Genomic DNA, 922746 nt, shown 5'->3' on the forward strand with positions numbered 1-922746 from the left:
AGGCAAATCCGTCCCTTATAAAGGCCGAGAAGTGATGTGGAGGGGACACGTTCCCCGAACTAATTGGACGAGCAGCCAAGAAAAACCTCTAAGGAGTTCTTGAGGTGTCCGTACCGCAAACCGACACAGGTGGTCGAGGAGAATATCCTAAGGCGTGCAGGAGCACCCTCGTTAAGGAACTCGGCAAAATAGCCCCGTAACTTCGGAAGAAGGGGTGCCCTTGTAATGTGTAGTGACTTGCTCACGAAGCATGAAGGGGTCGCAGTAAAGAGGCTCGGGCGACTGTTTACCAAAAACATAGGTCTCTGCTAAGCCGTAAGGCGAGGTATAGGGGCTGACACCTGCCCAGTGCCGGAAGGTCAAGGGGAAGAGTTAGCCGCAAGGCGAAGCTCTGAACTTAAGCCCCGGTGAACGGCGGCCGTAACTATAACGGTCCTAAGGTAGCGAAATTCCTTGTCGGGTAAGTTCCGACCCGCACGAAAGGTGTAACGATCCGAGCGCTGTCTCAACGAGGGACCTGGTGAATTTGGGATATCCGTGAAGACACGGATTACTTGCAAAGGGACGGAAAGACCCCATGAAGCTTTACTGTAGTCTGACATTGCGTTTTGATAATTCATGTACAGGATAGGTGGGAGGCTGTGAAGGAAGGGCGCCAGCTCTTCTGGAGCCGTCCTTGGGATACCACCCTTGAATTATTGGGACGCTAACTTGCATCCGTTATCCGGAGCAAGGACAGTGTTTGATGGGCAGTTTGACTGGGGCGGTCGCCTCCCAAAAGGTAACGGAGGCGTCCAAAGGTCACCTCAGCGTGATTGGAAACCACGCGTCGAGTGTAAAGGTATAAGGTGGCTTGACTGTGAGAGAGACATCTCGAGCAGGGACGAAAGTCGGGCTTAGTGATCCGACGGTTCAGTATGGAATGGCCGTCGCTTAACGGATAAAAGTTACTCTGGGGATAACAGGCTTATCTCCCCCAAGAGTCCACATCGACGGGGAGGTTTGGCACCTCGATGTCGGCTCATCGCATCCTGGGGCTGAAGTAGGTCCCAAGGGTTAGGCTGTTCGCCTATTAAAGCGGTACGTGAGCTGGGTTCAGAACGTCGTGAGACAGTTTGGTCCCTATCTTTTGCAAGCGCAAGAAACTTGAGGAGGTCTATCCCTAGTACGAGAGGACCGGGATGGCGGAGCCTCCAGTGCATCGGCTGTGGTGCCAACTGCAAGGTCGAGTAGCTGTGCTCCGTGTGGATAAGCGCTGAAAGCATATAAGCGCGAAGCCCTCTCCAAGATTAGGTTTCTCATCCAGCAATGGAGTAAGACCCCTGGGAGACTACCAGGTTGATAGGCCAGAGGTGTAAGCATGGCAACATGTTCAGCTGACTGGTACTAATAGGTCGAGGACTTGACGGTAACTATTCCTCTAGAAGAAGAGAGGAGAAATCTTCTTCTCCCGGTGACCATAGCAAAGGTGCCCCACCCGTTCCCATTCCGAACACGGAAGTGAAAGCCTTTAGCGCCGACGATACTATTTGGGAAAATAGGACGTTGCCGGGAGATTTTTTTTGTTTTGTTGAGAGGTTATTATTTATTAATTATTAAATTAATATTGTGTTTTTAGTGTATGTTAAGAAATTTTAATAGAAAATTAATTTTTAAGATTTAATATTCTCTTCAGGTGTTTCACTTTTAATAATTTAAACTTAAATGAAATTAAAATTAACTTGAGTGTATTTAAATATCGATTTAATTTGAAAAAAGTTGTATTATACTGTATTTTTCAAATAGTGCTGGCATGTATAGTTATACCAGCGCTTGTTTTTTATGGTCCATTTTCGAATATTCGTAATATGTGGGTCGAATCAGCCATGACCACATCCAGTCATCAGTTCCTTGCAACACTCTTTCTCCCTGAGCAAAAAATAAAAAGCATTATGGATAAAACAAATTCTATTATTTTTGGAAATTCTAATCCAAATCTTCTTAATTTTGTGAATCATCACGATAATACTATTGAATTATTTGAAGTTAAGAGCAAATATTTTGTTGGCAAAGTTATGTTAATAAAGGATCCGACCAGAGTAAAAGTTGGTATTTCAAGACTTCTGCCAAATGAAGGACAAACTGTGAGTCAAATTGCGCAAGAAAACAACGCTGTTGCAGCTATTAATGCTGGAGGGTTTCTTGGTCTTGAAAATGGTTCCTGGAGCGCTACTGGAGGTGTTCCTGAAGGGATAATCATTCATGATGGAAAAATTTATTATAGTGATTTTGTTAACGATAAAATTAAAAGAGATATTGTTGGGTTCGATGCTGAAGGAAGACTTATAGTAGGAAAGTTTAATTTGAAAGAAATTAAAGCTATGGATATTAGAGAAGCTGTTAGCTTTGGACCTCCTCTTATTGTAAATGGCCAACCAATGATAAAGAGTGGTGATGGTGGTTGGGGAATAGCACCCAGAACTGCAATTGGTCAGAAACCAGATGGAACTGTTATCTTTTTGACTATTGATGGAAGAGCACTAGAAAGTGTTGGAGCAACTCTTAGAGATGTTCAAGATATTATGCTAAAATATGGCGCTTATAATGCTGCCAATCTCGATGGAGGCTCTTCTACCACAATGTATTATAAAGGACGAGTTATCAACAATCCTTCTAACCCTCTTGGTGAAAGAACCGTTCCAACAGTTTTTATGGTTAAATAATTACAGTTATATGAAGAAAAAAATTTTAGTCTGGTTTATATTGCCTGTATTATTCCAATTTCTTATTTTAGTTTATATTAACAACGTTTTTCTCACTTCTGGCAATATCGATATAAAAAAAATTAATGAGAATTCAGATTTACCTAAAGAAATTAAAATTAAACTTAATTATAGTGCAAAAAATCTTAGTGCCTCATATGATGGAAAATATGTTTCATTTTTAAATGATGGCAAGATTTTTATTTTAAACTCTAAAAATTCTAGTTTACAAAAAATTATTGATGTGGATAATGGATCCGTTGAATATTATACCTGGCTCCCGGATAGAGATAGAATTTTATATTTTTATAAAAAAAATCTGGGTTACGAATACGAGATTTCATTAGTGGCATATGATTTCAACAATTTCAATTATATGGAGGTTGGAAAGATATACGTTCGAGGAGGGTGGGATGTAAAAGATGTTACCTTATCAACTTTGACAAATATGATTTATGTAAATATTGTTAACAGATTTGGTGACAGCATGCTTTATAGAATTGATATAATGGGTCAATTTGTGCGCGTTAACCTTCCTTTTAATAGAATTATACGAATGTCTGAATTGAGACATAAGGATCAAATTTTTATCCAATCAACAGATGGAAGAATATATCTTTTTAGAAATATGATTGGAAGTTTATTCCTAAATAAAGGGTATGAAATTCTTGGGATTGGTGCTGATGATAGAGTTTATATAGGAAAAGTTAATAATAGTAATGTAATTAAGATATTTGTTGGTAAGACAGATCAATCATTTAGTAAATGGAAGGAAATTAATTTAGAAACTCCAGTTAATGTAAATTCAATTTTAATTTTTCCAAAAAATAATGAAATTGGGCTGCTTAAGTACAATAATGAAATTAAAATTCTTTCTTCAGGAAAAGTAATTTACCCAAATGGACAATATATTGGCCATAATGAAAACTATATTATTTATAAAAACTCAAATCATATTATTTTGAAGCTTTATTAGCGACGCCTACTTATTTTACCTGCTTTGGAAAAAGATATTTTCCGCTAAATGTTCCATAAATTGAGCTAATAAAAGTTAATATCCAAAGAAATGTTAAAAGCGTTGCAAGAACTACTGTGTACCAATATACGTATTCGACTTTGCAGTATTGATATATGCTATAGCTTGACAGTGTATATGCTGCAAGAGGAAATATAAATGCCCACCAAGAAAGTGTAAAAGGTATATGTCTTTCGCTTATCAAATATTTTAAGGTTATTAAAGCTACCAGTAAAAATGCCCAAATGCCAAAACTCCAAAATATTGCACCCATAAAACTAACTGTTTCTAATCCTGCTGATTCAATTATATTTAGAGATACTGAAACGTCTGCAATACCGAACAGACTAAGCGTTCCTACTCCTATTGGACCAAGTATTATCCAGAAGGTAGGCGTCGCAACCGATCCTGGCAATTTGTGAACTATAAATCTATTTAATAGAATGCTGTTTAGAAGGATAAATAAAGAGAGACCAATCCCAAAAAAGATGATGTCTGTAAAATTAATCGCACGTGCATAATCTATGTTTGTGCTTAGGTAAGATTTTGCTACCATATTTCCCAAAAGAGGAACGACTATTGTTGCAACTGGGGGTATATACCATGAGAAATTTATAAATTCTGGTTCTATTTTTTCTTTAACAACCATATTGTAAGTTACAAGAACGCCAAATATCAGACAAAGTATTACGCCATTTAGCCATAATAAATTACCTATAAATACAATATTTTTGTGGCTGAAAAAATCTTTGCCTATTAGAAAGAAGTTTGTTCCAAGTACGAGCCCTCCAACTGGCATTGTTGGGAAAAAATTTGATGTAATTGGATGACTCAAATCTTCTAATAGCTTATTAATGTGTAAAAACCATCTCAATACCCATGGAATTATTAAAATCAGAAAAAGAAAGATATTTAAAAAAAACAGTGATTGAGCGACAATCTTTAAAAAGGTAAAATGTGTACTAAGCGAATATAGAACGTTTGCAAAACCGCCTGTGCCCATGACAGAGGCAAACCATGCTGGTGAAAAGTGCTTGATTAACGAGTTAAAATCATTTTCAGTCATATAGATTCCTCCTAATATTAGTTATGAAATATATTTCATTAGTAAATTATATCATGATAATTATATAATGTAGCATTTTAATTAGATTTTTATATTTTTATAAACTTAAGAAGTTATAAAATATTTTGTTGAACCTGAATGAGTAAAATGTAAGAATAAATTTGTTCTAGATTATCTTTTAGATAATTTTTAACAAAGTTTTAAAACGAAGCCTTTAAATCTTATCGGAAATCCTTTTCTAATCTATTTCTAAAATAATCTACTGCCTTTCTCATATAATCTTCAGAAATCTTTCCATAAGGAGTAGAAGTCTCATATATTCTTTTTGGGAGATCTAAGTGACTTGGTATCCATCCCTCTTGAGTTTTGTATGACATCTTTTGCCTATAAATTTCCATGCCCAGCTCTTTAAGCTCTTCCTTTGTTATATTTATGTTAACTGTTTTTAGGCAATTTATAGTATTATCAAGATTTAGATATATTGCTCTTGCAAAGAAGCAAACTACGAGGCTGGACAATATTTGTCTATTTGCTTCTTCTTCTATTAATTTATCTACCAATTTTTCTGGCTCTGGATAGTGGCCTTTTAAACTCTGATCCATGCTGTAGCCTGCATTGTCTAAATGGCTATGCCTTGCGCCTAAAAACCATCCAAGGTGAGTAGCAGCTCCAGTATGATATCCTGGCATCTCATTTTTGCCAAAATTAAGCGCAAAATCTTTTCCGCCATAAATTTTTGATGCATAGCTTGTGCCTCTTGCAAGCGCTTTATAAAAGTCATTTGGCATTGATACAATATTTTCTAGACCTTCAATATATCCTTCCCATTCCCCAAAAGAAAATTTAACTAAAGTTTCTCTTTCATTAATAAGATTTTTGTTAAGCATTTCTGTAGCCCAGGCAAGAGCTACTCCTGATGACATTGCGTCAAGACCTAATTTTTCAGTTTTATCCATTAATTTTAGAAAACCTTTAGCGTCTTTAATTCCAAGCATTGTTCCAAGCGAATAAATAGGTTCGTAATCATATCCTATCATAGATGTTTTGTAAAAATATTTTTCTTCTTCGTGTGGTTCCCTAAATGTGGCAATATGAACGCATGCAACAGGACAACCGGTACAGGCTATCCTTCTTCCCAGATAATTTTGAGCAAGATTTTCTCCTGAGAGTTCAATTGCCCCTTCATAAGAAGTTCTGTTTAAGTTTTCAATAGGTAGACCGCCAATTTCATGAAGAGGAAGTACATTTGCAGCCGTTCCCAGGTCGTGATACTTTTTCATGAGACTTGATGTTGTTTCATCCAGAATATTTTTGTACATCCTTAAATACATTTTTGGATCAGGTAAATTTATTGTTCTTTTGCCAGCTATTACAAGAGCTTTTAGGTTTTTGCTTCCAAAAACAGCTCCAAGACCTAATCTTCCAAAATGCCTATATGTTTCAGTATTCAGTGATGCAAAACTTACTAGATTTTCTCCAGCTCTTCCTATTCTCATTATACTTCTTTGGCCTGAAAAGGGTTCTCTTTGCCTGATTATTTTGCCAACGGTTATCGCATCCTTTATACCCCATATCGCCCTTGCATCATGAAATCTGACTTCATTGTCTAATATTGAAAGATAAACCGGAATGTCTGATTTACCCTTAATAACTATCGCACCATATCCAGCCATCATAATGCTTACTGCGCTTCTACCACCTGCATGACTTTCACCAAGATTGCCTGTCAAAGGAGACTTAAATATAGCAACAGTTTTGGAGGCAAGAGGATAAAGAGAGGTAATAGGTCCGACTGCAAATATTATTGTGTTATCCGGGCTAAAGGGATCTACATTTTTTGGACACTCTTCCTTTAATATTTGAATTCCTACACCGGTTCCCCCAAACCACCTCTCGAATAAATCAGGCCTCGATTTTATAGTAAAGCTCTTTTTTGATAAATCTATATAAAGGACGCGAGTAAACTTGTCTTCAAACATTCTTTTTCCCCCATTCTTTGTTAAAATAAAGTACGTGATGAGGGCAATTCATGGCGCAAAAACCGCAGTAAATACATATATTTGGTTTATTTGTTTCATTATCCCAGAATATTGAATTTACAGTGCATGCTTCAACGCAATTTTTGCAACCGATGCACTTTTCTGAGATAAGATTTACCCCTCCATCTTTTCTTACCTCAAGAGCATCTGTAGGACATACTGCTGCACAAGGTGGTTCAAAACAGGCCCTACAAACTAGAACAGTAAAACCCTTTTCCATACCACCTGAGGAATGAACTGCGATCTTTGACTTAGCAAGTCCTGCAAATCCCTGCCTTCTAACGCAGGCAAGCATGCATATTTCACATCCAACACAGCGATCTGGATCTTTTATTTCTATTCTCAATAGATTATACCTCCTTACTTACTTCGATTTTTTAGTAGGAAAGGCTAGTTCTCCTCCATTGTATCCAATGACTGCTGTGAGGGGCGTAAGGAGCAATATTAGAATAAGGTAAATATATGTTAAACAATGAACGTTGGTATGTATTGAAGAAAAAACAGTGGGTTCTCTTACTCTCATGTACAACAACGCTAGCGCATCGAGATCAACTAGAATGGTGAATAATATTTTAAGCTTTATATGTATTGAAGGTATTAACCTATAGTTAAGCCACCAGGTAAATAGTCCTGTTAATATTGCAGGTATACTAAATATTAGTCCTGCTACAAAAAGATAAAAAGAAGTGGTTTCAAAAGATTTATAACCAAAAATTAAGAAAAGCAATGCAAAAAGGCTTGAACCCATCATATATGCAAGCGGTAAGTGTACTGAAATAGGGTGAGGATGTCTTTTCAAAGTTGGGTGTGTTTCTAAAATATTGTTTAGCCAATTTGGAATTCTTTGGTCTTGGGAAGGGTCCTTATATACCCCTATAATGGTTAATCTTTCTAACATGCTTTCGTTATGTGGAGCGGCAAAAATTTCAGATGTAAGATCCTTTCCAGAGTTGTGAATATTCATATGAGTTCCAGTTTTCCAGAATTTACTGTTTGTAGCATCATATACTTTACCTTTGTAAGCAATATATACTTTTTTTTCATCTTTTCCGTTAAATTTTTTAAGTGAACTTTCGTTGAACTCTTTCATATTCACACCTCACATTTATTAGGTTTATTATAACCTAAAAAATGTGGATTTATTTGTTATATGTGTTAATTAAAGTTTGTTTTAAATTAGAGTAATATTAATTAGGGCAATAATTGATAATGTTGTTAAGTATTATTCATGTGAGTGAAAGTGCATGTGGTCATCGGTATGAACGTGCTTATGAAAGTGTTCATCGATTAAATTCACTTTTATAAGTAATTCTTTATTCTCCATAATTTCTTCCGGAGTTCCTGATGCAATAATTTTGTGATCTTCAGAAAAAACATAAACTTTACTAGCTAATTCATAAACAAGATCGAGATTGTGTGTAGATATAACTATAGTTTTATTTTGCTTGTGAAAATCTTTTATGAAATTTATTAAGTGTCTTTGAGTTCTGGGATCTAAGCCATTGGTAGGTTCATCTAATAATAAGACCTCAGGTCCAATAGAAAGTATGGAAGCTATTGCTTCTTTCTTTTTTTCACCCCCGCTTAATCTAAAAGGAGGCCTATCTTTAAGGTGTTTTAATTCTAAGCTTTCTAAAGTCTTTTCTACCCTATCTTTAACTGTAACTTTATCCAAACCCAACTGTAATGGTCCGTACGCTACCTCATCCCATACTGTTGGATTAAATAGTTGAACATCTGAATCTTGAAATAAAAATCCGATTTTTTTTCTAAAAGAATAGAAAAAATCTTCATTAGAAAGGGTTTCTTCAGTTATTAACTTACCAAAGGCGTAGAATTCTCCTTCTTGAGGAAATATTAATGCATCTAAGATTTTCAAAAGCGTTGATTTACCACACCCATTTGCTCCTAACAGAATTGATAAATCGCCCTCTTTTATCTCTAAATTAATTTTTGAAAGAGCCTCTTCATTACTTGGGTACCTAAAACTTACATCCTTTAGCTTAAAAATAATATTATTTCCAGACAAATAAACGATCTCCTCCAATAAAGAATAGACACACAATTATTATAAAAATTAACCAAAGCCAGTCAAATAGTTTTACTTTAAATTCTGTTAAAACTAAAGCCTTTCCATTATAACCTCTCGAGGTCATAGCTGAATATACTTCATTACTCATAAAATAGGATTTTCCAAGAAGTATTGACATTGAATTAGATAAAAATTGTCTTTGTTCGCCTGTAGTTGTACGCCCTACAGTTCGACTTTTCTTTGCTATAAACATATCAACTGTAGTTTGTAAAAGAAGATAAATGTATCTGTGAGCCATTTCTAAAATTGATATGAATATAGGAGGTATACCTATTTTACTTAGAGCTTTTAGAAGCAACGACCACTTAGTTGTGAGAGTTAACAGTAGACTTAAAGAAACGCATATCCCAACTCTGAGCACCAATACAATAGCAGCAAAAATGCCTTGTTTTGTTATGGATATAACTTGTGGGATTTGCCAGAAAAGAAATTGAACTGGATGTGGCAAGTAAAATAAAACTAATAAAGGTTCACCTGGTAAAAATGGACTGAAAATACTTGGTATTACCATTATTACTGTGAAAAGTGGAACGATTAGCCATACCCTTTTTAAAAAGGACTTAATAGGAACTAATGAAACTTTTGCAAGCCAGATTACCCAGATATTAAAAAATAATAAAATAACAGGTTGATGAATAAAATTTGCTGTTATTATTAAAAGCAATGTAGATATTATGTTTATTCTAGGGTCAAGACTTTGTAAAAGTCCATGCCGGGAAGCTATCTTCCCGGCAATGAACTCCTCTTTCATTACGTTATTTAACTCATTAATTGTTTTTTCCATAAATCCTGGTTTAATAGATTTCGTAGAATTAGTTTTAAAGCAATTTAAACACATATAATCACCAATTTGAATTATTTTGTTTCATGAGCTTCTTCATCTTTCCCCTTTAAAATTTTTCCGAATAAATACGTAATAAGACTTATAAGAATTATACCAACTACTGCTGCTACAATATATCCTATTGCAGATTGGAAAAAGCTTTGATCAAAACCAGGAATACCATAATCTTGCATAAGAGCATGCCATTTGTCAGACATTTTTTCAAGACCTTCTGGGACAAAACCAAGTTTTTCCTTTAGTTCGTCTGCTCCCCATTCTCCCCAGGCACTACCAGATGCAAGGAGCCCAAGTGGAGTAAGTATTGCAACTATTGCCATACCTATCCAAAGCTTTGCATAACTGAAGGCTTTTGATGGTGCTTTAATTTTTTCTATATTAAGCATTTCGGGATTGCTTACCTGTAAATACTTGATGGCGAGAGCAGTGATCACTCCTTCAACAGGACCTGCTACAGTCAAGTGTGCAAATGCCATTGCTGGTACTGCAAGGTTTAATGGGTATGGACAGTATAGAGGCACGCCTGCAGCTGTGTGAAATAGTAGAGGTTGAAGTCCAAGTTCTATCCCTGCGCAGATTGCTGCAAGAACTATACCAATATAGCCTCCAATAAACCCAGCAACATATCTTCTTGCACTTGTTATTTCAGAATTTGTTGTTAATATTTTGTAAATATAATAAGAAGTAAACGGTAAAACAAATGCCATATTAAAGCAGTTTGCACCGAAAGCAAGTATACCTCCATCACCAAAGAGAAGTGCTTGAATTGCAAGAGCAATTGTTATACATAATGTCGCAGCCCACGGCCCAAATATTATTGCAAGAAGCGAACCTCCAACTGCATGTGCAGTAGTGCCGTCTGGAATTGGAACGTTATACATCATTATTACAAATGAAAACGCTGCACCAAGCGCCATTAATGGTACATACTTTTTATTGATAGTAGTTTGGACCTTTTTTACTGATGTCCACCACACAGGAAGCATAACAGCTCCCATTACAGCACATGTTTGCGGACTAAGATAACCATCTGGAATGTGCATTTAACTCCTCCCTTTCTAATTAATTTTTAAAGATCTGTAATCAATATGATTACAAAAATCTCTTTTTTTTTACACCCCCTTTATATGTGTATTAAAAAATAGAAGCCATGAAAGCTAACCTTTTCTAAGGTTAAAAGCCTTCATGGCTTCTATTTGTAAATAAACTATCACTTAAGTGTTTGCTTGTCAAGGATTTTGTAAGCTTTAAGTTGGATAATTAAAATTAAAAAATTTGCCTAAGAGCCTTTTCTAGGAATGATTTTTGTTTATGATATCTGGGTAAGTAAAGAATTTCTTTTCTATCATTGAAAAGCTTATGTCCATAAATAATGCAATAAGGATTGCTGGTATTGAGCCAGCCAGAATTTTATTTATGTTAAAACTTGCTAGACCTTCAAATATTATTGATCCAAGACCGCTGCTTCCAATTATAGCGGTCAATATAGCGACAGAATTTGACAATATAGCTGCAAACTTTATTCCAGCAAATATTGATGGATAGGCATTTGGAAATCTTATATATCTTAATATCTGCCACTCGCTCAAACCCATTCCTTTTGACGACTCTAATACCAAAATATCTATGTTAATTAGTCCATAATAAGTGTTTTTTACAATAGGCATCAATATTCTTAAAAATATTGCTAATATTGCAGGTTTAAATCCTATGCCAAATAATGGTACTACTATAGCTACCACTGCAAAGTTAGGTATTGCCTGGACTAAATTGCAAAATCCTATTATGAAATTTGCAATGTGGCGATTTTTTAAAGATATTATCGCAAGAGGTATGTCTATGACTATGCTTAAGATTAAATATATATATGTAAGCAGTATGTGAACGTAAAATGAGCTTAATATTTCGTCAAACATTATTGAATCTCTTTTGTAAAAATCTTTCAACCAGATAGGCTAATGCGTCAAAAAAAGGGCCAATATCCCTACCCATACCGCTTGATCCTTTTTCAAGGCTTCAAAATTAATTAAAGACCCGCCCAGGCCTTCTTTTATCTCTACATTAAATCCATTTTCTTTCAATAGTGTTGCCATCATATTTGCAACTATGTACTGTTCATTAAATGGTTTCGATCCAATGACTATAGTTTTAGTTTTACTGTTGTTAGAACAACCTATAGATACAAGTGAGGCAACTGCAATTACTAACAAAAGAACAAAAATCTTTTTCACTAAGCCCACCCCCCTTTCTGATGATTAGATTTTATTATACATAAACTTAGTAAATTTTTGAAATAAGAAAGATTACTATTTTGACTGTATGTTTTGCACTTTGTTGAAAATTCTGTAGATAATTTCTGCAATAATTGCTGATAGTAATCCAGTGCTAAAGCCATTTAAGAAAAGACCTGATAAGATGTTTGACTCTGGCAGAGTAATTACTATTTTTTCGAAGATGTATGGAATGATTAAGTATCCCAAAAAAGAAATTATGCCTATGTGAAGACTGTGATAACCCTTTTCTGATTTTGAAAGCTTTATCGCTGCCTCTATCTGGATATATCCCACCACTAGAAGAGAAGCTGCAATTACCTGAGTAGGTATCTGCACGAAAATCCCAACCAGAGTAGGGTATAGCGAGGCGAGTATAAATATTAGACCAACAAGGTAAAACGAATACTTTGATGCGTTTTGCGTCATTACTATCAAGGCAGGCGTAAGCGAATAGCTAACAGTTCCAACTGACCCAAAAATTCCAGAAAATATTCCAGATATAGCGTCAAATAGAATGCCTTTATTTGTTTTTTCAAGAGATGGGGGAATATTTAGCACTCCGAAAAGAGATTGAGTAGAGCCTATCTCGTTTATTACTACTCCAAGATAACAAAATAAAAAGGATATTGTTATGACGGGATTGAATTTTGGCATTTGGAGTGAAAATAAATTAGCACTTAAAACAGGTTCTGTGTGCATAGGCTTTATAAATATTAATAAAATGATTGAAGATATGCTCATAAAAAAAAAGATCGAAAATTTTGATAGGGGAAAACTTTGCTTGGAAAAGAAAATCGTAATTATCGATAATATCAGAATAAAAGTGATGTTTTCAGTAAAAGTAAATGAAGCTGATGAAAAGGCTAGATTTATTGCTATGGGAATAAGAGAAATCCCTATTAATAGTAGTACACTTACTGTAATGCCCTTGGATTGAAGTATTGAAAATCTCTTTATTATATTACTCTTTGCAAGAAGTAGTATGAATACACCTACTGATATTGAAGCAAACGAAATTTCTTCTAAAGAGGCACCCGGATTCAAAACAAAACCTAGCATTAAAGCAGTAGATGGTCCAATCAAAAGAGGAAGTTTGTGACCATATTTTAATTGAAGTATCTGAAAAATTCCTGAAATTAGAAATATTTTTGTGAGAAAACTTACTTCTTCTGAATATGAAAAGTTGTCTAGTTTTGCTATGGTACTTGCTACAATTACTAAGGGAGGAAGTATTAAGACTAGCCATTGCAAGCCTTGAAGAAAGATTATATATAATGGAGGTTTATCATCAAAATTATATTTTAAGCTTACCTTTTCAGCCATAGTTTATATTAAAACATAATATATCTAAATTGACATAATAGGGTTATTTTGGTAACTTAATATAAGTATTTATTTTATTATTAAGTTAAGTGTCCACGTAGCTCAGTAGGATAGAGCATCGGATTCCTAATCCGGGGGTCACAGGTTCGATTCCTGTCGTGGACACCACTTTTTGTACTGGGGGTAAATAAGGTTTTTGATTGATAGAGATGGTATTACTTTATTGGAGATTGTAGTAAGTATCTTTATTTTATCTATTTTTATGCTAATCTCTTTTGGTAGTCTATCTCGTTCTCTAATTATAGAAAAAGATTTACATATATACAACAAAGCTCTTGAAATTGCGCAAAGTAGTTTTGAGAGAGCATTATCAGACAAAACTAATCAGGATTTAAATATTGTAGAAACTTACTGTTTTGATAAAGACTGTTTTAAAGTAAATATTAAAAAGACAATTAATTACAGTAAAAAATTGATAATTGTAAATGTTTTTGATAGTGGAATTCCTAAAAGATTTGAAGATGTTACCTTGCAAACCGAAATTTGAAAATAGTTTTAAAGATGGGGTTTCCTTTTTAGAAATTTTGTTGTCAGTGCTACTTAGTTGTGTGATAGTATTAACTCTAGCAATAAATCTTTATAATTCTTCCAAAGTTTTAACAAAAATACAGGGTAAAGATGAAATAATTTCTGAAAGTTCGTTTATGATGCTAAGAATTGAACAGGAAATTAGACAGAGCGGCTATAAAAATATGTTATTAGCAAAAAATAATATAGTAGATCCGGGAATAGTCATAAACCAGAATGCTATATTCTTTAATCTTGATTTATCTAACATCCCAAATGAAAGTTATCCAGAAGGAGATGGTAACTATGAAAGGGTAGGGTATTTTGTTTCAGATGGCTTTTTAATGAGATATGTAAATGGCAATACCGAACCAATGAATGCTCCTGATGTACACGTATCTGGTCTTGCTGCTTATAGAGGTAGAGTAGAAGAGGGAAATTTTATAGAAGACTCTTCAGGCGATATGGTAAAGATATTAATTGATATTGACGCGCCGGAGAAAACATGCTTTGAAAAATATATTAAACTGCGAAATATCTAAAAGGGGTTTTACTCTCCTCTTTGTTGTGCTTACAATGTTTTTTATAATTATTGCACTATCTATTACGTTTTTTGCTATTAAAAATTCATTAAATACCAATATTGTAGTCAAAACAAACGCCAATTATCTTATTGCTTGTGAAAAGGCTATAAACGATGCTGTTTTGAAACTTTCCCTTGATCCAGAATATTCTGGAGAAAACGTAGTAGTAAATTCAATACCTGTGAAGATTGTTGTAAATGATATCGGCTTATATAAAAAATTAACTGCAAGTTCTATGGGTAAAAGTGTGGAGGTTTTAGTAAAAAAAGAGCTTTCGATTCCCAAATATGCTTTAGCAGTAAGAAAAAGTTTTTCTTCAATAGGCCACGTGAAGGTTATAACCAAAACAAGCGATAGTGCTTTGAGTGGAGTTTTAATTAATTATCTTGATGACTCTTATCCTAATATTTTTTTTGAATCAAATACTGATGGAATATTAAGATTATCTCAACCAACTAAAATAAACTTTGATGAAAGCTTACCATTTTGGCAAGAGTATTTAGAGAATTTAAAAAATTTACCTTCTGGGCTCGTTATCAACTATCTAGATCCTGCAAACAATGCACCTGTAGTTAATTTTCTGAATTGTAACCAGACTTATTTGGTTCCTTTAAGATTAGGTACTAATTTGAAGATAAATAATCTTCAAAGCAATTGTAAAATAACGTTTTTTTCTGATGTTTCTACTTATGGGGACTTATTTCTCCCATCCAATGTTAATTTTGATTTCAATGGGCAACTTTTTGTAAAGGGGAATCTTTTTTTGGGCAGTAAAGAGGTAAATATTAAAAATGGCTTAATTGTTTTATCTGATCTAAACTTCTTAAATTCTAGTACTCTGAACGTTGGTGACTCTCTTTTTGTTAAAAAAAATCTAAACCTGACCAATCCCTCTAAATTGATTGTAAATAATGGAGTTCAGATTAAAGGAGATCTTCAGGTAGAGAATAATTCTTATATGAGTGTAAATAAAGCTTTGAATGTAGAAGGAGATTCTAAGATATATGGACAGTTAGTATCTAACAATTCTCAGTTAAACTTTGATAATTTATATATTTTGGATGCTGGATCTGTTGATTTAGCAGGTTCGAACGTATATATTAATAAGATTTTTAATATTAGCTCGTCAGATTCGAGTTTAAAAGGTTTTCTTAAGAGTTCTTCACTATACGCTAGTTCAATATATGTAGGACTTAACGAAACGGTTAATTCAAACGTTGTTGTGCTAAACTCCGCTGATATATCAGGAAATATTTTGGGATCTTTATTAATTTTGAATGAAGATCCCAATTCTAGTAGTTTGTTTAACGATGGTTCTACAATAACCTTCTCTTTAATAACAGATAATTGGGTTGGTCCACCTCTTGGATTGAGGTTTAAGATTGTAAAAGGATCCTGGAGAGAATTTTAGTTTTTTAATTTATCTGAAAAATTTGAATTGACTTTAATTATTAGATAATTTAGACTTTTTTATATGTTTATGACTTAATTATTGGAGGGTTAATGATGGGTAATTCGAAGGTATCTATGAGTGACTTTTTTAACTCTATTGCGCCTTCTTGTATTAGAAAGTCAAGTATAGTCTTTTCAAATAGGCTTAAAAGTACAGGAGAATATGTAAATGCCATTAATGTTGCGATAGGAAATATTTCCCTTCCTACACATCCGGCAATGTTAAAAAGATTATTGTTTGTAGAGGATGAAAATTTAAAAAAGGGAATATGGAGATATACTCAAACAGAGGGTATTGATTCTGTGAATCAGACTTTTAAAAAGATAATAAAATCTTTTTTAAAACCTGGTATAGATCCTGAACTCTTTACTTTGGTAGATACTGGAGCTTCGCATATTATGAAGCTAGTAATACTTGGAGCTTGTGGTAAATTTGCAGGTGTTAATAAACCTCTTATGATGCTAGACCCTGTTTATACTAACTATATTTCAATTTCTGATGAACTTGGCAGGGACATAGTGGCAATAGATAGGGAATTGAACTCTGACGGGATATTTAGCGATATAGACATCGATACTATCGAAAGGGTAATTAAAGAAAAAAATCCTTCAGCTTTTTTGATAATACCTTATGACAATCCATCAGGAACACTAATGACTCAGGAAACCATAAACAAGTTTGCTAAAATTTGTATTAAGCATAATATATTTTTTATAAGTGATGAGGCATATAGAGGACTTTATTATAGAGATGATATAAAATTTGCACCTTCTATATGGAATATTTCTGAAGATGAAGTCCCTGGGATTACTTCAGCAAAAATAAGAATTAGCATAGAATCTTTTTCTAAGCTCTTTAATGCCTGTGGGCTTCGAATGGGAGCGTTGGTTACAGATAACCAATTGTTTTTTGAACAAGCTAGAGCTGCTAATACTACTTATCTGTGTCCCTCTTCTATTGACCAGTATATAGCTTCGGCAATTAATGAAGAAACTGAAAAAGACATTCAAGGTTGGGTTGCATCTTTAAGATTTTATTATAAAAGGATTTTAAGTGAATTGTATATGGGTCTGAAATCACTTATGCCAGAACTAATAGTAACTCGACCGGAAGCAGCAATATATTCTATGGTAGATGTTAGAAATGTGGTAAAACCTGGATTCGATGCGAACGATTTTGTTATGTATTGTGCTAGTGAGGGTAGTGTAGAAATTAATGGTGTAAATTATACCTTGCTTGTAGCCCCTGCAGAAGGCTTTTATAAAAACAATAATCCATATGCCAATACGCAAATGAGAATCGCTTGTGTGTTGAGTGATAGGGAAATGAAATTAGTTCCTGATCTTTTTGTGAAATTACTTAAAGAATATGAGAATAAAAGAAATTAGATAAATCTATTAAGTTATAATAAATTTTCTAATATTGTAAACAAGGAGAATTCAATACTTTTTTAGTGGGCATGAAAGTAAATTACATAATATCATAATGTTATTAAAAAATTTTAATTTATTTTATAATAATTATTATTAAAACTTTTTTGTTGTAATTTAAGGAGGCATAGACTGTTTGTTTTAATATGTGAATACAGCAAGTTTATATCGAAGTATCTTTATAGTGCTATTAAACAGGATACAGATCTGGAGCCATTAATTTTTAATTCTTTTAAAGAACTTGAAGATTTTATTGATAAAAATGTAGAAAGGATTTTATGTGCTATTTTAGGTCTGGTTTTGCCAGATGCACCAAACGCAGAAGCTGTGGATATTTGTATTAAACATAAAATTCCAACGATAGTTTTTACTTCTACTATAAACGATGATATTAGAGATACTTTAATAAAAAAGGGGGTAGCAGACTACGTATTAAAGGATAGTAATAATAGCCTGGATTATGTTATTAAAATTGTTAAAAGATTATATAAGAATAAAAAATTAAAAGTTCTTATAGTTGATGATTCTTCTGTTGCTAGAAAGTTTATGGAAGATATTTTGAGTTTACATAATCTTCAAGTTTTTACTGCTATTAATTCTGATGAGACTCTATCTATTTTAGAGAAAAATAAAGATATTAAATTAATGTTGATTGATGAGAATATGCCTGGTATGAGAGGTTCAGATCTAGTAAATGAGGTTAGAAAAATTTACACAAAGGAACAAATGGCTATTATTGGTATAAGTTCATATTCAAATAGTATATTGACTGTTGAATTTTTAAAACGTGGTGCTAATGATTTTATTTTAAAACCCTTTAATAAAGAAGAATTTTGTTTAAGAGTAATGCAAAACTTAGAAATCTTAGAAATGTTCGAATCTCAAAGAATTTATGCTACTACAGATTTTCTTACAGGGCTATATAATAGAAGATTTTTATTTGATATTGGTGAAAAGCTATTAGAGAATGCAAAGAGAAATAATCTGTCCATTTCTTTAGCAATAATTGATATTGATAACTTTAAATATATAAATGATACATATGGCCATCTTTTTGGGGATTTTGTGCTAAAAACTCTTGCAAAAATTTTAAAAGATAGATTTAGAGCAGGTGATATTGTTGCCAGATTAGGTGGAGATGAATTTTGTGTTATGGGAGTCATGGGAGAAAGTTCCTATAATGTTTTTGATTCTTTGAGGCAAAAAGTTTCATGTTATGAATTTAAAGACCAGGATAGAAGCATAAAAATTACATTATCAATTGGAATATCAAATAGGCTAGAAGATAAAGTGGAATTGATGTTGAAAAATGCTGATAAAATGCTTTACAAATCTAAGAATTTAGGTAGAAACATTGTTAGTGTAGATATTGATGATTTTAATTAGTACCTTTAAGTTTAATTGGTATATTAAATTATTTTTATATCTTAATGCTTATTAAGAAGGGATATAATATTTTTAACAGTACTTATATATGTCTTAGTTGCTCCTTGATCCTGTTCGATCTTGATCAGGTTTTTATTCTTATTCTTTAAGAGTGTCTTCATCCCTTCTTACTTTATTCCTTTGTGGCAATAAAAGATATTATTATGTCTATATATATCTGTCACTTGTATAAATAAAAAATAATTATCTGTATTTCGAATAGTAATTTTAAATTTTTAATTTAATCAATTAACTTGACTATTTTTTTTAAATAATTTTAAATATAATTATGTATAAAAAGAAAATTAGATATAATATTCATTTTTTATTGTAAAATATTATCAATTGAAGTTAATTTATGGAGGAAAGTAATGAGATTTATTTTTTTTATACTTTTATTTATTTTTTTAACTCCTCAAATTTCTTTTTCAGAACCAATAAGTTTAGACTTAAATGAAGCTATACAGTATGCATTAGTAAATAATCACGAGCTAAAATTTCTTTCTGAGTCTATTATTTCAAAGGAAGCAGATTTGGGAATTGCTCGAAGCAGTTATTTACCTAAACTTTCTTTTAGTGAGACCTACCTGAGGACAAACAATCCTACATACGCATTTATGGCGAAATTAAATGAAGGAAGATTTACACAAAACGATTTTGAAATAAACTCTTTAAACAATCCTTCATCTATTAACGATTATCAGACAACTTTTACTGTCGATCAGTTGATCTTTTCAAAAAAGGCCTTACTGGCTATTGATATGGCGAAAAAAGAACTTCAAGCACAAAAACTTAGTTACAAGAGAAAAAAAGAAGAAGTTGTTTATAACGTTATAAAAAGTTATTTAGAAGTTCAAACTGCTAAAGAATATTTAAATGTAGCCCAAAAAGCTCTTGACGATGCTTTAGAACATGAAAAGATTGCAAAAATTAATTATAAAGTAGGTTTAAGCGTTTATTCAGATGTTTTAAGGGCTGAAACCTCTGTTTTAGCAGCAAAAGAAAGACTTGTAAGTGCCAGGAAGAATTTTGAAATATCACAAAGGACTTTTGGTCTTGTGTTAGGCATTAAAGAAAATGTAATTCCATCTGGAAATTTTGATTTACCCATTAAGCTTCAAAACGAAGATTATTATAAAAATGCAAGCCTTAATCGGGCTGATTTAAGGGCAATTGAATTAAGAAACAAAATTGCAAAAAAGAATATAGAATTGACAACCTCTGGATATTTGCCTTATATAGGACTTTCATTTACTTATCAGATGAACGATCACAGTAATATTTTTGGTTCTGAAGGGAGTAGCTATCAATTTTTAACATATTTAAGCTGGAACATATTTGATGGGGCAAAAAGAGAAAATGAAATAAAAAAGGCTAAAGCTGAACAAAAAATGGTTGAAGAAAATTTAAAGGCTTTAGAAGATGCTATTTCTTTAGAAGTTTATAGTTCTTATCTTGGAGTGAAAGAGGCTAAAGAGAATTTAGAGCTTGCAAAAGGTGCTCTAGCTAGTGCAGAAGAAGACACAAAAATTATTTTACACAGATATCAAAATGCTCTTTCACCTTTTATTGATTTATTAGATGCACAAACAAATTTGGATAACATAAGGGCAAATCTGGTTGATAAAGAGAATAAATATTTTATGTCTTTAGTTGATTTAGATTACAAAAGTGGAATTTTGCTTTCGGAATTGGGAATCAAGTAAGTCTTTTAAAGGGAGGATATAAGATGTTTAAAGATTTGAAATTATTCCGTTTTTATTTCATATTTTTCTTGATATTATTGTTTGCTGTTTTTCTTGTTTCAGGATGTTCTTCAAATCGTCCAGAGAAAATGGAAAATAAAACTATAGAGGGCGTAAAGCTTCAAACGGTAAATGAAGTTGACTTGCCGAAGTATTTAGAGGCTACAGGTACTGTAAAGGCTAAAGTAATAAGTGTTATTACCAGTAAAGTAATGGGAACTATTACTTCTGTTAACGTTAAAGATGGAGATAGGGTTTCGGAAGGACAGGTGCTTTTGACAATCTATGATCAGGATGCATCTGAAAGAGTAAGACAGGCAGAAAAAAATCTTGATGCTGCGAAACTAAATTTATCATTAAGTAATGCTACCTATATGAGATATAAGGCACTATATGATGAGAAGGCTTTGAGCCAACAAGAGATGGATCAAATTACCACACAAAAAGAATTAGCTCAAACTAATTATGAAAGGGCAAAGGCAGCTTTAGATGAGGCAAGAGTTGTAAGAAGTTTTTATACCGTAACTTCACCTATTTCTGGGGTTGTATCATCCAAAAAGGTTGATGTTGGTACTACTGCAATGCCTGGTATGCCTTTACTTAATGTAGAGAACACTTCTAGTTTTGAATTAGATGCTAACGTTGATTCCAAATACTCTCAAGATTTAAAAGTTGGTTCAATTGTAAAAGTAAAAATTGATTCTATGCCTGAAATCGAGGGAAAGATATCAGAAATTGTTCCTTCAGTAGATCCAATGTCTAGGTCCTTTGTGGTAAAAATTGATCTTGGCTCGGGTGATTTTAAAAGTGGAATGTATGGGAAGGCATATTTTAATATAGGTACAAAAAGAGCAATTGCTATCCCGGAAACAGCTATTGTGAGAAAGGGTGGGTTAATTGGTGTGTATGTTGTGGATGACAAAGGGTTGGTAAGCTATAGAATGGTTAAGCTAGGTGAAAAATACAAAAATACGGTAGAAGTATTATCAGGACTTTCAAACGGAGAAAAAATAATTGTTGAAGGCACTGAAAATGCTTTTGACGGTGCGATTGTAAAAGGAAGTTAGGGGAAAAATTATGAAGTTTGGTTTAGCTGGTAAAATTGCACAACTTTTTATAAGATCTAAGCTTACTCCTTTGATAGTTATAACAGCTTTAATTTTAGGCGTTTTTGCTGTAATTGTTACTCCCAGAGAAGAGGATCCGCAAATAGTTGTCCCTATGATTGACGTTTTTGTTCAATATCCTGGAGCCTCAGCAAAAGAAGTTGAGGAAAGGGTAACAAAGCCTATGGAAAAATTTTTATGGGAAATTAAGGGTGTAGAGTATATATATTCTGTTTCTAAGCCAGGGTTAAGCATGGTAACGGTTAGATATAAAGTTGGAGAAGATATGGAAAAGAGTATTACAAACCTTTACACAAAACTCTTTTCTCATCTTGATTTAATTCCTCCCGGAGTTTCAATGCCTATTGTAAAGCCGAAATCTATTGATGATGTTCCGGTTTTGGCTCTAACTTTATGGAGTAATGAGTATGATAGCTATGAACTTAGAAAAATCGCTTTGGAAACTTGTGACTATCTGAAAAAAGATTCTGATGTGGCAGAAACGCACATAATAGGTGGTCCAAAAAGAGAGGTAAGGGTTGATATTGACCCAATAAAGCTAAAATCCTACCATATATCACCTATGCAAATTTCTCAAATGATAAGTTCTGCTAACGTTTCACTTTCTTCAGGATCTTTTCCTTTAAATAACTACGAATATTTAGTTGAAACCGGAACTTTTCTTAAAGATGCAAATGATGTAGGAAACGTGATTGTTGGGGTTTTTGATGGCAGACCTGTTAAACTTAGTGATGTTGCTACTATTACTGATGGTCCTCAGGAAGCAAAAAATTATGTATTTATGGGTTTTGGTCCATCCTGGAAAAAAGATATACCTGGTATAGAAAAATCTAGTATTTACCCTGCAGTTACTATAACGATTGCAAAAAAGAAAGGTACAAATGCTACTGAGCTAGCAGGGAGATTATTAAACGATATTTCTAGATTAAAAGGTAATGTTATACCAAATGGCGTTGTTGTAACTACGACTAGAAATTACGGAAATACAGCCAACGAGAAATCAAATGAGTTGTTAGAGCATATGCTGCTTGCTGCAGTTTCAGTTACAGTCCTTATAGGTTTAAGTCTTGGAATTAGAGAGGCCTTAGTTGTTGCTGTAGCAATTCCTGTTACTTTAGCTCTCACTCTTTTGGCAACTTATTTATTTGGTTTTACTTTAAACAGGGTTACTCTATTTGCTTTGATATTTTCTATAGGTATTTTAGTAGATGATGCTATTGTTGTTGTAGAAAACATACACAGACACTTTAGAGAGAAAGAGGTTTCTGTACTTGTTGCTCTTCAGGCAGTTAATGAAGTAGGTAATCCTACAATTCTTGCTACTTTTACGGTAATAGCAGCACTTTTACCCATGGCATTTGTTTCTGGTATGATGGGTCCATATATGAAACCGATTCCTATTGGCGCTTCTGCTGCCATGATAATTTCACTGCTTATTGCATTTATAATTAGTCCATGGCTTAGCTATATTGTTTTGAAAAACGTTAAAAGAACACAAAAAGAGAAAGAAAATAGGATAATATCATCTTTTAATAAAATATACAGGAAAAATCTTACATTAATGTTAGAAAGTGGTAAAAAAAGAACTACATTTATAATTTTTACTATTGTATGTCTTTTAGCTGCTGTGGCACTTTTGCCCTTAAAAATAGTTATGGTAAAAATGTTGCCATTTGATAACAAAAGTGAAATTCAGGTTTTAATAGACACTCCAAAGGGTACTACTCTTGAAACTACAAATGCTCTTGCTGAAAAAATAGCTGAATATATTAGAACTGTTCCTGAAGTTGAAAATTATCAAATATATTCTGGGACAGCTTCCCCAATAACCTTTAATGGACTTGTAAGACACTATTTTCTTAGAAAGGGCGATGATGTAGCTGATATTCAAATAAATTTGGTACCTAAGGATGAGAGAAGTGCCCAAAGTCACGATATTGCAAAAAGAATTAGGAAACCTATCGATCAAATTGCCAGTGCTTATAATGCGAGAATAAAAATTGTTGAAGTGCCTCCTGGACCTCCTGTATTAAGTACCCTTGTTGCAGAAGTTTATGGCCCTAGTTTTAACGAACAATTAAAGATTGCTTCTAAGATCGAAGATATTTTCAAAAAAACGCGTGATGTTGTGGACGTTGATTGGTTGCAAAATGAGGAACAAACAAAATATATTTTTAAGGTTGATAAAGAAAAGGCTATGTATAATGGTATTTCAACTTATGCTATCGCACAAAGTCTTCAGATGGCACTTCACGGAAGCGATGCAGGACTTTTGCATACCGATCACAGTAGAGAGCCTGTAGAGATTTGGGTTCAGGCTCCTTTGAAAAATAGGGCAAGCCTTGATGGTTTACAAAGTATTTCGCTTCCTTCAGCAACAAATCATATGGTTTCGCTTGCTGAATTGGTGACACTAGAGAAAACTAGTGAAGATCAACCCATATACAGAAAAAATCTTAGACGAGTTGTTTATGTTATTGGTGATGTAGCTGGAAGAGAAGAAAGTCCTATATATGCAATTTTGAGAATGAATAAACCTATTTCTGAGATAAAAGTGCCAGGCAATAATCCTCTTAAGCTTTATTTTACACACGAGCCTCCACTTGGCTTAAATTATTCAGTAAAGTGGGATGGTGAATGGCAGATAACTTATGAAGTATTTAGAGACCTTGGAATAGCCTTTGCGGTGGTCTTAATTATAATTTATGTAATGATAGTCGGTTGGTTTAAGTCGTATATTACTCCTCTTATTATTATGGCTCCTATACCTCTTTCTTTGATAGGTATTTTGCCTGCACATGCACTTTTGAACGCATTTTTTACTGCTACTTCAATGATAGGATTCATTGCAGGTGCTGGTATAGTAGTTAGAAATTCGATTATTTTAGTGGATTTTATAGAGATGAAATTAAATGAAGGAGTTCCTTTGAAAGAGTCAATAATTGAGGGTTGTCTGGTTAGGTTTAGACCGATGTTTTTAACTGCAGCTGCGGTGGTAGTTGGTTCAAGCGTAATACTCTTTGATCCTATATTTCAAGGAATGGCTATATCGTTAATGGCAGGAGAAGTAGCAGTTACGATTTTTTCCTGGACATTGCTTCCTATTCTTTACTTTATCTACAAGGATACTGAAATTAAGATTAAAGAAGGAAAAATAAAGTTTGACATAAAAAAGATTTTTAAGAGGTGATAATATTATGTATAGAGCTCCTACACAGAACTGGTATCTTGAAAGGATTATATTTCTTGTAGCAGGTATATTTGTATTGGTTAGTCTTTTCTTAGGACTTTTTTTGAATCCTTACTGGTTTATATTAACTTTTTTAGTAGGAATTAATTTGATAATATTTGCTTTGACAGGTTTTTGTATAATGGCAAACATTCTTTATAAATTAGGAGCAAAATCTAGATTGAAATAATTTACTATTAGAAAAGGGGTGAATAGTGCAAGAGGTTTTATTTTATAATGAATTAAATATAGCTTTATCTTTAGCTAAAGATGTTGGATCATACTTCGATAAATTATTTATAGAAAATCCAAAATTAGCTTTGAACAAAGTTGAGGATATTGAAGAGAAAATTTACTTATCTTTAAAGAAAAAATTTCCAGAATATGGATTTCACTGTGAATCTATGGGAATAGTATCACAATCAGCCCATGAAAACAATATATATTGGATAGTTTCAGCTCTTTCTGGTTTAGAACCATTTATAAAAGGTTACAGGGGTGCATGCGTTTCAATTGCGCTTTTGTCCAATAAAGAATTGGTTTTGGGAGTGGTTAACTCATTTAATTTTGATGATTTATTTTATTGGACAAAGGGTTTAGATTGTGTGTATAGAAATGAACAGAAAACGAATTGTAATCTTAAATCTAATGTCATTCTTACCTCATATGAAGCTGATAAAAATAGTAGGACTAATTCAATTCTTTGTTATCCTTTTAAATATAAATGTGTTCCATCTTTTTCTTATAGATTAGCTCTATGCTCAGTGGGTGAAGGGGTTTTTGCAATTGATTGTTCAAGTCCAACAACATTTTCATATGCTGCATCTCATGCTCTTTTAATTGGAAATGGGTTAAATCTTTACGACGAAATGGGTAAAGAAATCGTATACTCAAAGCAAGGTTATAGCGGATGCGGCCAGGTGTGTTTTGGAGGGAAGTATGAAGTAATAAGAGATTTTATTGGCAAGAATTGGAAGAGTGTACTCTATAGGCCACTGCTTGAAAATATTCTTAATCTTAATCAGACAGAAGTTCCTAAGCTTGGCAGGAGTGTTAAGGATAAAGAATTGCTTTCTAAGGTTCAAGGTACCCTGATTGGTTTGGTGATTGGCGATTCGTTTGGATATTCTAATAGTAACGAAAAAATTATTGACTTTACTATTGAAAATCAAATGTTAGAACCTGTAAATTCTGAAATTGTTATTATTTTGTCAAGAGTTTTATCAAAATATTGCCTGTATGAGCCTAAAAAAGTTATAGAATCTTATTTATATTGGTATAATTCTGAACCAGTAGAAGTTAGTTTTTCAGAGTCAAGCGCTTTTAGCGTCCTTAATTCTTTGTCTCATATTCCAAAAAACTATGTTTCTGAATCTATTGATGATATTTCGAATTCTTTTTTGTTAAGAGTTATTCCTATAGCAATATTTACTTTAAATTTTTCGTTCGAAGAGGCTTTTGATATCGTGGAAACTGATTGTAAGATAACTAATCCAAATTCTCTTTGTTTAGAGTGTGCAAAAATATTTTTATATAGCATAAGGTTAGCTTTAAAAAGAAAACTATCAAAAGAAGATTTATATAAATATATTGTTAGATTTGTAAGTGAAAGTGATTTTTCTGATAATGTAAAGAATGCTTTGATTGATGCGAAAATACGAGTTCATTCAGATCACAATAAAAACTCTGAAAACGTTTTAGTTTGCATTCAAAATTTGTTCTATGAAGTATTAAACTCAAATACCTTTGAGGAATCAATCATAAAAACATCAATAAGAGGAGGAGACACTTCCAAAAATTGTGCTTTAGTAGGTTCTTTGTTTGGTGCTTTATATGGGTTAGAAAATATTCCTATATATTTTAAAGATAAAATTCTTTCAAGTAGGTCTGTAAAAGGTTTGCCAAAGGTTGCATATCCTAGGCCTCAAGTATTTTGGCCTGTTGATATTCTAATTATTGCTGAAAATCTTTTAAAATGTTGATAAAACTTTTATTATGGAGGTAATTATATGGATGCTATAGAAGCGTTGTTTAACAGAAGAAGTATAAGGATGTATACAGATAAAGAAATTCCTCAAGAAGATATAGAAACTATTTTAAGAGCGGCAATGTCTGCCCCTTCAGCAGGTGGGAGTAATGTTTGTCACTATATAGTAGTGAAGGATAAGAATTTACTAAAAGAAGTTATTAACTATCATCAATATGCTCATATGCTTCTTAAAGCTAATGTTGCAATAGTTGTAGTTGCAGATCCATCTCTTGAAAAATATCCTGGCAGATGGCCTCTAAATTGTTCAGCGGCAATGGAAAACATTCTTATTGCGGCAACAGCGCTTGGTATAGGATCTTGCTGGGTTGGCATTTACCCTGTAGAAGAGAGGATGAACGGTTTGAGAAAAATATTTAATATTCCTGATAATTTAATTCCATTTGCAATTGCTTCATTGGGTTATCCTGCAGAGAAGAAAAAACCTCATGGTGAATTAGATAAGTCAATTATTCACAACAATAAGTGGTAATTAGAATTTATTAATGTCATTACTGGAGATAAAAAATTTGTCTTTAGGAATTTATTCTGAAAAGAAAAAAAGATGGTCAAAAGTTTTAAATAATGTAAATTTTAGTCTTAATCAAAATGAATTTTTAGGTGTTGTAGGAGAATCAGGTTCTGGTAAAACAATTCTTGCAAATTCGATTTTAAAATTAATGCCAAAAAATTCAAAATTATTTTCAGGTTCTATACTTTTTAATGATAAAAATATTTTGAAACTCAGCGAAAATCAAGTTAGGGAAATTAGAGGGAGAGATATTTCAATAATTTTTCAGGATCCAATGAGCTCTCTTCATCCGCTCTTGACTGTAAAAGAACAAATAACTGAAATACTTTTAGCGCATGGAATTTATAAAAGGTCCAAGGCAGTTGAAGTTGCTTTAAATCTTTTGAAGGATGTAAAAATTGATCAACCTGAATTGGTTTTAAGTAAATATCCATTTATGCTTAGTGGTGGTATTAGACAAAGAGTAATGATTGCCATTGCAATTTCTTGTAATCCTAAGGTTGTTATAGCCGATGAGCCAACAACTGCTCTGGACGTAACGGTGCAGAAAGATATTTTAGATTTGATAAAGGCCTTTAAGAAGAGATTGAATTTTTCTCTTATACTTATCTCCCATGATTTAGGAGTTATTTGGGAAAATACAGATAGGGTAGTAGTAATGTATTGTGGAAGAATAGTAGAAAGCGGCAAAACAAAGGACGTGTTAAGAAATCCTTTGCATCCTTATACATTTGGCCTTCTATCTTCTATGCCAAGAAGAATTAATAACAAATTGGAAATTGTAAAGGGAATCAAAGGCAGCATCTTATCTTTAGATGAATTTCCTAATGATACATGCCCTTTTTTGCCCAGATGCGACTTTGCAACAAAAAGATGTAACGAACCTATATCTTTAGAACCTGTAGACAACGATAGATTTGTAGCCTGTTTTAATAAGGCTGCATTCAAGTGATGTTATTCCAAGCAAAAAATATTTATAAAAATTTTTTTAGAAAAAGTTTTTTTGGAATTAAGAATGATAGATCAAATGTTTTAACCAATATAAATATTAATATTCATGATAGGGATATTTTAGGGGTAGTTGGAGAAACCGGATCGGGCAAGAGTACACTTGGAAAAATTTTTGTAGGGTTAGAAAAACCATCAAGTGGTACTCTTTACTACTATAACAATGATATTTTTAAATTAAATAAAAGAGATTTTAGGAAGTTTCAAAAAAACACTGCTTTCATATTTCAAGATCCTTATTCGTCTTTTAACCCTAGGATGAAGGTTTTAGATATACTCCAGGAACCACTTATTCTCAATGGTGTTGAAAGAATTAAAAGGAGAGAGATAATTAATGAAATAATCGATAAGGTTGAATTAAGAATCGAGGATCTTGTAAAGTTTCCGTATCAATTTAGCGGTGGCCAAAGGCAAAGAATAGCAATAGCTAGATCTTTAATTCTTAAACCAAAGTTCTTAGTTGCCGATGAGCCTGTTTCTTCACTGGATCTCTCTGTAAAGGCTCAAATTTTGAAGTTATTTGAAGATATATATACTAAAAGCGATCTTACAATGATGATAATATCTCACGATCTCTCTATTGTTGAATATCTGTGTAACAAATCAATAGTTCTCTACAAAGGTGTCATGATGGAAGAGGCTTTAACTGATATGTTATTTAGAAATCCCTTGCATCCCTACACAAGGCTCTTGATAGAATCAGCTCCATCTTTGTATTCTGATAAAACTAAGGATATAGAATTGGAAACTTTTGAATCATCAAGTAATCTTGAAAGCGCGAAACCAGGATTGTGTCCATTTTTGGAAAGATGTAAATTAAAAGTTGATAAGTGTAGAGAAAATTTTCCTGAGATTATAGAAGTAGAGAAAAATCATAAAGTAAGGTGCTTCAAGTATATTTAATATTCCCAGAGCATAAGCAAATTATAGGGTATACTCTTTACAATCTCCATATCTATCTTTCCAATTTTTGCCATTTTTTCCAATATTTCAATGGCTTCTTCATGCTTTATTCTATCTGTTCTATATGGTCTTTGCTGTCTAAGTGCAGCATAGACGTCTGCAACTGCCATAATTCTTTGTAGTTTACTAAGATCATTCCCCTCCAAACCAAATGGATAACCGCTGCCATCTAAACATTCGTGATGAAAAGATGCTATATCTACAATTTCTTTATCTAATCCCAGAGAGTTTAAAAATGAATATGTATAATAAGCGTGCGATTTCATGGTTAGCCATTCACTTCCTGTTAATTTATCAGGTTTTTCTAGAATATCAAGCGGGATAAAAATTTTTCCAATATCGTGCAAAAAGCCAGCGGTTTCTAATTTTTGGCAATCCGCTGGAGTAAATCCCATTGTTTTAGCAATTGAAACAGCAGTATATGTTACATCGATTGAGTGAGATTTTGTAAATTCACTCTTTGCATCGATGAAGTTTTTCGCAATAGCTTTTACCATGCTTAATAATTGTTCATTATTCAATATTTCAAATCTATCACCAACTAATAAGGAGTTTTCCTTCTTTAATTCATCAATATTGTTCATCAGAATTAAAAAGACATCGTTTTTTGATATTTTATTAAATGCATCAAACACATCTTTAAATGATTTTTTATCTTTAAAAAGGGAATAGGTTTTTAGACTGAGCTCCTTTGTAGTAGTAAACTTGTTATTTCTAAATAAAACTTCAATTTCATCAGCAAAGTAAATAATTTTTGAAAGTAGGTTTTGCGTATTTTCATTGTGATGATCTTTTATGATAGGTGCGAAGGTTTCGAAAAAAGGTATATCACGTAGCAATTCATAACCAGCATATGCATGCCTTCGAATATTTATGTCTTTCCTTTTGTTAATTTCAAGTAGCAAAGATCTTTCTTGAGTATATGCTCCTATGTCGTGCATTAAACAAGCATGATTCAGGTTTATTCTATCTTGCTTTTCTAAGTTCATTTCTTTAGATATTAAATTTGCGATGAAGCTAACCCTTAAACAGTGTTCGTATAGCAAAGTATTTGAGAAAAATAAAGTTTGTGTTTGTGAAATGGTTTCAACTAATTTTGTTAGATTAATTTTTCTATTATTAATCATTGTTTAAGATAGAGATTATGTCTTTTGGCTGATTAATATTTAAGACATTTTTTTCTTTTAGAATTTCATCTGGTCTGAATCCCCAAAGAACGCCGATTGGTAAAATTTCCGCATTTTTAGCTGTACATATGTCTATAAAGGTATCACCAACCATTGACCAATTTTCTTTCTCCAAATTTGAAAGTGAAATTATCTCGTAAATTGCTTTTGGATGTGGTTTTTTTGGTATTTGTGGCCTTGCTCCCAAAACTTTTAGAAAGGGAAAATTAGGAAAAAAGAAATCTGCCATCTCTTTTGTGAAAGAATCTGGCTTGTTTGAGAGTATTGCAACCCTATAGTTTTTTTCTTTTAAATAACCTAAAACTTCATATATTCCTTCATATGGCTTGCTGTTTTTTGACCAATTTTTCATATAGATTTCGCTGTAGGCTTTAAGTAATTTTGACTTTAACTCTTCTGAATATAGCTTTTTAGGGATGATCCGTTCTATTAAAACTTCCGAACCCTCGCCAACAAAATCTTTATAACTTTCTATTGGATATGGATCTAAATTATTTTCTAAAAGGGCTTGATTTGCACTTGTTGCAATGTCCTCGAGCGTGTTCACGAGCGTTCCATCAAAGTCAAAAATTATACCCTTAATTTTATTTTTTAGAGGCATATTTATTATAGTGTACTATATTAATAGTTATACTTATAAATCTCTATAAATAGTTTGTTTGCAAGATCTGGATTTAGACTCTTTAGTATCCTTTCTTCTATCATTGCAAAATGTTTTTCTCCAAGCTTTGCTAGAGCAACTCCCACATAGTAGTGATAATTTGCATTATCAGGATCAAGCCTTATTGCATTTTTATATGCTTGAAAGATTAAACCGTTATCTGATCTTTTCCAAAAGATCTCTCCAAGTCTTGTTGACGCTAATAAATTGTCAGGGGCTTTAATTAAAACGTTTTCATATAAAGTTATAGCCCGGTCGTAATTTTTCTTTTCAAATGCAGTATTTGCATTTTTTAGAAGTTGTTCAACGCTCTGATCATTAATTACGTTGACTGGATACAAACTTGCTAAGTTTTTTATGGTATATATTTTATCGAAAAGAGAATTTGCAAGAGAGGAATTCAAGTCCTTTAGGGCTCTGAATTGAAGGTATGAATTATACAAGTCATCTGTGGCTAAATATGAAAGGCCAAGCTGATACCTTGCATCCGAAAAGTTAGGATTAAGACTAACTGCTTTTGTATAATTTTTAATTGCCTGAAGATCATCATGCTGATTAGAATAAACTAATCCTAAATTGTAATAAATATTAGCATTTGATGGATCTTTTTGAATAGCATCAGACAAAATAATTATAGCATCACTATTTCTTCCCAATCTCCTTAATGCTATTCCTTTGGTAAGCATTGCATCAGTAAAGTTTGGATCTATGCTTAGGGCTTTTGAGGCAATATCAATGGCAGTAGAAAGTTGATTGGTACCAATGTAACACTTTGCTAATTCATCATATGCTTGAACATAAGTTTGATCCGTGTCTATTGCTTGCCGGAAAAACATTTTTGCTTTATCAAAATTTGACTCACTTAAATATTTTTCACCCAATAAAAAGTATTCTTTTGCAAGATCACTTTGAACAGATGCAAAAGAAGTGCTTGCAAAAACAAATAAAATCGAAAATAAAATTAACAAGGTTTTCTTAAGCACTCTTAGTCCTCCTATCATAAAAATAATTTAAACTACTTTATTAGTGAGTGTTCCAATGTTTTCAATTACAACGCTCACCTCGTCACCAGCTTTCATCGGACCTACTCCAGAAGGTGTTCCGGTCATAATTACGTCTCCAGGCAGTAGCGTCATAACCGAACTAATAAAGCTAACTAAAAAATTTGGTTTGAATATTAAATTTGAGGTATTAGATCTTTGTTTTATTTCATTATTTAGAATCAATTTTATGTATAACGAATTGGGATCAATTTCTGTTTCAATCCAAGGACCAATTGGAGCAAATGAGTCAAAGGATTTTGACCTTGTCCATTGAACATCCTTTCTCTGCAGGTCTCTTGCAGTAACATCATTACCGCAAGTATATCCTAATATATAGTTGTTTGCTTCTTCGATCTTAACATCTTTTGCAGGTTTTCCAATTACCACAACTAATTCTGCCTCGTAATGAAGTTCTTTTGTTTGTTTAGGATAAAAAATTGGATATTCGGGATGATTAACTGATGTAGATGGCTTTAAAAATAAGACAGGTTCTGAAGGAAGAGGTTCTTTCATTTCATTTGCATGATCCATATAGTTTAAGCCTACACATACAAACTTTGAAGGTAAAACGGGAGAAAGAAGTTCAACTTCATTAAGACTTAATCTAATCGAAGTTTTTTTAACAGAGTTTAAAAAATTTTCTTCCAAAGTTACTATTTCATTTCTTTCCATAATTCCGAATTTTATTTCGTTGTTGTGTTTAAATCTAAGTAATTTCAATTTTTTGCCTCCTTTAGTTTTGAAATAATTTCAATCTTACTTAGGAAAAAGTTTTTTCCACCAGGATTTTTGCCCCTCTTTATTTTGTTCTAATTTTAAATTGTTAAAAAGTTCCATCAAAGTATTGTCTGACTCCTTTTTTAGTTTGTTTAATTCTTTTTCATAAGAATTGATTTTTTCTTCTAACCTGTTCAAATATTCTTTTAGCTCAAAATTTTCTCTTTTTAAATTTGCGATTTCAACTTCTTTTTTGCTAACTTCTCCTTTTAGAGAATCAATATCTTCTAAAACTTTTATGTTATCTTTTATTTCTTCGAGAAGTAAAATCTGTTTTAAAAGTAAATTTTTTAAACTTTCTTCTGTATTACACTTTTTTTCACATATAAAACTTTCTAATTGGGCATTAGTTATTTTATTTTTGTTAACTAAATTAGTTTTATTCTTAACGTCAATATTAAGAGATTTTTTTATCTCTTCTGTAGTAAATCCCTTTTTATACATTTCGTTAATTTTAATTAATTGTGGGATGCAACTTTTGTTATATCTTTTAGATCTTTTTTCGTTATTAATGTCAAAAAGAGATTCGAATTTATTTATATATCTTCTAATCGTAGATTCCGCAATATTGGTCTCCTTTGAAAGCTGTTCTAAAGTTATATAATTTTCCATACTTTAATTATATGATCTTTTTTAAATATATCAAATTTGCAAATTTTTTAAAAAACATTTATAATACAAAAAATTGTATGGTATAAAAAATTTTATTTAAAATATATGTATTTTGTTATTTGTGAAAGTGTTAAAAGAATATTAGAATGTAAGATGTAAAGAAGAGTTTTAAGGCTTAAAATATAAGGAGGCGGGTAAGTTGAACTTTATTAATCCGTTTGAAGTTGTTCAAGATCAGCTAGACGAGGTTATGCAGATTTTGAAAATAGATAGTAATGTAATGCAAATTCTAAGAACTCCTATGAGAGAGATTCACGTGTCTATACCTGTAAGGATGGATAATGGTGATCTCAAAGTTTTTCATGGCTTTAGAGTTCAGTATAACAATGCTCTGGGTCCATGTAAAGGAGGAATAAGATTTCATCCTGAAGAAACTATTGATACTATTAGAGCTTTGGCTGCTTGGATGACGTGGAAAACGGCATGTATTGGTTTGCCTCTTGGAGGTGCAAAAGGCGGTGTAATATGTAATCCTAAAGAAATGTCCGTTAACGAACTTGAAAGATTGGCAAGAGGTTATATTGACAAAATTTGGCAGCTTATAGGCCCCGATCAGGACATACCTGCTCCAGATGTTTACACTAATCCTCAAATTATGGCATGGATGATGGATGAATATTCTAAAATCATTGGCAAAAACCAGTTTGGAGTTATTACTGGCAAACCAATTAAGATGGGAGGGTCATTAGGTAGAGAAGATGCTACAGCAAGGGGTGGGATGTCTGTTTTAAGAGAAGCCGCAAAATATTTAGGACTTGACCTTGCAAAATCTACAATAGCTATTCAGGGGTTTGGTAATGCAGGTTATTATACAGCTGTGCTTGCTAAAAAAATGTTTGGCATGAAAGTAATAGCAGTTAGCGATAGTAATGGCGGAGTCTTTAACTCAAATGGTATTGATATTAAGGCTTTGAAAGAGTATAAAGAAAAAACTGGTCATGTAAGCGGTTTTAGTGGTGCAAAAGACATAACAAACGAAGAGCTTTTATTATTGGATGTAGATGTTCTGGCGCCATCTGCTATTGAAGAAGTTATTACAAAAAATAATGCGAATGATATTAAAGCAAAAATTGTTCTCGAACTCGCCAATGGACCAACTACACCTGACGCTGATAAGATTTTGTTCAAAAAGGGAGTTCATCTTGTGCCTGATTTTCTTGCAAATGCTGGAGGTGTAACTGTATCTTATTTTGAGATGGTCCAAAATTTTTATATGTATTACTGGGACGAAGATCTGGTTTATAAAAGACTTGATCACAGAATGACTGAAGCCTATAGAAATGTTTTAAAGGCTGCAAAGGAACATAATATTAGCATGAGACAAGCTGCTTACTTAGTGGCAATTAAAAGAATTTTCGAAGTAATGAAATTAAGAGGGTGGTGGTAAGTGGTTTTTTATAAGCTTTTAAATTTTTATCTATTTTAAAATTCTTAATTAAGAGTATGTAAAGGAGAATTTGCGTGGATTATTTGTCTTTTATTGGAAACAAAAAAGCAGAATTTTTGGAAGACCTAAAAAAAATTTTATCTTATCCAAGTGTAAATCAGGAAAAGTCTGAGGGAGCACCATTTGGGATTGAGGTTAGAAAGTGTTTGGATGAGACTTTAAATATTGCTAAGAGAATGGGTTTTAAAACTTTTGTAGTTAACGATGCTGTAGGGGTAGTTGAGTATGGAGATTCAGAAGAGTATGTAGGTTGTTTAGCGCACCTTGACGTTGTTCCTGCTGGAGAAGGCTGGGATAGTGATCCCTTTGTAGCTAGAATTGACGGGGATAGGATTTACGCAAGAGGCGCAATTGATGACAAAGGACCAGCTATGGCATCTCTTTATTCACTTTATGCCATAAAAGAGTTAGGAGTAAAAATAGGAAAAAAAATTAGGCTTTTGTTTGGTACAAATGAAGAAGAGGGTTCAAAAGATATGCCTTTGTATCTTGCAAAAGAAAAACCACCTATTTATGCATTTTCACCTGATGCTGAATTTCCAGTGGTTCATTCTGAAAAGGGTATGGTTTTTGCCAGGGTTTCCTGGAAGTTCGATCAAAGTTCTGATGGAGTGATTATAGAAGAAATTACTGGCGGTACTAAAGTTAATGTGGTTCCAAATAAAGCAACTGCAATTTTAAAAAATGCTGATGAGAAAATTGTTTTTGAACTCATAAAAAAATTTAATTCAGAAAGGCCATTTAAATGGAACGTTAAATATGGTAAAGGAATGTTTGTCGAGTGTATTGGTAAAAGTTCTCATGCAGCGCATCCAGAACTGGGTTTAAATGCAATTATGGGTTTAATTGAGTTCCTTTCAAAGTTATCTTTAAATTCTAAAGTAAAAGGTACAATTGATTGGCTTGCTGCCTATATTGATGGTGAGACAGATGCAAAAAAATTTGGGATCTTTTGTGAAGATAAATATGGTAGGCTGACGTTCAATGTCGGCATTGTTAGTTTGAAAGATAATGTATTTTCTTTGGATATCAATTATAGAACACCTGTAACTTTAGATTATGATGCAATTAATGAAAAATTTGTGAAAATTTTTGAAAAAACTGGCGCAAAGGTTGAGTTTTTATTAAGGGATAGACCATTGTTTTATCCTGAAGATCATTTTTTGGTTAAAACCTTGCTGGAAGTTTATAGAAAGTATGTTAATTCGAACACACCTCCTCTTTCAATAGGCGGTGGTACCTATTCTAAGCATATACCGAACACTGTTTCTTTTGGACCACTCTTTGAAGACAAGCAAGACATGTGTCATGAGGCGAATGAATATGCAAGTATTTCAGACTTAATTACGTGTTCTGCAATATATGCTGAAGCCATGGTGAAATTATCTGTTAATAAATAGTTTGTAGCTTTTAGTAAAAATCTATTAAAAACTAGCAGTATATTATTATGAAAGGTGATTGATATGGAAGAGAGAAAAAAGTTAAATTATCTTAATGTTTCAGGGGAAGACTACGTACCTTATATATCTGCAGATAAGGTTATTCCTGAGTTTACTATAACTGCTATTGCCATTGGTGTTTTTTTGGCGATATTATTCGGAGCTGCAGATGCGTATCTCGGAATGAAAGCAGGATTGACAGTTAGTGCGAGTATCCCTGCTGCAGTAATGTCTATGGGTGTTCTGAAGGGGATATTCAGAAGGGGTACTATTCTTGAAAATACTATTGCTCAGACAATTGCATCTGCTGGTGAAGCAATTGCATCAGGTGTAATATTTACATTGCCTGCTTTATTTATTTGGGGATACAATCCAGGTCTTTTAGAGCTTAATACTATGGCTCTATTAGGTGGAATATTGGGCGTTGTTTTAATGGTGCCTCTTAGAAAGCTTTTGATAGTAAACGAACACCACAACTTGCCTTATCCAGAAGGCACAGCTTGTGCTGAGGTTTTGGTTGCTGGAGATCAAGGTGGAAGTAGCGCAAAAACTGTATTTTGTGGCATCGGAATTGGTGCATTGTACCAATTTCTAATGGATGGTTTAGGACTTTGGAACGAGAGCCCTGACTGGGGTATTCCTGGTCTTAAGGGAGCTGGTATCGGTTTTGATACGCTGCCTGCTCTTTTAGGCGTAGGATTTATTATAGGTCCTAAGGCATCTTTTTATATGTTTGCAGGCGGCATACTTAGCTGGCTTGTGTTAATGCCTTTGATTTCATATTTCGGTAGTGGTTTGACAACCCCAATTTATCCATCGACAGTGCCTATATCTCAGATGGGTTATTGGGCTCTATGGAGCACATATATTCGTTACGTAGGTGCTGGAGCTGTTGCAGTAGGTGGCTTTATTACTCTTATAAGGTCCTTGCCTACTATACTTGGTTCTTTTGACGCTACAATCAAAGGTCTAAGCAAAAATAAGGGAACTAATGTTGTAAAAGACATTCGTACTCAAAGAGATACGCCATTTTTGATACTTCTCATTATTGTGGGTATCATATTTTTCTATACTGCTCTTACCCCTCAGTTTAACATTGGATTCTTAGGCGCGTTCCTTATGCTAATATTTGCTTTCTTCTTTACGACTGTGTCTTCTAGAATCGTAGGCATTATCGGTTCATCTAGCAACCCTGTGTCCGGTATGACGATAGGAACCATTATTTTGGTAGCTGTAATATTTAGGTTATGCGGATGGATCGGAGATACTGCAATGGTAGCAACCCTTATAACAGGCGCCCTTGTCTGTATTTCTATTTGTGTTGCGGGTGATACATCTCAAGACCTTAAAACTGCATTCCTAGTAGGTGGTACTCCAAGAGCACAGCAATATGGAATGATCATAGGCGCTATTGCTTCATCATTTGTAATCGGTTCAGTCTTGGTTATGCTTGGTCATGCATACGGTTTTGGTACGAAGGACTTGCCTGCTCCTCAAGCTATGCTTATGGCTTTGATTATCAAGGGAGTAATCGGTGGCACTATGCCTTGGGCTCTCGTAGCTATAGGTGGTTTTGTCGCAATTGCTGCTGAGCTCTTAGGAATTTCTGTATTAGCTTTTGCTGTAGGAATGTATTTGCCAATTTCAACTTCTGCAGCAATTGCCACTGGTGGCTTTTTGCATCTGATTCTTTCTAAAACAGTTAACAACAAGGAGAAGTTAAGAGCAAAGATAGAAGAAGGTGTTCTCTTGAATTCGGGATTAATAGCTGGCGGTTCTCTAATGGGTGTAATCCTTGCATTCTTGGTCTATGAAAATATTAATATTTCAGTTAACTTTACCTGGGGTGGCTTTGTGAATCCTATTTCTCTGCTATTCTACTTCCTTTTAGCTATCGGTGTTTATGTCTATTTGATGAACAAAAAAGTTGAGGTAGAGTAAAATATTGTTTGGTTTTAATAAGAATAAAGGCAATCTTTTAACGATGTATCCTGTTAAAAGTGTAAATGTTTCAGATGAAATGATAGACGGGCAGCTTCGGCTGACCGTCTATCATGCTGGTTTCTTCCGTAGAATATTTGAGAAATGGTTTCCAAATTATGGAAAGAGCTTTATTAATTTAGATAAATACGGTCAATTTGTTTGGCAACACTGCGATGGAAATTTTACTATAAAAGATATCCTAATTGATATGCAAAAACAATTTGATGACAATTCAGAATTTGCCCTTGAAAGGCTTATCGTTTTTATTAGGATTCTTGCTAGCAATAAACTAATTAAGCTAATCAGATCAAAATGAGGTATGCGTTATGAATATTGAGGTGTATATTTTAGGGACTCTTTCTTTTGCCGTTATGGGTGCGCTTCTTTATATATATGGATATAGGCGTTCTTATAAAATGCCGCAAGAGCTTCAAAAGCAGATTGCTATAAAGCTCGAAAAAAAAGCTATGTCATTTATCACTAAGAACGCTCAAGGAGTTACGGCAAAGTCTATTGCTAATGAGATTAAAGATGTAAAAGTTGGGAGTCATTTTCAAGGATATAAGTTTAGCGTAAAAGATTCGTTGGTTACTGCTCAGGCAGTTCTGGACAGATTGCTGGCAGCCAATAAGATTAAAAAAGTGATTGATGGTAAAATAGTGAAGTATTATCCTATCAGCGATGAGGAAGAAAAATAATGTTTATGGAGGGTTAAAGAGTGGATATCGCTTATACCTTGAAAAACGCATCTGAGAGAAGAAATGAACAGTTTAGGCCTGAAGGACAGCTTTCTTTTGGTCAATTAAGAACAGATCATATGTTTTTGCTAAATTATGAAGACTCAAAATGGCAAAATGCCAGAATAGTACCATATTCAGATATTCCAGTTTCCCCGGGTGCAATCGCAATACACTATGGACAAGCTCTTTTTGAAGGAGCAAAAGCTTTTATGCATGAAGATGGTGAAATATATTCATTTAGAATCGATAAGAATGCTAAAAGGTTAAACGTATCTGCTGAAATTCTTTGTATGCCTCGGCTTGACGAAGAAATACAAATAAAAGCTATTCATACTCTTATAGATGTCGATAGATTATGGTTTCCGCTCCAAGAAGGAGCTTCACTTTACATAAGGCCATTTATGTTTGCGACTGAAGATTCCCTTGGGGTACATCCATCTAGTAAATATATTTTTGCTGTTATACTTTCGCCTAGTGGTCCTTATTATCCAGCTGGATTTACTAAGCCCATAAAACTTTTAATTACAAAAAAATTTCATAGGGCTGTAAGTGGAGGAACAGGTGCTGCAAAGGCTGCAGGAAATTATGCTGCTTCTTTAAGAGCTGGAGAATTTGCAAAGAAATTTGGTGCTAGTCAGGTATTGTATTTGGATTCTGAAAACAAATATATAGAAGAAGCAGGAGCGATGAACCATTTTCACATCGAAAAGGATGGCACGGTTGTTATACCTGAATTTACAGATACTATTTTAAGAAGTATTACTTCAGAATCTATTCTTGAACTGCAAAATGCTTTAGGTTTAAAAGTTGTACAAAGAAGGGTTTTATTGAACGAATTTGTTGATAAAATTAAATCAGGTGAAATAATAGAAGCAGGAGGATTTGGTACTGCAGCTGTTATTTCACCAGTTGGAGAATATGTTTTTGAAGATGGTTCGTCGATAACAGTAGGTGATGGGGGAGTAGGGAAATATACGAGGAAAATTTATGAATATTATACTGGCATACAAAACGGCAAAATAAAAGCTCCAGATGGGTGGTTAAGAAAAGTTGAAAGGATCAGTAAAGATTAATAATTACTTTGTGTGGATAGTATTCTTTGGAAGATGAAATAAAAAGAGTATGTAGATTACAAAGAGATGATGAACTAACTTTCCCTCACTTTTATATAGTAAGTGCATCTGCAGGTTCTGGCAAAACTTATACTTTGTGTATGAGGGTTTGCCAGTTTTTGTTATCAAAATGTATACAATATAATGACCTATCAAATATCCTTGCTTTAACATTTACAAAAAATGCTGCAAATGAAATGAAGCAGAGAATTTTAGAATGGTTGAAAAAAATATCTTTAGGTTTGTTAAGCGAAAAGGATAAAAATAATTTGATTGAATTACTATCTCTTTCCTTTGAAGAAATTGTTGTTCGATCTGAAAAAATAATAGATTTAATATTTAATAATTTTTATGAATTTCAAGTAAGCACGATCGACAGCTTTATGTCGAAAATTTTTAAGGTGATGCCATTTGAGACCAATATTTTAGCAAGTAATATAAAAATTGATATTGAAGAAATAATTGATTTTGCTATTGATAAATTCATACAAGAGATTGATTTTCTTGAACTTGAAGAGTTTATAAAAGTTATTTCTTTAAACAACTTTATAAGTTTCAATCCAAAGGAAGATTTGAAAAAAAATTTATTAACTTTATTGAATTTAGAAAATAAGAAACTAGGATATTTTAAAGAAAACAAAGATATCGAACTTACTTTAGATAAAGTAAAGTTGTTGATGAAAAATTTAGCTTTATTGGCTGAGGAATCTTTAAAAAGGAATTTCAAATTAAATGGAAAAATTAAAGAAGAGAATTTTTATAAAATTATAGAGAAATTAAAAAAGCCTGAAAAAAATATAATCAATGTCATTAAAAGTATTTATAAAACCTTCCCCTTTAATAAAGAAAATGGCGATGATTACATCCATTTGAAATCTGAATGGGAAAAAAATATTTCTGAAATATACGCATATTTACCAATTTTGAGTCAAATAAGATTTCAACCATATATTAAATTGTTTAGCAAATTCAAACTATCTTTGGAAAATTGTTATAAAGATCTCGGTGCTGTTTATATTGGTAACATGAATAAGATGATTTTTGAAAATCTTAATGAAGAAAATATTGTAAAGGTTCAGTTTTGTTTAGGAAGTCATATTTATCATATTTTAATAGATGAATTTCAGGATACAGATGAAGTTCAATGGGCCTGTATAAAAAAATTTTGTGATGATCTTTTGTCCAGAAATGGTTCGGTTTTTACTGTTGGCGACATAAAGCAATCTATTTATAGTTTTAGAGGGGCAGATTATAAGATTATGAAGGAAACAATAGAGAAGCCAATTAAAAATACTTTTTTGTTAAGTCTTGAAAAGAATTTTAGAACTGATGGAGTTATAATTGAAAATATCAAAAATTTTTTTCAAAAAAATATATCTGACAAAGTATTGGAAACAAATAATATTTCAGGTTTAAAAGATTTTACCCAGCTGCCATCAGAAGAAAGAAAAAGTTCAGGATTTTTTAAAAGTCAAATAGTTTTTTTTGATGAGCCTGAAGATAAAGAAATTTTAGGCAATAAAGATATTAAGGTAGGTACTTTAAAAACTGAGTTACTAAATTTAGTTTATGAATTAAGTAAAAGATATAAATTAAGCGATATTGCAGTATTGGCTAGATCAAATTCCCAGGTAAACTTGGTTGCCATGTGGCTTATAGAGAATGGATATAACGTAGTTTCAGAAAGTTCAATGGATATCAGAGATAGAAAAATAATTCAAGAAATTATTTCGTTACTAAAATTTATAGAATCGCCTACAGACAACTTGAATTTTTCTATTTTTATTTTAGGCAAGATAATGAATAAAATTTTTTTTGATAATAATACTTCTCAAGACGAAATAAGAGAATTTATATTCTTAAACAGGAATAAAAATTTATTTAATTCATTCAAGAATAATTATATAAATTTATGGAACGAATATTTTAAAGAAATATACTTTAAATCTGGCCATATTTCAATGTATAGTCTTATTGTTTTAATTTATTCAACTTTTAAAATTCCCGAAAACTTTCCAGAGGAATCAGCTTATTTAGTAAAATTGTTAGAAATTATTTCTGAAATAGAATCGAAAGGGTATGTAGACGTAAATAAACTATTATATCTTATTGAAAAAGATAAAAACGAATTTTTTAAAGTTGAAATTTCTAATTTTACTGATGCAATAAAATTAATGACCGTTCATAAAGCGAAGGGCTTAGAGTTTCCTGTTGTAATTAATGTGATTGATGCTGAAAATAATTATGCCCTTCTTGATAAGAAAAAATTGGACTATAATTTCTTTATTTATGAAGAGAAAACTAATTCTGAAATAAGTAAGAACTTGCTTTCACTGCTTCATATTACAAAAGAAATGGCGCAAAAAAATAACTTTTTAAATGAAATTTTTTGTGCCAAAGAAGTTGATTGTATTTTAGATGATTTAAATCTTCTATATGTTGCAATGACGAGAGCAAAATTTGAGCTTTATAATTTTATATGTGTTAAGAAAATAAAAAATAGCGAGAGTTTATATAACCTGGAAAGAGAAGCTGGGGAAAAAAGGAATGTAATTGATTTTAGAGCAAATAAATTTGAGTTTGATAATTTTAAAGTTGATTGTGAATCCCTGTCTGAACCTTTAGATATAGAAAAAAATTGGAAGAAAAAGGATATAGCAAGTATTAAAAGAGGGATCTTATTTCATAAAATTTTGGAAAGAATAAGGTATAAAGAGGACCTCTTAAATTTGGATAATATAACCGAACTTTATAAAGATGATATTGAACTTTTTGAGCCAGAAATAGCAAGAAAAATTTCATCTATAGTGATGAACGAACAATTTTCTAAATTTTTTAGCTCTCTTAACGAAGTTTTTACAGAAGTTAATTTTATTGATAAAAGGGGCAATCTTTTTAGAATCGATAGATTAGTAATAGAAAAAGATACTATTTATGTTGTTGATTATAAAACAAGTTTGAAGGAGTATTACAAAAATTTTGAAAGAGAATACTATCTTAGACAAATTAAGTTCTATATGAAAGTTGTGAAAAGCTTTTACAGAAAAAATACTATAGGAATAATATTAGATATTGATAATATGTCACAAGAAATTATAAAAGATGGATAAGCCTAATTTTTGGATAAAGAATCGTGAAAGAATAATATGGGTCAAAGAAAAAAGCGATCTAATTGATGAAATAGTTAATTACACAATTAACAATTTAATTTCTGAAGACTGTATGGTTATTTTCCCTAATAGAAGAGCAATTCATTATTTTTACTCAAAAATTTCTAAGCGTTTGAAAAAAGCATTCAAAGTTCCATTAGCTTATTCTATTGATGATTTTATTGATTATATATATGAAAAAAAGTTTAGTGCTTTTAGAAAAATCAATATTTTAGAGTCAATTGATGTAATCTATTTGTTATTAAATAATACAGAAAGATTTGATTCTTTTAGAAAAATTCACAATTCTTTTGAAGAATTTATTCCTTGGGGTGAAGAATTTTTTAAAAATTTTGAGGAACTCTTAATTAATAATGTAAGTTTTAATAGCTTTGATAAAATAAATATTTTTTCTAATTCTAATTTATATAAAAATTCTTTAATTTATAAAGTCCTAGAAACTGATTTTGTTTATATTATTAAAGATTTCTTTGATTTATATAAAGACTTTTATTCAGAACTGAAAAACAGAAAACTTTCTACAAGGGCATCAAGATATAACTCTGTCCAGAGGGTAGATTTGCCAGAAAAAACTTATATAATTGGTGGTTTTTCGTACTTAAATAAATGCGAAGAAGAACTTTTTAGAAATATATTAAGTAGTAGAAAATCACACTTTTTTGTGAAAAGAAGTTTTAATTTTTATGATTTGGAAAACAAAAAATTTTATATATATCAATCCCAAACTCTCAATGGTCAGGTTATTAAGTTAAAAGATATATTAGAGCAAAAAAAGCCTTTAAGCTATAATGATGTTATTGTATTAACTTCTGAAAATAGTTTATTCCCTGTCTTATATAACGCTATTCCCAAAGGGGAGAAATACAATATTTCTGTAGGATATCCTCTTTCAAGAACGCCAATATATTCCCTGTTTGACATGATTTCAGTTTTGTTATCCAGAATGAATAACTTAAAATTTTATGCTAAAGATTATGTAAATCTACTTTTTCACCCATATATAAAAACTTTAAAATTTGATAAATTCCCTATCACATCTGAAAATTTTCCAAATATAGAAAATTTTGTTGCCAGAATTATTTTTCAAAAAATTCAGGAAAATATTAAGTATAAAAACAAAATTTTTGTTTCATTGTTTGAATTTGAAAAGAATTTAGAAATTTTCAAAGGAGTTCTTGATGTTATCAAGTCTTTTGAAATAGAAATCCATTCAGAAGATGATTTTATATCTTCTTTAAGTGAGTTTTTAGTTGAAATTCATGATAAAGTAATTAAATTGTTCTTAAATATAAAAAATTTTCCTGATTTTATAGAGAAAGCAATTGATTTATTAGACTATATATCAATAAAATCTTTAGGACACCTAAATCTCTATGGGAATAACTTTTTTAGGTATACATATGAAACTCTCTTTGATTTATATTCTACCAAGATCTCACACGCTAAGTTTAAGAATTTTAACCAATACTTTGATTTGTTGAAATTTTTTATGCAAAATTCCAGGATTCCATTTTCTTCTTCTATCCTGGAGGGTATTCAGATTTTGGGTGCGCTCGAAACAAGAAATATTAACTTTAATAGAGTTTTTTATATGGATATTAGCGACGATAAATTGCCAAATGTAAATAAGGAAGAACTTTTTTTGACTCAGGATATTAGAAAAATTTTAGATCTGCCTACTGTAAAAGAAAGCGAAGAAGTCCAGAGAGCTAACTTTGTTGATTTAATAAACACAGCTAAAGAAGTTTATTTTTTCTATTCCAATTCCGATGCCAGATCTATTTCGAGGTTTGTAGAAAACATAATTTGGGAGTTACAAAAGATAAGAAAGTCTGTAGAGATGCCTATTGATAGTAAAGGTATAAATTTTCAGGCTTCATTCGCCCAAGAAAATCCTGTTTTTATCGAAAAAAATGATAATATTATAAGGTTTCTTAAAAACTTTGAGTTTAGTCCTACATCTATTGATAGTTATTTAAGATGTCCACTTTCCTTTTACTTTGCTTACGTGTTGAATTTGAAGGAGTATAAAGAGATAGAAGAAGATATTAGCAGCGTGGAAATAGGTAATATAGTTCATGATGTTTTACACCTTTATTTTAAAAAATGGCTTAACGTTGAATTTACAAATGTTGATTTTGAAAATGAGTTAAAAGAAATATATAAAATTTTAGATAAAAAATTTCAAGAGAATGATTCAAAGGGAGTTTTGCTTCAGAAGGAGCAGTGTAGATTAGCATTAAGGAATGTTTTAGAAAAAAATATTAAGGAACTTACTAATATGAAGATCTTATTCCTTGAAAAGGAATTTACTAGGGAAGTTTCTCATAATAAATTGAAGGTAAAGTTGATTGGAAGAGTCGATAGAATACATAAGTTAAAAGATGAATATTTTTTGATAGATTATAAAACAGGTGCATCTAAAATCCCTAAATCAAATTTTTTGCCAACGATAGAGAATAGAAAGTTGTGGTTTGAGAACGTTAGGTCTTTTCAGTTACCATTTTATATATTTTTGTTTGAGAAATTTCAAAAAATAAACTTTGAACAAATAATAGCTGGTACATGGAGTTTAAAAAGTATTGATGAGGAGAAATACTTTAAGTTTAATGATGAAACTTACGATGCTTATTTTAAAGCTTTGAAATATCTCATTTCAGAAATTTTTAATAAAGATATACCCTTTTTCCCTGTTTCTAATAAAATTGAACAAAGATGTGCTTTTTGCTTGTACCAGAGTATTTGTTCAAGACAGTGGGTAAAAAATAGAAAGTTTTATTAAAGTTTTTTGTAAAAAATATTTATGATATAATGACAATTATAAAACATTTAGGAGGGTTTAACTTGGGGAATTTTAAAACTCTATCATTTCTTTCTATTTTTCTATTTTCATTTATATTTTTTCAGAATACAGGATTTGCTATTCAAAGTTCTGCTACCGATCCCAAAACAATTGCCAGGTGCTTTGGTCATCTGACAGCTATAAAATTATTTCTGTTAATTGGGATGGTGATTGTGTAAATGGTAAAGCTCAGGGTAAGGGTAAGATAAGTTTGATTTTGCAGGATAATAAAGGTTTAGGTTACAAAGGAAGTGGTGTCGGCGAATTTGATAATGGCTACCTCAACGGTCACGCTGTTATGAATTTTTCAAATGGTGACTCCTTTAATGCAGATTTTAAAAACGGGCTGATGAATGGAAACGGAATGTATAAATTTTCAGATGGGGGTACCTATGAGGGCGAGTTCAAAAATAACAAACTAAATGGACAGGGCACTTATACCTGGGCTGATGGAAGAATTTATAAAGGCGAGTGGTTAAATGGCTTTATCGCAAGGGATTTAAATGGTTTTATAGGAATTCAATGGGGTTCATCTATCAAAGAAATGAAAGATGTTATAAAGAATCGACCAAATACAAATCTCATGCATGAGTGGGAAGATGATAGTGATAAAACTTCTACTTACATTTATCATACAACAAATTTTTCAGGTAAAGGAGCAAATTTATTTTTATATTTTATCGACAACAAGTTTTATTGTGGCACCGCTTTAATTAATATTAGCACAAATGAAACCACTCAGAACGATATAATGGATTATTTTTCTAATTTAAGAGATTCTATAACTCAAAAATATGGTCCTTATGATTATTGTACAGGCAAAGATTTTGATACTTTTTGCATTTAAAACTTTGCTACAAAGTCAAATTTTCCAAACGCTATTCATTTGAGTTTCCATAAGATAGAGCCTTCTACTTTGAATTTTCCATACGAAATAAGATTAGATTATGTAAATGGTGAAATGTACAATAAAATTGAAAAAGCTACTTCAAAACCTCCTAGTGATTTGTAAATTTTAAATTTTAAATTATTTTATAAATAATTTTTGCTCGTTGAATATCTATTTTTATTGAAGAATCTGCTATTGTTGGGTCGACTGTAAGTTTACTATTTATTGCATTATTTATCAGGATTTTCAAAGTATCTTAAAATAGCATTGACATGACCCTTTGCTCTGACATTTCGCCATGCTTTTTTCAATATCATGTCAGGTGTAATTAAAAATGTAGATCTAATAACTCCCATACTTGTTTTTCCATACGTTTTCTTTTCGCCGTAAGCGCCAAAAAGATTTAAGATTTTTTTCTCAGGATCAGAGAGAAGAGGAAAGTTTAAACCATGCTTCTTTTGAAAATTTTTGTGTGACACAATGGAGTCAGGACTAACCCCAGCAACTGCAGCATACTTTAATATGAAGTTCATATTATCTCTAAAATCGCATGCTTCTGTGGTGCAGCCGGGCGTATTGTCTTTTGGATAGAAGTAAAGAATAAGATTTTTTCTATCTTGTATTAAGTCTTTAAAACAAAAAACTTTTTCATTTGAGCCTTCATCTATTCCATTAAGACAAAAATCATCAATTTTATCTCCTTCATTAAACATTTATAAACCTCCCTTTTTGATATTATACTTTTTCTTTACAAAATATTTATTTTGTTGTAAAATTCTGACAATTTGATTCTCAATGATATACCAATAAGTTAATTAATTTTCTAAAAATATATTTTAGGAGGTCTAAGATGTCTATTGAAGCTAAAAATGAAACTTTAAATATGATTAAAGAAAGTAAAATAATATTGCCAAATAAAGATAAAGTTAAGAATACTAATGCGGGCAGTATTGATGGTTTTAATAATCTACTGAAAAAATCATGGGTTGACCCTGAAAAATTTTGGGAAGAAGTGGCAAATGAATTATTTTGGTTTCACCCATGGTCAAAGACAATGGAAGGAGATTTCCCAAACTTTAAGTTTTTTATTGGTGGAATAACAAATCCGGCTTATAATATGTTGGACAGGAATATTGAGAAAGGATATGCAAACAAACTTGCACTTATATGGGAGGGTGAAAATTATGAAACAAAGTTTTTCACATATAAAATGCTTCTTTGTGAGGTTAATAAATTTTGTAATATTTTAAAAAACTTTGGTTTGAAGAAAGGCGATAGAGTATCGATTTATCTTCCGAACCTTGCCGAAACGGTTATTGCGGTTCTTGCTTGTTATAGAATGGGAGTTTTGTTTAATACTGTATTTTCAGGATTTTCTGCTAATGCACTTAGGGAAAGACTAAATCATTTTGAACCGCAAATATTTATTACTGCAGATGGAATTTATAGGAGGGGAAAAGTTATTGCTCTCAAAGAACAGGCTGATATTGCGATTGAAAAAGTAAGCAGTATAAAAGCAACAATTGTGGTTAAAAGGGCCGGAAACCCTATTAGTATGAAATCTGGTAGAGATTATTGGTGGAATGAACTAATGAAAAAATCTGATGCTGAATTCCAACCAGAACTTATTGAAGCAAATGAACCCGGTTTAGTTTTTTATACAAGTGGAACTACCGGTAAACCGAAAGGCGTGGTTCATTCAGGGAATGCTTTTGTAATAAACAATTATATTTATGCTAAGTACCACTTAGACTTGCATCAGGATGATGTTTTTTGGTGTATGGCAGATATTGGTTGGTTGACAATGCATATTTGGGGTATAGTTGGGGCGCTGTCAAATGGTATTACAACTATTTTTTATGAAGGAGCAATAGATTATCCTGAACAGGATAGAGTTTATCAAATTTTGGAAAAGTATAGGGTTAATAAATGGTGGACTTCTCCAACTGCTACTAGAATGTTGATGAAATTTGGGGAAGAAAAATTAAACTCTTACGATCTAAATTCGTTAGATGTAGTTGCTTTTGTGGGAGAGCCTTTAAATCCTGAGGCCTGGAAATGGGTTTATGAAAAAATTGGAAAGAGGAGAATATATCTTAATAACACTTATGGCCAAACAGAAACTGCAGGATGTCCCTTGGCAGGTGCTGCATGGCTTACCCCTATGAAACCAGGATCATGTGGTATCCAATTTTTAGGAGCACACTTAGATATAGTTGATGATTTTGGCAATCCGGTCGGACCTATGACAGTAGGAAATCTGGTCTTTAGAAAACCAATCCCAATGTTGATTAGAGACCTTTGGAAAGATCACGAGAGGTATCTTGATACTTATTTTTACAAGGTGCCAGGTACGTATTTTACGTATGATGCTGCTGTGAGAGATAATGATGGCCACATATGGGTGCTTTCTCGAACTGATGACGTTATAAATGTATCAGGGCATAGAATCAGTACCATGGAGATTGAAAGTGCAGTTATGGAGGTTGAAGGTGTGGTAGAGTCGGCGGTTATAGGCACTCCTGATGAAGTTAAGGGTATGATGCCTGTTGTTTTTGTTACAGTTAGAGAAGAGAATAACGAAGAAGATATAATAAATAAAATTAAATCAAAAATTGTTGAAAAAATTGGTAAGATAGCTCTTCCTAAAGATGTTTTTTGTGTTCCAACTACTCCGAAAACTCCTAGTGGAAAAATTATGAGAAGGTTTTTAAGAGAATTGGTTATAAAGGGAAAAATTGTAAGCGACACTACAAGCTTAGAAAATCCTGATAGCATAGAGATTATAAGCAAAATAATTTCAGGGATATAGGATATTTTTTAGTTTTTTTAATAAAAATATTTTCTACTGATTGTTTTTAGTTTTGTTATTGTGTCGTGATTTGTTAAAATATAGTGAACTTAATTTATAAAATTAATTTTTTTATCTAATTTTAAATTTAGGAGATAATATCGTGGATGAGAGAATTGTTAAATTTATGAGAGACAACGATAAGGTTGCAGTATGGCTTAATGTTAAAATACTTGAAGTTAGAACTGGATATTCAAGAATTTCTATGATTGTAAGAGAAGATATGTTAAATTCTGTAAAGATCTGTCAGGGAGGGGCTATATTTTCATTTGCAGATTTTGCTTTTGCCTTAGCTTCAAACTCTCATGGCAAAATTGCTGTAGGGATATCTGCAAATATAAACTACTTAAATCCAGCCTTTTTAGGAGAAGAACTTATTGCTGAATGCTTTGAATCGGGCAGATCGAGAAAGTTAGGTCTTTATGATGTTAAAGTATATAAGGATGAAAATAAAAAGTTTGTTGCTTCTTTTACTGGGCAGGTGTATATAAAAGAAGAGAAATTTGAAGTATAATTTTTATTTATATATTTAAAATCTGTTAATGGTGCTATAAATTCCCCAGGTAGGGAGCTTTTAAATTCCCCACAATAAAATATAAAATACCTCCTATGTTAAGAGGTAAAAAATGGTTCTTTGCTAAGAATATATGATAAACACTTAAGAGAAGTTGCGGTCCACTTGATATCTTTATCTCAAGGTGAATTCATAACAAACAAAATTTACAATCCAAAGCTGGAACGCTTTTTATCAAGGCCATATGAATACGAAGAAGATATGAGAGAAATTGGTAAAGATGTCAAAGATTTTTTCTTCAAATTAAAATCTTTAAAACCTAATAGCTATCATAGAATTATCTCTGGTATCTTACACCTATAAAAGATATATACAGCAATGAAGTTATTAACAAATCTTTAAAAAGAGCAAATCTCTATGGCATATATAACTATCTATCCATTGCAATTGAATCTAATTTAAGCTATATAGATTTTTTGTCTCTATTAATAAAAGTTATTATGATACACACGAGCGATCTTTTAAACAAACTCTTAATTGCAAAAAAAGATGGTACTTATTACAACACTTTAAAAGAGCTACTTGATGTTTATCTATTAATTATTGACGAAATAGGGTTTAAAAGGATAGATACAAATGCAGTAGATGAGTTCTTTGAAATAAATAAGAAAAAGGTATGAGAATGGCTCAATTATAATAACCACGAATAGACCGTTTGAGGAATGGGCAAATGTATTTGGGGATGCAGTTCTCGCATCTGCTATAGCAGATAGAATCATACAACACTGCTATTTTTTTAAAATAACTGGTAAGAGCTACATGATGAAGGAGTTGATAAAAAAGTAAGTAAGACAAACTGGGGAAAATAAAAGCTCCACAGGTGGGGAATTTAAATTGACTTTAACAAAAATTCGCTTTCTATATCTTCTGTAGGTTTTTTACACTAGTAAGGTGAAGTTTTCTATTTTATTTTTCTTGCTTCCTTTTCAAATAGATAATTTCTAAAATATCTCTTTGCTTAAATTTTGTAGACAATTCTGAATATTTATATAAGAAGTTTTTATATTATATATAAGTAAAATTTATTGTATAATAAAATCAATAAAGGGTAAAGGAGGGAGAAGGATGAATCTTTATATGGTGTGTTTAAAGTGTAATCCTGATATCTGTGTGGTTGTGAATGCACAAAATGAAGATTTGGCCAAGTTAAAGGGATTGGATATAATACGTTCTAATGGTTACAAATGTGATTATGCTTCTATTGAAGTTTGTTGCTTAAACACATTTTCACCTGATGGAGAGGAATATATGGTAATACCCTTTGCATCTTAAGTTTAGTATTCTTATTGAGCTGAATTGATCATTTAAAAGTTTAAAAAGACAGGCACAAAATATATATTGTTGCTTGTCTTTTTTTTCTGTAAATTGCATAATTTAACTATTACTATGAATATTTTTTCAGGAGAATAATGTATATATAGAATAATGTATATATGAATAATTTACCTATTAATAGAAAATTAAGAGAATCAGTTAAAGAGCTTATTAGCATTTCAAAAAAGTTTGAGTTAGCCAAAACTTTTTCTTTTGAAAAGTATGATATAAATAAAATTTTAAAAAGAGAACAAAATCTTCCAAAGAATTTATTATGCTTTTCAACTAAAATTATAAAACACGTTTTTAAGTACAATTTTCAAGTTGTAAATGAAAAAGATAGTTATCTAATAGGTTTCTTAAGCGAAGCTGGTAGGGATAAATTAAATTTTGCAAACAAACTTTTAATTAAGTGTTCTGAAAATCTTAAGTTGCAAAAGGACTTAAGTCTTTCCAGGTTTGAAAAAAATTATTTTTCTTTTGATGAAGAGTTTAGACTATTAGCCTATCTGCTAATAATTTATAAAATTGGGTTAAAGGTTGAATTATTTAATTTTTGTAAAAATTTTCCAATTAAATTAAATGAATTTAAAAATTATGAAAAAATAAATATTTTAGAACAAATAAAAAAAATTAACGTTAATACTGATAAAAGTATAAAAATGCCATTTATTAAAGATCTTATTTTCTGAGAATCTATTCATTTTTATAAATATTTTCCTTTTTATAAAATATTACTATTTAAAGCAATAAAATATTCTAATAGTAAAAAACTTTTTAAATATTACAAATATTTGTTAAAATTTAATAATAATATATAACTAGTATATTTCAGAAATAGGAGACAGAATATGACTGACTATGAAATTTCAAAAAACGCTAAATTAAAAAAAATTTTTGATATTGCAAAAAAATATGAAATACCTGAAGATTCATTAAGGCCATATGGTGATTATATAGCAAAAGTAGATTACAGACTTCTGTATGAGTCTAAAAAAGATTTTGGAAAACTTATATTTGTTACTGGAATTACACCTACTCCATATGGTGAGGGTAAAACTACTACAGTTATTGGATTAATAGATGCTCTTAATAGATTAGGGTATAAATCTGTCGCTTCTATAAGACAACCATCACTTGGTCCAATTTTTGGAATCAAAGGGGGAGCTGCAGGTGGAGGATATGCCCAGGTTGTGCCCATGGACGATATAAACCTTCTTTTTACGGGTGATTTTCCTGCTATAGAGTATGCAAATAATCTTTTGGCATCTCTAATTGATAATCATATTTTTCATGGAAATGAGTTAGGAATTGATTCTAGAAAGATTAGGTTTAGAAGGGCTATAGATATGAATGACAGGTCTCTTAGAAGTGTAGTTGTTGGTTTGGGTGGAAGCGCTAATGGATTTCCTAGAGAAGCAGGTTTTGATATTACTGCAGCTTCTGAAATCATGGCTATATTTGGTCTTTCATTAAACATCAACGATTTAAAAAAGAAATTAGGAGATATTTTAGTTGGTTTTTCATATGACAAAAAGCCAATTTATGCCAGAAATCTAAAAGCTGAAGGTGCCATGGCAGTAATACTAAAAAGAGCAATTAATCCAAATTTGGTTCAAACTCTTGAAAATAGTCTCGCTTTTGTGCACGGTGGGCCATTTGCAAATATAGCTCATGGTACTTCTTCTATTTTATCTATTAAACTTGCTTTAAAATTTTCAGATTATGCTGTAGTAGAAGGGGGATTTGCTACTGATCTTGGTGGCGAAAAATTTTTAGATATTATTGCAAGGCTTGGAGATTTGAAAGTATGTGCAGTGGTGATAGTAGCTACTACTAGAGCACTAAAATACCATGGTGGCTTAAATGTAGATTATATTGAAGATGGCAGTAAAAATCTTATAAGAGGTTTACAAAACTTAGAGAAACATATTGAGAATATGCAAGTATTTGGGTTAAAAGTCGTTGTTGCATTGAATAAGTTTAGTGAAGATACACAAGAAGAAATTAAAATCGTGAAGGATTTTGTTGAGTCTATGGGAGTTGGATTTGCTCTTTCAGACGTTTGGGCTCAAGGTGGTAAAGGAGGAGAAGAGTTAGCTAAGAAAATTATTGAGGTTGAGGAGGAGAGGACTCCAAGATTTATATATAAGCTTGAACAATCTCCAAAAGAGAAAATTGAAAGAATTGCCAAAACTATTTACGGTGCAAGTTTAGTAGAATATTCTCAAGAAGCAGAGGCAGATCTTAAAGATGTTTCTTTAGTGGGGATGGATAATTCCTTTGTTTGTATGGCAAAAACTCCTTTGTCGTTATCAGCTGATCCAAAGTTAATTGGTAGACCAGAGGATTTTAAGATTATGGTTAGAGAAGTTAGAATTTCTCATGGAGCCAATTTTATCGTTCCAGTGCTTGGTAAAATAATGACTATGCCTGGTCTTCCAAAAGTACCCCAGGCTGTAAAATTCGATATATTTGAAAGTGGCGAGATACAAGGAATATATTAATCTTAAGGTTTTTAAATATTTTGATTCATTTGGCTAAAATAGCAAGTTAAAATTTTATAACATATCTATACTTTCAAAGTTTTGTTTTATTAAATCTGTTCTTCTAATACTCTTTTTAGTAAATGATATTATTACAGCTATTATGCATACTACCAAAAGACTTATCATTGTTACTGAAAAACCTTTCATAAAGGCTATCTTATAGATTGTAAACGGAGCTTTTGATTCAATAATATACCCGTGTTGTGCAAGAGTATTTAGTTTTAATGATGTAAATATCATACTTGATATGTCTACTCCGAATATAAGACCCAGTGCTCTCATCATGTTTAACACTCCACCGGCAACGCCAAGCTTGTCTTCTGGAGCCGAAAGCATTATTGCGCTGTTGTTGGGTGGAGTGAAAATGCCCATTCCTAAACCAAGTATTACAAATACAAATGTTAAAAAATAAATATTAATATTATTATTTAAAAAAGATAAAAGAAAGGTCGCTACTACACACACCATCATTCCAATAGTAGTCATAATTCTCGATCCAATTTTATCTGATATGGCTCCTGCGAATGGAGCTATCAAAGCCATGGCAAGCGGTATAGGTGTTAATATAGATCCTACGATTTCTGCATCGTAGTGCATAATATCTTCAAGATAAAATGGCATCAAGAATAGAACTGCAAAAAGCACATAGTATGATAAAAAGCCTGTAATGTTTCCAGTAGAAAAATCCCAATTTTTAAAAATTCTTAAGTCTAACATAGGATTAGCAGTTTTCAATTCCCTATATATAAACAAAGGCAGTATTATAAGGAAAGCTAAAAAGCAAAATATAATAAATGGTGATGTCCAACCTATTTTAGTCCCCTGATCTATTGCCAGTACAAGAGATCCTAATCCCAAAGCACACAAAATAACCCCGAGAAAATCAATTTTGTTGTCCTTCTTTAAGCTGGGCTTGCTGGCTGGCAAGATAAATAGTGCCATTAATGTGCCAATAATTCCTATTGGTACATTAATGTAAAATATCAGCCTCCAATTTAAAAGAGAGATAAGTATACCGCTGATAAACGGACCTATAGACATTGCTATAGCTTGGACTGCTCCCTGTATTCCTATAGCTCTGCCTAATTCATTCTTTGGAAATGACTGTGTAATGATCGCTACTGAGTTTGCCTGGAGCATCCCAGCACCTACTGCCTGAAGTACACGAGAGAATATCAAAAAATAAGCATTTGGAGAAATTCCACAAAGAGCTGAACCTATTGTGAATATGATAAATCCTATGTTATACATCTTGGTTCTTCCGAACATATCGGCAAGTCTTCCAAAAAATGGTAGAAAAACCGTTAAGGTTAACATATAACCCATTACGACCCATTCAACTAATGCCATTGGAACTTCAAATCTGTTTTCGATTGTTGGAGTAGCTACGTTTACTATACTTACGTCTAATGCAGACATTGTAGCACCAATTAGAACGGTTAGTAGGATAAACCATTTCCACTTTGGATTTGAAGAAAAATATGGATGAGGAAACACTATCTCTTTTGTCATAAGCATTGTCCCCTTTTGTTTTGTTTAGATTATTTTAAAACTAAACTATGTTTAATGTATGAAATTTGAATTATAATCAGATTAAAATTAATTTAACTTCATATTAGAAAATATAATTTATTTTAATAATATTTTAATTATTAAATTTTAATTGGTTTTACTAATAATCTTAATCAAAATCAAATAGCGAATTTTTGACTTTTGGATTTTTGATTGAGTCAGGCATAGTGAAAAAGGCGATAGATAATAGAATCCATGATATGAACATTCCAATAAATCCTATAGCTAAAATTGTTAATATTGCACTCCAGAACATTACGTCTCCTGATGTTTTGAAAAGTTCAGTGTCCGTAAATAAAGCTATTAGAATTAAACTCTTTCGAAAAAAAACAGCAGAGGCAATTATAAATGAATAAAAAATTATAAGACTTAAAAAAATATTTGTTCCAAAATACCAATGCTCAGAAAATACTGATAAAACGGTATATAGACCAAGAAAGAGAGAGATAGTAACTCCTATAATGCTTATTAAAAAAGATTTTATAATATTTGAGTAAATTTCACCTTCTTTTAGGAGTCGTGATATATTGTATATTGATATCATAAACATTATTACACCAATTATGAAAAATATATGACCTATACCGGGAATTAGAGCAAATGCAATTAAACCAGAACCTAATCCGCCAAGTATTTTTTCTTTTGAGAAATTTAGCATTTCTACTCCATAAAAATTTATAAAATGTTATAAAGTATATTTTACTATAAAATTTATATGATAATCCTTTCGGAGAGATTCAAGAATAGCTATATTTTGAATCAATATTTTGATCCTTATTCTTATGTTTACTAATATGTTAAAATAAACTATATATCTTGAGAGGAGAAGTTTTCAGTTGATTTGCAAAAGAAAAATTATCACGCATCCTAATTCACTTTTAAGAAAAAGAAGTTTTCCAGTATTGCAATTCGATAAAAATCTTGAGAATTTGGTTGAAGAGATGGAATATCTGATGGTTTCAAATAATGGTGTAGGTCTTGCTGCTCCTCAAGTTGGAGAATTGAGCAGATTATTTATATACAAGATTAATGATATACTACAGGTAGTTGTGAATCCTGAAATAATTGAAAAAGTAGGTTCAGAAGTTGATGTTGAGGGATGTTTATCTGTCCCTGGGGTTTTTGGTCCTGTAGAGAGAGCTTTTAAAGTGATTGTTCAGGCTCAGGATATATATGGTGATACAATAATTCTAAACAAAGAGGGTTATGAAGCTAGAGTTATTCAACACGAACTTGACCACCTTAACGGCGACCTCTTTATTGATAAGGCAAAATACTTAGAGACTGCTGAAGAAAGATCGAGAAAAGAAAAAGAAAAACTTGGAAAGGATTAGTTATTAAAGTTTTTTGGGAGGAAAATTTTTTTTGGATTTATTTTTTTTTGGCACACCTACTTATTCTGTGAACGTTTTAGAAAGGTTGAAACGCTCAAAACATCAAATTGTAGGGATAGTTACGAAAAAACCTTCTTTTTTTGGGAGAAAAAAGATTCTAAAACCGTCTCCAGTGGAAGCATTTGCGAGGCAGAATTATATCCCCCTTTACAGTGGGAAAACTAAAGATAAAGAATTTATAGATTTTTTTAAAGAATTAAACCCTGAAATTGGAATAGTAGCTTTTTTTGGAGAAATAATTCCAACGAGAGTAATAGATTTATTTAAATATAAGATGATTAATCTCCATCCCTCTTTATTGCCAAAATATAGAGGTATAGCTCCAGTGCCAAGGACTATTTTAAACGGCGAAGATATCTTTGGGGTAACAATACATGAAGTTATTAAAGAACTGGATGCGGGGGATATATACGATCAGATTTCATTTAAAATTCATGAAAAGAAGAGTTCAGGGGAGTTATTAGATTTTTTGTCAAAAAAGGGCTCTGACCTGCTTGTTCAGGTGTTAGACAATATTGAAAAAGGTGATTTAAAAAAGATTCCTCAAAATAATGAAGAGGCAACATATGCTGAAGTTTTAAGATTTGATGAAGTAATATTCTCTTTTAATGAAAAAGCAATCGAAATTGAAAGGAAGGTTTTAGCAGCAAATCCAGATCCTATTGCTAGAACAAAAATTAGTAAAGGCGATCTTTTAGTTTATAAGGCTTTTGCTATTGAGGGGGTGGGGGAGCCGTCTAAAATCGTTGGTATTGAAGGGGATGCTTTAAAGGTTGGAACTGGTGAAGGAATTATTTTGCTATTAGAAGTTCAATTTCCAGGGAAAAAGAGGATAAAAGGAAAAGATTTGTTAAACGGTTTAAGATTGAAAATTGGAGATTTTCTTTAGAGTTTGAGCATTACAAATTCAAGACTTTATGCATTCAAAACTTTAAAAAGAATAATTTATCAAGGTGCTTATCTACACCTAGTTACAAAATATGTTAATTTAAGTGGTAGAGATAGGGCCTTCTTTAAATTAATAGTTAATTTAGTTTTAAAGAGTGGATATAAATTATTTGAGAAACTTTCCAAAGAAAAATTATCAAAAAGTGAAATAATAGCACTAATGATGGTATTTGTTGAACTCAAACTTCTTAGAAAAGAAAGATATGTTGTATTTAGTCAATACAAAACACTTCCAGAAAAAGATTTTAGTGAAAAAAGATTTCTTAAAGCATTAACAAAATTTGAAAATGAAAAAAGCTTAATTAAAAACGATATTAGCCTTCCCAATTTCATAGTCGACCAAATAATCAATTCAAAACTAGATATAAGCGGTTTTACTCGCAATTTTATATCAACTCCATTAACCGGTTTTTTCATATTATCTAGGACTGAAAAAACTTTAGATTTATTAAAATCGTTATCAGGAAAACTTTATCCAGGTAAGATTTTTAAAAATTATTATTATACTGAATCTTTTTCTGAAGTATTAGAAATTTTGCCTCAAGATAGTTATATTGTTATCTCTGAGAGTTCAATGTTGTCTGTTTTACTTCTGAATCCAAAACCTGGTGAAAAAATTATAGAAGTAGGCGCTTCACCTGGGGGGAAAAGTGTGTTTTTGGAATATATACTAAAAGATTATAAAGATAAATTAAACAGACTTAAAAAGATTATTTCAGTTGATATTTCAAAAAATAGAATTAGTGCATTGAAAAAAACCTGTGAAAAATATAACTTAAAACTGATTAGTCCAACTTTATACACTGAAAAAACAGTTTTTGACGTTTCTGATAAAATTCTTATAGATGCCCCTTGCAGCGGCCTTTCTACACTTGGTAGTAAACCTGATATTATTTTTCACTTAAAAGAAAGTGACATAAAATTGCTAGCTAAAAAGCAGGAAGATATTTTAAATTTTTACAAAGACTTTATTAAAGTAAAGGGAAAATTAGTTTATTCAGTTTGCACCTTCACTGAAATGGAAGGTAAAATTCAAATTGAAAAATTTTTACATAAAAACAAAAACTTTAAGACTTTTGAGGGCGTTTTGTCTTCTAAGTATATTAATCAGGATATAATTATTAAAAATGGGATGTTAGACATTGACTGGGTTGCACTTTCTCTGGAACCCTTTTTTATTTGTTGTTTGGAGAAAGTAGATGAATAAAAATAATTTTTTTGAATTATCTTTTGATGAGCTTGAAAATTTTTTTACAAATTTAGGTTTTCCTAGATATAGAGCTAGACAGGTATTTTCCTGGATATACAAAAATAATGTTTACGATTTTAAACAAATGTCAAATCTAAGTTTGGATTTAAGGGAGCTGTTGAATTCAAGTTTTGATTTATCATTTCCAAAAATTCAGAATTTAGTTGAATCTGTAGATAATAGCTTAAAATTTTTGTTTAATTTGGGCGAAGACAATTTTATTGAAACCGTTTTTATTAAGCACAGAAACAGGAACACGGTATGTGTTTCTTCTCAGATAGGTTGTCCAGTTGGATGTATGATGTGTTCGACTGGTAAAATTGGGTTTAAAAGAAACTTAAAGGTATCAGAAATTGTTCTTCAAGTTTTAGCTGTTGAAAGTTTTGTTAAGTCTAAAATGGGAAAAATTGACAATTTAGTTTTTATGGGGATGGGTGAACCCATGCTAAATTTTGATAATGTAATAAAGGCCATTAAAATTTTATCAGACAAAAATGGCAAATCTTTTAGTCCTAGAAGAGTGGTAATCTCTACAAGTGGATTTGTAGATGGAATAAAAAAATTAAAAGCAGTTAACCTCCCAATAAAATTGGCTGTATCATTACATGCTACTACTAATGAACTAAGATCTAAACTTATACCTATTAATAAAACCTTTAATATAGATGAGCTTATTAAGGCCTCTGAGGAATATGCATTAGCCTCTAAAAGGCGAGTAACCTTTGAATATGTTCTGATGGAGTCAATAAACGATAGCGATCAAGATATTATTAGGTTAAAGGATCTTTTAAAAGGGCTTCATGCTCATGTTAATCTTGTAAAGTATAATCAATCGTTATCTGATGTTAAAATAAAAACAAATATTCACAGGATAAAGTTATTTGAGAAAATGCTTAATAATTTTGGTATTAAGACTACTATAAGATTTTCTAAAGGAGAGGATATAAATGGGGCCTGTGGTCAGCTGGCTCTTTTGACCGAGTTAAGTAGTAGTCTGGACGATGAACTGTAAGCTATTTTTAGATAATAGAAAAGGGGGTAGAAGGTACAATTATGTCGGGAAAAGACTTTAACGATGAAATGATTTTGCATCAATCTTTTATGAAAAAGGCTTTAGATCTTGCATTAAATGGCAGATATTATACATCTCCCAATCCGATGGTGGGCTGTGTTGTTGTAAAGAACAAAAAAATTATTTCGCAGGGCTTTCACAGAGCTTACGGTGAACTACATGCTGAAGCAAATGCTTTAAAACCTAAAGATATAGATTTTAGTGGTGCTGATTTATATGTTACTTTGGAACCATGTCTTCATTATGGTAAAACTCCATCTTGTACTTCAAAAATAATTTCTTCCGGGATAAAAAGAGTGTTTATAGCCACGCTTGACCCGAATCCTAAAATGAACGGAAAATCCGTTGAAATACTAAAATATGCTGGCATAGAAGTCTATACAGGTATCTTAGAAAAAGAAGCCAGGTTTATTAATAGACACTTTTTTAAGGCAATGGAAAAATCAATGCCATGGTTGATATATAAGTGTGCCATGACTTTAGACGGTAAAACTGCAGACCATAATTTTAAAAGTAAATATATATCTTCTGTTAAATCAAGAAAATATGTTCATGAGCTTCGGGCTGAATGTGATGCAATTATAATTGGTTATAGGACTGCAATCTTCGATGATCCACTTTTAAATATAAGACTGAAGGGAGTACAAAAGAAGATTAATAGAATAATAATAGACCCAAAGGCTGCACTTCCAAAAGATTTATTGGTTTTTAATACCCCTAATGAGGGCAATACAATTCTTGTGATCCAAAAAGGTTTTAGAAATAAGGTTACAGATCAAATAGAAAGTCAGGGTGTAGAAATACTTGAAATAGAAGAAAAAAGTTTTTATATCGAACTAATGAAAGAATTGTTTAAAAAAAACCTTATAAAAATTTTACTTGAAGGAGGAGGCACCCTTGCCTGTCATATGTTGAAAAATAGATTGATTGACGAATTAAACTTTTTCATTGCTCCAAAGATTTTGGGTGGAAAAAATTCACCTACACCTTTTTCAGGAGTAGGATTTGAGATTGATCAGAATACTGTTGTGCTGGATTCGTTGAGGACAAAGAAAATAGGCAATGACATTCTGATAACATCCCTTATAAAATATAATTAATTATGAAAAAAAGTTTTGAGTTAATAGTAGGTATTGAAAATGGAGGAAAATATTGAAGATAGTTATTGGTCAAGTTAATCCTACTATTGGAGATTTTGAATACAATTTTAAATTAATAAAGAATACCTATAAAAAGGGAATAGAATTTGCTGCTGATCTTGTAGTATTGCCTGAAATGGTAATAACGGGTTATCCACCTAAGGATTTATTAGAAAGGGACAATTTTTGCAAAAGGGCTTTCGAATATAACGAACTAATCGTTGATCTCACTGAAGATATTCCAATCCTTTTTGGTTCTATTCAAAAAAACGATAAAATAGGCAGAAAAATTTATAATGTAGGGATTTTGGCTAAAAATAAAAAGATTGTAGGTTGTGCAAGGAAGATTTTGTTACCATACTATGATGTATTTGATGAAACAAGATACTTTGAACCTGGAGATAGCCCATTTTTTATAAATATAGCAAATAAAAATATTCTTATAACAATTTGTGAAGATTTATGGGGTTTGGGAGAGGGTGGATGTCTATACGGCAAAAATCCTATTAAAGATGTATTATGTAGAAATAAAGATAAACAGAAAATTGATTTAGCAATTAATATATCTGCATCACCATATCACTATATGAAGTTTAATCAAAGAAAAGAAATTTTTTCAAATATTGCTAAAGAATTTGAATTTGACTTGCTCTATGTAAATTGTGTTGGAGCAAATGATGAATTAATTTTTGATGGTGCGAGTTTTTTTATGACGAGTACAGGTCAACTAAAGTTTTTAGCATCATTTTTTGAAGAGAATATTTCATATATAGATACTGACATGTTAAGTTTTGAAAATAAATCTTTTGATGATAATTTTGATGTGACTGAACTAATGTATAAGGCTTTGGTATTTGGTTTAAAGGAGTATGGGAAGAAGACGCATTTTAACGGAGCAGTATTGGGACTTAGTGGCGGAATTGATTCTTCATTGACTGCTTGTATAGCATGCGATGCTTTTGGCAATGAAAATGTAATGGGTCTCATAATGAATTCTCCTTATAACTCAAAAGAAAGTTTAGAAGATGCCTTAGAGCTTTCTAAAAATCTAAATATTAAGTCTGTTATAATTCCAATAGAGCCATTAATGAAATCTTATGATGAATCTTTAGCAGATATTTTTAGGGGTTACGATAAAGACGTTACAGAAGAGAACCTTCAAGCACGAATAAGGGGAAACTTACTAATGGCTGTTTCAAATAAATTCGGAAAAATTTTGTTGAGTACTGGGAATAAGTCTGAAATGGCTGTAGGTTATACGACGTTATATGGCGATTTAACAGGTGGTTTGGCTGTAATTTCAGATGTATACAAAGAAGATGTTTACAAAATTGCAAAATGGTTAAATTCCAAGAAAAAAGTTATACCTGAAAGAGTTTTCACAAAAAAACCATCTGCTGAACTTAGACCTGGGCAATATGATCAAGAGAAATTGCCTCCTTATGAAATCCTGGATAAAATTTTGAAATTATTTATTGAAGAAGCTAAATCAATAAATGAAATTGTTTCTTATGGTTTTGATCGAAATACTGTGAGAGAAGTAGTTTCGATGATTGTTAAGAATGAGTATAAAAGAAGACAGGCTCCTCCTACTTTAAAGGTTACAGGAAAAGCTTTTGGTTATGGCAGGAGATATCCAATAGCAATGAAACCTAAATTAGATGATTTATAAAATTTAAGGAGGCTTTTAAGTGATTAAAATAGCTATCTTGGGATTAGGGAATGTAGGAACAAGTGTCTTAAACATTATTAGAAATAATCAAGATCTAATTTATCAAAAAATTGGGGAAAATTTTGAAATAGTAGGTGCTCTTGTTAGAGATAAAACTAAACATTTAGAAAAAGGGGTATATTTAGCATCTTCTTTTGAAGAAATATTGTCTTTGAGGCCAGATATAATAGTGGAACTAATAGGCTCTGTAAATCCTGCACTTGAATATATCATCAAATCCCTGGAAAACGATATTCCAGTTGTTACAGCAAACAAAGAAGTGCTGGCAAAGTATCCAGATGTTATATTTGCTCTTGCAGATAAAAAAAGAGTCCCTATATATTTTGAAGCTGCTGTTGGAGGCGGAATTCCAATTGTTAGACCATTAAAGGTATGCTTAGCTGCAAATAGGATAAAAGAAATTATGGGTATTTTAAATGGCACTACTAATTATATATTAACAAAATTAGATGAAGGCCTGGAGTTTGAAAGCGCCTTAAAGGAGGCTCAAGAAAAGGGTTATGCTGAAGCAAATCCAGAGTCTGATCTATCTGGTATGGATGCGCTTTATAAAATTGCTATTTTATCGTCTGTATCTTTTGGTGTTCTGGTAGATATCAAGGAACTTTCATCAGAGGGCATAAACAAAATTAGTCTTAAAGACGTTTTATATGCACGGGATCTTGGATATAAAATTAAACTCATTGCAAGATCATGTGTTAAAGATAATAAATATGATATAAGGGTGTATCCAATGCTGCTTCCTTTTTCACATCCTTTAGCTTCTGTTAATAATAACATGAACTCTATTTTAGTAAAAGGAGACTTTGTAGGATCAGTAATGTTTTACGGCCAGGGAGCAGGTGGAAATCCTACAGCTTCTGCTGTTGCAAGCGATATTATGGATATCGGCTGGCATATAAAAAATTCTCATACACACAGACTTTCAGGTAATATTAAGTCAAAAGCTACGATATTGAAATTGGATGAATTGTTTTCTAGGTTTTATTTAAGAGCTATTGTCAAGGATAATCCTGGAGTGCTTGCGAAAATTGCTAAAGTTCTAGCGGATAATGATGTAAGTATAAAGAGTATGGTTCAAAAGACAAGTAATAAAGGATATGCTGAATTAGTATTCATTGTACACCAATGCAACGAACAAAATTTTTATAAATCTATAGAAGATCTGAAATTAGTAGATAGCGTAAAACAAATAGCTTCTACACTTAGGGTATATGAAGATTGAGTATTGTTAAAAAGATATTATTACTCCTTGTCTTCCGGTAACTTTATCTCTGCGATATGAAAAGAAAAGGTCATCTCTTTCGTAGGTACAAAGTTTTAAAGAACAAATATCAAAAACGTCATATTTTCTAAATATATGTTCAATTCCACCTGCTATATCGATAAAATACTTTTCTTGATATTTTTTTACGTGGAAGGAGAGATCTTCATGGGCTTCAAATGATTCTGCAATATCTTTATCAACTTCAAGATGTTTCCACGATATTCCTGGTCCGATCGAGACAATAAGATTTTTAGGTTTAATTCTTCCAAATTTTATTATGTCAAAAAAAGATTCTATTATGCCTTTATATAAACCTCTCCAACCAATGTGAAGTACTGCGATAAAACTTTTCCTCTTTTCTGTGATGAGAACAGGATAGCAGTCGGCTGTTCTTATAAAGAGTGGCAAATTACTTTTTGAAGTTATTAAACCATCTGCTTTTTTTATAATTCCTGCACTAGAAACTTGTACAACATTGAACGAGTGAATTTGCTCTGCCTCACACCAACTTGTTTCAACCTGTGTTTGAGAACTAAATATTTTGCGATTTTTGATAACATTTTCAGGCAGATCACCTGTTTGAAAAGATAAGTTCAAACTATCGTATGGCTTTTTGCTTACTCCGTTTAATCTAGTTGAAAAGCCATGCTTTATTCCCAGGTGTAAAAATCTTTCATCCTGTATTATTGATTGAGAATTGAAAAAAAAAGGATAATTTAGTTTTTCACTCATTTTAAAAGCTCCTTTGCGTGTTTTAGACCATATTCGCTAACATTTCCAGATAGCATTCTTGAAAGTTCTTCGAGTCTGTCGTCTTTATGTAATTCTTTTACTATTACTCGAGTAATATTATTTTTTTGCTCTTTTATAATTTTATAATGTAAATCTGCACATGCTGCAACATTTGCTTGATGTGTAATTATAAATATTTGATTGAATTTTGACAATTCTATTAACTTTTCTCTCAATTTAACAGCAGCAAAACCACCTATACCAACATCTATTTCGTCAAAGATAAAGGCTTTAAAATTTTTATCCTTTTCGTTTTTTAATAATTCAAGAGCGATCACAATCCTTGAAAGCTCACCTCCTGAAGCTACTTTGTTGAGCGTTTCAAGAGGTATTTCTGGGTTTGCACTAAAGTAAAATTCAATTTCTTCTGCACCATATTTTGAAAAAAACTTGTCATTTATCTTTATTTCGCTTGAGGGTTCGATAAAAATTGCCATAAATTTTGCATTAGGAATATCAAGGTCTTTTAATTGATTTTCAACCATGTGTGAGAAAATTTCAATATTTTTAAATCTTTTCTCACTAAGTTCACTTGATAATTTTAGGATTTCTTTTTTAGAATTTTCTAGTTTGATTTCTAATAATTCCTTCTCTCTTTCTAAATCTAAAATTTTATTTATTTCTGATTCAATATTATTTCTTGCCTCTTCTATTTGTGATATTTCTTGAAGTCTTAAGATTCTTCTAATTTTCTCTGCTGAAGATAGCCTATCATGTATATATGTAAGTCTGTTTGTAAAGTCTGGCATCTTTTGAATTCTTGCCTCTACTTGTTCGCAAAAATTTTCATATGAGGATTTGAAATTTGTAAAAGAATTTAATAAATCATCAATTTCTTCATATTTTGATAGTTTCTTTATCTCAATTAATACTGAAGACATATAGTCAGAAAAGCTTGATGGATACGAAATGATTTCCAAGATCTTTTGGAGTCCTTCGTTTATTAATTCATATTCTTCAAGACTATTTTTTTCTTGTATTAACTCGGCAATTTCTCCAGGATAAAAATTTTCCTTTTCAATTATTTTTAAAAGATCTTGTAAAACCTCTTTTCTATTTTTTAGTTCATCTAAATTTGAATTTATTTTTGAAAGTTTTTTTGATAAAGTTTTATAGTTTTCAAAAGATTTTTCATATAACTTTCTCAACAAAGTAGTATCTGAAAAGGAATCAAATATTTCATTTTGATAAGACTTTTTGAGAACCGACTGATTTGAATGTTGACCCGTTAATTCAACAAATTCAAGAATGGATTTAATTGTTTTTAGATTTGACACTTTATCATTAACATAAAAGGTACTCTTACCATTTTGGTTTGTAATTTTTGTTATTTTAATATCTTTTTGTTTTATTTCATCTGACTCATTTTTATAAAATCCTGTAATTTCTAAGACTATAGTTGAAGGACTGTCATTTTTTTTGGGTATAAATACAATTTTTTCTCCCAACAAAGAGGCTATTGCTCCAGTTATCAAAGATTTCCCTGCACCTGTTTCTCCAGTTAATGCACTTATTTTTCGGCTAAACTTAATTTTAATGTTGTCAATTATTATAGTGTTATCAATTATCAATCTTTTAATTATTCCTGAAGTAAAATTTAGATCTAATATTTCATTTTGCATAAACTATACCTCGAACTTATATATGTTTAAGATCACGTTCCCCATGTAAGCTTTTCTTTAAGTTTTTTGAAAAACGATGGCTTTTTATTAAATAAAAGGGTAATATACTTTGAAGAAGGTGTTATTATAGATTTTTCAATGCCTTTTAAGGGAGTTATGCATTGTCCGTCTACACTATAATAAAGTGTATCATATCTAGGATCAAACTCTATCTCTATAGGTTTTTTTTCAATAACCATAGATTTACAACGAGGATCTCTAGGTGAAATTGGAGTAATGATCATACAATCGAAAAAGTGTTCTACTATTGGACCTCCTGCCGAATAAGAATAAGCAGTGGAACCAATTGAGGATGAAACTATAACTCCATCTGAAAAAATTTTGAAGGTTATGTTATCAATTTTAATTAGCCATGGGACCATTAATGGATCAGATCTTGAAAAAATTATTTCATTAAGCGCATATTTAATTTTATCTAAAGTCATTATCTCTAAAAGATTTACCTTTTCTGAGTAAACAGAAGGAAAATTTTCGAGAAACTCTTCTAATTCGTCGATAGATCCAGTAGATAAGAAACCAAGTCTCCCAAGGTCTAAAGCATAAATGGGTATTTTTTTTCCAAGATTAATTTCATGAATCAATCTTAATAACGTTCCATCCCCACCAAAAGTAATTATTGCATCAGCCTCTTCTTTAATTGGGAAATTTGTAATTAAATTTGTTTCTTTATCAATAGAAAAAAAATTATATTTTTTACCTAACTGATATAGAAAATCTAAATTATATTGTTTTTTTGGATTTACTTTAATTAAAAAATTATAATTTGCCAAAACTTTTCCATCCTGGATTAGAATTTTTTTGCTATATTTTCTAATTTCTTGGTTGTTTTTTCTGGATTTAAAAAACTGTCTATATATTTTAAAATATTTTCCTCATCAAGCCCAATTTGTTTTAATATAGATTCATTATCTCCATGTGGCATAAAATAATCAGGGAAACCTAAAACATCTAAAAACTTATCTGCTAGCCCCAATTTTGATGCTACAGACAAACAATATGAACCAAATCCACCTATAGCGGAATTTTCTTCAACAGTAATAACCTTTTGATGTGTTTCCAATATTTCTCTGAAAAATTTTACAGTTTTTTCAGTCCAGGGCTTTATTTTTTTGAATGCAAATATGCTCACTTCTTTTGTTAGATTGTTCTTTTCTATCATATCAAGACATCTCCAACAGATAGGCCCTATTGATAGGACAGCAATTTTATTTCCTTTGTTAATTGATTCTGGTTCTTCAAAATCTATTGATGCGCTGTTTCTTTTTCCAATAATTTTTCCCTTTGGGTATCTGATTACTGCTGGCTTATTGAGATCTATAGAATGCCTTAACATATTCTTTAGATCAATTTCATCAGATGGAACGAATATATGTAAATTTGGTATTGGCAGTAAAAAAGATATATCGAAGGCACCATGATGAGTTGGTCCATCTGGTCCACACAATCCAGATCTGTCTAATACAAATACTACTGGCAAATTTTGTAAAGCTACGTCATGAATTACCTGATCGTAGGCTCTCTGTAGAAAAGTAGAATAAATTGCAACAACAGGTTTTAATCCTTGAGTGGATAAACCTGCAGCAAAGGTTACTGCATGTTGTTCTGCAATTCCAACATCAAAAAATCTCTCTGGAAATTCATTTGCAAATTTTGTAAGACCAGTACCGTCTGGCATTGCAGCCGTTATAGCAACAACGTTTTTATCATTTTTGGCAATTTCTACAATTTCTTCGGAAAATATTTTAGTAAAGGATATATCCTTACTAATGGATTTGCCAGTAGAAATTTCAAATTTAGGTGCGCTGTGATAAAAAGTAGGATTCTCTTCAGATTTCTTGTATCCATAACCCTTTTTGGTTACTACATGTAATACTTTTGGACCAGGATGATTAAGAGTTCTTTCTATGGTATATTCTAGAAGTTTTATATTATGACCATCTATTGGTCCATAATAATTTATGCCGAGTTCTTCAAAGAAACATTTTCCAATAAGAACTTCTTTGAAAGCATCTCTAAATCTTAATGCAAAGTCTAAAAATGTTTTTCCGTTTGGTAATCTATTGCTAAGAGTTTCTATTGTTAATTTGAAATTTTTGTAAAAAGGATGGGTTCTAAGTTCTAATAAAGTTCTTGCTAGCGCTCCCACATTTGGTGAGATCGACATTTCATTGTGATTTAGTATCACTGTTAAATCAGATTTTGTATGCCCAAGATAATTGAAAGCCTCAAGAGCCATTCCACAAGTCATAGCACCATCACCAATAATAGCTACCACTCTGCCTTCTTTGTTTAATAGCCCTTTTCCAATGCAAGCACCTAACGCAGCAGATATTGAAGTTCCAGCATGTCCTGTTCCAAAAAAGTCATAGGGACTTTCTTCTCTTTTAGGAAAACCGCTTATACCGTTGAATTGTCTCAATGTTGAGAATTTATCAAATCTATTTGTCAATAATTTGTAAGGGTATATTTGGTGTCCGACATCAAATATAACAAAATCTTTTGATAAATCCAATTTGGACAAAAGCGCTATTGTTAATTCGACAACTCCTAAATTTGAAGACAAATGTCCACCATTTTTGCTAACAGTCTTGATTATCGTTTTTCTAATTTCCTTTGCTAATTTCAACTTTTCATCTATGTTTAATTTTGAAACATCTTTTGGATCTTTTAAATTATTTAGAATTTCCATAGGAATGCAATCTCCTTTCATCGCTGACAAATAACTTTTTAATATTTCATAAGTATCAAACTAACAAGTATCCCCAAAAAACAACCAGCAATTACTTCAACAGGGGTGTGCCCAATAAGTTCTCTAAGATGCTCTTCTCTAAAGTAATATTTGTGACTAAGTTCATTTATTATTTTATTTAAAACTTTTGCTTGTTTTCCAGCTGCCTGTCTTACACCAGCGGCATCGTACATTACAATAAAGGCAAAGATTATAGTGACAGCAAATAATGAACTATTTAAACCCTCTTTGATGCCTATTACGGTAGCCAATGAACTAACAAGTGCGCTGTGAGAAGACGGCATGCCACCAGCTTCAGTGAGGTGTCTTAAATTGATTTTATGATTTTTCCTCCAATAATAAAACATCTTTAAAATCTGAGCTATAAGGCTTGCTGTGAATGGTATCCATATTAATTTATTTGCTAGAAATTCATTCAAATAATTCTCCATTAAAACCTAATTTATTAATTAATAGCCACTTGTACCTTTTAAAAAACTCAACATCAAAGTTTTCTTTCATCTTTAATATTATAGAATTAATAAGCTGAGTTTTTAATCTATTTATAGTTTCTTGACTGGCATATTTAAATATATTTGCTTTTTCTCCGCTATCCTTATCTTTCTCATCGTCAAATATTTGAAAGAGCAAACCAATATTTTTTCCTATCTCTTCAAGATTTATTATTTGTTTGTCTTCTAATTGCCCAATAACGCCGCCCATCATAAAGCTTGCTTCAAATAAAGCTCCTGTTTTTAGAGCCATTATATTATAAATTTGTTCAAAGTTTTCTATATTTGATATATCTAAAATTTGTCCTCCAATCATACCTTTAACTCCAGCTTTGTCAGATAAGATCCTAATTAGTTTGATTGCTAAATCACTATTTTCTATATTTGAAAGTATATTAAATGGCATTATTTGGAGTGCATCTCCTGTTAATAAAGCAAGGCCTTCTCCGTATTTCTTATGTAATGTTAATTTGCCTCGTCTGAAGTCATCATTATCTATAGCTGGAAGGTCATCATGTATAAGAGAAGCACAATGCATCAACTCTATGGCTAAAATACTTTCTTTAAGACCGAGCACATTATCGTAATTTAATTTTGGTATAACGTTGATCAGAAAAATAGGCCTTATTCTTTTACCGCCACTCAGGATGCTATATTTTATTAATTCTTTAGTTTTATCGGGAATTTCTTCTAACTTTGCTAAAAAATTGCTTATAACATTGTCAATAAAATCGATCTGTTTTTGAAAGATTTTTTCTATCTTTTCGTTGTAATACAGCTTATTTCTCCCTCCATATTTTTTGAAATACCAATCAAATTGTCAGCTGCTTCCATTGTAATTCGTTGATGAGTAACTACGATTAACTGTTTTTTTTCTTTTAAAATATTTAACAAGTTTACAAACCTTGCAAGGTTTGCTTCATCTAATGATGCATCTACTTCATCAAAATAACAAAAAGGTGTTTGATTATTTTCCATCAGAGACACATAAAGTAAAATTGAAATCATTGCTCTTTCTCCACCGGACAACATGTTCATGTTTAAAAACTTTCTTCCGGGTATTTTTATCTCCAAAAATATGCCATTTGTTATGGGATTTTTGGTAGATACTAATGAGGCATTTCCATTGAAGATCTCTTTAAAGTAAGATCCCAATTTTTCATTTATTTTTTGCACTGAATTGATAAGTTCATTATTTACATGGCTATCCAATGATTTTATAGTTAAATTTGATTCTTTAAGAATTTCTTTAATACTTTTTATTTTTGTTTCCTGTTCAGCAATTTCTTCTTTTAGCTGTTCATAATTTTCTTTAACTTTAAAATTTATTGGTCCTAATTCATCTCTTTGTTTTAAAAGTGTGCTAAAGGTACTTTGGAGCTCTTCTGTTGAGTAATCTTTATAGTTTTTATTTTTAAACATTTCTATATTTGTATTGTTAATATTTTTTAAAAATTCATTATTATTTATTAACTCTTCTATTTTCACATTTAATGATTGCATTTTATTATCAATTTCAAAAACCTTTTTTAAAAGTTCAGATTCCTTTTGTGCTAACCTACTAGATTCTACTACAAAATTCGTTTCCTGATATCTGATTTGTTGTTCTCTTAAGAGTTTGATCTCTTTTTCAAAAAATATTTTACGGTTTAAAGATTCTTCTTTAGATTTTTTCTTCTTTTGAAATTCATCTTTTAAAGTGTATATTTCTTTATTTATTTCTTTTACTTTATTTTCTAAGTCCTCTAGTTCTGCATTAAGTGTAGTAATCTTCTTTTCATTAGTTGAGATTCTTTCATTTATTTTACTAAGTTCAAAAACTATTTGGAAATTTTCTCTTAAATCGTATAAATCTTTATCTAATTGAGAAAAGGATGTTTTAGTACTATTTAAGTTAGATATCGTAATTTCTAATGACTTGATTTCTTTTTCTAATCTTTCTTTTTCTCGTAAGATAATATTTATTTGAGCATTAAGTGAATTTTGTTCAAGAACTAACTTTTGGATATTTTCCTTTAATTTTTGAAGTTTTAAGTTTAATCCTTCTGTTGAAATTTTTAATTCTTTATATTCAATTAAGTTTGCTGGTTTTTTAATATTTTTTTCTAAAAGTTGTATTTGACCATTTGTTGAAAAAATTTCTCCATCCAAAGTTACTAGTCTAAACTTCCAAAACGATTCGTTATTTCTTAAATTTATTGCCTCTTCAAAAGAATTTAATAAGAGAGTATTACCAATAAGATTATAAAAGAGTTTTGTTAATTTACTATCAAAATTAATTAGTTCAATTAGTCGTTTTGAATTATATTTTTTTAAGATTTCTTCTTGAATAGTATGATGGAAAACATTTGGTACAAGATCTAGAACGAAAACGTTTAAATTTTTATTTATTTTCATTGCAGCGTTCTTCAGATTGTTCAATTCGCTTTTGCTTTGCAAAACTAAAGATCTTTTAAAACCGCCTAGCGCTACACTTACTGCAATATTATATCTTTCTTCTGTATTATATAAATCTTCGAGAAAACCTAAAATGCCACTTACTTTAGTTGTTAAATAATTAATAAGTTCAGCTTTTTCGTTTAATCTTTTTTCTTCAAATATTTGATCTTTTTCTAATGTTTTACTTATATTTTTTAGTTTCATAACATTACTATTAAATTGTTCTTCTAAAATTGAAAGTTCCCTTTGTTTTTCGCATAATTTAGTTGATATCTCTTTTAACGCAGTGTTATTAAGGCTTAGTTCATTAGTGAAGTGATTGAGAGTTATTTTTTTAGACTCAAGTTCTTTCAATAATGAGTTATTTTTTTCAATTTCAGAAATATTTTTTTCGAAAATATTAAGTAGTTGTAAAATTTCATTAGGTTCTTTTTCTTTAAGCATATCTGGTAAAAGGTCTTTTAAATTTTTTAATTTTTGAACGTTTTCTGAATTAATTAAGTTTATTGTTTTTATTTTATCTTTTTTTGAATTGATATTTTTAATGGTTAAATCGAGTTTTGATTCAAGCAGTTTAATCTGACCATCTAATCTTTCCAGAGAAATTTCGTTTTCATGTATTTCTTCGTTAATTCTTTCTAAAATAGAATTTTTTGCATTCATTTCACTTTCAATATTTTTATTTAGTTCTTTAAATTTTAAATACTTATCTTCAACTTCTTTTTTATAACTTAATAATTTTGCATACTCTCTCTTAATATCTATTTGTTCTTTTTCAGTATTTAACCTTTTCTTTATTAATTCATCGTATTCTCTAAGTACTAACTCTTTTCTTAATAAATCGATTTTGTTAGAAATTTCAATGTAAATGTTGTATATCTTTAAATCTTTGTAAAGAATTTCTAGTTTTGATTTGTTTTTTTTCAATTCTGTATTGAATGTTTCAATTTGTTCTTCCTTTTCTAAAATTTTTGATTCTAATTCAGCTTTTTCTGCTTTATAGTTTCCATATCCTAAAGATTCTAAAAATATCTGACAAAGTTGATCAGAATTTAAGTTTAAAATTTTGTCAACTGTACCTTGATCTATAATTAGAAAAAGAGTTGAACCAAGACCAAATGGTCTAAGTATTTCTGTCATTTGTTTTTTTTGGACTTCTACATTGTTTATATAGTAGCTATTAATTCCGCCTCTTGACATGTATCTTTTTATGTTTAGCTCAGTATTGTTTTTTTCTAATTCATTTAAAAAGTTTATTTCAACTTCACAATAATTTACAGGTTTAAAATTTTTGTATCCTGAAAACAACAGCTCAATCGATGAATCTGCTCTGATTGAAGAGATTCTACCACCAAGTACCCATTTTATGCTTTCTCCAATATTGCTTTTACCAGAACCATTTGGGCCTATTATTACATTTAATTTTTTGTCAAATTCAAATATAAATTCTTTATAAAAGCTTTTAAAACCGAATATTCTTAAATTTTGAAGATAAATTTTTTTCCTCCAAAATTATATGTTTTGATATAATGAAATATAATGATAACATATAAATGAGGTATATATTTGAACGTAAAAATCAATTTTAAATCTTATATATGTGTTGGTTGTGATTCATGTGTTTTAATGTGCCCTGTTAGCGCAATAAGCCTAGTAAATTTTAAAGTTTTTTTTGATTATAGTAAATGTATAAAATGCAAATTTTGTGAATTTGTTTGCCCTATGGGCGCCATAGAAATTGAAGATTAAAGCTTAAAGGCTTAAGGAGGAAAATTTGGCAAAGGGGATAGCTGTAGTTTTTTCAATAGATCCAGATTTGTGTGAAGCGTGTGGCGCTTGTGTTCTTATTTGTCCAACGGGAGCTATTTTTATAAGCGAAAAGGACATTGAATTTTCAGTAATTGATCCGGATAAGTGCCAAGGTTGTGGAGTTTGTGCGATTGTATGCCCAAATGGAGCTGTTAAAGAAAAGTTAAATGAACCTTAACTTTATTTTTTAGGGTTTAACAATCGTTTCAGTTCCTTTTATAAAATATGTTGGATACTTGATTATTTTTCTATTATTTTTTATTATTAGAGAGTTTACTTATATCCAAAATAAAGTTAAAGAGGCTAAATTTTATGTTAAAATATTTCCTTATGATTAAGAGTGATAGATTATTTTTCGAAATATAAAGGAGGATAGCTAATAATTGTTCCTATTCGATAAAGTTAAAGAAGCACTAACCAAAACAAGAAGAGTTTTTAGCTCTGTTGTAGGGATGGAAAGTATAGATTGGGATGAAATACTTGAAAAATTTTTGCTTGTTGATGTTGGTGCTGATGTTGCTCAAGAGATTGTTAGAGATGCTAAAAAAAGGTGGTTAAATGCTGCTCCTATTGAAATTGCACTTAAAGAAGCGATAGAGGATTTTTTACCGGAAGGAAAACCACAACTTTTTTTTACTGATTCGCATCCTTGTGTTTGGCTTCTAATAGGTGTTAATGGGAGTGGAAAAACTACTACATGTGCCAAACTTGCAAAATACTCTATAGATGAATTCAAAGCTAATCCTTTACTTGTTGCTGCTGATACTTTTAGAGCTGCTGCAATAGATCAGTTGAAAATTTGGGGAGAAAAGCTAAATATTGACGTTATTTCTCAAAAAGAAAATTCTGATCCTGCAGCTGTGGTTTTTGATGGTTTAAAAGCTGGTAAAAGCAGGAGAAAAAATCCTATTATTATAGATACTGCAGGCAGACTTCACACAAAAGATAACTTAATGGAAGAGCTCAAAAAGATAGAACGAGTAATAAATAAAGAGATAGAAGGTGAACCATCTGAAGTTTTACTGGTGTTAGATGCCTCTACAGGATATAATGCTGTAAAGCAGGCTGAAGTTTTTAGTAAATCTTTAAATGTAACGGGTATAATTCTTACAAAATTAGATAGTTCTGCAAAAGGTGGTTATGTGTTAAATATTACAAAAAAGTTTAATATTCCAGTTAAATTTATTGGCCTAGGAGAAGGTATAGAAGATCTTGTGCCTTTCGACAAAGCTCAATATGCAGAGGGGTTGATCCCATAAAATGCTTTCTGATTTTAGTGAAAAGATTCAAAGTCTTTTCAAAAAATTTAGAGGTTATGGTAAACTAACAGAGAAAGAGATTAATGAAATTTGCAGAGATATAAGGCTTTTATTCCTTGAGTCTGATATTGCATTATCAGCTACTAAAAAAATTGTAGAAGAGATTAAAAATCGCTTAAGTACTTTAGAATTTACTACTGAAACGTCTCCTGGCACTTTAGTTTCTAATATAGTCAGAGAAGAATTAATCAACCTTCTTGGAAAACCAGGTGGTATTGATTTTTCGGAAAAACCTACTTTAGTAATGATGGTAGGTATTCAAGGAAGCGGAAAAACAACAACTTCTGCAAAGATTGCTAATTATTTTGCCACAAAAGAAAATAAAAAACCCTTGCTCGTTGGTGCTGATGTGAGAAGACCTGCTGCACAGCTACAATTAGAAAAATTATCTCAACAGATAAAGGTTCCCTTTTTTACAGATAAAGATCCATTTTTAGCTTGCGAAGGAGCTTTAAATCTGGCAAGATCTAAAGGATATGATTTGATAATAGTTGATACTGCTGGTCGTACACATGTTGATGAAGAACTTCTTGATGAGCTCAAGGCTTTAAACGAGAGATTTCATCCAAAAAATAATATCTTAGTTATTGATTCTATGATGGGACAAGAAGCAACAAAAGTTGCAAAAGCTTTTTTTGAGACTATTCCTTTGACGGGTGCAATATTAACAAAGTTTGATGGTGATGCAAGAGGTGGAGCAGCTTTTTCTTTAAGAGAAGTTACTGGTGTACCACTAATTTTTTTAGGTGTAGGAGAGAAAATACAAAACCTTGAAAAGTTCGATCCTGTAAGGGTAGTGAACAGGATTGTAGGTATGGGCGATATTGAGGGCTTAATTGAAAAAGTGTCAGACATTAAAATTGATACTAGTAAAAAACCTCCAGAAGAAATAGAAAAGTGGAATTTTGATACCTTTTTAGAAAGTATGCGTCAGATTAGAAAAATGGGACCTCTGGAAGAGCTCTTGTCAATGATACCTGGTTTTTCGAGTATTAAACAAATGAAAGATATGATACCAGATGAGAAACAAATGAAACGGATTGAGGCAGTAATGTTATCTATGACTCCAAAAGAAAGAAAGAAACCTGAAATAATAGATGCAAGCAGAAAAAGAAGAATTGCAAAAGGTTCGGGAACTTCAATTCAAGAAGTTAATCAACTTTTGAAGCAATACGAGATGTTTAAAAAGATGTTTAAATCAAAAAATTTAAAGAAGGGCATAAAATTACCAAATTTTCCAATAGGAAGGATTTAAATTATAAAATTTAGTAGGAGGTTTATTATTAGTGGTTAGAATTCGTCTCCAGCGTGTAGGTTCAAAAAATAGGCCATTGTATCGAATTGTGGTTGCTGAGAAAAGAGATCCGTTAAATGGCAAAACCCAAGATGTAATAGGATTTTACAATCCCTTACCAGAAAAAGCATTATTTAAAATTGATGTTGAAAAGTATAATAACTATATTTCGAAAGGTGCTAAACCTTCAGAAACAGTTGAAAAGTTGTTTGCAAAGTTTATTAATTCTAAGGGTTAAGGTTGACTGATTTTTTAAAGATTACAATAAAAAATTTGGTAGAGCATCCTGCAGAGGTATTAATAAATGAATCTGTAGAGGAAAATAACGTTTTTTATGAAGTTTATCTTAAATCAGAAGACATAGGAAGAGTAATTGGCAAACACGGTCAAATAATAGATTCAATAAGACAAATATTAAAAGCAGTAGGAAAGAAGAAGGGTATTAATTATTTTGTAGAAATCAAAGAACTTTTAGTTAAAAATTGAGGGTTATGAATGAATTCTTATTATGTTTTAACGCTATTTCCTGAGATATTTAATACCTATTTTAGTATTGGTCTTGCAAAAAAAGGTTTAGAGAAGGGTCTATTTAGTATAAATATTATTAATCTTAGAGATTTTACAAAAGATAAGTTTAAAAAAGTCGATGATTACCCGTTTGGAGGATCTTCAGGCCTGGTTTTACAAGTTCAACCTATTGTAGATGCTATTAATTACGTTGAAAGTATGTGTCCTGATGTGATCTTTTTTTATCCTTCTCCAAGAGGCGAAGTTTTAAAACAAAAAATGCTTTTTGAAATTTCCAAAAAGTTTGATAAAATATGTTTTTTGTGTGGTCATTATAAAGGAGTAGATGAAAGAATATTCAAGTTAAAAGAGATAAAAGAAATTTCTGTTGGTGATTATGTTTTGAATTCTGGTGAAATAGCTACAATGGTTTTGTTGGATGGTTTATTGAGATTAATACCAGGATTTATAGGGAATGAAAAGTGTATAATGGAAGATTCGATTTCAAGTTACCTTTTAGAATCTCCAAATTATACAAGGCCAAGAGAAATTTTTGGCAAGGCAGTTCCAAATGTTTTGTTAAGTGGACATCACAAGAATATTAAATTTTGGCAAATGAAAGAATCTTTCAAAAAGACTATAAAGTCTAAACCTTATTTAATTTTAGGAAAAAGCTTTGACAAGAGTGAAAAAGCAGCTTTTGCACAAGCGAAAGAAGAAATTTTAAAAGAATTGTATTCAGGAGGCTAGAAATGTCACAGGAACTTATTAAAAAAGTAGAGTCAAAATTTCTTAAAGAAACTGTGCCAACATTTAACGTTGGTGATACAGTGAAAGTTTATGTAAAGGTAAAAGAGGGTGAAAAGGAAAGAACTCAGGTATTTGAAGGAATAGTTATTGCAAAGAAGAATGGTGGATTACGAGAGAGTTTTGTTGTTAGAAAGATATCATATGGAGTAGGTGTAGAGAAGAGTTTTATGCTTCACTCACCTAACGTTGAAAAAATTGAAGTAATTCGAAAGGGTAAGGCTAAAAAGGCAAAACTTTATTATCTTAGAGATAAGATCGGAAAACTTGCATCTCATGTAAAAGAGAAATTTTAAGGTAGAAAATTGAAAAAGAAACCGTTCTGGAGAGAAACTTTAGAATCTCTTGTAATTGCTCTTGTTTTAGCTTTTTTTGTTAGAACTTTTCTTTTCCAAATATTTTATATTCCTAGCGGTTCAATGGAGCCTACTTTGATGCCAGGAGATAGAGTTTTGGTTTCAAAAATAGATTATCATTTTGTACCTATTCAAAGATTTGATGTGATAGTTTTTAGATATCCAGTTGATCCATCAAAGGATTTTATAAAAAGAGTTATTGGTTTACCTGGCGATGTGGTTGAAGAGAAAGATGGTGTTTTTTATATAAATGGTAAAAAATTAGTTGAAAATCATCCTATGTATAAAGATAACTTTAATTATCCACCAACAAAAGTTCCTGAAAATTATTATTTTGTGCTAGGAGATAACAGAGGCAATTCTGATGATTCAAGGTTTTGGGGTTTTGTCCCAAAACAGAATATTATTGGAAAGGCTTGGTTGATTATTTGGCCACCTGGAAGGATAGGTTTGATTCCTCAGTAATAGATTTTTTCCCATCCTTAGGTATAGATGAGGTGGGGCGGGGTGCTCTAGCTGGTCCATTGGTTGTAGGTGCTGTATACTTTGATAAAGATTATATGATTGAAGGGTTAAAGGATTCGAAGCTTCTTAAAGACCTGGAAAGAAGGAGGCTTTGTGATATTATCAAAAAGAAAGCACCTTATTGGTCTATTGGGTGGGCTTATCACTGGGAAATTGACAAATTAAATATTTATAGCGCTCTTGTACTTGCATGCAAGAGAGCTATTTTAAATTTGAATTTTTTGCCAGATACAATTTTTTTTGATGGTTCTTTAAAACTAAAAACTTTTCCACTGAAGCATATAGTCTTTCCTAAGGCTGATAGACTAGTTCCTTCTGTTGCTGCTGCATCTATTATTGCAAAGGTTGCTAGAGATGATTATATGATTAACATTTCAAAATTTTACCCCGATTATTTATTTGATATACATAAAGGCTATGGCACAAAATCTCATTTTGAAGTGCTTGAGAAAAAGGGTCTCTCAAAAATTCATAGAAAAACTTTTTGTAGATTTTTAGGCAGGCAGAGGCTTTGTTTTGAGTAATCGTGATAAAGGAAACATATACGAAAGTATTGCTTGTAACTACCTTATAGGTAATGGGTATATAGTTTGCGATAGAAATCTTTCAGCTGGAGTTGGCGAAATTGATATACTGGCAAAAAAGGACAATATATTGGTTTTGGTTGAGGTTAAGGGTAAAAGTTCGGAAAAATTTGGTCATCCTCTAGAGTTTATAACTAAAAATAAGTTGTTAAGAATTAAAAAAGCTTATAATCTTTTGCTCTCTCAAGGTATTTTGCCTGAACATGAGATAGTCAGAGTTGATTTAATATACTTTAAAGCTAATAGCGAATATGTACATATTATTGGAGATGATTGGATTTTATGATATCAAAGGTTAAAAGCGTTACCTTAAATGGACTTGATGCTTATTTGGTTGATATTGAAGTTAGTTTTACTACTGGATATCCAGGTTTTACTATTGTAGGACTTCCTGATACTGTTATTCAGGAATCAAGAGAAAGAATTAAAACAGCACTCAAACATGTCTATAATGAAATACCTGTTAAGAAGATTACAGTAAATCTTGCTCCTGCAGATTTAAGAAAAGAAGGCTCTTATTTAGACTTGCCTGTTGCAATTGGCATTCTAGAGGCAGCAGAAATAATTAGAAAGGTTTCTGAAAATATGGCATTTATTGGAGAACTAGGGCTCGACGGTCAGATTCGTGGCGTTTCAGGTGCTATTTCTTTAGCACTCGGAGCTAAAAAACTAGGCATTGAATCCTTAGTTCTTTCTGTAGAAAACGCACATGAATGTGCAATAGTCCCAGAAGTAAAAACTTATAGTTTTTCTAATCTTAATCAGGTTATAGAAGTCTTTAGAGGAGATGTTTCAATTGACAATTTTCTTACAAAAAGAGAATTAGAAGAAGAGATCGAGACAAATTTTGATATTGACTATTCTGATGTAAAAGGGCAAGAAAGGGCAAAAAGGGCGATAACAATTTCTGCTGTAGGGAGACATAACATACTTTTGATGGGTCCTCCAGGTTCCGGAAAGTCTATGTTAATGAAAAGATTTCCCACAATTCTACCCCATCTTGATGATGAAGAGAGTATCGTAGTAACACAAATTTATAGTTTGATAGGGGAGATGAAGAATAGAAAAAGTCTTATAAGAAAAAGACCTTTTAGAAGTCCTCATCATTCAATTTCGCTCGCGGGTCTTACAGGTGGTGGATCGCCGCCTAAACCAGGGGAGATGAGTTTGGCTCATAGAGGAATACTGTTTTTAGATGAAATTCTTGAATTTAGAAAAGATTTGATTGAATCTCTCAGACAACCCTTAGAAGATGGGAAAATTACAATTAGCAGGGCTTCTTCCTCTTTAACCTTTCCTGCACAATTTTTGTTGGCTGCCTGTTCAAATCCATGTAAATGTGGTTATTTTAAAGATAGATTTAATCCTTGCACTTGTACTCTAAGCGATATTAAGAAATATAGAAGTAAACTTTCAGGACCTATTAGAGACAGATTCGATATTATGCTTGAGGTTCCCAGACTTTCAAATGAAGAACTATTGGGAATGAAGCCTGGCAAAACTTCTGAAGAGATGAAAAATGAAATATTAAAAGCAAAAAAGTTTCAGTTGGCAAGAACCAAAGGAGTCGTCAAAAATAATTCTGAACTTAGTCCGAAAGAAATAAAAAAATATATAATTTTGGATGATAAGGCAAAAAAACTTTTGGCTACTGCAATAGATAATCATCATTTTTCTGCTAGAGCATACGATAAAATCTTAAAACTTTCAAGAACCATAGCTGATTTAGATGAAGAAGAAATTGTTAAACCACAGCATATAGCAGAGGCTATTTCTTTAAGAAACATAAAATGGGATCCATATGACTGATATAGAACTATGGTTGGCTCTTTCTATTTGTAAAATACCATTTAAGAAAATTAGAGACAGATTAGAAGACACAGAATTCCTTGAATTTTTGGTTAAAGAATTTTGTGATAAAAGTAATCTTCTTAAACTAGATAAAAAGGTTAAATCAACTATAGAATTTGCAGAAAAAAATAATGTTGAATTAATTCCGTATTTTTCAAAAAAATATCCTGATAACCTAAAGCATTTAAATGATCCCCCAATCTTACTCTATTGTAAAGGCAATGTAAATTTATTAAAAAGTGAAAAAATGCTATCAATAGTAGGTTCAAGAAGGGCAACTGCATATGGGAAATCTCAGGTAATAGAATTTTCTAAGCAACTTTCAAGTTTTGGTTTTACAATTGTTTCTGGCTTGGCAAGAGGTATTGATGAGTATGCTCACAGATCTTGTTTGGAAGTAGGCGGTAAAACTATTGCAGTGCTTGGTAATGGCTTAGATATATTTTATCCTACTGAAAATAGAGAACTTCAAATTGAAATATCAGAAATGGGACTATTGGTTAGCGAATATTCCTTTAAAGAAGGACCAACACCTTATTCTTTTCCTAAAAGGAATAGAATTATTGCAGCTCTTTCTAAAGGCACATTGGTTGTTGAAGCAGAGAAAAAGAGCGGTGCACTTTTGACTGCAGGTTTTTCTTTAGATCTTGGAAGAGATATATTTTCTCTTCCTGGTCCTGTAAATTCTCCAAAAAGTTTTGGGACTAACACTCTTATCAGAAACGGTGCTATTTTGGTAAGGTCTTTCGAAGATATATTGGATGAGTTTGGATATACAATTGTAAAGGAAAACTATAAACTTGAACAACTTGAAATTCTAACACCCTATGAAGAGCGAGTTTTATCGTGTTTAAATTCTATTAGTTATACGCCCTTTGAGTTAATTTCTTCTAAAATTGAAGATTTAGAACCTCAAGATTTGATACTCATACTAACAGAGCTTGCACTTAAAAATAAAATTGTAGAGTTTGGGGGAAGTTACAAAATTCTATGAAGAATCTTAAGAATAATTCTTTAATATTTTTATCGTTTGTAATTACAATTTTTATAATTCTTTTTATCGCATTATTATTAAATAAAAAGAATAACATTATTTATTCAGGAAATTGGTTACAATCTGGTTACGACCAGGCTGGTACAAGATATTCTAATGTAAACATTCCTCTCCATCCTAAAGCAAAGTGGATTTATAATGCTAAGGGTTGGATCGTTGGCAGCCCTGCCGTAAAGGATAGCTTTGTTTATGTAAATGTTTTAGGGGGGGAACTTCTTAAATTAGACTTAAACGATGGTAATTTAGTTTGGTCTATGGGTGAAGGTGGATTTAGTTCTGTGGCCCTAGAACATGATAGGGTTTATGCTGGAATGGTTGGTAAATATGGGCTTTCATCTATTGATCCAAATAACGGAAATGTATATTTTTCAAATCCCTTATGGAGAGGGATTCGTTCTAGTCCCGTTATAGATAGCAACATGGTATTTATAACGTCGCTGGACGGAAACATATATTCATATAATTCAATTAGCGGGAAGAAAATTTGGTCAAGATTTTTAGGAGAACATGAAATGGCTACCCCAGCTGTTTCGCAGGGTAGAGTAGTTGTAGGTAGTGAAAATAAAACTCTATACTGTTTATCTGAAAAAAATGGCGAGATTTTATGGAAAATAAAATTATCAAATATTATTAGGGCAGATCCTGCTATTTTTGATAATAAAATTTATATTGGTGATTTTTCGGGCAACTTTTATTGTATTGATCTTCAAAACGGAAAAATTTTGTGGACTTATAAAACTGGTGATGCAATTCTTAATTCTGCTGCAGTTACTCCTGATGGAAATATTTATTTTCCCTCTTGTGACGGCTACATATACGCAGTAAACCCTTATGGCAAACTACTTTGGAAGTTTAAAACTAATAGCTATCCATCTTCCTCTGTTACTGCTACTAAAGATAGTATATTGTTTGGTACATATGATGGTGGGATTTATGCATTAGATATAACTGATGGCAAACTGATTTGGAGACTGTATGCAGGTGGGCCAATTAGATCGAACGTTGTTCCAATAAACAACATGATCATTGCAGGTTCTGATGATGGTAAGGTTTATGCTTTTACTGATAATGGAACCCTTCCTGCGGACAAAAAAATAGTATCTTATACTCAAGATAAAGCCACATTTGCTAAATTAGAAAACGATAAGGTGATTATTCCTTCTGAAGATCTCAAGTGTTCTGCCAAGGTTGATGTCTTAATTTTTGGTGGTTCTATTAGTGCTCTTACAGTGGCAAAGCAGATTAAGGATTCTGGAAAAAGCGTAATGATAATTGACAGTGCCCCCTTCCTTGGTGGTAGGTTTACCCAGGGTTTCTCTCCTTTGCAATATTCTGAGCTTACTAAAACTTTTGGAAATTTTATAAAGCATGTTCAAAATACTTACTATAAAAATGTTTCAGATGACAAGTATGTTGATACAGAAATATTAAAATTTGCTCTTGATAAGTTTGCTAGAGAAAACAAGATCCCGGTTTTATTTCACTCTTATCCTTTAAACGTGTTTAGTAAAGATGGTTATAAATATACATTATTTATCTCTAAGGGTGGTCATCAGATAATACGTTCAAAAGTTGTAATAGATGCATCTAATAATTCTCTTCTTTTAGGAACAGCAGATCCTTCAATTTTAAATTTTGATAGAGCAGTTCTGAACTTTTCTGTAATAAATTCTAATTATAAAAACACTAACACTGCTTTTAATAATCAAAAAGTTTTATCTTTTAGTTTGGGAAAACCGATAAAAAATTCTAGCGAATATATTGACACTGAAGAATATCTAAGAAACATGTATGCAAACTATATCCTTTCAAATCATACATTTATACCAGGAGTATCTCCTATAAGTTTAGTTTTGAAAAGACCTAATAATGAATTTAAGGAAGTTAATAGTGATGAATTTTTATTGCCTGATAATCCATATACTCCTGAAAGGGATATAGAAAAAATTCTAACTTCACTAAAAGATACAGAAGCCAACAACCCCGAAAATACTTTTCATGTAAATCAGGAAGAGATTCGTATTTTAAAAAAATATGATGTGGTTATTGTTGGTGGAGGGCCTAGTGGTTTTGCTGCATCAATTATGGCTGCTAGAATGGGCATGAAGGTAGCTCTTATAGAACAATATCCATTTTTTGGTGGAATGGGTACTGCAGGAGGGGTTAGTTATTTTGAACCTGGTTCTGTTGGAGTAATTTTTAAAGAAGTGAGAACAAAGCTTTATGGATCAAAAAATTTGCCAAATGTAGGTAGACTTTTTGATACTGAGATTGCTAAATCAATTTATCAGAATATGGTTCATAATGAAAAAAATATTACAGTTTATTTTGACTCTTTTGCTCTAATGCCTGTGATGGATTCAAAGAAGGTACTTGGGGTGGTAATTAAAAGACCATACGACTGTGTGGCTATTTTGGGAAAAAGAGTAATTGATGCAACGGGTGATGGTGATATTGCTGCTAAAGCAGGTGTTCAATACGTTTTTGGCAGAACATGGGATCATAAAATTATGCCATTAACGACAATGTTTACAATGTATCCAACAGGTCCAAAAAGAGAAAAGGGAGTATGGGTGCTTTCAAATGGGAAAGTTTTAGTAAATGAAACTAGAGTATATGCAAATCCACTTAACATTGACAAGTTTTCTAATGCAGAAATGATTGGTAGAGAACAAATGTGGGATATTTTTTCTAATATTGAGAAAAGATATAATTATAGGATTTTATCTTCAGGTCCTCAAATTGGAGTTAGGGAATCAAGACATTTCCTTGGTGAATATACACTTCAAGAGAAAGATATTCTGGTAGGAAGACACTTTTATGATGGTATTGCGTTATGCTTTTATGGAGTTGATATCCATAATCCATACGGAGGACCAGGAGGTTTTCAATTACCGATTATTCCTTATGAAATACCTTTAAGAACTTTGATTCCTCAAGGAGTTGATAATCTGATAATTGTTGGAAGAACTATTAGCGCACAGCCACTTGCAATGGCATCATTTAGAGTGCAATCAACTATGATGAGCGTTGGTGAAGCCGGTGGCCTTTTGGCTGCAGAGTCGATAAGATCAGACTTACCTGTAAAAGATGTAGATGGAGCAAAGATTAAACATATCCTAAGAAACATGGGGGTATATCTTCCATAGAATATGTTAATATTATCAATGTATGACGTTAAAAATATTAAGTGAAACGGAGATAATATAAATGTATACTCTTATAGTTGAAGATAGTTTTTCTTCTGCTCATTTTTTAACCAATAATGGAGAAATTGAATTTGAGCCTCTTCATGGACATACATTTAAAGTAAGTGTTGAAATTTCTGGTAATACGCTTGATGATTTTGGAATGTTAATTGATTTTAGAATTATAAAAAAGAAGTTGAAAGAGATTTTAGATATTTTTGATCATAAACTTTTGAACGATGTTGTAAAGTTTAGCCCAACTTCAGAAAATTTGTCAAAGTATATATTTGATGAGTTTGAAAAATTTTTAGAAAATTATAAAGGAATAATTGTTAGCTCTGTTACAGTTTGGGAATCACAAACAACTTGTGCAAAATATAAAAAAGAGGTGTCTAGATGAATAGAAAATCTTTTTTAGACTTAACAGTCTTTGACAACCATTCTTTGAAAGAAATTATAAAACTTTCAGATAAACTTTCTACAACTAGGTTTTTACTTGGTGATGTTTTAAAACAAAAAGTCATAGCTTTAATTTTTTTAAAGCACTCTACCAGAACAAGAGTCTCTTTTGAAGTTGCTATTAGAGACCTTGGTGGAAGCACTATTTTTCTTGGTAGAGATGAGCTTCAAATAGGAAGGGGTGAACCCATAAAGGATACCGCTAGAGTGCTAAGTGGTTATGTTCATGGTATAATTGCAAGGCTTTATAGTCACGATTCTTTAATAGAACTAGCAAATTATTCGACTATCCCTATTATTAATGCTTTAACTGATTATAATCATCCTGTTCAGATACTTGCAGATCTGCTCACAGTTTATCAGGAATTTAAAACCTTAAATGTAAAATGGGCTTATGTTGGAGATGGAAACAATATAGCAAGGTCTTTAGTGGAAGCTGCTAGTATAATTGGTTTTGAGTTGTGTATAGCATCTCCACAAGGGTATGAGCTTGAAAAAGAATTTAAAGAAAAGTATAGAAATTTTGATTTTATTAAATTTACAAACGATCCTGTTTTATCTGTAAAAGGAGCATCGGTAGTATATACTGACACCTGGATTAGCATGGGTCAAGAAGCGGAAAAGGAAAAAAGAATATCTGATTTCAAAAGGTTTATTGTTAATAAAGAACTTTTCTCTCATGCAAGAGAAGATGCTATATTTTTGCACTGTTTGCCTGCTTATAGGGGGCTTGAGGTTAGTGAAGATGTTTTAGAGGGAGAAAGATCGAGAGTTTTTAAACAAGCTCACAACAGATTGCATAGCGAAAAGGCTCTTTTGTGGTCTATATATAGTGGTTATTTATCTGATAAAATTTTGTTAAAGTAAACTATTCTGGAGGTTATTAACTCATGAGATCTTTAGTTATTTTGCTCTTGTTTTTAAGCTTATTAATTCCGGGTAACCTTGCTTTTGCTGAAAAGAATTTAAAGACTGAAGTGGATTTAAAAAAAGAACAAAATGCTCCTGATGTATTCAGCAAACTTGAGGATGTGCCCGATATGACTTTTAAAATTAGCTTTGATTCGTTTAAATACAAAAAAGCAAAATCGGCAGACATTTATCTTAAACCTGGAAAAATTCTAATAAGCTTTAATGGTCCTTTGTTTTTAGGACAACAAACTCAAATTCTTGCACTTAGTAAGGATAGGTCGGTATACTTTATGCTACCAGTTTTACAAAGAGCTATAAGGTTTGAAGCAGACAAATTCCCAAAATATACCAAAGAGCTAAATGAATTTTTTATACTTCCTACTTATGGTGAACAAGTAATGAAAGACGACAATTTTAAGAAGATTGGTGAAGAGGAAGTAGAAGGAGAGACTTGCTATGAAATGCAGAAAAAGATTGAAGGCAAAGAGCTTACTGTGTGGGTTGGCAAGTGGACACATTTTATTAGAAAAGCGGATTTGACTTCTTCTAAAGGAACTACTCATATTACAATAACTGATTTAGTTTGGGGATTTCCTGTCTCTGACGACTACTTTAAAATTCCATCTAACATGGTAGTTTATGACTGGAAGAAATAGAATAAAATGTACTTTCCTTTCTTAATAAACTTAGATGGCAAAGCTATATTAGTTGTTGGCGGTGGAAAAGTGGCCTACAGGAAAGTTTTGCTATTCAAAAAATTCTCTAATGATATTACTATTATTGCGCCTGAATTATGTTCTGAGTTGGAGGAAGAAATTAAAAAGAGCAATTTTGTTTACTTAAAAAAATATTTTGAAAATGGTGATACTTTTAAATTTGATGTAATTATAGCCGCAACAAATAGCAGAGATGTGAATAGATTAATTTATTTAGAATCAAAAAAAAATAATAAACTTATAAATGTAGTAGATGATCCTGAACTTTGTGCTTTTATAGTGCCATCTATAATATCTTATGAAAATTTTTTAATTGCTTTTTCTACATTTGGAAAGGCTCCATCGTTATCAAGGGTATTCAGAGAGGAACTTGAAAGGGATTTCGATTCTAGTTTTAATAGTATTATTGGATACTTAGAATCTTTAAGAGAAAGTATTAAGAATAAAAATTATCTGCCGAAAGAAAGAGAAAAAATTTTATTAGATTGTTCCCGTAAAGCATTTAAGTATTTTAGAAGAGGTAAAAGCCTTTCAGAAATTAAGGCGATGATTGAAAGTTGCAATTAAGATTGTTGGGCCTTAACTATAAGAGCGCAACGGTAGATATTAGAGAAAAAATCTCTTTTCCAGGTCACAATGATTTGATTTCAGGTTTGAAAATTCTTTTTTCTATTGTTGAACCTGACGAAGCAATCATTATTTCTACATGTAATCGAACTGAAGTTATATGTGTAAATCCGAAAAAAGATATAATAGAATTTTTCTCCTATATTGCGAATATTCCCAAAGAGTCTATGAAAAAATTTACTTACTATTTTGAAGATATTCAAGTTGCTAAGCATTTGTTTATTGTAGCATCCAGTCTTGATTCTTTAGTAGTTGGTGAAAGTCAGATCTTATCTCAGATTAAAGATGCTCAAGAAATTGCGAGCACAAATAAGTTTAGTAGTTTGATATTAAATCATTTGATCTCTCAAGCTATAAGAGTTGGGAAACGAGTGAGAACAGAAACTCAAATAGGAAAGGGTAATTTGAGCGTTGCAACTGTTGCTATTGATCTTGCAAATTCAATCTTTGGATCCATTGAAAAAAAGAAAATTTTGGTAGTTGGTGCTGGCAAAATGTCAAAACTTTTTTTAAAAACTTTGAAAAATCATGGCGTTTCAAATATATTTATTAGCAATAGAAGTAAAGAAAAGGGGATTGAAATTTCAAGCGAATTTAACGCTAAATTTTTGGAATTCGAAAGAAGATTTGAAATATTAAATGAAGTTGATATTGTTCTTACTTCTACGGGTTCTTGTGATTATATCTTCCCTTTTGAGTTGGTTAAAAAAAGTACAAGTAAAAGAACTGAGTCTTTATTTATGATTGACATTGCTATTCCCAGAGATATAGATCCAAAAATTAATAGCTTAGAAAACGTTTTTTTGTATAATATTGACGATTTAACTAGAATTGTTGAAAAAAATAGAAGCAAAAGGTTGAAGGAAATACCTAGGGTAGAAGAGATAATCGAAGAAGAACTAAAAATATTTAATCATTGGTGCTATCTTAATAAAATTATTCCTACTATTTCAAGAATTAGAATAGCTGCAGAAAAAATTAGAAAAGCTGAAGTAGAAAAGACTCTTTCTAAGTTGAATAGCAAACTTTCAGAAAAAGAAGTTGAACAAATAGACGCTATGACTAAAGCTATAGTGAAAAAGATATTACACAATCCAACTGTTCAATTAAAGCGACATATTAATGATAATAATTTGGAGAACATAATTAATATAACTGAACTTTTATTTAACTTAGATTCTGATTTATTATTGCCAGATTTTGGTAAACATAAGGAGTTAAAATGATTTTAGTGGCTATTGATTTAATAGTACTATCTATCTTTTTCTCTGTTTTAAATATTTTCAAAAATAATAAAATTAATATATACCTTTCTGTTATTTTTGCTTTGCTTTGTTTTTTTGATTTAGGAATTTACATTATAAAATTATTTTTAAGTTCACAGTTTTTTTATATTAATATTTTTATTTACGAAAAATTAATTAGTACCTTTTTATTACTTGTTTTTATATACTTTAGCTTTAAAAAAAGCTGGAGAATTATAGCTCTATTTGTTATTTTATTCTCTTTATTTTTTCTTATCCATTCAGATATATTTGAATTTTCAAAAATAATTGTTCTTAGTAACATTTATAACAAAAATTTCCCACATATTCTTTTGTTTTATCATTATATGTTTGCATCTATTGCTCAAACTTTATTTTTGTCTTCCTTTATAATTTCTTTCTTTTTCTTTTATGAAAGATGGAGAGTGAAACATAAAAAATTTGGTCCGTTTATAAAGCTTTTACCTTCACTACCAGAGCTTGATAAAAAGATCTTGAGCTTTATATCTTTGGGATTTTGTTTTTTAACCCTGTCAATATTTCTTGGTTTTGTAATTTTAAAAGAAACGTATAATGGTTTTTACTTAATTGATCCAAATAATGTGCTTAATGTTGTATTATGGATAATGTTTTTAATATATATAATTATAAGGAAAAAAACTAAAATGATGACTGAAAAACTTTCATGGTTGGTCTTAATTTCAACAATTTTAACCTTTTTATCTATTTTTCTTAGTTATTTTACCATTACATTTCATAATTTTCGGTAAAGGAGAGAATATTTGAGAGGAAAAATTATAATTGGTACTCGCGGGAGCAAGCTCGCTCTTACTCAGGCAAGATATGTAGCCAATCTTATTAATAAATTTGATAGTAATATTAAGATTGAAATAAAGATCATAAAAACTACTGGAGACAAACTGATGGTTGCGCTGCACAAAGCGCCAGAAAAAGGATTATTTGTTAAAGAAATTGAAGAGGCGCTCTTGAATAAAGAAATAGATTTAGCTGTACACAGCATGAAAGATATGCCAGCAGAAACTATAAGCGAACTAGAAATTTTCGCTGTGCCTATTAGAGAAGATCCTTCTGATGTAATTGTGCCTAGAAACAAATTAAATGTTGGGAGTTTAAAAGATATCGATTCAAACTCAGTATTTGCAACCAGTAGTCTAAGAAGGATTTCTCTTATAAATAATTTTTTGAAGTGTAAAGAAATTAAAGACATAAGGGGAAATATTGATACTAGATTAAAAAAACTTGATGAAGGTTTTTGTGATTATATTATAATGGCAAAAGCTGCTTTAGATAGGCTTGGAATTAAAAGAAATTTTATTACACTTGATCCATTTAGCTTTGTTCCTGCTGTAGCACAGGGTGCACTTGCTATTCAGGGAAGGAAAGAGGATTTTAATAAGTTTGCTGAAATTATAAGATTTTTAGATGACTCTGATACAAGAATTTCGACAGATATTGAAAGAAGGGTTTTAAGACTGATTGGTGGTGGCTGTCAAATCCCCTTTGGCTGTTATGTCTGTCCTATTGAAAACAAATTTTTTAAAATTTCTGCTTTTATAGAAAAAGATGATAATATAATAAGAGTTTTATTTGAAGAAGACTTTAAAAAGGATAAAAATGAGGTTGCTGATGAAATATATAAAAGACTTTTTTTCTAATAAAGTTTTTAGACATCTTGTTTATTTTTTTATTTTTTTATTTTTAGTTAACTTTGTCTTTCTTAAAACAAATGCCTATTCACAGGAAAGCACTTTAAGTTTAAGACTAGGAAATGGAATGGTTATTGTTCTTGGTGAACAATCATCTTTAAGTAAAATTAAAGATTTGATTCTTACAAGTAAAAGGAAGTTTGAAACGATTCAGGATTTGGCTGATTTTATCTCCAGTGAACACATAAGTGGGATTAAAGAAATTGGATTATTTGTTTCTGATAATTTACAACCTAATGAAAATATAAAAAAGGTGTTTGATGGAACATTAAGAGATGCCATCGAAAAGGGTGTAATACCATATTTGCCAAATAACATAAAGTTCTCTCAGGTAAGAGAATTTTTGGAAAGTTTTGGATATAACGTTATCTTTGGCCCAGGTGTTTATCCTTTTTCTGATAAATTAAAATGTGAAGTGAAGCTTGCAAGTTATGGTCTTAAAAGTGGAAGTTATATTGAAATTAATTGGAAAAAATATATTCCTAAAAAATTGGGTTATTTTTTGATTGCGATTGATCCAAATAATGGCAAAATTATTAGCGAAGGCAATTTTAATACCTCTTTCCATCATCAAGAGAATGCCGCTTTAGTTAATTACCTTCAATCTGTGCCAAAAAATGCCTTTTTGCTTGGTGTAATAAATATAGAAGCTATGAGGAAAATGGATAGTGATTCATATACACTTCTAAATCAAATGGGATTACATTTAGTTCCTTTTGGATACTATGGATATAGCCATGCATTTATTTTGGATGTAAAAGAAAAAAAAGCGCTGGAAGAAAGATCTTCAACTATATCAGAACTATATTATGTTCCTCCAGAGAAATTGGATGAATCAAGTTTTATTAGATTAATTAATAAAAAACCACTTCCAACAATTTATCTTGACGGTTTAAGCCCTGATTCAAAAGTTTTAGTTTTTTCACTGCCGCAAAATAGGAGGTTTTGATGTCTGAGAGTAAGAAAAAAGTAATGATTGTTGAGTCGCCATCTAAAACAAAAACTCTTTCTAAAATACTTGGCAAGTCTTTAAAAATTTTAGCGTCAAAGGGTCACGTTCGTGACTTACCAAAAACAAGGCTTGGCATTGATATAGATAATAATTTTGATCCTACTTTTAGGATTATGAAAGAAAAAAGCAAGCTTATAGAAGATTTAAGAAAAGAGGTAAAGGATGCAAAAATAGTTTATCTTGCTCCAGATCCTGATAGAGAAGGCGAAGCAATTGCATGGCATTTAAAAGAAGTGCTTAAGTTAAAAGATGGTCAGTACAAAAGGGTATATTTTAATGAAATTACTGAAAAAGCTGTTAAAGAAGCAATGAGGCAACCAAGAGATTTAGATACAAAACTTATTGAGGCACAAAAAGCAAGAAGAATTTTAGATAGAATAATTGGTTATAAAATATCTCCGTTCCTGTGGAAAACTCTCCAAAGGGGACTTTCTGCTGGCAGAGTTCAGTCGGTTGCGCTAAGAATGGTGGTTGAGAGAGAAAGAGAAATAAGAGATTTTGAAGTTAAAAAGTATTATACCTTTCAGATTAAATGCCTAGATGACAATAATAAAGAGTTTACTTTAAAGTTATGTGACAAAAAATATAATCCAATAAAATTTTTTGATGAAGATGAGGCTAATGAGGTTCTTAAAAAATTAGAAGGTGCAAAACTTGCTATAAAAAGCCTAGAAATTAAGGAAAAGAAAAAGAATTCACCATTTCCCTTCATTACCAGTACCCTTCAACAGGAAGCACAAAAAAAACACGGGTTTAGCTTAAAGAAAACAATGAAATTGGCGCAGTCACTATATGAAGGTCTTCAGATTGGTCCTGAGGGAAGTACTGGATTGATTACATACATGAGAACAGATTCCTTCAACGTTTCTCTTGAGGCACAGGAAAATGCAAAGGAGCTAATTGTAAAACTATTTGGTGAAGACTTTTACAAAAAATATCATCCAAAAAAGAATAAAAGCAGTCAGGAAGCACATGAAGCTATAAGGCCTACATCAGTTTTTAGATTACCAGATGAAATAAAGCAGTATCTTGGCAAAGAATATTATCTTTTATATGATCTTATCTGGAAAAGATTCATGGCAAGCCAGATGGCGAATGCTGTTTATGATGCGCTCGAGATCAAAGGTGAAGCCGAAAATTATAATTTTTTTGCTAGATTTTTAAATTTAAAATTTCCTGGATATATGGTTTTGTGGGATGAAGAAAAAGAAACTGATGAAAATGATGAAGTTTTCCCTAAATTAACTGAAGGTAAACTTTATGAAATAGTTTCTATTGATAAAATTGAAGGATTTCTTTCTCCGCCTCCTAGATACACTGAGGCTACCCTTGTAAAAAGATTAGAAGAGCTTGGAATTGGAAGACCTTCTACATATGCTCCAACTATTATTACTCTTCAAGAGAGAAATTATGTCAAAAAAGAGGGGAAGGTTTTAATTCCTACAAAAATTGGCGAAGAAGTAACAGATATACTGGTAAAATATTTTCCTGACATTGTTGATTATGAATTTACTGCAAAAATGGAAAGCGATCTGGATAAGATATTTAATGAAGAAGATAGAATAAAACTCCTAAAGGATTTTTACCAGCCGTTTGAAATGAGTCTTCATAATTTTGAAGAGAATTCAATTGAAATTCTTAACTCTTTGGTTTCTGAGAAAAAATGCCCATTATGTGGTTCTGACATGAAATTAAGAATTAGTAAATTTGGCAGATTTTACTCATGTTCAAGATATCCTGAGTGTAAAGGTAAATTACCCTTTGAGGATTCTTCTAATAGTGAAAAAAATAATAATGAAGAAAATTTGAATAAAAACGAGGATGATGCTAAAGAATCGGATGTTGAGTGTCCAATATGCGGTAGTAAAATGGTTGAGAAAAGAAGCAAATTTGGAAGGTTTTTAGCCTGTTCAAGATATCCAGAGTGTAAAGGCACCCTGCCTTATGGGAAAAGGGTCGAACAAAGGTGCCCAAATTGCGGTGGTCAATTAATTAGGACATTTAGTAAAAAAGGTAAACCTTATTATAAGTGTGTAAATAAAGATTGTAATTATTATAGTTTCAAGTTACCGAATAATGGTAAAAATCATAAGGTTGAAAAATCTACAAAGGAATAGAAAATGTATTTTAATAAAGAAAAAGACAGAATAAACATAATAGGTGCAGGATTGGCCGGAAGCGAAGCGGCTCTTTTTTTGCTTGAGAGAGGATATTTATTAAACATTTATGAAATGAGGCCGAAAGTTAAGACCCCTGTTCATAAAACAGATTTATTTGCAGAACTTGTATGTAGTAATTCATTGGGAAATAAAAGTGTTTTTTCAGCTTCAGGTTTGCTTAAAGAAGAAATTAGAATCCTAGGATCCACTCTAATAAAATTAGCTGAAATTTCTTCAGTAGAGGCAGGACAAGCGCTTGCAGTTGACAGAGAAGAGTTTTCCAGGCGAGTTACTGATAAGATAATCTCTTATCCAAATGTTAGTGTTATTAGGGAAGAAGTAAGAGAAATTCCAGAAAACACTTTTACTATAGTGGCAACTGGGCCTTTAACATCTGAAAATTTATTTAAATATTTTCAAAAATTTTTGGATAGCAAAGATTTGTATTTTTATGATGCTACATCGCCTATTATAAGGTATGATTCTATCGATTTAAATTTTGCATTCTGGGCAAACAGATATAATAAGGGAGATAGTGCGTATTTAAATTGTCCAATGTCAGAAGAAGAATACAATATTTTTTATGAAGAACTGACAAAAGCTGATAGTATAAGAAGTCATTTTCCGGATGAGGAAAAATATTTTGAAGGTTGTATGCCAATAGAAGAATTGGCTAGGAGAGGTAGAAATACACTTTTGTATGGTCCATTAAAGCCAAAAGGGTTAAAAGATCCAAGAACAAATAAAGAACCATATTGTGTGGTTCAGCTCAGGTCTGAAAATAAAGATAAAACATTATTTAACATGGTTGGATTTCAAACAAGGCTTCCTTTTAAAGAGCAAGATAGGATATTCAGATTTATTCCAGCTCTAAAAAATGCTGAATTTGTAAGGTATGGAGTAATGCATAAAAATATTTACTTTAATTCTTCCTCGTTAATTAAAGAAAATTTAGAATCAAAAAAAATCAACAATCTTTTTTTTGCAGGCCAGATCATTGGGACAGAAGGTTATATTGAGGCGATTGCAACAGGATTACTGGCTGCAATAAATTTACACCTAAAAATTCAGGGAAAATCTTATCTTATTTTACCAAGAACCACAATGTTAGGTTCTTTGATAAATCATATTATTAATGTTTCAGCCGAAAAACCTGCTCCAATGAATGCGTCATTTGGTTTATTGCCACCTCTTTTTGAGAAGATGAACAAGAAAAGAAGATATGAAGAGTATGCAAAGAGGTCTTTACGTGAATTAAATAAATATCTCTCTGATTTCAAATACTATTATGAAAATTAGGAAAAATCAGATTTTTGATTTTTTGGATTATTTACAGTTTAGTAAACTATGCTCTAATAATACTATTAGAGCATATAGGAGCGACCTTATTAACTGGTTTGGATTTTTAAAGAATTCAAAAAATAATTTAAATGAACTTGAAATAATAAAGTTAACTTACGATTGGTTAATAAAGGATCAGAATTCAAAGTTACTAAAAAAAACTTCTATTTCAAGAAAAATTTCTGCAATTAAATCATTTTTAGATTATCTTTATAAGATTGACGTTATAGAGAACAAATTATCTTTGACTTTAAAAAATCCAAAAAAAGATAGAATGTTGCCAAAGTATTTAAATTCTTCAGATATAGCTGATGTGATTAGCAAAAATTTTACTTCCAATAACTTTTACAATATTAGAAATTCTCTTATTATTCTTTTACTATTCAACACAGGCATAAGAATAAGTGAATTAGAAAATATTAAGATAGAAGATATAAATTTTGATAGAAATGAAATTAGGATAATTGGGAAAGGAAACAAAGAGAGAATTGTCTTTTTTACAAATTTTACAAAGGATTTCTTAAAAAAATACATTAATGAAAGACAAAAACTAAAAACAAATTGCCAATATCTTCTCCTTTCGAGGTTAAAGAACAAAATTAGCGAGAGAATGATTAGATATATTGTATCTAATATCTGGGAAACCCAAACCGGGAAAAGGATTACGCCACACCAGCTTAGGCACTCTTTAGCAACCTTTTTACTCAATCAAGGAGTAGAATTAAAATATATTCAAGAAATTTTGGGTCATGAAAATATTAATACTACAAATATTTATGCTAAATTAACTGAAAAAACTATAAAAACAGAATACTACAAATCACTAGATAAATTAGAAAAGTAAAATTCGAGAGGAGTGTTAAAAATTAGGCTTGATAAGACGAGAAAAAATGATGAATTAAGACATATTGAAATTATTAAAGATTTTTTGATTTATCCTGAAGGGAGTGTTTTGATCTCTTTTGGTAATACAAAAGTTATTTGTAATGCTTCAGTTGAAGATAAAGTACCACCCTTTTTAAAGGGTTCTGGTAGCGGATGGATTACCAGCGAGTATAGCATGATACCCCGTGCTACTCAAGATAGAAATGTTAGAGAGAGCACTTCTGGTAAAGTTTCTGGTAGAAATCAAGAAATTCAAAGAATAATAGGTAGGTCACTAAGAAGCGCTGTAGATCTAAGCCTTCTTGGTGAAAGAACAATATATATAGATGCAGAAGTAATACAAGCTGATGCAGGAACAAGGTGTGCGAGTATAACAGGTGGTTTTGTTGCTCTTGTGCTTGCATTAAGGAAATTAAAAGAATATGGACTAATAAAAGCTAGTCCACTGAAATATTATGTTGCTGCTGTTTCTGTAGCAATTTTAAACGATGAAGTTATATTAGATCCAAATTTTGAGGAAGACGTTGTTGCTGATGTAGATCTTAATATAATTGCTAACGAAAATAGAGAAATTATAGAAATTCAAGGAACTGCAGAAAAAAAACCATTTTCCAAAGAAAAATTAAATGAGATACTTTATATTGCTTATATTGGGATAGAAAAGATAATAGCTATACAAAAAAAAGTGTTAAAGCTTACACGTTAAAATTGAAATTGAGGTGCCAATGATGAAAATCAAGGCTCTAAGCGTGGGGTTTATTGGTGCGAACTGTTATATTATTGACTTTGATGACAACAATATAGCTCTCATAGATCCTGGTGACGAAGGCGAAAGAATTTCAAGAGAATTTGATGGCAAAAAATTAAAGTGGATTCTTTTGACTCACGGGCACGCAGATCATATTATGGCTGTAAATATGTTAAAAGAAAAATTTAATCCTAAAATTATTGTATCTATCAATGAAAAAGAGATTATTGAGAATCCTGAACTTAACCTTTCAAAGCAGTTTGGGATACCTTGTAGTGTCAAAGCTGATCTGTATGTTCAAGAAGGTATAATTAAACTAGATAGTCATAAAGTAAGAGTGCTTGAAACTCCTGGACATACTCCTGGATCTGTTATTTATATAATTGAAAATTACATGTTTACGGGAGATACTCTTTTTAAGGACTCTATTGGTAGAATGGATTTGCCTGGTGGGGATAAGGCTTTGATGAAGAAAACCTTAAGAAGACTATCTGAAATAGAAGTTGATTATACTGTATTGCCAGGGCATGGACCATCAACTTCTTTGAAACGTGAACAAAAAAATAATCCTTACTTTATTTCATTTCTATAGTGTTGAAAAGTATATTTGGGGGTTATAGAAAGTATGATTAAATTTTTAAAGCTATCATCTTTTCAAAAAGCTTTAAACTTTTGCGATCTTTTTTCCCCTATAGAAGATTGTGAAGAATTAAATGTTTTTGAATTGAATAATAGAGTCTCCTTTGAAGATGTTTTTTCAAAATTTTCTCTACCATTATCAAATCGCTCAAGTGTTGATGGTTTTGCGGTTTTTTCTGAAGAAACCTTTGGTGCAAGTGAAAACACTCCTGTGTTATTAAAGCTTCTAGGAGAGCAAAGGGTAAATGATTCTCCCATAGATATTGAAAAGGGGGGATGTGTAAGGGTTGCTACTGGAAGTTCACTTCCAGGTAATTCTGATGGTGTTGTAATGATTGAACATGCAAAAGTTTCTGGTGACTTTGTTGAAATATATAAACCAATTTCTTATTTTGAAAACGTATTAAAAAAGGGCGAAGACTTTATGGAAGGAAGTGTTCTTATAAATAAGGGAAAAAGGATTAATTTTAGAGATAGTGCCCTTTTGGCTGCAGCTGGTTTTGAAAAAGTAAAAGTTTATAGAAAACCTCGAGTGGCAATAATTTCTACAGGTGATGAAATAATTCCTTATAAAGAAGAGATATCAATTTCTAAAGTATATGATGCTAATGGGCCATTAATTGTTAATGGAATAAAAAATTATGCAGAGGCGCTTTTTTTTGGAATTGTAAAAGACAGCAAAAAAGATCTTGAAGAAAAGTTTGAGTATGCATTAGAAAATTGTGATTGTATATTTATTTCTGGGGGAAGTTCAGTTGGTGAAAGAGATTATATTGAGGAGGTAATAAAAAATTTTGGAGAAATTATTCATCATGGTTTTCTTGTAAAGCCTGGAAAGCCACTCTTACTTGGAAAGAAAAATAATATTCCAATCATAGGCTTTCCTGGTCATCCATTACCTGTAATGATTCATCTTAATCTTGTTGGAATTTCGGTTTTAAAAAAACTTGGTGGAGATAAGAATTGCTATCCGAAATCGGATAAAGGAATTTTGGGTGAACCTGTTTTTTCTGTTCCTGGCAGAGTTGATTTGGTTATGGGTTATAGAAAAAACAATTTTATAATTCCTTTATTAAGTAAGTCTGATTATATATCTTTAGCTACTAAATCAGAATTTATAATAAAAATACCTGAGGATAGAGAAATTATTTTAGAAGGCGAAGAAGTAGAAATCTATCTTTGGGACTAATTTAAGAGTTTTTTAGAATAATTATTAATAATATTTAATTTTATTATTTGAGGGGTGTTAATATGGCCAGAAAGCTATATAGAAAGTTAATGGATCCTAAAGATGCTCTTGAGCTTTTGTTAGATGAGGTTAAATTGATAAATAAAAGTCCTATTGGTTCTGAAGAAATAAAAACAGTTAATGCAGGCGGCAGAATTGCAAGTAAGAATATTATAGCTAAAATTACATGTCCTAACTTTCAATCTTCTGCTATGGATGGATATGCGCTTGTCGCAAAATCTACAAAAGAAGCAAGTGTTCACTCTCCTCTCAGGATTAATAAGGATAAGTTTATTGAAGTTGATACAGGCGATTTTATTCCACATCCGTTTGATTGTGTGGTGATGGTAGAGAAAACCAGACAAAATCCAGACGGGTCTATCACTATATTTGAAGCAATGCATCCTGGAGAAAATATTAGGTTAATTGGAGAAGATTTTAATCCAGGAGAAATAGTTGTTTATGGAGGGCAAGAGATTTCTACTTTTGAAATTATGTCACTTTTAGCTACCGGAAACGATATTGTAACTGTAAACAAAAGACCAAGGGCTGTAATAATTGCAACAGGAGACGAAATTACAAATAGTTACGAAAATCTTGATAAAAATATGTACTTTAACTTTAATGGACCAGCTATATCTTATTTTCTAAAGGAACATAAAGCTATAGTAGAAGAGACACCAATATTGCCTGACAATATTAAGGTTTTACAAGAATATCTAAATAAATATTCCGAATTTGACTTAATACTAATGATAGGCGGATCTTCATTTGGCAGAGACGATTATACTGCAAGTATTTTGGAAGAAAATGGCAAGTTACTTGCACATGGAGTTTATTTAAGACCAGGAAAGCCAGTTATACTTGGTTCTATTAATAAATCGATTTTTATTGGTTTACCAGGTTATTCTGCTGCTTGCGCAGTTATTTTGGATTACTTTGTTAAACCTGTTTTAAACACGATGACCGGGAAAGTAGAATTCACTAAAAAGTCCCCTGTAAGTATTTACAAACCTATAACTTCAAGCTCTGGAGAAGAAGAGAGGATACGAGGACAGGTAGCAAAGATTAAAGACAAAATATATTTTTATCCTTTAAATAGGTCTTCTAGCTCGGTTTCTTCTTTATTGTATGCTGATGGTATCTGTATTTTAGAGAAGGGAATACAAGGGAGTACTGAACAAGAAAGTTTTGACTTTATATTTTGGAGAAAAGAAGATCTTAGTGAGAATTCGATTGTAGTACTTGGCAGTAACGATCCCCTTTTACCATATATTTCATCAAAATTATATAAAGATTTTAAGTTAAGAATTGTTTCTTCCCCTTCAGGAAGTTTGGCTGGCATAGCCTCGTTAAAGGATGGATTATGTCACGTTGCAGCAACTCATTTGTTTGATAGTGAGACGGGAGAATATAATATTCCATTTATATTAAAATATTTTGATAAAGGTGATACAATATTGGTAATGTTAGCATATAGGCAACAGGGTATGATGGTAAAAAAGGGAAATCCTTTTAATGTACAAAGTCTTGAAGACATAGTATCGAAAGGCTTAAGAATAGTTAACAGGCAAAAAGGTGCTGGTACTAGAGTGCTTTTGGATTATGAGATGAATAAGTTGGGGATAAAGCCGTCTCAAATTTTGGGCTATGAAAATGAAGTTTTTACGCATTATGCTGCAGCTACTAGCATTCTTAGTTCGGTTGCAGATGTTGCTTTTGGCATTCAATATACTGCTGATTTTTTGGGTTTGGATTTTATTCCCTGGAAAAAAGAAAATTTTGAACTTTGTATTTGTAAAAATAGTTTAAATGATCCTAAGATTTTGTCTTTGATTGACTTAATTAAAAGTAAATCCTTTATTGATGCGAATTTAAATTTTAGCGGTTATGATTTTTCTGATACGGGTAAAATAAGGGAGGTTTAAATTGGTAGATTTATTTGGAAGAAATATAGATTATGCTAGAATTTCAATTACCGATAGATGTAACTATAGATGTATCTATTGTATGCCTGAGGAAGGTGTAAATTTTATTCCTCACGAAGAAATTTTGCGTTTTGAAGAAATAGTTAGGATTATAAAGATTTTAAAGGAATTAGGAATAAAGAAAGTGAGATTAACAGGGGGAGAACCATTAGTAAGAAAAAATGTAGTAGAACTTATTAGAAGAATAACAGAAATCAAACTGGACGATGTGTCCCTTACTACCAACGGTTCCCTATTAAAGATATATGCTGAAGATTTATTTAAATCAGGGTTAAGGAGATTAAACATTAGTCTTGATACTTTAAATTGTGAAAGATTTACAAGTATTACTCGAAAGGGTACTCTTATAGACGTTTTAGAAGGAATAGAAAAGGCTATTTCAGTAGGTTTTAATCCTGTGAAGTTAAACGTAGTTGTCATGAAAGGGATTAACGATCAAGATGATCTGATTGCTCTTGCAAATCTTACAAGGGAGAGAGAAATTCACGTAAGATTTATTGAGATAATGCCTATTGGGGATAACGATCAAAATGATAAGTTTATTAGTTGTGAGGAAATAATGGAAAATATATCGAAGTTTTTTAAGCTTGAAAGCACAAAGGGTCCTTTTGGAAATGGTCCAGCAGAATATTACAAGCTTGAAAACTCAAAGGGTACTATAGGTTTTATTTCTCCACTTAGCAAACACTTTTGTGCGAAATGTAACAGAATAAGAATTACATCAGATGGAATGATAAGGCTTTGTTTGTTCTCTGACGTTGAATATAATTTAAAAGAAAAACTAAGATCAAATTTAACTGACGAAGAAATAAAAAAATTTATTTTAGAAACTTTGTTTTATAAGCCAAAAGGTCATCCGTATATTCAAAAAGCTAGAGAAATTTATCATAGAAACATGTCTGCTATTGGAGGATAAAATGTTTACTCATTTAGATAATAAAGGAAAAGCTCATATGGTAGATATTGGAAAAAAGATTGATACTATAAGAGAGGCTAAAGCTCAAGCTTTTATTAGATTGACCGAAAAAACTCTTAATATAATAAAGGATCAAAATATTCCAAAAGGTGATATATTTTCCACAGCAAGAATTGCTGGGATTTTAGCTGCAAAAAAAACATGGGAACTGATCCCATTAACTCATCCAATACCAATTAATCAAATTAGTATAGATTTTGAGGTTAAAGAAAATGGGATCATGATATTTTCTCAAGTAAAAACTAATTTTAAAACTGGAGTGGAAATGGAAGCGTTGGTAGCAGTTAATTTAGCAGCATTAACGATTTACGATATGATAAAAGCTGTTGAAAGAGGAGCTGTTATCGAGGATGTAAAGTTATTATATAAATCTGGTGGCAAATCTGGCACATATGAGTATACCTAATAAATTAATAAAAAAACTTTTTTGAGGTGTAAACTATGGATAAAAAAGTTACATTTGCCGTAGTAACGCTATCTGATTCTGGATACAAAGGAGAAAGAGAAGACCTTAGTGGGGAAAAAATTATTGAAATTTGTAAAGAAAGGGGTTTTTTACTGTCTTGTTATGAAATTTTGCCAGATGAAAAGAATTTATTGATAGAAAAGCTGATTGAACTTTCTAACCAAAAAATAAACCTAATTTTAACAACTGGTGGAACAGGTTTTTCTGAAAGAGATATCACACCTGAAGCTACTAGAGAAGTTATAGAAAAAGAGATACCCGGAATTCCTGAGGCTATGAGAAGTCTTAGTCTTAAAAAAACCAATAGAGCAATGCTTACAAGAGGAATATGTGGAATTAGAATGAAGACAATAATTTTAAATTTACCTGGTAGTGTAAAGGCAGTAGAAGAGTGTTTAAACTTTGTTATTGATCCTCTTGAACATGGAATTGATATATTAATGGGTTGGGACAAAAATTGTGCAAGAACATAAGAGGAATAAAAGAAACTATTCAGAAATAGTTGAAGAACTTTTAAAATATTTACCTTCTGTTGGTTCACAAGAGGTTTTATCTTCTGATTGCGTAGGCGAAATATTAAGTGAAGACATAATTTTAAAAGAAAATTACCCTAACTGTTTTATTAGTAAATATGATGGATATCTATGCAAAGGCAATTCTCCATTTAAATTAATTAAAGAAATATATCCTAAAGATGAATTGAATTTTTCTATAGAGGAGGGCTGCTGTGTATTTCTTGCTACTGGCTCCGCTGTAAAGGAAATAAAAGAAGAACTGAAATTCTTTAAGATAGAAGATGTAGATGTTAAGGATAGTTATATAATTCCGATAGCTGATGATACTAAAAATAATTGGATAAAACCAGGAAGTGAACTTAAATCTGGTGAAAAAATTTTCTCGCGTGGCAAAAAAATTTCTTATAAAGATAAATTTGCCTTAGAACTTTTAAATATTAGATTTGTTAAAGTTTTTAAAAGATTAAATTTAAGTATAATTAATACTGGATCTGAGTTAGTTAATGAAAGTGATGAACCTAATGTTACACCTCTATCAAGCTGGATAATTGCTCCTATTGCACAGTTTGATGGTTTTAATGTAATTCATTCAGGTCCAATTGCTGATGAAGAATACCTTTTAGAAGAAATTTTAGAAGAAAATTTGAATAGCGATATAATATTGTTTATTGGTTCGACTGGTAAAGGGAAAAGAGATCTTATTAGAGGAGTTTTAAATAAAAAGGCTAATCCAATATTTGAGATTTTCAATACTCCTGTAGGCAAAAATAGTTATGCTTATTTGTGTGAAAATAAGTTAATTTTAGGCTTCTCCGGAATTATACAAGCAAGTGTAGCGCTTTATTATCTAATTTTACGAAATTTGATATTTAAACAAAGAAAGCTCCCCGTGGAAAATCTTGCTGATTTTTGTGATTTTTTAGAAAAGCCTGAAATCGGTAGAAGCAATTGGTATAAAAGCGAGAATATTGAAAGTGGTAGAATTATTTTAAAAAAGTGTAATTTTTTGAATTCTGAATTCTTAGGCTTTTATTTCGATGAAAAGCTATTTATACAGAGAACGAATTTTTTTAATCAAGTTTTTTAATTTCTTAACCGGTTAAAATGATATAATGTTTTAAATTAGCTTTAACTTAGGATTTTTTAGATATTATATTTAGTAAATCTTTATTTAACTAATTTTTTAATCGTGGGGTGAGAGTGAAATGAAACTTTTTTTAGCTTTTTAACTTTAATTTTTTTACTAACTAATGTGGACGTTGCTTATGCTGACATACTGTCAAATGTACAAAATATCTCTTACAAGGCTACAGAAAATGGAGTGGAGGTTTTTGTTTACGTTCATGGTAATCCGAATTTTAATTATTTTAGATTACCTGATGGAAGAATAGTATTAGATATCGATAATTCAATTATTTCTAAGAAGAACAATATAATAACGAAATCTCCTATTGCAAGAGAAATTCGCTTTGCTCAAAATACACCTAATAAAGTTAGAGTAGTTATAGAAAGTGATAAAAATTATCCATATATTGTATCTAAAAGAGCCGATGGTTTAGAAGTTAATATAGGAAATTTTAAAATGCCAAGCAATAGTTCAGAAAATGTTGACAATAATTCATCTGTACATGATTATTTAAACAATTCTACTTCATTTCAAGATATTAGGAGAAATTTCATTGAGAGGCAGCCAGAAATTATTGGAAATACCGATGTCAACAATCCAGGTAATCTTAGATCTAAATATGGTGGGTTTAATAGCTATAAAGATATAAATTCTGGCATATATGCTGCTTACTATAATATTATTAGAAAACCAGGTTTTTACAATGGTGGGAATGAATCTATCAAGAATATTATTTATACGTGGGCACCTCCTAGTGAAAACAATTCCTCACGATATTTAGATGATGTAATAAAGTATTGCAATAGATTTGGTTTAAACATAAACCCTGATACAAATTTTGCTAGTCTATCACTTGAACAGCAAGAAATAGTTTTGTGTGCAATGTTTAATAAAGAAGGAAATAGGGACTGGATAAATATTACAAGAAATCTATCTGAACAGCAAAAAATAGCTTTAATTAATAATTCTATTTTAGAATATTCTTCTTTAAATTATATCGCATCTAACTCTGGTGGATCACAGCATCTTGTATCAAACCCTACAACACAAACAAGCAAAATTAAAGAATCTTCGCAAGGAATAGATAAAATCTTAGGTAAAACAATTGTTGGAATACTTCGAGCTATCTTTTAAACTCTGCATAAATTAAGTTTTTTCAGCAAACTCATTGGATGGTGATAAATTGGAGTCAAAAGTAATAGTTGCACTTGACTTAGAAGATTTAAGAGAAATAGAAGAAACAGTTAGAGAACTTTCAATATTAACGAAGTGGTTTAAAATAGGGTATCAAATGATTTCTTCCATTGGTATAAAAGAATCTGTAAGAATTGTAAAATCATTTAACTGTAATGTGTTTCTAGATATGAAATTGTATGATATTCCTAATACAGTGGCTAGGGCCATAAGAAATCTCACGAAACTAGACATTGATATGCTTACGATACACATAAGTGGTGGCTCAAAGATGATAAAAGAAGCTTTAAAAAGTATTGATGATGGAAGTGATGTCAAGCTTTTAGGGGTAACGCTTTTAACTAGTTTTTCTAAAGAAGAAGCAAAAAAAATTTATAATCAGGATGAAACTATTGATGTTGTTAAGAAATTTGCAAGAATTGGTTATGATATGGGATTGAGGGGTTTTGTTTGTAGTCCTCATGAGCTAAAAGCTTTAAAAAGTGAATTTTCAGACTGTATTTTTGTTGTGCCAGGAATAAGGCCATCGTGGAGTCTTAAAAATGATCAAGAAAGATTTGCAACCCCTTATGAAGCAAAATTGAACGGTGCAACGTATATTGTGGTTGGCAGACCTATAATAAAACCAAATAATAATTTAAAACCATCATATGCACTAAAATCTATCATTGAGGAGTTTAGTAAATGAGTGAAAACAATGAAATATTGACTATTTTAAGAGAACATAATGCTATTGTTTATGGACATTTTTTGTATACATCGGGTAAACATGGTGAAGTTTATATTAATAAAGATGCTATATATATAAAACCAAAAGTGGTCTCAGAACTTTGTTTGAAGATGTCAATTATGGTAAGGGATATAGATTTTGAAGTTGTTTGCGCACCCACAATTGGTGGAGTAATACTCTCACAGTGGATTGCTTATCACAGTTCAAATTTAAAAAACACAGAAATATTATCTGTATTTTCTGAAGAAGTAAACGGAAAAAGGGTTTTGAAAAGAGGATATGATAAGGTTGTTGAAAACAAAAAAATTTTAGTAGTTGATGATATTCTCACTACAGGTTCATCGATAAAAAAAGTAATTAGTGCAGTAAAGGATTGTAAAGGGATTATTCAAGGTAGTGTCTGTTTGGTAAATAGGGGTAAAGTAAATGCTAGGGACATAGACTCACCATTTTTGTCAAGCCTTTTAAGTATTGATTTTAAATCATACGAACCTGAAGAATGTCCTCTATGTAAAAGGAATATTCCTATTAATACCGATCTTGGTAAGGGTAAGAAATTGCAAAATTTATGATATCAAATGAAAAGTGGAGATTTAAATTTATATCAAATGTTTTTAATGTTGAAGTTTTTCTGATAAACTTTATTAATGAGAATAGTTTTTATATTGAGGCAATTATAAATAATAAGGAAACAACTACAGTATCAAAAAAATTTTTAGATTTTGTAAAAAAAAATCGTTATAAAGATTATAAGTTGCCATTTTTATATAAGGAAAAGGGCTACACATATCTCGAAGAATATTACTATCTGGATTACAGTACGTATATTATGTTTAAATTTAACACGAAAAATATACCAAATTTTAGAGAATTTAATGAGTTTAAAGATACTTTGATTCTTCAATCTCTTAATTCAAACCCCTGCAAAAAGCTGTTTGCAAGTGATTTTTCGTCTGAAGATGGAATTGTTGTTTTAGATGAGAACGCTAATGAACTGTATGCCTCTTCTAATGCAAAACTAATTTGTACAAAGGCTACAAATGTTATTGATTTTTATAATAAGGGTATATGGAGGGAATTTCTTTCAAAAAGTAAATTTATATGCCCAAAATTTTTTATAAAAACGCTTAGAAATGAAAATTATATGGCAAATTTAGAATTTCACCCAATTTTTAAGGAAAATAAATTGAAATACTTTATTATAGTCGTAAAGGATTTATCAAAAAAATTATTATTAGAAGTTGAAAAACAAAAACAGTTGAATACAATGAAGGAAATTAATCATATGATTAAAAACAATCTTCAAATAATTAAAAGCATAATGAATATAAAATCACGGAGATTATCTGATAAAGAACTTATTGACGATATTTCAATAAAACTTGAATGTCTTGCAAGGGTACACGAACAATTAATCAAACTTTCTGAAGAATTATCTCTTAAAACGTTGTTAGAAAGTTTATTTAAAGTTCTAATTAATTCTGGTAGGGAAAAGTTGTACGTTTATGGTGATCTTATAGGTGAATATCAGAAAATGTTGCTATTAATACTTGCTCTCATCGAATTAATGCAAAATTCGCTAAAATATGCATTTTTAACTGAAGAAAAGTCCAAAATATTTATCTCAATAGTTAAAAGCTTTGAAAAAATTAGAATTACATATCAAGATTTTGGTGAGTTTAAATCTGAAGAATTCATTTCTAAAGGATATGGCAGCGATCTTATAAGGGCACTCTTAATTAATGGCCTGAACGCCTCCTTTGTGCGAGTGCCTGTAAAGAAGGGGACTTTATTTGAAATTATCTTAGAAAATTTTTGATAATTTTTGATATTATTTTTAATAAAAGTTTTGGAGGTAAAGTATGAAGAGTGATATAAAGTTGTCAGCTAAGAATAAAGATCAGATAAGAATTTTTATTGCCGATGATGAGTTTCTGATTAGATTGGATATGAAGGAGGAATTAGATAGAGAGGGTTTTAAAGTGATTGGGGAGGCTAAAGACGGTGTTGAGGCACTTTCTGAGATAATTAGATTAAAGCCTGATGTAAGTATTATAGATATCATGATGCCACATATGGACGGTTTAAAGTTGGCTAAGAGGTTAAAAGATGAAGATTTAGGTGCTGTTGTTTTTTTGACTGCTTATAATAACAAAGATTTTATAGATAGAGCATCTAAAATTGGTGCTTTTTCTTATTTGTTGAAACCATATAGAATTAGTGAATTAAAGAGCGCTATTCTTCTTGCCTTTGAGAGATATAAAGATAATAAAATATTAAGAGAAAAAAATATAGAGCTCGAAGAATCAATTAAAACAAAGAATTCATTATATCGAGCAAAATTGTTCATAATAGAACAAACTCGCTTGAGTGAAAATGAGATACATAAAAGAATGCAAGAATATTCAATGAAAAATAGAATCTCTTTAAGAGAACTTTCTGATCTGATTTTAAAAACTAAGAATATACCTGAAGGAATCAAAAATCCTTAAATATTTTTGGGTTTACTTCATAACCTATCTCGTAGAGATCTGATCCGATCTCTTCCTGATTAGGATGATATCGTAAATTTGAGAATTTGCTTATTAGTTTTATAGTAATTAGATTTGATAACCAGATATAAATAATAGTAAAAATAAAAATAAAAATTATTCCAAAGCCTTTTATTAAACTTAAAGTAATTATTAGAAAGATCAGGCTTATTGCAACTGGTACTACAAGAAAAAGCGGATCGTCAAACAAAAAATTTACTTCAATTTTGTTTTGTATGTATATATTTATAAATGATACTATAAACGTTAAAACTAAAATAACATAGGATGGGGTAATTAGATTACTGGAAACAGTAAAAATCATAAATGTAAAAAGTGATGAAATTAAAATTAAGGGGTCTACTTTTTTAGCAATAAAGATGGATGAAAGCGAACTAGCTATTATTGATAAAGAAAAATTTGAGAAAACAAACTGTAACCAACCTGGATCATATCCCTGGAAGAAGCTAATTGTAGAAAATATGAAGGTTAATGAGCCAAAATAAATAAAGAGTATATTGTTTCCTGGTATTGCCATAGATCTTCCATCCTTTGTAAATCTACCTATGCGCGGCCCTATAAGTTGACTGACAGAAAAGCTGGATATGGATGAGTAAAGTGCTACCAGAAAAATAAAAGCAAGTTTAAGTGAATTATAAAAGTTGAATTGCTTTGAAAGTAGTAGAAATAAGAAAGAATAAAGTGGGTAAATCAATAAAACTTGAAATGTTGAGTATATTAAAATAATTTTTATTGAAGTTTTCTCAATAAATTGAGTTATGATTATTGATAATGCAAATAATGAAAATACAAAGTATATAATGTTAATTTGTAAGTTTAGTGTGTAAAAAAGAACTATAGGTAAGAAGTTTAGTGCGCTCAAAATAATAAAAGTAGTAATTAGAGTTAATACGTTCTTTGATCTAATAGAACCTACTGCTAAAATTTGAAATCCCAGAAAGGCTATTAAAAATGATATGTAATTAAAATAATTCATGATAATATTTTATATCAATTTTAAAAAAATATCCTGGTTTGTTTACCTCTTAATGTTATATTTAAAAGAAAATTGTTAAAACTGAGTTATAATATTTCCTAAATTGTTTATAAGGAGTTTAACTTTGAAAGAAAGATTAAAAATAATTAAAAAATGTGCATTAGAAGCAGGTGAAATATTAAAATATTATTATTCAAATGAATTACATACTAGATTTAAAGGCAAGATTGATATGGTTACTGATGCTGATATAAGTTCTCAAGAAAAAATTATAAACATTATAAGATCAGAATTTCCTCATGACGAAATAATAGCTGAGGAAAATTCAAAAAATACATATAATTTTAAGTCTACCTGGATTATTGATCCATTGGATGGGACGACAAATTTCATTCATAGGCTTCCATGGTTTGCTATATCTATCGCTTATATCAAAGATAATGAAATAAAAATTGGTTTGGTTTATATACCGCTATTAAATGAATTTTTTCTTGCTATTAAAGGTGAAGGTGCATTTCTTAATGATGAAAAAATTTTTGTAAGTAAAGAAGATAACTTGGAAAAATGTCTTGTCGGGACCGGATTTCCTTATTCAATTCATGAAAACTATGAGGAGATAGTCAGAAGATTTAAAAATATCCTGATAAACGTAAGGGGGATTAGAAGACCAGGTGCTGCTGCACAAGACCTGGCTTATGTAGCGTGTGGCAGATTTGATGCTTTTTATGAGGATGGGTTAAAGCCCTGGGATGTCGCTGCTGGAATACTTTTGGTTAGTGAGGCTGGTGGAAAAGTAACAGATTATGATGGTAACGAATATATAATTGGACAATCAGATCAGATATTGGCATCGAATTTTTTGTTGCATGACAAAATTATGAAACTTCTTTCTTAAGGATTTGGAAGTTCGAAATGAAATCTAAAATATTAACTGGTATTGTGCACAGAACTGATGAACAAGTAATTAGAACTAGAATATGTGTAGAATTAATAAACGGTTTAAAATTACATATTACATATGTTAGGTGAGAATTTAGCAAATCTTACTAATATAAGATACTTTCTTTTAACTTTTTAAATGTTTAATCTTAACTTTCAAACAATATTAATTGAAACAGTAGTATATATTGTAATAAATATTTGTATAAAATTTATTTTGATCAGTGATGATTTAACAAAATTTAGAAGAACATTAATGCTCGGTTACCTTGTCTTTGCCAGTTTTTTTGTCTCTTTAAAAATCTTTTTGACTGTAAGTGCTCTTGTAATAATTTTAGCTTTCGGTATTAGAAAGTTTTTTGATTTTTAAATAAAAGTATTATTGATAATTTTTTAGTATGTTATAATCTTTGTAATTTTCTTTTTTTAATGTTTTGTAAAGGGGAGATGGTATGTTTGGGTCTTAATTTGAATAGAAAAATGATTAGGTGTATTTTATTTACTTTTTTTCTTATCTCTTCCATTTTTAATTCGTCTCTTTCTTATGCATCAAGTGAAAATTTTGGAATGTGGCAAAATATAAAAATTCAAACTTATAATTATAACGTATTTCCACCTAAATCTCTTTTTGCCTTTCTTTTAAAAAACAATGTACCTTATGATAGAGCAGTTGAAATGGTTGGGATAGCTGGGGCAGAAAGCAATTATAATCCTAATGCTATTGTAGACAATCCTAAAGGGGGAATACTTCTAAGTTCAGGGAGGATTTCTTTACCTGAATACTCTGTAGGTTTATTCCAAATTAATTTATTAGCACATAGTAAAACTTTGTGCAAAACTTTTAGTGTATGCGATTGGGATGATCAGGTTAGTTGGTTATTAGATCCATATAATAATGCAGAATTTGCAATTTATATTTCTGGAAAGGGACAAAATTTTTCTCCCTGGAGCTCTTATCGAAATGGCAAATATTTGATGTATGCAGAGCAATTTTATAAAACTTATAGTTTGTCAGAACGTTAAAGTATTAATTAAAGTACTAAATTGAAAATGGATCAGTAATTATAGTGTTTTATACTGGCTTTACTCTAAAAAATTTATATTTCGTGACTTTTAATAAATTATTACTAAATTAATCTGTACAAAAATGGTTCATATCAAGTTTATCCAATTCTAATCTTTTTATTGTTTCAGGTAAAATTTTGCCATTTTCGTCAAGACCTCTTAATTTGTAATAATTAACAAGATGTTTTTCAAAGTCGTAAACAGCCTTACCTTTACGAGGACCAGTTTCAGCAGCTTTGAAAAATCTTTCTGGAAGAGTATCGTCAGTTCTACCAAAACCATAGTTGTTGTTTATCATTCTTTGTAAAATAAAAATTCTTTCAGAAGTTTCCATCAATTCTTCAATATTTGTATTCCATCCAGTTACTAGATTTACACCATTTACAATATCATCTGCTGTTAAATTTCCAAAAAGATGGAAGAAACAGATTGTAAGTGAGTTTAATAAACATGATAGATCTTGTGCTCTAATAGCAAGCAATTCTTTATTTTCCATGCTATCTAGTAATGTTTTAATCTCAGTTCCAAATTGATTTAGAACTCCAGCTCTCTCTCCTACATGAGAAGCGCCTCTTTGGTGACATGCACCTCTGTTACCAGTAGCATAATTTATGGAGAGAGAATAAAAGGCTCTAGGATCGTGGGCAGGTATATCCAGATTTTTTACAGAAACGTTAAACGATTCTGGCATGTTAAAAGTGTTTATTAAATATTTTGAGCCTTCAGAAATAATTTTTCCTATCCCCCTTTTTTGACAGGTAAGGTTGATTAGATTTATTAAAGTTTCAGTATCACCCCATTTTGGTACGAAACCTATATCGCTTTGTTTAATATACCCTGCTTCATATCCTTCTATAACAGTTGCTATTAGATTTCCCATTGTGATAGTATCGATGCCGTATCTATTTGATAGATCATTTGCAATACACACTGCATCAAGATCTTTTATATCTAAATTTGTTCCATACAACGCAAGAGTTTCGTATTCTGGACCAATCCCTTTATAACCTGTTGGCGATTCTACGTATCTATGACATCCAATTACACATCCAAAACAATATCTACTTTTTGCATTAAGATATTCAGTATATCTCGGGGCAGCTAGAGCTTTTGCTCCTTCTTCCCATTCATCTTTAAGCCAGTGATGAATAGGTACATCTCCAAGCCTTTCAATGGCGGCCATTACAGCAGGAGTCCCTTCACCGTTAAATACATTTGCTTTTTTTAGTTTTTCGAATAGATCTCTTCTGAATTTAGAAAGATTTATACTATCGTATACGTTACACATTTCACCTTGAGCTACCACTATAGCTTTTAGATTTTTGGAGCCCATAACAGCTCCGGCTCCACCTCTTCCACCAAAACCATGTGCATTACTCACAACACAAGCAAACTTAACAAGACTTTCTCCTGCTTGACCAATTGTGATGGTAGATATATTTTTTCCCTTATGTTTTTCTACGAGCATTTCATGGGTTTGGTATGTATCTAGACCCCATAGAGAATCAGCATCAAGAATTTCAATATCACCCTGAGATACATATAAATAAATCGGTTTGTCTGACTTGTTTTGAATTACAATTGCATCGAGTCCTGCTGATTTTAGATGAACAGAAAAATTACTTCCGGCAGAGGTATCAGAAAAGGTTCCTGTAAGAGGAGATCTACACATTACAGAAATCTTTCCGCAGCCAGGTAGCATTCCTGCCTGCCATGGACCTGATGCTATTACAATTACATTCTTTTCTGAAAGAGGATCTGTTTCTTTTTTAACGAAATTATTTATGAAGTAAGCTCCAATACCACTCCCGCCAAGAAATTTCTTATAAAAATCTTTATTAAAATGCTTTAATGTAATTTTTCTTTTGCTTAGATCTACAAAAGCAATTTTTCCATTATTTCCAAACATATTTTCCACTCCTTTTATTGTTATATATATTATTATATTATTTTTATAAAATTTTACAAAAAAATCTAGATTATTTTTATAAATTTTTGTGCGATAAAAAATTATTTAAATAATTATCTTTATTAAAATATTTTAAAAAATAAAATTCCTTCTTGAGATAATCTATTCTAAATTCATTACAAAATAGATTTTTTCACTATAATATTTCTATATATTACTAATAGGAGTAAAAAATTTGAAAATGACAGAAGAAGCATTTTTAAACGATCAATTTCTTCAAAATGCTCTAAATAGAGCTGAGAAAAGTTATTTTGAAAAAAGAAGAAAATTAGAAAAAGTTTTTGATTTTGAAAAATTTAAAGATGAAATAAGGGATATTAAAGAAAAAAATATTAAAAATTTAGAAGAAAACATTGTTTTTCTTTTAAACAACCTTAGATCAAGAGGTTTTAAGGTTTTTTTTGCGAAAGACTCTGACGAAGCTCTTGCATTTTTTTATAACATACTTACAGAAAAGGGCATAAAAAGAGTTGTAAAATCAAAGTCACTCACTACTGAAGAAATAAATTTGAACTCATTTCTTGAGAAAAACAATATTACTCCTGTAGAGACAGATCTTGGTGAATGGCTGGTTCAGCTAAACAACGAAAAAGCTACTCATATGACAGCTCCTGCAATCCATATGTCAAAAGAGAAGATCCTAAACTTTTTAAATGAGAAGTTCAATGCAAACCTTAAGCTGGACATAAAAGAGATTGTTGATTTTTGTAAAAATGAAATAAATAAAGAGTTTGATAACACAAACTGCGGCATTTTTGGGGCTAATGCGGTCACACGGGATGGTACATTCTTCATAGTGAGCAATGAGGGCAATATTCAGCACGTATTGAATCATGACATAAACATTTGTATTGTGGGCATAGATAAGATAGTAGAAAATGCAGATGAAGCCTTTAAAATTGTTTCATTTTTGCCAAAAAATGCTACTGGTCAGGTTATCACATCTTGGATAGACGTTTTTACAAAGCCTCCAGGTGATGAATTTTTCGTAATACTTCTTGACAATAACCGTTCGAAAATCGCCAGAGAAGAGAAGTTTGACAAGATCTTAAACTGCATAAAATGTGGAGCATGTCAGATGGCATGTCCAGTATATACTACTGTGGGCGGCCAGTTGTTTAGGGGCAAGACCTACGCTGGGCCAATTGGCGTATTGCTTTCATATATGGAAGATTATAAATTGATGGATGAATTATCTTTTTTGTGTACAGGCTGTATGGCGTGCGATGAAGTCTGTTCATCCAGAATTCCAATTCAATCACTAATATTAGAAATAAAGTCAAAGTATGAAAGAAATAATGTCATTAAAAAATTCGCAATTAAAAGTATGAAAAATTACAGACTATTAAGGACTCTTATATCCCTTGCTAGTCCGTACTTTAAAGATGGTATCAAGATGAGAAGATTTAAATTTTTAAGAGATGAGTTTGGACTAAGTTTTAGAACTCTGCCAGCTATTAACAAAGAGTCATTTGACACAGTAAAAACTAAATCTTCAAAAATTGGACTATTTGCAGGCTGCTCTACCAACATATTTTATGATGATGTGGGTAAAGATTTATTACGTTTATCTAACTTCTTAAATATAGACATAGAGATTATAAATCAAAGTTCTTGCTGTGGGGCAGCAGCCCTTTACAATGGATTAAAATCTGATGCTATCAATCAGGCACAGAAGACATTTAAAGATATTGAGAAATTTGACAAGATTTTATTTCTTGACCCTCACTGTGCGCACATGGTTCAAAGAGATTATGTTGAATTTTTCGGCATAGATTTTTCCGATAGGGTAGTGGATGCTGGATTTTATTTTGTCGAATTTCTGAAAAACAGAAAATATAAATTTACTCCTTTGAATAAGGTCTTAACCTATCATCATCCTTGCCACCTTTCAAGAGGTATGAATCAAGCTATGCAAATCGAGGACTTTATAAAGGAAAAAGAAAAGAGATTTTCTGAATTAAACGAGAAGGACAGATGCTGTGGCTTTGCAGGAACATACTCTATTATGCACAAACACATTTCCAACAAACTCGTTCAGAGAAAGATAGATAATATTATTAATTCAAATTCAGAAGTTGTAATTACCTCTTGTCCAGGATGCATAATGCAAATATCTGGAGCCCTGGACGTTATGAACTCTAAAAATATTGGAGTAATACACTTTGTATCATATCTTAAAAATATTTTGGGAGCCTAAATTGATAGAAAAATTTATAGAAATAGCGAATCTAAGTGGTGTAGAAGTAAAAATTGTTAAGAATATCGACTTTTTAAATGAGTTTGGTCTAAATACTTCTTTGGATTATGATTCTAATAAAGACGTTGGATTCATAAAGGCTCTATCAGGTGCGACCGAGAGCGCAAGCGCAGTCATCAATATTCCAAAACGCGAAAAGCTAAAATCCATATTAACTTCGAAAACTCTTTATATTTCAGTTGAAAACTCTTCTTTGAGATCTACATTAAGCGAAGCCTATTTTTTTGCAAAACAAAAATGCCAGGATGAATATATGCTATTTATCTCTGGAGAGAGCAAAACTGCAGATATAGAGAAGACATTGGTCAGTGGCGTTCAGGGACCTGAAAAAATTATATTTTTAATTCTTGACAAGGGCTGAAGGTGATTAGATGATCAATAATTTAAATTTTTCAAAGTCTCAAATAATAGTGCTACTAATACTTTGGTCAGCATTTCTCTTCTCTTTTGTGGACAGGCTTGCCTGGGCGCCAGTTATCCCTCTTGCAGCTAAGGCTCTTTCGCTAAATGCGAAAGAAGCGGGGAGTTATATGAGCGCATTTTATTTTGGCTATATATTGACTCAACTTCCGGGAGGATATCTGGCTGATAGATTCGGTTATAGAAAGATTTTACTTTATTCGTTTTTTATAATGGGTTTTTTTACTATATTGATGGGCACAGTTGGAAACTTCTGGCAAGGTTTTTTTTATAGAATATTTGCGGGAATGGGCTCGGGGGCTATATTTTCTGCATGTGTAAAGGGTGTATTTGATTGGTTTTCTGAAAAAAACAGGTATACTGCTATGGGATTTTTTATGACTGCATCCTCTGTTGGAGTTTTCCTGGTAAACATTTTTGTGCCCACAGTAGCAAAATTTCATGGCTGGAACGCTTCATTTTATGTTGCAGGAACGCTGCCAATTATTACACTCTTATTTGCATACTTTTTTCTTTGTGAAAATAGCTCTTCAAATGATAGAAAATCAATTTTGAACTTTGTTTATGACATAAAGATCTTACTTAAAAATAAAGAATTTATGCTAACAGGTTTAGCTGGCTTTTTTGCAATGTGGGCTACATGGGGAACAGCTACTTGGGCTAACTCATATTTAAATAAGGGGTTGGGGCTTACTCTGATTCAGGCTGGCTTTTTTATGTCGGCTTTTGGAATAACTGCGTTAATATGTAAACCTATTGCTGGGATACTAACCGATATTACTGGCTGGAAGAAAAAGAATATTTTATTTTTTATGTTAATTTTATTTTTTATTTTTTTGGTCATTTTTGGAATAAATAGAAGCATCTTTGCTCTGTATTTTCTTGCGCCTATATTAGGGATTCTTGCATTTGTCTACAGTCCTGTGATGAATACCTTTGTAGGAGAGCTGGCAGACAAAAGAAATATTGGCATTGCAATGGGTTTGATAAATGCAATATGGCAGCTTGGATCTCTAATATCTCCACTGGCTGTTGGATTCGTGCTTGACTTAACACACAGTTATTTTTATGCATTTTTAACCCTGGGAATTGGTCCACTATTAGGATCTATTATTATGTTGTCTGCATCTGATAAGTAGAATTTTTGTGTTTTTATTGTTTCTCATTATTTAAGCTGTTCATAAGCTCTTAGTTTTGCACCTTTCTCTAAAACAAAATAGATCCGATTTAACTGTGATCATATTTAAGCACATGGCTATTAATTTAAAACATATCCCTTATTTCATCTATACCTTTAGATTTTATAACGGCTCTGTGAAATTCTCTTAACTTCTCCCTATCTTTTGTTTTTTTTCATTAAGAGCTTTATATCTCCTGGAACTTTATCAAACTTGGCTTCAATGATATCTAAAAGTAAATCCTGGGCATCAATGATCATACCCTCTTCTCTTCCCTTTTCTATCCACTTCTCAATTACAGGTGCAATCTTATCACCTCCTACAGTAGAGTCTAATATAGCCATCATTTTCTCTTCTTCTAGATCATTTACATTTTATCCCAATTATCCCAATTCGTTTTTCCATGATAGAAAACTACTGGAATAAACTGAACTTGTCTAAATTAAACCTCTTATACTTCTTTGAAATCTTTTCTATGTTTATTTGATGTATGTCTTCCATAAATTGGTTTAAACACAAGGATAAAAAGATGTCAAATAGGACTTTTTTCAAATATCATTAAGTCTATTCTTGACAATGGCTCTGTTTACTTTAATATCCTAGCGATTATATTTGTTTTTATTTTGTCATCAATTCCTATACTGTAAAAAAATAACGTACATAATTTTCTGTAAAAGGGAAATGATTATCAATAAAGAAATATAAAAGGTCATTGTCCTCTGATAGAATATAGGGTTAGCTAAGCCAAATGATGTAGTTATAAAAAATAGTTTAAAGAGGTGGTCTTTATGCCAGATGCAATATCAGAGCAAGAAATCAATAAAAAGTTGTTGGATTTTATAAGAGAGCTTAAAAAAGATGGCAGACAGAGGTTGTTGAACGAGGAGGCTACCAAGCAAAGTGTTATTTTACCAATACTTAATGCCTTAAAATGGAATGTGTTTGACATAGAAAGCGTTTTCCCTGAATACTCTGTTAATGATAAAAGAGTTGATTACTCATTAAGATCTAACAAGAAAAATAAGGTTTTTATTGAAGTAAAAAAGATTAATGAAGATTTGGATCAGCACCAGGAGCAGCTTTTAAATTACTCTTTTCAAGAGGGAGTGGGGCTTTCAGTTTTAACAAATGGAATCAGTTGGTGGTTTTATTTGCCTTCAGGAGAGGGAAGTTGGGCTCAAAGAAAATTTTATACCATTGAAATATACGAACAAGAAGATAAAGTTGTAGTTGAAAAATTCGAAAAGCTTTTATCCAAAGATAATGTAGTTTCTGGCAAATCTTTGGAATATGCCAAGGAAATTTATTATAACAAAGAAAAACAAAATTTGATTAATACTACGCTTCCAAAAGCATGGAACAAAATAATAACTGATCCGGATGAACTTTTAATTGAGCTTTTAGCAGACGAAACAGAGAAATTGTGCGGATATAAGCCGGATAGTGAAACAGTAGAACAGTTTTTAACAAGAATTTCTCAAGAGGAAATAAAAACCGAAAATATATATGTGCCAACAAAAATAAAGTCTATGCATAAAAAAAGTGATAGTTCAGTTTCTAATCAATACAGTGGAAAAAAGCCTATTTCCTTTTCTTTTAAAGGCGTTAAATATTCATTGCGTTCATGGAAAGAGCTGATAGTAAAACTATGTGAAATTATCTTATCTAAGCACAAAGACCAATTTAACTATGTTCTTGATTTGCATGGCACAAAAAGACCATATTTTTCTAGCAAATTAGATGAACTTAGAAAACCAGAGAGAATAAGTGGAACAGATATTTACCTTGAGACAAACCTTAGCGCTAATAGTATAGTTAAGTTATCAAAAGATATAATAACGTTGTTTGGTTATAAAGATAGTGATTTAAAGATAGAAATTCAGTAAAACAATAAAAGAGCTTTTGTTAGATCATTGAAATCAATTTTTGTAAAAAAATTTTTCTTTATATCAATATTTATTTAATCGTGCTACAAAAATGATATAACAATAAGCATTGTAAAACAATATGCTATGAAAATGGGGTGTTATTTGAAACAGATTTATCATGAAAAATTCGGATTTAAACTATATCATGCAGATTGGTTGGAAATTTTAAACACTTTGCCAAAAAACTCTAAAAATATGATTTTTGCTGATCCATTCTATTTATCAATGCGGTTTCGCTTTAGAAATTAATAATTTTCATTTTCTAAATGTTTAAGCCTAATGCATCTCCAAATTTATCATGTCGTTTTTTACAGCTAGCTACGAGACTCTGCTTTTAAAATCAAATAGCTTTTAAGTAATTTTTTTCATTTTAGTTTACATAAGACACATTATCAGCAATTCAATATGACTTTCTGTACTGAATATTTCGATTGAGAAATTATTTGAGCTCCAAACCTAATTGATATCTTGTTACTTGAAAACGATGCAAAAAAAGGAGAAAATCTATCGGAATATGACTTAACAGATTCAGTTGTTGCTAAAAATATTTTTTCAGGCATTATAAAGTATCCAATATTATTTGGACATAATGGTTCATGGACGATTAACAGTATATCGTGATATAAGCTATCAAATCCAATGTTTTTAATATCTGGATCAAATGATCTGCTATCTCTTGATGGTAAGGAATTAATGAATAAATTAAAGAAATTTGTGCCTAAAATTAAATATGATGGATAGATAGTATTAATCCTTTCGAATTTCTTGGCAGCGCTCATAATATTTGGAACTATTAACTCATAATCAATAAAGATTGGTTCATATGAGTACTTATCAAAATTATTAATATTTTTAGGAAAAGCTGTGTAATAAACTTCATCTAATACGCTTTTTATAAACATTTTTGAAAATTGTTTTACCTGTGAATAGCATCTAGATTGTTCTTTCTTTATTAGGTTATTGAATGACATATCATCTAATATTTCGTAATCTTCTTTTGATAATCTGGTAATGTAAATGTCATCTAAATAAAGTTTATTATTATCATCAATATTGGTAATTCCTTGAAAAAACTTAATGTTTTTCAATAGTAGATAGAATAGAGGACTTGATTGTAAACAAGTTTTTAAAGATCTTTTAACAAAATAATCATTTATTATATTTAACATTTCGTCATAAAAATTTTTATTCATACCTATAATTTTATATTAAATTTCAATTTTTGTAATTATTATTTATTTCTCCATAAACGTTTGGTCTTAGTTTGTTATTCTTAAGATTTTAAAGAACTTTGATATATCAAAGAATTTATTCTATTTTGAATAAATGATATTATCTCTTTCATCTCATCTTTAGATACCTTTGTGACAGATTTTGCTAGTTCTTTTATTTCGTTTTCATCCTTTCCTGTTAATTTTGAAATATAAAATATTTCCACTGAATCCTTATTATCTCCTAAACGTCCACAACCACCTATTGTCCCTAAAAATTCATTGCCTATAAAAATAGGAATTACAAATTTAACCATCCCAGCATCACATTCATCTATAACGGTTTCTTTTTTATCTAATGCAATTTTTCCTAATATTTGCTGAGCAACAGAACAGATCATAAGAGAGTTGCTATTATCTTTTATATAAGGACATAAAGCATTACCCATTTCTTTTGACCTAACCAGAATAAAGTTATCAGGCTTATAAACTACTCCAGTAAAGTTAAATTTCTCATGTATTTCTTCAACAAGTTTTGTTAGTTCTGACATAGGAATAACATCTGTAATTTTCATAAATAATTTCCTCCTTTAAAAAATTCTACAAAGTATTATGTTGGTTTTAGATATTATAGAAATTAACAAAAATATACTTAAAACCGTGTTCTTTATAAAGCAACAAGTTTTAATTATATCACTTTTAAATTTTTTAAAATTAAACAAGGATAATAAAAAATTATATTTTTAAATAATATAATAAATTTTTTTTATTAATAGTATTTATTTAGTTCATTTAAAAGCTTGGCTTTAAAAAGGACAAACAAATAAATAAAAACTCGCAATCCACTTATTTAGTATTTGGCTGATAGTTTAAGCGAATTACGAGAATTAATTAATTTTCTAATTAAAGTTTCTAACATTAAAGAAAAAAAATCTTAAAATAAAATACAAAAACATGCATACAAATATGTAGTTAACTGGATAAAATAGCATCTTTACATTATCTAATAGAAAATTTGAAACCAAAATATAAGGTACTAAGATAACAAAAAATAATGAATTGGTTGCTATTTTAAGAAAAAAATATTTACCATAAAGATCATTAAATTCAGATTCAAATCCTTTTTGAGCATCCTTATTTTTTTGTGCGAGAGCAAGTATTGTATAGTATTTTATTTCTTCAAGCCTAATTTGATAATTATAAAGTTTGTTATAATTCTCTTTTAAAAGCCTAGGCCCTAGCAGATCATTTATCTTATCTGCAATAAAAATAACAAAGAAATTTATTATAATAAATATAACGTCTACGATCTTTATACTCCTGGGAGATTTATTGCGAAAAAGCCCTTTAATATATATCCAAATCCTACATATACTGCAAGAACTCCAAAAAGAATATAAAGAAAATTCATTGGCAAATACTTCTGTGTCTTAGGACCAATATATGCTCCAATTAGTATTCCTGCCATGCCTATAAGAATTGGTGGAGCTATCTTTATGCCAAACATTAACCAACCTACTATTGTTGAAAGCATGCCAAGGGTTACTGCCATTACAGATGCGCCTGGAACAATATAGAAGGGAAGTCCAAGAACTATTGAGAGGAATGGAACATAAAGAAATCCTCCTCCTACACCAGCAACAGCAGATACAAATCCTACCACTACGCCAAACAAAAAAGGTCCGAAGTTTTTTACTTTGAAGTGTTCTCCAAAGAAGTCAAATTCTACTGCTGCTAATCCAAGCTTTAGGTTTTCAATACCTTTTAATTCACTAAGACGTCCTTCAGCTTTTAACTTCTTTACTTCCTCCTGGAATCTTTTTGCGGCATCTTTACCTTTGCTCTTTGTCTTTGCTGCAAAGGGGGTTACCTGATAAAACATAAATATAGACACAAGAAGCGTAAGACAACCAAATATGCCTATAACGCTTGACATGTTTAGCTTTCCACCTGTAAGCCATACCCCCGCTTGAGCTCCTAATACGCTGCCAATACCCATAGCAAGACCAGCAGTCCAGATCAGTCTCTTGTTCAAAAACCACTGTATGGTACCCATAGTAGTGTTTACGCTTGTAATAAGTGAGTTAGATAACCTTATATTATCTGACAAATACTTCCCTGAATCTATTTCTTTACCACCAACTGAAGCCTTTATGCCTTTTAAAGAACTAGCCTTTGCACCAAGACCCAATACAGAAATATGGCCAAAACCTGCCATAATACCCCCAAAAGCACCTACAGTTGCCATAATCCAACCGTTCCAAATTGACCAAAGAAAATATACTACTGCATCAATCTGAACCTTTTGATCACCAATTTGAAGCCAATCTACTGGAAAGATCATATTGCCTCCTTTCTAAGATATATTTTACTTATAATGTATACTAATATATTAATCTCAGTAATTCAAGTATTATACTTGTATTTTTATATAATAATAATTTATCTTTCTATAAATAGAGTTTTATATAATTTATAAAACTAGTAAAGTTTTTAAAACTGTCCCCCTCTTTCATCTATCTTAGCTAAAAACTCTTTGTTATTTTTAGTTTTCTTAATATATTCAAGAATTAATTCAGTAACGTCACTTCCTTCTCTTGAGGACAAAACTCTTCTTAAATGCCAAATTTTTCTTAATTCTTCAGGTGTTAAGAGAAGTTCTTCCTTTCTAGTACTAGATTTCTTTAAATCTATTGCTGGGAAAATTCTTTTATCTGCAAGTTTTCTGTCTAATATCAATTCCCAGTTTCCTGTTCCTTTAAATTCTTCAAAAATGACGTCATCCATTCTGCTTCCTGTTTCCACAAGGCAAGTAGCTAAGATTGTAAGGCTTCCACCCTGTTCCACACATCTTGCTGCACCGAAAAATCTCTTTGGTTTGTGTATAGCAGAAGCATCAATTCCACCTGAAAGAGTTCTACCGGTTGTTTGAATTGTGGTATTGTATGCTCTAGTTAACCTGGTAATAGAATCCATAAGTATAAGCACATCTTTACCAATCTCTACTAACCTTTTTGCTCTTTCAAGAGCTAGTTCAGATATTCTTGTATGATTTTCTTGTTCTTCGTCAAAAGTCGAACTTATTACTTCACCTCTTACAGATCTCTTCCAATCAGTTACTTCTTCAGGTCGTTCATCAATTAAGACTACCATAAGATGAGTATCTGGATGATTAATTTCTATTGATTGTGCAATTTTTTTTAGAAGAGTAGTTTTACCAGCTTTTGGGGGCGCAACTATTAATCCCCTTTGTCCCTTGCCTATTGGAGTAAAGAGATCGATAATTCTTGTCGATTCATCTTCTGATGAATTTTCTAATTTAAACCTTTTGTGAGGAAAAACAGGCGTTAATGATTCGAAATGTTTTCTGTTCTTTAGTTCTTCTGGTAAAATATCGTTTATATGATCTATTTTTATTAAACTGTAATACCTCTCACTATCTCTTGGTGGCCTAGTAAGCCCAGAAATTTCATCCCCCTGAAGAAGTTCAAATCTCCTTATTTGAGATGGAGCTACATAAATATCATTTGGTGATGGCTTATAACCATTTACCCTTAAAAATCCGTATCCTTCCTGAGTGATATCGAGTATCCCACTTGATCTTACAAGATCATCTCTTTTGTCATCTCTAGGATATTGCCTATCTTTAAAGGTATAAAATTCTTTTTTTTGGAAAGTAGTGGCTTCTTTAACTTGAATGTTATTTTTATTGATCTCTTCTTGTGTTTTGGTAGGTTTTACTTCTTCGGTAACTAATGCCTGTGTTTGTTCCTGATTTGTCGAAACAGCGTTTTCTTTTTTTCTCGTGCTCTTCAGTTCAATTTTTGCATCAGAAATTTTATCAAGCAATGATTCTAAATTAGTGTTATTTAAAGGTGTTTCAATTTCACCTTTACTTTCACTCTTTATACTCTCTTTGGTTGACTTTGTTTTTTTATACTCTTCTTCTTTGCCCTCAGTTTTCTTTATAGCGTTCAAGATTTTCTCAATTAATTCTGTTTTTTTCATAATGAAATAACCGGTGACTCCTACTTGTTTTGCAATTATTCTAAGCTCTTTTACAGATTTTTCATTTAATTCTTCGTTAGTAAATTTCATGGTGTTTTATCAAGACTTGGGGTTGTCCCTTGTCCTTCCTCCTTTCGTTTTTAAAATTAAGTTAAGTCAAATTTAAATAATATAGTCATTTAAAAAGTCTGCATAGTCTTGAGGTATGTCTAAAGTAATTTTTACTCCAGATGTAGACCATTCTTTTTCTAATATCTTTCCAGAAAAGTTCTTAATTAAATTAATAATTTTGGTTTTTTCATGGGGTAAAAAAATTTTAATTATTATTCTGTTTGGATATAAAAAATATTTTATTTTCGCTAGTAATTCATTAATTCCATAACCAGTTACAGCACTTATAAGACAATATGGTTTATATAATTGTGCAAGATCATGAATGTTTGTTAAATTTGTACATTTATCAATTTTGTTAAAAACAAGAACACCTGGAATATCATTTGAATTTATTTCCTTGAGCACATCGTTAACACTTTTAATATCCTGTTTTATAATTTCAACAGGCTTTGAGGCATCCACAACATGTAATAGAAGGTCTGATTCACTAATTTGAGATAATGTAGCCTTGAAAGCTTCTACTAATCTATGAGGTAGTTTTCTTATAAACCCTACTGTGTCTGTAAGAAAAACTTTTGTATCATCATCAAACTTTATTATAGCAGTTTTTGTGTCAAGTGTAGAAAATAGCTGATCTTTTACTAAAACGTTTGAACTAGTTAAAATATTCATAAGAGTAGACTTCCCGGCATTCGTATAGCCTACTAAAGATATATTTGGAAAATTTGAAACATTTCTTCTCTTTTTTATAATTCTATTTCTCTTTTCAATCAACTTTATTTCATTCTTTAATTTACTAATTTTTAAACTTAACGCTCTTTTATCTATTTCCTTTTTTGTTTCGCCTGGCCCCCTAGTGCCTATTCCCCCACCTAATCTAGATAAAACTTGTCCCCATCCAGAGGTTTGAGATAATAAGTAGTTTAACCTTGCTAATTCTACTTGTAATTTACCTTGTTTTGTACTGGCTCTTTTAGCAAAGATTGAAATAATTAACAAACTCTTATCAACTAATTCAACATCCCAAAAATCACTAAGAAACCTGAAAAAATGCGGATCTACTTCATCATCTATTATAACAGCTTCAATTTCATTTTCTAAGATTATTTTTTTTATCTCTTCAGCCTTGCCCTTACCAATAAAGAAACTTGAGTCTTTATTTTTTAATTTATATAAAATCGAAACTACTGGTTCAAAATTTGCTGTTAAACAAAGTGCCTTCGTTTCATCTAAGAAGTACTCTACATTTTCATTTGAATGATATGTTTCTAAAATTAATGCTCTTTTAGGCTTACTTTTTAACAAATTTTTTAAAATTGTATACTTTTCGACTTCATTCTTTCAATAGCCTCTTTGATCCTATCTTCACTTACAGTAATAGCAAATCTAACATATTTATTCCCCTCTGAACCATAGCCGCTTCCAGGAGTAACTACAATATTTGTTTCTAATATTAATCTTTCTGTAAAGGATGAGGCATCAAAATCTTTTGGTGTTTTTACCCAAAGATAAAAAGAACCTTTAGGAGGTTTTATATCTGATCCTAAACTTTTCAGACCGTTAACCAATAAATCTCTTCTTCTAACATAAATGTTATTCATTTTTGCTATGAAATTGGAATCATCCCTTAGCGCTACCTCAGATGCCTGTTGAATTGCAACGAAAAGTCCTGAATCAACATTTGTTTTTATAATACCCAAGGCTTTGATAGCCTCACTCGATCCTACAACAAAACCTACTCTCCATCCTGTCATATTGAACATTTTTGACAGGGAATGAAATTCAACACTTACTTCTTTTGCGCCATCAATCTGTAACAAACTAGGGCTTACATAATTATCATAAGTCATCTCAGAATATGCCATATCATGGCAAATTAGAAAATCATATTTTTTAGCATAATAAACAGCTTTTTCAAAAAATTCGAGATTAGCTACAGCTCCAGTTGGATTATTTGGATAATTTAAAAATAAAATCTTTGTCTTTTCCAAAATTTCAACAGGTATTTTTTCAAACTCAGGTAAAAAATTATTTTCTTCGTTTATGGGCATAAAGTAAGGTGTTCCACCAGCAAGAATTGTTGCGACATTGTAAACTGGATAAGAAGGGTTTGGTACCAGTGTATAATCACCTTCATCAACAAAAGAAAAAGGAATATGTGCAATTCCTTCTTTAGAACCAATCAAGGCCATTACCTCTTTATCTGGATCCAGGCTAACGTTAAACCTTTTTAAAAACCATTCGGAAATAGTCTTTCTAAAAGAGTAGGTTCCTTCATATGGTGGATATCTGTGATTTCTAGGGTCTTCAACAAATTCTTTCATTGCATTGACTACAAACATTGGGGTTGGTAAATCTGGATCACCTATACCAAAATCTATTAAGTCTCTACCTTCAGCTCTAAGTTTATTTTTCTTTTTATCAATTTCAGAAAATAGATAAGGTGGTACATTCTGTATTCTTTTCGCGGTTCTGATTTTTAGTTCCTCCTCAATGAAGATATTTATTTTAATCCTAAGTTTATTTTTATAGAATATGGAGCGGGAAATGGGATTCGAACCCACGACCCTCGCCTTGGCAAGGCGATGCTCTACCGCTGAGCTATTCCCGCATTTGCTTTTTCTGGTGGGCGAGAAGGGACTTGAACCCCCACGGTTTTATCCACCAGATCCTAAGTCTGGCGCGTCTGCCATTCCGCCACTCGCCCCAGTGACTATGATGTATTATAGTTATAAATTTTTTTTTGTCAATTGTTTTTTAAGAAATTTCAAAATTAATCGATAAAACATTTTATAATTTCTTCGTAATCACTATGTCTTCTATCTCTAAAAAAAGGCCATATTCTTCTTACTTTTTCACTTTGATCTAAATCAATGTTTACATATAATATTTGTTCTGTTTCTTTTGCCCTTTCTAGATATTCTCCTTGAGGACCACAAACAAAACTATTACCCCAAAATCTTATTTTTTGCTTTTTGTTTGATTCTAGGCCTACTCTGTTAACCGATATTACTGGCAGCGAATTTGCAATTGCATGAGATCTTTGAATTGTGAGCCAGGAATCTAATTGTTTTTTTTGTTCTAATTTACTATCATTTGGATCAAATCCAATTGCTGTAGGATAAATTAGTATTTGCGCACCCTTAAGAGCCATAATTCTTGCAGCTTCTGGAAACCATTGATCCCAACAAATTAAAATCCCTATTTTTCCCAGACTACATTTTATTGGCTCAAAACCAAGATCTCCCGGCGTAAAATAATATTTTTCAAAATAACCTGGATCGTCTGGGATATGCATCTTTCTATATTTCCCAGCTATTTTTCCATCTTTATCAAAAAGTATTACACTGTTATGATATATGCCTTGAGACCTTTTCTCAAAATATGGAAAAACTATTGCAATGTTATTTTTGCGAGCAAAGTTTTGAAAATTCTTTAAAATATCTGAATTATCATCCAATGCAAGATCAAAGTTTTTTGGGTCATAGGATATACAAAAATATTTATTTAAAAACAGTTCTGAAAAAATTACAATGTCTGCACCATTTTTTTTTGCCTGTAATATTATTTTTTCAGATTGTAGGACGTTTTCATCAAATGTAAAGTTACAAATTTTTTGTACAATACAGACTCTAATTTTCATTTTTTAAAACCTCTCTATTAAGAAAGCCATCTGGAATATTATTAGTAGCGCAGTGCAAAGCCCCACCTTGAGTAATTAGTATTCTTGAATCAACTGGTATTACTTCTTTGTCAAAGAATATTTTTTCAAACACCTCTATAGCATTTTCGTCTTCTTTTGAATGATATATTGGAACTAAAACTGCAGAATTAAATATTAAAAAATTAGTGTAAGTTGCAGGTAAATAATTTCCTTGTTTGTCTCTAACTTCTGGTAAAAATATTGGAATTAAATTAAAAGGCTTATTGTTACAATCTCTAAAATTAGTTAATTCTTTTTCCATCTGATTGAGCTCATTATAATATGGGTAATTTTTATTTAATGATTTTGAATAAACTATAGTATCTTTATTTACAAATTTAGCTAACATATCAATATGAGAGTCAGTATGGTCCCCCATCAATTTTCCACTCTTTATCCATAGAATCTTTTTTTGCTCAAATATGTTTAGAAATAATTCTTCAATAGCCTCTTTAGAATATTGAGGATTTCTGTTTTCATTAAGCAGACAATTTTGTGTAGTTAAAATTATTCCAGCAGAATTGTGATCTATACTACCGCCTTCCAATACAAAGTTTATATCCTTTTTTATTACACGTTTATCAAAAATCCCAGATGAAAATAACTTGTTATTCAAATCGTTATCAAATTCAAAATTAAACTTATTGCCCCAACCGTTAAATTTAAAATTTAAGAAAATCAAATTATCATTCTTTTTAATAAAGATTGGCCCATTATCTCTAATCCAGGTATCATTAGTTTTAGCTTTTAGGCAGACTAGATCTTTGTAGTTGAAGTTTAATTCATTTTCACAGCTCAAATCTTCAGGAATTATTAAAATTACTTTCCCAAATTTTATAATTTGATCTATCAAACTGTGGTAAAATAAGCGAATTTTTAGCAAATTTTTGTTCCAATCAGTTTTTTCATGTGGATAAACAAGAATTAGTCCGTCTTGTTTTTCCCACTCTGCAATTAATGTACTCAAAGATAAACCTCCAATTTTCATATATTATATAATATATAATTTTAACTTCTTTATATATAATTAATACTATGACAGATAAAAATAAGAAAATTAATAAAGATATGACTAAAGAAATTTCAGAACTTCAAACCCATGTTAATAAGTTACAACATAAGCTTGAAAATTTAAAAAGTGAATACTATTCACTCAAAAACAAATTATCTTTATTTTCTAAAACATATCAGGAAAAAATAGGAAGATTATATATTGAATTAGATAAATTAAAAATTAAAATTACCAAACTCCAACTAGATAAAAATTTAAACAAATTAAATGATGACCTTATACACCAATATATTAGAACATCTTTAATTGAAGAAGAAATAAAACTAAATGAAATTGAAGAGAAAATTTTTTATAATCTAAAGGAAGAAAAGAATAATGAAGAATTTCAAGAAAATTTAGATTGTGAAGTAGATGATAAAATAAAAATTTTTTACAGAAAACTTGCTTCAAAATTTCATCCTGATAAAGCAAAAGGTGAAGAGGAAAAAATATTGTTTCATAATTTAATGTCAGAAATTAATTTAGCATATAATCAAGGTGATTTAAAAAAATTACAGGAATTAGCTGATTCTTTAATTAACGAATTTGATAATTCTTTAATTTCTCAAATTAAAATTTTAAAGAAGAGGATAATAACTTTAAGCAAAGAAATTGATGAAATTACTTTTAAGATTCATGAGCTAAAAAGTTTAAGCATATATACGTTATATGTTAAGGTTGTAGAAGCAAAAGAGTATGGTATTGATCTGCTGTCACAAATTGAATCATCAATTTTAGCAGAAATAGAAAAATATAATAAAAAATACAAAGATTTTAGAAAAATTGAGCTATGAAAAGCGAATCCATAAAACTCTTTGACAATAAAAATCTTAATATTTCGTTAAATTCTACACTCTTAAATAAGATTGTAATAAGAAGTATTGAAGAAATAGATATAATGGGGTTAAATACTAAACAAGAGAAGAAACCTTCTAATGCTAATAAATTTTATTTAGATATTTTACATAAAATTCATTGGAATAACTCTTATCCTACTTCCTCATCAATTTCGAAAAAAGCGAAATTCTTGATTGTTGGTTTTTTTAACGGGTTTATAAACTTTTGGTCTATGATAGATGGCCTATACCTTGGGAAAATCCAGCTATCAAGAAATCCAATAATTTCAATTTCATCATGCGAAAATGAAGAATTAGTTGTTGTAGGAACGTGGGATGGTTATATATTTGTTTATTCTATTTTGCAAGGAAAAATTATTTATAATAGAAAAATTGAAAACAAACCAATTAGAAAGATTCACTTTCTTAACAGCTTGGATTTAATATCTTATTTAACAGACGATTCTAAAATATACTTTCTGTCTTTAAAAACCAACAAAAAACTCTTGCTTTATGAAAGTAATTTAAAGATTACTGCTTATGATATAAGGCTTAACGAGGGTCTAATTTTTTTAGGTTTCATTAATGGACTAATTGAAATTTTTAATTTCAACAGAAATGTTGTTGAAGACAAATTTTTTAAAAGCAGATATAAGATACTGAATTTATCGGTTTCAAATGATTGTAAATATTTACTTTCTGTCGATGAAGGACATTCAAATTCACTTGGTTTATATAATCTCGATTGTTTAAAGCCTATTTGTTTTTCAGACACTTTTGGAACTTGCCTGGATGCAAAGTTTGTTAACTTTTCAGATATAATTATTTCTGTTATAAATTCTTCATCTAATCTTAAAGTTTTAAGTAAAAAGGAATCTCTTATTTCAAAAGTTGTTATAGTCAATAACAAAGATACTCTAGATTTGTTAAAGAAGGAATTTTTTGAAGTAAATGATCAAATTTCTACAGCATTTATTACTAATGATACTAAAACTATTTGTTTTGGCACAAAAACAGGATTTATTAATATTTTTTCTTTAGATAATAACAAATTAATTAACTCTGAACTTATAGAAATTAACGTGCCCGTTAAGAAAATTTTTATCGCTAACGGAATATCTAAATCTATTTTTATAAATAAAAATGGAAAAGTTTATGTATATAACGAAATATACTTTAAAAATTTACATATTTTAGATATTAAAATTAATGATTCTAGTTTATTTATATCAGAAAATAATATCTATTGGACTAATAACAATAAAAAATTATATACGTTGAATTTTTCAGTTGAAAATAGTATTATCCAATCATTTGATATCGATTTTATTCCTCAACGCATCATATTATTTAAAGATTTTTTCTACTTATCAACTTATGATGGACAAATTTTTATTTTCGATTCTGTTTCAAAAAAATTAGTTGATTGTTTTCATTCAGAAATTGAAAATGGTAAATTTGCAGTAAATGAAAAATTTAATATTATATGTTATTATGATAACAAAAATTTGAAACTTTATGATAGATTGGGTAAGTTATTGAAGGAAATAAAATTTAATTTTAGCAAAGTTAGCTTATTAACATTCTCAAGTGATGGTGTGCACTTTGCTTTTGCCAATGATGACGAAATCTGTTTGTATGACCTGGTTTCATCCGAAAAATTAAAAACTTTTGCAGGTCATTACGATAAGGTAGCATATATTAAATTTAGAGAAAATTCAAATATTCTTTTATCTATAGGTTTTGATAAAATAGTTAATTTTTGGAAATTTTGATTTATAATTAAGAAAATTAATTCAAAAGTAGCTATTAGGGAGGATATTTATGAAATATTTTATTGCAGTTTTTATTTTTATAGCTTTTTTATCTTTAAACTCTCTAAGTTTACAAGCCAAAACACTAGAGTTTAATAAAGAAAATTTTCTGAAAGGTTTTAATTCAACTAAAGAATGTTATTTAAACACTAAAACCCCCACTGATTTTGTAATATGTTCATCGGATGTATATGAAAAGGATAAAAAAGAAAAATTTTTCGACGATAGCTTTAAAATGGGATATGATTTTTCTGCATGGTATATAATGAATAAGTATAGCCTGAAAGAGGATTTTAATCAATTAGAACTTGCAATTACTAGAGATTATTTCCTTGGATTTAGACAATATCAAGTTGATTTTAATATCAATGATAAAACTCTTTTCGTTTTAACAGGTGTAGATCAACAAAAAACGAAGGATTGGATAATGCGTTGGGCAAACATATTAAATGAGGACCCTTATGCCTCAAAAGAACAATAAATTATAATGGATCCTGATGATGTAGAACAACTATCATTTAATACATTTTCTTATTTTACAAACAATGTTCTCCTAAACGAAGAAAAGCTTAAAATTTTACTTTTTAATATTCTTGAAAATTTTGAAGATGCAATAGTTATATATGATAATAACTTAAGATGTATTTTCTATAATTCGAAATATTTAAACATATTGAATTTAAATTCGAAAGAAATCAATTTTTTTAATCATACCTTAAAAGAAGCTAATAATCTTTTATCAAAAAAGGTTATAAATCCAACTGTTTTCTTAAATAGGAATTCTGAAATTTTAGATTTAAGCAGGGAAACTTCTGATATTATAGAGTTAACAAATGATACTATTTTAGAAAGGCACTCTATCCCCTTTTCAGGTAGTCCGGATTTTAAAGGGAAAATAATAATTTATAAAGATATCACGAAAAAGATACAAGAGAATATATCAGCAAGTTTGGATCAAGAAATTATAACCACAGTTATTCAAAACCTACCATTTTATTTGTTAATTGTAGATAGAAATAAAAATATTATTTTTGCCAATCAGCAGGCAAAAAACTTTGATAACTTAAGTTCTACTTGTTACAAACTACTCTTTGGCAGAGAAAATCCATGTGAGAATTGCCAATTAGAAATCGTTGTTAGCCAAAAAATTAATTATGCTTTTGAAACAAATTTTAAAAATAACAAGACTTTTTCTGTAATAATATCAAACTTAAAAAGTTCGTTAGACAATGATTTGGTTTCAATTTTTGCAATGGATATTTCAAAACACAAAGAGGTGGAAAGTAAAAATCTTTATCTTTCTTATATTGATCCACTTACGGGGATTTTGAATAGAAGAGGATTTTTTGTATTTATCAAAAGTAATTATGAAAGAGTAAAATTAAATAATAAAAAATTATTCTTATTCTTCTTTGATATTGATGGACTTAAGAAAATTAATGATAGTTATGGTCATATCAATGGAGATATTGCAATAAAAAATATTGCAAAGATATTGAAATCTGCGCTCAGAGATAGTGATTTGCTGGCTCGTTTTGGAGGGGATGAATTTGTGGCGTTGGTGGTGTGTAACTCACAAAGCAATACAGATCAAATATTGAATAGGATATCTAAAAAAATTCATGATTTAAATTCTTCAAAAATCTTAAACTTTAATTTGTCAGTATCTTGTGGCATATCAGAAGTAAAACCTGATCAGCTTCAAGAAATTGATAAAATAATTCATAAAGCTGATCAGGCGATGTATTTAGAAAAAAAACAAAAGAAAAAACTTTAATTAAAGAACCTCAGAGTTAACACAATATTTTGGTTTTCTCCCTTCTAAGACATCTAAAAGATTTTCGGCTGCAAGTTGCATCATATTTAATCTTGTTTCATATGTTGCTGTTCCTATATGAGGCGTAATAATAACGTTCGGTAGGTTTAAAAGTGGACTATTAAAAGGAATCGGTTCAGGATCTACTACGTCTAAGGCAGCAAAGGCAATTTCTTTATCCAATAAAGCTTTATAAAGATCTTCTGTTACCACAATTGGTCCTCGTGCTGCATTTATTAGAATTGCAGTTTTTTTCATTCTCTTAAAAACTTCGTAATTAAATTTTCCTCTAGTTTCAGGAGTTAGTGGTGATAAAACAACCAAATAATCTGAAGTTTCTATTAGCTCATCGAAGCTAACATATCTGGCGTTTAGACTCTTATCATTAGGATTTGGTTTTCTATTGTGATATATTACATTCATTAATGAAGCCTTAGCTCTTCTTGCTAAAGCAGATCCAACATTACCCATTCCAAAAATGCCAAGTGTTTTACCATGTAAATCATGAGATAAAGGATACCCAAAATTTTTAATCCATTTGCCCTCTTTAACATAATTTACAGCATTTATAATATCTCTTGCTGCACAAATTAATAAACCATAAGTAAGTTCAGCAGTTGCTTCAACAACGACATGTGGAGTATTACATACTGGTATTTTTCTTTCAGTACAATAATTTACATCAATATTATCATAGCCCACAGCACACTGACTAACAACTTTAAGTTTTTTTGCATCTTCTAGTAAGGTTTTTGTTACAGGATAGAACGTAGAATAAAGTCCATCTGCATCTTGAAGCCAACTCTTTATAACTTCCTGAGGAGGTTGACTTTCTTCTTCCCAGCAAACAAGGTTAACTCTTTCTTTAAGCCAATTGTATGGCTCATCTAATATTTTATTTGTCATTACCACTTTAGGTTTTGAAGACATTTTATCCTCCTTTTATTTTTTTATTATTAAGAGAAACTAAAGTTTTAAAATATTGTTCTCTATTTTCGCAAATATTTTTTGTAATAAGTGCTACATATTTCCCCTGAAAAAAGGCGCCATCTACTTCATTTTGAGAAACACTTCTAGAAGAATTTTCACCAGCAACACAAGAAGCTCCGTAAGGAGAGCAACCAGTTATTTCACTCATAATTGTTTGACCTTTAAACAAATAAGGCAAACCGACGATTATCATTCCTTGATGAAACAAATATGGCAAAAAGGTTAGAATAGTAGACTCTTGTCCTCCGTGTTGAGTATTAGAAGAAGTAAAAACGCTGCCAACTTTTCCAAATAGTTCTCCTCTTGACCATATGCCCCCAGTGCTATCTAAAAATGTTTTCATTTGTGCGCACATGTTCCCAAATCTCGTAGGAGTCCCAAACACTATTGCATCACTATTCGTTAAATCGTCTAATGAAACCTCAGGAATTGTTCTCCTTATTTTTTGTTGAATATCCTTTGCACCCATTTTTTCTATAATATCGTCAGAAAGAGTTTCTGGAACTCTTTTTATGCTTACTTGGGTACCTTCTACACTACCCGCTCCACTGCTAATAGCCTTAGCAAGTCTGTGAACATGGCCATACAAAGAATAATATACAATTAATACTTTAGCCAAGACTTTCACTCCTTTCAATATTTAAAATTATATATCGATTCCTAATCACTTTTCTATTTTTTATAATAGAATCCTTTAATACTTTTCAAAATTTCACTTATTATGTTATAATTTAGCAACTGCCGAGGTAGCTCAATAGGCAGAGCAGCTGATTTGTAATCAGCAGGTTGTCAGTTCGACTCTGATCCTCGGCTCCATTTTTTTGTAAGAGTTATAGCTAAAAGCAGGATATCTATAAAGTTGTAACTTTTAATAAAATTTTTGATTATTTTATCTGATTTTCATGTAATGATACAATTCAATCAGCCAAATGGTCTTAAGAGAAAAGTAAAGTTTATTTTTTTATGATCCCTTAGAAAGTTATTACTTCAAATCCATTATTAATAAATCTCGCCATTCCGGCATGCCCAGACATATCAGACAATATATTAAGATTTCTCTTTTTTGCTTCTTCTATAGTCCCCATCATGGTTGAGCATGCTTTACACACACCTTCAAATAGATTTAGCTTTATCGCTTTTTGTGCAAGGTTATAGAGAGGGCTATTCTCGTTATAAAGTTCTGGGATTAACTTCGTAGACTCGCCTTCTAAAACTACCCGAATATTTATTCCACTCTCACTGAGCTCAATGCCATAAAGCAATACATGAATAAAACACATCGAATCTCCTCTAAAGGCAAAAAGCACAACATTTTTCATTATAACTCCCTTCCTTTCAAAATATTTTTATTCTGTAAGTTCCACTCAAGAATGCACTTTACTGCAAGAGCTGTATATTGAGGATATTTTGATATTTTTCCAGAATAATTCTTTATGCTCCTTTCTATAACATCAGAAAATTCTCCCGAGACGTAATTATTTAACTTAATATTGTTCATAATCATCAAAGATGCGCTTGATGGGTACGATTCATCAAATACATCTGCAATAGTTTTAAATTCACCCATGCTAAAATACCAGAAGTCATCAAAAAAGTTATTCGCATCTCTTGTAAATTTAATTGCCAATTTTAGGTATTCTTCTTCTTGAGTAAACTGATATGCTTCTATAAGAGCATCTACAAGATAAGCGTAGTCCTCTAAAAATGACCTTATTTTTATTTCTTTATTATAGACTCCACAATGATATAGAATGCCATCCATATATAGAAAACTTAGCAAAGATTTTAAGCAATCTTTAGCTAAAATATAATATTTTTCATTAATTTTTGCTGCTTTAAATAAACTCTTTATCATCATAGAATTTATTGATGTAATTATTTTCTCGTCTATAAAAGGATATTTTCTCTCCTTTCTGAGATTTTTTAGTTCATTAAGCAAAGGTACTAATTCTCTTCTATCAGAATCACTTGAGAGCCTTAATATATTTCTTCCTTTAAAATTACCCTCCTTTGTAACAGATAATGCTTTTGGGTCAATGTTGTAATTTTTAAAAATTTTTAAAATTTCATCGTATTCGTATGTATAGTATTTACCCTCTATTCCATCAGTATCCGCATCGCTTGAAGAATAAAAAAGTCCATTTTTTTGCATCTTTTTAATCATAAATTCTATGGTCTTTAAAGCAATTTCCAGATATAACTCGTTTTTTGTGATCTGATATGTATCCAGATAAATCTGTGACAAAAGAGCGTTATCATAACCCATCTTTTCAAAGTGCGGTACGAACCAGATATTGTCTGTACTATACCTGCAAAATCCACCGTCTACAAGATCGTAAAATCCGCCCATTGACATATTTTTTAATGTATTTTCAACCATTTTTAAAGGTTTATTTAGTTTTGTTTTATCATAAATATAAATTAGAGTATCTAAAAGAGAAGTTTGAGGAAATTTTGGTGCACTTGAAAATCCGCCATATACAATGTCATAATTTTCTTCGGTTTGTTTTAAGAAGAAATCAATTACATTAACATCTATTTTAACCTTATTTTCAATTTTATATAACAAATTAACATATTTTAAAATTTCATCGCCCAATTTAGTTAACTTTGATTTATCGCTATTGTATTGATTTGAAATTGCGCGTAAAATTTCAGGAAAAGTATATCTAACAGACTTTTTTTCTAAAGGAATATAGGTTGCAGCAAAAAATGGCTTTAAATCATAGGTCATAAAGATACTAAGGGGCCATCCTCCACTGCGATTGTTAAACACTATATGAACATTCTGGTAGAATTTGTCAATTTCTGGGTGTTCTTCTCTATCTACCTTAATTGAAATAAAATTCTCATTTAAAATATTAGCAACTTCCTCGTTATTGAAAGATTCTTTTTCCATTACATGACACCAGTGACAACTGCTATAACCGATACTAAGAAAAATAGGTTTATTTTCTTTTTCTGCTTTTTTTAAAGCCTCATTGCACCAGGGATACCAATTAACCAGATTATAAGAATGTTGAAGCAAATACGGTGAACTCTCGTTAATCAATGAGTTCGGTTTATTAGAAATTTGCATATTTTCCTCCAATCTTAGCAAACTTAAGAACATTTAGCATAGCATTAAATAGGATAATAAAGAATCATGCTTAATCTCGTAATTGAATAATAAATATTAGAGTATATGTGTGGCTTGTCAGCAAAAAATCTTATTGAATCTCCTTTGCTAATAATTAATTCTTCTTCTCCTAAAGAAACCTTTAATTCTCCTTCAAAAACTGTAATGAATTCTTGTGTTCTATCCGGATGCGCTATAGCTCTTATACTACTGTCTTTATCAAGTTCTACTATATAAATTTCAAAACGTCTATTTTCATCAAAAGGGAAAATGGGATATACTCTGTATTTTCCACCATCTTCTATTATGGGAGTTATATTATTAAATCTTACTACATCAACATTTGGTTTTGGGCTCTCCAGGAGTGCAGTAAAAGAAATTTTCAGTCCTGTAGTTATTTTTTTTAAAGTTGTTACTGTTGGATTTGACTCTGCTCTCTCGATTTGGCTAAGCAGTGATTTGCTAACTCCTGTAATCTCTGAAAGTTTATCAAGACTAAGTTTTCTTTTCTCTCTTATTTTTTTTAAATTATTAGCTATTATAAAATTTAAATCGTCCAAAAAACCTCCTAAAGTATTGCATGCTCAAACAAAATGCTATACTATATCAATATATTGTACAAATATATAATATAATATACAATACACACTTTAAAATGCTTATTATTTTTATTTTAGATCATTTTTTTATAAATTATTACTTAAGGAGAAAGGATGAAAATTAGTAAAGATATTTTAAATACTACTTTCTTTCATGCTATTTTGATAACTATGCCTATAATGTTTGGTTATGTTTCAGGAGGAATAGCATTTGGATTGTTATTGACCAGCAAAGATATTCCATGGATATTTGCACCTATCATGAGTCTTTTTATTTATGCTGGATCAATGCAATTTATAGCTATTCAGTTTTTTTTATCAAATACAAATCTTATTACAATTGCAATTATTACGTTGTTAATAAATTGCAGACACATGTTATATGGTCTTTCACTATTAGAAAAATTTAACCTTACTGGAAAATTTAAACCTTATATGATATTCACTCTTACTGATGAAACTTATGCTTTATTAACAACTTTAAAAGAAACTAATGAAGCAAATAAATCTAAATTTTACATTTATATAAGTTCATTAAACCATTTTTATTGGGTATTTGGAACACTTATAGGCGCTATATTAGGAAATATAATAAAATTTAATACAAAAGGTTTAGATTTTACTTTAACAGCGCTTTTTTTAGTAATTCTTATCGAACAGATTAGATCTTATAAAACTCGTTTACCTTTATGGATTGGTGCTATCTGTGCCATTGGATCAATTGCGGTTGTAGGTAAAGAAAATATGCTTTTACCATCAATTATAATGTCCACTTTGTTTTTGATGATTTTTAAAAAAGGGATAATACAAAATGAACATAATTAATATAATAATATCTATAGTAGCAATGACTTTAATTACATTTTTTGCAAGAGCATTTCCTTTTATTTTTTTAAGAACAAAAAACCAATCTGAAATGCTCGTTTTTATTGGAAAATATGCACCTTTTAGTGTTATAACCATTTTAGTAATCTATTGCATAAAAGATGTTTCGTTGTCAAAACCGCCATTTGGATTAAACGAATTAATTGCTATTTTATTCGTAGTTATTCTTCACCTAAAGTTTAGGAATTTCTTTGTGAGCATATTTGTAAGTACATTCGTATATATGGTTTTGGTCCAGTTAAATTTATTGAACTTTTTACGCTTTTAGTTGGTTAGGTTCGAAAAAAATCTACAATCCAGTCTTTAATCTTATCTCTAACTTCTCTAAACTTATCTAATTTTTCTTCTTTGGTTCCAGAAAACGATGCAGGATCTTCGAATTTTTTGTGAAATTGCTCCTTTCCTCCCGGAAAGTATGGGCAGCCCTCTTTTGCGTTATCGCAGACGGTTACTACATAATCAAATTCATCGTTCAGATACATATCAAAATTTTTGGAATATTGATTAGAGATATCGATCCCAATTTCTTTCATAACCTCTATGGCAAATGGATTAATAGATGTGGCAAAAGTGCCAGCGCTAAATGCTTCATAGTTTTCTGACAGCAAAGCGTTCATCAAACCTTGTGCCATTTGAGAACGAGCGCTATTGTGAGTGCACAAAAATAAAACTCTTTTCTTCATTAATCTCTCCCAACTTAAGAATTTACTATATTATTTTATTAAACTATTGTTAAAAACTTGTTAATGAAGAATAATACGAATTTTATTATTTGCCTATTATCTTAGAGTATGAGCAGTCTTCAAGACTCTTGCCTTTAGGCTCTGTAAGAACTGATGTAGTTATAATTCCCATTAAACAAATAATTGAAACAATAACAAAGGTTATATTTAAGCCAAAAAACGATTCGGTAATAGGAAAAAGTAGTACTCCAAAAAAAGCTCCAAGTTTCCCTATTCCTGCAGATAAACCATGACCTGTGGCTCTATATTCGGTTGGAAAGAGTTCTGAAGGAAGCACAAAAGTAGTAGTATTGGGACCAAATTCAGTAAAAAGATAGCTAAGTCCATAGAGTATAAGAAATCCTGTTACATTATTTACTATGTCAGGTATTAATCCCAATAATAAAAATGAAAGTGACATAATGCTAAAACCTATAAGTTGAATATATTTCCTTCCAATTATATCCATAAATATTATTGATAAAATATATCCTGGTAGAGCAAAAACAACAAATATTAAAAGCGAATAAATCATCTTTAACTCTAAAGAAGAACTATCACATATAGCGTTCATTACAATTGGTGTAGAAATCGTGTTGCCATAATAAGCCCAATCAAGCAAAAACCAACTACCAGCTGTTCCAAATAAAGTTAAAACATGTTGCTTGTTTGAAAAAAAATCTTTTAATTTATATCTAATTCTCGAATTCAAATGTGGTGATTCATATGTCTTATCACCATTACCAATAAAATTTACAAAAGCAGTTAAGGCTGCTTTTTTATCACATACTATTTCTGAAAGATAACGAGGAGATTCAGGCAATTTTCTTCTTAGATAAATAACCATAATAGAAGGAATAGATCCTAACCCAAGCATTAAACGCCATACAAAGTCAAGTGGGATGTGAAGTAACAATAAACTTAAAGCAACAAGAGGACCAATTATAAGACCAAGAGCTTGCATAGAAAAAACTAAACCAACTAATTTACCCCGATCAGCTCTATTTGAATATTCACTCATTATAACAGCACTGACTGGATAATCTCCACCGATACCCAAACCTAAAATAAACCTTGAAAAAAGTAGAAACAAAAAGTTCGGCGAAAATGCTGACATTAGTGCACCAATTGTCATTATGAGAGCTTCAAGACCATAAATTTTTTTTCTGCCAAAATTATCTGCAAATCTACCAAAAAAAATTGAACCAAACAAGGCAGCCAAAAGAGAACTACTACCGAGGAGTGCAATTTCTGAACGTGTAAGTCCCCAAACCGGAGCTATTAAAGATAAAGCTACACCAATAATGAAGAGGTCATATGCATCAGTAAAAAAACCCATTCCTGAAACAAACATTGCTTTTAGGTGGTGCTTACTTAGTTTTAATTCGTCTAAATTTTTCTCAACCATACAAAATAATTGTAACAAAAAGCTTGAATTATGTTAAGTTAAGAAATTTAAATATTAATATAATGGCTTTAATTAGCTGATAGGTAAAGATACAAAATTTAAATCAAAAGTTGTTTCTATTGAAAAAATATGTCTCTTTAAACAACATTTACATGGCATATTATATAAACCTTCTTTAAACGAAGAACGAAAATCTTTATATTTTTTTGAATTCCAAATTTCAGTTAAATCATCTGTTTCAATTTTACCAAATATTAACTTCTTATAATTTTTGTTGTCTATTGAATCAGAAATCAATGGTAAATTTGTAAAAACGCAGGGAGATGCTGAACCATCGCTGCCAATAAAGAGGCTTTTTTCGGGATTTTCACTACAAGTTCTTAATGTCTCTGTCAGTATTGGTATGTTACAATAAATTTCTAAGCCATAATCCCTTCCACGTTCAATTAAATTTTTAATTTTTTTTTGGAATTCATGTGATTCATTTAGGTTATTAAATTTCAATGATTCATTTTTAAATTTTGATGTAGGTATAAAGTCAAGCGTTGAGATAACTACCTGATTTATTCCTCTACCCTTCAATAAATCTGTTAATTTATAAATATTTTCTAATTCAGATGGAAATAATAAATATGCGATATTTATCACTGGCAGATTACTTTTCAACTTCTTTTTTACTTTGTTTATTTCATTTATTGCGCTTAAAACTCTTTCTATCGAAGTTCCTTTTCTATATAGATCATTATTTTTGTCAACTCCAGCCAGTGAAAAAGAGATATTGTCCAATTCTGAATCGACTATTTTTTCAGATAACCCTTTGTCAATAAGATTTGCATTTGAAGTGGTACCTACTCTACAACCAGATTTCTTAGCAATTTCAATCATATCAAATAATTTTGGGTTTAAAAATGGTTCTCCCCACCCTTGAAGATAAACAAGTTTTGTTTTATTTAAATGTGGTATTAATTTTTTAAAGGTTTCCATTTCAAAATGTCTATTAATCCAATTTTCTTTATAAACAGTGTGGGGACAATAGTTACAACTTGCATTACAAAAGGAAGTAACCTCAACTTGTATCCAATCCCAAATTTTATTTTCCATGTTTACCCCCTTAATTTCTTAATGCTATTATTATTTTAAATCAAAAATTTTTTTTATAAATTTCAATATCAGCTATGCTAAAAATTTTATTTATGGAATATAATATAATTTTATTACTTTGAACTGCATCTGGAGGTATTATGAAAATTCTTGCTATTAGACATGTGGAGGAAGAAGGACTTGGTTATTTATATAACGTTTTCTCAGAAAGAGGTTTTGGGATAGGAACTAATATTATAAGCATTTATGATGTCTTTAAAAATAATATTAGTAAAATCGATTTGAATGAGTATAACTTTTTAGTTATTTTGGGTGGATATATGGGAGTTTACGATCATGACAAATATTCATTTTTAAAGGATGAGTTTAAAATTGTAGAAAGCGCTCTAAATAAAGATTTACCAGTTATAGGTATTTGTCTAGGTTCACAAATACTCGCACATGTTCTCGGAGCAAGAGTTTATAAAGGAAAAGAAGGCAAAGAAATTGGCTGGCATAAAATATACAAACAATACGATCATAAATTTATCCACAATTTTCCTAATGAATTTAAAGCTTTTTGCTGGCATGGAGACACTTTTGATCTGCCAAAGGATTCGCTTCACATATTTTCATCTGATAAATACCGAAATCAGGGGTTTATCTATAAAAATTCTATAGGCTTACAATTTCACATAGAAGTAGACCAGAATATGATATTGAAATGGGCAAATTTATATTCTGACGAAATTAATAATGAAAAGATAAATAAGAATTCCTTAATAACAGATGTTGAAAATATCAAAAAAATCCATAGTTATCTTGTCTCGCTAATTGATAATATGTTATGAGTTTTAAATTATATTTTAATACTTTCGCTATCAACAAACATAGACATTGCATAATAGTTCTTTCTTATATAAGATTCACATGCAATATGACCACCCAATAAACCCTTTATGGGTAAGTTTTGAGATTTACAACATTCAAGTGTATTGTATTTGATAGCACATGTTTTACAAACACCTAAAATATTTTGTCTAATATCAACATATAAGCTATTTAGAGGATGAGATGAATCATTAAAAATTGAAGTAATTAGTACTGCTCTACACTCCAGTATAACTTTTGCCTCATTACCATTTTTATTCAGAATTTTTATATGCTTAAAAAGACGATAATATTTGCTAAAATCCGATGGATCCTCGCAGGCATAAAATAACATTTTCATATTACAACCTCCTAAAAATTTATTTTATTAATAGCCATCTCTCCTCTCATAATCAAATTAAATTATTAAATTTAATATAATGTTAATTTTTAGTTAAATCACAGTTAATAAGCTATTCAAATATGAAAACAACTTGTACGTTTGCTCTTACTTCTATTTCACCACCTTCTATAGGTAGTGGCTGATTTGTCCCTGTTAAGGATTTATTGTAAAGATTTTCTTTCAAGATAGGATTTTGCATAAAAATTGGAGATACTGTTACGCTCTTTATCCCAGATATCCTATATTTAGTTTTGTCCAATACTGCATTGGCTTGATTCCTTGCATCACTCATTGCAATTTCTATTGCCTGAAGTCTAAGCTGATTGATGTCTAATCGTTCGAATCTAATGTTATTAATTTGATTTACTCCATTATTGGTAAGTAAAGATATCATTTTGCCAGAATTTTCAACTGATGTTTTTAGAGTAAAGGATTCAGTTGCGCTATAGCCATCTAAAATTTCTTTGTTAGAATTTCTATCAAAAACGTATATTGGTTGGAGAGAAACGTTTGATGTCTTTATATCGTTCTTGTTAACTCCCTGTTCATAAATTTTTTGTAAAAGGCTGTTAGCCTTCTGTGATAGAGTATCCATAGCATTAGACGGATCTGGGTTTTTTAAAGTAATATCAAAGTCTATCAAAGCAATGTTTGGCCTTTCTTTTATTAAACCTGAACCTACCACCGATATAGTTTTATCGTTGTTAATTTTTAGATTGTAAATATTTTCCGATCCAAAAGATGGGTTGTTTGCCACTATCAGAAAACAAAATATAAATATAGAAACAAAAAATATATTGTAAATTTTATTCATCTCTAAACCACTTTACTCTAACATACTTTTCACCCTCAGGATAAGTTATTTTAAGCTCACCTTTAAAAGCATTGTTTATTGCTTCTCCAATTCTTCTAGCAAGATGTTCATATGTTGTTTTTATTTCTATACCATTTTCATTTTCAACAATAGATATAATCCTCTCAAGTGGCCTTCTTTCAATTTTATAAGCTTCAACATTTTTAACTGTGTTAATAATTTCTTCTTTATGATTATTTAAAAATTTTCCAGTAAGTAATACTACACCACCTTCATAATTATCTTCTATTCTTCTACATGCCGGACAAATCATCTTTGGGAACTCTTTTGGTATAGGTTTTACCCAACTAAAAATACCATCATTAAAAACTACTCCGCATCTTTCGCAAACTGAAGGTTCAGAATATTTTTCCTTGACGAAATATGGATCGTGAAGATAATCCTTTATAAGTTTATCTTTTCTTCCGTTCAACAACAACACCTCCGTAATTTTTATTTACATTTATGATGCACTCAATCTTTTTTCTTTAGCAACAATATTATCATTATTAGAAGTTAAAATACTTATAACTACAAATATAATTAAGTTTACCATCAATGCAGCAAAACCTGCATTTAAGTGAAGTCCAAAAATTGCAAGAGGATCCAACTTGCTAAAGGTTAAATAGACCACTAAAGTCTCTCCAACAATTAAGCCGCAAAATGAAGCAATCTTTGTAGCCCTCTTCCAGAACAATCCCAGAACGATCATAGGGAAAAATTGGGTAACTCCTGAATACCCTATTAAAAGAAGGTTAACCAATAAGTTTGGAGCAAAAATCGCTAAACAAAGAGCTGTAGCGGTAACTATAAAAACAATAATTCTTGCAACGAATTTCTGATGTGTGTGATCGGCATTAGGATTGAAACCTCTACAATAAATATTCCTGGTGAAGATCATCGAGGTATTTAATATTAAGTCAGAAGCAGGAATCATACAAGCTAAAGCGCCAGCACCGCCAACAAGACCTAGGGCCCAACCCGGAAAAACCTTTTGAACCATTAACATAAAAGACATATCAGGATTACTTAGGCCCGGTATTATTAATAATGCCGTAAAACCAATAAGCATGGGGAAAAGCAAACAAATCTGATATAAAGGAAGGAAAACTGCATTGTGTCTTAAAACTTCAGGACTTTTTGCGCTAAAACTGTTTGCAGAAAAGTGTGGCCACATATAAAACCCCAAACTTGTGAGTACCAGTGTAGACATCACCCAGCTCACATCAAGAACTTTAGTCCCACCAGGAAGAGCTAAGAATCCGGGCTTTGCAGCTTCTAGAGCTTCAAACATATTTCCAACACTACCAAAGAAATGGAATGGTAGATATAAACCAAAGAACACTACAGCAACTATCATTACTACATCTTTTATAACTGCAGTTGAAGCAACACCTTTAAGTCCACTAAGGTAAACAAAGATGGCTACTAGAGTAAAAGCTATTAACATTGCAGGAACCTTAGTAATCAAACCATAAGAACACGTTTGAATTATAATGCCTAAACCAGTCAATTGCAATTGAAGATATGGTAAAAGAAATAGTACGCCAATTATAGCAACTAAAATGCCTAATAGTTTACTATCGTAAATATGTTGTACCAAATCAGGTTGTGTCATCAAACTAAACTTTCTACCAATAGGAGAAATTTTTGGAAGTAGATAATATCCTACTACATAAGCAAGTGCGCCATAGCCCAATATATAAAAAGTAGGTCCACCTCTGGCATAAGCCCAACCGCTTGCTCCAAGAAAAGCAAAGGCAGTGTATATTTCTCCGGCTAAAATAAACCAACTAAGCCATCTACCAAATTCTCTGCCACCAATAGCCCAACCTTCTAAGTTTAGCTTTTCTTTCATACCAGGGAGCATTCCTACAATAGTAGTAACAAAAATAAAAATAAAAATAATTCCTAAGGCTAAGAATTCATTTGACATAATTCAGCTCCTATCCATTAGAATTTTTTGTATCAATTTTATAGACAATACTAAGACATACAAATGCTACAAATATACCTGCTACCAACCAAAAAGCTAAAAATGGAAGACCCAATACGATTGGTTTTACTGTGTTCACGAAAGGGATCGCTGCAATTGTCCAAACAAATGGAATTAGAGTCAAAACGAACTTTAAAGCTTTCATACTGATATACCCCCTTATTTTTTATTTCAAAAGTTTTATCGTAGAATTAATAAGAACCTTAAGACCTACCATTAAGGCATCCTCATCGATATCGAAATGGGGGTGATGATGAGGATACACTATGCCCTTAGCTGCATTGCCAGCTCCAATAAAAAAGAACGCACCCTTTATTTTTTGTAGATAATAAGAAAAATCTTCAGCGCCCATTACTGGTTTTATATGTAGAACGTTTTCTTCTCCAATAACTTCGATCGCAGAATTTTCAATTATTTTTGCAACGCTCTCGTGGTTTATTAGAGAAGGGTAGCCAAAGATAGGTTCCATAGTAAATTTTGCACTATTTGAAGCACATATTCCCTCACAGATTTCTTTAATGCGTTTAAACATTGTCTCTCTAACTTCCTGGGAAAATGTTCTTACTGTACCCTTTATAAGAGATTTATCAGGAATTATGTTAAAAGCGGAACCTGAGTTAAAAAGGCCGATGGATAAAACAGCATTTTCCAGCGGATCTATGCTTGTAGCTGTAATTATTTTAAGCGCAAGAATAATTTGTGCACCTGTTATAATTGGATCAATAGTTTGATGAGGCATTGACCCATGTCCTCCACGACCATTAATATTAATAATAAATTCATCAGCACAAGCCATTAATTTATCATAACTAATCCCTATCTTTCCAGACTCAATTGGTTGCCACAAATGTGCTCCAATAATAATATCTACACCATCCAATGCCCCCTCTTCAATTAATCTTTTAGCACCTCCAATGGGTACTTTTTCTTCGTTTGGTTGGAAGATTAGTCTTAAGTTACCTCGCAATAAATCTATATTTTCAGAGAAAAATCTGGCAACTCCAAGAAGCATTGCTGTATGGCCATCATGTCCACACGCGTGGCACACATTAGGATTTCTTGATCTATATGATTTATCGATAGCATCATCTATAGGTAAAGCATCTATATCTGCTCTTATTGCAACTCTTTTAGGACCACTTCCTATGATCTCACATATTACGCCAGTATCGCCAATTTTTTTAGGTTTTAATCCAAAACTTTCTAATTCAGAGATTATTTTTGCTTGAGTATTAAATTCTGCTAATCCAAGCTCTGGATACATGTGAAAATATCTTCTCATCTCTACTACATATTCAAAGATATTTTGCAAAGAGTCCAATTTGTTATACATATATACCCCCTATTTTATTGTATTTGAATATTATAAAACATTTAATTATGAAGTTAAATAAACAATCTTTATAATAAAACAAATCAACAAGCAATTTTATTAAAAATATCCTGAATTTTTAAATGGTCATTTGTTTGGGTAAGGGCAAGACCTAAAAGTAAACGAGATTTAGATGTAGAAATTCCTTCCGAAAATATGCAACCAAAATCCTTTAGCCTGCTTGATCCACCCCTATATGAATATACAGGTAATACTCTGCCATTGTGACATCTTGAAGTGATTACAACTGGAATCCTTTGTTCTATGGCCATTATAATACCTTCTTCTAACTCAGGAGGCACATTTCCACGCCCAAAAGCTTCAATTACAATGCCCTCAGCACCATTTTTTATATAGAAGTCTATAATATCTGAAGTAATACCTGTATACGCTAAAATTGGCACAACCTTTGGGAAGTTTTCAGGAATTTGAAACTTTATCTTTGATCTATGATTGTTGTAGAAACAAATCCTATCTATATCAACATATCCAATTATTCCCATATTACCCGAATCAAATGTTTTAACGTTGCTTGTATGACTTTTATGAACATATAGAGCCCCAAAAATTTCTTCATTTAGAGAAACCATTATACCTCTATTTTTTGCGCAATCGTCAATAGCTATTTTTGCAGAATTTTTTATATTTCTTGGACCATCTGAATCAAACTCGGATGCATCTCTTTGAGCAGCCGTGAAGATTATAGGCCTTTCATCATCGATAGTCAATTCCAAAAAAAACGCACTATCCTCAATGGTATCTGTACCATGTGTTATAACTATCCCACTTATATTTTTATTTTTAAGTATATCTTTAATTTTATTAGCGAGCTTTAATAAATTTTCTGGTTTCATATTGCAACTAGCAAAATTACTAAAATTTACTACTTCAAAATCTGCAATATCTCTAATGCCTGGCACGCTGCTTATAAGCCCTTCTCCAGTAACAGCAGGAATTGATTTTCCGGCTTCATTTTTTTTCATTGCAATTGTTCCCCCAGTTGCCACAATTACCACCTTTTTCATTGAATGCCTCCCACAAATTTTTTATTTTAATAATACTACTTAAAGAGGTATTTTAAATTAATTTGGTTTACAATGTAAGCTATAATTGTGAGTATGATAAAATATTTGGGAGTTGAATTATTTTCAAATGATTTTAAATATTTTAAAAAGAATAAGACAATATAAAATACTCACAAGTTTTTTACTTTTTCTACCTACAATGTTTATTATTTTCTGGATTATTAGCAGCGAAGTCAAAGAATTTTTTAATGCTCAATTAATCGTTGAGAATAATGCAAGAAATTTAGCCTCTTTATATGCAAGTGAAATTTCAAGAAAACTTGACTCAAAGTTTGAAGTGCTTAAATTCATTGGAAATTTATTATTGAGCAATCGGTCTTCCGGTATTTTAGTTGATAAAGAGACCGCCAATTTTATAAAATATCTAACAAAATTTTATTCTGACACACCTGCTTTTAGTATATATTCCAAAGAAGATAAAATTATTTATACTACTCTTCCAAATATTAGTGAAGTACCTAAAATAAATTTTTTTTCCGTTAATAAAAATTCAGACTATCAGCTTGGATTAGTTCACATAGGCTATTTTAACACCGAAGTATTAAATGAAAGATATATATTAAGAGATACCCTTGGCAAACCACTTTATTACATCCGAACGACATATTTTTTAGATAATTTATTTTCTAGTAATCTAAAAAGCAAAAAAATTAATTTGATAGTAAAGGATTTAAGAAACAATGAACTATTAGGAAGACTTTCTGATGGAATTTTTATAAAAAACGCATCAAATATTACTGGAAATGAAGTAATAGTAACAGTTCCCGGTTATCCATTTGAAATAAAAGCAGTTTATCCTAAAAAACTAATTTGGGAAACATATGTAAATATATCTTTAAAAAGATTATTTATTGAAGGGCTTGTTTTAATTTTAATGATTCTTGTAAATGCTTTTATATTTTTCTATATAACTAAAAAAAAGAGAGAGAGAAAATCTTCAAAGAATTATTGATTTTGGCACTGTACTTGCACAAGTAAATCAATTGATCGCAAATGTACAAGATGAGTCAACTTTATATCAATCGATATGTGACATAGCTGTAAGATATGGGCATCTAAAACTTGCTTTCATTGCTAAGCCAGATAAAGATGGCATATTTAGGATTCTTGCAGCATCGGGTAATACTAAATACGCATATTCTGCTTTTATTTCGATTAGTCCTGAAATACTTGAAGGACAGGGCTCATCTGGAAAAACATGGAGAAATAAAGTTGCTAATTATGTCCAATCATTTGAAAAGGAAAGTTTTACAGCTCCCTGGAAAAATCTGGCTAAAAAATATGTAATAAAATCAAGCGCTACTATTCCAATATTTAAAGAGAATGATATTTGGGCTTGCTTATCAGTATATCACTCTGAAGAGAATGTCTTCACAGGAGATCTGAAAAAATTATTAGAAGAACTCTCAAAAGATATTTCAATTGGCTTAGACAGACTAGATTTTAGAAAAAAAGAGAAAGAAATCTCAGAGATCAGGAAGAATATTATTGAAAACGCTTTAATTGGTATCGCACTTGTAAAAAACAGGGAGATCTTACAAGTAAACCCAAAGTTTGCTAAAATATTTGGCTACTCTGATGAAAAAGAACTCGTTGGAAAGCCAACAAAAATACTGTTTTATGATGAAGAAGAATATGAAAGAATTGATAAGTTATATAATGATTTATTTATAAACAAAAAAATTGAACTTATAGAAATTCGTCAAAAGAGAAGGAATAATGATTTAATTATTTGCGAAGCAACAGCAAATGTTATTGACGAAAAAGAAAAGATCACTATTTGGACGGTCCAGGATATTACAGAAAGAAAAAAGGCTCAACTTGAATTAGAAAGGGCGTATTTTCTTTTAAACAACATAATTGAAAACTTACCCGATGCTACCTTTGTTATAAATTCTGAAGGAAAAATTATAGCATGGAATAAAGCTTTGGAAACATTGACAGGCAAGACAAAAGAAATAATGTTAGGGAAAGATTATCTAGAATATTCAATATTGTTTTACGATAAACCAAGACCATTACTAGCCAATATAATCTTAAGTAATAACGAAAAACTTTTAAAGGAAAATTACAATTTGATTTATAAATCAGACAACATAATCTATGCAGAAACTTTTTCTCCAAAAATATTTAACAATGCAGGAGCATATGTATTTGTTGCCACGTCTAAGTTAATTGATAAGAAAGGAAATGTAATAGGAGCAATTGAATCAATAAGAGATATTTCTGAAAACAAAAAAATGGAAGAAGAGCTATACGAGTTATCTATTAAAGATTCTTTAACTGATTCGTACAATAGAAGATATTTTGAAAAAAGATTAGAAGAAGAAATTGAAAGAACAAAGCGAAATAAGATACCTTTTTCACTTATAATGTTTGATATTGATGATTTTAAAACTATTAATGACAATTATGGCCATGCGGTTGGAGACAGAGTTCTTGTAGAAATTGTAAATTTCATTAAAAATAGAATCAGAAAGACTGATTTTATAGCTAGATGGGGTGGAGAAGAGTTTATGATACTCCTGACAAATACCAATCTACATTATGCTGAAAAATTAGCTCTTGAGCTTAAGGATGGAATATGCAGATTAAATATCCCTGAAGTTAAATTCGTAACTGCTAGCTTTGGAGTTACGAGTTATCAGCACTTTGATACAGTAAATTCAATAACTAAAAGAGTAGATGATTTGATGTATGCTGCTAAAGCTGCAGGCAAAAACTGTGTAAGGTGTAGCATATATGAAATATAAAATTTATACTGGAGCCAACGGGCGGATTTGAACCGCCGACCTACTGATTACGAATCAGTTGCTCTGCCAGCTGAGCTACGTTGGCCTAGTTTAAATATTATATCAAAAAATTATGATTTTATGCCTAAGATTTTCAAAATTTCATCTGACATTTGCTCTTTATTTATTACAACTTTATGAATTATGCTTTTTTCTTTTAAAGACCTTAATGGTGCTGGAATCGGAACATTTGTTTTTTCTTCCAATTCAAACATTAAATCGAATTCACTTTTAGTAGGGTCTGGTTTTCCAAATAAAGCTTCGTAAATACTAATTGAAAATTTATATGGATTCGCAGTAGATAATATAAATGTTGGTGTAAAGTCCTTTGTTTGACTAATGTATTTTAGATAAACAGATCTGCCTACAGAAGTATGAGTATCCAAAAGATAATTGTTTTCTTTGAAATCTTTATAAATTTGCTTTTTTGTTGTCGTATCATCAACCCAATCAGCCCAAAACAGATTCTTTATTTTCGAGTGTAAATCATTATTTATCTTATATTCCCCATTTTCTTTTAGTTGAATCATTAGATTTAAAATATAGTTTGAGTCCGAATTAGATAAATCATATAATAGTCTTTCTAGGTTACTAGAAATCAAAATATCCATTGAGGGAGAGATAGTTTTATAAAATTTTCTTTTCCTATTGTATATTCCATTGTTTATAAAATCTGTAAGAACGTTATTGCTGTTTGAAGCACAAATAAGTTTTTTTATTGGTAAACCCATTTTTTTAGCATAATAACCAGCTAATATATTACCAAAGTTTCCAGTAGGAACAACGAAATTTATTTCCGAATTCATATCAAATAAATTGTTTTTCAAGCCCTGGATATAAGAATAAAAATAATATACTATTTGAGGAACTAATCTCCCCCAATTTATTGAGTTTGCAGAAGAAAGTTCAAAGCCATTCTGTAATAACTTATTGTTTAAAGCCACATCGTTGAAAATTGATTTTACACTGGTTTGTACGTCATCAAAATTTCCTTTTACTGCGAAAGAGAAGGTATTTGTACCTTCTTGAGTAATCATCTGTAACTTTTGAATCTCGCTTACTCCATTATGAGGGAAAAAAACAATAATTTTAGTACCCTTTACATCCTTATAACCTTCAAGAGCTGCCTTACCTGTATCGCCAGATGTAGCAACCAAAATAACTATTTCGTTATGTATGTTATTTTTATTTTTTGCAATCGACAGTAAAAGTGGCATAATTTGAAGAGCAATATCCTTAAAAGCTTGAGTTGGACCGTGCCATAATTCAGTTATTGAGCAATTTTTATTAAAACTAAAAATTGGAGTAATAAATTTATTATCAAATTTATCAAGATTATAAGCTTGATCTATACAATAGCTTATTTCATCATTAGTATAATCTGTTAAAAATTTCTTCAGTATTAAAAAAGCAACGTCCTGGTATCTTTCTAATTTCGAAATTTCCTTTATATCGATTGGTGGTATTTCTTCAGGAACAAAAAGTCCTCCATCTTTCGATAAACCTTCTAGAATAGTTTCAGAAGCTAAGAGTTTTTCATTATCTCCTCTAGTACTTTTATAAAGCATTCTTTCACCTCATTTAAAAAATAATTCTTCCAGAGAATAATGAATAATATTTGCCGTTCAAAATATAAATTAATTCTCCTTCAGAGCCAATAGAATCTAAAATTGCGTTATAAACAATTTTATTTTGTTTCTCAATTTTTATAAATTCGTTTTTTAAAAAAAGTTTATTATTTATATCTTTTAATATCGTATCAAAAAAAATATCAGAAAAATTCTCTAAAATTTTCTCAAAATTTTCTAAAATATTGAACAAAAGCATGTTAACGTTTATCTCTCTTTTAAGGATCGATTTTAAGTTGATTGCAGGATATCTAATGTTTTCAATATTTATTTCATTATTAACGTTTATTCCAAAGCCACAAATATGATAAACTTCACCATTAAAGTTAAATTTTTCTACAAGTATACCTGCAACTTTTTTATATAATAACATTACATCGTTTGGCCATTTGATCATCGGATGTAAAGTCAAATTTTCGATAGACTTTAGCACAGCATAAGAACACATTAGAGGCAAAAGTGTATCTTTAAACGTAGAAAAATTTTTCAATGAAAGAGAAAACCACAGACCACCTTTATAGGATTGCCATAGCGAATTTCGTTGTCCTCTTCCTTTAGTTTGTTCTGATGCAACTATAACAGGCGAAAAATTGTATTTTCTTATCCAATCTTTTGATACGTCCTGAGTACTCTCAACCTTTTTTAAAAATAATATTTTTTCTAAATCTTTCAAGATTCCTCCCTGCAAAGGAAGCCTTTTTCAGTAACAATGATGTCCATTTTTATATCCCAAGGATCTGAGTTAATATTTTCAACTATCTGAACGTCAAACGCTACACCAATTTTCAAAGTTGTTTTTGGTAATTTTTTCAAAAATTTGTCGTAAAAACCTTTGCCAAAACCTATCCTATTAAAATTTCGATCAAATGCTACTCCAGGAATAAAAACCAGATCAAAATTTTTTTGCTTAATTCTATTGGGTTTATACAAAGGTTCAAAAATACCATACGGTCCTCTTTCCCATATAGTATCTACAAAGCATTGAACCGGGTTAATCTTGATATTTTTTAAAGAAACAGTTGGCAAAAACACTTTTTTATGTCTTTTTAAAGCATCTGTATACAAAGTTTTAAGATCAACCTCACCCTTTATAGAGGAATATAACATCAAACTATCAGCTTCCAGATAAAAGAAACTTTTTATAATCATTAAACAAATAACCTGGCTCATAGATTTTTGAAAATCTAAACTAAGACTTTCCCTTTTTCTAAGAACTCTTTCCCTTATTAATATTTTTTCCATAAAAATTTACTTAAGGTAAATTAAATTCCTAACTTTTTCAGAATTGAATCATCTGCTATAAGTGTTTGAGAACGCTTAGCACCTATACTAACGAATAAAACAGGGGTTTTTGATAGCTCTTCAATCCTTTTTATATACTTTATGGCATTCTCTGGCAAATCTTCAAATTTTTTAACGTTTGTAGTATCAGTTTTCCACCCAGGCATTTCTTCGTAAAGCAACTCAACATTATACAAATCGGATATACATGAAGGCATTCTGTCTACGACTTTACCGGATCTTAATTTATAAGCATATGCAATTTTTAATGTATCTAAATCATCCAATACATCAAGTTTTGTAAGCGCAAAACCGTCAAAAGAATTGACAATTGAGCTATAGTGCAAGACCACTGCATCAAGCCATCCAGTTCTTCTTGGTCTACCTGTAGTAGTACCGAATTCATGCCCCTTTTGTCTGATTTTTTCACCTATATCATCAAATAACTCAGTAGGAAATGGGCCTTCGCCAACCCTTGTGGTGTATGCCTTCGCTATACCGATTATACCATTTATAAATTTTGGACCTACACCTGAACCCATACACGCACCTCCTGCAGTTGGATGTGAAGAGGTTACAAATGGATATGTTCCATGGTCCAAATCAAGTAGTGTTCCCTGAGCACCCTCAAATAAAACCTTTTGTCCATTTTTTAAGGCATCGTTGATTTCGTAAACAGAATCAATAACGTGATCTGCAAAGTATTCTTTAAATCTTAGCAACTCTTTAAAAATTGAATCAATATTTATGGAGCTTAAATCAACAAAATTACTATAAAGCTTTATTTTTTCCTCATAAGATTTGTGTAACAAATCCTTCAAATCAGACTCAGAACAATATAAATCTCCCATTCTTATTCCAACTCTACCATATTTATCCATATATGTTGGACCAATACCCCTGCCTGTAGTACCTATTACCTTCCCATTAGGAGTTTGGTCTTTCCATCTATCTATAATTGGATGGAACGGTAAAATCAAGTGAGTCCTTGTGCTTATGAAAAGGTTTTTACATTGATGACCTCTTTCTTTCAGGCTTTCAACTTCTTTGTGTAACATCCAGAGATTTAGGACTGCACCGTTACCAATTATGCATTTCTTGTCAGAATACAAAATTCCTGACGGTATGTTATGAAACTTATATTCTTTATCATCAACTACCACAGTGTGACCCGCATTATCTCCACCTTGATATCTCACAATCAAATTCATCCTTTGCGCAAGCCAATCAGTAATTTTACCTTTCCCTTCATCTCCCCACTGTGCTCCTACAATAACAATTCCTGGCATTAAACTACACCTCCAAAATTTTACTCATTGCTATAAAAATCCTCTTTATTTACAAATTTTGCTTGTTCTTTTAGAAACACCAATTCTACTTTGCCCAAAGGGCCATTCCTTTGCTTAGCAATAATTATTTCGGCAATTCTTTTCTTGTCTGACTTTGGGTTATAATATTCATCCCTATATATAAATGCTACAACATCAGCTATTTGTTCAATTTCGCCTGACTCTCTAAGATCAGAAAGTACTGGTCTTTTCTCATTTCTAGTCTCGACTGCTCTGGATAGTTGCGAGAGAGCAATTATTGGAACTTCTATCTCTCTAGCCAAAGCCTTAAGCGATCTTGCAATTTCAGCTACCTCTTGTACTCTATTTTCACTTTTTCTACCCTGCATAAGTTGCAGATAATCGACTATTATCAGTGATAATGGAGTTTCACTTTTTAATTTTCTTGACTTAGCCCTCATCTCAAGAGCAGATATATTAGGAGTATCATCGATATAAAGGTTACATTCAGAAAGCTTTGATATTGCTCTACTCAATCTGGGCCATTCATGTTCTTGAATATTTCCTGTTCTAAGGTTATGAATATCTATCATACTCTCAGCACATATCAATCTTTGAGATAATTGTTCCTTAGACATTTCAAGCGAAAATATCCCTACAGCCTTTCCGGGTTGCCCTGATAAATATCTTGCAAGATTCAAACAAAATGCAGTTTTACCCATTGATGGTCTTGCAGCAATAATAATGAGATCTGAAGGCTGAAACCCTGCTGTTAAGAAGTCAAAGTCTTTAAAACCACTAGGTTCACCTGTTATGCCTGTTTTATTTTGAAATGACTTATCAATCATTTCAAAAGTAGAAGTGAGGGCATCCGATATATGGACAAATCCTTTTCTAGATCTTTTTTGTGTAATTTCAAAAACAAGTTTTTCAGCTCTATCGAGAGCATCTTCTATGTTTTCCCTGGAAAAGCCTATTTCTACAATTTCTGTTCCAACTTCTATCAACTTTCTAAACAATGCAGCTTCCTCAACTAGTTTTGCATAATATTGAGCATTGGCAGGCGTTAATAAATTCGAAACGAGATCGGCTAGATAACTTGGACCGCCTATTTCGTCCAACAAATTTTTTGTAGACAACTTTTCTGACAAAGTTACTATGTCTACAGGATCTCCCTTGTCAAAAAGCTCTACAATAGATGAATATATATGCCTATGAGCAGTTTTATAAAAATATTCTGGCTTAACAGTTTCAATGCACATTGCAATTGCTTCTCTACTAAGCAACATAGAGCCCAAAAGGGCTTGTTCTGCTTCTAAATTATATGGGGGAGTTCTATCTAACATGATAACTATTCACAGAAACGGTTAAAATTAAAAATGGCAAAATTGAAAGTCATTTAAAAGAATAATATTAGTATGCATAGAGATTTCCATAAGGTCTGTGAGATATCGCTTTAATCTTAATAAACCTATCTTTTAAGAGTTCTACAGCATTATAATTAAATTTACTTCCATATTCGCTTAAAATATTTTTTAATATTTCATAATCATTATCATCTATATCAAGTACTACAACCTCTTTACCTATGTTGTTTATATTTACATCACCACGTATGTATATTTTTCCACCATGCATACCTGTACCAATTGCATCTGCTTTCATTACCTTAGGCGAATCAATATTTAATATTACCAAAATGCCCCCTGCCATGTATTCTCCTAAAAAGCTTCCCGCGCTTCCTCCAACCACAATCACAGGAACGTTGTTTTCAAATTCTTTCATGTGAATGCCTACTCTATAGCCTACATTTTTTTCAATAAAAATTTTTCCGCCTCTAGCAGCATATCCTACTACGTCCCCAGCATTTCCGTGAACACATATTGTACCACTGTTTAAAGTATTTCCCACACCATCCTGTGCATTACCAAAAAGCTCTATATTTACACCATCCATAAACATGCCAAGATCATTGCCAGCAGTGCCATATATAGTAATTTTTAAGTCACTATTTTGTATCCCATTACCAATAAACCTTTGTCCAAGAACATTTATAATTTTAATTTCCTTATGACCTTGTCGAATAGACTCTTTAATCTTTTTGTTTAGCTGTTTTGAATCCATATTCATAGCATCTATTGTAACCATATTTACCTCCCGGCAGGCTTGACGCCAAGAACTTCCAGAGTTTCTCTTGAAAGTTCCAGTGCCCTTAATCTCTCTCTATTTCCAACTAAACTTTCTATAGCATTAATTCCTAATGCACCCATTATCTCTTTTAATTCCAGACTCCAACCTCTTATTAAATTAATGAGCTTTTTAGATGCCTCATCAGGATTGAGCCTTTCAACCAACTCTGGTCTTTGGGTAGCAATTCCCCATGAACAATTCCCTGTATAGCACTTCTGGCATAAAGTACAACCCATAGCTATTAAAGCAACAGTTCCAATAGTAACAAAATCCGCACCAAGAGCTAGAGCCTTTGCCATATCAGCGGCGTGTCGAATACCGCCAGCAGCCACAATAGAAACCTTATTTCTAATCTTCTCTTTCCTTAACCTATCATCAACTGCAGCAATTGCAAGCTCTATGGGTATCCCAATATGATCTCTAATCATGGCTGGTGCTGCACCTGTACCGCCCCTAAAACCGTCAATTACGATATAATCTGCATCAGCTCTAGCAACTCCAGAAGCTATTGCAGCAATATTGTGAACTGCTGCAATCTTAACACCTACCGGTTTAGAATAATCTACAGTCTCTTTTAAAGAAGCAATTAATTGGGCCAAGTCTTCAATTGAATATATATCATGATGAGGTGCAGGTGAGAGTGCATCAGTACCCTTTGGGATCATTCTAGTAGATGAAACTTCATTGTCTACCTTATATCCTGGCAAATGTCCACCTATTCCTGGTTTTGCTCCCTGTCCAATTTTAATCTCAATTGCAGCAGCTCTTTTAAGATATTCTGGACTTACACCAAATCTTCCAGAAGCTACTTGAACTATTATATTATCTGAATATTCATAAAGATCCTTGTGTAAGCCACCTTCTCCAGTATTCATCAAAATGCCACACTCCCTTGCAGCCTTTGCAAGCGCTTTATGTGCATTTAACGATATAGCCCCATATGACATTGCTGCAAATATAATAGGAGAATTAAGTTTTATATTGGGTTTAATGTTATCTTTCAAAACATATTTGTTATCCCTAAATTCTAAAGATATATCAATTGGTTTTTCTCCTAAATAGCTTATTATTTCCATTGGTTCCCTTAATGGGTCAATTGATGGATTAGTAACCTGACACGCGTCTAATAAAAGTCTATCAAAAATCACAGGGTACGGTTTATCATTACCTGCAGCTGTTAAAAGTATTCCCCCACTATTAGCCTGTTTCTTTATATTTTTAATGTATTCAGGTTTCCAATAATCATTGTGCTTTTGCGTGCCGGGAAATTTAATTATTTGAATAGCTTTTGTAGGGCAGATATACATACACCTTTGACAAGCTACACACTTCTCATGAATTGGTTTTACGTTCTTATCTTTGTCCTGCATAAGAGCTGAAAAACCACAATTCTTAACACATTGTCCGCACTTTATACAAACTTCTCTATCAACTTTTATAAAAAATTCAGGAAGTAGTTTATCAAGCACAGACATCTTTATTTACCTCAACTTTCAAGGGCTTGCCGGCAACAAGGGAATATACTTTTTCGAGATTATTTTCTATTTTTCTAATTGAAGATTCTTCACTTGCCAAATAAGAAAAGTCACCTTTTTTCCCGTAAACAAGAGGCCTTAGTTTAATTCTGTCATTTAATCCCATCATATAATTATTGGTAGCAACAATTATTGCAAACGGCCCATTTAAAAGCAAATTCCCATAAGTCATTCTTAAAGCAGTATGAAGCTTTCTCTCTTCTTCAGGCATAATCTCTATATCCTTCCAAAACTTTGAAGCTACTACGTTACACGCAATTTCGAGAGGTAAACCATGTTTTCTAACAAGAAGGTCGAAAGTATATGCAATTACCTCAGTATCAGTTAAAAGTACACACTCATAACCGTAAGTTTCTAAAAATCTTTTGTTAATACCATATGAAGAAATCTCCCCATTGTGAACCACAGTCCAGTCAAGAATAGAGAACGGATGAGCACCTGCCCACCAACCAGGAGTATTTGTAGGAAATCTTCCATGAGCAGTCCAAATATATGCACTATATTTTTCTAACATAAAAAAACGCCCAATATCTTCAGGATAGCCTACGCCCTTAAAAACACCCATATTTTTCCCAGAAGAATTTACATACGATCCAGGAATCCTGGTATTTATAAGCATTACCAACCTTACCACAAAATCGTTTGCATCTATATTTTTAGCTATTAACTTATCAGGTTTTGGCAATACAAAATATCTCCACAAAAGCGGAGGGTCTTTAATCTCTTTAATATTTCTGGTCGGGATCTTTTCTTGACGTTCTGTTATAAAATTTTCTTCAATTAATGAATCTACTTCCCTTTTTGCTGATTCATTATCAAACATAATGTGCAGGCAATAATAATCTGGAATTTCTGGATAAATGCCATAAGCAGCAAAACCTCCACCTAAACCGTTAGATCTTGAATGCATAACCGACATCATATCCATAATTGCATCACCAGATATGCGAACACCAGATTTATTCATGATTCCCGCTGCTGCACATCCAGATGGTATATGTTCTTCTGCAGGTATCATGAAAACCTCCTAAACAAATATTATTGGACTTTCTATTTTACAATAGATATTATATAGTTAGCAAATTAATTTATTTTGAGAAATATAAAAAATTATGGTGGTAGTATAAAATTATATTTTTATAACAAATTAAGATTATATTTCATTCACACCACGAAAAAGTATTTTTCCCATTATGTTTTGCATTAAAAAGATCCCTATCAATATTACTAGTTAAATCATCCAGATCAATATTTGAATTGAAGATATCTGCGCCAATTGAAATCGTTACCTCTTCGTCAATTCCAAAATCAATTGATGATATCCCATCTCTAATTTTCTGAACAATCTTTAACAGAGTGTTATCAGAAATATCCAATACAATAATTAAAAATTCGTCCCCGTCCCACCTTATAAAGATATCTTCTTTCCTTAAAAAAGACCTTACTTCTTCTGAAACCTTTTTTAGAATTTCATCTCCTTTGGTATGTTCAAATGTATAGTTAAAATGCTTAAAGTTATCTATATCGAACATTATCGCTCCAAACGAGTCTTTTGTTAGTAATATTTCTTTATACTTATCTTCCAGGGAAAATCTATTATGTATTCCTGTTAGAAAATCTGTTTGAGCTTTATTATTAAGTTTTTTTAGTTTTTTTAGTTTTTTTAATAAAGCTTGTCACGTTTGAAGCGCTTATAAGTAGGCAGTTTTTCCCATCTTGTTCGAATTTAAGCATTCTGAATTTTGTATGTACAATAGTTGATTTATTTAATCTTCTGAGCTTAATATATTTTTTAGTAAATTTACTTTCATCTAAATCATTTATTTTAATATTCAAATATTCCATGATATAATCCATTTTATCTGGATTAATAAGGATAAAAGGGGTCTTCTAAGCTAAGTATCTCTTCTATTTCTAAATTTACTAGTGTAGAAAAACATTTGTTAGCATAAATTATCTTGTTTATTTCGACATCATAAATATAAAATCCCACATCTATATTTTCAAAAATAAACTTGAAAATATGGGGGTTCAGATCAAGGCTGTTCTCTGTCTTACACACCAGACTCCCTATTTATAAAATTTAAGTACTTAAAAATAGCTTTTGACATTATATCACAATAAAAATATTTTATTTTTCAGAAATCATATGTTTTAAATAATTTCTATTTTTTAACCCAATATGGTGTCAAAATGTCCTCAAATGCAGACGTGGCAGCTATAGCTCCTCTTGAGACAGCCACGACAATTTGCTTTTCTCCTCCTACTATATCTCCTGCTGCATATACTCTGTGAACGTTGGTTCTCATATTTCTATCAACCTTTATATATCCTTCTTCATCAAGCTCAACACCTAAGTCTTTTGCAAGTGAATTGTTTGGCATATACCCAACTGCTATAAAAAGGCCGTCAAGAGCGAGAGTCTGCTCTTCACCTGTAACGTTATTTACAATCTTAATAAACTCAACTGAATCTTTCCCTAAGATTTCTTTTACCTCACTATTCCATATAATGTCTATTCCAAGTTTGAAAAATGAATCTTGAAGGTATTTTTCTGCTCTTAGGGTATCCCTCCTGTGAATAAGAGTTATATCAGCTCCAACGTTTTTAAGATATATTGCATCAGTTAAAGCTGTATTTCCCCCTCCTACAAGAAAAACTTTTTTACCCTTATAAAAATATCCATCACAAAGTGCACAGTAGCTTACTCCCTTGCCATAGAAAGAGGTCTCACCTGGAACATTTAGCCTTTTTTTGGATGCACCAGTTGCTAAAAGAATAGCTTTAGACTTATAAAAATCATCAGATGTAATAACCTCAAAATAATCTTCTACTTTATTAATTTTCTTTACTTCCTCTCCAATATTAATACTTACATAATTAAGTACATGCTGAGTTAGAATATCAACTAAGGATTTCCCTGAAATACTGATGAAGCCTGGATAGTTCTCAACCTGAGGAGTAGTAAGTACCTGACCTCCTACCATCTCACTTTCAAAAATACCCACTGAAAGTCCTGATCTCCTTGCGTATATTGCAGCAGAGAGGCCTGCAGGACCAGCTCCTACTATTGTTAAGTCAAATTCTTTTAATTTTTCTTTTTCGTTATGAAGAAGTTCCTGAATGCCTTTTCCAATCAAAGATAACACAAATTCTTCATTTGATTGAAGGCCAATTGCTACCTGTTCATTATCTACATAAGTAACTGGTACAGATCTAATAGCCTTTTTCTGGGCGATTTCCTTATTTTCGAATATTTCTATTATTCTTGTCTTGATATTTCTATTAATCAAACTTGCGTTTATGGCCATTATAGCTTGTTGAGGGCAATATGGGCAGGTAGGACTCACGTAAACTTCCACGACTGTTTCTTTTTTTATATCACTAATTAACGAAGCATCTTTTTCATTTAAAAATTGTTTTGTACCAGAAATTATCAAAATAGCGTTCACCAATGTGTGAGCTTCTTCTCCAATAGGAGTTCCTACGAATATTGCATCTAACTTTTCATCATCAAATATAATTATAGGACACTTTATTTCTTCATCTATAAGATTTGAAGGTACATCGCTTTTTGATATAAATTTAACTGAAATTTTCTCTGAAACCTCTGGCAAAACTTCAAATATTTCTTTAGTATATTCGTAAAATTGATCTTTTACCTCTGGCAAAAAAACCTTTATATTTACACTTTCCTTCAATATCAAGAAGCTCTCTTTTAAAGAATTTTTTATCTTTTCGTCAATAATTCCCATATTATCACTCCTTCTTTATATTAATAAACATATTTCAATTTTATACTTAAAATGTTAAAATTTAAATAATAAAAATTATTATCAGGGAGAAATCTATGCCAAAATCAATTAGAGCTATTATGTTAATTACCGTAGCCATACTTTTGATAGTGGCTTTTTCATTTCCTTTTAGTCTTTACGTAAGAATCATTAGCACGTTGTTTTCAATATTCTTTATATATGTAGCGCTTTTCAAACCAAATATTTTTGAGAAATTTTAAATCAAAAGATGCACTGAGGATCTTCATCTAAATATCTATCCTCTTTCCTTGTCGATAGAGCGAAACATACTGCCCTGCAGCCCCTACATTTCATAAATTCAGAACATTCCTTGCATTTTCCGAAATAATTTTCTTGATCCCTGAGCTTATTTAATACCTCAGAATTAGCCCATATCTCTCTAAATGAATCTCTTCTTAGATTACCAAGAGGGATCTTTAGCCTCCTGCAAGGAACAAGGGTTGCATCGCTTAAAATAGTTATCCCTGCAAATCCTGCTGCGCACCCGCCAAAACCATAAGACGTATTGCAATCGATGTACAAGGAAGCAATAGGATCGCCTGTATTTACTTTAAAATCAGAAATCAAGTTATTTTCCTTAACAAAATTATAAATAGATCTTAACTCTTCTTTGCTTAATATTAAATCCTTGCTATCTTGCGAGTGTCCAGTGGGTACCAGCCTTGAGAAGACCAGTCCACTAACTTGCAGACTTTTGGCAACTTGAAATAGATCCTGAAAAGATTCATAGTTAATTTTAGAAATTGTAGTGTTCAAAGTTACGTCAATTTCATTTTCTCTAAGGTTATTTATGCCGATAACGGCTTTTTTAAATGAATCTTGACCCCTAATATAGTCATGAATTTTTTCAGGACCATCCAAACTGACCTGTACCCCAGATACGTGAAAATCTTTAAGCTTTCTTGCGACATCTTTGTCTATCAGAGTAGCATTGGTAAGTATATAGTACTCTATATGCTTTTTAGAAAAAAAATCTAAAATCTCTTCCCAATCTCTTCTTACAAAAACCTCTCCCCCTAATAAATTTATATTGGGCAGAAAAGCGATTTGAGACTTCTCTGCCCAATCATGAACTACTTCTAATATTTCTTCTGTGATGCCTTCAATTTCTTTCAGACTCATCTCATTGGATATTTCATTTTCTTGATAACAGTGCCTACAGTTCAAATTGCACCTTTCAGTGATGTGTATTTGAACTGTAAATGGAACGGTCATATTAGCTGCCAAACTGACAGCTACACGATCTCCTATCAGCTCTTTCACTTTCGGCAGACTTTTCCAGAACCTTTCTTAAGATTATCCTTAATCTTATTCCAGAAGTCTGTCTCTTTTTCAAGAGTCTTCTTATCAAACTCTTTCTTCATTTTTATCACCTCCTTTGTTATCCATTATTTTATCAAAGACTCAGCGAAAAAAGCACTGAGGGTCTTTGTCCAGCCAGCCCTGTTTATCTTTTGACAAAGAATACGCTATCGCCCTGCAACCCCTGCATATATTCCAATACAGGCAGCTGTTGCAGCCATTTTTATAGCTGTCCCTTTCCCTAAGAGATAGCAATACTTCATTATCAGACCAGATTTCTCTTAGATCGTCTTTCAGTATATTTCCTAAAGAAATAGGCATCCTTCTACAGGGTACTATCTCACCATCAGACAGAACTGTTATGCTTGAGAATCCAGCCGAACAGCCGCCTACAGTATCTATCTTATCTTCGAACTCGTCATCCAGCACGCAAACTCCAAGGGGATCTTCTATCAACAATTCAAATGATGTTGTATTTTTTGCTTTCAATGCTAAATAGAATTCTTTCAGCTCTGAATTTGAAAGCATGTCGTCGCGCAGCTTTGAGCCACTGCCAATGGGGACCAATCTTGAAAATCCTAGGCCATTCACTTTCCACTCATTTGAGATATTTATCAAATCATCTAAATCTTTATAATTTAGTTTTGATATGGTAGTTTTCAAAACTACTTTAAAGTTCTCTTCCTTCAGAAATTTTACTGCTTCTTTAACTTTCGAAAAAGTGCCATTTCCTCTAATACTATCATGGGTATCCTTACATCCTTCCAAGCTTATCTGAAATCCATCAAATCTAAATTTTTTTAAATTAGGAATCATCTCTTTATCAATGAGAGTGCCATTTGTAAGAACATATGGCTCAATATCAATTTCGTTTAAAAATTTTACAATTTCAAAAAAATCTTCTCTTAAAAATGGCTCGCCACCTGTTAGCTTTATTAGAAGGGGGATCTCGATATCATATTTAGTCTCCCATTCTTTGATTAAATCTTTACTGTATGTGAAGAATTTTTTCCAATCGTCGAACTTTAGTTCACTTATTTGATTCTCTTGATAGCAGTGCTTACACCTAAGATTGCACCTCTCTGTAAGATGAGCCTGAATAAAAAAGTCAAACTTTAACATACTTAATCCATTAGAGATTTTATGTCAGGAAAATTTTGCATTGAAACAAGGGTTTTATCCTTTATTACAGGAATATTTTTCTCAAAAGTTAGTCTTGAGTTAGAATAAAATACTCCTAAAGGTATTTTTTCGCCAAATTCTTGAGATTTTTCAAATGCTTTTAATTTGTCAGAAAGATCATAGTCAGCATTGAATTCATAAACTCTATTCCTATACCATTCAAAATTATTGACCTTATTAAAGCTTACACATATTTGAAGTATATCAACCAGTGCAAAACCTTCGTGATTTATAGCCATTTTCATGATATTTTTAAGGTGTTCGGGACTTCCAGAAAAACTTCTTGCCACAAATGAACAATCCATTGTAATAGCAAAAGCTATAGGGTTTAAAGGTTCAGAAAGAGAACCGAAAGGTTGAGCTTTTGTACGTCTACCAAATTCTGTAGTAGGAGAAGCCTGCCCCTTTGTTAGCCCATAAACAGCATTGTTATGAACAAAAAGCGTTATATTTGGGTTTCTTCTAAATGCGTGCAAGAGATGATTTCCACCCTCGCCGTAAGTATCACCATCTCCACCAAAAATTATTACCTTTTGTTTGTGATTGGCCACGCTAATCCCAGTAGCCACTGGCAGAGATCTTCCGTGCAGACCGTTGAAGCCATTGCATTTTAGATAGTGCGGCAATTTGCTTGATTGACCTATTCCTGAAACTAATGTAATTTCATGCGGTTCAATTCCTAACTCAAATAATGCCTTCTTAAAAGAATCTAAAATAGCAAAGTTACCGCAACCAGGACACCAAGCTGGAACTGTATCGTTATCAAAACCTTTATAAGATCGCATAAATATCCTCCAAAACCTCCTCGTAATTAAAAGGTCTACCATCGTACTTTCTAATGTAGTGTGAAAATTTAAAACCATATTCTGACTCAACTAGTTTTTGAAACTGTCCAGATGCGTTATTTTCAATACAAATAGATAAATTAGACTTTGATATTATATTTAGAAATTCATAAGAATTTTCCCTTATTGGAAGCGGAAACACCTCACTAAAGTGTATAGCACACACTGATATTTTCTTGTTATTTACAATTTCTCTAAGGATTCCAAGATTTGACCCAAATCCAACTAAAACAATTTTCGAGTCTTTGTTACCATAAAATTTTGGAGGAGATATATATTTTCTAATATTTTCAATTTTCCAAAAATATCTTCTCTCAAGCATTTTTTTTCTTATTTCTCCATCTTCAGTTATATGACCTACTTCATCGTGCTCATCACTATCTGTAAATACCAACTGTTTACTATCTCCTGGAACAGCTAAAGGAGTAAGAGGATTGCTCTTATTAAAGTCTAAAAATTTATGTCTTTTATAATCTTGATAATTTTCAAAATCTGTCGATCTTAGTCTATAATCTCTGTTTTTTAACTCTATTTTAAGATCTTTTTTATAAGAATATAGGGAATCTACAAGATGTTGATCTGTTAAAATAATAGCTGGAATCTGATATTTTTCTGCTAGATCAAAAGCTTTGTTTGTAAGATGTATACATTCAAAAGGATCTCCAGGAGCAAAGACAATTCTCGGAAACTCTCCATGCCCAGCATGAATAGCATAAAGTAATTCACCTTGCTCGGTCCTGGTAGGAAAACCCGTTGCTGGGCCTGGGCGTTGAGATAACAAAATTACTATCGGAGTTTCTGTCATCCCAGAAAGAGATAATGCTTCATTCATAAGCGCAAAGCCTCCTCCAGAAGTTCCAGTCATAGCTCTAACTCCTGCAAATGATGCTCCAATTGCCATATTAATAGCACTTATTTCATCTTCTGCTTGCTCTACTACAATGTTAAATTTTTTAGCATGTTCCCCAATATATTGAAATACTCCAGTAGAAGGTGTCATGGGATATGCAGAATAAAATTTACAACCTGAACCTATAGCACCTATACCTATCCCCCTTATACCACTCAACAAAATTTTTTCCTCACTATTTGAAGCTGGCAAATTTATTTTTTTCTTCATATCAAAATCGTATCCAATATCAACTGCTTTCATATTTTGTTCTATTATCTCATCAGGCTTATTAACAAAGATGTCGTGGATAACTTTATAAACGTATTTTTTATCAATTGAAAAAATATTTGCTATCAAAGCAAAAGAAACAATGTTTTCATATATATTTTTTAAGCCTGCATTTTTTAATAATTCTCTAAAAGGACAGTTTATAAACCTTTCGTCGTATTCGTTTTGTTTAAGAGAATTAGCATCATAAATAACAATACCATTATTTCGAAGTAAGTTCTTATATTCTAAACCCTTCTTATCAAAAGTAAGAACTAAATCTAAAAATTTCTTAGGGGCAAAAATCTCATCTGTGCCAAAAGTTATCTGATAAAAGTTGTGACCCCCTCTTATCCTTGACTCATAATCCTGAAAGGAGAAGACGTTATAGCCCAAAGAGCTAAACAGTCTTGAAAATCCCTCTCCTGTAGTTTGAATGCCTTGACCTGCTTCGCCACATATTCTTATAGTGTAATTCACATAAGCCCTCCCAAAAAGTTTATATTATAATAATAATCCTTTACAATTAAATAATCAAGTTAGTTACTATAAGATTTTGATTAAATCAGTTAATAGATTGAAAGAAAAAAAGTTTTAACTGAAGAGTTTTTTTTGTATACTTTTTAAATCAAGTGATTCAAGGAATCTTTTTAGGGATTCTCTTTGTTCATCCGATAGATTTTCCCAGGGTTTTTCTTGAATTTCAATTTCTAAAGAAACATCACTGTCAAGTAGTGTTATTGATTTATAAAAAATGATTTTTTCCCTGTTTTCGTAAATTAGTTTCTTATATCTTTCATTTTTAAGCCTATCAATATTCTTTAATAAATCTTCTACTGTATTAAACTCTCTTAATATCTCAATAGCAGTTTTCTTCCCTATTCCTTTTACACCAGGTATTTCATCAGAAGAATCACCACATAACGCCTTCATGTCAACTATTTGAATTGGTTTAATTCCAAACTTTGTTAGAAATTTGTCCAAATCATATTTCTCAACATCGCTAATACCTTTTTTCATAATTAATACTTTTACCCTTTCACTCACAAGTTGCAATAAATCAAAGTCCCCGGTAAGAATTAGAACATCATAATCCTTTTTTAAAATTTGTTTAGCCATACTGGCAACTAAATCATCGCTCTCATAACCAGGAATTTCATAAAATCGAATATTCATTAGCTTCAAAAATTCTTTTATTAACAGAACCTGAGAAATCAGAGATTCTGGCATCTTTGGTCTTGATGCCTTATATTCCTTAAAGCTCTCATGTCTAAAGGTCTTTTCAGGAGAATCAAAGGCTACAAAAATTGTATAAGGATCTTCTTCTTTTATTAATTTTAATAGTATATTGATAAATCCATAAAGAGCATTTGTCGGTATTCCTGTTTGAGAGGTAAGTTCAGGAAGAGCATAATAAGCTCTATAAATAACAGAATGTGCATCAATTAAACAAATTGTTCTTTCTAAATCAAAAAGATTTTTCATAATTGTTATTCTCTAAATAATTTAGCGCGTTTTCAGTTAATATTCTTCCTCTTGGGGTTCTTTGAATAAAGTCAATCTTTAAAAGATATGGTTCACATAGATCTTCAATTGTCTCAGGGCTCTCACCCAAAAACTGAGAAATATTGTCAATACCTGCAGGCCCACCCTTGAAAATATCCTTTAAGGCTCGCAAATATTTTCTATCAAGGTCATTTAAGCCCAAATCATCAATATTTATAATTTCTAAAGACCTTTTTGCAGCCTCAACGTCAATTAATTTAATTTTATTTACCTGGACGTAATCTCTTACTCTTCTAAGAAGTTTATTCGCAACCCTTGGAGTAAATCTCGATCTTTTAGCCAAAAATTTGGACGCCTCTTCTTCTATATCCAAATTAAGAAATTGAGCAGATCTTTTAATAATAGCAGTTAGTTCTTCTACCTGATAAAATTCAAAATATCCATGAATTCCAAACCTGTCGATTAATGGAGAGGAAAGTAAGCCCGGTTTTGTAGTAGCACAAATTAAAGTAAAAGGAGGAAGGTTTAATCTGATACTTTGAGCTCCTACTCCTTTTGAAACACTTATGTCTACAATATAGTCTTCCATAGAAATATATAAAATTTCTTCTAAATTTTTCGGTAATCTATGAATCTCGTCAATAAATAAAACAGATCCTTCTTTATCTATTGACGTTAAGAGCCCGACAAGATCAATTGGCTTTTGCAGTGCAGACGCTATAGCAAATTTAAAGTTTTTCCCCATTTCATATGCAAGTATAGAAGCAAGCGTTGTCTTTCCAAGACCTGGAGGACCAGATAGCAATATATGGTCTAGCATTTCATTTCTTTTCTTTGCAGCATTTACAGAAATTTTCAATAGTCTCTTTATGTTTTCCTGCCCTATATATTCATCAAAAGATTTCGGCCTTAATATGTTCATCTTATCCTTTGAATTGCCATAGTAATAATATCCTCACTCTTGATAATATTTAAGTCTTGAACATCTTTAAGTGTATCAATTACAACTTCTTTAGCCTTTTGAAAGGATACCCCTAACGAAACCAGAGCATCTACAGCTAACTTTGCCTTATCATCAAATTTTACCTCAGAAAATTCTGGAAAGCATCCTTTCAGTTCTTCGAATATTCTTTTAGCAGTCTTTTCTCCAACTCCAGGAATTGATTTCAGCGAGTCTATGCGATCACCCTTCAAATCTAAAATTAAGGTTGGGTTTGTTTTAAATGAAGATATAATCTGTAATGCTAGTTTAACTCCAATTCCATGGATTTTTAAAAGCTTTTGAAAACTTTCGAGATCTGAAATTGACTCAAAACCAAATAGTTGTTGAGATTCTCCAATGAACTGATGGCTTATATAAAGTTCAATAATATCGCCTTTCTTGTTCTTGTTCTTCTCTAAGAGATAGGGTGGCAACTTTATTAAGTATCCTAAGCCATTATTTTCCACAATTATACCATTTTCTATAAAACCGATTAAATTACCTACTATATATGCTATCATCGTATGAATATACAAGCGCTAACGCTATAGCATCAGTAACGTCATCTTGTAAATTATCGAAATTTGAACTCAAAATATATTCTACTGATCTTTTAACTTGATCTTTATTTGCAAGACCATTTCCTGATATCAAACGCTTCACTTCTTTAGGAGTATATTCTCTATATTGGATATTTCTTTTGCTTAAAACTAATTTTATTACACCTCTTCCTTCTGATACATCCATAACTGTCTTTTGATTTTTGAAATAAAAAAGCTTTTCGATTGAACATGCCTGTGGATTGTATTTATCGATAAGGAGATTTAATTCTTCAAATATCTTACAAAGTCTTTGATTCTGATTATAACCATGAATCTGGATTAAGCCGCAACTTTCTAATTTAATTTCGCTACTCTTTCTAACAAGTGCGTAACCAATATCTGCTACTCCCGGGTCAATACCTAAAATAATCATACTAATTTAATTTTCTCAAAAGAGAGCTAATTTTCTTTCTCAACTTCTTTCATAATTTCATCAGGAATATCTATATTTGAATATACATTTTGGATATCGTCGTGGTCTTCTAGTTGTTCAAGAAAGCCCAAAACCTTTTTTGCATCTGAAACGCTATTAATTTGGACATAAGTTGAAGGTACCATAACCAATTCGCAGCTAGTAATGTTGAATTTATGTTCTTTTAGTTTGCTCTGAACCTGATAAAGGTTTTCTGGTTCGGTTGTTATTTTGGTCTCCCCATCGCTTTGTTCTACATCATCAATAGAAAGATCTTCTTCAAGAGCTAATTCCATAATTTTTTCTTCATTTTCGCCTTCAATAATAATCTCGCCTTTTCTTGAAAACATCCATGCAACCGCTCCAGCCTCAGCCATATTCCCACCATATTTAGAAAAAATCTTTCTAATTTCAGGAGCAGTTCTATTTTTGTTATCAGTAGTTACTTGCATCAACACTGCAATACCTAATGGTCCATATCCTTCATACATAAGTTCTTCATAGTTAGTACCATCATTAAGCTCACCAGTACCTTTTTGGATAGCTCTTTTGATATTATCAGAAGGCATATTAACGCTCTTTGCCTTTTCAATTGCTATTCTCAGCCTTGGGTTAGCTTCAGGATTTCCACCACCAGTTCTTGCGGCAACGGTCAATTCTCTTGCAAGTTTTGTAAAAATCCTTCCCCTTATAGCATCTTCTTTTGACTTCTTATGCTTAATATTTGCCCATTTAGAATGACCAGAAATGTTTACACCTCCATAAAATTAAAAAAATTAATAAAATACATAATGAAAGAAAAATTCTAATAAATTATAACAAAAATTTCAAAGTCCTGTATGACCAAACCCTCTACTGTTTCTTTTTGTTTCATCCAATTTAGAAAAAATAAATTGAGCATCATAAATTCTTTGAAAAACCATTTGTGCAATTCTATCAAAGGGATTAATAGTAAAAGTCTTATCTCCAAGATTAATTAAAATAACCTTTATTTCTCCTCTATAATCAGAATCTATTGTCCCTGGACTATTTAGAACAAATACGCCTTTTAAAGCAAGACCGCTTCTTGATCTTATTTGAGCCTCATATCCTGAAGGGATCTGAATTCTTATTCCAGTAGGAATTAATTTTATCTCCCCCTTTAAGAGTTCAACAGGATTGTTAATATATGCCTTTATATCATACCCACTGCTACCTTCAGTTTTTCTTTCTGGCATACAATTTTCGTTCGCTAATTCAATGCCTACGCTTATCATTAATTAATCCTTAAAAACACTTTTCTTCCCACTTTCAATCTATGTTCTCCCTTTTTAACAACAAATTTTTCATCAGTTACAGTTTCCTCATCTATTTCTATTGCGCCCTGAGAAATAAGTCTTTTACCTTCACTTGAACTCTTCAATAGTCCAATATCTACCAAAAGTTTCGGCAACCAGGCTTCGTCTTCATTTTTATATGGCCACTGATATACTGGAGCATCTTCAGGAAAAGTTCTTTTCTCGAAAGTAGTTTCAAATGTCTCTTTAGCTTTTAGTGCTTCTTCCTCAGAAGAGTACATTTTGGTTATTTCAAAAGCAAGAATCTTTTTGATATCCTTTGGATTTTTATATTTTTCAAAAAAACCAGAAATTTCGTCTTCTCTAAAATCTGTTAGTAAAACAAAATATTGTTTTAAAAGTTCATCTGGTATAGACATCAGTTTTCCAAATATATTTTTCGGATCTTCAGCAATGCCTACATAATTTCCAAGACTTTTGCTCATTTTTTGTTTTCCATCAAGACCAGCAATAATTGGCATAGTTAAACATACTTGGGGTTCCATCCCCATTTTTTCCATCAAGTCTCTTCCTATCAACAAATTAAAGGTTTGATCTGTTCCACCAAGTTCCACATCAGCTTTGATTGCTACAGAATCATATGCTTGCAAAAGGGGATATAAAATTTCATGTAAGCTAATTGCTTCATTTGTTTTCAATCTTTGTGAAAACGTCTCCCTTTCAAGAATTCTTGCTACAGTAAATTTTGCACTAATTTTAATTAACTCTTCCAAACTAATTTTAGATAACCATTCAGAATTATATTTTATAATAGTCTTTTTTTCATCCAAAATCTTAAAAGCTTGGGTTTTATAAGTCTGGGCATTCCTTTTTATTTCATCAACACTAAGAGCAGGTCTAGTTTTAGACTTGCCAGTAGGATCCCCTATTAAAGTTGTAAAATCACCAATAATCAAAATAACAGTATGGCCAAGATCTTGAAAATTTTTTAACTTTCTAAGTACAACCGTATGACCCAGGTGTAAATCTGGTGCTGTAGGATCTATTCCAAGCTTAATGTTTAACTTTCTACCTGACTTAATCTTTTTTTCAAGATCTTCGAGAGGGATAATCTCTTCTGCTCCTCTTTGGATTAATTTAATCGACTCTTCAAAGTTCAAAAAAAACCCTCCTTTCAAAGTTACATAAGGAATGATATCATATACAAGACAGACTTTGAATATCATGTTATAATTTACTTTCGTTTAAAATTTATAGAAAGAGAAAATGGAGGAATTATATGCCCGTTACAAAAACTGCAACTAGAGCATTAAGAAAAAGTTTAAGAAAAAAACAACATAATCAATCGTTAAAATCTGCTGCAAAAACTATTATTAAAAATTTTGAGAAATTTATTTCAAGTGAAACAGCATCAGAACAAAAAGAAAAAGCCATAGAGCTATTTAAAAAAGCAGTGAGCTCGGTTGATAAAGTTGCAAAAAGAGGCATTTTTGCTAAAAATAAAGCTGCAAGAAAAAAGTCTCAACTTCAAATAAAACTTAATAACTTTCTGAATCAGAAAAAAGAGTCCTAAGTATTAATTGCAAAGAATCATCATTTGACAGAAGGCCAGATTTAAGCTGACCTTCTGTTTTTATTACTCTTAATAGTACTTTACCGACTTTTTCCGAAGTAATTTTGGCATTAAGAACGTGCTTTAATTGCCAGATTTTACTTGGATCAGGTCGTAAGAGGTTGTGGTATTTTAAATTAAAATATGCAAAAATTAAATCCCTTTTCAATATCTCAATCAGAACAAAAACTTCATCTGATTTTATATTAAATACAGAAATATCCTTAACTTTTTCCCCTTCAAAAAATAATTTAGAGATATCCCAGATTTTCTTTGATTCTAAAATATGTAAACCAGAGCCTAAAAATAACTTTAAAAGTTCATTTTTGGTCCACTCATAATTTTTTTCATATTTAGCATACATTTCTCTTGCAAGTTTTTTATCAAGTTTAAACTTATATCTACTAAAAAAATTTTCAAGCGCATTCGCTACAAAATTAAAATCTTCTTTAAAGACTTTTATCCCTCTATTTTCGAGTCCTTTAAGTGTCATCGCGTTTATTTTTTCACAAACAGCAAATAACTTTTTATCTTCAGAAGATTTTATTTCGAGAAGTAATTTCGCAATTTCTTTTGTAATTTCAAAAACTTTAAAATACACATATTCTTCTCCAAAAAGCGATGTAAGACTAAAACTATTCCTAAGCTCTTCAGGCGTATTTATCTCAGCAACGTTTATGTTTTGGTCTTTAAAAAAGCCATCAAGAAAGTCATGCCATAAAGAAAGATTTCCTACGAACAAATTTTTTAAGCCAAATTCAATTTTATATTTTTCTTCATTTTTCTTTATCATTTTTACCTCTTTTCATAATTATATATGTTTGGATAAATTAATCTATAATCACGATAGATTTTAATTACATCCTCATCACAAAGAACGATTATATCTTTAAAAGGTTTAAAAATCTGAGTTCTTGATATAGAAAAGCTAGTGGTAGGTGCTTTTACAACGCAATTTTCACCTTGTCTAATAAATTCAAATCTTCCTTCGCCAGATTCTATAACTACCCCTTTTTTATCATTGTAAACCTTTATATCAGTTGTCTTTATAAACAATAATGAGCTGATCAAGAATACTATAAAAATATAAAAAATAACAGAATTATACTTATTAAAAATTACTAGAGCTAGGATCAAATAATAAAGATATACGCTAAAGAGAGGCATTTTAGCAAATAGAACTGAAGACAGGGGAAAATTTGACCACCCTTTAACAATGTAAATTACTAAATCAGTTATATAGGTAATAAAGTAGCCGATGTATTGTGAAAAAAAACCTGAAATTGTCATAAAAAAACTCAATACAAATCCTATAAGTAAAAATATTTCTAAAAATGGTGTAATAAATATATTAGTAAATAGCGAAAGAAAGGAAACGTTATTAAAATAATTAACTATAACTGGGAATAGAAATATAAATACAGAAAACGAAAGCAAAAATAATTCAATCACATAGTTTTTAAAATCAAGTTTTCTTCTTATCTCACCTGCAAAAAACATCGCAAATATGCATAAGAATGTTAGTTGAAAGCTAATATCAAATAAAGTATAGGGATCAAATATTAGAAATAAAATCATAACCAATAATGTTAAATTAAATGAAGAATAATTGATCCTAAAAAGTTCAGCTAAAGCGACAAATAAAATTAAACCACCAGCTCTTATAACAGGAGGGTCAAGACCAACGTTTAAACAAAACAAGGATGTAAAAAATGAGATAACAATAAATGATAAGATAGGATTGATGGACATCCTCTTCAAGAAGTAAAAAAATAGTGAAAAAATCATTGATACCTGAGCTCCTGAAACAACCAAAATGTGCAAAAGACCTGTTCGATTAAAAGCATTGTAGACCTCTTTGGGAGGTTGAAAAAGATCATCCCCATATAGCATAGCTCCAAATACTTTCCCTGTTTGATCTGGCATATTCTTTTTAATAGCGTCTTCAACATATTTTTTGAAGAAAAAGATGTTATTTTCACCTGTTTTTTCGATTTTATTTGCTATTATTAAAGAATTACCAATTATTTCACCGTCAAATAAGATATTATCTCCTTGTTGAAAATTTGTTTTTCCTCTGTATATTACCCTTTCAATTTTAGATGAAAAGTATTTTGGACTCTGTAGAAAAACTTTTAACAAGTTATTTTTTTGATTAATTACAAAAGCTGAAAAGAAGAAACTTTTATAACTAAATTTTGATAAATCCCTACAGTATGAGATTGCTAAACCGCTAAACAACAATGCTAGGGAAATTAAAATTATTAGTATATAAAATTTGATTTTTCCAATCTCAAAGGAAATTAAAAAAAGTAGTAGTGAAGTAAAAAAATATACAAGCAAAGCAAAAATTGAATAATTATAGTATAAAAATATACCGCTACAAAATGATAATGAAGGTAATATTAAAGGATATCTCCAGATCAAAAAGTAATAAGCCCTTTCAATCTATTAATTTTTGCGCTTGAAAAGTTTAGTCGTTGTTTAAAGTCTTCAATATCTTTAAACTTTGATTTATTTCTTTCATCTATTATTTTCTCTGCAGTAACTTTACCTATCCCAGGCAGGGAATCAAGTTCTTCTAAAGACGCCAGGTTAATATTTATCAGTAAGCTTTGGTTAGAATCAGAACTACTTTTAAAAGGGATCTTTATTGTTTGATTTTGTCTGAGAACTTTATTTAAAGTTAAAGTTGAAGTATCTGCATTATCCAGACAGCCACCAGCTATTACGATAAGATCTTGAACTTTTGAACCATATGGAACATGATATTTACCAGGATTTTTAACAGCTCCTTTAATCTGAACCAAAATTTCTTTTTCAGCGATAGAAGAATTAATCTTTACGCTGTTTTTTTTGCTTTTATTATTATATTGATTGTTATTTTCATTCTGTACGTCGCCAAAGGAACTTGAATTATTATTTGTTCCCTGACTGAAACCCCAATATGCAACGACAAAAGCTATAAAGATTAGTGAAAATATGATAGATAATTTTTCTCTCATGCAATTTTTATTTAACTACTATGTTAAAAATTTTGTTTTTCACATAAATTTTTTTCAAAATCTGTTTCCCCTCTATAAATTTTTTTACTCTAAGACTAGACATTACTTTGTCTGTTATAGCTTCTTCTTCCAAATCCTTTTCAACCATAATCTTATCTCTTAGCTTCCCATTAACTTGTATCGCAATTGTGCATATATCATCTTCAAGATAATCTGGGTCTACCTCTGGCCAGCTTTGAAAACATACAAGATCGGTGTGTCCCATTTTTGACCATATTTCTTCAGATATATGTGGCGCAAAAACCGAGAGAATTATAGTAAACGTTTCAAATATTTTCTTTATTAATTCAGGCCTTAACTTTTTGTTTCTAAGAGAATATGAAAAATCATTAGTAAATTCCATCAATGCTGCTATTGAAGTATTGAAGTGAAACTTATTTTCTATGTCGTTACCAGCTTTTAAGAGGGTTTTATTTAGTTTTTTGTAAATGTTAACTTCATCTTCAGTAAGGTCGCTTCCTATTGAAGCTTCTACATTCTTTATTGAATCTAAGTTTTCATTAAAAAGTTTCCATATTCTTGCCAAAAAGCGATGAGCACCTTCTACTCCTTGATCGCTCCATTCGAGATCTTTTTCGGGTGGTGCTGCAAAGAGAATAAATAACCTGGCCGTATCAGCCCCATACGTTGAAATTATTTCTTCAGGATCAACAATATTGCCCTTAGATTTAGACATCTTTTCGCCGTCTTTTAAAACCATCCCCTGAGTCAAAAGATTAGAGAAAGGTTCGTCAATATTTAAAAATCCTAAATCTCTCAAAACTTTTATAAAAAATCTGGAATAAAGAAGATGTAATACAGCGTGCTCTACACCACCAATATATTGATCTACACTCATCCAGAATTTAGCTTTTTCTAAAGAAAATGGTTCATTATTGTTCTTTGGATCACAAAATCTAAGGTAATACCATGAAGAATCAACAAATGTATCCATAGTATCTGTTTCTCTTCTGGCATCTGAACCACAAATTGGACACTTTGTCTTTATGAATTCATCAATATTTGACAAAGGAGATCCACCCGTGCCTGTAAATTCTACATTTGTTGGTAAAATAACAGGCAGGTCTTCTTCTCTCAATGGTACTATTCCACACTTTTCACAATAAATTATTGGAATGGGCGTTCCCCAATACCTTTGCCTTGATATAAGCCAATCCCTTAACCTTATTTGTTTTGAAAAACTAGCCATTTGTTCTTTTTGAAACATTTCAACAATTTTCTTTTTTGCATCTGAACTTCTTAGGCCTGATATGTGTGGTGAATTTACAACAATTCCTTCTTCTTCATAAGCCTTATCTTCTTCATAAAATCCATTGCTTTCAGGTTTAATTACATATTTTATAGGCAAATTTTTTTCTTTAGCAAATTCAAAGTCTCTAGAATCATGAGCTGGAACCCCCATTACTGCTCCGGTACCATAACCCATAAGAACATAATTAGAAGCATAAACCTGTATCTTTTCATTTGTAAGAGGGTTTATTACCTGGATCCCAAGCGCTACACCTTTTTTTTCAGTCACCCCCACTGTAAATCTATTTTGTACTCTTTCCCTTTCATACTCTTTAATGAATTCTTTTAATTCATTGTTATCTTTACTTTCCAAAATACTCTTAACTATTGGGTGTTCAGCTGAAACTACAAGAAACGTAGCACCTCCCAAGGTATCTGCTCTAGTTGTAAAAACTTCAATAAAATCATCTTTGTATCCTTCAACTTTTTCAGCTAACTTGAATCTTATCATTACACCTTCTGATAGACCTATCCAGTTTCTTTGCATAACTTTTACTTTCTGAGGCCAACCGTCTAACATATCGAGATCTCTCGAAAGTTCTTCAGCATAGTTTGTAATCTTAAAAAACCACTGCTCTAATTCCTTCAGTTCAACTTCACTTTTACATCTCCAGCATCTTCCCTCTTCAGCCTGTTCATTTGCTAGCACAGTCTTACATTCTGGGCACCAATTTACCTTTGATTTGTTCTTATAGACCAAACCCTTTTTATAAAATTGAAGAAATAGCCATTGATTCCATTTATAATAATCTGGAAAACAGGTAGCAATTTCTCTATCCCAATCATAACTTATACCCAAAGAATTAAGCTGTCTTTTCATATTTTCGATATTTTTTATGGTCCACTCATATGGGTGTACTCCATATTTTATGGCTGCATTTTCTGCAGGCATCCCAAATGCATCCCACCCCATTGGATGAAGTACATTATAGGATTTCATTCTATAATAGCGAGCGACCACATCTCCTATTGTATAATTTCTAACATGCCCCATATGCAAATTTCCAGATGGATAGGGAAACATTTCTAAAATGTACATTTTTTTGTTCCCTTTTTCGTCATCTGTTTTAAAAGCCTTTTTTTCTCTCCAAACATTTTGCCACTTTTTTTCTATTGTTTCAAAAGGATATAAGCCCAACTATATTGCCTCCCCAATTTTTAGTATAGTATCTGGAATATTATAAACCTAAATCATAATTTTATAAATTTTAGACTTATTTAAATATAATTAAAGTTTTTAGCTAAAATATTTATTAATATATAAAAAATTCTTATAAAAAAATTTTGCTAATAGTGCTATTATTTAATTAAAAGCTTAATTTTGTAAGTCTTTTTATTACAAAAATAAATTTTCAAAGGAGGGTAGTATGAAAATCCTGGTAGGGGTTAACGATTCAAATGACTCCCAAGACGTTGCAAGATGGGCAATTAAATTTGCAAGCCAGGATAAAAATGGAGAGGTTATCTTAGTCTTTGTAGAAAAGAGAATGCCATTTATCTCTTATGAAGACATTACTGACGAACAACTAATGGCACTAGCACAATTAGACGGAGAAATAATTTTCGAAAAGTGCTTAAAGGGGTTGGATACTAAGGGTGTTATAATTCATGAAAAAATTGTTTTGGGAGATCCGAGCACTGAAATTTTGAAAATTGCCAAAGAGGAGAAAGTAGATTTTATTGCTTTGGGCACTAGAGCGCTCTCACCTGTGTGTAAAATGTTTATGTGTTCCGTTTCAGAAAGAGTTATTAAAAAATCCACAATACCTGTAATAATAAATAGATTTCCATTCGAATCAGAAAAAATTTTGCAAACTGCTAATACCTAAAGGAGGAATAAAATTTAAAAATATGCACTTTTTTCCTAAAAATCATCTCTTCAACACATGGGTTTCACGCACACCTGGCTTACAATAATAAAGCTGGGTGTGTGATTTTAAAATATTTAAAAATTTTCTTTTAACTCGCGTTTCCTTTTGCGATATTCTTTAATAATGGCTCTTTCAAGGTTGTTTTCAATTTCTCTTATTTTATTCCAATTATCTTCAATTGGGTTTTTATTCATAACATTTACAGCATTATAATATTCTTCGTAATATTTAAATACTAAGCTATCTTCAGGTATTCCCATATTTTTCATATCAATGTAAAGCTGGCTGTTTTTAAAATCTTTAAAAGATAAAATATCCTCTATATGAAAACCAAAGTATATTGACCTTTCCAATATACCATGTTGAACCAATTGCTTTGAATATATTCCTAATAAACTCTTTAAGGAGCGAAATCTATAAGATCCAGAAATCAAAAAATCTCTTAACAGATCTTTTGGCATTGGTTTTGCAATTGCGTAACCTTGAAGTAAGGGAACTCCCATTGAAATCAGAGCATCAAATATATCGGGAGTTTCTACACCTTCTACTACAAAATATATTCCTTTTGCTCTGGCAAGACCAAAAATAGATTCTACGAAGTGAAGATCCTGAGGATTCTTTTCTAAACCCCGAATAAAGCTCTGATCTAACTTTATCTTATCGATTGATAAATTTTTTATTCTTAACAATGAAGAATAAGCGCTACCTACATCATCAAGTGCAAGTCGAACCCCAATTTTTTTTAATTCTGCAAGATACTCTATTGCTTTCTCTATCTGGGCAAATTCAGTCCTTTCAAGTATTTCAAAAAATATCTTTGAGGGTTCTAATTTGCTTTTTTGTATAATATTCTTTGCGATCTCAACAAATTTTTCTGAAACGAAACCAGGTTCAACGTTCACTGAAACAATTAAAGAAAAACCATCATCTTTTAATTCTTCGAGATCTCTAAGTGCAATTGTTAACACCTGTCTAGTTAATTCTAAAAGATTATCATTTGTAAATTTTGAGAGAAATTTTTCGGGATAAAGGATATCACCTGAATCATCTAAAAGTCTTGCAAGAGCTTCAACTCCAACTATACTTGAAGTTTGGTTATCATAAATTGGCTGATAATAAACTACTACTCTATCCTTTTCCAACAACATTTGATAATGATTTTGTTTCTTTGTTATTTCATCACCATATATAGTCCAAAAATTAGACCTGTCTTGCTTATGTTTTTTACTATCATAGAGGGCTTGCAGCGCATTTCTTATCATTTCATTCTGGCTTTCAACTTTTACATAAGGGAAAAGACTCACACCCATACTTAAACCAATTATATTAACCACAGAACTATCCTTTAAATGAATTGGATCAAGTATATTCTTTTCAATCTTTTTAAATATTACAGAAAGCTTATCTCTATCCTGACAATTTTCAAATATAATTGCAAATTCATCTCCAACAATGCTAAACCTGCATATAAAATCTGTTTTTCTAAGAGATGTTTTCAATCTTGATGCAACTACTTTTAATACTTCATTGCCAGCTAAATAACCGAATTTCTCATTGATTGTTCTAAAGCGATCAATATTTATTATTGCAAGTGCCATAGGCCAACCAAATCTCTTTGCTCGCAAAAAGGCATTTTCAAGTTCTCTCTCAAGCATAATCCTATTTGGAAGTCCTGTTAAGGGGTCGTAGCTTTCTTGGTACTTCAATTCTTCGCTTAATTTACCTCTTTCTGTTACATCTATAACAGTCCAGATTACATATTTCACGTTATCTTGAGCTTCTATTAGAGTGCCAGAAATATCTGAATATAAGATTGTTTTATTTTTTTTAAGAAAACAAACGTTTCTAAGTACTGCGCTCTTGTTCTGAAAAACTGTTTCTTTAGTAAATTGCCCAACTTTTTCATAGGTTTCATCATCAGGATAAAACTCTCTTATTTTTAAACCAATTATCTCCCTTTCATCCTCAAAACCTAACATAACTGCAAAAGTTTTGTTCGAGCTAATTATTTCCCTTTGAGGATATTTAAGCATCACAATTCCAACTCCTGCATTGTTTAACAAGGCATTTCTTAATTGAGCAAGTTTTATTTCTTTATTAACTATATCAATATGCTCTAAACCCATACCTATAGCGTATGAAATTCTTTCTAAGGTTTCTCTAACTAAAGCATCCTCAAAAAAATTTTCTTCAGAATGATAAAAAGAGATTATTCCCCATATGTTGTTATTTCTAAAGATCGGAAATGCAGCACCTGACGATAAATTATATTTTTTTGATTTTTCATACCAAATTTTTGGCACCGGGTCTCTTAAAAAGTTCAAATAAACAGGTTTCTTTTCCCTAAATGCTTTACCTACCATTCCTTGGCCTTCAGGTATATCTGAACGAACAGATATATTTATGCCATTTAAAATTCCTGGAATGCCAGATATACTCTTAAATTCTATTTCTTCATTTTTGTTTGTAGTCCCAATAAAAACAAGTTTTATATCGGTATGCATAAATATTAGTTCACATATTGTCTTAAGGAAAGAATTTTCATCTTTTATTTTATAGGCTATTTGATTTATTTGAAACAATAAAACGTTTAACTCTAGTAAATTAGATAAAGATTCTTTATTTTTATTCAAACTTCTTAATTGAAATTTTTCATCTGCTTGTAGAAAAAAAGAATGGTTCGTTTTTTTAATTGAATTTTTCTTGTGAAAAAAATTTTTGGACTTAAATTTTTTTGAGTTATCGTTATAACTTTTCATAATCTAGACAAAAGCCTCTTTAAAAATTATATTTAATAAATAACTGATAACAAAAATAAACTTTTTTGAATTTGTAAAAATTTTTCTGAAGTGCTTTTTAACAGTATGTGTATGGGGGGGGGGGGCTGAAAAGCATCAAAAAGTGGTAAACCTTATACAAGGAAAAAGTGAAATAAGAAAATAGTACAACATTAGCAAAATAAAAAAACCTATCCTTTAAAAAACTTGAAACCATAAAAAACACTTTTAAAAATTACAAAATATATTACTCTTCTAATCAAATTAGCTATTTCTCCATCCTAAAAGCTAAAATTAAAATTAAAGAAAACATATCATTTTTTGTATAAAGCCTGATATTCAATCATGCTTTAAAATTATATCATATAGCACTTTGTTGAGCTAGAATCTCGTAGTAAATTTTTGCTTTTTAACACGATAGCTATAGTTAGCAGTTGTTTAATACTGTTAAAAAATTTTTAGAAAATTATTTTAAGAAATAACTAAACAGAATTAATAAGAACTTAAAAATTTTAGCGCATCCAAACCAAAATTTATGTTTATTCCAAGTTGAATATTAAATATGATGACAAAATAAAAATATTTGTTTTATCGTATGAAGTATATGCTAAACTATGTTATAGTTTCTCCGAGTTTGCATTTCTAAAGCTTAAATGCTATGAGTACAAACCGATACGGTAGTTTTGGAAACGAAACTGCCCCCACATTTGGAAAGGAGGAAATTGTATGAGATTTATACATTCAGATTATTATACTTGTTTTCTTGCCTCGCTAATTATCTTTTTCTACCCTTAGAAAAATTTGCTTTTTTGATTTAAAAACCTAAAACTTAAGTAAAATTAGGTTTTAGTAAATAAAGAACGATTATGTCGACAAAAGTTATAACATTTATGTTGTAGCGATCCAAATTTAAAAACTTAAATAGATGGAGGTTGTTGTGAATCAGAAAGAAGATAACTATTTTGAATTTAAATTTCCTGTTATAAATAAAATACCAGCTAAATTTGCTCTGAAAGATCACATTGATCAAACAGAGTATCTTTGTAATGGAGAGTTAAAATCATGGAACAAAGAAAAAATCTCTATTTTCTCACCAATTTTCGTTTGTAAGGATAAAGATTCAATGCCTGAGCAAATGGTGCTGGGAAGCTGTCCATCATTAGATGAGGAAGAAACACTAAAAATTCTTGACGCCGCTGTCAAAGCATATAATGATGGCAATGGAATATGGCCATTAATGAGGGTTGAAGATAGAATAAAATGCGTTGAAAAATTTATATATTTAATGGGGGAAAATAAAGATGAAATTGTAAACCTTTTAATGTGGGAAATTGCAAAATCACATAAAGACTCAGAAAAAGAATTTGACAGAACTATAAAGTATATGATTGATACCATTGATGCACTAAAAACTCTTGATAGAAACTCATCAAGATTTCTAATTGAAGACTCAATAATTGCACAAATTAGAAGGTCACCACTTGGCATAGTGCTATGTATGGGTCCATTTAATTATCCTCTGAATGAAACTTTTACAACCCTTATACCTGCCTTGATTATGGGAAATGTGGTTATTTTTAAGCCACCAAAACATGGTATTCTTTTATATAGGCCATTGCTCAAAGCATTCAAGGAAGCGTTTCCACCAGGCGTTATAAACACACTTTACGGAAGAGGAAGGGTTGTAGCATCAGCTTTAATGTCAACAGGAAAGATTAGCTGTCTGGCCTTTATTGGAACTAGCAAGGCCGCTGATTCATTACAAAAATCACATCCAATGCCTCACAGATTAAGAATGATACTTGGCCTTGAAGCAAAGAATCCTGCAATTGTTTTACCCGACGCATCAATTTCTCTTACAGTAAAAGAGTGTTTGCTTGGAGCTCTTTCATTCAATGGACAAAGGTGTACAGCGCTCAAAATACTATTTATACATTCTAAAATTGTAGACATATTCCTTGAGGAATTATCAAATGAAATCGGAAAGTTAAAAATTGGTGCTCCATTTGACGATGATGTCTTTATAACGCCAATGCCTGATGAAAGCAGAATAAAATATTTTATTGAACTTATTGAAGATGCAAAACTTTTAGGTGCAAAAATAGTTAATAAGTTTGGTGGTTCATATAATAAAACATTCTTTTACCCTACAATTTTGTATCCCGTCAGTAATAAATCCAGAATATATAATGAAGAACAATTTGGGCCAATTATCCCAGTTGTTCCATTCTCGAATATTGAGGAACCATTAAAATATATAACTGAATCCAATTACGGTCAGCAAGCAAGTATTTTTGGGACTGATCCAGATGTGATAGCTAAAATTATAGATATACTTGTAAATCAGGTATGTAGAGTAAATTTAAATTCTCAATGCCAAAGAGGCCCCGATATATTTCCTTTTACAGGAAGAAAAGATTCAGCAGTTGGTACCCTTTCGGTTTCAGATGCTCTAAGATCCTTTTCCATAAGGACTCTTGTCGCTGCTAAATCAAATGATTTAAATAAAGATTTAATAAGGAAAATTATCAAAGGCAATAAATCACAATTTTTATCAACCGATTTTATATTTTAGCAAATCTAAAGCCCAAATTTAATCCTTAATGACTAAAAATACAGCTCCTATTATCATTGCCGCGCCAATCCAAGAAGTTATTCCGAAATATTCACCGAGAACAAAGCAGTCAAGAAATGCGCCAACAAGAGGTTGAAAGAAGAAATAAAGACCTAATGATTAGGAATCTTTTTTATAATGACAGAAATAAACGTCCAGATTAAAGCAGCAAAAATCAATATCAAGCCGCCAAGTTGAAAAGATCTATCAAAACCGCTCAATCCAACTATTAGCAATACTTATGCAGTGGCAAGTATAACAGATATTGACTTCTTCAAAGTAATCTTTTCATTTAATAACAAACGAGCAAAAATAACCATAAAAGCAGGAGTGACCGATGTAATCACCGGCCCATCTGAGCAGAAGAGAGTTTTGTACCTGCGAACTGTGCTCAAATTGAGAAAAAATATCCAATGATACCAATGCAAATAATAATTGGCATATCTTTTCTTTTTATATCCCAGGATTGGTGAGTAAAAAACCAACGATAATAAGTGTTACCAACGCTACTAAATATCTAAGCCAAACCAATTCTAAGCGTTGAATTACTGTAAGTACCATTTTACTCATTACATATATACCTCCCCATATGCTTACAGCCAGAGCAAGATATAGCTGACCAATATGTTTTTTCATCTATCCAATAGTAGGTTCCTAAATGAAATATAAAATAACTCATTGTCTCCAAAAGAATATTAAAACCGACCCTTAATTAAGATATTATATAACTTTTAAATCTGTAAGCTTTATCAGTAAAAATGATAAAAATATATGTTACCATGATTAATGGTGATTCAGAATATTTATAAATATTTATTTTGGATGGAGGGAAAATTATGATACCAGCTCAAGGTTTACCCCCTGTTCCACATTTGGTTTTTGGAATATTCAATCTTGCAATACCTGACATCATAGCATGGATGATTGTTTTAATTGTTTTTGTCATATTAATTTGGCTTAGATTGCCAAAGTTTTTTGAAGGGAACAAGTAAAATGAACATAACAAAAAAAACAAAAAACTTTTTTAAGGAAAATCTTACTTCAGATGATATTTTCCCTACAACTATGCCAGCTTATATTAATTCCTTTGCTTACATATTTGGTGTCGTTTCTCTTTCATCCTTTATTTTTCTAATAATTACAGGAGTAATATTAGTTTCATTTGGTCCAGCATGGTATCACTTTTCAAAAATTGGAGCTTTTGTTAACTCTCTTCATTTTTGGGGAGTTCAAATCTTTTTTGGAGGACTTATTCTTCATCTAATGTCAAAATTCTCAATGGCAGCATATAGAGATGGACGAGGCAAAACATGGTTTTTCGGAATGTTAGCCTTTGGATTAGCAACCTTTGAGGGATTTACTGGATATCTTTCTCAAACAAATTGGGATTCTCAATGGATTGCCGTACAGTCAAAAGATTTACTTAATGCTATGGGAATTGGTGGGTTTTTCGATCCAATGAACACAGCACAAGTTTTCGGTTTCCACATTTTAGTGGTACCTCTTGTTTTAATTGTGTTAATTCTGATTCATCTTTTTCTCGTCAGAAGTGAAGGTCCCATAAAACCTTTATAAATTTATGTGGGGTGAAAAAATATGAGCTTAAAATCAGATGAATATTTAAAGAATGTTCCGTTAAAATCTTATGATCTTATAAAAGAGGGCTTAGCTGTATTCATATCCATAGCCATAATAATATTTGCTCTTGCTCTAATATTTGGCTCACCAGACTATCCTCCAGTTACTGCAAAGCAAATTGCAAAATATGAAACCATATCTTATTTGAAAACATTTATAAACATCCTTGAAGGAAAAAGTTCGATTAGCGACTATGGTCCACCTTATGATAGCGATACCTCTCAGTCTCAGAACTTTTTTGGCATTAAGCCTTCAGTCATTTTAGGTGTAACTACACCGATTAATCCAATAGATGATTTCATAATAAATCCTCTTGAAAAGATTGCTATATTTGACAATAATTTAAAATCGTCTCTTGAGGAATATAAAAATGCTACTAATGAACAAAAATTGAAATGGGTAAAATCTTATGATAAGGCACTTGAAAATGCAAAAATTGAAAACAACAATGTAATAATTCCTAATGGTGACTACGGTCCTATAAAAACAATGATGAACAGTTTATTTAAGTTGGGTTTGTCTGGCTTACTCGAAGGATCAATTGTCTCTTCAAATTCTCCTTATGACTTTTATAATATGAATTTTACGAAACCATTGCTGCTTTTTCAGGGAAAAGTTTATCACAGTGTTGCAAAGCAATTGGATATGCTTGGAGAAGATTGGGGTATATCTAATGAAACGGGAAATTATCCTGGCGCTTGGTGGCTTTGGCCATATACACTCGCATACCAGCTACCGCCCATGTCAACATCTTCCAATGGAGATTTACAAGTTGGCATTTTGATGATGACATTTTTCTTAGTCCTTTTATTATTTCCATATTTACCCTTATTGAATAAGATACCAAAATTTTTAAAAATTTATAAAATAATTTGGAGAGATTGGTATAAAAATCAAAAAAATTAAACTTACAAAATAATTTGTAAATTCATTATTACATTCAAATAATTTACCTCATCATTTAAAGTCATTTAAGACTTGAAAATTGTTTTATTAAATGTATAATCTCTAAATTTTATTTTTGTCACGACACACATAATTATGAGTCTAATACGTTCAAAATAGGGAAGAGTACCCTTCGAAATATTAACTTTCCTTTTTACTTCAGAAATTCTTATAAATTTCCCCCCAAATTTTATTCAGACTAGAGAGAATCTGCTTCGAAAGTCTGAATTATCAAAAGTAGAGTTCTTATCAAATTTTCCAACTAAAAAATCCTCAATTCTGATTTGTAAGTTTGACGATGATAACAATCTTCAGGATATAGTTTCAAGTTTCAAAGTCCAATCCAACATCTTACGTTATATTTTTCGTCCATCTCATCCGCCATCTTAAATCTTTCACTTTTAATTTTAAACCTTAAAATTAAATAAATACCAAGCTTGTAATACATTTATCAGAAAAAATATATAATTATTGTTAACGAATTTTAAAAAGGGAGAAAGGATGTTAAGCAAGTTTTTGCTAATAATTTCATTATTTTTTGTTCTAACAGATTTTTACCAATCCTCTACGGCTTATGCTTTTACGTTTATAAACTTTTATGTAGATTCATTTGAGGATACATTCTCATATCCAAAAGAAGGCATAGTTGTTATTCCAAACGGCAAAATAAAACTCTCGGTTTTAGAAGAGTATTCATATTTAAATAAAAATATTAGAATTTAATGATTATTTGCAAAATTAATTCCTTCTCTTACTTCCTGAATCGCTTTATCTGTATATTCAATTGCTTTAACTCTATGCCCATTATAATCATGAGCTGCTTTATCAAGATGATCTCTAGCTTTTATTAAAAGATTTAAGGCAGCATCCATTTGAGAATGTTTCCCCCAAGCTAACTGTTGATAGTATTCAGGTATAAATGTTTGAGCCTGAGCAAAACTTTTATTAAAAACCCAATTAAAAGAAAAACCAGTAGCTAACATAAGAGCAGCACCCAAAAATAAACCAAATAAAAAATTTTTCATAGAAACCTCCTTAAAATAATTAATATAGATTTTTATCACAATTTTTTTATTTAAACTTTATTAATTATTAAAACTTTTTCTATTCAAGAATTTTTATTTCACACTGTTCCAAATTTTCAGGTAATATTAATGAATTATTCCCACGAGCAATATTTATTTTATTAAACAATTTTGCAAGAGAAAGAACGTCTTCAGCACAATAGAAAGCAATGTCTTCTAGCTTATTCTCCCTAAAATACTCACCAACCTGTTTACCATTCATTTGAGTCTTGCATTCAATACCATTAAGCATACATAAAGCCTTCAAAGAAGAATAAGAATTAGTAAGCAAATACGTATCTATGTGATAAATGGTATTTCTACTCGTATAATTTGGCCTATTATTTTCCCATTTATCATTTGTATCAAGATATTCCTTTAAACCATCCTTTGCCTCTTGAGACAACAAATCGTAGTATTTAATAGCCTGAAGCGTTAAAATTGGCATATCAAAACTTTGACCGTTATAGGTGACAATTATAGGGTATGTTAAATTCCTTTGTTTCGATTTTTCTATTAGCAAATAAAATCCTGAAAAAAACTTATCAACTATTAAAGATGCATTTTTGCTCACAAAAGACTTAAAATAGAAATCCTGAGTTCCAATATTTACAATAACCGAAAAGCAAATGGGGATATGAAATACATTTTGTCTTATAAATTCATTATTGTTGAACTGAATTATATTCTTCTCAGAACCTGTCTTTCTAAGAAGTTCATCATCAATAATTGTTTCGATATCTAAAAATAAATAACTCATTTTCTAAGCATGACTACCTTTTCTTAAATTTTCAAAACTGTTTATTATACAATAGAACGTGCCTCTTCAACAATTTTTTTAACGATGTTGAATTGTTTATCGGTAATATTGATCCCTGGTAGATTAGTATAGGTAGAAATATCCAACCCATTAACTTTTACAGCAGCTTTTATAGCAGTAATAAAAAGATCTGTACACTCATACAAATTCATAAGAACAGAAATCTTCTTTGCGCATTTTTCTACCGTTACAAAATCTTTGTTTTCATAAGCTCTGTGCAAATCGACAAAAAGCTTTGGTTCTACATTGGCCAGACCACATAGCACTCCATCTCCACCTGAAAGTCTATTTAGGATATAGTATTCGTCAAAACCTGATAAAACAGTAAAGTCTGGTCTAATAGATTTTATCTTTTGGATCACTCTTCTCGTATGGCTGATGCTATCAACTGTATCTTTTAAAGAAACGATGTTGTAGTATTTTTTTGCAAGATTTGATACTACTTCAATAGATAGCTCTGTTCCTGTCCTTGCTGGAAAATTGTATAACATAATAGGTATATCTACAGCCTGAGCAATCTTTCCAAAGTACTGTTCTGCAGCACTGTCAGATGGTCCAAAATAATATGGCGATACAATAGTTATTCCATCAGCCCCTATTTCTTTGGAAAATTTTGACACTTCAATAACCTCATTTATATTGGTAGATCCTGTTCCAATAAGAACCTTTACCCTTTTATTTACCGAATTAACGGCAAAAGATGCAAGCTTTTTCCTTTGCTCAACCGAGAATGAGTAAAATTCGCCAGTGCTCCCAAGAAATAATATCCCATCTACTCCACTATTTATGAGATTATTTATATGAACGGTCATATTCGCAAGATCGAAATTACCATTCTCGTCCAAAATTGTAATGCATGCAACATAAATTCCTCTAAACATAATCTCCTCCTTAAGTAAACGTTACATAAAAAATTCTTTAAAAATTATTTTTTTGGTTACTCTTTATAGCTTCAATAAGGAGTCTCCCTATAGTTCCTTCTTGTACATAATCCCAGGTAGGATTTTCTATGCTATCAAAATATAAAATGTCACCATTTTTGTTGTAGTCAGTAAAGGAAAGTATCATTATTAAATTATTTTTGAGATCGACTTTCAAATAAACGATGGTATATAAGAGCAAATCATATCCATAAACTGAAATATTATGTGATTTTAAAATTGAAATATAAGCGTTTTTGCCTGCTTCAGAGTATAACTCCTTGTAATTAACTTCTATTATATTTTGTGTTAGATACTTGATGCTATCTGTATCATAAAAGAATTGATTTCCATATATATTATCAGTAGCAAAGTAAACCCAATTTATTGCCCACGCCTGTTTACAGACTACATTTAAAGTTAAAAAAGCAAATATTATAATTATATATATCTTAAAGTTGGTTAAAATTTTTTTAAACATAAGTTCATATTATAATACAATACATAAATTCTACAATTTTTCTCCCGCCAGGACTACAAAAGCACCTTTTCCATAGCCTGGTTCGGGCTCTTGAACATAACTTAAATCTTTGATATCTACCCCAAACAAAACTTGAACTGCTCCTAAGAATCTAATGTCAATTTTATTAAAAAGATCAATAATCTCTTCTGACGAAAAAAATCTTGCATTCTTATAAAAAACGCTATTTGATTGTCTATTTAAATACAATTTACCAAGTTCACTTTCTTTATCAACTATAGCAACTATTAATCTTGAACCTTTTTTCAGAACTCTTTTTGCTTCCAATAGACTCCTTTCTGGATCGTTTACAAAGCAAATAGTTACAGCCAAAAGTACGAAATCAAATTTATTATCATAAAAAGGCAGATCTTCAGCTAAACCCTTATAAACGTTTATACCTTTATTTCTTGCAATTTGAATCATTTTATCCGATGGCTCTACTCCAAATAAAATTCCCAGGGGTTTTGCAAACCTTCCGCTTCCAACCCCTACTTCCAAACCCTTTCCTTCAGAAGGAACTAACATTTTCAATGCTTCTATCTCTGAAAGGTAAACAAATTTATTTTCTTCAAACCAAAACTCATATTCAGACGAATACCTTTCAAAAATCTCAACTTTTTTGAGAAAGTCTAAATAAAATACTTTAGCACTATTTAGGTTTTTAAAGTCTAAAATTATCGAATCCACATCTGACTTGAGTAATTCTTCTTTATATTTTTCACTGATATTAGTGCCCATCAATATATGTTTTTTTAGATCGATTCTAGATAGATTTTCCTTAGAAATTCTCTTTAAAAAATTGTCACGATTGTAGATCGAATAAAATGGTGCTTCTTCAAAATTTCCATTAAAAATCTCCCCGCTAGAGTCCGTCGCAATTAAAGCACTTTTCATAAATTATATTGAATAAAGGTATTTAATCTATTTAACAATTAAAACCCCCGCCCCTTTGTATTCTCCATGCTTTAGCATCACAAGTGCTTTGTTTGCATCTTGAAAATCAAATTCGTTCACTCTTGACACTATTGGAATAGATGATGCAATATCTAAAAATTCTCTTACATCATCTCTTGTAATATTGGCTACACTTTTTAACTCTTTCTCGTTCCACAAGTGTTCTTGATAATCAAGTTCTGGTATTAGAGACTCTTTTCTAATAAGATTAGTTACTAATCTACCACCCTTTTCGAGAACGCTCAGAGCTTCTCTTATCACATAACCAACAGGAGTAGTATCAATAGCGCGGTTCAGTTTTTTGGGAGGTTTATCTCCTGTAACTCCAACCCAATCAGCACCCATATCTTGCGCCATTTTGCTTGCTGCATCATCTTTTCGCCTAGTAAACACAAAGACTTTTGAATTTGGATAAAGCTTCTTTATTAATTGGATTACTATATGAGCCGATGCACCAAAACCAAAAAGACCAATACACTCGTAATCGTTCATATTAGTAAGCTTTAACGACCTGTACCCTACTGCTCCAGCACACAGAAGGGGTGCAGCCTGAACGTCTGAAAAATTATCGGGTATTTTATAGCAAAAATTCTCAGATATTAAACAATATTGAGCATAACCTCCGTTTACATCACACCCTGTAGCCTTAAAATCATTGCAGAGATTTTCTTCCCCTCTTCTACAAAAGTAGCATTTTCCACATACTGAATTTATCCATGCAATACCAACCCTATCGCCCACTTTAAATTTCTTAACGTCTCTCCCAATCTCTTTAACATTTCCAACTATTTGATGACCTAAAATTATGGGCAGTTTCGGCATTACTCTTCCCTCTATTTCATCCAATTCAGTATGGCATATTCCACAGCAAGATATTTCTACTAAAATCTCGCTTTCGCCTGGAATTTGCATTTCAACTTCCATAATTTTAAGAGGTCTATCTTCAACCTTTGAAATTTTATCTAAAACTAGGGCATTCATTTCATACTTTCATTTTAAAAATTTTTTAAAAAAATCATATTCTTTTTGCTGTACAGAACCATCTTTAATTTCTTCAACTTTTGATATTTCGTCGCTTGACCTTCTAGTAAGATTATCATTAGCATCATAGTAATAATTTGGCGAAATTCTTTGATACGTAGCTCTTAAGTAGTCGAACTTATATAAAGCTTCCATATGATCTACAAAACATGATTTGGAAAACCACCCAAAATTATTTGCACAATTAAGAGATATAACATTATTTGAAGGAGCTTCTAATATCCATACAGTAATTGTTCTGTTTTCTTTATCCACTGAAATAGTTTCAGGATAGTAATAATAAAACACAGGGTAATAAAAGCCATTCTGAGTACTAGAGAGATTTTTGTTCAACGAATCCTTTATAGGTAACCAGTTTGAAGAAATGTTTTTTGTATCGGGATGAGGAATTAACATCTCTGATTGTTCCGCATACGAAATAGAAAATAAAAAAATAAATGGCAAAATAAAAGTTATAACTTTTAATAATTTTTTCAAGCCATAAACTCCCCTTAGAAAGAAATGATTTATTAGCTTAAATTATAATACAAAAATTTTAAATCGCAATAAAATTTCTAGAATTCTAAGGAGGTTCATATTCAGAAAAAATATCACATGAATTGCCAAAAAAGTTTAACAAGGAATATTGTATGAAGAATATTTGTTTACGTGTGAAAAATATGTATATCAATTGGTATTAATTAAGTATTTTTTACTTTAAATAAAAAATTAAATATTTAATATAAGCCCTATGAAATAAAAGTTTCTATTTCATAGGGCTCAAAAATTTAATTATTATAGCTATTGTTCATTTAAAGGTTTTGTTTTTGCTTCATCTGGTAAATACACTTTATTGTCACCTGGATATGGTAAATCGAAACCCTTTACACTATACCATATATCTCTATTTAATAGATTATCACTTTGCCTGTCTTCGTCGTTTACGGTAGAACCAGAAAACATATTTTCAGAAGATAATGCCCATAAGTATTGAAGTTTACTGTTTGATATGTTTAAAGATTTTAAATCTGGATTCATTTCATTCAAAGGGATATTGTTTGACAAAACGTTATAGGGAGTGAAATCAGGTTTATCTGTAAAAGCATCATACATGGGTGTCGCAGCAGAATCCATCTGATTCATTGGCGGCAAATCTAAAATCTGTTCTATCGTTCTTAGCATGTCTATCTGAGTATACTTTGTATGGTCAACATAATTTCTTTTCACGTAGGGTCCGATAACAAGTGCAACTGTTCTATGTCCATCAACATGATCTACTCCATTTTGGGCATCGTCTTCAACCACAAATATAACTGAATCTTTCCAATATTTACTATGACTTATAGCATCAACAACTCTACCCAAAGCAAGATCATTATCTGCTACCATAGCTCTTGGTGTAGGCAGTCCAGGTTTTGTTCCCCCTGTATGATCATCAGGCAAAGACATAATTATAAGATTTGGGAGATCATTATTTTTTACGTATAAATTAAACTGCTTCAAGAATATATCTACTCTATACTGGTCTGGTATGTTCAAACAAAATGGTGGATAATCTCGAACTAAAAGCTTGTCATTTGAAACTACATCAGATACAGATTGAAATCTTCCAATTGGAACATGTAATTGCCCAGTAATTTTTCCTTCAATAATCTGGGAATCTTTATACCAATCCTGCCAGCTTCCTAATGGTTCTACGCCAGATCCAGTAGGAGTGCGAAAGTATTTTACATATTCTCCAAAATTAGCTACTGATTTTCCATGTTTTACTGCATCATCCCAAATAAATCCTGATGAAAGATAAGCCAAACTATCTCCACCTTCATTAGGATAACTGCGGGGAAAGTCTCCAAACTGTCTCTCCACATAATCAGGATCTAATCCCTGATCAGTAAATTGATGTCCATCAGCAGATACTGAACCGCTGCAGTAAAAGTTGTCAAACAATACAAAGTCCTTTGCTAATGCATGCTGATTTGGAGTAACTTTTTCGCCAAATAAAACTAAGTCTGGATCGCCATTACCTTCTTTAATATCGCCAAATACCTGATCATAGGGTCTATTTTCTTTGATAATATAGAAAACATGTTTTATAGCAGAAAGCTCTCCTAAATGTAAAGGAATTGAAACTGATATACCAAATTGATAATTGTTAACTGCGTTTTGAGGCATACTTAATTGAGATGGAGTTGTAAACGAATCTAAAATATGATTAACTTTGACATTATTATTTAATAAATTCCCCCAATTATTATTCTCATATACTTTCTTTGTAAAGTTAGATAGAGTTACATTATCAGGATATTTTATTATGGATATACTGCCAAGCCATGCGTAAACTGAATGCCCAAAAGATTGTTTTGAATGCCCAAATGGAACCTCACTACCCATGGATCCGACACCTTTAATATTTGCTACTACAATACTATTTAGCGCTTTATCAATAGCGATATCACCTGGATACCACCCTGTAGGGATTAGACCATCGAATTTTACAGCTTCGTTTTCTCCATTCCAATCATAAACAGCTATAGCATTGTTGGAACCAAGACTAACATATAATTTATTTTCAGGTGAAATTGCGATTGCATTTGGTTGGCTGCCAAATATAGAATTGGGATATGGATGAATACTGATAGTCTTTACTACTGTTAAAGATTTCTTATTTATAACTGAAATCGTATCACTATTTGTATTGGTTACAAAGATATCTTCTTTATTCTGACACATTGCAGTAGGTTGTAAACCCACAGTAATATTTTTTATTACAGATTCAGTATTTAGATCTATCACAGAAACCGTACCGGTGCTAGCTGCGCCGGTAACAGGATCGGAAACTATTGATGTTCCACTAGAATAATTCGTATAATCTGCATTTGTAGCAATCCTTCCTCCCTGATTTGTAACAAAAGCTAAGTTTGAGTCAATTAATATTGTATAGGGAGCATTACCAACAGAAATCTCGCCAATAAATTTATCGTCAGATAAATCTATTATTCCTATTGAATTATTCCTACTTAAAGCAACGTATAATTTCGATCCATCAGGAGAAACAGCTAGACCACCTGGATCAGGAGTTTTTCCATCCACATTCTTTGGCAATTCGATTACTTTATGTAAAGTTAATAGCCCCTCACTATTCACATTAAAATCAAGAATTTTCCCATCGCTAAAAGAAGCATATAATTTAGATCCATCCTTTGAATAAATTATCCCAGTATATGAACCACCCTTTTCACTTTTTGACAGGCTAAAATTCTGAATTACCCTCCCTTCTTTTAGATCCAGTACAACTATTGGAGAATAATTAGGCGTAAAACCATTAGGATAACCCCCCACATTTGCTACAGCAGTTTTTCCATCTGGATTTATAGCAATAGCATTGGGTCTACCAGAAAAAAGTACTTGTTCTCCTGCAGGAGTCAAACTCTGATCTGTAGGAACGTAAATTAAATTTCCAGCAAATGAATAAGATTCAAAAAATATAACTTGAAGAAATAAAATAACAATTGCAACATACAAAAATGATTTTTTCAATATTCCAAAACCTCCCATAGCATATAAATTTACGTACATGTTAAATTAAAATTGTTAACAAAGCGTAAATATAAAGTTAATCATAAGTTAAAAATTGATTATAAAGTAAGAGAATCATTAAGTCTTTGTAATAGTTTTTATTAAAACATACTAACTTTATTTTAACAGTTTATTAACAGCTAATTAATTAGTTATTATAAACACCAATAAAATAAATCAATTAGAAGATAACATAAAAGCAGCAAACTTAAAACTTACCAAAAATGAACTTGATATGCTCTCAGAAGTAAGTGCAGTTAAGGAAATTTATCCAAAATGGATGATATTAAGACAGAACGTTAATAGATCATAAATTTTTATTAGCTTATTATCATCGAAAAACTCTTAAAACATTAAACGTTTTTTTAATGAAAGCATCTTTTTCGGGATAATTAGAATTTTTTATAATCTATATCGTTTCGAATTTCCAATATGGAGAAGAAGTTGTCTCTAAAAATCTACCATCCAGATATTTATTAGAATAATCTTCTTTGGCCTTGTTTTCCAGCATACCAACATACATAAGGATATATAACCACATTTGATACAAATCTCGTACCAGTCAACTTCGCACATAACACATTGTTATCAAGTTGTACTAAAAATCCCCATTCATTATCTTCTTTATTTAGTTCATTTGGTTTTATCCCATCAAGAAACTTGGTCAACTTCAGCAAAATAATATCTTTATTAAATGGGTTGATATTGCAAGCCAAGACCCCTTTGAAAGCAGTCGTAAAACATGGATCGAGTATTCGATTTTCTGAAGCACACCTGAAAGCCATTTTATTATGATCATCTACGGCAGATGAGCCCCAGCAAGACCCAGATAAGATCTTTGAATTCTCAGGGAAGGCATCCAGAGGCTCATAATTAATTATTTCCGTCTTCTGAGGAATTTTGTTTAAACCATGTCCAAACCAATTTTTCCATGCCAGTGAATTAAGAACAGCCTTGTCCGAAAGTAAAGGTTCCTGTGTATCAAATTGTTTGGCTTGAATTCCAGTTGGTTCGCTTTCTAACTTTGCAGCTTCCTTTTTGTCTATTAGGTATATTTATAAACAGATTATGAATCAATTTTTATATTAATCTTTTTATATGTAATCAACTTTTATATCTTTAGCCATAATTATCTTATTTGGATTCATTATGTTTTGTGGGTCAATTGACTTTTTTATATCAGAAAAAAACCTCATGCCTTCTTTTTTAAATTCTCTTTCCATAAACTTTGCCTTTACAATTCCTATTCCATGTTCTCCTGTAAGCGTCCCACCAAGTTCTATACAATAATCAAAGATCTCGCTCACTGCTTTTTCTACCTTTTCCATCTCAACTTTGTCCCTTTTGTCAGTTAGAAAAATAGGATGCATATTGCCATCACCCACATGACCACAACTGCCTATAAGAAGATTGTATCTATCTTTAATCTCATGAATTCTTTTTATCATCGATGGTACTTTGCTTCTGGGTACTGTAGCATCCTCAGTAATCGTAGTAGGCCTAAGTCTTGCCAAAACAGGAAACAAAGATCTTCTTGCCTGCATTAGCCTATTTCTTTCACTTTCATTCTTTGCTACCTCTATAGATCTTGCACCAGCTTTTGAACAAACCTCTTCTACAACTTTAGCTGATTTATCAACGTCTTCTGGTTCACCATCTACTTCTATTAACAAGAGCGCCTCAATATCCCTTGGCAAACCAACCCTATTAAAGTCTTCAATAGCGTTTATAGATACTTTATCCAATAACTCCATAGTGGATGGAATAACCTTATTCTCAATAATACTTGCCACAGCAATACCTGCTGATTCTATTTCATCAAACATTACCAACATAGTCTTTATCTTTTTTGGAGGATAAATTAGCTTTAACATTATCTTTGTAATAATCCCCAATGTTCCCTCTGAGCAAACAAAAAGATGAGTTAAGTCAAATCCTGGACTCCCCCTAAGCGAAAAACTGCCCGTCTGAACTATATCTGAGTTTGGCAGAACAACCTCCAAACCTATTACATAATTTTTTGTTGTACCATATTTCAATCCCCTTAAGCCTCCCGCTCCCTCTGCCACACAACCACCAATAGTTGCCACAGAAAGACTACCCGGATCTGGAGGGTAAAAAAGACCTCTTTTTGCAACCTCAGCATCTAAAACAGCGGCTATTACGCCTGGTTCTACAACAGCTATCATATTTTCTGTGTCGATATCCAATATTTTATTCAATCTGCTTAATTCCAGAACTATTCCACCTTCAGCAGGTATTGGACCGCCACTAATACTGGTTCCCGAACCCCTTGGATAAAGATTTACCTTGTGTTTTCTAGCTACTTTTACCACTTTTGAAACTTGCTTTGAATTAGATACAATTACTACTACATCTGGTACTTTATGTAGCTGTGTAGCATCATATGAATAAACAAAAGTATAAGCGTAATCAGTAAGAACGTTTTCTCTCCCAGCTATATCTTCCAATTCACTTATAACACTTTTTGATATCACTATTCTCACCTCTAAATGAGTTTTACAACTTTTTCAGAGCATTGTCAAATTATTATTGAGAGTATAATTTTATTTTTTAAGATAACAACTGGGCTCATGACATATCAAAATTGCTACAACTAAAAATATATTTCTAGTCAAATTAACATTGTTCAGAAATCGAATTATGTGATCAAGAGCAATTATTGTAAAATCATCAGTTAATCCGTTATAAACGTTGTGTATTATTAAAAAACTATAGATTTATTTTATTCTGCCTAACGCCTTTAAAATACCTTTAATTATCAATAAAGGATTTGGTGGACAACCAGGAATATAAACATCTATAAAATCATTATCTGGCAAATTGTTTTTTGCATATTCAGAAACAAACATATTGTTGCCGCATGCGCAATTGCCAACTGCAATAACAAGGTAGGGTTTTGGAATAGCAACTAAAGTGTCCAGAAATGGTTTTTCCATATTTCTTACTATCGATCCAGTAAACAATATTACATCGGCATGCTTTGGAGACGCCACAAAACTAATGCCATATTGATCGATATCATAAAATGAATTTGAGGTAGCATTAACTTCAAAAAGGCAGGCATTGCACTCTCCTGTATCCACATATCTTATATGAACAGAGTCTTTGAATTGTTTTCTAAACATTTCAATATTTTTAGAATTTTCATTTATGATTATAGGTCTCTCAATAAGTTCGATAGCTTTAAATTTACAAATATCAAAGCATAGTCTACAGTTAGTGCACTTTATATAATTTATTTTTTTATCTTTATCTATGGCATGAGATGGACATCTTTCAATGCACAAATTACAATTGTTTGGACACAAAGAAGCATCTATAGATGGGAAATCTTTAAATGATTCAGATAATTCATCAATAGAACTTGTAATTACTTTTGTTCTTAACAGACGATTTAAAACTTTAAACAAAATATCCTCCTACCTGTCACAAGATGAGTAGCATAACTCAAAACTCTTATTTATTAGCGGAAAATCTGGAATAATATTCCCTGGAATACATATTGGCAAGACCATCCAATTCCTGTGAGAAGCAGAGCGAATGTGAATTCTAAAAATTTTACCAAAATCATCAAGCATAACCCAATGCAAAGCTGTACCTCTTGGGGTTTCTACAAACCCTATGCCCGTATTGATTCTAATATTTTCAGGTAGATCTGTAAAAAAGGCTTTATTATCTAATTTTTTAATAAATTCATAACACTGTTTTATTATCTTAAAAGACTCAATAGATTCTTCGAATCTCTGTACAAACCTACAGAAAACATCTCCTTCAGTTTGAAAGGGAATATTGAATTCTAAATCTGAATAAACGGAATATCCAATATCCTTTCTGGTATCAAAATTAATGCCAGAAGCTCTTAAGGCTATTCCTGTAGCTCCCATTTCTGAAGCTATATTCTTAGGCAGCACTCCAGTAGTAACAAACCTATCTAACAAGAGCTCATAATCCTTTATAGATTCGAAAAGCTCTATTAACTCGTGCTCAATAGAATTCAATTTGACAAACATTTCATCATCAAAGAGTATTTTCCTATTCAAACCACCAGGGCATATTATCCCACGAAGATATCTGTGTCCAAAATATTTAAAGTTTAATTGTTGAAGTCTTTCTTTTAAGATAGCTCCCCTGCTTACTGCTAAATGAAAGCCTACTCCAGCACATATATTGCCAATATCTCCGATATGATTGTATAGCCTTTCAAGTTCGAGAATTATTATCCTGGAAAATTCAGAGTATCTAGGTGTCTGTAAATCGTAAATATTTTCTATAGCCTTTGAAAAAGCATAAGCATGAGATGCAGAGCTTACACCACACAGCCTCTCAATGTGGAAAAGCGCGTCATTTATGCTTAAGCCCTCCAATCTCTTTTCTATACCCCTATGAGTAAAGAAGAGCTGAGCCTGTAAATTTATCATGTCTTCTCCAAAAACAAAAAATCTAAAATGGCCAGGTTCAATTATCCCAGCATGAATTGGACCAACGGGAACTTGAAAAATACCTTCACCTTTTACAGGGATAAAATTAAAATCTTTAGCAATTCCACGATTAACTTTTTTATCTATAAAATCCTTTCTCATTAAAAATATACCTTTAGGCCAATCAGGAAAATTTACAATAGGCCTTAAGTCAGGATGATCAATAGGTTTTATTCCAAATGTGTCAAATATTTCTCTTTCAAGCCAGTTAGCTGATGGAAAATATCTGGAAATAGATTCATAAAAAGGTTTATCTGGATTAACAAAAAATGATAATTCTACAATATCGCCATTTTTCAATAAAAAAATAGCATATACCTTAAAATTATTACTAATAGCTCTCTCGTCATTTGCAAAAATCGTTAAAAGTTGAGCACCAGAACTTCTTAAACTAATAATTTCATTGTCTAAATTTTCTTTTTTAGTCGTAACCAATATATAATTCATAATTTCAAATACCTCTCATAAAATATTCAACAATTTTTGAAATAATATTTATAGAAGGTGTAAGGAAACAGCCAGTAATTATTAGAATAACAATAGGAATAGAAAGAAAAATATGTTGCAAGCCAATACGCTCTTTAAACTTAAAATCTGGTCTTTGATTGCTAAAATACATTTTACCTAAATAATACATAAACGCAGCAAATACGGTAGCTATTAAAGTAAGATAGACTATACCTGGAAAAAAACCAAATTTTTGAAAAATAGCGTACGCGATGTACGTTTCACTTAAAAAAAGTCCAAATGGAGGAGAGCCAGCAATAGCTAACAATACACACAAAAATATTATTGAAGTAATCGGCTTTGTTTGACCGATCCCTTTTAATCTTGCAATGTTATTGCTCCCATATCTTTTAACAATAGAGCCTGTACTTAAAAAAAGCGTTGACTTTCCGATAGAGTGATTGAACATATGAAGCATCGCGCCAAGCACTCCAAAAAAATTGCCTAAACCAAAACCTATAAGAATTATGCCCATATGTTCCACACTCGAATATGCAAAAAGTCTTTTTATGTCACGTTGAGTCAAAATAAAAGGTACTGAAAATATCATTGAAAGAGCGCCAAAACCTACTAGCAAATTGCTGGAAAAATTACTGCCAACCGCTGAGGAAAGCAATAAATGATGCCTTAAGATTGCATACACAGCACAGTTAAGTAAAACACCTGAAAGAAGAGCGCTTATTGGAGCTGGAGATTGTCCGTGTGCATCTGGAAGCCATGTGTGCATTGGAAAAATTCCAGCTTTTGTTCCATATCCAACTATAATAAATATAAATGAGATTTTCATCAAATTTGGATCCAGATTTTTCCCATATGATATAAGTTTGAACCAGTTAAGCGTTTCGACACCATTAAATAGTGAAATTTGTTCTGCTTGATATATTAAAATCAAACCAACAAGCGCAAATGCAATTCCAACTGTACAAAGAATGATATATTTCCATGCTGCCTCAAGAGATGCTCTTTTTCTATAAAAGCCAACTAGCAATGCAGATATAACAGTAGTTGCTTCGATGGATACCCATATCAAGCCGAGATTTTGACAAAGAACTGATAAATACATTGTACATACAAATAATAAAAGTAATATATAAAATGGCTTAATATAACTTTTTTTCATTTCATTTATTTCGATATCTCTATTTACATAGCCAATAGATGAAATTGAGCATATAAGGCTGACTATTGCTATTACCAGAACAAATGGGACTGAAAGAAGATCAACAGCAAATATATTTGATAAAAATAATATTTTACCTGATGATAAAACATAAAAACATGATATGAATGCCAACAAACTCGCTAAAATAATTGCACAAGAGGTAATCCATTGAATTATTTTAGTTTGTTTTGGTAAAATACAGAAAAAAGAAAAAATTATTGGTATTAAAACTATAAATAAGAGTATCACGATTAGCCCTTCAATTCAGTAAGATTTTCAGTATCTGTCGACTCGAAAAGACCATGAATATAATTGGTCATAATTCCCATAACGAGAACTCCAACAAGCAAATCAAAAAATGTTCCAAATTCGAAAATCAGAGGCATTCCATTTGTAAGAGAGACAGAATATAAAAATATCCCATTTTCCATAACGATTATTCCTATAATCTGACATAGAAGAGCACGATGACTTAGCATATAAAAACATCCGATCAAGATTGATGAAATTGCAAAAAAAGAATAGCCCGAACTTAAATGAGATGTGCTGAAGAAGCCTGAAGAGTTCAAAACTTGTGAAAATCCAATAAGAAATATCCCTATCAATAAAGAAAGACCTTGTGACATATTCATAGGGACGAGATCGTTTGATCTAAGTTTTTTGTTAACACGAAGAATTATAAATGGAAGAAAGACGACCTTTACAAAGAAGGTTAATATAGCAGCAATAGCTGAGTGAAAAAGATTGAAATCATTGCCCGAAGAAAACATCGGAATACCTATCATTAGAACACTTAAAGATAAAGACTGTAAAATTAGTAAATATACGCTTTTTGTCACATTTCTTGTTTGTAACATCCATAATGAAGTTATAAGAAAAATAAAACTTAAAAAGTCCAAAAATATACCTCCTAAAATTATTTTATAAAATATATTAAAATTGCAAGAACGCCCAGTATACCAGTAGCAAAGAAAAATCCAGGCAATTTGAAAAGTCGCATCTTGGGGACGATAGATTCAATAAATGCTATTAAAAAGACAATAAGAAGAAATAATAAAAACTTTACAAAGATGTCCAAAACAAGATTTTCTATATTAGGAGAGAAAATACTTACAAATAAAGCAATTAAAATAAATTGCTTTAACATAGATGCATAGTGAAAAATTCCCAAAAGAGGACCAGAATATTCAAGAATCATTCCTTCATGAACCATAGTAAGCTCTAAATGGGTATCAGGATTGTCTACTGGCAATCTTGAAGACTCTGCTATTACAATTATAAACATAGAAATGCTCAGCAAAATTCCAGGAATCGACCATCCAGATGAAAGCATGCTATTAAGGTTATACGAAAGAACACTTAACGAAAGAGCAAACAAGACTATAGAGAAAACTGGTTCAGAAAGAGCTGATATCATCATTTCTCTGCTAGAACCCATACCTCCAAAACTCGAACCTGATTCCATACCAGCCAATGCAATAAAAAATCTTGCAACTCCAAAACAATATATAAATGTAATAAGGTCATATCCCGAACTATTTTTAAAACCAAGAAAGGGGAACAAAACACAAGCGCTAAGATATGAAGCAAAGACAATAAAAGGAGCAAAAATCGATATTATCGATGAATTTTCAGAGATTGTCGATTCCTTTTTAAAGAATTTTAAAAGGTCTCTATATGGCTGAAATATAGTCGCCCCCTTCCTGGATTGGAAACGTGATTTTATCTTCTTAATAACTCCACTTACAAGAGGAGAAAAAACCAATGCGATAATGACTTGTATTATTGAAACTAAAACTAATGATGGATTTATCGATACCATAACAAAAGCACCACTAATGTAATAAATATATATGCAAGATAAAAATGCACATATCCGCTTTGAAGAAATCTCATTTTAATAGAAAAATTTAATATAAATTTTCTTATTGGGCTATATAAATAAGTAGTGAATGGAGGCTTTAAATCCTCAGAAAATAAGATATCCAATGGCTTAGAAGGATTAACTGTGATCTTTCTATTTGGTCTCAGGAAAAAAGAATACGTTCGTCTTATCGGTTGTGAAAAAGACGCTGCAGTATATTCCATTTTAGAGTTTAAGTTAATGCCGCATCCCCATGTGGGGACCTTTCTAATCTCAAATAGTCCAAAAATTTTACCAAAAATTATAGATAAACTAAAGAATATTCCAAAAATTATAAAAAATAAAAGATTTGTCGTTTGAAAATAGACAACATTAAAATTTGAATCTATTTGTAACACTATTTTAGAGATATAAAAAAGTATATTGGAAGCTAATAAACCAAGTAATATACAGCTAAAGGCAAGGATAGCTTCTGGTAGGATAATCATAAGATTTGGTTCCTTTGCATTCTTTGCCTCAGATGAGCGCGGCAAAGCCAAAAATGATACCGAAAAAGCCTTTACAAAACAAGCAGCAGCAAGTGCACCAGTTAAAATTAATGCTACAGGAGACAATATAGCAAAAAGCTTCCAGTAAGAATGCGCAAAGTAAGACAGGTTTAACATCGAAATATATATTTGATATTCGCTAGCAAACCCATTAAGGGGAGGGATAGCTGAAATAGCCAATGATCCAATCAAAAAAGATAAAGCAGTTTTAGGCATATTTTTTATCAATCCACCATAATGCTCCATATCTCTTGTGCCGATTATTTTACTAATAGAGCCTGCAGAAAGGAAAAGCAAGCTCTTAAAAACAGCATGGTTCAAAACATGAAACAAAGAAGCGCAGTAGGCAATAGCAGCAAAAGTGTATAGAGACATTGATGAGAAAATAACACCTAAACCTACTCCCATAAAAATTATTCCAATATTCTCAACGCTATGATATGCTAAAAGTTTTTTAATATCGTGTTCCATTAAAGCATAAAGAACGCCGATCAAAGACGATGCTATCCCAATGAAGAGTATAATACTCCCCCACCAGATGGGGCCAACACCCAGCATATCGATTACAAATCTAAAAATTCCATATATAGCAGTCTTGATCATAACAGAACTCATCATCGCAGATACATTGCTCGGTGCAGAAGGATGTGCCATTGGAAGCCAGATATGCAAAGGAACAATACCAGCTTTTGTTCCAAAGCCAATTAGGAAGCATAAGAAGATGATGGATTTAGAAAACATGCTCATATGCATAGCAGCAATCTTCATAGCATCAAAGTTTAATCCATTTGAAAATGTTCCCCAATACAAGAGCCCAGAGATAATAAAAACAGTTCCAAAATGAGTCATAAATATATAAAAAAATCCAGCTTTTCTAACATGCTGATGCCTGTATTCAAAGGTTACAAGAAAATAAGAAAAAATGCTCATTAATTCCCAAAAAATCAAAAATGTAATTGAGTTAGAAACCAAAAACAAAACTGACATCGAACAAATAAATAAATTATAAAAAAAAGAAAATTTAGCGATATTGTCATTTAGATAGGACTTCATGTATTCCAAAGAATAAATCATAATCAAAAAATTAATTGTAGAAAGAATTAAAAGAAAAAAGGCAGAAAGCTTATCGAAGTAAAATTGCAGCTCTATATTTGGAGCAATAACTAAAAGATTAAACAAAATTGGATTTGGCAATAAAAATATAAAAACACCTGACATAAAACCAAGAACTGAAGCAGTTAAACCAAAATATGAACCGATTTTCAAAGATAGCGTTTTATTTTTTGAAAAAGCAAGTGGCACAATTGCACCTAAAATATAAAAACCAACTGAAAGATAGAATAAGATAAAACCTAAATCAATCATTAAGATAGATCACTCCAATAAATCATTAATTTATTTTTAACAATTTTTCACAACATTTTTTGAAAAAGAAACGTTCAAAGTTTATACCTTTTGTGGGCAGCAGTCAATAGCAAAAATTGCGACTGTTAAAGGACGCTAACTTCATCCCTAATGAAAACGCTAATTTTGTCACTATGATGGTCGAGTTTTTTGAGTGTTAAGAATCAGGTAGAATTTTTGTAGATAGAAAAAATTTACTTAGATAGTTTCTGTTATTTTAGCCAACTGGATAAATCCCTATCTATTAACTTTTGAAGTCTTACTATATCTTCTTTGTAAAAATTTATCAGATATTCCCTCGTATCTTTATTTATCTCATCAGGTTTGATAAGTAATTTGTTCATAAATTTATTTTTTAACTTTATTCTAAAATTTTTTGGGAAGAAATTTTTAACAATGAACTTAAAAAAATTTGGCTTATTTAAGAAATTATACAGTGATTTAAATCTTGGAATACCTGATTTGTTATATTCTATCTCTAAATCACCAGGAACAAATTCTGGATCCACACCTAGGAAGTTAAAAAGCTCTTTTATCAAATAATCAGGGTTTTCTTTGAGATCCTCAAATAAACAGACCTTAACGTTCTTAAAGTTATCAAGGTATGCCTTTACTTGATTAGAATATAGTCCAACCGACTTATAATGCCACATAAATTCCCAATTATCCTTTATTCTCTTCTCTTCTTCAGTAAGCGCCTCTTCAAATGATAGATTTTCTCTACCATCTCTAAGATGATAAATATATGAAGAATAAGCTCTATCAATCGGATTTCTAAGGATAATAAAAATCTTAACCTCTTCATCCAGGTATTCTTTAATTTTAGGTATCACAGATTCATAATAATATAAGCTGTCCACACTACATTCCCCCAGCACCTTTGAGCCATTGACATTCAAAAACAATCTCCTATAATCTTCGAATGTTTTTATAATATCCCTTTCCCCCTCAGAGTCACCAGGACCATTAAAATTTTTGTGACCAGATATATAAGAAAAAAACTTAGGTTCTTTTATTTTACTCATAAAAACCTGTGGATGTTTTGAAAGATAATGATACAAACTGGTAGTACCTGCTTGTGGGGCTCCTACAATTAAAAAATTTGGAAGTTTATACTTAATATTAATTTTAAACTCACCCTTTTCTAGATAAAATAGATTAAATAAAAATTAAATCAACTCGATTAATATTCTACGAATAATCTAGCAAAAAGGTAACAAATTTTTATTAGTGGAAGTGTGAGAATTTAAAAATACTGAATAAAATTGACTAAAATTTAAATGCTCATAAATTTAAAATTAAAACCTCATTTTTTTAGCTACCATTAAATATTGAACCACTAAAAATTCTTCAAAAAACTTTAAAGTTAGTTTATTAAATACTTTTCTTCTAGGAGCAAGGTGGAGATTGTAAGTAATTTTACACACTTTTAAACCTGAAGATTCAAATAGATCAATCATATTTTTTTTACAAAAGAATCTCAAATGCGTTTTATCTAAAATACCAGATTCAACATACTTAAAGTCTCCATTTAGTAAAATACTCAATATTGTTCTATATTCTCTTACATTGGGTATGCTTGCTATAAGAACTCCGTCAGTTTTTAAAAAATTTTTCAGCTTCCTAACAACACTCCATGGATCTTTTAAATGCTCTAAAACATCAGCGCATATAATAACGTCAAAATATTCATTTAAAGAATTTAATTCTATATTTTCAATATCAGCCAATATAAATTTGTCTAATTTTTTAGATTGTCCTAAATCTATTATATCTATGCCTACAGCATTCTTAGCTTTACCTTGTTTTTTCAACTCTACAAGAGTGTTACCCGCTCCACATCCTAATTCAAGAATGTTATGATTAAAACCTTCTATAAGATTGATAATATCATAACGAATACCAGAAAAGTATTTATTATTTTTTCTGTTATAAATATCTCTAAACTCATTCATAAAATGATACCTACCTTAACAACTTTTCAATTTCAAAACTTTAAAATAAAGATATAAGGTGACAAAAAGTTCGACAACAATGACTGATATACAACTTCCCAAAAATGATAGAAACGGAACCAAAGAAAAATTTAAAATTAAATCTAAAAAAGCACCAATTAAAACTGTATTTGAGAATTCTTTACCAAAGCCTTTACTAAGTAAGATATGCACGGCTGGAACATTAATTCCAATAAACATTGGTACAAAAGCCATTAATTTTAAACTTAAAATTGATTCATTATAATAATGACCACTTATAATTTTAATTATTACTGGTGAAAGAAATAAAAGCAATAAACCAAAAACTAAAGTATATAAAAATATAATCAAACCAATCTTTTTTAAATAAACAATCGCGAGATTATAATTTTGATTTATTAATCTATTAATATACGGGAAAAAAGTTTGAGATATAAGTCCTGCAATTTGATTCAAAATATCTATTATTTTCTTAGAAATATAAAAGTAACCTACAATTGTAGAATCAGCAAATAAACCCAAAATTAAAACGCTATTGTTTTTATAAAAACTTATGCCAACAGTACCAATAAATATATGCCATCCCTCATTTAGATGATATTTTATACTGTTTACATCTGGCATAATAAATTTTACACCAAGCCTGTTAAAAATTATCCACAAACCTATAATGCCAGATAGTACCAAACCAACTGAATTTATCAGCGGAACATAAATATAATCTGATTCTTCTCGAATAAATACGAAAATAGCAATAGTAAAAATAAACCGTGCCAGAACGTTTAACAAAGTAATATATTTCATTCTCTCTATTCCCTGGAAAAACCATACTGGAAACAATACGTTACCTAAAACCAAACCAAAGGTAAGAAAGTAAAGCAGCCAGTCATCTCTAAACTTTGCAAAACTAAATACAACAAGAGCCATCATTATAAAAGATAAAATAGCCAGTAGAATTTGGATGGTAATAACAGAGCTAAATATTTCTGAAACCTTTTCAGGATTTTCTCTATTTATTGAAATTTCTCTTGTAGCTGAGAGGTTAAACCCATAGTTAGTTAATATTTGAAAGTATCCGATAAAGGCCTGAGCGAATGCCACAAGACCATATTGTGAGGGGCCAAGCACTCTTACAAGATATGGGAGGGTAATCAGAGGAAAAAGATAATTCGCTACCTGTAGTATAGAAAGAGAAAAAAAATTACTAACCAGTCGTTTCTTTTCTTGACTGCTAAATAAATTTTTAATAGAAAATAACTTTTGCAAGACTACCTCTTGGTTTTCATGTTCGTATGATAATCAATTTAATCATATTTTTTATTCCACCAGCTCTTGTGCATACTGAATTTCTTAACCAGAAATTTTGGCAATATTTTATAATTCATACCAAGTTTATAGCCAGCGTATTTTAAAAAGTTTCTAATAATGTATTCAGGCAAAAATTGATATAGCCCATTTTTGATTAAGAAATTTAATTCTGATTTTATATATCTTTTGCCCTCTCCCTGTGCACTGCCAAACTCTTCCAAAAGCCATCTTTCAGAATTGTGAAAGACGCCTATATCAAAATACCTCCTGAACTCCTCAAAGACATTATAATTATGAGAATGAAAGACTATTGCCTTTGGCTCATAAATTATCTTATACCCAGCCTTCAAAAGCAAAGCACCTGCATAAGTATCTTCTCCCATTATCAGTCTCTCTTTGAAATAACCTATTTTATCAAGAGCACTCTTTCTGTACGCACAAAAAGAATTTGACATAAAAGCTGTTTTTATGCCGTATTTATCTTTATCTTTATATTTTTTTACTAAAAACTCTTCAGGATAGTTAAAAAGTCTTAGATGTCTTCCAAAAGGGTTGGTATTTTCATAACAAATTTGTCTGCCATAAACAGCGCCAACACTGCTTTCTTTGAAGTGTAATATTAAATTTGATATTGAACGATCATCAAATAGCAGTGCGTCTTGTGTAAAAAAAATTAAAATATCTCCAGTTGCTAACTTAGCTGCGTATGAACGCGTGCCACCATGGTCGAATTCCTTTTTTGGAATAACATAAACCTTTGCTCCAAATTTCTTAGCTAACTTAACAGTATCGTCAGTGGAAGAAGAATCAATCACTATAATTTCTGATTTCTCACCACATATTTTTAAATTTTCACTTAATCTCTGAAGAAATCTTTCGATATACTTCTCAGCATTATAAGTTGGCAAAATTATACTTAACATAATATTTTATTAATCAACCCTAGAACTTCATCTACTTCTATAGACTTCATACATATATACTCATCAGATGTATTCAAACATTTTGGTTTATTAAAACACGGATAAAATTTGCAAACAGAACTCCCTTTTGAAATAACATAGCAATTTTTTGGCTTCCATATTTCCCAGTCATTTCCTCCACTTATCATGATGCTCTTGACGCCAAGGGCGCTGGAAGCATGAATAGAAAAACTATCAAGACCTATTAAGAGAGAGCATTTAGAGAGATTTATGAAAAATTCATTTAATGTGGTTGTCTTAATAAAAACTCTTTTTTCATCGACAGCTGCCTTGAAGACTTTATTAAGTAAAGAAAGCTCATTATTCGAACCAAAAATCCAAATTGTATATGCCCTTTTTAAGATATTTATTAACTTTTCCCATTTATGAAAATCCCATAATTTACAATCCTGACTTGCCATTGGATGTATGCCAATTATTTTAGGTGACTTTTCATTTTTAGCCTTTATATATATCTTTGGAGGCAAGACTTTAGTGCAACCCAGCTTTGATGAGATAAAATCTTGAATATCATAAATATTTTTAACCTCAACGGGTATACTGATACACTTATCAGTAAACAGACAATTATTTAATCTAATCAGGTTTCTAAAGGGATGAGATTTTTCGAATTTAATTGAAATGTTTAATTTTGGCTTCATCATCTTGCCAAGCAGATTCTCTCTTATATCTCCAATATTATTTAAAATGAAATCATATTTATTTTTAGACAAAAGATTTATAATTTTAATAAGTTTAAAAAGTTCTTTACAATTAAAATTTTTATTTGTGCCCATAGGAAAATTAGCAAAGTAAATGTTATTTACATAAGGATTATTCTCAAATATTTCCTTAAAATCATATCTCGTCAAGAGGTCAATCTTATAATCAGAAAAATTACTTCCAAAAGAGTTAATTAAAGAAGTAGAAATTATTGCATCGCCAAAATTTCTGGCTGAAATTATCAAAATTCTTTTACTCATTACATAAGCTTCCCCTAATTAATTCTATCGATCTATCAAAAACCGTTTTAGGCTTTATCATTTTCATACAAACATTGTTTTCACAATTAATTTTATAACACTTCTCACACTCTACATCCATCTTAATGATACTAACATTTCCAAAAACTTCAATTGGCCTAAAAACATTAAAATCAACTACTCCACTATATAAGGCAACAGTTCTTACACCCAGCATTGCCGCAGCATGAGTAGGACCGCTATCCAAACCGATAAATAGATAAGAATTCCTTAAAACAGAAAAAAGTTCCATCAAAGTCGTTTTGTTTGCTAGATTTATTAGGTTTTTATTGACAAGCCTATCATACTCTTTTGACTCGTCTGGCGAAATCTTACCAACTAAAACCACAATATAGCCTTCATTTAAAAACATATTAATTAGCTTTATGAAATTCCCAGTCTCCCAATCCTTCGAACGAGCGCCAGTTTGACCCACAGCAATCACTATATATTTATCTTTCTTGACAGGATTAGGAGCTTTCAAATCATAATAGCTATCTAACTTTCTAATCTCAGGAATTTTAATTTTGAAAAATTCTAAGAACTTATTGTAGGTCTCTGTAATATGCTCCCCATAAGGATATTCGAGCACTCTGTCAAGCAAAAATCCTGCACCGCCCACATCGAAACCTATTAAGTATTTATAATGTGAGAAGAATTTTATAAAAGGGATAATGTTTATGTCCCCTCTTACCTCAAGAACTATATCAGCGTTTATTTTCGAAAAGGATTTTATAGCAGAATGGATAGAGTTATCTTTTGACCTTGAATAAATTTTTCTTGGGTGTTCTAAGACTATTACTTCATCTACGCCTTTTAAATTTGACGCAAGCTCAAGGGTGTTCTTATTAATAGCAATGATAAGCTTGCCATAAAAATTCTTTCTAATCTCACTGATCATTGGCGTACTGAGCAAAAAGTCACCAATGTGTCCCATTTGAACAATACAGATAGACTTATAGTTATTCATATCCAGATTATCAAGATCGGCTTTGTATTTACAAAAAAATCTATACCCAAAAAAATCTATAAATTTCTTTATAGGAGTCATTTTAGAATTAGAATTTAGATATATAATTTTTCTATTTATGAATTTATCCATTCTGGTTTTCCCATTTTCCCTCTAATTCCATCAAAAACTGCAATTAATAGAAATTTAATTCTCTTAAGTTTTTCATCGTCGTAGATAATTATTCCAAATATCAGCCTTAATACAAGATAAAAATTTATAATAAGAAATAAATAGAAATAAAAAGTTCCAAAAAACTTTTTAGTGAAATAAATTCTATTTCTTAAGTGTAAGCAAGGAGTTTGTAAAAACCTTTTAAAATTATTCCTTAAACTCTTCCTTCCAAAGAAGCTCTTTATAGTACCATTACCTGTACTTGCACCAACTTTATGATATAGCATAGATTTACAACAGCAAAAAATCTTCCAACCGTGCTTTCTTGCCATGTAGCAAAAGTCATCCTCTTCCACCTGCATAAAATAATTTTCATCGAAAAAACCAGTTTCAATTAAGCACTCTTTTCTTGCTATTATGCTTGCACCAAATAAAGCGCCCTCGATCTCAAAACTTTTTATACAATTTTGAGAATCTTTGGTATTAAAAGAAATCCATTTAAAAGAATTGTTGTCCCAGGGTATTATTTTTTTACAACCGCATAATGCCTGAATAGTAGATATATTATAGTAATATAATATTTTTGATCCTACCAAACCAATTTTATTGTCATAATCAAATACTTCTAAAGCATGAGTTAGAGCGTTGTTGTCTACGACTGTGTCATTATTTAAAAACCAAAAAAAATCAACATCACCCTTCTTTAACACATATTTAATGCCCAGATTATTGCCGAATGAAAATCCGCCGTTGTAGCCCGATTGTATAAAGATCAAGCCATCGTCATTAAGTACTGACCTGCTTTCAAATTCACTGTCTTTATATAGAGTATATTGAACAGGTTTTGAGATAGGAGGAAAGGAAAGTTTTCTAAGGGGATTTTCAGGATCTATCCAGACATCTAGTTTTCCCTCAGCCCATAATTTCAGATATTCAATTGAATTATTTAACGAGTGGTTATCAACGACGACTATCTGAAAGTTTGGATACTTTAGCTTGAATAAGCTCTCAATACACTCAATAGTATCATGCCAATTGTTATAATTTACAAGTACGACATAAACTTTGTTAATTTTTTGCCCCTCTAATGCCCAGCATTGTCCTTACCACGCCAGGAATACCGGGCGGCACAAGCCCTACCCTATCTCCTGGTCTAATCTTTTCTTTCAACCCACACGTGTTGTGATTTATAAATATAGCCTCCACATCTTCCTCGTTAAGTTTTAACATTTTAAGAAGTTCATAACCATCTATTTCTTTATCCAGATCCAAGATATAAGGCTGATTCCAGCCTCTTTCTTGAAAAAGTCTATATAGACTTGCAAAAGCTCTTATCTCAATGTTATTTCTGTTCACAACTCACCCCAAACAACTAAAAATAAGCTTAACATTTATAGTATATAACAATTTAATTAAACCTTTCATTAACATTTTCTGACAGAGTTCTATTTCTTAAAAATGCTCACAAAAATGTAAAATGACAAAATAAAAATTAAATTTGACAATAGAATATTTTTAATATAAATTTAATCACGTATTTTTAATATAAATAACAATCTTTAAAGCAAAGGAGAATAGAATTAATGAATATTATACATGCTATTATACTGGGCATTGTCGAAGGTCTACTAGAATTTCTGCCTGTCTCTGCAGCTGGAAACCTTACTCTTGTTGGAAGACTCTTATCAATCCCATCATCTGATTTTATAAAAATTTATGAAATTGTTATGCAGTTAGGTGCAGTTATTGCGGTACTAATTTTATACGCAAAAAGACTTTTGGTTGATCATGAAACTGTAAAAAAGGTAATTGTAGCCTTTATTCCTACAGGAATTATCGGGCTGCTCGTTTATAAAATAGTTAAAAACTTTCTTTTATATAACGATACAATAACAGTATTTTCTCTCATTATCGGCGGCATAATCATACTTCTGGTCGAATACAAGAAGATTAAACCTTCTACTCTAAATATTTCAAATATTAGCTACAAGCAAGCTATAGCAATTGGATTTATCCAAACCCTTGCATTTATACCCGGAGTATCACGTTCTGGAGCTACAATTGTAGGTGCAATGCTACTTGGCATAGAAAGAAAGGCAGCAGTAGAATTTTCTTTCTTACTTGCTATTCCTACAATCCTAGCAGCAGGTTCATACGCGTTATTAAAGGATCACTCAGCTCTTACAGGGCCAAATCTTTTACCAATGGCAGTTAGCTTTATAACAGCTCTGATATTCGCAATAATTTCAGTAAAAACCTTTTTAAAATTCATCTCAACCAACAACCTAAAACCGTTTGGATTTTATAGAATAATAGTTGGGGTGCTTTACTCGGTCTTTAGATAAGCTAAATATGAATCATCATAAAAACATTTAACACAATACTGACTATCGCAGTAGTAAGAATTACCCATAAAGGGCTAACTTTTAATGATAGTGCAGTAAATGAAGCTACCAATATAACAAATTGCTTTATATCCCAACTAATCAAAGTCGCAAAGGTAAAGGTAACGTTTATCAATAATCCTACAAATGAGCTCAATATGCTCATAATTATCCTCTGGAATATCCAGAAATTTTTCAATTTGCTAAATATAGGCTCTACTGTGATGAGGACAATCAAGGCAGGCAGATAGATGCTAATCATTGCAATTACTGCACCTAAAATTCCGAATGTCACAAACCCTATAAATACCGATACCATACCAGGACCTGGAGTAACTCTTCCAAATATCATGCCATCGAGAAAGGTTTGAGGAGAAATCAGGTGATATTTTTCTACTATCTCTTTAAACATCAGTGATGTCCCAGAATAACCGCTTCCAAAAGATACTATGCTTATTTTGACAAACGAAGATGAAAGATTATAAAGATGTTTGTTATAGAAAAATGAAAATAAAAGTACTGATGTTAAAATTAAGAACATAAATAAAATCGATTTCAAATTTTTAAATACAACATATCTACCTTCAACAGTGCTATCTTGTTTTAAATTTACTTTAATATTGTTAAAAAGGAAAAGTCCTAAGATAGCTGAAAGAAAAATTGTCATAAATGAGCTGAATTTTAGCCAAAAAAGTATCGTGCCAATTATAGCTATTAGAAAAGACTTTGAGTTCTTGATATTCATTTTTCCAATAACAAAGGAAGCTTGAATCATCAATGCAACTACCACCGTTTGAAGATTCATAAATATGTCCTTTGTAAAGTCTGAACCCTTTGTAAGGATATAAAAATAAGAGAAAAAGATAATAAACAAAAATGAAGGCGCCATAAAACCGACAAGACTAACAGCTGCGCCAGAAATTCCTTGCAACTTCAGCCCAATATAACTGCAAAGCTGAATTATAGTAGCACCAGGAATAGTCTGACAAAGAGCTAACCCATCTAGAAATTCCTTATCGCTAAACCACTGTTTTTCTTTAACAATCTTTTTATTTATATTTACAATCATCAGCAAACCGCCAAAAGCAGTCAATCCGAGATATAAGAAAGTCTTGAATATCTCCTTTAAATCTGGAGATGTAAATTTAGGAGTATCTAAAGATTTCAAATTATATTGAGATATATTAAACCCTCAATTCGGCATTTTATTTTTAAATATATTAACACCTTATTTAATTTTTAATTACCGAGTAAAAGAGAGGGCGAAATTTCACGCCCTCAAGGTTTTAATATAGAAAAAAATTTAGTGATGCCACTCGTAATAGCCGTAATTATAATAGTGTTCATGATGGCGATGATACCAATACCAGTCATGATGACAGTTGCAATTGTTATCAGGAGTTAAAATAATCTCTACATCAGCACTTAAAGATTATTTTTTATAGCAACTCAAATTATAAATACCCAGCCTGTGAGATTCTTCATAAATATTTACTGCATGCTCTTCTTTATCAAAATAATAAATACACTGTGAATTAAGGTTTGAATCGTATTTAATGAGATTTCTAACTCCATTTGGCATAGCAATAGAAAAAATAAGTACAGATAATCCTAAAGCAAAAATATAAATACGATTGTTTAACTTATTATCTTTATCTGGCAAAATTGATAAATAATTAGAAGAAAGTAAAATAATCGGATACATAGTATATCTTGAGCTCAATGCCTGCCAGATGCCAAAATGAGCTCTATCAATTGCAGCAGCAAAAGCAGTAAGAACAACAGCTAGCAAAATCAATATTTGGAATTCGCATTGCTTCTTAAAAGCAATATAAATTGAGCAAAGAAAAAAAATTAAACCAACTATATATTCATATCTTGTCAAAACCTTAATATTACCAATAAAGTTTAGAACATAAATTAATATATCAGAGAAGTGTTTGAGAAAATATGAAAATGAAGTAACAGAAGATGTAAAACGATAATCGAAGAATACAAAATAAAAATATGAGTTCAGCAAAAATAAAATAGTTGTAACAATTGCTTCTTTATTCCTTTTCTTAAAAAATAAATAAATTACTGCAGGTAAATAGAAAATAAGCCCACCACCGCCAGTCCATACTCCCAAAAGAAGAAAAAATTGATATAACAGTGCATTTTTGATTGAAAATTTATAAATTAAAAAATAATATGAAAGAAGCAAAAACAATACCTGGTAGTATTGCTGAATTGACGCCATCGACCATGACATTAAAGTATGGGTCAAAAATGAAAAAAATATAATTGAAATGGGCAAAAGATATTTATAATTATTGCACTTCTTTTTATAAAGCTTATAAATTACGAAAAATGATAATACCCAACCAAGATTTCCGACAATAGAAAGCACATAAAAATTTACCTTGCCCATAATACAGTATTGCAACAGTTCAATTATTCTATTGAAAAATATCCTGTGTTCGTTGTGTTGAGAGAACAAAAGCCAGATTTTCTCGCCAAGATTATTGCTAGTAATGAATCTATTTAGAAAGCCTAAAACTGCATCGTAGTCATCATCAGCAGGTATGTTTATAGAAAAAACTAAAACTGCTGCAATATAAATTGCTAATGGAAATAATGCTAACCACAGATAAATTTTATCTCTGAATTCATCTACAAGACTAAATTTCTTAAAAATATCTTTTAAGCACTGCATACACATACCACTTAATATATTTTGGAAGCCATCTAAAGAGCTTAAAGTTAGATTTGCCCTCAGATCTATCTTTCCAGGTAGAAGGAACTTCAGTTATCTTTCCGCCATTTAAGAAGGTCTTTACAGTAATCTCCATACCTATCTCAAAGCCACCAGTACTCTCTATATTTATCCTTTTTAAGGCATTCCTGCTGTACATCTTGAAGCTGTTTGTTACGTCGTGGGTAGGTATGCCTGTAAGGTAATGAAGGCTGATGCCTGCCAATCTCGATAGAAGGCCTTTAAGCTTTGGACCTCCAAGTTGAGCACCGCCTTTCATATACCTTGAGCCGCAAACCACGTCATATCCATTTCTTATTAGGTCAAACATCTTATCTGTTACAGATAAGTCATCAGAGAGATCTGCCATCACTACCAGGACTGCATCTTCAGTAGACTCCTCTATACCTGTCTTTATGGCATTTAGAGCACCTTTGCCGTATTTATTTCTCAAGAGAGATACTTTGTAATCACCTAAATTAACGCTTTTTAGTGCCTTTAGGGTAGTATCCTCATCAAAGTCATATACGATGTAGATTCTGTTGTATGACTTTATCTTATTCTTTATTTCGCTTAACGTTTTAAGGATGTTGTCCCCTTCGTTGTAAACGGGGACTACAATTCCTAAGGTTATTTCATGGTTCAATTAGACCTTACCCAGCTCAATTTGTTTTTTTATCCATGGGATTATCTCGTCTAAGGCCTCTTCCAGGGTTACCTTGGCCTCAAAGTTTAGAAGCCTCTTTGCCTTTGATACGTCAGGAGATCTCTTCTGAACGTCGTATGGAAATGGCTCATCTGATACATATCTGAAGGGTTTTGAATTGCCATGGATCTTTTTCCAGATAATCTGAGCCAGTTCAAGTACAGTGTGAGCTTTAGCGGTAGATATGTTAAAGTCCTCGTTTACGGCATTTTCGCTTTCAATGCAATATCTGATACCCCTTGCAAGGTCTCCTCCATAGGTATAGTGTCTGAGTTGATTTCCACTACCAAGTATGTGAAGGGGATCTTGGCCCTTTAGGACCTTTTGGACCAGATCTGGGACTACGTGGCTCATAGCAAGTTTTACGTTGCCAGACATAACGCTCTCATCTGAAAGAGCTCTTCTCTCCCCTATTCCAATGCAGTTAAAGGGCCTGATAATGGTGTATGGGAGTCTGTATTGTTCCCATGCTCCCTGAGCAAAGTATTCGCATGCAAGTTTCTGAAAGCCGTATGTGGAAGATGGAGGCGGACACTTTCTCTCTTCTCCCTCTGGAGTAGGAAATACCGATGTGTTTTCAAATACCATAGAGGATGAAAGTACGTTTATCTTCTTTAATTTCTTGTTTTTAAATGCCCATATAGCAGCGTCAAAGGTAGATGCTATAATCCTTTCGTTTTCAGCCAAGAGATCGTATGCAAACTTGTGAAAATATGGTATGCCTCCTATCATAGCAGCTCCTGCTACCACCTGATCGCAGTCAGAGATTAGCTCCTTTAAGAGTTCTGTATTCTTTACGTCTCCTTTTACAAGCCTATACTTTGAATTTGTATCATAGCTTTTAGATAGCTCACCGTATTTTGAAAAGTTATCTATTCCTACTACCTCATGGCCGTTGTTCAAAAGCTCTTCTACAAGATATCCTCCTACAAAACCAGCAGATCCAGTTACAAGTATCTTCATTAAATTAGCCTCCTAAAATTAGATTTGTTTTTTATTCTTAAAATCCTTTTTAAACATAGTGTCCCACGGATCAATTAATATCTTTTCATCAGGTATCTCTAAATTATTATATTTGCTATGCGGACAGCCTATGAATATGATATCGCTTTTTTCTATTAATTCATCTTCGGATAAAAATCTAGGATCTTTTATAAATGGATCTGAGCAAAGGAGCGTGCAGTTTTCAAACTCTAATATGTGTTTTAACTTGTATGAAAGAGATTCTCTCTTGTCATCGCTATCTGGCTTAAATGCCATGCCAAGAATACCTACAACCTTGTTCTCAAGGGATATTCTTTGTTTTAGTTGCTCTACAAGAAAGTAAGGAAGTCCTTCGTTTACGAGCATAGCTGCATGTCCTAAGAAGAAATTGTTCTTGCTAAAGGCAGCAAGCTGCATGGTATCCTTAAAAAGACATGGCCCTGCAGTAAAGCCTGCTCTAGGAAGGTCCTTTGCTCTCGGGTAGTTATACACAATAGCATCATATATCTTGTAGAAGTCAAGGTTATTTTGCGTGGCAATTTGGTAGAACTGATTTGCAATGGAGAACTTTATATACCTATAGACGTTTGTAAAGAGCTTTGCCAATTCTGCTTCCATAAAGGAGAGCCTTATTACTTCAGACGTAATAATCTTGAACAGTTTTTCAGCTTCAGAAAAGGATGAGTCGTCTTCAGAAGAAATTATCTGTGGAAGAGTAGAAATCTCCTTTATAGCATAGCCCTGAGCAATCCTTTCTGGACAAAAGGATACTCTTGTCTTCAGATTGCTCTTTCTAAGGTAGTCAATTATCCTCTCAGTAGTGCCAGGATATACAGTGCTTCTTAAGATTATGTGCTGATTATCTGAAAAGAGATTTATAAATCTTGAGAAAAAGTCTCTAAATAAGACAAAGTTAGGTGATAGGTGTTCATCTACTGGAGTTCCTATTACTATGACAATGAACTTTGAATCCTTAATTACATCTCTATCGTCAGTAACGAAAAGGGTTTTGTCAAGAGTAGTTTTTAATATCTCTTCTGCGCCTTGTTCCATAAAGGGCATTACTTTGTTTTTTACTAAATTTATTGCATCCTTATTTATGTCATACAAGATTGTTTTTATATTTTTGTTTGCAAAGGATAGGCCTAAGGGTAGACCTACATGTCCTAAGCCGCCTATTACACATACGTCATACTTAAAGCTCAATTTAACCTCCAATTATTTAGATTAATTATTAAGATTAATTATTTAAAACAGATTTATCTTTTAAAAATTGCCCTGTCATACACTACATAATTTAACAGTGAAGCTATTCCTATTCCAATTGCAACGTTTAATATATAGTTTAATTTGAAAAAGTAATCAAAGAAGGCAAAAGAAACAGTTCTGATGACAATTGCAAGCGTGTTGGAAGAATAGAAAAGAATTAGTTGTTTTAAAAGCTTGTATCCTTTTTCAAAAACGCAGTCTCTCCATGTCCAGGCCCTGTGTAAAAAGAATGCAAACAATATGCTCAAGATGAGGGCAATAAAGTTAGAAATATTTTTTAAAAGAGTAGAGTTCATTCTGAAAAGATCTATGAAGACATATATTAGAAGAAAGTTAAAGGCAGCAGAAATTAAACCTATCAGGATAAACCTAATTACCCTTTCTTTATGCGTGAGAAAAACTTTATCAGCATTCAATTCTAAATCTTTAATATGAACCTCCAATTGGTTGTGATCACAAATTAAAAAAACAATTCATAATTATTCTACATTACTTTTCAATATTTAATTCTATTGGCTTAGATTCATAATAACCAGTTTCATCATAACTTATTATTCTTAAGGTTAAAATGTGTTTCCCATAACTTAATTCGTTCAAAGGTATTGAACCACTAAATCCGGAATATTCATAATTTAAATTATTAAAAGCCTTACTTACATCAGGTCTTTGGACTCCACTTCCTAACGGATAAAAATATTTATTATCTATTACTGCAATAACACCTCTATCAGCATTTTTTGCAACGCTGTCTACTGCCCAGCCAGACATTTGGATAATGTCATTTTTATCATTTTTTGTTAGATTTATATCAGTTGGAGGTGTAGGATTTTGTGATAAGTTATATAAAGGCTTTGTATTATTTAATGTGATTGATTCTATTGTGTAAGAGGTTGGTTGATTTAATAAATGAGTGTTTTGAGTCAAAAAGCTAATATCTTTAAATTTAGCATCAGAATTATAAAAAATCACATTATAGCTATTATCATAATCTAAGTTTATGCCTTTTGTAATAATTTTAAAAGATTTTATTTTCAAGAGGTTATAAGCATCCCCATTCATTATGTCGTTTAAATCGCTTTGGTTTCTAATAAAATATTTTACAAAAAGGTGATCCCCAGATACAGTAGGAATAAATCTATATGGACCAACTATTTGATTGTTTGATAGCTTAAAAGATATGTAAATTTGGCTAAGAGGTTTGTAAAGAATATCTATAATATGAGATATAAAGGTCGGATTGATATAAATATCCATAAAATCAGCATTTGAGGGCAAATCAACCCATTGATTTAATTCAGTTTTTATACTTGATATTGAAGTCAAATTTAGATCATGACATGAATCTCTTCTTGTAAGAAGACTATACCTATTTCCCTGAATTTCAGTTCTATAACAAGATAATATTGCCATAAAAGTATATGGCTCAGAGAATAAGGGATATCTGTTATCAATATCCTCAAATGTGTAAATTATTTTTTGCAAAGTTATATCGCTTAAAATTTGCTTTGCATTCTGCTCATCAAGATATGGAGTATATGCAGAATAAGCTTGTGGGATAATTTGTGGGGTAAATTTAAAATTATAACCCTGAGCCATCATAAGATCCCAGGGAATTATTGTAACAGATTTATCTCCAATAGTCTGAAGAATCGCTGAATCAATTTTAAATTGGTTACGAATAGCGCTATCTGTTGATTGCTGAAGTTTGATTCTTTCGTGTTTGTTAAAACTTAGATTTATAAAATTAATAATGGATTTAGTACTATTGGCACCGTTAATATTTACTGAACCACCAATTAAATTAAAGCAAAATATAAACAAGAAAATAAAATTTATGAAATTATTTGACAACCTCATTCTTGAATAAAGAAGAATGGTAAATGCTATTACAATTATACAAACTGTAAAAAAGGATAAAGCATGTCCGCCAGCTATACCAGGATCCTGTCTAACAAAACCTTCTTTAAAAACAAGAAATAACAATAATAAAAGTAAAAAAAGTTGAGAAAAAAGAATTTTTTGCTTATTTTTATACGAATTTAAAATTAAATAAATAAAATATAAAAGTGTAGTTATCGCACCAAATGTCTGTAAAATCCTACCATTTAAAAACATTGCTGGAGTATATCCTTTTATTATTTCATATACTCCCATAAAGAGATCAGGTAAATTAGACAAATTTTGTCCAATAAGTAGATAGATAAGTAGAAAAACTAAGATAAATGAAAATAATCCGACAAAGCCTTGAAAGAAATTTTTTTTACTTTTGAAATTATATTCTATTAAAAATGGATATATTAGTAAGAATAATATTGAAAAGGGGATAATGTTAAATTTGATAAGCGAGCTAAATGCGAACAAAGCCCCAGACAAGACATATCTTATCAAAACAATCTTATTATTTTTTATAAAATCGCAATTAAAAGTATCAGCAATTATCAGAGTTGCCATCAGGCAAAGAAGCATTGAGATAGGGATAGAAGATGATACTATGATGCTAATTGCAACTATATATATATATGATGCTATTGAATTGTGAATATTAGAATCTTTGTTCTTAAAAACATATAAATACAAAAAATAAATAAATATTGCACAGAAACTAAGTCTTACAAAAATACTTGTGATAGCTGTTATAAGCCATAACAAATGATTGCTATAAAAATAAGTATTCTCCAAAAAGCCAAGAGGTCCAAAGGTAAATATTATCTCTTTACCCCATTGCAAATTATTTGAAAATGCATATCCAAGAAGCCAGCACCATGATGTGTCTAGAGTATCGCCAGTTGGAGCAAAAACCTTTACAAGATCAGGAATAGTAGTTAAAATAAGAATAAATACAGTTATAATTAAAAAAGTTTTCTTTCTCATTTCTTATAGAAAATTCCTTTCATTATCAATTACTGATTTTTTACAATAATTTTAGATACAATAAAATACTTCGCATACCCCATTTGTGTTCTAAAATTAAATTCTAATTATAACAAATTCCATTGTAATTATAAAAGTAAAAAAATATATAAATTTCCTAAAAAATTAGAAAACAACCTTTACAGGCAGGTAATTAACCCTAAAATTTTCTGGAATGTTTGTTAGTGGCTCTAGCTCAACAACTACAGAAAGTCCATCTTTTGTAAAAGGTGAGACTAAAACAGGCGGAATTTTTTGAGTTTGAGCTTTTAATCCAACAATTCTAGCTTCTATAGATTGGCCATCAGGGAAAATAACCCTGGCTTTTTTATTTAAAACAACATATTTTGATTTATCTGGATCCAAAAATGCTTCTATTCGAATATTATTATCAATTTGTATAGAAATTAGATCACTATCTTTACTTACTAATTCTCCCTCTTTTACAAAATCAAGTGCGATCGTTCCAGATTGAGGAGCCTTTACAATCAAACTTTCCAAAATAGATTTTAACTCATTCAAACGTACGTTATCAGAAATAGGAGGAGTATATGTAACATTATTGCTTTCTAAGCTGGATTTAATTTGAAGATAAGATATCTCTGCAGAATTTAGTTGAGAAAGTGCGTTTGACACCTCAGCGTTTGTAGCCGCACCTTTTTCTCTTAGACTCAATATCTCTTTGTAAGTTTTTAAACGATATTCATAAAGTTCTTTTGCACTTTTCAACATTTCTGGACTGGGTTTTAAAGGTGTCACAGGTTTTACTTGTTGCAAATTACTTGCTAATTCTTTATATTGATTTTCAAGAACTTGATTGTTTATTTTTGCTATAATTTCACCCTTAGAAACTTTTTCACCTGGTTTTTTTATAAATTCTATATACCCATCATATGGCGCCTTAATTGTAATCTGATTGTAAATTAAATAACCTGGAGCATTTATGAAGAATAAATTATAAACAGTCTTGTATATCAAATAACCACCAAAAACGATAAACGGAAGCAAAAATAAAATAAGAACAATTCTAAACCTCCATTTTGAAATAGGTCTTTTTGCAGGGGCATAATTTACTTTTAAAGTATTATATTCATCTGGTGAAGTAGGTGGTTTGCTAAATTTAATTTTCATTTTTTAACCTCCAGAAATCTTCAAGAGATTGAATTGTAATCCCTGAAAAATTGCTTTTTTCTTCAAAAGTCTTATATAAATCTCCCCATCTTAAAAGTGAATTATTAATTCCTATTGTTGCAAAAGTTTCATCCTCGGGTAAAACAGACGTTGGCTCACAAGAAATAGCTACACTAAAATGTAAATTAGGATTTTCTTCCATAATTTTATCTCCAATTTCCACAATTTTATCTGTATTTATGGTATATATCATAAGAATAACTTCGTTTAAACCAGCTTTATTTAGGCTTTCTAATAACTTATGATCTTCGGCATCTTTGTAATTCATAGAAAGTCCAATCGGCAATGTGGTTGAGGCATGAACTTCAGCAATCGTCTTAATTATTCCTTTATTCCAAGAATTCCTATCCTTTTCTGGAAGCTGATTTTTTTCTATGTCTAACTGTATTCCAGAAAAATTAAATTTACTTAATTTATTAATAATGTAAATTAATTTACTTCGATATTTATCCAACACCCAATCAGGATCTCCAAGTAATAATTCTACATTTATATGTCTTTTATTGGCTTCTTGAATAAATTTATTTAGAATATTTGCATCACTTTGGTTTGAAATCACTTGCTTAATCTCTGTATTATTTAAAGATAAAAATATTCGTTTTGTTGATTTTGGAAGTTGTAACCAGAAATTTTTACCTAAAGTTTTATACAATTCTAATCCATTCCAGACATACCAATTCAAATATTCATTGTCTGTATTTCCATTAATAACTTTAGTACTAGTTGCACTAATCTTGTTCTCATTTTTAGAACTGGCAAAAGATATTGAAGTTTTATCAGCAGTATTAGTTGAATCAAAAACATCAATAATTTTCGAAATCAAATTTTCATTACTCCTATCAAAATCGCTACATTTATATATATTATTGCTGAAACCAACCAGACCTAAAATATCTGCCTTTGCTTTAAATAGATCAAGTAAAGCCTCAAGATAGTCATTGGCAGTTTGATATAAATAATATTTTGATTTCATAACATTATAAAAATAATCTCCAGGATCAATTGAACTTCTTAATTTAGCGGTGTTATAACCTGCCAAAGCAGCATCAAACCTATCTCTTGCTGTTTTTAAGTTTTCATATCTTGACTGAAGCCAAAGATAACTGCTATTAGCCGTATCCTTATAAGCCTTTTCTTGATAATCCAATTCTAATTGAGCCTTTTGCACTCTTAATAAATTCTTAGAATATGATACATCCTGCCATTTTTTATCACAAAATGGCATACTAACGGTTAAGGAAGCCATTATATTCCAGCCAGCGCTCCCCTGAAAGCCGCTCTGGACACCGCTTGAAACACTAAGGTTCCCAGAAGAAAATATAGAATTAGTCTCTCTCAATACCTTCTTATAACCTTCAAGTTTTTCAGCATACAATTGAATTTGTGGATTCTTATACATGGAATCTAAGATAAATTGATACGTTATAAAATCCGTATTTAAATTTGGATATACAGGCTGAAAGTTATATAAATTATTTGAAGTAATTAACTTTAAGGCACCAAGTGCATCTTGCGCTTGCTTGAAATAAACAGATTTGTTGCGCTTTACAACAACAAATTCGGTATTGAGCTCTAATCTGTCAGATTCTAAAATTAATCCTACTTTTTGCCTTTCTAACAGTATATCTTTTGTTGATTGTTTATCCTTTAAAAATTCATTAGCTAAATCTAATTGAATTAATCTTATATAATATTCTGAATAAGCATAAATCAGGGATTTACTTGCTTGCCATCTTTTTAAATTAATTTCTGTGGCACTTTGATTTTTCAAAGATTCATTTAAAATTAAATTTTGTTTAAGAGACTGTCTTGTACCAAATAAAGGTATATTTAACCTATATTTGTAGAAAATTCGTTATATCTTTCCTGCAACGGCGTAAGTGTCTCTGTGTAACTATTTGTAACACCGTTTTGTCCTGTTGTAAAAACATTATAAGTAGAAGTTTGCACAGGATTTGAATAGTTGTTATAAGTTACGCTACCAAATAAGGTAGGATAGAGTGCAATTTTATCCAACTCCACCTGCATTTTTGCAATATCATACTCTTTCTTAGCTATTTCAAGATCAGGATTTGCTTCTATTAGATTTTGCATTTGCTCTATCGTAATAATTTGAGCTCTGCAAACATTAGATAAAATAAAAAAACACAAAAAAAATAAAAAAAGGGTAGTTAACTTAATAAAAAAGCAACGAAAGGCCACTATTAAAACCTCCCCTTTCTTAACACCCACCAGGGTGCTATATTTGAATCAAGATGTGATTTGTTGATAATAGAATGGAAAATAGCCAAAGCAGTATTCATTCTCGACACAAATGCAAAAAGAGGAAATAACGGGATATAAAAGAAGTAAACAATATCCTCCTTTAACCTATCAGAAATCAAAAGAAAATATAACAAAAAATATATAGATAAAACTAACAAATAAAAGATATAAACAATAAGAAATAAAGCGATGACATAAGGTGTAGGAAATGTATAAAACAGAAAAATTGTATAAAGTATTATTACAAATGGCAAAATTATTTGCATAAAATAAGTAATAATTATCGTTGAAAAATAATTAATCCAATTAAGAAACCCTGGTCTTATATTATCCAAATATTTTCGCCCTATAATATAAAACAGATCCCCTTCCCAACGTATTCTTTGTTTAAAATAACCTAAAAAAGTTTCAGGCACATCTGTATGCCCTACCATATATGGATCAAACACAATTCTCCAATTTTTATTTCTTCCAAAATACTGTTTAATCCTGATAGTCAAATCCAAATCTTCTGCCGAACCAGTATTCCAGCCACCCACTAAGTCTAAAACCTTCTTTCTAAAAACCCCAAAAGCTCCAGATATATTATTTACAATACCAAAAGCAGACAGACCTGCTTTGCCAGCAGATATACTCAAAATATATTCTAAGGCCTGAAGCCTCGTGGCTAATGATTTGCTTGCATTTCTTACGCGCAAATTGCCAGCAACTGCAATTACATTTTCATCGTTAAAATGATTAACAGCCTTCACTACCATGTCGTTATCAAAAGAAGTATCTCCATCAAGAGCTATAAAGATCTCCCCACTTGCTATTTTTAGTGCCACATTCAAAGAAGAAATTTTACCACCTCGTTGCCATTTGGGTATTATAATTAATTTTCTATTATCGGTTGTATCAACAAGTTCTTTACAACTTTGTGCGGCCTGTAAGGTATCTTTATTTTGTAATGCACCATCAATCACAGCTATTATTTCAATAAGTCCTGGATATGTTTGGAAAGTTAAAGATTTGATTGTATTGATTACGCTAATCCCTTCAGAATAGCAGGTGATACAACAACTAACAGGAGGTAATTTTGTTAATAAATCACTTTGAAAAAGATAATCCTTTGCAAATTTAAATATACCAATTATTATAAATAATAGTAATGGACCTTCAAAAAATACTACAAATGGCGTAAACATGAGAATAAAGGTTAGGAATGAACTATGAGAATTAATAATACTTGAGAAAGCTAAATAAACTGAATCAATCATTATCTGTATCTAACTCGTTCATTAAGTTCTCAGCGTCAGACTCATCTGACAACTCAAAAGAATATTTAATCTTCTTATGAAATCTAATCTTTACCTCTTTATCAGGCTGAATATTTTTTACAACTTCTTCTATTCTTTTGCAGATGCCTTTCTTATAAGTTGCAGGTAAAAAAATCCAAAGCTTATAATTTTCATCCCTACATACAACATCGGTATTACGAAGTATTTCACTTATTCTATTGGCAATTTCTCTATAAATTTCCATTGATTTACTAATTCCATAATACTCAATTACCTCTTCAATATTCTGAAATTTTATTAATAGTAAACCAAAAGAAAAGTTTTTATTTCTTCTAAAAAGCTTTATAAACCAATCTAATATTAACTGAAAGTATTCAAGAGAAACATATTTAAAGCTCTCGTTTAAGATTGAAAATACAATTTTCTTTTGTTCAAGCAAAAGCCACTCATAACCAAATAAAGTCATCTTGATAGTGTAAAATTCCTGGACTTTTAATTTGTCTGGGCTACCCTGTTCACCACAAGTCATACAACGATAAATTGTTTCAGGCTCATCAAAAACAAAACCACAGTTATTGCACACGTATTGTGCTGTAGGCAAATCATAATCTACTCCAATATGTTTTAGATGAGTATTACACTTTGGGCATATTAAATCATAGCCTTTGTTAAATTCTTCTTGCTTGCCAACATATCCACATGTAAAACAATGAAGAAAGCGCGAGCGTTTTATGTCTATACTTTTACAATTTGGGCAAACATCAACAAAATATATGTGAGCACTGGAACAATTATTACAAAGTCTAACTCTATCAATAAGTTTATTAAATTTAATAACATTTCTTCTAACTAACTCTTTATACCATTCTGTATCATTTTTATTTTCACTTAAGCACTCAATAATTGGATAAGTATAAAGCATTGTTTAATCAGGTTTAAATTCTGGAAGAATTTCAAAATTATCGCGTAAAAACAAGTAAACTAAAAGTTTTTCACCTGGAGCAAGTGAATCCAAGGTAAATTTTAGTGTTTTAATTTTCTCTTCTGCTAATTTGCATTTATCTACAGCTTGAATAATGTTTAATTTTCCATCCAGAAGCTGATTGTCAAAATCTTCTTCAGTAAAACAAAATTTGTACCACCACTTTGAAGATCTAATAAATTTTGCAATATCAAGATAAATCTTATTAAGGTCACTCGAAATAAAAAAACCTATCGGCTTAATACCTGACTCTAAAAAATCCTCCCATGAAGCAAATACAACATAAAAATCAGATTTATCTAATTTCTGATTGCTAAATACTACTAGTTTATCTTTATTTGTATCTATTTTTAACCTCCGCTAAAAATAAAAATAATAAATTACATTTTTTGTTCAGAATTTCCTACTCTAAAAATATAACCAATAACTGTTTTATTTTATCGGCAAAAAAAATAATTTTAATTTTTCCTGTAAATTCATCTTATGACAAAATTAATTACGGTTGACTTATTTTGAATAATGATAAATTTTAATCTAAATTAAATAATAACTCAACTTAATTGCGTAAATTTCCTCTGAATATCTTAACTTTCTTTTTTAATGTTTTAGATTTTGTCTACAAAAATTTTAAGTATAATCTTAAAAATATACCATTACACGATTAAAAAATTTATCAAATACATCAAAAAGATGAAAAATGAAAATAATGAAATTTAATACTATAAATAATATTTTAGATTCTCTTGTTAAAATAATAAAGAAAAATGAGGTGATAACTTAATGGTCTTTGCAAGCGCTATAAATTGCATGGATGGAAGAACCCAGGAACCTGTTATAAATTGGATAAAGAAAAACTACAACGTAAAATATATAGATATGATTACTGAAGCAGGTCCAATCAAAATAATTTCTGAAAACTCAGATATTTGCTTGATAAATTCTATAAAAGAAAGATTAAACATTTCTATAAACATTCACGGCTCAAAACTTATTGCAATAGTAGGACACTATGACTGTGCTAAAAATCCAGAAAATAAAAACACCCAAATAAAACAAATTAAAGATTGTATAAATATAGTCAAACAATGGTATGATGTCGAAATCGTGGGCTTATATGTAAATGAAAATTGGCAGGTAGAGGAAATAGATATTTATAAAAATTCATAATGAAAATTAATTTATTTGACCCTTGTGTAAAAATTAAAAATTTAACATCAAACCTGCTTTTAAAAATTTATAAAATTTATGCAGCTTCTTCTATACCATTAATTACAGCAACAATTATTTTTTATTTTTATACCAGTATAAAATTTTCTGTAAATATGCCATATTCAGACGATTATGATGCTATCTTAGACTTTATAAACAAATTTTATACCCATAATGATTTGGGATATAGACTATATTTGCTTTTCTCTCAATTCCACGAGCACAGAATTGTGTTTAATAGACTTATTACACTATTTTTTTTCAATATTATTGGGAAGATAGACTTCAAAATACTATCAATTGTAGGGAATTTTGGACTTCTTTTTATAATATTATTTTTAATAATCCTTTTTAAGAAAAAATATAATTTCAAAACATCAGAGTTATTGCCAGTAGTTATAACAATGCTTTGCTTTTCACAATGGGAGTTGATGTCGAACTTTCCAATGGCATCTATTCAGCAATATTATGAGCTTCTGTTCTCAATCATTTCTATTACAGCATTTACCTATGAAGGATATGGCTTTATACTTGGAACAGTATTTTTTGTAATAGCAGTCTTTACTGGTGGTGGAGGTTTATTCATATCCCCTATTGTTCTTTTATATCTATTTTTAACAAAACAATATAAAAAATTTTCAATATTTTTAACTGCATCTCTAATTATTTTCTTTATTTATTTCCCTCTTCTTCACTATATCTCGCCTTCGATAAAGGATACCTTAATTTTTTGCTTAAAAAATCCTGCTTCTCTACTAGGTTATATGATGATATTTATAGCTTCTGCTGCCAAAAACTATGCATTAGTGTTTATTATCGCAATTTTTTTAATATTAAACTATCTATGGCTCTTGCGCAGAAAACTAAATAAAGAAAACTATGCTTTAATATTACTTATCAGTTTCGTATTTCTAACATCTTTAGTAGTAGGCCTTAACAGGATTTTTCTTGGATTCGATAGTGCAATGTTTTCGAGATATACAATATACTCGCTTTTCTTATTTTCTTTATCATATATATCACTTTTCTTAAACGCTAAAAATGAAAATATTAGAAAAATAATTACTCTTTCAGGTCTCATACTTTCAATTGTTTTATATGTTAGCTGGATTCAAACAGCATATTCAGAACTATCTGATAAACAGCACATGTTAAATACATTTATGTCATATCCATATCAGGACAAGGCATTTGAGAATATAAGGTTTGCCAAAAATCATGGATGGTTTACTCCCATACAAAATGTTTATGATAATACAAAAAGAGAATTTTATCTTGCAAAAAATATAAAACAGCTAAAAAAGTACAATGCGCCCCCGCTGCTCGTGCTTACTTATTTTTATAAATATCCCTTTCCTTTCGAAAACAAACAATTTAAATTGATTGTAAAAAGATATGACAACATAAACCTATATGGATGGGCGCTGGATCCATTTGCATTAAACACAGCTTCTTTCTTATACGCTGATATCGATGGCAAACTTTATCCATTAACTTATGGCTTTCCAAGAAAAGACGTTGTAAAGCTCTTCAAAATCCCACAGTTTAAATTTTCAGGATTTAACTCTAATGTCAGCATTAAAGACCTTCCTAATGGCAGTCATCAATTTAGCCTTATAGTAGTAAATCACGATGAAAATGCCTACTATCAAACAGAAAGTCTAACTTTCTACAAAAAAACTTCAAATTAAAGCTAATTTTTAAATTTCTAAAAATCTAAATTAATATTTAAGATAACTTCAACCTTTAGATTGACCAAAATCATAATAAAAACATATAAATCAATATTAATTAATCAGTTTTTCAAATAGGTTATAATTAAATTCTAAGTAATAGTAAATTTATATCCTTTCAGGAGGTGCTGGTTAATTTGCTTTTAGATATTTTGCAATTCACAGTTTTCTTTGTATTGCTGACATTATGTGTAAAACCACTTGGTTTGTATATATCAAATATCTTTGAGGGAAAACAAACTTTTCTTTCACGAATCATTTTTCCAATTGAGCAGCTTGTTTACAGATTAAGTTTTATAAACCCAGAAAACCAGATGGATTGGAAAGAGTATGCTTTGTCAATGTTACTCTTCAATTTGCTTGGATTTGTATTTCTTTTCCTGATACTTGTAGTGCAGCAATTTTTGCCACTAAATCCCGAACACTTTAATGGTTTTCCATTCGACCTTGCTTTAAACACTGCCATAAGCTTCATTACAAATACAAACTGGCAAGCTTATGCAGGGGAATCATCTGCTAGTTATCTTACCCAGATGCTTGGTCTTACAGTACAAAATTTTCTTAGCGCTGCAACAGGCATTGCCATACTTATAGCGTTAATTAGAGGTTTTGTAAACAAACAATCAAAAGCTATTGGAAATTTTTGGGTTGACACAACAAGAGCAACTTTATACATATTATTGCCATTATCAATAGTCTTTGCCATTTTTTTAATAAGTCAGGGGGTTATTCAAAACTTTGCAAATTATCAAACAGTTCATCTAATTTCTTCACAAACTATACCAATGGGCCCAGTTGCCTCTCAGGAATCGATAAAACTATTAGGTACAAATGGTGGCGGTTTTTTCAACGCAAACTCAGCGCATCCATTCGAAAATCCTAATCCTTTAACAAATTTTTTTGAAGCATTTATGATAATTCTCATCCCCGCATCGCTTACATATACCTTTGGCAAAATGCAAAAAAACACTAGACAGGGTTGGGCAATTTATATAACAATGCTATTTTTATTCTTAACATTTATGAGTATTCAATATTGGGCAAATATCTCCTCCAATCCTATGGTCAGTAGTCTTGGAGTTTCAGGACACTATCTAGAGGGACAGGAAGTTAGATTTGGAATTGGAGGAACTACACTTTTTTCTTCAATAACTACAGCAGTTGCATGTGGGGCTGTTAATGCGATGCATGATTCTCTTTTACCTATCGGCTCAATGATCCCTATGATTTTTATGTTGTCGGGAGAAACAATATTTGGAGGCGTAGGTTCTGGATTATATACAATGTTTGCTTTTATGATAATTGCTGTTTTCGTTGCAGGTCTAATGATCGGCCGTACACCTGAATTTTTGGGAAAAAAAATTGAAGTAAAGGAAATGTGGATGGCAATAATTATAGTTTTAACTTCAGGCTTACTTGTATTGGTATTCACTAGCATTGCGCTTGTTACAAAAGAAGGTGTTAGCTCTATATTAAACCCTGGTCCGCATGGCTTGTCAGAAATACTCTACGCTTATGCATCTACCGCAAATAATAATGGGAGCGCCTTTGCTGGTTTGAACGCAAATACTGTGTTTTATAATATTACTACAGCTATAGCTATGTTAATTGGTCGCTACGTGCCTGCAGTAGCTGCTATTTATATGGCAGGATCTCTTTCAGCTAAAAAATATGTACCTCCAAGCGTCGGCACTCTTCCAACAGACCGTATACCCTTTATGATATGGCTTATGTTAGTTATCATCATTATTGGAGCACTAACTTTCTTTTCTGCTCTAGCATTAGGACCATTTCTCGAAAATATTCTTATGCAGAGAGGTTTTTAAATGAGTGCAAAAAAGTCAGATCTTTACAGCCCTGAAATATTTAAATCAGCTCTTATTAATTCCTTCAAAAAGCTAAATCCAAAAGATTTAATCTCAAACCCTGTTATGTTTTCTGTTGAAATCGGTAGCATACTAACTACTATTGAATTTATTCATGAAATTATAAGTGGTAGTTCAACCCCTCTTTGGTTTACAGGATGGGTTTCAGTGTGGCTGTGGTTCACAGTAATTTTTTCAAATTTTGCTGAAGCATTTTCAGAAAGCCGCGGTAAAGCAAGAGCCGAATCCTTAAAGAAATCAAAAACACAGATAATGGCAAAAAAAATCGATAAACCTACATTTGACAGCAAATTTGAGCTCATACCATCTACCTCACTAAAAAAGGGAGATTTTGTTCTTGTGGAACAGGATGATCTGATACCTGGAGATGGAGAGGTTGTCTCAGGTGCTGCTCTGGTAAACGAATCTGCAGTAACTGGAGAATCCGCACCAGTTGTAAGAGAGGCAGGAGGAGATAGAAGTGCAGTAACAGGAGGCACAAAGGTTATTTCAAATAGTATCATTGTAAAAATAACTTCAAACCCTGGAGAAACGTTTTTAGATAGGATGATTTCAATGGTAGAGAGTGCAAAGCGCCGTAAAACGCCAAATGAAGTTGCACTTGAAGTTCTACTAATAGCACTTACTGTGGTATTCTTTTTTGTAGTAATCAATTTACGAGCATTGTCAATCTATAGCGTTAACTCCTCGGGTCACGGTTCTCCCGTTTCACTTGTAGTGCTTATAGCCTTGTTTGTATGTCTTGCTCCCACAACTATTGCTGCGCTCCTCCCAGCAATAGGCATTGCAGGAATGGATAGACTTTTTAGAAAGAATGTTGTTGCTCTTTCTGGAAAAGCAGTAGAAGCAGCAGGAGATGTAAATGTATTACTTCTTGATAAAACAGGTACTATCACCCTTGGAAATAGACAAGCTGCAGATTTTATACCTGTTGGAAATTACACTAAAGAAGAGTGTGCCAAAATAGCTTTGATGTCATCTTTAACAGACGAAACGCCAGAAGGTAGAAGTATAGTGGTATTAGCTAAAGAAAAATACAATTTACGTTTCCATGAATTACCTGCCAATGTCGAAACAATACCTTTTAGTGTAAAGACCAGAATGAGCGGAACAAACATCAATTCTCACAGATACCGTAAAGGTTCTTTAGACGCTATTAGTGAGTACATAACTCAAAATGGTGGAAAAATTCCAGAAAATTTGGAAGAAGTTGTTATGGAAATTTCAAAATTAGGTAGTACACCGTTAGTGGTCACTTTCGACAATGATATCGTAGGAGTTATAAATCTAAAAGATATATTAAAAACTGGCATAAAAGAAAGATTTATGCAACTACGAAAAATGGGGATAAAAACTGTAATGATCACAGGAGACAATCCTCTTACAGCAGCTACAATAGCGGCAGAGGCAGGTGTAGATGACTTTCTAGCTCAGGCAAAACCTGAGGACAAGCTCAGACTAGTAAAAGAATACCAACAACAGGGTCTGATGGTCGCTATGACAGGAGATGGAACAAATGATGCTCCAGCTTTAGCTCAGGCAGATGTAGCAGTAGCTATGAATACGGGCACACAGGCTGCCAGAGAAGCAGCAAATGTAATAGACTTAGATTCCAGCCCTACAAAACTTCTGGATATAGTTGACATTGGCAAACAGCTTCTTATGACGCGAGGAGCTCTAACAACATTTAGTATATCAAACGATATAGCCAAATATTTCGTAATAATTCCTGCTGCAGTAATATCCATATACCCACAATTAAGTGTTCTAAATATAATGCAATTATCAAATCCTTTTTTGGCTATATTGTCAGCAGTAATCTTTAATGCAGTTGTGATACCACTTCTTACACCTCTAGCATTGAAAGGTGTTTGGTATAAACCGATGAATGCAGAAAGTCTACTTACATACAATCTCCTCATTTATGGCGGCGGCGGTATAATTGCTCCCTTTATTGGTATAAAGTTAATATACTTGTTTTTAAGCATATTTATCTAGGTGAGGTAAAAATGAAAAATTTAAAAAGCTGTATAATGATTTTTATAATCTTAACTTTTATTACAGGAGTTTTATATCCACTGACAATTACTGCCATCGGACAAATATTTTTTCCATGGCAAGCCAATGGAAGCCTTATATATCAAAACAAAACAGCAGTAGGCTCTGCCTTAATAGGTCAATCTTTCGACAGAAAAGATCTATTCTGGTCAAGACCTTCTGGAACACCTGATTATCCATATAACGCATTGTCCAGTGGTGGTTCAAATTTAGGGCCTACCAATCCCAAACTTATTTCAGAGATAAAAAGTAGAATCGAATTTTTAAAAGAAAACGGATTAAAATTGCCAATCCCATCTGATCTGGTTATGGGTTCTGGCAGTGGACTCGATCCTGATATTACACCCGAATCAGCTATGGCTCAAATTCCAAGAATTTCAAAAGTTACAAACATTCCAGTCGAAACCTTAAAGGAACTGGTTATGAGCAATATTGAACCAAGAGATTTTGGATTTCTTGGAGCTGAAAGAGTAAATGTTCTTAAATTAAATTTAAAACTTTTAGAATTAGAGAAAAAATATGCCAGATGATGATTTAAAAAGACCTTCTCCTGAAGAAATGCTTCAGGTAGCTAAAAATGAAGAAAAGTCCAAAAAGGGACAGCTTACAATTTATCTTGGATATGCTCCTGGGGTAGGTAAAACATACTCCATGCTTAGCGATGCCCATTTAAGAAAAAATGAAGGTATAGATATTGTAGTTGGATATGCAGAAACTCATAATCGTCCAGAAACCGAAAAGCTTTTAGAGGGTTTAGAGGTTATACCTCCATTAATAGTAGATTATAAAGGCATAAAATTAAAGGAGATAGATTTTAAAAAAATACTCCATAGGAGACCACAAATTGTAATTATAGATGAATTAGCTCATACTAATCCTCCAAGTTTTCCTAATTCAAAGAGATATCAGGACATAGAAGAATTATTAAATGCTGGAATAGATGTTTATACAGCTGTTAATGTACAACACATAGAAAGCTTTAAAGATATTGTCCTACAAATTTCAAAAATTCCCATAAAAGAAACGGTACCAGATAATTTTTTTCAACAAGCTTTTGAAATTAAATTGGTAGATCTTACACCTGAAGAGCTTTTAAAAAGACTCAAAGATGGCAAAATATATGTCGAAAATATGGCCAGAAGTGCAATTGATCAGTATTTTAAAGTAGGAAACCTTTTAGCTTTAAGACAAATTGCATTAAGAGTTGTAGCAGATAGCGTAGATGAAAAAATGCGACTATATATGATGCAACATGCAATAGCAGGACCATGGTCCATAAAGAAAAAAGTACTTGTAGGGATCTTTGCTAGTCCATATGCAAAACAGCTGGTAAGAGCAACGTATAGATTTGCAAGTGAAATCGATGCACAATGGATAGCTATTCATGTAGAAACACAAAAAAACAAAACTTTCAACAAGGAAGAAATTGAATGGCTTAATGGAGCACTTGATCTGGTAAGAAAACTTGGTGGTCAAATTGTCTGGTTAAAAGGAGATGACGCAGCAAAAGAAATAATCGATTACGCAAAGGGGCACAATGTCACAAAAATTGTTATAGGAAAGCCAAAAAAGTTTAATTTATTTATAAAAAGTATACCGGAAAAAATCATAACAGGGACAAAAAACATCGATATATATATGCTTGACTTAAAGGAAGAAAAGATTGATCTTAAGAAAAAAGAAATTAAATTTACCTATTCAAATCAATATTTAATTGCACTATTCAACATATTTGTAGTATCGATTTTTGGATATATTTTAAAAGGATACTTAAATAACATAAATATAATATCTTTATTTTTATTGGCTCTAATTTTTAATGCGTTATTTCTTCAATTTTTACCAGTATTAGTGTCAACCGTTGTAAGTTTGTTGATTCTTGATTTCTTATTTATACAACCCTACTATAAGTTTACAATACCAGATTTAAATTACTTTTTCACTATTATTGTTTATTTTATTATAGTTCTAACAATAAATATATTGACATCAAAACTTAAAGACATTATTAAAACTCTAAAAAATAGTCAAAAAAGAGAAATTGGTTTATACGAATTAAGCACAGATCTTGTTATGGCAAAAAATATTAATCACGTTTTGTCATTAACGATAAACTATATCAAAAAATTATTTTCATGTGAAACAGCAATATTTATTAAGAAAAATGACAAAATCCACCTTGGTGCAAAAACAGAGAAATTCGAAATTAGCCCTGAAATCAAAGGAATAGCGTCATGGTGCTTAATAAACAAAAAAGCAGGAGGATTTGGAACTGATACTTTCTCAAATACAGACTTGCTTTATTTGCCAATGCTTACTGCAAAGGATTCCTATGGTGTAATAGCAATAAAAGTTTCAGACAAAAAAAATTTACAAATCGACGATAGAATAGCACTTGATGCTATAGCCAGACTTAGTGCCATGGCACTGGAAAGGATATCCAATTTACCTTAGTTATATTTTTTAAGTTAAAAGCTCATTAATATCAAAAAATTTTCTTAGCTGAAGTTCTTCAACAAAAGTTTCTCCCTTTACGATTTTCACATAAAGTATATTGTATGATGGATCCCCAAAATTCAAGGGAAAAATCTTGCCACCTGCACCACCCGAGATATAGTAATTTATCCCATTAATAACCTTATGATCATAAAGATGGATGTGACCTTGGAATACCGCACTTACTTGATGCTTTGAAATTATTTCTATTGACTTATCATTGCCTTTATAATATGAATGAATCCACCAATCACCATAAGAAGGTGGTTCATGCATAGCTACGAATTGAATTTTACGTTTATCTGAAAGCTCCTTTTCCAAAAAGTTGTGTTGATCTTCTGTTACAATGCCTTCAGAATTATCAATACATACTATTTTTAAGTCTAATTTATCAACGCAGATTGTATAATTTAATGGTCCCATATAATTCTGATATAAGGCTTTGGTAGAATTTCTTACTTCATGATTTCCAATTATTGGAAAAATAGGGATACCACCGAACATATTGCACATATTTAGAAAATCTTTGTATTCGTATTCGTAACCATCATTTGTCATGTCGCCTGTGAAAAGCACAAATAAGGGATCAAAAGATCTTGCAAGTTCAAATGACTTTTTTAAAACTTTATCATTCCTATGGCTATCTCCCATTACTATAAATGTAAAATAATCTTCATTAAAAAATTTTATTTTATTGTTAAGAAGTTCCAAAGACCTCAAGTAAAGGCTATCCTCCTTAGCAAAAAGCTTTGAAGGGAATTCAAATAGAGCAATAGATGTAAATAAACCAAGAGTAAATTTAACAAAATCTCTTCTATTCATAGGATTATTATACTATCTGAAAATTATATTTTGTTTAAAAAAGTTCACTTTGAAATTAAAAACAAAATATTTAACATTAAAACAAAAAATTGGTATAAAATATTTAAAAGAGGTGGTAAAGTTGAGTTTTAGTCAACTAATGATAACCATTGCTGTAATGATTTGTATCTTTATGTCTTCACTTGACATTAGCATTGTAAACGTAGCAATTCCTACAATTAGAGGAGCAATAGGAATATCTATATCAGAAGCTACATGGATTTCCACTTCTTATATGCTTGCAAACGTTATAGTAATGCCTGCTATTAATTTTCTTACATCAATGTTTGGTAAAACCAGGTGTTTTTTTGCGGGGGTTTTGCTTTTTGGAATCGGATCATTTATGTGTGGATTTTCATGGAATCTCGAATCTATTATAATTTTTAGGGCTTTACAAGGAATTGGCGGAGGAGCTTTGATTCCCCTATCTCAAGCAATATTAAGGGAAAACTATCCGCCGCACGAACAGGCAAAGGCAATGAGCTTCTTTGGTATAGGCATAGTACTGGGCCCTGGACTGGGGCCAACTATAGGCGGATGGATAACCGACAACATTAGCTGGAACTGGATTTTCTATATAAATGTACCATTTGTAATTATTGATTTAATCTTGATTTACCTCTTTATATTAAACAAGTCAGAAAAATTTTCAAAAGATATAGATGTAGATTACATTGGATTGATCACAATGGCAATAGGACTTGGAGCACTTCAGATAATGCTCGAAAAGGGTCAGGAATATAACTGGTTTAGTTCACAATTTATAGTAAATCTTGCTATTATTTCACTAGTTTTCTTAACATTGTTTGCAATAAGAGAATTGACCTGTGAAAAACCAGCAGTAAATCTAAAGTTATTGAAAAACTTTGGCTTTTCTAACCCAACAATTATTCAAGGAATATTTGGAATGGGTTTGTTTGCAGGACTATTTTTGATCCCTATTTTATTTCAGGAATCACTAGGATACAGCGCTACTGAAGCGGGGATCGCTATGATACCTAGAAGTATTTCAATGGCAATGTTTATGCCTATTGCAGGAAAACTTTATAACAGAACAGGACCTAAGAAAATGATAATGTTTGCCTCAGCTTTAATTTCAATAAGTTTCTTGCCGCTTAGTTTTATGAACCTTGACACATCAGCATGGGATCTATTTTGGCCTCAATTTTTTCAGGGCATGGCATTTGCATTTATATTTGTCTCATTGAGTACGGTAGCCCTAATGGCTCTCGAGCGAAAAGATATAGTTTCAGGCGCTGGAATTTTTAATCTTGTTAGAGTACTTTGTGGAAGTATAGGCACAGCAGTTTTTGCCACCGAACTTGAAAATTATCAAACTATAAATAAATTTTACCTTACAGAACACGTTATAACAAATAGTCCTTACACCGTTCAGGGTTTTATGACAAATCCAGCAACACTTTTAAATCCTTATACAACTTCACCAGCAATTACAAACTTTTTTGCTGGAATAAACCAAGTACTTTTGATGCAAGGAGCAAGTGCAGCCGATCTTCAAAGCAAAGCTTATACAATGCTCAATAATTTCGTAGACAGACAAGCTCTAATAATGGCATTTAACAACGTATTTTTTTTACTTTGTTTGCTTTTTTGCGTCTCTTTTATTTTAAGCTTATTTATAGTAGAGAGAAAGTCGTCCTGGCATAAAGAAATATAAAACAAGAATAATATAATTCAAAACTGCATTATAAGGCACTATATTAAACAATATAAGACCTAAAATACTTAGCTCCAGCTATCCCTACGTAATCGTAGTCAACATCCCAATAAAAACGGGCACTCATAGCAACATGGGGTAGGGGAATAAATCTCTTTTTTTGATATAACAATCTTTCATAAAGAGGATCAGCAATTATGTAATCGATATCAGATTGATTCATTAAATCGGAAATCCTTGATTCAGAACTGCTAAATTCATCTTCTCCTGAAAACCTGATAAAACTGTTTTGGAGTTCTTTTAGCGTCGATAATAAATTTTTTAAAGGCAGAACTGAAATAATTCTTGATTTAATATTTAGCTCTGCCTCCAAAAAGAACTTAAGACTAAGAGCCATAATTGGTTCTCCAATAATTAAAGCTTTTTTAGAAGATTTAAGATTAAATGTTAAAGAAAAATCTTTACCTTTAATTAATTTAAGATAATACTCCTGCAATTTTTCTCCAATCGGAATACCAACAATATATGGGATTTTAAATGCTTCATACATGTATTGCGCTAATGATAGCCCACTTAAACCTACTACAAGGTTTAAACTGGCTGAACTTGACTTTTTAATATCATCCAAAGGAGAAAATCCCCAGGTGCTTATTACCTTATGGCCACTACTTTCTAATAGAGAAATCAGAGGTTTAAGGTGTTTAAGATGACCAACATCCAAGTGAATAGCTCCTAAGATGTTTACAGAATTTGGTACTTTTGGAAGTGATTTTAGAAAAACCTGAGCTACAGCTAGATTTGCCTTTTCAGCTCCCTCAAGATAGCTTTCTGTCCCTGAAGTTTTAATACAAAGCACAGGTGTATTCAATCTTTTTTGAATAGCCTGAGTTAAACCTCTTAAGTCTACTCCAATAATAGCTGAAACTGGTGTACCACAAAGAGCAACAAAGTTCCTGTTCAAATCTTGAGCTACGTTTACAATTCTTTCTACAAACTCAGGATCTTTCCCCAAAATAACATCCATCTCAAGAAGTCCAGCTCCAACTATGGTAGTTTTGCCTCGGTACCACCTGGGTTCATCTTCAATATTTATATGCCAGGCGCCACCTGCAGGACCATAAACGACAATTATTCCACCAAGCTCATAAAGAGCACTACTAGCACCAAAATACCCAGATGGAAGTGGTAAAAGATTGTGCAAAAAGTTCATATACCCTCCTAAATCAAAAGATTGTGCTTATAAATCCAGTCATAGTTACTGATGGGTTTGGAGACATTTCGTATAATTTCTTCAAAAAGCCATAGCGCAGCTTCGAAACCAAATACCTGATTTTGGTAACGTGAAAGCGGAATATTAACAGCTCTGGAACAATAAACGCCAGCATCTACCCCAAAAGCAAGATCAATGCCGTCAAAAGCATTAGACTCTTCGTTCAAGTACGGATGAGCAACATTATAAACATAAGTCTCAGGACTGTTTTCTGAAAGCCATTTAATATATTTCCACTCATAGGCTTTTGGAACATTTCTGACAAATATAGCCTCTATCCTGGCACCAAACTGTACTAAAGCACAGGCTAATTCAAAAGGGCTACCAAGAATACTACAACCAACAGCTACTCGTTTATCCTTTAAAATGTCTAATTGAAGTCGCTCGTTGGTAATATCTTTAAATGATAAATAATTAAGTTTCCGCTGCAATATTCTTTCAAGACTTTGATATTGAAGCTCAATTTCTTTTATCCCATAACTCACAGGACAAAAAATATAAGGGATACCCCATTCCGTTTCAATTTTTTTGGCCAGAATATTACCAAGCGGGTGTATCACAATATTTAAACTGGCATTTGCCATCTCTTTTAAATCAATAATATTCTTACAGGTAGGAATTTGATAAATTTGTTCAAAACCGATTTCTTTTAATAAATTGTAAAGTTCACTCTTCTCTGATAATGGCAAGAAAGTACCAAGAATATTGATAACCTTTTTATCCTCTTTCGTTCTTTTGTCCTTTAAAAATTCAAATAAAGCAGTATATGCAATCTCAAAGGGTGAAGGTTTAAGACCAATAGTTAAAGGAGCCATTACCAGATAAATAACCTCTATACCTAGTTCCTCTTTGATTTCTCGCATAACTTCTTTATAGTCAGTACCCAAAATGTGATCGCAACATGTACCTGCCAAAATTAGGATTTGAGGCGATTCCTTTAAGGCAACTTCTTTTAAAGCTAATTTTACTCGGTCAAAGTGCCTACCCATAATAATATCTATTTCTTCTAGTGGTAACATATAAAAACGTTTAAAAAAACCCCTCGCATGAGCCATAAATGCCGAGTGTCTTAAACAGGCCAACGGTCCTATCATCAAACAGACACTATCCGGCAAAAGTAAGGTAGTCTCCACAACTCCCCATCCAGAAAGATTAGGCCCTACTGCTTCCAGAGGGGCAAAAGGGAAGTCGTTTTTAGCCTTAAAATCAATAATCTTTGTCCGAGTCTTTTCTATCAGCATAGGTCTTTCTCCACTATATACCTGGCTAGCTGAATAAAGGTTTGACTTATTGGAAGATCGGGATCAAGTTCAATTGTAGTCTTCCCTTCAGATTCGGCTTTATTGATATTTTCATCTCTAGGAATGATGCCTAAAATTCTGGTATTCATTTCTTTAGCAAAAGTCTCTACCCTTTCTATTTCATCAGAGATATTTTTTCTATTTAAAATCAAGCCTCCAAGGCGGGCATAGTTGCGTGCAGTAAAGTTTCTAATGGCCTGAATTATATTTCTGGCTGAATATAATGCTAGCTTCTCTCCAGAAGTAACAATAAGTACTGTTTCAGCATAACCTTCCCACATGGGCACAGCAAATCCACCACATACGACATCACCTAAGACATCATAGAAAATCACATCAGGTTTATACGTTTCATAAGCGTTCAAATCGTTTAAAAGCTCAAGCGCAGTAACGATACCCCGACCAGCACATCCCTGTCCTGGCGTAGGCCCTCCAATTTCAAAACAAACTGTATTTTTAAAACCAATTTTTGTTATTTCATCTATAGTATTAGGAATACCATTTTCTTCTATAAACCTGAGTATAGATTTAGGGGGGTTACCTCCCAAGAGGTTCATTGTAGAATCTGCTTTAGGATCACAACCTATTTGCATAACCTTCTTTCCCATCAAAGCAATAGCAGCAGATAGGTTTGATGTTATTGTAGACTTTCCAATCCCACCTTTACCGTATATTGCTATTTTTTTCATAGATTTATAAATCTCCTTTCAACTTTAACGAATGTCCTTTATCCTTTGATATCTGGAGTTCTGCCTTTTTTATAACTGATTCTGCCTCTTCTATATCAACATAACGCTTTGCCGGTGCACATTGAAATTCGAACTCAACCTTTTCCTCCCTACTTTTTGGAAACGGATTACAATTAGGCATTAAGACATTGCATCCACCCAGCAAGAAACAAAGAAGTTGACCGTTTTCAGGTTTAAGTGTTGCCACAGTGTTTGCTGCTGCTATGTGTGTATTTTTGGTAACGATACGTGTCAGTGCAAAAACTCTCAGCATAAGATCAAAGCTCCCCGCAGGATAACTTTTTAGTGGCGTTTGAGGATGTGGGATAAAGGGCCCAATATTAATCATATCAGGTTGAAAGTCCTGAAAGAAGATAATATCATCAGCCAGATCGTCGATGGTTTGAAATGGTAATCCTACGATATTCCCAGCTCCTACTTGAAAACCTATCTTCCTTAAAAACTCCAAGGCATTTAACCTGTCTTTAAGCTTTTTGCCTGGTCGCATCCTTTCGTAAAGCTTTTCATTCATCGTTTCATGTTTCATTAGATACCTATCAGCGCCAGCATCTCTAAAAGCTCTGTAATCATCATAATCTCTTTCTCCAAGGCTAAGAGTAATAGCTACATCGTGTTTTTCTTTAATCCTTTTAATAATGTTACACACTTTTTCTCTTGTATAAAAAGGATCCTCTCCAGATTGTAAAACTACAGTTTTTATACCCTTTTGGGCGATCTCACAACCTAGACAAACTATTGTATCTTCATCCATACGGAATCGTTCCATTTCTTTGTTACTCTTTCTTAACCCACAATAAAGATCATCACATATACAATAATTAGAAAAGTGAACAACACCCCTTATATGAGCTCTATTGCCACAGTACTTTTTTCTAACTTTTACTGCTTCTGTGAATATATCATTACTGTTTTGTACTAACAATTCGATAACTTCTTCTCTGTTTATAATGTTTTCAACCTCTTTCTTTCATTTTTAAACGCCATCAGTGCAGCAGGAAATGGATCAAGAGTTCTTTTTAAAACCCCCTGCAGAAAAGATATAGCTATACCATAATTTGTTATTGGAACTTTAGCCTCTCTTGCTATCTGTATTCGTGAAAGCATCTCTCTTCTATTGAGGACACATCCTGCGCAATGAATAACTAGCTTATAACTTGAAAGGTTATCAGGGTAATCTCTCCCAGAATAAACATCTATTTGTAAATCTCCTCCTACATATTGTCTAAGCCACCTCGGAATTTTCACACGACCAATATCATCTTCTATTGGATGATGGGTGCATGCTTCAGCTACCAAAATCTTATCCCCAGGTTGAAGTGCATCAATATAGGCTGCTCCCTTCGCCTGCTCTATTAGATCCCCTTTGTAGCGGGAAAAGAGTATCGAAAACGTCGTAGCCTTCACATCCTCTGGTGTATCAGCAACCATCTTTAAAACAACCTGAGAATCACAAATAACTATATCAGGTTTTTTGTTTAACGTTGATATGGCATGGGATAACTCCCTCTCTTTTACAATTAAAGCCATTGCATCGTTATCAAGCGTATCCCTTATCGTTTGGACCTGTGGAAGTATAAGTCTTCCCTTTGGTGCCTCAAGATCAATGGGTACAACCAATATGGCTAAGCCTCCAGGTGATAGCAAATCGCCTATCAAAGTAGGTGGCTGCAAGAAATCAACCGGGCAAACATCTATGATCTGTTTTTTTAGCGCACTTATATATGAATCCTTGTTTATCCTATCTACACTTGAAACAGAAATTATATGCTCATTAAAAATCGATTTAAGACTATTAACAAAATTAATGGATGGTTTCATCAAATCAATTTTATTGATTATTGCTACTATTGGAATATTCCTTTTTTTAACTTCCTCTAAAACGTGTTCTTCGTAATCAGTCCACTCGTTTGGTTCTAATAAAAGAAGAACAATATCTGCTCTATTTAAGACATTATATGTTTTCTCAATTCTCAAAGTTCCTAAAACAGATCTGTCATCAAGACCCGCAGTATCCAAAAAAATAACTGGCCCTATTGGCAAAAGTTCCATAGCTTTTTGAACAACATCCGTTGTTGTGCCCGGAACAGGAGAGGTAATAGCGAGGTCTTGCCCTATAACCATGTTTAGAAATGAAGACTTTCCAACATTTGTCCTTCCAAAAAGCGCAATATGTAAACGATTTCCACTCGGTGTCTTATTCATCCCTATACCCTAACGATGTCAGGTTGTAAGGTGAAAGCATTCTATCAACCACTTCCTTCCCTTGCTTTTCATTCAGAAAAGCTCTAAAATCAGTTTTTCCTTTTTTGAGAAATTCCTTTATCAAATTCTCGGCTTCTTTATAGCCTATAACTGGTAGAAGAGCTGTAACAATTGTCAGACTTTTATCTATATACTCTTTACATTTTTCTTCATTAGCCTTTATTTCTAAAACGTGTTCGCAGAGATTGATATCTAAATTTGTAAGGATTTCAAGCGATTCAAGTATGGCAAATGCAAGCAATGGGATAAACTCACATATCTGAAGCGTTGACCTACTTACAGTTTCAGTTATTAAAAAATCATTTGCCATTACCTTTAGTCCTACTTGCATAGCTGCTTCACAAAGCACAGGATTTACCTTTCCTGGCATAATAGAAGAACCAGTTTGAACGGCTGAAAGTTCTATCTCGCCTAATAAGTTTAAAAGTCTCAAGTCATTAAATATCTTAACTATGTTTGATGCATGTGCCTTTAAGATACCCGACACCTCAACAAAAGGATCTGCATTTGCAGTTTCGGCCGGCACATTTTCACCTCTTGAAAGTCCAAGTCCCGTTATTTCTCTAAGTTTTTCGATAACAAGAAAAATGTAATTTTTCGGAGCAGTAAGACCAGTGCCAACAGCCGTACCTCCCAAATTCGTTACTCTTAAACGCTCTTCGCATTTAAAAGTTCTCCATCTATCTCTTGAAATAGCTTCCGCAAAAGCTCCAAATTCAGCCCCCAAAGTTATTGGAACTGCTTCTTGAAGTTCTGTCCGTCCGATCTTTACTATACCCGCAAATGCCTTTTCTTTTTTTTGGAATGCACCTTGAAGTTTTGCAACAGCATTGCTTAATTCACGTAATTTAAAAATGGAAGCAACTTTAACTGCTGTGGGATAAACGTCATTTGTCGATTGATGAAGATTAACATCGTGTATTGGATGTACAACATTATAGTCACCTTTCTTGCTCCCAAGAATTTCAATAGCCCTGTTAGCGATAACTTCGTTAATATTCATGTTTGTAGATGTTCCCGCTCCCCCCTGAAGTGCATCAAGCGGGAATTGATCATCGAATCTTCCTTCGCATATCTCGTCGCAAGCAATCTCAATAGCCTTAGCCTTGTTCTCATCCAGAAAGCCAAGTTCATGATTTGCCATACAACAGGCCTTCTTAACCATTGAGAGTGCTCGTATTAAAGCTTTTGGAACCTTATAATTGCTAAATCTAAAATTTCTCCTTGCTCTTTCGGTATGAAGGCCCCAATAAACATTATCCGAAATATCAATTTTACCTAAAAGATCGCTTTCAATACGCATATAATTTCCTTTCAAAAAATGAAGGGCTTAATAAGCCCAAACAGCATGGGCTTAATAAGCCCAAAAACCTCAGTTCAAATTTTACGTTGTTTTCTCTACTTTTTCTAATTCTTTTTCAACCCACTTTGGATTATGGTGCTTTAAAACTTTTAAAGGCATATCTCCTTCACCCCATTTCCACATAGCTTTAAAATCTTCAAAGTTGATTATCGAAAGCGGGAGATGAATAAATATAACCAACAAGGTTACAACGACCCCTAGCCATACATGCCACGTAAAAAGTAAGCTCGTAAAATCCCTTGGCATAGCTTCCCTATAGAGATAGAGTAACCACCCAGATAAACCTTCAAATACAATTGAGAACACAAACAGGATATATGCAAGCTTTTGACCTGCGTTGTACTTTCCAACAGGAGCAGTTTCCTCAGGTCCAAATGGAATACCAAACTTCCTTGGATAACCACCAAGATTTTTGAACCATCTAAAGTCATCCATATCCCATCTGAAAAGCTCATCTAGCATAAGATAAAACCTATCTGGGTTTATGAAAACAAATGCAAGGAAATTGAATGTAAAAATTACAGCAGCAATAACATGAATATCCATAAGGAAGCCACCCGCCGCCGTTGTTTTATCTACCAGATGGAAATAAACAAGGCTACCCGTTATTATAAGGATAAACCATGTAACAGCATTGGTATTGTGAAATACCTTTTCTGAAATTGGAAAACGAAGTGCTCTTTCATCATCCAACGTTATGCCCTCCTCTTAGAATAAGATTTGTCCTGCTATAGTAATCTGTATGAAGAAGTTCTTCTGCAATCTTGCTTAATGGATGTTCCGCAAACTCACTATAAAACATCTTTACAGCAGGATTTTGATCTGATACAGCAAGACCTTTTTCCTGTAGTCTTGCATCATCTTTATACAATCCAGCCTGTCTCATTTTCATATAATTATTTCTATTTTCGAATACGTCAGTTATTTTATAACCCGCTATAGCTATAGCAGCAATTATTATTCCAGTTACTTTTAAAAACCCTCTTCTACTTATAATAGCAGCAACTGGTTTTTCCCGGTAATCATAAGGAATTTTTTCACTCATACTTTCCTCCTATCAAACATTTTTTCTTAAACCTTAAGGCGTAGGGGTAATAATGGGTCAATCCACGATGTTCCCATTGGTTGAACAGGTTGCCCACCGCCATTAATACATCCACCAGGACAATTCATCACCTCTATAATATCGTACGGCGACTGTCCACTAAGAACATCCTTAACAACTTTATCAAGATGGTTTTTTATACCGTTTACAGTTGCTGTTCTCACTGTAATAGTTTTTCCATCCTTAAGCGGAAGAGTAATAGTAGCTTCTTTAACTCCATACTTTGTATAACCTCTAACTGCATATATGTCCCAACTTGGAGGATTTTTCCCTGAAACCACCTGGTATGCATATCTCAACGCCGCTTCCATAACACCGCCGCTATTTCCAAATATCGTTGCACCACCCGTATACATTTCTGTTATCTTCTCCTCCGCCTCTTCAGGCATCTCAAGCGGGTTTATACCTTTTCTTCTAAATACTTCAGCAAGATCTCTTGTTGTAAGAACAGCATCTATATCAGGAAACTTCGGCGTATTATCAGGTATAATCTTTTTCTCCCTTAAAAACTTCCATGCAGCATGAAATTCAGGCCTGCTTGCTTCAAAAATTTTTGCAGTACAAGGCATTATACCTACCGTATAAACCTTCACCGGATCAACTTTCCAGATGTTTAATGCTGCCCATGTCTTTGCCGAAGGACCAGCCATAAGCATAGGAGATCTTGCACCCGATATATGTGGTAAAAGGGCAGCATAGTTAATCTCTGCATATCTTACCCATGCAGGACAGCAGGATGTAAAGTGTGGAAAGGGATGTTTTCCAAATTCTTCCAATTCTTTACTTCTTTCACCCAACACCCAATAACGGATTTTCCCTACTATTTCACCACCTTCTTCCAAAATCGTCTGGTCAGCCGCAAGATTATTTTCGTAAACCTTAAAACCTGCCTTCTTCATTGCACTATGAAGTTTTTTAACTGTGAGTGTTCCTGGAGGTGCACCAAATTCTTCAGCAATAGCAACTCTTACAGCCGGTGCAGGTATTCCCACAACTACCACTTTAGGATCATTTAACTTTCCCATTACTTCATCAACAAAACTCATTTGTTCAATAGCTCCGAATGGACAATTGATAAGACACTGACCACATGCAATGCACTTATCCAAGTCGATCTTGTGTGCAACCCCAATTTCACCCATCATAGCATCAGCTGGACAATTCTCTCTACATGTGTCACATCCAACACATTTATCCTGGTTCACACGTATAATTCCTCTTAATTCCCCTGGGTTATATGTACCCTGAGGCTCTGATCCGCTCACTCTGGCATCAGGTGGCGGTAGAAAAGTTCCCACTTTCATTACATTTCCCATATAATTACACCCCTTATTAAAGTCTTCAAGAATTCATAACTATACTCAATCTAAATCTCTTAGCTATCCTTCTTTATGAATATTCGGGTAAACACCATTTAAAACACCTATATAGATAGTTAAACATCCTTTCTAGCAATGAATAACCACCTTTCCTAAATAGAACCTCCACTGGTTCAATCCTCATTTAATTATTTATAATTTTTAAACCCCACGCTTATTAGAAATCTTTAGCCTACTTTCTCTAACCTCTTGTTCTAGTTATTTTTGCCTCTCGGAATGTAATGAGTATGGAGCAATTGATGAGACTTATGCCCAAGAGGTTCTCCCAGGAATTCTTTATAAATCGCTTGAATTTCAGGATTTTCATGGCTCTTTCTAATAGGTAATTTTTTATCTCTTTCATAAATCCCATTTATACGAAGTTCTCTCTCTTCAACAGTCGTTGGAATTGGTTGACCTCCTCCACCAATACATCCACCTGGACATGCCATTATTTCTATAAAGTGATAGTCTTTAAGTTCCCCAGCCCTTACTTTATCCATAAGCTGCCTTGCTAAACCAAGAGAATGAGCAACGAGAACTTTTACTGTAATTCCATTCATATTTACAGAAGCTTCTTTAATTCCTTTCATTCCTCTTATATCTTCAAAATCAAGTTTTGGAAGAGTTTTACCCGTAACAACTTCATAAGCTGTTCTTAATGCTGCTTCCATAACTCCACCTGTCGCTCCAAAAATCTGGGCAGCACCCGTTCCTTCACCCATAATAGGATCATATTTCTCATCTGGAAGATTTGCAAAATCTATCCCTGCTTCACGAATCATTCTTATAAGCTCTCTTGAGGTAAGAACAACGTCTACGTCTCTTGAGATCCCGGGGTTATTCCAATATTTCGCTGCAGAATTCATTTCCGGACGGGCTGCTTCGTATTTCTTTGCTGTACATGGCATAACAGAAACAACAAAAATATTTTCTGGATTTATTTTCTTTTTTTCAGCATAAAAGGTTTTTGCAATTGGCCCAAACATCTGCTGGGGAGACTTACAAGAAGAGATGTGAGGAAGTAGATCAGGATAAAACTCTTCTGCAAATTTTATCCATCCAGGTGAGCAGGATGTGGTTTGTGGCAGAACTCCATTATTTTTTATTCTATGAATAAGTTCATACCCTTCTTCCATAATTGTTAGGTCTGCAGCCCAGTTTGTATCAAAAACTGCATCAAACCCAAGCCGCCTAAGTGCTGCTACCATTTTTCCAGTAATGTCTGTTCCAACAGGCAGCCCAAAAGCCTCTCCTATTGTTACATGAGTAGAAGGTGCTGTCTGAGCAACTACATGTTTACTTGGATCGGCAATTGCTTCCCACACTTTCCATGTGTCATCTCTTTCAACTATGGCACCAGTAGGACACACTAGGGCACATTGACCACAGTTAACGCACTGAGTTTCAATAAGTGGTATGCCACCTTTTGGCCTTACAACAGCATCAAAACCATTTCCATAAAGCTCCAGAGCATCAACTGTTTGTAAAACCTTACAAGCAGTTATACATCTTTGACAGAGTATACATTTATTTGGATTTCTTATTATTGACGGAGATGAATCGTCAATAGGCAATGATTTCATTTCACCCTGAGGTCTTATCGCCCTTACATTAAGTTCAGCACACAGACTTTGCAGTTCACAAATTCCATTTTTAGGACATGTTGTACAGTCGAGATGATGGTCGCTTAACAACATTTCAAGGTTAAGTTTTCTTGCTGCAAGTACTTTGGGAGTATTTGTTTTTATAACCATTCCATTTTCTGCAGGAGTATTGCAGGAAGACACAAAATCTGGTTTCCCGTCTACTTCTACAACACACACACGACAAGAACCTATATCATGTTTAATACCTTTAAGACCTACATCTTTGAGATAACAAAGTGTTGGAATTTTAACATTTGCTTTCTTAGCAGCCTCTAAAATTGTAGTCCCTTCCGGAACTGTTACCTCTCGCCCATCAATTATTACCCTTATATCTGACATCTTTTAACCTCCATAAAATTATCTGAGCATTACTACTTGCTGCCAACCCATATTGGCTGGAATACTACAGGCACAGCTTCCTTTTATGCGTGATTCTATATCGTCGTTACAAAATTCAAGAGTATATCTAACTAACTTTCCAGCCATTTTCCCCAAATCACATCTGCTTGAAGTCTCAATATCTGTGGCTAAATTTTTAAGGAATGATATCTCTGAATCTGAAATTGAACCATCAAAAACTTTTTGGACTATTTCTTGCATTCTTTTTGTACCAATCCTGCAAGGAGTACATTCGCCACATGAATTTTTCTGAGTATAATCAAGGAAAAACTGAACCATATCGACCATACATCGATCTTTTTCCCAAAAAAGCTTTCCTGCTGAACCAACTGCAGCAATCATTTTTGTCAGATCTCGCCAATCGAAATTTGAAGGCGCTTTTAAGGAAAGAGGACCAAGCTGTTTGATGTGTTCAACAAAATCCTTTGCAACGCGAGAAAATTTTAGCCCCTCGGCACCCGAAATCCATTCAAGCCTTATTCTTTCTTTTGGAATTCCTATAACCTCTAGGAATCTTGTTAGTAGATTAAATCTTCTGTGAGCATAATAATTTCCTGTACGATAGTGACAATCCCCCGGATGGCACCCTGAAACTAGAACCCCATCAGCACCGGATAAAAAAGCTTCTACAACGAATTCAGGTTCAACTCTTCCGGAGCACGGTACTCGAATAGCATACACATTGGGAGGATAGTCATATCTTAACGAACCTGCCAGATCGCATCCCGCATAGCTACACCAATTACATAAAAAAGCAATGATTTTAGGCTCAAAGCTTTCCTCCATAGCAAAACCTCCTCAGTATTTTGTGTTTGGCTTTCTTAGCTTGACGCCAGCCTTCTGTGGCTCAATACTTTTGTGTGTTTGGCTTTCTTAGCTTGACGCCAGCCTTCTGACGGGCAGTTTTGCGTGAGGTTTTTTAAATAAAAAGGCTTCAGCCTTTTAACTTTCTTAATAAGTTTTTATAAAGTATATATAAACCTTTTATTTTTGTCAATATTTCGAATTGCTTCATCAAAAATCTAAATGAAATACAATCGTTGCCTCAAATAAAAAATCTAAATGAAAATAAAAAGTCTCTTAGAATAGTAGTTACTATAACTCTGTAAGCCGTTCACCGATCCTACCTTGCGTTTTTTCTATAAAACAGACATTGCAAATATTTTTATCTTTACCCAATTTGTTTGATTCAAACACTAATCTTTGTCTGCATACCTGACAATCACCTTTTGCTCTCCTACTCTCGGATTTAACTAAGCATATATCAGTTTCTTTTTTTACTCCAATCTGCTTTTAAAAAATTTTCTTTAGCATTTTCAAAAAGATAAGATAGATTCATAAGTTCTCTTGAAGCCTTAGTAAGAAAGATAGTAGGATATTCATATTCTAAGAGATTTTTAATCGTATCATCTGTTTCTCTTGCTTTATCCCTATACCATTGGATTTGCTGAAGCTTATATCCTTAAGTTATAACATATGTTTTTTTATTAAATGCCTCCTTTCCAATATTTCAGAAAATGAAAAAAGCCTAAATTTCCTTTTTTCGAATTTGAACCCCTCATCATGTAATTTTTTTGCATCTATATAATCTAATAAATTATAAATTAAACCCTGGACCAGAGAATTATATCCTGAGCGAAGTTTTATCGCACTATCAAAAATAAACTCTAACTTTATCCTCACCACAATCCCCTTAATTTTTTTTTACTATCAAATCATATTAATGCGAATACGTAAAATTAAAATTAGAACTGACTTGTTAGATTAAAGCTATTTTATCTCATTAAATTTAAACTAAAAAAGCAACTCTAGTAATCCTTTTTATATAAGATTAAGTCAATCATTAAATTTTACTTATAAAAACCACATTAGCACAAAATAAGTTTTTTATTTTATTTATAGTATCCCTAATTTATATAAATTTTATTTCTTATCAAAAAACCACCTAAAGTATTAAAATATTAAATATGTATAATATTATGTAAACAAATAAACAAACAAGGAGTTAGGTGAGTTCAAGATATGTATATTCCATTTATAATATTTAATAGTATTATTGTTTTTTTCTTATCTATGATAGTTGCAATTATAGGCAATATCGTAGGTATTGGAGGCGGCGTCATGTTGCTACCCTTTTTTATTTTTTATCTGCACTTAAATTCTGTAGTTGCTAGCGGATTAAGCCTTTTTACAATTGTAATAAGCACTATTGGTGGCACGTTTGCTTTCATAAAACAAAAAACAATTAATTATAAATTGTTTATAACAATAGTTAGTTTAATAGTTCCTGGTGTAATAATAGGTTCTATTGCTAATAAATTTGTAAATACACATGAATTCAGGGAAATTTTGCCTCTTTGGATAATAGCAATAGGAACTTTCTCTTTAATTACTGCCAAACAACAAACATTAAAAAATACGAAAGAATTCGAAAATGCCTCAGTAAAGCACAGGAGGCTTACAAGAATAGTATCCTTGATCTCGGGTTTTGTTTCAGGTTTTTTTGGCGTTGGTATAGGTGGAATAATGGGAACTTATTTAGTGGCAGTAGAAAAAATTTCTGCAAGAATAGCCTTCTCAACAATGATTATGGTAATGACAATCACATCATTATTTGGCTTTTTTGTTCATTTTGAAAGTGCAGGATTAAATTTGTCATTGTGGATTACATATTTAATTCCTTTAACTCTGGGCGCAATTTTAGGTTCACAAATAGGCGCATATATTTCCAAAGCTTCAAATGTAAAAGCTCTTAGACTCTATCAGGGTTACATAATACTGTTTTTAGGGATTTCTTTACTCATAGTTAACATATTAAATTTTATAAAAATTTGATTTCTTAGATAAGAATTAAAAACTTACATCCATAGTATATTAAAGAGCATTTAATATATTATATTTAACAAAAACCCACTATTAGAAAGTTAATAGTGGGTTTAATTTTAAGAAATATTACAGAGCTTTGACGTTTACTGCTCTTAACTTTTTTGAGTTTTTAGGATCTTTTTCTATATCGAAAGTAACCTGCTGACCTTCGTTAAGAGATTTAAATCCATCAGAAACTATTGCAGAAAAGTGAACAAATACATCTTCTCCTCCATTTGCATTAGAGATAAAACCATATCCCTTTTCTGCGTTGAACCACTTCACCGTACCCTTATTCATCTTGACCTCCTAAGAAATAATACATCTTTATAAAACTAAAAACCCACATATTTTTGTAGCCATAATGCAAAAAAAACTTACAAAAATATGTGAGCTTATTTAGCATTTATAAAGTAGCTTTACAATACCACTAAAAATTAGTCTTGTCAATAGGCAAAATTTTATTATTAGTTATTATAAAATCCTCAAAATCAGCCTGGGGAAGTGGTTTTGAAAATAAAAATCCTTGAAAATAGTCACACCCAATATTTCTTAGTATTTCAAATTGTTCTATGGTCTCTACACCCTCAGCTATTGTTTTTATGTTTAATTTTTTAGCAAGAAAGATTATTGCTTCTACAACTTTTTTCGTACATTCGTCAAGAATATTTCTTACAAAAGATATATCAATTTTAATATAACTTATATTTAACTTCGAAATGTATGAAAGAGAAGAGAACCCTGTACCAAAATCATCCAGCATAAAATGGATATCGATGTTTAACAACTTTTCTATTAAATCCTTTGTATACTCTAAATCTTCCAAAAAAATTCTTTCAATAATCTCAATTCTCAATAAATTTGGATCTATATTAAATTTTCCAATCTTCATATACAAAATATCAATAATATTTTCTCTTTTTAAAGTTTTATAAGAAAAATTTACAGAAAGTGGAACTTTAACTCCCTTTAAAACAAGCCTCGAAATAATCTGCAAAGCTATATCAAGAATGTATTCTTCTACATAAACTATCATGTTAGTGTTTTCAAGATAAGGAATAAATTTCATAGGAAGAATTACTTCATTCTTTTTCTTCCATCGAAGCAGGCCTTCTGCTCCTACAATGTTAAAATTTTTGTCTACATAGGGTTGACAATACAATACAAATTCTTTTTTTGAGATAGCATCTTCAAGGCCGCTCCTAAAAATAAGCATTTCTTTGGCTCTTAAACTAAGATCGTTTCTAAAAAAGCCAATACAATTTTCGCCTTTTTGTCTTGCATCTAAAAGTGCTGTTAAAGCTTTATTAACTAATTGATCTGCACTATCACCATCTTTGGGGTAGATGGTTATTCCAATATTAAAGGATACTGAAATTAACTGATTGTTATCCACAAAATAACTTTTTATAAGAACATCTAATAGTTCATAAGAGAGATTTAAAATATCCTCTTCAGATTTTTTATTTTTTACAAAAACTGCAAATTTATCAGATTCAAACTTGGCTATTATAGCATCAGGTCCAAAAAAAGATCTCAATCTCTGTGCAATTTGGATTAATATCATGTTGCCATTATCAAACCCAAAGGCCTGGTTAATAATTGTAAAATTTAATGGATTTATTTTTATAACAGCTAAAATTGGCTTTTCAGGTAAGGATTTTTTTATAAACGAATCAACTTCAGAATAAAATGAAATTCTGTTTAAAAAACCTGTCAAATTGTCAAAATAATTTCCTGAAATATCTTTTCCTAACAATACATATTTTTGCTTCTTATCACTCATCGTTACAGAAAAAATTATTATATCAAGATAAAACAAAGACTCGTCTTTCCTTTTACCTACCAAATTAGAGTGAAAGATAGAACCCTTTTTTAAAATTTTAAACATATTATCAAAAAAATCAGTTCCATCATACTTTGACTGAAATACTCTTATATCATTGCCAATAAGTTCATCCTTAGAAAAACCTGTAATTTTTAATAGTGCCTCATTTGCAAACTGAATATGCCCACTTTCATCCATAACAAGAAAACATTCATGTGTTTTTTCGCTGGCTTTCTGAAGCAAAATTAAGTTATTCTGATATTCTATCCTTTCTAAAGCAAAAGAGATGTCATTTTTTACCTCTTCTAAAAGTTCTACAACCTCTTTCGAGCTAGATAATTTCATAGAATCATAAATCATAAATAAGTATTTAACTTTATTATCTTTCAGTATGGGTACAGAACAAATTGAGTACGTATTGAATTCCTTGTAATATTCATGCCAATAGCTCAGAGTTTTGCTATTCATTACGTCAGATAAAACAACAACTTTCTTAGTATAATATGCTTTTGCTATTGACCCCTTACCATATGGTGCATCTGGATCAATACCCATATTTAAGTTTTCAAAAGCTAACTTTTGATCCTTTGACTTTGATTCTATAAACTTAGGTTTAAATCTCTTGCTTTCCTCATCAATAAACCCAATGCTTGCAAGAGTAAACCCTACATCGTTTACAAGAATTTCACATATGGTCTTCAACAAAACATCTTCATTCTCTTCCCTTATAATTAGTTGGTTAATTTGTTTTAGTGTATAAAAAAGCTTTTCGATTGACTTTTCTCTTGTTCTATCTAGAACTATCACAAGATAAGAAAGCTTTTCTTTATAAAGAATTTGATATGTAGATGTTTGTACTGGAACTAAGCCATTTTTACACTTATAATAACGATATTCAATCTCTTCGTAAAAATAATTATTGCTTAAACTTTTCTTTGAAAATTCATTCATATACTCCCTATCTTCAGCAAAAAAGTCTGAAAAGTTCATTTTAACAAGATCTTTTGTATCATACCCTACTATTTGAGAAAATTTATCGTTAACAAAAACTATTTTTCCACCTTCTTGATGAATACATATACCAAATATTTTTGAATTAATAAAATTATTCAAAAAGCTATCATCTATCATTTTTTACCCTCGTTTCAAGTAGTATTTGAAATAAAATTTTCTTAAAATATTATTTGTTTATTTTATATCAAATTAATATTTTCATAATTATTAAAGTCTGCTGGAAATCAATTGATTATAAAATGAACGTCATTGCAAAAGATTTTTTAATTAACATTAAGAAGTAAGTTAGAAAAAATATTAAACTAATTTTATATTAGCTGTATAATAAAATTAATACCAAAGGAGGTGTAAAAAAATGAAACAAAATGAAGGCACAATAGACAGAATCATAAGATTTATTTTAGGACTTGTTCTTATTTATTTAGGTTTTTTAATGCAATTCAATACAGTTGGTATTATTTCAACTATTATTGGAATCGTTCTCCTCTTTACAGCAGTCACAGGATATTGCGCACTTTACAGCATTTTAAAAATTTCTACAAAATGACTGCTACTCTTACTTTTGATTATTTTGCTTTATTAAGTAAAAAGTGTTATAATTAATTTGTTAAACTTAAGTCAATTCAAACAGGACAGGCGCGCAACTTACAAGCTAACTGCTTGAGGAAAGTCCGAGCTCCTCTGGGCAGGATGCTGGTTAACTGCCAGAGAGGGAAACCTCTGGATAGGGCCACAGAAAAAAACTACTATCCTTTGATAGTACAGGTGAAAAGGCGAGGTAAAAGCTCACCGGCAGAAGAGCGATCTTCTGGCCCGGCAACCCCCATCCGGAGCAAGGCCAAATAGGGAAGGAGATAGCCCAGGTCGTTATTACTTCCGGGTAGGCCGCAAGAGGCTAAGGGAAACCTTAGTCCCAGATAAATGGTTGCGATCCTTTTTAGGATACAGAACTCGGCTTATAGCCTGTCCTGTTTTTTAGAGTTGTTTAAATTGTAAAAAATTAATAATAAAATTCCAATATCTATATACACATCTGACAAATTAAAAACGGGCAAGATATGAATATCTATAAAATCAATTACCTGATGAGAACCTAAAACCCTATCCAGTAAATTGCTAGATACTCCAGCAATCAAAAAAGACAAAGAAATCCTAAGATTCGGAGATTTAAACCATAAAATTATGCAAGATAGTAAAAAAATAGATCCTACAAATATAAAAAAATATGTCTGGCCACTAAAAATCCCCCACGCCCCCCCTAAATTTTTTACCAGGGTAAAGTGTATAAAAAAGAAGTCACAGCTTCTTACTGACAAAATCTTTACAGCAAAAAATTTTGTTAATCTGTCAAACGAAAAAAGAAATAAAGTTAAAGCTATATAAAAAAAGCCCTTTAAATTCAATTTTTTAGTTGTCTTAATTAAATTACCAGGATTTCATATACTTTTTTTGCTCGTCACTTAAGGAGTCGATGCTTGTACCCATTGATTCAATCTTTAATCTGGCTATTTCCCTGTCAATTTCTATTGGCACAGGATAAACTCCTATTTCTATTTTGTTGTTCAATAAATAAAGTGCACTCAAAAATTGATTTGCAAAGCTCATATCCATTACACTTGAGGGATGCCCTTCAGCAGCTGCAAGATTTACAAGCCTGCCTTCTCCAATCAAAAATACTCTTTTCCCGTCTTTTAAAGTATACTCATCCAGTTCATGTCTGATTCTTCTCTTTGAAACTTTTTGTTCTTCCATTTTATCTACTTCAATTTCAACATTAAAGTGACCTGAATTCGCCAATATTGCCCCATCTTTCATCTTTAAGATATGATCAAATCTAATAACGTTGCAATTACCTGTAACAGTAATGAATATATCTCCTATTTTTGCAGCCTCATCCATTGGCATAACATCAAAACCATCCATTATTGCCTCAAGAGCCCTTACAGGTTCAACTTCGGTTACTATTACCCTTGCACCCATTCCTTTAGCCCTCATGCTCACGCCTTTTCCACACCAGCCGTAACCTGCAACCACTACTCTTTTTCCGGCAAATAAGATGTTGGTAGCCCTAATAATACCATCCAGAGTACTTTGACCCGTTCCATATCTGTTGTCAAAAAAGTGTTTCGTCATTGCGTTATTCACAGCTATAAAAGGAAATTTTAACAATTTTTCTTTATGAAGAGCTTCAATTCTATGAACGCCTGTGGTAGTTTCTTCGCAACCTCCAACTACCTTATCTGCAAGCCTCGGATACTCTTTATGCAGGGTAACAGTTAAATCAGCTCCATCATCAATTGTTAGATCTGGCTCAGACTCAATACATGTTCTAATATTATTCCAGTAACTTTTAGAATCTTCCCCTCGTTGTGCAAAAACAAAAATTCCTTCTCTTGCAAGGTATGCTGCCACCTCATCGCTAGTGCTGAGAGGATTTGATGCACACAGATATATTTGTGCACCTGCATCTCTAAAAGTTGTTATTAAATTTGCAGTTTCGGTAGTTACGTGTAAACACGCAGCAATTTTTTTCCCGCTAAAGGGTTTTATATCTTTATATTTTTTTCTAAGAATAGCGAGAACTGGCATCTCACGATATGACCATTCAACCTTTTTTGCACCTTCATCTGCTAAGCCAATGTCTTTAATTTGATAGTTCATCTAAAACCCTCCTACATCTATCACAGATTTTTAGTTCGCTAGTTGCTACACTTTCCTGATATTGCCAGCACCTTTCACATTTTTCACCCTTTGCATGAAAGACTTCTATCCCAAAGTCATCATTCTCAAACGAAAATTTGGAATTAGACATTTTATCAATAGTAACCTGAGAAACTATTAATATCTCTGGTAATATATCCTTATACTTTAACAACGTATCCTTTAACTTTTCATTCTTTGGAAAAATATTTACATGTGCCTCTAATGAAGATCCTATTAGCTTATCCTTTCTTGCCTCTTCCAGAACCTTTTTTGTCTCATCTCTAATCTCAAGCAAAACATCAAAATCCACAGGCCTTTCAACTCCCTCCAAATTTTTCAACACATCAGGATACGAAGCAAAAAAAACGCTTTCAGGAAGTGTGTTATCAATCTCCCTTAAGTATTCCCATGCTTCTTCAGAAGTAAACGATATTATTGGGCAAAGGATTATTAAAAGGTCTTTTAACATCCTATAAATAACTGTTTGAGCAGATTTTCTTTCACTATCAAACCCTGCATAAAGCCTATCCTTTAAAACGTCTAAATAAAAAGCACTTAAATCTATGGTCATAAAGGACTTTACTTTATAAAGCATTTTGTAAAATTGGTAATTATAGAAGTATTGATCTATTTCCTGGATAAGGTCGTTAAATTCGGAATAAATATATCTGTCAAGAATAAGCCATCTATCAGGAGGCATTGAATCTTTCGGGTTAAAATCATTTAATAAACTAAGCATATACCTGATAGTATTTCTTAATTTTCTATATGTATCAGATTGTTGTTCCAATATTCTACCTGAAATTGCTACATCGCCCGTATAGTCAGAAGATGCTACCCAAATTCTTAAAATATCAGCCCCACTTTTTTCTATAACCTCAAGAGGTGCGATCACGTTCCCCCTTGATTTTGACATCTTGTAGCCTTCTTCATCAACAATAAAGCCGTGAGTTAAAACGCTCCTATATGGTGCCTTTCCAAAAACAGCTGTAGAAGTTAGTAAAGATGATTGAAACCAACCCCTGTGTTGATCTGTACCTTCTAGATACATGTCAGCAGGCCATCTGAGCTCTTCTCTTTGTTTTAACACACACGCATGGCTTGAACCAGAATCAAACCATACATCCATAATATCAGTTTCTTTTCTAAAATATTTTCCACCACATGACGGACATTTATAATCTCCTAAAATTTGAGAAGCGTCTTTTTTAAACCAGGAGTCTGAGCCTTCTTTAGAAAACATATCACAGACCTTGTTTATTGTTTCATCGTTAACTATAGTTACATTGCACTCCTCACAATAAAAAGCAGGAATAGGCAGACCCCAGGATCTTTGTCTTGAAATACACCAATCCGCTCTATTGGATATCATAGCGCTCATCCTCTCGAGACCACTTTCAGGAATCCATCTAACCTCTCTCGTAGCCCTTAGTGCTTCTTCTCTGAATGCGTCTACTGACGCAAACCACTGTTCAGTGGCTCTATATATAAGTTTTCCTTTACATCTCCAGCAGTGAGGATAAGAGTGTTCAACTTCGCTTTTAAAAAGTAGTAATCCATTCCTTTCTAGATCTTCGATTACAGCCTTGCTTGCATCGTGAACAAAAAGACCTTCAAATCTTTGAGCTTCCTTAGTAAATACGCCTTGATCGTTTAAAAGAGATTCAACCTCTAAATTTTTCTGAACACCTACTATATAATCCTCTGGACCGTGTCCTGGAGCCACATGAACAATTCCAGAACCATCTTCCATACTTACAAACACCGCGGTTACAACAATTGATTTCTTTTCAGGAAAGAGTGGATTAGATGCTATTATTCCCTCTAAATCTTCTCCTCTAACAGTTTTTATAACTTTATAAGTGCTCAAGATCCCTTCAAGTGCTTTCAACCTTTCTTTTGCAACAAGAATACGTTCATTCTGGAACTGAATCAAGTCATAAAGCGAATCTGGTTTTACAGCAAGTCCCTTGTTTGAAATTAACGTCCAGGGAGTAGTTGTCCAAATAAGTATCATGTCGCCTCTTTCCAATACACCTCTGCCATCAAATACAGGAAATTTTACAAAAATTGATGGAGAAATAGTATCGTAATACTCCACTTCAGCTTCAGCTAAAGCAGTTTCACAGGATGGACACCAAAAAACTGGTTTTAGACCCTTGTAAATATATCCCTTTTTATACATTTCCCAAAATATCCTAATTTGCATTGCCTCATATTTTGGATCCATTGTAATATAGGGTTTATCCCAGTATCCAAATACTCCAAGTCTGATAAACTGTTTTCTCTGTCTATCAATAAACTTCAAAGCATGTTCTTGACACATCTTTCTAATGTCTGTTACAGTAAACTCTTTTTTATTTTTACCTAGTGTCTTTAAGGCCTGAAATTCTATAGGGAGGCCATGGCAATCCCATCCAGGTACATACGGAGTGTATTTCCCTTTGATCATATAATACTTGTTTATCATATCCTTCAAAATTTTATTAAAGGCAGTGCCTAGGTGAATATCTCCATTTGCATATGGAGGACCATCATGGAGTAAAAAGAATTCATTATCAGCCCTTAATTTTATAGCTTTTTCAAAAACGTTTTCCTTTTGCCATTTTTTTAAAAGCTCGGGTTCCCTTTGTGTAAGTCTAGCCTGCATTGGAAAATTAGTTTTTGGTAGTTTTAAAGTTTTTTTGTATTCAACCATCATACAACTCCTTTATTATTTATATCAGAAATTAACATCCTCAAAAATATAAAATTAATCGAGCAAAGTCAATATCTCATTTGGGCTGTATACGCCACTTTCAGTTATAATTGCCTTAATAAACTTTGCAGGAGTAATGTCAAAAGCATAGTTTAGAGTAATAGTATTCTCTTTGTTTGTAAGCGAATTCATACATCTTACAACTTCAGCTCCATCTCTTTCTTCTATAGGAATCTCTTCTCCCGTTGCTATAGAAAAGTCAATAGTACTCATGGGCGCCGCTACATAGAAAGGAACATTATAATAATTAGCTGCTAAAGCATGCATAAATGTGCCAATTTTATTAGCTGTGTCACCATTTGCAGCAATTCTATCTGCTCCAACTATAACAGCATCAACCATAAAATTTCTCATTAGCATTCCCGATGCTGAATCCACAATTAAAGTGTATGGAATAGCGTCTCTTTCTAGCTCAAAAACTGTAAGTCTTGCTCCCTGTAAAAGAGGTCTAGTTTCAGAAACATACACCAAATTCAGTTTTCTCATTTGAAACATTTTCCTAATAACCCCAAGTGCAGTCCCAACACCTGGAGCTGCAAGAGAACCAGTATTACAGTGAGTTAAAACGTTCCCCTTCGGTAAAACTTTCGCTCCATTTATAGCAATTTTTTCATTTATTTCTATTTCCTGAAGATATAAAGAATATATAAAATCAAATATTTCATTTAAATTGATACATTTACCAACAAAATCTACCACCTTATCTACACCCCAAGAAAGGTTTACTGCTGTAGGGCGACAATTTTTAATTCTATTAGCCTCCTTCTTGAGTAATGCATCATCGCTTAGAAGTTTATTATCGTTAAAGATAGATAAATATAGAGCAAAAGCTCCACAAATACCAATAGCAGGCGCACCTCTAACCCTAAGGTTTTGTATGGCCTCAATTATCATATCTGTATTAGATAATTCAAGCCATACCTCCTCAAATGGCAGTTTTGTCTGATCGAGCAATAATAAAGAATCTCTTTTAAATTTCATTGATTCAAATATATGTCTGTGCATAAAAGTCTAAGCTCCTTAAATTAACATTATTTCTCGAATAGTTTCAAATGCCAGGCCAACTTTGCACTTTCTTCTAAAAGCTCAGATAAATAATAACACTCTTTGAGAGTTTTACCAACTACAATTGTCCCATGATTTTCAAGTATTCCAACTTTAACATCATTTGATAGATGTTCAACAACCTTTTTTCCTAATTCTGAACTTCCAGGTTGAGCAAATGGTATCAGTGGAATTTCTTTCAAATAAATCCTTGCTTCTTCAGTAAATACTGGAATAGTGATTCTTAAGAGTGCAAAAAGGGTAGCATAAAATGAATGAGTATGAAAAATTGCTTTAACAAAAGGCAATTTTCTATAAATTTCAAGATGCATTGGATATTCGGAAGATGGCTTATAATTATTTTTAAAGGTTCCATCAATATCTATTATGCTAATTTTCCATGGCAAAACGTCAAAAAATGAAAATCCAGAGGGTTTTATGTATATTTTATTATTTTTAAAAAGACTTATATTACCACCTTTAGCCCTGGCAAGCCCTCTTAAATAAGCAATTTGAGACCAAACAAATAAATCAAATCTTGGTTGCATCGACTTTACCAGCAAGATTAACTATCAGATCTCTTAACTTATCACTATTATTCGAAACCACTTCTATAACCTCTTCTGCAGAGGTCTTTAATGGATGGTCTGGGCTTGCAATGTTCGATATTAAAGAAAAACAAAGAGTTTTTATTTTTAAAGCATTTAGAGCTATAACTTCCATAACTGTTGACATCCCAACAATATCAGCACCCATAGTTCTCATAGCTTTTAGTTCTGCAGGAGTCTCAAAACTAGGGCCTAAAACGCCTACATACACAACTTCTTTTGGCTCATATCCTAAAACGCTCACAGACTCAGATTTTGCCAGAATTCTCAATTTTTTGTTATAAGCATCACTCATATCTACAAATCTTTCACCAAAATATATATCTGCTAATCCAATCAAAGGATTATATCCTGTAAAATTAATATGATCCTTTACAATTACTACCTCTCCAACTTTTAAACTGCTATTAATCCCACCAGAAGCATTAGTTAGATAAGCTATATTTGGCTTAAATCTAGAAAGAACTACTATAGGAAATATTACTTCCCAAACGCCATAATTTTCATATAGATGAAACCTACCCTCCAAAATTATATAGGGTTTCGAATTTATGTGGACCAGACTTAATTGGGAACGATGAGATGGAGCAGATGCTTTTGGGAAAAATGGAATTTTATCATATTTGATTATTAAATCCTTTTTTAATTTATCAAACGCCTTTCCAAAACCGGAACCAAGCTCAATTATACCTTCTATCTTCTCTGGTAAAAAATCCCTCAAATACCTTGAAGCAGCCTCACAATTTGCCTTAAATTCAAATTCATTTAAAAAGGAATAGCTTTTCATATCTTCCTATTGCACCCATCCTTTATTTTTTTTAAAATATTTTCTGATTTTATTAGTAAAATTTTATTTTTGCTCTTTTTTCCGGAAAATATTTCAACATCTTTTCTTTTGCAATCAAAAAATTCTGAAATCAGTTCTATAACTCTTTTATTTGCTCTTCCGTCTTCTGGCGGAACACTTACCTTACAATAAATTATCCCATCCTTTATTTCAACAGCTTCCTTTTTTGCATTTGGAGTAACTCTAAGCTCAACTTTATAATCCATAGTTATTGAGAAGTAGAACTTTCCCTTTCCATACTCTGAATTTCTCTATTTACAAGAGTTTGAAGTCTTGAGATGAACTCCTCAAGATTCTTCAGCTCCCTTCTCTTTTCTTGTCTAATTCTTTCTATATCTGCAAAAAGTTTTGTATGCTCTTCTTTCGTTCTCTGGATCATTGCTCTGCACTCTTCTTCTGATTTTATCCTCCTTAGTTCTACTTCTTTCTCTACTTGAAGTTTTGCTTCTTCAACCTTTTTTTGAATTAGAGATAGAAAATCACTAGTAGAGGCTTCAAGTTCCGTTTTCTTTTGAGCTGTTTGTATTCGGGATCTTAAATAATCATTCTCCTTCTCTAACCTTTCAATTTCAGAAATCATCTGGGAAAAAACATCTGACAAATCATCTAAAAATTTTTCTACTTCTTCTTCTTTATAACCTCTTAATCCTTTACTAAATTCTTTGTTCTGGATATCTAAAGGAGTAATATTAGGTTTAAAAGTCACTCCATTTCCCTCGCTCTCTGATATGCTTTTATAACAGCCTGAATTATACTACCCTTTACGCCACTGGACTCTAAATACAATAATCCCTGAGCTGTAGTACCATTTGGCGACATAACAGCTTCTTTTAGATGAACTGGATGTTCATATATTTCTACTAAACCAACAAGCGATTGGAACAAGTGCTCAACAATCTTTTTTGAAATACTTCTTGAAAGCCCAATTGTAACTCCCGAATCAACCAAAGATTCCATTATAAGAGCCACATAAGCAGGGCCTGAACCTCCAAGAGCCGTGAAAGCTGCAAATTTGTCCTCCTCCAGCCTTACAACATTACCTAAAGCCGACAAAATAGACTCAACATCCATCCAATCTTGAGGTTGAATAAGACTTGAAGCACACATTGCCATCAAGCCATTTTGATTAATTACACCTAGTGTTGGCATAACTCTAAATGCTCTTTCTATACCTCCTTTTTCATAAAGTTCGTTAAGAGTTATACCTGCCATAACGCTAATAACTGTTTTATCTTTAAACAATGTCTTTCTTTTCATAGATTCTGCAAGCGATCTGAATTGATCAGGCTTTAAGGTTATAATTATAATGTCTGAAGATTGAACAAGCTCGTCGTTGGAAGAAAATACTCTAAGAGAATACTTTCTTCCAAGCTCCTCTCTTCTCTCAAGTCTTCTATGACTTGCAGCAACAAAAATTTTTCCTTCGTCGTGTAAAGGTTTAAGACCTTTTAAAAAGGCTTCTCCAACTTTTCCTACACCTAAAATGCCTATCTTTATCATATTTCTAACCCTTCAAAAAAGGCTCTACCAATTCTAACCATATTAGAACCTTCCATTATAGCTAGCTCAAAATCATCAGTCATACCCATCGATAAAACGTTAAGGTTATATCCTTCTCCATTTAATCTTTCATATAGTATTCTAAGAGTATAAAACTCTTTTCTTATCTTCTCTGTATCATTAGTTAAGGAAGCCATGCCCATTAGACCTTCAATGTTTACAAACTTTAAAGACGAAGTAACTCTAAAAAGGTTCATAATTTCTCCAGGCAAAAAACCGTACTTTTGACTCTCACCACTAATATTTACTTCTATAAGAACTGGCATCGCAATCTTTTTTTTGCTAGCTCTTTCATTAATTTCAGTCAATAACTTTAAAGAATCCACTGATTGAATTCTGGTAAATATATCAATAGCATCCCTTACTTTATTGGTCTGAAGATGACCAATCATTTCAAATTTAACGTTGTTCAGCTCTTTAATTTTTTCCTTTGCCTCTCTAACCCTATTTTCTCCAAAGACGTTAAAACCCATCTCAGTCAGCGCTCTTATTACTTCAGTAGATTTTGTTTTTGTAACTGGCAAAATAAAAACTTCATCCTTTCTTTTAGCTGCTTCTTTGGCCTTTTGGACACGATCTTTTACTCTTAGAACGTTTTCTTGTAATTTTTTCTTCCAGTCCAGTGACAAAATCGACCTCCTTGTCTTCAAAAATATTTTTTAATAATTTTAATAGATCTCTGTACTTTGCAGCTTCCTCGAATTTCCATTCTTTAGCATATTCTATCATTTTTGTTCTAATTTCTTTCTCAGTTAATTCTAAATTGTTCTTATTAGAACTAATTATATATCTAAGTTCCTCTTCAATCGAGTTCTCTTTTGAATCTCTATCAACAATATCTAATATTGGCTTGGATATTGAAGTAGGAGTTATGTTATTTTTTAAATTATACTCCATTTGAATCCTTCTTCTTCTATTGGTTTCATCTATAGCTTCTTTCATGGATTCAGTAATTTTTGATGCATATAATATTACCTTTGATTCGACATTTCTAGCTGCTCTTCCAATAGTCTGAATTAAAGACGTAGATGATCTCAAAAATCCCTCCTTATCAGCATCAAGGATAAGAACTCTGGTAACCTCAGGCAAATCTAATCCTTCTCTTAATAAATTAATTCCTACCACCACATCGTATTTTCCAAGCCTCAAATTATGAAGAACGTCAAGCCTTTCAATGGCATCCTGTTCAGAATGTAAATAATATGCCTTTATACCTTCCTTGACTAAGTAGTTTGCAAGATCTTCTGCTAGTCTTTTTGTAAGAGTGGTTATAAGAGTTCTAAATCCTTTTTTGGCATTTTCTCTTGTTTCATTTATAGAATCACTAACTTGATTCTCAAAATCTCTCACTTCTACTATAGGATCCAATATACCCGTTGGTCTTATTATCTGTTCCACAATTTGAGAACTATTTTCCTTTTCAAATGAGGCAGGCGTAGCAGACATAAAAATTATTTGATTAGCTTTCTCGATAAATTCTTCAAATCTAAGAGGTCTGTTATCGTAAGCAGACGGTAATCTAAAGCCAAAATCAATTAGGTTTTTCTTTCTTGCCTCATCCCCTCTAAACATTCCTCTTATTTGTGGAACTGATAAATGAGATTCATCTAAAATAATGAGAAAATCTTTAGGAAAATAATCAAGAAGAGTAATAGGAGGTTCTCCGGGCTTTCTAAAAGTAAAGTGTCTTGAATAATTCTCTACTCCTTTACAATATCCAATAGTTTGAAGCATTTCTATGTCATACAGAGTTCTTTGTTCAATTCTCCTAGCTTCCACAACTTTACCCAGACTTTCAAAGTACTTAATCCTTTCCTCAAGCTCTATTTTAATCGAATCTATCGCTCTTTTTAGTTTCTCATCTCTCAAAATAAAATGAGATGCTGGAAAAATCCACAGGCTCTCAACCTTTTCAACAGGTTCAAGACTTACAGGATGGAGTTTTGTGATGCTTTTTACAGAATTTTCATTAAATCTAACTCTATACGCATACTCATCAAAAGAAGGTATAAAATCAACTACATTTATATTCACCCTAAAATTATTTCTCTTAAATTCATAATCATTTCTTTCGTAAAGCATATAAATTAATTGATCAATAAAAACATCTCTACTTAATTTATCACCTTCTCTTATAACAAACGAATTAGTCTTATATTCTTCTGGCTGACCAAGGCTGTAAATACAAGATACGCTTGCTACAACTATTACATCGTCTCTTTCAAGAAGTGAGCGAGTAGCAGAGTGTCTGTATCTATCTATTTCATCATTTACCGATGCATCTTTTTCTATATATAGATCCCTTTGAGGTATGTAAGCTTCTGGCTGATAGTAGTCGTAATAACTAATAAAATATTCAACTGCATTTTTAGGGAAAAAGGTTCTCAATTCAGAACACAGTTGCGCTGCAAGAGTCTTGTTTGGAGCCATAATTAATGTAGGTTTTTTCACTTTATTTATCACATTTGCAATGGTAAAGGTTTTTCCAGTTCCAGTCGCACCCAATAAAGTCTGATACTTATAACCCTTTTTTATTCCTTCTACCAATTGATCTATCGCACGTTCCTGATCTCCTGCAGGTTTAAATGGTTCAAATAGTTTAAAATCCTTCATTTCTATTATTTCTCTTTTGGGTTCATATAAAGTCTTAGGGCTTCGCCCAAAAAGTTAAAACCAAGAATAGTCAGAGTAATACATAGGCCAGGAAAAATTAAAAGATAGGGATATTCGAGAAAATAATCCTGTGCCTCACCAAGCATATTACCCCAACTTGCATAAGGTGGCTGCACTCCTAAACCTAAAAAAGAAAGTGCAGACTCAGTCATAATCGCACTGGACATTCCTAAAACAGAAGCAACTAAAACAATATTAAGTACATTTGGCAAAATGTGCTTCCTCAAGATCCAAAAATTACTTGCACCAAACATTTTACTTGCTAAAACATAGTTGGAAGTCTTTATTGATAAAGTTTGTGTTCTAACCAGTCTTGCTATTCCCATCCAACTGGTAAAACCTATAATAGCCATTGTATAAATAATTTCTGGCCTTTTTAAAACTGATTGAACCGCCAACAAAAGAAAGATTAAAGGAAAAGAAAGCATTGCGTCAACAAACCTCATAAACAAAAAGTCAAAAGCCTTCCCAAGTAAAGCAGACATACTACCTAAAAATGTACCCAAAAACACAGAAATACTCACAGCAACTAGAGCAACGCCTAAAGAAACCCGTCCTCCATATAGCAGTCTGGAAAAAATGTCTCTACCATAAATATCTGTACCTAAAAAATGTAAAAAGGATGGCGGTTGTGGAGTGCCTAGCGTAGAAAAATCAAAAGCCTGGGGTGAATAAGAAGTTAAAAGGGGTGCAAACACTACACCCCCTATAATTGGTACCAAAATTACAAAACCTAAAATAAAGTAAAATCTCGATAGACTTTTCAAATATCCTTAAAATTTATTCGAGTGTCTTAGTGACAACGCCAGCACCTACAGTTCTGCCGCCTTCACGTATTGCAAAGCGAAGTCCTTCTTCAATTGCTACTGGAGATATAAGCTCTACCAACATGTTTATGTTATCTCCAGGCATTACCATTTCTACGCCTTCTGGAAGCTTTATTGTTCCTGTTACGTCTGTAGTTCTGAAGTAGAACTGTGGACGATATCCGTTGAAGAATGGGGTGTGACGTCCACCTTCTTCCTTTTTAAGGACATAGACCTCTGCGTTAAACTTTGTATAGGGCTTGATTGAACCTGGCTTTGCAAGGACCTGTCCTCTTTCTACTTCGTCCTTGTCAATACCTCTTAGAAGACATCCTACGTTATCTCCTGCTATGCCTTCGTCTAATATCTTTCTAAACATCTCTACAGATGTGCAGACTGTTTTCTTTGGCTGCATGGAAAATCCTACTATTTCTACTTCGTCTCCTGGCTTTATGCGACCTCTTTCAATACGGCCTGTTACTACTGTTCCTCTACCTGTGATTGTAAAGACGTCTTCAATTGCCATGATGAATGGCTTATCTATGTCTCTTTGTGGATCTGGGATATAAGAGTCTAGGGCATCTGCAAGCTCCCATATCTTGTCTACCCATTCGTTTTGTCCTCTTTGAATAGAGCTGTTTGCTTGAAGGGCTTCAATAGCCTTTAGAGCAGAACCTCTTATTATGGGTATTTCGTCTCCAGGAAATTCATAAGAAGAGAGAAGATCTCTTGTTTCCATCTCTACCAGATCAAGGAGTTCAGGGTCATCTACCATATCAATCTTGTTCATAAAGACTATGATAGAGGGCACTCCTACCTGTCTTGCAAGAAGGATGTGTTCTCTTGTTTGAGGCATTGGTCCATCGTTCGCCGCTACTACAAGAACTGCTCCGTCCATCTGGGCTGCACCAGTAATCATGTTTTTGATATAGTCTACGTGTCCTGGACAGTCTACGTGTGCATAGTGTCTCTTTTCTGTTTCATACTCAACGTGAGCAATGTTAATCGTAATGCCTCTTGCTTTCTCCTCAGGAGCAGAGTCAATATCCTCATATCTCTTTGCCTGAGCCTTGCCTGCAGCAGCAAGAGTCATTGTAAGAGCTGCAGTCAAAGTAGTTTTTCCATGATCAATATGACCAATGGTACCAACATTAAGGTGTGTCTTTGTTCGGTCAAATTTCGCTTTTGCCATTGAACATCCCCCGTTCAAAATGGTATTATTTTTAAATTCTTAAATTACTGGAGCCCACGACCGGAATAGAACCGGTGACCTCTTCCTTACCAAGGAAGTGCTCTGCCGACTGAGCTACGTGGGCTCATGGTGGGGAGGAAAGGATTCGAACCTTTGAAGGCGGTGCCAGCGGATTTACAGTCCGCCCCCGTTGGCCACTTGGGTACCTCCCCAACTGCGATTAAAATTTTACCAATTATTTAAAAATTTGTAAACAGTTGATTTTTTTATTGTGTTAAGGGACAACGCCTGATTTCATCCCTTAAGAAACGCTAATTTTGCCACTATGATGTTTTGAAAATTTAAAGGCTTTAAAACTTGGTTACTAAATGAGTATTAGAAAAAGTTTACTCAATAGAAAGGGGAATTATTTGAAAAAGCTCACCATTAGAAAATTTTTGGTATAAATCTCCATCGCACTCGCTTCATGTATTCCCCATAATCTTTTTTAAATCTTTTAGTTAAATATTCTTCTTCTTTTAAAGCAGTAAGAATGTATAAAGTTGATAATATTATTGCAATAATAATTGGTATCATATTGTTAAACAAAAACGCTACACCAAAATATGCTAAGATTAATCCTAAATACCCTGGATGTCTTATTTTTGAATATATGCCTCCTGTTACTACTTTTTCTATATGTTCTGCTTTCGTGTGAGCCTGTTTATGTTCTTTATGTGACAACCAATGGATAATCATGCCACAAATAAAAAGTGTAATACCAAAAGTTATGAAAAATATCTTAAAGGGTAGAAACAATATATGAAAATAGAAGTCTGCCAAACACCCTCCTAATATTAGGATACACCATTCAAATATACCTCTACCAAATGGGTTTATTAAAAGGTATCAGATATATTACGACAACTAGAGTAAATTATTTTCCCGTCTTTAAACACAATAAGTTCACCAAATTCGAAATCTTTCCATTGTTCATCTGTTAATTTTCTTGTTGCAACAATATAGCCTGTTTCTTCTGGTCTCTTTTCTTCAGCAAGATTTATTTCCCAATCTTCATCCATCAACCGACATGTATCATATAGAGATTTCCGTTGAACAAAACGAGGTCCCTTATAGCCATTTTTATCATAAAAACAAAACATAAACTCACCATCTGAAAATATACAATTAAAATTTCCGTATTTGTTTATCTCTATTAATTTTTCTGCAAGCCAATCAAAACTTTTTTCCATCCAAATATTTATACCTTCTTTTCCAATAGAACTAAGCAAATAGCAGAAGGCATATTCAGAGTCTGTTTCTCCGATAGGTTTGAATTTTTTAAGCTTTAAAGACTCATAATCATTAAGCGTGCCGTTATGCACAAAAATATACTCCTTCCCCTCCAATCCCCTATAAAATGGATATTTATTCATGTAATTTCTGGAACAAACACTTATAATCTTAGATAACCTAAAAATATTTTTGATTTCACTTCTGGATAGTTTTGCAAAAATTCTGAAAGAAGACTCCTCTTAGCCTCTATTGGCTCCTTATAGTTCACACACTTTTATCACCTTTTAAAATGCTATTAACAGCATACCATTGGATGTACGTTTACGAAGGACTGGCTCCCCGGGTAGGATTCGAACCTACAACCTACCGGTTAACAGCCGGTTGCTCTACCTTTGAGCTACCGAGGAACTCCTACTACTGGTGGGTCGTAGAGGATTCGAACCTCTGACCCGCTGATTAAGAGTCAGCTGCTCTACCAACTGAGCTAACGACCCGCTACGGATTAATATCTTACTAATAAATTTTAAATTTGTCAAATTTTATATTACTCAAAAATTTTGGATTAATCTATAAATTTATATCTTAATTAAACTCTTTCAATCTTTCAGTGTAATAGCTATAAAATTTAGAACTAGGCACCTCTTGAAAAGCTAAAAGAATGGACGGTACCTCTTCCCCACGTAGAAAAGCAATATGGCTTTCCAATTCTGAAATTTTTACTTTTTCGTCTTTTTGCAAAAAATGTCTCATAGAACTGTCTGGAACATTACCCTTCAAATCCTCTGGAATACTAGCTAAATATATGAATTTTAGAAGCAAGTCTTCTCGAAAATCAAATTGTTTGAACTTAGAAATAAGCTCAAAGGCAAGCTCCTCATCCTGACCAAGCTCCACTATCCTGTCTGAAAATTTATCAAGGGTATCAACCGAATCAGCTAAAAAAGCGCCTATAAGCGCAGAAACATCTCTTTTTTTAAAAATGGACAAAAAACCAGCAGAGAGGAGTGCCGCATCATCTGATAGTCCAGGGCCTTTTTTATGTCTGATATAGTGAGAAACTATTACGTTAGAACCCGAAATAATCCTATCACTTGAAACTATTAAACCTTTCCTTTTATAGTCTTCAATATTTTTTTCATTTTCTCCTTTTGCTAACATATCTCCAGTTATGCCTAACTCTTCCATCTTTATTCTATCAACAATATAAATATCCCCTCCTCCAATATTCACTTTGTATTTTGCTTCAGCTTTTTCTCTATACTTTATATCATCCATCAAACCAGCTAAAATATATCCAAATACTGCACTTTTTACAGAAACTTGCATATTTTCAAACATTGTTATCCCAAGTAGCGGTTCCCCATGAGAATTCAACAATGGCTTTCTAGTATCTAAATCTTTCTCTTCCAATTCTAGAAACCATTTTCTAATATCATCAATCAATACTTGCCTTTCTCTTTTAATCACATCCACATCCATATTCAAAGCCAAGACAATATCTTCCATGCATGTATTTGGGAATTTTTCTCCTTTAAAAACGGAATGCCCTTCATGGGAGTGTCCTTCTATCGATTGAATTAGTATTAAGGGCTTTACTTTGTCATTTACTATTAAATGGACTGTAGTTTTCAGATGTTCAAAATCTTTTCTAATAAGAGACTTTGGTGCTACTTTAGAAAATGTTTTCATAAATATTCCTCCATAAATTATTTATCTAGATGAAATCACAACTTTCTATAATATTTTCAAAACCTCCAAAAGCTTTTAAAAGCTTTGCTAAATCAGAAGACCTCGTTACTCTCATGTTCTTTTGCCTAGCAATTTCAGGAATAATTGCATGGACAAAAGTCGCTAAAAGCGATGCACTAAGCGTATCATATCCTGTAGAAAGGAGTGCACCTATCATACCGCTTAAGACATCTCCTGAACCAGCTACCGCCAGGTCACAATCTGCGATAGGAACTACATACTTTTGTGTTCCTTTTCCTATCAAAGTATTTGGACCTTTAAGAATTAAAGTAATACCCGGATACTGATCAAGAAATGACTCAAATCTTTCAACTCTATCTAAATCATTCTTAAATATCCTCCCAAATTCTCCTTCATGAGGCGTTATAATTACTTCTTTATCTTTTATCAGGTTAATTATATCTGGAAACAGAGCATCTGCATCTAAAATTAATGGTAAATTTGTTTTTGAAACAAATTCTTTTATAAAAACCTCTTTTTTATTTGTAAGTCCTGGGCCTATTAACACAGCTCTAATTTTTTTTAATATCTTTTGATCTATATTATTTGATACAAAATCTTTTTCAGCAATTGGAATTGTTTCAGGAGGCAAAATTGAAAACTCGTCTTCTACAATAGAAAAACTCATACCCAATCCCATATTCAGTGCACCTTCCAAACAAAGTCTTAAAGCTCCTGGATATTGTTTCGAACCTGCCCACACGAGAAGTGAACCCTTTTCTATTTTGTGAGAAAAATCATCTTTCTTTCTAATTAGAAGTTTTGCATCAGAAGAAGTAAAAATTTTTAAACCGTTTTCTGGAGGAGGAAATCCTATATCAATAACAATTACTTTACCGGTATATTCATAAGATTGTCTAAAAAGATATCCTCTTTTAAGAAATCCTATAGAATAAGTATATGTAGCTCTAATTGCATCTGGTTGAGGCTCACCAGTATCTGAATTTAGTCCTGCTGGTATATCCATAGAAACTATTGGTTTGTTTAAATTATTTATATCTCTAATCAGTTTAAGGGCCTCTTCTCTAAGACTTCCATAAAAACCTACTCCCAAAAGACCTTCAACAATAACGTCAGCACTTTTTAAATCTGAAGTTTCTTCTATGCCCAACGATCTACAAAGTTCTCTTTGAATTCTACATTCCTCAGTTGCTGCTCCCCAGGGTTGATAAATAGAACAATCATACCCTTTTAACTTTAAATTATAAAGTAAAGAAAGAGCATCCCCTGCATTATTGCCTTTGCCGCATACAGCTATAACTTTACGTACATTTTTAAAATCTTCTATAAACTTTAATGCACTCATTATTCCCACAATACTCATGAGAGCTAACGGAGTTTGCCCCATAGAAAAAAGCTTTTCTTCCTCAAACCTGATATCTGAAGAGCCTAAAACAAACATTTCAAAGCCCCCTTTGAAATTTATATATATCTATATGTATTTATTGTATCATCAACTCAATTTTTAATTACTCCAACTCCATTGCAAAAATTATGTTCAAATTGAATTGTTACGTGATTAATGCCAAACTTTTTTAGTTTTTCTTCGATTTCAAGAAGTGTTCTCTTTGTCTGGCTAACCATTACGTCTTCAATATTAACGTGAGCTTCAAAATTAATGTTCTTTTCATTCAAACACCATACATGAACGTGATGAATGTCTTTAACCCCTTCTATCCCTTTTAATTCTTCAACAATTTTATAAACATCTATATTATTTGGAACACCTTCAAATAAGATATTTGTTGAATTCTTTAGAATCTCAAAGCTTTCCTTTAAAATATATAAACTAATTAGTGAACCTATTAAAGGATCAACCCAATTTATGTGAAAGAAAAATATTATGATTCCAGCCACTACAACTCCTATAGATGAAAGAGCGTCTACTAAAAGATGTAAATAAGAGGACTTAATATTCATATCTTCTTTGGAACCCTTATGAAGCAAAAAAACGCCCAAAGAATTGGCAAATACAGCCAGAATAGCAACAAAAATTATAACTGAACTATTGACATTCGATGGATGTAAAAATTTTTCATAGGCTTCTTTAAAAATAAATAAAGATATGATTATTAAAACCAGCGAATTAATGAATGCTGAAATAATAACTGATCTTTTATACCCAAATGTCCGCCTTTTATCATTTCTCTTACTTTGAACTTTCAATGCAATATAACTGATAAGTACAGAGAGACCATCGCTAAAATTATGCATTGCATCAGAAAATAGTGAGACGCTTCCAGAAAGGATCCCACCAATTATTTCAAAAAAAGCTATTCCAAAGTTAAGAAGTATAACTAAACACAAGTTTATGGTTTTTACATTAGATACCTCATGAACGTGTTCATGATGATAAGATTCATCCAATTTTATTACTCCACAGTAACTGATTTTGCAAGATTTCTTGGCTTATCTGGATCTCTAGATAACCATACGGCAGCATAATATGCAAAAAGTTGTAACGGAACAACGTTATAAATTGGTGAAACAATTTCAGGCACATCAGGCACGTATAAGATATCGTTTACAAGGTTTACAGCATCCTTATCTCCTTCACTAATTAGAGCTACAACTCTTGATCTCCTACTCTTTGCCTCTTCAATATTCGAAAGAACCTTTTCATAAGTAATAGCAGATCTTGTAGCAATAGCCAAAACAGGCGTAGTTGGATCGAGAAGAGCTATAGGCCCATGTTTCATTTCGCCAGCAGGATATCCTTCCGCATGAATATACGAGATCTCTTTGAGTTTTAAAGCACCCTCAAGTGCAACTGGATAATTAATCCCTCTTCCCATAAAAATCATATTTTTATAACCAGAATAAATCCTCGCACTCTTTTCAATATCATTCAAGAATTTTGGAAAATATTCTTCAAGTCGTTTGGGAACCTCAAGAAGATAACCAAGTGTCTCATCCACTATTTGTTTAGAAATACTCTTCTTACAACTACCCATATAAAGGGCTAAAATATAAAGAGTAACCAATTGAGAAGTAAAAGTTTTGGTAGCAGCAACACCAATTTCCAGACCCGCTCTCGTTAGTATACTAAAGTCTGCTTCTCTATTTGCAGTAGAACCTAATCTATTAGTAATAGCTAGGACATAACTACCTCTTTTCTTAGCTTCTCTCATAGCAGCTAAAGTATCAGCTGTTTCACCTGATTGAGATATAGCAATAGTTAAAACGCTATTATTTACTGCTGCATTTCTATATCTAAATTCTGAAGAATAATCGACCTCACAGGGCATATCTGCTAGATATTCCATTAAAAATTTTCCAATCAATGCAGCATGATAAGATGTACCACATGCCACAAAACAAATCCTTGAAATTCCTCTTGCTATATCCTTTGGAAGTTCATCTTTATATGGTTCAAACTCATTTTCAAAAAAAACTCTCTGTCCAATTGTTTCCTGGACAACCAGAGGTTGTTCAGAAATTTCTTTTAACATAAAGTGATCAAAACCGCCTTTTTCAGCATCTTCTTCATTCCATTTAACCTCAAAAAAGCTTGGCTTAATCCTATGCCCAGCCATATCAAAAATACTTATTTCATCCTTACTTATTATTGCAACTTCCCCATCTTTCATAATATACACATTTTTAGTATATTTTAATATTGCCGGTATATCAGATGCCAAAAAGTTTTCACCCTTGCCACGACCTAAAATTAGAGGAGCAAATTGTCTTGCTGCAAAAATTTTGTCAGGTTCTTTAGAGTTAATAAGAGCAATAGCAAAAACGCCCCTTAAATCATTAAGCGCTTTTAAAAACGAAGTAAAGGTATCTTTATAAGTTTTTTGATAGTCCTCTATGAGATGAGCAATAACCTCTGTATCAGTATCAGACTTAAAAATATGACCTTTAGATAATAAATTTTCTTTAAGTTCAAGATAATTCTCAATAATCCCATTATGAACTACAGCAATAGAGGAAGTGCAATCAACTTGAGGATGGGCATTTTTCAAGCACGGCTCTCCATGAGTAGCCCAACGCGTATGACCAATTCCTAAAAAGCCTTTTAAAGGCGCGTCTCTTAAGTTATCCTCCAAAAATAGAATTTTTCCTACTGCATGTCTAATATCAAGGTTCCCAGATTCGCCCACTACGGCTATACCTGCAGAATCATATCCTCTGTATTCAAGCTTTTTTAACCCATACAAAACTACATCTGCTGAATTTTTATTACCTATATAACCAACTATTCCACACATATAATCTCCCTTCTAAAGCTTTACATGAAAATGGCACCTGGCAATAACACCAAGTGCCAATTCAGTCAATTTTAATTTAACAGTAGTTTTGCTTAAATATCAAAAAGCGTAACAAATTCATATGGGTGAGGCCTTATAGCTAACTCTTTAGCCTGAGTTCTCTTAAATTTAATATATGATTCTATCAATTCCTTTGAAAAGACCCCGCCCTTCAAAAGATATTCATGATCCGCTTCAAGAGCATCAAGGGCTTCGTCTAAAGAACCAGGAACTGAAGGAATATTTTTAGCTTCTTCTGGTGGCAAATCATAAATATTCTTATCAAGAGGCTTACCCGGATCAATTTTATTTTCTATTCCATCTAAACCTGCCATAAGCATTGCAGAAAAGGCTAGATATGGATTTGCAGACGGATCAGGCGGTCTGAATTCAATCCTCTTGGCTTTTGGATTAGCAGTATACATAGGAATACGAACAGCAGCAGAGCGATTTCTTTGCGAATATGCCAGATTTACTGGAGCTTCATAATGAGGTACAAGTCTCTTATACGAATTTGTAGTAGGTGCGGCAAAGGCGAGAACAGATTTTGCATGTTTGAGAAGACCACCAATATACCACAACGCAATGTCACTAAGTCCGGCATAACCCTTTTCGTCATAAAAAAGCGGCCTGTTACCCTTCCACAAGCTTTGATGACAGTGCATACCTGAACCATTATCACCAAATAATGGTTTGGGCATAAAGGTAACTGTTAAACCGTTTGCCCTTGCAACATTTTTTGCAACGTATTTATATTTCATAAGATCATCGGCCATCCTTAGCAAGTTGTTAAATCTTATATCTATTTCAACCTGTCCTGCAGTCGCAACCTCATGGTGATGAACTTCAATTTCCAGGCCAACTTTCATCATTGCCTTAACCATTTCGGACCTGACATCCTGTAATTGATCGTTTGGTGGGCATGGAAAATAACCTTCTTTGGATCTTATTTTATGACCAAGATTGGGCTCTTCTTCTCTATCAGAGTTCCACCAGGCTTCTACTGAATCTATGGAAAACATTCCGCCTCTAGAATCATATTTGTATTTAACGTCATCAAAAATAAAAAATTCTGCCTCCGGTCCGAAGTATGCAGTATCTGCAATACCCGTTGTTTTAAGATAATTTTCTGCTCTCCTTGCAACACCCCTTGGATCTTTTTGATAATCTCTCAAAACAATTGGTTCCTTTACATCACAGATAATATTTACAGTTAAATCATCAAAAAACGGATCTACAAAAGCTGATGACAGATCTGGTATGAGTATCATATCGCTCTCTTCGATCTGCTGAAATCCTCTTATGCTCGAACCATCAAAACCTAAACCCTCTTCTATCACGCCTTCATTAAAAGCTTCTACTGGAACAGTAAAGTGCTGCCATGTTCCAGGTACATCACAAAATCTTACATCTACAAATTTCACTTCATTTTCTTTAACAAAATTTTTAAACTCTTCATAGTCTTTAAATCCACACTTAATATTATTCAAATTAGACCTCCTATAAATTCTTATTTTCTCTTAAAGCACTCGCAAGACTAAGTATTTCTACAATCTCCTCGACCGCTTTAAAAATTCCTACAAATACAGCCCTTGATATTATGCTATGTCCAATGTTTAATTCTTCAATTTCAGGTATCAAAGCAATTTGCCAAACGTTGCTCTTATTTAAACCATGACCAGCATAAACGTTCAGACCTGCTTCTTTAGCAAGATTAGATGCCTTTTTCAATCTTTCTAACTCAAAATTTCTCTCAATTTCATCCAAAGAGTCAGCATATTTACCGGTATGCAATTCTACAGAATCAGCACCTAAGGTAACACTTTTTTCAATAGAAAATTCATCTGGATCGATAAAAAGAGAGACTTCAATTCCATTTGATTTTAAAGTCGAAATACTTTCTTTCAAAGAATCATAGTTTTTAGAAAGATCTAAACCTCCTTCTGTTGTGAGCTCTTCCCTTTTTTCAGGAACTAAGGTCACTTTGTTCGGCTTTACCTTCAAGGCAAAAGAAACAATTTGCGGAACACAAGCCATCTCTAAATTTAGATTATCTACGGCCTTTCTTATTTTAAGGACATCGTTGTCCTGTATATGCCTTCTGTCTTCTCTAAGATGAACTGTTATAAGGTCAGCACCTGCAGCTAGGGAAATAGAGGCAGCAAAGAGTGGATCTGGATAGGTAATCTTTCTTGATTCTCTAAGCGTGGCAACATGATCAACATTAACCCCCAAGCGGATTTTTCCAGCCACTTTATCACCTCTCATTTATAATCTTAAAAATTATAGCACAAAAAAATATTGAACCGATATCAAATTTTTTCTTTAATAATATCTAAAATAAAGTTTGCAATATTTATTTTTGTTGAATTAAGTTCGTAATAATCGCCACTTGAAGATAAGATCAAAACTTCATTGTTTTCACTACCAAAAGGAAAACCAGTTTCGTGAATTTTATTAGCTACTATATAATCTAATTTTTTTTCAACTAGTTTTTTATTAGCATTTGTGCTAAGATTTTCAGTTTCAGCGGCAAAGCCTATAACTATCTGATTTTTCTTCAATAAATTAACTTCTTTAAGTATATCGGGATTTGATATAAGATTAAGCTCTAAGTTATTCTTCTTTTTTATCTTTTTCGTATACCGCTGATCTACTTTAAAGTCTGAAACAGCAGCTGCCATAACCAGTATATCACAAAACTCAAAGTTATCGATAACACTCTTAAACATCTCTTCTGTTGTTTCAACATCAATCCTTTCTACCATATAAGGAGTTCGTAAACCAGTTGGTCCTGCAATAAGCCTTACCTGTGCACCTCTCAAAGAAGCAGCCTGAGCAAAAGCAAAGCCCATCTTGCCTGATGATCTATTAGAAATATATCTAACAGGATCTATTGGTTCGCGAGTAGGACCTGCAGTTATCAATATCTTTTTTCCAACAAAATCCTTTTTTGGATAGAAATGATAGTTAAACATTTCTAAGAGTTCAGGTACTTCCAGCATTCTACCAGACCCTATGCTATCGCAAGCGAGTCTTCCATAAGCAGGACCAAAAAATATTACATCTTGAGCCAATAATTTCTTTACATTATCTTGCACAGAAGGATTTCCCCACATAGTATCGTTCATTGCTGGAACTAATACCAGCGGGCATTTTCTTGCAATAGCCATTGTAGTAAGAAGGTTGTCAGCTATACCTAATGCAATCTTTGAAATTGTATTAGCAGTAGCCGGACATATAATAAAAACATCAGATTTTTGGGGTAAAGTTATGTGGGCTATTGAGTCTTTACCAGAAGGCAAATTAGACTCACTGTAACAAATATTTTTTGTTAAAGCTTCAAATGTTAAAGGAGAAACAAATCTAGTAGCATTCTGAGTCATCACAACATTTACCTCATTTCCCTCTTTTACAAGAGATGAAACAAAATTTGCAGCTTTATACGCAGAAATGCCACCACAAATGCCAAAAAGTATTTTCAATTTACTTATTTATAGTAAATTTTATTTTCCCACTTGCAATTTCTTCAAATGCCTGCTCGAGAGGATCGCTAACATTAGTTGTGAAAAGGTCTTTATTACTTTTTATTTCTTTTGCTCTTTTTACAGCTACAATAACTAAAGCATATCTAGACGGTATCATTTTCAACGCATTTTCTAAACTAGGCGCTATCAAAACTAAATTACCTCCTGTCCAAATTGTATTTCTGATCTAAGTCTCGAAATTATATCTTCTCTTCTTTCTCTTTTTGCCCTCTGAGCAACAATTATGCATTCTAGCTCGCTAGCTGCTTCTATAACACTACTATTTACAATTATATAATCATATATAAAATATTCTTCAATTTCTTCAATCGATCTCGAAAGCCTTCTTTTTATCTCATCAAAATTTTCGGAAGACCTTGTTTCCAACCTTAATCTTAGATCACACCATCTTGGTGGAACAATAAAGATTAAAATTGCATCAGGGTACAATGATTTTATTTTACTTGCACCTCTTGTATCTATTTCAAGAACAACATCACTATTCTCACTTAATTTTTTTAAAACGTAATCCTTTGGGGTTCCATAATAATTTCCGTGAACTTTAGCCCATTCCAAAAGGTTATCTTTTTCTATGTGTTCCAAAAACTCAGATTCAGAAACAAAAAAGTAATCTTTGCCATTAACTTCGTTAGGCCTTCTAGGTCTGCTTGTCATAGATATAGAAAGACAAAGCATTGGATCTCTTTGCATTAATTCCTTTATTACTGTCCCTTTGCCCACACCAGAAGGACCAGAAACTACAAACAATAAACCTTTTTTTTCATCACTTTTTTTGTACACTATTTATTTATTGCCTTTCTCAGGAAGTTTGTATGGAATAGGTATGAATTGTACCGATGGCCTTCTATTTCCTGCCTGAGGATATAACTCCATTAGCTCATACACTTCTTCTGGCAAATCATTTCTCACTGAAATACCCAAATTTTTAATCTCTTCGTAGGAAATAGGATAATCATGCGTCCACTTTCCACTTGTAAAAAGTTCAGCAAGGAAAGAGGCCTTTTCTGAATCCATTCTATCTTGTAAAAGTTTTTTAATAGTACTTTTTACTTGGTTAACAGCCTTTTGTGACATATCTGCTAAAATTAATGTTTTGTCATCGACATTTTCAATACCTTTCTCTCTAACTACCTGTAAAATAGAAACAGCTGGGTACTCTCCCAGCTGCGGATCAACAGGACCAAGAACTGCATTTTCATCAAGGTATATTTCATCGGCAGCAAGAGCAAGCATGGTACCGCCAGACATAGCATAGTGAGGTATAAAAACCCTCACAGGTGCAGGATGCCTTATTAACGCCTTTGCTATCTGCTCTGCTGCCAATACCAATCCTCCTGGAGTATGAAGTATGATATCAATAGGCATATCCTTTTCGGTAAGCCTTATTGCTCTCAAAATTTGTTCAGAATCATCTATGTCAATATATCTCGAAAGAGGAATACCAAAAAAAGATATAGTCTCCTGTCTGTGTATAAGAGTAATAACCCTGGAATTCATCTTTTTCTCCATAGATCTTATAGTCCTAATTCTCATGTTTTCTAGATATTTCTGCTGCAATACAGGAGTAAAAGCAAATATTATAAAAATAAACCAAATTATGTCAAAAAAATTCATTATTCAACTACCAGTCCGATCTTATTATCTTCTACCACTATCTTCACGGTATCTCCTTCCTTAATCCTATTATTTAAAAGCTCCTTCGCAATAATATTTTCCAAATTTTTCTGTATATATCTTTTAAGAGGTCTAGCACCCATTGTAGGTTCATATCCCTCTTTTGCAAAAAATTTCTTTGCATCCTCTGTAAGTATTAGTTTTATTTTCTTTTCATTCAATCTTTCTTGAATATCATTTAATATCAATTCAACAATTTTTTCAATATCAGATCTAGAAAGAGGCTTAAAAACTACAATCTCATCAATTCTATTTAAAAACTCCGGTCTAAAAGTAGAATTTAATAGCGATAAAACTCTATTCTTTGCCTTTTCAAATTCTTTTTCATCTTCTACATTAGAATTTAATAGTATATCAGAACCAAGATTAGATGTCATTATTATAACAGTATTCCTAAAATCAATAGTCCTACCCTTACCATCTGTTAATCTTCCATCGTCAAGAACCTGTAAAAGTATATTAAAAACATCAGGATGTGCTTTCTCTATTTCATCTAAGAGTATTACAGAATATGGCCTTCTCCTAATAACTTCTGTCAGTTGACCTCCTTCTTCATAGCCTACATAACCTGGAGGAGCACCCACTAGCCTCGACACAGAATGTTTCTCCATATATTCTGACATATCAATTCTTACAAGAGCATTTTCATCCTTGAATAAAAATGCAGCAAGAGCCTTGCTTAGCTCAGTTTTACCCACACCAGTTGGACCAAGAAAGAGAAATGATCCTACTGGCCTTCTAGGATCCTTTAGACCTGACCTTGACCTTCGTATCGCTTCAGAAACAGCAACTACGGCCTCATCTTGACCAATAATTCTTTTATGAAGAATATTTTCCATATTAGTCAATTTGTCAACTTCTTCTTGAACAAGCTCTGTTACAGGTATGCCTGTCCATTTGGAAACCAAATTTGCAATGTCTTCCTTATCTACTACTTCGTTAACTTTTTTATCAATTAACCATTTATCTCTTTTCTCCTTAAATTTTCTTGAAAGAGCCTCAGATTCACTCTTTAACTTTGCTGCCAATTCGTAATCTTCTCTTTTTACAGCTTCCTGACCCTCTTGATATAATCTTGATAACTTATTTTCCATTTCTTTAAGTTCCGTAGGCATATTAGAAAGCTGAATTCTCACTTTAGCAGCAGCTTCATCAATCAAATCAATAGCTTTATCAGGCAAAAATCTATCAGATATATATCTTTCAGATAAATGAGCAGCCGATTCAATTGCCTCATCTGTAATTTTTACCCTATGATGCGCCTCATATTTGTCCCTTAAACCCTTTAAAATAGAAATGGTATCATCTACGCTTGGTTCCTTTACAAAAACCGGTTGAAATCTTCTTTCAAGAGCAGGATCTTTCTCAATATATTTTTTATATTCATCTAGCGTAGTAGCACCTATTACCCTTAATTCACCTCTTGCAAGGGCAGGTTTAAGTAAATTTGATGCGTCAATGGCACCTTCTGCAGCGCCTGCTCCAACTACAGTATGTAATTCATCAATGAACAAAATATAGTTTTGTGTTTTGGTTACAGAATCAATAATTGTTTTTAATCTTTCTTCAAATTCTCCTCTAAATTTAGTACCTGCAATCAAAGCACCCATATCAAGCGCTAAAAGTTGTTTTCCCTTCAATATCTCAGGTACATCGTTTGAAGCTATCTTTTGAGCAATACCATCAACAATAGCTGTCTTTCCAACACCGGGTTCACCAATTAGAACCGGGTTGTTTTTCGTTCTTCTGGAAAGAATCTGCATTACTCTCTCAATCTCTTCATCTCTACCAATTACAGGATCTAACTTTCCCTCTAAAGCAAGTTGAGTTAAATTTCTTGTATACTTTTCAAGAGCTTGGTATTTCTCTTCTGCACCTGGATCTGTCACTCTTTGAGTACCCCTTATATCTTTAAGAATTTGATAAACCTTTTCTTCTGTAATACCATACTCGTTCAAAAGGCGCGACGCTGGGCTCTCGCCTTCTTTTACTATCGCAATCAAAACATGATCTACTCCAACAAATTCATCCTTTAACCTAATCGCTTCTTCCTCCGCTATATCTAAAACCTTCTTCAAAGAGGGAGTGATATATATTTGTGGAGTAGAAGATGAATATTGTATTTTTGGTAATCTGTTCAAAATCGATTCTAATCTATTTTTAATATCATTTTTATTAATTCCAGCTCTTGTTAAAACTTTTCCTACAAGACCATCCTGTTGATTAAGCATCGCATACAAAAGATGCTCTACATCAAGCTGGCTGTTTTGAAATGTCATTAAAACTCTCTGTGAAGACTCTAACGAATCCCTTAACTGTTCTGTAAATTTATCTGGGTTCATTATTTTCACCTTCTTTCTCTTGAGAAATACTTTTTAGTAAATTATTGAGCCTTGATACTTCTGACTCTAGTTCTTCTACTCTTTTTGACAATCTTAAAATAACCTCAACACCTGCAATATTTATCCCAAGATCTTTTGTAAATTCTTGAATTTTTTTTAGAACTTCTATGTCTTCATCACTAAAAACCCTCGTTTTACCATCAAGTTTTTTAGGACAAATTAACCCTAATTCTTCATATCTTCTTATTGTCTGTGGGTGAATTGATAACATTTTTGAAACAATACTTATCGCATAAAAGCCACTAGTTTCTGGCATCATTTCTCACCCCTTAATTTTGCCCATTTTGTAACAATCTCTTTTTCTTCACTCGAAAGATTTTTTGGAATTTGAACATTTATATTTACAAGCAAATCTCCTCTTGTCTTGTTGTGCTTAAGCGCACCAAGTCCTTTTAATCTAAGAATAGTCCCTGATGAAGATCCAGCCGGGACCTTCACCTTCACTCTTCCTTCAGGAGTCTCTATCGGGATTTCACCACCAAGAAGAGCTGTAAACAAAGAAATGTTAGCTGAAGTCTTTATATTATCGCCTTCTATAGAAAATCGCGGATCCTTTTCAATCTTTACTTTTAGATATAGATCTCCGCCATTTTGACCCAGGCCCCTGAATCTAATCTTAGAACCTTCCTTTACTCCAGCAGGGATCTTTAATTCCACATCTTTATTAAGGTATGGCAAATTAACTCTTTTTGTAGTACCATGTAAATATTCGCTAAATGATATGGTAACCTCAGATTCCACATCTTGGCCAACATCTGCCCTAACGTTTTGTTGTTTTCCAAACAGGTCAAACGGTGAAAATCCTCTACTAGAAAAACCTCTCTTACCAGTAGAACCAAAAATGCTATTTATAAGGTCAAATATATTATCAAAATCACCGGGATTGATATTATATTGAGTATAGAAATTGCCATTGAAATTAAAGTTCTGGCCACCTACTCCCTGAGTTGTCCATGTAGAACCCATCTGGTCGTATATTTTTCTTTTTTCAGGATTTGATAAAACTTCATGAGCTTCATTTATTTCTTTAAATTTTTCTGCATCGCCGCCCGGTAAATCAGGATGATATTTTCTGGCTAATTTTTTATATGCCTGTTTTATTTCCTTCTCAGTAGCATTTCTATCAACTCCAAGAATCTTATAATAATCTTTATACTTCATCTAAAGTTTCGCCTTCCTTTTTAGGCGGCCGACTCACTTTAACTTTTGATGGAATTAATACCTCATTGTTATATATATACCCAGCACTCAACTCCTGGAGTATGGTGCCCTCAGGTTCATCTGATTCCTCTGTAAATACTACTTCATGATATAGAGGATTAAAAATAGTGCCTGGTTCAGCATTAATTTTTGTTATATTTTCTGATTTAAGAGCTTCATATAAATTTTTATAGACCATCTCTATTCCCTTTTTAAAATTTTCAGAATCAGAATAAGATAGTGCCCTTTCGAGTTGATCAACATTTGGCAATATCTTTGCTAAAAAATTTCTTCTAATTTCGTTAGTTCTAAATTCTATTTCCCTCTGAGTTCTTTTCCTTAAGTTATCATAATCCGCCAAACTTCTTAAATATTTATTTTGCAAATCATTTATTTCTTCTTGGAGTTTTTTAATAAGAGCATCTTTATCCTCAACCGGGGTTTCAACGTAATCCTTTATTTCTTCGCCTTCTTTATTTTCACCGTTTTCACCGTTAGTGTTTTCTATCTTTATTTCAGACATATTTTACCTCCTTTAATATGCCAGATTAAATTCTAGCTCTGAAAAATAAATATCTAAATAGATTTTTAAAATAATATAAACTGGTAGCGAGTGACATATACAGCCTTATTGGCATCCCCGCATTTGTCACTCGATACCTTGTATTTATAAGTAACTTTTTAAGATTTATAAAAAACTAGGAACTAAATTTTCTTTAATTTTCCTTTTTAAAATCAGCATCTATTACTTCACCCTCTTGTGGACCCTGTCCTGAAGAACTATCTGTTGTAGGTCCCGAAGAAGATGCCGAAGAACTACTCTTATAAATCTCCTCGCTAAGTTTATAGCTTAGTTGCTTTAGTTCATTCATCTTAGCTTCAATTTCAGACTTACTTGCATTTTTCTTGATCAAATCTCTTAACTCAGAAATTCCATTTTCTATTTTTGATTTCTCGTCTTGAGAAATTTTATCACCTATATCTTTCAAAGTCTTTTCTAAGCTATAAGCAAAGCTCTCTGCTTGATTCCTTGTATCAGCTTCTTCTTTAATTCTTCTATCTTCCTCAGCGAATTGCTCAGCTTTTTTAATCATTTCATCTATTTCTTCTTTAGATAGAGTAGAAGCACCTGTTACCGTAACTTTCTGTTCTTTACCCGTTCCAAGATCTTTTGCATGGACAGTTAATATGCCATTTGCGTCTATGTCAAAAGTAACTTCAATCTGCGGAACACCTCTTGGTGCAGGAGGTAAACCTTCAAGTCTAAATCTTGCAAGAGTTCTGTTATCTCTTGCCATTGCTCTTTCTCCTTGTAAAACGTGAATCTCAACTGCAGGTTGATTATCTTCAGCGGTAGTAAATATTTCACTCTTTTTAGTAGGAATAGTAGTATTTCTTTCAATCATCTTTGTAAACACTCCACCAAGTGTCTCAATTCCAAGAGAAAGAGGAGTAACATCTAACAAGACTACATCTTTTACCTCTCCTGCAAGAACAGCACCTTGAATTGCAGCACCCACAGCCACAACTTCATCTGGATTTACACCTTTATTAGGCTCTTTTCCAGTCAATCTTTTAACCAGTTCTTGAACTGCAGGCATTCTTGTAGAACCACCAACGAGAATAACCTCATCTATATCTTCAATTTTTAACTTTGCATCATCAAGAGCTTGTTTGAACGGTGCAATACATCTCTCTGTAAGATGCCTTGTGATATCCTCAAATTTTGCTCTAGTAATACTCATTTCAAGATGTTTTGGACCTGTTTGATCTGCAGTAATAAATGGCAAGCTAATATTTGTAGAAGTCATTGAAGAAAGCTCAATTTTCGCCTTCTCTGAAGCCTCTAGAAGCCTTTGCCATGCTTGCTTATCGGCTTTTAGATCTATTCCTTGATCCTTTCTAAATTCATCAGCCAGATAGTTTGCAAGTGCTAGATCATAATCATCTCCACCAAGGTGTGTATCGCCTGATGTGGATTTTACTTCAAAAACTCCATCTCCAACCTCTAAAATCGAAACATCAAACGTTCCACCACCTAAATCCCAAACAAGAACAGTCTCGTTTTTCTTTTTGTCTAGACCATATGCAAGAGCTGCAGCGGTAGGCTCGTTAATAATTCTTACCACATCTAAACCTGCAATCTTACCAGCATCCTTCGTAGCCTGTCTTTGTGAATCGTTAAAATATGCAGGAACAGTAATTACCGCCTTTGTAATCTTCACGCCCAGATAAGCCTCGGCATCTGTTTTTAATTTCATCAAAACCATAGAAGAGATTTCTTCTGGTGAAAGCTCTTTGTTTATGGCAGGAATTCTAAATCTTACTGAATCATTCGGCCCCTGGACGACCTCATAAGCCACTCTTTTCCTTTCAGCAGCAACCTCTGAAAAACGATGGCCAATGAACCTTTTAGCTGAATAAACAGTATTATCAGAATTGAGTACAGCTTGCCTCCTTGCAAGTTGACCTACTAACCTATCGCCATTCTTTGTAAAGCCAACTACAGAAGGAGTAAGCCTACTACCCTCACTATTAGGAATAACTACAGGTTCCCCACTCTCAACTACAGCAATGACAGAATTAGTGGTACCTAAGTCGATACCGACAATCTTCTCTGACATTATTACACCTCCAAAAAGTTTATTTTATTTTATAAAAGAGAATATAACATATTTATTAATATGTGTCAATAGTATTTATAATATAATACTAAATGTAATATCATCAATATATTAAATAACTTTAGCAGAATATTACATTATAATAAACAGAGCGTTCCGTAAAGAATTCTTTACGGAACGCTCTGTTTATTAATTCAAGAAATTTTATATTTTTGATTGGTGCTCTTTTATAACTTCGGCGTGTGTTCTTTCCTTCCACAATTCAAGATTATGAGATTTACGGTAATCGTTGATAGCCTTATGTATAGCTTCTTCAGCCAAGACACTACAGTGCATTTTTATAGGTGGCAAACCATCTAAAGCTTCGGCTACAGCTTTGTTTGTAATATTCCACGCCTCTTCAAGAGTTTTGCCCTTTATCAATTCGCTCGCAATACTTGAAGAAGCAATTGCTGATGCACAGCCATAAGTTTCATACTTCACGTCCTCAATAATATTGTCTTTGACTTTTATATATACTTTCATTATGTCACCACATCTGGGATTGCCTACTTCACCTATTCCATCAGCATCAGGTATTACTCCTACATTTCTTGGGTTCCTAAAGTGATCCATTACCTTTTCACTGTACATGAAGTCTTTTCCTCCTTACTAACAATTTCGCTCCACAGAGGAGACATGGACCTTCTTTTTTCTACAATTTTTGGCAATACTTCTAAAACATAATCTACATCTTTTTCTTTAGTATTTAAACCTAGAGTCATCCTTATAGAACCATGTGCAACTTCGTGAGGTAGCCCAATGGAAAGAAGAACATGTGATGGTTCAAGAGAACCAGACGCACAAGCACTTCCTGTAGAAACAAAAACTCCTGCATCTTCTAAATCGAAAAGTAGGGTTTCGCCTTCAACGCCAAGAAAACTAATATTCACGTTGTTAGGTAATCTCAAATCTCCTACCGGACCATTTAGTTTCGTATTTGGAATCTCATCTAAAATGCCATTAATCAATCTATCTCTTAAAGTAGTCAAACGCTTAATCTCAAAATCTTGTTCACTTTGTGCAATTTCAATAGCTTTACCTAAACCAATAATTCCTGGAACATTTTCCGTGCCCGATCTTTTGCCCTTTTCCTGAGAACCGCCATGAATAAGATTTTCAATTTTTACACCCCTTTTTATATAAAGTACCCCTACACCCTTTGGACCATAAAACTTATGACCAGACATAGACAGCAAGTCAATATTCATTAATTTGACATCTATTGGCAAATGCCCAACTGCCTGAACTGCATCAGTATGAAAATATATACCCTCTTCTCTGCAAATTTTTCCAATTTCTGATATTGGCTCAATCGTACCAATTTCGTTGTTTGCAAACATTATTGAAACCAATATAGTCTTCTCAGTAATAGCATTTTTCAGATCTTCTATGTTTATAAAGCCTTCAGAGTCGACAGGTAAGTATGTCACAGAAAATCCATTCTTCTCAAGAAACTTACTTGCATTTAGTATTGCATGATGTTCAATCTGTGACGTGATAATATGATTTCCCCTGGCTCTATTAGCAAATGCTATGCCCTTAATAGCCCAATTGTCGCTTTCAGAACCACCAGATGTAAAATAAACCTCGTTCTCATCCGAGTTTATAACTTTTGCTACTCTCTATCGCGCAAGCTTGATAGCACTTTTGTTAATCTCAGAAAAAGAATACAAGGAAGATGGGTTCGCGAAATTTTCCTTGAAATAAAGCATCATCTCATCTAAAACACCTTGCCTTACAAAAGTAGTAGCAGCATAATCCATATATATAGATCTCTTCATCTTAAATCCTCCTTAAATTACATTTTTAATAATATACAATTACTTAAAATTTTCACGAATAAAGTTTACTAATTTACTCAACTATTATTTTATAATAATTTATTATTTTAGTCAACTATTAAATTTTAAAGTTTGATTTGTCTGTCTTAAAAATCCTGCCCTCTTGAATAACCAGAAGATAATCAGAATATCTTAAGTTCTCAGGCCTATGGGTAGTATAAATAATAGTCTTATCGTGAAATCTATTCATAATATTCTCAAATAAGTCTTTTTGTGTGTTTATGTCGATTGCCGATGTGGCCTCATCAAAGATAAAAACTCCTGCATTTGTAAGCAAGGCTCTCGCAAGAGATATTCTTTGTCTTTGCCCCTCAGAAAGCATATATCCCCTCTCCCCCACATGAGTGTGGATTCCATCTGGCAAGTTTTTTACAAAATCATCTAAACATACAATTTTTAAAATCTCATCTATATCGCAATTTGATTTATCAAAATTCGAATATTTTATATTTTCAAGAATCGTTCCATTAAACAATATTGGTCTTTGTCCAACCAAACAAATGCTGTCTCTGAGTGAACTCAGTTTGAATTCCTTTATATCTTTGTCATTTATGAGTATGTCACCCATAGTGGGCTCATTAAAGCGAACCAACAAAGAGGCGATTGTAGTCTTACCAGATCCAGACTTGCCAACCAAAGCAACCTTATCAGAACGAAAAATTTTAAAATTTGCGTCTTTAATTAACAGATTATTAGATTCATACAAAAAGTTGACATTTTTGAACTCAATACAGTTAATTATGTTATCTTTTATACATTCATGTCCATCAACTATTAGTTCGTTTTCATTTAGGAGAGATAGAACTCTTTTTATACCAGCCCTCGATTCATAATAAAGGCTAATGCTCTGAGAAATGCTGTTAATAGGTCCATACAAGGATTCTAAATAAGAAATAAAAATTATCAAGTCTCCAATGGTCAAATCATTTGACAAAACCTGTTTTACCCCAAACCACAATATCACTGCAGTACCCAGAGCGATTAATACGTTTACAACCCAGGCATGAATAGTTTCAAAAATATTAAGTTGGAGATTTAGACTAAGCGCGTCGCTGCTGGAGGTTTGAAATTTTTTGTGCTCAGAATCCTCCATATTAAAAATTCTCACGATAGACATGTTGTTTAAGAAATACTCCACAGTAGACAACAGCTTGCTCTCTTTTTCCCTCAATTTATTTGAAACTTTAAAAATAGCATTATTTAGAAAAGAGATAGACAAAAACAAAACAGGGATAGTAAGGAAGAATACAAATAAAAGCTTTTGATTTATTTGAAATATCACAACAAATATTCCAAAGAGAAGAATTATTGAAGAAATCAAAGGAAAAATTATTTTTGTCGCTATAACCTGAATTGACTGAGTGTCATTTATAGTTCTATATATTATGTCACCTGATGATTTTTTATTAAAATATGATATCTGAATTTTCTGTAATTTTCTATAAATATCCATCCTGAAATCGGTCAATATTGCGTTTCCAAAATATATTTTAGATATATTATTCAGCAGTACAAACGCGCCTAACAGAAAATATATTAATACAAATGACGCACAAAGAATAAATAGTTGAATATCGAAAGGCAGGTGCCCCACAGCGCTAAAAGGCAGATTTTTCTTTTCAATTAGATAATCAAATGCAAATTTTACAGGCCAGGGCTTAAGAAGTTGAAATAGTTGGATAAAAAGAATCTGAAATAGTATAAAAAACGTAATTTTTTTATAACGAAAGAAATACCTAAAAATACCTTTCATTCTATATAAAGTTAATATCTTAAAAATGGAATGGCATAAAGAGGCGTATCGGGTGAAATTTCATTAATAACTTTATCCAATAGTTTAAGCTTTCTCTCAGAATCTAACCATGCCCATTGCCCATTTGGGTTTATCTCCAAAAAATAGTACTTATCATCGCTATATAGAAAGTCAAACCTTCCAAAGTGAAGTTTTAGCTCTCTCATAAAATGAAAAATAGAATCCCTTACACAGTCTGGCAGAATGTGTGGCAACCACATATCAGTAGTAGTATCAACCGATAACTCTCTCCAGTCAATCGTTTTGTCAAGAAAAGAAGTTCTATCAAGTTCAAAAGCAAATATTTCATCCCTTACAAATACTACCGTAATGTCCTTCTGAGAGTGAACATAATCCTGAATAAACCATGGACAATTGACATCTAACTCATTTTGATTCACTTTAGTAGCGAAAATTACCGACCCATCCTCAGAAATTGGCTCAGAGGTTAGGCTCTTAATAATAGTATCACCTTCTGTATTGAGTTTCTTATCAAAACCATATCTAAAAATATATTTAGGCACATTAAAGAACTTTTTAGCACATTTTAGTTGAACAAATTTTCCCACTCTATAATCCACCAGGGGCTCAGTTAAAACAATTTTATTTTCAGACCATAAAAGATTGATTATCTCTCTCATGACATACCATACTTCTATTTCATAGTAGGCATCTTCCGGAGATAGAATTTCTTCAGGAAAGAGATCTCTTATTTTGGAAGGCTTTCTCCAAAGAACCTTTCTAATATCTTTATTGGTGATATATCTACCAGTAAGGTCCTCAATCTTAAATGAATCTTCATCTATAGATATTTTATAATCTTTAAAAATATCAGTATTAAATCTAAATACCTTATCCTCGCCAATATAATATACTAAAAGATCTACAGTCGTATCATATGTAGTAGAAAATATAAATAACAAGTAATCCCCCTTAAAGAAAAAAATTACCCACATCCAACTAATGGATATGGGCTCAAGTTTAGCTAAGAATCCCCTTCAGTTGACTTGCTTTCTCCATCGAACATAGTAGAACTTTTCATGCTGTATTTAATCAACTTAAGATCTTTCCCTACCCAGCGCCTTTGCATAATGTGATCGTAAGAACCAGTTTCAGCCAATAATTCTTCTTTTGAAATAGAAATCTTTGCTCTTGCCAAATCCTTTCCCCTTAACATCCCACTCAACCTCCTTTAATTTAGATTATTCTAATTAGTATTAGTAATATACCATAAATAGTGTTGTTATTCAAGTTTGACAGTAATAATTTTAATTAACTTTATGATAAAATTAACACTACAATAAACAATTTAGAGGATAAATTGACTAGATATGAAAAATTAACAATTTTTTCCTTTGTAGCTATTGGCTTTGTTCTTGGTTTTGCAGGTTCAGTTATTCCTAATCAGAAAAATTTACTTTTATGGACATCTTCTACTTCTTTTCAAATTCAAAGACTTCACATATTTTTCTTCAATTTAATTGCTGGAGGAACCATAATATTATGGTTCACAAAAAAAGAAACCAATTTCTCAAAAAGCACATGGCTTTATCTGATTATATCTTCTATTTACGCTTTCAGCCTCTTTCTGAACCTTTATACAGTTTCATTAATTTCCGGAACTTTATTAATTTTTATAGTTGAGAGCGTAAGAATTAAATATTTTGGCATATTACCTTTTGCTTTCTTTGATTATAAAGTAAGAGTTTGTAAAAAATTTCATTTAGCTTCTTTACTTTGTCTCTCAATTGGAATTTTTCTTGCCCAATTAGCAATTTTAAATAATTACTTTATTAAAATAATACCCCATGATATATTGCCCTTAAATTATTTTTATTTGGGTTTTTCCTTTCCACTATCGTTAATAATTTTTTCAATTATCTACGATCTGATAGACAATAAAAACACTATAGCCTTTAAGTTACAAAAAGAAATTAGCTTCTGGTTAGTTAATCTTGGTGTCATTACATTTTTTGTATTCATAATTTTAAAAATAGTTGTTGGAGAATTAATTTGCGCAAGCCTACTAATAATATATATTCTTTTTACAGCTTATTTATTCATAAAAAATTCTAAACACTTTGAAAACAAAAAATTTCTGTTATCCGGCTTAATGTTTTTAATAATAACTTCTATTACAGGATTCTTAATGATATGCCTACAATTTTTTTATTCAAATATTCAAAGTTATCAGACTTTAAATAATTTTTTGCTTCAAATACACGGTTATCTAGCACTATATGGCTGGTCTCTATCTGGTTTAATCGTGATAATTCGAAAGTTACATATTAAAAATAAATTTCCAAACAACACAAACATATTTTTCCACTGGTTTTTACTAGCTATTTTAGTCCCCCTCGGAATCTTTAACTCCTGGTTTGCCCTGTTTTCTGCAATTTTATTTACGTTTTATTTTTGGAAAATTCTCATAAAATAAATAGAAAAATAAATTATTATTAGTAATAATTATTACAATCAAACTTAATTTTTCGTATATAGTATATAATATATAAATATTACTATAAACATTTTTTTTAAAAAAGGTGGGTTCTTAATGTCAAAGATTGTAGTTTTAGGATCTGGAATATCAGGACACACTGCTTCGTGTTTTTTAAGAAAATATTTAGGTAATGAGCATCAGATCACAGTAGTATCTCCAACAAAAAAATATAATTGGATTCCTTCTAACGTATGGGTAGGGGTAGGCGATATGAAACCCGATCAGGTACTATTTGATTTAGAACCTATTTATAAAAAAGCAAATATTAATTTTATTAATGCAAAAGCAACAAAGATCTATCCTGAAGGTAACAAGTCTATTTCTTCTCCATTCGTTGTAGTAGAAGAAATAAGTTCTAAAAAAGAAAGAAATATTGAATATGATTATCTAATTAATGCAACTGGCCCAAAACTTAATTTTGATGCTACAACAGGTTTAGGCCCATCTAGGAATTCTCAATCAATTTGTTCTGCATCGCACGCCGTTCAAGCCTGGGAGAATCTTAGCTCTTTAATTAAAGAAATGAAAAACGGTAAAAATAAAACTATCGTTATAGGAGTTGGACATGGAATGGCTACATGTCAGGGAGCTGCTTTTGAATATCTTTTTAATGTAGAATCAAAACTAAAAAGAGAAAAAGTTAGAGATAGAGCAAGAATAATTTATATAACCAATGAATACGAACTTGGCGATTTTGGAATGGGCGGTTTACATTTGAAATATGGTGGTTATATTGCTCACAGTAAAACCTTTACCGAATCACTTTTTGCTGAAAGAGAGATCTTCTGGATAAAGAGAGCTCATCCATTAGAAATTAGCAAAAATAAAATAAAATATGAAACGCTTGACGGCACCTTTCACGAGTTAGAATTTGATTTTGCAATGCTGATACCTCCTTTCGCCGGTGTAGGGCTTAAAGCTTTCAATAAAAAAGAGGAGGATATAACTGGTTCTCTATTTTTGCCTAATGGTTTTATGAAAGTGGATGGAAATTATAATCCTAAACCATATATAGAATGGGATGCAGAAGATTGGCCTAAAACCCTTCAAAACCCAAAATATAAGAATGTATTCGCTATAGGAATTGCATTTGCACCACCTCATCCAATTAGCAAACCAATGCAAAGTCCTAATAAAACAACAATTTCTCCTACAGCTCCTAGAACTGGAATGCCATCAGCAATGATGGGAAAAGCTGTAGCTCAAAGTATAGCTAACCTAATAAAGGGAAAAAATAAACCACTACATACTGCAAGTATGGCGAAATTAGGTGCTGCATGTGTAGCTTCTACTGGAACTGGTTTTTTTTCTGGAACAGCAGTATCAATTACTGTTTATCCCATAGTTCCAGATTTTAAAAGATTTCCTGAATACGGTAGAGACCTTAATTTTACCTTTGGAGACATAGGTTTAGCCGGACATTGGATTAAACTACTTCTACACTATGCCTTCATATACAAAGCAAAGCTAAATCCATTCTGGTATATAATTCCTGAATAGTGAGGTATTTAAAATGGTAGATAACAGAAAACCTTATGAGCAAGCTTTTTTTGCATCAAAACCCCTCTGGTATACAAAATTCTTAAGAACTTTTCTCCTTTGGCAATTAGTCAAATTTATAATTATTAATATTAAAATGACACTTATGTTACTAAGATCGCATAGAGGCTAAAAATACTTAAGACATCTCGCTTAAAGCTTGTAAAATAAAATCAAGTTCTTTAGAATAAACTGTTTTCATGTCCAGAAAGTAAAAGTCATCTAATACTCTGCCTATTATTGGTATACTTCTTCTTGTCAAGAAGGTTTCTATATCCTTCGTAGATAATATTTTATGTTTAATGCCAATTCCTATGGTTTTGAAAAAACTTCTAGGAGTAGAACCTCCTCCAAGCCTTCCCTCACTTTCAAAAATTTCTAAAGTAAGATTCTTATTTTTAACGTTACTAATAATATATTTTGCATCTTGAATCATTTCATCTATGGTTTTTGCAAGCATTCTATAAACAGGTATTTCTTCGTATCGTTTGTCAAGATATAGTCTCAAAGTTCCTTCAAGTGCGCATAAAGTCATCTTGTCAACTCTTAAAACTCTCATTAAAGGATTTTTTCTAATCCTCTCAATTAACTTACTTTTTCCTAAGATTATCCCGCATTGCCCTGCTCCCAGAAGTTTATCTCCAGAAAAACTTACAATATCTGTACCTTTTTGAATGCTTTCTTGAACAGTTGGTTCATAATTTAAACCATATTTTCTCAGGTCAATCAGGCATCCACTACCTAAATCCTCAAAAAATAAGATATTTTTTTTCCTGGCAAGATTTGATAATTCTTCCATTTTAACACTTTGAACAAATCCCTCTTGATAAAAATTGCTTTGATGAACCTTCATAATAGCACCAGTTAATTCACTTATATTGTTCTCATAATCCCTTAAATGAGTTTTATTAGTGGTACCCACTTCCTTCAGAATTGCTCCAGAAGATGTTATTACATCTGGAATTCTGAAAGATCCTCCTATTTCAATAAGTTCAGATCTCGAAATTAACACTTCTTTTTTGTTAAGAAGAGTATTTAAAGTTATATAAACAGCAGCAGCATTATTATTTACTACCGTTGCATCTTCAGAACCAGTTAAAGCTATAAGGATATCTCTAATTAACAAATCTCTTCTTCCCCTCTTGTTATTAAAAAGATCATATTCAAGATTAGAATAATTAGTAGCTATTTCAGCCACTTCTTTAGCCACTGAATCATTTAGAGGAGATCTGCCAAGATTAGTATGTATAATAATTCCCGTAGCATTAATAACTCTTTTTAAAACAGATTTATTTAAAAAATTTAACTTTATCTTTATATTTTCAATAATTTTATCTTTAGTAATATTTTTACCGCTTCTAATAGCTTCTCTTGCTATTTCTACTTCTCTTTGGCTAATCAATACACACAAATCGTGCGGAACATTAATATCGTTTCTTTTTATTTCTTTAAGGATATAAGATATAGATGGAATTTGATGAAAATCCATTTTTTCACCTACTCAAATATGTCATTAAATTTACATTCAAATCTAAAATTGCCTAATTTGTTTTTAAAAATTATTTCTTCTTTTGGTAAGGGTAAAAATACATCTTCATCTAAATCAAAGAGATACAAACATCGAATGTCAATGTGCCTTTCGCTAAAAAAGTCTAAATCAAATTTAGAGAAAAAATCCTTCAAATGAATAATAAGATCTCTGTAATAAAACGTACACTGATCGATATTTTCTAAAATATCTCCTAAAGAAAACAAATTTCTTGATATATTATAAAAACTTACTTCTTTAACATCAAATCTTATTCCTTTTGAAATAAAAGTTTTACCAGAACTAAAAAGTATGGAAAAAAAAGGTGAAACTTTTATGCTTTTTAAATCATCATCTATACTTGAGAGTTGCAAAATCCTATAATTTGGGAATCGGATTGGTTTATTATCCATTACTCTATATGCTTCAAAAATTTCATGTATTACAGGAAAAGAACCGATATTATTTCTAAAAGTAAATTCTAAAAAAGTCAAATTTTACCTCTCCCTCTTAATCATCGAAGATTTCAAATTTTAATTTAATATATTACCTGAAACTTATTTTTTTCCAAAGATTTTATAGGCAACTTTTTCTACAGCTATATATAAAACAGGAATTATAAATACACCTATAAAAGTTCCTGTTAACATACCACCTACCACCGATGTGCCCATAGCAATTCTTGCGCCGGAACCCGCACCGGATGCGATTGCCAATGGCAAACAGCCGAAGATAAAAGCAAAGGAAGTCATAAGAATTGGTCTTAGTCTTACCCTCGCAGCCTCTACAATAGCTTCAATTTGGCCCATCCCACTTTCTTCTCTGATCCTTGAAAACTGAATTATTAAAATTGCATTTTTTGCAGCAAGCCCAATAAGCATTATAAGCCCAATTTGCATATATACATTATTACTAAGATGTCTTATATATTGGAAAAAAGTTGCACCAAACATCGCAGTAGGAACTGATAATATTACACTGATGGGAACAAACCAACTCTCATATAAAGCTGCAAGACATAAAAACGCAAAAATTAGAGATAGAGCAAAAAGAATAGGTGCTTTCTGCCCAGATTTTTGTTCCTCCAGGCTCAAATCTGCCCAATCATAAGAGAAAGTTGCAGGCAAGACTTTATGCGCTACTTCTACCAATGCTTGCATAGCTTGACCTGAACTATAACCAGGAGCAGGATTACCACCAATTTGAATTGCTCTATAATTATCAAACCTTTGTATTACTGAAGGACCATCTGTAAGTTTTGCACTAGCAAGGGTACTTAAAGGGATCATTTTCCCTTCAGGATTTCTTACATAAAAAAACTTTATATCATTTGGAGTAGTCCTAAATTGAGGTAAAGCTTGCATAGTTACTTTATAAGTTTTTCCATAAAGATTTATATCGTTAACCTCAAGGCCTCCATAAAAAGTTTGCATTGTATTAAATACATCAGTAAGAGGAATTCCTAATTTTTTTACTTTATCTCTATCAATATTATAGGTATAGCCAGGTGTATTTGCATTAAAAGTGGAATAAATTGTTCCAATTGCAGGCATCTTTTTTGCTTCATTAATAAATTCTTTAGAAATGTTATCCATCTCTTGAAAACTCGCTTCCCCACCTCTATCCTCAAGCATTATTGTAAAGCCGCCTCTTGTTCCAATTCCTGGTAAAGAAGAGGGAAGTAGCGGTAAAACTGTTGCATTTGGGAATTGCTGAGATTTAATAAATATTTGTCTTAAAATGCTTTGCGCAGATAACTCTTGAGTTCTTCTTTCATCCCAAGGCTTAAGTCTTATAAAGATAACGCCTGTGCTTGAATCGGCAGCAAAAGTTAAAAAGTTTATGCCGTTGACACATGTAACAGCATATACACCGGGAATTTGCCTAATTACTTGACCTATTTCATTTATTTCATTAGAAGTAACGTTCAAACTTGTGCCCTGTGGTAGTGAAACTGCTGCTATAAGATAACCCTGATCCTCATCTGGAACAAAAGAAGTTGGAAGTTTAGAAACAATAAAAAATGTAACAATCGTTAACAATATAATAAATAACAAGCCCCATTTAACTTTTCTAATCAATTTGTAAACTATTTGAGAATATTTATAAACAATCCTTTCAAAGTTATCGTTAAATTTGTCAAAAAACTTAGCAAGCAACCCTTTGTGTTTGGTTGGATCATATGGAGTTAACATCCTCGCACACAATGTAGGTGTAAGAGAAAGTGCTACTATTACAGAGAGGATCATAGAAACAGTTATAGTTAATGCAAATTGCTTATACAAAACCCCCATAGTTCCACCAAAAAATGCAACTGGTATAAAAACTGAAGCCAAAACAAACGCTATTGCTACAATTGCAGCTGAAACTTCTTTCATAGCTTTTTGAGCAGCCCCAAAAGGGTTCATACCGTCATATCTAATATGACGTTCTACTGCTTCAATAACTACAATTGCATCATCAACTACCAAACCTATTGCCAAAACCATAGCAAAAAGTGTAAGAGTATTGATAGAAAAACCAAAAACAAGAAACATAGCAAAGGTACCTATCAATGACACTGGTACGGCAAGCATTGGTATAAGAGTCGCTTTCCAGGACTGCAAAAAAATAAAAATTACTACCATAACTAAAAGCAAAGCCTCAAATAAAGTTACTAACACCTCCTTCAAAGATTCTCTTATAAAAAGCGTGTTGTCAACAACGATTTCATATTTCATATCAGGAGGGAAATTTTTTGAGGCATTTTGTATGATTTCTTTGCACTGATCTACTGTTTTCAAAGCATCAGCATCAGGAGTTAGTTGTACTCCAAAAGCAGCCGCATTATATCCATCCATAGTTGAGTTATACATATAAAACCTACCACCTAAGTTAACTCGAGCAATATCTTTTAACCTCACAATAGATCCATCAGGATTGGCTCTTACTATAATATTTTCAAACTCTTGAGGTGTACTTAACCTACCCTTTACTCTGGTAATATATTGAAATGCTTGATCAGCAGGTGTTGGCATTTGACCTATGGTGCCGGATGCTGCTTGTACATTTTGTTCTTTTATTGCATTGTAAACATCTGTCGTAGTTATACCCAATTGAGCCATTTTTTCTGGATTTAGCCAAATTCTCATCCCAAAGGGAGATCCATACATCATTACCTGACCTACACCCTTCACCCTTTGTAATTGCTGAACTATATTAATATTTCCATAATTTGCTAGAAAAGTAGACTCATATGTTCCTTTGGGAGAATAAAGCGAAAAAACAAGAGCATTTTGAGGTGTAACTTTCATCACATTAATTCCATACTGAACCACCTCAGAAGGCAATAAAGGAGATGCCTGACCCACTCTATTCTGAGCTTGTACAGTAGCCAGATCTGGATTTTTGCCAAGTTCAAATTGAACTTGTAATGTATAACTTCCTGTATCAGTACTTGTAGATAACATAGAAACCATACCTTCTACACCATTAACCTGATCTTCCATTTGTTGAGCAACCGTTTGTTCTACAGTTTGAGCATTTGCAGCAGGATAATTCGCTATAACATTAACTTGTGGAGGGGTTATCTGAGGATAAACAGCAATTGGTAAATTTACCATTGCAAGCAAACCAACCAGAACTATTATTAACGAAACAACAATCGCAAAAATTGGGTTTTTAATAAAAAATTGCGCCATAAACTACTTTATACCCAAAGATTCGGGAGTGACCTCTATTACTTTAACAATAGTTCCTGTAGGAGCTTTCTGAAATCCTTCAACTATAACGTTATCACCAGGCCTAAGTCCATCCTCTACAACCCAAAGAGAACCTATCCTTGGTCCCATTTTAACAGGAACCATCTGTGCTTTACTATTGTTATCTACAATAGTAATAAAGGTCTTATCCAAAATCTGCTGAACCGCCATTTGAGGTACAAGAATAGCATTTTTTAAGTGACCTTCCAAAAGAACTACTTTAGCAAACATTCCTGGAACAAGAATATTCTCAGGATTTGGGAAAAGTGCTTTTATTGAAAGAGTTCCGGTATTTTGAGTAAGACCTCTATTTATTTCAGTTATTTTTCCTGGATATTTATAAGTCGTTCCATCAGAAAGCACAAGTTTTATCCTTTTACCTACATCACTATTTATCGGATCAACACCATTTTTAATCATATTTAGATAATCGTTTTCAGAAATGCTGAACAAAACATACATAGGATCGGGCGACGATAACGTGCATAAAACAGTTTGCCCAGCGGTGACGAATGCACCTAAACTCAAATCATCTCCGACACCCAGCTTACCACTAAAAGGTGCAACAATTAAGGTATCGCTCAAATTATCTTCAGCCTGTTTGAGATTTGCTCTCATTGCTTCTACAATCTGATAGTCTTGTTTGGCAATCGATGCGGCTGTATCTGAAGTTTGTTGTGGAACAGCATCCTGAGCAGCAAGAATCTTATATCTGTCGGCATCAAGCTTTGCATTTTCATAATTTGCAATTGCCTGTGCTAACTGTGCTTTTGCCTGAAGAACAGCAGCCTCATAAGCTCTTTTGTCAATTTGAAAAAGGGGCTGACCTGCTTTTACTAGATCTCCACCCTTTATATACTTTGCAACTATATTTCCAGAAACTTTAGCTTTGATTTGAACATCGTTCACAGCTTCTACTTGACCTACGTAATCTTGATAAACATCAGTATCCTTTACTATAACTTTCATTGCCTTAACTACCGGTATTCGACTTACAGGCACGCTTTTCTTGTTAAGAAAACTAAAAGCTAATAGCACAATTATAAGAATACCTATAATCGAAGATGCTATAATAACCTTTCTTTTTAACATATCTTTTAACATATCTTTAATTGAATCTAATCCAATCCAATTGCCTTATACAAAGCCGCTTTTGCAACCTGATAGTCAAACTTAGCTTGAGCATATTGAGTTTGGGAAGTAGAAAGCTGTGCCTCTGCATCTAACACCTCAGAAATGGTGTTTACACCTGCCTGGTATCTAACTCTAGCTAATCTCAAGCTTTCTTCAGCCTCCGCTACTGATTTAGAAATGGTATCAATTCTTTGTTTTGCAGATATAAGATTTAAAAGCGCTTGCTTTACGTCCAGCTTAACTTGATCAAAAATCTGCTTTTCATAGTCTTCTTGAGTTCTATATGCTATTATTGCCTGCTGAACCTGACTTCTAATTATGCCACCATTATAAATTGGAATGGTCATCTCTACCACTGCACCCCAATCCTGGTTATTGGGGAAAAAGTGATTATCTACCCATTCTTTATATGCTGTAATAGTAAAGTCAGGAAGTCTTTTAGTCTTTGCAACCCATATAAGCTTCTTTGCAGCCTCTGCAGCAAATCTCGCAGCCCTAAGATCAGGTCTAAAAGAAACAGCCTTTGTTGTTAATTCGTCCACACTACCAGTTATATTGGGCACATCTTGATCTTTTGCAAGAATCAATTTTGTGTTCATTGGATATCCTATAAGATTATTCAAAGAAGAATAAGCCAAATCTCTTTGGTTTTTTGCATCCAGTAAGTTTTGTTTTATTTGAGCCAGAGCTACCTGAACTCTTAATACATCAATTTTAGCTGCCGTTCCAGCGTTATACATAGCCTGAGTAACCCTAAGTTGTTCTTCAATTTGCTTTAGATCTGCTTCTTGAGAAGCCACGTTATCTTCTGCCTGCAAACATTGAAAGTACGCTTTTGTAACTCGATACGTTAAATCTTGAACTGCACTTCTATAATTTTCTTCAGCTTCTCTTACGTTAAGCCAGGCAGCAGATCTTTGCTCCCAAATCTTTCTCCATACATCAAACTCATATGTTAAAACAGCCCTATGATCATAAGTAGTTTTATAGCCTGTTGGGACTTTACCTATTCCCGGAAGCATAATAGCAGGAGCACTTTTTAACTCTGTATAAGTTGACTGCCAATTTAGATGAGGAACGAGATAACCAGATATTTCGTGCGCCTGCATTCTTGCATTTCCAATCTTTTCTCTATCCATTTTTAACAAAGGACTATAGTTTTTTGCAAGTTCTATTGCTTTATCAAGAGTAAGACTTAACTCTTCAGGAGGATTAGTGGGCTTATATTCCAGAACTTCCTCTTTTGATTGAGCAACACAAGTAAGAGATACAAAAACAAAAAATAAAATAAAGAAAATAAAACAATTAATCTTTATTCTCATCTAATCAACCCCGAAGTTAAACCCGAAAAAATCATTTGCCATATTTCTTTCTTGTTCAATTTAATCTCTTCCCCTTTCAAAACTAAAGTTGTAAAAAATACAAGGTTTCCCCATATAAACAGCGAAATCATTCTTTCATTAATTTCCCTAATTATATTTACCTCTATAAGATTTCTCACAATCTTATCCAGGTCTTCAATTATATATTTATCTCTCATACTCCTTAATTCGTTATAGAAGGTTTTATCTCCAAGTGAAAGTCCATTTAAAACTAAACTACCCAACTTACTTGCAAGTTCCCAGTTATCAAAATAATCATATACAAAAGCTCTCAAACTTAATATGCTATTGAAATCCTTGCCAGACCAAAGTATTTCAGACAACTTCCTAAAAGCATACTCTATAGTCGAATAAAATAAATCTTTTTTAGAATTAAAGTACAGATATACTGTCCCTTTTCCTATATCTGCTTCCTTTGCAATATCACTTATCCTGACTTGAGAGTATCCTTTTTGGGAAAAATATTCAAGTGATACTTTCAAAATTTTATCTTCTATATCCATATCTCCACACTATGACCAATCAGTCATTTTTTAAATTTTAACCTACAAAATTTGTTTTGTAAATATCACATTATATTCAATTGTTTAAAAATATTATATTTATATAATATTAACATAAATGAATACATTTTAGGCTAAAATTAATTTTGCTTTTATATTTGAAATTTTACAAAAACTTAAATACAAAAATTACTTTAAATTAGCTAAAAATTATTTTCAATTTTAGCATAAATTACTAAAATCAGGTTATTTTAAAAAATATAACTAACATCATTGAAACAATTGACAGCATCCTTTAAATATTGTAATTTAGGAATAAAGCCGAAGTGGCGAAATGGCAGACGCGCTACGTTCAGGGCGTAGTGAGGTATAACCTCATGTGGGTTCAAATCCCACCTTCGGCACCAAGAATTCCTATAAAAAATGAGGTAAGGAATGGCTATACATATTAGTGCTGATGCAAAATCTTATATTGCTAAAAATGGAAATACAATATACTTTGATGACTATCCTACAATTGGAACCTGTGTAGGAGATATTAAATTTCCTCCATCAGTTAAATTGGGTACTCCTAAAGACTCCTCAAAGTTTGAAGTTACAAAAATAGACACGGTAATTATATATCTTCCAAAAGATATTCAGTATAATCGAGATTTGACGATTAAGCTTAAAAAAACTTTGGGCAAATATCAACTGGTAATCGACGGTTGGAAATACGTTTGACTTTTCAAATTTTTTGTTATATATTTTCTCTAACATCAACGCCGAGGTGGTGAAATTGGCAGACGCGCTGGACTCAAAATCCAGTATCCTCACGGATGTGTGGGTTCGAGTCCCACCCTCGGCACCAATTTTTAATTCTATGATTTTATCAATTCTTCAAATTTTTCCTCTGGCATAGGTTTTGCCAAAAGAAAGCCTTGAACGTACTCGCATCCTAATTCTTCCAATATTTTTAGTTGATCTAAAGTCTCTACTCCTTCAGCAATAGTTTTTAGATTAAGTCTCTTGTTCAAAAATATTATGCTCTCAACAATCGATTTTGCCCTAATATCCTTTTCTATATTATTTAGAAACGATTTATCGATTTTCAAGGAATCAAGCTTAAGCCTGTAAAGATAGTTAAAAGAAGAAAAACCAGTACCAAAATCATCCAAAGATATAGAAATACCTTCTCTATCGAATTTCTTTAGCATAATTAAGCAGCGCTCAAAATCCTCAACAAATGTTCTTTCAACGAGTTCTATACCAAACATTCTTCTGCGAACTTCATACTTTTTAATGGTATAAATTACATATTTCCTAAAATTTTCATCTTTAAAACTTCGTTCAGATAGATTTATTGAGATTGGCACTATATTTTTCTCTCTTTTTTCCCAATCCATTAATTTATTGCAAACGTTGTCAACTACAAACCTCTCAACGTCACTTATTCGGCCCATTTCTTCTAATATAGGAATAAATTCCATAGGCAAAATCACTTGACCATTATTTTTCCATCTAAGTAGCGCCTCTGCACCAACTATACTTTTGTCCTTTATCGAAAATATTGGCTGATAATAAAGAATAAATTCTTTATTAATAATAGCTCTCTCTAATCTTGACTTCAGATCAAGTTTCATCCTTGCTCTTTGCTCAAAATCTTTCTTATAAAACCCTATTTTTCTATCTTTACTGCCTTTAATGCTAGCCAATCCAATATTAGCTCTTTCAAGAAGAGTTTGTGCATTTTCGCCATCATTTGGGAAAAAACTAACTCCGTAGTTAAAGAAAACTAAGATCTCATTTCTTTTTGAAATTTCATAAGGTTTCTCAAGGGCCAGATTAAGCTTTGAAATTATATTTAAAACATCTTCTAAAGTCGCAATATCTTTTAATAAAACAACAAACATATCTGACTCTAATTTTCCTATTAAATCATATTCTCTTAGAGTTTTCTTGATTCTATCAGCTATTTCACATAAAATTAAATCCCCTGCATAAAATCCATAAGCTTGATTTATTGAAGAAAAACCAATTGGGTTTATTATACAAACGCTAGCAAGCTTTTTCTCATATTTTGCAATACTAATAAATTCATTGGCACTTTCAATAAATTTATTTCTGTTTAATAGACTCGTTAAAGGATCGTAGTCCTTTAATCTTTTTAAACTATCCTCAAGAGATTTTGCCTGAGTAATATCTTTGCCTACTGCAATATAAAATCTTATTTCACCTCTGATCAGAAATGGTGTAATTGTAGTATAACTGTAAACCCTTTCACCAGATTTAGATTTATAGATAAAAAGATCAGCAAATCTTTGGCCATTTCTAATAGTTCTATAAAACCTTCTTGCAAATCCCAGGCCCTGTGATCTTGAAGATATGATTGAATGATGCTTACCTATCAGCTCATCTTTGGTATACCCAAATATCTTCTGAGTGTTGTCGTTTACATAAACTATTTTAAAGTTTTTATCCGTAATCATCACAAAATCGCTTCCAGAGTTAAGGGCAGTAGAAGTCATAGCATTAAATCTTTCCATTTCAATCTTTCCTAAAGCAAAACTTATATCAGTACCTATTTCATTTAAAAGTCTTAATATATCTGGAGTAAAAAAATCTTTTTTAGCAGAACAACAAAATATTGAACCAATAACTTTATTATTTTTAAAAATTGGTATTGAAGCAGAAGAACTCAAAAAACCATAACATTTAAATTTTTCCTTGATTTCTTCAGTTTTTAAAGAGATGGTCAGATCATTATAATAAATAATTTCTTTATTTTGTATAGAAATTGCACTAATAAAACCCTTTTCTATTAAAATAGATAATTCTTCTTTATAACTTTCTTCAATAAACTTCAAAAAGTCATCATATTGATTATCTAAACCATCTTCTTGATAATAGAAACTATGGATCTTTAACTTGTTTTCCTCATCAATTATAACAAAGAAAACAATTGAAAACCCTGCATCTTTTACTAAGATTTCATTAACCGTTTGATACAAATCTCTGATAGAGTCAGTTCTAATAATCAGTTGATTTATATCTGAAAGAGTTATATATAATCTTGTTAGCTCTGATATCCTTTCTTGTTGAAGCTTTTCCTTAGTAATATCCCTTGAAAGTTCCACAAATCTATAAACTTTGTTGTCAAAGAAAACAGGAATAAAGATTGTATCCAGGTAAAATATATTTTTATTTTTAGTCTGTCTTATAAGTTCACACTCACATCTTTCTCCCCGAGAAATCCTATCAAACAGTTCTTTACAAAAATCCTCCGGATAAAAATCAGGAATAAACATTGATAATTTATTCCCCACGACCTCATCTACACTATAGCCAGAAATTCTTTCAACAGCTTTATTCACGTGCAAAATTGTCCCAGTTTCATCTGCTATTAGAAACCATTCTGGAGACTCTTTTATCGCTTCACTAAGTAGTTTTATATTCTTCTCCTTATCAATTTTTTCTAAAGCAAAGGAGATATCACTCTTTATTTCATCAAGAATTTCCATATATTCTTCACTGAACAAATCTGGCGTCCTGGAATATATTACTAATACAAATTCAACTTTACCGCTTTTATATAGGGGTATGGAACAAGCAGAACGAATGCCATGTTTTTTGTAATATGTTACCCATGGTTTCATTGATTCAGACTCTAAGGTATCAGAAACCAGAAAAACCTTTCCTGTTCTATAGGCATTTCCTACTGTTCCTCTGTCCTCAGGAATTCTTTCATCAACTGAAATGGTAACCTTTTTAAAGTCCTCCACAAGAATCTCAGGAGTATTCTTCGCAAAAAACTTCAATCTAAAAAGTTTGTTAGAATCTATGTCACCAAGAAAGGCACCTACATAATTGAGTTTATCAACTAACAAATCACACAAAGATTGAAAAAGCTTATTTTCCCTGTCTGTTTTTATAATAAGCCTATTAATTTCTTTTATCGTGTAAAAAATTGCTTCAAGATTTTTTTCTTTAGATATTATCTCTATTACGCCACCAATTTCAACAAACCTTTCGTCCCTGGATAAAATTATCATATTAATTTTAAGCCATATATAATTTCCATCATTAGTTTTAAAACGCAATTTACACTGCGAATTCTCTCCTATCCCTAAAGATAAAAAATTTTCAAAAAATTTCATCCTATCATCTGGATGCACATTTTCTACAAAAAGATTGTTTTCGACTAATCTTTCACTACTAAACCCGCCTATAGCTTTGTCCTTAAAGTTATCAAAAAAATTTAAGCTATATATTATTGGACTTCTGTTTTTAACGATAAACCTAGAAGTAAAAGCAACTCCTGAAAGACTATTAATAATCGATAAAAAAATATTATTATCCATATTAAATGCTTAATTTCATTGTTTTCCTCTATGAATCATTTATATTAATTACCAGAAGGAATTCTTGCTTCATTAGATAGTCTCTTTATGAATTCTTCTATGCTTATTTGTCCTTCATCGTTCATGCCTCTTGTTCTAAGCGATACTAACTTAGCCTCATATTCTTTTTTCCCTATTACCAATATATACGGAATCCTATTTAGTTCCGCATCTCTTATTCTATATTTCAAGGTTTCATTCCTTTTATCAATTTTAGCTCTATAACCCTCGTCAGACAGCCTTTTTCTAACCTGAGAAGAATATTCTAATAGTTCTGGGTCTTCTTTAACCGGTATAATCATTATTTGTATAGGAGAAAGCCATGCTGGGAACATTCCTGCGTAATTTTCTATTAGAGCTCCGAGAAATCTTTCCATACTTCCAACTACAGTTCTGTGAATCATCACAGGTCTTTTTTTAGTGCCATCTTTATCAGCATATTCAAGATTAAACCTTTCTGGGAGTGCAAAATCTACCTGAATAGTTGGACCAGTCCACTTTCGCCCGAGTGCATCTATTAACTCTACCTGAATCTTTGGCCCATAAAACGCACCGTCTCCTTCAATTATTTCGAACTCAATGTTTTTTTGTTTTAGAGCACTAATCAATGAATTCGTAGCAAGATTCCATTGCTCATCAGTACCTATTGAACCATCAGGCCTAGTACCTACCGACACTACATATTTGAAGCCAAAAAGTTCCATCATATCTTTTGCAAAATTAAGAACTCCTATTATTTCATCCTGAAGCTGTTCATCTGTACAAAATATATGCGCATCATCCTGGGTAAAACCTCTAACTCTCAAAAGACCATGTAACGCTCCCGATCTCTCAAATCTATACACTGTTCCAAGTTCAAAAAATCTTATAGGCAAATCCCTATAACTTCTTGTTTTAGAATTATATATCATCATATGACCAGGGCAATTCATAGGCTTTACTGCATACTCCTGACCATCATTTTCAAATATATACATATTTTCTTTATAAAAATCAAAATGCCCTGAAATTTTCCAAATCTTTAAATTCATCATATGAGGAGTATAAACTATTTCATAGCCCCTCTTAACGTGCTCCTTTCTTAAATAGTCTTCAATAATAGTCCTAATAACTCCTCCATTTGGATGCCATAGGATAAGTCCAGCACCCACTTCATCAGCCATGCTATAAAGATCAAGCTCTTTACCCAATTTTCTATGATCTCTTTTATGTACTTCTTCCAGCCAATTAAGGTAATTTTTTAACTCTTCTTCTGTCCAAAATGCAGTTCCATATATTCTCTGAAGCATCTCCCTTTTTTCATCACCCCTCCAGTATGCCCCCGCTACATTTAGTAATTTAAAATGTTTTATCTGACCGGTAGAAGAGAGATGAGGCCCTCTACATAGATCTACAAAGTTACCCTGTTTATATATACATACTTCATCATCAGGAATGTCATTTATTAACTCTAACTTATAATCTTCTTTAAGATCAGCAAACAATCTAATCACATCTTCTTTCTTAAGGCATATCTTTGTAATTTCAAGATCTCTTTTTGAAATCTCCTTCATCTTTTTTTCAATTATCTCAAGGTCTTCAGGCGTAAAAGGTTCCTTTCTATATATGTCATAATAAAAACCATTTTCTATAGAAGGGCCGATTGCAAGCTTTGTTTCAGGAAAGAGTTCTTTTACAGCCTGAGCCAGTAGGTGAGCTGCTGAATGTCTTAAAACGTCCAAAGATTCTTTATCCTTATCAGTAATCGGTTTTAAAGGCTTGCCTTCCTCAAAATCCCTATAATCAACAAGCTTATCGTTGTCTAAATAACAAATAATTTGAGACATCAAAACCTCCAGATAGTGTTATTTGATAGATAATTAAATATATCACAAAATCAATTAAAAGTTTATTGATTGAGGCTTCTAAGGATATCAAAGGAAGCTGATTAATGAGGATAACTTGAATGGTGGGCGGTGTAGGAATCGAACCTACGACCTCTTGCATGTCAAGCAAGCGTTCCAACCACTGAACTAACCGCCCATTTAAATAACTGAAATATTATATCATAAAACAAAAAGAGTCAAGCTGATGGTATTTAGGAATATTATCTTTTATTAAATAATGATTTAGTGTATACTCTTCAAAATTTTCTCGTAAGATTCATTTCTTTTAGAAAATTTATTTGAATACATTGATATATCAGCCCTTTTAAAGATATTCTCAAATTCTTCATCCCTGGTATTTCCAATAGAATAACCTATACTAAAATACAAAGGAACGTCAAATTTATCCTTCAATTCTAAATAAATCGATTTAACTCTTTCTAGCAAAATTTGCATCAGATTAAAACTTGCATGAGGAATCAGAATTGCAAACTCATCCCCGCCCACCCTACAAACTATATCACTTTTACGAAAGGTTTTCCTAAGTATTTTGGCCATTCCCTGCAACGCTTTATCTCCCGCCTGATGTCCCAAAGAATCGTTGATCAGTTTCATTCCATCTACATCAAATACAAATACGCCTACCGGGTCCATTCTTCCATCACTATATTTCTTTATTTCATTTTCAAAATAGTTTCTATTATAAAGCCCCGTTAATTCATCATGAAAACTTAAATATTTTAATTTTTCGTTTTGTTGATATATATTTGATAAATCTTGAAAAACACAAAACCCATAAAACTTTCCATTAATCTCTACTAAATCCGAAACTAATAGAATGTGTTTAAATTCGTGATTTATTCTTCATGTAAACATAAGAGAAGCAGTATTTATCTTTCTCTCAAATTGTTCAATTAATACTTTTATAATATTATTACTATCTTTGCCAAAAAAGCCTTCATCCAAAGCAATAGAGTAGTGTTTAAAAAACGAAGTAAATTTCTTGCTTTTCCCAACTATATTAAAACTTTCATCTATTATACATATTGCTAAAGAAGATAAATTGAAAAACAAACATTCTGAACTTCCAAGCAGTTTACAAACTTTTTCCTGAAGATTCTTTTCCACCTTCTCCTCACAAAATCAAAAATAATCTTCGTAAGAATATCATTTTATTATAAGTTTGTCAAATAATTTGACCTTATTTAGGATTTTAGGTTCTAACCTCTAAAAAATTTATGAAACTCTTACAAAAAACTGCTGGTTATCTACAAATTCTACCCTTAGCAAGTCTTTATCAAGTAGATAGCTTATATATGCTAAAACAGAGAGTCTCATCAAAACACTTGTAGCCATATCTTTTATTGATATGTCAAACTTATCATATATAAGATTTAGGAGTTCTATTTCAGATATTTGCTTAAAACAGACATCAAGGATAAATTCCAAAATTTGATTAATAATTTTTTCGTTTTCATTCAAAATATCATGATAGTTTTCAAAAAGATCACCATGTGAAGGTATTATTCCTTTAAATTTCGAGTTTTTTAAGTAATTAAGAGTTTGTAAGGTCCCTTTTATGTCCGAGTTAAGAGGTATTTTGTGCTTGACTAAAAATTCGTAAGAAATAAAAGAATCAGCACAAAAAAGATAATTTTCAAATAAAATCCCAATTTGTCCAAATGAATGTCCCGGAAGCTCAACAATTTCAAAATCTATGTTATCAAAGTTTACCCTACCTTGAGAAACAATTCTGTCGACATTAACTTTCTTACCAAGAAAGAATTTTTGATGGAGAATTTTTGGCGGATTAGCACCACAAAAAAGATATATAGGCTCCCACAGTGGATATTCAAGTATAGATTTAGCAGGCAAAGTTGAAAGCACTTCAGTATTAAGATGTTTTACAAACCATGAAGCACCCCCAAAATGATCAGCGTGAGCATGAGTAATAACTATTTTTTTAGGAATAATTTTTTCATCATCTAATATCTTAAATGACTTCTTTGCATTATTGTCATCAATTCCAGCATCAATTAATATAGCTTCCTTTTTTTTGTTTAGTAAGAAACCTATATTCACACTAGACTTTATATATCCTAAGTGATCATTTATGTAAATTAATTGCATAATTACCTCCATCAAAAATAAGTGAAATATTAAGCAAATTATAACTTTGTTTTGATAAAATAAAAATATGGAAAACTTATTTGAAAGTGAACTTTCTTTGTCTCAGGCTATTTGCCCAAAAAATTTAGACGAATTCCTTGGGCAAAGCCACCTGCTAAGAAAAGATGGCACCATTTATAAAAGTATTATAAATGCAAAATTAAAGAGTGTAATTTTATATGGACCACCAGGAGTAGGAAAAACTACTCTTGCAAGAATAATTGCCTCTTATTCAAAAGCTAACTTTGAAACCTTAAATGCAGTTCTTAGTGGAGTACCAGAATTAAGAAAGATTATAGAAAAAGCAATAGAAGATAAAAAAAGAGGTATAGAAACCTTACTCTTTGTAGACGAGGTTCACCGATGGAACAAAGCTCAACAAGATGCTCTACTTCCAGTTCTAGAAGACAATAGTATCAGATTTGTAGGAGCTACTGTTGAAAATCCATTTTTTTATATAATTAAACCACTACTTTCAAGATCGCTATTACTTACACTCCATCCACTTAGTAAAGATGACCTTGGTAAACTATTTGATAGAGCAATAAATTATTATAAAAAGTCCAAAAATAAAGAAATTATTTTCGATTTACAAACAAAAGAATTAATAATCAATCTCGCCCAAAAGGATGCAAGATATTTGTTAAAAATAATTGAACTAATTGTAGAATCTTCAGAAGAAGATACAATAAAACTATCAAAAAACGACCTGGATGGAATAATTGAAAAAAAACTATTGTTTGATAAATCTAGCGATCAGCACTATGATACAATTTCTGCTTTTATTAAATCCATAAGGGGTAGCGATCCTGATGCAGCTATTTACTATCTAGCCCTAATGCTAAATTCAGGTGAAGACCCAAGATTTATAGCTCGAAGACTTATAATACTTGCATCTGAAGATATAGGCATGGCTGATCCATACGCTATAACAATTGCTGTAGCTACACTCGATGCAATAAATTTCGTAGGGCTCCCAGAAGCAGAAATAAACCTTGCTCATGCCACAGTCTATCTTGCCTGTGCACCAAAGAGCAATAGTGCATACATGGCACTAAATAAAGCAAAAAAATCCATTCAAGATGAGGAAATACTAAAAATACCTGAACATCTCAAAAATATTCATACAGAAGATTTAAAAAATAGATACCTTTATCCTCACGATTTTCCAGAACACTTTGTAAGACAAAGGTATCTATCCCAAAATAAGAAATTTTATTACCCATCGGATGTAGGTTTTGAAAAGAAAATCAAAGAGAGATTACAAAAATTATGGGGTGAAGAAAAATAGTTTACTTTTCAAAAACTGCTTTCATAACAATCAGCTCTTTTTCTTTGTTTCCAGGTATCACTTCATATTTACTTGAGTTAATTTTATTTATACTATATTTCCACACTGATAAAAACTCATTGAGCGTTTTAATCGGAAATTCATTTCCGGTCAATTTATAGTGCATTGGAATAACTTGTTTTGGATTAATAATGTCTACAATTCTCATTACCTCATCTGACCCAATTGTATAAAACCCACCTACAGGAATCAAAAGCAAATCAAGGTTTTCATATGGTTTCAAAGAATCCTTAGATGGCACCTCCCCTAAATCACCAAAATGAGCAAGGCTTAAGTCATCAGCAATTATTTTAAAAGCAACTATTTTCCCCCTATCCTTTCCTCCGTTATTATCATGATTAAATTGATGACCTTCGATAGAAAGGTCTTTAAACTCAAATTTTCCAGCATTTTTAAATACCTTTGGGTTACCTTTAACAACGTTAACCGCATTATGATCGAAGTGATCGTGAGATATAAAAACCACATCAACTGGAACAGAAGGTAAAGGATAACCTACCTTTTCATTAAACGGATCAAACATAAATCTTGTGCCAGCTTTTGTTTCACACACGAAACAAGAATGACCAAAATATTCAATCTTCATTTTTTAACCTCCAAAAATAAGATTTTTTTTACAGGATTTGACTAGAAACTTAAATTATTAAATATTATTTTAAATCAAAAATAAATTAAAATGTTAGAATAACCCTGTTACTTATACTTTTTTTTTTACGTATCTTTAATGAAGAGGTGATAGTTATGAAAATTTTGATTGCTGGAACGGGAGCTTTAGGAATGCTATTTGCAGCCTATCTATCAGAAAAACATGAAGTTCAGCTATTTGGATTTAGTAAAAACGTAGATTTTATAAATAACAATGGAATAAAGGTTATAACCCCACAAAGCACAAAAAATTATAAAAACGTTAGAGCATTTAGCGACCCAAAATTAATCAAAAATGAAAAGTTTGATCTATTAATTGTTGTTGTAAAATCATTTTCTACAAAGGATTATTATGATGCCCTTGGAGAAATAAAATCAAACATTTCTTATGCGCTTTCTTTTCAAAACGGCATCAAAAAGGAAGAAGAGCTGATAAATTTCATAGGTAAAGATAAAGCCATCTCTTCTGCATGTACCATAGGCGCAACTTTTACCGACAAAGGAGCTGTCAAATACACTTCACCGGGTTTTATATGGCTTTCATTATACGAAAAAACAAACCCCTCTGCAAAATTTCTTGAAAATTTATCTCAAACTTTTGCTAACATTAATTTTCCTACAAACATTGAAAACGATCCATACGGTCTCGTTTGGAATAAGCTTGTATTTTATAGCGCAGGGGCAGCGGTAGGTTGTTTAACTTTACTTCCATACCATATGATATGGAATTCAAAGAGTCTTTGTAAAGTTTTTCTGGATGCTCTAAAAGAAGGCAAAGTTATTGCAGAAAGTGAGGGAGTAAAGCTTTTCGATATGAAGGGGCTAGAGGTAATTAGTTTAACCACTATGCTTAGCGAAGATGAAGCTACAGAAATTTTAAATGGGAAAGCAAAACAACTTGAAACAAGGGGACTAAGGGATTTAAGAGTATCAATGTCTGTTGATATCTTAAGACAAAAGAAAACAGAATTAGAATTTACTCTTGGAGAACTCTATCACAGAGGAGTAAAAAACAAACTCATCACACCTGTTATTCACACATCTTATCATATAATCAAGGGTTTAGAAGAACTTTATCTTAATAAAGAAAGAAACTTCCTATATAAATATAGGTTAATATAAATGTCATTAATAGCAAGGGAAAATAAATATATTAAAAGGATCGTATTTAGCTTTTTACTATTCTTGATATCTCTACTTATTTACAGCCTATCACCAAATTTACCAACATCCTACGCAGCTGACTCAAACGAAACAAACATACTAACTCTTGAAGATGCACTCAAAATAGCAAAAGAAAACAACAAAACTCTTCAAGCACAATATTATCAGATGCAATCTGCAAAGGAAACGTATATTCAAGCTTTAGGATACAGACTGCCAAATATTACAGGTTCTCTTAACTACGAAAGAATTAGGACTATGTCAACAAATAATGCGTCTTATGGTTCAAAAGATGATTTTTCTTATTCTTTAAATGCAAATCAGCTTCTTTATGATTTTGGAGCAACAAATTCATATATACAAAGTGTTTATCACACGTACAAGCAAAGCGAAAAGCAATATCTTGATACTCTCAGACAAATAGAATATCAGGTAAAACAAAGTTATTTAAACGTTTTATCTGCTAAACAACTTTATGATACTGCTAAAGAAGGTTTAAACCTTGCCAATCTAATTTTAAAATACACTCAATCTGAATTTGACGTAGGTTTAGTTGCCAGATCAGATGTTCTCTCCGCAGAAGTTGAAGTCCAAAACGCTAAAATTTCACTTTTAAACGCTAAAAATCAAATTAACGTGAGTCTTGCAAACTTAGCAAATGTATTAGGTTATGACCCTAGAAAAAGTTTTACAATATCTCAAATAGCTTATAAGAATTCTCCTAAATCTATATCAACAAGCTTTGCAGATCAAATTTTTTCCATTGCAATAAAAAATAGACCTGATATTGCAGCCATCGTAGAAAGTATTGATGTTGCAAATTATACTCTGAAAAACCTTAAAAGTTCTTTATACCCTAAAATTAATCTTGTTGCCGATTATTCAAGAAGTGATAGTAAATTTCCACCTGAAAACTATTCATGGTTCTACGGCATAACCGCAACGGTAACCTTTTACAACGGTGGACAAAACATTTCGAAAATCAGACAGGAACAGGACACCCTTAATTATTTGATAAAAACAAAAGATAATTTAGAAGATTCAGTAAAACTAGCTGTGTGGACAGATATTTTGAATTTAAACAACGCTTATTCTACGTTTGAGTTATCTGACGCTGCAGTAAAAAGTGCTGAAGAGAATCTAAAAGTAAATGAAGCCCAATATAAAGAGGGTTTAAATTCTATAATTGATCTTACAACAGCTAGAAATAACTATATTGCGGCAAAAAATCAAAGAATTATAAATGAATATAATTATTATCTTAGCCTTGCTACCCTGGAGAGAGATCTGGGTGTAAAATTTTTCAATATTGAAAATTACTAATTTAGAAAGCAAATTATTACATAAGGAGGAGAGATGTTAAAGTTCTTTAAACAAAAGAAAGTAATAGCCATAATTACCGCTTTAATAATTATTCTTACAATTATATTGTACGGTTATAATACATATATGAACAACCTAAAAAAATTGCAGCAAGAAGTTAAAATAACACAGGTAACGAGAAAAACTATTACAGAAGTGGTAAATTCAACAGGTACCATTAATCCACAAGTTGGCGCTCAAATTAACGTGGGAGCTAGGGTTACAGGACAGGTTATAAAACTAAACGTACAAGTAGGAAGTGTCGTTCAAGCAGGAGAGGTTTTAGCAGAAATTGACCCAAGGCCACAAATAGCTGCTCTTGAACAAGCCAAGTCAAATTATCAAGCAGCACTAAGTAACTATAATTATGCAAAGATAAACTATGAAAGATATGCCAAATTATTCGAAGAAGGACTTATTTCAAAGGACAAATACGACAGTGTAAAAGCAAACTATCTAGCTCAAAAAGGAACAGTTGATGCTGCCAAGGCAGCTGTTAATACTGCACAGACAAACCTTGAATACTGTACTATTACAGCTCCAATAAGCGGAATGGTTTCAGCAGTTACAACGCACCAGGGAGAAACAGTAGTATCTGGATTGAATGCGCCAAACTTTGTAACAATTGATGACCTCGATAAGCTGGAAGTAGACGCTTCAATTGACGAAACAGATATCGGTAAAGTAAAGGTGGGAATGCCTGCTACATTTACGGTTCTTGCTTATCCTAACAAAACTTTTACTGGAACAGTCGCAGCAATATATCCAACTTCAACTGTAGTAAGTAACGTTGTTTACTACACAACTGTAATAAAAATCGATTCAAATCCTGAACATTTTTTGAGGCCAGGAATGACTGCAAACGTAAACATCAAGGTTCAGGAGAAGAAAGATGTATTAGCAGTACCTAATCTTGCTCTTAAGACATTTGGTAATCAAACTGTGGTTTTTGTGGAAACAAGTCCAGGAGTATTTGAAAAGAGAATAGTTAAGACTGGCATTTCAGATCTAGACTATACCGAAATAACCAGCGGCTTAAAAGAAGGAGATAAAGTAATTGTTGGAGATATTCCAGAAAACTTGTTAAAAAAGATAAAATGAACGAAAAAATTATAGAATTAGAAAATATACAAAAAGTCTATAAATCTGGTACTCTTGAGACAGTTGTCTTAAGAGACATAAGCTTTGTTATCAACAAAGGTGAATTTGCTTCTATTATGGCACCATCTGGAAGCGGAAAAACAACTCTAATGAACATAATAGGACTGTTAGATAGACCTACAGGAGGAAGATATTTCCTGGATAACAAAGAGGTTTCCAAATTATCAGATAATGAACTTGCTCATCTGAGAAATCAATATATAGGCTTTATATTTCAGCAATTTCATCTCTTACCTGATCTTACAGCAATTGAAAATGTTTTACTCCCCTCTGTATATGCAAAAAATCCTCCACCAGATATAAGAGACAGAGCTAAAAAGTATCTTGAAACAGTAGGTTTGGGAGAAAGACTAAATTTTTATCCGTCTGAATTATCAGGCGGCCAACAACAAAGAGTAGCTATAGCAAGATCTCTTATCAATAATCCTAAGTTAATTCTTGCCGATGAGCCAACAGGTAACCTTGATCCACAATCTGGCATGGAAATATTGTCAGTTTTTCAAAAACTTAATGAAGAAGGCATTACAATATTAATGGTTACTCACTCTCCTGAAATTGCGCTTTTTACAAAAAAGGTAATTACTCTTAGCTTTGGTAAAGTGCTTAAAGAAGATATTATTAAAAATCCCAAATCTGCTCAAGAAGAATTGCAAAAAATGTATATGATCAATCCATGATTATAAAAATTCTTTCTTCAGCGATTAAGATAAACTTAAAACAGGGCTTAAAGGTTTTTATTATGATCTCAGGTATATCTCTTTGTATCCTTGTAATTACTTTAGTAACCTCAATAAGTCTTGGTGCAAGACAGCTTGTAAACGAAACCCTTCAACAATTTGGTCCAACTTCCATTATAGTTTTTGCTGGAGGCAGAAGACAACCCGGGCAACCATTTCAAAGGTATACTACCATGACATTAGATGATGTCAAATCAATCAAAGACCAGATAAGCGGCATTGTAGCAATAGATCCTGAAGCAAACAGTAATATGAACGCAAAATATAGAGCACAAAACATAGACACAATTGTCTCTGGTGCAACACCATCATTCACTACCGCATGGGATTGGAATGTAGCTGAAGGGAGATTTTTTACCGAAAGAGAAAATGCTTCTATGTCAAGAGTAGCTGTAATTGGAACTACAGTTGCAAAGCAATTATTTCAGGGGGAAAATCCGCTTGGCAAGCTTATTAGAATTGGCACCACACCATTTACAGTTATTGGAGTATTAACTTCGCTTGGTACTACACCGAATGGAATTGATAGAGACAATAGAATTGTAATCCCTCTTAACACGATGATGAAAAGAATGTTGAACCAGACATACATTACAATGATGAGAATAAAGTTTGCACCGGACACTAACATAAACGTTGTAGCAGATGAAATTAGTACAATTCTAAGATATAATCACAAACTTACTACATCGGGCCTTCCAGATGATTTTACAATCATAACCCCTGATAAGGTGATGGAATTTTTAAACAAAATAAACTCAACCTTAAATATTTTTTTAGTTGTTTCGACAATAGTTGCAATAATTATAGGTTCTGTCGTTGTTTCGAATATAATGCAGGCATCTATTTCTGAAAGAGAAAAAGAAATTGCTCTCAGAAGAGCATTTGGAGCTACAAAATCGCTTATTGTAATACAAGTTTTCCTTGAAATATTTGTGATTAGTATTATTGGTTCAATTTTTGGAGCAACCTTGGGAGCTTTACTTGGAATAATAATGGAACATTTAACAGGAATTCACGTTTCAATTAGCCCTCTCTTATTTCTTGTCGCATTTAGCGTATCTACAATAATAGCGTTAATTGCAGGAATCCAACCTGCAATAAAAGCTAGTTCATACGATCCAGCAGCAGTTTTACAAAGATGAACAATTTCCTCATTAATTTTTCACAAGCATTGAGAAGTATTTCTAGAAGAAAAAGTAAATCAATTCTTGCTATTTTGGGTTTCTTAATCGGTATAAGCGCAACTGTCATAATAGCAAGTATCAGCTCTGGAGTGAAAGAAAAGACAATTGAACAAATAAAAAGTATGGGCAGTAATATGATAGTAGTTACAGCTGGGCAACTCAAAATAATGGGAAACAGACCACATCAGGTCGGAAATGTAACTACTCTTACCCCCTTGGATTATGAAATCATTAAAAAGGATTTACCAAATGCAAAAATCGCAGCAACACAGCAAAAAACATTTACAGTAAAATTCTCTGATTATAGCACACAAACTACCATTATAGGTGCAACTCCAAGCCTATTTAGTGTAAGAGGTTACACAGTTAGTATAGGAAGAGAATTTACTTCTAGAGAAAATAGACTTCGTGAAAGAGTAGCAATAATTGGTAGAACAGTAATACAAAACCTAAATGCAATCCCAGAACAACTTCTAAATGCGACAATTTTTATAAATAATATACCATTTAGAGTTATAGGAATACAGGATCCGGTAGGAATTGATATTGGTGGACAAGATGAAGATAATCAGATAATTATTCCTCTTGACACAGCTCTAGATAGAGTTCTAAACGTTACGTATATTAATAATATCTACATTAGCGCACCACAAGAATATCTTATGAGTTCATATAAAGACGAGGTAATTAAAATACTAAGGAAAAATCATAAACTTACAGATGGGCAACAAAATGATTTTACAGTTCAGGATCAAAGCGACATAATTGCAGCACAAACTAAGTCTACTCAAACACTTGATAACCTTACAGTAGCATTAGCCATGATTGCTGTCTTTATAGGTGGGCTAGGGATTGCTGCTGTTTTACTTGTCGCAGTAAGAGAACGGACCAAAGAAATAGGTGTCAGAAAATCCTTTGGTGCTACAAAACAAGATATCTTGACTCAGTTTTTTATTGAAGCAACAATACTTTCTGGTTCTGGTACAATTTCTGGTGTATTAATAGGCCTATTAATAACTTTTATAATAACTTTAATTACTAAAATGCCTTTTGTAATCCCCTTCAACGTTTTAATTCCACTAATATTTATAGCTTTTCTAATGGGAGTCATATTTGGAACAATACCAGCAAAAAGAGCTGCAGATGTAGATCCAATTAGAGCTATTTACTCATAAAAAAACTTCTGAGATCTTTAGTATCCAAAGTCTCAGAAGCTTAAACATCTATTAAAAAAATATTTTTACTTCTTTAACTCTTCATACCACAAAGCATTGTGCTTCATTACATACTCTTCATCGATCAATCCATTACCAAGCATTGTGCCAAGTTCCTTTCTAGAACTAGGATTAATTGCTCCAAGGTAAAAGTGAACAATAATTGCCGATCCTAAAAACGTGCCGCAAAAAACGTGTATAATAATTGCTATCTGTATTAAATAACCTGGGAATGATGCATAAAAAAACATCATTGAACCTGTAAATCCAAGGCATAATGAAAATATAATTATTATCCAACCTAAAAGCTTTTGACCTGCATTGATCTTGCCCTGTGGAGGTATTTCCTTTGCCTTTATGATTGGAGAAAGATATCCTCCAAAAACTTTCATCCATTTTTTGTCTTCAGGTGTGAAGGTACTAATTAATTTTATAAAACCTGAAAACAATTTCAAATTAAATACTGCATACAAAAGAGGCAGCAAAAGGTAAAAAAAGCCAAGATATTTGTGAACAAAAGCAGCATTTCTAAGGCTCCCAAATGGAAAGCTCATAGCGTTCATCAAAGGATAAAATAATGATAAACCAGTCCATAACATGATTATAAATGTTATAAGATGTAACCAATGAAATATTCGCGTAGCTTTTTTGTGTTTTTCAATCATCCTCTTAGCCATTATTGGTCACCTCCTTTATTCCCAGCTTGTATAAGTCTGTGAAGAAATACCAAACCAGCAGCGCCACCTAACATAACTAGACCAAGCGGATGCATTATGTTTTTCCAGATAAGTGTATTTACTGGAAAGACAGGATCTTTTGGCAAACCGTATTTTTCAGGTTCATATTTAAGTATAGATAATACTCCTAGTCCCCCAAGTATGTTTTCACCATAAAGATTGGCTTCTGTAAACCCTTCTTTTTTCAAAACTTCGACTCTTTCTTTCCCCTGTTTTACAAGTTCATCTCTTTTGCCAAAATAAAGCGCTCCACCTAAACATGCCTTTACACAAGCTGGAATAGAGGTCTCATCAGACTTATTGCCTTCAATAACTCTTGAATAACACATATCACATTTATTTACAACTTTTCCAATTTGAGGAATTCCAAAGGGACATGCGCTGTGACAATATCCACATGCTATACACTTATTGTCATCAAAAGCTACTATTCCGTTCTCTGCCTGAAAAAGAGCTCCACTTGGGCAAGCTTTGACGCAAGCAGGTTCTCCGCAATGAAAGCATTGATATTTTAAAAAGTTAAAGTTCTGTCCTTCAGTAAAATCATCATAAAAGTTTATAATCATACGAGTATGTGGATTCAAGTCTGGGGGATTAGTATAAAAACCTGTAAAAGTCGTAGGATCGGTCTTCTGATCGTTCCATTGTTTACAAACAGATTGACAACCTCTACAACCCATACATTTAGAAGAGTCGAACATATAGGCTACTCTTTCCATTTTAAGCCCTCCTCAAGTTAATCATCAAAGCTTTTGATTCCTGGATCTCAGAGGTCGGATCTCCTACGTTTTCAGTCATGAGATTTGCTGAAAAAGATTCATTTTTACCACTGTCAGGATCGATTCCTACAAAACCCCAATGCCATGGTATGCCTACTATATGAAACTTTTTGCCATCAATTATAACTGGTTGCAATCTGGATGTTACACATGCCTGAGCCTTTACTTTTCCTCTAATAGATTCAAGCTCCACTTTATCTCCATTTTTAATTCCAAGTTTCTTTGCTAATTCAGGATCTATTTCAGCAAATACCTGTGGCATTTCTTCAACCAAAATCGGGATCTTCCTGGTTATACTTCCACTTTGATAGTGTTCAGTCAATCTATAAGTAGTACATATATGTGGATATCTTGGATCGTTTAAAGGAGCGTACTTATCAACATCTGATTTGAAAATTATAGCTACAGGATTATTTTGTACAGGACTTAAAAGATTTTTCACAGGAGCCTCAATGGGTTCATAGTGTTCAGGAAAGGGACCATCTTTAACCAGCCCTGAAGGCACAAAGAGCCTTCCTCCACCTTCAGGTATCATAATAAAAGGGGCATCTCCACCTGGAGAATTAGGTGCCTTTGTTGGAAGAAAATCTGGTACATCTGGACCTGTCCATTTTCCTTGGGCAGCATCCCATTTAATAACAGTTAGTTTTGAATTCCAGGGTTTACCCTCAAGATCACAGCTAGCCCTATTATAAAGAATTCTTCTATTTACAGGCCATGACCATGCCCATTCAGAGTTAAGCCCTATTCCCTCTTTTTCAGGTTTTCTTCTTGCGGCTAAATTTCTAGTCGGTGGGTACACTCCTGAATATATCCAACAACCACATGCTGTAGATCCATCATCCTTAAGAGCAGCAAAGCTAACTAACTGTTTTTTTGTAGCAACCTCAAAACCATTAATCTCTTTTAAAACAGAATCGATATCATACTTATCTCCACCATAACCCCATGTTAAGTTAAGTATGCCTTCAGGTGAAGGAGTAGAAGGATCGTCTTTAAACTGTTTTTTTAGACCAATAACCAGCTTATTTAAAATAACCATATCTTCTTTTGATTCATACATAGGTTCTATTGCCTTATATCTCATTTGAAGCCATCTAGAAGTATTAGTAGCTGAACCGTCCTTTTCAACAAACGATGAAACTGGTAACATAAAGACTTCAGTTTTTATGTCTTTTGGAGCTACTCCAGGCCTCTTCCAGAAATTTGCAGTCTCAGTTTCAAAAAGATCTGCAACCATAAGCCACTCAAGGTTTTCTAAAGCTTTACCAGTTTTATCACCAAGAGGGCTTGATACTAGTGGATTTTGCCCCCAGATCATCATTCCCTTTATCCCCTCATTTTTATACAGATTATCCCAGATATACATCCATGAAGCTGGTTTGGACCACTTTGGAAGCCAATCATAGCCAAAATCATTTTCTTTTGTAGCTGCGTCTCCAAACCAGGCCTTAAGCATGCTAACAGCAAATTTTGGTGCATTAGACCAATAACAATCAGGAAGTGTGATTTTTTTTAGATACTCTTTAAAATTTGGATGAAGTTTCTCGTTGGGAGCGGCCAAATAACCAGGCCATGAGTTATAAAGAAGAGCCATATCAGTAGAACCCTGGACATTGGTCTCCCCTCTCATAGCATTCACTCCACCACCAGCCATACCTATGTTCCCTAACAAAAGTTGAATAATACAAAAAGCTCTGATGTTTTGTGTACCAATTGTATGCTGAGTTAATCCCATCGCATACATCAATGTGCCAGATTTATCTGGCGCACCAGTTGAGCTATATAACTTTGCTATTTCAAGGAATGTCTCTTTTTTTATACCTGTAACCTTTTCTACAACTTCAGGCGTATACCTGGAATAATGCAATTTCATTTTTTGAAACACGCAATTTGGATCTTGAAGGGTCATATCTCTTAAAGGCTTATTATCTGGTCCGGTTTGATAAGCCCAGCTTTCATAATTATACGTTTTGCTCATCATATTCCATCCTGAAAAGTATCCATCCTTAAAGTTGTATTCAGGCTTTAAAAGATAAGAAGCGTTTGTATAGTGTTTTACATAAGTTTCCTGGTATTTATTATTCTGAATAATGTAGTTTATCAAACCTCCGAAAAAGGCTATATCAGTTCCAGGCCTTATTTGTGCATAGATATTTGAAAGTGCAGAAGTTCTAGTAAATCGAGGATCCACAGAAATGACTTTTCCACCGCGTTCTTTACATATATTAATGTATCTCGCACTGCCAGGATGATTTTCGGCAGGATTTCCACCACATATCATGATCACATCAGAATTTTTTACGTCTATCAGGGAATTTGTCATTGCCCCTCTACCAAAGCTTGGCCCCAAGGCAGTAACAGTAGAAGAGTGACAAATTCTTGCCTGATGCTCCAAATATACAATGCCCAGCGCCCTGGCAAACTTAGAAAACAGATAGCATTCATCTGTTCCGTGAGATGCTCCGCCAAGCATAGCAAGTCCCTCAGTTCTATTTACAGTTACTCCGTTTGAAGTCTTTATAAATGAACTATCCCTGGTTTTTTTGATTCTTTTGACAAGCTCAGAAATAGCCCAATCCCAGCTTTTCTCTTCCCACTTGTCAGAACCAGGAGCCCTATACATTGGTTTTTTTAATCTAAGTGGACTATCGTAAACGCTAAAACAGGTAGAACCCTTTGCACAAAGACCACCTTCACTATTCGGATTGTCAGGATCTCCCTCGACATTTACTACCTTACTGCCCTTTGAATAGACTAAAAGACCACAGCCAACTCCGCAATAAATACATACAGAATTTGTAACCTTGGTATCCTTCAGTTTAAAGGGTATGCTTGCATAGGCAACCTTTGGCACAGCTACATTGCCATCGAATACCATCATTGCAGCACTAGCAAAGGAAAACTTAAGAAAATCCCTTCGATTAAATTTGTCCATTCATTTTACTCCTTGATAGTGAATATATTTTTTAATTTCAAAGCACTATCAAGCTTATAATAGCATACTAAATTGATAAAATAATCATTATCAAACTTAAATATTTAATAAATGACTATATGAATAAAATATTTTTATAATAGAGTGCAAAGTTTAAGAATTTTTTAACAAAATTATCATTAAAAAATGAATTTAAAATAAAATATTATAAAAAAGACTTATTATTAATAATAAATATTATTTGCTGATCCAGGAAGCAGCATAAAAAATCTTAAACCATGAGGGTTTAAAATTTAAGTCTTTTACCGAAACGTCTAAATCCCAGCTGGATAAATAAAGCAAGGGATAAAGAGGTATATCCTCATTTTTTTCCCTCAAATCCAGCACCTTTAAATACATCCCACAAGCCTCACAAACCTCTACTCTCCATCCAGGGAGCTCATCTGCACTATAATACCTCATTGACTTTTGCTCTTCATCGGCACACACTGGACAAACTGTCCTTCTGTGTCCCCATCTCGTATAACAGGTTGAACATATCAAACTTTTTTTTCCATCTCCTTCAATAAAGCCTAGGCCAGCTCTTGATCCACAAACAGGACAAATTGGCTCATACCATTTTACAAGACTACATCCTTTAGAAAGTATTTCGCCAACGTAAGAGTAAATAGTAGAGTAGACTATTAACTTTATAAAACCAATTTTATCCTCAGATAAAGTTAGTTTATCAAATATTGGTAAATTTCTTTCATCAAACTTTACTTTTCCCTTAATTCCAAAATCGTCTTTTACAATTTTTGCTAGAAAATTTAAATCTTTTTTATATATTTTTAATTCAAACAAATCCAAATAGGCTCTTCCTTCGTTAAATACCTTTTTAAATTCTTCTGTATCAATACTTTCTTCAGGTATAAAATCTTTTATTTTTGCCAATAACTTTTCTCTACAAGAATAATATTGATTCCAAAATTCTACTACAGACTCTAATATTGGATACTTTTCAACAAACTTTATTAAATTCATCCAAAACCTCCAGTATTATGATTAAATTTAAGAGTTTATAAAAAAACTATCAGTCAATAACTATCTAACATATTATCAAACGTTAAAACATTTGAGTGCAAAGCCAACTTTGACTTTGCACTCAAATTAAATATTACTAATTTCAACTTAATACTAAATCTACTTAATTTTTAAAAACTTAAGATTTTTTCAACTCCTCATACCATAGAGCATTGTGATGCTTCACATAATCTTCTTCTATCATACCGCTTCCAAGCATTGTTCCCAACTCTTTATTTGATGTAGGATTAATTGCAGCTAAGTAAAAATGTACTATTACTGCAGCCCCCAAGAATGTACCACAAAATACGTGAATCATTATAGCCATGCGAACAAGTAGCCCAGGGAAAAGTGCATAATAAAACATTATCAATCCTGTTATACCGAGTAAAATTGAAAAAACTATTATTATCCAACCTAAGAGCTTTTGTCCAGCATTATATTTCCCCTGTGGCGGAACTTCATCTACCTTTATAATAGGATGCAAATATCCTCCCAACACAGAAAGCCATTTTTTATCTTCAGGCGTAAAAGTACTAATTGTTTTAAAAAAGTTAGAAAACAACTTGAAGTTCCAGGAAACATAAATTATCGGAAGAATCACATAAAACCATCCAAGATATTTATGAATAAATGCTGCGTTTCTAAGGCTCCCAAAAGTCATGCCAAGAACATTTGCCCAGGGATAAAGCAAAGAAACTCCTGTCCAAAGCATAATTATAAAGGTTATTAGATGCAACCAGTGAAAAATTCTTGTATTTTTTTTATGCTTCTCAATCTTTTTTACAGCCACTACTGTTCACCTCCCTTTTTCCCCAGGTTAAGCGCTCTATGAAGTACAACCAGGCCAGCCGCGCCTCCTAACATTATTACACCTAGAGGATGCAATATTCCTTTCCACAAACCAATGTCACTAGGAAATACAGGTTCTTTAGGAAGACCATATTTTTCAGGAGAATATTTCAATATAGCAAGAACTCCAAGTCCTCCAAGAATATTTTCCCCATAAAGATTTGCTTCTGTATATCCTTTATTTTTTAAAACCTCAACTCTTTTTTTACCTTGCTCAACTAAATCACTTCTTTTTCCGAAATAAAGCGCTCCCGCAGGGCAACTCTTTACACATGCTGGGATAGAAGTCTTATCAGAGTCAGAACCTTCCATAACTCTAGAATAACACATATCACATTTATTTATAACTTTTCCAATCTGAGGAATTCCAAAGGGACATGCGCTGTGACAGTATCCGCATGCTATACACTTATTTTCATCAAAAGCTACTATTCCATTTTCAGCTTGAAACAATGCGCCACTAGGACATGCCTTTACACATGCTGGGTCACCACAGTGAAAACATTGATATTTCAAAAAATTGAAATTTGGATCTGGAGTAAAGGTATCATAAAATTTTATAATCATTCTCGTATCAGGATTTAGACTTGGTGGATTGGTATATACCCCATTAAATGTTGTAGGATCGGTTTTTTGATCGTTCCATTCCTTACAGATGCTCTGACATCCTCTACAACCCATACATTTAGAAGAATCATACATATAGGCCACTCTTTCCATTTTAGGCCCTCCTCAAATTAATCATCAAAGCTTTGGATTCTGGAATAAGACTTGTCGGATCTCCTACATTTTCTGTCACAAGATTTGCAGCAAAAGATTCGTCTTTACCACTATCTGGATCTATACCCACAAAGCCCCAGTTCCATGGAATTCCAACCACATGGTACTTTTTACCATTTATTATCATAGGCTGAACTCTGGTTGTAACACAAGCCTTTGCTTTAACCTTACCCCTTATGGACTCAAGCTCAACATTATCACCGTCTTTGATACCAAGTTCCTTTGCAAGTTCAGGATCTATCTCGGCAAAAACTTGTGGCATAGCTTCCACAGTTATAGGTATCTTTCTTGTTATTGCACCAGATTGATAATGTTCTGCAACTCTATACGTAGTACAAATATATGGATATTTTGGATCGTGAAGTGGTGCATATTTATCTATATTTGATTTAAATATCAAAGCTATAGGATTATTTTGTATAGGATTTACTTTATTTTCAACAGGAGATTCGATTGGTTCATAATGTTCAGGAAATGGTCCATCTTTAACTATACCACCAGGAACAAATAATCTCCCTTGTCCACCAGTAAGCATGATAAAGGGCAGCGTTCCTCCAACATCTGTTGGAGCCTTTGTAGGCAAGAAATCAGGCACATCTCTTCCTACCCACTTCTTCTGTGCAGCATCCCATTTTATAACGTATTTTTCCGGATTCCATGGATTACCTTCCAGATCGCATCCCGCTCTATTATATAAAATTCTTCTATTTACGGGCCATGCCCAACCCCATTCAGGATTAAGTCCCAATCCAGTTTTTTCTGGCTTTCTTCTCTTCGCAAGATTCCCAGTAGGAGGATACATGCCAGAATATATCCAACACCCGCTAGCCGTAGTTCCGTCATCTTTTAAAGCAGCAAAACCAGGAACTTGCTTTTTGGTAGTCACCTCAAAACCGTTAATCTCTTTAAATACTTCTTCTGCGCTATGATTATGCCCGCCATAATTCCATGTTAAATTAAGAATTGCTTCAGAATTAGGTGTAGACGGATCAGATTTTACAAGGTCTTTTATTTTATGAATAAGATCGTGCAATATTACAGAATCCTCTCTGCATTCATAAAGAGGTTCAACTGCTTTATATCTCATCTGAAGCCATCTGGAAGTATTCGTAGCTGAACCATCTTTTTCTACCATAGATGCCACAGGTAGCAAAAATACTTCTGTTTTAATATTCTTTGTATCAGCACCTGGCCTCCTCCAGAAATTAGAAGTTTCAGTCTCGAATAAATCTGCTATCATTAACCATTCTAAATTCTCGAGAGCCTTACCAGTTTTTTCGGCAAAGGGGCTGGATATCAATGGATTTTGCCCCCAGATCATCATACCTTTGATCCCTTCATTTTTATATAAATTATCCCATATGTGCATCCAGGAAGCTGGCTTTGACCACTTTGGTAACCAATCGTACCCAAAATTATTTTCCTTTGTAGCTGCATCCCCATACCATGCTTTCAACATACTTACAATAAACTTCGGAGCGTTAACCCAATAGCTATCAGGTGCGATTGATTTCTTAATAAATTCCTGTAAGTTTGGATGAAGCTTTTCGTTTGGCGAAGGCAAATAACCTGGCAGAGTGTGAAACAAAAGTCCCATATCAGTAGAACCCTGTACGTTAGCCTCCCCTCTCATTGCATTTACTCCACCACCAGCCATACCCATATTACCAAGTAAAAGTTGAATTATACAAAAAGCCCTGATGTTTTGTGTACCAATAGTGTGTTGAGTTAGTCCCATAGCATAAATCAAACACCCAGACTTATCTGGTGCTCCTGTAGAAGAATAGATTTCAGCAATCTTTAAAAAAGTTTCTTTTTTCATCCCAGCAACACTTTCTACTACTTCTGGCGTATATCTGGAATAGTGTTTTGCAAGCCTTTGGAATACACAATTTGGATCTTGGAGGGTCATGTCTTTCAAGACCTTCTTATCCGGTCCTGTTTGAAATCCCCAGGTTGCATAATTGTACATCTTTTTTGCCTCGTCCCAACCAGAAAAATGACCATCTTTGAAATCAAATTCAGGATTTAATAACCATGAAGCATTAGTGTAATTTTTAAGATAAACTTCTTGATATTTTTTGTTTTGAATTATGTAGTTAATCAATCCACCAAAAAATACAATATCGGTTCCCGGTCTTATTGGCGAATAAATATCTGAAATAGAAGAAGTCCTCGTAAACCTTGGATCTACAGATATTACTACTCCACCTGAATCTTTACACATATTTATATATCTTGCTATAGCTGGGTGATTTTCAGCAGGATTACCCCCACAAATCATAATAACATCAGAATTTTTTACATCAGTCAAAGGATTCGTCATTGCACCTCTTCCAAAACTAGGACCTAAACTGGTCACTGTAGAAGAGTGTCATATACGTGCCTGGTGTTCGAGATAGACAATTCCAAGTGATCTTGCAAACTTAGATAGAAGATAGCATTCATCAGTATCGTGAGATGCTCCTCCAAGTTGGACAAGTCCATCAGTTCTATTTACTGGAACTCCTCCAACTTCTCTAACGAAAGTTTCATTTCTTGTTTTTAAAATTCTCTTTGCAACCTCATTGATAGTCCAATCCCAGCTCTTTTCCTCCCATTTGTCTGAACCTGGAGCCCTATACATTGGCCTTTTCAATCTAAGCGGATTAACGTAAACGTTATAAGATGTTGCTCCCTTTGCGCATAGACCGCCTTCATTGTTAGGATTATCAGGATCACCCTCGATGTTTACTACCTTGCCATCTTTTGCATAAACCAATAGTCCGCAGCCAACGCCACAGTAAATACATACTGAAGGACTTACTTTAGTATCTTTTAACTTAAAAGGCTTTACAGAAGCCCTTGCAGGCACAGCAATATTACCATCCATAACCATTGCCGCAGCCCCAGCAAATGTAAGCTTTAAGAAGTCCCTCCTTCTAAGCTTCCCCATTCATTTCACTCCCTTTTTGAGGCATATATAATATATAAATAAAATTTTATAAAAGAATAAAAATAAATAGCATTCTTATAATAAAATTTATATCTCTTAATTATTTATTCTACAACTCAATTAATAAAAAAAGCAACAATATTTAATAAAACATACTTATAATTTGCTAAGTTATATTTATCTATAATACTAGAGTATGCTTAACAGCCCCGAACCAAATAGAAATATCTCAATACCTTTTAAAAAAGCTATATTATAGCGCTAAAAACTATTTCAGATATCGTTGGGTGACCATAAATTATATCCCTTAGTTCTGTAATATTGACTTTACTTTTCATTGCTACTGCCATAATATGAACTAGCTCATATGCCATAGGACCAATAAACATAGCACCAATTATAGTCCCCTCATCCGAAGTAAGTGCTTTAAAAAAACCAGAATTTTGGCCCATAATAAGGGCTTTCCCATTACCCTTAAAAAATGCTTTATAAGTTTTATAAGGAATCACTTTTGACTTTAAATCCTCTTCAGTGAATCCAATACATCCTACACCCGGATCTGTAAATACCACTCTTGGTAATAATTCATAGTTAATATTTTCAGTTTCGCCAAGTATTTTTTTAGCAACAGCTATCCCCTCTCTGGTAGCCACGTTGGCCAGCATTGGGGTTTTTATAATATCTCCTACAGCATATACACTGCTGTTATCTATGCTAAAGTCCTTCTCTGTAATTATGAAATCTCTTTCGGTTTTTGCATTAATTACTTCTAAATTCAGATATTTTGTATTGGGTACTCTTCCCACAGAAACTAATATAACATCTACAAAAATATCTTTAACTAAATTATTTTGCCTATTTTTAAAACTAACCAGCAGCTTTTCATCTTTGTTTTGAATATTGACAATCTCTGAACTCGTGTTCACAGATATATTTCTCTTTTTAAATTCTCTCAGAAGAGTACGCGAAACCTCATCATCTTCTAAACCCATTATCTTAGGTAAAAATTCTACAATTGTAACGTTTGAACCGAAATAATTTAGCAATGAAGCAAACTCACAACCTACGTAACCACCACCTACAATAAGAAAATCTTTTGGTAAACTTCCCAACTTTAAAAGGCCGCTACTCGAAATAATCTTGTTTTCGTCAATAGTCAAACCAGGAAGACTCTTTGGGTATGATCCGGTCGATAAAACTATATTGTTAGCAAAATAATCAACGTTGCCAATCCTTATAACATCATAACCAGCTAGTCTTCCTTCCCCAAAAATCATTTTAACACCTGATTTTTTCAGTCTTGAAATTACTCCCTGTCTTAATTGATACTTTTGATCCTCTAAAAGCTTAATCGCATTCGAATAATCAATGCTAAAATCTATGTTGAAAATACTCTTGTATTCTCTCATTCTGTGAATTAAATGAGCACTTTCAACCAATGATTTTACAGGAATACATCCCTCATTCAGGCATGTCCCGCCAATCTTTTCTTCAGATTTTTCTACCAAGCATACACTTTTCCCTCTATCACCTAAATAAAGCGCACACTCATAGCCAGCTGGACCAGCACCTATAATGATCGCGTCAAATTTATTTTCCAACCTCAATTTCTCCCACAAGATAAATATTTTTGTGCGTTATAAGAGCTTCTTACATACGGAGCGCTTTCTACATGTTTAAAACCAAAACTTCTTGCAATCTCCCCAATTTCTTCAAATTTGTCTGGATGAACATATTCATAAACATCAATATTCTTTAAGCTAGGCCTTAAATATTGTCCTATACTAATAAAATCACACTTAATTTTTATAAGTTTATCAAAAAGTTCCTTCAATTCATCCATCGTTTCCCCTAACCCAAGCATTATACCTGTCTTTGTAAAAATATTTTGAGATAATTTTTTAGCATTTTCTAATACATATAAAGACGTTTCAAATGAAGCACCCTTTCTAATGGCGTAAAGTCTTGGAACAGTTTCCAGATTATGGCCAAAAATCTCAGGCTTTAAGTCAATTACTGTTTTAATCGAATCAATATTTCCCTTGAAATCTGGTACTAAAACTTCGATTGTAACATCTGGAATAAGATTTCTTATAGCCTTAATAGTATTAGCAAAGTGAAGGGCTCCGCCATCAAAAACATCATCTCTAGTAGGGGATGTGATTATCACATGAGAAAGATTCAATCTTTCTACGGCCTGAGCTAATCTTTCTGGTTCATATGGATCTAATGGTTTTAATAAATTTTTATCTTTAGCTTTTTTCACATTACAAAATTCACAAGATCTCGTACACACATCACCCATTATTAGAAAAGTAGCATGTCTATTACTAAAACATTCTGATATATTAGGACATCTTGCTTCTTCACAAACAGTATTTAACTCTAAGTCTTTTAACAAGGTTCTTGTATAATTCTCTGTTCTTTGACAAACTCTCTTATGAAGCCACACAGGTTTCTTTTTCAATACCATCCCTATTCCAACTTTCAGATAAATATTTTTTCTCTCTTAAAAGTGAGACAAGCTTAATTTCTTCTTTTGTAAGCTCGCAAAAATCTAAATCAACCTTCATTTCCTTGCTAAAAAATGTGGCAAGACCTTTGAGTGCAGTTTCATAAGAAATATCATGAACCCAATCTTGTAGTGAATTTCCATGTTCATAAGGTTTAGAAAGATTTTTTCTACTCTTTACTGGAATAGAGCCATGTTGGAATATTACATCGTGAGAACGCTTTTGTGCATTTCCACCAACTTTTTGTCCATCTATTAAAATATCATATTTTTCTTTTCCTTGATAACACAATATTGGATTTTTATCTGATTCAGTGCTCTCACATTCACATGCCCATTTAGCATTCAGATGTAAAGAATTGTAAAATTCTAATACAAAGGAGGTTAACTTTTTATAGGAGTCAATTACAGACAAATTACCTAAGTGTTCTTGAGAGCAAACAATAGAGTATGAGATTTCTTCATAATGATACAAGGCATTCCCCCCCGTCAACCTCCTAATGAAAAATTCTTCTTCCTGAGACAAAAAAACCTTGTTAATATCAGATATTTTTTGAAACCTCCCCACCGAAAGAACCGAAGGATACCAAAAATAAAATCTTATTACAGGTTCTCTTTTCTTCAAGAAGGTTAAATATAAAGCTTCGTCAATGGCCATATTGTAATCGCCACTTAATGGAGACGAAACTATAAATCTAAACCTCCTGCCAGACAACTTAATTCCCTTCCTTCTTAAAAAATAAGATATATAAATTATACTTTTTTATTAAATCTTTAATATTATACAGCTTATTCCAAAATTCATAGTCTAGCCTTGACAATCAAATCTTTAGCAGCCTTTGTTTCATCTGGTCTTGAAATGACAGTTGTTTTAGGAAACTCTTTAAAGGCTTCAGGATTTTGTTCTGCCAATTTAACTGCATCTATAATAGCATCTACGAATTTATCAAGAGTTTCCATAGATTCGGTTTCAGTTGGTTCAATCATAAAGGCTTCCTTTACTATCAATGGAAAATATATTGTAGGTGGGTGAAATCCCCTATCTATAAGGAACTTTGCAAAATCCAGAGCACTTGCGCCTTTTTTAGCCATTTCAGAAAGAGAAAATACACATTCGTGCATACAAGTTCTATCATACGGAAGTTTCAAATAATTTTTAAGTCTATTCATTACGTAATTTGCATTTAATACTGCCATTTCTGCAGAATATTTTATTCCATCAGTCCCAAGAAGTTTAATATATAGATATGCCTTTAAGATAACAGCAAAGTTTCCAAAGAATGATGAAACATGTCCAATTGATTTATCTGAATTTGATACTACAACTAGAGAATCATCTTCTCTTTTTACTCTAGGAATAGGGAGAAAATCTTCAAGAAATTTCTTAACTCCTACAGGCCCAGCTCCAGGACCTCCGCCACCATGAGGAGTACCAAAAGTCTTGTGCACATTTACGTGGATAACGTCAAATCCAAGATCACCAGGTCTGACTTTGCCCATAATTGCGTTAAGGTTAGCACCATCATAGTACATTAATGCTCCTACAGAATGAGCTAAATCGGAAATCTCTTTTATGTTTTTCTCAAACAAACCTAAAGTATTAGGACATGTCATCATTACTGCAGCCACATCTGTATCAAGATGTTTTTTTAACTCATCTACATCCATTTCCCCTTCGCTATTTGAAGGTATTGTAACTACTTCATAGCCTACCATAGATGCACTTGCAGGATTTGTGCCGTGTGAAGAATCAGGCACAATAACCTTGGTTCTCTTCGAGTTTTTTGATTTGTGATAACTAGAAATAATCATAATACCAGTTAATTCACCGTGAGCTCCAGCCATCGGACTAGTAGTAGCACAGTCCATTCCAGTTATCTCACATAATATGTCCTGAAAATCTGAAATAAGCTCAAGAGCACCTTTACACCTATTAATACTATCTGGCAAAATAGACAAAAAAGGATGGAGATTTAGAAATTCAGGAATATTCGAAGCTTTTTCCAAAATTTTTGGATTGTATTTCATGGTACAAGAACCCAACGGATAAAATTGAGTATCCACAGAAAAATTTAATCTGGAAAGATTAATAAAATGTCTTATAAGATCTAACTCTGATATCTCAGGCAAATTAAGTTCTGAGCGACAAAGCTCATCAGGAAAATTCTTTAAATTTACATCTAATTTAGGCAAATTAAAAGACTTTCTGCCACTCTTTGATTCCTCAAATATCAATTTCATAATATGGCCTCCAAAATAGAACATACATTATCAATGTTATACTTTGACATCTTTTCAGTTACATTTATCAAAATATCATTTTCTGAACCACCAAACAGATACAATGGGATTCCAAAGGCAATATTTTTTGATAATAATGTTGAAAAAATCTCTTTAGCAGGTCTATTAAATTTAACAACAAATTCGTTAAAAGTAGTTGCATTATTCTTTATAACCAACCCTATCTCTATCAACTTTTTCTTCATGTATTCACTTTTACTAAAATTTATCAGAGCCAATTCCTTTAAGCCGCTCTTTCCAAGAGAACAAAGGTAAACCAAAGCTCTTAAAGCACAAAGGCCCTCGTTAGAGCATATATTAGACGTCGCACGATGTCTTTTTATGTGTTGTTCTCTAGCCTGAAGAGTTAAAACATAAGCTCTTTTGTTATTTCTGTCTAATGTTTCACCCACAATCCTGCCAGGCATATTTCTAATGTACACCTTTTTGGTTACCAAAAAACCAAAATATGGCCCTCCAAATGAAAGCGGATTGCCAAGTGATTGTCCTTCACCAGTTGCAATATCTACTCCCATCTTACCTGGCGTTTTTACAATTCCTAAAGAAATAGGATATACGCTTGATACAGCCAAAATATTCTTTTCATGAGCAAAATTTATAAGATCAGTCCAATCATGAACACTCCCATAAAAAGTTGGATTCTGGAAAACAAAACAAGCCACATTAGAGTCAAGCAAAGACTTTATTTTTCCAAAATCTGGCTCAATTTCTTCTGTCTCAACTTCAATTAATTCGTATGGCAAGAATTTTAAATACGTCTTGACTATGTTTCTATATATTGGGTTAACGCTTTTGTCCATTATTATCTTTTCTCTTTTGGTGATTCTTAGAGACATCAAAACAGCTTCAGCAAGAGCAGTTCCACCATCGTAGAGAGATGCATTCGTCACTTCAAGGTCAGTCAGGTTACAAATAGCAGTCTGATACTCAAACAGCGATTGTAAAGTTCCCTGAGAACATTCTGGTTGGTAGGGTGTATAGGCAGTATAGAATTCAGATCTCGATGCAACAAAATCAACTACACTAGGAATTATGTGATCATAGAATCCTGCACCTAAAAAGTGATATGATAACAAATTATTTTTTCTAGCCAGGTTTAAAATAAGATTGTATCCTTCATATTCAGAAATCCCTTTGCCCAATTTTTTGAAATCAATTTCTTCAACTGGGAGCTCTTTGAATAAATCATCTACTTCATTTACATTACAAACAGAACACATTTCCCTTATATCTTCAGGTGTATGTGGACAAAAATTCATTTTTAGTCCAGCTCCTTAATATAATTTTCATATGATGCCTTATCCATAAGATTTTTAAGCTCACTGGTGTCAGAAATTTCCACCTTAACTATCCAACCTTCTTCTTCTGGACTCTTATTTATAATTTCAGGTTCATTTTCCAACCTACTATTCACTTCAATTATCTTCCCGCTTACAGGAGCATATACATCGCTAGCTGCCTTTACTGACTCAATAGTACAGAATATACTAAACTGTTTGATTTCAGTACCAACTTCCGGCAATTCAACGTAAGTAATGTCTCCCAACTGATGCTGTGCGTAATCTGTAATACCAACTATTCCTACATTGTTATCTATCTCTAACCACTCGTGATCTTTTGAATAATATCTTGACACAGATACTCCTCCTTTAAAGTATTAATTTTATTTTATTTTCTAAGAGATCCATTTTTATAAAACGGTATCTTTTCAATAACAGCTTTAATTTTTACCCTATCTTGAGACAATTCTAAAGCTGTGTTCTCACTGCTATATTGTGGTTTAACATAGCCCATACCAATCCCTTTACCTAGTGATGGAGAAAAACCTCCACTAGTAACATATCCAATGTCCATACCATCTTTAAATATCCTGTAATTGTGTCTAGGAGCCCTTCTACTATCACAAACAAAGCCTACTCTTATTTTTTCTAAATTAGCTTCTTTTTGTTTCAAAAGAGCTTCCTTACCCACAAAATCTTTATCAAAGTGAACAAAATAGGAGAGATCGGCCTCTAATGGTGTAGTGTCTTCATCAAGATCATTGCCATACAAAGGATAACCCATTTCAAGTCTTAACAAATCTCTTGCACCAAGTCCAGCAGGCTTTATTTTTTCATCTTTAAGTAAATCGTTCCAAACATCAACACAAATAATTGATGGCATATATATCTCAAAACCAAGTTCTCCAGTATATCCAGTTCTTGAGAGTATCACTTCTTGATCCATAAGACTGCTTTTGGTAAAAGAAAAATATTTTAATTCATCAATAATCCCTGGGAAATATTTTCTTAATAGATCTCTCGAAAAAGGCCCTTGAACGTCAAGCTTTGAGGTAGTTTCAGACCTATCTTCAAAAACAAAATTACCCTTTAAAACGCTTTTTATAACATTAAAATCGTTATCCTTTGTCCCAGCATTCACTACCATCATAAGCTCATCAGCGCTTAATCTGTAAACAATACAATCATCTACAATTCCTCCTCTTTCATTCAAAATTAGGCCATATCTGCACTTTCCTACATTAATAGTGCCAATTTTAAACGAAAAAGCCATCTCAATATTTGTATTTACCAAATCACCCTTAAAGTAAAATTCACCCATATGGCAGGTATCAAAAAGTGCAACGCTTTTTCTGCATTGCATGTGCTCTTCGATTATACTTTCATATTGAATTGGCATATTCCAACCACCAAAAGGTACCATTTTCGCTTTTAGCTTAATGTGCTCAGCCTCAAGCGGTGTCGATTTCAAATTCTGCATCGTTTCACCTTCCTACTTTCTTAAAATTTGTTTTAAGTTTTCACTTAAATCTCTAAGCGCGTTGCCTCTATGACTTATCTTTTCTTTTTCTTCAAGCGAGAGTTCAGCCATACTTTTCTTGTATCCTAAAGGGATAAAGATCGGATCATATCCAAAGCCATTTTCACCCTTTGGTTCGAACCCTATATGGCCTTCACAAACTCCCTGTACCTGACAAATAACCTTTTTTTCGTAAAGAACAAAACAAGCTTTAAATCTCGCAGTTCTCTTTTCAAAAGGCAAATCCCCAAGAAGTTTTAATATGCCCATGCACTTTTCCAAATCTGTTACATCGCCAAAAAACCTTGATGATAAAACGCCTGGCTTTTTGTCTAACGCATCAACTTCAAGACCAGAATCGTCAGCCAATGAAGCAATATTAGTAGCCTCATAAAACGCTCTGGCTTTTATCAAAGCATTTTCACAAAACGTAGAACCCGTTTCTTCCGGTTCAATAAAACAATTTATTTCTGAAGGTAGTATAAAGTTCAAGCTATATTTGGATAAAACGTTCACAATTTCTCTTATTTTGTTTTTATTATTAGTAGCAAGAAGTAATTTCATAAATTCATTTTTGTATCAAAAATAATTGTTACAGGACCATCATTTACAAGAGATACCTTCATGTGCTCACCGAAAAATCCTTTCCTTACAACAACTTTTTCTTTTAAAACGTTAAACATGTATTCAAAAAGTTCATTTGCCCTGTTTGGGTTCTCAGATCTTTCAAAACTAGGCCTTAAACCCTTTGAAGTATTAGCAAGCAACGTAAATTGTGGCACAATCAAAAGCTCACCCTTTATGTCAAGAAGAGAAAGATCCAAAGGCATCTTCTCAGATTGAAAAAGCCTTAATTTACATATTTTTTCACAAAAAAGTGAAACTTCTTCCTCTTTATCATCCTTTTCAAAATTTACTAACAAAGTTAGACCTCTGCTTATCGAGGAATATAAATTTTTTTCGCTTACACTAACGCTTGCACTTAACACTCTTTGTGCAACAACCCTCAAAACTTACCACTTCCCCCTTGTTGTTCAAAATTTCTCAATAACTTTTTTTGTCTAATTAGTTTTATGAGCAAGAGAAACAAGATCTTCTACTCCCTTCAGGTTATTTTCTGATAAAAACCTTTTAATCCCAATAGAAATCTCATCCAACAAATCTGGATTGTTATAATAGCTTGAACCAATTCCTATATAATTTGCTCCAGCCATAAACATTTCTATAGCAGATTCAACAGAATATACTCCACCAACGCCTATAATAGGTAACTTAGAAGCCTTTCTCAAATCCCATACACATTTGAGAGAAATAGGTAAAAGTGCTGGACCCGATAAACCACCGTGTATATTGCCTAAAGATGGTTTTTTTCTATTTATATCAATTCTCATTCCTGGCAAAGTATTAATTGCACAAAAGATATCTACACCCTCACCCTCTAACGAAATTCCCATTTCCTTAAAATTAGAAAGTGGAGACAATTTTGCGATCAAAACCCTTTTCCATACTTTTCTTACCCTTTTGCAGACCTTAATTGAATCCTTTACATTGGAGGAAAAAGTAATACCGGCATCTCTTAAATTTGGACAGGAAAGGTTTAATTCTAGAGCAATAACATCACTTTCGATTTCAGTTACTTTATCTGCTAGATACTCAAAGTCATCAACTGTTTCGCCAGATATACTAAATATCAGTGGACAATCTGAAAAAAATCTTTTTATAGTAGGAAAAAGTTTTAAATATTCATCTATACCAGGATTTTGAAGTCCAATAGAATTTAGCATCCCTGCAGGAGTTTCTATTATTCTTGGCGGTATATTTCCCTCTCTTTTTTTTGTAGTAGCGGTTTTTAAAGTAAAAGCACCAAATTTATTAAGTTCATAATCATAACTTACATCATACCCCAGACCAAATACTCCAGAAGGTGCTATAAAAGGATTTTTGAGAACATTATCACAAAAAACTACTTTTAAATTAGACATAAAATACCCATTTCAAAATCAAATAAAACCCCTCAACATTTAAAATAAAACCTACAAAAACAAGAACGTTAAAAAAAACTTTAAATATCAGTTCAACTATCTCCCTTTAAAATTCCCAAAAATATGTTAATTCAAAACTTTTATATCCTCTGGTCGGGGCGAGAGGATTTGAACCTCCGACCTCCTACTCCCGAAGCAGGCGCGCTCCCACTGCGCTACGCCCCGAAGAATTTCTATGTTACTTATTTTTTGCTGCAGGACACTTTGTGCCTTCTATTGAGAGAGATCCCTCACCATTGGAGGAAGGTTTATTTATACTCTTTTTAGAATTAGCTGAATCTGTCACATAAAAACCAGAACCCTTAAACACTATAGGTACAGGCACAAAAATCTTTTCGGAAGGACTGCCACACTCAGGGCATAACACCTCCGATTCATCATTGATCGGTCGATTTAGTTCAAATTTATTTCCACAACTCTTGCACTTATAAACATAAGTTGGCATTTTCATCCCTCCTTAGATTTAAAATACAAAAAATATTATAAACTAAAAATTATTATTTGTTAATAAAAAATTTTATATAACTATTATCAATCTTTTCGACTCAATTTACAATTGAAATTAAATAAGAATTTTTTATTTTCAGACCAATTTTTAGTATTAATTAATATATTAAAATAATCATAATATTAAATTACATTAAATTTATACTGAATTGGAGATAATTATGAAAAAAATTATAAGTTCAGACATAAATAGACAAGATAGACTTCCTCCAGGTCAAAGATGGATTGAAAAACCGATCGTGTATGACATAAAAAAGGTCCCAGAAGTAGATCTGCCCTCCTTTAGATTTAGAATATTTGGTTTTGTAGAAAGTGAATTGATAATGAGTTTTGATGAAATAAAAAAACTCGAACCTATAGAACTAATTGCCGATTTTCACTGCGTTACCACATGGAGCGTAAAAAATATATTATGGGAAGGAGTACAAACAAAAGAACTCATAAAGACATGCAGGCCAAAAGAGAACGCAAAATACGTTATAGTACACTGCCGTGAAGGCTACACCACGAATTTTCCCTTAAGTTATCTTTTTGAAGAAGACTCTATAATCGCTTGGAAAATGAATTCTATGGCTATCCCGAGATCAAATGGTTATCCATTGAGAATCGTAATACCAAAGCTGTATGCCTGGAAAAGTGCTAAATACGTGGAATCAATAGAATTAGTCGAACAAGATATCCCAGGATTTTGGGAAGAAAGAGGGTATCACATGAGAGGCAATCCATGGCTCGAAGAAAGATATCAATAATCATTTAAAAAGGCTCGCAACTACCTGGACAATTCCCAACAGTGCTCCTATAGGAACCCCCAAGAGTTCTATTATCCTAAATTCCCTGTCCATTATACCAAAAACAAGGTTTTCCATTTCATCTACTGAAAAACTATCTATTTTTTCTTTCACTATCAATTTTACATCTACATGGGATATCAAAAGAGATATCCAATCCTTAATATATACATACAACCTGTTAATTACATCCTTTAAAATTAGTTCAACATCTAATCCCATATTCTCAAAAAAGAGAACGATATTCCCAATTTTCTTCGAAAGGATGTATTCAACAATTACATGAACTTTTTTATTCGCTTTATCAGAACTTAAAATCTCGTAAAGCCAGGTTTTAAAACTTTCTCTTTTAGAAAGATATAAATTTTTAAAATAAATTTTTTCTTTGTTTTCATCAAGATAATTTAGCAAACTAAATAAAACTTTTTCAAACACACTATAATTAAAACATTCTAAAATTTTTAGTTTATATATTTTAAGCCTTAAGTCATCAATATTCGGTTCAAAAAAAATGAATACTTTTTCATAAAAAATGAAAAAGTTATTAGCTGTTATAATTTCATTTACCTTTTTGTTCATTAGATCATTTACACTTGATTTTATGCCTTCAACAATAACTTCATTTGAAGTTATTTCATCTCTTAATGTAACAATAATTTTTTTAATCTTATCAGAAATATAATTTGGTGCAAAAGCATTTGCATAGAAAAACAAAGCCTCTTCAACAATACCTTTTTTTGAAGCCCTAATTTCTTCTTCAATAAAAGATGCTACCTTTTCAACAAATTCATCATCGCTTAACTTCGTATGCAGCCAGCTAATAATAAAGTTTACTATTAGACTTGAACTGGGTATTATCTCGTTTAAACGCTTTTCTGATAGTTTAGAATAAAGTACTTCTTGAAAATCATTTTGCAGATATTGCTTGATCTTTTTGAAAACCAGGTCAAGATTTTCATTTCCGAATACGTCAGCTAAAGTTTTTTCAACTAAAAGGTTGTCAAATTTTTCTTTTATTTCATCTCGCAAAGTTATTATTTCAGATCTTATTTTTTCTAAATCAACAAGCTTATTTAATGGATTAGATAATATCTTTAAAACAATAGAGTCTATAAAAAGCACTATATTGTTTAAATTTTTATCATATAATCTTACAATCATAGATCTAAATCTTGAAGATTTATCTTTAAAACATTCTTTTGCAGTTCCAAAATCATTATTTAATAAAGAATAAAGAAAATCTACCAGAGATTTTTTTATCCTTTCAGATTTATTTTCAAGCATGTTTAAAATGGAATTGTGATTTATTAATTCCTTTTCAACTACATTTGAAAGTCTTTCACTTATTTCAAATTTTGATTTTGGTACTATTCCCTGATAACCAAATCTCTTTTTTTTTGGATTAAATATCATCCATACAGCAACAACGTTAGTAACGTATCCTACAAGAGCACCAAGAAAGATTGGCATTATGAGTAAAAAAAGTTCAAATTTAAATAAATTCCCAAAAATAAATAAAAGAATATATGGAATTAATAAAGAAAAAAATACTCTATCAAATTTCAAACTATCACCCTTAATAAAATTGATTAAAAGCAATTTTAAATATAACATATATGGTATAAATATTTAAATTTTAGGAGTATATAGTGATCTCAAAACAATTTGAAAAAAATGTAATGACATTAGGAAAAGAGAATCAGATAAAACTTTTTCACTCTACCGTGTCCATTGTTGGAATGGGTGGCCTTGGGGGCTTTGTACTTGAACACCTTGTCAGATTAGGAGTGGGTCATATAAAAATTGTAGACAAGGACATTTTTGAGGAGTCAAACTTAAATAGACAAATACTCTCAGATAACAACTCTCTTGGCAAACCAAAGGTAGAAATAGCCAAAATCAAGGCAAAGAATATAAACAAAAAAATTATAATAGACTCATTTGAGACTGAATTCAATGAAGACACTGCAGATAAAATATTAAAAGGTTCAAATGTGGCAGTAGATGCACTCGATAATAACAATTCCAGGTCACTGTTATTCAGAGTTGCCAAAAGCCTTGGTATACCCGTAGTCCATGCAGCAGTATCAATGACTTCTGGAGAGGTAAAGGTTTTCTTCCCAGAGGACAAAATAATTGACTTTAAGAAAAATAAAGGTACAGAAGAACATATGGGAGTAATTTCACCTACCGTCGCAATAGCCGCATCAATTCAGGCAATGGAAGTGGTAAAAATTTTGACAAATAAAGGCAATGTTCTAAAAAAGGGATTTTATTTTGATTTGATGGATAATTTTTATTCTGTAATTTAGTAAAAATATACAATATATAGCATAATACTAAAATTTTAAATATAATTTAAACGCCTTTATTAAAATTTTCTTAAACATTAAAATATTTTAAATCCTAAAATTTAATCTTTTATAATTGTGATATACTAATTTTAAAATAAAATAAAAGGGGTGATATACTTTGAAGTTTTTGAGTTTTTTGTTAGCTTTTTTGTTTCTTATATCAGTTCAATCAAGCGCTTATGCTGTAAACGAGCTCTCAAGCCTTGCTGAAAGCAACAACACCTTTGCTTTTAATATGCTTAGGGAATTAAATTCAGATAAAAATATAGTCTTCTCGCCTTTTAGCATATATACGGCTCTTTCTATTGCATCTTTAGGGGCAGGTGGTATTACAAGAGAAGAGTTTGACAAAGTTCTAAATAACAATTTGTCTCTTGAACAGTTTCACCAGTCTTACAAGGATATAATAGATAGCGCTTCAATTGGATCAAACAAGTTTAATATTGCAAATGCCATATGGCTTGACAGCGGCTTTCAACCAGAAGAAGATTTTTTGAACAGTGCCACTAACTTATTTGATTCTCACATTGAAAATTTAGACTTCCAACAAAATCCTAAGGATAGCTCGGACACTATTAACTCGTGGATAGAACAAAACACAAATGGCCTTATAAAAAATTTGTTAAGTCCAGGCAGTATAAATAGCAATACTCGTATGATTTTAACCAATGCAATATACTTTAAAGGCAATTGGGAGAAGGCGTTTAATCCCAAAGAAGATTCAGATCTAAATTTTTATGTTACATCTGACAAACCAGTAAAGACAACTTTTATGCAGCAAGATGGAGTATTTTTTTATTACGAAAATCAATCAAAAAAATTATTACAGTTAGATTATAAAGGAAACAGTCTTTCTTTAGTAATAATTTTGCCAGAAAAAAATATAGATAATTTCATAAAAAATTTAAGTGACGAAGAATTTAGATCTTTATTAAGAAGTACAAAACCAGAGATGTTGGATATAAAGATTCCAAAATTCAAGTTCATTTTCACATCAGATTTAACCAAACAACTAACCGATTTGGGAATAAAATCAGCTTTTACTACTAATGCAGATTTCTCAGGCATAGCCAAATCTGAAGATCTTTATATTTCTGACGTCGTCCACCAAGCATATATAGATGTAAATGAAGCTGGTACAGAAGCTGCTGCAACCACATCTATAGGTTTTGTTACAACAGCTTACAATCCTATACCAGTAAAAAACTTTATAGCTGATCGCCCATTTATATTTGCAATAATGGACAACAAAACAAAAACAATTTTATTTTTAGGAAAAATTTTAAATCCACAATAAAGGAGGCTATTTAATGAAATTGTTAAGGTTTTTTTCAATTTTTAGCATTATATTATTATTTTTTACTCTTCTTGAATCCCTTGATAGGGTATCGTATGCAAGTACTACATGTCCAGAAAACGACATAAATTGTGTTTTAAGCTCTCTTGACAGCTCAGATTACGTAAAGTTTACAAAATCTGAAACAGAATATGGCTTAACTATAGAAGAAAGCGAATTAAGCGTTGAAACATACAACGAAAATGAAAACTCCAAGCCATGGTTCTTGGGTCACCAGATTCCTGAAAATGCAAAGTATTATGTAACAGGAAAATTGACTCTATTTAGAGGCTTTAAAGCAACTCCAGAAAACTCTATTTTCAAAACACTATTAGAACAATATCCAGATTTAAGGGGTAAAGACCTTTCATCATTGGTAGGAGACAGTTTCGAATGTATATTTAACACTAAGGATGATCTAAAGGATTTTCTTACCAATGGCCTAAGTGAGAAATACGTCAGTGATGGCAAGTTAATTACAGATCTTGAAAAGATAGAAAATATTAAATCAGATAGCTGGAGACCAATCAATCACACAATTGTTAAAAAACCTGCAATATATCTCTATCCTACTGCAGATAGCACAATTAGCGTATCAATAGATCCAAATGGCAAAATTACAAAGACTATTCCTGACTATAATGGAAAATGGACGGTAAATGTAACGAAGAATGGCAAAATAGATAAAAAGTATGATTATCTATTTTATGAAGCTACTTTAAATGAAGGCTTCACGCCAACTGAGGGTTGGGTTGTAAATTACAATGACCTTAGTCTGTTTTTTGACAAATTCCTTCCAGTATTAGGATTGAACAAGAAAGAGACAGCACAATTCAAAGAATACTGGCTCAAAGAGTTAAAAAGAGCTAACTATTATCTGATAAGTCCTGTATCAAAGGAATTCATTGAAAAAAATCTAAAGTTAGAAGTCACCCCTTCTCCAGATACTGTAATAAGAGTAATATTATACTTCAGCCCTATTAATAACCCAATTGATATAAAAACACCTGTTTTAGAAAAGCCCACAAGAAATGGCTTTACCCTTGTAGAATGGGGAGGCATATTGGAAGATAAAATTAAATAATAAGCTTAACAATAAGTCAACGGTGCGCAATTAATGGGCGCAATTTCTTGCGCCCATATTTTTTTAGAAGCTTACGTCCATCTGAATGTAATATCTTTGATCGGTATCAAGCTGCATTGGGTTAAAAGTATAATATACCTGGTTTGTTACATCAGTAGCATAAGGCTTTTTACCTTTCCAGTATTCATAGTTAAATTTCAAAGTAGTATTCTTTGCTATAGGCAGTATATACCATACCTGATAGAAATCCTTCCAGGAGGTATCAGAGCTAGAGTAGAAAAATGCTACAGGATTATACCATTTGTTGTTTCCGAAATAAAAATCACCCCACAAATAACCAACAGGAAGTTTATACAATGCTCCAATTCTCCAAGCACCGCCATTTACAGAATTCATCCCAGAATAAGTATAATTTGCTGAAGAACCAGCAATTCCAGCAGGCATATCTACGCTTGTGCCCTCGTAGCCAGCCCAGAAATTAATTCCGTAAAAGTTGAAATCAGATTGGATTGTCCACCAATTATACTTTCCATACTGAGGATTGGAAGCCGAAATAGACGTTACATTGTTAGAAAAATAGGTAAACTTAGGCATTGTGCCATAATCAGCTTCCAAACCTATAGCATTAAAAATCTTTGACTTAAAGCTTGCAATATAGGCGTCTCTATCCTTTAAGCCATACGTCTCATTGCTCGCTGTTATCAAGCCATCATCAAAAAACTTCACCCATGCAAGTGAAAGATTGGACTGTGGTAAGAAATTATTCAGGTCAAACCTTACTATTGCACCTTCAGTCTCTGAATCAAGAAAGAATTTATTGAAGTATTGACCGTCAACCATAGTAGGCAACCTTCCAAGCAAAAGGGTTACCGGATATGGATTTAAATTCCATGTAATAAATGACCTTTCTACAAATAACCTATTGTCGTTGTCATTGTATCCTGAAGTAATAGCTCCAGTCTTTGGATTTCCAAAGGGACTTGAGAGATCGCCTGTTCCATTTACACCTGCGTTCTTCTCCATTGTGAGCCTGCCGGTATACGTTATATTGTCTGCAACTGGTGCATTAACGTTTAGCCTTATATAGTAGCGCATAAATGTATCTTCTTTATCTAAGGGCTTTGTAGTTTGTGCACCACTTGGATATAGACCGTTTACAACAGGTAGCACGTAAGATCCGTTAATTGTGGTGCCTGGCAAATTTTGAGTCGTATACCCTAAAGAAGCAACCTTATATGGCTCACCAAGTGCATAGAAAGTTTGTTTTCGATAGGCAAGCCTAAATCTTGCATCACCAGTAAAGTTTACTGTGTCAAGAGCTGCTTTCTTCTCAAGTGCTGCAACTCTGACGTTTAAAGATGCAAGTTCTGACTTAAACTCTTGGGCTAACTTCATAAGCGTTGCGATGTCGTTAGAATTAAGCTCTATCTTTTGATCCTGTGCGTTCTGGCCTTTTTCATACATGTCGAGCATTCTTGCAACTACCATTGCCATCTCATAACGGGTGGCTGTTCTCTCACCTCTGAATGTTCCATCGCCATAACCAATGACCAATCCCTTTGCTGCTAAGCCTTGCACTGCCTTATATGCCCAAGAATTAGCAGGCACGTCTGAGAATGGCCCTGCAAATGCAGATGAAGTTAACAAAAAAAAGAATAATAGAGCAAAAAACAATGAAAATTTTCTCAACTCATCTCCTCCTCACATGAAAACTGAAAAACTAAGCTAAGCTAAAAATTCACCTCCCTTTTAAAAAATTAGAACATTTATTTAAAAAGATTTGAATTAGATTAAATTATAATTAAAATTAGATTAGTGTCAACAAATCGAATTGTTTTATAAAAGAAAAAGAAATACAAACATAAAAAAAACTCTTATTTAATTTTAAAGAAAAAAAATAATACCCCTCTTCCCTTTAAAACGCATTCAAAAAAATCTATCAAAATCTTCTTTATAGAATTTTAGATATGACCCTGTTAAAATTTCATTATACTTAAGTCTATTTATTTTTTTCTATCATCTCCTCTACTTCTTTTGCCCCCTCTTCATAATATTTTTCCTCATCTGGAGACAATTCTTTCAAAAGTCTTAGAAATTCTCCAGCATGCACTCTTTCTTCATTAGCTATGTCTATTAAAACATCTTTAGCTAACTTATTATCTGTGGATTCAGCTAGTTGCATATATAATTGTATTGCCTCGTATTCTGCAGCTACCATAAAACGTATCGCTCTTATAAGTTCCTCATTTGTAATCTTGTTTTTATTAGCAAGTCCAGCAAATGGCGTACCAAAATCAGGCATACTATAATCTCCTTTTTTTATTTTTAAATAAAAAAATTATAGCATAATTAACAAATCAAAATTTATCTTTGTTCTTATAAAATATTTCTAATATCTTTATTGAAATCTTTTTTAAATAGCATACAATTAAATTTTTGTCCTTTTAAGTTTTATTAAATTATTTAAATAAATTAACGCTAATGCTGTTAATATAAGGAATATCCCTATAATTTCATTTTCTCCAGGAGCTTCCCCAAGATGATACCACGCCTCAATGATTGAAAAAATTGGAACAAGTAAAGAAGTCAATCCTAATACTGAAGGAGAAATATTTTTTAGAAGATATAGCCACAAAAACCAGGCAAAACCAGTTGCAAGAACTCCAATAAAAAATAAAGCAAGAACGAGAGTTAAGTTAACTTCAATTGGTTTTGATATTTTAACAAAAAAAGAAAAAAGAAAAACACCTAAAAAACCGAATAACATCTGCCAGAAAGAAAGATTAATACCATCTATCTTTTCTTTACTTCTCCATATAAAAACTGCAACAATGTTTGCTGCAGCCCATGATAATCCCCCTAATAAAGCAGCAATATAACTAAAAAAATCAGAATGTGAGGCCCATGGTTTCAAAATAAAAAATAGTCCTAATAAAGCCAAAACAAAGGATATCTCTTGTAAAATAGAGAATTTTTCTTTTAAAAACAACACAGAAAAAAGTATAGTCCAAAATGGCATAGAATAAATAAGAAGAACTACTTTTCCAGCTCCACCTTGAACCAGCGCTAAATTATAAAAGATCATCAACAAAGAGTTTTGCAAAAAACCAAGGATAATGACTAACCATATATTCTTAGGTATTGTTAATTTTTTCAAAGAAAGCACAATTACAAATAAAAACATAGCCCCAATAAGAGTTCTTAACAAAGAGAGTTCAAAGGGATCAATGTATAAAAGCGCAACCTTAGTAACAATTGCTGTATAAGACCATATTATTATTAAAATAAAAAACAAAAAATTAGAAAATAGGTTGTTCATAAAGTAAATTTTAACATCAAAATTTCAAAAGGATAAGCAAAGCTTTAGTAAGAGATAGTTAATTCTAAAACCAAAAAGTTAAAAATAAAACCTGGCTGCATTTAGATTCTCCCAAAAATACTTACTTAGGAAGAAATAAATTTACAAATATCAAAGGTTATTAGTAGCTATTGTTTGTCTTGGCCTCTAATGGAATTCTTGTCTACGTATGGAGCCAGTACAAAGCCTTCGCCTGGGAATACTGAAATGGGATTGCCATCCTTCAAAAAAACAACTTTCTTTACCCCAGGAAAACTCTCACAAGTATATACAATTTGCTTAAGAATATTACTAACCCTAAAAGAACCCCTTGCTTCGTAAAAAGAAGCAGGCAAGTCAAGCAAAACCTTATCTCCTTCTAAAATTACCTTATTAGGAGTCACCTTTGGCAATTCAGAAAAGTATCCACTTTTTCTCTCCTCTTCTGAAGGACCTCTGAAAAGAGAATCAATTAATTCAGAAATTGTACCAACCTGTTTTCTTACAGGAACAATTTTGCCTTCCTGCTCCCAGTATATCATAGCTTCATATCTTTGATTGTGATTGACAGGAGATACAGATTGTTGAGAAGTATTAGGTTTGGCATTATTCACGCCTTGTTGATTACTATTATTTTGATTCTCATTACAACCGCCTAAAAAGAACAAACCAATTATAAGAATTAAAACTAAAAGTTTCCTCATTGATATATCTCCTTATAAGAATCATAAATTCCTTGTGCAATAGCCTGTGCTATTTTTTCTTGATATGCTGCATCATAGACTTGTGCAGCCACTGTAGGATTAGTAATAAAATCAGTTTCGATCAAAATCGATGGCATTGTAGTATATTTTATTACCCAAAATGGCCTTCTAATTGGTCTATCGGTATAAACAGGATTAACCTTCGAAATATCGTTAATCATTATACTTGCGTACCTATAACTCTGTGGAGTATAGTAATAAACCTGAGTCCCATGTATCGACGGATCAGCACAGGCATTAAAATGAATGCTCAAAAAAAGAGCTGCCCTATTTTCATTTGCTATATTCACCCTTGCTTGAAGCTCAGATTCATCAGCGTCAAAACCCGGCATATTTGGTTTACCCCATACATCTGTGTCAGTTTCTCTAGTCATTATAACCTTAAAACCCATTTTTTCAAGTATGGGCTTTAAATGTAAAGCAACTCCTAACGTTGCTACCTTTTCTTGAACACCATTTGCCACACATCCAGGATCAGATCCTCCATGACCCGGATCAATTACTATAATCTTTGAATTTTTAGCATTTAATGTACTGATAGAGCTACTCGTTACATTCAAATTTTCCTGAGAAGGCTGAGTTTTTGCAAGTTGATTTTTCTCTGGAGCATAATTATAAGGTACCACATTTTGTAACTCGCTTGTTATATCTTTTGCAAGGCTTATCAACGGAGTAGAACTTCCTACACTTATAAGTATTCCACCATCAATTTTTGTTATATTATACTTTGCCTTAACGTTACTTCCTACAACTACCCTTACCATATCAGGTGTGTTCTGAGCAAAATGAATTTCACTCACAACATCTGTATTAGAAGTAGGTATAATAGCTCCTTTTCTGATAATTTTAGAGTTTTCTATATTTAAAACTATCCTTCCATCTTCCAATCTAAAATAGCTAAATTTAGGATTTCCCTGAATCTGAACAAATACAACTGCACTATTATTTTGAGAGGATTTAAAGAAAACGTTTTGAACAGTAAGGAGTTCTCCAGCCCTAGCAATATTATATGAAAAAGCCATAGCACACAACAAGAAAAAAATTATATCAAAATACCTTAACCTCATTGGGGTGTTAGCTCTTTTATTAACATATTTACCTCAGAGCTTTGATCAGAATTAAAATATATTTTAAAAGGCTTTGTATCAGGCCAAATTGGCCATACTCTCCTGCCAGTTATTCCGTCATATAAATCGTTATAAGAAACTATAGTTCCTTCTAAATCTTTTTTAGATGGAATTTGTTTTTCACCTTCGGGATAGATTAATCTACCCTCTTTATTGTATACCTCAAGCCATGCGTCTACCTCTACCCATCCCTGAGAAAGTCTTTTCAGTCTGTCTGTAACAACATACACATATCTTAAAGGATTTATTGGTTTTAATCCCATAGGACTTACTGGGTTTGTATCGAAAAATGAAAATACATAAAGTTTACTCGCGTTATATTTAGCTAATATATTCTTTACAATTCTTTCATTTAAAGGACCATGCGATCTGTCAAGAAGAACTTTTTTACTAAACTCATCTACTTTAACGTTCTTCCCTACAGCTATATGCATTTTGGCCTCCCTTGGATCTACAAATTTTATCTCCCCTAAATTGCTAAAGAAACTATCGTCCTTAACTGCACTTCTAACTTCTTTTAAAAAAATATCTTTTGGACCATAATAATCTGCCAATAACAAAACGGGCACGCACTTTTTCTCCTTTTCCTCTGAATACCCCATCGAAGAAAAAGAAGAAAACAAAAAAATTAAAAGCGACAAAAAAATAAATATATACTTAATATTATATACCCACCAACACAATAATCATTAATTAAATTATAACAATAAAAATTAAAATATAATTAAAATCCTTATATTAAATAAGTTTATTCAATGATATTTACAACATCTACTAAATTACCTGGCTGGCCTATAAATTCCTATATGAACTATAAGTGCATCATCAGTAGAGAAAGCAATACCTTTATTGTCATACCTTGCATAAACCTCAGCAATAGTAGAACCGTCAGGATGATCATCAGAAATAGTTGGTATACCGAAGACATTTAAAGCTTTTTCGATGTGATCTCCTAAACAAATTCCCTCTTTTGTAATATAAAATTTGCTCAAAAACATAACTGGAAAAGCATAGACATTTATTAAATCTAAAACCCAATTGTCTGAAATTTTTTCGTAATACATTTCTAAATTAGCATGTTCAAATCCTTCAATTTTAAAAAATCTACCGTCAAGTTCAAAATCCTTGCTGCTTGTTGGTTCTGTATCCAAAATTTTATTAACTTCCATGGGATTCATTCCTAATCTTATATCGCCAACACCAACACCTGGTAAAATTAGCCAAGGATTCTTTTTTACAGGTCTATTAGCCATAAAGTTCTTTATTTACCTCCTTATTAGGCAAGGTTTTAAATCTTTTCTGACACCAAAGCCATTGTTCAGGATGAAGCTTTATCATACGTTCCGTTCTTCTAACCACCTCTGTCATCGCTTGCAAAATCCATTCGTCTCTTGGTAAAGATCTATCGATTTTTATCTCAGGTTCAATTATTAAACAGTGTTCGTTGTTTTCTTTTCTGAAAGTAAAAGCTGTAAACATGCTCACATTCCCCCTATATGCAAAGTATGCTGCTCCTGGATATGTTGAAGCTTTGATCCCAAAAAAATCTATAAAAATACCATTTTTTCCTGCATCCTGATCGGATAATAGTGCAAACAATTTGCCTGTTTTAAGTATTTTTAGACCTTCTCTTAAAGAGTTTTCCTTTTCAACCAGAATTATCCCCTTTGTCAGCCTCAGAAAGGAAAACAATCTATCAATAATATCTCTTACCTGTTCTTTAACTACTATTGCTATAGGAATTTTAAGTCCTATTGACATTGTAGCTAAAAGTTCCCAGTTACCAATGTGAGCTGACGCAACTACAAAAGATTTTCTTTCTTTAAGCACTTCAGAAAAGTTTTCCAGACCTATTACTTCTACATTTTTCATTATTTCCGTAATATCCTTATTTCTTGCTTTTACTAATTCTATTAAATTTAGCACGTAGTGAGACAAATTTTTTACAGCTAAATCTCTTTTCTTTTTATCCGACCACTCAGGAAACACTAAAGACAAATTTTTTAAGATCAGTTCTCTTGACCTTGGCAATAAAAAATACAATAATCTGCCACAGATTGAAGCAAATGTATTACTTAATCTGTCTGGAATTTTATCTATACAAAAAATTAAAAAATTAATAATCTTAGATTTCAAACCTGAAGTTCTCTGGCGAAACATCCATCATAATGCAAGCTTTTGCAACAAAATTTATATCATTTTTTTTACAAAATTCTATTGCCTCATCAGATTCTGAACCTGGTTGAAACCAAACATTTCGGATGTTTAACTTAACCATATCCTCTAAAACAGGAAGTGTTTTATCTGGGGGGATTATTAATACAATTGCTTCTGGTATTTCTGGTAAAGAAGATATATTGGGATATACCTTAAATCCATCGATTTCTTTAGCTGCTACATGTACTGGATATACTGTAAAACCTCTTCCCACAAGAGTTTTGAAAACTTTATAACCATATTTTTCTTTTTTAGGACTTGCTCCTACCACTGCCCATTTCTTAAATTTTTCAAACATATCAATATTATTTTCTTCGACCACTTTTTTTATTTCTGCTCCTCTCTAGAATTAGAAATAGCGCTAAATATAATATATCATAATACAAACACATATTTTTTAACTCTAAACTTTGATCGTACTTTTCGAGATATCATTAACTATTAAGTAAACTTAGCACGTACATATTTTGATCTATATAGTATAATATAGTTATGGGGGCGACAGGTTTCGACATGGAGTTTTATGCAAAAACTTGCGAGTCGAGGTGGCGTTGGCCTCGTAAAAAAGCGCCAAAAAAATAACTGCCAACAACAACAGTTTAGCTTTAGCAGCTTAATCTACTCTTCGGAGTAGATGTAATACTTTGTGTGCTTCCTCTCGGCATACAATTTTAACTTAGAGAGGAAGAAGAAAAGTTTGACCTGGACTTTTCTTCTAAATAACAGGTCTTAGCCTTCAAGAACCGTGTCCAGAGCGGGTCAAGAAGGCGAGATTAAAAACTCTGGACTACACTCGTAGAGGGTTTTTGCATTGCTTTATGGACGTGGGTTCGATTCCCACCGCCTCCACCAAATTAGTGAGAATTTTCTCTCTGATAGTTATTTTTTCATTTGCAAAGCCATAACAATATTAATCATAAAATTAACTTAATTTTGTCTTCAAAATCGTCAAAATTATCAAACCAATATCTTTTATAATTTTCTCCCACTTTAGCAATATCATTAGTATAAAGAAGTAGTTTAGTAGAAATATTAAATTCGTTATATAAAAAAACTTTGTTTTCAAAAATCTTTCTGTACCCATCTACTTTGTGTTGGTAATCAGCAAAATTTGTCCCTTTCGGATCAACAAACAAAATCAGGTATCGCTTATCTTTTTGCATCCAAAAAATAAAGTCCGGCTTGAAATTCGCGATTTTATTTTCTTTCGGATTGTAATAAGGTATCAATACTTCATCCAGCGTTTGATCAAGTTTTGAAAACATCCACCAGTCAAATTGAACAAATATATTGTTTGGTTTGGCAAGATATTCTTCCAGTTGCTCAATAAATCTTACCTCGCTATCAACATTGATAATATGGTTGAGATAATCAATTTTTTCGGTTTCTGAAACTATCATCGGAAGGTAGTAATGATTAGCCAAATACTTGATCTTTAATCTGTCATACTTAATTTCTGGCTGAAAATCCAATTCTAATTGTTTTATTGCTTTTTTATACTTTTCTTTATTCTTTGTTCTTTCAAACTCTTCATCAATTTCTTTCTCTTTAGTCGCTTTCTGGGGATAATTTTTTACTTTGTCAAGCGCTTCTAGGATTCTTTGATATTTTTCTCCATCGCTAAATCTAACATGTCTGAAATGCACAATTTCATTTTCCAATTCTTTAAATTTATCAAACTCTTTGCTTTTAACGCCGAGATAGCCAAAAATCCGGCCAAGGATTAACTCCGGCTCAAAGAGAGAGTTCTTTTCGTTAAAGTCATAATATCGTTCCTTTTTTGCAAAACTTTCATTCGCCTTTTTTAAAACCTTCACTTCACAGTCATATTTGGCTAAAGCGATTTTATCACCTAAAAATCCATAAAACTTCGAGGTTATATCAAAATCTTCGCGGCTGATAGAGTATTTTTGCGGGTCTTTTTCTTCGGCAAAAATCCTTTCAGAGTTTTTGTAAACCGGCACCAAAAGAAGATGTTTTTGCGCTTCGGGATTTAAAATAAACGCTTCGCCCAAACTCTTGTCCTGTTTTTCTGCCTTCAATGTTGCAATTATTTCCTTCAAGTTTTCAGCGTTAGTCCCGAAAACAAACAAGCTTTCAATCGGCAAAATCAGATTTTTGGCTTTCTCAAATAATTGCCTGTCTACTTCATTTGCATTGTACAAATTTTGGAGTCTTTTTCTTTTGTTTTTCTGCGGTTCTATTCTTACGCCCCTGCCCACTGATTGCAAAACGAATTTTTTAGCATCGCTTCCAACTCCGATGTTAACAAATAGAAGTAGATTGGGTCTATTAGAATCCCAGCCCTCGTAAAAAGAGCGGGAGCCCATTAAAATGTTTATATCGGAATCATCGCGATTTATTCGCCTGAAATAACTTTCGTTCTCAAAACTTTCGTTTATTTCATATCCTTCAAGTTTGTCCTTTAGCCAGCCGGAGATATCGCCGATTTTAATTAACGCAAACGGCTTTTCGGCTGTCCTAAGTTTAAAAATCAATTCATTTCTGTTGCCTGGAATTTTCAAAACTTCAATACTACCCGGAGTTTTAGCGTTCAAAGCATATTTCAAAATATCCTCGTAATCCAATTTTGAAGCCAAGTCAGCGTTGATAGTGCACTCCAACTCCTCAAATACAAATTTAGTGTTGTCGCGAAATTCTTGGACAAGTTCCTCTTTTGCTATTTTAAGTAAATCGGCTCTAATTTCGTTTCTCGCAACTCTTTCCAGTTCCCTGAAAAATAATTCTAGATCAGCTTCTTCCACATTCACAGAATTAACCAGCGTCAAAAGTAGCGGGCAATGATACAATGAGTTATCAACTTTCCTTATTTCTTCAAAATACTTATAGATATAAGTTAATAGCAAAAGAGTTTTTAAAACGATTTTTTGCTTCTCAATTAGGGAAAAATCATCTTTACTTTTAAATGCACTAATATTTGATTGAGACACATAAATATGCTTACCATACCCTTCTTCAACGAACCTTGAAAGATTAAAATTAAACGCACAGGTCGCAAAGTCCCTTGGATCGGTAAATGTAGCTGAAAAATTAAATAAGAATCCGTTCCTTGAGAGGATAGAATATAAGATCTGCCGTTTGCTATCTTCTTTGTCTCCTTTATGAGCTTCGTCCAGAAGAATATACCATTTACCGCTATTGTCATAATTTTTGAAATTGACAATTTTTTCCTTATGTTCGTCAGAGATCAAATCAGAACGATAATAGAAAACAGTAATTTCGTTTTTCCCAAACGGTAAAGCGTTTTCGCGTTTTACACTCTCATAATCTCGCAAACTTTTAAGATTTATCTTCGTTTCAAAGTTAAAATTGTTAAACTCATCAACATGACTTTTAAATTGGTCCAAAAGGTCATCACGGTGCGTTAAAAAGAGAATATCCCGCGTCGGCAATTCTTTTTCGGCAATCAGTTTGCCCAAAAGTTCAATCAATTTCACTATAATCAGCGTTTTGCCCGAACCTGTCGCCATCCAGAAACTCATTCTGTTGATAAAGTAGGCATATGATATCTTATTCTTAATTATCGGATAATCTTCAGGATATTCCAAAAGATATTTTGCAGTTTTACTATCCTGCTTTTTCTTTAAGTCGTAATCAAAATCTTCTTCCAAACCATTAAGCTTGTAATGATCAAACAACTCCTTTTTATCAGCATTCCTGTCCTTAAAAAATAAATGCAAGGCTTTTAGGGCGTTTTTTAACGCATTTTGCTGAAAATCAAAGAGCGCTTTATCTTTTGAAAACCGCACAAAATCAAATCCTTGCCACTTTACCGGCAAGTTTTCAAAAGAAATATCATCTACGATGTTTTGGAGATGTAACTTACTCATTGCATTCTTTCCTCATTTGACTACCTTTCGCTTTTTTCTTTGTCGTTACATTCAGTATTTGCAAAAGCACAAATACACTTCAAATACTCATCCCGCCAAGATGACTTGAATTCAATAGTTTGGGATTCTTCCATCACTCCCACCAAATTAATGGCTTAATGAGTTTATAATCCAAATTTTTGGTATTGATTTTTGTTCCGTCTTTAAACTCAACTTCATCGCCGTTGATTCTCTTAATCCATTTGCCGGTAAGATTAGACAATGTCTCGGCAATGTCTATATTCGGATAGAGTTTTGATAGATCCACTTTGACTTTGTTATTTTCATAATCAATTTCCAACGCTTTGAGCATTTTTTCGTCTTTCATAAAAACATATTCCTGATAAGGCGATGCACTTGGTCTTATAAACAAGTCACCATCTTCGTATTTGCAGTTTGCCAGGGCTTCCTCGTATTGCTCAAGTTCATAGTATTTGAAAAAGCCACCACCTTGATATTCTTTTACTTCCTTTGAAATGCCTGATTTATCATAAGCCAAAACCTTTTTCATCCTTGGCAAAATCACGCTGTAAAAATGCTCTCCCATCTCCACGCCAATCCACTTTCTGCCAAGTTTGTGGGCTACTGCAGTGGTGGTGCCAGAACCGAGAAAAAAGTCAAGAATAATTGATTGTTTATCATACTCCATTCCTTCAATTACTCTTTTTAGTAATATTTCTGAATTCTCAGTAGCAAAGAAAGTATTATGAGTTTCATAACTTTTTATATCAGTCCAATTTGTATCCAAAAGTAGCTCTGGTTCTTTAAGATATTCTGGCATTCCCTTAACTTCGTTGCCTTGCGTATCAATATATTTTCTACCCGGGTTTATTCTTATCCATCCTAGTTTCTCATAATCACTAATCTTTTGTTGTGACAAGCCCCAATGTTGTCCTTTTGGTGGTAGCCACGGCTTCCCAAAAAAATATCTTACTTGCAATTCATAAGTCTTCCTTTGACCTGGCATATCCAAAGAAATCCATTGCCTTTCTTCTTCCTTTATCTTTCGTTTTGCTCCCTTAAAAGCCATTAAATTTTTATCCTTCGCATAGAAAAATATAGAATCAATTCCAGTTAAATATTGATTTGTCAATCCCTTCGGAACATATCCTCTTTTGACAAAAACTTCATTCCTAAAATTCTCCTTTCCAAAAATCTCATCCATCAGGCATCTTACAATCCAGTTTCCATTGTAATCGCATCTTACAAAAATGCTTCCTTTTTCATTCAGCCATTTTTTGGCAAGGCGTAATCGGTTTTCAAGTAAAGTTGCCCAGTTGGCATCTTTGTAATTTGTGCGATATAAAAACTGATCGGAAGAATCCAAATTAAACGGTGGATCAATATAAATCGTCTGCACTTTTTCTTTGAATTTCGGCAGAATGGTATTTAATGCCTGATAGTTCTCGCTTTTTATTAGCCAGCCGTCCAGAGATTTGTCTAAATCATCAAACTGGTCTAAAATCTCAAGTTCTAAATCCTTGAAATACTTTGTATCAATGGGTAAATGCTCGTATTCTTTTTTAATCTGCTTGCCTTCTAAAGTATCTTCAAATAAATCAATTTTGAATTTTGAATTGTCATTTTGACTTTTGATTTTTGCATTTTGAATTATCCCCAGCTCTTCCCACTCTTTCACCTGTTCGCCAAAATTCTTATGTTTGATAATCTTTTCAATGATAGCGGGAGTTATTTTGTCCAGCGTAATTACATAATTTGAATTTTTAACAAACTTCGGCTTATTCCAGATTTTTACTAACTCGTCTTCAAACTGGGAGATAAAATCAATTATTTTGAAAGCAATGTCTTTGAGGATTTGCAGTTGATTGACCCTGTCCGCGCCCCACTCTTTCGCCCCCTCCCAGAAATACTGATAACTCCAAAGCTTAAATTGCTCCTGCAAAAATACTTTGGCATTTTTATTGATGAAGAAGTCTACTTCACTTTGCTTTTCAAAAACCCTGAAGGCTCGTTCTAACTGTTCTTCTGTAATGGCAATGCCTTTTCTCTTTATGGTTTTTAATATCTCGTCTTGTTTTGTTTTTGTGCCCCTCTCGGAGTATTGAACGTCAAAGACAATTGTTCTGTCTTCTTTAACTTTATCTAATTCAAAAATCAACGAGCGTTTTTCATTGGCTTTTTTATGCTCTAAACTTGAAACATCAAAATAAAATTTAAAACCATCGGATTCTATCTCTAAACTTCTGAAAATACGGTCGGTCTTTACATAGTAGAGCATCTGCGTTTTCCAGAATAGAATAACATCCCTTTCGTCGGTGTAAACTTTTTCGTAGATGTTGTTATGAAATGGCGTTGAGTTGAAATAGATTGAGCCACTTTCTGTAAAATAGCGGCTGAAAAAGGAGTAGAGCTTATCAAAAAGTTCATTCTTGAATGAGGAATATCTTTCTAATGCTTTTTCTATATCTTCTTTCAGTAATTGTTCGATTTTCCTGTAGTAATTTGATTTTATGCTCATCAAATTAACAAAACCGCCCTCGCCTTCAATCCTGGCACCGATAAAAACATCCTGTAAAGCCCTGTAAAATTTCTCTTCTTTAGTCATAATACCACCTTAGTTATTACAAATCCTTTTATTTTAATCTATAAGTTCACCAAAACCCACCCAAAAAAATTTAAGAATAAAATTAGTTTAACTTTCATTAAAGTAATAAGGATAATATCATTTTATTCCAATCAAATCAAGGAGCTAATAAGTTTATTTGTTGACAAAATCAGTGTCCTTTAACACACGCTAACACAATGTGCTTGACAAAAATAAAAAAAATATTTAATCTAAGTCCAATTTGTTTAATAAGATTATATGTAAGATTTTGAAGCTTTTATTTCATTTTTTTTATATTAGTAAGGAGAAAATGCAAGAAAATAATAATATACCTTTAGAAAATAAATTTGATACTCTTAAAAATATAATTGATAACTTAGACATACCCATTTTACTTATAGATAAAAATCATAAAATTATTTTGCAAAATAAGAGCGCTTTTGATTTATTTGGTTCAAAAATAGGCGGACATTGCTGGTATGAATTATGGAATGCTAACTTCCTTCCTAAAGTTCAAAGGGAGTTTTTTGAAGAAGGGAAAGTTTTACCAACCATGCAATGCTACTTTTGCCTATCCAATATAGAACTTAATTCAAAAAAATATTTGCTTAAAGAATTATATTTTAAGGATGAATACTGGCAATTGAACTGGATATCATTAGACAAAAACAATATGTACTTGATTTATCTAATAAACTTAACTCGCTCCAAAGAAAAAGAGAAAGGGCTAAAAGAAGAAAAAAATTTTTTAAGAGAAGTCATAGATCTTGTGCCAGATATGGTATGGCTAAAAGATTCTCAAAAAAGATATCTACTCGCAAATAAAGCAATATGTAATAAACTCTTACATGCAAAAAATACAAACGAGCCTGTAGGCAAAACTGACCTGTATTTTGCCCAAAGAATAAGAGCCCAAAAACCAGATGATCCAAACTTTCATACCTTTGGAGAATTGTGTATGGACTCTGATTCAGTAGTACTTGCTACTAAAAAGCGAGGTAGATTCGAAGAATACGGAAACGTAGCAGGAAAGTATCTACACCTTGATGTTATAAAAGTTCCAAGAAAAAACGAAAAAGGAGAAATAACTGCAATACTTGGAGCAGCAAGGGATGTAACAGAACAAAAGATAGCAGAAAAACAATTAAAAGAGACTCAAGAAAGCTTAAAGCACTCACTTGCCTATCATAAAATTCTATTTGAAAAAAATGCGGCAGGTATGTTAATTATAGATAAAAACTTTACTATAATTGATGCTAATCCAACTATTTGCAAAATGCTTCTATATACCAAAGAAGAACTTATAAACAAAAACATAAACCTTATCCATAAAGATGACAAATCAATTGAAAAGTGTAGGAAACTTATCAAGAAACTCTTTAGAAAACCGAACGAAGAAATAACTATAGAACAAAATTTTAAAAGGAAAGATGGTTCAACTATTTGGATCGAGGCTACAAGTTCCTTGATCGAACTTCCAAATAATGAAAGGGCAATTATCTGGAGTGCAATAGATACTACAAACCTATATTTACTAAAAGAAAAACTTTATTTCCAGGCACTTCACGATAATCTTACAAAACTACCAAATAGACGTTATTTAAGTTTAGAGCTTGTAAAGGCAATAGAACGTGTCAAAAGGCACGATCATATGCTGGCAGTTTGCATGATAGATCTAGACGATTTTAAGCCCATAAACGATACTTATGGTCACAATATAGGCGATATAGTTTTAAAAACTATAGCTCAGCGTTTAACAAACAGACTAAGAAGGGTTGATTTTGTCGCCAGACTGGGTGGTGATGAGTTTGTAATTCTATTAGAATCTATTAAAAATCCAAAGCATTTAGAAAGGATTTTTACAAAAATTGATGAAGCTATTAGCTCGCCTATTAAAATAGCAGAAAATATTACTGCCCAGGTTGGTGCCAGTATGGGGGTATATATATATCAAAAGGGTGATTTTACTACTCCCGATGATATCTTGAGATTTATTGATATAGCAATGTATGAAAGCAAAAAACAAAAAGGAAACAGAGAACATTTCTGGAAAATTTATTCAAATAAAAACTTTTGAATTTAAATAATCCCAATTTAAAGTTATATAAAAATACTACTATCTTCATAAAAATGATAAAATAATATAAATATTGTTTTTAAACTACATGGAGGTTTTATATTGAAAATAGGTATCTTCGACTCGGGGTTGGGAGGAGTAAACATCTTAAATTCTATAATAAAAAGCAACTTACCATTGTTTGACGACATATTTTATGTCGCTGATACTATAAATGTCCCATACGGGAACAAAAATATACAAGAGCTAGAACTCATAGTAGGAAATATTATTACTTTCCTTGAAAGTAAAGGATGTGAATTAATTATAAGCGCTTGTAATACATCCTCTTCCACAGTATTAAACAATTTAAAGCAAAAAACCAAAATACCAATAATTGGTACAATAGAACCTACAATAAACTTTATAAAAGAGACCTTTCATTATAAAAATCTTATAATTCTTGCTACAAAAGTTACAATCGAAAGCAGAATCTTTGAAAATACTCTTTCTGAATATGGTTATAATGTATATCCAATCGCCTGCCCAAAACTTGTCGATGCTATAGAATTTAAAAACCCATCTCTTGAAATAGAAGAACTTTTAAACAGATATCTTCATATAGAAATAGAGGTTAATGAACCAATAGGCATACTCTTAGGTTGTACACATTACCCTCTAATTAAAGACCAGATAAAAGATGTTGCCTCTAAAAAGTTTTCAACCGAAATAATTATATTAGATCCTTGTGAAAGAATTTCTACTGAAGCGCTAAATTTGATATCAAAGGATAGTTCAATTAATAAATCCCAAAGACTATTCATTTATGATACGTTTGACATAGAATTATTAAAGAAAAAAATAGAATATTATTTTAAATTTGACAAAGTAAACGTACATTTTGAGAAAATATCAAATATAAAGCCGCTAGATGAACTTAAGATCAACCAGCCTAAATATTAACCCAGATTCATTCTTCTATTCAATTGTAGAAAAGCATAATCTTAAGATCACTGAAGTCGAATTTACAAAAGGTAATTTTTTAAAAATTCTAGAACACTCTCCCTCTCCATATTTTTTGTGTAGCGATCTTATAAAAAGGCCGCTCTTTGCCTATAGACTGTTTACGATACTTTCTTCAAGCATCTATCTAACTAAAATACTCTTACAACATCCTAATTACTTAGACCTTCTTAGTTCTACAAATTTTGAATTAAATCTTGACCTTGATGATTATATTCTTGAGGCAAAGAGGGCAACCGAAATATTCAGGGGATTCGAAAATAAAATAAATGCTCTTAAAAGGTTGAAGCTAAGGGAACATCTTAGAATAGCAACAAGAGAAATACAGGGCAATCTCGATTTAAAAAGTTCTACTCTACAGCTAAGCGCCCTGTATGAAGCACTTTTAAGAGAGGTTTTAAGTATATGTCAAAAACATCTTGAAGAAAAATTTGGTAAAAAAATACCACTTTTTACAGTTTTTGCTGGAGGAAAACTTGGAGGAAAAGAAATAAATTATTGTTCAGATGTAGACCTGGTTTTTGTATCACCCCAAAAAATTGACTATGAAGATTTAAAATTATCCAACAAGTTAGCAAGATTTTATATAAAAGTTCTTTCTGACTTTACCCAAGAGGGCTTTTTCTTCCACGTAGATTTAAACTTAAGACCCGAAGGTCCTGATGGAGCTTTGTTACCTAAAAAAGATACATCTATTGAATATTGGAAAAGATGGGCAGATCCCTGGGAACTACAATCACTAATAAAATTTAGACCAGTAGCAGGAGATATTAATTTGGGCAAGGAAATTCTAAAGGCTCTCAACAAGATAATCTACCCAAACTTTCCTTTAGAAAAGAGAATAGATAGCATAATCCAAATAAAAGAAAGAATAGAAAATCAATCTGCCAATAATACAAACGAATTAAAGAGATCTCCTGGAGCTATCAGAGATGTAGAATTCTTATGTCAATTATTTCAAATTCTTTACGGCTATATCTATCCAGAATTACAGGAAACAAACACAATAAAAGTTTTAGAAACATTATTAAAACTTAATCTCATTAGCTCACATGAATTCTACGCCTTATATAATGGCTATATCTTTTTAAGAAAGATTGAACACCTTCTAATGATATACAATAATCAAATCATACATGAACTTAATAATGACAGCGAACAGAACAACATTATTAGTGAACTTATGGGATTTTCTAGTGAAAACGATCTTGTAGAGAAAATTAAAGAACACAAAAAAAATATAAGATTTGTATTTGAAAAATACTTTAACAAAAATTCATGGATTAAAAGAAAAAAAATAAAAAAGGGGATTTCTCAAATAATTGAATTAGAAGAAAAAGATTTAGAAGATGTAAAGCAACTATTAGAAGGCTTTAATCAAGAAATATCTAAAGACTTGAATCGTTTCTCAGATTTAGTCGAATCATCCAGATATTTAATACTGCTAAAAATTGGAGGTATAAAATTTCAAGAAACTTTATCCTACCAACTTGAAGAATTGCTTTTAGAAATATGTAAAACAAACCATCCAGATTACACGCTAAAAAATCTTTCGCTTTTCTTTTCTAACATGAAGGGAAAGGATACTTTCTTTCAAGTATTCATGGACAACGAATATCTAAAGAAATTAATTCTTTCATTTTCAAATTTTGGTCCTTATTTATTGAATAAGATCGTCAACGAACCAGAATTTTTAGACTATTTGCTAGAAACAAAGGAATTAAACTTCGAAAGCATAAAAGAAAAGGATATCAGTTTTAATCCTCAAAACATTACCAACTCAATATTTAGAGAAATATTAAATCTTTCACAAAGTTATCTTACAAGAGCAAGAAGTGAGACGTGGGTTCAAAAGGAACTCACATATCTTGGACAAAAGTTGTGTGAGTTCTGTTTTAATCAAAATATACAAGAAAGGTATAAAAAAGAAATAGCTCTATTAGCTTTGGGGAACTTTGCAATAGGCAGATTGACCATAACCTCAGATTTAGACGTTTTGTTCGTTCACTCAGATCTTAATTCAGATCTGGATCTGTATACCCTGCATAAAGATTCCCAGAAAGCAGTAATAAACTTTTTAAAAACTAATGACAATACAAGTTTTCCAATTTACTTTGACATAAGACTTAGGCCTGAAGGAGAAAATGGAGAAGTTATAAGAAGTCTTTCAGCATACAAATCTTATTATGAAAAATATTTAGAGCCATGGGAGAGAATAGCTTATTCAAAATTAAAATTTATATGCGGAAACTTTAACCTTGCAAAATCTTTGATTATTCTAACGAGAAAATTTTGTTATAGAGCTTTTAATAAAGAAGAATTAGAAGACCTTCTTAAAATAAGAAATAGAGTGATTCAAGAAAGGATAAGTCCAGATATAGATCCAAAAATGGATATTAAACTTGGTCCAGGTGGTATGATGGACATTGATTTTTTGTTACAAGTCTACAGGCTTCCATTAGCCAAAAATTACAAACCTCTAAGACTATCTGATCCATGGCAAATACTCAAAAATATGGACAACTTTGCGCCGTGGTCACCCAAAGAACACGGCATACTTAAAGAAGCATTTAATTTTTACAACAAAACACTTTTCGCCATAAAGTTTTTACGTGGCAACACTAACAACTTATTTTTGAGTGAAGACGAGTTATCAATCCTGAAAAAGATGATAAAGTATAATGAAACAACTGATATAACTAATTACTATATAAATTTAAATAAATCTGTCAAAGAGATATTTGATAAATATTTTCTACAGGCATCGAACTTTAAAATCTAAATTACTTCATCATCAAAAAAGATTTGTAAGCTTTATAGGTTTCATACAAATCAGCCTTTGAAGCTATTTCAAACGGAGAATGCATGGAAATTAAAGCAGGACCGCAATCGAGGGTTTCAATGTTATGCTTTGAAATATACTTTGCAATTGTTCCACCACCACCTTCATCTACCTTACCAAGCTCTGCAATTTGCCAGATTACGTTATCCCTATTAAAAGCTTCCTTAACTTTAGCGACAAATTCAGTATTTGCATCGTTTGAGTAATATTTTCCTCCATGCCCTGTAAATTTTGTTATAACTACACCGTTATTTATATAAGCTGCATTGTCAGTTTCATGAACTTCTTTGTACATTGGGTTGACTGCAGCACTAACATCAGCAGATAAGCACTGTGAGCTTTTAAAGAAATTTAAGATGTTTGCAAAGGTTGGTTCTATCCCCTTTCTTTTCAAAATTTCTATAACTATATCGTATACAAAACTTGACTGAGCAGAGGTATTGCCTTCAGAACCGATCTCTTCCTTATCAACCATAAGTAATACCTGAGTCTTGTCAGAGATTTCCACATCAAAAAAGGCCATCAAGGATGCATATGCACATATTCTATCATCTTGGCCATATGCCCCTACCAAGCTCCTATCAAAACCTAAATCGCGAGGTTCAAAGGCTGGCACAGCTTGGATTTCAGCACTTACAAAATCTTCTTCCACAATTTTATACCTTTCATAAAGATAATTTAATATGTTCAGCTTTATCTGATCTTTTTCTTCTTCTGAGAATGGAATAGATCCACAAATTATATTTAATTTATTAGCATCAAATGCCTCCTTTGTAACCTTTTCATCAATAACCTTTTTTGAAAGGTGTGGCAAAAGATCTGGTATTACAAATATAGGGTCATCAAGTTCTTCACCAATATTAATTTCTAAAGTCTCTTTATTTGACTTTACCATAAAAATGTGCAAAGAGATTGGAATGTTTAACCACTGATATTTTTTTATTCCTCCATAGTAATGAGTGTGAAACAAACCCAGACCGCTATCTTCAAACAAAGGATTTTGTTTTAAGTCAATTCTTGGCGCATCAATATGACTGGCAATCATTTTCATGCCAAAATCTTCTGAAAGCCTAATCAGGGCAACACTTTTATTTCTATTAACTATTATAAACTCTCTATCCCTTCTATTATTTAAAAAATATTCGTTTACAAATTTTACAGTTTCTCTCTCTGTCTTACATTTTTTTAAAAAATCCTTATATCCCTGTGCAAATTTAAAAATATTTTCTCTATCTGTTTTAAACCATGCATTTCTTCTTTTCATAAACAAGATGTCCTTTAAATTCGACACGTCAACCTCCAAACATTTAAATATTTAAAGTCATATGACTCATTTTTTGACAATAAAAGCTTTACCTTCATAAACCCTTTGGCTAATTTTACCTTCTTTTAAAAGTCTATTTAATATTCTTGTTATATCTTCATCGCCAGCACCAAATACGCTCATCAGCTCCTCTTTTGAACATGGTCTAATGCTTACCATTTTCGCAATAGAGAGTTCAAGAAACTCATGAAAATCCATGTTTTTTTCACTAAATGGCTTTATAAGTTCGGCATTCAGATCCTTCAATTCAGAATATACCCGCATCAGCTCTTCGTTTGTTAATTTTTTTATGTTTTCCTCAGCAGGAGGCCTATCTATGGTTCCGATCTGAAATTTGTGAGGATTTATAAATTTTACAGCTCTTTTCAGATCTTCAATGTCTTTCTGACTATCGTTAAGGCTCTTTACAAACAAAACTTCTAACCAGACTTCGCCCTTAAATTTATCTCTAAATTCTTTTATCCCATTAATAATTTCATCAATTTTCAAACTTACGTGTGGCCTATTAATTTTTCTGAACGATTCTTGATTCGCTGCATCAAGACTCGGTATAATTACATCAGCATCCATCAGATCTTCCTGGACATCAGTTAGGTTTAATAGACTTCCATTGGTAAGTACTGCAATTTTAGCAACGTTAAAACTTTTTACATATTTAATAAGCCTGCCAATATCTTTGTTTAGTGTTGGCTCTCCACTTCCAGAGAAGGTAACAAAGTCAAACCTGCCCATCCTTTTATAATTCTCTCTAAAATCTTTCTCAATCTCATCTGGATTATAAAAGGAACGCCTATCGTTTATAAGATTTGTTGTTCTTCCTACTTCACAATAAACACAATTAAAATTGCACACTTTATGTGGGATAATGTTTATCCCAAGACTTAATCCAAGCCTTCTTGATGGCACAGGCCCAAACAAAAATTGCATAATTACCTCCAAAAAGTTTTTAAAACTAAATTTTATTATACCACTTTAATATAACTACCCTTTTATTTTAAGACTGACTATAATTACTAATTCTAATAAAAAACTCAAATTTAAACTTTTATAGATTTTTATGAATAATTAATTTATAATAATTAAAAAATTTTTAAGGGGTGTAAAAACTTGGAACTATATTTAGATACTGCAAAAATAGAAGAAATAGAAGAAGGCGTAGAACTTGGCATAATTTCAGGAGTGACTACAAATCCTTCACTACTTGCAAAAGCTAATCCAGCAGCTCCAATCGAACACCTAAAGAAAATTTGTAACATTGTAAATGGTCCAGTTAGCGCTGAGATAATTTCAACAAACTATAGAGATATGATATCAGAAGGACTAAAGATATCTAAGATTTCAGAAAAAATTGTAGTAAAAATACCTATTACTGAAGATGGACTTAAAGCCACAAAAGTTCTTTCAAAAGAAAACATTGCAGTCAATATGACCCTTGTTTTTTCAGAGTCTCAAGCAATTTTAGCATCTTTAGTCAATGCAGCTTATATAAGTCCCTTTATAGGGAGATTAGATGACATTTCCTACAATGGAATGAAACTTGTAAAATCAATATCAGAAATTTTGAAAGCAACTAATTCGAAATCGAAAATAATCGCAGCAAGCATAAGACACCCTTTACATGTTGTTCAGGCTGCAAAAGCAGGTGCTCACATAGCAACTGTTCCATTTAAAACGATGAAACAGCTTGTAAAACATCCATTAACCGATATAGGAATTGCAAAGTTTCTAAGTGATTCAAAGGGTATTTCTATAGTATCTTAGAGGACAACATAATTAATTTGTTGCCCTCATAAGTTCAAATAACTTTACCCTTTCATATAATTCACTAGTTCGTCTATATCTTCTTTACTGCCCATAAAAACAGGTGTTCTTTGATGTAGACTGGTAGCTTTTATGCTCAGTATTTCATTGATTCCATCAGTAGCCCTGCCACCAGCTTGTTCTATTAGCAAACTCATAGGTGCAGCTTCGTAAAGAAGCCTTAATTTTCCTTGTGGATTTTTTTTATCCCCAGGATATGCAAAAACACCACCTTTCAACAAGGTTCTGTGAACATCAGCTACCATTGACCCTATATATCTTGCAGAATAATTCTTTGATTTCAAATTTTCAATATATTTTTTAAGCGGCTCGTCCCATCGCTGAGAATAACCCTCATTAATTGAATATATCTTCCCTCTTGAAGGCATCTTCAGATAAGGATGAGACAAAAGATACGAACCTACTGAAGGGTCTAGGGTAAATCCATGAGTGCCGTTTTTAGTTGTATACATAAGCATAGTTGATGATCCATACACCACATATCCTGCAGCAACCTGTTTGTATCCTTCCTGGAAAAAGTTTTCTACCCCATCACAACATTTTCTATATATGGAAAATATTGTTCCAACATTTACGTTCACGTCAATGTTTGAAGAACCATCCAACGGATCCAGGGCAATTACATATTTTCCGTTTTTCCCTTTTTCAGGGAATATGGCATCATCAACTTCTTCCGAAGCAAGGGCATAAAATTCGCCTGAATCAGAAAGGTGTTCAATCAACCAGTTATTAGAAAGTTGATCGAGTTTTTGAACCTCCTCACCCTGTACATTGACCTTCCCTATCTTGCCTAAAACATCAGAAAGACCCGCTTTCCTTATTCTTGAAGATATTACTTTTGTTGCATTTTCAATAGACATCAAAGCCAAGCTAAGGGATCCCGTAGCTTGAGGAAATTGCCTTTCCTCTTCCAAAATAAAGCGATTGAGATCAATACCAATTCTGGCCAAAATCAGTCAGCCCCCTCTTCAAATTCCATAGTTCGAAAATCCACATTTTTATGGCTCAAATTAGCATTACTTTTATATCCTATTTTTATTAATTTAATATATTTGTCAGTATAAGATTTAGTATTGAAAACGTTCAATTGTGAAAACAGAAATTCAATCTTTTTCTCAAGAACATCCAATATTTTATTTTTATCAGCATCTGGCAAATTCCACCATTTTTCTTTCAATGGTCCAAATACCTTTTTCCTTGTTTTATAAATAAATTGCTCTCTTGTCATATTTTCTTTCCACTCTGACTTGAAATTTTCTTCAATGAATTTGAAATTCTCTTCTCTAAACTCTTCAGGTGCAAAATCAAACATTATATTCTGAAAGCCAGTCGCAAGATGTATCTCTGCAGTTTTGTGTTTAGGAAAATTGTTAAACAGCTCATCTGGCAAGGTTGAAGCACCGTGTTGAACAGCTCCAGCTATATGATATTTTTCTCTTGCACATTTTCCTATAGAGTCCAAAACGTTAAAGTCCAATTTAACGCTTGCTACAGTTCCATCAGGCAGAGGAATTCCACCATGAGCAGTTCCCGTTTGAACGCTTATTTTTGAAATTCCAGGACTAGATTTTAAATTATCTAAATATGCGTCCATAAATGCTTCAAATTCTTCTACAGTAGAATTTTTACCACCTATATGGCCAATTTCAGCACCTACAGAAACGTTTATTCCTTCTGGTTGAATAGATCTTATAAAATCAGTCATTTTTGCAGTATTCATATAATTATGAAACTGCTGTTCAACTAAAGTTGGCTTTGTATAGTCTACCAATGTAGACGGATCAATATCTATATTATAAAAACCAGCTTCAATAGCCTCTTTTGTAAGTTTCTTAATGTTATCCAACTCTAACTCTGGATTCGAAAAGTAATTTTTGGAACTAAATTGAAAATGATCTCCTTGGACAAATACTGGTCCCTGATATCCTTCTTTAATGGCTGCAGCTAAAATACAGGAAATATACTCTAAAGGTCTTTGAAAGGTGTATTCTATCTCAGATTTTGCAATCTCAAATATCAAAGCAGTTACATTCCTCTTAATTGCAACCTTAAAGATTCTTTTAGCAAAGTCGTAGGTTAAGCCTCTGATATTTATTGCAGGAACAGTAAATTCTAGTCCTTCGCCTCTCCCCTTAGCCATATACAGATCGTGGATTGAAGAAGAGACAATATCCATCATATTTGCAAATTCTCTAATCAGAAAATAGCAATAATTTTTTACTTGAGAATCTTGTGTAAATACGGCTGTTTTAATAAGATCATCAATCACTTTCTCTCTTAGTTTATCTTTATTTAGCGTAAGTTTTCCATTAATTATTAGCCCATTGGTTTCAAGAATTTTTGCAACTTCCTCTTTTGTCCTAAACAAACTGATCTCCCCTTCCTTAAAAATTATTAGTTTGCTCGCCTAACAATATAAAACAAATATTAAAAAATATCAAATTTTTAAGAGCTCTTATAAAGCAAAATGCTATAAGAAAGCCCAAGCGATAGCCAAATCAAATAAAGCAAGCTTCCACTAAAAATTAATATGGTTAACGATAAAAACAAACATGAAATTAAAACATAAAACAAATAAGGAACTTCCCTTTTTAAAATAAGATGAAATAAATTTTTGAAAATTGAAAATGTAAAAAATGTTATACCTGGCACGCTCAAAATTGACATAATAGCCAAAAAAATTACTGCAAACATTGGTTCTTCTCTAGAAAACCAAAAGATGCTTGGAATTGATAAAAATATAAAAATCGAAAAACATATTGCCTTTAATGAAAATTTATAAACGTAGTTGTACTTTTCTATTACAATTCTTTTAAAAAACAAAAAATATATAAAAGACATAAAGAATATCAGCACTGAAAAAAATATCTTGGCCTCAAAGCTATTTATAAGAGTTCTAAAATCAAGGATCACTCCCCCTTCAAAATTCTTACCAAACAGTGGCTTCACATTTAAAAAAGGTGGCGGAGTCCTTTTTGATAATATTTCTAAAATATCTCCAGTTCTTGCCCCAGTCTCTTTTTTAAGCGACCCATTATGAATAATTACTTTTCCAGTAATTACTGCAGAATTTTTTAGAATTACATCAGATCTATAGGCAATTAGATCACCGTTTATCCTGCCGCTAACAGTCAATATTGCATTATGAACAATAAAATCACCGTTTATCACCTGATCCTGTTCGATATTGATCTCTCTTTTTATAACATCTCTTTTTAAATATTGTTCCTCATTAGTCTGATATCCAAATCCCTGTCTAACTCTGGATAACATCAGGTTTTGATCTTGAGCAAAAACTAAATTAAAGGAAAAAAGATATAATGTTAAAAAAACAAAAAATAATAACAGTCCTCTTTTCAACTTAAAAGTTCCTTTCTTTTTTTGTAAACAGAAAAGATAATAAATGCCAGAAAACTTCCTATTAAGAGATAGATTAAAGAAACGTTGTTATAGAAAATTTCCCAAACAACTTCAAAAGCATAGAACACGCTCTCTTCAATATCTATAGAAAATATAGAATAATTTATATTGTTTAAAAGTATTGAACCAATTAAAAATATAAAAGACATAGAAGTTGAGAAGAAAATAAGATTTTTTATAAAAGTTTGTTTTTCTATTCTATATACAATCAATGAAAAGAGATCGTCTGGAACGCTCATAATAGGTAAATTCTTAAGCGAATATGTAAGCTGCTTAGATCTTTGTCTCAAATAAAAGCACTTTGGACAATTTGCCACATGAGCTTCCAATTCAAGTAGCTGCTTAGATGTAATTATTCCAAGCTCTTCGAGCTCTATAAGTTTCTTACATTCATCACAGCTCATACGTAGATAACTCCTTATAAAGTTTTTTTCTTCCTCTAGAAATTCTCATTTTAACAGTTCCCTCATCAATTGATAAAATATTAGAAATCTCCTTAATACTTAGATCCTCCTGATAAAATAAAACTATAACAACCCTATAAATTTCAGGAAGTTTCAAAAGCGCCTTTTCAACAGCTTCCTTGTTTTCATATCTTATAATTATTTCTTCAGGCATCAGAGAGTTGTCTACAGGATCAAAACTTCTTTCATCATCTTCCGAAGTCAAGTCCTCAAACGATGTATATTCTTTTTTTGCTCTTTTTTTATCTATATATAAATTTGTCAACACTCTCTTAGCCCATGGTATAAAAGGATAATTTATATCAAATTTATCCACATTATTGTAGAATTTAATAAAAAACTCCTGTACAAGATCCTTTGCTTCTTCGGAAGAACCAGATAATCTGTAAGAAAGAGTATATATAAAACTGCTATACCTATTGTATAGGTCTCTAAAAGCATTTTGGTCTCCCGATTTTATCCTTAAAATTAGGTCTGAGTCCATATATTAGAAAGCACCTCATACAATCACCTTTATTCTATTCATACTTTTATGCTTTGATATTACATTTACAAGTTCTAAATAGAATACGATTTTTTAAGCATAAAGAAACAAAAAGGGAACAAAAAATTTATTTGCTCCCTTAAAATTTAAACTTATTATTAGTCTACAAGATAATTTTCAAATGTCTGGAGATGATCCATTTCTTCTAATAAAATCTTTTCAAAAAGCCTTCTAGTCGCTAAATCATCGTGTTTTTTTGAAAAACTAATTATTTCCCTATAAAGTTCTATTGCTTCATTTTCAGCTTTGATATCAAGTTCAAGCATTTCTTTCAGAGAAGAGCCTACTTCAATATTATTTGGCTTAGTGGTGGGTATTCCGCCAAGTTTGAAAAGATGCTCTGCAATATCCTCTGCATGCTGCATTTCTGTAATTGAAATCTTTTTCAAATCTTCACCTACAATTTTACCTTTAAAACCAACTAATTGTATATGCTGCCACATATACTGGATACTAACCTGGATCTCTCTGGCAATAGCTTTGTTTAGCATCTCAAACAATTGTTCTTTTGTAGCTTTTGCCTGTGACATTAGAATCCTCCTGATAATTATATTTATTAACAAATATTATATTACAATTTATATAAAATAATAATTAAAATTGCTCCAAAAATTCTTCCTTAAAAGTTTTCAATCCTGCATCTTGCAAAGAAATAATAGGATTCTCGACTGGCCAAGGAATAGATAAAAATTGATCGTTATATATTACTCCACTAGAACTTTCAGGTGAATATTCAGAAGAAGTTTTATATAGCACTATTGCAAAATCGCTTAATGCACAAAAACCGTGCAAAAAGCCGTCAGGCACAAAAAGAAGATAATCATTGCTATCGTGCAATATCACCGTAAAATATTTGCCAAATGTTTTAGACTCTCTTCTGACGTCCACCACTGCATCAAATATGCTTCCATAAACACATTTCACAAGTTTTGCCTGGCCATGTGGAGCTTTTTGATAATGAAGTCCTCTTATTACACCTTTTTTAGAAAAAGATAAGTTATCCTGATTAAAATCTAAATCAAACCCCATCCTTTTAAAATCAGAATCTTTAAAAATCTCTTGAAAATAACCTCTATTATCAAAAAATTTTTTTGATTTTATAATCACTAAGCCTTCAATACCCGTTTCTATTTTTTCAAATGGCATATTTCTCCCCTACTTAATTTATTTTTTTCATTTTATAATAAAAGGGAAAATTAAAAAAGGACATTTCAGAAGGGAGTCAAAAATGGGCAAAACTATTGCGGAAAAAATTTTTTCCAAACACTCAAAAAAGGATGTGAAAGCAGGTGACTATATCCTTGCAAATCTAGACATAGTTCTTGTAAACGACATCACAGGTCCACTAAGCGTTATTGAATTCCAAAAGCTAGGAGACATTAAGGTTTTTGATAAAGATAAAATAGTCATAATTTGCGATCACTTTACGCCAAACAAAGACATTAAATCAGCCCAAAACGTAAAAATGTTAAGAAATTTTGCAAAAAATCAAAACATAAAACATTTCTATGAACCTGGTCATGTGGGAATAGAACACGTTATGATTCCCGAACTAGGTTTAGCTCGACCAGGATATTTAATAATTGGAGCAGATTCCCACACGTGCACTTATGGTGCACTAAATGCATTTTCCACTGGAGTAGGTTCAACTGATGCTGGCATGGCAATGGCAACTGGAGATACGTGGTTCAGAGTTCCACCATCATTTAAAGTAGAAATAAGAGGTAAACAAAAGAAATGGATTAGCGGAAAAGACGTCGTGCTAAACTTGATAGGGAAAATTGGCGTAGAAGGCGCAAACTATTTTGCTCTCGAATTTTGCGGAGAAGGATTAAGAAATCTTTCTATAGATGACAGATTTACCATTTCAAACATGGCAATCGAGTGCGGGGGTAAAGCTGGTATATTTAATTATGACGAGATAACGCACCAATACCTAGAAAGTTTGGGAATAAATGCATTTGATTACATTGAGGCAGACAAGGATGCAAATTACGAAAAGAGTATCACAATAGATTTAAGCGAACTGGATTATACTGTTTCTCTTCCATTTTCTCCAGATAATACTGTCAATGTAAGCAAATTAGAAAAAACTTATGTTGACCAGGTAGTAATAGGATCTTGCACAAACGGTAGACTCTCAGATCTAAGAGTTGCAGCAGAAATTTTAACTAACAAAAAGGTAAAGGATGGCCTCAGAGTAATTGTACTTCCAGGAAGTCCAAAGGTCTATCTTGAAGCTTTAAGAGAGGGCCTGATAGAGAAATTTATTTTAGCTGGCGCAGCAGTTTCTACCCCAACCTGTGGCCCATGTTTAGGTGGTCATATGGGCATTCTTGCTGAAGATGAAGTTTGCGTTTCAACTACCAACAGAAATTTTATTGGCAGAATGGGGCATCCAAAGAGTAAAGTAATTCTCGCTTCCCCTGCAGTCGCTGCAGCATCTGCTATAACTGGATATATCACTTCGCCTGAGGAGGTAATGTAATGATGATTTTAGAAGGCGCTGCAAGAATTTTTGGCAATAATATAGATACCGATCTTATAATAGCAGCAAGATATCTAACAGAAACCAATGAAGTTGAACTTGGCAAAAATCTTTTCAAAGATTTAAGACCAAATTTTGTAAACGAGATGAATAAAGGAGACATAATAGTTGCAGGAAATAATTTTGGTTGCGGCTCATCACGAGAACATGCTCCTTTAGCCATAAAGGGCGCAGGAATTAGTGCAGTTATTGCAAATTCCTTCGCAAGAATTTTTTTTAGAAATGCTATTAATGTTGGTTTACCAATTTTCGTAACAAGTGAGAATTTGAATTCAATCGAAGAAGGAGATAAATTATCTATAAACGCTTCAGAAGGGATACTCTTAAATAAGACAAAAAACAAGACATATAAATTCGACCCATATCCAGAATTTTTATTAAATCTCGTTCAAATAGGTGGTCTCTTTAACTTTACCAAAAATCGTCTAAAAGAGGTGCAAAAAAATGTATAAAGTTGCATTCTTACCTGGTGACGGAATAGGCCAGGATCTAAAAGAAGTAGTAAAAGTTTTTAGAGATAAAATTGAAGAAAAATATGGATTTTCTTTTGAATTAAATGAACTTCCAATTGGTGGAAATGCAATTGATTCATTTGGAGATCCTTTACCGCCAGATGTATTAAAGGAGTGCAAAAACTCTGATGCTGTCTTTTTGATAGCTGTTGGTGGCCCAAAGTGGGATAACAATCCCCCAAACCTTAGACCTGAAGCGGGATTATTGAAATTAAGAAAGAGCCTAAACGTTTTTTGCAATATCAGGCCTATTAAACTTTCCAAACACTTAACACACCTTTCTTGCTTAAAATGTGAGACTGTAAACAAAGGCCTTGATATAGTAATATTAAGAGAACTGACTGAAGGCCTTTATTTTGGTGAACCTCGAGGAATTTACACACAACCTGACGGTTCAAAGGTTGCCATAAATACTATGAGTTACAGTTCAACTACAATTGAAAAATTTGCAAAGATAGGGTTTGAGCTTGCGATGTCTAGAAAGAAAAATCTGACTTCCGTTGATAAGGCAAACGTTCTTGAAAATTCAAGACTTTGGCGAGAAGTAGTAGAAAATTTATCAAAATCTTATCCAGAAATAAAGTTAAATCACCTGTATGTGGATAATGCAGCCCTTCAAATGATATACGATCCTAATCAATTTGATGTAATAATTACAGAAAATCTGTTTGGAGACATTCTCAGCGATGAGGCAGCTGCACTCGTAGGTTCACTTGGGCTTTTGCCATCAGCAAGTATAGGCGACAATAAACCATTTTTATACGAACCTGTACACGGATCTGCTCCTTCAATAGCAGGCAAAAATATAGCCAATCCTATAGCCACCATTTTTTCAATTGCTCTAATGCTAAGATTAAGTTTTGAGAGGAATGATATTGCACTTGACCTTGAAAATGCTGTAGAAAAAGTCTTAGAAACCAAGGTAGGAACTGCCGATCTTAAAATGAAAAATACCATAGGCACAAGAGAATTTGCTAACGAAGTGCTTAAAAATCTATAATTCTTTACAAATTTCTAACAAATGATTTTTCATTTCATCCTTAAATTCTGGATGTTGAAGCGCAAAATCGACTGTGGCTTTTAGGTATCCAATCTTTGAGCCACAGTCATATCTTTTTCCTTTAATCTCCACTCCTAAAACCAACCTTCTCTCGCATAAAGTTCTAAGAGCATCAGTGAGCTGAATCTCTCCACCCCTCCCAGGTTTTGTCTCTCGTAAAATATCAAAAATTTCAGGAACAAGTATATATCTACCGATTACAGCATAGTTTGAAGGAAATTCATGTACCTCAGGCTTTTCAATAAGATCAAAAATCTTTAGTACGCCATCATCATCCGGAATTGGCTTTGCAAGAGCTATTCCATAGCTGCTAACCTCTTCTTCTGGCACCATCTCAAGGGCTAATACTGGACTATGATATCTCTCATACACTTTAATTAGCTGTTTCATAGCAGGAATTTCAGAATTTATAATATCATCACCAAGAACTACAGCAAATGGTTCGTTATCGATTACCGCAGACGACATAAGTACTGCGTGTCCTAATCCCAATGGTTTTGGTTGTCTAACATAGATAAACTCAGCATCATCACGAATTTTGTCAACATCAGCTAGCAAACTAGATTTATCTTTATCTTTCAATATAGATTCAAGCTCCCATGAGGCATCAAAGTAGTCTTCAATAGGTCTTTTGTTCCTACCTGTAACAAATATCATATATTTTATTCCTGATTCTAGAACTTCTTCCACAACATACTGGATTAAAGGTCTATCTACTAGTGGCAACATCTCTTTAGGAGACGCTTTGGTAGCTGGTAAAAACCTTGTTCCCATTCCTGCAACAGGAAAAACTGCCTTTCTGATCATAAGAACCTCCTTAGCCTACAAAAAACGCATTAAATTATATTAACTATGTTAAAATATTTTTTATATATTAACAACAACATGTATGAAAATAATTTTAGAACTCTTAAAAAATAGAAATTATGAAGAAATCGTCTTTTTGTGTAACAAAGAAAGACGATTTTGGTCTTTTTTAAAGTCAAGATTATACGATCCAGATATGTTAATAAGGTATAGAGCCGTAGAAGCTGTGGGTTTATACATGAAAGATTTATGGAATAAAGATGAAGAGAAGGTAAGGGTGTTTATAAGAACTCTTCTATGGTCACTTAACGATGAATCAGGAGGAATAGGATGGAGCTCTGCTCCTACAATAGCACAGATAATTAGCCACATCCCATCTTTAAAAGATCCATATTTATCAATGGCAATGAACGCCCTTGATGAAGATCTTCTTAAAAAGCCAATCCTTTGGGCAATAGCAAAAGTTGGGAAAAAAGCCCTAGAAGACGTAAAATTCCATAAAGAAAATTTTCTTAAAGCCTTTGAATCTAAAGACAAAGAAACTATAGGATATGCTGTAATAGCTTCAACAGAAACAGAATTTAGAGATTCACTGGCATATATTGTAAAATTAAAAAATAATCCGACTAATTTTACTTTCCCTTACTTTGTAGACGGCTTTTTTAGAAAAGAAAATTTAGATAGTTTACTTGATGAAGCAATTAAAAAACTAAAATGAAAAACATCATAGACAGTTTAGAAAAACTTTATAAGGAAGTTGAAAACGAATTCAAAAGAATTGGACAATATTATGATTTTAGCTGTTTTGGTTGTACTACAAATTGTTGTAATACTTTATTTTATCACTTCACGATTGTTGAAGAACTTATGCTACAATACGGCCTATCAAAACTCGATGGAAACACAAGATTAATGATCGTTGAAAATTCTAAGAGATATTTGCTCTCGAAAGAAAATCATAACGAAAGAGGAAGATTTAAAATGATGTGCCCTGCAAACAAAGATGGACTTTGTATGGTCTATCAATATAGACCAATGATATGTAGAATTCATGGTGTCCCATCCAAACTAGTTTTTCCTAATGGAAGAGTTGATTTTTACAAAGGATGTGAGGTTATAGCGTCAAAATTTCTGGAATTTCCTTACGTATTAGATAGAACAAATTTTTTTAAAAATTTAAGCAAAATAGAACTTGATTTTAGAAAAAAGACAAATAAGCCTATAAGTTATAAATTCAAAAAAACTATTGCAGAAATGATTCTTAGCAAAGATTTGAAAGATATTCATGTATAAAAAGATTATTAACGATATCGAAAATATCTTTTTAGACTTTGATGGCACGATCGTTCACAAAGAATTTGATCGATATTTTTGGACCGAATATGTGCCACTCCAATATTCAATTAAGAATAACCTGCCGCTAGAAGATTCTAAAGAAAAACTCTACCACTTATATAACTCTTATAAAGGACAGCTTTGTTGGTCTGATATAGATTTTTGGTCTTCGAAATTAAACCTTGATATTGAAAGTCTCACTCAGTCTATTTCAGGTTTAATAAAACCGTCAAAAGGCATTTACAAATTTTTTTCACATGCAAAGAAAAATAATAAAAGAATTTTTATTTTAACCAACGCACATAAAAAAACAATTAACATTAAGCTTAAAAGGATTAATATAAAAAAACAAATTGATAAAATCATAACCTGTTTTGACCTGGGATATCCAAAAGAACACATTGGTTTTTGGAAGAAATTAAAAAGTCAAATCGAATTCGATCCTGCAAGAAGCGTTTTTATAGACGATCTCGAAGAAAATTTAATGCAAGCCAGTAAGATCGGCATCAAAAACGTTTGGTTAAAGGTTGAAGAAGAAGAAATAAAAAACATAACTTCAAAATTTTTCTACTTTGTTTCATTCGAAAATTTACTATAATCGTCCATAAAACAATATATACTGATTGAATTTAATAACCTTTCAAGGAGGATTTATGAAAAAGATTAAGGTTGGTATATTTGGTGCAACTGGATATGCTGGATTGAACATATTTAGGATATTGTCAAATCATCCTTATGTAGATTTAAAGTATCTATCTTCTCGCTCCTACAACGGTGAAAGCTATAAAAAACTTTTTCCCTCTTTTAACACTGATATAGTACTTAAAACTTCAGACCCGGAAGTAGCAAAGGATTTAGATGCCTGTTTTATCGCCTTACCAGCAGGCGAAACGTCTAAGTTTGTTACAAAACTAATAGAATATAACAATAACATTGTTATTATTGACCTGGGAGCAGATTTCAGATTTAAAGATAAAGAGATTTATGAGAAAACATATGGTATCGAACACAGCTGTCCAGAAATATTAAAAAACTCTGTTTACGGCTTGCCAGAAATAAATAGAGAAAAAATTAAAAGAGTTAAAATTATAGGTAACCCTGGATGTTATCCTACCAGTATTCTTTTAGGATTATATCCAATAATTGATCGTTTTAAAGGCAGTATAGAAAATATAATCGCAGATTCAAAGTCAGGGGTTAGTGGAGCAGGTAGAAAGTTATCTAAAGATTTTCTTTTTTGTGAAGTAAATGAAAGCGTAAAACCTTACGGTGCAAAATTTCATAGACATCAGCCAGAAATGAATGACCAAATAAAGCTAATCTCAAAGGATGCTCCCGAATTAATTTTCACACCCCATCTTATTCCAATGCAAAGAGGTATTCTTTCAACAATTTACGTATTTTTTAAAGAAGATTTGCCAGAAGAAAATGAGATAAAAAAACTTTATTATGAAAAGTATAGAAATGAAAAATTTATTCAAATACTTGAAAATGACTTACCAACTACTGGAATGGTAAGATCTAGCAACCTGTGCGCAATCAATATATGCAAGACATCAAATAGGGTAATAAAAATTTTTAGCGCGATTGATAACTTAATAAAGGGTGCATCAGGTCAGGCTGTTCAAAACCTTAACATAATTTTTGATTTCCCTGAAGAACTATCGCTAACTACTCTTCCGGAGGTAATATAAATTGTCAAATTTTCCAGAAAACTTCAATTTTGCAGGATTAAGTTGTGGCCTAAAATTATCTGGCAAAAAAGATCTTGGAGCTATTTTTTGTAAAGAAAAGGCACTTACCTTTGCTTTATTTACCCAAAACAGCGTTGCAGCAGCACCTGTAAAAATTTCGAAAGAAAGACTCAAAAAAAATAAGTATATAAGAGCAATACTTATCAATTCAGGAAACGCAAATGCAGCAACAGGAATAGATGGTTATAACGATGCAATTGAAATTTCGAAAAGGTTTGCAGAGCTAATTGGAGTTAGAGAAGATGAAGTGCTTTTGGCATCCACAGGTATAATAGGTGTAAGATTGGACAAAGAAAAAATTATTAGCAAGATCCCTGAATTGGTAAACAATTTAAAACAAAACAATTACAAAGATTTTGTTGAATCTATTATGACTACAGACAGTTTTGAAAAAGAATATTTTGAAGTAATATCTTCAGAAAAAAACGATGAAATCCACATAAGAGCATACGCAAAGGGTTGCGGAATGATATGTCCCAACCTGGCTACGATGCTTGTTTTTATCACCTCCGATATAAATGCTGACGAAAAAATACTTAAAGAGATATTCGTTAATTGTGTAAATAGAAGCTTCAACGCCATATCGGTTGATGGAGATACATCTACTAACGATTCAGCTTTCTTTATGACCGATATGCTTTATCCAAAAAACAAAATAACCAATAGAAAAGATAAGTTAATTATGGATTTTGAAAGTGCTTTGAATCGTTGCTGCACAAAGTTAGCAAACGATATGGTAAAGGATGGAGAAGGTTCTACAAAAGTTCTAGAAGTTAGAGCAACTGGTTTTGCCAGCGAAGAAGAGGCAAAAAAAGTAGCATCAAATATCGCAAAATCAACACTTGTTAAGTGTGCCTTCTTTGGTTCAGATCCTAATTGGGGAAGAATTATCTGCGCTGCTGGAAACACTAATTTAATTAGTGAAGATTCTGTTTTAATAAAGATTTTCGACACTGCAGTATATAATAAAAAGCCCATTAATTTTGATAAAGCAAGCCTTCGCAAAAAAATCTCAAATAGCGAAAGAGTTATAATAGAGATCCATAATAATGCTGGTGATAAAGACTTTACTTTCTATGGTTGCGATTTAACTTTTGATTATGTTAAATTAAATTCAGAATATTCAACGTGAGGTGTAAATTGTTTGACAAAAAATTGCAAGCAAAGATAATTATCGACGCTTTGCCCTACTTTAAGCAATTTAATAATCAGGTAATCGTAATTAAATATGGAGGTTCAATTTTAGAAGTAGAAGATGTAAATGATGCACTATTTCAGGACATTGTTCTCCTTAGCTATTTGGGGGTAAAGATCGTACTTATACATGGTGGAGGACCTGAAATCTCAAGATGGCAAAAAATCCTTAATATAGAAACAAAATTTATAGAAGGTTTAAGAGTTACCGACTCAAAAACTATGGAAATAACTGAAATGATCCTATCTGGAAAGGTAAACAAAAACATAGTTGCAAAAATCCAGAGTTATGGAGGAAAGGCAGTTGGCATATGTGGTAAAGATGGTGGAACTATAGTAGCAAAGAAGAAATCTGAACAATATGGTTTTGTGGGAGAAATAGTAGATATAAATCCTTCTCTACTTGCAGCACTTGTAAATTCAAATTATGTTCCCGTCATGTCCCCAATAGCCTACGACGAAGACGGCTCATCTCTGAACATAAACGCAGATTTTGTTGCTGGAAAAATTGCAATTTCTCTTAAGGCAAAAAGGCTATTGTATCTCACAGACGTGCCAGGAATATTGTTAAACAAAGATGATCCATCTTCGGTTGTTTCCAAAATTAAAACAACTCAGATAGATAGTCTTATAGAAGAAGGTATCCTTTCAAGGGGTATGATACCAAAAACCCTTTCTGCAAAGGAGGCTATTGAATCTGGAGTAGAGGCCGTTCACATTATTGATGGAAGAGAACCTCATTCGCTTTTACTTGAGGTACTTACCCCTGAAGGAGTAGGAACTATGATTGTCAGTGAGAGTTATGACAAATAAACCGATACTATATACATTCCCTGGGAACAAATATTGTCAAATATTAGAAAAATATATAAAAGAGAGAGATCTGGATATTGAGATTGTTTCAATTTATAATATATATTGTTCTAATTTAAAAAAGGATAATGTTAAAGAAATCTTTAAAAAAATTGGCACTGAAACTTTGCCAATATTAAAGTTTAACAATAAATACTATTCTGAATTTAATGAGATAGAAAGGATATTGATCAAAATTGACAATTAGACCACTTGATAACATGGTGCTTGTGAGAGTAATGAGTCCAAGCGATAGGACCTCATCAGGAATCCTTATACCAGAAACGGTTAAAGAAAGTCCCAAAGAAGGACTTGTAATAGCAATTGGTGATTCTACAGAAATAAAGGTAAAGGTAGGAGACCAAGTAATATTTGCTAGAGATACGGGATTTGAGATAAATTATGAGGGAAACTCTTATCTTATTTTGCCTAACAAAGCTATCCTTGCAGTAATAGAATAACAATTGTGAACAAGGTTTTTATTTTACTAGGACAAACCTGCACTGGGAAAACGAATGTTTCTATTGAAATAGCACAAAAACTGCCAATAGAGATAATCTCAGCAGATTCAAGGCAGGTTTATAGGTATATGAATATTGGTACTGCAAAACCAACAAAAGAGGAAATGAAAGGCGTCCCTCATTATCTAATTGATATAATATATCCAGATGAAGAATTTAATGCGTTTATTTTCCAGTCAAAAGCTTTAGAGATAATCGAAGATGTTGTTAATAGATCTAAAATTCCCTTAATCGTTGGAGGAACTGCCCTTTATTTAAAAGGTTTAATAGAGGGATATAATTTTGCATTTGGAACTAAAAACAGAGAAATAAGGAACAGACTCATGGCAATAGGATTAGAAAAAGGTTTCGAACACCTACATCACAGGCTTACAGAAATAGACCCAGATTATGCAAAAACAATTTCTCCGACTGATAAAATAAGAATAATTAGAGCTTTAGAAGTATATGAAGTTTCAGGTTTATCATTTTCTCAGGCAGCAAAAAATTCAGAAAGAAGATACGAATATAAAATTTTTGGTCTTAAAATAGAAAGAAATTTGCTTTACGAAAGAATTAATAAAAGAGTTGATCTAATGATTCAAAACAACCTTATTGATGAAGTAAAATTTCTTATCGATAAATATGATATAAACACTAAAGCATTTCAAACTTATGGTTATAAAGAAATAATTGATTATTTAGTAAATAATTTGCCTTTAAATGAAGCAATTGAACTTATAAAAAAGAACACAAGAAATTTTGCAAAACGTCAAATGACATGGTTTAAAAAAATGAATGCTGAATGGATTGAAAACATAGATTATAATATTAGTGCAAATTACTTGATAAAAAAAATTAAGGAGGAACTTTATTGGTGAAGTTTTACAAAATGCACGGAACAGGCAATGATTTTGTCATGCTTTTGCCAGAAGAATCCAAATATGTAGAATCAAAGAATCCTTCAGAAATTTCTAAACAATTGTGTGATAGACATTTCGGAATCGGTTCAGACGGACTAATCCTTATGTTATCATCTGACAAAGCGGATTTGAAGATGAGAATCTTTAATGCAGATGGTAGCGAGGCAGAAATGTGCGGAAATGGTATTAGGTGCTTTGCCAAATTGGCAAAAGATATGAATATAATTAATAAAGATAAAATAGAAGTAGAAACGCTTGCAGGCATTATTGTCCCAGAAATTATAAAATCTGATGGTAAAAATTCATTAATAAGAGTAAATATGGGCATTCCAAATCTAAAACCCGAATCAATACCGATATTAGGATTTGAGGGAAAGGATTCAGTTATAAACCAAAGAATTCAGATCAACGATAAAACGTTTTTAAACGTAACGTGCGTTTCAATGGGCAATCCTCACTGCATAATTTTTATGGATTACGACATAAAGAGTTTCCCGATTGAAGGCATTGCTCCAGATGTCGAACATTCAGCATGGTTTCCAAAAAAAACAAACGTTGAATTTGCAAGGGTTATTTCGAAAAACGATATAGAGTTAAGAGTTTGGGAAAGAGGAGTAGGTGAAACATTGGCCTGTGGTACTGGAGCTTGTGCGACAGCTGTTGCTGCAAAATTAAATGGCTTTACGAACGGAAAAGTAAACATTCATTTACCAGGCGGAATTCTTCATATAGAATATGAAACAAGCAATGTTTTCATGACAGCAACCGCTACGTTGGTTTTTGAAGGTATAATCGAAATATAAGTTTAAAAATTAATTTTAGGAGGATATAAATTGAATTATTCAAAAACATACGAATCATCCACAAAAGTTGAATTTGACGTTATATTTCCAAAAGAAGAGATTGAAAGCGAATGGAATCAAACCTTTAATCTAATTGCAAATAGGACAAATATTGCAGGCTTTAGAAAAGGTAGAGTACCAAGAAACATATTAGAAAGGATAATACGAGATGAAGACATTATAGAAAACTTAAAGGAAACGCTGTTAAGAAAAACGTTCAACAAAATAAAGGATGAACAAGGCGATGAAAATCTTTACAACATTTTCAAAGAAGATGAATCAGAAATTCAGAAGGATAAAGAATATAAGTTTAAGATAGTATTTGAATACTGGCCTGATCCAGAATTAGGAGACTATAGGTCAATAAGGATTAAGGCCAATGAGGTGTCTGTTTCTGATGAAGAATTAGAAAAACAGCTAAACCTAATTCTTCAAAGTTTTGCCAAGTGGAACAATGTAGAAGATGGTGAAATACAATTAAAGGACGTTGTAGAAATAACTATGGAAACAAAAGACGAAAATAACGAAGAAGTAAAAGAGTATACTGGAAAATCAGCTATTTCTATAAATCCCGATATAAATGATAGGCTAAAACCTCTTAGAAATGCCTTATTAGGAAAAAGAGTTGGCGACGAAGTAGAATGTGATATTGAATTGGAGTCCAAACGTGCGCACGTAAAAGCAAAAGTTGATTCAATAAGAAGAAAAGAATTATCAAATTGGTCTGATATAGATCTTCAAGCACACTTCCAGGTAGAAAGCCTTGAAGAGCTCAAAGAACAGCAAAAAAGCATATTGCTTATGAACAAACTCCAACTAGAAATTGAAAATCAGAAAAATGAAATTTTGAACAAAATAAGAGAGATGAGCAAAATTTATATTCCAGAAACTGCTCTTCAATTAGAAAAGCAGCAATATATAAATGACTTAGAAAAGAGGATAAAAAATAGACAGGTTTCAAAAGAGGAAATAGACGCATTAAATAGCGGTAAAGATGAATTCTCTAAGTTTGCAGATTCAGTAGTAAAAAAATCAATAGAAGAACTCTTGATAATTGAAAAAATTTCTAAAGACCTGGGTATAGTAGTTGAAGATGCAGAAATAGAACAAAGACTTAGAGCATATAGAAAGGATCTGGGAGAATCAGATCTTGATAAGTGGATTCTTGATTTAAAAAATGACAAAAGAACCTGGAGACAGTTAATTGCAGATGTAAAAAGAGAAAGAGTTTTTTCGGCTCTCTTAACAATGTGTGTTGAAAGAGAAGAAAAAGATGATACGAATCAAAACGCTGAGGAAGTTCAGTTAAAGAGTGAAAGCTTAGAAGGCGAAATAAAGTAGTTAAAAAAATAAAGGATGGTGAAATAACAAATGAACATTTCAAGTGGTATTCTCATACCTACAGTTACCGAAAGAACCTCCTATGGAGAAAGAGTTTACGACATATATTCAAAACTTTTAAATGACAGAATCATATTCTTAGGAACTGCAATAAACGAAGACGTAGCAAATCTTGTAGTAGCCCAAATGCTTTTTTTAGAGGCAGATGACCCCAATAGAGACATTTACCTTTATATAAACAGCCCTGGGGGAATTGTAACTGCGGGCCTTGCTATTTATGACACCATGCAATATGTAAAATCACCAGTTAACACAATTTGTTTTGGCCAGGCGGCAAGTATGGCTGCAGTAATTCTGGCCGCGGGAGAAAAAGGTAAAAGATATTGCTTGCCTAATTCAAGAGTCCTTATACATCAACCTTTAGGTGGAGCTGAAGGCCAAGCTACAGACATTGCTATCCAAGCCAAAGAAATATTAAAGATAAAGGACACGTTAAATCAAATACTAGCTAAGCATACGGGGAAGAATATCACCAAAATTAAAAATGATACAGAAAGAGATTTCTATATGGATGCCGTTCAAGCCAAAGAATATGGCATAGTTGATGAAATTTTAGAAAAGAGAGAGTAGGAAATAACTATGGATAACGATAATTTACAGAGATGTTCCTTTTGTGGCAGAAGTTCTAAAGAAGTAGAAAAATTCTTCTCGGGGAAAAATGGAGCTTTAATTTGCAGTGACTGTATAAAAATTGCAAATAAAATACTGGAAAGAGAAGAAAGAGAAAAAATTCTCGAAAATTATAACAGCACTATAAACAACTTAAAACCAAAAGAAATATTTGCAAAGCTATCCGAATACGTAATTGGTCAGGAGAATGTAAAAAAGGTTCTATCAGTTGCAGTATATAATCACTATAAAAGAATAATGCAAGATAAGACTGACAACGACGTAGAAATTTTAAAAAGCAACGTCTTATTAATTGGTCCAACTGGAACAGGAAAAACACTTTTGGCACAAACCCTTGCAAAAATACTAAACGTTCCATTTGCCATCGCAGATGCCACTACTCTAACAGAGGCAGGTTATGTAGGGGAAGACGTTGAAAATGTTCTTCTTAGGTTAATTCAAGCAGCAAACTACGATATACATGCTGCAGAAAAAGGAATTGTTTACATAGATGAGATAGATAAAATTGGCAGAAAGTCTGAAAATACTTCAATAACAAGGGATGTATCAGGAGAAGGAGTCCAACAGGCATTATTAAAAATCCTTGAAGGCACAATAGCAAACGTGCCACCTCAAGGAGGAAGAAAACATCCTCAACAAGAGTTTATACAGATCAATACTGAAAACATACTTTTTATTTGTGGCGGTTCTTTCGAAAAGATTGAAGAAAAGGTATATTCTAGAATTGGCAAAAAAAATATAGGATTCATATCAAAAAGCAAAATTGATAGAGAGATCAAAGAAGAGGAAGAAAAATGGAAAATTTTACAAGAGAATATTCTTCCAGAAGATTTAATTCATTTTGGTCTTATCCCAGAATTAGTTGGTAGATTGCCCATTATTTCAGTCTTAAGTCCTCTTGATGAAATATTACTTAAGAAAATACTTACTGAACCTAAAAATGCAATTTTAAAACAATACAAAAAGCTCTTAGAAATGGATAATATAACCCTAAACTTTACTGAAGAATCTCTAGATTATATCGTAAAGGAAGCGATAAAGAGAAATACAGGTGCAAGAGGGCTAAGGGCTATAATGGAAACTATTATGCTTGATATTATGTTTGACACAGCTTCATTCACACAAAATGGAACTCTTGATATTGACGAAAAATTTGTAGAAGCGAAGTTAACTCCAAAAAAAGTAAGCTAAAAAAATTGCAGCTGTTAAGGAGTTTTAACAGCTGCAATTAGCAAATTTTATTTCTTTTCCTCTTCTTCAAAAATCCTTAAATATTGATCAATAATAAACTCTAAATATATGCATTTTTGGCCTTCCATACACAGATCTGCATCTCTTTTGTCGAGATATGCATATCTTTTTAAATTCCCTTTAAAAAAGGTTATCAACCAAGCGTCTTTATCTTTTTCGAATACAACACTGAAATTCAGTTTATTTTCTCCCAAATTTGGATATATTTCTCTTAATTTGTTTGCCAAACCTACAGCAGTATACATTAGTCTCTCCTTTAAATTTTGATATTTCTTTTAAATATACCAAATTTAATTATTGCTATCAAGCCTTCTCGCGTTAGCAGAATCTCTTTCTGAGCTTGCATAATTACCCAATGCATAATATGCGCTTACTCTATTAAAATATGCTACAGACATATTTGAGTTAATCTCTATTGCGCTGTTATATGCAATGACTGCCTTAGTGAATTCACGCAAATCATAATAGCTAACACCTAGATTGTTATAATAGCTTACATTTTTTGAGTTTAGCTCTATTGCCTTTGAAAAATCTTGAATTGCTTTGTCGTATTCGTGCAATTTGAAATATGAGTTTGCCCTATTTACATAAGCGTCGACAAGTTTTGGATTTGACTCTATAGCCAGATTATAAAATGATATAGCTTTAAAATACTCTTTCTTATCAAAAAATGAATTTGCCGAATTTAAATATCCCCTATAATTTCCATTGAAAAATAGAAGTGGAAATAAAAATATTAAAAATACAACAAAAACGCTAATAAGAAAAAATTTTTTAACTGTTAAATCTACCCCTTTGTCAAATTTTTGTCTCTCTAAAATCAATCTAACTCTTCATAACACACCCTATTTTAATAGCGCTTCATTAGCTTTACAAAAATAACACTGTGTGTCCGTTAAAGACACACTTGTATTTTCATATATCTCTCTATTTGTTTTCTGTATGTACTTTCTTTTGTGAATTTCTTCCCCGCAATAGCCATTAACCTTAGTATGAAATAACTTTTCAGTCATCTTATTTTGTGCAAGAATTTTTTTGTCTTTGTAATTAGTCAGGCAGGAGCAGGCAAACCTTTCAGTATTAATTTGAGTCGTTCTTTCTTAATCTTGTTTTCTTCTTCCAACTTTTTTTGTTCACTAATATCCTTTACAATCCCAACTGAATACCAATTATCCTTAAAATTAAAAATTGATAAGGAAACTTCTATAAAAACCTCTTTTCCATCTTTATGTCTTGCTTTCATTTCTACTGCTCTATCTAAGGAATTTCCTTTTCCTTCTAAAAAGTTATGCTTTATCTCCTCAATATAAGACTTATAGTAACTAGCTGAAACCAAAAATTGGTCCAATTTCTTCCAAATAACCTCTTCCCAAGAATAGCCAAAGAGCTTTTCCGCAGCTTTATTCCAAAAGGTTACCCTATCCTGGTCATCGGTAATTATAATAGTATCTCGAACTGAGTTAATGACCACATCAAATTTTAGTTGGGCCTCTTGCATCTCATCTTCTATCAAAACTCCTTCTGTAACGTCAGAGATAAAGGCAATGCATAGATTTTTGCCCCTGTAGTTAATAAGCTACACGCTCACCTCTACAGGATAAAGAGTGCCGTCTTTTCTGCGATACTGAGTTTTAAAGGAAATACTTCCCCCTTTTCACCACTTATCAAGGGTTCAAGCAGCCTCTTAAAGCGATCCACGCTCATCTCTAGCTTCAAGTCAACTGGTGTCATAGCGCTTAGCTCTTTTGATGAAGATCCTAAATTCTTCCTGGCAGTATGGTTCACAGCAAAAAATTTTAAACTCTTTGGATAAAAAATATATATCTCATTAATAGATTTCTCAAAAAGCTGTCTCAAAAAGCTCTTTTTTCTCAAGTCAATTCTGAAATCCAACCTATTCTCCAGATTAAAGTCTCCAAAAAATTTATTTATAACCCTTAAATGTTACCTAAAATTTCACCAAGCTCATCTCTTGGCATCGGCCTATAGAACAAATATCCCTGAAAGTAATCACAATTCATAGATTTTAGAATATCAAACTGCTCTACAGTTTCTACTCCTTCTGCAATTGTCTTTATATTTAGCGAATGTGCAAGAAAAATAATGGAATTTATAATGTTTCTTGTTTTATAGTTTTCTATATCTCTTATAAACGATATATCTATTTTTAATGTCTCAATGTCGAGCATTGAAAGATATGACAGGGAAGAAAAACCAGTACCAAAATCATCTAAGGAAAAATATATGCCATATTTTTTTAACTCTCTAATAAGATCTGAAATATAATCAAAGCTGTTTATAAATGCTCTTTCAACAATCTCTATTTTCAATAAATCCATTTGCAGGTGATGAAATTTTAGTTTAGAAAATAAATCTTCTCTCAAACTCCTTTGCATCAAACTTTTAGAAGAAAGGTTAATTGATATAGGAATCGTTTTTTTAAAAGATTGCAAGTCATCAAGGACATTCTCTATGAGTTGGTGTTCTGCATCTATTATAAGGGGGGTTTTTTCTAAATATTCTATAAAATCAATTGGAGGAATTATTTTACCATCTTTATTCCAGCGCATTAAAGCCTCTGCCCCAACAATTTTTCTATCTTTATTTACATAAGGTTGATAAAAGGCAATAAATTCTTTGTTTGCTACCGCAAGATCTAAATCTAACTTTAGTCTTAAAGCTTTTGTAGCCTCTATTTCTAAATCCTGCCTGAAAAAACCTATCTGGTTTTCTCCTTTTTCTTTGGCATCTGCAAGAGCTATCATGGCTTTATTTAGTAAATCTTCAGAAGTATTAGCATCCCTAGGAAACAGGCTAAGTCCTATGTTAAATGAAACAGAAATATTTTTATTCAACATCTCATAGGGTTCTATAATACCACTTAAGATCTTTGAAACTACTATAAGTATGTCCTCTTCCGCTTTTAAATCTTTAACTAGAATGCCAAATCTGTCAGATTCAAGCTTCGCTATAACATCGTATGCCTTTAGATTGTCCTTCAACCTCTGAGCTATTTTTTTTAGCATATAATCTCCAACTTCAAAACCATAGGCTTCGTTTATTCTTTTAAAGTTTAGAGGATTTATTATAGCTACTGAAAAAATCTGGTTTTCAGATTTCGCTCTTTCTAAAAGTTTTTCTAACTCCATTTTAAATGAGTTTAAATTAATTAATCCAGTTGTGCCATCATAATTAACTAATCTGTCTAATTCTCTTAAAAGCTCATCATCTTTCTCAATTTCCTTACCTACTGCTATATAGTGAGTAATATTTAACCCCTCAAAAAATGGCATTATATTGACATAAAAATCCTTTAATAAGCCATTTTTCATCCTATATTTCATTAATCCTGAATAGGTATTTCCGGATTTCAAAATTTTATAAAAGTTTTTTAAAAATTCTTTTGTATGCGTTCTTGGAGAAAATATAGAGTGGTGTTTACCTATAATCTCATCTTTCGAATAACCAGATATTCTAAGAGCTCTATCATTTACATATACTATGTTAAAATTACTGTCAGTAACTGCTACAAACTCAAAACCAGCATCCAAAGCACTAAGAGTTATCTTTGAGAACTTTTCATCTTCCAGTTTATTCAGGATAAATTCAATTTGTTGCTGAATTACTTTAAATAAGTTAAATATCTCATTATTGAAAAGACTTTCAGTAAAAATTAGAACAAGAGAACCAATAATATCTTCTTTAAAGGATATGCTTAGCGCAATACAAGAATTAAACCCATAAGAGCAAACAAATTCTCTAAATGGGCAAATATCCTGTGAGCAAATGTCTTCTAATAAATATATACCTTTACTGTTTAGACTCTTTATTAGAGGTTCATCTGATTGTAAAAACTTATTATTTGTAAATAGGCGACCTACCATTTTCGCCTTATCTAAATATCCTTGAAATCTATCATCTTTAGCTGAAAAGTAGACAACTTCAAAATTTTTATTACTTTTTAAAACTACATAAGACACTTCCATACCCAGATTTTCAACCAAAAGCATGGGTAAGGACGATAAAAATTCTTCCTTTGTTTTTATTTTCAGAGATAAATTGCTAATTTCATACAAGGTATTATAAATCCTTGATTTCAACTCTAATTGATCTTCATATTCTACAAGTTTTGTAACATCCATTGATAGATCAACAAAACGATAAACTTCACCATTTTGCATAACAGGTATTATTGTTGAATTAAGATAGAATATTGAACCATCCTTTGCTTTGTTTACAAACCTACAAGTACAAGACTCTCCTGCCAGGATCTTTTTCCAAAGCTTTTCATAAAAAGTTTTATCATGATGCCCTGACTTAAAGATTCTTGGATTCTGACCAATCAACTCTTCTTTAGAATAGCCTGATATATCGGATACAGCCTTGTTTGCGTCTAATATAGTGCCATCTTTATCTGTAATTACCACCCACTCGTGGGATATAGAAATAGCTTGATTTAAAACAAGCATATTTTTTTGGGATTCAATCTTTTCTAAAGCAAAAGATAAATCCAATTGGAGTTCTTCTAGAAGGTGTAAATGATCCTCGTCAAAGGAGTATAACGTATCGTTGATCAACAGAATATATTTAACCTTATCCCCTTTAAGAATAGGTATAGAACAGGTTGAATGTATATTGTAAGCGTTATAAAAATCATGCCAGTATGAAGTATCTATTTGTTTTGCTGCATTTGGTATCAGACTTACTTTCTTTGTATGATAAGCTTTTGATACTGAGCCCTTACCATATGGAGTTTGCTCATCTACACCAATCGTCAGATTCCTTACAGTTTCTTCCAATTCTTTTGTCTTTGCTTTTGTATAAATCTGTTTGAAAAGTAAGTTCTCATCTATATAGCCTATTGTAGAGTACAAAAAACCTGCCTCGTCAACAATTATGTCACAAGATTTTTTCAACAATTCTTCTTCATCATTTACTCTTACTATTAACTGGTTTATCTGACTTAAAGTAAAAAATAGTTTCTCGTATGACCTTTCTTTAGTCCTATCTAAAACTAACACCAGACCAGAAGGTTTATTTTCATATTCTATCGTGTAAGCAAATGCTGATACCGGTATAAAAGTGTTTGATTTTGATAAAAGCGAGTAGTTTTTATATTCTACAACAAAATTTTGTCCAACTGCGCGTTTTTTTAGGTTCGCCTTTATTTCTTCTTTGACTGTATCTGTCACAAAATCCAATATACTTTTTCCAATAATATCATCTGGACTCTCATATTCTAAAATTTTAGCAAAGCGCTTATTTGCAAAAACTATTCTACCCTCTATACCTTGATCTATATAAACACCAAATATAGAAAAGCGCAATATAGCGTCAAAAAAATCTAAATTCATAAATATTACCTCTAAATTAAATTAAAATTTTAATAATACATAGACCAAAAATTCAAAAATATAATTCAAAATAATAACATAGTATAATTATCAAAAAATAGCCAATAAATAAAAGTATTTTAAAACATTTAATTAATAAAATCAAATTTTATTTCTTAATTATCGATAAAAAACAACACTATCTCTAACATAAAGAAAATAGTTATCAGTAAAAAAAATTAGAAAGAAGAAACAAATAAAATAATATAACCGAAAATTAATCCTAAAAATAGTACAACGGATCTACATCTACAATAAATATTTTTTTATTCTTCGGAGAATATCTCTTTAATAATATTTCAAGAAAGTCTTTTCTCACGTCCTTGTCCTTAAACCTGATCAGAGAATACATCCTATAATTTCCGTGCAGTCTCAAAATTGGACAAAACTTTGGTGCAGTTACTTTTATATCCCTATTTTCAAACAAAACGTATACCTCTTTTAAAATTTCTCTAAATTTTTTCGCCTCGTCCTTTACTTCTGTAAGTTTTCCATTCCATCTAAACATCACTTCATAACTAAAAGGAGGGCAAAACATATCCTTTCTTAATTCCAATTCTTCCAATAAAAAATCCCAATAGCTTATTGTCGTATACTTACGAATAATAGGCACCTGATCTTCGCTCGCCTGAATTACCACCTTACCTCCCATAGAATATCTCCCTGCTCTGCCTGTTACCTGAACCAGCAATTGATATAGCTTTTCAAACGACCTAAAATCTGGTATAGAAGTCAAAGGCTCTAAAAAAGGTATACCCACAAAGTTTATTTTCGGAAAGTTTAAACCCTTTGTAATTATCTGAGTGCCAACTAAGAAATCTATCTTTCCATCTAAAATATCTTTAAGAACAGCTTTTAGCTTTGAATAGGTATTTACGCTGTCAGAGTCAATTCTTTCCACATTAGCATCTGGAAAGATGTTTTTTAACTCTTCGGTAATCTTTTGAGATCCAGCGCCGTATTGTTTGAAATTCAAGCCTGAACACTTTTTACAAACTGGGTCTGTGGTAAACTTATAGCCGCAATGATGACATACATACACCCTTTTCCCTTTTATAACATGAACGCACATCGGCACATCACAATTTTTACACTTTACTAACTCTCCGCAATCAGCACAACTAACAAATGGATAAAATCCTCTTCTTGGCACGAAAATAATAGCTTGCTCTTTTTTTTCTTTTACTTCCTTCAGGGAGTTTATAAATTCTTCGCTAAACGATCCATAAAAGTTATTTCTTTTGACGATATTTATTTTTGGCAAGCTAAATTCTCCAAATCTTTTGGACAGATAATAAGAAAAAACTTCTCCATCAAGAATTCTTTTCCCCAGGTCCACACTCGGAGTAGCGCTCACATACAAAACTGGACAATTGTTATACCTTGCTCTCTCTCTCGCTAAAATTCTCGCATCATATCTTATAAAGTCGTCCTGTTTATAATTTTCGCTTTGCTCTTCGTCCACTATAATTATTCCTATATCGTTTATAGGTAAAAAGATCAAAGATCTAGGACCGATAAATATTTTCTCAGTCAAATTCGTGATGATGTTCAAAAGTTTGTTTCTTTCAGACTTGCCCAGCTGACTGTGCCAGACATATACAAGATTGGGAAATCTCTTTTCCAGCATATCTACAAAGTGCGTCGCAAGAGTAATCTCTGGCAAAAGAAGCATTGCATTCTTTCCCTTTTTTAGAACTTCCACAATCAGCTTTAAATAAACCTCAGTCTTGCCACTCCCGGTAGTCCCTACTAAAGAGAGCTCACTGTTTCTATTTAGATACCCTTTGAAATATTTAAAAGCCCTATCTTGCTCATCGTTTAGAATTGATAAGTTTTCATATTTCTCAATCTCATCAGCCTTTTTATAAAGATCTAAATTAGCCTTGTCATTTCTTATATTAGTTTCACTAACCATATCTACTAATCTCTCAGATAGGGCATACCTAAAGGTATCTTTATACTTACTTTTTATATATGAAAGGTCGTATTCTCTCCTGTTTAATTGCTCTAATAGATCCTTGAGATTGTCTGAAAATAGTAAAGAACATTCTAAAACCTCTTGCCCCTTTTTTGATATTTTTACTTTATTTTTCGATAATAACTTCATATTAAAGGAGGGAAAAAGTTTTAGAGCACTGCTGGGGGTAACAAAATAATATTCACAGATGAATTTATATAGTTTATACAGGTCATCATTGAAAAATTTTTTTTCATAAATTGAGTTAACGAATTTAAGCTCGGATAAATTTTCCTGTCCTATAAACTCTTTTGAAGATTCAACAATGCCCAAATAGCTTTTCTCGCTCACAGGCACATCTACCAGAGAACCTGATTCAATATCTCTTTCAGATTTGATATAATAGCTTAGTCTCTTATTTATATTTGGTAATTGAACGTCTAAAATATATTTTTTCATAAAAACCCTCAATTCTTTTAAAGGAGTCTAAATTTGATTATAACTACCTTTAATGTAAATTCTATAAGAAGCAGGACTGACATTGTAAACCTGCTTATAGAAAAACATAACCCAGAAATAATAGCCCTCCAGGAAATAAAATGTACTCTAGATCTTTTCCCAAACCTTGCTTTTCCAGATTATAAGTGTCTGGTATCCGGAGAGAAATCATATAACGGTGTAGCAATTTGCACAAAACTTGATTCTAGCCGCTTTGAAAACGAATTTCAAGATACTGTAAATCAGAAAAGATCCATATTTGCAAAATTTGAAAACTTTACCCTTATGAATATATACTTTCCTCACGGCGATCTTAGGGGTACAGACAAGTTCTATTATAAATTAGATTTTTATAAAAAATTACTTGTTTTTCTCAAAGAAAATTTTACCCCGAACGATCCTATAATTATGCTCGGAGACTTTAACGTAGCTTTGACAGATTTTGACGTATATGACCCAGAAATCCTAAAAGACACCATCGGCACAATGCCAGAAGAAAGAGAAGCTTTAAAGGAGCTCCTTAATTATGGTTTTATAGATACATACAGACATTTACACCCAAACGATCCAGGTTTCACATGGTTTAGCTATATTGGAGGTGATATATGGAAAAACAACGGAATGAGAATAGATTACATTCTGGTAACCAAACCTCTTATAAATAAAGTAAAGAAAGTTGAAGTTGACATATCTCTTAGAAGAAGAAGAATTCCAAAGCCATCTGATCACGCCCCCCTTGTTATGGAAATTGATCTCTAAAGAGATCTTCCCTTTAAAAGTCTAAAGATCCTCCAGTACATTTCAGGATCTATCTGTCCAGGTCTCATTGAAAGCAAATTTTCGTTCATTTCTGAAAAAATTCTAATATACTCTTCAGTTAATACATTCTTTATAATTTTTCTTGGTTGAGAAAAAACTTTTCTTAAGAAATCTTCAAAATCTTTACAGTGCAGCTTCTTTTCATAAAAATCACTTTTTGGGACTAATCTTATTACAATAGACCTTACCTTCGGTTTTGGATAAAAACAGTTCTCTTTAACTTCAAAAAGTATATCCCCCTCGAAAAAATTTTGAATGAGAACGCTTAATCTACCATATCCTTTAGCTCCTGGCAAAGCAAAAAGTCTTTGAGACATTTCTTTTTGGATCATTATGGTCATACTCTTCAGTGATATATCCTCTTTTATCAGTTTTACAATTATTAAAGATGCAATATTGTAAGGCAAGTTTGCAATAACGTTTACTTTTTTTTCTATAAATCTTAGTTCGGTTTCAAGAACGTCAGACAACATAATTTTTTTTCCATATAAAGAGAGATATTTTGCGAATTCTTTGCATAAAAAGGCATACAAACCTCTATCAACTTCTATCCCCAAATAATTATTCGGTAATTTTATAAGATACTTCGTCAGCGCTCCTTTTCCAGGTCCAATTTCTAGTATAAAGTCTTCTTTTTCAATAAATGCTGATTCAACTATCTTTTTTGAAATATTTTGATCCACCAAGAAATTTTGGCCGTATCTTTTTAATGGTGCAAGATTTCTCATTACTTAAGTAATATCTTAAAAACTATTAGTGGTAAAACGAATGAAGTTTTCATAAAAATCAAATATTAACTCTAACCCTCCTTCATCTACTCTTTTAGGATCTTTTGCAACAGAGTATCCAACCCCGTGAGCCAGAGTACATCTTAAAAAGGGCAATCCTATGTTTATCTCAATTATTCTTGGAAAGGATAAAGATTTCATAATTGACAAAAATTGATCGTGATAAAGAGATATTACAGCCCTTATATCCAGAGCTTTTAAATTAAAATATGCCGAATCGGGTGAAAGAGGACCAAAAAGTTCAACATAAGAATAATTTGATCTCGCGTACTCGATAAATGGCTTTATGATAAGCTCTTCTTCACTCCCAATACTGCCACCCTCACCTGCATGAGGATTTAGACCCAATATAGCAATCTTTAAAGGTTTTATACCAAAAATATTTGCAAGATATATTATAGATTCGAGAGATAAGTTGAGCTTTTCAAAAGTAATCTGGTCTGACACATCTTTAATTGGTATATGATGAGAAAGAAGATTTAGAAGATAAAATCCATCGAAGAAGTTCATGCTAATATCTTTGCAATATCTTTCTTCAAGAAAGGTAGTATGCCCTAAAAATTTTTTGCCTATAGATTTTGATATTAAATATTTATTTATTGGCAAAGTCAAATAAAATTTTGAATTTCTTTCTTCTACAAATTTCAAAGACTCTATAAAGCACTCATAAGAAAATTTTCCTACTTTATAATCTGGCTTGCCAAGAACCTCTAAACCAAAATTACAATTAATATCTACAATTCCATAACCTTTAGAACTATCAAAAGTAGGAATATCCAAGTCACAATCCATAAAATCACATAAATCATCAAAAAAGGCTTTGTTAGTAAAGAGTATAATTTTTTTATCCTTATTTTTCGTTAAATATTTAACCAAAGAAATTAAGCCAATTCCAGAAAGATCTCCACACGATACAACAGGTATAGAGACAACATCACAAGAATTAAAAGATTTTTCAAGGTTACCCTTATCATAAAAGTTACTCATAAATAATCCTGCCTTTGAAAACTTTCTATTTTTTCAATCTTTAATTTTGAACCTTACATCAATTTTAAAAATTCTTTTAGCAGGAAGCTCTATTAAACTTATTACCCCATCTTCTTTCCGTAGTTCTTCGATAAAAGCGTCAATTTCTTCTTTGGATGGCATTATCAAGGTAAACCAAAGATTGTATTCATGATCTCTAAGGTAGTTATGAGAAACGCCATGACATTTATTAATCCTTTCTACTATTTTATCAATGTGATTCTTGTCTACCTTCAATCCTATTAGAGTTCCTTTAAAACCCAATTTTCTCGGATCAAATACGCCACCTATCAACCTAATTATACCTTCTGACTTTAGCTTCTTAAGTAGCTCTATTGTCTTTTCACCACTTAATCCCAATTGAGCTCCCAGCTCATCAAAAGGTCTTTCTACAATAGGAAAGTTGTGTTGGATCTTTTCTAAAAGAGCCTCTTCTAGTTCAGTTAGTTTTATTTTTTTCTCATTAGACACCAAGGTTCTTCTCCTAAATAGTCTTTGTTGTAAAAGAGCGCTCTTGCCCTACAACCACCACAAATTTCTTTATATACACATTTTCCACAAGATCCTTTAAGATTACCTTCTCTTAACTCTTTAAATAAAGGAGCATCTCTCCAAATATTAGAAAACCTTTCCAACTTTACGTTTCCTACCTTTATAGGCATATATGGACAGGGCCACACGTCGCCTTCAGGGGTAATTGAACAATATCCTGTGCCAGCAAGACAACCTTTTGTAAATCTGGTCTCAATTCCCAGAGTTTTTGCAATTCTCATGTATTGTGGAGCACAAGTAGGTTTTAATTCTATATTTACACTCTTAGACTTCAAAAGTACCTTTTTCAAAAGATCTTCGTAGTCCTGAGCATTTAAGCTTTCTATTTCAATATCTACCGCCCTTCCAGTAGGCACTAAAAAAAATATATGATGAGCATCAGCGCCAATTTCAACAGCAAAGTCTGTAATATCTAAAATTTCATTAATGTTTCTTTTAGTTACAGTAGTGTTTATTTGAAATGAGAGATTAATTTCTTTGAGCATTTTCATAGCATTTACGGCCCTAGACCATGCTCCTTCTACTCCTCTAAATCTATCGTGTTCTGACTGATTCAGACTATCCAAACTAATGCTGATTCTTGAAGCGCCTGCTTTTTTTAGCTTTAAAGCTACATCTTTATCAATAAGAGTTCCATTAGTCCCAAAAACAGGCCTTAGCCCAATGCTACTTGCATATTCAGTCAATTCGAATATATCTTCCCTTAAAAGAGGTTCTCCACCACTAAACACAATAATCTTAAATCCTGCCCTTTTTATCTCATCAAGCAGCAACTTTCCTTGTGTAGTAGTAAGCTCGTTATATTTTTTATCACCTGCATCCCTATAACAATGAACACATTTTAAGTTACATTCTTGTGTAGTATTCCAGGAACACAAAATAGGTTGATTGTTATCAGGCTTCAATTTATGGCTCCCTTCTTAAAAAGCGATGAATTAAATCACTTGCCATTTTGGGCTAGCCACTTTGCATAATCCAAAGAGTGATAAGAAATAATAATATCAGCTCCAGCCCTTAAAAAGGCATAGAAAATTTCTGAAACAGTACTCATTTCATCTAACCAGCCATTTATGCTTGCAGCTTTGACCATAGAATACTCACCACTAACGTTGTACACTGCAACCGGTAAAAGAACACTGTCCTTAACAACTTTTAAGACGTCAAGATAAGCAAGTCCTGGCTTTACCATCAAGATATCAGCATATTCTTCTACATCTATAAGTGCTTCTTTTACAGCTTCATTATAACCAAAAAAGGGACTCATTTGATGAGTCTTTCTATTGCCAAATTTTGGTGCAGACTCCGCAGCATCTCTAAATGGCCCGTAAAAACATGAAGAATATTTAACAGAGTAGCTCATTATAATCGTATTATAAAACCCCTTAGTATCCAGCGCATTTCTAATGGATAAAACCATCCCATCCATCATTCCGGAAGGAGCAATTATATCAGCACCACTTTCAGCATAAGAGATCGCAATATTATTAAGAACTTTTAAGGTTTCATCGTTTAAGATCTCGCCGTCTCTTACAATACCGCAGTGCCCATGATCGGTATATTCGCACAAGCATGTATCCGCAGCCACCACCATCTTAGGAAATTCCTTTTTCACCATTCGGATGGCTTTTTGCACTTCTCCCTCTCTGTTAGATGCCCAGCTTCCAATAGAATCTTTTACTTCAGAAATCCCAAAAAATATTATAGATTTTATGCCGTAATTCACTGCCTTTTCTACGAAATTTAAGACCCTGTCAACAGTATATCTATATACACCAGGCATACTAACTATCTCTTCAATCCTGTTAGACCCTGGCATCACAAATATTGGAAGCATAAGCTTTTTTACTTCTACCAACGAATTATTCAACATCTCTCTTATGCCGTCTTGTCTTATTCGTCTTGCCCTATACATAGGAAACATAAAAATTCCCCTTTCAAACAAGAAAATTAAAAATCAAAACTCTAATTTATCTATATAACAGGCAGGATCTTCTTGCATAATATCGCCATGAACCACCTCAGCTCTAATTCTGCAACCACCACAAAGATAATTGTATTTGCATTCTCCACATATGCCTTTCAAATACTTTTCTTTGTTCCTAAGCTTTTTTAAAAGAGGTTCATTTTCATCTGTCCAGATCTGAGAAAACGGTCTCTCTCTTACGTTCCCAAGATTATAATGAAGCCAGAATTGGCATGGATGAACATTACCTTCATTATCAATATTTGCAAATTTTGTACCAGCTGAGCAACCACCGTGCATTTTTAATAGCTCTTTTATTTCATCAGCTTTGTCCGGATTATTCGATGTAAGATATAGATAAAGTGCGATACCATCTGCATGGTTATCAGTAGTAAGTATTTCCAAATCTATACCCTTTTTGTCAAATTCAATAGTCTTTTTAACAAGTATATTAAAAAGTTCTACATTTTGTTCTTTGGTCAAGTCGAGATCAAGCATATCCTTGCCTCTTCCAGAATAAACCAAATGGTACATACAAAATCTTGGAATGTTATTTTCAGCTACAAAATCGAGAACAGCGGGTAAATCTTTAAAATTCATTTTATTTACAGTAAACCTAACACCTGACTTAAGCCCAATTTTTAAACAATTTTTTATACCTTCAACAGATTTCCTAAAAGCACCCTCAACACCCCTAAACTCATCGTGAATCTTTTCTAAACCATCTAAGCTGATACCAACATATTGAAAGTGACCATCTTTAAGTTTCTTAGCTATATCTTCTGTTATGAGAGTTCCATTAGAAGAAAGAACTGGTCTAATATTTTTTGAAAAAGCATAATCAGCCAATTCAAAAATATCTTCTCTTAATAGAGGTTCTCCACCAGAAAATAAAAGTACAGGAGTACCTAGAACTGATAGATCGTCTATTAAAGCCTTTGCCTCCTCTGTGGAAAGCTCATTTGAAACCTTTTCTCCTGCATTTATATAACAGTGTTTGCACTTCAAATTGCAAGCTTTTGTTACATTCCATACTACAAGGGGCCTATTTTCTGTAGTAAATTGAAGAAGCTTTGGATCCTTTGTAGAAACCTTTTTATCTCTTTCTTTTATTACATCAGAAACAGTAGCTTTTCCACAAAGAAGCTTGGTAAAGCCTATCATAGCTTTTCTCCTTTCAAGTTTGAGAAAAAAATTAAAATTTTACATGTGAAAATATATTTTTTGTATACTCTTCTATTTTACCTTCATCAGCCATTTGAACCATTATTGGATCAATTGGAACCTTCGCCAAAACTTCTATCCCATATTCCATAGCAATTTTTTCAACCTTAGAAGCTCCAAATATATAATATTCTTTCTGGTTATCAGGACAAACAAAATAGCTCATATTCTCCACAATTCCTAAAAGTTTTCCATTCTTTACTCTCTTTACCATCTTCATGCTCTTTTTAACTATTAAAGATGCCAGATCTTGAGGAGTGGTAACTACAATAGCACCTTCAACTGGGATTGACTGGAAAACTGTGATAACAACATCAGAAGTTCCAGGTGGCAAATCTATAAATAGATAATCTAACTCTCCCCAATCCACCTGTTCCCAAAATTCTTTGATAACCTTTGATAACATCGGACCACGCCATATTACAGGGTCGTCCTCCGAAGGCAAAAGCAAATTAAGTGATACTACTTTTATGCCCAATTTAGTGGTTGCTGGTTGCAATTTATCGTTTTTAACTTCCAACTTTTTATTAACCCCAAACAGCTTTGGTATGCTAGGCCCAGTTACATCAGCATCAAGAATCCCTACTTTAAAATTTCTTCTTGCAAATTCACAAGCTAACAGAGAAGTAACCGTGCTCTTTCCTACTCCGCCCTTGCCACTCAATATTGCTACAACTTTTTTTACATTAGGCAAGATTACAGGTTCCAAAAGACCCGCACCCTTTTCCTGAGCTTTATCTGACATAATTATCCTCCTTTAATTAGTTTTTATCTTATTTATAATACTATTTGCTGCTAAAACACCCGATGCTGAAGCTTGAATTAGACCTCTTGTTACTCCTACTCCGTCACCTGCTCCGTACAATCCTTCAATAGGGGTCATCAAATTAGAGTCCAACTTTAGTCTTGAAGAATAGTACTTAACCTCGACAGCATAAAGTAAAGTATAGCGAGAATAGACCCCAGGTGCAAGTTTATCTAATGCTTGTAACATTTCTATAATGCTTTTAAGATGTCTATAAGGTAAAACTAAGCTTATATCTCCAGGAGTAGCGCCTTTTAAAGTAGGCACCACTACTGATTTTAGAAGTCTTTCTTTAGTGGATCTTCTACCTTCCAAAAGATCCCCCAATCTTTGTACCAAAACGCCCCCACCCAAAAGATTTGCAAGCCTTGCAATATATTTACCATAAGCAATAGGTTCTTTAAACGGTTCTGTAAAAGATTTACTAACAAGCAAAGCAAAGTTTGTATTTTCAGTCTTTCTATCCGCATAACTGTGGCCATTTACAGTAATTACACCGTCACTTTGTTCGCTTACAACTTCTCCATAAGGATTCATACAAAAGGTTCTTACTTTATCTTCAAACAACTTTGAATAATAGATCAATTTTATTTCATACGTTATCTTTGTTAGTTGTTCCATAATAGTAGCAGGAACTTCCACTCTTACTCCAATATCAACAGGGTTGTTTTGAACTTCAATCCCTAACCTTCTAGCTTCATTAAAAATCCAATTAGCACCATCACGACCAGGTGATACAATAACGTATTTGCTTTTATAAACTGTTCCATCAGACACCTTTACGCCGTTTACTCTATTATCTTTTATAATTATTTCATCTACAGTAGACGAAGTTAGTATATCTACCTTCTTTTCAAGTTCTTCTTTCATATTTTGTAATATAATAGGTGATTTATCCGTTCCTAAATGTCTTACCTTAAAAGGGATATATTTCAAATCAGCTAGTATAGACCTCTTTTTTAGTTCCATTTCTTCTTCTGGATTTGGGGAGTAAACCTGCTGTGCCCCTCCAAAATCTACCCATATTTTGTCTACATATGAAACTAAGCTGCTCAATTTCTCTTCACCTATAATATCAGCAAGATTCCCACCAATATCAGTAGACAAGGTAAGTTTTCCATCGCTAAATGCGCCAGCACCACCCCAACCGCTCATTAGTGCACAAGGGGTACAATTTAAACACTGAGTTTTTCTATCTCTCATAGGGCAATGTCTTTTGGATATATCGTGTCCCTTTTCAATTATTAAAATAGAACTATCATCAAGTTTTTTAGTTAGCTCTAATGCAGCGAATATTCCAGCAGGACCAGCACCAACAATTATTATGTCATAATTTTTCATATCTACACCCACTTTCTCAGAAAAATACCCTGGCAAAACCAGGGTAATTTTAAATTAATTTAATTTATTGACACAAATTCCAACGCCTTTTTTACTATTCTAACACAAAAACGCCAAAACTACCTAACGTTTATTTCTCCCTGATAAATTAAACCTTTTTCTGCATCGACCGTAATCACTAGGCCATCTTTTAAAAGTTCAACAGCACCTTCTACCCCTATTACCACAGGAATACCAAAATTTATTCCAAGTATTACAGCGTTTGAAGTAAGCCCGCCTTCTTCAACTATTAGTGCCCCAGCTTCAGTAGTATATTTGGCTAACTCTTCATCGATACTCTTTGCAACCACAATACACCCAGCTTTCATCCTTTCTCTAAAATCCTTCAAAGTATTAGCAATACAAACTGTCCCTGTATATGAACCACGTCCAACACCAATTCCCTTCAATATAATATTTCCAACTAAATGAACCCTTATCATATTTGTGGTACCTGTAGCGCCCAATGGTACACCTGCAGTAATAACTACCAGATCGCCTTCTTTAATCAAATTTGAAGCAGTAGACTTGCTAATTGCCTCCAAAACCATTTCTTCAATGTTATTAGTTCTTTCGCACTTTATAGGATAAACTCCCCAAATTAGTTTCATCTTTCTAACCATTCTAATATCAGGTGAAACGCCTATAATAAAAGCATTTGGTCTATATTTTGACACCATCTTAGCAGTATATCCGCTTTGAGTAATGCTTACAATTGCAGCAGCATCAAGTTCATGAGAAATCTGTACTGTAGCATGACTTATAGCATCAGTAGTAGTTTTCTGGTTCAAACCTTTAGACAAAAAGATTACTTTATAATCTAATGACATTTCAGTTTTTAAAGCAATTCTTGCCATCATTTCCATAGCTTCCAAAGGGTAATTCCCAGCTGCTGTTTCACCGCTAAGCATCACAGCGTCTGTACCATCAAGAATAGCGTTTGCTACGTCACTTGCTTCAGCCCTAGTAGGGTGTGGATTATTTATCATTGATTCCAGCATTTGTGTGGCAGTAATTACAGGCTTTCCAATTTTATTTGCTTTTTTGATTAGCTCCTTTTGAATCAAAGGAACGTCTTCATTTGGTATCTCAATTCCCATATCTCCTCTTGCAACCATAATACCATCAGCAACTTTAAGGATTTCATCGATATTATCAATTCCAAATCTATTTTCTATCTTTGCAATAATATCCATATTCGAATTGTTTTCTTCCAAAACTCTTCTAATTTCCAAAATATTCGACGCATTTTGTACAAAAGAAGCAGCAATAAAATCCATTTCATTTTCAATTCCAAATTTTATATCGTTTATATCCTTTTCTGACAGAAACTGCATGTCCAAAAAAACTCCCGGCACAGCTACTCTTTTATGATCCTTTAATATGCCATTGTTCATTACTGTAGTATAAATATTTTTGTCATCGGTATCTTCAACCTGTAAAGAAATTAATCCATCTGATAAAACTATTACATTACCCCTTTTTATCTTTTTAATCAGATCAGGATAAGTAACAGAAACAATTTCCTCATTTCCTTCAATCTCTTCAGCAGTCAAGACAAATTTTTGCCCTTTTTTAAGCTGTACAGAACCGCTTTTAAATTTGCCAACTCTGATTTCAGGACCTTTAGTATCTAACATTAAGGCTACTTCCCTTTTTAACTCTTTTGACGCTTCTCTTACCATTTGGATTCTCCTAAAATGATCCTCATAATCCCCATGAGAAAAGTTAAGCCTTGCCACATCCATTCCATTTTTAACAAAGTTATATAAAATTTCAGGATCGTCAGTGCTGGGCCCCAATGTGCATATTATTTTAGTTTTTCTAATCATACTTTCCCCTTTTGAATAAATTTTTATATATTTTATAATTATTATAACAGCCTTTAAATAACGAGTTACTAACATTTCAATTAAAAACAGGAGTTTAAGGTATAATAAAATATCTATAAAGTAACCAAATTAAAAATCAGTGAATAAAAAAACAATAAATTTTATTTTTGAAAAAGGAATCGATATCCCTCAGTCAAACTTTACTGAAGGAAATTTCCCAGTTCTCACAGGAAATCTTATTGAAAAACTAAGAAAGAGGAAAGATTGGATATTCATTACTGCATTTTCTCCTGATGGAGTCCATTTTGCCTCTGGTGGTTTTAATTCTAATATTCTCTTGTGGAATATTTTTAAAGAAAAGCCAATAGATACTTTAAGTGGTCATGAAGATTGGATAATTGCACTTGCTTTCTCCAATGACGGGAAGTATCTTCTTTCAGGGAGCAGAGACAATAATATTATTCTCTGGTCTGTTCAAGAAAGAAGGTCCATAACTAAATTTGTAGGACATCAAAATAGAATTTCTTCGTTAGCATTTTCGCAAGACGACAGTTTGATTGCATCTGGTGGATATGATTCAACTATAAGAATCTGGACTCTGGATTCCAAAAAACCTATTAAAACAATTGACACTTCTCCACTTTGGCCTACATCTATTTGTTTTGCTATTAAGAATCTAAAGTTAATCGCAGGTTTCAATGATGGAACAATAATTATTTATGATTTAAACAACTATTCTCAAACAAATGTAGTAAATGTATTTCAGAATTGGATAGATTCAATAAAGTGCAGTAAAGATGAATCAATCTTTTACGCCTCAAATACAAATGGTTTCATAAAAATTTTAGAAACAAGAAGTAATAGATTAATATTCAGCAAAAAAGTTCCTTTCAAAGCCTCTTCATTCCCTTATAATGAAAGAAGTCTAAATTTTATAGATGCCCTAAGTGTATACATGATGTTATACGAGAGAAATCCTGAAAATTTTCTAAAGGGGATAAGAAACTACAATAATAATATTGAAAGTTACAGCCATAAAGTATTTATAAAGAATTATAAAGACTACGCTTTTGACTTTTCGAAAAACCTAGATATCGTAGCTTACACTGAAAGATCAAATTATATTTACGTCTTCAATACAAAAACTCAAGATTTTATAAAAATCGATACTTCTAGTTCCTGGATAAAAACCATTTCTATATTAGATGACGACAATTTGCTGGCTGCTGGTGGATATGATGGAGAAGTAAAATTATTTTCACTTAATACTGGTTATTTAATTAGTTCAATTGTTGATCACGCTTCATGGATAAATTCTTTAAAATTCTCAAGAGATAGTAAACTAATAGCTGCTGGTTTAGAAGATGGAACTATTTTGATTATAAAAATTAAGGGTTTGGAAGTTATAGAAAAATTTAACCTTAATAGTAGCATATACAAACTGGATTTTTCTAATAACAGTAAGTCTATCTTAGCTTCTACTATAGATGGCAATCTATTTAAGATTAACTTGGCTAATAAAGAAATTGAATTAATTCAGAAATTAAATAACTCATGGATTTCAAGTTTTACCTTTTTAAACACAGAAAAAACTTTTGTTACAGCTTCTGAAAACGGTTATATCTATTTAATAGAAAACAATCAAATCATAAATAGTAATAAAATTCATGATTCAGAAATAATAATGTTAGAACTTTTAGACGATAATACTTTAGTCAGCGGTTCTCTGGATTTATTTTTAAAACAAATTAACATAACCGGTCTAGAAGTCCTTTCTGAAAAAAGATTAGATGGCTTACCTTTAGCATATAACAAAAATCTTAAAAAGTTATTTATATCTCATTTTAGAAACATCTCTATATACAAAAAAAGCGATTCGCAAGAATTTGGCGATCCGAAACTTAATAAACCAAAAATAGAATTTAATTTTAACTCTAACTCTAAGCAGTTTAATATATCAAAAAATTGTGAAAGTTTATTTGTACTAAAAGGTAATAATCAATTAGAAAGAGTTTCTTTAATTGACCTTAATATTTCATCTCTAATAAAACCGTTAGAACCTATAACAACTTTTTGTAATGACTTAAACCTTTCTAAATTAGTTATTGGCCACCTTAATTCTGAAATAAAAGTTTATGATACTGAAAAAAATCAAGTTATTAAAAACTTAAAATCGTATGAAGGTTCAATATCTTCACTTAACTTATCGATAGACGAAAGTTTTCTTCTGGTAGGTTTCGAAGATGGAACAATTGAGTTGTGGTTATTTAATGAAGAAAAAAATCTCTGGTGTATAAATAACAACTCTGAACCAATTAGCGAATTAACATTTAGTTATGACAAGTTATTTTTCATATCAAAAAACAAATATAGCTTAGACACGAATTTGTGGTCTACTATCGAAGGTACTAAACTCGGAACCTTTCCAAACAAAAATTTTTGTTTCAGAAACTTTGTTTTCTCTCCTAATTCAGAATCAGTTCTATATCTCAACGATAAAAATCAACTTTCTATTTGGTTTTTGAAAGAAGGAAGAGAAATAATAATACCTGAAAAGAAAACTGAACCCTTTATAACATATTTCTCTTATTCTCCAGATTCATCAAAAATTGTAGTAGGTTATATTGATGATACATTACAAGTATTTTCAATTGGAGGAGATCTCATAAAAGAAGAAAACAACAAATCTAGCTCCATCACTTTTATATTATTTAAAGATGAAAGATCTTTCTTTACTTCCCACCTAGATGGCACAATCAGATTTCACACCCTGGAAGATTCTCCAAGCACTGAACTTATTTTTGCTCATCATTCATCAATAGACCTTTTATCATATAACGCTGAAAAAAATCTTTTAATTTCTTATTCTACTATAGAACATACATTAAAAGTTTGGAGTTTATAAATCAATTTAAAATAACGCTGTTTTTTTACTTTTTATTACTAATTTGGTCTTTAAAAACTCCAAGTATCCCTAGAATTATTAATATGGCACCAATGATTGTATAACTATTTATTTCTTCATTTAAGATAACGTGCCCCAAAAATAGAGCAAGAACAGGATTAACATAAGCATAGGTCATAGATATATTTATAGGTAAAAGCTTTACAGCGTTTATATAAGCAGTAAATGCCAGTACAGAACCAAACAATACTAAATATGCACATGCCAAAATTGCATTTAAGCCTGGCAAAGTATAGCTTTCATGAAAAAATTGGCTTAAAAGGAAAAAACCCAACGATGCAAATATATTTTGATAGAAACTAATCGTCAAAACAGACATATTTAAACTATAGTTTCTTTGGATTATTGCACCACATGCCCAGCACAAAGCAGAAATAAATACTAAAAAATAAGAAAATATGCCTATAAAAGAAAAATTAGATATTTTAGGAATAAACAGACAAAATACTCCAACAAATCCAAGCAATAAAGATAATATAGATATCAATGAGGGCATCCTTTTTGTAAAAATTGAATCCAAAAAAGATGCTAATATCGGTGTAACTCCTAAGATCAAAGCTGTCAAGCCAGAAGCTGCATTTTGTTCAGCCCACATAATCAAGCCATTTCCGAAAACCCACATAAGTAAACTGGTAGAAAATATTACTTTAAATTCATAAAAATTCAATCTTAGATTTATTTTTTTTACCAAAATAATAGATAATAAAATCAATGCAGCACAAAAAAGCCTTACCGCCCCAAGAGTAAAAGGCTCAAAACCACCGGTTACAGCAATTCTTATTGCAAGATAAGTACTACTCCAGACAATATAAACTACAAATAAGTTTAAGAGGCCAAAAACAGACATTTTAGAAAATAAACCAACCCTTTAAAAATTTAAAAACCCAAAAATTTTTTTTTAAATAAAAAACCACATAAATATATATTATAATCTAAACTATAAGAAATAAAACTAAATATTTACCTAAAATCACCTTTCTTAAAAAATATTTTATCCATAATAGTGAAAAATAGTATATTATTTTTGAATTTTATAAAGTTAATTAAAAATTCAAAAACACTTCTACTGGTTTACTAGTTATGTTTTAAATTATTGTTAAAATAATAAATAATATACGATAATAAATTTTTCATAAGGAGGCCTTAAAATAAAAACGCAACATCATATGAAATGCACAGTTTGTAAAAAAGATGCAGTAATAAAGCTTCCAAGACACAACCTTAAGCTATGTGAAGAGCACTTCAAAGAACACATCATCTATCAAACACAAAGGGTTATAAAACATTTTAATATGTTTAAAAAGGATGATGTTCTACTCCTTGCTGTTTCAGGAGGAAAAGATAGCCTTGGGCTATGGCTTATCTTAAAAGAACTTGGATTCAACGTAAAAGCTCTTCACATAATAATGCCTTTTGGTAAGTATTCAGAAAAATCTTTAGAAATAGTCGAAAATTTTGCAAAGAAACTAAATGAAGACCCAATATATATTGAAGCAAACAATTATTTAGACATAGATTTCTTTAAAGCCTTAAAAATATATAAAAAGCCCGTTTGTTCTTTTTGCGGCAAAATAAAGCGATACATACTTTCTACTTATGCAAGTAGAAATTCTTATAATACAATTATTACTGGCCATAATCTTGATGACGAGACAGCATTTTTACTTGGGAACGTATTACATTGGCACACTGAGTATTTAAAGAAACAAGGTCCAGTATTAGAAAGAAATCAATTTATTCCTAAAAAAGTAAAACCCTTAATTCGCATAACAGATGAAGAAATGAGCTTTTTTGCAAAAGTTTCCAAAATTGAATATGTTGCCGAAAGATGCCCTTATTCTAAAGATGCTAAATCTATATTTTTCAAAGATATATTAAATGAAATTGATAAATATATGCCAGGTACAAAATCCTTTTTTTATTTCCAATATGTAGAAAATATTAAGAACAATATCTTTATGAAAGATACCGAAGAACCAAAAGAATGTAAAATCTGTCACTATCAAACCTATAGTGACGATATTTGCTTCCTGTGCAAGATAAAATCAAAATATAGAGGGTGAAAAATGGATATCAACGAAGGTGAGTTAATCGAAGCAACAAACAAAAAGGGGTTCAAAAAGATTTTTCAGTTTTATAGCAAACAAAAAATTCAACTACAAGGTGGATTCATTGACCCAGAAGACATCATCAATTCAGAAGAAGGGGATACTATTACTGCTTCAGATGGGCTAAAATACCATATTTTTAAACCGACCATACATGACTACATAATGTATGGAGTCAAAAGGCAAACTCAAATAATATACCCAAAAGAAGCTGGATATATAATCTTAAAACTCGATATAAGAAACTCCAAAGTAGTAGGAGAGGCAGGCACCGGTTCTGGATCTCTGACATTAATTCTTTCAGAATTAGTTTCAGAAAAAGGAAGAATAATAACATTTGAAAAAAATTTAGATTTTTTAAATAATGCTAGAAAAAATATTGAGAAATTTAGCAAACTTCAAAATATTACCTTCGTGAATGAAGATTTTATTAACTCAAATTATGAAAATTTTTTTGATTCCTTCTTTATGGATCTAAAAGATCCATGGTTTTATTTTGAAAAAGTAAGCAAGGCTCTTAAAAGAGGGGGGAATTTTGGTTTGATAGTACCAACTACCAACCAAGTAAATCAGTCAATAAACGAGCTCGAATCAAACAACTTCTTAATAGATGAAATAGTTGAAATCTTTCACAGAAAATATAAAATAAATCCAAACAGACTAAGGCCAGAAGATATTATGACAGGGCACACAGGATATCTTATCTTCGCAAAAAAGGTAAAATAAATCCTACTTTATTAAAATTATTGGGGTTTGCTCGTCTGCATTTCCAGCAGGGTTATCTTTCATTATATTCTCAACTTCCTTAGAATCAACGCCTTTTGAACAACCTACCACCCATGCTACCCCAAGATCGTTCGCATCAACTATCGCAACTCTTACACCGCCAAGTGATTGACTTATTTCATCTGCAGTTTTATCTGGATCCTTTGGCCCCATTACAATGACCTTGTCATATGGTTGAATAGTACCCGCAGTATCATCTATTAAAGCAGATTGTTTGCCACATAATTTATAAAATATCCCTTTTTTGCCAAAAACTTTAAGTAGTGAACCTATTACAAAGGAAGCCAAAACCCTAAAGAGCCCCACCTCATTAATTAAAAGTTGCATTGCAAAGGGAGATGCCAGGCTACCTATCTGTGGGAAAAAAAGGCATAATCTCTTGGCAAAGTAACCTATTTTAATGTAATCAGGATAAAAAAAACGACCCTGTGTAATAGCAAGTGGGCTTTCTGCAATTACTACAATTGTATCTTTATCTATCTTATCTTTGGCATATTTCTTTATAACGTCAACAATATTGTCCTCTGGTCCCAAAATATGAGTTTTAATTGGTATACGATTTTTCATAAACAATTGCTCCTTTTAAAAAATTGTCAGAAAAATTATAGTGAAATTTAGAAAAATACATTGACATATCTCTTCTGCCAGAATATTTTATATGAAACTGCAATTTTCCCTCTTTAAGATGCTCCTTCGGTAGCAAAACCAATATAGGTATTCCGCTCTTTGGATGTACCAAAGAAGTTTTGAAATAATTTTCTACCGGATAGCCCACTGATACTATATCCAGAACTCTTGTTTTAGGTTCTAATAAAATACAACTTACATCGTGTACAATAGCTATAATTTCTGATACGTTATCAATTGAAAATGGCAAATAAAAATATTTTTCGTCACTGAAAAAATCCACTTTAGTTGAATCAAAATTTAGCTGCACAGAAGTTTCTGGAAGTCTTCTAAATCTAATTTCTAATATTGCAAAAAAAGATATTACCAAAATTGCAACTAGTATTAAAAAAGAAATAATTATCATCAACAATTCTCCTCTTTTTTCAAAAGAACTACAGCTTTAGCATATATGCCTTCTTCCCTACCTAAGAATCCCAAACCTTCAGCTGTCTTTCCTTTGAGATTTACTTTTATTTTGTCAATATTTAGCGTGTTTGAAATAACAGAAATTATTTCATCTTTAAATGCCCTGATTTTAGGCTTTTCAGCAAACACTATCATGTCTATATTCTGGATCTTAAAACCTTTACTATAGACAAGCGTTGAAACTTTCTGAAGTAAAGTCAAACTTGAAACACCATAATATTTTGGATCGGTGTCTGGAAACAAAGTGCCAATATCGTCCAAACCAGATGCGCCTAAAAGAGCGTCAATTAGTGCATGAAGCAATACGTCAGCATCAGAATGCCCCTTTAGACCCTTCTCAAATGGTATAAGAACACCTCCAAGGTATAAGGGCCTTTCTTTATCAAATGGGTGAATATCTTCTCCTATGCCTACAAAATAATTTTGTACCTTTCTTACCTTCTCCTCCTCATAAACCTTTTCAGATAATTTTTTAAAATCCACATCACTATTTATAAAATTTTTAACCAACTCTAAATCTTGAGGATACGTAATTTTCATATTAGAATTATCTCCCAATACAACAAATGGCCTTATACCATGAAATTCCATCAAAGAAGATTCGTCAGTAAAAACCAGGCGCTTTAGAATAGCATTTTCAAACGCTTCAAGAAGTTCTTTTCTTTTAAATATTTGCGGAGTTTGCGCCAAAAAAATAGAATCTCTGTCAAGAGTTTCTTTTATAAAGCCATCTTCTACTCTCTTCACCGTGTCATTTACACCAACACATACCACACAAGAACCTTTTTGAACAGCAGCATTTATCGATCTTTCAATAATATCAACGCTTACAAATGGCCTTGCAGCATCATGAACTAAAACAAATTCAGCAGTTTCAGGAACCTTTAATATCCCTTTTCTCACACTATCTTGTCTGAGCTTTCCACCAGGAACAACATATTTAACCAGATCATATTTCTTTAAGAGCTCTCTAATAAACTGGATATAGTTAGATAAACAAACAACTACAATTCCTTCGATTTTATTACTCTTTGAAATAGTTTCAACAGAATACTCAAGCATATATTTGTCGCCTATCTTTATTAAAGGTTTGTAAGAACCAAGCCTCTCACCTTTACCTGCAGCTACTATCACAGCCCAGATATTCAAGAAAGAATTCTCCCAAATACAATTCTTCCGGATGATGTTTGTAATACGCTTGTTATCGTAATGTTAACTTGAGAATTAATATGATTTTTACCGTCTTCTATTACAACCATTGTCCCATCGTCTAAATATCCAACTCCTTGACCCGGAGTCTTTCCTTCCCTAACTATTTGGATAGAAATTTCTTCCCCAGGAAGCACTACCGCCTTTACTGCATTTGCCAGGTCATTAATGTTTAAGACTTTTATGTTCATTAAAGATGCAACCTGGTTTAAATTATAATCATTTGTAATAATGCTTGAATTTGGTACGCCCTGAGCATATTTTATAAGTTTTTCGTCCACACCATTTAACCCTTTATAATCGATTTCGTCTATAATAATAGAATCTTTTGCTTCCTCTTTAAAAGAATTCAATATTTCTAAAGCCCTTTTCCCTCTTGCCCTTTTCATTGGATCGGTAGAATCAGATAATTGCTGAACTTCTTTTATTACAAAGGAAGGAATAATTATCTTACCTTCTAAAAAACCAGTTCGCCATATATCTTGAATTCTACCATCAATAATTACGCTTGTATCAATTATTTTAGAATTCCCATATTGATGAACAACCTCTTTTATATGTTGTCTATCGCTCATGCCAAGAATTAAAGAAGAAGCTTTTTGGTAAAACTTAGAAATTAACTTAAAAGTATTTTCTATATCCCTTTTTTTCTTTAGCGCCAGATAAACCCCTAAAAATCCTAGAACAAGATTAAATAAGAGTGGAATAAGTTTTATTATCCCTATCAATGGCAAAAAGGAAAGCGGCCAGGTTATAAGTAAAGAAATAATCAAACCCAATAAGAGGCCTAGTACAGGTATAAAAATATCAAAGAGAGAAAAAGAAGTGATTCTATTCAAAAAAAACTTCAAATAACTAAAAAGCTTGTTCCAAAAAACAAATGCGAATAAAAAACCAATAAATGCAAAGAAAATAGGAATAAAAAAAAATGACAAAGTGCCAATTGATTTCTCTTGCCAAGGAAAAATAGAGTCAAAAAGTGACATTTTTACAATTGAATACCCTATAATAAAAAATATGAGAGAACAGAATCCTGACCATAGCAACCTTAAGTTCATAGGGCTCACCTCCTCGTTTGTTGATATGACAAAAAAAAATTACACTTTATGGCTTTTAACTCTTTTACTAACAGTTTTTACTGCAATCACTTTATATTACTTCGATAACAATATCCTAATTTTCTTTTTTTTATCACCTCTTTTTTATATCATAAGAAATTTAGAACTTAATAAGAAAAATTCTTTTCTCATATATTTTAATATTTTTTTATACTTTCTAACAAATACCAGCTGGTTATCAATATTTGGAATACATATTGTTATTTTAATGTCTTTATATCTGTCTCTTTTTTGGTTTTTACCAATTATAATCTGGAAAAAAATTGAAAAAAATATACCTAAAAAATTATACACCATTTCATTACCAATTTTTTTAACTTCTTCAGAAATTTTAAGAAACTCTGGTCCATTTGCCTTTGGGTTAGAAACTCCAGGATATTTTCTAATATATACACCATTTATGTACATTGCAAGTTTTATCGGAGTAATAGGACTAACCTTTTTAATTTTTTATATTAATATGCTTTTTTCAAAGAAAAAAACCATTCCAAAAGCACTTTATTTGCTGTGTTTTCTTATCCTAGCAGGATCTGTTGTAAATTTTTTAAATTCAAATAATAACAATATAAAATATCAAGAATTTACTATTTTACAAGGAAATTTCAGACCAATTTTTTTATATGATGAAAACTACGAAAATCTTATTAACAAGCAATATATAGATTTATTCAACCTTGCACAACATCAGTATCCAAATAGTCTAATAGTAACCCCAGAGGTTATATTTAGAACTTGTTTAAATAAAGAAAATACTTTAATACCAAATCAACCTTCCTTAATAGGTTCTATTTACTGTAAAAATGACTCATATTATAACTCTATATACTTTCTTAACAAAAATGAAAAAGAGCTAGTTTACGAAAAGGAACATCTTGTTCCATTTGGAGAATTTAACCCAATACCAAAAATCTTTGGTTTTTTAAACAGATTTTTTCCTCAACTTGGCGATTTTAAGGAAGGAAAAAATTCTAAAACTTTTAAATATAAAGGTCTTTATATAGGATTTCTTATATGCTTCGAGGATACTCTCCCAGATTTAATATATGAAAAGCTAAAAAATAACAAAATAAATTTATTAGTAGTAGCTTCTAATGATGGATGGTTCAAAGATACAAAAGAGCCAATAGAACACTTAAATATATCAATATTCAGGGCCATTGAATTTGGAATACCAATAATTAGAGCAGCCAATACCGGACCCTCTGCATTTATTAATCCAAATGGTGATATTATGAAACTTCTTCCGGCAGATAGAGCAGGAATTTTGTTTTATAACTTTAAAATTAATAAATATGAAACGCTTTATTCAAAAATATCAACAAAAGAAGAAAAACTCTTCCTTACAATTTCTTTGCTTATCTTAGCATTATCTTTCTTTAATATCTTCAGAAAATTCTTTTAAAATTCTTATTACCTCTTCGTCCTTCACCTCTCCGAAATCTGCATAAAATTGACCTACAGCCCAAAATTCTTTCGGTGCTATTAAATAAATTAGAATGTCTGCCTCTTTTTTTATAAGATCAATAGTTTCATAAGGCAAAACTGGGACTGCGACAATAATTGATCTGGGTTTAAAGATCCTTAACCCTCTTATACTGGCAATAACCGTAGAACCAGTAGCTATCCCATCATCAACAATAATAAGATTTTTATCCTTATAATCAAATTTTTTTGTTCTATAAAGATTGCTTCTTCTTTCAATCTCTTTTCTTTCTCTTTCTATTACTTTATCAAGATAATCCTTTTCAATTCCTAAAAGTTTATATGCTCTTTCATTTATCACCAAACCATTATGCTCACCTATTGCCCCAATAGCCAGTTCAGGATTGCCAGGTGCGCCTAATTTTCTAGGTATTGTAATATCTAAATCCCATCCGAAAAATTTAGCAACTTGAGCACCTATAACTATTCCTCCTCTTGGAATAGCTAAAACAATAACATCTGTTATATTGGGTAAAGTTTCTTTAATCTTTTCAGAAAGAAGTTTTGCAGCTTCAAGCCTATCTTTAAACATAATCAATACCCTTTATATTAATCTTTCTTCCACATTTTGGGCATTCACTACTTTTCAACTTGTTTTGTATTATTTCATATCCTTTTCTTTCAATTAATAGCTCTCCACACGTCGGACAATATGTATTTTCCTTTCCTCCAGATAGATTACCAGTATAAACAAAATTTAATCCAACTTTTTTAGCTATTTTATAAGCTTCATTTAATTTTTCTACAGGAGTAGGCATCAAACCTGAAAGTTCATATTGAGGGAAAAATCTCGTAATATGCCACGGAGTATCTTCTCCTAATTCACTCTTGATCCAACTAGCAGTTTCAAATATTTCTTCAGAAGAATCGTTGTAACCAGGAACCACGTTAGTAACTATTTCTACATGACAATTGTATTTATATTTGGCAGCCTTTATAGCAAGTAAAATTGGTCTTATATCTTCTACATTTGCAGCCTCTCGATAGTACTTGCCCCTAATACCTTTCAGGTCAACTCTATATGCATCAATATACTCTGCTACAGTGTCAAGAGCTTTTAGTGTAATATAACCATTAGTAACCATTACAGTATAAAGACCACTTTTTTTAATTATCTTTGCAGAATCCAAAACGTATTCTATCCAGATAGTTGGTTCATTGTAGGTCCATGCTACACCTCTACATGAATATCTCTTTGCTAATTCCAAAAGATATTCGGGCGCTATTTCTTCCCCACCACTCGGCCCAGAACAAGCTATCTGCCAATTTTGACATCCTAAACACCTAAAATTACAACCAAATGTACCAACAGAAAAAACTCTGCTCCCTGGAAAAAAATGAAAAAGTGGCTTTTTTTCAATTGGATCTACAGCAGCAGAAGAAACAAGAGAATAAATAAGAGTTTTCAATTCTCCTGAAAAATTCTTTCTTACACCACAGTATCCAGTTTCTCCGTCATCTAAAGTACATAGCCTTGGACAAACAAGACATCTAACCTTCTTCCCAAGACGAGCAAATAAAATAGCATTATGAATTGACATAATTAAATATTATTAGAATTATTGCTTATTTTCTTTTCCATTTGCTTTAAGCTCATTAGTATACTCTTTGTTTACATCCTTTTTTTCTTGTTTTAATTGTTCGATCTGGTTTTGTTCGTTTGTAATATTCTCTTCTGAGCCGCCATTGTTCTTAATTTGATTTTTTTCCTGGATTTCTTCTTTAAATTCATTCTGGATTTCTTTTTTTTCTTTATTTTTTTCCATATTTATTTCCTTAATTCCCTGACCATGATTACTTTTCTTGTCAAAAATTTCAAAAATCCCTGGATTATTCTTACTGGGTATAGGCCCTACTCCTTTTGAGTATGAAACTCCCGCAAAGATAAAAACGCTTACCAGTACAAATGTTATAAAGTATAAGTGTTTATTTATCAACATAACCCCACCTTTCTAAAGGGTACATTATTTATTTTACCATGAATAATATAAACTACAATTATTTCTTAAAGTATCCATTTTAATTTAAAAAACAACTTGAAAATTTTTAAAAACGTTCTACTACTGTGCAAAATAAACTCGTAAAATAGAATTGGACTTTTAGCACTTACCATATTATTCATTTGTTTTAAAATATTTGTTTTAAAAAATGGTCGGGGCGAGTGGACTTGAACCACCGACCTCTCCCACCCCAAAGGAGTGCGCTACCCCTGCGCTACGCCCCGACGAGTACTTATTATAAAATAAATTGAAAATAGATGCAATAAAAACTTTGCTCTAAAAGAGACAAAAAAATTATGTTATATCTGATTTATAGCCGTAAGTCTCCAATTTATTGAATCTTCTGATATAAAGCTCCATAACTCCTGAAAATCAACCAATTCATCTTTATTGCCTCTGAGAATGTTTTTGTTCACATCAACATCATAATCCGTCATTGTAGCTTCAATTTTATAAGTTACATATATTTTCCCCTCTTCAACCCAGGCATCTACCAAATCCATTCTTTTAACTGAGATATTTTCCACAAAATTTGTAATGCCGCTCTTGTTAAATTCTTCAATTTGTTTCTGAAAATTTAAAAACATTTCATCAGTAGTTAAGTTTCTTAGCATATTAAAATTCTTCTCTGACCAAGCCTTCTGAATACTTACAAATATTTCTTTGATTTTAGATCTCAAATTCTCCTCAGAAAAGGAAGGAAAAGCTCTTTCTATCTCCTTTAACCCTCTATCCACATCCATTTTTGCTTGAACAGAGCCTAACTTCACTCCCTGAAGACTATCATTATAAACACTTGAAGCATTATATAATTCTTTATTCACAGAAACCTCATTATAATTGCTATCACTTTTAAATCTTCTTTTTGCAAAATAATTAATCAGATATATTAGCAAAAACCCAATAATTATAATCAATAAAAAGCCAGCTAGAGAACTATTTGGCCCATTAAAACCAAACAAACTACCTAACATTGAAAATAGTGCAATTGAAGCCAGAGCACCTATCAAACCGCCCAAAAAATTTCTAAGGAAAGATGGTTGACTTTGATTGTTGTTTGGATTAACAGGAGAAGTAGTTTTAGGTGTATTTAGATTTGGCGAAACATATTTATTTCCTGCTGAATAGCTATGAGTTCCTGTAGTGCCAAAACTTTTGCCACCACCAGCCTTCGAAAAGGCAATTTCTAAATTAAACGCCGAAAAAGCAAAACTTACTAGCAAAAACAATATTAAAACCTTTTTAAACAATTTTTAACCTCCAATAATTTTTTATTGTATAATCTTATGATATGAAAAGGATGAGAAGACAAAAAGTAACAAGATCTCATATAACGTATTATCTAATATTATTTATTATAGCAACCATAGTTTTATGGCCTGTATATTGGATATGGGCTATACCTCCATTTTTACCAGCAATTCTAATTGTTATTTTTGGACCTTCTTATGAAGAATTTATTCATATTTACAATAAATTCTTTAAAAACGGCAATACGAAAAAAGCTTAAATTTCATCAGCCACTTTTACTAACTTATTAAAAAGTAAAGATCCATAGTTTCTGTTAATTTTGTATGGGTGATGAGTTAATATAAAATTTCTCTCTGGATGAGGCATAAGCCCTAATATTCTACCACTTTTATCTGTAATACCAGCAATATTTTCCTTAGAGTCGTTTGGATTGTATTTATCATAAATAAAAACTACCTGTTTATTTTTGAAAATCTTTTCTAAAACGTCTACTTTAGCATAAAATCTCCCTTCAGCATGCGCTATTGGCAATTCAATTTCAGAAAACTCGTTCGGCACAAAAATACATCTATTATCCAGGACTTTTATATTTACCCACTCGCATTGAAATTCTCCAGAAGTATTGTAAGTTAAAGTAACATTTTGCTTAAAATTGCCCTCTTCTAATCCAGGCAAAATCCCAGTTTTGACTAAAACCTGAAAACCATTACAAATTCCCACAATAAGCATTTTTTCATTGCTTTTAACAATGTCATTAAAAATTTTTGAAAATTCTACAGCCATTATCTTTCCTGCTGAAATATAATCTCCATACGTAAAACCACCTGGTAAAACCAGAATTCTATAATCGACAAATTTTACTTCTTTTTTAATAATCCTATTAATATGAAATGAGTCAACTTCAGCACCACTGTTTTCAAGTGCGAGAACTGTTTCTGAATCACAGTTTGCGCCAGAAGCTTTTAACACTAAGGCTTTTGGTTTTCTTCCCAAAACTATATTTGGAATTGTAAATGACTTTTTATTAAAAGAGTAAGGAGTTTTTTTCTTTAAATAATCTGGCAAGAGAGGACTCCTCCAGGATTCTTTTAACGCATATATGTTCTCTTTAACTATAGTTTCTCCTGACAAACCTTTTATTGTAAGATAAGGCTCTTCACAAGTTTTCCCAATTATAGAATATACAGAATCTTCCAAAACCCTTTCAAATTTTTCTTGATTCTCTGGCTTTACCTCTACTAAAAATCTTCCATTTGACTCAGAAAACAAAATAATTTCATCTTTATCTATTGATTCGCCACAAACGACATCTTTTAATTGAATTCTTACGCCAAAATTACCTGAAAAGCTCATCTCAGAAATACAAACTGCCAAGCCTCCATCAGAGAGATCGTGACATGAATCTACCAAACCAAGTTCGATAGCTTTTGAAAGTCTTTTCATTAAAGACATAGAATCCTTTGCATTAACTTTTGGCACATTACCATCAGTAGAATCAAACATTATTTTCATAAACTGTGAACCGCCCAATTCATTATTAGTTTTACCAAGAAGGTATACAATATTGCCAGGACCTTTGAAATCTGACGTTATAGTCTTTTCTACATCTTTAACAATAGCAATAGCAGATATTAATAAGGTTGGGGGCACAGATATAACTTTGTCGTGATAAGTAAACTCATTGTATAGGCTATCCTTACCTGATATAAATGGAACCTCAAATTCTAGAGAAAAATCATGGCAGGCTTTTACTGACTCATAAAGACTCCACACGTTTTCTGGTTTTTTAGGCGATCCCCAAGCAAAATTATCTAAAATAGCCGCTTGAGTTATATCAGCTCCAACACAAACGAGCTGTCTTAAAGCTTCTTCTATGGCAGAAGCACTCATCCAATATGGGTCCTTCAAACCATAAAAAGGATTAATTCCATTTGAAATTGCAAAGCCTCTTTTATCATTCCAAAAAGGTCTCAAAACAGCAGCATCGGAAGGTCCATCTCTATATAACCCAATTAAAGGCTTTATTACGCTCATCCCTTGAACCTCAAAGTCATAACCCGATATAAACTTCTCTTTAGAACAAATGTTATATGAAGATAATATTTTATGCAAAGTCTCAGAAAAATCTGTGATTTTTTTATTGTAATCAGTAGTTTGTGAAGTTGAATTTGGTTTTTGTGCTAAAATTTTTTTACTAGCTTCTTTCCAACCATTAAACAAAAAATCATTAGAAATATTTGATACCTCAGAGTTTTCATAATAAAGCTTTAATCTTTTATCATTAGTAAATTTTCCAATTACTGTAGCTTCAACATCTTCAGATTCAAAAATTTTCAATACTTCATCTTTATCTTTTTCAGCTATAGCCAGGACCATTCTTTCCTGGGATTCTGATATCCATATTTCAAAATAATTTAGACCTTGATATTTTAAAGGAACTTTATCTAAGTAAACTTCGACTCCAGTTTCTTCTCCCATTTCCCCTACAGCACTAGACAGTCCTCCACCACCACAATCAGTAATTCTTTTTATGTAACCCATATCACGTACTCTAAGTATTGTATCTATAAGTTTCTTTTCCGTAAAAGGATCACCAATTTGTACAGCGCCAGAAGAGACTACTTCAGATTCTTCCGAAAGCTCCAAAGATGCAAAGTTTACACCGTGAATTCCATCTCTACCCGTTCTACCACCAACTAAAAGAACCAAATCGCCAGGTTCTTGCCTACCCTTAAGAGCAAACTTTTTTGGAATAATTCCAATAGAACCACAAAAAACCAGAGGATTTCCCATGTAGTCATCATGAAACAAAACTGTACCATTTACAGTTGGGACACCTATTCTGTTTCCATAGTCCCTAACGCCTCTGAAAACTCCCTCCAAGATCCTTTTGGGATGTAAGGTTCCCTTCGGTAAATCTTCCTGTGAAACGTCAATATTACCAAAGCAAAAAACATCGGTATTTGCAATAGGTTTAGCAGAAAGTCCTGTGCCCATAATATCTCTAACTACACCGCCAATTCCCGTAGCAGCACCTCCATATGGTTCTAAAGCAGAAGGGTGATTATGGGTTTCTACTTTAAAACACAGGCACCAATCGTCGTTAAAACTTATAACACCTGAGTTGTCATCAAAAACAGAAACCAAATATGGCTTTTTAGCCTTTAGCTTATTGGTAGCATCTTTTATTAAAGAAAACATCGCAGGTAGAGTTCTACCTTCAAATTCAACCTCAGATTTAAAAGTCTTGTGTATGCAGTGTTCAGACCAACTTTGGGCAATGGTTTCTAATTCAACGTCAGTGGGATCTCTGTCTTCATTTATAAAATAATTTTTAATAATCTTCATTTCGTTTAAATCAAGGCTTAAACCTCTTTTGACAGATAGCTGTCTTAACTCTTGATCTGTTAAATTTCTTATAGGAATAGTAGTTTTTTTAAATTTAAAGGTTGGCAGATCTAATAAAATCTTTTCTTTACCCTTTACAACATGTTGAATTAGCTTATTCATTAAGACTTTTTCACAGATTTTATTAACATCCTTCTTTGATATTGACTCACCAGTAAAAATATACCTTTTAGACGTTCTACAAGCTTTCACACTATTGTAACCTAAAGTTCTAATACCTCTTTTTATAGGTTCTTCAGCTGGGTCCATAACTCCAGGATTAAAGATTATTTCTACATCTTCTCCTTTTCTCTCTTGTTTCCCTAAAAAATAAGTCTCAACTACTGGATCTATTAACAAATTTTTTGCAATGTCTTCTATCTCATTCTGGTTTAAATCTCCTTCAATATTGTAAACTCTTGCAATCTTGACATCATGAACGCTCTCTACACCAATTGAAACAATCTGTCTAAGTACGCTTTCTGCCTCAGCATCAAAAACTCCTTCTTTAAACCAAACCTCGACTCTATACAAGGATTAACCCCCTCAAGTTAAATAAAGTTTTAGAAAATATTATTCTATTTATTAATTTGTAAATACACATACGTCTATTTTATCATTTTACGTCTACATACAACAAAGCGATCTATCCCATTTAAATCTTTTAAACTAAAGCAACTAAAGTTATTGGACTCTCCTATTTCAACAACTTCCTTTGCCTGGTTAAAACCTACTTCAAATATTAAACCACCATCTAAAAATAGATAATCTTTAGCTTTAAATAAGATTTTCTCATAAAAGTATAAACCTTTATTTTCTGCAAAAAGTGCAATTTTAGGTTCAAAGTAAATTTCTTCGCTAATTACAGAAAGCCGGGTATTGTTAATATCAATATATGGAGGATTAGAAACTATAACATCAAATTTTTCTTTTTCTAAAGGAAACAAATCAGCAAGTTCAAAAACAACCTTATTTTCCAAATTATTTTCTTTTGCATTCTCTTTGGCAATTTTTAAAGCTCTTTCAGAAATATCGGTCGCAACACAAAAAGAATTCTCAATTTCTCTTGCTATCGATAAAGCAATTGCACCAGAGCCAGTTCCAATGTCCAAAAAAGTTTTTGCTCGAGGAAAGAACCTTTTTATTATATCAATTATTTCTTCTGTTTCATTTCTTGGTATTAACACATCTTCATTTACCTTTAATTTTAAAAATCTAAAGGGTTTGTATCCAATTATATACTCAAGTGGTTTATCTTTTAATCTTAGCTCGATTGCCTCATAAACTGAATTTATCTTATCTATATCAATTTCTATGTTGTCAAATAAATACAAATCTTTTATATCAATTTCTAAAAAATGTGATAAAATAATTTTAGATTCCAAAGAAGGATTATCAGTCTTATTTTTTAATTGATCTGAAATATCTTTTGCAAATTGTTTTAAATTAACTGTTCTTTTCTTTTTAAATTCTTTAATCATGTTATAATCATTTTAAACTAAAAATAAAATCCTGTGGAGGACCAGTTAGTATGCCAAAGAGCTATAAAAGAAGAAAACATCTTCTTTCCGATGAAGCTTATGAAAAATTAAAAAAACATATATTTCTTGGAAAAATAAAAGTTGGAGAATTGGAAACAGAAAGAGGACTCGCTGAGAGATTTAATATTAGCAGAACTCCTATAAGAGAGGCTATTTTGAAATTAGAAAAGGAAGGCCTGGTAACTGTAATTCCTAGAGAGGGCATATTAATTGGCAGTCTAAACAGATTCGATTTAAAAGAAATTTTTGAAATAAGAAGACTTTTAGAAAGCTTCTCAGCAGAAAAATTAGCAAGAGTAAAATCAGATATAGATTTTTCTAAACTGGAAAAAATAATAATTAATGCACGAAAGAGAATATCAAAGAAAAATTATGTAGGTTTCGTAGATCTAGACAGAGAATTTCACAGCACTATTGCAGAACTAACCAAAAATAGATATGTAGTAAGATTTTTAGAAGATATTAGAGACGTTATGAGCCTATCTGGAATAAAAGCTTTAACAAAATCATGGAACTATGAGCAAGTTTTGCAAGAGCATGCAGAAATATTAGATGCCATAAAGAAAAAAGATCCTTCATCTGCAAAAAAAGCTATGGACAAGCATTTGCTAAATACTTTTAAGGCTATGATCAGAATATTGCCAAAAATAGAAGATTAAATCTTTTCAAGTATATTTTTTAAAACCTCTATTAAGCCATCAGTTAGGGGAAGTTTTAATATTTCATTTTTCGAGAAAAAACATGCTTCCCGGGCATCATCGTTTGCCTTTAAAGAACCACCTGTAAGGCTCAATAAGAATAATAATATTACGTAATGATAACCTATTTTATCTTCTTGAAGGTCAATTTTTTCATAAACAGTTAGTAGTTTAATAACTTCAACGCTAAGTGATGTTTCTTCTAAAAATTCTCTTTTTATAGCATCTTTTAATTTTTCACCCTTTTCTACAACCCCGCCTGGCAAAGACCAACGTCCAATCGAGGGAGGACACTTTCTTTTTACCAAAAGTATCTTGTTATCTTTTATCAACAAACCACTAACAGCAAGAATAGGAAATGGATATTTTCTTCTATCCATAATTTAAAATTTCATAGGCTTTAATTTAGAAGAAATAAACATACCAATCTCAAAAAGTAGCATTAAAGGAATAAACATAATGCCTTGCGAAAAGAGGTCGGGAGGGCTAATAAAACCTATAAACAAGAAGATTAAAATATAAAAAAATTTTCTTAACTTTTTTAATGTTTGATAGGAAACAATATTTAGTAATATCAATAACGATAAAACCAGTGGTAATTGAAACATAAGCCCAAAAAAAACTATAGTTAAAAAATAAAATGATATAAATTTTGCAATTGAAAGCTTAGCAACTGCGAAACTTGTAGAATGAAAAACAAAAAAATTTAAAGCAAATGGAAGAATTATTTTAGCTGAAAAAAGTGCTCCAATAAAAAAAAGAATAACCATTACCGGCATCCATCTCTTTACAAATTTTTGTTCATTTTCATAGAGTCCAGGAGCAAGAAACCACCATATACTATAAAAAATAATAGGCGACATAATTATAAATCCCAATATCATAGATAATTTTAAATCAGTGGTAAACATTTCAAGTGGCGAAAAATAAACAAGTGTACCTTTAGGAAGAGTTGAGCTAATGAAAGATAAAACTTTGTCTTTAAAAAACCATGCTATTATTATCCCAACAAACCACGAACCTAAACCTATTATTAGAGTCTTTCTCAGATCGCTGAGATGCTCAATAAGGCTCATTTCTTTTTCATTCATAGCCTAACCGAAAATACCTCCTTATAAACAGGCCCCTCAGGTAACAAAATACTTTGAAATAGACTAACTTTATCCATGATAGATTCTATTTTCTTCTTTCCTTTAAAATAGACCGGGAAAATATCATCACCTATCAAAGTTTCTCTAAATCTAACCAATGTAAGATGGGGTTTAAACTCTCTTTTCTCCATATCAAACCCTAAATTACTCATAGCCAGATCAACGTTTCTAAAAATTTTTTCAAAATCGTTATCTCTTTCATATATTTTTAAATAAGCAAATTTTGGATTATGTCTTGATGGAATATAACCAATCTCATTAGAGAAAAAAAAGTTAAACCTCTTAAAATTAGAGAGTGAGTCCAAAAGCTGCTCCGAAATTATTTGAACATCTAATTTTGTTTCTCCTAAAAATTTAAAAGTAATGTGATAATTTTTGAAATCAACAATTTTGTGTTTCTTAAATGCTTCACAATTCATTACATTAAGGTAAATATCTTTAGCATCTTTATTGTGAATCTTGTAAGCAATAAATAATCTCACCCTTTACTAATTACCCCCAAAAAGTTTGCCAGAGCAAAAGAGGATACCCTTTTTAAAATAAAGCTTCTATCACCTTTAAAAATTTTTTCAAAAGAATAAGTTTTATCTCCAACTATTGATATATACGATTGACCAATATTGCCACCATCGGGCCCTGCGTAACAAACTACTCCAATAGCCCAATTACTATCAAAAAGATCTTTTGAAGCCTTAGCAATAGCAAGAGCTGCTTCCGGTGAAACTGTATTTCCAGAAAACCCACACAACTTCTTTTTTGAATCAACACTATAAGCAACAATAGTTCCCAAATAAACGCTACTAATGCCGGGTATTACAGCTAATCTTGATGAAAGCAAACCTCCAGTACAAGACTCTGCAACGCTTAAAGTTTGATTTTTCTTTTTAAGAACTTTATAAATCTCTGTCTCAAAATTTGAGGATCTGGTACTAGCATAGTAAAGACAATCTTTGAAAATTTTCTTCAACCTTTTGTCCCAATACTTAGCTTTCTTTTCAGAGTCAGTTTTTAGAATAAGCAACACTTCACTATCCAAGCCTAATATGGTCAAAGAAACTTCAAAGTCATTTAACAACTCATTCGGCAATTCCTTTTCAACAGATCTCTCAAATCTAAGCAACAAATGATAAAAAAATATATATAATTTATCCTTGTTTTCCAAAAACAATTTTTCTAAAATTTCATCAAGCAAATAATCAAATTCTGCAGGTACTCCAGGAAGCAATATAATTTTCTTGTTATTAAAATCAACTATCATGCCCGGCGCCAACCCAACTTTATTTAAAAAAACCTGCGCCCCTGAAATCGTATAGGCCATTTTTTCTGGCAAATCAAGATTTTTTTCAAGAGGCAATTTTGTAAAATTTGATACAGCTTCCCTGGTAAGATCGTCAAAAGTATTCCCCAAACCACCAGAAATAAAAATATAATCGTAAAACTCACAAAGATATTGGATTTGAGCTGATATTATAACAAGATCATCCGGAATAACAATTATGGTTTCTATTTCATGACCATATTTTTCGAGCTTCGAAGAAAGTAGGTTAGAATTAGTTTCAGAAACTGCACCAATAGTCAATTCAGAACCTACACACAAGAGAGCAACCTTCACTCTATTAACTTCCCTTCTAATTTAAATCCTTTATTTTTTGTAATTAAAATCCTGATAAAATCTCCAATTTCTACTTTTTTATTGCCTCTAAATCTTATAAAGGAATCTATATCTGGAGCTTCCATAAAGCTTCTGCCTACATTATACTTGTTAAGATCGTTTTCTACCAACACTTCAAAACTTTTCCCTACTAAGGATTGGCGCCATTTTAATGTAATATCTTGCTGAATACTGTATGCAATTTTTAGCCTCTTTTTCTTTTCAACATATTTAACTTGTTCATTCATAGAATAAGAAAGAGTATCTTCTTCTCTTGAATATGAGAAAAACCCAGCCCAATTGAGTTTGATTTTTTCTAAAAAATTAATTAACTTATCAAATTCTTTTTCATCTTCTCCAGGATGCCCTACTATGAAAGTAGACCTTATTACCGAATCAGGAATATTTTCTCTAATGCTATCTATCAATCTCAAAAATCTTTCGCTATCAGGATTTCTTCTCATATATCTTAAAACCTTTTCGCTTGCGTGTTGCATGGGGATATCAAAATAAGGCAAAACTTTCTTAGATCCAGAAACAAATTTAATTACATCTTCACTTAGCAAATCTGGATAAAGATACATCAGCCTTATCCATCTGATTTCTTCGATATTTTCAAGTCCTTCTAACAATTTTAATAAAGAATCTTTCCTATCCAAACCATAAAAAGTAACGTCTTGCGCAACAAGTATAATTTCTTTTTTCCCCTTTTGAGCCAGATCTTTTGCTTGATCTAACAAAAATTGTCTTTCATAGCTATGATATGGACCTCTTATTTTTGGAATAAGACAGTAAGAACACTTTCGCGAACACCCATCAGCAATTTTAAGATATTCGAATGGTCTTTCTACAAAAAACTTTCTATTTTCATTATCACTACAAATCTCATTCTTAAAATTACAGTAAACTATATTTTTATCTAAATATTCGAATATTTCCTCGCCAAAAGACCTTCCTGGTTCCAAAAAAGCACTAACATCTGGAAAAAGTTCAATTAGGGAGTCTTTATACAAAGAAACTAAACAGCCACCTACTATGATTTTGTATTTAAAATTTTTTTTATCCACAACAAAGTCTAATATTGTCGAAATTGCTTCCTGTTTTGCCTTTCTAATAAAAGAGCAAGTATTTATAAAAACATAATCAGCTAAATTCAGATCAAAAGTTAAAAAACAATTATAGGTCTCAAACTTACCTAATAAATACTGTAAATCCACCTCATTTTTTGGACAACCTAAAGAAACTGGTAGTATATATCTGGCTTTAGTCATTCGGTCAGTTCTACAACTTCCCCTATATTACCTGCTTTAACCCAGTTTTTACCGTCCTTAGATATTTCGACCCCCCCAGCATTACCTAATTTTATATCAAGAGTATCGTTAGTTGTAAAAGTTTTTTCTTCTCCAGGATTAATAATACCTTCAAATAAAACCTTATTCTTATCCTTGACAAGTACCCAGGACTTTCCAATGAATTTCAAATAAATAGTCTTTTGAGAACTATTAATATTACCAGTCTCGATATTATTAGATTTCTCTTGTTTAACGACATTATTTGGCATTTTATTTGCTAAAAAGTTTCTCTTTGTAATCATTATTTGATAAACCAAAAATATTGAAAGCGAAAAAATTGTCACAATTAAAATAAATACTACTATATATTTGATAGATTTAATATTTCTTTCTTTAATTATCTTTTCTCTTTTTTCCTTCGGGATTGTAACTGTTTCTTGAACAGAATTTACTTTTTTCTCTTGAACAAATTCATCAAAAGATTTTAAAAGTATACTCGGATCAATATCTAATTCTCTGGCAACAGCTTTTAGATAACCTTTAGAGATAGAATAAGGTGGAAACTTTTCTTTTCTGCCTTCTTCAAAAATTTTTAAGTAGTAAGAAAATATCTTAGATTGTTCAGCCAGTTCTTCAATTGACATGCCTTTTTGCTCTCTTATCTCTCTAAATAATTTTGGAAACTCAGAATTGTTATTCATCTTTAGCTCCTCAAATTTAAATCTTCAATAGGCGGCAATTCGTCTAAAGAACTTAAACCAAAAAAATCAAAAAACTTATTGCTTACCCCAAAAAGGGGTTGCTTAATGGGAGCATTATTAAAAGAGAGAATCTTAATAAAGCCATTTTCGAAAAGTTTCATCACTTGCTTTTCGCTTCTTAAACCCCTTATTTTAGATACATTACTTGCACTTATTGGTTGGTTATATGCTATTATAGCTAAAACCTCCAACATGGATTTTGATAACTTTTCATTGTCTCTTTTACATAAAACAAAATCTTTAAATTCTGGTCTAATACCAAAAAAATATCCTTTTGAATTTTTGTATATCTTAAAACTTCTGTCTTTATATTCATTATTCAACTGATCTATTAAATCTTCAACCTTTTCTGGTTTTATCCCCACAGCCTTTGAAATATTGTCTAATTTAATAGGTTTTACGTTTAGAAAAATAATTGCTTCAATAATTTTTTTAAAGTCTTTCACTTTTGAAAATAATAAAATTTCTTTTCTGTTTTAACTCTATTATATTATTTTTGTAAAGTTCAAGGAATGCTAAAAAATATCCCACTCTTTCTTCAAATTTTATCAAAAATAAATCAAATTGGCTAAACCCATTGTTTATCAAAAATTTAATAGAATCCACAAAAAAGCTTAAAGGGATATATTTTCTTACATTATAGACTTTCGATTTATTTATAAACTTTATCATAGCTCTTTTCAAAATTTCAGGTTTATAGGAAATCTCATTTGGATTGTATTTTCTTGGTACCGGGCAAGATGCCCTCATTGACAAAAGCCAGTCCGAAACCCAATCCCAACAACTATTTTTAGTAGCATTAGCTTTTAATAAATCTAAATTTGTTCTATCTTTTTCAAAAAATACATTATCTAATCCCTCAAAGATATTCCTAATCTCATTAATAATTTGGTAGGGATTCTCAAAATTTTTTTCCTCTACGATCTGTCTTATTCTCTCTACCTGACACAGCAATTCATCTAAATATGAAACATTAACGCTATCTATTAACATTTTATATTGGATAATTTAGTTTCATAGCATCGTAGACTTCTCTAATTGTGTTTTTGCAATAATTAGATGCACTGTCAGATCCTGATTTCAGTATATCCCAAAGCATATCTTTGTGCGATAAATAATAACTTCTTTTGTTCCTTATTGGTTCTAATATCTCATTTATTTTTTTTGCAAGCTGTTTCTTACAATCTACACAACCAATCTGAGCTTTTTCACACCTTTCTCTTACTTCAGAAAGCTCTGATTTGAATAAAACCCCATAATAAGAAAAAACATTACAAACGTCAGGATGTCCTGGATCAGTTTTTTTGATTCTTTCTGGGTCTGTAATCATTGAAGCTACCTTTTCATTTATACTTTTCTCGTCATCCTTCAGATATATAGCATTATTATAAGATTTACTCATCTTTCTACCATCAACACCCAATAATTTTGGAAATTCAGCTAATAAAGCTTCCGGTTCAGGAAATATTTCTTTATAATGAAAATTAAATCTTCTTGCAATTTCTCTTGTCATCTCAAGATGTGGAACTTGATCTATACCCACAGGTACCCTTTTTGATTTGTAAATTAATATATCAGCTGCCATTAAAACTGGATATCCAAGATGACCATATGTAAGCTGATCTTCAATACCAAGCTCCCTTGCCTGTTCTTTTACTGTTGGATTTCTCTCAAGCCACGATACAGGAGTCAACATTGAAAGTATCATATGTAGATGAATGTGCTCAGGAACTAAAGATTGTAAGATTACAGTAGACTTTTTTGGATCAATTCCACAAGATAACCATTCTGCAAGCATTTCTTCAATATAGCCACTTAAATCAGCTGAATCTTGCCACTTTGTAGTCAAAGCATGCCAGTCCACAATACCAAAAAAACATTTATAATTTTCCTGCAAAATTTTCCAGTTTTCCAAAACTCCTAAATAGTGACCTATGTGTAGACTTCCTGTAGGTCTCATACCACTAAAGATTGTTTCTCTCAAATTAGTCCTCCTATTATCCTTCCAGCTTTTTTAAAAACATTACGTCCTTTGATTTAGTGTGATGTTTTCTGACAATATTTACTATTTCATCAGAAAAACCTTCCATTTTCAATATATTTGAGCCTATTAAAGCATGATCAAAATATGAACTGCTTTTTCTAAAAAAAGTAAATTTTAAAGACCTTAAAACTCTTGTTATAAGAGAGGGTTTTTCAAATTTTTTTCCAATATCATGAAAAATTATAACTCTTTTTTGAATATAAATTAATTTTTCATCACTAGTATCAGGCTTATAATTCTTTAATAAAAGAAGTGAATGAACCCTATCCTCTTTGGGCATTGAAAAAAACAAACTGATTTCCCTCTCGTTCAATTCTTTTAAAACAATTTTATAAGATGGTTCTTTGAAAGTATAAAAAACTGTATAAATAAATCTTCTTACATCAAGAAAAAATTTCTTCAAGTTTATGCAAAAACCATTAAATTAAATATAAATTGCACTATTGGTATCAAAATATTTGCTCCACCCAGCAAAAGAAATATTATAAGCACAAATTGCCCATAATATTCGTACATCTCAATAGTACGTCTTAATTCATACGGGAAAAATTTCCTAAAAACTGTATATCCATCAAGAGGAGGTATTGGTATCAAATTAAAAACCCCCAAACTTATATTTAAAAAAATAAGCAACTGAAAAAAAGCTACAAGAGGATCATAAACAGAAATAAACTGATAAAAAACAACTAAAATTCTGGCAGCAACTAAAGCCATCCCAAAGTTAGCCAAAGAACCGGCTAATGCAGTCATTTCTATTCCACCTTTTTTCCTTGATAAAATAACATAATTAACAGGTACTGGCTTGGCCCAGCCAAATTTAATAAGTAGTAAGGCTACGAATCCTAATGGATCAATATGCGCCAAAGGATTAAGAGTCAATCTCCCATTGGCTTTTGGTGTATAGTCACCATATTTATAGGCCACATACGCATGAGCAAATTCGTGAACAGTTAACGCTATGATTACAGCAGGTATAGCTAAAACCAAACCAACAATATCAAACATAGATCACCTCAACTCTTTTCAGATATAAATTTATTTATAAATTTTAGTTCATCCTCATACGTACTAATATTGCCAAAAAATTTTTCTTTCTTTAAATTTTTAAGTATCTCACCAATAAAAACTGGCTTAACATCGCTTCTATTCGAGAGTTCTTCTCCTGTAGTCAGAGGTTTGAAAACGTTTTTATTCTTTTCAAACCACAAAACATAATCATTTAAGGGTTTTTCCTCTAAAATCTTTAAAAAACAAATAATTTCAGATGGAATTCCCTCTAAAGTTTCAAAAAGATCAAAGTCTTTAAAGATGTTTTGGCTCCTTTTTCTCGAAAACTTAAACAAAAATTTCTTTAATTTCTCAACATATAAGATTTCTTTTTTTGTAAATTTCCACTTTCTTTTAAAAAATCTGTCCTCAGATTTAAGTATATTATATATTATTGGTAAGATACATAAAAACCACCATTCTTTCAAATTATTTCCAAAACCTTCAGATTTAAGGCAAGAAAAATATCCTTTGAGTTTATCCAGGCTAAAATTAAAAGATATCTTAGGATGAATTAGTTTAAAGACATTTAATTCTTTCATGCGCATTATAATTAATGCTGGACAAGATCCGTGTGAAAACATCAATTTCAATTCTTCCTTTAAAACATCAAAAGATATTACGTTAAAAAGTTTTAGTTCCATAGCATTCTTAATAAGCTCCTCATCTGCCTTATCAATCTTAAATCCAAGTTGAAATTCAAATCTAATAGCTCTTATAATCCTTGTAGGATCTTCTACATAACTCAAGGGGTGCAAAACTCTGATTCTTTTAATTTTTATATCCTCATACCCGCCAAAAAAATCGATCATTTTGCCATAAGAATCTTTATTCAAAGAAATTGCAAGAGTATTGATAGAAAAATCCCTTCTATACATATCATTATGTAAATCTGAATACTCTATCAGTGGTTTTGCAGCAGGGCAACTATAAAATTCAGTTCTTGCAGAAGCAAAATCAAATTTTATTTCTTCATTCTTTATAGTTGCTGTTCTAAACTTTTCATAAGAAAAAAATTCACCATTAATATATTTATTAACCTCCTGGGCAAGCTTTATCGCATCTCCTTCTACTACTATATCCATATCATTAGATTGTATGTTCAAAAGTAGATCTCTTACACACCCACCCACTAGAAATGATTTTAAGGAAAGTTTATCAGAAACGTTAGAAATAATTTCTAAATAATCTTTGATCCTTTGATCCAATCTTACATTTAAATCCAAAATAACTCTTTTTGTTGAAAGTTCTTTAGTTTTTTTTACGTTTATACCATGCCAAACTCTTAAAATATCTGTTCTCGTTATTAGACCTACCAGTCTATTTTCCTCATTAATCACAGGAAGCCTGCCTATTTCCTTTTCAATCATTAGCTTTTGTGCTTCGTCGAGAGAGGCATTTTGATTTATCGTTATTACGTTCCTCGACATTATCTTTTGTACTTCCATTTGCCCTAATTTGTGTTGAGTAGCTTTATCAATGTCCTTTCTTGAAAGAACACCAACTATTTCGTCATCTTTTAAAATTGGAACACCAGAATGGCCATACCTTAGTAAAATTTTTCTAGCCTCTTCTACAGACGTTTCAGGAGCAAGTACCCTAACAGGAGAGGTCATAACATCCTTAACTCTTATCTTAGGCTTACATTCTTTCTGGATAGCGCTTCGAAGCTTATCTAGAAAATCAGAAAATTCTTCTTTCAATCTAAAAGTGGCAGCAGCAGCTTCATTATGTCCTCCGCCACCAAAATTTTCCAAGACTTTTCTGACGTTCAAATAATCGCCCAATCCTCTTGCAATTATGTGTACTGTGTCTTTTACTTTAAGAACTGCAAATACGTTCTCACACTCTATTAAGTCCCTAAGTTTATGAACCACCAAAGCTGCATCTTCCACCTCTGTATCTAATTCAGCATATGTTAAAACATACTCGACTCCATTATAAAAGTCCTTCGAACTATTATCCAAAAAGAACTCAAGTAATTGCCTCTGATAAGGATTCATCCCAGATTCCAAAAATCTAGATACTACCATTAAGTTTGCACCATTTTGTATTAAATCTGCAACTGCATTTGCATCCCTATAAGTGGTAGAGGTATACAATAACCTTCCTGTATCCTCATAAACACCCAAAAGCATTAATGTAGCTTCTATTTCAGAGTATTTTATGCCTCTTCTTTTAATTTCTTCCCAAACCAAAGTTACTGACGAACCTACGCTGGTGTCTGGATACCTTACAATTTTAAAATTAGGTGGAAAATACCCAAGAGTGTGATGATCAAAAATATATACTTCTAATTCCTTATTCTTTGGCAAAGATCCATAAAAGGATCCGATTCTCTGAGGGTTAGATGTGTCTGCAAAAACCAAAAAGTCTATTTCCTCAAAAGCAATATCTTCATACTTAACAAAGGGAAATATGTATTCATATAGGTGTAAAAATGCTTCTACCTGAAATTCAACTCTTTCAGGCATTACAACTTTTGCATTAAAGATTTTTTGTAACATAAAAGCTGAAGCAATTCCATCAAAATCAGAATTGTTATGAGTAAAAATAAGCCCTTTTTTCATCATAAAATCTTTGAGTCCAAAATTAATTCTCTCTTCTTACAAATGGATTCCTTTATATCTATACAACTCGCCAAGTCAATGTTCTCTAATTTATTAATATCTCTTGCATAAATATTAGCAAGAACATCTCCTTTCTCAACTTTATCACCTATCAAAATATTAAAAACAATCCCTCCATCAACTCTGTCTGACAAATAATGTCCTATCCAACCAATTCTCCTCACGTCCATGCCTTGAATATAACCAGATTCAGATGACAGAATCTCAACCTTATTAAGGCCATTTAGTAAATAATCAGGATTTTCAACATATTTAGGATCGCCACCCTGATTTTTTATCCACTCTATAGCTTTTTGAACTGTTCTACCTTCTTCAAAAATTTTATTATATATCTTATTAATTTCTTTCTCTGGCGCTATACCAAAGTAAGCCTTATATGAATTAGAGAATATATTAAATATTAATTTGTCAAGAGAATAGGGCTCTCTAGTGTGCAAAAAGCTCAAAGCCTCCCAAAGTTCAAGTCTATTTCCCACGCATTTACCTAGCGGTTGATTCATATCTGAAACAATGTATGATACTTTTTTATTAAATTTTTTCATTACATTACAAATATTTTTTGCAAATTCTAGAGATGCCGTATAACTGGAAAATAATGAACCCGAACCTGATTTAATATCAAAAATTATAAAATTAGAGCCTACAGCTAATTTTTTACTGGCTATACTACTTAGAATTAATTGACTTGACTCGACTGTGCCAGTATGATTTCTAATTTTATAGAAAGTACCTTCTACTGGAGCTATTTCTTCAGTTTGAGAAATTAGTCCTATTCCAATTCGTTCAACTTGCTTAACAAAATCTGAAATTGACAATTTTGTATTGTAACCTGGAATAAGCTCTATTTTTTCTATCGTGCCACCAGTATAACTAAGTCTTCTGCCAGCCATTTTAGGAACAAGAAAACCATAAGCGCTCAGAACCGGCAATAGAGCAATAGTAGTTTTGTCTCCAACACCACCAGTACTGTGTTTGTCAACACTCATAGCTTTGCCCCACGATAGAACATTTCCAGAATTTGCAAGTGCCTGAGTTAAGTGTAAAGTTTCCTCATTATCTAGACCATTTATAAAGCAGGCCATAAGAAAAGCAGCGATTTGAGAGTCATCAACTATACCTTCTTTTACTGATTTTACAAAAAAAATAATATCTTCCCTAGACAGAATTTCTTTATCCCTTTTTCTTGACAATACGTTTAAAATATTATTGATTTGCATTTATGCTTTTACTACCTGGCAAAAAACCCCAGATATGAGAATCGTTTTTTAAGCTCGCATAAAAAAGAGTATTTTTTTGAATTTCAACATCCCTTCCAGGGACAAAAAATCCAGTAATCAAACCTACAGGCCCAAGTATGATAAGTCCCGCAGTAGATACTCCTACGGTTAAAGGTAAACTTTTATTTTTTTCTATTGCTTCCTTAGAAATAATTAAAGGTCGATTTATCCCATCTGCACAAGTAACAAATCTAAACTCAATCTGAAGTTTACCATCTCTACCAAGGTAGTGCTTTGCTCTTTCAGCTTCTACAACCCTTAATTCTCCATAGGAACCCTTTGGTATAATTATGGCACCTTTCTCAGTGACGTCTTCGTCTACAGCTAAAGGCACTATATCGCCTGCCACGCTGTCTTTACTGCTTATAGTCTTTAAAATTCTGAATCTTATAAGTTTACCTGCATCTACAGAAACGTTAACTTGATTTACCTTGCCACCTAATAAAGTATCATTTAGTCTCTTTAATCTGTCCATCAAGCTGTAAGAATCATAAGAAGTGCCATAAATTTTCTTTTCCAGGTTAGATATTCTATCCAGAATAGGTCCAAAACTCACTTCTTTTGAATAAGAGTATTCAAGAGCATTCATATCAAGAGCTATACCAGCTCTTTGATCTGTAGACTCAAAAACAGCATCATAAATTCTATTTAATCTACTCTCTAAGGAATCCGAATAATCCCTTTGCCCCCAAATTGTATATTCCAAATTAGAAAGCCTATCTGTAAGAGAACCACTAGAAATAGAACCATATAAAGCTACTTCTATCTGAGTCACCTTATCTGGCATATTTGTATTCTGTGCAAAGGCAAAATTTACGTTAAAAATAAGTAAAATAAATGAAAATAGACTAAGATAACAAACTTTTTTTAAGTATTTCTCGAATGTGAGTATGCTTAACTCCACTGTTCAACTCCTCTCTAAGATAATTATTTACTACCTTTATATAAGTTCCTCGCATTCCAAGCGAATGAACGTCTATAACTCCAGCACTCTCAATTTTCTTAAGAGCATTTACTATAACCGATCTCGTAATGCCTGAATTTTTTGCAATCTTGCTTGTAACCAAAACACCTTCATTTTGATCCTTTAATTCAGACATAACCGATTCCACAGCTTCCCTCTCAGATAATGAAAGTGAAGCAAGTGCTACTTGAACCGTAGTCTTTTTTCTAACTTCTTCTTCCCTTTCTTTGCTTGAAAGTCTTATTTTTTCCATACCAATTACTGCAGAGGCATGTTCAAGAATAATTATATCTTCCGTAGAAAATTCTTTTGCAAATCTGGAAGCAAGTAAAGTTCCCAATCTTTCAGTATGAGATACAACAGGTATCCACGTATAAAATTTATTACAATATATACATGAAACTCCATTAAGAAAGATGCAGTCACTTCCCTTTTGTATTTGATTAATAACAGGTTCAGAAGAAAGGAGCATTTTTGAGTTCAGGTATTCAGGCATCCTATTAGCTTTAATAATAAGTTCATCTCTTGCCTGACATTCAAAGCCCGGCAAAATTGCATATCCAGATAAGCTTCCATTTTTACTAATTATGTAAATTGAACTTTCAAGCATTTCTGATAAAAAAGCTGCAATAGTAAAAAAATCAATAGATGTAGAGGTATTTAAAAAATATCCAAATTTTCTAATTTTAAATAAAAGTTCTTCCAGGACATTCACCCCCTTTTTTTATTTTTCAAACTATTCTTAACATTTTAGATAAATTGTATAACAATTTTAGATATTTTAAAAGATATTCATTTTTTTTATTCTTTCCAATAAAGTTAAATTAGTAAGATCCCAATGAAGTGGCGTAATAGATATATAATTTTTTTTAATTGCACCTATATCAGAATCAAAATCTGAAATAGTTTCATCTGGAACTCCATAAAGCCAATAGTACTTTTCCCCCTTTGGATCTACCCTCGTTTCAATCAAATTTTTATAGTTTCTTAATTGTAAAGAGACAAGCTTAAAACCTTTTATCTCATTTTCTAAACAATCAGGAATGTTGACATTAAAGATAACCCCAGGTTCAAGAATCTTTTCTACTATATTTATAAATTTTAAGATTAAATTTGAAGATTTGATATAATCTTTTTTTCTCTCAAAACTTACATGTGAAACTGCTATAGACGGAATACCTAAAAAAGCTCCTTCCATAGCAGCAGCAACTGTCCCAGAATAAAGAACATCAGTTCCTAAATTTGCACCTCTATTAATTCCAGAAATTAATAAATCCGGTTTTCTTGGCAAAAGAGCATATATAGCAAGTTTTACACAATCGCTGGGAGTTCCATTTGTTTCCCAGGCTCCCTTTGCTCCATTAATTTCAACTTCTTTCGCCCTAAGAGGCTTATGCAGTGTAAGCGAGTGACTGGCCGCAGATCTTTCTCTTTCTGGAGCTACCACATAAATTTCATGCTCTTGGGACAAAATTTTTGAAAGATCTCTTATTCCATATGAACGGATTCCATCATCATTTGTAAGCAATATCACCATAAACCAAACCTTCTTAATAAAGAGTCTTTGTTTCGCCAATTTTTTTCTACGCTCACAAAAAGCTTCAACACACACTTTTTACCAAAAAATTTTTCAATTTCCAATCTAGATTCTATCCCAATATTCTTAATCATAGAACCCTTGTGTCCAATTAAAATTGGCTTGTGAGATTCCTTTTCTACGATAATATTAGCCTCAATAAAAATTAAATTCTGTTTTTCATTAATTTTTTCAATTAAGACGTAAACGCCATGAGGAACTTCCTGTCTTACCAGATTTAACACCTTTTCTCTAATTATCTCAGATATAAGCATTTCTTTTGACATATCAGTTTTCATACTTTCTGGATACCACATAGGACCATCATTTAAGTTGTTAATAATAGTTTTTTTTAATTCCTTTATACCAAAAAAGTTTTTAGTAGAAGTATAAATAACCTGGTCGTAAAAACTTGTAATTGACTTATCCAAATTTAAATTTGAAGTGTCAACCAGATCTATCTTGTTTACAACCAAATATCGCGGTTTTTTATTAGAAATCTTGTTTTGAATTTCAACGTCAAGTTTGTCAAAAACTGTTACTGGATTAATCACATGTACAATTATTTCAAAAGAGTCAAGTGAATCAAAAATTTTTTTGTTCAATCTAATATGAAGCAAATTTCTCGCATCGTGTACACCTGGAGAATCTACATAAATTATTTGGTATTCTTTAGTACTTTCTATAAAAGAAGTTCTAAATCTTGTAGTCTGTGGTTTATCCGAAACAATACCAATTTTTTCACCCATTAAACAATTTATTAAAGATGTTTTTCCTACATTTGTTTTGCCAACAAAGATTGCAAATCCACTTTTCATCTAATTTCTCAAAGATGTAATTGGAGCTGGTACTATACCGCCGCGTTCGATAAGTTTTGATTTTTTAGCATTTTTTACTGGTAAAATTGGAGTATATCCCAATAAACCTCCAAAATAAGCTATATCATTTTCTTTTTTACCCGGAACAGGAATAATTCTCACTCCAGTAGTCTTATTAGTGAAAACTCCTATAGAAAGCTCATCTAGAATTATAGAAGATATCGTATCCACGCTAGTTGTCCCTGGAACAGCAATCATATCAAGACCCACAGAACACACAGCAGTCATAGCTTCTAATTTTTCTATACACAAAGAACCTTTTTTGACAGCGTCTATCATTCCCAAATCTTCACTTACTGGTATAAATGCTCCACTTAAGCCACCCACTCTAGAAGATGCCATAGCACCTCCCTTTTTGATAGCATCAGTTAATATAGCAAGAGCACCCGTAGTGCCCGGAAATCCTACAATAGGCACTCCCATAGCTTCCAAAACCTTTGCAACGCTATCATTTTCTCTGGGAGTAGGAGCAAGAGATAGATCAACAGATCCAAAGCCGATGTTCAAAATCTTAGCAGTCTTTCTTCCTACCAATTCTCCCAATCTTGTTATCTTAAAAGATGCCCTTTTAATATGTTCTGCTAATTCCAAAAGATCAGAATTCTCATTTCTCTTCACAACGGTTTCAATCACACCCGGACCTGAAATCCCAACATTAATGGAGTGATCAACTTCTCCTATACCATGAAAAGCCCCCGCCATAAATGGGTTATCGTTTACTGCATTTGCGAAAACTACAAATTTAGTACAACCAACACCATCTTTTTCGCTTGTAGCTAACGAAGTCTTTTTAAGCATAAGAGAAATTTCTTTAATAGATGACACATTAATACCATACTTACTGTTTCCAGCCTCACATGAAGCACAAATTCTTTCAGTAGATGACAAGATCTCTGGAAGAGCTGATAAAAGAGCCTTATCTTGAGGAGACATACCCTTAGTTATAAAAGCTGAAAAGCCACCTAAAAAATCAATGCCTATCTCTTTAAGAATTTTTTCTATCTCTTTTGCAAATTCAACGTAATATTCAGGTTCAATCCTTGGAAAAGCAACTGTAATTGGAGTAATACTAATTCTTTTATTTACAATACTTACTCCTAGTTCTTCCTCTACTTCCTTTGCTGCAGAAATAAATTTTTTGCCTAAATCAGACAAAAAGCTACAAATTTGACTAGTAGATTTTAAATTTAACTCTGGATTTAGTAAACTTATTCCCAAAGTCAACGTTCTAATGTCTAACATTTGATCGTATAACATCTCCGAAGTTTCTAGAATTTCATCTATACTTAAATTTGAATTAAGCATTATCTATATCCTGTGCATGGAATAAAATAAGTCTTCATGATGAAGATCAATTCTTACATTGATTTGCCCTGAAACGCTTTCAAGCTCTTTTCTCAAATCTGAAATAGATATTTCGGATTTTGACATATCTACCAACATTGTCATAGTAAAAATCTTGCTATCAAGAACCTTCTGGGTTATATCTTCAATATTTATGTTATTTTCAAATAAAACTTTCGCAATATTATAAACAATGCCAACTTTATCTTCGCCAAGAACCAATATTACTACCCTTTTTTTCATTAAATTGAGCTCCTAACCAAGTTTTTTGGAAGCGGGGAGGAATCACTTAAAATAATCGTCTTTTCCTTTAAATGAGTTCTAAGATATTTTGGTAAAGAAAAGCAGTGAATATGTGTTTCTTTATCATAAAATCTCGTCTCAATATTTCTAGCAAGCAGGGTTTCATCAATCTTATCATAACCGTCAAAAGGGCTAAAGTAATCCGATGCCCAAACAAAACCCCACATTTCATCAAAAGATTGAATATGAGCACTATATGAATTCACAATTTTAAAAACTTCCCTGGCAGTATGATTTACTGCTATATGAGCATTATCAAAAAAGGGAGTGATTGAAGCAGCCTGATATATTATAATGCCTTTTTCTGAAAGCCTATTTTTTAAAACGCTCATAAATTCTTTTGTAAATAAAAATTTTGCAGGACTATCGTCTAAAGGATCAGTTAAATCTACTATTATTACGTCATAGTGTATACTACTATCCAATTCAAGCATATATTTTTTTGCATCCTGTATAACCAAATTAGTTCTTGGATCCTCAAAGGAATCTACGCACCACTCTTGTAAGTATTTTTTACTAATTTCAACCACAAGGTCATCTAGCTCCACCATATCAACTTTCTTAACACAAGGATGCTTTAAAACTTCTCTTAAGGTAGCTCCTTCCCCACCCCCAAGTATTGCCACTCTTTTTGGCTCAGGATGTATAACCATAGCAGGGTGAACCAATGCTTCATGGTAAATAAATTCATCAATTTGAGCGCTTTGCACTTTATCGTCTAAAATTAAAATTTTGCCAAATATAGGATTTTTTATTATAAAAACCTTCTGAAACTTTGACTTACCAGAAAACAACACATCTTCAACATCTATACAGTGAAAATCATTTTCTACAATTTTATTTATAGCAAAAAGTGGACATTTTTTGCTTATATTCAAAAACCACCTCTCAAAATTTTTCTAAATTATAATACAAGTTAAATTAAAAATCAAAAAAAGAAAAAATAAAGAAAACCTTAAAAAAGGCTTTCTTTATTTTTAAAATGAAATATTTTTTTTATTTTATTCTTCTAACGTAGATAGATCGCCGACTGGTTGACCTAATTCTTGAGCACGTAGAACTCTTCTCATAATCTTACCCGATCTTGTCTTAGGTAATGATTCCACAAATTGAATTTCTGCTGGCTTTGCAATAGGCCCCAATTCATGTCCTACGTGATTTTTCAGCTCTTGTGCAAGTTTCTCAGAAGGTTCATAACCAAATTTTAATATTACAAAAACCTTTATAATATTACCTTTCAAGGGATCTGGTTTTCCTATAGCTGCAGCTTCAGCTACAGCGGGATGAGATACCAAAGCACTTTCTATCTCTGCAGTACCCAATCTATATCCTGCAACCTTTATTACATCGTCTACTCTACCAATTATCCATATATAACCATCTTCGTCTTTTTTGGCTGAGTCCCCAGCAAAATAAACACCAGGAAATCTGCTCCAATATTGCTGCTTGTATCTTTCAGGATCTTTATAAACTGTTTGAAGCATTGCAGGCCATGGAGTTTTGATAACTAGAAAACCCTCTTCACCAGGTTTCACGCTTTCTCCTTCTTCATCAACAACATCTACTATAATACCAGGAAATGGTTTAGATGCCGATCCTGGCTTCAACGGAGTGCAAGGTAAAGGAGTCACAATATGCATTCCAGTTTCAGTTTGCCACCATGTATCCATTATTGGACATCTTTCCTGACCTATTACTTTATAAAACCAAAGCCATGCTTCAGGGTTTATTGGCTCTCCTACACTCCCCAGTATTCTTAAAGTAGATAAATCTCTTCTATTCACCCAGGAAGATCCATATCTCATTAAGCTTCTGATAGCAGTAGGAGCAGTATAAAAGATAGTTACGTTATGTCTTTCAACTATAGACCACCATCTATCAGGTAAAGGATAAGTAGGAGCACCCTCATACATTACAGTAGTCGCACCGTTAAGAAGGGGGCCATATACCACATAACTGTGTCCTGTAACCCATCCTGAATCAGCAGTACACCAATGTGTATCTTCTTCTTTCATGTCAAAGACCCACTTGGTAGTTATATATGTTCCTACCATATATCCACCGTGTGAATGAACTACTCCTTTTGGCTTTCCTGTAGTTCCAGATGTATACAATATAAATAAAGGATCAGTTGCATCCATAACCTCAGCTTCACACTTTGGAGAAGCTATAGGAAGAGCCATTAATTCGTGATACCACAGATCTCTTCCAGGAGTCATGTCCACATCCGCACAAGTTCTCTTAACCACAATTACAGAGATTATGCTCGGGCATTTAGAAACAGCCTCATCTACAATATTCTTTAGGGGTACGACTTTCCCGTTATAAAATCCTCCATCAGCGGTAACAACTATTTTTGACTCTGCATCATTGATTCTATCCCTCAAAGCTTCAACGCTGAATCCCGCATAGACCAAAGTATGGATAGCACCAATTTTTGCAGCGGCAAGCATTGCAATCATCTGCTCTGGGATTCTTGGCAGATATATGCTTACCCTATCTCCCTTTTGGACTCCCATGGCCTTTAAAACATTGGCAAACCTATTCACTTCTCTCTGTAATTGAAGGTATGTATATGTTCTAACTTCAGAGTTTTCTCCTTCCCATATGAGAGCTAGTTTATTCCTCCTCCAGGTATTTACGTGTCTATCCAGCGCATTATAGGCAATATTGGTTTTGCCACCTACAAACCACTTTGCAAATGGATATTCCCACTCTAAAACTTTATCCCATGGTTTAAACCAGCTCAATTCTGAGGCAATTACAGACCAAAATGACTCCGGATGTTCTGCAGCATACTGATAAATCTCATCATAGTTTTTGACATGTAATTTGGATTTTAATTCCTCAGAAGGATAAAAAAACTCCCCGTTGTGATTTGTGGACATCTTTCTCCTCCTTTAAATTGTTAGAATTGTTTGAATATTGTAACAATATTATTTTTACTTTGTCAAACTTTGGGATTTATTTTATGATTTAAATTTTTTATTAGGTATACTAGTTAAAAGGAAAAAATAGATAAATTTTAACATTATTTATAAGTATTCCAGGACTTTATGCCACCTGTTTAATCGTTGAAACTATCTTTACAAGTTAATAAAAGCCAGCATTCCAATAAAAGAGTCATTTATAAACTATTTATTATACTGCATTTATACACTGCAAACAATACAAATGCAGCTAAAGAAGGGTCATAATAATAAACACGTATCGAGAAATCCTAAGAATAAATGTCTTGGATCCAAATGAACGTAACATTGCCCTTAGTTAGAGTGTTTCCAGTAAAATGGTTGCTATAGACAATTTACAAGCCTAATTAAGGCCTTATACTACCTCAACTCTCAATACTCTTTGGAAAGGGATTGAAAAAATATTTAGATTTAGTGATAAAGTAATGAAGATGGAATTAACACAAGAATGTGAACAATTCCTAAAGAAATATTTTTAAAACTCGTTACTTTAGTTAGAAAAATAGAACATAAATTTTGTATGATTTTAAAAGATTACAATATTGAGAAGATCTTTTTCAGACAAAAATATAAATTTTGAAGAATTTTTTGAAAGATTTATAATGAAAATGATTAAATATAGGGCCATGTTTACTCAAAGAACTTTCAGATATATTTGATGCTAAGAATGAGGACTTTGATAATATTATTACAAGGATAATTAATTAAGAAAAGGCTTTTAAGAAAATATTTGATGGTAGAAATTTAAAACTGCAAGGAGCTAATAGTGCAACAAGCGAATATAGATTATAAAAAAGAATCAAAGAAAGTAATAAATAAATTACTTATAGCCTCAACTTTTATAAATTTAGCACTAATGATTATTAAGTATGTGCTTGGCAGATGGATTGGAAACATTGCCTTACAGGCAGATGCGCTTCACTCTAGCCTTGATGTGCTCTCCAGTATAATTGTTTTTAGCGCTATGTTCTTTTCTTATAAAAAAAGCGAGAAATTTCCATTTGGCTTGTACAAGTTAGAAAATATAGCATCAGGGTTCGTGTCGCTACTTATTATATTGACTGCATTTGAGATTGGCTATAACCTATTTGAAAAATATAAACCAGCACACACAAGTGTTTTAAATAATCAACTAATTGTTGCAGGTATACTATTTTTTGTGATTATTTTAATGTATTTATACAGTAAATATGAGAAAAAAATAGGTATACAATACTCATCAAGTGGTTTGATTTCTGATGCTGAACATATAAAAAGTGATTTATTTTCAATTTTTATAATAATTTGTAGCATAATCTTTTCAATTTTCGGTTTGGATATTGATAAATATGTAGCTATTGTAATTGTGATTATAATATTGCATTCTGGTTTTGAACTATTAAAAAATTCCACGCTTGCGTTGCTTGATATAAATGTCGATAAAAAGACAATAGATGCTATAAAACAGGAAATTTCTCAATTTGAACATGTAAATGAGATAACTTCCATTAAAGGTAGGAAAAGCGGGCGCTTTATGCTTTTAGAAATTATTGTAAAGCTTGATATGGCAAGTTTCGAAGAAGCACATAAATTATCAAGTCAAATAGAACAGCGTATTTATGAAAAATTTCCAAATGTTGATAATGTTATAGTTCACTATGAACCAATTAAAAAAGAGATTATAAAAATATGCATACCTCAAACAAAATACGACCAGATATCAGAACATTTCGGCAACAGCAGTTCTTTTCTGATTATAGATTATGATTTGTCAAAACAAAAAATTTTAAATAAACAGCAAAAACCAAACGATTTTTTAGAGTTAAAGGAAAAAAAGGGTATTCAAACTGCTTTATATTTAGTAAAAGAGGGCGTGGATATTATTGTAACTACAAAACATATTGAAAATACGGGCCCATATTTTGTTTTTAAAACACACAACAAAAAATTCTATATAGTTGATAATGTGCAAATTGACAACCTAGAAGAATTATTAAAAAAGATTTCAAATAAAATATATGTAAAACAAATGGTGGAGAAAACATAGGTATGATTATTATTGGGAGCAATCCTACGAGTTTTGCAATGAAATAAGCTATCAAAGAATATTTAGGTGGTTTAAATTCCCCCATAGAAGATATAGGTACTTTTAATAAAGATTCAGTTAATTATTTCAATTTTGCAAAAAAGTTGCAAAAAAAACAGGATCATTTACTATATATATGTCAAACCTGAGCGAAAATGTGCAAAATATTTCATCTTTTTAGAAAGTCTGACCCCAGTTATAAATTTTAGTGAGCAGGAAACTCAAAAGTTACTTAACGACAAATATGTGCAAAAATGCGTATATACAATGATTGACATTAATTCTTTAAGAAAGTATTAAGGTAAAGATATGTATTATCTATAAACGATATACATGTTAAATATTTCAGATAATTTAAAACTTATTTAGCCAAAAGCTAAAATCTCTATCAGGCACAAAAATATCAAGACCTACTGAAGGTTCGTCTAACACGTTTATACGGTATGTATTTCGTTTGGCTCTATATATACACAATCATTTTCTGATAGCACAATTTCGTTATCCTGGTTTTTTACAAACATTTTTCTTTGTTAACACGACTAAAATTTGAGCACTAGGGTGAAACTGTTCAAGAGAAGAATGATGGTGGGGGAGGCTTAACAAAATACTCTATCGATATTGATTCTTCATTGCAAAGACTTGCACGCTTCCAATCCTTATTGAGGTTCGTAGCTTTGTGCCGATTTAAAAAATTGTTTACCTCTATCGTGTCTTACTTTTTAAGCATATTGAACATAAAGATAATATAATTTAAGATATATAAATATTTAATTGATTTGTTTAGAACAAATAAATTTGGGAGGTAAAGATCAAATGGAGGCTGATCAAAAAAAGATTAATCCATGGAATGTCTATCCAGGCGCATTTATTGGCTGGATGGTGGACGGCTTTGATCTAAGTATGATGTTCTTGTTAATACCTATTCTTGCACCTCAGTTTTTTCCAAAGAGTTCAGCAATAGCCATTATCGGAGTATGGAGCATTTATACCATTACACTGGTTTTTAGACCTTTAGGTGGAATACTTTTCGGTATTCTTGGCGACAAAATTGGCAGAAGAAAGGCGATATTTGCTGCAGTAGCTGGATTAGGGCTTTCTGTGTTTCTTACAGGATTCTTGCCAAATTATCATACTATAGGCGTTTGGGCTCCAATTTTACTAACATTTCTAAGGGTATTGACTGGCATATTTGCAGGAGGAGAATACAGCAATAGCGCAGTTATCATAGTAGAATCTGCAGAAAAAGATAAAAGAGGTCGTTGGGGAGGAGCAATACAGGCTGGATATGCAGTAGGTTTCTTGGTTGCAGCTATATTATTTTTATTTTTACACTACGCAATTCCAAAAGAGAGCTTTGCAAATTATGGCTGGAGATGGATGTTCTGGTCTTCAATATTCTTAACAGTCATTGCACTTCTTGTTGTAAAGTACAGAATGATAGAGTCTGCAAAATGGGAAAAGGCGAAAGAAGAGGGAAAAACTAAGAAAATGCCTTTAACTGAAATTTTAAAAAATGGTGAAACTTTGAAAGAGGTTCTTACAGGAATTCTTTTTATGGTCGGAATGTCCTGGATTTATGGTTTAACTCTTGGGTTTTTCCCTACCGTTTTGGCATTAGGAAAACAATTTGTTTTTCCGCAAACGCTATATGTAGTAATAATAGCGCTAACTGCAGCTGTAATTGGATATCTTTCTTCTGGTTTTGTGAGTGATTATATCGGAAGAAGGAAAACTGTCATAACATTTTCCTTGATAGCAATCATAATTTCATTATTTGCTACTCAGATAATCTCAAAAACAACTAACTTTACATATTGTGCTGTATTTGCAAGTATATTAGGATTTTTTTCTGCTGGGTTATATGGAGTCACGCCTACTTATCTGTCTGAAAGGTTCTCCACACATGTTAGAAGTACCGCAGTAGGCATCTCGTTTAACTTTGGATTTATCTTCGGAAATTGGGGAACGGCAATACTCTTAGTGTTTACTAAAATTTCTTCTTCTAATTTCCCAAATATGTGGAGCGCGTTTATAATATTTGGAGAAGTTTTGGTTATGCTTTCAGCTTTGCTGTCAAAGGAGACAAAAGATATTGAATTGCATTAATCTAATTTAAGATATTATATTTAAGATATTATGGACTACGACGTTATAGTAGTTGGAGGCGGAAATGCAGGCCTTTGTGCTGCAATGAGTGCTACAGAAAACGGCGCAATGGTATTGCTATTGGAAAGATCCCCAATATTTTACAGAGGGGGGAATAGCCGTCATACCAGAGATATCAGATATGCTCACGATAAACCAAACTCATACACCGTTGGCTCATACACAGTAGAAAACTTCTACAATGATATACTCGAAGTAACAAAGGGCGAGACGAATAAAGAATTGGCTAAATTTTGTGTAGAGAAATCCCAAGACATCATCTTCTGGATGCAAAATCACGGGTGTAAATTTCAGCCTATCATAAAAGGCGCTCTGCACTTAGCTAACAGCGTGGCATTTTTCTCTGGCGGTGGCAAGTCTATGATTAATAACTACTATCACTATTGCCAAAAAGTTGGTGTGAAAGTTATTTATGATGCATTTGTAGTTGATTTGAAGTTCAAAAACAAAAAATTTTACTCAGTCGTAGTCAACTACAAACATAGCCTTCATGAAATAACCGCTAAAAGCTTAGTCCTCGCATGTGGTGGCTTTCAGAGCAATATTGAACAATTGAAAGAAATTTGGGGAGATCCAGCAAAAAATCTAATAATCAGAGGAACTCCATACGATGAAGGAAACATATTCCAAATTTTAGTAGAAAATAATGCAATGCCTATTGGAGATCCAAAAAATGCCCATATGTTGGCATTAGACGCAAGAGCACCAAAATTTGATGGTGGCATAGTAACCAGGTTAGACTGCATACCTTTTGGCATAGTTGTAAACAAGAATGCTGAAAGATTTTACGATGAAGGAGAAAATATATGGCCCAAGAGATATGCAATTTGGGGGCATATATTAATCAACCAACCTGATCAGATAGGATATGTAATTTTTGATTCTAAGGTAGTAAATCTTTTTATGCCGTCCGCTTTTCCTGCGCTCAAAGCCGATTCTTTAAAAGAGCTCTCCAAAAAGGTTAACCTTGATTCTGAAAATTTAATAAAAACCATAGAAAATTACAACAATCATTTGTCTTTAGGAGAATTCGATCCATCTATCTTAGACAGTTGTAAAACTGTTGATTTAGAACCTCCCAAGAGTCATTGGGCGCTGCCTATCGATAAGCCACCATTTTATGCCTATCCGCTAAGACCTGGCATTACTTTTACTTACTTATCAGTTAAAGTAAACAGAAATGCGCAGGTTTTGACAAACAATGAGGAACCTTTCGAAAATGTTTTCGCTGCTGGAGAGATTATGTCTGGGAACATATTGAGCAAGGGATATATGGCAGGAACAGGTTTGACTATTGGTACTGTTTTTGGTATTACGGCTGGGAGAGAGGCTGCAAATGTTCGATAAAAATTTTGAGGATGCAAGATTTTCACTAAATATTTGCAACGCATGCAGATATTGCGAAAACATTTGCCCTGTTTTCAAAGCGATAGAATTGAGGAGAACCTTTTCTGACAATGATATAATCTATTTGGCAAATCTTTGCCACGACTGTAGGGGTTGCTACTACGCATGCCAATACGCTCCACCCCATACTTTTGATATAAACATCCCAAAAATTTTTGGAACATTGAGGCTAGAAACCTATAAAAATTATAGAAATTCAAAATTCTCAAAAGATATCGTTGATAAGCCGCATCTTTTTAGCATTGCTACTTTTATAGTTTCATTTCTTTTTTATACTATCTCGTCAATAATCAATACGGGAAAATTGAGTTTAATGGGCATCGTTGATCAAAATGATTCATTTTATAGTATTTTACCTGAAAATTTTTTAATTATCACAATGTTTATTCCATTCGCCATATCATTAACCATCTATATAAAAAACTTGATTGACTATTGCGATTATATTGGTATAAAAAAAGGCGATTTCCTTAAACTCTTTAACCATATTAGATCATTAAAGAGTTTGGTTTTATTAGAATTCCTTGATGGAGGAGGCTATGGTTGCAATTATCCGGGTGAAGAATACAGCTTTTCAAGAAGGATTTACCACCAATTTGTATTGTTTGGATTCAAAATAACTTTCATATCTACTTTAATAGCTGCATTTATGAGTCATATTTTAAACATTTCGCCGCCATATACTTTTACCAGCCTGCCAGTAATATTTGGCTCTATTGGTGGAGCATTATTGCTTTTAGGACTAACTGGACTGCTATATTTAAGAACTAAAATGGATAGGATACCTTATAGCGAGAATGTAAGCTCGATGGACATTAATTTCATAATTATATTATTACTGTCCGTTCTAACTGGCTTTCTAGTTTTACTTTTCAGATCTACAACATTTATGCCTATTTTATTGATAATTCATTTAAGCATCGTCATAACCTTCTTTATAACGCTCCCCTTTAGTAAATTGCAGCATGCTGTCTTCAGGTATGTATCAATATATAAGTTTTTTTCTGAAATAAATAAATAAATAGCTACATAGACCTAACTAATAAACAAGAAAAAAATTTACCATTTTTTCCCTTTCAGAAGACTAGTGAAAGATAAATATATACTAACCGTTATAGAAGCACACAATTGTACCCATTTTCTTCTCTAAAGAAAAAAAACAAAAAATCACTTAATTTCCTCCAACTTCCTGCCAGTGCTTTTTGGCCCAAGAAAATATAGATCTAACACAAGAATTATTATAAAAAGCCACAAAACTAAAAAGGCTCCACCTATGCCATATTCCTTATAAATAACCGTTCCAATAAAAGTTGGCAAGATTGCTGAACTTAATCTGCTTAAAGCATAAGAGGTTCCCGTAGCACTAGCCCTGATCTGGGTTGGAAAAATTTCTGCATTATATTGGTGATAGAAGTTTGACATATTCCATAAAGAAAATGTTGTTAGAAAACCCATAAACAATGCTAAATAAATGTTTCCTGAAAATGCGAACAAGACCCCAAATATCCCTACGGCAATAATAGATATTATTAACCCATATTTACGTTCGACCTTATCTATTATAAAAACATTAAATATACTTCCAATTAAAAAGCCCGAATACACTACAAAAGTAAAAGCAAATATTTGATTAAGGTTTATTCCTCTGCTTCCCAAAAATAATGGCACCAATGCAGCAAAGCCATAAAAAAGAGCAGATTGGAAAAACATAAAAATAAACATCATAATTGTTTTTTCTACTATACCAGGTTTAAACAGATCAAAGTATCTTGACTTTTCTTCTTTGGCTTCAGCCCTTATCTCTGGTTCTGGCAAAGAATTTAAATTTTTCTCTTTCATAATATTGTTTTCAATCTTCGTTAAAATTTCATCTGCTTCTTTATATTTACCCTTACTAACCAGCCACCTTGGAGATTCAATCATCTTGAACCTTGTAACCCAAACTACCAGTGCGCCAATACCTGCAAACAGAAGAAAAATTCTCCAAGCATCATGCGGCATATTTTTTTCTAAAATTGTTGCAAGCAGAGCGCCAATAGGAGCAGATGTTACAACAACTGTATAAGCTAGAGCAAGCCTTTTGCCTCTTGTCTTTCTTGGCATAACTTCGCTTATAAATGTATCCATTAAAACGCCTTCAGCGCCTATCCCCATTCCCGCAATAAATATTAGTATTAAGATAATGTTAAGGTCATCAAGAAATGCAGCAACAATTAAAGGAATGCCAAATATTAACAAATTGAAAAAATACATTGTTCTCCTACCAAAAATGTCAGCAAGTCTCCCAAGTATAATGGCCCCAAAGAGCATGCCAAAAAAGGCATAAGAAATCAGTATTATAGGGCCCTTTCCTGATGGATAACCAAAACCAATACCGATCAGCGCCACAAGAATACCTAAACCCAACAAAATTAGAGTATCAAACCATTCCCCAGCAGTTATCATCCACAAAAAATTCCAATGAAAGCTACCCATAGGAAGCCTTTCAAGCCTAGCAGCGATACTTGATTTCGAATTTTTTTCTTCTAGTTTCACTTTGTCTTCCCCCATTTTAACCTCCTTAAATTGTTAAATAAAAATATTTAAAAAACCTATTAATCACCTTTCATTTTAAATCTAAAATTTGTCTTGTCAACAAAAAACCTACAACTCATAATAAGAAAATAAACGATTAAAGATAAAAGTTGTTGATTTAAATAATTTAAAAAGAAATTGAAACTTATTCGTTTATAAGAGATTTTTCCAAATTTACATAACCTATTCTATCAATACTCCATTTACCTTCGCCCAGGATTATTAACTTCTTTTCATGATATGATAGTAAACTTGATCTATGTCCCACGCTAATAACAGCACTATTGGATAGCTCATCCTTTAGCCTAAAATACAGTATCCTCTCAGATTTCTCATCAAGAGCACTTGTAGCTTCATCCATAAAAATCCATTCAGGTCTTTGTAATAAAATTCTTCCAAATGCAAGATACTGTTGTTCACCAAGTGAAAGAATCTGTGACCACATATTAACTTCTGATATATGATTTACCAAATGCTTTAGATTTAGGCTTATAAGCAAATCCTTTATTTCATCATCGCTAACATCCGGATCGCCATTGGGATATATTAAAACATCCTTTAAAGAACCTATAGGCAAATACGGTTTTTGCGGGAGAAAAAGGAGTTTTTCTTTTGGTGGAAGAAAAATTTTGCCTTCTCCAAATGGCCACAATCCAGCTAAAGTTCTTATTAATGTGCTTTTCCCTATACCAGAACTACCAACTACAAGGAGTCTTTCAGATTTATTTAATGACAAATTTAATTGATTTATTAACGGAGTTTTGTTATCAGGTAAAAATATAGAAAGGTTTTCTACCATCAGATTTTCAGATTCTTTAATTATTATTCTGTTATTTTTTTGTTGAAGATCTTCGATAAAGCTAATATTGTGTTCAAATGTTCTTAGCCTATCGGCAACTGCATGCCAGTTAGCAAGAGATGGATAACTGTTTACTATGTAAGACAAAGAAGACTGAACCTGTCCAAATGCTTGTGCAATTTGCATAAGAGCACCCAATTGAATTTCCCTAGCAAAAAATCTGGGAGATGCTACAAGTATAGGAAAGATTATCGCTATTTGATTATATCCGGAAGTAAACCATCCAAGCATTTTTTGCCTAACCATTATTTTCCAATAGTTTTCAAATACATCAAAAAAGTTTACCATAAGGTGTTTATGTTCATTTTTTTCTCCACCATAAAGCGCTACGCTCTCGCTGTTCTCACGAATGCGAACCATATTGAATCTAAAATTCGCTTCATACATTTGTTGCTTAAAATTCAAATTTATTAAAGGCTTCCCGATTGCTGCAGTTATCCATGTGCCTAAAATAGCATATAAAATAGCTGCCCAAACCATATAACCAGGTATAATAATTTCATTCCCAAAAATTTCAAAAGAGATTGATCCAGATATTGTCCACAATATCCCAACAAATGACGCAAGAGTTACAACAGAACTAAGTAACCCCAAGGACAAACTTAATGTTTGAGAGACAAATAAATTTAGATCTTCACTAATACGTTGATCTGGATTGTCGGTAGAATTGTTAAAAACTTGAAGATGATAATATATCTTTTTATTCAACCATTTTTTTAAAAACCTATCAGTAAGCCACTTTCTCCACTTAATCTGAAGCATCTGATTTAGATACAAAGAATATACTGCAGCTATAATGTAAAGGAAGGCCAAAACACAAAATTGGATAATAGCTATCCAAAAAGCTTTGGCGTTTAAATCCTGGAGAGCATTATAAAATTCGTTGTACCAAAGATTTATAAGAACGTTTATAAAAACTAAAAATAGATTTAAAAAGATTATTATTATTAAAAGAAACCACGCAATCTTTTTTTCTTCTGATTGCCAGTATGGTTTAATTAGTTCCCATGTATCTTTAAGAAACTCTTTGTTAAATTGCTTCATCAAAACAACCTCAGTTTTCTAAGTTTTCAATTTTCTAGTTATATAAATCTTAAATATATCAGATTTTTGAAGTTTCAAAAATAGAGTGCATCTATTAGATTTAGAATTCTAAATTTATCTTATTAAGAATTTATTAAAACAAAATGTCACAACTTCATCTTCCCTAGAGACCTTTCGTCATAAATCTCTAAAGGGTATTTTCAAATAGATTCCTGTAAAGAATTTTTTGTTCTTGTGTTATAGAAAAAATTATAAATATTAACACTCTAATTCTCTTTAAATCCCCCCAGCAAATTGTGTGCCTTATCTATCGTAATCTTTATTTTTATTCAAAATATTGGCCGTTTAAGTAAAATACAATAGACAATCATAAAATTATCGAAAATATTTAATAAGAATTTCTTTAATAATAACTAAAATGTTCTTTAAAACTTCCAGATCTCTTTTTTTATGTTAGATTAATTTAAAGCTCTTTTAATCCATTGTGCTATACTGAATTTTTTATAATTTCTTCTAAATTAAATTCCATAAAAATAGAATTTAGTCATCATTGGAATTAGAGCTGCTGCGAACTTTTTGCAAATAGCTATATACTGTAAATTTAGATAGCCCAAGAATAGATGCTACATACTCAACTGAACCCTTTATAAGAAACGCTCCCTTTTCATCAAGATAAGAAACAAATTTTATTTTCTCTTCAGGAGAAAAACTAGATGGTTGCTTTTTAAAAGACAATATAGCTTCTTGTGTAAGCGTTTCAATAGTTTCATTTAAATTTTTTGCAAATGTTTCATTCTTATCATATTCAGAACCCTTCTCTAGAAGATCTTTAAAAACATTATAAGTACCTATAAATTCGGTTACATCAAAATTTACACAAAAAGCCCCGATAATTTTACCCTTTTTATCTCTAATAAAACTTGTGCTCGATCTTAATATTCTTCCATCCTTCGTAATGCTTTTATAACCTACCATATCCTTTGCTTTATCTTTACTTTTTTTTAGTACCTTTAATACCAGGTCGGTTATTGGAGCACCCGTCTGTCTATGAGTAACATCCCCAGCTATATGTATAAGAGATCTTTCAGGGGTCCTAAGATCATGAACAGCTACTTCGCAGTTTTTACCAAACATTTCACTAATAGAGTTAGCTATGTTTACTAGGTTATCAAAAATTACTTTTCTCTCATCAGTAGACATCGAACCTCCAATTTTTTAAAGATTTTAAATTATTATATTTCAAAATTTAACAAGATTTCAAATTTTTAAACTTGAATACTGTCTTCTTTGTTATTATATCTAGTATTGTGTCATCGGTATATTTCATCCCCTCAACAGAGATTTTACCAAGATTTTTTATACATTCCTGGGCACTTTCCGACAAAATTCCATTATCAGATGGTATTACAATTTTGTTTAAAGCCATGTTCGAAGCTTCAATAGCAGATATTGAAGAAAGATACAGCTTATACGCACAACCAATCTTAGCACCATCACATATCATTCCTGACAAACCTGCTATAACATTTTTTATTGAGTTTTCAATTTTTTTATTGTCCTTCTCTCTTAAAAAGGTAAGTCCTGAACTGCAGCCCACGCCTGCAGCTATTCCACAACCACACAAAGGAGAGAGTAAACCTGTATAAGATTTTACATATAAAGTAAGCAAATGACTTAATGTCACAGCTCTGATAACTTCTTCTTTATTAAATCCACTTTTCTCGCCAATGATTGCTATAGGTATTATCGCTACCAGACCGTGATTTCCTGAACCAGCACTACTCATAACAGGTAGAGGATACCCGGACATTCTTGCTTCTGATGCCGACACTGTCAAAGCTACAGCCAAAGATTCAATGTCATTAACTTTCGATCTTAAGAATTTTCCTATACCAACTCCAACATTCCCCTGAAGCCCTGCGTATGCTATTTTTTTGTTCATCTCTATTCCATAGTTTATAAATTCAATTTTTTCTTTTTCAACATTTTTTGAAAAATCTATCAATTCAGCGATAGAAAGATCCTTTATCCTTTTAAAATCGCTATTATTAGAAGAACTTTCGTAATCAGATAAAATTGACTTAATAACAATATCGTCCTTACTTTCAAAAACAATATTGTCATGGTTACCTCTTAACACTACTGTCGATTTATGTAATTTTCCTTGAGCTTCAACTTTTATAAATAATCCTTCAATTGCTTTTTTGAGCTCTAAATTAATTAGACCACTTTTTACAATCTCTCTAGCCTTATCTATATCTAAATTACTAACATCTTTTAAAGCCTCTAAGCCATATTCAGATTTGCCGCAAACCAAAGATAGAGCAGCAGCAAATAATATGCCTTTTTCATTAGTGCCAGGAATAATTACAAACATGCCATTTTTTAAAATATTTTTATCAACAAAAACTCTTAATTTAGAAACCTTTTCTCCAAGTATTTCCTTCGCCCTTGAAACTGCATATGCAACTGCTCCGGGTTCTGTACAACCCAAAGCAGGCTTCACAGAATTTTTTAAAATTTGCAAAATGTTCTCTGTTTTATTCATTATACCCTCTTAACATTGTTTTAAAAGCAATTTTTATAACAATTATTTAAAAGTCTTCCTAATAAATTTTACAAATTTTAGATATAACCAAAAATCCAAAATAATGTTTAATCAAGCAAAAAACAAAACTATATTTTACAAAAGTTCTTCTAATTTGTCATATAACAACAAAACAGGATGTAAGTTGCTAGCAGAGAGTTTTGAAGTGGTGTTCAGTCTTTCATTGTAATCTTCAAATATCTGTTTCTTTGCAGCAACAAAAGCATCCACATTACCATTAAAATCGCTGAGCACTTTTATCGTTAATTTCACAATAAATAAAACATATTTTTTAATCATAGAAAATTGTGCAAATCTATCCCACTCATTTACTACTCTAATAGAATTTATATAATCAATTGTTTTTTGAATACCAAATCTTTCATTTATTCTTTCAATAGTTTCTATTGTAAGTATAAAGTTTTTATCTGTTTTTCTTGTTATATAGTAAGCCAAAATAAAGTCATCTATAAAATAGTTGTAGGCAATTTTTTCAGAAAGTTCTTCAGTAAAATATTTAGATAACTCTTTTACTTTGTTTTCAAATTTCGATTTAAATATGCCGTCTTTTATTGTGTTTTCTTTATAATACTCTAGATAATTTAGCATCTCTTGTTTGAAAACGTACTCTATTATTGAGTCACCAAACAAATATATTTGATTGGTAGCAAAACGCTCTATTGCATAAAAAATATCAATAATTGTCTGATAAATTAAAGTTTGTTCAACTTTATTTTCGTATAAAAAAACCTCATTTCTAATGTTTTGCACATCAAGAAGGTCATAAATAAAGATTAGAGTTTTTATAATGCTTGTATAAGGAAATCCCGTCAACATATTTATTTTCGTTATTGCGCCTACCCCATTACTATTAACTACAAGATTTGTAATATAAGTTGAAGCTATTTCTTTTTTTAACAAATGTTTCTCTATATAATCCTTATATACTTGCCTTGTTGAGGGTGCAAAATATAACAAAACGTACTTATCAACCAAATGTTTATCAAAGTTTGCTTCCTTCAAAAGGCTTGTATAAATATACATCTTCAAAAAGGATAGCATAATAGAAAGTTCTGGTTTAGTATATCCAATGCGTGAATCAACTCTTGCGGCTAGTATTTTCTTATTTGGGAAACTGTATTCAGTTTCATTAAACAAATTTTCATTCTTTAGAAATTCAACCAACTCAAAAAATACTTCTGGTTCATTTTTTGATCTTATTTCATCTAAAGATACTGCTAAACTTTGCATATAATTATGATCAAGTACCCTTTGTACCACTTCAGGTGTTAGCTTCTTCAAAATTTTATTTCTTTCGTTCAAATCTTTTATGACTTTTGATTTCATCAAATCATTAAGCAAAATTTTAAGGTTTACTTCTTGATCTGATAAATCTACTCCTGCAGAATTGTCTAATGAGTCTGTATTTATCTTCCCACCAAGAAGTGCATACTCAATTCTAGCCTTCTGTGTAAAACCCAAATTAGCACCTTCTCCTACAACCATTGCTCTTATTTCATTTGCATCTATCCTTACATTATCATTAGCTTTGTCTCCCACTTCTTCGTGTGTTTCGGAACTAGCCTTCACGTAAGTACCGATGCCACCCATCCACAAAAGATCTACTTTTGCTTTAAGTATCAATTTAACCAACTCGTCTGAAGAAACGTTGTCTTTTTCAGTTTCCAAAAACATTTTTACTTCTTTGCTTAGCGGTATTGATCGCTCATCTCTTGAACACACAAACCCACCCTTTGAAATGAGTTCTTTGTTGTAATGTTTCCAGGTTAAAGAATTATCAAATAATCTTTTTCTTTCTTTATAAGAAATTTCAATATCTGGATTAGGATCTACAAATATCTCTTTACCGTTAAAGGCAGCTTTCAGATGAATATTTTTTAACTCTATCATAGCATTACCAAACACATCACCGCTCATATCTCCTACGCCAACTATAGATATAGAAGTATTGTCTAAATTTATACCAAGCTCCCTAAAATGCCTCTTAACACAAACTAGAGCACCTTTTGAAGTAATACCCAATTCTTTGTGATCATAACCATATTTTCCACCTGAAGCAAATGCATCTTTAAGCCAAAAATTATATTCCTCCTGAACAATTTCATTTGCAATATCAGAAAATTTAGCGGTACCTTTATCAGCAGCAACAACCAAATATGGATCAAAATCATCATAACAGACCACATTAGTTGGTCTTAATTTTTCATTGGACACAGAATAATTGTCAGTAACATCTAACATGCCTCTAATTAAAGTTTTATAAGATTCTATAGCTTTTTCTTGGGTATCACCGTTTGGCTGCTTTATTATAAACCCACCCTTTGATCCAACAGGTACAATTACTGCATTTTTTACCATCTGAGTTTTCATTAGTTCTAAAATCTCAAGTCTGAAGTCGTCCTTTCTGTCACTCCATCTAATGCCACCTCTGGCAACCTTTCCCCCTCTTAAATGGCAACCCTCCATCAGGTAGGAATGTACATATATCTCATACATAGGTCTTGGTAAAGGCATCTTAGTAATTTTAGCTGAATCAATTTTAATTGAAATATAGTGATAAGGTTTATCTCTATAAAAGTTTGTTCTAATTGTTGATTCAATTACGTTCAAAATTGCATCCAGAATTTTATATTCTTGGATATTATTTATATCCTCGAGTAAATTATTAATTTTATTTGAAATTTCACCTGTTTTTCTTGCGCTCTTTTCAATATTTGGATTAAATTTTTGATCAAATAAGTCAATAAAGAGTCTAGATATATTTGAATATTTAATTAACGTGGTGTATAAAGATTTTCTTTTAATATTGAAATCTACCTGCATTAGGTAATTACAAATAGTTCTTAATAGATCAATCTGTTTAAAATTTAAAAATTCTTTCGTAGCTAGTGTATTTAGTTCGTCATTTTCCACCACATTATTAATTATGGCTAAAAAATTTTCTTGAACAATTGGCGCGTTTTTATCAATTTCGTTACTAATGACTTCTATATTATATCTTTGAATGAGAATTTTTTTATCGTTTGCTACAATTTCATAGAAATTGCCGTATACAGCATTTAATCCCAGATTCTTCAAAATAGGTAATATTTCATACAAAGGGATTTTACAAAATGAATAAATTTTAAAAAATAAGTCTTGATCTTGTTTAATAATTCTAACCTGCTTTTGCCCCTCTTTTATAAGTGAATCAAAAGCATTACTATCAATTATTGCCTCTTGAGGTGTAACGTTTAACCTGTAATCATCGCTAAAAAAAGAAAAATAATGAGAAGCTATCTCATTGTCTTTTGATAACCTTTCATATTCTTGTCTCCAGGTTGAAAAATCTTGAGATGACATAATTATCCCCTTTCACACACATTTAACGTTTATTTTTTAAATAAACTCATAAATTTTTTTTACGTCTCACAACTCGCTATAGCTTCGACTTCTACTCGCGCACCCTTTGGTAATTTAGAAACTTCAATAGCAGATCTTGCAGGCAAAATATTTTTAAAATAATTAGCATACACTTCATTTATTAGACCAAATTCATTTATGTCAGTCAAAAAAACAGTCGTTTTCACCACATTATCTAATGTAAGATTAACAGAATTTAATATGGATTTTAAATTCTTTAAGGCCTGATCGAACTGGGTTCTGGTATCTTCACCAGCAAAATTTCCTGTTACTGGATCTATTCCCAGCTGACCAGAAATAAAAATAAATCCATTAGCAATTATTGCTTGAGAATAAGGGCCTACAGCAGAGGGTGCATTTTCAGTCGAAATCACTTTTAATTTTGGCAAAATTTTCAACTCCTTTAATTTAAATTTACATAGTTATATTTAAACAACGTTAATTAAGTATTAAATCAACAAAACTTACCCTACCAATTGTTCATCTTAGCTTCTATTTCCTTTCCAGTTGGGGTTTTGGCCAAACCTGCTTCTGACGTTTCCTTTAAGCTTTTTGGCATCAGACGTCCTATTTCGTAGGAAGCAAGTATAACTTCATCAGGTGGAATAACGCTTTCGATACCGGCTAAAGCTAGTTCAGCTGCTACTAGAGCATGTACTGCAGCAAAAGCATTTCTCTTAACACAGGGAACCTCAACTAAACCGGCTACCGGATCACAAACAAGTCCAAGATAATTTTTCAAAGCCAATGCTACTGCGTGACCAATTTGTTTCGGAGATGCCTCCATTAGTTCCAGGACAGCAGCAGCAGCCATAGCAGAGGCAGAACCGCATTCTGCCTGACAACCTCCAACTGCTCCTGACAGCGTTGCATTTTTCCCTATTACCATACCAATACCTGCAGCAGTAAACAAACTCAAAACAACTTTTTCATCAGGCACATTCATTTCCTCTGATACAGACAAAACAGCACCAGGTAAAATACCGCACGATCCTGCAGTTGGACAGGCTACTACTAAACCCATACACGCGTTAACCTCACTGACTGAGAGAGCATAACATATCGCTTTCTCTACTATTTTCCCTAAAATAGAATTTCTTCTCATAAAGCTATCAAATTTTGCTGAGTTCATACCAACCATTTTGCTTACGGAATAATTATAATTTTTTTTACCTTTTTCTATTGATTTCTTCATAACAATTAATCTTTGGTTCATAACTTCAATTATCTCTTGTCTACTCTTTTGCATTTTTTGAACTTCACAGGATAAAACTATTTCAGAAATACTAGAACGATTTTCCTCTGCCATTGAGACTAATTCTGATATCGTCGAAAAGGAAGCCAAGCTATCCACCTGCCTTTATGTCTTATGAATTACCTTTACAAAGTTTAAATCAGGAGAACTCAATAAAGTACTATATATGTCAGAAGTAATATAATCATCAGTTTCGATCGTCATCATTGCATCCTTACCTTTTTCTAACCTAGAGACATACATATATGCAATATTTATATTTTTACTGGATATAATTTGAGTTATTTTAGCAATTATACCTGGATGATCTTTATGGCAGGTAATCAAAGTCTCATAGTTTCCAGTTAAATTCACTTCATAATTATCAATTTTCTTAACTATAATATTGCCTCCTCCTACGGAAATTCCCTGCACTACAATTTTTAATCCTGATTTACCAATCATTTCAAATTCTAGTGTATTTGGATGATCCACAGGAATATTTAAAGGAATGAATTCAATTTTTACTCCCATTTCAGCCGCAATATCAATAGCATTAGGAATTCTTTCATCTTCGGTGTTAAAACCTAAAAAACCTGCAGCAATAGCTCTATCACTACCATGTCCTTTATAGGTTTTTGCAAAAGATCCATAGAGGCGTGTCACAACCTTGTTTGGAGTTTCACCCAAGATAGACCTTGCCATGCTTGCTAGCTTTAAAGCTCCTGCAGTGTGAGAACTTGAGGGCCCAATCATAATTGGACCGATAATATCAAATACGCTTTCCATGATCATCTCCCCAAAAAATGTCTAAAGCATATTCTAAATTTCATTAGTAGTTTAATTAGCTGCTAGCGTCGGTTGATAGTTTACAACTTTTCTATTAATTCCAAAAGCAAAATACAATCTCATCATTAAAGTCATAAAACTATTCCACTTAATAAAGATAATCGTATATTAGAAGTAAAACACATTCCAATAAAGACCACCTACCTTGCCTTTAATTCACGATTTAATTTCTCTTTTACCACGATCTAAACAACCTCCATTTTTGTTAAATTACTTTAACCTCATATCGATGATTTTCTAAAAGAGATTTAATTTCATAAATATGATCTCTATCAAATACCTCAAGATCAATAATCACTTCTGCACTATCTAAATATATATCTCCTCTTTCTCTATTGTGTAATATCGACAATACATTAGCTCCTGATTCAGCAATTAATTGTAGTAATTTCCACAAAGATCCTGGTTTATCAGAAAGAACAACCTTAAAACTAGCCTTTCTAAAAGACTTTACTAGACCCTTATTTATAATGCGAGAAACCATATTGATATCAATATTTCCACCACTTATAACAGCAACAATTTTTTTATTAGTATAATCTTTTAATCTATACAACAATGCAGCAACTGAGGTAGCTCCAGCACCTTCAGAAATAGTTTTAATTCTTTCCATCAAAATAATAATTGCATCAGCTATTTCATCCTCATCTACTAAAACAATATCGTCAACATATTTTTTGATAATTTCAAAAGTCATTTCACCCGGCTTACCAACAGCTATCCCATCAGCAATAGTAGATAATTCCTTGTAAAAAGATGGATTTCCTGTTAAAAGAACCTCTTTCATTGAAGGCATATTTTTAGCTTCTACGCCAATGATTCTCACGCTAAGCTTAACCTCTTTAACTGAAACTGCTATACCTGAAATAAAGCCTCCTCCTCCTACAGGGACAATAATAACGTCCACATCAGGCATATCCTCTAATATTTCTAAACCAATAGTACCCTGTCCTCCAATTACATCAAGATCGTCATAAGGGTGAACAAAAACTAACTTTTTTTCTTCCTGTAATTTCCTTGCAAATTTATTTGCCTCATCAAAATTATCACCCTGGAGTATTACATTTGCTCCGTAACTCTTTGTAGCCTTAATTTTAACAATAGAGGCCTTTGATGGCATTACTATAAACGATTTAACGTTCAACAATGTTGCGCTAAGACCTACTCCCTGTGCGTGATTTCATGCAGAAGAAGCTACTACTTCTAACTTCTTTTCTTTCTCAGTTAAATTAAAAATTTTATTGTATGTCCCTCTAAGCTTAAAAGAACCAGTACGCTGATAATTTTCCATTTTTAGATAAACGCTATTGCCAGTTCTTCCAGAAAGTGTATTACTGTAACTAAGATCCGTTTTGTATGCAACACCTTTTAAGGTTTCCCTAGCAATCTCAATTTCTTTTTTAGAGATGTTCATTAAAAATCTCCTTTATCAAAACTAATGACCCATTTAAAAAATTTTTATTTCCATAAAATTTTAAAACAGACAATACTAAATAATTTTATAACATTTAAAAAATTTTATTACATTTAAAAATAATAATAAATAAATATTTAGTTTTTTTGATAAGTTAAATTCTATATAAAACAAGAACCCTTTCTTTACAAAGATCTTTAATATAAAAAATTTTATAACATAAAAATATTTATGTCAAATAATTTTTATTAAATACAAAAAATTGCATATTACAACTTTTTGAGCTATATAAGTGTTTAACTTACTATATAATATTGCTAATAAAAAGATAAGGACTTGCTTGACATTAAAATTTTGTAGTTTCATACTAATAACAATATCTGTTTAGGAGGGATAAAATGCAAGAGAAAATAGCATCAATCAAAGCAAGAGAAATATTAGATTCTAGAGGCAATCCCACTATAGAGGTAGATTGCTTATTAGAATGTGGAATAATAGCTCGTGCAGGAGTTCCATCAGGAGCTTCTACTGGCTCAAAAGAAGCAATCGAATTAAGGGATAACGATAAAAAAAGATTTTTTGGAAAGGGCGTTCTACAAGCTGTTAAAAACGTAAATGAAATTATTGCACCAAAATTAATAGGCTTAAATGCCACAAAGCAAAAACAAATAGATTCCATTATGATAGAACTTGATGGGACTCCAAATAAAGCCAAACTAGGCGCAAACGCTATTCTTGGTGTATCTCTCGCAGTAGCAAGGGCAGCAAGTTATTTTTCTAATCTTCCGCTCTATCAATATTTGGGAGGACCAAATGCAAATCTATTACCCGTACCGTGTATGAATATTATGAATGGCGGCATACATGCAAATTGGCAAGGTGCTGATTTTCAAGAATTTATGATTGCACCATACGGAGCCAATACCTTTAAAGAAGCCTATGAGTGGTGTAGCGAAATTTACCAAGCCCTTAAAAGTCTTCTAAAAGAAAAAGGCTATAGTGTGGGAGTAGGAGACGAGGGAGGTTTCGCCCCTTTGGTAAAATCAAACGAAGAACCTTTTGAATTGATGAGTAAAGCAATAGAAAATGCGGGATTAAAAGTCGGAGAACAAGTGGGTTTTGCATTAGATACCGCCGCAAGCGAACTTTATAAAGATGGTAAATACATTTTAAGGCGCGAGAAAAAAGAGTTAGAACCTACTAAAATGGTAAAATACTACGAAAAAATTGTAAACAATTTCCCCCTTATATTGTTAGAGGATGGCCTTGCCGAATATGACTGGGATTCCTGGAAAATATTAAATAAAGTTTTAGGTGAGAAAATCGAACTTGTCGGAGATGATATATTCGTAACAAATCTAGAAATAGTAAAAAGAGGTATTTCTGAAAACATTGCAAATTCTGTTTTAATTAAATTAAATCAAATAGGAACTCTTTCAGAAACTCTTGATACAGTTAAATACGCCCAAAATTCAAAGTGGGGTACATTCGTGTCTCACAGGAGTGGTGAAACTACCGATAGCTTTATATCTGACTTAACTGTAGCAATTGGTGCTGGACATTTAAAAACAGGTGCGCCTGCTAGAGGTGAAAGAGTTGAAAAATATAACCAATTATTAAGAATTGAAGAGGAACTGGGAAAATATGCAAAATATGCTGGTAAGAATGCTTTTATAAGACCAATAAGATCCTAAAGTTATCTATAAAGTTATCTATAAACTTGAAACCCTACTCAAATTTTGTGGTAGGGTTTCTTTTTTTAACAAACAAAAACAAATATATTTAATCAAATATAGAGAAAATTTAAAAATAATATTTAATTTGTTATATAATAATAATAATACTCCGAGTTCTTTTGACCTAAAGCTCTAAAGCTATGGCAAAGAACCACTAACGGTTGTTTGGGAAACCGAGCAGCCCCCCAATTAGGAAAGGAGGGTGTGGATATGTTTAATTTTTTATTTTTTACACTCTTATTTCTAGTTTTTTTGCCTTCCTTTTTCTTCTGAACAATCTAGAATATCTAACTCAACTTAATAAATTCTGGAAGATTTAAAATCTATTTGTGTTAAATATAAATAATTAAGAATTTGTTAATTTTTTAACTTAAATAAAACTTAAATAAAGAAGGGAAGATAATATTTGAAAAGGGGAATAATTGGTGTTGTAATATTAATTACAGCTTTAATTTTTATTGCAGGGTGCGGAACTTATAATAAAGGGGTAAATCAACAAACAGAAAAAGTGAAATTATATCTTTATGGGGCTGGAACTTTAGCCAAACCCTTTAAAGAAGTAATTGAAGAGTTTGAAAAAAAATATCCCAACGTTACAATAGAATCTCAATTTGGTGGAAGCGTAAAAATGGTAAAGCAAGTAACCGAGTTACATCAGCCTGGTGATATAATCGCAGTTGCTGACTATAACGTAATCCCAAAATATATGTTTGGAGAAAACGGACAGACAAAATATACTGATTGGTATATAGGTTTCGTAAATAATTCTATCACTTTTGTATATACTGACAAAAGTAAATATGCAAACGAAATTAACTCAAATAATTGGTACAAGATCTTATCAGAAAAGGGAGTTCAAATCGGAAGATCTAATCCCAATACCGATCCTTCAGGTTATCAAACGCTTCAAATGTTAAAACTAGCTGAAAAGTATTATAAAGATCCAACAATTTATGAAAAAGTCCTTGCAAATGCTCCAGAAAGAAATATTAGGGATACAGAAACAGAACTATTGAGTTCTCTTGAGGCTGGTCAGATTGACTACCTTGCTATATATAAATCCGATGCTCTACAACATCACTTAAAATATTTAGACCTACCGCCTCAAATAAATCTAAGCGATCCTAAATATGCCAATTTTTATAAAGAAGCAGTAGTAGATACAAAGAATGGTGAACTATCCGGGAAACCGATTATCTATGCGATAACAATTCCAAACAACTCTAAAAATACCGAATGGGCTATAAAATTCGTGGAATTCTTGCTTAGTCCGGAAGGTCAATCAATAATGAAGAAAAACGGTTTCGGTGTCTTAGAAAAGCCATATGCTAATAATATTGATAAAGTTCCACCTGAACTTAAAAACTTTGTAAGCGAATGGCCTAAATAACAAAATGAATAGTTTGTTGGACAGCAAGAGATTTCATTTTAATTGGTTAGTTTTATCTTTTTGGTTATTTTCAATGGTAATTTTAGGCTTCATAATACTACCACTCATTGAAATGTTATTTGAACAACCACTTGATATGATCGTGAAAGCAGCTCAAATGCCAGATGTAACCAATTCAATCCTTTTGAGTCTGGAGGCCTCATTTATCACTGCAATTATAGCAGTTATATTCGGAACTCCTTTATCGTATATTCTCGCCAGAACTCAATTTCCATACAAGTCAATTGTTGAGGCTATTGTAAACCTTCCTCTTGCTGTCCCACATACAGTTGCGGGCATTGCCCTTTTATTTGTTTTTGGCAAAACTGGTCCAATTGGTCACATTACCGAACGTTTTGGAATTAGTTTTTGGGGAACTATATTTGGTATAATAGTAGGCATGCTTTTTGTAAGTTCACCATATATGATAAATTCTGCAAGGCTAGGCTTTGAAAACATTGATATTAGAATTGAAAAAGCTGCAAGAACATTAGGCGCTACAAATAGTCAGGTTTTCTTTCATATATCCCTACCTCTTGCCTTTAGATCTATCTTAAGCGGAATGGTTCTCACTTACGCAAGATCAATTGCTGAATTTGGAGCAGTTATAATTTTAGCATATCATCCAGAAACCGCACCAGTAAAAATATATGAGCTATTTCTTACTGGAGGGTTGAAACAATCTTCTGCTGCAGCAGTATTGTTATTAATCATAACAATTTCAACCTTTATTTTATTTAGATATCTAACTAATTTAAACAAAAAGGCATAAACTAAGATGAGTTTTCTTAAGGTTAATGGCCTCCAAGTAAAAATAGGAAATTTTATTTTAGACAATATTTCCTTTGAACTAAATGAGGGTCAAATTATTACAATTTTAGGACCAAGCGGTTCAGGTAAAACTATTTTATTAGAATCCATTGCAGGTTTTCACACTCTTAACAAGGGAAAAATTTATCTTGAAAATAAAGATATAAGTATTTTACCTGTAGAAAAAAGGGAGATAGGTTTTATGTTTCAAGATTATGCGCTTTTCCCTCATTGGACTGTTAGAGAAAATATCTTATCTTCATTTAAATTTAACAAAGGATATAAAAAAATTAACATCAACCCAGAAAAAATAATAAAAATGCTTCATATTGAAGATCTCCTAGATAGATATCCGATCAACTTAAGTGGCGGAGAAAGACAAAGGGTGGCTCTAGCAAGGTCTTTAGTTGCAAATCCAAAAATGTTCTTGTTCGATGAACCCATGTCAGCACTTGATGCAAGAACCAGAGAAAATTTAAGAGATGAACTCTTGAGTATCTTAAAAAATCTCTCTTTAAGCGCAATCTATGTAACCCATGACCATATCGAAGCTTTTACCTTAGGGGATTTAGTGGGAATAATTAATAAAGGAAAATTGGTTCAAATTGGAGAAAGAAATAAAATATTTAGAAACCCAAACTCTATCTTTGTAGCAGATTTTATAGGTATAGAAAATCTTTTTTCTGCAAAAATTCAATTAGTAAAAAAAGTATCTCCAGAATTGTATTTTATTATTGCAAAACATAAACAAATTGAATTTAAAATATTTTCAAAGGAACAGTTTTCTACCAATGATGAAGTTTTTCTTTCAATAAGATCTGAAGATATTAGCTTCTTAGATGAATCAGAAGAAAAAAATGATAATTTTAAAAACATAATAATATTAGAAGTTATTGACATAGTTCAAATTGATTTCTTTTACAAAATTTTTCTAGGTGGTGATGTTCTTCTCAAAGTAATAACTTTAAAAGATTCTATTAAAAAGCATAAAATAAACACAGGCAAAAAAATTAAAGTACATATAGATCCGGAATACATTCATATTATAAAAGCATAAAAATTTCAATGATCCTTAGCCCCCTGACTCCAATTTACATATTTGACATAATTGATATGTTTTAGCCTTTCTAGAAGGTCTTTTAAATCTTCTTCATTTATATCTCCTGATAAAATATTAAATATTATTTTACTTTCACCTTCTTTTACTGACTCTATCCTCATATTCCTCACAGGATATCCCAATTGTTTCAGAAGTTTTCTTATAACGTTAAATACTCTATCCTCTTTTTCCTCTTCTACTCCAACACAAACTGAGATAATAAAATCGTTTGCCGTTACCATAGGCAAATTATTAATTGTATTTACAATAGTCCTTAAGAGAGTATTGGTAACCAAAACAAAAATAGTAGCCATAGCAGCTGGCATCCATTGCTGAGCCCCAGAACAGGCGCCAACTGCAGCAGAACACCAAAGTGTAGCAGCAGTATTTATACCTCTTATATTTATACCCTCTTTCATAATTGCTCCCGCACCCAGAAACCCAACCCCTGAAACTACATAAGCAACTACCCTTATATCATTTATAGTTCCTCCCATGCGAAGTCCAAGGTCAACAAATATAGCAGCCCCAAGTGCAACAAGAGTATTAGTTCTTAGACCAGCCGGGTGCTGCCGCCACTGACGCTCAATTCCTATAAGTGTACCAAGTACAAATGCAAGAAACAAACCAAAAAAGGTTTGGCCTAAGCCCATTGTTTGATCCATATTTAACCTCAATTCTGATTTACTTTTTCAAGATTTTAAACACTTTTGTTTAGAATCCTCTTAAAATAAATTATAAGAAATTTTAACATTTTTAAAATTGTTATTTAAGAAATATCTTATATTATTAGATCAGAATTCTTAAATAAAAAAATTTAATTATTAAACTAATTACAATAACCTATTAAAATGCTATAATATTAAAAACAATTACAAAAATTATTAATATTAAGGAGGATTTAAAATGGCAGTTTTCAAATGTAAAAAATGTGGTTATATTAAAGAAGGACGGTGTAAACCAAAAAAGTGTCCAGAATGTAACGAACAGAATTCTTTTGAAAGAGTTGACTCAGAAAAGAAAGGGTAGTTTTAAATTTATGTTACAATATTTTCTGTTAAAATTTAATTAATAAGGGTGAATTAAAATGAGAATGACACCTCAAAGAAAGTTGATAATAGACATATTAAAAAGTACAAAATCACATCCTGATGCACTTTGGATTTATCAGAACGCCATAAAGAAGATGCCAAGGATGGGACTAGGCACTGTTTACAGGACTTTGGAGCAACTTGAAAGAGAGGGCGAAATAAAAAGAATCGATTTTAAAGGGATAGCCCATTACGACGCAAATGTAAACGTTCATCCACATCTTTTATGTTCAAAATGTGGAAAGATAGTTGATATTAGTGATAGCTATGATTTTGACTTAAGAAATTTCGATTTAAAAGGTTTCAAAATTGAATCTATAAATCTTGATATTATAGGCATTTGTCCTGAATGCCAATCAAAAAAGGGTGAAAATTAGAATGCCAATCATTACAATAGAACTATTGGAAGGCAGATCAGAGGTCCAAAAGAAGCAAATTGCTAAGGAAATAACTGAAACCTTAGTAAAAAACGCAAATGTAAAACCTGAAGCTGTTACAATTTTGTTTCACGACTTGAAACCTGAAAATATTGCAAAGGGTGGCAAGTTTTTATCTGAAAAATAATGGAAAAAAAACTTTTTGCACCTGATATAGTTAAATTAAAGGGCGTTAGAAAATTTTCAATGGTCACAACTTATGATTATACTAGCGCTCTTTTAGTATCAATGACTGATATAGATATAATACTTGTGGGAGATTCTCTAGCCATGGTAATGCTAGGTCACGAAAATACCCTTAGCATAACGATTGACGAAATGCTAATTTTTCTTAAAGCTGTAAAAAAAGGTGCCCCAAATAAGATGATCGTAGCTGATATGCCATTTCTTTCATATCAAATCGATATAAAGGATGCCATAGAAAATGCCGGAAAACTTATCAAAGCTGGTGCAGATGCAGTAAAAATAGAAGGATTCGAATTTCCGATACCTGAGATTACCAGAAGATTAAGCAGCATTGGAATACCGGTGATGAGTCATCTAGGCCTAACTCCACAGCATGTTTTAAAGTTTGGAGGGTTTAAAGTTCAGGGCAACACAAAAGAAGATGCCGATAAAATTATTAGTGCCAGCAAGGAGCTTGAAGAACAAGGAGCATTTTGTGTTCTTTTGGAAGCTGTTCCTGAAGAAATCTCAGAAATAGTTACTAAAGAACTAAAGATTCCAACTATTGGCATAGGTGCAGGAAGATTTGTAGATGGCCAAGTATTAGTTTGGCAAGATCTTTTAGGCATAAATCCAAACAAAGTTCCTAAATTCGTTAGAAAGTATGCAAACATAAAGGATACTATAATTGATTCTTTAAATAGATATCATCTTGATATATTGAATTCAACTTTCCCTTCCTATGAAGAAGCTCATCACTTAAAGAGAGTTTAAAAGATCTAAAACTCTTTTTTTTACATCCTCCAAATCTTGACTACCATCAATATAATAAATAGGGACTTTACATTTATCTATTGGTTTAGAAGGAGGCCATTGCATACTCATTCTAATTTTTGCTTCTTCCTCGCTATATCCCCTGCTTTTAATCAATCTATTTAATCTAACATCAAAAGGAGCATCTACTATCCATATAATATCAAAATCATCTTCCATATTAGCCTCAAAAAGTAATGGAATTTCAACAAATATAGTTTTGTCCTTTTTTAACATATCTTTAAAATAGTTCTTTATTTTTGGCCACATAAATTCTTCAAGTTTCTTTTTCATTAATTTATCCTTAGAAATAATCAGAGCAATTTTTCTTCGGAGTTTTTGAATATCACCTTTTTGTTCTTCATTAAAATAGTCTTTAAATATATTACAGATATCCTGAAAATTTTCATTGAAAACCTTCTTTGATATTTCATCAGCACTATATACTTCGAACCCAAATTGACTCAAAAATTTTAAGATCTCACTTTTCCCCGATCCTTGAGGACCCGTAATAGCAATCAATAATCTTTCTCTATTCATTATCTTTGTAATAATCCTTAAAAGGACATGATACTTAGTGTCGCCCCAAATGACCAGCTTCTACCATTTCCGCTATCACTTTTTTGATTTACTGCATAAAATTCTATTGGAGTAGAGGCCAGACCTACAGTAAACCTAAAGCCCTGATTCATTCTTATCCACGGATACGGTATTGGAATAGTTTTAGTAAAACCAATATAATATTTTGTATTGAAAGGAGCTCCCGATTCACTTTTCGAAAATTCAACTTCAGAAAATATAAAATCTAATCCAAATCTATTCAGTATATCCTTTTTATTCAAAATGTCCGCATATTTCATAAGATATAAGCTTCTTCTTTCCCAAAAAGCATTAACTGCCCGCCCACCTGTTCTTAAATTATCGTCAAGCCCTCTAAAACGAATTATCCAATTACTTCCTAAATAATAATCAAGATCAAGTCTCAAATTAATCCAGGAGTTCTTACCCACGGTATAATAGGAAGAGTACACATAGCCTCCAAATCTATTTGAATCTATTCCAACTATAACAGGCCTACCGATGATAGTTTCATACTCTAGATTTGTGTTCAGGTGTCTATCTGCTCTCATATAAAAATCATCGTTAGGATCAAGATGGATACTTCCTATTCGTAAATATGTGTTTTTAATGAAATTATCCCATTCTACCATCGCGCCAAATTTCTCAAATCCACCAGTAAATGAACCGGTATTTGAAGAAAAACTACTTACACTTCCTCTTTGGGAAGTAAAGTCAAAGTTGTCTAACCTCCCATAAAGACCAAGATATTCAGGATTATATTCGTCTTTTGACTTATAAAGATCCCATCGCCATGCAAAATGAGGCTTTGTGAACATTATACTATCAAAATATCCCCATTCATAATGAGCATTTTTAGTATCCCAATCAAAATTAGCTCCGATTAGAGTCCTTCTTTCTCTCGCCTTACTATAATCCAATCTTATATCAGATGAAACATTAGTAATTACGTTATTCCCAATCTTTGATAAATCACCCTTATAAGACTCAATTGGCACATGCTGTTCAATATATCCTACTGTAGGATCAGCTTTACCGAGAACATATTGATCGCTTATATGTGTATTGTTGAAGTTAGCCCAAAAAGAATAATCTTGTTTATGGAGCCTATTTGTGGTGTCATATATTGACCCGCCAACCTGACCAGAATAATTATAATTAATTACTAAACCTTTATCCGCAGTATCAGACCATGTAATGTTTAGTCTTTTGGTTATAATAGGAACAACCCCCAAGACCAATCTACCAGGAGGATTACCAATTTGACCTGCATCTGCAATAGGTATATACATATTGCTTGGGAAAAGTATATCTCTTTGACGTGGGATACTGATATATTCAATCTTACCATCGGCCATCAAAACCGGCACTCTTACACCTTCTGCAAGGGCTTTATCAGTTACACCAACAGGTACCATAAAACTATTTCCTGGTTTTTGCATATCTTTGTAAGTAATATCAAATGTTTCCTTTCCGAATTTTACAGTTTTAGTAACATTTGAGCTGGCATTTTTATCCTGATAGGTAAAAATTTTTCCATCTATCAAAAGAATTTGCCCACTTTTAGCACTATTTGTATCCATAACTATACTTTCATTGGCATAGGAAAAATTATTAGAGAAAAAAGCAAAAAAAGTTACAAAAAAAAGGATGCTAGTAAAAACAGCTTTTTTAAAACGTAATTTTCTTAATCTTAGTGAGGCAAATGAAGTGGTGAAAATATTGTTTTTTGCGGAAAAAGATAGACGAAGTTGATGAAGTCTTTCCTTTAATACGACAAAATCAAAAAGAGCATCCTCAATACTATAATCACTATATATTTTTTTATAAGAATTAATGTTTATTTTCACGGTTCTTGATATATAAACCCTTCATAAAAAATGTAAATATTGTCATTAGAAGACGTTCCCTGTAAAAAAACTGCCTTCTTTTTTACTGGAATCTGTTCTAAGTTATTTAGAATTTCAAAACCCATTTTTTCTAAGAGTGTTTTAGCATCATTAATAGAAAGTCCTTCAATATCAGGTATCAAACCCATTACTTCTGCTTCTCTAAGTTTAAGATCTAGCCCCCACTTCCCAAACTTATAGGACATATACAGATTATATCTTTCTACTTTAAGAGTTGGATAATTTTTTTTAATCCAGTCATACACATTATCGATCTTTTTCTCATTTTTTTTATAAGAATCTTCTAAAGAATATAACTCATTAGCAGTACCGAAAACTACTACTATTCCATTTTGAATTCTAAAAATAACGTTATCCTCAGGATCTGCAAATACTAAACTTTGGGAAATCAAAATAGAACAAAAAAAGAACAAAATCAAAAACAAAATAAAGAAAATAATCCTTAAATTTCTAAAATTCATACACCTTCTCATTACATCAAATACACCTTGCTAAGTTTTTTAAAAAAGTCATTAATAAAAACTTTATAAGAGTCAAAATCTGGTGGAGGATCTTGATCTAAAAGTGTTAAAAGATAATACTTTTGTTCCTGATCCACACCTTTATTCATTTTTTCTATTTGAGAATATGCTAATTTTATCATTCTAACTCGAAGAGGCAAAAAATCCAAACCATATATGCTTCTCTCTTTAACATTATAAAGATCAGGAAAATACGTAACCTTCTCTAAAGCATTTCTAATATCGAGATAATGTAAGAGTTTTTGGTCAACCTTGTCTTCTAAGGCCTTACTAAAAATGGGATCATCAATAGGCATAGAATCCTCTTTTAACCTTTGTTCGGCATTTACATAAGCAGAAAAAAGTTCTTTTGGAACGTCCTGAGCATGTCCAAGTATATACATAGCCCTCAAAGAATTTTCCTCGGAAAGAGATTTTAGTTTTGGAAGGTTTCCTCTTGAAAATGTATAGAAATATTTGTATGAAAGATCGTTTGCTTTTTTCTCCCAAATTTGAATTATCTCCTGGGACAAATTTACTACATTGGCACCGGCATTTGTACTTAAAATGGGAAGGTTGCTTACTGAAAGAAAAACAAATAGGAAAATAGAAAAAGACAATACAAAAAAAGCCTTTTTGAAGGAAGGGAAAATTAAACCATCCCTTATATTCTTAATCTTAAAAAAATTTGAATTTATAATACTTTATATTCCTCCAAATATTTATTTTCTTATGTCAATATATTCACTTGAACCAAATTTACCCTTTAACTCCTTTTGAAGCGCTTCGTTTTTAGCTTGAAGTTCTGAAACTTTTGCTTGGAGTTGGGCTATTTGCGATAAAAGTTTTTGCCTTTCATTTTGAGTAAATTGATTCTGATTTTCGTAAACATTTTGTTCGTTTGTTGGAATTTTACTTCTTAACATATTGTTTTCTTTAACAAGGGCCGCAATCATTTCCTGACTTTGTTGAAGCTGTTCTTGAAGATTACTCGTAGAAACTTCCTGCGGTTTAAAGTAAGCAATAGACAACAAAGCAACAAAAACAATTACTAACATAAAAGCAAAGTCAATAAACGGCATAAGAAAAGTAATACGTCTCTTTGGAGAAGCCATTTTACGAGAGTCTGGCCGAAATAGCTGACAATATTACTGATATCAAAAGTCCAGTAATTGTCGCCTCAATCTTGATAGAAACGCCATAACCTACCATTTCAACGTTGTGAGCAGCAATAGCAGGGCCGATAACCTGGCCTAAACCATATAGGGTTACAACAAGACCTAAACCCTGAGCTACACCGCCCATTGTAATTAGCTTTTCCTGTGGGGTTTCCTTAGAAATAAGACCAGCCCATGCCGCTCCAACAGGTACTATTGCAGCCCAGACGGTACTTCTTGCAACGAAATAAACCAAAGGAGCTGCTATCAAAAGTAGAAACATTATCATTACAAGATCTATTCTCTTTTGAACAAATTCTTGCAAAACAGATTTTTTTGTGCTCAAGTCTGTTTTATTCATACTTTAAATTTCACCTTTCACAAAATTAATTTATAGTATTATAAGATTTTAGCAGTAAAAACCAAAAAGTCATACTATTTCTAAGAATTTTTATTTTTTAAATATTCTTTGAAAATTGTAAAAAATAAAAATAAAACCCCTATTAACCACAATAAGGGTATTCCATATTCAATTATTGGAGGATTAGGCATATTAAGAGATACGTTATTAGGTGTATTTATTTGATTTTGCTGATTTTTATTAAGAGTAATATTTATTGTATTATTACCCTTCCCTACACTCGCACCAAGATTAAGTGCCGTTATCTCTAGTGGAACCATCGTTCTATCCTGATAAATAAAAGCAGGAGCTAACATCCTTTCTTCTTTATTGTTTACATTTACCTGGGAGCTTTCAATGTAAAACTCTATACTTTTGTCACCCAATGAAACTTTAACTATTCTATGTTGTTCATCCCATGTTACGGTTGCTTTTAAAGCTTCTGATACAAATCTTACTGGCACATAAATTAGACCATATCTTATTACTGGCGGTACATCACTTTTAATTTCTTTTCCATCAACAATAATTTTCAAATCGTTAGCAATTTTAATATTTGCATCTAAAATCTTTGACGCGCTAACTGGCGTTTGTTCTTGGGCATACGCAGTAGAAATTAAAAAGCACATTACAAAAAAAATGAAAATAAACCTTTTCATATCCTTAAAATCCTATAAATCCATACATATGTTTTTTACTCCCTATATAAAAATATTCTTATATTATACACTTCTTTAAAAAATATATCAAAATTACTCCCACTCTATTGTCGCGGGTGGTTTAGAGGATATATCATATACCACTCTATTAACTTCATCTACCTCATTTACAATTCTTCTAGCGATCCTATCAAGCAAATCATAAGGTATTCTCGCCCAATCTGCTGTCATTGCATCATCGCTAGAAACTATTCTTACTACTACTGGATAAGAATAAGTACGCCTATCTCCCATAACTCCTACACTTTTTATTGGCAAAAGCACGGCAAAAGCTTGCCATACATCTCTATATAATCCAGCATTAAAAATCTCTTCACGGACAATCGCATCAGCATCTCTCAAAATTCTTAATTTTTCTCTTGTTATTTCACCCACAATTCTTATGGCAAGACCTGGCCCAGGAAAGGGATGCCTATAAACAATTTCTTCAGGAAGGCCAAGCTCTAAAGCAAGATTTCTTACCTCATCTTTAAATAAATTTCTAAACGGCTCAAGAAGTTTAAACTTCATATCCTTGGGGAGACCAGCAACATTATGGTGCGATTTTATCCTCACTGCTTTACCGCCAACGCTAACAGCACTCTCTATTACATCGGGATATAGAGTGCCCTGCACCAACCAATCGAAATCTCCAATTCCTTTTATTGCATCTTCGAATGTCCTTATAAATTCTTCACCAATAATCTTTCTTTTATGTTCTGGATCTGATACTCCTTCTAGTTTTGACAGAAATCTTTCTCTTGCATCAATAAACTTTACATTCAAATGGAACTCTTCATCAAATATCCTTTTAATATCTCTATTTTCATTTTTTCTCATAAGACCCGTATCAACATAAAAGCAAGTAAGATTATCACCTATAGCTTTGTGAACCAAAACAGCAGCAGCACTGGAATCAACTCCACCAGAAAGTGCACATATTACTTTTTGATTGCCAACCATTTCTCTAATTTTAGATATAGAATCTTGTATAAAGGTAGCCATAGACCATGTAGGTTTTGCTTTACAAATATTAAAAACAAAATTTCTTATTATTAACTGGCCCTGTTCTGTATGAGCCACTTCAGGATGAAACTGCACTGCATAAATATTTTTTTCAGGAGAACAAACGCTTGCAAGCTTTTTATTTTCAGTTATAGCAAGACAACAAAAACCTTCTGGTAAAATCTTTACTTCGTCTCCATGACTCATCCAAACGTTAATTTCATTGGTAATATTTTTGAAAAGTAGATTTTCACCTTCAAATTTTATTTTTGTTCTGCCATACTCGTGCTTTTTACCCTGTTCTACGTGACCACCAAGTTGTTGAGAAATCAGTTGCATGCCATAACAAATGCCTAAAATTGGAATTCCCATATTTAATATTTCAGAATCCATTTTAGGAGCGTCCTCGTCATAAACAGAATTAGGACCACCCGAAAGGATAATCCCCTTTGGATTAAGCCTAGTAAGTTCCCTCGCAGTTATAGTAGGAGGAAAAAGCTCAGAATATACAGAACATTCCCTTACTCTTCTTGCAATAAGTTGACTATATTGTGAGCCAAAATCTATTACTGCAATAAGATCCCTCTCAGAAGCCATTACTTACCCATCCCAAGCTTTTGGGCTTTCTGATAGACTTTCCCCTCAGTAAGAAGAGATGGTGCAACAATAACTTCTATGTTGTGTAATTCTCTAATAGTCTTAACTCCAAGAGTTGCCAGGGACAAAACCATAGCCCCAGCTATATTATGACATCCATAATCGAACCTAGCAGGACCTACTAATATCTCCTTAAGAGTTCCAACTGTTCCTACTCTTATCCTCGTTCCTCTTGGCAAAACCGAATTAGGTGTAGCCATACCCCAATGAAAACCCATTCCAGGGGCTTCTTGAGCTCTTGCTATAGGCGAACCTATCATAACCGCATCTGCACCCACGGCTAATGCTTTAATCATATCTCCTGAGTTTACCATACCGCCATCAGCAATTATGGGTATATATTTTCCAGTTTCATTGAAAAACATATCTCTTGCAGCTGCTGCTTCACTTATAGCAGTAGCTTGAGGCACACCAATACCTAAAACTCCTCTTGTCGTACATGCTGCACCTGGTCCAACTCCTATCAAAACTGCGCTTGCTCCCTGTCTCATAAGACCAATAGTAGAAGAAAATCCAACCGTGTTTCCTACAATTACTGGAATTTCCATCATAGAACAAAATTCTTTTATATTCAAAATATTTCCTTTACTGCTTATATGCTTTGGTGCAATAACAGTTGCCTGAAGAACAAATATATCTGCTCCAGCATCCCTTGCAATAGGGCCAAATTCAGCAGCCATTTGAGGTACACTCGATACTGCGGCAATTGCTCCATGTGACTTTACTTCTTGTATTCTCTTTACTATAAGATCAGGTTTAATCGGTTCTTCATAAAGTCTTTGCATTACAGTTACAAAATCATCTGTTGAAGCTGCGGCAATTTCTTCAAGTACAGGAAGGGGGTCATCATATCTCGTTTGAATGCCCTGCAAATTGATTACTCCCAAAGCACCATATTTTGAAAGCTCTACTGCAATAAAAGGATTCACTACAGAATCCATTGCTGATGCAATAACAGGAATGCTAAATTCATAACAACCAATTTTAACGGATATATCTACATCTTCCGGATCAATAGTTCTTTCCGTTGGTCTTAATGCAATTTCGTCAAGACCATAACCCCTTCTTGTAATTTTAAACTTTGAAATCTCTTCCACTAATAACATACCTCCTCAAACGGATTAATTTTCTAATATCTTACATAATTTGTATTATCTGAGCAAACATTTCCCTGAAGAAGCATTTTTAAGGTTACTGTATTTAACGGTATAAAATCGAACCTATCTCCCAAAAAGGCAGCTACTTTAAACAAAGATAAAGGAACTGGTACAAAGATAATTTTTTTTTCAACAATTTTTGCTATATATTCTATAAGTTCTCGAAAACTCATTTCTTCCTCACCACATATTTTTATAACATTTGACTCTAAGCTACCATTCACAAGTTCTTCAGCAGCTTTTATAATTCTTTCAGCAACAACTTCTACCCTTATTGGAGAAAACTTTGCATCAATTTTAGGAAGAGGGAAAAAACCTAAACTTAATGGCATTGACAAATCCTTTACTATCCCTTCCTTTTCACCAATTACAATTGATGGTCTAATTATTGCATACTTTAAACCACTAGATTTTATCTTTTCTTCGGCCTGATACTTATACTTAAAGTAATCAGTGAGCTCTTTACCCTTCTCTACTCCATTGGCACTCATTTGCACTAATGGAATATTTTTATCAAATTCAACTATAGAATCTATTAAATTGGATGCTGCATCAAAATGCATTGCCTTAAAGGTTATCCCTCTTTCTGGCACCTCTTTAATTATGCCAACAAGATTAATTACAACGTCTGGTTTTAATTTTAAAGCATCTTTTATTGAACTTTTATCAAGAATGTCACCTTTTATATATTCGACATTTTCCCCTTCAATTTTTCTTTTATGAGAAAAAACTATAACTTTATTATCTTTATCAAGTAAAGTTTTTACTACTTGTTTACCAATAAATCCTGTTCCTCCAAAAATTAAAACTTTCATTTTCACCTCAAATAAAATTTATTAATATATCTTAAAAAATTTAAAGAACAATTGCAAACGTAATAATTTTCTAACAGCTTTTTATTCTTTTCAAAATGTTAGTTGTAGAAAAATCTTTATAAAAGGGGAAAATTTCAACTCTTCCACCATATCGATACACAGTTTCAGCTTCTGGAAGATCTTCAATCTTATAGTCTCCACCTTTAACATGGATTAATGGTCTTAATCTTTCAATCGATGATATGGGATTATGTTCATTAAAGATAAAGCAATAATCTACAAATCTAATAGAAGCAACAACAACAGCTCTATTTTCCTGTTTATTTATGGGTCTTAAATCACCTTTTAATGCTTTAACTGAACTATCAGAATTTATCCCAACAACCAAACAATCTCCTAAAGCTTTTGCAAACTCGAATAGTCTAATATGGCCTTCATGTATAATATCAAAACATCCATTTGTGAATACAACTCTTCTGCCCTCAACTAGCAAAATTATTTCATCTAAAGTTTTAAATACATCCGAAATTTTTTCCAAGTTTTTAAAACCTTTCTGTTAAGATTGTTTAAATTTAAAAATAACTTACTAAATTTATTCACCCTTTTCCGAATTTAGAACAATTTTATTGTACAAATCTCTAATTTCCTCTTCCCTAAGGTATCTTTCTATTTCATTAATATTAGTAGTTGAGGTCCCAACTTTTCTTACAACTATCGCTGCAGCAACGTTTGCCAAAAATGTTGAATGAATCATATCAAAACCAGACATTAATGATAATGTTAAAACTGCAGTAACTGTATCTCCTGCACCCGTTACATCATAAACTTCGCTCGAAAATGCTGGAAAATTTATAGTTAATTCTTCAGTAAAAAGAGAAATTCCATCAGCACCTCTTGTAATGTGAACAGCTTTACTGCCCAAAAGTCTTAGAAGTTCTCGCCCTGACCGAATAATATCTTCTTCACTCATTAATTTTCTATCAAAAATTGCCTCAACCTCTTTTAGGTTAGGAGCAACTGTAGTAAAACCTTTAAATAATAAATAATTTTTTGCTTTGGAATCGGCTACACAAACTCTATTATCAATTGAATTTATCAAAAATTCTATTACATCTTCAGTAATTAATCCTTTTCTATAATCAGAAACTATTATAGCGCCGCACTCAGGTATTTGTTTTTTTAAAGAATTTATTACTCCCTGAAGCTCCTCACCATCAATCTGACTTGGGTCTTCGCTATCCACCCTTAAAACCTGTTGTTTTCTTGCAATCAATCTAAGCTTTCTCGTTGTAGGCCTTTTTTTAGAAACGATCAAACCAGATGTGTCTATATTTGAATCAAATAAAAGTTTCTTAAGTCTATCTGATTCAACATCATCGCCAACAATCCCAACAATAGAGACATTTGCCCCCAAAGAAGTCAAATTTTTTGCAACATTTGCAGATCCGCCAAGTCTAAATTCGCTACTGAGATATTTTAAAACTGGAACTGGAGCTTCAGGAGAAATCCTTTCCATATCTCCAAACCAATATTCATCAAGCATAATATCGCCAATAACTAAAATCTTCTTAGATGTATTGAATTTTAAAGGAAAACTATGAATTTCAGAAAACATACAAATCCTTTCTAAAATTTATTATGCATTGATTAGAGAATTTTTTTCTTAACAAAACAAATAATCTTTTTAATAGCACAAATAACATCATCCACATCCTTTTCTGTTATATTTGCACCTATTGGAACAGAGAAAATTTTTTTACCTAATTTTGTGGCAACAGGAAATTCACTTTCTTTCAGAGAATATTTTTCTTTATAATATTTTTGCATGTGAAGTGGTAAATAATGTATTCCAGTACCAATATTTTCGTACTTTAGTGCTTCCATCATAAAGTCTCTTGATAAAGAATCATCAGTTATTTTTAAAATGAATAAATGATAAGAAGGCTTTCTCCTATCAAATGAATATTCAATAGGCTCTATTTCATCAATTTCTGAAAGCCTATTAATATACATCTTAGCAATTTCATCTCTTATCTTCCAATACCTTTCTATTTTTTCAAGCTGCTTTATCCCTAATGCAGCTTGAATATCGGTCATATTATATTTAAATCCTGGTTCAATCACCTCATAGTGTTTAAAACCCTCAGAAGAATATCTCTTCCAAGCATCTCTCGATATGCCATGAAGTGATAATATTCTTCCTCTTCCATAAGATTTATCATCCTTAACAACCAACATACCACCTTCAGCTGTAGTAATATTTTTCGTGGCATAAAAGCTATAGCTTGAAAAATCTCCATAATAAGAAATCTTTTTGCCATCCCACTCAGTCTCAATAGCATGAGCAGCATCATTAATCCAAACAAGATTGTATCTTTTTACTATTTTACTAACTTTTTCAATGTTACACGAATTTCCTGCCATATGAACAGATATCAAGGCTCTTGTTCTTTCGTTAATTTTAGATTCAATCAAGTCTTCATCAAAGTTAAGATCTGATTCTTTTATGTCGACAAAGACAGGTTTTGCTCCGACATGTTCAATTACATTTGCACTCGATGCAAAGGTTAGAGTGGTTGTAATAACTTCATCATTATTTCCAATCCCAGAAAGAACAAGTGCAAGGAAAAGACCTGCTGTACAAGAATTAAGAGCAATACAGTTTTTTACACCAATATATTCAGAAAACTTTTCTTCAAATTTTTTTACTCTTGGTCCTGTCGAAATCCAGCCTGATTTTAGTGTTGCCACTACTTCTTCAATTTCATCCTCTTCAATCCTTGGTTTTCCAAAAACCAAAAAACTTTCCCTTTGGGATTTTCCGCCTTCTAATGCTATCTTTTCCAAAAAAAGCCTCCTAAATTGTTTTGTAAAACACAGTTATTGAGATTTACCATTACCTTAAGAGTGATTTATAGATTTCAAAATATGACTTTACCATTTTATTAAGTGAAAAATTCTCAATTGCGTGCTTTTTCCCTTCCTCTACAATCTTTATTATACTTTCATCTTTATTAAAAAACTTGGTTAAAAATTCTTTTATAGAACCATATAACAATTCTGGATCAGGATTTACTAAAAAACCAGTTTTATTATTAATAATTATCTCATTAGTTCCAGCAATATCAGTCGCTATTACCGGTACTTCCATTAAAAGTGCTTCTATTAAAATTGTTGGCAATCCTTCCTTTTCTATTGAAGAAGAGACATAAAGATCAAACGAACACAGAAGCTCGACCAGGTCTTCTCTTCTACCAAGAAAAATTATATCTTTTTCGATCTTTAATTTTTTTGCAAGTTGTTTGAGCTCAAATTCAAGCTCTCCATCTCCAACCACGACAAGAGAAATTGCCTTATCCTTATAATCATCTTTAATTTTTCTAAAGGACTCAAAAAGAACTTTATGTCCCTTCATGGGAGACAACCTTGCCACAATACCTATAGAGAAGGTTTCAGGAGTAATGCCAATTCTAGATTTAGCCTGTTCTTTGCTTATTCTTTTTGAAAAATAATCTTCGAAATTAATACCATTATATATTTGCGTAATACTCCCTGAAAAACCCCTTCTAATAAAATCTCTTTCCACAGATTTAGAACATGCTACAACGATGTCTGAGTTTAAAAAATACTTTATGGAACTAACCTTTTGTGCACTTGAAACAACCTTTACCTTAGTTAATTTTTTTGCCATTCCAGCATAAAGAGCTGCTCTTGATAATTGTGAGTGAACAATATCAATATTTTGATTTCTAATAATACTAACCAATTTAAAATAAGAAAATGGATCAAAAAAGCCTTTAAATTTAATAGGAATAATATTAAAGGCTGGCTTATTCGCCAGCCTAATTTTATATTCACTTAAGAAATCATAAGTATAGCCACTATCTGGCATACCTATAAAATTTTCTACACCATATTCACATAGACCACATACAAAGTTAACAAAAGTTTTTTGCCAACTAAGATTACCCTCATTCAAAAGGTGTAAAATTTTCATAAACTAATTCATTGTTTAATGTTTATCAAATTACTTCAAACTTTCACCTAAAAGAGCTGAAAGCACAATTAATCTTCTGCTAGTATTTCATATTTGCAGGTCTAGGTTCAAGGGTAACAGGTATGACCATAATTTTTCCGGATCTATATAAAGTTACTTTAACAACATCTCCTACCTTATGGGTAAGAATTATATTTGGCAAAGTGTAAATATCAACTTCTTTATCATTAATTTTTAAGATTATGTCTCCCGGTAAAATACCAGCCTTTTCTGCAGGAGAACCTGGTAAAACTTTTGCTACATAAACAGCTGCATTTTGCTTAATTCCCATCTGGCTAAGTTGATATTGATCAACAGGCAGCATATCAATTCCCAGATATGGGTGAACAACCTCATGATTTGTTATTAATTGATTTAATATCTCCTTTGCAGTGTCAATCGGAATTGCAAAACCGATACCCTGGGCATAAGGTATAATAGCTGTATTGATGCCTATTACTCTTCCATTAATATCCACTAAAGGCCCGCCTGAATTTCCTGGATTTATAGCAGCATCAGTTTGAATAAACGGACCGGCACTATAAGCGGATGTTTGAACTCTCCTATCAAGAGCACTAACAATACCAAGAGTTACCGTACCAGAAAATCCATATGGATTACCTATTGCAATAGCCCACTCTCCTAATTGAAGATTTGAAGACGAACCAAGTTCTGCTGCAGGTAAACCTGTAGCATTTACCTTTACTACTGCCAAATCGGTAACAGGATCAGCCCCAATCACTTCTCCGTCAAATTTTCTGCCATCAGAGAGAGTAACCTTTACCTTTGTCGCATTGGCAATTACGTGATTGTTAGTAAGAATTAAGCCATCACTCTTAATAATAACTCCTGAGCCAAGCCCCTCTTCAGGAATTGGTTTCATTGGAATTCCAAAGAAGTCAGAAATAGGATTTTTAACGTACATTAAAGTATTTATTTGAACAACGCTTGGCATAACCTTCTTTACTGCTTGAACTATGGGAGAATCTACTGACATGTCTATTGCAGCTACTGCAGTTGATGGTGCAACTTTTACCGGAGGTCTAAAAGCAGGGAAAGCCCATATTGCACCAAGAACCAGCATTCCTCCAAAACAAGCTGCTACAAAAAAGAAAATCGATTTTACCAGGATTTCTTTAAACTTATTTTCTTTTTGTTCGTACATAAAAACCTCCTAATTTGTATATTTTGGGAAATATTTTTATAATAAAAATTATATTCTAAAAATTATTGGATTTCATTAAAATCTACTTATCACCTACTTTAACATAGTCATAACTTTCATATAAATCAAACCCAGTTCCAGCAGGAATTAATCTTCCTATTACAACGTTTTCTTTCAAACCTCTAAGATAGTCTATTTTGCCTCTAATTGATGCCTCAGTTAATATTCTGGTAGTCTCCTGGAAAGAGGCAGCAGCAATAAATGAAGATGTATTCAAAGACGATTTCGTAATGCCAAGCACCGCATCTTCTGCTTCTGGGGGAGTTTTACCCTGAAGAGTTAACTCTTTGACCACCTTTTCAAATTCACCTCTATCTACATATTCTCCTGGCAACCAATCAGAATCGCCGTCATTTTTAATCTTTACTCTCTTAGTCATTTGTCTAACTATAATTTCAATGTGTTTATCATGAATAGAAACGCTTTGATCTTTATAAACCTTTTGAATTTCATCAACTATATATTGCTTTACTGCATCTATTCCTCTAGTTTTAAGTAGTTCCTGAGGATAAAATTGACCTTCTGTAAGAGGATATCCTTTTTTAATAAAGGCACCATCCGATACCTGAAGCTGTGTGCTTGCAGGTACAACAATTTCCTTTGTCTCTTCCAACCCTTCTATTATAATTTTTATAGGGTCTGTATCACTATTGGAAATAATATGGACTATTCCATCTATTTCTGAAAGTATTGCAGCATTTTTTGGTCTCCTTGCTTCAAAAAGCTCTTCGACCCTGGGCAAACCCTGAATAATATCCTTTGTCTTAATTGCACTTTCTTTTGATTTAGGTGAAATTGCAACTAATGTAGTGTTGGTTAACATTGTTGAATCTTTTACAAATAATCTTGAATTCTTATTACACGAAGCAAAATCACCCTGATAAATGTATATAGGTGTAACCATCTCACCAGTTTCAGAGTCCAAAACTGGTTCAAACTTTGGGATAACAGCCATACCTAAAACTGGACTCGTTATACCTTCCGCAATCTCTTTACCTGGTACTACTTTTTCTCTATCTTTGATCTTAATATCAAGATTGGCATTAACCTTTATTATTATTGGTTTTTCTTTAGTAAACAAAACTTCACCATTTTGAGAAGCAATACTTATTACGTTATTCTCAGATATAACTCTTTCCTCAACAGGCATTGTATAAAAAACAATATTACCCTTCTCTGCTATAAGATATTCATTATCCTCATCTTCCTCAACCAAGACATCGTTTTCTTTAACAAAAGAACCATCCTTAACGTGTAGAAGCATCCCTCTATTTACAAAAACTTTAACGCTTGTCTCTCCTTTTATCACGATATTTCCTTCAGAAATAGCTATAGTAGTCTCTATGTTATCGTTCAAAAAAGTGAACGTCTTAAGAGATTCGAACTTTACTGTACCACTAATCTTTGATCTTTCTATATTCTTACTCCTATGAAGAGCAACCCCACCAGTGTGAAATGTTCTCATAGTCAGCTGAGTACCAGGCTCCCCTATAGATTGTGCAGCAATAATGCCCACAGCTTCACCAAGTTCTACAACTTCCCTGGTAGCAAGACTCCAACCGTAACATTTTTGACACACTCCATGAGGTGTTTTACAGGTTAAAGGAGATCTTACAGCTACTTCTTTTATTCCAGCATCTACTATCTTATCAGCTATAGAAGGAGTTATTAGTTCATTTCTTTTAACTATTAATTTTCCATCAGCATCATAAATATCTTCAGCGCTAAACCTACCAATTATTCTGTCTTTTAATTCCAAAATAACCTTTGTTCCATCCATCAGATCAGAAACTACAATACTTTCTTCGCTGCCACAATCTTCTTCTCTCACGATTATTTCTTGTGCAACATCGACCAGTCTTCTTGTAAGATATCCAGAGTTAGAAGTCCTTAGTGCAGTATCGACCAAACCTTTTCTTGCACCATATGTTGAAATAAAATATTCCATCATATTCATGCCTTCTTTAAGGTTTGCCTTTATAGGAATAGGTATGATTCTACCGTGTGGATCTGACATAAGACCTCTCATTGCAGCCAGCTGTCTAACTTGATCGATATTGCCTCTTGCACCAGAATTTGCCATCATAAAAACGGGGTTTCTTTCACCCATACTGGAGTTCATTCTGTCCTTAATTTCGTCAGTAATCATATTCCACTTTTCTCTTACTTTAGCATCCTTTTCTTCTTGAGTCATAGTACCTTCAGAAACAAATTCATCAAATCTTTTAATTTCTTCTTCTGCCCTCTTTATTATTTCTTTCTTTTCTGCAGGTACAACAAGATCATCAATTGAAATAGATATTCCAGATTCTTTAGCATATTTAAATCCTATATCCTTCAAGTCATCCACAAGCTTCACCGTTCTGGTAAGCCCGAAATCTTCATAACATTGCCTTACTATCTTTGCAATTCTCTTCTTTGTCAGCGGTTCCCTATAATAAGGCCACTTACCAGGCAAAATTTCATTAAATAATATTTGACCTACACTAGTAGCTAAAAATTCCTTATCAATTTTCACAGCAATTCTATCAATAAGACTAAGCGAGAATTCATGTGGTGGTTTTACACTATCAATTTGATACCTTGTAATAGCATCATTTTTGTCTATAAAAAACAAAAACGGTTGTCCAGTTTGTATTTTTTTAACACAAGTTGTCAGATAACCATTAACTCTTTCGCAATAAACGTCTATTTTTTGGGTTTCATCAATTTCACCCTTCTTAAAAGCGTCTATAGCATCTTCTTCGCTTCTAAAAGTAGGATTTTTTTCAAAACTTGTAAGATAATGAAGCCCTAAAACCATATCCTGTGAAGGAGTTACCAATGGTTGACCATTAGCAGGAGACAATAAATTATGACTTGAAAGCATTAATACTCTTGCCTCAGCTTGTGCCTCAAGAGATAGTGGAACGTGAACAGCCATTTGATCTCCATCAAAGTCTGCATTAAAAGCAGCACAAACCAGAGGATGAAGTTGAATGGCTTTGCCTTCTATCAAAACTGGTTCAAAAGCTTGAATTCCTAGCCTGTGAAGCGTAGGAGCACGATTCAGAAAAACAGGGTGTCCCTGTATAACTTCAGCAAGAATATCCCATATAACATTTTCGCCCCGTTCTATTTTTCTTTTAGCTCCTTTTACATTTCCAGTTAATCCTCTTTTAATAAGTTCGTGAATTACAAAAGGCTTAAAAAGTTCTAAAGCCATTTCTTTCGGCAATCCACATTGATGAAGTTTAAGTGTAGGACCCACAACAATTACTGAACGTCCAGAATAATCCACCCTTTTCCCCAACAAATTCTGTCTAAATCGTCCTTGTTTCCCTTCAATGATATCAGAAAGAGACCTAAGAGGTCTGTCATGGGTCCCCGTTACGGGCTTTAATCTTCTTTCGTTATCAAAGAGTGCATCCACTGCTTCTTGAAGCATTCTTTTTTCATTTCTAACAATAATTTCAGGAGCACCCATATCAAGTAGTTTCTTTAATCTATTATTTCTATTAATAACCCTTCTATAAAGATCGTTTAAGTCCGAAGTAGCAAATCTCCCACCATCTAATTGAACCATGGGTCTAAGATCAGGCGGAATAACAGGTATGGCCTCCAAAACCATCCAGGCAGGATTAGCACCCGATTTTCTAAAAAATTCCAAAACCCTGAATCTTTTTATCATTTTTAGCCTTTTTGGACTTTGAAAAGATGTTGAAATCATTTCTTCTTTAATCTGATTACTCAATTCTTCAACGTTAATAGACTCTAATGCCTCTTTAATAGCTTCAGCACCCATTTTTGCTACAAAATAGTTTTGACCAAAGCTATATGTATAATATTCATATTCATCAGCAGTCAAAATTCTACCTGCTTCGAGAAAAGTGTTTTTAGGATCTACAACTTGATAATTATCATCACTTAAATGTTCCACCTCAATTGCCGATCTACCAAGTTGTTTTACCCAGTATTCGTATTCATCTTCGGAAAGCGTTTTAAATTTTTGTAATCCACTATCTTTAGGATCTAAAATTAAATATCTTGAAAAATATATTACTTCTTCAACTTCTTTGTTTGAAATATCTAAAACAGAACCTATGTAGCTCGTAGTGCCTTTGAAATACCAAATATGAGCAACAGGAGCTGCCAGATCAATGTGCCCCATTCTTAATCTTCTTACCTTCGACGAAGTAACCTCAACTCCGCATCTATCACAAATCGTTCCTTTATATCTTGGTCGCTTATATTTGCCACAATAACATTCATAATCTTTCGTGGGTCCAAATATCTTTTCACAAAAGAGACCGCCTCTTTCAGGCCTTAACGTTCTATAATTAATAGTTTCAGGCTTTTTTACTTCTCCTCTTGACCACGATCTTATCCTTTCGCTTGACGCAAGCCCAATCTTTATAGCCACAAGTTTAGAAGAAGTTTTATCCTTAACCTGTTTGTTATCTTCACTAATTTCAACAAAGGGTTCCAAAACTATTTCCTCCCTTTCAAAATTTGATATCTAAAACTAAAGATGTTAACTCCTGTTCTAATCCTCAACGTCTACCGACTTCAAAAGTGGCAATACGCTATTATCATCTTCATCTATGTGCTCCAAATCAATTTGACTTCCGTCTTGATGTATTAGAGTAATATCAAGCGCCAATCCTTGAAGTTCTCTAACTAATACTTTAAATGATTCAGGTAACCCCGGAGTTCCAAGGTTTTTACCTTTGATTATCGCCTCCATAGCCTTTGTTCTACCAGTAATGTCATCAGATTTTATAGTCAATATCTCTTGCAACACGTTTGCAGCACCATATGCCTCTAAAGCCCAAACTTCCATTTCTCCAAACCTTTGACCACCGAACTGAGCCTTGCCTCCAAGTGGTTGTTGAGTGATCAGAGAATAAGGACCGGTTGACCTTGCGTGGATTTTATCATCAACAAGGTGTACAAGTTTTAAGAGGTACATATAACCTACGGTTACAGGAGATAAAAAGGGATCGCCAGTTTTCCCATCATAAAGAGTAACTTTCCCATTTTTTCCAATAAATGGTTTAATTTCTCTTGCTTTTTCTAAATATTCTTCAACAAATCTTTCGGATGCCCTTTCACCAAACGATTCGTCAAAAGGGGTTGCCTCAAACTTATATTTTATGTTTTTATCCTTGCCAAAGTTGTTAAGAACCCCTGCCGCAAGGCCTAGAAGTACTTCAAAAATCTGCCCAACGTTCATTCTTGATGGAACGCCCAAAGGATTCAAAACAATATCTACAGGTGTCCCATCGGGTAAATATGGCATATCAGCTTCTGGTAAAATTTTAGATATTACCCCTTTATTTCCGTGCCTACCTGTCATCTTATCTCCAACAGAAATCTTTCTTAATTGAGCCACTGTAACTCTCACTTTTGTAATCACCCCAGGTGGAAGATCGTCTCCGTTATTTCTAGAAAAAACTTTCACATCGATAACCTTACCCTTTTCTCCATGGGGTAACTTGAGAGAAGTATCTCTCATATCCTTCAATTTATCACCAAATATTGCTCTCAATAACCTTTCTTCTGATGGTGGTTCTACATCTCCTTTAGGAGTAAGCTTACCTACTAAATAATCTCCAGCTTCTACTTCAGTCCCAATTACAACAATACCCTGTTCATCAAGGTTTCTTCTTGCTTCTTCTGAAACATTAGGAATCTCTCTCGTTATCTCTTCATCTCCCAATTTAGTAGACCTTGCTTCAACTTCATAACTTTCAATGTGAATGGACGTAAATACATCTTCTCTCACAAGCCTATTGCTAATTAGTATTGCATCTTCAAAGTTGTAACCACCAAATGGCATAAAGGCAACTAATACATTTCTACCTAGGGCCAGTTCTCCGCTATCAGTTGCACAACCGGATGTAAGAACTTGTCCTTTCTTGACTCTGTCACCTGCTCTTACTAAAGCCTTTTGGTTAAAACACGTTGCATTATTTGTCCTAACAAATTTCATTAATTTATATTCCTTTGAAGTTCCATCACTAAAATCAATAACTATTTTTCCTCCAGCAGCGCTCCTAACAATTCCATCCTTTTCAGCTATATGAACCATACCCGAATCAATAGCAGCAACCATTTCCATACCAGTACCAACCCATGGCGCTTCTTCTATAACAAGAGGCACGGCCTGACGCTGCATATTACAACCCATCAACGCACGGTTTGCATCATTGTGTTCTACAAAAGGGATTAAAGAAGAGCTCAAACTAAGCATTTGCTTCGGAGAAACACCAATATAATCAATTTTATCAGGTGCAACTTGTTGAAATTCTCCATTATATCTTGCTACAACAGTGTCTCCAACAATCTTCTTGTTTTCAACTTTTACATCTGCAGACGCAATATAAACGTTTCTCTCTTTACTAGCCGTAAAGCTTTCAATAATATCAGTCAGTTTTCCGTTTTTAACCTTTCTGTAAGGAGTCTCCAAAAAACCATAATCATTCACAACAGCATAAATAGTTGGTGAACTAATCAATCCAACATTTGGACCTTCAGGAGTTTCAATAGGACAAAATCTGCCATAATAAGAGGGATGAATATCTCTTACCTCAAATCCAGCTCTCTCTCTTGTTAACCCACCAGGACCAAGGACAGAGATCCTTCTCTTGTGAGTTAATTCAGCAAGAGGATTAGTTTGATCCATATACTGAGACAATTGACCAGTGCAGAAAAATTCACGCAAAGCCACAGTAAGGGGGCCACTATTTATAATGTTACTAATCTTAAGTTTTGTAGTACCTTTATATAAAGACATCCTCTCATGAATTACATGTTCCATCCTATACAAACCTTCTCTAAACTTTTGTCTTACAAGTTCTCCCACCAATCTTACTCTTCTATTTTCTAGATGATCGATGTCGTCAAGAGTACCATCCCCATAATGAAGATTTACAAGATACTTAACAATTGCAAGCATATCTTCTCTGTGAAGAACCAGATAATCAAGTGGTACAATACCATTTAAACCTAACTTTTCGTTTATTTTTAGACGGCCAACCATACCTAGATCGAATCTCTTTTTGTCAAAAAACCTACTATTGATAATTCCTTTAGCTGCCTCAGGATTTGGAGCCTCTCCCGGCCTTATTTTTTTATAAAATTCTTGAAGAGCCTCTTCTCTATTTTGAGTATTATCCTGCGCAAAAGTTGCTTTTCTAAACTTTTCATCCACTAAAGCCTCTTCGATTCTCGACTGTTCAATTCCACAGGCTTTAAGAAAGGTAGATACAGGTAATTTTCTCGACTTCTCGATTCTAATCCAGACAGTACCATTTGAAGGAGCTTCAAAATTTATCCAATTCCCCTTCACAGGTATTACTGTTCCAACAAATGTCTTTCGATCCATAAGATCTTTATCTTCTTTGAAATAAACACCAGGCGACCTTGTAAGTTGATTAACTATAACTCTTTCTGAACCATTTACAATAAAGGTCGCTCGTTTTGTCATAATAGGTATTTCTCCTAACAAAACTTCAGACTCTACAACTTCTTGGCTTTGTTTATCAAGTAGTCTTAATTTAACCTTTATCTGGGCCTCATAAGTCTTATCCTTGATTCTTACTTCTTCTTCAGAAAATTTTGGTTCTTCTAAACGATATGAAACAAAAGATAATTCAAACCTATCGCCCGCATCAACAATCGGGAAATAAGAGCTTAACTCCTCTCCGATTCCCTGATAAAGGAACTTTTCATAAGATTTTTTTTGCAAATCCAAAAGATTTGGTATAGGCGCCTCGATCTTTTGTTTTTCATCCAAACTTTCACCCATAAATTTAATACGGGGTTTAACCAATACATCTCTCATAAACACACCTCACAAGACAAGTTCTTGCATCACAGGAAGAAAAAAGATAAAATATAACACAACAATCATTTGAAGAAAACATTTAAAAAGCGAACTCCAAAAAACAAAGAAAGGAATTAAGAAAATGATAAGCTGGCAACAAACTGGGATGATAATAGCAATTCTTTTGATCGTTCTTGGTCCTAAAAAACTTCCCAAAGTTACAAAAGAAATTGGAAAAACTCTTGGAAGCTTTAGAAAGGAAACCCAACAGATCAAAGATCAAGTAGATATAACCAAACAAATTAAATAAGATAAAAACATTCTTAAACCAAAGCATTATCTCGCCTAAAGAAAAAACCTAAAAAAATAAAAAATTTAAGTGATTTTTGAGGCTTTATGCATATCCCTCCTAAAAGATAAAGAGTGGTGGGCGAAGTAGGAATCGAACCTACGGCCCCTTGCGTGTGAAGCAAGTGCTCTACCTCTGAGCTATCCGCCCAAAAAAATGTGTAAAAATTTATTTTAACACAAATATATATTGTTGTAAATACTAAAAAATTTCAAACCATTCATCGGGATGAGGATTCTCTATTGAAGCTATTAGCAACCATGCATTAGTTGTTTTGTTAGCTATAACCATTACAAACGGATGATCAAAACTTATAACATCCTTGACATTTTTATCAAAGATAGTTTTATTTAACCCGTATTCATCAACCTTCAAAAAACTATCAGAGATCTCGTTTGAAACAAAAGAAAAGTTTGCAATCTTAAACATTTTTCTAAAATCAGCATAGCTTTGGTCAAAAGGATCTCCAACTCCTATTTCCTTAAATTCAGGTATAAAAGAAGTTTTGTATTCAAGATCCATTTTTGGAATTTCAACCATCAAAAGCCTCTTCTTAAATTGTTTGGACCAATTAAAATAATTTTCACCATTCATATTTCTATAGATATTCATAAGGGTTTTAGTCTCTTTTGGCAAGAAAAATACCGCTTCTAGATCTGGGTCAGCCAGATTAACTTTAACTGCCTGGAAAATATCGTTCTCATAATAATCGAAATTACCAGTAGTTTTCATATATAAAGCTTTAGCACTCTGACCATTCGAAAGATAAAAGGTACCTTTTTTTGTTAGATTTTTTGGAAATTCGTTTTTCCATGCAAGCTTTGCATAGGTAATATTTATCAAATACATCATCGCGTCCTTGCTAACATCCTTTTTGTTAACTATACTCGTAACCTGATGATTTGTACTCGTTTTAACCCAATCGTTTATAGCAGAAGGAGTATATTTATCAGAAAAATTTATATAGGTCAAATCAAATCCAGGATAAAAAGAATTGATTGTAGCCATAAATTTGGGATCAAATGTAAATCCATTTTGAACCCAAAGTGATGACCTCGTAAAAACAAACATTTTTTTATCGTAGGTATAAGGAGTTGGGCTTACAGTATTTTTCCAAAAATAATTTATATCTGATTCGTTATAACCATCAAATCCCTGAATAAGATTTAATTCATCAAATGTATGGCCCACAGCACCATTAGAAAGAACACTTAACGACTGACCCAATCCTATTGGAGAAAAGATTACGTTATTGTCAAATTCATGATTTCTTACCTCGTTCATTAACTTAATCGCAAAATTTATATTTCCCTTAATTAACTGGCTATCATCTGCAAAAGCACCAGGGATAACGATTAGCATAAAAAACAATACATTTAAAAAAATTAACACTTTTCTCAATAAGATCACCTCTCTATACAATAAGATAACATAAATTTTAAAAATTTATAATCACTAGTATTTCTTTGGCCCTTTAAAAACACCATCAAACCAGTATCCTTTTTCAACTCTACCATCAGCATAATACATTGTCCCAAAACCATGCCTCTTTGACTTACTCCATTCCCCCTCGTATCTATCACCATTAGCATGTTCTAAAACCCCTTTTCCCTCCCAAAAATCAGAATCCCATTCTCCAACATAGTGATTTTTATTCGCTGCAAAAAACTCTCCATATCCGTGTCTTTTATCAAACTTCCACTCTCCATCATATATATCCCCCTTAGTTGATATGAATTTACCCTTGCCATGCCTTTTACCATCTTTGCACTCTCCTTCGTATCTGTCTCCGTTTGGCCAGGTCAAAACCCCGCTACCCTTAAATTCTCCGTCTTCAAAAACACCTTCATATTTTCTACCATCTAAATTTTTTAAAACTATTACACTATAAAATTTTCCATCCCTCCACTCTCCATCACATTCAAGACCGTCAGACAATATCAGTTTACCCTTGCCAAAAAATTGATCATCTTTAAATTCTCCAACAAATCTACTATTGTTTGGCCACCAAAAAATACCCTTACCATGCATGAAGTTATCCTTAATATCACCAAAATATTTTCTACCATCAGGCCAAAAAATTACCCTTTCACCAACAAACCTACTATTTATATATTCAACTTCATATGCTTTCCCATCAAAGTAAATAAAGCCTTTTCCAGTTATTTTGTCATTAACAAATTGCCCTTCAAAAATTATACCGCTTGAATAAAATATTTTTCCTGAGCCGCATTTTTTCCCCTCTTTCCATTCTCCCTCATATTTATCACCATTTTTGTAATAGAATTTACCCCTACCTTCATACAAATCATTTTTCCACAAACCTTCGTATTTTGTTGAATTATGATAATACATTGTCCCAAAACCATTCTTCATTCCATCTTTAAAATACCCTTCATATCTATCGCCATTAGCTGATATAAAAATTCCCCACCCTTCCCATTTATTTTCTTTCCATTCCCCCTCATATCTATCGCCATTGGGCCAAATGTAAATCCCTCTTCCACAAAATTGATCGTCTTTATATTCCCCTTCGTATACACTACCATTAGGCCATTTAAAAATTCCCTTACCAAATTTTTTGCCATGCCTCCAAGATCCTTCGTACATCCTTCCATCAGGCCAGATTTCTTTGCCCTGAATTAATTCATCATCTTTCCATTGTCCCTCTAATCTAACACCTGATAATGGATTTGTTTCTAAAAATATAAAAACTCCGAACCCCTCCCTTACTCCCTCTTTGAATTCTCCTTCATATATTCCTTCTCCCTCATAAAAAGCCTTCCCTTTACCATGTTTTTTCCCATTCTTAAACTCACCCTCATATTTATTGCCATTAGGTTCTATCAGTATTCCAAAGCCATGTGGAACGGAGTTTAAAAGATCTCCCTTGTATTTTGAACCGTCCTCAAAATATTTCCAGGGATCTACCTTTTTTGAATCTTCAATTTTTTCTTTCTTTTTATTAAAAACTCTAGTAATTGAATCAAAAATGCCCAATTTTACCTCCATAAAAGCTAACTCAATTTTATAATATCTATAATTTTTTATTAATTGCCTCTTGCAAATTTTTAAAAAATCGATTTTCTGGATCTAACAAAAGAGCAGCATCAATATCTTTTTTTGCATCTTTATATTTATTTAATTCATATTCATAATATGCTTTTTGAAAATAATAATATTTGTTTTGTGAAATAGATAATGCAGTTTCAATATCATCGAGAGCCCTTTTTGGTTGTTTCAATGAATCTTCAATTTTTGCCCTCATCGCATAGTAATCACTCTGGTTAGGATCCAAAGATATTGTAAAGTTTAAAGCCTCGAGCGAACCCTGAAAATCACTTAAGTTATAAAGAATAGTCCCTTTAAGAAAGAAGAGATCAGGCTTTTTGTTATTGATATCTAATGCTTTGTTCACATCCAATAAAGCGTCCTTATAGTCCTCTTTTTCCAGCTCAAGGCTTGATTTGAATTCAAGTACTTGCAGCGAATTCGGATATAACGTATAAGCATTATTAATGGTAGATAGTGCGTCATCAATTTTACCATTACCCTGTTCTAAGGAAGCTTTGAACAAAAAATATTCAGTCTTCGGCTCTAATTTAATCGCGTTACCAACATCTTCTAATGACTCATCATACTTTTTTTCTAAATAATAATCAATCGCTCTACCAAAATAGAATTTTGAAACATCATTATTTATCTCAATCGCCCTAGTGTAAAAGTTAATAGCTGTATCAATATTTCCTGTTTCCTCATTAACTTTTGCTAAACCATAATAAGCTTCACTATTATCAGGATTTAACACAATAGCTTCATTAAAATCTTTCGATGCCTCAGTTAAGTCACCGTCAACGTAAAAACATTCCCCCCTCAATGTAAGAAATTTATAGCGTAGCGGATTGTTTTTATCCATTTGCAAAAGAGCTTTAGTAAGTTCAATCGAGCAGCCCAATGCATCATTATTCTTCAGCTTTTCTTCCGCTTTTTTATATGTATCGTCAAAGCCAGCAGCCCAGCTTGCTGCAGCAGTAATAAATATAAACAATACTAATAGTAAAATTATCAAACCTCTTTTTATTATCATCTTTAATTTATTTTATAACATTTTAAATAGCTTAAAATAATTTTTTAAACCAAATATAAATAAAACCTACTCTCGCCTATAAATAAAATTAAATAAAATATTGATATAATTAAAACAAAAAATGAAAGGAGGTACTATTTATAATAGCTTTTCTCGAAATCCTAATTCGACCTATCATTCTTTTTATTTCATTTGCACTTTTTGGTTTAATTATAGAAAAACTTATTTTAGCAAGACTTTTAAATACAAAACTCTCCCAAAACTACCTAATAAAAATTGTTATTAGGTCATTCAATTGGCTTGTTTCTTTATTTTTTATAACAATAGGTTTACATCTTGCACTTTATAATTATCCTTTTACTTATCAGCATTCTTTTCTTATAAACAAAATATTTACTTCATTAGAAATATTTATAGTTTTTTTATTTATAGCTAGAACATCTTCAAAAATCATCGTCCACTACTTTTCTAAAAACGACAGCATCTTGCCTGCTACCAGCATTATATCGAACGTAATATTTGTAGCTGTCATATTCTTGGGCATATTAGTAATCCTTGAAGGAATTGGAATTTCAGATGTACCCATCATCACAACTTTTGGAGTGGGTGGCTTAGCCGTCTCTCTTGCGCTTCAAGATACTTTGTCTAATTTTTTTTCAGGCATTCACATACTGGCATCGAAAAAGATTCAACCAGGAAACACAATAATTCTTGAAAATGGGCAAAGAGGTAAAGTTACGGATATAAACTGGAGAAATACCACTCTTCTAACTCCAGACAACAATATGATAATAATACCAAATTCGAAAATTGCTACTTCCATAATTACCAACTATTCTTTTCCAGAAGAAAATTTTAGCGTTAGTTTGCAGATTGGCATTTCATATGACAGCGATCTTGAAGAAATAGAAATAAAAACAATAAATTTTTTAAAAAACTTTGTTCAAAATACACCCGGGTGTGTAAAGGGTGTAGAACCAATACTAAGGTATCAAAAATTTGACAATTCTTGCATTACTTTTTCTATCTATATTAGAGTACAATCTTACTCGGACCAGTTTATAGTACTGCATGAACTAATAAAGTCAATTCATAAATTTTATAATGAAAATAATATAGAAATACCATATCCGATCCAAAATATTATTTTAAAAAAATCTAAAAAATTTAATAATTCTCTTTAAATAAAACTTTCTTCGCTAACATCGCTTTATTATTATAACGATTTCTTTCAGAATATTCACATATAATAAATTCAAAAATTAAGTCTTACTTTCTTCGAGTTTTTTATGTAAATATTATAAATATATGATATTATTAACTATTAATTTTAAATATGATATTATTAACTATTAATTTTAAATTAGTTTATAAACTTTCAAGGGGAGTAAAAGGATGAACAAAATTGATATCAAAAGAAAACTTCCAAAAACCAGAAAAGGAAAGATCATTCTTACCATCTCAATTATCGTATTTATAGCCTTATTTTTCTTTGTAAAGAAAGAAATAGAGGTTATGCTCACCCCTCCTGCAAAACCATATTCTGTTGTTGTGAATGTAGCCGTAGTAAAATCTGGCATTCTCAAGGCTTCTCAAAAGTATCTTGGCGATTTCAGACCAGAAAACGATGCCATTATTACTGCTAGAGTAAGTGCGAAGCTTGATTATATAGCAAGTGAGGGCACCCCAGTAAAAATTGGGCAGGTTGTTGCAAAACTCGACTCTAAGGATATTCAATCAAATATCCAATCCCTTGTATACAACAAGAGATCTCTTGAAAGCACGCTAAGCGGTGCATACTCTGAAATAGAAGCTGCGAATACCCAGCTTGCGAATGCAAAGAACAATCTTGAAAGATATCAATATTTATATAAAGTAGAAGCGGTCCCAAAAGTAGAGCTTGAAACAATGGAAAACAACTATAAAGCAGCTGAAGCCAATCAAAAAACAGCAATAAGTCATCTTCAAAGTATTCAGGAAAGCATAAAAAGCGTAGATTCCCAGATTGCATCTCTTGAGGATTCCCTTACTTATAGCGTAATAACATCTCCATTTAATGGACTTGTTGTAAAAAAATATTTTAATGAGGGTGATACTGTAGTGCAAGGGAAGCCCATATTAGAAATTACAGGAGGCAAAAATTCGCTTGTCTACGTGAGCGTTCCTGTTGAAATCTCGAGCAAAGTTAAAGTTGGTGATATTGAAACCATTGCTTACAATGGCAAAACTGCTCAAGCAGTAGTAGATGCAGTGCTCTCAAGTTCTGATAATAATTTAAATATGATAAAACTCAAACTTAACTCCAATCCTTTTAATCTTCCAGCACACACAATGATAGACACATACATTTATACTGGAAGTGCTAAAGGCTTTATAGTGCCAAATAACTCTATAGTAAAGTCAAAGGGTAAAACATATGTAATTGTTGTAGGAAAAGATAATAGAGCAAAATTTGTTGAAGTAAACATACTTGCCCAAAATGATAAAGAGAGTTGTGTTAGTGGTGCTCTTACAGATAACTCAGAAGTAGTTACGGGAGAAGATTCACTCCTTTTGAGAATATATGAAAATCAACCTCTCGAAGTGGTAAAAGAGTAGAAGATGCTTAAATGGTATATTACTAGACCACATTTTGTATTTGCAATACTCATTGCCTTTTTATTACTTGGTGTAATAGGTTTTTTTAGCATGTCAAGAGACCTCTTTCCTCCCGCTGATAGACCTCAAATTGCTGTAGTAGTGGTTGAACCAGGTGCTTCTGCAAGATATGTTGCAGACCATGTCAGTGCAGTCATAGAAAGAGAACTTTATACACTTAGCAATATTAGAAGAGTTTATTCTACTTCCAATGATGGATTCTGCACTGTTACAGCGGAGTTTCATTATGGAAAAAATATCGGAGAAGCTAAAACAGATGTCCAAAATGGCCTTTCTAAAATAGCAAATTTATTACCATCTGATATCCAGACTCCCCAAATATATGAAGTCACGTCCTATTCCCCGCCAGTAATCGTGCTTTCAATTTCCCCAAAAGAGGGATCTAACTTATCGATGCCAGATGTAAGATATATAGCCGAAAATCAGATAAAAGACGAGATATTAAGAACCGGTAAAGTTGCAAACGTTGACGTTTTCGGCGGATACCAAAAAGACATAGAGATAAAATTTAACAATGCAAAACTAGCATCTTTAGGTCTGAGCGTTCAAGACGTAGTAAATACAATACAAAAATCAAACAAAGATATACCACTCGGTATTATTATGAACCCGAATTCACAATACACATTTAAGGTACTTACTGAAGCCACTAATCTCGATATGATAAGAAATTTTCAGATAACACCTGGAGTAAAACTACAAGACGTAGCAACAGTAGATTATGGCTATCCTCCTCCCACATCCTTCTACCACGGAAATGGTCATCAAGCAATTGCTGTTGCTGTTCAAAGACCATATGGCGGAGCAGTAATGACAACTATCAATGCTGTAGAGAACATATTACCCAAGCTTAGAGCACAATTTCCACAACTAAATATTCAAGTAGCAGATACTCAAAAAGAGCTCGTGCAGCTCAGCAATGATAATATGTTTGAAGCCTTAAGAGATGCGATAATATTTACTGCAATAATAATATTTCTATTTCTTGCTGATTTGAGGCTTACACTAATTTCAGCAATTTCAATACCTTTTGTTTATCTTGCAACTATAGCTATAATGTGGATATTAAATATTGGATTTAATATTGTAAGCTTAACAGGAATAATTTTAGCTCTTGGAATGCTTGTAGATGACGCAATTGTGATATTAGAAAATATAGAAAGACACCACACCCAGCTAAAAGAATCTCCATTGGATGCAGCCATAAACGGGACAAAAGAAGTCATGTTAGTAGTTTTTGGAGGAACACTTGCCACAAGCGTGGTTCTTTTGCCACTAATGTTCGTAGGTGGATACCCTGCCCAGATCTTTAAACCACTTGCAGGAACATTATTAATTTCTCTTATAGTTTCATACTTTGTCTCTATTACGCTTATTCCAATTCTTAGTATAAAAATGTTAAAGTCTGAATCCAAAAAATCAAAATTCGAAACAAAAATTAATAAAATTATGGATTACTGGCTCAATCCATTTAAACAATTTTACGCAAATGCAGTAAAATTTTTAATAGATAATAAGAAGATGAGAATACCTTTAACCTTACCACTCCTTCCACTTTTAATGTTTAGTATTGGAGTTGTAATTCCTACTATTGGAAGAGATTTAATGCCACCAATGGATACAGGCATTGTAAAGGCAAATATAACTTTTGACAGCAATACCTCTATTTTAAAAGTAAATCAAACTCTCTTTACAATAGAAAAATACGTAAAATCCCTTGGCGATGTAGAAATGATGTCAGACGCAATAGGCTCAGAACCAGGGGTATTGACCATCTCAGCAGGCCCTCCTCAAGTAGCCGGCATGACAATTCACTTTGTAAACAGGTTCAAAAGAAGTGCAACTATCTGGCAATTGGAAGATAAAATCAGAAATTATATTAGAACCCTGCCAGATGTAAAATATGCAGACGTGTTTGACTATGGCGCTACTCCTTTATCGTCTATAAAAGCCACTCTTGACACTACTATCTATGGAGATAGTGTAGAATCGGTCAATAGAGCTGGTAATGTTGTTATGCAGGCCATGAAAAACGTTAAAGGCTTAAAGTCTTATTCAAAAAACTGGGATATGGACAACCTGGAATACGTTTTTAAGATCGATCATTTAAAAACCGCATATTATCAAACCACTCCGTATGACGTGGCATCTCAGCTATCTGCCGGAATACAGGGAGCCACTGCATCAATCTTTACCGTTCCCAATGAAACTGGATATTTAATAAAGGTAATACTCCCGACTTCATCAAGAGAATACGTAAAAAGTTTAAAAAGTTTTTTGATAAAAACACCTAAGGGCTTTATCCCTCTTGAATCTTTTGGTACTTTAAGTACAATTTATGAACCCACCATAATTACTAGAGAAGCAATGAAGTACACTCAAGACGTAATGGGATATCGCTCTACCTTTCCTGTTACTCACATCATGGAAAGCTTCACACCTGCTCTCCAAAAAGCCATAAAAGATAACAAGGGCAAGATAACTTCCAATGTAGAATTAAAGCAAAGTGGCGACATCACAACTATGATGGATTCTATGGGAAGGATGCTTAAAGCTATATTAGTGGGATTTATTCTTCTTTATCTGGTACTCGTTCCAATATTTAGATCGTGGTTAAATCCTCTTGCTATTATGGCAGCAATACCTTTATCAATAATTGGAGGAGCATGGTCACTCCTAATAGCTGACAAAACCATGTGTCTACCTGCTATTATGGGCTTTGTTTTACTCTCTGGCATAATTGTTAAAAACTCTATATTAATAATAGATTTTATAAAAACATATCTTGACAATGGATATGGTATAGAAGAAGCAGTATTACAAAGTATCCACATAAGAACCAGGCCTGTTATGATGACAGCCTTAGGAACTGCGGTTGGTATGATTCCGATAGCTATGCAGTGGGCAATTGGGCTCGAGAGACTATCGCCTCTTGCAGTAGTTGCCATTGGAGGCTTGATTTTTGGAACGTTTTTAAGCCTTATTTATGTTCCGTTTTTCTCATACTTTCTGACAAAGAAGGGTTAATATTAAATCTATATTAGATGAAGAAAAATATTTAGTTTACGCAAGGGCAATAAGAAGTATTGGTCAGGGAACACTTTTAATTGATTTTCCTTTATATCTACATCATATAGGCTGGAACGCTATATCTATAGGTGCTCTCTTTAGCGCCAGCCTGTTTATAAATGGTATACTATCCTTTATCTTCGGATTGACTGCAGGAAAATATGATAAAAAAAAATTCATCTTAGGATTTCAGATAATTCTCATACTTTGTGCAACAATTGCACTTCTTACCTCAAACAACCTACTTCTTGGGGGCGTTGCTATAATCGGAGGATTTGGCAGGAGTGGTATGGGTGGCTCTGGTCCATTTGCAGTAATAGAGGTCTCCTGGCTAAATGACCTGATAAAATATAGCAAAAAATCAGCAATTTTTAGTCTGAATAACTCTTTAATATTTTGTGGTATGAGCATAGGAACAATGATCGCAACTATTCCTGAATTTCTATCAAAATTTGTTACCTTAGATCTTGCATTTAGATCTATCTTTCTTACCATAATATTCTGGAATATAATTTGCTTTTACCTTATCGCTAAAGTAAAAAACAACTCAATAACTCAAAGCAATAACATAGATAAAAACTCAGAAAGGATGAAAAATATTGATAAAAATATTAATAAAAGAGAAAATAAAAACTTACTATTGTTATTTGCTTTGAATTTACTCAATGGTATCTCTCTGGGTTTCATAATGCCTCTTCTGCCATATTGGTTTAAACTCAAGTTTAACAGCAATGCATTTGATCTAGGAATAATATTTACAATTTCACTTTTTATGACATCCCTTTCAAGTATCATATCTATATACGTTGTAAAAAAAATTGGTGCAGCTAAAACCGTTATCTTTATGAGGTTTGGAGGACTTATATCCTTGGTATTGATGATCTATTCTCCAAGCTCATTATTAGCAGCATTTTTTTATATATTAAGATCTTTTTTGAATAGAGGAAATATAGGAGCTAGACAAGCTCTTGTCACTAGTATCACTAGAAATAAGGCCACTCTGGCATTGAGCATAAACAACTTTTCACAAATATTGTCTTTATCTATTGGACCATTCATAACTGGAATATTTTTTGCGCACAAAGACTATATCACTCCATTTATTGTAGGCGCAGCATTTCAAACATTCTATCTTGTATGTTTTTATATGTTTTTCAAAAAATTTGAAGTATAGAATAATATAAAAGTTAACAATATATAATACGGTGGAGTAACGTACATAATTTCCTGTAAAAGGAAAATGATTATCAATAAAGAAATATAAAAGGTCATCATCCTCTAATAGAGTATAGGGTTAGCTAAACCAAAACTATCGGAGGTGGACGATGACCAAATATAATATTACCTTAGATAAGGAAATTTTGCACTACCTTTTTTCAAGTAATGACAAAGGCATAAAAATGTTATTAGAACAAATATTAAACCAGATTCTTGAACAGCAAAGAACAGAGCAAGTTAATGCTGAACTCTATGAGCATACAGAGGATAGAAAGGCATACAGAAATGGTTATAAAACAAGATGGTAATAAGAAGATTTTAAAGTAAGATCATGCAGCGCATTAATTGCAACAGGGATAAATGCCAAGGGATATAGGGAAATACTTGGAATAGAAATTGAAAACAGTGAGTCAAAACAAAGCTGGTCAGATTTTTTCAGACATCTAAAGGAAAGAGGATTAAAGGGTGTAGATTTTGTAATATCAGATCAACATGGTGAACTTGTAAAAGCAGCAGCAATATACTTTCAAGGATCAACCTGGCAAAGGTGTCAGGCTCACTTTATCCGTAACATATTAAGTGCATGTCCTAAGCATCTACAAAAGAGTTTAAACAGCTATTTAAGACTATTTTTGAAGCTCCTGATTTAGAAACAGCTATAAGACTTTTAAATACAACAATTAAGACCTTAAATCGCATGACCTAATTAATAAATTAATTTTAGTTGTTAAATTTCATGGCAGTGTAAGATATATCTAAAAAAATGTGAGGTACACTATATGTAAAAATACCTTAAGGTTAAAAAAAGAACTTACATTGACATTGAGTAAATGAGATTTATAATTTTAAAACAAGGTTAACTGTAATTGATTTTGTCAGAGGATGAATTTACAGAAAAAATTGTACTTGATCCGGTGGAAAAATGTTTATATTAGTTATATAATGCTTATTACGTATTTTTAATATAAACATTACATTGTAGGGGAGAACATTTTGAGCAAAAATGAGTCAATGTACAAGATTTCAAAGTTCGCTGCTCCCGAATTCATATTTGGAATTGATTCTATAGATTACGTAAAAAGATATATTAAAAACTTCTCGCTCACCCATCCTATGGTAGTTACTGACTCAGGACTGCTAAGTGCAAGCTGGGCTAAAAATATTTTTAAACAGTTAGAAGGTATTGATATAAGGTACTCTATATATGACAAAGTTTCAGAAAATCCAAAGGACTATGAAGTAGAGGAAATTTCAAAAGTTATAATAAACTGCAATTGTGATTCTATTATTGCTATAGGCGGAGGCAGCGTAATAGATGCAGCAAAGGCAGGTGGTATTATGTGTGCAAATCCAGGATCAATAAGAGACTACGAAGGAATAGATAAGATTGTACATCCAATGCCTCCTATAATTTGTGTACCGACCACTTGCGGCAGTTCAGCTGATGTGTCCCAATTTGCAATTATTACGAACACCGATGAAAGATACAAAATGGCAATAGTAAGTAAGTCGCTACTTCCTGATATCTCAATAATAGATCCAAAAACACTTACCACACTACCAAAGGAACTTTTGATCGCCACATCCCTTGATGCATTGACGCACGCATTTGAATCTTATGTATCCCTGGGTTCATCTCCCATTACCGATATGTTTGCCTTAAAAGCCATAAGGCTTATTTTCGAAACCCTTCCAAAAGTGGCCAAAGATCCAAAAAATATTAATTACTTAGAAGATCTAATGCTCGCAAGTCTTATGGCAGGAATGGCTTTCTCGAATGCCAGTCTTGGTATGGTTCATGCTATAGCACACAGTATGGGCGGGTATAAAGATATTAGACATGGCACATGTAATGCAATACTATTAGACAGCGTTATAGATTTCAATTATGTATATGCAGCATACAGATACGACAAAATTAGCGAAAGCTTAGGTTATGTTTTGGAAGATTTAAATGAAATAGATAGAAAAAAAATATTAATTGAGAGTATTATGAATTTAAAGAACAAAATCGGATTTAATATTACACTAAAAGATTTACAGATAAAAGAGAGTGAAATAGATATAATTGCAAAACATGCAGTAAACGATCCTTGCATGCTTACAAATCCAGTTATGCCTACTTTTGAAGAGGTGAAAGAGTTCATTGCAAGAAACATCTAAGGAACCATCATTTGTAGAAAGTATAAGACGACAACTAATAGGTTTAGGAGAAAACTCTTCAAAAAAAACTTATTATGGCGAGTTAAGAGAAAAGATTCAATATCTTGAGCGTTTCAGGACTCTTCTTGATAGTTCTACAGATATGATCTTGCTTATAAATTCTCAAACAAAAAAACTAATTGACGCAAACCTTTGCGCTATAAAAAGATTAGGATATAGCGTGAAAGAATTAGAAAAGATGTCAATCCTCGAATTTATAAACATTAAAGAAGATGAGTATCCTGAATTATTCGGGTACATTGTTTCAAAAGACTTTACAAAATCGCTTGTAACAGAATTTATATGTAATGATGGCAAAAAAATACCCGTAGAAATCATAATAACGTCAAAGAGGTTTTCTGCCCAGTGGTACTACATAATTATTGCAAGGGATATAAGTGAAAAACTTGCCAAAGAAGCTGAGATGAAAGCAATAGAACTCCACTACACTAAAATTCTTGAAAACATATCTGATATAATAATTGAGCTCTCAGAAGATTTCAAAATATTATCCGTAACTCCATCTGCGTCTAAAATCCTTGGTTACCAAAATTACGAAATTATAGGTCACAGTTTCTACGAACTTGTAGAAAACAAAGACCTTAATTTAGTAATATCAGCTCTTTCTAATGTCAACAATGACAAACACATTAGCTTTAGTATAAAAAATAAGAAAAATATTTCAATAATTGTAAGTGCAAGCATATCTAGAACTAAATACGACAATACAAAATACATAGTAAGTTTAAGAGATATATCGGAAGTTTCAAAAGTTTATAAAAATTTAGAAGAGAAAGAAAGACGCTTTAGAATTCTTTTTAACAGTATAAACGAGGCAGTTCTGTTATTCCCTATCCCGACAAAAGGAAGATTCGAAAAATTTATAGAAATTAACGATACAGCCTGCGCTTTTTTAAACATGAAAAAGGAGGAGATACTTAACTTTACCATTAAAGATATCTTAGCACCAGGAAAAGAAAAGAACACTCTCTTAGAAAAGTTAATTCTAGGAGAATTCGAGAACTCAATTCCGGCAGAATTTATTAGTAAAAACTCTCAAAATATTTTTGTTGAAATAGATATAAAAAGATGTCATATAGGCGATCAGGATATGGTGCTTTTAATTGCAAAAAACGTCACTGAAAAAAAGTTAATGGAAAACAAACTCAACTATCTTGCTTTCCATGATCATCTAACAGGACTTTCTAATAGAACGCTCTTCTCAGATAGAGTCCAATATGAAATTTCGAGATCAAAGAGAAATAGAACCTTTTTAGGAGTAATGTTCTTAGACCTAGATAGGTTTAAAGATGTAAACGATACCCTTGGCCACAAAATTGGAGATAGCCTTCTACAACACGTAAGCGCAAAACTTCAAGAAACAATAAGAGAAACTGATATTTTAGCAAGAATGGGTGGAGATGAATTTGCTATCCTGGTGCCAGATCTTAAGGATAAAAATGAAATAAGACCTCTTGCAAAAAGAATACTTAAGTTATTTGAAAATCCATTTATAGTAAATAACAATTCTTTTAAACTTGGCATTAGCATAGGAATTAGTGTGTACCCTTATGATGCAAAAAATTATGAAGAGCTTCTTACCAATGCTGATACTGCCATGTATAGTGCCAAAAATTCAGGAGGCAATAAGTTCATATTCTATTGTGAAAATATTCTGTAGGCTCTTTCTATCTATTTTTTTATTTTTAATGCTTCAAGTTGATAGGACATGCCTGGCAAATTTTGATTTAGAATTATATATGTCTGGATTAAGCAATAACTTACTTATGTCACAGGAAGAAATAAATAATTTTAATAAAAAAATAAATAATACAGTATCACTTAGTTCTTTTAAAAGTACCCTTTCAAAGGAAGAATTAGAAAAACTTATATTTCAAAACAATTACTATTTTCCTCTTTATATAGATTCTATCTATTATGAACACCAGAATTTTGATAACAAAATTGTCGTAAAGGACCAAAACATTATAAAATATGCAATTACGTTAAAAAGAGTAAATATAAGAACTTTTCCGACTTTAGAAAGAGCTAGTTATTCTCCTAATGATAGTAGATTTGATCAGTTTCAAGAAACAACCTTTGAAATAAATGAACCAGTACTAGTAATAACTGAAGATAAGAGCGGAAAGTGGGCTTTTATTCAAGGAAGAGACTATAATGGATGGACATTAAAAAAAGATATTGCCTTTTTTCATAACAAAGAAGAATTTATAAAATATATTAAATCTCTAAAATCTAATTTTATTACAACCATTTCTTCTAAGTCCAGGTTAATGTTTGATACAGGAGAATTTCAGGATATAAATATGGGAACAAAATTTATAATAAAAGAAAAGGAGCCAATAAATGGTTTTTTAAGAGTTATAGTTCCAATAAAAGATAGTTTTGGTATGATTAAGTTTACTACAGGAAGTATCTCTACTTCTGATGTAGTTTATAAATTTCTTCCTTATACAAGAAAAAATGTTATTATCCAGGCTTTCAAAATGTTAAATGAACCTTATGGTTGGGGAGGAGAAAATGGCTTCCACGATTGTTCTTCCTTTATTCAAGACATCTTCAAAACATTTGGCTTTACCTTTCCAAGAAATGCAGATGCTCAGGAAATGTTGCCTGGAACAAGGTTTTCTTTCAAAAATCTAGATTATGATGAACGACTACAACTTATAAAAAACCTAAAGCCTATTTCTCTTCTTTTTATGAAAGATCACGTCATGTTGTACCTTGGGTTTATCGATAATTCACCATATGTGATAAATGACATTACAGCATATTACCAGAACGGTATTCTCGTAAGAGATTACAAAGTTGCAGTTACTGATATAATTAATGCAAGAAGATCAGATTCTAAAAGTTTTTTAGAATCTCTTACTACTGCAATTGAAATACCATAAATTAACGAGGTGATAAATATGAAATTTCTAATTTTTATAATTGCTTTATTATTCATGTTTGCTGCACCTGTACAAGCAGACGAAACAAATAAAACCTATTTTCAACTGGTAAATTTAGACGTCCAAGCCGATTCTTCTATTTACGTGCCAAAGGGTACAGGAAAAATAACCGAAAGAAAAGTAGGGGATGAAGATCTTTCTAAGTTTTACGACATTATAAAATCAGACCTCAATGACCATAGCGTAGGCATAAATCCCAATAGCAATATCCATTTAATAATAACAGTAACCGATGTCAAAAAGGTTCCACAATTTAGCTTTGGAATTTCAGCAGAAAAGTCATTCATAAAGGCAAAAGTTGTCCTTATGAAAGGTGAAAAGATAATAGTTACAGATTCCGTATACGGAGAAAGCAAATCAACCACTCCAATTATTAGAACAAACAACCCTTTTGAAGGTGCTATGAAAGAGGCATCAGCTGAAATAATGCGAAAGGTATTGCCTATTATAATTCCGGGTTTTCCTTCAAAATAGAAATGCTTTTATCCAACAACTAAATAATTTTTGTCTAAAGATTTGCCTTTTAAAAGAGTTATATTTAATTTGTTTTTATTAGCCTTAACAGGTATATAGTTTGAACTGTGCCCATAAACATACTTCTCATCTCCTCTCTCCCATAAGGGAGAGGGTATTTCTTTATCAATAAACTTTTTCAAAATTCTTGATTGAGAAAACCTTTCAGTTATCATTTTTTGTCTTTCTATAATAATTTTTTTGTCTAGTGGTTTAAACTGAGAGGCCACAGTCCCTTTTCTTGACGAAAATGGAAAAGAGTGAACTCTTACAAGAGGGAGTCTATCAAGAAAGTCAATTGTCATCTGAAAATCCTTATCACTCTCAGTAGGATAGCCTACGATAATGTCTGCAGAAACAAGAAAATCATTTCTTTTCTCTTTAATCTGAAAAATTTTATCCAAAATCTTATCTACATTTGCAAACCTTTTCATAGATCTCAAAACCTTAGGGCTTGCACTTTGAAGAGATAGATGCAAATGAGGCTGAATTTTATTTGAGCTAATCATAAAATTTATAAATTCTTTATTTAAAAGTAATGCTGGATAAATAGACCCAAGTCTTATTTTTATATCATTGCCATCAAGTAAAGTAACTATTTCCTTCAATAACCAAACTATATCAAGTCCAAGATCATACCCCCATAAAGCTAACTCAATTGCACTCAAAACTATTTCATCTACGTTGTGTAACAAAAGTATTTCTTTTTTAATATCCTCAAATGGCCTTGATTTTAATGGACCGCGCAAAAACCTTATTATACAGTAAGTACACTCTCTGCAGCAACCATCCCCAACTTTAAGAATATACCTCTTTCTACCGCGATAATTCGAATTTACAACTCTACTAGTCAATAACTCTTCTAACTCTTTGTTATTGAAAAAAATTACCTGGGGAAATAATTTTTTTAAGTCCCCATATGCTGTAACAGCACAACCTAAAAAATAGGTTTGTTTGTTTAACTTACTAAACTTCTTTAACATTCTGATAGATTCTTTTTGTGCCTTCTCTGTTACTGCACAGCTACTCAAAATAATAACGTCTGACAAACTAGCCGACAATTCTTCTATACAGCCAGGAAAAAATATTTCTTTAAATTTTGCAAGATCAGCCTGACTAACTTTACAACCTAGTGCAAGAGAAAATACCTTTTTATTTAATATCATTTGACAAATAAAACATTATACTACAAGAAACTACACTTGCTGTCTGAACCCTCAAAATTCTCTCACCTAAAGATAAAACATAAGCCCCTTTAGATTTGAGAAATTCTATTTCATTTAAAGATATACCTCCTTCGGCTCCAATAAAAAGAGATAAATTTCCAGAAATAGCTGATTTAAATAAATCTTTAATTGACTGATTTGAATTTTCCCAAAAAACCACAATCTGACCTTTAAAGAGTTCATCTGGCAACCTAAAAAGTTTATACGGACCTAAAATTTCTGGAACAACTCCTCTTCCTGCAAGTTCAGCTGCTTCTTTTGCGATCCTTTGCCACCTTTTAATTTTGTTTGGAGATACTTCTCCGTAATAATTTCTTTCACCATATATTAGAACAAACTTCTTAACTCCAAGTTCAGTACACATACGAACTATATCACTCAACTTATCTCCCTTTGGAAGAAATTGAAATAATGTAAGATCTAACTTAGGTTCTTTTGCATCTAACCTTTCACCAAGAATTATATGGTTTCCCTTTACCCTGGATTTAAAAATATTTCCCACTCCATCAAGTATCATAACTTCATCATCATCTTTTAGTCGTAACACCTTAAAAAGATAATGTCTTTCATCTTTTTCTAATTCTATTGAAAGACCCGCTAAAGGATCGGTTATTCTATTCTTACCTATATAAAGTCGTGGTTCAGACACTACTTCTTAATTTTTTTCTTAATTTTTTTAAATAAACTATCTTTTTCTGAATATTCTCCCCTGATCTTGGCGAGTTTAACGTAAAGTTCTCGTTCCTCATCAGTAAGATCGGTAGGAGTCTTTATGATGGTCCTTATAATCAAATCTCCCCTAGATCTTCCACCATGCTTAGGGAGCCCCTTTCCCTTTATCTTAAACTCCGCATACGGCTGCACACCTGGTGGGATATCATATTCACTAAAACCTTCTTCTGAATCAGGAGTGTAATATTCTATTTTTGTACCAAGAACGGCCTGTGGAAAACTTATATTTACGGGATATATAAGATCATATCCATCTCTAATAAATCTTTCATTGTTTATATACTTAATCTTTACATATAAATCTCCATAATCTTCACCATATGACCCAGCATTTCCCCCTGATTTCACTTTAAATATCTTTTTCTCTTCAGTAAATGGTGGAATACTTATAGATATCTTTGTCTTTGTGATAACTCTTCCAGTACCTCTACAATGAGGACAAGGATCTTCTATTACAAACCCCTTTCCATTACACTCCGGACAACTATAGGTCTGATAAACGTTCCCTAATATTGTCCTTCTTGAAGAAGTTACCTGCCCTGTACCCTGACACACCTTACAAACAGTTTTCCTCCCACTGAGAGAGCCCTTTCCTTCGCATTTCTCACATCTCTCGTATCTATCGTACTCAATAATTTTATCTGGAGCACCATTTATTGCTTCAAAGTAAGTCAGGCCTACTACAATCTCCCTATCTTCGCCCCTGAAACTAACAGTTCGTCTGGTTCTTTCCTGACTAACTCCAAAAAAGTCACCAAAAAATGTTTCAAATATATCAGACATGCCGCCAAATGGATCGGCCATTTCCTTTTCTGTGCCAAATCTATCATATCTTGCTCTTTTTTCTGGATCAGATAAAATCTCATAGGCTTGAGTAAGTTCTTTAAACTTTTCAGCACAATCAGGATCGTCTTTATTCACATCAGGATGGAGTTCTTTAGCAAGTCTTCTATATGAAGCTTTAATCTCTTCAAATGAAGCATCGCGAGATACTCCAAGTACTGAATAAAGATCTTTATTATTTGTCCTCAATCAAACAACCTCCTCAAGCCGTTGGAAATTTTATGAGTATAAATATCAAGTAATTCTACTACATACGGGTATCTCACACGAGTAGGAGAAATAAGCCCTATAAAACCTACAACCTTATTAGCGTAATAATATGGAACCTTAAAGAAGGTAAACTCCCAGAATTTCGGATCCTCATTCTCCTCTCCAATTACTATCTTTATTTCTCTTTTTTCCCAAGGATCCTCAAAAAGCTTCTGCACAATTCTATCTTCTTCCTCTAAAAGGGCAACAAGTATATCGAATTTCTCTTTCTCAGAAAAATCTGGTAGGTTAAACATCTTCATACTATAATAAATATAAGCTTTTTTATCTGTTGCATTCCATAAGTTTTCTATAACACTTGTCAAGATTTGTTTTGCTTGCGAAGAAAGATTAAAAACAGGATCAAATACTGCCTCTAATTCAGAATTAATTTCATTTCTGTTTTTTCCCATCACTTTGCTCTTTATAAGAGAATTAAGTACAAGAGCATCTTCTTCACTTGAAATATCTATGTTTAGAGGATATGTAACACTAATTCCTCCTTCAAGAAGCAAAAATACAATACAAAAACCTTTTTTTACATATGACAGGTGAAAATCTTTAACATAGAGTTCCAACAGAAGTGGATGAGAAATTATAGCAATCCCAAGGGTTTTGCTCGAAAGTTGCTTAGCCATCTTTTTCAAAAATTCACTTACAGGATCATCTTCATCAAATTCCTCATCAAATTCTTCATACTGGTTTAGATTTGGCTTAGGCCATTCCATCAAAGAATCAACATAATATCTATATCCAATACAAGAAGGAATCCTACCTGCTGAAACGTGAGGCTGATTTAAAAATCCTTCTTCTTCAAGATCTGCCATATCGTTTCTTATAGTGGCAGGACTAACTCCTAAATCAAATCTCTTCCAAACAGTCCTCGACGCAACAGGTTCGGCTGTCTGAGTATAGCTTTCAACAACAGCCCACAAAACCTTTTTCTTTCTTGAAGAAAGATAGTCATCAGAGAATTTTCCCTTCATTTTACTTAATCCTCTTTCTCATATATTTTTATACTATTTTATAATATATTATAATACAATTAGTTTTTGACAGTTTATGACTAGTTTTTTATCTGAATACCAAGCTTTTGGTAATTTTAAATCTAAGAAATATTTTTATTTATTAGTATATTTTATATGAAATCTAATTGAAATGAAGGGAGAAAGAAAATGGCAAGAAGAAGTGATATGGTTACAAAGGGAATTGAAAGAGCACCTCATAGATCTCTTTTTTATGCAATGGGCTACACAAAAGAAGATATGTCAAAACCATTGATAGGAGTAGTAAATGCATTCAATGAAATAATTCCTGGTCACATTCATCTTAGAACTCTTGCAAATTACATTAAAAAGGGAGTTAATCAGGCAGGGGGCGTGCCCATTGAGTTTCCTGTTATAGGAATTTGTGATGGTATTGCAATGGGTCATGAAGGTATGAAATATCCTCTTGCTTCAAGAGAATTGGTAGCTGATTCAATTGAAACTATGACACAAGCACATATGTTTGATGGTCTCGTTTTGCTTACCAATTGTGATAAGATTGTTCCTGGCATGCTTATGGCAGCTGCTAGACTAAATATTCCATCAATTATAGTCTCTGGTGGCCCAATGCTCGCTGGAAGATTTCAGCAAACTGATGTTGATCTGATTACTGTTTTTGAGGGAGTAGGGCACAAAACACGAGGTAAATATGATGATAAGACCCTTGAAGAACTTGAAATGTGTGCATGCCCAGGTTGCGGATCTTGTTCAGGAATGTTTACAGCAAACACAATGAATTGTCTTTCAGAAGCGTTGGGAATGGCTCTCCCAGGCAATGGTACAATACCAGCTGCCTTTGAAGGAGAAAGGAAGAGACTTGCAACATATGCTGGGATGAAAGCTGTAGAGTTAGTTAACAAAAACATATGTCCAAGAGACATACTTATACCTCAGGCTTTTGAAAATGCAATTGCAGTTGATATGGCTGTAGGCGGTTCAACAAACACAGTGCTACACCTGCCAGCAATAGCACACGAAGCAGGAATAGATCTCCCACTTGAAATATTTGACCTTATATCTTCAAGAACCCCAAACCTTTGTAAAATAAGCCCGGCGGGGAAACATCATATTCAAGATTTGAATGAAGCAGGCGGAATAAGTGCAGTAATGAATGAACTATCAAAGAAAAACCTTATAAACTTAAACAACTTAACTGTTTCAGGTCAAACAATTGGAGATCTTATAAAAGATAAAAAAGTTAAAAGAAGAGATGTGATAAGACCTATTGACGATCCATATTCTAATAGCGGTGGTATAGCAATTTTAAGAGGAAATCTAGCACCTGATGGCGCTGTAGTAAAACAATCTGCAGTAGATAAAGAAATGCTAGTTCACACAGGCCCAGCAAGAGTATTTGAATCAGAAGAAGAAGCTATGAAAGCCATTTTAGAGGGTCGAATAAAACCCAAAGACATAATAGTTATTAGATATGAAGGCCCTAAGGGTGGCCCAGGTATGAGAGAAATGTTAAGCCCCACTTCAGCAGTTGTTGGAATGGGACTAGGAAAGGAAGTAGCTCTTTTAACTGACGGCAGATTTTCCGGAGGTTCGCGCGGTGCAGTTATAGGACATATTTCTCCAGAAGCTGCAGAAGGTGGCCCCATTGGTCTAGTAGAAGAAGGAGATATCATAGAAATCGATATTCCTGCAAAAAAAATTGAGCTTAAAATTGACCCTGAAACATTTGAAAATAGAAAGAAAAAATGGTCACCAAAAGCACCCAAAGTAAAATCAGGTTATCTTGCAAGATATGCTAAACTAGTCACCTCAGCAAGTACAGGAGCAGTACTTAAAGACAATTAAATTTGTTATTTAAAATTTTTCTATACTAACGCCCTTCCAAAAGTCTTCCAAATTATAGTAAATTCTTTCCATTGGGGAGAAAATATGGATTACAATGTCCAGCAAATCTATTATTACCCACAATCCCTCGTTATAGCCAGAAATCTTAAAAAGGTTCTTTCCTAGTTCTTTACATCTTTCCATTATTTTATCAGCAATAGCCTTTACCTGTATAGGTGAATTACCTGAGGCAATAATAAAATAATCACATATTATAGACTTTTCGCCTATGGAAAGCATTGTAATGTCTTCCCCTTGTTTTTCTTTAATACAGTTAATAATCTCAAGAGCAAGCGATCTAGAATTATCTTTTTCCAAACAGTACCTCCAAATTCTCTTTTTTGCAGTAATAGTTCCAGGCTTCAATTGATACCGGGTGAAGCTCTTGGTAATTATCCATTAAATATTTAAAGCTATAAGTAAAACACCACAAAAAAACTTTTTCAATTTCAGCAGGCAATAATTTTCGTACATTAAGCACGCTATCATCTATGTGTGATCCTTCCGTAATGGCAATCTTATCTGCCATAAAGAGTGTTGCTGCCATTTTGCCCATATTCACTGCCCCAGTTGTGTGTAAACAAATTGATTCATATATCTCCCAATCAAATATGCCCAGCTTATCAATTAGCCAATTCGCAGCTATCTGACCATGAAGCAAAATTGGTCTTTTTTTGTCTAAAGTAGAGATATTTATTTTATATTTTTTTGCTTCACTTAACATATCTTCAGAAGACAACGGTCTTGCAGTGTCATGCATTAAAGCAGCTATATATGTTCTATCAACATCTACTCCCATAATAGATGCAATAGATTTTGCTTCTTCCGCAACAGCTATTGTATGGCGAAACCTGTATGTATTTCCAAGTCTATCCTTTACAAACTCTAAAACTTTATCTACCAAAAAACTTCCCTACCTTTTCAAAATTTATTTTATCTGTTAATATTATACATATTTTGTATATACAAAGGAGGCGAAACAATGTCAAAATTTTGTGCAATATGTGGCAAGGGTCCTTCAACAGGCAATAATGTTAGCCACTCCAACAGGAAGACACGCCGCCGTTTTTTGCCAAACCTTCAGAAAATAAAAGTAAATCTTGAAGGAAGTATAAAAAATGTTTACGTTTGCACACGCTGTATAAAGTCAAACAAAGTTTCACGCGCATAAAGGGGGACAATCTTAGTTATCCCCCTCCTTTTTGGGAGTCCGTAATTTCTCCAAATGCATCTGCGCTGTTATAAACTCCTCTCAACATCTGTTCAAGCTCACTAGGCCTATAAGAAGCGTTAAGTGCAGTAGTCTTATTAATTTTTCCTTCTTGAAATAATTTAAAAAGTGCTTGATTAAGAGTACTCATAGAATTGAATTGACCATTTTTTATATCAATATACATATCATCTAATCTTGCTTCAGCTATTAAATCTTTTATGTGTGGAGTTACAACCATTACTTCACAAGCCACAATTCTTCCCTTTTTATCAATAGTAGGCAAAAGAGTTTGTGATATAACAACTTTTAGAGTTTCAGATAGTCTTAATCTTACAAAATGCTGCTGTTCTGCAGGAAAGGTATTCACAATTCTATCAACAGTAGAATAAGAATTATTTGTGTGTAATGTTGATAACACGAGATGACCTGTTTCAGCAGCTAGAAAGGCAGAATTAATGGTTTCTTGATCTCTCATTTCACCAATAAATATAATGTCTGGATCTTCACGAAGAGCATATCTCAAAGCCTCAGGGAAGCTTCTTACATCCACACCAACTTCTCTTTGAATAATGTTTGATTTTTTATCAGTGAAAACATACTCTATAGGATCTTCAACGGTTATAATATTCACACTTTTCAAGCTGTTAAAATCGTCAATCATTGAAGCCATAGTAGTAGATTTTCCAGAACCTGTTGGACCTGTTACAAGAATCAAACCCTGTCTAAAATTTCTAATTTTTTCAATCACATCGGGTAAAGAAAGTTCTTCCCATGAGTAAGGATTCATAGGCAATATTCTTAATGCGATACCTATTGTTCCTCTATTAAAGTAAATATTCGCACGGCATCTAGATTTATTTTCGTATGTAAAACCAAAATCAAGACCAAGCTCTGTAAACATCCTCTTTTGCTGCTCTGGTGTTAAAAGCTGTAATATTATTTTTCTTAGTTCCTCATCTTTAAAAAAAGGTAAATAAGAAACTTTTCCAAGTTTACCATGAATTCTAAATATAGGATACGAATCACTCTTAAGATGAATATCGCTTGCTTCCAACCTTAGGGCTTCATCAAAAACCTGAGCAAATAAAGGATCAAATATCACCTGTAGGCACCGGTAAACCAGCTAATTTGCTTAATAAATAAAGGTATCCATCCTTATACTGCATTGGAAAAAGCTCTGATATATCCCTTTCACTTAAATCAAACTCTTTTTTTATTTGCTTCTTTGGAGGCATAACTTTGTCAACTTCATAATATTTTCTTACGTAATCAATAATTTTCCAATGAATATCTCTAAGCACAATATTGTTTTCTTTAGCTACAGCTTCAGCAAATTCTTTTGTCCAAAGATTGTAATCTAATAAATTCCCTTCCTGATCTACATAATATTCATTCTTATTAACTTTAAATATTCTCAATTAACCACTCCATAATTTTCCTTTATTATATCACAAATTCTGATGATTAAAAATTTTGATCTAGATCAACTTTTACAATTTTAAATAATTTAAAATAAAATGATATAACTTAATAACTTTAAGGAGAGAATTATGAATCTAGAAACTCTAAAAAAATTTCCTATGAGTTTTTATGCTCCAGACGGAATTTTAAGCCATCTTCAACTGAAATTGCTTTTAGAATTATCTAATAGGGGCTTTGAAGTAATTTTGTCTGGTAATTCATCAATTACTATACCAAATCTAGATTCTTTAACAAAAGAAAAATTAAAAGAGGCAGGTTTTTTACAAATACCACACATGGAAAACAAAGTATTTTATGCCCAAACTTGCCTTTCGAAACCATATTGTCCCATGTCCAGACAGAATGCTAGAAGTTTATCGAAAAGAATAAACGAAAATTACTATGGAATGGTTACTCCCGCAAAAGTAAAAATATCTATTAGTGGGTGTCCAAACGGGTGTAGTGAACCTTTAGTAAGAGATATCGGAATAATGGGTTATCCTACTGGATATACCTTAACTATTGGAGGGTTTGCTGGAAGAAATGGTGGTATAGGTGAAGTAATATCATCAAATTTAGACGAAAATCAAACAGTGGATACACTAGGAAAATTACTTGCCGTTTATAAAGCTTACGCACAAGAAAAGGAAAGAATGCATAAATTTTTAAGAAGGTTGGGCTTAGAGTTTATTAAAGAAAAAATGGAGAGTGCAGAATAAACTACATTCTCCAAATAAAATTTTAGATCAATATTCATCCCATGTTATATAAGGCTTCTTAAGATCAACCATAGCATTAACCATCAGCTCAACTAGCCCACCGTAAGTAAGATTGAATTTATCCTTGCAGTTATAATGTGCAAAAATATCTCTGATTGTACCTTTACAATTTGAACACGGAGCACATACATATTTTGGTATATTAGGATTCAATTCATCCTTGAAAGCATTCAAAATTTGATTCAGCTTCATTCTTGATGAAACTTTATTTCTCCATTGAGGAAAATTCAAACCTTGCATAATAGCAAATCCAGATCCCCCACCACAGCAATAATTATAGACACCATTTGGATGCATTTCTCTCCACCTTGGAGCAATAGTGTTTAATATATTCCTTTGAGGCATAACTATTCCCATATTCCTTACTATATTACATGGATCATGAAGGGTAACTGGAAAATTATTCTTCGATGGATCAAATTTTATAGCACCACTCTTATAAATTTCCCAAAATAAAGGCAAACAGGATTCTCTTGAAATTTCTGAACTAGCAAGATCACCTGTAAGAATTCTGTCTCCAATAACACAAAATGCTTTTGTAGAGTGTCCACATTCACCAATAACTATTCTTTTAACACCCAGATCTTTCCCAATCTTTGCTTGCCTTAAAACTACTCTCGCAGCCTCAATATCATCATTCCAAAGACCATAGTTAATATTATCATATCCAACGGGTTCATCAGAGATTGTCCAGCTTATACCAGCAGCATCAAATAATATAGCAAATGCGGCTGGATTTTCATGCCAGGAAACGAATTCACCAGCATTATGAAGCAGTAATATGTCAGCACCCTTTTTATTGATGGGAAATTTAATTTTAATCCCAGTCTTTTCATATGTATCTTCCTCAATAAATTCCAGGTAGTCTCTCAGAGCCATCGGAGAAAGTCCAGTAGAAGAACCAACTGATAGTTGTAGTCGCGAACCCTTCTCCAGTATTTCAACTGGGGATATTCCCAATTCTTGACTCAAAAGGACTCTGATTTCTCTTGCAAGATAACCATTATCTATACCTACAGGGCATCTTTGTGCACACCTTCTACAAAGATTACATCTGTGAGCTAATTCTGCTAATCTATATATAGTCTTCCAATTAAGTTCCACATCGGCACCCACAAAAGATCCTAAAAGCTTTCCTTCAGGTGTAAAGTATTTCTTATATATCCTCCTTAGTATTTCTATTCGATAAGTAGGTCTATAAATTTCTTGTCTTCCGCTAGCAATAAATACATGACACGCCTCAGAACAGGTTTGGCATCTTACACAATAGTCCAAACCAGTTTTTAAAATTTGCAACATAGTCCAGTTATTTTTTGGGTCCAAAAGTTTCTCAAACCCACTTAAAAATTTTCTGACAATTTCGTTCTCTTCTTCTCTAGTTTTAGGTGGATACAAATTACTAAGTGCTACATGACCATCCAAATACCAATCGTAGGTGTTCTTTATTTTTTCACTAGGTGGCTCAAGTGGAGTTTCTTCATTTTTATCTATACCTAGAATATCTATTAAGTCATCAATCTCAATAGGAGCCATGGGCTCACTAAGATCTTTTGAAATATCGTTAAATGGCGGTCTTTTTATTGCCATTGTTATTACTCCTTTCTCCCACTTTAAGATTGGTAGCAACCTCAGCCCATGAAGCGCCAGGTATAGCATGAGAAGCAGACCAGAACTGCTTATATTTTAATTGCTCTTGAATAATTAAATCAATTTTTTCCCCTTTCAAATTAAGAGCATCATCCCACATAATACTATGCCATGTCCAATACTTTATTGGAGCATGCATAAACTTTGAAAACGGAAAATAAAACAGGAAAAATTGAAACAGGAAAAATTGAACAATTACAAAATTAGATATATTTACAGGCTTAAACGATATAACTGAGCCAAGATACTTTAAAATATCGTGATTTGCATCAAACAAAAAGGTTGAGAAAGTTGCCAAAAACAAAAAAAGGAGCAGAAAAAGATTAAAAAAATCTAAAGGAGTCGTATAAATCCTCAGCTCCTGTGAAAATATTCTTCTTAGAATCAAAATAAATGATCCCAATAATCCAAATGCTCCAGCTACAATTCCAAAAATACTCGATAGTTGTATCAAAAAATAAAAAGGCCAAAAAACAGAAAAAACTGATAAGAGAATCCATCCAAATAATAAATATAGTCCCCAATGCAAAAGTAAAGACGGAAACCAAAGACCATAAATATTGTATTCTTTTACTCTTTTCAAGAAAAGGACTTCTCTAAGGATTTCGATTATATCGTTTGTCCAGATATGTTTTAGTCCTTTTTTTACTTCTTCCACGTAGTTTGCATCTTCCATATAACTACCACCATAACTATACTTTGGATCATGGGCTACTGGATATAACTCTACTCTTAGATGTAAAGGCATATTGTTAACTTTTAATAATTTAATAAAAGATCCAAGAAAAAAACATATTACAGAAAACCATGCAAAATAGATCATAAATTGTCCCAATTTTATCTCCTTATTTGAAATGATGTATATAGAAAATTATTTTATCACATAAATTCACTGTATTATTAAAAAAAGTAACGTACATAATTTCCTGTAAAAGGGAAATGATTATCAATAAAGAAATATAAAAGGTCATCATCCTCTAATAGAGTATAGGGTTAGCTAAACCAAAACTATCGGAGGTGGACGATGACCAAATATAATATTACCTTAGATAAGGAAATTTTGCACTACCTTTTTTCAAGTAATGACAAAGGCATAAAAATGTTATTAGAACAAATATTAAACCAGATTCTTGAACAGCAAAGAACAGAGCAAGTTAATGCTGAACTCTATGAGCATACAGAGGATAGAAAGGCATACAGAAATGGTTATAAAACAAGATGGTAATAAGAAGATTTTAAAGTAAGATCATGCAGCGCATTAATTGCAACACGGATAAATGCCAAGGGATATATGGAAATACTTGGAATAGAAATTGGAAACAGTGAGTCAAATAGAAGACTTTTAAATACAACAATTAAGATACAACAATTAAGACCTTTTTCAAAAACTGCAAATAAAGCCTATGGATATATTAGAACAGGGATTTGATGATGCTGCAAGTATTATGATACTTGCAAAACATTTATAGAAAAAAGCTACGTACTACAAATAGTATCGAACGATTAAATGAAGAAATTCGACGTAGAGAAAGAGTAATACGTATATTTCCAAACAGGGAATCAGCAATGAGACTAATAGGAGTACTATTAATGGAGCAAGATGAATTGTGGTTAACTGTAATTGATTTTGTCAGAGGATGAATTTACAGAAAAAATTGTACTTGATCTAAAAAAATTATTATTTTCATATTTTACTGAAAATTCAGTCTGAACATTTAACTTTAATTTTTAAGTTTGGACTATATCTGGTAAACTAAAAGTTGATTAATTAAGTTGAAAATTAAAGCATGTCTTTTAAAAATATAAACTGGTACTATACCCTTGAATTTCTTATAGCATAGCACCAGTTTAATTTAAAATTGAGTTAATTTTTTAAACTTTACACTTTTCAGAATTATTAAGTAAGTTTATAATTCTTTCTACTACCACATCAATTGCCTTTTGCACCATTGGAGTACAATCTGTTCCAAATGTTTCACTATCAAGAAGCTCTATGGTAAAAATCTTTATATCTTTTGGCATATCATTACCTAGAATTTCCATTCCAATCTTTAAAGTTGATGATAAAGATATATTATGAGATCCAGAATATGTAAGGGTATGCAACAAATCTTCGGGGGACATCTCCTTTATGGTGCCAGGAACGTTCCCTAAACGAATACCATCAACAATTATTGCTCTTTCATACCCATAAAGAGCATCCAATACATCAAAATCAGTGGTCATCAAGATATGCGTATCTACAAAACCCTCTAACTTTTTAGCCACTTTAATCCCAACTGAATCATCAGTTAGCACAGGATTTCCAATTCCTAAGACTACTGTTTTACCCTTTCTTTCAATACTTCTTTTATCAAAATCCAAAACAATTACCTACCCAATCATCTATTAAAAATTCTTAAGCGTTTTATAAAGTTTACCATCACAATCATATATGTCTATCTGCAAAGGATCGTGCCCAGGAAGAGCATGGGTAGCACACGCAAGACAAAGGTCATATGGTCTATAAGCTAACTCTACCATATTAAGCAGTCCCTCATTTACAACTCCATTCTTTATAAAGTTTTGTGCAGCACGTTTTACAGCTATATTTATGGGACCTTTATTGTGAGTCGTAGCTACGATAAGATTAGCCTTTTCTACAATACCTTTTTCATCAGTTATATAATGATGAATCAGCGTACCTCTCGGAGCTTCTACTATTCCTACTCCTTCTGATGCAGGCCCTAACTTTGACCTTACATCTGGATTGCATAAAGATTCATCCTTTGCTATTTCACGAATATTTTCCGCAGCACAAAGAAGCTCTATAGCTCTTGCCCAGTGATAACCCATAATGTTGTGAACCGGTTTATGCCCAAAAACGTCAAACATCTTCTCATATGCTTGTTGAGCTAATGGAGTAGGCATTCCACTTGCTACATTTAATCTTGGAAGTGGACCAACACTATAAAGGCTTGTATCAGGACCATCAACTACACCCTTCCAACCTTTCTGTTTCAAATAAGGCATCTTCAGATAGCTCCATGGTAGAACTCTTTCAGAAATATAGTTAAGATATTCTTTGCCTTTGAATCTTGCTATTTCTTTACCATTTGTATCTACAAATTTTTGTGTACCATCGTAAAAGGCTACTTTGTCGTTTTCATCTACAGAACCAAGATAATTGGTAACTACTTTATACACATCCCCAGTAACCAATTTTACATACTCAGGATTTTTAAGAACTACATCTTCAAAGATTTTTAAAGTTAGCTGCCCTAGTTCTACCATTTCTTCAGCCAAAGCCATTATCTCTTTTCTTTCTTCTTGAGTAACTCTTTTTGACCAACCACCTGGAAGAGCTGCAACTGGATGTATAGGCTTGCCGCCCAACATTTCCAAAATTTTAACTGCTGCATATCTTTTCTTTAAAACCAATTTTCCAGTTTCAGCTCCAACAGCGTTAACCAAACCAATAAGGTTTCTCTCGGCAGGATTAGCCGTTGGCCCTACTACAAAATCAGGGAAACCAAGAGCATATAATATCGCAGCATGATCTTCTACATAATGCGCGTTGAAGAACAGCTCTCTTATCTTACGGGCTGTAGGAGTAGGTTCCACATTATAAACTCCATCAGATGCCTTCATAGAAGCAGTGAAGTGTACCGCACGACATACTCCACAAATAGTTGAAACTGTTCGTGGAACTTCCTCTATAGGCATACCTTGCACGAAACGCTCATATCCCCTCAGCTCAACCACCTGAAAAAAAGCGTTATCTACATTTCCCTTCTCGTCCAAGAATATACTTATTTTGCCGTGTCCTTCAAGACGAGTCATAGGATTAATTTCAATCTTTGTTAAAGCCATATCACTTCTCACTCCTTCTTTACTTTTCTGTCCACCGTGGAAAAGGTTTAAGATTCTCGAAAAATCCACTTATTCTCCCCCCTTAGGTACGAGAATATAAGTTTTTACTTCCCTTATTAAGAAAGCTATGGGGTAAACCCTGTCATTAATAAATATCATCTCTATGCCTTTTTCACTTTTTTACCCAGCATAGATGAAGGAAGCGAATACCGATAGAACAATTTTACAGGACTAGGTATTTGTTCTACTAACTCTTCATTATCAAGTATTGATGCTATAGCGCTTATTGCTCTTAGTCCGAAATCTTTTACTCCAGGTATTGGTCCGCCGCAACCCGCACACGGGATATTTACCTTGGTACAAAGAGCCCCACAGTCTCCCTGAGTAATAGGTCCTAGACACATATAACCCTGTTGAAGCAAACACTTGTTTTCATCTGGATCTCCTTCTATTGTCCTTCTCACTTCTTTTACCAGTTCTCTCTTCTCATCTGTATTTCGTGGGTTTCTTGGACACACATCACATACAGCCTTACCATTTGTTATCCATGAACCCTTAGGAGGCAATTCTCCTTTCAAAATAGCTACAAGAGCGTTTAGTACCACAGAATGGTGAGGCGGACACCCTCCGATAAAATAGTCAACATCAATTACTGATTGAATAGGTCTCACATAAGGATAAAATTCAGGCAGTGTAAGATCATACTTTCCGTCCATAAGATAATGAGGTTGAGGTGTTATGCCATCCGGATTATCAGTGCTAAACGTATCAAAGTACGCAGTCTGGAATATGTCTTCTTTTGTATGCATATTCGCCATACCGGGAATACCACCCATAGCGGCGCACGCTCCATAAGCAACTACTACGTTACACTTTGCCCTCATAACCTTAGACATATGTTCATGTTCGTCTAAGCGAATCATTCCAGAAATAAGTCCAACATCAACTGATTTATCGGGCATAGCCTCTAAGTCTTTGTATTTCACATCAGCAACTGTAGGCGCCCAAAACACTACTTCTAGAGAGGGTAGTACATCTACAAGGGTCTCCGAAATATCAACTATAGCCATATCACAACCGCCGCAGGCCCCCGCCATTAAAACAGCCAATCTAAGTTTTTTGTCTGCCATTATACTCCCTCCTTTACTCTGCAGGGTCCTAATTCTCTAATGTTCTTTTCAAAAGTGGTCATAGCCTCAGCAAATCTCTTCCCTTCAGAACCAGAAATCCACTCTAATTGAAATCTTTCCTTTTCTATCCCCATATCAATAAGGATCCGTTTTAATAGATCGAATCTTCTTATAGCCTTATAGTTTCCTTCTTTATAATGGCAATCTCCTGGGTGACATCCTCCAATAAAGACTCCATCAGCCCCTCTCTTAAAAGCCTCAACTACAAATTCAGGCTCTACTCTACCGCTACAAGGGACTCGAATTATCTTTATATTTGCTGGATAATCATATCGCAAGCTCCCTGCAAGATCAGCCCCCTGATAAGTACACCAGTTACACGCAAAAACTATTAAGTTAGGCGTCCATTCGCTCATAATTTATTGAACCTCCATAATACTAGTTTATCTTCTTTAGCTTTCCTAATATTCCACTCAGATCCGTTGTACTAAGTCCTACAACTTGCTGTGGATCTGCCCCCAAACAAAGAGCTAACAACTGTACATAATGAACAGAAGGAATCTCATAATTAATCTTATTTTCCCTTTTCATAGGAGCCTGAGCAGTATCGAATTGGATAAGACAAGAGCTACATCCTGTAACCAAAAGATCTGCTTTTATTTCATCTTTCATTGAATCAAGCTTTGTTTTTACCAATTTATATGAAGCCTCAACGTTCGTAGATCGCATTCCACCCATCCCACAACAATCTACAATACGACTATAATAAGGAGCAGATGCTCCAAGGGCTTCACACAACTCCCTCAACATAACTGGATGAAATGGATCTTTTTCTCCTTCCTGATAAACTTCACTTGGCCACAGTGAATGACATCCTGGTTGAACGCCAATAGTTACACCTTCCAAAGTATATTTCAATGAATTTTTAATTTTTTCAATACCTACTTCGTTGTACAAAAAGTTAGTCGCAAGTCTAATCCTCGTCGTTCCCTTATATTCTTTGCCAATAGCTTTAAGCATCTCGTTTACCTTTTCTCTTAGTTCTGGTTTCTTTTCCATTTTATATTTACTCTCTGACAAACTCCCATAGCAACTTCCACAAACTGTAACCATATCAACGTTCTTTTCTTCAGATATTATAAAGTTACGCGCTCCTAATGCACACCACCCGGCTTCGTCAACAGAAGGCATCGTCCCCCAACTTGGGCAACAAGATTGACCCTCTAAATCGTCAATTTCAATACCAAGCGCGTCAAATACGAAACGAAATGCCTTTTCCAGATCTGGTCTATTAAATGCAGTATTACATCCTATAAAAAATCCTACTTTCATCGGCTACACCTCACAACAAGTGACATCGGATAACCCTGAGTCCATTGGGATAATTCCCAACGAAGACAGTGCTGACTTGTTCATTAGAATTCTTAGCTCTTTTAGAGCTTGTTCATTACTTGCCGTTGTAGGAGGCTTTTCCGGCAAACCTATTTTCTTTCTAATTTCACCTGCATTAGAAAAGTATACGGCGTGGCCTACATCATATAATGATTTCAAACCTTCTACTGCAAGAGTTGGCAACGCAAACTCTCTAATTGCAGAACGCCTCATTGCCATAACCACACCAAAAGGCTCTACCTTTCGTGGGCACACCTCAGTACATCTATTACATGCCTGACAAGCCCAGATAGAACTATCATCAAGCAAAATCTCCTTTTGACCTATTAGAATTGACTGAATAATACGCTTATTGAAAAATTCAAAACCTGCAAGAACCATCGGACACGCAGCAGCACATTTGGCACACTGGATACAATCCAACAATTCCTCTGCTCCAAGTTTCATTATCTCATCAGAAAAACCTGGCTCACCCTCTGAAATATTAAGAACTTCTATTACTTCAGCCACTAACGTTCACCTCCTTAAAAAGTCAAATTCTCTATTTGAGATTCAATTTCTTCAGTAGTAAAGCCTTCTAAAATTATTGCTCTAGAAGGACACGCAGCCACACATACCCCACATCCTGTACAGAGAGCTGGATCTATGTGTGCCCTCTTCTTGCCCTTGTATTCTATCCAACCAATAGCAGAGTAGGAACATAATGGCAAGCAAACGCCGCATCCACTACACTTATCAAGATCAATTTCTGAGACTAAAGCTTCAACGTTATCTGTAATTTTAGGGATCTCAGTTACTGCCATTACCGTTCACCTCCTCATTTTTTAAAAAGTAAGGGCCTCTATTTGTGACTCAATCTGCTCGGTGGTAAAACCATGTAAAGTTATTGCTCTAGAAGGACATGCTGAAGCACATACTCCACATCCTGTGCAAAGAGCTGGATCTATGTGTGCCCTCTTCTTATCACCATATTCCTTCCAGCTAATAGCAGAATATGGACAAAGTGGTAAGCATATACCACACCCACTACACTTATCTGCATTCACCTCAGAAATTAGAGGTTCTACTACAACTCTGCCCGTTGTCAACGGTACTGCCGCTGCTGCTGCTGCTGCCCTAGCTTGAGATACGCTTTCTGGAATATCTTTTGGTCCTTGAGCACAACCAGCAATGTAAATACCTTTGACTGAGGTCTCTACAGGATAAAGCTTGGTATGTAATTCTTTCAAAAAACCTTCTCCACCACATTGTATTCCAAGCTTCCTTCCAAGCTCTTCAATCCCAGGCGGAGGCTCTATTGCAGTAGCAAGAATAACCATATCAGATTCTAATTCTACAGGAGCTCCCATATCTACGTCATATGCACGTACGCGCAAACGATCGCCCGGTAATTCATCTACACCTCCCACACGACCTCTTATCACTCTGATACCTAGCTCTCTGCAGTAAGTATAATATTCTTCAAAATCCTTACCTGCAGTACGTACGTCAATAAAGAATATATAAACGTTAATATCTGGGTATTTCTCTTTGATTAACCTCGCTTCCTTCAACATATACATACAACAAACTTTGGAACAATAGCGATGATAATTTTTATCTCTACTGCCCACACATGAAATAAAAGCAACCGTCTTAGGATGTTGATTGTCAGAAGGCCTAAGAAGTTCACCTTCCGTGGGACCAGTAGCAGAAAGTATTCTCTCAAACTGCAAAGAAGTAAGAACATTTGGTGATTGAGGAGAATACTCTTTGAATGGAGTTTTATCCATAGCCTTAAATCCAGTCGCTGCAATTATTGTACCTACTTTTATTTCGATCAATTGACCTTTAGGATCCCATGGTATAGATCTATCACATGCACCTGTTGGGCATGCCTTTTCACAGGGAGACAAAATTGGCTCCCCTGTCTTTGGATGGGGTTTTGGTTGAGTTCCAATAGTTCTCCCAGCACAGTTTAAACAATGATCTATGTCTACTACTGCTTTTTTAGGCACTGCCTGAGGAAATTCAATATATACAGCCTTTCTCTTGTCCATGTTTTCATTAAACTCATTATCAACTTTGCCCGGACAAGCTTCTACACAAGCACCACAACCGGTGCATTTATCCCAATCAATATAAGTCTGCTTTTTACGCACAAGAACCTTGAAATTTCCAATAGAACCATCTATCGATTCTACTTCTGAATAGGTCAAAAGCTCAATATTTGGGTGCGTTCCAGCAGAAACCATTATTGGTGTTAAAATACATGCTGAACAATCATTTGTAGGAAAGGTTTTATCAAGCTTTGCCATGTTCCCGCCAATTGAAGGCTGTCTGTCAAGTAAATAAACCTTATAGCCCATATTGGCAATATCAAGAGCAGCAAAAATTCCTGATACACCCGCCCCAATCACGAGGGTAGCTTTTGTAACATCGACATAAGAGTCTTCTAGAGGTTCAGCCAACCTTACTTTGGCAACAGCACTTGCAACCAATTTTTTTGCCTTCTCTGTAGCTCCAGCCTTATCATGCCAGTGTGCCCAGCTATCTTGATCTCTAATGTTAGCCATTTCAAAGAAATACTTGTTTAAACCCGCATCTGATACAGCTTTTCTAAAGATTGGTTCGTGAGTTCTGGGCGTACACGCAGCAACGACAACTCTGTTTACAACCCCGTTTCTAATGTCTTCTTTAATTAACTCCTGCCCTGGGTCAGAACACATAAACATATAATCTCTTGCAATAGCAACATTGGGTAAAGATTCAGCAAATTTTCTGACCGCTTCGACGTCTACCGCACCTGCGATATTCTCGCCACAATGACATACGTAGACACCAATTTTAAGAGCATCTTCCCCGCTAGCACTCATACTCATCCCTCCTTAGAGAATTTATAAAAACCATCCTAAAATTAAGTTTAAACTACTGATATACTAGTGTCAATTGTGATTTAAATAATTAAAAATAAAAATATAATTATTAAATTTTCTTTAAAAAAATAATGTAATTATTAAAACAGCTTAATATAAAGCCATTAAATCAATATAGTTAGATTAAAAAGTTTATAAATTTAACTAATAACGTAATTTTGCTTATACATTAATAAACAAGGCTTATTATTAAAATAAGCCATCATTTTTATAATGAAATTTTGGGTGTTCGTTGGTAAATTTTTTTAAAATTTTACAAACCATTGTAAATTATTTAAAATTAAGGAAAACTAATAGAGAGGGAGTAAAGATTTTTATGGATAAAACATACCAACACAACAATACAGAGAAAAAGATATTAAATTTTTGGCTCGAAAATCATATTTATCATGCTGATGTGAATTCCAATAAAGAAGCCTTTTCTATAGTAATACCCCCACCAAATGTAACAGGGTCTCTTCATTTAGGACATGCCCTTGATGATACGCTTCAAGACATAATTTGCAGATATAAGAGATTGATGGGATACGAAGTATTATGGTTACCCGGAACCGATCATGCAGGTATAGCCACACAAAACGTTGTTGAAAAGATGTTACAAAAAAAGGGCATTACCAGACATCAACTTGGTAGAGAAAAATTTGTAGAAAAGGTTTGGGAATGGAAAGAACAATACGGACAAAGAATTATTAACCAATTAAAGTCTTTGGGCGCTTCGTGTGATTGGGATAGAGAAAGATTTACAATGGATGAAGTACTTTCCAAAGCTGTAAAAAAAGCTTTTGTAACACTCTATAACATGGGATTAATATATAAAGGTACGAGAATAATAAACTGGTGTCCTAGATGTTCTACAGCTCTAGCTGATCTAGAAGTAGAACATGAAGAGAAAGAGGACAAGTTATATTTTGTGAAATATAGGTTCCTTGAAAATCCAGACCAATTCATTACAATAGCAACAACGAGGCCTGAAACTATATTTGCAGATACAGCAGTAGCTGTAAATCCAAGGGATGAAAGATATAAATCCCTAGTTGGTAAAAAGGTAATTGTTCCAATGACTGAAAGAGTGGTGGAAATTATCACTGATGAAAGAGTAGAAACAGACTTTGGCACAGGTGCCTTAAAAATAACACCTGGACACGATCCTACAGACTTTGAAATTGGTTTAGATCATAACCTTAAAGTACTAATAGCTATCGATTCTAATGGAAAAATGACCGAAATTGCTGGAGAACTAAGTGGTTTAGATCGAGAGATTGCAAGAAAAAGATCTGTAGAAATTCTTAGGGAAATTGGATCTCTAGAAAGGGTCAAAAATTTAAAACACGCAGTTGGTCATTGCTATAGGTGCAAAACTGTAATCGAACCGTATGTATCTGAGCAGTGGTTTGTAAGAAGCACTCCACTTGCAAAAAGAGCAATAGATGCCGTAAAGAGTGACACTATCCAGTTTTTCCCAGAACGATGGGAAAAAATATACTTTGATTGGCTGGAAAACATAAAAGATTGGTGTATATCAAGGCAGATTTGGTGGGGTCACAGAATACCTGCCTGGTATTGTAATAACTGTAATGAGATTATTGTTTCTGAAGATGAACCAAAAAGATGCCCAAAATGTAATTCAAGCAATTTAAGACAGGATGAAGACGTATTGGATACATGGTTTTCCTCTTCACTATGGCCTTTTTCTACAATGGGCTGGCCAGAAAATACTCCAGAATTAAAAAAGTTCTTTCCAACGAGTGTACTTGTTACTGGTTTTGACATAATATACTTCTGGGTTGCAAGAATGATTATGATGAGTCTCACTCTAACAGGCAAGGAACCTTTTAAAAATGTAATAATTCACGGCTTAATAAGAGATTCTCAAGGGAGAAAAATGAGCAAATCTGTTGGAAACGTTATTGATCCGATGGACATCATTGAAGAGTCAGGTGCAGATGCACTAAGATTTTCTTTAGCCAGCCTTTCAAACCCATCTGGCCAGGACATAAAGATGTCTAAAGAAAAGGTTAAGGGAGCACGTAACTTTGCCAATAAACTTTGGAATACAGCAAGATTCGTCTTAGGATATGAAGAATACTTCACTAACTATAATATTTCTAGCGAAGATATTAATGTTATGGAACCTGAAGATATCTGGATACTTTCAAGATCTATCTCAGTTATAAAAGATTTATGCCTAAAACTAGACGAATACAATTTCTCAGCAGCTTCTACAGAAGTTTATAATTTTATATGGGATGAATTTTGCGATTGGTATATTGAACTTACCAAGTTTAGAATAAAAAATAATTTCAAAAGCACACTAGCTATAAAAGTTTTATTTTGTGTCTTTAAACAATCTTTAATTATGCTACACCCTTTTATGCCATTTATTACTGAAGATCTATATAAAAGATTACCAGAAAACAAAGGTTCTATAACCTTTGAAACTTTGAAAGGGTTTGATTATTCGCTAAATTTAAAAAAACTTAAGAATATGGGTGCTCTTATTGAAGCCACAAAATGTACAAGAAAATTAAGAAGTGAATATAAGGTTGCGCCAGATCATATAACTGAGCCTATTTTAATTATGCCAGAGAATATTAAAGACCGATTTATTTCTGAAATAGAGAAGTTTTGTTTTCTTACAAAATCCAAAAATCCTAAAATCGCATTGGAGATGCCAAAGGATTTAAAAGGCTATGCTATAGAAAGAAACACCTCTATTACTGTCTTATTATATTTAGAAAAAGGAGAACTAGAAAGAAGCAGAGAATTAATAGAAAAAACTCTTCAAAAGCTGCTAAAAGAATCTGAAATTTCAAAACAAAGACTTAATGATCCAAAATTTTTAAATTCAGCTCCTAAAGAAATAATAGAATCTGAAAGAGAAAAACTAGATAACCAAAAAAAATCAATTGAAATCCTTGAAAGAAAATTAAGTTTCTTAAAATGAGCGAAAAAAAATTTATTAATTTAATCAAAACAATTTCAGTAGAACACTGGAATTTTGGTCTTGAAAGAGTCAAAAATGCCCTTGAAATACTGGAACTAAATAGATTGCCATATAAAATAATTCTAGTCGGGGGAACAAATGGTAAAGGTTCAACAGTAAAGTTTATTCAACACATATTAGTAGAACATGGTATAAGAACAGGGCTCTTTACCTCTCCACATTTAATTGAATACAACGAGAGATTTAATATAAACTTAGATAACCTCCCCTATTATGTCTTAATCGAAGGACTCAGTGAAATAAAAGACAAAATTAAAGGCTTAAACTTAACTGAATTTGAAGTTCTTACAATATTATCCCTTTACTTGTTCAAAAAACTATCAGTTGACGTTTGTATTCTTGAAGTGGGCTTAGGCGGAAGGCTTGACGCTACAAATGCCATAGAACCTGATATCAGCGTATTAACTAGAATAGATGTTGATCACAAAAATTTTCTTGGGAATACAATAGAAGAAATAGTAAAAGAAAAGACAAAAATTTCTAGAAAGGATAAACGATTAGTTATAGCAAAACAAACTAATGAAACTCTTAACATAATACTCGAAGATATTGATCTGATTGGTTCAAACCCAATTTTATCAGATGATGAAGTAAAAACAGAATTTAAATTTAACAAAGTGAAGTTTATTTTTAATGAGTTTGAAACAGATTATATAACTCCATCCCTCACAGCTGATTATCAGATAGAGAATATGAAAACAGCTCTTGTCACTTCTTATATCTTCTTAAGAGACTTTCTTAATGTAAGATTTGAACATCAAAAGTTTCAAAGGGCGATAGAAAAAACTAAATGGCCAGGAAGATTTCAAGTAATTAAAGAAAATCCTTTATTATTACTTGACGGATCTCACAATCCATCTGGTTTTAAAGCTCTAAGCCAATCACTAGAAAAAATTTTGAAATATGAAAAAGCAGTTTTTATAATAGGAATTTTAAAAGATAAGGATGCAGAAAATATGATAGATAAAATCATTTTATTTTCAAAAGAAATAATATTTACTCAGGTACCATCAAACAGAACAATGACTTTAGGAGATTACAAAAAGGTCTTCAGTAACCTCAATTTTACCTATATGGATATCGAAAAAGCAAAAACGTTCATTTTAAAACGTTATCCCTTTGAAAATATAGTAGTCTGTGGCTCACTTTACTTAATAGGTGAGATCTTAAAAACTTTAAAGCAAAACAAAGATTTCCAATTATTAGCTTAACTATCAACTAAAGGGGGAGTATAAAAAATGAAAGACAAGTTGAAGTTTATAACTTTTGGAATATTGGGCGGTTTGGCTTCAGGATTACTAGGAATTGGTGGTGGTTTAGTATTTGTCCCTCTTTTAACAAACTATGCCGGATACTCTCAAAAAGAGGCGCATGCCACATCGCTCGGTGCAATTATTCCTGCAGCCATTGTAGGCGCACTTATATATAATGTAAATGGCTTAAACAGTTTTACAGCCAGCATTTATTTAGCTTTGGGAGGCATTATAGGTGCTCAAATCGGATCAAGAGCAATGTACAAATTTTCAAACAAATGGCTTAGAAAAACATTTGGAGTTTTTCTTTTGTTAATGTGTATAAGGATGGTATTAAAGTGAACATTATTTTATTTCTTGTTGTAGGGCTTTTTACAGGTGTTGTTAGCGGCATGATGGGAGTTGGCGGTGGACTAGTGATGATACCTGCAATGGTATTATTTATGTCTGTGCCCCAAGGTATGGCACAAGGAATATCTCTAGCTGCAATAGTACCAATAAGTTTGATGGGAGCATGGGTACACTTTAAGAAAGGTGGATTAAAAAAAGACGCAATATTGATAGGATTGGGTGCCATACTAGGCGCGTCTATTACAAGTAGTATTATACCGTATATACCTATAAACGCTTTAAAAATGATATTTTCCTTAGTTTTATTTTATTTTGCTTTAAGAATGATATTGAAGTAACGTTAGAAATGTGATACAGTGTGGGTAAATATAAGCTTCTATGAATCTTTATAGTTTTTGCAATGCCATAACATCGGGATTACCCGGTAAAGGGAGATATAATATTTGTACCTCAATAAATTTTAATTGCAAATTTAACCAAAAGGGTGTTCATGCTATATCTGTAGGTGCCGTAGCATGTTGGTGTATACTAATTTAATTTCCTAAGATGGTATTTTCACTTATCCTTAAATTATTTTTAGTAGCAAGAATGATTATTTTGTAGGAGGTAAATTATGAAAAAAATATTAGTTATAAATGGTCCAAACCTTAATATGCTAGGAACCAGAGAACCAAATATTTATGGCAATATTACTTTACATAGCTTAGAAGAGTTAATATTAAACTTTGCCAAAGAACTGGAAATAAAAGTAGATTTCTTTCAGTCAAATCATGAAGGAGATATTATAGACAAAATTCACAGAACTTACGACGCATATAATGCTTTTATAATCAATCCAGGTGCCTTCACTCACTACTCCTATGCAATAAGAGATGCTATTGCCTCAATTAACATCCCCGTTATAGAGGTGCATCTCTCAAACATTCACGCAAGGGAGGAGTTTAGAAAATCTTCAGTGATAGCACCAGTTTGTCTTGGGCAAATAAGCGGCTTGGGAGAATTATCCTATTTAACTGCAATAGTTGCCATAGACAAATACCTACAAAAGTCAGCAAAAAAGATATAATAGATGCTTTTTTATCGACACTATTCCTTTTCTGGCATTCCAGAATACACTACTCCATACTTTGTAAGTATTTTTGCCTTGCCTCTTACCTTCATTGCTGAAGTATTATCGGTGAACTGTGCTATTACTACTTCACCAACGTCAATTCTTTCAGAGTGATGAAATTTTGTTTCTTTTCCCCTTGTCATGCCAGATATCATTACCCCATCAGCCAAAGCTTTTATTACTACGTAATCAGCTAAAGTAGAAATAGGTTTTGTATCAAGAGGAAACATAAGATTTTCTACTTTTTCATCTATATTATTGTTATCTGATTTATCCATCCTTCTCATCCTTCTTTCTTCTAATTAACTCTTCATAAATATTATCAAAACTCAAACCAAAAGTATAAAGTGAAAGTGCTATATGAAAGTATAAGTCTGTTACCTCATAAACAAATTCGCTTTTATCCCCTCTCATACCAGCTATAATAGTTTCAACCGCTTCTTCTCCAAGTTTTTGAAGTATTCTACTTTTTCCTTTATTCAGTAGTTTACTAACATATGAATCCGGTTTCGGGTTTTCTTCTCTATTTTTAAAAGTTGAAAACAAATACGATAAAATAGCTGACTTTGACTTCTCTTCTACTAAGCCGCTATTCTCTATCTTCCTATAAAAGCAACTTCTGTTTCCTGTATGACAGGCAATCCCACCAACTTGTTCTACTAAAATAAGAAGAGTATCCCCATCGCAATCAACTTTTATCTCTTTAACCCTTTGTATGTGGCCACTCGTTTCGCCTTTATGCCACAAACACTTTCTCGATCTGCTATAAAACCATGTTTCGTTAGTTTCAATTGTTTTCTTTAAGGACTCCTCATTCATGTACGCCATCATTAGAACATCTAATGTATAAAAATCCTGAACAATAGCTGGAACAAGACCAGATTTATCAAATTTAATTTTAGATATTATATTATCTATCAATCGTTTAATATCTCCCTTTCTTTGTTAGAAAGAAGTTTATCAATTTCTTGGATAAAAGAATCCGTTATCTTTTGGAACTCGTTTTTAAACCTCTTCAGATCATCTTCTGAAATCTCTTTATTTTTTACCTTTTTCTCCAAAATTTCAAGTTCGTCTCGCCTTATATTTCTTACAGCTACCCTCGCCTCTTCAGCCATCTTTTTAACAACCTTTACAAGTTCCTTCCTTCTCTCCTGAGTTAGAGTAGGAATCACTATTCTCAAAACCATCCCATCCACTTGAGGAGTAAGTCCTAAATCAGATAATCTAATTGCTTTATCTACTGCTTGAAGAGCATTCTTATCATAAACGTTAATAAGAAGAGTTCTTGCATCTTGTTGAGAAACGTTCGCAAGCTGTTTAATGGGAACAGTAGTCCCATAATAATCAACCTTAACGTGATCTAAAAGAGCGGGAGACGCTCTTCCTGTTCTTACAGAAGCAAATTCTTTTGAAAGATTATCAATAGCTTTTGACATTCTCTGTCTTAAGTGTTCTACTTCTTTTGAATTCAATTAATACACCTCCTTTTATCAGATATTAATTGAAAAGTTAACTAATAAACCAGCGTACCCACCTTCTCTCCCTTTAGAGCTTTTTCTATATTGCCAGGTTCAAGCAAGCTAAATACCACTATAGGTATTTTATTGTCCATACACATAGATATTGCAGTAGTATCCATTACAGAAAGGCCTTCTTTAAGTACGTCCATATATTTTAGCTTATCAAATTTTACAGCACCAGGATTTAGCTTTGGATCGGCATTATAAACGCCATCTACAGATGTAGCTTTAAAAATAACATCAGCACCAATCTCTGCTGCCCTTAATGCAGCTGCAGTATCAGTAGTAAAATAAGGGCTTCCTGTCCCAGCCGCAAAAATTACTACCCTTCCTTTTTCTAGATGCCTTATAGCCCTGCGCCTGATATATGGCTCTGCTACTTCTCTTATCTCAATTGCAGTCTGTACCCTGGTTTGAACTCCTCTTCTCTCAAGAGCATCCTGCAGGGCAAGTGCATTAATTACAGTAGCAAGCATTCCCATATGATCTGCTGTAGCTCTATCCATACCAAGAGCTACTCCAGATAAACCTCTAAAGATGTTTCCCCCTCCCACAACTATAGCAATTTGTATATCCTCATTAGAAACGTTATAAATCTGCCTTGCTAAATCGGTCAGGACTTCAGGATCGAGGCCATATCCTTTTTTACCCATAAGCGCTTCACCGCTTAATTTTAATAAAACTCTCCTAGAACTCATAAATCCCCCTCCTGATAAATTTTATACGCTCTCTCCTAAAGAAAAACGAGAAAATCTCCTTACTACAATGTTTTCCCCAACTTTGGCAATCATCTGGTTTATTAGATCAGAAATCTTAATAGAAGGATCTTTTACAAAGGGTTGTTCTAAAAGACAAACTTCTTCATAAAACTTCTTAATTTTACCCTCTACAATTTTATCAAGCATATTTTCTGGTTTGCCTTCCTGTCTTGCTTGATTTTTGAGAATTTCCTTCTCAGAATTTAACACTTCTTCTGAAACATGCTCTTTAGAAATATAAATAGGATTAGATGCAGCAATCTGCAGAGCAATATCATGTGCAAGATTCAAAAATTCATCAGTTCTTGCAACAAAATCAGTCTCGCAATTAAGCTCCAAGAGTACTCCAATTTTTTTGTTTTGATGGATATAAGCTTCAATTATTCCTTCCTTTGCTTCTTTACCAGCTCTTTTAGCAGCCTTTGCAAGCCCTTTTTCTCTCAAGTATTTTATTGCCTTCTCCATATCACAAGAGCACTCTTGCAGAGCCTTTTTGCAGTCCATAATTCCTGCTCCGGTTCTCTCTCTTAGCTCTTTAACGATTTCACTTTTTATTTCCACTTTATATCTACTCCTTAAAATAGTTTATTATTTAGATTTTAGATTTAATAAATTTATACAGCTTCTTCTGTACTTTCCTGAAATTCCTTACTTTCAGATACCTCAACAGCATCTTGCCCTTGTTTTGCCTCAATAATTGCATCTGCAATTTTCCCAGCAATGAGCTTTATAGCCCTAATTGCATCATCATTAGCTGGAATTATGCAGTCGACTAAATCCGGATCACAATTGGTATCTACTATACCTATAACAGGTATGCCAAGCTTCCTTGCTTCAAGAACTGCTATTTGATCCTTCTTTATATCAGCAACAAATAAAGCACCAGGCAATCTGTTCATGTTTTTCATGCCACCAAGACTACTTTGAAGCTTAGCAAGCTCTTTTTTGAGCTTCATAGCTTCTTTTATAGGATACAAATCTATTCTTCCGCTTGCCTGAAGTTCTTCCAATTCTTTTAATCTTGTAATTCTGCTCATAATTGTTACAAAATTTGTAAGCGTACCGCCAAGCCATCTGGTATTTACATACGGCGAACCACACCTTATAGCTTCTTCTTTAATGGCATCTTGAGCCTGTCTTTTAGTTCCAACAAACAAAATTTCTTCACCTTCAGAAGCAATTTTTCTAGCAAAATCATAGGCTGCTTCGAAACAACGAAGAGTTTTTTGAAGATCAATAATATAGATTCCATTTCTAGCAGTAAAGATGTAAGGTTTCATTTTCGGATTCCACCTTCGCGTCTGGTGCCCGAAATGTACCCCTGCTTCTAAAAGCTGTTTCATAGAAATTATTGACACTACAACCTCCTTAAATATACCTCCGCCAAAAGAAAAAAATTGGCGTGCGAATTTACCGAACAATCGGCTAAAAAAGTTTATCACAAACATTATATTCAGTAAAGACTCAAAACTTTCTTTAAGTGTTAAAATAAATTAATTTCTTCTTTTTAAATTTTGGAGGATCTAATTTATGGAAATAATTTTTATAAGACACAGCAACGCTGAAACCATCGGCATAGAACAGAAAGATTTTGACAGGAAACTAACTCCAAAGGGTGTTAAAAAGGCAAAAAAGATTGCGAAGGGCCTAAAAAAGATCTTTAACAATGAAATTGTAGAAATCTGGACCAGCCCAGCTCAAAGGGCATTTCAAACATCAAAAATAATAGCAGAAACTTTAAAGTGTGAAAACGTAAAAGAAATGGATTCTCTCTGGGAGAGTGATTTTATAAAATTTTTGCATGATATAAAAAACGTAGATGAAAATGTAAGATTAATATGTATAGGACATCAACCCACTCTCACAGACTGGGTAAAAAGTCTTACGGGATCAATAGTATCATTTAAAAAGTGTTCATGTTTGAGCCTTACAATAGATCCTACCAACCCTCACTCAGGAACCCTTAACTGGTTTTTTGATGTAAAATTTATAGAAAAAATCCTGGACGTCTAAGTTCTACCTTGATAATTATCTCCGTTTTCTCTAACCTAAATAAATCTATCCCTTTTTGTACCCTATCAAGGGCATTTCCAATCATTTGGCAAGTCTTTAAACTAACTATCAGCAGGAATACTATTCTCTAATTTTTATAATATGAAAATCGTATTTATATCCTCTATAAAATGATAAATTTCCATAAATTTCCTCCAATTGAATCAGTTCTTATTTTCGTTATAATATAATTACAGAAAAAAATGTTAAGAAAAAAAGTTTGTAAAAGATGCAATACAATAAATTTTGCCGATGCAAAGTTTTGCAGAAATTGTGGAAATTCATTAATAATCTCAAAGGAAATTAGAGATGAATTAAACAACATTGAAAACGATGATTTTTCACTTGCTACACCAATTGGAGGTCCCATCTGGACATTTCAATTACTATTTTCAAATTGGGCAAAAAAACAAGAAAAAAGATATTTAAAATATATAAATAAATTTACATCATTAAAAACTTTATTATATGCAATTATTTTAGCAAAAAGTACTTATAAGGAGTTTGTTTTTGATAAAAAAAACAACAACTTAGCTTTAAGTTATATAAATTTATATATTTTAAATTTTCTAATTGGATACATCTTCTCTCTGGGCTTTTCATTAAATCTTTTGTTAATTGCATTATTGCTAAGCCTCACAGAGGCAGCAATAATATTTGCCAAAATTATAGTATTGAAGTTTTTGACTCATACGCTGGTAAAGGTGTCTTTTCCAAACGATTTATTTTTAAGATTGATCTCTATCACATGCGCACCGCTATTCTTAAGCTTCATACCTTACAGTTGGGAAATTTTGAAAATTTATATATTTTTTACCCAGGCAGTTGGCATTAGGGATATAACAAACTGCACAACATTAAAGTCTTTTTTCATAAGTCTATGTTTATCAATAGTAGACATCATTATTTGGGGAACGCTAAGCCCTTATATTCATTCTATTAAATTTTAGATTTATTAAAAAATTGTTATATAATCTAAATTAATAGTATTATGAAGTCAATAGATTAAAAATCTGGAAGAGAGGAAACGGTGTGGATAAGGATATAAAGGATATAAAAGAAAATCAAAACGAAACAAAAGAATTACCCTATAGGGAATTACCCTTAATACCTCTAAAAGATACGGTAATCTTCCCTCATATGGTAGTACCTCTTTTTATAGGAAGAGATAAATCGCTAAAAGCACTTGAAGAAGCAATGTTAAAGTATGAAAAACACGTTTTGGTAGTCTCTCAAAAAAAGCCCGATGAAGAAGCTGAAATAGAAGGCCTTTATCAGGTTGGAGTAATAGCAAATATACTTCAAATATTAAAATTGCCTGACGGTCATGCAAGAATAGTTGTGCAAGGCACAGATAGAGCAAAAATTTTATCATTTAAACAAACCGATCCATTTTTTCTTGTCGAATTTGAGAAACTAGAAGAAGAAGATTCAAAGGATCCAGAAATTGAAGCAATGGTAAGAGTCCTTATTAGCAAATTTGAAGAAGCTACAAAACTTGGGAAAAATATTCCAAGTGAAGCTGTGATAGCCATATATAATATAAGTGAACCATCAAGATTATCTGAATATATAGCTACTCATCTTATAAACAGCACAGAAGAAAAACAACTTATTCTTGAAACCACTGACCTAAAAGAAAAACTAAAAAAGTTACTCAAATATGTGCAAAAAGAAATTTCTATTCTAGAAGTAGAATCAAGAATCAAGAATCAAATAAACCAGGAGATGGAAAAACATCAGAAGGAATTCTACCTTAGAGAACAAATTAAAGCGATCCAAAAAGAACTTGGAGAAGCAGAAGAAAAACAAGTGGAATTAGAGGATCTTAAAAACAAAATTAAAGAAGCAAAAATGCCCCCAGAAGTAGAAAAAAAGGTTTACAAAGAAATTTCCAGATTGGAAAAAATGCCCTCTACTTCTGCAGAAGTACCAGTAATTAGAACATACCTTGATTGGGTTATAAATCTTCCCTGGTCAAAAAAGTCGAAAGATAATCTCGATATATTAAAAGCTGAAAAAATTTTAGAAAGAGAACACTATGGGCTTAAAAAAGTAAAAGAGAGAATAATAGAATTTTTAGCTATAAGAAAGTTAACAAAAAGTCTTAAGGGACCAATTCTTTGTTTTGTAGGACCACCTGGTGTAGGAAAAACTTCTCTTGGAAAGTCAATTGCAGCGGCATTAAACAGAAAATTCATAAGAATCGCGTTGGGCGGCATGAGAGATGAAGCAGAAATAAGAGGACACAGAAAAACATATGTAGGAGCACTACCAGGTAGAATTATTCAAAGTATTTCTCAAGTGCAAACTAATAATCCTGTATTTATGATGGATGAAATAGATAAAGTTGGTACCGATTTCAGGGGCGATCCAACAAGCGCCCTACTTGAAGTTTTAGACCCAGAGCAAAACCATTCTTTTACTGATCACTACTTAGAAGTTCCTTTCGATCTTTCAAACGTTATGTTCATAACTACTGCAAATCTAATTGATCCTATTCCAGAACCTTTAAGGGATAGAATGGAAATAATAGAGATCCCGGGATATACAGAAGATGAAAAAGTAGAAATTGCTATGAGACATCTTTTACCCAAGCAACTAAAATTTCACGGTTTAAATAAAGAAAAAGTTAAAATCAACAAAGATGTAATAATAAAAATTATACGGGAATACACCCACGAAGCAGGTGTAAGAAATTTAGAAAGAAATATTGCATCTTTATGTAGAAAAGCAGCAAAATTAATTGCTACCAACAAGGCAAAAAGCGTAACCTTTACCGTTAAAAATCTAGAAAAATATTTAGGAGTAGCAAAGTATAGCTACGGAATGGCAGACGAAGTAGACAGGGTAGGTGTGGTAACAGGCCTTGCATGGACACCTAGTGGAGGAGACATCTTGTTTATCGAAACCCTAATATATCCGGGTAAAGGACAATTAACCCTAACTGGCCAACTTGGTGATGTCATGAAAGAATCAGCTCAGGCAGCACTTAGCTATATTAAATCCAATGCAAAAACATTGAATATTTCTGAAGAAATTCTTAGTAAGAATGATATGCACATTCACGTACCAGAAGGCGCAATACCTAAAGATGGACCATCAGCAGGAGTCGCAATTGCTACCTCAATGGTATCAGCTCTTACTGGCAAAAAAGCAAACAAAAACGTTGCAATGACAGGAGAAATAACGCTTAGAGGACAGGTGTTACCAATAGGAGGTATTAGAGAAAAGCTTCTTGCAGCTCATAGAGCAGGGATTAAAAAAGTTTTAATTCCTGAAAAAAATAAGAAAGAAGTTGCAGAAATCCCAAAAAATGTATTAAAAAATTTAGAAATAACTTACATTAAAGAAGTTCAAGAAGCCTTTCAGGCTACTCTTTTAGACAATTAAGCAAAAAATTGTCAAATATATTCGAAAACATAATATCTCAAAATGATTAAACTAATCTTAAATCGTATAAAACGAGAAATTTTTCTAGTATTTTTTATCATTTTATTTGGAACATGTGGATACATGTTTCTAGAACATTACACTCCAATTGAAGCACTTTTTATGACAGTCATAACAATAACAACTGTTGGTTATGAAGAAGTAAAGCCTCTTGACAATGCTGGAATGTTATTTAGCATAATTTTAATACTATCAAGTTTTGGCATATTTGCATTCGCTATCTCAAGAATAGTAGATTATATGTTTAGCTCATATTTCGAAGAAAGAGAGAAGATGAAAATGGAAAACAAGTTAAAAAAACTTAAAGATCATATTATAGTATGTGGATATGGCAGAATGGGTTCTATCGTAGCAAAAGATTTGAGAAAAAACAAAAAAGACGTAGTAATAATAGAAAATAATCCCCAAACTTGTGAACTTGCAAAAAAAGATGGGTTTATCGCTATCGAAGGAAATGCTACTAATGATGAAATGCTAATAAAAGCTGGCGTAAAAGTAGCAAAATCAATAGTAGCTACTACCTCATCTGAGCCAGATAATGGGTTTATAAGTCTTTCTGCAAAAAAACTTAATCCGCAAATATTAGTTATCAGTAGAGCCAGTAATACAGAATGGATATCAAAATTACACCTTGCTGGTGCAGATGAAGTGATATCTCCACATACCTTTGGTGCAAGGAGAATTGTAAACTTTATATTAAATCCAGGGCTTGTTGAATTTCTCGACATTTTAAGAGATGAAAATATTGACATATTTATGGAAGAATTAATTGTAAAACCTAACTCCATACTCAATGGCAAAACTTTTAAATCATGGGAGGATTTAAGATTATTCTTAGATGTTCCATCTCTAATACCTTTAACATTTTGTATCGAAAAATATAATAAGTGCCCACATAACGAGGAGTTTACATTAAAAGAATCTGATAAAATAATCATAATCGGTTCAAAATCGGATATAGAGAGAGTTAATAAACTTGTATTGCAAAATAGCAATTGACTATCATAAGTTTTTTATTTGTATAAATTTTAGGTATTTTAAAAAGTTGAAAGTAAGCTTGTATCATGGGTAAATCTTTTTTAAGCTTTTTACCAATATATATTTTGATAGCTATAACAATTTTCGTGTTTGCATTCAAAGATTTTATTATTCAAGTACTTCTTGCCCTTATTTTTGCTATAGTTTTATCTCCTCCTGTAGACTTTCTTGAAAAAAAGAAAATTCCAAGATTTTTTGGATCTTTAATAATATTTTTCTCGGTAATCTCATTTATGGTCATTATTTATTTACTTATTGCACCTATTTTGAATTTCGAAATCCAAAAATTAGTCGCATCTTTTCCAGATTATCTTAAAAATTTTGATGACGTCTTTCAAAATTTTTTAACCAATTTACAAATAAATCCAGGACATTATATTTGGTTGAATTTAATTCTCCAAAAATTAAGGGATCACTTTCAGGAATGGATTGGTAATGCATTAAATATTTTAGGTGCATCAACATTTGATTTAATAAATAAAGCCATATCCTGGCTAGTTTTCCCTATTCTAACTTTATTTTTTATGAAAGATCTTCCAATCCTTACCAAAGGTATTTTAGAAATATTTCCACAAAACAAAAGAACTCTCATAAAAGAAATTGGATCCTGTCTCACTCACGGCATTAGAGCCTATGTAAAAGGACAACTTATTTTGTCAGTCACTATAGGATTTTTGACAGGTCTAGGATTATTCTTTTTAGGTATCGAATATTTCCTTCTTCTTGGTGTTTTGGCAGCTATTTTAGAATTTATTCCTTATCTGGGGCCAATGCTTGCTTCAATTCCTGCTCTTATAGTTTCAATAGCAATTTCACCTTTGAAAGCTTTCATAGTACTTATTTTCTACATTATACTTCATCAATTTGAAGGAGTAATAATAGCGCCAAACATAATGAGCAAAAGCATCGACGTGCCTCCATCTCTGGTAATAATTGTGCTCACTATTGCTGCAGCACTTGGCTCAATTCCTGGAATGCTTTTATCAATCCCTCTTACTGCTATTTCTAAATCTCTTTATGAATATTGGCAAAAGAGCCGCACTAAACCCTAAAAGTATAATAAATATTTTTTCAGGAGAAAAGATGAAAGCTATACGCGTTTTGGGACTCACAAAATCCTATAAATCAGAAACCAATATAGTTGCCGTAAACAATTTATCCTTTGAAGTAGAAGAGGGACAGGTTTTTTGTCTTTTAGGTCCTAATGGTGCTGGTAAAACTACTACTATAAGAATACTCAATACACTTTTAAAAAAGGATAAGGGTCAAATCTATTTTTTTAATATTGATTTAGACAAAAAACCACAAGACATAAAAAATATTATCGGTGTGGTCCAACAGCACACAAATGTCGATTCAGAACTTACGGTATGGGAAAATCTTTTGATTCACTCTATGCTTCATAAAATGAATAAAATGTTGTTTAAAGAAAGAGCGAATCAGCTTTTAGAAGCTATAGATATGATTGACAAAAAAAACAGGTTTGCAAATAAACTCTCTGGTGGAGAAAGGAGAAAGCTTTCTATTATTAGAGCGCTTTTACACAATCCAAAAATTATATTCTTAGATGAACCAACTGTTGGACTAGATACTTTTACTAGAAGATCTATCTGGGAAAATATAAAACAACTCAAGTATTCTGGCAAAACAATAATTTTAACTACACATTATATTGAAGAAGCTCAAATGCTTTCAGATCTCGTCTTAATAATAAACAAGGGGAAAAAGCTTATTGAGGAAACTCCAAATACTCTAATAAATAGATTGGGCAAAGTTACACTTGAATATCAAGAAAATGGTAAAACGATATATAAATTTTTTAATACCAATCAAGAAGCAAAAGATTTTAGCGTAAATCTTAAAGATTTAAATTCTATCCTTATTAGAGAAACAAATTTAGAAGACGTTTTCGTCACAATGACAGGAAATGGAGGTGAAGATTATTGCAACTCTTTAGAGAAGTGTTTCCCATAGTCTTAAGAGATCTGATAGTTTTAAAAAGAAGACTTATAATATTAATTGGTTCTAATCTTATGGGACCAATTTTATATCTTACGGCATTTGGCTGGGGTTTAGGCTCACAAATTCACACTTCAGAAGGTTCATATCTCAACTTCGTTCTACCTGGCATATTATCTCTTACAGCAATGACATCTGCATTTAATGGTTCTGGTCCTTCAATAACAATCTCAAGAATATATACCAAAACTTTTGAAGAACTCTTAATAGCTCCTATTAAAACATCAAGCATCGCCATTGCAAAAATAATCACAGGTTTAATTAGAGGAATACTTGCCTGTATCTCTCTAATATTTGTATCATTTTTTTACGGCGCGAATCCTTTTTTATGGAACGCTATATTTATAATTCACTTAACTTTTTGTCTTCTTATCTTTTCGTCTATGGGAGTGGTAGCCGGGCTTATAGCCTCATCTCATGAAACAATGAACCGTCTTAATTCTTTTTTTATAACTCCAATGGCTTTTTTAGGCGGTACTTTCTTTAATACAAGTTTACTGCCTTTTCCAATAAACCAAATTATAAGTCTTCTCCCTATTACCCCATGTTCAAATGGCTTAAGAGCAGCAGCTTTAGGAAAACCTCAAAATTTAAGCTTTTTCTTCCTTGAATCTATTTGGCTCATTTTTCTTGTAAGTATTATAATTTATATTTTAAAAAACAAAGAATTAACCACCCCATACTCATAGCTTTTTTTAAAGATTTAAAACAGTATATTTACCCATATTTGCATATTTATTCCATTTTGCAGCCTTTCTCTTTTCTTCGCTTAGGCTTAAAAGATTGGAAATATTTCTTATTATGCATTCCTTAGTTTTTTCTATAGTTAAATCTATATCTCTATGTGCACCACCAAGGGGTTCTTCGATTATCTCGTCAATTATACCTAACGAAAGCAGATCATAAGATGTCATCTTAAGAGCGCTAGCTGCTTCATCAGCAAATTTTGCGTCTCTAAAAAGTATAGATGCACAACCTTCTGGGGATATAACAGAAAACACAGAGTTTTCAAGCATTGCTATTCTGTCAGCAACAGAAATTGCTAAAGCACCACCCGATCCACCTTCTCCAATAACAATTGCTAACGATGGAATAGAAAGAGAACTCATAAGACAAATAGACTCCGCAATTGCATTAGACTGTCCTCTTTCTTCAGCCTCTATACCTGGATATGCGCCTGGAGTATCTATAAACGTGATCAAAGGAAGATTAAATTTCTGGGCGTGCCTCATTAATCTCATAGCCTTTCTGTAACCCTCTGGATGAGGCATTCCAAAGTTCCTGTACATATTACTTTTGGTATCGCTACCCTTTTGATGCCCAATAAAAACCACGCTCAAACCAGAAAGCCTTGCTATTCCACCTATTATTGAGGGGTCATCACGATATAACCTATCTCCTTTCATTTCAAACCAGTCATCAAAAATTCCTTTTACAAAGGTAAGAGTACCTGGTCTTTTTGGATGTCTAGCTATTTGAAGCCTCTGGTAAGGAGTTAGATCTTTCATAGTAATCTTATACAAGTTCTCCACTCTTTTTTGAAGAGATTCTATCTCTCCTGTCATGTCAACACCAGTTTCAGCAGATACTCTTTTTAACTCTTCAATTTTGTTATAAAGGTCTATTATTGGTTTTTCAAAATCAATATATTGATCTTTTTTATCAATAGCCATGCCAGCTCACCAACTTATTTAAAGTCTCTTTAATTGCTTTTCTTTCAATTACAGCATCTATCATACCATGTTCTAAAAGATACTCCGACCTTTGAAATCCTTGTGGCAATTTTTGCCTTATTGTCTGCTCTATAACTCTTGGTCCAGCAAAACCTATCAAAGCACCAGGCTCAGCAATAATTACATCTCCCAGTGTTGCAAAGCTTGCAGAAACACCTCCCGTCGTTGGATGCAATAAACAAGAAATATAAAATCCTCCGCTCTCCTTGTATTTTCCAATAACCATTGCAGTTTTAGCCATCTGCATAAGAGAAAACATTCCTTCTTGCATTCTTGCTCCACCAGATGCACTAAACAGTACAAGCGCTAATCTTTTTTCTCTGGCATAATTGGTAATTCTAAATATCTTTTCTCCTACCACAGATCCCATACTTCCGCCAATAAAGTCAAAGTCCAAAATTCCTACAGCAATCTTCTTATCACCAATTGTACCAACTCCAACTATTATTGCTTCTTCTTTAAGAGTTTTAGACTGAGCTTCCTTAAGTCTTTCAGAATATGGCATTGTATCAACAAAATTAAGACTGTCCACCGGAAGAATCCCTGAAAACATTTCTTCAAAATTATCAAATGTAATATCTATTCTTTCTTGAACGGTTAGTCTAAAATGATAATTACAATGATGACAAACTTTAAGATTATCGTTTAATTCACGAGTATATATTGCATTACTGCAATTTGGACATTTTGTCCAGAGACCTCCTGGTATCTCCTTTTTTTTAACGTTAAAAAATTTATCTAGCAAAATTTCACCTCAATCCTTCAAAAACAATTAATAAATATACCAAAAGAATCAAAAATTCCAAAGGAGTTCTGCTCTTAAACCATCCAGTAAGAGGAAATGAAAAACTTCTTTTGCTAAAAGGATAAAAAAGCTTCACTCCCTTATTCCCTATCATATCAAAAAAGATATGAAGCAGATAACACATGGTAAAAAAAATTATAAAGCTTACAAAAAAATTAAAATCTATATTCATTAGAAATCTTAACAGAAAAGTAAACAAAAAGTCTACTATAATTACTGCAGATAAAGAGTGCCAAAAACCTCTATGTGAGAAAAAGATGCCAAAAAAAGGATTTCTCACCAAAGTAGATATCTTTGAAGTAGGCGAATCAATGTCTGGAAACAATGAGCCTAAAAAACTGCCCAAAAAAACTCCAATTTCATTGAAGTTCTTCACCCATTCAGGATGATTAACATATATAGCAACTGTGCTACCAACTCCAGCCACCAAATGAGTAAAACCTGTCAAGATCTACCAAACCATTCTTTAAGATATTTACCCGTAAAAGAATTATTCACTTCCATTATTTCTTCGGGAGTACCAAAAGCAACTATCTTTCCCCCTTTATCACCGCCTTCAGGACCTAAATCAATGACCATATCACTGGCATAAACTACATCAAGGTTGTGTTCGACAACAATAACAGAATCTCCTCTATCAACTAATCTGTGCAAAACATTGATCAACTTTTTTATATCATCAAAATGAAGTCCAGTAGTGGGCTCATCAAGCAAATATAAGGTATGGCCCCTAAACTTTTTTGTAAGTTCATATGCCAGCTTTAATCTTTGGGATTCCCCACCAGAAAGAGTGGTTGCGCTTTGGCCTAACCTTATATAACCAAGTCCAATATCACTCAGAACAGATAGCTTTCTAGATATTGCCGGGTGAGAAGAAAAAAATTCCCTTGCTTCATCTACACTCATATTCAAAATTTCAGATATATTTTTCCCTTTAAATTCTACTTTCAAAGTGTCTTTTTGATACCTTGTGCCATTACAAACATCACAAGGAACGTATACATCGGGTAAAAAAAGCATCTGGATTTTTTTGAAACCTTCGCCTCTGCAAGCTTCACATCTTCCACCCTTTACGTTGAAGCTAAAATGGCCAGGCTTAAAACCTAATCTTTTAGATTCAGGAAGCTGAGCAAACAAACTTCTTATATCATCTAATACCCCAGTATATGTGGCGGGATTAGACCTTGGCGTTCTACCTATAGGAGATTGATCCATTAAAAGAACCCTATCAATTTTCTCAACGCCCTCGATTGATTCATATTGACCTGGCATTTCTCTGAAACCCTTCTCCTTTTTTATACCTTTGTATAAAATTTCATATAGAAGCGTGCTTTTCCCCGAACCAGAAACACCTGTTATAGTACAAAATATTTTCAACGGTAAGTTTATATCTATATTTTTTAGGTTAAACTGACTTGCACCAAATACTCTTAAAAAGCTATCTGTCTTCCTTCTAAAAGTATTCTCTACAATCCTTAACTTCCCTGAAAGATATTTGCCAGTCAAGGTATCTGATTCGTACAATCCCTTTATATCTCCCGAATACACTACTTTTCCACCTCTTTCTCCTGCATATGGCCCCATATCCACTACAAAATCTGCTGCCTCAATGGTTTCCCTATCATGTTCTACAACTATAACTGTATTGCCTATAAGTGAAAGTTCTCTCAAACTGTCTACCAATCTTGATATGTCTCTTGGATGAAGTCCAATACTTGGTTCGTCAAGTACATAAAGAACTCCAACCAGACCAGAACCAATTTGGGTGGCAAGTCTTAACCTTTGCACTTCGCCTCCAGAAAGAGTCATCGTGGCTCTATCCAAAGTTAAATAATCTAAACCAAGATCTAGAAGATATCGAAGCCTCTTTTTTATTTCTTTAAAAATAGGTCTTGAAATCTCTTCTTTTTCACGAGCATGTGTCTCGTACTCATAAATATTTTTCTCATAGTCTTCAATAAATGCCAAGATCTTTTCTGGAACAAGCTTCAAAAGATCAGCAATGTTCATTTTGTTTATATATACGCTAAGCGCTTCCTTTCTAAGCCTTGTGCCATTACATAGGCTACAAGTTCTCATTATAAAAAAATCTTTAAACTCATCCCAGGATTCATTAAACGATTCTGAACGTTTTCTTTCAATATACTTTGCTATACTTTCAAATGAATTATCCTTTTCTATATTCGAGACATCACCAAATAGAAGGAGATTTATTTCTTCAGAACTTAACATTTTTACAGGTTTGCTAATACTTATTCCTTTCGATCTCGCAAAACTTAACAGGTTATATACGTAATATTGGTTATATCTACCTCTAAAAACTCTCGCAGCCCCTTCTTGTAAAGACAAATTCATATCAAAAACCTTTTCAGGGTCTAATTCTTCCACAAATCCCAGTCCGTTACACGCTGGGCAAGCTCCATATGGGCTATTAAAAGAAAAAAGTCTTGGACTCAATTCTACAAGACTAAAACCACATTTAGGACACGATAGTTTTTCACTATACAAATCAAATTGCCCATCTTTTCTTTGAACTCTAATTACACCATTTCCCACTTCCAAAGCTAGTCTAACAGCTTCGCTTAATCTCTTTGTTTTATCACTGCTAAGCGTTATTTCATCAATAACTAAAATTATAGTGTGTTTTTTATTTTTATCTAAAAGAACTTCTTCCTCAGAAATATCGTAGGTTTTTGAGTCAATTATCATTTTGAAAAAACCTTGTTTTCTATATCTATTAATTAGATCTTTAAACTCACCCTTCCTTCCATCAATTAGAACTGAAGTTATCATTATCAATTCGTTTGGATATTTCTTGTATAAGTCACTAACTATCTCATCCAAAGAAGTTGCTTTTATCGGAATATTACATTTTGGACAATATGCCACCCCTATTCTTGCAAAAAGTAATCTAAAATAATCATATATCTCTGTAAGAGTCCCCACTGTAGAACGAGGGTTATGAGTCATACCCCTTTGATCTATAGAAACTGCAGGGGAAAGTCCCTCAATAGATTCAACCTGTGGTTTTTTCAACTGTCCTAAAAATTGTCTGGCATAAACTGACAATGATTCTGCATATCTTCTTTGTCCTTCAGCGTAAAGGGTATCAAATGCAAGTGACGATTTTCCCGATCCTGACACTCCAGTAAAAACCACAAATTTGTTTCTTGGAATGTCTAAATTCACATCCTTTAAATTGTTTTCTTTTGCACCTCTAATTCTTATATAATCCACAAATACCTCAATTTAGCAAATCCAAATTATTTATATAAGTTAAATCTTTTAATATATTCTATAGTAGAAGGATCAAGAAACTCAGATAAATTTTCATTTAACGCTACTTTTTTTCTAATGAGATTTGATGAAATATCGGGTATATCAACTTCAAAGAAATCTATATTATGAAAAATTTCTTCAGGTAACTTTTCAATTGAATTATCTTTGTCGACATTTCTTTTGAAAACCACAAACTTACAAATTTTCAGTATATCATCAATTTTATACCAATTTGTTAGAGAAAGTGCAGTATCCAAACCCATAATAAAATATAACTGTGAACCAGGATACCGCTTCTTGATTTCTACTAGAGTAAGGTAGGTATAAGATGGTTCCTTTCTAATTAATTCCAAATCGCTCAAAGTATATCTTTTTTCATTTTTTATACACTCATAAAGCATACACCATCTGTGAAAGTCGCTAGCATAAATCCTATTTTTTAAAGGAGATCTTTTAGCAGGTATCCAAAAAAGAGTGTCTGGATCAATAATGTTAAGCGCACTCTGCCCTAATTTCAAATGGCCAATATGAACCGGATCAAAAGTGCCACCCAAAATTGCTATTCTATGTTCTAATTTGACCATTTCCAAATATAACGTATTTCATTGTAGTTAGTGCCTCAAGACCCATAGGTCCTCTTACGTGAAGTTTTTGAGTACTTATTCCTACTTCTGCGCCAAATCCAAATTCACCGCCATCTGTAAACCTCGTTGATGCGTTGGCATAAACTGCACTAGCATCAACATCTCTAAGAAATCTCCTGATACTTGAATAGTTTTCTGAAACTATAGCCTCAGAATGTTTAGAACCATATTTATTAATATGACTTATAGCCTCCCTTAGATCTTTAACTATTTTAATAGCAACAATTAGGTCGTGATATTCTTTATACCAATCCTCTTCAGTAGCTAAAATCGCGTCCTTTACATATTTCAAAGTTTGCTGACACCCCCTTATCTGGACATCTCTCTTTTTAAATTCCATAACGAGAGGTACAAGTATATTTGAAGCAATATTTTTATGAATAAGGACTTTTTCTATAGAATTACATACAGATGGTCTTTGAGTCTTTGCGTTTATCGCTATCTTTAAAGCCATCTCAACGTTAGCTGATTCATCTATATATAAATGACAGTTACCTATACCAGTTTCAATCACAGGAATGTGAGAATTTTCAACAACATGCTTAATTAAACCTTCAGAACCTCTTGGAATGATAACGTCTATAAGTCCTCTCTGTTTTAAAAGCACATCAACTGCTGATCTGTCAGTAGTTTCTATAAATTGAACTGCCCTTTCATCTATCTGCGCTTCTTTAAGCGATTCTTTAACAAGGTCTACTAATACTTTATTTGTATTTATAACTTCACTACCACCTTTCAAGATTACTGCATTTCCAGATTTAATAGCAAGAGTTGTAATTTCTATAGTTACATTTGGTCTTGCCTCATATATTATTCCTATACATCCAAGAGGTACCCTTTTACAATAAATTTCAAGTCCATTTGGCCTTTTGGTGCCAAAAGTTACGCTTCCAATAGGATCTGGAAGATATGAAACTTTTTTACAACCTTCAGCCATCTGTACAATTCTTTTGTGATCCAAGAGCATTCTGTCAATCAAACTAGAAGACGTGCTCTTCTGTCTGGCAGCTTCTATATCTGAAGCGTTAGCGCTTATAACTTTTTTTTCACTTTCAATTAATTTTTTTGACAAAATGTTTAAAAAGTTATTTTTAGTGTTTGTATCCAAAGATGCAATATTGTATGTTGATTCTTTCCCCTCTCTACACAATTTTTCCACATATTCTTTAATTTCAACAGTTTCCATAATTTTATTAACCTCCCCTAGACATTTAAATAATTATCATGTAATCTTTATGTACTATCTCATCAGAAAATTTATAACCTAGAATATCATAAATATTCTTAGTATTAGACCCTTTTATTCTTAAAATTTCATTAGACGAATAATTGGTTAATCCTTTAGCAACGACATTACCAGATTGATCAGTAATCTCAATAATATCTGCTCTTTTAAAATTACCAACAACATCTACAACACCCGATGGCAAAAGACTTTTGTTTTTAAAAAGAGCTTCCTTTGCACCTTGATCAATCACAATTTTACCCTTTGTTTTGCTATTGTGTTTTAACCATGACATCTTTTGCGAACTCTTTGTAGATGGCTCAAAAAATGTACCTATATTAATATTTCTATCTACCATATTGAAAAATTCCTTTATTTTTTTATTGGAAACAATATGTACAGAAATTCCTGCATCAGTTGCTATCTGTGCTGCCTTAAGTTTTGTAAACATCCCACCAGTACCAAATTTTGAATTTGCTTGACCAGCAATATTAAAAAGTTCGCTATCAATTCTTTTAACTCTTTTGATAAGGGTGCTTGGATCATTTTTATTCATATACAATCCATCAACATCAGTAAAAATAGTAAGAATATTTGCTTTAACCAATAAGGAAACCAGAGCAGAAAGCGTATCGTTATCACCAATCTTTATTTCTTCTACAGCAACAGTATCGTTTTCATTTACAACAGGTACAATATTTGATTTTAGCAATACCTTAAAGGTATTCTGGATATTTAGAAATCTTTCACGATTAGATAAATCTGCAGCAGTAAATAAAAGCTGTGCACATTGAATATCTCTCCTATCGAAAGCCCTTTTGTAAGCATTCATCAAATAAAGTTGTCCTACAGAAGCTGCAGCTTGCTTTTCAGGAATTGATTTTGGGTTTTTTATATTGGTATAAAACTTTCCAAGGCCTATTGCTCCCGACGAAACGAGAACAAACTTCATCCCCTTTTTCATATTCAATGACACGCCTTCAGCAATCATATCTATGAATTCTTCATTAATAGAATTTTGTTTAACTATCGAGGATGTGCCAATTTTCAAAACAATTCTCATACTCATTTAAATTTCATCCCTAAAAAACGTTGTCCTCACAGATTAAAAAATTTTAAACAAGAATTTTGGATTCAGAAACTAATTCTAAAATTATATTTTTCAAAGCTTCAACGCTAGTTCTATCAAACGTACTTATAGAATAAACTTTTTCATTTAATCCATTAAAATAAGATAAAAGCTCATTTTCTGTAATTTTATTGATCAAATCACGCTTATTTAACAAAATTATTCTCTTTTTCTGCAACAAATCTCTATTATACTGCTCAAGCTCTTTTATAATTATATTATAATACTTTATCGGATCTAAACTTGCATCTAAAACAAATATAAGAAAATTGGAACGCTCTATATGTCTTAAGAAGATATTCCCCAAACCCTTGCCCTTGCTTGCTCCTTCAATAATTCCAGGAATATCGGCTAAAACTATTGCCTTTTCATTATTTGATAACACTCCAAGAACTGGTTTTATAGTTGTAAAAGAATATTCCCCAACAATTGCTTTAGCATTTGTCAATGCATTTAAAATCGAAGATTTACCAGCATTAGGAAACCCTATCAAAGAAGCATCCGCAATAATTTTTAATTCAAGTAAAACATTTTTTTCCTCACCAGGCTCTCCATCTTGAGCATAATGGGGAACTCTGTTTGTAGGCGTAGCGAAGTTAGAATTACCCAATCCTCCCTTTCCACCCTTCGCAACCAAAAAGACTTTCCCATTATGATCAAGATCACATATAATCTCGTTTGTATTTGGGTCCTTAACCACTGTTCCTACGGGTACATGAAGATATAAATCTTCAGCATCCTTTCCGTGCATCTTTTTAGAAGATCCAGGTTCACCGTTCTTTCCCCTGAACTCGCGATTGGATTTAAAAAAAGATAGATCGCTTACTTCTCTGCTAGCAACAAGGTATATATTTGCTCCTCTTCCACCATCTCCGCCATCCGGTCCACCCTTTGGAATATATTTCTCCTTCCTAAAGCTTACACATCCTCTTCCACCATGCCCCCCCACAAATTTTACTTTTGCAGTATCAGGAAAAATATAAGATTTTAAAGACATAAAACTTTAATTAGGGATAACTTCAGCTACAACTTTTCCAGCTTTCTTTATAAAATTAACTCTGCCATCAATCTTAGCAAAAATAGTATAGTCTCTCCCTATTCCAACATTATTACCTGGATGAATCTTTGTTCCACGTTGCCTTGCTATAATAGATCCAGCGCTTACCAACTCACCACCATAAGCTTTAACCCCAAGATATTGAGGATTACTATCTCTTCCGTTTCTAGAACTGCCTCCACCTTTTTTGGATGCCACTTAAATCACCTCTCACAAAATAGCTTAAAATAATTTATATTTCAGAAATTCTTAACATGGTAAACTTTTGTCTATTGCCTTTTTTATTCCTATAACCTTTTTTAGGCCTATATTTAAAAGCGATTACAGTTCTCTCCTTACCGCTTCCTTCAACAATCGTCTCAACATTTGAAGTTTTAATCTCAGGTTCTTCATCAAAAACTAGAGCGTTTTCAACAACAAATCTTTCGCCTTCCTTTAAACCTTCGATAAAGGGCACTTTAATTTTATCGCCTGGAACAGCTAAAAACTCTTTGCCCCTAATTTTTAAAACATAAACCACTATTTATTCCTCCTTAAAAAATATGGCGGAGAGAGAGGGATTCGAACCCTCGAAGCAGTTTTGGCCGCTTACTCCCTTAGCAGGGGAGCGCCTTCGACCACTCGGCCATCTCTCCATCAGCAGGAAAATTATAACAAAAAATTAAACTTTTGCAAACAACTTAGTGTGCTATTATATCACAATTTTTATAGCTTATCTATTTATTTAGTATAAATAAAACAATATTAACAAAAAACTAAAAACGCGCAACCATACAAATATAGCTGCGCGTATATAATAATTTTTAGAGCTCAGTTACCGTAACTGCACCAGTTGGACAAACTGAAACACAGGTCATACAGCCAACACAATCATCCGCCCTTGTTGGCTGAGATTTACCATTGACCATGTCAAAAACTTGATTTGGACAATTATCTGCGCATGCACCATCTCCGTTACAAAGATCCTGATCTACTTTTACTACATAAACCATGAAAATTACCTCCTTCGAGTATATTAAATGAGTTATATTTTATCAAATTTAAATAAATAAATAAATACCTCCCTCTTGATGAGGGAGGTATTTTGATTTAAAGTTAACTATTTAGGCGTATAGTGCCAGTTTGGATCGTTGTGGTACTCATCCTTAAGTACTACAAATGAAGTAGTAACGTAGATGTACTCAACTATCCCTTCATTTGCTAACTCAGCAATTGCAGCATCTACAGCCTTTTTGTCCTCACCAATTTTTTCTGCAATCTGCCTATTTTTTGCCTGTTTAACAGTTTTTAAATACTCACATATCTTAATCTTTATCGATGGATCAGCAGCCATCTATTTTCACCGCCTTTATTTTAAAAGCCAATTTAATTACCACTTAAATGTAGCAGTGGAGCGGAAAGTTGGAACGGAGAAGATATAATCATCGATATGCTTATCGGTAAATGGCAAGCCCGTAACCTGGAAAAACTTCTCCCAACCAATTCTATTAATCCACTCGCCGTAGCGCTCCCCTTCCTTTGCATCCTTTGCATAGACATCAATAAGTAATCTTATAGTCTTAACCAGCGTTGGCCATCTTGGAGGTTCGTTTGGAATATAAGGAACAGCCAACTTAGAAAACATCGCTGGATGCCTTGCATCAGAAACCTTACCACCTACAAATATTGCAGCTCCATCGTTCTTTGGATCAAATATTGGCATTGCAGGGCACATAGTATAGCAGTTACCACAGTACATACACCTTTCATCGTTTACAACGACAGATTTTTTGGCTGGTTCTGGTCTAATTGCTCTTGTAGGACATGCAGCTACCACGTTAGGTATTTCACACATCTTAGAAATTTTATCGTCCTGAACTTTTGGCGGTACTCTGTGAACGCCTACTATCGCGACATCAGAACAATGAACTGCGCCGCACATATTCAAGCAGCATGCCAAAGCAAGCCTGAGCCTCGCTGGAAGTTTTGCTTCCTTGTAGTACTCAAAAACCTCATCCATAACTGATTTTACTATACCAGATGCGTCAATTGCAGGAGTGTGGCAGTGAATCCAACCTTGAGTGTGAAGCATATTTGAAATAGTATTGCCTACTCCACCAGGTGTATAGCCCATTGCGTGAAGTTCTGCCTTCAAGGGTTCAATGTTTGCTTCATCTTCAATAAGAAATTCGACTGAATGTCTGCTAGTAAATCTGAAGAATCCACCACAATATTTATCAGCAAGATCACAAAAAGCCCTTACTGTATCAATATGCATAAGCCTTGGTGTGGCAGCTCTAACTGTATATAGCTTTTCACCGCTTTCTGATACATGAACTAATGTTCCAGTATCCAAAACTTCATGATATTTCCACTTGCCGTAATTCCTTTTACAAAGATCGGACATCATGTCCAAATATTTTGGTGGTCCAAAATCTGTTTTAACCATTATTGGTTCACCTCCTCTTTATCCCAGAAGTAGAATGGATTGGCACGTGGATGTAAGACCATCTGAGGAACAGCAGGAAGTCCTGTCGCCTTCAAGAAGCTCCTCATACCCAATCTGTAAATAAGCTCACCAACTCTTTCCCTCATTTTTCCGTTCTCGTCCCACCATTCCCAAATCTTCTCGAGGAGTTCAGAAACTTCATCATAAGGAGGCTTCATTTCCATAAATGGAACAATAACCCAGGACATAAATGCCGATTGTAGAATAGGAGCATGAGCACCAATCAATATAGTGGCACCTGTTATTTTGCCCTGTCGAAGAGCTTTTGGCATCTTATTTATACAGTTGTGGCACCTTACACAGTTGCTGTTATCGATTGAAAGAGATTTGGTTACTGGATTGTAAGAAATACACTTTGTCGGACATTTATCAACTACCTGACCAATAATGTCAAATCCACCATTTACATAATTTATAACTTCTGTTCTGTTAATTTGAATGTTATCTTTCCAGGTACCGATAATTGAAAAGTCAGCTCTAGCTTTTGCGGCTACGCCATCGTTCGCACAGCCTGAAATCTTAATCTTAAACTTATATGGCCACATTGGTCTGTGGAGCTCATTTTGATACCTTCTTGTAAGAGTATCTACAATATCAAGCGTATCAATACACGCCCACTCACACCTGCCTGGTCCTACGCACGCACTTGGGGTTCTAAGATCTGAACCCGATCCGCCCAAGTCCCAACCTTCATGTGCAAGGTCATCTACGACAGGCTGTAATTGATCGGTATGAGTACCAAGCAAAATAATATCGCCTGTTGCACCGTGAAAGTTCGTCAAACCGCTTCCACGCTTCTCCCATATGTCGAGAAATTTTCTTAGCCTATCTGTTTTATAAAACCATCCAGCAGGCTGATTGATTCTCATGGTGTGAAATTCAGTCAATCCTGGAAATTTTTCAGGGACATCAGAATAACGACCGATTACTCCACCACCATAACCCGTAACACCTACAATTCCACCGTGTTTCCAGTGCGTAACCTTTTCTTCGTACGAAAGCTCTAACTGACCAAGAAGGTCATTACAAGCTTCGTTTTTTTCAGCACCTTTTTTGATCTCTTTCACAAAGCTTGGAAATGGACCATCAAGAAGCTGATCTAGCATTGGCGTTTTTCTTAATTCTGGCATTTAATCAGTACACCCCCTTAAGGTGAAATAAAATTTTGTTTAAAGAAATGGGTAAGCTTATCACCTCCCCTGAATTAAACACATCCTGTCGGTTTAGGTAATCCTGCAATTTTACAAGCACCCTTTGCAGGACCAGTTGGAAACAGCTCGTAAATCTTCTTGAGGTCCACTCCGTTATCCTTACAGAGTTTTCTAACCATTGGAGCAATCTGGTACTTCTTAAAATAGTCATGCAAATAATTTACTATCTTCCAGTGCTCTTCTGTCAACTCTTCCACCTGTTCAGTCTTCGCAAGATAACGGGCTACATCCTCGTTCCACTGTTCTGGATCCTGGATGAAACCGTCCTCATCAACTTCTAATTGTTTACCATTAACTTCGATAAATGGCATAATCTAACACCTCCAAAATTTATTTTCAAAGTAAGATACAGCAAATTAGGATTTCGCATACTTTCCTGCAGGGAATGGAAAGTCCACAATAGCATCGCCCACCAGATCAACCAAACCCTTAATTTTTACGTGATCGAGTTCTTTTTTATATCCATCGTGAACTATAAAAGTATTATGCGCCTTGCCAATAGAACATATAACTACAGCTATATCAGGATTTACTGACTTATACTGTTCAGCTTTGTTTTTCGAAAGTTTAATTCTCAGATTAATACTTTCAGGGTCATCCCATAATATTCCAGCTCCACCTCCACAACACCAGTTCATCTCACGATTAGGAGTCATTTCAACAAAAGAACCTTCTGGCAATATCTTCGAAAGCACATATCTGGGTTCTTCAATAAGACCTCCTGCTCTAGCATTGTTACAAGAGTCGTGAAGCGTTACTCTCATGCCCTCATATCTCGACGGATCCACTTTAATAATTCCATTATCTATTAGCTCAATCAATTTATGAACAAGGTGTATATAGTGAAATCTTTTATCAACCCATTCACCGTTTATAGTTTTGGTCATCATCTTCCACGTTCTCCATCCATGAGCACACTCGCCCAACACAACTTCTCTACAATTCTTCATTTTAAAAGTCTGATCTATAAGGCGCTTGTTTAACATCCTCATCGTATTCTCGTGTAAGAATAAACCAAAGTTACCTGTTTCTATTATATCGCTTGAAATCGTCCACCTTATTCCTGCAGCATGCATTACTTTTGCCACACCCATCATAGTATCAGGATAGGCAAAAAAGTCAGCAGAAGAAGGATTATAAAGTAACTCAGCATCCCAGTCATCAACCGGTATCTTTATGTCCACACCTGTTTCTTCCTTTAGTTCTTCTTCAAGAAATTCTACAGTATCCATCAAACCAGGTTTGGTGATAACCATGTGATTGCCAGTCTTCCACATAGAGGTCAACACGCTCCAGTGAAATTGAGAAACAAAACCACACTGAACGAGTATCTCTCTGCCATATCTTGTAATCTCAGCAGTATCTATTCCCATAGGACAATAATACGAACACCTTCTACATTGCGAACACTGATAGAAATAGTAATACATTTCCTTAAGGCCCTCAAAGGTAACTCTTTCTGCCCCAACAATAGGCCCAAGAATTGCTCCCTGAGTAGTAAAGTATTTCTTGTAATACCTCCTTAAGAGATCAGCTCTCATCACAGGTATATTTCTAAGCTCACCCGTTCCCTGGTAAGTATGACAGGCGTTCACACATGCTCCGCACTTCACACAGCTTTCCATATAAACTTTCAATTGTCTATGCTGAGCCAAAACTCGAGCAAACGCGCTCACAAAGCGTGATTCTAATTCTGTTTCGTCAAAAGGTTTGTCTAATGGTTCAAGAGGATAAATTTTTGGGGCCAAAAAGGGTACTAAATGCTTTTCGCCCTTATCCATAGTTTGAACTGTTTTTAATCTTTCATCTTCCCACCATCTCTGGGGAAATCTTCCCTTTTCTACGTTTCTATCGAAGTTCATGCCCTATTTACCTCCCTTCCACTCACAAACCTTACTTCTCCAGTCGAAAACCATAACTTTTCTTGGATCATAGTTGGTAATCATCCAACGAGCGAAGAATATACCACAAGAATGCATAAGTTTACTAAAAGGAAAATAAATAAGCAAAATTTCTACAAGAAATAGATGCCAAGTAAAAATGGGGTTATCAGGGAGAGGCACAGGATGTAAAGTAAAAAGACCTATTATCCACTTTTGAGCAACGTCATATTCTACTCCATAAGTAGAATTAAATCTCATAAAGTTCCCCATACAAGAGATGCCCAAAATTAGCAAAACAACCAAGTAATCAATACCATCTGACATGACTCTGACAATAGGATTAAAAAATCTTCTCAGTAATAGATAAATTAAGCTTAAACTAAGGAAAACTCCCGAAATAGTTCCTAACAGTTCTGACATATGTAAGCTTGTTTCAGGACTTACCCCTAAAATGGTGAACTGATGGCCCAAAGTTCCAATCCCAACAATATGACCTATAACAATAAGAGCAAACGATACGTGAAAAATCCATCCTCCAAGCCATAAATCAGTCCATTTTCCGGTATAAACGATTGAATTATAGATTTTTAAAAGAATCGGACGAAATAAAAAAGCATCAAGAAGTACCTTTATAAAAGCTCCCTCTGCAGTTCTTGGTGCTGGAAAATCTGTCAAAGGATATACCACGGGAATCTTCATCCACCTATAAACTTGAAGTGGAACCCCCACAAAAAAAACAACAATTGCTAAATAAGATAAAACATTACCGACTAAAAAAGAGAACCAATCCAATAGACACTCACCCCTTCGTTTTCGTTTGAAATTTTCACCCCATGGGTTTTTACTATTATTTAAACTATAACAAAATTTATTAGAATTAACAAGCAAAACTTATATAACTTTTAATAAAATAATATTATATTTCCATAAAAAATACTTATTAAATAATAAATAATTTATATATTTAGTTGCTTTTTCATTTCTTCCTCAAGAAGCAACCTTGCCCAGGAAGCCATATGCTGATGCATTACTTCCCAATTGTTATACCCTTGATGAAGCCAATTTTTGATCTTTATTCTCTCGCTATCTTTGCTATATGGACATTCTGTTTCTATAGGATTTATGCCTTGAATCTTTTTTGAGAGTATTTTAATATGTTCTTCTTCAACCAAGAGCAACGGTCTAATTAGGTAAATGTCTCTTCTTGACAAATATTTAATAGGAACAAGAACATTAGGTCTTCCATTCATAGCTATTGTCATTACTATTCCCTCTAAGAGATCGTCTAGATGGTGACCCAAAGCTAAATGAGTAGCTCCCATTATCTTTGCTCCATCTACCAATGCTCCTCGCCTAAGATGAGAACAAATCGCACAGGGAGATTCAGTCTTTGATAAGGAATTATATATGTAAGATTTCTTCTCTATATAAGGTATATCATTTAAAAGCAAATAATCTTTAATTTTATTATAACTAAAGCCTGGAAATCCTTGATCAACCAGGATTGCACAAAGCTTATATTTTTCTTTTCGATGTCTTAAAACCTCATTTAGGGCCCAAAGCGTAATTAAACTATCTTTTCCTCCAGATAAACCAACAGCAAGAGTAGTACCATTTGGAAGTATTGAATATTTATAATCAAGCTCTAATATTTTGTTAAGAGTTCTTTTAATCAGTCCCAATAATAATTCCACCACCTAGTAGTTCTCTATTGTCTAAAGAATAAAATGACGCAATTTGCCCTGGAGTTGGAGCAAAAACCTTTTCATGAAAATTTGCGTACAATTTACTTTCTCGAAAATGTATATCACAAATAACCGGTTTTGCCTGATATCTTATCTGCACTAAACATCTATTTGGAAGCTTGTTAAAAAAATTAAGATCTGCTACAACTATTAAACTTTTGTAGCAAAACTCCCTTGTATTCAAATATACTTCATTTTTTTCGTGATTTAAACTCTCTACATAGAGCTTTACAGGTTCTTTGTGCCCAAGTCCTCTGCTTTCTCCAAGCGTATAAAGATATGAACCCCAATGATTTGCAACTACTCTATTTTTATACAAAAATTTTCCAAATTTTACTCCACATTTATCTTGAATTAACTTTTTATAACCCTTTTTTACAAAACAAAGGTCCTGACTGGATGAAATATCTTTCCAAAATAAATATTTTTCTTCCATAACTCTTTTTACATACTTCTTTGTAAAATTTCCTAGTGGGAAAATAGCGTTTTTAAGATAGATCGAAGGAACTAAAGCCAAAAAGTAACTTTGATCCTTTTTTTCATCAAATCCTCTAAAAATTTTAGTTGTACTATTGTGAAAAATTTTTACATAGTGACCCGTAGAAATATAGTCATAATTAGAGTCAGATCTTATCTTTTCTAATATTCTAAACTTTATTTTCATATTACAAAAAGCACACGGATTTGGAGTATACCCAGAAAGAGTCATATTAATAGATCTATCAATAACTTCCTTTTTAAACTCCTTTATAGCATCGTAAAATTCAAATTTCGCTCCCAGAAGATCACTTAACATTTTCGCTCTCAAGAAAACCTCATGGTTATCAAATAGATTGATATACAAACACATTACATCAAATCCACGTTCTTTAAGCAAAAAAGCGGTATAGAAACTATCTATACCGCCGCTAATTCCTACGACTACTCTTTTATTCAATTTTCAAAAATCAATAAAGTGAACTAAGCTAAAAATGGTGAAATTTCTCTTGTTATCTTTTCCTTTGCTACCGCACCAACAATTCTCTTTTGCTCTTCTCCATCTTTATACAAAATTAAGGTTGGGATGCTTACAATCCTAAGACTTTGCGCAAGCAATCTATCATTATCTACATTTACTTTACATATTTTCAGTTTTCCAGCATACTCTTTGTCCAACTCTTCCAGTATCGGCGCAATCATTCTACAGGGGCCACACCATGGTGCCCAAAAGTCCACCAAAGTAACACCACTTGATATCTCATCCTTAAAATTTAGTTCGCTTAATTCTCTCATAGTTTATCACTCCTTAATAAAAAATTAGCGTCTTCAAAAAATTTATCAAATATACATAATATATTAAACTAAATTTATATTTTAGACAATTATTAGTAAAGATGCTAATATTTATCAATTGCATTGGAAGGAGTGAGGTTATTTGTTTAAAACTAGTGTAGTAGGTTATCCAAGAATTGGTGAAAAAAGGGAATTAAAGTTTCTTCTGGAAAACTTTTGGCAGGGTAAAATCGATGAAGACGAATTTATATTAAAGTATCATGAACTAGAACTTTCAAGATGTAAACTACAGTCAGAATTTGGCATAGATTTAATACCCGTAGGTGATATGTCAATGTACGATCACGTACTTGATACAGCTTATATGTTTGGAGCAATTCCAAAAAGGTTTGGCAAACCCAATGGTCTTGATTTATCAGTTTACTTTTCTATGGCTAGAGGTTCTAAAGATGCCCCAGCAATGGAAATGACAAAGTGGTTTGATACGAATTATCACTATCTTGTGCCAGAAATAGATGATGAACAAAAATTTTATTTAAATTACCCCTTCGTATTAGAATCGTTTAAAAGAGCAAAAGAGGCTGGCATTATTGCAAAACCTGTAATTTTAGGCGGTTTTACCTTTCTTAAATTATCAAAGTCATATTCTCCAAAAAGATTCAAAGATCTTTTGTTAAAATTAGCCCCATTATATGTTGAACTAATTCAACTATTAGAGAAAGAGGGTGCAAAGTACGTTCAAATAGATGAACCATATTTAGTTTTAGGTCTTACATCCGATGAGCTAAAAATATTTAGAGAATTTTATTACAGCATTTTGCCATATCTAAGCTGTAAAACCATTTTACAAACTTATTTTGAAGGCGTACCAGAACTAGAAATGCTTTATGAACTTCCATTCAAAGGTTTTGGACTTGATTTTTGCAGATCAGACGAAAATCTTAATAAGATACTAAACACAGACTTTCCTGAAAACAAGTTTTTGGTAGCTGGTTTGATAAATGGTAGAAATATCTGGAAATCAGATTTAACTAAAGTCATAAAGATTCTGGATAAAATTAAAGTCAAAGTACATCCGGATAAAATTATACTTTCTACAAGTTGTTCTCTAATGTTTATCCCTTCTTCTGACAAAAACGCTGAGGATTTTCCTAAAGAGCTAATTAATAGGCTTTCTTTTGCAAAAGATAGGCTTAAAGAACTCTACACTCTAAAGGAATTCTTAAACGGTAACAATTTATTTTCTTCAAAGATAGAAGAATCACACAAAATATGGGAAAAAACACCTGAAACCTTTTTCATAAAGGAAGTACACAATAGAATAAAGAACTTGAAAAAAGAAGATTTTATAAGAAAGGAACCCTTTGAAGAAAGATACAATATTCAGATGGACGAGCTTAAACTTGGTTTGTTTCCTACTACTACTATTGGTAGTTTCCCGCAAACCAAAGAACTTAGGGCAAAGAGGGCCGCATTCAAATCCGGTTCAATTTCTAAAGAAGAGTACACATCATATATCAAAAATCTTATAGAAGATGCAATTAAAAAGCAGGAGGACTTAGGTCTTGACGTATTTGTACATGGCGAATTTGAAAGAACTGATATGGTAGAATTTTTTGGAGAAAAACTACAGGGTTTTGCCACATCAAAATTTGCCTGGGTTCAATCTTATGGCTCAAGATGTGTAAGGCCGCCTATAATTTATGCTGATATTATGAGAAATGCTCCAATGACTTTAGACGAAATAATATACGCTCAATCATTAACAAAAAAGCCTGTAAAGGGTATGTTAACAGGTCCTGTTACAATACTCAATTGGTCATTTGTAAGAGAAGATATTCCACGAGAGGAAGTAGCTTATCAAATAGCTCTTGCTCTTGCAGATGAGATATTAGATCTTGAAAAGAACGGCATTAAAATAATTCAAATCGATGAACCGGCATTTAGAGAAGGCTTACCTTTAAGAAAATCAAATAGAGAGAAATATATTGATTGGGCTATAAAATCCTTTAGATTGACAAATAGTAATGTAAAAAAGAATACCCAAATTCATACACATATGTGCTATTCTGAGTTCAATGAAATGATTGAAGCAATCTATGCAATGGATTCCGACGTTATTTCTATAGAAGCATCAAGAAGTAAAGGCGATATCCTTGAGGTTTTTGAGAAATTCAAATACGATCACGGCATAGGACTTGGAACTTATGATATTCATAGTCCAAGAGTACCATCTGTTTCCGAAATACTCGAAATATTAGAACGATCCATAAAGGTTATTGATAAAAAACTTATCTGGGTTAATCCAGATTGCGGTCTTAAAACAAGAAATTGGGAAGAAACCATACCCTCATTAAAAAATATGGTTGAAGCTGCAAAAATTATGAGAGAAAGAAATAAATAGAAAACTTTACCCCAGAGTATTTCTTAACTCTCTGGGGTTTTTATCCTACAATAGAAACATCAAGATAACTATCCTTTTCTCTTAAAAAGGGAGAGATAGTGTTTTTCGCAAAATAGCCTCTATTTTTCTTTGAATGTCTGGGAAATATGAATAAAAGTCTTTGTTTTGCCCTAGTTATTGCTACATAAAATAGTCTTCTCTCTTCTTCTATTTCATCAGTCGATTGGGCTTTAAAGTGTGGATAAACGCTTTCGATCACTGATAACAAGAATACTACGTCAAATTCCAATCCCTTTGCTGAATGAATAGTGCTTAAGATTACATTATTATTGTCAAATTCAACCCTTTCAACCGGATTAAGTGTAAAAGCTTCAAGATAGTCTACCAAATTATCATAATTAGAACTCATATCCATGAATTTGATTAAATCTGCTTCTCTTTCTTCATAATTTTCAGGGTAAAGTCTGATCATTATATCCTTATAAAAATTAAAAATTAATTCTAGGATATCATGCCAGTCGGTAGTTTCAAATAATTTTTCAAAAAAAAGATTTAATTCTTCAAGATTTTTTTCTTTAGACAATGCAATCTTTAAATTACCTCCATTAATCACAGCATTTTTAATCTTTTCTGCTTTTTTTTCGCCAATTCCAGGAAACATCCTCAAAATTCTAATCAATGCTATTTCATCCTTTGGATTTACAAAAACTCTCAAAAACGACATAAAATCTTTAGCATGAGCGCTTTCAGTTAATTTTTGACCTCCATAAAAAGAATATTTTATTCCCATAGAGTTAAGTTGGCTTTCAAGGTTTCTACCAATATACGCTGCCCTATATAAAGCTGCCACCTTTAAACCCTTTTCATTGAATTTTTGCATTTCTCTAGCCACATACCTTGCTTCTTCCCAGTCGTCACTAACAATTACCAATTTAGGCTTAACGTTATCCTTTAGTTTTACATTAGCTATCAATTCCTTTTTAATAGAATTATATGAAGACTGAATGATAGAATTAGCAATATCCAAAATTGGTTGAGTTGACCTGTAGTTTGAAGAAAGAATAATTTTTTCAGCATCAAGTCTTTTGATAAAATCAAACATATTTTTATAATAAGCCCCCCTAAAAGAATAAATGCTTTGAGCGTCATCTCCAACTGCACTTATCCTTGAACCTAAATAATAGAAACGGTACAACATTTCGGCCTGAATTTGATTTGTATCTTGAAATTCATCTACCAAAACTTCGTCGAAAGGACTTTTTTCAAGAGCTTTAATTGAAAGCAATCCGTACATCAAAAGATCGTCGAAATCCAAATAATTTCTTTCTCTTTTGCTTAGTTCATATAAATTTACAATCTTTTTGATATCTTCAAAGTTAACATATTTATATTTTCTTTGAATGATCTCAATAAAATCCTGGTTATTATTTCTTGCATATGAATATATTGATAAAATATCTTTTGGTTTAAATATCAGCGAATCAAGTTTTTCTTTACTATATATTCTAGAAAATACCTTCTTCATCAGGTCAAGAGAGTCAGATTCATCAATTATGACAAAATCGTTGGTCAACCCAATTCTTTCTGAATGCCTTCTAATTATATTCGAACAAAAGGAATGAAAGGTTCCAGAATAAAGCCTATTTTTAGTGTCTTCTCTTATCAAGTCCCTAACTCTTGTAGTCATTTCCATTGCTGCCTTCTTAGTAAATGTGAGCAAAAGATACCTCGCATCCGGGTTCTCTTTTATAAGTCTTGCTGCCCTGGTTGTTAAAACCCTTGTTTTGCCTGTGCCTGCACCAGCTACTATCAAAAGCGCCCTGCTATCAGAGTATACAGCCCTTTTTTGTTCTTCGTTTAAGTTTGAATCCAAAATATACACCTCTAAGCTCCTATTATTTAAAAACTTTATTATATATTAGAATCGAAAATAGAAGTTAAATATGTTAATGAAATTCTAAAATTTTCTCTAACAGTGTAAAATTAATTTTATCATCCACTATCTCTTATCATGGACGATCTGATTTTACGAGAATTACCCAAAGAATTCAAAGTTATATTTAGAAAAGATTGTGCTGCTTAATAAACAAATGTATTGAAAAGGCAATATATTTAATAATGGGTTATAGTTTTTATAAAAGAAGTCTAAATGAAAAAAATTATATTTATGACTGATAGCATTGTAAGAACTTTATTACTAGCTGGTTTAAGGATACCATATTAGACAGATATATTTAAACCAGTAAATTTCTCTAAAATTTTTAAGCATGTTAACTAAAAAAACTTTTGATATTATATTCTTATGTTAAAATAGAGTGTTAATTTTTTGTAGAGCATAAGGAGAGAATATTGAACTACAAAGCGCCCAAAGGAACTTTTGATATTTTCGGGGAAAGGGTTAAAATTTACGAAAAAATAGAAAGCGTTGGCAAGAAAATTATGAAATTATATGGTTTTTCACAGATAAGAACGCCAATCTTTGAGGATGCAGGACTTTTTATAAGAAGTCTCGGCGAGACTTCAGATGTAGTCCAAAAGGAGATGTATCTGTTCAAAGATAAAGGTGATAGGTTACTAGCTTTAAGACCAGAAGGTACAGCTCCAGTAATAAGAGCAATAATCGAAAACAACCTTGCCCAAAATAGCCCTACAAAACTCTATTACACAGGTCAGATGTTTAGATACGAAAGGCCTCAGGCAGGTAGATTTAGGCAATTTCATCAATTTGGAGCAGAAATAGTTGGGACACAAGACCCTATTTCCGATTTTGAAATAATCGATTCCTCCACAAAAATATTAAAAGAATTGGGCATAGAATATGAATTACATCTTAACTCGGTAGGTTGTAAAGGTTGTAGAGGAGTTTATAAAGAGGCTTTACTCGCTTTTTTAAAAGATCATGAAAATGAGTTGTGTAACAATTGTAAAACCCGAATGTACAAAAACCCACTAAGAGTTTTGGATTGTAAAGAACATCAGTGCATGCTTGCAATATCAAATGCACCTAAAATTACAGATTATCTATGCAATGACTGTAAAATTCATTTTGAAAAATTGCAGAGCTATCTTAAGAAATTTAAAATAGAATATGTTCTAAACCCTCGTCTCGTAAGAGGTCTTGATTATTACACGAAAACTGCATTCGAAGCATTAAACTTTTCACTTGGTTCACAAAATGCAGTTTTAGGCGGAGGAAGATATGACGGGCTTGCAGAAGAGCTCGGAGGTAAAAATCTTCCAGGAGTAGGGTTTGCATCAGGAATAGAAAGACTCGTTACCATTTTAGAAAAATCGGATAAAACTTATGAAAAGGAACATAAATTTATGGTAATTCCTGTAACAGAAAATGAGTTTAGCTTTGCTTTGGAGTTTTTAGCACAATTAAGAAATTTTGTAAGTTCTTTGTTTCCATATGACTATAAAAACTTAAAATCTGCTATGAAACTTGCTTCTAAATCTAATTGTGACTACGCAATATTAATTGGCCAGGATGAAATAAATAATAATACGATCAGCATAAAAAATCTTGAAAATGGCCAGCAAAAGAGTTTTTCTAAAGATAAATTTCTAAATATCTTAAGTAATGAGAGGTGTAATTTTGGCTTATAGAACACACACGTTAAGAGATATAAACAAATCTTTAGAGAACAAAATTATCACTATATGTGGTTGGGTTAACAAAAGGCGTGATCACGGAAATCTTATATTTCTTGATATTAGAGACAGATATTCTCTTTTACAGGTTGTAGTAGACTCAGAAAACAAAGAAAATTTTAAGAAAGCAGAGGAAATCAGATCTGAATATGTGGTACAAATAACAGGAGAACTAAGAAAAAGACCATTGGGTACAGAGAATACAAAAATTTCAACTGGAGAATTCGAATTAGTTGCCAACACTATAAATATATTAAACAAATCAAAGGTACCACCATTTTCTATTTCTGATGATCAAAAGGATTATGACGAAAAATTAGGATTAAAATACAGATATCTTGATCTCAGAAGACCTGATAAAAAAGAAAATATCATAAAAAGACATATAATAACTAACACTATAAGAAATCATTTTTTAGAAAACGATTTTCTCGAAATAGAAACACCATACCTTACAAAAAGCACGCCGGAAGGTGCAAGAGATTTTCTTGTTCCCTCAAGACTTCAACCGGGAACTTTTTATGCGCTTCCGCAATCACCACAACTTTTCAAACAAATTTTGATGGTGAGCGGATTTGATAAATACTTTCAAATAGTAAGATGTTTTAGGGATGAAGATCTAAGAGCTGATAGACAGCCAGAATTCACTCAGATAGACGTTGAAATGTCATTTGTAGAACCAAATGATGTAATAACCATTACAGAAGAACTCTTCAAAAAATTAAACTCACAATTCGGCATAGAATGTAACTACCCTATTAAAAGAATGAGTTATAAAGAAGCTATGAATAAATATGGGACAGATAGGCCAGATCTTAGAAATCCTCTTGAAATATGTGATTTTACTGAAATTCTAAGAAATACAAAGTTAAAGATATTTAGAAGTGTAATCGAAAGGGATGGGTATATTAAGGGTTTTATATTAAAAAATAAAGACTGCCATAATTCTCGGCCAATTCTTGAAAAGATAAACAATATGGCAAAGGATTTTGGACTCCCAGGCATTGCATGGATACTATTCGATGGCTCTGAGATAAGATCCCCAATAGCAAAATTTTTATCTGAAGATGAAATAAACTCTTTCAAAAAAATATTTGATATCGGAGACAAAGATGCCATTCTTCTTGCTGCAGGTAAAGACGGCCTTTTACAATCTCTTGGTTTGCTAAGAATATTTCTTGGAAACGAGTTTAAGTTGATAAATGAGGACGAATTTAAATACTTGTGGGTTGTAGATTTTCCCTTGTTCGAATACGACGAAAAGGAAAAAAGGCTAAGTTCTGTTCATCACCCATTTACTGCTCCACATCCAGAAGACCTGGAAAAATTAGATACAGATCCACTTTCTGTTCGCTCCCTTGCCTATGACATCGTCCTAAACGGAAACGAATTAGGCGGAGGAAGCATTAGAATAAACAATACCCATTTGCAAAGCAAGATATTCAAACTCCTCGACATTTCGACAGAAGAAGCACAAATAAAATTTGGCTTTCTTCTGGAGGCACTAGAATATGGCGCCCCTCCACACGGAGGCATTGCACTTGGGCTCGACAGAATAACTATGCTATTTACTGGTGCAAAGTCTCTGAGAGATGTAATAGCCTTTCCGAAGACCCAGAGCGGGACATGCCTTCTTACCGATGCGCCGTCACAGGTGGACAAAAAGCAGCTTGACGAATTGTCTATTTCTGTGAATATAAAGAAAGAGCAAGACTAATTATTTCTTGATATAATCTTCGGCTATATCAATAGCCCTTCCCAGAAGAGAAACGTCTTCTGGATAATTGATTATGGTTGATGGAGTTTTATCTTCTAATATCAAGATATTGTTTTCAGAAAATGTCTTGTATTCCAGCATTCTGGTTGGCAGCAAGATGTCTTTTATATCAGTAGAATATCTCTTCAAGCTCTTAACAACATCCTTATCAAAGTGTATCTCACTTAAAACCCAGAATTTCATAGTGTGATCGTTTTTGTCATAAACCACACTGTCAGCATCCACATAATCTTTTCTAACCTCTCCCGATGAAAGTGTCAGTGTGCCAACATACTGCCAGTTGGTAGCAAACGCAAAATCTGATTTCGGAAAGAAAAATATTATTGCAAAACCTATTATTAGAAGAAGTTTAGCTCTCATAAAATCTTCATCCCTCCTATATTTAGCATATTATTATATTTTATATCATAATCTCAGCAAATTGATCGCACAATGCAAGAAATGTTAGAATCTAATATCCTAAATTATTTAAAATTAAATAACTCTGGAGGAATTTATGAAGCGATTATTGGTTTCAATTTTTCTAATACTATTCATCTTGATCTCAAAAAGTGCTTATGCAAATCAAGAGTTTTACGATCTGTTAAGTAACACGTACACAAGGTACACAAATACTGAGTCTTCAATAATAGCCTACAAGATTTTAGGCGAAAAAAATAAAAAGACTATTGTAATGCTGGAGCCTTTTTCAAGCAGCATGAACAGTTGGGATGATTCGTTGGTTATGAGCCTGCTACAAAATTTCAGACTCATCTTTATAGATTATCCGGGTATCGGACAGTCCAGGTTTCTCTCAAACAACGATCCAGATATAAGAGAGCTGGCACAAGCTGTAAAAAATGTTTTAAGGAATGAGAAGATAAAGAGCGCAAATATTCTTGGATACTCTCTGGGAGGATTTGTAGCACAACAATTCGCAAGGATGTACCCTGATATGGTAGACTCCCTCATATTAATTAGTACCAATGCAGGAGGACCTAACGCTATAAAGCCTCAAGACTATGTAGTAGATGCTCTTTTCAATCCATTGCCAGACATAGAAAAGCAGGGCGAAAGAGTTATGAAGGTGCTATTCCCAAAAGACGAAGTTGACAATTACAAAATTAAGATGGCGCTCATATACCAAAGATCTTCTCCAGACATTACTCCAAGAGTTTTTAACTACGAGAAACAAATTATATCTGCATGGTATCTTAGCAATGTTAACCAAGAAGAGCTTAAAGGCAAAGATTTTAAAACTCTTATACTCTCATCCGATCAAGATCTGGTAGTCCCACCCGAAAACGCATCAATACTTCACAAGATTTTACCAAACTCAAAATTAATAATTTTCAAAGGCGCAGGTCACGCTCTTATCTACCAGATGCCATCAGAAGTAGCAACAGCTATTAGAAAATTTCTTGAGTAAATTTTTGTACGTAAAGAATATAGCCTTCTTCATCGTCCTTTGTGTGTAGTATTGAAAATCCTTTATCCTTTGCTATCTCCTGTACGATCTCTACGGGTAAAAGCACGTGGTCTTTTACTTCTTCTTTTCTTGAATGAACCATATTTATGTGCTGTCTCGAAGAGTTATGTAATATCAAGATTTCGCCTCTATTGTCCAATAGCTTTGAAGATTTTGTAAACACCTCCTCCAATTCCCCCAAATGCGGCAAAACATTTATCATAAGAATAAGGTCAAAAATGCCCTCTACATCGAAGAAATTCTTTATATTAACTGTGAACCTTGCATCCTGTATTCTCTCAATAGCCCTTCTAACCATCTTTGCTGATATATCTATTGCGAACAACTTTGCATTAGATTTTAATCTTTTTAAAATATAACTAGTTTCAACTCCTGTAGCACATCCAACTTCTAGCACTCTTGTAAACGAATTCCAGTTAACAAGCTCAAGCCCCCTCTCCAAGACGTCTATATCTCCTCTTGAAAAGATATCGTCCCATTCATCAGACAATCGATCAAAAAAGTCTACACTATCCATTCTACCTCCAAAACTTAAAAGATTAAAAAGGGTCTGCCATCTATATTTTTAATCTTTACCATAACTCCAAAAACCTCACTAAAATTTTCTTCAGTTATAATTTCCAATCCTCCTGAGGAAAATATTTTCCCATCTTTCATCAAAATAAACTTGTCTATAAATCTAAGCGCAAGGTTTATATCATGAATGGCCATAAGAGCCGAAATTTTTTTATCCTGCACAATTTGCCTGACAATATTCATAACTTCGATCTGACTCTTTATATCAAGATTGTTAGTCGGTTCATCCAGAAGAATTAATAAAGGCTCTTGAACCAGTGCTCTTGCAACTATCACTTTTTGAAGCTCTCCTCCACTTAATTCATCCACAAATCTCATGGAAATTTTCTGGAGAGAGAGCATTTCTATAACACCTTTTGTAATTTCAAGGTCTTTCTTCGATATTCCCCATGTAACGTATGGTTTTCTCCCCAATAGCACTGCATCAAAAACTGTAAGTCTCGTAACCTGATTTCGCTGAGAAACATAAGAAACCTTTTTTGCAATTTCAGAACCTAATTTTTCCACATCCTGTCCTTCAATCAATATTGTCCCAAATTTTGGTTTCAAAATTCTATTTATACACTTTATCAAAGTAGACTTGCCCGCTCCGTTGTTACCAAGGATAGCTATAAGATCGCCCTTTTCTATATAAAAACTTACGTCTTTTAATACATCAACACTATTATAAGAAAACCTTATATTCTTAGCCTGAATAAACATTATCTGGTCTTTCCTTTTAAATATAGAATATAAATAAAAAAGGGCGCTCCCAAAAATGATGTAATTGCTCCAATAGGCAAAATAACAGGTGAAAAAATTGTTCTGCTGACGATATCTGCTATTATAAGCAATATTGCACCCGACAATGCACTGGCAGGCAAAATAAATCTGTAATCAAAATCTATTATTCTTCTCATCGCCTGAGGCGCTACTAATCCAATAAAACCTATTATTCCCAAAAATGACACTATCACTGCAGTTATAAGAGAAGATATTATCATTGATATAAATCTTATCTTATCGACATTAATACCCAAACTCTTAGCACTTTCATCGCCTATTTCCATTGCATTATAGTTCAGACTGTTCAACAAAAAATATACAAAAGAAAAGGTTACTACAACAAACATTATCAAAATCTCATTCCAGTAAGCACGACCTACATCACCAAAAGTCCAAAAAACCATACTAGCAACTGCTACCTCATTTGAAAAATACTGAAGTATAATGATCATAGCCGAAAAGAGCGCCCCAAGAGCTACTCCCGAAAGAACTATAGACTCAGGACTAAAACCTTTGAGTTTTGCCAGAAATATTATTGTAAAGGTAGATATAAGCGATCCAAAAAAGGCACAAGCAGTAACGAAATATGGATTATTGATTATTATATTCGACCCAAGAGAACCTTGACCCAACATCACTATCCCCACACAAGCTCCAAATGCTGCTCCCTGAGAAACGCCCAGCGTAAAGGGTGAAGCAAGCGGATTTCTCAAAACGTTTTGCATCACACAGCCTGCTATTGAAAGCCCAACTCCAGCTACAAATGATGAGGCTATTCTTGGAAACCGCACATTAAACAAAACTGCGCCCTCTCTCGAACCCGGGTTAAAAAAGGAAAAAATAATATCTGAAAAACTAATGTTAAACGTGCCAGTCTTTGTAGAAAATATTATAAATAGCAAAGATAAAATAAAAAGCAATATCACAATGAAAATTTTTTTCTTGTAATAACTTTTATAACTCTTCAAAATATCTTCTTTGTTCATAAAACTTTAAAATCTATTTTTACAAATCCAGGATAATTTTTCGTAATTTCATTGAACATAGATTTTCCCAAAAATTCTTTAAATATCTCATCTGCTTTTGTATTAATATTTACGTCAGAAAATCTTTCAGGATAGATAACTTTGCCAGCAAAATAGGTGTCTATCAAGGCTATCTCTACATTTGTAGCATAATAATTAAATGGTAGCTGCCCATAGATCTTATTGTTTTTGAATGCTTTTAATTTATCATAAAATGCCCTATTTTTTTTATAGTCCTCTTTTACCAAGGGCAATCCCCCCTCGTCAAGAAATATAATATCGGGATTTAACTTTATTAGATATTCTTTATCCAGCATCAAGCTACCAGAACCCTTTATTTCATCAGCAACGTTTTTTGCATTAATTAAAGTAAAAGGAAGATATCTTGCCTGTGTACTTTCAATCCCGTGAACACCAGCCATTCCAAGCGCTCCTACATAAACGCTAGGTTTTTTATCAGGTAAAATATCTTTTGTTCTATTCCTTAAATCTTCTTCTATACCTTTTATATAGCCGATTAGCTGATTTGCCCTATCAGATTTACCTGAAACCTCACCTATAACTCTTAAAGAGTTATATATATCATTTATATCAAGACTAGCAAGCTGGCCATAGCTAAGCAATATTACAGGTATATTTGTCTTAGATTGAATTGCATCAGCCTGATCCTTCGTTAAATATGCAGCAAATATCACATCAGGCTTCACAGCTATGATACTTTCCAGATTGGGATTTGGACGAGGACCTCCTTGACCTATCCCTGGCAAATTTTTTAACTGTGGATATGCAAGAATATATGGTCGTGAGGTAGCGCCCCATTCTTTTTCTGAATCCTCTACTCCTACTACTGAATCTGCGAGCTTCATATAACAGACAAGTCTGAGCGCACCTGGTCCTATTGCCACAATTCTTTTTACTGGCCTCTCTTTCAGAACAACCTTTCTTCCAAAAACATCGGTAACGGTTAAATTAGAATTATCTTCCTGGGTTAAATTATTACAACCCGAAAGAAAAAATAACGCAGTTATTAAAAAAAGTATCTTTAGAAATTTCATTGTAAAATTGAATTTATAAGATTTAGGTCTTCAATAGTTAGTTTTTCGCCTTTGAGATTTGCCTTTGAGATCTCTCTATTAAACGGCAAAAATCCATTTACTTTTATTTTTTTCTCAGCAAGCAGTCTCTCAAGTTCCAATTTGCTCTCATCACTAACTTTGTTCAATATTACTTTATATGGTTTGGCATGCCTTCCCTCTGAGATTAAACCTATAGTTTTCTCACAAAGCGCAATTGATTCAAAAGATGGTTCTATAACAAGCCAGACGAGATCTATAGCTTCGTGTACGCCTCTTCCAAAGTGTTCTATCCCTGCTTCAGTATCCACCAAAACATATTGATTATCCTTAACTTTTAACTTTTTTAAAAACTCCCTTGTTACTGCCCCCATTGGGCAGGCACAGCCCTCCATACCGTGTTCAATTTTACCAGTTCGAATAAAACCTATATTGTCCTTCCATGAAGAAAACTTTTTCAAATCCTCAAATGTGAGTTCATTTATAAACATTGGAGTTTTTTCTTTCCCCTCAGATTTTAAAAAAGATAGAAGAGCTTTCTTTACCTCAGCCTTACCACCAAGATATCCCATTAAGGTTTTTTCAGAATCGATCCCAAGCATGTTTGAAAGACAAAGATTTGATTCATCAGCATCCAATACAAAAACCTCGCCCCTTTTTGAAAGGGTGTTAGCAGCAATTGCTGTAAGGGTACTCTTTCCGCATCCGCCTCTTCCGCAAACTAAAATCTTCGGCATAATTAATAAACCTCCTAAATAAGATAAGCCATAAAGGCTAATAACACAAGTTGTTGTGCATATAACAGCCTTCATGGCTTCTAAAAAGAGTTCTACTCTTTGTTTTTTTATTATACAATAAGTTCTAATTTTATAATAATTTTGAATACTATAGTAAGGTTTAAAGTGTAATTATGAGATAATAATTCCTTAATAAAGGACCGGTTTTTTAAAATTTTAATATTCAATTCGGAGGTAAAAAAATGAGAATTGATCCACAAACAACTAATGTAGGTTTCATTGGTACAGGGGTAATGGGAAAAAATATGGCCGGGCATATTCTAGATGCTGGATACAAACTTTTTGTCTATAATAGAACCAAATCAAAAACTGAAGAACTTTTAAAAAAGGGAGCTATATTTTTACCAATTGATGAATTAGCCAGAACTTGTAATCTGGTAATAACTATGGTTGGATTTCCAAAAGACGTTGAAGAAGTTTATTTAGGAGATAATGGGCTTCTAAAAAATGCAAGGAAAGATTCAATTTTAATTGATATGACTACTTCTCCTCCTTCTCTCGCCGTAAAAATAGATACAGAAGCAAAAAGGAGGGGCATATATTTCCTGGATGCACCAGTTTCTGGTGGTGACATTGGTGCAAAAAATGCTACCCTCTCTATAATGGTCGGTGGAAATAAGGAAATTTTTAATACTGTTCTTCCAATCTTTAATCTAATGGGTAAAAATATCGTTTATCAAGGAAAGGCTGGTTCAGGTCAACACACTAAGATGTGTAATCAAATTGTAATAGCTACAAATATGATAGGTGTAGCAGAATCACTTTGTTATGCTATCAAATCAGGACTTGATCCGGAAAAAGTACTAAAGAGCATCGGAGGTGGTGCTGCCGGTAGTTGGTCTCTGACAAATCTTGGGCCAAAGATGTTAAAAGGAGATTTCGCTCCTGGATTTTATGTAAAACACTTTATAAAGGATATGAAAATAGCGCTTGATGAAGCAATAAAAATGGGAATAAAACTTCCTGGATTAGAGCTTGCTCTCTCATTATATGAAGAACTATCAAAAATAGGCGAAGATAATAGCGGCACCCAGGCAATATTTAAATTGTATATGAAATAAAATAAAGAGCGCAAAAACACTCGAAGGAGGTGTTTTGCGCTATAAAGTTTAATAACTTTGATAAATCATCCTTTTTTGCTGATTTCTTGCTATAACCGAAAGAGTATAGTTAATTACAAAATACGTTGATGCTATCATCCCAAATAACACAAAAACTTGTGCTGGCTCTGCATATTGTCCCATAATTATCATCCCCCTGCCCGTTAACTCTTCGATGCCAACAGCCCATGTAAAAGATGTATCCTTTATGGTTGTAATAAATTGTGAAATAAGAGGTGGTATAACTTTTCTTATGGCTTGTGGCAATACTATATAAATAAGCGTTTGAGTATAACTAAGACCTTGCGAAGCAGCAGCTTCCCACTGACCTTTATCGATTGAATTAAGCCCCCCTCTAACAATTTCTGCTATCATTGCAGTAGTAAAAATAGTCATAGCAAGAATAGCCGCATGTATTGGGGGGATGGGTATCATAAATCTGCAAGCAAGTATAAACAACAAAAGTGGGATGTTTCTAATAGAATCTATATAAATTGAAGCAATCTGGCTAACAAAAGGCTTTCTTGAATATTTTGCTACTCCAAGAATTATTCCAAAAAACGTACTAAAAATTATGGTAAATACTGCTATAGTAAGAGTTACCTGCAATCCTTTTAGTAGAAAAATTAAAATATTAGGAGCAAAAAGTTCTTCTATCATGGATTCATCTTAGCCTTTCTTTCAAGATAATCAGCAAACCTAGCAAGTGGCAAGCAAAGACTTAAATATAATAGACCTACTACCACATATGCTGGCCCATAATATAAATTATTGCTTGACCATGAATCTGCATGATACATCAGATCTCCTCCAGCTACCATAGCCATTACTGAAGTATTTTTTATCAAACTGACAGCCTGATTAGTTAAAGGAGGAAATATTATTATCTTTGCCTGAGGTAAAATTATATATCTCATAGCTTGCCAGAAGGTAAAACCTTGAGAATATGCAGCTTCCAATTGGCCTCTGTGAATAGCCTGAATTCCTGCCCTTATAACCTCTGCAATATATGCTCCGTGATAGACTCCTACTCCAATTACCCCAACAGCAAAAACAGGTAAAACTATATCCAGATGTGGAAGACCATTATAAAGAAAAAACACCTGTATTACTAAAGGGGTATTTTGGATAAATTCAACATATATCCGATTAATTATTTTAGCACTTCTAAATTGACTGGTTGCAAGAACACCAAAGATTAAGCCTAATACAAGCGCTAATAAGAGACCAAGAAATGAAACTGATATTGTAGTAAAGAAACCCTCTGCAAAGATCCTCCAATCAGAAAATAATTTCTCCCATTTAAATAATGCAAAGGGTCCCGTTTCAAACACTACTTAAGTCCCCACTTCTCCTTTAACTTCTGAAGTGTGCCATCTTTTTGCATTTCTTCAAGAGTTGAGTTCACTAATTTAAGCAGGCCGTCATTTCCTTTTTTCATCGCTATACCATAATTTTGTGGAGCAAATCTGTCAGGAAGTATGGTAGTAGAATCGTCAACATAACCATAAAGTATTGCACCATCTGTAGAAAAGGCTTGAACTCTTCCAGATTCAAGTGCTGCCTTTATTTCTGGATAACTAGCAAATTCAAGCACATTGACCTTTATACCTTTTGCTTTTGCCTCAGCCTCTATTGCACCCTTTGTAGTTGCACTTTGTGCAACCCCAATTGTTTTGCCATTCAAATCTGTAAAACTCTTAATACCAGAATCTTTTTTTACCAAAAGTGCTACTCCATCAGTAAAATACGGTATTGAAAAGTTAAAACTTTTTTCTCTTTCTGGAGTAATAGTAAAGGTTGCAATAACCATGTCAACTTCACCGTTATCCAAAAGAGGACCCCTCGTTTTAGGTGTAACAGCTATCAAATTAACTTTATCAGGATTACCAAGGATCTTTTTTGCCATTTCGTGAGCAATATCAATTTCAAATCCTTCAACCTTACCTGTCTTTGGATCCTTATATCCAAACTTTGGAACATCGTACTTTACACCTACATTAAGAATACCTCGATCTTTGATGGCCTTAATGTCTGGTGGCACTGCAGAACTCTCCTGAGGCTTTTGCGCTTGTTGAGAGCATCCAGTAATAACAAAACCCAGAAAAATAACAATGCCTAAAAACAATAACTTCAAATTCTTCATTTTTATTCCTCCTTTTTTTAAATTTACTAAAACTTTTATTAAAAGCTAAATTTAGACCTGAATCTTGTTTAACTTTTCAAGAAAAGCCTGAGTTCTTTCATGTTGAGGATTATTGAAAATCTGATCTGGGGTGCCTGTTTCAATGATCTGACCATCGTCCATAAAAACAATTCTATCTGCAGCTTGTTTTGCAAAACCCATTTCGTGCGTTACTACAATCATCGTCATCCCCTCTTTTGCAAGAGCTACCATAATATCAAGAACTTCCTGAATCATTTCGGGATCAAGAGCCGATGTAGGCTCATCAAACAGCAAAAGATCAGGTTTCATATTCAAAGCCCTTGCAATCGCAACTCTTTGTTGCTGCCCACCAGAAAGTTGAGATGGATATTTATTATATACATCCTTCAAGCCGACCTTCTCAAGAAGAGCAATTGCGCTTTTTTCAACTTCATTTCTATCTCTCTTTTCAACAAGAATCGGCGCAAGCATCACATTCTCAAGTGCCGTCTTATGTGGGTAAAGATTAAAATGTTGAAAAACCATGCCTATTTTTTGTCTTACTTTATTTAGCTGAATTTTATTAGCAGTTATTTCCACACCGTTTACAAAGATCTTGCCAGATGATGGCTTCTCTAAAAAGTTAATACATCTTATCAAAGTACTTTTTCCTGAACCACTTGGTCCCATTATTACCAGTCTCTCTTTGAACTTTACATGAAGATTGATATCTTTAAGAACGTGATGAGTACCAAAGTATTTGTTTACATGCTCCATTTTTACCATAAAATTTTTACCCTCCACAAATAAAAAGAAAACGTTCGATTGTATATTATACATTAAAACTTGATTAAATTTTAATTAAAATTATATAAAATTTTATATAAGATATTTTTATACATTTTAAAGAAAAATTTGATATGATTATATTTAAATTTATATTATTAAGGAGGTAAGAAAATTGAATTTGGATCAAATTATTAAGATTTCTAATGCTTTAGCAAATGATTCAAGGTTTAAAATCCTTCAATCGATTTCTTCAAACCCTAAAATTTCTTGCACTGAAGTCATTAAAGCTCTTGACATAACTCAACCAGCAGTCTCTCATCACTTAAAAATTTTAAACGATGCAGGTTTAATTGAAATAAACAGAAAGGGTCAATATGGATTATGCTCTTTAAACAATGCTGTTCTAGAAGACTACCTAAAATCAATACAAAAAATATTTTTAAAAAGGTAAAACCAGGATTTTAAATCTTGTTGTTTTTAATACATAAAATAACCTTTTCTTTGATTTTTTATTTCAAAAAATTAAAGAACTAACTAAATTTTATTTTATCCTCATAAGATTAATAAGTGATATATAATTTTATTCAGATACTGTTTTAAAGAAGGAGTTGAAAGATATATATTTTAGACTTTTGAAATATCTAAAACCATATGTAAAATATTTTGTTTTAGCACTATTTTTTATGTGTTTAGTCTCGGCAATCATGGTAGCCATTCCTTGGACTTTAAAAGTTTTGATAGATTCTGCACTAATAAAGAAAAACGCCTTTATTTTAAATATTTTAGCCTTGTCAATGATAGGTTTATATATAATCAAAGGAATACTAAGCTTTTGCCAGAATTATCTAATGATTTATATTACAAATAGCGTAATATCTGATATTAGGGAGCAGTTTTTTACTCATATGCAACTGATGCCTCTAGAATTCTTTAAAAAACACTCTACAGGTGAGTTGATGTCCAGATTGACAAACGATACATTTATATTACAGCAAGTTTTTTCTACAGGTTTAGTAAGCTTAGTGCTTGATACTCTTACTTTAATTGGAGTAGTTTGTTTTATATTTTATATTGATTGGAAACTAACGATGGCTACAATATTTATTTTACCTCTTGCATTTTTAGCAGTTCAAAAGTTTGGCAGGAGATTAAAGAGCGTCAGCTATAGAATTCAAGAAAGGTCTGCTGACGTCTTTGCAGTTTTGCAAGAGATTCTCTCCTCTATCAAAATAGTACATGGTTTTGCGACTTATGAAAAAGAAAGCGAACGCTTTAAGAAAATAAATAGAGAATCAGTTAAAGCAGTTTTAAAGGCTGGTAGACTTAATTCTATTTATACCCCAGTGATGGAACTATTAGGAGCAATGGGAATAGCAGCTGTATTTTGGTATGGTGGCTATAGAGTTATAAATGGCCATATGACCATAGGAGATCTTATGGCATTTATTGGTTATATTGGTATCATCACCACTCCTGTAAGAAGAATGGGTTCAAATCTTGGAAATATCCAACAGGCAATGGCTGCAGCACATAGAATATTTTCTGTTCTCGATATAGAACCTAGTATAAAGGATAAAGAGGACGCAATCGAAATTCAAGAAATTAAAGGCATGATCGAATTTGAAAACGTGTGGTTCAAGTATCCTGATGACGAAGAGTATATTCTAAAAGGATTAAGCTTTAGGATAATGCCTGGTCAAGTTTTTGCAATTGTTGGGCCTTCAGGAGCTGGAAAAACTACTATCATTGATCTAATTATGAGATTTTATGACCCTCAAAGTGGAAGCATTAAAATCGACGGCTATGATGTAAGGGATTTATCTATGAGATCTCTTAGAAGGCATTTGGGACTTGTACCACAAGATATCATACTTTTTAACACAACAATTTCTGAAAATATTTCATATGGAAAAAATGACGCTACTACTGAAGATATAATTTGGGCTGCAAAAATATCAAACGCACACGATTTTATTGATAAGATGGAAAAAGGATATGATACTGTTCTGGGCGAAAGAGGAGTAAGATTTTCAGGAGGAGAAAGACAAAGAATTTCTATTGCACGCGCTGTAATAAAAAATCCAAAGATATTCTTGTTAGATGAAGCAACGTCCAATCTTGATGCCTCTTCTGAATCTCAGTTTCAAGAAGCTCTTAAGAGAGTTTTAAAAGGAAGAACCACTATAATAGTTGCTCACAGACTCTCAACAGTAATATTTGCAGATAAAATCCTGTATCTAGAAAACGGAAAAATAGTTGAAGAAGGTACCCACAGTGAACTAATGAGCAAAGAAAATGGAAAATATAGAATGCTATTTGAACTTCAAACAAAAGAAAATATGTTCGCTTCACTATGAAGTTTCGATCAGCAATATACGATCTTTTATTATTAATTGCTTCAATGTATGTTATTTTAAAATCTATCTCTAACGAGGGTTATAGGAAAACTATAAAATATAGATTTACTCTTTCTAAAAATGAACCGGTAATAAAAGATTTTAAAAATCAGCAAAAAAAGAGTTCTTTTAATGGCTTGTGGATTCATGCAGCTTCTGTAGGAGAAGTTTTAGGAGCAGTAAATCTTATTAACAAAATAAAACTCGAATATGAAAATTATCCAATATTTCTTACTGTAACTAATTATGCAGCACTAAAACTAATTAGAGAAAAATATCCCGACATTTATGTTAGGATATCTCCTCTAGATTTCAGCTGGCTAATTTCAAAATTGTGTTCTATTCTACAGGTTCCAAATATCGTTATTGTTGAAGCCGAATATTGGCCTAATTTAATAGATATCTTTTCTAAACATGGGCGGATATTTCACATCAGCACTAGATTTAGTAAAAAAGCTTTTAACAGATATAAGAGTTTTAATTTTTTGTTTAAAGACATATTTTCAAAAATTACCGCCTTTTTTGCGAAAACTGAAGACGATAAGAATAATTTAATTAAGTATGGAATAAAGGAAAATAAAGTGTTTACAGTTGGAGACATTAAAGCCTATCAAAATTACAAAGATTTCTGTTCAGAAGAAAATATATTTGATCTAGTAGCAGGTAGCACCCACAGGGGGGAGGAATCAATTTTGATAAAATTGTATTTGAAGTTTGAGAAGAATATATCGCTCGCAATTGCTCCCAGACACCTTTCAAGATTGGACGAAGTGATAATCGAATTAAAAAGAAATAATATTAAATTCCTATTATGGTCAAAAGATAAAGATTTTATAAAGAGATATAAAAATCAAAAATCAATTATCTTGATAGATACAATGGGAGAGCTTTCTGATATATATTCTCTTGGAAAAATTGGCTTTGTTGGTGGTACGCTTCAAAAGATTGGTGGACACAATCTATTTGAACCAGCAATATGTTCTAGACCAGTACTTTTCGGAAAATATTATCAAAGACAATCGTTTATGGCAGATACATTATTAAGAGAAAATAAAGAAATTTCAAATAACACACATAAAGGGGCTTATGTGATAGAAAACTTTGAACAATTCTATAAGTTAGTAAAATATTTGCTTCAAGACAATAATTGGCTTGAAGAGGGGAAAATAGCCAGAAAGAAATTTGAATATGCCTCACATTCTCTTGAAAGAACCTATAATCTCTTGAAGGACAAGTTTAATGTTTTTGTATGAAAAGCTTTCTTTTTACTGGATAGAATGCGTTAAAAGCGGAAAAAATAAAATATTTTTATCATTTTTATACCTTTTGAGTCGCATTTATAAAATGTTTGTTTTAAGGAGAAGAGAAAGAATCTTAGCGCTTCCAAAAAAGAAATTTGATTTAAAGGTTATTGGAGTTGGAAATATAGTCCTTGGTGGCACAGGAAAAACACCCCTTGTAATCTGGCTTGCAAAGAAAAATTTAGAAAAAGGCCTACGAGTAGGAGTTGTTTTTAGAGGATATGCGGGAGAGGCAAGGGGAACATTAATAGTACAAGATGGAAAAAATATTTTATCAACTCCTTATATTGCAGGAGATGAGGCATATCTCGTTTCAAAAAAGGTACCAAACGCAATAGTAATTGTAGACAGAGTCAAAGAGAGAGCTATCGAATTTCTTCAAAATGAACATGGTTGCGATATTGTGATATTAGACGATGCATTTCAATATTGGAGCATACAAAAAGATTTAGATATCGTAACTATCGATGCGATCGATCCCTGGGGTGGTGGATATATGTTCCCGAGGGGTTTCTTAAGAGAACCAAAGGAATCTTTATCAAGAGCTAACATAGTAGTAATATCAAGATTTGACCTTATTGACTACAAAGACCTGTTAAAATTAATACAAGACATAAAAAGTATTAATTTTAACGCAAAGATACTATTGATGAGATATGTTCCTAAAAAACTTGTAGATATGTCATTGTATAAAGAATATAATTTTAATGTTTTAAATAACAAAAGAGTTTTTGCATTCTGTGGTATTGGTAATCCTGATAGTTTTTTCCTTACATGTAAGAATTTAGGAATAAATATAGTTGGTTCAACGTCTTTCCCCGATCACATAAGATATACAGAAAAAGATTTATTAAGATTATATAATAAGTCGAAAACCCTAAATGTTGATGTTTTCTTAACAACAGAGAAAGATATAGTAAAATTAAACTTTTTAAAGGGTTCAAATCTTTTGTTATATGCATTATTAATCGAAGCAGAAATTTTTTCAGAAGGGGGCAAAAATGTATAAAATTTTAGGTGTAATTCCTTCTAGATTGAAATCTACCAGATTACCAGAAAAACCTTTAAGGAAAATTTTGAACAAGCCAATGATTCAATGGGTATATGAAGGAGCATATAAAAGTAAACTATTATCAGATCTGATTATTGCTACAGATTCAGAAACCATAATAAGTATAGCAACTACTTTCGGTGCAAAGACACTTTTGACATCAAAATCGTGTAGAAGTGGGACAGACAGAGTAGCCGAAGTCGCAAGAATGCTAACAGATTATGAAATCATAGTAAATATTCAAGGCGATGAACCAATGGTAAACGAGGTAATAATTGATGCTCTTATAGAACCGTTCTCTGATAAAAAGGTAAATATGACTTCTCTTATGACCATTATTAAACCAGAAGAGGAGTCTGATCCTGCAGTAGTAAAGGTAGTATGCAAAAAAAATATGGATGCTTTATACTTTTCCAGGCATTCCATTCCATTTGATAGAGATGGCATTGGAGTAACAAGATATAAACATTTAGGTTTCTACGCTTATAAAAGAGATTTTTTACTAATTATTTCCAATTTATCCCCCACTCCTCTAGAAAGGGCAGAATCGCTAGAACAACTCAGAGTCCTCGAAAACGGCTTTTCAATCCGTATGAATCTTATCCCTTTCAGTACAAAAAGTGTAGATACAATAGAGGATTTAATAGAAGTTGAAAGGATATTGAAAGAAAAAATTGAGAAATTTTGATATAAAAAATATTAAGAAGATAGGTGTAATAGTAGGCAACCCTGGATTGGGTGATTTATTATTTTCTTTCCCTCTTTTTTCTAATTTAAGAAGAAATTTTCCTGAAGCAGAAATATATTTTATTGGAAACCTTAGAGAATATACGATGTCTTTAGTATTAAGATCAAAAAATATTGACGACATAATTTATTATGAAGAGTACAAAATCCAGAAAATTCCAGGAGATTTACCTCATTTCTTCCTCAATTACAGAAAAGAAAAATTTGATTTGATATTCGATCTCCAGAGGCATTTTTTAATAACAACATTAACTAAATTTTCTGGAGTAAAAATATTTCAAAGCTTTTCAATGAAACAAATTTTTTCAACCTACAAAGCTGATGATTCGCTAAGAAGAAAAGAACACAATGCTTTGCACCACTTGAGACTTTTAGAACCATTAGGAATAAATCCAGAACTAATTTGTGAATTAAACTTATTTGAAATTGACTTTAAAAAACCAAAAATATTTTTAAAAGAAAAAAATATTGACAAGTTCGTTGCTATAGTAGCTTCATCAGGATATAAATTGAAAAATTGGTCTCAAGAAAATTATGTTCAGATTATAAACTATCTATACAAAAATTTTGGTTACAAATCAATTTTAATTGGTTCTAAAGAAGATAAAAAAGTTTTGGAAGGAATTTCAAATTTTACAGAAAATGCAATTACAATGCCTGATGACTTCAAAATTGAAGAAACTGCTGCGCTCCTCAAGCTTTCCGCACTTACGGTGGGCAACGATTCTGGCCCCTTACATCTTGCATCTTTTCAAAACATCCCTGTAATAGGGCTTTATGGCTCAACAAATCCAAACCTTTGTGGTCCTCTAGGCAAAAATTCAGTAGTTTTACAAACTACTGTAAGTTGTGCACCCTGCTCCCTTTACTCTTGCCCTTACAATATGAAGTGCATTGATCTTATCAGTGTAGACGATGTAAGTATGTCAATTTCAAAAGTTTTAAAGCTAAAATAGTGTTAAGTGATATAATTTTCATTATGTTTTGATATTTTGAAAGGAGACGTCATGGGCAAAAGGATTAAGTATGGCTTTATTTTGTTTTTGGTTTCAGTAATAGCGTTCTCGGCAGGCTTTACTCTGAAAAGCAATATGGCTTCAGGTAGTACCAATTGGGGAATGTTGCAGTATGTGTATAATCTTGTTGAAAATTATTATGTAGCACCTTCTACTCTAGATCCCACTAAACTGGTTGAGGGCGCAATTAGAGGTATGGTACAGGCGGTAGGCGATCCATACACAAGATATGTGGATCCAGAATCCTTTGCTCAGATGAAAGACCAGCTCGAAGGATCGTTTAGCGGCATAGGTATTGAAATGGGCGTTAAAGACAAAAGTATAGTAGTTATAGCCCCTATTGAAGGAACACCTGCATACAAAGCTGGCATAAAAGCAAACGATAGAATAGTTTCGGTAGATGGAAAACCAATTGACGGAATGGACATAAATCAGGTAGTAAAGTTAATTCGTGGACCTGTAGGAACTCAGGTAAAAATAGGAATAGAAAGAAAAGGGGAGCTTAAAGAATTTAATATTACAAGAGAAACCATAGAAATAAATAGCGTTACATTTAGACCTATTACCTATCAAATAGGATATTTGAGAATAAGCACGTTTAATGACAAGACATACGATGAATTCAAATCGTATCTGCCAGAGATAGAAAAGATGAAAGCATTGATTTTAGACCTTAGAAACGATCCTGGTGGTACCGTAAAAACATGTCTGGATATCGCAGGATACTTTGTTGGAGATAACCCAGTTGTAATAACTGTGAACAGAAACGGTAATCAGACAAAAGTTTACTCTCCTTATAAGGATTCAAAATTAGATATCCCAGTAGTAGTTCTGGTAAATGAAGGATCAGCTAGCGCTGCAGAAATCTTATCTGGTGCTATGAAAGATTACGGATATACTCTGATAGGTGAAAAAACCTTCGGTAAGGGACTAATTCAATCTGTTATACCTTTATATGACAATAGTGCTCTTGTAATAACGACTGAAAAATATTTGACTCCTTTAGGACACGACATTAATAAAATAGGGATAGAACCTAATATAATTGTCCCAGATCCAAAAGATTGGCAAGATATGGGTAAAAATCCTGAAAAGGATCCTCAATTAAACGAAGCTATAAAAATTCTTCGCGAAAAAGATGGTATTTATTAGTTACTACTTATTTATAATAAAAAGGGGCGCTTATAAGCGCCCCTTTTTATTAACTCTAAAATTAATCTTCTTCTTGTTCCCCCTCAAAAAGATCTTTGTCCGAAATAGTATCCATTTGCCACTGAACTTCTTTATCTTCTGTATCCAAGGGGTAAATTCTTATAGAAAAATCTGGAGTGAACAATTCAAAATAAGACGTATTAGTATTTGGATCTGTGTGTATCTGTAAATATTCAAAGCTATTTACGTTTAAGTATATGCGACCATTCATAAGTATGCTTGAATTAGTAGTATTATTATAAACTCTAAAAACTCTTCCTTCACCAGTCTTTTTTAGACCACTGGAATCATATTGTTCGTATTTAACAAATAAAAGATCAGACAAAATTCTTAACATATCCTTTTTTTGATATATGATACCATCATTTACAAAACAAGCAACCAAACCACTCTCAACTCGTTTTTGCACTTTTCACCTCATAAATTTAAATTATCATATATAATATTCTATCATTTTTATATGTGTTTAGTTAAGCGTACAAAATTACAGATATTTAAAATTATATAACTTTTTATTTATTTTTTCGATTTTAAAAAATCTATGATCTCATTAATGTCAGGTACTTCTTTTATAGGATATATTTTTTTAAATATTATTTTGTGAGATTCATCAAGAAGTATGTTTACCCTACCAGAAAAACCAAAATCCCCTAGAAAAACACCATATTGCTGCGCTAAACCACCATGTGGCCAGAAATCAGCCAACAAAGAAGTATTCTTTACGCCAATTATATCTGCCCATGCCTTTTTGCAATAAACTGAATCAATACTGATTCCTAAACAAACTGTATTCAGAGACTTAAAGGTATCAAAGTTTGCCTCAAGCGACTTCATTTGTTCTTCACACACAGGAGTAAATGCAAGAGGATGAAAAGACAAAAGAACATTTTTACCTCTTAAAGATTCAAGAGATACTACACTGTCATTTTGATCCTTTAAAGAAAAATTTATTGCCTGTGAACCTATAGGTAACATTTTTTACCTCCACAATTGAATTTTTATTAAAACTACCTATACTGCTCTAAAACTTCTTCTAAAATATATAAAGCTTGCTACTGAAAAAATTTGCGCAGTAACTGAGAAAGCCACCAGATATACTGGCGATATACCATACAAAATTCCACAGACAAAGCTCCCAACAAACCAAAATATTCCCAGCAATGCATTAAATATGCCAAAGGCACTACCTCTTTTACTAGCAGGTACTATGTTTGCTACTGCGGCTCTGACAATAGATTCAAGTGCTCCCAAACCAATACCCCAGCAAATCATTCCAGCTACTATAGGGTAAACTGATCTTGACAAAAATATAAGAGGATTTGCAAAAACTGATATAACAATTGCAAATAGAAGCGCAATAAATCCATTTTTATCAAAAAGCTTACCAAACACAAGTGCGCTTACTCCATCTACTCCCATCGTAAAGGCATAGAGTAAGGGTATTATAGGTTGTGATATTATCTTTGCCCTTTCAAGGTGAAATGCTATCAAAACAAAATCCAAAAACCCAACGGCAAAACCTAATACACAAAAACAATATATCCAAAAAAGTTTTGGCAGTCCTTTTGAATCAATCTCTATTAAATTTACCTCCAATTTAGATGGAACAGGATATAAAAACCATGATAAAAATAATATCCCTATTGCACACAATGCCGGTATAAAAAGAAAAAAGAACGCATATCTAAAATTATTTTCTCCTAAAAAAAACAAAACTATAGCTACAAAAATGGGGCCACTAACAGCACCCAATTGATCGAGGAATTCATGAATTCCAAATCCCCAACCTCTTCCAACAGATTTTGTAGCGAATGACAACATTGCATCTTTAGGTGGTACTCTAATACCCTTTCCAATCCTTTCCGTTATCATTGGAAATATTGCCCACTGCCAAAGGGGTAAAAGAGCTATTAATGGAACCGACAAAAGGTTTATGAAGTATCCAAAAATAGTTAGTAACCAATACTTGTGGGTTCTATCAACAAGTCTGCCTGAAAAAAATCTAATAGCATATCCCATAAGCTCGCCCAGCCCACCTATAAACCCTACAATAGCTGCGCTAGCACCTAAAATTTCCAGATATTGACCTGAAATGGACCTTGCACCTTCGTATGTCATATCTGCAAATAGGCTTACCATTCCTATAAGAACTATAAAAACAATCGACTTTCTCCTGAGGTCGTCCAAAAAAGGCACCTCCTTAAAAACCAATCTTAATAGAAAATATTTTAGAAAGAATCTACTGTATTTAACACGCTTCCATAAAGAGACGAATCGTCGCCAAGGGAGCTTTTTACTATCTTTATCTTATTTATTGGAGCCATTTTTACATGAGTCGCTGCAAAATTTCTAATTTCTTCAATGATATAGTCTTGATTTGTAAGGCCTCCGCCCAAAACTACGCATTCAGGGGAGAGCACTGTGATGACGTTACTGATTCCAATGCCCATATATGTAATAGCTTTATTTAGGATTTTCCAGGAAATGTCGTCGCCCTGGCTAGACGCCAAGAAAACATCACTTGCATTTATTGTTCCATTTTTCTTATAAATTTCATAAAGAATACCAGATTTTCTAACTAAAGCTTTCGAAATAGCATCTCTTGAAATAGCATAGCCTGAAGAAACTGCCTCCAGGCAACCTTTACTCCCACATCTACATTTTGGACCATTTGGTAGAACTATCTGGTGTCCAAATTCTCCTGCACTATCCATAAATCCTCTGTAAATCTTGCCATTTATAATAATTCCTCCGCCTATTCCAGTAGACAGAGTAAAGTAAACCATATTCTTATATCCTTTGCCAGAACCAATTTTGTATTCTGCAAATGCCGCAGCATTTGCATCGTTTTCAAGACTTACATAAGTATCAAATTTATTTTTAAAAAATTCGCTAACTCTTACCTCACCCCAACCAGGTAGATTAGGCGGGTTTTTTACTATGCCCAGTTTTGTGTCGCATGGACCAGGAGCTGATATGCCAATTGCAAATTCTGAATTTGGTTTTTTTAAACCTAAGATTTTCTTCGCAATCTCTTCTAATAAAAACTCAGGACTTTTTTTATAACGAATAGTTTCTATAACTTCCTTTTCTTCTAATTTACAATCTTTCGAAAAGCGCCCCACCCTTGTTCTTGTGCCGCCAATATCAATGCCTATATAATAGTCAAATTGTGCTATATCTGCCATAGCAGTATTGTATATCATTTTTATTGTTTTGTAAAAATTAAGTATATTAAAAAATAAATTGCAAGTATTACAAAACATATAGTAAATTAATATTTAAGACTAAAATTACCTTCAAAAGGGGTGACAGGTTATGATAAATTTTTACAAATTTGGATATATAGAAATAGATGGCAAAGAATATACAAAAGATTTAATATTTACCAAGGATGAAATACTCGTTTATCCGTGGTGGAGGAAAGAAGGACATATTTTTTCTCTTGGTGACATTGAAAGCATATTAAAAAAAATTGAAAATGTTACACATATAATATGTGGGACAGGCGCATACGGTATAGTAAGGGTTGAAGATAACTTTATCAAATATTTTAAAGAAGCTAAAAAAGAGATTTTGATATATGATACGAAAAAAGCCGCCGATATTTTTAATAGTCTTGTAAGTAATGGGATGGCGCCTCTAGCACTCTTTCACCTTACGTGCTAAATAAATTGATTATTTGAATTTTTTGGTATATCATTAATATAAATAAGCCAGAAATTAAGGGAGAAAATAGTGAATAAAAGAGGAGTAACTCTAATAGAGCTCTTAATAGCTTCTTTTTTTTTGCTCTTTGCTCTCATTGTTCTTGCGTGGGGCCTGTCGTCATCTCTAAAGGCATCTACAAACAACTATATCTTAAACCAGGCTAATATACTTGCTGATTCCCAGATGGAAAGTTTGAGAGCCCTTAGTTTAGGCAGCTCTGTAAATATCCAAAATTCTAATTATTGCGTTAACAATAGCAGTATATGCTTTAAATTGAGCGCTGTGCGCTCAAAGGATCCAAACTCTAATTGTGACTTACTAAGCGTCACAGTCAGCGATACAGCGACTCCTGCGAGATTTCAAAATATCAATTTACAGTCTGAGGCATGCCAATGAATAACAAGAGAGGTTTTACTCTTACCGAACTCTTGGTGGTTATAGTAATAGCATCAATGATCGCTATTGCTGTAATATATGTTCTTTCAAGCGGCGGCAAATCATTCGTTAAAAATCAGGAGATAGATAACATATCTATCAGTGTCCCAAATATTCTTTATAGCATGTCAAGGGAGATTAGAGAGGCTGGGTATATAAATCTTCAGATAAGCCCTGGCACTACCGTAAATGCAAACATAGTCTGTGTTCAGGGCAGCTCTGGTTATATATCGTTTAACCTGGATGTTCCTACTTCGCAAAATCCCGATGGGACTGGCGCATATAGTGTAGTGAAATATCAATTGCAAAATGGAAACCTGTCAAGATGTGTGAATAACACAACCTGTTCAGTTCTCAATCCTCCAAATGTGGTCTTTACGGCATTCTCTCCTGTATTGGGTTCGGTAAATTCAAGCGCTAATTTTGTCCCAAATCAGGTGGATCCCTTTGGGAACTATAACGTGGTCCAGATTGTTATAACTGCAAGATTAAAATCGAGCAATAATTCTTATACCTTTACAAAGGAGGTGAAATTAAGAAATGTTCAGTAAAAAAATTCTTGACAAGAGCGGATTCGCTTTGCCAATTGCTATTGGTGCTTTAATATTTTTTGTAATAGTAATTGGAGTATGGGCAGTTTTGAATCTATCATTATTTAAAACTTCCTCTGCCCAAACAGGTTCTGTTCAAGCTTTGGCTGCGTGTGAAGAGGGAATATCTTATGCGACGGCGAAAAATTTGCCTTATGGCAGCTCACAGTATACTTCGCAAGAAGGGCTAAACGTAAATATTGTGGTAAAACAGCCAGCTACAATTTCAGGTTATATTACGAAAATTATAACTGCTTCAGTAGACACACCGCAAAAGAGATCTGTAACGGTTTATCTTGGAAATGTAATTCCTGGGGCAGTCATAGCAAATGGTGACATAAATATGAACAGTAACTCTGCTATTACCACAAATAACCCAAATATACCAGGCGCTCTGCTCAGCGGGGCTTTATCGAAAGATTCGAACTCATCTGTTATAGGTCCCCCTCAGCATCTTTCTGATTTTACGCCTTACAAAAACGCTATTCATCAAGTAGTTAGCAGCATGACGCCAAGCATTCCTGCTAAGCCCACAGACTATACTATGCTTTCAAATCCGACTTGCGGTCAAACATTGACTGGAAATTATATCTTGACGGATGGCAGCCTTAACAATAACTGCAACCTAACTATAAATGGTAATCTCGTTATAAACTCTTCAAATTTTTTAATCAATACAAATAGTTCTCTTACTGTAAATGGAAACATGTGGTCAAATACAGTCAAACTAAATTCAAATGCCAACTTAACAGTTAACAAAAGCTTATACGCAAATGGTAGCGTAACAGATAATTCTAATTCACAGATCAACATAGGTGGCAATATTATTTTGACAGGTAGCAATTCAAATCTCATCTTAAACAGCAATTCTGATACAATTTCAGGAAACATCATCACAATTGGAAACTATACCTCAGTAATATTTGACAGTAATTCTACAGTTGGCGGTAATATAATAATTTATGATGGAAATTTAACTTTCAACTCTAACGTACAGGGTTTAACTAACAGTTTAATTTATGTTGGTGATAGTTCTGGTTCTTCTTCCTCAGGGAATCTGACTATTAACAGTAACAATACTATAAATGGACTTGTATACGCCTCAGGCTCTGCCCAAATAGGAGAAACAACTGTCCAGATGAATTCTAATTCTAATATAAACGGTGCCTTGCTGGTAGAGAGCGGAAACTTACAAGTAAATGCTGGCAGTGAAATAGTGTATAATCCTGCTAATTTCAGTAATATAACCAATCTTTTGTCAAGCTATTTAAGCTCACCTATTATTACTGGTTCATGGCATGAACCTCTTATATAACATTAAGCTTCTTTTTTGTATTATAATCTATAGTTATGTGTAGTTATGACTACAGGCAACCTTTAAGGGGTTTGTAATGCTTCGCGCTATAAGAAAGAATAAAAGGGGTTTTACTCTAATAGAGCTGATGGTGGCGGCTGTTCTTCTCACCTTTGGCCTTATGACACTTGCTATGTCTTTGTTTGGATCTATAAGAGCTCAAGAGGCAGCGGCTCAGCAAACAAATGCTCAAGGGTTGGTAAACCAAAGGTTAGCTCAGCTATCAGCTATGGCAAATCTTCAAAATAGCTCCGATGTGGCCGTTGGTTGGAATGCCCTCCTCGCTCAAAATGGAGTGACAGAAATAGTAAAGATAAATCATTCCCTTAATGGAAAAAGAACCACTACTGTTTCGGATAATAATCCTGGCACACAGTATGAATATGCTGCTGTAATTGTTAGCGTTAGCTGGAATTGCGGCAAACCTGGAGGGGCGCTTTGCCAGGTAGAAGGATTTGAACGTATAGACAAGCCTCAGGGAGTCTTACCATGAAAGATAAATCTGGTTTTACTCTTATTGAGCTAATGGTAACACTGATTATACTTGTGATAATCACAGCAGGAGTTACAGTGCTTCTTATCAACGCAAACAACACGCTTATCTCATCCCAAAACAGAAACATTACAAGCTCTGCTATCTCTACAGTTCAAATTCTTATGTCAAAAGACCTTACTCTGGCTGGCAGGGGTGTAAATCTGGACGTTGGTCAAAGTATAGCAAATGCCACTACGTTTGTTCCCGTACAGACTACTGGTGGGATAATCAGATTTAAGACTGCATGCGTTTATTATGATAGCTCAAATCCTTATAATACTTCTTATAAGATTGGAACAGATCCAAATAACCCTGTGTATGACGTTTCCTGTACTGCAAGCGATCTGACGCCGAGGAAAGAGATAGAATATAGTTTAGAAAACAATCCGGATGGCTCAAAAAGCCTTCACAGAATCGTGACCTTTTATCGACAAGACTGGACTATAGTGGTGGGTAATCCAATAGACAATACAGTGACACCGAAAAATGTAAACGTAATAAGTGTTGTCCCTACCTGCTATAACTATTGTAGCGATTCAACCTGCTCATCTATAGTAGATCCTCCACACACGGTTTCTTGCTCTATAAATAATACCAACCCAGTGGATCTGAGTAAAAACGTGCAAAGCATTCAAATTTCTATTACTCTGGAAGCCAACACCGGAGTCAGCCCTTCATTAAGAGGGAGTCAAACAGGGACATTTCAGGTTACTCCAATCTTTCTTGTAAGGGGGAATTAGATGTGAACAAAAATGGTTCTGCACTGATAATTGTCTTAATAATTATGACTTTGATATTAACTATTTCGGTGGCCATAGCAGCTCTAGGCATAAACCCAATTAAATTTGCAGCGCAAAATGCTCTATACGATCAGTCAGTTTATGCTGCACAGGATTTTTCGAGTAAATATATAAACGCTATAAAGCAGCAATTCGTAGCAAACCAAGGAATACCTCCAGATCCAAATAGTTTAGGAATCCCTACCAGCCAGCAATACAATACAAAGGGTACAGGAAATCCCAATATAGAGGTGGACTTAGCAAGCGCTGATTATGCATTTTACCCCGATCCAGCTAACTGGACAGATTGTCACTACGATCTTTCCTTTATAACAAAGGATCTAATCAGTGGGAAAAATGTATTGCAATATAACGTACACTTTGACATAAACAACTCTCCCCCAAATGCAGCACTTCTTACTAATAAGGATTATCATTCAGGTGGAACTCAGGGCGGTAACTGGTGGCTGGGCGGCTTTAGCAGGGTGGTGGGACCATATTATACAAACGATGATATAGGCATCGCCTATTGGCAAAACGCAAACGCTAATGCGAAACCTCCTACTGCACCGATGTTTGACGCTCTAAATAGATTCGTGCCCACTGCTCCAGCGCTTCCCGATCTGAGAGTGGGCGGACAAATTATATGGTATGGTAGCCAACCTGGTAGCTCTTCAGACTGGGAAAAGATTGCCTATCAGGGGAGCGCGGGCGTTAAAACAAATTACCCAAAATATTCTTTCGCTCAAAATGTCCTGAAGAGGGGAATCAACCTTTTACCAGCAGAGGCTAAAGGGAACAGCACGCTAGCAGGAAGTAACAATAGCTTTGTAGCCTTTAATAGTGGATTTAGCTCAATTGTAGGAGGCAACTATTATTCCCTATATATAAATCCAAGTACAATAAACAACAATTATTCCGTGGATAAATTCGAGTTCTCTTCTATGAGGATGAACTTTCAGGTTAATGGAAGACCAAAATATGCATCAACCTATCGAATTACCCTTTCGTCAAACTCAGGTGCGCAGTATAGGATATGGCTTATAGACATACCAAGAGATAGTGGTTCTACTGCTACTGATACTGAGCTATCCACGAAGATATTCTATGTTCAGAAATATAACAGTAAACTTGGCAAGTGGCTATATACGAATGATCCCCCATTTGCATCCTGTCCCGCTGTTATAAATAGTGACAGGTGTAATCCTTATATAGTTACCGATCACACAGATTTTAATCTAATATACATAAATGGTCACGTTCAAGAAATGCAAACAAGCACTCTGCCATCAAGCGACTACAATTCTCTAAGTGACCTGTACAACGCACTTACGCTTTCAGGACACGGGACTTCCTCAAGTGGCAATCTGGCAGATCTTGTAGCTGGTAAAGCTCCTGCTAACCCTCAAGATCCCAACAATCCCTGGCAATACTACGTATCTGGGAGGCTTACTGTGGCAGCAGCGGGCGATATTGTAATTGGAGACGGTGGGACCAATTATCTTAATTATAGTCTTACATATCCTGAGAGGCTCGTTAACCCTGACGGGAGCTTCACGTCGTATTCTGGGACAGATGATTCCAGATTTCTACTGGGTCTTGTGGCAAGAAATATATTCTTAAATGTAAAATCTAATGCCAGTAAACCTCCTTCCAAACCAGACTATGCTAATGATGGGACGAACGTTTCTGATAACCAAACTTACTCATTTGATGGACAGATCCTTACCTTTGGGACGCAAACGGGAAACAATGACAATACTATTCAGACAGGGGTATTTGATAATTATCACTATTATAGCAATGTGGCAAGTGGCAATCCTGCAAGCACCTCAAACTATCCATACTTCTCAGTGGGTTATGGCAGCGATAATTTGCTCGGATATGCCCTTACAAGAGGTATGTTAGTTGAGAACTGGCACGGGGTATGGGGCTTCTTCAATGGTAGCGCTCTGACAAATGGCTATCAAGATGAATATGTGTACGATAACCGCTTAAGATACTTTGTCACCCCATGGTTTCCGCTGCCAAAAAGCCCAAATATGTCGGCAAACTATAGCATGACGGTAGAGATAATAAAACTATGAAATATTTACTTTTTTCCCTAATCTTCTTATTTGTATTTTCTGGCTTGTCTCATGCTCTTATGTGGAGTCCAGACGATCCAAATAGACCGAAGGTTATGCCAGAAAGCAGCGCTATGAGCAGCGAGAGTTCAAGTAAAGACCAGGAAATGACTAAAAATAACGATATGAATAATCAAGAAAGCACACAGCGCTACCAGAATAAAAATGTCCAAATTGCCAATAAAAATATGAATGTAACGAATCAAAATTACGAAGAAACAACCCCTGTAGTTTTTTATTTACAGATGTTCGCAATACTTATAGGAGTTATTTTTAGCCTATTTTTATTTTTTAAGATTTTGCGCTCAAGATAGAAATTTTCTAATTTTCTTGACATTAGAAAATTTTTTGATATATTAAAATAAAATTAAAATTCTATTAGAAAATGTCCTAAATGAATTAGGGCGCTTTTAAATTTATTAAATTTAGCATTAAAGCCATGAAGGCTTTTTGTCTTCATGGCTTATTTTTTTAAGGGAGGTAGAGGATATTTGATTATTGTGTTAGTTTTTTTGTTTTTTGCTTTTTTTTATTCAGATTTGGCAGAAATTGGATTTTGTGATGACTCTTCTCAGTTTCAGGAGATTGTAGTCTACGGTAACAAGGAAAAAGAGAAAAATGCAGATGTGGTAAACGTATTCAAAGTAAACCCCGCTATGAGTTTTTCTATTACTGATTACCTCAAGGATATGGCAGGGGTAGAGATCTCAGAAAAATCACTTGTAGGAGACACGGGCGATGTGGTTAAGATCAGAGGTTTTGGGAATAGCAGATTGAAAGTATTCGAGAATGGAAGAGATATCAATGCCACAGGCGTTTATGGCGGCTTTTATGTGGACTGGAGCACCATACCGCCAATAAACGTTGACTCTATTAAGGTTATAAAAAGCGGCGTAGACGCTAAACTTGGAGTTTTAGGCGGCGCAATAGAGATTAAGAATAGAGTCCCGACTGGCACGCCAATAACAGAATTTTTTGGTTCATATGGGACTAGGGATACTCAAAATTACAGGTTTTATTTTGAAAACAAGATAAAGGATATACCCTTTAATATATCTATCGATCATCTCTCTTCTGACCCATTTTTACGAAACAATGATTTTCTATCAAACTCGTTTAACTTTTCCACGGTCATTCCAAACGTTTTCGATGGTAAAATCAATGTCTCAGCTTATTATACAAAAGTAAAAAGAGGCCTTATAGTAAATAATAGAAAATCAAATGATCCTCAAAGCCCACTGTGGAATGTACCCATTGATCCATCATATCCCACATCACTTGGAGAATTTATGCCTCCTGGCGGAGGACCTACAAGAACGCCTGTAATGGGTGCGTACTGGCAAAAGGAAAAAACTCTTCTGGATCTGTCGTATGAACGAAAAATATTTGGATGGAATGCGAAGATTGCAGGCTTTACAAATAGGGAAGAAAGATACGAGGTAAATCCTGGGCTTCTTATAAGAGATCTAAAGCCTGATAAGACCGATGGATTCTATATGGATTTTAGCAAGGATTTTTCAAAGCACCACGTGAGATTTGGCTATTACTTTAAAAATCAAGGCTCAGGGGACACATTTATAATTTATGAAAAAACAAACCCTCCCACTTACAATCAAAATAGCCCATCGAGCCAGAAGATAATTTACAATTCAGCATATCTTGATGACAGATTTAAGATATCAAAGAGATCATCTCTTTATATGGGCGTAAGATACGATAGCTTTCACGCAGAGGGAGCACCCATATTGCAGGATGGAAGAGGAACTTATGTTCAGGGTATATCTCTAACTGGCGATGCGATCACCCCAAGAATAAGCTTAGACTACGAGCTAACTAAAAACGATACTGCAACTCTTTCAGTATTCAAATCTGCAAGGATGCCTACCAACCCTGAATACTATTGGTGGATCACAGGTTATAGCGGAGCAAAGCTCGCAAATGGTGCACCCGCTCCCGGTTATAGGCCAGTAAACTATCTTTTAAAGCCAGAAAAGGAGGACGCAGTAGAACTTAGCATTAAAGGAAAAAGGCTCGGAGTTGACTACTCTATTAATGGCTATTATTATTCTATTCACGACTATATTATGTTTAGAATTGATCCAAATCCTACAAACAGAGTGGCTTACAACGTAGATGAAGTAAATATATATGGAGCTGAAACAACGCTTAAAAAGAGAATAAAGGGCATTGATACGGTACTAACTTATACTTATCAGAAAAGCACAAAGGTTAACGACGCGCTTGACACCCAGCATCTGTTAAACGGTTTGGACTATTTTCCAAGAAGCATGGCGAATCTGACCTTTCAGAAAAAGTTTGATAACGGCTTGATTTTAGATTTTGACAATCACTACGTATCAAAGCAAAATTTGCTCTATGCACCAAATAGCAGTAAGCTTGAGCTTGTTTCGATAAAGCCATATTATACTGCAGACCTTGGGATATCATACCTTGTACCAAAACACGACCTGAGGATGGATCTGATGATCTATGACATTTTTAATAAAAAGTATCAAGAGGTATTTGGGTATCCCATGCCAGGAAGAAGCGTATTTGGGTCTCTCACTCTAACTTTTTAACCACATAAAAGCCCCCAACATAAAAAATTGGTTGGGGGTTTTTATCTTAGTATTTTGTGTTTTTATCTCTTGCACCCCAGTATCCTGCAAGAGTAGAACCTGAGAGGTTGTGCCACACACTAAATATTGCACCAGGTAGTGCTGCTACAGGATTTAGATGTGCAATTGCAAGAGCGACAGCGAGAGCTGAGTTTTCCATACCCACCTCAAAAGCAATGGCCTTCGCTTTGTAGTGAGGCATTCTGGCTCCTCTTGCTATCCAATATCCAAGACTAAGACCGAGTGAGTTATGCAGAATTACTGCAACAAAAGCTATCAGTGCTACTGTTGCTAGTTTTGCAGCACTTAAACCTACAACAATAGCTATTATAGCTATTATGCTGACTACTGAAATGACAGGGATTATTGTGATTATTTTTTTAATAAAGTTAGGTATAGTCATTCTAAGCATTATTCCAATTGCAATAGGCAAAAGTACTATCTTTAAAATATCAATAAAAAGACCACCTGGATCTATAGGGATAAATTTGCCTGCAAGGAATAAAAAAATAATTGGAGTAAGAAGTGGAGCTAAAAATGTATTTACGCTTGACACTGTAACAGAAAGTGCTGTATCGCCTTTAGAAAGAAATGTCATTACGTTTGACGCTGTGCCGCTTGGGCAGCATCCTACAAGAATCAAGCCAGCAGCGAGTTCGGGAGGAAGTCTAAGAAGCAGCGCAACAGAAAGCGCAACGCCAGGCATCACAAAGTATCTAATTAAAACGCCTAATAATATATCAAGAGGTCTGGTAAGAACTAATTTAAAGTCATCCAGAGTCAGAGTTAGTCCCATACCAAGCATTATTATCCCCAAAAGCCATGGAATCCAGGAACCATAAGGCTTAAAAGGTTCAGGAAATAAAAACGCAACAACAGCAAAAATTACAACCCACAATGGAAATAGCTTTGTGATCCAATTGGAAACCCTTTCAAAAAATTCCATTTACCCTCCTTAGTTTGTCAGATAATATGATAAAAAAAATATAATATTTAGTATAAATTATTTTATAATATTTTTCTATGTTGAAAAGTTTACTTTTACAAAATCTTTATTATAAAATGCAATTATTAATAGGGACGAGAGTAAAGTAAATTTAAATTATTATTATAATTCTTTATACTCCACATAAGGCTTTATGTCCAAAATAGGCGTGCCATCTAACATATCAAGCCTTTTAACTTTTATTATATTTTCTGATTTATCCAGGACCTCAAGAACAGAAAGTCCTATTGGGTTTGGCCTGTATGGTGAACATATACTGAATACTCCCATTTTTATACCTATATGAGGTGGAGATTGAATAAGTTTTTCTTGAGAAAAAGGAGGAGATTTGTGAAAACAAAAAATTACACATATCTTATCTTTTGGCTTTATATCCCTAATTCCATCTTTATACTCAGGTAAGATAACCAGCTCTCCTTCAATATCAGAAACGCTCCAATGTCTGGGAACGCTAACAGAGCTATTTTTTACATAGCCAATTGGCACAAAGTTGCATTCAATTTTATTTTTCATATTTTTCTCCTTTTTTATATATTTTGGAACTATACTCCTCCTTTGTAAATCATTAACTAATCTTCTAACACAAATCTAATAGGTAAAATTGCCCTTGATTTAACAAATGCTCCGTTTTCTATAGCCGCCCTAAAAGTTGATTGTTTTACAGCATTTATTGCAGCCTGAGCAAAATCATCATTTGTGCTATTTAGCACCCTAACACTTATAAGTCGACCATTTTCGTCAATTAATAACTCTAATACTACTTTACCTTCGATTCCCAGTCTTTTTTCTCTTAGGGGATATTCAGGAATTACCCTCTTTATAAATTTTGGACCATCTGATGAATCAAATGTTTTCGAATATATCTTATTGTTGCTTTCTCTTGGAGAGCCATCCTTAATCCCTCTATCCATTTTTTCATTGTTTGAAAAGCCAGTGTTAACTTGACGTGAAATATCTACAGCCGAAATTTGAGAGGTAACTAAATTATTTATATTTACAGCTTGTGTACTATTAGAAACCTTTTGAAGATTTGGCTCGGTTACATTTTTCTCTAAAGTTTTGCTGCTATTATCTTTACTACTTTTTTTATTTACAGCTTTTTGATTTTCTTGAAGAGAATTTAGACTCATAATAAATATCGGTTCACTCTTTATAACGTTAGTAGCTCCCACTAGAAAAACAGTGCCAAAGAGTAATAAGTGAAATACTATGGAAAAAACAAAACTAAGAGAAAGTCTTCTGTTCAAATCCTTTCGTCCTTAAGCGTTTCTATGTTGTATCTTTCTATCCCAGCAGCCCTACACGCATCAATAGCCTTTACAACATAGCCAAACTGAGTATTTTTGTCAGCACGAATTTTTATTATTATATTTGGGTTATTTGCCTTAAGAGTTCTTAGCGTTTCAGTAATCAATTTTGGGTCAGTTTTATCTTCATTTATAAACATCGTCCCATCACTTTTTATGGTAAGCGGGATATCCTTAAGCTCTTCCTTTATAACTGCAGTCTTAGCCTGTGGCAAATCAATCGGGATGGCCCCCTGGGCTATCAGGGTAGCAGTAACCAAGAATATTATAAGTATGACCAAAACCACATCTACCAATGGGACAACGTTTATTTCTGCTATTTCGTCGTCATGATTTGGGTTGTGCATTATTTATATGCTCCTCATATGCATAGCTCAAATCTCTTGCTTTTCTAACAAAATAGTTGTATGCAATTACACATGGCACAGCAACAAATAGCCCCAGTGCAGTAGAGCTAAGCGCCTCTGCAATGCCATTCATCACCACTCTTACTCCAAAATCTTGCGAAATGGCAAGATCGTGAAATGCCTTCATAATTCCAAGAACTGTGCCAAATAGACCGATAAAAGGTGCATTACTGCCAACAGTTGCAAAAAAACCAAGCCTTTTGTTAAGAATCGATCTTAGATCAGAAGGAGTATAACTAAAGAGTTCCTTTTCAATTTTTCGCATAAAAAATATTTTTTCGAAAATAAAAGCAACAGATATAACGCTTAAAATTATTAAGAGCACTAAAACAGGATCCCCACCTACCATTGCAAGATTTAATATTAACTTTGCCATAATTCCTCCTAAAAAAATAAGCCATAGAAAGATGTGCAATTTTTACACAAACCTTCATGGCTTTATCCTAATACTTTAATTTTATAATTTTAACAAATTCGATCTAAAAGTCAAACTATTTTTCCTGAACTTCTGCGTTGATTATCAATTAAAGGCTTTATATGTTATTATATTATTATTCTAAAGAGTATTGGGAGCAAATATGAGAAAGTTATTATATATCCTTTTTGCTTTTTTATTTTTTGCAATTTTAGGTACAAATTCTGCTTTTGCAAATATAGAACTAATTGGGCCAGGTAAGCCAAACCCTCCTGGAGATTATATTTCAAATCTAAATCCTGTTTTGATCTGGAGTTCAGATAAAGATAGTTCGTATTTTAAAGTTGCTATATATCTAGAAGATAACAACTCTTTAGCACCAAAAATTGTTAGAGAATGGCTCTTTATAAAGGGTACTTCTATCAGAGTTCCAGATGGTGTTTTGTCGCCAAATAACACATACTTTTGGACAGTTACTGATATGCAAAACTCTACCACTAATAATTACCTGTATTTCACCACTGTAAATCCAATAATAGTTAAAATTCTCGAACCAGGATCTGAAACATTTCCAGGATTTTTTGTCAACCCAGATGACTTAAAATTTATCTGGAGATCTGAAAACGCAGATAAAATAAATTTGATAGTCTTAAGAATTGAAAAAGAAGGAAAAACTACTATATTATCAAAGGAATTTAACTCAAAAGAAAATGAATTTGACGTTTCTAGTAATCCTGATATTAAAAAGCTTTTTACCAGTGGTGATTATGAATATTACATTGTTGCCACATCAGGAAGTAATACAAAGGTAACATCAAGCAAGTTTTTTAGGATAAAATAACTATTTAAACTATTGGATCTTTCAGGAGAGTTGGTAATGGACAAAGAAAATAAATTAAAGATAGACGATTTAGATATAAAACTTATAAAGCTTTTACAAGAAGATATTCCTTTAGTAGAAAGGCCTTTTTTAGAAATATCAAAGAAATTAAACATAACTGAAAAAGAAGTTATTTCCTGGGTCAAAAAGTCATTAAATAGTGGTCTGATGAGAAGATTTGGGGCAAGAATTAGCCATAGAAAGATAGGAATAAATGCGAACCCAATGATAGCATGGAAAATTCCAGAATCAAGAGTAGAAGAATGTGGTAATATCCTTGCAAAAAATCCAGATGTAACTCACTGCTATGAAAGGGCTACCTCAGATGAATGGCCATACAACATTTATACAATGATACATTGCAAAAGCAAGTCAGAAGCTGACAAAATTGCAAAAAGTCTATCAGATCAAATAAAAATAACTGATTATATCTTATTGTACAGCATAAGGGAGTTGAAAAAGACCCATATGGCTTATTTTACCGACAAAAAGGGTAAATAAAAGGGAGTGAAAAATTTGTTTTTTAAAAAATCAAAAGAACTTTATGACGAGGCAAGAAAGTATATACCTGGTGGAGTAAACTCACCAGTCAGGGCTTTAAAAGCTGTGGGCTGTAATCCTGCTTTTATAAAAAGTGGCAAAAAAGCTTATTTATTTGACGAGGATTCAAACAAATATATAGACTATGTTTGCTCCTGGGGCCCACTTATCTTTGGTCATGCAAATAAGAAAATTATAAAATCTGTTGAAGAAGCTTTGTATCACGGCTTTACTTACGGTGCTCCTACAAAAGTTGAAGTTGAGTTAGCTAAATTGATAACAAAGTGTGTCCCTAGCATAGAAAAAGTAAGATTGGTATCCTCAGGCACAGAAGCTACAATGACTGCTATCAGGTTAGCAAGGGCTTATACAAAAAGAGATAAGATAATTAAATTCAAAGGTTGTTACCACGGTCACGCTGATAGCTTCCTTGTTCAGATGGGATCAGGAGGCCTTACTTTCTCTATTCCTACTTCACCAGGTGTCCTTGAAGATGTAGCAAAAAATACCCTGCTAGCAAACTACAACAATAAAGAAGATGTAAAAAACATTTTTAACACCTTTAAGGACCAAATCAGTGCAGTAATAGTAGAACCAGTAGCAGGAAATATGGGCATAGTAAAGCCAGAAGATGGCTTTCTTAACTTTTTAGCCGAAATTACGCGCGAAAATGGATCACTTTTAATATTTGATGAAGTTATTACAGGCTTTAGATTAGGGCTTGCTGGCGCTCAGGGAATTTATAACATTAAACCCGATATCACTACGTTGGGGAAAATAATTGGAGGAGGTTTTCCACTTGCCGCATTTGGTGGAAAAGCTCAAATAATGGATTTGCTCTCACCCGAAGGTCCAGTTTATCAAGCTGGCACATTATCTGGTAATCCAATAGCCTGTACAGCTGGGATAACAACTATAAAGATGTTACTTGAAGATCCCCCATATGATAAACTTGAAAAAATTACCAAATATCTTACAGAAGGAATGAAAGACATATTCAAAAAATATTCAATAGACATATACATTTCACAGTGTAGTTCAATGTTTACGCCATTTTTCTGTAGTGGAAAAGTTACAGATCTTGATTCGGCAATAAAATCAAACACACAAATGTATTCAAAATTCTTTCAAGGGCTTTTAAATAAAGGTGTATATCCTCCAGCATCACAATTTGAAGCATGGTTTGTTTCAACAGCCCATTCACAGAAAGATATTGATGCTACTCTTGAGACAATTGAAAATGTTGCCAAAAATTTCTAAAAATAATTTAATCGTTGGCTTTGTTGTACTCTTTGTATTAAGCGTGCTTATACCTATAATTTCAAAAATACTACTTTTTTTTATAGCATTTCTTTTAATCTACCAATATTTCTTAAAAAAAAGACAATGAAAGTAATTGCAATAAGCGACGTTCATACTCCTCAATATTTATGGATGTTAAAGAAAAAATTAGAAACCTTAGATAACGATATTGACCTCATAATTGGAGCAGGAGATTTAATATACAAGGGGGCAAGTTTAGCAATTAACAGTTTAACTTCTACAATAGTTGAAAAGTTCAATAAATTTGTGCCCTTTTTTACGTGCTTCGGAAATGAAGAGTATTTCAACACAGAACCTAAATTAAAGCAACTTAAATATCCTATTTATTTAGATACAGACTTTATCAAACTAGGGAAACCTGAATGGACATTTTTCTTTACAAGAGGTATTTTAGCACAACCAACTACCTGGCAAAAAAAGCATATGAAAGATGCAGAAGGAATATATGAAAGAAAGCTAAGTGAAATACGTTCTATAATTGAGAATCTAAAAAAGCAAACAGACAGAATAGTTTATATAAGTCACTATGCTCCTACATATAGAACCCTGGAAGGAGAAAACCAAGAAAGCTTAGAACTATTAGGAAGCAACAAGGTTGAAAAACTTTTATTAGAATTTGATATCCCACTTGCAATACATGGGCACTCTCATCACTCAACCAAACCTATTGTAAGTATTGGAAAATCAACTATAATAAACGCTGCTATAATGGTTAATAAAGCTATCCCGACTATAATTTTAAAGGACGGTGTGAGTATTGAACATATTAGCTAATGTTGGTAACACTCCCTTAATAAAGCTTGGTAGCTTTAATGATAAAAATATATTTGGCAAATGGGAAGCAAAAAATCCTATGGGTTCAATAAAGGATAGAGCAGCTCTAAATATGATAGAAACAGCAATCAAAGAGGGAAAAATTACCTCTGAAACGATAGTGGTAGAAGCTACATCTGGAAACACAGGAATAGGACTTGCTTTTGTCTGTGCAGTTAAGGGTATAAAATTAAGAATTTATCTCCCAGAACACATGAGCGAAGAGAGAAAAAAGATCTTAAAAGCATTTGGCACCCAATTGATTCTCACCCCAAAGAATAAGGGCATTTCAGGTTCTGTGATAGCTGCAAAAGAATTTGCAAAATCATCTAATGCTTTTTATGTTGATCAGTTCAACAATCCCTCCAACGCTATGGCACATTATATTAGCACTGCTCCAGAAATATATAGAGATATGAAAGGAGAAATTGGAGCTATCGTTTGTCCGATAGGAAGTGCGGGCACCATAACGGGCATTGGTAAATTTATGAAATCAATAAATAAGGAAATAAAGATAATAGGAGTAGAACCAGAGTTAAGCCCCACCATTAAAAGGGGCATTAGTGCACCTCATAAAATTCAAGGAATAGCGCCAGGTTTTGTTCCTGGCATATATAATCCTAATGTCGTTGACGACATTATATGCGTTTCAGATGATGAAGCATACGAAATGACTAGATATTTAGCTAGAAAAGAGGGTCTTTTTGTAGGCATATCATCAGGAGCAAGCTTAGCAGCATCGTTAAAACTCAATGTTGAAAAGCCAATAGTCGCAATACTCCCAGACACGGGGGAAAGGTATCTCTCAGTAGAAAATCTATTCAATGCATAGAGCAATACTTCTTTTTTCAGGAGGCTTAGACTCCCTGATTGCAGGGAGAATCATACAGGATCAAAATATTGAGGTAATTCCAATCAAGTTTACTACCCCTTTTTTTGAAGCTGACGAAAGAGTTAAGGTATACGCAAGAGAAGCAAGATTAAAAGAACCTATATTTTTTGACGTTACTGATCAATTTTTTAATATATTAAAGAATCCAAAATACGGTTTCGGAAAATCACTTAATCCTTGCATAGATTGTCATAAATTAATGATTGAAGAAAGCATAAAGTTGCTTAAAGTTTTTGACGCATCATTTGTTATAACCGGAGAAGTTTTAGGTGAAAGACCCATGTCTCAAAACAAAAGAAGTCTAAATTTAGTTGCACATAATTACTCGGATTTAGTATTAAGGCCACTTTCAGCTAAGCTATTGCCAGAAACCAGCATTGAAAGGTCTAAAATTGTAAACAGAGAACTTCTCGAAGGCATTTCAGGAAGATCGAGAAAAAAACAGAAAGAACTCGCAAGGCTTTTAAACATAAAGAAATATCCCGCACCAGCTGGCGGCTGCGTTCTCACAGAAAAGCAATTTGGAAATAAGATTAAGAAATTAATTGACCTGGGTATGTTAACAGCAGATTTTTGCAGGCTGATAAAAAATTCAAGGGTGCTCTTTGTTGAAAAGTATAATAACCTCCTGATAACTGGTCGTTGTGAAAGAGAAAATCAAATGATCCAGAATTTTGCTGAAAAGTTTGGAATATCTTATTTTATGCCAAAAAATGAGAAAGGGAGCTATCTTTTGCCCATAAAAGCAGCATTTAGTGAAGAGGAGAATATTTTCTACGCAAAAGTTACTGCCTCATTCAATGATGAAAAAGATAATGAAGTCGAAATCATCACCTCTGATCACAGCCAGAGCTATAAAGTTTTGGCTCTAGAAAGAGAAGAAATAAATAAATTCTTATTTACTTAGATTAAGCCAAAATATTTAAGCAAAGAACTTCACGTAATTAAGATCCTTCTTAACCACCACTAATTTTGGTAATACTCTTCCCAAAGTAATTTTGAGCAAATTCAGCAACCTTTTCTTTGTTAATGTCTCCTTCAATAGTGCCAATATTTACTCCCGAAACGCTTAGATCCCAATCTACCATCCATGCTCTTCTGGCTTCAATTTTGGCAAAAGTGCCATCAGAAAACCAAACGTCATAAACCTTATAGAAAACAAACTGATCGCTTTCTGCTCTAGCCGGCACATTGGTGTTTAACACGAAGTCATAAGAAGTGAAAACAAACGTTGACACACAAAGGATACACAAAAATATTAAAAGTCTAAAAAATTTCATTTATCCTCCTGAAAACGAAATATTCATTTCATAAAGTAAATTTTATCACACCTTAATTACTACTACAAAATCTAACCCCTAATCCTTTCTACATATATTCTCTCTGGATAAACAATAAGCCCAGAAGGGTTCGGTTTAGAAAGCCCCTTTACCCAATTTCTGTAAGCTACAATACTTTTTGGATACCAAAGAAATACATATGGCTGATCTTGAACTATAATCTTATATACTTTTCTATAAATCTTCTTTCTTTTTTCTTGATCAATTGTTTGCCTACCTAATATAATTAATCTATCCACTTCTGGATTATTATAACCATTTAGATTAAACCCATTAGGATATTCTTTCGAATACCATATTCCATATGGATCTGGATCAATGCCCAAACCCCAACCCATTATTGTGGCATCAAAATCCTTTTTTTCTGATGTCAATCTTTGTAAAAGACTGCTCCATTCTAAGGTAACCAGGTCCATCTTTATTCCTCTTTTTTCAAGATATTGTTGAATAATAACTCCAGCCATTTCTCTATCTTTGCTGCCCTGTCTTATAAGACAGGTAAATCTGAATGGTTGATTATTTTTATACCTTAAACCATTAGAACCTCTTTTCCAGCCAGCACTATCAAGAATTTCGTCTGCTTTCTCAGGATTATATTCCGGATACCATAACCCTTCAGGATAAGACCAATCAAGAGGACATGTTGGATAGTTAAGTACTCCACCATAACCCATCAAGACTGCTTTTACAAGCGCATCTTTATCGATTGCATGAGCAATTGCTACTCTTACATTTCTGTCTTCGAACAATCTATTTTTTAGGTTAAACCCCAAATAAGTATAGGCTTTTATTGGATAAGAAACAACTGTACTTGTTGGATCTTCTTTTATCCACGCCACATCCTTTGGTCTAAGATCAACCATATCTATGTCTCCAGTTTCATAAGAAAAGACTTGAGAACTACTATCAGGAATTATTTTCATAATTAAAGAATTTAATAGTGGCTTTCCCCTGTAATATCTTTTATTCGATTCAAGTAATATTTTGTCAGCAACCTGCCATTTTTTCATAATAAAGGGTCCCGTCCCAATTGGCATTCTATTAAAATCTGATGTATTTATATCTTGATTCTCCAGTATATGTTTGGGTAATATTCCAATTCCTAAATTAGATATAAATGGGGAAAAGACTCCAGGCAAAACAAAATCCAAAGTAAAATTATCAACCTTTATAACCTTTATCGGCACGTTGTCAACGACCATATCAGATCTTCTAACAGTATTTGTTTTTGGATCAAGAATTTTTTCATATGTAAAAACGACATCATCAGCAGTTAATCTAACGCCGTCATGAAAATAAACGTCCTTTCTCAAAACAATTCTATATACCAAACCATTATTTAAAATCTTTATACTTTCAGCCAAATCCGGTTGGATCTTTTGATCCTCATCAACTCTTATAATTCCATTGAAAAGAAAATCTATAACAGAAAGGGATGCCGAATCAGAAGCAAGTATAGGATTAAGGGTTACAGGGTCACTTCCCAACGACAAAACCAGACTATCCTTGGGAAGATTTACTGTAGAACAACCTGAAACAAGAGAAAATCCAGATAGAGTTAGAAAAGCCAAAAAACTCCTTCTAGTCAAAATATCTCCGATCCTTAATCTTTTAACAAAGCTATTATAATATAATGGTATCAAATAAACAATTATTTTTATACATCCAAATTTAATTGCAGGAGGAGGAGAAATTTGAAAATCAGATTTGATCAAAAAGAACTTGTAGAATGGGCAACACAAGTGTTAAAAAAAATGTCTATGTCTGAATCAGATGCAAAAACTACAGCCACAATCCTTGTAAAAGCAGATCTAAGAGGAATCGAAACACATGGTCTAGCAAGGTTACCTATCTATGTTGAAAGAATAAAAAAGGGGGGTATAAATCCAAAACCAAACTTAAAAGTTCTAAAAGAAACTTCAGTAACCACTTTAATTGACGCCGACAATGCAATGGGTCAAGTCGCAGGACAGTTCGCCATGTCAAAAGCAATTGAAAAAGCACATAAAACTTTTGTTGGTATTTCATCAGTTAGAAAGGGCAACCATTTTGGAATAGTTGCTCATTACCTTGAAATGGCATTAAATAATAATATGTTTGGTATAGCTACTACAAACACGTCTCCCCTCCTTGCTCCCTTTGGCGGCAGAAAGGCAATTCTTGGTACTAACCCAATTGCTTTCGGATTTCCAGGAGGACAATTTTACCCAATAATTCTGGACATGGCATCTTCGGTCACATCCAGAGGGAGGATAAAAATAGCACAGTTAAATAACGAAAAAATACCTCTTACTTGGGCTGTTGACGAAAGAGGAATTCCTACCGATGATCCAAACGAAGCCTTAAAGGGTGCCCTACTTCCATTTGGAGATCATAAAGGTTACGGTTTGGCTGTAATAGGGGATATTTTAAGCTCAGTATTAAGCGGTGCAGGATATCTCATTCATACTGGAGAACTTTATAAAGAACCAGAAAAACCTCAAAACTTAGGATTCTTTATGATGGCAGTAAAATTAGAAGCCTTTATAGATGTAGACGAATTCAATCAAAGAATAACAGATTTTATCAAGACAATTAAAGAATCTCCTAAAGCTGAAGGGACAAAAGAAATATTTATGCCAGGAGAAATTGAATATATAAGAGAATCAAAAAATATAAAAGAAGGAACCCCCTTAGGTGAAAACGTAATAAAAGAACTAAAAGAATTGGGAAGTTCAGTAGGAATAGAATTTAATTTAGCGCCAAAAAATTAGAACAAAACATTTTAAATTAAAAAATTACTTTATATTCAAACCCTACACTATAAGCCCCGCGAAAGAGATTTGCGGGGCTTATAGTATTTATAATTATAAATCAAGGGCTTTACTGATAGCTTTTAAATCCACAAACTCCTCTACCATAGCAGTTGCCCTCTGGATCTTTTTCTCTTCTCTGATGCGAGCTCTGCCAAAAACTCTCTCTACAAGCTCAACTACAGTAAGCGTATCTTGTTTCACAAGAACAATTGGGACACCTGCATCCTCAGCTTTGGCCAAAACAACATTACTTGGATAAAAGTTTCCCGTTAATACAAGTACTTTGGTAGGCGTTTCCAATGCAGCCATTTGAATATCTGATCTATCTCCACCAGTTATAACAGCCTTGTTTATTACCCGTCTAAAATATCTAAGAGCATTATCTACACTCATAGCACCAACAAGAAATCTTTCAACTAGTTCATCAAGTTTGTCTTCCTGACAAAGTATTTCACCGTTTAATACCTCTACCAGTTCACGGATGCTAATAGACTTCAAAGTTTCATCCTGAGGAATTGCCCCAAGGAAATTAATACCTTTACCCGTCAGATATGGGATCAAGAGTCTGTGATGATATTCTCTGCAAGCTTGTGTTCCACCTGTTACAACAAAGCCTACAAGTCTGTCTTTAAAAATTTCCTTCGCTTCGAGAATGTGATCTGCAAGAATATCTGTTTCACACCTTGCAACCACTATCACCTTTAGATCGAGTAACTCAGCTACATCTTTTGGAGCAAGGCTATACATCTTACCCTCTATAAAATTACCTACTCCCTCTACAAGAATGACCTCATTCTTACCTAAAAGCTTTTCATAGCTTTCCTTTACCTGTTTTGTAATATCTGTCACCTGAGATTTCAGAAACAGGACAGCTAAATCAGGCGTCATTACAACAGGTACCATTTCATCAAGAGGATCTTTCAAACCCAATGCCTTACGAGCAGAAACAGCATCTTCGTCTGTCAACAAACCCTCTTCTCTCGTCGGGAGATTCCCCAGAGGCTTAAAGTATGAAACCTTCTTTCCTTGAGCTTGGAGGTTTCTCCCAACTCCCAAAAGTACAGTGCTCTTTCCTACAAATGATTCCGGTGATACAAAGTAAAGCCCTTTCATTCTGTCCCACCTCCAACGGTTAATCTCATATCAATTGCTACCGCTCCCTCTTCAAATACTCTTAATGGATTGATATCTAATTCTACAATTTCCGGGAAATCGGTAACCAGATTTGATACTCTTAGTATAGCATCAACAATCGCATTTTGATCAACACCTTTTTCACCTCTTATGCCTGATAGTAGCTTAAAGGATTTAATTTCCCTTATCATATTCAATGCATCACTCTCAGAAACAGGGACTATTCTAAAAGAAACGTCCTTTAAGACCTCTACGTAGATACCCCCAAGACCGAACATAATCATATGGCCAAATTGAGGATCTTTAACAGAACCTATTATTACGTCTTTTCCAGGAGGAAGCATCTGTTGGATTGATACACCCCAAATTTCAGCATCAGGAAAGTATCTTCTAGCAGATATCATAATATCATCAAAAGCCCTAATCACTTCATCTTTATTTTTAAGGCCTACTTTTACTCCACCTACGTCAGTTTTATGTAAAATATCAGGAGATGCTATCTTCATAACTACTGGAAAACCTAATTCTTCTGCAAAATCACTCGCTTCAAGACTAGTGGTAGCAAGAAGCGTTTTCGGAAGAGAAAACCCATATCCCTCAAAAACTTCTCTTACTTCCCAATCACCCAAACTAGGCCTTTTTTTTCTATCTTCTGATCTCAAAGACTTCGCAGCTAGTTCAAATTTTGTATCAAACTTTCTGTATATGGGCTCAGGTTTATTTAACCAGACTCTTCTGTCGTGCATAGACTTAAAAACAAAGCCCGCCCTTTCCGGAAAAGAATAATTTGGAATGCTATTTTCCATTAAATATTTGGTAGCAGCCAATATTGTTTTCCCGCCCATAAATATTGAAAAAATTGGTTTTTTAGGATCTTTAGCTCTAACAATACTTTCTGCAGTTTCCATTACCTGAGTATAAACTTGAGGAGTAAGTATTATCATAATTCCATCAACATTTTCATCCTTCAAAACTTTACTCAGAGCAAATTCATATCTATCAGCTAGGGCATCACCAAGCACGTCTACAGGATTATAAACCGCGGCAGCAGAAGGGAGGTTTTTCCTCAATTCTTCTACAGTATCGTTTGAAAGATTTGCAATTCTCAATCCAAAATTCTCAATAGCATCAGAAGCCATGATGCCAGGTCCACCCGCATTAGTAACAATGGCAATATTGTTTCCGTTTAAAAGCGGCTGATATGCAAATCCAATTGCAAGGTCAAACAGATCTTCAACTGTAGACGCCCTTATAACTCCGCATTGTTTAAAAGCACAAGTATATGCCTGATCAGAACCAGCAAGAGAGCCGGTATGGCTTGTTGCAGCCTTTGCGCCAGCAGCCGTAGTGCCAGATTTTAGAACTATTATAGGTTTCACTTTAGAAGTTTTATATGCTATTTCCATAAAGGCTCTTCCATTATCAATGCTCTCCAGATACATCAATATTACATCTGTATAGCTGTCATCCTTTAAAACTTCTAAAAGATCTATCTCGTTAACGTCAGCCTTATTCCCAATGCTGATAAATTTTGAAAACCCAATATTGTTAGCTGCAGCCCAATCCATAATAGCAGTAGCAAAAGCGCCGGATTGTGATATAAAGCCAATATTACCCCTCTTTGGCATAAACGAAGCAAATGAAGCGTTAATGTTATTATGTGTATCAATTAAGCCTAAAACATTTGGACCAACAAGTCTAATATTATTTGATTTAACTATTTCTTTCAGTTCTCTTTCCAGCTTTGCGCCCTCTAATCCTGTTTCTTTAAATCCTGCTGTAATAACTATAGCTCCCTTTATCCCTTTTTGAGCGCACTCTCTCATAACAGGATTTACAAATTTTGAAGGAATAACAAATACAGCAAGATCCAAATCGCCTGAAATATCTAAAACGCTTTTATAACACTTGTAACCCAAAATATAATCGGCTTTAGGGTTAATCGGATAAATATTTCCCTCATATCCTCCATCTATAATGTTTTTTAACACCGCATAACCCAATTTTTTTTCCTCGTTTGAAGCTCCAATTATTGCAATAGATTTGGGCTTGAAAAACATATCTAATTTGTCCATTTTATACTCATCGCCTCCATAATTTTTTAATAACAAATGTATTATTTATAAAATCTTAATCAGAAAACGTACCTATCGGGAGAAAGAATATAATTGGGATCTACTGACTTTTTTAAAGAATCCATTAGTTCAACATAAATTTTGCCTGCCCTTTCAAGGAACAACTTTCTCTTTGGTTGCATTCCAAGCTGCCTTTCTGCGATTAATGAACCTTTTTGATTCAAAACTATTTTATAAATTTCATCGTCCTCTGATGGAACTTGCTTTCTAAAAACAAGCACCCCCCCATCCTGAGCGTGAAGCAAAAAATCATAATGCGCCTCTTCCAAATACTTTAAAAAATTTGGGCAAGCTTTAATTGGAAGGGTAACGTCATCAGCAAAAAGTTTATCATCTAATGTTTTTTTCCCCATACTAAGTCTGTTTTCATACATAAAGTTGAAATCTTCTCCTTCGAATGTTTGCGCTTTATCTGACTTGCCAAATTTTAACATTTCTTGTTTTAATCTTTCTACCTCTAATTCTCTTCCCTCAATTAAAATAAACGCTAAATATTTTGAATCAACTTTCAAAATATAATTTGCAATTTTATTACTCATAAAATCAAGCGCACTAACAAATATCTTCAAAGAATTAAAATCCTTTTTAAAATTAAAAAATTCATCAAGCGATTCAAAGGGTAAAATTATTATTGATCTTTTCTCTGGGAGTGGCAAAAGTTTGTACATAAGTTTAGTAAATATGCCTAGTGTACCCTCACTACCGATCCACGCTATTTTTGCATCATATCCAGAAACGTTTTTAACAGTTTTTCCTCCTAATGTAATGATACCGTGAACTGGATTAACTAATTCAATTTGCATAGTGTTAAGTCTTGTATCTGAATATTTTGCAAATCTCATACCTTGATAATTTTCTCCTGCTGCCCCACCAGCAGTCCCATTATAAGAAGAAAAAGAATCAATCGGGAAATAAAGGCCGGATCCTTCAACTTCAGAATAAATATCCTTTATCTTAGTTCCAGGTTCTACAGTAAGTACTAAATCGTGAGTATCCATTTCAATAATTTTGTTCATTTTTGAAAAATCAATTACTAATGAATCTTTTGTAGCCTTAGCACCACCAGATAAGCTGCTCTTTGAACCTCTTGGAATAACCTTTATCTTCTCTTTATTTGCCCAAATAAGAACGTCAAGTACATCCTTGCTACTTTCAGGATAAACTATAGAATAAGGTGTTTCATCTCTGAAATACGTATCGTTATCGAACAAATTTTTTTCTATCTTTTTTGGCTCCAACAAGTATTTTTCACTCCTTTCTGTCATATCAACATAATCCAAACCCTCAAAGATTATTCTGTTTTCCTTTTTTAATCTCATCCCACAAAAGACAAACTGTATGCTTTGTATCTATATTTAATCCTTCTTGTTTAAGAGCACCTGAAATTTGTGCCCTACATCCAGGACATCCAAGAGCTACAACCTTTGCACCAGTATTTTTTATAGCTTCTCTCTTTCTATTAACTATGCTGGTAGAAATATCTTGATAATAAACTGTAAATCCTCCCCCCTCACCACAACACTTTGTTGAATTTTCCATTTCCACAAATTCATAAGAAGGCATTATATCTAAAAGTTCTCTCGGCTGTTTAAACACACCTTGAAGTCTGTTTAAGTGACAGGCATCATGATAAGTTACTTTTACTTTCTCCTGTATATTTTTTGGCAACATCTTCTTCAGGTCAACCAAATGTCTCTCGGCTAAAAATTCAGATATATCATATACCTTTGCACCAAGAGTGCTCGCATCGTCCTCTTTTGTTATCTCAGGATAAACATCTTTCAAAGCTGACCCTCCTGTAGCGCAAGAAATTATGATTGCATCTAGCTTATACCTCTTAAATGCGCTTGAATTTTGTGCTATCTTTTGTTTCAGAGTTTCAAAATCTCCCGCACCATAATGAGGAAAACCGCAACATCCCTGACCTTTTGGAATTATTACTCTATAACCCAAAGAAAGAAGAATGTTTACCGATGCCTCAGCAACGTCCTGGAAAACACTATTTTGGGCACAACCTACAAAATATCCAATATCTCCTAAAGGTATACCCTTCGGTTCTAGCACCTCAGGAAATCTATCCGTAAATGGTCTCGAAGGAATATCTGACAAATCCACAAAAGAAAGTCTCTCCACACTTTTTCCTAAGATTTTTGGAATCGACAAAGACCTTGCAATACTAAAGAGTTTTAATCTATTTGCAAGAGAGAGAATCCCAGTTAATGAAGAAAGCTTTCCTTCGCCTAAAAGCTTTCTGTATATCACAGATTTGATCCAGGGCATATTAAACCTTTTTACCATCTCAGCGCGTGCTGCAGCAAAAACCTTATCAGGAGAAAGCCCTACCGGACAGGCTTGAGCACATGCGTGACAAAGCAAACATTTATTGAAAATCATTTCAATTTTATGATTTGGCTCAAGCTTACCATGTAATAAGGCTTCTGATAGTGCAAGTTTACCTCTTGCACAACCTGTCTCAAGAGAATCCTCATAATAGACAGGACATGTACTTTGACACATTCCACACTTCATACACCTAATTATTTGTTCTTCATAATACCCTTCTAACAGAGGTAAAGAATTGTCATTAGATGTAGTCAAGATGAACCTCCTTAGTACTTACGATCTTATTTGGATTTAATTTGTTATCTGGATCAAGTGCTTTCTTTATATCTCTAAAGAAACTAATACCCTCTTTTTTAAATTCATTTTCCATAAAAGGCGCTTTTACTATTCCTATTCCGTGCTCACCAGTTAAAGTGCCACCTAATTCAATACAATAATCAAATATCTCTTTGATAGCCATATCAACTTTTTTCATCTCTTCTTTGTTTCTTCTGTCAACAAGGATCGTTGGATGAAGATTTCCATCTCCAGCATGACCAAAGCTCCCTATCATTAAATTATATTTGTCCTGAATACCGTGAATCTTTTCAAGCATTTCTGAAACCTTACTCCTAGGAACAGTTGCATCTTCTAATATGGTGGTGGGTTTGAGTCTTGCAAGAACAGGCAGTGCAGCCCTTCTTGCTTCCATAAGATCTAATCTTTCTACATCATTTTTAGCAATAGAAATTGACCTTGCCCCAACATCTATACATATTTTTTCTAAAATATTTGCTGATGCTTCCACATCTTCTGGTTCTCCATCAACTTCTATAAGTAAAAGTGCCTCAATATCTCTCGGAAGACCAATTTTTTTAAAGTCTTCTATCGCATTTATAGTAATTTTATCTAAAAATTCCATTGTAGATGGAATAATTTTGTTTTCTATAATTTTTGCTACTGCATTCCCAGCTTTAGCTACTCTATCATACAACACCAAAAAGGTTTTTCTCGCTTTTGCAGGATATATGAGTTTTACAGCTATCTTAGTTACTATTCCAAGCGTACCCTCTGAACCAACAAATAAATGAGTTAAATCAAAACCAGGAGAACCTCTCAGTGATGAAAAACTCCCCGTTGTTATAATATCCCCATTTGGAAGAACTACCTCGAGACCTATGATATAATCCTTTGTAGTACCATATTTTAAAGCCCTAAGGCCCCCAGCACCTTCACATACACAACCACCAATAGTAGCAACTGCAAGACTTCCAGGATCTGGTGGATAAAAAAGACCTTTTTTTGCAACCTCACAATCAAGAGTTGCAGCAATTACACCTGGCTCAACAATAGCTATTCTATTTTCAACATCTATGTCAATGATTCTGTTTAACCTGTTCAATTCTATCACTATACCACCATCAACTGGAATTGAACCTCCGCTAAGGTTTGTTCCTGAACCTCTTGGATAAACGTTTATATTGTTCTTTCTAGCAAATTTTATTATCTTTGAAACCTCTTCAGGACTGTGAACAATTACAACCAGATCTGGGATTCTATGTAGCTGAGTAGCATCATAAGAATAAAGCATTAATTCACTTTCATCTACTAATACATTTGAATCCCCAACAATATCCGTTAATTCTTTTATTTTAACTTTATCCAACAAGATATCACCTCCTGCTAGCATTTTACAACTATTTTTATAAATAAATTGCATGTTATTAAATTCAGACAATTCGCAACATTATATGTAGTATTTCAGAATAAAATATACCAGCATATTAAAATCCCAGTTTGATTTTATTTTTTTTGTTTAAAAATAAACTTTAATAAAAAAATTTGAAGTTAATCAAGTATCTTAAAATTCTGAACAGTTTATTACTTCACTGCAATATAAATAGTACTAACCCCCGCACACACATGTGCAATATAAACCTTTTTAAAACCTACGCGTTTTAATAAAAGGGTAATCTTTTCAGGCGATAAAAAAGCTCTAAGAGATTGCCCAAGATATTCATATTCTTCTCTACAGCCTATTTTTTCTCCAAAAAAGGGTAAAATTTTATCTAAATAAAACCAAAATAAATTTTTAAAAATTTTTGGTTCAGAAAGTTCAAGAAAACCAAAAACTCCTGGTTTCTTTGTAATTCTATATATTTCCTTAAAAGATCTCTCTATATCTTCTAGATTCCTCACGGTATAAGAAGAAATAATCGCACCAAAGGATTCATTTTCAAAAGGCATGTCTTCAGCAAAAGATTTTACAATTTCTACATTTTTTATGTTGTTTCTCTCTATCCTTTGCCTTAGTTTCTTAATCATATTATCGTTTATATCGAGAGCTACAACTCTAACGTCTGGATATCTTTTTTTAACCAAAAAAACCAAATCACCAGTTCCACTACCTATATCAAGGACGTCTGAGCCTTTATAAAATTTAAAAGTTTCCTTGATAAGCAAGTTTTTCCAATCCCTGTGCATACCAAGCGTCATAAAATCATTCATATAATCGTAAACGTTCGATATCTTAGAAAACGTTTCCAGAACCAATTCTTTTTTTGGCAATTTAACCTCTAAATTTCTTAATTATTAAACAAGCATTATGTCCGCCAAACCCAAAAGAATTAGATATAGCATATTCACACCTTTTCATATTCTGACCATTATTTGGTACAAGGTTCAATCCTTCAGCCTCGTCACAAGGATCTTCAAGATTAATAGTAGGAGGTACAAAGTTTTCTCTCACGGACATAATTGTAGCAATTAGTTCTACAGCACCAGCTGCACCAAGCAAATGTCCTATCATAGATTTATTTGAAGTAATAAAAATATTTTTCGCATGGTCTTTAAAAACTCTCTTTATAGCTTTTAATTCACCTTCATCACCAGCAGGGGTGCTTGTGGCATGCGCATTAACCAAATCTATCTCTTCATATGAAATGGATGCATCTCTCAAAGCTCTATTTATACACGTATATGCACCATCACCTGAAGGATCCGGAGCTGCCATATGATATGCATCGCAGGACGCACCGTAACCCACAAGTTCGGCATAAATCTTTGCACCCCTTTTCAAAGCGTGTTCTAACTCTTCTAAAACTATTATGCCAGATCCTTCTCCCATTACAAACCCATCTCTTGATTTATCAAATGGTCTACTTGCAAGTTCTGGCGTGTCGTTTCTACAGGTAGACAATGCTCTCATCACACAAAAACCATTTATTGCAAGTGGAGTAACAGCAGCTTCTGCCCCTCCACAAAGCATAATATCAGCATCTCCGTAAACTATACTTCTAAATGCTTCTCCAATAGCGTGATTACTTGAAGCACAAGCTGAAACAGGCGCAAAATTAGGCCCCTTCAATCCAAATTTAATAGCTACGTATCCGGAAGCCATATTTACTATCATCATGGGAACCATAAATGGCGATCCTTTCATCGGTCCTTTTTCATAGAGAACCACAGCCTGTTCTTCCATAATATCTATTCCGCCAACTCCTGAACCGATACATACGCCTATATTAGATCTATCAACAATATCCAAAAGCCCTGAATCTTCAATTGCTTCTTGAGCAGCAGCCACCGCAAATTGAACAAACTTAGAAGTACGTCTTACGTCCTTTTTATCAAAATACTTCTCAGGAGCAAAATTTCTAACTCTACCAGCAATCATAGATGGAAATTCCTGTTTAAAATCATCAATTTTAATTATACCACTTTTCCCATTTTTAAGCATATTCCAAAACATATCTACATTATTACCAAGAGGGGTAACACAACCCATCCCTGTAACAACTACGCGCTTTCTCATGACAGCTCCTCCTCGGCTTCATGTACAAAATTTTCTATAATTGTCTTCACGGGAAGAATATCATTATACCTGAAAACGTTTGAACCGCTGAAGAAAAGCCCATTCTCATAATCACCAAGCCTTGCCGATTCTAGAGCTAATCTTATACAAAAAGATCGAGTACACTTTTTTATACAACCCTCACATACTTTCGGCTTAGGGGGATTACCTTCAATAATCTTTTTTGATAACGGGGTAAGAATAGCCCTTCCAGGAAAACCCACCGAACTCATTATCTTAACCACATCTTCAGCTTTTGCCTCTAATAAAACCTTTTTAAAGACAGGACTAACGTCACATTCTTCTGAAAGAATAAATCTTGTAGCTACCTGAACCCCACTAGCTCCCATCTTTAAAGCTCTAGCCATTTCTTTGCCAGAATAAATTCCACCAGCTACTATAAGCGGAATAGAAATAACTTCCAAAATTTCAGGCATAATGTCCCAGGTAGATCTGTCAGTACCCAGATGACCTCCTGCTTCTGTACCTTCGAGTATTATTGCACTTGCTCCCAACTTCTCGGCAAGTTTGGCCAATTTAGCAGAAGAAACAATGGGTAAAATAGGCGTTTCAGATTCTTTAGCCCATTTATAGATGTCTCTCGAGAATCCAGCACCAGTAGCAATAAAATCGATTCCCTCTGCAATAGCTGTCTTAACAACTCTCTCAAATTGGCTATAAGCAAACATTACATTTATACCAATAGCTCCATTACCTTCAGAGATCTCTCTTGCCAATTTGATTTGATTTATAAGTTCTTCATCACCCATTCCAGTTGCAGCAATAATGCCACCTGCACCTTCCCTTGCCACAGCTCCTGCAAGGGGTGCAGTGGATACTCTAATAGCCATTCCCCCCTGCAAAATTGGCAGGGGGATAGTTATTTTTCCAATTTTAAGCGGTTTAAGGATACTGCTCTTCAAATTTTGCTTACTCCCAAAAAAATTTATAATAACCAAACAAATTTTTAAATTTATTTTAAATTAAGAATTTCTATTCTCCTACTTTCTCGTATAGGAATTTTACAGCATCTCCAACGGTTTTAATTTTCTCAACCTCTTTATCTGGAATTTCAACTCCGAATTCCTCCTCAAAAGCCATAACCATCTCAACTGTGTCCAAAGAGTCAGCTCCCAAATCATCAACAAAGGAAGAATTCATTTCTATTGTTCCCTCTTCTATTCCAAGCTGATTTGAAATAATCTTTTTAACTCTATCAAATATTTCATTCTCACTCATTAAGTTCACCTCCTTTCAAATTTAAAACATGCCACCATTTACAGAAATAATCTGCCCCGTCACATAATTCGCAGATTTAGCCAACCACAGTGCAACATCAGCAACGTCTTCAGGAGTACCGAGCCTACCCAAGGCAATCGATGAAAGTAGTTTGTTTTTTATCTCATCGGAAAGCCCTGATGTCATATCTGTAACAATATAACCAGGAGCAATAGAATTGACAAGTATTCCTCTTGAACCTAGTTCTTTTGCAAGAGACTTCGTCAAACCAAATAATCCTGCTTTTGAAGCAGAATAATTAGCTTGACCTGGATTCCCTATTTGTCCAATAACTGAAGAAATATTTATAATTCTGCCACTCTTTTGTTTTATCATCCTCTTAGCAGCCTCCTTTGAACACAAAAAAGCAGCTTTAAGATTAACATCTATTACCTCATCCCATTGGGATTCTGTCATTCTTAGTATTAATGCGTCTCTAGTTATTCCAGCATTATTCACAAGGATGTCTATTCTACCAAATAAATTATCCACTTGTTCGAAAAGCGCTTTTACTTCAGCCTCTCTTTCAACTGAAGCCTTAAAAATTTCAGCTGTACATCCCATACTGATTAATTCTTCTTTAATTTCTTTAGCTGCCTCGTCTTTAGAAGCATAATTAATCAAAACCTTCGCTCCATCCATAGCAAAGGCTTTAGCTATAGCTTTACCTATGCCTCTGCTCGAACCAGTAACTAGAGCCACCTTTCCTTCTAATGTCATATTCAATCACTCTCCATCCAAGGCACTACACTCTAGCTTAGTCCAGCGCCTTAACATTGTTGTAAGGATATTTTTTGGACCCACTTCAACACAATTTTCATATCCATCACGAATAATATTCTCAATAGTATCAATCCATTTTACCGGACTGATTATTTGCTTTGATAAAATATCTGGAATACATTTAGTATCTTTGTAAGGAAGCCCATCAATATTTTTATAAACTGGCACTTTAAAATCTTTAAACTCCAGACTCTCTAAAAATTTTTTAAACTCTTTTGCTGCGTCTTCCATAAGAGGAGAGTGAAATGCACCTTCGACCTTTAACTTTATAGCCTTCTTTATATTAAATTTTTTGTAATTTTCCAAAACCCAGCCTATTGCATCATTTTCACCAGAAATTACTATTTGTTGAGTAGAATTTTCATTTGCTACAACACATATTCCGAAACGTGAAGCTTCTTTGCAAATATGTTCAATCATCTCCCTTTCAAATCCGAGCAAAGCTACCATACTACCTCCATATCTTGCAGCACATTCGCCCATAAGATGACCTCTAATATACACGCATCTCAGAGCATCTTTAAAGGAAAGAACATCTGCAGCAACCAAGGCTCCATATTCTCCAAGGCTGTGGCCAGCAGACGCCTCAAAGTTAAAGCCTCTATCGCTTAGATCTTTCAAAAAACCTAAGCTCGTTACTAAAATAGCAACCTGTGAAACATTGGTAGGCAGTAAAGACTCTTCAGATGTTGACATTAATTTTAATATATTTGTCAAATTTAAATCTTCCAATATCTTTCTTACAAATTCTTGAGACTTCTCGCTCAACTTTAAGTGCATATTCAAATATTGCGAGCCTTGCCCTGGAAAAAGCAAAACAGTTTTTTTACTCATAAAGATATCAACCCCGATCCAAATGCAAAACCTGCACCAAATGCGGCAAGAACTATCTTATCGCCTGCCTTGATAACACCAGATCTATAAGCTTCATCAATAGCAATAGGAATTGACGCTGCTGAAGTATTACCAAAGCGCTCTACGTTAACATAAAACTTTTCACTTTCTAATTTAAGATGCTTTCTTACTGACTCTATTATCCTCTTATTTGCCTGATGAGGAATAATCTTTGATATGTCATCAAAGCTTAACTTAGATTCTTCAATAACATTCTTCACAGATTGAACCATAGACCTTACAGCGAATTTAAAAACCTCCTGTCCGTTCATTTGTATAGTTGGCAATCTTTTTTGAAAAGTTTCAAAGCGATCATGATTACTAGAACCACTCCCTGATATCTTAAGGTGATCTGCACCGCTTCCATCACTTCCCAAAAAAAACCACCACTCATTACCGGGCTTACTCTTCAAAATACAGGCGCCTGCACCATCACCAAAAAGTATTGCTGTTTTTCGGTCAGACCAGTCAATAAATCTTGTAAGAATATCTGCTCCAACAACTGCAACACACTTATAAGAATCATTTTGTATAAATTGCGATCCCACACAAAGAGCATATACGAAACCAGTACATGCCAGTGACAAATCAAAAGCAGCAGCTCTTTTTGCCCCAATAGCATCCTGTACAATACAGGCAGTAGCAGGAAAAAGCATGTCTGGAGAAGACGTTGCCACAATAATTAGATCAATCTCATCGGGATTTACATCCCCTAATTTCATTGCATTTTGTAAAGCAGTGATAGCCAGATTAGAGGTTTTTTCACCTCTACACGCAACGTGCCTTTTTAAAATACCAGTTCTCTCTTTTATCCACTCATCTGAGGTCAAAACCATACCTTCAAGCTCGAAATTTGTAACTACGCCTTCAGGTACACATGAGCCCCAACCATATATCCCTACGTCCTTAACTTTCACCTACAATTTTTACCTTTTCTATTAAATTTTCAGAACAAAGTTTTACAGTCTGTAATATAGCATTCTTTGCAGCAATACGTCCACTTCTTCCGTGACCAATTAAAAAGACTTTTTTTACTCCTAAAAGAGGAGCAGCTCCATAATTAGAATAATCAGCACGCTTTACTATTCTTGCCAAAGCTGGATACAAAAGCATTCCCCCTAATCTTGTCATAAAATTTTGTCTTATAGCGTCTCTCATTTCATATCTTAAATAATCTGAGACTCCTTCTGTAGTTTTTAAAAAAATATTTCCAATAAAGCCATCACAAACTAGAATATTGCACTTCCCAAAAAAAGCATCCTTACCTTCCATATTGCCAACAAAATTAATATCACTTTTCGAAAGAAGCTCGTAAGACTCTTGTCTTAGTCTATCTCCCTTACTCTTTTCTTCCCCCACATTAAAAAGACCGACGCTTGGATCTTCAAAACCAAGAAATTTCATATATACACTACCCATTCTAGCAAAATCTAGAATATTTTTGGGCTTTACATCAACATTTGCTCCAGCATCAATTAGAAGAAATCCTCCCCGCTTCGAGGGCAAAAGAACGCCTATCGCAGGCCTTTCAATCCCTTTCAACCTACCTATTCCTAATGTACCTGCAACCAAGCATCCACCTGTACTACCAAGAGATACACAACCAGAAGCAACTCCTTCATTAACTAACTCTATCATCTTATGCAAATTAGATCCCCTTTTTTCTTTCCAAGCTTTTACAGGTTCGTCGTCCATTTCAAAAACTTTTTCGCAAATAATTTCTTTTAATCTATCTGAAGACAAAAAGGGATATAAAACTTTTTGATATCTATCAAAAATTTCTTTTGTGGCTACAGCATAAGTAACAAAATCCGATCTCGCCTCCATTGCAAGCACGAGACCGCGCACAGTTTCTTCAGGTGCCCTATCTCCGCCTAAAAGGTCAAAAGCTATAGAAATCAAGTTGTTATGATCTTATCCTAATATTTATTCTTCCGCCTTTTCTGCTTTGGTTGTAAGAACAACCCTACCTCTATATGTTCCACACTTAGAACATGCCCTATGCGAAAGTGTTGGAGCTCCGCAATGAGGGCAAGTAATAATATTTGGCATATCACCTTCTATGATATACGGCCTTCTTGTATTTTGACGCATTTTAGAACGACGTTTTTTTGGTACTCCCACTAATATTAACCTCCTTAATATCTTCTCTACAAAGAACGCAAACGGGTTTCATTGGAAACCACAACAAAAATTCTTGCCTCAACAATTCCGAAAGATCAATTTCCTTACCATGAATTGCAAATTGATCTTCATTAGGCTTACCCTTAACAAATTCATCGTTTAACTCAAACTCAATCCTCTGCTTAAACTTATTAAGACAGATTGCACACTCCATCACAAGCGTTCCCTTAATTTTGCCCTGTACCAGTATAGCCTTTCCTACATTCGTCAAAGTCAAATCAAAATCAATTGGTGAACAAAATTCAAGAGAGGGCTCATCAAATTGAGCAGCTTCTTGAGTCTTAATCCTGATACTGCTTCCCACATCATCAAGGATTTGCGAGACATCTACTCTCATCTGAAACCCTACCTTTCAAACGAAGCTATTATAAAAATCCTTTTAAAAATTGTCAAACATCAAATATCAAAATCTACAATATCACCTATGCAAACCTTGCCACCTTTTAAAACCTTACAAAATACGCCCTCTTTTAACATTTGATTATAGGGTCTATTAAACTGCAAATACCTAGACTTTTCAAGATGTTCATTTGGGCCCTTGCCTATCTCAACTATTTGTAACACAACCTCTTTTCCAACTTTAAATTTAGTGCCTACGCTCATCTTATATACATCTATTCCCTCAACTGTAATATTATCAGCATAATCACCTGGTTTCAAGTTAAGTTCTTTCGCAATCCCTTTCGAATAGGTAGACAAACTTGAAACACTAACTTGTCTTTGTGAAAGACCGGCATGTGCATCTCCAACTGCTCCATAATTTTCGATAAGTTCAATGCATTGAACGCTGTTTTTTGGAACTCCTCTCTCAGTTGAGATAGCACAGTTTACAACTTTGCCTTTCAAAATTTCCTCCTGGCAATTTAAGTATTTATTTGTAGCTTGCTCTTAATTATTTTTGTTACTTTTATTCTACTACAAAATATTTATTTTTTTTTGAAAACTGAAAATAATTATATTACTAGTATAATTAGTATGTTAGAAACAAAATATTTATTTTACGGAGGATATCTTTGCAACAGACAGGATATATATTTATTTTTCTCGTAATAATAGTAAATTTGTTTGGAGTCTTTTTAGAATTTTTAAATCTCAAGAACATTAACATAAACAATTTAGAAAAAATTAAAAAAATATTCCCTGTTGAAAACCCGGTACTCCTAATAAAATACCAAAAATCTAAAATAGCCACTCAAATAATTAAAGGAACTATAGAAATTCTTATATTTTTTTATTTATTTGCATTAAACATTATCCAATCAATATCTGCAGAAATTTATAAGTTCCAAACATTTGAATTTGTAAAAGCTTTTTTATTATTTATTTCTTTTTATGCCATATTTAAAGTAGTAGATCTTCCCTTTGTTATTATTGACACCTTCTATATTGAAAAATTTTTCGGCTTTAGCAAAATAACAAAAAGATTATTTTTGAAAGATATGTGTTTACAGACAATTTTAGGAATAATTTTACTTTTTGTGATCTCATTCATAATAATAAATTTTATATATATATCAGGACCAATTTGGTGGATATTATCGTCTTGTTTTCTTATATTGTTAAGTTTCCTTATTCTATATATTTATCCAATATTTATTGCTCCGATGTTTAACAAGTTTACACCTCTATCAGATATAGAATTGGAATCAAAAATAAAGGATATTTTAGAAAAAACAGGATTTTCTCTTGAAAACGTCTTTATAATGGACGCTTCAAAGAGATCAACTCACTCAAATGCTTATTTTACAGGTTTTGGAAAGAAAAAAAGATTAGTCTTGTTTGATACGTTTCTTAAAAATCACAATCACTCTGAAATAATATCGGTTCTTTCTCATGAACTAGGGCACTTTAAACATAATCATATTTTTAAAATGTTTTTGCTAAATGCTTTAGTTATAATTTTAGCTATGTTTATCAGCGAAAAATTACTTCAAATGAACTGCATATCTAATATTTTTGGTTTTAACAATTCTTTATATAACAAAATATTTATAATCTTCACAATATTTTTGCCGCTTGGAAACATAATTTTTAACTTAATATTTATGCCACTACTAAGATTAAACGAATATCAAGCAGATGAATTTGCAATAAAGTTAACCATGGATCCAGAAACTTTTAAAAATACTCTCATTAAATTATATAAAGATAATCTGTCCAATCCTATACCCCATCCTCTTTATGTATTTTTTAACTATTCCCATCCGCCCTTAGTAGATAGAATAAGACACATATTTAACTTTTATGATAGATACAAAGCCAAATGTAGTGAATCTAATTAATTTAGCTTGGCTCTTAAGTATTGAACAGGCCATTCTATATTTTGTTTTAATATCCTTGCTGCATACAGTGGCCAATATGGGTTTCTAAGTAATTCTCTGCCAAGAAGCACAACGTCGGCTTGTTCAGTACAAAGGATATGTTCAGCTTGATAGGGATCAACGATCATACCCAATAGAACGGGTAGATAGTGTGTAATGTGCCACTCATTAATAATTCCATCAACCGCACTATATTGACACATTGGCGACATAAAGATCCTGTTTCTAAATTCTAAATCTCTTATTTTGATCCTCGAAAAAAGTTTGTTCTCCATAATAAACCTCATAAGTAATAAATTATTTAACTTCTATTTTACACCAATTTGCCACCAATTTACTCTATTATTTTTTTGTTGTTTTATTTGATACATTGCAATATCAGCCTTTCTAATTAATTCTTCTGGCTTGGTTGAATCAATCGGGTAAATTGATGCCCCCAATGACATCTCGATTCTTACACTTTTTCCAGGTATTAATTCATAATCTTCCTCAACTGCAAGATGTATCCTATTAAAAGCACTCTTTAGTTGATTTAAATATTCTTCATTATTAAGTCCATCTATTAGAACTATAAATTCATCCCCTCCAATTCTTGCAACTAGATCGCTAGATCTAAGATTTAACCTAAGCCTGTTTGCAAATTCTTTCAGAAGCTTGTCCCCCATACTGTGTCCAAATGTATCGTTTACAACTTTGAAATCGTCAAGGTCTATCATGCATACTGCAAACACACTTTTATTTCTTTTCGCCCTTGCTACAAAGTATTGTAAATCTTCCATTAAAGCCCTTCTATTTAGCAAATTAGTAAGAGGGTCAATTCTTGCTTGATCGTGTAGCTTAATTTCTAAATTAAATCTATCGGTAACGTCAATAAGCGTCCATATAGCTAATTCTTCGTCCTTTATTTTTACAAGGCAAAACCCTATATCACAGTAAATCTCCTTTTTATTCTGTGTTATCATCTTTATGTTGTTTATAAAAACCTTTTTATTATCCTTAGTATCAGAATAAAACTTCTTTATTTTTTCATACTCAACTTCAGAAGAAAATAAGATATTCATAGATTTACCCATTAGATCAACAGCCGAATGATATCCAAAAATACTTAATGCCCTTGAATTTACGTTAATAATATTTTCTTCTTTAGTCATTACAACTCCAGCCAAAGTATTCTCAAGAAGCGCTTCCTGAATTATCATAAGATTTCGTTCAGTTTGCAAAAGCTCAATCCTCTCAAGACCATTGGAAATATCTCTCACCAAATCTTCCAAAGCCTCTTTTAGTTCTGAATCGAAATAATTAGGTTCGTCACTTGCTAAAATAAATATAGCATACAACTTCTCATGAAAGTATATTGGCAAACCAGCCCCTGATCTAACGCCTAGAGCTAATAATTTTTCTTTAATGTTTTTAGACACATCAAATTCTTCATAAGATTGGATATAGACAGGCTTTTTTGTATTCCAAACATAAGACATAAGGTTTTTGCCTCTGTTCTCATCTAAATTTACGCTAAAATCTATTTGATTTAAAAAGTCAGTGTTTCCTGATTTTGCATAAAAGATTATTTCACCGTTGGGGTTTGGACATGCTATATAAGAAAAAAGCATTTTTGTATAATAAAGAGTAAGATCGCATACAGACTGAAAAAGGTCTTTCTCAGATTCTGTGCTTAAAATTATTTTATTCACATTTGCTCTGAGAGTGTTGATTATAGATAATTTCTTTAGCTTATTTACATACTCATGTTCTTTCGCCCTTTGCATTTGATACCTTTCTGTAACGTCAAAAAAGGTCCAGACAGTCACTGAATCCATCAGATTCTCTTCTTCGTTTATAACTCCGCCAGAAATATCACAAATTATATATCCTCCATCAGCTTTTAAAAGTTTAACGTCTCTTAACTGAGCAGTCTTTTTAGTAGCAAGATCTTCATAAAGCTTTCCTGTCCTTTCAAAATGTTCATTATCAAAATACAGGATCTTTGAACTTTTCCCAATAAGATCGTTAATATTTTTATATCCAAGCATATTTAAAAATCTTTTGTTAACTGATAAAATTACTCTATTTTTCAATACAACTATTCCAGCAAGAGTGTGCTCTATCATTGCACTGTTAAAAGCCTGTCCTTTTTCTATTTGGTTCTTCAATACAGAAAATAGCAGTACAGCAAAGCTCATTGCAGAAGAAAAAACTTCAACATCAAAAATGGGATTGCCTTTCATAAGTAAATAATATGGCCCAAATCCAAATATAGTGGCATAAAACATTAACAAAAATACTAAAGAAATAAGAAAATAAGTAATAAGAAAGTCGAGGCTAAATACAGACCAAACAGTAGGCAAAATTACAACGAATAATAGCCCTATTCTCATACCATCGTCTAAATTTGGCAATATGAAGCAAAGATACCATAAAGTAATAGTTAAAATGATGAGAACAAAAAATTCTACAATATCTTTCTTTGATTTAAATACGTTTACCAAATTTCTCCTCTTAATCCACAGCAAATAAAGAAATGGTGTAATAGATATAATAGTAGCAAATTCTGATATAAACCAATTTTCTATAAAATTTAATAAATCACTATAAACAATCCTTCCATAAGTTAAAAAGATAAATGAAACACACAAAGATGAAATAAGCGGTTTTATGATACCTAAAAAAATTGCAAAAATTAGAAAATTTTTAACGTCCTTGAATACATCTCTAAAATCAAATCTAAGTCTTTTCACAATAAGAAGGCTAATCAAAAGCGAAAAAGTATCTATAAAAGCCACAAAAAATGAAAAATTTATCCCCCCATTAAAAAACAATAAGCTTGCAAAATATAATCCCGAAAATATGCCAGGAAGAGGATATTCTCTCCATATAAGTACTGAAAAAACTGCAAACGCATCTGGTGGCCAGAAAGGCGAAATACCAGGAAAGAATAAAGAGGGAATCCAAGAAAGCAATAGATACCCTAAAAAAATTAGAATATTTATTAAAGTAAACCTTTTAATTTTTGACATATTCCTCAAATTTAGAAAAAACAATGCAAATTCTATACTACCATAAAATTTTTAAAAACATAAAGAATTTATTTTATCAATTCCTTTCCAACAGATATTTGGCCAAGAGCAATAGAGGAGTCGTTTAAAGGAATCCTATGAGGCAAAAAAACTTCAAAACCAAAAAGTTCTAAGGCCTCCCAGATTCTTTTCAACAATATTTTATTTACAAATGCACCTCCGCATAGCACAACTTTTCTGATTTTGTGCATATCATAAATAGCCTGAACACAATTTACGCTGATTTGTGATATTGCATTGTGAAAGGATAGGGCAATATCCTCAACAGGCACGCCTTTTTCTTTCATCTCCAATATATTTTTTATTATTTGATTGACAGGAATTTCTACTTCATTAGATAAGTCAAGATCTATTTCAAATGGATAAATTTTTTTCCCAGTTAAAGCTAATTCTTCCAGTTTTTGTGCAGCTTCAGCTTCAGTACTTACAACACTTGAAACCCCTAATATTGCAGCAACGCCATCAAAGAGCCTTCCAATACTGCAAGTTAGCGGACAATTTATGTTCTTATTTAACATACTTAAAATGATTTCTATACTATCTCTATCCACAATTTTTATAAATTTTGCCAATTCAATATCGGTTAACCCTAAGTCGTAAAGCAAAGAAAGCCCGATCCTATATATTTCTTTAATTGCCTTTTCAGAGCCTGGCAACTTAAAATATGAAAAATGAAAAACTCTTTTGAATTCTTTTCTATTAGCAAGCAAAAATTCGCTACCCCATATTCTTCCATCCGTGCCATATCCTGTTCCATCAAATGCAAGTCCTATAACTTCATCGTAAATACCGTGCTCTTCCATCACAGCCGCAATATGTGCGTGATGGTGCTGAACAAAGAGTCTCTCTGAATTAAGAGATATTTCATCTGTAAGCCTCGTGGTAAAATAATTTGGGTGTAGATCAGAAATAAAAACTTCAGGCTTTATATCGAAAACCTTCTCAAAATGAGCAAGAGTATTTTTATAAACACTATAGGTATCAACAGATTCAAGATCGCCAAGATACTGGCTCAAAAAAATTACATTATCTTTAGATAGCGCAAAACTGCTCTTCAGATCTGCTCCTGCTGCAAAGATATGTTTTCTAAATTTTTTTGTAAAGAAGGGAATTGGAACGAATCCTCTCGAACGCCTGACAAAGAACTCTTTTTCGTTCAAAACAAACATTACGCTATCATCGCTTTGAATTGCAATTTCTCTATTATATGTAACAAAATAATCAGCAATATCATAAAGTTTTTCAAAAGCTACGTCGTCTTTATATACGATTGGCTCATCAGATAAATTCGCGCTGGTCATAACCAGAATCATAGCTTTATCTTTATCAAATAAAAGATACTGAAACGGTGTATATGGAAGCATTATTCCAATATAAGTTAAGTCAGGAGCTATATACCTACTAATTTTTTCTAAAGCTTTCTCTTTTTGTTTTAATAAAACTATAGGTCTTGCCCTTGAAGTAAGAAGCTCTAGTTCCTTTTTTGTAGTATATAAAAAATCACTAACTGCATTAATATTTGCCATAAGGGCAAACGGCTTAAATGGCCTTCTTTTCCTTTTTCTTAGTTCTAAAACAGCTTCGTCGTTTTTTGCATCAACTGCAAGATGAAACCCCCCTAAACCTTTAATTGCAACTATTTTCCCATTCATTAGGAGATTATAAGTTTCTTTTACTATATCATCAACGTTATCTTTTATTAGGTTTTTGTCTCTGTCATATAAATAAACGCTAGGACCACATAAAGGGCAAGCAGTAGGTTGTGTATGAAATCTTCTATCAAGTGGATCAGAATATTCTCTTTTGCATTCGGGACAAAGTTCGAAAGGGTTCATAGTAGTATTCTTCCTGTCATATGGAATGTCATAGATAATACTAAATCTAGGTCCACAGTTTGTACAGGTTATAAATGGATAGTGAAATCTTCTGTTAGTTTTATCAAATAGCTCCCTAAGACAATCATCACACACATTCGTATCAGGAGGTATAAAAGTTGTCTTTTTGTCGGTTTGTTTGCTCTTGTCTATGACAAAACCCCTATATCCCACCATTTCTCTTTGTTCTGAACGAATACTGCTAACTACTGCTAGAGGTGGAAAATCATTTTTTATTGCTATCAAAAATTTACTTAGATTTTCTTCTTCTCCTTCAACCTCAATAGTTACTCCTTCAGTATCGTTTAAACAATAACCATTCAAAGATAGTTCTTTAGCTAGTCTATATATAAATGGTCTAAAACCAACTCCTTGAACTATTCCTTCAACTCTTGCAAAGATATGTTTTAGCATATATAAATGATATCAACTTGTAAAAAGAATAGCAATAATTTGGAAGTCTAAATGCCTATCTAATTTTGAAGTTAAATCTTGCTCCTATGACCTGTCCTATTACAGAACCAATTACCAAAAGCGGTATAAAGTATACACTTATACCTAGAAAAATTCTTGGTAAGGCTATAAAAGGTATTGGGAGATGAACATATAAAAACCATTTTTTAGAAAACTTATTAACTTTTGATCTTAACCTACCAAAAGGAACATTTAGTAGTATAGAAAGTACAAACACAATTAAAACGTTATAAGTTTTTTCCATATAATCACCTTCTGAATTACTGAGGGCGCTTATAAGCGCCCTCAGTAATAATAATTTTAATTATTATATATTATTTAACTACTTTGCTACAAATTTCGATACTTCATCTCCTCTTTCTTCTACAATCTCCTTAATATCATCAGTGTAATGCGCACTATTTACTGCCCAGAAGAAGAAAATTATTGATACAGCAATCAATATAAGCTGATCAAACGGATATTCTATAATACCAAGTCCCTCAAAGTGCTTGCTTCCAATGTAGCTCATAAGAGCGATAAAAAGCATATAGAATATAAGCCAAATTCCTGATTTTACATTTTTACCAAGGTCTTTCTTCAATTCATCTCTAGTAGCCACAAAGTAGAAATAGAGTAAAAAAGCTATTAAGTCTACAGCAATTAAAACAGAAACGTTTGACCATCCGCTCCAGTCTATGAGAAGTGTGCATACAATAAATGCTATTAAAGATATAAGAGTTATTGGTTCAGCTTTAAATGGCCTATAAAGATTTGGAGCAAATTTTCTAAGACTCACTACGCTTACAGGACCAATCATGTAAGTCAATACAATTGCATTCGAAACGACACCCACCAATTTGTTCCATGACGGGAAGGGAGCAGTCCAGATTAGAGCAAGTATCAAACTCAGCCAGAGGGCATATCTTGGAACGCCAGTCTTTTCATCAACTTTTACAAATATTTTCCAGAAAATACCGTTTAAAGATTGAGCATTTATAATCCTTGAGGTTGAAGTCATATAAATTAGACCGGTACCAGAAGGAGATATTACAGCGTCAGCAAATACTATAGTAGCCAGCCAATGAATATTCAACAATAGCAATATTTCAGCAAAAGGTGACCTAAAGTTAATATGCCCCCAACCCTTTGCAATTTCTTGAGGAGGCAAAGATCCTACAAAAGTCAGCTGCAAACAAACATACAATACTATCGCTAATCCCACAGCTAAAGCTACCGCCAAAGGAACATCCTTCGTTGGATTTTTCGCCTCACCTGCAAGGTTTACAGCCTGTCTAAATCCCAGGTATGCAAAAATAATGCCTCCGCTTGATACCGCAGCCAGGATAGCAGGAAAACCAAATGGAGCAAAGCCACCATACTGAGTAAGGTTCATCGGATTAAAAACAGTAAACAAAACCAAAACCGTTGCAGTCGGAGTAAAAAATTTAAATATCGTAACAATTGTATTAGTTTTGCCAGCAATTCTTATGCTCCAATAATTTAGCAAAAAATAAATTACTATTATGCCCATCGTAAAAATCCAACCTATAAATGTTACCTGATGGTTATTGTATAAAAATGGTAGATAAGAACTTGCAAATTGAACTGTCGCAAGAGCTTCAATAGCTATAACTGAAGAGTCGCCTATAATCAGTGCGACAGCTAAAGCATAGCTGACAAAATTTCCGTGAGTATATTGTGGATATCGGATCAAAGAACCTGATTCTGGAAGCATTCCTGAAAGTTCAGCATAAACGAGAGCAATGAAAAATACACATATCCCGCCAATAACCCAGGCAAAAACTGCAGCAGGTCCAGCAAGATTAGCTGCTTTTTGGGAAGCAAAGAGCCAGCCAGAACCAACTATTCCGCCAAGACCTAACATTGTTAGATCTAGAAGATTTAGCTCCTTTTTTAGTTTCGATTTCAAAACCTTCATCTCCTTTTACTAAGATTCATACTATAGATCTAACTTAATCTTTAAGAAAAGTTTTTCTTTTTCCTAAAGACTAAGTCCTTAAAGCCAGAGATATCTTCCCTCCTTTCTTAAGAACTCTTTCTATAGAACCTAATTGTCCAAGAAACAAAATTCTTTAATTTGCTTTATAATTTTTTCCAGGTGAGAATATTAAACTCACCTGGAAATTTATTGTTTTTAGGCCTGAAATTTTTCTCTATCCGGATGGTGAAACAAGAGTACACCAAGTACCGATGTAAGATTAAGAAAGAGCAAAAATCCAAAAGCACCTGCAAAAGAACCTGTAACTTGAACAATCAAACCCGTCAAAGTAGATGCAATAAGCCCTGCCACAGCAAATCCAAAGTCCATTATGCCAAGCGCCGTTCCAGATCTTTGTCTAATAACATCAATGTTTGTAGCATAATAATTTGGATTTGCAGCCATACCCAGGCCAACAGCCAAAGCAATAAATATCATTGCAATGTTTACGTCATGATAAAGTATAATGGGAATAAGACTTAAACCACTTAAAAGCTGGCTTATCCAGATCGGATGTGAGCGAGCTTTCCTTAAGCTTTTTGTAGCTGCAAAAATTCTGTCACAAAGTCTACCGTCAAGAAATAGCAAAATCGTAGCCAACGCCCAGGGTAAAACAGTAAACAAACCAATTTTCATAACATTCATATGATAAGTTTTATCCAAAAATGTCGGTAACCATCCCATAAAGAAAAACAAATTATAACCAAACACAAAAAATGCCCAATCATTAGATAAAAGTGTAGGATTGGTGAGCAAAAATTTCCAAAGACCTTTTGGTACATTAGTGTGTTCACGTCTAATCTCATGACTTGTTCTGTTTCTATCAACATTAGCTTCTTCTCTAATATAAGCTAGCTCTTCATCGTTTACAAATTTTGACCTTTCTGGAAAGTTTCTAAAGAAATAAAGCCAGACGGGTGCCCAAATCATACCCACAATACCAAGGATCATAAACATAACCTGCCAACCAAATAATGTTGAAAGGGATGTAACAATAGGACCACCTATCATCAATGCAAAGGGAACAGCAACCAAACCATTTGCTAAGGCAGTAGATCTTTCTTTTAACGGTAACCAATCGCCCACTACCCTATTCATGGCAGGAAAATTTGGACCTTCAGCCAAACCAAGAATTAGTCTCACAGTAAAAAGGTATGCTAATCCTGTCGCAAAAGCTGTTGAGAATATGCTCGCTGACCAAATTAGCGCCCCCCAAAACCAAACTTTTCTAGCACCCCAATTGTCAACAAGTAAACCTCCCACAAAAACCATCAAAGCGTACCCAATATTAAAAGCTCCTAAAGTTAGACCGATGTCCTCTGGACTCAAATGAAATAATTTACTTAAAATCGGCATTGCAAATGCAATTGCACTTCTGTCTACATAGTTAATAACAGTAATAAAAAAGACTAAACCTATAATAACCCACCTGAAATTTGTTTTGCTCATTTACTATCCCCCTTAAATTAAAAATAAGACAATAGAAAACTTAAAAACTTATATATCCTATGTCCTATCCTCCCTTCTATCAGAATTGTCAGCCAGTTTGTATAAGTAAGTAAATTACTTACTTATATGTCAACTTTTTAAGATTATAACATTCAAAAGTAAAATACATATATACACAATTTTTATCAATTATTTAAAAATTACTAATTGATTTAAAGATTTTTAAGTCAAATTTTATATAATATAAAGCCATTTCTAATAATATGAACTCTAAATATTAATTAAAATAATATTATTTTTACTATTTTTTTACTAATTAAAAATATTACTAATTTAATTTTTTATTATTATAATCCAATAATATTCTTAATTTCTCCTTCAAAAAATTTATTATATTTTTCACAATAAATTTAGTAATGTATCCTATGTCTTTAGCCTTATCAATTTTCTCTTTGCGCCATCCTTAAATACAATTTGTAATAAATTTGAAATTGGGAAAATATATAGATAAAATACATAAGGGATAAAACCATACGCGCTTACGTTCAAAGTTGCCGTACAACCTGTATTCCCGCTTTAATATACGAGTCATTAAACAAACTTCCGCCAATACATTGTTAAATAGGATTTTTCTTGCTTTTTTCATCGTTAAATAGTATGTTATATGTAGCGATGATTGTTGATAAACAAAAATTCTATTTAAATTATTATTCAGGACAATAACCTGTTTAAAGACTATACGATGCAGGAGATGCTTGATGAATTAGATGTAATAGAATGCTTTGAACTACCCAACAAAAAAATACATTTAGGCGAAATAACTAAAAAATAGATTCAATTATATGAAAAATTAGGAGTAGAACCGCCGACCTCGTTACAATAGCACGGGAATTTATGATATATGCCTCAAGAATTAGCTGGCACATCAGAGAATGGCCCTGCAAAAGCGGGAACTGCAAGGGAGGTAATTAGTGATGCTACTACGAAAACAAAAGCTAATTTTTTCAACTTTCAAAATCCCCCTTTAGGAAAGTTTAGTTTTTTTGTTTCATATATTAGCCTCTTTACAGAATCATTTCTTGCTTTCGGGGGATTTCACCTCCTTCTTTCGCAGATTGAAATCATCTGTAAAAGGCTCTTTGAAGGCTTTTAAAAAAGCCTTTCAAAGCTTTGGGAGAAGCAAAACAAAATTTAGTTTTCAATGAAAGTTAGGATATGACTATTTTGTTTATAGCATATTAAAATAATATGTCAAGTAGTTAATATCGAATATACAGTTATGTTGTTATAACAAAAAGCCCCTGATTTCTCAGGAGGTTGAGGTGTAGTTTTTAGAACTTTACGTCCATAATAAAGCCTAAATTTTTAGATCAACTTCTATTGCGCAACCAGCGCTAAAATCATTCGACACATAGAATCCCGCTCTTTTCATAGCAACCTGACTAACGTTATTTGAGTCCTTAAAGTTATAAATTGTTGCTGTGTTCTAAAGGCTTATCGCCCTAATATTCATATCCTTTAGAGAATATATTTGATCGTTTCCAGAGGAATCTTTGGTTAATACAATTAGCTTGTTATATACGGGATCGCCTTCATATATAAAGCCATTGTGGTCAGAATCATAAGCGCTTAGCTCGTTAAAAGCATTACCAGTATTTAGCCCAAAGAGCTCGCTGCCGTTGTTTATGACGCCATCGTTATTTTTGTCCATCGCAAGAAAGCCGCTACCATTCATAGGAAAGCTTATCTGTACAGGCTTTCCGTCTGAATTTAGATCAAATGAATAAGTCTTGTCTGAAAAGGCAATAGTATTGTTTTGGAAATTTATCACCAGTGGATCCACATTTTTTGCATCTGAAGCACTGATAGAAGTGGAATTTTCTTGAAAGAACTACATTTGATGTTGAAATTATCATTTCTCTCTCCTTAGATCCTTTCTCAGTTTATTTACATTTACTCTTTATATTTTTAATTTAAACTAGCTTTATACCAAAATATAATTTTAAAAAATGTGAAAATTATTTATTATACAAAGATTTAATCAGAAGAGTGCAGATTTTTTTTGTGCGTTGATTAGGTTTGCAAGAGCAAAAGCGCATTCAAATATATGACAATTATTGCGATTATCCAAAGGATAGCGTTTAAAAGCCTGGAATTTTTGTATATACCCATAACGCTTGTCCGAGACGTAAGATACAACTGCAAGATAATCGTAATAGGAAGCTGAAAGCTAAGGAGCACCTGAGACAACAAAAGGCCCTGAAAAGGGTCTGATGTAAAAAACATTAAAAGCAGAGCGAAAAATACTGTTATGAATATTCCGCCCTTAGTATGGATGTCCTTTACGTCATACGGTTCAGAAAATATCCCGGCAAATATAGTCCCCCCAGCCATAGATGCAGTGATAGAGGATGAAAAGCCAGCAAACAGTAGCGCCAGCGCAAATACAAGAGACGACGTATCGCCAATCAGTGGCACAAGGATCTTTTGTGCCTTTTGGAGCTCGTCCACGTGAAGCCCATGTGCAAAAAAGGTTGCCGCAGCCAGGATGATCATCGCACTATTTATAGCCCAACCTATCCCCATTGAAAATATCGTGTCAAGGTATGACATCCTGATTTGTTTTTTGAATTTTTTTTCATCGCTTATGTCAAACTTTCTGCTTTGTACTATCTCAGAGTGTAAAAACAAGTTGTGAGGCATTACTACAGCGCCCAATACGCTCAATATTACAAAAATTGATCCGTGAGGCATACTGGGTACCACCCAGCCAACAACAGCAGCTCTCCAGTCGACGTTTATGATTGAGAGCTCGTATATAAAAGAAAAACCTATCAGAGAAACAAACGCTATAATATATTTTTCAATGTGCGCATAAGACTGTGAATATAACATAAAAACCACTATCAGGCTCGTGAAAACTGCACCCAATATTAAAGGTATCTTAAACAGCATATTAAGTGCAATCGCCGCCCCCAATACCTCTGCAAAATAGGTAAAAATGCAGGCAGTCACTGCAGTCCCCAGAATCAAGTAGCCGTATATCGGCTTTAGAAACTTCATAGTAGCCTCAGACATACAAAGTCCCGTAACCATACCTATCTTTGATGCATTTTGCTGCAACAAAATTAGCATTATTGTAGAAAGAGTAACCATCCACAGCAAGCTATAAGAGTAATCAGAGCCAGCAGCAATGTTCGATGCCCAGTTACCAGGATCTATAAATCCCACAGTAATTAGAATCCCAGGGCCAAAATACTTTGACCAATTTAAGACAGTCAGGTTTGCTTTGTGTTTGGTTTTAAGCTCTTTGAATATAGAGATAATATTCAGGCTTTTATCTTCCAATCCGATCTGTAATCCAGACTCAAGTCATCTGAAATGCCTCTAAGAATCATGTCATAGCCACAAATTGCCACCATAGCAGCGTTATCAGCACAAAATTTTGGAGATGGCACTATAAAGCCCAAGTTATGTTTACTACAGACTTCGCCCACCTTATCCCTCAGAATCTTATTAGCAGCCACTCCGCCGCCCAGGACAATTTCTTTTATTTTATAGTCTTGTACTACTCTTTCAATCTTTGAAGAAAGAGAACTAAACAAAGAATTTTGTAGCCCAAGTGCAAATGCAGGATAATCTTCCTTTAAAGTAATTTTTCTAAATTCTCTTAGAGCAGCTGTCTTTATCCCGCTAAAGCTCATCATATAGCCTTCCATCTTTAGCTTTGGTATCTTGATCTCATACGTTGTGCTCCGTGATAATCTTTCCATTTCGCTTCCAGCAGGGTATGATATGCCCATTTCTCTGCCAATCTTATCTATTACCTCACCTATTGCATCGTCCACTGTCCAACCAATCCTCTTGTAAACGCCCCATCCACTCCACAAAACCATCTCAGTATGACCACCAGAGACTATCACCCCCAATGCAGGAAACTTCGGATAGCGATATTCCAATAAACATGCCAGTAAATGCGCTTCAAGGTGATTTACTCCGACTATTTTAACTCTTTCACAAAGGGCTATAGTCTTTGCAAAGCAAAGGCCTAGTGAAAGAGATCCAGGTAAACCAGGCCCTACAGTTACAGCTACCGCATCAATATGTTCACTAAACCTTTCTTTTATCATGTTATAAAGTGGTAAAAGTGTCTTAAAGTGTTCCCGAGAGGCAACTTCTGGCACCACGCCGCCAAACTTCTTGTGAACTTCTTCTTGTGTAGATCTTACCTCACAAATTAACGATCCATCTTTTACAACAGCAATACCCGTATCGTCACAGGACGTTTCTATCCCTAAAACTATCAAACTATATTAGCTCCTTTATAGATTTAGTTTTCTCTTATCTATCACCCTTTTTGCCTTACCGCTAGACCTTTCTATAGTTTTTGGCTCGACAAGCCTGAGTTTTATGTCTATCCCAAGAACAGATTTCAGCTTATGAGTAAGACCTCTTTCCATCTCTACCAGAGATCTCATCTTATCTTGAAAAATATCGTCTGAAACTTCAACAAAAACTTCTATAATGTCCAGATGATTCTTTCTGTCCAAAACTATTTGATAGTGGGGCAATACTCCTTGAGTACTAATTAATACCTCCTCTATTTGAGAAGGGAAGACGTTAACCCCTCTTATAATAAGCATATCGTCCGTTCTACCTTTTATCTTGCCTATTCTTGCCATAGTTCTACCACACCCACAGGGCTCTTCAATAAGATATGTAATATCTCTTGTTCTATATCTGATGATAGGAAGTGCTTCTTTGGTAAGCGAGGTAATTACGAGTTCCCCAACTTCTCCAGGTTCAACTGGTTCTAGCGTCTCGGGATCAACAATCTCCACCAAAAAGTGATCCTCCCATATGTGCATACCAACCTTTAGTTGGCACTCTCCTGCCACTCCAGGGCCCATTATTTCAGACAATCCGTAATTATCCGTTGCAATAATACCAAGACTTGACTCCAATTCCTTTCTTATTTCCTCTGTCCATGGCTCAGCCCCAAAAAAACCAACCCTCAATTTTAAATCATCCCTTTTTATACCCATATCCTTCATAACCTCAGCCAGGTGAAGGGTATACGATGGAGTTCCTATTATAGCCGTAGTACCAAAATCTTTCATAATATTAATTTGTCTCTCGCTATTGCCCACAGAAGTAGGAATAACTGTAGCGCCGATCTTTTCAGCACCATAATGCATTCCAAGACCTCCTGTAAACAAACCATATCCCAAAAAGTTTTGTACCTTATCGTCGTGTCTTAAGCCACCTGCATAAAGTACCCTTGCGGTAAGCTCAGCCCATGTCTCTAAATCCTTTGCGGTATAACCTACTACTGTAGGCCTCCCTGTAGTTCCGCTTGATGCGTGAAGTCTTACCACATCTCGTTCCGGGACAGCAAAGAGCCCAAATGGATAGGTATCTCTTAGATCTTGTTTGGCCGTAAATGGAAATTTTGAAAAATCCTCAAGAGTTCTAAGATCTTTCAACGAGAGACCTTTTTCTTCCATCTTCTGCCTGTAAAACTTAACGTTTTCCCAAACCCTCGAAAGAATCCCTCTCAATCTTGAAAGCTGCAAATCCTTAATCCTTTTTCTTGGCATGCATTCATAGTCTGGATTAAATATCATATACGAACTCCTCAAAAATTAAATTAATTATTTATTTTTCTTGCCACAATATCAGAATGAGACAGAATGCCTATGTTATTATCTTGAAGTACCTTTATTCCTTTCTCGGTATCGGAAAGATCAAAGACCACAAATCCACCAACGCCAGAATACAAATATTCAACGTTTATCCCTTCATCTGCAAGAATTTTAAGGGTTTTATGTAGTCCTCCTGGAATATCAGGAACGTCTACACATATAACATCGGTCTCCTTTACTGTAAAACCCTCATTTTTAAGCATCTCTTTAGCCTTTGCCGGATCATCTACAAGAACCCTGAATATACCATATTCTGCAGTATCTGCTACAGAAAACCCCCTGATGTCAATTTTCCCTCTTGCTAAAACCTCTGTCAATTCAGCAAGCCTTCCTGCTCTATTCTCCATAAATATTGCTAATTGTCTTACTTTCATATTCTCCTCCTCCTAAGGCTTTTTTTATAACCTTTATTTGTACTTTCTCCCCACTGTAAAAGCTCTCAAATTAATCTCATGAAGTTTTTCTGGCAAAAATTCCTTTATTGACTCCATCCAAAGATCTTCCGGAATATCTAGATATTTTGATAGTAGCCCAATCATAATAATATTTATAGTCTTTGGATTTCCCACATCCTTTGCTAATTTTAAAGCGTCAACAAGATCGAAATCGAAACCGAGATCTTTTATCCTATCCATTATGTTTAGAGGATATTCAGTCTTCCCAGATATCACGGGCAATGGAGGTAGCATCTCATCTGAAACCAATAGTTTTCCATCTGGCCTTAGATATTCCAAATACCTTGCAGCCTCCATGCACTCAAACGCTACAAGGAAGTCCACCTCACCTTTTGACAAAAGAGGAGAGCGAACTTTTCTAGCAAACCTTACCGCGCTCTCTACACTCCCCCCTCTTTGTGCCATACCGTGAACCTCAGTTAACTTTACGTCATAACCGCTTTTGAATCCCACATGAGATATCAATCTAGACGCAGTTAATACCCCTTGCCCTCCTACACCTACAAATAAGAAATCAATTTTATCCATCAACTCTTCCTCCCAGGTCTAAAGTAGCACTTATAATTGCTTTATTGCACCGTGTAGACAAGCATCTACACACAATCCACAACCATAGCACAGATCAGCTCTTATCTTCACCTTTTTTACATCTTTATCAAAACTCATCGCAGGGCATGCTATGTTCAGACATACCTTACAACCCTTACACTTTTCTTCATCCACTACATATTTAGCGTTTTGAGCTCTTTCAATCAGAACGCATGGTCTTTTCGAAACAATAACGCAGGGTTCATTAAGTTTTAACATCTTCTCAATGGTTTTTTGAAGCTTTTTAAAGTCTATAGGATCTACAACCTTTACATGATTTATCCCCAAACCTTTCAAAACCTTCTTTATCTTTATGGGCTCTATTTCATCCCCTCTTGCCCTTATGCCAGACATAGGATTGCCTTGATGCCCTGTCATTGCAGTGGTTCTGTTATCAAGGATTACTACAAGCACAGGAGCTTTATTGTAAACCAATTCAGTAATACCAGGTAGCCCTGCATGAGTAAATGTAGAATCTCCCAGGGTAGCTACTACTTTAATTCCATCATCTGATTTAAGACTCTGAGCAAGTCCTGCAGCCATCCCAAGGCTTGCACCCATACATATAATCGTATCTGTCGCGTCCAAGGGCTTAAGTGCTCCAAGAGAATAACACCCTATATCAGATGTTATATAAAGATCCTTTTTTTTCATCCTTATTTGATTCAGAGCATAATAAACTCCTCTGTGTGGGCATCCGGCGCAAAGAAGCGGAGGTCTGGGAAGAACTGGCAAATCATATTTTGGAGCCTCTACGTTAAATAACGTCTTCTTTATTAGATCTGGAGACATCTCAAGAGAGGGCTCGAACACCTCTTTCCCAACAACCTCTACTCCCAAATTCATTGCCCTAATCTCATCTGCCACAAAGGGATCTGATTCCTCAATGACATAAACTCTGTCAAATCTTTTAACAAAATCAGATATTAGAGATTTAGGCAGGGGATAGGTAGTAGAAAGTTTTAGAAATGAAGCATATTTAAAGACTTCCCTTGCGTGCTCGTAAGCAACGCCGCAGGCAATAACTCCAGTACTTCCATTGCCCTCTATTTTATTAAAGCTTGATTTTTCAAAGATACCAACAGCCTTTTTTATTTTATTGTCAAGATTTACCCTGAGTCTTCTTGCATTAGCAGGCAAAACAATATATTTTTCTGGATTTCTGTCAATATTCTTTTTTGGGATCTGTATCCTATCATCCAGCTCTACTATCGAAGAAGAGTGAGATAGTCTCGTAGTAGATCTAATTATTACAGGCAAATCAGTCTCTTCTGAAACTTCAAATGCCCATCTGGTTAAGTCTTTCGCCTCTTGAGAATCCGATGGTTCAAGGACTATTGCTCTTGACATCTTTGCAAAATACCTGGTATCCTGCTCGTTTTGAGAACTGTGCATTCCCGGATCATCAGCAACCACAATAACCAATCCTGCATTTATTCCTGTGTAAGTCATAGTCTGAAGCACATCTGCAGCAACGTTCAGTCCAACGTGTTTCATAGAACATATACTCCTGTTACCTGAAAGAGATGCTCCAAAACAGGCTTCAAGAGACACTTTCTCATTTGGAGCCCACTCTACATATAACTCTTTATATTTCTTAAGATTCTCCATTACTTCAGTACTAGGCGTTCCTGGATATGCCGATGCAAAATTCACACCAGCCTCCCATGCCCCCCTTGCAATTGCCTCGTTGCCTAACATTATCTTTTTCAAAATTCACACTCCCCTTAAGAACTTATTTGTTAATTTTTCTTTTATCTATCACCCTTTTTGCCTTACCCTCTGATCTTTCTATGGTTTTCGGCTCAACAAGCTTTACCTTTACCGATATCCCGCATATGTTATAAATGGAGTCCGCTACCTTCTTTTGAAGCCTTTCAAGAGATCTTACTTCTGAAGTAAACAATTCTGGCAAAACCTCAACCCAGACTTCAATAGTGTCTAATTCTTTCTCTCTGTCTACTATTATCAAGTAATGAGGAGAAGTTCCCTCCACCTGAGCCAGTGCAGATTCGATCTGAGAGGGAAATACGTTTACCCCTCTGATAATAAGCATGTCATCGGATCTCCCAAGTATTCTTGAAATTCTTGCATGAGTCCTGCCGCATACACAGGGCTCAACATTAAGTTTCGTCAGGTCTCTAGTCCTATATCTAATAAGAGGTATTCCCTCTTTTAGAAGCGTAGTTATTACCAGCTCTCCAACCTCACCTGGAGGCAAGGGTTCTAATGTATTCGGATCTACAATCTCTGCAATAAACGCATCTTCTGCAACGTGAAGCCCATCCTTTTCAAGACACTCACAGGCCACTCCCGGCCCCATTATTTCAGAAAGGCCATATATATCCACTGCAGTAAAGTCAATTCTTTCTTCAATTCTCTTTCTCATTTCTTCAGACCACGGTTCGGCTCCAAGTACCCCAACCCTTAGTTTCGAATCCTTAAGGCTAACCCCCATATCCTCAGCCACATCAGCAAGGTGTAGTAAATAAGATGGGGTACAAGCTATAACTGTTGCCTCGAAGTCCATTATAAGTTGAATTTGTCTTTTCGTCTGGCCTCCAGAGGATGGCACTACCGTACCGCCAAGTCTTTCAACGCCATAATGAAGTCCTAAACCACCTGTAAAAAGTCCATATCCATACGCAATGTGTACAGTGTCATATTTGCTCACTCCAGCCCCCACAAGTGCTCTTGCCACTAGATCAGCCCAAACGTTCAAATCGTTTTGAGTATACCCAACCACAGTAGGCTTTCCCGTAGTGCCACTTGATGCATGAAGCCTGACTATTTCTCCTCTATTTACTGCAAACATGCCAAACGGGTAATTATCTCTAAGATCGCTCTTTAACGTGAAGGGGAGCCTTCTGATATCCTCAATATCTCTAATATCAGAAGGGCTTATCCCTAATTCGTTAAATCTCTTTCTGTAAAATGGGACAAATTCGTAGACATAGCGCACTAATCTTCTAAGTCTTGATTCCTGTAAACTAATTATCTCTTTTCTGGGCAAAAGCTCCACTTCGGGTTTAAAATATTTCATCATCTCCTACTCTTCGGCTGAGTCCATAGATCTCAGGTTGGGATATTTTTAGTCCGCCATTACAAACCCTACTCCCAACAGGCGGAACTTAGGGCAAACTGCTTTAGATGTATTTTACTATATAGCAAATAAATTTAAATAGTCATAACCTATCAACTAAACTTATAGCATCGTTTTTACAACCCTTTACACAAACTCCACAGCCTACACATTTAGTCTCATCCACAAACGCTTTGCCCTCTACCATTGATATTGCCCCTTTTTTACAAAATCTTAGGCATATCTCGCATCCCTTGCACAAAATAGGATACACTCTTGCAACCTTTAATTTTCTTGGACTCTTTTGAACAGTATTGTTAGTATTTTCAACTTCGTTTAACTGAACACCTTCAATCTGAGGATTAACTACTCCAATTCCAAAAAAATTATTTAAATTATTTCTTGAAAAACACCCCAATTTCCCCTTATGATGCCTTCTACCTCTATATCCGCACATTCGGCCTCTCATTTATTATCACCTCTAAAGTTTAATTTTAACAAAATTAATATAAAATATCCTTTATCGACTTTTTAATCTAAATTTACTCTGGAGGAAAGATGAGAATTCACACTCTTGATCTAAATTTTTTAAATTCAAAGCAAGTGCTTAGTAGCTATCTTGTAGAATCAGATCCGCCATTTCTGGTAGAAACGGGTCCTGATTCTACCTTTGAAAATCTGAAAGCTGAATTGAGAAAGTTTGGTTATGAAATAAAGGATATCAAATATGTATTTATCACCCATATACATCTGGATCACTCTGGAGCCGCATTCAGATTCGCAAATGAAGGTGCAAAGATATACGTTCACCCAAATGGCAAGAGACATCTCGTGAACCCTGAAAAACTTATAAGATCAGCCACAATGGTTTATAAAGAGAGAACTTATGAACTCTGGGGAGATACCCTCCCTATTGACGAAGAAAAGGTAATTGAGACCTCAGATGGGCAAATTATAACTATAGGCGATATCCAGGTTAGAGTATTAGACTCTCCAGGACATGCAAAACATCACAACGTTTATTTAATTGACGATCACCTGTTTACGGGTGATACCGGAGGAGTAAGAATAGGCAATGGCCCTATTATGCCAGCAGTCCCACCTCCTGACATAGACATCCCCATCTGGTTAAAAACTATAGAGAAAATGAAAAGTTATAATGCTACTTATATATGTCCATCCCACTTCGGCTGCTTCAGCGATGTTGAATATCATCTCGAAACTTTAAGAAAAAACCTTATAAAATACGATGAATTCATAAAAAAGCAAATCAAATTTTCAGATGACTATAATACACTTTTTCCTATATTTAAAGAATATGTAGACTCATTTTTCACAGATAAAAAGGTTAGAGATTTCTATCAGTTTGCAAATCCTGATGAAATGAACCTTGCAGGGCTGATCAGATATGCGAAGGTAAATAAGTTTGACGTAGAATGATAAAATCCTGAACTAAGTAGAGTCTAATATAACTTTCATTTCTTCTTCTTCTAGATCATTTACATTTTATCCCAATTCGTTTTTCCATGATAGAAAACTACTGGAATAATTGGCTCTAATGACCTTTTATTTTTTATATTCTCTTCCCATATTGCAAGCATATATGAGAGTATCTGGATATTACTAAAGTTCCATGTCTCTGATTTGTGCTCCAGGAGATAATACACCTGGACTGAACTATTCTTTGTCTGAAATCTAAAAGCAATGTCTAAATTAAACCTCTTTGACATGAAAAAATAAATCAATATTGAACAAATGTCCAAATAAGTTTAAAATTGTACGAAAAATGGTGAGAGGGGAATTAAAATCAATACAGATCTAACCTTTATTACGAACGAAAATGGGCAAAGTTTACTTGAGCGCTTTAAGGTATTGGTAAAGGACGCTGAATTTTTCGACTGTCTAGTTGGCTTTTTTTACACAAGCGGCTTTTATAATCTTTATGAGGCCTTTGAGAACACAAAAAGAATTAGAATTTTAGTTGGGATTGGCACAGATAAAATAACTCATGATCTTATTCAATATCAAACCTCCTATCATCAGATAAGAGAGCTATATTCAGATAGGGTGAAAGAAGAGATAGAGAGCTCAGAAAATAAATATGAAGTAGAAAATGGAATTGAACTTTTTAAAAAGTGGCTTAAATCTGGAAAAATTCAGATCAGAGCCTATCCAGAAAGAAATTTACACGCGAAACTATACATAATGAGCTTTTCTGAAGATGACAGGGATACAGGGCGCGTCATAACAGGTTCGAGCAATTTCAGCCAATCCGGCCTGATTAATAATTTAGAATTCAACGTCGAGCTAAAAAATGTTAGCGATTACAAGTTTGCCAAAGAAAAGTTTGAAGAACTTTGGGAAAACTCTGTTGAAGTAAGTGAAGACTATATAGCAACCGTAGAGCAAAAGACATGGCTAAGAAGTGACATATCCCCTTATGAATTATTTTTAAAATTTTTATACGAATACTTCAAGCGCGATTTGGAAGAGTCAGGCGAGCTATACAATTTAGAGCTTCCAGATGAATTTTTACACCTTGAATATCAAAAGCAGGCTGTCATAAACGCAAGGCGTATCGTGGAAGAATACGGAGGGGTCTTCCTGTCTGACGTTGTGGGGCTTGGCAAAACCTATATGGCAGCAATGCTTGCCTCACAGCTTGATGGCAGAACTCTTATATTAGCCTCTCCTGTTCTAATAGATCCCGAAAATCCTGGCTCATGGGTAAACGTGTTCAGGGAGTTTAACTTAAAATTCGAAGCAGAATCCATTGGGCAATTAAAAAGGATAAAGGAAAGATTCAACCTTGATAAGTACAAAAATGTCATAATAGACGAGTCTCACAGGTTCAGAACTGAAGACACAGTCTCTTATACCTTTCTTTCTGAAATATGTCGTGGCAAAAGGGTAATATTGGTTAGTGCAACTCCATATAACAATTCTCCAAAGGATATCCTGTCTCAGATAAAACTATTTCAAAATCCACGAAAGAGCACAATACCAGGCATATCAGATTTAGAGGGTTTCTTTAACAATCTGGAAAAAAATTTAAAAAATATAGACAAAAGGGAAGACCCAGAAGAGTACATCGAAGCAGTTAAGGAAAACGCATATCTCATAAGAGAAAAAATTTTAAAATATCTTATGATAAGGCGAACAAGAAGCGAGATAGAAAGGTATTTTTCTAAAGACTTAGAAAAAAATAAATTAAAATTCCCTCAGGTAAACGATCCAATAGCTCTATTTTATGAGTTAAACGACGAAGAAAGCGAAATTTTTGACGAAACCATAAAATTAATAACCAAAAAAATTCGCTACGCAAGGTACACCCCACTTCTTTACTTGAAATCAAAAGATCTCTCGGCCATAGAAAAATATGGACAGCTAAATATGGGTACATTTATGAAAGTGCTACTTGTAAAGAGACTGGAGAGCTCTTTTTATGCATTTCGACTAACGATAGATCGCTTTATAGATGTCTATAAAAAATTTATAGATGAATTTGATAGAGGAAGTGTATATATTAGCAAAAAGTATACCAATAAAATATTCGAATATATAGAAAATGACGATGACAAAGCTATTCAGAGGTTAATAGAAGAAGATAAGGCTGAAAAATATTCAAGCGATGAGTTTGAAGAAAAATTTAAAGAAGATCTAAAAAATGATTTCGATACTTTTTGCAGGATAAAAGAGATATGGGAAAAGGTTAATAGAGATCCAAAGCTTGAAAAGCTCCTTGAACAATTAAATACAAATAAAATTTTGAAGGATAAGAAATTAATAATTTTTAGCGAATCAAAAGATACAGTAAATTATATTTCAAAAGAGATTAAAAAAAATCTTAATAAAAAAGTGCTGGTATTCAGCAGCTCATCAAGCAATAATACAAAAAACATCGTTATAGAGAACTTTGATGCCAAAGCGAAGAATAAAAGAGACGACTACAATATACTCATTTCTACTGAAGTGTTGTCTGAAGGCGTGAACCTACATAGGTCAAACGTGATCATAAACTATGATATCCCATGGAACCCCACAAGGATGATGCAGCGAGCAGGCAGAATAAACAGAGTTGATACGAAATTTGATGAACTATATGTTTTTAATTTCTTCCCCACCCAACAGTCAAACGATCAGATTAACCTCAAAGAAATAGCACAGGCCAAAATTGATGCCTTTCTCACACTACTTGGTGAAGATGCAGCAGTGCTAACTGAGGGTGAACCAATAGGCTCACATGAACTATTTGGAAGATTGACTTCAAAAAATACAATTACTGGAGAAAGCGATTTAGACAATAGCGAATTAAAATACTTTAGACTTCTTCAAGATATCAGGGAAAACAATCCAGATCTGTTCCAAAAAATTAAATACCTGCCAAAAAAGGCAAGAAGTGCGAAGGTTAATAAAGAAAACACTGGTTTGCTCACTTATTTCAGAAAAGGCAAGGTTGAGAAATTTTACCTTGCAAAAAGAGGCAAATCAAGCGAATTAGATTTTATGAGCGCAGCATCCCTTCTGGAAAGCGCACAAGAAGAAAAAAGAGTAAGTCTGCCTGAAAATTTTTATGATCTTTTAGACTTAAACATAGAACAATTCTCACAAACCTTAGACAGCGCTGAACCCATTTCCACAAGAAGAGGTAAGGATAAATCCCAAACTATATTAAAATATCTTAAAGCAATGGACAAAACTCCTCTTACAGATACGCAAGAACAATATATAGAAATTTTGCAAGAGAAATTAGAAGGTGGCGCAATTCCTAAAAAGATTTTAAGCAAAGTATTAAAATCTATAGAAAACCTAAAAGAGCAAAAGATAAATTCTTTAAAGCTTCTGGGCGCAGTGCAAAATGCTATACCTGAAAGGTTACTAAAAGATCACTACTCAAGCTCTTCATCTGATGAAAACATCTCAAATAAAACAGAAGTAATTTTGTCCATGTATCTAAAGGAGGGGTAATGAACGAAAATCTATTCAAAAATTTAATAAAAGATATCTTTGAAAAATCGTTTGATAAAGTTCAGTTCACAAAATTTTTAAGAAATCTTCTTAACGATTTTGAGAAAGATACTTTCAAATACGTTGGCAATTATATTCCCGACAGCTTTGAACAATATATTAAATCTTTTGAAAGAATTGGCAAATATAAAGATAATAAAAAAGAAATAGATCTATTAGTAGTTCATTTAAAAAGTGAAACCTCTCTATTAAGGGCAAGAACTGCTCAGAGAAATTTTATCGGATGGTTTTTAAACGGCAGTAGAGGCGGCAAACTTAAGGACGCAGCGCTCGTCGCTTTTGTATCGCCTGATCAAGAAAATTGGCGCTTTTCCTTAGTAAAAATGGAATACAGGTTTGATGAAAATGGCAAGGTGATAGAAGAGCTTAGCCCTGCAAGAAGATATTCATTTCTTGTTGGAAAAAATGAAAGCAGTCACACAGCACAGTCTCGCTTTCTACCCTTACTCTCACCCGATAAAAAGCCTACACTTGATGACCTAGAAAAGGCGTTCAGTGCAGAGCGCGTAACCGATGAATTTTTTGAAAAGTATAAAGAGCTATTTATAAAAACTGTAGACGAAATAGAAGAAAGAGTAAAGACTAACGAATCCCTAAGAAAAGAATTTGAAATCAAGAATATCAACGCTGTAGACTTTTCCAAGAAACTACTGGGTCAAATTGTATTTTTATATTTCTTACAAAAAAAGGGTTGGCTTGGCGTTCCTAAAGCAAAAAATTGGGGAGAAGGGGATAAAAATTTTCTGCGCTCACTATTTGAAAGATGTATTGAAGAAAAGAAAAACTTTTTTAACGACTACTTAGAATATCTTTTTTACGACGCCTTAAACAATGAAAGAAGCTCTCAGGCAGATCCTAGCTGGCATGAACGTTTAGACTGCAAGATACCGTTTTTAAACGGCGGTCTATTTGAACCATTTGGTGAATATGACTGGAAAAATATAGATCTATTAATACCAGATGATCTTTTTTCAAACAATGCCAAAGAAGGTATCCTGGACATATTTGATTTATTTAACTTTACGGTAAAAGAAGATGAACCGCTTGAAAAAGAGGTAGCAGTAGACCCAGAACTTTTAGGCAAAATCTATGAAAAGCTAAACGCAATAAGAGAGGACAATTTCGAAGAATATAAAAAAGCACTGAAGAGTAAAGGTTCGGAAAATAAGTTTAACAAAGAATATGGAGTCTACTACACCCCCAGAGAGATAGTGCACTTTATGGCACAAAACGCTCTTGTAGAGTATTTGTTTGAAAATCTTAAAGGTAAATCCCAAAATTTAGAAAGTCTGAAAGAAGATTTAAAAGCTTTTATTTTTCACTCTGAAAAGTTTATAGAAAATGATAAAACTGCAATAGAAAAGGGAGAAAAAATTGAAAAAGGAGAACAAAAAAGTACAAAATATACTTCAAAGATCCCCGCTTTTATACAGGAAAACGCTAAAACAATAGATAAGCTTTTAGAAGACATAAGAATATTAGATCCTGCTGTAGGTTCTGGAGCTTTCCCTATAGGTCTTATGCACGAAATCGTAAAGGCAAGAGAAGTCCTAAATTTATATATTGGCGACGAAACTAAAACTGCCTATAATTTCAAGCGCCACTCTATACAAAATTCTCTATACGGAGTAGATATAGATAAAGGTGCAGTTGAGATTACAAGGCTAAGATTCTGGCTATCTCTGGTAGTGGACGAAGAAGATTTAACCCAGATAAAGCCTCTTCCAAACTTAGATTACAAGCTGGTCTCTGGTGACTCCTTGTCATGTATTCAAAAAGACTTATTTAAAAGTTTTGATACTTTAGAGCAGTTGGAAGACGAATACCATACAACAACTAATTTAGATAGGAAAAGAAAATTAAAAAGAAAAATTGATGAAGAGATCAAAGAGCTTACAGATGGTCATACAGAATTTGACTTCGAAGTTTACTTCTCAAAAGTAATGCGCAGTGGTGGCTTTGACATTGTAATCGGAAATCCACCGTATATACAGCTGCAAAAGAATGCTGGCTTACTTGCAAAAAAGTATAAAAAATTTAATTACGAAGTGTTTAACAGCATGGGGGATATATACACTCTTTTTTATGAAAAAGGCATAAATCTATTAAAAGAGGGTGGCCATCTTTGTTTTATAACATCAAACAAGTGGATGAGAGCAGGTTATGGAGAAAAGTTAAGAGAGTTTTTTATAAAGCAAAATCCTAAGATTTTAATTGATTTGGGTCCTGGTGTGTTTGAAAGCGCAACAGTAGACACAAACATCTTACTTATACAAAAGAAAGATAATCAAAATAAGCTTACCGCTACCACGCTGCAAAAAGAAGACAAAAAAAATATACTAAATGCAATAGATAAAAAAGGCATACTACTTGAAAAACTCTCTAAAGATGCCTGGTTTATAGGAAGCAGTGCTGAGCAAAGATTAAAAGAAAAGATTGAGCGTCTTGGCAAACCGCTAAAAGAATGGGATGTGAATATTTATCGTGGCATAATAACAGGCTTAAACGAAGCATTTATAATTACCACAGAAAAAAAAGATGAGATACTTACAAACTGCAAAACTGAAGAAGAAAGAGAAAGAACAAACAAAATTATAAAGCCAATTCTTAGAGGAAGGGATATAAAGAGATATTATTATGAGTGGGCGGGGCTGTGGGTTATCGTGATTCCTGCCGGATGGACAAATAATAATAAAGGTAACGAAAATGCACAATCATTTATTGAAAAAACTTTTCCTTCTTTAATGCAACATTTAAAATCCTTTGAAGCAAAGGCAAAAAAAAGAGATGACAAAGGTGATTATTGGTGGGAACTACGCCATTGTGCCTACTACCCCGAGTTTGAGAAGGAGAAGGTGGTGTGGGCAGAAATAGTTAGACAACCGCAATTTTATTTTGACAATGAAAAATTTTATGTTGAAGCAACAAGTTTTTTGATGACTGGTAATAATGTAAAATATATCTGTGGTTTGCTAAATTCAGGGCCAGTAACCTATTTCTTTAAAAATTGGTATGCTGGTGGTGGCTTGGGTAAAGAAGGATACAGATATAAAAAGGCATTTTTGGAAAATTTACCCATTCCCTTTATCACCTCTTCTAACTCTTTGCTGACCAAACGCATCGAGGATCTTCTTGACAAAATCCTTGTCGCCAAAAAAGAGAACCCGCAAGCGAATACTCAGGCTTTTGAAAAAGAAATAGATGAACTGGTTTATAAATTGTATGATTTGACGGAGGATGAAATAAGAATAATAGAGGGAGGGAGATGACGCTATGATAAACGAAGTTGAAATAGAAAACTTTCGTTCAATAAAAAGTCAGAAAATTAAGTTGGAAAATTTTAATATCATTATTGGTGACAATGGAACTGGTAAAACATCAGTTCTTGAAGCAATAAACTTTGCTTTATCACCATCATTTTTGTCTGGAAAAGTTAAGCACACAGATTTTTATAATGGTGAAGACAATCCTATAAAAATAAAAATTGGATTTCAAGAAAATTTAAAAGTACAGCTTCCAGATGGATACACAAAACAAGAAATCCCTTTTAAACAAGTTTTATTACAAATAAAATTCAGAGAACGCAAAACACCAAAGAAAGCATTTTCAGATTTAGTAGTGATTGAGCATAGAATTGAACCATCAGATACAATATCGAAAACTTCTAAAGGGTGGTCTATTAAAAGAAAAAATGGAAGAGATTTTAAATTTAGAGAACAACTTTTATCTTTGAATATAATTGAAACAAAGGATTTGCCAAGAAGTTTTTATTTCAACAAAGGCAGAGATAAGTAATTACAAAGAGGGTTTAATTCATCAATAAATACTGTTTTTGACGATTTGAATTGGCGATTTTTAAAAAATGAAAAGAGTCAAAATTTCTTTACAGAAAAAAGTCAGATTGAAAAAGAAAAAATACTTGATTTAATTGATATTAAGGAAAATGTATTTAAAAAATTAAATCAAAAACTTAAAGATTTTAGTATTGATAACATAGATATTTCATTTATTGACGGAAAAGCACCATTCAATAATGCCTATTTAAGTAAAAAAGAATATATTGATTTGCCAGTTAAATATCTTGGTTCAGGAGTGGAGATGATAATTTCGCTTATGTTTCTTGAAACAATGGCTTCCATGTCAAAAGAAAAACTTGTTATCCTGATTGATGAACCCGAACTGCATTTACATCCCTCTTTGCAATACAAGCTTTCTGAATATTTAGAGAATATTTCTAAACAACATCAAATTATTGTTTCAACTCATTCGCCAATATTTTTTAAGAATTGCATCGGAAAGGATAATATTCAATTGTTAGTAGCTAGAATTGAGAATAATGAGGTTCAGATTGAACAAAGTAAAAAATTTGATTTATTCCCCTGGAGCCCAAGTTGGGGCGAAATAAATTATTTTGCTTTTAACCACCCTACCATAGAATTTCACGATGAGCTATATGGTTATTTGCAAGAGAAGTCGAAAAAATACAAGCAGACCGAATTTGAAAAGTGGCTTTGTAATAAGCGTAATAGCGTTCGGAAAACTAAAAAATGGACGAAAGAAAATAATGGTAACCCAAAATGCAAAGAAATAGAGGTAACTTTACCAACCTTTATAAGAAATAAAGTTCACCATCCTGAAAATCAAACTATGAAAGACAAAAATTTTAGCGATGAAGAATTAAAAGAATCAATTAAAGTTATGATTGAGTTAATTAAAAGATAATATCTTTATGAGAGGCGAACCTATCAAAGTAAAACAATTACTTCAAAAAGCAAGGGATTCAGCAATACTTGCGGTTGAATTTTATAATAAGCCTGCTGTTTCTTTTAAATCAGGAGGCTATATAACAATGATGTGTATTGCCTGGACATCTCTATTTCATGCATACTTCTTGAAGAATAAGATAAAACCCTTCTATAGAGAGAAAAATAGTGATCAAAAAAAACCAAGGTTTGAACAAATAATTGAGAAATTGCCAGATGATCAAGAGATAAAAGAAAACAAATGGTGGGAGTTGCAGGAGTGTGTTAAACAATATTTTAAAGATAATAACCCACCGGTAAGAAAAAATTTAGAGTTTTTTATTCCATTGAGAAATAAGATTGTTCATCGAAACCTTCCAGAACTTGATGATAGTATTTTTGGGGAATGTCAAGCACTGCTTATTAACTTTAATAATTTTATGGAGCAAAATTTTGGTGAAAAATATTCTATCAAAAATTCACTTTCCTTTAGTTTACAATTGGCACGGTCACCAAAAAATTTTATAGAAGCATCAAAAAATGAATTAAAAAAGAATGATGCTCAAAAAATTGTAAACTTTATAAAAACTTATCGGTCATCGCTGACTACAGATCAGTTTGAATCACCTGAGTACTCATTTAAAGCTTTGCTTATCCAAGTAAGAAATCATGGAAGCAGAGATGCTTTAGCATTGGAATTTATAAATGAAAAAGATTTAACAGAGGAACAAAAAGAAAAACTGAAAATTGGAACGGTACTAATAAAAGAAAAAAAAGAGTTGATTGATGGCATACCTAACAATTTTCAATGGACATATAAAGAATTGCGAAAAGAAATAAAGACAAAATGCCCACATATTAAACAAACTATGTTTAACAAACTTAATAGATATTTAAGAGAAAGATATAAGAACAAACTTGCTTATGAAAGAGTACATAATCCTAAAAGTGAAAAAAAAGCTTCTACATGGTATTATGATCCTAAAATTATTGAAGAATTTAAAAAAATATATCCTCCCATCACCCCTTCCAACGAGCAGTTGGTCAAACGCATAGAGGATCTTGTTGACAAAATCGATGCTGCCAAGAAAGAGAACCCACAAGCAGATACTCAGGCTTTTGAAAAGGAAATCGACCAACTTGTGCATAATATAAATTATATAACTTAACACAGGATGAAATAAAAATAATAGAGAAATGACACCAAAAATAGTCTTATTAATAGCAACAAAATTAGCATCTTCTTAAGGAAAGAAATCAGCATTAGTTAACAATCTATTAAGAAATAGACAATATTGTATATAAAATATATAATTTTAATTAAAATTAAAAATAACATGAAAGGAGTTAGTGAAGTATACCAAATTACTATACAAAGCAAAGCCATTAAAAATATCAATTCTTTTCAGAGAGTGTCATTATTTAGGAATATGTATAGTAATTTGGTTAGCAGTTTTTTCAAGCAATTCAGCGCTGCAGGCAGCACAACTTTGCGGAATTGATTCGACAAATAGTACAAAAATATGTCTTATTTTAGGTGACAATACCTCTTTAGTTTCAGTAAGCTGGTCAGGCCGTAGTTAATTGGATGGCAGATGGTCCAGGAAACCTGACCTATATTTACAAAATTTCTGATAAAGAGTCGATGGTTCAGGGCAGCGTAGAAATGAAGGCTGGGCTGATAAACGGCAAGGCAAGCCTTAATATATAGATCAGTTCAACAATGACCAGTAAGAAATTTCAATTTACCCGTTCATCTTCTGTTAATATTCGTTCGTGTATAGTTTTCTACAAGAATTAAAAATGGAGGTGTGTTATGAACAAAGCAAAAAAATTTGCAGTTCTAGCTCTTGGAGGAATATTACTTACTACTTCAGTAGCAGGAATAGCTACAGCTAATCAGTATGTGACTGGCTCTATCAAGGTTACACAGGACAATGAAGCAAGCTATGCAGACCTGTCGAACACAACAGTTGATCAGGCAATATCCAGTGCACTTGCAGCTCAGCCAGGAAAGGTTATCAAAGCAAAGCTCGAAGATGAAAATGGCACATTGGTCTGGAACGTAGATGTAGTATCAAACAATCAGATGTACGAAGTAAAAGTAGATGCAAAGGACGCCAGAGTCTTAAGCACAGGAGTAGATCAGACAGATAATCAGAAAGAAAGCGTTGAAGAAAAGGATTAATTTTCTTGGGGGGCTTGTCCCCCCTTTATTTATTGAAAAATTTAAAGGATTAAGGTAATATGAGCACAATGAGAATTTTGATAGTAGAAGATGAAAAAACTCTTGCAAATTTAATAAAAAAGGGCTTTGAGGAAGAAAAATTTGCTGTAGACGTCGCATACAACGGCGAAGATGGGCTTTTTTTTGCTAAAAATAATACTTATGATGCTATAGTACTTGACATTATGCTTCCCATAATTGATGGCATTAGCTTACTGAAAGAATTAAGAGAAGAAAATATCTCAACTCCAGTTATTATACTTACAGCCAAAGATTCAGTAAAGGATAAGGTTTTAGGTTTAGACAGCGGCTCTGACGACTACCTTACAAAACCATTTTCATTTGAAGAGCTACTTTCCAGGGTAAAAGCTTTAATAAGGCGAAAATTTGCTGCATCAAGCCCAATAATAAAGATTTGTGATCTGGTAATTGACACAGCAGAAAAAACAGTCAAGAGAGGTAACAAGAGAATTGATCTTAGTGCAAAGGAATATGCACTTCTTGAATATCTAGCCTTAAACAAAAACAAAGTAATAAGTCGAACAGCAATAATTGAACACCTATACGATGAAGACTTTGATTTATATAGTAACGTTATAGACGTATTTATAAATAGAATCAGGAACAAAATTGATAAAAATTTTGATAAAAAATTAATCCATACATTTCGTGGCATTGGTTATAGCTTAAAAGAGTGAATTCTATAAAATTTAAGCTGTTCTTATACTACTGCATTATATCCTTTACAATATTCGGGGTATTGGGGATTTTTTTATACTTTAGTCTTGAGAATATCGTTTTAGAATCAATCGATAACGCTCTCATTGCAAAGGCTAAGGCAATAGCTACACTTATCAATGAAGACAATGGCATAAACTTACAATTTTCAGACGAAATCATGAAAGAATATTCTAAAAGATCAGATCAATACTTTCAGATAATTCAGAATTCAAAAATTGTCGAAAAATCTGAATCTTTAGGCTCTGATAGTCTGCCAATCGTAAATTCAGCTCAGACCATCCATTTTAAAAATAAACCCCTTCGCATTGTTTTGTACAACATAACTATAAATAAAGATCATCTTGTAATCGAGTGTGCTCAGGATATTGAAAGCAAAGTAGATTTTCTCAAAACATACCTCAGCATACTAATTCTGTCTATTGCAGGCGCAATTCTTTTGAGCGCCTTAGGAGGCTTATTTATTGTAAACATAATGCTCAAGCCAATTAAAAAGATCTCTCACACAATCAGCAAACTTTCTGAGTCAAATTTGTTTCATAGTCATATTGACGAAAACGTAGTAGATGAACTAAAGCCTCTTGCAGTCTCATTCAATCGTACCTTTGAAAGGCTTGACAACGCATTTACTAAACAAAAGCAATTCGTCGCAGATGTCTCTCATGAGTTAAAGACTCCCCTTAGCGTAATACTGATGGAAACAGAGATTGCACTCAGAAAACAGCGAAGTATTCAGGAATACATAAACACCATTAATCAGATAAAAGAGACTTCCCAGCATATGAAAGGCATTATAGAAACGTTGTTCAAGCTTATAAAAATAGAAAACACACAACTTCTGGAAAAGAAAACTCTCGACATTAAAGAAATAATTCAAAGATCATCTGCTCTGCTAAAAGATCAGATAGAAAAAAGAAACTTAAAGTTTAATATTCAGGGTAGCACATTTTTGATTGATGCTGATGAAACGCTAATTATGGAAGTCTTCTTAAATCTTATAGACAACGCAATCAAGTACAATAAAGAAAATGGCACAATAGACATTATGATTTATCCAGAAAAGCGCGTGGAAATTATTGATAGCGGCATTGGAATACCGAAAGATTCGCTTAACAGAGTGTTTGACAAGTTCTACAGGGCAGACCCTTCCAGGTCAAAAGAAATTGAAGGCTTAGGGCTGGGCTTTAGCCTTGTAAAGGAAATTTTAGATCTGCACAATGCAAAGATTGAAATAGATAGCACGCCTAACATGGGGACAAAAGTAAGCATATTATTTTAAAAGCTTATTCAGATTTCAATAATAATTCAACCAATTTATAATTTGCGCCTTGCTTTTAGTATTTTCTTTGTCTACATTCTTGGCATTATCTGTGGCAATTTGTATTTTATCATCATGGTCTTTACAAAATTTTTCATATTTTTTTATAGATTTTTCATAAGAGCTATCCATAAAAATTGATATAATAAAAACAAAGATGTCATAACTTATAAAAGTTAAGATTGATTCTGAAAATTTAATTTATTTACAATCTTTAAAAAATAGAGTTACGAGGTCTTATGCCAACAGTTTTAGAAAAAAATAATTGTAAAGAAAAACTAAAGGTTCATCCAATTGTTAAATGGGCAGGCGGAAAAAGACAGATCATTTCTGTGATTAAAGAAAACTTGCCTACACAATTCAATCGATATTTCGAACCCTTTATAGGAGGCGGCGCTGTCTTTTTTGAAATACAACCTGAAAATGCCTATATTTCTGATACAAATGAAGAGTTAATAAATCTGTACCTTGTAGTAAAAAATAATCCTGAAGAACTGATAACCGATCTTCATAAGCACAAAAATTCCAAAGAATATTTCTTAAAAATTAGAAATGCTGACAGAGATGATAACTATAAAGAATGGTCAAATATCCAAAAAGCAAGTAGGTTTATATACCTAAACCGAACTTGTTTCAATGGACTTTATAGGGTTAATAGTAAGGGACAGTTCAATGTACCTTTTGGAAATTATTCAAACCCAAAAATTGTTGATGAAAAAAATATTCTAAATTGTTCAGAAATTTTACAAAGCACAGAAATAAGATGTGCAAATTTTACAGAAATATTAGAACATATAAAGAAAGGCGATTTTGTTTACTTCGATCCCCCATATCTTCCTTTAAATAAATCGTCAAACTTTACGTCATACACAAAAGAAGGATTTGACATAGGTATGCAATTTAGACTCAAAGCTGTTTGCGATGAGCTTGATAAAAAAGGTGTAAAATTTTTACTTTCCAATTCTGATACAGAGGTTATAAATGGACTATACGCATCATATAATATCAAAAAGGTTTTTGCATCACGCAATATTAATTCAAACTCAAATGGGCGAGGCAAGATAACTGAAGTATTAATTAGAAATTATTGAACAAATTATTTAAAATATACAAAATCAACTTAATAATGAGTACCGTTAACTTAATTGCGTCAGATTCTTCTTCCTTAACTTTCTCTTTTAATATAAGGGAGGATTACTTAATGATTTTATATTTTCAATTCAAATAAACAAAATTACTATTTGCTATTAAGGAAAAATGGCGAATTTGTTTATCTTCAGGTATAACCACTATCCTAGAAAGAGCAAAATAATATGTTTCTAGTACCTAGAAACGTCTTCTTTTACAGTTAAAAACCCACTGTCCGTTAACAACAACAAACTATAGTATTGACAGTAATTAAAAGTTATAATACACTTATAAAGTTAGATAACTCTAACTTAGGAGGTTTTAATGGAAGAATATTTATTACATCTTTTACGTAAACACAAAGGGCTTACATTCGATGAAATATTAAAAAAAACTAATTTAGAGCGAGGTGATTTATTAAAGATAATATTCAAACTTGTTAATAAAAACAAAGTGGGTTATATGGATCTAAGTTTAAATATGTGTTCAATTTGTAAGATTTGTAATAAAAAACTTTTTCTTAAAGGAGGTAAAAAATGATCTATTTAAGTGAAACGCAAGAGGATTATTTGCTTGATATTTTTGAACAGACATCAAAAAATGCTGTAGCGCGTATTAAAGATATTGCACATGCACGAAATGTAACCTTACCTACCGTTGCAAGTGCAATAAAAGTACTTGCAGAAAAAAAGATAATCAAACATGAAAAATATGGTTATGTTATATTGACAGACTACGGCATTGAAATGGCAAAAAAATTGCTTGAAAGAAAGAAATACATATTGAAATTTTTAACATTTACCTTGGGTATACAGGAAAGCATAGCAATTAAAGATGCTCACAAACTTGAACACGATTTATCAAATGAAACTTATGAATGCTTGGTGAAACTTACAGATTTTTTTTCTAAAAATCCAAATATCAAAGAGCAATTCGAAAATTTTTCAAAAAAGGAGGCATATATGAGATTAAGTCAAATAAATGCAGGGGAAACTGCTAAGATTATTGGAATTGAAGGATCATCAATAAAAAGCAAATTGCTCTCTATGGGCACTACACCTGGTACGGCAATAAAGGTGGAAAAAGTTGCACCGCTTGGAAGCCCTATTGAAGTGACTCTACTTGGATACCATTTAACCCTTAGGAAAGATGAGGCGGAAAAAATAATTGTTGAAAAATAGAAATATACCGCTTATTTTAGCTGATGAGAATTTGGAATATGAAATTATTGGGATAGGTGGTGGTTGTGGCTTACGCGCAAAATTGTTAGAAATGGGATTTATACCAGGAGCAAAATTGAGGTTATTATACAAAGCAAATGGACCGTTGATTGTTGCGCTTAATGGTTCCAGATATACCATGTGCAAGGGTTTTGCTTCAAAAATAATAGTCAGGGAGGTTGTATGAAAGAATTTACAATCGCTTTAATCGGCAACCCAAACGTTGGAAAATCAGCAATTTTTAACGAGCTTACAGGTGCTAATGCTCATGTAGGTAACTGGCCAGGCGTTACTGTTGAAAAAAAAGAAGGTAAATTCGTTTATAACGATACAAAAATAAACGTAGTAGACTTACCTGGTATTTATAGCCTAACTGCAGCTTCAATTGATGAACGTATAGCGAGAGATTATATAGTTAAAGAAAAACCTGATCTGGTTGTATGTATAGTAGATTCCACAAATTTAGTAAGAAACTTATACCTCTTTATATTATTAAAGGAACTTGGTGCTAAAACTCTTTTAGCGCTTAATATGATAGATCTTGTAGAAAATAAAATCAAATTTGATGAGTCTAAACTTTCTGAAAGTTTAAAAACTCGAATTGTAAAAACATCTGCTACAAAAAGGATAGGAATTGATGAGCTAAAAAAAGCTATTTATGAAGAACTCCATAAAAATCAGGACGAATTTTTTGTTGATTATGGTAAAGATATCGAACATTCAATAAAAACGATTGAAAATTTGTTAAGCAGTGTTGAATTGCCTTATAACAAGCGTTTTTTGGCTATAAAACTTTTAGAACAGGATTCAGTTATTTCAGAGGAATTGAAGCGATTACACAAAGAGAGCATTGTTGAAAGCGCTTTAATGGAAATAAATAACTTGGAAGAAATTTATTCAGATTTAGAAACAGAAATTATTGAAAAAAGATACGCTCTTATAGAGGGAATCGTTAAAAGTTCAACTAAACATCTGGTAAGCATAGAAGATAGATTAACATTTTCAGACAAAATAGATAAGATTGTTACAAATAGATATTTAGGATTACCTATTTTTGCAATTGTGATGTTGATTGTCTTCAAAGCAACATTTACGCTTGGGGGGTTTTTTGTAGATTATATTAATCAGTTTTTTGATTTTCTTGGTAATTTCCTATCCAATTACATTCAAAATCCAATTTTACAATCGTTTATTAAGGACGGTTTAATTGGGGGTGTTGGTACAGTGGTAGCCTTTTTGCCAAATATACTAATTTTGTTTCTATTTTTATCCTTTTTGGAAGATGTAGGTTATATGGCAAGAGCTGCTTTTGTTATGGACAGGTTGATGCATAGTATTGGCCTCCCAGGTAGAGCTTTTATACCTTTAATACTGGGTTTTGGCTGCAATGTACCAGCGATTATGGCAACTCGTACCATTGCTGATGAAAGGGATAGGCTTTTAACAATACTTATAAATCCATTCATGTCTTGTACTGCACGTTTGCCTATTTATGTGTTGCTAACCGGGATTTTTTTTGAAAATAATCATCCTGAACTAATTATATTTTCACTTTATACTCTAGGTATTTTTGTTGCCATATTTAGTGCAAAATTGTTTAGAAGTACAATTCCAAAACTTAAAGGCAAAGTATCATTTTTAATTATGGAACTTCCTGTTTATAGGATGCCTACCATCAAAGCCGTATCAATACACACATGGGAAAGAACAAAGGAATTCTTGAAAAAAGCTGGTACGATAATATTGTTTGGCGTTATGTTGGTGTGGTTGTTATCAAGTTTGCCATTTGGTGTAGATTATGCTGGTGAAGATTCATTTGTAGGTATTTTGGGTAAATTCTTTGCACCAATTTTAACTCCAGCTGGTTTTGGATTCTGGCAGGCTGCAGTAAGCCTAATCTTTGGACTTCTAGCAAAAGAAACGGTTGTCGGCACTATGGGCACACTATTTGGTGGCGAAGACAAACTTTCGAGTTCTTTAACACAACTTATGACTCCTTTGAGCGCATATACATTTATGGTAATGAGTCTGCTTTACATCCCATGTCTTGCAACAATTGGTGTAATTTATAGAGAAACAAATTCATTAAAATGGACAGCATTTAGCGTTTTTTACAGCTTAGTTATAGGGTGGCTTAGCGCAACTTTAATTTATCAAATATTTTCATTAGCATTTCATTAATACAAAAAAATATTTTAGGAGGTTTATTATGAAAAGATTTTTTACGGCCTTTTGCTTTCTCTTCATTTCTGCTTATTTTGTCTCTTTTGCTTTTGCAGGGCCATTCTCTGATGTACCAGCTAATTCTTGGGCATACAAGGCAGTGCAAGATTTAGCAGCAAAGGGATTGGTCATTGGCTATGGCGATGGAACTTTTAGAGGAGAGAGACTTGCCACCCGTTATGAGATGGCAATGGTAGTTGCAAGAATGCTTGATATGTATGAAAAGGGTCAAAACGCTCAGGATCAAAAGATAGAGCTTAACGCTAACGACATCGCAACGCTTATGAAGTTAGCCCAAGAGTTTAAGTCAGAACTAGCATCTTTAAACGTCAGAGTTGCAGCACTTGAGAAGAAAGCAGCTCTTGACACTGTAAACTTCACAGGGGATGCAAGGTTTAGGTTTGGGAGCGAGAAAAGAACGTTTTATCCGATGGCTACATCTGGAACAAACGTGTTTATTAATACAGAAGGTTCATCTAAAAATGGATTTATAGTAGGTGACACCTCTCCTGCAATGTTAGCTCAAGATCCAAACCTTTCCCAGCAAAAGGACAATACGTTTATGCAGTATAGAATAAGGCTAAACGTATCAGCTCCTGTAGCAGACAACATATCCTTTAACGCAAGGCTTACAATGGAGAAGAACGCAGGAGTTAATTCAGACGGCTCTTCAAACAGCAATCCTTTGTATGCCTCTCTTACAGGTTACAATGATGACAACAACACGTTGTATGTAGAGAGATCTTACATCACCTGGACTCTTAACCCATATCCTGTAACCTTTGTACTTGGTAGACTTCCTACTATGGATTCAGGCGCTTATTACAACAACCTGTTTATGGATACAGGCACAGAAGGCGCTATGGCAATATTTGATCTGAGCAACATATTTCCCTCTACATCTCTTTCAGCTGCATGGGTAAAGATGTTTGATGCCGGGCTTATAACATCAGCAGATGAAGCAAGCGGTTTAAAGGATAAGGATGCCTACATCTTGAACCTTAGCACAAAATTATTTAATACCTTTGGTTTAGAGGCAGACTATGGAAACGTAAACAAGTTTTCGTATATGGGAAGTGCACCAAATGGCGTATACGGAAAGTATGATTGGTGGGCAATAATAGGTAACTGGACTATGTATAACGTAAATATGTGGGCAGGTTACAACGGCACATCTACAGATATGCCAGCACAGACCGCCACAGGTCCAAGCTTTACAAGTTTACATTCTGTAAATGGAGGAGCATTCAGAGTTGGAGCTACCATTCCTCTTCCAGTGGGCTCTCTTACAGGAGACTTCTGGTTTGGGAATAACAATGGGTCTATGCAATAATAACCAAAAGCCCCCTATAAAAGCCCAACAACCTTGTGCATCTGAATTGAAAATATAAGTTCATCCAATAATTTTTCGTCCCTCTCCCTGATAAAGTTTACAATGTCTAAAATCTTTTCTCCTTTCGCATCCAGCGGGCTAATTGCAAACTGAAAAAGGCCGTGCATCTTTGAAAGAACCTGAAAGACAAACTCAAGATCTTCTTCAGAATTGTCCACTACCAGCTTCACTATGACCCTGTGTTCTATCCAGTTATCAATAAACTCCTCAAATGACGGCATTCTGTCCATCATGCCGGAAGATGGACCCTTATAGTCCACCACCCAGCCGCAATCGGATAAATATCCCTTTGGCAGGGAAATGCTCCCATTAGTTTCCACCTGAACAAAGTGTTTTTTCTCTATCAGGTAATCTATCAACTCAAGAGTTTCTTTTTGGATAAGAGGCTCTCCCCCGGTAAGAAGTACTTTTGAATTCTTGCATCTGGCTACCACATCATCAATTGAAAGTATATATTTAGCTTCAATGCTCTGAGATTCTTTTGTGTCGCACCACCTGCACCTTAGATTACAACCCTGAAGCCTCACTATAGTGCACCAGGAGCCCTGGGAGATAAAGCCTACTTCACCAGATATGCTTTCAAATATAGAATGAATCGCTATCACTTGAGAGATATCTCTACATATGAAGTTTCTGATTCCCAGAGCCTTATGAACTCTAAGTTTACGCTTTCAGGCATATAATCCTTTAATTCATCTAAAATCCATTCGCAAACTCTCTCAGCAGTAGGATTGTGTATGATATCGTTTAAGTATTTATGATCCAGTTTAGAGACTACCCTCTCTTCTACAATATTCTTGAGAACCTTAAAATCTATCACCATAGAGTTTTCTCCAACAGATCCAGATACTGCAACCCCCAGTTTATATGTATGCCCATGAAGATTGGCGCACTCGCCGTTATAGTCTACCAGCTTATGTGCAGCAGAAAAATTAAATTCCTTATAAACCTTTATCCTCATATATATCCACACTATCCTTTCTTAAGAAACAGTTTTTGGTCAAAAAGAGGCTCTAGCTATTCCTTATACTTTATAACACTACTTCTTATATCAACTCCAAGTTCTTTTGCTATTACATTACACTTTGCCATCAACATAAAGAAGATATTATGAAAGTCACTTAACCCCTCGAAATTACCCTGCCCTTTAGAAATTACTATATCATGTTCCTCTATATATCTTCTTACCTCATCGCTTCTCCTTGAGGAAGCGCTATTTTTTTCTCCGTTTGAAATCTCTAAAAATCTAATATTAGGAAGCCTATCAAGTCCAACCTCATAGGCATCTTCTAACATTGCATCGTTTATTATAGGCCCACTCTTTACTACAAAACTAATTTGTTCAAAGGGCTTATTTCTTGTCCTTAGCATCTCTTCAATGAATATCTTGTCAAATACTATCTCCCCCGCATTATCAGCAAAGTAAAGCATGCTCTCAGAAGAGACTACTTTTTCTTCCAGACTCTTAAAATTATTAATTGTCAGATCTTTAGACATCACTTCATCAATAGTACTTTCAAGATCAAACTCATTTGAAGGACCAAAGTCTATTATGTTTCCCGCAATAGCAATTTTTGCCGCAGTATAAAGGCGATTTCCTGAACTTTCCCTATCTAAAAGCTTTTTTAGAACTGGATACATCTTAAGTGAAATCTCGTTGCTTCTTTTTTTAATCTCTTTATATGGATCTGATAAACCCGAAACTTCCCTTATAATACGGTGAACTTCGTTTGCAAACTCGTCAGATGAAGTTTTCCAATCAGCGTTATACAGAAAAAACATCACCTTTTTCAAAATCCTGGATCTCAGTTCATCGTCTAAATCCTTTGTCGCAAAGAGAGCCTGTTTTTGGAAACAAACTATACAATCAAGACACAATTTCATCTATATAATTGTTCACAATTTTATTATTTTTTTGTTTGATCCTTCCTATGATATTAATAGCCTCATCTGAGTCAATTTGTTTTAGAGCCTTACATATTGCGATAAGCTCCAGCGGATCGCTTGATCTATTTACGAGATCAGATAATTTTGGCAAAGCCTTTTTAATTTGTTTGTCACCAACCAATTTAATAGCTACCATTCTGATATCGAGTATTGGATGATCTAGAGATAATATTATCTTGTCTTCATAAGAAACATTACTCCTTAAATTTGCTTTGCAACAAGGACAGATATCTAAATTTTCAGGTAACTCAGCTTTGCAAAATGGACAAAAATAATTTATAACTTACTCCCAATAAACCTTTCAGTAATAAAAATTTAGTCTCTTCTATTACCCATTATGTTTAATAACATTAGAAACAGGTTTATAAAGTCCAAATAAAGTGTCAGGGCACCAAGCACTGTCTCTTTTCGCTCATCAAAGAGACCAGCTGCATATATCTTTTTCAGTTTTTGCATGTCATATGCCGTAAGCCCTAAAAAAACAATCACGCCTACCACAGATAAAAGAAGTACCAGAGCACTGCTGTGTAAGAAAATATTTACGACAAAACCTATTATTATTGCAATAAGTCCTGCCATCATAAAAGTTCCCATCTTAGTAAGGTCTGCCTTCGTGGTATAGCCAAGCACTGCCATTATACCAAAAGATATAGCGGTAACGATGAAGGTAGAAGCTATAGAACTAGAAGTATAGACTACAAACAGCGTAGAAAACGTTACGCCTGTCAAGGCAGAATACAATATAAAGATAAATTCTGCAAGCTCAGCAGGTAGCTTCGTAATAGCAGCAGATAAGGTTATCACTGCAACAAATTGCAAACCGATTATCCCATAAAACAAAATAGGATTGCCCAAAATAAGTTGCAAAATTGAAACATTAGATGCTACTACGTAAGAAATTACACCAGTAAACATGAGTCCTAAAAACATCCACGTAAAAACTCCTCTAAAAAAGCCCGACACGTCTAAAGTTTCTGCTCTACTCGTTAACTCATCATTATATGATCTATACATACTTTCCACTCCTTTTTTTACTTATCCTTAATATTTTATATTTTATATCTAAAACGTTTATTTTACAATAAAAAAGGGCATCGACCAATTATGCGATCAATACCCTGAATTAAAAAAACTATTTCTCCCCTTTTAACTTCTTTATCTCTTCCTTTAATCTATTTATTTCTTTTATAAGTTCTTCATTCGAAGCGCCACTTGATATAGAACATCTGCTCATTGCTGGTCTGAAAAGGTAAAAGAAAGCAAAAACCAATATACCAAGAAACAAAATAGGAAAGAACATGCCAAAAAATGGCATTCCGTAAAAACCATGACCATAAAAGCCCGGACCTGAGCACCACATATATATCACCTCCACATTTGTATTATATAATAGTTTATGATAAAAGTAAACTTTTTTATGCACAGATATTCTATTAATAAAAATAACTTTTTGAGCTATAATATCTTCATGTTCGAAACTTATCTTGGATTGTTTGCAGGTCTACTTACCACCAGTTCTCTCGTGCCTCAGGTAGTAAAGGCATGGAAAACGCGTTCAACAAATGATATATCCCTCATAATGTTAATTATGATGTGGATAGGAGTATTTTGTTGGGTGATATATGGCCTTTCTATATTTCAGATGCCCATAGTATTATGGAATTTCATAAGCTTTGTTTTACTATCAATTCTTTTATATTTCAAAAAAAATTCCAAAAATTCATGTTAGCTCATATTCTTTACATAACTTATCAAAGCCTTTACCAATCCGTTTATGTTGTATTCTTCTGCTTGAGCCACCACATTAAATCCCAAATTCTTTGCTTTCCCTGAGGTAATAGGCCCAATAGACACAACTTTAGCTTTTCTAAGCACTATATCTCTATAATCTCCTAATGATTCATAATAATACTCAGCTGTCTTAGAACTCGCAAAGGTTAGAAAGGTTTCTTTATCATCATTGAAAACCATTTCGATGTCATCCTTTGAAATTTTTTCTGGTTGTACGGAATATATATGAAAATCATCTACTACATATCCCTTTTCCAACAATCCTCTTACAAGCTCATCTCTGCCTTCTTTTGCTCTCGGTATCAAAATTTTTTTGGCTTCATCAGTTCTTTCAATACAATCAACAAGGCTTTCTGCCACAAACTTCTCAGGCACAATATCAGCTCTTATCCCATACTTTAAAAGAGCTTCGCTAGTCCCATCGCCTATCACAGCAATCTTGGATCTTATACACCTGCTATCATATCCAGATCTAAACAAGTTTTCAAAAAAGATATCTACTCCCGTTGATGAACTAAAAACAATGTACTCATAGCTATACAAGTTATTAAAAATAAAGTCAAATTCACTTTGATTAGCTATTTGAATACACTTTATAACAGGTATTTCAAAGACCTCTGCTCCTTCTTCTTTTAGCCTTTCACTTAGTAAACTCGCTTTTTTTCTTGATCTTGTTACTACAACTCTTTTTCCAAACAACGGTTTTTTCTCAAACCACATTAAGTCCTCTCTTAACTTTACTACGTTCCCAACCACAAACAGTGCAGGAGGTTTAATCGAATTTTCTTCAGCAAGATCTACTATATTTGACAAGTTTCCAATTACCACTCTCTGATTAGGAAGAGTGCCATTTTGAATAAGTGCACATGGTATTTCTTTATCTTTTTTAACAGCAATTATTTTTTCTACTATCTTATCAAGTCTCTCTACCCCCATAAAGAACACAAGGGTATCTGCCCCAAGAGAGTGCTCCCAATCAATAGTAGAGTTCTCCTTTGTGGGATCCTCATGCCCGGTAAAAATAGCATACGATGAAGCCACTTTCCTGTGTGTAACAGGAATTCCTGCATACAAAGGCACAGCCAAGGCTGCACTAATTCCAGGAACCAATTCAAATTCTATACCTCTTTCTTTTAGATATAAAGCCTCTTCACCTCCCCTACCAAACAAAAATGGGTCACCACCCTTTAGTCTGACTACTATTTTGCCATCAGATGCTCTATCAGCAAGTAATTTGTTTATATCTTCTTGTTTCATTGCATGTTTACTTGATTCTTTTCCCACATAGATTTGTTCACAGTCTTCTGGTGCAATTGCCAAAAGCTCTTTGGGAATAAGCCTATCAAATACCAGAACTTGAGCCTTTTTTAAAATATTCATTCCTCGTATAGTAAAGAGTCCTTCGTTTCCAGGACCTGCACCTACTAAGAAAACCTTCCCCATTCTCTTACGCTCCTTAAAGTTTAAGATTTATTGTTGCACTTCCACGGTTTTAAAAGATTGTTGTCAATTCCTATCCTGTTTAAAGTCTTTGCTACTACAAAATCTACCATATCTTCTACTGATTTTGGTTTATTATAAAATCCTGGGCAAGCAGGCAAAATAATGCCTCCTGCCATAATAACCCTTTTCATATTCTCAACATGAATCAAATTTAAAGGAGTTTCTCTAAAAACCAAAATCAGTTTTATACCTTCCTTGAGAGCTACATCACAAATTCGCTCCAAAAGATTTGAAGACAAACCATTGGCTACGCTGGAAAGAGTTGCAGCAGAACATGGGCAAATAATTACAGCTTCAGGTTTTTGTGAGCCTGATGCATATTTGCAGTTAAAATCACTTTCATCATAAAAGCTTACATCGCTATACCTTTTTTTTATCGAATTTACATCGACACCCTCTTCATCCATCATCACAAGACTCGCTGCCCTGGTATATATCACACACAGATCATATTCTCTTTTTAAAACATCAATCATTCTTAATGCATACCTGATCCCACTTGCTCCAGTAATACCTATTACAATCTTTTTCAATTTATCCACCTTGGTATTATTTTATTAACACAGAAAAAATTACAAAAGTAGCATATATAAATGAACAAATAGCATTAACGTTAAAAAAAGCCATATCTATTTTAGAAAGATCGTTAGGCTTTACTAGCGAATGCTCGTATAACAGAAGGCCTGCAAATATAATTAAGCCTAGATAGTAAATAAAATTTATGTGAGCCATTATTCCAATTGGAGACAAAAAGAGTATTGTCAGAGAGTGAAATAATCTCGCTACATATAAGGAATTCTTTTCACCTATTGCAACGGGAATAGAATGAAGTCCCTGTTTTATATCATACTTTAGATCCTGAAGGGAGTACAAAACGTCAAACCCTGCAAGCCAGAAAACTACAGCCAGCATCATAAAAAATGGCACTAAACCGAAATCATTTCTCAATGCTATCCACGCTCCGCCAGGAGCTAGACTGAGTGCAAGACCTAAAACAATATGACTTAGTGCGGTAAACCTTTTCGTATATGAATAGAAAAAAACTATAAAAAGCGCTACAGGAGACAATAAAAAAGTCAAATTTCCAAGTAAATAAGAGGTCAAAATAAACATCGTTGAACAAAAACATACAAACAAAAACATATCTTTTCTTTTTACTGCGCCTTTGGGAATAGATCTCTTCGCAGTTCTTGGATTGAATTTATCAATATTTGCATCTGCAAATCGATTAAAAGACATGGCAGCAGCCCTTGCAAACAAAAGCGCTAGTACTATAAGAATCAATTTATTAATTTCAGGGAAACCATTTGAAGCTATAAATGCAGAGGCCAATAAAAAAGGCAGCGAAAAAACAGTATGTTCTACTCTTATATCGTTGAGAATGTTCGTTAGTTTCAATACAAATTGATTAATTATATTCTCAAACCCCTTTCAATCAAGGCTAAAATCCATATTCTTTCCAACGTTTGCTTACTAAATCTTTTATTTTTTTGTCCATCTTGATATCAGGAGGAAATTCTCTTACCAGTCCCTCTTCTTTCATTTTTCGTGTTGCGTCTATACCCATCTTGGAACCAAATCTTGGATAAGGTGCAGCATGATCCAGAACGTCCACCGGACCCTTTACAATTTCAATGTCCCTTTCTGGATCCACGTTATTAAGAGCTTTCCATCTTACAAATGACATATCGTGAACGTTTACATCTTCATCAACCACTATAATAAATTTAGTAAAACTCATCTGACCAAGTCCCCATAGCGCATGCATAACCTTTCTAGCATGACCAGGATATTGCTTTCTAATTGAAACTACTGCTAAATTATGAAAAACCCCCTCAATAGGCAAGTTTATATCTACTATCTCAGGCAAAGTCATCTTTAACATAGGGAGAAATATTCTTTCAGTAGCCTTGCCAAGATATGCATCCTCCATAGGAGGTCTACCCACAATAGTAGCTACATAAATAGGATTTTTTCTATGAGTAATACACTCAACATGAAAAACAGGAAAATCATCTTCCAAAGAATAAAATCCAGTATGATCTCCAAATGGTCCTTCTCGTCTAAGTTCTCCCTTAATTACATATCCCTCTAGTACAAATTCAGCTTGGGCTGGCACAAATAAATCAGAAGTTATAGCCTTAACCATCTCCACACCAGAACCTCTCAAAAAACCTGCAAAAACGAATTCATCAACGTTTGGGGGTAAAGGTGCCGTAGCAGCATAAATAGTAGCTGGGTCAGCTCCAATAGCTACCGCGACAGGCATTTTTTCCCCAGGATTTAACTTTGAGTAGTGTCTTGCTCCATCTTTGTGATGATGCCAGTGCATACCAGTCGTATTTTTATCAAAAACTTGCATCCTATACATCCCAAGGTTTCTCTCTTTTGTCATTGGATCTTGAGTAATAACAAGCGGCAGAGTAATAAAAGGGCCACCATCAAGCGGCCAACAATATAGTACTGGCAAATCCCCTAAATTTACACTATCCCCTTCTAAAATTATTTCCTGGCACGGAGCCTTACTTACAATTTTTGGTTTAATGTTCATAAGTCCTAAAATATCAGGCAAAGACTTCAGAGCGTCCCAGAAGCCAATTTTCTTGGTAGGAAACCTAAGCAATTCTTCAATCCTTTTAGCAATGTCATCAGGATTTCCTATTGCGCTTACCACTCTATCCCAAGTACCAAAAATATTAATAGCCAAAGGAAAATTAGAGTCTTTTACCTTTTCAAAGTAAAGAGCAGGTCCTCCTACTTTTACAAATCTATCCGCAATCTCCGTTATTTCAAGATACCTGTCAACTTCAACCTTTATTTTTTTCAGTTCATTTCTCTTCTCTAAAAAGGATAGGTATTCACCCAACGACGAAAAGGCGCTTATTTTACTCACTCCCTAAAAAAAATAAAAACTACACTAGAGCCACACAGCTCTTAAAAAGTATTATTTTATTATTTTAATATTCTATTTAACCAGAATTACCGGAACCTTTGCATTTTTTAAGATTGAATAAGCAACGCTACCCAGAAGTCCGGATAAAGGGTTTAGCCCTTTATTTCCAACTACAATTCTATCAATATTATTTTCTTCAACATACTTCAAAATTTCTTTCGCAGGGTCACCGCCAGATAGTAATACTGCCTTTACATTAACTCCTGCATCATCAAAAATTTTTTTTGCTTCATTCAATTTTTTGGAAAAAGCTAAATCACAAGCTTCATTAATCTTCTCTGGATCCACAAAAACATCGTCACTTACATATGTCCAGTCATATGCGCAACCAACTGTAAGCAATATAACTTCAACCGATTGGTGCTCCTTTGCTAAATTTAAAGCAAATTCAGCAGCCTTCAATGAGGGCTTCGACCCGTCCACAGCAACTAAAACTTTCATTTTTACCTCCTTAAAGTTATGGTTTAGATTTTTGCCAGATCCATTAGAAGCCTCGGATCTGGATTTATACATAAATACGGAGCCTCTGTAACATCATCATAACAAAGATCTAACACATGATCAATTTGTCCAAAGTATTTATCTGTAAGGAAATCAATGTACACGTTTAGTTCTTCTTCCCAGAAAATCAGATCATGCTTAAATTTATTAATCTCATCTGGTAATACAATTCTTGCCTGCAAACTGCTAGGCTCTGGATCAGCTCAAGCACCACAATATTTTATAGGTGCACTAATAATGATATAAGCTGTTCCTTTTGTTCTCGCATGAATAAATTTTCTTGCTTCATCTGTTACTCTTATTTTCACAGCTGCATCTCCCCACATTCAAACTAAAATCTTAATTTTTTAAAATTTAACTCCCCTCACAGCCAAATTTAACTTTAGTTAGGGCTTCATATGCTTTACGTTCTTGCCTCTCACAATATATAACACGTCTTCAGCAATATTTGTAGCATGATCTCCCAATCTTTCAAAATGTCTGGTAATAAACAACCAATCGATAATTCTCTCGCAATTAAAGCGTCTTTCAGTAAGTTCCTTTTTTAAATTTTGCAGGATATTGTGATAATCCTCATCTACAGCATCATCATCTTCTATTACGCTAAGAGCCATTTCTTCGTTTTTTTCAACAAGAGAAGTAATAGCGTTTCTTACCATAACTTTCACTTTCTTAGCCATATCAGGAATTTTTTGCATAAAGAGTTCAATTGGTGGATCTTTTAACAAATTTATAGCAGACACTGCAATACTTTTCGTTTCATCAGACATCCTTTCAAGATCTACGATTATTCTCATAATCATAACTATATATCTAAGATCCTTTGCTACTGGTTGATAAAGCGCCAGCATAGTCATGCACTGTTCTTCTATATCTATCTCAAGTTCATCAGTAATCTTCTCGCTTTCAATAACTTCTTGAGCTATTCTTGAATCCCTCTCTAGAATAGAAAGAATTACCAAATCTATCGCTCTCTCCACAAGAGTTGTCATTTCAAAAAGCTTTTTCGTTAATTCTCTGATCTCTATATCAAAATGTCTTTCCAAAGATACACCTCTCTTTCTTAACCAAATCTACCAGTTATATAATCTTCTGTAAGCTTTTCTTTTGGAACCTTAAATATCTGTTCTGTTACACCATATTCTATCAAACTTCCAAGATACATAAACGAAGTAAAATCAGAAATTCTTGCCGCCTGTTGCATGTTGTGTGTAACTATAACAATTACTATTTCATTTTTTAGATTCACTATCAATTCTTCTATTTTCGCAGTAGAAATAGGATCAAGTGCCGATGTAGGCTCATCCATCAAGATAATTTCAGGATCGTTTGCAAGAGCCCTTGCAATGCAAAGCCTTTGTTGCTGACCACCTGAAAGATTTGTAGGGAGTTCCTTTAATCTATCCTTAGTTTCTTCCCATAAAGCAACTCTAATTAAATTTTTTTCACAAATCTCCTCTTTTTGTTTTTTTGAAAGCCTTTTTCCACTCATTAGAAATCCTGCTAGAACATTGTCCTGTATAGACATAAATGGAAAGGGATTAGGTCTTTGGAAAACCATTCCAACCTTTCTTCTCACTTTATACAGGTCCATCTTAAAAATATTTTCATTGTCCAAAAGTATTTTGCCCTTAACAGATGCATTTTTGTCAAGCTCATGCATTCTATTCAGACACCTCAAAAGGGTTGTTTTCCCACATCCAGAAGGTCCAATTATCGCTGTAACAGCCCTGTCGTAAATATCAAGGTTTATACCCTTCAAGACTTCGTTTTTTCCAAAAAAGGCTCGAACGTTCTCCAATTTCATCTTTATCATATTTTTTTCGCCTACTCCCCAAGTCTTCTATAACGACCTAAAATTATACTTAAAACTGTAACAAATGTTATTAGAACTAATGCCCCAGCCCAGGCCAGCCTGTGCCATTCATCATATGGAGAGATCGCATATATAAATATTTGTAACGGTATCGCAGCCATTGGCCTTGTAGGATTTAATTCTAAAAAGCTGTTTCCAAAAGCTGTAAAAAGAAGTGGAGCTGTTTCTCCAGCTATTCGCGCAAGAGTCAAAAGTGAAATAGCTAGAAGTGGAAATTTTGCAAATCTAAGCACTACATAAAAAATAACCCTTGTCCTAGAAAGACCAAGCGAATAAGCCGCCTCAAGCAAAAGAGTAGGAGTCATATTAAAAATCTGTTCACTAGCAAGTACCATATAAGGTATTCCCACTAATGCAAGTGCTATTGAACCAGCAAGGCCAGAAAAGTGCCCCATTTGCTTCACAACTATATAATAAACACAAATACCACAAACAATTGTAGGCGTCCCCTGAAGCAAAGACATGGCTTCTTTTAAAAACTTAGCAAAGAGACTTCCTGAATAGAGGTGTAAATAGAGACCACCTAAAATAGACAAAGAAACTATTATTACCATTGCAAGTGAATCAATAATTATCGAGCCTACAATCGCCTGTTTAAATCCTCCTGAACTAGAACCTACTGGTCTTGCCGTTTCAGTAAAAAAATTAATGCTTAGCGAGCTAATTCCATCCTTTATAAGTTGAAAGAGAATAAAGGCTAAGACCAAAGATACAAAAATCGCCACAGACAATGTAAAAATTTGAAAAACTTTATCAATAATAAACCTCAACTATGCCCTCCTGTACAAAAGCCTTAGTAAGAGCTTAGCTAAAACATTAGTAGTGAATACAAGAATAAACAAAATAAGTCCAAGCTCAAACAAAACAGATAAATATATTCTAGAAAAAGCTTCAGCAAACTCATTTGCAATAATACTTGTCAGCGTTGCCGTTGGAGAGAAAAGTGAATTTGGGAAAAAAGGCCTGTTTCCAATAAGCATTGCTGTAGCCATAGTCTCTTCCATACCCCTTGCAAGTGAGAGAAATATTACAGCTATTATGCCCTCTCTAATAAATGGAAGAATCAAACATTTAACAATCTCAAACTTTGTTATTCCAAGACTAAAACCAGCTTCAATTAAACTTTTAGGAACTAAAATTATTAATTCCTTAATCAAAACAGTCTGAATCGGAACAAGCATCAAAGTTAAGATCAAAATAGTAGTAAAAAGACCAAATGGAGAAGGGGTCCCATTCAAAAATGGAATAAAGCCAAACAAAGTTTTTATTATAGTTTCAATTTTATCAATATGTGGAGCTACATAAAAAATAGCCCACAAACCAAGAACCACTGATGGTATAGACGCAAGCGCATCTATAACTGTAGAAAAAAAGGAAGAAATTTTTCCTCTTGAATAAAACGAAAGAAAGAGGGCTATTGGAGTTGAAATCATCAAGCCAAAAATTGTGCTAATAACGCCAACCATAACTGTTACAAATAAAGGCGCTATGACACCAAATTTATCGTTTACAGGATCCCAGTTGTTCGTAGTAAATACGCTTAAACCCAAATGCTCTATTGCAGGCAAAGAATTTATAAACAAAACTATAAAAATCAAAACTGGCAACAATACCAAAAAAAGTGCAGAAAGTTTTAACAACAAATCAAAAAAAGAAAAATTAGTAAGTCTCAAAGCGCCAAAATCGAATAAAAAATTAGCTTTTTTGAACACTAAGTACTTTCGCTCCTTAAAGTTAACATAAGATATATCTTTTAATTTATCGTAATAATGTTAATTTTATGTTAATAAAAAAATTTTCCACATATTTTTATCTTAAAATATCTAATTTCAAATTTCCATAAAACTATAAAAGCCTTACAGCTCTTTTAATTGAGAGGACATGCAAATTCAATTCTAAGTTTAAAAACTTAATTATATCTACAACAAATTTTCTAAACCTATTACAAATCCATTCAAGCCCTGCACCTTTCTAATAGCAAGTAACACCCCTGGCATAAAAGATTCTCTTGACAAAGAGTCATGTCTAATTGTCAGAATTTCACCCACACCGCCAAAAAGAACTTCTTGATGCGCTACAAATCCAGGCAACCTCACAGAATGGATTCTAATACCGTTTACTTCCCCACCAAGAGCACACTTTATTTTCTCTTCACCTTGAACAGTATCCTTATTGAAAACTTTTAAATTTTCTGACATTAAATAAGCAGTTCTTAAAGCTGTCCCAGAAGGAGCATCAGCTTTCTGATTGTGATGAAGCTCTATTATCTCAGCATGATCCAGATACCTGGCTGCTTTTTTTGCAAACTCCATCATTAAGACAGCACCCAGAGAAAAGTTAGGTGCCAGGAAAAATCCTACTTTCAATTCATTTGCCATTTTACCCAAGCGATCTAGCTCTTTGCCATCAATTCCTGTTGTCCCTACTACCACATTTCTTCTGTATTCGAGAGTTTTTTCGATAGTATGAGGAGCAACATTGCCTCTTGTAAAATCTATTAATACGTCAAACTGAGTTTTTACCAACAGGTCCTCTATAGTAGCACTTACAGGAGTAGAATCATCGATCTTGAATAATTCGCCAAGAGTTTTCCCCGCAATAGCAGGATCAACCCCACCCACCAACTTCATATCATGTTGTTTTAAAACAGTTTCAGAAACCATTCTTCCCATCTTCCCACCAATACCAGATACTACTACCCTAATCATCCTTATCTCCTCCAAAAATAAATAAAGTACAAATTTAGAGAATTAAATTCTCAGGATCAATTAAAAAAGTTTTTAATCGCTTCATAAAATTTAAAACAAAAGATAAATTTTTCTCAAAATTGCATTGAAAAAATAAACTTAACTCCCCTTTAGTCTCTTCGTTTCCAAATTTTACTCTATTATACGTACAAATAAGTAAAGAGGTTTTATTATTCAAGCTTAACTCTACTTCATCCAAATCAATCTCTTTACAAAAAAGTATACTCAAACCTTCATTAGTCGAAAAGTCAATAATTTTACTTTTTTCTTTTTTAAATTCGTCCATAGATCTTAATCCCTCAATCTGCACTTTTCTAAACAAATCATCTGAAGAGGAAAAAATACTTTCTAAACCATTGTCAGTTAGTTCAAAAAAGCTAATAGGATAACCTTGTCCAAAAAAGGGATATTTTACATATGATTTTAAGATACAAAAAAATAAATAATTCGAAAGACTAATAGAATTTCTTTTAACGAAATTAACACTTCTTGAAATATCAATTCTGCTCTTTAGTTTCAAAAAACTTCCTGCCGGTATCCTTACAAAACTATCAAAATCCCTTTTATCTTCTTCTTTTGTCTTCTTTGCCTGACTTTCTAAACCTTTATTTGTATCCAGAGAGGGGCTAATATTAACTAATACATCTACAACCTCAGCAACTGGTTGACCTACATTTATAAAAGTATTTTCCTGAAGCATATTAATCAGCTTTCCAGAAAAGGGGGACTTTATAACGCTTGTCACTTTCTGATTTTCAATCAAAGCTATCTCTTCGCCAATCTTTACTATATCATTTTCCTTCTTTAACCATTTCACTAATCTATTTCTTATGCTATCCTTGTTTATTTCTGGCATTAAAATCTGCACAATCAAACACCTCAAAAATTAGTCTTTAAATACTTATATACAAATATCCTGCCCTATAGAGCTTTACAAGTTCTATTAGACCAGCATCAATAACGTCTAAAAAAGGATACTCGTCAAATTTTACTTTTCCATCACCCGGTAATACTAACTTGAATTTTACCCCATAAGTACTTAAATCTTCCATTTTCCTTATAAGGTCTTCTGAAATCTTGTGTTTATAAAACAAATCAATTCCCTCAAAAGTAAAAAGAAATATCACCGAAATAGATCCCTTGCTTACTTTCTGATAAAGTCTCTCAACCTGCTCAATTGCAATTCCCAATCTATATGTATCACAACTTTTTACATGCAAAGCAATCTGATAAAGCATACAGACCCCCTTCTGATGAAATTAATTCGAAAATAACTACAATATAATAATAAAGATTTTAACACATTTAGTTAAAAATCTAACTTAAGAGGCCAACTTGAAGGTAAAAAATTTTTCTCAAAAAACAAGACTATGTAAGAATCAGTCATTCCAGAAATATAATCCTTTATAGCAATATTTGATTTTTCTGAATCAGAATCATATCCTATATATATCTCAGATAAATTTAAAATTTTATCAATATTAGACTTTAAATATTCTATTATGAAGTTAAACATTCTGGTGACCTTCTCTTCTTCCCTTCTTAAAATTTCTGCTGAATATACACTTTGCATCATAAAATCCCTTAAATTCTTAACTACATCAATAAATTTTGCGTCATTTTTAAATCCTTCTTCTTCATCAAATCCACCAATAACAAGCCTTATAAGAGTATCTACTCGCTCGCTATGAGTCTTACCAATTTCTTTAACAAAGGATGGCAAATCATTATATTTCAACAAACCTGCTCTTATTGCATCGTCGAGGTCATGACATATGTAAGAAATCTTATCACAATATCTTACCAATAAGCCTTCCTGAGTGATAGGTTTAATCTTATCGTTTATGCTATGTCTTAAAATACCATCTCTTGTCTCCTGAGTAAGATTTAGACCAAAACCCTTCCCTTCTCTTTTCTCTAAAATGTCAACAACCCTTAAACTCTGTTCCTCATGATTAAATGGAGGCAACAACCTGTTTAACACATCCTCACCTATATGGCCAAATGGAGTATGTCCAAGATCGTGACCCAGACTTATTGCCTCTACTAGATCTTCATTTAATCCTAGAATCCTTGCACACGTTCTCGAAATCTGAGAAACTTCAAGCACATGAGTAAGTCTCGTTCTAAAATGATCTCCCTCTGGAGAAATAAAAACTTGAGTCTTATGTTTCAAACGTCTAAATGCCTTTGAATGAATAATTCTATCCCTATCTCTTTGAAATGGATTTCTGTATTCGCATTCAGGCTCTGAAAATTGGCGACCCAAAGTCTTTGAGCTAAGAGTCGCCAATTTTGAAAGATATTCTTTCTCTCTTTTTTCCTGAGTAGTCCTATAAACCAGCATCAAATCTTAAAAGACTAATTAAAAATTATTTATCAGCTTCATACTGCCTTTTTGCAAGAATAGTTGCTCTTGCAGCAGCCAATCTAGCCACTGGCACCCTAAAGGGAGAACAACTAACATAATTAAGACCTATTTCATAGCAAAAAGCTATTGATTCAGGGTCTCCACCATGTTCACCACATATACCAATTTCCAGATCTTTGTTTACCTTTTTCCCTCTTTCGACAGCAATCTTCATCAGCTCACCAACTCCATCTCTATCAAGCGTTTGAAATGGATTTACAGGCAGTATTCCCCTCTCTAAATACACTGGCAAAAATTTGCTTTCTGCGTCATCTCGGCTAAAGCCAAAAGTCATTTGAGTAAGATCGTTTGTGCCAAAAGAGAAAAATTTTGCATATTTTGCAATTTCATCAGCTCTTAGCGCTGCCCTTGGAAGTTCTATCATGGTACCAAATAAATATGGTATCTGAATGCCCTGTTCCAAAATAACTTCCTTTGCAACCTCTTCAAGTTTTTCTCTAACAAATCTTATTTCATTTATATGGCCTACTAGTGGTACCATTATTTCAGGAAAAACCCGGTCACCCTCTTTCATTACTTTCGCTGCCGCTTCTAAAATAGCTCTAACCTGCATCTCATTTATTTCAGGATAAACAAGGCCTAACCTGCATCCCCTAAAACCCATCATTGGGTTAGATTCTTTAAGAGCTTCTGCCCTTCTAAGAAGTCTCTTCTTTTTCTCTGCAATGTCTTTTTCTCCATTTTTTTCATGTTGGGATATTTCTTCTTTCAAGATTTCCCTTTTTGGCAAAAATTCATGTAAAGGCGGGTCAAGAAGTCTAATTATTACAGGATACCCTTTCATTTCTTTAAATATCCCATAAAAATCTTCTCTTTGCATGGGAAGCAGCTTTTCAAGTGCAGCCTTTCTTTCTTCTATAGTCTCGGCTACTATCATTTCTTGCATAGCTGGAAGTCTATCCTGAGCCATAAACATATGTTCAGTTCTACAAAGGCCTATTCCCTTTGCCCCAAATTCATAGCTTCTTTTCGCATCTTCTGGAGTATCAGCGTTGGCTCTAACTTGAATATTAGCTAATTTATCAGACAAAGACAACAAATTCTTGAGATCCTCACTGAGCTCTGGCATAATAAGTGGAGCAACGCCTTTGAAAATATTTCCAGAAGTCCCATCTATTGTTATAACGTCAAATTCCTTTACAGTTTCACCATTTACAGTAAATAATCTTTCTTTTAGATCTATTTTTATCGATTCAGCACCTACTACAGCAGGCTTTCCCATTCCTCTAGCTACCACAGCAGCATGACTTGTCATTCCACCTCTTGCAGTAAGAACACCCTTTGCAGCAGCCAAACCGTGGATGTCATCTGGAACAGTCTCTGGTCTAACTAAAATTACGTCCTCATCACTCATCTTAGCAGCAAGATCAGCATCAAAAACAACTTTCCCTGTAGCAGCACCCGGAGATGCACCTAACCCCTTTGCTATACTTTGAAGCTTGGAGGAGACATTAATTCTTGGATGAAGTAAAAAGTCCACCTGGGACGGTTCAACTCTTAAAATTGCTTCTTCTTCGCTGATCAACCCTTCATTCAAAAAGTCCATAGCAAGTTTTACAGCTGCACCAGGCGTTCTTTTGCCCGTTCTAACTTGAAGCATATAAAGCTTTCCCTTTTCTATGGTAAACTCTATATCTTGCATATCTTTATAGTGTTCTTCTAAAATTTTGCAAAACTTCAAAAGCTCATCATAAACAGCTGGCATTTCCTTTTTCAACTCGATTATAGGCTTTGGGGTCCTTATACCGGCAACTACATCTTCACCCTGTGCATTTACTAAATATTCACCAAAAATCCCCTTATCGCCTTTCTTTGGGTCTCTTGTAAATGCTACACCAGTAGCGCTATCATCGCCCATATTTCCAAAAACCATGGTTACAACGTTTACAGCTGTGCCAAGGTCATCCGGAATATTATTAATTCTTCTATAAGTAATTGCACGAGGAGCGTTCCACGATCTGAATACGGCTTCTATGGCCATTCTCAATTGAATAAAAGGGTCCTGTGGAAATTCTTTATTAAACTTCTTATATATGTCAAAATATCTTTTTATAAGCTCCTTGAGGTCATCAGCACTTAGTTCTACATCATATTTAATGCCTTTTTTGGCCTTTAAACTTTCAAGTTCATTTTCAAAAGGCTGTAAGCCCATATCCAATACAATATCGCCAAACATCTGAATAAGTCTTCTATAAGAATCATAGGCAAGTCTTGGATTAGAAGATTCCTTACTAAATAATTCTACCGTCTCATCGTTTAAGCCAATATTTAAAACGGTATCCATCATCCCTGGCATCGAAAACTTTGCACCTGACCTAACCGAAAAAAGAAGAGGTAACCCAGACTTTGCAGCAAACTTTTTCCCCGTTTTTTCTTCAACAATCCTGACATTTTCCAAAACCATTGGCCAAAGCTCTTCGATAACTTTTTCGCCCTTTTTCATATAGAGATTACAAACTTCAGTTGTAATAGTAAACCCTGGGGGTACAGGCAAACCAATGTTTGTCATCTCTGCAAGACCAGCACCCTTACCGCCCAACAAGTCTCTCATGGAAGCGTTGCCTTCTTCAAATAAATATACCCATTTCCCCATGTTCACTCCTCCTAAAATAGATTTTAAACCCTTTTGTCCTCAGAATTACTAAACTAGATTTTAGCACAACAAACAAATATAAACTTTCTTAGGAAATTTTATTATTGCTCAAAATATTAAGTATTTCTGTCGCAGTTTCCTCTACTGCCTTGTTTGTTGCATCAACAACTTTACAACCGATCCTCTTCATAATATTTTTAGCAAAAAGGAGCTCTTCCTCTACAAATCGTATATCCATATACGCCTTCATGCCGGTAATACCCATTTTCTCCAATCTCTTTGCTCTTATAGCAGCTAAAGCATTTGGTTCTATAGTCAAACCGATTATTTTCTCCTTAGGCAGATCAAACAATATGCTAGGAGGTTCTATGCCTAATACCAAAGGAATATTTGCAACCTTGTATCCTTGATGTGCCATATACATTGAAAGTGGGGTCTTAGAAGTTCGAGATACACCAATTAATATTAAATCAGCTTTTAACAAATCGCCTAGATTTGCTCTCCCATCATCACATCTTACAGCAAACTCTATTGCCTCTACCCTGCTAAAATACATGGTATCGAGTTTGTGTAAAATTCCAGGTTTTTCAATTGGGCTCTGTCTTGTAAACGTTTTTATTGCATCAATTGTTTGGCCTAAAACATCAACAGCCTTTATAGATCTTTTCTCTACCTCATCCTTTAAAAGCGATCTAAGTTGACTGGTTACAATTGTGTAGAGTATCAACGTATCTTCTGGATTAATGTTTTCTAAAATTTCAATAAGCTTTTTCTCATCAGTTACATAAGGAATTCTTTTAATTCGAAAATCAACGGCATTCTCAGGAAAAAGGCTTGTTGCAGCCACTGCTACTGCTTGTGCAGTGTGACCGGTTGAATCAGATAATATTAGAATATTCACTTTGACTCCTTAAAAAGAAAGTTATCACTGATTTCTTACTATCTTTTTCCAATTCCACAATCTAAAAAACGGCAATGATATTAAGTTTAACAACGCTTTTCTGTTATCTCTAAGTTTCTTATCCTCCACATTAACAAGAACATTTTCAAAAAAAGTGTGAATTGATCCAGAAAGATTAATGATTATGTTTAAAATCTCATCGTACTTTTTGTTTAGTATTGCATCTTCCAAATTATCTTTATTATTGATAAATTTTTCATAAAGGTCCCTTTCATCTCTCTCAACTAACAAAGATGGATCAAATGCTACCAGTTCTTCTTTTTCCGAAATAATTCTTCCAAGTCGAATAATAGTGCTTACAATATCAAAGAAATCTTTTCTCTTAGACCATTCAGTAAGAACGTCCAATCTTCTTTTAGCCTTTACAGGTGAAGACGTAATATCCAGAACAGCGTCAACCAAGTCGTATCTGTAACCCATATCAATAAACAAAGACGACATCCTGATTTTCATAAAGTTAATTAACTGACTAATGTCCCTTGAAGGGAGGGTAGTTATATATGAAATAGAATTCAGGGCAAAGTTAAATATTTCTTCAAGTTCGTTTTCATAACCATTATCCATCAATATTCTCAACACTCCAGCACTTGCTCTTCTTTGACCATATGGATCCCCTGCACCTGACGGAGTCAAATTATTCAAAAAAGACATAAAAAGGTGATCGCATTTGTCAGAAAAGGAAAATAACTTACCTAATAAAGTAGTAGGAAGAGGGGATTTCATGTTTATTGGCAAATAATGCTCCTCTATTGCAAGTGCAATTTCAGGATCTATCCCTTCCTTTTCAGCATAAATTCTCCCCATTGTACCTTGTAATTCTGGAAATTCAAAAACCATCTGAGTAACAAGATCACACTTCAAAAGCGTCGATGAATTTTTTATCAACTCTTCATCAAGATTTATATTAAAAAACCTATTAAACGCAAGAGATAGTTCTCTAATTCTAAAAGTTTTGTCTAAATAGTTTCCTAACCCTTCCAGGTAAGAAACGCTAACGAGATCGTCTAATCTGTCCCTTAACTTTTTCGTTAAATCCTTTTTCATGAAAAACATTGCATCTGAAAGCCTCGCTTTTAAAACCTTTTCGTTTCCGGCTCTAACTATCTTTGTATCCTTATTTACACCATTTATTATTCCTACAAAATTGGGCATTATCTCGTTATTGTTATCTACTACAGCAAAATATCTTTGATGCCTTGCCATTACAGTTGTAAGAACTTCTCTAGGAAGATTTAAAAAATCAGGATTAAATGAACCCAAAAATGCCTTAGGACTTTCAACCAAAAACAATACCTCTTTTAAAAGATTCTGATCATAAACAATTTTTTTATCCTTATCCAAAACTTTTTTAATTTCAAGTTCTATAGTCTTTGCTCTTTCGTTCTGATCGATGATAATATTTTTTTCTTTCATAATATTAAAGTAATCTTCAATCGATTTTACTTCATACTGCTCATTGGGAGTAAATCTCTCAAGATAAGTAAATTTATCTGATTCCAATTTCCCAAGATGAACCTTAACATACCCTGAATCAGAAAGAGATAAGATCCATCTTATTGGTCTTACAAATCTAATTTTAGCTCCCCATCTCATACTCTTTGTCATTTTCAATTCTGAAATTACTCTGGGTAAAATATTGGGAATAATATCTGAAACCTTTAGGCCTTTATCTATTTTATAAAATACTACATATTCTCCACCTTCACTCTTGTCAATCTTTACATTATCAATAGAAATATTAAATTTTTCAACAAATTTAAACAGCGCAGGCATAGGCTTCATGTTAGAGTCATAAGCAAATCTTACAGGAGGTCCTTTTACTTTTTGTTTTGTTTCCGGAGTAAAATCAGGCAAATTAGAAAACAAAACAATTCTTCTAGGAGTAACATAACATTCTGTGTTTTGTCTTATCATTTCAAAATCCTTGCTACCAAATATCTCTGAAAATTTGTTTAAGAATATCTCTTTAAAGTCTTTACAAACGCTCGATGCAAAGTTAGATGGCATCTCTTCACAACCTATTTCCAACAAGTACTTCATACTTTTATCTACATTTCCTCTCTTTCTTTAAGATAATATGCTTTAAATTAAACATCTTTACTTTTATTTTTTATTCTCTTTATTATTTTTCTCAGCAATTGCTACTCTTTTTGCAACTTCTTTTGCTAGATTTCTAACTCTTGATATATAATGAGTCCTTTCTAATACTCCAATCGCACCCCTTGCGTCCAAAAGGTTAAAGTTATGCGAACACTTAAGCACATAATCATAAGCAGGTCTTATCAAATCTAATTCTATTAACCTTAAAGCTTCTTCCTCATAATCATCAAAGTGCCTTTTTAGCATCAGAATATCAGCTTCTTCAAAATTAAATTTTGACCATTCTACTTCACTATTAAAATGAATATCGCGATAGGTTACTTTATCGTTAATTTTTATGTCAAAAACATTGTCTACATCCTGTAGATAAAGAGCTATCCTTTCTAACCCATAGGTTATTTCAAGAGAAATAGGGTCAAGATCTATTCCACCAGCCTGTTGAAAATAGGTAAACTGGGTTATTTCCATACCATCCAACCACACCTCCCAACCTATCCCCCAAGCGCCAAGAGTCGGAGATTCCCAATCATCTTCTACAAACCTAATATCGTGTTTTTTTACATCAAGGCCTAAAGCCTCAAGACTTCTTATGTATATATCCTGAGTAAACGTTGGGGCAGGCTTTAATATAACCTGAAACTGATAATAGTGTTGTAGTCTATTAGGATTTTCTCCATATCTACCATCAGTAGGCCTTCTAGAGGGCTCAACATAACAGGTATTCCAGCTATCTGGTCCCAAAACCCTTAGAAAAGTTGAAGGATTCATTGTTCCAGCCCCTTTTTCCACATCATACGGCTGAAGCAACACGCACCCATTCTTTGTCCAAAAATCTTGAAGTTTTAATATGATCTGTTGAAAATTTAATTTTTTGATTTCAAACACCTCCTAAACGTTTTGGGGAAACCCATGTACTAGGTTTGTTATCAAACAAAACCCTTTTAAAAACAAAAAACATTATAAACATCCAGGTTAACATATAAAGGGAAAAAAATAGAGAAAGTAAGATTCTTTTCATAAAACCGATATTAAAATAATCTTTTAAAAAAAACATTGAAATTGGAAATAATAATGCTGGATAAGACAAGATGATAACTAAAAGTATTAAAATATCACCTTTTCCAAAGATTAATAATCCTATTTCTTCAAACATAGATAGTATAGCAAAAAAAGGTATTAAAAATTCTGAAATAAAAAAAAGAAAAAAATCAAGGTTAGATTTTGTTGATTCAAAAGAAATTTCCTTCAAACAATTATTACATCTATTTGAAATTGCTCTTCTTAGTATAAGTGCTGAATATTTAATGTATCTTCTGAGCGAACCCTCAAGCCACCTAAACCTTTGCGTCCACCATGACAAGAGATCAAAAACAGTTTGTTCATAAACAAAGGGTTCTTCAAGAAATACTATCTTCTTCCTGTTAAAGAACAGCCTTGAAGACATTTCTAGGTCGTCTGTAATAGACTCTTCATCAAATCCATGAACCTCTTTTAACACCTCTCTGCTAATAACCATGCCTGATCCTCGAAGTTCAACAGCCCCTCCAAAGGCATTTCTAGATTTTTGCATAAAGGAATCCAAACACAATTCAAGATAAGATAAGTAAGAAATAAGGTTATAGTTTGGGTTTGATGAAACCTTTCTTAATTGAATCGCATCTGGTTTAAATTTGTTTATAAAATTAGAAATTTTAACCAAAGCATCTCTGTCAATAAAATATGAATCTGCATCCAACATAACAACGTAATCGCCTGAACAAAGCTCTATCCCATCGTTTAAGCTAGCCGATTTACCCGGTTTAGAATCATGAGTTCTATGTAAAACTTTAATTTCCTTGTCAGAATCAAATTCCTTTTTATATGCTAAAACAAAATCATCTACTATTTTTCCTGTTTTATCTTCAGATCTGTCATCTACTATTATTATTTCAAAATTCCCATTCAACTCAATAATTTTTTTTAAGGTATTTTCTATAACGCTCTCCTCGTTGTGAGCACATATTAAAATGCTAAATTTATAAAAAAAGTCATTACTCTCAAGATCATTTTGCTTAGAATCGATTATATCATCCATACTCTTCAACTTCTTAATTAGAAAAAAAAGATAAATGAAAAATATTAAAATAAAAAAAACGTAAAGAGCCATTATAACCCTTCTAATATAAAACCATACAATAAAGTAAAGGAGGATAAATATCAACGATAAAATTGATTTGTACTTTGTTAAATTAAAAAGTATAAAAGACATCACTTTTAATCTGAGTTCTTCTGATCTCTCCTGTTCAAAACATACAATATTTTTGTTCTCTATTTTCTTTTGATTAATTTTCACACCTTCTAAATAATTTGATAAAAAATATTTATTTATTCAAATATTCAAACTTTGCTTTTCTCCAAAAACTTCCTGAAATTTATTACATTATAGTAAACATCTTCCAAAATTTGTATCTGTCTAAATATATTAAAGTTACTTATAATTCTTTCTCTTGCTTTACTAGAAAACTTACTTCTTAGTTCTTCGTTTTGATAACTAATCTTTAAAGCATGAATTAATTCATCCTTTAATTTCATAGGGTTAAGCAGTATTCCAGAATCCTGAAGTGCATCCTGTGTAGCTCCTACATTTGTTGCTATACACATCAATTTGGAACTCATTGCCTCTAAAAGAGCTAGAGGAAGCCCCTCTATTGATGACGGCAAAACAAAGACATCACTAGACCTAAAAATTTCTTGTTTTCTATCCTGATTTGCTTCGCCAAAAAATATTATGTTTTCGCTATTAAAATCCCTCTTCAATTTTAAAAGATCAATTCCATCACCAACAATCAGTAGTTTAACTTTTTCAGGAAAGTTGTTCTCCAAAAAAGCCTCACATAAAACTTTTACATTCTTCTCAGGGCTTATCCTCCCTAAATAAAGAAAAAGAAAATCAGCATTCAACCTTTCTTTCAAATCAGAATAACCTGGGGAATATTTTATAGGATCTACTCCGTTTGGTATTATTTGAAGTTTTTCTTTTTTTACTCCTTTTTCCATTAGAAAATCGCTTTGTACGGATGAAAGAGTAATAATTTTATCATAATTACTCAAAAAAGGAGCATAAACGTTGTAAACAACTTGTGAAAAAACACCCCAAAGAGTTTTGTTTTTATCAAAAGGCGGATGGAATGTAGCAATTACTGGAATATCGTCGAATATATCCGGGATAAAAAAATCTAAAAAGGAAAGGGTTAAAGATATATGAATACAATCGGGCTTCACAGACTTTACAATGTCTTTTAGTTTTCTTATTGTTGAAGGAGCTATCATAATATACGGCTGAGTTTTGAATAGATAAGGCAAAAAACTTCTATCTTTTTCATCCTCACCTTCATCAAAAAGTAATAGATGAACGCTGTGACCTCTTTCGTCAAGTTTTTCTTTTATTTCCTGCACATAAACCGAATTGCCATCAATTGGAGAAAGTCTGCCAAGAATTAGTATTTTAAGTTTATTCAATCCTATCAGCCTCCACTGCTACAGATTTTATAGAAAAATATAAAAGTGAAGTTAAAATTCCAAGAATTAAAAAACAAATTCTTACGCCAAACATATCAGCTAATTCGCCTGCAAAAAGAATAGGAAATGTCGAAGTAAAGCTAATAAACATATTTAATATTGCAAAAACTCTTCCCCTAAAAGATTCCTTTACTACTTTTTGCATCATAGATTGAATTGGAATATTTACAAGTGCATTAGCAATACCTAACAAAAAAGAAATTATTGGTATAATAAGTATTTGAGTAATTGTGGACATCAACACCAAACATAGGCTGGCAAACAGTATTCCTATGCTTACAATGGTGGAATTTTTAAAAGTTGGAGTTTTAATATGACCAATTATTAAAGAACCCAAAACCATTCCAAATCCTGCAGGAACAACAATTATAGAAAAATTAGCTTCACTAAGGTGAAGAACTTCTCTAACATAACCTACAGCTAAAACGCTTACCATTCCCATCAAAGAAGTTGCAATAGATTGTTCAAGTATTAAAACCTGAATAAGCTTTGAAGACTTTATATAGGTAAAGGAGTCAAAAAGAGCCTTTCTAAAAGAGCAATACTTTACTTCTGAATGTGGTCTGTCATTTGGTAAAATTGAAGAAACAATAGCAGCTGCCAAATAAGACATAGCTGTAAGCACCACAGCCACTTTTATACCAAAAAATAACACAACTGGACTAATAGCAGCAAAACCAAGTATAAATGACATTACCCATGTAACGTTAAAGAGTGAGTTGGCAGCTGACAAATTTTTTTTCGATGCAGTTTTTGGTATCATTGCAAATTCTGCTGGAGCAAATATAACAATCAAAGAAGCTATTAAAAAGCTATAAAAATAAATTGCAAATAAATTTTCTAGAAAAAAAACTAATAAAATAGATAACAAACTTCTTAAAATGTTTATTGAAACCAGGATAAACTTTCTGTCTACCTTATCTAAAAAAACACCTATAAAAGGAGCTATCACCACAGATGGCAGGGCAAAGGACACCATAAGTGACGAAACGCTAATATTTGTATTGGTTATATTTGAAACTGCAATCATTAAAGCTGCCATTAAAAATTTATCCGAAAACTGTGAAAAAATCTGCGCTATCCACAATCTTAAAAAGTATTTATCTTCAAAAAGCCAGACTCTATTCATAAAATTCCTTTTCAATTAACTTTATCGATTTTGGCAAATAGCCTAGAATTTCAATCATTTGCTTCTTCAAAGCCTTAAAATCACTAATATCTTTTTCATAGTGCAATTCATCTACAAAACCAGCATAATAAAATTCTTCCTTCAAGGATTTTACAAACCAATCAAGGTCTTTAAATTGCGTTTCGTTCTCAAAAAAAATGTTCGCATACACTCTTTTAACAGACTCAAAAGCACCCCTTGCAATCTTATCTATAATATCCAAATACGAAGAGAGTAAAATTGATTGCCTAAAGGAGCCTATGTTAGGCGATCTTATTATACTATATTCATTTAATATCATAATCTCTCCCTTTGTTTTAACAAGTTCAACATCCATAAATGTGCCTGGAAAAATTAATTTTCTAAATATAGCCTTCTTACTACCCTTCAGGAGAGCTGGTAAAGAACCAAAACTATCAGTTAAAATTTTAACAATAAAACTATTCTCTTTAATAGGATAAGATCTTAAAAAAATCCCCTGTTCTATCATTTATGCAAGCTAAATGGGTGTCTTAAAAGATCCGAAAAAGGTATAACCCTTATTTCTTTACTAGAAATTAGAATGATTGGAAAATTACTATCCACAAATTCAGACATAACCTGAAGGCAACATCCACATGGATATGGCAAAATATCTTTATTATATACTGCAAGACATAAAAAACTTCGCTCTCCAGAAGAAAGAGCTTTAAAAAAAGCTACTCTCTCTGCGCAAACAGTAGACCCATAAGAAGAGTTCTCTATATTACAACCCTGAACTATGCTTTTATTTTCCAACAACAAACCAGCTCCAACCGCAAACCTTGAGTAGGGTGAATAAGAATACATTGAAGCATTTTTAGCTTCATTTATAAGTGTTTCTATTAAATCTTTATAAATTTTATTTTTAGAACCTAAAAGCAAATTTACTTCCTTCTCTATATCCAAAATCACTGCACTCCAAATAAAATTTAAGAATAACCAGACCTCTACTTATTGACTTAAAAAAGCTTTAAAGAAAAAGCTTTAAATTATAATTTATCAGATATTGCAACTTTCATAAAATCAAAAAACAATGGATGAGGCTTGTTAGGTCTCGACTTAAATTCTGGGTGAAATTGGGTTCCCAAATACCATTTGTGACCTCTTAACTCTACAATTTCTACTAGATTTTTTTCCTCAAATATGCCGCTAGCAATCATACCGTGTTCTTCAAAATCTTTTTTAAATAAATTATTGAATTCATATCTATGCCTGTGCCTTTCGAAAACCAAATCCTGGTTGTATGCGCGCTTTGCAAGAGTATTATCCACCAGTTTACATGGAAATGCCCCGAGCCTCATCGTAGCCCCCTTATCAACTATCCTCTTCTGTTCTTCCATCAAATCAATCACAGGAAATTTTGTATTTTCATCAAATTCTGTGCTATTTGCACCTTTTAATCCAAGTACATTTCTCGCAAATTCAATACACATAATCTGCATACCCAAACATAATCCAAAATACGGAATGTTGTTTTCACGAGCAAATCTTGCTGTCAATATTTTGCCCTCAATACCTCTAACCCCAAAACCACCAGGAACCACAATGCCCTTTACTCCTTCAAGCATTTTTCTAGCATCATCCATAGAGTTGATATTTTCTGTATTTATCCATCTAATTTTTAATTCGTATCCTAAATGTAAACTGCTGTGTCTCAAAGATTCCACTACGCTAATATAAGAATCAGGCAATCCAACGTATTTACCTGCAATAGCAATTTCAACCATATCCTTTAAATTCTTAGCCATTTCAATTATTCTAATCCAACTATCTAATTGAGGTTCTACATATGGTTCAATCTTTAGTTTATTTGCTACTAGTTTGCTTAATTTGTTGGACTCAAGCATAATTGGCGCCTCATAAATTACATGTCTTACGTCTTCTAGTGGGATTACTGCTTCGGGATCTACATCACAGAATAGAGATATTTTCTCCCTTATGGAATTATTAATAGATTTCTCTGATCTAAGTATTATTATATCGGGTTGAATTCCAATACTCCTTAATTCTTTGACGCTGTGTTGAGTGGGTTTTGTTTTTAGTTCTCTTGCAGCTTTTAAATAAGGAACGAGTGTTAGATGGATATAAAGAGTATTATCCCTGCCAACATCCTTTTTAAATTGTCTGATTGCCTCTAAAAATGGCTCACCCTCTATATCTCCTACTGTACCTCCAACCTCACAAATTAAAACACCTCCATCGATAAGCCTGGCAGCTTCTCTGATCTTCGACTTTATTTCATTTATTACGTGCGGCACAACCTGAACAGTACCGCCCAGAAAGTCTCCGCGCCTTTCCTTTAAAAGTATTTCCTGATAAACCATACCAGAAGTTAAATTCGATGACTTTGTAAGATTTGTATTTATAAATCTTTCATAGTGTCCCAGATCAAGGTCAGTCTCAGCTCCATCATCAGTTACAAATACCTCACCGTGTTGATAAGGGTTCATTGTACCTGGATCTACGTTTAAATATGGATCAAGTTTAATAACATTTACCCTTAAACCCATAGACTTCAATATTCTTCCCAAAGAAGCAACCACTATACCCTTACCCAGAGATGAGGTAACCCCACCAGTGACGAAAACAAATTTTGTGTTATTGTCTAACTTCATCTACATCTCCTTTCTCTTTGGTAACCAATACTTCCTTTATTCTTCTGCCATCTACTTTCAAAATTTTAAATTCGATGCCTTTAAATATTATTTTCTCGCCTTCCTTTGGTATCTTTCCAAAGAGGGCGAACAATAGGCCAGCAAGCGTTTCTTCATTGTAACCATCAATAAAATCTTCAAAATCAAAGTCAACTTTAGCCGCAAACTCTCTAAGACTCAGTCTTCCATTCGCAATAAAGCTATTTTCGTTAAAATCTTTCACGAGCGCTTCCTCATCAAAATCATATTCGTCTCTTATTTCTCCTACTATTTCTTCAACCAGATCTTCTACCGTCAAAAGTCCTGCTGTACCTCCAAATTCATCCACTACAATAGCCATATACAATCTCTTGGCTTGAAGTTCTCTAAATAGTTCGCTAATATTTTTCCCCTCTGGAACAAAGTAGGCTTCTCTAAGGGATGAATCAATAGTTTTAGAATAATCGGTAGATGGACCTAGATTCATAAGAATATCTTTTACATATAAAATGCCTACAATATTATCTATGTCTTTATCATAAACAGGATATCTTGAATGTCCCTCGTTCCTTATAATTTCCAAAGTATCGCTTAAAGTAGTCCCCTTTTTTATACACACCATATCAATTCTTGGAACCATAATTTCTCTTACCACTTTATCCTTAAATTCAAAAACCCCACTTATCATTTCTTTTTCTTCCTTTTCTATAACTCCCTCTTCTTCACTTACGTTTACGAGATATCTCAGTTCACTTTCTGTAATTGACGGTAATCCTTTAATGTTCTTTATACCAAACGGAAATAAGAAAGTCTTTGATAAAGAAGTAAATAAGAAAACAAAGGGTCTACTTATATAAGTCATAAAATAAAGTGAAGATATAAAAACAAAAAATAATTTATCAGCAAAATAATAGCCAATAGTTTTTGGAACAATTTCGCCAATTACAATAATAAAAAGTGAAGAAATAATCACAGATAAAGAGGCGGCAACTGCTATAGAACCAATGTTGTTTAAAGAAAATAACTCTATCATAAAAGACGTTACCAAAGTAGAAAGAGCAATATTAACAAAACTGCTCAATAACAAAAGAGTTGTTATTACCTCTTGAGGATGTGTCAAAAGAAAACCTGCTTTTTCATGCCCAGACTCTTTGTCATTGATCCATTGCATAATTTTTATTCTACTAGCCTTAGTAAAAACAGTTTCATTACACGACAAAAAAGCTGAGCATATAATTAAAAACAAAGTTAAAAGAAGATAAGTTATCATGTTAGTTTAAAATCCTTAAAATGATTATTAAAACAACTATTTAACCCAAAAATATATGGGGCAAAACGATTTAAAATTAGAATCAAAAAAATGATTATAGAAAAAAGACATGCGATAAGAACAAATGAGGCAGACATATCCTTTATCGTTTTAATCCTGTCATCAAATTCAGGATTTATATAATCCATTATTCTTTCTATGACTGAATTAATCATCTCAGAAACGATAACAATAGAGGACGATAACAAAACAATAGTCCATTCAAATGGTTCAAACCTTAATATAAATCCGATGGTTAATAACAAAAAAAATATACCTAACTGAATTTTTAAGTTTCTCTCTTCCTTAAGAGCTACTAAAAGACCCATTATTGCAAAATAAAAACTTTTATAAATATTGTGAGACCTTTTCAAGACAATCTTTCTCCTTGGATCTCATTTCTTTTTCGCTAACATCGTTGTCGTGATCAAATCCTAAATTATGTAGGATCCCATGAACAATGAGCCACAACAAATAACTTTCAAAATTTTTTTTGGCAACTTCAGGAATTATGTCGCCATAAGAACAGGACAAGAAATCCTCCTTTGCCCTTTCTACAGAAATTACTATATCTCCTAAAACACCTAAATTTATATCTCCTTCAAACGAAAGAACATCTGTGGGACAATCATTTTTACGAAACTCTTTGTTCAAAGTTCTAATTTCGTCATTGTCCGTAAGTAATAAACTAAGTTCACATTCCCCTACGCCAAGAAAATTCATAGATTCTTTAATAGCCTTTTTTAATTGTATATAATTCAATTTATACCTTTTCCTTTTAGATAATACTAAACTCATAAAAGAATTGCAAACCCTAAAATTATATTAAAATTAAAGTACAACATACTATTTTTTAGCGTACAAAACCTCCAACATTCTAAGATTATTTTCTATTAAGATTATTGAGATTTGCCAGTAAGATTTGCCAGGTCTGGATACTCAATTCTTTGATGAAAAGACCCTACGAACAACCTTATAAAAACTTCTTTTATTTTAAGAAGCTCTTGAAGAGTAATTGGCGATTCGCTTAGTTGGCCATCTTCAAGTTTATTTTTAAAAATTCTATCAACTAAACTGTCTATTTTTGGTGAAACTGATCCAGATGATGCCCTTACAGCAGCCTCAACTGCATCTGCCAGCATTACTATAGCAGCTTCTTTAGTTTGAGGGAGAGGCCCAGGATATCTGAAATCTTTCTCTTCGACTTCAGAAAAACCAGATTGTAAAGCCTTATGATAAAAAAATACAATTAAGCTTGTGCCATGATGTTGAGAAATTATATCCAATATCTTGTCTGGAATACCATATGACTTAGCAATTTCTACACCATCTTTTACATGGGAAGTCAAAATAGTAGCAGATAGCCAAGGAGATATTTCCGAATGTAAATTTACACCATTCTTTTGATTTTCTACAAAGAATTGAGGTCTTTTAAGTTTTCCTACATCATGATAATAAGATGCAACCCTAGCAAGCAAAGGATCTGCGTTAATTTCTTCAGCTGCCGTTTCAGCAAGATTTGCTACTATTATACTGTGGTGATAGGTCCCGGGAGCCTCCATTTGTAACCTTTTTAATAAGGGATGACTGGGATTTGATAAGTCCATTAGTTTCAATGGACTAAGAACTCCAACAGTGCTCTCGATATAAGGAAGTGCGCCCATTGCAGCAATCGATGATAGAAATCCGTTTGCAATAGCAAAAGCGAACTGGCTAAGAGAGTCGAGTACGTTTATACCGCTCCAGATATCCCAAAGTAGAACTGCCAAAAAAAACGTTAATGAAAACAAAAAAGCCGTATCAGACAAATCCCCTCTTCTTTGTATTCCTTTGCCCAAAAAGGCACCTGCAAAAGCACTAACTACTGCTATATAAAAACCAAGCAAACTAAAATTGCCAAAAAAGAAGACTAAAATTGCCAGAATAACCGAATAAAGAAGAGATATAGCAGGTGTGAAAATCAAAGATAAAAGTAAAGAAATACTGGCAAGAGGGACAATGATTGGTGAAATAGGGAACAAAACAAAAACAAAAAGTATATAAACTGAAGAAAGAGCGCCAAGAACTATCAAGTGTCCTCTATCAAGAGTTATTTTCGGTGAAAAACTGTAAACAATAAATCTAAAAGCAAATAACATTAGTGCTGAGAAGAAAAATAGACTGACAAAATTTCTAACTCCAGAAAGGTTGTCCATAATTCCCAGTTCTTTTAACAAATAAGCTTTTTCTGGAGTCAAAATCTCTCCACTTCTAACCAATATTTGCCCTTTTTTGACATCAATTACAACTGGGGTAATTCCTTCAATTGCTTTTTGTTTAAGCTCATTGGTTAGTTTGTTATCTATGGTTGCATTTATCCTGAAATAACCTAAAATTAAATTCATAAATGCTTGAGAAGTATCTGGATCTAGCTTCAAAGAACTTATAATATTCGCAACCCGATTGGACAGTACGTCTAGTCTTTCTTCTTTTTGCAAAAGTGCAAAAATCTTGTTAGTATCAGCTTCTAATTCTTTTGGATTTGATGAGATTAGAGCCTCTATGTCTCTCTCAGTTAAAAATGGTGCAATATCTTTAAGCTTTGCAACTCTTTGAGATTCAGAAAGATTTTTTGTAGATTCTAAATTTGAAAGGAAGTAATTAATAGAATCGTGAATAGAACCAAATTTATCATATGTTACAACCAAGACATCGGGTACAGCTCTTTCCCTTTGAATTTTTAAGTCCTCTGTAGCAACTTTATTTACAATTTGAGCGTCTTTAGGGGAAATCACATCGAAAGGGACCATTTTCCCAACAGCCAAAGTTGGATAGACTCCTCTTAAATTATAAAGAAGAGCTGCTAACAAAAAAGCAATTAATAAATAGCTAAAGAGTTCTTCTCCTTTAAAACGCGACCAAAAAGGCTTTAGCTGCCCCAAAAGAGAGCCAAAGCGGTTAAAGTTCATTTTAATTTAATTATCTTTTTTTTCTCTTTTTTGCTGCCTCAGCCCTCTTTTTCTTTTTCTTTACGCTAGGACTTTCGTAGAATTCTCTCTTTCTAACCTCAGAAAGAATTCCTTCCTGTTGTACCACCTTGTTAAAACGTTTCAGAGCACTGTCTATTGATTCATCTTTGTTAATACGAATTTCTGGCAAAGTTTAACAACCTCCTCAAATTATCATCCCGGTGGCCAATCCATAGGCCTACCGCCTATCACATGAAAATGAAGATGAAATACGGTCTGACCTCCATCATCTCCAACATTTGTCACCACTCTGTATCCCTTCGTCAGCCCTTCTTTTTGAGCAACCAGATTACAAACATACAATAAATGAGAGACCAGATTGAAATCTTCAACATCTCCTAAACTCCTTATATGCTTCTTTGGTATTACAAGAACATGAAAAGGAGCTACCGGATTGATATCCTTAAAAGCTAAAGAAATATCATCCTCATATATTATCTGAGAATCAAGCTTTTTTTCTGCTATAAGACAAAATACACAGTTTTCCAGATAAATCCTCCTAAATAAAGTACTCCCACAGTGCCGTGTACCAAGAGTCTTGAACCCAAGCCTCATACAATAATGGACCTACCTTCCTGCAGTCGTTCGCAAAAAGCGAACATAATACACGAAGAGATCGGTCCTCGAACTTCGGTGTTAGCTCAAGATCTCAAGAGCATCACGAACACCGCAGGAACTTATAAGAGTATAACATAAAATAAGCTCGGAGTTAATAGAAAAAAAATTCTGCATAAAAAACTTTAAGAAAGTTTACTTAAAATAAGTAAAAATCTAAGTAAGTATTATAATAATAACATGCAAGTAAGAGGGAAAACAAAGATTCTTGTCATATTCGGATATCCTGGTATTGGTGATATATTACTAGCCTCACCAGTATTAAGAGCAATATATGGTTATTATAATGATGTAGAATTTACTCTTTTCGCAAGAAAAATCCCATCTCTTTCCAGTGTTTTCAACATTATCCCTCATTGTGAAAGGGTTGTTTTCTATGACAAAAATAGAGAACACAAAAGTAATTTATCCTTCTTTAGGTTATGCGTATCTCTTAGAAAAGAAAAATTTGACCTCGCCGTAGTCTTGCATCATTCTCCAAGAAATTCTATAGTATCTTTCCTTTCGAACGCAAAAAATAGAATAGGATTTGATTACGGAATAAACAAAATCTTCTTAACTAAACATATAGCACCAAACGAGGACCAAAATATTATTTACTACTATGCTGATATCTTGAAAACTATAGGAATAAAAGAGTTTGACCCAAAGCCATGGATTATAAAACAAAATGTAAAAAAAGTAAAAAATAGAATAGTTTTTTCAATTGGTTCTAGCTGGTATCGCAAAGAATGGCCGCCTGAAAATTTTGCTTTTCTAGCAAATATGCTTTACAAAGCAGGTTATGAAATAATTTTGGTGGGATCAGAAAAAGATATAGAAAAAGCAAACATTATTAAATCAAATTCAATAGTTACTAATATGGTTAACAAGACAAAAGACCTTCTAGATCTTTGTAAGATAATAGAGAGTTCAAATCTTTTAATTTGTCCCGATACAGCAAGTCTTCATATTGCTAGAGGACTTGGCACAAAAACTATCAGCCTTTTTGGGCCAACTTCTCCACTAATATACGGTCCTCTTCCAGAAGAAAAAGCAGATCACAAAACAATATATAGCAACCTTCCATGTTCTAATAAATGCATTGACAGAGAATGCTCAGACAACTTATGTATGAAAAGAATTACTCCAGATGAGGTTTATAAAAAAGCAATAAAAGCTCTCTCTTCTAATCAGTAAGCTTTATTGTCGAGAGAGCCATAAAATAAGCCAATATTTCAAGTTGCATTCTACCATAAAACATATTCCCTGTAAGGCCCTCACCAAGCCAATATCCTGTTATAAAAGTAAGCAATACTGAAGACAGCGCCCACTGGAACCTGCTTGAAGTTTTAAATATGTTTATAGTCTGTTTATAATACTGATAAAGCAGGACAACAAGACAGGTCAGGCCAACTAACCCCATATCAGTTAGAACTTGAATAAAGGTATCATGTGCGTGAGCCACTGAGTTTGCAAGAGGATCTTTCGGGTTAAGATATCTATAATGATAGGCAAAATGTCCTGCACCCACACCAATTATTGGGCTAAGCGGAAATATCTTAAAGATAGCTACCTTCCAGAACATTATTCTTTCATAATTGGCTGTATAAGTAAAGTTTAAAAGATCTAAGAAATTCGTTATACCTACGTTCCTTTTTATAGGTGCAAGCAAACCAAACAATAAAATTGCTACAGCGGCAATTAAACCTTTTATCCTGAAAATTAATATTACAAACAAACAAAGTCCTATTACGCTGGATATAAAGCTACCTCTCGCACTTGAGACATACAATACAAAAAATTCAAAGAAAAAGATAGCAAACCAAAAATAAAAAGATTTTTTTCTAAAGTTATAAACCGCAAGAATAAATGGTGCAAGAAGAGCAAGAGCCTGGTAAGCGCTGTAAGCTGTGTAATAATGAAAGCTTCCAACGACTTCTTTTCCCTTTAGCCATTGGAAGAAAAACGCATAAATCGTAATAGGTAGAGAAGAACAGGTCATTGCTACAAAAGAAAAAATTACATCACTTTTAGATTTTACAATGCAATAAGTAACAAATATTACAATAGCATATTCAAGATAAGTACTAGTCCACCTGAGCCATAACTCTTTATCTGCTGCAGCAATACCAGACAATACAGCTGATCCGAACAACAACAAAGCATAAGGCAATATTCCCTTTTTCAAAACAGACAAATTCTCCCTGGTTAAACAGGTTAGCAATGAAAGCGTTAGAAAAATATAATCAACAGCATTGCTTAAAGGATTAGAAAATAAAAAAAGACAAAAGAATAACAGAGAAATTTTATGTCTATCAATACTAAATTTTTTCATAAATGACTCCCTGATAAAATTTTTTACATTTTAACACCAAAAGCAATAATGCGTCATAAAATTTTCTTTTGAAAAGTCTGTTTTACAAACTTTTTTCACAAAAAATTAACAATTTTCTTATTTAATATTTTGTATAGGAGGTGAATAGTTTGAAAAACTTATTAAAAAAAATAATAGAAAATAAAGATTTTACTACATTATTTCAACCTATTTTTTCACTTTCAAACGGTATAGTAGTTGGTTATGAAGCTCTTACAAGAGGCCCAGAGAACACTATTTTCTACAATCCAGAAAAACTATTCGAAAGCGCAAAAACTGAAAATTTGCTATGGGAAATGGAGTTATATACAAGGTTAAGTGCCATTGAGAAATTTTATAGCTTTAAATCTGATAAAATTTTATTTTTAAACGTAGATCCAGATATAATAAGAGACAAAAAATTTACCAAGGGTACTACAAAACATTTATTTGAAAATATAATTAATACCTCAAACATAGTATTTGAAATTACAGAAAAAACAGCAATAAAAGACTACGTAGAGTTCAAAGAAATTATCCAAAATTACAAAACTCAAGGTTATAAAATTGCAATTGACGACGTTGGTTCGGGACATTCTGGTCTAACTACTATATCAGAAGTAAGACCAAATTATATAAAAATTGACATGTTTCTAATTAGAGACATTGATAAAAATAACTTCAAAAAATCTATAGTAAAGGCGCTCGTAGAACTTGCTAATGACTTAGATCTAAAACTAATCGCAGAAGGAATAGAAACATTAGACGAACTAAAAACTGTAATAGAATTAGGAATCCCTTTAGCACAGGGTTTCCTATTAGGAAGGCCATCAAAGGAACTTTTGGAAATGAATTTAACATTAAAAGACTTTATCAAAGAAACAAAATCCTCTTTGGAAATGAGAAAATTCAAATCTGCTTGTGAAATTAATATTGGAAAACTAGCAAGAAGAGATAATGCAGTTCAATTTTCAACTCTATCAATAGATATAGAAAAAATTTTTTTAAATAATTTCCGATTACATGGCATAGCAGTATTAAATGGTGAAAAGGTCATAGGGCTAATTACAAAGAGAAATTTTTTCACACAACTTGGCACTCGATTTGGAAGAGAGCTTTATTTAGAAAAACCTATAGAAAAGATTATGGATATAGAACCTTTAGTAGTTGACTATTTCACACCAATAAGTGAAGTGATAAAAAGAATAGCAAATAGAGAAGAACATAAATTATATGATTATGTAATAGTTGAAAGGGATGAAAAGTATTTTGGAGTAGTTCCAATAATAAATCTTCTAGAAAAATCTATGGAATTAGAATTAAATATAGCCAAGTACTCAAATCCGCTAACAGGGTTACCTGGAAATTTAATAATTGAAGAAAAAATTAGAGAGTCTATAAATAATAAAATACCGTTTTCGTTAATTTATTTCGATCTAAATAATTTCAAATCTTTCAATGATTACTACGGCTTTGAAAGAGGTGATAGAGTCATAAAATATATTGCAAATATACTTGAGAGGCACATGGATTTTTATAAAGATTCGTTTTTAGGGCACGTAGGTGGAGATGATTTCATAGCCATAGTAAAATCCTATGAAATAGAAAAATTATGCTATAACATAATTGAAGAATTTGATTTTAATATTAAAAGATTTTATAACGAAGAAGATATAAAACAGGGCTACATAACATCAATAGATAGAGATGGCACAAAAAAACATTTCCCAATTATAAGCATTTCAATATCATCTGTAAACAATAGAAATTTTTTAAACTATGAAAAAGTGATAGAAAGAATTTCAGAAATAAAAAAGCTATGCAAAGAATTGTGCAAAAAGTTTAAGAAAAGTTACTTTTTAATGGAAGAAGAAGTTCTTGCGAAAGAGAAAAATGAAAAGACACTTGCAAACAATTTTTAAATGTGATAATATACTCATCAATTCAAAGGGGTGGTGGTGTAGAGGCCTAACACACCTGCCTGTCACGCAGGAGATCGCGAGTTCGAATCTCGTCCACCCCGCCAATAAATCGTTATCTTCTTTTGGAAATAGGAAAATTTCTTGTTCGTTTTTAATTTTCTTCTAATTTTTAGGTTTATAATAAGTTAGTTAACGCATTCAAAAGAGGTTGTGGTGGAGAAAAAATTATTTATCTTAATATTATTCCTTTTTGTGAATATAGCTTTCAATACTTATTCCTTTGCCATTACTCTTAAACCGGGGGACATTTCGGATGACGTTCAAAACATAAAAGAAAAACTCTATGACTTGGGTTATAACGTTACAGTTAACAAGATTTACGATGAAAAAACCGAAAGAGCTGTAAAACTTTACCAGAAGGAAGCAAAATTGCCAATTACTGGCATAGTTGACGACATAACATATCAGTGTCTTACAATTGGCAGAATGGCTGTAATAGAAAAGTATAAGACTTTTGATCTCGCATCATTAGCTAGACAAATGGACTTCAATTCAAACCCTATTATAAGAACTGCAATAAGATTTATGGGAATATCCTATAGATGGGGTGGGGAACTTCCATCCACCGGATTTGATTGCTCAGGATTCGTTCAATATGTATTTAGACTAAATGGTATAAATCTTCCCAGAACAGCTGATTTGCAATATGATGCAGGAAGACCAATTTCGATATCAGAGCTTAGGCCAGGAGATTTAGTATTCTTTACTACTTACCTTCCTGGAGCATCTCATGACGGCATTTATATCGGAAATGGAAAGTTTATAGCAGCAAATACAAGTACAGGCGTAAGCATCTGTTCTCTTGACGATCCGTACTGGAAAAGCAGATATTACGGAGCAGTTAGAATTCAATAAGTTTCAACTCTAAAGGTTTTAAACAAGAAGTAATAACCTTTCCCATTCCTAACAGCTTTTTCTCTATGTGTTTTGTTCTATTAGTCTTAGCATAGAAAACAGAACCAGAACCGCTCATCAGATTCCATTCACACTCTTCATTTAAGATTTCTTTAATTTTTTTTAGTTCAGCATCAGACGACAAAACTAAATCCTCAAAAACATTCCCAAGTTTAATAAAACCTTCTTTTTTTGCATCAAAAAACTGTTTTGTATAATTACTGGCTCTTGGGCTTTTATCGAACAAACTATAAGCAAAAGAAGTTGATATTCCTTTATTTGGAATCACTAATATTATTTCTTCACTCAAATATTCATCCAATTTAAAAACCTTTTCTCCCCTACCCTCTACCAAACACATTCCGCCATAAAAAAAATAGGCTATATCTGATCCAAAATTAATTGATACATCAACTAAATCTTCTCTAGATAGTCCTAAAGAAAAAATTAAATTGATAGCATATAAAAAAGCTGCTGCATCACTAGAACCCCCTCCCAACCCCCCCATTAAAGGAGTACTTTTTCCCAGATATAGATATACCCCCTTTTTAATATCAAAATTCAAAGACACATAATTCCAAATTTTATGTATAATGTTATTTTTTATCTCAATGTTAGAATCAATTATTAACTTTTTTTCTTCTATAAGTTCTAGGCGTAATAGATCAAAGAGTTCAATGCTGTGAAATACCGATCTTATTTCATGATAACCATCCGGGTATTTTCCTATTACGTCAAGGCTTAAGTTAACTTTTGCAAATGCATTGATCTCAAAAATATTTTCTCTCCCCTAACGTTAAATAAGTTAGTTAAACTTAATCAAATTATAATCTAAAAATTAGATTATAATTGATATAATATTCTAAACTATAATTCAAGGAGTAAGCCTTTGGAACAACTTTCTAATCTATTAAACGTAATCTATATTAACGTTATAAATTTAAACATGAGCATATGGACCTTTTACTTTATTGCCTTTGTTTGGCTTTCTTTAGACTCAATGGGATTGCCACTGCCTTACGAAGGAATGTTGCTAATTACAGGTGCACTAGTTGGAGCAGGTTTTATAAACCCATTAGAAGCAATTATTTTAACTATTTTTTCTACAGTTTTTGGAGCCTGTTTGTCCTTTTTGATAGGAACAAGATTAAAGTTCTTAACGTCTAAGGTTAGCACAAAGTATAAAAATATTTTAGATCATATTTTATATCTCATTGAGGGAGAGAAAGGTTTTTTTATACTAATAATTGTGCGCTTTTTGCCTGGAATTAGACATTTTTCTTCTTATATTGCAGGTATTTCAAGGGTTAACTTAAAGGACTTCTTCCTTCCCACAACGATAGGCAGTTCTATCTGGAGTATTTTTGTATTAATGGTTGGATTTTCTGGCATAGAAAGTGTAAAAATGTTCAAAGAAAATTCACTTCTAGCATCTTTAATTCTCGTAATCACAATTACTCTATTCGGATATATTTATTTCTCTCTACACAAACATAGCAAAAGATTGCTTAAGGTTAAAAAAGGAGAAATTTATGAAAAAGAGACTACTAATTGAAATGGGTATGGGAGTTGACCAACACGGTCAATCTCCTACCAAAGCAGCAATAAAAGCCATTAAAAATGCAATTCAAAACGTATATATAACAGGATTAATAGAGATATTCAACATAAAAAATTTAAATGAGATTGAAATCGTTGCTGAACTAGCAGCTCCTCGTCCAGAAGAAGTAAACATAGAAGAAGTAAAAAAAGCTTTTCCAATTCAGGGCAACATAGAGATAATAGTTAAAGAAGGAGGAATGTCAATAAAAGCACTCAAAATTGAAGAGCTAAAAGATATTAGCAACGAAGTAATTATTTGTTGCGCAGCTGTAAGTGTATTTGTAAACGTGAACTAAAAAACACTATCTATTTTTGAAATATTTTCGAGAGTTCTTTTCCTTATTATTGAGTCATCAGGATAGGGCTCTTCAATAGGAGAAAGAAGAGGGATTGTTTTTGACTTACAAACTAAACAAATAGATTCAAGGTTTTTCTTTTTAAAAACAACAAATCTCCTACCACATACGGGACAGTATACTAACTCTTTTTGTCCTGACTTTTTGCCTCTTTTTGCAATCGGCACTCCTTCAATTTCTACAATATCCATTGAAAAATTTATTATAGGTGCATTCGTTAAAGCGGTACCTACACCAAAAATATCTACTATATCACACAGATCTCCAGCTATATATTCATCTATTCCGCCAGAAAGTACAATTTTTACTTTCTTAAAGCCTCTTAAGTCGAGTTCCCATCTCACTTCTTCAACAATTTTTCTCACATCCCCCCTTCTCGAAAAAGGAGTATCAAGCCTAACAGCATACAGTCCTTCGCCCAAAAGTTTGGCAGCTTCAATAGCTTCAAATTTTTCATCGCAAAAAGTATCAATAAGAGCAATTCTAGGAGTATCCTTTTCAATTACATCGTCAAAAGCTTTAAGTGCTTCTTTTAAAGATCCCATGAGAAGGACGAGCGAGTGAGGCATTGTTCCCCTTGGAGTTTGATTTATTGTTCTTGCACCAATAATACTCGAAACGCCGTTACATCCGCCAATATAAGCATTTCTTTCAAGGTGAGCAGTAATTGAAGGATGAGCACGTCTTGAACCAAAGGAAATAAGTTCTTTAGATCCAATAACCTTTTTAATTCTAGCTGCCTTTGTAGCTACTGCAGATGCCTGGCAAAGAATGCCCAGGATAGCAGTTTCAAAAATAGCAAAATCCAAATAGTTTCCCTTTATTATTAAAACAGGTTCATCAGGATAAAAGACGCTGCCCTCTTTAAGAGATAAAACTTCTATATCCTTTAATTCATTAAGGATTAGCCTGACTTCATTAATACCTGCAAAAATAGCCCAATTATAACCAGATGGAAAAGAGGAGGCTTTAATCTCAGCTACAACTTTTTTATTAATGCCTTTTTCCTTAAGGATTCTAAAAGTCCTTAAAAAGTAAGAGTCTGCAGTAAGGCCTTCAATTATATCATCAAAATTTGAAATAAGCACTTTATTTCAAGACTCTTTTTTTGGTTTTCTACCACAAGATTTCTCCTCATTGCAATATCCAATGATTTCACACTTTGGGCACAAAAATTCAGAAAGAAAGGGAGAAATCTCAAAAACTCTTTTCTTGATTTCCTCAAACACTAATCTTATTTCCCATTGAGCTCTTTGACAAAGTCTGAGACTAGAAGCATGCATAAGTTCTCTGAAATTCATTGTCATCACAAGAGAGGTGTGAGCGCTATTTGGCAAAATATATCTTGCATCTTCAGCAGGTACCCCTTTAGATAACAGATCCTCATAAAGCCTTCTGCCCAATTCCAAATAATCTCTATACTTAGTTAAAATCGAGGGATGTTTCTGAAAGGATGGAGGGAAAACATATAAATCTCCAATTTCAATTCTCTTATCAGTTCCTGATGCTAAGGCTTTTACTCCAAATCTTGTATATCTTTGACTTTTTTGAGTAAATGAAGCAATCCTGTGTCTTACAAGTTGATGCGAACAAGACCTGGAAATGTTTTCAATACCAAATGTAAAAGAAACGTGTTCAAAGGGCGTGTGATGTCCCATTTTATATAGCCTTTTTACCAGTTCTTGAGCCTCATCCTCTTTTAGTTCAGAATAAACGCCAAGAATAGATTTATTAGTAACCGAAACTCTTGCCCCCAGGGCAATAGCCCTGACAGGGTCTGGAGTGTTGTAAATTAGGGAAACCTTAATTTTCGCTTTCTCCCTTATTTTTTTTGCTATATTTCTTGTTAAACTTTTCTATTCTGCCTTCAGTATCAACAAGCTTTTGAGTGCCCGTAAAAAACGGATGACATTTTGAACATATTTCTACCTTTATTGACTTCCTTGTTGATCCAGTGGTAAAGGTATTGCCACAAGCACATGTAACAACACAGTCCTCATAAAATCGAGGATGAATTCCTTCTTTCAATTGATACACCTCCAATTCAAGTTAAGATATTTTAACATAAATTAAAAAAGAATATATAATTAACAAGATTATAGAAAATATTTTTTTTAAGGAGGTAACATATGTCTGAGAAACTTGTCGTAACAGTAACAGTTGGTCCTGACGATCCAGAAAAAGCCACATTTGCATTTATTATGGCCAATACAGCCTTGATAATGGAAATGGACGTAACAATGATATTTCAATCTAACGGCATTTACAATGTAACCAAAGGTACATATGAGCACATAAGAGCAGTTGAACATGAGAGCATCAAAGAACACGTCGAAAATTTTATTGAAAACGGCGGAAAACTTCTTGCATGTATTCCCGCCTGCATTTCCAAAGAAATACCTAAAGATCAGCTCATAGATGGTGTTCAAATGATAAAAGCAGGAAGGGCGCTCAAAGAGATGATGGAAGCAGATCTTGTCCTGAATTATTAAAGCTTATTTATATACTATCTAACAAAAATATTTTTAAATAGTTTATAAACAAAACAACAAGGTGTACGAACCACATATAAGTTCATACACCTTGTTGTTTGTATTTAATAACCTTCTCCTTTACCTTCCTTTATCTTATAACTAAACGTTTTATATGTCCAAAATTTATAGAAGAGCACGATTGGAACAAATATTATAACAACAATTGTCATCACAGCTAGGGTATATTGACTCGAAGATGAATTAAATGCGCTCAAGCTAAAGGCATTGTTAATACTAGACGGAATAAGATTTGGATATAGACCGCCTACACCAGTAAAGGTTAAGAATATTATGCATATAGCTGATGACAAAAAAGCCATAATTTCTGAAGAGTTAATAAAAAATCCTGCACCCAAAAGGCCAATCACGCACAAAATGGGAACCACAAGAAGAATGGGCATGGAAAAATAGTTAGAATAGAGATTGGTTACGAAGTAAGCGCTTACAAAGAACAAAACAGCAAAAAACAGTGTTACAAACCAAAGCTTTTTAGCAATTGATTTAGCTCTAACATTTATATCTCCTTCAGTTCTAAAAGAGAGCCAAAGGGAACCATGTAGTAGAAATGCTACCACAAACAAAATTCCAGTGATTAAACCAAATGGATTAAGAAGCGTTAATAAATTTCCATGATAGCCATTTTGATCTATTGGAAGACCCTGGAATATATTTCCAAAAGCTACTCCTAAAAGAAGCGCAGGCAATAAGCTTCCAAGGAAAAACCCAAACTCTAACAAAGAAATCATAGTTGGATTATTTACTTTATATCTAAATTCAAGGCAAACTGCTCTTATGATTAAACCATATAAAATAAGCATTAATGGAAGATATAGAAAACTAAACATATAAGCGTAAGTAATAGGAAATGCTGCAAATGTTGCGCCACCAGCAGTTATAAGCCATACTTCGTTAGCATCCCAAACAGGTCCAATACTTTCAAGCATTGCCTTTTTATCCTGATCCGTTTTAGCAAAAAAGGGAAAGAGAATCCCAATCCCCAGATCAAAACCATCAAGCGCAAAATACATAGCCCAAAGAAGTCCCCAAATAATAAACCAAAGAATATTTAACACAATTTCACCCCCTAATCCGTTTCTAATGGACCCTTACGGGCATAATAGATTAAAAGTGCAAAATCAAGAACTGCAAGTGCAGTATACAGAACAATAAAAACCCCTAAAGTTAGTAATACGTCTCCAACGGTTAAATTCTTACTAACAGCATCATTTGTTCTCAATAGTCCATACACTATCCATGGTTGTCTACCCACTTCTGCAAGAATCCAACCTACCTGAGTCGCAATATAAGGGAGAGGAAGAGAATATAACATAATTTTCAAAAAGGTTCGATGTTCAAGCAATTTATCTTTCCTTGCATACCACCAGGCTAAAATTGTTAAGATAATAAAGAGTGTCCCTAATCCTACCATAATCCTGAAACTTAGAAAAACAGGAGTTACAGGAGGAATATCATTTTCAGGAAAACTATTAAGACCTCGTACTGTAGCGTTGGGATCATGATATGCAAGTAAGCTTAGAAGAGATGGTATTGGAAATGCTTCAACCAAATTGGTTTTTTTTGATTCATCAGGCACTAAAATTAGATATATTGGTGCAGCCTTTTCAGTATTCCAAAGAGACTCCATTGCAGCTAATTTTGTTGGCTGAACGTGAGCTACCTCAGCAGCATGAAAATCTCCAATCAAAAAAACCAACACGCTGGCAATCAAACCAAAGGTGGCACCAATATAAAACGACTTTTTAAAAAATTCTACATTTTGTTTCTTCAAAAGATGATAAGCCGAAATTCCCATCACAAAAAACGAACCTACAACAAATCCTGCAGTAATAGTGTGAGTAAATTTCAGCCATGCATAAGGGCTAAATACTACAGCAAAAAAGTCTGTCATCTCAGCCCTGTTGTTTTTTAGAACAAAACCAACTGGATCTTGCATCCAGGCATTGGCAATAAGTATCCATAAAGCAGACAAATTTGACGAAAAAGCCACGAGCCAGATACTGATTAAGTGCATTTTAGGAGATATTCTTTTCCAGCCAAAAAGCCAAACGCCCAAAAATGTTGATTCAAGGAAAAAGGCAAGTGTGGCCTCTATTGCTAGAGGTGCACCAAAAATATCTCCTACATAAATAGAATATTGTGCCCAGTTAGTTCCAAATTGGAATTCAAGAGTAATGCCAGTAACAATTCCCAAAATAAAATTAATTAAAAACAATCTACCCCAAAACTTTGTCATTTTCAGATATACTTCGTTTTTTGTCTTGTAATAAAGAGTTTCCATTATAGCTACAAGAATACCAAGACCTAAAGTTAATGGAACAAAAATAAAGTGATACATCGCAGTTGCACCAAATTGCAACCGTGACAACATTACAGCATCCATAATTTTCCCCCTTTCTTTTTTTATTATAATAAATTATAGTTATTAATACTTAAAAGTCAATAGGAATAAGAATTATTTTTAAGAGGTGATTTTTGTGAAAATTAATAAAGACTCCAGAATATCTATGTCAATAGATATAATATGGGAAGAGGATAATGTTAAACACGTTGAAAATTACTTTATTAGACCACATATGTGGCTTGATGCTGATACCCTACCAAAAAATTTATACGAATGGCTGGAAGGAAAAGATGTAGGAGACATTTTTGAGTTTACTTACAGCGCAGGAGAATTATTTGAACCATATTCATCAAAAAATATACTTCCAATAAAATGGATTTCAGAAGAAGAGAAAAGTTTTTTTAAAGTTGGCAGATTTTATCCTCTTGAAACCTTAATGGGTAGAGAAGGGAAAAATTCAATAGAAAAGCCTTTTTTCAGGTGTATAGAAAAGAGAGACGATCTGTTCTTTGCAGACTTTAATCATCCTTTATCAGAAAAAAGATGTACTCTTAGAGCCAAGATAATAAAGGTAGTAGAACAATTAGAAGTAAAGTGTGGCACTGGAGGAATTTGCTATGATTGGTTGTCAGAATTTGGCTTTGGAATTGGAATGCAAGGAAAATTTAAACAAATTGAAACAGATTTCTATTCTGAAAATTCTTTTATTGTCGAAGACTCGGATGAAAGCGGAATATTTTATGAAAGCAACTCTTCCATAATAAACGTTGATTTGGTATTAAAAAATAAAATAGGTGAAGTATTAGAAAATATTATTAATGATAACTCAAAAATCCTTGATATTATGGGTAGAGCTACACCTTATTTAAGAAATAATCCAGATATAACAATCGTTGGATTAAACAAAGAAGTTTCCTCATTAAACAAAAAGATTTCATCAATTAATAATAAAAATATCTTTAAGGATTCTCGTCTTCCTTATCATGACAACCAATTCGATATAGTAATATGTAGCTTTTGTTTTGAATATATACCTCACCCACATGAGTTTGCGAGTGAGGTAAAGAGAGTTCTAAAAGCTGATGGTTCTTTTGTAACAATATTTACAAATAGATACTTCAAGCCAAAATCAATTTTACTTTGGTCTGAACTAAACGAATTCGAAAGGCTTGGATATTTGCAAGACATTTACAAAAAAACCAACTTCAAAGAAATTAATACTTATACGTCGCGTGGATATCTAAGAGCCCTTTCGGATCCAGAAGCGGTAATAGACAGACACAGCGCTCCACTTTTCCTTATAAAGGGTAACAAATAGTTATTTATCACTTTCTTTAATAGAATCTTTGTTGACAAATTCGTAGTTGCCATCGGTTCTAATTTTCAAAAGCTTGCCGTTCACTAGAAAATCAGCTAATTTTTTCCCTGCAATATCTACAGTCCTACCCACTGTCTGTCTGGACACCCCAAGCTTCCTTGCAGCCTTATCCTGATCTAAACCTTCACCAAAAACGAGTCTTAAGGTCTCTACTTCATCGAGATCCATTAAGACCTCGTCTTTGATCTTTCCTGCACCTTTTGGAGCATATACACTGTACTTTGGCTCCATTTGAATAAACCTTTTCAACTTTGGCCTAGGCACTTCAATCATCTCCTTATATAAAAAAATTATCTTTAAAAACAATAACATTGTAGCATATTGCAATAATTAAAGATTAAAGAATTTTGTTACTTTCTAATGAAGGTCCTCGTATATAAAGTATTCGAAAATTTTGAACCAAACATTTGAGGAGGTAAAAAAAGTGAAAAAGTTTTTTGTAGGATTTATGGTTTTAGCTTTACTTGCTTCTGTATGGTTTATGGGGAATTCCTTTGCCTTTTCTTCAGGAGCTTTTGGACCAGGTTCTGGTTATGATTATGCGTTTAATCAATTCCATAACAGACAGAGTTTGAATTACAAACAAAGAGAAAACTTTCAATTAGAAAGAATGAAAGAAAAACTTAATCTTACAGACGAACAAGTTAACCAGATCAAATCGCTTTTGGATGAAAAATATGCAAAGCTTAAAGTCCTGAGAACAAAACTTTGGAACCTACACAACGATTACAGAAATCTTGTTGTTAACAAGGCTGATACATCTCAACTTGAATCAAAAATTAAAGAAATAAATAGCACAAGAGTAGAAATTATGAATCTAAACACCGATTATAGAATTAAGATCTTAGAAGTTTTGACTCCTGAACAAAGAATTTTAATGTCTATGAAATAGATAAAATAAATATAATCTTTCAAACATCTACCGCTGTTCTATAGAACAGCGGTAGATGTTTGCTTTAAAATTGTATAATTAGATAATTAAATATAACTAGAAGGGGGATAAAAATGGAATTTGAAAAAAACGGCGCAATTTTACAAAGAGACAAAAAAACGTACGCTGTTGTTGCAAGAATTCCCTGTGGAATTCTTTCTCTCGAAACAATGGAAACCATTTCTTCGGTGGTAAAAAAATACTCTATACCCGTAATTAAAATATCATCAGGGCAAAGAATTGTCTTAGTAGGTATCAAACCTGATAAAATAGACTCAGTTTGGTCAGATTTAAAAACCGGGATAGGAAGGGCACTCGAACCATGCTTACACTACGTTCAAGCGTGTCCCGGAACTAGCGTTTGTAGGTTCGGGCAAAGAAATTCTCTTGAAATGGGGATGAAATTGGAAAATATCTTATATGGTTTGCCAACAGCAGCAAAATTAAAAATTGGTGTATCAGGATGTCCATTTAATTGTGGTGAGGCCTTTACAAGAGATATTGGCTTGATTGGCACTGTTAAGGGTTGGAAATTAGTTTTTGGTGGAAACTCTGGTAGAGTACCAAGAATCGGGAATGTAATAAAAGAGGAACTATCTGACGAAGAAGCTATAAGTTTAATAAAAAAAGCTATAAAGGTTTACACAGAAAAGGCCAATCCAAAAGACAGAACTGCAAGATTTATTGAAAAATTCGGCTTAGAAAACTTTAAAAATGAAATATTTAGTTCTTAAATTTGCAAAACTTTTTGTGATATAATGAAAAATTTATGATTATTTATTGAACTAAAAAATATATCCAGAAGAGGTATATTGTGAGTTCTTTTATTGCCAGACAACCAATATTAAATGCTGATAAAAAAACATTCGGATATGAAGTTTTATACAGAGATTCAAATAAAAACGAATTCCCAGAAGAAAATCCAGAAGAAGCATCGCTAAAGGTTTTGGTGGATCTTTTTACCAACTACGGCATTACTTACATAGGGAAAGGCTTGCCTATATTTATAAATACACCACTTTATACCTTAAAAAAATCTCTTCCACCCTTTCCAAAAGAATCCATATTTTTTGAAATAAATCAAACAGAAATAAACAATAACTTTGATCTGTCATTTATAAAAGAACTCCATTATTCTAGTTTCAATTTATCATACCAGGGTTCAGATTTGCCTCACCAATCAATTTTACGCTTTTTCAATGCAATAAAAATCGACTTCTCTATTGCCCCAAAAGAAAAAAGATCTCTTTTACCAAAATATATACCTCAAAACAAAGTATTAATTGCCCACAAGATAGAAAACAATCTCTTATATGAGGAAGCTTTAGAAGAAGGATACAAACTTTTTCAAGGTTTTTATTTTTCAAAACCAGAGACTCTAACGAAAAAAAACTTTACTGCATCACAAATTGAAATCTTAAACATCATAAAAATGCTCTTATCTGAAAATTTAAAATGGGATAGGATTGAAAAAGAGATAAAGAAAAACGCATATTTGACAATCAAAATTCTAAAACTCGTTAATTCTTCATTTTTCGGCTTTAGATGTGAAGTAAAATCAGTTTTACAAGCAATAGTTCTTCTAGGAAGAAAGCAAATGATAAAATGGCTTATTATGATACTTCTTACCGAGAAAACCACAGCTCCCTTAGAACTTCTAAAAATTACTCTCACGAGGGCAAGATTAATGCAACTTTTAGCACAGGAGACTTCAAAAAAGTTCAAAGAGGATGAGTATTATCTTATTGGTTTACTCTCTCTTTTTGACGTAATAACTGGTTTTTCAAAAGAAAATCTTTTGATTCATCTTCCGCTGAGCGAGACAATCTCAAACGCTATAAAGGGCGTAGATAACCCACAAACAAGGAGCTATCTACAAGCTTTAAAGCTTGTAGAGCTCTATGAAAAAGGAGACTGGGAAAAAGTTATATCAATGTGTTATGAACTTAGAATCAGACATGAAAGGATGGGAAACCTTTATATGGAAGCAATCAGTTGGGCAGATGAAACCCTTGAATCGATAGCCTAGCCAAGCTTGTAACCTATTTTTCTTAAAAAGGCTTTTCTCTTGCTCTTATCTTCTAAATTTTCAACACCTTTAGGTTTAAGCCCGTCAATAACACCCAATATTCCTCCATTCCCTTCATCATCATAAGAAACCACAACCTTAACATTGTTAGCAGTAGCACAAAAGATTGATACAACTTCTTGACAATTTTTTAAGGAATTAAGTACGTTTATAGGAAATGCATCTTTCAAAACAATAATAAAGCTGTGTCCACAAGAGAGAGATATCAAATTTTGTACAGCAATATTTATGAGTTCCTCATCATTACCTTCTGTTCGAATCAAGCAATCGCCAGAAGCCTCTGAAAAAGCAATACCAAATTTGGCAGCAGGATTAGAAGATACTATAATTTCATAAATATCTTCAATTGTTTTGATAAAATGAGCTTGCCCTAATATTATGTTAGCATCGCCTGGAAAATTTATCTTTTTTAACTCTAGTTTCATCTTCACCCTCCATTCTATCTTTATAGATTTTAATGATACAATTTTAACAATAAAAAGAAAAAGAAAAAAGGAGAATCAAATTGTCAAAGAGTGCTTATTTTGGAGAAATTAAATTAAGCGAAGACACAATTTTAGCTTTAAAGGAGATGGGTTTTGAAGAACCATCCGAGATCCAAAAACAAACAATACCAATTGTAATGCAGGGATTTGATGTAATAGGCCAGGCTCAAACTGGAACTGGTAAAACTGCAGCATTTGGAATTCCAATAGCTGAAAAAACAACAAAGGATAGAATTCCTCAATCACTGGTATTAACTCCTACAAGGGAACTTGCAATACAGGTTGCCGAAGAAGTATCTAAAATCTCAAAATATAAAGGACTTAGAGTAGTTCCCATTTACGGTGGACAATCTATTGAAAGACAGATAAAAGCTCTAAAAAATGGAGCTCAAGTAATAATAGGTACGCCTGGAAGGTTAATTGATCACATTAAGAGAGGAACATTATTTTTGTCCCAAATTTCAATGCTTGTACTTGATGAAGCTGATGAAATGCTTGATATGGGTTTTATTGAAGATATAGAAACAATTTTGAAATCGATTAAAAACGAAAACAAACAGACTCTCCTATTTTCAGCAACTATGCCAGATCCAATCATGGCACTTACCAAAAAATATATGAAAAATCCAAAAGTTGTCTCAATAAGCAAAGAGCAACTTACAGTACCTTTGACAGATCAGTTTTATTGTGAGGCCAAAGATAAACTTGAAGCCCTTTGTCGTATATTAGAAACAGAAGATATGGACAAAACAATTATATTTTGTAGAACAAAAAAGGGCGTAGATGAATTAGTTGCTTCATTAAATACAAGGGGATACAGCGCCGAAGGTCTACACGGTGATTTGACGCAAGCACAGAGAGATAAAGTAATGAGATCATTTAGAGAGAAAAAATTAGAAGTTCTTGTGGCAACAGACGTAGCGGCAAGAGGGCTTGATATTTCTGACGTTAGCCATGTAATTAATTTTGATATACCTCAAGACCCAGAATCGTACGTTCACAGAATCGGGAGAACAGGGAGAGCAGGTAAATCGGGTATAGCTATTACTTTTATAACCCCCAGGGAGTTTAGACAATTAAGATTGATTGAAAAAGTTATTAGAACGACTATCAAGAGAAAGGAGGTCCCAAGCATTTCAGATCTTTTGGAAAAGCAAAAAGATGAATTGAAGAGTTTAATTTCTAAAATAATCAAACAGGAAAAAATATCGCATTACGTTTCAATAGTCGAAGAAATGACTGAGGAATTTGAACCCGAAAGAATTGCGGCCGCAGCAATTAGGTTATACCAGGAAGGAGAACCAGAAGAAAAACTTGAGGTCGACAAAGAAAGGTTCAAAAAAACAGGAGCAAAAGAAGGTATGACAAGGCTTTTTATAAATATTGGCAAAGAGAAAAATATTTCGAAAGAAGACATTGTAAACTATATATGTGAAGAAGGAGATATGAAGAAGAAAGACATAAAAAATATAAGAATATTAGATAAATTTACTTTCCTAGAAGTGCCAGAAGAAGTATCAGAAAGAATAATTGCAGTATTGCACAAATCAGTTATAAAGGGACATAAAATCCATGCAGAGCCTGCAAGGCCTATAAGGAAAAATGAAAATTTTTAACAAGGAAACAATAAATTTTTGCCTCAAACCCACCATACTATTATAAGAAATTTACAAAAAAGTCTTAAAATAAGTAGTATAACTCTGATATCGTTAACTTTCGGTTGGCACATAAAGGTTTTAGAATAAGTTTTATAAATAAGACAACATAAAAACAAATTATTCAAAACCTAATTTTTAGTTTTTCCTGGTAAAATTGCGTTTAAAAAATAAAACATATAATACGAATTTACAACCACTATAAATGCCAGAATTACAAAAAATCCCCATTGAAACTGTACAACCATACTTTGTGCTCTTGCCACAATACCAACAGTAAATGAAAATACAAAATAAGATGCAAGCAGTACAACACTCAAAAAACCACAAACCACTTTGGATAATTTTTTTGCAGGTTTAACCAACCAAAAAAGAGTTCCAAAAGCAGCAGAAAAGTAGATAATCTCTGATATAAAACTAAGGTTAGTATTTTGAATTTTTATTATAGAAGCTATAGTAGAATTATTAGTTATATTGTTAAACGTAACGCTTTGAGTCAAAAGATTTTGCTCTGTTAAAAATTTACAAAATGGGAGAGAGCCCAAAAGAATGCCGATAAAAGAAAATAAAATAGCGGGTAGATACAAAATTAATGCTTCTTTAAGTTTCATTTTACCTCCTAATTTGTTTGCTTTAAACAATAAATATATCAAATTATACCTGAAATGAACAATAAAAAAGTTATATTTCCAGGTAAAAATAGCCCTGAAGTTAAATTTATTGTCGAGCTTGGTAAAGCTTTCCACAAATGCGGCTTTTCCTCATATGCTCTCGAAGAAAGGCTTATGGAAGTAGCATCTAAATTTAATATTGCTTTGCAAGTATATTCTTCTCCAACAGGAATTTTTCTATCCTTTGAAGACCAGGATGCTTTTACTACAACCATATTAAGAGTAGAACCAGGCATTCTTGATCTGGAGAAAATTGCATTGACCAATGAAATTTCAAATAGGGTTCTAGAAAATAAAATAACAGCAAAGGAAGGCGTCGAACTTTTGAAAAGGGTGATGTTAAAAGGCAATAGGTTTCCTTTCTGGGTCATTGTATTTTCATACTCTGCTGTTTCTGCGATGGTCTCAATCATTATGGGTGGAGGATTAAAGGAACTTTTTGTGTCAAGTTTTCTTGGACTTATAACTGGAATTATTTTTGTAATTTCTAATAAATTGAACCTCACAAGGTTATTAGAATTTGTCTGTGCAGCATCAGTCGGAGCACTTTCTAATATCTTGTATACAGCAATTGGTCCATATGATCAATCCATATCAATTATCTCCGGATTAATAGTGCTCTTCCCTGGGCTTACTTTAGTATCTGGAATCGATGAAATTGCAAATAGAAATCTTGTATCGGGTACAACAAGGCTTAGCTCTGCAATCTTTGTATTAATGTTTATAGTGTTTGGGGTGGCACTAGGAACAAATTTATTCTTTCCGCACGAAAATTTATATATACTTAATATAAAAAACTCAACTTTTCCATTATCTCTCCAATACTTTGCAACCTTTTTAGCACCACTAACCTTTATTGCTATCCTTAATGCAAGGACAAAGGATGCTGCAGTAATGCTTGTTTCTTCTCTAATTGCTCAAATAGGCCTTTATTTTGGGAATCAAATTACAAACAATCAGATTGGCATTTTTTTTGCATCCTTAGTGCTTGGAATTTTTTCCAATACCTGGGCAAGATTTAGCAAGGGCTCACAGTATATTCCTCTTATATCTGGACTGATTTTGCTTGTACCAGGTATAGTTGGATATCAAAGTCTTTCTTCGTTTTTATCAAAAGATATCAGCGAAGGCATCATGGCAGCTTTTAATATGAGTTTAAGGGCAATTGCATTAGTTACAGGACTGCTTTGCTCAAACTTTATGATTTCAGCTTATAAACCTAAGAAACAAAATTAGTTTCCCTTTATGAACTCATCTCCTAAAAAATTAAAACTCATATTTTGATCGTTTGATCCAAAATTTACTACTAGATCTCCAAAATCAATTAATTTAGCGCTATTATCAGAAACTGGCATCAAAACCAGGTTCATTTTTTCGCCCTCTGAATCGATATAATCAAGCATATAAAAACCTCTAAATTTTTTAATTTCAACATCTTTTATCAGGCTATTTTTATTAACACTTATCCATTTGCCCAACCTCTCTTTCCAGATATCGCTATATTTAGGTTCCTCAATTTCTCTCGCAAAAAGTATGTTTTGCCCAAAATTTAACAAATCAAGATATCTAACTCCATTAATATATGTAAATCTAAATCTTAAGTTCTTAACATAATCATTATTATCCTCTAGTGGAATAAGACTAAAACTTGAATCGTTAAAAAATTTAACAAAGTAAAACTTTTTATTCATGTTACACATTAAATCTTTGTCAACAACATGAAATTCAATAATTCCTTTCCTGTTTTCAAAAAAACCTTTATAAGAACTTAAAAAATCATTTTTATCTTCAATCTTTTTTAAAGATAGGTTGGATCTATAATCAAAAACATCAAGATTGAGAAAGTCCTTTAGTGATATTTTTAACAGTTCCTTTGCTAGATAGTCTTTTTTATCAAAACTAATCGGAAAATTAGAAAGAAAAACAATAGCAAATCTCTTTTGAGGGATTACAAGCACAAAGGAACTCGTTGAATCGTCATACTGATAATACAAATTGTATTTATTATAAACGTTGTTTTCATCTACCAAAGTTATATTTTGAGAAATAAATGAGGGAGTAAAATATAAGTCTTGATCGTAGGGAGTATTTTCGAATCTTCTAAATATTTTTTCATAATTTTTTTTATTTGTCATAATGCTTGATAAAAATTTGCCAATATTTTCTGGAGAGCTATAAAATCTACTTGAAATTGGAAATTCTTCACCCTTTTGATTATCGTAAAAACCAGTATTATTTAGATCAAATTCTTTAAACAAATCGTCAAAGAAATCTTTAAAGCTAATTTTTTCAGATCTTTCAATAATTAAAAGCAATATGTCACTCGAAATTTGAGATCTATTATATAATTCATCATATCTCAAGATATTTACATTTCTAACCAAAAAATTCAACAAATCCTCTGTAGAACTTATTTTATAAGGATAACTGTAAGGAAGATAAGTGTGATCTTCTAATAAATCAGATATCTTGATATTATTTTGATACTTACCTTTTAATTCAGGCAAATATTTTAAAATTGAATCACCGAAACTTATTTTTCCAAATTCGTTAAGCTTTATTGCCCCCAGTCCAATAAATAATCTTAATAGACCACCAATGTCATACTTCTCACTAAAATTGCCAAAACCTCTACCAAAATTTTTTGAAAAATATTTATCACCATAAGCTATATAAATTGAAGCTCTCCTGTCACCTTCAAAATTAACTGAACTATCTACAACTTTGTTTAAATCATTATTAATATCTCTAAGATCCTTTGAAAGTGCTAAATTTTGAAAAATTAAGAAAAAAATTATAGCCAAAACTATTGCTTTCATTTTTCACTCCTTAAAGTAAAAAAATAATATATAATAATTTAGTAGTCATTTTATCATAATAATCATATGCTATTTTTGAATTTTCAATATTTTTTTTCAATATTTAAGGAGGATTAAACTTTGGAAGATTTCAAATTTGCAAGTGTAGAAGAAGCTCTCGATGATATAAAAAATTCTAAATTAATAATCATTACAGATGACGAAGATAGAGAGAACGAGGGCGATCTATTTATCCCTGCAGAAAAGGTAACACCAGAACACATTAACTTTATGGCAACTTATGGAAAGGGACTTATATGTCTTCCTCTAACTGAAGAAAGGCTCAAACAACTGGATATAGAAATGCTTGAAAGTAATAACCCTGATCCCTTTTATACAGCTTTTGCAATGCCAATTGATGCTAAAAACAATACAACCACTGGCATAAGTGCTTTTGACAGAGCACAAACCATCAGAAAAGCAATAGATCCTAATGCAAAACCTGATGACTTCGTTAAGCCTGGCCACGTCTTCCCACTCAAAGCCAGAAAGGGAGGTGTGGTCATCAGAGCAGGGCATACAGAAGCAGCAGTTGACCTTGCTAGCATGGCAGGATTATTCCCAGCAGGGGTGATATGTGAAATTATGAAAGAAGATGGAACAATGGCAAGGATGCCAGATCTTATTGAATTTTCCAAAAAACACAATATAAAAATTTTAACTATTGCAGATCTTATAAAATATAGATTACAAAGCGAAATATGGGTTCAGAGAATGGCTGAAGCAGATTTACCAACCAAATATGGTGACTTCAAAATATACGCTTATAGATACTTAATGGACAAAAGCGAACACGTTGCTCTTGTAAAGGGTGACGTCAGAAACAAACAAAACGTTCTTGTAAGAGTTCATTCAGAGTGCCTTACAGGGGACGTTTTCGGATCTCTAAGATGCGATTGCGGTGACCAACTGCACACTGCTATGAAAATGATAAACGAAGAAGGATTAGGAGTGATTCTCTATCTTAGGCAAGAAGGAAGAGGCATTGGTCTTGCTAATAAAATTAAAGCATATCACCTTCAAGACACCTGTCATTTAGATACAGTCGAAGCAAATATAAAGCTTGGTTTCCCTCCAGATCTAAGAGAATATGGAATGGGGGCAATGATGCTGAAGGACTTGGGCCTCTCAACTATAAGAATTCTTACTAATAACCCCAAAAAATTGCTTGGCATAAAGGGTTTTGGGCTTCAGATAACTGAAAGAGTACCTATAAAAATCGATCCTAATCCTTACAACAAAGACTATCTAAAGTGCAAAGTTGAAAAAATGGGACATATGTTTTAAGTATGATCTTTTAAAAAATTTATTTTAGGAGGATATTAATGCAAATATTCGAAGGAAAGCTTAGCGCTAAAGACCTTAAAATAGGCATTGTTGTGAGTAGATTTAATAGCATAGTTACTTCCAGACTCTTAGATGGTGCCCTTGACTGTCTCAATAGACATGAATGTCAGGATAAAAATATAAGCATATACTATGTGCCTGGCGCATGGGAAATCCCTCTTGCTCTAAAAAAATTATCCAAATCAGGAAAATTTGATGGCATTATAGCCCTTGGCGCTGTAATCAGGGGAGAGACTCCTCATTTTGACTATGTAGCTGCAGAAACGTCAAAGGGTGTTGCGTTAGTTTCACTTGAACAAGAAATTCCCATATCATTTGGTATACTAACAACAGACACTATGGAACAAGCCTTTGACAGAGCTGGTGGAAAAGCTGGTAACAAAGGTTTTGATTGCGCATTATCTCTAATTGAAACAATCCAGTTACTAAAGATCACAACCGTCAAAGAGTAAGAAATTTTAATATTCTATGTCTTTGAGGTCTATTAAGTTGACCAACCTCTTAAGGGATCTCTTTTTAGACTCCATAGATGATATTATTTACTATTTTCCAAAAAGATATAAAGAAGTTACAGTCGTCAAATCTCATAATGACGTAGTAGCAGGTAAAAATCTTGCTTTCAAGGCACAAATAGGCATACCTGTTTATTATCCTGAAAGAAAGAGGCTAGTAAAAGTTAAACTAAATATTGAAGGGAAAGAAGCATTTGCTTGCTGGTTTAATCAACCATATAAAAAAAATCAAATCTTAAAATTAAGACCACATGCATATTTTGCTGGTGAAGCTGTTCTTAATAACAGAGAACTTGTCTTTTATCACCCCATTTTAAGTAAAGATCCCATTTACCTAAATTCTGGAATTTATCCTGAATATTGCCTAGAAACTAATGATAATGAAATTAGAAAAATTATAAAAAACGTATTTGATGAAAAGAAAGAAATAAAGGAGACATTACCAGAATCTTTGATATATAAACTAAAATTAATGAAACTTAAAGATGCGTTATATACCCTTCACTTTCCAAAAGATTTAAGAAGTTTGGAAAGCGCAAGAAAAAGAATTGCATTTGATGAGCTTTTACAATGGAAATTAACAATACTAACCGAAAAACAAAAATTTAGCTCAAAAAGTGCGCCAATATTAAATCCGGAATCAAAGCTAGTAAAAAAATTCTTATCTTCACTACCATTTGCACTAACAGAAGATCAAAAAAGGGTTATTGACGAGATCTTTTCTGACGTAAGTAAAAATAAGCCAATGCAAAGACTTCTTCAGGGAGATGTAGGCTCAGGCAAAACTGTAATTGCTGTTAGTGCTCTACTGTGTGCTGTATCTTCGGGCTTTCAATCGGCATTTATGGTTCCATCAGAAATACTATCAAAGCAACATTATGAGAAACTACGTGAATGGCTTAAGCCCATGGGAGTAAAAATTTATCTTTTAACAGGTTCAACAAAAAAATCAGAAAGAAATTTAATAATAGAAGAAATAAATAAAGGAATACCATTGATTCTTACAGGCACTCACGCACTTATCACTGAAGGTCTTGAATTAAAAAATCTTGGACTAGTAGTCATAGATGAACAACACAGGTTTGGAGTAAGACAAAGATTAAGTTTAATAGAAAAAGGTATATGTCCACATACCCTGGTTATGACAGCAACTCCAATACCGCGAACTTTAGCATCTATTTTTTATGCTGACCTGGATTACTCTGAAATAAGAACTATGCCAGAAGGTCGAAAAGAAATAGTTACAAAAATAATCCACAAAAGCGATATTAAGAAACTTTACTCAATAATACGTGAAAATCTAAAAAAATATGATTCAAGAGTCTTTTATGTTTGTCCCTTAATTGAAGATTCTAATTCTCTAAAGCTAGAATCTGTAAAAAAAAGATATAAAGAACTGGTAAATATTTTTCCAGAATTTGAAGTAGGACTCATACATGGAAAACTCAGTCAAAGTGAGCAAGACAAAATTATGCAAGACTTTAAGGCTGGTAAGATCAAAATACTTGTCTCTACCACAGTTATCGAGGTAGGAATCGATATTCCTCAAGCAAACATTATGGTAATAGAAAATCCAGAAAGATTTGGTTTAGCCCAGTTACACCAACTTCGTGGGAGAATAGGAAGAGGTAATCTCAATTCAACTTGTTACTTGTTAGTGGATGAAGAATCGTACTCTTCCAGAAGAATACAAATTTTCGAGAAAGTAAAGAATGGATTCGAACTTGCCGAAAAGGATCTGGAACTAAGAGGTCAGGGTGAAATAATTGGTTCCAAGCAAAGTGGTATGGATGAGACATTAAAGGTTGCAAATCCCCTAAAGGATGCGGATATAATGAGAATAGCTCAAAAAGTTGCAGAGTTAATTATATCAAAAGACCCCGATCTAACTCGTTTTAAAGAGTTAAAATTAAAGATGGAAAAAACGTTTAAGGATAGAGAGGTAATAAAGGCAATTTGAAAACTATAATTATAGGCGGAGAATTTAAAAATAGGCCCCTAGTTAGCCCAAAAACTAATGAAGTAAGGCCACTTAGTTCCAGAGTTAGAAAGTCCCTAATGGATGTCCTTGGAAGTATGGTAATTGATTGCACACTTTTGGATCTCTTTGCTGGAATTGGCTCTGTTTCAATAGAATTTCTCTCACGAGGGGCTAAAAGTGTAGTTAGTGTTGAGAAAAATCCAAAAATTGCAAATTTTCTCAAAAAAAACCTTGAAAATTTTAATTTACTCAATAGATGTACAATACTAAATTATTCGGCAGAAAAATTTTTGCTTAATTGTCATGATATAAAATTTGATATAATCTATATGGATCCGCCTTTTTCTTATGATTTAGAAACACTTTTACAAATTTTTTCTAATTTTAAAGGTTATCACAAAAAATCAGTATTTATTTTGCATCATTTTTTTAAAAATAAACCAAAGGAGAAGTTAGGTTATTGGAAAATGTTAGATTCAAGAACTTATTCAAGCAATACAATTACTTTTTATGTGCCAGAAGATTATTTAGATGATTAAAAAAGCTTTATATCCAGGCAGTTTTGATCCGATAACTTTAGGTCACTTAGATATTGCGAGAAGAGCATCCCATCTTTTTGACGAAATAATCATTGCAGTAGCATATAATGAAAAGAAAAAAGCTTTATTTAACATAGAAGAAAGAGTAAATCTTATAAAGGAGTCACTCAAAGAAAGAAATATGCCAAACAACGTATACGTAACTAGTTACACATGCTTAACAATTGAATTTGCAAAATCATTAAATGTTAGTTCGATAATAAGAGGTTTAAGAGTAATTTCTGATTTTGAATTTGAATTCCAGATGGCTCTTACCAATAGAAGAATGGATCCAAGGATAGAAACGGTTTTTTTAATGACACACGAAGATTATTCATATATTAGTTCTACAATAATAAAAGAAATTGCTTCTTTAAATGGTAATGTAACTCCCTGGGTAACAGACGTTGTAAAAAATGCGCTAAATGAAAAACTATTTGGAAAAGAGGGGAAAAAATGAGTCAAACTTTTTTAAAATTCATAGAAGACCTTGAACTTCTAGTAATGAGTTCTCCAAAAATTCCGCTTACAAATATGGTATTTGTAAATGAGCAAGAGATATTTAGAATTATAGATTCAATCAGAATGAATATTCCACAGGAAATAGTTGATGCTCAAAGATTTTTACAAGAAAAAGAAAATATAATAAACGAAGCCCAGAAAAAAGCTGATGAAATAATTCTCAATGCAGACCTAAAAGCCAAACAAAAATTAGATGAAAACGACTTAATTATAAGGGCAAGAGAAGAGTCAGAGAAAATTAAAAATGAGGCAAGAGCCGAAGCAAATAGACTTATGAAAGAGGCAAGAGATTACTCAGAAAACGTTTTACAAAAACTTGAGATAGAAATAGATAAGCTTTTGACTTCAATCAGAAAGGGCAAGGAAATATTAAGGTCTAAAGATTAGTATATTTTTCTTATTACTTTTCAATCTCCAATAAATTCATTGGAACAATTATTGCAGGAATTCCAGCTCTAAAAAACATATTTTGTGAAAATTCTCTTATAAATGGCCAAACAGCCTTTATAGAAGCTTCAATAACCATGTTATCTTTTTCTTTTGTTTTTCTATTCTCAGTTATCACTAGAAAATAAGTTGCTGAAAATTCAAGCCAGGGCTTTTTTCTTCTGCTACTTCCCTCTTCTATATTTTCATCTAGTTCAGTACCTCTGATGTTTGTAACAATTTCTACTTCATGTGTCCTGTCTACTGTATTTTTTATAGAAGGCTTTATATCTACAGATATTGAACTTTCTGGGGAATGAAGCGGCTTCATCTTGAAAGTACAATTTATAAGCGATAAGGCTTCTAATTTATATTCATTGTTTATAATTTTACTATCTCTTTTTTTCATAATTTCCTCCTAGCTAACTCAGTAAATATATTATAACAGCTTTAGAAGATAAAATTAATCCTCCCTCATTATGTCAATCAACTCTTGCCTATTTGACACATTACACTTCCTGAATATATTCCTCATATGGGTCTTAAAAGTATTTTCAGAAATATGCATAGTTTCAGCAATATATCTGCCATTCCTACCCATTAAAATATACTTAACAATTTCCTTTTCTCTAGGAGTGAAGGCAAAAGAATCAAACTTTTTTTCAAAAATAGTTTCAAATTTAGAATCCTTTACTACAACTACAGATTTCTTTTTCTTAAAAAAAGGAAAGGGTTCATAATAATCAGCTTTTACCAGAGCAAACAAAAGAGCCAGAATAATACCAGCAGTATAAGATAATAAACTAACCAGTTCAAAATTTTGCGGAATTCGATGAATGAAAAAATATAATATATCACCAATAAAAACGGAGCCAGTGATTATAAAATATCCAAAAGATAAAACTCTAATATCATATCCTCTTTGGATAGAAAGGGATAAAGTTAAAGCTAAAGAATAAAAATCAAAGATTGCAAATCCAATCTGAAAAAGAGAGAAAATTATAAACAAAAATGGATTTTCAAAATAAATTGGGAACAAAAAAAAAGCAACAATTAATATGGCCAGTGATGGCCTATAAAGACTGGAAATTTCAAGTTTCTTGAAGTAGATGAAAAGAGGCAAAACCAGAGTACCAATGCAATAAGCTATGTTCGACAAAAAATAGTTGTTGTTAGTAGAAAAATTTAAAAGAAAATTATAAACTGCTCCGCCACAAAAATAAAACCCAAGGAAAACAAAAATAATTTTTTTAGGAAAAATTCCAAAATCAAATTTACTAAATTTCTTTTGAAAATGTAAATCAAAATTAATTTTAAATAAAACAGACATTAACAAGGGTAACAAACAAAAAATTAAATATGAAAAGTTATTGTTTATTATATTTAGTAAAAACATAACACTTGTAGCAAAAAGAGTAGAAAGAGCAAAAATAACGGACCAAAAAACAAAATTTTCTCTAAAAAACATTGAAAGCGTTAAAATAAATAAATAACTAAAGAAAATAGAACAAAGTGAAATTAATAAAATAGGTAAGATAATATTATTAGAAATACAATTCCCAAAAAATAGTCCCAATAAGAAAACTGAAAAAAGAATTGACAATATTTTAATAAAAGGATTAATAATCTCAATAAATCTTTTATTATTAAATAACTTAACCATAATAAAAAAGGTTAAAGCCTGAACAAGCAAAAAAGTTCTAAACAAAATAGCACAAGATATGTGCCACCGCTCAGCCACCACATACAAAAATGGCCCATCAAGAAAGAATAGCCATAGGTAGATAAATAATAAACCTAAGGATAAAAGAAAAAAAAATCTCTCCCTCGTCAAATAAGACAAATAATACCTGAAGAACAACTAAATAACCCCTTTTGAGTGATATACAAAAGCTTTTTTACATTATAACATCATAATAAAAATAAAATTTTAGAGGGGGCAAAAATGAAAAAATTAGCTAAAAAACAAAATAAAATAAAGTGGTCAGATGATGTTGGTATTCCAAAGTGTTTTATTTTTCCAGAAACAGAAAATCTTAGCTACAAAACAAAAAAGGGATTAAAGTTGGAGTTTCTAATATCTTTAGAAGATTTAAAAGTTCACAATGCCCTGGCTATAGGAAGAAATTCACTAAGAATGGTATAATATAAAAAAACAAAAATTAAGAGGTATCTTTGAAGAACAAAAGAACAATTGTTACTTTCTCAATAGTATTGATAGCAGCAATATTGATATACTGGTTTGTAATAAGAAGGGAACCGCCGAATAACTTTATTGAAGTTTCTGGAAATATTGAAGCAGACCAATACAACGTCTCTTTTCAAATCTACGGCACTTTATCTTCTTTAATGGTACATGAAGGAGATAAAGTAAAAAAGGGCGAATTACTTGCTATCCTTTCAAGAAAAGATCTTGAAGATTCTTTACAAGCAGCCATACACAATATGAACAAGGCAAAAGCTTTATACGATCAATATCTTTCTGGATACAGGGCCCAAGACATAAAGATGGCTGAAGCCGATAGAGATGCTAAATTTGCACAGTTTGAAAAGGCAAAAAGCGACTATATTAGATATGAAAAATTATACAAAGAGGATGCTATTCCAGCTTCAAGCTTTGACAATATTAAAAGCATTTATCTTTCTTCCAAAGAGGCATTAAAAGCAAGTGAACAAAGACTTAAAGAATTGCAATCAGGCTATAGACAAGAAGAAGTTGAATCTTCTAAAGAAGCATACAAAGAAAGCGTCGCTAAAGTAGAGCAAGCAAAAACAATCTTAGGATATACCAGGATTTACTCACCTATTGACGGCGTTGTGTATTCTAAAGATTCAGAAGTAGGAGAATTCGTTTCATCAGGTACTCCTGTGTTAACTCTTTACGATTTGAATAGCACATATGTAAAGGTGTACGTAAGTGAAAAGGATATTGGCTTTGTTAAATTAAACGCACCATGTACTATAAAGGTTGACTCTTTCCCGGATAAAAATTTTAGCGGATATGTAGAAGCAATATCAGACAAAGCAGAATATACTCCTAAATTTATTCAGACTAAAGAGGAAAGAGTCAAATATATGTTCTGGGTTAAGGTAAAAATCAATAACCCTGAAGGTATTTTAAAACCTGGAATGCCAGCAGATGTTTATATAGAAAAAGCCCAATGATCTCAATCGTTAACATAAGTAAAACCTTTTACAAAAAGAAGGTATTAGATAATATAAATCTTGAGCTAGACAAGGGAGAGATTTTAACTATCCTAGGACCTGATGGATCAGGGAAAACTACCTTAATAAAAATTATTATCGGATTGTTTCGCCCAGATTCAGGAGAAATATTTATAAATAACATAAACATTACGAAAGATATATCTTCAACAAGGGAATTAATAGGATATAAGGCACAAGAATTTTCATTATATCAAGATCTTACTGTCAGTGAAAATATTAGATTTTTCGGAAATCTTTACTCTTTATCTGGGAAAGAGCTCGATGAAAGAGAAAATTTTATACTTGAATTTATAGGCTTGAAAAGTTTTAAAAACAGGTTTGCTGAAACACTTTCTGGAGGAATGAAAACTAGACTTGCCATTGGTTGTGCTTTAATACACAATCCATCAGTACTTCTATTAGACGAACCAAACGTAGGCGTGGATCCTGCCTCAAGAAAAAGTGTTTGGAAACTCTTAAGAGAACTTACCAATTCAGGTAAAACAATTATAGTAACTACGCCTTATTTCCTTGAAGGAGAACTGTCAGACAAAGTAGTATTTATTAAAGAAGGTAAAACAGTTTTATTTGGGAAGCCAAAAGAACTTATTGAAAATCTTGATTTTATAGTATACAAAGTAGAAGGAGAAAATTTACAAAACGTTTATTTCGATTTAAAGAAAAAAGAACTTGAATTTAAATACTGGTTAAAAAATGAGCACATAAGGGTATTGCTACCCAAAACTGAAAAATTAAGTAAAATTTTTGACAAAATTCATATTAATAATAATAAAACAGTAAGAGTAGATAAACCTGACCTGGAGGATATATATTTATGGCATTCGACGTAGAAAACGTAATTGAGGTTGAAAATTTAACAAAAAAATTTGGAAATTTCATCGCAGTTGATAATATCAGTTTTTCTATAAAAAAAGGCACAGTATTTGGTTTCTTGGGTCCAAATGGAGCTGGCAAAACCACGACTATAAAGCTTATCCTTGGGTTAATAAACAAGACAAGTGGGAAAATAAAAATTTTCGGAGAAGATATAGAAAAATTTTCAAAAGAAAGATTGGGCTATATGTCCCAAAAATTCTCTTTATACCACGATCTAAAGGTTTTTGAAAACATGATTTTTTACGGTTCTATTTATGGCTATTCTCGAAAAGATTTAGAGAAAAGAATAGATTTTTTGCTAGAACAATATCATCTTAAAGAAGTAAAAAATACTATGGTAAGGGATATTGGTGGGCTAAGACAAAGGGTTGCATTTTGTACAGCTATTTTACATAACCCAGATATTTTAGTTCTTGATGAACCAACAAGCGGCGTTGATCCTGATGCCAGAATAAACTTTTGGGACGCTATTTATAGCTATGCGAGAGAGGGAAAAACTGTACTCGTTACAACACATTATATGGATGAAGCTGAATTTTGTAATCAAATAGGTTTTATTATCTCAGGAAAATTAAAATTTGTTGGAACTCCAAACTCTGCAAAAAAAATCTATTTTGAAAATTCCAATAAAGTTGGAAATCTTGAGGATGCATTTTTATGGTTTATGGAAAATTAGTTAGATAAAAAAGTATCTTTTAACCCTTTTCTTATAAGATTCATATTTATAACCAAATCTTTTTGTAAGCTCTCTCTCTTCAAAAGGAATTATCAAAAAATTATTTATTAAAAAATCAAATATGCTCACAACAAGAGACATTGTTCCCCCACTAATAAGAAATACTCCAAAAAATAACAAGGAGTGCGAAAGATATGTTGGATGCCTCATATATTTATATATAAATCTCGTTTCTAAGTCGCCGGGATCCTCTAATACGAATTCATTTAAACCAAGAATTCTGCCCTTTAAGATTGACAAAGTTAAGAGTTGAAGAAAGGCTCCAGCAACAAATATAAAAAAACCAAATAGTTTTAAAGTAAATGAAGTCTGAATATACATATTTAATAAGCTTTGATTGTTGATCAAAAAATATAGATATGGAATATATAATGTATATATTAATATAAAAGTTAAAAATTTAATTTTTTTTGCAAAGCTGGTAAAAAAATGTACAAATAGCCAATACATAGGAATTAGAGGCCAAACAAAAACCAAAAGATAGTTTAAAATGTTTAGATAAGGAAAACTAAACATATTTGAATTTAATAAAAGATATATAATGTAAGTTCTGCATTAATTATATTATATATTAATATATATTAAAAGGGTTTCTATAATGAATTTTAAAATTATTATTTTTTCTCTGTATAATTAATTAATAAATATTACTATCAGAGGAGGTGAAAAAGTGGACAACTTTCCAAAACTTACTTCTTTAGTACGCTGTGCTGGCTGAGCAGCAAAACTCAATCCAAAGGACCTAGGTGAGGTTCTAAAAGATTTACCGAAATTTGAACATCCGGGCCTTATTTTTAACTCCGATGGCCTTGATGACGCGGGAGCTTTAGTTATAAAAGACGATATAGCCATCGTTCAATCTGTCGACTTTTTCCCTCCTGTGGTAAATAGCCCTGATTTATACGGCAAAATTGCAGCAGCCAATTCTCTTTCTGATTTATATGCAGTTGGTGCAAAACCCATTACTGCTCTAAATATTTTAGGATTTCCAAGATATGATATTGAACTAAACGTCATAAATGAAATACTCAGGGGTTCCCATGAAAAAGTAAAGGAAGCAGGAGCATTGATACTGGGGGGGCATAGCATGGACGATATAGAACTTAAATATGGTCTTAGTGTTACTGGAATTGCAAAAAAAGAAGAGCTAATAACTCACAACAACGCCCAACCTGGAGATATAATAATCCTTACAAAACCTCTAGGCACAGGAATACTTACTTCTGCTCTAAAAATCGAACTTATTGACGAAATAGATATGCAAGATGCTCTAAATTCTATGCAAGAATTAAATTATTTTGCAGGTGAAGCACAAAAAAGATTTAAAGCGAGTTCTGGTACAGATGTTACAGGTTTTGGGCTGATCGGTCATGCAATAAACATAGCAAAATCTAGTAATGTTATATTTGAAATATTTTCAAATTCTTTACCTATTTTCGAAAGAGTACTAGAGCTCGCAGATGAAGGAGTACTACCTGCAGGAATTTTTGCAAACATTGATTTCTACAAAGAAAATGTAGTTGAAATAGGAAAAATTCAAGAAAGTTATAGATATGTTATCTACGATCCGCAAACCTCTGGGGGTTTGCTTTCCACTTATAAACCAGATGTCGTAGATGATGCTTTAAGATTTCTAATTAATAATGGAGTAAACGCACGCATTATAGGCGTTGTTAAAAACAATACGGTCTTTAATCCTGGCACGATTGTTATTAAAGAAGGGTCTATTTAATGAAGGCTTCTCTCCAAAGGATATGGGCTGTATTTATCAAGGAATTTATTCAATTTTTTAGAGATAAAGTTACTTTTATCACTGCTATTTCAATTCCTTTGATACAACTTATTTTATACGGCTATGCTATAAATACTGATGTAAAGCATCAATCTACAGTTGTATACGATCAATCAAGATCTGTAATGTCAAGAGATATATTATATAAATTTCAAAATTCACAATATTTTGATATAAAGAAATTTGTAAATAGCTCTGATGCAGTTGGAAGGGCAATAGACAACGGACAAGCAAAGGTAGGTATCATCATCCCCCCTAAACTTGAGTCAAACATATTGGGCAATAAATCAAGTCAAATTTTAGTAATAATTGATGCGTCTGATCCTATGTCCTCAAGCTCTGCCCTTTCTGCGTCTCAAATGATAGGTTTGCTGGAAAATCAAGAAATATTAACAAAAAAACTTCAGCAAAATGGTATAATATTACCAAGCAAAACTCCTTTCGAAGTTGATGTCAGAGCCTGGTATAACCCGGATCTTTTATCTACTTATTTTTTGGTACCCGGTTTAATAGCTGTTTTAATCAGTTTATCAACTCTGGTTCTAACTGCTATGGCAATTGTAAGAGAAAAGGAGAGGGGAACATACGAACAATTAATAATTACCCCTCTTAGGCCAATTGAGCTAACTATTGGAAAGGTAACTCCGTATGCCATTATAGGATACGCACAAATGACTCTCGTAATAATAGCTGCTGTAGTACTTTTTAAACTTAACATAAAGGGAAACTTACTTTTGTTATATATCTTTGCATTACCTTTTATATTAGCCAATTTAAGCCTAGGATATATAATATCTACCCTTGCAAAAAACCAGCAACAAGCTCTTCAAATGTCCTTTTTTCTTATGGTGCCTATATTTTTATTGAGCGGTTTTATGTTCCCTAGAGAAGCCATGCCAGGAATAGTATATTACTTAAGTTATATTGCTCCAGCTACATTCTTCTTAGTTATAGTAAGGGGTATCATTTTAAAGGGTTTAGGCTTTTACGAATTAGTAAAATGGGAAATTGGCTTAATAATATATATCATAATTGCTTTAAACATATCGAGGTTTTTACTTAAAAGAAAATCATAGCTAAACTATTAGTACTGGCACCTTTGCCCTTTCAATTAAAAACCTAGCTATAGAGTGATGCATAATTGATGCCTCAAAGCCAGATTTTCTCCCAATTACTATTAGATCAGCGTTAAATCTTTTTGCAATGTTATAAATTTCCATCGAAGGATTTTCTCCTTCTTGAAGCACAACTTCATCAATAACGTCTTTATCCTTTATCTCATTCTTAAGTTCTTCTAACAACCCTTTGGCCTTTTCAAACCTCAACTCTTCTGCTTCAGGATTTAAATCGGCAACCTGTGTGGGCATTTCAATAACATGTAAGAGTATAATCTTAGAGCCACTTAACTCTGCTAATTCATAACCAATTTTTAATACATCATATCTCTTTGATGTCGAATCAACCGCCAATAATATTTTTCTAAACATTACTCCTCCCAGTCAATCAGTCTTATATTACTGAAAAGCCTTTTAAAATACTCATCAAACCAGAAAGAGAAAGTAAAATAATTACTAACCACCTTACAATTCTAGGCTTAGTACGAGCAAGCAGTCTCACACCAACCTGAGAACCTAACATCATACCTACTACTGAAGGAATCGCAATAATGGGTAACACTGCTCCATTGTTTAAGTATATCCATGCAGCAGATGTATCTGTAATAGACAATAAAAAATTACTCGAAGCTACTGATATCTTTAATGGGGCACCTAAAACTAAGTTAAAAACAGCTACATTAGCCCAACCAGCGCCTAACCCAAACATTCCTGCAATAAAACCAACCAGAAAAAATAGAAAAATGCCGATGTGAGAATTCTGAATCTGCCAATTGATATTTCTCCTTTGGGTTATTTCATAGTAAACACCATGTATCCCAAGAATTTGAGCAATTTTATCGCGCTTTGTTATTTCTGGAAACTCAGATCTTTTTGAAGTGAGAAGAACAAAGCAGATGGCAAGAATAACTAAACCGAGAGCAATTCTAACTATATTTTGAGGCAAAGCAAGCCCTACCATGGCACCCATAACTGAAGAAATCGACGCAATTAGAGCCATTGGCATACAAAGTCTAAGAGAAGCAAGATTTCTCATCAAAAGTCCGGGACCAGCAGAAAGAGATCCAGCTAAAGCCACCATTAAACCTGCACCTCTTACGAAATCCATATGAAAAGGGAAAAACGTTCCAAGTATAGGAACAAAAAGTACACCCCCTCCAACACCTGCCAAAACAGCTATAATTCCTAAACCAAAACAAAACACAAATAATGACAGAGGCCATATCCACCATGGAATTTTTAAAGAGGTTTCTTCAGCAAGTATGATATCTTTTGCAGCAAAGGCGTGAGGTGATAAAAAAAATAAAGAAAAGAATAAAATAAGAAAAAAACCAAAAAAGATCGATTTTTTCGAAAAGGTCACAATATTCCTCCTATTCTACTTTAAGTAGTCCGCTAGCAGCCAAAATAAGAATGGATATCTCCATTAAAACTATAAAAACCATTACAATTTCTTTCTTCTTAACATAAATTGGTAAAACAGATAAATAACACAAAATTGGCACGCATGCCAAAAAGGTGAGTGCTGCCTTTGCCATCATATCTGACTTAGATATCAAACTCATCCATCCCCAACCAGTAGCTATTCCAAAACTTTCATTAAGAAACATAGAATTTCTCACCCACAAGTGTGGTAACCTCTCAAGAGGTATTACTGGCGAAATAAGCCCAGAAATGTAAATAAAAAAGGTAAATAAAATAGAAAAAAGACCAATTCTTGCAGACCATTTAAGAACTAAAGCATATCTTTTTTGATCGATTGGCGTTTCAATATTTTTCTCTGAGCTCTTGATAGTTTTGTCCATTCTTACATCTCCCTTCAATTTTGATGTTCCCCCGTTACAGGTAATGATATAACTAAAATTTGTACAGTAAAAACACTTACAAAATGTAATTCTTCTTTGCGATAATTATAACATATTTTTATTAAATTTATATATTTTAGTTATAACTTATCAAAAAAAATATAAATTTATGACATAAGGGATTTTACTTACTTCAGTACAATAATTTCCCCCATAAAAAATCCAACTTTCCCTAACTATTTTTTTATATAAGTAGATTTTATCATTAATTAAAACAAAATTTATAAATAAGTGAGGGAGGTGAAAAAAATTAAAGAATTTTATTTAAAACTCTTGTTTAGTAAAAGCTATAAAAATTTTAAGGGAGGGAAATAAAATGTTAAAAGGATTTTTTGGAAAGCTTTATAGGACGGGAGAACTTATTACTGAAGCAGCCAAAGCACAGGGGAAATGGCAACTTGAAACCAGCAATACAATCTTAATGAAGAGGAAGAAATTTTTATTCTTATTGTTTCTTCCTGTGATTGCAGGAGCAGCCATGCAATATGCATTTGCAGCAGGACCAGCTTATATTGGAGGTGGGCATGCCTACATGCCTGCTGTAGCCACTACTCAGATGCTTCTTGGGATACTCGTAATAGGTTTGTTATCCGGACTAATTACCGGCGTTATAGGGGCTGGTGGAGGATATGTACTAACCCCTGCGCTTATGACACTTGGAGTAAAGGGAATTATGGCGGTTGGAACAGATCAATTTGCAATTTTTGCAAATGCAATACTTGGAACAACTTTACACAAGAAATTAGGAAATGTAAATCTCTGGCTTGCAGTCTGGTTTGTAGTGGGATCTTTTGTAGGAGTAACAACAGGCGCAGCTATTAATAGGAGCATCTATGCACTAAGCCCAGCATTAAGCGATGCATTTATTTCTACAGTATACGTAATACTATTAGGAATACTCGGATTTTATTCAACTATGGACTATATAAAGTTAAGAAGAGGACAGAAAGATACGTCAAAAAAGGCAATTTTAGATGTCAGAACTAGTTTTTCACGCTGGCTTCAAAGCATACCTTTAAAGCCTAGAATAAAGTTTGACGATCATATATTTGAAGGTGGATTAAGCATATCTGTATATCCTGTTATCATATGTGGCTTTACAGTTGGTTTTGTAGCAGCAATAATGGGAGTCGGCGGCGGATTCTTGACATTTCCTCTTTTTGTATATGGTTTAGGAGTTTCAACATTCACAACGGTAGGTACAGACATACTTCAAATAATTTTCACAACAGCATATTCTTCAATCTTTAATTATGCAATATATGGTTATATTTTCTACAGTATAGCCATAACAATGCTTCTAGGATCTCTCATAGGTGTCCAAATAGGCGCTATGGTTACAACATTTGTAAAGGGTGCAACAATTAAGCTATTTTATGCTCTTACTATTCTCGCAGGCTTTGTAAACAGACTTGCAGCTCTTCCACCAAGACTTTCAGACGCCAACATCATATCTATTAGCAAGGAAACATCAAATATATTAACAATAGTTGGAACAGTTGTGTTCTTTGGTCTGGTAGCAGTATTTGGATTCTTTGTTTTATATACGTTCTTCACTAATGTCATAATTTCAAGAAAGTTGGCTAGAGAAGCTATTGAATCAAAGAAGATTTCTTAAGAATTAAAAATTAAGAAAGGAGTGAAAAAGATGTTATCTAATAGAAGAAAGTTTCAATTAGGACTTTTAGGAATAATAAGTTTTATGGCAATGTTAATAGTTTGGCTTAGTCCAGTTGCACCAGGGCACCTAACAGGACTTCAGTGGGCAGACCAATTTTTCAATGGACTCACAAAGGCATCAGCTTATCAGTTTCCAAAGGTCTTTAAGGAAAGCGAAAATTTTGTAGGTAAGCCATTCGTGCTTAATTATAAGGCAGCCAATGAAAGTGATGCAAAGATGCTTGAAAGGTTATATACATCATTTGGAGCAAAAGTTGACGCTCAAGGAACATCTTTAACAATTAGCGGAGATCTGGGAAAGGTTTCACAGGGGATACTTTCATACAGCGAAGACTTCTTTAATAACAGAAGAAAGGATATGACAAATGTACTAGGTTTTGATAGCAAAGACGGCTTGTATGCAATATATTTATCACAAAAAGCTCTCGAAAAGTATTATTTAAGAAATAACCAGGCTGCAGAATTGAAGTTTGTAAGAGAAATTTTGGAAAGAGCAATAGAACCAGCTTATAACTTTGACGGAATAGTGGCTGCTGGATCCCCAAAGCCTGTGGAAGGTGAATATGCGATTGGTGCACTTAGGCACTATCCAAGTATAGAACAAAGCCCTATCGGAGTTAGAGAAATGATAATTCTTACTGGACTAATAATATTCTATCTCCTATATACATGTTGGTATGGTTTTTCTCTAATGTACTTATTAGAAGGTGCTGGAATATCAAAGTTAAGCAAAAAGGCCAGAAAAGAAGCATAGGCAATGCATATACAGAGGGCACATAAAATATGTGCCCTCTTAAAAATCTCATAAACGAGGTGATAAAAGTGAATCCAATCTTAATAATAATAAAAGATCTAAAAAACGATAAAAAAGTATTAAAGGGTGGACTTGAAAGAGCAATTGAAGAAGGAAGGCCAGCAGTTATAGCCAAGATAATAGAAAGACCAGAACATCTTGGAGTATATAATCCAGAAGCTGAAGAATATCTAGTTCAAAAAGCATGGCAAGAAGTCGATAAAGCAATTGAAGAAGGTGAGAAATTAGGAATTAACGTTTACGGAGTGATCAAAATAGGTCCATTAGAAGAGAAGATCAATGAAGTAGCAAAAGAAGTAAAAGCAAAGTTAATAGTAATTGGCCAGAAGAAAATAAGTGGCTTTAAAAAGTTGGTATTCGGGCATAGCAACAAAGAAGAAAATAATTTCGAAGATACATGTCCAGTGTTACTCATTGGAAAAAAATAAATACTCACTTTCTTTTATGTTAAAATTACTAAAAAAGTGGGGGTATTGTTGCCTTTAAAAATTATAAGATTTTAATTTTAAAATATTTAGTAAAAAATCCATACGCTATATTAATAATTAGCTTGATATTAGTATTTTTAGTTTTTTTATTGATCGTTATAAAAATAGATTTTAGCCTTCAGCCAACTTCATATATAAATTTTAGCGAAAAACTTCCAAACAATTATCTTGAACAGAATAAAACCAATCTTTTAAGGGTGGTGGTTTCATCCACCCTTGACCCTAAGGAAACGATACATATCTATCAGCCACTGCTTCAGTATATTTCAAAAAAAACTGGACTTCAATCGGTACTAATTCAAAAAAGAACTAACTTTGAAATAAAAGACTTGTTCAATTCTAAAACAGTTGATATCGGGATAATAACCGCAAGCGCCTATGTGCTTGATCAGGATCAAATGGACATTTTAGCAATACCAGTAATTAACAATGATATAACCTTTTCATCTGTTATTGTTTCAAACAAAAATAATATAAGAACTTTTGAAGACTTAAAAGGAAAATCAATAGCTTTCACCGATATTGCATCGTTTTCAGGATACCTTATCCCTTTATTTTATTTAAAAGAAAACAATCTCGATATAAACTACTTTTCAGATCACATTTTTACATTCAATAGCTCTGATTCTATTCGAGCTCTTTTGGACGATATGGTTGATGCTGCAGCTTTAAATAGCAAATTTTTTAAAACATATATAAGAGAAAATCCTGAAAAAACAAAAAATTTACACATTGTCTGGCAGTCTCCAATAAGAATTGGCAATCCCCCAATAGTAGCCAGAAAAAACATAGATCCAGTAATTGAAAAAAAAGTTAAAGATGCCCTGATAAACATGTCAAATGATCCCGAAGGGCAAAAGATTCTTAAAACTCTAGGATATGACAGATTCTCAAAACCTCAGCCAAATCTATATTTACCTATAAAAATAATTATCAAAAAACTTGAACAATGAGCTTAAAAACAAAAATTTTAATCATTAATATCTTTTCAATATTTATAATAACTTTAGGAATAGTTCTTGAAATAAAGTTTGTTCTGACTCAAAATCTTGAAGACAGATTAATTTTAAGAACTACCAATATGGCATCAATTCTTTCAGATAGTATTATAGAACCGCTATTATCTAATAATATTTATTTAACCCATCAAATTCTTACTCAATACAAAGAAAATAACTCAGAAATAAGTTATATAAGCATACTAAATAGCCAGAACGAAATACTCAGCAGCACTTTCACCAACGGCTTTCCAAAAGAACTTTATCATTTACAAACTAGTAAAACGGAAAACAATGTAGCAGTATTTTCTTGTGAAATGGGTAAATTTCTCGACGTTAAGTATCCAATTGCCGATGGATCTCTAGGGTATATTCACATTGGCGTTACAGAAAAAGAGGTAGAACAAAGAATACAAGAAATTTTAGAAAAAATTCTTTTTCTAAGTTTTTTTATTAATTTATTGGCATCACTTTTACTTTACAAACTTACCAACTCAATAACTGATAACTTAAAAAAATTAACACTATACGCAAAAAACATAGCACTTGGAAATAAGGTTTTAGAACCTGTTATTAAAACCAATGACGAAGTAAGAGATTTGTTCATATCATTTAAACACATGCTTAAAGCATTAGAAAGGTCTTCTAAAGAAGAAATACAACTAATTACAAAGTTAAAAGACGAAGAGCTCAAAAGAGAACTCTTGAAAAGGACTATGGAAACTCTTGAAAAGGAAAGAAAAAGACTTTCAATGGAAATTCACGATTCTGTTATGCAAAATCTTGCATCTATAAATATAATGTTAAAAATATTTCAATCAAAGCTAGATCAAAAAGAAAAATTAGACCTGGATAATATACAAAAGCTAATAGAAACGACTATAGAAGAACTCAGAAATATTGCGAATAATCTCAGACCTCCCCAGTTAGAAAAGTTGGGTCTAAAATCAAGCTTAGAATCGTTTTTTAATGAAACTGAAAAAAGACATAATTTAAAAGTAAACTTTGATTTCTCAATAAACGAAAAAGTGTTAGACTGGACTTGGTCGATCAATATCTATAGAATAATACAGGAAGCAATATCAAATATTGTTAAGCACTCAGGCGCAAATAATGTTTTCGTTTCAATAAAAGAGGTAAACGATAAAATTGAGCTTGAAATAAAAGACGATGGGAAAGGATTTGATGTCGATGAAACCCTAAGCAAAAAGTCAAATCATTTAGGAATAATAGATATGAAAGAGAGGACAAAGACTTATAAAGGAGAATTTTCTATAAACTCTATAAAAGGAGGTGGTACAATTGTCAAAATCTTTTTCCCAATACCCAAAAACAATGATATTGGTCGATGATCACGCTATATTAAGGGCAGGTTTAAAAGCCCTAATTCAGGAACATCAAGAAGAATTTAAGGTAATAGAAGAAGCATCAAATGGAACTGAAGCTATAGATAAAATAAAAAAAATAAAACCAGATATTGTTCTATTGGATATATCCTTACCAGATATAAGTGGATTAGATCTAATAGATTCAATAAAAAAATATTCTATAAATACTAAAATTCTTATATTAAGTATGTTTGAAGATGAAACTATGATTGTTAAAGCCCTAAAAATGGGAGCAAATGGATTTATACCAAAAAGATTAGCATACGAAGAACTAATTGAAGCACTTAAAACAATATCAAAAGCAGAAGACGTATATGTCCCATCATGCCTTGCCAAAACAGTTCTTAGAGGGATGCTAAATAAAGACAAGAAGACAAAGTTAAGCACGAGAGAAAGCCAGGTTTTAAGATATACTGCGCTAGGTTATGGAAACAAGGAAATGGCAAAAAAACTCAACCTTTCTGTCAAAACCATAGAAACATATAAACTTAGAATTTCAGAAAAAATAAACGCTCAAAAAAAATCCGATCTTGTAAAATACGCTATCAAAGAAGGGCTTTTAAAAGAAGAAGAAGGAACAGGTATCTCAGATCAAGAAGAAACTTCAAATTAAATGCATTCAATAGAACAAGTAAATTTTATCAACGCTAAAATCGTTGTCTCTTTGTTGATTCTTTTATTTCTATTATTTGTCCTTTCAGTAGGAAAATCCCCATATTTCAAAATAGACAGGGCTTCAAGCGCAATTATTGGTTCTTGTTTTGTCATAATTTTTAGAATTTTAAACTTTGATCAAGCAGTAAGTTCGGTAGACATACGAACAATAGTACTGTTATTTAATATGATGATTCTATCAGGAAGCTTAAAATTAGCGGGCTTTTTTCCAATGGCAGGTTTATTTCTTATTTCAAATGCAAAAAATAGGATTATTCTTTTATATCTAACTATCTTTATCACCGGATTTCTTTCTATGATTATAATTAACGATATCGTCTGTTTGTTATTCACTCCTATAATTATCTCAATATGTATTAGAACCAAAACATATCCTATACCATTTTTATTAGGAATAGCACTTGCATCTAATATAGGCAGCGCATGTTCTTTGATCGGAAATCCTCAGAATATAATGATTGCAAATCTCTCAAAAATTTCATTCCTTCAATATTTTTCTAAAACTTTTTTATTAAGCATAATAGGTCTTTTTTTAATATCGATATTACTGCACTTTCTCTATAAAGATAAACTACCAAAAGAATCTTTATCCATAAGGTATAAAAAGTTTGTTTTTCACAGGTATTTAGTTTACAAAAGTATTTCAGTCTTACTTTTCGTAATAATAGGCTTCCTGTTAAATATTAATCAGGTTGTAATTTCTAGTCTTGGGGTTGCTTTTTTAATGTTAACGAAAAGAATAAAATCAGAAAAACTTATTAAAGAAGTGGATTATAGTCTTCTTCTTACCTTTATCGGGCTCTTTATAGTAATCGGTGCAGTAGAAAAAAGTGGAATCATAAATATAGTTATAAACAATTTAGGCTTTAAAATATTTGATAACATCTATCTTTTTGCTTTTCTAACAGCAATTTTATCAAATATCATTGGAAATGTGCCATCAGTAATGATACTACATTACTTTATACCAAGTGAAAATATCAATTATGGTTGGACAATTTTAGCTATGATTTCAACACTAGCTGGAAATTTAACTTTTACAGGTTCAATAGCCAACATAATAGTAGCTGAAATCGCAAAAAAAAATAAAATTGAAATAAAATTTCTAGACTATCTAAAGATAGGCTTCCCTACCACACTCTTATTAATTATTTTAAGCCTACTCACCTTAAAATAATTAAGTAAATAGCCTAAAGATGTCCAAAATTTTTCCAAACAGCAAAACGAATAAAATTGTGATAATTAATCTTCCAAAAAAAATAATTTCAAAGTTTGCCCCAATAGCAACAAATATAGCTGTATCCTCAATCATTGCATGAGACAAAACCAAAAAAATATTTATTAAGACTATTTCTTTTGGACTTATAAGTCCTTTCTTTACTTCATCAAACATAGTTCCTGCACCATATATGAGACCAAAGATTATTCCAGCTGCCAAAGGAATTGCAGAATTTTTAGAAAAACCAAGATATTTAATAATTTTTGAAACACTATTACAAAACTTACCCCAAAACGAGCTTCTTTTAAAAATTTCAATAAAAATCATGAGAGGTATAACTATCGTTGCTATGGTAAAAATAGTTCCAATCGATCCGAAAGCTGCTTCTTCTAGTATTTGTATCATCTTAGCATTATATTAAGGCAAAAACCCGCAATAAAAGAAGTTAAAATTCTAAAAATAGTTATGAAAAAAGGGTTTATACCTATCTTTGAACAAATAACTCCTTCAAGAATAAGACTGTGAGCAATCAAGACCATTGTTGCAAGTATGGTGATCTCTCTAGGATTAAAAGTTAAACCCATTATTACTCCAACTGCAGAATATATGTTCAAAATATAACCTGTAATCAGAACAAGTGAAGCCTCTCCTGGAAGACCGAAATATTTCATAAACGGAGAAAATAAGATATTTAAATAATATATAAAGGGAGTAGCCTTAAGAATTGTTACCACAAAAAAAACAGGAACAACTATTTTAACAAGATTAAAGGTCGTAATTAATCCTCTATTAAAACCAACCTTTACACCTTCTAGAAGATAACTTTTATCCATGTATATAATTATATCAAACAAAACTCTTAAAACTCTTTACAGATTTTTTAAAATATATAATATTTTTATATATATTCATTAGAGTTTAAGGAGAAAAAATGAACATAGTACATATTTTTTCAGGAGGATTAGATTCCACCACTCTTTTATACTATCTGCTAAATGAAGGTCACAAAGTCAAAACAATAAGTTTTTTCTATGGGCAGAAACATAATAAGGAACTTGAATGCTCAAAAAATATTGCCAAAAAACTAAATATAGAAAATAAATTAATTGATCTAAGCGCTCTAAAAAATGTTTTTGGAAAAAGTTCTTTAACAAGTGAAATAGATGTGCCTGAAGGTCATTATAACGATATAAATATGAAATCTACAGTAGTCCCAAACAGAAATATGATTTTTTTATCAATTGCAATCTCTTATGCAATATCCTCAAACTTTGATGCAGTGTCTATAGGAGTTCATGCAGGAGATCATGCAATATATCCAGACTGCCGCCCTGTTTTTATAAACAGGATGAAAGAAGTTGCAAAAGTCTCAGACTACAACGAAATAGACATACTCACACCCTTTTTAGATTTCAAAAAATGCGAGATTGTAAAAATAGGTCTGGAACTAAAAGTTCCTTATGAAATGACATGGACATGTTATAGGGGAGAAGAAAAACCCTGTCTAAAATGCGGCGCATGTACAGAAAGGCTTGAAGCATTTAAACTAAATAATGTAAAAGATCCTCTACTTCTTATTTAATTCCTTTCTTGATTCCTCCACTACACGGTGGACGTCAGCCAAACATCAAGTACCCCTGGGATTGTTCAAATGACATGCACACTTACCTTCCTTCTTTTTGTTTACTATAAACTGCTCTATTCTAGAGATACCGTTGTTCTTTATCACGTCTTCTTTAATTTCATTATCAGTAAAACCAAAACAATAACAAATAGTTTGATTCATAGTTCACCACTTTTCTAAAATATTACTATTTTTATTATAATATAAATATAATTATAAATAAATAGAAGGAGGTGTTGTCCATGTTAATTAGATGATTTACAAGAGAAACTTTAAATAGATACGTAGTTTACGTATCACAATATACAAAATCAAGAAAAGGAGAGATATCATGGACAACACCAAAATGCACAAATCGCTTGGTATAGATTTAAAGGCTCATGATACCCTAATTAGAGCACTTCCAGAATTATTTAAGGAATGTTTTTTAAATAAAGAACAGGATCTAAAAAGTCTTTCATACTTTTATTCAGTAGTTGCTGATATACACGGGACAAGAGTAAAAGAACTAATAGAACACAAAAATAAAGGACCCGTTATTGGTTCGTTTTGTATTTACGTACCCGAAGAAATAATTTTAGCTATAGGTGGACAACTGGTAGGCCTTTGTGCAGGAGCTGATTTTTGGGTCCCATACGGAGAACAAATAGTACCAAAAAATCTGTGCCCATTAATAAAAGCAGGTATCGGAGCAAAATTTTCAAAAACCTGCCCATACTTTCAGGTAATAGACCTGTTAATAGGAGAAAATACATGTGATGGCAAAAAAAAGGCATGGGAAATACTTTCTGATATGGTCGAGATGTATATAATGGATATGCCAAACAAAAAAAGCAATAGTGGGTTAAAGCTTTGGCAGGAAGAAGTAAAGAGTTTATGCAATTTCCTGGAGAAAAAATTCAGCAAACCTATAAGTTTTGATTCTCTTTTAAAAGCAGTACAGAAAGTAAATGCAAAAAGAAGTGCACTAAATAGACTTTATGAAACTAGAAAAAATTCTCCGACTCCAATATCAGGAATAGATACTCTATTAGTTACGCAAATAGGCTTTTATGATGACACAGAAAGATATACAAAAATGGTAGAAACTCTTGCCAAAGAATGTGAAGAAAAAGCATTATCAAATTCTAAAAGCAATGACAAAAAAAGAATTTTGGTTACAGGCTCTCCAATGGTTGTGCCTAATTGGAAGGTTCACCATGTGATAGAAACAAGTGGTGCCGATGTAGTGGTCGAAGAAAATTGCACCGGCACAAGATATTTTAAGGACAACGTTTCAATAGAAAATTCTTTAGCTAAAGAAGATCTTTTAAAGAATATATCAGATAGGTATATAAGGAACATAAATTGTGCATGTTTTTCTCCAAACACAGATAGAGAAGAAGAGATATTAAAAATTTGTAAAGATTATAAAGTTGATGGCATTGTATATGCATCGCTTAGCTTTTGTACTACTTATATGATAGAAGCAGAAAAAATAAGAAAAGTAGCGAAAAAAAATAATATACCTATGATTACAGTAGAATCAGATTACTCGTTTTCGGATCTTGGCCAACTCAGGACAAGAATAGAAGCCTTTATAGAAAACCTATGAAGATACTTGGTTTGGATATAGGCTCAAGGAGTATAAAATGGGTTCTTTATGAAACAAGTTTTAGTTGTATCTTAGAAAAAGGTATATTAGACAGTACCCCACACAGTCTTGAAAGAATAGAAGAAATTATCCCCTCCTTTGACAAAATTGGTCTTACCGGTTATGGCAGACATAATTTAAACAACGTACTAAGAACAAAATCTCCAAAGATAGTTTCAGAGATAACCTGTCACGCTAAGGGAGCAAAATTTATAGAGCCAGGACACCATTATTTATTAGATATTGGAGGTCAGGATACAAAGTTTATAACTCTCGATGCATCAGGAAAAATTATAGATTTTAAACTTAATGATAGATGCTCAGCCGGAACGGGTAGATATATTGAAAATATGGCTAAAATTTTAGATTTAGAGATTCAAGATTTTATAAACATGGCAATTAAATCCGAAAAACCTTCTAACATAAATTCAATGTGTACCGTATTTGCAGAAAGTGAAATAATAAGTCTAATTCATTCGAGAGAAAGAATAGAAGACATATCTGCAGGAATAATAAAATCGTTAATATTTAGAACAAAAGCCTTAATTGGAACAAATAAAATAGATGAAAAAATATTACTATTGGGTGGTCTTTCAGAATTAGAAAACATAGAGATTTTGTTCGAAAGGTTTGATTTAGAAGTCAAAAAAAATGAACTATCAAGGTATACAGGTGCATTGGGAGCAGCACTAGTTTTAGTTGATTAAAAAATTTTCACCCCTATTGACATTTTATCATAAAAAATTTATTATTATGAAAAATAAACAATAGGGGTGAAAAAATGCAAAGAACTGGATTCCCATCGCCTGCAAAAAATTACGAAAAGCTTGATATAGATCTTAACAAATTGCTAATAGATAGTCCTTCTTCAACATTTTTCTTTAGAACAAAGAGGGATTATAAAGAATTAGGTCTAAAAAATGGGGATATCATAATAGTAGACAGGTCAAAACATCTGAGAAAATCTATCCTATTAGTCGTTTTACTGGACGGACGCCTTACAATAAAGAATATCTGTGATATAAAGCCAGAAACAGAAATATTTGGCAAAATTACCTATGTCATTAGAAAATTGTGAAAGTCTTTTTGCCTTGATAGATTGCAATAATTTTTACGTATCGTGTGAAAGGCTATATAATCCAGCCCTATTATACAAACCTGTTGTCGTATTATCAAATAACGATGGGTGTATAATTGCAAGATCCAACGAGGCAAAAAAATTAGGGATAAAAATGGGTGTTTCGTATTTTCAAATAAGAGATTTCCTTAAAAAAAACAAAGTTGCGGTTATCTCATCAAATTATGAAATATATGAAGATATATCAAAGAGATTTATAAATATAATAAAGTCCAAAATATGCTTTGTAGAAGCATATTCAATAGACGAAGCTTTCATAGAGTTAAAAGGAATTTTTAAAAAGAGGAGTTTTGAATTTTGTAAAGGGTTAAAGGAAGATATATATCGGCTTATAGGAATACCAGTTTCTATAGGTATAGGCAGAACAAAAACTCTGGCAAAGGTTGCAAACAAAATAGCCAAAAAAAATAAAGACCTCAACGGAATATTTGATATAACAGGAAGGGAAGAAGAAATCCTCAAAACCTTTGATGTGGAAGATATATGGAGAATTGGCAAGAGCAAAGCCAATTGTCTGAAGGGTATGGGAATAACAAATGCCCTAAATCTATCAAAAATAGATAATTCACTTGCTCAAAAAACTCTTGGCATAAATGGCTTAACTACAGTATTCGAGTTAAGAGGAATAAAATGCATAAATTTACAAGAAAAAAAGCCTATCCAAAAGGAGATAATAGTATCAAGGTCTTTTGGACATGATATCGGCAACTATAAAGAATTGAAAGAAGGCGTTTCACATTTTTCTGCAATTGCTGCTAAAAATATGAGAAACCTAAACTTATATACAAAAACGTTATCTGTTTTTATAACTTCTAATCCATTTAAAGATGGGTTTTATACTAATCAGGCAGAAATTAATTTTGACTTTTATACCAGAGATACATTTCTTATATTACAAGCTGCTGAAAAATGTCTAAATAAAATATTCAAAGAAAATATAAAATACAAAAAAGCCGGTGTAATCCTAAGGAATTTAACAAATTGCGTTTGTTTAGGAAATTTATTTACAAATTTAGAAATTGAAAACAAACACAATCTGATGAAAGCCATAGATTTATTAAACAAAAAAATAAAAAAAGACGCTGTATTCTTCGCTGCTGAAGGAGTAAATAAGCTCTGGCAAGCAAAAAAAGAATATACATCAAATTACAACGCAAGCGAAATAATTCTTATTTAAACTTTCTAGTTAATTTAAAGATATAAATATCTTTTTGGTATGCTACAATATACAAGCTTATGTCAAGATCTATAGATGAGAGAGGAGAGGGATGAATGAACTTTTTGCTCGCTATTAGCCCGATTGTGCTTATTCTTTTAGGAATGACAATTTTTTCAAGATCAGGATTTCTAATGTCAGTATTAGCATGGATTTTTACGTTCTTTTTAGCACTTATTTTTTTTAAAACTCCATTTGATGTTTGCTTAAACGCAACAATATTTGGTATTCTAAAATCTCTAAGTATTTCGTTAGCAGTATTTTTCACTATGTTATTAATTTTTATAATGAAAGTGACAAAAGCACTCGATTCAATTGCCTACAAGCTCAAGAACTTATGTAAAACAAAAGAAGAACAGGTAATGTTTTTAGGACTCGGTTTCGGCTCTCTTGCAACCTCTTTAGGAGTAGTAACCCCAGCTCTCTTCCCACCGCTTCTTCTTACACTAGGATTTAGTCCTGTATCATCCATTGCTATATCAGTGCTTTGTTATGATCCCTTAACATCATTTGCACTATTATCAATCCCAATAACAGTACCTTCAGAGGTTGCATGGCAAGCATTCAAAATACAGCCACAAGGGATAACAAACCTTGAACACTTCATAAATACATTTACTATAAACATTTCAATTTTTTTACCATTTATTTCTATTGGATTCGCATATATAATGCTCTATTTTATAGATGGCACAAATTCTCTTAAAAAGGGTTTTACCGGTGCGTTTTTGAGTGGGTTAGTTCTTGGTCTTAGTTGTCTAATTTTTTCTATTACAAAAATATTTCCAGTACAAATAATAGGAACGCTTTCTGGTCTTTTAACTATGATTTTCGTACTTATATATCAAAAAATTACAAACGCTCAAAAGGAAACAGCCGAAGAAGAGAAAAAGCCAGAGATGTCACTATTAAGGGCAATTTCTCCCTGGATATTACTTTTCTTGCTTGCCCTGACAACCAATCTTCCAGGTATCAACAAATTTTTATCAGATTTGCCTGGAAAATATGAAGTAATCACTCTTTATAAAAATCAATCTGTAGACCTTAACATATTATCCTCTATCTGGTTTTGGATAATGATAACAACGATAATATCAATTTTTTTACTAAAGCCTACCAAAGAACAACTTTCTTCAGTCATGAAACTCTGGATAAAGAGATCACTTTCTCCCTTCGTAGCTTATTCTATATGTTTTTCGATTGCCATGATAATGGCCTGGTCAGCTATGTCAAATAGTTCTGGAGTTTTAGTACCAAGCACTTATTATTCATCTTTTAATATGGACAGGATCATAGCCATAAAGATAGCAATGCTCTCAGGAGCAGTATTCACCACGCTAATACCATATCTTGGGCTAATAGGCTCGTTTATAGGTGGTTCAGAAACAGCGTCAAACGTGTTCTTTGCAAAAATATTGTATGAATCTGTAAAAAGCGTCGGTTATGAAAATTATTTTATGATAATTTTTGGCGCACATGCTGTAGCAGGTGGAATCGCTTCAGCCATAACCCCAGCTAAGATTACTAATGCAGCTATGACAATAGGGTGTAGTGGAAAAGAAGAATCAGAATTTATGAAGAAAGCTATCTTGCCAGTTATAATTCTCACATTTCTAACAGGAATTATTTTAACTGTATTTATAAGTTTTGGCGTACAATAAAAGTCTGCTACCTCCATTTAGAATCCAAATGGAGGTAGCATTATTATTTACTTTCCTACAACAGGTATTAGATTAGGAAATACATAAGCATAAATCAATCCAATTATTCCTACTAAAATTGCAAGCAAAAAGCTATGAATAAGTGCTGATCTAAACAGTGGTGCAAAGGATTCTTCTGCAACCTTTCTATCAGAAAAAGTAGCAGCTAAAGCCACCACAATAGACTGTGGACTTATCATCTTGCCCATTACGCCACCAGCGCTATTAAGAGCAGTTGACAAAATTGGATTTATATGTAACTGTTCAGCAGTAATCTTTTGAAGATTTCCAAATAGCGCATTTGAAGACGTATCTGAACCTGTCAAGAATACTCCTAAATATCCTAACATAGCCGAGAAAAACGGAAAAGCCGAACCCGTAGACGCAAAAGCCAACGCAAGCTGAACATCCATGCCTGCATACTTATAAAGAAATGCTATCCCAACAATCGAAGGTACAACTATAAAAGGTGCCTTCATCCTATTAAAGGTAGTATTAAAAGCATTACCCCACTGTGCTCCAGACAACCTCAACCACAAACCTGAAAGAATTGCTGCAATCAATATACCCGTTCCTGTAGCACTAAGTAGTGGTAATACAAAAACTGCATCTTTTAAAACTGTAGGCTTAGGAACCACAGGTGGCATCTTTGTAACCAAACCGTTCAAACCTTCTATTGGAAATTTAAAAACTAGTATTGAACTAAGTACTTTTGATATAGAAGGAGTTCCCCACATGATTATAACAATAACCAGAATCAACCATGGCACCCACGCATAGAATGTTTCTCCCGCAGAATATTCTCTGTTAACCTCTTTTGCCCAGTCGGCCACCCAAACTTTTTTTGGAGACCAAAAACGAAGAAATATTGCAAGAGATATAATAGACACGATACCCGCAAGAATGTCTATTAATTGAGGACCAAGATGCTGAGCTAAAAAGTATTGTGTTAAAGCAAAGGATATGCCCGAAACAAATGCAGCAGGAATAACCTCAGAAAACTCCGACATGCTTTTCTTCTCAAGTAAAATTACGTATGTAAACATAATCCAGAATGGAACCAAAAAAGAAAAGAATGGCAAAATTCTTCCTACCATTGCTGTGATATCGTTCACTGGCAAGCCTGTTACTTGACCCATCATAATCATAGGAATACCTACACCACCAAATGCAACTGGAGCAGTGTCTCCCAACAGACACAAAAGAGCTGCTTCAAGAGGGGCTATTCCCATTCCTACCAATATTGCCGCACATACTGCGACAGGAGTTCCAAAACCTGCAGCACCTTCAAGGAATGCTCCAAAACCGAAGGCAACGATCAGGACCTGAACTCTCTTATCCTGAGTAATTTTCATAATACTATGGCGCATAACATCAAAAGAACCAGATATTACAGTCATTTCATAAAGAAATAAAACTGTTATTACTATCCAGCAGATAGGATATAACCCAATCAAAGCACCCAAAAACCATGAAAGAAATGCCTGAGTAGCTGGCATTTTATAAATACCTATAGCAATTAGAAGAGCAACTACCGCAGCAGTCACAGTGGCAAAACGCGCATCTACTCCAAGCTTCTTTCTTCCTTGAGAATCTTTCCCTGGATGCAGTGCCAGTAAGTAAAGTAAAATAATCAACGGCAATGAGGCACAAAAAACTGATAACGCAAAATTGTTTAGCGGATCATAGTTCTGTACAAACATAGACTAACCCCCTTATATTTTTTATTGAAACCATAAGAATTGCTAATACATATCACCATCCTTTCTTTTATCTAAGCCATTTATTTACCTTTGGTATTTTATTATATTTGGTATACAAGAGAAAATCAAGAAAAAATCAATATTAAGAATTGAATGACAATTCAAATAATTATAAAAAATCTATATCATCTTAATATTATGTTAAATTATTTATATATTTTTGAAATTTTATAAATTGTGTTATATTTAGGTTTACTTAATATAAGGAGGATAGAAATGAAAAACGATAATAATAAAAAATTATCCAAATTTAATTATGCTAAATTATGGCATACCATAAGTTTAAGATTAACACTATCGGCAATTCTAATTATCGTAATTTTTGGTACATCTATTATGCTAGTTTCATATTTCGTAATCAAGGAAAGCGTAAAAGACCAAACAATTGCTGCAATGCAAGAAACCGCAAAGGATTCAGTTGCAGGGATAAACAATTACATAACAAATAGAATTGAAGCTCTTCAAAATCTTGCAAAAAATCCATCATTTCAAACTAATGATGAAAAAACCATATTAAACACGTTAAGCTCAGTCTTTCCAATGTTTCCAGAAGCTGAGCTTATATTCTTTGTAAAAACTGATGGCAGTTATATTACAAACACAGGGCCAGCCAATGCGAATTTATCGGATAGAGACTATTTCAAAGAGGTCATGTCCACAGGAAAAACTACAACATCATCTCTGCTAATATCCAAAAGCACAGGGAAAAAGATATTTGTAATTGCTGTACCTGTATTAAATCAGTCAGGAAAGATAATAGGCATTGTAGCAGATGCTGTAAAAGCTGATGCAATAGACGAGATGATATCAAATATAAAATTTGGAAAGTCAGGATATGGCTTTTTGCTTGACAAAAGTGGCCTCTTTGTAGTACATCCTCTTAAAGAAATGGTTATGAAAGAAAATATTACAAATGTTAGCAAACTAATAACTCCATCACTTGCTGAACTTGGCAAGAGAGTAGTAAGCGAGTCCACAGGATATGGCACCTATAGTTTTCTTGGACAGGACAAGATACTTGTTTGGGATAGAATTCCCTCTACTGGGTGGATATTAGCAATCCCTGTTTTATTGTCTGATTTCTACTCAGGACTTTACAACCTTCTCATAATTATACTTATAGCCATAATAGTAATATCTATAATATCTCTCATAATATTTAAGTTCATATCAAAAAGCATTACAAAGCCTCTTTCAGAGATAGTGGAAGTAAACAAGAAGATTTCAGAAGGAGACTTAAATGTAGATATAAATACCAATTACTTTGGTGAACTAGGACTTCTTTCACAGAGCACCAAGAAGATGGCAGAAAATACAAAGTCTGTAATACAGAGTCTAAAAAACCTTGTGTCAGACTTACAGAGCGCATCTGAAAGGGTAAAAGAAAACGCAACTATATTGTCTCGTTCATCAGGAGAAGTTTCTCAGGCAGCTTCGAATACAGCACATGGAGCAGAGGAGATATCAAAGATAGCTCAGACGCTCTCTAATAAAGTAAACACCTTCTCAAGCACTACTCAGGCAATTGCAAAGGGAGCAGAAGAACAGGCAAACAATACAGAGCAGATTGCCCAGATGATAGATCAGATAAACTCAATTATGGAAGAGACAAAGAAGAGCAACAAAGAACTCACAGATCTGTCTGTGTCAATGAAGGACAAGGCTCAGGACGGCAACATCCTTATGACAAAGACAAATGAGAGCTCTCACAAGAGCCTTGAATCTGTCAAGAAGTTGGCAGAGGTAATACAATCTCTTAGCAGGAAATCTGAGGATATTGGAAAAATTGTAGATCTGATATCAAACATCTCAGACCAGACAAATCTCTTAGCTCTAAATGCTGCAATAGAAGCTGCAAGAGCAGGAGATGCGGGCAGAGGCTTTGCAGTGGTTGCAGATGAAGTAAGAAAGTTAGCAGAGGAATCTCAAAAGGCTGCAAATGAAATAGCTTTAATAATAAGCGAAACCAACAAGGAAACGAGAAATGCAATGGACTCTATGCAAGATACCTTAAACGACGTAACCACAGGATTAGAAGCCTCAGAGTCTACGTCAAAGACTTTCCAGGCAATACTCACATCTATAGACAAGATAGGATCTCTCTTAGAACAAAGAGAAAAGATAGGAGCACAACTAATTGCTAACCTATCAACGGTAAACCTAAACGTTAGCAACCTTGCTGCCCTATCAGAAGAATACACTGCCTCAGCACAGGAAATGGCAGCTTCATCAAAAGAAATATCTAATGAAATAGAAAGCCTTGCTGCGATCTCGGAAGAATCATCAGCTTCAGCACAGGAGCTCGCATCTACAACAGAAGAAAGTGATAAAATAGTAAAAGAGTTCGAGGAAATCTCGAAAAATCTTATGGAAAATACAGAAAAGATATCTGAAGAGGTAAAGAAGTTTAAAGTTTAATAATAATTAATATTAATAAAATTTCAAATAACCCGGGGTCTATCCTCTGGTTATTTCTTTAAGGGGTAACTATGACTAAAACAGAAAGACTAAAAAGCTACGGATGGAATTTTGAAGGTAGTATTGCTCACAAAGAATGGAAATTAAATATTGGAGTATCTGACGAACCATACATAGTAGACATGCAAATTGATTTTGAAAACGAGAGAGCTTACTTTAACGTCAAACATAAAAACATCGAAAAAAAACACGAAGTAGATTTCAAAGAGGCCATCCTTCACGCTACAGAGGGCAATCTTTTTAAAGACTTGCAAAATCCATTTAAAGAAGAAATAATCCTATCGTATAAAGATGGTAAAGATATCGAAATCCAGATTACAAAGGTACTTAGTCCAAAATTCAAATCAATAATGTTTGATGAAGGAGGAGAAGAATATTTCATTAGAAAGATAAAGAAATTAGGACAATCATTTATAGAATCCTATGAGAAAATAGACAAAGGCGATGTCGAGAACATATTAAGTAAAGGCCAAAACGAAAGGGAAAGTTTAATATCAAAATTTTTAGAATAACTTAGGAGGCACTTTTGAACAGACTGATTGATATGGACGAAGAACAAGTCCAATATATAAAGAAGTGGGGATTCTTAAGCGTCATAATAGGAATTGCTGGCGGACTGGGCGCAATATTTTTCTACAGCGCTATACAATTTTGTACGTATTTATTTCTGGGTCTCAGTGCAGGATGCTATCCTCCTTCTCCTGCAGGAGAAGGAGTTACAAAGATAGTCCCCATATTAAGGTATTGGATGATTCCAGTATCTACTACAATTGGTGGTCTTTTAAGTGGCTTCTTGGTTTATAAGTTCGCACCAGAAGCAGAGGGACATGGCACAGACGCAGCAATTGACGCATTTCACAACAAAAAGGGGATAATACGAAAACGCATCCCCCTTATAAAAACAATTGCATCGGCAATAACAATTGGAAGCGGAGGGAGCGCAGGAAGAGAGGGTCCCACAGCACAAATAGCAGCAGGAATAGGCTCAATAGTAGCACAAAGCTTAAATTTGAGCGTTAAGGACAGACGACTTGCGGTAGTAGTTGGGATAGGAGCAGGAATAGGTTCAATTTTCAAAGCCCCACTTGGCGGAGCGCTTCTGAGCACTGAAATACTTTATTTAGATGGCTTCGAGATAGACGCACTTATACCATCTTTCGTTGCATCCTTGATAGGGTATGTAATATTTGCTTCTTATAAAGGATACACTCCAATATTTGGCAAATTCCCTACTAATTACTCTTTTTCCCCTCAAAGCCTTGTATATTTTGCTATTCTCGGTTTATTATGCGGCCTTATCGGAATTCTATATACAAAAACTTTTTATGGAACAACAGCTTTATTTAAAAAAATAAAGATTCCTAACACCTTCAAACCTGCAATAGGAGGTCTAATTGTTGGGCTAATCGGCATGTTATATCCGCAAATTCTTAGCATGGGCTATGGTTGGATTCAAATAGGAATGAATAACTCAATTCCATTAGAAATTGTAATAGCTATAATTTTTCTAAAAATAATCGCGACGTCTCTAACAATAGGCTCAGGGGGAAGCGGCGGCGTTTTTGCGCCAGGGCTATTTATTGGCAGTATGGTTGGACTTGCCTTATGGAAGATCATTAGCTTGTCACCTCTTCACATTTCATATATACCAGAGGTTTTTATGGTTATAGGCATGATGGCACTGTTCGGAGGAGTAGCAAGATGCCCTCTTGCAGTAATGTTTATGGTTAGCGAAATGACAGGCGGATATGTACTAACGATTCCTGCGATGATAGCAGTTGCCATATCGTACGTCATAGTTGGTAAAAATACTATATATAAGAGCCAGGTAAAATCACCATCCGAATCTCCAGCCCACAAATTTGACTACTATAAGCCTATTCTTGACAAGATAAAAACAAAAGAAATATTAATAAAAGATGTCCCTATTGTAACTGAGGAAGACAGTATAAAAGCTGCCGCAGAAACTTTAAAAAAACACAAGATATCAGGAATGCCTGTTTGCTCGGCTCAAAACAATTCATTAGTTGGTGTTGTTTGTAATCAGGATCTATTAAACAACTGCGAAGGAGGAAAGGATAAAAAAGTTGCAGATATAATGAATTCACCTGCAATAATAATATCCCCAGAGGATAGCCTTTACAATGCCCTATCTTTAATGTATAAAAACGACATATCTTTTTTGCCAGTTGTAGATAAAAACGTACTATTGGGCATGATTACGAGAGAAAAAGTATTAGAAACTTACTTTAATAATATCGGCAAAGAAAGTTCAGAATAAAGTTTGCAAATGTTAAATTATTTGATATAATTCAAATACATAAAATGTTTATTAGCGGGCGTAGTTCAATGGTAGAGCATCGGCTTCCCAAGCCGAGGGTTGAGGGTTCGAGCCCCTTCGCCCGCTCCAGTTAATATGGCGACGTGGCCAAGCGGTAAGGCAAGGGCCTGCAAAGCCCTCATTCCCCAGTTCGAATCTGGGCGTCGCCTCCAAAATCAAATGCCGGGGTGGCGAAATGGCAGACGCAACGGACTTAAAATCCGTCGGGCATCCCCCGTGTGGGTTCGAGTCCCACCCCCGGCACCATTTTATCTTGTAGAATAAAGATTTAAAAAAATAAAATTTTAGGGAAGTAAAAATGAGCGACAAAGTAAAAGTTGGGATAATTATTTGCGATCGCTACAGGTCGTGTGCAGGGGGCAAGTGTTTTAGGTCTTTGCAAGATCGAGAAGGTGCCTTCTCGATCTACAAGGACAAGGAAGTTGAGATTGCTGGATATACCTCATGCGGCGGTTGTCCGGGCGGAAATATTGAATATGCACCTGAAGAGATGATAAAAAATGGCGTCAATGCGATTCACCTTGCAACTGGACTAATTGTAGGCTATCCTCCATGCCCGTACATCAATTACTTCAAATCTTTTATAGAAGAAAAATATAAGATCCCGGCAGTAATAGGTACACATCCTATTCCAGAAAAATACCTTAAAACACACTCAAAATTGGGGACATACGATAACCAAGAATGGCGTGAAATAATTAAGCTAACCTTAACCAATGAAAAAGTTCGCCTATCTTACGACTAAAAATTTTTAATAAACAATCCACTTTGTCAAGCGAATACTTTTTATGGATATTTATGCCAAGAAACGCTATAAAAAGTATTCGAAGTTAGATGAGCGTTATTCAAGTTGAATCATTAACAAAATATTATAAAAAGCTAAAAGTCCTTGAAGGGATTAGCTTCTCGTTGGAAGAAGGGCAGATATTCTCTCTCATTGGACCAAACGGTTCAGGAAAGACCACGCTTACAAAAATAATATCTGGTTTTTCAAAAGCTAACTCTGGAAAGATAAAAATCTTTGGAAGAAGCACAGATGAGTTTAAAAAAATAAAAAATAAAATTGGTTTGGTTCCTCAAGAAAACAATTTAGACCAAGACATCAATGTACTTGAAAACCTTATAGTACACTCAGAACTATGTGGCTTAAACATAAAAATTGCTAAAGAGAGATCTTTAAATCTGCTGCAGAAATTCGGACTTGATAAATATAAACACGAAGATATAAGAAATCTCTCTGGCGGCACAAAAAGAAAGATTATGCTTTTAAGGGCACTTTTAACCGATCCCAAGCTATTAATCCTGGATGAACCTACTGTTGGACTTGATCCATCTATCAGAAGACAATTTTGGGATATAATAATCGGTTTAAAATCCCAAAACGTATCAACAATATTTACTACACACTATATGGAAGAAGCAAGTTTTTTGGCAGATACAATTGCCTTTCTAAATAAGGGTAAGTTGATTTTAAGCGGAAATCCGCAGGATCTTATAAAAAATATCCTTGAAAATTTTGTATTTGAAATAAAAAAAAGGATATCAATTGAAAGCTACAAAAGTTATATATATGAAGACAAAACCTTTATTTTCACGTCAAACAAAGAAGGTTTGCTTTCAAAGCTAAAATTATTTGGGATAGAACCATGTACAATAAGAGAAACTACTCTTGACGATCTCTTTTTGTATCTTACTGGAGAAAAAGTTTGATACCATTTTTAATAATATTCAAAAGAAATATTATCTCATTTAAAAAGCGAGCCTGGGGCACATTGATAAGTGGGATAGATCCTTTACTTTTTCTTTTAGCCTTTGGCTTTGGTATAGGAAAATTTATTCCCAGTGTTGAGGGTTTATCTTATGTTGAATTTATAGCGCCTGCAATGGTTGTTATAAGCGTTTTATACGGTTCATTTTTTGAAACAACTTACAATGCCTTTGTAAGGATGTATTACGAAAACATATATACAGCCTGGCTATCTACAAACGCTACAGTAAAAGACATTGTTTTGGGGGAAATGCTTTGGGGGGCTTTTAGAGGAACGCTATATGCAATAATAGTAATTTTTGTCTTGTCTTGTTTTGGATTAATAAAAAATTTAAGCTTTTTAATAATAATTTTAGTTTTGCCACTTCTTGGGTTAACGTTTGCATCAATTGGCATGTTTTTTACTTCAGTAGTGCCTAATATAATGTTTTTTGATTATCTTTATTTTGTATACATAAATCCAATGATATTGTTCTCTGGAACATATTTCCCTATTAATATATTACCAATATTTCTAAAAATAATTCTAAAAACTCTTTTTCCTTTATATTATGCAGTGAAGATTTCAAGAGAATTTTATCTTGGTCAATCACTAGACATAATAAATATAATAATATTGTTGATAATAACAGTAATCTTCACAATTTTGGGAATCAAGTTTTTAAAAATTAGGTTGATAAATTAGCGATGAATAAATACACTATACCCCAAAATACTCAAAACAAAGATTACTATAAGCGTATAAAAAATATAAATAAAAGCATTCGATCTATACTCTCCCAATTCAATTCTTCTTTTCACAACGATATAATCTATGAGCCCGACAATAACAGTTAAAAAAGAAAGCCCCGCAAAAACAACAGCCACCCAATAAAGATATAGACTCTTCTCTTCAGGGATGCCAAATGTGGGACCAAGATAGTGGATAAAGAGATCGAATCTATCAAGGAGAACGCTAAACGCCATCAATCCAAGTGATGTCCTAATCCAGGAAAGAAGCGTTCTGACAGCAGCCATACTTTCTTTGGCATCTTCTTCTTTTATATTATTTTTTCTTCCAAGAAACAAGTTATTAACCTCTTTTTAATGAACTATGCCCTTATAAGAACAAATAAAACCAAAACCAATAAAACAGCTACAACGAAAGACATATATCCTATATGGTATTCTGGAGAACATTGAAAATATCCTGCTCTTATCTTTCTTACATTTTGGACATAGTCTATTGCACCAGCAAGTATTGTGCAAACTGACATCAAGAGAAGTAAGATAACAATTATATGTATTGAACCTACCGTCCCCCTTATGTATGAAGAAATACCTGGTTGAGTTTGAAGCCAAACATCTACTTTATCAAGAGCAATACCAAAACCCAACATATTAAAAGCTGTCCTGACCCATGCCAAAAATGTCCTGACAGCAGCCATCGCAAATCTTGGATCCACATAAGTCATCCTATCTTCTTCAAGACGAAGAATTTTTCTAAGAAGATTCATCAACTTTACTTCACCCCATACTATATAAATTTAATTAATTATAAAACAAAAATTATTTTATATGAAATAAAGTTTATCAAATAATAAATATTAACAAAATTTAACTTTTGCATATATAATATGCACTAATATACTGCAGAAAAGGGTGTGTATAACGATGGAAAGAAAAATAAAAAAGGTACTTATTGCAAATCGAGGAGTTAGTGCAGTAAGGGTGATGCACACATGCAGAGATAAAAAGATCCCAACTACAGCTGTATATAGTACTCCTGATAGATTGGGATTACACGTGCTCTCATCTGATTCTGCAGTACATATCGGAGAAGCTCCACCAATAAAATCCTATCTAAATATGGATGCAATAATTGAGGCAGCTTTAAAAACTGGATGCAATGCTGTGCACCCAGGATGGGGATTTCTCTCAGAAAATCACATATTTGCTCAAAGAGTTATAGATGCAGGACTTATATGGATCGGGCCAAAGCCAAAAGTTATAAAATCTATGGGAGATAAGATAGAGGCAAAAAAATGGGCAAAACGTGCAAATGTTCCTGTAATACCCGGCATAGACAATGCCAAAAGTTATGAAGAAATTATAAATTGGATGAAGGAAGAAGATGTATCTTTCCCAATTTTAGTTAAAGCCTCAGCTGGCGGCGGAGGCAAGGGCATGCTAAAGGTTGAAAAGACAGAGGACATCCAAAGCGCATTTACCCAGGTAAAATCTGAAGCACTTAAGTCCTTTGGTGATGATAAAGTTCTTGTAGAAAAATACATAGAAAGAGGAAGGCATATAGAAGTCCAAATTATAGCCGATGAATATGGCTCTATATGTCATCTTTTCGAAAGAGAATGCACAATTCAAAGGAGAAATCAAAAAATCATTGAAGAAACACCATCTCCAAGCCTTGACGACACTCTCAGACAAGAAATATGTTTTACAGCAGTAAGGTTTATGAGAGAGATTGGTTATACATCTGCTGGAACAGTAGAATTTTTATACGACTCAAACACAAAAAAATTCTATTTTCTCGAAGTAAATACAAGGCTTCAGGTGGAACATGGTATTACAGAACTCTCAACTGGACTTGATATTGTGAGCTTAATGATAGACATAGCGGAAGGTAAAAAATTACCTTTCAACCAATCAGACATACATCAAAATAGGTGGTCAATAGAGTGTAGGTTAAACGCTGAAGACCCTAAAAACTTCTCTCCATCTTTCGGAAGAATCACAAGACTTCAGGTTCCACATGGACCAGGTATAAGAATTTCTCCTGGCGCATATGAGGGTGCATCCATACCTCCCTTTTATGATTCAATGTTTATGCTCTTAATTAGTGCTGGAGCAGATAGAACAGATGCAATAAGAACAATGGACAGGGCCTTATCTAGAGGATTAAGAGTTGAAGGAGTTAAGACAATTGCTCCACTTCTTCTTAGTATACTAAGGCACCCAAAATTTATTTCGGGAGAGTTTTCAACTAGATTCATCGAAGAACATATGGACGAATTGGTATCATCTTTCAAAGAAAGAGACCCGGAAGATGAAGTCTTAAAGATTGCCCGTTACGTTGCAGAAATAAGCGCACTTGGCCAACAAAAGTGGATGTGAGGTGAGGTTATGTCTGAATATATTTTTGTCAAACCTGGAATGAGTCCTTCAGAAGTAGTAAAGAGCGTCAGAAATCTAAATGGGGTTTGTTTTACTTCCACAGGCATGAGAGATGCAGGTCAATCAGATTTTAAGAATAGACACAGAATCTATGATCTTAAAACACTTGCGCCACTTTATAACAAAATGGGTCTTTTCAGTTCAGAATGTCATGGGGGCGCAAGATGGCATGTGGGGGTAATGAACAGAAAAGAATCGCCCTTTGAAGAAATAGAGATATACAGAGAATTAATGCCTAATGTATTACTTCAAACCCTAGTAAGAGAAACCAATCTTTGGGGATACAGACCGTATCCAAAAAACGTAATCGAATATGTTGTTTCTAAAGTTGATATTGACGTTTGGAGATGCTTTTCCTTTTTAAATGACATAAGAAACATGAAAACAGTTGCAGAGGTAGTAATGAGTAGAGGAAAGCTTTTCGAACCTGCAATCTCGTTTACCGAGGTAGAATGGGCTACAAACGAATATTATCTAAAAACAGTCGATGAAATTGTTTCTCTTTGTTCTGGAATAAATGAAATAATACTATGCATAAAGGATATGGCAGGAGTTGGTAGCCCAAAAAGAATATATAGCTTAATAGATTCTATAAAACAAAAATATCCAGACCTGGTAATTCACTACCACAGACATACTACAGATGGACTTGCTCTTCCGGCATACCTTGCAGCAGCCCAAGCAGGTGCAAAAATAATAGACGTAGAGGAAGACTCATTAGTTAGGTTTTACGGACAACCTCCAATTATGAGCACCTATGCATACCTTACAGAATCTGGAATAAACGTTCACCTAAACACCAAGGCAGCTTTTGAGGCAATTCAAACAGTAAGAGAATGGATAAAGCATTACGAATGGGCTGAGTCCCCCTTTAAAGGGTTTGACTATTTTGTAACTAAACACAAAATGCCTGGTGGAGCTTTTCCTAGTTCTTTTGAACAAGCTCAAAAAGGCGGTTTTTTAAACCTAATGCCACATATATTAAAATTAATGTCTCTTTACAATAGAATAGTTAAATATTTTGATGTAACTCCTGGATCGCAAATAACCTGGGTTACGTGTAGCGGAATAATTAATAGATATTCAAAAGAGAGAGGTGAAGCTGGAGTAACTCATATCATAAGACTTTTAGAAAAATTCGTTGAAGAAAAGAATTGTAAATTTGAAGAAATGAACGATGAAGAAAAAAATGAATTGTTAGAACTTTTTAAAAATGCGCCAGGCGATTTTAAGAATTTGCTTCTCGGACTTTATGGAAAACTTCCTGTAGGATGGCCTGATGATTGGGTTTATCAAAGCACTTTTTCAGATGAATGGGAAGAAAAAATAAAATCAAGAGTTGACGTGTCGCCATTAGAACATATTGAAGAAGAGGATCTAGAAAGAACAAGAGAAGAGTTGAAAGAAAAAATTTCAAGATTACCTTCAGAAGAAGAGTTTATTCTTTATCTAATGCACCCAAAGGATGCTATAGAAATGATTAATTTTAGAGAAAAATATGGAGATGCTCCAATAGTACTTCCAACAAACGTTTTTATCAACGGATTGAAGAATCCAGGAGATAAAGTAGAATTTACTTTCTCTGAAAAGCCTTATACCCTTGAATTAGTTTCTATAGGGAAAGAACATGAAGGCATTATTCACGTAGTTATGGAGGTAAACAACAAAACTAGAGTATATAAAGTCGAAACGCCAAGAGCAAAGAAAAAGGAAATTAGATTTGCAAAAGGTTCTAATGAGCTTGGTTCTCCCATCAATGGTAATATCTGGAGACTTGGTAATCCAAAAAGAGACCCTATAAAAGTAGGAGACATATACCACAAAGGTGAAGAAATAGCAAATCTCGAAGCTATGAAAATGGAAACCCCCCTTCTTGCGCCATTTGACTGCATGATAAAAGAAATATGTGTAAATCTTAACGAAAGTGTGGTAGAAAACCAGCTTCTATTTGTACTAAAACAAATTTAAAAATTTAATAATAAAGAAAGAAGAGCCGCGCCTGTTATTACAGTACTCACGGCTCTTTCTTAAACGGCTATCCTAAAATTGCTTTGAGATCTTCATCAGGAGTTTTGATTGGAGCAATATTAAAGTTTTTCACCAACACATCAAGGACGTTTGGTGTTATAAAAGCAGGCAAAGATGGCCCTAGTTTTATATTTTTTATCCCAAGGTACAATAGACTCAGTAAAATTGCCACTGCTTTTTGCTCATACCATGAGAGTATCAAAGAAAGCGGCAAATCGTTAACCCCTACATTAAACGCTTTTGCCAAAGCATCAGCAAGTACTACTGCTGAATATGCATCATTACATTGCCCAACATCTATAAGTCTGGGAAGCCCATCAATTTCACCCAACTTTTTATCAAAAAATCTAAATTTCCCACAGGCAAGAGTCAATACAATGCAGTCTTCAGGTACTTTTTCTACAAATTCAGAATAATAAGATCTTCCTGGTTTTGCACCATCACATCCTCCTACAAGGAAAAAGTGTCTTATTTTTTTGTTCTTCACAAGATCTACGACCTTTGAGGCTGCCAAAAGAAGCGTTTTCCTACCAAAACCAACCATTACAGAACCATTATCGAGATCCTCTTCAAATCCTTCCATTTCAAGAGCTTTCTGAATAACTAAAGAATAGTCATAATTTGTGATGTGTTTAACGCCTGGCCAGGCTACCACACCTGTTGTAAAAATATTGTTAAAATAACTTTTTTGTGGCCTTTGAATACAGTTTGTAGTCATAACTATTGGGCCGGGGAAGTGAGGAAATTCTTTTATTTGATTTTGCCATGCAGTTCCAAAGTGCCCATAAAAATGAGGATATTTTTCTTTTAACAACGGATAACCATGAGTAGGAAGCATCTCGCCATGGGTATAAACATAAATGCCTTTGTCCTGACTTTGTTTCAAAATTTCTTCTAAATCTTTCAAATCGTGTCCTGAAACCAATATTGCCTTTCCTTTCTTGTGACCGAGAGGAACTGTTGTTGGGACAGGATCGCCATAAGTTTTTGTATTTGCTCTATCAAGAAGTTCCATAGCAAGAAGATTGTATTTCCCTACTTCGAGAGTTCTAGTCACCCAATCCTCTAAAGATATATCATTTCTCGTAAGATCAAAAAGGGTTCTAAACATATATTCATAGAGATCCTTGCTAGATTCTCCCAAAATCGCTGCGTGATCGGCATAAGCTGCTATGCCCTTTAAACCAAAAAGTATAGTATGTTTCAAGGCTCTCTTATCTGGATCTGTTTCTGGATCATTTTTTAATCCAAACTTTTTTCCTTGAGCTTCTAATTCTGGAATGTTGTTTGCAAACTTAAAGTTAGCAATATCAGGAAATTCAATTTCATGATTTTCGGTTACAGCCTTTTTTAAATCATCTCTTTTCTTCTGCGCTAATTTGATCCACTCTTTCAATCTTTCTGGATCAAAATCTACATTTGTTAGTGTTGAAAATAATGCCTGACAAACAAAGTGTCCTAGCTTCTCATCTACATCTATTCCTACTTCTTTTGCACTTTGAATTACAGATGAAAGGCTTTCCAAAGAAAATATCAATAGATCTTGCAAGCTGCTCGTAGTTTCATCTTTACCACAAACTCCCTGAATTTCACATCCTACCCCCTTTGCTGCTTGTTCACATTGATAACAAAACATTATAAGTCACTCTCCTTCATTTATTTTTTTATCTTTTATCAAGAAATTAGGATAAAACTTTAAAGATAACAAATCATTGATTTAGATCAATATAGTAAAATTATATAGAAAACAATTATTTAAGGAGAACGTATAATTAATGGATAAAATTCTTAGATCCAACGTTTTTTTTAAAAACTTAAGCAACGAAGACATAGCAAAAATTTTAAATATCTCTCATAAAATAGAACTAGATAATAACCAAATACTTTTTACTGAGGGAAGTCTGGCGTTAAACCTATTTATAGTTTTAAGTGGCAAAATGAAGGTTTTTAAAATTTCTCCATCCGGAAAAGAACAAATACTTCACATAATGACTTCTGGAGATTTGATTGCTGAAGCACCAATGTTTGCAGGACTTGATTATCCTGCAAACGCCCAATGTATTGAGAAGTGCACTCTTTTAGCAATTGACAGAGAGGGCTTCAAAAATCTTATAATAAACAATCCAAATCTCACAATGAACATATTATCAGCTGTATCCTTTAGACTTAGAAATTTTACCTCTCTTATTGAAGCTTTGTCCTTAAAAGAAGTTTCTGGTAGATTAGCATCTTATCTTTTGTACCAAAAAGAAGCTCAAAAAAGCTCAAAGATAGAATTGCCACTTACCAGAGCTGAACTCTCAAAATATTTTGGCACGATGCCCGAAACACTTTCAAGGATATTTACAAAATTTCAAAATCTAAATATTATCTCCACAAATAACAAGATTGTCACAATATTAGACGAAGAAGGTTTAAAAAAACAGGCATGGGGAATATAACTATTAGGTGCTCTATTTAAAGTTAATAATGCCTATAGAATTTAAAAATATTATAATAAGCAATATTGGCGTTATAGTTTTTAGAACAAAGAGATATATCTCAGTAGCAAATTTAAGTTTTAGAAAATTATTTGAAAATTCATCCAAAACTGCTTTACGGTTCATAATATATCCAACAAATATTGCAATAAAAAATCCACCTATGGGTAATAAAATATTTGAAGAAATATAGTCATACCAATCAAAAAATCCCTTCCCAAAAAACTTTATAGAACCCAAAAGAGAATTGGCGTCAACTGAAAGAGCAGCAGTTGAACCTATTATTACGATTATTGTTGAGTTTACAATACTTGCAGCTTTTCTTGATATACCAAACTCTTCAGTATAGTATGCCACTAACACCTCTACAAGAGAGAGCATTGCAGTGGTAGCTGCAATTGAAGAGAGGAAGAAAAAAGCAATAAGCAAATAATTCCCCATGGGTATTTTTGAAAAAACAAGTGGAATTGTCATAAACAAGAGCCCAGGACCAGCTCCTGGCTGCATTCCAAAAGCAAAAACCGTAGGAAAGATAGCAAGTCCTGCCAAAATAGACACAAGAGTATCAGAAAAGGCAACTGAAAATGCTGTTCTAAAAAGATTGTTATCTTTTGTAAAATAGCTGCTATAAGTAACCATTGTGCCCATACCAAGAGAGAGTTTAAAGAACGAAAGCCCAAGTGCTGTCAAAATTGCAACGGCAGTTAGTTTTGAAAAATCAACGTTGAAAAGAAACTTAACCCCATCAAAAGCTCCCGGAAGAGTAAGTGCTCTAATATCACAAATTATGATCAACAAAAACAAAACTGGCATAAGCGTTTTGGTAACTCTTTCAATCCCTTTCTGAACGCCCATAATAAGAATCGATCCAACAGCTACCATAACAATTGACTGCCAGAGAATTGGCGTAAGAGGTCCTATTATAGTTTGAGTAAATTGAACCTTTGCGCTCTCCAAGGTAATACCAACAAAATCCCCTCTTATAGATTTAAATAGGTAACAATAAACCCATCCAGCTACACAGCTATAAAAAAACATAATTAAATATGCAGCTATCACTCCCATAGTACCTACATGCTTCCACATTGTACCCGGAGCCAATTTCTTAAAAGCCCCAATTACGTTAGAACGGGTGTTTCTCCCAATGAAAAATTCGGCAAGCATTACAGGTATGCCGACAAATATAACGCAAAGAATATAAACTAATAAAAATGCTCCGCCTCCAAAAATGCCAGTCAAATAGGGAAATTTCCAAATGTTGCCTAATCCTACAGCAGATCCAAGTGCAGCAAAGAAAACAGCAATCCCAGAAGAAAACGTTTCTCTTTTTTTTGAACCTGAAGACAAAACCTTTGCTCCTTCCTGTTTTAAAAAGTTGTTTTAATTAGTTGTTAATCCTATCAAAATTTGGATTAAAGAGAATTAACAACAAGCCTAATATTATAGATGATATTAAACAGTAAACGCAAGCAGCTTTTACTATAAATATTTCAAGAATTGTCAGATAAATAGCAACAATAACAGCCAAAAAGGTAATCCAAAAAACTATTTTATTTAAATCAAAGTAAAATATTTTGTCTCTTTTTAAGATAAAAGAATTTATCCAGAAACCAAATAAACTAATAAATAACAATATCTCCAGTAATGCTAACGGAATTATGCCAAAAATATGAGAGAATGAACTTCTTTGCACCGTATTACAACCTGAAAATAATATACACACTCCAGAAGAATTGGTTGTTTCCAGATGAAATAAATAAATAGAAATTAAGAGACCTATTAATATAAATACTAATGTTAAGAATTTTTTGATATATTTGAGAAAAATTGCATATTTCGTTAAATTCTTAAATTTAAACGTCAAAATTGAATATGAAGAGACTATTACCAAAAAGAAAAATGTAAAAATTGCAAAAGGCTTTCCTTCAGAATTTTCATTTTCAATTATATTAATATCTACATATTTAGAAAACTCAGAGTGAAGTACTCTTTCAGGAAAAGGTATGCCGCCATGATTAATACCATCCTGAATTAAATCTGGCAAATCTTTTTTTATTTCATCGGTTCCTATTAATACCCTGTTACCTATAATCATAAAGGGAACTCCAACATCGCTTTTCTTAATACCATATTCAGCTGCTAAATTATAAAAAGGTTTCACCTGACTCTCTTTGTAAAGCATTATATAAGTAATCAACAATCTATCTTTAAATTTTTCCTGAATTGGAGGAAGTACATTTTCTATTACGTCATGACAGTGAGGGCATGTTGGACTCCAAAAAAGAACTACATTGACTTTGTTTGAGGCATAAGCATACCCTGTTTTAAAACATAAAGAAAATAATACAATTAGAAATAATATCCTCGATTTAATAAAGCTTCCTCCAACAAAGAATTAAGTAAATATAACACATTTTTATAAAAAAGTATAAAAACGGCAGGAGAAAAATACTTCTCCTGCCAAAAATAACTATTAATCGCTTGTAGATTTTACAGCGTCAGATCCCGAAAGTATCTTTAACCAAACTCTTATTGAATCGAAAAGTACCCATATTCCCATAGCAAGGAGTAATATTGACAAAAATGCGTTAATTACTCCTGCTACATTCCCCTTCTGTGCCATCGGCAAGAATATATTGGCAAAATTCATCCATGCTGCAGTAAATGTGATCGTTACCATAAAGGCACCAGGGATCATTGTGACCAAAGAATAAGATATCTTTCTTGTTCTTCTTAAAATTTCAGTAGTAGCAATCAAGAGCGCAAGACAGGCCAAAAGCTGGTTTGATGCACCAAACATAGGCCATATGGTGGAAACATTGCCAGAGTAAAGAAGGTAGCCCCAGAAAAACGAAACCAAAAAACCAGTTAACACAATACCGAAATTCCAGTGTATATCTTTGAATTTTGGAACAAATATACCCAAAAATTCTTGTAAAAGATATCTTCCAACCCTTGTACCCGCATCTACTGCAGATAATATAAACATTGCCTCAAACATAATTATAAAGTGATACCAATAACCCATCATACCAGTAAGAAACGGAACATTATCGAAAATATAAGCTATACCTGCTGCAAGAGAAACAGCACCACCCGGTCTACCTACAAGATTTTCTCCTACCAATTGAGAAATATAAGCAACTTGCTGGGTATGCATACCAAGTTTCTGAAAAACAGCAGGTGCAGTATTTATAGCAAAATAGTCTCCTACAGGCAACACACAAGCAGCAATTAAAGCAAGGGCAGCAACAAAGCTTTCCATTATCATTGCGCCATACCCAATAAATCTTGCATCAGTTTCACAACTCAGCATTTTCGGTGTAGTACCAGTTCCAACCATACAGTGAAAACCAGATATAGCGCCACAAGCTATTGTTATAAATAAATATGGGAATAGTGGACCCGGAATGATTGGACCTCCTCCACTTATAAATTTAGTGAATGGCGGCATTTGTAGCATTGGATGAGCTATTAATACTCCCAGAGCAATCGCCACTGCTACACCTATCTTCATATAACTGGACAAATAGTCTCTTGGCAAAAGAAGCATCCAAACTGGAAGTACAGATGCAAAAAAAGCGTAAGTTGGAAGCAAAATTTTCATTGTTTGTTCGCTATAAGTAAAGTATTTCGCAAACTCTGTACCAGGCACAATACTCCCAAGCCATGTTGCAACAAACAATAATATAACTCCAATTAAAGAGGCTTCACCTATTTTTCCAGGTCTAAAATGAAACATCCAAAACCCCATCAGAAATGCAATTGGAATTGTTAGACCTACAGTAACTGTCCCCCAGGGAGAACCCTTGAGAGCATTTACTACCGCAATGCTTAAACCAGCAAGAGTGAGAACCATTATAAGAAATATTGCAAGTGACATTACTCTACCAGTAGGAGTAGAGATTTCTTTTCTAGCAATTTCTGCAATAGACAAACCGCCCTGTCTTACAGATAAGACTAAAACAACAAAATCATGTGTAGCACCAGCTATCACAGCACCTAAAACGATCCAAAGAAGTCCAGGCATAAAGCCCCACTGCGCAGCAAGAACCGGTCCAATCAATGGCCCTGCTCCTGCAATAGCCGCAAATTGATGCCCAAATAAAACATATTTATTTGTGGGCACATAATCTCTTCCGTCATTAATTTTACAGGCAGGCGTCTCTCTACCCGCATCTAAGCACATTACTTTGGCAGCGAGCCAGGCACTGTAATATCTATATCCAACCGCCCATAAACAGAATCCAAAAACCAGAAGTAAAATTGCGCTTGGAACACTCATAAGAAAAGAAAGAGCAAATAAAGCAAGTGCACAAAGTAAAACAACAGGCAAAACTACACTCATTTTCATATTCTATTACCCCCATCTTTTTTATAAAACTAATATCAAAAAAATTTTGTGAGCATTTTCCACCCTCTTTCTATAAAATTCTCTATTTAACATTATACAAAGTATTTTCTAAAATAATAAATTGATAAGAATATTCTGAATTATCTTATATATCTTTTCTAATAATAATAAAAAAAGAGGAAGATTTCTCTTCCTCTTAAGAGAAAAACTTTAAACTATTTAGACTAAATTACTATTTTGCACAGTATTTGTTTTTGAGCGTAAGTTTGAAGTATTACTGCTTTCTTTTAACGGTTTAGAGTTTTGCGTTAGTTTGGATACCTGTTGGTTTACCATTGTTTCAAAAAGACTCGCCTTTTTATTGGGTGCTGTATTTTGTGTAATATTCGGTAGAGATCCAGAATCAATTTTGTTAAGGGCCATTTCTCTCACTCCCTTTTAGTTTAATATTATTATTTATATTATACTACAAAGAGTATCAAAGCCTTTTATACTCCTGGGAGATTTATTGCGAAAAAGCCCTTTAATATATATCCAAATCCTACATATACTGCAAGAACTCCAAAAAGAATATAAAGAAAATTCATTGGCAAATACTTCTGTGTCTTAGGACCAATATATGCTCCAATTAGTATTCCTGCCATGCCTATAAGAATTGGTGGAGCTATCTTTATGCCAAACATTAACCAACCTACTATTGTTGAAAGCATGCCAAGGGTTACTGCCATTACAGATGCGCCTGGAACAATATAGAAGGGAAGTCCAAGAACTATTGAGAGGAATGGAACATAAAGAAATCCTCCTCCTACACCAGCAACAGCAGATATAAATCCTACCACTACGCCAAACAAAAAAGGTCCGAAGTTTTTTACTTTGAAGTGTTCTCCAAAGAAGTCAAATTCTACTGCTGCTAATCCAAGCTTTAGGTTTTCAATACCTTTTAATTCACTAAGACGTCCTTCAGCTTTTAACTTCTTTACTTCCTCCTGGAATCTTTTTGCGGCATCTTTACCTTTGCTCTTTGTCTTTGCTGCAAAGGGGGTTACCTGATAAAACATAAATATAGACACAAGAAGCGTAAGACAACCAAATATGCCTATAACGCTTGACATGTTTAGCTTTCCACCTGTAAGCCATACCCCCGCTTGAGCTCCTAATACGCTGCCAATACCCATAGCAAGACCAGCAGTCCAGATCAGTCTCTTGTTCAAAAACCACTGTATGGTACCCATAGTAGTGTTTACGCTTGTAATAAGTGAGTTAGATAACCTTATATTATCTGACAAATACTTACCTGAATCTATTTCTTTACCACCAACTGAAGCCTTTATGCCTTTTAAAGAACTAGCCTTTGCACCAAGACCCAATACAGAAATATGGCCAAAACCTGCCATAATACCCCCAAAAGCACCTACAGTTGCCATAATCCAACCGTTCCAAATTGACCAAAGAAAATATACTACTGCATCAATCTGAACCTTTTGATCACCAATTTGAAGCCAATCTACTGGAAAGATCATATTGCCTCCTTTCTAAGATATTATAAATTTTGATAAAGAACTAATTAGCAACTTCTCCCTTTCTAAATACTATTAATGGACAATTTTTACAAACATCTGAACCAGGAAATTCATCTCCAGGTCTTACTATAGATACGCTCCCATACTTTTCAATTCTCTCATTGAACCAGGAAACCAAATCTTTTATATCTTCGCCAGGAATTACTACGTTAGTCTCGCCTCTCTCAGTCTTACCAGCGTTATAACTACCACTGCAAGCGGGATGTGTTGAAGCAAGTTTCGTATTATAAACATAAACATTACCAGCACAAGCTGCAGAGTTCATCGTAACATTCGGTTTCATTGGATGAATATCTCTTAGTGCCATCCAACCCACGCTAAGTTGATAAGCTTGCATATTATCACAATAGAAATGAACGACATCTGGGTCAAAATAGGTTTTTCCAAGAGGAGAAACTACAATCGCCTTTAATTTTCCTTCTTCTAATCGTGGCTTAGAAAGAAGAAATTTTTCAGCCTGTTTCATATCTCTTACATACTTTAAATGACTCTTTACCTCTGCCTCATCAAAACCCTTCCACCCAAATACATACGCTGCATTAGAACAACCCAAAGCTTCTTTTTCCTGCAGAACTGTAATCCCTTTCATTCTTGGCCCAATTTCTGCCTGACAAAAGGTAAGAGGCTTATTTGGCACGTAATAATCCTTTACATTTTTTTTAAAATCCTGTAATTCTTCATCTTTAAAAATAAATTTCACAGCTACAGGAAAATGCATAAACCTAAATTCTTTCATAAGAAAGTCTTGAATCTCAGAATAGTTTTTCATAATCCCTCCTAATTTATTAATATGCTTAATATATAAATTATTATTTTTTATAAAAAATTTTTCAGTCATATCTATTGCTAAAAAATGTCATCTATATTACACTATAATTGTATAGTAAAATATATTTATAGACTTAATTAAGAGGGAGATAATTTGGATAATATTTTGTTCTTAGATAAAGAACTTAAAGAATTTACAGAACAAGAGTGGTCTAAACTTTTAGAAAAAGCAATCGTTATGAAACTTCCTAAGGGTTCTACTGTTTTTTCTACATCAGAGAAATCTCAAGGAGTTTTTATAATCAAATCTGGATGGGTAAAGATATCAAGAATTTCAAAAGATGGCAAAGAATCTGTTGTCGGTTGTATAAGAAATCCAAAAGAAATTATAGGATTAGCTGAAGTTTTATTAAATAAAAATAGAACTTGCAATGCAGTTGCTATTACGGATATAGAAATAGGTTTCGTAAAAACAGAAGATTTTTACAATCTAATAAAAGAAAATTTTGATATTTCTCTTAAAGTAATGAAACTTTTAGCTGAACGCATGAGAGAAGCAGAAGAGAATGTACACAATCTAAGCTCCAAATATGTTTCAAAGAGGCTTGCTTCCTTTTTGTACAAAGCTTCTTTCAAATGGGGGATAGACGATAAAGATGGTATAAAAATTCCTCTAAATTTAACACATGAAGAAATTGCTCAGGTAGTAGGAACAAGTAGACAGACAACTACAAAAGCTCTTAATATATTACAAAAAAACGGCATTATAAAATTGGAAAAAAAACAAATAAAAATACTTGATGTAAAAAAACTTTTAAGTTATAGATAAGTAAAGATCCGGGACTTCCCGGATCTTTATAAAAGGCTATGTTTTTTTAGGTTCAAGAGTTTTTTTAATCCTGAACATAAAAAACAAGTAATCCATACCAAACTTCAAAAGTTCTTCATCATTTTTCTTCATCGTTTCAATTCGTACCTTGCTTATTTCGAAAATATCCAGAAATTTAGTATCAAAGACAAATTTTCTAAATTTGTCCAGATCATAAATTGCCATAAAATACAACGAAGCTTCCTTCTCGTTAAATGGTTCTACTCCCATCACATTTCTTCTAAGAACAAATTCAAGCCAATCTTTGTTCTTCTCTAATAAATAATCTGCTTTTTGATCTTGTAACCAATCCCCTACTGTAAATTCTTTGCCTTGAGAAAAACCTTTACAGAATTTTTCTCTAATAAAAAAGAAAAATTCATCTTCAGGATTTGGATCATCCTTTTTTCTTAAGGCAGCTATTCCGATAGGATAGGTCCTACAAAGAAGTGGCCTGTTTTGATAAATGCCACAACCTTCCTCTTTACTAAAAACACAAACTCTCTCGTTAGGTTTTAGCATAATTTGAACCATTGGGATCTTAGTTTTCGGATCAATAATTACTTTAGTGTTATTTTGTAAGAATTCTCCTGAGGACTGCCCAAGAGCAGTCCTCATTTCCAACACGTCGTAGGGAGTTAAAAGTATATCAACATCTCTGCAACATAAATTCCAACAACTTAAATCTTTATTACAACTAAACGTGAACTTAGAAGACCTATCCAGTGCTACCCTTTCAACAACATCCATATTAGGCATAAAGAGACCCCTTTTCTAAGCTATTCCTTAAGACCATCTGGTTCTCCACGATTGGCTAAATTAGAATATGCAAGAGCTAAAGTTCTATAAGCAAGGTGTGCAATTTTAAAGAAAGGCGCATATATAAACAAAAACATAACAAATGTAAGATGAATAAAATATGTCCAATATGCAATGCTTGCAAGGTTCATAAGTCTAAAGATCTCCGCCCCCATTCCGGTAAGCCCAAGCCCTGCTACAACGATCAACAAAAGCCAATCAAAACTTGAATTCGCACCAACTTTAAGGGTTGATCTTGTATTTATCATCCAGATTGCCCCTATAATTAGTGCTATTCCAGAAACGTTACCAAGTATTTTTACAGGATCATATAAGGGATATGGGGAAGGATACCTCAAAACCCACTCATATACCGATGCAGTAGCAGTTGTAAGGAATAGACCCACAAAAGACCAAAAAACAAGTAAATGAGTAGTAGATCTGACCTTCATAGTATCACAAAGTTTAAACCTTACAGAAGTAAGCGCTTCCCAAATAATACTAGCAAATAACCCTATAATACTACCTTGAAACATAACAGGATAAGGTCTTTCAGAATTTAAAGCCTTCCAATAGTTAGATAAACCTATCCAAAAACAAATTACAGCAAACAAGGCAGCTGGCAAAAAGAAGATATCTATTCCAGTTACAGTTGGAAACAATTTTGCAAAAACAATTTTACCTGCAGTTGAATGCTCGCCCTCAATTGATAGATTTACTAGAGCCTGTGGATTTACAAGATATTGTAATTTCCCATTGAGCATAAGATCTATCAAGAGTATAACCACTGGCAAAAAAAAGGCAAACGGCCACATTGCAGGTTTGCTTACAAGTTTAGCCAAAAATTTTACAGGCGCATACTCTTCTATTGTAATTTTTCTTAAAGCACCCAAAACATCACCAGGCTTTGCACCTCTTGGACAGTACGCTGTACAATCTGCACACTGATGACATAGCCAGATATCAGCGTCTTTAAGAAGTGCATCTTTCATTCCCCACTGTGCCATAACCATTTCTTTTCTTGGAAATGGTGAATTATTAGGAGCAAGATTACAAACAACAGAACACGTAGCGCATTGATAACACTTTTTAACGCTATCGCCTCCGTTAGCAATAATTTCCTTTATGAAATCTAAATCAGTCTTTACAATTTTTTTCGCCATTTTCATCCTCCCCTAAAAGCCCTTGAATGGGTTAGGACCAATTTCTTTAACCCTTTCAACATAACCTTTTAGAATATCAGCTATATTCACGTAATCAGAGATCTGAACCTGCATCATCTCTACCCTTTCAGATTCAAGACCAAGCCTATCAAGAGTCTCTCCTACTTTTCCAAACCTATAGTTACAAAGTTCTGATCCCTTGATGTAGTGACATTGATAATTTTCACCAAACTTACAGCCTAAAACTAATGCGCCATCCAAGCCATTCCCAAGCCCATCAGCAATCCAGACAAGGTTCATATTTCCTGCACATCTAAGAGAAATAAACCTAATACCAGGTGGAAACCTATGCCTCAAGAAAGCCGCAGCATCAAGAGCAGGATAAGCATCGTTTTCACAGACAAAGGCTAGATAACGGAGTTTTTCCTCGTCATCTTCTGGAACTTCAATCTCTTTTATCATTGAATTAACCATATCAATCGAAAAGTCGTGGAAAGAAACGATCCTTTCAGGACATGCGCCCATACAGGTTCCGCATCTTCTACAACGGTTAAATTTGTAGAATGGGGTTCCTTTTTCATCTTCATCTATTGCGCCAAATGGACACTCTTCGGTACAACGTTTACAGGAAGTACACCTTTGCATAAATACCTGTGGATAAGACTTCTCCCATCCTCTTGGATGAACAGCTATACCTCTCTCATAGTGCCACATACATTGAATTGCTTTTAGCGCCGCTCCTATGGAGTCCTGTATACATCCATACGTTTCCATCGGAGCCCTTATTGTTCCACATGGGTATATCCCAGTTCTTCTACTCTCATATGGAAAACATACATAATTTGAGTCAGGATAATAACCAGTATCAAGTAAAGGAAGTTCAAGCCCTTGTCTATATTGTAAATTCAAAATATCAGGTTTCTCTTGATTTGCATTAGAAACCATACCTACCACAAGAACAACTAAATCTGCTTCAATAGAGAGTTCATCTCCAAGCAAGGTGTCAGTTACGTCAACGTTTAAGGAAGAATCCTCTCCTAAAGAAATCTCTTTAATTTCACATTTTGTAAGTAGTATTCCTGGATCATTTTGAAGTTCTTTATAGAATAATTCGAATTGAGATGGCGTTCTTATATCTTTATAAAGCACATAGGCGATTCCATCGTTGATATCTCTTACATATTTTGCTTGTTTTAGAGATGCAGCACAACAATATCCAGAACAATATGGGAGATGCTCTGGGTCCCTTGAACCAGCACACAGCACGAAGGCGACTCTTTTAGCAGTTTTACCGTCAGATGGCCTCGTAATCTTTCCAGTTTCTCTCACCATTCTTTCAAAATCTACATTAGAGATAACATCAGGCGAAACTCCAAATCCTAATTTACCAAGTTTTGAAGCATCATAAGGAGTGAAACCAGCTGCGGCTATTATAGTCCCAAATCTTTTTACCCTTTCTTCACCAGCTACATTTAAAGTAACGTCAAAAAGTCCAGGCATTCCTTCAGTTTTAACGATCTTAGTGTTTAGTAAAACAGTTATATTAGGGTCAGATTCTACATCTTTAATCATCTTAAATACCGCAGGCTCTTCAAGTGAGGTAAATGGATATTTTGTTGGAGTAGTCTTATACCATTTTGCAGCCCAACCTCCAAGTTTGTCTTCCTTCTCAATTACTGTAACTTTAAAACCAGCCTTTGAAGATTCGATAGCAGCTGAAAGACCAGACGTACCTCCACCCACAACCAGGATCTCTTCTGATAGGTCTTCACCAATCCATGGTTCAGGCAAATTAGTCTTCTCTGCTTTAACAATGCCCATACGAAGGTAGTCTTGTGCTGCCATCTGTGCATCATCGCTCTTTGGTTCCATAACCCAGGCAACAAATTCTCTAATGTTTACGCGCTCGACAATACATCCAGGAAAATTAAATATATCAGTTTTCACTCTCGGACTGCAAGCAGCAATAACTACTGTATTTATACCCTCATTAGCAATATCATTTTTTATTTCTTCTACAAAGGTAGGGCCGCAAACATTTGCACTTGTTTTAACTACAGATACGCCTTTTTCTTTAGCAATTTCTACCAGTTTTTCAATATCAACTGCATCGCCAATCTCGCATCCAGAACAAATATAAACACCTATTTTCTTATCCATTATTAATTCCCCCTTCCTGATATACTTTGAAGGGCTTTAAGCACTGAGCCTGTTGCTGAGTGCAAAGAGCGTATTACATCGAAGGGCATTACTGCTGAACCAGCAAGGTATATACCATCTGGTAAACTTTCTGGTTCTATGAAACCATCAGGAGTCTTTTTGGCATTAAAAGGTAAATTCCAGTCTGCAGTTGTTGGTTGCATACCTGTAGCCAAAACAACCATATCAAATCTTTCTTTATTTTTTGAACCTGCTAATATATCTTCTGCCTCTACCCATACATCGCCAGAAGGATCTGCTTCAATATTTGCAACTTTACCCTTTACAAAGGTTATATTCGGATTTTCCTTGACATTCCAGTAAAATTGTTCGTATCTACCAGGAGTTCTTATGTCAATATAGTAAATTGTAGCCTTTACTTCTGGATCCTGATCTAACAAATAGGTGCACTGTTTAAGAGATGCCATACAACATATATATGAGCAGTAAGGAAGGTGATTTTCATCTCTTGAACCAGCACACTGAACAAATGCAACGTTTTTAACAGGCTTTCCATCAGATGGTCTCAATATCTTTCCGCCTGTAGGTCCTGACGGTGATGCAAGCCTCTCCATCATCATATTTGTAATAACATTTGGGACTATCCCGAATTTCAAATTGTCAATTTTCCCAGCATCATAAGGCTGCCATCCAGTAGTTACAATTATTGAATCAACAGTTACATCTATAATTTCCTCTTTCATTTTTAAATCAATTGCATTATACTTACACACGTCAATACACTTTGAACACTTTTCGCCCAGGCAAACATTTGGATCGATAATTGCATATGGAGGATTGGCAAACTCAAATGGACTATATATGGCCTTTGACTTATTCATATTGAAATTGAATTCATTATCCTTTTCAACAGGGCAAACGTTAAAACATTCCCCACATAGAGTACAATTATCATTTACAAAACGAGGCATCCTTTTAAGAGTAACTTTAAAGTTACCTTTTGAACCTTCAACTTTTAAAACTTCTGTTTGTGTCAAAATTTCAACACCCTTATTTTCCCTCATACGCCTGAAATTAAGTTCCAGACCACATGTTGGAGGACAAAGTTTTGGAAAATATTTAGTCAACTGAGCTACTCTACCGCCTAAATAAGGATTTTTTTCAACAAGGTAAACCCCTACACCCGTTTCAGCGGCCTCAATCGCTGCAGTAATACCACTAATGCCGCCGCCGATAACCAGTACCTTTCCTTGAAATTCTATCATCTACCCTACCTCCAAATAATTTAAAAAATAAGTGCTGTGAGGTATTACCCCCACAGCACTTAGTATTGTAATGCTTAATCTTATTTCAATTAGTCTGGAATAAGCTGAACGTAATCTCTCTTGAATTCCTTAATTTCTCCGGTCTTCGGATCCATCTTAGAGTTAACAAAACATCTCCAATTTGCATCATCTATGAAATTGAAGTCTTCACGATAGTAGTATCCTGGATAACGAGTTTCCTGGCGGAACAATATGTGCCTGAGGTGCATACGGGCCGTCAAGAACCTGTGATAGTTCTCCCATACTCTCATGAGTTGATGTAGATCCCATGCAGCCATCCTGTAGCTATCTTCTTCCAATAATTGCATATAGTAGAGTGCCTTAGTAAGAAGCGTTTCTGATGTAGAATACCAACCTATAGTGCCTGCAACATACTCATCCATTATCTTATTCAAACGGAAGAGGAACTGTTTTGGAGTAATATACTGTGGATTAACGGTGTATGGAGTGGTTGAAACTGTTTTATATTTCTCAAAGAGTTCCATGGGTGCATAAATTTCAGCTGCCAATTCTTCTGCCGTCTTGTCCACTGATGGGGTGTAATCTCTGTTGTTCAGAATAAATCTTACTGCTTGCTTAGCTGCTATACGTCCTTCCGCATGTGAACCAGAAGAGAACTTGTGTCCTGAAGCTCCAACTCCATCTCCACAAGTAAACAAACCGTTCACAGTTGTCATACGATTGTAAATTTTACCTTTATATTCCCAAACATATCCTGCTTTTTTCGTTGCATCGTTTTGCAGATCTTCTGGACCACAAACCCAAAGTCCACAGCAACCAGCGTGTGATCCGAGAAGATACGGTTCGGCTGGCATAATTTCTGAAGGCATCTTGTCAGGTTCTATATTATTTCCAAGCCATACACCAACCTGCCCAACTGTCATGTCAAGGAAGTCTTCCCAAGCTTCTGACTCAAGTTCTTTAGCGTGCTTTGCGTCAATTGTCTTTGCAAGTTCAGCAAGAGCCTTGTCTGTATTCATATACATAGGGCCAAGGCCTCTCTTGAAATCTTCGATCATCATATGGTTTCTAATACAAGTACCAAGGTTCTTATTATATGGCGCATATTTTTCAATATATTCCGTCTTTGCGCAGTAATCCTCACCTCTTGCATTTGTAGCAGTAGCCTTGAAGAGCAAAAACCACGTTCCTACAGGTCCGTAACCATCTTTGAATCTGGCAGGTACAAACCTATTCTCCATCATTGTAGCCTCTGCACCAATTTGGAAAGGCATAGCATATGTAGAACCAGCATTCCATACTGGATACCATGCGCGGCCCATTCCTTCAAGGACAGAACGTGGACGATATATGTGAACTGCTCCACCACAAGCGATAATCATTGCCTTTGCCTTTATGAAGTAAACTTTATTCTCACGAACGCTAAAACCTGCTGCCGCTGCAACTCTATTCTCTTCCTTTGAATCGAGTAAAAGTTTGACAATGAATACTCTCTCGAGATACTCTGCTTTGTCATAAGATGCCATTGCCGACTTTGCAGCTTCTGCGACGATACACTTATACGATTCACCCGAAATAGCAACCTGCCAACGACCAGTTCTACGAGGCACGCCACCCTCTTCTAATTTCAAGTTCTTATCAGTACCTATAGCTTTCCATATTGGAAGCCCCCACTTCTCAAAAAGGTGTACTGAATCATCAACATGACGACCAAGATCGAATACCAGATCCTCACGGATGATACCCATAAGGTCTGTACGGACCATTCTTACATAATCTTCAGGTTTGTTATCTCTTCCAATATATGTATTAATTGCAGAAAGACCTTGTGCTACAGCACCAGATCTTTCAAGAGCAGCCTTATCTACTAAAAGTATAGACACGCCATTTGGCTTTGCCCATTTAACAGCTTCGTATGCTGCGCCACATGCAGCCATTCCACCGCCAATGATTAGAAGGTCTACTTCCTTCTCTACAATGGCTGGTTTCTCACAATACGAGAATGTACAAGCTTCTCTTTCCATTACTTAACCTCCTGAAAAAATTTTTAAGTTACTAAATTGTTGGTAAAGTGTCCCCACGCATATTATGCGTAAAGAAACCTGGCTTATCGAGATCAGCCATATTTGGATCGGCCTCAAACCCCTCATAAGGCTTAATTGAGCCTTCCGGAACAGTACGGATTGGGAATTTAAATCTCTTTACTTTGCCATTACGATACTTACATGTCCACATAATGTTATCAGATCCACGAAGTGGTATAGCATTTCCGCCAAGAGGCACAAAGTCTGCATATCCTCTTACCTCAATTGCCTGCTGGGGACAAATTTTCACACAGCTATAACATTCCCAACAATATTCTGGCTCCTGGTTATAGGCTTTCATAATTTCTCTGTTCAATGTCATAAGATCGTTCGGACAAATATACTGACAGGCAGTCTTATCCTGTGCTTTACAACCATCACACTTTTCGGGATTTACCCAACTTGGCATACTCTTTTCCTCCTTGTTAAATTTCTTAAATTATTGAAAATTTTATTACAAAGAAAACTTTTAAGGCATCTCACCTCCTCGAGAAGTTCAAAAATTTATTTTTATTTTACTTCCCTAAAGATTTTAAAAGATCTGGTATCACGTTTACATTCTTTTTTTCGATTACCATTGCAAAAATCTTATCAAGACACTCTCTTGGCAACAACTCTACCGTTTGGGTAGAGGAGGTGTCTATTTTTGCTGAAGGATAAACCTCTTTAAGCTTTTGAGCTTGTTCGTATGTAATAGGAACTCTTAATCTCTTTAATCCTGCAAAAGCCTCCTGAAGTTCAGGAATTTCAAGCATATTTGCTTTTTTTAAAGCTTCTTCTCTCTCAGGTCCAACCCAAAGTGATATTGTAAGTTTTATATCAGCGTTACTCATTGTGATTACACCTCCATTGGAGGAATCGTAAAGACTGGATTACGATTCTCAAGATAGTTATCATTTACGAAAGGTGAACCAAAACCATATTTATCTGCGCACATCATAACAGTATCAAATACCTCAGGTCTGAATATGAGCCTTGTTGGTTTAACGCCTTGTTGAATGATAGAACGAATTACTGTGCCAGAAAACTTTTGTTTTTGTTTTTTGTGCCCATCAAATCCTTCATAAACGATCCCAGCGCAAACTGGACAATAATACCATTCTTTAGTTAGAACAGACTTAATGCCCAGATCTGGTAGACCTTTGAAGATCTCATGAGCACCATAGGTTGGATAATAATCACCAACGCCGGCGTGATCGCGGCCAAACATATGATGAGTACATCCAAGGTTTTTACGAACTATTGCGTGAAATACTGCTTCTCTAGGCCCTGCATACCTCATATCCCAGAGAATCATTGACGTCATATGAACGTCTTCTCTAAAGTATCCATACTCTCTGAGAGCTGCTTGGCCAAGAACTATGCATTCGTCTATATAATCGCCCTTTCTCTTCTCTCCAACCACGCAAGAAACTAACACTGCATCTGCATTAGCAGCAAACCATGCACCCTTCATTAGCCACTCGTGACCTGTGTGGGGAACGTTTCTGGTTTGATGGGCTACTACTTTCGTCCAACCATTTTTCATAAATTGCATTCTTGATTCAGCCGGTGGGAACCAGAAGCGATCAAAGGGTGGATTGAAAACTGGAGGATTGATAAGGGTAATTTTGCCTCCCAAAAACTTAGCTTTGTAATCGTAAGTTCTCTTTACGCCAGGATGCTTTTCATCATCTGTTCCATAAACATGTTTAGCCATAGCAATCTTGTCATAAACAAACATCTCTTCAACATCAAAAATTGCTAAAGGCTGTTCTTTATAGGTGAAAAGTACGCTATCACCCTTGGATATTCCATACTTCTCTATTTCTTCTTCTGACATGTCAAAAACAATTGGTATAGACCAAACGTATCCATTAGCTAATGTCATGTTATGAACTACGCTGTCTACATCTTTTGCACCCATAAAGCCTTCAAGCGGAGAAAAGAACCCATAAGCTATGCTTATGCACTCCCTAGCAATTTGCCCTCTAACCGGAATTCTTGCCTTTGCATTTTTTGCAAGTTCTTTCGCCTTTTCCTTATCCTCGACAACCCTATAAACAAGCTTGCCGCCATGAGGAGAAAGCGTGTTGTCTACTGCCACATGTTGACTCAATGCCTTTTACCCCCTTTAGAGTAATTTATATAGTATTTTTTAAACGACTGGATTAAGCTGAACAAGAATCTTTCTATATATTGCATTAATATCACCCGTACCCTGAACTACCCTTAATATGCCTTTATTTTTATAGTATTCTATTAAAGGTTCCGTAGATTTCTGGTATACCTCAAGTCTTTTCTTAATGGTTTCTTCGTTATCATCTGCACGTTGATATAGTTCTCCCCCACAAACGTCACATTTTCCCTCAACTTTTGGAGGAGAAAAATAGATGTTATACATTTGACCACATGATTTACACGTTCTTCTCCCTGTTAATCGCTTCATGAGATCTTCAAATGGGACATCTAATACGAGCGCCACGTCTAGAGGTTTGCCCAAATCACCAAGAAGAGAATCTAACTCTTTAGCCTGTGAAACATTTCTTGGAAAACCGTCTAAAATAAAGCCGTTTTCTGTATCAGCTTCTTGAAGCCTTTCCTTTATAAGGCCTATTACTACGCTATCTGGAACAAGTTCACCCTTATCCATATAGCTTTTAGCTTCCTTGCCCAGAGGTGTACCATCCGCCACTGCTTTTCTTAACATATCCCCTGTTGAAATCTGTGGTATCTTTAACTGCTCCACTAACATCTTCGCCTGCGTTCCTTTTCCAGCCCCTGGTGCACCTAAAAATACTAATCTCATTAAATTGCCCCACTCCTTTCATATACTCTTTATCCCTAAGTATTCTCTAAACCCTATTCCTTGAAAATATATCTATAGATTTTTCTAATAGATTCATACACATCATTTATATCTTACTTTATAAAACTATTTTTTACAATAGCATTAATAATTTTTTTATATAAGTTTTACTTATGCGAATATAAGAGATATTTATTTCTATTCTTTCTTCAACCACCCTTTTTACCCTGCACAATTAAATTATATATTCAAAATAATAAAAAGGTTCAAAATTGCCAGATAATACTTTAAAAATATAAAATCAGTTTGATTTATCTATTTAAACAAGTTTTAGAAGCATTTGAAAAATTTATTAATTACATTTGAATTTTTTTATAAATTAGCTAAATTTCTTCTCTTAAGTCAAAAACTCTCTTAGTTTTCTTCTCGCTTCTTGGCAAACCCCCAAATGCCAATAGTTCAACATCAAAAGTGACACCTGCTCTATCCTTTATCCTTCTTGATATCTTTTTCGATAAGTTTATGTTATCTGGTTCTTTACACTCAACCTTCAAAATAGCTCTATCTTTACCCTCAAATCTATCCAAAATTATCTGGTATTCAGAAAACAATTCTTCAAATTCTCTTAAAACTACTTCTATTTGCGCAGGAAAGCAGTTTACACCCTTTATCTTAAACATATCATCAGACCTTCCAGTTAACCTTTCTATTCTTGGATATTTCAAGCCGCATTCACACAATTCATGATTTATTGAAGTGATGTCTCTAGTCCTAAATCTAAGAAGCGGAGCACCTTCTTTTTTGAAAGTAGTGATTACCAGTTCACCCCTTACCCCATCAGGCAACACTTCTAAAGTATCAGGATCTATTACTTCGAAATACATAAAGTCATCAAATACATGAATTCCGTTATGATATTTACAATCAAGGCCAATACCAGGCCCGTAAATTTCAGTAAGACCATATATATCAAATGATTCAATATTCAAAAGTTCTTCAATTCTCTTTCTCATACGATCCCCCCATCTTTCCGAACCTATTATTCCAATTTTTAAGGATATTTTCTCTCTTAACCCTCTTCTTTCTATCTCTTCTCCTAATAATAGAGCATAAGAAGAAGTTGAAGTAAGAACTGTAGATTTTAAGTTTAGCATCATTTCTATCTGTCTATCAGTATTTCCTGGACCAGTTGGTATTGTCATAGCACCTAATAATTCAGCTCCCAGTTGAAATCCTATACCAGCAGTCCATAAACCATATCCTGGTGTAATCTGAACTCTGTCATTTGGCTTTACCCCCGCTATTTCATAGCACCTCTTCATCATAATTTTCCAATCATCAATGTCTTTCTGAGTATATGGTATTATGACTGGTTTGCCAGTAGTTCCGGACGAAGAGTGTATCCTAACTATTTTCTCTTCAGGGCAGGCAAGCATCCCCAAAGGATATGCATCTCTTAAATCCTCTTTTGTTGTAAACGGCAATTTAGAAAAGTCATTCATCGATTTAAAATCATTCACGTCAAATCCTATTTCTCTAAACTTCTTTTTGTAAAAAGGGCTATTTTCTGCAATATTTTTCAAAAAACTTTTAATTTTTGCAAAGCTTGGATTCTCAACGCTCAACTCCCTTTCTTCTACTCTCATATTTCCTCCTCTTTCTTCTCTCAAGGTTAATGATAGAATTTAAAGATATTTAGTCAGATATGTCAATAGATAAAATTTTAAGGAGGTACAAACTTGGAAAACAATAAAATCGAAATTCCCAAAAGAACTAAAATTGACAACAATTATAAATGGTCAATAGAAGATCTATATATATCTAGAGAAGCATTTGATTCTGATTTTAAAAAGGTAAAGAAATTTATTCAAGAAATTAAGAATTACCAAAATGGTTTAAAGAATAAAGAAAAAATTTTAGAATGTTTAAAATTTAGAGATGAAATTTCAAAAACTTTAGATAGATTATATACTTATGCACATATGAAATTCGATGAGGATTCATCTGTAGAAGAATCTCAAATAATGCTCTCCAACGTCCAATGGCTTTCGCAAAGCTTTGAGGAATCGATTGCTTTTATAGAACCTGAATTAATATCCTTAGGTAAAGAATTTTTAAATGAAATTTCTTTAGATCCTGTTTTTGAAGATTATAATTTTGAAATAATTAATCTAATCAGACAAATCCCGCACACTTTAAGTCAAAATGAAGAAAAGTTACTAGCAAAAACTTCTCTTCTTGCATTTTCCCCTTCCAATATCTATCATCACCTAACTATCAGCGATTTTGAATTTCCTGAAGCATTCGATTCAAACAACAAATTATATCCAGTAACACAGGGAACATACTCTTTATATGTACATAGCAAAGATAGAATTTTAAGGGGAAGCGCATATAAATCACTTTTTGGAACTTATAAAAAACATCAAAATATGCTTGCTTCCAATTTAGATATGTCATTTAAATTCTTAAATTTTTACTCATCAGTAAGAAGGTATGAGTCCTCAATAGACTATTCATTGTTTTCAGATAACGTAAGCAAAGATTTTTATAAAAATCTAATAAATATTGTGAAATCAAATCTACAACCTCTTCATTCATATATAAAATTAAAATCAAAAATTTTAGGTTTGGAAAGGGTCAGACTTTTTGATCTTAACGTTTCATTGTTTCATTTCGAAAAGGATATTAGCTTCCTAGATTCAAAAGAAATTATAATAAACTCTCTCATGCCTCTTGGCAAAGAGTATATTGATTTAGTCCAAAAAGCTTTCATTGAAAGATGGATAGATGTTTATGAAAACAAAAATAAAACCTCAGGTGCATATTCCACCTCCTGTTATGATGTGCATCCGTACATACTCCTTAATTATCACGGAAAGTTAGAAGATGTTTTTACTCTTGTACACGAACTAGGTCACGCGATTCACAGCGCCCTGTCAAACAAAAATCAACCATACTCAAAATCTTCCTATAGTATTATCTCTGCAGAAATTGCATCTATTACAAATGAAATGTTACTTCTGGAATATCTATTAAAAAATGCTTTAGATGAAACTGAGAAAAAATTTTTCTTAAATAAATTTTTAGAAAATACCAGGACCACTTTATATAGACAAATACAGTTTGCAGAGTTTGAAATGAAATTATCTGAACTAGTAGATAATTCTCAACCTTTAACCGCACAAAGTCTTAATAGTATATATGACAATTTAAATAGAGAATATTATGGCGAATTGTTTGAAACTGATGAATACTCTGGAGTTGAATGGTCAAGAATACCTCATTTTTATAGTCCATTTTATGTATATAAATATGCAACAGGCTTTTCTTGCGCAAATTATTTTGCACAAAGGATTTTAAATAAAGATATAACAAGTTATATAAAGTTTTTAAAATCTGGCGGATCAAATTTTCCTTTAGAATTATTAAAATCTACAGGATTAGAACTTGAAAGCCTTGAATCGGTAGAATTTACAATAAAGAAATTTAAAGAGAGGCTTAAAGAAATTTATATTTAATTAATTAAATAATATAAGTATGTAATATATTAGGTAATATAAAATAAAAATATTGTTCAGAACCAAACAAACAACTTTTCTCGTGCTATTTATTTATTAATTAAAAAACTAAATTGATTTTTTAAGCAATTCTATACTTTTTTATCCCTTCTTCATAGAGATTTTTACCCTTTGTATCTATTACGACAATCACCGGAAAATTTTTTACCTCAAGTCTTCTTATAGCCTCAGGACCAAGATCCTCAAAAGCAATAATTTCAGATTTAACAATACATTTAGAAATAAGGGCACCAACGCCGCCAGTTGCAGCAAAATATATTGCTTTATTTTTAATAATAGATTGTATGACCTCGTTAGATCTATTCCCCTTGCCTATCATCCCCTTTAAACCTAAATCAAGTAAACGAGGAGTATACTTGTCCATCCTATAACTTGTAGTAGGACCTGCAGATCCTATCACATAACCAGGCCTTGCAGGAGTAGGTCCAACATAATATATGAAGCTGCCATTAATTTCAAAGGGCAAATCTTTCCCACTATCAAGCGCTTCTATCATTCTTTTATGTGCTGAATCCCTTGCTGTATATATAATACCGTTTAGATACACCCTATCACCAATGTTTAAACTTTCTAAAATATTATCCTTTACTGGAACATTTAAATTAAATTCCATACTAACGCACCTTCTCTTTCAAAAAAGCTCCAGCTTTTTTGTCAACTTTCATTATATGATTAACCAACCAATCTACTAGGTTTTTACTTAATTTCATCGTAAGAGAAATTGATGGGCCATTTTGCTCAAAATCTTTTTTTAACTCTCCTACATAACTAACAAAATATTTGTGTTGTTCAATTTGCTCATTTAAACCCGGATAATTATATTGTTTCATATATTTTTCCTCAGAATTAAAGTGTTCTACAACGTAATCTGACAAAAAGTTTAATGTCTCACCTATTTCTTGTTTCCCTTTACCAGGATTACAAGCATCTAAAAGCTTATTTACTCTGTTTATAAGTTCTTTGTGTTGATCGCCAATTTCTTTAAATCCAGAACTTAAATCATCGCTCCACTGAACTAATGGCATAATGTCACCTCTTAATATTAATAATCAAAATTATATTTTATATTCCTAAAATTAAAAAAATCAAACAAGTAAAAGGAGCTTATGGTTATTTTAAATCATAAGCTCCCATATGCACAATATAATATTTGCTCTAACCCATTCCAAACTGATTTGGATCTTTTAGTTCTTGTAACTTGCCTTCTAAAAATAACTTTAGAGCTAATTTAACGTCTTTTTCATCGGTAGAATAAATTTTTATATTTTGTGATCTTAATAGGTCAAACGCCTTAGGCCCAATATTCTTTGAGATTATAATATCTACGTTTGCATTTACAACTGTTTGTGCTGCCTGTAAACCTGCACCTTGAGGAGCTTTTAGGTTTTGAACGTTTTCGTATTGTTCCCACGTTTCTCTTTCAGTATCATAAACAAAGAAAAACTTTGATCTTCCAAAGCTCTCGTCCATAATCATCTTCTCATTATCAAAAACCGCAAACGCTATTCTCATTTTTCAACTAATGCTTGCACTCATGGCCTTTGCCATGCTCATGATCACAAGAGTTTTTACCTATAACCAATCTATTATTTAAATAAGCATCTACCACTTCTCTTAAAGTTCCACCAGATACACCCGTAATTACCTCGATACCATTTTGTCTCATTAAATTTTGAGCCATAGGGCCCATCCCGCCTGTCAAAACTACGTTAACTTTTTGTTGAGCAAGCCAATTGGGTATCACACCTGGAGCATGCGGGGGTGGTGTAAGATATTCTTCCTTTACAATTTTCCCATCTTCCACATCCACTACTCCAAAAACTTCACAATGACCAAAATGAGCGCATAACTCTCCTTGTGCCATAGGTATAGCAATCCTCATAAAACTTTCTCCTCCTTTATTTCGTTCATTTATAGATAATTTATTAATAATTTTGTCAACTATATCATCCATAATATTCTTTATATTCCCATCATATTTATCTAAAAGATTCCCTTCATCGCTTTCCTCAACAACCTTTGGGTCGATAGGAATTTTACCCAAAAAGTCTATTTTATATTGTTTGGAAAGCTCATCTCCGCCGCCTGACTTAAATATATTATGAACAGCCCCACAATTTGGGCATACAAAACCGCTCATATTTTCAATAACTCCAAGAACGTCAATGCCCACTTGTTTACAAAAAGTTAAAGATTTTCTCACATCTGCAAGAGAAACTTTTTGGGGTGTAGTTACAATTAAAGCTTTACAATCTGGAATTGTTTGTGCAATAGTTAAAGGCTCGTCGCCAGTTCCCGGCGGACTGTCGATTATAAGATAATCTAAATCTCCCCAATCAACATCAGACAAGAACTGTTTTATAATGCCTATTTTTATAGGACCTCTCCATATTATTGCATCGTCTGGATTTTCAAGTAAAAACTGAACAGAAACTACTTTAAGATTTTTACTCCAAAGAACTGGCTTCAACATTTCACCAGATGGATAAATCCTTTGCCAAACTATGCCCATTATTGTGCCTATACTTGGTCCGTGTACATCTACATCCAAAAGGCCAACTTTATATCCTCTATTAGAAAGAAAAACTGCCAAATTAGCAGCAACTGTGCTCTTTCCTACTCCACCTTTGCCGCTCATAACCATAATTTTATTAGGAACTTTTTTTAAAAAATCCTCCATCTTTTTAAGCTTTTCTTCGTTTTTATCCTTATCTACCAAAATCTAATCCTCCATTACGTTATTTTTAAATCTAATACATTTTTTTATTTCTTTTTTCCAACACATTTTACATCCTCTTCTACAAGCTTTATCCGGATCTAAAATCTTATAATTGCCGCCAGATATTACAAAAGGCCTTCCAAACCATATAGACTGAGCAACTTTAACTCTTGCTGATTTTAATATTCTGCAAAAAGTCGGTGCCGATACCTGCATACTTCTTGCTGCTTCCTGAAAATCATAGTTTTCCAGATCTACCAACCTTAAAGCCTCAACTTCTTCATAAGTCAAAACGTTTGCCATCTCAAGGCAAGAAGATTGGCAATCTACAGGCTTGAAGCATTTTATAGCAGGCACACAAAATAGCCTTCTTTCTTTCGGTGGTCTTGCTACTTTTATTCCTCCTAATTTATTATGAAATATATTTCATAATAATACAAAAAAAAATTATGTCAAGTATCAATCAAATCAGTTAAGGAAACTCTCAAAGTATTGTTAGCTGGGATGACCATTTGATAGCCTCCATATATGCCATTATCACATCATCAAAATTTAATTTCAATTGCTCCGATAATTTTAAGAATTTATCTACTTCTGTTTTTTCATAAGAGATAACGAGTTCTAAAACTTGAAAATAGATATTTTTTCCCATCAAAGCATCCTTATACAAGAGTATTAATGAAGTTTGTATGCTTTAACTTTCATATTTTTATTGAATATTGGATGTCTCGCTACAACAACATCCACTTTTTCCCTCCAAAATAAATGGCATTTTCTACTTAAAAAATATTCTAAATTTAATATTTAAAAGTATATAAGGAATAAATAAAAAAAATCAAGTGATAAATTAAAAAAGAAAACAAATTAATATAAATGAAGAATTCCAAACAAAATAAAGGAACCTAAAATAGCAACTGAAATAAGTAACACTATATTTACTTTTTTATACAACCCCACAAGAAAAATTATTAAAAAGATAAAAGAAAGTGGATCTTTTACAGCCATTGGAAAGTAAATAATTGACATTGAAGCTAATAACCCAGTCAACGCAATCAAGAGGCCAAAAATTCCACTCCTAATCCAAGAAAGATGTGATATCCTCTCATAAAATGGAGAAACTATTATCGTAAATACTATTGAGGGCATGAATGTAAACAAAAAAGAAAATAGTGCCGCAGAAAATGACCCGATAAAAAATCCAATAAATGATGTAACACACAGTATTGGCCCAGGTGTTATCTGACTAAGGACTATTGCATCAAGAAAGTTTTCCTGACTTATTATCTTCATAGAGTCTACAAAAGTCTTTTGATATAAAGGCAAAGCAACTTGAGCTCCACCAAAAGCCAAAAAACTTATCTGAGTAATTTTACAATAAAAAGGGATAAGATTAGGCGTTATAATATATGCAGAAATCACGAGCAAAGAAAGAGCAATAATACCTATTATAAATTCAATTTTTGGGATATATAGTTTTTTTTTAGAAATAACGTCACTGAAAATGTTTCTCTCTGGAAGAAAATTTCTGAAAAGTATAGAAATAGAAAAAGAAAGCAAAAAAACTAAAAAGATATTTATTCCTACCATATAACTTATAATACTTAGTAATAGTAATATTCTTCCAAAATTTATATCTATATATTTTTTATAAAAGTTTAGGAAAGCTGAAATGAAAAATGCTACTACAAATGGTTTTAAACCATGGAATAAGAGATCAATAGTAGATATATTAATGGATTTATAAAAATATGCAAGAATAGATATTAAAATTACAGAGGGGAAAACAAGGGCAAGAGCGCCTATTAAACCTGTCAAAAACCCAAACCTTCTATACCCAACATAACCAACCAAATTTATCATAATTGGACCGGGCAAAAGTTGAGTTAGAGCAATACCTTTAAGAAAATCATCTTCTGCAACATATCCCTTTTTTAATACAAATTCTTCTTTTAGATAAGAAATCATAGCAAGCCCCCCAAACACAGTTGAGCCTATAACTAAACAACGAATAATAAATTCAAAATTTAGAGTAATATTTTTAGACAGATTTTGCATCTATGCTTTCTGCTAGACTAATTGTTTAGATGTGTTCAAAAATTCTACAGCTTTTGGATAAAGAAATTTAACATCTTCTAAGGTTGGATTCGATCTCAAATTACAGATCGAATCGTTGTCACACTTATGTCTAAAAGTTTTGGCAAATTTTAGGGCATCAAAAAGCTCCTCAGAAAACTTGTTTTCTTTTACTATTTTTTTATCAAATAGTTCAAAAATCAAATCATGAGTGTACCCAGAAAAATCACCAATATCTAGTATAGCCAATACTGAATTAAACATCGAATAATAAAGTGCGTTCATTATGTAGTGGCTTTCTGCTCCAAAAGAAAGTAGATCTTTTGCCTCATTTAAATAATTCTCAGCAATTTTAAGCCTTTCATATTTATTCATAATTATTTATTTTAACATGATTCTAAAGTTTTGATATAATAATCAAAATAAGAAACTTCTGGAGGAAAGAATGTTTGAACTTGATTGCAGAGGAATGGTTTGCCCAAAACCAGTAGTTCTAACAAAACAAGCTCTCAAAGAACATGATGAAATAATAGTTATAGTTGATAATAAAACTTCAAGAGATAATCTTAACAATCTTGCAAAAGATAAAAACATGCACTTCGAAGTAGAAGAAAAAAACAACTTATATTATTGCAAAATAAAAAAAGGTAAGAGTGAACAACCTCAGGAGAGAAAACTTGAAAATTTTTATGGGCAAGCCCCTTGGAGCGTTTTTATAAAATCAAATACTTTAGGACATGGAAGTGACGAACTTGGCAAGAATCTTATAAATGCCTTTTTTGATGCCATTTTATATTTTGAAGACCACCCAAAGGTTATTGCTTTTATGAATTCTGGCGTTTTTCTAACTCTGCAAGATTCTGAATGCTTAAAAGAAATTAAAATGCTTGAGGAGAAGGGTTCAAAAATACTAGTTTGTGGAACCTGCCTAAATTTTTTTAACGTTAAGGAGAAGCTCGCAGTTGGCAAAGTTTCTAATATGTTTTCTATCTTAGAATCCCTTAAAGGAACTTATATAATAGAACCTTAAAATTCTAAGAAGTTTCTTCTTGATATTTTATTTGTCTAATTTCACGCATATTTTTATCTATCATTTCCATTATCTTTTTTGAAGATCTTGAAGAATCCTCAGCTAACTTTCTAACCTCTTTTGCAACTACCGCAAACGTCCTACCAGCTTCTCCTGCTCTAGCCGCTTCAATACTGGCATTCAAAGAAAGTATATTTGTCCTGCCTGCAATGCTTTCCACAACCTTCACGGCCTCTGATACCTGTTCTTGAGTTTTAATTATGTGTTCAAGTTGTTCTGAGAAATAGTTGTCAATAATTAATTGGATGTCGAGTATAATCCTTTTAACAAAAGCACTAAAGGATTTTGCGAATTCAGATTCATCCTTTTCTACTTCGTGGACTATAGAAGAGATTTCCTCAAAATAAAGTCTATAAGCTCCTAAATACCACGAAGGATAAAGTCCTATTAATTGGTGTTTTTTGCCAACAAAGAGCCTTCTTTGAAAGTACTCTTCATCTATTACAGGACTTGTAAGAGAGATAAAGTAATCCCTCATAGTTTTACTTAATCTTTCTAATGTAGAATTTTTATCAATTATTTCTTTAAGGTTTGAAAAGCTAGTAATGTGATCGTAAAACCTTTTCACAAAGCTATCTGCCTTCTTTTCAAAATAAGGCCTAAACTTTGCCATCCTTTGTAAATCTTCGATAGTAAGACCTAAATAACGAAATCTCTGCTGATATTTTGAATCATTAGTTAAGTTTTCTTCCATCCCGCACCACCTATTTTTTGTTTCTAATAATTATATATCAATATTACTTAATTTTTAATGCCTCTTTTCTATGTTAAAATTCTAAAGATAAGTTGAAAACAGATTTAACAAAAAATAACTTGATAGGTTATATTTTCACCATAGGTGCTGCATCTTTATGGGGTTTTGGGGGGTGTGTGGCAAAATTTGCCTTCAATAAATCTATTGACCCTTTATTGTTTGTAAAGATAAGACTTGTTATGTCATTTTCAATACTTTTTATTTACCTTTATTTCTTTAATAGAAAACATATACTCATAGATAAATCTGATATCCTATATTTTTTAATTTTAGGAATATTTGGTATGTCTACTATGCAACTATTTTATTTAATGGCTATAAAGTATACAAACGTATCTACTGCCGTCTTTTTGCAATACACGTCACCTGTTTTAATGGCTTTATATTTGTACTTTTTTGAGAAAAATCTTATCTCGATACCAAAGGTAATGGCAATCTCACTCTCCTTAATTGGAGGCGCATGTTTTGCAGCCAATATGGCAGAAACATCTCTAAAGTTCCAGGGATTCTTTTACGGGATACTAGCTGCATTAGGAATGGCTTTTATAAGCGTTTATGGTAGAAAGTCCTTAAAAAAATATAGTCCTTTGACACTTATACTTTATTCCTCTGGCTTTGCAGCAATCTTTATCAATATAATTACTCCATTCGACATCACAATTTTCAGTCTGTCCAAATCGACATGGTTAATATTAGTTTATTTTTCTATATTCTCAACATTAATTCCATATTTTCTATATTTTAAAGGAGTTTCAATAATAAGCCCTACAAATGCAGGGATTACAGCATGTTTAGAGCCATTCATTGCTTCGATTGTTGCATTTTTTTGGCTTAAAGAGAACTTGACAACTCTACAAATTATTGGTGGAATTTTAATTGTTTCAGGAGTTATAACTTTACAAAAATTTGACAGATTACCATGAATCTAATTTTTGGCCCAGCCGGTAATGAAGAACTCTTTTATAAATCAGGATTCAAATCAACCTTAGATTCTGCAAAATACATCTCAAAAATGGGGCTTTTTGCATTTGAATATCCGCTCACTCACGGCATAAGGCTAAGCGAGAGCACTGCTGTAAAAATAGGGGAATCTTTTAAGAGTGAGAATATAAAGCTTAGTATTCATGCACCATATTATATAAATATAACAAGCCCAAATCCAGAAATATTAGAAAAGAGCGAAAAACATTTGATAAAAACATTGCAGTTTGGAAATTTGATGGGCGCTGATAGAATAATATTTCATCCAGGAAGTTCTAAAGGAAATAAAAGAAAAGTCATGCTAGAAAGATCTTTTAGTTTTTTAGAACAATTTATCAGTAGAAATATAAAATTAATAAAAAACATTAAGCTTTGTCCAGAAACACACGGAAAGAGCATTAGTTTAGGAAATGTTGATGAAATAATAGAAATATGCAAAATAAATTCCGAGATCTTTTTGCCAGCCATAGATTTTGCTCATCTTTATGCTGTTAGTAAAGGGAATTTGACTCGAGAAGAAGATTTTACTAGTATCCTTAAGAAGTTTAAAAATTATAAAGAACTTCACATACATTTTAGTCAAATAGAATTTAATAATAGTGGAGAAGTAAGACATAGACCTCTAAACTCAGGTTTTGGACCACCAATTGATCCTTTCTTATTAAGTCTCTTAAAAAATTCTGTAAAAGGAAGGGTGATAGTTGAAACTCCTGGCACTCAAGCAAGAGATGCTAAAATATTACTAGAAAGATTTTTAGTTCTGGAGGGAAAAGGTGTCAAACCCATATGACAAAGCACATGAATTAGCTAAATCAATCAAGGATTCACAAGAGTATAGCGAGCTAACTAAATCAATAGAATTAGTAAAAAGTGATGAAAATCTTTATAAAATGGTCAAAAATTTCTTCACCCTAAAAACCCAGATAGAGATAGACATGCTTTCTGGAAAAGAAGAAAGTAAAGAAAAGAAAGATAATCTAAAAAGGCTTCATGATCTTGTAATGGCAATACCAGAGGGCAGAAAAATAATCGAATCACAATACAGATTTCAGAGATTGATGGGCGATATCTATAAAATAATCGGTGAAGCTATTAACGAAGGGATGGAATTTTTTAACTTTCTTCAAGAAAAAGAAGAACAAAAATAATATATTCCTATCCAAAAAGCTTGTCAAATGGTCTCCTCTCAGGAACAGTTACTCGTTTATCTGGGTTTTGATTCCATTCATGACTAACATACAAACCACAATAGCACGATCCATATTCTTCAACGTCTTTATCTTTATACACACAAGGACATATAATATCTCTATCTCTTTCCCTATCACCAGAGTTCAACCGACAGGGGCAGCCCCTATAACCATTTCTTTTCTCATTTTCCAAAATTCCCCTTATAATTGACATTGTATGTTCTAAATCGTTATTTAACTCTTGTCCTTTAGAATGCGCATATTTTGTCAAAATTTCAAATAGTTTCTCAGGGGTTACAGGGGCCATGCTTTACACTAATCCTTTAATTTTTGCTTCATTAAAACCTACTATAATAGTTTCCCCTTTAACTATAGTAGGAAAACCAGGATTAACCTTAGGATTACATTTATCAGCAAATTTCTTGACTGTTTCAAGAATTTTGTTTTGTTCATCCTTTGGAAGTAAATCTACATCAATAGCCTCAAAATCAGCTCCTAATTCTTTAAGAAGAGCTTTAGCCTTCTTACAATAAGGGCAGGTGCTTAAAGCATATACTGTTATCTGAGCCATAAAAACCTCCAAAATTAAGCTGAATTTTTTTCTATTTCCCTTAAAAGCTTGTATATGACTTTAAAAGTTAAAACCTTTGAAGTCCTGGCAATAGCATGAGACAAATCATCTGCAGAATAAACATTGCAATTTTGAAGATAAATAGAATCTTGTACGCTAAAATTATTCTCTTCCATAAAAAGCTCAGGGTCGAAGGCTAAAATTCCATTCTGCTCACCGTAGTAAATTTTCAATAAAGAGGAGAGCAATTCAGTAGCGGAAATATAATTACCTATTTGACTGGATGAATCTACAATCTGATAAAACACTACGGTTCACCTCCTTGAATTTAAGAAACACGAGAATAATTCAACATTTTTTGCAATTATAAACCACAAGCCTAAAAACTATAAATCTTCTGAAATATCTTCTTCACTTTCACCAAAAATTGACTCATAGAGCTTTACAATACTACTTTCAATCTCAAGATCCAAAGCTCTAATCTCTTTTTCCAACTTCCTATATTCATTTTCAGCTTCACTTTTAAGAATTTCTAGTTGATCTTCAAAGTTCATTTTCCAAACCTAAAATTTGAATTACGAGATATTTCATAAACATTATCTTAATTATATATTACTTTATAACTTTAGTCACTTTTTTGGAATATAATAATTTCACTAGCAATTAACATTAAATAATTAAAATTTTAGCATACATCCAATAAAAAATGCTTTTTTGGCTAAACTTCCAGGAAAAAATATCTTTAATCAAATTAGGCACGCAATCTTGAGAAAAAAAATCATATTTCAAGGCAATCCTAAAATAAATTAATTAACAAAACCTATTCTCTTTTATCAAATTCATTATAAAATATATCAAATGGAGTTAGATTTTTATTATGGAAAAGATAAAAAAGAAAGAGAAAGCTTTGTAATATATCACCTGCGCGACCGTCTCCTTTACGGTCGAAAGATATTGTTTGAGAGAACCATCTCAGGTTTCATTGACCCTCTGGAAGTAGAAAGTTATTTAAACAAACTATACAGGGAAGTATGTTCTGACATATTAAAATTCTGCATAATAGAAGCAAGGGGAGAAGGATTCCCAGAAGAAGATATATGCATAGCTGCTGTTGGTGGTTTTGGTAGATGTGAGATGGCCCCTTATTCAGATATTGATTTAGTTTTTTTGTCCCAAAACGAAGAAGGACCTTTTTTAGATAACGTTCTAAAAAGAGGCTACAGACTTTTGTCAGATATCTTTTTTGGTATAGATTTAGAAGTCGGCTATAGTTTTAGAACTACAGAAATAAAACACATCGACCACATTACAAGAACCAGCTTTCTAGATTCTAACATTATTTCTGGAGATAATAACATATTTCAAGAATTCAAAAGAAATTTTTGGAATAGATTAAACTTAGCAGAATTCATATTTGTAAAGTTATCAGAAAGAGAAATAGCGTCACAAAAGTTCGGCGATAACCCTTATTTATTAAGCCCAAACTTAAAGGAATGTAGGGGTGGGCTTAGAGATTATCATACATTTAAATGGATTTTTCAGAGTAGGTATGCACTTTCAAACTGTTCAATTGCTAAAGATGTAGAAAATACTTATATTTTGGATAAAGATGATATCAATAGGCTCGAATCGTCATATCGATTTCTTAGAAAAATAAGAATCTTATTACATATAATGGCCAGAAAAAGACAGGATTATCTTTCAAAAAATTATCAACCAAGGTTAGCAGAATTTTTAGGTTATAAAAACTCAGTAGAATTTATGAAAGAATTAATTTATTATCTTGAAAATATCTCAGAAATATCAAGCAGAGGAATAAAAAAGATACTTCAAGAAGGTTTTCAAATTTCAAGTTGCTTCTCAATAAAAGGAAACAGTATTACTTATCAATATGACTCTCCTATTCAAATTTTTAGATTCGATTTCATAAGAGCTTTTGAATATAAATCTCTTTACGATCTGGAATTATCAGTAAATCTTGAAGAAGAATTTATCAAACAACGCAGCAAACTAAAACCCAATGATGAGACTATGAACGTATTTTTAAAAATCCTTAAAAATGGAAAAAACAAAGCTTCCATATTAAGAAATATGCAATCTTTGGGTCTGCTTGAAATACTGATACCAGAAACCAGGGGAATTTTTTATACTTTACCCGAAGATCCCATGCACGAATTTACTATTGGAGAACACACAATGGTTATGATTGAAACTCTCGAAATGTTTGAAAGAGGCGATTTTGGACAAGAAATAGCAGAAATATTTAATTCTTTATCAAACCCACTTGTTTTATATCTTGCAGCTTTATTTCATGATATTGCAAAGTTAAAAAATTCAGAAAATCACGATATAGAAGGTGCAAAAATATTTTCTAACTGGGCAAAAAAAACTAGATTAGATCAGAATACTATAAATAACGTTAGTTTTATCATAGCAAACCATCTTCAAATGGTAAGAACTTCAAGATTAAGAGACCTTCACAGAGAAGAAACTATTGAAGAATTCGCTCAATTAGTTTCAGACACGGAAAGGTTAAAAAACTTATATCTTATTTCTTATGCAGATTTATATTCTTTGTCAAAAAAGAAACCAAGCCCGATATCAATTTATCAGCTAAACGAGCTTTTTAAAAAGAGTCAATCAAATTTACTAAGGCCTGCATCAAAAACAGACTTTAAAGACGTATTTAAAAAGAATATAAAAAAGAATCTGCCAAACAAAGATGAAATAAATCTCTATATTGACAACATGCCTGCTACTTATTTAATGAACATACCACAAGAAATTATTGCGTTTCATTTGGACCTTATTTCCAGATTAAAAAACGAAACGCCTCAAGTATATTTTGAAGAATCAATCAACAAAGACTTTTCTAAAGTTACAATTGCTACATATGAGATTGAAGGGCTCCTGTGGAAAATAGCAGCAGTATTTTATGCTCACAATTTAGATATCCACACCGCTGAATTATACAAGTTCTCCACAAAACCACCGGTAGTAATTAACGAAATTTGGACAACTTTCAAAAACAAACCAGTTCCTGAGTTTTTAGCGCAATCAGTACAGAAAGATTTGCGCGATACTCTTAGTTTAAAAAGAGATATATTTGAACTATTAAGACAGAAAAACAAAGATATAGAATTTCCCGTAAAGCTTTTCAACGTTAATTGTTTAAACAATATATCCCCTAAATCAACTGTCATAGAAATAATAGCTGAAGATAGACACGGACTTTTGTATAGGTTAACTCAGACCCTATCCTCTCTTGGACTTTACATACAAACAGCAAAAATTTCCACCTGGGAAGGTAGAGCTGAGGATGCATTTTATATTACAAAGGAAAATAACTTAAAGTTAAGTGAGCAAGAATGCCAAGAATATTTGAAAAAAATAGTTTACCATATATAATTTCTAATTTGCTCTACGTCAAATAAACTTATTAAGAACCATTTAAGGAGGAAAAAACAATAGATATCAAGAAAATAATCGAAGATTTTTCAAAAATTAGTTCTAAGAATGAAGAAGTCTTTCGCTTGGGATATTCAGAGGAAGAAGATAAAGCTATTAGTTATGTTTTGAAATTACTTCCAAAAAATTTTGAAATCAAAACAGATAATATCGGAAATTTGATCGCAATGCACAATCAAGATCCTTTATCCCAAAAGGTTTTACTCGGTATTCATCTTGATACAATGCCATTTAGCGGCAAATATTCATCGTCACTTCCTATGATAGTAGCAATTGGTTCTATCAACAAATTGTTAGAAAAGGATTTTTATCCGAAGAAAACAGTGGGCTTAATAATCTTTAGAGCCACTTCTCCAAACAGGTTTTCCAGGGGTTGCATCGGTTCAAGAGGAGCGGTAGGAGAGCTAAACGAAAGAGATCTGTATCTCTCAGACAAAGACGGAGTATTGCTGCAAGATGAAGTAATAAAGAGAAGCCTTGGGCTTTCAAGCAGTTTTCCTACCTTTTTTAAAGACGATGTACATACTTTTTTAGAGATAGAAAGCGACTTTTCTGGTATATTGAGCGAAAAATCTGTTCCACTTTGTATGGTAAAAAATCAACAAGGCCCAGTTATTTTAAAATTATCCATCGTAGGCAAAATTCAATATACCTGTTGCACTCCATTTAATTTAATTAGAGGTCCTTTAAATGCTTTTATAAAAATTTTAGATCTTCTTTATAAAATGATAAAAGAGAATAATCTATTCGGTGGAGTATACGAGGTTAATATGGAACCAAAAGTCATGGGAGTCTTTCCAAACAGAATAAACTTTAACCTTGATCTTAGATCCCCAGATCTAAAGTTAAGAAGTGAACTTCTTAATAATCTAAAAACTATGATAAACAAAATATCTGAAGAAGAAAGTTGCCAAATAGATATTTTAAGCCAAATATCTCATTCTCCTCACATCTTTTCTGATAAATTAATCGAAATTTCAAAAAGGGTATTTTTAAAAAAGAATATCAAACTTATAACAATTGACACTGGAATCTTATCCAATGCAAGGTGGATGAGTCTGGTAAGTCAGGAAACAGGAATGGTGTTATTAAGATACAAGAAAGGAAATTCGCCTGAAAAAGAAGATATAAACGAAAATGATATAATCCTAAGTATTGATGTTGTAAGTAACATATTAAGGGAGAGGGTTTCTTTATGAATACTGGACCATGGCTTATAATATTAACTGGTCTTTCTGGGGCAGGTAAATCTCAAGCACTACATGCCCTTGAAGACCTAGGATTCTTCTGTATAGATAACTTGCCGCCGTTTTTATTACCTGAACTTACAAGATTTTCTTTCTCTCCTAAGTTTCCAATTTCCCGCATGGCAGTGGTAATTGATATTAGAGGAAAAACTCTCTTCCCTGATCTGCAAAATATTCTAAAAAAGATAAAGGAACAACCAATAAACATAACCACACTTTTCCTTGAAGCTAGCGATGAAGTTTTAATCAGAAGATTTTCAGAGACAAGGAGGCGACATCCTCTATCTCAAGAGGGGGGATATCTCTCTGCGGGTATCATAAAGGAAAGAGAAATGCTTTCAGCAATAAGAGAGATGTCTGATATAGTTATAGATACTTCATATATGAAAGTAAACCAACTAAAAGAAAGATTAAGAGCTTATTTTGCTTCAGAAGAAGAACAAATTTTTAATACAACTCTTCTTTCATTTGGCTTTAAATATGGCATACCTATGGATGCAGATATGATTATAGATGTAAGATTTTTGCCAAACCCTTTTTATGAAGAACATCTAAAAAACCTAACAGGTCTGGATGCTCCCGTAGAAGACTTCATACTTTCACAAGAAGTTACTAAAAATTTTCTTAAAGTTTTAGATCAATATCTTTTGTTTTTTCTACCAAAGTGTATGGAAGAAGGAAAGAGTAATGTAACAATCGCAATAGGTTGTACTGGAGGAGAACACAGATCTGTTACTATAGTTCGCGAGTTGGCAAGAAGATATAGAAACTTAGGTTTCAAAATTTTTGAGTGGCACAGAGATCTAAAAATTGGGAGAAATAATTAAATGAGTTTCAGACCTTTAAAATGGCTCAGATGGCTAACGCCCGGTTTAAAGATAAAAAGGTGGATCTTTCTTGGTTCATTATCTTTACTTTTAATAGTAACAAGCCTAATATTATCATTAGAAGCGATTCCAATAACAAGATTATTTATAAAGAATTTATCTTACTTTATTAATGAAATTTCTTCAAAAATACCAATCCAGATAATTTCTTTATTACTATTTCTGATAGGTTTTGTAGCTCTAATCTATTCTATTAGAGGTTTGGTAAAGCAAATTGTTAAACCTATGCAAATAGGATCAAGAAGAGACGTAGTAGAACTCCTGTGGCTAGAAAGACAGCTAAAAAAAAGGCCACAGGTAGTAGTAATTGGTGGCGGAACTGGTCAGTCTACAGTTCTTAGAGGATTAAAATATTATCCTATTAATCTGACTGCAATAGTAACTCCTTTTGACGACGGAGGCTCTTCAGGATTTATAAGAAAAGAACTGGGATTTCTTCCTCCTGGAGATATAAGAAATTGTCTGGCTGCGTTATCTCTTCAGGAAGACTTACTTGGAGCTGTTTTACAATATAGATTTAAGGGTGTCCCTGGCCTTGAAGGACATCCAGTAGGAAACATCCTCTTAGCTGCTGCTACAGAAATAACGGGAGATTTTTTGAAGGCTATTAATATGGTTGAAAAAATAATTTCAGCAAGAGGACATGTTATTCCTTCAACCCTCTTTAACACAAAACTCTGTGCAAAACTAAAAGACGGTTCAATTGTTAAAGGAGAATCTAACATATCAAAAAGTATTTATCCAATAGAAACTATATTTTTAGATCCTTTGCCCCCTAGTGCTTTCCCGGAAGCCATAAAAAAAATAAACGAAGCGGATGCAATTGTTATTGGACCTGGAAGTCTCTTTACAAGTATTTTGCCAAATCTACTTATGAAAGACCTGTTAAAAGCGATAAGAGAGTCGAAGGCAATAAAAATTTATGTCTGCAACATCATGACACAGCCAGGTGAAACGGGTGGATATAAGGCTTCTGATCATGTTAGGGCTTTTCTAGAGATACTTGGTTTTTTACCATTTGACACGGTTCTTCTAAATAACAAAAAACCTGAAAAACTTATCGACTATTATGAACAAAAAGGCTCTGAAATAGTAATTAACGACTTGCATGAACTCGAAAGGTTTAATGTCAAAATTGTCCTGGCAGATTTATTATATGAAAAAAATCACATAAGGCACGATCACAAAAAATTAGCAAAAATCATTTTTGACAACATATTTAAGAATACCAGAGCACATTAGATATAGAAGATATCAAATTAACCATAATATAAATGTGATATGATGAAATTATTTTATTTAAGTTAATGAATTAATTTTAAAAAAATTCTACACAAAATTGTTCTTTGAATTTGTTAGATGATATAATGTCTTTGGACGGGTGGAAAAATGTTGAAATTAAAAAAGGACGAAAATGAAATAATAAGAAGTGAGATAGCTTCTTTACCAATAGAGAATAAGAGATTGTCAAAATTTGAGTTGAAAGGGATAATGATTTCTCACTCAAAAATAACTGGCAGGGATATTGTTGTAAAGTGTAAAGACTTTAAGGTAGCCAAGAGAACAATTATGTTAGCCCATTTTCTAAACATAAAAACACAATTGTATCAAAACTCAAGACAGAATATTCAAATACCCAAAAAGTTAAAAACTTCTCAAGAAAACCAGAAAACTACAACAGTAAAATTAGAAAAGCTTTTATTGCCAGATCCACCTGAAACTTTCCCATCTCAAAAATCTATTCAAAGTTTTTTAAGAGGATTATTTTTAAATTCAGGTTATTTAAGCACAAAAAATGGTTATCATCTCGAAATTATCACAAATAACGAAATATTTGGTTTTTTGTCCACACTTTTAGAGGATGTTGGCTTTAATTTTAAAATAAGAAAAACTAACAGCTACAGCCTTTTTTTAAAAAATTTTAGAGAAATAGTCTCATTTTTGGCATATATTCAAGTGCATAATTTTTGTGCTTACATTGAAGCAGAAGCTATAAAAAAGGAAGTTAATAATGAAATAAACAGAGAGGTAAATTATGAAACTGGCAACATAAAAAGACAAATAAAGGCCTCTCTCGAAATATTAAGATCAATAAATATCCTTGAAAGTTCAGAAAATTATTGTAGATTGCCAATAAAATGGCAAAAGATGATTGCTTTGAAAAAAAATCATCCGTTACTTTCCATGAAAGAAATAGGAGAACATCTTGGAATGTCAAAAAATCAAGTTTCATCTGTATTTAGACAAATAAGAAAATTAACATTTAACCTGTAGGAGGGAGAACATGAGAGTAGCAGTTAATGGTTTTGGAAGAATTGGACGTTTGTTCGTTAGGCTCGCATTTTCGTTGCCAGATATTGAAATAGTAGCAATAAACAGTTCAAGAAAGATATCTCAATTAGCTCATCTATTACAGTACGATTCTACGTACAGAACCTGGGACAAAGAAGTAAGCTTTGATGATGACAATATAATAATCGAGGGTAAAAAAGTAAAAATTCTTGAAGAAAGAAAAGACACGACAAAACTCCCATGGAAAGATCTAGATGTTGACCTGGTAATAGAGTCAACAGGAGAACTTACAAAAAGGGAACTTGCCGAAAACCACATTACAGCTGGAGCAAAAAAAGTTCTCATCACTGCTCCGGGGAAAGATGTTGACGCTTTTATTGTTGTTGGGGTGAATGACCAGATACTAGATTTAGAAAAGCACAGAATAATTTCAGCTGCATCGTGTACAACAAATTGTCTTGCACCCGCCATAAAGGTTTTGTTTGACAAATTTGGAATAGTTTCAGGCTTTATGACCACCGTACACGCATACACTATGGATCAAAGATTGCTTGACGGTACACACAAAAAAGACTTTAGAAGAGCACGCTCTGCTGCTATAAACATAGTACCAACTTCAACTGGTGCTGCAAAATCTATTGGAAAAGTTATACCAGAATTAAATGGGAAAATGGACGGAGTAGCACTAAGGGTTCCTGTACCAACAGGATCAATGGTTGATCTAAGCGTTATTTTGGAAAAACAACCTTCAATTGAAGAAATTAAATCAGCCTACAAAGAGGCTGAATCTTGCGAACCTTTAAAAGGTATTCTAAAGTATACAGAGGTTCCTTTAGTTTCATCTGACTACATTGGTACCTTTTATTCTTCAATAATTGACGGCTTAATGCTAAATAAAACTGGAGATATATATAAAATTTACGCATGGTATGACAATGAACACGGTTATGCCTGTAGGGTCGTAGATTTAGCCAAAAAACTTATACCAGCCTTTAAGTAAAATTTAAAAAAAATTTATTTTTTTATTTTTAACTGATAAATACATGCTATTTATTTGTGTTTTTAAAAAGATTAGTTACCTAGGGAGGCTGAAATGGAATTTAATAAAAAGTTACTTATAGATTTTCCCGTTTATCAGCTAGAAGGTAAAAGAGTTTTCGTAAGAGCAGATTTAAACGATCCGGCAGATTCTGATGGCAATCTCACAGGAGATATGAGAATAAGAGCAGTGTTGCCTACAATTGGCTATCTGGTAAACGCAAGAGCAAAGGTAATTCTTGCATCCCACTTTGGTCGTCCAAAAAATAGAGAAAAAGAATTCTCTTTAAGAGGTGTAAAGAAAAGGCTTGAAGAACTATCGAGCTTTAGAATTCACCTTGCACCTGACTGTCAGGGAGAAGATGTTGTTAAATTGTCAAAAGAATTAAAAAATGGAGAAGTTTTACTACTCGAAAACCTTAGATTTTGTCCAGGAGAAACTAAAAACGATCCAGAATATGCAAGATTTTTAGCCTCGCTTGGAGATATATATGTAGCAGAAGCATTCGGAGCATGCCACAGAGAACATGCATCAATTTCATCAGTACCAAAGTTAATACCTTCCATGGCAGGGTTTCTATTGGCAAAAGAAATAAATACTTTAAACAAGTTATTACACAATCCCGAACAACCGCTAGTAGTAGTGGCAGGAGGCAAAAAGGTTTCTGACAAAATAAAGGTAATAGGGAATCTAATAGACAAAGTAGACAGTATTTGCGTGGGCGGTGGAATGAGCTTTGCATTTCTAAAAGCAAAAGGATATGAAATTGGAAAATCATATGTAGAAGATAATATGGACGCTGTAGCAAAGGAAATACTTGGAAAAAATGGGAAAAAGATATTATTACCTGTAGACGTAATGGTAGCAAAAGAATTAAGGCCTGCATCAGAATCCAAAGTAGTAAATGTAGACGAAATCCCATCCGACTGGTATGGAGTTGACATAGGGCCAAAGACTATAGAAATGTTTAAAGCTCAAATATCAAAGGCAAAAACAATATTCTGGAATGGCCCACTTGGAATTGTTGAGATTCCAGACTTTTCGTACGGAACAAGAATAGTAGGTTTATACATTGCACTTTCATCCGCAATCACTGTATCTGGGGGAGGAGACACTGCTGAAGTTGTAAGAATGATGAATCTTGATCAACACTTCACTCACGTATCAACAGGCGGTGGAGCCGCATTAAAATTCTTAGAAGGAGCTGATCTACCCGGCATATCAGTTCTTCCAGAAAGGAGCTAAAATGAATTACGCTATTGCAAACTTTAAAATGAACAAAACTTCAGATGAAGTTGAAGAATATGTTTGTGAATTAAGACAAAACCTAAAAAATAATGTAAAAACCGTAATTTGTCCCTCCTTTGTTTCTCTTGAAAGGGCTGTAAAAGCATCCTTCGGATCCTTAATTGACATCGGCGCTCAAAACCTATTTTTTGAAGAAAAAGGCGCCTTTACAGGCGAGATATCTATTGGAATGTTAGAGAATATAGGAGTAAAATACGCGATAATAGGTCACTCTGAAAGGAGACAATACTTCAAAGAATCAGATGACTTATTACTAAAAAAGGTTAAAGCAGCAGCCAACAGATTAAAGGTAATTTATTGCTTTGGTGAGACAGAAGAGGAAAAAGATTCTGGTAAATCACTTGAAGTAACGTTTAATCAGTTAAATCTGGTAAAAAGCTTTTTTGAGAAGATAATTTTAGCATACGAACCAGTCTGGGCAATAGGAACTGGCAAAACTGCTAATGCAGGAGAATCATTTGCTTTAATTAAAGAATTAGAATCGAAATTAGGAAGCCTCCCAGATTGCCTTTATGGAGGATCGGTCAATCATAAAAATGCAAAATCATTTATTGACGCTGGATTTAAAGGTGTACTGGTTGGTTCTGCAAGTCTTGATGTAAAAGAATTTTCAAAAATTATAGAAGAAATGTCTTAAAATAGACAAAGCAAATTCTAAATAAAATCTAGGAGGGAAAAGTGAATAAGATCTTGCTTATAATATTAGACGGCTTTGGTTTCAGCAAGGAAACCTACGGCAATGCAGTTGCAGCCTCTCATATGCCAAACTACAAAAGAATTATGAACACATATCCAAATACCCTCCTTGTAGCATCAGGCGAAGAAGTCGGTCTTCCACCGGGTCAAATGGGAAATTCTGAAGTAGGTCATCTAAACCTTGGAGCAGGTAGAATTATGTATCAGGAGCTCACAAGAATTAATAAAGCCATTAAAGATGGAAGTTTTTTTTCAAACAAAGAATTAAAGGATATCATGAACAAGTCAAGAGAAAAAGCCCTTCATCTTATTGGTCTCGTTTCTGATGGTGGAGTCCATAGCCATATTGAACACCTAAAGTCTCTTATCACCATGGCAAAAAAAGAAGGAGTAAAAAATGTCTACGTTCATGCAATTACAGACGGCAGAGATACTCAACCAGGAACGGCTATAAATTTTTTAAAAGACGTAGAGACTCATATAAAACGGGAGGGAACTGGAGAAATTGTATCTGTGTCAGGAAGATATTATGCCATGGACAGAGACAAAAGATGGGAAAGAACCAAGAAAGCTTATGATGTGTTTACGGGAAGAGATAAAACAAACTTTAAAACTTATGAAGAAGCAATTAGTTATTTATCAGGAAAGGGCGAAACAGATGAATTCTTTACGCCATTTTCGGTAGGTCCTAACCCACAGGAAACAAGAATAAAAAATAAAGATTCAATTATATTTTTCAACTTTAGAGCAGATAGAATGAGACAGATTACCAGAGCACTCTTAGATCCTGAATTCAAAGAATTTGATGTCATAAAACTTAAACTATTTCCATTAACTTTTACAGAATACGATAAAGAATTCCCTTTAACAGTAGCCTTCAAAAACGAAATACCAAAAAATGTTTTATCCGAAGTTATATCTAATGAAGGCCTATTTCAACTTCATACAGCAGAAACAGAAAAATATGCACATGTTACCTTTTTCTTCAATGGCGGTAGAGAAGAGCCATTTGAGAGGGAAGATAGAATTCTTATTCACTCCCCAAAGGTAGCAACTTATGACCTAAAACCTGAAATGAGCGCTTTTGAACTTACAGAAAGTCTTTTAAAATCCCTGCTTGATAAAAATTATAATTTTACAGTAATAAACTTTGCAAATCCTGATATGGTAGGACACACTGGTAATTTTGAAGCTGTAAAAAAAGCTCTTAATGCTGTTGATATCTGTTTAGGTAAAATATTTGACTTATTTGAAAACAAATTCCCTATTGTGATAACTGCAGATCATGGAAATTGCGAGGAAATGCTTGATAAAAATACTGGGGAACCAATGACATCTCATACCACTAATCCTGTCCCATTTATAATAGTAGGGAACAAAGAACCATTAAGAAAAGATGGAATTTTAGCTGACGTAGCACCAACAATCCTTGAACTCATGGAGATAGTTCAACCAGAAGAAATGACAGGAAAATCTCTTATAATTTAAAAAAATTCAAGAATTTTTAATGAACTCAAAGTTTGTAAAAAATCTTTTAAGCGTTTTAGTATCATTATTTTTAATCTATTTGCTATTTATAAATGTTGATATAAAAAGGGTTTTGTATGTTGTTTTTAACTTTAATAGAGTATTTATAATAACTTTTTTTATTTTATTTTTTGTTGTACTTAATCTTAGGGCTTATATTTGGAAAAATCTATTAATTAACATATCAAAAGAACTAAGCTTCAGACACTTGATTGCTGGAGAAGGTTTGGCATTTGCTATTAATTCTTTTCTGCCATTAAGATCAGGAGATCTACTTAGAGGCCTTTACGTATCAAAAATATCCAACTTGCCTTTCCCATCAGTTTTGGTTAGCATAGCTACTGAACAGCTTTTAGATTTTTTCACCGTTTTAACGCTTGGCCTCTTTTGTTTGTTTATAGGAGTGAAGATTGCTATAAATATCCTCCTTTTGCCGATAGCAATGACTATTGTTTTTTTAACGCTATTTTTTTTATCAATGTTTATAAGAAAGAGATTCGAATACCTCAAAGTTAGATTCCCAAAATTTTGGCTACTAATTCATCCCTTTCTTAGTTTAACAAGAAGCAGTGTATTTAAGAAGGTTTTTACAGCAAATATTTTATGCTTGCTGTTAATTTCATTGGGAATACTTCTTCTTTACTTCAATCTACTTGGGAAAATACTATTTATAGAGTCTTTAATTTCAACCTTTTTTATTAACATAGGATTTTTAAGTTTCGGAATATGGATAGCAGCAAAAAACTATGGAATCGACTTTGATGATGCAACAGGAATATTTTTTATATATCAAATAACAATAATCCTTGTTAGCTTATCGACCTTTCTTCTCGTAACTATATATGACATATTGACAGCAATAAAGGTAAAAATAATTCCAACTTTTTTCAATAAAAATAAAAACAACTTCTAAAAGACTAAGAGCACACAGAATACCATTTAATTTAATATATATAATGCCTTGAGTCTTAAAGATATCCAGGTAAGTGTTCCTAAAAATATTATTTTTCAAAAATAATTCTTGAATCAATCTCCTTTATGCTTTTACACCCTGTCAGGATCATTGCAGCATATAATTCCTGAGTATATTTTTCAACCATAAACTTTACTCCCTCAGCCATTGCACCAAATGCTCCAGTTATCAAGGGCCTTCCCACAAGCACTCCCTTTGCACCCAGCGCTATCAGCTTCAAAGCATCAACTCCAGATCTTACACCTCCATCTGCAAGTACTGTAGCATCTTTACCAACTGCCTTTATTATTTTAGGAAGTACCTCAGCTACACCAGGTGTAAAGTCCAGAACTCTCCCCCCATGATTAGAAACAACAATTGCACTTGCGCCAGCATCAAAACAAGCAACTGCTTCATCTGGAGTCATAACCCCCTTAACAATAAACGGCACATTTACAGAATTAACCAACTCTCTAATTTTACTTACACTTTTTGGCCCTACAGCTTGTCCCTTAAGTTTCATAGTTACAAGACCAGCTCCATCTATATCAATACCCACAGCTATTGCCCCTGCTTGAATGGCATCTAAAAACCTTTTTATTATCTCACCCTGATCCACCCTTGGCTTAATAATTGCAACACCCCTTGTAGCTAACTTTATTGCTTCTAAACCATCTACAAACATACTAGGAACTGCAGGATCTCCTATCCATCCCAAACTTCCTGCTTCATGACATCCTTTAACAAGAGAAGAAACTAATTCAAATTCAGTAAGTGCCCCACCACAATTAAGCAATGCATTTGTTATTGGAGCTCCCATTATTGGAGTCAATAAGTCTATTCCAAAAAGATTAATTGAAGTATCTGGTTCTAAAACATCGTGAACTACTCTTAGATTTAACCTTATATCAGACAAAGCTCTAACGTTTTGTTTAAAAGATTCTCCTGTTCCAGTTCCCCCCATTCCAGGAACCTCTCCTGCACACGCTCTTCCATCACAAACAGGACAAACTCTACAAAAATTGTTAAATTTCTTTCTAGCCTCTTCTTTAATTGTCTTAAAATCCACTTTTTCCTCCTATATATCAAAAAATATCTTTCATCAAGGTTTAATTATATATTGTTTATTTAAAAAAAATATAATAATATCAAATTTTGGTATTTTTCTGACAATTCATTTAATTTTGGTTTAACTCAATACTATTTATAAAATCTTGAGAAAAATAATATAATTATAAAAGATACAGGCATTGAAATTAAAGTCGAATCAACAAATGGATAAATAGGTTTTTTATAGTGAAAAATATCTACCCAAACAGTCGGCCCAAGTATTGTAAGTAATATGGCCAAAGCAGCTCCCACCAAACTTCCTAATATTAACGCGTTTTTAGAAATGCTGTTTAAATATATTGAGCAAAAAAGCGCAGGAAAAATCGAACTTGCAGCAAGAGAATAAGAAAGCCCAACCATAAAAGCAACGTTTTGCCCCTTAAAAATCGTAGCTAATAAAAAGGCAAAAATACCAATCAAGATAACGGAAAAAGCCCAAATATAAGATTTTTTACTATTAATAACGTCCTCTTTTAAAGTCGTAGCTCCTGCTACAAAAAGCCCACTCACTACAGCAAAAATCGTAATAAAAGTTATTATGGCAGTTAGATAGAATAACAAATCTTGTCCCAAATACCTGGCAAGATGAAGCAAGACCATATTAGCTCCATCGCTCAGATCCTTCTTTTCAAGAATAAGCCTGGATTCAACACCAAGAAAAAAAACTATTAAATAAAATATGCTGATTAACAGGGTAGCAAGAAAAACTGATATCCTTGCCGATCTCCTATCTGGCACAGTAAAAAATCTTATTAATATGTTGGGGAGCCCTGCTGTTCCAAAAAGAAGAGCGAAAGATAAAGAGAAATAATCGAAAGAGGAACGAAAGATAGTTTGAGGCAGAAATATATTAGAAAATATCGCATTGGATAAAAAAATGCTGTTCGTGTTTATTTTATAAAAAATTAGAAATAAAATTATAAAACTAAGAGAAAATAATATTACAGTCTTATAAATTTGAAACCATGTAGTTACAAACATCCCACCCCATAATACAAAACAGACAGAAGTTAATGTGACTATAAAAAGCGATAAATTATAGCCTACTCTACTAACCAAAGAGAGCAGCCATGCAGCACCAATTAATTCTGCAACCAGAAAAATAAGAACACATAATAGTCCTGTTAAACTAAGTACAACTTTAACATCTTTATCGTCAAATCTAAGAGCAATCAAATCTATATATGTTGATACCCCTCTTCTTGACATCGGTTCAGCTACCAAAAAAAGCATTATTGGCCAACCAACTATCCATCCAACAGCATAAAAAAGACCATCGAAACCCTTAGTAGCAGTCAGTCCAACAATTCCAAGAAAAGATGCTGCACCAATATAGTCGCCAAAAAGTGCTAAGGCATTTTGAAAGGCATTAAATTTATTTTGCATAAAAGATATTATAAATTAAATTAAACAATCGAGATTATTCGATCTTTTTAATTTTTTTAAGTTCTTTTTCGTAAAAACTATTGTTCCACCAAACATATATTCCTGTAATAAAAAGACACGAAGCTATAACAATAAAACTACACAGTAGGCCGTTATTTAAGTTAAACAGAAAATGATTTGAGAGAAAACCTATGTCAAATGCAACCAGGTAAATAAAACCAAAATAGATCAGAAAGACAATAACTGAAAATAAAAAAGATACTCTTTTATGCAAACTATTAAGTTTCTTTAAATCGTTATTCATTATTATCCCAAGATTTTATGCCCCTCACAATCAGGAGTTATAAAATTACTTATTCCATTACTAGATTTTATACGATAAAACTTAAAAAATCTAACTACCTCATAAAATATCTAAAAAAACTTATGAGTCTATTTGGATAAATTGTCTAAAGCATTTTGAACATGCTACATATACATTAGCACTGGATCTTTACCCATTAAAATGCCACCTGTGCAGCTTCCATAATCCCCTCTTTCGTTGCTCTATTGTCAAGTACTACCTTTACATAAGATTTAATGCACCATTCACATCTTTGAATAACCGAAAGATTCAGTGCAAGAAATAAAAATAAGAGAGACGTTCTCTAATAACACATCTCTCTTATTTATTTATATAAGGTTATATATACACTATACTATTTGGTGCTAAATTGTGCTTTAATTATTTCAAACATGCCATACCATGCTGAAATTGCAGTAGCAATACCCTCATATCCCGCAAAAATTTTTATAGCTGTGCTCTCAGTGTAATGTGCAATAACCAACAATATGAATAGCAATGAAAGGAGAACAAAAATTACCTGCACAGTTCTATTATTGCTCATAAAAGAAAGATAAGTCATAACAACTGTAAAGATCGTCCATGCAATCAAGGTTACCCCTATAGCAGCGCCTAAAGCATCTTTTGGCATCCAACCCCAAGCAGGAGAATAAATAAGAGCAGCTAAAGCCATCCAAAAAGAACCATATCCCGTAAAAGCTACCATCCCAAATGTATTCCCGGTTCTAAATTCTAAAACTCCAGCTATAAACTGCGCAAGTCCTCCGTAAAACAATCCTAGCGGCAAAGCAGCAAAAAGTGCAGCAGGTACAAGCCCTGCGTTTGCAACGTTTAATACAAAGGTAGTCAAAGCAAAACCAGCTAGGCCTACAGCACCTGGATTTGCCATTTTCAATTCTGAATTAGACATTTTCTTAACCTCCTATATTTTTTTTGTTTATTCACCGCGTACAATATTACGAATTTCTTCAACAACATCAGGGTTAACAAGAGTTGTTATATCACCATAGTCTTCCCTGTTATTTGAAATAGCTGCAAGTATTCTTCTCATAATTTTTCCCGATCTGGTCTTGGGCATATCAGAAACAATATAGACATTTGCAGGTCTTGCAATAGGACCAATTATTGAAGAAATAGCGTGTTTTATTTTATCTTCTAAATGTCTATTATTGTCTGATTCATAACCACTCTTCAAAGAAACATACAGATCAGGTATATGACCTCTTAATTCATCGCTCTTTGGAACTACTGCCGCTTCTGCTACCTCTTCACATGTGAGTGCAGCTGATTCAATTTCTTTAGTTCCAAGTCTGTGCCCAGCAACATTAATCACATCATCAACTCTTCCCAAAACCCTAATATATCCATCCTTTGCCATCGTTGCTGCATCACCAGAAAAGTATGGCCAATCCCGCCAGTCCTTGCTTTCTTTATTTTTACAGTATTTTTCATAATATTGTTTTATAAGCCTCTCAGGATCTCCCCAGATTGTAAGCATTCTTCCTGGCCAGGGATTTTTTATACACAAATTACCTGCCTTGCCAGAACCTGGTGGAACCTCATTACCAAGTTCATCGTATATGGTAGGATATATTCCTAAAGCTCCTGGTCCTGCACTCCCAGGTTTCATTGGCATAACACTGGGAATCGTAGTACATAACCAGCCTCCTGTTTCTGTTTGCCACCACGTATCTAACACTACTGCTCTTTTTTTACCTACTACCTTGTAATACCATCTCCATACTTCAGGTTCAATTGGCTCACCAACTGTTACCAATAATCTAAAGTCACACTTGTATTGAGTAGGATTAGACCCAGCCCTCATCAGCATCCTAATAGCTGTAGGTGCGGTATGTAATATACTCACCCCTAACCTCTCTGCTATACGCCATACTCTGTTTACATTAGGATAGAGAGGAACTCCTTCATACATAACTGAGGTAGCAGCATTTGCTAAAGGCCCATATACTATATAACTGTGCCCTGTAATCCATCCAATATCGGCCATACACCAGTGCACATCTTCAGGGTGAATGTCGTGTATAAATTTACTCGTTCCAGCAACATAGGACAGGTAACCACCTGTACTATGGGCACATCCTTTAGGTTTTCCTGTAGAACCACTGGTATACATTAAAAACAATATTGATTCTGAAGGCATTGGAACGTAATCCACCCTTTTACCTCGGTGTTTTTTCATTAAATCATCTAATAACAGATCTCTTCCCTCTACCAGGGGTGTTTTGGAAGAATAGGTACCGGGATGCCTTGTCCAAATCAAAACTTTCTCAACCTTTTGTCCAAGTTTTTCAGCCGTTGCAACTGCAATATCAGCATTTGCTTTATGATCTATAAATTTCCCATTTCTATAATAACCATCAATTGTAATAAGTATCTTGCTCTTTGAATCTGCAATTCTTTCTCCACAAGCCTGACCGCTGAATCCTCCAAAAACTTCCGAGTGAATTATTCCAAGTCTTGCACAGGCTAGCATTGAAATAGGTAATTCTGGTACCATTGGAAGATGAAACGTTACTGTATCGCCAGCCTTTAAACCCATCTCAAGAAGTAGTGAAGCAAATTCATTAACCTTTACATACAATTCTTGATAAGTAAGGATCCTATCAGGCTCATCTATTGACTCAGAAACCCAAATAATTGCAGCTTTATTTTTATATTTATCAAGATGTCTGTCGACACAATTGTAGCAAGCGTTCAATTTGCCGCCGACAAACCATCTCCAAAAAGGAGGATTTGAATCATCAAGAGTAGTAGTCCAATATCTATCCCAACTAAGCAAGTTGGCATATTCATGAAAACACTCAGGAAAATTCTCTTCATTAAATTTATTCAAAAAAGTTTGATTCTGAACATAAGCATTCCTTACAAATTCTTCACTCGGATAAACATAATCCTCTTCAAGCCAATAAGCTCCTATTTCGGCTTCTGAAACTCCCGTCCCATTAACTTGGGTTGTTTCCTCCATTTTCCTCCTCCTTTTTTTTACAAAATTTAAACAATAAAAACATTTAAAATTGGATTGTTATCTGCATCACTCCCTTTATTTTTAAATTACTAGAAATTCTAAAATAAATTATCAGAATTGTCAATATTATCAGACAATTAATTTTAAAATAGATTTTTATAAATTGTATTTATATATTTTTAATTTGTTTGACAATTATTTACAATTTGCTGAATATTCTTATGGAACTAGAAAATTTTTTGAACAAAAAGTCTTTAGAAACTAATCTTTTTTACAATCCCATCTTCAATAACAAAATCATCTTCAATTCTTATTCCTCCCCAACCAGGATAATAAATGCCTGGCTCAACAGTAAACACATCACCTTCTATAAAATTTTTAATATGATTGATTTCATTTGTAGAAGATAAAACAGGTTTTTCGTGAATTTCAAGGCCCAAACCATGTCCAAGACTATGGATAAAGTATCTTGACTCATCTCCAAGAAATTCTCTTACAATTTTTTCAGGAGTAGAAAGTTCTACATTCTCAGCTATTGAACTAATAGCCTTTTCTCTCGCATTAAAAAGCAACTGATAACGTTCAAAAAATAAACTATTTTCACCATTAAAAATAAAGGTCCTTGTTATATCGCCACAATATCCAGAAAATTTAACTCCCATATCTATCAAAACTATGTCTTTTTCCTTTAGTTCAACGCTTTGAGGTTTATAATGAGGAATAGACGAATTAGAACCAAAAGCTACGATCGGATCAAAGGAAACTCCATCTGCATTCTCGAGAGATTCCGAAACAATCATTGCTGCAACTTTTTTCTCTGTAATACCAGCTCTCAACATATCTTTAACCTTGTAAAATATTGTACAAGAAATTTCTGCAGCCCTTTTCAAAAGAGACATTTCCTCTTTAGACTTGATTCTTCTTATTTCACATGTCAGGTCATCTGCATCAAAAAGCCCAAAAGACGTATTTTTCCTTATATATTCAGCATATTTGAAAGGAAAATTTTTACCACAAAGCAAAGAAATAGGTTTGTCTATCAGCATACAAAACGTCTTTATATACCCATTTCCTGGTTTTACCTGAACTAACCTTATATCTTTTAGTTTCATGGCTTCCTCTACATATCTTCCATCGGTAATAATATAAGGTTTTTCTTCTGGAAGAAAAAAAATTAATCCTTCTCCTGAGAAGCCAGTTAGATAAAGCATATCTATCACAGAATTACTAAGAAAACCTTGAGCCCCCCTTTTTTCTATTTCATTTGATAATTTTATCTGCCTATCTTTATAGTGAGAAGTCATTTCCCAAAAATTCTTTTCTTACTTCAATGTGTTCTGTTATCTCCCTGGGACTTCCAGAAAACATTATGCTTCCTTTAGAAATAATGTAAGCTCTATCTATAATTTTCAAGGCATCGCGAACGTTATGATCAGTCAAAAGAACTCCAATTCCCTTTTCTTTCAAGTTGATAATCATGTCTCTCATCTCTGAAACAGATTTAGGATCTATCCCAGAAAAGGGTTCATCAAGGAGTAAAAAATCAGGATCTAATATCATACTTCTTGCAATTTCAACCTTTCTTGCTTCCCCCCCTGATAAAAGCTCACATCTTTTTCTCGCTAAATCAGATATCCTAAATTCGTCTAAAATTCCCCTAATTTTCCTTTTATCTACCTTTTTTCCTGAAACACTCAAGATTAATAAAAGATTTTCATAAACATTTAGTTTCCTAAAAAGTGATGATTCCTGTGGAAGATAAGCAATCCCAAGATTTGCCCTCTTATGGATAGGAAACCTGGTAATATTTAAGTCGTCTTTGTATATCGATCCTGAAGTAGGCTTGGTTAAACCAACTATCATATAGAAAGTGGTAGTCTTTCCTGCCCCATTAGGGCCAAGAAGTCCAACAACTTCTCCCTCCCCTATTTTTATACTTACATCATTTACAGCAAATAACTTGTTATATTTTTTTACAAGGTTTTCAGCTCTAATCAAAATTGTCCCTCCTGATACTTCTTAAATCATTTAGTGCCTTTTTTGCTGCCTCTGATTGCGCTTGCTTTTTGGAGCTGCCAGTAGCAGTATAAAAGAACCTGTTGTCTATAGATAGCTGAACTTCAAAAATTGGAGAATGCGAGGGGCCTCTTACATCTACAACCTTATATTCCGGAAGAACCCCAAATAAACTTTGGGTCAACTCCTGTAAAACAGTCTTAGAATCTTCTTCGTATTCTTCAATCTTTATACTCATTAGCCTATCAATTATTTTATAACAATGTTTGAGGCTTGAATCCATATAAACTGCTCCTAATATAGCTTCAAAAGAAGCAGACAAAATAGAATCCTTAATTGTTCGTTCGCTAGAACCAATCAACAAGTAACTTTGAAGGTTTAATTTCTTTGCAATCTTTGTTAAATGCCTGTCAGAGACAAGATAAGCCCTTAATTTTGACATATCGCCTTCGCTCATTTCTGGATACAACACAAAAAGTTTATGGGTAACTACAAGCTTTAAGACAGCATCTCCCAAAAATTCAAGCCTTTCAAAATCTTTTGCCCCAGGATGGTTGTAAGAATAAGAAGAGTGTGTAAGAGCGGTCATCAGCCATTTCTTGTTTGTGAATATATATCCTAAATCTTCTTCTAATTTTGAAAGATTTATTCTCGTTCTCACCTTTTTTAACATCCTCTACTTTTTAATTAGTCTCGTCTTAATAAAAAATTAAAGATTTTAAAGTTATATCTAAAATAACTTATATCATATTCTCTAAGTAGCCTCATATAATCTACTATAAAATTCACGTTTATTTCCAATATTGATTTCTTCATCAATTTTAATACATTATAATATTCATTTATTGCATCTTCAATGCTTACTAATTTGAAATTTACTAGCTGATATGGCTTTAATTGGGCTACTTTAATTAGATCAGCTTTAATTACGGTAGCAATCTTAGGATAGCCTCCAACAGTGCCTCTGTCCTGCAAAAGAATTATTGGCTTTCCATCAGTTGTAATCTGAACAGCCCCAAGGGGACTGGGATCTGATAAAATATTAAACCCACTAACTGGTTTAATTTTTTTATCAGCACAAGATAGTCTGATCCCGATTCTATTACTGCTTGAAAGTACTATATAAGAATTATTAAAAAATTTATCTACATCATCTTTTGAAAATTTATCATATTGTGATCCTTTCACAACCCTTAAACAAACAATTTCTTTGTTTTCAATGTTCAATAATGGCAAAAGAATCTTATTTTTTGGTTGAGTGTCATTTTTAACCTTAAATACGTCGCCTTTTAAAAGTCTTCTGCCAAATATACCGCCTAAATTAGATGTTTCAAGAGTTGATGTGCTAGAAAGTATAGGAACAACGTCTATCCCGCCGCAAAAAGCACACCAACATCTAAAGCCTCTGTTAGAACCATTAAATACAATCCTATCTTTATCCAAAAGTTTAACAGATATCCCTATCGGTATTGCAAAAGACTTATTTCCTCTTATCAAAGTTGCATTCAAATCTGCTCCTGAAATGGCAATATAAGTATTTTTATGAACCAAAAATTCAAATCCCCCCTGGGTAATTTCCAACAAGGGAGCATAAGGGTCGTTATCTAACAACAAGTTTGCAAGTACAGCTGTAAAGGGATCTACAGGTCCGCTCTCTGGTACTCCAAAAGATTTGTAACCTAACCTAGGATTACCCTGAATAATTGTATGAAATTTTGACTCTATAACCTCAATTTCAGCAATCAACTCTGATAAACCTTACATAATCTGACGGTTTTAAGAAAAAGGGGTCCTCTCTTTCGGGAGAAAATATTACCTGCTCAGTCCTGCCAATAATTCTCCATCCGCCAGGAGATCTTGAAGGGTATATTCCAGTTTGATTTCCCGCAATTCCCACAGAACCTGCCTCTACAACTAATCTGGGAGTTGATAACCTTGGAGTTGCAATTCGATCAGACAAGATCCCCATATAGGCAAAGCCAGGTGTAAAACCTAACATAAATACCATATAGATCTTCGAAGTAAATTCTTCTATTACCTCTTCTTCAGAAATATTATGAAAGTCTGCCACATATTTAAGATCCGGTCCATATTGACCCCCAAATTTTACGAAAATTTCACGAATATTTAACTCCTTATCGCTCGGAGAAAAATTTAACATTGTAAAATCATAAATTGCTTTCACTTCTGACAGGAATTTATTAAAATTGTGTTTTAAGGGATCAAAATCAATTAATAAACTCGAATAAGAAACAGTTATGTCTATAATATCTAATTTCTTAAATGCCAAAGAAAGAGCACTTATTTTTTTAGATATTTCATAATCAATTTTGTCTCCGATCTCAATCAATAATGAGCCCTCTGAAACGAGGGAAAACTTTGCGTCTACACCCACTCTCTTGCACTCTTAATTAAGATGTTATTATCTGAAAATACCTTTAATAACTTTTTCACAAAATTTTCTGCCCCTGGAGTATCCGAATGAACACAAAATGTTTGAAAATCAACAGTAATTGTCTTGTTATCAATTGTTTTTAAGGATTTATTCAGGATCATATCTACAGCTCTTCTTACAACAAAATCTTCGTCTTTTAAGATAGCTCCTGGAATATTTCTGGCAACCAGAGTACCATCAGAATTATAGGCTCTATCCAAAAAACCTTCTCTTACAACTTTTAAACCAAGCTCTAGAGCAACTTCTTCAGATTTTGAACTCGGGGGTAAAAAAACGAGTAAATCTTTTGAAAAATCTCTTACAGCCGATAAAAAGGCATGCGCTTCATTTTTGTCTTTAGCTATTTTATTGTAAAGAGAACCATGTGGTTTTACGTGCTGTATATCCAACTTTTTTGCACGTAAAAAGGAATAAAGAGAACCAATTTGGTATAATGTATACGCATACAACTCGTCCTTTGACATATGAAATTCTCTTCTTCCAAAACCAATTAAATCGGGATATCCAGGATGAGCTCCAATTGCAACGTTATTCTTTTCTGCTATTTCGACCGTCTTTAATATCACCATCGGATCTCCTGCATGCATTCCACAAGCAATATTTACCGAGCTAACAAATTTTATTATTTCAGTACTGCCATATTTATAAACTCCAAAACTCTCGCCAACATCGCTATTTAGATCTACCAACATTTTTAGATTCAATCCTTTCCATACCAATATATGGAATCAGCACATCTGGTACAATCAGACTGCCATCTTTATCTTGATAATATTCATAAATCGCTGCAAGCGTCCTCCCAATTGCAAGGCCTGAACCATTTAAGGTGTGGACATATCTAGCTTTTCCATTTTTAGGTTTATAGCGTATATTCGCCCTTCTAGCTTGAAAATCAGTAAAGTTGCTACATGAAGATATTTCTCTATAATTCTTAGAATATGCCATATATACTTCAATATCGTAGGTTTTAGCGGAACCAAAACCCAAATCTCCGCTACAAAGTTCGATAACTCTGTATGGTAGTTTCAGCCCTCTCAAAACTTTTTGTGCTTGCTCGGTTATAAAGTTTAGCTCACTCATAGATTCTTCTGGTCTACAAAAGACAACCAACTCTACTTTATCGAATTGATGCTGTCTAATTATCCCCCTGACGTCTTTCCCGTATGAACCCGCTTCTCTTCTAAAACACGCCGAATATGCACAAAACCTTATCGGTAAAGAATCATCAAGTAAAATCTCATCCCTAAAATAGTTAGTTACAGGCACTTCTGCAGTAGGGATAAGAAAATATGGATCGTCTGCGCATTTAAAAAGCTCATCCCTAAATTTTGGCATCTGCCCTGTTCCATACATTGAAGCTTCATTAACAAGATAGGGAGGCCACAATTCAATAAAGCCATCAGATTTGTGTATATCCATCATAAAGTTTAGCAAAGCTCTTATAAATCTTGCTCCCAAACCTACATGAAATGAAAATCTAGAACCAGTAACCTTTCCTGCCCTTTCAATATCAAGTAAACCCAGTGCTTTGCCCAAATCCCAGTGTGGCATAACCTCAAAGTCAAATTCTTTAGGTTTGTCAAAATAATTAACTACGACGTTTTGTGTCTCATCAGTACCAAACGGCACGTCAGGCGAGAGTATATTTGGCAACTGATACCACATGGTTTTAAATTGAGATTCCAAACCTCTCTCGTTTTCTGCAAGCCTAGAAATTTCATCTCCGATACTTCTTGATTTTTCAACAAGCTCAGTTACATCTTCTTTATTTTTTTTTAGAATCGAGATCTCTTTAGATAATTTATTTTGAGCTTCTCTTAGATTAGATATTTCATTTCTCAAACTTTTTAATTTTAGGTCAAGTTCTCTTAAATCATCAAGACTAAAATTTAATTTTATGCCCCTTTTTACTAAAGAATCTTTTAAAGTTTCAAAGTCTTCTCTTAAAAACTTAATATCAAGCATTTCTAGCTCCTTGAGTAATTTTTTTCCTGAAAGGCAGGATAACTGCCAAAAATTTTTATAAAGGATGTCTTGTCTACAAGAGCTGCAAGAGCTTCCTTTACGTGTATATCTTCTCTATGTCCTATCATATCTATAAAAAAGATATAATCTCCAAGAACTCTCTTGCTAGGTCTTGATTCAATTTTTGTAAGATTAATCTTCCTGAAGGCAAATTCAGAAAGTATTGAAAATAGAGCCCCAGGTCTATCTCTATATGTAGAACAAGCTATACTAGTTTTATCAAAACCAGTCCTTGGACGATTTGTTCTCCCCAGTAAAAAAAATCTGGTGAAGTTATATTCTTCATCTGAAACGCTACTTAAAATAATTTCAAGTTTATATAATTCAGCATTCTTTGGTGATCCTATTGCGGCGGACTTTGGATCCAAAGACGCCAATTTTGCAGCTTCAGCTGTCGACGAACAACTGATTACCTTAGCATATGGCAATAATCTAGCTATCATATTCTTGCATTGAGATAAAGGTTGGGGATGTGAAAGAATTTTTTCAATAGAACTAAGCCTAACATCAGGAAGAGCCATCAAGGAATTCTGAATTTGTAGTACTGTTTCTTCTTGAATTACAAAATCATGCTTAAGCATTAGTTCAAGAACTATGCCAACTGGTCCCTCAATTGAGTTTTCAACCGGTACAATTGCATAATCGATATTCCTATTTTGAAGCATATCAAAAATAGTACTGAAATCGGAAATTTCAACCGCTTCAAAATCAACCAAAGAATTTAGTTTAAACAATGCTTCGCCTGAATACGAACCCTTTGGACCAAGATATCCAACTTTCATAGTTTATTAAATCCGCACAAACTTAACAAAAAGAATCTCCCCTTAACTAATTGTCATATTGATTTATTTTAACACAACATTAAACAAAGCAAACCAAAGATTACATTAATTAAAGCTATATTTTACATTAAAGCCTGCACTTTTAAATAAATATTAACCGCTACAATGTGATAAGTTTGGTAGTTCTTATTTTTAATTATGTTGATGTTAAATATAAATTGCTACAATATACTAAATGAATAATGAAATTAAATTCGTCGGAGTTGATAAAAATTGTCTACTAACCTTTCTGATTTTATTCCAGCCCCTTTAAAGCAGCTTAACTTCAGTTTATATTTTTGGGGACAAGGAATATCACTAGTTGGAAGTTGGATCCAAAGCGCTGCACTTTCTTGGCTCGTTTATAAAATAACTTCATCCACATCAGCTCTTGGTCTTTTAACCTTTTCTGCTCAAGTCCCAATGGCAATATTTACACTTTTTGGGGGTGATATAGCCGATACTTTTCAAAAGAAGAAAATATTATATATCACACAAACAGCTTTCACATTTGTTGCCCTTTTAATGTTCTTAGCTACCATAGAACATGCAAATTTTTGGTTTTTCATCATGCTTACAAGTATATCCGGCTTTATAGCTGCTTTTGACATGCCAACAAGACAGGCTTTCGTGGTAGAGCTAGTTGATAAGAAAGAAGATTTACCACAAGCTATAGCACTCAATTCTGGGATGTTTAATGCAGCAAGAATAATAGGACCAACTATAGCTGGATTTTTAGTAGCCCTTTTTGGAGAAGCAATTTGCTTTTTGATAAATGCTATCTCATTTCTTGCAGTACTTACATCACTTTTTTTTATAAAAACAAAAAAAGGTGAAAACTTAACTAAAAAAGTAGGAGCCAATTTCAAAGAAGCGTACAATTTTACAATTAATAGTAAGGAAATACTTATGGCAATAGCAATACTTTCGATGGGAGGTTTTCTTGGAATATCTTATATGGTGCTTTTGCCTGCTATTGCAAAAATAATCTTAAACACCAACGTTCAAGGTTATGGACTATTAATGGGATCTTCTGGACTGGGATCTTTAGTTGCAGCACTTTTTTTAGGAACGAGAAAAAATACTTCCAATCTTATAAATATTGTAAAGCGTTCTTCACTTCTCTTATCTGCTAGCCTTATAGGCATAGCTATATTCCAAAATTTTGTTTGTAGCATGATATTCCTCTTTTTATCCGGATTTGGCTTGATATCCTTAGCAGTCACAACAAATACTTTAATTCAGATAAAGACACCCAATAACATTCGTGGAAAAATGATGAGTATATATTCACTTTCATTTATAGGTTTATCTCCCTTTGGTGCACTTGTTATTGGTTTTCTTTCAAATTCTATCGGCATAGAACCCACTTTGATACTTTGTGGATTTACTCTTCTTTTAGCTGATATCTTCATTTTTAAACTTTAAAAAATAATTTTTAGACTATAGCATCCTTTTTATTTTTTAGTCTCATTTTTGACACTTTATGATATAATATGTAGTATAAGTATTGATACTAAAATCATAAGAAAGGAAAGGAAAGATTGAAAGTAGCATTATCTGTACACAACGAAATTATTGCTCCCGTTTTCGATTCATCAAACAATATAGAAATTATCGAAATCGATAACAGCAAAATTAACAGTAGAAAGGTATATAAAATTGATTTAGCAGATATTTTTAGTTTCTTCCTGAGAAATAGTGTTGATTTAATTATCTGTGGAGCAATTAGCAAACAACTTGAATTTCAACTATCAGCACTATCCAAAGTTATCCCATTCATATGTGGAAGCAAAGAAGAAATTATTTCAGCACTTTTGAAAAACAAAAACTTTAGCGACTTTTTAATGCCAGGATGTAAAAGAAACAGGTTTAGAGGCGATTTTTTAAAAAATTATATTTCAAAAGGAGTGACCAAAATGCCAAGAGGCGATGGAACAGGACCATTAGGACAGGGACCATTAGGTGCTGGACAGGGCAGAGGAAGAGGCCGCATGGGAGGACAGGGTTTTGGACCTGGAGGAGAATGTGTGTGCCCTAACTGTGGAACAAGAATTCCACACAGACCAGGAGTACCATGTGTACAGGAAAAGTGCCCAAAATGTGGAACAATGATGATTAGAGGTTAAAAAATCTGTGAATATCTTAGAAAGCAAAAAACTATGAGAGGCATAAGAAGAGGAAATCCTCGTCACATTGGATGGCACAGATACCCTTATGGCAATACTTTTATAAGTGATAGATCTTCCATAGTACTTTTGATATTTTTCATAGGGCTCATTATTTCTCTAGTGATGGGCAAGATTGAACTGGTAGTTGGTTGGACTATAGTTTTCTTATTCTTGTGGTTTTTGAGATTTTTTAGATTATAACCTTGAAAGGAGGTGACAGTAATGCCAAGAGGCGATGGAACAGGACCATTAGGACAGGGACCAATGACCGGCAGAGGTCTTGGATATTGTTCTGGCAATACTCTACCAGGATTTGCTGCAGCAGGATATAGGATTGGAAGAGGATTTTTTGGACGTGGTAGAAGATTCTTTTGCAGAGGATTAGGTTGGGTAGGCTTACCAATATACAGTGCATACAATAACCCACAAGCAGAAAAGAGCTTTTTACAAAATCAACTAAATGCACTTGAAAAAGCTGTAGAAGTTATAAAGGATAGACTAAATTCCATAGAAAAAGAAAAAGAATAAAAATAAGTAGGAGAGGACGATTGTCCTCTCCTATCTTTAGTTAGATACACATTAATTATTTAATTTACTATTAGGAGGTAGATATGAAAGTTGCTTTTACATCACAAGGAAATAGTTTAGATTCACAATTTGATGAAAGATTTGGAAGAGCAATGTACTTTATAATTTATGATACAGATACCAATGAAACTAAGGTGTTAGAAAATATGGCAGGGGTAGAATCTGCTCATGGGGCAGGGATTAGTGCCGCTAAAAAGTTAGTCGATGCTAAAGTTGATGCCCTGGTTACGGGTAATTGTGGGCCAAATGCCTTTTATGTTTTATCTGAAAACAACATCAAAATCTACCTATCAAATGCAAAAACTGTAAAAGAAGCTATAGAAGAATTTAAAAATAAAAAACTTGAAATAGCAAGTTCACCCACAAAGGGTGGACATTGGAGATGACAATAGCTATTGCATCAGGAAAAGGTGGCACAGGCAAAACTACAATTGCAACCAACCTTGCAATTGTAGCATCTGAAAAATATGATAGTGTAACTTTATTGGATTGCGATGTAGAAGAACCAAATTCCCATATATTTATAAACGGAAAAAAAATTAAGGAAGAGGTTGTAAACGTAAGAATTCCTGAGGTTGATGAAAGTCTTTGTACTGAATGCGGAGCATGTAGCAATTTTTGTCAATATAATGCTATAGTATCCCTCAAGGGCAAACCAGTTGTTTTCAAAGAAATGTGTCACTCTTGTGGCGGATGTACTCTTGTGTGTCAGCCAAAAGCTATACACGAAGTCGATCATAGAATAGGATTGATCAATTTTTATAAATCAGGAAAAATAAATCTCATCGAAGGCCTTTTAGACATTGGAAGCCCATTAAGCCCCCCTTTAATTGGAGCGGTAAAAGGATATGAAAGTAAAGATACGTTAAATATTATCGATGCCCCTCCAGGAACGTCTTGTCCTGTAATAGAAGCAATAAGGGATGCAGATTATCTCATTCTTGTAACAGAACCAACTCCCTTTGGCCTAAACGATTTAATTTTAGCAGTTGAAGTATCTCGAAAGTTGAATAAGAAGTTTTCTGTTGCAATAAATAGAGTTGGCTCAGGCGATGACAGGGTGCATAAATATTGCAAAAAAGAAAACATCCCAATAATACTAGAAATCCCAGACGACAGGAGAATAGCAGAATTATATTCGAACGGCAAAATTATCTTAGAAAATTTGCCAGAATACAAAAAGTGTTTTGAAGAAGTTTTAGAAAAGATTGGTACGGTGATTCAAAATGGACAATAAACCAAGAGAAATTGTAGTAATAAGTGGAAAAGGCGGAACAGGCAAGACAAGCATTAGCGCTTCTTTAGCTTATCTGTCTAAAGATTGCATAGTCGCAGATTGTGATGTAGATGCAGCTGATTTGTATCTTTTACTTAATCCTATTACTGTCGAAAAACATGATTTTTATAGCGGCCACATTGCTAAAATAAACCAGGAAAAGTGTATAGGATGCGGAACATGTAAGGAGTTATGTAGATTTGATGCCATAAAGAAAAATAATAACAGTAAATTTAGCGTAGAACCAACATCTTGTGAAGGTTGCAAAGTATGCGTTGAATTTTGTCCTGAAAAGGCGATAGATTTTCTAGAAAGACTTTGTGGAGAGTGGATGAAGTCAGAAACCAGAGTTGGATTTATGGTTCATGCAAAATTAGGCATTGCAGCTGAAAATTCTGGTAAACTAGTCTCTTTAATTAGAAATGAAGCAAGAAAACTTGCTCAAGAAAAAGGTAAAAATTTGATCATTATTGATGGGCCACCTGGAATAGGATGTCCTGTAATTGCATCTATTACTGGAGCAACTGACGTTTTAGTGGTTACTGAACCAACAATATCGGGTATTCATGACCTTGAAAGAGTAGTATCACTCGCAAACCACTTCAGAATAAAACCCTATGTAGCAATAAACAAATTTGACCTAAACCCTGAAGTAACAGAAAAAATTGAAAAAATATCAAATGAGTTGAATGCTCAGGTAGTTGGTAAAATCAGATATGACAAATTAGTCACCAAATCTCAAATAGAAGGAAAAACAATTGTAGAATCAAATATACCCTCAGCACAAGATATAATTAATATGTGGGAAAGGTTGAAAATTAATTAGTTTGAAGGAGTTGTATTGAAAAACGTCATAGCCCTTTTTGATATAGATAATATAAATATTTCAGAGGTCAGCACTTTATTATTAGACAACGTAAATGATGGAATATATGCAGTCGATATAGATTTTAAAATAATCTTTTTTAACAAAGCAGCTGAACATATCACTGGAGTAACAAAGGAAGAGGCAATAAGCAAAAGGTGCTATGACGTTTTTAGATCGAATATGTGTTTAAACAACTGCCCAATAAAGGAAGCTCTTGAAAAGGGTAGCTGTACCAAAAGGCACGGTTATATAATAGATTCTTCTGGGAACAAAGTTTTTATCAGCGTTTCAAATGTTTTGATAAAAAATTTATCCAATGAAATAGTAAGTGTGGCACAAGTATTTAGAGATCAATCTGAAATAATGGCTTTAAGAGAAGAAATCCTTAAAGTCGAAGAAAATTTTTGTTTTACAAGTAAAAATTTACAAATGCAAAAGAACTTTTCTCTCCTAAAAACCGCTTTACCTAATATAAATAAAATCTATATTATTGGCGAAAAGGGAACAGGCAAAAGCAACCTTGTAAAGTGGATCTTAAAAAACAAAAATATTAAAAATTTTTCGGAATTTTCTTTAAAAACAATTAAAGAACTAAATCTGGAAAGAATTTTTTCAGATTTTGATGCAATCCATATAAAAGACTTAGACTTCATAACTAAAGAATTTAAAATAAAGTTATCAAATTTTCTTAAAAATTTAAGCAATATTAATAATAAGCTTATAATCTTTTCGTCTTCTAAAGATTATTTCCCAAGAGATGAATTTTATTTCAATATTAATGAATTCAAATTTGAAATAATACCGTTGAGATTTCGCAAAGAAGATATTATGTTTTGCGCTGAAAGCTTTCTGTTTCATTTTAGTAAAATCTACGACAAAAATATTTCAGGCTTCACTCAAGAAGCAATAAATGCTCTTATTAGTTATGAATTTCCTGAAAACATAGAAGAGCTTAGAAATATCATTGAGAGAGCAGTTCTTATTTGCTCAGAAGAAAGAATTGATGTAAGTCATTTGCCAGAAACTTTGCAAAAAGAAGTTAATATAAAAGAAGGAATAATTAGTAAAGAAAAAGAAATTATATTAAGCGCTCTCAAAAAAAATAATTTTAATAGGGACTTAACCGCAAAAGAACTCGGGCTTACAAGAAGTACTTTTTTTAGAAAACTAAAAAAATTAAAAATTGAAGTACCAAAATCCAAAAGATCCAGAAAAAATTAAATTATTTACACATCTTTCAAAGACTACAAATTTTGTGCTAAAATAATTAGTTATGAGGAAACTAATATTTCTAACTATACTGTTTTTGGTTTTAGCTCAAACGAAAGCCATGGCGATGTCTATAAGCGTGAGCCAGGGCGATCCTGAAAGTTCATACCCCATTCCTTATAGCACTTATCCTTTTACACAAACACTTTTCTTTCATACAATCCAAAACCTAACTGCAAATCAAATTAGAGTATACATATATCTTGATTATCCGCTAGGAATAAAAGCCACAGCTACTACCACAAACAATCAAGTCCTTCCAAAGGAAGGCGGTTTTTATTATATTGACATCCCTCCAAAACTCTCAGCTATTATAAGAATAAAGGTTGATTCTTCAGGTCTAACGAATGAATATGCAATAGAATCTATTTATACTACGAATATTGACCAGGATATTATAAAGCGAATAGACTATTTACTTGTAGAAAAACCAGCAGAATTAGATAGTGGTATGTTGTAATTGCTAAAGATAGCAATTTTTACAGCCGAGCGTTCGGCAGAAGAAATTTCTTTAAATCTTCTTAGATCGATTGAAAAAATTCAGCCATTCAAGCTGTATGCTGCTTCTTCTAGCTTTCTTGCTGAAAATATAGATTGTGAAACAATTTATGACACAAGTAATCTTAGCGCTATTGGTCTGGTAAAATCTCTTCAAAAAACTTTATTAGTTGCAAATTACATTAGAACAATAACTGAAAAGATTAAAGAAATAAATCCAGATATCCTTATATTTGTTGACTTCGGAGGAACAAACGTTAGGCTTGCAAAAAAATTAAGATCTATCGGGATAAAGTCACCATTTGTATATCTTTTCCCTCCTGGCCCATGGGGTAAGACTCAAGAGGAAATGAATAATATTGCACAACCTTTCGACCTATTTCTTGTACCATATAAATTTTATCTCGATGTATACAAAAATACAGGAAAAAAAACTTTCTTAGTAAAGAATCCTATCATAGATGATAATAATAAAATTTTTCCCGTCAGATCGCTTTCCTTTGGTAAAGGAAAAGTTAATATTGGCATATTTCCAGGAAGTAGAGCTCAAGAAGTAGACTGGATTTTACCATTTGTCTTAGATGAATGCCTACAAAAACAAAACGATTTTACTTTCAATATAATTCCATTTGGACCTTTAGAAAAAAACATATTTAAAATTCTAATTTCAAAAAGGATAAACGTAGAAGAAAGGACAATAAAAAGCATTGAAGCAGCAATTGTAACCTCTGGGACAATGGTCTTAAGAATTTTAAAGGAAAGGATACCGTTCATAGGAGTATATAGAATACATCCATGGGACTTTTTCTTCTATAAGAAAAAACTTGAAAAATCAAATCAAGTATTTATACCTCCAAAATACAACGAAAAGAGAATATGTTTTCTCTTACCAAACATTTTATTAGGAAAAAATATATTTCCTGAAGTTCTATTTCCCTACGAAAAGATGTGGGATAAAGTAGAATACGTTCTAAAAAATCAAAGTACACTTCTTAGCGCGGCTGAAAAAATTATGATTGAGCTAAGCGATGAATCATATCAAAAAGATCTGGGTAATATTATTTTCACAAACATAAACATTAGACCTCAGCCATTATTTTAGAAAGTTTATCTGCAATTTTTAAGGGTTCGGGTATTCTTGAAAACGAACACTTGAGAGTTATTTCTATTGCATTGGTCAAATTAATCATATTTCCAACAGAAACATAGACAGGAGATACATTATCTTGTGTTCTCAAAACTGCTCCTATAGTTTCATTTTTGTCAACAAGTGCGACAAAGCTGCCCTTCTTGGGACCAAGCTCACCTAATTCTTTCCCAAAAAGCCTAGACTTAGCACAACCGAAGGTTGGCTTTTTTAGAATATAGCCAATGTGACAGGCAAGACCTGCCCTTCTCGGATGTGCTATTCCCTGACCGTCAACCATTACAACATCAAAATCAACTGTAATATCTCTCATAGCAGCAATCAACGGCTTCACTTCTCTGAAAGCAAGAAAACCCGGAATGTATGGAAATCTTACAGCACACCTTGAAACGCTTGTTTGAATAATTTCTTTATCCTTTAAACTAAAAACCACTGCGCTTGCTTTAGAAAGATTGTTTTTATAAGAAACGTCTAAACCAAGTATTTTTATATCATTAGAGATATTAAAATCACAAAAACTTAACATCTTTCTTAAATTATTTTGAAATTCCTTTGCTTCAGAAACTGACATAAGTTCAAGCTTTATAGCTTCTTGATACAAAAGTTCATACTTTTCCATCTTGAAATTATCAAGTTTTATATTCTAATTTTCAAATCAACAGACCTTATGTTCGGATCTATGTCATGCAATGTGCTTATCAAAGCAATATTAACTTCTTTTATAACTTTCTCGACAAAAGATCCTAACTCTACCTCTTCGCCATTTACCCAAAGAGCACATTCAACTCTTCTAAATTTAATAAATTTTTCTTCAATAAAATCAGCAATCGGGACAGGATCGTCAATGGGAAACTGTGGCACAGCCTCAGAAGTAAATTCATCAGTTACCAGTGCTACAATTTCGTTTGGTTTACACAGAGGTTCTATACCTTTTCTTCTTATTTCAATTCTCTTTTTGCCTTCTTTTTTATATCCTTCAGTAAATAAAATATCTACTCCTTCAAAAAATTTCGCAACTTCTTCAAGAGTAAGCTCTTTTGAGACTTTTTGAATAATTGCCATCTTTTCAGAATGAGAGATCCCAACCGACCAGGCCCCTGCCTTTGCCATCCTCCACGTATCTTTACCTTCTTTGTCCATTTCAAAGCCATGGACATCGTGTTTTAAAACTCCTACCTTATAACCTCTTTTTGTGATTTCAGAAATTAATTTTTCAAGAAAGGTAGTTTTTCCAGAATTGCTTTTTCCTACAAAGCTAATAATTTCAAACAGCATTTTACCTCCCTAATTAACTAAATTATGTCAAAAACTAATCTGGAAGAAAGCTTAAAAGCCTCATTAAAAAGCTCAAATTGAGCACTTCTGTCAAGTCTTGAATCAAAAAATACAAAGAATTTTGCTTCATTCTTCAACAAAAAAGCCATCACACTTATTTGATCATCAATTAAAAGCATATTTTGTAACTTCCCAAAATCTAGCCTTAAAAGAGAGTCTTTTACCATCTTTGATAAAGAATCTAAAATTAGTGCCTTCACCTGACTATTCTCAAAAAAGTTTCTTTCAGACAAAATCACACCATCCTTATCAACCAAAATATATCCACACGAACCAACCAGACTATCCGCATAATGAGAAAAGCCAGAAATGCTTAAAGGAAGTTGTATATTTTCAAAAACTTCAGTCTTAGAAGTGTTAGATAAATCATATTTTAGATTATTCAATGGTTCATCAGGAATATCTATACTTTTGTCGATATCTAAAGTCGCAGGTTCTTTAATATTAGAGTTAACATTCTTTCTTTTATTAAAACTGCCCCCTAAAAGACCTGTAGCAAATGGTAACAAAACTGAGGAAATAATCATAAAGGGTCCAAATTCAATCTCAAATCCCTTATACGGAAACACTCCTATTAAAGAAGAAAAATAAAATAATATAATGTCTAAAATTAACGATGATATAACTAATATCAGAATTTTATAAATTGGGCTTATTTTCAAAACTACTGAAAAAATTAAAGAATAAATTATATAAAATACAAAAAGCCATATAAAAACTGATGTTCTAAAGGGTAAAAGACCATAAAAAGAGTCAAAAAAAGCTGAAATTGTTACAAAAAAGAATAACAAAGATGCTTCAAAAATATTAAACCAAGAATCTTTAACCGAAAAAATTGAAAAAAATTTAGCTTTTAATTTTTGTTTTCCTTTCAAATTATCATTTTTTCCATCTATATCATGATTGACTTCTATGAAATCATCATCCAATTTTATACCTCCAAAAAATATACTGAAAATCCTCGACCTAACCTATTTAGATCTGACCCTCTTCAACAATTCATCTTTCATATCCTCAATTGGGGGACTAACCTTAAAGATCAATTCAAATGCCTTAACGCCTTGATATAAAAGCATATCAATCCCAGATATTACAAAAGCTCCAAACTTTCTTGCCTCTGTTAAAAAGGGGGTATATTCAGGTACATAAACCATATCAAAAAAAACTTTACCACTGATATCAAAATTCTTGGGAAAGGGAGGCATACCTATAGAATTCTTTCCTAAAGGTGTAGCATTGACCAATACATCAAAATATGGTAAATCCTCGCTCCAAATTAAGGTATCAACTCCATATAATTTTGATAGATCTTTTATTTTTTCAGGGCTTCTACCCATCACCCAAACACTTGCACCTTCCTTGAGGAAAAAATATATCGCAGCCTTTGCTACCCCCCCGCTCCCAAAAATTCCTACTACTTTATTTTTCAAATCATAATTAATGTTTTCAAAAGATTCCTTTATCCCATAAATATCAGTATTATAACCACACCACTTATTGTCAACCAGAACAATGGTATTAAGCGCTCTCGCTCCAATAGCATCGTTATCAACCCAATCGATCAAATCCATGATTGTTTCTTTATATGGAATAGTTACGTTAAATCCTAAAGCCCCCACATCAATCATCACTTTTAAAAAATCGAACAAATTTTCCTTCTCAAGATCGAACAATAAATATACCGCATCAATGCCTAATTTTTCTAATGCTCTATTGTGCATTGCAGGGGATAGCGAGTAAGAAATATCTTTTCCTATTAGACCGCTAATTCTTTTCATATTCAATCCACTTCAAAAGACAATTCTTTATTTGTGGAAAATCAGTGGTATATATAAAAACATCAGAAAAGTCTTTCATAATAACAAATCTTATCTTTGAAGAGATATTTTTTTTATCTTTTAAAACATATTGTTCAATTGAGTCAACATCTAAATCAGTCGGATATGAAGTAGGCAAATTATACTTACAGAACAAAGATTTAATCTCTTTATAGAGTTCTATATTGGCATATCCAAGACAATAAGAGAAAAATGCAGCAAAACAACTACCAATTGATATAGCTTCTCCGTGAGTAAATCTGGAGTACAAAGTTCTAGCTTCTATGGCATGCCCAAGAGTGTGGCCAAGATTCAATAATGCCCTTTTCCCAGTTTTCTCTCTTTCATCTTCTTTTACATATCTAGACTTTATATCAATTGAAAGCTCAACCAACCTTCCTATATCAGGTCTCTCTTTTTTAATTTCATCAAGTATAAAGGAGTCATCAAGTATTGCATACTTAATAATTTCTGCCATCCCTGATGAAATTTCTCTTTCTGGCAGTGATTTCAAAAAATTTAAGTCTATAACTATATTTTTCGGATGATAAAAACTGCCTAAAAGATTTTTCCCAAAATCTAAATCAATGCCGTTTTTTCCGCCAATTGAACTGTCCACCATTGACAAAAGAGTGGTAGGAACAAGAGAAAACGATATCCCTCTCATGTAAACAGAACACAAAAAACCACACAGATCTCCCAAAACTCCTCCACCCAGAACAATAACATGAGAATATCTATCTAATGAGTGTTCAAAAAATATTTTTGAAAGCTCTATGAATTTCGACAAAGATTTTGTTTTTTCACCCTCCGGAAGCACAACTATATCAATATTTCTTCTTTTAAAGGTGTTTTTTAAATCGTAGATCTCCAACAATATATAGTGTGTAACGGCTAAAACTTTTGAATATCCATCTTCCAATATCTCATCCAGAGCCTCATCAAGAGATTTGAAATATACGTTCACATCAGCTGAGCTAAAATTTAAAGTTTTTACCATAAACATCATCACCCAATTTTCAGTATCTTAAATTTTAAAAAACAAGGTTATAAATTTGATCTATTATCTCGTCAACAAGTTCACATATTTCTTTAAAAGAGGTATCCAAAAGAAAATCTGACATAAAATAGTATTTCATCCTTTTTTCAAGCAAATCTCTTATTCGCTCTAGTATAAGATCTTCTCTGCCCAAATCTAAAAGTGGCCTGTCTCTATTTGAACAAATTCTTGAATAAATCACTTCAGGTTGAGCCATAAAAGTGATTATAAGAGCATTTTTGCTTAAAATTTCCCTATTGAAAGGATTTACCAGAGTTCCTCCCCCTACCGATACAACGTAGTTTGATAGCTTAGAAACGTTAAAAACTATTAGGGTTTCAAATCTCCTAAATACGTCTTCGCCAAACTCAGAAAATATTTTTGATATCTTCATGCCAGATAACAATTCTATTTGTTCATCAGTATCGACAAAACCCCATCCCAATCTTTGGGCAAGAGCTTTTCCTACAGTCGATTTTCCTGTACCCATAAAACCAGATAAAACTATATTTTTTTTCAAGTTGAAAACCTCTTAAAAAGATATTCTTTATATCTAGCAAAATTATCTAAAGTTTCATTTATATTATCGCTACCGAATTTTTTGAGATAACAATCAGCAAGGGCTATAGAAAGTTGCATTGAAACTATTACTGAATAGGCAGCAATAGCCAATACATCTGATCTTTGATAAGATGCTTCTTCAATTTTCATTGATCTAATATTTAAGCCATTTAAAGGTTTTGCAGTAGACGGTATGGGTTTCATAAATGATTTTACTATTATTGGTTCACCATTAGAAATCCCCCCTTCAATTCCACCAGCAAAATTCGATCTTCTAAATATTCCCTTGGGCAAATATTGGTTTAGACCTCCATAAAGATTTTTAGAAGAGGGTTTTTGCTCTGTGGTAAACTCATCATGAAAGTTAGATCCCAACATCCTTGAAGATTGTGCACCTAAACCTATTTCTACAGCCTTTGTTGCAGGTATGGAAGAGATGTGAAAGGCTATAATAGCGGACAACCTTTCGTTATATGATGTATAGCTTCCAATACCTGGTACTACGTTCAACGCGAAAGCTAATACACTTCCCCCCAAAGTATCGCCTTTGAGCTTTACTTCATCTACGTATAATTTTATTTTTTCATCCTCTTCAGGATATGGAGTAAAGAAGATAGATTCACGCGATCTTTTATAACCATCTAAGAGATCGTCGGGAAGAGGAAAGGTATGCTCACCAATGCCTGTTACAAATGAACCAATTTTAACACCAAAGGTTTCGAGTAATATTTCTGCAACAGCCCCCGCAGCCACCCTTGAAGCAGTTTCTCTAGCAGAAGCCCGTTCCAAAACATTTCTCATGTCGTCAAAATTATACTTTAAGGCTCCAACAAAATCTGCATGCCCAGGTCTTGCACTCAAGACTTCCTTACCATAACCTGTAATAGGATCCATGTATTCAGACCAATTTTTATAATCATTATTTTTAATCCAAAAAACCAGGGGAGAACCCAGGGTCTTAGAGCCTCTCAAACCTGCAACAACTTCTACTTGATCGCTTTCTATACTCATTCTTTTGCCCCTACCATATCCTAACATACGCTCTTTCAACCTTTTGTTTATTTTGTTTAGATCTATAGTTAGACCTGCTGGAATTCCCTTTATAAGTATTGTTAAACCTTTTCCGTGCGATTCTCCAGCGCTTTCAAACTGAAAACTCAAATCCTATTCTCTCCTTGTTTTTTAATATTACATTATACACACTTTGTGGCAGTATTTCATCTAAACAGTGCAAACCCTTAGGACAGTTTTTTTTCATGCATGGGCTACAACTTATAGGGCTCTGGATAGCAAAATATGGACCTTCAGGGAGAGACCAATTCGGCCTTGTTGGACCATATAGCACTACTGCTGGAGTGCCAACGCTAAACGCCATGTGTAAAGGAGACGAATCATTTGTTACAAGAAGCTTTGATTTCTTTATTAAGAGAATTGAAGAAAAATATGGCAGTTTTCCTATAAGGTTATAAATATTTTCGCCTTCAAAACCATATTTTTCTTCACCCTTCGCACCAATTAAAGCAATAGATACTTTATTTTTTGCAATAATAATCTTTGCTAATTCTTTGAAATGCTCAACGTTCCATCTTTTTAGAGCTTGACTAGCAGAAGTAGCAAATACAACAAGAGGCTCGCCTTTGTAACCTAGAGAATATAAATTCTCGTTCAATATTTCTTCATCCAAATCGTTAAAAAGTAAATGCGGCCTTTCTGGCATCATATCGATCCCAATAGATTTTAAGATTCTAGAGAAATGGCAATAGGCGTGATCATTACCTCTTTCTTCAAGAGATGGCATAGATTTTGTCCTTAATTTATATCTGAGCATTTTCAAAAGAAACGCTGACCTTTTATTGTCTTGAATATCAACAACTATATCAAAAGTATGTTTTCTGAGAAATTTAGCCAAAAGGATCATAGAGATATAACCCTTTATCCCAAATCTATTTATACCAATAACTCTGTCTGCAAGCACTCTATCCTGAAATACAGGAACAAATTCTTCTCCCATTATCCAGGTAATTTCTGAATTTCTATATAAATTTTTTAAAAGAGATACTACACCAGAAGCCAAAATTATATCCCCAAAGGAACTAAATCTAATAAATAGAATCCTACTTTTAAACTCTTCATAAATCATTGAAGACTTTAGATCATTTTTCATTTTTAATAACTTCTAAATAAATTTCCTCAACTCTTTTTGCTACATTTTTCCAGCTAAAGGTCTTACTTCTTTCAAGTGCCCTTTTTGATAAACTTTGTCTGCCTTCCTTATCCTCTATCAATCTCAAAAGGGACTTTACCCACAAATTTAGATCAGATTTTGGTAAGACAATAATTGAATTTTTCCCTATTTCAGAAATACATCCAACATCTGAAGCAACACATGCAAGACCTGAACTCATTGCTTCTAAAAGAACTAATGGATATACCTCTTTAATAGAAGGTAGACAAAATATATCAAAAGTTGGATAAATACTTTCCATATCGTCTCTTTTCCCCATAAAGACCACTCTGGATGATATGTTAAGATTTATTGCTTCTTCCTCTAATGTCTCCCTTAGTTCTCCATCTCCTACTATCACAAGTTTTGTTTGAATAGGCAAATAGCTAAAAACTTTAAGAAAAAATGAAAAACCTTTTGCGCTAACCAATCTTCCTACTAAACCTATTACAATATCATCCTTTGCCTTTTCAACATTTTTTGGCTTAAATCTTTCTGTATCAACTCCATTTCCAACTATTCTTATTTTCTCTGCATCTACGCCCAGTTCCTTGGTAACATAAATTTGATGGGTAAGACAAAGCGATATAACTACATTAGCCAATGAAATTAGCTTTGACAATCTGTGAGGGCTATAGTTTCCATGTGCTGTATACACTACAGGAATTTTGAGAGCTTTAGCCCATGGCAAAACAGCTAAAAATGGCATCCTTGAGTGCACATGAACAACGTCAGGAGAAAAATCTTTAAGAAGTCTTAATAATCCAAAAGAGGAAAGAAACAGCGAAACAGGATCTTTGCTATGTAATGGCAAACTTATATCATTAATTGCATTTGGAGTATGCCAAACAATTTTCACCTCATGTCCAAAATTTATAAGCTCACTGGAAAGTTTAACAACATGATGAGAAACTCCTCCAGCATCCTTCTCGTGAGCAACAAGCAATACCTTCATAATTAAAATGATATGCCAGAAATATTCTTTTTTATAATTTCAAAAAAAAACATAAAACAGATCATAATTCCCCTCGTATGAAGTTTAATAAAATTAATATAATATTTTATACTATATTTCTCAATACCTATAAATAAAGTTCAGCTATTGATCACTTTTAAATAGATTCTTCACTTTTTCATATAATAGATTGGCATTTTCGAACCTTATTCTTTCTTTTTTTGTTATATTAAGCAGTTCTTCGTAATTTATTAACTTAATAAAACCTTGTTTTTCTAACATTTTAAATGAATTGCTAAATTTTGACCTGCTCTTTTCAGGAATTTTAATACAATAGCAAAATAAACCACAATTAATAGCCTCAGTTATCATAGAAATAGAATCAGCAGTAATAATTGCAAAGTCAGATATCTCAAAAAAATACCTGAGAGGATTCGTTTTATCTTTATGGTAATAAACAGAAAAATCCAGCGGATAATTCTTTTTTTCAAGAAAGCTTTCAAAATCCTCAGGAGTTCGCCTCGAAGTAGATAACAAATATTTATAATTCTTAAGATTTTCATTTTTAAACAGCAACTCCAAACCTTCAATTATCTTATTAGATTCGAATCTATGATGCTTGCTATTCCCACCAATCACAATCGATATCCATGGCCCATCTGACCCAAGTTTGGCTTTAAATTCATTAATTTCCTCATTTTTTAGCTTTTCTTTAAAATAAATAGCCCCAAATATGCGGTGAATCTTTGGATTATCTGGCGCTCTATCATGATAAGGGACAATTACCATATCAAAGATATCTGGCAAAAATTTTGGATAAAAGATAGAAATTGTAGGCAAACCTGTAGCCTTTTTAAAAAGCGCTAAAAATGGGTGGACTCTATTGCCCGCACCAATAGCTCCTATATATTTTTCTGGTTTAGTATCTAGAAATTTTATAAATAGTTGTCTAGCAAGTTTTTTACTAATAAAATTATCAAAAATTCTTACTATTTCAGTTCTAAAGTCAACAAATGGTATATTTTTTATTTCGTAATCTAGCCCAATTGACTTTGCAAGAGATATAGCTTGATTGTAGTGCCCTGGCCTGCCTTCTGAAAGAATAATAATTTTCAAAGTCTACCTTACTTCAAAAGTTTTTGTAGCAATGCCGTTTATTACCCAGGGTAAATCTATATATTTCTTAAAAATTGGTTCAGGTTTTTCCTGATCCAAAGAAACATGAGAAGAATAAATTTCTACGACTAACTGGTTATTTTTTGGCTTATTCGTAATAGATTTAACAAGCTCACCAAACGTTTCAACAACCTCTTCCTTCGGTTTATTTGAAGCATTCTCAGAAGCTTTTGTTCTTTGAGAACTTGACTCATTACTCCCAGTCACAATCATAGTATAACTTCCCTTAGGAAGACTTGGGTCAATTGAAATTTGTTCTTTGTAAAGTTCTTCTCTGTAAGGTCTTAAAGAAACGTCAAATTTAATAGGTCTGGATTTCTTTACAAAATTTTCCATATTGATTTTATCAATTTGAGCACTCTTTATTTTATTTGACATATTTATTTTAAAACCAATATATTCAGGGACCACCTTCTTTAAAGGATTGGTTAACAATTTATACAACATTTCGTCTAATTCAAGAACGCTTTTATATGATATGTCATCAGGATCAGAATACATGTTCTTCCTTTCTATACTAGTTCCATCAGAAAGCCTTAAGGTTATATCAACTGTGCTAGAACCGCCGTGTTGACTTAAAAGTGAATCGTCTAAGCATTGTAATACGACTTTGGAAGCGTATTTTAAAAGCATATCCTCACTTTCTGGCAATTGAACAAAAAAACTATGCTCTCCATTTGAATTAACGTTTACGTCAATAGTAGTAGTAGGAGGCAAAGTTCCAAGATAAGCCGCTATACCATAAGTTCTATCCTGCACAACTTTCCCTACAGGAGAAATTATAGAAGCAACTTTGAATGGCAAAACTTGACTTTTTATAGTATAGTACGTATAAGCTGAAGACAAGAAATAATCTACATTACCAGCATCTGTAGCAGGGTGACCAAAAGCCAAAATCTTATTGCCATCAATTTCAGTAAGAGTTCCTACAGCACCCAACTCTACCGAACCCCTCGCAAACTGAACTGCAATAGAAGCTCCTGGCTGGGCTGTCCACTCGTGAGATGTTTCAGATGAAACGTCTGAAACTAGAGGCATTTCCTTTTTAAGAAGAGATAGCACTCTCCCAGAGAAGCCTTTTTCATAATACAAAACACAAGGTCGTTCAACCAGGACATTGCTTTCTTTCATCGGTACTCTGGAGACTGCAGTATAAATTTTGTTATCTATAATAAGTGGTTTTTCTAATTTACTTATTGTAGGAGAATTTTCTTCATAATTCCAAAGGGTTCTCATAGCTTCTATTGGTGTAACCAGTCCAATATGTGGATCTGCATTTTGAAATGTAGCAGAAATAGCGCCTATCAATTTCCCGTCGATATAAACAGGGCTTCCGCTCATACCTTCAGCAATACCACCAGTAGAATCAATAGCTTTCCCCCAAACTTTTATTAAATAAGAAGGATATAAACCGGGATTGTTAACTATACCAATTATTTCTACATTAAAAGTTGAAATTTCAGAACCCCTAATGGTAGTCTTTGCGATTCCAATATCACCAACCTGAATTGCATTAGCACATGAACCACTCAATAAAAATATTACAATAAAGAACCCAATTAACCTCCTCAAAATTACCTCCTAAAAGTTAGTCAACATCATAAGATTTTATTATAACCTAAATATATATTAACTAATCTTAATTTATAAATTAAAAAGTTATAAATAAATTAACTAAAATTTCTGTAATCAAAAAACTTACAAAAGGTAATATAAAATTCCATTACAAAATACCTGGAATTACCACTACAAAATACTTTATTTTGATGACCCCATAAATTTACTTATTCCGACTTTTTTTAGGCTTATTGATAAGTCAGAATAATATCAAAGATAAAAATTATTAATGAAAGGTGGTAATTAAGATGACGAAGAGCAAGAATGTTTTTGTAGTTCTTAAGGATAGAAAGCAAAATCAGACAAAACTAATCAAAGAAACAAGAGATTATGTCGCAACAAATAACGTCGAGAAGATCTATTTGTTGAAAATTATAGACAGATCTGAAGACCTTGGCGTATTTAATCCTGAAGCAGAAGAAATTATTGTCACAAGAGCTGAAAACGATATTTCAAAGTTTATAAGTGAATTAGGCAAGGTCAATTGTCAGGTAGAAGGAATCATAAAGATTGGTTCATATCAAGACAGAATTGAAGAATTGTCAAAGCAGTTTAACCCAGAAGCAATAATAGTCCAAAGCTCCAAGTTAAGCGGCATAAAGAAAATTTTCCTTGGGAACACAGCTTCGGACGTTATAAACAACGCACACTGTCCTGTAATTATTGTCGGGTCTTAGCGGGTTTAAAAATAAATTTATAAATAACTTTCAAGGAGGGAGAAAAATGAAGAGGGAAAATAACAAAAAGATAATACCTCTAATGATATGGGGTAGTCTTTCACTAGGTTCTTATCTAATGATTTTCTTATTTCAAAATGAGTTGCTGTTTTATTCTACAAGGGGTGGTATATTTTCAATAGTCCCAATACTCTTTGCATTTTATTTCTCTTTTGTACATGGAGCTTTTGCAAGTTATTTATTACCGTTTATTGGCGTTGAAGCAATAATAAAGAAGGAGGCGCATTAAAATGGTAGAAAATTCTATGGGAATTTTATCGAACTTTATTACTCTTGACCCAGCAAATATGCTGTTCTTGCTGTTTGTAGGTTTTGTTGGAGGACTGGTTAGCGGCTTTATAGGTTCTGGTGGTGCATTTGTTCTAACACCTGGAATGATGAGTATTGGAGTGCCAGGAACAATAGCAGTTGCAAGTAACATGTGTCACAAGTTTCCAAAGGCAATGGTCGGAGCTTACAAGAGATGGAAGTATGGCCAGGTAGATATAAAGTTAGGGCTTATTATGGCAATATCAGCTATACTTGGAGTTCAAGTAGGCATCCAGATTCAAGAAGCAATATTAAAGACCTGGGGGAATGCAGGATCAAATCTTTACGTAAGCACCATGTTTATAATCGTTTTAACAGTGGTTGGCTCATATGTATTTAAGGATGCACTAAATATGGCAAAATCAAAGAACACAAAGGAAGAGACTACTGCCCTTGCAAAGAGGATACAAAGCATAAATATACCACCAATGATATACTTTGATAAGATTGGGACAAAAATATCCTTCTGGGTTACCTTCCCAATAGGATTTTGTACAGGACTTCTTGCGGCCACAATAGCAGTAGGAGGCTTCATCGGAGTTCCTGGAATGATCTATATATTGGGCGTAACAAGCACTGTAGGCACAGCAACAGAATTAGTAATAGCATTTGTGATGGGTCTTGTTGGGTCTGTAAAGTGGGCGATGAGCGGAATGATAGATATTAGATTGACTCTTATAATTCTTGCAGGATCTTTAATAGGAGTGCAAATTGGAGCTGCTGCTACTACATTTGTAAAGCCATATCTTATAAAGTTTGTAATGGGCTTCATAATGCTCTTAGTTGCTGGTTCAAGAATCCTTGCAGTTCCTCAATATCTAAATGAACTAAACATAATCCATCTTGAGAAGCAGGCCTTGAACGCATTAGATCAAACTAGTTTTATGATAATGAGTCTAACGCTTCTTGCTGGAGCAATAATAATAGTATTTAGCATGGTAAGAGGAAAAAGAGAATTCAAGAGTGCAAATGCTATTGCACAGGTTAAGGTAAATGATTAAAATAAATACATGTACAAGAAATTATTGGTTGCATATGACGGTTCATTAAGTAGCAAAAGCGCGCTGAAGGAGGCACTGGTAATAAGTGCCTCCTTTGATTCCTATATAACGATCATAAGCGTATTTGACTTGCCCACAGAGATATTCGGCATTTCATCACTAGAATCAGAAAAAATAGAATCTGAATTATTTACAATGCTTTTAAATGCTTTTGAACAATCAAAAGAAGTAAATAAAAAAATAAACGCCTTCTTTGCTACAATTGCTGGAGACAACGCAACTTATACAAATATTGAATCAAACGAAAAAATTCAAATACCCAAAAAGGTAAATTCACCAGATCACGCAATAATATCCTTTGCAGAGTTTCTAAAACCTGATCTAATATTAATAGGCACGAAAGGATATAACAGAGTAATAAATGTTGGAAGCGTAACAATAGGCGTTATTAGAAATGCCCCTTGTGATGTACTAACTATAAAAAATTATAAGGAAGGAAAGTTCGAAGAAAAATATAAAAATATACTTCTTGCATTTGATGGTTCTGAAACTTCAATTAACGCACTAAAAAGAACTATTAGCATAGCAAAAAAGTTTAAATGGGATATTACGGCAATTCACGTCTATCCTCTTCTTACAGAAATAAACCTCTTTTCAAGCGTTCACACAAAAGAAGTTTTGCTTCAAACTTCAAAACATATTCTAGAAAGAGCAAGAGAAATTGCTTACAAAGAAAATTATCCTATTTATACGCACTCGGGGGGATTTGGTGATCCTGCACAATATATTGTTAATTATGCTATAGAAGAAAATTATGATCTGGTCGTTTTAGGAACACAAAATCCAAATACCGTAAAAAAGGTTCTTATAGGTAGCATTGCATATAGAATTATTTCGGAAGCTGATTTTCCTGTATATTGTATTCCCACAAAAAGCTCAAAAAAAGTATTGTAATTAGGTTATGGACTATAGAGGTACCATAAGAGAAAAATTTTTAAGTTACAAAGACATACTCTTTATGTTATTTTTCATAGTTTTATTGTTTATCGTTGGTGCTTTTTTTATTATTAACGTTAATTTTTTTCCTAGCCCCTCCTCAAATTTGGATCTAACTAAAAAGTCTCTTCCTATTTATACTGAAAATGAACCAAACACAATTGGTATAGTCGTATCTTCCACATTACCAATCGAGGAAATTACCTTAATTTACAAACCCCTTATAACATATCTTTCAAAGGCAACAAATAAACATATTGTTCTTTTTACAAGAAAGACCTATTCTGAAGCGCTTGATTCTATTCTCGCAGGTGATGCACAAATTGGCATAATAGGTTCAGGTGCCTTTTATGTTGACAAAAACGAGTTAGATTTGCTCGCAGTACCCATGATAAACAATAAAACATATTACAAATCATATGTAATAGCCCAAAAAAACAATATAAAAAATTTGTTTGACTTAAAAGGAAAAACAATTGCATTCACCGATCCACATTCCTTTGCCGGGTATATTGTATTAGAAAATTATCTTAAAAAAAATGGTTTAAACCTTAACTTTTTCTCAAAACATTTTTTTACTTTTAGTGTCAGCTCTTCAATTGATGCTTTAAAGGAGGGCCTGGCTGATGCGGCTACTATTGACAGCAATACATATGAACAATTAAAAGAAAAAAATCCAGAAATATCAAATACATTACATATAATATGGGAATCTCCAATTGAGATTCCAAATCCTCCTGTAATAGTCATAAAAAATATGGATTACAGAACAAAAATTCAATTTCAAAAACTTTTTTTGGATATGGACAACAGCATAGAGGGGAAAAAGGTTCTCAATATTTTGGGTTACGATAAGTATGTTGAAGTAAATAGTAATTTTTTTGAACCAATTTCGGAATGGCTTGGCAAAAATAATGAAAATAAGTTTTAAAATTGCTATATCTGTCATTTTGCCATCTCTTATATGCACGCTCGCGCTTTTACTATTTATGAAATATACTCTAACCCAGAATCTTCTCGAAAATTTAAATAAAAGAATGCAAACCACTTGTTCAGATATTGAATATTCAATCATAGATAGCATCGCCACAAATAATAGTATCGAAGCCAACAGAATTCTAAAAAACATAAAGCAACAAAACAAGGAGATTGTATACATCTATATTCAGAGACCATTTGGCAGAATTCTTGCATCAACATTTGATGACGGTTTCCCAACAGAATTACTTAGTCTTAAGAATCCCAACGAAAAATTAGTAAGGATATTCAAGACTAAAGATAATACAATATACGATCTTAATTACCCGCTTTTAGGGGGCAGTTTTGGAACAATTCATATTGGATATACTCATAACTTAATAAAAGATAGAATCAACAATTTTATTCTTCAATCTCTATTGTTTAGTTTCATAGTGATTGTCATTTCTTTAATGTTCTTTCTCTTTTTAACCCGATCAATAGTTAGAAATATAAACAAGCTAATTTATCTTACAAAAAGAGTATCAGTTGGAGATTTTGATACAAGAGTTGATATAAGATCTAAAGATGAATTAGAGCTACTTGCTAAGTCTATGAATTCTATGGCAAACGACTTGAAAATTCATAGAATTGAAAGATTAAAGATGGAAGAAAGACTTAAGAAGGAAGAAGAAGAGAAGAAAAGGAAAGAACTTTTAAGAAGGGAGATTTCCTCTTTGGAAAAAGAAAGGAAAAGGATTTCTATGGAAATACACGATGGAGTTATGCAAACTCTAGCTTCAGGACAGATTAACCTCTTTCACGTTATAAATAGCGACAAAATTCCAGAAGATCTCAGAGATCGATTAAAAATTTCATATAACATTTTTAAGGATGCTACAAATGACCTGAGAAACCTGACAATAAATCTTAGGCCTCGTATATTAGAAGAAGTTGGTCTAAAAAGATCTATAGAAACGCTCCTTGAAAGAGCAGAACAAAGCAATAATCTTGATGTAGAATTAATTTATGATATTAGATCAAAACTCCAGGATTACGTTGAATTGTCTTTGTTCAGGATAATCCAGGAAGCCATAAATAACGTAATAAAACACGCTAACGCTAGCTTCATAAGCGTCATTGTTAAAGAAAATAATGATAGAATAGAATTAACAATAGAAGATAATGGTTCAGGATTCGAAATCAATTACGAAGACAAAAAATATACCAACAGTTTTGGTATTATAGATATGAAAGAAAGGGCAGAAAGCCTTGGGGGAACATTAAACATAGAAAAAAAGGAAGAAGGTGGCACAAAAATTTATGCAAGCATCCCATTCAAAAAAGAAGATTTTAATAGTTGACGATCATGCACTCTTAAGAGAGGGTTTGAAATTTTTGATAAGCCAATCCAAAGAAGATTTTGAAGTTATAGGCGAAACCCCCAGTGCAGTTGAAACCTTGAAATTAGTAAAAAGGTTAAGACCAGATATCGTAATATTAGATTTGTCTTTATCTGATGGAAGTGGACTTGATATAATCGAACCAATTAAGAAAATTTCTCAAAGCACTAAAATTCTTGTTCTAAGCATGTATCAGGATGAGTCTGTGATAGTCCAGGCCTTAAAGGAGGGGGCTTCAGGTTTTATCCCAAAAAGCGAGGTATCGGAAGAGTGTATTCAGGCATTAAAAATTATTTCAAATAGCGATGATCTCTACGTACCCGCTTCATATTCCAGAGTAGTGTTGAAAGGACTCCTCTCAGATGACGGCTCTAAAACTCTTAGTTCAAGAGAAGATCAGGTACTAAGGCTATTAGCGCTAGGGTATAGTGCCAAAGAAATAGCACAAACGCTTCAAATTAGTCCCAAAACAGTTCAGACCTATAGACAAAGAATAACTACCAAGCTTGATTTGAGAAGAAGATCAGATATTGTAAGATATGCTATTTCAAAGGGACTTCTAAAAGAGGAAGAAATAAAAGGAATAGTTTTACCAAAAGATGATGAACTAATCTAAATTTTTCTCAGACTTCCCAGAGCACCTTTAAAAACCTTACCTTCATATTTTGCGAATATTTTCATTTCGAATTTTATGTATTCATCTTTATCATTTCTGATATCAATCTCAAAAACAGCACTTTTTTTATCTCCTTTTAACATCGACATAAAAAAAAGAGTAAGCTTTTCTTTCTCGGCAGGGGATGAGAAGTCAACAAAAAATTTATTAAGAAAATCTTTTGGGTAAAGGTTAGTATAATTATATATTCTGTCACTTATAAAACTAAATCTCCCAGAATAGTCAAGTTCAAATATTACTTCATCTATTAGACTAATTATTTCAAAGTATTTTTCTTCAATATTCTTTACCAGGTTATAAGCACTCTTTAGCTCGGTAATGTCGTAGCTTAAGCTTATTAGCCCTTGAAGGTTTCTATTCTCATCAAAAATTGGTACCTTTTGAGTAAGAACGCTTATAGATTCGCCATTGGGTTTTCTAAGCACCTCCTCCTGAAAATGAACCATACCAAGTCTTACAGTCATTCTGTCTAATTCAAGATTCTTCTCTGCCTGTTCTTTACCAAATATTTCATAATCAGTGTGACCAATAATCTCTTTTCTATCCTTCCCCAACATTTTAGAAAAATTATTGTTTACAAAAACATATATGCCTTCCTTATTTTTGTAATAAATATAACCCGGCAAACTATCAAGAAGGATGTTTAGCTCTCTTTGTTTTTGAATAAAAGCTTCTTCCGAACGTTTCTTTTCTGTTATATCTCTACAAACAACAAAAATCAATTTCTTAGAATTTTTGTATATAGTATTGGTCTTAATATCAAGGATTTTAATATGGTTTTTTGCATCAACTGCTTTGATTTCAAAGGATAGACTTGTTATATTTTCTTTCTGAATTCTTTCAATTAGAGACTTTACATATCCTTTGTCTTCAGGATGTACAAAGTTTATTATTTCTTTATTAATTACATCTTCAGGTTTATACCCAAAAGTTCTGTAAAGCTCATTATTTGACTTTATAATCCTATAATCCGAATCAACCACTAATACAATGTCATTTATATTGTTAAACAATATATCATAGTCCTCTTCTCTTTCTCTAAGAGAGTTGTGAATTCTCTCCTTTTCTGTAACCTCAGAGATCGTTAGCAATATAAAATCTTCTTCTTTAATAGAAACCTTCTTTGCTTTCCCTTCAAATACAATTTTTGCTCCACTTTTTGTACTAATATAAAATTTAAAGGGAAATATAGAATCTTTTTCGGTAACTACAATTTTTTCAAACAATAATTTAAACCTTTCTCTCTCACCATTTTCTAAAAAGTTCAAGAAATTTTTGGCCTCAATGTCATTAATATCAGAAAATAGCATTGCAATAGAATCGTTTTCAAAAAGTATTTCTCCGTCAGCATCTACAACCAGTATAATATCGCTTGAGTTTTCAAGAAGAAGTCTAAAATATTTCTCACTCTCAGAAAGCTTCCTGAATTCGCGCCTTTTTTGAATCAAAACAACCACAAGCAAGACGATGATTAATAGCAGCAAGAAAGCCACTACAGAAAAGTAAAGGATAGCCTTTGAATACCTTTCAAAAAGAGTTTCGTGATGATTTATTATCTTGCTATTGAGAGGTAACTGGCTTCTTTTTATATTAAATTTTTTTAAGAAATTTTCGTCAAAGGCATAGTAGTTTGACTCAGAGCTATCCACAATTTTAGAATTCTCCCATCCTGTGCCATTATTAAAAAGATATTGGTAAACTAATTTTCCTACAATTTTGCCCTGATCAAACCCGCTGGTAATCATCCCACCCACTATTCCATTACCCAATTGATAATCAAACATCCCAAAAATTGGTATGTTTACACGCTTAGAAAGCTCTATTGTAGGAGTAGATCCGATTAAGTCGCTGCCGTATTTATCTATACTGTGAGTTATCAAATCTAGCACAAGGGTACCACTGGGCTCTGAATTAATTTTATTTATTATCCTTTCCAAATTATTTGAAACAAAATATTCGTTTAGTATGTCCTTGTGAGATACAAAAAAGTTATCAAATTGTTTTTTAAAATATGCTGCATCATTTGCATCAGCAATACCTAAAATCTTTTTTGTATTCGGAAAAAGCTTTAACATTAGGGAAAGAGTAGATTCTAAGTCTTCTTCTTCTTTTACGCCGTAAATTCTATCAGGAACAAATCCTTTTATATCATCACTATAAGTATTTACCCCACAGAAAAATATTGGAGGATTACCAAACTGTCCCCTCTCCTGAAGTGCAAAAATAAAAGCAGGGTCATCTGTAGCAATTATTGCATCAAACTTAAATCCTCTGTATTTCTTTATGAAGAGGTTAGAAAAATCTTCAAAATAGTTCTTTGTGTTAAATCTTTTAACGTCCATGTTTTCAATAAATATTTGAGGGGATGGAGATTTATCGCTTAATTCTTGTAAAATTCCCTTTTGTTCTTCCACAGCCCAAATATAATCAGGACTATAAGAGTTCAATATTAAAACCTTCTTAGATGATAAACCCTGAGAGTAAGCACGAAAATTAGACAAAACCATAAGAATAAACAAAAGTAGTAAAAACCATTTAAATATTTCTAGGCAGTGGATTGCCTTTTTACAAAACAAAATCTCACGAATAAGGCGCAAGAACATCATATCCACCGCTCCATTTCCTTTAGGATAAATAAACATATCATTACATAAACGCACTATTTATAAACTATTTTTTTTAGATCTCGCTTTTTCCATGAACCTATTGAAATTTACAATAAATCTCTCATGAGTTCCTCTTGCAACTAGCTCTCTTTCGTCTCTTGCAGAAACCTCAAACGTTAGCTTTCTGCCGTCTACTTTGACAAGTTTTGCTTTTGCCCAAACCTTCATTCCTACGGGCGTAGGAGCGATGTGTTCTATATTAATCAATGTCCCAACAGAAGTATCACCTGTAGCTAGCTTGTTCTTAATAGCTTCTACTGCAGCACCCTCAAGAAGACTAACTATTCTTGGTGTAGACAAAACGTTAACCAGTCCGCTGCCATAAAATGCTGCTGTATCATTATCAGTAACTATCGTTTCAATTTCTGCACTTAATCCAACCTCTATCATCAATTATTCTCCCTTTGACAAAGATTCTAAACAAACTATATTAGCATTATATAATAATTATAATAAAATCTAAGAAATCTTGTTCAGATGATACTCCAACCAGTTAAATATTACCCCCTGAGCATAACCAAGAGCTCCGACCTGAGATCCCTCTTCAGCCCCTTCGCTTGCAGTCATATTAATTATCTCTCTTGGACATTCAAGCAGATCGTAGAATTTTTTAGACTCACCTCTAAAGAAAAAGGTGTTTGTAGAGTTTATAACCAGAGTAGGGCAATTGATATTTGTTATAATATCTCTTAGGTTATATGGCTTTGTCTTTAAGAAAAAATCAGCAATAGTAGAAGCGTTAAAAGCCCACATGCCGTGGTGAATTGCCCACCTAAAGGTGGTATTGTTCCTTAGCGCTTCGGCCATGGCCTTGTTGAAAGCTGCCTTATCAGTCTCAAGAAGTTTTTTTGCGACGGGTGGAAGGAGCGAAATTAAAGAACTATAATAGTCAAAAACTCCACCATCAGCTACCAATAGAGCAATCCTACTATCAAAAGCACATGCTCTTGGCGCAAAATACCCTCCTAAATCTACTCCAAACATAGCTATTTTTTTAAGATTTACATCCTTTCTGGTTACAATATAATTTATTATAGGTTTACTAACCTTTTCAAAGTCAGGTCTAAAGTAAAGCCCCTGAAGAATAAGTGCTCTTCCTTGTCCAGGACCATCAAAGGTAGCAAAATTAAAGCCTCTTTTCACAGCACCAAAGCCCCAATCCATAACGAGCTCTTCTGCATTGGAGTCAAAACCGCCTACCATAACTACGGTTGGCCTGGGTGTTGAGTCGCTTGACGCCTTCACAAAGTAAAGCGGGATAGTAGTATTCTGGTATTGGATTTCTATAGATTCAATTTTTGGATCAAAGAGTGAGGCAGCTTTAACGAAAGAAGTTCTACTCTTGGTATAATTATCGAAAATCCTTGGATCTTTCGGATTGGCACCAAGAAAAAAACCTGAAGTCCTTAGATAATTAGATGCTCTTAAATAGGTTTCTCTTGCACTTACCAGAAAACCTTGAGAATAATACTCTTCTGCAAGAGAGTATAATCTATCTCCTTGAGTCTTCCAGCCTTCGTACCAGCTATTTGTATCATTGTCTTTGATGTTTTTGATCGCTAAAAAGCACTCCTTTATGTCCGCACAAGAAGAAAAAGTCTTTGAAAGCGCTCTGAGAGCTTGATAAGAAAATTCTTTATTTGCAAATAACTCGCTTCCTTCTGAAGAACCATTAACCTGTGCAAATGCAATGTTGTTGAATGGTTCAAGGTTAAGAAGTGTGCCTAAAGCCAGGATACCCAAGAATTCTCTCCTGTTCAAGTCAACCTCCTTAAATGTAGTAAAATATTAAATTATTGCTTAATTATAATGTCAAACAAAGCTATTTTACAAGTAGATTTTGGAGGTAATATAAATGAGGTTTACAATAATGTGGGATTTTGACGGAACAATTGCCGACACTACCGATCTAATAATAGAATCTTATCAGCAAACCTTCAAACACTTTTTTGGATTCGAATACCCAAGAGAAAAGATATTAAGCGTTTTTTCTCTCCCTATGAGAGAGAGCTTTATAGCGCTTGGCTTCGAAGAGGATATCATAGACAGAATGTTAAATTACTATCGACAATACCATGAATCTGTATTCTCTTCCAGAATAAAGGCATATCCAGGAGCAAGAGAAATTATTGAAGAACTTTCAAAAGAGGGCGTCGTTCAGGCAATTGTAACTTCTAGAAGACGCCGTACCACATATGAAGGAATACAACATCTTAAAATTGCGGAATTTATTCAAGAAGTAGTATGTAGCGAAGACGTTATTCGAACAAAGCCTGACCCAGAACCAATCGAAAAAGTTTTGGAAAGAACTAACGCTGACAAAAAAACATCGTTCATGATTGGTGATAGCCAGTACGATCAAATGGCTGCAAAACAAGCTAATATAAAATTTCTTGGAGCCTTATGGGGACCAAGACCAGAAAGCTTATATCCTGACAAAAATTCTTTTTTGATAAGTGACTTTAAAGAGGTTAAAAATTATGTTTTTTGTTATAATGATAAAATTCTATAACTTAAAAAAATAAGGAGGTATGTAGTGGGTATATTAGATGGCAAAAAAGCTCTCATTTTTGGTCTTGCTAATGATAAGAGCATCGCATGGGGCATTTCGAAGGCATTTAAGGAAGAAGGGGCTGAGCTCGCTCTCACCTATCTCCCTGTCATGGAAAAAAGGGTTAAACCGCTCGCAGAAAACCTTAAGGCTAAAATTGTTCTTCCTTGTGACGTAAATAAAAATGATGATCTAAAAGCAGTTCATGATTCAATAAAAAATGAATGGGGTTTAATCGACATATTAGTACACTCGGTAGCATATGCTCCAAAAGAAGAATTCGAAGAAGGCCTGCTACAAACAACAAGAGAAGGCTTTAAAATAGCAATGGAAACCAGTTGCTACTCGCTAATTGCTATGTGTAATGCTTTTTACCCCCTTATGCAGGGGCGTGAGGCATCGGTTATAACAATGACATATTATGGGGCAGAAAAAGTTGTGCCTCACTATAATATAATGGCAGTTTGTAAAGCTGCTCTCGAAGCATCGGTCAGGTTTCTCGCATATGACCTCGGTCCAAAAAAGATTAGAATAAACGCAATTTCTGCAGGCCCGATTAAAACTCTTGCAGCCTTTGGCATAAAGGGTTTTAGTGAACTACTAAAACATAACGAGCAAAATTCTCCACTTATGAGAACAGTCACAATTGAAGATGTAGGAAATCTCGCTTCTTTTTTGGCATCAGATAGATCTAAAAATATTACAGGCGATATTATTTATGTAGATGCGGGTTATCATGTTATGGGAACTCCTAGGGCTCCAGAAGATTTATAAAAAATAAGCCTGTGATTTATGAATGTTTTTGTGTTTCATAGATCACAGGCCTTAAAACTATCTAATTTGAATACATGTTATTAGAATTCATAAGCTGATTCCTCGTGTTCGCTTTCATCGAGACCCTTTATCTCAAATTCTCTTGAAACCCTTAAGCCAAAAAATCTTTTAATAAATAACCCGATTAAGAGAGTTATCGTAAAACAATAAATTATAGCCACAGATACACCTATTATTTGAAAAATAATCTGATGCACACCACCAAAAAAAAGTCCTTTTGCACCGTTTATTATAGGATTTGCAAATAAACCCAACGCCAGGCTCCCCCATATACCTGAAATCCCGTGGATACCAAATACGTCAAGGCTGTCATCGTAGTTAAATTTTGGTTTGATATATGAAATAGCAGTGTAGCAAAAACAAGATGATATCATCCCAATAACAAAAGCGCTCGAAATATTCACATAGCCCACAGCAGGGGTAATAGCACCAAGTCCTGCTATAGAACCCGATATTGCCCCTAAAACAGTTGCCTTCTTATCCTTTATGAGATCGATTGCCATCCATGTCAAAAGACCAACAGAGGCTGCCATATTTGTATTTATAAAAGCATCAACTGCAAGTTGGCCCGAAGAAAGAGCGCTCCCTGCATTAAATCCAAACCAACCAAACCATAAAAGACCTGCACCAACAACTGAATAACCCAACTGATGCGGCAAAATCCTCATATCCTTTCTCCTACCGAGAATCAAACACATTGCAAGAGCAGAAATTCCTGCGCTAATATGAACCACAATACCGCCGGCAAAATCTAATACTCCTAATTTGGCAAGCCATCCACCGCCCCATACCCAGTGGACAAGAGGGATATAAACAAAGGTAATCCATAAAACTGTAAATATTATCCAGCTCTTAAATTTTATTCTCTCTACAAGTGCGCCAGAAATAAGAGAAACAGTAATAGCTGCAAATGTCATCTGATAAACTGCAAAAAGAATTATAGGTATAGAGCCAGAAAGAGACGTAATATGAGAGAAAAAGATGTCTGAAAAAGTACCTATTATACCAAAAACATCTTTGCCAAAAGCCAGTGGAAAACCAAAAACAAACCACATAACAGAAACAATAGCATATGAAACGATAGACATCAGCATCGTGTTAAGGGCGCTTAATTTTTTAACCAATCCACTGTAAAAAAGAATTAGCCCAGGAAATGTCATAAACATTACAAGCGCCGTAGAAACCATCATCCAGGCAGTATCAGCGCCATTAAGTTCGGGAGTAGGTGTAGCATCGTCTGCATAGCTTACAGAACCAAAACTTTGAATGATAATTAGAGAAAAAAGAAAATAGCCAGTAAGTAAAATATATCTTAGATATGACGGAGGGGTTTTAAATAGGGGATTTGATTTTAAAGTAAAAATTCTGACTGCCAGCATTAAAGACATTATGAAAATAGTCGACAAGCCTTCAGGAACGCCAAACATATTTTTTCCTCCTTAAATTAAATTTTATAGTGCCTCTTTGCCCTCTTCTGCAGTCCTTATTCTGATAACATTTTCCATTGGAAGAACAAATATCTTACCATCACCAACATCGCCAGTTTTGGCAGCTTCCCTAATAATCTCAATCACCTTGTCCAAATATTCGTCTTCTACCGCAATTTCAAGCTTTATTTTTTCCACAAAGTCAACAACATATTCAGAACCACGATATCTTTCTTTATGGCCGCGCTGTCTTCCAAAACCCCTAATCTCAGATACGCTCATACCCTTAACAAACCCTGTCTCCATAAGAGTTTCTTTTATTTCATCTAACTTGTAAGGTCGAACAATTGCAATTATGTACTTAAACAAATTAAAAGCCCCCTTTCAAATTTTCTTGTAAAACCTGGATTTTGAATGCGAAAAAGATAGAATTAGTTAAGCGTTTTGTAATGTGGTCAAATAAACTGTGAGACCTCGCATACAAAAAAGAGCTAAAGGAAAAAGAAAAAATAGGAGATAGAAAAAGAATTTTAAACGCTTCCCTTTTTGAAAGAACGCCATTGTTCCTGAAGTATTTTTATACTATCAACTTTATCTTATTTTGTCAAATTTATACAGGTTAACTAAAAAAACTTTATTTCTCAAGAAAAGCCAAGACTTCAGCATGAACAGTATTAGGAAAAAAATCAAAACCGTAAATCTTTTTCAGGGAGTACTTCTTTAATAGAAAAGATAGGTCTCTACCAAGAGTTACAGGGTTACATGAAAGATAAACAATCTTTTCCGGTAAAATTTTTAATAACTTATCCAAAACTATTTTCTTGATTCCATCTCTTGGCGGATCAAGGATAACAACGTCAGATTCTTTCAAAATATCTTCACTAACGCGTTCAGAACTGGAAAAAATTGATATTACATTATTTGCATTAAGCGATCTTATATTTTTAACTGAATACAGATAAGAGTTTTTAAAAGACTCTACTAAATAAACTTTACTTGCTGAATCCCTAAGGCTTAAACCAATAGAACCAACTCCCGAATATAAATCAACAATTTTCCCCACATTATTAATTTCGTTTCTAACAATTTCTAAGGCTTTAGAAAATAATTCAATATTATTTTGAAAGAAACAGTCATAACCATACTTTATCTTAGTTCCCAAAAGATCTTGTTCTATGAAGTCTCGGCCATATACTTTTTTATTATTATCTGCAATCACAATAAGGCCAGCTAAATCTTCAATTTCAGGCACCATGACTATATCAATATCAATTTTATTTTTTAAATAAATTATTCCTAATACTTGACCATTCGTACTCTTTCTAAAAACAATTTTTTCTAAAGCTTCTTTGCCAACATCCAAAGAGTTCAAATAATCTAAAAAACTATATGCAATATAATTTACCTTATCATCTACCAGTTTGCAGCCATTTTCAAGAAGCACAAGATCCTTTGTTCCTCTTTTGTAAAAAGCATATTTAAGTTTAGAACAAGTATTTTCCAATCTATATTCAATCTTTGTTCTATAACCATATATATTATAAGCCTTATAAAACGAATCAAGTTTAATATCCTTTCTGACTGTTTGGAATATTCCCTCCTCAATAATATCTGCTTTTAGTCTTATCTGATATTTATAATCTATAGTCTGCCAAGGCGAGCAACTTAGGTAGTGAGATTCTTTTGGAAGAATTCTAAATCTAGATGGCTCAATCACATTTACAAGCTCTGCTTCAATATAGTCTTTCTTTTCCCTTACAAACTTAACTTCAGCAACCTCGCCTGGTAAAACCCCATAACAAAACACCACTTTTCCACAATTTTTTCCTAGAGCTCTACCAGAGCTGACAATCTTTTCAAATTTTATCGGCCACAATCGCACTATTTCCTGATCGTCCCAATAACTTTAAGTTTTACACCTGGATCAAGTTCCTCAAAAGACATTATTGGTATCCTTGGCAGCGCCCTAAGCGTAAGTGCTCTAATGTGAGGTCTTATTCTTGATGTTGTCAAAATTACAAACCTTTTACCCTGAGACAAAGCTTCTTGCGCTGATGAAGTGATATTGTTTACAACAGTTTGCGCCAATTGACTATCAAGAACTTTATTTTCAGCTAAATTAGAATAAATTTCACCTTCAAGATTGGCATCTATAACAATTGCGCTTATTTCTCCGGGAGAATCTTCATACATCTGAGTAATTGCCTTACCCAATCTCTTCCTAACAGCTTCAGTAAGTGAAGTTACATCCCTTAACTGTCTAGCATTATCAGCAAGAGCCTCAAAAATTGTAACCATATCTCTGATAGATATTCCTTCACTCAACAGGGCGTGCAAAACCTTCTGAACGTCTCCAATTGACAATAGTTCCGGAATTACCTCTTCAACAAGTACTGGGTGAGTAGACTTTAAATTTTCAATAAGTACAGAGGTTTCCTGTCTTCCCAAAATTAAGACAGCATTAGCTTTTATAACTTCCGTCATATGAGTTACAATTACCGACGACGGATCTACCACAGTGTATCCTGATAATTCAGCAACCTCTTTTTGTTCTAAGTCTATCCAAACTGCGTTAAGTCCAAAAACTGGCTCTTTAACCTTAATTCCACTTATAGTAATTTCCTGACCAGCTGGGGGCATAGCAAGCAACTTATTCGGATAAGCATCTCCAAAAGCTACAATATTGCCCCTTATCTTAATCTGATACCTTGTAGAATTAAGTTGCAGATTATCCCTTACTCTAATTGGGGGAATAATGAATCCCATCTCTTCTGAAAGCCTTCTTCTAGTAAGAGCCAATCTGTGGAGTATACCTTCTCCTCTACTTATGTCAGCCAGCTGAACCAGTGCGTAGCCCATTTCAAGTTCCAGCGCCTCAACTCTTAAAATTGAGGGGTCAATTTCTACAGGAGGGAGACTAACAGGTGCTTCTACCTGAGTTTCCTCTTCAACAATCTCTTCTTTTCTAGCCCTTTGAATAAAATAATATCCTATAAAGCCAAAGAAAAGTGCAAGTATGAAAAAAGGCAATTTTGGCAAACCTGGAATCATTCCCATTATTAACATTATCAAAGCAGCAAAGAGTATAGCTGAAGGCTGTGCCACCATCTGAGTAAACGTATCAGTTCCTAAACCATCTTTGCTTGATGCCCTCGTTATGATTATTCCCGTAGACGTAGATAAGAGAAGCGCTGGAATTTGAGAAACAAGACCTTCCCCTACAGTCAAAAGTGTATATGTGCTCAATGCCTTACTAATACTCATATTATGTTGCACTATACCTATAATAAAACCACCTATAATATTGATAAACATAATTACAATTGCAGATATAGCATCCCCTCTTACAAATTTTGATGCACCGTCCATACTACCATAGAAATCCGCCTCTCTCTGAATGTTTTTTCTTCTTTCTCTTGCTTGTTCTTCGTTTATCAGACCAGCATTCAGATCTGCGTCGATGCCCATCTGTTTTCCTGGCATAGAATCCAACGTAAACCTTGCTGCTACTTCTGCTGTACGAGTAGCACCGCTTGTAATAACCAGATATTGAATAACTATAAGAATTAAAAATATAATAAGACCAACAACATAATTTCCCCCAACTACAAATGTCCCGAAAGAATTTATTACTTCACCTGCAAAAGCATGTAATAATATCAGTCTGGTAGCCGCTATCTCTAAAGAAATCCTGAATATTGTCATTATCAAAATAAGCGTTGGAAAAACAGAAAAATCAAGAGGGGTTTTAACGCTTAGCGTTACCATAAGAGTAACGATCGAAAGTGAGATATTAAGGGAAAGCAAAATATCCATTAAAGTGGGAGGTAATGGAATCATCATAATTCCCAAAATCAACATAATTAATCCTGCTAGAACAGTTTCAGTTCGCGAAAAGATTACGCTCATTTATATTAATTTCCGCTTTAACTCACGAATATTACTTGAAATTTCATCAATATGTGATTGATCTTCTTTAAAGAGTTGTTTTAGATATAGCCGAAGGTGTTGCTCTTTAATTTTCTCCATAACCTTTTTTTTCATGTCTTTAAGCAAAAAATCAGATTTATCCTCCTTTGCTTTCAAGTAAGCAAAATACAATTCATCTCTCTTAACCCTTAGAAGTTCTTCTAATATATATAGATTGTTCAACAAAGCATTTATATTGTCCACGGTTGAACCGCTTTCCAAAGCAAGATTTAATTCATTTCTCGCATTCAGAACCTTCTTAAAGATTAACTTATATTCATTTTCTTTGTCCATAAATTTTTTTAATGACTTTGAAAAAGCATTAAGTGAAAGATCTCTTTCTATTTCTCTGAATTTTTTTATCCTTTCAAATCTAAAAGCAAATTTCTTCATTAGTAGACAATCTCGTCTTCTCCGCCACGCGAGATGACTATTGTGCCCGCTTCTTCAAGCCTTCTAATTATTGCTACAACTTTGCTTTGTGCCTCTTCTACTTGTTTTAGTCTAACAGGCCCCATATATTCCAATTCCTCTTTTAACATCTGCGCAGCTCTTTGTGAGAGATTTTTCAAAATCCTCTCTTTTACTTCTTCAGAGCTACCTTTCAAGGCAACACTAAGATCCTTAGAATCAACTTCTCTTAAAACAACCTGTATCGAACGGTCATCAAGATTTACAATATCATCAAAAGTAAACATCAATTTTCTTACGTTTTCAGCTAACTCTGGATCCTTTTCATCTAATGCCTCCAGAACTGATTTCTCAACAGCCCTACCTGATCTTGACAAAATCTGAGCCAAAGTTTGAACTCCTCCAACTTCTGTAAAATCCTGACTAACAATGGTAGAGAGCTTCCTTTCAAGCACGCTCTCCACTTCACGTATGATATCAGGAGAAGTTCTATCCATTGTTGCTAATCTATAAGATACGTCGGATTGAATAGCAGGTGGTAATTCGCTTAAGATCGTTCCCGCTTGCTCTGGCTTTAAGTGAGCAAGAACAAGTGCAATAGTTTGCGGATGTTCATTTTGAAGAAAGTTCAAGAGTTGTCTTGCATCAGCTTTTCTAGCAATCTCAAAAGGTCTTACCTGAAGTGAAGAAGAAAGTCTGGTCAAAATTTCTTGGGCCTTTTCTGGGCCAAATGCCTTTTCAAGAAGTTCTTTAGCATAACTTACTCCTCCTCTAGCAGCAATCTCTCTGGCATACATAGTCTGAAAAGCTTCTTCTAAAACTTCATCCACTTCACCAGTATCTATTTTTCCCAAACCAGCAATCTCAAGAGTTAAGAGTTCAACATCTTCATCAGAAAGGTGTTTCAGAACGTTGGCCGCCTCGTTTGGACCCAGTTGTAAAAGAAGCGCAGCAGCCTTTTGCCTATTTGTAAAACGTTGTCCTTTCATTTATTCCTCTCTCAACCACGTTTTTATGAGGTTGGCTACCTCTGATGGTTTCTCTTTCGCAAGTCTTTCAACCTCATCTCTTGCCTTTTTTCTTGCTAACTCTTCAGGAGTAAGAGGTTTTTCATGAATTATTCCTTCAGCACCAACCGTCGCATCAAGAATTTGTGCGCCTCTTTGTTCTTGAGCCTTTCTTAAAGAAGCTATAGTTCTTCTTATGAATATGATAGCTATTATAGCAGCAATAATTATCGCAACCCACATGACAATGCTTTTTATCGTATCAATCAACTGCGCCTGCTGCATTGCCTGAAGCTCTTTTTGTTGATATGTCCTATCGAAAGGCATAGCCTGTACGTCTACGCTATCGCCTCTTTGAGGCAATATACCTGCGGCATTAGATACAGCAGCAGTTAGTGCCTGAAGGTTTACAGTTTGCGGTGTTCCGTCAACAATTACTGAAACAGTTAATCGCTTTATATCCCCTGAAGGATTCTTTATCATCTCTTCTTGCTTGTTTACGTCATAATTTGTAATCTCTTCCGTCTTCCTGCTCGAAGATGAAGAGGTTGGAGCTGGAGTTTGATAAGAAGGTATGCCTTGAGGAGCAGTTGTAGATGGTGTTTGAGGTGTAGTGTTCTGGCTTTTCGAAGTATCAGTAGTGACTTTGCTGGATATAACAATACCGCTTTGTCCCACTACAGGTGAATACGTTACTTTTTTAACTTCTGAAGAAGCCAGGTTTAGTTCAGCAGAAACCCTAACTACAGATTTTCCAGGGCCAAGCATTGTGTCCAACATTGTCTGTATCTTTCGCTGGATTTCGCTTTCATATTTTCTTTTTACGTCAAGTTCTCTTTGAGAAAGTACGGATTTACTGAAGTTAAGATTTGCCGAAAGAAGTTCTCCTCTTGTATCCATAATAGTCACATTTTCTGGCTTTAATCCTTCAACGGCTCTTGAGACTAAAAAAGCTATAGCTTCAGTCTCTTTTTCAGAAATGCTCTGACCTGGCTTTAAGTTTAGCATAACTGAAGCAGAAGCCGGTATATCTTGAGAAACAAAAACTCCTGTTTTAGGAAGTACAATATGAACTCTTGCCCCTTCTACCCCGTTTATTTGAGAAATAGTCCTTGCAAGCTCGCCTTGAAGTGCCCTAACGTAATCAACCTTTTGAGTAAAATCCGTAGTAAAAAGGTTGTTTCTATCAAATATCTCAAAGCCAACTCCCGAACCTTCTGGGAGACCCTGCGCAGCCAAAGAGAGTCTTAGATCATAAACTTTATCCTTTGGTACTAAAATAGTTGTTCCAGAATCTTTTAATTCGTATGGAATTTTCTGCTCCTTAAGCTTTGTCACAATAGCTGCCGCATCGCTTGAGGAAAGATTAGTAAAAAGCGGCACCATCTGAGGTTTAAAAAAGAATAAAGAGGCAAATATAAGTAAAATAAAAACAAAAGAAGCTCCCGATAAGAGTAAAAAACGCTTCCCCGGTGACAACGCCAAAAATCTATCACGCAAGCTAAAAAAAAGCGCGCGAATTCTATCCATATTTATGTGATTATTCTAGACAGATCCTGATATGCTCCTATAAGCTCGCTTCTCACACTCATCAAAAGCTGCATGGAAAGAACTGCGTCCTCTTGTTTTATAAGAGCCGTGGGAAGATCGATCTGACCTGCTGCAAGCTGCTCTGCAGCGCGATCGCCTTCTTTAAGAGATGAATTCACGTTTCCCAAAAAATCCATCAAAGCATCTTTGAAGTTTGAAGTAGGTTCAGACTTCCAACTTAAATTAATTGGCATTATATTTGGGTTAATAGGTTCTATAGGTTTCATCTCAGCTGATCCAGAGTTCGACCTATCATAGATTTCGTAGCGCTAATCACGTTAAGATCTGCCTCATAAGATCGGGAAGCGTTAATCAAAGATACCATTTCACGAATAGGATTAACATTTGGATATTCGACATAACCATCAGCGTTTGCCTCAGGATTTCCAGGATCATATACCATTCTAGGCGGTGAATTGTCGCTTACAATACCCGCTACCTTTACTCCAAGAAAACTGCCATCTTTACCCTTAGATTCCTCTAATTCTACAATATGTCTTTTAAATATTTGACCACTTTTGTCCTTAACGTTACTATATGCATTTGCCAGGTTGTTTGCAGCCACGTCCATCTTTAACCTTTGAGCTGTCAAGCCTGATCCTGCAATCTCTAAAGTTCTTAAAAACACAAAAATCACTCCTTTTGACAGGATAAAACTCTTGTAAATATTATACACAAAAAAAGTTAATTTAATCGGCTAAAATTATTTGTTGCATTTTGTCTCTAAAAATAGTGGCTCTTCAACAGAATAGGAAGATTTGTCCATTATAATCTGAATTCCAACTTTATTTTTCTTATTAATTACAAGCGGAGCTAATAGATTGACAGTAGAATCTTCCACAGGATTTTTCATATTTACTATGCAAAGAACTATAGCATCTTCTTCTTTTTCAAGATTTATTGCATCAGCATCATACTTCTCTATTACAACATCATAATCTTTAAATACGCTAAAGGCATCGACAACTATAAATCTCAAATTAGAGGAGATCTCCTGCAAGTAAGCTAACGGTGTGGATTCGTCTGGAATCGAAATTTTAAAACTTTTTTCCCCTTCAAAACCATACACCCCCCGTGGGAATTTTATAACTCCTGTTTCGTTATAAATCTCGTTTTCTTTTTGCATTAAGTCCCCTTTTAAATGGTAAATTTTTATAAAATTATTGCAAATAATTTACAAGCGATTGTGGCAATATCTGGGCTCCAACCTTTAATGCTGCTTGATATGCAGTCTGCCGAGTAGCATAATCTGTAACCACAGTTGGAAAATCTACATTCTGGTAGTTGGAAAGAATAGAGCTATAATTTGTAAGAGCATTAGAATAGTAATTGGACAAATATTGCATCATATTTTGTCTAGAACCTACAATTGATTGGAGATCATTTACTGTCTTAATAGCATTTTGTATATCAGAAACGGTATTTGATATGGTTACCTGATTTCCTGATTCAAGCGCCAGTTGAAGGTTATCGAGAGCTTTAAAAATAGGCAATAACTGAGTTCCATCTATATTCACTCTTGTAGTTACACCAGGTTCAACGGAATAATTTATAGAAGCTGAATCTCCAGAATAAACGACGTTGCCATTTGAATCGAGAGAAAAGGGAGCGCTGGAACTCTTAGAACCAGCAAATATATATGTATTGCCTATAGATGTGTTAGCTACAGAAAGAAGTGACTGCTTTAGCGCTTCCACGCTTTTCTCCAGAGAAGCTAAAGAATCCTGGTTCGTTACATTTGCACCCTGAAGAGCAATAGTATTAGCATTATTAAGAATTGTAGAAATTGAAGTAAGGGCAGAATCAGTTGAATTCAAAATAGACTGACCTGCAGTAATGTTGTTTTGGTAGTTATTTATTCCATTAATCTTTTCCTTAAAGCTCATAATATAATTATTGGAAACGGGATTGTCTTGAGGAAGCTGAATTGCATTTCCAGAAGAAAGTTCATAAGAATCCTTTGCAATAGAAGTCAACTGATTGTTTAAATCAGAATTAAACTGATTGATCATTATATTCATAGTTACTCTAGACATCTTTCACCCTCCAATCTAACCTGTTGCGTTTATAAGTTTATCTAACATAGAATTAATTGCATTTATAACCCTCGCACTAGCTGAATAAGCCGTTTGGTATTGGATAAGGTTGGTCATCTCTTCGTTCATACTCACACCTTGTATGCTTTGTTGTTGATTTTGCAAAAGGGTAACTACGTTGCTTTGGTTTGTATAATTTGTAGTTGCCTGCTGTCCCTGAGTACCAATATTGCTTGTCAAGCTAATATATGCGTTAGCTACTGTAAAAGATCCGTCATAATTTTTGAAACCTAATACAGAAGAATACTCACCAAGAACCCTTATCGATTGATTGGGGTTAGATGTGGTAAAAGTTAAGGATTCACCATCTGTTCCAACCGTAACTCCATATAAGGGCATGCCGCTCGAACCGTAAATAGAATTTAATTCGTTCGCAATAGCAGCAGTATTAGGATAGTTGCCGGAAGGCAGATAAATGTTACTTGTAGTTACCTGTCCCGTCAAAGTATTCGTCAACATCACTGTCAAAGTTCTTGATCTTGGATCCACACCATTTGCAGTATTTCCGTACATCGCAAAATTATATAAATTACTATCAGCTTGAGCAAAGTTAGTAACTCCGGTAGAGTCAAAGCCTTGAGTACCATCACCAGTTACCTTTAGAGATGAGATGCCAAGATTTGGAGTATAAAAAGCAAGCATCCCATTAATATTTTCTGCATAAACTTGTCCATTTAGTGAAGATGAACTAAGAACACTATTCCACGCACTTACCAGACTATTTACGCTCGTATAGGTTCCTGTGGGTATACTTATAGTAGTAGGACTTGAAGCATTGTTAAGCGTAAAATTAAGCGTTGCGTTGCTTGTTGTAGCTACGTTGAGAGGAAAAGTTAGAGGACTCCCTATAGTAGTAGGAAAAGCTAGCGCTTGAAGTCCTGAAGCGATAAAAGATGAACCCTTAAAATTAGCATCCTGTATAGGGGTTGAACCTTGATAATTGTCCACCAGTTTAAACGCTAAAAGATTTCCATCCTGATATGCCTGTATAAGGGGGGTAGAAGTTACATTTTGTACTCCAGTAGAGCTAAAGCCTAACATAGCACTCGTATCGCCCGAAACAGATAGCGATGATGTAGTAGAATCTATAACTTTAAAACCCAAAAGACCACTCTCGTTATAAGCCTGAACATGCCCAGAAAGAGAAGATGCAGCTATCTTAGTATTTATATCATTAATTAAATCGTTTATTGAATTATAATTGGCAGCATCAGCAGTTATATTAACACCATTTATAGTTAGTGTCCTTTGGGCTGTAGTCGCAGTCCCCAAAGCAAGGTTCAAAGTTGAAGGCGAATCTTCTATTGCATGAGGGGTCGATGTCAGAGCATTATTAGCCATTATTTTAGAATTTATATCGTTGATTAGGTTTGTAAGACTGCCAAAATTATTTTGATCTATTATGATGCTCTGAGAAGCAAGTCCCCCTAATTGGATAGTAAGAGTCCTCTGAGCTGTAGTGGCTTTAGAAAAATCAAGATTATAAATTCCGCTTGAACCGATATCCATATTTGCGCTTGAGAGGTTATATCCTGTAGAGCTAAGATATTGAACTGGCAAAACAGAACCTTCAACACTTGTTCGATTAGCAGAGGAACCATAAATAGGCTCGTTTTGTAAATTTGCAATAGCTTGAGCTATCTGACCGTCTCCGCTTCCTCCAGTAGAAGAGGCACCAATTAAAGCTGGGTTATTTATAATTCTTGAATCTATACCCATAGTTGTAATGCTATTTCCTGTAAAGAAGTTTAGCGTTGGACTTATATCGCTAACAAGATATGAAGAATTAAGTGGATATCCTTGAGAATTCAAATAATTTACAGCCGACATAAGTGATGTCGCCTGAGAATTAAGCTGGTTAAGATAGCTTACAAGGTTAATATCCCTCATATCTAAGGTGGCTCCTATCTGGCCACCAGAAACGTTAGCGTTCATTCCATCACTCGACCACACTAGCTTATATAATGGCTGTGATGTGGAATCGTTTGGGTCTGATGGGTTTGAGGCATCAGGAATAACAGTAAGGGAATCATAACCTGCAGTCGAAACCAGAGAATGTCCTCCAATAGAAACCAGTAAATTTCCAGATTGATCGGTAGCATAATTAACGTTGACCAGTTTAGCAAGTTGATCAATCAAATTGTCTCTTTGATCCATCAAGTCGTTTGGCTGCTGACCACTTGCGCTAACAACTGCAATTTGCTTGTTCAAGGTATAAATATTTTGAGCAATCGTGTTAACGTTTGTAGCAAGAGTAGAAAGGCTGCTGTTGAGCTGATTTCTCAAATCTATGAGACCACGGTAAAGACTTTGATAAGAAAAGATAAGGTTCTGTGAATCAGATATAACTAACTGTCTGGTAGACAAATCAGACGGATTATTTGCAAGAGACTGAAAGGCACTAAAAAAGTTTTGCAAACTAGTTTGAAGGCCGCTGTTACTTGGCTCTGCAAGAGCAGTTTGAACTTGTTGAAGCAAGGTAGAAGAGGTGTCATAATACGATTGCAGACTACTCGCATTCCTAAGCTGTGCATCAATAAAGCTATCCCTGTATCTTTTTATAGTAGATATGTTAACTCCAGTACCAACTTCTCCCGACGTAGGATAACTTAAGGGAGTATTCTGTACAAAAACCGGTGACTGGCGCGAGTAATTAGCAGTATTTGCGTTCGCTACGTTATGCCCCGTGACGTCCATTGCAAGCTGATTGGCACTAAGCGCACTCTCAGCAATCTTAAGCCCTAAAAAAGAAGAAATCGTACTCATTATATCTTTGCCTCAAATGAAAAATTTTGAACAGGTTTTCCTTCTAACATTGGAATGCCACAAATTTTTAAAGTATATTCGTTTAAAGCCTTTGCAACACTCAAAAGATGCATATTTCTCTCATTTAATTTTCGAATTTCCTCTAAACGAGAGAGAACTTCCTTTTTTTCAGATGGTAAAAAGCTTCTATTTTTTAATGCATTTTCTAATAGTTTAAAAACTCTTTCCTTTTTCTGAGTAATTTCAACAAGCCCCTTCACGTCATCAGCAATCAAGATATCCTTCTCCTGTTCTAAAATATCAACAGCATCATCTAAAAACTTCATTGTTTCAAATTACCCAAATAAGAGTTTATAGCTTTAGATAACTCAACACTGGATTTTACTCCCATTGATTTGAGCCTTGAAGCTATAGATTCCAGCTCATAACTGCTTTTGGTAAGGGGCAGAACGTCGAGCGCCTTTTTCTGCAAATCTACCACGCTTACGCTTTGAGTTAAATTATCGTTAAACGATTGGGTCTTCTCTGATTTTCCAGATTTTGTAATTGGAGTAGATGAACCAGATGGAAAGACTCCATATATTTTCATTTCACATTACCTCCTCAATTCTGTTATAAACATTTATCGACAGGAGGACTTTATTTTTTGAATCCCTCTTCAATATGAAATCCTTTTTTTCTCTCAGTTTCTTTCTTCAGTTCTTGAGCCACCCTTTCCAGGTCTTTGCCAAGCTTGTGTCTCAATAAAGTTTCCCTATCCACCTCACCCGAAGGAGAAACAGTCTTTATTCTTCCTTGTTTTATAAATCGAAGGATCCAGAACTCATCTACCTGGGCTCCTTCTGACACCTCATTCGGACTGGAATTGGGATGTTTTCTGAGGTATTCGTTAACCTTTTTTAACATTTCATCTTCTTCTTTTACGTGCTCAGGGCAAAGATCGTAGCCCAGGGAGTTGAACAGTCGATTGCATCGCGCGCAGTTTATCAACGGCACTCTCATCACCTCCAACAAGTTTATCTTTAATATAATTAGCTATTCCTATTCCGCCACCTTTACTTACGCTGTCAGCAATACTCTGAAACAACATGTCATATTCTATACTCTTATCCGGTTTCCACTCATCCTCTCCTGGAATAGTTCTTTTCATCTCCTTAAGAAGCTGATATATAAAAAGAGATTCAAATCCTTCTGCTACTTTTTGCAATTTTAGAGAGTTTTTAAAATTTTTTGCGTTAACACTATTCTTTGGATCGAGAGACTTTAAGACTATTTTTGATGAATTATTTATATTATTATTATTTATATTAAAATTATCTATATTATTCACAACATATCACCTACCTAAAAAATTTTATCTCAATTTTTTACTACATTACAATCAGATCTGCTTCCAAAGATCCTGCTTCTTTAAGAGCTTGAAGTATTGCTATTATATCTCTTGGCGTCGCTCCTATACTATTTAGAGCCTTTACCAAATCGTCAACTGTACCATTTACGATTACTAAAGAACCAGCGGATTCTGTAGCTGTAACCTGTGTATTTGGAACAGTTGTTGTAACGCCGCCAGAAAGCGGATTTGGTTGAGAAACAGTTGGGGTAGTCTTTATCTGAACTGTCAGGTTCCCGTGAGCAATAACTGCGCTCTTCAGAGTAACGTTAGCACCAATAACTACTGTTCCAGTTCTTTCGTTAACCACTACTGTTGCCTTATTGTCAGGGTTTATAGGAAGTTGCTCTATGCTCGATATAAAAGCTACGCTGTTATTTGTAAACTCACTAGGAATAGATACTTCCACAGTTTTCGCATCAATAGCCCTTGCAATATCTCCATATGATGAGTTTATAGCCTTTGCAATCCTTTCGGCGGTAGTATAGTCCGCCTTTCTAAGGAAAAATCTAACTTCATTATTTGGCTGAAATATTGCAGGAATACTCTTAATCAAAACCAGGCCATTATTTAAATTGGCTACTGTTGGAAAGTTCTTTACCGTTCTGGTTCCTCCCCCCCCAATAGAATATGCGCCTCCCTCCGATATTGGTCCCTGTGCAAAACCATATTGGATTCCATCAGGTCCGAACATAGGAGTCATCAAGAGCGTTCCGCCTGCTATAGAGGTTGCATCTCCCATACTCGATACCAGTGCATCGGTTCTTTCACCTGCAATGCTCTGGGTTGAAACGCTGGCGGTAACCATTACAGCAGCCACATTCTTAGCTTTTAATTGAGAATAATTAAAATTAACCCCAAATCTTTTTAGCATATTTGCATAAGAGTTGATCGTAGATTGAATTTTATCAGAATCTCCCGTTCCGTTTAGCCCAACAACCAAACCATATCCTACAAGCTGAAAAGAATTTGTGCCATCTGTATAACAAATATCCTTTATTCTAGTTTCTGCACCTAAAGAGGGCACATTAGAAATTATAAGAGATAAGCATATTATCATTATTGATATCAAAAAATTTCTCATAAGATCACCCTATGGAAAGACTATTCCTATTATGTTTCCAAAAAAATTTCCAATAGCCCCTAAAATCCCCTTTGCGCCCGTTGGAGACGTACCTTTAATTGTAATCTGTGCATCCGATATCTGATATGAATAGATTGTATTGTTATTACTAATATCTTCAGGCCTTATAAGGCCGCTTATAATTATACTTTGTTTCTCCTTATTAACCTGGATATTCTTTTGTCCCTCAATTCTCAAAAGGCCGCTTGGCAATACTTCAACAATTCTTGCCTCAATATCTCCAGTAATAGTAGCTGTTCTTCCATTAGAGCCCTGATCGGAATACTGACCGCTTCCAGAAGCAGACATGTCTGTCTTTAAAGGATTTTTTACAAAGGGAAGTTTGGTAGGACTATTTGAATTCGAATAACTTCCCTGTTTTTTTGTAGAAATTGAAGTTGAAGAATTAAGATTTTCTGACAAAAGAACCATTACCGTATCTCCTACCGAATGCGCCTTTACATCGGAATAAAGATTTACATACGATGGATCCGGTTTAAACACGTCAGATGCGTTGGATACGCTGCTCATACAAACAAACAAAAATAAAGCCAGTAAAATTTTTCCCATTTTAACCACCCGTTTGAACCTCACTCGAGGATATTATTTTACCTGTGAAAACTTTATTATTCGTAATACACCTCACCTTTATGTCGTCACCAATTGAACCTGAGTTAAGCGCCACAGCAGGTAATGAAAAAGTTGCGTTCCCAACCTTTCCTATTACCATTACTCTTTGACCTAATCTTACATCAATTCGCTTCGAAATCAAACTCAATCTTATTACCTGACCCGCCGTAAGGTTTGCGTTAATAATAGAACCATTTATGTTATTTTCTATTGCAAAATCTTTTGGCAAAGTTGAAAGCTCTCTTTCATCCATTACAACGTTATCGTTCACGTTTATTACACTGCCAGCTTTTAGTGGAACCTTAGCAACGTAAACGTTTAACCATATTCTAACTAGATAATCTGCCTCAATAAATCTTTGAACGCCGTCCTGATTATAAAATATTACAAATCTGTTAACCCCAGAACGAATTGCACCCATATTCATTGCTTTTGTATAATCCAGGTCCGGTAAAGCATAAATTGGTTCAATGGCAATCTTTGAGGGCTGAAAGGTAAGAGAATCCTTTATAGCAGAAAGAACTAAAGAATCAGGGTTATTTGCTAAAGCTGTATAATCAATATTCAACGATAAGAAGATTAAAGAAACTATTAAGTATCTTATTAAAAATTTAAGCATAATTGTTTAGTTTATGGGAGTTGCTTGACGTTGTTTGCATCGCTAAGCATCTGATCGCAAACTGTCATCCCTTTTGCACAAGATTCATACGCTCTCTCAGCAGTTATAAGATTTACCATCTCTTCTACAACCTGAACATTACTCATTTCCAGCATCCCTTGTTCCACCCAACCAATACCCTGTGTGCCAGGCGTGCCGAGTATAGCATCTCCTGAAGCGGGAGTACTCTGGTAAAGATTGGATCCAAGGGAAGTAAGTCCAGATGGATTAATAAATCTTGCTAGCTGAATTGTCCCAAGGTCTTGCACCGTTCCATCCTGCATCTTAGCAGATACAGAACCATCTTTGCCAACGCTTATTGAGACAGCATTCGTTGGAACCACAATAGAAGGTTGGAGCAAGTAACCTTCTGGAGTTACTATCTCTCCTGCAGAATCCAGTGAAAAATTGCCTGCTCTAGTATAAGCAGTAGAACCATCAGGTAGCGTTACCTGAAAGAAGCCATCTCCTTGAATTGCAAGATCTAATTGATTCCCGGTCTGCTGAAGTGGCCCTTCTGTAAAAATTCTAACAGTAGATACAGGTCTTGAACCCAAACCTATTTCCAAACCTGTAGGGAGCATGTTACCTGATGCACTGGTCGCTCCAGCAGGCCTGATTTCTTGGTACATTAGATCTTCAAATTCAGCTCTTGCCGTTTTAAACCCCGTAGTATTAACGTTAGCAAGATTATTCGTAATAACGTCAACATTAGTTGTCTGGCTTAACATACCAGACGCCGCAGTCCAAAGAGCTCTCATTCAAACCTCCCGTTTTTAAGGGCCCCCGACAAGCGGTCCAGCCCAAAATATGTTCTAAATTCTAAATTGGCTTAACATTTGACCAGTTTCATTGTCTTCAATAACAATTGCCTTTTGCCCGCTCTCATAAGCTCTTTCTAAGGCTATCATATCAGCCATCTCTTTAACAGTATTTACATTAGAATTTTCAAGATATCCCTGTAATATTTTAAAACCAGTAGCATTTACAACCTGCCCGCTATAGCTATAAAGGTTAGATCCTTGAGGAACTATTAAAGATGGATTGTCAAGAGATACTATCCCAAGCGTGTCAGTTTGCTGACCGTCGACCTGGATAGATCCATCAGAGGATATGACGACATTTTGCCCATCAATAGTAATAGGTGCATTGGCACTAGAAAGAACAGGATATCCATCTTGTGTAACCAATTCATCATTGTTATTTAGAGTAAAATTTCCAGCTCTTGTATATCTAATACCATTAGGGGTTTGAATCTGGAAAAATGCATTATTGTTAAGCGAAATAGCTACGTCAAGTTTGGCAGAAGTGTGCTCAAGCCCACCAGCAGACAGATCTAGAGCCTGTGTAGAAAGTTCAGAACCGTTGCCAAGATATCCAATAAAGGGCGCTCTGTTGTCATCAGTTTGTAAAAAAACTCTATTTATAGGATAATTCTCGCTCTGTGAAATATTCTGGATTAAACGCTTAAACGCTGGAGTAGAAATATTTGCAAGATCGTTTACCACGCTATCAAGTTTCTCAGAAAGTGCCACCATTCCTTTTGCTGCAGCCTCTATTCCTCTAACCAAAACCTCACCTCTTTTCTAACGTAAAGTTACTTTACTTACATACTATATAAGTTGATCGACAAAATTTACTAATTATTTTAATTTATCACCAGTTTCTTACATCATAGTTTAACAAATACTTAACTATAGTCTTAAAAATTTCTACCCTCCTTTTCTATATATCCTTTTCATAATTAACATAATCAGCAAAAATATGTGGTATAATACCGATTGCATCTTGATTAAACTTTAAGGAGTAAGTAAAGAACTGGAACAATTTGATTCTAATGTTATGAAGAGCAATATGCTAAAGCTTATCGAACAAGACGGCGAATGGTATCTTCACCTTTTGAACCTTTCTCCAAATTGTGTAGAAGTAATTGATTTAGAAGGAAAACTTTTCTTCTGCAACGAATCACACAAAAACGTTTTTGGCTATGAGCCTTTCGATCTTATTGGCAAATATTGGTATGAGCTGCTTCCAGAAGAGGACAGATTTCATGCAAAAAACCTTTTTGAAGAGATTGTTAAAAAGGGCAAAAGACCCCATTCAATCCCTATGAGAGGATTGAGATCAAATGGAGAAATAATAAATCTTTGGGTAAGATGGAATTATCTTAAGTTGGGAGATTCTTCGGTTTTTGGGATTTTTGCAGTAATTTCAGATATAAGCGAACTTCTTTCGAAAAAAGAACAGATTGTAAATCACAAACAAAGCATGGAACTAATATCTTCAAAAACTCCTTGTGCATTTTTCAGCTATAATTATAAATCAAAGAGATTTCACGCCTCAGGTAAGTGGAAAAAATTGCATTCAATCGATAAAAGCGTTAAGCTTGACACCCTTGAAGCTCTTGAAAAAGTTATGAATAGTGATCTCTACAAAATCCTGATTACTTTCATAAATTCTTTTAAAAGCGATGGAATAAAAGAAACTAGATACACTGTTGAAACACCTCATGGAAAGAAAGAATTAGTTAGTCTAGCTAAAACAAAGTCCACAAAGAAGAATGGATTAAATTATTTATCCGGAGTAACTCTACAATTAGAAGATGAATCTTACTTTGAAGACGAGTATAAAAACTTATATACAGACCTTATTAAAAAAAATACTTCCGTAATTTTTACTTTTGACCCAGACAATTTAAAAATACTTGACTTTAATAACTCCTTTCTAAAACTAACTGGCCTTAGTGAACTGGATTTAAAGGATAAAAGTCTTTTTGAACTATTTCCTGTAGAAAACCAGAAATTAGCTATTATTTCAAAGGAAATATGTTCTAAAGGTTCATGTATTTATAACACCCACTTAAGATGTAAAAATTCTAGAATAAAAGACATATCAATGAACTGCTCTTTTCATAGATATGGTAAAAAAAATTTTATTTTGTGTATTTTAGAAGATCAAACTGAAAAAAACATTTTTATGAGGAAGTTTCTTGAAAAAGAAAGGGAAAACATAAAGTTTAAAGAAAGCTTGCAGTCTATAATAAATCTTGAGTGCGAGAAAAAATTAAATTTAGAAAGAACCAAGCTAATTCGCACTGGTTACGAGGCATTAAAGTTTTCTACAGATTTTATATGTGAAAATGTAGAATCAAATTTAAAAAATATTTATCAAACAATAAACAAAATTCAGAACACATTAAAGGAAAGAGGTTTTTTGGAAAATGAACTATCAAAAGCCTTTAAGGAATGCAGAACTTATTTTGAACTAATAAATTTAAACATATCTGAATTCAAGGGTTTAAAATCGTTAGAGTCTCAAAATGGTAATGATGTTTTAAGTATTCTGAATAGTTGCAGTAATTTGTATAAACCAATTTGGGAAAATAATAATATAAAGTTTGATTTCTCCATAAACGATGAAGTCAAAACATACCCAAAAAACAGGGAGATCTTAAGGGATGTTATATTCTCAATATATTCTATAATTACCAAAAATATACTAAAACAGTCAAAGAAAGAGAAAGACAAAAATTTCAAAATAAAGGTTCTATTAACAAGAGGTGATAATTTTGTCAATATAGAATTCTTTGACAACGCAGTTTCTTTTGAAAAGGGAGATCCAGAATCTCAAGACAATATCAGTAAGGTTATTACAAATAGTTTACAAGCCATATCTTCTTTGACAACGACATATCTTAACGGCATTTTGTTATATAAAAATAAACAAAACCAGAATACCTTTCATCTTAAAATTCCCATTGTTGTATTATAATAATAATCAAAATTAATAAAAACCTTAGGGGGCAAAATGTCATTTATAACCAGGATTCCGATATTTAAAAAAAATCTTGAACTTTTTGGATACGAGATAAAAGGCTATTATGAAGGATCATTCATGTCATGTCTCGAAGAATGTCTTAACACAATTGGCTTAAATGTATTAAGTAAGGAGAAATATTTATTTTTAAGCGTTCCATCTGAAATATTCGAATACGATAACCTAAGAGACATGATCCCGCCGAAAAAGGCAATTTTTATAGTTAATCCATCTCAAATATCAAATAAAGAAATTTTTAAAAAGCTGAAAAATCAGGGAATAATGCTTTGTGCAAACGTTTCAGGCTTTTCAGATCTTGAAGACGTTAAGCACTTTGATTACGTAAAGATTTCTGTTTCAAGCTTTCAAGACGACTGGACCGGAATACCCAATCTCTTTAAAGGAGGAAAACTCCTTGTCGAGGTAAAAGAAAAGTCTATATTTAATAAAGCTGTAACCTCCGGATACGAACTATTTGAAGGTGATTTCTTTATTCAACCTGAAATAATAGTAAGAAAAAAATTATCTCCTCAAAAAGCAATTATTTTAAGCATACTTCAAGATGTAAGGCAAAAGGATTTTGATTTCTCAAAGATCGAAGAAAAAATAAAGAAAGATCCACATCTAACAATAAAACTATTAAAATTTATAAATTCTGCCTTTTTTAGTTTTAAAACTACGGTAACATCTATAAGGCAAGCTCTCGTAATACTGGGACAACAGGAATTTGTTAGATGGCTTACACTTGTGATCCTTGGAAAACTAAATGAAGGTAAACCTGAAGAAATAGTTTATAGGGCATCAGAAAGGGCAAAATTTATGGAATTGATATCCAATTATGTAGGGCTTTACGAAAGATCTCAAGAAGCTTTTTTGGTTGGACTTTTTTCTCTTGCACCTGCAATGACGGATATATCTATGGAAGAGTTTATTAAAGAAGTGCCTGTCACAGAAGACGTTAAAGCTTCACTTCTTGGAAACGGGATATTTACAGATTTGTTTAATTTGAGATTATCAATAGAGAACGCTAATTGGGTAGAGATGAAAAGAATTTCAGAAAAATTAGGAATAAATCCTAACAAAATTGAAATAATAATTTACGAAAGCATAAAGTGGGCACATGAATCTTTGCTATACATAGAGAAACTATAAAACAAATTAATAAAAATTTTTTTAAATAATTTAACTTATTTGCTTTTAAAAATGTTATAATGTATATTTAAATATATCTAGCAATTCAAAAAAAATTTATCCCTAAGGGGGGATTTTGATGAAATGGATTCGCGTTAACATGTCAGACCTTTCTGTAAAGGTCGAAGATGTACCAAAGAAGTATGAACAGATGGGAGGTAGATGGCTAACATCCTCTATAATAGCGGATGAGGTTCCAGCTACTTGTCACCCACTAGGCCCATTGAACAAAGTGGTAATTGCACCCGGTATCTTGAGTGGCACCACAGCTCCGTCCTCAGGAAGAATTTCTGTAGGTACCAAATCACCTTTGACAGGTGGTATAAAAGAAGCAAACGCAGGAGCAAAATTCGGTCAATATCTCAAAAGAATGGGCTATAGTGCTATCATCATCGAAGGACAACCTAAGAACAAACAGTCCAGATATTTGTTAAATATCAGCAAGGAAAAGATAGAGTTAGTCGGTGCAGACGAGTACAAATTTATGAGACTTTACGAACTTAATGAAAAATTAGCAGCAAAATATGGCAAAGATGTCGGTATAGCATGTGTAGGCCCGGCAGCAGAACACCTTTTGGCTGGGACTGGCGTAGCCTTTAATGACGTTGAAAACAGACCAGCCAGATACGCAGGCAGAGGTGGTGTAGGAGCTGCATTTGCATCAAAGGGATTAAAAGCAATTGTAGTAGAAGCTGTAACGGGACAAGCAGCAATTTTAAATAATGAACTTTTTGAAATCGGCAGAAAAAAACTTCTAGCTGCTCTTCAAGAACATGCAGTAACCAAACCAAAAGGCGCATTAAATACCTATGGTACTGCAGTATTAGTAAATATATTAAATGAAGCAGGAGCGCTCCCCACCAGGAATTTTTCCAGTGGTACATTTGAAGGTGCAAAAAAGATATCCGGTGAAGCTATGGCAGAAGCAGCGGCCAAAAATCCTCAAGCTGGCATGATGGGTCACAGGTGTCATCCAGGTTGTGTAATAGGTTGTAGCGTAGTATATCCAGACGCACAAGGTAAGTCTCATACTTCAGTTGAATATGAAACTCTATGGGCAATAGGTGCAAACTGCGGAATAGATGACCTTGATGCCATAGCTCAGATGAACACCTTATGTAACGACATTGGGCTTGACACAATAGAATTCGGGGATGCAGTAGCGGTAGCAATGGAAGGGGGTTTGCTTCCCTTTGGAGATGCAAAGGGTGCAATAGCTCTACTTGAAGAAGTAAGAAAAGGAAGTCCACTTGGTAAGATCATAGGTTCTGGCTGCGGCACGGTAGGGAGAGTCTTCGGAGTAAGAAGAGTACCTGCAGTAAAGAATCAGGGCATGCCAGCTTATGAACCAAGAGTTATTAAGGGTATAGGTGTAACTTATATTACTACCCCAATGGGCGCAGACCACACAGCGGGATATTCAATTGCTCCAGAAATACTTGGAGTTGGCGGTAAGTTTGACCCGCACACAAATGAAGGTAAGGTAAAGCTTTCAAAAGACTTCCAGGCAACCACATGCTTTATCGATTCCACTGGATGTTGCGTGTTTACAGCCTTTGCCATACTTGATATCCCTAGCGGTTTTGAAGGAATGGTAGAAGCCTGTAATGCAGTCACCGGAGCCAACTGGACCACTGGTGACGCATATGAAATAGGTTTAAACATCTTAAAAACCGAACACCAGTTCAACTTATCCGCAGGATTTACTCAAAACGACGATAGACCACCTGAATTTATGAGACTTGAGCCAGTACCCCCACACAACATGATTTGGGATATGGCTGATTCTGAATTAGATTCTATCTGGAAGTAATGCCGAAAATCACAGTTGCCCTTTATGCAGGCCTTAAAGCTCGCGCCCATGCTCCAGAGGGCGCGAGTGAATTTGACTTAGATATTCCAGAAGGATCTAAGATAGGAGATATAATAAAACTTTTGGACCTTCCTGATGACGAAGTTGCAAATATATTTGTAGACAGATCTCTAAAAGATAGAGAATATATAGTCAAAGATGGTCAAAGGATAGCGTTTTTTCCCCTAATAGCAGGCGGATAAAGAGGCAAATATACTGAAAAGGTACTACCTTCTTTGTATTTGCTTTTTACTTTTATATCTCCTCCGTGAAGTTGAATTATTTCTTTAGATAGAGAAAGTCCCAAGCCAAACCCAGAGCTTTGTCTGGAAGAATCTACTCTATAAAACTTTTCAAATAATCTGGGAAGAGCTTCTTCCTTTATCCCTATTCCAGTATCAATTATGTCTATTACTGCAAAATTCCCTTCTTTTCTTGAAAGTATCCCTACTTCTCCATTTTCCTTATTGTATTTTATAGCGTTATCAACCAACGCCCAAATAGCTCTCCTGAGATAATCTTCATCGGCATTGACATAAAGATCGCATGTTGAAAAGGTAACATTTATAGTTTGCGATAAGGCCTGTGCCTCTTTTGCAATTTCTTCAATAAGCTCTCTTATGTTAACCTTTACAAAGTTTATTCTTGGCTTTGACTCTACCCTCGCCAGAAATAACAAATCATTTACCAGTCTCTCCATTCTTTGTGTTGCTATAGAAATAGTCTGAATAGACTCTTCAAGTATTTTTTTATCATCTTTGCCCCACCTCTTAAGAAGATCGTTGTAACTTTTTATTATAGAAAGAGGAGTTCTTAGATCATGTGACGCTGCAGCAACAAACTCCTGCTGACTTTTAAAACCTTTTTCCAGCCTTTCAAGCATTTCGTTAAAAGCTTGTGCAAGCAAGTATAACTCGTCCTTTGGACCCGATAAAAGAATTCTCTCATCCAATTTACCAGTGTTAATCTCTTTCACCTTTCTGGTAAGTATGGCAAGAGGTTTAAGAGTATTCGTTACACTTATATAACCGCTTGTCATTGCAAACAAAGTAGCACCCATCATGAGAAATATCAACAAACCTGATAAAACAGCAAGAAAGTGTTTTTCCCTTTTTAATGGGTGTGCTACTTCCACAAATATTCCATTCCCAATATCCTTTCCCGAAATTAAGACCTCTTGGCCATTAATTAGGATGGACTTTACAGGGCCATCGTAAAAAGGTAGCTTAATATTGCCTAAATTTGGAGATTTACTGACAAGCTTATTATCTTTATATATCTGTATCCAGAGTTCCAGGCTTCCCGCCTGATCTACTAATTCAGGGTCAGTTAGATCGGGATTTTTTTCATTCTGAAGCGAGTTTTGAATATTTGAAATCGCTACCTTTATCTTTGAATTTGCTTCTTTTGTAAGAGCAAAGTTCATGCCAAATATCACTACAAAACCACATAAAACTAATGTAGTAAGAAGTATAGCACAATAATATAGTGTAAGCCTTATACCTATTGAACTTTCAATATAGTTTTTAAGCTTTTTCATTCGACTCTACTTTTAGAGCGTAACCAACCCCTCTTACGGTATGTAAAATCTTGTTTTCAAACGGATCGTCTATCTTTGCCCTAAGATACCTTATATACACATCAACTACATTTTCACTACCATAATAATCATAACCCCATACGTGATTTAAAATAGTATCCCTATTTAAGACTTTTCCTACATTTTCAGCAAGATACTTCAGCAAATCAAATTCCTTTTTTGAAAGACTTACTGATTTGTCTGCCCTTTTTACCTCTCTAGTCTGTGGCGATATTACCAGATCACCAACTACTATTTGCTCTAAATCCTTTGTACCCTTCCTGAGCCTCGCCCTTATTCTGGCAATCAATTCTTCAATCACAAATGGCTTGGTTACGTAGTCATCTGCTCCCAGATCAAGCCCTTTAACTTTATCCTTTACAGCGTCTCTTGCGGTCAGAATTATTATTGCAACGTCTTTTTGCGACTTCATCCTCTTACAAACCTCAAACCCGTCTATACCCGGAATCATTAAATCCAGCAAAACTAAGTCAAAATCCTTTTCAGAAAACAAACCTATTGCTTCATAACCATTATCAGCAGTGTCTACCAGATAGCCTTCATGCTCAAGTTCTAATTGTAGGTATCTTGCAAGATTATATTCATCTTCAACCACAAGGATTCTATACTCTTTTTCCATAAAACACCACCAATTTAAAATATTTTTAATAATTTTAATACAGCATAGATTAAAAACAAATTAAACTTAAGACTAAAACTTAAAACCTACTTTTTTATTTTAGAAAAACATTAAAACACTCTCTTCTTATATTAGCATTAAACAAATATTAAAAAACTCTAATTTTATTATAAAACTTTTAAAAGTTCAAAAGTATATCCTTATATGAAAGTTAATCCGTCATAGGATATGAAGGAGGAAAAATGAAAAAAGGGAAGGCAATTTTTAATATTATACTTCTAATATTATTTTTTTTAGGAACTAGTATAAGCATATTTGTAATAGTTGGGGGGAGAAGATTTTAAGCAATTTCTAACTTTATAAATTTTTTAAACTAAATTTTAAAGTTGAAATTAACCATAAGCTACAAATATTTATAACGTAAAAGCGGAAAAACTTGATCAGAATTATTCTTTTATACTATAATTACTATTGTTTTTTATTTCATTTTATTTCATCATAGGGGGTAACAATGCTCAAAAACATGTCTTTGCAAGCCAAGCTAATTTTAGTTTCCACGATCTCATTCGTAGCTATCGGCCTTTTAATTATTTGTATAGTATCCTTCCAGATAACTAGCTATAATCAAACTATGATGCAAAGGGTTGCGACTCTTTCTAACAAAGTGATAGACAAGGATGTAGGCGGAATTGAAAATTATGTAAGAGGAATAACCAAAGACCTTGCAAATACTCAAAGGATCAAAACAGATATACAGTCAAACAACATGAACGCCCTATCAGGGCTCGTCAATTCATTTTTAGATCTAAAAGAAAATCCAGATTATTTTTGTATAGTTACCGATCAAACTGGCAAAATAATATATACCACTCTTGGACAAAATTTTGTTGGAACCGATCTTAGCGCTCAACCACCAATAAAGGCAGCCCTGTCAGGAAAGTCGGGAGTAGGCTTTGAAACTGCAAAACTAGTAAAGCTAGCAATAAGGGCTTATGATCCTATTTACGACGACAGCGGAAAACTTATAGGAACAATACACATAGGCAGAAAGATTTCTGACTCTAATTTATTCGTAGACCAATTAAAAAAAGAGACCGGTTCAGACGTTACCTGGTATCTAGAAAATGAAAGGGTAGCTACTACATTACCAGATGTAAAGGTAGGCACAAAGCAAGAAAATCAGAAGATAATAGAAGAAGTTTTGAAAAAGGGCGAAAGTCCTATTGTAAGAACTGAACATAGCGGCAAGAGCTACCTTACACGCTTTAAACCTATCAAGGATACAAGCGGCAACATAATAGGTATGGTTTCTACTTCAATAAACACTACAGAATACGATAATTACTTTAGAAATATAGTTCTGTCGTTACTTGGCACAATAATTTTAGTATGTACCGTATTGATAGGTATTTTCTTAGTTTTCATAAAGAGATCCATAGCAAAGCCTATCAACTATCTTACCAAGGGCATAGAGGATCTTTCTGCGGGTGACTTTACGCTTAAGCTCCCTGAGATGAACAAAGACGAGTTGGGAAGGATAAGGGAAGCCGTAGAAAAACTAAGAAATTATCTAATTAATATACTTTCAAAGATAGACGGAATACAAAGCGAAATACATTCGTCCAGCAAGGATATGTTAGAGTCATCAAAAGCCTCCAGACTTGCAGCAGGAGAAAGCAAGAAGGCAAGCGAGAATATGGCAGGTGCAGCTACAAGTCTTTCTCAAAGCGCGCAGGAAATATCAAATCAGGTTCAGCAGCTTCTTAACGCAATAGACTCTATCGCATCAGGTTCTGAGTCATTGGCAAAGAGCGCCTCAAATCTTTCAGAAAAGACAGCCGCTATAGCTGATAAATCAGTTCAAATTGCAACAGATGCAGGGGCAGTAGATGAACTAACTAATAATGTAAACCAGGACGCAAGAGAGGGCACAAAGATAATCCAAGAGACACAAAACACTATGAACGCTATAGTCAATTCTGTAGAGAATCTCTCAAGCGTGATGAACAGCCTCAAAGAGAGGTCTCTTGAAATAGGCAAGATTGTGGACGTGATATCAGGAATAGCAGAACAGACAAATCTACTTGCCCTAAACGCAGCAATTGAGGCAGCAAGAGCTGGAGATGCGGGAAGAGGCTTTGCTGTAGTTGCAGATGAAGTTAGAAAATTAGCTGAAGAGTCACAAAAAGCAGCAGTTGAGATTGGAAAAATGATAAATCAAACAATAAAGGAGACAGAAAACGCTGCAAACTCCATGAACGAAACAAGAAATGATGTTCTAAGAGGATCGTCAATGAGCAACAGAACAAGCGAAGCATTTAAAAATATTTTAAGCGCAATAGAAAAACTTTCTGAAAAGATAGAGACAACAACTCACAACATAACCACTATTACCAAAGAAGTTCAAGAAATTGAATCAGAGGTTTCAAATCTTGCAGCCCTTTCAGAAGAGAATAGTGCATCAAGTGAAGAGATGGCAGCATCTGCTAAAGAAATATCCACAAATGTAGAAGGAATTGCGGCAACCAGTGAAGAGATGGCAGCATCTAGTGAAGAAGTAGCGGCTGCTGCTCAGGAAAGTGAAGCAATGGCAGAGAAGATAGACCTAGAAGCAAATAAACTAGCTGAAAGAGCAGATGAATTGAAAAACGAATTAAATAAATATAAGTTCTAATTAAAGATACCTGACACCACGGGACAAACTTTCCTTAACATTTTGTCCCGTGGTGTTTTTTTATTTTGGAACAAATTCCTTACAAGCCTTTCTTGATGGAAGAAAAATTCTGTCATTCTTCATACAAAGTCCCGCATCTGCCCTAGTGCTGCCGTATGCAGAACTAAGCACGGTAAAACCCGGAAAGGTTTTCTCAAATTTCCCAGGATCGTTCATAAAAAAAGAACACTTGGAACAATTTTGCAAACTTTTCATTATTTTAAAGCGCTCCAAAAACCATAAAACACTTGTGTAGACATAAACCACCCAAGAAAGACGTTTACCAAAACGCCTATTGAAAACGCAGCCGTAGCAGCCCATCCAACCGATTTTAATTCCTTAAATCTGGTTGTCAAACCAATGCTTGCAAAACAGAATATAAAGGTCCATGTTCTAAGAGAAGAAATAGGCGCTATTAAGTTGGGGCTAACATTTTTGGTAAATTCTGCAGATGAATAACCTGATGTGATTATAGTCATTATTATAGATGCCACAAAAAACCCTATTACGAACTTCGGGAAACGCCACCATATCTCCATTGGGGAAGGAGCTACTCCACATTCTTCCTTTTCCCACTTCAAACATGCTATAAGCGCAAAAATAAATGACCATATTCCTATCCATATATCTCTGCCTATAACCTTCATTAATGTAAATGCATGAAGAGCAGCACTTTCATTCCCAACCATATGACCGTAAGAAACAGCTGCCGCAAAGCCTGCTGCATCGGCAAATTCAGAAGTTCCAATCCAGGCACCAGCAACGCCAGCAGGCAAACCAAGGGCCTTTGATACAAATGGGAGCACAATAATCATTATTAATGCAGCGATAACAACCAGGGTAACTGTAGAGTAAAGATGTTCTTTTTTAGCACCAACCGCACTAGCACCAGCCATAGCAGCCGAAACACCGCATATCGCACCGCCCATACCTAAAATTGTTGCAAATCTCTTGTCGAGCTTAAAATACTTTGTGCCGACAAAGAATATAGTTAAACAGGTAATCACAGAAATTATTGTTGCTTGAGTAATAGCAACAGGGCCAGCAGAAATAATAAGAATAATTGGAAAGGTAGCACCAAGAAGAACTATACCTGTTTTAATGTAATACTCCACTCTAAATCCATCATCTAACCAAGAGGGGATAGGAAAAACATTTGCTATAATAAGCCCTAAAACAAGAGCAACTAACGGAGGTTCAAGATTAAAATATTGCGCATATTTCCAACCGCCAATAGCGAAAATTACAATAGAAAAGATATAAAGAAGAGTAAACGACGGTATAAACCTAGAAGGTTTAACTCCCATAATTGCTGTAGAAATTGAGAAAAAAACCAACCAGAAAAGATATTGCATGATGTATTGTGGTGCATTTGCTCCGAGATGAGCGAAAACCTGTCCTATATTATCCCATTTTAGCGCCCCTGGATTGATAGAAATTGCTTTTATAAATGAACTTCCTGAAGCAAAGGCAAAATAGGCAGCTAAAACAATAAAGAGACCTAGCCAAATAGCCCACCAATCTTCTTTTAGATAAAGATCGGCCCATCTTGATTTTGGTGGAGCACTTTGTACTATTTCTTCATTCTCATTTGGCATCTTACTCCTCCCTCCTCACATTTAGCGATAATTTTAAATTGCTAAGAATAAAAAACAAATCTTGATAATAATTGTATAAATTTAAAGGGCATAAACTAAGAATAGAATCAATAATCCACCACCTCCTAAATCACAAACATAAACCACATAAATGACTTTAATAAATTTATTGTATATTTTACTAATTATCGTGTCAAATATATTTATGCCTATATTTTTATATAGCTAATTTCATTTTAGACTTATACAATAATATTTGACCGTATATAAATAAAATTGATATACTCATAAAAAACTAATATGATAAAAATAAGATATAAAATATAAACTTAAGCTAGAGTAAACAATTCTAAGGGGTGAAGACTTTGCAAGAAGATATATCAGCTAATTCTTTGAGTACTAAATGGTATGATTTTTTTAACAAATACGCCGAAGATCTATACCCAGGAAGATATACCCATGAAATGTGTAAAAATCTTGCAAATATCTATTTAGAAATAAAAAATCTTAAGCAAAAAAAGGATTCTATAATACTTTCTCACAATTATCTTTATCCTGAATTTCATGAAATTTCAGATAACATAGGCGATTCTTTAGGTTTGAGTCTATTTGTTAGAGAAAAACAATGTAAGAGAGTCGATTTTCAGGGTGTCTATTTCATGGGGTCAAATAGCAAGATTATAGTTGGAAATGAAAAGAGACTGTTTATACCGGACAAGCCAGAAAAGCTTGGTTGTTCGCTTGTAGATTCGATAGACATTTCCTTTATAAAGGACTGGAAAGAAAAACATGATGGTGTAGTAATAAGCTATATCAATAGCGATATATATACAAAGTCTTTAAGCGATTATATATGCACATCTCGAAATGCTGATAAAGTAATAATAAATGCCATCAAAAAATTTAAGGAAAAGAAAATATTAGTTCTTCCGGATAAAAACCTGGGGAGGATTATGAAGGCAAGAGCAGTAGATTTTTTAAAAGAAGAAGGAATAAACTTAAATCCAGATCTCATAGAAGTATATGAACAAAAAAAAGCCTACTGCCACGTACACGAGAAGATAAATTTAGACTATATTTTATCTATGATAGACAAACACAAAGAAAGCGATCTTTTAATACATCCGGAGTGTAGTTGTAGTTTTCAGCTCTACGAAATTGCAAAAGAAGACAAAGAGCTCAAAAAGAAACTTTTTATTGTATCTACCGAACAGATGGTTTCTTCTGCAAAAAAATCTTCAGCAAAAAGTTTTATAGTAGGAACTGAAAAGGGCATGGTATATAGGCTTAGAAAGGAAATCCCAGAAAAGGAATTCTTAGCAATAGATTTCGCTCAGTGCGAATATATGAAAGAAAATACTCTTGAAAAGCTCCTTAATTCCTTAAAAAACGATAAATATGAGATATTTATTTCTGACACAGAAAAAACAGAATCAAGAGAAGACGGTATCTATTTGCCTCGAAAAACTGCAGAATGGGCAAAAGTTGCAATAGAAAGAATGTTAGAAATCAGATGAACACAATTGATTGCGAAATTTTAATAATTGGAGCTGGAATTGCTGGTCTTACGTGTGCAATAAAGCTTGCAGACAGAGGTAAAGATGTAGTAGTAATAAATCGTTCAGAAGATCCAGAAGAATCCAATACCAAATATGCACAGGGTGGCATAGTTTGGTGGGGTGAAGATGACTCGACTGAACTAATCAAGACAGACATTGAAGAAGCTGGAGATGAGGTAGGAAGGGAAAGTGCAATAAAGATTATTGCTGAGGATGGTCCGGTATTAGTTAAATCATTCTTGATCGACAGACTTGGCATAAATTTTGACAAAGATCCCTTTGGAAAACTTCACAAAACTCTTGAAGGGGGACATTCTAAAAACAGAATCATTCACGTAGCAGATCAAACAGGACTTGCTATTCAAAAAGCACTATTAAAGGAGGCAAAAAGGCATCCTAATATAAAAATACTTTCATCAACTACTGCAATAGATCTTATAAGCACAACCCATCATTCCAAAAACAGAGATGCAATATATCAGGCAACAAAAATTCTTGGCGCATATGTCCTTGAAAGAAATTCAAACAGGATACAAAAGATCCTTTCTTCCTATACAGTTATTGCTAGCGGCGGAATTGGGGCTGTTTACGAGTATACCACCAACCCAGAAGGTGCAAGAGGCGATGGTATTGCTATGGCAAAAAGAGCAGGCGCTCATGTAATAAATATGGAATACATTCAATTTCATCCAACTGCTTTTAAAAAGGATAACTGTAAATCCTTCCTTATATCAGAATCTGTCAGGGGGGAGGGCGCAATACTTCTAAACGATAAATTAGAAAGATTTGTAGAGTCTGAACTTTTGCCCAGAGATGAGCTAACAAGGCTGATATATAAAGAAATGAAAAAGAGTTTTAGCAAGAACGTCTGGCTTTCATGTAAACCAATTATAAAAAGAGGAATAAAGCTTGAAGAAAGATTCCCTAAGATATTCTCAGATTGCCTTGAATGTGGAATTGATATAAGAAAGGATCTCATACCAGTAGCTCCTGCAGCCCATTATCTCTGTGGCGGTATAAGGGTTGATGAGTGGGGCAAAACAAACCTTACAAGGCTTTATGCTATTGGTGAGGCATCATGTACGGGTCTTCACGGAGCAAATAGACTTGCTTCAACCTCACTTCTAGAAGGGCTTGTCTGGGGAGTAAGATCTGCTGAAAATATCATTGGAAATTTTTCAAAAGAAGATATAGAAAGTTTTCAAATATCTGATTGGGACGAAAGATTTGTACTACAAGAACCTGATAAAAATTTAATTAAAGATTATCTTTCCAGAATTAAAGTTATAATGTGGGAAAGAGTAGGTATTGTGCGTTCTGAGAAAGAACTTCTAAAGGCAATAAGAGAGCTAACAGAGCTTTCTATAGATATAATTGAAATGTATAGAACATCAAAACTATCAGACGAATTAATTGGTCTTAGAAATACCATTGAGATAGCCATAGAAATTGCTTCCTGTGCAAGGCGAAACAGAGTAAGCAAGGGATCCCATTATAGGGAGGATTATTTATGAACTTTAAAGATATATTAAAAGAGAGAATCCATCACGATTTAGGCTTTGATTTTTACAGAAAGGATGGCTATCCCTATTCAAAATTTAAAATTATCTTTAAAGAAAACGCAATAATTGCAGGAACAATATTTGTCCCTACAATTGTAAAAATTGTTGAAGAGGAGTTCTTCCTTGAAGAGTTTGAAGAATCAAAAAGGTATAAATTTGAGGTTTTAAAAAGAGATGGTGAACAGACATCTTCAAAAGAAACTATTATGTACATATATGCAAATGCAAACGTCTTACTAAAGGCAGAAAGAACAATTTGCAATATTTTATCTGAATTGTCAGGAATTGCCACTCATGTAAAAGAAGTTTTGTCAAAAATAGATAGTAGCGTCTTTCTGTTAGATACTAGAAAAAATGATCCACTATTTAGACCTGAACACAAATATGCCATAAGGCTTGCAGGTGGTAAAAATCATAGATCAGGGTTCTTTGATGGAGTGCTAATAAAAGATAACGACATAGCAATCTCTGGATCAATAAAATCTGCTATTGACAATTCACTAAAGACTTCAAAGTTTTTAACAAAAATTGAAATAGAAGTTGGCAACATTCAGGACTTAGAAGCAGTTCTTTTAGATGGCAGGGTTGATGCAATATTACTGGACAATATGCCAGTAAAAGAGCTAAGAAAGGCAATAGAAATCATATCACGGTCAAAAAAACGCTATCTGGTAGAGGCATCAGGAGTAAGAGAAGAAGATATTAAAGATGTATCCAAAACTGGAGTGGAATTCATATCTATGTCATCACTTATAAGAAGAGCAAGGTATATAGACGTGTCCATGAAAGTTGATAAATTATTTTAAATATTTTAAGATGCTAAAATATAAGATAAATTCATATATACTTTTTAAGGAGGTGTTTTATGAAAAAAGTTTTAATTTTAACAGGCGATTGCGCGGAGGATTATGAAGTAAAAGTTCCTCAACAAGCTTTGATGCTTTTGGGCTATGACGTAGAAATCAGTGCTCCAAACAAAAAGGCTGGGGATATGCTTCAACTTGTCGTGCACGACTTTACAAACCTTGACACCTATATTGAATTGACTGGGCATAGAATTCCAATAGATATAGCTACAAAAGATGTAAGGGTAGAAGATTATATAGGGTTAGTAATCCCTGGTGGAAGAGCTCCTGAATACATTAGAAGATATAACGAAGTTGTAGAGGTTACAAAAAAATTCTTCGTTTTAAACAAACCTGTGGCAGCTATTTGTCACGGCTCACAGCTATTGGCTGCCTGTGGGATATTATCCGGCAGAAAGGTCACAAGCTATCCTGCCTGTGCTACTGAATGCATAATAGCAGGAGCAAATTGGGTTGATCAAGACGTAGTAGTAGATAGAAACCTCGTAACAGCCCAGGCCTGGCCAAACCATCCTTTATGGCTCAAAGAATTTGTAAAACTCCTTGGAGCAAAGATAGAAATATAATGTGATGTAACTTCCCTAGGGGACGCAAACTACTTTTTGCGCCCCCTAAACCAAAGTTTCAAACTAAAAAGACAAGTAATGGCAATCCATGCCATTTGAAAAGTAGAAGTAGCTCAGGTTGTACAAAATAAAGATCTAAGCCATTCCATAATTTTTTCTCCAAGTATTTTAAGTCTAGCATTATTTTAACATATAAAAATTTAAAAATTATTAAATACTCTTTATGCTTTTATATAATTCTTCGCGACCTTTAACCTGATCATTCAAAGTTTTTTTAGCATCGTTTACAAGATTTAACACAGATGGTAAATTTATTTTATAAAACATCTTCTGCCCATCTTTTCTTGAATCTATAATGCCCTGTTTTTTTAAAATTCTCAGGTGCTGAGATAAGTTTGACTGTTCAACGCCTATTTCATTCAAAAGTTCACATACACATCTTTCCCTTTCACTCAACATCAACAAAATTTGAATCCTCAATGGGTGTGCAAGGGTTTTAAAAATTTCAGAAATTAATTGATATACCAAAACCTTTTTCATAAAATCCTCCTAAAATTTTAATTGGTACTTTTATAAGATAATAAAATTTTAACATTTATATTATTATATTATAAAATTTTAGAAACAAAAATAGAAGTTTTAAATGTTTACACAGCAATTCAAATCTGTTAAACTTATGCGAAAATATACTTTCTCATGGAGGTGATTTGCATGGATGATATACCCGATTTATGCTTTATAAGTTTTCCCTTCAATAAACTTTTTTGCAAATCACCAAAAAGTGAGGAGGTATATTGTGTCATTTACAGGCGCTATAACAGAATTCTACCTTAGCCAAGAATTAAACAAGCCAATTTTAGATCCTGAAAACAGAAAAGTCGCCAACCTAAGAGATATTGCTGTTTGTTGGGACAAGAAAATTCCAGTTGGTAGAGGTATAAAATTCCTAAAGGACTCTAATAAGCTAATAAATATAAATCACATAAAGGAATGGAAGAAGGATGCAATAGTTTTAACTACAAACCTTGAGAAAGCAGCTGATATCGTGGCAAGGGATGAAGACATTTATATAGTAAAGTGGCTTCTTGATAAACAGCTTATAGATCTTAAAGGCAAAAAGTTAGTTAGAGTAAACGACATAAAAATATCCTTCTATTCCAAAGACTTAGAAAAAAAGTTAATACTTCTTGCTATTGATGTAGGATTTTCTGGCATTCTTAGAAGGCTTGGTATTAAGTTTTTAGAAAGTAGAATTCAACCCCAGCTAATAAGTTGGAATTATCTTGCCCCAATAAAAAAGAGAACCTCAAACTTACAACTGGCAACAGAATTTGAGGGTTTAAAAAATCTTCATCCAGCTGATATTGCAGATATTATAGAAGAGCTAAGCCAACCAGACAGGGAGAAAATAATAGAAAGCCTTGATATAGAAAGCGCTGCAGAGGTATTAGCAGAAGCAGATATAGAAACTCAGGTAAACGTCATTGATTCTCTTGATGCAGATAAAGCAGCTGACATTTTAGAAGAAATGCCATCTGATGACGCCGCCGACATATTAAGCGAGTTAAATGAAGAAAAATCTCAAGAAATATTAGAGCGCATGGATCCAGAAGAGGCAAGTGAAGTAATAGAATTGATGAACTATGAAGATGAAGACGTAGGATCGTTAATGACAAAGGATTATATAACGCTTACTGGAAATGAAACTCAGGAAGAAGCTCTGAACAAAATTAAAAAAATAGCTGAAGAAGTAGAGACTATTTACGTTTCATATATAGTTGATAGCGAAGAGAAACTAATAGGAGTAATATCTTTAAGGGAGCTATTAATCGCTAAGCCTGACGAAAAAATAAAGGATATCATGCAAAAAGACGTTATAAGTCTAAATCATTTTGATCATCACGACAAGGCACTTGAAATGTTTGCCAAATATAATCTCTTTACAATGCCTGTAGTAGACAACGAAAACAGACTTCTAGGAATAATTACAGTTGACGATATCTTAAGGCTTCTTATACCAGACAGAAGTGACGCTGACACCTTCTCGAGATTTGACTCGCTGAAAAAGTTCTTGAGAGAAGGTGGTGAATAAGATGGAAAACAAACTCTCATTATTTAAAAGAATATTGCTATTTTTAACTATAATGGGCCCTGGAATAATTACAGCCAACGTAGACAACGACGCAGGCGGTATTACTACCTATTCCATAACTGGTGCAACAACAGGTTATAAGCTCCTTTGGGTGCTGATTCCAATGACACTTGCACTTATAGTCGTACAGGAAATGGCTGCCAGAATGGGCGCAGTAACCAGAAAAGGTTTAGCCGATTTGATTAGAGAAAATTTCGGAGTAAAAATGACCATTTTAATACTCTTAGGGATACTTATAGCTGACTTTGGAAATACCATATCTGAATTCGCAGGCATTGCTGCAAGTATGGAAATTTTTAATATAAGCAAATATATTTCGATTCCTATTTGTGCAATATTTGTATGGTGGACAGTTTTAAAAGGCTCATATAAATTCGTAGAGAGAGTGTTTTTATTTGCATGTCTTGTTTATCTTTGTTATATACCATCTGCCTTTATGGCAAATCCACCGTGGGGAGAAGTTGCAAAAAATATAGTTATACCCCATTTAGAGTTTAGTCCTTCGTTCCTATCCATACTTATTGGTTTTATAGGAACTACCATTACTCCCTGGATGCAATTTTATATTCAGTCATCTACTGTAGAAAAGGGATTAACAGAAAAGGAATATAAATATCTAAGATTAGACGTAATAATGGGGAACACAATGACAAACGTAATAACATTTTTCATTGTGGTTTGCTGTGCAGCAACTCTTTTTGTTCACAACGTCAACATAACTGACGCAAAGGATGCAGCACTTGCCCTTAAGCCATTTGCGGGAAATCTTGCAAGTACTCTATTTGCAATAGGACTCTTTAACGCCTCTATCTTTTCAGCCTGCGTACTTCCACTTGCTACCGCGTATTATGTATGTGAAGCACTGGGTTTTAATGCAGGGCTTAACTTTACCTGGAAAGAGGCACCCGTTTTCTATGCTCTAACAACTTTTCTAATCTTTTTTGGTGCAACAGTAATATTAATACCCAAAGCTCCTTTAATACCTATAATGTTCTGGTCACAGGTTATAAACGGAGTTATATTGCCATTCGTACTCTTATACATGCTAAAAATTATAAACAACAAAGATATAATGGGCGAATATACAAATTCAAGAACATTTAACATAGTAGCATGGCTCACAACTATTGTATTAATAGTCCTAACTTTACTCATGATAATCACCTCTATCTTTCCAGGCTTACTACCATCATAAATTTATTGCCCAGAGTACAAGTGAGAGTTCTCTGGGCAATTTACACTTTTTTTAAATTTTAATTGGGTCTAAACTTCTTATTAACTCAAGATCCCTTTCTATATCCTCGCCTGGTCTGGTAAGATAACCACCTATCATTAAAGCATTAGCAGCTGAGTTTAGCGCTAATTTCTGATATTTTCCAAGAACGCTCTCTCTACCTGCACATAGTCTAATAGTAGCGTAAGGGAGAATAATTCTAAATATTGCAAGAGTTTTTAAGACTTCTGATTTATCGAGAACTCTAACATTTTCAAGGGGAGTCCCTTTTATAGGAATCAATATATTGAAGGGAACTGATCTTATCCCAAGATCTTTAAGGATAATGGCAAATTCTACTCTTTGTTCAAAAGTCTCACCTAAGCCTACTATGCCTCCAACACAAGGAATCAAACCCACCCTCTTTACAGCTTCAATAGTCTCAATCCTTTCATCATAAGAGTGAGTGCTGCAGATATTGCCAAAAAAACTCCTTGAACTCTCAAGGTTATGATGATATGTAGAAACTCCTACATCCTTCAATCTAATTAGATCTCTTTCTCTAATTATTCCTAAAGACGCACACAGTTCAATATCTACCTCTTTTTTAAGCCTTTCAAAGATAGACAACAACTCATCCATATCAGCTTTGGACGGGCCTCTACCACTTGAAACAAGAGAAAACCTCTTTGAACCATAATTTTTCATCAATTTTGCCTTGAAAATTACTTCCTCAACACTAACTTTTTTAAATTCTATACCTGTATTAAAATGAGAAGATTGAGCACAAAAGGAACAATTTTCAGTACATCTACCAGTTTTATAACTTATTATTGAACACAATTCAAAAGATGAAGAATATTTATCCTTTATTCTTTTTGCAATCATGAGTAAACGATCTGTATCAAGATTTAAGAGACCATATACAGCAGATTCGTTTAATCTATTTTCTGGGTTAAAACTTTCTAAATCGATCATCAAAAACCTCCAAAACATTCTTAAATAATCTCATAAATTTTATCAATAAATTTCAAGTAAGCAAAGTTTTTATGTTAGAATTAGATTAATTATTATTTAAAAAGGAGCAAAATAATTTTGGAAAGTTCTGAAAGCATAAAAAAAATTTACAATTTTAAAGAAACAGATAGAGATAATCTTAAGTCTCTATGTGCTGCAGCAAAGCAAAACGCTGATAATTTTATAGAGAACCTATATAACTTTCTTATTACTTTTCCAGATTATTATAAATTTTTGGGTAAGCTGGAAGTTAGAAAAAGACATGAAGAAAAGTTTAAAGTTTGGTTTACAGATCTATTCTGTGGGGAATATGACGAAAGCTACATTATAAGAATCCAAAAAATCGGACAAGTTCACGCCGATATGGGGTTACCTACCCATTACGTCAGCGCTACAATAAGCTTTATAAGAAACTATATTCACAAAAGAATACTTCTCTCCTGTCCGAACGAGGAAGAGAGGAGAAGTTGTAGAGAATCTGTTGACAAGATATTAGACATAAATCTTGATATCTTAACCAGTTCCTATGTAGACGAAAATAAGATTTATATTGCTCAAACAAATATAGAAAGCAAGATAGTAAGAATAAGTTCAAAGATATCCTATTACTTTGACATTGCCCTTGTATTAGCTCTTGTATTTACAAGCTTTATGATATTTGTCTTGTTTTTATCAGATATTTATAACTTTTTAAGAAGCACTTCATCTTTTGAAAGCAGCGTAATAAACATACTTGGTGCTATGCTTATAATCTGGACTATCAGAGAACTTTTAGAAGAAGAGTTAAAAAGATTAAAGGGCAAAAAGTTTGCACTAAACATATTTATAAGCCTTGCTATGGCAGCCATGCTTAGGAAAATATTGATATTTTCACTTGAACCTCATAACTCTACAGAAGTAATAGTACTCGGATTTCTTGTATTGATACTTGGCATAGTATATTGGCTTATGAATAAGAGCGCTATTTAGTTTTAGTTATTTCTGATTCACAAATCATTTTATCTATTTCGCATGCTTTCTGGAATTTTTTCAGATATTTACTTGCTGAATAAAAATCTATAAAAATTAATGAAAACCAACATTTATTTAAAAAAATAACAATATTCACATATTGTGATAAAATAATATATAAACTAGTCAGGAGGCAATTAAATTGAAAGAGATTACGTATAAGATTCATCCAATAGTCTTGGGAAGCAAAAGCTTTGACAAGAGTATGATGACATATCAGTTTAACTATGGCAAACCATTTGTAATACCTATTTATAGCTGGTATTTAGAAGGGAGTAACAAAAACATCCTTATTGATACTGGTGAATTTATGCCCTTAAAGTCAAAAGACAGAGTTGATGCCCTGGGAGCAAAAATATATTCTTTTGAAGAAGGGCTTTCGAAGTATAATCTTACTCCAGAAGACATAGACATAGTAATTCATACTCATCTACATAACGACCACTGTGAAAACGATTCAAAGTGTAAAAACGCAATATTCTACGTACACGAAAATGAGCTAAAGCAGATTCACAATCCTCATCCTTTAGATTATAGATATGTAGAAGACTTTATCTTAGATATAGAGGAAAATAAACAGATTGTTTCTCTGAAAGACGATACCGATATCATGCCTGGCATAAAAATGATCTACACCCCTGCACATTCACCCGGCGGCATGTCTGTATTAATAAATACCGAAAAGGGTAAAGCCCTAATAACAGGCTTTTGCGTAATAGACGAAAACTTTAATCCACCACCACAAGTATTAGGAATGGGAATGGAAGTAATCCCACCAGGAACTTTGATTAATTCATATGAAGCATACGATATTTTATTAAAAGTTAAAGAGATGGCTGACATTATAATTCCACTGCATGAACCAAGATTTGCAAAAGTAGAAACCATTTAGACATATCTATAAGAATATTTTTAAACAGGCAATTAATCTTCATATTATACTTCTAATAAAATTTAAAATAACTTTTTCTTTCAACTTATCTCTGAGAGACGGTATTTTTTAACTTTCTTATATTAAGAGCATATAATTATATCTTTTGAGCCAGTTTTCATGCTTTTTATAATCTGGCATTAGCATCCTTACTTTTATCCAGAAATTCTTACCGTGATTTTTTTCTTTAAGGTGTGCAAGCTCATGAACAACAACATAGTCTATCACAGAAATCGGAGCCATTATAAGTCTATATGAAAAGTTTAAGTTTCCATTTGAAGAACAAGAACCCCATCTTTTTTGCGCATTTGTGATATTAATTTTACTATATTTTAAATTGCTTTTTTGCGCATACCATTTGACTCTTTCAGAAATTATATTAAATGCCTCTTTTTTATACCAATCAATAAAAACTCCCCTTGCTTTATCTAAAAAACTCCTCGACAAATAAAAATTATCTTCAAGTTTAAGAGGAATATCTTGGTTATCCACTATATAAAGCTTATAATACTTGCCAAGATATAGAAACCCTTCCCCATTAACAAATTCCTTTTTTAAAACTTTAAGATCCCTTGCCTCTATCTCCTTTTTTTTATTCTCAATCCAATTTGAATGCTTCTGAATAACTTCCCAAATTCTCTTTTCGTCTATACCAAAAGGTGCTTTGACTATTAACGTAGCATTATCTGTAATCTGGAGTGCTATTGTCTTTCTTTTTGAACGAATTATCTTCTCAAGCTTTATGTCTTCCATAATATCACTTCCTATAATTATGATAAGCAAATTCTGATAATATTTGTGCTATTTCGTTTCTTTTGTTATATATAACTTGCCAAACATTTTCACGATAGTAAGGAATTCTATAAAGTATGGGATCAAAACCAAAGATAACATAACTTCTATATACGTCGACAAACTCATCTTATCAGCCCCTAATATTTTTATATATTCTACTATTAAATTGAACACCAATTAAATTTTACTAAGAATTCTAAACTTAGATTAATCCCTCAGCTTATTAATAGAATGCACTTATCCTTCTGTCAAAATTTAGTATTTTATATTAAATTTCTTATTAAATATTTGGGATTAAATAACCCTTTATATCTTTAAAGTCTTCCCTGTAGGCATCTTTAGAAATTTTCTTAATCAGTTCAGATTCAATTAAAAATTTCTTAGCAAACTTTTCATTAAAATCTTGATCCACAGGCATTTTATAATTTACCTCTCAAGACAAAAAATAATAAATGACAATGCATTATATACGAAGTACAGCACAAAACTTAATTTCTATAATATTAAACATATACATGCTATTCGCAACGTTAAAATGCACTACCAAATTTCTTTTTAGCAATAATAATTTTTGAACCTAGTGTATCTCCAAATTTAGAAAGATATGAATAAAATCCAAATTCATCTTCTTCTACAATTCTTTCAATCGAAAAATATTTCTCAAGCAAATCCAGATAGTCTTCGTAGCTAAAATCTTCAGCAAAACTATAAATCTTACTACCTTTTTGTACTCCTTCAAAAGCTGAAAGATTCCACTCTACATCCAGAAGATAATCCCTCGAACCTTCTCCTCTATGATAAAAAGCATGTTTTGTAATAAAAAGCCCCCCTTCTTTCAAACTTGAATTTATCTTCGGAACAAGATTTGGATTTTTTCCGCCTGGATTATAAGAAAAAAATACAATATCATAGCCATTACCAATATCATCTTTAAAAAGATTACCTGAAATAACATTTATCCTCTTTGCCTTAAACTTTTTAATATAATCCTCTGTATCCTTGATAACATCAGGAAAATCAAAGATATATGCTTCCAAATCTTTATTCAATCTTGTAAAAGCAATAGAACAAAGCCCGTGCCCTCCTCCCAGATCAAGAAGTTTTTTTGCTTTTCTGAATTCAGGAAATTTTTCAATGATTCTAACTGTTTTTTGAAGCTCCCCGCATAAAATCTCTGACGCAAGCGAATGTATAAGGTTGTCTTGAAAACAATTTTCCTCAAGTATCTTTATAGGACCATTTTCCAAAACATTGGTCAGTCTCCTCCATAACTCAAAACCATTTTTTATGTTTTTTAATACTTCTTTTTGATAGAAAAAAGAGTTGCTTTTTAGATAATAGCTGCTTAATTGAGTATTTTTAAAGGATTCATCTTCTTTTTTTATAAAACCGAGATTAGCCAGAATTTCACACATATTTTTCAAAATCACATAATTTATTCCTATCTCACTTGATAGTTCATCAGCACTTTTTAGACTATCTAAATGATCAAATAAACTTATTTCAAGAGCTGCATCAAGAATACAAAGTTCCTTAAATTTCCTTGAGCAATCACTCAAAAAGTTACGTAACGCTTCAGCACTTATTGAGGGTTCATTAAAAAAAATACCATTATCTTTTAACATTTAAACCTCCTATTAATTTTAATTGTCGGATGTTATTTATTTAAAGGAGTCGCAATCCCTTATTCTTCAGGGAATTCTTCTAACTTTTAAAAATCTTCTCAAACGGTTTTGCGAGATAATTTGCCTCTTTTATTAGATCATCCTCTTTTTCTAAATTTTTTAGCAAGTCATCCGTATACTTATTAATATTTATATCCTGAGCCAGGTTTAAAGAAGACGAAATAGACTCAAAATTGCCCGCTATTGTTTGCAAAATTTTTGGCTTTATAGAACTATTGTTTCTATATGCCCCTGCGTGAATTTTTCTTACAAAATCTCTTGCATCCTTTGAAAATATTCCAGTTTTAACAAAAAATCCTGAAAAGTTTATCCAGCTTAAGATATCCAGAACTTCTCCAAGGTTAATTATGGGACTTTTTTCTTTGTCTTTGTCATATAAGCCATAATACAGACCACCCAGGTCGATGCCCCTTATATTTCTCAAAAACTCAATTGTCAAAAAAACATAAAATGGTATAAGTCTGTAAGAGTGTGTGATGTCAAAAGAAATTTGATTCATAGATTCTGTACAATCGATAACCTTGTCCCAGATTTCCCACCTTTCATTTTCTGTAAGCCCTTCTGGAATATCTCTATCCTCTACCTTCACGCATAAATCGTTTGCTTCTTTTTTAAACTGTTCAAAATGTTTATTTCTTGACTCTTTTGTAACAAGCAATATAATTTTCTCTATATTAGCAAGATTAGCTATAGCTATAGGGGCATACTTTGTAGAAAATACCTTTTCATCATCGCCATTCATAAAATACTTTGTAACCTTATAGTCCCCTACACCCAAAAAACTTATTAAAACGTTCCCCACCATTTATGCACTCCTTAAAAATAGTATTAAATTAAAATTTACAAAATAGTTAAAAGGTATCTCCCAAATCCAAAACTTGTGTTTCTTCCTATAGAAATCTCTTTTGCGCTGTCAATTAGAGAAATCAAACTGTTAGGCACATTAGAAAAAGTTATATCACCAACCAATCCCATATGGTTAATTAGTCTCTGTTGCCTACCAGAAAATCTTTTCAAATTTTCTAAATATGTATTATTTTCTAAAATTTTTACCTCAAGTGATTCGTTTATGCATTTCTTTATAAAACTTGATTCAAAAGATGGATATCCATAGAAGAACTCAAGCAATGAAACTCTTCTCAACAAATTTCTTATCAATATATGAAATTGAAGAAGAGAAACTGTTTTTCCTTCAAATCTAAGAGACAAAGGAGACAAGAAATCAATTTTTAAATTTTTAAAACCATTGTTTTCTGACGAATATATCCTATCAAGGCTTAACAATGATGGGTTTTTAGCAAATGAATTAATTGTTTTATGTTCCTGGTCGAATAACTCACCATTTACATCCCTTACACTAACCACTTCGAATCTTGCCCTATCTTTACCAAGGCCAATTTCTCCTAACTTGATAAACGTATAAACAAAAAATGGTAAATTTTCAATACTGTCACCCATCAAAACTAACTCAAAATCAAAAAGATCCTCTTTATCAAAAGATGTTTCATAATTTTGAGAAAATATAATAAAGGGATGGGGGATATATGGATATTTAGTCATTTTCATTGCGCCCTGAGGCCTTGGGCTATCAAATATTTTTCTATAAATACAACTCTCATTTAATATGCATTCGCTACAATCCAACGCCTTTTGAACGCAGGCAATACTTTTGAAAATACTCCCAAATCCCCCTCTTAGCGTTATGCTTTTGTATTTCGGCAGTGATGTAAAATCACGAAGCTTAAGCGTTATTTTAAATTTTTTAAATTTTAACATATGACATAGCTACCCCCTCATTAAGAAAAAAAATCTTAAATAAGTTAATTTTATCAGTCTATATTCAATTGTCAAGGTTCACTTTATATGCTAATTTAATATTAGATTGTATTAAAAAATTTAAAAGGAAAGATGTTGTATGAGATAAAATTATGCCCAAAGAAGATAAACAAAAATTGTTGAAGTTCTTAAAATTGATAAGTTTAGAAATGGGTATTAATTCGAAAGATAACCTTATAAGGGTTTTTGGCTCATTAGGAAGCCTTGAAAGCACGCTTAGAAAAATCAGAAAAATCAGATTAGAATCGGCAATGTCTCCTTTGATTAGCTTAAAGTCAAAAAAATATCTATATGATTCAGATTCAGTCCTTGATGAATATTTAGTAATTATACTGTCAGGCCAGATAAAAGGAACAGAGGCAATAAGGTATGCAAAGATAATAGAATTATTAAAAAGAGACAAACTATCCATTGGTGAGATAACCGATAAGTTAAACGATTCCTTGTGTCAAGGCAAAAGCTCTCTTTTAGAGTTAAGAACAATAAGAAATTATCTTAAGATTTTAGTCAGCGATGGATTTGTCGAAAAAGTAAAAGACAAAAAATATATAAAATATAAACTAAAAAAGGGCTTGGAACTATTGCCAGAACACTTATTGGTAAAACTTTATCTTTTTACTGATTTTTTTTCTAATACAGGGCTTTTGGTAACCAGAAGCTTGATATTAAAATATTTTTTAGAGAAGAGACTTGGAACAAATAAGCTAAAAAGAATTAAAAATGTTATTTGCTACAAGCATTCAAAGCCGCTAAGGGTGTTCGACGATTTAAATGTTCTGTATATCTTAAATTTATTAGAATGCAAAAAAGCCTGTTCGCTTGAATTAAGTTTATTGCCAAAATCCAAAAATAAGCCTTTAGAGAAGATAACAGTTATACCTCAATTTTTACTATTTGATTATCAACTTGCAAGATGGTATTTGATTACTGATGGCGATACTAAAAGAGTATTGATTGACAGAATTTATGAGTTCAGAAAAGTTATAAGGGGATCGGATATTTTAGATAGCCATCTTGAAAAGAGATTAGATAATCTCAAGAAATCTTGGTTAGTTGAAGAAGATGCGAAAGAAAAAGAGATAATAATAAAATTCTATTTCGACAGCAGCAAAAGTTCAAAAAATTTTATACTAAACAGAGTCAAAAAAGAAGCAATGGATGGTCAAATAGAGATTATCGATAAAAATAGTTTTATTCTTAAGATATTGACAAGAGAATTAAACGAGATAAAACCATGGATAAGGAGTTTTGGCTCAAGCGCTCAGGTATTAGAACCACGTTCTCTAAGAAACAGTTTAATTGAGGAGTTCATTAGCCTAAAGTCTACTTACGAGTCAGTTATAAGTGAAGGCTCACTATGATATCTAAGATATATAACCTTGAAATATTAAATAAGATAAAAGAGTTTACAAATGATGATTTTTGTAATTTAAGCAATGAAGAATTGAGATGGTTAAAATATTTAATTAACACTGATGAGTCAGGCTTTTTCTTTAATGCAGAAGACAGAAAAGAATTAAAAACTTATTTAGCTGACATAAACACATCGAGTCTACCAAAAATAATAATAAAAAATAAACCAAAGAGAAATAGAAAGTCCTGGAGTCTTTTAGAGCCATTGTTCACAGCTATTTTTGAAGAAAAAGACTTAATTCTAAGATTTCAAATTTCTGATTCTGAACAATTTAAGGCAAAATGCTTCCCTTACAAAATAGAATTTGAATTTTACAAGGATGAATGGTACCTCTTGTGGCTAAATTTGAGCGAAGACAAGAAAAAGATGAAAACTCCATTTGCGTCTATACTTTCATTTGAAATAATAGATAGAGAAAATGAATTATTCGAAGAAGCAGAAAAAATTTTTCTTGAAGAGTATCATTTTGCCAAATTTAGGGTTGACAAACAATATCTTGACGATCTAAAAAGAATCCTATTAACGCTTATTGATTTTAAACCAATTCTTGAAAAAGACATCCAAAATAGTCTTATTTTCAAAATAAAATACAAGCCCTCAGAAGAGGGCTATCTGCTCCAAAAATTCAGACAACTTGGCAAGAGGGCGATAATACTTGAGCCAAGATTCTTAGTCGAAAAAATGCTATTTACTTACACAAAAAGCTTAGAAAGATATTCAAAGAGCCAATCATAGCTCTTGCAATAAAGATCTATTTATTTCCCATAAATTGGTCTTTTGACCACTTTCCTTGATAAACTACATTTCCATTTTTGTCATAATATGTGCCATATCCATCTCTATAAAAATCTACAAAGTCGCCTACATACTTTGTGCCTTCAAACCAGGTGTATGTGCCCTTGCCCGACATCTTTCCCTCAACCATAGTGCCTTCATACTTGTCGCCTGGTTGTCCGTCCTGGTACCAGATCATTACTCCTTGGCCGCTTGCATAGCCATTTGAATCAATTCCCCCAGTCCAGACGGGAACTTGATTTTGCTCAGGATAGGCATCCCAGACCTTTCCGTTGTTAGTCTGCACATAGACACCATTAGCAAAAGACAAAGCGCTGAAAATAAATAAAATACTGAAAACAATAGAAAACAAAATAGAAAATCTAACTAATTTACCCACTTTACCCTCCTCCTAAGATGATTAAACTTATTAAGTTTGATCAATATGTTAGCATAAAAAAAGATATTGTTATAATAAAAAAACCCTCCTTCAGGTGACAGGAGGGTTTGAAAGATTTTTCTTAGTGTTATGGGAGCAAATTAGCTATTGCGTGAGCTAACTGCTGTCTTAATACTGGCTCTACATCGTCAAATTTTATATTTGTACCAGATGCTTCAGATACTACTCTATCTCTGTATATCGCCCAATCTTTAATACTAGAATTGCTTGAGGTCTCTGTAGTAGCAGTTCCCTGAGCTGCGTTGGTAGTAGTCTCTGTCTGTGTGCCTGGCTGCCTTTGTTCAAGTTGCACGTCTACCACCATCATATACTTATCAGAGTTAATAGAATTCCCGATAGCAGCTCCAGCAAGTGCTCCAATCACTCCACCCGCAATAGTTCCAGTATATTTCCCACTTGGATTAAAAGCTGAGCCTATAAGAGCTCCACCAAATCCCCCTGCAAGAGCCCCTTCAGCAGTGTAATCTTTCGTTTCTTTACCAATATAAAGAACATTTGACATCAGCATAAAATTGGCATCATCAGGATTATCAGTGATCTTATATCCCTCATTAGTTAATTCAGTAACTAACTCCTTCCTAAAGTCCAAACCAGTTGCAGTAGACGTATTCCTTACGCTCACATATACTATCCTTTTATCTGGTGAAACTGGTTGCAAAAAGATACTTGAGCTCATCTTGGTGCTAAGAGAAATTTTACCTGCTGTAAGGCCACTAGAATCTGCCTTTGCTATACCAGCAAAGCAAAATGAAATAAGTAAAAATAAAACCAGCAAACTACTAAACTTTCCAATATTAAATTTCATTTAATTCCTCCAAATTTCCGACATAAAGACTCTCTCACCTAAAGATAATTATACAGTCTCAATGACATGTGTCAATAAAATACATTTTAATAACTATGCTTATATGAAATGTTTATAAACCAGATATCTCAAGAGTTTCGTAACAACTCTCTAAAGTTTGCTCTAATATAAGCAAGCTCTATATTTAAATATATATTCTATTTCTAAGGCAAAAAAGCCTGAACAAATATTTGACAGCTCTTTTAAAAATAAAACCCTATATCAGTAATATCTTTAACTTAACATTACAAAATTTGATTTAGTTTATAATAATAACTAAAAGCAGTTAATTCAATTACTTTTGATCCAGGAGAAAAAAGTGGAAAAACCTTGTTTAGAAAAAGACTTTATAAGCGATAGTTACTCAGAATTAACGCCTAGTTTAGAAAATTATCTTCGAACCATATATGACATAAACCAGTCAAAAGGCATTGCCAGAGTAAGAGACCTTGCAAAGCAGCTTAGAGTAAAAACGCCTTCTGCAGTAGCAGCAATTGAATCCTTAAAGAACAAGGGTCTGGTAACTCAAGAAAGATATGGACATATAGAGCTTACAAATAAAGGAAGAATTCTCGCACAAAATCTTTCAAGAAGAAAAAATACAATAGTTAACTTTTTAGTCCGAATCCTAAGAATTGAGAAAAATCTGGCTGAACAGGATGCCTGTCTCTTAGAACATGATTTTAGCCAAAGCACATTTAGAAAAATGGAAAAGATGATAGCTTTCATAGAAATGTTGGAAGAAAAGCACCCAGAAATTTTTAAAGAATTTAAGAAATTTATATTTGATAGCGACGAAAAATATGAAGCAAATGAACCAAAAAGTTTAGTTGAACTTAAAGACGATGAAGAAGCAATCATAGTTCATATTAATCTCGATCAGATTAGCAAAGAAAAGCTTGCTATACTTGGTCTAAAAAAAGGCTCAAAAATAAAAAGAATTCAATCCTACAAAGATATAATTAACTTTCAGATTGAAGATAGTTTTATAGCATTATCTCTAAATGAGTGTAAACACATTTATTGCAAGACAGTATAAAAAAATAGCCGCAAGTTTTTCACAATCCTTGCGGCTTGATTTTAGGTTTAATATTTAATGAATAAATATTGAGGGCAAAGTCCCCAATACTATTACCAATATCGAAAGACTAAGAACAAGCCCTTTGGTAAAGTCACTTGAAACAACTTCTGTTTCTACATCCGGTTCTTTCATGTACATATTCATTACAATCCTAAGATAGTAAAACGCACTTGTTATAGTCATCAAAACAGCAACAATTACCAGTGATGTAAAGCCAGCGTTCACAGCTGCCAAAAAAAGCTGAAATTTTGCAATAAAGCCTACTGTTGGTGGAATTCCTGCAAGGGAGAACATAAATATCATCATTATTCCAGCAAGATACGGATATCTTTTTGCAAGTCCATTGTAAGTAGACATGTCATCACCATTCTTCAACATAAATACTACACCAAATGCTCCAAGATTCATAATTGCATACGCAATCAAGTATGTAAGAATTGCGCTTAGCCCCTCTTGAGTCCCAACAATTATCCCAAGAAGCATATAGCCTACGTGTGATACAGACGAAAATGCTAGCATTCTCTTTACATTCTCCTGTGAAAGTGCTAAGAGATTACCGCCTACCATTGTAAGTATGGACAAAACAATAAGCACTGTTTTCGGCTCAACCCAGATTGGTACCAAACTTCCAATAAAAAATCTACCAAAAGCCAACAATAAAGCAGTCTTCGGAGCTGTAGCAAGAAATGCAGTTATTGGAGTTGGTGCCCCTTGATAGGTATCCGGAGTCCAAGCATGAAAGGGTATTACAGAAGACTTGAAACTAAAGGTTATAATCACTGCTATAACACCTACTATAAACATAGGATCCGTTAAAACTTTGGCATAGGATAAAGACTTTGCTATATTGTAAAAATCTGTAGTACCCGTAGCGCCATAAATGAGCGCTATTCCATATAGCAAAATAGCAGTTGCAACCGTTCCCATTAGATAATATTTAAGCCCTGCCTCACTTGAAAGTTTGTCCTTCCTATAAAAAGAACATAGTATATAAAGAGACAAAGACAAGGTCTCAAGGCCTAAATACAATATTATCAAGTCTCTTGAGCCTATCATAAAAAGCATCCCTACCACAGAAGTTAGTATAAGCGTTAAAAACTCTCCGTAACTGGTAGTGGGTATTGCAACGTCATCTATTGAAATCAGTATTACATAAATAGCTATCAAAATAATGATCCAGCTACCCAAAACGTCAATTGAATCTACTGAAAAAGATGAATTAAATATCGAAGCGCGCAAAGAGTACTTCCAGACCCCAGTTATTAAGAGCCCTAATATTGCAAGAATTGAAAAGGTTCTTCTATTTTTTATAAAAAGGGCTGAAAGAAAAATAAATATTGAACACGCAATCAAAAACAGTTCAGGAGCAATAACTTTAAACATCATCATCTTAACCACCCCACTAAGGGTAAAGTAGTGTGAGCTATCATAGAAGAACTAAATTTTGTAGCTATCAAATGCGATACAGAAGATTGCATATAAGAGGTAAATACACCTGGCTGAAAACCTATATATAGTACCAGCAAAAGCAGTGGAACCAATGTCAATATTTCTCTTGGTCCAAGATCATATATCAAATCCTTAATTTTTTCGTTCAAGTTACCATATGCAACCCTATAGTAAAGCCATATCATATAAGTTGTTCCAAGAATTATCCCCAAAACTGCAAAAGCTCCTAGCGGTATAAATCTAAGAAATGCGCCACAAAGAATCAAAAACTCCCCCATAAACGAGTTAGTTCCAGGGAGCCCAATTGCAGCAAGAGTAAAAAATGTATAAAACAAAATAAATATAGGCAAGGTAGGCTTTAAGCCACCATAGTCAGCGATCTGTCTTGTATGGGTTCTTTCATAAATCATACCAACCAGGCAAAACAAAGCACCCGTTACAATTCCGTGATTTATCATCTGCAAAATCCCGCCAAGCATCCCTATTTGAGTAAGTGTAAATAAGCCAAGAGTTACAAATCCCATATGAGAAACAGAGGAATATGCAATAAGCCTTTTAAGATCTGTCTGTTTTAGCGTTACAAATGCACCGTATACGATAGCTACTACTGATAAAACCTGAAGCAAACTCAAAAACATCATAGTAGCCTCAGGAAAAAATGGCATAGAAAATCTTAGGAATCCATATGCTCCAAGTTTAAGCAATACGCCAGCAAGTATTACGCTTCCTGCTGTGGGGGCTTCAGTATGAGCATCCGGTAGCCATGTGTGAAGAGGAAACATAGGAACCTTCACAGCAAAAGCAAGAGTAAAGGCAATAAACAAAAATATTTGCATGTTTAATGGCAGATTGAGCTTCATTAATTCAAGGATGTCAAACGTATGCCCACCTGTAAAATATAATACCAAGATGGATACAAGCATCAACACAGAGCCAGCAAAAGTAAATAAAACAAATTTAATTGATGCATAAACTCTGTTCGGGCCACCCCAAACTCCAATTAGTAAAAACATCGGGATAAGCATAGCCTCCCAAAAAGCATAGAAAAGTAAAAGATCCAGAGATACGAAAACCCCAATCATTGAAGTTTCCATAAGAAGAATCATTATAAAAAACTCTTTTACCTTTTTGTCTATTGCTTTCCAGGAAACACTTACGCTTATTACAGTAATAAGAGTCGACAACAAAACAAACAAAACTGATATCCCATCTACACCTACAGCATACTTTGCGTTTATAAATGGTATCCAGGGATAAACCTCTACAAATTGCATAGCGTGAGAATTCTTATCAAACAAAAACCAAAGGGGAAGAGAGATGAAAAAGTCTATCAACGCTACCAGCATTGCAGTTGATTTTATGAGCGTTGGATTTTTCATAAACAATATAAGAATGGCAC

872 protein-coding genes, 20 tRNA genes, 2 rRNA genes, 2 other RNA genes, 11 pseudogenes and 2 riboswitches (2 of these 909 running past the window's edge) are annotated in these 922746 nt (G+C 32.9%); of the genes and pseudogenes, 348 read left to right on the plus strand and 559 right to left on the minus strand.

Translation table 11 applies throughout. From position 1 onward, the window contains the following. The 4 genes from TDSAC_RS03940 to TDSAC_RS03955 all read left to right on the plus strand — a co-directional run. Positions 1–1410: ribosomal RNA gene (locus tag TDSAC_RS03940) — 23S ribosomal RNA — on the plus strand (it extends 1598 nt beyond the left edge of the window). Between the two features lie 39 nt (positions 1411–1449). After that, positions 1450–1554, plus strand: a 5S ribosomal RNA gene (gene rrf / locus TDSAC_RS03945). Positions 1555–1748: 194 nt separating this feature from the next. After that, positions 1749–2702, plus strand: a complete 954-nt coding sequence (locus TDSAC_RS03950; RefSeq protein ID WP_108308977.1) for a phosphodiester glycosidase family protein — start codon at positions 1749–1751, stop codon at positions 2700–2702. Between the two features lie 10 nt (positions 2703–2712). Continuing rightward, the gene (locus TDSAC_RS03955) at positions 2713–3717 is read left to right on the plus strand and encodes a hypothetical protein (RefSeq protein WP_108308978.1); all 1005 of its coding nucleotides are present in this window, start codon (positions 2713–2715) and stop codon (positions 3715–3717) included. Positions 3718–3727: 10 nt separating this feature from the next. Here TDSAC_RS03955 and TDSAC_RS03960 read toward each other — a convergent pair whose 3' ends face one another. The 10 genes from TDSAC_RS03960 to TDSAC_RS04005 form a co-directional block, all read right to left on the minus strand. Then, positions 3728–4822: a TDT family transporter gene (locus TDSAC_RS03960; RefSeq protein WP_108308979.1), complete on the minus strand. Its 1095-nt coding sequence runs from the start codon at positions 4820–4822 to the stop codon at positions 3728–3730. Positions 4823–5043: 221 nt separating this feature from the next. Beyond that, a complete protein-coding gene (locus TDSAC_RS03965) occupies positions 5044–6801 on the minus strand; it encodes an aldehyde ferredoxin oxidoreductase N-terminal domain-containing protein (RefSeq protein ID WP_108308980.1) in 1758 nt (585 codons plus the stop codon). Continuing rightward, positions 6794–7207 carry a 4Fe-4S binding protein gene (locus TDSAC_RS03970; RefSeq protein WP_108308981.1) on the minus strand — a complete coding sequence of 138 codons (414 nt, stop codon included), beginning with the start codon at positions 7205–7207 and terminating at the stop codon, positions 6794–6796. Before TDSAC_RS03970 ends, TDSAC_RS03965 begins: the two co-directional genes overlap by 8 nt. Positions 7208–7225: 18 nt before the next feature. Next, positions 7226–7951, minus strand: a complete 726-nt coding sequence (locus tag TDSAC_RS03975; protein ID WP_108308982.1) for a DUF2231 domain-containing protein — start codon at positions 7949–7951, stop codon at positions 7226–7228. A 132-nt stretch (positions 7952–8083) separates the two neighbouring features. Beyond that, on the minus strand, positions 8084–8890 hold the full coding sequence (locus TDSAC_RS03980) for an energy-coupling factor ABC transporter ATP-binding protein (RefSeq protein WP_108308983.1): 807 nt from the start codon (positions 8888–8890) through the stop codon (positions 8084–8086). Continuing rightward, positions 8877–9737 carry a cobalt ECF transporter T component CbiQ gene (gene cbiQ, locus TDSAC_RS03985; protein ID WP_199919907.1) on the minus strand — a complete coding sequence of 287 codons (861 nt, stop codon included), beginning with the start codon at positions 9735–9737 and terminating at the stop codon, positions 8877–8879. Before cbiQ ends, TDSAC_RS03980 begins: the two co-directional genes overlap by 14 nt. Before the next feature lie 71 nt (positions 9738–9808). Next, on the minus strand, positions 9809–10837 hold the full coding sequence (gene cbiM / locus TDSAC_RS03990) for a cobalt transporter CbiM (protein ID WP_108308985.1): 1029 nt from the start codon (positions 10835–10837) through the stop codon (positions 9809–9811). A 249-nt stretch (positions 10838–11086) separates the two neighbouring features. Further along, positions 11087–11710 carry an ABC transporter permease gene (locus TDSAC_RS03995; protein ID WP_108308986.1) on the minus strand — a complete coding sequence of 208 codons (624 nt, stop codon included), beginning with the start codon at positions 11708–11710 and terminating at the stop codon, positions 11087–11089. A 39-nt stretch (positions 11711–11749) separates the two neighbouring features. Continuing rightward, positions 11750–12025, minus strand: coding sequence for a glycine betaine ABC transporter substrate-binding protein (locus tag TDSAC_RS04000; protein WP_108308987.1), 276 nt, complete (start codon positions 12023–12025; stop codon positions 11750–11752). A gap of 75 nt (positions 12026–12100) precedes the next feature. Next, entirely contained in the window at positions 12101–13390 is a 1290-nt protein-coding gene (locus TDSAC_RS04005; protein WP_108308988.1) for a solute carrier family 23 protein, read from the minus strand. Between the two features lie 91 nt (positions 13391–13481). On the opposite strand from TDSAC_RS04005, the gene TDSAC_RS04010 reads away from it, so the two are divergent. From TDSAC_RS04010 to TDSAC_RS04075, 14 genes are all read left to right on the plus strand, one after another. Further along, positions 13482–13558: transfer RNA gene (locus tag TDSAC_RS04010), tRNA-Arg, on the plus strand. Positions 13559–13586: 28 nt separating this feature from the next. Beyond that, positions 13587–13937 (plus strand): type IV pilus modification PilV family protein, encoded by a 351-nt coding sequence (locus TDSAC_RS04015; RefSeq protein WP_199919908.1) that lies wholly within the window; start codon positions 13587–13589, stop codon positions 13935–13937. Next, positions 13906–14499 (plus strand): hypothetical protein, encoded by a 594-nt coding sequence (locus TDSAC_RS04020; RefSeq protein WP_199919909.1) that lies wholly within the window; start codon positions 13906–13908, stop codon positions 14497–14499. The genes TDSAC_RS04015 and TDSAC_RS04020 overlap by 32 nt, the downstream gene beginning before the upstream one ends. Next, positions 14468–15952: a hypothetical protein gene (locus TDSAC_RS04025; protein ID WP_108308991.1), complete on the plus strand. Its 1485-nt coding sequence runs from the start codon at positions 14468–14470 to the stop codon at positions 15950–15952. Before TDSAC_RS04020 ends, TDSAC_RS04025 begins: the two co-directional genes overlap by 32 nt. 95 nt (positions 15953–16047) lie before the next feature. Beyond that, entirely contained in the window at positions 16048–17382 is a 1335-nt protein-coding gene (locus tag TDSAC_RS04030) for a pyridoxal phosphate-dependent aminotransferase (RefSeq protein WP_108308992.1), read from the plus strand. A 342-nt stretch (positions 17383–17724) separates the two neighbouring features. Beyond that, complete coding sequence (locus TDSAC_RS04035) at positions 17725–18810, plus strand: GGDEF domain-containing response regulator (RefSeq protein WP_108308993.1); 1086 nt, start codon at positions 17725–17727, stop codon at positions 18808–18810. A 410-nt stretch (positions 18811–19220) separates the two neighbouring features. After that, positions 19221–20555 (plus strand): TolC family protein, encoded by a 1335-nt coding sequence (locus tag TDSAC_RS04040; protein WP_108308994.1) that lies wholly within the window; start codon positions 19221–19223, stop codon positions 20553–20555. 23 nt (positions 20556–20578) lie between these two features. Then, positions 20579–21661, plus strand: a complete 1083-nt coding sequence (locus TDSAC_RS04045) for an efflux RND transporter periplasmic adaptor subunit (protein WP_108308995.1) — start codon at positions 20579–20581, stop codon at positions 21659–21661. 10 nt (positions 21662–21671) lie between these two features. Continuing rightward, positions 21672–24911, plus strand: coding sequence for an efflux RND transporter permease subunit (locus TDSAC_RS04050; RefSeq protein WP_108308996.1), 3240 nt, complete (start codon positions 21672–21674; stop codon positions 24909–24911). Between the two features lie 7 nt (positions 24912–24918). After that, complete coding sequence (locus TDSAC_RS04055) at positions 24919–25140, plus strand: YgaP family membrane protein (protein ID WP_108308997.1); 222 nt, start codon at positions 24919–24921, stop codon at positions 25138–25140. 25 nt (positions 25141–25165) lie between these two features. Then, complete coding sequence (locus TDSAC_RS04060; RefSeq protein WP_108308998.1) at positions 25166–26932, plus strand: inositol monophosphatase family protein; 1767 nt, start codon at positions 25166–25168, stop codon at positions 26930–26932. A gap of 27 nt (positions 26933–26959) precedes the next feature. Further along, positions 26960–27469, plus strand: a complete 510-nt coding sequence (locus tag TDSAC_RS04065) for a nitroreductase family protein (protein ID WP_108308999.1) — start codon at positions 26960–26962, stop codon at positions 27467–27469. A 37-nt stretch (positions 27470–27506) separates the two neighbouring features. Then, a complete protein-coding gene (locus TDSAC_RS04070; protein WP_199919910.1) occupies positions 27507–28460 on the plus strand; it encodes an ABC transporter ATP-binding protein in 954 nt (317 codons plus the stop codon). Then, on the plus strand, positions 28460–29419 hold the full coding sequence (locus tag TDSAC_RS04075) for an ABC transporter ATP-binding protein (protein WP_108309001.1): 960 nt from the start codon (positions 28460–28462) through the stop codon (positions 29417–29419). The genes TDSAC_RS04070 and TDSAC_RS04075 overlap by 1 nt, the downstream gene beginning before the upstream one ends. Here TDSAC_RS04075 and TDSAC_RS04080 read toward each other — a convergent pair. The 5 genes from TDSAC_RS04080 to TDSAC_RS04100 are packed head-to-tail and all read right to left on the minus strand — an operon-like array spanning position 29416 to position 33759. Beyond that, positions 29416–30606 (minus strand): HD domain-containing phosphohydrolase, encoded by a 1191-nt coding sequence (locus tag TDSAC_RS04080; RefSeq protein WP_108309002.1) that lies wholly within the window; start codon positions 30604–30606, stop codon positions 29416–29418. The genes TDSAC_RS04075 and TDSAC_RS04080 overlap by 4 nt on opposite strands. After that, on the minus strand, positions 30599–31267 hold the full coding sequence (locus TDSAC_RS04085) for an HAD family hydrolase (RefSeq protein WP_108309003.1): 669 nt from the start codon (positions 31265–31267) through the stop codon (positions 30599–30601). The genes TDSAC_RS04080 and TDSAC_RS04085 overlap by 8 nt, the downstream gene beginning before the upstream one ends. Before the next feature lie 20 nt (positions 31268–31287). Continuing rightward, complete coding sequence (locus TDSAC_RS04090) at positions 31288–32310, minus strand: tetratricopeptide repeat protein (protein ID WP_199919911.1); 1023 nt, start codon at positions 32308–32310, stop codon at positions 31288–31290. 27 nt (positions 32311–32337) lie between these two features. After that, the gene (locus tag TDSAC_RS04095; protein WP_108309005.1) at positions 32338–33090 is read right to left on the minus strand and encodes a fumarylacetoacetate hydrolase family protein; all 753 of its coding nucleotides are present in this window, start codon (positions 33088–33090) and stop codon (positions 32338–32340) included. Positions 33091–33126: 36 nt separating this feature from the next. Continuing rightward, complete coding sequence (locus tag TDSAC_RS04100) at positions 33127–33759, minus strand: MerR family transcriptional regulator (RefSeq protein ID WP_108309006.1); 633 nt, start codon at positions 33757–33759, stop codon at positions 33127–33129. A 199-nt stretch (positions 33760–33958) separates the two neighbouring features. Between TDSAC_RS04100 and TDSAC_RS04105 the strand changes: the two genes are divergently transcribed. From TDSAC_RS04105 to TDSAC_RS04145, 10 genes are all read left to right on the plus strand, one after another. Then, positions 33959–35206, plus strand: a complete 1248-nt coding sequence (locus TDSAC_RS04105; RefSeq protein ID WP_108309007.1) for a Glu/Leu/Phe/Val family dehydrogenase — start codon at positions 33959–33961, stop codon at positions 35204–35206. Between the two features lie 74 nt (positions 35207–35280). Then, entirely contained in the window at positions 35281–36666 is a 1386-nt protein-coding gene (pepV, locus tag TDSAC_RS04110; RefSeq protein ID WP_199919912.1) for a dipeptidase PepV, read from the plus strand. Between the two features lie 63 nt (positions 36667–36729). Beyond that, positions 36730–38646 (plus strand): OPT family oligopeptide transporter, encoded by a 1917-nt coding sequence (locus TDSAC_RS04115; RefSeq protein ID WP_199919913.1) that lies wholly within the window; start codon positions 36730–36732, stop codon positions 38644–38646. A 4-nt stretch (positions 38647–38650) separates the two neighbouring features. Further along, positions 38651–39004 carry a PqqD family protein gene (locus tag TDSAC_RS04120; RefSeq protein WP_108309009.1) on the plus strand — a complete coding sequence of 118 codons (354 nt, stop codon included), beginning with the start codon at positions 38651–38653 and terminating at the stop codon, positions 39002–39004. A 10-nt stretch (positions 39005–39014) separates the two neighbouring features. Further along, the gene (locus TDSAC_RS04125; protein ID WP_108309010.1) at positions 39015–39386 is read left to right on the plus strand and encodes a hypothetical protein; all 372 of its coding nucleotides are present in this window, start codon (positions 39015–39017) and stop codon (positions 39384–39386) included. A 20-nt stretch (positions 39387–39406) separates the two neighbouring features. Beyond that, positions 39407–40501 carry a branched-chain amino acid aminotransferase gene (locus tag TDSAC_RS04130; protein WP_108309011.1) on the plus strand — a complete coding sequence of 365 codons (1095 nt, stop codon included), beginning with the start codon at positions 39407–39409 and terminating at the stop codon, positions 40499–40501. Positions 40502–40527: 26 nt separating this feature from the next. After that, positions 40528–43650: a UvrD-helicase domain-containing protein gene (locus TDSAC_RS04135; protein WP_108309012.1), complete on the plus strand. Its 3123-nt coding sequence runs from the start codon at positions 40528–40530 to the stop codon at positions 43648–43650. Continuing rightward, entirely contained in the window at positions 43643–46492 is a 2850-nt protein-coding gene (locus tag TDSAC_RS04140) for a PD-(D/E)XK nuclease family protein (protein ID WP_108309013.1), read from the plus strand. Before TDSAC_RS04135 ends, TDSAC_RS04140 begins: the two co-directional genes overlap by 8 nt. A 62-nt stretch (positions 46493–46554) precedes the next feature. Beyond that, positions 46555–46731 carry a hypothetical protein gene (locus TDSAC_RS09045; RefSeq protein WP_199919914.1) on the plus strand — a complete coding sequence of 59 codons (177 nt, stop codon included), beginning with the start codon at positions 46555–46557 and terminating at the stop codon, positions 46729–46731. Between the two features lie 32 nt (positions 46732–46763). Continuing rightward, complete coding sequence (locus TDSAC_RS04145; protein ID WP_199919915.1) at positions 46764–47399, plus strand: MORN repeat-containing protein; 636 nt, start codon at positions 46764–46766, stop codon at positions 47397–47399. Between the two features lie 272 nt (positions 47400–47671). Here TDSAC_RS04145 and TDSAC_RS04150 read toward each other — a convergent pair whose 3' ends face one another. Then, positions 47672–48154 (minus strand): peroxiredoxin, encoded by a 483-nt coding sequence (locus TDSAC_RS04150; protein WP_108309015.1) that lies wholly within the window; start codon positions 48152–48154, stop codon positions 47672–47674. 137 nt (positions 48155–48291) lie between these two features. Between TDSAC_RS04150 and TDSAC_RS04155 the strand changes: the two genes are divergently transcribed. The 8 genes from TDSAC_RS04155 (at position 48292) to TDSAC_RS04185 (ending at position 54687) form a co-directional block, all read left to right on the plus strand. After that, positions 48292–50253, plus strand: coding sequence for an acetate--CoA ligase (locus TDSAC_RS04155; protein ID WP_108309016.1), 1962 nt, complete (start codon positions 48292–48294; stop codon positions 50251–50253). A gap of 142 nt (positions 50254–50395) precedes the next feature. Next, a complete protein-coding gene (locus tag TDSAC_RS04160) occupies positions 50396–50806 on the plus strand; it encodes a hotdog fold thioesterase (RefSeq protein WP_108309017.1) in 411 nt (136 codons plus the stop codon). A gap of 120 nt (positions 50807–50926) precedes the next feature. After that, entirely contained in the window at positions 50927–51169 is a 243-nt protein-coding gene (locus tag TDSAC_RS04165) for a hypothetical protein (protein WP_108309018.1), read from the plus strand. A 137-nt stretch (positions 51170–51306) separates the two neighbouring features. Continuing rightward, positions 51307–51486, plus strand: a complete 180-nt coding sequence (locus TDSAC_RS09050; RefSeq protein WP_199919916.1) for an ATP-binding protein — start codon at positions 51307–51309, stop codon at positions 51484–51486. Positions 51487–51502: 16 nt separating this feature from the next. Further along, on the plus strand, positions 51503–51652 hold the full coding sequence (locus TDSAC_RS09260; RefSeq protein ID WP_422822124.1) for an ATP-binding protein: 150 nt from the start codon (positions 51503–51505) through the stop codon (positions 51650–51652). Positions 51653–51931: 279 nt separating this feature from the next. Then, entirely contained in the window at positions 51932–52138 is a 207-nt protein-coding gene (locus TDSAC_RS04175; protein WP_108309019.1) for a hypothetical protein, read from the plus strand. Between the two features lie 161 nt (positions 52139–52299). Beyond that, positions 52300–52872, plus strand: coding sequence for a hypothetical protein (locus tag TDSAC_RS04180; RefSeq protein ID WP_108309020.1), 573 nt, complete (start codon positions 52300–52302; stop codon positions 52870–52872). A 159-nt stretch (positions 52873–53031) separates the two neighbouring features. After that, complete coding sequence (locus TDSAC_RS04185; protein ID WP_108309021.1) at positions 53032–54687, plus strand: formate--tetrahydrofolate ligase; 1656 nt, start codon at positions 53032–53034, stop codon at positions 54685–54687. A gap of 54 nt (positions 54688–54741) precedes the next feature. Here the strand turns inward: TDSAC_RS04185 and TDSAC_RS04190 are convergent, their stop codons facing one another. Together TDSAC_RS04190 and TDSAC_RS04195 are read right to left on the minus strand one after the other, a co-directional pair. Continuing rightward, on the minus strand, positions 54742–56241 hold the full coding sequence (locus tag TDSAC_RS04190) for an MFS transporter (RefSeq protein WP_199919917.1): 1500 nt from the start codon (positions 56239–56241) through the stop codon (positions 54742–54744). A gap of 169 nt (positions 56242–56410) precedes the next feature. Beyond that, on the minus strand, positions 56411–56959 hold the full coding sequence (locus tag TDSAC_RS04195) for a DUF996 domain-containing protein (RefSeq protein ID WP_108309023.1): 549 nt from the start codon (positions 56957–56959) through the stop codon (positions 56411–56413). A gap of 178 nt (positions 56960–57137) precedes the next feature. Between TDSAC_RS04195 and def the strand changes: the two genes are divergently transcribed. Genes def through TDSAC_RS04230 form a run of 7 tightly spaced genes read left to right on the plus strand, consistent with a single transcriptional unit; the run spans position 57138 to position 65060 of the window. Beyond that, on the plus strand, positions 57138–57635 hold the full coding sequence (def, locus tag TDSAC_RS04200; RefSeq protein ID WP_199919918.1) for a peptide deformylase: 498 nt from the start codon (positions 57138–57140) through the stop codon (positions 57633–57635). 31 nt (positions 57636–57666) lie between these two features. Next, positions 57667–58584 carry a methionyl-tRNA formyltransferase gene (fmt, locus tag TDSAC_RS04205; protein ID WP_199919919.1) on the plus strand — a complete coding sequence of 306 codons (918 nt, stop codon included), beginning with the start codon at positions 57667–57669 and terminating at the stop codon, positions 58582–58584. 3 nt (positions 58585–58587) lie between these two features. Continuing rightward, positions 58588–59850, plus strand: coding sequence for an RsmB family protein (locus TDSAC_RS04210; protein WP_108309026.1), 1263 nt, complete (start codon positions 58588–58590; stop codon positions 59848–59850). Further along, positions 59843–60904: a dual-specificity RNA methyltransferase RlmN gene (rlmN, locus tag TDSAC_RS04215; RefSeq protein ID WP_108309027.1), complete on the plus strand. Its 1062-nt coding sequence runs from the start codon at positions 59843–59845 to the stop codon at positions 60902–60904. The genes TDSAC_RS04210 and rlmN overlap by 8 nt, the downstream gene beginning before the upstream one ends. 41 nt (positions 60905–60945) lie before the next feature. Further along, a complete protein-coding gene (ribD, locus tag TDSAC_RS04220) occupies positions 60946–62064 on the plus strand; it encodes a bifunctional diaminohydroxyphosphoribosylaminopyrimidine deaminase/5-amino-6-(5-phosphoribosylamino)uracil reductase RibD (RefSeq protein ID WP_108309028.1) in 1119 nt (372 codons plus the stop codon). Between the two features lie 52 nt (positions 62065–62116). After that, positions 62117–63775 (plus strand): NAD+ synthase, encoded by a 1659-nt coding sequence (locus TDSAC_RS04225; protein ID WP_199919920.1) that lies wholly within the window; start codon positions 62117–62119, stop codon positions 63773–63775. A 19-nt stretch (positions 63776–63794) separates the two neighbouring features. Further along, positions 63795–65060: a homoserine dehydrogenase gene (locus tag TDSAC_RS04230; RefSeq protein ID WP_108309030.1), complete on the plus strand. Its 1266-nt coding sequence runs from the start codon at positions 63795–63797 to the stop codon at positions 65058–65060. A 6-nt stretch (positions 65061–65066) separates the two neighbouring features. On the opposite strand, the gene pgeF is transcribed toward TDSAC_RS04230, so the two are convergent. From pgeF to TDSAC_RS04265, 7 genes are read right to left on the minus strand one after another with little or no spacing between them, the layout of a single operon-like run. Further along, positions 65067–65834 (minus strand): peptidoglycan editing factor PgeF, encoded by a 768-nt coding sequence (gene pgeF / locus TDSAC_RS04235; RefSeq protein ID WP_108309031.1) that lies wholly within the window; start codon positions 65832–65834, stop codon positions 65067–65069. Continuing rightward, positions 65831–67516 (minus strand): AAA family ATPase, encoded by a 1686-nt coding sequence (locus TDSAC_RS04240; RefSeq protein WP_108309032.1) that lies wholly within the window; start codon positions 67514–67516, stop codon positions 65831–65833. Before TDSAC_RS04240 ends, pgeF begins: the two co-directional genes overlap by 4 nt. A 32-nt stretch (positions 67517–67548) precedes the next feature. Further along, positions 67549–68346 carry an NAD(+)/NADH kinase gene (locus tag TDSAC_RS04245; protein WP_199919921.1) on the minus strand — a complete coding sequence of 266 codons (798 nt, stop codon included), beginning with the start codon at positions 68344–68346 and terminating at the stop codon, positions 67549–67551. A gap of 17 nt (positions 68347–68363) precedes the next feature. Then, on the minus strand, positions 68364–70265 hold the full coding sequence (gene dxs / locus TDSAC_RS04250) for a 1-deoxy-D-xylulose-5-phosphate synthase (protein WP_199919922.1): 1902 nt from the start codon (positions 70263–70265) through the stop codon (positions 68364–68366). Between the two features lie 38 nt (positions 70266–70303). Next, complete coding sequence (locus tag TDSAC_RS04255; RefSeq protein WP_108309035.1) at positions 70304–70744, minus strand: divergent PAP2 family protein; 441 nt, start codon at positions 70742–70744, stop codon at positions 70304–70306. After that, positions 70737–71594 carry a polyprenyl synthetase family protein gene (locus TDSAC_RS04260; RefSeq protein ID WP_108309036.1) on the minus strand — a complete coding sequence of 286 codons (858 nt, stop codon included), beginning with the start codon at positions 71592–71594 and terminating at the stop codon, positions 70737–70739. The genes TDSAC_RS04255 and TDSAC_RS04260 overlap by 8 nt, the downstream gene beginning before the upstream one ends. Beyond that, on the minus strand, positions 71573–74752 hold the full coding sequence (locus TDSAC_RS04265; protein WP_321165948.1) for an AAA family ATPase: 3180 nt from the start codon (positions 74750–74752) through the stop codon (positions 71573–71575). Before TDSAC_RS04265 ends, TDSAC_RS04260 begins: the two co-directional genes overlap by 22 nt. Before the next feature lie 69 nt (positions 74753–74821). Between TDSAC_RS04265 and TDSAC_RS04270 the strand changes: the two genes are divergently transcribed. The 38 genes from TDSAC_RS04270 to TDSAC_RS04455 all read left to right on the plus strand — a co-directional run bounded on the left by TDSAC_RS04270 (position 74822) and on the right by TDSAC_RS04455 (position 109754). Further along, positions 74822–75004, plus strand: coding sequence for a DUF362 domain-containing protein (locus TDSAC_RS04270; protein ID WP_108309038.1), 183 nt, complete (start codon positions 74822–74824; stop codon positions 75002–75004). A gap of 25 nt (positions 75005–75029) precedes the next feature. Further along, a complete protein-coding gene (locus TDSAC_RS04275) occupies positions 75030–75242 on the plus strand; it encodes a 4Fe-4S binding protein (RefSeq protein WP_013756342.1) in 213 nt (70 codons plus the stop codon). Between the two features lie 205 nt (positions 75243–75447). Then, positions 75448–76323 carry a signal recognition particle-docking protein FtsY gene (gene ftsY, locus TDSAC_RS04280; RefSeq protein ID WP_108309039.1) on the plus strand — a complete coding sequence of 292 codons (876 nt, stop codon included), beginning with the start codon at positions 75448–75450 and terminating at the stop codon, positions 76321–76323. A gap of 1 nt (position 76324) precedes the next feature. Further along, on the plus strand, positions 76325–77638 hold the full coding sequence (ffh, locus tag TDSAC_RS04285) for a signal recognition particle protein (protein ID WP_108309040.1): 1314 nt from the start codon (positions 76325–76327) through the stop codon (positions 77636–77638). Positions 77639–77669: 31 nt separating this feature from the next. After that, complete coding sequence (gene rpsP / locus TDSAC_RS04290) at positions 77670–77915, plus strand: 30S ribosomal protein S16 (protein WP_108309041.1); 246 nt, start codon at positions 77670–77672, stop codon at positions 77913–77915. 2 nt (positions 77916–77917) lie between these two features. Next, complete coding sequence (locus TDSAC_RS04295) at positions 77918–78163, plus strand: KH domain-containing protein (RefSeq protein WP_108309042.1); 246 nt, start codon at positions 77918–77920, stop codon at positions 78161–78163. 9 nt (positions 78164–78172) lie between these two features. Next, positions 78173–78934: a tRNA (guanosine(37)-N1)-methyltransferase TrmD gene (gene trmD, locus TDSAC_RS04300; RefSeq protein ID WP_108309043.1), complete on the plus strand. Its 762-nt coding sequence runs from the start codon at positions 78173–78175 to the stop codon at positions 78932–78934. Positions 78935–78936: 2 nt separating this feature from the next. Continuing rightward, positions 78937–79287: a 50S ribosomal protein L19 gene (rplS, locus tag TDSAC_RS04305; protein WP_108309044.1), complete on the plus strand. Its 351-nt coding sequence runs from the start codon at positions 78937–78939 to the stop codon at positions 79285–79287. A 9-nt stretch (positions 79288–79296) separates the two neighbouring features. Continuing rightward, entirely contained in the window at positions 79297–79812 is a 516-nt protein-coding gene (gene lepB, locus TDSAC_RS04310) for a signal peptidase I (protein WP_108309045.1), read from the plus strand. Next, positions 79776–80396 (plus strand): ribonuclease HII, encoded by a 621-nt coding sequence (locus TDSAC_RS04315; RefSeq protein ID WP_199919924.1) that lies wholly within the window; start codon positions 79776–79778, stop codon positions 80394–80396. The genes lepB and TDSAC_RS04315 overlap by 37 nt, the downstream gene beginning before the upstream one ends. Continuing rightward, positions 80389–80742 carry a YraN family protein gene (locus TDSAC_RS04320; RefSeq protein WP_108309047.1) on the plus strand — a complete coding sequence of 118 codons (354 nt, stop codon included), beginning with the start codon at positions 80389–80391 and terminating at the stop codon, positions 80740–80742. The genes TDSAC_RS04315 and TDSAC_RS04320 overlap by 8 nt, the downstream gene beginning before the upstream one ends. Continuing rightward, the gene (locus TDSAC_RS04325) at positions 80739–82265 is read left to right on the plus strand and encodes a YifB family Mg chelatase-like AAA ATPase (protein WP_108310312.1); all 1527 of its coding nucleotides are present in this window, start codon (positions 80739–80741) and stop codon (positions 82263–82265) included. The genes TDSAC_RS04320 and TDSAC_RS04325 overlap by 4 nt, the downstream gene beginning before the upstream one ends. Then, complete coding sequence (gene dprA / locus TDSAC_RS04330; RefSeq protein WP_108309048.1) at positions 82258–83301, plus strand: DNA-processing protein DprA; 1044 nt, start codon at positions 82258–82260, stop codon at positions 83299–83301. Before TDSAC_RS04325 ends, dprA begins: the two co-directional genes overlap by 8 nt. Further along, on the plus strand, positions 83298–86510 hold the full coding sequence (locus TDSAC_RS04335) for an FAD-dependent oxidoreductase (RefSeq protein ID WP_108309049.1): 3213 nt from the start codon (positions 83298–83300) through the stop codon (positions 86508–86510). The genes dprA and TDSAC_RS04335 overlap by 4 nt, the downstream gene beginning before the upstream one ends. Before the next feature lie 61 nt (positions 86511–86571). Beyond that, positions 86572–86949: a 6-carboxytetrahydropterin synthase QueD gene (gene queD, locus TDSAC_RS04340; protein ID WP_108309050.1), complete on the plus strand. Its 378-nt coding sequence runs from the start codon at positions 86572–86574 to the stop codon at positions 86947–86949. Then, positions 86946–87875, plus strand: a complete 930-nt coding sequence (argF, locus tag TDSAC_RS04345) for an ornithine carbamoyltransferase (protein ID WP_108309051.1) — start codon at positions 86946–86948, stop codon at positions 87873–87875. Before queD (TDSAC_RS04340) ends, argF begins: the two co-directional genes overlap by 4 nt. Before the next feature lie 23 nt (positions 87876–87898). Further along, complete coding sequence (locus TDSAC_RS04350; RefSeq protein WP_108309052.1) at positions 87899–88576, plus strand: hypothetical protein; 678 nt, start codon at positions 87899–87901, stop codon at positions 88574–88576. 6 nt (positions 88577–88582) lie between these two features. Further along, complete coding sequence (locus TDSAC_RS04355) at positions 88583–89203, plus strand: precorrin-2 dehydrogenase/sirohydrochlorin ferrochelatase family protein (RefSeq protein ID WP_108309053.1); 621 nt, start codon at positions 88583–88585, stop codon at positions 89201–89203. Further along, positions 89194–90489 carry a glutamyl-tRNA reductase gene (gene hemA, locus TDSAC_RS04360; RefSeq protein WP_108309054.1) on the plus strand — a complete coding sequence of 432 codons (1296 nt, stop codon included), beginning with the start codon at positions 89194–89196 and terminating at the stop codon, positions 90487–90489. The genes TDSAC_RS04355 and hemA overlap by 10 nt, the downstream gene beginning before the upstream one ends. Beyond that, entirely contained in the window at positions 90486–91298 is an 813-nt protein-coding gene (gene ccsA, locus TDSAC_RS04365; RefSeq protein ID WP_108309055.1) for a cytochrome c biogenesis protein CcsA, read from the plus strand. The genes hemA and ccsA overlap by 4 nt, the downstream gene beginning before the upstream one ends. A gap of 12 nt (positions 91299–91310) precedes the next feature. Continuing rightward, complete coding sequence (gene hemC, locus TDSAC_RS04370; protein WP_108309056.1) at positions 91311–92204, plus strand: hydroxymethylbilane synthase; 894 nt, start codon at positions 91311–91313, stop codon at positions 92202–92204. Beyond that, positions 92176–93204, plus strand: coding sequence for an interleukin-like EMT inducer domain-containing protein (locus TDSAC_RS04375; protein ID WP_199919925.1), 1029 nt, complete (start codon positions 92176–92178; stop codon positions 93202–93204). Before hemC ends, TDSAC_RS04375 begins: the two co-directional genes overlap by 29 nt. Then, positions 93204–95384 carry a type I DNA topoisomerase gene (gene topA, locus TDSAC_RS04380; protein WP_108309058.1) on the plus strand — a complete coding sequence of 727 codons (2181 nt, stop codon included), beginning with the start codon at positions 93204–93206 and terminating at the stop codon, positions 95382–95384. The genes TDSAC_RS04375 and topA overlap by 1 nt, the downstream gene beginning before the upstream one ends. A 3-nt stretch (positions 95385–95387) precedes the next feature. Then, positions 95388–96725 (plus strand): methylenetetrahydrofolate--tRNA-(uracil(54)-C(5))-methyltransferase (FADH(2)-oxidizing) TrmFO, encoded by a 1338-nt coding sequence (gene trmFO, locus TDSAC_RS04385; protein ID WP_108309059.1) that lies wholly within the window; start codon positions 95388–95390, stop codon positions 96723–96725. After that, positions 96715–97611: a tyrosine-type recombinase/integrase gene (locus TDSAC_RS04390; protein ID WP_108309060.1), complete on the plus strand. Its 897-nt coding sequence runs from the start codon at positions 96715–96717 to the stop codon at positions 97609–97611. Before trmFO ends, TDSAC_RS04390 begins: the two co-directional genes overlap by 11 nt. 21 nt (positions 97612–97632) lie before the next feature. Then, positions 97633–98358: a ribonuclease PH gene (gene rph, locus TDSAC_RS04395; RefSeq protein WP_108310314.1), complete on the plus strand. Its 726-nt coding sequence runs from the start codon at positions 97633–97635 to the stop codon at positions 98356–98358. 19 nt (positions 98359–98377) lie between these two features. Beyond that, on the plus strand, positions 98378–98992 hold the full coding sequence (locus tag TDSAC_RS04400) for an MBL fold metallo-hydrolase (RefSeq protein WP_108309061.1): 615 nt from the start codon (positions 98378–98380) through the stop codon (positions 98990–98992). A gap of 33 nt (positions 98993–99025) precedes the next feature. Further along, positions 99026–100228 (plus strand): molybdopterin molybdotransferase MoeA, encoded by a 1203-nt coding sequence (locus TDSAC_RS04405; protein ID WP_108309062.1) that lies wholly within the window; start codon positions 99026–99028, stop codon positions 100226–100228. 62 nt (positions 100229–100290) lie between these two features. Further along, positions 100291–102195: a molybdopterin biosynthesis protein gene (locus TDSAC_RS04410; protein WP_108309063.1), complete on the plus strand. Its 1905-nt coding sequence runs from the start codon at positions 100291–100293 to the stop codon at positions 102193–102195. A 1-nt stretch (position 102196) separates the two neighbouring features. Further along, entirely contained in the window at positions 102197–103171 is a 975-nt protein-coding gene (moaA, locus tag TDSAC_RS04415; protein ID WP_108309064.1) for a GTP 3',8-cyclase MoaA, read from the plus strand. A 1-nt stretch (position 103172) separates the two neighbouring features. After that, positions 103173–103637 carry a cyclic pyranopterin monophosphate synthase MoaC gene (gene moaC / locus TDSAC_RS04420; protein ID WP_108309065.1) on the plus strand — a complete coding sequence of 155 codons (465 nt, stop codon included), beginning with the start codon at positions 103173–103175 and terminating at the stop codon, positions 103635–103637. 35 nt (positions 103638–103672) lie between these two features. After that, positions 103673–104170 (plus strand): MogA/MoaB family molybdenum cofactor biosynthesis protein, encoded by a 498-nt coding sequence (locus TDSAC_RS04425; protein WP_108309066.1) that lies wholly within the window; start codon positions 103673–103675, stop codon positions 104168–104170. Continuing rightward, positions 104157–105299, plus strand: a complete 1143-nt coding sequence (locus tag TDSAC_RS04430; protein WP_199919926.1) for a molybdopterin-binding protein — start codon at positions 104157–104159, stop codon at positions 105297–105299. Before TDSAC_RS04425 ends, TDSAC_RS04430 begins: the two co-directional genes overlap by 14 nt. A 165-nt stretch (positions 105300–105464) precedes the next feature. Next, positions 105465–106472, plus strand: a complete 1008-nt coding sequence (locus tag TDSAC_RS04435; RefSeq protein ID WP_199919927.1) for an AMIN domain-containing protein — start codon at positions 105465–105467, stop codon at positions 106470–106472. Positions 106473–106521: 49 nt separating this feature from the next. Then, complete coding sequence (gene pyrF, locus TDSAC_RS04440) at positions 106522–107220, plus strand: orotidine-5'-phosphate decarboxylase (RefSeq protein ID WP_199919928.1); 699 nt, start codon at positions 106522–106524, stop codon at positions 107218–107220. Continuing rightward, positions 107217–107834, plus strand: coding sequence for a phosphoribosyltransferase family protein (locus tag TDSAC_RS04445; RefSeq protein WP_108309070.1), 618 nt, complete (start codon positions 107217–107219; stop codon positions 107832–107834). The genes pyrF and TDSAC_RS04445 overlap by 4 nt, the downstream gene beginning before the upstream one ends. Further along, positions 107831–109081 carry a histidine kinase dimerization/phosphoacceptor domain -containing protein gene (locus TDSAC_RS04450; protein ID WP_108309071.1) on the plus strand — a complete coding sequence of 417 codons (1251 nt, stop codon included), beginning with the start codon at positions 107831–107833 and terminating at the stop codon, positions 109079–109081. Before TDSAC_RS04445 ends, TDSAC_RS04450 begins: the two co-directional genes overlap by 4 nt. Positions 109082–109124: 43 nt before the next feature. Then, positions 109125–109754 (plus strand): ANTAR domain-containing response regulator, encoded by a 630-nt coding sequence (locus tag TDSAC_RS04455; RefSeq protein WP_108309072.1) that lies wholly within the window; start codon positions 109125–109127, stop codon positions 109752–109754. Here the strand turns inward: TDSAC_RS04455 and TDSAC_RS04460 are convergent. Beyond that, positions 109741–110790 carry a hypothetical protein gene (locus TDSAC_RS04460; RefSeq protein WP_108309073.1) on the minus strand — a complete coding sequence of 350 codons (1050 nt, stop codon included), beginning with the start codon at positions 110788–110790 and terminating at the stop codon, positions 109741–109743. The two genes, TDSAC_RS04455 and TDSAC_RS04460, sit on opposite strands and share 14 nt — an antisense overlap. A gap of 124 nt (positions 110791–110914) precedes the next feature. Between TDSAC_RS04460 and TDSAC_RS04465 the strand changes: the two genes are divergently transcribed. Both TDSAC_RS04465 and TDSAC_RS04475 read left to right on the plus strand, forming a co-directional pair. Further along, positions 110915–111685, plus strand: a complete 771-nt coding sequence (locus TDSAC_RS04465; protein WP_108309074.1) for an inositol monophosphatase family protein — start codon at positions 110915–110917, stop codon at positions 111683–111685. 500 nt (positions 111686–112185) lie between these two features. Then, positions 112186–112752, plus strand: a complete 567-nt coding sequence (locus TDSAC_RS04475) for a transglycosylase SLT domain-containing protein (RefSeq protein WP_199919929.1) — start codon at positions 112186–112188, stop codon at positions 112750–112752. 109 nt (positions 112753–112861) lie between these two features. Here TDSAC_RS04475 and TDSAC_RS04480 read toward each other — a convergent pair whose 3' ends face one another. Beyond that, entirely contained in the window at positions 112862–114703 is a 1842-nt protein-coding gene (locus TDSAC_RS04480; protein ID WP_108309077.1) for an aldehyde ferredoxin oxidoreductase family protein, read from the minus strand. 241 nt (positions 114704–114944) lie between these two features. Here TDSAC_RS04480 and TDSAC_RS04485 point away from each other — a divergent pair, with 241 nt between their 5' ends. Genes TDSAC_RS04485 through TDSAC_RS04495 form a run of 3 tightly spaced genes read left to right on the plus strand, consistent with a single transcriptional unit; the run spans position 114945 to position 118582 of the window. Continuing rightward, positions 114945–116963, plus strand: a complete 2019-nt coding sequence (locus tag TDSAC_RS04485; RefSeq protein ID WP_234405771.1) for an LUD domain-containing protein — start codon at positions 114945–114947, stop codon at positions 116961–116963. A 1-nt stretch (position 116964) separates the two neighbouring features. Beyond that, positions 116965–117384 carry an LUD domain-containing protein gene (locus TDSAC_RS04490; protein WP_199919930.1) on the plus strand — a complete coding sequence of 140 codons (420 nt, stop codon included), beginning with the start codon at positions 116965–116967 and terminating at the stop codon, positions 117382–117384. Between the two features lie 10 nt (positions 117385–117394). Then, on the plus strand, positions 117395–118582 hold the full coding sequence (locus tag TDSAC_RS04495; RefSeq protein ID WP_108309080.1) for an MFS transporter: 1188 nt from the start codon (positions 117395–117397) through the stop codon (positions 118580–118582). Between the two features lie 197 nt (positions 118583–118779). Here TDSAC_RS04495 and TDSAC_RS04500 read toward each other — a convergent pair whose 3' ends face one another. Next, positions 118780–118968 (minus strand): hypothetical protein, encoded by a 189-nt coding sequence (locus TDSAC_RS04500; protein WP_150130294.1) that lies wholly within the window; start codon positions 118966–118968, stop codon positions 118780–118782. 441 nt (positions 118969–119409) lie between these two features. On the opposite strand from TDSAC_RS04500, the gene TDSAC_RS04505 reads away from it, so the two are divergent. Then, a complete protein-coding gene (locus TDSAC_RS04505) occupies positions 119410–120507 on the plus strand; it encodes a type I restriction endonuclease (protein WP_199919931.1) in 1098 nt (365 codons plus the stop codon). A gap of 434 nt (positions 120508–120941) precedes the next feature. On the opposite strand, the gene TDSAC_RS04515 is transcribed toward TDSAC_RS04505, so the two are convergent. The 10 genes from TDSAC_RS04515 to TDSAC_RS04560 form a co-directional block, all read right to left on the minus strand. Then, positions 120942–121637, minus strand: a complete 696-nt coding sequence (locus TDSAC_RS04515; RefSeq protein WP_150130295.1) for a hypothetical protein — start codon at positions 121635–121637, stop codon at positions 120942–120944. Between the two features lie 185 nt (positions 121638–121822). After that, the gene (locus TDSAC_RS04520) at positions 121823–122335 is read right to left on the minus strand and encodes a PocR ligand-binding domain-containing protein (RefSeq protein WP_108309083.1); all 513 of its coding nucleotides are present in this window, start codon (positions 122333–122335) and stop codon (positions 121823–121825) included. A 737-nt stretch (positions 122336–123072) separates the two neighbouring features. Next, positions 123073–124104: a sulfite exporter TauE/SafE family protein gene (locus tag TDSAC_RS04525; RefSeq protein ID WP_108309084.1), complete on the minus strand. Its 1032-nt coding sequence runs from the start codon at positions 124102–124104 to the stop codon at positions 123073–123075. 149 nt (positions 124105–124253) lie between these two features. After that, a complete protein-coding gene (rho, locus tag TDSAC_RS04530; protein ID WP_108309085.1) occupies positions 124254–125858 on the minus strand; it encodes a transcription termination factor Rho in 1605 nt (534 codons plus the stop codon). A 72-nt stretch (positions 125859–125930) separates the two neighbouring features. After that, the gene (gene hflX, locus TDSAC_RS04535; RefSeq protein WP_199919932.1) at positions 125931–127187 is read right to left on the minus strand and encodes a GTPase HflX; all 1257 of its coding nucleotides are present in this window, start codon (positions 127185–127187) and stop codon (positions 125931–125933) included. A 5-nt stretch (positions 127188–127192) separates the two neighbouring features. After that, positions 127193–128446: an LL-diaminopimelate aminotransferase gene (locus TDSAC_RS04540; protein WP_108309087.1), complete on the minus strand. Its 1254-nt coding sequence runs from the start codon at positions 128444–128446 to the stop codon at positions 127193–127195. Next, positions 128419–128493, minus strand: a tRNA-Gly gene (locus tag TDSAC_RS04545). The genes TDSAC_RS04540 and TDSAC_RS04545 overlap by 28 nt, the downstream gene beginning before the upstream one ends. Before the next feature lie 12 nt (positions 128494–128505). Further along, positions 128506–128589: transfer RNA gene (locus TDSAC_RS04550), tRNA-Leu, on the minus strand. Positions 128590–128655: 66 nt separating this feature from the next. After that, on the minus strand, positions 128656–129525 hold the full coding sequence (locus TDSAC_RS04555) for a carbon-nitrogen hydrolase (protein WP_108309088.1): 870 nt from the start codon (positions 129523–129525) through the stop codon (positions 128656–128658). Beyond that, a complete protein-coding gene (locus TDSAC_RS04560) occupies positions 129515–130552 on the minus strand; it encodes an agmatine deiminase family protein (RefSeq protein WP_108309089.1) in 1038 nt (345 codons plus the stop codon). Before TDSAC_RS04560 ends, TDSAC_RS04555 begins: the two co-directional genes overlap by 11 nt. Positions 130553–130620: 68 nt before the next feature. On the opposite strand from TDSAC_RS04560, the gene TDSAC_RS04565 reads away from it, so the two are divergent. Genes TDSAC_RS04565 through TDSAC_RS04580 form a run of 4 tightly spaced genes read left to right on the plus strand, consistent with a single transcriptional unit; the run spans position 130621 to position 135063 of the window. After that, positions 130621–131430 carry a coiled-coil domain-containing protein gene (locus TDSAC_RS04565; RefSeq protein WP_108309090.1) on the plus strand — a complete coding sequence of 270 codons (810 nt, stop codon included), beginning with the start codon at positions 130621–130623 and terminating at the stop codon, positions 131428–131430. Then, positions 131427–133247, plus strand: a complete 1821-nt coding sequence (locus TDSAC_RS04570) for a WD40 repeat domain-containing protein (protein ID WP_108309091.1) — start codon at positions 131427–131429, stop codon at positions 133245–133247. Before TDSAC_RS04565 ends, TDSAC_RS04570 begins: the two co-directional genes overlap by 4 nt. Positions 133248–133296: 49 nt before the next feature. Then, positions 133297–133767, plus strand: coding sequence for a hypothetical protein (locus TDSAC_RS04575; RefSeq protein WP_108309092.1), 471 nt, complete (start codon positions 133297–133299; stop codon positions 133765–133767). A 6-nt stretch (positions 133768–133773) separates the two neighbouring features. Next, positions 133774–135063 (plus strand): sensor domain-containing diguanylate cyclase, encoded by a 1290-nt coding sequence (locus tag TDSAC_RS04580; RefSeq protein WP_108309093.1) that lies wholly within the window; start codon positions 133774–133776, stop codon positions 135061–135063. Here the strand turns inward: TDSAC_RS04580 and TDSAC_RS04585 are convergent, their stop codons facing one another. Both TDSAC_RS04585 and wrbA read right to left on the minus strand, forming a co-directional pair. Then, on the minus strand, positions 135064–136032 hold the full coding sequence (locus tag TDSAC_RS04585) for a 2-hydroxyacid dehydrogenase (RefSeq protein ID WP_108309094.1): 969 nt from the start codon (positions 136030–136032) through the stop codon (positions 135064–135066). Position 136033: 1 nt separating this feature from the next. Next, positions 136034–136711, minus strand: coding sequence for an NAD(P)H:quinone oxidoreductase (wrbA, locus tag TDSAC_RS04590; protein WP_108309095.1), 678 nt, complete (start codon positions 136709–136711; stop codon positions 136034–136036). Between the two features lie 121 nt (positions 136712–136832). On the opposite strand from wrbA, the gene TDSAC_RS04595 reads away from it, so the two are divergent. After that, positions 136833–136908, plus strand: a tRNA-Thr gene (locus tag TDSAC_RS04595). Positions 136909–137063: 155 nt separating this feature from the next. On the opposite strand, the gene TDSAC_RS04600 is transcribed toward TDSAC_RS04595, so the two are convergent. From TDSAC_RS04600 to TDSAC_RS04610, 3 genes are read right to left on the minus strand one after another with little or no spacing between them, the layout of a single operon-like run. Further along, positions 137064–137411, minus strand: a complete 348-nt coding sequence (locus TDSAC_RS04600; RefSeq protein ID WP_108309096.1) for a cytoplasmic protein — start codon at positions 137409–137411, stop codon at positions 137064–137066. After that, positions 137411–139171: a thioredoxin domain-containing protein gene (locus TDSAC_RS04605; protein ID WP_199919698.1), complete on the minus strand. Its 1761-nt coding sequence runs from the start codon at positions 139169–139171 to the stop codon at positions 137411–137413. The genes TDSAC_RS04600 and TDSAC_RS04605 overlap by 1 nt, the downstream gene beginning before the upstream one ends. Positions 139172–139215: 44 nt before the next feature. Beyond that, a complete protein-coding gene (locus tag TDSAC_RS04610; RefSeq protein WP_108309098.1) occupies positions 139216–139770 on the minus strand; it encodes a helix-turn-helix domain-containing protein in 555 nt (184 codons plus the stop codon). Positions 139771–139923: 153 nt separating this feature from the next. Between TDSAC_RS04610 and TDSAC_RS04615 the strand changes: the two genes are divergently transcribed. Both TDSAC_RS04615 and TDSAC_RS04620 read left to right on the plus strand, forming a co-directional pair. After that, entirely contained in the window at positions 139924–140634 is a 711-nt protein-coding gene (locus TDSAC_RS04615; protein ID WP_108309099.1) for an AzlC family ABC transporter permease, read from the plus strand. After that, positions 140621–140962 (plus strand): branched-chain amino acid transporter permease, encoded by a 342-nt coding sequence (locus TDSAC_RS04620; RefSeq protein ID WP_108309100.1) that lies wholly within the window; start codon positions 140621–140623, stop codon positions 140960–140962. The genes TDSAC_RS04615 and TDSAC_RS04620 overlap by 14 nt, the downstream gene beginning before the upstream one ends. Before the next feature lie 4 nt (positions 140963–140966). Here TDSAC_RS04620 and TDSAC_RS04625 read toward each other — a convergent pair whose 3' ends face one another. The 3 genes from TDSAC_RS04625 to TDSAC_RS04635 form a co-directional block, all read right to left on the minus strand. Further along, positions 140967–141377 carry an arsenate reductase ArsC gene (locus tag TDSAC_RS04625; RefSeq protein WP_108309101.1) on the minus strand — a complete coding sequence of 137 codons (411 nt, stop codon included), beginning with the start codon at positions 141375–141377 and terminating at the stop codon, positions 140967–140969. Positions 141378–141462: 85 nt separating this feature from the next. Beyond that, entirely contained in the window at positions 141463–142842 is a 1380-nt protein-coding gene (locus tag TDSAC_RS04630) for an MFS transporter (RefSeq protein WP_234405724.1), read from the minus strand. A 54-nt stretch (positions 142843–142896) separates the two neighbouring features. Beyond that, entirely contained in the window at positions 142897–143925 is a 1029-nt protein-coding gene (locus TDSAC_RS04635; RefSeq protein WP_108309103.1) for a radical SAM/SPASM domain-containing protein, read from the minus strand. Between the two features lie 140 nt (positions 143926–144065). Here TDSAC_RS04635 and TDSAC_RS04640 point away from each other — a divergent pair, with 140 nt between their 5' ends. Further along, positions 144066–144755, plus strand: coding sequence for a type 1 glutamine amidotransferase (locus TDSAC_RS04640; RefSeq protein ID WP_108309104.1), 690 nt, complete (start codon positions 144066–144068; stop codon positions 144753–144755). Positions 144756–144763: 8 nt separating this feature from the next. Here the strand turns inward: TDSAC_RS04640 and TDSAC_RS04645 are convergent, their stop codons facing one another. The 7 genes from TDSAC_RS04645 to TDSAC_RS04675 form a co-directional block, all read right to left on the minus strand. Further along, positions 144764–145135, minus strand: a complete 372-nt coding sequence (locus TDSAC_RS04645; protein WP_108309105.1) for a hypothetical protein — start codon at positions 145133–145135, stop codon at positions 144764–144766. A 112-nt stretch (positions 145136–145247) separates the two neighbouring features. After that, complete coding sequence (locus TDSAC_RS04650) at positions 145248–145991, minus strand: SIMPL domain-containing protein (RefSeq protein WP_108309106.1); 744 nt, start codon at positions 145989–145991, stop codon at positions 145248–145250. After that, entirely contained in the window at positions 145984–146463 is a 480-nt protein-coding gene (locus tag TDSAC_RS04655) for a BCAM0308 family protein (protein WP_108309107.1), read from the minus strand. The genes TDSAC_RS04650 and TDSAC_RS04655 overlap by 8 nt, the downstream gene beginning before the upstream one ends. Positions 146464–146493: 30 nt before the next feature. Then, a complete protein-coding gene (locus TDSAC_RS04660; protein ID WP_108309108.1) occupies positions 146494–147966 on the minus strand; it encodes a sodium:solute symporter family protein in 1473 nt (490 codons plus the stop codon). A gap of 10 nt (positions 147967–147976) precedes the next feature. After that, a complete protein-coding gene (locus tag TDSAC_RS04665; protein ID WP_108309109.1) occupies positions 147977–148171 on the minus strand; it encodes a DUF3311 domain-containing protein in 195 nt (64 codons plus the stop codon). Between the two features lie 21 nt (positions 148172–148192). Next, positions 148193–149359 (minus strand): M20 metallopeptidase family protein, encoded by a 1167-nt coding sequence (locus tag TDSAC_RS04670; RefSeq protein ID WP_108309110.1) that lies wholly within the window; start codon positions 149357–149359, stop codon positions 148193–148195. Positions 149360–149442: 83 nt separating this feature from the next. Continuing rightward, complete coding sequence (locus TDSAC_RS04675) at positions 149443–150423, minus strand: asparaginase (protein WP_108309111.1); 981 nt, start codon at positions 150421–150423, stop codon at positions 149443–149445. A gap of 127 nt (positions 150424–150550) precedes the next feature. Between TDSAC_RS04675 and TDSAC_RS04680 the strand changes: the two genes are divergently transcribed. Beyond that, a complete protein-coding gene (locus tag TDSAC_RS04680) occupies positions 150551–151435 on the plus strand; it encodes a hypothetical protein (protein WP_108309112.1) in 885 nt (294 codons plus the stop codon). 31 nt (positions 151436–151466) lie between these two features. Beyond that, complete coding sequence (locus TDSAC_RS04685) at positions 151467–153236, plus strand: sensor domain-containing diguanylate cyclase (RefSeq protein WP_108309113.1); 1770 nt, start codon at positions 151467–151469, stop codon at positions 153234–153236. Between the two features lie 9 nt (positions 153237–153245). Here the strand turns inward: TDSAC_RS04685 and TDSAC_RS04690 are convergent. From TDSAC_RS04690 to trxB, 12 genes and pseudogenes are all read right to left on the minus strand, one after another. Beyond that, a tRNA-Thr gene (locus TDSAC_RS04690) sits at positions 153246–153321 on the minus strand. 25 nt (positions 153322–153346) lie between these two features. Next, the gene (gene thrC / locus TDSAC_RS04695) at positions 153347–154843 is read right to left on the minus strand and encodes a threonine synthase (protein WP_108309114.1); all 1497 of its coding nucleotides are present in this window, start codon (positions 154841–154843) and stop codon (positions 153347–153349) included. A 13-nt stretch (positions 154844–154856) separates the two neighbouring features. After that, complete coding sequence (locus tag TDSAC_RS04700) at positions 154857–155576, minus strand: biotin--[acetyl-CoA-carboxylase] ligase (RefSeq protein WP_199919699.1); 720 nt, start codon at positions 155574–155576, stop codon at positions 154857–154859. Next, entirely contained in the window at positions 155573–156145 is a 573-nt protein-coding gene (locus tag TDSAC_RS04705) for a 5-formyltetrahydrofolate cyclo-ligase (protein WP_108309116.1), read from the minus strand. The genes TDSAC_RS04700 and TDSAC_RS04705 overlap by 4 nt, the downstream gene beginning before the upstream one ends. Before the next feature lie 20 nt (positions 156146–156165). Next, a complete protein-coding gene (locus TDSAC_RS04710; protein ID WP_108309117.1) occupies positions 156166–157473 on the minus strand; it encodes an adenylosuccinate synthase in 1308 nt (435 codons plus the stop codon). Between the two features lie 20 nt (positions 157474–157493). Continuing rightward, positions 157494–158819, minus strand: a complete 1326-nt coding sequence (gene dnaB / locus TDSAC_RS04715; protein ID WP_108309118.1) for a replicative DNA helicase — start codon at positions 158817–158819, stop codon at positions 157494–157496. A 67-nt stretch (positions 158820–158886) separates the two neighbouring features. Further along, positions 158887–159621 carry a GltB/FmdC/FwdC-like GXGXG domain-containing protein gene (locus tag TDSAC_RS04720; RefSeq protein WP_108309119.1) on the minus strand — a complete coding sequence of 245 codons (735 nt, stop codon included), beginning with the start codon at positions 159619–159621 and terminating at the stop codon, positions 158887–158889. A 2-nt stretch (positions 159622–159623) separates the two neighbouring features. Further along, entirely contained in the window at positions 159624–161138 is a 1515-nt protein-coding gene (locus TDSAC_RS04725; protein ID WP_199919700.1) for a glutamate synthase-related protein, read from the minus strand. After that, entirely contained in the window at positions 161125–162216 is a 1092-nt protein-coding gene (locus TDSAC_RS04730; protein WP_108309120.1) for a class II glutamine amidotransferase, read from the minus strand. Before TDSAC_RS04730 ends, TDSAC_RS04725 begins: the two co-directional genes overlap by 14 nt. A gap of 142 nt (positions 162217–162358) precedes the next feature. Beyond that, positions 162359–162826, minus strand: a pseudogene (locus TDSAC_RS04735) (GGDEF domain-containing protein); the annotation flags it as partial. Positions 162827–163065: 239 nt separating this feature from the next. Next, positions 163066–163260, minus strand: a complete 195-nt coding sequence (locus tag TDSAC_RS04745) for a PAS domain-containing protein (RefSeq protein WP_108309123.1) — start codon at positions 163258–163260, stop codon at positions 163066–163068. A gap of 103 nt (positions 163261–163363) precedes the next feature. Next, the gene (trxB, locus tag TDSAC_RS04750; RefSeq protein ID WP_108309124.1) at positions 163364–164953 is read right to left on the minus strand and encodes a thioredoxin-disulfide reductase; all 1590 of its coding nucleotides are present in this window, start codon (positions 164951–164953) and stop codon (positions 163364–163366) included. A 95-nt stretch (positions 164954–165048) separates the two neighbouring features. Here trxB and TDSAC_RS09065 point away from each other — a divergent pair, with 95 nt between their 5' ends. Beyond that, the gene (locus TDSAC_RS09065) at positions 165049–165213 is read left to right on the plus strand and encodes a hypothetical protein (RefSeq protein ID WP_199919701.1); all 165 of its coding nucleotides are present in this window, start codon (positions 165049–165051) and stop codon (positions 165211–165213) included. Between the two features lies 1 nt (position 165214). Here TDSAC_RS09065 and TDSAC_RS04755 read toward each other — a convergent pair whose 3' ends face one another. The 11 genes from TDSAC_RS04755 to tyrS form a co-directional block, all read right to left on the minus strand. Next, on the minus strand, positions 165215–166276 hold the full coding sequence (locus TDSAC_RS04755; RefSeq protein WP_150130296.1) for a radical SAM protein: 1062 nt from the start codon (positions 166274–166276) through the stop codon (positions 165215–165217). Between the two features lie 141 nt (positions 166277–166417). Further along, a complete protein-coding gene (locus TDSAC_RS04760) occupies positions 166418–167437 on the minus strand; it encodes a radical SAM/SPASM domain-containing protein (protein ID WP_108309126.1) in 1020 nt (339 codons plus the stop codon). Positions 167438–167439: 2 nt separating this feature from the next. Further along, positions 167440–168282 (minus strand): 2-oxoacid:ferredoxin oxidoreductase subunit beta, encoded by an 843-nt coding sequence (locus TDSAC_RS04765; protein WP_108309127.1) that lies wholly within the window; start codon positions 168280–168282, stop codon positions 167440–167442. Beyond that, positions 168269–169981 (minus strand): 2-oxoacid:acceptor oxidoreductase subunit alpha, encoded by a 1713-nt coding sequence (locus TDSAC_RS04770; RefSeq protein ID WP_108309128.1) that lies wholly within the window; start codon positions 169979–169981, stop codon positions 168269–168271. The genes TDSAC_RS04765 and TDSAC_RS04770 overlap by 14 nt, the downstream gene beginning before the upstream one ends. Before the next feature lie 114 nt (positions 169982–170095). Next, positions 170096–170986, minus strand: coding sequence for a 5'-3' exonuclease (locus tag TDSAC_RS04775; RefSeq protein ID WP_108309129.1), 891 nt, complete (start codon positions 170984–170986; stop codon positions 170096–170098). After that, the gene (gene ruvB, locus TDSAC_RS04780) at positions 170970–171929 is read right to left on the minus strand and encodes a Holliday junction branch migration DNA helicase RuvB (RefSeq protein ID WP_108309130.1); all 960 of its coding nucleotides are present in this window, start codon (positions 171927–171929) and stop codon (positions 170970–170972) included. Before ruvB ends, TDSAC_RS04775 begins: the two co-directional genes overlap by 17 nt. After that, positions 171926–172510, minus strand: coding sequence for a Holliday junction branch migration protein RuvA (gene ruvA / locus TDSAC_RS04785; protein WP_150130297.1), 585 nt, complete (start codon positions 172508–172510; stop codon positions 171926–171928). The genes ruvB and ruvA overlap by 4 nt, the downstream gene beginning before the upstream one ends. Beyond that, complete coding sequence (gene ruvC / locus TDSAC_RS04790; protein ID WP_108309132.1) at positions 172488–172964, minus strand: crossover junction endodeoxyribonuclease RuvC; 477 nt, start codon at positions 172962–172964, stop codon at positions 172488–172490. Before ruvC ends, ruvA begins: the two co-directional genes overlap by 23 nt. 26 nt (positions 172965–172990) lie before the next feature. Next, entirely contained in the window at positions 172991–173752 is a 762-nt protein-coding gene (locus TDSAC_RS04795; protein WP_108309133.1) for a YebC/PmpR family DNA-binding transcriptional regulator, read from the minus strand. A gap of 78 nt (positions 173753–173830) precedes the next feature. After that, positions 173831–174256 carry a dUTP diphosphatase gene (dut, locus tag TDSAC_RS04800; protein WP_422822126.1) on the minus strand — a complete coding sequence of 142 codons (426 nt, stop codon included), beginning with the start codon at positions 174254–174256 and terminating at the stop codon, positions 173831–173833. Positions 174257–174258: 2 nt separating this feature from the next. Next, on the minus strand, positions 174259–175440 hold the full coding sequence (gene tyrS, locus TDSAC_RS04805; RefSeq protein ID WP_108309135.1) for a tyrosine--tRNA ligase: 1182 nt from the start codon (positions 175438–175440) through the stop codon (positions 174259–174261). A gap of 119 nt (positions 175441–175559) precedes the next feature. On the opposite strand from tyrS, the gene rpsT reads away from it, so the two are divergent. After that, complete coding sequence (gene rpsT / locus TDSAC_RS04810; protein ID WP_108309136.1) at positions 175560–175853, plus strand: 30S ribosomal protein S20; 294 nt, start codon at positions 175560–175562, stop codon at positions 175851–175853. Here rpsT and TDSAC_RS04815 read toward each other — a convergent pair. The 4 genes from TDSAC_RS04815 to leuS all read right to left on the minus strand — a co-directional run bounded on the left by TDSAC_RS04815 (position 175819) and on the right by leuS (position 181385). Continuing rightward, a complete protein-coding gene (locus TDSAC_RS04815) occupies positions 175819–176685 on the minus strand; it encodes a hypothetical protein (protein WP_108309137.1) in 867 nt (288 codons plus the stop codon). The genes rpsT and TDSAC_RS04815 overlap by 35 nt on opposite strands. Positions 176686–176687: 2 nt before the next feature. Continuing rightward, the gene (locus TDSAC_RS04820) at positions 176688–178133 is read right to left on the minus strand and encodes a ComEC/Rec2 family competence protein (RefSeq protein ID WP_150130298.1); all 1446 of its coding nucleotides are present in this window, start codon (positions 178131–178133) and stop codon (positions 176688–176690) included. A 182-nt stretch (positions 178134–178315) separates the two neighbouring features. Continuing rightward, positions 178316–178897: a ComEA family DNA-binding protein gene (locus tag TDSAC_RS04825; RefSeq protein ID WP_108309139.1), complete on the minus strand. Its 582-nt coding sequence runs from the start codon at positions 178895–178897 to the stop codon at positions 178316–178318. A 7-nt stretch (positions 178898–178904) separates the two neighbouring features. Further along, positions 178905–181385: a leucine--tRNA ligase gene (gene leuS, locus TDSAC_RS04830; protein ID WP_108309140.1), complete on the minus strand. Its 2481-nt coding sequence runs from the start codon at positions 181383–181385 to the stop codon at positions 178905–178907. A 229-nt stretch (positions 181386–181614) separates the two neighbouring features. Between leuS and TDSAC_RS04835 the strand changes: the two genes are divergently transcribed. Beyond that, positions 181615–182076, plus strand: a complete 462-nt coding sequence (locus TDSAC_RS04835; RefSeq protein WP_108309141.1) for a universal stress protein — start codon at positions 181615–181617, stop codon at positions 182074–182076. A gap of 116 nt (positions 182077–182192) precedes the next feature. Here TDSAC_RS04835 and TDSAC_RS04840 read toward each other — a convergent pair whose 3' ends face one another. Next, positions 182193–184877, minus strand: coding sequence for a bifunctional diguanylate cyclase/phosphodiesterase (locus TDSAC_RS04840; protein WP_108309142.1), 2685 nt, complete (start codon positions 184875–184877; stop codon positions 182193–182195). Positions 184878–185509: 632 nt separating this feature from the next. Further along, positions 185510–185629: riboswitch (molybdenum cofactor riboswitch) on the plus strand. A 191-nt stretch (positions 185630–185820) separates the two neighbouring features. On the opposite strand from TDSAC_RS04840, the gene TDSAC_RS04845 reads away from it, so the two are divergent. Then, a complete protein-coding gene (locus TDSAC_RS04845) occupies positions 185821–187470 on the plus strand; it encodes an NADP-dependent glyceraldehyde-3-phosphate dehydrogenase (protein WP_108309143.1) in 1650 nt (549 codons plus the stop codon). A gap of 18 nt (positions 187471–187488) precedes the next feature. Here TDSAC_RS04845 and TDSAC_RS09265 read toward each other — a convergent pair. Continuing rightward, a pseudogene (locus tag TDSAC_RS09265) lies at positions 187489–188145 on the minus strand (DMT family transporter). 200 nt (positions 188146–188345) lie between these two features. On the opposite strand from TDSAC_RS09265, the gene TDSAC_RS09075 reads away from it, so the two are divergent. The 4 genes from TDSAC_RS09075 (at position 188346) to TDSAC_RS04865 (ending at position 190815) form a co-directional block, all read left to right on the plus strand. Further along, positions 188346–188501 carry a hypothetical protein gene (locus tag TDSAC_RS09075; protein ID WP_199919704.1) on the plus strand — a complete coding sequence of 52 codons (156 nt, stop codon included), beginning with the start codon at positions 188346–188348 and terminating at the stop codon, positions 188499–188501. A gap of 1 nt (position 188502) precedes the next feature. After that, complete coding sequence (locus tag TDSAC_RS04855; protein ID WP_108309144.1) at positions 188503–189084, plus strand: cytochrome b N-terminal domain-containing protein; 582 nt, start codon at positions 188503–188505, stop codon at positions 189082–189084. Between the two features lie 21 nt (positions 189085–189105). After that, entirely contained in the window at positions 189106–190053 is a 948-nt protein-coding gene (locus TDSAC_RS04860) for a hypothetical protein (protein WP_108309145.1), read from the plus strand. Between the two features lie 540 nt (positions 190054–190593). Then, positions 190594–190815: a hypothetical protein gene (locus TDSAC_RS04865; protein WP_108309146.1), complete on the plus strand. Its 222-nt coding sequence runs from the start codon at positions 190594–190596 to the stop codon at positions 190813–190815. Here TDSAC_RS04865 and TDSAC_RS04870 read toward each other — a convergent pair. From TDSAC_RS04870 to TDSAC_RS04990, 25 genes and pseudogenes are all read right to left on the minus strand, one after another. Then, a complete protein-coding gene (locus TDSAC_RS04870; RefSeq protein ID WP_108309147.1) occupies positions 190812–191117 on the minus strand; it encodes a hypothetical protein in 306 nt (101 codons plus the stop codon). The genes TDSAC_RS04865 and TDSAC_RS04870 overlap by 4 nt on opposite strands. A 79-nt stretch (positions 191118–191196) precedes the next feature. Continuing rightward, positions 191197–191916, minus strand: coding sequence for a ribonuclease H-like domain-containing protein (locus tag TDSAC_RS04875; RefSeq protein WP_108309148.1), 720 nt, complete (start codon positions 191914–191916; stop codon positions 191197–191199). A 44-nt stretch (positions 191917–191960) separates the two neighbouring features. Continuing rightward, a complete protein-coding gene (locus tag TDSAC_RS04880) occupies positions 191961–192857 on the minus strand; it encodes a dihydrodipicolinate synthase family protein (protein WP_108309149.1) in 897 nt (298 codons plus the stop codon). A 37-nt stretch (positions 192858–192894) separates the two neighbouring features. Next, positions 192895–193377: a hypothetical protein gene (locus tag TDSAC_RS04885; protein ID WP_108309150.1), complete on the minus strand. Its 483-nt coding sequence runs from the start codon at positions 193375–193377 to the stop codon at positions 192895–192897. Between the two features lie 30 nt (positions 193378–193407). Then, positions 193408–194313 (minus strand): class I SAM-dependent methyltransferase, encoded by a 906-nt coding sequence (locus tag TDSAC_RS04890; RefSeq protein ID WP_199919705.1) that lies wholly within the window; start codon positions 194311–194313, stop codon positions 193408–193410. Positions 194314–194340: 27 nt separating this feature from the next. Beyond that, on the minus strand, positions 194341–195354 hold the full coding sequence (locus tag TDSAC_RS04895; RefSeq protein ID WP_108309151.1) for a zinc-dependent alcohol dehydrogenase family protein: 1014 nt from the start codon (positions 195352–195354) through the stop codon (positions 194341–194343). A gap of 9 nt (positions 195355–195363) precedes the next feature. Then, positions 195364–195891 carry a hypothetical protein gene (locus tag TDSAC_RS04900; protein WP_108309152.1) on the minus strand — a complete coding sequence of 176 codons (528 nt, stop codon included), beginning with the start codon at positions 195889–195891 and terminating at the stop codon, positions 195364–195366. A gap of 303 nt (positions 195892–196194) precedes the next feature. Beyond that, positions 196195–198930, minus strand: a complete 2736-nt coding sequence (locus TDSAC_RS04905; RefSeq protein ID WP_199919706.1) for a bifunctional YncE family protein/alkaline phosphatase family protein — start codon at positions 198928–198930, stop codon at positions 196195–196197. A gap of 515 nt (positions 198931–199445) precedes the next feature. Beyond that, positions 199446–199754, minus strand: a complete 309-nt coding sequence (locus TDSAC_RS04915) for a hypothetical protein (protein ID WP_150130299.1) — start codon at positions 199752–199754, stop codon at positions 199446–199448. Positions 199755–200063: 309 nt separating this feature from the next. Next, positions 200064–201467 carry an FAD-binding oxidoreductase gene (locus TDSAC_RS04920; RefSeq protein WP_108309155.1) on the minus strand — a complete coding sequence of 468 codons (1404 nt, stop codon included), beginning with the start codon at positions 201465–201467 and terminating at the stop codon, positions 200064–200066. Positions 201468–201710: 243 nt separating this feature from the next. After that, on the minus strand, positions 201711–202403 hold the full coding sequence (locus tag TDSAC_RS04925) for an NADH-quinone oxidoreductase subunit B family protein (protein WP_108309156.1): 693 nt from the start codon (positions 202401–202403) through the stop codon (positions 201711–201713). A 9-nt stretch (positions 202404–202412) separates the two neighbouring features. Continuing rightward, positions 202413–203918 carry a hydrogenase large subunit gene (locus tag TDSAC_RS04930; protein WP_108309157.1) on the minus strand — a complete coding sequence of 502 codons (1506 nt, stop codon included), beginning with the start codon at positions 203916–203918 and terminating at the stop codon, positions 202413–202415. Positions 203919–203922: 4 nt separating this feature from the next. After that, positions 203923–205389: a hydrogenase 4 subunit F gene (locus TDSAC_RS04935; RefSeq protein WP_108309158.1), complete on the minus strand. Its 1467-nt coding sequence runs from the start codon at positions 205387–205389 to the stop codon at positions 203923–203925. A 2-nt stretch (positions 205390–205391) separates the two neighbouring features. After that, positions 205392–206039: a hypothetical protein gene (locus TDSAC_RS04940; RefSeq protein WP_108309159.1), complete on the minus strand. Its 648-nt coding sequence runs from the start codon at positions 206037–206039 to the stop codon at positions 205392–205394. A gap of 17 nt (positions 206040–206056) precedes the next feature. Continuing rightward, the gene (locus TDSAC_RS04945; RefSeq protein ID WP_108309160.1) at positions 206057–206962 is read right to left on the minus strand and encodes a respiratory chain complex I subunit 1 family protein; all 906 of its coding nucleotides are present in this window, start codon (positions 206960–206962) and stop codon (positions 206057–206059) included. After that, positions 206950–208917, minus strand: a complete 1968-nt coding sequence (locus tag TDSAC_RS04950; protein WP_108309161.1) for a proton-conducting transporter transmembrane domain-containing protein — start codon at positions 208915–208917, stop codon at positions 206950–206952. The genes TDSAC_RS04945 and TDSAC_RS04950 overlap by 13 nt, the downstream gene beginning before the upstream one ends. Before the next feature lie 251 nt (positions 208918–209168). Then, positions 209169–210083, minus strand: a complete 915-nt coding sequence (locus TDSAC_RS04955; RefSeq protein ID WP_108309162.1) for a sulfotransferase domain-containing protein — start codon at positions 210081–210083, stop codon at positions 209169–209171. 171 nt (positions 210084–210254) lie between these two features. Then, positions 210255–210911: a class I SAM-dependent methyltransferase gene (locus TDSAC_RS04960; protein ID WP_108309163.1), complete on the minus strand. Its 657-nt coding sequence runs from the start codon at positions 210909–210911 to the stop codon at positions 210255–210257. Positions 210912–210926: 15 nt separating this feature from the next. Continuing rightward, the gene (locus tag TDSAC_RS04965) at positions 210927–212198 is read right to left on the minus strand and encodes a flippase (protein WP_108309164.1); all 1272 of its coding nucleotides are present in this window, start codon (positions 212196–212198) and stop codon (positions 210927–210929) included. Positions 212199–212236: 38 nt separating this feature from the next. Continuing rightward, complete coding sequence (locus TDSAC_RS04970) at positions 212237–213163, minus strand: glycosyltransferase family 2 protein (RefSeq protein WP_108309165.1); 927 nt, start codon at positions 213161–213163, stop codon at positions 212237–212239. Next, entirely contained in the window at positions 213157–214185 is a 1029-nt protein-coding gene (locus TDSAC_RS04975) for a glycosyltransferase family 9 protein (protein ID WP_108309166.1), read from the minus strand. Before TDSAC_RS04975 ends, TDSAC_RS04970 begins: the two co-directional genes overlap by 7 nt. Beyond that, positions 214178–215326, minus strand: a complete 1149-nt coding sequence (locus tag TDSAC_RS04980; protein WP_108309167.1) for a glycosyltransferase family 9 protein — start codon at positions 215324–215326, stop codon at positions 214178–214180. The genes TDSAC_RS04975 and TDSAC_RS04980 overlap by 8 nt, the downstream gene beginning before the upstream one ends. Next, complete coding sequence (locus TDSAC_RS04985; RefSeq protein ID WP_234405726.1) at positions 215311–216123, minus strand: glycosyltransferase family 2 protein; 813 nt, start codon at positions 216121–216123, stop codon at positions 215311–215313. Before TDSAC_RS04985 ends, TDSAC_RS04980 begins: the two co-directional genes overlap by 16 nt. A gap of 195 nt (positions 216124–216318) precedes the next feature. Then, positions 216319–216420 (minus strand): annotated as a pseudogene (locus TDSAC_RS09270) (glycosyltransferase family 2 protein); the annotation flags it as partial. Continuing rightward, positions 216416–216703: a thiamine S protein gene (locus tag TDSAC_RS04990; RefSeq protein WP_108309168.1), complete on the minus strand. Its 288-nt coding sequence runs from the start codon at positions 216701–216703 to the stop codon at positions 216416–216418. The gene TDSAC_RS04990 and the pseudogene TDSAC_RS09270, both read right to left, overlap by 5 nt. Positions 216704–216930: 227 nt before the next feature. Between TDSAC_RS04990 and uppP the strand changes: the two genes are divergently transcribed. Next, a complete protein-coding gene (gene uppP, locus TDSAC_RS04995) occupies positions 216931–217692 on the plus strand; it encodes an undecaprenyl-diphosphatase UppP (protein ID WP_108309169.1) in 762 nt (253 codons plus the stop codon). 1 nt (position 217693) lies between these two features. Here the strand turns inward: uppP and chrA (TDSAC_RS05000) are convergent, their stop codons facing one another. The 12 genes from chrA (TDSAC_RS05000) to TDSAC_RS05055 form a co-directional block, all read right to left on the minus strand. Continuing rightward, positions 217694–218899, minus strand: coding sequence for a chromate efflux transporter (chrA, locus tag TDSAC_RS05000; protein ID WP_267894106.1), 1206 nt, complete (start codon positions 218897–218899; stop codon positions 217694–217696). Between the two features lie 264 nt (positions 218900–219163). Further along, on the minus strand, positions 219164–220426 hold the full coding sequence (locus TDSAC_RS05005; RefSeq protein ID WP_108309171.1) for an LTA synthase family protein: 1263 nt from the start codon (positions 220424–220426) through the stop codon (positions 219164–219166). Beyond that, the gene (locus TDSAC_RS05010; protein WP_108309172.1) at positions 220401–221111 is read right to left on the minus strand and encodes a glycosyltransferase family 2 protein; all 711 of its coding nucleotides are present in this window, start codon (positions 221109–221111) and stop codon (positions 220401–220403) included. Before TDSAC_RS05010 ends, TDSAC_RS05005 begins: the two co-directional genes overlap by 26 nt. Further along, positions 221112–222134, minus strand: coding sequence for an NAD-dependent epimerase/dehydratase family protein (locus TDSAC_RS05015; RefSeq protein WP_108309173.1), 1023 nt, complete (start codon positions 222132–222134; stop codon positions 221112–221114). Between the two features lie 18 nt (positions 222135–222152). Next, positions 222153–223361: a nucleotide sugar dehydrogenase gene (locus TDSAC_RS05020; RefSeq protein ID WP_108309174.1), complete on the minus strand. Its 1209-nt coding sequence runs from the start codon at positions 223359–223361 to the stop codon at positions 222153–222155. A 53-nt stretch (positions 223362–223414) separates the two neighbouring features. Continuing rightward, positions 223415–223867, minus strand: a complete 453-nt coding sequence (locus tag TDSAC_RS05025; protein WP_199919708.1) for a GtrA family protein — start codon at positions 223865–223867, stop codon at positions 223415–223417. Between the two features lie 46 nt (positions 223868–223913). After that, positions 223914–226295 carry a hypothetical protein gene (locus TDSAC_RS05030; RefSeq protein ID WP_199919709.1) on the minus strand — a complete coding sequence of 794 codons (2382 nt, stop codon included), beginning with the start codon at positions 226293–226295 and terminating at the stop codon, positions 223914–223916. A gap of 165 nt (positions 226296–226460) precedes the next feature. Beyond that, positions 226461–227465 carry an HlyD family secretion protein gene (locus tag TDSAC_RS05035; RefSeq protein ID WP_108309176.1) on the minus strand — a complete coding sequence of 335 codons (1005 nt, stop codon included), beginning with the start codon at positions 227463–227465 and terminating at the stop codon, positions 226461–226463. After that, complete coding sequence (locus tag TDSAC_RS05040) at positions 227455–229296, minus strand: TolC family protein (protein ID WP_108309177.1); 1842 nt, start codon at positions 229294–229296, stop codon at positions 227455–227457. Before TDSAC_RS05040 ends, TDSAC_RS05035 begins: the two co-directional genes overlap by 11 nt. 59 nt (positions 229297–229355) lie before the next feature. Continuing rightward, positions 229356–229619, minus strand: a complete 264-nt coding sequence (locus tag TDSAC_RS05045) for a TolC family protein (protein WP_150130300.1) — start codon at positions 229617–229619, stop codon at positions 229356–229358. Positions 229620–229729: 110 nt separating this feature from the next. Then, a complete protein-coding gene (locus TDSAC_RS05050; protein ID WP_108309179.1) occupies positions 229730–231049 on the minus strand; it encodes a glycosyltransferase family 2 protein in 1320 nt (439 codons plus the stop codon). Beyond that, a complete protein-coding gene (locus tag TDSAC_RS05055) occupies positions 231042–231992 on the minus strand; it encodes a TackOD1 domain-containing metal-binding protein (RefSeq protein ID WP_108309180.1) in 951 nt (316 codons plus the stop codon). Before TDSAC_RS05055 ends, TDSAC_RS05050 begins: the two co-directional genes overlap by 8 nt. An 840-nt stretch (positions 231993–232832) precedes the next feature. Here TDSAC_RS05055 and TDSAC_RS05060 point away from each other — a divergent pair. The 6 genes from TDSAC_RS05060 to TDSAC_RS05085 all read left to right on the plus strand — a co-directional run bounded on the left by TDSAC_RS05060 (position 232833) and on the right by TDSAC_RS05085 (position 241392). After that, positions 232833–233219, plus strand: a complete 387-nt coding sequence (locus TDSAC_RS05060; RefSeq protein WP_108309181.1) for a carbonic anhydrase — start codon at positions 232833–232835, stop codon at positions 233217–233219. Continuing rightward, complete coding sequence (locus TDSAC_RS05065) at positions 233219–234952, plus strand: hypothetical protein (RefSeq protein ID WP_108309182.1); 1734 nt, start codon at positions 233219–233221, stop codon at positions 234950–234952. The genes TDSAC_RS05060 and TDSAC_RS05065 overlap by 1 nt, the downstream gene beginning before the upstream one ends. 179 nt (positions 234953–235131) lie before the next feature. Further along, on the plus strand, positions 235132–236820 hold the full coding sequence (gene kdpA / locus TDSAC_RS05070; RefSeq protein ID WP_108309183.1) for a potassium-transporting ATPase subunit KdpA: 1689 nt from the start codon (positions 235132–235134) through the stop codon (positions 236818–236820). After that, a complete protein-coding gene (gene kdpB, locus TDSAC_RS05075) occupies positions 236821–238878 on the plus strand; it encodes a potassium-transporting ATPase subunit KdpB (RefSeq protein ID WP_108309184.1) in 2058 nt (685 codons plus the stop codon). An 11-nt stretch (positions 238879–238889) separates the two neighbouring features. Beyond that, positions 238890–239468, plus strand: a complete 579-nt coding sequence (kdpC, locus tag TDSAC_RS05080) for a potassium-transporting ATPase subunit KdpC (RefSeq protein WP_108309185.1) — start codon at positions 238890–238892, stop codon at positions 239466–239468. Further along, positions 239458–241392: a DUF4118 domain-containing protein gene (locus TDSAC_RS05085; protein ID WP_108309186.1), complete on the plus strand. Its 1935-nt coding sequence runs from the start codon at positions 239458–239460 to the stop codon at positions 241390–241392. The genes kdpC and TDSAC_RS05085 overlap by 11 nt, the downstream gene beginning before the upstream one ends. A gap of 9 nt (positions 241393–241401) precedes the next feature. Here TDSAC_RS05085 and TDSAC_RS05090 read toward each other — a convergent pair whose 3' ends face one another. After that, a complete protein-coding gene (locus TDSAC_RS05090) occupies positions 241402–242256 on the minus strand; it encodes a metallophosphoesterase family protein (protein WP_108309187.1) in 855 nt (284 codons plus the stop codon). A 121-nt stretch (positions 242257–242377) separates the two neighbouring features. On the opposite strand from TDSAC_RS05090, the gene TDSAC_RS05095 reads away from it, so the two are divergent. Next, on the plus strand, positions 242378–243973 hold the full coding sequence (locus TDSAC_RS05095; RefSeq protein WP_108310327.1) for a DHA2 family efflux MFS transporter permease subunit: 1596 nt from the start codon (positions 242378–242380) through the stop codon (positions 243971–243973). Positions 243974–244016: 43 nt separating this feature from the next. Here the strand turns inward: TDSAC_RS05095 and TDSAC_RS05100 are convergent, their stop codons facing one another. The 12 genes and pseudogenes from TDSAC_RS05100 to TDSAC_RS09170 form a co-directional block, all read right to left on the minus strand. Further along, positions 244017–245183 carry a nitrogenase component 1 gene (locus TDSAC_RS05100; RefSeq protein WP_108309188.1) on the minus strand — a complete coding sequence of 389 codons (1167 nt, stop codon included), beginning with the start codon at positions 245181–245183 and terminating at the stop codon, positions 244017–244019. An 8-nt stretch (positions 245184–245191) separates the two neighbouring features. Further along, a complete protein-coding gene (locus TDSAC_RS05105) occupies positions 245192–246484 on the minus strand; it encodes a nitrogenase component 1 (protein WP_108309189.1) in 1293 nt (430 codons plus the stop codon). Continuing rightward, entirely contained in the window at positions 246478–247233 is a 756-nt protein-coding gene (locus TDSAC_RS05110; RefSeq protein WP_108309190.1) for a nucleotide-binding protein, read from the minus strand. Before TDSAC_RS05110 ends, TDSAC_RS05105 begins: the two co-directional genes overlap by 7 nt. Positions 247234–247237: 4 nt before the next feature. After that, the gene (hydE, locus tag TDSAC_RS05115; protein WP_234405727.1) at positions 247238–248215 is read right to left on the minus strand and encodes a [FeFe] hydrogenase H-cluster radical SAM maturase HydE; all 978 of its coding nucleotides are present in this window, start codon (positions 248213–248215) and stop codon (positions 247238–247240) included. Between the two features lie 20 nt (positions 248216–248235). Beyond that, positions 248236–249495, minus strand: coding sequence for a [FeFe] hydrogenase H-cluster maturation GTPase HydF (gene hydF / locus TDSAC_RS05120; RefSeq protein ID WP_108309192.1), 1260 nt, complete (start codon positions 249493–249495; stop codon positions 248236–248238). After that, the gene (locus TDSAC_RS05125; RefSeq protein WP_108309193.1) at positions 249488–250858 is read right to left on the minus strand and encodes an aspartate ammonia-lyase; all 1371 of its coding nucleotides are present in this window, start codon (positions 250856–250858) and stop codon (positions 249488–249490) included. Before TDSAC_RS05125 ends, hydF begins: the two co-directional genes overlap by 8 nt. A gap of 81 nt (positions 250859–250939) precedes the next feature. After that, positions 250940–251611, minus strand: a complete 672-nt coding sequence (locus TDSAC_RS05130) for a cytochrome b/b6 domain-containing protein (protein WP_108309194.1) — start codon at positions 251609–251611, stop codon at positions 250940–250942. After that, on the minus strand, positions 251604–251963 hold the full coding sequence (locus TDSAC_RS05135) for an iron hydrogenase small subunit (protein WP_108309195.1): 360 nt from the start codon (positions 251961–251963) through the stop codon (positions 251604–251606). The genes TDSAC_RS05130 and TDSAC_RS05135 overlap by 8 nt, the downstream gene beginning before the upstream one ends. Before the next feature lie 26 nt (positions 251964–251989). After that, positions 251990–253339 carry a [Fe-Fe] hydrogenase large subunit C-terminal domain-containing protein gene (locus tag TDSAC_RS05140; RefSeq protein WP_108309196.1) on the minus strand — a complete coding sequence of 450 codons (1350 nt, stop codon included), beginning with the start codon at positions 253337–253339 and terminating at the stop codon, positions 251990–251992. Positions 253340–253596: 257 nt separating this feature from the next. After that, a complete protein-coding gene (locus tag TDSAC_RS05145; RefSeq protein WP_108309197.1) occupies positions 253597–255369 on the minus strand; it encodes an NADH-dependent [FeFe] hydrogenase, group A6 in 1773 nt (590 codons plus the stop codon). An 18-nt stretch (positions 255370–255387) separates the two neighbouring features. After that, positions 255388–255771 carry an NADH-ubiquinone oxidoreductase-F iron-sulfur binding region domain-containing protein gene (locus TDSAC_RS09165; RefSeq protein ID WP_321165949.1) on the minus strand — a complete coding sequence of 128 codons (384 nt, stop codon included), beginning with the start codon at positions 255769–255771 and terminating at the stop codon, positions 255388–255390. 36 nt (positions 255772–255807) lie between these two features. Then, a pseudogene (locus TDSAC_RS09170) lies at positions 255808–256215 on the minus strand (hydrogenase iron-sulfur subunit); the annotation flags it as partial. Between the two features lie 1236 nt (positions 256216–257451). Between TDSAC_RS09170 and TDSAC_RS05165 the strand changes: the two are divergent. After that, on the plus strand, positions 257452–258264 hold the full coding sequence (locus tag TDSAC_RS05165; RefSeq protein WP_108309200.1) for a sulfite exporter TauE/SafE family protein: 813 nt from the start codon (positions 257452–257454) through the stop codon (positions 258262–258264). A gap of 117 nt (positions 258265–258381) precedes the next feature. Here TDSAC_RS05165 and TDSAC_RS05170 read toward each other — a convergent pair whose 3' ends face one another. Together TDSAC_RS05170 and TDSAC_RS05175 are read right to left on the minus strand one after the other, a co-directional pair. After that, positions 258382–258594 (minus strand): cold-shock protein, encoded by a 213-nt coding sequence (locus tag TDSAC_RS05170; RefSeq protein ID WP_013756169.1) that lies wholly within the window; start codon positions 258592–258594, stop codon positions 258382–258384. 130 nt (positions 258595–258724) lie between these two features. Continuing rightward, the gene (locus tag TDSAC_RS05175) at positions 258725–261253 is read right to left on the minus strand and encodes an EAL domain-containing protein (RefSeq protein WP_108309201.1); all 2529 of its coding nucleotides are present in this window, start codon (positions 261251–261253) and stop codon (positions 258725–258727) included. Between the two features lie 238 nt (positions 261254–261491). Here TDSAC_RS05175 and TDSAC_RS05180 point away from each other — a divergent pair, with 238 nt between their 5' ends. Beyond that, entirely contained in the window at positions 261492–261683 is a 192-nt protein-coding gene (locus TDSAC_RS05180; RefSeq protein WP_108309202.1) for a YgaP family membrane protein, read from the plus strand. Between the two features lie 81 nt (positions 261684–261764). Then, positions 261765–262111, plus strand: an RNA gene (gene rnpB / locus TDSAC_RS05185) — RNase P RNA component class A. 29 nt (positions 262112–262140) lie between these two features. On the opposite strand, the pseudogene TDSAC_RS09275 reads toward rnpB, so the two are convergent. The 39 genes and pseudogenes from TDSAC_RS09275 to TDSAC_RS05380 form a co-directional block, all read right to left on the minus strand. Continuing rightward, positions 262141–262539, minus strand: a pseudogene (locus tag TDSAC_RS09275) (signal peptidase II); the annotation flags it as partial. Between the two features lie 22 nt (positions 262540–262561). Then, a complete protein-coding gene (gene ahcY / locus TDSAC_RS05195; protein WP_108309203.1) occupies positions 262562–263797 on the minus strand; it encodes an adenosylhomocysteinase in 1236 nt (411 codons plus the stop codon). Beyond that, the gene (gene ileS, locus TDSAC_RS05200) at positions 263781–266537 is read right to left on the minus strand and encodes an isoleucine--tRNA ligase (protein WP_108309204.1); all 2757 of its coding nucleotides are present in this window, start codon (positions 266535–266537) and stop codon (positions 263781–263783) included. Before ileS ends, ahcY begins: the two co-directional genes overlap by 17 nt. Before the next feature lie 54 nt (positions 266538–266591). Then, positions 266592–267602: an S-methyl-5-thioribose-1-phosphate isomerase gene (mtnA, locus tag TDSAC_RS05205; protein WP_199919710.1), complete on the minus strand. Its 1011-nt coding sequence runs from the start codon at positions 267600–267602 to the stop codon at positions 266592–266594. 26 nt (positions 267603–267628) lie between these two features. Next, the gene (locus TDSAC_RS05210; protein WP_108309205.1) at positions 267629–268189 is read right to left on the minus strand and encodes a class II aldolase/adducin family protein; all 561 of its coding nucleotides are present in this window, start codon (positions 268187–268189) and stop codon (positions 267629–267631) included. After that, a complete protein-coding gene (locus TDSAC_RS05215; RefSeq protein WP_108309206.1) occupies positions 268173–269036 on the minus strand; it encodes a purine-nucleoside phosphorylase in 864 nt (287 codons plus the stop codon). The genes TDSAC_RS05210 and TDSAC_RS05215 overlap by 17 nt, the downstream gene beginning before the upstream one ends. Further along, a complete protein-coding gene (locus tag TDSAC_RS05220; RefSeq protein ID WP_108309207.1) occupies positions 269033–269302 on the minus strand; it encodes a DUF167 domain-containing protein in 270 nt (89 codons plus the stop codon). Before TDSAC_RS05220 ends, TDSAC_RS05215 begins: the two co-directional genes overlap by 4 nt. Before the next feature lie 2 nt (positions 269303–269304). Next, positions 269305–269802: a DivIVA domain-containing protein gene (locus TDSAC_RS05225; RefSeq protein ID WP_199919711.1), complete on the minus strand. Its 498-nt coding sequence runs from the start codon at positions 269800–269802 to the stop codon at positions 269305–269307. Beyond that, positions 269799–270596, minus strand: a complete 798-nt coding sequence (proC, locus tag TDSAC_RS05230) for a pyrroline-5-carboxylate reductase (protein ID WP_108309209.1) — start codon at positions 270594–270596, stop codon at positions 269799–269801. Before proC ends, TDSAC_RS05225 begins: the two co-directional genes overlap by 4 nt. Further along, positions 270593–271285, minus strand: a complete 693-nt coding sequence (locus tag TDSAC_RS05235; RefSeq protein WP_199919712.1) for a YggS family pyridoxal phosphate-dependent enzyme — start codon at positions 271283–271285, stop codon at positions 270593–270595. Before TDSAC_RS05235 ends, proC begins: the two co-directional genes overlap by 4 nt. Beyond that, positions 271203–273269 (minus strand): excinuclease ABC subunit UvrB, encoded by a 2067-nt coding sequence (gene uvrB / locus TDSAC_RS05240; RefSeq protein ID WP_108309211.1) that lies wholly within the window; start codon positions 273267–273269, stop codon positions 271203–271205. Before uvrB ends, TDSAC_RS05235 begins: the two co-directional genes overlap by 83 nt. Before the next feature lie 5 nt (positions 273270–273274). Further along, the gene (locus TDSAC_RS05245) at positions 273275–274096 is read right to left on the minus strand and encodes an ABC transporter permease (protein WP_108309212.1); all 822 of its coding nucleotides are present in this window, start codon (positions 274094–274096) and stop codon (positions 273275–273277) included. A 13-nt stretch (positions 274097–274109) separates the two neighbouring features. Beyond that, the gene (tuf, locus tag TDSAC_RS05250) at positions 274110–275327 is read right to left on the minus strand and encodes an elongation factor Tu (RefSeq protein WP_108308694.1); all 1218 of its coding nucleotides are present in this window, start codon (positions 275325–275327) and stop codon (positions 274110–274112) included. A 48-nt stretch (positions 275328–275375) separates the two neighbouring features. Then, positions 275376–275451: transfer RNA gene (locus tag TDSAC_RS05255), tRNA-Thr, on the minus strand. Positions 275452–275454: 3 nt separating this feature from the next. Continuing rightward, positions 275455–275539: transfer RNA gene (locus TDSAC_RS05260), tRNA-Tyr, on the minus strand. A gap of 214 nt (positions 275540–275753) precedes the next feature. After that, on the minus strand, positions 275754–276149 hold the full coding sequence (locus tag TDSAC_RS05265) for a methyltransferase family protein (protein WP_199919714.1): 396 nt from the start codon (positions 276147–276149) through the stop codon (positions 275754–275756). Positions 276150–276205: 56 nt separating this feature from the next. Then, positions 276206–276742 (minus strand): class II glutamine amidotransferase, encoded by a 537-nt coding sequence (locus TDSAC_RS05270; protein WP_108309214.1) that lies wholly within the window; start codon positions 276740–276742, stop codon positions 276206–276208. Positions 276743–276934: 192 nt separating this feature from the next. Continuing rightward, positions 276935–277009 (minus strand) — tRNA-Asn (locus tag TDSAC_RS05275). Positions 277010–277020: 11 nt separating this feature from the next. Next, positions 277021–277096: transfer RNA gene (locus TDSAC_RS05280), tRNA-Lys, on the minus strand. An 88-nt stretch (positions 277097–277184) separates the two neighbouring features. Next, entirely contained in the window at positions 277185–278291 is a 1107-nt protein-coding gene (locus tag TDSAC_RS05285) for a hypothetical protein (RefSeq protein WP_108309215.1), read from the minus strand. Between the two features lie 25 nt (positions 278292–278316). Beyond that, positions 278317–279753, minus strand: coding sequence for an NAD(P)H-hydrate dehydratase (locus TDSAC_RS05290; protein WP_108309216.1), 1437 nt, complete (start codon positions 279751–279753; stop codon positions 278317–278319). A gap of 56 nt (positions 279754–279809) precedes the next feature. After that, positions 279810–280718, minus strand: coding sequence for a cation diffusion facilitator family transporter (locus TDSAC_RS05295; protein WP_108309217.1), 909 nt, complete (start codon positions 280716–280718; stop codon positions 279810–279812). 5 nt (positions 280719–280723) lie between these two features. Then, the gene (gene glmS / locus TDSAC_RS05300) at positions 280724–282565 is read right to left on the minus strand and encodes a glutamine--fructose-6-phosphate transaminase (isomerizing) (RefSeq protein ID WP_108309218.1); all 1842 of its coding nucleotides are present in this window, start codon (positions 282563–282565) and stop codon (positions 280724–280726) included. 92 nt (positions 282566–282657) lie between these two features. Beyond that, positions 282658–284094: a type I glutamate--ammonia ligase gene (glnA, locus tag TDSAC_RS05305; RefSeq protein ID WP_108309219.1), complete on the minus strand. Its 1437-nt coding sequence runs from the start codon at positions 284092–284094 to the stop codon at positions 282658–282660. Between the two features lie 10 nt (positions 284095–284104). Then, positions 284105–284857 carry a pyridoxine 5'-phosphate synthase gene (locus TDSAC_RS05310; RefSeq protein WP_108309220.1) on the minus strand — a complete coding sequence of 251 codons (753 nt, stop codon included), beginning with the start codon at positions 284855–284857 and terminating at the stop codon, positions 284105–284107. A gap of 59 nt (positions 284858–284916) precedes the next feature. After that, positions 284917–286089 (minus strand): bifunctional phosphopantothenoylcysteine decarboxylase/phosphopantothenate--cysteine ligase CoaBC, encoded by a 1173-nt coding sequence (gene coaBC, locus TDSAC_RS05315; protein WP_199919716.1) that lies wholly within the window; start codon positions 286087–286089, stop codon positions 284917–284919. A gap of 1 nt (position 286090) precedes the next feature. Next, on the minus strand, positions 286091–286282 hold the full coding sequence (gene rpoZ, locus TDSAC_RS05320; protein ID WP_108309222.1) for a DNA-directed RNA polymerase subunit omega: 192 nt from the start codon (positions 286280–286282) through the stop codon (positions 286091–286093). Between the two features lie 2 nt (positions 286283–286284). After that, positions 286285–286932 carry a guanylate kinase gene (gene gmk, locus TDSAC_RS05325; protein ID WP_108309223.1) on the minus strand — a complete coding sequence of 216 codons (648 nt, stop codon included), beginning with the start codon at positions 286930–286932 and terminating at the stop codon, positions 286285–286287. A 3-nt stretch (positions 286933–286935) separates the two neighbouring features. Then, positions 286936–287766, minus strand: coding sequence for an SDH family Clp fold serine proteinase (locus TDSAC_RS05330; protein ID WP_108309224.1), 831 nt, complete (start codon positions 287764–287766; stop codon positions 286936–286938). Next, positions 287766–290168, minus strand: coding sequence for an ATP-dependent Clp protease ATP-binding subunit (locus TDSAC_RS05335; RefSeq protein WP_108309225.1), 2403 nt, complete (start codon positions 290166–290168; stop codon positions 287766–287768). Before TDSAC_RS05335 ends, TDSAC_RS05330 begins: the two co-directional genes overlap by 1 nt. Further along, positions 290155–290487, minus strand: a complete 333-nt coding sequence (locus tag TDSAC_RS05340) for a chaperone modulator CbpM (RefSeq protein ID WP_234405729.1) — start codon at positions 290485–290487, stop codon at positions 290155–290157. Before TDSAC_RS05340 ends, TDSAC_RS05335 begins: the two co-directional genes overlap by 14 nt. After that, complete coding sequence (locus tag TDSAC_RS05345) at positions 290484–291389, minus strand: DnaJ C-terminal domain-containing protein (protein ID WP_108309226.1); 906 nt, start codon at positions 291387–291389, stop codon at positions 290484–290486. The genes TDSAC_RS05340 and TDSAC_RS05345 overlap by 4 nt, the downstream gene beginning before the upstream one ends. Next, positions 291379–291951: a nucleotide exchange factor GrpE gene (locus tag TDSAC_RS05350; protein WP_108309227.1), complete on the minus strand. Its 573-nt coding sequence runs from the start codon at positions 291949–291951 to the stop codon at positions 291379–291381. The genes TDSAC_RS05345 and TDSAC_RS05350 overlap by 11 nt, the downstream gene beginning before the upstream one ends. 193 nt (positions 291952–292144) lie before the next feature. Then, positions 292145–294052 (minus strand): molecular chaperone DnaK, encoded by a 1908-nt coding sequence (dnaK, locus tag TDSAC_RS05355; protein ID WP_108309228.1) that lies wholly within the window; start codon positions 294050–294052, stop codon positions 292145–292147. Positions 294053–294256: 204 nt separating this feature from the next. Continuing rightward, positions 294257–294685: a Fe-S cluster assembly scaffold protein NifU gene (gene nifU, locus TDSAC_RS05360; protein ID WP_108309229.1), complete on the minus strand. Its 429-nt coding sequence runs from the start codon at positions 294683–294685 to the stop codon at positions 294257–294259. Further along, positions 294667–295875 (minus strand): annotated as a pseudogene (gene nifS / locus TDSAC_RS05365) (cysteine desulfurase NifS). The gene nifU and the pseudogene nifS overlap by 19 nt, the downstream one beginning before the upstream one ends. Before the next feature lie 118 nt (positions 295876–295993). Then, entirely contained in the window at positions 295994–297688 is a 1695-nt protein-coding gene (locus TDSAC_RS05370; protein ID WP_108309230.1) for an ABC transporter ATP-binding protein, read from the minus strand. Positions 297689–297699: 11 nt separating this feature from the next. Beyond that, the gene (locus tag TDSAC_RS05375; protein ID WP_108309231.1) at positions 297700–298650 is read right to left on the minus strand and encodes an MvdC/MvdD family ATP grasp protein; all 951 of its coding nucleotides are present in this window, start codon (positions 298648–298650) and stop codon (positions 297700–297702) included. A gap of 62 nt (positions 298651–298712) precedes the next feature. After that, positions 298713–298904 (minus strand): hypothetical protein, encoded by a 192-nt coding sequence (locus tag TDSAC_RS05380; RefSeq protein ID WP_108309232.1) that lies wholly within the window; start codon positions 298902–298904, stop codon positions 298713–298715. Positions 298905–299048: 144 nt separating this feature from the next. Between TDSAC_RS05380 and TDSAC_RS05385 the strand changes: the two genes are divergently transcribed. Together TDSAC_RS05385 and TDSAC_RS05390 are read left to right on the plus strand one after the other, a co-directional pair. Then, positions 299049–300164, plus strand: coding sequence for a hypothetical protein (locus tag TDSAC_RS05385; RefSeq protein WP_108309233.1), 1116 nt, complete (start codon positions 299049–299051; stop codon positions 300162–300164). Between the two features lie 117 nt (positions 300165–300281). After that, positions 300282–301727 (plus strand): NAD(P)/FAD-dependent oxidoreductase, encoded by a 1446-nt coding sequence (locus TDSAC_RS05390; RefSeq protein ID WP_108309234.1) that lies wholly within the window; start codon positions 300282–300284, stop codon positions 301725–301727. Between the two features lie 178 nt (positions 301728–301905). Here TDSAC_RS05390 and selA read toward each other — a convergent pair whose 3' ends face one another. The 6 genes from selA to TDSAC_RS05420 form a co-directional block, all read right to left on the minus strand. Further along, positions 301906–303255, minus strand: coding sequence for an L-seryl-tRNA(Sec) selenium transferase (gene selA, locus TDSAC_RS05395; protein ID WP_108309235.1), 1350 nt, complete (start codon positions 303253–303255; stop codon positions 301906–301908). A gap of 8 nt (positions 303256–303263) precedes the next feature. Then, positions 303264–303788, minus strand: a complete 525-nt coding sequence (locus tag TDSAC_RS05400; protein WP_108309236.1) for a hypothetical protein — start codon at positions 303786–303788, stop codon at positions 303264–303266. Positions 303789–303851: 63 nt separating this feature from the next. Next, positions 303852–306974, minus strand: a complete 3123-nt coding sequence (locus TDSAC_RS05405) for an efflux RND transporter permease subunit (RefSeq protein WP_108309237.1) — start codon at positions 306972–306974, stop codon at positions 303852–303854. A 3-nt stretch (positions 306975–306977) separates the two neighbouring features. After that, positions 306978–308126, minus strand: coding sequence for an efflux RND transporter periplasmic adaptor subunit (locus TDSAC_RS05410; RefSeq protein WP_199919717.1), 1149 nt, complete (start codon positions 308124–308126; stop codon positions 306978–306980). Between the two features lie 26 nt (positions 308127–308152). Further along, the gene (locus TDSAC_RS05415; RefSeq protein ID WP_108309239.1) at positions 308153–309490 is read right to left on the minus strand and encodes a TolC family protein; all 1338 of its coding nucleotides are present in this window, start codon (positions 309488–309490) and stop codon (positions 308153–308155) included. After that, positions 309487–310053, minus strand: a complete 567-nt coding sequence (locus tag TDSAC_RS05420) for a TetR/AcrR family transcriptional regulator (protein WP_108309240.1) — start codon at positions 310051–310053, stop codon at positions 309487–309489. The genes TDSAC_RS05415 and TDSAC_RS05420 overlap by 4 nt, the downstream gene beginning before the upstream one ends. 320 nt (positions 310054–310373) lie before the next feature. Between TDSAC_RS05420 and TDSAC_RS05425 the strand changes: the two genes are divergently transcribed. The 3 genes from TDSAC_RS05425 to TDSAC_RS05435 all read left to right on the plus strand — a co-directional run bounded on the left by TDSAC_RS05425 (position 310374) and on the right by TDSAC_RS05435 (position 310903). Then, positions 310374–310460 (plus strand) — tRNA-Leu (locus TDSAC_RS05425). Between the two features lie 28 nt (positions 310461–310488). Continuing rightward, a complete protein-coding gene (locus TDSAC_RS05430) occupies positions 310489–310776 on the plus strand; it encodes a CC/Se motif family (seleno)protein (protein WP_108309241.1) in 288 nt (95 codons plus the stop codon). A 40-nt stretch (positions 310777–310816) separates the two neighbouring features. Next, positions 310817–310903, plus strand: a tRNA-Leu gene (locus TDSAC_RS05435). A gap of 10 nt (positions 310904–310913) precedes the next feature. Here the strand turns inward: TDSAC_RS05435 and TDSAC_RS05440 are convergent. From TDSAC_RS05440 to TDSAC_RS05465, 6 genes are all read right to left on the minus strand, one after another. Next, a complete protein-coding gene (locus tag TDSAC_RS05440) occupies positions 310914–314393 on the minus strand; it encodes an EAL domain-containing protein (protein WP_108309242.1) in 3480 nt (1159 codons plus the stop codon). Positions 314394–314437: 44 nt separating this feature from the next. Beyond that, positions 314438–316258, minus strand: coding sequence for a threonine--tRNA ligase (gene thrS, locus TDSAC_RS05445; RefSeq protein ID WP_108309243.1), 1821 nt, complete (start codon positions 316256–316258; stop codon positions 314438–314440). 120 nt (positions 316259–316378) lie between these two features. After that, positions 316379–316454, minus strand: a tRNA-Val gene (locus TDSAC_RS05450). A gap of 86 nt (positions 316455–316540) precedes the next feature. Further along, the gene (locus TDSAC_RS05455) at positions 316541–317158 is read right to left on the minus strand and encodes a GGDEF domain-containing protein (RefSeq protein ID WP_108309244.1); all 618 of its coding nucleotides are present in this window, start codon (positions 317156–317158) and stop codon (positions 316541–316543) included. 3 nt (positions 317159–317161) lie between these two features. Next, positions 317162–317425 carry a hypothetical protein gene (locus TDSAC_RS05460; RefSeq protein WP_108309245.1) on the minus strand — a complete coding sequence of 88 codons (264 nt, stop codon included), beginning with the start codon at positions 317423–317425 and terminating at the stop codon, positions 317162–317164. A 108-nt stretch (positions 317426–317533) separates the two neighbouring features. Next, positions 317534–318427, minus strand: coding sequence for an MBL fold metallo-hydrolase (locus TDSAC_RS05465; RefSeq protein WP_199919718.1), 894 nt, complete (start codon positions 318425–318427; stop codon positions 317534–317536). Between the two features lie 67 nt (positions 318428–318494). Here TDSAC_RS05465 and TDSAC_RS05470 point away from each other — a divergent pair, with 67 nt between their 5' ends. Continuing rightward, complete coding sequence (locus tag TDSAC_RS05470; RefSeq protein ID WP_108309247.1) at positions 318495–319757, plus strand: replication-associated recombination protein A; 1263 nt, start codon at positions 318495–318497, stop codon at positions 319755–319757. A 1-nt stretch (position 319758) separates the two neighbouring features. Here TDSAC_RS05470 and TDSAC_RS05475 read toward each other — a convergent pair whose 3' ends face one another. Continuing rightward, on the minus strand, positions 319759–320403 hold the full coding sequence (locus TDSAC_RS05475; protein ID WP_108309248.1) for an MBL fold metallo-hydrolase: 645 nt from the start codon (positions 320401–320403) through the stop codon (positions 319759–319761). 155 nt (positions 320404–320558) lie between these two features. Between TDSAC_RS05475 and TDSAC_RS05480 the strand changes: the two genes are divergently transcribed. From TDSAC_RS05480 to TDSAC_RS05505, 6 genes are all read left to right on the plus strand, one after another. Beyond that, the gene (locus TDSAC_RS05480; RefSeq protein ID WP_108309249.1) at positions 320559–321584 is read left to right on the plus strand and encodes a ketopantoate reductase family protein; all 1026 of its coding nucleotides are present in this window, start codon (positions 320559–320561) and stop codon (positions 321582–321584) included. After that, a complete protein-coding gene (locus tag TDSAC_RS05485; protein WP_108309250.1) occupies positions 321585–322949 on the plus strand; it encodes a TolC family protein in 1365 nt (454 codons plus the stop codon). Positions 322950–322982: 33 nt separating this feature from the next. Then, positions 322983–324089, plus strand: a complete 1107-nt coding sequence (locus TDSAC_RS05490; protein ID WP_108309251.1) for an efflux RND transporter periplasmic adaptor subunit — start codon at positions 322983–322985, stop codon at positions 324087–324089. Next, positions 324086–324826 carry an ABC transporter ATP-binding protein gene (locus tag TDSAC_RS05495; RefSeq protein ID WP_108309252.1) on the plus strand — a complete coding sequence of 247 codons (741 nt, stop codon included), beginning with the start codon at positions 324086–324088 and terminating at the stop codon, positions 324824–324826. The genes TDSAC_RS05490 and TDSAC_RS05495 overlap by 4 nt, the downstream gene beginning before the upstream one ends. A 62-nt stretch (positions 324827–324888) precedes the next feature. After that, entirely contained in the window at positions 324889–326031 is a 1143-nt protein-coding gene (locus tag TDSAC_RS05500; protein ID WP_234405730.1) for an ABC transporter permease, read from the plus strand. Next, positions 326028–327248, plus strand: coding sequence for an ABC transporter permease (locus TDSAC_RS05505; RefSeq protein WP_108309254.1), 1221 nt, complete (start codon positions 326028–326030; stop codon positions 327246–327248). The genes TDSAC_RS05500 and TDSAC_RS05505 overlap by 4 nt, the downstream gene beginning before the upstream one ends. A 65-nt stretch (positions 327249–327313) precedes the next feature. Here the strand turns inward: TDSAC_RS05505 and TDSAC_RS05510 are convergent, their stop codons facing one another. The 19 genes from TDSAC_RS05510 to TDSAC_RS05600 form a co-directional block, all read right to left on the minus strand. Further along, positions 327314–327964: a formate dehydrogenase subunit gamma gene (locus tag TDSAC_RS05510; RefSeq protein ID WP_108309255.1), complete on the minus strand. Its 651-nt coding sequence runs from the start codon at positions 327962–327964 to the stop codon at positions 327314–327316. Further along, positions 327964–328743 (minus strand): 4Fe-4S dicluster domain-containing protein, encoded by a 780-nt coding sequence (locus tag TDSAC_RS05515; RefSeq protein ID WP_108309256.1) that lies wholly within the window; start codon positions 328741–328743, stop codon positions 327964–327966. The genes TDSAC_RS05510 and TDSAC_RS05515 overlap by 1 nt, the downstream gene beginning before the upstream one ends. A gap of 1 nt (position 328744) precedes the next feature. Beyond that, positions 328745–331741, minus strand: coding sequence for a formate dehydrogenase-N subunit alpha (gene fdnG, locus TDSAC_RS05520; protein WP_108309257.1), 2997 nt, complete (start codon positions 331739–331741; stop codon positions 328745–328747). Positions 331742–331978: 237 nt separating this feature from the next. Continuing rightward, positions 331979–332764 carry a formate dehydrogenase accessory protein FdhE domain-containing protein gene (locus tag TDSAC_RS05525; protein WP_108309258.1) on the minus strand — a complete coding sequence of 262 codons (786 nt, stop codon included), beginning with the start codon at positions 332762–332764 and terminating at the stop codon, positions 331979–331981. A 178-nt stretch (positions 332765–332942) separates the two neighbouring features. Beyond that, positions 332943–333596, minus strand: a complete 654-nt coding sequence (locus tag TDSAC_RS05530) for a formate dehydrogenase subunit gamma (protein ID WP_108309259.1) — start codon at positions 333594–333596, stop codon at positions 332943–332945. Next, positions 333596–334375: a 4Fe-4S dicluster domain-containing protein gene (locus TDSAC_RS05535; RefSeq protein ID WP_108309260.1), complete on the minus strand. Its 780-nt coding sequence runs from the start codon at positions 334373–334375 to the stop codon at positions 333596–333598. The genes TDSAC_RS05530 and TDSAC_RS05535 overlap by 1 nt, the downstream gene beginning before the upstream one ends. 1 nt (position 334376) lies before the next feature. Continuing rightward, positions 334377–337370, minus strand: coding sequence for a formate dehydrogenase-N subunit alpha (gene fdnG / locus TDSAC_RS05540; protein ID WP_108309261.1), 2994 nt, complete (start codon positions 337368–337370; stop codon positions 334377–334379). A gap of 248 nt (positions 337371–337618) precedes the next feature. Further along, positions 337619–338971: a dihydrolipoyl dehydrogenase family protein gene (locus TDSAC_RS05545; RefSeq protein WP_150130302.1), complete on the minus strand. Its 1353-nt coding sequence runs from the start codon at positions 338969–338971 to the stop codon at positions 337619–337621. A 2-nt stretch (positions 338972–338973) separates the two neighbouring features. Beyond that, positions 338974–339843, minus strand: coding sequence for a lipoyl synthase (lipA, locus tag TDSAC_RS05550; RefSeq protein WP_108309263.1), 870 nt, complete (start codon positions 339841–339843; stop codon positions 338974–338976). After that, positions 339809–340597, minus strand: a complete 789-nt coding sequence (locus TDSAC_RS05555) for a lipoate--protein ligase family protein (RefSeq protein WP_108309264.1) — start codon at positions 340595–340597, stop codon at positions 339809–339811. The genes lipA and TDSAC_RS05555 overlap by 35 nt, the downstream gene beginning before the upstream one ends. Before the next feature lie 86 nt (positions 340598–340683). Beyond that, complete coding sequence (gene gcvPB, locus TDSAC_RS05560) at positions 340684–342123, minus strand: aminomethyl-transferring glycine dehydrogenase subunit GcvPB (RefSeq protein ID WP_108309265.1); 1440 nt, start codon at positions 342121–342123, stop codon at positions 340684–340686. After that, positions 342120–343442, minus strand: coding sequence for an aminomethyl-transferring glycine dehydrogenase subunit GcvPA (gcvPA, locus tag TDSAC_RS05565; protein WP_108309266.1), 1323 nt, complete (start codon positions 343440–343442; stop codon positions 342120–342122). Before gcvPA ends, gcvPB begins: the two co-directional genes overlap by 4 nt. 2 nt (positions 343443–343444) lie before the next feature. Continuing rightward, complete coding sequence (gene gcvH, locus TDSAC_RS05570; RefSeq protein ID WP_108309267.1) at positions 343445–343819, minus strand: glycine cleavage system protein GcvH; 375 nt, start codon at positions 343817–343819, stop codon at positions 343445–343447. Positions 343820–343851: 32 nt separating this feature from the next. After that, positions 343852–344943 (minus strand): glycine cleavage system aminomethyltransferase GcvT, encoded by a 1092-nt coding sequence (gene gcvT / locus TDSAC_RS05575; RefSeq protein ID WP_108309268.1) that lies wholly within the window; start codon positions 344941–344943, stop codon positions 343852–343854. A gap of 12 nt (positions 344944–344955) precedes the next feature. After that, entirely contained in the window at positions 344956–345546 is a 591-nt protein-coding gene (gene rdgB, locus TDSAC_RS05580; RefSeq protein WP_108309269.1) for an RdgB/HAM1 family non-canonical purine NTP pyrophosphatase, read from the minus strand. Further along, complete coding sequence (dtd, locus tag TDSAC_RS05585; RefSeq protein ID WP_108309270.1) at positions 345543–345992, minus strand: D-aminoacyl-tRNA deacylase; 450 nt, start codon at positions 345990–345992, stop codon at positions 345543–345545. The genes rdgB and dtd overlap by 4 nt, the downstream gene beginning before the upstream one ends. Positions 345993–346043: 51 nt before the next feature. After that, a complete protein-coding gene (locus tag TDSAC_RS05590; RefSeq protein WP_108309271.1) occupies positions 346044–346964 on the minus strand; it encodes a dihydroorotate dehydrogenase in 921 nt (306 codons plus the stop codon). A gap of 150 nt (positions 346965–347114) precedes the next feature. Continuing rightward, a tRNA-Pro gene (locus tag TDSAC_RS05595) sits at positions 347115–347189 on the minus strand. Positions 347190–347202: 13 nt separating this feature from the next. Further along, positions 347203–347469, minus strand: a complete 267-nt coding sequence (locus tag TDSAC_RS05600) for an FmdB family zinc ribbon protein (RefSeq protein WP_199919721.1) — start codon at positions 347467–347469, stop codon at positions 347203–347205. Between the two features lie 223 nt (positions 347470–347692). On the opposite strand from TDSAC_RS05600, the gene TDSAC_RS05605 reads away from it, so the two are divergent. Continuing rightward, positions 347693–348280, plus strand: a complete 588-nt coding sequence (locus TDSAC_RS05605) for a sulfite oxidase-like oxidoreductase (RefSeq protein ID WP_108309273.1) — start codon at positions 347693–347695, stop codon at positions 348278–348280. Here TDSAC_RS05605 and TDSAC_RS05610 read toward each other — a convergent pair whose 3' ends face one another. Further along, positions 348281–349885 (minus strand): DUF445 family protein, encoded by a 1605-nt coding sequence (locus tag TDSAC_RS05610; protein WP_199919722.1) that lies wholly within the window; start codon positions 349883–349885, stop codon positions 348281–348283. It lies immediately after the preceding gene. Positions 349886–349968: 83 nt separating this feature from the next. Between TDSAC_RS05610 and TDSAC_RS05615 the strand changes: the two genes are divergently transcribed. The 3 genes from TDSAC_RS05615 to TDSAC_RS05625 all read left to right on the plus strand — a co-directional run bounded on the left by TDSAC_RS05615 (position 349969) and on the right by TDSAC_RS05625 (position 353093). Further along, complete coding sequence (locus TDSAC_RS05615) at positions 349969–350631, plus strand: HesA/MoeB/ThiF family protein (protein WP_108309275.1); 663 nt, start codon at positions 349969–349971, stop codon at positions 350629–350631. A gap of 160 nt (positions 350632–350791) precedes the next feature. After that, positions 350792–351970, plus strand: a complete 1179-nt coding sequence (locus TDSAC_RS05620; RefSeq protein ID WP_108309276.1) for a serpin family protein — start codon at positions 350792–350794, stop codon at positions 351968–351970. A gap of 13 nt (positions 351971–351983) precedes the next feature. After that, positions 351984–353093: a hypothetical protein gene (locus TDSAC_RS05625; RefSeq protein WP_108309277.1), complete on the plus strand. Its 1110-nt coding sequence runs from the start codon at positions 351984–351986 to the stop codon at positions 353091–353093. A 63-nt stretch (positions 353094–353156) separates the two neighbouring features. Here TDSAC_RS05625 and TDSAC_RS05630 read toward each other — a convergent pair whose 3' ends face one another. From TDSAC_RS05630 to TDSAC_RS05670, 9 genes are all read right to left on the minus strand, one after another. Further along, positions 353157–354782: a DUF3373 family protein gene (locus TDSAC_RS05630; RefSeq protein WP_108309278.1), complete on the minus strand. Its 1626-nt coding sequence runs from the start codon at positions 354780–354782 to the stop codon at positions 353157–353159. 310 nt (positions 354783–355092) lie between these two features. Next, a complete protein-coding gene (locus TDSAC_RS05635) occupies positions 355093–355395 on the minus strand; it encodes a ferritin family protein (protein ID WP_108309279.1) in 303 nt (100 codons plus the stop codon). Positions 355396–355521: 126 nt separating this feature from the next. Further along, a complete protein-coding gene (locus TDSAC_RS05640; protein WP_108309280.1) occupies positions 355522–356412 on the minus strand; it encodes a DMT family transporter in 891 nt (296 codons plus the stop codon). 167 nt (positions 356413–356579) lie between these two features. Continuing rightward, positions 356580–357134 (minus strand): GerMN domain-containing protein, encoded by a 555-nt coding sequence (locus TDSAC_RS05645; protein ID WP_108309281.1) that lies wholly within the window; start codon positions 357132–357134, stop codon positions 356580–356582. Further along, positions 357131–358261: an N-acetylmuramoyl-L-alanine amidase gene (locus TDSAC_RS05650; protein ID WP_108309282.1), complete on the minus strand. Its 1131-nt coding sequence runs from the start codon at positions 358259–358261 to the stop codon at positions 357131–357133. The genes TDSAC_RS05645 and TDSAC_RS05650 overlap by 4 nt, the downstream gene beginning before the upstream one ends. Next, positions 358258–358890: a hypothetical protein gene (locus TDSAC_RS05655; protein WP_150130303.1), complete on the minus strand. Its 633-nt coding sequence runs from the start codon at positions 358888–358890 to the stop codon at positions 358258–358260. Before TDSAC_RS05655 ends, TDSAC_RS05650 begins: the two co-directional genes overlap by 4 nt. Positions 358891–359100: 210 nt before the next feature. Beyond that, complete coding sequence (locus tag TDSAC_RS05660; RefSeq protein WP_108309284.1) at positions 359101–359574, minus strand: hypothetical protein; 474 nt, start codon at positions 359572–359574, stop codon at positions 359101–359103. Then, entirely contained in the window at positions 359567–360457 is an 891-nt protein-coding gene (locus TDSAC_RS05665) for a lysophospholipid acyltransferase family protein (protein WP_199919723.1), read from the minus strand. Before TDSAC_RS05665 ends, TDSAC_RS05660 begins: the two co-directional genes overlap by 8 nt. Further along, positions 360447–360860, minus strand: coding sequence for a CoA-binding protein (locus TDSAC_RS05670; RefSeq protein WP_108309286.1), 414 nt, complete (start codon positions 360858–360860; stop codon positions 360447–360449). The genes TDSAC_RS05665 and TDSAC_RS05670 overlap by 11 nt, the downstream gene beginning before the upstream one ends. A 172-nt stretch (positions 360861–361032) precedes the next feature. Here TDSAC_RS05670 and ssrA point away from each other — a divergent pair. Next, positions 361033–361390: a transfer-messenger RNA gene (gene ssrA, locus TDSAC_RS05675) on the plus strand. A gap of 62 nt (positions 361391–361452) precedes the next feature. Here the strand turns inward: ssrA and TDSAC_RS05680 are convergent. The 3 genes and pseudogenes from TDSAC_RS05680 to TDSAC_RS05685 all read right to left on the minus strand — a co-directional run bounded on the left by TDSAC_RS05680 (position 361453) and on the right by TDSAC_RS05685 (position 366994). Beyond that, positions 361453–364389 carry a DEAD/DEAH box helicase family protein gene (locus TDSAC_RS05680; RefSeq protein ID WP_108309287.1) on the minus strand — a complete coding sequence of 979 codons (2937 nt, stop codon included), beginning with the start codon at positions 364387–364389 and terminating at the stop codon, positions 361453–361455. Between the two features lie 50 nt (positions 364390–364439). After that, a pseudogene (locus TDSAC_RS09175) lies at positions 364440–364523 on the minus strand (AlbA family DNA-binding domain-containing protein); the annotation flags it as partial. After that, the gene (locus TDSAC_RS05685) at positions 364523–366994 is read right to left on the minus strand and encodes a site-specific DNA-methyltransferase (RefSeq protein WP_108309288.1); all 2472 of its coding nucleotides are present in this window, start codon (positions 366992–366994) and stop codon (positions 364523–364525) included. The gene TDSAC_RS05685 and the pseudogene TDSAC_RS09175, both read right to left, overlap by 1 nt. Positions 366995–367304: 310 nt before the next feature. Here TDSAC_RS05685 and TDSAC_RS05690 point away from each other — a divergent pair, with 310 nt between their 5' ends. The 3 genes from TDSAC_RS05690 (at position 367305) to TDSAC_RS05700 (ending at position 372855) form a co-directional block, all read left to right on the plus strand. Continuing rightward, positions 367305–369071, plus strand: a complete 1767-nt coding sequence (locus TDSAC_RS05690; protein WP_108309289.1) for a diguanylate cyclase domain-containing protein — start codon at positions 367305–367307, stop codon at positions 369069–369071. A gap of 102 nt (positions 369072–369173) precedes the next feature. After that, positions 369174–370013 carry a glutamate racemase gene (murI, locus tag TDSAC_RS05695; RefSeq protein ID WP_199919724.1) on the plus strand — a complete coding sequence of 280 codons (840 nt, stop codon included), beginning with the start codon at positions 369174–369176 and terminating at the stop codon, positions 370011–370013. Continuing rightward, entirely contained in the window at positions 369982–372855 is a 2874-nt protein-coding gene (locus tag TDSAC_RS05700; RefSeq protein WP_108309291.1) for a [protein-PII] uridylyltransferase family protein, read from the plus strand. The genes murI and TDSAC_RS05700 overlap by 32 nt, the downstream gene beginning before the upstream one ends. Position 372856: 1 nt before the next feature. Here the strand turns inward: TDSAC_RS05700 and TDSAC_RS05705 are convergent, their stop codons facing one another. Continuing rightward, on the minus strand, positions 372857–374179 hold the full coding sequence (locus TDSAC_RS05705) for an aminopeptidase (RefSeq protein ID WP_422822127.1): 1323 nt from the start codon (positions 374177–374179) through the stop codon (positions 372857–372859). Positions 374180–374245: 66 nt separating this feature from the next. Next, positions 374246–375166 carry a radical SAM protein gene (locus TDSAC_RS05710; protein WP_108309293.1) on the minus strand — a complete coding sequence of 307 codons (921 nt, stop codon included), beginning with the start codon at positions 375164–375166 and terminating at the stop codon, positions 374246–374248. 180 nt (positions 375167–375346) lie between these two features. Here TDSAC_RS05710 and fsa point away from each other — a divergent pair, with 180 nt between their 5' ends. Next, positions 375347–376000 carry a fructose-6-phosphate aldolase gene (fsa, locus tag TDSAC_RS05715; protein ID WP_108309294.1) on the plus strand — a complete coding sequence of 218 codons (654 nt, stop codon included), beginning with the start codon at positions 375347–375349 and terminating at the stop codon, positions 375998–376000. Between the two features lie 44 nt (positions 376001–376044). Here the strand turns inward: fsa and fbp are convergent, their stop codons facing one another. The 7 genes from fbp to rfbC form a co-directional block, all read right to left on the minus strand. Beyond that, the gene (fbp, locus tag TDSAC_RS05720; protein WP_108309295.1) at positions 376045–377010 is read right to left on the minus strand and encodes a class 1 fructose-bisphosphatase; all 966 of its coding nucleotides are present in this window, start codon (positions 377008–377010) and stop codon (positions 376045–376047) included. Positions 377011–377012: 2 nt separating this feature from the next. Beyond that, positions 377013–378428, minus strand: a complete 1416-nt coding sequence (locus TDSAC_RS05725; protein ID WP_108309296.1) for a class II fructose-bisphosphate aldolase — start codon at positions 378426–378428, stop codon at positions 377013–377015. 77 nt (positions 378429–378505) lie between these two features. Then, entirely contained in the window at positions 378506–379420 is a 915-nt protein-coding gene (locus tag TDSAC_RS05730; protein ID WP_108309297.1) for a polymer-forming cytoskeletal protein, read from the minus strand. After that, on the minus strand, positions 379417–379884 hold the full coding sequence (locus TDSAC_RS05735) for a zf-HC2 domain-containing protein (protein ID WP_108309298.1): 468 nt from the start codon (positions 379882–379884) through the stop codon (positions 379417–379419). Before TDSAC_RS05735 ends, TDSAC_RS05730 begins: the two co-directional genes overlap by 4 nt. Beyond that, positions 379874–380428, minus strand: coding sequence for an RNA polymerase sigma factor (locus TDSAC_RS05740; protein WP_108309299.1), 555 nt, complete (start codon positions 380426–380428; stop codon positions 379874–379876). Before TDSAC_RS05740 ends, TDSAC_RS05735 begins: the two co-directional genes overlap by 11 nt. 158 nt (positions 380429–380586) lie before the next feature. Then, positions 380587–381018 (minus strand): ferritin-like domain-containing protein, encoded by a 432-nt coding sequence (locus TDSAC_RS05745; protein ID WP_108309300.1) that lies wholly within the window; start codon positions 381016–381018, stop codon positions 380587–380589. Positions 381019–381082: 64 nt separating this feature from the next. Then, positions 381083–381634, minus strand: a complete 552-nt coding sequence (rfbC, locus tag TDSAC_RS05750; RefSeq protein ID WP_108309301.1) for a dTDP-4-dehydrorhamnose 3,5-epimerase — start codon at positions 381632–381634, stop codon at positions 381083–381085. A gap of 82 nt (positions 381635–381716) precedes the next feature. Between rfbC and leuC the strand changes: the two genes are divergently transcribed. The 3 genes from leuC to leuB are packed head-to-tail and all read left to right on the plus strand — an operon-like array spanning position 381717 to position 384548. Next, complete coding sequence (leuC, locus tag TDSAC_RS05755) at positions 381717–382976, plus strand: 3-isopropylmalate dehydratase large subunit (RefSeq protein WP_108309302.1); 1260 nt, start codon at positions 381717–381719, stop codon at positions 382974–382976. 2 nt (positions 382977–382978) lie between these two features. Further along, positions 382979–383488 carry a 3-isopropylmalate dehydratase small subunit gene (locus TDSAC_RS05760; RefSeq protein ID WP_108310334.1) on the plus strand — a complete coding sequence of 170 codons (510 nt, stop codon included), beginning with the start codon at positions 382979–382981 and terminating at the stop codon, positions 383486–383488. After that, positions 383481–384548: a 3-isopropylmalate dehydrogenase gene (leuB, locus tag TDSAC_RS05765; protein WP_108309303.1), complete on the plus strand. Its 1068-nt coding sequence runs from the start codon at positions 383481–383483 to the stop codon at positions 384546–384548. Before TDSAC_RS05760 ends, leuB begins: the two co-directional genes overlap by 8 nt. Here leuB and galU read toward each other — a convergent pair. Then, the gene (gene galU / locus TDSAC_RS05770; RefSeq protein WP_108309304.1) at positions 384543–385415 is read right to left on the minus strand and encodes a UTP--glucose-1-phosphate uridylyltransferase GalU; all 873 of its coding nucleotides are present in this window, start codon (positions 385413–385415) and stop codon (positions 384543–384545) included. The two genes, leuB and galU, sit on opposite strands and share 6 nt — an antisense overlap. Positions 385416–385497: 82 nt before the next feature. Between galU and TDSAC_RS05775 the strand changes: the two genes are divergently transcribed. Genes TDSAC_RS05775 through clpX form a run of 13 tightly spaced genes read left to right on the plus strand, consistent with a single transcriptional unit; the run spans position 385498 to position 396037 of the window. Then, complete coding sequence (locus TDSAC_RS05775) at positions 385498–386133, plus strand: DVU0298 family protein (RefSeq protein WP_108309305.1); 636 nt, start codon at positions 385498–385500, stop codon at positions 386131–386133. Further along, complete coding sequence (locus TDSAC_RS05780) at positions 386130–386708, plus strand: hypothetical protein (protein WP_108309306.1); 579 nt, start codon at positions 386130–386132, stop codon at positions 386706–386708. Before TDSAC_RS05775 ends, TDSAC_RS05780 begins: the two co-directional genes overlap by 4 nt. Further along, on the plus strand, positions 386701–387348 hold the full coding sequence (locus TDSAC_RS05785; protein WP_108309307.1) for an HAD-IA family hydrolase: 648 nt from the start codon (positions 386701–386703) through the stop codon (positions 387346–387348). The genes TDSAC_RS05780 and TDSAC_RS05785 overlap by 8 nt, the downstream gene beginning before the upstream one ends. Before the next feature lie 55 nt (positions 387349–387403). Continuing rightward, entirely contained in the window at positions 387404–388444 is a 1041-nt protein-coding gene (argC, locus tag TDSAC_RS05790; protein ID WP_108309308.1) for an N-acetyl-gamma-glutamyl-phosphate reductase, read from the plus strand. 1 nt (position 388445) lies between these two features. Further along, entirely contained in the window at positions 388446–389636 is a 1191-nt protein-coding gene (gene argJ, locus TDSAC_RS05795) for a bifunctional glutamate N-acetyltransferase/amino-acid acetyltransferase ArgJ (protein ID WP_108309309.1), read from the plus strand. 8 nt (positions 389637–389644) lie between these two features. Then, complete coding sequence (gene argB / locus TDSAC_RS05800; protein ID WP_108309310.1) at positions 389645–390511, plus strand: acetylglutamate kinase; 867 nt, start codon at positions 389645–389647, stop codon at positions 390509–390511. After that, positions 390486–390758, plus strand: a complete 273-nt coding sequence (locus TDSAC_RS05805; protein WP_150130305.1) for a glutathione S-transferase N-terminal domain-containing protein — start codon at positions 390486–390488, stop codon at positions 390756–390758. Before argB ends, TDSAC_RS05805 begins: the two co-directional genes overlap by 26 nt. Next, complete coding sequence (locus TDSAC_RS05810) at positions 390748–391011, plus strand: co-chaperone GroES (protein WP_108309312.1); 264 nt, start codon at positions 390748–390750, stop codon at positions 391009–391011. The genes TDSAC_RS05805 and TDSAC_RS05810 overlap by 11 nt, the downstream gene beginning before the upstream one ends. 5 nt (positions 391012–391016) lie before the next feature. Next, entirely contained in the window at positions 391017–391931 is a 915-nt protein-coding gene (gene miaA / locus TDSAC_RS05815; protein WP_199919725.1) for a tRNA (adenosine(37)-N6)-dimethylallyltransferase MiaA, read from the plus strand. Next, the gene (gene dapF, locus TDSAC_RS05820) at positions 391928–392776 is read left to right on the plus strand and encodes a diaminopimelate epimerase (RefSeq protein WP_108310337.1); all 849 of its coding nucleotides are present in this window, start codon (positions 391928–391930) and stop codon (positions 392774–392776) included. The genes miaA and dapF overlap by 4 nt, the downstream gene beginning before the upstream one ends. Positions 392777–392806: 30 nt before the next feature. Then, complete coding sequence (gene tig, locus TDSAC_RS05825; RefSeq protein WP_199919726.1) at positions 392807–394156, plus strand: trigger factor; 1350 nt, start codon at positions 392807–392809, stop codon at positions 394154–394156. Positions 394157–394186: 30 nt separating this feature from the next. Next, positions 394187–394786, plus strand: coding sequence for an ATP-dependent Clp endopeptidase proteolytic subunit ClpP (clpP, locus tag TDSAC_RS05830; protein ID WP_108309315.1), 600 nt, complete (start codon positions 394187–394189; stop codon positions 394784–394786). A gap of 9 nt (positions 394787–394795) precedes the next feature. After that, a complete protein-coding gene (gene clpX, locus TDSAC_RS05835) occupies positions 394796–396037 on the plus strand; it encodes an ATP-dependent Clp protease ATP-binding subunit ClpX (protein ID WP_108309316.1) in 1242 nt (413 codons plus the stop codon). A gap of 47 nt (positions 396038–396084) precedes the next feature. On the opposite strand, the gene TDSAC_RS05840 is transcribed toward clpX, so the two are convergent. The 6 genes from TDSAC_RS05840 to priA all read right to left on the minus strand — a co-directional run bounded on the left by TDSAC_RS05840 (position 396085) and on the right by priA (position 403909). Next, on the minus strand, positions 396085–396342 hold the full coding sequence (locus tag TDSAC_RS05840; RefSeq protein WP_108309317.1) for a hypothetical protein: 258 nt from the start codon (positions 396340–396342) through the stop codon (positions 396085–396087). A 45-nt stretch (positions 396343–396387) separates the two neighbouring features. Next, positions 396388–396921: a tetratricopeptide repeat protein gene (locus TDSAC_RS05845; protein WP_108309318.1), complete on the minus strand. Its 534-nt coding sequence runs from the start codon at positions 396919–396921 to the stop codon at positions 396388–396390. Positions 396922–397148: 227 nt separating this feature from the next. Continuing rightward, complete coding sequence (locus TDSAC_RS05850) at positions 397149–397610, minus strand: PAS domain S-box protein (RefSeq protein ID WP_108309319.1); 462 nt, start codon at positions 397608–397610, stop codon at positions 397149–397151. A gap of 77 nt (positions 397611–397687) precedes the next feature. Then, a complete protein-coding gene (locus tag TDSAC_RS05855) occupies positions 397688–397990 on the minus strand; it encodes a hypothetical protein (protein ID WP_108309320.1) in 303 nt (100 codons plus the stop codon). A gap of 44 nt (positions 397991–398034) precedes the next feature. Further along, positions 398035–401451 carry an EAL domain-containing protein gene (locus tag TDSAC_RS05860; RefSeq protein ID WP_108309321.1) on the minus strand — a complete coding sequence of 1139 codons (3417 nt, stop codon included), beginning with the start codon at positions 401449–401451 and terminating at the stop codon, positions 398035–398037. Positions 401452–401713: 262 nt separating this feature from the next. Further along, complete coding sequence (gene priA, locus TDSAC_RS05865) at positions 401714–403909, minus strand: replication restart helicase PriA (protein ID WP_108309322.1); 2196 nt, start codon at positions 403907–403909, stop codon at positions 401714–401716. Between the two features lie 33 nt (positions 403910–403942). On the opposite strand from priA, the gene xth reads away from it, so the two are divergent. After that, entirely contained in the window at positions 403943–404707 is a 765-nt protein-coding gene (xth, locus tag TDSAC_RS05870; RefSeq protein WP_108309323.1) for an exodeoxyribonuclease III, read from the plus strand. On the opposite strand, the gene rsmA is transcribed toward xth, so the two are convergent. The 9 genes from rsmA to pyk all read right to left on the minus strand — a co-directional run bounded on the left by rsmA (position 404704) and on the right by pyk (position 414337). Further along, positions 404704–405495, minus strand: a complete 792-nt coding sequence (gene rsmA / locus TDSAC_RS05875; RefSeq protein WP_108309324.1) for a 16S rRNA (adenine(1518)-N(6)/adenine(1519)-N(6))-dimethyltransferase RsmA — start codon at positions 405493–405495, stop codon at positions 404704–404706. The two genes, xth and rsmA, sit on opposite strands and share 4 nt — an antisense overlap. Before the next feature lie 15 nt (positions 405496–405510). Beyond that, positions 405511–406542, minus strand: coding sequence for a 4-hydroxythreonine-4-phosphate dehydrogenase PdxA (locus tag TDSAC_RS05880; protein WP_108309325.1), 1032 nt, complete (start codon positions 406540–406542; stop codon positions 405511–405513). 33 nt (positions 406543–406575) lie between these two features. After that, positions 406576–407052, minus strand: a complete 477-nt coding sequence (gene ahbA, locus TDSAC_RS05885; protein ID WP_199919727.1) for a siroheme decarboxylase subunit alpha — start codon at positions 407050–407052, stop codon at positions 406576–406578. Beyond that, positions 407031–408014: a putative heme d1 biosynthesis radical SAM protein NirJ2 gene (gene nirJ2 / locus TDSAC_RS05890; RefSeq protein WP_108310342.1), complete on the minus strand. Its 984-nt coding sequence runs from the start codon at positions 408012–408014 to the stop codon at positions 407031–407033. Before nirJ2 ends, ahbA begins: the two co-directional genes overlap by 22 nt. A gap of 59 nt (positions 408015–408073) precedes the next feature. Further along, positions 408074–409054 (minus strand): porphobilinogen synthase, encoded by a 981-nt coding sequence (gene hemB / locus TDSAC_RS05895; protein WP_108309326.1) that lies wholly within the window; start codon positions 409052–409054, stop codon positions 408074–408076. Positions 409055–409087: 33 nt separating this feature from the next. Further along, positions 409088–410260 (minus strand): radical SAM/SPASM domain-containing protein, encoded by a 1173-nt coding sequence (locus TDSAC_RS05900; RefSeq protein ID WP_108309327.1) that lies wholly within the window; start codon positions 410258–410260, stop codon positions 409088–409090. 31 nt (positions 410261–410291) lie between these two features. Then, positions 410292–411065, minus strand: a complete 774-nt coding sequence (locus TDSAC_RS05905) for an Mrp/NBP35 family ATP-binding protein (RefSeq protein ID WP_108309328.1) — start codon at positions 411063–411065, stop codon at positions 410292–410294. Positions 411066–411077: 12 nt separating this feature from the next. After that, positions 411078–412466: an NAD(P)/FAD-dependent oxidoreductase gene (locus tag TDSAC_RS05910; RefSeq protein ID WP_108309329.1), complete on the minus strand. Its 1389-nt coding sequence runs from the start codon at positions 412464–412466 to the stop codon at positions 411078–411080. A gap of 119 nt (positions 412467–412585) precedes the next feature. Next, positions 412586–414337, minus strand: a complete 1752-nt coding sequence (gene pyk / locus TDSAC_RS05915; protein WP_108309330.1) for a pyruvate kinase — start codon at positions 414335–414337, stop codon at positions 412586–412588. Between the two features lie 139 nt (positions 414338–414476). Here pyk and TDSAC_RS05920 point away from each other — a divergent pair, with 139 nt between their 5' ends. Continuing rightward, positions 414477–417242 (plus strand): WD40 repeat domain-containing protein, encoded by a 2766-nt coding sequence (locus TDSAC_RS05920; protein ID WP_108309331.1) that lies wholly within the window; start codon positions 414477–414479, stop codon positions 417240–417242. A gap of 25 nt (positions 417243–417267) precedes the next feature. On the opposite strand, the gene TDSAC_RS05925 is transcribed toward TDSAC_RS05920, so the two are convergent. Then, on the minus strand, positions 417268–418149 hold the full coding sequence (locus TDSAC_RS05925; protein ID WP_108309332.1) for a DMT family transporter: 882 nt from the start codon (positions 418147–418149) through the stop codon (positions 417268–417270). Positions 418150–418468: 319 nt separating this feature from the next. Here TDSAC_RS05925 and TDSAC_RS05930 point away from each other — a divergent pair, with 319 nt between their 5' ends. Continuing rightward, on the plus strand, positions 418469–419365 hold the full coding sequence (locus tag TDSAC_RS05930) for a PP-loop family protein (protein ID WP_108309333.1): 897 nt from the start codon (positions 418469–418471) through the stop codon (positions 419363–419365). A 3-nt stretch (positions 419366–419368) separates the two neighbouring features. Continuing rightward, positions 419369–420136: a tRNA (adenine-N1)-methyltransferase gene (locus tag TDSAC_RS05935; protein WP_108309334.1), complete on the plus strand. Its 768-nt coding sequence runs from the start codon at positions 419369–419371 to the stop codon at positions 420134–420136. 3 nt (positions 420137–420139) lie between these two features. On the opposite strand, the gene TDSAC_RS05940 is transcribed toward TDSAC_RS05935, so the two are convergent. From TDSAC_RS05940 to TDSAC_RS05955, 4 genes are read right to left on the minus strand one after another with little or no spacing between them, the layout of a single operon-like run. Next, positions 420140–420763, minus strand: a complete 624-nt coding sequence (locus TDSAC_RS05940) for a coenzyme F420-0:L-glutamate ligase (RefSeq protein ID WP_108309335.1) — start codon at positions 420761–420763, stop codon at positions 420140–420142. Continuing rightward, positions 420741–421229 (minus strand): hypothetical protein, encoded by a 489-nt coding sequence (locus TDSAC_RS05945; RefSeq protein WP_108309336.1) that lies wholly within the window; start codon positions 421227–421229, stop codon positions 420741–420743. Before TDSAC_RS05945 ends, TDSAC_RS05940 begins: the two co-directional genes overlap by 23 nt. Next, entirely contained in the window at positions 421229–422440 is a 1212-nt protein-coding gene (gene ispD, locus TDSAC_RS09230; RefSeq protein WP_108309337.1) for a 2-C-methyl-D-erythritol 4-phosphate cytidylyltransferase, read from the minus strand. The genes TDSAC_RS05945 and ispD overlap by 1 nt, the downstream gene beginning before the upstream one ends. Continuing rightward, on the minus strand, positions 422437–423558 hold the full coding sequence (locus tag TDSAC_RS05955; RefSeq protein WP_108309338.1) for a PIN/TRAM domain-containing protein: 1122 nt from the start codon (positions 423556–423558) through the stop codon (positions 422437–422439). The genes ispD and TDSAC_RS05955 overlap by 4 nt, the downstream gene beginning before the upstream one ends. Before the next feature lie 25 nt (positions 423559–423583). Here TDSAC_RS05955 and lnt point away from each other — a divergent pair, with 25 nt between their 5' ends. After that, entirely contained in the window at positions 423584–425020 is a 1437-nt protein-coding gene (lnt, locus tag TDSAC_RS05960) for an apolipoprotein N-acyltransferase (protein ID WP_199919729.1), read from the plus strand. Here the strand turns inward: lnt and TDSAC_RS05965 are convergent. From TDSAC_RS05965 to TDSAC_RS05980, 5 genes are all read right to left on the minus strand, one after another. After that, on the minus strand, positions 424985–425632 hold the full coding sequence (locus TDSAC_RS05965) for a phosphoribosyltransferase (RefSeq protein ID WP_108309340.1): 648 nt from the start codon (positions 425630–425632) through the stop codon (positions 424985–424987). The two genes, lnt and TDSAC_RS05965, sit on opposite strands and share 36 nt — an antisense overlap. Continuing rightward, positions 425625–426641: an AmmeMemoRadiSam system radical SAM enzyme gene (gene amrS, locus TDSAC_RS05970; RefSeq protein WP_108309341.1), complete on the minus strand. Its 1017-nt coding sequence runs from the start codon at positions 426639–426641 to the stop codon at positions 425625–425627. The genes TDSAC_RS05965 and amrS overlap by 8 nt, the downstream gene beginning before the upstream one ends. 18 nt (positions 426642–426659) lie before the next feature. Further along, positions 426660–427040, minus strand: a complete 381-nt coding sequence (locus TDSAC_RS08980) for a hypothetical protein (protein WP_150130306.1) — start codon at positions 427038–427040, stop codon at positions 426660–426662. Positions 427041–427249: 209 nt separating this feature from the next. After that, a tRNA-Pro gene (locus tag TDSAC_RS05975) sits at positions 427250–427324 on the minus strand. Positions 427325–427399: 75 nt separating this feature from the next. After that, positions 427400–428350 carry a Tim44 domain-containing protein gene (locus tag TDSAC_RS05980; RefSeq protein WP_108309342.1) on the minus strand — a complete coding sequence of 317 codons (951 nt, stop codon included), beginning with the start codon at positions 428348–428350 and terminating at the stop codon, positions 427400–427402. 50 nt (positions 428351–428400) lie between these two features. On the opposite strand from TDSAC_RS05980, the gene TDSAC_RS05985 reads away from it, so the two are divergent. Beyond that, the gene (locus TDSAC_RS05985; RefSeq protein ID WP_108309343.1) at positions 428401–428610 is read left to right on the plus strand and encodes a hypothetical protein; all 210 of its coding nucleotides are present in this window, start codon (positions 428401–428403) and stop codon (positions 428608–428610) included. On the opposite strand, the gene purL is transcribed toward TDSAC_RS05985, so the two are convergent. Continuing rightward, positions 428607–432272, minus strand: coding sequence for a phosphoribosylformylglycinamidine synthase subunit PurL (gene purL / locus TDSAC_RS05990; RefSeq protein WP_108309344.1), 3666 nt, complete (start codon positions 432270–432272; stop codon positions 428607–428609). The genes TDSAC_RS05985 and purL overlap by 4 nt on opposite strands. 74 nt (positions 432273–432346) lie before the next feature. Then, entirely contained in the window at positions 432347–433219 is an 873-nt protein-coding gene (gene prmC / locus TDSAC_RS05995; protein WP_108309345.1) for a peptide chain release factor N(5)-glutamine methyltransferase, read from the minus strand. Between the two features lie 50 nt (positions 433220–433269). Here prmC and TDSAC_RS06000 point away from each other — a divergent pair, with 50 nt between their 5' ends. After that, positions 433270–433938 carry a GntR family transcriptional regulator gene (locus tag TDSAC_RS06000; RefSeq protein ID WP_108309346.1) on the plus strand — a complete coding sequence of 223 codons (669 nt, stop codon included), beginning with the start codon at positions 433270–433272 and terminating at the stop codon, positions 433936–433938. On the opposite strand, the gene TDSAC_RS06005 is transcribed toward TDSAC_RS06000, so the two are convergent. From TDSAC_RS06005 to acs (TDSAC_RS06105), 21 genes are all read right to left on the minus strand, one after another. Then, a complete protein-coding gene (locus TDSAC_RS06005; RefSeq protein ID WP_108309347.1) occupies positions 433935–434357 on the minus strand; it encodes an NUDIX hydrolase in 423 nt (140 codons plus the stop codon). The genes TDSAC_RS06000 and TDSAC_RS06005 overlap by 4 nt on opposite strands. Positions 434358–434360: 3 nt before the next feature. Beyond that, positions 434361–435068, minus strand: a complete 708-nt coding sequence (gene tatC / locus TDSAC_RS06010; protein ID WP_108309348.1) for a twin-arginine translocase subunit TatC — start codon at positions 435066–435068, stop codon at positions 434361–434363. After that, complete coding sequence (thpR, locus tag TDSAC_RS06015; protein ID WP_108309349.1) at positions 435065–435610, minus strand: RNA 2',3'-cyclic phosphodiesterase; 546 nt, start codon at positions 435608–435610, stop codon at positions 435065–435067. Before thpR ends, tatC begins: the two co-directional genes overlap by 4 nt. Continuing rightward, entirely contained in the window at positions 435607–436740 is a 1134-nt protein-coding gene (locus TDSAC_RS06020; protein WP_108309350.1) for a CinA family protein, read from the minus strand. Before TDSAC_RS06020 ends, thpR begins: the two co-directional genes overlap by 4 nt. Beyond that, the gene (gene rimO / locus TDSAC_RS06025; protein ID WP_108309351.1) at positions 436737–438050 is read right to left on the minus strand and encodes a 30S ribosomal protein S12 methylthiotransferase RimO; all 1314 of its coding nucleotides are present in this window, start codon (positions 438048–438050) and stop codon (positions 436737–436739) included. Before rimO ends, TDSAC_RS06020 begins: the two co-directional genes overlap by 4 nt. Further along, positions 438047–438772, minus strand: coding sequence for a helix-turn-helix domain-containing protein (locus TDSAC_RS06030; protein WP_108309352.1), 726 nt, complete (start codon positions 438770–438772; stop codon positions 438047–438049). Before TDSAC_RS06030 ends, rimO begins: the two co-directional genes overlap by 4 nt. 2 nt (positions 438773–438774) lie before the next feature. Continuing rightward, positions 438775–439278 carry an SMC-Scp complex subunit ScpB gene (scpB, locus tag TDSAC_RS06035; RefSeq protein ID WP_199919730.1) on the minus strand — a complete coding sequence of 168 codons (504 nt, stop codon included), beginning with the start codon at positions 439276–439278 and terminating at the stop codon, positions 438775–438777. Beyond that, on the minus strand, positions 439265–439825 hold the full coding sequence (locus TDSAC_RS06040; protein ID WP_108309354.1) for a hypothetical protein: 561 nt from the start codon (positions 439823–439825) through the stop codon (positions 439265–439267). The genes scpB and TDSAC_RS06040 overlap by 14 nt, the downstream gene beginning before the upstream one ends. Position 439826: 1 nt before the next feature. Next, a complete protein-coding gene (trpS, locus tag TDSAC_RS06045) occupies positions 439827–440816 on the minus strand; it encodes a tryptophan--tRNA ligase (RefSeq protein WP_108309355.1) in 990 nt (329 codons plus the stop codon). Positions 440817–440829: 13 nt separating this feature from the next. Beyond that, positions 440830–441279 carry an HD domain-containing protein gene (locus TDSAC_RS06050; protein ID WP_108309356.1) on the minus strand — a complete coding sequence of 150 codons (450 nt, stop codon included), beginning with the start codon at positions 441277–441279 and terminating at the stop codon, positions 440830–440832. A 2-nt stretch (positions 441280–441281) separates the two neighbouring features. After that, complete coding sequence (locus TDSAC_RS06055) at positions 441282–441881, minus strand: site-2 protease family protein (protein WP_108309357.1); 600 nt, start codon at positions 441879–441881, stop codon at positions 441282–441284. A gap of 8 nt (positions 441882–441889) precedes the next feature. Next, complete coding sequence (locus TDSAC_RS06060) at positions 441890–444496, minus strand: CBS domain-containing protein (RefSeq protein WP_108309358.1); 2607 nt, start codon at positions 444494–444496, stop codon at positions 441890–441892. Beyond that, positions 444493–445770 carry a thymidine phosphorylase gene (locus TDSAC_RS06065; RefSeq protein WP_108309359.1) on the minus strand — a complete coding sequence of 426 codons (1278 nt, stop codon included), beginning with the start codon at positions 445768–445770 and terminating at the stop codon, positions 444493–444495. Before TDSAC_RS06065 ends, TDSAC_RS06060 begins: the two co-directional genes overlap by 4 nt. After that, the gene (locus TDSAC_RS06070; RefSeq protein ID WP_108309360.1) at positions 445757–446734 is read right to left on the minus strand and encodes a hypothetical protein; all 978 of its coding nucleotides are present in this window, start codon (positions 446732–446734) and stop codon (positions 445757–445759) included. Before TDSAC_RS06070 ends, TDSAC_RS06065 begins: the two co-directional genes overlap by 14 nt. Beyond that, the gene (gene codY, locus TDSAC_RS06075) at positions 446679–447509 is read right to left on the minus strand and encodes a GTP-sensing pleiotropic transcriptional regulator CodY (protein ID WP_108309361.1); all 831 of its coding nucleotides are present in this window, start codon (positions 447507–447509) and stop codon (positions 446679–446681) included. Before codY ends, TDSAC_RS06070 begins: the two co-directional genes overlap by 56 nt. 66 nt (positions 447510–447575) lie before the next feature. Beyond that, positions 447576–448331: a 5'/3'-nucleotidase SurE gene (gene surE / locus TDSAC_RS06080; protein WP_108309362.1), complete on the minus strand. Its 756-nt coding sequence runs from the start codon at positions 448329–448331 to the stop codon at positions 447576–447578. Further along, a complete protein-coding gene (gene era / locus TDSAC_RS06085; RefSeq protein ID WP_108309363.1) occupies positions 448325–449188 on the minus strand; it encodes a GTPase Era in 864 nt (287 codons plus the stop codon). Before era ends, surE begins: the two co-directional genes overlap by 7 nt. After that, positions 449189–450553 carry a PFL family protein gene (locus TDSAC_RS06090; protein WP_108309364.1) on the minus strand — a complete coding sequence of 455 codons (1365 nt, stop codon included), beginning with the start codon at positions 450551–450553 and terminating at the stop codon, positions 449189–449191. A 3-nt stretch (positions 450554–450556) separates the two neighbouring features. Continuing rightward, positions 450557–450835, minus strand: coding sequence for an ACT domain-containing protein (locus TDSAC_RS06095; protein WP_108309365.1), 279 nt, complete (start codon positions 450833–450835; stop codon positions 450557–450559). Further along, positions 450835–451773, minus strand: coding sequence for a polyamine aminopropyltransferase (gene speE, locus TDSAC_RS06100; RefSeq protein WP_108309366.1), 939 nt, complete (start codon positions 451771–451773; stop codon positions 450835–450837). Before speE ends, TDSAC_RS06095 begins: the two co-directional genes overlap by 1 nt. Before the next feature lie 123 nt (positions 451774–451896). Continuing rightward, positions 451897–453783 (minus strand): acetate--CoA ligase, encoded by a 1887-nt coding sequence (gene acs / locus TDSAC_RS06105; protein ID WP_108309367.1) that lies wholly within the window; start codon positions 453781–453783, stop codon positions 451897–451899. Positions 453784–454630: 847 nt separating this feature from the next. Here acs (TDSAC_RS06105) and TDSAC_RS06110 point away from each other — a divergent pair. The 4 genes from TDSAC_RS06110 to tcuB all read left to right on the plus strand — a co-directional run bounded on the left by TDSAC_RS06110 (position 454631) and on the right by tcuB (position 460523). Then, positions 454631–455890: a cation diffusion facilitator family transporter gene (locus tag TDSAC_RS06110; RefSeq protein ID WP_108309368.1), complete on the plus strand. Its 1260-nt coding sequence runs from the start codon at positions 454631–454633 to the stop codon at positions 455888–455890. Between the two features lie 852 nt (positions 455891–456742). Next, entirely contained in the window at positions 456743–458035 is a 1293-nt protein-coding gene (locus TDSAC_RS06120; protein ID WP_108309369.1) for an MFS transporter, read from the plus strand. Between the two features lie 30 nt (positions 458036–458065). Continuing rightward, on the plus strand, positions 458066–459442 hold the full coding sequence (tcuA, locus tag TDSAC_RS06125) for an FAD-dependent tricarballylate dehydrogenase TcuA (protein WP_108309370.1): 1377 nt from the start codon (positions 458066–458068) through the stop codon (positions 459440–459442). Further along, positions 459432–460523: a tricarballylate utilization 4Fe-4S protein TcuB gene (gene tcuB / locus TDSAC_RS06130; RefSeq protein WP_108309371.1), complete on the plus strand. Its 1092-nt coding sequence runs from the start codon at positions 459432–459434 to the stop codon at positions 460521–460523. The genes tcuA and tcuB overlap by 11 nt, the downstream gene beginning before the upstream one ends. A gap of 146 nt (positions 460524–460669) precedes the next feature. On the opposite strand, the gene TDSAC_RS06135 is transcribed toward tcuB, so the two are convergent. From TDSAC_RS06135 to ilvA, 9 genes and pseudogenes are all read right to left on the minus strand, one after another. Continuing rightward, positions 460670–462052 (minus strand): MFS transporter, encoded by a 1383-nt coding sequence (locus TDSAC_RS06135; protein ID WP_108309372.1) that lies wholly within the window; start codon positions 462050–462052, stop codon positions 460670–460672. 169 nt (positions 462053–462221) lie between these two features. Continuing rightward, positions 462222–463979 carry an ABC transporter ATP-binding protein/permease gene (locus TDSAC_RS06140; RefSeq protein WP_108309373.1) on the minus strand — a complete coding sequence of 586 codons (1758 nt, stop codon included), beginning with the start codon at positions 463977–463979 and terminating at the stop codon, positions 462222–462224. Between the two features lie 540 nt (positions 463980–464519). After that, on the minus strand, positions 464520–465179 hold the full coding sequence (locus tag TDSAC_RS06145) for a helix-turn-helix transcriptional regulator (protein ID WP_108309374.1): 660 nt from the start codon (positions 465177–465179) through the stop codon (positions 464520–464522). Positions 465180–465225: 46 nt separating this feature from the next. Beyond that, the gene (locus TDSAC_RS06150) at positions 465226–466527 is read right to left on the minus strand and encodes an L-cysteine desulfidase family protein (RefSeq protein ID WP_108309375.1); all 1302 of its coding nucleotides are present in this window, start codon (positions 466525–466527) and stop codon (positions 465226–465228) included. A 135-nt stretch (positions 466528–466662) separates the two neighbouring features. Beyond that, a complete protein-coding gene (locus tag TDSAC_RS06155) occupies positions 466663–469929 on the minus strand; it encodes an NAD-glutamate dehydrogenase domain-containing protein (protein ID WP_108309376.1) in 3267 nt (1088 codons plus the stop codon). Between the two features lie 59 nt (positions 469930–469988). Continuing rightward, positions 469989–470378 (minus strand): RidA family protein, encoded by a 390-nt coding sequence (locus TDSAC_RS06160; RefSeq protein WP_108309377.1) that lies wholly within the window; start codon positions 470376–470378, stop codon positions 469989–469991. 80 nt (positions 470379–470458) lie between these two features. Further along, positions 470459–471334: an L-serine ammonia-lyase, iron-sulfur-dependent, subunit alpha gene (gene sdaAA / locus TDSAC_RS06165; protein ID WP_108309378.1), complete on the minus strand. Its 876-nt coding sequence runs from the start codon at positions 471332–471334 to the stop codon at positions 470459–470461. Positions 471335–471349: 15 nt separating this feature from the next. Continuing rightward, the gene (sdaAB, locus tag TDSAC_RS06170) at positions 471350–472012 is read right to left on the minus strand and encodes an L-serine ammonia-lyase, iron-sulfur-dependent subunit beta (protein ID WP_108309379.1); all 663 of its coding nucleotides are present in this window, start codon (positions 472010–472012) and stop codon (positions 471350–471352) included. Positions 472013–472277: 265 nt separating this feature from the next. Beyond that, positions 472278–473486, minus strand: a pseudogene (gene ilvA, locus TDSAC_RS06175) (threonine ammonia-lyase). A 398-nt stretch (positions 473487–473884) separates the two neighbouring features. Here ilvA and eno point away from each other — a divergent pair. The 4 genes from eno to TDSAC_RS06195 all read left to right on the plus strand — a co-directional run bounded on the left by eno (position 473885) and on the right by TDSAC_RS06195 (position 478518). Then, positions 473885–475180 (plus strand): phosphopyruvate hydratase, encoded by a 1296-nt coding sequence (eno, locus tag TDSAC_RS06180; protein ID WP_108309380.1) that lies wholly within the window; start codon positions 473885–473887, stop codon positions 475178–475180. Between the two features lie 137 nt (positions 475181–475317). Continuing rightward, positions 475318–475439: riboswitch (molybdenum cofactor riboswitch) on the plus strand. A gap of 189 nt (positions 475440–475628) precedes the next feature. Further along, positions 475629–476612, plus strand: coding sequence for an extracellular solute-binding protein (locus tag TDSAC_RS06185; RefSeq protein ID WP_108309381.1), 984 nt, complete (start codon positions 475629–475631; stop codon positions 476610–476612). A 4-nt stretch (positions 476613–476616) separates the two neighbouring features. Beyond that, on the plus strand, positions 476617–477423 hold the full coding sequence (locus TDSAC_RS06190) for an ABC transporter permease (RefSeq protein ID WP_108309382.1): 807 nt from the start codon (positions 476617–476619) through the stop codon (positions 477421–477423). Positions 477424–477429: 6 nt separating this feature from the next. Next, positions 477430–478518 carry an ABC transporter ATP-binding protein gene (locus tag TDSAC_RS06195; protein ID WP_108309383.1) on the plus strand — a complete coding sequence of 363 codons (1089 nt, stop codon included), beginning with the start codon at positions 477430–477432 and terminating at the stop codon, positions 478516–478518. 5 nt (positions 478519–478523) lie between these two features. Here TDSAC_RS06195 and TDSAC_RS06200 read toward each other — a convergent pair whose 3' ends face one another. After that, positions 478524–479225: an MgtC/SapB family protein gene (locus tag TDSAC_RS06200; RefSeq protein WP_108309384.1), complete on the minus strand. Its 702-nt coding sequence runs from the start codon at positions 479223–479225 to the stop codon at positions 478524–478526. 241 nt (positions 479226–479466) lie between these two features. On the opposite strand from TDSAC_RS06200, the gene TDSAC_RS06205 reads away from it, so the two are divergent. The 4 genes from TDSAC_RS06205 to panB are packed head-to-tail and all read left to right on the plus strand — an operon-like array spanning position 479467 to position 481027. Next, positions 479467–479589, plus strand: a complete 123-nt coding sequence (locus tag TDSAC_RS06205) for an RCKP-type rubredoxin-like domain-containing protein (protein WP_108309385.1) — start codon at positions 479467–479469, stop codon at positions 479587–479589. A gap of 58 nt (positions 479590–479647) precedes the next feature. Then, entirely contained in the window at positions 479648–480028 is a 381-nt protein-coding gene (locus tag TDSAC_RS06210) for a Fur family transcriptional regulator (protein ID WP_108309386.1), read from the plus strand. 1 nt (position 480029) lies between these two features. Then, positions 480030–480215: a 2-hydroxymuconate tautomerase gene (locus TDSAC_RS06215; protein WP_108309387.1), complete on the plus strand. Its 186-nt coding sequence runs from the start codon at positions 480030–480032 to the stop codon at positions 480213–480215. Continuing rightward, complete coding sequence (panB, locus tag TDSAC_RS06220) at positions 480215–481027, plus strand: 3-methyl-2-oxobutanoate hydroxymethyltransferase (RefSeq protein ID WP_108309388.1); 813 nt, start codon at positions 480215–480217, stop codon at positions 481025–481027. Before TDSAC_RS06215 ends, panB begins: the two co-directional genes overlap by 1 nt. Here panB and coaE read toward each other — a convergent pair. The 17 genes from coaE to rpoB form a co-directional block, all read right to left on the minus strand. Beyond that, positions 481013–481606 carry a dephospho-CoA kinase gene (coaE, locus tag TDSAC_RS06225; protein WP_108309389.1) on the minus strand — a complete coding sequence of 198 codons (594 nt, stop codon included), beginning with the start codon at positions 481604–481606 and terminating at the stop codon, positions 481013–481015. The two genes, panB and coaE, sit on opposite strands and share 15 nt — an antisense overlap. Before the next feature lie 17 nt (positions 481607–481623). After that, positions 481624–483228, minus strand: a complete 1605-nt coding sequence (locus tag TDSAC_RS06230; RefSeq protein ID WP_150130308.1) for a hypothetical protein — start codon at positions 483226–483228, stop codon at positions 481624–481626. A 263-nt stretch (positions 483229–483491) separates the two neighbouring features. After that, the gene (locus tag TDSAC_RS06235) at positions 483492–484016 is read right to left on the minus strand and encodes a hypothetical protein (RefSeq protein ID WP_108309391.1); all 525 of its coding nucleotides are present in this window, start codon (positions 484014–484016) and stop codon (positions 483492–483494) included. Positions 484017–484027: 11 nt separating this feature from the next. Then, the gene (locus TDSAC_RS06240; protein WP_108309392.1) at positions 484028–484675 is read right to left on the minus strand and encodes a hypothetical protein; all 648 of its coding nucleotides are present in this window, start codon (positions 484673–484675) and stop codon (positions 484028–484030) included. Positions 484676–484777: 102 nt separating this feature from the next. Continuing rightward, positions 484778–485170 (minus strand): FtsB/FtsL family cell division protein, encoded by a 393-nt coding sequence (locus TDSAC_RS06245; RefSeq protein WP_150130309.1) that lies wholly within the window; start codon positions 485168–485170, stop codon positions 484778–484780. 1 nt (position 485171) lies between these two features. Then, positions 485172–485573: a hypothetical protein gene (locus TDSAC_RS06250; protein ID WP_108309394.1), complete on the minus strand. Its 402-nt coding sequence runs from the start codon at positions 485571–485573 to the stop codon at positions 485172–485174. A gap of 80 nt (positions 485574–485653) precedes the next feature. Further along, on the minus strand, positions 485654–486271 hold the full coding sequence (locus TDSAC_RS06255) for a stalk domain-containing protein (RefSeq protein ID WP_108309395.1): 618 nt from the start codon (positions 486269–486271) through the stop codon (positions 485654–485656). Positions 486272–486364: 93 nt separating this feature from the next. Next, a complete protein-coding gene (gene guaA / locus TDSAC_RS06260) occupies positions 486365–487912 on the minus strand; it encodes a glutamine-hydrolyzing GMP synthase (protein WP_108309396.1) in 1548 nt (515 codons plus the stop codon). After that, positions 487912–489069 (minus strand): GuaB3 family IMP dehydrogenase-related protein, encoded by a 1158-nt coding sequence (locus tag TDSAC_RS06265; RefSeq protein ID WP_108309397.1) that lies wholly within the window; start codon positions 489067–489069, stop codon positions 487912–487914. Before TDSAC_RS06265 ends, guaA begins: the two co-directional genes overlap by 1 nt. Positions 489070–489101: 32 nt before the next feature. Then, complete coding sequence (locus TDSAC_RS06270) at positions 489102–489944, minus strand: SDR family oxidoreductase (RefSeq protein ID WP_108309398.1); 843 nt, start codon at positions 489942–489944, stop codon at positions 489102–489104. 70 nt (positions 489945–490014) lie between these two features. After that, positions 490015–490482, minus strand: coding sequence for a D-glycero-beta-D-manno-heptose 1-phosphate adenylyltransferase (gene rfaE2 / locus TDSAC_RS06275; protein ID WP_108309399.1), 468 nt, complete (start codon positions 490480–490482; stop codon positions 490015–490017). A 54-nt stretch (positions 490483–490536) separates the two neighbouring features. Next, entirely contained in the window at positions 490537–491559 is a 1023-nt protein-coding gene (gene rfaE1 / locus TDSAC_RS06280; protein WP_108309400.1) for a D-glycero-beta-D-manno-heptose-7-phosphate kinase, read from the minus strand. 32 nt (positions 491560–491591) lie between these two features. Beyond that, positions 491592–492791 (minus strand): DegT/DnrJ/EryC1/StrS family aminotransferase, encoded by a 1200-nt coding sequence (locus TDSAC_RS06285; RefSeq protein ID WP_108309401.1) that lies wholly within the window; start codon positions 492789–492791, stop codon positions 491592–491594. A gap of 49 nt (positions 492792–492840) precedes the next feature. Beyond that, positions 492841–493941 carry a glycosyltransferase gene (locus TDSAC_RS06290; protein WP_108309402.1) on the minus strand — a complete coding sequence of 367 codons (1101 nt, stop codon included), beginning with the start codon at positions 493939–493941 and terminating at the stop codon, positions 492841–492843. 79 nt (positions 493942–494020) lie between these two features. Next, positions 494021–495145, minus strand: a complete 1125-nt coding sequence (locus tag TDSAC_RS06295; protein ID WP_108309403.1) for a S1C family serine protease — start codon at positions 495143–495145, stop codon at positions 494021–494023. An 82-nt stretch (positions 495146–495227) separates the two neighbouring features. After that, positions 495228–499655: a DNA-directed RNA polymerase subunit beta'' gene (locus TDSAC_RS06300; protein ID WP_199919951.1), complete on the minus strand. Its 4428-nt coding sequence runs from the start codon at positions 499653–499655 to the stop codon at positions 495228–495230. Positions 499656–499730: 75 nt separating this feature from the next. Beyond that, complete coding sequence (gene rpoB / locus TDSAC_RS06305; protein WP_108309405.1) at positions 499731–503033, minus strand: DNA-directed RNA polymerase subunit beta; 3303 nt, start codon at positions 503031–503033, stop codon at positions 499731–499733. A 124-nt stretch (positions 503034–503157) separates the two neighbouring features. Here rpoB and TDSAC_RS06310 point away from each other — a divergent pair, with 124 nt between their 5' ends. Beyond that, entirely contained in the window at positions 503158–503325 is a 168-nt protein-coding gene (locus TDSAC_RS06310) for a Sec-independent protein translocase subunit TatA/TatB (protein ID WP_108309406.1), read from the plus strand. 114 nt (positions 503326–503439) lie between these two features. Here TDSAC_RS06310 and TDSAC_RS06315 read toward each other — a convergent pair. From TDSAC_RS06315 to TDSAC_RS06330, 4 genes are all read right to left on the minus strand, one after another. Beyond that, positions 503440–503514: transfer RNA gene (locus TDSAC_RS06315), tRNA-Val, on the minus strand. 51 nt (positions 503515–503565) lie between these two features. Then, positions 503566–504756, minus strand: coding sequence for a serpin family protein (locus tag TDSAC_RS06320; RefSeq protein ID WP_234405777.1), 1191 nt, complete (start codon positions 504754–504756; stop codon positions 503566–503568). Between the two features lie 63 nt (positions 504757–504819). Then, a complete protein-coding gene (locus TDSAC_RS06325; protein WP_199919731.1) occupies positions 504820–506364 on the minus strand; it encodes an MORN repeat-containing protein in 1545 nt (514 codons plus the stop codon). A gap of 37 nt (positions 506365–506401) precedes the next feature. Beyond that, entirely contained in the window at positions 506402–507433 is a 1032-nt protein-coding gene (locus TDSAC_RS06330) for a tetratricopeptide repeat protein (protein WP_199919732.1), read from the minus strand. A gap of 503 nt (positions 507434–507936) precedes the next feature. Here TDSAC_RS06330 and TDSAC_RS06335 point away from each other — a divergent pair. The 10 genes and pseudogenes from TDSAC_RS06335 (at position 507937) to TDSAC_RS06380 (ending at position 520047) form a co-directional block, all read left to right on the plus strand. After that, positions 507937–508635 carry a mechanosensitive ion channel family protein gene (locus TDSAC_RS06335; RefSeq protein ID WP_199919733.1) on the plus strand — a complete coding sequence of 233 codons (699 nt, stop codon included), beginning with the start codon at positions 507937–507939 and terminating at the stop codon, positions 508633–508635. Positions 508636–508846: 211 nt separating this feature from the next. Next, positions 508847–510049 carry an efflux RND transporter periplasmic adaptor subunit gene (locus TDSAC_RS06340; RefSeq protein ID WP_108309411.1) on the plus strand — a complete coding sequence of 401 codons (1203 nt, stop codon included), beginning with the start codon at positions 508847–508849 and terminating at the stop codon, positions 510047–510049. 3 nt (positions 510050–510052) lie between these two features. Further along, on the plus strand, positions 510053–513136 hold the full coding sequence (locus TDSAC_RS06345) for an efflux RND transporter permease subunit (RefSeq protein ID WP_108309412.1): 3084 nt from the start codon (positions 510053–510055) through the stop codon (positions 513134–513136). A 49-nt stretch (positions 513137–513185) separates the two neighbouring features. Continuing rightward, entirely contained in the window at positions 513186–514352 is a 1167-nt protein-coding gene (locus TDSAC_RS06350; protein ID WP_340641189.1) for an MFS transporter, read from the plus strand. A 151-nt stretch (positions 514353–514503) separates the two neighbouring features. Continuing rightward, a complete protein-coding gene (locus TDSAC_RS06355) occupies positions 514504–514704 on the plus strand; it encodes a transposase (protein WP_108309414.1) in 201 nt (66 codons plus the stop codon). Positions 514705–514728: 24 nt separating this feature from the next. Further along, positions 514729–515046 (plus strand): annotated as a pseudogene (locus TDSAC_RS09280) (transposase); the annotation flags it as partial. A gap of 343 nt (positions 515047–515389) precedes the next feature. After that, entirely contained in the window at positions 515390–516559 is a 1170-nt protein-coding gene (locus tag TDSAC_RS06365; RefSeq protein ID WP_108309415.1) for an iron-containing alcohol dehydrogenase, read from the plus strand. Beyond that, complete coding sequence (locus TDSAC_RS06370; protein ID WP_108309416.1) at positions 516543–518279, plus strand: diguanylate cyclase domain-containing protein; 1737 nt, start codon at positions 516543–516545, stop codon at positions 518277–518279. The genes TDSAC_RS06365 and TDSAC_RS06370 overlap by 17 nt, the downstream gene beginning before the upstream one ends. Further along, entirely contained in the window at positions 518185–519513 is a 1329-nt protein-coding gene (locus TDSAC_RS06375) for an SH3 domain-containing protein (RefSeq protein ID WP_199919734.1), read from the plus strand. The genes TDSAC_RS06370 and TDSAC_RS06375 overlap by 95 nt, the downstream gene beginning before the upstream one ends. Before the next feature lie 18 nt (positions 519514–519531). Then, positions 519532–520047 carry a hypothetical protein gene (locus TDSAC_RS06380; RefSeq protein WP_108309418.1) on the plus strand — a complete coding sequence of 172 codons (516 nt, stop codon included), beginning with the start codon at positions 519532–519534 and terminating at the stop codon, positions 520045–520047. Positions 520048–520055: 8 nt separating this feature from the next. Here TDSAC_RS06380 and TDSAC_RS06385 read toward each other — a convergent pair whose 3' ends face one another. Genes TDSAC_RS06385 through hrcA form a run of 4 tightly spaced genes read right to left on the minus strand, consistent with a single transcriptional unit; the run spans position 520056 to position 524122 of the window. Then, positions 520056–521252: a radical SAM protein gene (locus TDSAC_RS06385; RefSeq protein ID WP_108309419.1), complete on the minus strand. Its 1197-nt coding sequence runs from the start codon at positions 521250–521252 to the stop codon at positions 520056–520058. Then, positions 521239–521961 (minus strand): RsmE family RNA methyltransferase, encoded by a 723-nt coding sequence (locus TDSAC_RS06390; RefSeq protein WP_108309420.1) that lies wholly within the window; start codon positions 521959–521961, stop codon positions 521239–521241. The genes TDSAC_RS06385 and TDSAC_RS06390 overlap by 14 nt, the downstream gene beginning before the upstream one ends. Further along, positions 521961–523076 (minus strand): DnaJ C-terminal domain-containing protein, encoded by a 1116-nt coding sequence (locus tag TDSAC_RS06395; protein WP_108309421.1) that lies wholly within the window; start codon positions 523074–523076, stop codon positions 521961–521963. Before TDSAC_RS06395 ends, TDSAC_RS06390 begins: the two co-directional genes overlap by 1 nt. Then, positions 523073–524122, minus strand: a complete 1050-nt coding sequence (hrcA, locus tag TDSAC_RS06400) for a heat-inducible transcriptional repressor HrcA (protein WP_108309422.1) — start codon at positions 524120–524122, stop codon at positions 523073–523075. Before hrcA ends, TDSAC_RS06395 begins: the two co-directional genes overlap by 4 nt. Before the next feature lie 189 nt (positions 524123–524311). Between hrcA and ilvD the strand changes: the two genes are divergently transcribed. Then, positions 524312–525985, plus strand: coding sequence for a dihydroxy-acid dehydratase (ilvD, locus tag TDSAC_RS06405; RefSeq protein ID WP_108309423.1), 1674 nt, complete (start codon positions 524312–524314; stop codon positions 525983–525985). A 9-nt stretch (positions 525986–525994) separates the two neighbouring features. Here ilvD and rsfS read toward each other — a convergent pair whose 3' ends face one another. Together rsfS and yqeK are read right to left on the minus strand one after the other, a co-directional pair. Next, positions 525995–526342: a ribosome silencing factor gene (gene rsfS / locus TDSAC_RS06410; RefSeq protein WP_108309424.1), complete on the minus strand. Its 348-nt coding sequence runs from the start codon at positions 526340–526342 to the stop codon at positions 525995–525997. Next, the gene (gene yqeK / locus TDSAC_RS06415) at positions 526329–526928 is read right to left on the minus strand and encodes a bis(5'-nucleosyl)-tetraphosphatase (symmetrical) YqeK (RefSeq protein WP_108309425.1); all 600 of its coding nucleotides are present in this window, start codon (positions 526926–526928) and stop codon (positions 526329–526331) included. The genes rsfS and yqeK overlap by 14 nt, the downstream gene beginning before the upstream one ends. A 78-nt stretch (positions 526929–527006) precedes the next feature. On the opposite strand from yqeK, the gene rpmB reads away from it, so the two are divergent. Next, entirely contained in the window at positions 527007–527195 is a 189-nt protein-coding gene (gene rpmB, locus TDSAC_RS06420) for a 50S ribosomal protein L28 (protein ID WP_108309426.1), read from the plus strand. A 16-nt stretch (positions 527196–527211) separates the two neighbouring features. Here the strand turns inward: rpmB and TDSAC_RS06425 are convergent, their stop codons facing one another. Further along, positions 527212–528339, minus strand: a complete 1128-nt coding sequence (locus TDSAC_RS06425) for a type IV pilus twitching motility protein PilT (RefSeq protein ID WP_199919735.1) — start codon at positions 528337–528339, stop codon at positions 527212–527214. Next, positions 528329–528655: a TusE/DsrC/DsvC family sulfur relay protein gene (locus TDSAC_RS06430; RefSeq protein WP_108309428.1), complete on the minus strand. Its 327-nt coding sequence runs from the start codon at positions 528653–528655 to the stop codon at positions 528329–528331. The genes TDSAC_RS06425 and TDSAC_RS06430 overlap by 11 nt, the downstream gene beginning before the upstream one ends. 132 nt (positions 528656–528787) lie before the next feature. On the opposite strand from TDSAC_RS06430, the gene TDSAC_RS06435 reads away from it, so the two are divergent. Continuing rightward, positions 528788–529417: an NAD(P)/FAD-dependent oxidoreductase gene (locus TDSAC_RS06435; RefSeq protein WP_108309429.1), complete on the plus strand. Its 630-nt coding sequence runs from the start codon at positions 528788–528790 to the stop codon at positions 529415–529417. A gap of 27 nt (positions 529418–529444) precedes the next feature. On the opposite strand, the gene TDSAC_RS06440 is transcribed toward TDSAC_RS06435, so the two are convergent. Together TDSAC_RS06440 and TDSAC_RS06445 are read right to left on the minus strand one after the other, a co-directional pair. Next, positions 529445–531064, minus strand: a complete 1620-nt coding sequence (locus TDSAC_RS06440) for a (Fe-S)-binding protein (RefSeq protein ID WP_108309430.1) — start codon at positions 531062–531064, stop codon at positions 529445–529447. Next, positions 531039–531959 carry a respiratory nitrate reductase subunit gamma gene (locus tag TDSAC_RS06445; RefSeq protein WP_108309431.1) on the minus strand — a complete coding sequence of 307 codons (921 nt, stop codon included), beginning with the start codon at positions 531957–531959 and terminating at the stop codon, positions 531039–531041. The genes TDSAC_RS06440 and TDSAC_RS06445 overlap by 26 nt, the downstream gene beginning before the upstream one ends. A gap of 189 nt (positions 531960–532148) precedes the next feature. Between TDSAC_RS06445 and TDSAC_RS06450 the strand changes: the two genes are divergently transcribed. Both TDSAC_RS06450 and TDSAC_RS06455 read left to right on the plus strand, forming a co-directional pair. Beyond that, the gene (locus TDSAC_RS06450; RefSeq protein ID WP_108309414.1) at positions 532149–532349 is read left to right on the plus strand and encodes a transposase; all 201 of its coding nucleotides are present in this window, start codon (positions 532149–532151) and stop codon (positions 532347–532349) included. A 148-nt stretch (positions 532350–532497) separates the two neighbouring features. Next, a pseudogene (locus tag TDSAC_RS06455) lies at positions 532498–532765 on the plus strand (transposase); the annotation flags it as partial. Between the two features lie 231 nt (positions 532766–532996). On the opposite strand, the gene TDSAC_RS06460 reads toward TDSAC_RS06455, so the two are convergent. The 8 genes from TDSAC_RS06460 to TDSAC_RS06495 all read right to left on the minus strand — a co-directional run bounded on the left by TDSAC_RS06460 (position 532997) and on the right by TDSAC_RS06495 (position 540353). Further along, a complete protein-coding gene (locus tag TDSAC_RS06460) occupies positions 532997–533488 on the minus strand; it encodes a hydrogenase maturation protease (RefSeq protein ID WP_199919737.1) in 492 nt (163 codons plus the stop codon). A gap of 24 nt (positions 533489–533512) precedes the next feature. Beyond that, positions 533513–534976 (minus strand): Ni/Fe hydrogenase subunit alpha, encoded by a 1464-nt coding sequence (locus tag TDSAC_RS06465; protein ID WP_108310347.1) that lies wholly within the window; start codon positions 534974–534976, stop codon positions 533513–533515. A 161-nt stretch (positions 534977–535137) separates the two neighbouring features. Continuing rightward, positions 535138–536106, minus strand: coding sequence for an NADH-quinone oxidoreductase subunit B family protein (locus tag TDSAC_RS06470; RefSeq protein ID WP_108309433.1), 969 nt, complete (start codon positions 536104–536106; stop codon positions 535138–535140). Next, positions 536106–536522, minus strand: coding sequence for a hydrogenase iron-sulfur subunit (locus TDSAC_RS06475; RefSeq protein ID WP_108309434.1), 417 nt, complete (start codon positions 536520–536522; stop codon positions 536106–536108). Before TDSAC_RS06475 ends, TDSAC_RS06470 begins: the two co-directional genes overlap by 1 nt. Before the next feature lie 22 nt (positions 536523–536544). Continuing rightward, entirely contained in the window at positions 536545–537438 is an 894-nt protein-coding gene (locus TDSAC_RS06480; protein WP_108309435.1) for a CoB--CoM heterodisulfide reductase iron-sulfur subunit B family protein, read from the minus strand. A gap of 3 nt (positions 537439–537441) precedes the next feature. After that, the gene (locus tag TDSAC_RS06485) at positions 537442–538008 is read right to left on the minus strand and encodes a 4Fe-4S dicluster domain-containing protein (RefSeq protein ID WP_108309436.1); all 567 of its coding nucleotides are present in this window, start codon (positions 538006–538008) and stop codon (positions 537442–537444) included. A gap of 14 nt (positions 538009–538022) precedes the next feature. Then, entirely contained in the window at positions 538023–538301 is a 279-nt protein-coding gene (locus tag TDSAC_RS06490) for a 4Fe-4S binding protein (RefSeq protein WP_108309437.1), read from the minus strand. A gap of 21 nt (positions 538302–538322) precedes the next feature. Further along, complete coding sequence (locus tag TDSAC_RS06495; RefSeq protein ID WP_108309438.1) at positions 538323–540353, minus strand: CoB--CoM heterodisulfide reductase iron-sulfur subunit A family protein; 2031 nt, start codon at positions 540351–540353, stop codon at positions 538323–538325. 376 nt (positions 540354–540729) lie between these two features. Between TDSAC_RS06495 and TDSAC_RS06500 the strand changes: the two genes are divergently transcribed. From TDSAC_RS06500 to aroQ, 5 genes are all read left to right on the plus strand, one after another. Continuing rightward, a complete protein-coding gene (locus tag TDSAC_RS06500) occupies positions 540730–543357 on the plus strand; it encodes a valine--tRNA ligase (RefSeq protein WP_108310349.1) in 2628 nt (875 codons plus the stop codon). Then, a complete protein-coding gene (locus TDSAC_RS06505) occupies positions 543354–544628 on the plus strand; it encodes a bifunctional folylpolyglutamate synthase/dihydrofolate synthase (protein WP_108309439.1) in 1275 nt (424 codons plus the stop codon). The genes TDSAC_RS06500 and TDSAC_RS06505 overlap by 4 nt, the downstream gene beginning before the upstream one ends. Before the next feature lie 27 nt (positions 544629–544655). Beyond that, positions 544656–545012 (plus strand): sulfite exporter TauE/SafE family protein, encoded by a 357-nt coding sequence (locus TDSAC_RS06510; protein ID WP_108309440.1) that lies wholly within the window; start codon positions 544656–544658, stop codon positions 545010–545012. Further along, a complete protein-coding gene (locus TDSAC_RS06515; RefSeq protein WP_108309441.1) occupies positions 545009–545359 on the plus strand; it encodes a TSUP family transporter in 351 nt (116 codons plus the stop codon). The genes TDSAC_RS06510 and TDSAC_RS06515 overlap by 4 nt, the downstream gene beginning before the upstream one ends. A 275-nt stretch (positions 545360–545634) precedes the next feature. Continuing rightward, positions 545635–546087: a type II 3-dehydroquinate dehydratase gene (gene aroQ / locus TDSAC_RS06520; protein ID WP_108309442.1), complete on the plus strand. Its 453-nt coding sequence runs from the start codon at positions 545635–545637 to the stop codon at positions 546085–546087. A gap of 20 nt (positions 546088–546107) precedes the next feature. On the opposite strand, the gene mtrB is transcribed toward aroQ, so the two are convergent. From mtrB to rpsB, 6 genes are read right to left on the minus strand one after another with little or no spacing between them, the layout of a single operon-like run. After that, on the minus strand, positions 546108–546362 hold the full coding sequence (gene mtrB, locus TDSAC_RS06525) for a trp RNA-binding attenuation protein MtrB (RefSeq protein ID WP_108310351.1): 255 nt from the start codon (positions 546360–546362) through the stop codon (positions 546108–546110). 40 nt (positions 546363–546402) lie between these two features. After that, positions 546403–547053: a bifunctional phosphoribosyl-AMP cyclohydrolase/phosphoribosyl-ATP diphosphatase HisIE gene (gene hisIE / locus TDSAC_RS06530; RefSeq protein WP_108309443.1), complete on the minus strand. Its 651-nt coding sequence runs from the start codon at positions 547051–547053 to the stop codon at positions 546403–546405. Next, entirely contained in the window at positions 547050–547607 is a 558-nt protein-coding gene (gene frr, locus TDSAC_RS06535; RefSeq protein ID WP_108309444.1) for a ribosome recycling factor, read from the minus strand. Before frr ends, hisIE begins: the two co-directional genes overlap by 4 nt. Positions 547608–547648: 41 nt before the next feature. Then, the gene (gene pyrH / locus TDSAC_RS06540) at positions 547649–548353 is read right to left on the minus strand and encodes a UMP kinase (protein ID WP_108309445.1); all 705 of its coding nucleotides are present in this window, start codon (positions 548351–548353) and stop codon (positions 547649–547651) included. A 21-nt stretch (positions 548354–548374) separates the two neighbouring features. Then, positions 548375–548974: a translation elongation factor Ts gene (gene tsf / locus TDSAC_RS06545; protein ID WP_108309446.1), complete on the minus strand. Its 600-nt coding sequence runs from the start codon at positions 548972–548974 to the stop codon at positions 548375–548377. Between the two features lie 53 nt (positions 548975–549027). Further along, complete coding sequence (rpsB, locus tag TDSAC_RS06550) at positions 549028–549771, minus strand: 30S ribosomal protein S2 (protein ID WP_108309447.1); 744 nt, start codon at positions 549769–549771, stop codon at positions 549028–549030. 172 nt (positions 549772–549943) lie between these two features. Here rpsB and TDSAC_RS06555 point away from each other — a divergent pair, with 172 nt between their 5' ends. The 7 genes from TDSAC_RS06555 to TDSAC_RS06585 all read left to right on the plus strand — a co-directional run bounded on the left by TDSAC_RS06555 (position 549944) and on the right by TDSAC_RS06585 (position 557664). Then, positions 549944–550426, plus strand: coding sequence for a SixA phosphatase family protein (locus TDSAC_RS06555; protein WP_108309448.1), 483 nt, complete (start codon positions 549944–549946; stop codon positions 550424–550426). A 242-nt stretch (positions 550427–550668) separates the two neighbouring features. Next, positions 550669–551415: a hypothetical protein gene (locus tag TDSAC_RS09095; protein ID WP_199919738.1), complete on the plus strand. Its 747-nt coding sequence runs from the start codon at positions 550669–550671 to the stop codon at positions 551413–551415. 82 nt (positions 551416–551497) lie between these two features. Then, on the plus strand, positions 551498–553858 hold the full coding sequence (gene lon, locus TDSAC_RS06565; RefSeq protein WP_108309449.1) for an endopeptidase La: 2361 nt from the start codon (positions 551498–551500) through the stop codon (positions 553856–553858). Positions 553859–553900: 42 nt separating this feature from the next. Continuing rightward, positions 553901–554917 (plus strand): potassium channel family protein, encoded by a 1017-nt coding sequence (locus tag TDSAC_RS06570; protein WP_108309450.1) that lies wholly within the window; start codon positions 553901–553903, stop codon positions 554915–554917. A gap of 65 nt (positions 554918–554982) precedes the next feature. Then, complete coding sequence (locus TDSAC_RS06575; protein ID WP_108309451.1) at positions 554983–556008, plus strand: AI-2E family transporter; 1026 nt, start codon at positions 554983–554985, stop codon at positions 556006–556008. Positions 556009–556039: 31 nt separating this feature from the next. Beyond that, positions 556040–556930 (plus strand): ABC transporter ATP-binding protein, encoded by an 891-nt coding sequence (locus TDSAC_RS06580; protein ID WP_108309452.1) that lies wholly within the window; start codon positions 556040–556042, stop codon positions 556928–556930. Further along, positions 556900–557664, plus strand: a complete 765-nt coding sequence (locus TDSAC_RS06585) for an ABC transporter permease (protein ID WP_108309453.1) — start codon at positions 556900–556902, stop codon at positions 557662–557664. The genes TDSAC_RS06580 and TDSAC_RS06585 overlap by 31 nt, the downstream gene beginning before the upstream one ends. Positions 557665–557670: 6 nt before the next feature. Here TDSAC_RS06585 and TDSAC_RS06590 read toward each other — a convergent pair whose 3' ends face one another. The 21 genes from TDSAC_RS06590 to trxA form a co-directional block, all read right to left on the minus strand. Beyond that, positions 557671–558648, minus strand: a complete 978-nt coding sequence (locus TDSAC_RS06590; protein WP_108309454.1) for an acetyl-CoA carboxylase carboxyltransferase subunit alpha — start codon at positions 558646–558648, stop codon at positions 557671–557673. Then, positions 558638–559453 (minus strand): acetyl-CoA carboxylase, carboxyltransferase subunit beta, encoded by an 816-nt coding sequence (gene accD / locus TDSAC_RS06595; RefSeq protein ID WP_108309455.1) that lies wholly within the window; start codon positions 559451–559453, stop codon positions 558638–558640. The genes TDSAC_RS06590 and accD overlap by 11 nt, the downstream gene beginning before the upstream one ends. Positions 559454–559457: 4 nt before the next feature. Beyond that, a complete protein-coding gene (locus TDSAC_RS06600) occupies positions 559458–559961 on the minus strand; it encodes a metal-dependent hydrolase (RefSeq protein ID WP_234405734.1) in 504 nt (167 codons plus the stop codon). After that, positions 559958–562750, minus strand: coding sequence for an excinuclease ABC subunit UvrA (uvrA, locus tag TDSAC_RS06605; protein ID WP_108309457.1), 2793 nt, complete (start codon positions 562748–562750; stop codon positions 559958–559960). Before uvrA ends, TDSAC_RS06600 begins: the two co-directional genes overlap by 4 nt. 26 nt (positions 562751–562776) lie before the next feature. Then, positions 562777–563376 carry a nicotinate (nicotinamide) nucleotide adenylyltransferase gene (gene nadD, locus TDSAC_RS06610; protein ID WP_108309458.1) on the minus strand — a complete coding sequence of 200 codons (600 nt, stop codon included), beginning with the start codon at positions 563374–563376 and terminating at the stop codon, positions 562777–562779. Beyond that, positions 563357–564622, minus strand: coding sequence for a glutamate-5-semialdehyde dehydrogenase (locus TDSAC_RS06615; RefSeq protein ID WP_108309459.1), 1266 nt, complete (start codon positions 564620–564622; stop codon positions 563357–563359). Before TDSAC_RS06615 ends, nadD begins: the two co-directional genes overlap by 20 nt. Positions 564623–564647: 25 nt before the next feature. Next, positions 564648–565730 (minus strand): glutamate 5-kinase, encoded by a 1083-nt coding sequence (proB, locus tag TDSAC_RS06620; protein ID WP_108309460.1) that lies wholly within the window; start codon positions 565728–565730, stop codon positions 564648–564650. A 46-nt stretch (positions 565731–565776) separates the two neighbouring features. Beyond that, positions 565777–566787: a GTPase ObgE gene (gene obgE / locus TDSAC_RS06625; RefSeq protein WP_108309461.1), complete on the minus strand. Its 1011-nt coding sequence runs from the start codon at positions 566785–566787 to the stop codon at positions 565777–565779. A 6-nt stretch (positions 566788–566793) separates the two neighbouring features. Continuing rightward, a complete protein-coding gene (rpmA, locus tag TDSAC_RS06630) occupies positions 566794–567045 on the minus strand; it encodes a 50S ribosomal protein L27 (RefSeq protein ID WP_108309462.1) in 252 nt (83 codons plus the stop codon). Between the two features lie 34 nt (positions 567046–567079). Beyond that, a complete protein-coding gene (gene rplU / locus TDSAC_RS06635; protein WP_199919741.1) occupies positions 567080–567367 on the minus strand; it encodes a 50S ribosomal protein L21 in 288 nt (95 codons plus the stop codon). A 23-nt stretch (positions 567368–567390) separates the two neighbouring features. Further along, positions 567391–567482, minus strand: a tRNA-Ser gene (locus TDSAC_RS06640). Positions 567483–567650: 168 nt separating this feature from the next. Beyond that, complete coding sequence (locus TDSAC_RS06645) at positions 567651–567839, minus strand: ATP-binding protein (RefSeq protein WP_108309464.1); 189 nt, start codon at positions 567837–567839, stop codon at positions 567651–567653. 107 nt (positions 567840–567946) lie between these two features. Then, the gene (locus tag TDSAC_RS06650) at positions 567947–568180 is read right to left on the minus strand and encodes a hypothetical protein (RefSeq protein ID WP_108309465.1); all 234 of its coding nucleotides are present in this window, start codon (positions 568178–568180) and stop codon (positions 567947–567949) included. Positions 568181–568216: 36 nt separating this feature from the next. After that, positions 568217–569275, minus strand: coding sequence for a dissimilatory-type sulfite reductase subunit beta (gene dsrB, locus TDSAC_RS06655; RefSeq protein WP_108309466.1), 1059 nt, complete (start codon positions 569273–569275; stop codon positions 568217–568219). Further along, complete coding sequence (gene dsrA, locus TDSAC_RS06660; RefSeq protein WP_108309467.1) at positions 569275–570465, minus strand: dissimilatory-type sulfite reductase subunit alpha; 1191 nt, start codon at positions 570463–570465, stop codon at positions 569275–569277. Before dsrA ends, dsrB begins: the two co-directional genes overlap by 1 nt. Positions 570466–570539: 74 nt before the next feature. Beyond that, positions 570540–570857 (minus strand): TusE/DsrC/DsvC family sulfur relay protein, encoded by a 318-nt coding sequence (locus TDSAC_RS06665; protein WP_013756706.1) that lies wholly within the window; start codon positions 570855–570857, stop codon positions 570540–570542. 45 nt (positions 570858–570902) lie between these two features. Beyond that, positions 570903–572408 carry a (Fe-S)-binding protein gene (locus tag TDSAC_RS06670; RefSeq protein ID WP_108309468.1) on the minus strand — a complete coding sequence of 502 codons (1506 nt, stop codon included), beginning with the start codon at positions 572406–572408 and terminating at the stop codon, positions 570903–570905. Positions 572409–572411: 3 nt separating this feature from the next. After that, positions 572412–573221 carry a respiratory nitrate reductase subunit gamma gene (locus tag TDSAC_RS06675; RefSeq protein ID WP_108309469.1) on the minus strand — a complete coding sequence of 270 codons (810 nt, stop codon included), beginning with the start codon at positions 573219–573221 and terminating at the stop codon, positions 572412–572414. 164 nt (positions 573222–573385) lie between these two features. Further along, positions 573386–574111, minus strand: a complete 726-nt coding sequence (locus tag TDSAC_RS06680) for a tRNA lysidine(34) synthetase (RefSeq protein WP_199919742.1) — start codon at positions 574109–574111, stop codon at positions 573386–573388. Further along, on the minus strand, positions 574098–575111 hold the full coding sequence (locus TDSAC_RS06685) for a tRNA-specific 2-thiouridylase (RefSeq protein ID WP_108309471.1): 1014 nt from the start codon (positions 575109–575111) through the stop codon (positions 574098–574100). Before TDSAC_RS06685 ends, TDSAC_RS06680 begins: the two co-directional genes overlap by 14 nt. 23 nt (positions 575112–575134) lie before the next feature. Continuing rightward, positions 575135–575446 (minus strand): thioredoxin, encoded by a 312-nt coding sequence (gene trxA / locus TDSAC_RS06690; RefSeq protein ID WP_108309472.1) that lies wholly within the window; start codon positions 575444–575446, stop codon positions 575135–575137. Positions 575447–575588: 142 nt separating this feature from the next. Here trxA and metE point away from each other — a divergent pair, with 142 nt between their 5' ends. Next, positions 575589–577850, plus strand: a complete 2262-nt coding sequence (metE, locus tag TDSAC_RS06695; RefSeq protein WP_108309473.1) for a 5-methyltetrahydropteroyltriglutamate--homocysteine S-methyltransferase — start codon at positions 575589–575591, stop codon at positions 577848–577850. A gap of 40 nt (positions 577851–577890) precedes the next feature. On the opposite strand, the gene TDSAC_RS06700 is transcribed toward metE, so the two are convergent. Then, on the minus strand, positions 577891–579732 hold the full coding sequence (locus TDSAC_RS06700; RefSeq protein ID WP_108309474.1) for an ATP-dependent helicase: 1842 nt from the start codon (positions 579730–579732) through the stop codon (positions 577891–577893). A 467-nt stretch (positions 579733–580199) separates the two neighbouring features. Here TDSAC_RS06700 and hisS point away from each other — a divergent pair, with 467 nt between their 5' ends. Continuing rightward, the gene (gene hisS, locus TDSAC_RS06705; protein WP_108309475.1) at positions 580200–581459 is read left to right on the plus strand and encodes a histidine--tRNA ligase; all 1260 of its coding nucleotides are present in this window, start codon (positions 580200–580202) and stop codon (positions 581457–581459) included. Continuing rightward, positions 581449–583221, plus strand: a complete 1773-nt coding sequence (gene aspS / locus TDSAC_RS06710) for an aspartate--tRNA ligase (protein ID WP_108309476.1) — start codon at positions 581449–581451, stop codon at positions 583219–583221. Before hisS ends, aspS begins: the two co-directional genes overlap by 11 nt. Here the strand turns inward: aspS and TDSAC_RS06715 are convergent, their stop codons facing one another. Continuing rightward, positions 583222–583641: a hypothetical protein gene (locus TDSAC_RS06715; protein ID WP_108309477.1), complete on the minus strand. Its 420-nt coding sequence runs from the start codon at positions 583639–583641 to the stop codon at positions 583222–583224. Positions 583642–583777: 136 nt separating this feature from the next. On the opposite strand from TDSAC_RS06715, the gene TDSAC_RS06720 reads away from it, so the two are divergent. Further along, on the plus strand, positions 583778–584689 hold the full coding sequence (locus tag TDSAC_RS06720) for an alpha/beta fold hydrolase (protein WP_108309478.1): 912 nt from the start codon (positions 583778–583780) through the stop codon (positions 584687–584689). Here TDSAC_RS06720 and TDSAC_RS06725 read toward each other — a convergent pair. From TDSAC_RS06725 to TDSAC_RS06745, 5 genes are read right to left on the minus strand one after another with little or no spacing between them, the layout of a single operon-like run. Beyond that, on the minus strand, positions 584670–585266 hold the full coding sequence (locus TDSAC_RS06725; protein ID WP_108309479.1) for a class I SAM-dependent DNA methyltransferase: 597 nt from the start codon (positions 585264–585266) through the stop codon (positions 584670–584672). The genes TDSAC_RS06720 and TDSAC_RS06725 overlap by 20 nt on opposite strands. Positions 585267–585280: 14 nt before the next feature. Continuing rightward, complete coding sequence (locus tag TDSAC_RS06730) at positions 585281–586027, minus strand: ABC transporter ATP-binding protein (RefSeq protein WP_108309480.1); 747 nt, start codon at positions 586025–586027, stop codon at positions 585281–585283. Next, complete coding sequence (locus TDSAC_RS06735; protein ID WP_108309481.1) at positions 586027–587076, minus strand: FecCD family ABC transporter permease; 1050 nt, start codon at positions 587074–587076, stop codon at positions 586027–586029. Before TDSAC_RS06735 ends, TDSAC_RS06730 begins: the two co-directional genes overlap by 1 nt. Beyond that, entirely contained in the window at positions 587073–588170 is a 1098-nt protein-coding gene (locus tag TDSAC_RS06740; protein ID WP_108309482.1) for an iron ABC transporter substrate-binding protein, read from the minus strand. The genes TDSAC_RS06735 and TDSAC_RS06740 overlap by 4 nt, the downstream gene beginning before the upstream one ends. Beyond that, a complete protein-coding gene (locus tag TDSAC_RS06745; RefSeq protein WP_108309483.1) occupies positions 588167–588925 on the minus strand; it encodes an ATP-binding protein in 759 nt (252 codons plus the stop codon). Before TDSAC_RS06745 ends, TDSAC_RS06740 begins: the two co-directional genes overlap by 4 nt. A gap of 242 nt (positions 588926–589167) precedes the next feature. Here TDSAC_RS06745 and TDSAC_RS06750 point away from each other — a divergent pair, with 242 nt between their 5' ends. Further along, positions 589168–590046: an NAD(P)-dependent oxidoreductase gene (locus tag TDSAC_RS06750; protein WP_108309484.1), complete on the plus strand. Its 879-nt coding sequence runs from the start codon at positions 589168–589170 to the stop codon at positions 590044–590046. A 48-nt stretch (positions 590047–590094) separates the two neighbouring features. On the opposite strand, the gene TDSAC_RS06755 is transcribed toward TDSAC_RS06750, so the two are convergent. From TDSAC_RS06755 to TDSAC_RS06770, 4 genes are read right to left on the minus strand one after another with little or no spacing between them, the layout of a single operon-like run. Further along, positions 590095–590745 carry an amino acid ABC transporter permease gene (locus tag TDSAC_RS06755; RefSeq protein WP_108309485.1) on the minus strand — a complete coding sequence of 217 codons (651 nt, stop codon included), beginning with the start codon at positions 590743–590745 and terminating at the stop codon, positions 590095–590097. Beyond that, on the minus strand, positions 590742–591419 hold the full coding sequence (locus TDSAC_RS06760) for an amino acid ABC transporter permease (protein WP_108309486.1): 678 nt from the start codon (positions 591417–591419) through the stop codon (positions 590742–590744). The genes TDSAC_RS06755 and TDSAC_RS06760 overlap by 4 nt, the downstream gene beginning before the upstream one ends. Continuing rightward, the gene (locus TDSAC_RS06765) at positions 591419–592231 is read right to left on the minus strand and encodes a transporter substrate-binding domain-containing protein (protein ID WP_108309487.1); all 813 of its coding nucleotides are present in this window, start codon (positions 592229–592231) and stop codon (positions 591419–591421) included. The genes TDSAC_RS06760 and TDSAC_RS06765 overlap by 1 nt, the downstream gene beginning before the upstream one ends. Before the next feature lie 51 nt (positions 592232–592282). Continuing rightward, on the minus strand, positions 592283–593017 hold the full coding sequence (locus TDSAC_RS06770; protein WP_108309488.1) for an amino acid ABC transporter ATP-binding protein: 735 nt from the start codon (positions 593015–593017) through the stop codon (positions 592283–592285). Between the two features lie 175 nt (positions 593018–593192). Between TDSAC_RS06770 and TDSAC_RS06775 the strand changes: the two genes are divergently transcribed. The 7 genes from TDSAC_RS06775 (at position 593193) to TDSAC_RS06805 (ending at position 600683) form a co-directional block, all read left to right on the plus strand. After that, positions 593193–593471, plus strand: a complete 279-nt coding sequence (locus TDSAC_RS06775) for an ArsR/SmtB family transcription factor (RefSeq protein WP_199919743.1) — start codon at positions 593193–593195, stop codon at positions 593469–593471. A gap of 157 nt (positions 593472–593628) precedes the next feature. Then, entirely contained in the window at positions 593629–595377 is a 1749-nt protein-coding gene (locus TDSAC_RS06780; RefSeq protein WP_108309490.1) for an ABC transporter ATP-binding protein, read from the plus strand. Further along, the gene (locus tag TDSAC_RS06785) at positions 595374–596669 is read left to right on the plus strand and encodes a 3-deoxy-D-manno-octulosonic acid transferase (RefSeq protein WP_108309491.1); all 1296 of its coding nucleotides are present in this window, start codon (positions 595374–595376) and stop codon (positions 596667–596669) included. The genes TDSAC_RS06780 and TDSAC_RS06785 overlap by 4 nt, the downstream gene beginning before the upstream one ends. Further along, entirely contained in the window at positions 596656–597726 is a 1071-nt protein-coding gene (gene lpxK / locus TDSAC_RS06790; RefSeq protein WP_108309492.1) for a tetraacyldisaccharide 4'-kinase, read from the plus strand. Before TDSAC_RS06785 ends, lpxK begins: the two co-directional genes overlap by 14 nt. Further along, the gene (gene kdsB / locus TDSAC_RS06795; RefSeq protein WP_108309493.1) at positions 597719–598456 is read left to right on the plus strand and encodes a 3-deoxy-manno-octulosonate cytidylyltransferase; all 738 of its coding nucleotides are present in this window, start codon (positions 597719–597721) and stop codon (positions 598454–598456) included. Before lpxK ends, kdsB begins: the two co-directional genes overlap by 8 nt. Next, positions 598443–599471 carry a glycosyltransferase family 9 protein gene (locus TDSAC_RS06800; protein ID WP_108309494.1) on the plus strand — a complete coding sequence of 343 codons (1029 nt, stop codon included), beginning with the start codon at positions 598443–598445 and terminating at the stop codon, positions 599469–599471. Before kdsB ends, TDSAC_RS06800 begins: the two co-directional genes overlap by 14 nt. A gap of 51 nt (positions 599472–599522) precedes the next feature. Next, a complete protein-coding gene (locus TDSAC_RS06805; RefSeq protein WP_108309495.1) occupies positions 599523–600683 on the plus strand; it encodes a S41 family peptidase in 1161 nt (386 codons plus the stop codon). Positions 600684–600744: 61 nt separating this feature from the next. On the opposite strand, the gene TDSAC_RS06810 is transcribed toward TDSAC_RS06805, so the two are convergent. The 4 genes from TDSAC_RS06810 to TDSAC_RS06825 form a co-directional block, all read right to left on the minus strand. Further along, entirely contained in the window at positions 600745–601152 is a 408-nt protein-coding gene (locus TDSAC_RS06810) for a hypothetical protein (protein WP_108309496.1), read from the minus strand. Between the two features lie 107 nt (positions 601153–601259). Then, positions 601260–601718, minus strand: coding sequence for a redoxin domain-containing protein (locus TDSAC_RS06815; protein WP_108309497.1), 459 nt, complete (start codon positions 601716–601718; stop codon positions 601260–601262). A gap of 36 nt (positions 601719–601754) precedes the next feature. Continuing rightward, a complete protein-coding gene (locus tag TDSAC_RS06820; RefSeq protein ID WP_422822111.1) occupies positions 601755–602939 on the minus strand; it encodes an MFS transporter in 1185 nt (394 codons plus the stop codon). Positions 602940–602971: 32 nt separating this feature from the next. Continuing rightward, positions 602972–603949, minus strand: coding sequence for an ROK family protein (locus TDSAC_RS06825; RefSeq protein WP_199919745.1), 978 nt, complete (start codon positions 603947–603949; stop codon positions 602972–602974). A gap of 112 nt (positions 603950–604061) precedes the next feature. Between TDSAC_RS06825 and TDSAC_RS06830 the strand changes: the two genes are divergently transcribed. The 9 genes from TDSAC_RS06830 (at position 604062) to TDSAC_RS06870 (ending at position 612852) form a co-directional block, all read left to right on the plus strand. Next, positions 604062–604412, plus strand: a complete 351-nt coding sequence (locus TDSAC_RS06830) for an Mth938-like domain-containing protein (RefSeq protein ID WP_108309500.1) — start codon at positions 604062–604064, stop codon at positions 604410–604412. A gap of 69 nt (positions 604413–604481) precedes the next feature. Continuing rightward, positions 604482–604850, plus strand: a complete 369-nt coding sequence (locus tag TDSAC_RS06835) for a type IV pilus modification PilV family protein (RefSeq protein ID WP_108309501.1) — start codon at positions 604482–604484, stop codon at positions 604848–604850. Continuing rightward, positions 604847–605440 (plus strand): PilW family protein, encoded by a 594-nt coding sequence (locus TDSAC_RS06840; protein WP_199919746.1) that lies wholly within the window; start codon positions 604847–604849, stop codon positions 605438–605440. Before TDSAC_RS06835 ends, TDSAC_RS06840 begins: the two co-directional genes overlap by 4 nt. Next, a complete protein-coding gene (locus TDSAC_RS06845; protein ID WP_108309503.1) occupies positions 605430–606794 on the plus strand; it encodes an autotransporter outer membrane beta-barrel domain-containing protein in 1365 nt (454 codons plus the stop codon). The genes TDSAC_RS06840 and TDSAC_RS06845 overlap by 11 nt, the downstream gene beginning before the upstream one ends. 76 nt (positions 606795–606870) lie before the next feature. Next, positions 606871–607326: a type IV pilus modification PilV family protein gene (locus TDSAC_RS06850; RefSeq protein ID WP_108309504.1), complete on the plus strand. Its 456-nt coding sequence runs from the start codon at positions 606871–606873 to the stop codon at positions 607324–607326. Continuing rightward, positions 607323–608108: a PilW family protein gene (locus TDSAC_RS06855; protein WP_108309505.1), complete on the plus strand. Its 786-nt coding sequence runs from the start codon at positions 607323–607325 to the stop codon at positions 608106–608108. Before TDSAC_RS06850 ends, TDSAC_RS06855 begins: the two co-directional genes overlap by 4 nt. 2 nt (positions 608109–608110) lie before the next feature. Then, positions 608111–610234 carry a hypothetical protein gene (locus TDSAC_RS06860; RefSeq protein ID WP_108309506.1) on the plus strand — a complete coding sequence of 708 codons (2124 nt, stop codon included), beginning with the start codon at positions 608111–608113 and terminating at the stop codon, positions 610232–610234. Further along, the gene (locus TDSAC_RS06865) at positions 610231–610587 is read left to right on the plus strand and encodes a hypothetical protein (protein WP_108309507.1); all 357 of its coding nucleotides are present in this window, start codon (positions 610231–610233) and stop codon (positions 610585–610587) included. The genes TDSAC_RS06860 and TDSAC_RS06865 overlap by 4 nt, the downstream gene beginning before the upstream one ends. A gap of 186 nt (positions 610588–610773) precedes the next feature. Beyond that, positions 610774–612852, plus strand: coding sequence for a TonB-dependent receptor plug domain-containing protein (locus TDSAC_RS06870; RefSeq protein ID WP_234405784.1), 2079 nt, complete (start codon positions 610774–610776; stop codon positions 612850–612852). A 46-nt stretch (positions 612853–612898) separates the two neighbouring features. Here TDSAC_RS06870 and TDSAC_RS06875 read toward each other — a convergent pair whose 3' ends face one another. The 5 genes from TDSAC_RS06875 to TDSAC_RS06895 all read right to left on the minus strand — a co-directional run bounded on the left by TDSAC_RS06875 (position 612899) and on the right by TDSAC_RS06895 (position 615987). After that, positions 612899–613837 (minus strand): bile acid:sodium symporter family protein, encoded by a 939-nt coding sequence (locus TDSAC_RS06875; protein WP_108309509.1) that lies wholly within the window; start codon positions 613835–613837, stop codon positions 612899–612901. A gap of 162 nt (positions 613838–613999) precedes the next feature. Next, the gene (tsaA, locus tag TDSAC_RS06880; protein WP_108309510.1) at positions 614000–614410 is read right to left on the minus strand and encodes a tRNA (N6-threonylcarbamoyladenosine(37)-N6)-methyltransferase TrmO; all 411 of its coding nucleotides are present in this window, start codon (positions 614408–614410) and stop codon (positions 614000–614002) included. Positions 614411–614466: 56 nt separating this feature from the next. Continuing rightward, a complete protein-coding gene (locus tag TDSAC_RS06885; protein WP_108309511.1) occupies positions 614467–615144 on the minus strand; it encodes an energy transducer TonB in 678 nt (225 codons plus the stop codon). Further along, entirely contained in the window at positions 615141–615551 is a 411-nt protein-coding gene (locus tag TDSAC_RS06890; RefSeq protein WP_108309512.1) for an ExbD/TolR family protein, read from the minus strand. The genes TDSAC_RS06885 and TDSAC_RS06890 overlap by 4 nt, the downstream gene beginning before the upstream one ends. Then, positions 615532–615987 (minus strand): MotA/TolQ/ExbB proton channel family protein, encoded by a 456-nt coding sequence (locus TDSAC_RS06895; protein WP_108309513.1) that lies wholly within the window; start codon positions 615985–615987, stop codon positions 615532–615534. Before TDSAC_RS06895 ends, TDSAC_RS06890 begins: the two co-directional genes overlap by 20 nt. 202 nt (positions 615988–616189) lie before the next feature. On the opposite strand from TDSAC_RS06895, the gene TDSAC_RS06900 reads away from it, so the two are divergent. The 6 genes from TDSAC_RS06900 to TDSAC_RS06925 all read left to right on the plus strand — a co-directional run bounded on the left by TDSAC_RS06900 (position 616190) and on the right by TDSAC_RS06925 (position 621381). Continuing rightward, entirely contained in the window at positions 616190–616867 is a 678-nt protein-coding gene (locus TDSAC_RS06900; protein WP_108309514.1) for a hypothetical protein, read from the plus strand. A gap of 36 nt (positions 616868–616903) precedes the next feature. Next, complete coding sequence (gene ahbB, locus TDSAC_RS06905; protein WP_108309515.1) at positions 616904–617407, plus strand: siroheme decarboxylase subunit beta; 504 nt, start codon at positions 616904–616906, stop codon at positions 617405–617407. Positions 617408–617422: 15 nt separating this feature from the next. Beyond that, positions 617423–618706 (plus strand): glutamate-1-semialdehyde 2,1-aminomutase, encoded by a 1284-nt coding sequence (gene hemL / locus TDSAC_RS06910; RefSeq protein WP_108309516.1) that lies wholly within the window; start codon positions 617423–617425, stop codon positions 618704–618706. A 126-nt stretch (positions 618707–618832) separates the two neighbouring features. Then, complete coding sequence (locus tag TDSAC_RS06915; RefSeq protein ID WP_108309517.1) at positions 618833–619543, plus strand: metallophosphoesterase family protein; 711 nt, start codon at positions 618833–618835, stop codon at positions 619541–619543. Beyond that, entirely contained in the window at positions 619527–620414 is an 888-nt protein-coding gene (locus TDSAC_RS06920; RefSeq protein ID WP_108309518.1) for a PLP-dependent cysteine synthase family protein, read from the plus strand. Before TDSAC_RS06915 ends, TDSAC_RS06920 begins: the two co-directional genes overlap by 17 nt. Beyond that, positions 620407–621381 carry an adenine nucleotide alpha hydrolase family protein gene (locus tag TDSAC_RS06925; RefSeq protein ID WP_108309519.1) on the plus strand — a complete coding sequence of 325 codons (975 nt, stop codon included), beginning with the start codon at positions 620407–620409 and terminating at the stop codon, positions 621379–621381. The genes TDSAC_RS06920 and TDSAC_RS06925 overlap by 8 nt, the downstream gene beginning before the upstream one ends. Positions 621382–621430: 49 nt before the next feature. Here the strand turns inward: TDSAC_RS06925 and TDSAC_RS06930 are convergent, their stop codons facing one another. After that, a complete protein-coding gene (locus TDSAC_RS06930) occupies positions 621431–621754 on the minus strand; it encodes a hypothetical protein (RefSeq protein WP_108309520.1) in 324 nt (107 codons plus the stop codon). Between the two features lie 71 nt (positions 621755–621825). Then, positions 621826–623403, minus strand: coding sequence for a peptide-binding protein (locus TDSAC_RS06935; protein WP_234405735.1), 1578 nt, complete (start codon positions 623401–623403; stop codon positions 621826–621828). A gap of 105 nt (positions 623404–623508) precedes the next feature. On the opposite strand from TDSAC_RS06935, the gene TDSAC_RS06940 reads away from it, so the two are divergent. Next, on the plus strand, positions 623509–624567 hold the full coding sequence (locus tag TDSAC_RS06940; protein ID WP_108309522.1) for an Ldh family oxidoreductase: 1059 nt from the start codon (positions 623509–623511) through the stop codon (positions 624565–624567). A gap of 93 nt (positions 624568–624660) precedes the next feature. On the opposite strand, the gene TDSAC_RS06945 is transcribed toward TDSAC_RS06940, so the two are convergent. From TDSAC_RS06945 to TDSAC_RS07020, 16 genes are all read right to left on the minus strand, one after another. After that, positions 624661–625722, minus strand: coding sequence for a phosphotransacetylase family protein (locus TDSAC_RS06945; RefSeq protein WP_108309523.1), 1062 nt, complete (start codon positions 625720–625722; stop codon positions 624661–624663). Then, positions 625719–627818, minus strand: a complete 2100-nt coding sequence (gene acs / locus TDSAC_RS09235) for an acetate--CoA ligase alpha subunit (RefSeq protein WP_108309524.1) — start codon at positions 627816–627818, stop codon at positions 625719–625721. Before acs (TDSAC_RS09235) ends, TDSAC_RS06945 begins: the two co-directional genes overlap by 4 nt. A gap of 59 nt (positions 627819–627877) precedes the next feature. Further along, positions 627878–629197 carry an FAD-binding oxidoreductase gene (locus TDSAC_RS06955; RefSeq protein WP_108309525.1) on the minus strand — a complete coding sequence of 440 codons (1320 nt, stop codon included), beginning with the start codon at positions 629195–629197 and terminating at the stop codon, positions 627878–627880. Next, positions 629163–630476 (minus strand): (Fe-S)-binding protein, encoded by a 1314-nt coding sequence (locus tag TDSAC_RS06960; protein ID WP_108309526.1) that lies wholly within the window; start codon positions 630474–630476, stop codon positions 629163–629165. Before TDSAC_RS06960 ends, TDSAC_RS06955 begins: the two co-directional genes overlap by 35 nt. Then, positions 630463–631869 carry an FAD-binding oxidoreductase gene (locus tag TDSAC_RS06965; RefSeq protein WP_108309527.1) on the minus strand — a complete coding sequence of 469 codons (1407 nt, stop codon included), beginning with the start codon at positions 631867–631869 and terminating at the stop codon, positions 630463–630465. The genes TDSAC_RS06960 and TDSAC_RS06965 overlap by 14 nt, the downstream gene beginning before the upstream one ends. A 212-nt stretch (positions 631870–632081) precedes the next feature. Next, positions 632082–632768 carry a ubiquinone/menaquinone biosynthesis methyltransferase gene (locus TDSAC_RS06970; RefSeq protein WP_108309528.1) on the minus strand — a complete coding sequence of 229 codons (687 nt, stop codon included), beginning with the start codon at positions 632766–632768 and terminating at the stop codon, positions 632082–632084. 1 nt (position 632769) lies between these two features. After that, positions 632770–634014 carry a beta-ketoacyl-ACP synthase II gene (gene fabF / locus TDSAC_RS06975; RefSeq protein ID WP_108309529.1) on the minus strand — a complete coding sequence of 415 codons (1245 nt, stop codon included), beginning with the start codon at positions 634012–634014 and terminating at the stop codon, positions 632770–632772. After that, the gene (locus TDSAC_RS06980; RefSeq protein WP_108309530.1) at positions 634011–634976 is read right to left on the minus strand and encodes an NAD(P)H-dependent flavin oxidoreductase; all 966 of its coding nucleotides are present in this window, start codon (positions 634974–634976) and stop codon (positions 634011–634013) included. Before TDSAC_RS06980 ends, fabF begins: the two co-directional genes overlap by 4 nt. 70 nt (positions 634977–635046) lie before the next feature. Further along, a complete protein-coding gene (locus tag TDSAC_RS06985) occupies positions 635047–635292 on the minus strand; it encodes an acyl carrier protein (protein ID WP_013756769.1) in 246 nt (81 codons plus the stop codon). Positions 635293–635313: 21 nt separating this feature from the next. Then, a complete protein-coding gene (gene fabG / locus TDSAC_RS06990) occupies positions 635314–636051 on the minus strand; it encodes a 3-oxoacyl-[acyl-carrier-protein] reductase (RefSeq protein WP_108310353.1) in 738 nt (245 codons plus the stop codon). A gap of 6 nt (positions 636052–636057) precedes the next feature. Further along, positions 636058–636948: an ACP S-malonyltransferase gene (locus TDSAC_RS06995; RefSeq protein WP_108309531.1), complete on the minus strand. Its 891-nt coding sequence runs from the start codon at positions 636946–636948 to the stop codon at positions 636058–636060. After that, the gene (locus TDSAC_RS07000; protein WP_108309532.1) at positions 636945–637925 is read right to left on the minus strand and encodes a beta-ketoacyl-ACP synthase III; all 981 of its coding nucleotides are present in this window, start codon (positions 637923–637925) and stop codon (positions 636945–636947) included. The genes TDSAC_RS06995 and TDSAC_RS07000 overlap by 4 nt, the downstream gene beginning before the upstream one ends. After that, positions 637915–638910 carry a phosphate acyltransferase PlsX gene (gene plsX, locus TDSAC_RS07005; protein WP_108309533.1) on the minus strand — a complete coding sequence of 332 codons (996 nt, stop codon included), beginning with the start codon at positions 638908–638910 and terminating at the stop codon, positions 637915–637917. Before plsX ends, TDSAC_RS07000 begins: the two co-directional genes overlap by 11 nt. A 24-nt stretch (positions 638911–638934) precedes the next feature. Then, complete coding sequence (gene rpmF / locus TDSAC_RS07010; protein WP_234405785.1) at positions 638935–639102, minus strand: 50S ribosomal protein L32; 168 nt, start codon at positions 639100–639102, stop codon at positions 638935–638937. A 1-nt stretch (position 639103) separates the two neighbouring features. Continuing rightward, complete coding sequence (locus TDSAC_RS07015; RefSeq protein ID WP_108309535.1) at positions 639104–639529, minus strand: YceD family protein; 426 nt, start codon at positions 639527–639529, stop codon at positions 639104–639106. A 59-nt stretch (positions 639530–639588) separates the two neighbouring features. Then, the gene (locus tag TDSAC_RS07020) at positions 639589–640038 is read right to left on the minus strand and encodes an MOSC domain-containing protein (protein WP_108309536.1); all 450 of its coding nucleotides are present in this window, start codon (positions 640036–640038) and stop codon (positions 639589–639591) included. Positions 640039–640205: 167 nt separating this feature from the next. Between TDSAC_RS07020 and TDSAC_RS07025 the strand changes: the two genes are divergently transcribed. Continuing rightward, the gene (locus TDSAC_RS07025) at positions 640206–641474 is read left to right on the plus strand and encodes a M48 family metallopeptidase (protein ID WP_108309537.1); all 1269 of its coding nucleotides are present in this window, start codon (positions 640206–640208) and stop codon (positions 641472–641474) included. Here TDSAC_RS07025 and TDSAC_RS09285 read toward each other — a convergent pair. From TDSAC_RS09285 to TDSAC_RS07055, 6 genes and pseudogenes are all read right to left on the minus strand, one after another. Continuing rightward, positions 641471–641647: pseudogene (locus tag TDSAC_RS09285) on the minus strand (oxidoreductase); the annotation flags it as partial. The gene TDSAC_RS07025 and the pseudogene TDSAC_RS09285 sit on opposite strands and share 4 nt — an antisense overlap. Before the next feature lie 174 nt (positions 641648–641821). Beyond that, positions 641822–644527: a diguanylate cyclase gene (locus tag TDSAC_RS07035; protein WP_108309539.1), complete on the minus strand. Its 2706-nt coding sequence runs from the start codon at positions 644525–644527 to the stop codon at positions 641822–641824. Positions 644528–644595: 68 nt separating this feature from the next. Then, entirely contained in the window at positions 644596–646875 is a 2280-nt protein-coding gene (gene hypF, locus TDSAC_RS07040) for a carbamoyltransferase HypF (protein ID WP_108309540.1), read from the minus strand. Between the two features lie 55 nt (positions 646876–646930). After that, positions 646931–647179 (minus strand): hypothetical protein, encoded by a 249-nt coding sequence (locus tag TDSAC_RS07045; protein WP_108309541.1) that lies wholly within the window; start codon positions 647177–647179, stop codon positions 646931–646933. Positions 647180–647257: 78 nt separating this feature from the next. Next, positions 647258–648847: an APC family permease gene (locus TDSAC_RS07050; protein WP_108309542.1), complete on the minus strand. Its 1590-nt coding sequence runs from the start codon at positions 648845–648847 to the stop codon at positions 647258–647260. Positions 648848–649072: 225 nt separating this feature from the next. Beyond that, positions 649073–650365: an MFS transporter gene (locus TDSAC_RS07055; protein WP_108309543.1), complete on the minus strand. Its 1293-nt coding sequence runs from the start codon at positions 650363–650365 to the stop codon at positions 649073–649075. Positions 650366–651266: 901 nt separating this feature from the next. On the opposite strand from TDSAC_RS07055, the gene TDSAC_RS07060 reads away from it, so the two are divergent. Further along, positions 651267–651518 carry a hypothetical protein gene (locus tag TDSAC_RS07060; protein ID WP_108309544.1) on the plus strand — a complete coding sequence of 84 codons (252 nt, stop codon included), beginning with the start codon at positions 651267–651269 and terminating at the stop codon, positions 651516–651518. 333 nt (positions 651519–651851) lie between these two features. On the opposite strand, the gene TDSAC_RS07065 is transcribed toward TDSAC_RS07060, so the two are convergent. The 9 genes from TDSAC_RS07065 to TDSAC_RS07105 form a co-directional block, all read right to left on the minus strand. Further along, positions 651852–652196 carry a hypothetical protein gene (locus tag TDSAC_RS07065; protein WP_108309545.1) on the minus strand — a complete coding sequence of 115 codons (345 nt, stop codon included), beginning with the start codon at positions 652194–652196 and terminating at the stop codon, positions 651852–651854. 242 nt (positions 652197–652438) lie between these two features. Next, a complete protein-coding gene (locus TDSAC_RS07070; protein WP_108310355.1) occupies positions 652439–653692 on the minus strand; it encodes an Nramp family divalent metal transporter in 1254 nt (417 codons plus the stop codon). Positions 653693–653694: 2 nt separating this feature from the next. Next, positions 653695–654672, minus strand: coding sequence for a tRNA (adenosine(37)-N6)-threonylcarbamoyltransferase complex transferase subunit TsaD (tsaD, locus tag TDSAC_RS07075; RefSeq protein WP_108309546.1), 978 nt, complete (start codon positions 654670–654672; stop codon positions 653695–653697). A gap of 15 nt (positions 654673–654687) precedes the next feature. Further along, positions 654688–655992 (minus strand): phenylacetate--CoA ligase family protein, encoded by a 1305-nt coding sequence (locus TDSAC_RS07080; protein ID WP_108309547.1) that lies wholly within the window; start codon positions 655990–655992, stop codon positions 654688–654690. Between the two features lie 23 nt (positions 655993–656015). Beyond that, positions 656016–656444 (minus strand): ACT domain-containing protein, encoded by a 429-nt coding sequence (locus tag TDSAC_RS07085; protein WP_108309548.1) that lies wholly within the window; start codon positions 656442–656444, stop codon positions 656016–656018. A 33-nt stretch (positions 656445–656477) separates the two neighbouring features. Continuing rightward, the gene (locus TDSAC_RS07090) at positions 656478–657053 is read right to left on the minus strand and encodes an indolepyruvate oxidoreductase subunit beta (RefSeq protein ID WP_108309549.1); all 576 of its coding nucleotides are present in this window, start codon (positions 657051–657053) and stop codon (positions 656478–656480) included. A gap of 30 nt (positions 657054–657083) precedes the next feature. Next, entirely contained in the window at positions 657084–658826 is a 1743-nt protein-coding gene (gene iorA, locus TDSAC_RS07095) for an indolepyruvate ferredoxin oxidoreductase subunit alpha (protein WP_108309550.1), read from the minus strand. A 22-nt stretch (positions 658827–658848) separates the two neighbouring features. Next, positions 658849–660156: a phenylacetate--CoA ligase family protein gene (locus TDSAC_RS07100; RefSeq protein WP_108309551.1), complete on the minus strand. Its 1308-nt coding sequence runs from the start codon at positions 660154–660156 to the stop codon at positions 658849–658851. Between the two features lie 142 nt (positions 660157–660298). Then, positions 660299–660652, minus strand: a complete 354-nt coding sequence (locus tag TDSAC_RS07105) for a 4Fe-4S binding protein (protein WP_199919751.1) — start codon at positions 660650–660652, stop codon at positions 660299–660301. Positions 660653–660753: 101 nt separating this feature from the next. Between TDSAC_RS07105 and TDSAC_RS07110 the strand changes: the two genes are divergently transcribed. Continuing rightward, entirely contained in the window at positions 660754–661635 is an 882-nt protein-coding gene (locus TDSAC_RS07110; protein ID WP_108309553.1) for an MBL fold metallo-hydrolase, read from the plus strand. Between the two features lie 59 nt (positions 661636–661694). Here TDSAC_RS07110 and TDSAC_RS07115 read toward each other — a convergent pair whose 3' ends face one another. Next, a complete protein-coding gene (locus TDSAC_RS07115; RefSeq protein ID WP_108309554.1) occupies positions 661695–661925 on the minus strand; it encodes an Rpn family recombination-promoting nuclease/putative transposase in 231 nt (76 codons plus the stop codon). A 142-nt stretch (positions 661926–662067) separates the two neighbouring features. Between TDSAC_RS07115 and TDSAC_RS07120 the strand changes: the two genes are divergently transcribed. From TDSAC_RS07120 to TDSAC_RS07140, 5 genes are read left to right on the plus strand one after another with little or no spacing between them, the layout of a single operon-like run. Next, positions 662068–665163, plus strand: a complete 3096-nt coding sequence (locus TDSAC_RS07120; protein WP_234405737.1) for a helicase-related protein — start codon at positions 662068–662070, stop codon at positions 665161–665163. After that, positions 665163–668492 (plus strand): Eco57I restriction-modification methylase domain-containing protein, encoded by a 3330-nt coding sequence (locus tag TDSAC_RS07125; RefSeq protein ID WP_108309556.1) that lies wholly within the window; start codon positions 665163–665165, stop codon positions 668490–668492. Before TDSAC_RS07120 ends, TDSAC_RS07125 begins: the two co-directional genes overlap by 1 nt. Positions 668493–668496: 4 nt before the next feature. Continuing rightward, on the plus strand, positions 668497–669018 hold the full coding sequence (locus TDSAC_RS07130) for an AAA family ATPase (RefSeq protein WP_108309557.1): 522 nt from the start codon (positions 668497–668499) through the stop codon (positions 669016–669018). A gap of 45 nt (positions 669019–669063) precedes the next feature. Continuing rightward, entirely contained in the window at positions 669064–669945 is an 882-nt protein-coding gene (locus TDSAC_RS07135) for an ATP-dependent nuclease (RefSeq protein ID WP_199919752.1), read from the plus strand. Positions 669946–669952: 7 nt separating this feature from the next. Further along, positions 669953–671134: a DUF3644 domain-containing protein gene (locus TDSAC_RS07140; RefSeq protein ID WP_108309559.1), complete on the plus strand. Its 1182-nt coding sequence runs from the start codon at positions 669953–669955 to the stop codon at positions 671132–671134. Between the two features lie 249 nt (positions 671135–671383). Here TDSAC_RS07140 and TDSAC_RS09205 read toward each other — a convergent pair whose 3' ends face one another. Then, entirely contained in the window at positions 671384–671509 is a 126-nt protein-coding gene (locus tag TDSAC_RS09205) for a hypothetical protein (RefSeq protein WP_267894107.1), read from the minus strand. Between the two features lie 44 nt (positions 671510–671553). On the opposite strand from TDSAC_RS09205, the gene TDSAC_RS09210 reads away from it, so the two are divergent. The 10 genes from TDSAC_RS09210 to TDSAC_RS07185 all read left to right on the plus strand — a co-directional run bounded on the left by TDSAC_RS09210 (position 671554) and on the right by TDSAC_RS07185 (position 680152). Further along, positions 671554–671676 (plus strand): hypothetical protein, encoded by a 123-nt coding sequence (locus TDSAC_RS09210; protein WP_267894108.1) that lies wholly within the window; start codon positions 671554–671556, stop codon positions 671674–671676. Positions 671677–671781: 105 nt separating this feature from the next. Further along, complete coding sequence (locus tag TDSAC_RS07145) at positions 671782–672153, plus strand: PepSY domain-containing protein (RefSeq protein WP_108309560.1); 372 nt, start codon at positions 671782–671784, stop codon at positions 672151–672153. Between the two features lie 68 nt (positions 672154–672221). Beyond that, positions 672222–672890: a response regulator transcription factor gene (locus TDSAC_RS07150; protein ID WP_108310357.1), complete on the plus strand. Its 669-nt coding sequence runs from the start codon at positions 672222–672224 to the stop codon at positions 672888–672890. Positions 672891–672952: 62 nt separating this feature from the next. Continuing rightward, positions 672953–674209 (plus strand): sensor histidine kinase, encoded by a 1257-nt coding sequence (locus TDSAC_RS07155; protein WP_234405738.1) that lies wholly within the window; start codon positions 672953–672955, stop codon positions 674207–674209. Between the two features lie 278 nt (positions 674210–674487). After that, a complete protein-coding gene (locus TDSAC_RS07160) occupies positions 674488–675339 on the plus strand; it encodes a DNA adenine methylase (protein ID WP_108309562.1) in 852 nt (283 codons plus the stop codon). A 361-nt stretch (positions 675340–675700) separates the two neighbouring features. Next, the gene (locus TDSAC_RS07165; protein WP_108309563.1) at positions 675701–675916 is read left to right on the plus strand and encodes a hypothetical protein; all 216 of its coding nucleotides are present in this window, start codon (positions 675701–675703) and stop codon (positions 675914–675916) included. Continuing rightward, on the plus strand, positions 675913–676557 hold the full coding sequence (locus tag TDSAC_RS07170; RefSeq protein WP_108309564.1) for a metal-dependent transcriptional regulator: 645 nt from the start codon (positions 675913–675915) through the stop codon (positions 676555–676557). Before TDSAC_RS07165 ends, TDSAC_RS07170 begins: the two co-directional genes overlap by 4 nt. After that, positions 676547–676783 carry a FeoA family protein gene (locus tag TDSAC_RS07175; RefSeq protein ID WP_199919754.1) on the plus strand — a complete coding sequence of 79 codons (237 nt, stop codon included), beginning with the start codon at positions 676547–676549 and terminating at the stop codon, positions 676781–676783. Before TDSAC_RS07170 ends, TDSAC_RS07175 begins: the two co-directional genes overlap by 11 nt. After that, entirely contained in the window at positions 676780–678777 is a 1998-nt protein-coding gene (feoB, locus tag TDSAC_RS07180; RefSeq protein ID WP_108309566.1) for a ferrous iron transport protein B, read from the plus strand. Before TDSAC_RS07175 ends, feoB begins: the two co-directional genes overlap by 4 nt. A 28-nt stretch (positions 678778–678805) precedes the next feature. Continuing rightward, on the plus strand, positions 678806–680152 hold the full coding sequence (locus TDSAC_RS07185) for a putative porin (protein WP_234405739.1): 1347 nt from the start codon (positions 678806–678808) through the stop codon (positions 680150–680152). Between the two features lie 14 nt (positions 680153–680166). On the opposite strand, the gene TDSAC_RS07190 is transcribed toward TDSAC_RS07185, so the two are convergent. The 6 genes from TDSAC_RS07190 to TDSAC_RS07215 form a co-directional block, all read right to left on the minus strand. Continuing rightward, positions 680167–680817, minus strand: coding sequence for a 7-carboxy-7-deazaguanine synthase QueE (locus TDSAC_RS07190; protein ID WP_199919755.1), 651 nt, complete (start codon positions 680815–680817; stop codon positions 680167–680169). Then, a complete protein-coding gene (gene queD, locus TDSAC_RS07195; protein WP_321165929.1) occupies positions 680814–681173 on the minus strand; it encodes a 6-carboxytetrahydropterin synthase QueD in 360 nt (119 codons plus the stop codon). The genes TDSAC_RS07190 and queD (TDSAC_RS07195) overlap by 4 nt, the downstream gene beginning before the upstream one ends. A 56-nt stretch (positions 681174–681229) precedes the next feature. Further along, the gene (locus TDSAC_RS07200; RefSeq protein ID WP_108309568.1) at positions 681230–682096 is read right to left on the minus strand and encodes a damage-control phosphatase ARMT1 family protein; all 867 of its coding nucleotides are present in this window, start codon (positions 682094–682096) and stop codon (positions 681230–681232) included. Beyond that, the gene (locus tag TDSAC_RS07205) at positions 682080–682295 is read right to left on the minus strand and encodes a hypothetical protein (RefSeq protein ID WP_150130311.1); all 216 of its coding nucleotides are present in this window, start codon (positions 682293–682295) and stop codon (positions 682080–682082) included. The genes TDSAC_RS07200 and TDSAC_RS07205 overlap by 17 nt, the downstream gene beginning before the upstream one ends. Positions 682296–682474: 179 nt before the next feature. Further along, the gene (locus tag TDSAC_RS07210; RefSeq protein ID WP_108309570.1) at positions 682475–683173 is read right to left on the minus strand and encodes a Bax inhibitor-1/YccA family protein; all 699 of its coding nucleotides are present in this window, start codon (positions 683171–683173) and stop codon (positions 682475–682477) included. A 118-nt stretch (positions 683174–683291) separates the two neighbouring features. Further along, positions 683292–683519 carry a hypothetical protein gene (locus TDSAC_RS07215; protein ID WP_108309571.1) on the minus strand — a complete coding sequence of 76 codons (228 nt, stop codon included), beginning with the start codon at positions 683517–683519 and terminating at the stop codon, positions 683292–683294. Positions 683520–683627: 108 nt separating this feature from the next. Here TDSAC_RS07215 and TDSAC_RS07220 point away from each other — a divergent pair, with 108 nt between their 5' ends. Further along, complete coding sequence (locus TDSAC_RS07220; protein WP_108309572.1) at positions 683628–683888, plus strand: SemiSWEET family sugar transporter; 261 nt, start codon at positions 683628–683630, stop codon at positions 683886–683888. On the opposite strand, the gene cobA is transcribed toward TDSAC_RS07220, so the two are convergent. The 30 genes from cobA to TDSAC_RS07365 form a co-directional block, all read right to left on the minus strand. Then, a complete protein-coding gene (gene cobA, locus TDSAC_RS07225) occupies positions 683885–685393 on the minus strand; it encodes a uroporphyrinogen-III C-methyltransferase (RefSeq protein ID WP_108309573.1) in 1509 nt (502 codons plus the stop codon). The two genes, TDSAC_RS07220 and cobA, sit on opposite strands and share 4 nt — an antisense overlap. 20 nt (positions 685394–685413) lie before the next feature. Next, the gene (locus TDSAC_RS07230; protein ID WP_108309574.1) at positions 685414–685986 is read right to left on the minus strand and encodes a UbiX family flavin prenyltransferase; all 573 of its coding nucleotides are present in this window, start codon (positions 685984–685986) and stop codon (positions 685414–685416) included. Positions 685987–686002: 16 nt separating this feature from the next. Then, complete coding sequence (locus tag TDSAC_RS07235) at positions 686003–686851, minus strand: UbiA-like polyprenyltransferase (RefSeq protein ID WP_108309575.1); 849 nt, start codon at positions 686849–686851, stop codon at positions 686003–686005. A 43-nt stretch (positions 686852–686894) separates the two neighbouring features. After that, positions 686895–688346 (minus strand): menaquinone biosynthesis decarboxylase, encoded by a 1452-nt coding sequence (locus TDSAC_RS07240; RefSeq protein WP_108309576.1) that lies wholly within the window; start codon positions 688344–688346, stop codon positions 686895–686897. 72 nt (positions 688347–688418) lie between these two features. After that, positions 688419–688847: a universal stress protein gene (locus TDSAC_RS07245; RefSeq protein WP_199919756.1), complete on the minus strand. Its 429-nt coding sequence runs from the start codon at positions 688845–688847 to the stop codon at positions 688419–688421. Positions 688848–688870: 23 nt separating this feature from the next. Next, positions 688871–689089 (minus strand): hypothetical protein, encoded by a 219-nt coding sequence (locus tag TDSAC_RS08985; RefSeq protein WP_150130312.1) that lies wholly within the window; start codon positions 689087–689089, stop codon positions 688871–688873. Positions 689090–689293: 204 nt separating this feature from the next. Further along, complete coding sequence (gene phoU / locus TDSAC_RS07250) at positions 689294–689953, minus strand: phosphate signaling complex protein PhoU (RefSeq protein WP_108309578.1); 660 nt, start codon at positions 689951–689953, stop codon at positions 689294–689296. A 17-nt stretch (positions 689954–689970) separates the two neighbouring features. Then, positions 689971–690723 (minus strand): phosphate ABC transporter ATP-binding protein PstB, encoded by a 753-nt coding sequence (gene pstB / locus TDSAC_RS07255; protein ID WP_108309579.1) that lies wholly within the window; start codon positions 690721–690723, stop codon positions 689971–689973. Positions 690724–690734: 11 nt separating this feature from the next. Continuing rightward, a complete protein-coding gene (pstA, locus tag TDSAC_RS07260; RefSeq protein WP_108309580.1) occupies positions 690735–691553 on the minus strand; it encodes a phosphate ABC transporter permease PstA in 819 nt (272 codons plus the stop codon). Further along, entirely contained in the window at positions 691554–692495 is a 942-nt protein-coding gene (gene pstC, locus TDSAC_RS07265; RefSeq protein ID WP_199919757.1) for a phosphate ABC transporter permease subunit PstC, read from the minus strand. Between the two features lie 207 nt (positions 692496–692702). Then, on the minus strand, positions 692703–693497 hold the full coding sequence (gene dapB / locus TDSAC_RS07270) for a 4-hydroxy-tetrahydrodipicolinate reductase (RefSeq protein ID WP_108310362.1): 795 nt from the start codon (positions 693495–693497) through the stop codon (positions 692703–692705). Positions 693498–693525: 28 nt separating this feature from the next. After that, positions 693526–694398, minus strand: coding sequence for a lipoyl domain-containing protein (locus TDSAC_RS07275; RefSeq protein WP_108309582.1), 873 nt, complete (start codon positions 694396–694398; stop codon positions 693526–693528). 25 nt (positions 694399–694423) lie between these two features. After that, positions 694424–694768 carry a hypothetical protein gene (locus tag TDSAC_RS07280; protein WP_108309583.1) on the minus strand — a complete coding sequence of 115 codons (345 nt, stop codon included), beginning with the start codon at positions 694766–694768 and terminating at the stop codon, positions 694424–694426. A gap of 71 nt (positions 694769–694839) precedes the next feature. Beyond that, entirely contained in the window at positions 694840–695877 is a 1038-nt protein-coding gene (locus tag TDSAC_RS07285; RefSeq protein WP_108309584.1) for a deoxyguanosinetriphosphate triphosphohydrolase, read from the minus strand. A gap of 25 nt (positions 695878–695902) precedes the next feature. Beyond that, positions 695903–698554 carry a pyruvate, phosphate dikinase gene (gene ppdK, locus TDSAC_RS07290; protein ID WP_108309585.1) on the minus strand — a complete coding sequence of 884 codons (2652 nt, stop codon included), beginning with the start codon at positions 698552–698554 and terminating at the stop codon, positions 695903–695905. Between the two features lie 88 nt (positions 698555–698642). Further along, positions 698643–699455 (minus strand): pyruvate, water dikinase regulatory protein, encoded by an 813-nt coding sequence (locus tag TDSAC_RS07295; protein WP_108309586.1) that lies wholly within the window; start codon positions 699453–699455, stop codon positions 698643–698645. 24 nt (positions 699456–699479) lie between these two features. Next, on the minus strand, positions 699480–701555 hold the full coding sequence (gene glyS, locus TDSAC_RS07300; RefSeq protein WP_108309587.1) for a glycine--tRNA ligase subunit beta: 2076 nt from the start codon (positions 701553–701555) through the stop codon (positions 699480–699482). Between the two features lie 63 nt (positions 701556–701618). After that, positions 701619–702491: a glycine--tRNA ligase subunit alpha gene (locus tag TDSAC_RS07305; protein ID WP_108310364.1), complete on the minus strand. Its 873-nt coding sequence runs from the start codon at positions 702489–702491 to the stop codon at positions 701619–701621. A gap of 1 nt (position 702492) precedes the next feature. Next, on the minus strand, positions 702493–703947 hold the full coding sequence (locus tag TDSAC_RS07310) for a glycosyltransferase family 2 protein (RefSeq protein WP_108309588.1): 1455 nt from the start codon (positions 703945–703947) through the stop codon (positions 702493–702495). Between the two features lie 44 nt (positions 703948–703991). Further along, entirely contained in the window at positions 703992–705113 is a 1122-nt protein-coding gene (locus TDSAC_RS07315; RefSeq protein ID WP_108309589.1) for a glycosyltransferase family 4 protein, read from the minus strand. Next, entirely contained in the window at positions 705106–706302 is a 1197-nt protein-coding gene (locus TDSAC_RS07320; RefSeq protein ID WP_108309590.1) for an MFS transporter, read from the minus strand. Before TDSAC_RS07320 ends, TDSAC_RS07315 begins: the two co-directional genes overlap by 8 nt. Next, positions 706295–706831, minus strand: a complete 537-nt coding sequence (locus TDSAC_RS07325) for a recombination protein O N-terminal domain-containing protein (protein ID WP_108309591.1) — start codon at positions 706829–706831, stop codon at positions 706295–706297. Before TDSAC_RS07325 ends, TDSAC_RS07320 begins: the two co-directional genes overlap by 8 nt. After that, positions 706828–707268 (minus strand): cytidine deaminase, encoded by a 441-nt coding sequence (gene cdd / locus TDSAC_RS07330; RefSeq protein WP_199919759.1) that lies wholly within the window; start codon positions 707266–707268, stop codon positions 706828–706830. The genes TDSAC_RS07325 and cdd overlap by 4 nt, the downstream gene beginning before the upstream one ends. 83 nt (positions 707269–707351) lie before the next feature. Further along, a complete protein-coding gene (locus TDSAC_RS07335; RefSeq protein WP_108309592.1) occupies positions 707352–708977 on the minus strand; it encodes a CTP synthase in 1626 nt (541 codons plus the stop codon). After that, positions 708961–710265 carry a hemolysin family protein gene (locus TDSAC_RS07340; protein ID WP_108309593.1) on the minus strand — a complete coding sequence of 435 codons (1305 nt, stop codon included), beginning with the start codon at positions 710263–710265 and terminating at the stop codon, positions 708961–708963. Before TDSAC_RS07340 ends, TDSAC_RS07335 begins: the two co-directional genes overlap by 17 nt. Continuing rightward, complete coding sequence (locus TDSAC_RS07345) at positions 710262–710678, minus strand: diacylglycerol kinase (protein ID WP_108309594.1); 417 nt, start codon at positions 710676–710678, stop codon at positions 710262–710264. Before TDSAC_RS07345 ends, TDSAC_RS07340 begins: the two co-directional genes overlap by 4 nt. Then, entirely contained in the window at positions 710653–711066 is a 414-nt protein-coding gene (ybeY, locus tag TDSAC_RS07350) for an rRNA maturation RNase YbeY (protein WP_199919760.1), read from the minus strand. Before ybeY ends, TDSAC_RS07345 begins: the two co-directional genes overlap by 26 nt. A gap of 137 nt (positions 711067–711203) precedes the next feature. Beyond that, positions 711204–713252, minus strand: a complete 2049-nt coding sequence (locus TDSAC_RS07355) for an HD family phosphohydrolase (protein ID WP_108309596.1) — start codon at positions 713250–713252, stop codon at positions 711204–711206. Between the two features lie 10 nt (positions 713253–713262). After that, positions 713263–713442, minus strand: coding sequence for a 30S ribosomal protein S21 (rpsU, locus tag TDSAC_RS07360; protein ID WP_013756837.1), 180 nt, complete (start codon positions 713440–713442; stop codon positions 713263–713265). Positions 713443–713465: 23 nt separating this feature from the next. After that, positions 713466–713801 carry a histidine triad nucleotide-binding protein gene (locus tag TDSAC_RS07365; protein ID WP_108310368.1) on the minus strand — a complete coding sequence of 112 codons (336 nt, stop codon included), beginning with the start codon at positions 713799–713801 and terminating at the stop codon, positions 713466–713468. Positions 713802–714107: 306 nt separating this feature from the next. Here TDSAC_RS07365 and TDSAC_RS07370 point away from each other — a divergent pair, with 306 nt between their 5' ends. Beyond that, a complete protein-coding gene (locus TDSAC_RS07370; RefSeq protein ID WP_108309597.1) occupies positions 714108–715106 on the plus strand; it encodes a glycosyltransferase family 9 protein in 999 nt (332 codons plus the stop codon). Here TDSAC_RS07370 and TDSAC_RS07375 read toward each other — a convergent pair. After that, positions 715096–716244, minus strand: a complete 1149-nt coding sequence (locus tag TDSAC_RS07375) for an O-antigen ligase family protein (protein ID WP_108309598.1) — start codon at positions 716242–716244, stop codon at positions 715096–715098. The two genes, TDSAC_RS07370 and TDSAC_RS07375, sit on opposite strands and share 11 nt — an antisense overlap. A 149-nt stretch (positions 716245–716393) precedes the next feature. Between TDSAC_RS07375 and TDSAC_RS07380 the strand changes: the two genes are divergently transcribed. The 3 genes from TDSAC_RS07380 to TDSAC_RS07390 all read left to right on the plus strand — a co-directional run bounded on the left by TDSAC_RS07380 (position 716394) and on the right by TDSAC_RS07390 (position 719099). Beyond that, a complete protein-coding gene (locus tag TDSAC_RS07380) occupies positions 716394–718184 on the plus strand; it encodes a GGDEF domain-containing protein (RefSeq protein WP_199919761.1) in 1791 nt (596 codons plus the stop codon). A gap of 27 nt (positions 718185–718211) precedes the next feature. Next, positions 718212–718288: transfer RNA gene (locus tag TDSAC_RS07385), tRNA-Asp, on the plus strand. A 109-nt stretch (positions 718289–718397) separates the two neighbouring features. Beyond that, positions 718398–719099 carry a C40 family peptidase gene (locus TDSAC_RS07390; RefSeq protein ID WP_199919762.1) on the plus strand — a complete coding sequence of 234 codons (702 nt, stop codon included), beginning with the start codon at positions 718398–718400 and terminating at the stop codon, positions 719097–719099. Here the strand turns inward: TDSAC_RS07390 and ispE are convergent. After that, positions 719086–719916 carry a 4-(cytidine 5'-diphospho)-2-C-methyl-D-erythritol kinase gene (gene ispE, locus TDSAC_RS07395; RefSeq protein ID WP_108309601.1) on the minus strand — a complete coding sequence of 277 codons (831 nt, stop codon included), beginning with the start codon at positions 719914–719916 and terminating at the stop codon, positions 719086–719088. The two genes, TDSAC_RS07390 and ispE, sit on opposite strands and share 14 nt — an antisense overlap. Positions 719917–720027: 111 nt before the next feature. Between ispE and TDSAC_RS07400 the strand changes: the two genes are divergently transcribed. Both TDSAC_RS07400 and TDSAC_RS07405 read left to right on the plus strand, forming a co-directional pair. Then, positions 720028–720693 carry a DedA family protein gene (locus TDSAC_RS07400; protein ID WP_108309602.1) on the plus strand — a complete coding sequence of 222 codons (666 nt, stop codon included), beginning with the start codon at positions 720028–720030 and terminating at the stop codon, positions 720691–720693. Continuing rightward, positions 720671–721036, plus strand: coding sequence for a Lin0512 family protein (locus TDSAC_RS07405; RefSeq protein WP_108309603.1), 366 nt, complete (start codon positions 720671–720673; stop codon positions 721034–721036). Before TDSAC_RS07400 ends, TDSAC_RS07405 begins: the two co-directional genes overlap by 23 nt. Here the strand turns inward: TDSAC_RS07405 and TDSAC_RS07410 are convergent. From TDSAC_RS07410 to rpmE, 3 genes are read right to left on the minus strand one after another with little or no spacing between them, the layout of a single operon-like run. Continuing rightward, positions 721033–722184, minus strand: coding sequence for a nicotinate phosphoribosyltransferase (locus tag TDSAC_RS07410; RefSeq protein WP_108309604.1), 1152 nt, complete (start codon positions 722182–722184; stop codon positions 721033–721035). The two genes, TDSAC_RS07405 and TDSAC_RS07410, sit on opposite strands and share 4 nt — an antisense overlap. A 6-nt stretch (positions 722185–722190) precedes the next feature. Beyond that, positions 722191–722934, minus strand: coding sequence for an FAD-dependent thymidylate synthase (gene thyX, locus TDSAC_RS07415; RefSeq protein WP_108309605.1), 744 nt, complete (start codon positions 722932–722934; stop codon positions 722191–722193). Further along, positions 722900–723124: a 50S ribosomal protein L31 gene (rpmE, locus tag TDSAC_RS07420; protein WP_108309606.1), complete on the minus strand. Its 225-nt coding sequence runs from the start codon at positions 723122–723124 to the stop codon at positions 722900–722902. The genes thyX and rpmE overlap by 35 nt, the downstream gene beginning before the upstream one ends. Before the next feature lie 101 nt (positions 723125–723225). Here rpmE and TDSAC_RS07425 point away from each other — a divergent pair, with 101 nt between their 5' ends. After that, positions 723226–723588 carry a DsrE family protein gene (locus tag TDSAC_RS07425; protein ID WP_108309607.1) on the plus strand — a complete coding sequence of 121 codons (363 nt, stop codon included), beginning with the start codon at positions 723226–723228 and terminating at the stop codon, positions 723586–723588. 104 nt (positions 723589–723692) lie between these two features. On the opposite strand, the gene cydB is transcribed toward TDSAC_RS07425, so the two are convergent. Beyond that, positions 723693–724706: a cytochrome d ubiquinol oxidase subunit II gene (cydB, locus tag TDSAC_RS07430; RefSeq protein WP_422822128.1), complete on the minus strand. Its 1014-nt coding sequence runs from the start codon at positions 724704–724706 to the stop codon at positions 723693–723695. Between the two features lie 8 nt (positions 724707–724714). Then, positions 724715–726031: a cytochrome ubiquinol oxidase subunit I gene (locus tag TDSAC_RS07435; protein ID WP_108309609.1), complete on the minus strand. Its 1317-nt coding sequence runs from the start codon at positions 726029–726031 to the stop codon at positions 724715–724717. Between the two features lie 94 nt (positions 726032–726125). Between TDSAC_RS07435 and TDSAC_RS07440 the strand changes: the two genes are divergently transcribed. Next, on the plus strand, positions 726126–727310 hold the full coding sequence (locus TDSAC_RS07440; RefSeq protein ID WP_108309610.1) for a methyltransferase domain-containing protein: 1185 nt from the start codon (positions 726126–726128) through the stop codon (positions 727308–727310). Here TDSAC_RS07440 and TDSAC_RS07445 read toward each other — a convergent pair whose 3' ends face one another. Next, complete coding sequence (locus TDSAC_RS07445) at positions 727311–727634, minus strand: DUF134 domain-containing protein (RefSeq protein WP_199919763.1); 324 nt, start codon at positions 727632–727634, stop codon at positions 727311–727313. 160 nt (positions 727635–727794) lie between these two features. Here TDSAC_RS07445 and TDSAC_RS07450 point away from each other — a divergent pair, with 160 nt between their 5' ends. The 3 genes from TDSAC_RS07450 to TDSAC_RS07460 all read left to right on the plus strand — a co-directional run bounded on the left by TDSAC_RS07450 (position 727795) and on the right by TDSAC_RS07460 (position 730330). Then, positions 727795–728262 carry a Spy/CpxP family protein refolding chaperone gene (locus TDSAC_RS07450; protein ID WP_108309612.1) on the plus strand — a complete coding sequence of 156 codons (468 nt, stop codon included), beginning with the start codon at positions 727795–727797 and terminating at the stop codon, positions 728260–728262. Positions 728263–728375: 113 nt separating this feature from the next. Next, on the plus strand, positions 728376–729035 hold the full coding sequence (locus TDSAC_RS07455; RefSeq protein WP_108309614.1) for a nitrite/sulfite reductase domain-containing protein: 660 nt from the start codon (positions 728376–728378) through the stop codon (positions 729033–729035). 80 nt (positions 729036–729115) lie between these two features. Continuing rightward, positions 729116–730330, plus strand: coding sequence for an EAL and HDOD domain-containing protein (locus TDSAC_RS07460; protein ID WP_108309617.1), 1215 nt, complete (start codon positions 729116–729118; stop codon positions 730328–730330). Here the strand turns inward: TDSAC_RS07460 and TDSAC_RS07465 are convergent. Beyond that, positions 730327–730815, minus strand: coding sequence for an adenosine-specific kinase (locus TDSAC_RS07465; RefSeq protein WP_108309620.1), 489 nt, complete (start codon positions 730813–730815; stop codon positions 730327–730329). The two genes, TDSAC_RS07460 and TDSAC_RS07465, sit on opposite strands and share 4 nt — an antisense overlap. 80 nt (positions 730816–730895) lie before the next feature. Here TDSAC_RS07465 and TDSAC_RS07470 point away from each other — a divergent pair, with 80 nt between their 5' ends. Further along, positions 730896–732491, plus strand: coding sequence for a DEAD/DEAH box helicase (locus tag TDSAC_RS07470; protein ID WP_108309622.1), 1596 nt, complete (start codon positions 730896–730898; stop codon positions 732489–732491). A gap of 170 nt (positions 732492–732661) precedes the next feature. Here TDSAC_RS07470 and TDSAC_RS07475 read toward each other — a convergent pair whose 3' ends face one another. Continuing rightward, positions 732662–733141: a hypothetical protein gene (locus TDSAC_RS07475; protein ID WP_108309624.1), complete on the minus strand. Its 480-nt coding sequence runs from the start codon at positions 733139–733141 to the stop codon at positions 732662–732664. Positions 733142–733195: 54 nt separating this feature from the next. On the opposite strand from TDSAC_RS07475, the gene TDSAC_RS07480 reads away from it, so the two are divergent. Beyond that, on the plus strand, positions 733196–734437 hold the full coding sequence (locus TDSAC_RS07480; protein ID WP_108309627.1) for a threonine/serine exporter family protein: 1242 nt from the start codon (positions 733196–733198) through the stop codon (positions 734435–734437). Here the strand turns inward: TDSAC_RS07480 and TDSAC_RS07485 are convergent. Continuing rightward, positions 734434–736020 (minus strand): serine hydrolase domain-containing protein, encoded by a 1587-nt coding sequence (locus TDSAC_RS07485; RefSeq protein ID WP_108309630.1) that lies wholly within the window; start codon positions 736018–736020, stop codon positions 734434–734436. The two genes, TDSAC_RS07480 and TDSAC_RS07485, sit on opposite strands and share 4 nt — an antisense overlap. A gap of 120 nt (positions 736021–736140) precedes the next feature. Here TDSAC_RS07485 and TDSAC_RS07490 point away from each other — a divergent pair, with 120 nt between their 5' ends. The 6 genes from TDSAC_RS07490 to TDSAC_RS07515 are packed head-to-tail and all read left to right on the plus strand — an operon-like array spanning position 736141 to position 741386. Beyond that, complete coding sequence (locus TDSAC_RS07490; RefSeq protein ID WP_108309632.1) at positions 736141–737346, plus strand: bifunctional 3,4-dihydroxy-2-butanone-4-phosphate synthase/GTP cyclohydrolase II; 1206 nt, start codon at positions 736141–736143, stop codon at positions 737344–737346. 38 nt (positions 737347–737384) lie between these two features. Continuing rightward, the gene (ribH, locus tag TDSAC_RS07495) at positions 737385–737858 is read left to right on the plus strand and encodes a 6,7-dimethyl-8-ribityllumazine synthase (protein ID WP_108309635.1); all 474 of its coding nucleotides are present in this window, start codon (positions 737385–737387) and stop codon (positions 737856–737858) included. Positions 737859–737895: 37 nt separating this feature from the next. Continuing rightward, complete coding sequence (gene recG / locus TDSAC_RS07500; protein WP_199919764.1) at positions 737896–739878, plus strand: ATP-dependent DNA helicase RecG; 1983 nt, start codon at positions 737896–737898, stop codon at positions 739876–739878. Further along, positions 739875–740438: a 16S rRNA (guanine(966)-N(2))-methyltransferase RsmD gene (rsmD, locus tag TDSAC_RS07505; RefSeq protein WP_108309640.1), complete on the plus strand. Its 564-nt coding sequence runs from the start codon at positions 739875–739877 to the stop codon at positions 740436–740438. The genes recG and rsmD overlap by 4 nt, the downstream gene beginning before the upstream one ends. Continuing rightward, a complete protein-coding gene (gene coaD, locus TDSAC_RS07510) occupies positions 740431–740937 on the plus strand; it encodes a pantetheine-phosphate adenylyltransferase (RefSeq protein ID WP_108309642.1) in 507 nt (168 codons plus the stop codon). Before rsmD ends, coaD begins: the two co-directional genes overlap by 8 nt. Beyond that, a complete protein-coding gene (locus TDSAC_RS07515) occupies positions 740934–741386 on the plus strand; it encodes an SPFH domain-containing protein (RefSeq protein WP_108309644.1) in 453 nt (150 codons plus the stop codon). The genes coaD and TDSAC_RS07515 overlap by 4 nt, the downstream gene beginning before the upstream one ends. Positions 741387–741399: 13 nt before the next feature. Here the strand turns inward: TDSAC_RS07515 and TDSAC_RS07520 are convergent, their stop codons facing one another. Continuing rightward, positions 741400–741834: a hypothetical protein gene (locus tag TDSAC_RS07520; RefSeq protein WP_108309646.1), complete on the minus strand. Its 435-nt coding sequence runs from the start codon at positions 741832–741834 to the stop codon at positions 741400–741402. A 54-nt stretch (positions 741835–741888) separates the two neighbouring features. Beyond that, positions 741889–743286 carry a helix-turn-helix transcriptional regulator gene (locus TDSAC_RS07525; RefSeq protein ID WP_108309648.1) on the minus strand — a complete coding sequence of 466 codons (1398 nt, stop codon included), beginning with the start codon at positions 743284–743286 and terminating at the stop codon, positions 741889–741891. A gap of 84 nt (positions 743287–743370) precedes the next feature. On the opposite strand from TDSAC_RS07525, the gene TDSAC_RS07530 reads away from it, so the two are divergent. The 4 genes from TDSAC_RS07530 to TDSAC_RS07545 are packed head-to-tail and all read left to right on the plus strand — an operon-like array spanning position 743371 to position 746205. Next, a complete protein-coding gene (locus TDSAC_RS07530) occupies positions 743371–743571 on the plus strand; it encodes a hypothetical protein (RefSeq protein ID WP_108309651.1) in 201 nt (66 codons plus the stop codon). 29 nt (positions 743572–743600) lie between these two features. Further along, positions 743601–744590 (plus strand): HlyD family secretion protein, encoded by a 990-nt coding sequence (locus tag TDSAC_RS07535; protein WP_108309653.1) that lies wholly within the window; start codon positions 743601–743603, stop codon positions 744588–744590. Further along, positions 744587–745483 (plus strand): ABC transporter ATP-binding protein, encoded by an 897-nt coding sequence (locus TDSAC_RS07540; protein ID WP_108309656.1) that lies wholly within the window; start codon positions 744587–744589, stop codon positions 745481–745483. Before TDSAC_RS07535 ends, TDSAC_RS07540 begins: the two co-directional genes overlap by 4 nt. After that, on the plus strand, positions 745468–746205 hold the full coding sequence (locus TDSAC_RS07545; protein WP_108309658.1) for an ABC transporter ATP-binding protein: 738 nt from the start codon (positions 745468–745470) through the stop codon (positions 746203–746205). Before TDSAC_RS07540 ends, TDSAC_RS07545 begins: the two co-directional genes overlap by 16 nt. Here the strand turns inward: TDSAC_RS07545 and TDSAC_RS07550 are convergent, their stop codons facing one another. Next, on the minus strand, positions 746206–746781 hold the full coding sequence (locus tag TDSAC_RS07550) for a methyltransferase family protein (RefSeq protein WP_108309660.1): 576 nt from the start codon (positions 746779–746781) through the stop codon (positions 746206–746208). A gap of 154 nt (positions 746782–746935) precedes the next feature. Between TDSAC_RS07550 and selD the strand changes: the two genes are divergently transcribed. Both selD and TDSAC_RS07560 read left to right on the plus strand, forming a co-directional pair. Further along, a complete protein-coding gene (gene selD / locus TDSAC_RS07555; protein WP_108309662.1) occupies positions 746936–747997 on the plus strand; it encodes a selenide, water dikinase SelD in 1062 nt (353 codons plus the stop codon). After that, a complete protein-coding gene (locus TDSAC_RS07560) occupies positions 747997–749133 on the plus strand; it encodes an ABC transporter permease (protein ID WP_108309664.1) in 1137 nt (378 codons plus the stop codon). Before selD ends, TDSAC_RS07560 begins: the two co-directional genes overlap by 1 nt. Here the strand turns inward: TDSAC_RS07560 and TDSAC_RS07565 are convergent, their stop codons facing one another. Genes TDSAC_RS07565 through TDSAC_RS07575 form a run of 3 tightly spaced genes read right to left on the minus strand, consistent with a single transcriptional unit; the run spans position 749134 to position 750995 of the window. Further along, the gene (locus TDSAC_RS07565; RefSeq protein WP_108309666.1) at positions 749134–749544 is read right to left on the minus strand and encodes a universal stress protein; all 411 of its coding nucleotides are present in this window, start codon (positions 749542–749544) and stop codon (positions 749134–749136) included. A 22-nt stretch (positions 749545–749566) separates the two neighbouring features. Beyond that, positions 749567–750535: a sulfite exporter TauE/SafE family protein gene (locus TDSAC_RS07570; RefSeq protein ID WP_108309668.1), complete on the minus strand. Its 969-nt coding sequence runs from the start codon at positions 750533–750535 to the stop codon at positions 749567–749569. 10 nt (positions 750536–750545) lie between these two features. Continuing rightward, positions 750546–750995 (minus strand): hypothetical protein, encoded by a 450-nt coding sequence (locus TDSAC_RS07575; RefSeq protein ID WP_108309670.1) that lies wholly within the window; start codon positions 750993–750995, stop codon positions 750546–750548. 358 nt (positions 750996–751353) lie between these two features. On the opposite strand from TDSAC_RS07575, the gene TDSAC_RS07580 reads away from it, so the two are divergent. The 7 genes from TDSAC_RS07580 (at position 751354) to TDSAC_RS07610 (ending at position 758257) form a co-directional block, all read left to right on the plus strand. Continuing rightward, positions 751354–752655, plus strand: a complete 1302-nt coding sequence (locus TDSAC_RS07580; protein ID WP_108309672.1) for a sulfite exporter TauE/SafE family protein — start codon at positions 751354–751356, stop codon at positions 752653–752655. 30 nt (positions 752656–752685) lie between these two features. Further along, the gene (locus tag TDSAC_RS07585) at positions 752686–753471 is read left to right on the plus strand and encodes a hypothetical protein (protein WP_108309675.1); all 786 of its coding nucleotides are present in this window, start codon (positions 752686–752688) and stop codon (positions 753469–753471) included. 68 nt (positions 753472–753539) lie between these two features. After that, complete coding sequence (locus tag TDSAC_RS07590) at positions 753540–753959, plus strand: universal stress protein (protein WP_199919766.1); 420 nt, start codon at positions 753540–753542, stop codon at positions 753957–753959. 149 nt (positions 753960–754108) lie between these two features. After that, positions 754109–754972, plus strand: a complete 864-nt coding sequence (gene phnD / locus TDSAC_RS07595; RefSeq protein WP_199919767.1) for a phosphate/phosphite/phosphonate ABC transporter substrate-binding protein — start codon at positions 754109–754111, stop codon at positions 754970–754972. After that, entirely contained in the window at positions 754969–756369 is a 1401-nt protein-coding gene (locus TDSAC_RS07600; RefSeq protein WP_108309681.1) for a histidine kinase, read from the plus strand. The genes phnD and TDSAC_RS07600 overlap by 4 nt, the downstream gene beginning before the upstream one ends. After that, positions 756311–757018 (plus strand): response regulator transcription factor, encoded by a 708-nt coding sequence (locus TDSAC_RS07605; protein ID WP_234405740.1) that lies wholly within the window; start codon positions 756311–756313, stop codon positions 757016–757018. The genes TDSAC_RS07600 and TDSAC_RS07605 overlap by 59 nt, the downstream gene beginning before the upstream one ends. After that, entirely contained in the window at positions 757019–758257 is a 1239-nt protein-coding gene (locus TDSAC_RS07610) for an ArsB/NhaD family transporter (protein ID WP_108309686.1), read from the plus strand. Here the strand turns inward: TDSAC_RS07610 and TDSAC_RS07615 are convergent, their stop codons facing one another. Continuing rightward, the gene (locus TDSAC_RS07615; protein WP_108309688.1) at positions 758258–758704 is read right to left on the minus strand and encodes a nucleoside recognition domain-containing protein; all 447 of its coding nucleotides are present in this window, start codon (positions 758702–758704) and stop codon (positions 758258–758260) included. It abuts the gene before it with no gap. Further along, a complete protein-coding gene (locus TDSAC_RS07620; RefSeq protein WP_199919768.1) occupies positions 758701–759153 on the minus strand; it encodes a nucleoside recognition domain-containing protein in 453 nt (150 codons plus the stop codon). Before TDSAC_RS07620 ends, TDSAC_RS07615 begins: the two co-directional genes overlap by 4 nt. Before the next feature lie 77 nt (positions 759154–759230). Here TDSAC_RS07620 and queC point away from each other — a divergent pair, with 77 nt between their 5' ends. After that, positions 759231–759881, plus strand: coding sequence for a 7-cyano-7-deazaguanine synthase QueC (queC, locus tag TDSAC_RS07625; protein WP_108309690.1), 651 nt, complete (start codon positions 759231–759233; stop codon positions 759879–759881). Positions 759882–759926: 45 nt separating this feature from the next. On the opposite strand, the gene TDSAC_RS07630 is transcribed toward queC, so the two are convergent. Continuing rightward, on the minus strand, positions 759927–760085 hold the full coding sequence (locus TDSAC_RS07630) for a bacterioferritin-associated ferredoxin (protein WP_108309693.1): 159 nt from the start codon (positions 760083–760085) through the stop codon (positions 759927–759929). A gap of 166 nt (positions 760086–760251) precedes the next feature. On the opposite strand from TDSAC_RS07630, the gene TDSAC_RS07635 reads away from it, so the two are divergent. The 5 genes from TDSAC_RS07635 (at position 760252) to TDSAC_RS07655 (ending at position 765571) form a co-directional block, all read left to right on the plus strand. Continuing rightward, on the plus strand, positions 760252–761517 hold the full coding sequence (locus TDSAC_RS07635; protein WP_422822129.1) for a double-cubane-cluster-containing anaerobic reductase: 1266 nt from the start codon (positions 760252–760254) through the stop codon (positions 761515–761517). Then, positions 761514–762263: an acyl-CoA dehydratase activase gene (locus tag TDSAC_RS07640; protein ID WP_108309698.1), complete on the plus strand. Its 750-nt coding sequence runs from the start codon at positions 761514–761516 to the stop codon at positions 762261–762263. Before TDSAC_RS07635 ends, TDSAC_RS07640 begins: the two co-directional genes overlap by 4 nt. Before the next feature lie 74 nt (positions 762264–762337). Then, positions 762338–762634: a S24 family peptidase gene (locus TDSAC_RS07645; RefSeq protein WP_108309701.1), complete on the plus strand. Its 297-nt coding sequence runs from the start codon at positions 762338–762340 to the stop codon at positions 762632–762634. Then, positions 762600–763871 carry a Y-family DNA polymerase gene (locus TDSAC_RS07650; RefSeq protein ID WP_108309703.1) on the plus strand — a complete coding sequence of 424 codons (1272 nt, stop codon included), beginning with the start codon at positions 762600–762602 and terminating at the stop codon, positions 763869–763871. Before TDSAC_RS07645 ends, TDSAC_RS07650 begins: the two co-directional genes overlap by 35 nt. Before the next feature lie 95 nt (positions 763872–763966). Further along, on the plus strand, positions 763967–765571 hold the full coding sequence (locus TDSAC_RS07655) for an L-lactate permease (RefSeq protein WP_108309705.1): 1605 nt from the start codon (positions 763967–763969) through the stop codon (positions 765569–765571). Positions 765572–765618: 47 nt separating this feature from the next. Here TDSAC_RS07655 and TDSAC_RS07660 read toward each other — a convergent pair whose 3' ends face one another. Then, positions 765619–767313, minus strand: a complete 1695-nt coding sequence (locus tag TDSAC_RS07660; RefSeq protein ID WP_108309707.1) for an L-lactate permease — start codon at positions 767311–767313, stop codon at positions 765619–765621. 276 nt (positions 767314–767589) lie between these two features. Between TDSAC_RS07660 and TDSAC_RS07665 the strand changes: the two genes are divergently transcribed. The 9 genes from TDSAC_RS07665 (at position 767590) to TDSAC_RS07705 (ending at position 774645) form a co-directional block, all read left to right on the plus strand. Then, positions 767590–769791, plus strand: coding sequence for a methyl-accepting chemotaxis protein (locus TDSAC_RS07665; protein ID WP_108309709.1), 2202 nt, complete (start codon positions 767590–767592; stop codon positions 769789–769791). Between the two features lie 71 nt (positions 769792–769862). Next, positions 769863–770363, plus strand: coding sequence for a hypothetical protein (locus tag TDSAC_RS07670; protein ID WP_108309711.1), 501 nt, complete (start codon positions 769863–769865; stop codon positions 770361–770363). 14 nt (positions 770364–770377) lie between these two features. After that, positions 770378–772132, plus strand: a complete 1755-nt coding sequence (locus TDSAC_RS07675) for a chloride channel protein (protein WP_234405741.1) — start codon at positions 770378–770380, stop codon at positions 772130–772132. 54 nt (positions 772133–772186) lie between these two features. Further along, positions 772187–772261 (plus strand) — tRNA-Gly (locus TDSAC_RS07680). 8 nt (positions 772262–772269) lie between these two features. Beyond that, positions 772270–772344 (plus strand) — tRNA-Cys (locus TDSAC_RS07685). A 9-nt stretch (positions 772345–772353) separates the two neighbouring features. Next, positions 772354–772438: transfer RNA gene (locus tag TDSAC_RS07690), tRNA-Leu, on the plus strand. Between the two features lie 52 nt (positions 772439–772490). Further along, entirely contained in the window at positions 772491–772937 is a 447-nt protein-coding gene (locus tag TDSAC_RS07695; protein WP_108309713.1) for a CGGC domain-containing protein, read from the plus strand. An 89-nt stretch (positions 772938–773026) separates the two neighbouring features. Next, positions 773027–773902 carry an ABC transporter ATP-binding protein gene (locus tag TDSAC_RS07700; protein ID WP_108309715.1) on the plus strand — a complete coding sequence of 292 codons (876 nt, stop codon included), beginning with the start codon at positions 773027–773029 and terminating at the stop codon, positions 773900–773902. After that, on the plus strand, positions 773899–774645 hold the full coding sequence (locus TDSAC_RS07705; protein WP_108309717.1) for an ABC transporter permease: 747 nt from the start codon (positions 773899–773901) through the stop codon (positions 774643–774645). Before TDSAC_RS07700 ends, TDSAC_RS07705 begins: the two co-directional genes overlap by 4 nt. On the opposite strand, the gene TDSAC_RS07710 is transcribed toward TDSAC_RS07705, so the two are convergent. After that, positions 774642–775028 (minus strand): YidH family protein, encoded by a 387-nt coding sequence (locus TDSAC_RS07710; protein WP_108309719.1) that lies wholly within the window; start codon positions 775026–775028, stop codon positions 774642–774644. The genes TDSAC_RS07705 and TDSAC_RS07710 overlap by 4 nt on opposite strands. A gap of 23 nt (positions 775029–775051) precedes the next feature. Beyond that, positions 775052–775456, minus strand: a complete 405-nt coding sequence (locus TDSAC_RS07715; protein WP_108309721.1) for a YidH family protein — start codon at positions 775454–775456, stop codon at positions 775052–775054. A gap of 157 nt (positions 775457–775613) precedes the next feature. On the opposite strand from TDSAC_RS07715, the gene TDSAC_RS07720 reads away from it, so the two are divergent. After that, positions 775614–777071: an acetyl-CoA carboxylase biotin carboxylase subunit gene (locus TDSAC_RS07720; RefSeq protein WP_108309723.1), complete on the plus strand. Its 1458-nt coding sequence runs from the start codon at positions 775614–775616 to the stop codon at positions 777069–777071. 9 nt (positions 777072–777080) lie between these two features. Beyond that, positions 777081–779099: a biotin/lipoyl-containing protein gene (locus TDSAC_RS07725; protein WP_108309725.1), complete on the plus strand. Its 2019-nt coding sequence runs from the start codon at positions 777081–777083 to the stop codon at positions 779097–779099. Between the two features lie 67 nt (positions 779100–779166). On the opposite strand, the gene hcp is transcribed toward TDSAC_RS07725, so the two are convergent. Continuing rightward, positions 779167–780795 carry a hydroxylamine reductase gene (gene hcp, locus TDSAC_RS07730; RefSeq protein WP_108309728.1) on the minus strand — a complete coding sequence of 543 codons (1629 nt, stop codon included), beginning with the start codon at positions 780793–780795 and terminating at the stop codon, positions 779167–779169. 139 nt (positions 780796–780934) lie between these two features. Here hcp and TDSAC_RS07735 point away from each other — a divergent pair, with 139 nt between their 5' ends. Further along, positions 780935–781600, plus strand: a complete 666-nt coding sequence (locus tag TDSAC_RS07735; protein ID WP_108309730.1) for a Crp/Fnr family transcriptional regulator — start codon at positions 780935–780937, stop codon at positions 781598–781600. A 12-nt stretch (positions 781601–781612) separates the two neighbouring features. Here TDSAC_RS07735 and TDSAC_RS07740 read toward each other — a convergent pair whose 3' ends face one another. The 5 genes from TDSAC_RS07740 to TDSAC_RS07765 all read right to left on the minus strand — a co-directional run bounded on the left by TDSAC_RS07740 (position 781613) and on the right by TDSAC_RS07765 (position 788342). Next, positions 781613–782986, minus strand: coding sequence for a sodium-dependent transporter (locus tag TDSAC_RS07740; protein ID WP_108309732.1), 1374 nt, complete (start codon positions 782984–782986; stop codon positions 781613–781615). A gap of 37 nt (positions 782987–783023) precedes the next feature. Then, positions 783024–783800: a vitamin K epoxide reductase family protein gene (locus TDSAC_RS07745; protein WP_199919769.1), complete on the minus strand. Its 777-nt coding sequence runs from the start codon at positions 783798–783800 to the stop codon at positions 783024–783026. A gap of 312 nt (positions 783801–784112) precedes the next feature. Then, complete coding sequence (locus TDSAC_RS07750; protein WP_108309736.1) at positions 784113–785993, minus strand: carbon starvation CstA family protein; 1881 nt, start codon at positions 785991–785993, stop codon at positions 784113–784115. 488 nt (positions 785994–786481) lie between these two features. Further along, on the minus strand, positions 786482–787513 hold the full coding sequence (locus TDSAC_RS07760) for a sulfite exporter TauE/SafE family protein (RefSeq protein WP_108309740.1): 1032 nt from the start codon (positions 787511–787513) through the stop codon (positions 786482–786484). Positions 787514–787553: 40 nt separating this feature from the next. Beyond that, complete coding sequence (locus tag TDSAC_RS07765; protein ID WP_108309742.1) at positions 787554–788342, minus strand: DUF169 domain-containing protein; 789 nt, start codon at positions 788340–788342, stop codon at positions 787554–787556. A gap of 153 nt (positions 788343–788495) precedes the next feature. Between TDSAC_RS07765 and TDSAC_RS07770 the strand changes: the two genes are divergently transcribed. Next, the gene (locus tag TDSAC_RS07770; protein ID WP_108309745.1) at positions 788496–789170 is read left to right on the plus strand and encodes a Crp/Fnr family transcriptional regulator; all 675 of its coding nucleotides are present in this window, start codon (positions 788496–788498) and stop codon (positions 789168–789170) included. Positions 789171–789206: 36 nt separating this feature from the next. Here TDSAC_RS07770 and TDSAC_RS07775 read toward each other — a convergent pair whose 3' ends face one another. From TDSAC_RS07775 to TDSAC_RS07820, 10 genes are all read right to left on the minus strand, one after another. Continuing rightward, entirely contained in the window at positions 789207–789968 is a 762-nt protein-coding gene (locus TDSAC_RS07775) for a YkgJ family cysteine cluster protein (protein WP_108309747.1), read from the minus strand. A 20-nt stretch (positions 789969–789988) separates the two neighbouring features. Next, positions 789989–791170: a quinone-interacting membrane-bound oxidoreductase complex subunit QmoC gene (gene qmoC / locus TDSAC_RS07780; protein ID WP_199919770.1), complete on the minus strand. Its 1182-nt coding sequence runs from the start codon at positions 791168–791170 to the stop codon at positions 789989–789991. 12 nt (positions 791171–791182) lie between these two features. Continuing rightward, positions 791183–793330, minus strand: coding sequence for an FAD-dependent oxidoreductase (locus TDSAC_RS07785; protein ID WP_108309751.1), 2148 nt, complete (start codon positions 793328–793330; stop codon positions 791183–791185). 2 nt (positions 793331–793332) lie between these two features. Continuing rightward, positions 793333–794595, minus strand: coding sequence for a CoB--CoM heterodisulfide reductase iron-sulfur subunit A family protein (locus TDSAC_RS07790; RefSeq protein WP_108309753.1), 1263 nt, complete (start codon positions 794593–794595; stop codon positions 793333–793335). 89 nt (positions 794596–794684) lie between these two features. After that, complete coding sequence (gene aprA, locus TDSAC_RS07795) at positions 794685–796640, minus strand: adenylyl-sulfate reductase subunit alpha (RefSeq protein WP_108309756.1); 1956 nt, start codon at positions 796638–796640, stop codon at positions 794685–794687. Between the two features lie 31 nt (positions 796641–796671). Beyond that, the gene (aprB, locus tag TDSAC_RS07800; protein ID WP_013756929.1) at positions 796672–797109 is read right to left on the minus strand and encodes an adenylyl-sulfate reductase subunit beta; all 438 of its coding nucleotides are present in this window, start codon (positions 797107–797109) and stop codon (positions 796672–796674) included. A gap of 106 nt (positions 797110–797215) precedes the next feature. Continuing rightward, positions 797216–797533: a DUF6955 family protein gene (locus tag TDSAC_RS07805; protein ID WP_108309758.1), complete on the minus strand. Its 318-nt coding sequence runs from the start codon at positions 797531–797533 to the stop codon at positions 797216–797218. A 5-nt stretch (positions 797534–797538) separates the two neighbouring features. Continuing rightward, entirely contained in the window at positions 797539–798798 is a 1260-nt protein-coding gene (gene sat, locus TDSAC_RS07810; protein WP_108309760.1) for a sulfate adenylyltransferase, read from the minus strand. 39 nt (positions 798799–798837) lie between these two features. Further along, a complete protein-coding gene (locus TDSAC_RS07815; protein WP_108309762.1) occupies positions 798838–799488 on the minus strand; it encodes an adenylate kinase in 651 nt (216 codons plus the stop codon). A 383-nt stretch (positions 799489–799871) separates the two neighbouring features. Beyond that, positions 799872–801134: a phenylacetate--CoA ligase family protein gene (locus TDSAC_RS07820; RefSeq protein ID WP_108309764.1), complete on the minus strand. Its 1263-nt coding sequence runs from the start codon at positions 801132–801134 to the stop codon at positions 799872–799874. A gap of 93 nt (positions 801135–801227) precedes the next feature. Between TDSAC_RS07820 and pepF the strand changes: the two genes are divergently transcribed. Beyond that, positions 801228–803009 carry an oligoendopeptidase F gene (gene pepF / locus TDSAC_RS07825; protein WP_108309766.1) on the plus strand — a complete coding sequence of 594 codons (1782 nt, stop codon included), beginning with the start codon at positions 801228–801230 and terminating at the stop codon, positions 803007–803009. Between the two features lie 121 nt (positions 803010–803130). Here pepF and TDSAC_RS07830 read toward each other — a convergent pair whose 3' ends face one another. The 8 genes from TDSAC_RS07830 to TDSAC_RS07860 form a co-directional block, all read right to left on the minus strand. Then, entirely contained in the window at positions 803131–803682 is a 552-nt protein-coding gene (locus TDSAC_RS07830; protein WP_108309769.1) for a Fe-S-containing hydro-lyase, read from the minus strand. Position 803683: 1 nt separating this feature from the next. Beyond that, positions 803684–804094 carry a bacteriohemerythrin gene (locus tag TDSAC_RS07835; protein WP_108309771.1) on the minus strand — a complete coding sequence of 137 codons (411 nt, stop codon included), beginning with the start codon at positions 804092–804094 and terminating at the stop codon, positions 803684–803686. A gap of 130 nt (positions 804095–804224) precedes the next feature. After that, complete coding sequence (locus TDSAC_RS07840) at positions 804225–804581, minus strand: NifB/NifX family molybdenum-iron cluster-binding protein (protein ID WP_108309773.1); 357 nt, start codon at positions 804579–804581, stop codon at positions 804225–804227. A gap of 7 nt (positions 804582–804588) precedes the next feature. Beyond that, on the minus strand, positions 804589–805788 hold the full coding sequence (locus TDSAC_RS07845; RefSeq protein WP_108309775.1) for an iron-sulfur cluster carrier protein MrpORP: 1200 nt from the start codon (positions 805786–805788) through the stop codon (positions 804589–804591). Positions 805789–805791: 3 nt separating this feature from the next. Beyond that, on the minus strand, positions 805792–806211 hold the full coding sequence (locus TDSAC_RS07850; protein ID WP_108309777.1) for a DUF134 domain-containing protein: 420 nt from the start codon (positions 806209–806211) through the stop codon (positions 805792–805794). Positions 806212–806272: 61 nt separating this feature from the next. Beyond that, positions 806273–806440 carry a hypothetical protein gene (locus TDSAC_RS09100; RefSeq protein ID WP_199919772.1) on the minus strand — a complete coding sequence of 56 codons (168 nt, stop codon included), beginning with the start codon at positions 806438–806440 and terminating at the stop codon, positions 806273–806275. Positions 806441–806652: 212 nt separating this feature from the next. Next, a complete protein-coding gene (chrA, locus tag TDSAC_RS07855; protein WP_108309779.1) occupies positions 806653–807843 on the minus strand; it encodes a chromate efflux transporter in 1191 nt (396 codons plus the stop codon). A 12-nt stretch (positions 807844–807855) separates the two neighbouring features. After that, on the minus strand, positions 807856–808236 hold the full coding sequence (locus TDSAC_RS07860) for a HEPN domain-containing protein (protein ID WP_108309781.1): 381 nt from the start codon (positions 808234–808236) through the stop codon (positions 807856–807858). A gap of 70 nt (positions 808237–808306) precedes the next feature. Between TDSAC_RS07860 and yedF the strand changes: the two genes are divergently transcribed. Next, entirely contained in the window at positions 808307–808891 is a 585-nt protein-coding gene (yedF, locus tag TDSAC_RS07865) for a sulfurtransferase-like selenium metabolism protein YedF (protein ID WP_108309783.1), read from the plus strand. A 4-nt stretch (positions 808892–808895) separates the two neighbouring features. On the opposite strand, the gene TDSAC_RS07870 is transcribed toward yedF, so the two are convergent. Then, a complete protein-coding gene (locus tag TDSAC_RS07870) occupies positions 808896–809645 on the minus strand; it encodes a globin-coupled sensor protein (RefSeq protein ID WP_108309785.1) in 750 nt (249 codons plus the stop codon). 119 nt (positions 809646–809764) lie between these two features. Here TDSAC_RS07870 and TDSAC_RS07875 point away from each other — a divergent pair, with 119 nt between their 5' ends. Genes TDSAC_RS07875 through TDSAC_RS07885 form a run of 3 tightly spaced genes read left to right on the plus strand, consistent with a single transcriptional unit; the run spans position 809765 to position 811834 of the window. After that, positions 809765–810628 (plus strand): DMT family transporter, encoded by an 864-nt coding sequence (locus TDSAC_RS07875; protein WP_267894124.1) that lies wholly within the window; start codon positions 809765–809767, stop codon positions 810626–810628. Continuing rightward, positions 810625–811476 carry a TIM barrel protein gene (locus tag TDSAC_RS07880; protein WP_108309789.1) on the plus strand — a complete coding sequence of 284 codons (852 nt, stop codon included), beginning with the start codon at positions 810625–810627 and terminating at the stop codon, positions 811474–811476. The genes TDSAC_RS07875 and TDSAC_RS07880 overlap by 4 nt, the downstream gene beginning before the upstream one ends. Beyond that, positions 811460–811834 (plus strand): YlbF/YmcA family competence regulator, encoded by a 375-nt coding sequence (locus tag TDSAC_RS07885; protein WP_108309792.1) that lies wholly within the window; start codon positions 811460–811462, stop codon positions 811832–811834. Before TDSAC_RS07880 ends, TDSAC_RS07885 begins: the two co-directional genes overlap by 17 nt. 7 nt (positions 811835–811841) lie before the next feature. On the opposite strand, the gene TDSAC_RS07890 is transcribed toward TDSAC_RS07885, so the two are convergent. The 4 genes from TDSAC_RS07890 to TDSAC_RS09105 form a co-directional block, all read right to left on the minus strand. Further along, positions 811842–812183 (minus strand): ferredoxin-thioredoxin reductase catalytic domain-containing protein, encoded by a 342-nt coding sequence (locus TDSAC_RS07890; RefSeq protein ID WP_108309794.1) that lies wholly within the window; start codon positions 812181–812183, stop codon positions 811842–811844. A 3-nt stretch (positions 812184–812186) separates the two neighbouring features. Continuing rightward, positions 812187–812447: a glutaredoxin family protein gene (locus tag TDSAC_RS07895; protein WP_108309796.1), complete on the minus strand. Its 261-nt coding sequence runs from the start codon at positions 812445–812447 to the stop codon at positions 812187–812189. 14 nt (positions 812448–812461) lie between these two features. Then, positions 812462–812755, minus strand: coding sequence for a hypothetical protein (locus TDSAC_RS07900; RefSeq protein ID WP_108309798.1), 294 nt, complete (start codon positions 812753–812755; stop codon positions 812462–812464). A gap of 78 nt (positions 812756–812833) precedes the next feature. Further along, positions 812834–813001, minus strand: coding sequence for a hypothetical protein (locus TDSAC_RS09105; protein ID WP_199919773.1), 168 nt, complete (start codon positions 812999–813001; stop codon positions 812834–812836). A 304-nt stretch (positions 813002–813305) separates the two neighbouring features. Here TDSAC_RS09105 and TDSAC_RS07905 point away from each other — a divergent pair, with 304 nt between their 5' ends. The 10 genes from TDSAC_RS07905 (at position 813306) to TDSAC_RS07950 (ending at position 825824) form a co-directional block, all read left to right on the plus strand. Next, complete coding sequence (locus TDSAC_RS07905; protein WP_108309800.1) at positions 813306–815855, plus strand: [protein-PII] uridylyltransferase family protein; 2550 nt, start codon at positions 813306–813308, stop codon at positions 815853–815855. 125 nt (positions 815856–815980) lie between these two features. Next, positions 815981–817114 carry a zinc-binding metallopeptidase family protein gene (locus tag TDSAC_RS07910; RefSeq protein WP_108309803.1) on the plus strand — a complete coding sequence of 378 codons (1134 nt, stop codon included), beginning with the start codon at positions 815981–815983 and terminating at the stop codon, positions 817112–817114. After that, positions 817111–817989, plus strand: a complete 879-nt coding sequence (rapZ, locus tag TDSAC_RS07915) for an RNase adapter RapZ (RefSeq protein ID WP_108309805.1) — start codon at positions 817111–817113, stop codon at positions 817987–817989. The genes TDSAC_RS07910 and rapZ overlap by 4 nt, the downstream gene beginning before the upstream one ends. After that, positions 817990–819291: a gluconeogenesis factor YvcK family protein gene (locus TDSAC_RS07920; RefSeq protein ID WP_108309807.1), complete on the plus strand. Its 1302-nt coding sequence runs from the start codon at positions 817990–817992 to the stop codon at positions 819289–819291. It begins immediately after the preceding gene. A 147-nt stretch (positions 819292–819438) separates the two neighbouring features. Beyond that, on the plus strand, positions 819439–820323 hold the full coding sequence (whiA, locus tag TDSAC_RS07925) for a DNA-binding protein WhiA (RefSeq protein ID WP_108309809.1): 885 nt from the start codon (positions 819439–819441) through the stop codon (positions 820321–820323). A 10-nt stretch (positions 820324–820333) separates the two neighbouring features. Further along, positions 820334–821341, plus strand: a complete 1008-nt coding sequence (gene gap, locus TDSAC_RS07930) for a type I glyceraldehyde-3-phosphate dehydrogenase (protein WP_108309811.1) — start codon at positions 820334–820336, stop codon at positions 821339–821341. 93 nt (positions 821342–821434) lie between these two features. Then, positions 821435–822625 carry a phosphoglycerate kinase gene (locus TDSAC_RS07935; RefSeq protein ID WP_108309813.1) on the plus strand — a complete coding sequence of 397 codons (1191 nt, stop codon included), beginning with the start codon at positions 821435–821437 and terminating at the stop codon, positions 822623–822625. A gap of 1 nt (position 822626) precedes the next feature. Then, complete coding sequence (tpiA, locus tag TDSAC_RS07940) at positions 822627–823325, plus strand: triose-phosphate isomerase (protein WP_108309816.1); 699 nt, start codon at positions 822627–822629, stop codon at positions 823323–823325. A gap of 41 nt (positions 823326–823366) precedes the next feature. Then, the gene (gene gpmI, locus TDSAC_RS07945) at positions 823367–824872 is read left to right on the plus strand and encodes a 2,3-bisphosphoglycerate-independent phosphoglycerate mutase (RefSeq protein ID WP_108309818.1); all 1506 of its coding nucleotides are present in this window, start codon (positions 823367–823369) and stop codon (positions 824870–824872) included. Between the two features lie 19 nt (positions 824873–824891). Continuing rightward, on the plus strand, positions 824892–825824 hold the full coding sequence (locus tag TDSAC_RS07950; protein WP_108309820.1) for a lysylphosphatidylglycerol synthase domain-containing protein: 933 nt from the start codon (positions 824892–824894) through the stop codon (positions 825822–825824). An 88-nt stretch (positions 825825–825912) separates the two neighbouring features. On the opposite strand, the gene TDSAC_RS07955 is transcribed toward TDSAC_RS07950, so the two are convergent. From TDSAC_RS07955 to pheA, 14 genes are all read right to left on the minus strand, one after another. Next, the gene (locus tag TDSAC_RS07955; RefSeq protein ID WP_108309822.1) at positions 825913–826932 is read right to left on the minus strand and encodes an alpha-hydroxy-acid oxidizing protein; all 1020 of its coding nucleotides are present in this window, start codon (positions 826930–826932) and stop codon (positions 825913–825915) included. Between the two features lie 131 nt (positions 826933–827063). Then, positions 827064–828359 (minus strand): sodium:solute symporter family transporter, encoded by a 1296-nt coding sequence (locus TDSAC_RS07960; RefSeq protein WP_108309824.1) that lies wholly within the window; start codon positions 828357–828359, stop codon positions 827064–827066. A gap of 34 nt (positions 828360–828393) precedes the next feature. Beyond that, on the minus strand, positions 828394–828663 hold the full coding sequence (locus tag TDSAC_RS07965) for a DUF485 domain-containing protein (RefSeq protein WP_108309826.1): 270 nt from the start codon (positions 828661–828663) through the stop codon (positions 828394–828396). A gap of 196 nt (positions 828664–828859) precedes the next feature. Continuing rightward, positions 828860–828976, minus strand: a complete 117-nt coding sequence (locus TDSAC_RS09290) for a carboxymuconolactone decarboxylase family protein (RefSeq protein ID WP_108310374.1) — start codon at positions 828974–828976, stop codon at positions 828860–828862. Between the two features lie 81 nt (positions 828977–829057). Continuing rightward, complete coding sequence (locus TDSAC_RS07975) at positions 829058–829612, minus strand: acetate uptake transporter (protein WP_108309828.1); 555 nt, start codon at positions 829610–829612, stop codon at positions 829058–829060. A 27-nt stretch (positions 829613–829639) separates the two neighbouring features. Next, complete coding sequence (gene acs, locus TDSAC_RS07980; RefSeq protein WP_108309830.1) at positions 829640–831688, minus strand: acetate--CoA ligase; 2049 nt, start codon at positions 831686–831688, stop codon at positions 829640–829642. 254 nt (positions 831689–831942) lie between these two features. Then, positions 831943–832992, minus strand: a complete 1050-nt coding sequence (locus TDSAC_RS07985; RefSeq protein ID WP_108309832.1) for a M24 family metallopeptidase — start codon at positions 832990–832992, stop codon at positions 831943–831945. After that, entirely contained in the window at positions 832976–833686 is a 711-nt protein-coding gene (gene lptB / locus TDSAC_RS07990; RefSeq protein WP_108309834.1) for an LPS export ABC transporter ATP-binding protein, read from the minus strand. Before lptB ends, TDSAC_RS07985 begins: the two co-directional genes overlap by 17 nt. Then, entirely contained in the window at positions 833679–834365 is a 687-nt protein-coding gene (gene rnc / locus TDSAC_RS07995; RefSeq protein ID WP_199919774.1) for a ribonuclease III, read from the minus strand. Before rnc ends, lptB begins: the two co-directional genes overlap by 8 nt. Before the next feature lie 26 nt (positions 834366–834391). Next, positions 834392–835450 carry a 5-oxoprolinase subunit C family protein gene (locus tag TDSAC_RS08000; RefSeq protein ID WP_108309839.1) on the minus strand — a complete coding sequence of 353 codons (1059 nt, stop codon included), beginning with the start codon at positions 835448–835450 and terminating at the stop codon, positions 834392–834394. Further along, positions 835440–836099: a 5-oxoprolinase subunit PxpB gene (gene pxpB, locus TDSAC_RS08005; RefSeq protein WP_108309842.1), complete on the minus strand. Its 660-nt coding sequence runs from the start codon at positions 836097–836099 to the stop codon at positions 835440–835442. Before pxpB ends, TDSAC_RS08000 begins: the two co-directional genes overlap by 11 nt. Further along, positions 836090–836863: a 5-oxoprolinase subunit PxpA gene (locus TDSAC_RS08010; protein ID WP_150130315.1), complete on the minus strand. Its 774-nt coding sequence runs from the start codon at positions 836861–836863 to the stop codon at positions 836090–836092. Before TDSAC_RS08010 ends, pxpB begins: the two co-directional genes overlap by 10 nt. Next, positions 836832–838124 (minus strand): serine--tRNA ligase, encoded by a 1293-nt coding sequence (serS, locus tag TDSAC_RS08015; protein ID WP_108309847.1) that lies wholly within the window; start codon positions 838122–838124, stop codon positions 836832–836834. The genes TDSAC_RS08010 and serS overlap by 32 nt, the downstream gene beginning before the upstream one ends. Before the next feature lie 2 nt (positions 838125–838126). Continuing rightward, positions 838127–838966, minus strand: coding sequence for a prephenate dehydratase (gene pheA / locus TDSAC_RS08020; RefSeq protein ID WP_108309849.1), 840 nt, complete (start codon positions 838964–838966; stop codon positions 838127–838129). Between the two features lie 273 nt (positions 838967–839239). Here pheA and TDSAC_RS08025 point away from each other — a divergent pair, with 273 nt between their 5' ends. The 10 genes from TDSAC_RS08025 (at position 839240) to TDSAC_RS08070 (ending at position 846777) form a co-directional block, all read left to right on the plus strand. Then, positions 839240–840433, plus strand: coding sequence for an MFS transporter (locus TDSAC_RS08025; protein WP_108309851.1), 1194 nt, complete (start codon positions 839240–839242; stop codon positions 840431–840433). A 116-nt stretch (positions 840434–840549) separates the two neighbouring features. Continuing rightward, complete coding sequence (locus TDSAC_RS09110) at positions 840550–841134, plus strand: DUF5320 domain-containing protein (RefSeq protein WP_199919776.1); 585 nt, start codon at positions 840550–840552, stop codon at positions 841132–841134. Between the two features lie 33 nt (positions 841135–841167). Further along, entirely contained in the window at positions 841168–841377 is a 210-nt protein-coding gene (locus TDSAC_RS08035; RefSeq protein ID WP_108309853.1) for a hypothetical protein, read from the plus strand. Positions 841378–841398: 21 nt separating this feature from the next. Beyond that, positions 841399–841704, plus strand: a complete 306-nt coding sequence (locus TDSAC_RS08040) for a DUF5320 domain-containing protein (RefSeq protein WP_108309856.1) — start codon at positions 841399–841401, stop codon at positions 841702–841704. Positions 841705–841787: 83 nt separating this feature from the next. Beyond that, positions 841788–842150: a NifB/NifX family molybdenum-iron cluster-binding protein gene (locus TDSAC_RS08045; protein ID WP_108309859.1), complete on the plus strand. Its 363-nt coding sequence runs from the start codon at positions 841788–841790 to the stop codon at positions 842148–842150. Further along, positions 842147–843001 carry a nucleotide-binding protein gene (locus TDSAC_RS08050; RefSeq protein WP_108309861.1) on the plus strand — a complete coding sequence of 285 codons (855 nt, stop codon included), beginning with the start codon at positions 842147–842149 and terminating at the stop codon, positions 842999–843001. The genes TDSAC_RS08045 and TDSAC_RS08050 overlap by 4 nt, the downstream gene beginning before the upstream one ends. Further along, positions 842991–843866: an ATP-binding protein gene (locus TDSAC_RS08055; RefSeq protein ID WP_108309864.1), complete on the plus strand. Its 876-nt coding sequence runs from the start codon at positions 842991–842993 to the stop codon at positions 843864–843866. Before TDSAC_RS08050 ends, TDSAC_RS08055 begins: the two co-directional genes overlap by 11 nt. 15 nt (positions 843867–843881) lie before the next feature. Continuing rightward, entirely contained in the window at positions 843882–845129 is a 1248-nt protein-coding gene (locus tag TDSAC_RS08060; protein WP_108309866.1) for an AAA-type ATPase lid domain-containing protein, read from the plus strand. 52 nt (positions 845130–845181) lie between these two features. After that, the gene (locus TDSAC_RS08065; protein WP_150130316.1) at positions 845182–845637 is read left to right on the plus strand and encodes a hypothetical protein; all 456 of its coding nucleotides are present in this window, start codon (positions 845182–845184) and stop codon (positions 845635–845637) included. Further along, on the plus strand, positions 845638–846777 hold the full coding sequence (locus TDSAC_RS08070) for a glycosyltransferase family protein (RefSeq protein ID WP_108309871.1): 1140 nt from the start codon (positions 845638–845640) through the stop codon (positions 846775–846777). On the opposite strand, the gene TDSAC_RS08075 is transcribed toward TDSAC_RS08070, so the two are convergent. The 11 genes from TDSAC_RS08075 to TDSAC_RS08125 all read right to left on the minus strand — a co-directional run bounded on the left by TDSAC_RS08075 (position 846755) and on the right by TDSAC_RS08125 (position 857501). Next, positions 846755–847441 carry an endonuclease V gene (locus TDSAC_RS08075; RefSeq protein WP_108309874.1) on the minus strand — a complete coding sequence of 229 codons (687 nt, stop codon included), beginning with the start codon at positions 847439–847441 and terminating at the stop codon, positions 846755–846757. The genes TDSAC_RS08070 and TDSAC_RS08075 overlap by 23 nt on opposite strands. Positions 847442–847458: 17 nt before the next feature. Continuing rightward, entirely contained in the window at positions 847459–848097 is a 639-nt protein-coding gene (gene mobB, locus TDSAC_RS08080; protein WP_199919777.1) for a molybdopterin-guanine dinucleotide biosynthesis protein B, read from the minus strand. A gap of 17 nt (positions 848098–848114) precedes the next feature. Further along, entirely contained in the window at positions 848115–849086 is a 972-nt protein-coding gene (locus tag TDSAC_RS08085; RefSeq protein ID WP_108309876.1) for a hypothetical protein, read from the minus strand. 42 nt (positions 849087–849128) lie between these two features. Beyond that, positions 849129–849935 carry a shikimate dehydrogenase gene (aroE, locus tag TDSAC_RS08090; protein ID WP_108309879.1) on the minus strand — a complete coding sequence of 269 codons (807 nt, stop codon included), beginning with the start codon at positions 849933–849935 and terminating at the stop codon, positions 849129–849131. Next, positions 849922–850974, minus strand: a complete 1053-nt coding sequence (aroB, locus tag TDSAC_RS08095) for a 3-dehydroquinate synthase (RefSeq protein WP_199919778.1) — start codon at positions 850972–850974, stop codon at positions 849922–849924. The genes aroE and aroB overlap by 14 nt, the downstream gene beginning before the upstream one ends. 34 nt (positions 850975–851008) lie before the next feature. Next, positions 851009–851533, minus strand: a complete 525-nt coding sequence (locus TDSAC_RS08100; protein WP_108309884.1) for a shikimate kinase — start codon at positions 851531–851533, stop codon at positions 851009–851011. Further along, a complete protein-coding gene (gene aroC / locus TDSAC_RS08105; protein ID WP_108309889.1) occupies positions 851530–852735 on the minus strand; it encodes a chorismate synthase in 1206 nt (401 codons plus the stop codon). The genes TDSAC_RS08100 and aroC overlap by 4 nt, the downstream gene beginning before the upstream one ends. Then, the gene (locus TDSAC_RS08110) at positions 852719–853738 is read right to left on the minus strand and encodes a glycosyltransferase family 9 protein (protein ID WP_108309891.1); all 1020 of its coding nucleotides are present in this window, start codon (positions 853736–853738) and stop codon (positions 852719–852721) included. Before TDSAC_RS08110 ends, aroC begins: the two co-directional genes overlap by 17 nt. Next, positions 853728–854753 (minus strand): glycosyltransferase family 4 protein, encoded by a 1026-nt coding sequence (locus TDSAC_RS08115; RefSeq protein ID WP_108309893.1) that lies wholly within the window; start codon positions 854751–854753, stop codon positions 853728–853730. The genes TDSAC_RS08110 and TDSAC_RS08115 overlap by 11 nt, the downstream gene beginning before the upstream one ends. Before the next feature lie 144 nt (positions 854754–854897). After that, a complete protein-coding gene (locus TDSAC_RS08120) occupies positions 854898–855869 on the minus strand; it encodes an ELM1/GtrOC1 family putative glycosyltransferase (protein ID WP_108309895.1) in 972 nt (323 codons plus the stop codon). Positions 855870–855872: 3 nt separating this feature from the next. Then, positions 855873–857501 (minus strand): SpoIVB peptidase S55 domain-containing protein, encoded by a 1629-nt coding sequence (locus TDSAC_RS08125; protein WP_199919779.1) that lies wholly within the window; start codon positions 857499–857501, stop codon positions 855873–855875. 293 nt (positions 857502–857794) lie between these two features. Between TDSAC_RS08125 and TDSAC_RS08130 the strand changes: the two genes are divergently transcribed. The 7 genes from TDSAC_RS08130 to TDSAC_RS08160 are packed head-to-tail and all read left to right on the plus strand — an operon-like array spanning position 857795 to position 863565. Beyond that, positions 857795–858223: a universal stress protein gene (locus TDSAC_RS08130; protein WP_108309901.1), complete on the plus strand. Its 429-nt coding sequence runs from the start codon at positions 857795–857797 to the stop codon at positions 858221–858223. A gap of 46 nt (positions 858224–858269) precedes the next feature. Beyond that, positions 858270–858512, plus strand: a complete 243-nt coding sequence (locus TDSAC_RS08135) for a hypothetical protein (protein ID WP_108309903.1) — start codon at positions 858270–858272, stop codon at positions 858510–858512. Between the two features lies 1 nt (position 858513). Next, positions 858514–859593 (plus strand): sulfite exporter TauE/SafE family protein, encoded by a 1080-nt coding sequence (locus TDSAC_RS08140; RefSeq protein WP_108309906.1) that lies wholly within the window; start codon positions 858514–858516, stop codon positions 859591–859593. A gap of 9 nt (positions 859594–859602) precedes the next feature. Beyond that, complete coding sequence (locus TDSAC_RS08145; RefSeq protein WP_108309908.1) at positions 859603–860547, plus strand: universal stress protein; 945 nt, start codon at positions 859603–859605, stop codon at positions 860545–860547. 7 nt (positions 860548–860554) lie between these two features. Then, positions 860555–861520, plus strand: a complete 966-nt coding sequence (locus TDSAC_RS08150) for a PhnD/SsuA/transferrin family substrate-binding protein (protein WP_108309911.1) — start codon at positions 860555–860557, stop codon at positions 861518–861520. Then, complete coding sequence (locus TDSAC_RS08155; protein WP_199919780.1) at positions 861504–862910, plus strand: sensor histidine kinase; 1407 nt, start codon at positions 861504–861506, stop codon at positions 862908–862910. The genes TDSAC_RS08150 and TDSAC_RS08155 overlap by 17 nt, the downstream gene beginning before the upstream one ends. Then, complete coding sequence (locus tag TDSAC_RS08160) at positions 862870–863565, plus strand: response regulator transcription factor (RefSeq protein WP_108309916.1); 696 nt, start codon at positions 862870–862872, stop codon at positions 863563–863565. Before TDSAC_RS08155 ends, TDSAC_RS08160 begins: the two co-directional genes overlap by 41 nt. Here TDSAC_RS08160 and TDSAC_RS08165 read toward each other — a convergent pair. The 3 genes from TDSAC_RS08165 to TDSAC_RS08175 form a co-directional block, all read right to left on the minus strand. Beyond that, positions 863562–866231 carry a PAS domain-containing protein gene (locus TDSAC_RS08165; protein ID WP_199919781.1) on the minus strand — a complete coding sequence of 890 codons (2670 nt, stop codon included), beginning with the start codon at positions 866229–866231 and terminating at the stop codon, positions 863562–863564. The genes TDSAC_RS08160 and TDSAC_RS08165 overlap by 4 nt on opposite strands. A 57-nt stretch (positions 866232–866288) precedes the next feature. Further along, positions 866289–866681, minus strand: a complete 393-nt coding sequence (locus TDSAC_RS08170) for a thioesterase family protein (protein ID WP_108309921.1) — start codon at positions 866679–866681, stop codon at positions 866289–866291. Positions 866682–866750: 69 nt separating this feature from the next. Beyond that, positions 866751–868052: an alpha/beta hydrolase family protein gene (locus TDSAC_RS08175; RefSeq protein ID WP_108309923.1), complete on the minus strand. Its 1302-nt coding sequence runs from the start codon at positions 868050–868052 to the stop codon at positions 866751–866753. Positions 868053–868146: 94 nt separating this feature from the next. On the opposite strand from TDSAC_RS08175, the gene TDSAC_RS08180 reads away from it, so the two are divergent. Beyond that, the gene (locus TDSAC_RS08180) at positions 868147–868803 is read left to right on the plus strand and encodes an HAD family hydrolase (RefSeq protein ID WP_108309925.1); all 657 of its coding nucleotides are present in this window, start codon (positions 868147–868149) and stop codon (positions 868801–868803) included. A 24-nt stretch (positions 868804–868827) separates the two neighbouring features. Then, positions 868828–869616 (plus strand): enoyl-ACP reductase FabI, encoded by a 789-nt coding sequence (locus tag TDSAC_RS08185; protein ID WP_108309927.1) that lies wholly within the window; start codon positions 868828–868830, stop codon positions 869614–869616. Positions 869617–869696: 80 nt separating this feature from the next. On the opposite strand, the gene TDSAC_RS08190 is transcribed toward TDSAC_RS08185, so the two are convergent. The 21 genes from TDSAC_RS08190 to TDSAC_RS08290 form a co-directional block, all read right to left on the minus strand. Next, entirely contained in the window at positions 869697–870866 is a 1170-nt protein-coding gene (locus tag TDSAC_RS08190) for an ammonium transporter (RefSeq protein ID WP_422822130.1), read from the minus strand. Positions 870867–871127: 261 nt separating this feature from the next. Beyond that, a complete protein-coding gene (locus TDSAC_RS08195) occupies positions 871128–871472 on the minus strand; it encodes a P-II family nitrogen regulator (RefSeq protein ID WP_108309930.1) in 345 nt (114 codons plus the stop codon). A gap of 265 nt (positions 871473–871737) precedes the next feature. After that, positions 871738–872979 (minus strand): class I SAM-dependent RNA methyltransferase, encoded by a 1242-nt coding sequence (locus TDSAC_RS08200; protein WP_199919783.1) that lies wholly within the window; start codon positions 872977–872979, stop codon positions 871738–871740. A gap of 5 nt (positions 872980–872984) precedes the next feature. Then, on the minus strand, positions 872985–875012 hold the full coding sequence (gene flhA, locus TDSAC_RS08205) for a flagellar biosynthesis protein FlhA (protein ID WP_108309935.1): 2028 nt from the start codon (positions 875010–875012) through the stop codon (positions 872985–872987). Further along, positions 875013–875465 carry a flagellar export protein FliJ gene (locus tag TDSAC_RS08210; RefSeq protein ID WP_108309937.1) on the minus strand — a complete coding sequence of 151 codons (453 nt, stop codon included), beginning with the start codon at positions 875463–875465 and terminating at the stop codon, positions 875013–875015. After that, positions 875465–876472 carry a flagellar motor switch protein FliG gene (gene fliG / locus TDSAC_RS08215; protein WP_108309939.1) on the minus strand — a complete coding sequence of 336 codons (1008 nt, stop codon included), beginning with the start codon at positions 876470–876472 and terminating at the stop codon, positions 875465–875467. Before fliG ends, TDSAC_RS08210 begins: the two co-directional genes overlap by 1 nt. Further along, positions 876473–878020 (minus strand): flagellar basal-body MS-ring/collar protein FliF, encoded by a 1548-nt coding sequence (gene fliF, locus TDSAC_RS08220; RefSeq protein WP_108309941.1) that lies wholly within the window; start codon positions 878018–878020, stop codon positions 876473–876475. A gap of 2 nt (positions 878021–878022) precedes the next feature. Then, positions 878023–878307 (minus strand): flagellar hook-basal body complex protein FliE, encoded by a 285-nt coding sequence (fliE, locus tag TDSAC_RS08225; RefSeq protein WP_108309944.1) that lies wholly within the window; start codon positions 878305–878307, stop codon positions 878023–878025. After that, complete coding sequence (gene flgC, locus TDSAC_RS08230) at positions 878304–878708, minus strand: flagellar basal body rod protein FlgC (RefSeq protein WP_234405743.1); 405 nt, start codon at positions 878706–878708, stop codon at positions 878304–878306. The genes fliE and flgC overlap by 4 nt, the downstream gene beginning before the upstream one ends. Positions 878709–878783: 75 nt before the next feature. Then, positions 878784–879206, minus strand: coding sequence for a flagellar assembly protein FliW (fliW, locus tag TDSAC_RS08235; protein WP_108309946.1), 423 nt, complete (start codon positions 879204–879206; stop codon positions 878784–878786). Between the two features lie 34 nt (positions 879207–879240). Next, complete coding sequence (gene flgL, locus TDSAC_RS08240; protein WP_108309948.1) at positions 879241–880116, minus strand: flagellar hook-associated protein FlgL; 876 nt, start codon at positions 880114–880116, stop codon at positions 879241–879243. 15 nt (positions 880117–880131) lie between these two features. After that, a complete protein-coding gene (flgK, locus tag TDSAC_RS08245; RefSeq protein ID WP_108309952.1) occupies positions 880132–882942 on the minus strand; it encodes a flagellar hook-associated protein FlgK in 2811 nt (936 codons plus the stop codon). Continuing rightward, entirely contained in the window at positions 882942–883268 is a 327-nt protein-coding gene (locus tag TDSAC_RS08250; protein ID WP_108309954.1) for a hypothetical protein, read from the minus strand. Before TDSAC_RS08250 ends, flgK begins: the two co-directional genes overlap by 1 nt. Beyond that, a complete protein-coding gene (locus tag TDSAC_RS08255) occupies positions 883265–883531 on the minus strand; it encodes a hypothetical protein (protein WP_108309957.1) in 267 nt (88 codons plus the stop codon). The genes TDSAC_RS08250 and TDSAC_RS08255 overlap by 4 nt, the downstream gene beginning before the upstream one ends. A 50-nt stretch (positions 883532–883581) precedes the next feature. Next, entirely contained in the window at positions 883582–883848 is a 267-nt protein-coding gene (locus tag TDSAC_RS08260) for a hypothetical protein (protein ID WP_108309959.1), read from the minus strand. Between the two features lie 22 nt (positions 883849–883870). Then, complete coding sequence (locus TDSAC_RS08265) at positions 883871–884272, minus strand: hypothetical protein (RefSeq protein ID WP_108309961.1); 402 nt, start codon at positions 884270–884272, stop codon at positions 883871–883873. Positions 884273–884312: 40 nt separating this feature from the next. Continuing rightward, a complete protein-coding gene (locus tag TDSAC_RS08270; protein WP_108309964.1) occupies positions 884313–885416 on the minus strand; it encodes a flagellar basal body P-ring protein FlgI in 1104 nt (367 codons plus the stop codon). A gap of 9 nt (positions 885417–885425) precedes the next feature. Continuing rightward, on the minus strand, positions 885426–886025 hold the full coding sequence (locus tag TDSAC_RS08275) for a flagellar basal body L-ring protein FlgH (RefSeq protein WP_108309966.1): 600 nt from the start codon (positions 886023–886025) through the stop codon (positions 885426–885428). A 1-nt stretch (position 886026) separates the two neighbouring features. Beyond that, entirely contained in the window at positions 886027–886704 is a 678-nt protein-coding gene (gene flgA / locus TDSAC_RS08280) for a flagellar basal body P-ring formation chaperone FlgA (RefSeq protein ID WP_108309969.1), read from the minus strand. Between the two features lie 11 nt (positions 886705–886715). Then, the gene (flgG, locus tag TDSAC_RS08285) at positions 886716–887504 is read right to left on the minus strand and encodes a flagellar basal-body rod protein FlgG (RefSeq protein ID WP_108309971.1); all 789 of its coding nucleotides are present in this window, start codon (positions 887502–887504) and stop codon (positions 886716–886718) included. 54 nt (positions 887505–887558) lie between these two features. Continuing rightward, the gene (locus TDSAC_RS08290; protein ID WP_108309973.1) at positions 887559–888314 is read right to left on the minus strand and encodes a flagellar hook-basal body protein; all 756 of its coding nucleotides are present in this window, start codon (positions 888312–888314) and stop codon (positions 887559–887561) included. 283 nt (positions 888315–888597) lie between these two features. Between TDSAC_RS08290 and TDSAC_RS08295 the strand changes: the two genes are divergently transcribed. The 4 genes from TDSAC_RS08295 (at position 888598) to TDSAC_RS08310 (ending at position 893805) form a co-directional block, all read left to right on the plus strand. Continuing rightward, positions 888598–890514, plus strand: a complete 1917-nt coding sequence (locus TDSAC_RS08295) for a PAS domain-containing protein (RefSeq protein WP_199919786.1) — start codon at positions 888598–888600, stop codon at positions 890512–890514. A gap of 36 nt (positions 890515–890550) precedes the next feature. Next, a complete protein-coding gene (locus TDSAC_RS08300) occupies positions 890551–891711 on the plus strand; it encodes an EAL and HDOD domain-containing protein (protein ID WP_108309977.1) in 1161 nt (386 codons plus the stop codon). A 118-nt stretch (positions 891712–891829) separates the two neighbouring features. Continuing rightward, positions 891830–893563 (plus strand): aldehyde ferredoxin oxidoreductase family protein, encoded by a 1734-nt coding sequence (locus TDSAC_RS08305; RefSeq protein WP_108309979.1) that lies wholly within the window; start codon positions 891830–891832, stop codon positions 893561–893563. Further along, positions 893563–893805 (plus strand): MoaD/ThiS family protein, encoded by a 243-nt coding sequence (locus TDSAC_RS08310; RefSeq protein ID WP_108309981.1) that lies wholly within the window; start codon positions 893563–893565, stop codon positions 893803–893805. The genes TDSAC_RS08305 and TDSAC_RS08310 overlap by 1 nt, the downstream gene beginning before the upstream one ends. Here TDSAC_RS08310 and TDSAC_RS08315 read toward each other — a convergent pair. After that, positions 893766–895142: a HAMP domain-containing sensor histidine kinase gene (locus tag TDSAC_RS08315; RefSeq protein ID WP_108309983.1), complete on the minus strand. Its 1377-nt coding sequence runs from the start codon at positions 895140–895142 to the stop codon at positions 893766–893768. The genes TDSAC_RS08310 and TDSAC_RS08315 overlap by 40 nt on opposite strands. Next, a complete protein-coding gene (locus TDSAC_RS08320; RefSeq protein WP_108309985.1) occupies positions 895129–895821 on the minus strand; it encodes a response regulator transcription factor in 693 nt (230 codons plus the stop codon). Before TDSAC_RS08320 ends, TDSAC_RS08315 begins: the two co-directional genes overlap by 14 nt. 511 nt (positions 895822–896332) lie before the next feature. Here TDSAC_RS08320 and TDSAC_RS08325 point away from each other — a divergent pair. Further along, on the plus strand, positions 896333–898495 hold the full coding sequence (locus TDSAC_RS08325) for a methyl-accepting chemotaxis protein (protein WP_108309987.1): 2163 nt from the start codon (positions 896333–896335) through the stop codon (positions 898493–898495). 60 nt (positions 898496–898555) lie between these two features. On the opposite strand, the gene TDSAC_RS09115 is transcribed toward TDSAC_RS08325, so the two are convergent. Both TDSAC_RS09115 and TDSAC_RS08335 read right to left on the minus strand, forming a co-directional pair. Then, complete coding sequence (locus TDSAC_RS09115; RefSeq protein ID WP_108309989.1) at positions 898556–898750, minus strand: hypothetical protein; 195 nt, start codon at positions 898748–898750, stop codon at positions 898556–898558. Continuing rightward, positions 898750–900132 carry a YeiH family protein gene (locus tag TDSAC_RS08335; RefSeq protein ID WP_108309991.1) on the minus strand — a complete coding sequence of 461 codons (1383 nt, stop codon included), beginning with the start codon at positions 900130–900132 and terminating at the stop codon, positions 898750–898752. The genes TDSAC_RS09115 and TDSAC_RS08335 overlap by 1 nt, the downstream gene beginning before the upstream one ends. 365 nt (positions 900133–900497) lie before the next feature. On the opposite strand from TDSAC_RS08335, the gene TDSAC_RS08340 reads away from it, so the two are divergent. The 4 genes from TDSAC_RS08340 to TDSAC_RS08355 are packed head-to-tail and all read left to right on the plus strand — an operon-like array spanning position 900498 to position 904685. Then, positions 900498–901649 carry a quinolinate synthase gene (locus TDSAC_RS08340; RefSeq protein WP_150130318.1) on the plus strand — a complete coding sequence of 384 codons (1152 nt, stop codon included), beginning with the start codon at positions 900498–900500 and terminating at the stop codon, positions 901647–901649. Continuing rightward, a complete protein-coding gene (gene nadB / locus TDSAC_RS08345; protein ID WP_199919787.1) occupies positions 901646–903205 on the plus strand; it encodes an L-aspartate oxidase in 1560 nt (519 codons plus the stop codon). Before TDSAC_RS08340 ends, nadB begins: the two co-directional genes overlap by 4 nt. Beyond that, positions 903202–904059 (plus strand): carboxylating nicotinate-nucleotide diphosphorylase, encoded by an 858-nt coding sequence (nadC, locus tag TDSAC_RS08350; protein ID WP_108309995.1) that lies wholly within the window; start codon positions 903202–903204, stop codon positions 904057–904059. The genes nadB and nadC overlap by 4 nt, the downstream gene beginning before the upstream one ends. 59 nt (positions 904060–904118) lie before the next feature. Beyond that, entirely contained in the window at positions 904119–904685 is a 567-nt protein-coding gene (locus TDSAC_RS08355; protein ID WP_108309997.1) for a DJ-1/PfpI family protein, read from the plus strand. Between the two features lie 210 nt (positions 904686–904895). Here TDSAC_RS08355 and TDSAC_RS08360 read toward each other — a convergent pair whose 3' ends face one another. Further along, a complete protein-coding gene (locus tag TDSAC_RS08360; RefSeq protein WP_108309999.1) occupies positions 904896–905225 on the minus strand; it encodes an ArsR/SmtB family transcription factor in 330 nt (109 codons plus the stop codon). A gap of 256 nt (positions 905226–905481) precedes the next feature. Here TDSAC_RS08360 and TDSAC_RS08365 point away from each other — a divergent pair, with 256 nt between their 5' ends. Both TDSAC_RS08365 and TDSAC_RS08370 read left to right on the plus strand, forming a co-directional pair. Then, positions 905482–906777 carry a magnesium transporter gene (locus tag TDSAC_RS08365; RefSeq protein WP_150130319.1) on the plus strand — a complete coding sequence of 432 codons (1296 nt, stop codon included), beginning with the start codon at positions 905482–905484 and terminating at the stop codon, positions 906775–906777. Position 906778: 1 nt separating this feature from the next. Continuing rightward, a complete protein-coding gene (locus TDSAC_RS08370; protein WP_108310003.1) occupies positions 906779–908032 on the plus strand; it encodes an Nramp family divalent metal transporter in 1254 nt (417 codons plus the stop codon). Between the two features lie 51 nt (positions 908033–908083). Here TDSAC_RS08370 and bioB read toward each other — a convergent pair whose 3' ends face one another. Then, positions 908084–909028, minus strand: a complete 945-nt coding sequence (bioB, locus tag TDSAC_RS08375) for a biotin synthase BioB (RefSeq protein ID WP_108310005.1) — start codon at positions 909026–909028, stop codon at positions 908084–908086. A gap of 117 nt (positions 909029–909145) precedes the next feature. Here bioB and TDSAC_RS08380 point away from each other — a divergent pair, with 117 nt between their 5' ends. After that, the gene (locus TDSAC_RS08380; protein ID WP_108310007.1) at positions 909146–910036 is read left to right on the plus strand and encodes a protoglobin domain-containing protein; all 891 of its coding nucleotides are present in this window, start codon (positions 909146–909148) and stop codon (positions 910034–910036) included. Between the two features lie 247 nt (positions 910037–910283). Further along, positions 910284–910970: an N-acyl homoserine lactonase family protein gene (locus tag TDSAC_RS08385; protein WP_422822131.1), complete on the plus strand. Its 687-nt coding sequence runs from the start codon at positions 910284–910286 to the stop codon at positions 910968–910970. A gap of 117 nt (positions 910971–911087) precedes the next feature. Here TDSAC_RS08385 and TDSAC_RS08390 read toward each other — a convergent pair whose 3' ends face one another. The 5 genes from TDSAC_RS08390 to cas6 form a co-directional block, all read right to left on the minus strand. Next, the gene (locus TDSAC_RS08390; protein ID WP_108310009.1) at positions 911088–911762 is read right to left on the minus strand and encodes a M48 family metallopeptidase; all 675 of its coding nucleotides are present in this window, start codon (positions 911760–911762) and stop codon (positions 911088–911090) included. 322 nt (positions 911763–912084) lie between these two features. Next, complete coding sequence (locus TDSAC_RS09120) at positions 912085–912222, minus strand: hypothetical protein (RefSeq protein WP_199919789.1); 138 nt, start codon at positions 912220–912222, stop codon at positions 912085–912087. 112 nt (positions 912223–912334) lie between these two features. Then, positions 912335–913429 (minus strand): methyltransferase, encoded by a 1095-nt coding sequence (locus TDSAC_RS08395; RefSeq protein WP_108310011.1) that lies wholly within the window; start codon positions 913427–913429, stop codon positions 912335–912337. A 79-nt stretch (positions 913430–913508) separates the two neighbouring features. Next, positions 913509–914291 carry a TIGR02221 family CRISPR-associated protein gene (gene csx2, locus TDSAC_RS08400; RefSeq protein WP_199919790.1) on the minus strand — a complete coding sequence of 261 codons (783 nt, stop codon included), beginning with the start codon at positions 914289–914291 and terminating at the stop codon, positions 913509–913511. A gap of 38 nt (positions 914292–914329) precedes the next feature. Then, complete coding sequence (cas6, locus tag TDSAC_RS08405; RefSeq protein WP_108310015.1) at positions 914330–915265, minus strand: CRISPR system precrRNA processing endoribonuclease RAMP protein Cas6; 936 nt, start codon at positions 915263–915265, stop codon at positions 914330–914332. A 152-nt stretch (positions 915266–915417) separates the two neighbouring features. Here cas6 and TDSAC_RS08410 point away from each other — a divergent pair, with 152 nt between their 5' ends. Then, positions 915418–916686 carry a WYL domain-containing protein gene (locus TDSAC_RS08410; protein ID WP_108310018.1) on the plus strand — a complete coding sequence of 423 codons (1269 nt, stop codon included), beginning with the start codon at positions 915418–915420 and terminating at the stop codon, positions 916684–916686. After that, entirely contained in the window at positions 916683–917474 is a 792-nt protein-coding gene (locus TDSAC_RS08415) for a WYL domain-containing protein (RefSeq protein WP_108310020.1), read from the plus strand. Before TDSAC_RS08410 ends, TDSAC_RS08415 begins: the two co-directional genes overlap by 4 nt. A gap of 16 nt (positions 917475–917490) precedes the next feature. On the opposite strand, the gene TDSAC_RS08420 is transcribed toward TDSAC_RS08415, so the two are convergent. Both TDSAC_RS08420 and TDSAC_RS08425 read right to left on the minus strand, forming a co-directional pair. Then, entirely contained in the window at positions 917491–917913 is a 423-nt protein-coding gene (locus tag TDSAC_RS08420; protein ID WP_108310022.1) for an MORN repeat-containing protein, read from the minus strand. Positions 917914–918040: 127 nt separating this feature from the next. Next, the gene (locus TDSAC_RS08425; protein ID WP_108310024.1) at positions 918041–918778 is read right to left on the minus strand and encodes a complement resistance protein TraT; all 738 of its coding nucleotides are present in this window, start codon (positions 918776–918778) and stop codon (positions 918041–918043) included. A gap of 358 nt (positions 918779–919136) precedes the next feature. On the opposite strand from TDSAC_RS08425, the gene TDSAC_RS08430 reads away from it, so the two are divergent. Next, positions 919137–919856, plus strand: a complete 720-nt coding sequence (locus TDSAC_RS08430; RefSeq protein ID WP_150130320.1) for a metal-dependent transcriptional regulator — start codon at positions 919137–919139, stop codon at positions 919854–919856. Positions 919857–919910: 54 nt separating this feature from the next. On the opposite strand, the gene TDSAC_RS08435 is transcribed toward TDSAC_RS08430, so the two are convergent. Together TDSAC_RS08435 and TDSAC_RS08440 are read right to left on the minus strand one after the other, a co-directional pair. Further along, on the minus strand, positions 919911–921287 hold the full coding sequence (locus TDSAC_RS08435) for an NADH-quinone oxidoreductase subunit N (RefSeq protein ID WP_108310028.1): 1377 nt from the start codon (positions 921285–921287) through the stop codon (positions 919911–919913). Next, on the minus strand, positions 921284–922746 hold the 3' portion of the coding sequence (locus TDSAC_RS08440) for a complex I subunit 4 family protein (RefSeq protein ID WP_108310031.1). It continues 46 nt past the right edge of the window; the window shows 1463 of its 1509 coding nt (coding positions 47–1509); the start codon falls outside the window, past its right edge — the gene reads right to left on this strand; its stop codon occupies positions 921284–921286. The genes TDSAC_RS08435 and TDSAC_RS08440 overlap by 4 nt, the downstream gene beginning before the upstream one ends.

Source organism: Thermodesulfobium acidiphilum, assembly GCF_003057965.1.
GTDB classification, from domain to species: Bacteria; Thermodesulfobiota; Thermodesulfobiia; order Thermodesulfobiales; family Thermodesulfobiaceae; genus Thermodesulfobium; species Thermodesulfobium acidiphilum.

Bases quoted from the DNA above. Each gene is read 5' to 3' on its own strand.
- TDSAC_RS05210 (WP_108309205.1), bottom strand. From the start codon at position 268,189: ATGCAACCAAGATTTGATTTATTTGTTTGGTCTCAAATTGCTTATTTA.
- TDSAC_RS07655 (WP_108309705.1), top strand. From the start codon at position 763,967: ATGAACTTTTTGCTCGCTATTAGCCCGATTGTGCTTATTCTTTTAGGA.
- TDSAC_RS06745 (WP_108309483.1), bottom strand. From the start codon at position 588,925: ATGCCGAAGATTTTAGTTTGCGGAAGAGGCGGATGCGGAAAGAGTACC.
- TDSAC_RS04705 (WP_108309116.1), bottom strand. From the start codon at position 156,145: ATGGAAAAAATATTAATAAGGGAAAGAGTTCTTAGAAAAAGGGAAAGT.
- TDSAC_RS06865 (WP_108309507.1), top strand. From the start codon at position 610,231: ATGAAATATTTACTTTTTTCCCTAATCTTCTTATTTGTATTTTCTGGC.
- TDSAC_RS07935 (WP_108309813.1), top strand. From the start codon at position 821,435: ATGGAATTTAATAAAAAGTTACTTATAGATTTTCCCGTTTATCAGCTA.
- uvrB (WP_108309211.1), bottom strand. From the start codon at position 273,269: ATGAAGGATTTTAAACTATTTGAACCATTTAAACCTGCAGGAGATCAG.
- TDSAC_RS06230 (WP_150130308.1), bottom strand. From the start codon at position 483,228: ATGGATACAAATAGTGCTAAAAGTGGGCAAATTCTTTTGATAGATGGA.
- TDSAC_RS08065 (WP_150130316.1), top strand. From the start codon at position 845,182: ATGAGGAAACTAATATTTCTAACTATACTGTTTTTGGTTTTAGCTCAA.
- TDSAC_RS05710 (WP_108309293.1), bottom strand. From the start codon at position 375,166: ATGCAATTTTTGTTTGGGCCTGTGCCATCAAGAAGGCTTGGATTAAGT.
- serS (WP_108309847.1), bottom strand. From the start codon at position 838,124: ATGCTTGATATTAAGTTTTTAAGAGAAGACTTTGAAACTTTAAAAGAT.
- ilvD (WP_108309423.1), top strand. From the start codon at position 524,312: ATGGCAAGAAGAAGTGATATGGTTACAAAGGGAATTGAAAGAGCACCT.
- TDSAC_RS04185 (WP_108309021.1), top strand. From the start codon at position 53,032: ATGACTGACTATGAAATTTCAAAAAACGCTAAATTAAAAAAAATTTTT.
- TDSAC_RS04030 (WP_108308992.1), top strand. From the start codon at position 16,048: ATGGGTAATTCGAAGGTATCTATGAGTGACTTTTTTAACTCTATTGCG.
- TDSAC_RS05030 (WP_199919709.1), bottom strand. From the start codon at position 226,295: ATGAGAAAGAAAACTTTTTTAATTATAACTGTATTTATTCTTATTTTA.
- TDSAC_RS05650 (WP_108309282.1), bottom strand. From the start codon at position 358,261: ATGAGGTTAAGGTATTTTGATATAATTTTTTTCTTGTTGTGTGCTATG.
- TDSAC_RS07210 (WP_108309570.1), bottom strand. From the start codon at position 683,173: ATGTATAGATCATATAATGATGAGTTAACGAGTAGAGCAGAAACTTTA.
- bioB (WP_108310005.1), bottom strand. From the start codon at position 909,028: ATGATCGATTTAGAAAGTTTTAACCCAGAAAATAGATTAAACGAATCT.
- TDSAC_RS05430 (WP_108309241.1), top strand. From the start codon at position 310,489: ATGGCTATACATATTAGTGCTGATGCAAAATCTTATATTGCTAAAAAT.
- TDSAC_RS05290 (WP_108309216.1), bottom strand. From the start codon at position 279,753: ATGTTTGTTTTAGGCTCTTCAGATATCAGGTTTGAGGAAGAAAAGCTT.
- TDSAC_RS06155 (WP_108309376.1), bottom strand. From the start codon at position 469,929: ATGTCATCTCAAGATTTTTCAACCTGGAGACAAGAATATGAAAGGTTA.
- feoB (WP_108309566.1), top strand. From the start codon at position 676,780: ATGAAAGAATTTACAATCGCTTTAATCGGCAACCCAAACGTTGGAAAA.
- TDSAC_RS04045 (WP_108308995.1), top strand. From the start codon at position 20,579: ATGTTTAAAGATTTGAAATTATTCCGTTTTTATTTCATATTTTTCTTG.
- TDSAC_RS04875 (WP_108309148.1), bottom strand. From the start codon at position 191,916: ATGAGTTATTTATTTTTAGATATCGAAACAATTATTGATGATGAACTT.
- chrA (WP_108309779.1), bottom strand. From the start codon at position 807,843: ATGCAAAATCTGTCTAAAAATATTACTCTAAATTTTGAATTTATTATT.
- TDSAC_RS08320 (WP_108309985.1), bottom strand. From the start codon at position 895,821: ATGGAAAAAGAGTATAGAATCCTTGTGGTTGAAGATGAATATAATCTT.
- rho (WP_108309085.1), bottom strand. From the start codon at position 125,858: ATGAAATTTACTAACGAAGAATTAAATGAAAAATCTGTAAAAGAGCTT.
- rdgB (WP_108309269.1), bottom strand. From the start codon at position 345,546: ATGAAATTACTTCTTGCTACTAATAATAAAAACAAAATAAGAGAAATT.
- TDSAC_RS07150 (WP_108310357.1), top strand. From the start codon at position 672,222: ATGAGAATTTTGATAGTAGAAGATGAAAAAACTCTTGCAAATTTAATA.
- TDSAC_RS05955 (WP_108309338.1), bottom strand. From the start codon at position 423,558: ATGAACTTAAGGTTGCTATGGTCAGGATTCTGTTCTCTCATATTTTTT.
- TDSAC_RS06215 (WP_108309387.1), top strand. From the start codon at position 480,030: ATGCCAATCATTACAATAGAACTATTGGAAGGCAGATCAGAGGTCCAA.
- TDSAC_RS06900 (WP_108309514.1), top strand. From the start codon at position 616,190: ATGAGAAAGTTATTATATATCCTTTTTGCTTTTTTATTTTTTGCAATT.
- TDSAC_RS05135 (WP_108309195.1), bottom strand. From the start codon at position 251,963: ATGAGTGAAAAAATTCCTTATGATTACCGGGAAAAACCAGTTGCTGCT.
- TDSAC_RS04410 (WP_108309063.1), top strand. From the start codon at position 100,291: ATGGCCAGAAAGCTATATAGAAAGTTAATGGATCCTAAAGATGCTCTT.
- TDSAC_RS07205 (WP_150130311.1), bottom strand. From the start codon at position 682,295: ATGGTAGCTATTAAATTGGTTGGTGACAAACAAATTAAAAAGGCTTTG.
- TDSAC_RS06475 (WP_108309434.1), bottom strand. From the start codon at position 536,522: ATGAGCGAATGGACGCCTAACTTAATAGTTTTTGCGTGTAACTGGTGT.
- TDSAC_RS04350 (WP_108309052.1), top strand. From the start codon at position 87,899: ATGAGATCTTTAGTTATTTTGCTCTTGTTTTTAAGCTTATTAATTCCG.
- kdpC (WP_108309185.1), top strand. From the start codon at position 238,890: ATGAAAAATTTAAAAAGCTGTATAATGATTTTTATAATCTTAACTTTT.
- TDSAC_RS04765 (WP_108309127.1), bottom strand. From the start codon at position 168,282: ATGCGATCTTATAAAGGTTTTGATAACGATACAGTTCCAGCTTGGTGT.
- TDSAC_RS07200 (WP_108309568.1), bottom strand. From the start codon at position 682,096: ATGAAATTGTGTCTTGATTGTATAGTTTGTTTCCAAAAACAGGCTCTC.
- TDSAC_RS07480 (WP_108309627.1), top strand. From the start codon at position 733,196: ATGAACAATAAAAAAGTTATATTTCCAGGTAAAAATAGCCCTGAAGTT.
- cbiQ (WP_199919907.1), bottom strand. From the start codon at position 9,737: ATGGAAAAAACAATTAATGAGTTAAATAACGTAATGAAAGAGGAGTTC.
- TDSAC_RS08360 (WP_108309999.1), bottom strand. From the start codon at position 905,225: ATGAAAAAGGTTTTGGTATATCAATTAATTTCTGAAATTTTTAAAACC.
- flhA (WP_108309935.1), bottom strand. From the start codon at position 875,012: ATGAGCGTAATCTTTTCGCGAACTGAAACTGTTCTAGCAGGATTAATT.
- TDSAC_RS06375 (WP_199919734.1), top strand. From the start codon at position 518,185: ATGAAGAGCTTCTTACCAATGCTGATACTGCCATGTATAGTGCCAAAA.
- TDSAC_RS07715 (WP_108309721.1), bottom strand. From the start codon at position 775,456: ATGAATCTTCTTAGAAAAATTCTTCGTCTTGAAGAAGATAGGATGACT.
- TDSAC_RS04670 (WP_108309110.1), bottom strand. From the start codon at position 149,359: ATGTATAACAAATTGGACTCTTTGCAAAATATCTTTGAATATGTAGTA.
- TDSAC_RS05485 (WP_108309250.1), top strand. From the start codon at position 321,585: ATGTCATTAATAGCAAGGGAAAATAAATATATTAAAAGGATCGTATTT.
- cobA (WP_108309573.1), bottom strand. From the start codon at position 685,393: ATGGGGAAGGTTTTCTTAGTAGGTGCAGGTCCTGGAAACGAAGGACTC.
- TDSAC_RS09095 (WP_199919738.1), top strand. From the start codon at position 550,669: ATGTTAAGAAAAAAAGTTTGTAAAAGATGCAATACAATAAATTTTGCC.
- TDSAC_RS04190 (WP_199919917.1), bottom strand. From the start codon at position 56,241: ATGACAAAAGAGATAGTGTTTCCTCATCCATATTTTTCTTCAAATCCA.
- TDSAC_RS09065 (WP_199919701.1), top strand. From the start codon at position 165,049: ATGCCAAAATCAATTAGAGCTATTATGTTAATTACCGTAGCCATACTT.
- thrS (WP_108309243.1), bottom strand. From the start codon at position 316,258: ATGTCTCAAATTATTTGTTATTTAGACAACGATAAGCTTGTTGATTAT.
- argC (WP_108309308.1), top strand. From the start codon at position 387,404: ATGAAAAAGATTAAGGTTGGTATATTTGGTGCAACTGGATATGCTGGA.
- ruvA (WP_150130297.1), bottom strand. From the start codon at position 172,510: ATGATAGCATATATAGTAGGTAATTTAATCGGTTTTATAGAAAATGGT.
- TDSAC_RS09075 (WP_199919704.1), top strand. From the start codon at position 188,346: ATGATACCAGCTCAAGGTTTACCCCCTGTTCCACATTTGGTTTTTGGA.
- TDSAC_RS04970 (WP_108309165.1), bottom strand. From the start codon at position 213,163: ATGTTAAGTATAATTTTGCCAACTTATAATGCTGAGAAGTATATCGAA.
- TDSAC_RS06440 (WP_108309430.1), bottom strand. From the start codon at position 531,064: ATGGCAATAAAAAGACCGCCATTTAACGATATTTCAAAAGATCTTAGT.
- TDSAC_RS04400 (WP_108309061.1), top strand. From the start codon at position 98,378: ATGATGAAAATCAAGGCTCTAAGCGTGGGGTTTATTGGTGCGAACTGT.
- TDSAC_RS04485 (WP_234405771.1), top strand. From the start codon at position 114,945: ATGACAGAAGAAGCATTTTTAAACGATCAATTTCTTCAAAATGCTCTA.
- TDSAC_RS06245 (WP_150130309.1), bottom strand. From the start codon at position 485,170: ATGGCTTCTCCAAAGAGACGTATTACTTTTCTTATGCCGTTTATTGAC.
- TDSAC_RS07475 (WP_108309624.1), bottom strand. From the start codon at position 733,141: ATGAAACTTAAAGAAGCATTAATTTTGTATCTACCCGCTATTTTATTT.
- TDSAC_RS04005 (WP_108308988.1), bottom strand. From the start codon at position 13,390: ATGGCTGAAAAGGTAAGCTTAAAATATAATTTTGATGATAAACCTCCA.
- TDSAC_RS06510 (WP_108309440.1), top strand. From the start codon at position 544,656: ATGAAAGACAAGTTGAAGTTTATAACTTTTGGAATATTGGGCGGTTTG.
- leuC (WP_108309302.1), top strand. From the start codon at position 381,717: ATGGGCAAAACTATTGCGGAAAAAATTTTTTCCAAACACTCAAAAAAG.
- flgK (WP_108309952.1), bottom strand. From the start codon at position 882,942: ATGAGTACGATTTCTTCTTTTTTAGGGCTTAAGATTGCTGAGAGTGCG.
- ahcY (WP_108309203.1), bottom strand. From the start codon at position 263,797: ATGAACTATCAAATTAAAGACATTGGCTTAGCAGATGAAGGTGCAAAA.
- TDSAC_RS07765 (WP_108309742.1), bottom strand. From the start codon at position 788,342: ATGAAAAACTATTCTGAGATTCAAGACTTTCTTATGAAAGAATTTAGG.
- TDSAC_RS05760 (WP_108310334.1), top strand. From the start codon at position 382,979: ATGATTTTAGAAGGCGCTGCAAGAATTTTTGGCAATAATATAGATACC.
- flgL (WP_108309948.1), bottom strand. From the start codon at position 880,116: ATGTCTAGAGTAACTATGAATATAATGATCAATCAGTTTAATTCTGAT.
- TDSAC_RS05370 (WP_108309230.1), bottom strand. From the start codon at position 297,688: ATGAAAGGTATTTTTAGGTATTTCTTTCGTTATAAAAAAATTACGTTT.
- TDSAC_RS06875 (WP_108309509.1), bottom strand. From the start codon at position 613,837: ATGGAATTTTTTGAAAGGGTTTCCAATTGGATCACAAAGCTATTTCCA.
- TDSAC_RS07435 (WP_108309609.1), bottom strand. From the start codon at position 726,031: ATGGATGCTGTAATGTTGTCACGGTTGCAATTTGGTGCAACTGCGATG.
- TDSAC_RS08160 (WP_108309916.1), top strand. From the start codon at position 862,870: ATGCAAGCATCCCATTCAAAAAAGAAGATTTTAATAGTTGACGATCAT.
- cas6 (WP_108310015.1), bottom strand. From the start codon at position 915,265: ATGTTAAAATTTAAAAAATTTAAAATAACGCTTAAGCTTCGTGATTTT.
- TDSAC_RS05510 (WP_108309255.1), bottom strand. From the start codon at position 327,964: ATGGCTAAGAGGATGATTGAAAAACACAAAAAAGCTACGCGAATATTT.
- TDSAC_RS03975 (WP_108308982.1), bottom strand. From the start codon at position 7,951: ATGAAAGAGTTCAACGAAAGTTCACTTAAAAAATTTAACGGAAAAGAT.
- TDSAC_RS08425 (WP_108310024.1), bottom strand. From the start codon at position 918,778: ATGAAATTTAATATTGGAAAGTTTAGTAGTTTGCTGGTTTTATTTTTA.
- lipA (WP_108309263.1), bottom strand. From the start codon at position 339,843: ATGGTATTGAAAAAGAAACCTGTGTGGCTTCATAAGAGAGTTTGTCAA.
- ruvB (WP_108309130.1), bottom strand. From the start codon at position 171,929: ATGAACATATTAAGGCCGAAATCTTTTGATGAATATATAGGGCAGGAA.
- TDSAC_RS05350 (WP_108309227.1), bottom strand. From the start codon at position 291,951: ATGTCTGAAATAAAGATAGAAAACACTAACGGTGAAAACGGTGAAAAT.
- TDSAC_RS03965 (WP_108308980.1), bottom strand. From the start codon at position 6,801: ATGTTTGAAGACAAGTTTACTCGCGTCCTTTATATAGATTTATCAAAA.
- TDSAC_RS05105 (WP_108309189.1), bottom strand. From the start codon at position 246,484: ATGCTGATAGAAAAGACTCGGACAAAGATTATTGATTTTAAGGCTAAA.
- TDSAC_RS08055 (WP_108309864.1), top strand. From the start codon at position 842,991: ATGGACAATAAACCAAGAGAAATTGTAGTAATAAGTGGAAAAGGCGGA.
- TDSAC_RS06890 (WP_108309512.1), bottom strand. From the start codon at position 615,551: ATGCACAACCCAAATCATGACGACGAAATAGCAGAAATAAACGTTGTC.
- TDSAC_RS09105 (WP_199919773.1), bottom strand. From the start codon at position 813,001: ATGAACTTTGAAGATCAACTAGAAATTCTTAAAAGTGAAGCTGAAAAT.
- TDSAC_RS07515 (WP_108309644.1), top strand. From the start codon at position 740,934: ATGAGTCAAACTTTTTTAAAATTCATAGAAGACCTTGAACTTCTAGTA.
- TDSAC_RS07140 (WP_108309559.1), top strand. From the start codon at position 669,953: ATGAGAGGCGAACCTATCAAAGTAAAACAATTACTTCAAAAAGCAAGG.
- TDSAC_RS08050 (WP_108309861.1), top strand. From the start codon at position 842,147: ATGACAATAGCTATTGCATCAGGAAAAGGTGGCACAGGCAAAACTACA.
- hemB (WP_108309326.1), bottom strand. From the start codon at position 409,054: ATGTTTCCTATGTATAGGGCAAGACGAATAAGACAAGACGGCATAAGA.
- dprA (WP_108309048.1), top strand. From the start codon at position 82,258: ATGACTGATATAGAACTATGGTTGGCTCTTTCTATTTGTAAAATACCA.
- fliF (WP_108309941.1), bottom strand. From the start codon at position 878,020: ATGGATAGAATTCGCGCGCTTTTTTTTAGCTTGCGTGATAGATTTTTG.
- pstB (WP_108309579.1), bottom strand. From the start codon at position 690,723: ATGATAAAGATGAAATTGGAGAACGTTCGAGCCTTTTTTGGAAAAAAC.
- TDSAC_RS04775 (WP_108309129.1), bottom strand. From the start codon at position 170,986: ATGAAAAATCTTTTTGATTTAGAAAGAACAATTTGTTTAATTGATGCA.
- TDSAC_RS04980 (WP_108309167.1), bottom strand. From the start codon at position 215,326: ATGGATAAATTCATAAATAGAAAAATTATATATCTAAATTCTAATTCT.
- TDSAC_RS07880 (WP_108309789.1), top strand. From the start codon at position 810,625: ATGAATCTAATTTTTGGCCCAGCCGGTAATGAAGAACTCTTTTATAAA.
- TDSAC_RS06095 (WP_108309365.1), bottom strand. From the start codon at position 450,835: ATGAAAAAAAGGGTAGTAATATTGGTTCTTGGCGAAGATAAAGTTGGC.
- rpsT (WP_108309136.1), top strand. From the start codon at position 175,560: ATGCCCGTTACAAAAACTGCAACTAGAGCATTAAGAAAAAGTTTAAGA.
- TDSAC_RS05500 (WP_234405730.1), top strand. From the start codon at position 324,889: ATGATCTCAGGTATATCTCTTTGTATCCTTGTAATTACTTTAGTAACC.
- dnaB (WP_108309118.1), bottom strand. From the start codon at position 158,819: ATGTTAGATAGAACTCCCCCATATAATTTAGAAGCAGAACAAGCCCTT.
- TDSAC_RS04730 (WP_108309120.1), bottom strand. From the start codon at position 162,216: ATGATACCTGCAGAAGAACATATACCATCTGGATGTGCAGCAGCGGGA.
- TDSAC_RS07550 (WP_108309660.1), bottom strand. From the start codon at position 746,781: ATGTTTAGTTTTCCTTATCTAAACATTTTAAACTATCTTTTGGTTTTT.
- moaC (WP_108309065.1), top strand. From the start codon at position 103,173: ATGTTTACTCATTTAGATAATAAAGGAAAAGCTCATATGGTAGATATT.
- TDSAC_RS06650 (WP_108309465.1), bottom strand. From the start codon at position 568,180: ATGGCTGCTGATCCATCGATAAAGATTAAGATATGTGAGTATTTAAAA.
- ruvC (WP_108309132.1), bottom strand. From the start codon at position 172,964: ATGATTATTTTAGGTATTGACCCGGGAGTAGCAGATATTGGTTACGCA.
- TDSAC_RS05590 (WP_108309271.1), bottom strand. From the start codon at position 346,964: ATGTCTAATTTAAAAGTAGTTTTTTGTGATAATGTTCTCAAAAATCCT.
- TDSAC_RS06730 (WP_108309480.1), bottom strand. From the start codon at position 586,027: ATGTTTATTCAGGCTAAGAATATAAGGTTTTCTTATAATAGTGTTGAT.
- TDSAC_RS05005 (WP_108309171.1), bottom strand. From the start codon at position 220,426: ATGCAGTGCTTAAAAGATATTTTTAAGAAATTTAGTCTTGTAGATGAA.
- TDSAC_RS08310 (WP_108309981.1), top strand. From the start codon at position 893,563: ATGCCGAAAATCACAGTTGCCCTTTATGCAGGCCTTAAAGCTCGCGCC.
- rplS (WP_108309044.1), top strand. From the start codon at position 78,937: ATGTCACAGGAACTTATTAAAAAAGTAGAGTCAAAATTTCTTAAAGAA.
- TDSAC_RS07890 (WP_108309794.1), bottom strand. From the start codon at position 812,183: ATGGCCCCTGTAACCCCTGAGAAACTATTTGAAATTTTGACAAAATAT.
- TDSAC_RS07110 (WP_108309553.1), top strand. From the start codon at position 660,754: ATGAGAATTCACACTCTTGATCTAAATTTTTTAAATTCAAAGCAAGTG.
- TDSAC_RS07170 (WP_108309564.1), top strand. From the start codon at position 675,913: ATGATCTATTTAAGTGAAACGCAAGAGGATTATTTGCTTGATATTTTT.
- TDSAC_RS05705 (WP_422822127.1), bottom strand. From the start codon at position 374,179: ATGAAAAGAAGAAATGCATGGTTTAAAACAGATAGAGAAAATATTTTT.
- TDSAC_RS07640 (WP_108309698.1), top strand. From the start codon at position 761,514: ATGAAGATACTTGGTTTGGATATAGGCTCAAGGAGTATAAAATGGGTT.
- ppdK (WP_108309585.1), bottom strand. From the start codon at position 698,554: ATGGGGAAATGGGTATATTTATTTGAAGAAGGCAACGCTTCCATGAGA.
- TDSAC_RS05345 (WP_108309226.1), bottom strand. From the start codon at position 291,389: ATGAAGTATAAAGATTATTATAAGATTCTTGGAGTTGATAGAAATGCT.
- TDSAC_RS04460 (WP_108309073.1), bottom strand. From the start codon at position 110,790: ATGAATTATTTTAATTACATATCATTTTTAATAGCCTTTCTGGGATTT.
- TDSAC_RS06915 (WP_108309517.1), top strand. From the start codon at position 618,833: ATGAAAGTAATTGCAATAAGCGACGTTCATACTCCTCAATATTTATGG.
- TDSAC_RS08275 (WP_108309966.1), bottom strand. From the start codon at position 886,025: ATGGGAAAAATTTTACTGGCTTTATTTTTGTTTGTTTGTATGAGCAGC.
- TDSAC_RS07455 (WP_108309614.1), top strand. From the start codon at position 728,376: ATGGAATTTGAAAAAAACGGCGCAATTTTACAAAGAGACAAAAAAACG.
- TDSAC_RS08110 (WP_108309891.1), bottom strand. From the start codon at position 853,738: ATGAAAAATGATCTAAAGTCTTCAATGATTTATGAAGAGTTTAAAAGT.
- panB (WP_108309388.1), top strand. From the start codon at position 480,215: ATGGAAAAAAAACTTTTTGCACCTGATATAGTTAAATTAAAGGGCGTT.
- TDSAC_RS08180 (WP_108309925.1), top strand. From the start codon at position 868,147: ATGAGGTTTACAATAATGTGGGATTTTGACGGAACAATTGCCGACACT.
- qmoC (WP_199919770.1), bottom strand. From the start codon at position 791,170: ATGGCGAAAAAAATTGTAAAGACTGATTTAGATTTCATAAAGGAAATT.
- TDSAC_RS07695 (WP_108309713.1), top strand. From the start codon at position 772,491: ATGAGCGACAAAGTAAAAGTTGGGATAATTATTTGCGATCGCTACAGG.
- aprA (WP_108309756.1), bottom strand. From the start codon at position 796,640: ATGGAAAGAGAAGCTTGTACATTCTCGTATTGTGAGAAACCAGCCATT.
- TDSAC_RS04620 (WP_108309100.1), top strand. From the start codon at position 140,621: ATGAACATAATTAATATAATAATATCTATAGTAGCAATGACTTTAATT.
- TDSAC_RS03995 (WP_108308986.1), bottom strand. From the start codon at position 11,710: ATGTTTGACGAAATATTAAGCTCATTTTACGTTCACATACTGCTTACA.
- TDSAC_RS07610 (WP_108309686.1), top strand. From the start codon at position 757,019: ATGCATTCAATAGAACAAGTAAATTTTATCAACGCTAAAATCGTTGTC.
- TDSAC_RS07130 (WP_108309557.1), top strand. From the start codon at position 668,497: ATGATAAACGAAGTTGAAATAGAAAACTTTCGTTCAATAAAAAGTCAG.
- fabG (WP_108310353.1), bottom strand. From the start codon at position 636,051: ATGACATTAGAAGGAAAGGTGGCTCTAGTTACTGGTTCGAGCAGAGGC.
- TDSAC_RS04930 (WP_108309157.1), bottom strand. From the start codon at position 203,918: ATGAATTATATATTGGTTACGACTAAAAAAGAAAATTTAGACAATGAA.
- TDSAC_RS09050 (WP_199919916.1), top strand. From the start codon at position 51,307: ATGATACACACGAGCGATCTTTTAAACAAACTCTTAATTGCAAAAAAA.
- TDSAC_RS05965 (WP_108309340.1), bottom strand. From the start codon at position 425,632: ATGTTTAAAGATAGGCTTGAAGCTGCAAAACTTCTTTCTGAAAAGATT.
- obgE (WP_108309461.1), bottom strand. From the start codon at position 566,787: ATGTCTTTAAAATCTTATATTTTTCCTGATACTGCAAAAGTAAAATTT.
- tcuB (WP_108309371.1), top strand. From the start codon at position 459,432: ATGTTCGATAAAAATTTTGAGGATGCAAGATTTTCACTAAATATTTGC.
- tcuA (WP_108309370.1), top strand. From the start codon at position 458,066: ATGGACTACGACGTTATAGTAGTTGGAGGCGGAAATGCAGGCCTTTGT.
- TDSAC_RS06120 (WP_108309369.1), top strand. From the start codon at position 456,743: ATGGAGGCTGATCAAAAAAAGATTAATCCATGGAATGTCTATCCAGGC.
- proC (WP_108309209.1), bottom strand. From the start codon at position 270,596: ATGATAAAGATAGGCATTTTAGGTGTAGGAAAAGTTGGAGAAGCCTTT.
- TDSAC_RS05215 (WP_108309206.1), bottom strand. From the start codon at position 269,036: ATGAAAAGCTATTCCTTTTTAAATGAATTTGAATTTAAGGCAAATTGT.
- TDSAC_RS05495 (WP_108309252.1), top strand. From the start codon at position 324,086: ATGAACGAAAAAATTATAGAATTAGAAAATATACAAAAAGTCTATAAA.
- queD (WP_321165929.1), bottom strand. From the start codon at position 681,173: ATGAGGATAAAGGTTTATAAGGAATTTAATTTTTCTGCTGCACATAAG.
- TDSAC_RS04760 (WP_108309126.1), bottom strand. From the start codon at position 167,437: ATGTTAAAGTTTGACTTTTTTATTCAGGCTCATCTTACAGAGAGGTGC.
- rfaE1 (WP_108309400.1), bottom strand. From the start codon at position 491,559: ATGTTTTCTGAAATTCATAGTTTTCCTTTAAAATTCAATACATCTAAG.
- acs (WP_108309367.1), bottom strand. From the start codon at position 453,783: ATGTCCACAAATCACAACGGGGAGTTTTTTTATCCTTCTGAGGAATTA.
- prmC (WP_108309345.1), bottom strand. From the start codon at position 433,219: ATGATTAAAGAATTTAAAAAGAAAAGAACAGTTAATTTAAAACAATTT.
- fliG (WP_108309939.1), bottom strand. From the start codon at position 876,472: ATGAAAGGACAACGTTTTACAAATAGGCAAAAGGCTGCTGCGCTTCTT.
- TDSAC_RS08045 (WP_108309859.1), top strand. From the start codon at position 841,788: ATGAAAGTTGCTTTTACATCACAAGGAAATAGTTTAGATTCACAATTT.
- TDSAC_RS04660 (WP_108309108.1), bottom strand. From the start codon at position 147,966: ATGTCAAATGAATTCTTAGCCTTAGGAATTATTTTTATTTTTATTTTT.
- mtrB (WP_108310351.1), bottom strand. From the start codon at position 546,362: ATGTTTCCTCTTGATACAAAACCTATTTCTACTTTAGCTGATTACGTA.
- TDSAC_RS04055 (WP_108308997.1), top strand. From the start codon at position 24,919: ATGTATAGAGCTCCTACACAGAACTGGTATCTTGAAAGGATTATATTT.
- TDSAC_RS07100 (WP_108309551.1), bottom strand. From the start codon at position 660,156: ATGAAATATTTTAAACCCGAAGTGGAGCTTTTGCCCAGAAAAGAGATA.
- TDSAC_RS08335 (WP_108309991.1), bottom strand. From the start codon at position 900,132: ATGCCAAATGAGAATGAAGAAATAGTACAAAGTGCTCCACCAAAATCA.
- TDSAC_RS07125 (WP_108309556.1), top strand. From the start codon at position 665,163: ATGAACGAAAATCTATTCAAAAATTTAATAAAAGATATCTTTGAAAAA.
- TDSAC_RS05660 (WP_108309284.1), bottom strand. From the start codon at position 359,574: ATGGCTAATAGACCTGTAAAAAAGAATCCTTGGCTAATTTTACCAGGT.
- kdpB (WP_108309184.1), top strand. From the start codon at position 236,821: ATGAGTGCAAAAAAGTCAGATCTTTACAGCCCTGAAATATTTAAATCA.
- TDSAC_RS09100 (WP_199919772.1), bottom strand. From the start codon at position 806,440: ATGGGAAAAAATATCTATTTTCAAGTTTTAGAACTCGTTATCTCTTAT.
- TDSAC_RS06060 (WP_108309358.1), bottom strand. From the start codon at position 444,496: ATGATGAAAAAAGGGCTTATTTTTACTCATAACAATTCTGATTTTGAT.
- coaE (WP_108309389.1), bottom strand. From the start codon at position 481,606: ATGAATAGAGAAAGATTATTGATTGCTATTACGGGTCCTCAAGGATCG.
- TDSAC_RS06495 (WP_108309438.1), bottom strand. From the start codon at position 540,353: ATGAGTGCTAGCGGGGAAGATGCTCTTAAAATTGGTGTCTACGTATGT.
- aprB (WP_013756929.1), bottom strand. From the start codon at position 797,109: ATGCCAAGTTGGGTAAATCCCGAAAAGTGTGATGGTTGTAAAGCACAG.
- TDSAC_RS06895 (WP_108309513.1), bottom strand. From the start codon at position 615,987: ATGGCAAAGTTAATATTAAATCTTGCAATGGTAGGTGGGGATCCTGTT.
- TDSAC_RS05180 (WP_108309202.1), top strand. From the start codon at position 261,492: ATGAAACAAAATGAAGGCACAATAGACAGAATCATAAGATTTATTTTA.
- TDSAC_RS07785 (WP_108309751.1), bottom strand. From the start codon at position 793,330: ATGGATAAGAAAATAGGTGTTTATATTTGTTCTGGATGCGAGATTGGC.
- gcvT (WP_108309268.1), bottom strand. From the start codon at position 344,943: ATGCAGAATTTGAAATCGACACCGCTTGAGGCTGAGCACATTAAGCTA.
- guaA (WP_108309396.1), bottom strand. From the start codon at position 487,912: ATGGCTTCTGAGAGGGATCTTATTGCAGTAATAGATTTTGGCTCACAA.
- TDSAC_RS04175 (WP_108309019.1), top strand. From the start codon at position 51,932: ATGAATCTTTATATGGTGTGTTTAAAGTGTAATCCTGATATCTGTGTG.
- TDSAC_RS09115 (WP_108309989.1), bottom strand. From the start codon at position 898,750: ATGAAAAGTTTGCAAAATTGTTCCAAGTGTTCTTTTTTTATGAACGAT.
- TDSAC_RS08410 (WP_108310018.1), top strand. From the start codon at position 915,418: ATGCCCAAAGAAGATAAACAAAAATTGTTGAAGTTCTTAAAATTGATA.
- TDSAC_RS04100 (WP_108309006.1), bottom strand. From the start codon at position 33,759: ATGGAAAATTATATAACTTTAGAACAGCTTTCAAAGGAGACCAATATT.
- TDSAC_RS07600 (WP_108309681.1), top strand. From the start codon at position 754,969: ATGAGCTTAAAAACAAAAATTTTAATCATTAATATCTTTTCAATATTT.
- TDSAC_RS04445 (WP_108309070.1), top strand. From the start codon at position 107,217: ATGAGTGAAAACAATGAAATATTGACTATTTTAAGAGAACATAATGCT.
- TDSAC_RS07340 (WP_108309593.1), bottom strand. From the start codon at position 710,265: ATGATAACTTATCTTCTTTTAACTTTGTTTTTAATTATATGCTCAGCT.
- TDSAC_RS05465 (WP_199919718.1), bottom strand. From the start codon at position 318,427: ATGCAATTAATTTACATAAATGATCACTTAGGATATATAAAGTCTAGT.
- TDSAC_RS06740 (WP_108309482.1), bottom strand. From the start codon at position 588,170: ATGAAATTTCTAAAGATACTTTTTTTAATAACTGCGTTATTTTTTCTT.
- rapZ (WP_108309805.1), top strand. From the start codon at position 817,111: ATGAATACTGGACCATGGCTTATAATATTAACTGGTCTTTCTGGGGCA.
- TDSAC_RS07670 (WP_108309711.1), top strand. From the start codon at position 769,863: ATGACTAAAACAGAAAGACTAAAAAGCTACGGATGGAATTTTGAAGGT.
- TDSAC_RS04865 (WP_108309146.1), top strand. From the start codon at position 190,594: ATGTTAAGCAAGTTTTTGCTAATAATTTCATTATTTTTTGTTCTAACA.
- TDSAC_RS07585 (WP_108309675.1), top strand. From the start codon at position 752,686: ATGTTATCTAATAGAAGAAAGTTTCAATTAGGACTTTTAGGAATAATA.
- TDSAC_RS07325 (WP_108309591.1), bottom strand. From the start codon at position 706,831: ATGATAGAACAGGGGATTTTTTTAAGATCTTATCCTATTAAAGAGAAT.
- TDSAC_RS05600 (WP_199919721.1), bottom strand. From the start codon at position 347,469: ATGCCAACTTATGTTTATAAGTGCAAGAGTTGTGGAAATAAATTTGAA.
- TDSAC_RS05340 (WP_234405729.1), bottom strand. From the start codon at position 290,487: ATGATGCCAGAAACTAGTGGCTTTTATGCGATAAGTATTGTTTCAAAA.
- TDSAC_RS04845 (WP_108309143.1), top strand. From the start codon at position 185,821: ATGGAGGTTGTTGTGAATCAGAAAGAAGATAACTATTTTGAATTTAAA.
- TDSAC_RS06925 (WP_108309519.1), top strand. From the start codon at position 620,407: ATGCATAGAGCAATACTTCTTTTTTCAGGAGGCTTAGACTCCCTGATT.
- TDSAC_RS05270 (WP_108309214.1), bottom strand. From the start codon at position 276,742: ATGAATAAATATCCATTTTATAGGGGATTGGAGGGGAAGGAGTATATT.
- TDSAC_RS05840 (WP_108309317.1), bottom strand. From the start codon at position 396,342: ATGTATACTGCTGTAGGTTTGGCAAACAAATTAAGAGAAATATATCCA.
- TDSAC_RS07920 (WP_108309807.1), top strand. From the start codon at position 817,990: ATGAGTTTCAGACCTTTAAAATGGCTCAGATGGCTAACGCCCGGTTTA.
- TDSAC_RS06645 (WP_108309464.1), bottom strand. From the start codon at position 567,839: ATGGTTTATGTAGTAAAAGTAGATCAGGATCTTTGTAACGGAGATGGT.
- nadD (WP_108309458.1), bottom strand. From the start codon at position 563,376: ATGGTCAAATTAGAACATAGAATAGCAATTTTGGGTGGCACTTTTGAT.
- TDSAC_RS05145 (WP_108309197.1), bottom strand. From the start codon at position 255,369: ATGTCAGATATAAGGGTAATAATTGATGGGCGAGAGGTAACAGTTCCG.
- glyS (WP_108309587.1), bottom strand. From the start codon at position 701,555: ATGAAGTACTTGTTGGAAATAGGTTGTGAAGAGATGCCATCTAACTTT.
- trxB (WP_108309124.1), bottom strand. From the start codon at position 164,953: ATGGGAATTATTGACGAAAAGATAAAAAATTCTTTAAAAGAGAGCTTC.
- TDSAC_RS06470 (WP_108309433.1), bottom strand. From the start codon at position 536,106: ATGGCAGACAAAAAACTTAGATTGGCTGTTTTAATGGCGGGGGCCTGC.
- TDSAC_RS06715 (WP_108309477.1), bottom strand. From the start codon at position 583,641: ATGAGAGCTAAACTTCTTCTAATAATAGGTTTTGCAATAATATTTTTC.
- TDSAC_RS07285 (WP_108309584.1), bottom strand. From the start codon at position 695,877: ATGCTGGTTTATAGGACTACTCAGGAAAAAAGAGAGAAAGAATATCTT.
- TDSAC_RS05525 (WP_108309258.1), bottom strand. From the start codon at position 332,764: ATGAATTTAATAAAGTTTGTTGAAAAGTATCCAATATTAGAGTCTGTA.
- rpmB (WP_108309426.1), top strand. From the start codon at position 527,007: ATGTCAAAATTTTGTGCAATATGTGGCAAGGGTCCTTCAACAGGCAAT.
- TDSAC_RS05390 (WP_108309234.1), top strand. From the start codon at position 300,282: ATGTCAAAGATTGTAGTTTTAGGATCTGGAATATCAGGACACACTGCT.
- clpX (WP_108309316.1), top strand. From the start codon at position 394,796: ATGGATAACGATAATTTACAGAGATGTTCCTTTTGTGGCAGAAGTTCT.
- trmFO (WP_108309059.1), top strand. From the start codon at position 95,388: ATGTATTTTAATAAAGAAAAAGACAGAATAAACATAATAGGTGCAGGA.
- TDSAC_RS04125 (WP_108309010.1), top strand. From the start codon at position 39,015: ATGAATATTGAGGTGTATATTTTAGGGACTCTTTCTTTTGCCGTTATG.
- TDSAC_RS06725 (WP_108309479.1), bottom strand. From the start codon at position 585,266: ATGGATAGTGTAGACTTTTTTGATCGATTGTCTGATGAATGGGACGAT.
- TDSAC_RS06670 (WP_108309468.1), bottom strand. From the start codon at position 572,408: ATGAACTTCGATAGAAACGTAGAAAAGGGAAGATTTCCCCAGAGATGG.
- gcvPB (WP_108309265.1), bottom strand. From the start codon at position 342,123: ATGAAATTGATATTTGAGGAATCAAAGAGTGGCAGAAAGTCTTTTAAT.
- kdsB (WP_108309493.1), top strand. From the start codon at position 597,719: ATGTATAAAATTTTAGGTGTAATTCCTTCTAGATTGAAATCTACCAGA.
- TDSAC_RS05420 (WP_108309240.1), bottom strand. From the start codon at position 310,053: ATGGATATAGAAGATAAAATTTTGAAAGTATCACTTGAATATTTTTCC.
- TDSAC_RS04880 (WP_108309149.1), bottom strand. From the start codon at position 192,857: ATGTTTAGAGGAATTTATGTTGCATGCATTACAATTTTGGACGAGAAT.
- TDSAC_RS07055 (WP_108309543.1), bottom strand. From the start codon at position 650,365: ATGAGCAAAACAAATTTCAGGTGGGTTATTATAGGTTTAGTCTTTTTT.
- TDSAC_RS04520 (WP_108309083.1), bottom strand. From the start codon at position 122,335: ATGAAAATTACAGATGTTATTCCTATGTCAGAACTAACAAAACTTGTT.
- TDSAC_RS09210 (WP_267894108.1), top strand. From the start codon at position 671,554: ATGGCAGATGGTCCAGGAAACCTGACCTATATTTACAAAATTTCTGAT.
- TDSAC_RS05635 (WP_108309279.1), bottom strand. From the start codon at position 355,395: ATGCCTGATTTTGGTACGCCATTTGCTGGACTTGCTAATAAAAACAAG.
- TDSAC_RS08325 (WP_108309987.1), top strand. From the start codon at position 896,333: ATGCTCAAAAACATGTCTTTGCAAGCCAAGCTAATTTTAGTTTCCACG.
- trmD (WP_108309043.1), top strand. From the start codon at position 78,173: ATGAATTCTTATTATGTTTTAACGCTATTTCCTGAGATATTTAATACC.
- TDSAC_RS05330 (WP_108309224.1), bottom strand. From the start codon at position 287,766: ATGAATTTTTTTGACATAATTTGGTTTATTTTTATAATATTTGCTTTT.
- TDSAC_RS05940 (WP_108309335.1), bottom strand. From the start codon at position 420,763: ATGAAAAATCGTATACCAATTAAAACTCATATTTTGGGACCAGAGGAC.
- TDSAC_RS04505 (WP_199919931.1), top strand. From the start codon at position 119,410: ATGCCAGATGCAATATCAGAGCAAGAAATCAATAAAAAGTTGTTGGAT.
- TDSAC_RS04450 (WP_108309071.1), top strand. From the start codon at position 107,831: ATGATATCAAATGAAAAGTGGAGATTTAAATTTATATCAAATGTTTTT.
- TDSAC_RS06355 (WP_108309414.1), top strand. From the start codon at position 514,504: ATGACCAAATATAATATTACCTTAGATAAGGAAATTTTGCACTACCTT.
- TDSAC_RS08140 (WP_108309906.1), top strand. From the start codon at position 858,514: ATGGTAGAAAATTCTATGGGAATTTTATCGAACTTTATTACTCTTGAC.
- TDSAC_RS08155 (WP_199919780.1), top strand. From the start codon at position 861,504: ATGAAAATAAGTTTTAAAATTGCTATATCTGTCATTTTGCCATCTCTT.
- TDSAC_RS04605 (WP_199919698.1), bottom strand. From the start codon at position 139,171: ATGCAAATTTCTAATAAACCGAACTCATTGATTAACGAGAGTTCACCG.
- TDSAC_RS07860 (WP_108309781.1), bottom strand. From the start codon at position 808,236: ATGAATAAATATGAAAGGCTTAAAATTGCTGAGAATTATTTAAATGAG.
- TDSAC_RS04950 (WP_108309161.1), bottom strand. From the start codon at position 208,917: ATGATTGATTTAGGTTTTATCTTATTCTATCTTTCAGTTGGTTTTTAT.
- TDSAC_RS05140 (WP_108309196.1), bottom strand. From the start codon at position 253,339: ATGGGAAATGTAATGAAAGTGGGAACTTTTCTACCGCCACCTGATGCC.
- TDSAC_RS08260 (WP_108309959.1), bottom strand. From the start codon at position 883,848: ATGTTAAAAAAGGTTAACGAATACCTCAGAAAACATCCCAATTCCAGT.
- nifU (WP_108309229.1), bottom strand. From the start codon at position 294,685: ATGTACAGTGAAAAGGTAATGGATCACTTTAGGAACCCAAGAAATGTA.
- cbiM (WP_108308985.1), bottom strand. From the start codon at position 10,837: ATGCACATTCCAGATGGTTATCTTAGTCCGCAAACATGTGCTGTAATG.
- TDSAC_RS05055 (WP_108309180.1), bottom strand. From the start codon at position 231,992: ATGCTTTATACTTATCCAATTATTGAGTGCTTAAGTGAAAATAAAAAT.
- TDSAC_RS06205 (WP_108309385.1), top strand. From the start codon at position 479,467: ATGGCAGTTTTCAAATGTAAAAAATGTGGTTATATTAAAGAAGGACGG.
- TDSAC_RS07425 (WP_108309607.1), top strand. From the start codon at position 723,226: ATGTCTGAGAAACTTGTCGTAACAGTAACAGTTGGTCCTGACGATCCA.
- TDSAC_RS07540 (WP_108309656.1), top strand. From the start codon at position 744,587: ATGATCTCAATCGTTAACATAAGTAAAACCTTTTACAAAAAGAAGGTA.
- TDSAC_RS09120 (WP_199919789.1), bottom strand. From the start codon at position 912,222: ATGCCTGTGGATCAAGATTTTAATGAAAAGTTTGCTAAGAAATTTTTA.
- TDSAC_RS07090 (WP_108309549.1), bottom strand. From the start codon at position 657,053: ATGGATAAAATTGATTTCTTATTTGTAGGTGTAGGAGGGCAAGGGGTA.
- TDSAC_RS04150 (WP_108309015.1), bottom strand. From the start codon at position 48,154: ATGTTTAATGAAGGAGATAAAATTGATGATTTTTGTCTTAATGGAATA.
- hypF (WP_108309540.1), bottom strand. From the start codon at position 646,875: ATGCTAAAACATATCTTTGCAAGAGTTGAAGGAATAGTTCAAGGAGTT.
- TDSAC_RS04115 (WP_199919913.1), top strand. From the start codon at position 36,730: ATGGAAGAGAGAAAAAAGTTAAATTATCTTAATGTTTCAGGGGAAGAC.
- TDSAC_RS04815 (WP_108309137.1), bottom strand. From the start codon at position 176,685: ATGATAAAGAAAAATGAAGAAAAATATAAAATTGAATTTGGCTTAAAA.
- TDSAC_RS06065 (WP_108309359.1), bottom strand. From the start codon at position 445,770: ATGCAAATCAATAATATTTTAAACGTATTGTCAAGAAAAAGGGATAAA.
- TDSAC_RS05740 (WP_108309299.1), bottom strand. From the start codon at position 380,428: ATGGACTCAGACCTAATTTTAAGGATAAAATCGGGAGACCAAAATGCT.
- TDSAC_RS04525 (WP_108309084.1), bottom strand. From the start codon at position 124,104: ATGATCTTTCCAGTAGATTGGCTTCAAATTGGTGATCAAAAGGTTCAG.
- TDSAC_RS06190 (WP_108309382.1), top strand. From the start codon at position 476,617: ATGAATAGTTTGTTGGACAGCAAGAGATTTCATTTTAATTGGTTAGTT.
- TDSAC_RS06750 (WP_108309484.1), top strand. From the start codon at position 589,168: ATGAGAATTGATCCACAAACAACTAATGTAGGTTTCATTGGTACAGGG.
- fabF (WP_108309529.1), bottom strand. From the start codon at position 634,014: ATGAGAAAGCGCGTAGTTGTTACAGGGATGGGTTGTGTTACCCCTCTT.
- TDSAC_RS04975 (WP_108309166.1), bottom strand. From the start codon at position 214,185: ATGAGTAAAAGAATTTTGATAATTTCAGCCAGAAATTTTGGCGATGCA.
- flgA (WP_108309969.1), bottom strand. From the start codon at position 886,704: ATGCTTAAATTTTTAATAAGATACTTAATAGTTTCTTTAATCTTCTTA.
- TDSAC_RS05175 (WP_108309201.1), bottom strand. From the start codon at position 261,253: ATGATAGATGATAGCTTTTTGAATAATTTTATTAATTCAAAAATATTT.
- TDSAC_RS07215 (WP_108309571.1), bottom strand. From the start codon at position 683,519: ATGTGGTGCTCAGGTCCGGGCTTTTATGGTCATGGTTTTTACGGAATG.
- rpmF (WP_234405785.1), bottom strand. From the start codon at position 639,102: ATGCGTCAAAATACAAGAAGGCCGTATATCATAGAAGGTGATATGCCA.
- TDSAC_RS07895 (WP_108309796.1), bottom strand. From the start codon at position 812,447: ATGGCTCAGATAACAGTATATGCTTTAAGCACCTGCCCTTATTGTAAG.
- TDSAC_RS08300 (WP_108309977.1), top strand. From the start codon at position 890,551: ATGTCATTTATAACCAGGATTCCGATATTTAAAAAAAATCTTGAACTT.
- TDSAC_RS06270 (WP_108309398.1), bottom strand. From the start codon at position 489,944: ATGAAAGTTTTAATTTTTGGAGGAACAGGATTTATTGGTAAACAAGTA.
- TDSAC_RS07725 (WP_108309725.1), top strand. From the start codon at position 777,081: ATGTCTGAATATATTTTTGTCAAACCTGGAATGAGTCCTTCAGAAGTA.
- eno (WP_108309380.1), top strand. From the start codon at position 473,885: ATGCAAGAGAAAATAGCATCAATCAAAGCAAGAGAAATATTAGATTCT.
- TDSAC_RS06845 (WP_108309503.1), top strand. From the start codon at position 605,430: ATGTTCAGTAAAAAAATTCTTGACAAGAGCGGATTCGCTTTGCCAATT.
- TDSAC_RS04710 (WP_108309117.1), bottom strand. From the start codon at position 157,473: ATGCCAGGAATTGTTATTGTAGGAGCACAGTGGGGAGATGAAGGGAAA.
- hrcA (WP_108309422.1), bottom strand. From the start codon at position 524,122: ATGAAGGGAAAATTCTCTGATGACTATCTTTCTTCAAGAAAGAAAAAG.
- TDSAC_RS06145 (WP_108309374.1), bottom strand. From the start codon at position 465,179: ATGTCTACTGATGAGAGAAAAGTAATTTTTGATAACCTAGTAAACATA.
- TDSAC_RS04895 (WP_108309151.1), bottom strand. From the start codon at position 195,354: ATGAATGCCCTAGTTTTAGATAAAATTTCAAAGGTTGAAGATAGACCT.
- TDSAC_RS06000 (WP_108309346.1), top strand. From the start codon at position 433,270: ATGCCAAAGAGCTATAAAAGAAGAAAACATCTTCTTTCCGATGAAGCT.
- TDSAC_RS08385 (WP_422822131.1), top strand. From the start codon at position 910,284: ATGATGACATATCAGTTTAACTATGGCAAACCATTTGTAATACCTATT.
- TDSAC_RS04425 (WP_108309066.1), top strand. From the start codon at position 103,673: ATGGATAAAAAAGTTACATTTGCCGTAGTAACGCTATCTGATTCTGGA.
- TDSAC_RS07405 (WP_108309603.1), top strand. From the start codon at position 720,671: ATGAAAAAGAGACTACTAATTGAAATGGGTATGGGAGTTGACCAACAC.
- TDSAC_RS07775 (WP_108309747.1), bottom strand. From the start codon at position 789,968: ATGCCTAATATGGATGTTGTTGAAAGGGTAGCACTGGATAGGTCTTCT.
- TDSAC_RS07630 (WP_108309693.1), bottom strand. From the start codon at position 760,085: ATGAATCAAACTATTTGTTATTGTTTTGGTTTTACTGATAATGAAATT.
- TDSAC_RS06590 (WP_108309454.1), bottom strand. From the start codon at position 558,648: ATGGCTATTGATAAAAAAGATCAATATATTGATTTTGAAAAACCAATA.
- TDSAC_RS05045 (WP_150130300.1), bottom strand. From the start codon at position 229,619: ATGCAAAATCTAATAGAAGCAAATCCTGATCTTGAAATAGCTAAGAAA.
- TDSAC_RS04635 (WP_108309103.1), bottom strand. From the start codon at position 143,925: ATGGAAAATAAAATTTGGGATTGGATACAAGTTGAGGTTACTTCCTTT.
- dnaK (WP_108309228.1), bottom strand. From the start codon at position 294,052: ATGTCAGAGAAGATTGTCGGTATCGACTTAGGTACCACTAATTCTGTC.
- TDSAC_RS06465 (WP_108310347.1), bottom strand. From the start codon at position 534,976: ATGGCTTTAACAAAGATTGAAATTAATCCTATGACTCGTCTTGAAGGA.
- TDSAC_RS05085 (WP_108309186.1), top strand. From the start codon at position 239,458: ATGCCAGATGATGATTTAAAAAGACCTTCTCCTGAAGAAATGCTTCAG.
- acs (WP_108309524.1), bottom strand. From the start codon at position 627,818: ATGGACAAATTAGATATGTTTTTCAAGCCCAAATCTATTGCAATAATT.
- TDSAC_RS06435 (WP_108309429.1), top strand. From the start codon at position 528,788: ATGAATCTAGAAACTCTAAAAAAATTTCCTATGAGTTTTTATGCTCCA.
- TDSAC_RS08035 (WP_108309853.1), top strand. From the start codon at position 841,168: ATGAGAGGCATAAGAAGAGGAAATCCTCGTCACATTGGATGGCACAGA.
- TDSAC_RS06385 (WP_108309419.1), bottom strand. From the start codon at position 521,252: ATGATATTAAATAAAAAGGTATTTTCTCTTGCACTAGGTTGTAAAGTT.
- TDSAC_RS04915 (WP_150130299.1), bottom strand. From the start codon at position 199,754: ATGGCTTTCAGGTGTGCTTCAGAAAATCGAATACTCGATCCATGTTTT.
- TDSAC_RS08130 (WP_108309901.1), top strand. From the start codon at position 857,795: ATGACGAAGAGCAAGAATGTTTTTGTAGTTCTTAAGGATAGAAAGCAA.
- TDSAC_RS06815 (WP_108309497.1), bottom strand. From the start codon at position 601,718: ATGTTACCTATAGGTTCACAGGCAATAAATTTTTCTTTAAAGGATCAA.
- TDSAC_RS06785 (WP_108309491.1), top strand. From the start codon at position 595,374: ATGAAGTTTCGATCAGCAATATACGATCTTTTATTATTAATTGCTTCA.
- TDSAC_RS04945 (WP_108309160.1), bottom strand. From the start codon at position 206,962: ATGGTATCGATAAATCCATCATTAGTTTTAGTTTCAATAATACAAGTC.
- TDSAC_RS05065 (WP_108309182.1), top strand. From the start codon at position 233,219: ATGAAAATTAATTTATTTGACCCTTGTGTAAAAATTAAAAATTTAACA.
- dsrA (WP_108309467.1), bottom strand. From the start codon at position 570,465: ATGCCAGAATTAAGAAAAACGCCAATGCTAGATCAGCTTCTTGATGGT.
- TDSAC_RS06200 (WP_108309384.1), bottom strand. From the start codon at position 479,225: ATGGATCAAACAATGGGCTTAGGCCAAACCTTTTTTGGTTTGTTTCTT.
- TDSAC_RS07280 (WP_108309583.1), bottom strand. From the start codon at position 694,768: ATGCTTTATCAGATTGCTTTGCATGTAAAAAGTTGTGATACATATAGA.
- rimO (WP_108309351.1), bottom strand. From the start codon at position 438,050: ATGACTAAAGCCAGATATATACTACCAGTTTCTTTAGGTTGTCCAAAA.
- TDSAC_RS06195 (WP_108309383.1), top strand. From the start codon at position 477,430: ATGAGTTTTCTTAAGGTTAATGGCCTCCAAGTAAAAATAGGAAATTTT.
- TDSAC_RS08165 (WP_199919781.1), bottom strand. From the start codon at position 866,231: ATGATGTTCTTGCGCCTTATTCGTGAGATTTTGTTTTGTAAAAAGGCA.
- TDSAC_RS05100 (WP_108309188.1), bottom strand. From the start codon at position 245,183: ATGAACTTTTTGCACAATCTTTTACCACTTCCATCTGGGTATTTTGGT.
- TDSAC_RS06755 (WP_108309485.1), bottom strand. From the start codon at position 590,745: ATGATAGAAGAACTTTTTGCTCCTAATATTTTAATTTTTCTACTAAAA.
- TDSAC_RS05930 (WP_108309333.1), top strand. From the start codon at position 418,469: ATGAAATGCACAGTTTGTAAAAAAGATGCAGTAATAAAGCTTCCAAGA.
- TDSAC_RS07870 (WP_108309785.1), bottom strand. From the start codon at position 809,645: ATGGAAGAAAACTTAACTAATGATTCAAAATATCAGCAGAGATTTCGT.
- whiA (WP_108309809.1), top strand. From the start codon at position 819,439: ATGTTGAAATTAAAAAAGGACGAAAATGAAATAATAAGAAGTGAGATA.
- TDSAC_RS07665 (WP_108309709.1), top strand. From the start codon at position 767,590: ATGAAAAACGATAATAATAAAAAATTATCCAAATTTAATTATGCTAAA.
- TDSAC_RS04675 (WP_108309111.1), bottom strand. From the start codon at position 150,423: ATGAAAAAGGTGGTAATTGTGGCAACTGGGGGAACAATTGCAATGAAA.
- TDSAC_RS04680 (WP_108309112.1), top strand. From the start codon at position 150,551: ATGATTTTAAATATTTTAAAAAGAATAAGACAATATAAAATACTCACA.
- ribD (WP_108309028.1), top strand. From the start codon at position 60,946: ATGTCGGGAAAAGACTTTAACGATGAAATGATTTTGCATCAATCTTTT.
- TDSAC_RS06580 (WP_108309452.1), top strand. From the start codon at position 556,040: ATGAAAGCTATACGCGTTTTGGGACTCACAAAATCCTATAAATCAGAA.
- TDSAC_RS07645 (WP_108309701.1), top strand. From the start codon at position 762,338: ATGCAAAGAACTGGATTCCCATCGCCTGCAAAAAATTACGAAAAGCTT.
- TDSAC_RS05515 (WP_108309256.1), bottom strand. From the start codon at position 328,743: ATGGAAAGAGTAGCCTATATGTTCGACTCTTCTAAATGTATGGGTTGT.
- TDSAC_RS07965 (WP_108309826.1), bottom strand. From the start codon at position 828,663: ATGAATAACGATTTAAAGAAACTTAATAGTTTGCATAAAAGAGTATCT.
- TDSAC_RS06140 (WP_108309373.1), bottom strand. From the start codon at position 463,979: ATGAAGCAATTTAACAAAGAGTTTCTTAAAGATACATGGGAACTAATT.
- TDSAC_RS04725 (WP_199919700.1), bottom strand. From the start codon at position 161,138: ATGTCTGTGCTTGATAAACTACTTCCTGAATTTTTTATAAAAGTTGAT.
- TDSAC_RS04180 (WP_108309020.1), top strand. From the start codon at position 52,300: ATGAATAATTTACCTATTAATAGAAAATTAAGAGAATCAGTTAAAGAG.
- TDSAC_RS06770 (WP_108309488.1), bottom strand. From the start codon at position 593,017: ATGGTAAAAATGGAGCATGTAAACAAATACTTTGGTACTCATCACGTT.
- rlmN (WP_108309027.1), top strand. From the start codon at position 59,843: ATGAATAAAAATAATTTTTTTGAATTATCTTTTGATGAGCTTGAAAAT.
- TDSAC_RS05470 (WP_108309247.1), top strand. From the start codon at position 318,495: ATGGAAAACTTATTTGAAAGTGAACTTTCTTTGTCTCAGGCTATTTGC.
- TDSAC_RS06665 (WP_013756706.1), bottom strand. From the start codon at position 570,857: ATGCCATTTATCGAAGTTAATGGTAAACAATTAGAAGTTGATGAGGAC.
- TDSAC_RS07465 (WP_108309620.1), bottom strand. From the start codon at position 730,815: ATGAAACTAGAGTTAAAAAAGATAAATTTTCCAGGCGATGCTAACATA.
- TDSAC_RS04040 (WP_108308994.1), top strand. From the start codon at position 19,221: ATGAGATTTATTTTTTTTATACTTTTATTTATTTTTTTAACTCCTCAA.
- TDSAC_RS06480 (WP_108309435.1), bottom strand. From the start codon at position 537,438: ATGAAAGTAGGATTTTTTATAGGATGTAATACTGCATTTAATAGACCA.
- TDSAC_RS08390 (WP_108310009.1), bottom strand. From the start codon at position 911,762: ATGGAAGACATAAAGCTTGAGAAGATAATTCGTTCAAAAAGAAAGACA.
- TDSAC_RS04390 (WP_108309060.1), top strand. From the start codon at position 96,715: ATGAAAATTAGGAAAAATCAGATTTTTGATTTTTTGGATTATTTACAG.
- gap (WP_108309811.1), top strand. From the start codon at position 820,334: ATGAGAGTAGCAGTTAATGGTTTTGGAAGAATTGGACGTTTGTTCGTT.
- TDSAC_RS07045 (WP_108309541.1), bottom strand. From the start codon at position 647,179: ATGGAAAAAACTTATAACGTTTTAATTGTGTTTGTACTTTCTATACTA.
- TDSAC_RS06720 (WP_108309478.1), top strand. From the start codon at position 583,778: ATGAAGCGATTATTGGTTTCAATTTTTCTAATACTATTCATCTTGATC.
- TDSAC_RS04665 (WP_108309109.1), bottom strand. From the start codon at position 148,171: ATGAAAGCTTTAAAGTTCGTTTTGACTCTAATTCCATTTGTTTGGACA.
- TDSAC_RS07905 (WP_108309800.1), top strand. From the start codon at position 813,306: ATGGAGTTAGATTTTTATTATGGAAAAGATAAAAAAGAAAGAGAAAGC.
- TDSAC_RS05380 (WP_108309232.1), bottom strand. From the start codon at position 298,904: ATGTTAAGGGGAAAGGATTTGGCAAGAGCAAAGATTTCTATTTCAAAA.
- surE (WP_108309362.1), bottom strand. From the start codon at position 448,331: ATGGTGATATTGCTTACAAATGATGATGGAATCCGTTCATATGGAATA.
- TDSAC_RS05060 (WP_108309181.1), top strand. From the start codon at position 232,833: ATGGTCTTTGCAAGCGCTATAAATTGCATGGATGGAAGAACCCAGGAA.
- topA (WP_108309058.1), top strand. From the start codon at position 93,204: ATGTCTGAGAGTAAGAAAAAAGTAATGATTGTTGAGTCGCCATCTAAA.
- TDSAC_RS07160 (WP_108309562.1), top strand. From the start codon at position 674,488: ATGCCAACAGTTTTAGAAAAAAATAATTGTAAAGAAAAACTAAAGGTT.
- TDSAC_RS06825 (WP_199919745.1), bottom strand. From the start codon at position 603,949: ATGATATACAATACTGCTATGGCAGATATAGCACAATTTGACTATTAT.
- TDSAC_RS05880 (WP_108309325.1), bottom strand. From the start codon at position 406,542: ATGAGTAACTTTTATGATAAGGGTAACCTTGAAAAATCTTTTAATTCT.
- TDSAC_RS05925 (WP_108309332.1), bottom strand. From the start codon at position 418,149: ATGTCTGTTTTTGGCCTCTTAAACTTATTTGTAGTTTATATTGTCTGG.
- TDSAC_RS05690 (WP_108309289.1), top strand. From the start codon at position 367,305: ATGCAAGAAAATAATAATATACCTTTAGAAAATAAATTTGATACTCTT.
- TDSAC_RS07840 (WP_108309773.1), bottom strand. From the start codon at position 804,581: ATGAGAATAGCGTTTGCGGTTTTTGATAATGAGAAGATGATTATGGAC.
- TDSAC_RS05945 (WP_108309336.1), bottom strand. From the start codon at position 421,229: ATGATAATTATTTCTTTTTTAATACTAGTTGCAATTTTGGTAATATCT.
- TDSAC_RS04720 (WP_108309119.1), bottom strand. From the start codon at position 159,621: ATGGTTACAATAGATGCTATGAATATGGATTCAAAACAGCTAAACAAA.
- TDSAC_RS06250 (WP_108309394.1), bottom strand. From the start codon at position 485,573: ATGAATAAAACAGACTTGAGCACAAAAAAATCTGTTTTGCAAGAATTT.
- TDSAC_RS04870 (WP_108309147.1), bottom strand. From the start codon at position 191,117: ATGAAAAATTTTTTATTTGGTTTATTTTTGGGTGCTGCTCTTATGTTA.
- TDSAC_RS08190 (WP_422822130.1), bottom strand. From the start codon at position 870,866: ATGATGGTTTCTACGGCGCTTGTAATGTTTATGACATTTCCTGGGCTA.
- TDSAC_RS05440 (WP_108309242.1), bottom strand. From the start codon at position 314,393: ATGGATAATAATATTTTTTTATCGATTATTAATAGTCTTTCAGGAGTT.
- TDSAC_RS06030 (WP_108309352.1), bottom strand. From the start codon at position 438,772: ATGAATAACAATTCTGAGTTTCCAAAATTATTTAGAGAGATAAGAGAG.
- TDSAC_RS08355 (WP_108309997.1), top strand. From the start codon at position 904,119: ATGAAAAAAGTTTTAATTTTAACAGGCGATTGCGCGGAGGATTATGAA.
- TDSAC_RS08040 (WP_108309856.1), top strand. From the start codon at position 841,399: ATGCCAAGAGGCGATGGAACAGGACCATTAGGACAGGGACCAATGACC.
- amrS (WP_108309341.1), bottom strand. From the start codon at position 426,641: ATGTCAATTCATAATGCTATTTTATTTGCTCGTCTTGGGAAGAAGGTT.
- mobB (WP_199919777.1), bottom strand. From the start codon at position 848,097: ATGCTGTTTGAAATTATTAGCTTTGTAGGAAAAAGCAATTCTGGAAAA.
- flgG (WP_108309971.1), bottom strand. From the start codon at position 887,504: ATGAGAGCTCTTTGGACTGCGGCGTCTGGTATGTTAAGCCAGACAACT.
- TDSAC_RS07015 (WP_108309535.1), bottom strand. From the start codon at position 639,529: ATGAGAGTAGATGTCTCGCAAATCCTTGATGATGTGGGAAGCAGTATC.
- ahbB (WP_108309515.1), top strand. From the start codon at position 616,904: ATGGACAAAGAAAATAAATTAAAGATAGACGATTTAGATATAAAACTT.
- TDSAC_RS05220 (WP_108309207.1), bottom strand. From the start codon at position 269,302: ATGGATTATAAAGTTGAGCTTAGAGTTACTCCAAATGCAAAAAAGGAA.
- TDSAC_RS07720 (WP_108309723.1), top strand. From the start codon at position 775,614: ATGGAAAGAAAAATAAAAAAGGTACTTATTGCAAATCGAGGAGTTAGT.
- TDSAC_RS05625 (WP_108309277.1), top strand. From the start codon at position 351,984: ATGAAATTGTTAAGGTTTTTTTCAATTTTTAGCATTATATTATTATTT.
- TDSAC_RS04555 (WP_108309088.1), bottom strand. From the start codon at position 129,525: ATGAAAATTAGAGTCTGTATTGTACAAAAAATTTGTAACTTTACATTT.
- TDSAC_RS04570 (WP_108309091.1), top strand. From the start codon at position 131,427: ATGAAAAGCGAATCCATAAAACTCTTTGACAATAAAAATCTTAATATT.
- selA (WP_108309235.1), bottom strand. From the start codon at position 303,255: ATGGATTTTCATCAAATTCCATCTATATCTTATATCCTTAAAGAAATA.
- rsmA (WP_108309324.1), bottom strand. From the start codon at position 405,495: ATGAGAAATCTTGCACCATTAAAAAGATACGGCCAAAATTTCTTGGTG.
- TDSAC_RS06490 (WP_108309437.1), bottom strand. From the start codon at position 538,301: ATGGCAGTAACTGAGATCCCTAAAATTACAGATAACGTTGAAGCTTTA.
- TDSAC_RS05125 (WP_108309193.1), bottom strand. From the start codon at position 250,858: ATGCGTATTGAAAGCGATCTTTTAGGTAAAATTGATATTTCGGATAAT.
- TDSAC_RS07565 (WP_108309666.1), bottom strand. From the start codon at position 749,544: ATGTTTAGAAAAATATTATTGGCGGTTGATTCGACATCAAAGAGATAT.
- TDSAC_RS07185 (WP_234405739.1), top strand. From the start codon at position 678,806: ATGAAAAGATTTTTTACGGCCTTTTGCTTTCTCTTCATTTCTGCTTAT.
- TDSAC_RS08435 (WP_108310028.1), bottom strand. From the start codon at position 921,287: ATGATGATGTTTAAAGTTATTGCTCCTGAACTGTTTTTGATTGCGTGT.
- TDSAC_RS08210 (WP_108309937.1), bottom strand. From the start codon at position 875,465: ATGAAGAAATTTGCTTTTAGATTTGAAAGGATAAAAAAATTCAGAGAA.
- TDSAC_RS05050 (WP_108309179.1), bottom strand. From the start codon at position 231,049: ATGATTGATTCAGTTTATTTAGCTTTCTCAAGTATTATTAATTCTCAT.
- TDSAC_RS07355 (WP_108309596.1), bottom strand. From the start codon at position 713,252: ATGAACTTTAACCGCTTTGGCTCTCTTTTGGGGCAGCTAAAGCCTTTT.
- TDSAC_RS04625 (WP_108309101.1), bottom strand. From the start codon at position 141,377: ATGAAGAAAAGAGTTTTATTTTTGTGCACTCACAATAGCGCTCGTTCT.
- TDSAC_RS04500 (WP_150130294.1), bottom strand. From the start codon at position 118,968: ATGATGGCTATATTAGACTCTACTGTAGGAGGTGATAAGATTGCACCT.
- rfbC (WP_108309301.1), bottom strand. From the start codon at position 381,634: ATGCCATTTGAAAAAATAGAAACGGGTATTGAAGGCTTAGTGATTATA.
- TDSAC_RS04335 (WP_108309049.1), top strand. From the start codon at position 83,298: ATGAAGAATCTTAAGAATAATTCTTTAATATTTTTATCGTTTGTAATT.
- TDSAC_RS04405 (WP_108309062.1), top strand. From the start codon at position 99,026: ATGATTAAATTTTTAAAGCTATCATCTTTTCAAAAAGCTTTAAACTTT.
- TDSAC_RS05785 (WP_108309307.1), top strand. From the start codon at position 386,701: ATGTATAAAAAGATTATTAACGATATCGAAAATATCTTTTTAGACTTT.
- TDSAC_RS07985 (WP_108309832.1), bottom strand. From the start codon at position 832,992: ATGACTTCTCACTATAAAGATAGGCAGATAAAATTATCAAATGAAATA.
- TDSAC_RS05745 (WP_108309300.1), bottom strand. From the start codon at position 381,018: ATGTCACAGGCAAAAGCTACAAAAGAACAATTGTTTGAGATGCTAAAC.
- mtnA (WP_199919710.1), bottom strand. From the start codon at position 267,602: ATGCACAGACATATATTTGAATCAATGAAATTTAAAAGAGATTCTTTA.
- TDSAC_RS09165 (WP_321165949.1), bottom strand. From the start codon at position 255,771: ATGATTGCTGCAGTTGGTTCAGCAGGAAAGCTTTTTTGGGAAAAAGAT.
- TDSAC_RS08270 (WP_108309964.1), bottom strand. From the start codon at position 885,416: ATGAGAAATTTTTTGATATCAATAATGATAATATGCTTATCTCTTATA.
- TDSAC_RS04600 (WP_108309096.1), bottom strand. From the start codon at position 137,411: ATGAAAAATGTTGTGCTTTTTGCCTTTAGAGGAGATTCGATGTGTTTT.
- queD (WP_108309050.1), top strand. From the start codon at position 86,572: ATGTATACTCTTATAGTTGAAGATAGTTTTTCTTCTGCTCATTTTTTA.
- TDSAC_RS05780 (WP_108309306.1), top strand. From the start codon at position 386,130: ATGAAAAACATCATAGACAGTTTAGAAAAACTTTATAAGGAAGTTGAA.
- TDSAC_RS07760 (WP_108309740.1), bottom strand. From the start codon at position 787,513: ATGATCTTTCCAGTAGATTGGCTTCAAATTGGTGATCAAAAGGTTCAG.
- TDSAC_RS06135 (WP_108309372.1), bottom strand. From the start codon at position 462,052: ATGGGGGAAGACAAAGTGAAACTAGAAGAAAAAAATTCGAAATCAAGT.
- TDSAC_RS03955 (WP_108308978.1), top strand. From the start codon at position 2,713: ATGAAGAAAAAAATTTTAGTCTGGTTTATATTGCCTGTATTATTCCAA.
- acs (WP_108309830.1), bottom strand. From the start codon at position 831,688: ATGGAGGAAACAACCCAAGTTAATGGGACGGGAGTTTCAGAAGCCGAA.
- TDSAC_RS06150 (WP_108309375.1), bottom strand. From the start codon at position 466,527: ATGAATAAAACAGAGAACATTTTGCAAATTTTAAAAAATTCTGTGAAG.
- TDSAC_RS05110 (WP_108309190.1), bottom strand. From the start codon at position 247,233: ATGAAAAAAATAGCAATATACGGTAAAGGTGGGATTGGAAAGTCTACA.
- TDSAC_RS08370 (WP_108310003.1), top strand. From the start codon at position 906,779: ATGGAAAACAAACTCTCATTATTTAAAAGAATATTGCTATTTTTAACT.
- TDSAC_RS07960 (WP_108309824.1), bottom strand. From the start codon at position 828,359: ATGCAAAATAAATTTAATGCCTTTCAAAATGCCTTAGCACTTTTTGGC.
- TDSAC_RS07560 (WP_108309664.1), top strand. From the start codon at position 747,997: ATGAAGGCTTCTCTCCAAAGGATATGGGCTGTATTTATCAAGGAATTT.
- pyrH (WP_108309445.1), bottom strand. From the start codon at position 548,353: ATGAGTTCTAGGAGAGTTTTATTAAAATTAAGCGGTGAAGCGCTTATG.
- TDSAC_RS07520 (WP_108309646.1), bottom strand. From the start codon at position 741,834: ATGAAAAAAAGAGATAGTAAAATTATAAACAATGAATATAAATTAGAA.
- galU (WP_108309304.1), bottom strand. From the start codon at position 385,415: ATGATCAGAAAGGCAGTTTTTCCTGTTGCAGGAATGGGAACAAGGTTT.
- TDSAC_RS05285 (WP_108309215.1), bottom strand. From the start codon at position 278,291: ATGAAAACATTTTCTAAAGTAGCACCAAAGTCTCTTATTAGAAAAGAT.
- TDSAC_RS05775 (WP_108309305.1), top strand. From the start codon at position 385,498: ATGAAAATAATTTTAGAACTCTTAAAAAATAGAAATTATGAAGAAATC.
- TDSAC_RS08150 (WP_108309911.1), top strand. From the start codon at position 860,555: ATGGACTATAGAGGTACCATAAGAGAAAAATTTTTAAGTTACAAAGAC.
- TDSAC_RS04615 (WP_108309099.1), top strand. From the start codon at position 139,924: ATGAAAATTAGTAAAGATATTTTAAATACTACTTTCTTTCATGCTATT.
- TDSAC_RS07530 (WP_108309651.1), top strand. From the start codon at position 743,371: ATGAAAAAATTAGCTAAAAAACAAAATAAAATAAAGTGGTCAGATGAT.
- TDSAC_RS06850 (WP_108309504.1), top strand. From the start codon at position 606,871: ATGCTTCGCGCTATAAGAAAGAATAAAAGGGGTTTTACTCTAATAGAG.
- coaD (WP_108309642.1), top strand. From the start codon at position 740,431: ATGATTAAAAAAGCTTTATATCCAGGCAGTTTTGATCCGATAACTTTA.
- rpoB (WP_108309405.1), bottom strand. From the start codon at position 503,033: ATGAGAGATGTATTGGTTAAACCCCGTATTAAATTTATGGGTGAAAGT.
- TDSAC_RS05905 (WP_108309328.1), bottom strand. From the start codon at position 411,065: ATGTCAGATAAAGCTCAGGAAAAGGGTGCGGGTCTTTTGGAACCTGTA.
- TDSAC_RS06380 (WP_108309418.1), top strand. From the start codon at position 519,532: ATGAAATTTCTAATTTTTATAATTGCTTTATTATTCATGTTTGCTGCA.
- TDSAC_RS05505 (WP_108309254.1), top strand. From the start codon at position 326,028: ATGAACAATTTCCTCATTAATTTTTCACAAGCATTGAGAAGTATTTCT.
- TDSAC_RS08115 (WP_108309893.1), bottom strand. From the start codon at position 854,753: ATGAAGGTATTGCTTGTTGCTCACGAGAAGGATGCTGGAGGAGTTTCT.
- tpiA (WP_108309816.1), top strand. From the start codon at position 822,627: ATGAATTACGCTATTGCAAACTTTAAAATGAACAAAACTTCAGATGAA.
- TDSAC_RS07700 (WP_108309715.1), top strand. From the start codon at position 773,027: ATGAGCGTTATTCAAGTTGAATCATTAACAAAATATTATAAAAAGCTA.
- TDSAC_RS07245 (WP_199919756.1), bottom strand. From the start codon at position 688,847: ATGAAAGTTTTAGTTGCTGTGGACGGGTCGAAGCCCTCATTGAAGGCT.
- TDSAC_RS07165 (WP_108309563.1), top strand. From the start codon at position 675,701: ATGGAAGAATATTTATTACATCTTTTACGTAAACACAAAGGGCTTACA.
- priA (WP_108309322.1), bottom strand. From the start codon at position 403,909: ATGAAAAAATATATTTTAGACGTTCAATTACCAAATATAAATAAGAGA.
- TDSAC_RS05480 (WP_108309249.1), top strand. From the start codon at position 320,559: ATGAAAATTTTGATTGCTGGAACGGGAGCTTTAGGAATGCTATTTGCA.
- era (WP_108309363.1), bottom strand. From the start codon at position 449,188: ATGAAAAGTGGATTTGCAATCTTTGTTGGCAAAACAAATGTAGGAAAA.
- TDSAC_RS08395 (WP_108310011.1), bottom strand. From the start codon at position 913,429: ATGTTAAAAGATAATGGTATTTTTTTTAATGAACCCTCAATAAGTGCT.
- pyk (WP_108309330.1), bottom strand. From the start codon at position 414,337: ATGATTAGAAAAACTAAAATAATATGCACATTGGGGCCCAGCACTGAC.
- fdnG (WP_108309257.1), bottom strand. From the start codon at position 331,741: ATGGACAAATTTAATCGAAGGGATTTTCTTAAGTTTTCCTTTGCTAGT.
- lnt (WP_199919729.1), top strand. From the start codon at position 423,584: ATGACAAAAAAAAATTACACTTTATGGCTTTTAACTCTTTTACTAACA.
- TDSAC_RS06830 (WP_108309500.1), top strand. From the start codon at position 604,062: ATGATAAATTTTTACAAATTTGGATATATAGAAATAGATGGCAAAGAA.
- TDSAC_RS07085 (WP_108309548.1), bottom strand. From the start codon at position 656,444: ATGAAAGTAAGACAATTAGCAATATTTATGGAGAATAGAGCAGGAAGG.
- TDSAC_RS07370 (WP_108309597.1), top strand. From the start codon at position 714,108: ATGCAAGTAAGAGGGAAAACAAAGATTCTTGTCATATTCGGATATCCT.
- TDSAC_RS07835 (WP_108309771.1), bottom strand. From the start codon at position 804,094: ATGCCATTAGTTCAGTGGAGCGATGATTTAAGTTCTGGATTTAAAGAA.
- TDSAC_RS06450 (WP_108309414.1), top strand. From the start codon at position 532,149: ATGACCAAATATAATATTACCTTAGATAAGGAAATTTTGCACTACCTT.
- TDSAC_RS07660 (WP_108309707.1), bottom strand. From the start codon at position 767,313: ATGTTTGTACAGAACTATGATCCGCTAAACAATTTTGCGTTATCAGTT.
- TDSAC_RS06575 (WP_108309451.1), top strand. From the start codon at position 554,983: ATGGGTAAATCTTTTTTAAGCTTTTTACCAATATATATTTTGATAGCT.
- fliE (WP_108309944.1), bottom strand. From the start codon at position 878,307: ATGAAACCTATAGAACCTATTAACCCAAATATAATGCCAATTAATTTA.
- TDSAC_RS07035 (WP_108309539.1), bottom strand. From the start codon at position 644,527: ATGTCAAAAATTAAAAGGTTTACTTTAATAAATATTCTAATTTTTTTA.
- TDSAC_RS05535 (WP_108309260.1), bottom strand. From the start codon at position 334,375: ATGGAAAGAGTGGCCTATATGTATGATTCTTCTAAATGTATGGGTTGT.
- TDSAC_RS04085 (WP_108309003.1), bottom strand. From the start codon at position 31,267: ATGCCTCTAAAAAATAAAATTAAGGGTATAATTTTTGACTTTGATGGA.
- TDSAC_RS04325 (WP_108310312.1), top strand. From the start codon at position 80,739: ATGATATCAAAGGTTAAAAGCGTTACCTTAAATGGACTTGATGCTTAT.
- TDSAC_RS07375 (WP_108309598.1), bottom strand. From the start codon at position 716,244: ATGAAAAAATTTAGTATTGATAGACATAAAATTTCTCTGTTATTCTTT.
- lpxK (WP_108309492.1), top strand. From the start codon at position 596,656: ATGTTTTTGTATGAAAAGCTTTCTTTTTACTGGATAGAATGCGTTAAA.
- fliW (WP_108309946.1), bottom strand. From the start codon at position 879,206: ATGCAAAAAGAAAACGAGATTTATAACGAAACAGGAGTTATAAAATTC.
- TDSAC_RS04240 (WP_108309032.1), bottom strand. From the start codon at position 67,516: ATGCAAAATGAAATATTAGATCTAAATTTTACTTCAGGAATAATTAAA.
- TDSAC_RS07115 (WP_108309554.1), bottom strand. From the start codon at position 661,925: ATGTCAAAGAGGTTTAATTTAGACATTGCTTTTAGATTTCAGACAAAG.
- TDSAC_RS06735 (WP_108309481.1), bottom strand. From the start codon at position 587,076: ATGAACAAAGAAGATATTTTGAAGAGTTATAAAAGTTATTACAAGAAA.
- TDSAC_RS07805 (WP_108309758.1), bottom strand. From the start codon at position 797,533: ATGAGTAACGCTGATATAAAACTTACAATATCACTTTGGGTTGGACCT.
- TDSAC_RS05680 (WP_108309287.1), bottom strand. From the start codon at position 364,389: ATGAGTAAGTTACATCTCCAAAACATCGTAGATGATATTTCTTTTGAA.
- TDSAC_RS05735 (WP_108309298.1), bottom strand. From the start codon at position 379,884: ATGAGCTGTGATGAATGTAAGAAACTTATAGAGCTCGAAGAGCTTGGA.
- ffh (WP_108309040.1), top strand. From the start codon at position 76,325: ATGCTTTCTGATTTTAGTGAAAAGATTCAAAGTCTTTTCAAAAAATTT.
- TDSAC_RS06235 (WP_108309391.1), bottom strand. From the start codon at position 484,016: ATGAATTTTAGAAATTTAAGGATTATTTTCTTTATTTTGTTTTTGATT.
- tuf (WP_108308694.1), bottom strand. From the start codon at position 275,327: ATGGCAAAAGCGAAATTTGACCGAACAAAGACACACCTTAATGTTGGT.
- TDSAC_RS05415 (WP_108309239.1), bottom strand. From the start codon at position 309,490: ATGAGAATAAAGATTAATTGTTTTATTTTCTTTATTTTATTTTTTGTT.
- ccsA (WP_108309055.1), top strand. From the start codon at position 90,486: ATGATTTTAGTGGCTATTGATTTAATAGTACTATCTATCTTTTTCTCT.
- TDSAC_RS06615 (WP_108309459.1), bottom strand. From the start codon at position 564,622: ATGGAAACTGTTGAAATTAAAGAATATGTGGAAAAATTGTGTAGAGAG.
- TDSAC_RS06310 (WP_108309406.1), top strand. From the start codon at position 503,158: ATGATAAGCTGGCAACAAACTGGGATGATAATAGCAATTCTTTTGATC.
- TDSAC_RS04140 (WP_108309013.1), top strand. From the start codon at position 43,643: ATGGATAAGCCTAATTTTTGGATAAAGAATCGTGAAAGAATAATATGG.
- TDSAC_RS06555 (WP_108309448.1), top strand. From the start codon at position 549,944: ATGGAAATAATTTTTATAAGACACAGCAACGCTGAAACCATCGGCATA.
- uppP (WP_108309169.1), top strand. From the start codon at position 216,931: ATGAATATTATACATGCTATTATACTGGGCATTGTCGAAGGTCTACTA.
- TDSAC_RS08135 (WP_108309903.1), top strand. From the start codon at position 858,270: ATGAAGAGGGAAAATAACAAAAAGATAATACCTCTAATGATATGGGGT.
- nadC (WP_108309995.1), top strand. From the start codon at position 903,202: ATGAACTTTAAAGATATATTAAAAGAGAGAATCCATCACGATTTAGGC.
- TDSAC_RS05090 (WP_108309187.1), bottom strand. From the start codon at position 242,256: ATGAATAGAAGAGATTTTGTTAAATTTACTCTTGGTTTATTTACATCT.
- TDSAC_RS07545 (WP_108309658.1), top strand. From the start codon at position 745,468: ATGGCATTCGACGTAGAAAACGTAATTGAGGTTGAAAATTTAACAAAA.
- TDSAC_RS05860 (WP_108309321.1), bottom strand. From the start codon at position 401,451: ATGAATTTAGATTTTTTTGACGCTATATTGCGCTTTTCTATATTTGGT.
- TDSAC_RS03960 (WP_108308979.1), bottom strand. From the start codon at position 4,822: ATGACTGAAAATGATTTTAACTCGTTAATCAAGCACTTTTCACCAGCA.
- TDSAC_RS07815 (WP_108309762.1), bottom strand. From the start codon at position 799,488: ATGAGATTAGTATTTTTAGGTGCACCAGGGGCTGGAAAAGGAACGCAG.
- TDSAC_RS05700 (WP_108309291.1), top strand. From the start codon at position 369,982: ATGAACTTAAGATCAACCAGCCTAAATATTAACCCAGATTCATTCTTC.
- aroE (WP_108309879.1), bottom strand. From the start codon at position 849,935: ATGAAAAGAATTAGCGGTCTAATAGGAAAAGATATTTCTTACTCGCTA.
- TDSAC_RS07485 (WP_108309630.1), bottom strand. From the start codon at position 736,020: ATGAAAGCAATAGTTTTGGCTATAATTTTTTTCTTAATTTTTCAAAAT.
- TDSAC_RS07790 (WP_108309753.1), bottom strand. From the start codon at position 794,595: ATGATAGAATTTCAAGGAAAGGTACTGGTTATCGGCGGCGGCATTAGT.
- TDSAC_RS04885 (WP_108309150.1), bottom strand. From the start codon at position 193,377: ATGTTTAAAAAAATTTTAACCAACTTTAAGATATATATAATTATAATA.
- TDSAC_RS04080 (WP_108309002.1), bottom strand. From the start codon at position 30,606: ATGATTAATAATAGAAAAATTAATCTAACAAAATTAGTTGAAACCATT.
- TDSAC_RS04480 (WP_108309077.1), bottom strand. From the start codon at position 114,703: ATGTTTGGAAATAATGGAAAAATTGCTTTTGTAGATCTAAGCAAAAGA.
- TDSAC_RS07080 (WP_108309547.1), bottom strand. From the start codon at position 655,992: ATGATATTTAATCCAGACTATGAATGCATGCCAAGAAAAAGGATTAAG.
- TDSAC_RS05490 (WP_108309251.1), top strand. From the start codon at position 322,983: ATGTTAAAGTTCTTTAAACAAAAGAAAGTAATAGCCATAATTACCGCT.
- TDSAC_RS04585 (WP_108309094.1), bottom strand. From the start codon at position 136,032: ATGTCTTCAAAACCTAAAGTGGTAATGACAAATAAAATATTAGATGAG.
- TDSAC_RS07615 (WP_108309688.1), bottom strand. From the start codon at position 758,704: ATGATACAAATACTAGAAGAAGCAGCTTTCGGATCGATTGGAACTATT.
- TDSAC_RS08415 (WP_108310020.1), top strand. From the start codon at position 916,683: ATGATATCTAAGATATATAACCTTGAAATATTAAATAAGATAAAAGAG.
- TDSAC_RS04840 (WP_108309142.1), bottom strand. From the start codon at position 184,877: ATGAAAAGTTATAACGATAACTCAAAAAAATTTAAGTCCAAAAATTTT.
- TDSAC_RS06040 (WP_108309354.1), bottom strand. From the start codon at position 439,825: ATGTTAATAGATAGCGTTAATGTTTCATATTTAGATGAATTGCTGTGT.
- TDSAC_RS04355 (WP_108309053.1), top strand. From the start codon at position 88,583: ATGTACTTTCCTTTCTTAATAAACTTAGATGGCAAAGCTATATTAGTT.
- TDSAC_RS06930 (WP_108309520.1), bottom strand. From the start codon at position 621,754: ATGAAATTTTTTAGACTTTTAATATTTTTGTGTATCCTTTGTGTGTCA.
- thrC (WP_108309114.1), bottom strand. From the start codon at position 154,843: ATGCTTTATAAAAGTACTAGAGGAGATAATGAAAAACTCTTAGCTTCT.
- TDSAC_RS04375 (WP_199919925.1), top strand. From the start codon at position 92,176: ATGAAATATATAAAAGACTTTTTTTCTAATAAAGTTTTTAGACATCTT.
- TDSAC_RS07820 (WP_108309764.1), bottom strand. From the start codon at position 801,134: ATGAGAGTAGAAGAAAGGGAGTTGAGCGTTGAGAATCCAAGCTTTGCA.
- sdaAB (WP_108309379.1), bottom strand. From the start codon at position 472,012: ATGGAAAGCGTATTTGATATTATCGGTCCAATTATGATTGGGCCCTCA.
- TDSAC_RS08250 (WP_108309954.1), bottom strand. From the start codon at position 883,268: ATGAAGTTTTTAGATGATGCTGTTGATATTTTAGAACAGGAGAAGGAT.
- TDSAC_RS04495 (WP_108309080.1), top strand. From the start codon at position 117,395: ATGATCAATAATTTAAATTTTTCAAAGTCTCAAATAATAGTGCTACTA.
- TDSAC_RS04960 (WP_108309163.1), bottom strand. From the start codon at position 210,911: ATGAATGAGTTTAGAGATATTTATAACAGAAAAAATAATAAATACTTT.
- TDSAC_RS05475 (WP_108309248.1), bottom strand. From the start codon at position 320,403: ATGAAGATTGAATATTTTGGTCATTCTTGTTTCGTGTGTGAAACAAAA.
- TDSAC_RS05605 (WP_108309273.1), top strand. From the start codon at position 347,693: ATGAAAAAAATTATAAGTTCAGACATAAATAGACAAGATAGACTTCCT.
- TDSAC_RS04640 (WP_108309104.1), top strand. From the start codon at position 144,066: ATGAAAATTCTTGCTATTAGACATGTGGAGGAAGAAGGACTTGGTTAT.
- TDSAC_RS05015 (WP_108309173.1), bottom strand. From the start codon at position 222,134: ATGAAGATACTTGTAACTGGATCTGCTGGTTTTGTAGGAGGATATCTT.
- TDSAC_RS08295 (WP_199919786.1), top strand. From the start codon at position 888,598: ATGCTAAAGCTTATCGAACAAGACGGCGAATGGTATCTTCACCTTTTG.
- pheA (WP_108309849.1), bottom strand. From the start codon at position 838,966: ATGAAAGTTGGATATCTTGGTCCAAAGGGTTCGTATTCAGGCGAAGCA.
- TDSAC_RS07830 (WP_108309769.1), bottom strand. From the start codon at position 803,682: ATGGAATTTAATTTAAATGTTCCAGTAAAGGATAATATTTTAGAAAGT.
- leuB (WP_108309303.1), top strand. From the start codon at position 383,481: ATGTATAAAGTTGCATTCTTACCTGGTGACGGAATAGGCCAGGATCTA.
- hcp (WP_108309728.1), bottom strand. From the start codon at position 780,795: ATGTTTTGTTATCAATGTGAACAAGCAGCAAAGGGGGTAGGATGTGAA.
- TDSAC_RS05165 (WP_108309200.1), top strand. From the start codon at position 257,452: ATGTATATTCCATTTATAATATTTAATAGTATTATTGTTTTTTTCTTA.
- trxA (WP_108309472.1), bottom strand. From the start codon at position 575,446: ATGAGAGAATTAAGCGAACTAAATTTTAAGGATGAGATATCAAGTGGT.
- gcvPA (WP_108309266.1), bottom strand. From the start codon at position 343,442: ATGAATTTTTGTCCACATACACCTGAAGATATAAGGGAAATGTGTTCT.
- TDSAC_RS07750 (WP_108309736.1), bottom strand. From the start codon at position 785,993: ATGAAAATGAGTGTAGTTTTGCCTGTTGTTTTACTTTGTGCACTTGCT.
- TDSAC_RS06855 (WP_108309505.1), top strand. From the start codon at position 607,323: ATGAAAGATAAATCTGGTTTTACTCTTATTGAGCTAATGGTAACACTG.
- pgeF (WP_108309031.1), bottom strand. From the start codon at position 65,834: ATGAGTGAAAAACTAAATTATCCTTTTTTTTTCAATTCTCAATCAATA.
- TDSAC_RS04890 (WP_199919705.1), bottom strand. From the start codon at position 194,313: ATGAAAAGTGCTTTAATTGCGACGGACTCTAGCGGGGAGATTTTTAAT.
- TDSAC_RS06055 (WP_108309357.1), bottom strand. From the start codon at position 441,881: ATGTTTGATATTGTTGGTTTGGTTTTAGCTATACCTGCTGTAATCATA.
- TDSAC_RS06345 (WP_108309412.1), top strand. From the start codon at position 510,053: ATGCTTAAATGGTATATTACTAGACCACATTTTGTATTTGCAATACTC.
- TDSAC_RS08075 (WP_108309874.1), bottom strand. From the start codon at position 847,441: ATGGAAAAGTATGAACTTTTGTATCAAGAAGCTATAAAGCTTGAACTT.
- tsaA (WP_108309510.1), bottom strand. From the start codon at position 614,410: ATGAAAAATAAAATTGAATGCAACTTTGTGCCAATTGGCTATGTAAAA.
- TDSAC_RS05170 (WP_013756169.1), bottom strand. From the start codon at position 258,594: ATGAATAAGGGTACGGTGAAGTGGTTCAACGCAGAAAAGGGATATGGT.
- TDSAC_RS06955 (WP_108309525.1), bottom strand. From the start codon at position 629,197: ATGAGATTAAAAAAGGAAAACAGAATAATCTTTGAGGGTTTGGATTAT.
- TDSAC_RS04860 (WP_108309145.1), top strand. From the start codon at position 189,106: ATGAGCTTAAAATCAGATGAATATTTAAAGAATGTTCCGTTAAAATCT.
- TDSAC_RS08980 (WP_150130306.1), bottom strand. From the start codon at position 427,040: ATGTTGATAAATAAACACTTATACTTTATAACATTTGTACTGGTAAGC.
- TDSAC_RS04195 (WP_108309023.1), bottom strand. From the start codon at position 56,959: ATGCTAAATTTCTCAAAAGAAAAAATACTTGGCGGATTAGGTTCTGGT.
- TDSAC_RS04855 (WP_108309144.1), top strand. From the start codon at position 188,503: ATGAACATAACAAAAAAAACAAAAAACTTTTTTAAGGAAAATCTTACT.
- aroB (WP_199919778.1), bottom strand. From the start codon at position 850,974: ATGGTAAAAACTTTAAATTTTAGCTCAGCTGATGTGAACGTATATTTC.
- TDSAC_RS05405 (WP_108309237.1), bottom strand. From the start codon at position 306,974: ATGGCGCAATTTTTTATTAAAAACCCAATTTTTGCGATTGTTGTTTCG.
- TDSAC_RS05985 (WP_108309343.1), top strand. From the start codon at position 428,401: ATGAGAAGACAAAAAGTAACAAGATCTCATATAACGTATTATCTAATA.
- TDSAC_RS06500 (WP_108310349.1), top strand. From the start codon at position 540,730: ATGGATAAAACATACCAACACAACAATACAGAGAAAAAGATATTAAAT.
- TDSAC_RS08315 (WP_108309983.1), bottom strand. From the start codon at position 895,142: ATGAAAAAGCTTAAAAACTATATTGAAAGTTCAATAGGTATAAGGCTT.
- glmS (WP_108309218.1), bottom strand. From the start codon at position 282,565: ATGTGTGGAATAGTTGGTTATATAGGTAATAAAAATTCAGCAGATGTA.
- hydF (WP_108309192.1), bottom strand. From the start codon at position 249,495: ATGAATAAGACACCGAGTGGAAATCGTTTACATATTGCGCTTTTTGGA.
- TDSAC_RS06840 (WP_199919746.1), top strand. From the start codon at position 604,847: ATGAATAACAAGAGAGGTTTTACTCTTACCGAACTCTTGGTGGTTATA.
- TDSAC_RS05645 (WP_108309281.1), bottom strand. From the start codon at position 357,134: ATGAGGAAACTTTTAGTTTTAATTCTTATAATTGGTTTGTTCTTTTTA.
- TDSAC_RS07145 (WP_108309560.1), top strand. From the start codon at position 671,782: ATGAACAAAGCAAAAAAATTTGCAGTTCTAGCTCTTGGAGGAATATTA.
- aroQ (WP_108309442.1), top strand. From the start codon at position 545,635: ATGAAAAAAATATTAGTTATAAATGGTCCAAACCTTAATATGCTAGGA.
- TDSAC_RS06995 (WP_108309531.1), bottom strand. From the start codon at position 636,948: ATGAGTAAAAAAACTGTTTTGCTTTTTCCAGGGCAAGGCTCGCAATAT.
- TDSAC_RS06505 (WP_108309439.1), top strand. From the start codon at position 543,354: ATGAGCGAAAAAAAATTTATTAATTTAATCAAAACAATTTCAGTAGAA.
- TDSAC_RS07580 (WP_108309672.1), top strand. From the start codon at position 751,354: ATGTTAAAAGGATTTTTTGGAAAGCTTTATAGGACGGGAGAACTTATT.
- TDSAC_RS08255 (WP_108309957.1), bottom strand. From the start codon at position 883,531: ATGAAAATATATGGAGTCTTTCCATCTGGTTCATCTACTCCAATTACA.
- TDSAC_RS05935 (WP_108309334.1), top strand. From the start codon at position 419,369: ATGGATATCAACGAAGGTGAGTTAATCGAAGCAACAAACAAAAAGGGG.
- TDSAC_RS05410 (WP_199919717.1), bottom strand. From the start codon at position 308,126: ATGTTAAAAAGAAAGGTTATTATAGCATCTTCGATTATAGGTATTCTT.
- TDSAC_RS06945 (WP_108309523.1), bottom strand. From the start codon at position 625,722: ATGAAAGGGCTTTACTTTGTATCACCGGAATCATTTGTAGGAAAGAGC.
- TDSAC_RS05640 (WP_108309280.1), bottom strand. From the start codon at position 356,412: ATGAACAACCTATTTTCTAATTTTTTGTTTTTTATTTTAATAATAATA.
- TDSAC_RS07105 (WP_199919751.1), bottom strand. From the start codon at position 660,652: ATGTGCGGATATAGAGGTAGAAGGCATCATAAGGGGAAATTGGGGTGT.
- yedF (WP_108309783.1), top strand. From the start codon at position 808,307: ATGTTTGAACTTGATTGCAGAGGAATGGTTTGCCCAAAACCAGTAGTT.
- nadB (WP_199919787.1), top strand. From the start codon at position 901,646: ATGAACACAATTGATTGCGAAATTTTAATAATTGGAGCTGGAATTGCT.
- TDSAC_RS04155 (WP_108309016.1), top strand. From the start codon at position 48,292: ATGTCTATTGAAGCTAAAAATGAAACTTTAAATATGATTAAAGAAAGT.
- TDSAC_RS07335 (WP_108309592.1), bottom strand. From the start codon at position 708,977: ATGAAGTTAGACAATAACACAAAATTTGTTTTCGTCACTGGTGGGGTT.
- TDSAC_RS06805 (WP_108309495.1), top strand. From the start codon at position 599,523: ATGGGCAAAAGGATTAAGTATGGCTTTATTTTGTTTTTGGTTTCAGTA.
- TDSAC_RS06765 (WP_108309487.1), bottom strand. From the start codon at position 592,231: ATGAAGAATTTGAAGTTATTGTTTTTAGGCATTGTTATTTTTCTGGGT.
- tatC (WP_108309348.1), bottom strand. From the start codon at position 435,068: ATGAATGAAAAAGAAATGAGCCTTATTGAGCATCTCAGCGATCTGAGA.
- TDSAC_RS08145 (WP_108309908.1), top strand. From the start codon at position 859,603: ATGTACAAGAAATTATTGGTTGCATATGACGGTTCATTAAGTAGCAAA.
- TDSAC_RS04455 (WP_108309072.1), top strand. From the start codon at position 109,125: ATGAAGAGTGATATAAAGTTGTCAGCTAAGAATAAAGATCAGATAAGA.
- TDSAC_RS04825 (WP_108309139.1), bottom strand. From the start codon at position 178,897: ATGAGAGAAAAATTATCTATCATATTTTCACTAATCTTTATAGCTTTT.
- TDSAC_RS07060 (WP_108309544.1), top strand. From the start codon at position 651,267: ATGCCTCAAGAATTAGCTGGCACATCAGAGAATGGCCCTGCAAAAGCG.
- TDSAC_RS08170 (WP_108309921.1), bottom strand. From the start codon at position 866,681: ATGATAGAGGTTGGATTAAGTGCAGAAATTGAAACGATAGTTACTGAT.
- TDSAC_RS06985 (WP_013756769.1), bottom strand. From the start codon at position 635,292: ATGAGTGAGAATGAAATATTTGATAGAGTTAAAAAGATTATTTCAAAT.
- TDSAC_RS06295 (WP_108309403.1), bottom strand. From the start codon at position 495,145: ATGTACGAACAAAAAGAAAATAAGTTTAAAGAAATCCTGGTAAAATCG.
- TDSAC_RS06570 (WP_108309450.1), top strand. From the start codon at position 553,901: ATGATTAAACTAATCTTAAATCGTATAAAACGAGAAATTTTTCTAGTA.
- TDSAC_RS07735 (WP_108309730.1), top strand. From the start codon at position 780,935: ATGGATAAAATTCTTAGATCCAACGTTTTTTTTAAAAACTTAAGCAAC.
- TDSAC_RS04835 (WP_108309141.1), top strand. From the start codon at position 181,615: ATGAAAATCCTGGTAGGGGTTAACGATTCAAATGACTCCCAAGACGTT.
- TDSAC_RS05900 (WP_108309327.1), bottom strand. From the start codon at position 410,260: ATGATAGGCTTTACCAAGCTTCTTTGTGGAAAAGCTACTGTTTCTGAT.
- TDSAC_RS07975 (WP_108309828.1), bottom strand. From the start codon at position 829,612: ATGTCTAATTCAGAATTGAAAATGGCAAATCCAGGTGCTGTAGGCCTA.
- dxs (WP_199919922.1), bottom strand. From the start codon at position 70,265: ATGGAAATTCTAAATAATTTAAAAGATCCAAAAGATGTTTCAAAATTA.
- queC (WP_108309690.1), top strand. From the start codon at position 759,231: ATGAACATAGTACATATTTTTTCAGGAGGATTAGATTCCACCACTCTT.
- TDSAC_RS06255 (WP_108309395.1), bottom strand. From the start codon at position 486,271: ATGAAAAGGTTTATTTTCATTTTTTTTGTAATGTGCTTTTTAATTTCT.
- proB (WP_108309460.1), bottom strand. From the start codon at position 565,730: ATGAGTATGAGAATTGTTTTGAAAATTGGCACATCCTCGATAGTTAAA.
- TDSAC_RS04575 (WP_108309092.1), top strand. From the start codon at position 133,297: ATGAAATATTTTATTGCAGTTTTTATTTTTATAGCTTTTTTATCTTTA.
- TDSAC_RS04075 (WP_108309001.1), top strand. From the start codon at position 28,460: ATGTTATTCCAAGCAAAAAATATTTATAAAAATTTTTTTAGAAAAAGT.
- ileS (WP_108309204.1), bottom strand. From the start codon at position 266,537: ATGGTTGAATACAAAAAAACTTTAAAACTACCAAAAACTAATTTTCCA.
- TDSAC_RS05910 (WP_108309329.1), bottom strand. From the start codon at position 412,466: ATGAAAAATTATGACATAATAATTGTTGGTGCTGGTCCTGCTGGAATA.
- TDSAC_RS04565 (WP_108309090.1), top strand. From the start codon at position 130,621: ATGACAGATAAAAATAAGAAAATTAATAAAGATATGACTAAAGAAATT.
- TDSAC_RS05685 (WP_108309288.1), bottom strand. From the start codon at position 366,994: ATGACTAAAGAAGAGAAATTTTACAGGGCTTTACAGGATGTTTTTATC.
- TDSAC_RS07320 (WP_108309590.1), bottom strand. From the start codon at position 706,302: ATGAATAGAGTCTGGCTTTTTGAAGATAAATACTTTTTAAGATTGTGG.
- TDSAC_RS06005 (WP_108309347.1), bottom strand. From the start codon at position 434,357: ATGGATAGAAGAAAATATCCATTTCCTATTCTTGCTGTTAGTGGTTTG.
- ribH (WP_108309635.1), top strand. From the start codon at position 737,385: ATGCAAATATTCGAAGGAAAGCTTAGCGCTAAAGACCTTAAAATAGGC.
- TDSAC_RS04065 (WP_108308999.1), top strand. From the start codon at position 26,960: ATGGATGCTATAGAAGCGTTGTTTAACAGAAGAAGTATAAGGATGTAT.
- TDSAC_RS06090 (WP_108309364.1), bottom strand. From the start codon at position 450,553: ATGCTTAATTCAAATTTAAGTATAGATGAAATTCTAGAAACTTCGGAG.
- TDSAC_RS06290 (WP_108309402.1), bottom strand. From the start codon at position 493,941: ATGAAAATTTTACACCTTTTGAATGAGGGTAATCTTAGTTGGCAAAAA.
- TDSAC_RS04645 (WP_108309105.1), bottom strand. From the start codon at position 145,135: ATGAAAATGTTATTTTATGCCTGCGAGGATCCATCGGATTTTAGCAAA.
- dsrB (WP_108309466.1), bottom strand. From the start codon at position 569,275: ATGGTTAAAACAGATTTTGGACCACCAAAATATTTGGACATGATGTCC.
- TDSAC_RS07950 (WP_108309820.1), top strand. From the start codon at position 824,892: ATGAACTCAAAGTTTGTAAAAAATCTTTTAAGCGTTTTAGTATCATTA.
- TDSAC_RS04050 (WP_108308996.1), top strand. From the start codon at position 21,672: ATGAAGTTTGGTTTAGCTGGTAAAATTGCACAACTTTTTATAAGATCT.
- TDSAC_RS05335 (WP_108309225.1), bottom strand. From the start codon at position 290,168: ATGAACCCAGATAAATTTACAGAACAGTTAAGGGATTCGTTAGAGTCT.
- argF (WP_108309051.1), top strand. From the start codon at position 86,946: ATGAATAGAAAATCTTTTTTAGACTTAACAGTCTTTGACAACCATTCT.
- TDSAC_RS08305 (WP_108309979.1), top strand. From the start codon at position 891,830: ATGAAATGGATTCGCGTTAACATGTCAGACCTTTCTGTAAAGGTCGAA.
- TDSAC_RS04580 (WP_108309093.1), top strand. From the start codon at position 133,774: ATGGATCCTGATGATGTAGAACAACTATCATTTAATACATTTTCTTAT.
- TDSAC_RS06210 (WP_108309386.1), top strand. From the start codon at position 479,648: ATGAGAATGACACCTCAAAGAAAGTTGATAATAGACATATTAAAAAGT.
- TDSAC_RS07220 (WP_108309572.1), top strand. From the start codon at position 683,628: ATGTTCGAAACTTATCTTGGATTGTTTGCAGGTCTACTTACCACCAGT.
- TDSAC_RS06340 (WP_108309411.1), top strand. From the start codon at position 508,847: ATGAACAAAATTGATATCAAAAGAAAACTTCCAAAAACCAGAAAAGGA.
- TDSAC_RS04650 (WP_108309106.1), bottom strand. From the start codon at position 145,991: ATGAATAAAATTTACAATATATTTTTTGTTTCTATATTTATATTTTGT.
- clpP (WP_108309315.1), top strand. From the start codon at position 394,187: ATGAACATTTCAAGTGGTATTCTCATACCTACAGTTACCGAAAGAACC.
- TDSAC_RS05035 (WP_108309176.1), bottom strand. From the start codon at position 227,465: ATGAAAATTAAATTTAGCAAACCACCTACTTCACCAGATGAATATAAT.